This is a genomic window from Blautia sp. Marseille-P3201T (assembly GCF_900120295.1).
Taxonomy (GTDB): domain Bacteria; phylum Bacillota; class Clostridia; order Lachnospirales; family Lachnospiraceae; genus Blautia.
Genome location: NZ_LT635470.1, coordinates 1 through 922,746, shown reverse-complemented (window position 1 = coordinate 922,746; position 922,746 = coordinate 1). Strand labels below are relative to the sequence as shown.

The 922,746-nt window shown below is 38.0% G+C and carries 912 protein-coding genes, 9 tRNA genes, 1 rRNA gene, 3 other RNA genes, 13 pseudogenes, 4 riboswitches and 5 other annotated features (1 of these 947 only partly in view); of the genes and pseudogenes, 385 read left to right on the top strand and 553 right to left on the bottom strand.

Going from position 1 to position 922,746, the window contains the following annotated elements:
- The 9 genes from nagE to BQ7352_RS12935 form a co-directional block, all read left to right on the top strand.
- Positions 1-151 carry the 3' end of an N-acetylglucosamine-specific PTS transporter subunit IIBC gene (gene nagE, locus BQ7352_RS12975; RefSeq protein ID WP_083429906.1) on the top strand. The gene continues 1,292 nt to the left of window position 1, outside the view, so only the last 151 of its 1,443 coding nucleotides appear in the window; its start codon lies beyond the left edge, outside the window; it ends in the stop codon at positions 149-151.
- Between the two features lie 328 nt (positions 152-479).
- Positions 480-1,217, top strand: coding sequence for a copper homeostasis protein CutC (locus BQ7352_RS12970; RefSeq protein ID WP_072449599.1), 738 nt, complete (start codon positions 480-482; stop codon positions 1,215-1,217).
- A 96-nt stretch (positions 1,218-1,313) separates the two neighbouring features.
- Complete coding sequence (locus tag BQ7352_RS12965; protein WP_072449598.1) at positions 1,314-1,766, top strand: LytTR family DNA-binding domain-containing protein; 453 nt, start codon at positions 1,314-1,316, stop codon at positions 1,764-1,766.
- Positions 1,763-2,425 (top strand): DUF4318 domain-containing protein, encoded by a 663-nt coding sequence (locus BQ7352_RS12960; RefSeq protein ID WP_072449597.1) that lies wholly within the window; start codon positions 1,763-1,765, stop codon positions 2,423-2,425. Before BQ7352_RS12965 ends, BQ7352_RS12960 begins: the two co-directional genes overlap by 4 nt.
- A gap of 153 nt (positions 2,426-2,578) precedes the next feature.
- Positions 2,579-3,286: a response regulator transcription factor gene (locus BQ7352_RS12955; RefSeq protein WP_072449596.1), complete on the top strand. Its 708-nt coding sequence runs from the start codon at positions 2,579-2,581 to the stop codon at positions 3,284-3,286.
- A gap of 6 nt (positions 3,287-3,292) precedes the next feature.
- A complete protein-coding gene (locus BQ7352_RS12950) occupies positions 3,293-4,219 on the top strand; it encodes a sensor histidine kinase (RefSeq protein WP_072449595.1) in 927 nt (308 codons plus the stop codon).
- 70 nt (positions 4,220-4,289) lie between these two features.
- Positions 4,290-5,213, top strand: coding sequence for an ABC transporter ATP-binding protein (locus BQ7352_RS12945; RefSeq protein WP_072449594.1), 924 nt, complete (start codon positions 4,290-4,292; stop codon positions 5,211-5,213).
- Positions 5,206-5,940, top strand: a complete 735-nt coding sequence (locus tag BQ7352_RS12940) for an ABC transporter permease (protein WP_072449593.1) — start codon at positions 5,206-5,208, stop codon at positions 5,938-5,940. The genes BQ7352_RS12945 and BQ7352_RS12940 overlap by 8 nt, the downstream gene beginning before the upstream one ends.
- Positions 5,941-5,949: 9 nt before the next feature.
- Positions 5,950-6,681 (top strand): ABC transporter permease, encoded by a 732-nt coding sequence (locus tag BQ7352_RS12935; RefSeq protein WP_072449592.1) that lies wholly within the window; start codon positions 5,950-5,952, stop codon positions 6,679-6,681.
- 2 nt (positions 6,682-6,683) lie between these two features.
- Here BQ7352_RS12935 and BQ7352_RS12930 read toward each other — a convergent pair whose 3' ends face one another.
- The gene (locus BQ7352_RS12930; protein ID WP_072449591.1) at positions 6,684-7,442 is read right to left on the bottom strand and encodes an IclR family transcriptional regulator; all 759 of its coding nucleotides are present in this window, start codon (positions 7,440-7,442) and stop codon (positions 6,684-6,686) included.
- Positions 7,443-7,611: 169 nt separating this feature from the next.
- On the opposite strand from BQ7352_RS12930, the gene BQ7352_RS12925 reads away from it, so the two are divergent.
- The 4 genes from BQ7352_RS12925 (at position 7,612) to BQ7352_RS12910 (ending at position 10,751) form a co-directional block, all read left to right on the top strand.
- A complete protein-coding gene (locus BQ7352_RS12925; RefSeq protein WP_004222811.1) occupies positions 7,612-8,253 on the top strand; it encodes a bifunctional 4-hydroxy-2-oxoglutarate aldolase/2-dehydro-3-deoxy-phosphogluconate aldolase in 642 nt (213 codons plus the stop codon).
- Positions 8,254-8,275: 22 nt separating this feature from the next.
- Entirely contained in the window at positions 8,276-9,301 is a 1,026-nt protein-coding gene (locus tag BQ7352_RS12920) for a sugar kinase (RefSeq protein ID WP_004222808.1), read from the top strand.
- Positions 9,302-9,412: 111 nt separating this feature from the next.
- Complete coding sequence (locus BQ7352_RS12915) at positions 9,413-10,435, top strand: sugar kinase (protein ID WP_072449590.1); 1,023 nt, start codon at positions 9,413-9,415, stop codon at positions 10,433-10,435.
- 61 nt (positions 10,436-10,496) lie between these two features.
- Positions 10,497-10,751, top strand: a complete 255-nt coding sequence (locus tag BQ7352_RS12910) for a YlmC/YmxH family sporulation protein (protein WP_004222801.1) — start codon at positions 10,497-10,499, stop codon at positions 10,749-10,751.
- Between the two features lie 8 nt (positions 10,752-10,759).
- On the opposite strand, the gene BQ7352_RS12905 is transcribed toward BQ7352_RS12910, so the two are convergent.
- The 3 genes and pseudogenes from BQ7352_RS12905 to BQ7352_RS12895 form a co-directional block, all read right to left on the bottom strand.
- Positions 10,760-11,257, bottom strand: a complete 498-nt coding sequence (locus BQ7352_RS12905) for a DUF1648 domain-containing protein (RefSeq protein WP_072449589.1) — start codon at positions 11,255-11,257, stop codon at positions 10,760-10,762.
- A gap of 35 nt (positions 11,258-11,292) precedes the next feature.
- Positions 11,293-11,754: a hypothetical protein gene (locus tag BQ7352_RS12900; protein ID WP_072449588.1), complete on the bottom strand. Its 462-nt coding sequence runs from the start codon at positions 11,752-11,754 to the stop codon at positions 11,293-11,295.
- 31 nt (positions 11,755-11,785) lie between these two features.
- Positions 11,786-11,959: pseudogene (locus BQ7352_RS12895) on the bottom strand (DUF3990 domain-containing protein); the annotation flags it as partial.
- 212 nt (positions 11,960-12,171) lie between these two features.
- On the opposite strand from BQ7352_RS12895, the gene BQ7352_RS12890 reads away from it, so the two are divergent.
- From BQ7352_RS12890 to BQ7352_RS12840, 11 genes are all read left to right on the top strand, one after another.
- Positions 12,172-12,462, top strand: a complete 291-nt coding sequence (locus BQ7352_RS12890) for a hypothetical protein (protein WP_242948585.1) — start codon at positions 12,172-12,174, stop codon at positions 12,460-12,462.
- A gap of 118 nt (positions 12,463-12,580) precedes the next feature.
- Positions 12,581-12,841 (top strand): metal-sensing transcriptional repressor, encoded by a 261-nt coding sequence (locus tag BQ7352_RS12885; RefSeq protein WP_072449586.1) that lies wholly within the window; start codon positions 12,581-12,583, stop codon positions 12,839-12,841.
- A 15-nt stretch (positions 12,842-12,856) separates the two neighbouring features.
- Positions 12,857-15,358: a heavy metal translocating P-type ATPase gene (locus BQ7352_RS12880; protein WP_072449585.1), complete on the top strand. Its 2,502-nt coding sequence runs from the start codon at positions 12,857-12,859 to the stop codon at positions 15,356-15,358.
- Positions 15,359-15,379: 21 nt separating this feature from the next.
- Positions 15,380-15,916, top strand: a complete 537-nt coding sequence (gene ispF, locus BQ7352_RS12875) for a 2-C-methyl-D-erythritol 2,4-cyclodiphosphate synthase (protein ID WP_305764348.1) — start codon at positions 15,380-15,382, stop codon at positions 15,914-15,916.
- Entirely contained in the window at positions 15,913-17,466 is a 1,554-nt protein-coding gene (locus BQ7352_RS12870; RefSeq protein ID WP_072449583.1) for an ABC-F family ATP-binding cassette domain-containing protein, read from the top strand. Before ispF ends, BQ7352_RS12870 begins: the two co-directional genes overlap by 4 nt.
- A gap of 156 nt (positions 17,467-17,622) precedes the next feature.
- On the top strand, positions 17,623-18,957 hold the full coding sequence (gene gdhA, locus BQ7352_RS12865) for an NADP-specific glutamate dehydrogenase (RefSeq protein WP_072449582.1): 1,335 nt from the start codon (positions 17,623-17,625) through the stop codon (positions 18,955-18,957).
- 57 nt (positions 18,958-19,014) lie between these two features.
- Positions 19,015-19,230: a binding site (T-box leader), on the top strand.
- 58 nt (positions 19,231-19,288) lie between these two features.
- Positions 19,289-20,023, top strand: coding sequence for a serine O-acetyltransferase EpsC (gene epsC, locus BQ7352_RS12860; RefSeq protein WP_072449581.1), 735 nt, complete (start codon positions 19,289-19,291; stop codon positions 20,021-20,023).
- Positions 20,020-21,426: a cysteine--tRNA ligase gene (gene cysS, locus BQ7352_RS12855; RefSeq protein ID WP_072449580.1), complete on the top strand. Its 1,407-nt coding sequence runs from the start codon at positions 20,020-20,022 to the stop codon at positions 21,424-21,426. The genes epsC and cysS overlap by 4 nt, the downstream gene beginning before the upstream one ends.
- Entirely contained in the window at positions 21,411-21,845 is a 435-nt protein-coding gene (locus tag BQ7352_RS12850) for a Mini-ribonuclease 3 (RefSeq protein ID WP_072449579.1), read from the top strand. Before cysS ends, BQ7352_RS12850 begins: the two co-directional genes overlap by 16 nt.
- The gene (rlmB, locus tag BQ7352_RS12845) at positions 21,835-22,584 is read left to right on the top strand and encodes a 23S rRNA (guanosine(2251)-2'-O)-methyltransferase RlmB (protein WP_072449578.1); all 750 of its coding nucleotides are present in this window, start codon (positions 21,835-21,837) and stop codon (positions 22,582-22,584) included. The genes BQ7352_RS12850 and rlmB overlap by 11 nt, the downstream gene beginning before the upstream one ends.
- Before the next feature lie 15 nt (positions 22,585-22,599).
- Positions 22,600-23,184, top strand: coding sequence for a sigma-70 family RNA polymerase sigma factor (locus BQ7352_RS12840; RefSeq protein WP_072449577.1), 585 nt, complete (start codon positions 22,600-22,602; stop codon positions 23,182-23,184).
- A 68-nt stretch (positions 23,185-23,252) separates the two neighbouring features.
- On the opposite strand, the gene BQ7352_RS12835 is transcribed toward BQ7352_RS12840, so the two are convergent.
- Positions 23,253-23,325: transfer RNA gene (locus BQ7352_RS12835), tRNA-Thr, on the bottom strand.
- A gap of 87 nt (positions 23,326-23,412) precedes the next feature.
- On the opposite strand from BQ7352_RS12835, the gene BQ7352_RS12830 reads away from it, so the two are divergent.
- A complete protein-coding gene (locus BQ7352_RS12830) occupies positions 23,413-24,009 on the top strand; it encodes a nucleotidyltransferase family protein (protein WP_072449576.1) in 597 nt (198 codons plus the stop codon).
- A gap of 31 nt (positions 24,010-24,040) precedes the next feature.
- On the opposite strand, the gene BQ7352_RS12825 is transcribed toward BQ7352_RS12830, so the two are convergent.
- On the bottom strand, positions 24,041-24,520 hold the full coding sequence (locus BQ7352_RS12825; RefSeq protein WP_072449865.1) for an S-ribosylhomocysteine lyase: 480 nt from the start codon (positions 24,518-24,520) through the stop codon (positions 24,041-24,043).
- Positions 24,521-24,659: 139 nt separating this feature from the next.
- On the opposite strand from BQ7352_RS12825, the gene trpS reads away from it, so the two are divergent.
- From trpS to BQ7352_RS12795, 6 genes are all read left to right on the top strand, one after another.
- Positions 24,660-25,664, top strand: coding sequence for a tryptophan--tRNA ligase (gene trpS, locus BQ7352_RS12820; protein WP_072449575.1), 1,005 nt, complete (start codon positions 24,660-24,662; stop codon positions 25,662-25,664).
- Positions 25,665-25,682: 18 nt separating this feature from the next.
- Positions 25,683-26,177, top strand: a complete 495-nt coding sequence (locus BQ7352_RS12815; protein WP_072449574.1) for a heme-degrading domain-containing protein — start codon at positions 25,683-25,685, stop codon at positions 26,175-26,177.
- Positions 26,178-26,207: 30 nt separating this feature from the next.
- On the top strand, positions 26,208-26,666 hold the full coding sequence (locus BQ7352_RS12810) for a hypothetical protein (protein WP_072449573.1): 459 nt from the start codon (positions 26,208-26,210) through the stop codon (positions 26,664-26,666).
- Positions 26,667-26,755: 89 nt separating this feature from the next.
- Positions 26,756-27,490: an ABC transporter ATP-binding protein gene (locus tag BQ7352_RS12805; RefSeq protein WP_072449572.1), complete on the top strand. Its 735-nt coding sequence runs from the start codon at positions 26,756-26,758 to the stop codon at positions 27,488-27,490.
- Positions 27,465-29,024, top strand: a complete 1,560-nt coding sequence (locus BQ7352_RS12800; protein WP_072449571.1) for an efflux RND transporter periplasmic adaptor subunit — start codon at positions 27,465-27,467, stop codon at positions 29,022-29,024. Before BQ7352_RS12805 ends, BQ7352_RS12800 begins: the two co-directional genes overlap by 26 nt.
- A gap of 4 nt (positions 29,025-29,028) precedes the next feature.
- Positions 29,029-30,264: an ABC transporter permease gene (locus BQ7352_RS12795; protein WP_072449570.1), complete on the top strand. Its 1,236-nt coding sequence runs from the start codon at positions 29,029-29,031 to the stop codon at positions 30,262-30,264.
- A 35-nt stretch (positions 30,265-30,299) separates the two neighbouring features.
- Here the strand turns inward: BQ7352_RS12795 and BQ7352_RS12790 are convergent, their stop codons facing one another.
- The 4 genes from BQ7352_RS12790 to BQ7352_RS12775 are packed head-to-tail and all read right to left on the bottom strand — an operon-like array spanning position 30,300 to position 34,992.
- On the bottom strand, positions 30,300-31,184 hold the full coding sequence (locus tag BQ7352_RS12790) for an RluA family pseudouridine synthase (RefSeq protein WP_072449569.1): 885 nt from the start codon (positions 31,182-31,184) through the stop codon (positions 30,300-30,302).
- Between the two features lie 58 nt (positions 31,185-31,242).
- Positions 31,243-33,111, bottom strand: a complete 1,869-nt coding sequence (locus tag BQ7352_RS12785) for an extracellular solute-binding protein (protein WP_072449568.1) — start codon at positions 33,109-33,111, stop codon at positions 31,243-31,245.
- Positions 33,111-33,926: an ABC transporter permease gene (locus tag BQ7352_RS12780; protein ID WP_072449567.1), complete on the bottom strand. Its 816-nt coding sequence runs from the start codon at positions 33,924-33,926 to the stop codon at positions 33,111-33,113. Before BQ7352_RS12780 ends, BQ7352_RS12785 begins: the two co-directional genes overlap by 1 nt.
- Positions 33,919-34,992, bottom strand: a complete 1,074-nt coding sequence (locus BQ7352_RS12775; protein WP_072449566.1) for an ABC transporter ATP-binding protein — start codon at positions 34,990-34,992, stop codon at positions 33,919-33,921. The genes BQ7352_RS12780 and BQ7352_RS12775 overlap by 8 nt, the downstream gene beginning before the upstream one ends.
- Before the next feature lie 207 nt (positions 34,993-35,199).
- Between BQ7352_RS12775 and BQ7352_RS12770 the strand changes: the two genes are divergently transcribed.
- From BQ7352_RS12770 to BQ7352_RS12735, 7 genes are all read left to right on the top strand, one after another.
- Complete coding sequence (locus BQ7352_RS12770) at positions 35,200-36,255, top strand: lactonase family protein (protein WP_072449565.1); 1,056 nt, start codon at positions 35,200-35,202, stop codon at positions 36,253-36,255.
- A 149-nt stretch (positions 36,256-36,404) separates the two neighbouring features.
- Entirely contained in the window at positions 36,405-37,346 is a 942-nt protein-coding gene (locus BQ7352_RS12765) for a magnesium transporter CorA family protein (protein ID WP_072449864.1), read from the top strand.
- A gap of 24 nt (positions 37,347-37,370) precedes the next feature.
- Positions 37,371-38,222 carry a rhomboid family intramembrane serine protease gene (locus tag BQ7352_RS12760; RefSeq protein WP_072449564.1) on the top strand — a complete coding sequence of 284 codons (852 nt, stop codon included), beginning with the start codon at positions 37,371-37,373 and terminating at the stop codon, positions 38,220-38,222.
- A gap of 13 nt (positions 38,223-38,235) precedes the next feature.
- Positions 38,236-39,672 (top strand): pyruvate kinase, encoded by a 1,437-nt coding sequence (gene pyk / locus BQ7352_RS12755; RefSeq protein WP_072449563.1) that lies wholly within the window; start codon positions 38,236-38,238, stop codon positions 39,670-39,672.
- A gap of 269 nt (positions 39,673-39,941) precedes the next feature.
- Entirely contained in the window at positions 39,942-41,225 is a 1,284-nt protein-coding gene (locus tag BQ7352_RS12745; protein WP_072449561.1) for a diaminopimelate decarboxylase, read from the top strand.
- Positions 41,226-41,324: 99 nt separating this feature from the next.
- Positions 41,325-41,407, top strand: a tRNA-Leu gene (locus BQ7352_RS12740).
- Positions 41,408-41,472: 65 nt separating this feature from the next.
- Positions 41,473-43,827 (top strand): MBL fold metallo-hydrolase, encoded by a 2,355-nt coding sequence (locus BQ7352_RS12735; protein ID WP_083429905.1) that lies wholly within the window; start codon positions 41,473-41,475, stop codon positions 43,825-43,827.
- Positions 43,828-44,028: 201 nt separating this feature from the next.
- On the opposite strand, the gene BQ7352_RS12720 is transcribed toward BQ7352_RS12735, so the two are convergent.
- Both BQ7352_RS12720 and BQ7352_RS12715 read right to left on the bottom strand, forming a co-directional pair.
- The gene (locus tag BQ7352_RS12720) at positions 44,029-44,865 is read right to left on the bottom strand and encodes a PHP domain-containing protein (protein ID WP_072449560.1); all 837 of its coding nucleotides are present in this window, start codon (positions 44,863-44,865) and stop codon (positions 44,029-44,031) included.
- 137 nt (positions 44,866-45,002) lie between these two features.
- Positions 45,003-45,074 (bottom strand) — tRNA-Glu (locus tag BQ7352_RS12715).
- 197 nt (positions 45,075-45,271) lie between these two features.
- Between BQ7352_RS12715 and BQ7352_RS12710 the strand changes: the two genes are divergently transcribed.
- From BQ7352_RS12710 to fabV, 20 genes are all read left to right on the top strand, one after another.
- Positions 45,272-45,817, top strand: a complete 546-nt coding sequence (locus BQ7352_RS12710; RefSeq protein ID WP_072449559.1) for a phosphatase PAP2 family protein — start codon at positions 45,272-45,274, stop codon at positions 45,815-45,817.
- A 43-nt stretch (positions 45,818-45,860) separates the two neighbouring features.
- Positions 45,861-47,783, top strand: coding sequence for a DNA gyrase/topoisomerase IV subunit B (locus BQ7352_RS12705; protein ID WP_072449558.1), 1,923 nt, complete (start codon positions 45,861-45,863; stop codon positions 47,781-47,783).
- A gap of 10 nt (positions 47,784-47,793) precedes the next feature.
- Positions 47,794-50,040, top strand: coding sequence for a DNA gyrase/topoisomerase IV subunit A (locus BQ7352_RS12700; protein WP_072449557.1), 2,247 nt, complete (start codon positions 47,794-47,796; stop codon positions 50,038-50,040).
- Between the two features lie 21 nt (positions 50,041-50,061).
- A complete protein-coding gene (locus BQ7352_RS12695; RefSeq protein WP_143143400.1) occupies positions 50,062-51,228 on the top strand; it encodes a transglutaminase domain-containing protein in 1,167 nt (388 codons plus the stop codon).
- 134 nt (positions 51,229-51,362) lie between these two features.
- On the top strand, positions 51,363-51,827 hold the full coding sequence (gene rimP / locus BQ7352_RS12690; protein WP_072449556.1) for a ribosome maturation factor RimP: 465 nt from the start codon (positions 51,363-51,365) through the stop codon (positions 51,825-51,827).
- Positions 51,828-51,847: 20 nt separating this feature from the next.
- Positions 51,848-52,978 (top strand): transcription termination factor NusA, encoded by a 1,131-nt coding sequence (gene nusA, locus BQ7352_RS12685; protein ID WP_072449555.1) that lies wholly within the window; start codon positions 51,848-51,850, stop codon positions 52,976-52,978.
- Positions 52,979-52,987: 9 nt separating this feature from the next.
- Entirely contained in the window at positions 52,988-53,266 is a 279-nt protein-coding gene (gene rnpM / locus BQ7352_RS12680; RefSeq protein WP_072449554.1) for an RNase P modulator RnpM, read from the top strand.
- Positions 53,250-53,567 (top strand): L7Ae/L30e/S12e/Gadd45 family ribosomal protein, encoded by a 318-nt coding sequence (locus tag BQ7352_RS12675; RefSeq protein ID WP_072449553.1) that lies wholly within the window; start codon positions 53,250-53,252, stop codon positions 53,565-53,567. The genes rnpM and BQ7352_RS12675 overlap by 17 nt, the downstream gene beginning before the upstream one ends.
- Before the next feature lie 20 nt (positions 53,568-53,587).
- A complete protein-coding gene (gene infB, locus BQ7352_RS12670) occupies positions 53,588-56,347 on the top strand; it encodes a translation initiation factor IF-2 (RefSeq protein WP_072449552.1) in 2,760 nt (919 codons plus the stop codon).
- Between the two features lie 25 nt (positions 56,348-56,372).
- Positions 56,373-56,759, top strand: a complete 387-nt coding sequence (rbfA, locus tag BQ7352_RS12665) for a 30S ribosome-binding factor RbfA (RefSeq protein WP_072449551.1) — start codon at positions 56,373-56,375, stop codon at positions 56,757-56,759.
- Positions 56,740-57,702: a DHH family phosphoesterase gene (locus BQ7352_RS12660; protein ID WP_072449550.1), complete on the top strand. Its 963-nt coding sequence runs from the start codon at positions 56,740-56,742 to the stop codon at positions 57,700-57,702. The genes rbfA and BQ7352_RS12660 overlap by 20 nt, the downstream gene beginning before the upstream one ends.
- Before the next feature lie 2 nt (positions 57,703-57,704).
- Entirely contained in the window at positions 57,705-58,601 is an 897-nt protein-coding gene (gene truB / locus BQ7352_RS12655; protein WP_072449549.1) for a tRNA pseudouridine(55) synthase TruB, read from the top strand.
- Between the two features lie 15 nt (positions 58,602-58,616).
- Positions 58,617-59,567, top strand: a complete 951-nt coding sequence (locus tag BQ7352_RS12650) for a bifunctional riboflavin kinase/FAD synthetase (protein WP_072449548.1) — start codon at positions 58,617-58,619, stop codon at positions 59,565-59,567.
- Between the two features lie 45 nt (positions 59,568-59,612).
- Positions 59,613-61,247, top strand: coding sequence for a Na/Pi cotransporter family protein (locus tag BQ7352_RS12645; protein ID WP_072449547.1), 1,635 nt, complete (start codon positions 59,613-59,615; stop codon positions 61,245-61,247).
- A gap of 97 nt (positions 61,248-61,344) precedes the next feature.
- Entirely contained in the window at positions 61,345-62,109 is a 765-nt protein-coding gene (locus BQ7352_RS12640; RefSeq protein ID WP_072449546.1) for a C40 family peptidase, read from the top strand.
- 142 nt (positions 62,110-62,251) lie between these two features.
- Positions 62,252-62,518 carry a 30S ribosomal protein S15 gene (gene rpsO / locus BQ7352_RS12635; protein ID WP_072449545.1) on the top strand — a complete coding sequence of 89 codons (267 nt, stop codon included), beginning with the start codon at positions 62,252-62,254 and terminating at the stop codon, positions 62,516-62,518.
- A 154-nt stretch (positions 62,519-62,672) separates the two neighbouring features.
- Positions 62,673-64,766 (top strand): polyribonucleotide nucleotidyltransferase, encoded by a 2,094-nt coding sequence (locus tag BQ7352_RS12630; RefSeq protein ID WP_072449544.1) that lies wholly within the window; start codon positions 62,673-62,675, stop codon positions 64,764-64,766.
- An 87-nt stretch (positions 64,767-64,853) separates the two neighbouring features.
- The gene (gene nrdG, locus BQ7352_RS12625) at positions 64,854-65,342 is read left to right on the top strand and encodes an anaerobic ribonucleoside-triphosphate reductase activating protein (RefSeq protein ID WP_072449543.1); all 489 of its coding nucleotides are present in this window, start codon (positions 64,854-64,856) and stop codon (positions 65,340-65,342) included.
- 8 nt (positions 65,343-65,350) lie between these two features.
- Positions 65,351-65,866 carry a dCTP deaminase/dUTPase family protein gene (locus BQ7352_RS12620; RefSeq protein WP_072449542.1) on the top strand — a complete coding sequence of 172 codons (516 nt, stop codon included), beginning with the start codon at positions 65,351-65,353 and terminating at the stop codon, positions 65,864-65,866.
- Between the two features lie 116 nt (positions 65,867-65,982).
- Positions 65,983-67,161 (top strand): enoyl-ACP reductase FabV, encoded by a 1,179-nt coding sequence (fabV, locus tag BQ7352_RS12615; RefSeq protein ID WP_072449541.1) that lies wholly within the window; start codon positions 65,983-65,985, stop codon positions 67,159-67,161.
- A gap of 83 nt (positions 67,162-67,244) precedes the next feature.
- On the opposite strand, the gene BQ7352_RS12610 is transcribed toward fabV, so the two are convergent.
- Positions 67,245-67,649 carry a DUF1292 domain-containing protein gene (locus BQ7352_RS12610; protein WP_072449540.1) on the bottom strand — a complete coding sequence of 135 codons (405 nt, stop codon included), beginning with the start codon at positions 67,647-67,649 and terminating at the stop codon, positions 67,245-67,247.
- Positions 67,650-67,817: 168 nt separating this feature from the next.
- On the opposite strand from BQ7352_RS12610, the gene BQ7352_RS12605 reads away from it, so the two are divergent.
- The 7 genes from BQ7352_RS12605 (at position 67,818) to uraA (ending at position 76,597) form a co-directional block, all read left to right on the top strand.
- Positions 67,818-69,383, top strand: a complete 1,566-nt coding sequence (locus tag BQ7352_RS12605) for a ClC family H(+)/Cl(-) exchange transporter (RefSeq protein ID WP_072449539.1) — start codon at positions 67,818-67,820, stop codon at positions 69,381-69,383.
- Positions 69,362-71,251, top strand: coding sequence for an alpha-amylase family glycosyl hydrolase (locus BQ7352_RS12600; protein ID WP_072449538.1), 1,890 nt, complete (start codon positions 69,362-69,364; stop codon positions 71,249-71,251). Before BQ7352_RS12605 ends, BQ7352_RS12600 begins: the two co-directional genes overlap by 22 nt.
- On the top strand, positions 71,203-71,739 hold the full coding sequence (locus BQ7352_RS12595) for a DUF5662 family protein (RefSeq protein ID WP_072449537.1): 537 nt from the start codon (positions 71,203-71,205) through the stop codon (positions 71,737-71,739). Before BQ7352_RS12600 ends, BQ7352_RS12595 begins: the two co-directional genes overlap by 49 nt.
- A gap of 6 nt (positions 71,740-71,745) precedes the next feature.
- Positions 71,746-72,708, top strand: a complete 963-nt coding sequence (locus BQ7352_RS12590; RefSeq protein ID WP_072449536.1) for an ABC-2 transporter permease — start codon at positions 71,746-71,748, stop codon at positions 72,706-72,708.
- A gap of 131 nt (positions 72,709-72,839) precedes the next feature.
- Positions 72,840-73,778: a beta-ketoacyl-ACP synthase III gene (locus tag BQ7352_RS12585; protein ID WP_072449535.1), complete on the top strand. Its 939-nt coding sequence runs from the start codon at positions 72,840-72,842 to the stop codon at positions 73,776-73,778.
- A gap of 71 nt (positions 73,779-73,849) precedes the next feature.
- Positions 73,850-75,256 (top strand): glucuronate isomerase, encoded by a 1,407-nt coding sequence (uxaC, locus tag BQ7352_RS12580; protein WP_072449534.1) that lies wholly within the window; start codon positions 73,850-73,852, stop codon positions 75,254-75,256.
- Between the two features lie 72 nt (positions 75,257-75,328).
- The gene (gene uraA, locus BQ7352_RS12575) at positions 75,329-76,597 is read left to right on the top strand and encodes a uracil permease (protein WP_072449533.1); all 1,269 of its coding nucleotides are present in this window, start codon (positions 75,329-75,331) and stop codon (positions 76,595-76,597) included.
- 59 nt (positions 76,598-76,656) lie between these two features.
- On the opposite strand, the gene BQ7352_RS12570 is transcribed toward uraA, so the two are convergent.
- A complete protein-coding gene (locus BQ7352_RS12570) occupies positions 76,657-76,980 on the bottom strand; it encodes a winged helix-turn-helix transcriptional regulator (RefSeq protein ID WP_072449532.1) in 324 nt (107 codons plus the stop codon).
- A 97-nt stretch (positions 76,981-77,077) separates the two neighbouring features.
- Between BQ7352_RS12570 and BQ7352_RS12565 the strand changes: the two are divergent.
- From BQ7352_RS12565 to BQ7352_RS14300, 12 genes and pseudogenes are all read left to right on the top strand, one after another.
- Positions 77,078-77,686, top strand: a pseudogene (locus BQ7352_RS12565) (SDR family oxidoreductase); the annotation flags it as partial.
- 71 nt (positions 77,687-77,757) lie between these two features.
- Positions 77,758-78,027: a macro domain-containing protein gene (locus tag BQ7352_RS15105; RefSeq protein ID WP_330390469.1), complete on the top strand. Its 270-nt coding sequence runs from the start codon at positions 77,758-77,760 to the stop codon at positions 78,025-78,027.
- Positions 78,012-78,434 (top strand): macro domain-containing protein, encoded by a 423-nt coding sequence (locus BQ7352_RS15100; RefSeq protein ID WP_330390468.1) that lies wholly within the window; start codon positions 78,012-78,014, stop codon positions 78,432-78,434. Before BQ7352_RS15105 ends, BQ7352_RS15100 begins: the two co-directional genes overlap by 16 nt.
- Positions 78,370-79,257, top strand: a complete 888-nt coding sequence (locus tag BQ7352_RS12555) for an SIR2 family NAD-dependent protein deacylase (RefSeq protein WP_072449530.1) — start codon at positions 78,370-78,372, stop codon at positions 79,255-79,257. The genes BQ7352_RS15100 and BQ7352_RS12555 overlap by 65 nt, the downstream gene beginning before the upstream one ends.
- A gap of 98 nt (positions 79,258-79,355) precedes the next feature.
- The gene (locus BQ7352_RS12550; RefSeq protein WP_072449529.1) at positions 79,356-80,090 is read left to right on the top strand and encodes a DUF134 domain-containing protein; all 735 of its coding nucleotides are present in this window, start codon (positions 79,356-79,358) and stop codon (positions 80,088-80,090) included.
- A 126-nt stretch (positions 80,091-80,216) separates the two neighbouring features.
- A tRNA-Thr gene (locus BQ7352_RS12545) sits at positions 80,217-80,289 on the top strand.
- A gap of 84 nt (positions 80,290-80,373) precedes the next feature.
- Positions 80,374-80,949, top strand: a complete 576-nt coding sequence (locus tag BQ7352_RS12540) for a thymidine kinase (RefSeq protein WP_072449862.1) — start codon at positions 80,374-80,376, stop codon at positions 80,947-80,949.
- A 289-nt stretch (positions 80,950-81,238) separates the two neighbouring features.
- Positions 81,239-81,730 (top strand): sigma-70 family RNA polymerase sigma factor, encoded by a 492-nt coding sequence (locus BQ7352_RS12535; RefSeq protein ID WP_330390467.1) that lies wholly within the window; start codon positions 81,239-81,241, stop codon positions 81,728-81,730.
- The gene (locus BQ7352_RS14930; RefSeq protein ID WP_242948584.1) at positions 81,727-83,178 is read left to right on the top strand and encodes a hypothetical protein; all 1,452 of its coding nucleotides are present in this window, start codon (positions 81,727-81,729) and stop codon (positions 83,176-83,178) included. Before BQ7352_RS12535 ends, BQ7352_RS14930 begins: the two co-directional genes overlap by 4 nt.
- Positions 83,179-83,347: 169 nt before the next feature.
- Entirely contained in the window at positions 83,348-84,406 is a 1,059-nt protein-coding gene (locus BQ7352_RS12525; RefSeq protein WP_072449528.1) for an alcohol dehydrogenase, read from the top strand.
- Positions 84,390-84,959 carry a M48 family metallopeptidase gene (locus tag BQ7352_RS12520; protein WP_072449527.1) on the top strand — a complete coding sequence of 190 codons (570 nt, stop codon included), beginning with the start codon at positions 84,390-84,392 and terminating at the stop codon, positions 84,957-84,959. The genes BQ7352_RS12525 and BQ7352_RS12520 overlap by 17 nt, the downstream gene beginning before the upstream one ends.
- A gap of 19 nt (positions 84,960-84,978) precedes the next feature.
- Entirely contained in the window at positions 84,979-85,857 is an 879-nt protein-coding gene (locus BQ7352_RS14300; RefSeq protein WP_143143399.1) for a hypothetical protein, read from the top strand.
- Positions 85,858-85,986: 129 nt separating this feature from the next.
- Here the strand turns inward: BQ7352_RS14300 and BQ7352_RS12510 are convergent, their stop codons facing one another.
- The gene (locus BQ7352_RS12510; protein ID WP_072449526.1) at positions 85,987-87,249 is read right to left on the bottom strand and encodes an IS110 family RNA-guided transposase; all 1,263 of its coding nucleotides are present in this window, start codon (positions 87,247-87,249) and stop codon (positions 85,987-85,989) included.
- Between the two features lie 295 nt (positions 87,250-87,544).
- Here BQ7352_RS12510 and BQ7352_RS12505 point away from each other — a divergent pair, with 295 nt between their 5' ends.
- From BQ7352_RS12505 to BQ7352_RS12490, 4 genes are all read left to right on the top strand, one after another.
- The gene (locus BQ7352_RS12505; RefSeq protein WP_072449525.1) at positions 87,545-87,919 is read left to right on the top strand and encodes a VOC family protein; all 375 of its coding nucleotides are present in this window, start codon (positions 87,545-87,547) and stop codon (positions 87,917-87,919) included.
- A gap of 214 nt (positions 87,920-88,133) precedes the next feature.
- Entirely contained in the window at positions 88,134-89,000 is an 867-nt protein-coding gene (locus BQ7352_RS12500) for a TdeIII family type II restriction endonuclease (RefSeq protein ID WP_242948583.1), read from the top strand.
- Positions 89,001-89,058: 58 nt separating this feature from the next.
- Positions 89,059-89,904, top strand: coding sequence for a hypothetical protein (locus BQ7352_RS12495; RefSeq protein ID WP_143143398.1), 846 nt, complete (start codon positions 89,059-89,061; stop codon positions 89,902-89,904).
- A complete protein-coding gene (locus BQ7352_RS12490; protein WP_072449523.1) occupies positions 89,904-90,602 on the top strand; it encodes a DNA-methyltransferase in 699 nt (232 codons plus the stop codon). Before BQ7352_RS12495 ends, BQ7352_RS12490 begins: the two co-directional genes overlap by 1 nt.
- 15 nt (positions 90,603-90,617) lie before the next feature.
- Here the strand turns inward: BQ7352_RS12490 and BQ7352_RS12485 are convergent, their stop codons facing one another.
- Both BQ7352_RS12485 and BQ7352_RS12480 read right to left on the bottom strand, forming a co-directional pair.
- On the bottom strand, positions 90,618-91,697 hold the full coding sequence (locus BQ7352_RS12485; RefSeq protein WP_072449522.1) for a DNA adenine methylase: 1,080 nt from the start codon (positions 91,695-91,697) through the stop codon (positions 90,618-90,620).
- 232 nt (positions 91,698-91,929) lie between these two features.
- Positions 91,930-93,183, bottom strand: coding sequence for a transposase (locus BQ7352_RS12480; RefSeq protein WP_200791384.1), 1,254 nt, complete (start codon positions 93,181-93,183; stop codon positions 91,930-91,932).
- Positions 93,184-93,639: 456 nt separating this feature from the next.
- Between BQ7352_RS12480 and BQ7352_RS12475 the strand changes: the two genes are divergently transcribed.
- The 7 genes and pseudogenes from BQ7352_RS12475 to BQ7352_RS12445 all read left to right on the top strand — a co-directional run bounded on the left by BQ7352_RS12475 (position 93,640) and on the right by BQ7352_RS12445 (position 101,639).
- Complete coding sequence (locus BQ7352_RS12475; RefSeq protein WP_072447635.1) at positions 93,640-94,005, top strand: hypothetical protein; 366 nt, start codon at positions 93,640-93,642, stop codon at positions 94,003-94,005.
- Positions 93,995-94,357, top strand: coding sequence for an IS66 family insertion sequence element accessory protein TnpB (gene tnpB / locus BQ7352_RS12470; RefSeq protein WP_072447633.1), 363 nt, complete (start codon positions 93,995-93,997; stop codon positions 94,355-94,357). The genes BQ7352_RS12475 and tnpB (BQ7352_RS12470) overlap by 11 nt, the downstream gene beginning before the upstream one ends.
- 293 nt (positions 94,358-94,650) lie before the next feature.
- Positions 94,651-96,270 carry an IS66 family transposase gene (gene tnpC, locus BQ7352_RS12465; RefSeq protein ID WP_072449521.1) on the top strand — a complete coding sequence of 540 codons (1,620 nt, stop codon included), beginning with the start codon at positions 94,651-94,653 and terminating at the stop codon, positions 96,268-96,270.
- Positions 96,271-96,529: 259 nt separating this feature from the next.
- Positions 96,530-98,179, top strand: a pseudogene (locus BQ7352_RS12460) (DEAD/DEAH box helicase family protein); the annotation flags it as partial.
- A 1,039-nt stretch (positions 98,180-99,218) separates the two neighbouring features.
- Positions 99,219-100,115: a hypothetical protein gene (locus BQ7352_RS12455; protein ID WP_072449520.1), complete on the top strand. Its 897-nt coding sequence runs from the start codon at positions 99,219-99,221 to the stop codon at positions 100,113-100,115.
- Positions 100,116-100,386: 271 nt separating this feature from the next.
- Complete coding sequence (locus tag BQ7352_RS12450) at positions 100,387-100,569, top strand: sucrose-6-phosphate hydrolase (protein ID WP_072449519.1); 183 nt, start codon at positions 100,387-100,389, stop codon at positions 100,567-100,569.
- Positions 100,569-101,639, top strand: coding sequence for a DNA cytosine methyltransferase (locus tag BQ7352_RS12445; protein WP_242948582.1), 1,071 nt, complete (start codon positions 100,569-100,571; stop codon positions 101,637-101,639). Before BQ7352_RS12450 ends, BQ7352_RS12445 begins: the two co-directional genes overlap by 1 nt.
- Positions 101,640-101,683: 44 nt before the next feature.
- Here the strand turns inward: BQ7352_RS12445 and BQ7352_RS12440 are convergent, their stop codons facing one another.
- Positions 101,684-102,793, bottom strand: coding sequence for a restriction endonuclease, SacI family (locus BQ7352_RS12440; RefSeq protein WP_072449518.1), 1,110 nt, complete (start codon positions 102,791-102,793; stop codon positions 101,684-101,686).
- A gap of 485 nt (positions 102,794-103,278) precedes the next feature.
- Between BQ7352_RS12440 and BQ7352_RS12435 the strand changes: the two genes are divergently transcribed.
- Together BQ7352_RS12435 and BQ7352_RS14565 are read left to right on the top strand one after the other, a co-directional pair.
- Positions 103,279-103,944: a hypothetical protein gene (locus BQ7352_RS12435; RefSeq protein WP_072449517.1), complete on the top strand. Its 666-nt coding sequence runs from the start codon at positions 103,279-103,281 to the stop codon at positions 103,942-103,944.
- A gap of 7 nt (positions 103,945-103,951) precedes the next feature.
- Positions 103,952-104,095: a hypothetical protein gene (locus BQ7352_RS14565; protein ID WP_159430648.1), complete on the top strand. Its 144-nt coding sequence runs from the start codon at positions 103,952-103,954 to the stop codon at positions 104,093-104,095.
- Between the two features lie 12 nt (positions 104,096-104,107).
- On the opposite strand, the gene BQ7352_RS12430 is transcribed toward BQ7352_RS14565, so the two are convergent.
- Positions 104,108-104,986, bottom strand: a complete 879-nt coding sequence (locus BQ7352_RS12430) for a hypothetical protein (protein ID WP_072449516.1) — start codon at positions 104,984-104,986, stop codon at positions 104,108-104,110.
- A 142-nt stretch (positions 104,987-105,128) separates the two neighbouring features.
- On the opposite strand from BQ7352_RS12430, the gene BQ7352_RS12425 reads away from it, so the two are divergent.
- The 10 genes from BQ7352_RS12425 to BQ7352_RS12385 all read left to right on the top strand — a co-directional run bounded on the left by BQ7352_RS12425 (position 105,129) and on the right by BQ7352_RS12385 (position 113,305).
- Complete coding sequence (locus tag BQ7352_RS12425; RefSeq protein WP_015560864.1) at positions 105,129-105,305, top strand: excisionase family DNA-binding protein; 177 nt, start codon at positions 105,129-105,131, stop codon at positions 105,303-105,305.
- A gap of 36 nt (positions 105,306-105,341) precedes the next feature.
- Positions 105,342-107,651: a phage/plasmid primase, P4 family gene (locus tag BQ7352_RS12420; RefSeq protein ID WP_072449515.1), complete on the top strand. Its 2,310-nt coding sequence runs from the start codon at positions 105,342-105,344 to the stop codon at positions 107,649-107,651.
- Positions 107,652-107,668: 17 nt separating this feature from the next.
- On the top strand, positions 107,669-107,929 hold the full coding sequence (locus tag BQ7352_RS12415) for a hypothetical protein (RefSeq protein ID WP_072449514.1): 261 nt from the start codon (positions 107,669-107,671) through the stop codon (positions 107,927-107,929).
- Positions 107,926-108,846, top strand: a complete 921-nt coding sequence (locus BQ7352_RS12410; RefSeq protein ID WP_072449513.1) for a phage major capsid protein — start codon at positions 107,926-107,928, stop codon at positions 108,844-108,846. Before BQ7352_RS12415 ends, BQ7352_RS12410 begins: the two co-directional genes overlap by 4 nt.
- A gap of 50 nt (positions 108,847-108,896) precedes the next feature.
- Positions 108,897-109,121 carry an excisionase gene (locus BQ7352_RS12405; RefSeq protein ID WP_015541248.1) on the top strand — a complete coding sequence of 75 codons (225 nt, stop codon included), beginning with the start codon at positions 108,897-108,899 and terminating at the stop codon, positions 109,119-109,121.
- A gap of 110 nt (positions 109,122-109,231) precedes the next feature.
- On the top strand, positions 109,232-109,441 hold the full coding sequence (locus BQ7352_RS12400; RefSeq protein ID WP_072449512.1) for an excisionase: 210 nt from the start codon (positions 109,232-109,234) through the stop codon (positions 109,439-109,441).
- Positions 109,441-110,721, top strand: coding sequence for a site-specific integrase (locus tag BQ7352_RS12395; protein WP_072449511.1), 1,281 nt, complete (start codon positions 109,441-109,443; stop codon positions 110,719-110,721). The genes BQ7352_RS12400 and BQ7352_RS12395 overlap by 1 nt, the downstream gene beginning before the upstream one ends.
- Before the next feature lie 111 nt (positions 110,722-110,832).
- Positions 110,833-111,501, top strand: a complete 669-nt coding sequence (locus BQ7352_RS12390) for a hypothetical protein (RefSeq protein ID WP_200791383.1) — start codon at positions 110,833-110,835, stop codon at positions 111,499-111,501.
- A gap of 50 nt (positions 111,502-111,551) precedes the next feature.
- The gene (locus BQ7352_RS14665) at positions 111,552-111,842 is read left to right on the top strand and encodes a hypothetical protein (protein ID WP_200791382.1); all 291 of its coding nucleotides are present in this window, start codon (positions 111,552-111,554) and stop codon (positions 111,840-111,842) included.
- Entirely contained in the window at positions 111,836-113,305 is a 1,470-nt protein-coding gene (locus tag BQ7352_RS12385; RefSeq protein WP_072449510.1) for an ATP-binding protein, read from the top strand. The genes BQ7352_RS14665 and BQ7352_RS12385 overlap by 7 nt, the downstream gene beginning before the upstream one ends.
- 622 nt (positions 113,306-113,927) lie before the next feature.
- Here BQ7352_RS12385 and BQ7352_RS12380 read toward each other — a convergent pair.
- Both BQ7352_RS12380 and BQ7352_RS14925 read right to left on the bottom strand, forming a co-directional pair.
- Positions 113,928-114,785 (bottom strand): IS3 family transposase, encoded by an 858-nt coding sequence (locus BQ7352_RS12380; RefSeq protein ID WP_083429900.1) that lies wholly within the window; start codon positions 114,783-114,785, stop codon positions 113,928-113,930.
- Positions 114,736-115,083 (bottom strand): transposase, encoded by a 348-nt coding sequence (locus BQ7352_RS14925; RefSeq protein ID WP_072449340.1) that lies wholly within the window; start codon positions 115,081-115,083, stop codon positions 114,736-114,738. Before BQ7352_RS14925 ends, BQ7352_RS12380 begins: the two co-directional genes overlap by 50 nt.
- A 659-nt stretch (positions 115,084-115,742) precedes the next feature.
- On the opposite strand from BQ7352_RS14925, the gene BQ7352_RS12365 reads away from it, so the two are divergent.
- The 13 genes from BQ7352_RS12365 (at position 115,743) to BQ7352_RS12305 (ending at position 126,995) form a co-directional block, all read left to right on the top strand.
- Entirely contained in the window at positions 115,743-116,477 is a 735-nt protein-coding gene (locus tag BQ7352_RS12365; RefSeq protein WP_004612415.1) for a MerR family transcriptional regulator, read from the top strand.
- A gap of 115 nt (positions 116,478-116,592) precedes the next feature.
- Positions 116,593-117,030 (top strand): radical SAM mobile pair system MarR family transcriptional regulator, encoded by a 438-nt coding sequence (locus BQ7352_RS12360; protein WP_004612404.1) that lies wholly within the window; start codon positions 116,593-116,595, stop codon positions 117,028-117,030.
- Positions 117,027-117,716, top strand: a complete 690-nt coding sequence (locus BQ7352_RS12355) for a radical SAM mobile pair protein A (RefSeq protein ID WP_004612405.1) — start codon at positions 117,027-117,029, stop codon at positions 117,714-117,716. The genes BQ7352_RS12360 and BQ7352_RS12355 overlap by 4 nt, the downstream gene beginning before the upstream one ends.
- On the top strand, positions 117,704-118,612 hold the full coding sequence (locus BQ7352_RS12350) for a radical SAM mobile pair protein B (protein ID WP_004612406.1): 909 nt from the start codon (positions 117,704-117,706) through the stop codon (positions 118,610-118,612). The genes BQ7352_RS12355 and BQ7352_RS12350 overlap by 13 nt, the downstream gene beginning before the upstream one ends.
- Before the next feature lie 52 nt (positions 118,613-118,664).
- Positions 118,665-119,180, top strand: coding sequence for a GNAT family N-acetyltransferase (locus BQ7352_RS12345; protein ID WP_009244780.1), 516 nt, complete (start codon positions 118,665-118,667; stop codon positions 119,178-119,180).
- Positions 119,181-119,516: 336 nt separating this feature from the next.
- The gene (locus BQ7352_RS12340) at positions 119,517-119,921 is read left to right on the top strand and encodes a single-stranded DNA-binding protein (protein WP_072449507.1); all 405 of its coding nucleotides are present in this window, start codon (positions 119,517-119,519) and stop codon (positions 119,919-119,921) included.
- Between the two features lie 202 nt (positions 119,922-120,123).
- On the top strand, positions 120,124-120,546 hold the full coding sequence (locus BQ7352_RS12335) for a DUF3847 domain-containing protein (protein WP_072449855.1): 423 nt from the start codon (positions 120,124-120,126) through the stop codon (positions 120,544-120,546).
- Between the two features lies 1 nt (position 120,547).
- On the top strand, positions 120,548-122,095 hold the full coding sequence (gene mobQ, locus BQ7352_RS12330) for a MobQ family relaxase (protein WP_072449506.1): 1,548 nt from the start codon (positions 120,548-120,550) through the stop codon (positions 122,093-122,095).
- 15 nt (positions 122,096-122,110) lie between these two features.
- On the top strand, positions 122,111-124,018 hold the full coding sequence (locus BQ7352_RS12325; protein ID WP_072449505.1) for an AAA family ATPase: 1,908 nt from the start codon (positions 122,111-122,113) through the stop codon (positions 124,016-124,018).
- 102 nt (positions 124,019-124,120) lie between these two features.
- Positions 124,121-124,324: an excisionase gene (locus tag BQ7352_RS12320; protein ID WP_072449504.1), complete on the top strand. Its 204-nt coding sequence runs from the start codon at positions 124,121-124,123 to the stop codon at positions 124,322-124,324.
- Between the two features lie 86 nt (positions 124,325-124,410).
- Positions 124,411-125,673, top strand: a complete 1,263-nt coding sequence (locus tag BQ7352_RS12315) for a tyrosine-type recombinase/integrase (protein ID WP_072449503.1) — start codon at positions 124,411-124,413, stop codon at positions 125,671-125,673.
- A gap of 160 nt (positions 125,674-125,833) precedes the next feature.
- Positions 125,834-126,307, top strand: a complete 474-nt coding sequence (locus BQ7352_RS12310) for a low molecular weight protein-tyrosine-phosphatase (RefSeq protein ID WP_072449502.1) — start codon at positions 125,834-125,836, stop codon at positions 126,305-126,307.
- Positions 126,308-126,326: 19 nt separating this feature from the next.
- Positions 126,327-126,995 (top strand): Crp/Fnr family transcriptional regulator, encoded by a 669-nt coding sequence (locus BQ7352_RS12305; RefSeq protein ID WP_072449501.1) that lies wholly within the window; start codon positions 126,327-126,329, stop codon positions 126,993-126,995.
- A gap of 108 nt (positions 126,996-127,103) precedes the next feature.
- Here BQ7352_RS12305 and trxA read toward each other — a convergent pair whose 3' ends face one another.
- Together trxA and BQ7352_RS12295 are read right to left on the bottom strand one after the other, a co-directional pair.
- The gene (gene trxA, locus BQ7352_RS12300) at positions 127,104-127,412 is read right to left on the bottom strand and encodes a thioredoxin (protein ID WP_072449500.1); all 309 of its coding nucleotides are present in this window, start codon (positions 127,410-127,412) and stop codon (positions 127,104-127,106) included.
- A gap of 29 nt (positions 127,413-127,441) precedes the next feature.
- Entirely contained in the window at positions 127,442-128,314 is an 873-nt protein-coding gene (locus BQ7352_RS12295; RefSeq protein ID WP_330390465.1) for an NAD(P)/FAD-dependent oxidoreductase, read from the bottom strand.
- Between the two features lie 400 nt (positions 128,315-128,714).
- Between BQ7352_RS12295 and BQ7352_RS12290 the strand changes: the two genes are divergently transcribed.
- The 10 genes from BQ7352_RS12290 (at position 128,715) to ilvC (ending at position 136,685) form a co-directional block, all read left to right on the top strand.
- Complete coding sequence (locus BQ7352_RS12290; RefSeq protein ID WP_072449499.1) at positions 128,715-129,395, top strand: F0F1 ATP synthase subunit A; 681 nt, start codon at positions 128,715-128,717, stop codon at positions 129,393-129,395.
- A gap of 27 nt (positions 129,396-129,422) precedes the next feature.
- Positions 129,423-129,635, top strand: a complete 213-nt coding sequence (gene atpE / locus BQ7352_RS12285; RefSeq protein WP_003019255.1) for an ATP synthase F0 subunit C — start codon at positions 129,423-129,425, stop codon at positions 129,633-129,635.
- A 28-nt stretch (positions 129,636-129,663) separates the two neighbouring features.
- On the top strand, positions 129,664-130,164 hold the full coding sequence (atpF, locus tag BQ7352_RS12280; RefSeq protein WP_003019254.1) for a F0F1 ATP synthase subunit B: 501 nt from the start codon (positions 129,664-129,666) through the stop codon (positions 130,162-130,164).
- Positions 130,145-130,648 (top strand): ATP synthase F1 subunit delta, encoded by a 504-nt coding sequence (gene atpH / locus BQ7352_RS12275; RefSeq protein ID WP_072449498.1) that lies wholly within the window; start codon positions 130,145-130,147, stop codon positions 130,646-130,648. The genes atpF and atpH overlap by 20 nt, the downstream gene beginning before the upstream one ends.
- 5 nt (positions 130,649-130,653) lie before the next feature.
- A complete protein-coding gene (atpA, locus tag BQ7352_RS12270) occupies positions 130,654-132,162 on the top strand; it encodes a F0F1 ATP synthase subunit alpha (RefSeq protein ID WP_072449497.1) in 1,509 nt (502 codons plus the stop codon).
- A gap of 4 nt (positions 132,163-132,166) precedes the next feature.
- Positions 132,167-133,060 carry an ATP synthase F1 subunit gamma gene (gene atpG, locus BQ7352_RS12265; protein WP_072449496.1) on the top strand — a complete coding sequence of 298 codons (894 nt, stop codon included), beginning with the start codon at positions 132,167-132,169 and terminating at the stop codon, positions 133,058-133,060.
- A 20-nt stretch (positions 133,061-133,080) separates the two neighbouring features.
- A complete protein-coding gene (atpD, locus tag BQ7352_RS12260) occupies positions 133,081-134,469 on the top strand; it encodes a F0F1 ATP synthase subunit beta (RefSeq protein ID WP_072449495.1) in 1,389 nt (462 codons plus the stop codon).
- A 19-nt stretch (positions 134,470-134,488) separates the two neighbouring features.
- Positions 134,489-134,899, top strand: a complete 411-nt coding sequence (atpC, locus tag BQ7352_RS12255; RefSeq protein WP_072449494.1) for an ATP synthase F1 subunit epsilon — start codon at positions 134,489-134,491, stop codon at positions 134,897-134,899.
- 203 nt (positions 134,900-135,102) lie between these two features.
- Entirely contained in the window at positions 135,103-135,621 is a 519-nt protein-coding gene (ilvN, locus tag BQ7352_RS12250; RefSeq protein ID WP_072449493.1) for an acetolactate synthase small subunit, read from the top strand.
- Positions 135,622-135,671: 50 nt separating this feature from the next.
- Positions 135,672-136,685 carry a ketol-acid reductoisomerase gene (gene ilvC, locus BQ7352_RS12245; RefSeq protein WP_009247283.1) on the top strand — a complete coding sequence of 338 codons (1,014 nt, stop codon included), beginning with the start codon at positions 135,672-135,674 and terminating at the stop codon, positions 136,683-136,685.
- A gap of 41 nt (positions 136,686-136,726) precedes the next feature.
- Here ilvC and BQ7352_RS12240 read toward each other — a convergent pair whose 3' ends face one another.
- On the bottom strand, positions 136,727-137,626 hold the full coding sequence (locus BQ7352_RS12240; RefSeq protein ID WP_072449492.1) for a LysR family transcriptional regulator: 900 nt from the start codon (positions 137,624-137,626) through the stop codon (positions 136,727-136,729).
- A 121-nt stretch (positions 137,627-137,747) separates the two neighbouring features.
- Between BQ7352_RS12240 and leuC the strand changes: the two genes are divergently transcribed.
- The 3 genes from leuC (at position 137,748) to BQ7352_RS12225 (ending at position 141,022) form a co-directional block, all read left to right on the top strand.
- Positions 137,748-139,016, top strand: a complete 1,269-nt coding sequence (gene leuC, locus BQ7352_RS12235; protein WP_072449491.1) for a 3-isopropylmalate dehydratase large subunit — start codon at positions 137,748-137,750, stop codon at positions 139,014-139,016.
- A 4-nt stretch (positions 139,017-139,020) separates the two neighbouring features.
- Positions 139,021-139,509, top strand: coding sequence for a 3-isopropylmalate dehydratase small subunit (gene leuD / locus BQ7352_RS12230; RefSeq protein ID WP_072449490.1), 489 nt, complete (start codon positions 139,021-139,023; stop codon positions 139,507-139,509).
- 112 nt (positions 139,510-139,621) lie between these two features.
- Positions 139,622-141,022 carry a phospholipase D-like domain-containing protein gene (locus tag BQ7352_RS12225; RefSeq protein WP_143143409.1) on the top strand — a complete coding sequence of 467 codons (1,401 nt, stop codon included), beginning with the start codon at positions 139,622-139,624 and terminating at the stop codon, positions 141,020-141,022.
- 131 nt (positions 141,023-141,153) lie between these two features.
- On the opposite strand, the gene BQ7352_RS12220 is transcribed toward BQ7352_RS12225, so the two are convergent.
- The 3 genes from BQ7352_RS12220 to BQ7352_RS12210 form a co-directional block, all read right to left on the bottom strand.
- Positions 141,154-141,227 (bottom strand) — tRNA-Pro (locus BQ7352_RS12220).
- A 331-nt stretch (positions 141,228-141,558) separates the two neighbouring features.
- On the bottom strand, positions 141,559-141,930 hold the full coding sequence (locus BQ7352_RS12215; protein WP_072449488.1) for a PBECR3 domain-containing polyvalent protein: 372 nt from the start codon (positions 141,928-141,930) through the stop codon (positions 141,559-141,561).
- Positions 141,931-142,061: 131 nt separating this feature from the next.
- Positions 142,062-142,613, bottom strand: coding sequence for a helix-turn-helix domain-containing protein (locus BQ7352_RS12210; protein WP_072449487.1), 552 nt, complete (start codon positions 142,611-142,613; stop codon positions 142,062-142,064).
- Between the two features lie 239 nt (positions 142,614-142,852).
- Here BQ7352_RS12210 and BQ7352_RS12205 point away from each other — a divergent pair, with 239 nt between their 5' ends.
- From BQ7352_RS12205 to BQ7352_RS12130, 16 genes are all read left to right on the top strand, one after another.
- A complete protein-coding gene (locus BQ7352_RS12205; protein WP_072449486.1) occupies positions 142,853-143,227 on the top strand; it encodes a GntR family transcriptional regulator in 375 nt (124 codons plus the stop codon).
- Positions 143,228-143,366: 139 nt separating this feature from the next.
- Entirely contained in the window at positions 143,367-144,113 is a 747-nt protein-coding gene (locus tag BQ7352_RS12200; RefSeq protein ID WP_330390463.1) for an ABC transporter ATP-binding protein, read from the top strand.
- Complete coding sequence (locus BQ7352_RS12195) at positions 144,110-144,766, top strand: hypothetical protein (RefSeq protein WP_072449485.1); 657 nt, start codon at positions 144,110-144,112, stop codon at positions 144,764-144,766. Before BQ7352_RS12200 ends, BQ7352_RS12195 begins: the two co-directional genes overlap by 4 nt.
- 90 nt (positions 144,767-144,856) lie before the next feature.
- Entirely contained in the window at positions 144,857-146,509 is a 1,653-nt protein-coding gene (locus BQ7352_RS12190; protein WP_072449484.1) for a 2-isopropylmalate synthase, read from the top strand.
- A 164-nt stretch (positions 146,510-146,673) separates the two neighbouring features.
- The gene (locus BQ7352_RS12185; RefSeq protein WP_072449483.1) at positions 146,674-147,393 is read left to right on the top strand and encodes a cell wall hydrolase; all 720 of its coding nucleotides are present in this window, start codon (positions 146,674-146,676) and stop codon (positions 147,391-147,393) included.
- A 15-nt stretch (positions 147,394-147,408) separates the two neighbouring features.
- Positions 147,409-148,896: a threonine synthase gene (gene thrC / locus BQ7352_RS12180; RefSeq protein WP_072449482.1), complete on the top strand. Its 1,488-nt coding sequence runs from the start codon at positions 147,409-147,411 to the stop codon at positions 148,894-148,896.
- Positions 148,897-148,909: 13 nt separating this feature from the next.
- Complete coding sequence (locus BQ7352_RS12175; protein WP_072449481.1) at positions 148,910-149,683, top strand: HD domain-containing protein; 774 nt, start codon at positions 148,910-148,912, stop codon at positions 149,681-149,683.
- Between the two features lie 76 nt (positions 149,684-149,759).
- Positions 149,760-149,941: non-coding RNA, 6S RNA (gene ssrS, locus BQ7352_RS12170), on the top strand.
- Positions 149,942-150,007: 66 nt separating this feature from the next.
- Complete coding sequence (locus BQ7352_RS12165) at positions 150,008-151,072, top strand: aldose epimerase family protein (RefSeq protein WP_072449480.1); 1,065 nt, start codon at positions 150,008-150,010, stop codon at positions 151,070-151,072.
- A 97-nt stretch (positions 151,073-151,169) separates the two neighbouring features.
- Entirely contained in the window at positions 151,170-152,567 is a 1,398-nt protein-coding gene (locus tag BQ7352_RS12160) for a SpoIID/LytB domain-containing protein (protein WP_242948581.1), read from the top strand.
- A gap of 39 nt (positions 152,568-152,606) precedes the next feature.
- A complete protein-coding gene (locus BQ7352_RS12155; protein ID WP_072449479.1) occupies positions 152,607-153,521 on the top strand; it encodes a YihY/virulence factor BrkB family protein in 915 nt (304 codons plus the stop codon).
- A gap of 39 nt (positions 153,522-153,560) precedes the next feature.
- Positions 153,561-153,799: a binding site (T-box leader), on the top strand.
- A gap of 71 nt (positions 153,800-153,870) precedes the next feature.
- Positions 153,871-154,890, top strand: coding sequence for a phenylalanine--tRNA ligase subunit alpha (gene pheS, locus BQ7352_RS12150; RefSeq protein ID WP_072449478.1), 1,020 nt, complete (start codon positions 153,871-153,873; stop codon positions 154,888-154,890).
- A 14-nt stretch (positions 154,891-154,904) separates the two neighbouring features.
- Positions 154,905-157,295, top strand: a complete 2,391-nt coding sequence (gene pheT, locus BQ7352_RS12145; protein ID WP_072449477.1) for a phenylalanine--tRNA ligase subunit beta — start codon at positions 154,905-154,907, stop codon at positions 157,293-157,295.
- Entirely contained in the window at positions 157,295-157,906 is a 612-nt protein-coding gene (locus BQ7352_RS12140; protein ID WP_072449476.1) for a histidine phosphatase family protein, read from the top strand. Before pheT ends, BQ7352_RS12140 begins: the two co-directional genes overlap by 1 nt.
- Positions 157,907-157,921: 15 nt before the next feature.
- Positions 157,922-158,947 (top strand): tRNA preQ1(34) S-adenosylmethionine ribosyltransferase-isomerase QueA, encoded by a 1,026-nt coding sequence (gene queA / locus BQ7352_RS12135; RefSeq protein WP_072449475.1) that lies wholly within the window; start codon positions 157,922-157,924, stop codon positions 158,945-158,947.
- 6 nt (positions 158,948-158,953) lie between these two features.
- Positions 158,954-159,745, top strand: a complete 792-nt coding sequence (locus BQ7352_RS12130) for an acyltransferase domain-containing protein (RefSeq protein ID WP_072449474.1) — start codon at positions 158,954-158,956, stop codon at positions 159,743-159,745.
- A gap of 32 nt (positions 159,746-159,777) precedes the next feature.
- On the opposite strand, the gene pckA is transcribed toward BQ7352_RS12130, so the two are convergent.
- The 3 genes from pckA to BQ7352_RS12115 form a co-directional block, all read right to left on the bottom strand.
- Positions 159,778-161,382, bottom strand: coding sequence for a phosphoenolpyruvate carboxykinase (ATP) (pckA, locus tag BQ7352_RS12125; protein ID WP_072449473.1), 1,605 nt, complete (start codon positions 161,380-161,382; stop codon positions 159,778-159,780).
- A gap of 182 nt (positions 161,383-161,564) precedes the next feature.
- The gene (gene aroA, locus BQ7352_RS12120; RefSeq protein ID WP_072449472.1) at positions 161,565-162,845 is read right to left on the bottom strand and encodes a 3-phosphoshikimate 1-carboxyvinyltransferase; all 1,281 of its coding nucleotides are present in this window, start codon (positions 162,843-162,845) and stop codon (positions 161,565-161,567) included.
- Positions 162,846-162,856: 11 nt separating this feature from the next.
- Complete coding sequence (locus BQ7352_RS12115) at positions 162,857-163,954, bottom strand: prephenate dehydrogenase (RefSeq protein WP_072449471.1); 1,098 nt, start codon at positions 163,952-163,954, stop codon at positions 162,857-162,859.
- A gap of 191 nt (positions 163,955-164,145) precedes the next feature.
- Between BQ7352_RS12115 and BQ7352_RS12110 the strand changes: the two genes are divergently transcribed.
- From BQ7352_RS12110 to BQ7352_RS12080, 7 genes are all read left to right on the top strand, one after another.
- The gene (locus BQ7352_RS12110; protein WP_072449470.1) at positions 164,146-166,233 is read left to right on the top strand and encodes an elongation factor G; all 2,088 of its coding nucleotides are present in this window, start codon (positions 164,146-164,148) and stop codon (positions 166,231-166,233) included.
- Between the two features lie 178 nt (positions 166,234-166,411).
- Complete coding sequence (locus BQ7352_RS12105; RefSeq protein ID WP_072449852.1) at positions 166,412-168,085, top strand: hypothetical protein; 1,674 nt, start codon at positions 166,412-166,414, stop codon at positions 168,083-168,085.
- Between the two features lie 19 nt (positions 168,086-168,104).
- Positions 168,105-168,332, top strand: a binding site (T-box leader).
- A gap of 50 nt (positions 168,333-168,382) precedes the next feature.
- On the top strand, positions 168,383-170,797 hold the full coding sequence (leuS, locus tag BQ7352_RS12100) for a leucine--tRNA ligase (protein ID WP_072449469.1): 2,415 nt from the start codon (positions 168,383-168,385) through the stop codon (positions 170,795-170,797).
- A 195-nt stretch (positions 170,798-170,992) separates the two neighbouring features.
- Entirely contained in the window at positions 170,993-171,193 is a 201-nt protein-coding gene (locus tag BQ7352_RS12095; RefSeq protein WP_072449468.1) for an ABC transporter, read from the top strand.
- A gap of 11 nt (positions 171,194-171,204) precedes the next feature.
- Entirely contained in the window at positions 171,205-171,390 is a 186-nt protein-coding gene (locus BQ7352_RS12090) for an ABC transporter (RefSeq protein ID WP_072449467.1), read from the top strand.
- A gap of 60 nt (positions 171,391-171,450) precedes the next feature.
- Complete coding sequence (locus BQ7352_RS12085) at positions 171,451-171,831, top strand: mannose-1-phosphate guanylyltransferase (protein ID WP_072449466.1); 381 nt, start codon at positions 171,451-171,453, stop codon at positions 171,829-171,831.
- Positions 171,832-171,897: 66 nt separating this feature from the next.
- Positions 171,898-172,170, top strand: a complete 273-nt coding sequence (locus BQ7352_RS12080; RefSeq protein ID WP_072449465.1) for a 50S ribosomal protein L7/L12 — start codon at positions 171,898-171,900, stop codon at positions 172,168-172,170.
- 106 nt (positions 172,171-172,276) lie between these two features.
- Here BQ7352_RS12080 and BQ7352_RS12075 read toward each other — a convergent pair whose 3' ends face one another.
- On the bottom strand, positions 172,277-172,819 hold the full coding sequence (locus BQ7352_RS12075) for a Uma2 family endonuclease (RefSeq protein WP_072449464.1): 543 nt from the start codon (positions 172,817-172,819) through the stop codon (positions 172,277-172,279).
- A gap of 22 nt (positions 172,820-172,841) precedes the next feature.
- Complete coding sequence (locus BQ7352_RS12070) at positions 172,842-173,111, bottom strand: AbrB/MazE/SpoVT family DNA-binding domain-containing protein (RefSeq protein WP_072449463.1); 270 nt, start codon at positions 173,109-173,111, stop codon at positions 172,842-172,844.
- Between the two features lie 456 nt (positions 173,112-173,567).
- Between BQ7352_RS12070 and BQ7352_RS12065 the strand changes: the two are divergent.
- The 16 genes and pseudogenes from BQ7352_RS12065 to BQ7352_RS12000 form a co-directional block, all read left to right on the top strand.
- Positions 173,568-173,864: pseudogene (locus BQ7352_RS12065) on the top strand (GNAT family N-acetyltransferase); the annotation flags it as partial.
- A gap of 26 nt (positions 173,865-173,890) precedes the next feature.
- Entirely contained in the window at positions 173,891-174,343 is a 453-nt protein-coding gene (locus BQ7352_RS12060; RefSeq protein WP_072449851.1) for a GNAT family N-acetyltransferase, read from the top strand.
- Between the two features lie 166 nt (positions 174,344-174,509).
- Complete coding sequence (locus tag BQ7352_RS12055; RefSeq protein WP_330390461.1) at positions 174,510-174,875, top strand: P-loop NTPase family protein; 366 nt, start codon at positions 174,510-174,512, stop codon at positions 174,873-174,875.
- A gap of 17 nt (positions 174,876-174,892) precedes the next feature.
- Positions 174,893-175,351, top strand: a complete 459-nt coding sequence (locus BQ7352_RS12050) for a GNAT family N-acetyltransferase (RefSeq protein ID WP_072449462.1) — start codon at positions 174,893-174,895, stop codon at positions 175,349-175,351.
- A gap of 36 nt (positions 175,352-175,387) precedes the next feature.
- Positions 175,388-175,513, top strand: a complete 126-nt coding sequence (locus BQ7352_RS15200; protein WP_242948607.1) for a DUF6440 family protein — start codon at positions 175,388-175,390, stop codon at positions 175,511-175,513.
- Positions 175,514-175,521: 8 nt separating this feature from the next.
- A complete protein-coding gene (locus BQ7352_RS12045) occupies positions 175,522-175,842 on the top strand; it encodes a TfoX/Sxy family protein (RefSeq protein WP_072449461.1) in 321 nt (106 codons plus the stop codon).
- Between the two features lie 212 nt (positions 175,843-176,054).
- The gene (locus BQ7352_RS12040; RefSeq protein WP_072449460.1) at positions 176,055-176,903 is read left to right on the top strand and encodes a MerR family transcriptional regulator; all 849 of its coding nucleotides are present in this window, start codon (positions 176,055-176,057) and stop codon (positions 176,901-176,903) included.
- 226 nt (positions 176,904-177,129) lie between these two features.
- Positions 177,130-177,348, top strand: coding sequence for a DUF3791 domain-containing protein (locus tag BQ7352_RS12035; protein WP_072449459.1), 219 nt, complete (start codon positions 177,130-177,132; stop codon positions 177,346-177,348).
- Positions 177,345-177,446 carry a DUF3990 domain-containing protein gene (locus BQ7352_RS15020; protein WP_256381157.1) on the top strand — a complete coding sequence of 34 codons (102 nt, stop codon included), beginning with the start codon at positions 177,345-177,347 and terminating at the stop codon, positions 177,444-177,446. Before BQ7352_RS12035 ends, BQ7352_RS15020 begins: the two co-directional genes overlap by 4 nt.
- Positions 177,447-177,480: 34 nt before the next feature.
- Positions 177,481-177,833 (top strand): annotated as a pseudogene (locus tag BQ7352_RS15245) (DUF3990 domain-containing protein).
- Positions 177,823-178,083 carry a hypothetical protein gene (locus BQ7352_RS12025; RefSeq protein ID WP_072449458.1) on the top strand — a complete coding sequence of 87 codons (261 nt, stop codon included), beginning with the start codon at positions 177,823-177,825 and terminating at the stop codon, positions 178,081-178,083. The pseudogene BQ7352_RS15245 and the gene BQ7352_RS12025 overlap by 11 nt, the downstream one beginning before the upstream one ends.
- A gap of 65 nt (positions 178,084-178,148) precedes the next feature.
- Complete coding sequence (locus tag BQ7352_RS12020) at positions 178,149-178,331, top strand: hypothetical protein (RefSeq protein WP_072449457.1); 183 nt, start codon at positions 178,149-178,151, stop codon at positions 178,329-178,331.
- Positions 178,332-178,384: 53 nt separating this feature from the next.
- Complete coding sequence (locus BQ7352_RS12015) at positions 178,385-178,570, top strand: hypothetical protein (protein WP_072449456.1); 186 nt, start codon at positions 178,385-178,387, stop codon at positions 178,568-178,570.
- Positions 178,571-178,607: 37 nt separating this feature from the next.
- Positions 178,608-179,339: an AAA family ATPase gene (locus tag BQ7352_RS12010; RefSeq protein ID WP_072449455.1), complete on the top strand. Its 732-nt coding sequence runs from the start codon at positions 178,608-178,610 to the stop codon at positions 179,337-179,339.
- A gap of 71 nt (positions 179,340-179,410) precedes the next feature.
- The gene (locus tag BQ7352_RS12005; RefSeq protein ID WP_072449454.1) at positions 179,411-179,857 is read left to right on the top strand and encodes a GNAT family N-acetyltransferase; all 447 of its coding nucleotides are present in this window, start codon (positions 179,411-179,413) and stop codon (positions 179,855-179,857) included.
- The gene (locus BQ7352_RS12000) at positions 179,841-181,040 is read left to right on the top strand and encodes an MFS transporter (RefSeq protein ID WP_072449850.1); all 1,200 of its coding nucleotides are present in this window, start codon (positions 179,841-179,843) and stop codon (positions 181,038-181,040) included. Before BQ7352_RS12005 ends, BQ7352_RS12000 begins: the two co-directional genes overlap by 17 nt.
- Here BQ7352_RS12000 and BQ7352_RS11995 read toward each other — a convergent pair.
- From BQ7352_RS11995 to BQ7352_RS11980, 4 genes are all read right to left on the bottom strand, one after another.
- The gene (locus BQ7352_RS11995) at positions 181,021-181,431 is read right to left on the bottom strand and encodes a GNAT family N-acetyltransferase (protein WP_072449453.1); all 411 of its coding nucleotides are present in this window, start codon (positions 181,429-181,431) and stop codon (positions 181,021-181,023) included. The two genes, BQ7352_RS12000 and BQ7352_RS11995, sit on opposite strands and share 20 nt — an antisense overlap.
- 54 nt (positions 181,432-181,485) lie before the next feature.
- Positions 181,486-182,262 (bottom strand): IS21-like element helper ATPase IstB, encoded by a 777-nt coding sequence (gene istB, locus BQ7352_RS11990; RefSeq protein WP_072449452.1) that lies wholly within the window; start codon positions 182,260-182,262, stop codon positions 181,486-181,488.
- A 6-nt stretch (positions 182,263-182,268) separates the two neighbouring features.
- Positions 182,269-183,807 carry an IS21 family transposase gene (gene istA / locus BQ7352_RS11985; protein ID WP_072449451.1) on the bottom strand — a complete coding sequence of 513 codons (1,539 nt, stop codon included), beginning with the start codon at positions 183,805-183,807 and terminating at the stop codon, positions 182,269-182,271.
- 96 nt (positions 183,808-183,903) lie between these two features.
- Positions 183,904-184,134, bottom strand: a complete 231-nt coding sequence (locus BQ7352_RS11980) for a hypothetical protein (protein ID WP_072449450.1) — start codon at positions 184,132-184,134, stop codon at positions 183,904-183,906.
- 262 nt (positions 184,135-184,396) lie between these two features.
- Between BQ7352_RS11980 and BQ7352_RS11975 the strand changes: the two genes are divergently transcribed.
- The gene (locus BQ7352_RS11975; protein WP_072449449.1) at positions 184,397-185,137 is read left to right on the top strand and encodes a GNAT family N-acetyltransferase; all 741 of its coding nucleotides are present in this window, start codon (positions 184,397-184,399) and stop codon (positions 185,135-185,137) included.
- Between the two features lie 82 nt (positions 185,138-185,219).
- Here BQ7352_RS11975 and BQ7352_RS11970 read toward each other — a convergent pair whose 3' ends face one another.
- A complete protein-coding gene (locus BQ7352_RS11970) occupies positions 185,220-186,965 on the bottom strand; it encodes an Rqc2 family fibronectin-binding protein (protein ID WP_072449448.1) in 1,746 nt (581 codons plus the stop codon).
- Between the two features lie 164 nt (positions 186,966-187,129).
- Between BQ7352_RS11970 and BQ7352_RS11965 the strand changes: the two genes are divergently transcribed.
- The 7 genes from BQ7352_RS11965 (at position 187,130) to BQ7352_RS11935 (ending at position 191,624) form a co-directional block, all read left to right on the top strand.
- The gene (locus tag BQ7352_RS11965) at positions 187,130-188,008 is read left to right on the top strand and encodes a YicC/YloC family endoribonuclease (protein ID WP_072449849.1); all 879 of its coding nucleotides are present in this window, start codon (positions 187,130-187,132) and stop codon (positions 188,006-188,008) included.
- A 14-nt stretch (positions 188,009-188,022) separates the two neighbouring features.
- Positions 188,023-188,295, top strand: coding sequence for a DUF370 domain-containing protein (locus BQ7352_RS11960; protein ID WP_072449447.1), 273 nt, complete (start codon positions 188,023-188,025; stop codon positions 188,293-188,295).
- Complete coding sequence (gene gmk, locus BQ7352_RS11955) at positions 188,288-188,920, top strand: guanylate kinase (RefSeq protein WP_072449446.1); 633 nt, start codon at positions 188,288-188,290, stop codon at positions 188,918-188,920. Before BQ7352_RS11960 ends, gmk begins: the two co-directional genes overlap by 8 nt.
- A 2-nt stretch (positions 188,921-188,922) precedes the next feature.
- A complete protein-coding gene (gene rpoZ, locus BQ7352_RS11950; RefSeq protein WP_072449445.1) occupies positions 188,923-189,183 on the top strand; it encodes a DNA-directed RNA polymerase subunit omega in 261 nt (86 codons plus the stop codon).
- Between the two features lie 76 nt (positions 189,184-189,259).
- Complete coding sequence (rimO, locus tag BQ7352_RS11945) at positions 189,260-190,600, top strand: 30S ribosomal protein S12 methylthiotransferase RimO (RefSeq protein WP_072449444.1); 1,341 nt, start codon at positions 189,260-189,262, stop codon at positions 190,598-190,600.
- Positions 190,584-191,126, top strand: a complete 543-nt coding sequence (gene pgsA / locus BQ7352_RS11940) for a CDP-diacylglycerol--glycerol-3-phosphate 3-phosphatidyltransferase (protein ID WP_072449443.1) — start codon at positions 190,584-190,586, stop codon at positions 191,124-191,126. The genes rimO and pgsA overlap by 17 nt, the downstream gene beginning before the upstream one ends.
- 15 nt (positions 191,127-191,141) lie before the next feature.
- Entirely contained in the window at positions 191,142-191,624 is a 483-nt protein-coding gene (locus tag BQ7352_RS11935; RefSeq protein WP_072449442.1) for a CinA family protein, read from the top strand.
- Here BQ7352_RS11935 and BQ7352_RS11930 read toward each other — a convergent pair.
- Positions 191,598-191,933, bottom strand: coding sequence for a hypothetical protein (locus BQ7352_RS11930; protein WP_072449441.1), 336 nt, complete (start codon positions 191,931-191,933; stop codon positions 191,598-191,600). The two genes, BQ7352_RS11935 and BQ7352_RS11930, sit on opposite strands and share 27 nt — an antisense overlap.
- Complete coding sequence (locus BQ7352_RS11925) at positions 191,926-192,273, bottom strand: hypothetical protein (protein ID WP_072449440.1); 348 nt, start codon at positions 192,271-192,273, stop codon at positions 191,926-191,928. Before BQ7352_RS11925 ends, BQ7352_RS11930 begins: the two co-directional genes overlap by 8 nt.
- Before the next feature lie 107 nt (positions 192,274-192,380).
- Between BQ7352_RS11925 and BQ7352_RS14660 the strand changes: the two genes are divergently transcribed.
- From BQ7352_RS14660 to BQ7352_RS11810, 24 genes are all read left to right on the top strand, one after another.
- Entirely contained in the window at positions 192,381-192,533 is a 153-nt protein-coding gene (locus BQ7352_RS14660) for a hypothetical protein (protein WP_200791380.1), read from the top strand.
- A gap of 83 nt (positions 192,534-192,616) precedes the next feature.
- A complete protein-coding gene (gene alaS, locus BQ7352_RS11920) occupies positions 192,617-195,256 on the top strand; it encodes an alanine--tRNA ligase (protein ID WP_072449439.1) in 2,640 nt (879 codons plus the stop codon).
- Between the two features lie 137 nt (positions 195,257-195,393).
- On the top strand, positions 195,394-195,570 hold the full coding sequence (gene rpsU, locus BQ7352_RS11915; RefSeq protein ID WP_004222305.1) for a 30S ribosomal protein S21: 177 nt from the start codon (positions 195,394-195,396) through the stop codon (positions 195,568-195,570).
- 71 nt (positions 195,571-195,641) lie between these two features.
- Positions 195,642-197,177 carry a cardiolipin synthase gene (gene cls, locus BQ7352_RS11910; protein WP_072449848.1) on the top strand — a complete coding sequence of 512 codons (1,536 nt, stop codon included), beginning with the start codon at positions 195,642-195,644 and terminating at the stop codon, positions 197,175-197,177.
- A gap of 29 nt (positions 197,178-197,206) precedes the next feature.
- The gene (locus BQ7352_RS11905; protein WP_072449438.1) at positions 197,207-197,776 is read left to right on the top strand and encodes a putative ABC transporter permease; all 570 of its coding nucleotides are present in this window, start codon (positions 197,207-197,209) and stop codon (positions 197,774-197,776) included.
- Positions 197,777-197,903: 127 nt separating this feature from the next.
- Positions 197,904-199,070 (top strand): D-alanyl-D-alanine carboxypeptidase family protein, encoded by a 1,167-nt coding sequence (locus BQ7352_RS11900; protein WP_143143408.1) that lies wholly within the window; start codon positions 197,904-197,906, stop codon positions 199,068-199,070.
- A 79-nt stretch (positions 199,071-199,149) separates the two neighbouring features.
- Positions 199,150-200,496, top strand: coding sequence for an MATE family efflux transporter (locus BQ7352_RS11895; RefSeq protein ID WP_072449847.1), 1,347 nt, complete (start codon positions 199,150-199,152; stop codon positions 200,494-200,496).
- Positions 200,493-201,302, top strand: coding sequence for a metallophosphoesterase (locus BQ7352_RS11890; RefSeq protein WP_072449436.1), 810 nt, complete (start codon positions 200,493-200,495; stop codon positions 201,300-201,302). The genes BQ7352_RS11895 and BQ7352_RS11890 overlap by 4 nt, the downstream gene beginning before the upstream one ends.
- Positions 201,303-201,362: 60 nt before the next feature.
- Complete coding sequence (locus BQ7352_RS11885) at positions 201,363-202,115, top strand: segregation and condensation protein A (protein WP_072449435.1); 753 nt, start codon at positions 201,363-201,365, stop codon at positions 202,113-202,115.
- A 1-nt stretch (position 202,116) separates the two neighbouring features.
- Entirely contained in the window at positions 202,117-202,686 is a 570-nt protein-coding gene (scpB, locus tag BQ7352_RS11880; protein ID WP_072449434.1) for an SMC-Scp complex subunit ScpB, read from the top strand.
- Positions 202,687-202,746: 60 nt separating this feature from the next.
- On the top strand, positions 202,747-203,982 hold the full coding sequence (locus BQ7352_RS11875; protein WP_072449433.1) for a D-alanyl-D-alanine carboxypeptidase family protein: 1,236 nt from the start codon (positions 202,747-202,749) through the stop codon (positions 203,980-203,982).
- A 49-nt stretch (positions 203,983-204,031) separates the two neighbouring features.
- The gene (locus BQ7352_RS11870) at positions 204,032-205,135 is read left to right on the top strand and encodes an arginase family protein (RefSeq protein ID WP_072449432.1); all 1,104 of its coding nucleotides are present in this window, start codon (positions 204,032-204,034) and stop codon (positions 205,133-205,135) included.
- Between the two features lies 1 nt (position 205,136).
- The gene (locus BQ7352_RS11865; RefSeq protein ID WP_072449431.1) at positions 205,137-206,405 is read left to right on the top strand and encodes a vWA domain-containing protein; all 1,269 of its coding nucleotides are present in this window, start codon (positions 205,137-205,139) and stop codon (positions 206,403-206,405) included.
- 12 nt (positions 206,406-206,417) lie between these two features.
- Entirely contained in the window at positions 206,418-207,893 is a 1,476-nt protein-coding gene (locus tag BQ7352_RS11860; protein ID WP_072449430.1) for an ATP-binding protein, read from the top strand.
- 105 nt (positions 207,894-207,998) lie between these two features.
- Positions 207,999-209,882, top strand: coding sequence for an anaerobic carbon-monoxide dehydrogenase catalytic subunit (gene cooS, locus BQ7352_RS11855; protein ID WP_072449429.1), 1,884 nt, complete (start codon positions 207,999-208,001; stop codon positions 209,880-209,882).
- Between the two features lie 33 nt (positions 209,883-209,915).
- Entirely contained in the window at positions 209,916-210,362 is a 447-nt protein-coding gene (locus BQ7352_RS11850) for a 4Fe-4S dicluster domain-containing protein (RefSeq protein WP_072449428.1), read from the top strand.
- A 4-nt stretch (positions 210,363-210,366) separates the two neighbouring features.
- Positions 210,367-211,593: an NAD(P)/FAD-dependent oxidoreductase gene (locus tag BQ7352_RS11845; protein ID WP_072449427.1), complete on the top strand. Its 1,227-nt coding sequence runs from the start codon at positions 210,367-210,369 to the stop codon at positions 211,591-211,593.
- Positions 211,594-211,630: 37 nt separating this feature from the next.
- Positions 211,631-211,885, top strand: a binding site (T-box leader).
- A 73-nt stretch (positions 211,886-211,958) separates the two neighbouring features.
- The gene (gene tyrS, locus BQ7352_RS11840) at positions 211,959-213,179 is read left to right on the top strand and encodes a tyrosine--tRNA ligase (RefSeq protein ID WP_072449426.1); all 1,221 of its coding nucleotides are present in this window, start codon (positions 211,959-211,961) and stop codon (positions 213,177-213,179) included.
- Positions 213,180-213,379: 200 nt separating this feature from the next.
- Positions 213,380-213,949: a hypothetical protein gene (locus tag BQ7352_RS11835; protein ID WP_072449425.1), complete on the top strand. Its 570-nt coding sequence runs from the start codon at positions 213,380-213,382 to the stop codon at positions 213,947-213,949.
- A 233-nt stretch (positions 213,950-214,182) separates the two neighbouring features.
- Positions 214,183-215,619 (top strand): acyl-CoA carboxylase subunit beta, encoded by a 1,437-nt coding sequence (locus tag BQ7352_RS11830; protein ID WP_072449424.1) that lies wholly within the window; start codon positions 214,183-214,185, stop codon positions 215,617-215,619.
- Positions 215,620-215,634: 15 nt separating this feature from the next.
- Entirely contained in the window at positions 215,635-216,393 is a 759-nt protein-coding gene (locus BQ7352_RS11825) for an OadG family protein (protein WP_072449423.1), read from the top strand.
- 25 nt (positions 216,394-216,418) lie between these two features.
- On the top strand, positions 216,419-216,790 hold the full coding sequence (locus BQ7352_RS11820; protein WP_072449422.1) for a biotin/lipoyl-containing protein: 372 nt from the start codon (positions 216,419-216,421) through the stop codon (positions 216,788-216,790).
- A gap of 71 nt (positions 216,791-216,861) precedes the next feature.
- Positions 216,862-218,010 (top strand): sodium ion-translocating decarboxylase subunit beta, encoded by a 1,149-nt coding sequence (locus BQ7352_RS11815; protein ID WP_072449421.1) that lies wholly within the window; start codon positions 216,862-216,864, stop codon positions 218,008-218,010.
- A 30-nt stretch (positions 218,011-218,040) separates the two neighbouring features.
- A complete protein-coding gene (locus BQ7352_RS11810) occupies positions 218,041-219,453 on the top strand; it encodes an oxaloacetate decarboxylase subunit alpha (protein WP_072449846.1) in 1,413 nt (470 codons plus the stop codon).
- Positions 219,454-219,475: 22 nt separating this feature from the next.
- Here BQ7352_RS11810 and BQ7352_RS11805 read toward each other — a convergent pair whose 3' ends face one another.
- Positions 219,476-219,721 carry a hypothetical protein gene (locus tag BQ7352_RS11805; protein WP_072449420.1) on the bottom strand — a complete coding sequence of 82 codons (246 nt, stop codon included), beginning with the start codon at positions 219,719-219,721 and terminating at the stop codon, positions 219,476-219,478.
- 151 nt (positions 219,722-219,872) lie between these two features.
- Here BQ7352_RS11805 and BQ7352_RS11800 point away from each other — a divergent pair, with 151 nt between their 5' ends.
- Genes BQ7352_RS11800 through rpsA form a run of 5 tightly spaced genes read left to right on the top strand, consistent with a single transcriptional unit; the run spans position 219,873 to position 224,678 of the window.
- Positions 219,873-220,796 (top strand): MurR/RpiR family transcriptional regulator, encoded by a 924-nt coding sequence (locus BQ7352_RS11800; protein ID WP_072449419.1) that lies wholly within the window; start codon positions 219,873-219,875, stop codon positions 220,794-220,796.
- 18 nt (positions 220,797-220,814) lie between these two features.
- Positions 220,815-222,062 (top strand): BaiN/RdsA family NAD(P)/FAD-dependent oxidoreductase, encoded by a 1,248-nt coding sequence (locus BQ7352_RS11795; RefSeq protein WP_072449418.1) that lies wholly within the window; start codon positions 220,815-220,817, stop codon positions 222,060-222,062.
- A 13-nt stretch (positions 222,063-222,075) separates the two neighbouring features.
- Positions 222,076-222,744 carry a (d)CMP kinase gene (gene cmk / locus BQ7352_RS11790; RefSeq protein WP_072449417.1) on the top strand — a complete coding sequence of 223 codons (669 nt, stop codon included), beginning with the start codon at positions 222,076-222,078 and terminating at the stop codon, positions 222,742-222,744.
- Between the two features lie 16 nt (positions 222,745-222,760).
- Entirely contained in the window at positions 222,761-223,612 is an 852-nt protein-coding gene (gene ispH, locus BQ7352_RS11785) for a 4-hydroxy-3-methylbut-2-enyl diphosphate reductase (protein ID WP_072449416.1), read from the top strand.
- On the top strand, positions 223,593-224,678 hold the full coding sequence (gene rpsA, locus BQ7352_RS11780) for a 30S ribosomal protein S1 (protein WP_072449415.1): 1,086 nt from the start codon (positions 223,593-223,595) through the stop codon (positions 224,676-224,678). Before ispH ends, rpsA begins: the two co-directional genes overlap by 20 nt.
- 30 nt (positions 224,679-224,708) lie before the next feature.
- Here the strand turns inward: rpsA and BQ7352_RS11775 are convergent, their stop codons facing one another.
- Entirely contained in the window at positions 224,709-225,833 is a 1,125-nt protein-coding gene (locus tag BQ7352_RS11775; RefSeq protein WP_072449414.1) for a ribonuclease H-like domain-containing protein, read from the bottom strand.
- Between the two features lie 107 nt (positions 225,834-225,940).
- On the opposite strand from BQ7352_RS11775, the gene BQ7352_RS11770 reads away from it, so the two are divergent.
- The 19 genes from BQ7352_RS11770 to BQ7352_RS11680 all read left to right on the top strand — a co-directional run bounded on the left by BQ7352_RS11770 (position 225,941) and on the right by BQ7352_RS11680 (position 242,312).
- The gene (locus BQ7352_RS11770; protein ID WP_072449413.1) at positions 225,941-226,855 is read left to right on the top strand and encodes a putative ABC transporter permease; all 915 of its coding nucleotides are present in this window, start codon (positions 225,941-225,943) and stop codon (positions 226,853-226,855) included.
- A gap of 42 nt (positions 226,856-226,897) precedes the next feature.
- Positions 226,898-228,220, top strand: coding sequence for an electron transport complex subunit RsxC (gene rsxC, locus BQ7352_RS11765; protein ID WP_072449412.1), 1,323 nt, complete (start codon positions 226,898-226,900; stop codon positions 228,218-228,220).
- A gap of 12 nt (positions 228,221-228,232) precedes the next feature.
- Entirely contained in the window at positions 228,233-229,192 is a 960-nt protein-coding gene (locus tag BQ7352_RS11760; protein ID WP_072449411.1) for an RnfABCDGE type electron transport complex subunit D, read from the top strand.
- On the top strand, positions 229,189-229,800 hold the full coding sequence (locus tag BQ7352_RS11755; protein WP_072449410.1) for an RnfABCDGE type electron transport complex subunit G: 612 nt from the start codon (positions 229,189-229,191) through the stop codon (positions 229,798-229,800). Before BQ7352_RS11760 ends, BQ7352_RS11755 begins: the two co-directional genes overlap by 4 nt.
- 1 nt (position 229,801) lies before the next feature.
- Positions 229,802-230,503, top strand: coding sequence for an electron transport complex subunit RsxE (gene rsxE / locus BQ7352_RS11750; RefSeq protein WP_072449409.1), 702 nt, complete (start codon positions 229,802-229,804; stop codon positions 230,501-230,503).
- A 16-nt stretch (positions 230,504-230,519) separates the two neighbouring features.
- On the top strand, positions 230,520-231,095 hold the full coding sequence (gene rsxA, locus BQ7352_RS11745; protein WP_072449408.1) for an electron transport complex subunit RsxA: 576 nt from the start codon (positions 230,520-230,522) through the stop codon (positions 231,093-231,095).
- 12 nt (positions 231,096-231,107) lie between these two features.
- A complete protein-coding gene (gene rnfB / locus BQ7352_RS11740; protein WP_072449407.1) occupies positions 231,108-231,896 on the top strand; it encodes an RnfABCDGE type electron transport complex subunit B in 789 nt (262 codons plus the stop codon).
- Positions 231,897-232,002: 106 nt separating this feature from the next.
- Positions 232,003-232,377 carry a NusG domain II-containing protein gene (locus BQ7352_RS11735; protein ID WP_072449406.1) on the top strand — a complete coding sequence of 125 codons (375 nt, stop codon included), beginning with the start codon at positions 232,003-232,005 and terminating at the stop codon, positions 232,375-232,377.
- Between the two features lie 14 nt (positions 232,378-232,391).
- A complete protein-coding gene (locus BQ7352_RS11730) occupies positions 232,392-232,901 on the top strand; it encodes a Gx transporter family protein (RefSeq protein ID WP_072449405.1) in 510 nt (169 codons plus the stop codon).
- Positions 232,879-233,490 (top strand): Holliday junction branch migration protein RuvA, encoded by a 612-nt coding sequence (gene ruvA, locus BQ7352_RS11725; protein ID WP_072449404.1) that lies wholly within the window; start codon positions 232,879-232,881, stop codon positions 233,488-233,490. Before BQ7352_RS11730 ends, ruvA begins: the two co-directional genes overlap by 23 nt.
- 16 nt (positions 233,491-233,506) lie before the next feature.
- Positions 233,507-234,496: a Holliday junction branch migration DNA helicase RuvB gene (gene ruvB / locus BQ7352_RS11720; protein WP_072449403.1), complete on the top strand. Its 990-nt coding sequence runs from the start codon at positions 233,507-233,509 to the stop codon at positions 234,494-234,496.
- Positions 234,497-234,564: 68 nt separating this feature from the next.
- The gene (locus BQ7352_RS11715; RefSeq protein ID WP_072449402.1) at positions 234,565-234,963 is read left to right on the top strand and encodes a cell division protein ZapA; all 399 of its coding nucleotides are present in this window, start codon (positions 234,565-234,567) and stop codon (positions 234,961-234,963) included.
- A gap of 80 nt (positions 234,964-235,043) precedes the next feature.
- Entirely contained in the window at positions 235,044-237,260 is a 2,217-nt protein-coding gene (locus tag BQ7352_RS11710) for a U32 family peptidase (protein ID WP_072449401.1), read from the top strand.
- A gap of 8 nt (positions 237,261-237,268) precedes the next feature.
- Entirely contained in the window at positions 237,269-238,597 is a 1,329-nt protein-coding gene (locus BQ7352_RS11705; RefSeq protein ID WP_072449400.1) for an FtsW/RodA/SpoVE family cell cycle protein, read from the top strand.
- Positions 238,566-240,071 carry a peptidoglycan D,D-transpeptidase FtsI family protein gene (locus BQ7352_RS11700; RefSeq protein ID WP_072449399.1) on the top strand — a complete coding sequence of 502 codons (1,506 nt, stop codon included), beginning with the start codon at positions 238,566-238,568 and terminating at the stop codon, positions 240,069-240,071. Before BQ7352_RS11705 ends, BQ7352_RS11700 begins: the two co-directional genes overlap by 32 nt.
- A 101-nt stretch (positions 240,072-240,172) precedes the next feature.
- Entirely contained in the window at positions 240,173-240,625 is a 453-nt protein-coding gene (locus BQ7352_RS11695) for an NUDIX hydrolase (RefSeq protein WP_072449398.1), read from the top strand.
- Between the two features lie 85 nt (positions 240,626-240,710).
- Positions 240,711-241,046: a hypothetical protein gene (locus BQ7352_RS11690; protein ID WP_072449397.1), complete on the top strand. Its 336-nt coding sequence runs from the start codon at positions 240,711-240,713 to the stop codon at positions 241,044-241,046.
- Between the two features lie 4 nt (positions 241,047-241,050).
- Positions 241,051-241,914: a DUF2953 domain-containing protein gene (locus BQ7352_RS14655; protein WP_072449396.1), complete on the top strand. Its 864-nt coding sequence runs from the start codon at positions 241,051-241,053 to the stop codon at positions 241,912-241,914.
- 14 nt (positions 241,915-241,928) lie between these two features.
- On the top strand, positions 241,929-242,312 hold the full coding sequence (locus tag BQ7352_RS11680; RefSeq protein WP_072449395.1) for a GerW family sporulation protein: 384 nt from the start codon (positions 241,929-241,931) through the stop codon (positions 242,310-242,312).
- A gap of 286 nt (positions 242,313-242,598) precedes the next feature.
- Here the strand turns inward: BQ7352_RS11680 and rpmB are convergent, their stop codons facing one another.
- Positions 242,599-242,787, bottom strand: coding sequence for a 50S ribosomal protein L28 (gene rpmB, locus BQ7352_RS11675; protein ID WP_072449394.1), 189 nt, complete (start codon positions 242,785-242,787; stop codon positions 242,599-242,601).
- Between the two features lie 175 nt (positions 242,788-242,962).
- Here rpmB and BQ7352_RS11670 point away from each other — a divergent pair, with 175 nt between their 5' ends.
- The 3 genes from BQ7352_RS11670 to recG all read left to right on the top strand — a co-directional run bounded on the left by BQ7352_RS11670 (position 242,963) and on the right by recG (position 247,124).
- Positions 242,963-243,319: an Asp23/Gls24 family envelope stress response protein gene (locus BQ7352_RS11670; protein ID WP_004222139.1), complete on the top strand. Its 357-nt coding sequence runs from the start codon at positions 242,963-242,965 to the stop codon at positions 243,317-243,319.
- Positions 243,320-243,336: 17 nt separating this feature from the next.
- On the top strand, positions 243,337-244,986 hold the full coding sequence (locus tag BQ7352_RS11665; protein ID WP_072449393.1) for a DAK2 domain-containing protein: 1,650 nt from the start codon (positions 243,337-243,339) through the stop codon (positions 244,984-244,986).
- 80 nt (positions 244,987-245,066) lie between these two features.
- The gene (gene recG, locus BQ7352_RS11660) at positions 245,067-247,124 is read left to right on the top strand and encodes an ATP-dependent DNA helicase RecG (protein ID WP_072449392.1); all 2,058 of its coding nucleotides are present in this window, start codon (positions 245,067-245,069) and stop codon (positions 247,122-247,124) included.
- Between the two features lie 91 nt (positions 247,125-247,215).
- Here recG and BQ7352_RS11655 read toward each other — a convergent pair whose 3' ends face one another.
- Complete coding sequence (locus BQ7352_RS11655; protein ID WP_004222130.1) at positions 247,216-247,443, bottom strand: alpha/beta-type small acid-soluble spore protein; 228 nt, start codon at positions 247,441-247,443, stop codon at positions 247,216-247,218.
- Between the two features lie 294 nt (positions 247,444-247,737).
- On the opposite strand from BQ7352_RS11655, the gene BQ7352_RS11650 reads away from it, so the two are divergent.
- From BQ7352_RS11650 to BQ7352_RS11635, 4 genes are read left to right on the top strand one after another with little or no spacing between them, the layout of a single operon-like run.
- Positions 247,738-248,130: a methylglyoxal synthase gene (locus BQ7352_RS11650; RefSeq protein WP_072449391.1), complete on the top strand. Its 393-nt coding sequence runs from the start codon at positions 247,738-247,740 to the stop codon at positions 248,128-248,130.
- A gap of 27 nt (positions 248,131-248,157) precedes the next feature.
- Complete coding sequence (gene rsmD / locus BQ7352_RS11645) at positions 248,158-248,709, top strand: 16S rRNA (guanine(966)-N(2))-methyltransferase RsmD (protein WP_072449390.1); 552 nt, start codon at positions 248,158-248,160, stop codon at positions 248,707-248,709.
- Positions 248,710-248,712: 3 nt separating this feature from the next.
- On the top strand, positions 248,713-249,225 hold the full coding sequence (coaD, locus tag BQ7352_RS11640) for a pantetheine-phosphate adenylyltransferase (RefSeq protein WP_072449389.1): 513 nt from the start codon (positions 248,713-248,715) through the stop codon (positions 249,223-249,225).
- A gap of 3 nt (positions 249,226-249,228) precedes the next feature.
- Positions 249,229-249,879 carry an ATPase gene (locus BQ7352_RS11635; protein ID WP_072449388.1) on the top strand — a complete coding sequence of 217 codons (651 nt, stop codon included), beginning with the start codon at positions 249,229-249,231 and terminating at the stop codon, positions 249,877-249,879.
- On the opposite strand, the gene BQ7352_RS11630 is transcribed toward BQ7352_RS11635, so the two are convergent.
- The gene (locus tag BQ7352_RS11630) at positions 249,850-250,695 is read right to left on the bottom strand and encodes a sporulation protein (RefSeq protein ID WP_242948578.1); all 846 of its coding nucleotides are present in this window, start codon (positions 250,693-250,695) and stop codon (positions 249,850-249,852) included. The genes BQ7352_RS11635 and BQ7352_RS11630 overlap by 30 nt on opposite strands.
- A 227-nt stretch (positions 250,696-250,922) precedes the next feature.
- On the opposite strand from BQ7352_RS11630, the gene BQ7352_RS11625 reads away from it, so the two are divergent.
- From BQ7352_RS11625 to BQ7352_RS11545, 17 genes are all read left to right on the top strand, one after another.
- A complete protein-coding gene (locus BQ7352_RS11625) occupies positions 250,923-252,374 on the top strand; it encodes an aminoacyl-histidine dipeptidase (protein WP_072449386.1) in 1,452 nt (483 codons plus the stop codon).
- Between the two features lie 88 nt (positions 252,375-252,462).
- Positions 252,463-253,131, top strand: coding sequence for a M23 family metallopeptidase (locus BQ7352_RS11620; protein WP_072449385.1), 669 nt, complete (start codon positions 252,463-252,465; stop codon positions 253,129-253,131).
- Between the two features lie 50 nt (positions 253,132-253,181).
- Positions 253,182-253,997 carry a GTP pyrophosphokinase gene (locus BQ7352_RS11615; RefSeq protein WP_072449384.1) on the top strand — a complete coding sequence of 272 codons (816 nt, stop codon included), beginning with the start codon at positions 253,182-253,184 and terminating at the stop codon, positions 253,995-253,997.
- Between the two features lie 19 nt (positions 253,998-254,016).
- A complete protein-coding gene (locus BQ7352_RS11610; RefSeq protein ID WP_072449845.1) occupies positions 254,017-255,414 on the top strand; it encodes an RsmF rRNA methyltransferase first C-terminal domain-containing protein in 1,398 nt (465 codons plus the stop codon).
- Entirely contained in the window at positions 255,414-256,130 is a 717-nt protein-coding gene (locus BQ7352_RS11605; RefSeq protein ID WP_072449383.1) for a pseudouridine synthase, read from the top strand. The genes BQ7352_RS11610 and BQ7352_RS11605 overlap by 1 nt, the downstream gene beginning before the upstream one ends.
- Entirely contained in the window at positions 256,123-256,782 is a 660-nt protein-coding gene (locus BQ7352_RS11600; RefSeq protein ID WP_072449382.1) for an HAD family hydrolase, read from the top strand. The genes BQ7352_RS11605 and BQ7352_RS11600 overlap by 8 nt, the downstream gene beginning before the upstream one ends.
- Positions 256,779-258,650: a YgiQ family radical SAM protein gene (locus BQ7352_RS11595; RefSeq protein WP_072449381.1), complete on the top strand. Its 1,872-nt coding sequence runs from the start codon at positions 256,779-256,781 to the stop codon at positions 258,648-258,650. Before BQ7352_RS11600 ends, BQ7352_RS11595 begins: the two co-directional genes overlap by 4 nt.
- A 3-nt stretch (positions 258,651-258,653) precedes the next feature.
- Positions 258,654-259,397, top strand: a complete 744-nt coding sequence (locus BQ7352_RS11590; RefSeq protein WP_072449380.1) for an SDR family NAD(P)-dependent oxidoreductase — start codon at positions 258,654-258,656, stop codon at positions 259,395-259,397.
- A 26-nt stretch (positions 259,398-259,423) separates the two neighbouring features.
- Entirely contained in the window at positions 259,424-260,041 is a 618-nt protein-coding gene (locus BQ7352_RS11585; protein ID WP_072449379.1) for a hypothetical protein, read from the top strand.
- Between the two features lie 8 nt (positions 260,042-260,049).
- Entirely contained in the window at positions 260,050-261,063 is a 1,014-nt protein-coding gene (locus BQ7352_RS11580; protein ID WP_072449378.1) for an RluA family pseudouridine synthase, read from the top strand.
- Entirely contained in the window at positions 261,056-261,595 is a 540-nt protein-coding gene (gene lepB, locus BQ7352_RS11575; RefSeq protein WP_072449377.1) for a signal peptidase I, read from the top strand. The genes BQ7352_RS11580 and lepB (BQ7352_RS11575) overlap by 8 nt, the downstream gene beginning before the upstream one ends.
- 12 nt (positions 261,596-261,607) lie before the next feature.
- Entirely contained in the window at positions 261,608-262,138 is a 531-nt protein-coding gene (locus tag BQ7352_RS11570) for a Holliday junction resolvase RecU (RefSeq protein WP_072449376.1), read from the top strand.
- A gap of 183 nt (positions 262,139-262,321) precedes the next feature.
- Entirely contained in the window at positions 262,322-263,269 is a 948-nt protein-coding gene (locus BQ7352_RS11565) for an L-lactate dehydrogenase (RefSeq protein ID WP_072449375.1), read from the top strand.
- An 18-nt stretch (positions 263,270-263,287) separates the two neighbouring features.
- A complete protein-coding gene (locus BQ7352_RS11560; protein ID WP_072449374.1) occupies positions 263,288-264,460 on the top strand; it encodes an NAD(P)-dependent malic enzyme in 1,173 nt (390 codons plus the stop codon).
- A gap of 148 nt (positions 264,461-264,608) precedes the next feature.
- Positions 264,609-265,895 (top strand): MFS transporter, encoded by a 1,287-nt coding sequence (locus BQ7352_RS11555; RefSeq protein ID WP_072449373.1) that lies wholly within the window; start codon positions 264,609-264,611, stop codon positions 265,893-265,895.
- 3 nt (positions 265,896-265,898) lie between these two features.
- Complete coding sequence (locus tag BQ7352_RS11550) at positions 265,899-266,696, top strand: glycerophosphodiester phosphodiesterase family protein (protein WP_072449372.1); 798 nt, start codon at positions 265,899-265,901, stop codon at positions 266,694-266,696.
- Between the two features lie 17 nt (positions 266,697-266,713).
- Complete coding sequence (locus tag BQ7352_RS11545; RefSeq protein ID WP_072449371.1) at positions 266,714-267,313, top strand: ribonuclease H1 domain-containing protein; 600 nt, start codon at positions 266,714-266,716, stop codon at positions 267,311-267,313.
- On the opposite strand, the gene BQ7352_RS11540 is transcribed toward BQ7352_RS11545, so the two are convergent.
- From BQ7352_RS11540 to BQ7352_RS11530, 3 genes are read right to left on the bottom strand one after another with little or no spacing between them, the layout of a single operon-like run.
- Positions 267,284-268,021: an aminotransferase class IV gene (locus tag BQ7352_RS11540; protein ID WP_072449370.1), complete on the bottom strand. Its 738-nt coding sequence runs from the start codon at positions 268,019-268,021 to the stop codon at positions 267,284-267,286. The genes BQ7352_RS11545 and BQ7352_RS11540 overlap by 30 nt on opposite strands.
- Entirely contained in the window at positions 268,021-269,379 is a 1,359-nt protein-coding gene (gene pabB, locus BQ7352_RS11535; protein WP_072449369.1) for an aminodeoxychorismate synthase component I, read from the bottom strand. Before pabB ends, BQ7352_RS11540 begins: the two co-directional genes overlap by 1 nt.
- Positions 269,363-269,974, bottom strand: a complete 612-nt coding sequence (locus BQ7352_RS11530; RefSeq protein ID WP_072449368.1) for an anthranilate synthase component II — start codon at positions 269,972-269,974, stop codon at positions 269,363-269,365. The genes pabB and BQ7352_RS11530 overlap by 17 nt, the downstream gene beginning before the upstream one ends.
- Positions 269,975-270,238: 264 nt before the next feature.
- Between BQ7352_RS11530 and BQ7352_RS11525 the strand changes: the two genes are divergently transcribed.
- From BQ7352_RS11525 to BQ7352_RS11410, 24 genes are all read left to right on the top strand, one after another.
- On the top strand, positions 270,239-271,537 hold the full coding sequence (locus tag BQ7352_RS11525; RefSeq protein ID WP_072449367.1) for a bifunctional folylpolyglutamate synthase/dihydrofolate synthase: 1,299 nt from the start codon (positions 270,239-270,241) through the stop codon (positions 271,535-271,537).
- Positions 271,530-272,087, top strand: coding sequence for a GTP cyclohydrolase I FolE (gene folE / locus BQ7352_RS11520; RefSeq protein WP_207647156.1), 558 nt, complete (start codon positions 271,530-271,532; stop codon positions 272,085-272,087). Before BQ7352_RS11525 ends, folE begins: the two co-directional genes overlap by 8 nt.
- A gap of 1 nt (position 272,088) precedes the next feature.
- Positions 272,089-272,571: an HD domain-containing protein gene (locus BQ7352_RS11515; RefSeq protein ID WP_072449365.1), complete on the top strand. Its 483-nt coding sequence runs from the start codon at positions 272,089-272,091 to the stop codon at positions 272,569-272,571.
- A gap of 23 nt (positions 272,572-272,594) precedes the next feature.
- Positions 272,595-273,410, top strand: a complete 816-nt coding sequence (gene folP / locus BQ7352_RS11510) for a dihydropteroate synthase (RefSeq protein ID WP_200791393.1) — start codon at positions 272,595-272,597, stop codon at positions 273,408-273,410.
- The gene (gene folK, locus BQ7352_RS11505) at positions 273,407-274,228 is read left to right on the top strand and encodes a 2-amino-4-hydroxy-6-hydroxymethyldihydropteridine diphosphokinase (protein ID WP_072449363.1); all 822 of its coding nucleotides are present in this window, start codon (positions 273,407-273,409) and stop codon (positions 274,226-274,228) included. Before folP ends, folK begins: the two co-directional genes overlap by 4 nt.
- 24 nt (positions 274,229-274,252) lie before the next feature.
- Positions 274,253-275,275 carry a formimidoylglutamase gene (hutG, locus tag BQ7352_RS11500; protein WP_072449362.1) on the top strand — a complete coding sequence of 341 codons (1,023 nt, stop codon included), beginning with the start codon at positions 274,253-274,255 and terminating at the stop codon, positions 275,273-275,275.
- 80 nt (positions 275,276-275,355) lie between these two features.
- Complete coding sequence (locus BQ7352_RS11495; protein WP_072449361.1) at positions 275,356-275,712, top strand: DUF6465 family protein; 357 nt, start codon at positions 275,356-275,358, stop codon at positions 275,710-275,712.
- 171 nt (positions 275,713-275,883) lie between these two features.
- On the top strand, positions 275,884-276,960 hold the full coding sequence (locus tag BQ7352_RS11490; protein WP_072449360.1) for an AraC family transcriptional regulator: 1,077 nt from the start codon (positions 275,884-275,886) through the stop codon (positions 276,958-276,960).
- 111 nt (positions 276,961-277,071) lie between these two features.
- Positions 277,072-278,691, top strand: a complete 1,620-nt coding sequence (locus BQ7352_RS11485) for an amidohydrolase (protein WP_072449359.1) — start codon at positions 277,072-277,074, stop codon at positions 278,689-278,691.
- Positions 278,684-279,601 (top strand): DMT family transporter, encoded by a 918-nt coding sequence (locus tag BQ7352_RS11480; protein WP_072449358.1) that lies wholly within the window; start codon positions 278,684-278,686, stop codon positions 279,599-279,601. Before BQ7352_RS11485 ends, BQ7352_RS11480 begins: the two co-directional genes overlap by 8 nt.
- A gap of 142 nt (positions 279,602-279,743) precedes the next feature.
- Positions 279,744-281,603, top strand: a complete 1,860-nt coding sequence (locus tag BQ7352_RS11475) for a TIGR03960 family B12-binding radical SAM protein (RefSeq protein ID WP_072449357.1) — start codon at positions 279,744-279,746, stop codon at positions 281,601-281,603.
- On the top strand, positions 281,593-282,300 hold the full coding sequence (locus tag BQ7352_RS11470; RefSeq protein ID WP_072449356.1) for a TIGR03936 family radical SAM-associated protein: 708 nt from the start codon (positions 281,593-281,595) through the stop codon (positions 282,298-282,300). Before BQ7352_RS11475 ends, BQ7352_RS11470 begins: the two co-directional genes overlap by 11 nt.
- Positions 282,284-283,486: a ribonuclease E/G gene (locus BQ7352_RS11465; RefSeq protein WP_072449355.1), complete on the top strand. Its 1,203-nt coding sequence runs from the start codon at positions 282,284-282,286 to the stop codon at positions 283,484-283,486. The genes BQ7352_RS11470 and BQ7352_RS11465 overlap by 17 nt, the downstream gene beginning before the upstream one ends.
- Before the next feature lie 16 nt (positions 283,487-283,502).
- On the top strand, positions 283,503-283,997 hold the full coding sequence (locus BQ7352_RS11460) for an NUDIX hydrolase (protein ID WP_072449354.1): 495 nt from the start codon (positions 283,503-283,505) through the stop codon (positions 283,995-283,997).
- Complete coding sequence (locus tag BQ7352_RS11455) at positions 283,975-284,937, top strand: CPBP family intramembrane glutamic endopeptidase (protein ID WP_072449353.1); 963 nt, start codon at positions 283,975-283,977, stop codon at positions 284,935-284,937. Before BQ7352_RS11460 ends, BQ7352_RS11455 begins: the two co-directional genes overlap by 23 nt.
- A gap of 131 nt (positions 284,938-285,068) precedes the next feature.
- On the top strand, positions 285,069-285,374 hold the full coding sequence (gene rplU / locus BQ7352_RS11450) for a 50S ribosomal protein L21 (RefSeq protein WP_072449352.1): 306 nt from the start codon (positions 285,069-285,071) through the stop codon (positions 285,372-285,374).
- Positions 285,375-285,379: 5 nt separating this feature from the next.
- The gene (locus tag BQ7352_RS11445) at positions 285,380-285,706 is read left to right on the top strand and encodes a ribosomal-processing cysteine protease Prp (RefSeq protein ID WP_072449351.1); all 327 of its coding nucleotides are present in this window, start codon (positions 285,380-285,382) and stop codon (positions 285,704-285,706) included.
- Between the two features lie 4 nt (positions 285,707-285,710).
- Positions 285,711-286,001: a 50S ribosomal protein L27 gene (rpmA, locus tag BQ7352_RS11440; protein WP_072449350.1), complete on the top strand. Its 291-nt coding sequence runs from the start codon at positions 285,711-285,713 to the stop codon at positions 285,999-286,001.
- Positions 286,002-286,076: 75 nt separating this feature from the next.
- Positions 286,077-287,369 (top strand): GTPase ObgE, encoded by a 1,293-nt coding sequence (obgE, locus tag BQ7352_RS11435; RefSeq protein ID WP_072449349.1) that lies wholly within the window; start codon positions 286,077-286,079, stop codon positions 287,367-287,369.
- An 18-nt stretch (positions 287,370-287,387) separates the two neighbouring features.
- On the top strand, positions 287,388-287,678 hold the full coding sequence (gene yhbY, locus BQ7352_RS11430; RefSeq protein WP_072449348.1) for a ribosome assembly RNA-binding protein YhbY: 291 nt from the start codon (positions 287,388-287,390) through the stop codon (positions 287,676-287,678).
- 26 nt (positions 287,679-287,704) lie between these two features.
- Positions 287,705-288,343 (top strand): nicotinate-nucleotide adenylyltransferase, encoded by a 639-nt coding sequence (gene nadD / locus BQ7352_RS11425; protein WP_072449347.1) that lies wholly within the window; start codon positions 287,705-287,707, stop codon positions 288,341-288,343.
- On the top strand, positions 288,333-288,944 hold the full coding sequence (gene yqeK / locus BQ7352_RS11420) for a bis(5'-nucleosyl)-tetraphosphatase (symmetrical) YqeK (protein ID WP_072449346.1): 612 nt from the start codon (positions 288,333-288,335) through the stop codon (positions 288,942-288,944). The genes nadD and yqeK overlap by 11 nt, the downstream gene beginning before the upstream one ends.
- Positions 288,934-289,284: a ribosome silencing factor gene (rsfS, locus tag BQ7352_RS11415; protein ID WP_072449345.1), complete on the top strand. Its 351-nt coding sequence runs from the start codon at positions 288,934-288,936 to the stop codon at positions 289,282-289,284. The genes yqeK and rsfS overlap by 11 nt, the downstream gene beginning before the upstream one ends.
- 88 nt (positions 289,285-289,372) lie before the next feature.
- A complete protein-coding gene (locus BQ7352_RS11410) occupies positions 289,373-289,825 on the top strand; it encodes a GNAT family N-acetyltransferase (protein WP_072449344.1) in 453 nt (150 codons plus the stop codon).
- A 33-nt stretch (positions 289,826-289,858) separates the two neighbouring features.
- On the opposite strand, the gene lexA is transcribed toward BQ7352_RS11410, so the two are convergent.
- Positions 289,859-290,485 carry a transcriptional repressor LexA gene (gene lexA, locus BQ7352_RS11405; protein WP_072449343.1) on the bottom strand — a complete coding sequence of 209 codons (627 nt, stop codon included), beginning with the start codon at positions 290,483-290,485 and terminating at the stop codon, positions 289,859-289,861.
- A 219-nt stretch (positions 290,486-290,704) separates the two neighbouring features.
- On the opposite strand from lexA, the gene BQ7352_RS11400 reads away from it, so the two are divergent.
- From BQ7352_RS11400 to BQ7352_RS11370, 7 genes and pseudogenes are all read left to right on the top strand, one after another.
- Positions 290,705-291,034 (top strand): LysM peptidoglycan-binding domain-containing protein, encoded by a 330-nt coding sequence (locus BQ7352_RS11400; RefSeq protein ID WP_072449342.1) that lies wholly within the window; start codon positions 290,705-290,707, stop codon positions 291,032-291,034.
- A gap of 98 nt (positions 291,035-291,132) precedes the next feature.
- On the top strand, positions 291,133-291,663 hold the full coding sequence (locus tag BQ7352_RS11395; RefSeq protein ID WP_143143395.1) for a hypothetical protein: 531 nt from the start codon (positions 291,133-291,135) through the stop codon (positions 291,661-291,663).
- A 75-nt stretch (positions 291,664-291,738) separates the two neighbouring features.
- The gene (locus tag BQ7352_RS14910) at positions 291,739-292,086 is read left to right on the top strand and encodes a transposase (protein ID WP_072449340.1); all 348 of its coding nucleotides are present in this window, start codon (positions 291,739-291,741) and stop codon (positions 292,084-292,086) included.
- Complete coding sequence (locus tag BQ7352_RS11385; protein ID WP_083429900.1) at positions 292,037-292,894, top strand: IS3 family transposase; 858 nt, start codon at positions 292,037-292,039, stop codon at positions 292,892-292,894. The genes BQ7352_RS14910 and BQ7352_RS11385 overlap by 50 nt, the downstream gene beginning before the upstream one ends.
- Before the next feature lie 172 nt (positions 292,895-293,066).
- Positions 293,067-294,458 (top strand): LTA synthase family protein, encoded by a 1,392-nt coding sequence (locus tag BQ7352_RS11380; protein ID WP_072449339.1) that lies wholly within the window; start codon positions 293,067-293,069, stop codon positions 294,456-294,458.
- Between the two features lie 184 nt (positions 294,459-294,642).
- Positions 294,643-295,536: an aldose 1-epimerase family protein gene (locus BQ7352_RS11375; protein ID WP_072449338.1), complete on the top strand. Its 894-nt coding sequence runs from the start codon at positions 294,643-294,645 to the stop codon at positions 295,534-295,536.
- Between the two features lie 18 nt (positions 295,537-295,554).
- Positions 295,555-296,067: pseudogene (locus BQ7352_RS11370) on the top strand (ferritin).
- 63 nt (positions 296,068-296,130) lie between these two features.
- Here the strand turns inward: BQ7352_RS11370 and BQ7352_RS11365 are convergent.
- Both BQ7352_RS11365 and BQ7352_RS11360 read right to left on the bottom strand, forming a co-directional pair.
- Positions 296,131-296,814, bottom strand: a complete 684-nt coding sequence (locus tag BQ7352_RS11365) for a FadR/GntR family transcriptional regulator (protein WP_072449337.1) — start codon at positions 296,812-296,814, stop codon at positions 296,131-296,133.
- A 236-nt stretch (positions 296,815-297,050) separates the two neighbouring features.
- Positions 297,051-298,232 carry an ISL3 family transposase gene (locus BQ7352_RS11360; RefSeq protein WP_072449336.1) on the bottom strand — a complete coding sequence of 394 codons (1,182 nt, stop codon included), beginning with the start codon at positions 298,230-298,232 and terminating at the stop codon, positions 297,051-297,053.
- A gap of 301 nt (positions 298,233-298,533) precedes the next feature.
- On the opposite strand from BQ7352_RS11360, the pseudogene BQ7352_RS11355 reads away from it, so the two are divergent.
- Positions 298,534-299,886 (top strand): annotated as a pseudogene (locus BQ7352_RS11355) (GntP family permease).
- A gap of 101 nt (positions 299,887-299,987) precedes the next feature.
- Here BQ7352_RS11355 and BQ7352_RS11350 read toward each other — a convergent pair.
- Positions 299,988-301,250: an IS110 family RNA-guided transposase gene (locus BQ7352_RS11350; RefSeq protein WP_072446909.1), complete on the bottom strand. Its 1,263-nt coding sequence runs from the start codon at positions 301,248-301,250 to the stop codon at positions 299,988-299,990.
- A gap of 295 nt (positions 301,251-301,545) precedes the next feature.
- On the opposite strand from BQ7352_RS11350, the gene ilvD (BQ7352_RS11345) reads away from it, so the two are divergent.
- The 10 genes from ilvD (BQ7352_RS11345) (at position 301,546) to BQ7352_RS11300 (ending at position 310,803) form a co-directional block, all read left to right on the top strand.
- A complete protein-coding gene (ilvD, locus tag BQ7352_RS11345) occupies positions 301,546-303,267 on the top strand; it encodes a dihydroxy-acid dehydratase (RefSeq protein ID WP_072449335.1) in 1,722 nt (573 codons plus the stop codon).
- Positions 303,268-303,380: 113 nt separating this feature from the next.
- Positions 303,381-304,055: a response regulator transcription factor gene (locus BQ7352_RS11340; protein WP_072449334.1), complete on the top strand. Its 675-nt coding sequence runs from the start codon at positions 303,381-303,383 to the stop codon at positions 304,053-304,055.
- Positions 304,052-305,308: a sensor histidine kinase gene (locus tag BQ7352_RS11335; protein ID WP_072449333.1), complete on the top strand. Its 1,257-nt coding sequence runs from the start codon at positions 304,052-304,054 to the stop codon at positions 305,306-305,308. The genes BQ7352_RS11340 and BQ7352_RS11335 overlap by 4 nt, the downstream gene beginning before the upstream one ends.
- Positions 305,309-305,407: 99 nt before the next feature.
- Complete coding sequence (locus BQ7352_RS11330; protein ID WP_072449332.1) at positions 305,408-306,127, top strand: polyphosphate polymerase domain-containing protein; 720 nt, start codon at positions 305,408-305,410, stop codon at positions 306,125-306,127.
- Positions 306,128-306,291: 164 nt separating this feature from the next.
- Positions 306,292-306,858 carry a flavodoxin family protein gene (locus BQ7352_RS11325; protein ID WP_072449331.1) on the top strand — a complete coding sequence of 189 codons (567 nt, stop codon included), beginning with the start codon at positions 306,292-306,294 and terminating at the stop codon, positions 306,856-306,858.
- A 151-nt stretch (positions 306,859-307,009) separates the two neighbouring features.
- A complete protein-coding gene (locus tag BQ7352_RS11320; protein ID WP_072449330.1) occupies positions 307,010-307,387 on the top strand; it encodes a GntR family transcriptional regulator in 378 nt (125 codons plus the stop codon).
- Positions 307,387-308,238: an ABC transporter ATP-binding protein gene (locus BQ7352_RS11315; protein WP_072449329.1), complete on the top strand. Its 852-nt coding sequence runs from the start codon at positions 307,387-307,389 to the stop codon at positions 308,236-308,238. Before BQ7352_RS11320 ends, BQ7352_RS11315 begins: the two co-directional genes overlap by 1 nt.
- Positions 308,235-308,891 carry an ABC-2 transporter permease gene (locus BQ7352_RS11310; protein WP_072449328.1) on the top strand — a complete coding sequence of 219 codons (657 nt, stop codon included), beginning with the start codon at positions 308,235-308,237 and terminating at the stop codon, positions 308,889-308,891. Before BQ7352_RS11315 ends, BQ7352_RS11310 begins: the two co-directional genes overlap by 4 nt.
- A 95-nt stretch (positions 308,892-308,986) precedes the next feature.
- Complete coding sequence (locus BQ7352_RS11305) at positions 308,987-309,433, top strand: MarR family winged helix-turn-helix transcriptional regulator (protein WP_242948577.1); 447 nt, start codon at positions 308,987-308,989, stop codon at positions 309,431-309,433.
- Between the two features lie 5 nt (positions 309,434-309,438).
- Positions 309,439-310,803 carry an MATE family efflux transporter gene (locus BQ7352_RS11300; RefSeq protein WP_072449327.1) on the top strand — a complete coding sequence of 455 codons (1,365 nt, stop codon included), beginning with the start codon at positions 309,439-309,441 and terminating at the stop codon, positions 310,801-310,803.
- Between the two features lie 217 nt (positions 310,804-311,020).
- Here BQ7352_RS11300 and tnpC (BQ7352_RS11295) read toward each other — a convergent pair whose 3' ends face one another.
- The 3 genes from tnpC (BQ7352_RS11295) to BQ7352_RS14560 form a co-directional block, all read right to left on the bottom strand.
- Complete coding sequence (tnpC, locus tag BQ7352_RS11295; protein WP_055154302.1) at positions 311,021-312,610, bottom strand: IS66 family transposase; 1,590 nt, start codon at positions 312,608-312,610, stop codon at positions 311,021-311,023.
- 280 nt (positions 312,611-312,890) lie between these two features.
- The gene (tnpB, locus tag BQ7352_RS11290; protein WP_072449326.1) at positions 312,891-313,253 is read right to left on the bottom strand and encodes an IS66 family insertion sequence element accessory protein TnpB; all 363 of its coding nucleotides are present in this window, start codon (positions 313,251-313,253) and stop codon (positions 312,891-312,893) included.
- Positions 313,243-313,542 (bottom strand): IS66 family insertion sequence element accessory protein TnpB, encoded by a 300-nt coding sequence (locus tag BQ7352_RS14560; protein ID WP_159430646.1) that lies wholly within the window; start codon positions 313,540-313,542, stop codon positions 313,243-313,245. Before BQ7352_RS14560 ends, tnpB (BQ7352_RS11290) begins: the two co-directional genes overlap by 11 nt.
- A gap of 252 nt (positions 313,543-313,794) precedes the next feature.
- On the opposite strand from BQ7352_RS14560, the gene BQ7352_RS11280 reads away from it, so the two are divergent.
- The 5 genes and pseudogenes from BQ7352_RS11280 (at position 313,795) to BQ7352_RS11260 (ending at position 317,366) form a co-directional block, all read left to right on the top strand.
- Positions 313,795-314,907, top strand: coding sequence for an aldo/keto reductase (locus tag BQ7352_RS11280; RefSeq protein WP_072449325.1), 1,113 nt, complete (start codon positions 313,795-313,797; stop codon positions 314,905-314,907).
- A gap of 493 nt (positions 314,908-315,400) precedes the next feature.
- Entirely contained in the window at positions 315,401-315,808 is a 408-nt protein-coding gene (locus tag BQ7352_RS11275; protein WP_072449324.1) for a hypothetical protein, read from the top strand.
- A 205-nt stretch (positions 315,809-316,013) separates the two neighbouring features.
- Complete coding sequence (locus BQ7352_RS11270) at positions 316,014-316,793, top strand: hypothetical protein (protein ID WP_072449323.1); 780 nt, start codon at positions 316,014-316,016, stop codon at positions 316,791-316,793.
- A 21-nt stretch (positions 316,794-316,814) separates the two neighbouring features.
- Positions 316,815-316,958 (top strand): annotated as a pseudogene (locus BQ7352_RS14450) (DUF2992 family protein); the annotation flags it as partial.
- Between the two features lie 12 nt (positions 316,959-316,970).
- On the top strand, positions 316,971-317,366 hold the full coding sequence (locus BQ7352_RS11260; protein WP_072449322.1) for a DUF6483 family protein: 396 nt from the start codon (positions 316,971-316,973) through the stop codon (positions 317,364-317,366).
- 89 nt (positions 317,367-317,455) lie between these two features.
- Here BQ7352_RS11260 and BQ7352_RS11255 read toward each other — a convergent pair whose 3' ends face one another.
- The 6 genes from BQ7352_RS11255 to BQ7352_RS11230 form a co-directional block, all read right to left on the bottom strand.
- Complete coding sequence (locus BQ7352_RS11255) at positions 317,456-317,710, bottom strand: hypothetical protein (protein WP_072449321.1); 255 nt, start codon at positions 317,708-317,710, stop codon at positions 317,456-317,458.
- Positions 317,703-318,254 (bottom strand): DUF3990 domain-containing protein, encoded by a 552-nt coding sequence (locus tag BQ7352_RS11250; RefSeq protein WP_083429898.1) that lies wholly within the window; start codon positions 318,252-318,254, stop codon positions 317,703-317,705. The genes BQ7352_RS11255 and BQ7352_RS11250 overlap by 8 nt, the downstream gene beginning before the upstream one ends.
- A 79-nt stretch (positions 318,255-318,333) precedes the next feature.
- Positions 318,334-319,950, bottom strand: coding sequence for an IS66-like element ISRgn2 family transposase (locus BQ7352_RS11245; RefSeq protein WP_072446722.1), 1,617 nt, complete (start codon positions 319,948-319,950; stop codon positions 318,334-318,336).
- A gap of 151 nt (positions 319,951-320,101) precedes the next feature.
- The gene (gene tnpB, locus BQ7352_RS11240) at positions 320,102-320,446 is read right to left on the bottom strand and encodes an IS66 family insertion sequence element accessory protein TnpB (RefSeq protein ID WP_003023173.1); all 345 of its coding nucleotides are present in this window, start codon (positions 320,444-320,446) and stop codon (positions 320,102-320,104) included.
- Entirely contained in the window at positions 320,440-320,853 is a 414-nt protein-coding gene (gene tnpA / locus BQ7352_RS11235; protein WP_200791357.1) for an IS66 family insertion sequence element accessory protein TnpA, read from the bottom strand. Before tnpA ends, tnpB (BQ7352_RS11240) begins: the two co-directional genes overlap by 7 nt.
- Positions 320,854-320,963: 110 nt before the next feature.
- Positions 320,964-321,152, bottom strand: coding sequence for a DUF3791 domain-containing protein (locus BQ7352_RS11230; protein ID WP_072449320.1), 189 nt, complete (start codon positions 321,150-321,152; stop codon positions 320,964-320,966).
- Positions 321,153-321,346: 194 nt separating this feature from the next.
- On the opposite strand from BQ7352_RS11230, the gene vanR reads away from it, so the two are divergent.
- From vanR to BQ7352_RS11165, 13 genes are all read left to right on the top strand, one after another.
- Complete coding sequence (vanR, locus tag BQ7352_RS11225; RefSeq protein WP_072449319.1) at positions 321,347-322,042, top strand: VanR-ABDEGLN family response regulator transcription factor; 696 nt, start codon at positions 321,347-321,349, stop codon at positions 322,040-322,042.
- A complete protein-coding gene (locus BQ7352_RS11220) occupies positions 321,984-323,183 on the top strand; it encodes a sensor histidine kinase (protein ID WP_083429897.1) in 1,200 nt (399 codons plus the stop codon). Before vanR ends, BQ7352_RS11220 begins: the two co-directional genes overlap by 59 nt.
- A gap of 79 nt (positions 323,184-323,262) precedes the next feature.
- Positions 323,263-323,793: a hypothetical protein gene (locus BQ7352_RS11215; RefSeq protein ID WP_072449318.1), complete on the top strand. Its 531-nt coding sequence runs from the start codon at positions 323,263-323,265 to the stop codon at positions 323,791-323,793.
- Between the two features lie 75 nt (positions 323,794-323,868).
- A complete protein-coding gene (locus BQ7352_RS11210; protein WP_330390450.1) occupies positions 323,869-324,051 on the top strand; it encodes a type II toxin-antitoxin system HicA family toxin in 183 nt (60 codons plus the stop codon).
- A 33-nt stretch (positions 324,052-324,084) separates the two neighbouring features.
- On the top strand, positions 324,085-324,483 hold the full coding sequence (locus BQ7352_RS11205; protein WP_022239137.1) for a type II toxin-antitoxin system HicB family antitoxin: 399 nt from the start codon (positions 324,085-324,087) through the stop codon (positions 324,481-324,483).
- A 119-nt stretch (positions 324,484-324,602) separates the two neighbouring features.
- A complete protein-coding gene (locus BQ7352_RS11200) occupies positions 324,603-325,520 on the top strand; it encodes a D-alanyl-D-alanine carboxypeptidase family protein (RefSeq protein WP_072449317.1) in 918 nt (305 codons plus the stop codon).
- 133 nt (positions 325,521-325,653) lie between these two features.
- Positions 325,654-326,028 carry a helix-turn-helix domain-containing protein gene (locus BQ7352_RS11195; RefSeq protein ID WP_072449316.1) on the top strand — a complete coding sequence of 125 codons (375 nt, stop codon included), beginning with the start codon at positions 325,654-325,656 and terminating at the stop codon, positions 326,026-326,028.
- Positions 326,028-326,849, top strand: a complete 822-nt coding sequence (locus tag BQ7352_RS11190) for an ImmA/IrrE family metallo-endopeptidase (RefSeq protein ID WP_072449315.1) — start codon at positions 326,028-326,030, stop codon at positions 326,847-326,849. The genes BQ7352_RS11195 and BQ7352_RS11190 overlap by 1 nt, the downstream gene beginning before the upstream one ends.
- A gap of 9 nt (positions 326,850-326,858) precedes the next feature.
- The gene (locus BQ7352_RS11185; protein ID WP_072449314.1) at positions 326,859-327,587 is read left to right on the top strand and encodes a hypothetical protein; all 729 of its coding nucleotides are present in this window, start codon (positions 326,859-326,861) and stop codon (positions 327,585-327,587) included.
- A 105-nt stretch (positions 327,588-327,692) separates the two neighbouring features.
- A complete protein-coding gene (locus BQ7352_RS11180) occupies positions 327,693-330,353 on the top strand; it encodes a DEAD/DEAH box helicase family protein (protein WP_072449313.1) in 2,661 nt (886 codons plus the stop codon).
- Positions 330,354-330,445: 92 nt separating this feature from the next.
- Positions 330,446-331,606, top strand: coding sequence for a rhodanese-like domain-containing protein (locus tag BQ7352_RS11175; RefSeq protein ID WP_072449312.1), 1,161 nt, complete (start codon positions 330,446-330,448; stop codon positions 331,604-331,606).
- Positions 331,599-332,360 (top strand): nickel pincer cofactor biosynthesis protein LarB, encoded by a 762-nt coding sequence (larB, locus tag BQ7352_RS11170; protein WP_072449839.1) that lies wholly within the window; start codon positions 331,599-331,601, stop codon positions 332,358-332,360. Before BQ7352_RS11175 ends, larB begins: the two co-directional genes overlap by 8 nt.
- A gap of 11 nt (positions 332,361-332,371) precedes the next feature.
- On the top strand, positions 332,372-333,007 hold the full coding sequence (locus BQ7352_RS11165) for an endonuclease III domain-containing protein (RefSeq protein ID WP_072449311.1): 636 nt from the start codon (positions 332,372-332,374) through the stop codon (positions 333,005-333,007).
- Here the strand turns inward: BQ7352_RS11165 and BQ7352_RS11160 are convergent.
- The 5 genes from BQ7352_RS11160 to BQ7352_RS11140 are packed head-to-tail and all read right to left on the bottom strand — an operon-like array spanning position 333,004 to position 337,027.
- On the bottom strand, positions 333,004-334,092 hold the full coding sequence (locus tag BQ7352_RS11160) for an ABC transporter substrate-binding protein (RefSeq protein WP_072449310.1): 1,089 nt from the start codon (positions 334,090-334,092) through the stop codon (positions 333,004-333,006). The two genes, BQ7352_RS11165 and BQ7352_RS11160, sit on opposite strands and share 4 nt — an antisense overlap.
- An 18-nt stretch (positions 334,093-334,110) precedes the next feature.
- Positions 334,111-334,881: an ABC transporter ATP-binding protein gene (locus tag BQ7352_RS11155; protein ID WP_072449309.1), complete on the bottom strand. Its 771-nt coding sequence runs from the start codon at positions 334,879-334,881 to the stop codon at positions 334,111-334,113.
- An 11-nt stretch (positions 334,882-334,892) separates the two neighbouring features.
- Positions 334,893-335,903 (bottom strand): FecCD family ABC transporter permease, encoded by a 1,011-nt coding sequence (locus BQ7352_RS11150; protein WP_072449308.1) that lies wholly within the window; start codon positions 335,901-335,903, stop codon positions 334,893-334,895.
- Positions 335,900-336,490 carry a nucleoside-triphosphatase gene (locus BQ7352_RS11145; protein ID WP_072449307.1) on the bottom strand — a complete coding sequence of 197 codons (591 nt, stop codon included), beginning with the start codon at positions 336,488-336,490 and terminating at the stop codon, positions 335,900-335,902. Before BQ7352_RS11145 ends, BQ7352_RS11150 begins: the two co-directional genes overlap by 4 nt.
- A 27-nt stretch (positions 336,491-336,517) precedes the next feature.
- Positions 336,518-337,027, bottom strand: coding sequence for a nitroreductase family protein (locus BQ7352_RS11140; RefSeq protein WP_072449306.1), 510 nt, complete (start codon positions 337,025-337,027; stop codon positions 336,518-336,520).
- 286 nt (positions 337,028-337,313) lie between these two features.
- Here BQ7352_RS11140 and BQ7352_RS11135 point away from each other — a divergent pair, with 286 nt between their 5' ends.
- The 4 genes from BQ7352_RS11135 (at position 337,314) to BQ7352_RS11115 (ending at position 339,086) form a co-directional block, all read left to right on the top strand.
- Complete coding sequence (locus BQ7352_RS11135; protein WP_072449305.1) at positions 337,314-337,556, top strand: hypothetical protein; 243 nt, start codon at positions 337,314-337,316, stop codon at positions 337,554-337,556.
- A 185-nt stretch (positions 337,557-337,741) separates the two neighbouring features.
- Positions 337,742-338,191, top strand: coding sequence for a GNAT family N-acetyltransferase (locus BQ7352_RS11130; protein ID WP_072449304.1), 450 nt, complete (start codon positions 337,742-337,744; stop codon positions 338,189-338,191).
- 37 nt (positions 338,192-338,228) lie between these two features.
- On the top strand, positions 338,229-338,609 hold the full coding sequence (locus BQ7352_RS11125; RefSeq protein WP_072449302.1) for a mannose-1-phosphate guanylyltransferase: 381 nt from the start codon (positions 338,229-338,231) through the stop codon (positions 338,607-338,609).
- Between the two features lie 237 nt (positions 338,610-338,846).
- Positions 338,847-339,086 carry a hypothetical protein gene (locus BQ7352_RS11115; RefSeq protein ID WP_072449300.1) on the top strand — a complete coding sequence of 80 codons (240 nt, stop codon included), beginning with the start codon at positions 338,847-338,849 and terminating at the stop codon, positions 339,084-339,086.
- A gap of 117 nt (positions 339,087-339,203) precedes the next feature.
- Here the strand turns inward: BQ7352_RS11115 and BQ7352_RS11110 are convergent, their stop codons facing one another.
- Complete coding sequence (locus BQ7352_RS11110) at positions 339,204-339,815, bottom strand: GNAT family N-acetyltransferase (RefSeq protein WP_083429896.1); 612 nt, start codon at positions 339,813-339,815, stop codon at positions 339,204-339,206.
- Between the two features lie 108 nt (positions 339,816-339,923).
- Between BQ7352_RS11110 and BQ7352_RS11105 the strand changes: the two genes are divergently transcribed.
- The 4 genes from BQ7352_RS11105 (at position 339,924) to BQ7352_RS11090 (ending at position 343,441) form a co-directional block, all read left to right on the top strand.
- Positions 339,924-340,733, top strand: coding sequence for a MerR family transcriptional regulator (locus BQ7352_RS11105; protein WP_072449838.1), 810 nt, complete (start codon positions 339,924-339,926; stop codon positions 340,731-340,733).
- Between the two features lie 55 nt (positions 340,734-340,788).
- Positions 340,789-341,409, top strand: a complete 621-nt coding sequence (locus tag BQ7352_RS11100; protein ID WP_072449296.1) for a superoxide dismutase — start codon at positions 340,789-340,791, stop codon at positions 341,407-341,409.
- A 17-nt stretch (positions 341,410-341,426) separates the two neighbouring features.
- Complete coding sequence (locus BQ7352_RS11095; RefSeq protein WP_072449295.1) at positions 341,427-341,918, top strand: hypothetical protein; 492 nt, start codon at positions 341,427-341,429, stop codon at positions 341,916-341,918.
- Positions 341,919-342,019: 101 nt separating this feature from the next.
- On the top strand, positions 342,020-343,441 hold the full coding sequence (locus BQ7352_RS11090) for an FAD-dependent oxidoreductase (RefSeq protein WP_072449293.1): 1,422 nt from the start codon (positions 342,020-342,022) through the stop codon (positions 343,439-343,441).
- A gap of 5 nt (positions 343,442-343,446) precedes the next feature.
- Here BQ7352_RS11090 and BQ7352_RS11085 read toward each other — a convergent pair whose 3' ends face one another.
- The 3 genes from BQ7352_RS11085 to BQ7352_RS11075 all read right to left on the bottom strand — a co-directional run bounded on the left by BQ7352_RS11085 (position 343,447) and on the right by BQ7352_RS11075 (position 346,436).
- The gene (locus BQ7352_RS11085; RefSeq protein ID WP_072449291.1) at positions 343,447-344,514 is read right to left on the bottom strand and encodes a tyrosine-type recombinase/integrase; all 1,068 of its coding nucleotides are present in this window, start codon (positions 344,512-344,514) and stop codon (positions 343,447-343,449) included.
- 164 nt (positions 344,515-344,678) lie between these two features.
- Positions 344,679-345,128 carry a D-aminoacyl-tRNA deacylase gene (gene dtd / locus BQ7352_RS11080; protein ID WP_072449290.1) on the bottom strand — a complete coding sequence of 150 codons (450 nt, stop codon included), beginning with the start codon at positions 345,126-345,128 and terminating at the stop codon, positions 344,679-344,681.
- Positions 345,129-346,436, bottom strand: coding sequence for an AI-2E family transporter (locus BQ7352_RS11075; protein ID WP_072449288.1), 1,308 nt, complete (start codon positions 346,434-346,436; stop codon positions 345,129-345,131). It abuts the gene before it with no gap.
- 310 nt (positions 346,437-346,746) lie between these two features.
- Between BQ7352_RS11075 and BQ7352_RS11070 the strand changes: the two genes are divergently transcribed.
- On the top strand, positions 346,747-347,463 hold the full coding sequence (locus tag BQ7352_RS11070; protein WP_072449287.1) for a tRNA lysidine(34) synthetase: 717 nt from the start codon (positions 346,747-346,749) through the stop codon (positions 347,461-347,463).
- A gap of 83 nt (positions 347,464-347,546) precedes the next feature.
- On the opposite strand, the gene BQ7352_RS11065 is transcribed toward BQ7352_RS11070, so the two are convergent.
- From BQ7352_RS11065 to BQ7352_RS11030, 8 genes are all read right to left on the bottom strand, one after another.
- Complete coding sequence (locus BQ7352_RS11065; protein WP_072449286.1) at positions 347,547-348,176, bottom strand: cytidylate kinase-like family protein; 630 nt, start codon at positions 348,174-348,176, stop codon at positions 347,547-347,549.
- 89 nt (positions 348,177-348,265) lie between these two features.
- Entirely contained in the window at positions 348,266-349,183 is a 918-nt protein-coding gene (locus BQ7352_RS11060) for an RluA family pseudouridine synthase (RefSeq protein ID WP_072449285.1), read from the bottom strand.
- Positions 349,184-349,211: 28 nt separating this feature from the next.
- Positions 349,212-349,712 (bottom strand): signal peptidase II, encoded by a 501-nt coding sequence (gene lspA / locus BQ7352_RS11055; protein WP_072449284.1) that lies wholly within the window; start codon positions 349,710-349,712, stop codon positions 349,212-349,214.
- Positions 349,709-350,821: a 3-dehydroquinate synthase gene (aroB, locus tag BQ7352_RS11050; RefSeq protein ID WP_072449283.1), complete on the bottom strand. Its 1,113-nt coding sequence runs from the start codon at positions 350,819-350,821 to the stop codon at positions 349,709-349,711. The genes lspA and aroB overlap by 4 nt, the downstream gene beginning before the upstream one ends.
- A 15-nt stretch (positions 350,822-350,836) precedes the next feature.
- Positions 350,837-351,589, bottom strand: a complete 753-nt coding sequence (locus tag BQ7352_RS11045) for a YlmH family RNA-binding protein (protein ID WP_072449282.1) — start codon at positions 351,587-351,589, stop codon at positions 350,837-350,839.
- A gap of 9 nt (positions 351,590-351,598) precedes the next feature.
- Positions 351,599-352,174: a cell division protein SepF gene (locus tag BQ7352_RS11040; RefSeq protein ID WP_072449281.1), complete on the bottom strand. Its 576-nt coding sequence runs from the start codon at positions 352,172-352,174 to the stop codon at positions 351,599-351,601.
- Positions 352,175-352,194: 20 nt separating this feature from the next.
- The gene (locus tag BQ7352_RS11035) at positions 352,195-352,890 is read right to left on the bottom strand and encodes a YggS family pyridoxal phosphate-dependent enzyme (RefSeq protein ID WP_072449280.1); all 696 of its coding nucleotides are present in this window, start codon (positions 352,888-352,890) and stop codon (positions 352,195-352,197) included.
- A 15-nt stretch (positions 352,891-352,905) separates the two neighbouring features.
- Positions 352,906-354,387, bottom strand: coding sequence for an HlyD family efflux transporter periplasmic adaptor subunit (locus BQ7352_RS11030; RefSeq protein WP_072449278.1), 1,482 nt, complete (start codon positions 354,385-354,387; stop codon positions 352,906-352,908).
- Positions 354,388-354,527: 140 nt separating this feature from the next.
- Between BQ7352_RS11030 and BQ7352_RS11025 the strand changes: the two genes are divergently transcribed.
- Positions 354,528-354,743, top strand: a complete 216-nt coding sequence (locus BQ7352_RS11025) for a DUF378 domain-containing protein (protein WP_072449277.1) — start codon at positions 354,528-354,530, stop codon at positions 354,741-354,743.
- Between the two features lie 79 nt (positions 354,744-354,822).
- On the opposite strand, the gene BQ7352_RS11020 is transcribed toward BQ7352_RS11025, so the two are convergent.
- The 29 genes from BQ7352_RS11020 to BQ7352_RS10880 all read right to left on the bottom strand — a co-directional run bounded on the left by BQ7352_RS11020 (position 354,823) and on the right by BQ7352_RS10880 (position 386,595).
- A complete protein-coding gene (locus BQ7352_RS11020) occupies positions 354,823-355,242 on the bottom strand; it encodes a twitching motility protein PilT (protein WP_072449276.1) in 420 nt (139 codons plus the stop codon).
- Between the two features lie 122 nt (positions 355,243-355,364).
- On the bottom strand, positions 355,365-356,369 hold the full coding sequence (locus BQ7352_RS11015; RefSeq protein WP_072449274.1) for a D-alanyl-D-alanine carboxypeptidase family protein: 1,005 nt from the start codon (positions 356,367-356,369) through the stop codon (positions 355,365-355,367).
- On the bottom strand, positions 356,353-356,748 hold the full coding sequence (locus tag BQ7352_RS11010) for a methylglyoxal synthase (RefSeq protein WP_004221858.1): 396 nt from the start codon (positions 356,746-356,748) through the stop codon (positions 356,353-356,355). Before BQ7352_RS11010 ends, BQ7352_RS11015 begins: the two co-directional genes overlap by 17 nt.
- Positions 356,745-357,875 carry an FtsW/RodA/SpoVE family cell cycle protein gene (locus tag BQ7352_RS11005; protein WP_072449273.1) on the bottom strand — a complete coding sequence of 377 codons (1,131 nt, stop codon included), beginning with the start codon at positions 357,873-357,875 and terminating at the stop codon, positions 356,745-356,747. Before BQ7352_RS11005 ends, BQ7352_RS11010 begins: the two co-directional genes overlap by 4 nt.
- 42 nt (positions 357,876-357,917) lie before the next feature.
- On the bottom strand, positions 357,918-358,181 hold the full coding sequence (gene minE / locus BQ7352_RS11000) for a cell division topological specificity factor MinE (protein ID WP_072449271.1): 264 nt from the start codon (positions 358,179-358,181) through the stop codon (positions 357,918-357,920).
- A gap of 17 nt (positions 358,182-358,198) precedes the next feature.
- The gene (minD, locus tag BQ7352_RS10995) at positions 358,199-358,987 is read right to left on the bottom strand and encodes a septum site-determining protein MinD (protein ID WP_072449270.1); all 789 of its coding nucleotides are present in this window, start codon (positions 358,985-358,987) and stop codon (positions 358,199-358,201) included.
- A 57-nt stretch (positions 358,988-359,044) separates the two neighbouring features.
- Positions 359,045-361,939: a penicillin-binding transpeptidase domain-containing protein gene (locus BQ7352_RS10990; protein ID WP_072449268.1), complete on the bottom strand. Its 2,895-nt coding sequence runs from the start codon at positions 361,937-361,939 to the stop codon at positions 359,045-359,047.
- Positions 361,924-362,457: a rod shape-determining protein MreD gene (gene mreD, locus BQ7352_RS10985; protein WP_072449266.1), complete on the bottom strand. Its 534-nt coding sequence runs from the start codon at positions 362,455-362,457 to the stop codon at positions 361,924-361,926. The genes BQ7352_RS10990 and mreD overlap by 16 nt, the downstream gene beginning before the upstream one ends.
- Complete coding sequence (gene mreC, locus BQ7352_RS10980) at positions 362,454-363,314, bottom strand: rod shape-determining protein MreC (RefSeq protein WP_072449265.1); 861 nt, start codon at positions 363,312-363,314, stop codon at positions 362,454-362,456. Before mreC ends, mreD begins: the two co-directional genes overlap by 4 nt.
- 26 nt (positions 363,315-363,340) lie before the next feature.
- Positions 363,341-364,330, bottom strand: a complete 990-nt coding sequence (locus BQ7352_RS10975; RefSeq protein WP_072449263.1) for a rod shape-determining protein — start codon at positions 364,328-364,330, stop codon at positions 363,341-363,343.
- A 28-nt stretch (positions 364,331-364,358) separates the two neighbouring features.
- Positions 364,359-365,054, bottom strand: coding sequence for a RadC family protein (gene radC / locus BQ7352_RS10970; RefSeq protein ID WP_072449261.1), 696 nt, complete (start codon positions 365,052-365,054; stop codon positions 364,359-364,361).
- Between the two features lie 75 nt (positions 365,055-365,129).
- On the bottom strand, positions 365,130-366,719 hold the full coding sequence (locus BQ7352_RS10965; protein ID WP_072449259.1) for an NAD(P)/FAD-dependent oxidoreductase: 1,590 nt from the start codon (positions 366,717-366,719) through the stop codon (positions 365,130-365,132).
- Positions 366,713-367,915: an aminoacetone oxidase family FAD-binding enzyme gene (locus BQ7352_RS10960; RefSeq protein WP_072449258.1), complete on the bottom strand. Its 1,203-nt coding sequence runs from the start codon at positions 367,913-367,915 to the stop codon at positions 366,713-366,715. The genes BQ7352_RS10965 and BQ7352_RS10960 overlap by 7 nt, the downstream gene beginning before the upstream one ends.
- A gap of 3 nt (positions 367,916-367,918) precedes the next feature.
- Positions 367,919-369,211 (bottom strand): methionine gamma-lyase family protein, encoded by a 1,293-nt coding sequence (locus tag BQ7352_RS10955; protein ID WP_072449257.1) that lies wholly within the window; start codon positions 369,209-369,211, stop codon positions 367,919-367,921.
- On the bottom strand, positions 369,199-370,155 hold the full coding sequence (gene miaA, locus BQ7352_RS10950) for a tRNA (adenosine(37)-N6)-dimethylallyltransferase MiaA (RefSeq protein ID WP_072449837.1): 957 nt from the start codon (positions 370,153-370,155) through the stop codon (positions 369,199-369,201). The genes BQ7352_RS10955 and miaA overlap by 13 nt, the downstream gene beginning before the upstream one ends.
- 9 nt (positions 370,156-370,164) lie before the next feature.
- Entirely contained in the window at positions 370,165-372,075 is a 1,911-nt protein-coding gene (gene mutL / locus BQ7352_RS10945; protein WP_072449256.1) for a DNA mismatch repair endonuclease MutL, read from the bottom strand.
- Positions 372,076-372,081: 6 nt separating this feature from the next.
- Positions 372,082-374,757 carry a DNA mismatch repair protein MutS gene (gene mutS, locus BQ7352_RS10940; protein ID WP_072449255.1) on the bottom strand — a complete coding sequence of 892 codons (2,676 nt, stop codon included), beginning with the start codon at positions 374,755-374,757 and terminating at the stop codon, positions 372,082-372,084.
- 7 nt (positions 374,758-374,764) lie between these two features.
- A complete protein-coding gene (gene miaB, locus BQ7352_RS10935; RefSeq protein ID WP_072449254.1) occupies positions 374,765-376,240 on the bottom strand; it encodes a tRNA (N6-isopentenyl adenosine(37)-C2)-methylthiotransferase MiaB in 1,476 nt (491 codons plus the stop codon).
- Between the two features lie 12 nt (positions 376,241-376,252).
- Positions 376,253-376,804: a 5-formyltetrahydrofolate cyclo-ligase gene (locus BQ7352_RS10930; RefSeq protein ID WP_072449253.1), complete on the bottom strand. Its 552-nt coding sequence runs from the start codon at positions 376,802-376,804 to the stop codon at positions 376,253-376,255.
- Positions 376,782-377,003, bottom strand: a complete 222-nt coding sequence (locus tag BQ7352_RS10925) for a DUF896 domain-containing protein (protein WP_072449252.1) — start codon at positions 377,001-377,003, stop codon at positions 376,782-376,784. Before BQ7352_RS10925 ends, BQ7352_RS10930 begins: the two co-directional genes overlap by 23 nt.
- Positions 377,004-377,027: 24 nt before the next feature.
- A complete protein-coding gene (gene proB, locus BQ7352_RS10920) occupies positions 377,028-377,882 on the bottom strand; it encodes a glutamate 5-kinase (protein WP_072449251.1) in 855 nt (284 codons plus the stop codon).
- An 85-nt stretch (positions 377,883-377,967) separates the two neighbouring features.
- On the bottom strand, positions 377,968-378,444 hold the full coding sequence (locus BQ7352_RS10915; protein ID WP_072449249.1) for a hypothetical protein: 477 nt from the start codon (positions 378,442-378,444) through the stop codon (positions 377,968-377,970).
- Positions 378,445-378,504: 60 nt separating this feature from the next.
- Entirely contained in the window at positions 378,505-379,002 is a 498-nt protein-coding gene (gene ybeY / locus BQ7352_RS10910) for an rRNA maturation RNase YbeY (protein WP_072449248.1), read from the bottom strand.
- Positions 378,999-380,012, bottom strand: coding sequence for a PhoH family protein (locus BQ7352_RS10905; RefSeq protein WP_072449247.1), 1,014 nt, complete (start codon positions 380,010-380,012; stop codon positions 378,999-379,001). Before BQ7352_RS10905 ends, ybeY begins: the two co-directional genes overlap by 4 nt.
- Positions 380,005-381,234, bottom strand: coding sequence for a sporulation protein YqfD (locus BQ7352_RS10900; protein WP_072449245.1), 1,230 nt, complete (start codon positions 381,232-381,234; stop codon positions 380,005-380,007). The genes BQ7352_RS10905 and BQ7352_RS10900 overlap by 8 nt, the downstream gene beginning before the upstream one ends.
- Positions 381,235-381,245: 11 nt before the next feature.
- A complete protein-coding gene (locus tag BQ7352_RS10895) occupies positions 381,246-381,521 on the bottom strand; it encodes a YabP/YqfC family sporulation protein (RefSeq protein ID WP_004221811.1) in 276 nt (91 codons plus the stop codon).
- Between the two features lie 60 nt (positions 381,522-381,581).
- Positions 381,582-382,118: a DUF2284 domain-containing protein gene (locus BQ7352_RS10890; RefSeq protein ID WP_072449243.1), complete on the bottom strand. Its 537-nt coding sequence runs from the start codon at positions 382,116-382,118 to the stop codon at positions 381,582-381,584.
- A gap of 27 nt (positions 382,119-382,145) precedes the next feature.
- Complete coding sequence (locus tag BQ7352_RS10885) at positions 382,146-385,391, bottom strand: AAA family ATPase (RefSeq protein WP_072449242.1); 3,246 nt, start codon at positions 385,389-385,391, stop codon at positions 382,146-382,148.
- Positions 385,354-386,595, bottom strand: coding sequence for an exonuclease SbcCD subunit D (locus BQ7352_RS10880; protein WP_072449241.1), 1,242 nt, complete (start codon positions 386,593-386,595; stop codon positions 385,354-385,356). The genes BQ7352_RS10885 and BQ7352_RS10880 overlap by 38 nt, the downstream gene beginning before the upstream one ends.
- Positions 386,596-386,741: 146 nt before the next feature.
- Here BQ7352_RS10880 and BQ7352_RS10875 point away from each other — a divergent pair, with 146 nt between their 5' ends.
- Entirely contained in the window at positions 386,742-387,515 is a 774-nt protein-coding gene (locus BQ7352_RS10875) for a prolipoprotein diacylglyceryl transferase (protein ID WP_072449240.1), read from the top strand.
- Positions 387,516-387,582: 67 nt separating this feature from the next.
- Here BQ7352_RS10875 and BQ7352_RS10870 read toward each other — a convergent pair whose 3' ends face one another.
- From BQ7352_RS10870 to BQ7352_RS10760, 23 genes are all read right to left on the bottom strand, one after another.
- The gene (locus tag BQ7352_RS10870) at positions 387,583-388,242 is read right to left on the bottom strand and encodes a YkgJ family cysteine cluster protein (RefSeq protein WP_072449238.1); all 660 of its coding nucleotides are present in this window, start codon (positions 388,240-388,242) and stop codon (positions 387,583-387,585) included.
- A complete protein-coding gene (locus BQ7352_RS10865; protein WP_072449237.1) occupies positions 388,226-390,274 on the bottom strand; it encodes a HelD family protein in 2,049 nt (682 codons plus the stop codon). Before BQ7352_RS10865 ends, BQ7352_RS10870 begins: the two co-directional genes overlap by 17 nt.
- Positions 390,275-390,557: 283 nt before the next feature.
- Positions 390,558-392,249, bottom strand: coding sequence for an AAA family ATPase (locus BQ7352_RS10860; RefSeq protein WP_072449235.1), 1,692 nt, complete (start codon positions 392,247-392,249; stop codon positions 390,558-390,560).
- A 220-nt stretch (positions 392,250-392,469) separates the two neighbouring features.
- Complete coding sequence (locus tag BQ7352_RS10855; protein ID WP_072449233.1) at positions 392,470-392,769, bottom strand: Dabb family protein; 300 nt, start codon at positions 392,767-392,769, stop codon at positions 392,470-392,472.
- A gap of 71 nt (positions 392,770-392,840) precedes the next feature.
- Positions 392,841-393,896, bottom strand: a complete 1,056-nt coding sequence (locus BQ7352_RS10850) for an FUSC family protein (RefSeq protein WP_072449232.1) — start codon at positions 393,894-393,896, stop codon at positions 392,841-392,843.
- Between the two features lie 78 nt (positions 393,897-393,974).
- A complete protein-coding gene (locus tag BQ7352_RS10845) occupies positions 393,975-394,550 on the bottom strand; it encodes a peptidylprolyl isomerase (protein ID WP_072449231.1) in 576 nt (191 codons plus the stop codon).
- Positions 394,551-394,566: 16 nt separating this feature from the next.
- On the bottom strand, positions 394,567-395,616 hold the full coding sequence (gene rsmH, locus BQ7352_RS10840; protein WP_072449230.1) for a 16S rRNA (cytosine(1402)-N(4))-methyltransferase RsmH: 1,050 nt from the start codon (positions 395,614-395,616) through the stop codon (positions 394,567-394,569).
- Between the two features lie 9 nt (positions 395,617-395,625).
- Positions 395,626-396,645, bottom strand: a complete 1,020-nt coding sequence (locus BQ7352_RS10835) for a sugar kinase (protein WP_072449228.1) — start codon at positions 396,643-396,645, stop codon at positions 395,626-395,628.
- A 94-nt stretch (positions 396,646-396,739) separates the two neighbouring features.
- Entirely contained in the window at positions 396,740-397,219 is a 480-nt protein-coding gene (gene rlmH / locus BQ7352_RS10830) for a 23S rRNA (pseudouridine(1915)-N(3))-methyltransferase RlmH (RefSeq protein WP_072449227.1), read from the bottom strand.
- 11 nt (positions 397,220-397,230) lie between these two features.
- Positions 397,231-397,755, bottom strand: coding sequence for a DsrE family protein (locus BQ7352_RS10825; protein WP_072449225.1), 525 nt, complete (start codon positions 397,753-397,755; stop codon positions 397,231-397,233).
- Complete coding sequence (locus BQ7352_RS10820) at positions 397,756-398,448, bottom strand: DNA alkylation repair protein (protein ID WP_072449224.1); 693 nt, start codon at positions 398,446-398,448, stop codon at positions 397,756-397,758.
- 391 nt (positions 398,449-398,839) lie between these two features.
- Positions 398,840-400,234: an NADPH-dependent glutamate synthase gene (gene gltA, locus BQ7352_RS10815; protein WP_072449223.1), complete on the bottom strand. Its 1,395-nt coding sequence runs from the start codon at positions 400,232-400,234 to the stop codon at positions 398,840-398,842.
- Positions 400,234-401,121, bottom strand: coding sequence for a sulfide/dihydroorotate dehydrogenase-like FAD/NAD-binding protein (locus tag BQ7352_RS10810; RefSeq protein WP_072449222.1), 888 nt, complete (start codon positions 401,119-401,121; stop codon positions 400,234-400,236). Before BQ7352_RS10810 ends, gltA begins: the two co-directional genes overlap by 1 nt.
- A gap of 215 nt (positions 401,122-401,336) precedes the next feature.
- Positions 401,337-402,467, bottom strand: coding sequence for an FN3 associated domain-containing protein (locus tag BQ7352_RS10805; protein ID WP_072449220.1), 1,131 nt, complete (start codon positions 402,465-402,467; stop codon positions 401,337-401,339).
- Between the two features lie 19 nt (positions 402,468-402,486).
- Positions 402,487-404,943 carry an FtsK/SpoIIIE family DNA translocase gene (locus BQ7352_RS10800; RefSeq protein ID WP_072449219.1) on the bottom strand — a complete coding sequence of 819 codons (2,457 nt, stop codon included), beginning with the start codon at positions 404,941-404,943 and terminating at the stop codon, positions 402,487-402,489.
- A 36-nt stretch (positions 404,944-404,979) separates the two neighbouring features.
- On the bottom strand, positions 404,980-405,852 hold the full coding sequence (locus tag BQ7352_RS10795) for an undecaprenyl-diphosphate phosphatase (protein ID WP_072449217.1): 873 nt from the start codon (positions 405,850-405,852) through the stop codon (positions 404,980-404,982).
- An 83-nt stretch (positions 405,853-405,935) separates the two neighbouring features.
- Positions 405,936-406,640 (bottom strand): ClpP family protease, encoded by a 705-nt coding sequence (locus BQ7352_RS10790; RefSeq protein ID WP_072449215.1) that lies wholly within the window; start codon positions 406,638-406,640, stop codon positions 405,936-405,938.
- A 53-nt stretch (positions 406,641-406,693) separates the two neighbouring features.
- Entirely contained in the window at positions 406,694-407,422 is a 729-nt protein-coding gene (locus BQ7352_RS10785) for a YebC/PmpR family DNA-binding transcriptional regulator (RefSeq protein ID WP_072449214.1), read from the bottom strand.
- Positions 407,392-408,783, bottom strand: a complete 1,392-nt coding sequence (locus tag BQ7352_RS10780) for a hemolysin family protein (protein ID WP_072449213.1) — start codon at positions 408,781-408,783, stop codon at positions 407,392-407,394. Before BQ7352_RS10780 ends, BQ7352_RS10785 begins: the two co-directional genes overlap by 31 nt.
- Positions 408,784-408,889: 106 nt before the next feature.
- Positions 408,890-409,237 (bottom strand): type II toxin-antitoxin system PemK/MazF family toxin, encoded by a 348-nt coding sequence (locus BQ7352_RS10775; RefSeq protein ID WP_072449212.1) that lies wholly within the window; start codon positions 409,235-409,237, stop codon positions 408,890-408,892.
- Positions 409,238-409,318: 81 nt separating this feature from the next.
- Entirely contained in the window at positions 409,319-410,467 is a 1,149-nt protein-coding gene (gene alr, locus BQ7352_RS10770; protein WP_072449211.1) for an alanine racemase, read from the bottom strand.
- Positions 410,468-410,488: 21 nt separating this feature from the next.
- A complete protein-coding gene (locus BQ7352_RS10765; RefSeq protein WP_072449210.1) occupies positions 410,489-411,973 on the bottom strand; it encodes a bifunctional ADP-dependent NAD(P)H-hydrate dehydratase/NAD(P)H-hydrate epimerase in 1,485 nt (494 codons plus the stop codon).
- A 67-nt stretch (positions 411,974-412,040) separates the two neighbouring features.
- Entirely contained in the window at positions 412,041-412,688 is a 648-nt protein-coding gene (locus tag BQ7352_RS10760) for a redox-sensing transcriptional repressor Rex (RefSeq protein WP_072449209.1), read from the bottom strand.
- A gap of 152 nt (positions 412,689-412,840) precedes the next feature.
- Here BQ7352_RS10760 and BQ7352_RS10755 point away from each other — a divergent pair, with 152 nt between their 5' ends.
- Positions 412,841-414,751, top strand: coding sequence for an ABC-F family ATP-binding cassette domain-containing protein (locus BQ7352_RS10755; protein WP_072449208.1), 1,911 nt, complete (start codon positions 412,841-412,843; stop codon positions 414,749-414,751).
- A 149-nt stretch (positions 414,752-414,900) separates the two neighbouring features.
- Here BQ7352_RS10755 and BQ7352_RS10750 read toward each other — a convergent pair whose 3' ends face one another.
- The 3 genes from BQ7352_RS10750 to BQ7352_RS10740 all read right to left on the bottom strand — a co-directional run bounded on the left by BQ7352_RS10750 (position 414,901) and on the right by BQ7352_RS10740 (position 417,900).
- A complete protein-coding gene (locus BQ7352_RS10750; RefSeq protein WP_072449207.1) occupies positions 414,901-416,109 on the bottom strand; it encodes an NADP-dependent isocitrate dehydrogenase in 1,209 nt (402 codons plus the stop codon).
- Between the two features lie 90 nt (positions 416,110-416,199).
- A complete protein-coding gene (locus BQ7352_RS10745; RefSeq protein WP_072449206.1) occupies positions 416,200-417,072 on the bottom strand; it encodes a S8 family peptidase in 873 nt (290 codons plus the stop codon).
- 75 nt (positions 417,073-417,147) lie between these two features.
- On the bottom strand, positions 417,148-417,900 hold the full coding sequence (locus BQ7352_RS10740; protein ID WP_072449205.1) for an inositol monophosphatase family protein: 753 nt from the start codon (positions 417,898-417,900) through the stop codon (positions 417,148-417,150).
- A gap of 161 nt (positions 417,901-418,061) precedes the next feature.
- Between BQ7352_RS10740 and BQ7352_RS10735 the strand changes: the two genes are divergently transcribed.
- Both BQ7352_RS10735 and BQ7352_RS10730 read left to right on the top strand, forming a co-directional pair.
- Positions 418,062-419,756, top strand: coding sequence for a S8 family peptidase (locus BQ7352_RS10735; protein ID WP_072449836.1), 1,695 nt, complete (start codon positions 418,062-418,064; stop codon positions 419,754-419,756).
- A gap of 80 nt (positions 419,757-419,836) precedes the next feature.
- The gene (locus tag BQ7352_RS10730; RefSeq protein WP_003021548.1) at positions 419,837-420,064 is read left to right on the top strand and encodes a hypothetical protein; all 228 of its coding nucleotides are present in this window, start codon (positions 419,837-419,839) and stop codon (positions 420,062-420,064) included.
- A gap of 235 nt (positions 420,065-420,299) precedes the next feature.
- On the opposite strand, the gene BQ7352_RS10725 is transcribed toward BQ7352_RS10730, so the two are convergent.
- Genes BQ7352_RS10725 through hemA form a run of 7 tightly spaced genes read right to left on the bottom strand, consistent with a single transcriptional unit; the run spans position 420,300 to position 428,367 of the window.
- Positions 420,300-421,997 (bottom strand): MutS-related protein, encoded by a 1,698-nt coding sequence (locus BQ7352_RS10725; RefSeq protein WP_072449204.1) that lies wholly within the window; start codon positions 421,995-421,997, stop codon positions 420,300-420,302.
- Between the two features lie 9 nt (positions 421,998-422,006).
- The gene (hemL, locus tag BQ7352_RS10720; protein ID WP_072449203.1) at positions 422,007-423,278 is read right to left on the bottom strand and encodes a glutamate-1-semialdehyde 2,1-aminomutase; all 1,272 of its coding nucleotides are present in this window, start codon (positions 423,276-423,278) and stop codon (positions 422,007-422,009) included.
- Positions 423,278-424,258: a porphobilinogen synthase gene (gene hemB / locus BQ7352_RS10715; RefSeq protein WP_072449202.1), complete on the bottom strand. Its 981-nt coding sequence runs from the start codon at positions 424,256-424,258 to the stop codon at positions 423,278-423,280. The genes hemL and hemB overlap by 1 nt, the downstream gene beginning before the upstream one ends.
- Before the next feature lie 4 nt (positions 424,259-424,262).
- Positions 424,263-425,786 (bottom strand): uroporphyrinogen-III C-methyltransferase, encoded by a 1,524-nt coding sequence (gene cobA / locus BQ7352_RS10710; protein WP_072449201.1) that lies wholly within the window; start codon positions 425,784-425,786, stop codon positions 424,263-424,265.
- Positions 425,779-426,669: a hydroxymethylbilane synthase gene (gene hemC, locus BQ7352_RS10705; RefSeq protein ID WP_072449200.1), complete on the bottom strand. Its 891-nt coding sequence runs from the start codon at positions 426,667-426,669 to the stop codon at positions 425,779-425,781. Before hemC ends, cobA begins: the two co-directional genes overlap by 8 nt.
- 2 nt (positions 426,670-426,671) lie before the next feature.
- On the bottom strand, positions 426,672-427,145 hold the full coding sequence (locus BQ7352_RS10700) for a precorrin-2 dehydrogenase/sirohydrochlorin ferrochelatase family protein (RefSeq protein ID WP_072449199.1): 474 nt from the start codon (positions 427,143-427,145) through the stop codon (positions 426,672-426,674).
- Positions 427,135-428,367, bottom strand: a complete 1,233-nt coding sequence (gene hemA / locus BQ7352_RS10695) for a glutamyl-tRNA reductase (RefSeq protein ID WP_072449835.1) — start codon at positions 428,365-428,367, stop codon at positions 427,135-427,137. The genes BQ7352_RS10700 and hemA overlap by 11 nt, the downstream gene beginning before the upstream one ends.
- A 118-nt stretch (positions 428,368-428,485) precedes the next feature.
- Positions 428,486-428,666, top strand: a riboswitch (cobalamin riboswitch).
- A gap of 199 nt (positions 428,667-428,865) precedes the next feature.
- Here hemA and BQ7352_RS10690 point away from each other — a divergent pair.
- The 5 genes and pseudogenes from BQ7352_RS10690 (at position 428,866) to BQ7352_RS15190 (ending at position 432,378) form a co-directional block, all read left to right on the top strand.
- Positions 428,866-429,612: an energy-coupling factor ABC transporter permease gene (locus BQ7352_RS10690; protein WP_072449198.1), complete on the top strand. Its 747-nt coding sequence runs from the start codon at positions 428,866-428,868 to the stop codon at positions 429,610-429,612.
- A gap of 1 nt (position 429,613) precedes the next feature.
- Entirely contained in the window at positions 429,614-429,916 is a 303-nt protein-coding gene (locus BQ7352_RS10685; protein ID WP_072449197.1) for an energy-coupling factor ABC transporter substrate-binding protein, read from the top strand.
- Positions 429,917-429,943: 27 nt separating this feature from the next.
- A complete protein-coding gene (gene cbiQ, locus BQ7352_RS10680; protein ID WP_072449196.1) occupies positions 429,944-430,720 on the top strand; it encodes a cobalt ECF transporter T component CbiQ in 777 nt (258 codons plus the stop codon).
- A pseudogene (locus BQ7352_RS15195) lies at positions 430,699-431,319 on the top strand (energy-coupling factor ABC transporter ATP-binding protein); the annotation flags it as partial. The gene cbiQ and the pseudogene BQ7352_RS15195, both read left to right, overlap by 22 nt.
- A 270-nt stretch (positions 431,320-431,589) precedes the next feature.
- Positions 431,590-432,378 carry a sirohydrochlorin cobaltochelatase gene (locus BQ7352_RS15190; protein ID WP_242948606.1) on the top strand — a complete coding sequence of 263 codons (789 nt, stop codon included), beginning with the start codon at positions 431,590-431,592 and terminating at the stop codon, positions 432,376-432,378.
- A 78-nt stretch (positions 432,379-432,456) separates the two neighbouring features.
- Here the strand turns inward: BQ7352_RS15190 and BQ7352_RS10670 are convergent, their stop codons facing one another.
- From BQ7352_RS10670 to spoIVA, 21 genes and pseudogenes are all read right to left on the bottom strand, one after another.
- Entirely contained in the window at positions 432,457-433,158 is a 702-nt protein-coding gene (locus tag BQ7352_RS10670) for an HAD family hydrolase (protein WP_072449194.1), read from the bottom strand.
- Positions 433,151-434,173, bottom strand: a complete 1,023-nt coding sequence (locus tag BQ7352_RS10665; protein ID WP_072449193.1) for a D-alanyl-D-alanine carboxypeptidase family protein — start codon at positions 434,171-434,173, stop codon at positions 433,151-433,153. Before BQ7352_RS10665 ends, BQ7352_RS10670 begins: the two co-directional genes overlap by 8 nt.
- Positions 434,174-434,250: 77 nt before the next feature.
- On the bottom strand, positions 434,251-435,474 hold the full coding sequence (locus tag BQ7352_RS10660; RefSeq protein ID WP_072449192.1) for an NADase-type glycan-binding domain-containing protein: 1,224 nt from the start codon (positions 435,472-435,474) through the stop codon (positions 434,251-434,253).
- Between the two features lie 21 nt (positions 435,475-435,495).
- On the bottom strand, positions 435,496-436,146 hold the full coding sequence (locus tag BQ7352_RS15185; RefSeq protein ID WP_242948605.1) for a precorrin-8X methylmutase: 651 nt from the start codon (positions 436,144-436,146) through the stop codon (positions 435,496-435,498).
- Positions 436,147-436,170: 24 nt separating this feature from the next.
- Positions 436,171-437,676, bottom strand: a pseudogene (locus tag BQ7352_RS10650) (cobyric acid synthase); the annotation flags it as partial.
- Positions 437,677-437,678: 2 nt separating this feature from the next.
- The gene (locus BQ7352_RS10645; RefSeq protein ID WP_072449191.1) at positions 437,679-438,737 is read right to left on the bottom strand and encodes a pyridoxal phosphate-dependent aminotransferase; all 1,059 of its coding nucleotides are present in this window, start codon (positions 438,735-438,737) and stop codon (positions 437,679-437,681) included.
- Positions 438,738-438,751: 14 nt separating this feature from the next.
- A complete protein-coding gene (gene cbiB / locus BQ7352_RS10640) occupies positions 438,752-439,732 on the bottom strand; it encodes an adenosylcobinamide-phosphate synthase CbiB (RefSeq protein ID WP_072449190.1) in 981 nt (326 codons plus the stop codon).
- Between the two features lie 4 nt (positions 439,733-439,736).
- Positions 439,737-440,327: a histidine phosphatase family protein gene (locus BQ7352_RS10635; RefSeq protein ID WP_072449189.1), complete on the bottom strand. Its 591-nt coding sequence runs from the start codon at positions 440,325-440,327 to the stop codon at positions 439,737-439,739.
- On the bottom strand, positions 440,320-440,706 hold the full coding sequence (locus BQ7352_RS10630) for a bifunctional adenosylcobinamide kinase/adenosylcobinamide-phosphate guanylyltransferase (RefSeq protein ID WP_072449188.1): 387 nt from the start codon (positions 440,704-440,706) through the stop codon (positions 440,320-440,322). The genes BQ7352_RS10635 and BQ7352_RS10630 overlap by 8 nt, the downstream gene beginning before the upstream one ends.
- Positions 440,707-440,721: 15 nt before the next feature.
- Positions 440,722-441,495, bottom strand: coding sequence for an adenosylcobinamide-GDP ribazoletransferase (locus tag BQ7352_RS10625; RefSeq protein ID WP_072449187.1), 774 nt, complete (start codon positions 441,493-441,495; stop codon positions 440,722-440,724).
- Entirely contained in the window at positions 441,470-442,033 is a 564-nt protein-coding gene (locus tag BQ7352_RS10620) for a bifunctional adenosylcobinamide kinase/adenosylcobinamide-phosphate guanylyltransferase (RefSeq protein ID WP_072449186.1), read from the bottom strand. Before BQ7352_RS10620 ends, BQ7352_RS10625 begins: the two co-directional genes overlap by 26 nt.
- A 15-nt stretch (positions 442,034-442,048) precedes the next feature.
- Entirely contained in the window at positions 442,049-443,098 is a 1,050-nt protein-coding gene (cobT, locus tag BQ7352_RS10615; protein ID WP_072449185.1) for a nicotinate-nucleotide--dimethylbenzimidazole phosphoribosyltransferase, read from the bottom strand.
- Positions 443,095-444,492, bottom strand: coding sequence for a cobyrinate a,c-diamide synthase (locus BQ7352_RS10610; RefSeq protein ID WP_072449184.1), 1,398 nt, complete (start codon positions 444,490-444,492; stop codon positions 443,095-443,097). The genes cobT and BQ7352_RS10610 overlap by 4 nt, the downstream gene beginning before the upstream one ends.
- A 13-nt stretch (positions 444,493-444,505) precedes the next feature.
- The gene (gene cobK, locus BQ7352_RS10605) at positions 444,506-446,479 is read right to left on the bottom strand and encodes a precorrin-6A reductase (protein ID WP_072449183.1); all 1,974 of its coding nucleotides are present in this window, start codon (positions 446,477-446,479) and stop codon (positions 444,506-444,508) included.
- Entirely contained in the window at positions 446,472-447,203 is a 732-nt protein-coding gene (cobJ, locus tag BQ7352_RS10600) for a precorrin-3B C(17)-methyltransferase (RefSeq protein WP_072449182.1), read from the bottom strand. Before cobJ ends, cobK begins: the two co-directional genes overlap by 8 nt.
- Positions 447,196-448,314 (bottom strand): cobalt-precorrin 5A hydrolase, encoded by a 1,119-nt coding sequence (locus BQ7352_RS10595; RefSeq protein ID WP_072449181.1) that lies wholly within the window; start codon positions 448,312-448,314, stop codon positions 447,196-447,198. The genes cobJ and BQ7352_RS10595 overlap by 8 nt, the downstream gene beginning before the upstream one ends.
- A 47-nt stretch (positions 448,315-448,361) precedes the next feature.
- A complete protein-coding gene (gene cobM / locus BQ7352_RS10590; protein ID WP_072449180.1) occupies positions 448,362-449,120 on the bottom strand; it encodes a precorrin-4 C(11)-methyltransferase in 759 nt (252 codons plus the stop codon).
- An 11-nt stretch (positions 449,121-449,131) separates the two neighbouring features.
- The gene (gene cobI, locus BQ7352_RS10585) at positions 449,132-449,827 is read right to left on the bottom strand and encodes a precorrin-2 C(20)-methyltransferase (RefSeq protein ID WP_072449179.1); all 696 of its coding nucleotides are present in this window, start codon (positions 449,825-449,827) and stop codon (positions 449,132-449,134) included.
- Positions 449,824-450,996, bottom strand: a complete 1,173-nt coding sequence (gene cbiD / locus BQ7352_RS10580; RefSeq protein ID WP_072449178.1) for a cobalt-precorrin-5B (C(1))-methyltransferase CbiD — start codon at positions 450,994-450,996, stop codon at positions 449,824-449,826. The genes cobI and cbiD overlap by 4 nt, the downstream gene beginning before the upstream one ends.
- A gap of 266 nt (positions 450,997-451,262) precedes the next feature.
- Positions 451,263-451,877, bottom strand: coding sequence for a DUF3786 domain-containing protein (locus tag BQ7352_RS10575; RefSeq protein WP_072449177.1), 615 nt, complete (start codon positions 451,875-451,877; stop codon positions 451,263-451,265).
- A gap of 117 nt (positions 451,878-451,994) precedes the next feature.
- Entirely contained in the window at positions 451,995-453,464 is a 1,470-nt protein-coding gene (spoIVA, locus tag BQ7352_RS10570; RefSeq protein WP_072449176.1) for a stage IV sporulation protein A, read from the bottom strand.
- Between the two features lie 152 nt (positions 453,465-453,616).
- On the opposite strand from spoIVA, the gene BQ7352_RS10565 reads away from it, so the two are divergent.
- The 3 genes from BQ7352_RS10565 to BQ7352_RS15240 are packed head-to-tail and all read left to right on the top strand — an operon-like array spanning position 453,617 to position 456,285.
- Positions 453,617-455,095: a putative DNA modification/repair radical SAM protein gene (locus tag BQ7352_RS10565; RefSeq protein ID WP_072449175.1), complete on the top strand. Its 1,479-nt coding sequence runs from the start codon at positions 453,617-453,619 to the stop codon at positions 455,093-455,095.
- A 20-nt stretch (positions 455,096-455,115) separates the two neighbouring features.
- Complete coding sequence (locus BQ7352_RS10560; RefSeq protein ID WP_072449834.1) at positions 455,116-455,871, top strand: TIGR03915 family putative DNA repair protein; 756 nt, start codon at positions 455,116-455,118, stop codon at positions 455,869-455,871.
- Positions 455,872-455,910: 39 nt separating this feature from the next.
- On the top strand, positions 455,911-456,285 hold the full coding sequence (locus tag BQ7352_RS15240; protein ID WP_159430652.1) for a PBECR3 domain-containing polyvalent protein: 375 nt from the start codon (positions 455,911-455,913) through the stop codon (positions 456,283-456,285).
- Positions 456,286-456,506: 221 nt separating this feature from the next.
- Here BQ7352_RS15240 and BQ7352_RS10550 read toward each other — a convergent pair whose 3' ends face one another.
- The 15 genes from BQ7352_RS10550 to BQ7352_RS10480 all read right to left on the bottom strand — a co-directional run bounded on the left by BQ7352_RS10550 (position 456,507) and on the right by BQ7352_RS10480 (position 473,458).
- Positions 456,507-457,358 carry a bifunctional 5,10-methylenetetrahydrofolate dehydrogenase/5,10-methenyltetrahydrofolate cyclohydrolase gene (locus BQ7352_RS10550; RefSeq protein ID WP_072449173.1) on the bottom strand — a complete coding sequence of 284 codons (852 nt, stop codon included), beginning with the start codon at positions 457,356-457,358 and terminating at the stop codon, positions 456,507-456,509.
- 35 nt (positions 457,359-457,393) lie between these two features.
- Positions 457,394-458,023 (bottom strand): cyclodeaminase/cyclohydrolase family protein, encoded by a 630-nt coding sequence (locus tag BQ7352_RS10545; RefSeq protein ID WP_009247423.1) that lies wholly within the window; start codon positions 458,021-458,023, stop codon positions 457,394-457,396.
- Between the two features lie 31 nt (positions 458,024-458,054).
- Positions 458,055-459,740 (bottom strand): formate--tetrahydrofolate ligase, encoded by a 1,686-nt coding sequence (locus tag BQ7352_RS10540; protein ID WP_072449172.1) that lies wholly within the window; start codon positions 459,738-459,740, stop codon positions 458,055-458,057.
- Between the two features lie 122 nt (positions 459,741-459,862).
- Positions 459,863-460,513: a DUF3786 domain-containing protein gene (locus tag BQ7352_RS10535; RefSeq protein WP_072449833.1), complete on the bottom strand. Its 651-nt coding sequence runs from the start codon at positions 460,511-460,513 to the stop codon at positions 459,863-459,865.
- A 26-nt stretch (positions 460,514-460,539) separates the two neighbouring features.
- Positions 460,540-462,474 (bottom strand): corrinoid activation/regeneration protein AcsV, encoded by a 1,935-nt coding sequence (gene acsV, locus BQ7352_RS10530; RefSeq protein ID WP_072449171.1) that lies wholly within the window; start codon positions 462,472-462,474, stop codon positions 460,540-460,542.
- 90 nt (positions 462,475-462,564) lie between these two features.
- A complete protein-coding gene (gene acsE / locus BQ7352_RS10525; protein WP_003021416.1) occupies positions 462,565-463,350 on the bottom strand; it encodes a carbon monoxide dehydrogenase/acetyl-CoA synthase methytransferase subunit in 786 nt (261 codons plus the stop codon).
- A gap of 189 nt (positions 463,351-463,539) precedes the next feature.
- The gene (gene acsC / locus BQ7352_RS10520; RefSeq protein ID WP_072449170.1) at positions 463,540-464,886 is read right to left on the bottom strand and encodes an acetyl-CoA decarbonylase/synthase complex subunit gamma; all 1,347 of its coding nucleotides are present in this window, start codon (positions 464,884-464,886) and stop codon (positions 463,540-463,542) included.
- 25 nt (positions 464,887-464,911) lie between these two features.
- Positions 464,912-465,850: an acetyl-CoA decarbonylase/synthase complex subunit delta gene (gene acsD, locus BQ7352_RS10515; RefSeq protein WP_072449169.1), complete on the bottom strand. Its 939-nt coding sequence runs from the start codon at positions 465,848-465,850 to the stop codon at positions 464,912-464,914.
- Positions 465,851-466,106: 256 nt separating this feature from the next.
- A complete protein-coding gene (gene acsB, locus BQ7352_RS10510) occupies positions 466,107-468,233 on the bottom strand; it encodes an acetyl-CoA decarbonylase/synthase complex subunit alpha/beta (protein ID WP_072449168.1) in 2,127 nt (708 codons plus the stop codon).
- A 21-nt stretch (positions 468,234-468,254) separates the two neighbouring features.
- Positions 468,255-469,022 carry an ATP-binding protein gene (locus tag BQ7352_RS10505; RefSeq protein WP_072449167.1) on the bottom strand — a complete coding sequence of 256 codons (768 nt, stop codon included), beginning with the start codon at positions 469,020-469,022 and terminating at the stop codon, positions 468,255-468,257.
- Between the two features lie 25 nt (positions 469,023-469,047).
- The gene (gene cooS, locus BQ7352_RS10500) at positions 469,048-470,940 is read right to left on the bottom strand and encodes an anaerobic carbon-monoxide dehydrogenase catalytic subunit (RefSeq protein ID WP_072449166.1); all 1,893 of its coding nucleotides are present in this window, start codon (positions 470,938-470,940) and stop codon (positions 469,048-469,050) included.
- A 229-nt stretch (positions 470,941-471,169) separates the two neighbouring features.
- Positions 471,170-471,940: an ATP-binding protein gene (locus BQ7352_RS10495; protein WP_072449165.1), complete on the bottom strand. Its 771-nt coding sequence runs from the start codon at positions 471,938-471,940 to the stop codon at positions 471,170-471,172.
- Positions 471,941-471,973: 33 nt separating this feature from the next.
- On the bottom strand, positions 471,974-472,891 hold the full coding sequence (locus BQ7352_RS10490) for a methylenetetrahydrofolate reductase (protein WP_072449164.1): 918 nt from the start codon (positions 472,889-472,891) through the stop codon (positions 471,974-471,976).
- 61 nt (positions 472,892-472,952) lie between these two features.
- Positions 472,953-473,135 carry a CooT family nickel-binding protein gene (locus BQ7352_RS10485; protein WP_072449163.1) on the bottom strand — a complete coding sequence of 61 codons (183 nt, stop codon included), beginning with the start codon at positions 473,133-473,135 and terminating at the stop codon, positions 472,953-472,955.
- Positions 473,136-473,137: 2 nt separating this feature from the next.
- Positions 473,138-473,458 carry a cobalt transporter gene (locus BQ7352_RS10480; RefSeq protein ID WP_072449832.1) on the bottom strand — a complete coding sequence of 107 codons (321 nt, stop codon included), beginning with the start codon at positions 473,456-473,458 and terminating at the stop codon, positions 473,138-473,140.
- Positions 473,459-473,806: 348 nt separating this feature from the next.
- Between BQ7352_RS10480 and BQ7352_RS10475 the strand changes: the two genes are divergently transcribed.
- Positions 473,807-474,640 carry an aldo/keto reductase gene (locus BQ7352_RS10475; protein WP_072449162.1) on the top strand — a complete coding sequence of 278 codons (834 nt, stop codon included), beginning with the start codon at positions 473,807-473,809 and terminating at the stop codon, positions 474,638-474,640.
- Between the two features lie 153 nt (positions 474,641-474,793).
- Here BQ7352_RS10475 and BQ7352_RS10470 read toward each other — a convergent pair whose 3' ends face one another.
- Genes BQ7352_RS10470 through BQ7352_RS10455 form a run of 4 tightly spaced genes read right to left on the bottom strand, consistent with a single transcriptional unit; the run spans position 474,794 to position 479,137 of the window.
- Positions 474,794-475,810, bottom strand: a complete 1,017-nt coding sequence (locus BQ7352_RS10470; RefSeq protein WP_072449161.1) for an NAD(P)H-dependent glycerol-3-phosphate dehydrogenase — start codon at positions 475,808-475,810, stop codon at positions 474,794-474,796.
- A 6-nt stretch (positions 475,811-475,816) separates the two neighbouring features.
- Positions 475,817-476,461, bottom strand: coding sequence for a glycerol-3-phosphate 1-O-acyltransferase PlsY (plsY, locus tag BQ7352_RS10465; RefSeq protein WP_072449160.1), 645 nt, complete (start codon positions 476,459-476,461; stop codon positions 475,817-475,819).
- Between the two features lie 5 nt (positions 476,462-476,466).
- The gene (gene der, locus BQ7352_RS10460) at positions 476,467-477,792 is read right to left on the bottom strand and encodes a ribosome biogenesis GTPase Der (RefSeq protein WP_072449159.1); all 1,326 of its coding nucleotides are present in this window, start codon (positions 477,790-477,792) and stop codon (positions 476,467-476,469) included.
- On the bottom strand, positions 477,755-479,137 hold the full coding sequence (locus BQ7352_RS10455) for a DUF512 domain-containing protein (RefSeq protein WP_072449158.1): 1,383 nt from the start codon (positions 479,135-479,137) through the stop codon (positions 477,755-477,757). The genes der and BQ7352_RS10455 overlap by 38 nt, the downstream gene beginning before the upstream one ends.
- Positions 479,138-479,280: 143 nt before the next feature.
- Here BQ7352_RS10455 and BQ7352_RS10450 point away from each other — a divergent pair, with 143 nt between their 5' ends.
- On the top strand, positions 479,281-480,444 hold the full coding sequence (locus tag BQ7352_RS10450; RefSeq protein ID WP_072449157.1) for a ribose-phosphate pyrophosphokinase: 1,164 nt from the start codon (positions 479,281-479,283) through the stop codon (positions 480,442-480,444).
- 61 nt (positions 480,445-480,505) lie between these two features.
- On the opposite strand, the gene BQ7352_RS10445 is transcribed toward BQ7352_RS10450, so the two are convergent.
- From BQ7352_RS10445 to larC, 14 genes are all read right to left on the bottom strand, one after another.
- The gene (locus BQ7352_RS10445; protein ID WP_072449156.1) at positions 480,506-481,729 is read right to left on the bottom strand and encodes a PcsB-like coiled-coil domain-containing protein; all 1,224 of its coding nucleotides are present in this window, start codon (positions 481,727-481,729) and stop codon (positions 480,506-480,508) included.
- Positions 481,730-481,876: 147 nt separating this feature from the next.
- A complete protein-coding gene (locus tag BQ7352_RS10440) occupies positions 481,877-482,224 on the bottom strand; it encodes a YraN family protein (RefSeq protein WP_072449155.1) in 348 nt (115 codons plus the stop codon).
- Entirely contained in the window at positions 482,217-482,987 is a 771-nt protein-coding gene (locus BQ7352_RS10435) for a ribonuclease HII (protein ID WP_072449154.1), read from the bottom strand. The genes BQ7352_RS10440 and BQ7352_RS10435 overlap by 8 nt, the downstream gene beginning before the upstream one ends.
- Position 482,988: 1 nt before the next feature.
- Entirely contained in the window at positions 482,989-483,834 is an 846-nt protein-coding gene (gene ylqF, locus BQ7352_RS10430) for a ribosome biogenesis GTPase YlqF (protein ID WP_072449153.1), read from the bottom strand.
- 17 nt (positions 483,835-483,851) lie between these two features.
- A complete protein-coding gene (gene lepB, locus BQ7352_RS10425) occupies positions 483,852-484,451 on the bottom strand; it encodes a signal peptidase I (protein WP_072449152.1) in 600 nt (199 codons plus the stop codon).
- 77 nt (positions 484,452-484,528) lie between these two features.
- Positions 484,529-484,876 (bottom strand): 50S ribosomal protein L19, encoded by a 348-nt coding sequence (gene rplS / locus BQ7352_RS10420; RefSeq protein ID WP_072449151.1) that lies wholly within the window; start codon positions 484,874-484,876, stop codon positions 484,529-484,531.
- 130 nt (positions 484,877-485,006) lie between these two features.
- On the bottom strand, positions 485,007-486,443 hold the full coding sequence (gene trmD, locus BQ7352_RS15090; protein ID WP_072449150.1) for a tRNA (guanosine(37)-N1)-methyltransferase TrmD: 1,437 nt from the start codon (positions 486,441-486,443) through the stop codon (positions 485,007-485,009).
- A 10-nt stretch (positions 486,444-486,453) separates the two neighbouring features.
- Positions 486,454-486,960, bottom strand: a complete 507-nt coding sequence (rimM, locus tag BQ7352_RS10410; RefSeq protein WP_072449149.1) for a ribosome maturation factor RimM — start codon at positions 486,958-486,960, stop codon at positions 486,454-486,456.
- 60 nt (positions 486,961-487,020) lie between these two features.
- The gene (locus BQ7352_RS10405; protein WP_072449148.1) at positions 487,021-487,251 is read right to left on the bottom strand and encodes a KH domain-containing protein; all 231 of its coding nucleotides are present in this window, start codon (positions 487,249-487,251) and stop codon (positions 487,021-487,023) included.
- An 18-nt stretch (positions 487,252-487,269) separates the two neighbouring features.
- Positions 487,270-487,515, bottom strand: a complete 246-nt coding sequence (rpsP, locus tag BQ7352_RS10400) for a 30S ribosomal protein S16 (protein ID WP_003021336.1) — start codon at positions 487,513-487,515, stop codon at positions 487,270-487,272.
- Positions 487,516-487,557: 42 nt separating this feature from the next.
- Positions 487,558-488,904 (bottom strand): signal recognition particle protein, encoded by a 1,347-nt coding sequence (ffh, locus tag BQ7352_RS10395; RefSeq protein ID WP_072449147.1) that lies wholly within the window; start codon positions 488,902-488,904, stop codon positions 487,558-487,560.
- A gap of 3 nt (positions 488,905-488,907) precedes the next feature.
- Positions 488,908-489,252, bottom strand: coding sequence for a YlxM family DNA-binding protein (gene ylxM / locus BQ7352_RS10390; RefSeq protein ID WP_072449146.1), 345 nt, complete (start codon positions 489,250-489,252; stop codon positions 488,908-488,910).
- 41 nt (positions 489,253-489,293) lie between these two features.
- Positions 489,294-490,142 carry an ATP-dependent sacrificial sulfur transferase LarE gene (gene larE, locus BQ7352_RS10385; RefSeq protein ID WP_072449145.1) on the bottom strand — a complete coding sequence of 283 codons (849 nt, stop codon included), beginning with the start codon at positions 490,140-490,142 and terminating at the stop codon, positions 489,294-489,296.
- Positions 490,129-491,100: a nickel pincer cofactor biosynthesis protein LarC2 gene (gene larC, locus BQ7352_RS10380; RefSeq protein ID WP_072449144.1), complete on the bottom strand. Its 972-nt coding sequence runs from the start codon at positions 491,098-491,100 to the stop codon at positions 490,129-490,131. The genes larE and larC overlap by 14 nt, the downstream gene beginning before the upstream one ends.
- A gap of 144 nt (positions 491,101-491,244) precedes the next feature.
- Here larC and BQ7352_RS10375 point away from each other — a divergent pair, with 144 nt between their 5' ends.
- Positions 491,245-492,369: a DUF362 domain-containing protein gene (locus tag BQ7352_RS10375; protein WP_072449143.1), complete on the top strand. Its 1,125-nt coding sequence runs from the start codon at positions 491,245-491,247 to the stop codon at positions 492,367-492,369.
- A 53-nt stretch (positions 492,370-492,422) separates the two neighbouring features.
- On the opposite strand, the gene BQ7352_RS10370 is transcribed toward BQ7352_RS10375, so the two are convergent.
- From BQ7352_RS10370 to BQ7352_RS10290, 17 genes are all read right to left on the bottom strand, one after another.
- Positions 492,423-493,049: a zf-HC2 domain-containing protein gene (locus BQ7352_RS10370; protein ID WP_072449142.1), complete on the bottom strand. Its 627-nt coding sequence runs from the start codon at positions 493,047-493,049 to the stop codon at positions 492,423-492,425.
- Complete coding sequence (locus BQ7352_RS10365; RefSeq protein WP_072449141.1) at positions 493,030-493,533, bottom strand: RNA polymerase sigma factor; 504 nt, start codon at positions 493,531-493,533, stop codon at positions 493,030-493,032. Before BQ7352_RS10365 ends, BQ7352_RS10370 begins: the two co-directional genes overlap by 20 nt.
- Positions 493,534-493,607: 74 nt before the next feature.
- A complete protein-coding gene (locus BQ7352_RS10360) occupies positions 493,608-494,243 on the bottom strand; it encodes a GNAT family N-acetyltransferase (protein WP_072449140.1) in 636 nt (211 codons plus the stop codon).
- 56 nt (positions 494,244-494,299) lie between these two features.
- Positions 494,300-495,085, bottom strand: coding sequence for a bifunctional hydroxymethylpyrimidine kinase/phosphomethylpyrimidine kinase (gene thiD, locus BQ7352_RS10355; RefSeq protein ID WP_072449139.1), 786 nt, complete (start codon positions 495,083-495,085; stop codon positions 494,300-494,302).
- Positions 495,070-495,738: a thiamine phosphate synthase gene (gene thiE / locus BQ7352_RS10350; RefSeq protein WP_072449138.1), complete on the bottom strand. Its 669-nt coding sequence runs from the start codon at positions 495,736-495,738 to the stop codon at positions 495,070-495,072. The genes thiD and thiE overlap by 16 nt, the downstream gene beginning before the upstream one ends.
- 73 nt (positions 495,739-495,811) lie before the next feature.
- Positions 495,812-495,917: riboswitch (TPP riboswitch) on the bottom strand.
- A complete protein-coding gene (locus tag BQ7352_RS10345; RefSeq protein WP_072449831.1) occupies positions 495,915-496,265 on the bottom strand; it encodes an arsenate reductase family protein in 351 nt (116 codons plus the stop codon). It overlaps the preceding riboswitch by 3 nt.
- 16 nt (positions 496,266-496,281) lie before the next feature.
- The gene (locus BQ7352_RS10340) at positions 496,282-496,704 is read right to left on the bottom strand and encodes a bacteriohemerythrin (protein ID WP_022239452.1); all 423 of its coding nucleotides are present in this window, start codon (positions 496,702-496,704) and stop codon (positions 496,282-496,284) included.
- 23 nt (positions 496,705-496,727) lie between these two features.
- Positions 496,728-497,153, bottom strand: a complete 426-nt coding sequence (locus BQ7352_RS10335) for a DUF1284 domain-containing protein (RefSeq protein ID WP_072449137.1) — start codon at positions 497,151-497,153, stop codon at positions 496,728-496,730.
- Positions 497,150-497,701 carry a biotin transporter BioY gene (locus BQ7352_RS10330; RefSeq protein WP_072449136.1) on the bottom strand — a complete coding sequence of 184 codons (552 nt, stop codon included), beginning with the start codon at positions 497,699-497,701 and terminating at the stop codon, positions 497,150-497,152. The genes BQ7352_RS10335 and BQ7352_RS10330 overlap by 4 nt, the downstream gene beginning before the upstream one ends.
- Positions 497,702-497,794: 93 nt before the next feature.
- Positions 497,795-499,462: an extracellular solute-binding protein gene (locus BQ7352_RS10325; protein WP_072449135.1), complete on the bottom strand. Its 1,668-nt coding sequence runs from the start codon at positions 499,460-499,462 to the stop codon at positions 497,795-497,797.
- The gene (locus BQ7352_RS10320) at positions 499,455-501,155 is read right to left on the bottom strand and encodes a sensor histidine kinase (protein ID WP_072449134.1); all 1,701 of its coding nucleotides are present in this window, start codon (positions 501,153-501,155) and stop codon (positions 499,455-499,457) included. The genes BQ7352_RS10325 and BQ7352_RS10320 overlap by 8 nt, the downstream gene beginning before the upstream one ends.
- A complete protein-coding gene (locus BQ7352_RS10315) occupies positions 501,130-502,656 on the bottom strand; it encodes a response regulator transcription factor (RefSeq protein WP_072449830.1) in 1,527 nt (508 codons plus the stop codon). Before BQ7352_RS10315 ends, BQ7352_RS10320 begins: the two co-directional genes overlap by 26 nt.
- A gap of 104 nt (positions 502,657-502,760) precedes the next feature.
- Positions 502,761-503,600 carry a carbohydrate ABC transporter permease gene (locus tag BQ7352_RS10310; protein WP_072449133.1) on the bottom strand — a complete coding sequence of 280 codons (840 nt, stop codon included), beginning with the start codon at positions 503,598-503,600 and terminating at the stop codon, positions 502,761-502,763.
- A complete protein-coding gene (locus BQ7352_RS10305; RefSeq protein ID WP_072449132.1) occupies positions 503,600-504,442 on the bottom strand; it encodes a carbohydrate ABC transporter permease in 843 nt (280 codons plus the stop codon). Before BQ7352_RS10305 ends, BQ7352_RS10310 begins: the two co-directional genes overlap by 1 nt.
- 77 nt (positions 504,443-504,519) lie before the next feature.
- A complete protein-coding gene (locus BQ7352_RS10300; RefSeq protein ID WP_072449131.1) occupies positions 504,520-505,896 on the bottom strand; it encodes an ABC transporter substrate-binding protein in 1,377 nt (458 codons plus the stop codon).
- Between the two features lie 140 nt (positions 505,897-506,036).
- The gene (locus tag BQ7352_RS10295) at positions 506,037-507,230 is read right to left on the bottom strand and encodes a dicarboxylate/amino acid:cation symporter (protein WP_072449130.1); all 1,194 of its coding nucleotides are present in this window, start codon (positions 507,228-507,230) and stop codon (positions 506,037-506,039) included.
- A gap of 225 nt (positions 507,231-507,455) precedes the next feature.
- On the bottom strand, positions 507,456-507,674 hold the full coding sequence (locus tag BQ7352_RS10290) for a hypothetical protein (protein ID WP_022239460.1): 219 nt from the start codon (positions 507,672-507,674) through the stop codon (positions 507,456-507,458).
- Between the two features lie 278 nt (positions 507,675-507,952).
- Between BQ7352_RS10290 and BQ7352_RS10285 the strand changes: the two genes are divergently transcribed.
- Together BQ7352_RS10285 and BQ7352_RS10280 are read left to right on the top strand one after the other, a co-directional pair.
- Entirely contained in the window at positions 507,953-508,645 is a 693-nt protein-coding gene (locus BQ7352_RS10285) for an iron-sulfur cluster assembly scaffold protein (protein ID WP_003021275.1), read from the top strand.
- Between the two features lie 41 nt (positions 508,646-508,686).
- Positions 508,687-509,697 carry a GGGtGRT protein gene (locus BQ7352_RS10280; protein ID WP_003021272.1) on the top strand — a complete coding sequence of 337 codons (1,011 nt, stop codon included), beginning with the start codon at positions 508,687-508,689 and terminating at the stop codon, positions 509,695-509,697.
- Between the two features lie 80 nt (positions 509,698-509,777).
- Here BQ7352_RS10280 and BQ7352_RS10275 read toward each other — a convergent pair whose 3' ends face one another.
- From BQ7352_RS10275 to BQ7352_RS10260, 4 genes are all read right to left on the bottom strand, one after another.
- On the bottom strand, positions 509,778-510,383 hold the full coding sequence (locus tag BQ7352_RS10275) for a TVP38/TMEM64 family protein (RefSeq protein ID WP_072449129.1): 606 nt from the start codon (positions 510,381-510,383) through the stop codon (positions 509,778-509,780).
- Complete coding sequence (locus tag BQ7352_RS10270; protein ID WP_200791377.1) at positions 510,341-511,372, bottom strand: glycosyltransferase family 4 protein; 1,032 nt, start codon at positions 511,370-511,372, stop codon at positions 510,341-510,343. The genes BQ7352_RS10275 and BQ7352_RS10270 overlap by 43 nt, the downstream gene beginning before the upstream one ends.
- 2 nt (positions 511,373-511,374) lie before the next feature.
- Positions 511,375-512,643 carry a glycosyltransferase family 4 protein gene (locus BQ7352_RS10265; protein WP_072449128.1) on the bottom strand — a complete coding sequence of 423 codons (1,269 nt, stop codon included), beginning with the start codon at positions 512,641-512,643 and terminating at the stop codon, positions 511,375-511,377.
- Between the two features lie 167 nt (positions 512,644-512,810).
- Complete coding sequence (locus BQ7352_RS10260; RefSeq protein ID WP_072449828.1) at positions 512,811-514,316, bottom strand: 4Fe-4S dicluster domain-containing protein; 1,506 nt, start codon at positions 514,314-514,316, stop codon at positions 512,811-512,813.
- Between the two features lie 170 nt (positions 514,317-514,486).
- Between BQ7352_RS10260 and BQ7352_RS10255 the strand changes: the two genes are divergently transcribed.
- Entirely contained in the window at positions 514,487-515,254 is a 768-nt protein-coding gene (locus BQ7352_RS10255; protein ID WP_072449127.1) for a TraX family protein, read from the top strand.
- Positions 515,255-515,326: 72 nt separating this feature from the next.
- Here the strand turns inward: BQ7352_RS10255 and fic are convergent, their stop codons facing one another.
- From fic to BQ7352_RS10200, 11 genes are all read right to left on the bottom strand, one after another.
- A complete protein-coding gene (gene fic, locus BQ7352_RS10250; RefSeq protein ID WP_072449126.1) occupies positions 515,327-515,932 on the bottom strand; it encodes a protein adenylyltransferase Fic in 606 nt (201 codons plus the stop codon).
- Positions 515,933-516,006: 74 nt separating this feature from the next.
- A complete protein-coding gene (locus tag BQ7352_RS10245; protein WP_072449125.1) occupies positions 516,007-516,282 on the bottom strand; it encodes a hypothetical protein in 276 nt (91 codons plus the stop codon).
- Positions 516,283-516,322: 40 nt separating this feature from the next.
- Entirely contained in the window at positions 516,323-516,754 is a 432-nt protein-coding gene (locus tag BQ7352_RS14880) for a hypothetical protein (RefSeq protein ID WP_242948576.1), read from the bottom strand.
- A gap of 28 nt (positions 516,755-516,782) precedes the next feature.
- Positions 516,783-517,994, bottom strand: a complete 1,212-nt coding sequence (gene ilvA / locus BQ7352_RS10235; protein WP_072449124.1) for a threonine ammonia-lyase — start codon at positions 517,992-517,994, stop codon at positions 516,783-516,785.
- A gap of 20 nt (positions 517,995-518,014) precedes the next feature.
- A complete protein-coding gene (gene ftsY, locus BQ7352_RS10230) occupies positions 518,015-518,968 on the bottom strand; it encodes a signal recognition particle-docking protein FtsY (RefSeq protein WP_072449123.1) in 954 nt (317 codons plus the stop codon).
- A gap of 9 nt (positions 518,969-518,977) precedes the next feature.
- On the bottom strand, positions 518,978-522,538 hold the full coding sequence (gene smc, locus BQ7352_RS10225) for a chromosome segregation protein SMC (protein ID WP_072449122.1): 3,561 nt from the start codon (positions 522,536-522,538) through the stop codon (positions 518,978-518,980).
- Positions 522,529-523,239 (bottom strand): ribonuclease III, encoded by a 711-nt coding sequence (gene rnc / locus BQ7352_RS10220; RefSeq protein ID WP_072449121.1) that lies wholly within the window; start codon positions 523,237-523,239, stop codon positions 522,529-522,531. Before rnc ends, smc begins: the two co-directional genes overlap by 10 nt.
- Before the next feature lie 89 nt (positions 523,240-523,328).
- Positions 523,329-523,559, bottom strand: a complete 231-nt coding sequence (gene acpP, locus BQ7352_RS10215; protein WP_072449120.1) for an acyl carrier protein — start codon at positions 523,557-523,559, stop codon at positions 523,329-523,331.
- An 11-nt stretch (positions 523,560-523,570) separates the two neighbouring features.
- Complete coding sequence (gene plsX / locus BQ7352_RS10210; protein WP_200791391.1) at positions 523,571-524,590, bottom strand: phosphate acyltransferase PlsX; 1,020 nt, start codon at positions 524,588-524,590, stop codon at positions 523,571-523,573.
- A 108-nt stretch (positions 524,591-524,698) separates the two neighbouring features.
- Complete coding sequence (locus BQ7352_RS10205; RefSeq protein WP_242948575.1) at positions 524,699-525,301, bottom strand: hypothetical protein; 603 nt, start codon at positions 525,299-525,301, stop codon at positions 524,699-524,701.
- A gap of 97 nt (positions 525,302-525,398) precedes the next feature.
- Complete coding sequence (locus BQ7352_RS10200; RefSeq protein WP_072449117.1) at positions 525,399-526,463, bottom strand: helix-turn-helix domain-containing protein; 1,065 nt, start codon at positions 526,461-526,463, stop codon at positions 525,399-525,401.
- 345 nt (positions 526,464-526,808) lie between these two features.
- Here BQ7352_RS10200 and BQ7352_RS15180 point away from each other — a divergent pair, with 345 nt between their 5' ends.
- Positions 526,809-527,660, top strand: coding sequence for an Abi family protein (locus BQ7352_RS15180; RefSeq protein ID WP_242948574.1), 852 nt, complete (start codon positions 526,809-526,811; stop codon positions 527,658-527,660).
- Between the two features lie 49 nt (positions 527,661-527,709).
- Here the strand turns inward: BQ7352_RS15180 and BQ7352_RS10190 are convergent, their stop codons facing one another.
- Positions 527,710-528,279: a folate family ECF transporter S component gene (locus BQ7352_RS10190; RefSeq protein ID WP_072449115.1), complete on the bottom strand. Its 570-nt coding sequence runs from the start codon at positions 528,277-528,279 to the stop codon at positions 527,710-527,712.
- A 63-nt stretch (positions 528,280-528,342) separates the two neighbouring features.
- Positions 528,343-528,442, bottom strand: a riboswitch (THF riboswitch).
- Positions 528,443-528,583: 141 nt separating this feature from the next.
- On the opposite strand from BQ7352_RS10190, the gene BQ7352_RS10185 reads away from it, so the two are divergent.
- A complete protein-coding gene (locus BQ7352_RS10185) occupies positions 528,584-529,045 on the top strand; it encodes a GNAT family N-acetyltransferase (protein WP_072449114.1) in 462 nt (153 codons plus the stop codon).
- A gap of 77 nt (positions 529,046-529,122) precedes the next feature.
- Here the strand turns inward: BQ7352_RS10185 and BQ7352_RS10180 are convergent, their stop codons facing one another.
- The gene (locus BQ7352_RS10180; protein WP_072449113.1) at positions 529,123-531,834 is read right to left on the bottom strand and encodes an alpha-mannosidase; all 2,712 of its coding nucleotides are present in this window, start codon (positions 531,832-531,834) and stop codon (positions 529,123-529,125) included.
- Positions 531,835-532,014: 180 nt separating this feature from the next.
- On the opposite strand from BQ7352_RS10180, the gene BQ7352_RS10175 reads away from it, so the two are divergent.
- The gene (locus BQ7352_RS10175; protein ID WP_072449112.1) at positions 532,015-533,148 is read left to right on the top strand and encodes a GntR family transcriptional regulator; all 1,134 of its coding nucleotides are present in this window, start codon (positions 532,015-532,017) and stop codon (positions 533,146-533,148) included.
- 140 nt (positions 533,149-533,288) lie between these two features.
- On the opposite strand, the gene rpmF is transcribed toward BQ7352_RS10175, so the two are convergent.
- The 3 genes from rpmF to BQ7352_RS10160 are packed head-to-tail and all read right to left on the bottom strand — an operon-like array spanning position 533,289 to position 535,260.
- Positions 533,289-533,474 (bottom strand): 50S ribosomal protein L32, encoded by a 186-nt coding sequence (gene rpmF / locus BQ7352_RS10170; RefSeq protein WP_003021217.1) that lies wholly within the window; start codon positions 533,472-533,474, stop codon positions 533,289-533,291.
- 3 nt (positions 533,475-533,477) lie between these two features.
- Positions 533,478-534,005 carry a YceD family protein gene (locus BQ7352_RS10165; protein WP_072449111.1) on the bottom strand — a complete coding sequence of 176 codons (528 nt, stop codon included), beginning with the start codon at positions 534,003-534,005 and terminating at the stop codon, positions 533,478-533,480.
- 58 nt (positions 534,006-534,063) lie between these two features.
- Complete coding sequence (locus BQ7352_RS10160) at positions 534,064-535,260, bottom strand: acetate/propionate family kinase (protein ID WP_072449110.1); 1,197 nt, start codon at positions 535,258-535,260, stop codon at positions 534,064-534,066.
- A 264-nt stretch (positions 535,261-535,524) separates the two neighbouring features.
- Here BQ7352_RS10160 and BQ7352_RS10155 point away from each other — a divergent pair, with 264 nt between their 5' ends.
- On the top strand, positions 535,525-536,769 hold the full coding sequence (locus BQ7352_RS10155; protein ID WP_072449109.1) for a nucleotidyltransferase: 1,245 nt from the start codon (positions 535,525-535,527) through the stop codon (positions 536,767-536,769).
- A gap of 3 nt (positions 536,770-536,772) precedes the next feature.
- Here the strand turns inward: BQ7352_RS10155 and BQ7352_RS10150 are convergent, their stop codons facing one another.
- The 17 genes from BQ7352_RS10150 to BQ7352_RS10070 form a co-directional block, all read right to left on the bottom strand.
- Entirely contained in the window at positions 536,773-538,137 is a 1,365-nt protein-coding gene (locus BQ7352_RS10150; RefSeq protein WP_072449108.1) for a PFL family protein, read from the bottom strand.
- Between the two features lie 32 nt (positions 538,138-538,169).
- On the bottom strand, positions 538,170-538,442 hold the full coding sequence (locus BQ7352_RS10145) for an ACT domain-containing protein (RefSeq protein ID WP_003021207.1): 273 nt from the start codon (positions 538,440-538,442) through the stop codon (positions 538,170-538,172).
- Positions 538,443-538,467: 25 nt separating this feature from the next.
- Entirely contained in the window at positions 538,468-539,265 is a 798-nt protein-coding gene (locus BQ7352_RS10140; protein WP_072449107.1) for an MBL fold metallo-hydrolase, read from the bottom strand.
- A complete protein-coding gene (gene coaE, locus BQ7352_RS10135) occupies positions 539,252-539,854 on the bottom strand; it encodes a dephospho-CoA kinase (RefSeq protein WP_072449106.1) in 603 nt (200 codons plus the stop codon). The genes BQ7352_RS10140 and coaE overlap by 14 nt, the downstream gene beginning before the upstream one ends.
- 24 nt (positions 539,855-539,878) lie before the next feature.
- On the bottom strand, positions 539,879-542,521 hold the full coding sequence (gene polA / locus BQ7352_RS10130) for a DNA polymerase I (protein ID WP_072449105.1): 2,643 nt from the start codon (positions 542,519-542,521) through the stop codon (positions 539,879-539,881).
- A 217-nt stretch (positions 542,522-542,738) separates the two neighbouring features.
- A complete protein-coding gene (gene galT, locus BQ7352_RS10125) occupies positions 542,739-544,226 on the bottom strand; it encodes a UDP-glucose--hexose-1-phosphate uridylyltransferase (protein ID WP_072449104.1) in 1,488 nt (495 codons plus the stop codon).
- 22 nt (positions 544,227-544,248) lie between these two features.
- Positions 544,249-545,415 (bottom strand): galactokinase, encoded by a 1,167-nt coding sequence (locus BQ7352_RS10120; protein WP_072449103.1) that lies wholly within the window; start codon positions 545,413-545,415, stop codon positions 544,249-544,251.
- Positions 545,416-545,531: 116 nt separating this feature from the next.
- Positions 545,532-546,443 carry an ArsR/SmtB family transcription factor gene (locus tag BQ7352_RS10115; protein ID WP_072449102.1) on the bottom strand — a complete coding sequence of 304 codons (912 nt, stop codon included), beginning with the start codon at positions 546,441-546,443 and terminating at the stop codon, positions 545,532-545,534.
- A gap of 148 nt (positions 546,444-546,591) precedes the next feature.
- Positions 546,592-548,670, bottom strand: a complete 2,079-nt coding sequence (locus tag BQ7352_RS10110) for a DUF6449 domain-containing protein (protein ID WP_072449101.1) — start codon at positions 548,668-548,670, stop codon at positions 546,592-546,594.
- On the bottom strand, positions 548,645-549,547 hold the full coding sequence (locus tag BQ7352_RS10105; protein ID WP_072449100.1) for an ABC transporter ATP-binding protein: 903 nt from the start codon (positions 549,545-549,547) through the stop codon (positions 548,645-548,647). Before BQ7352_RS10105 ends, BQ7352_RS10110 begins: the two co-directional genes overlap by 26 nt.
- Complete coding sequence (locus BQ7352_RS10100) at positions 549,544-549,915, bottom strand: GntR family transcriptional regulator (protein WP_072449099.1); 372 nt, start codon at positions 549,913-549,915, stop codon at positions 549,544-549,546. Before BQ7352_RS10100 ends, BQ7352_RS10105 begins: the two co-directional genes overlap by 4 nt.
- A gap of 113 nt (positions 549,916-550,028) precedes the next feature.
- On the bottom strand, positions 550,029-550,970 hold the full coding sequence (locus tag BQ7352_RS10095) for a 2-hydroxyacid dehydrogenase (RefSeq protein ID WP_072449098.1): 942 nt from the start codon (positions 550,968-550,970) through the stop codon (positions 550,029-550,031).
- A gap of 11 nt (positions 550,971-550,981) precedes the next feature.
- On the bottom strand, positions 550,982-552,301 hold the full coding sequence (locus BQ7352_RS10090; RefSeq protein ID WP_072449097.1) for an aspartate kinase: 1,320 nt from the start codon (positions 552,299-552,301) through the stop codon (positions 550,982-550,984).
- Positions 552,302-552,500: 199 nt separating this feature from the next.
- A complete protein-coding gene (locus BQ7352_RS10085) occupies positions 552,501-553,385 on the bottom strand; it encodes a DMT family transporter (protein WP_072449096.1) in 885 nt (294 codons plus the stop codon).
- Between the two features lie 113 nt (positions 553,386-553,498).
- Positions 553,499-553,936 (bottom strand): aspartate carbamoyltransferase regulatory subunit, encoded by a 438-nt coding sequence (locus BQ7352_RS10080; protein ID WP_072449095.1) that lies wholly within the window; start codon positions 553,934-553,936, stop codon positions 553,499-553,501.
- The gene (gene pyrB / locus BQ7352_RS10075) at positions 553,930-554,856 is read right to left on the bottom strand and encodes an aspartate carbamoyltransferase (protein ID WP_072449094.1); all 927 of its coding nucleotides are present in this window, start codon (positions 554,854-554,856) and stop codon (positions 553,930-553,932) included. Before pyrB ends, BQ7352_RS10080 begins: the two co-directional genes overlap by 7 nt.
- A 20-nt stretch (positions 554,857-554,876) precedes the next feature.
- Positions 554,877-555,296 (bottom strand): putative ABC transporter permease, encoded by a 420-nt coding sequence (locus BQ7352_RS10070; RefSeq protein ID WP_072449093.1) that lies wholly within the window; start codon positions 555,294-555,296, stop codon positions 554,877-554,879.
- Positions 555,297-555,428: 132 nt separating this feature from the next.
- On the opposite strand from BQ7352_RS10070, the gene BQ7352_RS10065 reads away from it, so the two are divergent.
- Positions 555,429-556,562 (top strand): bifunctional chorismate mutase/prephenate dehydratase, encoded by a 1,134-nt coding sequence (locus tag BQ7352_RS10065; protein WP_072449092.1) that lies wholly within the window; start codon positions 555,429-555,431, stop codon positions 556,560-556,562.
- Between the two features lie 14 nt (positions 556,563-556,576).
- Positions 556,577-557,887 (top strand): ATP-binding protein, encoded by a 1,311-nt coding sequence (locus BQ7352_RS10060; protein WP_072449091.1) that lies wholly within the window; start codon positions 556,577-556,579, stop codon positions 557,885-557,887.
- Between the two features lie 115 nt (positions 557,888-558,002).
- Here the strand turns inward: BQ7352_RS10060 and BQ7352_RS10055 are convergent, their stop codons facing one another.
- From BQ7352_RS10055 to BQ7352_RS10010, 10 genes are all read right to left on the bottom strand, one after another.
- A complete protein-coding gene (locus tag BQ7352_RS10055) occupies positions 558,003-558,272 on the bottom strand; it encodes a serine/threonine protein phosphatase (protein WP_072449090.1) in 270 nt (89 codons plus the stop codon).
- A gap of 126 nt (positions 558,273-558,398) precedes the next feature.
- Positions 558,399-558,748, bottom strand: an RNA gene (rnpB, locus tag BQ7352_RS10050) — RNase P RNA component class A.
- A gap of 49 nt (positions 558,749-558,797) precedes the next feature.
- Positions 558,798-560,465 (bottom strand): nucleoside kinase, encoded by a 1,668-nt coding sequence (locus BQ7352_RS10045; RefSeq protein WP_072449089.1) that lies wholly within the window; start codon positions 560,463-560,465, stop codon positions 558,798-558,800.
- Between the two features lie 174 nt (positions 560,466-560,639).
- Positions 560,640-561,425: a Nif3-like dinuclear metal center hexameric protein gene (locus BQ7352_RS10040; protein WP_072449088.1), complete on the bottom strand. Its 786-nt coding sequence runs from the start codon at positions 561,423-561,425 to the stop codon at positions 560,640-560,642.
- Positions 561,415-562,119, bottom strand: coding sequence for a tRNA (adenine(22)-N(1))-methyltransferase (locus BQ7352_RS10035; RefSeq protein ID WP_072449087.1), 705 nt, complete (start codon positions 562,117-562,119; stop codon positions 561,415-561,417). The genes BQ7352_RS10040 and BQ7352_RS10035 overlap by 11 nt, the downstream gene beginning before the upstream one ends.
- An 11-nt stretch (positions 562,120-562,130) precedes the next feature.
- The gene (rpoD, locus tag BQ7352_RS10030) at positions 562,131-563,255 is read right to left on the bottom strand and encodes an RNA polymerase sigma factor RpoD (RefSeq protein WP_083429891.1); all 1,125 of its coding nucleotides are present in this window, start codon (positions 563,253-563,255) and stop codon (positions 562,131-562,133) included.
- Between the two features lie 53 nt (positions 563,256-563,308).
- On the bottom strand, positions 563,309-565,093 hold the full coding sequence (gene dnaG / locus BQ7352_RS10025) for a DNA primase (protein WP_072449085.1): 1,785 nt from the start codon (positions 565,091-565,093) through the stop codon (positions 563,309-563,311).
- Between the two features lie 15 nt (positions 565,094-565,108).
- Complete coding sequence (locus tag BQ7352_RS10020) at positions 565,109-566,128, bottom strand: deoxyguanosinetriphosphate triphosphohydrolase (RefSeq protein ID WP_072449084.1); 1,020 nt, start codon at positions 566,126-566,128, stop codon at positions 565,109-565,111.
- Positions 566,129-566,260: 132 nt separating this feature from the next.
- Positions 566,261-567,097, bottom strand: a complete 837-nt coding sequence (locus BQ7352_RS10015) for a deoxyribonuclease IV (protein WP_072449083.1) — start codon at positions 567,095-567,097, stop codon at positions 566,261-566,263.
- A 91-nt stretch (positions 567,098-567,188) separates the two neighbouring features.
- Positions 567,189-567,272, bottom strand: a tRNA-Leu gene (locus BQ7352_RS10010).
- A 211-nt stretch (positions 567,273-567,483) separates the two neighbouring features.
- On the opposite strand from BQ7352_RS10010, the gene BQ7352_RS10005 reads away from it, so the two are divergent.
- Positions 567,484-568,635: an IS91 family transposase gene (locus BQ7352_RS10005; protein ID WP_072446888.1), complete on the top strand. Its 1,152-nt coding sequence runs from the start codon at positions 567,484-567,486 to the stop codon at positions 568,633-568,635.
- Between the two features lie 50 nt (positions 568,636-568,685).
- Positions 568,686-568,862, top strand: a complete 177-nt coding sequence (locus BQ7352_RS14650) for a hypothetical protein (RefSeq protein ID WP_200791354.1) — start codon at positions 568,686-568,688, stop codon at positions 568,860-568,862.
- 138 nt (positions 568,863-569,000) lie between these two features.
- On the opposite strand, the gene BQ7352_RS10000 is transcribed toward BQ7352_RS14650, so the two are convergent.
- The 4 genes from BQ7352_RS10000 to glpK all read right to left on the bottom strand — a co-directional run bounded on the left by BQ7352_RS10000 (position 569,001) and on the right by glpK (position 572,840).
- Positions 569,001-569,084: transfer RNA gene (locus BQ7352_RS10000), tRNA-Leu, on the bottom strand.
- A gap of 69 nt (positions 569,085-569,153) precedes the next feature.
- The gene (locus tag BQ7352_RS09995) at positions 569,154-570,443 is read right to left on the bottom strand and encodes an amidohydrolase family protein (RefSeq protein ID WP_072449082.1); all 1,290 of its coding nucleotides are present in this window, start codon (positions 570,441-570,443) and stop codon (positions 569,154-569,156) included.
- A 10-nt stretch (positions 570,444-570,453) separates the two neighbouring features.
- Positions 570,454-571,323, bottom strand: a complete 870-nt coding sequence (locus BQ7352_RS09990) for an amidohydrolase family protein (RefSeq protein WP_072449081.1) — start codon at positions 571,321-571,323, stop codon at positions 570,454-570,456.
- A gap of 20 nt (positions 571,324-571,343) precedes the next feature.
- Complete coding sequence (gene glpK / locus BQ7352_RS09985) at positions 571,344-572,840, bottom strand: glycerol kinase GlpK (protein ID WP_072449080.1); 1,497 nt, start codon at positions 572,838-572,840, stop codon at positions 571,344-571,346.
- 264 nt (positions 572,841-573,104) lie between these two features.
- Here glpK and BQ7352_RS09980 point away from each other — a divergent pair, with 264 nt between their 5' ends.
- Positions 573,105-574,370 carry a peptidoglycan-binding domain-containing protein gene (locus BQ7352_RS09980; protein ID WP_072449079.1) on the top strand — a complete coding sequence of 422 codons (1,266 nt, stop codon included), beginning with the start codon at positions 573,105-573,107 and terminating at the stop codon, positions 574,368-574,370.
- Between the two features lie 200 nt (positions 574,371-574,570).
- On the opposite strand, the gene rseP is transcribed toward BQ7352_RS09980, so the two are convergent.
- The 10 genes from rseP to BQ7352_RS09930 all read right to left on the bottom strand — a co-directional run bounded on the left by rseP (position 574,571) and on the right by BQ7352_RS09930 (position 584,769).
- On the bottom strand, positions 574,571-575,857 hold the full coding sequence (gene rseP / locus BQ7352_RS09975) for an RIP metalloprotease RseP (protein WP_072449826.1): 1,287 nt from the start codon (positions 575,855-575,857) through the stop codon (positions 574,571-574,573).
- Position 575,858: 1 nt separating this feature from the next.
- Positions 575,859-577,001, bottom strand: a complete 1,143-nt coding sequence (gene dxr, locus BQ7352_RS09970) for a 1-deoxy-D-xylulose-5-phosphate reductoisomerase (protein WP_072449078.1) — start codon at positions 576,999-577,001, stop codon at positions 575,859-575,861.
- A 12-nt stretch (positions 577,002-577,013) separates the two neighbouring features.
- On the bottom strand, positions 577,014-577,826 hold the full coding sequence (locus tag BQ7352_RS09965; RefSeq protein ID WP_072449077.1) for a phosphatidate cytidylyltransferase: 813 nt from the start codon (positions 577,824-577,826) through the stop codon (positions 577,014-577,016).
- A 1-nt stretch (position 577,827) separates the two neighbouring features.
- Positions 577,828-578,535 carry an isoprenyl transferase gene (locus tag BQ7352_RS09960; RefSeq protein ID WP_072449076.1) on the bottom strand — a complete coding sequence of 236 codons (708 nt, stop codon included), beginning with the start codon at positions 578,533-578,535 and terminating at the stop codon, positions 577,828-577,830.
- A 68-nt stretch (positions 578,536-578,603) separates the two neighbouring features.
- Positions 578,604-579,161, bottom strand: coding sequence for a ribosome recycling factor (gene frr, locus BQ7352_RS09955; RefSeq protein WP_072449075.1), 558 nt, complete (start codon positions 579,159-579,161; stop codon positions 578,604-578,606).
- Between the two features lie 29 nt (positions 579,162-579,190).
- Positions 579,191-579,886: a UMP kinase gene (gene pyrH, locus BQ7352_RS09950; protein WP_072449074.1), complete on the bottom strand. Its 696-nt coding sequence runs from the start codon at positions 579,884-579,886 to the stop codon at positions 579,191-579,193.
- A gap of 114 nt (positions 579,887-580,000) precedes the next feature.
- Positions 580,001-581,371, bottom strand: a complete 1,371-nt coding sequence (locus BQ7352_RS09945) for a sodium-dependent transporter (RefSeq protein WP_072449073.1) — start codon at positions 581,369-581,371, stop codon at positions 580,001-580,003.
- 96 nt (positions 581,372-581,467) lie between these two features.
- Complete coding sequence (locus tag BQ7352_RS09940; RefSeq protein WP_072449825.1) at positions 581,468-582,490, bottom strand: nucleoid-associated protein; 1,023 nt, start codon at positions 582,488-582,490, stop codon at positions 581,468-581,470.
- A 15-nt stretch (positions 582,491-582,505) separates the two neighbouring features.
- Entirely contained in the window at positions 582,506-584,068 is a 1,563-nt protein-coding gene (locus BQ7352_RS09935; RefSeq protein ID WP_072449072.1) for a putative ABC exporter domain-containing protein, read from the bottom strand.
- The gene (locus BQ7352_RS09930; RefSeq protein WP_072449071.1) at positions 584,065-584,769 is read right to left on the bottom strand and encodes an ABC transporter ATP-binding protein; all 705 of its coding nucleotides are present in this window, start codon (positions 584,767-584,769) and stop codon (positions 584,065-584,067) included. Before BQ7352_RS09930 ends, BQ7352_RS09935 begins: the two co-directional genes overlap by 4 nt.
- Positions 584,770-584,928: 159 nt before the next feature.
- Here BQ7352_RS09930 and carB point away from each other — a divergent pair, with 159 nt between their 5' ends.
- The gene (gene carB, locus BQ7352_RS09925; RefSeq protein ID WP_072449070.1) at positions 584,929-588,147 is read left to right on the top strand and encodes a carbamoyl-phosphate synthase large subunit; all 3,219 of its coding nucleotides are present in this window, start codon (positions 584,929-584,931) and stop codon (positions 588,145-588,147) included.
- A 63-nt stretch (positions 588,148-588,210) separates the two neighbouring features.
- Here carB and BQ7352_RS09920 read toward each other — a convergent pair whose 3' ends face one another.
- The 5 genes from BQ7352_RS09920 to BQ7352_RS09900 all read right to left on the bottom strand — a co-directional run bounded on the left by BQ7352_RS09920 (position 588,211) and on the right by BQ7352_RS09900 (position 591,449).
- Positions 588,211-589,176, bottom strand: a complete 966-nt coding sequence (locus tag BQ7352_RS09920) for a SurA N-terminal domain-containing protein (protein ID WP_072449069.1) — start codon at positions 589,174-589,176, stop codon at positions 588,211-588,213.
- 185 nt (positions 589,177-589,361) lie between these two features.
- Positions 589,362-589,964 carry a LysO family transporter gene (locus BQ7352_RS09915; protein WP_072449068.1) on the bottom strand — a complete coding sequence of 201 codons (603 nt, stop codon included), beginning with the start codon at positions 589,962-589,964 and terminating at the stop codon, positions 589,362-589,364.
- Between the two features lie 3 nt (positions 589,965-589,967).
- Positions 589,968-590,252: a hypothetical protein gene (locus tag BQ7352_RS09910; RefSeq protein WP_072449067.1), complete on the bottom strand. Its 285-nt coding sequence runs from the start codon at positions 590,250-590,252 to the stop codon at positions 589,968-589,970.
- A 71-nt stretch (positions 590,253-590,323) separates the two neighbouring features.
- Positions 590,324-590,983, bottom strand: a complete 660-nt coding sequence (locus BQ7352_RS09905; protein WP_072449066.1) for an HAD-IA family hydrolase — start codon at positions 590,981-590,983, stop codon at positions 590,324-590,326.
- A gap of 4 nt (positions 590,984-590,987) precedes the next feature.
- Positions 590,988-591,449 (bottom strand): NADH-quinone oxidoreductase subunit NuoE family protein, encoded by a 462-nt coding sequence (locus BQ7352_RS09900; protein ID WP_072449065.1) that lies wholly within the window; start codon positions 591,447-591,449, stop codon positions 590,988-590,990.
- 145 nt (positions 591,450-591,594) lie between these two features.
- On the opposite strand from BQ7352_RS09900, the gene BQ7352_RS09895 reads away from it, so the two are divergent.
- Complete coding sequence (locus tag BQ7352_RS09895; RefSeq protein WP_072449064.1) at positions 591,595-592,266, top strand: HAD family hydrolase; 672 nt, start codon at positions 591,595-591,597, stop codon at positions 592,264-592,266.
- Here BQ7352_RS09895 and BQ7352_RS09890 read toward each other — a convergent pair.
- The 11 genes from BQ7352_RS09890 to BQ7352_RS09845 form a co-directional block, all read right to left on the bottom strand.
- A complete protein-coding gene (locus BQ7352_RS09890) occupies positions 592,238-592,543 on the bottom strand; it encodes a cysteine-rich small domain-containing protein (protein ID WP_072449063.1) in 306 nt (101 codons plus the stop codon). The two genes, BQ7352_RS09895 and BQ7352_RS09890, sit on opposite strands and share 29 nt — an antisense overlap.
- On the bottom strand, positions 592,540-593,697 hold the full coding sequence (gene fliB / locus BQ7352_RS09885) for a flagellin lysine-N-methylase (RefSeq protein WP_072449062.1): 1,158 nt from the start codon (positions 593,695-593,697) through the stop codon (positions 592,540-592,542). Before fliB ends, BQ7352_RS09890 begins: the two co-directional genes overlap by 4 nt.
- A gap of 3 nt (positions 593,698-593,700) precedes the next feature.
- Positions 593,701-594,369: an acyltransferase gene (locus BQ7352_RS09880; RefSeq protein WP_072449061.1), complete on the bottom strand. Its 669-nt coding sequence runs from the start codon at positions 594,367-594,369 to the stop codon at positions 593,701-593,703.
- Between the two features lie 41 nt (positions 594,370-594,410).
- Entirely contained in the window at positions 594,411-596,444 is a 2,034-nt protein-coding gene (locus tag BQ7352_RS09875; protein WP_072449060.1) for a DNA topoisomerase, read from the bottom strand.
- Between the two features lie 175 nt (positions 596,445-596,619).
- Positions 596,620-597,705 (bottom strand): aspartate-semialdehyde dehydrogenase, encoded by a 1,086-nt coding sequence (gene asd / locus BQ7352_RS09870; protein WP_072449059.1) that lies wholly within the window; start codon positions 597,703-597,705, stop codon positions 596,620-596,622.
- Between the two features lie 53 nt (positions 597,706-597,758).
- Positions 597,759-599,147 carry an argininosuccinate lyase gene (argH, locus tag BQ7352_RS09865; RefSeq protein WP_072449058.1) on the bottom strand — a complete coding sequence of 463 codons (1,389 nt, stop codon included), beginning with the start codon at positions 599,145-599,147 and terminating at the stop codon, positions 597,759-597,761.
- Positions 599,148-599,216: 69 nt separating this feature from the next.
- Positions 599,217-599,855, bottom strand: a complete 639-nt coding sequence (locus BQ7352_RS09860; RefSeq protein WP_072449057.1) for an epoxyqueuosine reductase QueH — start codon at positions 599,853-599,855, stop codon at positions 599,217-599,219.
- Positions 599,856-599,872: 17 nt separating this feature from the next.
- Positions 599,873-600,862, bottom strand: a complete 990-nt coding sequence (locus tag BQ7352_RS09855) for a 2-hydroxyacid dehydrogenase (protein WP_072449056.1) — start codon at positions 600,860-600,862, stop codon at positions 599,873-599,875.
- A gap of 97 nt (positions 600,863-600,959) precedes the next feature.
- The gene (locus BQ7352_RS14875; protein WP_242948573.1) at positions 600,960-601,265 is read right to left on the bottom strand and encodes a hypothetical protein; all 306 of its coding nucleotides are present in this window, start codon (positions 601,263-601,265) and stop codon (positions 600,960-600,962) included.
- Between the two features lie 144 nt (positions 601,266-601,409).
- Positions 601,410-601,655 (bottom strand): hypothetical protein, encoded by a 246-nt coding sequence (locus BQ7352_RS14870; protein WP_242948572.1) that lies wholly within the window; start codon positions 601,653-601,655, stop codon positions 601,410-601,412.
- 24 nt (positions 601,656-601,679) lie between these two features.
- Positions 601,680-602,417, bottom strand: a complete 738-nt coding sequence (locus BQ7352_RS09845; protein WP_143143391.1) for a hypothetical protein — start codon at positions 602,415-602,417, stop codon at positions 601,680-601,682.
- A gap of 156 nt (positions 602,418-602,573) precedes the next feature.
- Here BQ7352_RS09845 and BQ7352_RS09840 point away from each other — a divergent pair, with 156 nt between their 5' ends.
- Both BQ7352_RS09840 and BQ7352_RS09835 read left to right on the top strand, forming a co-directional pair.
- Positions 602,574-603,344 carry an ABC transporter ATP-binding protein gene (locus tag BQ7352_RS09840; protein ID WP_072449054.1) on the top strand — a complete coding sequence of 257 codons (771 nt, stop codon included), beginning with the start codon at positions 602,574-602,576 and terminating at the stop codon, positions 603,342-603,344.
- Positions 603,331-604,146, top strand: coding sequence for an ABC transporter permease (locus BQ7352_RS09835; protein WP_442855668.1), 816 nt, complete (start codon positions 603,331-603,333; stop codon positions 604,144-604,146). The genes BQ7352_RS09840 and BQ7352_RS09835 overlap by 14 nt, the downstream gene beginning before the upstream one ends.
- Positions 604,147-604,250: 104 nt before the next feature.
- On the opposite strand, the gene BQ7352_RS09830 is transcribed toward BQ7352_RS09835, so the two are convergent.
- The 11 genes from BQ7352_RS09830 to BQ7352_RS09780 form a co-directional block, all read right to left on the bottom strand.
- The gene (locus BQ7352_RS09830) at positions 604,251-605,381 is read right to left on the bottom strand and encodes an Ldh family oxidoreductase (protein WP_072449052.1); all 1,131 of its coding nucleotides are present in this window, start codon (positions 605,379-605,381) and stop codon (positions 604,251-604,253) included.
- 160 nt (positions 605,382-605,541) lie between these two features.
- The gene (locus tag BQ7352_RS09825) at positions 605,542-606,261 is read right to left on the bottom strand and encodes a FadR/GntR family transcriptional regulator (RefSeq protein WP_072449051.1); all 720 of its coding nucleotides are present in this window, start codon (positions 606,259-606,261) and stop codon (positions 605,542-605,544) included.
- Positions 606,262-606,368: 107 nt separating this feature from the next.
- Positions 606,369-606,701 carry a PadR family transcriptional regulator gene (locus BQ7352_RS09820; protein ID WP_072449050.1) on the bottom strand — a complete coding sequence of 111 codons (333 nt, stop codon included), beginning with the start codon at positions 606,699-606,701 and terminating at the stop codon, positions 606,369-606,371.
- 208 nt (positions 606,702-606,909) lie between these two features.
- Positions 606,910-607,839, bottom strand: coding sequence for a lantibiotic ABC transporter (locus BQ7352_RS09815; RefSeq protein WP_072449049.1), 930 nt, complete (start codon positions 607,837-607,839; stop codon positions 606,910-606,912).
- A 95-nt stretch (positions 607,840-607,934) separates the two neighbouring features.
- Complete coding sequence (locus tag BQ7352_RS09810; RefSeq protein ID WP_072449048.1) at positions 607,935-608,684, bottom strand: DeoR/GlpR family DNA-binding transcription regulator; 750 nt, start codon at positions 608,682-608,684, stop codon at positions 607,935-607,937.
- A 169-nt stretch (positions 608,685-608,853) separates the two neighbouring features.
- Positions 608,854-609,111, bottom strand: coding sequence for an HPr family phosphocarrier protein (locus tag BQ7352_RS09805; RefSeq protein ID WP_072449047.1), 258 nt, complete (start codon positions 609,109-609,111; stop codon positions 608,854-608,856).
- 28 nt (positions 609,112-609,139) lie between these two features.
- Positions 609,140-611,056, bottom strand: a complete 1,917-nt coding sequence (locus BQ7352_RS09800) for a PTS fructose transporter subunit IIABC (RefSeq protein WP_072449046.1) — start codon at positions 611,054-611,056, stop codon at positions 609,140-609,142.
- Between the two features lie 21 nt (positions 611,057-611,077).
- Entirely contained in the window at positions 611,078-611,986 is a 909-nt protein-coding gene (pfkB, locus tag BQ7352_RS09795; protein WP_072449045.1) for a 1-phosphofructokinase, read from the bottom strand.
- 285 nt (positions 611,987-612,271) lie between these two features.
- Positions 612,272-613,660 carry an MATE family efflux transporter gene (locus BQ7352_RS09790; RefSeq protein WP_072449044.1) on the bottom strand — a complete coding sequence of 463 codons (1,389 nt, stop codon included), beginning with the start codon at positions 613,658-613,660 and terminating at the stop codon, positions 612,272-612,274.
- Between the two features lie 126 nt (positions 613,661-613,786).
- Positions 613,787-614,704: a SufB/SufD family protein gene (locus tag BQ7352_RS09785; RefSeq protein WP_072449043.1), complete on the bottom strand. Its 918-nt coding sequence runs from the start codon at positions 614,702-614,704 to the stop codon at positions 613,787-613,789.
- A complete protein-coding gene (locus BQ7352_RS09780; protein ID WP_072449042.1) occupies positions 614,704-615,450 on the bottom strand; it encodes an ABC transporter ATP-binding protein in 747 nt (248 codons plus the stop codon). The genes BQ7352_RS09785 and BQ7352_RS09780 overlap by 1 nt, the downstream gene beginning before the upstream one ends.
- A gap of 236 nt (positions 615,451-615,686) precedes the next feature.
- Between BQ7352_RS09780 and BQ7352_RS09775 the strand changes: the two genes are divergently transcribed.
- A complete protein-coding gene (locus BQ7352_RS09775; protein WP_072449041.1) occupies positions 615,687-616,334 on the top strand; it encodes a tetratricopeptide repeat protein in 648 nt (215 codons plus the stop codon).
- A 302-nt stretch (positions 616,335-616,636) separates the two neighbouring features.
- Here the strand turns inward: BQ7352_RS09775 and BQ7352_RS09770 are convergent, their stop codons facing one another.
- The 12 genes from BQ7352_RS09770 to nadA all read right to left on the bottom strand — a co-directional run bounded on the left by BQ7352_RS09770 (position 616,637) and on the right by nadA (position 629,383).
- Entirely contained in the window at positions 616,637-617,371 is a 735-nt protein-coding gene (locus tag BQ7352_RS09770) for a DUF3784 domain-containing protein (RefSeq protein ID WP_072449040.1), read from the bottom strand.
- Positions 617,372-617,533: 162 nt separating this feature from the next.
- Positions 617,534-619,054, bottom strand: a complete 1,521-nt coding sequence (locus BQ7352_RS09765; RefSeq protein WP_072449039.1) for an ATP-binding protein — start codon at positions 619,052-619,054, stop codon at positions 617,534-617,536.
- The gene (locus BQ7352_RS09760) at positions 619,044-620,390 is read right to left on the bottom strand and encodes a vWA domain-containing protein (protein WP_072449038.1); all 1,347 of its coding nucleotides are present in this window, start codon (positions 620,388-620,390) and stop codon (positions 619,044-619,046) included. The genes BQ7352_RS09765 and BQ7352_RS09760 overlap by 11 nt, the downstream gene beginning before the upstream one ends.
- Positions 620,380-621,222, bottom strand: coding sequence for a leucine-rich repeat protein (locus BQ7352_RS09755; RefSeq protein WP_072449037.1), 843 nt, complete (start codon positions 621,220-621,222; stop codon positions 620,380-620,382). The genes BQ7352_RS09760 and BQ7352_RS09755 overlap by 11 nt, the downstream gene beginning before the upstream one ends.
- Before the next feature lie 20 nt (positions 621,223-621,242).
- The gene (locus BQ7352_RS09750) at positions 621,243-622,283 is read right to left on the bottom strand and encodes a polyamine ABC transporter substrate-binding protein (RefSeq protein WP_072449036.1); all 1,041 of its coding nucleotides are present in this window, start codon (positions 622,281-622,283) and stop codon (positions 621,243-621,245) included.
- A 23-nt stretch (positions 622,284-622,306) separates the two neighbouring features.
- Positions 622,307-623,089 (bottom strand): ABC transporter permease, encoded by a 783-nt coding sequence (locus tag BQ7352_RS09745; RefSeq protein WP_072449035.1) that lies wholly within the window; start codon positions 623,087-623,089, stop codon positions 622,307-622,309.
- Positions 623,086-623,940, bottom strand: a complete 855-nt coding sequence (locus BQ7352_RS09740) for an ABC transporter permease (protein ID WP_072449034.1) — start codon at positions 623,938-623,940, stop codon at positions 623,086-623,088. Before BQ7352_RS09740 ends, BQ7352_RS09745 begins: the two co-directional genes overlap by 4 nt.
- A 12-nt stretch (positions 623,941-623,952) precedes the next feature.
- Positions 623,953-625,017, bottom strand: a complete 1,065-nt coding sequence (locus BQ7352_RS09735; protein WP_072449033.1) for an ABC transporter ATP-binding protein — start codon at positions 625,015-625,017, stop codon at positions 623,953-623,955.
- 258 nt (positions 625,018-625,275) lie between these two features.
- Entirely contained in the window at positions 625,276-626,280 is a 1,005-nt protein-coding gene (locus BQ7352_RS15085; protein ID WP_072449032.1) for a GNAT family N-acetyltransferase, read from the bottom strand.
- 27 nt (positions 626,281-626,307) lie between these two features.
- A complete protein-coding gene (gene nadC, locus BQ7352_RS09725; RefSeq protein ID WP_072449031.1) occupies positions 626,308-627,159 on the bottom strand; it encodes a carboxylating nicotinate-nucleotide diphosphorylase in 852 nt (283 codons plus the stop codon).
- On the bottom strand, positions 627,156-628,463 hold the full coding sequence (locus BQ7352_RS09720; protein ID WP_072449030.1) for an L-aspartate oxidase: 1,308 nt from the start codon (positions 628,461-628,463) through the stop codon (positions 627,156-627,158). Before BQ7352_RS09720 ends, nadC begins: the two co-directional genes overlap by 4 nt.
- A gap of 11 nt (positions 628,464-628,474) precedes the next feature.
- Positions 628,475-629,383 (bottom strand): quinolinate synthase NadA, encoded by a 909-nt coding sequence (gene nadA / locus BQ7352_RS09715; RefSeq protein WP_072449029.1) that lies wholly within the window; start codon positions 629,381-629,383, stop codon positions 628,475-628,477.
- A 185-nt stretch (positions 629,384-629,568) separates the two neighbouring features.
- Here nadA and BQ7352_RS09710 point away from each other — a divergent pair, with 185 nt between their 5' ends.
- A complete protein-coding gene (locus BQ7352_RS09710) occupies positions 629,569-630,930 on the top strand; it encodes an MATE family efflux transporter (protein ID WP_072449028.1) in 1,362 nt (453 codons plus the stop codon).
- A gap of 135 nt (positions 630,931-631,065) precedes the next feature.
- Positions 631,066-632,280 carry an ATP-binding protein gene (locus BQ7352_RS09705; protein ID WP_072449027.1) on the top strand — a complete coding sequence of 405 codons (1,215 nt, stop codon included), beginning with the start codon at positions 631,066-631,068 and terminating at the stop codon, positions 632,278-632,280.
- Between the two features lie 108 nt (positions 632,281-632,388).
- Here the strand turns inward: BQ7352_RS09705 and BQ7352_RS09700 are convergent, their stop codons facing one another.
- From BQ7352_RS09700 to BQ7352_RS09610, 18 genes are all read right to left on the bottom strand, one after another.
- A complete protein-coding gene (locus BQ7352_RS09700; protein ID WP_072449026.1) occupies positions 632,389-633,150 on the bottom strand; it encodes a MerR family transcriptional regulator in 762 nt (253 codons plus the stop codon).
- A 77-nt stretch (positions 633,151-633,227) separates the two neighbouring features.
- Positions 633,228-633,467: a kinase gene (locus BQ7352_RS09695; RefSeq protein ID WP_072449025.1), complete on the bottom strand. Its 240-nt coding sequence runs from the start codon at positions 633,465-633,467 to the stop codon at positions 633,228-633,230.
- Between the two features lie 20 nt (positions 633,468-633,487).
- Positions 633,488-633,958: an LURP-one-related/scramblase family protein gene (locus BQ7352_RS09690; RefSeq protein WP_072449024.1), complete on the bottom strand. Its 471-nt coding sequence runs from the start codon at positions 633,956-633,958 to the stop codon at positions 633,488-633,490.
- 18 nt (positions 633,959-633,976) lie between these two features.
- Entirely contained in the window at positions 633,977-636,244 is a 2,268-nt protein-coding gene (locus BQ7352_RS09685; RefSeq protein ID WP_072449023.1) for an adenosylcobalamin-dependent ribonucleoside-diphosphate reductase, read from the bottom strand.
- Positions 636,245-636,315: 71 nt separating this feature from the next.
- Positions 636,316-637,089, bottom strand: a complete 774-nt coding sequence (locus BQ7352_RS09680) for an ABC transporter ATP-binding protein (RefSeq protein WP_072449022.1) — start codon at positions 637,087-637,089, stop codon at positions 636,316-636,318.
- A complete protein-coding gene (locus BQ7352_RS09675) occupies positions 637,082-637,981 on the bottom strand; it encodes an ABC transporter permease (RefSeq protein ID WP_072449021.1) in 900 nt (299 codons plus the stop codon). The genes BQ7352_RS09680 and BQ7352_RS09675 overlap by 8 nt, the downstream gene beginning before the upstream one ends.
- 18 nt (positions 637,982-637,999) lie before the next feature.
- Entirely contained in the window at positions 638,000-639,007 is a 1,008-nt protein-coding gene (locus tag BQ7352_RS09670; RefSeq protein ID WP_072449020.1) for an ABC transporter substrate-binding protein, read from the bottom strand.
- A gap of 113 nt (positions 639,008-639,120) precedes the next feature.
- Positions 639,121-639,369, bottom strand: a binding site (T-box leader).
- A gap of 22 nt (positions 639,370-639,391) precedes the next feature.
- Positions 639,392-640,744, bottom strand: a complete 1,353-nt coding sequence (locus tag BQ7352_RS09660) for an MATE family efflux transporter (RefSeq protein WP_072449018.1) — start codon at positions 640,742-640,744, stop codon at positions 639,392-639,394.
- Between the two features lie 87 nt (positions 640,745-640,831).
- A complete protein-coding gene (locus BQ7352_RS09655; RefSeq protein WP_072449017.1) occupies positions 640,832-642,136 on the bottom strand; it encodes a DUF4153 domain-containing protein in 1,305 nt (434 codons plus the stop codon).
- Positions 642,137-642,163: 27 nt separating this feature from the next.
- Entirely contained in the window at positions 642,164-642,379 is a 216-nt protein-coding gene (locus BQ7352_RS09650; RefSeq protein WP_072449016.1) for a helix-turn-helix domain-containing protein, read from the bottom strand.
- A gap of 14 nt (positions 642,380-642,393) precedes the next feature.
- Positions 642,394-642,846 (bottom strand): DUF2975 domain-containing protein, encoded by a 453-nt coding sequence (locus BQ7352_RS09645; protein WP_072449015.1) that lies wholly within the window; start codon positions 642,844-642,846, stop codon positions 642,394-642,396.
- A 100-nt stretch (positions 642,847-642,946) separates the two neighbouring features.
- Entirely contained in the window at positions 642,947-643,567 is a 621-nt protein-coding gene (locus BQ7352_RS14855) for a hypothetical protein (RefSeq protein ID WP_242948571.1), read from the bottom strand.
- The gene (locus BQ7352_RS09635) at positions 643,524-644,741 is read right to left on the bottom strand and encodes an ABC transporter permease (protein WP_159430644.1); all 1,218 of its coding nucleotides are present in this window, start codon (positions 644,739-644,741) and stop codon (positions 643,524-643,526) included. The genes BQ7352_RS14855 and BQ7352_RS09635 overlap by 44 nt, the downstream gene beginning before the upstream one ends.
- Positions 644,742-644,760: 19 nt before the next feature.
- Positions 644,761-645,648, bottom strand: coding sequence for an ABC transporter ATP-binding protein (locus BQ7352_RS09630; protein ID WP_072449013.1), 888 nt, complete (start codon positions 645,646-645,648; stop codon positions 644,761-644,763).
- 80 nt (positions 645,649-645,728) lie between these two features.
- Positions 645,729-646,874 (bottom strand): HAMP domain-containing sensor histidine kinase, encoded by a 1,146-nt coding sequence (locus tag BQ7352_RS09625; protein ID WP_072449012.1) that lies wholly within the window; start codon positions 646,872-646,874, stop codon positions 645,729-645,731.
- On the bottom strand, positions 646,862-647,530 hold the full coding sequence (locus BQ7352_RS09620; protein WP_072449011.1) for a response regulator transcription factor: 669 nt from the start codon (positions 647,528-647,530) through the stop codon (positions 646,862-646,864). The genes BQ7352_RS09625 and BQ7352_RS09620 overlap by 13 nt, the downstream gene beginning before the upstream one ends.
- A 128-nt stretch (positions 647,531-647,658) precedes the next feature.
- Complete coding sequence (locus BQ7352_RS09615) at positions 647,659-648,675, bottom strand: serine hydrolase (RefSeq protein ID WP_072449010.1); 1,017 nt, start codon at positions 648,673-648,675, stop codon at positions 647,659-647,661.
- Between the two features lie 61 nt (positions 648,676-648,736).
- Positions 648,737-649,954 carry an aspartate kinase gene (locus BQ7352_RS09610; RefSeq protein ID WP_072449009.1) on the bottom strand — a complete coding sequence of 406 codons (1,218 nt, stop codon included), beginning with the start codon at positions 649,952-649,954 and terminating at the stop codon, positions 648,737-648,739.
- A 166-nt stretch (positions 649,955-650,120) separates the two neighbouring features.
- On the opposite strand from BQ7352_RS09610, the gene BQ7352_RS09605 reads away from it, so the two are divergent.
- Positions 650,121-650,828, top strand: coding sequence for a FadR/GntR family transcriptional regulator (locus BQ7352_RS09605; RefSeq protein WP_072449008.1), 708 nt, complete (start codon positions 650,121-650,123; stop codon positions 650,826-650,828).
- Positions 650,829-650,948: 120 nt separating this feature from the next.
- Here the strand turns inward: BQ7352_RS09605 and BQ7352_RS09600 are convergent, their stop codons facing one another.
- From BQ7352_RS09600 to glgB, 9 genes are all read right to left on the bottom strand, one after another.
- A complete protein-coding gene (locus BQ7352_RS09600) occupies positions 650,949-651,584 on the bottom strand; it encodes a hypothetical protein (protein WP_072449007.1) in 636 nt (211 codons plus the stop codon).
- 129 nt (positions 651,585-651,713) lie between these two features.
- Entirely contained in the window at positions 651,714-652,754 is a 1,041-nt protein-coding gene (locus BQ7352_RS09595; RefSeq protein ID WP_072449006.1) for a DUF5692 family protein, read from the bottom strand.
- A 34-nt stretch (positions 652,755-652,788) separates the two neighbouring features.
- The gene (locus tag BQ7352_RS09590) at positions 652,789-653,133 is read right to left on the bottom strand and encodes a hydrogenase maturation nickel metallochaperone HypA (RefSeq protein ID WP_072449005.1); all 345 of its coding nucleotides are present in this window, start codon (positions 653,131-653,133) and stop codon (positions 652,789-652,791) included.
- Positions 653,134-653,136: 3 nt separating this feature from the next.
- Positions 653,137-655,842, bottom strand: coding sequence for an FAD-dependent oxidoreductase (locus BQ7352_RS09585; protein WP_072449004.1), 2,706 nt, complete (start codon positions 655,840-655,842; stop codon positions 653,137-653,139).
- Between the two features lie 24 nt (positions 655,843-655,866).
- Positions 655,867-656,535, bottom strand: coding sequence for a hydrogenase nickel incorporation protein HypB (gene hypB, locus BQ7352_RS09580; protein WP_072449003.1), 669 nt, complete (start codon positions 656,533-656,535; stop codon positions 655,867-655,869).
- Positions 656,536-656,806: 271 nt separating this feature from the next.
- Positions 656,807-657,223: a zinc ribbon domain-containing protein gene (locus tag BQ7352_RS09575; RefSeq protein ID WP_072449002.1), complete on the bottom strand. Its 417-nt coding sequence runs from the start codon at positions 657,221-657,223 to the stop codon at positions 656,807-656,809.
- 1 nt (position 657,224) lies between these two features.
- Positions 657,225-657,755, bottom strand: a complete 531-nt coding sequence (gene bilS, locus BQ7352_RS09570) for a flavodoxin family protein BilS (RefSeq protein ID WP_330390440.1) — start codon at positions 657,753-657,755, stop codon at positions 657,225-657,227.
- A gap of 109 nt (positions 657,756-657,864) precedes the next feature.
- Positions 657,865-658,749 carry a mechanosensitive ion channel family protein gene (locus BQ7352_RS09565; RefSeq protein ID WP_072449000.1) on the bottom strand — a complete coding sequence of 295 codons (885 nt, stop codon included), beginning with the start codon at positions 658,747-658,749 and terminating at the stop codon, positions 657,865-657,867.
- A complete protein-coding gene (gene glgB, locus BQ7352_RS09560) occupies positions 658,746-661,037 on the bottom strand; it encodes a 1,4-alpha-glucan branching protein GlgB (RefSeq protein ID WP_072448999.1) in 2,292 nt (763 codons plus the stop codon). The genes BQ7352_RS09565 and glgB overlap by 4 nt, the downstream gene beginning before the upstream one ends.
- 221 nt (positions 661,038-661,258) lie before the next feature.
- Here glgB and BQ7352_RS09555 point away from each other — a divergent pair, with 221 nt between their 5' ends.
- The 4 genes from BQ7352_RS09555 to BQ7352_RS09540 all read left to right on the top strand — a co-directional run bounded on the left by BQ7352_RS09555 (position 661,259) and on the right by BQ7352_RS09540 (position 666,640).
- Entirely contained in the window at positions 661,259-661,738 is a 480-nt protein-coding gene (locus tag BQ7352_RS09555; protein ID WP_022239927.1) for a complex I 24 kDa subunit family protein, read from the top strand.
- Positions 661,735-663,609: an NADH-ubiquinone oxidoreductase-F iron-sulfur binding region domain-containing protein gene (locus BQ7352_RS09550; RefSeq protein WP_072448998.1), complete on the top strand. Its 1,875-nt coding sequence runs from the start codon at positions 661,735-661,737 to the stop codon at positions 663,607-663,609. Before BQ7352_RS09555 ends, BQ7352_RS09550 begins: the two co-directional genes overlap by 4 nt.
- 11 nt (positions 663,610-663,620) lie before the next feature.
- Positions 663,621-665,309, top strand: a complete 1,689-nt coding sequence (locus BQ7352_RS09545) for a [FeFe] hydrogenase, group A (RefSeq protein ID WP_072448997.1) — start codon at positions 663,621-663,623, stop codon at positions 665,307-665,309.
- A gap of 161 nt (positions 665,310-665,470) precedes the next feature.
- On the top strand, positions 665,471-666,640 hold the full coding sequence (locus BQ7352_RS09540; RefSeq protein ID WP_072448996.1) for a M20 metallopeptidase family protein: 1,170 nt from the start codon (positions 665,471-665,473) through the stop codon (positions 666,638-666,640).
- 101 nt (positions 666,641-666,741) lie between these two features.
- On the opposite strand, the gene BQ7352_RS09535 is transcribed toward BQ7352_RS09540, so the two are convergent.
- The 12 genes from BQ7352_RS09535 to tgt form a co-directional block, all read right to left on the bottom strand.
- The gene (locus BQ7352_RS09535; RefSeq protein ID WP_072448995.1) at positions 666,742-667,305 is read right to left on the bottom strand and encodes an ATP-binding cassette domain-containing protein; all 564 of its coding nucleotides are present in this window, start codon (positions 667,303-667,305) and stop codon (positions 666,742-666,744) included.
- Between the two features lie 3 nt (positions 667,306-667,308).
- A complete protein-coding gene (locus tag BQ7352_RS09530) occupies positions 667,309-668,076 on the bottom strand; it encodes an ABC transporter permease (protein WP_072448994.1) in 768 nt (255 codons plus the stop codon).
- A complete protein-coding gene (locus BQ7352_RS09525; protein ID WP_072449823.1) occupies positions 668,054-669,073 on the bottom strand; it encodes an ABC transporter substrate-binding protein in 1,020 nt (339 codons plus the stop codon). Before BQ7352_RS09525 ends, BQ7352_RS09530 begins: the two co-directional genes overlap by 23 nt.
- A gap of 25 nt (positions 669,074-669,098) precedes the next feature.
- Positions 669,099-670,262: a phosphoglycerate dehydrogenase gene (locus BQ7352_RS09520; RefSeq protein WP_072448993.1), complete on the bottom strand. Its 1,164-nt coding sequence runs from the start codon at positions 670,260-670,262 to the stop codon at positions 669,099-669,101.
- Positions 670,255-671,346 carry a 3-phosphoserine/phosphohydroxythreonine transaminase gene (serC, locus tag BQ7352_RS09515; RefSeq protein ID WP_072448992.1) on the bottom strand — a complete coding sequence of 364 codons (1,092 nt, stop codon included), beginning with the start codon at positions 671,344-671,346 and terminating at the stop codon, positions 670,255-670,257. The genes BQ7352_RS09520 and serC overlap by 8 nt, the downstream gene beginning before the upstream one ends.
- Before the next feature lie 143 nt (positions 671,347-671,489).
- The gene (ilvB, locus tag BQ7352_RS09510) at positions 671,490-673,163 is read right to left on the bottom strand and encodes a biosynthetic-type acetolactate synthase large subunit (protein ID WP_072448991.1); all 1,674 of its coding nucleotides are present in this window, start codon (positions 673,161-673,163) and stop codon (positions 671,490-671,492) included.
- Positions 673,164-673,183: 20 nt separating this feature from the next.
- Positions 673,184-674,854: a dihydroxy-acid dehydratase gene (gene ilvD, locus BQ7352_RS09505; RefSeq protein WP_072448990.1), complete on the bottom strand. Its 1,671-nt coding sequence runs from the start codon at positions 674,852-674,854 to the stop codon at positions 673,184-673,186.
- Between the two features lie 17 nt (positions 674,855-674,871).
- Positions 674,872-675,957 (bottom strand): 3-isopropylmalate dehydrogenase, encoded by a 1,086-nt coding sequence (leuB, locus tag BQ7352_RS09500; protein WP_072448989.1) that lies wholly within the window; start codon positions 675,955-675,957, stop codon positions 674,872-674,874.
- 137 nt (positions 675,958-676,094) lie between these two features.
- Positions 676,095-676,979, bottom strand: a complete 885-nt coding sequence (gene sdaAA / locus BQ7352_RS09495; protein WP_072448988.1) for an L-serine ammonia-lyase, iron-sulfur-dependent, subunit alpha — start codon at positions 676,977-676,979, stop codon at positions 676,095-676,097.
- 12 nt (positions 676,980-676,991) lie between these two features.
- Positions 676,992-677,663 carry an L-serine ammonia-lyase, iron-sulfur-dependent subunit beta gene (gene sdaAB, locus BQ7352_RS09490; protein ID WP_072448987.1) on the bottom strand — a complete coding sequence of 224 codons (672 nt, stop codon included), beginning with the start codon at positions 677,661-677,663 and terminating at the stop codon, positions 676,992-676,994.
- A 191-nt stretch (positions 677,664-677,854) separates the two neighbouring features.
- The gene (gene yajC, locus BQ7352_RS09485) at positions 677,855-678,163 is read right to left on the bottom strand and encodes a preprotein translocase subunit YajC (protein WP_072448986.1); all 309 of its coding nucleotides are present in this window, start codon (positions 678,161-678,163) and stop codon (positions 677,855-677,857) included.
- A 142-nt stretch (positions 678,164-678,305) separates the two neighbouring features.
- Positions 678,306-679,442: a tRNA guanosine(34) transglycosylase Tgt gene (gene tgt / locus BQ7352_RS09480; protein ID WP_072448985.1), complete on the bottom strand. Its 1,137-nt coding sequence runs from the start codon at positions 679,440-679,442 to the stop codon at positions 678,306-678,308.
- Positions 679,443-679,633: 191 nt separating this feature from the next.
- On the opposite strand from tgt, the gene BQ7352_RS09475 reads away from it, so the two are divergent.
- The gene (locus BQ7352_RS09475; protein WP_072448984.1) at positions 679,634-683,887 is read left to right on the top strand and encodes a 2-hydroxyacyl-CoA dehydratase; all 4,254 of its coding nucleotides are present in this window, start codon (positions 679,634-679,636) and stop codon (positions 683,885-683,887) included.
- 48 nt (positions 683,888-683,935) lie between these two features.
- Here BQ7352_RS09475 and BQ7352_RS09470 read toward each other — a convergent pair whose 3' ends face one another.
- The 4 genes from BQ7352_RS09470 to BQ7352_RS09455 form a co-directional block, all read right to left on the bottom strand.
- Positions 683,936-685,570 carry a putative polysaccharide biosynthesis protein gene (locus BQ7352_RS09470; protein ID WP_072448983.1) on the bottom strand — a complete coding sequence of 545 codons (1,635 nt, stop codon included), beginning with the start codon at positions 685,568-685,570 and terminating at the stop codon, positions 683,936-683,938.
- Between the two features lie 2 nt (positions 685,571-685,572).
- Positions 685,573-686,256 (bottom strand): uracil-DNA glycosylase, encoded by a 684-nt coding sequence (ung, locus tag BQ7352_RS09465; protein WP_072448982.1) that lies wholly within the window; start codon positions 686,254-686,256, stop codon positions 685,573-685,575.
- Between the two features lie 83 nt (positions 686,257-686,339).
- Positions 686,340-687,815, bottom strand: a complete 1,476-nt coding sequence (locus BQ7352_RS09460) for a sensor histidine kinase (RefSeq protein WP_072448981.1) — start codon at positions 687,813-687,815, stop codon at positions 686,340-686,342.
- Positions 687,815-688,492 (bottom strand): response regulator transcription factor, encoded by a 678-nt coding sequence (locus tag BQ7352_RS09455; protein ID WP_072448980.1) that lies wholly within the window; start codon positions 688,490-688,492, stop codon positions 687,815-687,817. The genes BQ7352_RS09460 and BQ7352_RS09455 overlap by 1 nt, the downstream gene beginning before the upstream one ends.
- Positions 688,493-688,668: 176 nt before the next feature.
- Positions 688,669-688,768, top strand: a riboswitch (TPP riboswitch).
- Positions 688,769-688,808: 40 nt separating this feature from the next.
- Here BQ7352_RS09455 and BQ7352_RS09450 point away from each other — a divergent pair.
- Positions 688,809-689,474, top strand: coding sequence for an energy-coupled thiamine transporter ThiT (locus tag BQ7352_RS09450; RefSeq protein WP_072449822.1), 666 nt, complete (start codon positions 688,809-688,811; stop codon positions 689,472-689,474).
- A 297-nt stretch (positions 689,475-689,771) separates the two neighbouring features.
- Here the strand turns inward: BQ7352_RS09450 and ssrA are convergent.
- From ssrA to BQ7352_RS09370, 16 genes are all read right to left on the bottom strand, one after another.
- Positions 689,772-690,121, bottom strand: a transfer-messenger RNA (tmRNA) gene (gene ssrA / locus BQ7352_RS09445).
- 164 nt (positions 690,122-690,285) lie between these two features.
- A complete protein-coding gene (locus BQ7352_RS09440) occupies positions 690,286-692,016 on the bottom strand; it encodes a peptide ABC transporter substrate-binding protein (protein ID WP_072448979.1) in 1,731 nt (576 codons plus the stop codon).
- A 74-nt stretch (positions 692,017-692,090) separates the two neighbouring features.
- On the bottom strand, positions 692,091-693,071 hold the full coding sequence (locus BQ7352_RS09435; RefSeq protein WP_072448978.1) for an ABC transporter ATP-binding protein: 981 nt from the start codon (positions 693,069-693,071) through the stop codon (positions 692,091-692,093).
- Complete coding sequence (locus tag BQ7352_RS09430; protein ID WP_072448977.1) at positions 693,064-694,071, bottom strand: ABC transporter ATP-binding protein; 1,008 nt, start codon at positions 694,069-694,071, stop codon at positions 693,064-693,066. Before BQ7352_RS09430 ends, BQ7352_RS09435 begins: the two co-directional genes overlap by 8 nt.
- A 7-nt stretch (positions 694,072-694,078) precedes the next feature.
- On the bottom strand, positions 694,079-695,161 hold the full coding sequence (locus tag BQ7352_RS09425) for an ABC transporter permease (RefSeq protein ID WP_009246305.1): 1,083 nt from the start codon (positions 695,159-695,161) through the stop codon (positions 694,079-694,081).
- Between the two features lie 15 nt (positions 695,162-695,176).
- Positions 695,177-696,088, bottom strand: a complete 912-nt coding sequence (locus BQ7352_RS09420) for an ABC transporter permease (RefSeq protein ID WP_009246306.1) — start codon at positions 696,086-696,088, stop codon at positions 695,177-695,179.
- 336 nt (positions 696,089-696,424) lie between these two features.
- Positions 696,425-698,095, bottom strand: coding sequence for a M3 family oligoendopeptidase (locus BQ7352_RS09415; protein WP_072448976.1), 1,671 nt, complete (start codon positions 698,093-698,095; stop codon positions 696,425-696,427).
- Between the two features lie 16 nt (positions 698,096-698,111).
- Positions 698,112-698,582 (bottom strand): SsrA-binding protein SmpB, encoded by a 471-nt coding sequence (smpB, locus tag BQ7352_RS09410; RefSeq protein ID WP_072448975.1) that lies wholly within the window; start codon positions 698,580-698,582, stop codon positions 698,112-698,114.
- 3 nt (positions 698,583-698,585) lie between these two features.
- Positions 698,586-700,784 carry a ribonuclease R gene (gene rnr, locus BQ7352_RS09405; RefSeq protein ID WP_072448974.1) on the bottom strand — a complete coding sequence of 733 codons (2,199 nt, stop codon included), beginning with the start codon at positions 700,782-700,784 and terminating at the stop codon, positions 698,586-698,588.
- A 51-nt stretch (positions 700,785-700,835) separates the two neighbouring features.
- The gene (gene secG / locus BQ7352_RS09400; protein WP_072448973.1) at positions 700,836-701,072 is read right to left on the bottom strand and encodes a preprotein translocase subunit SecG; all 237 of its coding nucleotides are present in this window, start codon (positions 701,070-701,072) and stop codon (positions 700,836-700,838) included.
- 55 nt (positions 701,073-701,127) lie between these two features.
- Entirely contained in the window at positions 701,128-702,450 is a 1,323-nt protein-coding gene (gene eno / locus BQ7352_RS09395; protein WP_072448972.1) for a phosphopyruvate hydratase, read from the bottom strand.
- A gap of 108 nt (positions 702,451-702,558) precedes the next feature.
- Entirely contained in the window at positions 702,559-704,100 is a 1,542-nt protein-coding gene (gpmI, locus tag BQ7352_RS09390; RefSeq protein ID WP_072448971.1) for a 2,3-bisphosphoglycerate-independent phosphoglycerate mutase, read from the bottom strand.
- A gap of 116 nt (positions 704,101-704,216) precedes the next feature.
- The gene (locus BQ7352_RS09385) at positions 704,217-705,044 is read right to left on the bottom strand and encodes an amino acid ABC transporter ATP-binding protein (protein WP_072448970.1); all 828 of its coding nucleotides are present in this window, start codon (positions 705,042-705,044) and stop codon (positions 704,217-704,219) included.
- Positions 705,028-705,738 (bottom strand): amino acid ABC transporter permease, encoded by a 711-nt coding sequence (locus tag BQ7352_RS09380; RefSeq protein ID WP_072448969.1) that lies wholly within the window; start codon positions 705,736-705,738, stop codon positions 705,028-705,030. The genes BQ7352_RS09385 and BQ7352_RS09380 overlap by 17 nt, the downstream gene beginning before the upstream one ends.
- Positions 705,739-705,754: 16 nt before the next feature.
- Positions 705,755-706,627, bottom strand: a complete 873-nt coding sequence (locus BQ7352_RS09375) for a transporter substrate-binding domain-containing protein (RefSeq protein WP_072448968.1) — start codon at positions 706,625-706,627, stop codon at positions 705,755-705,757.
- Positions 706,628-706,776: 149 nt separating this feature from the next.
- A complete protein-coding gene (locus BQ7352_RS09370; protein ID WP_072448967.1) occupies positions 706,777-708,258 on the bottom strand; it encodes a L,D-transpeptidase family protein in 1,482 nt (493 codons plus the stop codon).
- A gap of 160 nt (positions 708,259-708,418) precedes the next feature.
- On the opposite strand from BQ7352_RS09370, the gene BQ7352_RS09365 reads away from it, so the two are divergent.
- Positions 708,419-709,330 carry a radical SAM protein gene (locus BQ7352_RS09365; RefSeq protein WP_072448966.1) on the top strand — a complete coding sequence of 304 codons (912 nt, stop codon included), beginning with the start codon at positions 708,419-708,421 and terminating at the stop codon, positions 709,328-709,330.
- Between the two features lie 90 nt (positions 709,331-709,420).
- On the opposite strand, the gene tpiA is transcribed toward BQ7352_RS09365, so the two are convergent.
- The 3 genes from tpiA to gap all read right to left on the bottom strand — a co-directional run bounded on the left by tpiA (position 709,421) and on the right by gap (position 712,665).
- Positions 709,421-710,170 (bottom strand): triose-phosphate isomerase, encoded by a 750-nt coding sequence (gene tpiA, locus BQ7352_RS09360; RefSeq protein ID WP_022239937.1) that lies wholly within the window; start codon positions 710,168-710,170, stop codon positions 709,421-709,423.
- 175 nt (positions 710,171-710,345) lie between these two features.
- Positions 710,346-711,539 carry a phosphoglycerate kinase gene (locus BQ7352_RS09355; protein WP_072448965.1) on the bottom strand — a complete coding sequence of 398 codons (1,194 nt, stop codon included), beginning with the start codon at positions 711,537-711,539 and terminating at the stop codon, positions 710,346-710,348.
- Positions 711,540-711,645: 106 nt separating this feature from the next.
- Complete coding sequence (gene gap / locus BQ7352_RS09350) at positions 711,646-712,665, bottom strand: type I glyceraldehyde-3-phosphate dehydrogenase (RefSeq protein ID WP_039924906.1); 1,020 nt, start codon at positions 712,663-712,665, stop codon at positions 711,646-711,648.
- Between the two features lie 239 nt (positions 712,666-712,904).
- Between gap and BQ7352_RS09345 the strand changes: the two genes are divergently transcribed.
- On the top strand, positions 712,905-713,705 hold the full coding sequence (locus BQ7352_RS09345; RefSeq protein WP_072448964.1) for a histidinol-phosphatase HisJ family protein: 801 nt from the start codon (positions 712,905-712,907) through the stop codon (positions 713,703-713,705).
- Positions 713,706-713,774: 69 nt separating this feature from the next.
- Here BQ7352_RS09345 and BQ7352_RS09340 read toward each other — a convergent pair whose 3' ends face one another.
- The 6 genes from BQ7352_RS09340 to BQ7352_RS09315 form a co-directional block, all read right to left on the bottom strand.
- Positions 713,775-713,954, bottom strand: coding sequence for a DUF7723 family protein (locus tag BQ7352_RS09340; protein ID WP_242948570.1), 180 nt, complete (start codon positions 713,952-713,954; stop codon positions 713,775-713,777).
- A 4-nt stretch (positions 713,955-713,958) separates the two neighbouring features.
- Complete coding sequence (locus BQ7352_RS09335; protein WP_072448962.1) at positions 713,959-714,228, bottom strand: DUF7724 family protein; 270 nt, start codon at positions 714,226-714,228, stop codon at positions 713,959-713,961.
- 143 nt (positions 714,229-714,371) lie between these two features.
- Positions 714,372-715,457: a tRNA 2-thiouridine(34) synthase MnmA gene (gene mnmA / locus BQ7352_RS09330; protein ID WP_072448961.1), complete on the bottom strand. Its 1,086-nt coding sequence runs from the start codon at positions 715,455-715,457 to the stop codon at positions 714,372-714,374.
- A complete protein-coding gene (gene nifU, locus BQ7352_RS09325; RefSeq protein ID WP_003019964.1) occupies positions 715,457-715,897 on the bottom strand; it encodes a Fe-S cluster assembly scaffold protein NifU in 441 nt (146 codons plus the stop codon). The genes mnmA and nifU overlap by 1 nt, the downstream gene beginning before the upstream one ends.
- 24 nt (positions 715,898-715,921) lie before the next feature.
- Positions 715,922-717,106 (bottom strand): cysteine desulfurase NifS, encoded by a 1,185-nt coding sequence (nifS, locus tag BQ7352_RS09320; protein ID WP_072448960.1) that lies wholly within the window; start codon positions 717,104-717,106, stop codon positions 715,922-715,924.
- Positions 717,107-717,124: 18 nt separating this feature from the next.
- Complete coding sequence (locus BQ7352_RS09315; RefSeq protein ID WP_072448959.1) at positions 717,125-717,577, bottom strand: RrF2 family transcriptional regulator; 453 nt, start codon at positions 717,575-717,577, stop codon at positions 717,125-717,127.
- Between the two features lie 132 nt (positions 717,578-717,709).
- Between BQ7352_RS09315 and BQ7352_RS09310 the strand changes: the two genes are divergently transcribed.
- Both BQ7352_RS09310 and BQ7352_RS09305 read left to right on the top strand, forming a co-directional pair.
- Positions 717,710-719,038 carry a polysaccharide biosynthesis protein gene (locus BQ7352_RS09310; RefSeq protein WP_072448958.1) on the top strand — a complete coding sequence of 443 codons (1,329 nt, stop codon included), beginning with the start codon at positions 717,710-717,712 and terminating at the stop codon, positions 719,036-719,038.
- Between the two features lie 99 nt (positions 719,039-719,137).
- A complete protein-coding gene (locus BQ7352_RS09305) occupies positions 719,138-720,169 on the top strand; it encodes a 3-deoxy-7-phosphoheptulonate synthase (protein WP_072448957.1) in 1,032 nt (343 codons plus the stop codon).
- Between the two features lie 68 nt (positions 720,170-720,237).
- On the opposite strand, the gene xerD is transcribed toward BQ7352_RS09305, so the two are convergent.
- From xerD to BQ7352_RS09080, 45 genes are all read right to left on the bottom strand, one after another.
- The gene (xerD, locus tag BQ7352_RS09300) at positions 720,238-721,122 is read right to left on the bottom strand and encodes a site-specific tyrosine recombinase XerD (protein WP_072448956.1); all 885 of its coding nucleotides are present in this window, start codon (positions 721,120-721,122) and stop codon (positions 720,238-720,240) included.
- Positions 721,123-721,302: 180 nt separating this feature from the next.
- Positions 721,303-721,872 carry a stage II sporulation protein M gene (locus tag BQ7352_RS09295; protein ID WP_072448955.1) on the bottom strand — a complete coding sequence of 190 codons (570 nt, stop codon included), beginning with the start codon at positions 721,870-721,872 and terminating at the stop codon, positions 721,303-721,305.
- Between the two features lie 92 nt (positions 721,873-721,964).
- Entirely contained in the window at positions 721,965-723,473 is a 1,509-nt protein-coding gene (gene rny, locus BQ7352_RS09290; RefSeq protein ID WP_442855669.1) for a ribonuclease Y, read from the bottom strand.
- Between the two features lie 165 nt (positions 723,474-723,638).
- Positions 723,639-724,262 (bottom strand): regulatory protein RecX, encoded by a 624-nt coding sequence (locus tag BQ7352_RS09285; RefSeq protein WP_072448953.1) that lies wholly within the window; start codon positions 724,260-724,262, stop codon positions 723,639-723,641.
- A gap of 12 nt (positions 724,263-724,274) precedes the next feature.
- Positions 724,275-725,342 carry a recombinase RecA gene (gene recA / locus BQ7352_RS09280; RefSeq protein ID WP_200791389.1) on the bottom strand — a complete coding sequence of 356 codons (1,068 nt, stop codon included), beginning with the start codon at positions 725,340-725,342 and terminating at the stop codon, positions 724,275-724,277.
- A gap of 306 nt (positions 725,343-725,648) precedes the next feature.
- Positions 725,649-725,906 (bottom strand): spore coat protein, encoded by a 258-nt coding sequence (locus BQ7352_RS09275; protein WP_072448951.1) that lies wholly within the window; start codon positions 725,904-725,906, stop codon positions 725,649-725,651.
- 13 nt (positions 725,907-725,919) lie between these two features.
- Positions 725,920-726,105, bottom strand: coding sequence for a hypothetical protein (locus BQ7352_RS09270; protein ID WP_072448950.1), 186 nt, complete (start codon positions 726,103-726,105; stop codon positions 725,920-725,922).
- 86 nt (positions 726,106-726,191) lie between these two features.
- Positions 726,192-727,637 carry a glycogen synthase GlgA gene (gene glgA, locus BQ7352_RS09265; RefSeq protein ID WP_072448949.1) on the bottom strand — a complete coding sequence of 482 codons (1,446 nt, stop codon included), beginning with the start codon at positions 727,635-727,637 and terminating at the stop codon, positions 726,192-726,194.
- Between the two features lie 110 nt (positions 727,638-727,747).
- Entirely contained in the window at positions 727,748-728,542 is a 795-nt protein-coding gene (gene spo0A, locus BQ7352_RS09260; protein ID WP_072448948.1) for a sporulation transcription factor Spo0A, read from the bottom strand.
- A 197-nt stretch (positions 728,543-728,739) separates the two neighbouring features.
- Positions 728,740-729,930, bottom strand: coding sequence for a SpoIVB peptidase (gene spoIVB, locus BQ7352_RS09255; RefSeq protein ID WP_072448947.1), 1,191 nt, complete (start codon positions 729,928-729,930; stop codon positions 728,740-728,742).
- 211 nt (positions 729,931-730,141) lie between these two features.
- Positions 730,142-731,824 (bottom strand): DNA repair protein RecN, encoded by a 1,683-nt coding sequence (gene recN, locus BQ7352_RS09250; RefSeq protein WP_072448946.1) that lies wholly within the window; start codon positions 731,822-731,824, stop codon positions 730,142-730,144.
- A gap of 20 nt (positions 731,825-731,844) precedes the next feature.
- On the bottom strand, positions 731,845-732,303 hold the full coding sequence (gene argR, locus BQ7352_RS09245; RefSeq protein WP_072448945.1) for an arginine repressor: 459 nt from the start codon (positions 732,301-732,303) through the stop codon (positions 731,845-731,847).
- 12 nt (positions 732,304-732,315) lie between these two features.
- Positions 732,316-733,179 carry an NAD(+)/NADH kinase gene (locus BQ7352_RS09240; protein WP_072448944.1) on the bottom strand — a complete coding sequence of 288 codons (864 nt, stop codon included), beginning with the start codon at positions 733,177-733,179 and terminating at the stop codon, positions 732,316-732,318.
- 2 nt (positions 733,180-733,181) lie between these two features.
- The gene (locus BQ7352_RS09235) at positions 733,182-733,988 is read right to left on the bottom strand and encodes a TlyA family RNA methyltransferase (protein WP_072448943.1); all 807 of its coding nucleotides are present in this window, start codon (positions 733,986-733,988) and stop codon (positions 733,182-733,184) included.
- Positions 733,989-735,845, bottom strand: coding sequence for a 1-deoxy-D-xylulose-5-phosphate synthase (dxs, locus tag BQ7352_RS09230; RefSeq protein WP_072448942.1), 1,857 nt, complete (start codon positions 735,843-735,845; stop codon positions 733,989-733,991).
- A 13-nt stretch (positions 735,846-735,858) separates the two neighbouring features.
- Positions 735,859-736,749, bottom strand: coding sequence for a polyprenyl synthetase family protein (locus BQ7352_RS09225; protein ID WP_072448941.1), 891 nt, complete (start codon positions 736,747-736,749; stop codon positions 735,859-735,861).
- Positions 736,739-736,957, bottom strand: coding sequence for an exodeoxyribonuclease VII small subunit (gene xseB / locus BQ7352_RS09220; RefSeq protein ID WP_072448940.1), 219 nt, complete (start codon positions 736,955-736,957; stop codon positions 736,739-736,741). The genes BQ7352_RS09225 and xseB overlap by 11 nt, the downstream gene beginning before the upstream one ends.
- Positions 736,950-738,170 (bottom strand): exodeoxyribonuclease VII large subunit, encoded by a 1,221-nt coding sequence (xseA, locus tag BQ7352_RS09215; protein ID WP_072448939.1) that lies wholly within the window; start codon positions 738,168-738,170, stop codon positions 736,950-736,952. The genes xseB and xseA overlap by 8 nt, the downstream gene beginning before the upstream one ends.
- Positions 738,167-738,574: a transcription antitermination factor NusB gene (nusB, locus tag BQ7352_RS09210; protein ID WP_072448938.1), complete on the bottom strand. Its 408-nt coding sequence runs from the start codon at positions 738,572-738,574 to the stop codon at positions 738,167-738,169. Before nusB ends, xseA begins: the two co-directional genes overlap by 4 nt.
- A 111-nt stretch (positions 738,575-738,685) precedes the next feature.
- Entirely contained in the window at positions 738,686-739,063 is a 378-nt protein-coding gene (locus tag BQ7352_RS09205; protein ID WP_072448937.1) for an Asp23/Gls24 family envelope stress response protein, read from the bottom strand.
- A gap of 118 nt (positions 739,064-739,181) precedes the next feature.
- The gene (locus tag BQ7352_RS09200) at positions 739,182-740,774 is read right to left on the bottom strand and encodes a peptide chain release factor 3 (RefSeq protein ID WP_072448936.1); all 1,593 of its coding nucleotides are present in this window, start codon (positions 740,772-740,774) and stop codon (positions 739,182-739,184) included.
- 73 nt (positions 740,775-740,847) lie between these two features.
- Positions 740,848-741,504 (bottom strand): SpoIIIAH-like family protein, encoded by a 657-nt coding sequence (locus tag BQ7352_RS09195; protein ID WP_072448935.1) that lies wholly within the window; start codon positions 741,502-741,504, stop codon positions 740,848-740,850.
- Positions 741,505-741,517: 13 nt separating this feature from the next.
- Positions 741,518-741,997: a stage III sporulation protein AG gene (locus tag BQ7352_RS09190; RefSeq protein ID WP_072448934.1), complete on the bottom strand. Its 480-nt coding sequence runs from the start codon at positions 741,995-741,997 to the stop codon at positions 741,518-741,520.
- Positions 741,994-742,305 carry a stage III sporulation protein AF gene (locus tag BQ7352_RS09185; RefSeq protein ID WP_072448933.1) on the bottom strand — a complete coding sequence of 104 codons (312 nt, stop codon included), beginning with the start codon at positions 742,303-742,305 and terminating at the stop codon, positions 741,994-741,996. The genes BQ7352_RS09190 and BQ7352_RS09185 overlap by 4 nt, the downstream gene beginning before the upstream one ends.
- Before the next feature lie 245 nt (positions 742,306-742,550).
- Entirely contained in the window at positions 742,551-743,693 is a 1,143-nt protein-coding gene (locus tag BQ7352_RS09180; protein WP_072448932.1) for a stage III sporulation protein AE, read from the bottom strand.
- The gene (locus BQ7352_RS09175) at positions 743,690-744,076 is read right to left on the bottom strand and encodes a SpoIIIAC/SpoIIIAD family protein (protein WP_072448931.1); all 387 of its coding nucleotides are present in this window, start codon (positions 744,074-744,076) and stop codon (positions 743,690-743,692) included. Before BQ7352_RS09175 ends, BQ7352_RS09180 begins: the two co-directional genes overlap by 4 nt.
- Before the next feature lie 11 nt (positions 744,077-744,087).
- Positions 744,088-744,282 (bottom strand): stage III sporulation protein AC, encoded by a 195-nt coding sequence (gene spoIIIAC, locus BQ7352_RS09170; protein ID WP_003019897.1) that lies wholly within the window; start codon positions 744,280-744,282, stop codon positions 744,088-744,090.
- A 24-nt stretch (positions 744,283-744,306) separates the two neighbouring features.
- Positions 744,307-744,825 carry a stage III sporulation protein AB gene (locus BQ7352_RS09165; RefSeq protein WP_072448930.1) on the bottom strand — a complete coding sequence of 173 codons (519 nt, stop codon included), beginning with the start codon at positions 744,823-744,825 and terminating at the stop codon, positions 744,307-744,309.
- Entirely contained in the window at positions 744,819-745,790 is a 972-nt protein-coding gene (spoIIIAA, locus tag BQ7352_RS09160; protein ID WP_072448929.1) for a stage III sporulation protein AA, read from the bottom strand. The genes BQ7352_RS09165 and spoIIIAA overlap by 7 nt, the downstream gene beginning before the upstream one ends.
- Positions 745,791-745,831: 41 nt before the next feature.
- Complete coding sequence (locus tag BQ7352_RS09155) at positions 745,832-746,602, bottom strand: sugar phosphate isomerase/epimerase family protein (protein WP_072448928.1); 771 nt, start codon at positions 746,600-746,602, stop codon at positions 745,832-745,834.
- A 20-nt stretch (positions 746,603-746,622) separates the two neighbouring features.
- The gene (locus BQ7352_RS09150; RefSeq protein ID WP_072448927.1) at positions 746,623-747,264 is read right to left on the bottom strand and encodes a hypothetical protein; all 642 of its coding nucleotides are present in this window, start codon (positions 747,262-747,264) and stop codon (positions 746,623-746,625) included.
- Between the two features lie 81 nt (positions 747,265-747,345).
- Positions 747,346-747,966: a 4'-phosphopantetheinyl transferase family protein gene (locus tag BQ7352_RS09145; protein WP_072448926.1), complete on the bottom strand. Its 621-nt coding sequence runs from the start codon at positions 747,964-747,966 to the stop codon at positions 747,346-747,348.
- Complete coding sequence (locus BQ7352_RS09140) at positions 747,947-749,818, bottom strand: ATP-dependent helicase (RefSeq protein ID WP_072448925.1); 1,872 nt, start codon at positions 749,816-749,818, stop codon at positions 747,947-747,949. Before BQ7352_RS09140 ends, BQ7352_RS09145 begins: the two co-directional genes overlap by 20 nt.
- A 4-nt stretch (positions 749,819-749,822) precedes the next feature.
- Positions 749,823-751,271: a glutamate--tRNA ligase gene (gltX, locus tag BQ7352_RS09135; protein ID WP_072448924.1), complete on the bottom strand. Its 1,449-nt coding sequence runs from the start codon at positions 751,269-751,271 to the stop codon at positions 749,823-749,825.
- A 90-nt stretch (positions 751,272-751,361) separates the two neighbouring features.
- Positions 751,362-752,423 carry an NAD(P)H-dependent flavin oxidoreductase gene (locus BQ7352_RS09130; protein ID WP_072448923.1) on the bottom strand — a complete coding sequence of 354 codons (1,062 nt, stop codon included), beginning with the start codon at positions 752,421-752,423 and terminating at the stop codon, positions 751,362-751,364.
- Between the two features lie 33 nt (positions 752,424-752,456).
- Positions 752,457-754,169 carry an acetyl-CoA carboxylase carboxyltransferase subunit alpha gene (locus BQ7352_RS09125; RefSeq protein WP_072448922.1) on the bottom strand — a complete coding sequence of 571 codons (1,713 nt, stop codon included), beginning with the start codon at positions 754,167-754,169 and terminating at the stop codon, positions 752,457-752,459.
- Positions 754,170-754,183: 14 nt separating this feature from the next.
- Positions 754,184-755,527 carry an acetyl-CoA carboxylase biotin carboxylase subunit gene (locus BQ7352_RS09120; protein WP_072448921.1) on the bottom strand — a complete coding sequence of 448 codons (1,344 nt, stop codon included), beginning with the start codon at positions 755,525-755,527 and terminating at the stop codon, positions 754,184-754,186.
- A gap of 8 nt (positions 755,528-755,535) precedes the next feature.
- Positions 755,536-755,964, bottom strand: a complete 429-nt coding sequence (gene fabZ, locus BQ7352_RS09115; RefSeq protein ID WP_072448920.1) for a 3-hydroxyacyl-ACP dehydratase FabZ — start codon at positions 755,962-755,964, stop codon at positions 755,536-755,538.
- Positions 755,965-755,974: 10 nt separating this feature from the next.
- Positions 755,975-756,397, bottom strand: a complete 423-nt coding sequence (gene accB, locus BQ7352_RS09110) for an acetyl-CoA carboxylase biotin carboxyl carrier protein (protein WP_072448919.1) — start codon at positions 756,395-756,397, stop codon at positions 755,975-755,977.
- Between the two features lie 15 nt (positions 756,398-756,412).
- Entirely contained in the window at positions 756,413-757,645 is a 1,233-nt protein-coding gene (gene fabF / locus BQ7352_RS09105) for a beta-ketoacyl-ACP synthase II (protein WP_072448918.1), read from the bottom strand.
- Positions 757,646-757,653: 8 nt separating this feature from the next.
- Complete coding sequence (gene fabG, locus BQ7352_RS09100; RefSeq protein ID WP_072448917.1) at positions 757,654-758,394, bottom strand: 3-oxoacyl-[acyl-carrier-protein] reductase; 741 nt, start codon at positions 758,392-758,394, stop codon at positions 757,654-757,656.
- Positions 758,381-759,328 carry an ACP S-malonyltransferase gene (fabD, locus tag BQ7352_RS09095; RefSeq protein WP_072448916.1) on the bottom strand — a complete coding sequence of 316 codons (948 nt, stop codon included), beginning with the start codon at positions 759,326-759,328 and terminating at the stop codon, positions 758,381-758,383. The genes fabG and fabD overlap by 14 nt, the downstream gene beginning before the upstream one ends.
- A gap of 108 nt (positions 759,329-759,436) precedes the next feature.
- Complete coding sequence (acpP, locus tag BQ7352_RS09090; protein WP_072448915.1) at positions 759,437-759,670, bottom strand: acyl carrier protein; 234 nt, start codon at positions 759,668-759,670, stop codon at positions 759,437-759,439.
- A 109-nt stretch (positions 759,671-759,779) separates the two neighbouring features.
- A complete protein-coding gene (locus BQ7352_RS09085) occupies positions 759,780-760,961 on the bottom strand; it encodes an FtsW/RodA/SpoVE family cell cycle protein (RefSeq protein WP_072448914.1) in 1,182 nt (393 codons plus the stop codon).
- Positions 760,962-760,974: 13 nt separating this feature from the next.
- The gene (locus BQ7352_RS09080) at positions 760,975-762,795 is read right to left on the bottom strand and encodes a glycerophosphodiester phosphodiesterase family protein (protein ID WP_072448913.1); all 1,821 of its coding nucleotides are present in this window, start codon (positions 762,793-762,795) and stop codon (positions 760,975-760,977) included.
- A 150-nt stretch (positions 762,796-762,945) separates the two neighbouring features.
- Here BQ7352_RS09080 and BQ7352_RS09075 point away from each other — a divergent pair, with 150 nt between their 5' ends.
- Entirely contained in the window at positions 762,946-763,794 is an 849-nt protein-coding gene (locus BQ7352_RS09075) for a YitT family protein (RefSeq protein ID WP_072448912.1), read from the top strand.
- Positions 763,795-763,801: 7 nt separating this feature from the next.
- Here the strand turns inward: BQ7352_RS09075 and BQ7352_RS09070 are convergent, their stop codons facing one another.
- From BQ7352_RS09070 to udk, 10 genes are all read right to left on the bottom strand, one after another.
- Positions 763,802-764,257 carry a DUF6512 family protein gene (locus BQ7352_RS09070; protein WP_072448911.1) on the bottom strand — a complete coding sequence of 152 codons (456 nt, stop codon included), beginning with the start codon at positions 764,255-764,257 and terminating at the stop codon, positions 763,802-763,804.
- A 94-nt stretch (positions 764,258-764,351) separates the two neighbouring features.
- Positions 764,352-764,984: a manganese catalase family protein gene (locus tag BQ7352_RS09065; RefSeq protein ID WP_072448910.1), complete on the bottom strand. Its 633-nt coding sequence runs from the start codon at positions 764,982-764,984 to the stop codon at positions 764,352-764,354.
- Between the two features lie 3 nt (positions 764,985-764,987).
- The gene (locus BQ7352_RS09060) at positions 764,988-765,260 is read right to left on the bottom strand and encodes a spore coat protein CotJB (protein WP_072448909.1); all 273 of its coding nucleotides are present in this window, start codon (positions 765,258-765,260) and stop codon (positions 764,988-764,990) included.
- Entirely contained in the window at positions 765,257-765,550 is a 294-nt protein-coding gene (locus tag BQ7352_RS14850; RefSeq protein ID WP_242948568.1) for a spore coat associated protein CotJA, read from the bottom strand. The genes BQ7352_RS09060 and BQ7352_RS14850 overlap by 4 nt, the downstream gene beginning before the upstream one ends.
- A 92-nt stretch (positions 765,551-765,642) precedes the next feature.
- Positions 765,643-766,824 carry an aspartate aminotransferase family protein gene (locus BQ7352_RS09050; RefSeq protein WP_072448908.1) on the bottom strand — a complete coding sequence of 394 codons (1,182 nt, stop codon included), beginning with the start codon at positions 766,822-766,824 and terminating at the stop codon, positions 765,643-765,645.
- Positions 766,814-767,710 (bottom strand): acetylglutamate kinase, encoded by an 897-nt coding sequence (gene argB / locus BQ7352_RS09045; protein WP_072448907.1) that lies wholly within the window; start codon positions 767,708-767,710, stop codon positions 766,814-766,816. Before argB ends, BQ7352_RS09050 begins: the two co-directional genes overlap by 11 nt.
- Positions 767,711-767,713: 3 nt before the next feature.
- Positions 767,714-768,937: a bifunctional glutamate N-acetyltransferase/amino-acid acetyltransferase ArgJ gene (gene argJ / locus BQ7352_RS09040; protein WP_072448906.1), complete on the bottom strand. Its 1,224-nt coding sequence runs from the start codon at positions 768,935-768,937 to the stop codon at positions 767,714-767,716.
- Between the two features lie 2 nt (positions 768,938-768,939).
- Positions 768,940-769,395 (bottom strand): GNAT family N-acetyltransferase, encoded by a 456-nt coding sequence (locus BQ7352_RS09035; RefSeq protein WP_072448905.1) that lies wholly within the window; start codon positions 769,393-769,395, stop codon positions 768,940-768,942.
- Positions 769,396-769,407: 12 nt separating this feature from the next.
- The gene (gene argC, locus BQ7352_RS09030) at positions 769,408-770,448 is read right to left on the bottom strand and encodes an N-acetyl-gamma-glutamyl-phosphate reductase (protein ID WP_072448904.1); all 1,041 of its coding nucleotides are present in this window, start codon (positions 770,446-770,448) and stop codon (positions 769,408-769,410) included.
- 225 nt (positions 770,449-770,673) lie between these two features.
- A complete protein-coding gene (gene udk / locus BQ7352_RS09025) occupies positions 770,674-771,291 on the bottom strand; it encodes a uridine kinase (protein WP_072449820.1) in 618 nt (205 codons plus the stop codon).
- A 181-nt stretch (positions 771,292-771,472) separates the two neighbouring features.
- Between udk and BQ7352_RS15175 the strand changes: the two are divergent.
- Positions 771,473-771,610: pseudogene (locus tag BQ7352_RS15175) on the top strand (BlaI/MecI/CopY family transcriptional regulator); the annotation flags it as partial.
- 186 nt (positions 771,611-771,796) lie between these two features.
- Here the strand turns inward: BQ7352_RS15175 and BQ7352_RS09015 are convergent.
- Complete coding sequence (locus BQ7352_RS09015) at positions 771,797-771,967, bottom strand: Spo0E family sporulation regulatory protein-aspartic acid phosphatase (RefSeq protein ID WP_072448903.1); 171 nt, start codon at positions 771,965-771,967, stop codon at positions 771,797-771,799.
- Between the two features lie 48 nt (positions 771,968-772,015).
- Entirely contained in the window at positions 772,016-773,113 is a 1,098-nt protein-coding gene (ychF, locus tag BQ7352_RS09010) for a redox-regulated ATPase YchF (RefSeq protein WP_072448902.1), read from the bottom strand.
- A 333-nt stretch (positions 773,114-773,446) separates the two neighbouring features.
- On the opposite strand from ychF, the gene BQ7352_RS14550 reads away from it, so the two are divergent.
- Positions 773,447-773,686, top strand: coding sequence for a hypothetical protein (locus BQ7352_RS14550; protein ID WP_159430643.1), 240 nt, complete (start codon positions 773,447-773,449; stop codon positions 773,684-773,686).
- A gap of 190 nt (positions 773,687-773,876) precedes the next feature.
- Here BQ7352_RS14550 and BQ7352_RS09000 read toward each other — a convergent pair whose 3' ends face one another.
- From BQ7352_RS09000 to BQ7352_RS08950, 11 genes are all read right to left on the bottom strand, one after another.
- On the bottom strand, positions 773,877-774,530 hold the full coding sequence (locus BQ7352_RS09000) for a thiamine diphosphokinase (RefSeq protein WP_072448900.1): 654 nt from the start codon (positions 774,528-774,530) through the stop codon (positions 773,877-773,879).
- Positions 774,530-775,186: a ribulose-phosphate 3-epimerase gene (gene rpe / locus BQ7352_RS08995; RefSeq protein WP_072448899.1), complete on the bottom strand. Its 657-nt coding sequence runs from the start codon at positions 775,184-775,186 to the stop codon at positions 774,530-774,532. The genes BQ7352_RS09000 and rpe overlap by 1 nt, the downstream gene beginning before the upstream one ends.
- Before the next feature lie 2 nt (positions 775,187-775,188).
- Positions 775,189-776,064: a ribosome small subunit-dependent GTPase A gene (rsgA, locus tag BQ7352_RS08990; protein WP_072448898.1), complete on the bottom strand. Its 876-nt coding sequence runs from the start codon at positions 776,062-776,064 to the stop codon at positions 775,189-775,191.
- A gap of 149 nt (positions 776,065-776,213) precedes the next feature.
- Positions 776,214-778,412, bottom strand: coding sequence for a Stk1 family PASTA domain-containing Ser/Thr kinase (pknB, locus tag BQ7352_RS08985; RefSeq protein ID WP_072448897.1), 2,199 nt, complete (start codon positions 778,410-778,412; stop codon positions 776,214-776,216).
- The gene (locus tag BQ7352_RS08980) at positions 778,406-779,149 is read right to left on the bottom strand and encodes a Stp1/IreP family PP2C-type Ser/Thr phosphatase (protein WP_072448896.1); all 744 of its coding nucleotides are present in this window, start codon (positions 779,147-779,149) and stop codon (positions 778,406-778,408) included. Before BQ7352_RS08980 ends, pknB begins: the two co-directional genes overlap by 7 nt.
- 1 nt (position 779,150) lies before the next feature.
- On the bottom strand, positions 779,151-780,197 hold the full coding sequence (gene rlmN / locus BQ7352_RS08975; RefSeq protein ID WP_072448895.1) for a dual-specificity RNA methyltransferase RlmN: 1,047 nt from the start codon (positions 780,195-780,197) through the stop codon (positions 779,151-779,153).
- A complete protein-coding gene (gene rsmB / locus BQ7352_RS08970) occupies positions 780,185-781,549 on the bottom strand; it encodes a 16S rRNA (cytosine(967)-C(5))-methyltransferase RsmB (protein WP_072448894.1) in 1,365 nt (454 codons plus the stop codon). Before rsmB ends, rlmN begins: the two co-directional genes overlap by 13 nt.
- A 24-nt stretch (positions 781,550-781,573) precedes the next feature.
- Positions 781,574-782,506: a methionyl-tRNA formyltransferase gene (gene fmt, locus BQ7352_RS08965; protein ID WP_072448893.1), complete on the bottom strand. Its 933-nt coding sequence runs from the start codon at positions 782,504-782,506 to the stop codon at positions 781,574-781,576.
- Positions 782,503-782,982, bottom strand: a complete 480-nt coding sequence (gene def, locus BQ7352_RS08960; protein WP_072448892.1) for a peptide deformylase — start codon at positions 782,980-782,982, stop codon at positions 782,503-782,505. Before def ends, fmt begins: the two co-directional genes overlap by 4 nt.
- A gap of 15 nt (positions 782,983-782,997) precedes the next feature.
- Positions 782,998-785,223: a replication restart helicase PriA gene (priA, locus tag BQ7352_RS08955; protein ID WP_072448891.1), complete on the bottom strand. Its 2,226-nt coding sequence runs from the start codon at positions 785,221-785,223 to the stop codon at positions 782,998-783,000.
- Complete coding sequence (locus BQ7352_RS08950; RefSeq protein ID WP_072448890.1) at positions 785,220-786,713, bottom strand: UDP-N-acetylmuramoyl-L-alanyl-D-glutamate--2,6-diaminopimelate ligase; 1,494 nt, start codon at positions 786,711-786,713, stop codon at positions 785,220-785,222. The genes priA and BQ7352_RS08950 overlap by 4 nt, the downstream gene beginning before the upstream one ends.
- A gap of 203 nt (positions 786,714-786,916) precedes the next feature.
- On the opposite strand from BQ7352_RS08950, the gene BQ7352_RS08945 reads away from it, so the two are divergent.
- Positions 786,917-787,327 (top strand): DUF2871 domain-containing protein, encoded by a 411-nt coding sequence (locus tag BQ7352_RS08945; RefSeq protein WP_072448889.1) that lies wholly within the window; start codon positions 786,917-786,919, stop codon positions 787,325-787,327.
- 83 nt (positions 787,328-787,410) lie between these two features.
- On the opposite strand, the gene nspC is transcribed toward BQ7352_RS08945, so the two are convergent.
- The 7 genes from nspC to BQ7352_RS08910 form a co-directional block, all read right to left on the bottom strand.
- Complete coding sequence (nspC, locus tag BQ7352_RS08940) at positions 787,411-788,547, bottom strand: carboxynorspermidine decarboxylase (protein ID WP_072448888.1); 1,137 nt, start codon at positions 788,545-788,547, stop codon at positions 787,411-787,413.
- Positions 788,547-789,749, bottom strand: a complete 1,203-nt coding sequence (locus BQ7352_RS08935; RefSeq protein ID WP_072448887.1) for a saccharopine dehydrogenase family protein — start codon at positions 789,747-789,749, stop codon at positions 788,547-788,549. Before BQ7352_RS08935 ends, nspC begins: the two co-directional genes overlap by 1 nt.
- Before the next feature lie 36 nt (positions 789,750-789,785).
- Positions 789,786-790,643 carry an agmatinase gene (speB, locus tag BQ7352_RS08930; protein WP_072448886.1) on the bottom strand — a complete coding sequence of 286 codons (858 nt, stop codon included), beginning with the start codon at positions 790,641-790,643 and terminating at the stop codon, positions 789,786-789,788.
- Entirely contained in the window at positions 790,630-791,484 is an 855-nt protein-coding gene (speE, locus tag BQ7352_RS08925; protein ID WP_072448885.1) for a polyamine aminopropyltransferase, read from the bottom strand. Before speE ends, speB begins: the two co-directional genes overlap by 14 nt.
- A gap of 1 nt (position 791,485) precedes the next feature.
- On the bottom strand, positions 791,486-792,940 hold the full coding sequence (locus BQ7352_RS08920) for an aminotransferase class I/II-fold pyridoxal phosphate-dependent enzyme (protein WP_072448884.1): 1,455 nt from the start codon (positions 792,938-792,940) through the stop codon (positions 791,486-791,488).
- A gap of 16 nt (positions 792,941-792,956) precedes the next feature.
- Positions 792,957-793,712 (bottom strand): adenosylmethionine decarboxylase, encoded by a 756-nt coding sequence (gene speD / locus BQ7352_RS08915; RefSeq protein ID WP_072449819.1) that lies wholly within the window; start codon positions 793,710-793,712, stop codon positions 792,957-792,959.
- A 458-nt stretch (positions 793,713-794,170) separates the two neighbouring features.
- Positions 794,171-795,010 (bottom strand): DegV family protein, encoded by an 840-nt coding sequence (locus tag BQ7352_RS08910; protein WP_072448883.1) that lies wholly within the window; start codon positions 795,008-795,010, stop codon positions 794,171-794,173.
- Positions 795,011-795,179: 169 nt separating this feature from the next.
- On the opposite strand from BQ7352_RS08910, the gene BQ7352_RS08905 reads away from it, so the two are divergent.
- Both BQ7352_RS08905 and nudC read left to right on the top strand, forming a co-directional pair.
- Positions 795,180-795,683, top strand: a complete 504-nt coding sequence (locus tag BQ7352_RS08905) for a DUF5721 family protein (protein WP_072448881.1) — start codon at positions 795,180-795,182, stop codon at positions 795,681-795,683.
- 17 nt (positions 795,684-795,700) lie between these two features.
- Entirely contained in the window at positions 795,701-796,528 is an 828-nt protein-coding gene (gene nudC / locus BQ7352_RS08900; RefSeq protein WP_072448879.1) for an NAD(+) diphosphatase, read from the top strand.
- Between the two features lie 71 nt (positions 796,529-796,599).
- Here nudC and htpG read toward each other — a convergent pair whose 3' ends face one another.
- From htpG to BQ7352_RS08860, 8 genes are all read right to left on the bottom strand, one after another.
- The gene (htpG, locus tag BQ7352_RS08895) at positions 796,600-798,669 is read right to left on the bottom strand and encodes a molecular chaperone HtpG (protein WP_072449818.1); all 2,070 of its coding nucleotides are present in this window, start codon (positions 798,667-798,669) and stop codon (positions 796,600-796,602) included.
- A gap of 159 nt (positions 798,670-798,828) precedes the next feature.
- Complete coding sequence (locus BQ7352_RS08890) at positions 798,829-799,467, bottom strand: class I SAM-dependent DNA methyltransferase (protein WP_072448877.1); 639 nt, start codon at positions 799,465-799,467, stop codon at positions 798,829-798,831.
- A gap of 14 nt (positions 799,468-799,481) precedes the next feature.
- Positions 799,482-800,852: an aldehyde dehydrogenase gene (locus BQ7352_RS08885; protein ID WP_072448875.1), complete on the bottom strand. Its 1,371-nt coding sequence runs from the start codon at positions 800,850-800,852 to the stop codon at positions 799,482-799,484.
- Between the two features lie 14 nt (positions 800,853-800,866).
- Positions 800,867-801,130, bottom strand: a complete 264-nt coding sequence (locus tag BQ7352_RS08880) for a glyoxalase (protein ID WP_072448873.1) — start codon at positions 801,128-801,130, stop codon at positions 800,867-800,869.
- Positions 801,123-801,917: an HAD family hydrolase gene (locus tag BQ7352_RS08875; RefSeq protein ID WP_072448870.1), complete on the bottom strand. Its 795-nt coding sequence runs from the start codon at positions 801,915-801,917 to the stop codon at positions 801,123-801,125. Before BQ7352_RS08875 ends, BQ7352_RS08880 begins: the two co-directional genes overlap by 8 nt.
- Before the next feature lie 15 nt (positions 801,918-801,932).
- A complete protein-coding gene (locus BQ7352_RS08870; protein ID WP_072448868.1) occupies positions 801,933-802,595 on the bottom strand; it encodes an HAD family hydrolase in 663 nt (220 codons plus the stop codon).
- 2 nt (positions 802,596-802,597) lie between these two features.
- Positions 802,598-803,185, bottom strand: a complete 588-nt coding sequence (locus BQ7352_RS08865) for a Maf family protein (protein ID WP_072448867.1) — start codon at positions 803,183-803,185, stop codon at positions 802,598-802,600.
- Between the two features lie 64 nt (positions 803,186-803,249).
- Positions 803,250-803,552 carry a DUF2325 domain-containing protein gene (locus BQ7352_RS08860; RefSeq protein WP_072448865.1) on the bottom strand — a complete coding sequence of 101 codons (303 nt, stop codon included), beginning with the start codon at positions 803,550-803,552 and terminating at the stop codon, positions 803,250-803,252.
- 249 nt (positions 803,553-803,801) lie between these two features.
- Here BQ7352_RS08860 and BQ7352_RS08855 point away from each other — a divergent pair, with 249 nt between their 5' ends.
- Positions 803,802-804,245: a hypothetical protein gene (locus BQ7352_RS08855; protein WP_072449817.1), complete on the top strand. Its 444-nt coding sequence runs from the start codon at positions 803,802-803,804 to the stop codon at positions 804,243-804,245.
- Positions 804,246-804,326: 81 nt separating this feature from the next.
- The gene (locus BQ7352_RS08850; protein WP_072448863.1) at positions 804,327-804,851 is read left to right on the top strand and encodes a hypothetical protein; all 525 of its coding nucleotides are present in this window, start codon (positions 804,327-804,329) and stop codon (positions 804,849-804,851) included.
- 73 nt (positions 804,852-804,924) lie between these two features.
- Here BQ7352_RS08850 and pdxR read toward each other — a convergent pair whose 3' ends face one another.
- From pdxR to fba, 7 genes are all read right to left on the bottom strand, one after another.
- Positions 804,925-806,334: a MocR-like pyridoxine biosynthesis transcription factor PdxR gene (gene pdxR / locus BQ7352_RS08845; RefSeq protein ID WP_072448861.1), complete on the bottom strand. Its 1,410-nt coding sequence runs from the start codon at positions 806,332-806,334 to the stop codon at positions 804,925-804,927.
- A gap of 1 nt (position 806,335) precedes the next feature.
- Positions 806,336-808,027 carry a glutamine--tRNA ligase/YqeY domain fusion protein gene (locus tag BQ7352_RS08840; protein WP_072448859.1) on the bottom strand — a complete coding sequence of 564 codons (1,692 nt, stop codon included), beginning with the start codon at positions 808,025-808,027 and terminating at the stop codon, positions 806,336-806,338.
- Positions 808,028-808,141: 114 nt separating this feature from the next.
- The gene (locus BQ7352_RS08835) at positions 808,142-808,576 is read right to left on the bottom strand and encodes a PaaI family thioesterase (protein WP_072448857.1); all 435 of its coding nucleotides are present in this window, start codon (positions 808,574-808,576) and stop codon (positions 808,142-808,144) included.
- Positions 808,577-808,588: 12 nt separating this feature from the next.
- On the bottom strand, positions 808,589-809,323 hold the full coding sequence (gene truA, locus BQ7352_RS08830; RefSeq protein ID WP_072448855.1) for a tRNA pseudouridine(38-40) synthase TruA: 735 nt from the start codon (positions 809,321-809,323) through the stop codon (positions 808,589-808,591).
- 189 nt (positions 809,324-809,512) lie between these two features.
- Positions 809,513-811,723: an NlpC/P60 family protein gene (locus BQ7352_RS08825; RefSeq protein WP_072448853.1), complete on the bottom strand. Its 2,211-nt coding sequence runs from the start codon at positions 811,721-811,723 to the stop codon at positions 809,513-809,515.
- Between the two features lie 151 nt (positions 811,724-811,874).
- On the bottom strand, positions 811,875-813,221 hold the full coding sequence (locus tag BQ7352_RS08820) for an alanine/glycine:cation symporter family protein (RefSeq protein ID WP_072448851.1): 1,347 nt from the start codon (positions 813,219-813,221) through the stop codon (positions 811,875-811,877).
- A gap of 111 nt (positions 813,222-813,332) precedes the next feature.
- Positions 813,333-814,202: a class II fructose-1,6-bisphosphate aldolase gene (gene fba, locus BQ7352_RS08815; protein WP_072448849.1), complete on the bottom strand. Its 870-nt coding sequence runs from the start codon at positions 814,200-814,202 to the stop codon at positions 813,333-813,335.
- A gap of 158 nt (positions 814,203-814,360) precedes the next feature.
- Between fba and BQ7352_RS08810 the strand changes: the two genes are divergently transcribed.
- Positions 814,361-815,584, top strand: a complete 1,224-nt coding sequence (locus BQ7352_RS08810; protein ID WP_072448847.1) for a 6-phosphofructokinase — start codon at positions 814,361-814,363, stop codon at positions 815,582-815,584.
- 21 nt (positions 815,585-815,605) lie between these two features.
- On the top strand, positions 815,606-816,412 hold the full coding sequence (locus tag BQ7352_RS08805; RefSeq protein WP_072448845.1) for an AIM24 family protein: 807 nt from the start codon (positions 815,606-815,608) through the stop codon (positions 816,410-816,412).
- Positions 816,413-816,556: 144 nt separating this feature from the next.
- Here the strand turns inward: BQ7352_RS08805 and BQ7352_RS08800 are convergent, their stop codons facing one another.
- Positions 816,557-818,344 (bottom strand): ABC-F family ATP-binding cassette domain-containing protein, encoded by a 1,788-nt coding sequence (locus BQ7352_RS08800; protein WP_072448843.1) that lies wholly within the window; start codon positions 818,342-818,344, stop codon positions 816,557-816,559.
- Positions 818,345-818,500: 156 nt separating this feature from the next.
- On the opposite strand from BQ7352_RS08800, the gene BQ7352_RS08795 reads away from it, so the two are divergent.
- The gene (locus BQ7352_RS08795) at positions 818,501-819,466 is read left to right on the top strand and encodes a calcium/sodium antiporter (protein ID WP_072448841.1); all 966 of its coding nucleotides are present in this window, start codon (positions 818,501-818,503) and stop codon (positions 819,464-819,466) included.
- 174 nt (positions 819,467-819,640) lie between these two features.
- Here the strand turns inward: BQ7352_RS08795 and BQ7352_RS08790 are convergent, their stop codons facing one another.
- The 27 genes from BQ7352_RS08790 to BQ7352_RS08665 form a co-directional block, all read right to left on the bottom strand.
- Positions 819,641-820,369 (bottom strand): hypothetical protein, encoded by a 729-nt coding sequence (locus BQ7352_RS08790; RefSeq protein WP_072448839.1) that lies wholly within the window; start codon positions 820,367-820,369, stop codon positions 819,641-819,643.
- A gap of 38 nt (positions 820,370-820,407) precedes the next feature.
- Positions 820,408-821,583 carry an alanyl-tRNA editing protein gene (locus BQ7352_RS08785; RefSeq protein WP_072448837.1) on the bottom strand — a complete coding sequence of 392 codons (1,176 nt, stop codon included), beginning with the start codon at positions 821,581-821,583 and terminating at the stop codon, positions 820,408-820,410.
- The gene (locus BQ7352_RS08780) at positions 821,580-822,878 is read right to left on the bottom strand and encodes a homoserine dehydrogenase (RefSeq protein WP_072448835.1); all 1,299 of its coding nucleotides are present in this window, start codon (positions 822,876-822,878) and stop codon (positions 821,580-821,582) included. The genes BQ7352_RS08785 and BQ7352_RS08780 overlap by 4 nt, the downstream gene beginning before the upstream one ends.
- A complete protein-coding gene (locus tag BQ7352_RS08775; RefSeq protein ID WP_072448833.1) occupies positions 822,859-823,683 on the bottom strand; it encodes a CehA/McbA family metallohydrolase in 825 nt (274 codons plus the stop codon). The genes BQ7352_RS08780 and BQ7352_RS08775 overlap by 20 nt, the downstream gene beginning before the upstream one ends.
- 36 nt (positions 823,684-823,719) lie before the next feature.
- The gene (locus BQ7352_RS08770) at positions 823,720-824,496 is read right to left on the bottom strand and encodes an SseB family protein (RefSeq protein ID WP_072448831.1); all 777 of its coding nucleotides are present in this window, start codon (positions 824,494-824,496) and stop codon (positions 823,720-823,722) included.
- A 67-nt stretch (positions 824,497-824,563) separates the two neighbouring features.
- Positions 824,564-825,106, bottom strand: a complete 543-nt coding sequence (locus BQ7352_RS08765) for a DUF2284 domain-containing protein (RefSeq protein ID WP_072448829.1) — start codon at positions 825,104-825,106, stop codon at positions 824,564-824,566.
- A 19-nt stretch (positions 825,107-825,125) separates the two neighbouring features.
- Positions 825,126-825,926 carry a hypothetical protein gene (locus tag BQ7352_RS08760; RefSeq protein WP_072448827.1) on the bottom strand — a complete coding sequence of 267 codons (801 nt, stop codon included), beginning with the start codon at positions 825,924-825,926 and terminating at the stop codon, positions 825,126-825,128.
- Positions 825,927-826,065: 139 nt separating this feature from the next.
- Positions 826,066-826,602: a Fe-S-containing hydro-lyase gene (locus tag BQ7352_RS08755; protein WP_072448825.1), complete on the bottom strand. Its 537-nt coding sequence runs from the start codon at positions 826,600-826,602 to the stop codon at positions 826,066-826,068.
- 27 nt (positions 826,603-826,629) lie between these two features.
- Entirely contained in the window at positions 826,630-827,475 is an 846-nt protein-coding gene (locus BQ7352_RS08750; protein ID WP_072448823.1) for a fumarate hydratase, read from the bottom strand.
- A 23-nt stretch (positions 827,476-827,498) separates the two neighbouring features.
- Entirely contained in the window at positions 827,499-828,443 is a 945-nt protein-coding gene (locus BQ7352_RS08745; RefSeq protein WP_072448820.1) for an alanine-tRNA synthetase second additional domain-containing protein, read from the bottom strand.
- 87 nt (positions 828,444-828,530) lie between these two features.
- Positions 828,531-829,778, bottom strand: coding sequence for a methylaspartate ammonia-lyase (locus BQ7352_RS08740; protein ID WP_072448818.1), 1,248 nt, complete (start codon positions 829,776-829,778; stop codon positions 828,531-828,533).
- 51 nt (positions 829,779-829,829) lie between these two features.
- A complete protein-coding gene (locus tag BQ7352_RS08735; protein ID WP_072448817.1) occupies positions 829,830-831,278 on the bottom strand; it encodes a methylaspartate mutase subunit E in 1,449 nt (482 codons plus the stop codon).
- Positions 831,262-832,650, bottom strand: coding sequence for a methylaspartate mutase accessory protein GlmL (glmL, locus tag BQ7352_RS08730; protein WP_072448816.1), 1,389 nt, complete (start codon positions 832,648-832,650; stop codon positions 831,262-831,264). Before glmL ends, BQ7352_RS08735 begins: the two co-directional genes overlap by 17 nt.
- 20 nt (positions 832,651-832,670) lie before the next feature.
- Positions 832,671-833,102, bottom strand: a complete 432-nt coding sequence (glmS, locus tag BQ7352_RS08725) for a methylaspartate mutase subunit S (RefSeq protein WP_072448815.1) — start codon at positions 833,100-833,102, stop codon at positions 832,671-832,673.
- 52 nt (positions 833,103-833,154) lie between these two features.
- A complete protein-coding gene (citF, locus tag BQ7352_RS08720) occupies positions 833,155-834,558 on the bottom strand; it encodes a citrate lyase subunit alpha (RefSeq protein ID WP_072448814.1) in 1,404 nt (467 codons plus the stop codon).
- Positions 834,555-835,430, bottom strand: coding sequence for an HpcH/HpaI aldolase/citrate lyase family protein (locus tag BQ7352_RS08715; RefSeq protein WP_072448813.1), 876 nt, complete (start codon positions 835,428-835,430; stop codon positions 834,555-834,557). The genes citF and BQ7352_RS08715 overlap by 4 nt, the downstream gene beginning before the upstream one ends.
- A gap of 2 nt (positions 835,431-835,432) precedes the next feature.
- Positions 835,433-835,699: a citrate lyase acyl carrier protein gene (citD, locus tag BQ7352_RS08710; protein WP_072448812.1), complete on the bottom strand. Its 267-nt coding sequence runs from the start codon at positions 835,697-835,699 to the stop codon at positions 835,433-835,435.
- A gap of 21 nt (positions 835,700-835,720) precedes the next feature.
- Entirely contained in the window at positions 835,721-836,353 is a 633-nt protein-coding gene (locus tag BQ7352_RS08705) for a cyclodeaminase/cyclohydrolase family protein (RefSeq protein ID WP_072448811.1), read from the bottom strand.
- 29 nt (positions 836,354-836,382) lie between these two features.
- Complete coding sequence (gene ftcD / locus BQ7352_RS08700) at positions 836,383-837,276, bottom strand: glutamate formimidoyltransferase (RefSeq protein WP_072448810.1); 894 nt, start codon at positions 837,274-837,276, stop codon at positions 836,383-836,385.
- Between the two features lie 18 nt (positions 837,277-837,294).
- A complete protein-coding gene (hutI, locus tag BQ7352_RS08695; protein WP_072448809.1) occupies positions 837,295-838,551 on the bottom strand; it encodes an imidazolonepropionase in 1,257 nt (418 codons plus the stop codon).
- A gap of 81 nt (positions 838,552-838,632) precedes the next feature.
- Positions 838,633-840,678 (bottom strand): urocanate hydratase, encoded by a 2,046-nt coding sequence (locus BQ7352_RS08690; protein WP_072448808.1) that lies wholly within the window; start codon positions 840,676-840,678, stop codon positions 838,633-838,635.
- Positions 840,679-840,874: 196 nt separating this feature from the next.
- Entirely contained in the window at positions 840,875-842,272 is a 1,398-nt protein-coding gene (locus tag BQ7352_RS08685; RefSeq protein ID WP_072448807.1) for a DUF6612 family protein, read from the bottom strand.
- 20 nt (positions 842,273-842,292) lie between these two features.
- A complete protein-coding gene (locus BQ7352_RS14840) occupies positions 842,293-843,372 on the bottom strand; it encodes a transglutaminase domain-containing protein (RefSeq protein ID WP_242948567.1) in 1,080 nt (359 codons plus the stop codon).
- Positions 843,373-843,389: 17 nt separating this feature from the next.
- The gene (locus tag BQ7352_RS14835; RefSeq protein ID WP_242948566.1) at positions 843,390-844,610 is read right to left on the bottom strand and encodes a hypothetical protein; all 1,221 of its coding nucleotides are present in this window, start codon (positions 844,608-844,610) and stop codon (positions 843,390-843,392) included.
- 66 nt (positions 844,611-844,676) lie between these two features.
- Complete coding sequence (locus tag BQ7352_RS08675; RefSeq protein ID WP_072448806.1) at positions 844,677-845,192, bottom strand: hypothetical protein; 516 nt, start codon at positions 845,190-845,192, stop codon at positions 844,677-844,679.
- Positions 845,176-845,676 carry an RNA polymerase sigma factor gene (locus BQ7352_RS08670; RefSeq protein ID WP_072448804.1) on the bottom strand — a complete coding sequence of 167 codons (501 nt, stop codon included), beginning with the start codon at positions 845,674-845,676 and terminating at the stop codon, positions 845,176-845,178. Before BQ7352_RS08670 ends, BQ7352_RS08675 begins: the two co-directional genes overlap by 17 nt.
- 162 nt (positions 845,677-845,838) lie before the next feature.
- Entirely contained in the window at positions 845,839-846,417 is a 579-nt protein-coding gene (locus BQ7352_RS08665) for a HutD family protein (protein ID WP_072448802.1), read from the bottom strand.
- Between the two features lie 123 nt (positions 846,418-846,540).
- On the opposite strand from BQ7352_RS08665, the gene citC reads away from it, so the two are divergent.
- Positions 846,541-847,593 (top strand): [citrate (pro-3S)-lyase] ligase, encoded by a 1,053-nt coding sequence (gene citC, locus BQ7352_RS08660; protein ID WP_072448800.1) that lies wholly within the window; start codon positions 846,541-846,543, stop codon positions 847,591-847,593.
- Complete coding sequence (gene citG / locus BQ7352_RS08655) at positions 847,590-849,002, top strand: triphosphoribosyl-dephospho-CoA synthase CitG (protein WP_072448798.1); 1,413 nt, start codon at positions 847,590-847,592, stop codon at positions 849,000-849,002. Before citC ends, citG begins: the two co-directional genes overlap by 4 nt.
- Before the next feature lie 121 nt (positions 849,003-849,123).
- Here the strand turns inward: citG and BQ7352_RS08650 are convergent, their stop codons facing one another.
- The 4 genes from BQ7352_RS08650 to BQ7352_RS08635 are packed head-to-tail and all read right to left on the bottom strand — an operon-like array spanning position 849,124 to position 852,058.
- Positions 849,124-850,023, bottom strand: a complete 900-nt coding sequence (locus BQ7352_RS08650) for a DUF445 domain-containing protein (protein WP_072448796.1) — start codon at positions 850,021-850,023, stop codon at positions 849,124-849,126.
- A gap of 22 nt (positions 850,024-850,045) precedes the next feature.
- Positions 850,046-850,582, bottom strand: coding sequence for a hypothetical protein (locus BQ7352_RS08645; protein ID WP_072448794.1), 537 nt, complete (start codon positions 850,580-850,582; stop codon positions 850,046-850,048).
- A complete protein-coding gene (locus BQ7352_RS08640; RefSeq protein WP_072448792.1) occupies positions 850,573-851,211 on the bottom strand; it encodes a J domain-containing protein in 639 nt (212 codons plus the stop codon). Before BQ7352_RS08640 ends, BQ7352_RS08645 begins: the two co-directional genes overlap by 10 nt.
- On the bottom strand, positions 851,201-852,058 hold the full coding sequence (locus BQ7352_RS08635) for a DUF5685 family protein (RefSeq protein WP_072448790.1): 858 nt from the start codon (positions 852,056-852,058) through the stop codon (positions 851,201-851,203). Before BQ7352_RS08635 ends, BQ7352_RS08640 begins: the two co-directional genes overlap by 11 nt.
- Positions 852,059-852,218: 160 nt before the next feature.
- Between BQ7352_RS08635 and BQ7352_RS08630 the strand changes: the two genes are divergently transcribed.
- Complete coding sequence (locus tag BQ7352_RS08630) at positions 852,219-852,920, top strand: GTP pyrophosphokinase (protein ID WP_072448788.1); 702 nt, start codon at positions 852,219-852,221, stop codon at positions 852,918-852,920.
- A 1-nt stretch (position 852,921) separates the two neighbouring features.
- On the opposite strand, the gene BQ7352_RS08625 is transcribed toward BQ7352_RS08630, so the two are convergent.
- The 5 genes from BQ7352_RS08625 to BQ7352_RS08605 all read right to left on the bottom strand — a co-directional run bounded on the left by BQ7352_RS08625 (position 852,922) and on the right by BQ7352_RS08605 (position 857,133).
- Complete coding sequence (locus BQ7352_RS08625; protein WP_072449816.1) at positions 852,922-853,542, bottom strand: hypothetical protein; 621 nt, start codon at positions 853,540-853,542, stop codon at positions 852,922-852,924.
- Between the two features lie 116 nt (positions 853,543-853,658).
- Complete coding sequence (locus tag BQ7352_RS08620; protein WP_072448786.1) at positions 853,659-853,934, bottom strand: GNAT family N-acetyltransferase; 276 nt, start codon at positions 853,932-853,934, stop codon at positions 853,659-853,661.
- On the bottom strand, positions 853,934-854,173 hold the full coding sequence (locus tag BQ7352_RS08615) for a hypothetical protein (RefSeq protein WP_242948565.1): 240 nt from the start codon (positions 854,171-854,173) through the stop codon (positions 853,934-853,936). The genes BQ7352_RS08620 and BQ7352_RS08615 overlap by 1 nt, the downstream gene beginning before the upstream one ends.
- 248 nt (positions 854,174-854,421) lie before the next feature.
- Complete coding sequence (locus tag BQ7352_RS08610; RefSeq protein WP_072448785.1) at positions 854,422-855,756, bottom strand: MATE family efflux transporter; 1,335 nt, start codon at positions 855,754-855,756, stop codon at positions 854,422-854,424.
- 210 nt (positions 855,757-855,966) lie between these two features.
- Positions 855,967-857,133, bottom strand: coding sequence for an iron-containing alcohol dehydrogenase (locus tag BQ7352_RS08605; protein ID WP_072448783.1), 1,167 nt, complete (start codon positions 857,131-857,133; stop codon positions 855,967-855,969).
- Between the two features lie 167 nt (positions 857,134-857,300).
- Between BQ7352_RS08605 and BQ7352_RS08600 the strand changes: the two genes are divergently transcribed.
- Positions 857,301-858,092, top strand: a complete 792-nt coding sequence (locus BQ7352_RS08600; protein WP_072448781.1) for an N-acetylmuramoyl-L-alanine amidase — start codon at positions 857,301-857,303, stop codon at positions 858,090-858,092.
- A gap of 72 nt (positions 858,093-858,164) precedes the next feature.
- On the opposite strand, the gene BQ7352_RS08595 is transcribed toward BQ7352_RS08600, so the two are convergent.
- The gene (locus BQ7352_RS08595) at positions 858,165-858,638 is read right to left on the bottom strand and encodes a methylglyoxal synthase (protein WP_072449815.1); all 474 of its coding nucleotides are present in this window, start codon (positions 858,636-858,638) and stop codon (positions 858,165-858,167) included.
- A 121-nt stretch (positions 858,639-858,759) separates the two neighbouring features.
- Between BQ7352_RS08595 and BQ7352_RS08590 the strand changes: the two genes are divergently transcribed.
- The 3 genes from BQ7352_RS08590 (at position 858,760) to BQ7352_RS08580 (ending at position 861,318) form a co-directional block, all read left to right on the top strand.
- Complete coding sequence (locus BQ7352_RS08590; RefSeq protein ID WP_072448779.1) at positions 858,760-859,683, top strand: diacylglycerol/lipid kinase family protein; 924 nt, start codon at positions 858,760-858,762, stop codon at positions 859,681-859,683.
- Positions 859,684-859,699: 16 nt separating this feature from the next.
- Positions 859,700-860,524, top strand: a complete 825-nt coding sequence (locus BQ7352_RS08585; RefSeq protein WP_072448777.1) for a glycerophosphodiester phosphodiesterase family protein — start codon at positions 859,700-859,702, stop codon at positions 860,522-860,524.
- A gap of 149 nt (positions 860,525-860,673) precedes the next feature.
- Positions 860,674-861,318, top strand: a complete 645-nt coding sequence (locus BQ7352_RS08580; protein ID WP_242948564.1) for a phosphatase PAP2 family protein — start codon at positions 860,674-860,676, stop codon at positions 861,316-861,318.
- Between the two features lie 167 nt (positions 861,319-861,485).
- Here the strand turns inward: BQ7352_RS08580 and BQ7352_RS08575 are convergent, their stop codons facing one another.
- The 11 genes from BQ7352_RS08575 to BQ7352_RS08520 all read right to left on the bottom strand — a co-directional run bounded on the left by BQ7352_RS08575 (position 861,486) and on the right by BQ7352_RS08520 (position 874,981).
- Complete coding sequence (locus BQ7352_RS08575) at positions 861,486-862,502, bottom strand: glycosyltransferase family 2 protein (RefSeq protein WP_072448773.1); 1,017 nt, start codon at positions 862,500-862,502, stop codon at positions 861,486-861,488.
- Complete coding sequence (gene mutY / locus BQ7352_RS08570; RefSeq protein ID WP_072448770.1) at positions 862,503-863,555, bottom strand: A/G-specific adenine glycosylase; 1,053 nt, start codon at positions 863,553-863,555, stop codon at positions 862,503-862,505.
- Between the two features lie 35 nt (positions 863,556-863,590).
- Positions 863,591-864,274 (bottom strand): DNA/RNA nuclease SfsA, encoded by a 684-nt coding sequence (gene sfsA / locus BQ7352_RS08565; protein ID WP_072448767.1) that lies wholly within the window; start codon positions 864,272-864,274, stop codon positions 863,591-863,593.
- Positions 864,271-865,101, bottom strand: a complete 831-nt coding sequence (locus BQ7352_RS08560) for an HAD-IIA family hydrolase (protein WP_072448765.1) — start codon at positions 865,099-865,101, stop codon at positions 864,271-864,273. Before BQ7352_RS08560 ends, sfsA begins: the two co-directional genes overlap by 4 nt.
- 22 nt (positions 865,102-865,123) lie before the next feature.
- Positions 865,124-865,489, bottom strand: coding sequence for a DUF1667 domain-containing protein (locus BQ7352_RS08555; RefSeq protein ID WP_072448763.1), 366 nt, complete (start codon positions 865,487-865,489; stop codon positions 865,124-865,126).
- Positions 865,490-865,491: 2 nt separating this feature from the next.
- Positions 865,492-866,766 (bottom strand): NAD(P)/FAD-dependent oxidoreductase, encoded by a 1,275-nt coding sequence (locus tag BQ7352_RS08550; protein ID WP_072448761.1) that lies wholly within the window; start codon positions 866,764-866,766, stop codon positions 865,492-865,494.
- 17 nt (positions 866,767-866,783) lie between these two features.
- Positions 866,784-868,223: an NAD(P)/FAD-dependent oxidoreductase gene (locus tag BQ7352_RS08545; RefSeq protein ID WP_072448759.1), complete on the bottom strand. Its 1,440-nt coding sequence runs from the start codon at positions 868,221-868,223 to the stop codon at positions 866,784-866,786.
- Between the two features lie 130 nt (positions 868,224-868,353).
- On the bottom strand, positions 868,354-868,920 hold the full coding sequence (locus BQ7352_RS08540) for a glycerol-3-phosphate responsive antiterminator (protein WP_072448756.1): 567 nt from the start codon (positions 868,918-868,920) through the stop codon (positions 868,354-868,356).
- A gap of 126 nt (positions 868,921-869,046) precedes the next feature.
- Positions 869,047-870,483 carry a L,D-transpeptidase family protein gene (locus BQ7352_RS08535; protein WP_072448754.1) on the bottom strand — a complete coding sequence of 479 codons (1,437 nt, stop codon included), beginning with the start codon at positions 870,481-870,483 and terminating at the stop codon, positions 869,047-869,049.
- Between the two features lie 403 nt (positions 870,484-870,886).
- On the bottom strand, positions 870,887-874,423 hold the full coding sequence (gene nifJ / locus BQ7352_RS08525; RefSeq protein ID WP_072448751.1) for a pyruvate:ferredoxin (flavodoxin) oxidoreductase: 3,537 nt from the start codon (positions 874,421-874,423) through the stop codon (positions 870,887-870,889).
- A 147-nt stretch (positions 874,424-874,570) separates the two neighbouring features.
- A complete protein-coding gene (locus BQ7352_RS08520) occupies positions 874,571-874,981 on the bottom strand; it encodes an RrF2 family transcriptional regulator (RefSeq protein ID WP_072448750.1) in 411 nt (136 codons plus the stop codon).
- A gap of 207 nt (positions 874,982-875,188) precedes the next feature.
- On the opposite strand from BQ7352_RS08520, the gene BQ7352_RS08515 reads away from it, so the two are divergent.
- Complete coding sequence (locus BQ7352_RS08515; RefSeq protein WP_072448749.1) at positions 875,189-876,820, top strand: ABC-F family ATP-binding cassette domain-containing protein; 1,632 nt, start codon at positions 875,189-875,191, stop codon at positions 876,818-876,820.
- Between the two features lie 74 nt (positions 876,821-876,894).
- Here BQ7352_RS08515 and BQ7352_RS08510 read toward each other — a convergent pair whose 3' ends face one another.
- Both BQ7352_RS08510 and BQ7352_RS08505 read right to left on the bottom strand, forming a co-directional pair.
- Positions 876,895-878,001 (bottom strand): metallophosphoesterase, encoded by a 1,107-nt coding sequence (locus tag BQ7352_RS08510; protein WP_072448748.1) that lies wholly within the window; start codon positions 877,999-878,001, stop codon positions 876,895-876,897.
- Between the two features lie 3 nt (positions 878,002-878,004).
- Entirely contained in the window at positions 878,005-878,844 is an 840-nt protein-coding gene (locus BQ7352_RS08505) for a helix-turn-helix domain-containing protein (RefSeq protein ID WP_072448747.1), read from the bottom strand.
- A 147-nt stretch (positions 878,845-878,991) separates the two neighbouring features.
- Between BQ7352_RS08505 and uxuA the strand changes: the two genes are divergently transcribed.
- Together uxuA and BQ7352_RS08495 are read left to right on the top strand one after the other, a co-directional pair.
- Complete coding sequence (gene uxuA / locus BQ7352_RS08500) at positions 878,992-880,062, top strand: mannonate dehydratase (protein WP_072449814.1); 1,071 nt, start codon at positions 878,992-878,994, stop codon at positions 880,060-880,062.
- A gap of 3 nt (positions 880,063-880,065) precedes the next feature.
- Positions 880,066-881,637, top strand: coding sequence for a mannitol dehydrogenase family protein (locus tag BQ7352_RS08495; RefSeq protein WP_072448746.1), 1,572 nt, complete (start codon positions 880,066-880,068; stop codon positions 881,635-881,637).
- A gap of 66 nt (positions 881,638-881,703) precedes the next feature.
- On the opposite strand, the gene BQ7352_RS08490 is transcribed toward BQ7352_RS08495, so the two are convergent.
- From BQ7352_RS08490 to BQ7352_RS08455, 8 genes and pseudogenes are all read right to left on the bottom strand, one after another.
- Positions 881,704-883,074 (bottom strand): MATE family efflux transporter, encoded by a 1,371-nt coding sequence (locus BQ7352_RS08490; protein WP_072448745.1) that lies wholly within the window; start codon positions 883,072-883,074, stop codon positions 881,704-881,706.
- Between the two features lie 16 nt (positions 883,075-883,090).
- Positions 883,091-884,203: an MGDG synthase family glycosyltransferase gene (locus tag BQ7352_RS08485; protein WP_072448744.1), complete on the bottom strand. Its 1,113-nt coding sequence runs from the start codon at positions 884,201-884,203 to the stop codon at positions 883,091-883,093.
- On the bottom strand, positions 884,200-884,823 hold the full coding sequence (locus BQ7352_RS08480; RefSeq protein ID WP_072448743.1) for a glycerol-3-phosphate acyltransferase: 624 nt from the start codon (positions 884,821-884,823) through the stop codon (positions 884,200-884,202). The genes BQ7352_RS08485 and BQ7352_RS08480 overlap by 4 nt, the downstream gene beginning before the upstream one ends.
- An 86-nt stretch (positions 884,824-884,909) precedes the next feature.
- Positions 884,910-885,323, bottom strand: coding sequence for an EamA family transporter (locus BQ7352_RS08475; protein ID WP_072448742.1), 414 nt, complete (start codon positions 885,321-885,323; stop codon positions 884,910-884,912).
- 154 nt (positions 885,324-885,477) lie between these two features.
- Positions 885,478-886,346: pseudogene (locus BQ7352_RS08470) on the bottom strand (carbohydrate ABC transporter permease).
- A 13-nt stretch (positions 886,347-886,359) separates the two neighbouring features.
- Positions 886,360-887,265 (bottom strand): carbohydrate ABC transporter permease, encoded by a 906-nt coding sequence (locus BQ7352_RS08465; RefSeq protein WP_072448740.1) that lies wholly within the window; start codon positions 887,263-887,265, stop codon positions 886,360-886,362.
- Positions 887,266-887,315: 50 nt separating this feature from the next.
- Positions 887,316-888,614: an ABC transporter substrate-binding protein gene (locus BQ7352_RS08460; protein ID WP_072448738.1), complete on the bottom strand. Its 1,299-nt coding sequence runs from the start codon at positions 888,612-888,614 to the stop codon at positions 887,316-887,318.
- Positions 888,615-888,677: 63 nt separating this feature from the next.
- Entirely contained in the window at positions 888,678-890,270 is a 1,593-nt protein-coding gene (locus BQ7352_RS08455; RefSeq protein ID WP_072448737.1) for a hypothetical protein, read from the bottom strand.
- Between the two features lie 163 nt (positions 890,271-890,433).
- On the opposite strand from BQ7352_RS08455, the gene BQ7352_RS08450 reads away from it, so the two are divergent.
- Positions 890,434-891,288 (top strand): helix-turn-helix domain-containing protein, encoded by an 855-nt coding sequence (locus BQ7352_RS08450; protein ID WP_072448735.1) that lies wholly within the window; start codon positions 890,434-890,436, stop codon positions 891,286-891,288.
- 79 nt (positions 891,289-891,367) lie between these two features.
- Here BQ7352_RS08450 and BQ7352_RS08445 read toward each other — a convergent pair whose 3' ends face one another.
- The 24 genes and pseudogenes from BQ7352_RS08445 to BQ7352_RS08330 all read right to left on the bottom strand — a co-directional run bounded on the left by BQ7352_RS08445 (position 891,368) and on the right by BQ7352_RS08330 (position 917,488).
- Positions 891,368-891,766, bottom strand: a complete 399-nt coding sequence (locus BQ7352_RS08445; protein WP_072448733.1) for a dihydrofolate reductase family protein — start codon at positions 891,764-891,766, stop codon at positions 891,368-891,370.
- Positions 891,767-891,921: 155 nt separating this feature from the next.
- A pseudogene (locus BQ7352_RS14830) lies at positions 891,922-892,323 on the bottom strand (GNAT family N-acetyltransferase); the annotation flags it as partial.
- An 85-nt stretch (positions 892,324-892,408) separates the two neighbouring features.
- Positions 892,409-892,744 carry a nucleoside triphosphate pyrophosphohydrolase family protein gene (locus tag BQ7352_RS08435; RefSeq protein WP_072448731.1) on the bottom strand — a complete coding sequence of 112 codons (336 nt, stop codon included), beginning with the start codon at positions 892,742-892,744 and terminating at the stop codon, positions 892,409-892,411.
- A 139-nt stretch (positions 892,745-892,883) separates the two neighbouring features.
- Positions 892,884-893,645 (bottom strand): DUF6560 family protein, encoded by a 762-nt coding sequence (locus BQ7352_RS14825; RefSeq protein ID WP_242948563.1) that lies wholly within the window; start codon positions 893,643-893,645, stop codon positions 892,884-892,886.
- A 255-nt stretch (positions 893,646-893,900) separates the two neighbouring features.
- Positions 893,901-894,821 (bottom strand): homoserine O-acetyltransferase MetA, encoded by a 921-nt coding sequence (gene metA / locus BQ7352_RS08425; RefSeq protein WP_072448729.1) that lies wholly within the window; start codon positions 894,819-894,821, stop codon positions 893,901-893,903.
- Between the two features lie 29 nt (positions 894,822-894,850).
- The gene (gene cls / locus BQ7352_RS08420) at positions 894,851-896,410 is read right to left on the bottom strand and encodes a cardiolipin synthase (RefSeq protein ID WP_072448727.1); all 1,560 of its coding nucleotides are present in this window, start codon (positions 896,408-896,410) and stop codon (positions 894,851-894,853) included.
- 5 nt (positions 896,411-896,415) lie between these two features.
- Entirely contained in the window at positions 896,416-898,368 is a 1,953-nt protein-coding gene (ligA, locus tag BQ7352_RS08415; RefSeq protein WP_072448725.1) for an NAD-dependent DNA ligase LigA, read from the bottom strand.
- Positions 898,369-898,387: 19 nt separating this feature from the next.
- The gene (locus BQ7352_RS08410; protein WP_072448723.1) at positions 898,388-899,179 is read right to left on the bottom strand and encodes a pseudouridine synthase; all 792 of its coding nucleotides are present in this window, start codon (positions 899,177-899,179) and stop codon (positions 898,388-898,390) included.
- A gap of 89 nt (positions 899,180-899,268) precedes the next feature.
- The gene (locus BQ7352_RS08405) at positions 899,269-900,396 is read right to left on the bottom strand and encodes an N-acetylmuramoyl-L-alanine amidase family protein (protein ID WP_072448721.1); all 1,128 of its coding nucleotides are present in this window, start codon (positions 900,394-900,396) and stop codon (positions 899,269-899,271) included.
- A gap of 69 nt (positions 900,397-900,465) precedes the next feature.
- A complete protein-coding gene (locus BQ7352_RS08400) occupies positions 900,466-901,371 on the bottom strand; it encodes an SH3 domain-containing protein (protein ID WP_072448719.1) in 906 nt (301 codons plus the stop codon).
- A gap of 50 nt (positions 901,372-901,421) precedes the next feature.
- Positions 901,422-901,494 (bottom strand) — tRNA-Arg (locus BQ7352_RS08395).
- A gap of 162 nt (positions 901,495-901,656) precedes the next feature.
- A complete protein-coding gene (locus BQ7352_RS08390; protein WP_072448717.1) occupies positions 901,657-902,412 on the bottom strand; it encodes a class B sortase in 756 nt (251 codons plus the stop codon).
- A gap of 10 nt (positions 902,413-902,422) precedes the next feature.
- Positions 902,423-903,145, bottom strand: a complete 723-nt coding sequence (locus BQ7352_RS08385) for an isopeptide-forming domain-containing protein (protein WP_072448715.1) — start codon at positions 903,143-903,145, stop codon at positions 902,423-902,425.
- The gene (locus BQ7352_RS08380; RefSeq protein ID WP_072448713.1) at positions 903,123-903,956 is read right to left on the bottom strand and encodes a class C sortase; all 834 of its coding nucleotides are present in this window, start codon (positions 903,954-903,956) and stop codon (positions 903,123-903,125) included. The genes BQ7352_RS08385 and BQ7352_RS08380 overlap by 23 nt, the downstream gene beginning before the upstream one ends.
- A complete protein-coding gene (locus BQ7352_RS08375; protein WP_242948562.1) occupies positions 903,953-905,854 on the bottom strand; it encodes an isopeptide-forming domain-containing fimbrial protein in 1,902 nt (633 codons plus the stop codon). The genes BQ7352_RS08380 and BQ7352_RS08375 overlap by 4 nt, the downstream gene beginning before the upstream one ends.
- A 25-nt stretch (positions 905,855-905,879) precedes the next feature.
- Positions 905,880-909,053 (bottom strand): SpaA isopeptide-forming pilin-related protein, encoded by a 3,174-nt coding sequence (locus tag BQ7352_RS08370; protein WP_072448712.1) that lies wholly within the window; start codon positions 909,051-909,053, stop codon positions 905,880-905,882.
- A gap of 25 nt (positions 909,054-909,078) precedes the next feature.
- Complete coding sequence (locus BQ7352_RS08365; RefSeq protein WP_072448710.1) at positions 909,079-909,954, bottom strand: DUF5688 family protein; 876 nt, start codon at positions 909,952-909,954, stop codon at positions 909,079-909,081.
- A 222-nt stretch (positions 909,955-910,176) separates the two neighbouring features.
- Positions 910,177-910,734: an elongation factor P gene (gene efp / locus BQ7352_RS08360; RefSeq protein WP_040351083.1), complete on the bottom strand. Its 558-nt coding sequence runs from the start codon at positions 910,732-910,734 to the stop codon at positions 910,177-910,179.
- Positions 910,735-910,830: 96 nt separating this feature from the next.
- Complete coding sequence (locus BQ7352_RS08355; RefSeq protein ID WP_072448708.1) at positions 910,831-911,340, bottom strand: YqeG family HAD IIIA-type phosphatase; 510 nt, start codon at positions 911,338-911,340, stop codon at positions 910,831-910,833.
- 56 nt (positions 911,341-911,396) lie between these two features.
- Positions 911,397-912,761: a citrate/2-methylcitrate synthase gene (locus tag BQ7352_RS08350; protein ID WP_072448706.1), complete on the bottom strand. Its 1,365-nt coding sequence runs from the start codon at positions 912,759-912,761 to the stop codon at positions 911,397-911,399.
- 137 nt (positions 912,762-912,898) lie between these two features.
- Positions 912,899-915,079, bottom strand: coding sequence for a DNA topoisomerase III (locus tag BQ7352_RS08345; protein WP_072448704.1), 2,181 nt, complete (start codon positions 915,077-915,079; stop codon positions 912,899-912,901).
- A 16-nt stretch (positions 915,080-915,095) separates the two neighbouring features.
- On the bottom strand, positions 915,096-916,106 hold the full coding sequence (gene aroF, locus BQ7352_RS08340) for a 3-deoxy-7-phosphoheptulonate synthase (RefSeq protein ID WP_072448702.1): 1,011 nt from the start codon (positions 916,104-916,106) through the stop codon (positions 915,096-915,098).
- Positions 916,107-916,367: 261 nt separating this feature from the next.
- Positions 916,368-916,946 carry a class I SAM-dependent methyltransferase gene (locus BQ7352_RS08335; RefSeq protein ID WP_072448700.1) on the bottom strand — a complete coding sequence of 193 codons (579 nt, stop codon included), beginning with the start codon at positions 916,944-916,946 and terminating at the stop codon, positions 916,368-916,370.
- A 5-nt stretch (positions 916,947-916,951) separates the two neighbouring features.
- Positions 916,952-917,488, bottom strand: a complete 537-nt coding sequence (locus BQ7352_RS08330) for an ECF transporter S component (protein WP_072448698.1) — start codon at positions 917,486-917,488, stop codon at positions 916,952-916,954.
- Positions 917,489-917,744: 256 nt separating this feature from the next.
- Here BQ7352_RS08330 and BQ7352_RS08325 point away from each other — a divergent pair, with 256 nt between their 5' ends.
- From BQ7352_RS08325 to BQ7352_RS08315, 3 genes are all read left to right on the top strand, one after another.
- Positions 917,745-918,695 carry an AAA family ATPase gene (locus BQ7352_RS08325; protein ID WP_072448696.1) on the top strand — a complete coding sequence of 317 codons (951 nt, stop codon included), beginning with the start codon at positions 917,745-917,747 and terminating at the stop codon, positions 918,693-918,695.
- A 22-nt stretch (positions 918,696-918,717) separates the two neighbouring features.
- Entirely contained in the window at positions 918,718-919,818 is a 1,101-nt protein-coding gene (locus BQ7352_RS08320) for a DUF58 domain-containing protein (RefSeq protein WP_072448694.1), read from the top strand.
- Between the two features lie 857 nt (positions 919,819-920,675).
- Positions 920,676-922,178, top strand: coding sequence for a transglutaminase-like domain-containing protein (locus BQ7352_RS08315; RefSeq protein ID WP_330390423.1), 1,503 nt, complete (start codon positions 920,676-920,678; stop codon positions 922,176-922,178).
- Positions 922,179-922,343: 165 nt separating this feature from the next.
- Here BQ7352_RS08315 and BQ7352_RS08310 read toward each other — a convergent pair.
- Together BQ7352_RS08310 and BQ7352_RS08305 are read right to left on the bottom strand one after the other, a co-directional pair.
- Positions 922,344-922,414 (bottom strand) — tRNA-Trp (locus BQ7352_RS08310).
- A 207-nt stretch (positions 922,415-922,621) separates the two neighbouring features.
- A 23S ribosomal RNA gene (locus tag BQ7352_RS08305) occupies positions 922,622-922,746 on the bottom strand; the annotation flags it as partial.

Sequence of the window (922,746 nt, the reverse complement as noted above, 5' to 3'; positions counted from 1 at the left end):
TGAAATCAAAGACTACACATTAGTAGATGAAAAGAAAATCAAATCTGCAGGTGTAGCAGGTGTTATCAGACCAAGCAAAACTGCTGTTCAGGTTATTATCGGAACAAAAGTTCAGTTTGTAGCTGACGAATTTAAAAAACTTTGTAAATAAACAAAGGAAGTTCTAATCCCTTTTAAGATATTGGGTTACTGTTTTGAGCGGCGCTTTGAAACAGTAGCCCATTTTCTTGCTTCTGCAAAGATATATACTTAGTTATTCTATTGGAAAACATGTCCATTTTCTTGTTTTTCTGCGCCGCTTAGTGATATTTTTCCAGCCAAACTCGTGCAAATGCACTCAAACACGGCTTTCAAAACATCGCTATGCTCAAAAAACTGCGAAAATGTTCCAAATTATTTTCCAATAGAACAACTTTGTATATATTTTACAGAATGAAAAGAGTAAGAGAAAAAGGGGAAAATGAGAGGAGGAATATAAAATGTTAGAGGTTTGTGTAGATAGTGTGGAGTCTGCCATTGCAGCTTTTGAGGGCGGCGCAGACAGGATTGAGTTGTGTGGTGATTTACCGGTAGGAGGGGTAACGCCTTCTGAAACGTTGTTTTGTATGATTAGAAGGTATACGGATTTAAAAATACGTGTGCTTTTGCGTCCTCGCTTTGGAGATTTTTGTTACAGCAGCTATGAGCTGGAAATGATGAAGGAAGATGTACAAAAATTTGCAGAACTGAAAGCACAGGGAATTGTCACAGGTGTTTTAACACCACAGGGAAGTCTGGATATGGAGCAGATGGAAGCTTTAATAAGTTGTGCGGGAAAGGCAGATATAGCCCTTCACAGAGCCTTTGATGTGTGTAAAAATCCTCTGGAAACTATGGAGGATGCCATTTCGCTGGGAATAAAGACTATTCTTACCAGTGGACAGAAAAATTCTGCATGGGAGGGCAGAGCGCTTTTAAAGGAATTAGCGACCAAAAGCAAAGACAGAATTGAAATTCTGGCTGGCGCAGGAATAGATGCAGATACCATTGCAAAGTTGTATAAAGAGACAGGGATTACTTCTTATCATTTGTCAGGAAAAATCAAAAAAGAAAGTAAAATGGAGTTTCGCAATCCTCAGGTTTCCATGGGCCTGCCGGGATTTAGCGAGTATGAAATCTGGCAGACTTCCAAAGAAAACGTAGAAAATGCAAGAAAGGTCATAGATAAGTTTTTTTAAGCGCCACTTACCATGAGCAGAAAGCCACTTACCTGATAAATATAGATTTTTTTAAAGAGCTCTTATATAATGAAACCATAGAAAAGAGGTGAATAAATGAAGGTATCATTGAAGCTGATTTCTGATACAGAGCAGGAAGAAGCAAAGTTATATGTACATGAAGAAACGGACAATATTAAGCGACTGGAAAGATATATTTCAGAAGATGGATTTTATTCCGGCTATTTACTGTGTCAGAAAGAAAAGGCACAAATTCCCGTAAAGCTGGAGACAATTTATTATATTGAAACTATAAAAGAGGTTCAGTATGTGCATACGGAAAAAGAAATTTACAGGGTAAAACAAAGGCTGTATGAGCTGGAGAGAATACTGCCTTATTATTTTATGAGGGTTTCCAAATCAGCAATTTTAAACTTGCATGGAGTAAAGGAGTATAAGCCATTTTCCGGAGGAATTATGCTGGCAGAATTTGACAATGGGGATGGTACCTACATTTCAAGAAAATATGTAAAAGAGCTTAGAAATAAAGTCAGGGAGGGATTGCTATGAAGAAATTGTCGGAGAATGGGCAAGATATCATAAAACATGGTGTGATTATGGGATGCGTCATGTTTATTGTAACAACGGTGTATCTGGGAATACAAAAGGATAAAGAGTTTGCTTTGCTTGTTCTGCCTTATTTGGGGTTGTTTCTTATAGGATATATGTTGACAGGCATGTTATTTTTCTTTGTATATTATAGAAAGGAACGGGAACAAAAGGACGGATTTTTGAAATATTGTATGAAAGGTATTTCCGGTATTTACTGGATAAATAATGCTTTTATTTTGATTTTGGCACTGGGAGCGTTACTGGCAAAGCAAACACCAATTCGCATAATTTTGCTTCTTGATGCAGCTGTGATGGTTGGATTTCTGGTTTTGGATTATGTATATATTTCTAAATGTGCGGATGAATTAAACCACACCTTTAAGCCTCAAAGAGTGATGTTAGTGGATTTAGACGAGTGCCCAGGAAGCGCAGAAGCATTTTGTATTGAAATTGAGCGATACTGTATTAAGAATGGAAGAAGCCTGGATTTTGTTAAAAGAGAGAAACCGGCAGAAATATATATGGATAACGAACATTATATGGTAGAGCTGGACTCTTTTTATCAAAGATTTGGACCGATGTACGCGCTGAAATTTATTCAGATAAAAGACAGATAAGAAATTAAGATAGAGTTTTCATGCAGAGCAGAGTATTTTGAAATTGTTTTGTATGAAAACTCTTTTTTTCTTTTGGGAGAAATTGCGCCGTAAGCAAAAACAAATTATAATAAAGGAAACAAAGTTCAGATTGAAAAGAGAGGGTGCTACAGTATGAAACGAGTTTTGATTATAGATGATGACAAAGAATTATGTGCTTTAATGAAAAAATGTATAGAGCAGGAAAATCTATCTGCTGTAACAGCATACAGCGGTATAGAAGGATTACAAATTATAAAAGAAAATCAGAATAACAACGTTTTTTCGCTTATTATTTTAGATGTGATGATGCCCTATATGGATGGATTTCAGGTGTTAAAGAAAATCAGAGAAGTCAGTAACATTCCCGTATTGATGCTGACTGCAAAAAGCAATGAGGAGGATAAGGTTTTGGGACTGCGGCTGGGCGCAGATGATTATCTGACGAAGCCTTTTAGTATCAACGAATTGACAGCAAGAGTACATTCACTTATTCGCCGTTATACTACGTTAAATCCGGCTTTTTCAGAAGAAACCGATTGTATTTGCTTAAAAGATATGACCATTGACAGAGCTAACCGCAGTGTTGTGGTTCAGGATACTTTGGTGGAGCTTACAAGTAAAGAATTTGAGCTACTTGTGTTTTTGGCTTCCAATAAAGGACGTATTTTTACCAAAAAACAAATTTATACACAGGTTTGGGAAGATGAATATGCTTTTGATGACAGCAATATTATGTCTTTTATCAGTAAACTAAGAAAAAAAATCGAGCCAAATCCGGAGCAGCCTTTTTATATTTTGACAGTGCGAGGGGTGGGATACCGTTTTAATAAGGAGGCTTAGTGCGTAATGAGTATTTATTTTTTTCTCAGTCTTATCTTTTTAGGCGGTGTTATCCTATACCTTTTGTTTAAGCTGCGCCATATTTACCAACAGATTTCTCTTATAAAAGAGGTTCTGGAGGATATAAAGGCAGGAAACTTGAACAGGCGTGTTCTGGCTCAGGATAACGACAGAATAAAGGAGATTTGCTATGATATTAATGAAATTGCCATGGACAGTCAGGCACAGCTCATTCATCAGAAACAGTCGGAGCAGGCGTATAAAAGCTTGATGACAGGTCTTTCTCATGATGTGAAAACGCCTCTTTCCTCTTTGGTAGGTTATTTAGAAGCCGTAGAAAAGGGAATAGTCACCGGAGAAGAAAAAGAGGAGTATGTCCATGTGGCATTTGAAAAAGCACAGCATTTGAAGCATTTTGTGGAAAATTTATTTGAATGGGTAAAATTAGACGCAGGAGAGCAGATATTTCATTTTGAAGTCTTAGATATAAATGAAATATCACGAAATATTATGGCGGATTGGATACCTGTCTTAGAAAGCAGAGATTTTCAGTATGAGATTGTTATACCGGAACAGGAATATTGGATGTTCGTGGATATAAATGCCTATACACGTATCATCAATAATCTTTTGCAGAACATTCTCATGCATAGCCAAGGGGACGAAATGAAATTTCAGATTTTAGAAAATTCACAGGAAATGAAAATTATTCTGGAAGACAATGGAAAAGGGATTTCAGCAGAGCATCTTCCTCATATTTTTGAAAGATTATATCAATGTGACAATGCCCGTTCTGGCAAGGGTAATGGTTTGGGACTTGCGATAACTAAGGAACTGGTAAGCGCACATAAAGGAATGATTACAGCAGAGAGTATTCTTGACAAGGGCACGAAATTTATCATATCACTTCCTCAAAAAAATATTACAAGGTAAAAACAAGGTTACGGCAAGGTTTTGGCAAGGTTCATAGCCTATTATGTTAAGTGTAAGGAGGATATTTTATATGAGTGATAGGATAATTGAAACAAAACAGTTGACGAAAAAATACGGAAATCAGACAGTAGTAAATAGTGTCAATCTTCATGTGAAGAAAGGGCATATCTATGGACTTCTGGGACGTAATGGTGCAGGAAAGACCACGATTATGAAAATGATTTTAGGATTAACATCCATTACTTCCGGCAGCGCAGAGGTATTTGGCAAAAATATAAAGGGCAATGAGAAAAGGATATATCCTCGTATTGGTGCAATGATAGAAGCTCCCGGTTTTTATCCAAATCTGACAGGAACAGAAAACCTTGAAATTTTTGCAAAGCTTCGTGGTACGTCTGCCCCTGATGCCGTAAAGAAGGCATTGGAAGTAGTAGGACTTCCATATAGAGATAAAAAGATTTTTTCAAAGTATTCTCTGGGTATGAAGCAGCGTTTAGGGATTGCCAATGCAATTTTGCATGATCCGGAGGTATTGATATTAGATGAACCCACCAATGGTTTAGATCCCATTGGCATTGCCCAAATGCGGGAATTTATAAAAAAGCTAAGTACAGAGAACGGAAAAACAATTTTAATTTCCAGTCACATTCTTTCAGAAATCGCACTTCTTGCAGATGACATTGGAATTATTGACAAAGGTGTTCTTTTAGAAGAAAGCAGCATGAAAGAGCTGGAAAAGAAAAATAGGAAATATATTTTATTACAGGTTTCCGACGTTCCAAAAACCATTCTGATTTTAGAACGCAGATTTCAGGTAAAGGATTATTCAGTTCAGGATGAGCAGACTGTACGTATTTATGATACGGAATTAAATATGGGAGAAATAAATAAGGTTCTTGTTATGGAAGCTATTGCAGTGCTTTCCTCCGGAATTTGTAATGATACCTTGGAAGATTATTTCAGGAAGATTACAGGAGGTGAGGGGATTGCTTAAACTGGTGGAAGTTGAATTTTGTAAGCTGCGTCGCAAAAAAGTAATGTGGATTATGCTTCTGGCTGCTTTTGTTATGCCGTTTTTTGCTTTTTTATATTTTGGCTATTTGGGAAAGACAAATATAGAACCTGCACTTTTTTACAAATGGTCTGCTTTTGGTTGTACATTGTTTCTTATTCTGCCGTTTATTTTAGGGCTTTTGAGCATCATGCTTATACATGATGAAAACCAGTATGATATGTTAAAACAGCTTTGGATAGTACCGGTGAGCAAAATAGGATATTTTTTCAGCAAATTTTTTATAGTATTTCTTTATTCCCTCTGTTTTATGATTATCAATGCAGCAGCTTCCGTATTATTTAGCGTAATTCCCAATTATGTAGCTTTTGAGTGGAACAGCATTGCATTTTTGGTGGAAAGATGTTTGGAGATTGCAGGATTGACAGCCTTTGCGGCTTTGCCTGTTTTAGCAGTGACAGTTTCTCAAAAAGGATATATTTTTCCCATGTGCATAACGTTAATTTATATTTTTGCCGGATTTTTTATAACACCTGTAAATTCTTATTTGCATCCGCTTTCCTGTATTTCTGTAATCATCTCCAGAGGCGGAGCAGTTCCGGGGATTGCACTTTTAGAACCAAATCTTCCTCTTGCATTTTTCAGTATGTGTGTATGGGGAATTGCTTCTGTGGCATTGGCTGTCGTTACATTGGGTAAGAGAAAGTAGGGAAAAGAAATGAAAATCTTATTATGGGCGGAATTTCAGAAACTCCGCCGTTCAAATCTTATTTTGTTTACAATTTTTGCAATTGTTTTTACGGCTGTTTTTGTTTTTTTGGCAGGAACGACAACAGCATCGCCGGAACAAATCACAGTGGGGAGTGTAGGTTGGTATATGACAATGACGCAGGTATGGGAGACAATTCTTGTGCTTCCTGCGGTAATTGCACTTTTGGGAAGCTATATGATTTGCCGTGAAGAGCAGGATGATACCATAAAAAATCTGCGTCTCATTCCCGTAAATGAAAGAAAATTAACAGCAGCGAAAATGATAGTTCTCTTTCTTTTTAGCGTTTTGGCTTATTTCTTACTTTTTCTGCTTACTTTTTTAACAGAAATGGTTTTACATGCTTCAGAATTATCGGTGAAAGTATTCTTTGATTTCCTGAACATGTACCTGCTGGAAGGAGTAGGCGTCTTTTTTGCTGTTTCACCGATTATTGCCATTGTGCCTTATTTGAAAAAGAACTATTGGCTTGCTTTGGTGGCAGCGGAAATTTATTCCTTTGCAGGCTTGTTTATGAGTATGTCAAATACTTTAAGAAGTTTTTATCCCATTACGGCAATCTTTGGTATTTCCGGTTATTATGAAACTACCGCACAGGAAAAGCTCTGCAGTTTTCTGGTTTTACTGCTGTGCGGCACGCTTGCCCTTGTCTTTCTTCAAAAATTAAATCGCAGACTGTAAGGTTATTTCATGGTACTGCAAATTTCATTCTTAATTTCCAGAGCAATCTGGGACAATTCCTGAATGCGGGAGTCTGACATCCGTCCCACAGGGGCAGAAATGGAAAAGGCATATTTGGGTTTATTTCGATAATCCGGTATGCTTACGGCAATACAGCGGACTCCCAGTTCATTCTCCTCATCATCCAGAGCATACCCTTTTTTTCTGACTTCTTCAATTTTTTTCAAAAACTGGGCATAATCAGTAATAGTGTGAGGTGTCAGTTTTTGAATAGAGCTGTTTTCCCACAGAGCCTTGATTTGTGTTTCGTCCAAATCTGCTGCGATGGCTTTTCCTACACCGGAGCAGTAAAGGGGGATACGACTGCCAACCTTAGAAACCATGCGAATGGAATTTTGATAAGACTCTTCTTTATAAATATAAACTGCGTCGGTATGTTCCCTTTGAACAAAGTGTACGGTTTCTCCGGTAAGTCTGGAAAGCTTTTTTAAATAAGGTCTGACGGTATCCAGAATATCCATACGTGCCAGCAGCTTATTGGAAAGCGCCAGCAGCTTAAAGGAAAGAGAATATTTGCCGGTTTCCCCTTCCTGCTTCACATAACCCATGTAGATGAGTGAGCATAGAAGTCTGTGAACCGTACTTTTATTTAAGTCAAGATGGCTGCAAAGCTCTGCAAGTGTAACAGGACCGGTTTCTGCCAAGGTTTCCAGAACAAGAAACAGGCGGTCAGCCACCTGAATTGGATTTTTCGTTTCCATATAAAACAAATCTCCTTTTTATGTGTTGGCGCTATTGTAACACTTTCTGCTACTTGTGGCAATGAAAAACACTTGACTTTTTTTGGAAGTGTAGTATAATTCAAATTACAAAATACCACATAACGAAACGATATTCCATAATATGGAACGATAAAAACAGGAGGAGAATATGAGCACAGTTACAGAAAAGATTTCAACACTTGGCGTTGTACCTGTTGTTGTATTAGAAGATGCAAAGGACGCAGCGCCTTTGGCAAAAGCATTGGTAGAAGGCGGACTTCCATGTGCAGAGGTAACCTTCCGCACAGATGCAGCAGAGGAGTCTATTAAAATTATGACTTCTGAATATCCGGATATGTTTGTCGGAGCCGGTACAGTTCTTACCATTGAACAGGTAGACCGTGCAGTAGCAGCAGGAGCAAAATTTATTGTCAGCCCGGGCTTTGATCCGGAAATTGTAGATTATTGTTTAAGCAAAGAAATTCCTGTATTTCCGGGATGTATTACACCGTCTGAAGTAGCACAGGCAGTGAAAAGAGGATTAAAGGTTGTAAAATTCTTCCCGGCAGAGCAGTTCGGCGGTGTTGCAACAATCAAAGCAATGGCAGCTCCTTATGTGGGACTGAAATTCATGCCCACAGGCGGTGTCAGCGCTAAAAATCTGGAAAGCTATTTAAGCTGTGATAAAATTGTTGCATGCGGCGGAAGCTGGATGGTAAAAGGCGATTTGGTAAAAGCAGGTAAATTTGACGAAATTAAAGCAATGACAGAAGAAGCAGTAAAACTGGTAGCAGAAATCAGAAATAAATAAGTACAAAAAGGAGAAAAAACTCATGGCAAAAAAAGTAATTACTTTTGGTGAAATTATGTTAAGACTGGCACCGGAAGGATATTATCGCTTTGTACAGGCAGATACCTTCGGAGCAACTTACGGCGGCGGAGAAGCAAACGTAGCGGTTTCTCTTGCAAATTACGGATTTGATGCAAAATTTGTTACAAAACTTCCAAAACATGAAATCGGACAGGCTGCCATCAATTCTTTAAGAAAATATGGTGTGGATACTACGGAGATTGTACGTGGCGGTGACAGAGTAGGTATTTATTTCTTGGAAAAAGGCGCTTCCCAGAGACCTTCCAAGGTTATTTACGACCGTGCAGGTTCTTCTATTGCTACTGCACAGGCTTCTGATTTTGACTGGAAGAAAATTTTTGACGGAGCAGACTGGTTCCACTTTACAGGAATTACTCCTGCATTAAACGATGAAGTTGCAAATATTTGTCTGGAAGCTTGTAAAGCTGCAAAAGAAGCAGGTCTTACCATTTCCTGTGACTTAAATTACAGAAATAAATTATGGTCTAAAGAAAAAGCCGGTCAAGTAATGGGTGAAATCTGCAAATATGTAGACGTTTGTATTGCAAATGAAGAAGATGCAGCAGACGTATTCGGCATTAAAGCCGCAAACACAGATGTTACAACCGGTACAGTAAATCATGAAGGCTATAAAGATGTTGCAAAACAGCTGGCAGACCGCTTTGGTTTCCAGAAGGTTGCCATTACATTGAGAGAGTCCTTATCTGCCAATGATAACAACTGGTCTGCAATGTTATATGACGGACAGGATTACTATTTCAGCAAAAAATACAAAATGCACATTGTTGACCGTGTAGGCGGCGGTGACTCCTTTGGCGGCGGATTGATTTGTGCTTGCTTAAACGGATATGATGCACAGTCTACCATCGAATTTGCAGTAGCGGCATCTTGTCTGAAACATTCTATTGAAGGTGACTTTAACATGGTTTCCATGGATGAAGTGACAAAGCTTGCAGGCGGAGACGGTTCAGGCCGTGTGCAGCGATAATTAAATTTTATATGGAAATGAAACCCTTATTGCCATTGGGGAACATTTAGATAGAAGGGGGCTGCTTGATTGCAGTCCCTGATTTATATAAAGAAAAAAAGGAGACAGGTTATGAGAAGGGATTTTGATTTATTGTCACTTGGGGAAATTTTACTGCGTCTGTCACCGCCTGATAATGAGAGGATTGTAAGAGGCGATACCTTTCAAAAGCAGGTGGGCGGTGCAGAATTAAATGTGGTTTCCGGCGTATCTTTGCTGGGACTTCGCACAGGTATGATTTCCATGCTGCCGGATAATGCCTTGGGAACTTATGCAAAAAACCGTGTGCGTTTTTGCGGTGTCAGCGATGATTACCTGATTTATGACAAGGATACAGATGCAAGACTTGGAATTTATTACTACGAAAACGGTGCATATCCCAGAAAACCCAGCGTGGTTTATGATAGAAAGCATGCGTCCTTTTGCAAGTTTTCCGCAGATGATTTTCCGGAGGAAATGTACGGCTCAACAAGATGCTTCCATACCACAGGAATTACACTGGCATTGTCAGAAAATACCCGTAAAAATGCCATAGAAATGATAAAGCGGTTTAAAGAAAATGGGACAATTATTTCCTTTGATGTGAATTTTCGAGGCAATCTCTGGACAGGAGATGAGGCAAGAGAATGTATTGAAAGTATTCTTCCTTATGTGGATATTTTCTTCTGCTCGGAGGAAACGGCAAAGCTGACTTTCTTAAAACAGGGAAACGTCTATGAAATTATGAAAAGCTTTACAAAGGAATATCCGATTTCTTTTGTTGCATCTACACAGAGGGTGGTACATAGCCCGAAGGTACATTCTTTTGGCTCTGTATTTTATAATGCCAAAGAAGATAAATTTTATGAGGAAGAGCCTTACAAAAATATTGAGGTGGTGGACCGAATTGGAAGTGGAGACGCCTATATTTCAGGAGCTTTGTATGGTTTGTTAAAACACAATTTTAACTGCCAAAAAGCTTTGGAGTACGGCAATGCTACCAGTGCGGTAAAGAATACCATTCCGGGAGACTTACCTTCCAGCGGATTAGATGAAATTGAACGTATTATAAAAAATCATCAAAGCACAGGACTTCAACTGGAAATGGACAGATAGGAGTATTGGATTGACTCTCAAACTCATAGGATAGATTAAAACCATGGGTTTGGGAGTTTTTATGCGTGTATGTGAGCTGAAGCAAAAAGAAGTCATCAATATCTGTACCTGTAAAACTCTGGGCTGTCCTTTAGATGTGGAGTTTAATTGTAAAACAGGGAAAATAGAAGCGCTGATTGTGCCTGTTCCGGGAAAAATGTGCGGGTTGTTTGGCTCTGTCAGTGAATATGTTATTCCTTTCTCCTGTATTCGCCAGATTGGAGAGGATATTATTCTGGTGGAAATACAGGAGGAGAAATTTCTCAGAAAGGAATAGAGAAAAGGTTAAGAGACATCCTTTGGTGACGGGGGTGTCTTTTTACATCTTAGGCAAAAGTAGAGAATAGAAGCAAACAGAAGAACAATCACTCCGGCAATGATAACAGGATTTAAGTCTTTTTGCGAAGCAGACCGATAATTTATGTAAAAATAAAGAAGCATGATAAGGAAATTCATGGTGGAAAGAAGACTTTTTATATTTCTATATACCCAGTTCTTATTTTCAGCAGTAATTTTAACAGGAACGTTCCAAATATCGGGAAAATGACCGACAAAAATCAGTAGTCCGTAGAGAAGCGCTCCGATAAAGGAAGGTATCAGTATAGAAGATTTGCTTCCAAAAGCATCTGCTTCTCCGGCGAAGTTATAATGAGTGGGAATTTCTTCCGGTATCTTTGACCAAATCAGGACAGGATAAAGGAATAATCCCAGAAAAAGAAGGAAAGACAACAGATTTAAAACTCTTTGATATGGTGTCGTTACAAGCTTTTCTTTATGAAACATAGAAAATCCCTCCTTTTAAAATTCTGCAAAAATAATTAAATTACTTTATTTTCTAAATAACATTCCAGCAAATACGATGGATTTTCATAATACATACTGCTGTTGTAGTCATCTATTTTATCGCTGATAAATGAGTTGTAAACCTTGAATAAGGCATCAATAACACCTATCTTTTCATATTCTGCCACGGACTTAATCAATCTTTTATATACTTTGCCTATGTCCCAATGGGATGGAATAGCATATTGACATGCGGACACATTGTCAAAATTTCCTGTGCTGATTTTTGCTTCTCTGATGAAATCGTCACTGACACGGTCTATATTGTCGCTGTGATAGATATCTGCTAAGTCATAGATTTTTTCAAGATTTTTTTTACCCAATGTATTTACAACGGCTGCTCTTGTATTCGTTGTTTTTCTTGCAATATAATCAATCAAACTACATGTAAAAAATAAATCGTTTTCTTTTGCTGGTTCTCGTCCCTTATTTTCCATTATATGACCTCCTCAAAACCTCTATATTCCAGACATTATAGATAGATACAATTTTTGGCTCGTATCGTTTTGCCCACCGCTGCGCCTGTTCTTTTATAATCGTACAGTAAAATCCGTTTCCGAAATCTTTTGTATTTCTTCCGATACGAATTTCGGGATTTTTAACAGGTATATAACCACCATGGTATACTGTCATTTTTGCCATTTATCATTTACCTTTCTATTCAAAATATCCTGTATCAAGCTAAAGTTGTTATTTTTATCATAGCCATATTATAGCAGTTCTATATATTCACTACAATAAAAATTAGCAGACTTGTGTTATTAAAAGAATGAATGTTTATTTCTAGAGTGATATAATTTATGCTAAAGAGAACGATAAATTAGAAGGTGTTAAGATAAAAAAGGAGAAGAAAAATGAAACTTGAAGAAACAACTTTGAATGAGACAAATGAAAATGGAAATAAGAAATATACGATAGGTATGAAAAATGTTCAGATGTATTGTTATCTTCTTGCCATAAAAGATGAAATGAATGTTTATAAAGCAATAATTGAAGCTATACCTGATGAAAAAGAAAGCATGATGATTTGGTTAGATGATTTTAACTTTCCAAAAGATGAGATTGAGGATATAAAAGAAGAGATAGAAAAGTATTTTGCAGAAAAAAACATCAATTGCATTTTTAAACCTGGGAAAAGAGTATAGAACTGAAAAATAATTGTAAAATTTTGTATCTAAAATATTCCTTCTTGCAATACTTAAAATGCTATGTTATATTTACCTTATCAAATACACCCCCACGGGGTATAGGAGGTATGGGAAAATGAAAGCAGATAAAGCACAGATAAACAGATTATTAAAAACAGCCAGAGGTCAGATTGACGGTATTCTGAAGATGGTGGAGGAAGACCGTTACTGTATGGATATAGCGCATCAGATTATGGCAACGGAAGCTGTTTTAAACAGAGCAAATAAAGAAATCCTCACAGCGCATTTAAAAAGCTGCGTAACAGGAGCAAAAACAGATGAGGAAAGAGAAGAAAAAGTGGATGAACTGGTAGCTTTATTGGGTAAAATCTTATAGCAGGAGGAAAAACATTTGAATAAAAAATATAAAGTGACAGGAATGACCTGCTCTGCATGCTCCTCCAGAGTTGAGAAGTGCGTGGAAAAGCTGGATGGAGTCAATACCGTCAGCGTCAATTTACTGACAAACAGCATGCAGGTAGATTTCGATGAGAGTAAGCTGACAGAAGAAAAAATAGCAGACAGCGTGATACAGGCAGGGTATGGGATGGAAATTCCCACAGGGAAAGTCGAGAAAAAAGAGGAAAAAGAAGATATTGTAGAAAAAAATATTGAGAGTATGAAAAAACGTACGATCTGGTCCTTTATCTTCTTAATTCCCCTGATGTATGTGGCAATGGGGCATATGGCAGGACTTCCTCAGCCTTCCTTTTTAAAGGGAGATGCCAACGCAGTGTCCTTTGCATTGACACAGCTTCTTTTGTGTATACCTGTGTTGTATATAAACAGAGCTTATTTTGAAAGGGGATTTCGCTCTCTCATCCACGGAGCGCCCAATATGGATACACTGATATCCGTAGGTTCAGGAGCATCTTTAGTATACGGAATATTTGCTATTTACCGCATGGGATATGGTCTGGGTACTCAGAATATGGAACTGGTACACCGTTATTTACATGATTTGTACTTTGAGTCAGCAGTGATGATACTTGCCTTAATCAATATCGGAAAATATTTGGAGGCACGTTCTAAAGGAAAAACAAGTGAAGCCATTCAAAAGCTCATTGATTTAGCACCTAAGACAGCGCTGGTAGAAAGAAACGGGCAGGTGGTGGAAATTGCAGCAGAAGATGTGTTGACCGGAGATATTTTACAGGTGAAGCCGGGAAGCAGTATTCCGGCGGACGGCGTTGTAGTCGAAGGGATGACCAGTGTAGACGAGGCAGCCATTACCGGAGAGAGTATGCCTGTTGAAAAGAAAGAAGGAGATACGGTAACAGCAGCTACTTTAAACAAAACAGGATTTATCAGAATGAGAGCTGTTAAAGTAGGACAGGATACCACTTTTTCTCAGATTATCCGTCTGGTTGAGGAAGCCAGTTCCAGCAAAGCGCCTATTGCCAGAATGGCAGATAAGATTGCGGGAATTTTCGTTCCCACGGTTATGGGAATTGCTCTGCTTACGGGGATTGTCTGGTTGTTTATGGGAGCAGAATTTGAATTTGCCCTGTCCTGTGCCATTGCGGTTTTAGTTATTTCCTGTCCCTGTGCACTGGGACTTGCCACACCGGTTGCTATTATGGTAGGAACAGGAAAAGGCGCGGAAAATGGAATTTTAATTAAATCCGGCGAGGCATTGGAAATTACTCATAACGTACAAAGCGTTGTATTGGATAAAACAGGAACTATTACAGAAGGAAAACCAATAGTTACTGATATTATCAGCTTTGGAATGTCCGAAAATGAGATTTTAGAAATCGGTGCAGCTCTGGAAAAGAAAAGTGAACATCCTCTGGCGGAGGCGGTGCTTTTAAAGGCAAAGGACATGGAACTGCCCAATGCGGAGAATTTTGCGGCAATCCCCGGAAAAGGAATTACTGCAAAAATTCAGGGGAATGTTTATTATGCTGGAAACCAAAAACTTATAAAAGAGCAGGGGATTTCCTGTGAAAAGGCATTAAGCAGTATTGAAAAACTTTCGGAAGAAGGAAAGACACCCCTTATCTTGGCAGATGAAAAGCAGACACTTGGTGTTATTGGTGTTGCCGATGTGGTAAAACCAACCAGTGCAAAGGCAATTCAGGAGTTGAAAAAACTGGGCATTCAGGTTATTATGCTTACAGGCGATAATGCCAGAACAGCAAAAGCAATTCAAAAGCAGCTGGATATTGATACGGTGATTGCAGAGGTTCTTCCACAGGATAAAGAAAGAGAGATTTCCAGACTTCAGGAGGAAGGAAAGACCGTAGCCATGGTAGGGGACGGGCTAAATGATGCGCCGGCTCTTGCAAGAGCAGATGTAGGAATTGCCATTGGAGCAGGAACAGATGTTGCCATTGAAAGCGCAGATATTGTCCTGATGAAAAATGATTTGCAGGATGTGGCAACTGCCATAGAGCTGAGTAAAGCAGTTATCCGAAATATTAAGCAGAATTTATTCTGGGCATTCTTTTATAATGTATGTGGAATTCCCCTTGCAGCAGGAGTGCTCTATCCGGTATTCGGATTGAAATTAAGTCCTATGTTCGGAGCGGCAGCTATGAGTCTCAGCAGTCTTTTTGTTGTAAGTAACGCGCTGCGATTACGATTTTTTCATTCTCTGAAAAAAGGGAAAACACAGCCTGAAAATATACAGGAGAAAAAGGAGGAAAAAAATATGTATACAATGAAAATTGAAGGAATGATGTGTCCTCACTGTCAGGCGGCAGTTACAAAAGCGCTGGAAGCTTTAGAAGGAACAAAAGCAGAAGTGAATTTAGAGAAAAAAGAAGCTTATGTAGAAACAGGACTTGAAAAAGAAGTTTTAAAGAAAGCAGTAGAAGACGCAGGTTATCAGGTGCTTTCAGTAGAATAGACGGAAAGGAAGAAAATCATGATTCGAGTAGGAATGGGATATGATGTCCATAAACTTACAGAAGGAAGAGATTTAATTTTAGGAGGAGTGAATATTCCCTGGGAAAAAGGTCTGCTGGGACATTCTGATGCCGATGTAGTGGTTCATGCCATTATGGATGCTCTTTTAGGTGCAGCAGCGCTTCGGGATATTGGAAGACATTTTCCAGATACAGATCCTCAGTATAAAGGTATTTCCAGCATCAAGCTTTTGCAGCATGTAGGGAAACTTTTGGAAGAAAATATGTATGTGATCAATAACATTGATGCAACGATTATTGCACAGAAACCAAAACTTTTACCATATATTGATACTATGATTGAGAATGTGGCTGATGCACTGCATTTGGACGTTCATCAGGTAAATATTAAAGCGACCACAGAGGAAGGTCTTGGATTTACAGGAAGTATGGAAGGAATATCTGCACAGGCAATTTGTGCATTGACACATGTGCAGGATTTTATGACAGATGACAGAAGCGGCGGCTGTGGAGGCTGCTGTAAGGAGAACAGAAGATGAGTATATTAAATGTGCAGAATTTATCTCACGGATTTGGCGACAGAGCTATTTTTCAGGACGTTTCTTTTCGTTTATTGAAAGGAGAACATATTGGACTGGTGGGGGCCAATGGTGAGGGAAAATCTACCTTTATGAATATTATTACAGGAAAGCTTATGCCGGATGAAGGAAAAATTGAATGGGCGAAAAATGTCCGTGTGGGGTATCTGGACCAGCATACAGTTCTGGAAAAGGGCATGACCATTCGAGATGTACTGAAATCTGCATTTTCATGGCTTTTTGAAATGGAAGCGCAGATGAATGGGATTTGTGACAAAATGGGTGAGGCATCACCGGAAGAGCTGGAAACCATGATGGAAGAATTGGGAACCATACAGGATATGCTCACCATGCACGATTTCTATATTATTGACTCCAAGGTGGAAGAAGTCGGAAGGGCTTTGGGGCTTACGGCAATCGGACTGGATAAAGATGTCACAGATTTAAGCGGTGGACAGAGAACAAAAATTCTGTTGGGAAAACTGCTTTTGGAAAAGCCGGATATTTTGCTTTTGGACGAGCCTACCAATTATTTAGATGCGGAACATATTGAGTGGCTGAAACGCTACCTGCAGGAATATGAAAATGCTTTTATTTTGATTTCTCATGATATTCCGTTCTTAAACAGCGTTGTAAATCTCATCTATCACATGGATAATCAGGAATTAAATCGTTATGTGGGAGATTATGACCATTTTCAGGAGGTTTACGCAGTAAAGAAAGCGCAGCTTGAAGCGGCTTATAATCGCCAGCAGCAGGAAATCAATGAGCTGAAAGACTTTGTGGCGAGAAATAAAGCAAGAGTGGCAACCAGAAATATGGCAATGTCCAGACAGAAAAAGCTGGATAAGATGGATGTGATTGAGCTGGCAAAGGAAAAACCAAAACCGGAATTTAATTTTAAAACAGCCAGAACACCAAGCCGTTTTGTAGTAGAAACAGATGATTTGATTATCGGTTATGACGAACCGCTTTCCAAACCATTGAATTTAAAGGTGGAAAGGGGAGAAAAGATTGCTCTTACCGGTGCCAATGGTATTGGAAAATCTACATTATTAAAGAGTATTCTGGGGATTATTTCTCCGCTTTCAGGGAAGGTGCATTTAGGTGATTATCTGGAAATCGGATATTTTGAACAGGAGATGCCACAGGGAAATAAAAATACCTGTATCGAAGAAATCTGGGAAGTGTTTCCTTCCTATACACAGTATGAGGTCCGCGCAGCACTGGCGAAATGTGGTTTGACAACAAAACATATAGAAAGTCTTGTGCGTGTATTAAGCGGTGGTGAGCAGGCAAAGGTGCGTTTGTGTAAGATTATTAACAGGGAAACGAATGTGCTGATTTTAGATGAGCCTACCAACCATTTAGATGTAGATGCAAAAGAGGAACTAAAGCGGGCTTTAAAGGAGTATAAGGGAACAATTTTGATGGTATGTCATGAGCCGGAGTTCTATGAAGGTCTTGCAACAGACGTGTGGGATTGCTCTCAGTGGACAACAAGGATTTAGAAATGAAACAGCCACAGATGGAAATTTCAAAAACTGTATTGTATATAAAGGAATAGCAGGTATAAATAAAAAATATGCAAGAAATGAAAAATAAACTTGCAAAAACAGAAACTTGGATTTATAATACAAGAAAAAATCAGATACAGGAGGAAAGTCATGTCATACGTAGATGAGGTTATAGAATTAGTAGAAAAGAAAAATCCAGGAGAACCAGAATTTCATCAGGCAGTAAAGGAAGTTTTAGAGTCCTTAAAACCAGTAGTAGAGGCAAATGAGGAAAAATATCGCAAAGAAGCACTTTTAGAGCGTTTGGTTGAGCCTGAAAGAGTAATTATGTTCCGTGTTCCTTGGGTAGATGACAATGGAAATGTACAGGTAAATAAAGGGTTCCGTGTACAGTTTAACAGTGCAATCGGACCATACAAAGGCGGCTTACGCTTCCACCCATCCGTATATCTGGGAATTATTAAATTTTTAGGATTTGAACAGATTTTCAAAAATTCTCTGACAGGGCTTCCTATTGGCGGCGGTAAAGGCGGAGCTGATTTTGATCCGAAAGGAAAATCAGACAGAGAAGTTATGGCATTCTGCCAGAGTTATATGACAGAATTATATCGTCATATCGGTGCAGATACAGATGTTCCGGCAGGTGATATCGGAGTAGGTGCAAGAGAAATCGGCTATCTGTTTGGACAGTATAAGAGAATTCGTGATGCTTACGAAGGTGTGCTTACAGGTAAAGGACTGACTTATGGCGGCTCTTTAGTAAGAACACAGGCAACCGGATATGGTCTTCTCTATCTTACAGAAGAATTGTTAAAACTCAATGGAAAAGAATTAAAAGGAAAAACAGTTGCTGTTTCCGGTGCAGGAAATGTAGCAACTTATGCTATTGAAAAAGCTTATCAGTTAGGAGCAAAACCAGTGACATGCTCTGACTCCACAGGCTGGGTATATGATCCAGAAGGTATTGACTTAGAAGCATTAAAAGAAATCAAAGAAGTGAAACGTGCACGTTTAACAGAATATACAAACTACAGACCAAATGCAGAGTACCATGAAGGAAAGGGTGTATGGACTGTAAAATGTGATATTGCTCTTCCATGTGCAACACAGAATGAGCTGCATTTAGAAGATGCAAAAGCATTAGTTGCCAACGGATGCTTCGCAGTAGCAGAAGGTGCAAATATGCCAACAACTCTGGAAGCTACAAAATATCTGCAGGAAAACGGAATTATCTTTGCGCCTGGTAAAGCGGCAAATGCCGGCGGTGTAGCTACTTCCGGACTTGAAATGTCACAGAACAGCGAAAGATTAAGCTGGAGTTTTGAAGAAGTAGATGAAAAGCTTCAGGGAATTATGGTAAATATCTGCCACAATATGGTAGATGCAGCGAAAAAATATGGATTTGAAGGCAACTATGTAGTAGGTGCCAATGCAGCCGGATTTGAAAAAGTTGCAGAAGCTATGATTGCTCAGGGTGTGTGCTAGTATAGTAAAAATTCTGTTGACAAATTCCGTATTTATGAATAAACTAAGAGAAGATAAGAAAAGGCATGGAACGAAAAGAGTACAAAGTGATTTCTTTTCAGAGAGAGACGGTCATCGGCTGGAAGCTGTCTTAGAGAAAACTTTGGAAAGTGCATTCGGGAGCTGATTTGGTGAAGGGAATTCCTAAGCCGGATACGCAGTCCTGCGTTATGGGAAATAAGTGGAAGATATTATCTTCAAATAGAGTGGAACCGCGGATTTTTCGCCTCTATGTCGTTTTGACATAGAGGCATTTTTATTTCACAGAAAATTTATGGAAAGGGCGTGAAATATGGGATTTATCAATCATATAAAAGAAGAATTTCAGGTTATCAGGGAACGGGATCCTGCAATTAAAACTCCTCTGGAAGTTTTGCTGTATCCCAGTTTTCGTGTTATGATACAGTATAGAAGGGCCCACAAATTATATGAGAAAGGTCATTTCTTTCTGGCGCGGTGGGTTTCTCAGCGGGCAGCCAGAAAAACGGGAATTGAAATTCATCCCGGAGCAAAGATTGGCAAAGGGTTATTTATTGACCATGGTTCAGGGGTGATTATCGGAGAAACTGCTATTATTGGCGATAATGTAACACTGTATCAGGGTGTTACTCTGGGAGGTACCGGAAAAGAAACGGGAAAACGTCATCCTACTTTAAAAAATAATGTTATGGTAAGCGCCGGAGCGAAAATTTTAGGCTCTTTTACTATTGGTGAAAATTCTAAAATTGGCGCAGGAAGCGTGGTACTGGAAGAAGTTCCGCCTAACTGCACAGTTGTGGGTGTACCGGGTCGTGTAGTAAGAAAAGGAAACCAGAAAGTTCCAAGAAGTGATATGGACCAAATTCATCTGCCGGATCCAACCTTAGATGATATTCATAAACTGCAGCAGGAAAATGACAGATTACGTTCCGAATTACAGCGTATGGGTTATGAATTAAATGATATAAAAGAAAGAGAAGCACAATGCCGCCGGGCAAGAGCTTTAGAAGCAAAAGAGAGAAGACAGGAGGAAGAAAGAGAAATATGAGAATTTATAACACACTGACAAAGAAAAAAGAAGAATTTATTCCTTTAGAAGAAGGAAAAGTAAAGATGTATGTCTGCGGACCTACCGTTTATAACTTTATTCATATTGGGAATGCGAGACCAATGATTGTATTTGATACAGTACGCCGCTATATGGAATACAAAGGATATGAAGTAAATTATGTATCCAACTTTACAGATGTAGATGATAAAATCATTGCAAAGGCGGTAGAAGAAGGTGTAAGTGCAGAAGAGATTTCCAGCCGTTATATTAAAGAATGTAAAAAAGATATGGCAGACATGAATGTAAAACCGGCAACCACACATCCGCTGGCAACACAGGAAATTGACGGAATGATTGATATGATCCAGACATTAATGGATAAGGGATTTGCTTATGAAGTAAATGGTACAGTATATTTCCGCGTAAAGAATTTCAAAGAATATGGAAAACTGTCTCATAAAAATCTGGAGGATTTGCAGTCAGGATTTCGTTCTTTACAGGTTTCAGGAGAAAACCAGAAAGAAGATCCATTAGATTTTGTGCTTTGGAAACCGAAAAAAGAAGGAGAACCTTTCTGGGTATCACCATGGAGTGAAGGCCGTCCGGGCTGGCATATTGAGTGTTCTGTTATGTCTAAAAAATATCTGGGTGAAGAAATTGATATTCATGCAGGTGGTGAAGACCTTGTTTTCCCACATCATGAAAATGAAATTGCCCAGTCTGAATGCTGCAATGGAAAGCAGTTTGCAAGATACTGGATGCATAATGCATTTTTAAATATTGACAATCGCAAAATGTCAAAATCTCTTGGTAATTTCTTTACAGTAAGAGAAATCGGAGAAAAATATGATCTACAGGTACTTCGTTTCTTTATGTTAAATGCACATTACAGAAGTCCATTGAACTTCAGTGCAGAGCTCATGGAAGCTTCTAAAAATTCTCTGGAAAGAATTATTACCTGTGTAGAGCAGTTAAAACACTTGTTGGAAACAGCAAAAAAAGCAGAAATGACAGAAGCAGAAAAAGCATTAGAAACAGAAGTTTTGGAATATGTAAAGAAATATGAAAATTCCATGGAAGACGATTTTAATACTGCAGATGCCATTGCTGCAATTTTTGAACTGGTAAAATTTGCCAATACAAAAGCTGACGAGAACAGTACCTCTGCTTTTGTACAGTATCTGTTTGATACTATTGTACATTTAAGTGATGTTTTAGGTCTGATTGTCAATAAAGAAGCAGAAATTTTAGACGAAGAAATTGAAAAGCTTATTGAAGAACGTCAGATGGCAAGAAAAGAGAAAAATTTTAAAAGAGCAGATGAAATCAGAGATGAACTGGCTGCTATGGGTATTATCTTAAAAGACACAAGAGAGGGTGTACAATGGAAGCGAGCTTAAAGAAATTCAAGGAGCTGTTTGAACTGGAGGATACGGATATCAGAACCTATTCTCCTCTGACCCTTGCTTATATCGGAGATGCTATTTATGAGTTGGTTATCCGCACTATTTTAGTGGAAAAAGGAAATACGCAAGTAAATAAGCTGCATCAAAGAGCCAGCAAATTAGTAAAAGCATCTGCTCAGTCAGAGATTATCGAAAAGCTGAAACCATATCTTACAGAGGAAGAAACGGGTATTTTTAAAAGAGGAAGAAATGCAAAATCTTTTACAATGGCGAAAAATGCCAGTATGTCCGATTACAGAAGAGCTACGGGATTTGAAGCTTTGATGGGATATCTGTATCTTACAGAACAGTGGGACAGAATGTTGGAATTAATAAAAATAGGAATTACAGAAGGAGAAAAGGATGGAGAATAAATTCCAGGAAACAAAGGTAGAAGGCAGAAATGCGGTTTTAGAAGCGTTTCGTTCCGGAAAATCTGTGGATAAGTTATTTGTTCTGGAAAAATGCGAGGATGGTCCGGTACGCACCATTTTGCGTGAAGCAAAGAAGCATGATACCATGATTAAATATGTAAAAAAAGAAAGACTGGATCAGTTATCGGAAACAGGAAAACATCAGGGTGTTATTGCTATGACTGCAGCGTATAATTACGCAGAAGTAGAAGATATTCTGGCAGCAGCCAGAGAAAAAGGAGAACCGCCGTTTTTGGTATTGCTGGACAATATTGAGGATCCACACAATTTAGGAGCAATTATCCGTACAGCCAATCTGGCAGGTGCTCATGGTGTGATTATTCCAAAGAACAGAGCCGTAGGGTTGACTGCAACGGTTGCAAGAACGTCTGCCGGAGCATTAAATTATACACCTGTTGCAAAAGTTACAAATCTTGCAAGAACCATTGAAAGTCTGAAAAAAGAAGGGATTTGGTTTGTATGTGCCGATATGGGCGGAACACAGATGTACGACCTTGATTTAAAAGGTGCTATTGGACTGGTTATCGGTAATGAAGGTGATGGCGTGTCTAAATTAGTACGGGAAAAATGTGATTTTATTGCATCCATACCAATGCAGGGAAATATCGACTCCTTGAATGCATCTGTAGCGGCAGGTGTATTGGCATACGAGATTGTAAGACAAAGAATGGGAAAATAATACAGGAATTCGTTTATGAAGGAATATGAAAAGTTGAACGATGAGGAACTTTTTAAACTTTTGTGGGAAGGTCAGGAAGGTTTAGAAGAATATCTCATCAATAAATATAAGGGAATGGTATTGAAAAAAGCACATGCCATGTTCCTTATTGGGGGGGAACAGGAGGATTTAATCCAAGAAGGGATGATTGGACTGTTTAAAGCAGTCCAGGGATATCGTCCTGATAAAAGTGCATCTTTTGCCACATTTGCTAATCTATGTATAGAAAGACAGATGTATAAGGCTATTGAAATTTCAGGAAGACAAAAACATAAACCATTGAATTCATACATTTCTTTAAGTGAGATGGAAGGACCTTTGTATAATGCAGAAGATGTTACACAGCAAAATCCGGAAGAAATTGTTATCGGAAAAGAAAATGTCAGCATTATGATGGAGGACATCAAGAAACGTTTAAGTCCTTTTGAAAACAGAGTATTGGATGCTTATCTGGATGGGGAGAATTATATTCAGATTGCAGAAATGACAGGGAAACAACCAAAATCGATTGATAATGCACTGCAAAGAATACGAAATAAAATTCAGGGAATGAAATGGTAAAATAAAAAGAAATGTTTATGAGAGTTCGCATATATAAAACCCCCTTGAAAAATCAAGGGGGTTAAAAAAGCTGCCAAGCGGACTTGAACCGCCGACCTCCGCCTTACCAAGGCGACGCTCTACCGACTGAGCCATGGCAGCATATTGTTTGGGTGTCTCACAAGAATAAATTTTATCAAAAAAAGGAAAAAGTGTCAACCCTTTTTTCTACTTTTTAGGAGGTAATACATGAGGAGAAAAGTACATGCTATTCTGTTGGCAGCAGGTTTTTCGCGTCGATTTCAGGGGAATAAATTACTATATCCTTTGGAAGGGAAAGCATTGTACCTCTATTTGACAGAACGCCTGGGAGAACTTTTAAAAGAAGGCATACTGGACAGTTTGGTAGTGGTTACGCAATATGATGAAATTCTTCAGGAAATGAAGAAAAGGAAAATAGAGGCAGTAAAAAATGAGAACAGTATACAAGGAATTTCTTCTTCTTTGAAGCTGGGATTTTGTAAAGCACAGGAATTTAAGAAAAGAGGAGAAGAAAATTACTATATTTTTTTTGTGGCAGATCAGCCTTATTTGAAAAGGAAAACAATAGAAGATTTTTTGAAAGCCTTTGCACAGTCTGGTAAGACTATTGGCTGCGTCAAGTCAGGAGCAGAATTGGGAAATCCTGTTATTTTTCATGAAAAATATAAAGAAGAACTGGAAAATCTGCAAGGGGATAGAGGCGGAAAATGTATATTGCGGAAACATGAAAGCAAAGCGTTTTATTTCATGGTAGAGAATAGAAAGGAATTAAAGGATATAGATGAAAGAGGAGAATTGTCATAAATGGGCAGTTCTCCTCTTTTCTGCATTAAGATTATTCCGGATAAACCAGTCTGTCTTCAGAAATATTTAAAAGTACATTGTTTAAAAATTTATCTGCCAGCCAGTTTGCCATATTCAAATTCATATCCAGATAGTTTCCGCAGTCTTTTGCGGATGCTCCCGGAACCTCATCATGGAAATCACGGATAAAGGTAAACATTTCTGTAATAAGCGGGACAATTTCTTTGGACTCGTAATCTCCTGCCAAAAGAAGGTAGAAGCCTGTACGGCAGCCCATAGGTCCGAAATAGATGGTCTTATCAGAAAAATCTTTGTGGTTCCTTAAAAAAGTAGCGCCCAGATGTTCGATGGTATGAACTTCCGCAGTATTCATAACAGGTTCTTCGTTTGGAGAAGTCATGCGTAAATCAAAAGTAGTAATAACTTCTTTTCCTACAAAATCCTTGCGGGATACATAAATTCCCGGCTGAAGTTTTATATGGTCAATGGTAAAACTTGCAATTTTTTCCATGTCTTTCATCCTTTCCTTTTATTATGTTGATTTTATTATAAACATTTTGGGAGTTAGAAGCAAGCAGTAGTTGATGATAGAGATAAAACGTGTTAAAATATCTAAACAAGGGAAATTGTAGTAGTTGGAGGACAGAAAAATGATAAATGATAAGAAAGTTTTATTCAGTGGTATGCAGGCTACCGGAAATCTCACATTGGGGAATTATTTGGGAGCGCTGAAAAACTGGGTAACCTTAAGTGATGAATATGAATGTTTTTATAGTGTTGTGGATATGCATTCTATTACTGTAAGGCAGGACCCGGCTACTCTTAGAAAAAGAGCAAGGGCTTTATTGACTTTATACATTGCAGCAGGACTTGATCCTGAGAAAAACTGTATTTATTACCAATCTCATGTAAGTGGACATGCAGAACTGGCATGGATTTTAAACTGCTTTACTTATATGGGTGAATTAAATCGTATGACACAGTTTAAGGATAAGTCTGCAAAACATGCAGATAACATTAATGCCGGATTGTTTACTTACCCGGTACTTATGGCTGCTGATATTTTGTTGTATCAGGCGGACGTAGTTCCTGTAGGAATTGACCAGATGCAGCATCTGGAGCTGACCAGAGATATTGCTACTCGTTTTAATAACATTTATGGCGATGTATTTACCATACCGGAAGCATATATCGGTAAAGTAGGAGCGAAAATTATGAGTTTACAGGAGCCATCTAAGAAAATGTCAAAGTCAGATGAAAATCCAAATGGAAGCATTTATCTTATGGATGATCCGGATACCATTATGAGAAAATGTAAGCGTGCAGTGACAGACTCTGAAGCCTGTATCGCTTATCGTGATGAACAGCCGGGAATTAAAAATCTGATTGATATTTACTGTGCATGTATGAATAAAACATCAGAGGAAGCTGTAAAAGAATTTGATGGAAAAGGCTATGGTGAGCTGAAAATGGCAGTGGGTGAGGCTGTTGTCAGTGTGCTGAAACCATTGCAGGATGAAGTAGCACGCCTGGAGAAGGAAAAAGCATATATTGATTCTATTATCAAGGAAAATGGTGAAAAAGCGCAGTACTTTGCAAATAAAACATTGAGAAAAGTACAGCGTAAAGTAGGATTTCCTGATAGAATTCGTTAAAGAACGGGAGGTGTCTTTATGACTGTTGAAGAAGTAATTACAGTTTTGGCAATGCAGGAAGAAATTTTGCAATTTAATCATTTCACGAATGAGGATGCATGGGCACTTGGTAATTTGCTGGTGGCGGAAGCAAAAAAAAGAAGCTTAGACACGGCAGTGGAAATCCGTCTGAACAATGGTTATACTGTGTTTAAGTATGCAGGAAACGGCACAACCTTAAATAATGAAGAATGGATGAATAAAATGTTTGCATCTGTAAGACGGATGGAAAAAAGCACCATGCTTTTATACAGTGAACTAAAACGCAGTGAAGAAACCTTGGGAGAAATTGGACTTGATGAGAGGGAATACTCTTGTTTGGGCGGAGGATTTCCAATACGCGTGGAAGAAGTGGGAGTGATTGGAGTAATTATGGTTTCCAATCAGAGTCATTTTATCAATCATGATATTATTGTAAAAGCTGTAAGCAGATATCTTCACATTGATGAAGTACCACGAATTCGGGCATTATAAAAAATAAATTTATTTCAGGAGGAAAAATATATGCCTAAAAAAGCACCGGGAAGAACATTTTTAATGGTTGTAGGAATTTTTCTGATTATTGGAGGACTGTTTAATGCGATTTCCTGTATTATGAATTTTGCAGTGATGGGACAGGAAGAGTTTGCTCCGATTTTGGAACAGACCTTAGCGCAGACAGGAATTACCAAATCTACTTATCAGGTGAGTCTGGTATTAACTGCAATACAGGCTGTAATCGGTGTCGTAACAGGAATTATTGGAATTTTAAACAGCAACAAAATCGAAAAAGCATCTTTGTGTTATGTTTGCGGAATTGTTTTGATTGCGTATGCATTAATTTGCAATGCATATAGTGCTTTTAGTGGGGTGTTTAGCATTTTTTCAGTGATTTTTTCATTGATTTTGCCATTGTTGTATTTCTGGGGAGCATTAAAAAATCGTCAGGCATTACAGGATGGACAGGGAACAGCTATAAAATGATTAGAGTTAGATAGCAAGTGCGGGACAAAACGGAAGGGGTTCTGTTTTGTCCTGTTGTTATATAAAAAAGGATAATAAGAGGAGAGAGTATGGAACATTTAATTAAGGTAATGGATTTATGCAAAATTTATAATCCGGGTGAAAATGAAGTTAGGGCATTAGACCATGTAAACCTGGAAATTGACAGAGGTGAATTTGTTGCAATTATTGGGCAGTCCGGTTCAGGAAAATCGACTTTTATGAATATGTTAGGATGTTTGGATATTCCTACATCGGGAAAATATTATCTGAATGGTACAGATGTATCCACAATGTCTGATAATGAGTTATCTCTAGTCAGAAATAAAGAAATTGGTTTTATTTTTCAGGGATTTAATTTAATTCCTAATCTTACAGCGGTGGAAAATGTAGAGCTTCCTTTGATTTATAGAGGAATAGATAAAAAAGAGAGAAGAAGACTGGCAACAGAGGCATTGGAAATGGTAGGGCTGAGTCATCGAATGCATCATAAGCCATCAGAGATGTCAGGCGGGCAGCAGCAACGTGTTGCTATTGCCAGAGCGATTGCGGCGAAACCACCGGTAATTCTGGCAGATGAGCCTACAGGAAATCTTGACTCCGCTTCCAGCAAAGAAATTTTAAATATTTTAAAAAATCTTCATAAGGATGGAAGAACCGTTATTTTGATTACTCATGATGATGGAATTGCTGCAAGAGCAAAACGTGTTGTAAGGATTATGGATGGGAAAATAGAATCAGACAGAATAAATCCGGAATATGAAAAAGTGGAGGAAACACATGAAGACAAAAACTCTGAAGAATAAAAATACGATTATGTTAATTACTCTTGGAATTGTGGCAGTTGTATTGGTTCTTCTGGCAATTATCGGAAACCAGCGAAAGGGAGGAAAAGGTACAGAACCTGTTGTAGAAGTTGTTTCTGTAGAAAAGGGAGATGTGAGTCAGGAAATTGAGGCATCCGGTAATGTGGAAAGTGAATGGAAAAAAACATTTTACTCACCGGTGAATGCTACGATAGAAACTATGACGGTGGAAGCCGGTGACAGTGTAGAAGCCGGACAAAAGCTGATAGGGTTTAATATAGATAATTTAGAGGCAGACAACCAAAAGGCAGAGCTGACAGCAAAATCAGGCAGATTGGAACTGGAGGACGCACAGGAACAGGCTGATTATGCTGCTTCTAAGGTGGCAAAAGCAAAGGCAGAAATTCCGGATTTGGAAAAGCAGATTGAGAATAAGAAAAGTGAAGTTTCCAATTTAAAACAGCAGATTGCAGAAACACAGAAAGATGCACAAAAACAGGCGCAGGAAAATGTAGAAAATGCATATCAGGAGGCTGTGCTGGCTGCAGAAACAAAGTATCAGGAAGAAATGGATGTTTATAATACAGTTACAAAACCTGAGTATGATAAGCAGCTGGAAGAACTGAAAAAGAAAATTAATGATGGAGAGGGAACTGAGACAGATAAAGATGATTATCGGCATTTATTAGATAATCCACCAAAAGCTCCGGAAAAGGAAGAAGTAAATCCAGCAGATTTTCAGTTTACAGGTACAAATGTGGCAGATACTTCTGCACTTGAAACTGCAATGGAGAATGCAGCGTCTGAGTTAGCGGCGCTTCAGTCTGAACTGGCATCAAAAGAAGCTTTAGCACAGTCTGATACACCGGGACTTACGGATGCAGCAAAAGAAAAAATCAGAATTTCCAACAACCTGACGGAACTTGAAACAAAAAATCTTCAGGAACTTTTAGAAGAAGGAAGAAAAGGAATTGAAGCAGAATTTTCAGGGGTGATTTCTGATACAAGAGTCAGTCAGGGTGCTACCGTAACACAGGGAATGGAACTTTTTACACTTCAGAGTATGGATGATGTATGTGTAGATGCCAGTATATCAAAATATGATTTTGATAAAGTGAAGGAAGGGCAGAAAGCTACTGTTAAATTAGGCGATAAAAAATACAACGGAACCATAGAAAAGGTAAATCGTATTGCAGTGCCAAATGAAAAAGGAGCTCCTACCATTGGGGTTGTAGTACATATAGATAATCCGGACGATGGGATTTTCATTGGAGTAGAAGCAAAAGTGAGTATTCAGGCAGCAGAAGCAAAGGATGTTCCTATTTTACCGGTGGAAGCAGTTAATATTGGAAAAGACGGTTCTTTCTGTTATGTAGTAGAAGACGGAACGATTAAGAAAAAAGAGATTGAAACAGGTGTGATTTCAGACTCTTTTGCAGAAATTAAAAGTGGTTTGAAAAATGGTGAACAAGTTCTTGTAGATATAGGAAATCACAAGGAAGGAGACAAGGTAAAACCACAGGAAGCGAGATAAAGCTATGGGAAATATAATTGAATATGTCAAAATGGCAATTCAAAATATTATTGCCAATAAAGGGCGTTCCTTTCTTACTATGCTGGGAATTATCATTGGAATTGCCTCTGTTATTGCTATTGTATCTATAGGTGAAGGTACAAAAAACCAGATGAACAGTGAAATTGATGCTGTGGGCGGAGGGCAGATATTTATTTATTGCAGTGATGATGCTATAACAGAGGATGAATATATGACTGCAGAAGATATGGAAGCTATTCGCAAAATTAATGGTGTAGAAGGCGTTTCCAGCAGCTTTAGCATTATGGGTGAGACTGTAACAGGAAAAGGCGATTTTTCTGCTACAGTAACGTTGGAAACACAGGATGCACCCATTGTCAATAATCTTGCGTTAAAAAGAGGCGCTTATTTTACGGAAGCAGATGTGGCAGAAGGGCGAAATGTGTGTGTGATTTCAGATACAGATGCAAAACGTTTATTTGGCTCAGATGATGTTATTGGAATGGATATTGATGTACAATGCTATGATTTGACGAAGAGTTTTCGAATTGTGGGCGTTACAACACAGAAAGAAAATGGTACTTTTGTAAGTTATACTTATGAGGGAATGCCGGTGACACTCTCTGTTCCTTACACTGCAGCGGTAGATTTTGTAGGGGACACAGCAGGAGAGTTTACCAATATGGTTGTGCAGGCAGACAAGAAAATGGACTCTCAGGAAATTTCAAAAGAAGTGATAAAAACATTAGAAAAGAGACATCAGTCAGCGGGAGAGGATTACTATCAGCTTCAAAGTTTTCAGGATGTTATGAAGATGATGAATGATATGCTGGGCATGGTAACTGCATTTATTTCCTTTGTGGCAGGGATTTCTCTACTGGTAGGCGGTATTGGTGTTATGAATATCATGCTGGTATCTGTAACGGAACGGACTAGAGAGATTGGTATCCGAAAAGCCCTGGGAGCAAAGACCTCTTCGATTATGATGCAGTTTTTGGCAGAATCAGCAATTCTTACAGTAATCGGCGGAATTATCGGAATTATTCTGGGAATTGCAGGAGGATATGGAATTTGTTCTGTGATTAGTTCCACTCAGGGGATGACAATTACCCCGGGAATTAGTGCTGTTACCATTATGGTAGCAACTTTGTTTGCTTGCGCGGTAGGTGTTTTCTTTGGAATTTATCCGGCTAAAAAGGCAGCAGCATTAAGTCCCATTGAGGCATTGCGAAGAAACTAGTTAATGATTTGTCTGAAAGTGAATGAGACAGTATTTTAAAAGAGATTTGCCATATCCTCAGGGAGAGGAATGGAAAAATCCATGGTTTTTTCTGTAATTGGATGTATAAAGTTTAAACGATAAGAATGGAGAGCGACACGTTGTATTTTGGAAAAATCAGGATTGTAGAGATAATCTCCAAGAAGGGGATTTCCTATATATTTCATGTGTACGCGGATTTGATGTGTCCTGCCTGTTTCCAAAGATAGTTTGAGAAGGGAATAATCTTCTCTGGAAGTTATTAATTGATAGTGCGTAACAGCCTGTTCTCCATTTTGAAAGTCTATACAGCGCTCAATAGCAGAATTTTCTTTTCGTGCTATGGGCGCTGTAATAGTATCTGTATCTTTTTTTGGATTGCCGGATACTACAGCCAGATAAGTTCGGTGAATTTCTCGTCTTTTCATTTGATTGGAGAGAATAGATGCGCTCAGGGCATTTTTAGCTATAATAAGAAGTCCGGTAGTATCTCTGTCCAGACGGTTGATACAGCGAAAGACAAAGGTTTCTCCCTGCATTTTATAGTAATGCGCGATGCCATTTGCTAAAGTGTTGTCATAGTTGTTAATAGAAGGATGAACAGGCATATCAGCAGGTTTATTGATTAACAGAATATCTTCATCTTCATAAATAATATCAAGTGGAAGAGAAACAGGAACAATGTTTTCTGAGGGAGCCTCTTCTAAAAGGCGGAGCGTAAGGATATCATTGGTTCTTAAAGGGGTTCGTACATAGGCCCATTGGTTATTTACCAGAATTCCCTGACTGGTCTTTTTGAGCTGTATAATAATTTGTCGGGAAAATCCCTTTTGTTTTAGAAAGTCCCCTACTGTACATGGGAGATTTTCATCCGTTATGGTATATTCAAAAATACGGTTCATAAAAAATACTCCTTAAAAAAGGGGGTGTGGCATATGCTGCATCCCCTTTTGTGTGCTTTTATTTTGCTTTTACTTTATTCCATAATTCATTATAATAGCTGTCTACGTCATCTCCCAGAAATTTAAAGGTTTCGCAGTTTACTAAATCTTCTGGTTCCGGGAAGAGGATTTTGCTGTTACGAATATCTTCATCTTCAATCATTTCTCTGGCTTTCAGATTTGGAGTAGAGTAGGTAAGATATTCAAAGTTCATGAGTGCAATTTCCGGACGACACATGAAATTGATGAATTTTTCAGCATTTTCTTTATTCTGGGCATTTTTGGGAATTACCCAGGAGTCAATCCACACATTAGAACCTTCTTTCGGAATAACATATTCTAAATCTGGATTTTCGCGTTTGGTGTAGCCCGCTTCACCGGAATAGATTACGCCAAGAGCAGCTTCATTTCCAATCATTTTATCTCTGACCTGATCTACTACATAAGCCTGCACCAGTGGCTTTTGTTCAATTAAATCTTCTGTAGCTGCTGCAAGCTGGTCTACTTCTGTACTGTTGATAGAATAGCCCAGACGTTTTAAAGCCACCGCAAAGGCGTCCCTGACAGAATCCTGCATAAGAATGCTGTCTTTATATTGCGGATCCCACAAGATATCCCAGCTGTCTACCGGTTCTTTTACCATAGATTTGTTATACAAAATACCTACGGTACCTACGCAATAAGGAACAGAGTATTTGTTTTCAGGATCAAAGCTTTTAGATTGTTCCATATAGGTGGTATCCATATTTTTAATATTGGGAATATTGTCCCAGTTAATTTCTGCCAGTAAGTCGTTTTCAATCATACGCTGAATCATATAGTCAGAAGGACATACCACATCATAAGCAATGGCCTGAGAAACAATTTTCGGATACATAATTTCATTTGTTTCATATTCTTCGTAAGTGACAGAAATTCCCGTTTCTTCTTCAAAAAGTTCAATTGTTTTTGGGTCTAAATATTCTCCCCAGTTATATACAATAACTTTTTCTCCTGAGTGGTTTTTCAGAGTATTGAAGTTGTAAAAAATTCCTCCAAAGACTAATACGATAATCAAAACTGCAGGAACAGCAAAGCGGAAAGACCTGCGAAAAGCAGTTTTTTTGGACGTCCTTTTTATGTCTTTTGACTCTTTTGGACTGGCATTTACACAGATCATAAGTACCAGAACACTGACGAAAAGAAGGGTGGAAAGAGCATACATTTCCGGTCGAATTCCTTTTCGTACTTCAGCATAAATTTTTGTGGAGAGGGTATCTACACCTGGGCCTTTTGTAAAATGAGTGATAATAAAATCATCTAAGGACATAGTAAATGCCATGAGAAAGCCAGATACTACACCTGGCCATATGTCAGGAAAGACAACTTTAAAAAAGGCATAAACCGGTCCGGCACCTAAATCCTGTGCTGCCTCATAGGTACTTTTACTTGTCTGCTTTAATTTAGGCAGAACACTTAAAATTACATAAGGAATACAAAAAGTAATATGAGCCAGCAAAATTGTGGAAAATCCAAGGGTGACTCTGCAGGCAATGAATAATAACATCAGTGAAATACCAGTTACAATTTCAGAATTCAAAATAGGAATATTGGTAATTCCCATCATGATAGTTTTTCCTTTGGACTTCATGGCATTGATACCAATAGAGGCAGCAGTACCAATGATTGTTGCCAGGATGGCAGAAACCAGCGCTATAAAAAGAGTATTATAAAGAGCTGCCATAATTGCCTTATCCTGAAACAGGGAGGAGTACCAGTGAAGAGTAAAACCACCCCATTTTGCCCGGGATTTTGAAGCATTAAAAGAAAGTACAATTAACGTTACAATAGGAGCATACATAAGGAAAAGAATAAGTCCAAGATAAATATTTCGTGCAGTCTTTTTCATTAAAATAAACCTCCCTGTCCGTTTTTATCATATTTTCCTGTTAAAATCATGCTGATTAAAATAAAAATCATCAGGACTAAAGAAAGTCCGCTTCCTACATGCCAGTTGCTTCCCTGCTGGAATTGTCTGTCGATGACATTTCCAATCAGCAGAATTTTGCTGCCGCCTAAAAGGTCTGAAATAACAAAAGTAGTAAGAGCCGGCACAAATACCATAGTAATTCCGCTGATAACTCCGGGCAGACTTAAAGGAAAAATAATTTTTCGAAAAGTATAAAAGGAGGTAGCTCCTAAATCTCTTGCAGCAAAAATAACATCCTTATCAATTTTACAAAGAGCATTGTAAAGGGGCAGAACCATGAAAGGAAGGAAATTGTAAACCATGCCTAAAACGATGGCTGCCGGCGTATTGATTAGCTGTAAAGGAGGTATATGAAAAAATCCTAATATTTGATTAATTACTCCGTTTTTTTCCAGTAAAGTCTGCCATGCAATGGTGCGAAGCAAAAAATTCATCCACATGGGAAGAATAAACAGCAATACAATAAAGCTGGTCTGATTGATTTTCATATTGGAAAGCATCATTGCCAGCGGATATGCCAGAACCAGACAAATAATTGTGCTGATAACGGACAGAATTAAAGAAAGACAAAGGGCTTTGAAATTTTCTGCTGTTCCGATGGCCAGAACATTTTCAAAGGTGAACTGTCCTTCGCTATTTGTAAAACCATAGAATAAAATCATGGCAAGAGGAATTAAAATAAAAGATATAGACCATAAAAGATATGGACCGGATAAAAGCTTCTTTTTATTCATTGATTCCAATCGCCTCCTCATCTTCGGACTCAGGTTTGTGCATGATCTGAATGTCAAAAGGATTTACGTGAATGCCCACTTTCTGTCCTACAGGGAACATATCAGTACTGTGTACCAGCCATTCAAAGCCGTTTGCCTGTACTTCCATTTCATAATGGACACCTTTGAAAAGCAGGTGAGTAACAACACCTTGTATGGTACCTTCTTCCGGGGCGAGTAAATCCACATCTTCAGGCCGAATTACCACGTCTACCGGTTTATTTTTCCCAAATCCTATATCTACACAAGGGAATTTAGCTCCCAAAATTTCTACCAGTTTATCTTCCAGCATAGTACCGGAAATAATATTGCTTTCACCGATAAAATCTGCAACAAAGGCATTTTGCGGTTCATTGTAAATATCTTCTGGTGAACCCATCTGCTGGATATATCCCTGGTTCATAACCACAATAGTATCAGACATGGTAAGGGCTTCTTCCTGGTCGTGAGTGACATAGATAAAGGTAATACCAAGTTCGTTTTTTAAGCGGATAAGTTCATATTGCATGTCTTGACGGAGTTTTAAATCCAGGGCGCCTAATGGTTCATCAAGAAGCAGAAGACGCGGTTCGTTGACAATAGCTCTTGCAATAGCAACTCGTTGCTGCTGACCACCGCTTAAAGAATCAGGAAGACGGTTTTCATATCCATCCAGGTTTACCAGTTTTAAAGCATATTTTACCTTATCTTTAATATAAGCAGAGCTTTTTCCAGAAATTTTCAGACCGAATGCAATGTTTTCTTCAATGTTCATGTGAGAAAAAAGAGCATATTTTTGAAAAACGGTATTGAGGTTTCTTTTGTTCGGAGGCAGGTTGGTAATGTCCTGCCCATCAAAAATAACCTGACCACTGTCAGGAGCTTCAAATCCTCCTAAAATACGAAGGGTTGTAGTTTTTCCACAGCCGCTGGGACCAAGAAGTGTGAGAAATTCATTTTCTCGTATGGAAAGATTTAATTTGTCCAGAATTAATTGGTCGCCGAAGCTTTTGGATATATCAGTTAAGGTGACTAAATTGTGACTCATGGGGCTCCTCCTTTGTGAAAATCATATTTTAAGCCATAAAAATCCATTCTGAAAATTATTATACTAGAGGAAAAATACATGTCAATATGTAAAAACTTCAAATTACATTGTATTAAAAAAAACTTTGTGGTAGAATATTTTTGATATCTTGAAAAGATATCATTCGTTATGTGGTGAAACTAATAAAAACAGGAGGGTATTGCATAGATGAAAGAAAAATATGTAGCATATGTCGGAACATATACCCATGGAAGCAGTATAGGAATTCATTTGTATGATGTAAATGTAGAGGAAGGAACTCTTTCTGAAAGAAAAGTAATTCCGGTAAATAATTCTTCCCATTTGGCGAAGTCTTTAAACGGCAAATACCTTTACTCTATTGCAGATGAAGGAGTAGCCGTGTTTGCTATTGAAGCGGACGGTGACTTGACATTTATTAACAAAGTAGATATCGATGGTATGAGAGGCTGTCATCTATCTACGGATGAAGAAGGAAAATATCTTTTTGTAGCAGGTTATCATGATGGGAAGGTAACAGTTGTACATACACATCGAGATGGACGACTGGGAAGTGTAGTAGATGGTGTTTTTCATAAAGGATTGGGAAGCGTAGGAGAAAGAAATTTTCGCCCGCATGTAAGTTGTGTACGTCCTACACCGGATAATAAATATCTGTGTGCTGTAGATAACGGAATTGATCAGATTAAAATTTACCGCGTAAACAGGAGAACAAAACATCTGGAACTGGTGGATATTTTAAGATGTCACAGAGAATCAGGACCTAAAAAAATAAAATTCAGTAAAGATGGAAAATTTGCATATTTGATTTATGAATTAAATAATACTATTCAGGTATACAGCTATGATGGAAGCGGAAAAAATCCTGTTTTTGAGTTGTTGCAGACAGAAAGTACATTGGCTTCTCATGATGATGAAACCCATGACGCAACATCTGGGCTTTGCATGTCACCGGATGGGAACTATATTTTCTGTTCAACAGCGGGAGAAGATACGGTTGCCATGTATAAACGAGATGAGAAAACAGGTCTTTTGGAAAAGCAGTGTATTTTGCCGATCAGTGGAAATTATCCAAAGGATTTGGCTGTTTTTCCAGATGGAAAGCATCTGGCAGTAGTAAACCATGAGTCAAACTCTATTACTACATTTGCTATCGACTATGAGAAAAAATTGCTGGTGATGAAAGGAAAACCTATGAAGGTAGAAACACCAAACAGTATTATTTTTTCTAAATGTCAGGATTAAGTTTTAAAATTAATAAAAAGGAAGTGCAAAGTTATGGAAAGCGGGCCTTATCCCGGGAATATTAAAAATAGAATAAAAAAAGAAAATCCATATTCCTGTGGACAGGTCGTCTCTCGTATCCTGTTTTGCAGGATATGAAGGGAGAAACCATGATTAGAATATTTAAGACAATTGACGGAAAAATTCATCAGGTAGAAGAAGCCAGCGAAGGATGCTGGCTTGCCCTGACGGATCCTACGGCAACAGAAATTTTTGAGGTTGCGAGAAAGTATCGTATTGAAGTAGATGATTTGAGAGCACCTTTGGATGAGGAAGAACGTTCACGTATTGAGGTAGAAGATGATTACACCTTGATTATTGTGGACACTCCGATTTTGGAGGAAAGGGGAGAAAAGGACTGGTACGGCACCATTCCTTTATCAATTATTGTAACGGATGAAATTATTATTACAGTATGTCTGGAAGACACTTCTGTTCTGGGTAGATTTATGGACGGACGTGTTCGTAATTTTTATACGTATATGAAAACCAGATTTATTCTTCAGATTTTGTATAAAAATGCAAGTATGTTCCTGCATTATCTGCGTATTATAGATAAGAAAAGTGAAGAAGTAGAAGAAAAGCTTCAGGAGTCAACAAAAAATAAAGAGTTGATTGAACTTTTGGAATTGGAAAAATCTCTGGTTTATTTTACTACATCATTGAGGTCTAATGAAATGGTGCTGGAAAAACTTTTAAAAGTAGAGCGCATTAAGCAGTATCCTGATGATACAGATTTGTTGGAAGATGTTATTATAGAGAATAAGCAGGCTATTGAAATGGCAAATGTGTACAGTGGAATTTTAAGTGGAATGACAGAGGCTTTTGCATCTATTGTATCTAATAATTTGAATATTGTTATGAAGTTTTTAGCAACAGTTACCATTGTTATGTCAATTCCTACGATGATTTTCAGCGCTTATGGAATGAATGTAAATCTCAAGGGAATGCCTTTTGCATCTCATCCGGAAGGGTTTGCAATTGTAATTATACTTTCACTGCTTTTAAGTTTGATAGTGGCGTTTATCTTTTCCAAAAAGAATTTATTTTAATAAGCAGGTGTTAAAGGAGAAATTATGAATTTTTTAAACAAACTGGAACGAAAGTATGGAAGATATGCCATACATGATCTGACAAAATATATGATTGGATGTTATATCATCGGTTATATTTTGGTGTATATCGGGCAGGCATTTGGAGGGAACTTTTTCCAATATTTACTTTTGAGCCCTTATCATATTATGCATGGACAAATATGGAGAATAATTTCATGGGTTTTAATACCGCCATCCAGTTCTAATATTATATTTGTGTTGATTATGCTGTCTTTTTATTATTATCTGGGGACAGCATTGGAGCGGACTTGGGGAGCATTTCGTTATAATGTCTATATTTTAGGAGGAATGTTCTGTACAGTTATTGGAGCATTTATTTTGTATTTTTTCAATGGACAAAATGAAATGTTTTCGCTTATGAATGGAATGAGTTTTTCTACTTATTATATTAATTTGTCTATTTTCCTTGCTTTTGCTATGAATTATCCGGATATGGAAGTTTTATTTATGATGATCCTTCCGATTAAAATAAAATATCTGGCACTTTTAGATGGAGCATATTTGCTTTATGACATGATAAGAGGTGGATGGGGCACACGTACTGTAATTATTGCATCCTTATTGAATTTTATTATTTATTTTTTAATGACAAGAAATTATAGAAGAATTTCTCCTCAGGAAATTCATAGAAAACAACAGTTTAAAAAAGCGGTTCATCCACAGATGACACCGGGAGAAACCAGACATAAATGTGCAGTGTGTGGAAGAACAGAAAAAGATGGGGAACATTTGGAGTTTCGTTACTGTTCAAAGTGTAATGGAAACTATGAATACTGTCAGGACCATTTGTTTACTCATCAGCATATAAAATAGGAGGATTACTGATATGCGTAGAACAAAAATCGTTTGCACCATGGGGCCAAATACGGATAACAAGGACATTATGGAGGCTTTGGTAAAAAATGGGATGAATGTAGCCCGTTTTAACTTTTCTCATGGTGATTACGAAGAACAACGCAATCGTATGGATTTATTAAAGCGTGTCAGAGAAGAACAGGGAAAACCGGTTGCCATTCTTCTTGACACAAAAGGACCTGAAATTCGCACCGGTATTTTGGAAAATGGAAAAAAAGTAACACTATCAGAGGGAGCAGACTTTACTTTATATACAAAAGAAATTGTGGGCAATGCTTCCGGCTGCTCTATTACTTATACTGGTCTTACAGAAGATGTGAAGCAGGGAAATAGAATTTTAATTGATGATGGTTTGATTGAACTGGAGGTAAAGGAAGTCACAGAAGATGCCATTCATTGTCGTGTTGTAAACGGGGGAGAACTGGGAGAAAAGAAAGGAATTAATGTTCCAAATGTAAAAGTGCAGTTACCTGTTGTTACAGAAAAAGACAAAGCAGATATTATTTTTGGAATTGAACAAAAAATAGATTTTATTGCAGCTTCTTTTATTAGAAATGCAGAGGGCGTAAAAGAAATTCGCAAAATTCTGGAAGAACATCATGCAGAAGATATTGCGATTATCGCAAAAATTGAGAACGCAGAAGGCTTGGAAAATATTGATGAAATCATCGAGGTGGCAGATGGCATTATGGTAGCCAGAGGTGATTTGGGAGTGGAAATTCCTGCGCCTCAAGTTCCTCATATTCAGAAGATGATTATTCATAAATGTAATGCTAATTATATTCCGGTTATTACGGCTACACAGATGCTGGATTCTATGATTCGTAATCCACGTCCTACTCGTGCAGAGGTGACAGATGTGGCAAATGCTATTTATGATGGAACAGATGCCATTATGCTGTCCGGTGAAACAGCAGCAGGAAAATACCCTGTGGAAGCTTTGAAAATGATGAATGAAATTGCAGAAAATACAGAGCAGTATGTCAATTATGATCAGTATATTATGCACAGAACCATGTATAAGAAAACAAAAGTATCCTGTGCGATTGGAATTGCTTCTGTTCGTACAGCCAGAAATATTGAAGCGGATTGTATTGTGACACCAACGATGTCGGGAAAGACAGCCCGTTTGATTTCCAGTTTTCGTCCGGTGATGCCGATTTATGCCATTACTCCTAATGAAAGAGTAGAGCGTAAAATGCAGCTTTATTGGGGAGTTACACCATTAAAAGGATATCAAAGAGATACGGCAGAAAATGTTATTTTAAATGCCATGGAAACTTTGAAGGAGAAAAAACTGGTGAAAAAAGACCAGATGGTTGTTGTGACAGCAGGGGATCCGGCTACAAACAGCAGTAAGGCAGAAGCGAATGTTACAAACATGCTTCATGTTATGGAAGTGATTTAAAAAAAATTACAGTTATTGCGTTAAGCATTATTGGATAGATATGCTTAGTGCAATAGCTGTTTTTTAACTTTATAGGAAATCTGAAGCAACCCAATCCGGGAGGAGAATTCTGCAAGCAGAAATGAAATTATCACTTTGTGAACCGCTCGCGCGCGGAGATTATGTTGTTGCACAATCTTTTTTACTTGAAAAGCAAGTGGTATTTCCGTATAATGAAGGTATTCGTTTATGTAAGGCGAAAATCAGAGAGTTACAAAGGAGCGAAAAGAATGGAGAAAAAGACATTTGTTACAAAGGAACAGCTTGAAGAAATTATAAAAATATACCCAACTCCATTTCATCTTTATGATGAAAAAGGAATTCGAGAAAATGCAAAAGCCATGAAAGAAGCTTTTTCATGGAACAAAGGATTTAAAGAATATTTTGCGGTAAAAGCAAATGCCAATCCATTTTTAATTAACCTTTTAAGAGAATATGGTTTTGGCTGTGATTGTTCTTCTTACACGGAATTGATGTTGTCAGAAGCCATTGGCTGTGTGGGAGAGGACATTATGTTTTCTTCTAATGACACACCGGCAGAGGATTTTCAATATGCAGCTCAATTAGGAGCTACAATTAATTTGGATGATATTACTCATATTGAGTTTTTAGAAAAAGCAATTGGAAAAATACCTGAAAGAATTAGTTGTCGTTTTAATCCCGGCGGGGTTTTTGAAGTGTGTAATGGAATTATGGATAATCCTGGTGATGCAAAATATGGGATGACGGAGGAGCAAATTTTTGAGGCTTTTCGTATTTTGAAAGAAAAGGGTGCTAAAGAATTCGGAATTCACGCTTTTTTAGCAAGCAATACAGTTACCAATGAATATTATCCAATGTTGGCAAAACAGCTTTTTGAATTGGCTGTGAAACTTCAGAAAGAAACAGGGGCAAAAATATATTTTATTAATCTTTCAGGCGGTATCGGTGTTCCTTATACACCAGATGAGGAACCGAATGATATTCGAATTATAGGTGAAGGTGTACATCGTGTGTTTGATGAAGTTTTAGTTCCGGCAGGCATGGGTGATGTTGCTATTTATTCCGAATTGGGACGATTTATGATGGGACCTTATGGCTGTCTTGTTACAAAGGCAATTCATGAGAAACATACATATAAAGACTACATTGGTTTAGATGCCTGCGCAGTAAATCTTATGCGTCCTGCTATGTATGGAGCGTATCATCATATTACGGTAATGGGAAAAGAAGACCTGCCATTGGACCATAAATACGATGTAACTGGTTCTTTGTGTGAAAATAATGATAAATTTGCCGTGGATAGAATGCTTCCTGAAATTCAAAAAGGGGATATTCTGGTGATTCATGATACAGGTGCACATGGGTTTGCCATGGGGTACAATTATAATGGAAAATTAAAGTCAGCAGAATTGCTTTTAAAGGAAGATGGAAGTGTTCAGCTGATACGTCGTGCAGAAAAACCGGCAGATTACTTTGCTACGTTTGATTGCTTTGATTTTTATGAGAAATTAGTAGAAAATCAAAAAAAATAGGATAAAAATAGGGAATTGTAGGTTTTTTACATTATTTTCAAAAAAAGCTTGCAATTCTCTTTTTTTTGTGATAACATATTTTATGTTCCGTAAGGAAATGCCGGCGTGTCGGAATGGCAGACGAGGCAGACTCAAAATCTGTTGTGGGCAACCACGTGCGGGTTCAAGTCCCGCTGCCGGCATGAAAAAAGCACCGATGGTTTCGGTGCTTTTTTGGTATATGCTCAAAAATAGTTGGAGGGAACTTATGGAAAGTAGAATAAGAAAAGTAAAGAGATTTGCTGTGGTGGGAATAGCTGCGTTATCCGTGTGGATGATGCCAGTACCAGCAAAAGCAGCAGAAAGAGAAACAAAAATTCATTTTATATCATTAAATAATTCCACAGATGCTATTTTGCTGGAAAGCAATGGACATTATGGTTTAGTGGATTCAGGTGAGGATTGGGATTATCCGGATGGAACAGATAATAGATATCCTTTAAGGGATGACATTACAAGAGGTATTGGATATGAACAGCAGGTTATTCATTATTTGAAAAATCAAGGGGTAGAAAAATTAGAATTCTATATAGCAACGCATTCTCACAGTGATCATATAGGAAGTGGGAATGAAATTTTAGATGCTTTTCCAACAGATAGATTATACATTAACCAATATGACGACTCTTATATTATAAAAGAAAATGACTCGCATTTATGGGATAATCAGTATGTGTACGATGATATTATAGAAGCGGCTAAGAGAAACGGGACAGAGATTATTAAAGATTTAGATTTAGAAGAGAATGCGGAGTATCGCTCTTTTACTTTGGGTGATATGTCCATAGATTTATTAAACCTTGAGCGCAGAAGGGATGAAAATGGACAGATAATTCCTGTTGTAGATGAAAATGAAAATTGCATTGTGACAAAGGTTACGGCGTTCGGGAGAACGGCACTTTTAACGGCGGATGTAAATCCCGCAGAGGGAGATACAGGTAAAATTGCAAATCAGCTAATTGAGGAATTGGGAGATTTGCCACAGTATCAGCCAGAAGAGAGTATAGAGATTGAGTTAGAAAAAGAGTATATAGATAAAAATTATAGGGCGGTAAATGGAACCGCTCTGGATCTTCCTGAAAATCGTGTGATAAAAGATACAGGAGTCTTGAAAGAGATTGATGAATCACAGATAAATACCGGGAAAAGAATTAGCATTGATTTAATGAAAATGGCTCATCATTCCATTGATTACAATAATACTACATATTTCTTGACTTCTTTAAATCCTAAAGAGGTAGTAATAACAGGATATGAACATTCTTTTAGTGAGAGAGAAAGAGACTGTCTTCCGAATGCAAAGGTATATGCCACAGTTACAAATTCGGCAGCAGTAGTTGCAGAATTTCATGAGTCAGGTGTTAAAACGCAGTATACAAAAATGTCACCGGAATGGATGGAAATTGGTGATAGTCAGTATTATTTTGATGAGAATGGAAGAACTTTTACAGATCAAAGTGTACATGAGATTGAAGGAAAAGTATATTGTTTTGATAAAAAAGGGGCGGTTGAAAAAGAAAATCGATGGGTAAAAGTTGATGGGAAGTGGAAATATTGGCTTACAAGTAAAGAGTTTCAGAAAAATAGCTGGCTAAATCTGTACGGGGCAACTTATTATTTAGATGAAGAAGGGAATGCGGCTACTGATTGGAAACAAATCGACGGAAAATGGTATTATTTTAATGAAGATGCGGCCATGGTAACGAATACTTGGATAGGCGATTACTATGTAGATGAAACTGGTGTATGGAGACCTGAAGTATTAAAAGATCAGTGGATGTTATCAGGGGATAGATGGTGGTATCGCCATAGTGATGGAAGTTATACAACATCCAATTGGGAGAGAATAAATGGTAAGTGGTATTACTTCGATGCGTCAGGCTGGATGCTAACAGGATGGCAGAAGGTAGGAGGGGACTGGTATTATTTGTATAGTGATGGAGCTATGGCAGAAAATACTTGGATAGGAAACTACTATGTAGATGCATCTGGTAGATGGAAACCAGAAATGCAAAAAGAAAAATGGATATTATCGGGAAATAGATGGTGGTATCGTCATAGCGATGGAAGTTATACAACATCCAATTGGGAGAGAATAAATGGTAAGTGGTATTACTTTGATGCGTCAGGCTGGATGCTAACAGGATGGCAGAAGGTAGGAGGGGACTGGTATTATTTGTATAGTGATGGAGCTATGGCAGAAAATACTTGGATAGGAAACTACTATGTAGATGCATCTGGTAGATGGAAACCAGAAATGCAAAAAGAAAAATGGATATTATCGGGAAATAGATGGTGGTATCGTCATAGCGATGGAAGTTATACAACATCCAATTGGGAGAGAATAAATGGTAAGTGGTATTACTTCGATGCGTCAGGCTGGATGCTAACAGGATGGCAGAAGGTAGGAGGGGACTGGTATTACCTGTATAGCGATGGAGCTATGGCATCTGATGTATGGGTAGGAAATTATTATTTAAAATCGGATGGAAGTATGGCTGTGTCGGAATGGGTTCAGAATGGTAAATATTATGTAGATGAAAATGGACTCTGGGTAGCCTAGAATAGAATTTATAAAAAATAAAAGATGTGGCATCAAATGGTTTTAATTATGTTTGATGCTACATCTTTTATTATTTTATAGGAAATTGCGCCTTATGAAATAATAAATGCTCCGCAAGGATGCGCAGCTTGCGGAAATGAAATTATCTTGTGGACCGCGCACGGAGATTGTGCTATTGTACAATTTTTTTTGGTGTGTAGATTATTTTCTTAACTGTTCAAGGAATTCATAAGGAATTTTTAAATTGCCTTTTCCACATCCTAAATCAATATGGGGCTTGTTACTTCCATGAAAATCACTGCCGCCGGATTGTTTTAATCCGTAACGTTTTGCCAGTTGTTTCGTGAATAATTCATCAGAAGGAGTATAAGAAACGTATAAAGTTTCTATGCCGTCTAAACCATTTTTTGATAATTCGTTGACTAAACTTTCCAATCTAGCTTTTGATAGTTTTGTGAGGATGGGATGGGCAAAAATCGCTTTTCCTCCACCCTCATGAATAAGCTGAATTGCCTGAAAAGGAGTGACCTTTTCTCTGGGGACATAACATTTGGCGTGATTTCCCAAGTAGCGGTCAAAAGCTTCTTTCATGGACCCTACATATTTATGATCAAGAAGAAAACGTGCAAAATGAGCGCGAGTCCAGACGCTGTCCGGAAAATCTGCTTCCATGAGTTGGGGTGTTATGCAGATGCCTTCGTTCTGAAGAAGCGACATCATTTTTTTATTACGCAATTCTCTTGAAGTCTGGAATTCAGAAAGGGTTTTTTGAAAATATATATTTTTCCAGTCAATATCCAGACCCACAATATGAACATCGGTGGAATTCCATGTAGTAGACAGTTCGATACCGGGAATAATTTCTAAAGCAGTTCCTGAAGCTGCTTCAAATGCTTCTTCTAAGCCGGCTGTTGTATCATGGTCAGTAAGGGCAAAAGCAGCTAGATTTTTGCTGAGTGCATAGTGAACTAATTCGGATGGTGAAAGAGTACCATCTGAAACAGTGGAATGGACATGCAGATCAATATATTTTTTCATAAGAAACTCCTTTCGGTGTAATGAAAATAGTACGGGAAATTTGCCGCAATGTGATCCTTGCGGGGCGTTTTTGCTTTATAGGACGAGATTTCCCATGAAACAAAAAAAGGAATACTGTATAGTATCCCTTTAAAAAGCAGTTCGTACGGGAATCGAACCCGTGTTTCCGCCGTGAGAGGGCGGCGTCTTAACCGCTTGACCAACGAACCGTACTTACACATCATACCGTATAAAGTAATAAATGTCAATACTATTTTTAGAAAAAATAAAAGAAAAAGAAATACTATTGACATCAGAACTTATGTTCGATAAAATAAAGGAAGAGAAAAAGCATTTGAAAATATCTTAAAAATGCGATATGATACATAAGACTTTGCGTTAAAATAAAACAAGAGAGGGAAAATGTATGGAATGGGAATTTACATTTTTAGATATGCTGCAGAACATTCAAAATCCGTTACTTACAAAGATTATGGCTTTTATTACCATGCTGGGTGAAGCTGGATGGTTTTGGATTGTATTAGGAATTGTTTTGTTGTGTACAAAGAAATATCGAAAATGCGGAGTAGCAGTTCTCTTTGCATTGATTTTAGATCTTATATTGGCAAATATAATTTTAAAGCCATTAGTAGCTAGACCAAGACCATGTTGGATTCGTGAGGATATCGAGCTTTTGGTTCGGGTACCTAAAGATTATTCATTTCCTTCCGGACATACTATGGCATCCTTTGCTTCGGCGGGAGCATTACTATTCACAGAAAAAAGATTTGGTATAGGAGCCTGTGTACTGGCAGTACTTATGGGAATTTCACGATTGTATTTTTATGTGCATTTTCCAACAGATGTTTTAGCAGGTGCTGTTTTAGGAATTTTATGCGGAATTGCCGGTGTTTATTTGATGAAATGTATGCAGAAAACAAAGCTGGGAAGGTTTTATTCTGCTGGGAAATAGTATAATCGATGAGAGCAAGTTTATTTAAGAGAGGTTTGTAAAAATGGCAAAGAAAAATACGTATGATGCCAGTAGCATTACGGTACTGGAAGGTCTGGAGGCAGTTCGAAAGCGTCCGGGTATGTATATAGGAAGTGTTTCACGAAAGGGATTAAATCATCTTATATATGAAATTGTGGACAATGCAGTAGATGAACATTTAGCAGGATACTGTAATAATATTAGAGTTACTCTGGAAAAGGATGGCTCTGCTACGATTGAGGATGATGGAAGAGGGATACCGGTAGGAATGCATGAAAAGGGGATGTCAGCGGAACGTCTCGTTTTTACTACTTTACATGCCGGTGGAAAGTTTGATGATTCTGTATATAAAACAAGTGGAGGACTTCATGGTGTAGGATCTTCGGTAGTGAATGCGTTATCAGCGTTTTTGGATATAAAAATCAGTACAGGCGGATATGTTCATCATGATCATTATGAAAGAGGTGTTCCAACTATTCCCTTGGAAGAGGGACTTTTACCAAAGTTAGGACGTACCAGAACAACGGGAACTTGTATTAATTTCTTGCCAGATGATGAAATTTTTGAAAAAACCAGATTTTCTTCTACAGAAGTAAAAAGTCGTTTGCATGAAACTGCTTATTTAAATCCGGAATTGACAATTCTCTTCCAGGATAAAAGAGGTGCAGAACCAGAAGAAGTTGTTTTTCATGAACCGGATGGTATTGTAGGATTTATTAAAGATTTAAATAAAAAAAGTGAGTGTATTCATGAACCTGTTTATTTTAAAGGGGAAAGTGATGGGATTACTGTAGAGGTAGCATTTCAGTATGTAAATGAGTTTAGAGAAAATGTACTGGGATTTTGTAATAATATTTATAATTCAGAAGGTGGAACACATCTTACAGGATTTAAAACTACATTTACATCAGTTATGAATACTTATGCCAGAGAACTTGGTATTTTAAAAGAAAAAGATAATAATTTTACCGGTGCAGATGTACGTAATGGTATGACTGCTGTAGTATCAATTAAGCATCCGGCGCCTAGATTTGAAGGGCAGACAAAGACAAAGCTGGATAACCAGGATGCATCAAAGGCAACAGGTAAAGTTACAGGTGAGGAAATTGTACTTTATTTTGACAGAAATTTAGATGTATTGAAGAGTGTTCTTGCCTGTGCAGAAAAATCAGCAAAAATACGTAAAACAGAAGAAAAGGCAAAAACAAATCTACTGACAAAGCAAAAATATTCCTTTGACTCCAATGGAAAGCTGTCCAATTGTGAAAAAAGAGATCCTTCTTTATGTGAGATTTTTATTGTGGAAGGGGATTCTGCGGGAGGAAGTGCTAAAAGTGCCAGAGACAGAAGTTTTCAGGCAATTCTTCCAATCAGGGGAAAGATTTTAAATGTGGAGAAAGCTACGATTGATAAGGTTCTTGCCAATGCAGAAATTAAGACGATGATTAACGCATTTGGCTGTGGATTTTCAGAAGGTTATGGAAATGATTTTGATATTACAAAACTTCGTTATAATAAAATTATTATTATGGCAGATGCAGATGTAGATGGGGCGCATATTTCTACTTTGCTTCTTACTTTGTTTTATCGTTTTATGCCCGAATTAATTTATGAGGGACATGTATATATTGCAATGCCTCCTTTGTACAAAGCCATGCCTGCGAAAGGTAAGGAAGAATATCTTTATGATGATAAGGCATTGGAAAAATACAGAAAAACCCATAAAGGTTCATTTACTTTACAAAGATATAAAGGTTTAGGAGAAATGGATGCTCAGCAGCTTTGGGAAACCACATTAAATCCTGAAACCAGAATGCTTCGCCTGGTGGAAATCGAAGATGCAAGAATGGCATCAGAAGTAACGGAAATTCTTATGGGTACAGAAGTGCCGCCAAGAAAAGCATTTATTTATGAGCATGCAAGGGATGCCCAGTTAGATATATAGGAGGTTTAGGATGGCTAATCTACAGGAAAATATTATTAGAACCGAGTATTCGGAGATTATGCAGAAATCATATATTGATTATGCTATGAGCGTTATTATTGCCAGAGCGCTTCCTGATGTACGTGACGGATTAAAGCCGGTACAGAGAAGAACGCTGTATGATATGTATGAACTGGGAATTCGATATGATAGACCTTATCGAAAATGTGCCCGTATTGTAGGAGATACTATGGGTAAATATCATCCCCATGGTGACAGTTCTATATATGAAGCGCTTGTAGTAATGGCGCAGGAATTTAAAAAGGGACTTCCTCTTGTTGATGGTCATGGGAATTTTGGCTCTATTGAGGGGGATGGGGCGGCTGCTATGAGATATACAGAGGCTCGCCTTCAGAAAATTACACAGGAAGTTTATTTAAGTGATATGGATAAACATGTGGTAGATTTCCTGCCTAATTTTGACGAAACAGAAAGAGAACCGGAAGTTTTACCGGTGAAAATCCCAAATCTTCTTGTAAATGGTGCAGACGGAATTGCCGTAGGTATGGCAACCAGCATCCCTCCTCATAATCTGGGGGAGGTTATTGATGCGGTGATTGCATATATGAAAAACAATGATATTACGGTCAGAGAATTGATGGAATATATTAAAGGTCCTGATTTTCCTACAGGTGGTATTGTTGTTAATAAAGACGATTTACTTTCCATCTATGAAACAGGAACAGGAAAAATTAAACTTCGTGGAAAAGTAGAAGTTGAAAAAGGAAAAAATGGAAAATCGTTATTGGTAATTACAGAAATTCCGTATACTATGATAGGGGCTAATATTGGCAAGTTTTTAAATGATGTAGCAGCTTTAAGTGAAAGCAAAAAAACAACAGATATTGTAGATATTGCAAATCAGTCCTCAAAAGAGGGAATTCGTATTGTTATTGAGTTGAAAAAGGGCGCTGATGTAGAAAATCTAAAAAATATGCTTTATAAAAAAACACGTCTGGAAGATACTTTTGGCGTAAACATGCTGGCAGTAGCTGATGGTAAACCGGAGACATTAAGCTTAAAGCAGATTATTGAGCATCATGTGGACTTTCAGTTTGATATTGCCACAAGAAAATATACCAGTTTGTTGGCGAAAGAACGAGAAAACCAGGAAGTGCAGGAAGGTCTTATAAAAGCCTGTGATGTAATTGACTTGATTATTGAAATTTTAAGAGGAAGTAAAAATAAAGAACAGGTAAAAAAATGTCTTATTTATGGTGAGACAGAGGGTATTCATTTTAAAACAAAAACAAGTGAACGTCAGGCGAAAAAGTTTCATTTTACAGAGCGTCAGGCGACAGCAATCTTGGAGATGCGTCTTTACAAACTGATTGGATTGGAAATTGAAACCTTAATGGCAGAGCACGAAGAAACTATGAAAAAAATTGCTTCATACGAAGATATTTTGAATAACTATTCATCTATGGCTAAAGTTATTATTAAGGAATTGCAGAAAGTAAAAAAAGAATATGGCAGAATGCGGCGCACCGTGGTGGAAAATGCTGCAGAAGCTGTTTACGAAGAAAAGAAAATCGAAGAAATGGAAGTGGTATTTTTAATGGACCGCTTCGGCTATGCAAGAACCGTGGATAAATCTACGTATGAAAGAAATAAAGAAACAGCAGACAGCGAGAATAAATATGTATTTAGCTGTATGAATACAGGTAAAGTTTGTCTGTTTACAGATGCAGGACGAATGCATACTATTAAAGTGCAGGAACTTCCTTTTGGTAAATTCAGAGACAAAGGTATACCGGTAGATAACGTGAGCAACTATGACAGTGCAGTAGAACAGATTGCTTTTGTAAACAGCATGGCTGACATTATCAGTTCGACCTTGTGTTTTGTTACGGCAAAGGGCATGGTGAAACTGGTAGAAGGAAAAGAATTTGATGTGGCAAAAAGAACGATTGCATCTACAAAACTAATGGAAGAAGACAGTATTGTTATGGTTCAGAATGCGGAACCTATGGAACATTTGGTTTTGCAGACAAAAGAAGGATATTTCCTGAAGTTTTTGAAGGCGGAAATTCCATATAAAAAGAAAACGGCTCTTGGAGTGCGAGGAATAAAAATGAATGAAAGCGATTGCATAGAGCATGCTTATATGTTAGAAAACCGTACAGAATATACGATTTCTTATAAAGAAAAGAATATGGTATTAAATAAATTGAAACTTGGAAAGAGAGATACAAAAGGAACGAAAACACGAGTTTAAGACGAGAAAAGAGGTAGATAGTTGAATAGGAAAGGAAAAGCAATAGCCTTTTTTCTGATAACCTTTTTATTTTTGATTTCATCAGGATGTGTGCTAAAACCTGATAGTGAAAGTGTGAAAGAAGAGAAATTGCCGGAAAGGAAAATTGAAACTTCGGAAGAAGCACTTTTTTATGGATATCAGAGTTTGTCGAAGGAAGAACAGCAGATTTACAGACAAATTGCAGAAGGTTTAGAAAAACAAGAGTCGGAGATTAGAATAACGCCAATTGAAGAGGATAGACTGACCTCTGTTTTTAATATGGTTATGATTGATCATCCTGAGTATTTTTGGACAGAAGGGGAGTTTCAATATACTACCATAGAAGATTTGACTGAAGATACAAAAATGGCCATTCAATTAATGCCGGTATATTCTATAGAGAAAAAGCAAATAAACGAGTTGAAATTACAAATAGAACATCAGGCAGAAGAATGGATTTCTCAGATTGATGGTTCTTTAGATATATACGAGAAAATAAAAAGCGTATATGAGCTTTTAATTCGAGAAGTAGAATATGATGAAACCAGTTCTTATAATCAAACAATACAGAGTGTGTTTTTGGAAAAAAGAACAGTTTGTATGGGATATGCAAAAGCAACGCAGTATCTATTGAATAAAATGGGAATTTTTTGTACGTTGGTCACAGGAACTATTTTGGAAGAACCGAATTCCAGTCATGCGTGGAATTTAGTTCAAATTGGGGACAGTTATTATTATGTAGATACTACATGGGGCTCTCCTGGTTATAATGGGAAAGATGAGCGTGAGGCTTGGATTTCTTATAGCTATTTATGCTGCAGCGACAGGGTTTTGAACGCTACACATAGAGCAAATGAAGATTTACAGTTACCGCCTTGTTCTGATGAAAGCTATAATTATTATCGGAAAAAAGGATGTTTTTATGAGGAGTATGACAGGGATTATATTCGAGATATCCTGAAAAAAGATATTGAAAACAAAAATGAAAAGACAGAACTTTGCTTTCAAGAACAAGAGGAGTATAGACGGGCTGTGGAAGATATTGTAGAAGGCAATTTGATACAGGAAGCTATTCAAGAGATTACTACACTTTCACCGGGAGAACAAATTTCCTGGCAAATTTCTTATGGAGGAAAGGACAATTTGCTGGTAATCTTGTGGAATTGAAAAAAGAACTTGCAAGTTTACGGGAATAGTGTTATCCTAATAAAGAACTAGAATAGTTATCAGAGCATAAGAGTGGGCCGGTGGTCCACTCTTATCGTTTGTATATCTAAGGGATATAGGGAGAAGGTGAGAACATGAGCAAAAAAGAAATTTATGAACAGAAAGCAGAGGCATTGCTGGAGCCTATCGTAGCAGAATATCATTTTGAACTGGTAGATGTGGAATATGTGAAAGAAGGAAGTAATTTTTATTTGAGAGCTTATATTGATAAGCCGGAGGGGATTACCGTAGATGATTGTGAAGTTGTCAGCAGAGCATTTTCCCAGAAACTGGACGAGGAAGACTTTATTGAGGAAGCTTATATTATGGAAGTAAGCTCTCCCGGACTTGGAAGACCTTTAAAGAAAGAGAAGGACTACAAAAGAAGCATGGGAAAAGAACTGGAAATCAGGACCTATCGTGCAATCAATAAAGAGAAGGAATTTTACGGCGTTTTAAAGAAATATGATGAAAGTAGTGTGACGATTGATTGTGAAGGAGAAGAAATGACTTTTCAGAAATCAGACATCGCGCTTATTCGTTTGGCATTTGATTTTTAATTTTAGGAGGAAAGTAAAAAATGAACACAGAATTATTGGAGGCACTCAACATTCTGGAGAAAGAGAAATCTATCAGTAAAGATACTTTGTTAGAGGCTATTGAGCAATCTTTAATTCAGGCATGTAAGAACCATTTTGGAAAAGCGGATAATATAAAAGTGAATATTAATCCTGAAACATGTGATTTTGGTGTGCTTGCAGAAAAAACTGTAGTAGAGGAAGTTTATGATCCGGTTACAGAAATTAGTCTGGCAGATGCGAAGATGATGAATTCTCAGTATGGATTAGGTGATATTGTAAATGTAGAAATTAAATCCAAAGAATTTGGACGTATTGCTACACAGAATGCAAAGAATGTTATTTTGCAGAAAATCCGTGAAGAGGAAAGAAAAGTGATTTTTGATCAGTACTATGGAAAAGAAAAAGATGTAGTAACTGGTATTGTACAGCGTAATCTGGGAAGAAATTATAGTATTAATTTGGGAAAAGCAGACGCGATTTTAACAGAGAATGAGCAGGTAAAAACAGAGGTATTTAAACCTACAGAAAGAATTAAAGTATATATTCTGGAAGTAAAAGATGCGCCAAAAGGACCGAAGATTATGGTTTCCAGAACACATCCAGAATTAGTAAAACGTCTTTTTGAAGCAGAAGTTACAGAAATTAAAGATGGAACTGTAGAAGTAAAGAGTATTGCAAGAGAAGCAGGCTCCCGTACTAAGATTGCAGTTTGGAGCAACGATCCGGATGTTGATCCGGTTGGTGCATGCGTAGGTATTAATGGCGCCAGAGTAAATTCTGTTGTAGAAGAATTAAGAGGAGAAAAAATTGATATTATCAACTGGAGTGACAATCCGGCTCTTTTAATTGAAAATGCATTAAGTCCGGCAAAGGTTATTTCTGTTCAGGCTGATCCAGAAGAAAAAAGTGCAACTGTTATTGTCCCGGACTTCCAGCTTTCTCTGGCAATTGGTAAAGAAGGACAAAATGCAAGACTTGCGGCAAGACTGACAGGCTTTAAAATTGACATTAAGAGTGAAACACAGGCAAGAGAAGCCGGTGAATTGGATTTTTATGAAGAAGAATATGAAGAAACAGCTGCTGAAGAAAGCATAGAGGAAGTAAGTGCAGAAGAAACAGCAGAAGAGTAAGGTGAGCATATGAGTACAGGAAAGAAAGTCCCTATGCGGAAATGTGTGGGCTGTGGTGAAATGAAGAACAAAAAAGAAATGATGCGTGTATTAAAAACAGCAGAGAATGAAATTGTTTTAGACACTACCGGCCGTAAAAATGGAAGAGGCGCTTATTTATGCTTTTCTAAAGAATGTTTACAAAAGGCCGCAAAAAACAGGGGACTGGAACGTTCTTTAAAGATAGCTATACCAAAAGAGGTTTATGAAAACCTTGAAAGGGAGTTTGAGAATGTTGAGCAGAAATAAAGAGCTGGCTTTTTTAGGCCTGGCAGCAAAAGCCGGAAAAATTGTAAGCGGTGAATTCGCTACAGAAAAAGGCGTAAAATCAGGTCAGATTTTTTTAGTCCTTACAGCACAGGATGCATCAGAAAATACAAAGAAGAAGTTTAACGATATGTGCACATATTATGAAGTGCCTTTATATAATGTAGGAACAAAGGAGGAGTTAGGGAACGCCATCGGAAAAGATTATCGAGCATCTCTTGGAGTGACGGATGAAAATTTTGCTTTGGCAATGATTAAAAAATTGGAAAAAATGGGTCATTAACATGAGAAGGAGGGCAATATATGTCAACAATAAGAGTTTACGAACTGGCAAAGGAAGTAAACAAAACAAATAAAGAGGTTTTAGATTTTTTAAAATCCAAAAATATAGAGTTAACCAGTCACATGAGCAATGTAGACGAAACACATGCCAATATGGTAAGAGATAATTATAAAAAAGGAAATAAGAATGCTCAAGAAGGAAATTCTTCTGTAAAACAGGAGAATGGTGAAAAACCTAAGAAAAAGATTATTCAGGTATTCCGCCCTCAGAATGCCAGTCATACATCTGAGAAGAAACAAAAACCACAGGAGCATAGAAGCGAAGAAAACAGAGGTACACAGGATTTGAAACAGGAAAATAGAAATAACAACCGTCCAAATAATAATCGTTATAAAGAAAACGGAGAAGGCCGTCAGGGAAATCGTAATAGCAACGGAGGGGAAAACCGTTCAAACAATCGATTTAACAAAAATAATGGGGAGAACCGTCCAAACAACAGAGGGGGAAACGGAGAAAACCGCCAGAACCGTCCAAATAATCGTTTTAATGGAAATGGGGAAAGCCGTCCAAATAACCGTAATAACGGAGAAAATCGCCCAAATAATAATCGCTATAATGGCAATAATAATCAGGAAGGCCGTTCAAATAATCGTTTTAATGGAAACGGAGAAAATCGTCAGGGAAATCGTTTCAACAATAATAACGGAAATGGAGAACGTTCAGGAAATCGTTTCGGAAATAATCAGGGAGAACGTGGAAATGGACGTTTTGGCGGCAGAAATGATGGAAGAGGAAATGACAACAGACGTGAACAATCCTCTAAATTTGATGCTCCAAAACTGGAGTTTGTAGAAAAAGACAGTCGTAAAGCAAACAGAGAAAACAAGAAAAAAGATAACCGCAGAGATGAATATCAAAATCAGGGAAAACGTCCAAATCAGGGTGGATGCCGTCAGACACAGAAAATCCCGAAAGCGATGCAGCTTCAGAAACCGGTATCTCATCCTAAGGAAGAAAAGAAAGAAGAAGTAAAGGAAATTACACTTCCGGAAAAAATGACAATTCGTGAACTGGCTGAAAAAATGAAAATGCAGCCGTCTGTGATTGTGAAAAAACTTTTCTTAGAAGGTGTTATGGTTACCGTAAACCATGAAATTGATTTTGAAAAGGCACAGGAAATTGCTTTAGATTACGATATTATCGCAGAGCAGGAAGAGAAAGTAGATGTAATCGAAGAACTTTTAAAAGAAGAAGAGGAAGATGCGGCTACCTTAGTTTCCAGACCACCGGTTGTATGTGTTATGGGACACGTTGACCATGGTAAAACTTCTCTTTTGGACTGCATTAGAAAAACACATGTTACCGATCGTGAAGCCGGCGGTATTACACAGCACATTGGTGCCTATATGGTAAGTGTAGACGGACAGAAGATTACTTTCTTAGACACACCGGGACATGAAGCATTTACAGCAATGCGTATGCGTGGTGCAAATGCTACAGATATTGCAATCTTAGTAGTAGCAGCAGATGACGGTGTTATGCCACAGACCGTAGAGGCAATTAACCATGCAAAAGCTGCAGGAGTAGAAATTATTGTTGCAATCAATAAAATTGATAAACCAAGTGCAAATATTGAAAGAGTAAAACAGGAGTTATCTGAATATGAATTAATTCCAGAAGACTGGGGCGGAAGCACAATTTTTGTTCCGGTGTCTGCTCACACAGGCGAAGGAATTGATAACTTGTTGGAAATGATTTTACTGACTGCTGAAGTTGCAGAATTGAAAGCAAATCCAAACAGAAGAGCCAGAGGTCTTGTAATTGAAGCTGAGCTGGATAAAGGAAAAGGTCCTGTAGCGACAATTTTAGTACAGAAAGGAACACTGCGTGTAGGTGACTTTATTGCAGCAGGAGCATGCTCAGGTAAAGTTCGTGCTATGATTGATGATAAAGGAAGAAAAGTAAAAGAAGCAGGTCCTTCTACACCAGTTGAAATTCTGGGATTAAGTGATGTGCCAAATGCAGGAGAAATTCTGGTTGTTACAGAAAATGATAAAGAAGCGAAGAACTTTGCGGCAACTTTTGTATCTGAAAATAAAAACCGTCTTCTGGAAGAAACAAAGGCGAAAATGTCTCTGGATGACTTGTTTAGCCAAATTCAGGCAGGTAATTTGAAAGAATTGCCATTGATTGTAAAAGCAGACGTACAGGGTTCCGTGGAAGCGGTAAAACAGAGTCTTGTAAAACTTTCCAATGAAGAAGTTGTTGTAAAAGTAATTCATGGCGGTGTTGGTGCAATTAATGAATCTGACGTTACACTGGCAAGTGCTTCTAATGCGATTATTATCGGATTTAACGTAAGACCGGATGCAACTGCAAAATCTGTTGCAGAGCAGGAAGGTGTTGATTTACGTTTATATCGTGTTATCTATCAGGCAATTGAAGATGTGGAAGCTGCTATGAAGGGTATGCTGGATCCTGTATTTGAGGAAAAAGTTATCGGTCATGCAGAAGTGCGCCAGATTTTCAAGGCATCAGGTGTTGGAAATATTGCAGGTTCCTATGTGCTGGACGGTATTTTCCAGAGAAATTGTAAAGTACGTATCAGCAGAGAGGGCGAGCAGATTTTCGAAGGCGAGCTGGCTTCTCTGAAACGTTTTAAAGACGATGTAAAAGAAGTAAAAGCAGGATATGAATGCGGTCTTGTATTTGAAGATTTTAATGACATCAAAGAAGAAGACAGAGTAGAAGCATATATTATGGTGGAAGTTCCAAGATAGAGCTTTTAGAAGCGGAAAGGAAATCATGAGAAAAAACAGTATTAAGAATACCCGGGTAAATGCAGAGGTTCAGCATGAGCTGGCAAGCTTAATTCGGGAAGGGATTAAGGACCCAAGAATTCATCCTATGACATCTGTGACAGCAGTAGAAGTGGCTCCGGATTTAAAAACATGCAGAGCTTACATCAGTGTTATGGGAAATGAAGAGGCAAAAAATAATACCATTGCAGGCTTAAAAAGTGCAGAAGGATATATTCGCAGACAGCTTGCAAAAAATATCAATCTTAGAAATACTCCGGAAATTCGTTTTATTTTAGACGAGTCTATTGAGTACGGTGTTGCCATGTCAAAATTAATTGATGAAGTCACCGGAAAAGAGGAGGTGCAGAAAGATGGAGAAGATAACCAGTGAATTAGCGGGAATTAAAACAGCAGCTATTGCCGGCCATGTGCGGCCAGATGGTGATTGTGTAGGTTCCTGTATGGGCTTATATCTGTATTTGAAGGAGAATTATCCTGAAATTGAGGCAGATGTATATTTGGAGGAAGTAAAGGAGGGATTTTCCTTCCTGAATTCCATCCATGAGGTAAAAAAGGAGCTGGATGAGAATAAGATATATGATGTGATATTTATTCTGGACACCAGTGTGAAAGACAGAGTAGGTGTGGTAGGAGCAGCCTTGGATACAGCAAAGAAGACGATTTGTATAGACCATCATGTGAGTAATAAAGGCTTTGCAGATATTGATGTAATTTGTCCTTCAGCCAGTTCTGCTTCAGAGCTTTTGTATACACTTTTGGAAGAGGAAAAAGTAACAAAAAGCTGTGCTGAAGCTATTTATACAGGAATTGTCAATGATACAGGAGTGTTCCAATATTCTTGTACAACACCGAAAACTATGCGAATTGCAGCAAAGCTTATGGAGACAGGGATTGAGTTTTCAAAAATTGTCGACCAGGCGTTTTACGAAAAAACCTATGTGCAAAATCAGATTTTGGGCAGATGCCTTATGGAAAGCATTCTGACGTTGGATGGAAAGTGTATCATTGGAAGTGTTCGTAAAAAGGATATGGAATTTTATAACGTTACACCTAAAGATTTAGATGGAATTGTACAGCAATTGCGAGTGACAAAAGGAATAGAAGTTGCTATTTTCCTTTATGAAGTAAAGACACAGGAATTTAAAGTAAGCCTGCGCTCAAATGGTAAAGTAAATGTAAATGAAGTGGCATCTTATTTTGGCGGAGGCGGTCATATTCTTGCCGCAGGATGTACTTTGCATGGATCTGTTTATGATGCCATGAATAATCTGCTGCGTGCCATTGAAAAACAATTATTGAAAGATGCGAATTAGAAATGAAAAACGGAATCATTAATGTTTATAAGGAAAAGGGTTATACCTCTCATGATGTGGTCGCAAAGCTTCGTGGAATTTTAAAGCAGAAAAAGATTGGACATACAGGAACATTAGACCCTGATGCGGAAGGTGTTCTTCCGGTATGTCTGGGAAAAGGAACGAAGCTTTGTTCTTTACTGACAGATAAGAGAAAAACTTATGAGGCAGTTCTCCATTTAGGTATAGAAACAGATACACAGGATATTTCCGGCAAGGTTTTAAAAGAATGCCCTGTAAGAGTTTCTCCATCAGAAGTGGAAAGTTGTATAGCAGGTTTTTTAGGCAGGCAGCAGCAAATCCCACCTATGTATTCCGCACTAAAAGTACAGGGAAAGAAACTGTATGAACTTGCCAGAGAAGGCATTGAAATTGAACGTCAGCCGCGGCCGGTTACTTTTTATGAGATAAAAATATTATCTATGGAATTGCCTTTTGTGCGGTTTTCAGTAACATGTTCCAAAGGTACATATATTCGGACACTTTGCCATGATATCGGAGCAAAGCTGGGATGTATGGGATGTATGGAAAGCCTGGTCAGAACACAAGTGGAGCGTTTTTCTATTACGGACAGTTTAAAATTATCGCAGATAGAAGCTCTTGTGCAGGAAGGGAAAATAGATGAGAAAATTGTTTCTGTAGAAGAAATGTTTTCAAATTATCCGGCTTTTTTTGCACAGCCACATTTTGATAAAATGCTGCAAAATGGTAATCCCATTCCTTATAAAGATCAATCTCTTGGAGAAAGAGTACGTATGTATACCAGCAGTGGCGTCTTTATTGGAATTTATGAATGGAATACTTCCAGACAGCAGTACAAGCCACTGACAATATTTTGTACCCCTCAGGATTTCCAATGAGGCAAAGGAGAAGCTATGATTTATACAACAGAAGTACCTCATTTGAATTCCGGCATAAGGAGTGCAGTTACTCTGGGAAAGTTTGATGGATTTCACAGAGGTCACCAAAAACTAGTGGAATGTATTAAACAAAAATCCAATGAAAACTGCCGTACCATAATTTTTACTTTTGATATATCCTGTAAGGCTTATCAGCAAAAATGTATACCAAAGCTGCTTTTGACTTATGAGGAAAAAAGAGAAGTGGCAGAGGCGCTTCATGCAGATATTTTGGTGGAATGTCCTTTTACAGAAGAATTGATGAATATGGAGCCGGAAGCTTTTGTAAAAGAATATCTGGTGGACAGGCTTCATGCAGAATATCTGGCAATCGGCTCGGACTTCCATTTTGGACATAACCGTAGTGGTACTCCCCGGCTTCTTTTTGCATTGGGAGAAAAATACGGATTTACAGTGGAAATTATTGAAAAAGAAAAAGACGGTGAAAGGGAAATCAGCAGTACGTATATTCGGGAAGAGTTAGAACAGGGACGAATGGAAAAAGTAGAAAAACTGCTGGGATATCCTTATTTTATTAAAGGGGAAATTGTTCATGGCAGGCAGCTTGGAAGAACTATAGGTGTACCTACCGCAAATTTAATTCCCCCGCCAATGAAAAAATTGCCTCCAAATGGTGTATATGTCACACAGTCTTTGATTGGAGGAAAGATTTATTCCGGAATTACAAATGTAGGGTATAAACCTACTGTAAAAGAAAATTTTATCGGAGTGGAAACCTATCTTTTTAACTGCAATGAAGATTTATATGGGCAGGAAGCAGAAGTCAGGTTTTACAAATATTTACGTTCTGAGAAAAAGTTCGGCTCGTTATCAGAATTAAAGACACAATTAGACACAGATGTAGAAACAGCTCGAGCTTTTTTTGAGAAAGAATATGGACAAGTGCTGGAACTTCGATTATCATAAAGTAAAGATTTTAAAAAGAAATCTTTTTTTACGAAGGAGAGAAAAATGAATATAGAAAACCTATTGTCGCTGATAGGCGGTCTTGGTCTGTTCTTATATGGAATGACCGTTATGGGGGATAGCATTGAAAAAGCGGCAGGAGCAAAGATGAGGAGTTTCCTTGATTTCTTTACCAAAAACCGTTTTATCGGTATGATGTTTGGTATGCTTTTCTGCGCTATTGTACAGTCATCAAGTGCAACAACGGTTATGGTAGTCAGCTTTGTAAATGCAGGACTGATGAATTTAGTTCAGGCTGCAGGGGTAATCATGGGTGCCAATGTAGGTACGACCATTACGTCTCAGCTGGTAGCATTTAATCTGTCTCAGGCAGCACCGGTATTTTTAATGCTGGGTGTGATTGTTACAATGTTTTGTAAAAACAATAAAGTGAAGCAGATTGGTGAAGTGGTATTAGGATTTGGTGTTTTATTTATGGGATTGTCCCTGATGTCAGGAAGCATGGAAGGAATGAAAGAGTCTCCTTTTGTTGTGGACATGCTTCATAGCATCGACAATCCGTTCTTGGGAATTCTCATTGGATTTATCATCACTGCAATTATTCAGAGTTCATCTGTTACAGTCAGTATTGTACTTTTAATGGCACAACAGGGACTTTTGCCTCTGTGGATATGCTTCTATATTATTTTAGGCTGTAATATCGGTTCTTGTACAACAGCACTGTTGGCGAGTATCAGCGGCAACAAAGATGCAAAACGTGCGGCAATGATCCATTTTCTGTTCAATGTAATAGGAACGATTGTAATCGCTACGATACTGCTTCTGGGAGAAAGCTGGGTAGAAGCCGGAATTCGCAGAATTTCCGGTGACAATATTGGAAGATGTGTGGCAAATGCCCATACATTCTTTAAAGTTTTCCAGGTAATTATCTTATTCCCATTTGCAAAATGGATTGTAAAACTTACATACCTGTTCGTACCGGATAAAGCAGGACAGGAAAAACAAAAAGGTTTTCAGCTGGAATATATAGGACCATCCAGTGTGTTTTCACCGAATACAGCAGTGGTAGAAGTTACAAAGGAATTAGAACGTATGGGAAATATGGCTGTGGAGAATTTAACAAAAGCCGTAAACGTTTTAATCAAACCAGAGGATAAGATGATACAGGAGGTTTATGAAACTGAGCAGAAAATCAATTACATGAACCACGCCATTACCGATTATCTGGTAAAAATCAGTCAAAGCACATTGCCGATTGATGATATGAAAAATATTGGCGGTCTGTTCCATGTGGTAAACGACATTGAGAGAATTGGAGATCATGCAGAAAATGCAGCAGATTCAGCAGTACTGCGGAAAGAAAAGAACATTTCTTTTAGTAAAGAAGCAGAAGATGAACTTTTGAATATGCTGAATAGAGTTATTCAGATTACGAATTACTCTATTGATATGTTTTCCAATAACAGCAAGGAACACCTTCAGGAAATTCTGGATTTAGAGAACGGCATTGACCAAATGGAAAGAGATTTACAGGAAGCCCATGTAGAAAGGCTGAAAAAGGGCCAGTGCAGGCAGGAAGCCGGAATGCTCTTTTCGGATATTATTTCAGGGCTGGAAAGAGTGGCAGATCATGCTACAAATATTGCGTTCTCTATTTTGGACGAGGAACCGGAAGAATAAAAAACGTATAATATACAAAAGATAAGCCTAAGGGAAAGTGCCCTTGGGCTTTTATCATTTCAAAATTTGTTGAAAAGCCTCAGGAAAGGGATATATTATGCGAAATAGTCAGAAATTAAAAATTATTATGGCAGCAGCCGGAATTGTTTTATCAGGAATATTTTTTGGAGAATGTAAGGTGTGGGCAGAGCCTCAGGCGCAATGCGAAAAAAACAGTGCTTATGCAGATGTAAATACATGTCTTAATATTCGTGAAGGAGCAGGTACGCAGTATCGGGTTTTAGCACAGCTTCCTAAAGACGGATATTGTGAAATTGAACGCTGGGAAGGTGACTGGTGTTATATCAGTTCAAATGACATTTCAGGATATGTTTTTCGGGATTATCTGGAAACGGGATTTACAAAAGAGGAGTATTTAAAAGCTACCAATCAAAAGGAAATGAAATATGCTTATTCTTTGCAGCAAAAGGAAGGTGTAGCTGCATCGGCAACAATATCAGGAAGACGACAGGAAATAGTGGATTTTGCCCTGCAGTTTGTAGGAAATCCTTATGTATGGGGAGGAACCAGTCTCACAAACGGAGCAGATTGTTCTGGATTTGTACAGAGCATTTATAGACAATTTGGTATTTCCCTGCCAAGAGTTGCTGCGGATCAGGCAAATGCAGGCACCAGAATTTCTGTGGAAGAAGCTTTGCCCGGCGATTTGATTTTTTATGCGGAAAACGGTTCTGTTTATCATGTGGTAATGTATATTGGAAACGGAAAAGTAGTACATGCCAGCAGTTCGGCTTCGGGAATTAAAGTTTCCAATTTGTACAGGGCACATGCTGTAAGCGCAGCGAGATTTTTTATTTCATAGGAAATTGTATAAATACTTCTTTACAAGCAATGTATGATATGCTATACTCAAAACGTTGAAATTAGCCGTAATTCAGAAATTGGAATCTCCAACCGTTCCTTAATTACCGGCGATTAGATTAAAATTAATGGAGGAAAACAAAATGATTTCTAAAGAAAAGAAACAGGCAATCATGGCAGAATATGCAAGAACACCAGGTGATACAGGTTCACCAGAAGTACAGGTAGCTGTTTTAACAGCAAGAATTCAGGAGCTTACAGAGCACTTGAAAACAAACCACAAAGATCATCATTCAAGACGTGGTCTTCTGAAAATGGTAGGTCAGAGACGTGGATTACTTGCATATCTGAAGAAAACTGATATTGAAAGATACCGTTCTTTAATTGAGCGTTTAGGTCTTAGAAAATAATCAGAACCAGAGGACGGGGCGGAAGGTTTTCCGCCCTTTTTTTCACGCAAGCCAGATACCGAGACCACTGAAAAGTATATTTCAAGAAGTGTATTTTTCAGTTGTTTCGGACGGGCTTTGCTGTTAAGTTAAATAGGAAAAAGGAGACAAAAGTATGTATAAGAGTTTTTCAATGGAACTGGCAGGAAGAACACTGACAGTTGATATAGGACGTGTGGCAAAACAGGCGAATGGTGCTGCACTTATGCGTTATGGTGATACAACTGTATTGTCTACAGCTACAGCTTCTGATAAACCAAGAGAAGGAATTGATTTCTTCCCATTAAGTGTAGAATATGAAGAAAAAATGTATGCAGTAGGTAAAATTCCGGGTGGATTTAACAAAAGAGAAGGAAAAGCAAGTGAACACGCAATTTTAACTTCCCGTGTTATTGACAGACCAATGCGTCCATTATTCCCAAAAGATTACAGAAATGATGTAACTTTAAACAACATGGTTATGGCAGTTGATCCAGAGTGCAATCCGGAAGTTGTTGCAATGCTGGGTTCTTCTATTGCAACTTGTATTTCAGATATTCCATTTGACGGTCCTTGTGCAGCAACACAGATTGGTATGGTAAACGGAGAACTGGTTGTAAATCCTTCTTTGGCACAGAAAGAAATTTCTGACCTCCAGCTTACAGTTGCTTCTACAAGAGAAAAAGTTATCATGATTGAAGCAGGAGCAAATGAAATTCCTGAAGCAAAAATGATTGAAGCAATCTTCAAAGCTCATGAAGTAAACCAGGAAATTATTGCATTTATTGATAAAATTGTTGCAGAATGCGGAAAAGAAAAACACAGCTATGAAAGTTGTGCAGTTCCAGAAGAATTATTTGCTGCAATCAAAGAAATTGTAACACCGGAAGAAATGGAAGAGGCTGTATTTACAGATGAAAAACAGGTTCGCGAAGAAAATATCCGTGCGATTACAGAAAAACTGGAAGAAGCTTTTGCAGAAAATGAAGAATGGCTGGCTGTATTAGGAGAAGCTGTTTATCAGTATCAGAAAAAGACAGTTCGTAAAATGATTTTAAAAGATCATAAACGTCCAGATGGAAGAGCAATTACACAAATTCGTCCTCTGGCAGCAGAAACAGATATTATTCCAAGAGTACATGGTTCTGCTATGTTTACAAGAGGTCAGACACAGATTTGTACAATCACAACTCTGGCGCCATTATCTGAAGCACAGAGATTAGACGGACTGGATGAATTTGAAGTAAGCAAACGCTATATGCACCACTATAACTTCCCATCTTATTCTGTTGGAGAAACAAAACCATCAAGAGGACCGGGACGCCGTGAAATCGGACATGGTGCGCTGGCTGAGAGAGCTTTAGTACCGGTTATTCCGGGAGTAGAAGAATTCCCTTATGCAATCCGTACAGTTTCTGAAACTTTTGAGTCGAATGGTTCTACTTCTCAGGCCAGCATTTGTGCATCTACTATGTCCTTAATGGCAGCAGGTGTGCCGATTAAGAAACCGGTAGCCGGAATTTCCTGCGGTCTGGTTACAGGAGAGACAGATGATGATTATCTGGTACTTACTGATATTCAGGGATTGGAAGACTTCTTCGGCGATATGGACTTTAAAGTAGCAGGTACACACGATGGTATTACTGCAATTCAGATGGATATTAAAATTCATGGTCTGACAAGACAGATTATTGAAGAAGCAATTGCAAGAACAAAAGAAGCAAGAGAATATATCTTAACAGAAGTTATGGAAAAATGTATTTCTGCTCCAAGAAAAACAGTGAGCAAATATGCGCCCAAAATTGTTCAAATTCAGATTGACCCGGAAAAAATCGGTGATGTAGTAGGTCAGAGAGGAAAGACAATTAACGCAATTATTGATGAAACAGGTGTAAAAATTGATATTGATGACAATGGTGGTGTATCTATCTGCGGAACAGACCAGCATATGATGGATAAAGCAGTAGAATATATTAAGACAATTACAACAGACTATCAGGAAGGTCAGATTTTTACAGGAAAAGTTATCAGTATTAAGGAATTCGGAGCATTTTTAGAGTTTGCACCTGGAAAAGAAGGAATGGTACACATTTCTAAAATTGCAAAAGAAAGAATTGAGAAAGTAGAAGATGTACTTTCTATTGGAGATGTTGTTAAAGTTGTTTGTCTTGGAAAAGATAAAATGGGACGTATCAGCTTTAGCATGAAAGATGTTCCAGAAGAAGCATAAAAATTGTATATAGAGAGGTTAAAGGACGGCATAGGAAAGAATATCCGTCCTTTTTCTCCATAAACAGGAAAATGCAGAGGTGAGAATATGCGTTATCATAATATTACAAAAGACGATATGTTAAATGGTGATGGGCTTCGGACTGTTTTGTGGGTAGCGGGCTGCGACCACGGCTGCAAAGGCTGTCAAAATCCGGTGACATGGGATCCCAACAGTGGATTGGAATTTGATGATGCTGCAAAGGAAGAAATTTATGAGCAGCTAAATCAGAGTTATATTGCGGGAATTACATTTTCCGGCGGCGATCCGCTATATTGGGGGAATGTTTCTGATGTAACAGATTTAGCAAGAGAAATAAAAGAAAAATATCCGAAAAAGACGATTTGGCTGTATACAGGATTTGTATGGGAAACAATTTGTGATATGGATATTATGCAATATGTAGATGTACTGGTCGATGGAGAATTTGTAGAAGAAAAAAAAGATGTTTCTCTGAAATGGAAAGGCAGCTCCAATCAAAGAGTTATTGATGTGCAGCAGTCTTTGAAATCAGGAACAGTGGTATTACATGCCTAGGAGGAAAGATGAGAAGAATTGCAAAGTTTCATAAAGTAAGTGAGACACAGTTTGTAGAAGGATTTCTGGATTGCTTTGCAGAAAGAAGCGAAGCAGAAGCAAAAGAAATTTATGAAACATTAAAATTACCCAGAAGAGCAACAGCAGGAAGTGCAGGATATGACTTTTTCAGTCCGGTAGATTTTGAACTGAAACCCGGCGAAAGCTTAAAAATTCCTACGGGAATTCGTGCGGAAATGGAAAATGACTGGGTATTAAAATTATATCCGAGAAGTGGATTAGGCTTTAAATTCCGTTTACAGTTAAATAATACAGTGGGAATTATTGACAGCGATTATTTTTATTCTGACAATGAAGGTCATATTTTCATTAAAATTACAAATGATTCTAACGAAGGAAAAATTGTTCAGGTAAAAGCAGGTACAGGATTTGCACAGGGAATTTTCTTAGAATATGGAATTACAGTAGATGATGACGCAACTGCTGTAAGAAATGGCGGATTTGGCAGTACAACAGGGAAATAAAAGAAGTGATAGCATGCCAGTAAACACTTGCATGTTATCTTTTTTTATGATAATATATTTTGAGAGTCAAAATAATTGAAAATCATAATAGTTTAGAACTCCGGGAGGATAAAAGCATGATAATAGAACCAAAAGTAAGAGAATTTATTTGTACTACAGCACATCCGGAAGGGTGCAGAGAAAATATAAAACAACAGATTGCTTATGTAAAGGCTCAGAATATAAAAGAAGGACCTAAAAAAGTATTGGTAATCGGTGCATCTACAGGATATGGCCTGGCAAGCAGAATTACAGCAGGATTTGGATGTGAGGCGGGAACGATCGGTGTTTTCTTTGAGAAGCCTTCTAATGGGAAACGCACAGCCACACCGGGATGGTATAATACAGCAGCTTTTGAAGAAGAAGCTCGTAAAGCAGGGATTTACGCAAAATCAATTAATGGAGATGCTTTTTCGAAAGAAATAAAGAAAAAGACCATTGATTTAATTAAACAAGACTGGGGAAAAGCAGATATGGTGATTTACAGCCTTGCGGCACCCAGACGCACAGACAAAGATGGAAATTTGTGGGTGTCTTCTTTGAAAACTACAAAAGAGGCATTTACAGAAAAGAGCTTGGATTTACGAAATAATACGATAGTAGAGAAAACAGTAGAACCTGCCAAACCAGAAGAAATTCAGGGAACCATGAAAGTTATGGGCGGTGAAGACTGGATGGAATGGATAGAGGCATTAAAAGAAGCAGATGCTATAGAAGAAAATGCATTGACTGTGGCATATTCTTATATTGGACCGGAGCTTACCTATCCGATTTATTTTGATGGAACCATTGGACAGGCAAAACGTCATTTGGAAAATACAGCAAAAATGATCAGACAGAAGTTTCCTGAAATCAGTGCTTATGTTTCAGTAAATAAAGCGCTGGTTACACAGGCAAGTGCAGCAATTCCTATTGTACCCCTGTACTTTGTTATTTTATATAAAGTTATGAAAAAAGAGGGAAATCATGAGGGGTGTATTGAACAGATTGCTCGTTTGTTTAAAGAAAAACTTTCAAAAGAAGTGGTATCGGTAGATAATGAAGGAAGAATTCGAATGGATGACTGGGAATTATCAGATAAAGTACAGCAACAGGTGATTTCTGCATGGGAACAGGTAACAACCGAAAATGTAGCGGAAATTTCAGATATTGAAGGATATTGGGAAGATTTTTATCGGATGTTTGGATTTCATTTCCCGGAAGTGGATTATGAAAAAGATGTAGAAATAGACATTAAAATACCAAGTATAGAATAGTGGATATGCCTCAGTCATTCCATGGGAAACAAAACAGTCTTATTGTTTGTTAATGGAATGCTGAGGTTTATATCCGCTAAAAATTAGTTTTCTTTTTCCAGTTCTTCTTCAGTTTTTAAGTTGGCAATGAAATCATGGAATGCCTCAGCAGCAGCCATGTATTCATCTTCTCTTTCGATATTAGTAACAATTGGTGAATCATTTTCTTCAGCATAACGGAATAAATAAGTTTCACCATCTGTATTTTTTCCATTTTCATTTAATGGCACCAGTGCAATATATTCTCCAAAACCTTCCACAGGGAAAGTGGTAAGTACAGCACATTCTAAAACAGTGTCATCTTCCAGAGTTAATTTAATAGTAGGATTTGGAACTTTTGGGATAGTTCCCTGGTTGTTTCCACCTGCGCTGGAACAATTTGCAGTGCAGGAAGCGCAGTCGCTTGGATTGCAGCTTTCAATATCGGTTGTATATGTTTTTTCGCTCATTTTCTGACCTCTTTCTTCATTATAAGTTTTAAAAATATTTTACCAGATACGGAAAAGGAATGCAATACAGAAAGGATTTGCATTTTTATTTCCAGACACGTATAATGGAAAATGAATGATTGTTTTTGTAGGCATACTTTTGTTCTTATCAGAGAGGGGGAAAAGAACTTGGAGAAAGATACATCTCATTTAATGAAAAGAGCAGAGCATTTTAAAACAATTCTTACAGCAGAGGGATTTTTAGTAGGGGCTGTTGCAGGTCTTGTCGTACTTTTGTATCGTATTATTTTAGAATATGCAGGCAAAGGCATGAATAAAGTGTTAGAATATGCAAGACAAGAGCCGCTGGCAGCAGTTTTATGGTTTGTAGCACTGTTTATCATTGCCTGTGTTGTGGGAAAACTGGTAAAATATGAACCCATGATTTCCGGAAGCGGAATTCCTCAGGTAGAGGGAGAGATGATGGGAAAATTAAATCAGGTGTGGCAGCGTGTGCTGCCTGCAAAGTTTCTGGGTGGTTTTCTATCATTATTTTCAGGCCTATCCCTTGGAAGAGAAGGTCCGTCTATACAGATTGGAGCTATGACAGGAAAAGCAATTTCTCAAACTTTAGACAGAGGAAAAACAGAGGAGAAATATTTAATTACCTGTGGTGCAAGTGCAGGACTGGCGGCAGCTTTCCATGCGCCTTTAGCGGGAGTTATGTTTTCTCTGGAAGAGATACATAAAAACTTTTCGGTGTCGGTTTTAATATCTGTTATGACGGCATCGATTACAGCAGATTATATTTCCAGCCAGTTTATGGGATTTCAGCCGGTATTTCAGTTTGATGTGGGAATGGAGATGCCGCCTCAGTATTATTGGCATATTGTGATTTTAGGTATTCTTTTAGGGATTATGGGCGCCTTTTATAATAAGATGACAATCTGGGTGCAGAGCTTGTACTTTAAAGCAAAATGGTTAAATGAAACAACACGGCTTTTTATTCCCTTTTTGCTTGCCGGTATATTAGGTCTTGTTATGCCTCAGATATTAGGAAGCGGACATCCTCTGATTGATATGGCGGCAGAGGGAAACATGATGCTTACCTCTCTTTTGATTTTATTTGTGGCGAAATTTCTGTTTTCTTTGATTTGTTTTGGATCGGGAGCTCCTGGTGGAATTTTCTTTCCTCTTTTAGTGTTAGGCGCGCTTTTAGGCGGAGTTTACAGTAATTTTGCAGTTCAGTACATGGGATTGGATGCTTCTTATATCAGTAATATGGTTCTTCTTGCCATGGCAGGATATTTTACAGCTATTGTAAGAGCGCCTATTACAGGAATTATTTTAATTTTTGAAATGACAGGTCAGGCAAGCCAGATGCTTTCTATGTCCTTAGTGTCTATTGTGGCATATCTGGTAGCTTCGGCACTGAAATCAGAACCTATATATGAAAGCCTTTTAAGTGGATTGTTAAAGAGACGGGGTGAAAATATCCCGGAAGGTACAGGTGAAAAAATTTTGCAGGAATTTGTGATTTGTCATAATAGCTTACTGCAGAATAAGATGATTCAGCAGATTGAATGGCCTAAAAATTGTTTGCTGGTATCAATAAAACGGGGTGGAAACGAATTGATACCAAAAGGAAGAACGATACTGTTTCCGGGAGACATTCTGGTGACTTTAACGGACGAAAGGGATGCTCCGGCAGTATATGACTATATGGAGGAAGTATGTGCGGAGAAAAGAGAATAGAAACAGCACCGGGAAATAAATGGATACAAGGTGTGGAAAAAAAGAAAGATGGTTTTGTATTTACTTTAGAAGCAGAAAAGGATGCGGAAGTTTTTTTGCTGCTTTATACAAAAGAGAGAGTTTTAGAAATCCCATTTTTGCAGGAAGGAAGAAATGGAAACCTTCTTTCTATGGAAGTAAAAGGAATTTGCGAATATCCGCTGAAATACAATTATAAAATAAATGGAGAAGTGATACAGGATGAGTATGCAAAAATTTTGTATCATACGGCTTCTTTTGGAGAAAAAGATGAAAATATCTGTTGTGGGTATCTGGAAAGTAAATTTCATTGGAATGATGATAAGTTCGTTCCTATAGAACTTTGTAATTCTATTCTGTATAAATTACAGGTACGCAGTTTTACAAAAAGCAAGACCTCTAAAGTCAAACATAAGGGGACTTTTCAGGGGGTCAGGGAAAAGATAGAGTATTTAAAAGACTTAGGAATTACAGGTGTTCTCTTGATGCCGGCTTATGAATATAGAGAACTTCAAAAACCTCGTGTAAGAGGCAAAGCAGGGGAGCATCCGACAGAAGAAAGCGCAGCAGACAAGAGAGTAAACTGCTGGGGGTATACAGAAGATGCCTGTTATTTCGCTCCTAAAGCAGCTTTTTGTGCAACCCAAAATCCGGCAAAGGAATTTTCCGAGATGATAGATGCTTTTCATCAGGCTGATATGGAATGTATGATGGAATTTTATTTTGGGAAACATACAGCACCTGCAAAAATTCTGGATGTTCTTAGGTATTGGAAGATTACTTATCATATTGATGGTTTTCATATTATGGGAGAGGGGATTTCACAGGAACTGTTTATGAAAGACCCAATTTTGGCAGATTGTAAGTTGTTTTTCCATGATGTAGATGGTTATAATATTTTACATGGGGAAGCACCTAAATTTAAAAATGCAGCAGAATATAATGAAGGATTTTTATATTCTATGCGCCATGTATTAAAAGGGGATGAAAATATGGCAGAAGAATTTATGTTCCGTCAGAAGAGAAATCCTCTGTGTAATGGTGTCATCAATTACATGGCTGATCAGGATGGGTTTACAGTTATGGATATGGTTTCTTATGAAGAACGTCATAATGAAGCCAATGGAGAAGGAAATCAAGATGGAATTTCTTATAATTGCAGTTGGAATTGTGGCGTAGAAGGTGTGACTCGAAAAACATCTGTTAAAGAGCTTCGTCTAAAACAGATGAAAAATGCATTTTCTCTTTTATTATTCAGTCAGGGAACACCTTTGATTTTCCAGGGAGATGAATGGGGAAATACACAAAAGGGAAATAACAATGTATGGTGTCAGGATAATGAGTTATCATGGATTGACTGGAATGGAAGAAAAAATCAGGAAAAATTATGGGAATTTGTAAAAAGAGCTATTCAAATCAGAAGGGAAAATCCTATTTTACACTGGAAAAAAGAATTAAAAGGCAGTGATTATCAGGCGCTTGGCTATCCGGATATGTCTTATCATGGAAGGCAGGCATGGTATGTAGAAAAGGATAAGGAAGTTCGCTCTTTAGGAATTTTATATTGTAATGAATATGCAGGAAAAGCTTCTGAATTTTTATTTTTAGCATTTAATTTTCATTGGATTTCTCATGAGATTGCTCTTCCGGGTGCAGGAAATGAAATAAAATGGAATGTTCTTCTTTGTACAGAAAGCAACAAAGAAGAAAGACTGCAAGAAGGGTCAGAAGTTACAGAAAAAACCATAGAAGTACCTCCAAGGACAGTTATGATTTTAGCAGGAAAGCAGGAACAGGACGTATGCGGATTTGGAAGCATTTTAAAACGATTACAAGGCACAAGCTTTTAGTGATGAAGTATTGCTTTAAAATAGGACTTTATAAACAGGGATTACTCCATGATTTATCAAAATATTCATGGACGGAATTTTCTGTAGGATGCAGGTATTATCAGGGAACAAGAAGTCCTAATAATGCAGAAAGAGAAGCCACAGGGCTGTCTACTTCATGGATTCACCATTATGGAAGGAATAAGCATCATTTTGAACATTGGGTTGATTATGGAATTGATTGCGATACGATTATTCAGGGAGTGCCTATGCCAAGAAAGTATATTGCAGAAATGGTCATGGACCGAATTAGTGCATCGAGAAATTATCATCCGGCTACATACACAGATGCGGCACCTTTGGAATATTTCCTGAAAAGTAAGGAAAAGCTGTGGTTTGTTCATGAAAAGACGAATGAAGATTTGGAATTTTTGCTCAGGATGTTAGCAGACAGAGGGGAGAAAGAAACACTCAAGTACATTAAGCACGTATATCTGAAAGGAATGTAAAAATTTATGAATATACAGGGAGAACAGATATTAGAACTTATCAAAGGGTTATGGAATTTTGTACCGAAAGAATATATGATATTGATTTATCTCATTGGAACAGTATTTGCTTTTTTAAACTGTTTTATGGGATATCGATTAAGAAAGGTATGGGGATGCATTTTAGGTATCCTTATGGGCGGTGGAGCCAGCTTTGGAGCCGGTCTGTACTTTTTGCAGGACAAGATGATGGCAGGACTTGCAGCGGCAGCAGGAGCCTTGATTTTCGGACTTTTGGCATGGCTTTTGTATAAGTTTGGTGTGTTTGTTATGTGTACCGGACTGGTATATGGTATTGCAGTTTCTTTTTTTCAGGACGCAACGCTTACACAGCATTTCATTGCCTTAATAATCGGTTTGTTTGCCGGAACTTTTGCTCTGGGTTATGAAAAACAAATGGTTATCGGAATTACGGCTCTTTGCGGAGGCGTGGGCGGTATTCATTTACTGTTGGAAATGTTGGGAAAAGATGCCGGAGCAGGGGAGCTGATTTTAGGTCTTATTATGGCTGCTATCGGTGTGGCGGTCCAGGCATCTCCTTTTATGAAGGAGAAAGACTGGGAAGCAAAACTGTTTCATCTGCCAAGCGGTAGAAAGAAGAAAAAAGTAGTGAAAAAGACAAAAGTCAAAGAAGTAAATCATAGTACAAAAGGAAAGAAGAACAATAGCAGCAATAATAAGAAAACAGGGACAAAAAGGAAAAAATATCAGGAAGATGTTTTTGACGAAGAGGATTATGATGAAGAAGATTTGAAGGTGACAAATCGTGAAGAGTTTGACAAAACTCAGGAATATGAAATAGGAAAAAAACAATACGATAAACAAAACCAGATGCCTTATATGGCACCTGGAATCGGAATTGATTTGGATGATTTAAACCGAGAATTGTCACAGGAAATAAAGAAAATTTACAAAGATGATGGTCAGTAAAGGCTGTCATCTTTTATTGCGTTCACTTTGAGCTTGTAATTATTGACAAATACAGGAAATCTATGTATACTTTAGGAAAATAGTTTGATATACAAAATATTTGAAATATTAAATATAAACAAGGAGAAATTATGACAGTAAAGATTATAGGGACAGGAAGTGCTGTTCCTGCGTATTGCATGAAAAATAATGATTTTACAAAATTTATTGATACCAGCGATGAGTGGATTGTTACAAGAACAGGAATAAAAGAAAGGAGAATTGCCAAAGAAGAAACAACTGCAAGTCTGGCTTGTGAGGCAGCAAAGAAAGCGTTACAGTCTGCAGATGTAAATGCAGAAGAAATTGATTTAATTCTTGTGGCAACTTGTTCTCCGGATACGTTTTTTCCAAGTACAGCCTGTCAGGTACAGGCTGTTTTAGGGGCAGAGAGCGCAGCAGCCTTTGACATGAGTGCGGCTTGTGCAGGATTTTTGTTTGCATTAAATACGGCTTATGCCTATATTAACAGCGGTATTTGTAAAAAAGTGCTGGTAATCGGTGCAGATACCATGACACGTTTTTTAGATTGGCAGGACAGGGGGACTTGTGTCTTATTTGGAGATGGGGCAGGTGCAGTGGTTTTGGAAGCATCGGAAACAGGGCTTTTTTCTTCTGTGCAGCATGCAGACGGCAGAAGAGGAAATGTTCTAAGCTGTTCTGTGGGGTATGAGGAGAGAAGCTCTTATCTTCAGATGGATGGACAGGAGGTATTTAAGTTTGCGTTAAAAACAGTTCCGGAATGTATTGAGGAAGTTCTGGTAAAAGGAAAAACAGAAAAAGAAAAAGTGAAGTATTATGTTCTTCATCAGGCAAACAGCAGAATTATTTCCGGTGTTGCTAAGAAATTGGGAGAAAAAGAAGAGAAATTTCCCAGAAATATAGAAAAATATGGAAATACTTCCGCTGCAAGTATTCCTATTTTACTGGATGAGATGAATAAGGAAGGAAAACTGGAAAAAGGAGATATCCTTGTTCTGACCGGATTTGGAGCAGGACTTACATGGGGAAGTACGCTGTTGAAATGGTAACAGAATAAAACGGGGAAAGTCAGGAAATCCTTAAATAAAAGATAAATTTTAAGATATTTAGGGAGAAACTTATGAAAGCGTTTATGGATGAGGACTTTTTACTGTCCACCAATACTGCAAAGAAACTGTATCACGATTTTGCGGCGAAAATGCCCATAATAGACTATCATTGCCATATTCAGCCTGGTGAAATTGCAGAAGACAGAAAGTTTGAAAATATTACACAGGTATGGCTGGAAAGCGACCATTATAAATGGAGACAGATGCGTGCAAACGGAGTAGAGGAATATTATATTACAGGAAATGCATCAGATAGGGAGAAATTCCAGAAATGGGCAGAAACGCTGGAAAAGGCAATTGGAAACCCACTATATCACTGGAGTCATTTGGAACTTCAGAGATATTTTGGTTATAGAGGTATTTTAAACAGAGATACAGCCCAGGAAGTCTGGGAAATCTGTAATGCTAAGCTTCAGGACTTTTCTATGAGTGCACAAAATCTGATAAAACAGTCTCATGTAAAATTACTTTGTACTACAGATGATCCAATCGATGATTTAAAATGGCATAAAATCATAAAAGAAGAGGAAAGTTTTGATGTACAGGTACTTCCTACATGGAGACCGGATAGAATTTTGAATATAGAAAAGTCGGATTATCTGGATTATTTGAAAGAGCTTTCAAAGGCGGCAGATATGGAAATTCAGAATTTTCAGGATTTGAAAAAAGCAATGAGAAAGAGAATGGAATATTTTAAAAGTATGGGTTGCTGTATTTCAGATCATGGTTTAACTTATATGGTTTATATTCCGGTTAAAGAAAATGAGATAGAGAAAATTTTTTCTGCCCGACTTTATAACAAAAAAATTTCTTTAAGAGATACTGCAAAATTTAAAACAGCATGTATGGTTTTTCTGGCAGAAGAGTATGAAAAGTTAAATTGGGTTATGCAGCTTCATTACGGCTGTAAAAGGGATAATAATAGAAAGATGTATAAAAAAATCGGAGCGGATACAGGTTTTGACTGTATTGGAGATATTGCTTCAGGAACAGAGCTGGTGGATTTTTTAAATGCAGTAAATGAGAGAAAAAATTTGCCCAAGACAATTTTGTATAGTTTAAATCCCAAAGATGATGAATTGATTGGAACAATAATAGGATGTTTTCAAAACAGTGATGCAGTGGGAAAAATTCAACAGGGTTCAGCATGGTGGTTTAATGATAATAAAACAGGTATGGTAAAACAGATGACTTCTCTGGCAAATTTAGGGCTTTTGGGAAATTTTATCGGTATGCTTACAGACTCCAGAAGCTTTCTTTCCTACCCTCGTCATGAATATTTTCGCAGAATTCTCTGTGATTTGATTGGAAGCTGGGTGGAAAATGGAGAATATCCTAAAGATATGAAAACTTTAGAAAAGATTGTGAAGGGCATTTCTTATAATAATGCAGTAGAATATTTTGGATTTCAATTATAAGTAAAATTGTTGTAGTATTTTGACACAATTCATGCTAATATAGTACGGATAAAAAGAAAAAGGAGAAAAAGAGTGGAAAATCGTAAAATTATCCAAGTGGAAGAAAAAGTGCCGCCAAAACTTTTAATTCCGTTAAGTATTCAGCATATGTTTGCAATGTTTGGAGCATCTGTGCTGGTTCCGTCTTTATTTGGCATGAACCCTGCTATTGTTCTTTTCATGAATGGTGTGGGGACTTTATTGTTTATTTTGATTACAAAAGGAAAGGCACCGGCATATCTGGGTTCCAGCTTTGCTTTTATCGCACCGGCAATGGTAGTTATCAGCAAGTTTGGATATGAATATGCACTGGGAGGATTTGTCGTTGTTGGCTTTTGTGGCTGCATCTTGTCACTGATTATTTATAAGTTTGGTTCGGATTGGATTGATGTGGTACTTCCACCGGCAGCAATGGGACCGGTAGTAGCACTCATTGGTCTGGAACTTTCCGGCACTGCGGCAAAGAATGCAGGCTTACTGGATGAAAAAATTCAGACAGAAAGCGTGATTGTATTTTTAGTAACTCTTGGTGTTGCAGTATTTGGTTCCGTAGTATTCCGGAAATTTTTATCTGTTATTCCGATTTTGATTGCTATTTTAGCAGGATATGTTGCTGCAATCATCTGTGGAATTGTAGATTTTACACCGGTAGCAGAGGCAGCATTCTTTTCATTGCCGAACTTTACAACACCGAAATTTAATGTGGAAGCTGTTTTTATTATTTTACCGGTTATTCTGGTAGTTGCTTCTGAACACATCGGACATCAGATTGTAACAGGAAAGATTATCGGAAGAGATTTAATTAAAGATCCGGGACTGCATCGCTCTATGTTTGCAGATAATTTTTCTACTATGCTGTCCGGTTTTATTGGCTCTGTGCCAACTACCACTTATGGAGAAAATATCGGGGTTATGGCAATGACGAAAGTATATAGTGTGTATGTCATTGGAGGAGCAGCAGTACTCTCTATTGTTTGTTCTTTTATTGGAAAACTGACAGCGCTTATTCAGACAATTCCAAGCCCGATTATCGGTGGTATTTCTTTCCTGCTTTATGGTATGATTGGAACATCCGGTATTCGTATTCTGGTAGATGGTAAAGTGGATTATAGCCGTTCCAGAAATATGGCATTGACTTCTGTTATTTTCGTTACAGGTCTGTCCGGAATTAAAATCAGTATTGGTGAGATTGAGCTGACAGGAATGGTTCTGGCATGTATTGTAGGAATGATTTTAAGTTTGATTTTCTATATTTTGGATAAATTGAAATTGACAAATGACAGAGAACAGGAAATGGAATAAAGAAAAAATATTTTCAGTTAAGCGGTATAGCCTTTGAATGGGGTTATACCGCCTTTTCCTTATTGGGAGAACTTTGTTTTGTAATTTTCGCCCCACTCAACCATAGCGTCTAAAATTGGTTTCAAGCTGTACCCTGTTTCTGTCAGGGTGTATTCTGTATGTGGCGGCACTTCTGGAAATACCTGACGTGTAAGCAGCCCGCTTTCTTCCATAGAACGTAAATTTGCAGTCAGGACTTTTTGAGAAATTGTTCCGATAGATTTCTTTAATTCTCCAAAACGCTTTGTGCCCTCTAATAAATCGCGGATAATCAAAACTTTCCAACGGTCGCTAATCAGCATTAACGTTGTTTCTACCGGACAAGCCGGTAATTCTTTTCCCATAAAACAACCTCTTTTCTTTCAATAGTTTCTTTTAGGTAACTATAGCACAAAAAAGTGCTTACTTTACGAATTTGCTTTACGGCTATATCATAATCTTGCAAACGGAAAAGAAGGTAAACTGATTGTAAAAGAAGCTATAGAGAGAGGAATTGATGTTACTGCGGTTGTGCGGGGAGAAAATCAGTCTGTTGCAGCAAAAGTTATCAAAAAAGACCTGTTTGACCTGACAGCTTCTGATTTGGAGGGATTTGATGTAGTTATCGATGCTTTCGGTGCATGGACTCCGGAAACACTTCCCCAGCACAGCACTTCTTTGAAACATCTTTGCGATATTGTAAGCGGCAAAAATACCAGACTTCTGATTGTCGGTGGTGCAGGCAGCCTGTATGTAAACCCGGAACATACGGCACAGGTTATGGATGGTGCTGATTTCCCCGATATTTTCAAACCGCTAGCTTCTAACATGGGGAAAGCATTAGAAGAACTTCGTACCAGAAATGATGTAAAATGGACATATTTAAGCCCTGCCGGAGATTTTCAAGCAGAGGGTGCAAGAACCGGGAAATACATTCTGGGCGGTGAGGAACTGATACTGAACTCCAAAGGCGAAAGTGTAATCAGTTATGCGGATTATGCAATCGCTATGGTTGACGAAGCTGTAAGCGGCAAGCATATTCAGCAGAGAATTTCCGTTGTAGCGGAATAATCGAAAAATACCGGAAAGTCTTCTGCCTGTTTCCATGTATGCCCACAAAAGACGATAGGGAGGAGAATGTTATGACACAGCAGGAACGATTGCTTTATCTAATTGAATACTTAAAAAATGAGAGTATAGAATGGAATGGTCTGGAAATTCCAGAAAATGAAACAGAACAAAAAAGATTATTACGTTCCCTTATGAATATACGTTCACCAAAGGCGATATCAGAGAAATTTTTAAACATACAAGATGAATATTTGAAGGAAAAACAGAAACACAAAAAAATTGTTTCCCTTGCAGAACTTTCTCCTGTCAGAGAGGGGATTTATTTATGGCAGCGGGAATAGAGCTTCGGTTAGAATGTTCTCGCATTATGACAGCACAGAAATTTGCAGAACCCACAGGAAGGGCAAAAATTACAAAAGCGTATAATCTTCCTTGTCGTTATGTACTTCATACAGTAGGACCGATTATTCAGGACGGAGTAACAAAAAGGGATTGTGATTTGTTGGCAGACTGTTATCGTTCCTGCCTGGCACTTGCCGCGGATTACGGATTGAAAAGTGTGGCTTTTTGTTGCATATCCACAGGAGAATTTCATTTCCCCAATGAAAAAGCAGCGGAGATAGCTGTTGATACGGTAACAAATTATAAACGGCAAAATCAAAGTGGATTGGAAGTGGTTTTCAATGTTTGGAAAGATACAGACTATGAAATATACAGACAGCTATTGTTCTCAGATGAAACAACTTGAAGAAAAAATTAATACAGCAGATGCTATTTTGATTGGGGCAGGAGCCGGAATGTCTGCCTCAGCCGGGTATACCTATTCTGGAGAACGCTTTGAACATAATTTTTCTGATTTTATTAAGAAATATGGTTTTAAGGATATGTACACAGCAGGGTTTTATCCCTATGAAACTTTAGAGGAGCATTGGGCATATTGGAGCAGATATATTTATATCAATCGGTATGTACAAAAATCCAACAAACTGTACAAAAACTTGCTAGAGCTTGTAAAAAATAGAGATTATTTTGTGTTGACAACAAACGTAGACCATTGCTTTCAAAATACAGGTTTTGATAAGCAACGCCTTTTTTATACACAAGGAGATTATGGTCTGTGGCAATGCTCTAGACCATGCCATTTGAAAACGTATGACAATGAAGCTGCTGTCAAGAGAATGGTTGAAGAACAAAAAAACATGCGTATTCCATCTGAACTTATTCCATATTGTCCTGTCTGCGGTGCGCCTATGACCATGAATTTGAGGATAGACCAAACTTTTGTTGAAGATAACGGCTGGCACAAGGCAGCCAGCAGGTATCAAGATTTTTTACGGCAGCATAAGGGACAGTCTATTCTCTATCTGGAATTGGGTGTAGGAGGGAATACTCCGGGCATTATTAAATATCCGTTCTGGAAAATGACTTATCAAAATCCAAAAGCTGTTTATGTCTGCATCAATTTGTCGGAAGCATATATACCGACAGAAATTAAAAAACAATCCATCAATATTGTAGGAGATATAAAGGAAGTTTTGTCCTATTTCACAAGGGAAAAACATGTGTGCTGATATTTTCAGGAGGTATAAAGACATTAAAAAAGTTATTGACATATACTAATAAAAGTGTAATAATAAATATATGCCAATAATAAAAGAGAGGAAAGCCTATGCCAAGACCAAATAAACCAAAACGAGTAAAGAGAAAGCCTGTCTGTGAAAGCTTTTTTCCAAAAGGGAAAGCAGAGCAGTGCCATGAAATTGAAATGTCAGTAGAGGAATACGAAACCCTTCGTCTGCTGGATTATGAAGGAATGACTCAGGCAGAGTGTGCAAAGGAGATGGGTATTGCCAGAGCAACGGTGCAGAGTCTTTATACAGAAGCAAGAAAAAAAACAGCCAGATTTCTGGTGGAAGCAGCCGGACTGCGTATTCGTGGAGGGAATTTTGTAATAGAAGAAGAGATGGAAGGAAAGGGCAGAGGCAAGAAAGGAGTTTATACTATGAAGATTGCAGTTACTTACGAAAATGGAGAAGTTTTTCAGCATTTTGGTCATACAGAACAGTTTAAAATTTACCATGTAGAAGATGGAAAGATTGTTTCCTCAGAAGTGGTAAATACAAATGGCAGTGGACATGGCGCATTAGCAGGATTTTTAAAAGAATTAGGAGCAGAGGTTTTAATCTGTGGAGGCATTGGCGGAGGTGCAAGAAATGCATTGGCAGAAGCCGGAATTCGTCTGTTTCCGGGAGCATGCGGAAACGCAGATATTCAGGTGGAAGCATATCTGGGAGGAACTTTAAATTATAATCCGGATACGATGTGTAATCATCACCACCATGAAGGTGAATGTGGGGAACACAAAGGAGAAGATCACCACTGCGGCGGACATTGTGGCAAATAAAAATATTATGGAAGGTGCATAGCAGAGGGTTGCCGTGCATCTTCCTTTTTTAGAACTTTTTAGAACAAAGGGAAAATGTTCTTGACAATAAGTTGTAAGTCTATTAAAATTAATATTTGTAGGATTGCTGGAATAGCTCAGTTGGTAGAGCACTTCACTCGTAATGAAGGGGTCGTGGGTTCGAGTCCCATTTTCAGCTCTTATAAAGGGAAAGAGGCTGTCGCATTAAGCAGAAATGCAACAGTCTTTTTTTTGTAAGAGATATAAGGAAGGAAAAAGAAAGATGGGGAAATTATATTTTCGCTACGGAGCTATGGGAAGCAGTAAGACTGCCAATTTATTAATGGTTCATTATAATTATTTGGAAAGAGGAAAACGCCCTGTTATTTTGAAACCCCGCATTGATGTAAGAGATGGAATTAATATTGTAAAATCAAGGATAGGTTTACAGGCAGAGTGTATTTTAGTCGAGGATTTTCATATAGAAAAGGACCAGTATGATGCAATTTTAGTTGATGAGGTAAATTTTTTATCGGCAGAGCAGATTGATTGGCTGGCAGAAATTTGTGATGCGTATAACATACCGGTGCTGTGTTATGGACTGAAAACAGATTTTCAGGGGAAACTGTTTGAAGGTGCAAAACGATTATTTGAGTTAGCTGATGTGATTGAGGAAATTCCCACTATTTGCTGGTGCGGAAAAAAAGCGCATTTTAATGCCAGAGTTGTGGATGGGAAAATTGTACGAGATGGAGAACAAATTGCTTTGGGAGCCAATGATTTGTATGTTCCACTTTGTCGGAAACACTTTATGCGTGGTGAAATTAAAGAATATTGTGATATTCATCAGCATGATTAAAATAAATTTTTTAATAGGACAATCGAAATATGTTTAGAAAAAGGGGCCGTCGCATTAAGTGTATATCCCGAATATTTATACATTTTACGCTCAGTCTGCGCTCACTTTGAGCTTGTAATCTCAAAGCGTGCTTGGCAAATTCGCTAAAAGTGTATAAATATTTGTGGATAATGTTTAAAGCAACAGCCTCTTTAAAAATTTTAAATTTTTTAAAAAATTCAGGGATATTTTTCTGTTAGGAAACGTCTAATCTATGTAAAAGAAATTACCGATGAGGAAAGGAGGGCGCATGAGATTGAGAAAAGAGAAGTTGGGAGAATTAATCATAAACTCTGAGCGTCAAATGTATTGTACGGCCAAAACAATATTAAATGATGATCAAGACTGTGCAGATGCCATTCAGGAGACAATAGTGAAAGCGTTTCAGAAAATTGATACATTGAAAAAAGAGAAATATGCGAAAACATGGCTTATTCGGATTTTAATAAATGAATGTTATAACATTATCCGAAAAGAAAGTAAATGTGTTTCTCTTGAAAATGCAGAAGAATTAGCATATACGCAAGTGGGAGAATGGTCGGACTATGGAGAGTTGTATTCGGCGGTGAGGTCGTTAAATGAAGAGCTTAGAATGCCTGTTATTTTGTACTACGGAGAAGATTTCAGCATCAGGGAAATTGCACAAATTTTGGAGATAACAGAGGGAGCAGTTCAAAAACGATTAGCCAGAGCCCGTGCAAAATTAAAAGTGCGGCTTGAACAGACGGAGGTATTGGTATGAAATTAGATGATATAAAAAAAGATATTCCTGAAACGCCAGAGTTTATCCATCAAATAGTTTTGGATGAGGTGGAGAAACAAGTTGCAAAAAATGAGATTGTAGTAGATTTATCAGAAAAAAGGAAGAAAAAGCAATGGAAAAGCATTCATGCGGCAGCAGTCGCAGCTGCCTGTATTATAGGAGGCTCAACCATTATTTATGCAGGTTCAAAATTATACGGTATGCTTATAGAAAAACAGGGAAAATATAGTGTAAAAACGAAAATTGAGAAAGAGACAATTCCTGAAGAAGAAGGATTACCTGAAGAAATGAAGGAGGTTACCATTGAAACAGGATACATTCCGGAAGGAATGGAACGGAGAGACGAAGCACATCTTTCTTACAAGGACACGCCTATGTTAGGTGGATTTGCTTTTGATACAGTTCTTTTGGATAGTAATGACTTTGGAAAAGCTTTGACAGATGTAAATGTTGTGGAAAGTGAAAAAGGCACCTGGGGAGGACATGAGGGCATATATTTACAGTATCAGGATTTGGAACAGGACGGAAGTTTTAATCAACGTATGTATTTGTTATATCCGGAAGAATACCGTGTATTGATTATGTATATCGGAGATGATGTATTAAAAGAAGAAGCTGTTAAAGTAGCAGAAAACATTTCCCTTGTTGAGACAGAACATGTAGCGAAAACAAAAGACATGTATACATGGAGTGAATTTATTTCACCGGAAACAGACACAAGTGAGGTTGAAATTACTACAGAAGTCTTCAAAAACGAATTAAAAGTCTTTGACGTAGGAGAAACTTTTCAAATGGAATGTTCAGGAGAAAATGAAGCAGGGGAATATATTTCCTCAGACAATATTTCTGTAAAGGTTCATTCTGTTCAGACAGCAGATGATTTAAGCCTTTTAGATGAAAAACTTGTGCAACAAGAATGGAAGGACGCTGTGGGAAGTGATGGAAAATTGGTGGATAATACACTTTCTTACATAAAAAAAGGAGATGGCGTAGAAACACTGGATGAGGTGGTAAAGACAGAAACAGTGAAACAGAAACTTGTATATGTAACTGTGACTTATCAGAATAACAGCGATTCTACAATAAATCACATGATGTATAATGGAAACATTATGTTATTACAGGATAAAGATGAAAAATATTCTATCTATAATCCTTGCAGTAATTCAGAAAAAGCGTGTGATTATGTGGAAGGAAACAGTGTTGCCCGCGCAACGGAGATGCGGTATGGAAGCGTAAGAGAAGATTACGGAGGAAGCAATTATATACCATCTTTACAGCCGGGAGAGAGCATAGAAGTATCCATGGCATGGATTGTAAATGAAAATGATTTGGATAAGATGTATTTGAATTTGTCTACTTATGGTGGAAATGTGGAATTTACAGAAGGGGCACTGAAAACAGGAGTGGTTGATATTCGTCAATAAATGCAATAGAAAACAGGGGGCTGTCGTAATCTTTCAAGCGGCAGCTCCTTTTTGGCGCATAGGCATAGTAATTCATAATTGGAAAAGGAATTGAGGAACAGGGCTTTTGATGATATAATCGTATTCTAGAGAGATATTGAAAAATTCGGAAAGTTATGGGGATAGAAGGATGCAAACATATACATATATTTCAGAGGGAAAATTTGGATTTGTTGAAAAAGAAAAACCGGTTATCATGCATGAGAGAGATGCGATTGTCAAAGTAACACTTGCAAGTATTTGTTCCAGTGATATTCATATTAAACATGGAAGTGTTCCTCGTGCTGTACCTGGTATTACTGTCGGACATGAAATGGTAGGTATTGTAGAGTCAGTTGGCGCTAAAGTGACGCATGTAAAACCGGGAGATCGAGTAACGGTAAATGTGGAGACGTTCTGTGGGGAATGTTTCTTCTGTAAGAAAGGCTTTGTAAATAATTGCACAGACCAAAATGGAGGCTGGGCGCTTGGCTGTCGTATTGATGGGGGACAGGCAGAATACGTCCGTGTACCGTTTGCAGATCAGGGATTAAATAAAATTCCAGACCTGGTTACAGATAGACAGGCTTTACTGGCAGGCGATGTGCTGGCTACCGGATTTTGGGCTGCAAAAATTTCAGAAATTACAGAAGAGGATACGGTTTTAATTATCGGAGCAGGTCCTACAGGCATCTGCACATTACTGTGTGTTATGCTGAAAAAGCCAAAACGAATTATTGTATGTGAAAAAGATGAAAATCGAGTACGTTTTATCAAGGAGCATTATCCAGATGTATGGACGGCTGCACCGAATGTCTGCGAAGAATTTGTCCGCAATCACAGCGAGCATGGCGGCGCTGATGTGGTGATTGAAGCAGCAGGAGCAGACTCTACTTTCCGCCTTGCATGGGAATGTGCCAGACCGAATGCAATTGTTACAGTTGTTGCCCTGTATGATCAGGCACAGACATTACCTCTGCCTGATATGTATGGAAAAAATCTTACTTTTAAAACCGGTGGTGTAGATGGTTGTGACTGTGAAGAAATTTTGCGTTTGATTGCAGAAGGTAAGCTGAATACAGAACCGCTTATTACTCATACATATCCGCTTGAAAAAATCGAGGAAGCTTATGAAGTATTCGAAAATAAGAGAGATGGCGTGATGAAAGTGGCAGTGGAATGTGAGAAAAGATATGTTTCATCAATTTGAGAACTTGCAAATAAGCATAATTTACAGCAAACGTAAAACTATTTCCATAGAATTACGCATGGACGAACTAATTGTACGCGCTCCTAAAGGAATGAGCTGCCGTGAAATAAATGTATTTCTTCATGAAAAACAAAGCTGGATTGAAAAACATTTGGCGAAACTTCAGGAACGAAAAAGGGTGTTAGAACAGCTTTCGCCATTTACGGTGGCTGAAATACGAGAACTGGCTGACAGGGCATTGATCATTATTCCTGAAAAAGTTAAAAAGTATGCTCCTATTGTGGGTGTTAGTTATGGAAGAATTACTATCCGTAATCAGCGCTCACGATGGGGCAGTTGTTCCAGCAAAGGAAATTTGAATTTTAATTGCCTCTTGATGTTATTTCCGGATGATGTAATTGATTATGTAGTAGTTCATGAACTTTGCCATAGAAAACACATGAACCATTCTGCAGATTTTTATGCAGAAGTAGAACGCGTTTTTCCGGAATACCGCAGATGTCAGAAGTGGCTGAAAGAGAATGGAGCTTTATATATTAGCCGACTTCCATAGGGCAGTATTAGGGGATTTGGTGAAAGTTAAGACTACAAGAAGTAAAGTGAATACTTTTTCGAATGTTGGGAGGGCAAGAAATAGCTATCCAGATGGTTATTTTTTAGATTTGACTTTTCATAATGCCCCTTGTTTATATCTTGTGGAAGTAGAATTACATAATCATGATGTGTATGGTCACATTGGAGAGCAGATACTTCGGTTTGGTATTTCTTCTGAAACAGATAAGTATAAGATGAAAAAGACGCTTCTTTCTGAAATTGAGAAAGATGGTAAAAAGCAACAAAAATTGCAGGAGTTTTTTGAAAAATCAAGATATAGCAACATGAACGAGCTAATGGATAAAGTTATTTACGAAAATAAACCAGCCGCAATTATTGTAATTGATGAGGCAACAGATGAATTGTTCCATGTTATGGCACAACTGACTATGAGCACAGAGGTTATAGAAGTACAAACTTATGTATCCGGAAATAAAAAATTGCATCGTTTTTCGCCATTTAAAGGTGAAATTATGACAGATTTACCATCTGATATTGATGCAGATGAACTAGATACCATTGTCGCTCCGGCAAGAGAAGATGGTTTTCGTGAAGAATTTATGAAAAATAATTGTTGGTTTGCTATCAGGATTTCTGGGGCTATGTTGGATAAAATTAAATATATAGCAGCATATCAAGTAGCTCCTGTTTCAGCAATTACATATTTGGCAGAAGTCGAGAAAATTGAAAAGTATAAAGATACGAACAAATATATTGTACATTTTAGAGAGGGGACTTTAAGAAGGATTAATAAAATTTCATTAGGAAAGAAAAAAGGACTGGCTCCTCAGGCACCGAGATATTCATCATATAAGACTATTATGAAGGCAGATACGTTGGATGATTTGTGGGAGTAAGAAATAATTTAATTATTATTTTATATAACAGGAGGAAATACTGTGAAAGAAAGTAGAGGACAGCCAACAAATGGCGTACTTTAATAAGCTGTCTTATGGCAGCCTTTGAAAAATTATTATTTTGAAAAGCTAGGAAGCTAATTGTGATTCGGAAAGAATTCCTTCTCTGATGAGCAGTTTCTTAGCCTGTTTGATAGCCTTTTCCTTTTGCTTTTCTTTCAAAGGTTCAGGTATATCAATCTTGTATAAATCGGTCGGATTCCACGCTTCACCAGTGGACAGCATCTGATAGATAGCAGTGAGAATCATCCGGGCGATGGCAATAATGGCTCGTTTTTTACCACGGCGCTTCATAATACGTTCATATTTCTGTTTATAGTAAGGAGACTTGTCGGATTTCACGGCTGCATGAGCGACTTGCACCAATGCAGGTTTGAGGTAGACACCGGCACGTGTTATCCTGACAGATTTCTTCTTACCAGCAGATTCATTGTTGCCGGGAGTCAGTCCTGCCCAACAACAGAGGCGTTTGGAATTAGAAAACGGAGTCATATCGGTACCAATCTCGGAGATAACAGTAATTGCACTGTTACGGTCAACACCCGGAATGGTACACAGTAACTGGACAGCATTTTCATAAGGGGCAATCAAAGAATCAAGCATAGTGTCTATATCATTGATTGTAGATGTGATATAATCCAGATGTGCGCGGACGAGGCGCATACGGTATTTTTGGGAATCGGTCATCTGATACCCTTCGATGGATTCAATGACACTGCCAGACTTTTTCTTTAGGGAACGGAGAAGTCTGGAAGCTATTTCTTCGTGGTTGATGGAATTGTCGGATCGTTCAATCAGGTAGTCAATAACAGATGTAGCTGATTTCCCAAAGATATCGGAAACAACCGAATCTAATGCGACATTACAGACAGTAAGCGCATTCTGATATCTGTTCTTTTCGCTGGTACGGCAGGAAGTCAACTTGTAACGATATCTTGTGAATTCACGCAAGATACGGATTGGTTTACAAGGGATATAGCTCCCAGGAACCAGACCTAATCGAAACAAATCCCCAATCCATTTGGAATCTTTTGTATCATCCTTGTTACCTTTGACTGCTTTTACCCATTTGGGGTTGGCAATAGTGACGTTGATATCGTCTTCCAAGAGATTGAATACAGGAACCCAGTATTTACCGGTAGATTCCATACAGACATCCCGACATTGGTTTTCAATCAGCCAATTTTTGAATTGCAGGATCGAATTGTTGAAGGTGGAGAAACGTTTCTTTTGGTAAGAAGGTTCTACTCCGGAAATGGTTTTAATGATTGTGGCAACGAGAAAAGATTTGTGAACATCGACGCCACAGCAGGTTTGATAAACAACTTTCATGGTCAAAACTCCTTTCAAAGTGAGATAAAGAAGCCATTGACTGCTCCACCACACATTTAACAGAGAAGTTAAAACAATTCTTACTGTACGGTCTAAAAGAGCCACTTATTTGTGCTTGAAAGATGGAACTCACACTGATTATTATGCTGTCTAAAACCGAAGAAAGTCTTTACGACTCACCTCCCCGTGCTTTGTAGTATAACTTCTTTAACAATTATTTTATCAGTAACGTGGGGGATTAAAAGACTTTCATTACTATTTGTGCCGCCGACTTGGCGGCGGAATGGAGATTATTATGAATTTTCAATTTGCACACTATAATTACAATGTAAAGGATTTAGAAAAATCTATTCAGTTTTATGAAAAGGCGCTAGGATTAAAGGAAGTAAGACGTAAAGAAGCTCAAGATGGAAGCTTTATTCTTGTTTATCTGGGGGATGGGAAAACTGGATTTCAACTAGAATTGACCTGGCTGCGCGATTGGGAGAAAGATCATTATGATTTAGGGGATAATGAAATACACCTGGCATTTACTACGGACAACATGGAAGAAGCTCATAGAAAACACGAAGAAATGCAATGTATCTGTTATGAAAATCCGAAAATGGGAATTTATTTTATCAGTGATCCAGATGGTTATTGGATTGAAATTGTGTCCAGAAAAGAGTGAATTATTTAAAGTTTTATGATGCTCAAAGCCATAAGCATTGGTAGGAAGACTACTGGGAGTATGGCTTCATTGCTTAAAATCGATATGGACAGAACTTACTTTACGACGGTTGAATCAGGAAAAAGGAATATCTTTTTGTAAAATATTGAGAAAATTGCAAATGGATTAGGTGTAACGATTTCAGAACTATTTGAAGGTATAGGAGGAGACTGCAGTGACTAATACAGAAATGCAAATTAATAATATTGTTTATGAGGAATTTTCAAAGTTAATCAAAACTATCGAAGGCGATTTCAAAACTAATTTTATTAAGAAGAGATATAATTTTTTACTTAGTCAGCTTGATGAAACAATAACAGCCAATATGGTATTTGTAAGCAGTTTTGAATCAAAGAGTGGATTTGCTATTGAGACATGTGCAAAGAGAATTGCTCGATTGAAATTTGGAGAAGAAAATGTGCCTACAATTGTTAATCCGAGAAATATAAAACATAATATCAACCCTAACACAATTAGTGGACAGATAATTGTTACGGACATTGATACAGATAATGGAGATCTTAGAGGAAATATTTCTACATTTAGAGCGACAAATGTGGCATCTGGTAAGGGAAGTTCGAGAGTAGAAAGTGGGGTTACTCAGAGCAGCATTAAATCGTTACTTCCAATGGCTCAGAGATATAAAGTTGCAGGATATCACATAAAACCTGTTGATTTGGCTTTTTTTGATGGAAAAGACTGGGTTGTACTCGAACTTAAAGCTGGTGGAGATTTAGATAGTTCAAATGCTCCTGCAAATGTTGAAAAGCTTCTTACAATTTATGCTGGGTTGAACGTGCCTAATTCAAAGGCATATTTTGCGACACTATATAATAAAAACGGAGAAGGGAATACATGGACGGGAGCAGTTAAGAAACATATGGCCTTCCCTGAGATGTTCCTTATTGGAAAGAAATTCTGGAATATAATTCTTCCAGACGGAATTACATATGAGCGCTTCACAGAGCTATATAAAATGGCATTAGAGGAACTTGACCTTAATTCAAGAATAAAAGAAATGATAAGAAGGACTGTTAAATAATATGTCGAACACTTTTGATGAATGTTTGTCAAAGTTTATTAAGAATGAATTGTGCGAGATGAAAAAAACAATTCTTGAAAACTTTGATGAAAATATGAATAATAGAAAACATAATTTATTTTGCGCTTTCGATAATAAAAAAATCATTATGTATATGATGTTGGGAAGAAGCTTTGATTCTCAACTTGGAACACGATTGCAGCATATAGCATTGTATTTAGCAAGAAAAAAATATGGTGCTGAATATGCGCCTAATTTAATGGTTCTTTCATATGATGATGCGAGAGAAGGATTAGTTGTAAAGACAGTATCGGACCCAATGGGAAGAGGAGACCAACAGAAGATAAAGTGGGCATCCTCGATTGAAAAAGCAGATGAGATTATTGAAAATGGTAGAAAACGTTATAAAAAGCAACAACCGGGCATGTTTAAAGAGTATTTTTTTGAGATGAGTAAAGAGAAATCCGAGGAAGTTCATAAAAGAATTAAACCTAAGAAGGGAACTTCTTTAGATAGAATAGCAGATTTATTATTTATATTTGGTGCTGATAAGAAATCTATAAGTTGTTATGAACTCAAAGCAGGAGGAAATTTAGATACAAAGAATACGGATGCAAATAAAAGAGAAGTTGAAGAGTTTTATGATTTGTTTGATTTCTATACGTTTAGAGAGTCTTTTTTTGCTACGTGTTATAACAATATGGGAGAAGGGAATGAGCCTCAGGGAGATATTTTTAGAAAAATTGCAAGGGATAAGCAATTACGTGGTTCGGAGTTTTGGAAAAAGATTTTACCGGAGGAATATAAATTTTCAGATTTTGTAAAATTGTATAAGAAAGCTTTTGATGACTCTGAAATCGAGAAAGATATTGAAAAGAAAATAGAAGAGGCATTAACGCGTTGATGAATTTAGTTAATATTGATTGTTTAGAGTACATAAAGACTTTGCCTGATCAATCAATTGATTTGATATTGACAGACCCTCCGTATAATATAGCTCAGTATTCCACTGGTAATATACCATTGCCGGGGAGAAGCGCTGTTAATAATGATTTGGGAGAATGGGATTTAAAAGAAATAAATCCATTTGACTTTGTTGATGATTTTAAGCGTATTTTGAAACCAGACGGTAATATTTTTATTTTTACCAGTTATAATTTGATAGGAAAATGGCATGAAGCATTTGATCCGGAATTTGATACTTTTCAATATTTTATATGGCACAAAACGAATCCTATGCCTAAAATATTTAAGAATGGTTTTTTGAATAGTTGTGAAATGATTGTGTGTTTATGGAATAAAAAGCATAAATGGAATTTCTCAAAACAAAATGAAATGCATAATTATTTTGAATGTCCGATATGTATGGGAAAGGAACGATTAAAGAATCCAAAACATCCTTCTCAAAAGCCTTTAAAGTTGTTAAGACATTTGATGACAATAGGAAGTAATGAGGGAGACACAGTATTTGATCCGTTTATGGGAGTTGGCTCCACAGGTGTTGCTGCAAAAGAGCTTAATCGTAATTTTATTGGATGTGAAATTGATCCTATATTTTTCGAAGCCGCAGAAAAAAGAATAAGAGAAACAGAAATTAAGTAAAATCCCAAAAGAGAACTATAGGTTCTCTTTTGGAATATCGTAATTTGTTATTAAAAGATGCTGTGTTGTGCGGTCATTTCTATTCATGAAACTAACCATATATTTTTTGTCAAAACTCCGTATTTGAAAATTATCTTTGTATAAATTATAGATAAATTCTGTATTTTTGATTACTAATAAAAAATTTGCCGGTGTTCGCTTGAGAAACTCACATAATCTTATTTGATCTTTTGCGTCAAAGTGATTTTGAGCGTATGTTGAAAAATTACTGTCGTATGGTGGGTCTAAAAATATAAAGTCATTTTGAGTTAAATGCAGTCCATTGAGGAAAGTCTCAAAATCATTACAACAGATGTCAGCATTTTTTAACTTTTGATATACGCTATCTGAGAGAAGATAATCAATTTTTTTCTGTAAATCCTTTTTATTGTAAGAAATACCTCCGTAAGGGACGTTGAATTCCCCTTTTTTATTATACCGAAACATGGAAGAGTAGCAGTATTCTCTGATAAAGAAAAAAACAGCTGCTTGTCTTCCAGGGCTTAACTCACTAGGGTGATTTTGAAGATATCGAATAAACATATAGTAAGCAGATTTTAGAGAAGCTTCTATGTTATCAAGTCTGTCTTTATTAGGAAGTTCGCCGTTTTTTGTTTCAAGTGTTTGTGAACGTTTGATTTTGCTGTTTAGATTTTTTTTCAATTCTTGGAGAAATATAGCATTATAGTTATCTGCCAATTGAGAGAAAAAAGGAATATGTTTATGTATGAAATCATTAACAGATATTTGTGAGTGATATAAATCCAAAACATCTTTTGGGTGATTTTCTACAAATGTTCCTAGTGCAGTAAATTCTTTAGCCTGTAATTCAAGGTAATGAATGAAATCAGGATTTTTTTTTGTTATACACTGATAAAAATTAATTAATTCTGCTGATCTGTCGTTGACACAACAAACAGGAGATTTAACATTAAAAAAAACAGCTCCACCGCCTAAAAAAGGTTCAATATATCTTTTGAATTCTATAGGCATACAGCTTTGAATAATTTGAAGTTCTTTTTCTTTTCCACCTGGCCATTTTAGTATTGTCTTCATAATAACCATCCTTCTTAAATTCAATCCTTCTTATAATAGCACAAGTAGTACTTAGAAAACAATAGCTATTATTTCTTGAGTTTCCGCAAACTGTAATTCAAAAAGGAATATGTCTGCCTAAAGAGCAATCTGCCGACTTTTTGAAAAATTCAGAATGGCAGTTTTGCGATTAGGGGCACTTAAATAAGCCCCGCCGGAACCGGACTTTGGAAGACGTATTTTTCCTGTCTGTTTAAACTACCAGCTTAAGACAAAGCTGACGGTATGCAGGCCGTTTCGGTCGGAACCATAGCCGAATGCCTTCTTTTGCATAAGCCAGTATGCCGGAAACACCTTTTGCCAGCCGATAATAGCAGAAAGATATTTTTACTTTTATTGGAGCTGCTTTTTTTATAATGGCAGCCTTAAGGGCATTCGTTTCCGGCTTCATGGAAAGATGTGCCAGAAATGCCATACATAAAGTGATATAAAAATTTAAGGCATTGATTGCTTTGAGCTTCCGTACCCGGAAGTTTTCAAATTGGAACATCTGCTTTTTGCAGCGGAAATATTCTTCAATGCGCCATCTGGAAAAATAAAGCTTTGCCACCTTTATCACATCATTTTTCGATTTAATCTCTTTATTGGTTGCAAGCATCATAGGGTGCTCCGTAACGCCATAAACAAGGACTAAATAAATATTTTTTCTGGATGCAGTGATCTGTACTTTTACATGGGAAAGATAAGCCTCGTGCTCTTTCCCTTTGTAGAAAAGAGGAAGCTTTACTTTGCCTTTTCTCCGGTTGCGCAGTTCGGTGGCAAATACCCATTTATTATGATATAAAAGCTTCCGCTTTGCAGTCAGACGGATGACATATTCCTGGTCCATGGAGTCCAGCTTGAGGAACATCTTGTTATCGTCATAGCCCCGGTCCATGACAAAGGTTGCTTTATCAAAGCGTGCAGCTGCACGCTCCATGGCAGAAAAAGTAATAGCATTGATGGATGTAAAGCTTTTTTCCTTTGAAGAATGTATTTCTGAAAAAAGACTGACCGGATGATTGCTGTTGGTCAGTACAGTGGCTTCTGTGACATGATACCCTTTTTTATAAACATTTTTTGCAGCGGTACTCTCAGAACCATCACGTACCCGTCCAAGAGACTCAAATTTATAACCATCCGGTTTTACAACATCACTGTCATCGATATGAATGACAGGGTGAGCCGGACACCATTTTTTTATGTTGTCCAGGTAAGCATCTAAAGCGTCTTTTGGTGTGCCTTTTGATAAATGTCTGGAAAGGCGGTCGACGCTATTAATCTTTTTGGAATGCTCATGTAACTGGTCAACAATGTCTGTAAGCAGACAACTGTTGGAAGCAAGCATACCATAATTCATGTCAGCCATAAACTTTCGTTCCGGTTTGGGAAGCTTTTTGGAAAATTTATTGGAAAAAGTTAAAATTTCCCGTTTCATTTGGTAGGTTTTTGATGTAAAATTAGCCATAAGGGATCCTTTCTCTTTTTGTTTAGTAAAGTTATCGTTTGGTCACTTTAATTTTACACCAAAAAGAGATAGAATTCCTTATATTTTGGGCATTTTTGAAAAGTTGTGTATAAACAGCAAGACTGGTTGGGTGTTCTGTGGACAGAACTGCGGAAACTCAAGCTATTATTTTTAAGCTTCCACAAACTGTAATTCAAAAAGGAATATGTCTGCCCAAAGTGCCAATCTGCTGACTTTTTGAAAAATTTAAAATGGTTGTTTTGTGATTAGGGCACTTTAATAAGTTTCGCCGGAACCCGGCTGTTTCTTTATTGGTAAGATAAAAGTATGATATTGGTAAACGCAAAATAGCGAGTACCTGTTCAAAATCATCCGATGTGAGATAATAGACTCATCACTACAAAGTCTAAATAGTTTAGTACTCAACTTTTTAGACTTTATCACAGGAGGTGAGTCATGAAATCTCACACAAGTTTAGTTGCACAGCAAACCCGCCTGAATGAATGGGCTGATTTGATCCGAGACTGTCAAAACCGTCCACAGGGAATGAAAATCGATGAATGGTGTCAGCTGCACGACATTACAAAAGCGAGTTACTACTGGAGACTCCGGAAAGTCCGTGAGGCTTACTTAGAAACTGCGGAGCATACACAAGCCTTTGTAGAAGTTCCTTCCTCTGCACTCCATCCGGTAAATACGACCTCAGAGCATAAAATCGCTGCCATAATCAGAAGTGGAAGCAACCTCACGTTGGAAATCACCGACCAGGCTTCTGCCTCCTTTCTAAGTACACTTTTGGGAGTGATCAGAAATGCTCAATGATGGTACCGGATTCAAAAAAGTGTATCTGGCAACTGGATTTACGGATCTGCGCAGAGGAATTGACGGCTTGGCAAGAATCATACGTTTTCAGTTCCAGCTCGATCCTTATGATAAGAATACATTATTCTTATTTTGCGGTAAGCGTACGGACCGGATAAAAGGACTCATCTGGGAAGGTGATGGATTTCTCCTTCTGTATAAGCGGATTGAAAATGGGAACTTCCGATGGCCTCGTACACAGGAGGAAGCGCTGGAGATCAGCACAGACCAGTATCGAATGTTGATGCAGGGTCTGGAAATCGTTGCCAGACATCCCATAGAAGAAGTTCCTGATCCTGGATTCTCCTTATGATTTGTGCAAAACATAGAAAATAAAATCACTTTCATCCACACCGGGTTACCCAGTGCAATATAAAATTGAAAGTTATTCACATCCTGAAAGTTTTCTGTGAGTTTCTATGATACTCTGGATTCCAAAACTTTTCAGATTGTGGATAACAGTCATAAATATCTGAAATTCTGGCTTTTATCTTCAGGTATTCATGACTGTTATCCACCGTCAAAGTAACGAAGGTAACAGAATGCAAAAATAGCCAAAAACTGTTGATTCTGCTATAATACCACTTAGGAAAGTGAGGTTTGGTTATGGCAGTCAATTATACGGAGGAACAATTAAATAACGTTGATAAGTCGTTTCTTATCCAGCTTCTTTTACAACAGCAGGAACAGTTGAATGCTTTAACAAAGGAGCTTCACGCATCGAATGAAAAAATGCAGCTTCTGATGGAACAGGTGATCCTTGGTAAGCAGAACCGTTTTGGCAGGTCTTCTGAAAAAATGGAAGATACCAGTCAGATCTGTTTTCGAGAAGTAAACGGAACGATTGTCTTTTTCAATGAAGCAGAAGCAGTCTGTGATCTTAATGCGGCAGAGCCTGAGGATCTGGAACTGAAGTCTCCAAAGCAGCCGAAGCGTAAGGGAAAGAAAGAAGCAGATCTTTCCGGGCTTCCGGTCAGACGGATCGACCATTATCTGTCCGCGGAGGAATTGGAAGCGGAATTCGGTGTCAGGGGTTGGAAACAGTTACCGGATGCCATTTCCAGAAAATATCATTTCGTACCTGCGAAGGTAGAAGTAGAAGAACATCACATCGGTGTGTATGCCAGCAAAACAGATGAACACATGGTGAAAGCAGACCATCCAAAGACGTTACTGCATGGGAGTCTGGTATCACCATCTCTGGGTGCTGCGATCATCAATGGAAAATATGTGAACGCAGTTCCTCTCTATCGATTGGAGCAGGAATTCCAGCGTTATGGCCTGCAGATCACAAGGCAGAACATGGCAAACTGGTGCATACGTTTGGCAGAGGAATATCTATCAATCCTTTATGATTATCTTCATAAAGAATTGTATTTCTACCACGTCATCCAGGCAGATGAAACGCCGGTGCTTGTAAACCATGACGGGCGCAAAGCCGGAAGCAAAAGCTGGATGTGGGTATACCGTTCCGGACATTTGTATCAAAAACGGCAGATTGTCCTGTATGAATACCAGCAGACGAGAAATGCATCCCATCCACGGGAATTCCTAAAAGGGTACGACGGCATCTGTGTAACAGACGGTTACCAGGTCTACCATACTTTAGAAAAAGAGTTGGAAGAACTGACCATTGCCGGATGCTGGGTGCACTGTCGCCGCAGATTTGATGAAGCCTTAAAGCTGATTTCGAAATCCTATCAAAAGGAATCCAATGCATTTCTTTTGATGAAACAGATTCAGGCAATCTATCGGGAAGAAGGGAAGCTGAAGGACCTTTCTTCTGATGAACGGCTTAAGCAACGGCAGGCGGTTATCAAACCACTTGTGGATGCGTTTTTTGCGTACCTAAAAACTATAAATGTGTCCAAGAAGGATAAATTTGGTGATGCTGTTGGCTATGCACTGAATCAGGAAAAATATCTCCGGGTATTTCTTACAGATGGAGATGTTCCGATCGATAATAATGCATCCGAAAGGGCAATCCGTGGTTTCTGTATCGGAAAGAAGAACTGGCAGATGATCGATACGATCCATGGAGCCAAATCTTCCGCAATCATTTACAGTATTGTAGAAACTGCAAAAGCCAATAATCTGAAACCTTTTGATTATGTGCAGCATCTCTTGGAAGAGATGCCGAAACACATGGATGACAGGGATTGTTCCTTTTTGGAAAATCTTTTGCCATGGTCAGAAAAACTTCCGGCAGGAATCCGCAAAGCTTAAATATTGGTGGCTGCAAAGCAGCCGCCTAAAAATGTCAAGGTACTCGCTATTTTGCGTTTACTGATATTGTGTAAAAAATTGCATTTATTGCCGATATTATGGTATATTTATAGAAATAGATTTATGACTGAAAAAGTATTTTGAGAATGCAAATGATCGATAATTTATATGAAGAGTGTTGATTATGTAAATGTCAATATATCCAGTGTGATTTTAAAAAATGATATTTTACAAGTGCTTTTTGATAAATAGGTGAAAGATGGAAATAATTAAACAAATAGAACAATTAAAAAAAGGATTATCTACAGCTTTTATAGACCAAAATATTTCATCAAACTTGGCCTATAAGCCACAGTTTGTATCGAACAACTATAAAGAAGGACGAAAGGTTATCTCCTCTATCGAAGATGAGCTTTTGGCATGTGAAGAATTTGCTATTAGTGTGGCGTTTATCACGCTGGGTGGAATTACACCGCTTCTCCAGACTTTTAGAGAATTGGAGCAGCGTGGCATTCCTGGAAAAATTCTTACAACAGATTATCTAACCTTTAGTGATCCAAAGGCACTGCGTATTCTTGCGAATTTTAAGAATATTGAACTGAAAATGTTTGTAACTGAGAATGCGAAAGAGGGTTTCCATACGAAAGGATATATCTTTAAAAAAGAGGAAATGTATCGTATTATTGTTGGAAGCTCTAATATGACTCTTAGTGCACTTACAACAAATCGGGAATGGAATACGAAGATTATTTCTAAAAAGCAGGGAGAATATACACAAAATGTAGTTAAAGAATTTGATCAGTTATGGAATGCGCAACAGTCATTGGCATTCGAGCAGTTCATTGAAGTTTATACGAATGTTTATACAAAAAATAAGATTATTCAGAGACAAAAAGAAATTGCAAAGCAAGCCGAAGTTTTGTCATTGGAAGTATATCGTCTGCAACCAAATTCTATGCAGGTTTGTTTTATAAATAATCTTCGAAAGATTTATGAAACTGGCGAGGATAAAGCTTTGTTGATTTCTGCAACGGGAACTGGTAAAACTTATGCGTCTGCATTTGCAGCAAGAGAACTTGAATTTAAGAAAGTGTTATTCTTGGTTCATCGTAATCAGATTGCAAAGCAAGCTTTAAAAGCTTATCGAAAAGTATTTGATGGCAAAGTTTCTATGGGGATGGTTACTGGTAAGTATCAAGACTATAATGCTGATTTTGTGTTTGCAACAGTCCAGATATTAAGTAAAAAGGAGACTTTGAGTAGATATAAAAAAGAACATTGGGATTTGATTATTATAGATGAAGCTCATCATAGTTCTGCGGATAGCTACAAAAAAGTTATGGATTATTTCAAACCGAAGTTATGGCTGGGTATGACAGCAACGCCGGACAAGCGTGATGATAATCTGGAAGGCAGAAATATTTATGAGATTTTTAATCACCAGATTGCGTATGAGATTCGTTTGCAAAATGCGATGGAAGAGGACTTGCTGTGTCCGTTTCATTACTTTGGAATTACTGATCTGGAAGTTATTGCTGATGCTGGAAAATCGTCTGAAGAGAAGGTTGAGAATTTCAGATATTTGACATCTGATGAACGTGTTTTAAATGTGATGAAACAGGCGGAATTTTTTGGATATAGTGGAGAAAGAGTAAAAGGCCTGATTTTTTGCAGTCGTATTGATGAGGCAAGAGAGTTGTCAGCTAAGTTTAATAAAAAAGGATGGAGAACCATCGTATTAAGTGGTAACGATTCAGAAACTGTGAGAGTAGCTGCTATTGAACGACTTGCTGGTGATGAATCAGAAGATGCTTTGGATTACATTATTTCTGTAGATATATTCTCAGAAGGTGTCGATGTACCGGAAATTAAGAATGTGGGGAATCTAACTGTTTCAAAATCTTTAATTAGTCCAATGTTAGGTGGTGGATCAACATTGAATGGAGGAGAGGATGAGAAGCAGCACTATTCTGAAATAGAGGACATATATTGGAAAATAGAGGAATTAAATGAATATCGTGAATTCTTAGGAATTATAGATAGTTACAAGATTGTAGAATTGGTATTGGCAAATGAGGGAACAACCTTTGATGAAGATATTGATGTGAAACTTCATTTAGGGAAAGGGAATATCGTAAAAAAGGAAGAACTACCGATACAGGGTATCTTGACGATTGGCGATTTCATAGAAATGCAATTTACCGAATCGGTGTTTAAAATTAGAGAAACAGAGAATATAATTGGTTATGCAGGATATCCAATGATGCCACCAAGAATTAATTACAAGATAAACACGCCTTTTAGCCAGCCATCTGCTAAAGAAGAATATGAGGAGAGCAAGCAAAAATACAAAGATAGTATAAATCAGATTTTTTGTTACGAGATATATGAAAAAGAAGACGAGGATGTTTTAGTTGTTCATTTGGGATATTTGAAGCATAATACTAAAATGGCTTTTCCATCTGTATTAGTGTTTAAAAATGTACCAGATACTATTTCGTATGAAATTTTTTCAAAACATACTTCTGAGATGACTTGCGGTGTATTGAAAATGTCTTAGTAGTAAGACTTCCCGTTTTACTACTATTTCTACTACTAACAGGTAGTCACAACTTGCTAAATTATGCTATAATTTGCCTAGCTGATAAGTAAACAACAATATAACAATAAACCCGGAAATCCTTGTAAAATACGGCATTTCCGGACAAAAAGGAGCAAATGATAAAAGTATTATTCATCTGCCACGGCACTCCAGTTTTATGATAATGCATATCTTCATAGACTGGGGCAACACAGGGCAGAATATGGTAGAAATCCTTGGAATTACTACGGTTTCGACTACTAAGGCTCATGAGCGGAATCGGGATAAATGCAAACGTGTTGGGAGAAATCCTTAGTAGTAGTGGACTACTTAGAAGCAATAGAAAAATGTATGGAGGAATATTGAGGTGGGAAAGGAGAAAATAGTATATGGCCAATGTGCTTTGTGTAGGCAAAATAAGGAACTTCAACTTAGTCATATTGTTCAGCGTTTTGTAGGACGAAAAATGATAAAGACAGCACTTGGTAATATTCGAGTAACAAATGAACCCAATAAAGTAGCACAGGATATAGAAAAACATTATATGCTGTGCCATGACTGCGAGGAACTATTTAGTGCCAAGGAACGTTGGTTTGCAAGTAATATTTTTAATCCGTGGCAAGATCATAAGCAGCGAGAATTCAGTTATGACGAGAATTTAACTTGTTTTATAGTTTCACTAAGTTGGAGAAGTTTATATTTAGATTTGGAAGAGTACTCTTGTGATGCGACTTTTGATAAGGAAATACTACTGACAATGTTAAGAGCTGAGAACATCATGAGAGATTATCTTTTGGGTAAGAGACAAGATGTTTCAGATATTCAGAATCATATGTTTTTCTTTGATAGAATTGAAAGTGCAAGTAATTATGATTTTGAAAAAAATCCAAGTGTAGCTATGCATAGGAGTATTACTTCGTATTCTGCTTATAATGGAAAAACTTCATTCACGATATCTAATCTGCTAGGAATTATGATTGTAACATTTTATTCAATGGAAGAACAGGAAGAGTGGACAAACACACAGATTTTGAATGGCAGGGGAACAATTGTTGCCGAGAATCAAGGAATTAAAAGCGTAGTAGGACAAGAAATTCAACATTGGATGAATGAAGCAGAAAATGCCAAGACTAACCTCTCTGATAATCAGAAAAATAAAATCCTTGAAAAAATGAAAAAGGTCGGTAATGGGATAAGAGATTATGCAATATTTCAGGATTTCATCGATGATGAAATCCTGAGAAGAAATAATGAAAAAAAATAGAGAGTAAACGGAAAAATTTGATAATTTTAATATTATATTTTTCAGAAATATTACAAATTGCTTTAAAGCAAAGGAAACTCGAGAGTTTGGAGTAAATATTATAAGTTTTCTCCAAGCTCTTTTTGTGATTGTGAGAATTTGAGTATTGTGATTGTGGGATAAAGGGATTTGACAGAATTAATGTTAACATTAGTACCAAGAAAATTTATGTTCAGGTTGAAGTTAGACTAAAAACAGGGTATAATTAGACTAAAAAAGAGGAGGCGTCAATATGGCAGATTCATGTATTTATCTTGATACATATGTTGTTCAGCAGGATATGAGAATACGCTTACCAAAAGCAGTGTTGTCGAATCTTAATGTGAAAAAAGGAGAAACAAAATTTGATATATATTTGGATTCAGAAAATCAGTCGTTGGTTTTTAGAATTCACGATGAAAATGGAGGTGCGTAATGATGGCTGATACCGTAACAGGAGTATCACTCTTTACAGGTGCTGGCGGTATGGATATTGGATTTGAGAATGCGGGTGTTAAAGTCGTGGTTGCAAATGAATTAGTAAAAGAAGCAGCCGAAACATATAAAATAAACCATTCTAATTGTGTGATGATTAATGATGATATAAACAATGTAATTAATGATATGGCTAAATATGAAGGTGCAGACTTTGTTTTTGGGGGACCACCTTGTCAAGGTTTTTCGGTTGCTGGCAAAATGGATCCAAACGATGAACGAAGTAAATTGATATTTACCTTTTTAGATGTAGTTGAAAAAGTTCAACCCAAGGCATTTGTAATGGAGAATGTAAAAGCATTAGGTGTATTAGAAAAGTGGGAACTAACTAGAAAGAAATATTTAGAAAGAGCTACAAAAATGGGATATCAATGTATGCCGTTTATTTTAAATGCATCAGAGTATGGGGTATCACAAAAAAGAGAAAGAGTATTTTTTATAGGAATCAAATCAGGTCTTGATCCTTTTTTCGAACACCATATGATGGGTATGATAGAGCAGCAGAAAAACAAAGCTCCCGTCATTCGTGATTTGTTACAATCATTAGGAAAAGCTGGAACAGATATTAATCCCAATACTTGTACAGCAAAGATAACATTTGCGGCACATCCAGTGATGAGAAAATCACCATATGCGGGGATGTATTTTAATGGACAAGGAAGACCAATTAATGTAGATGGGTATTCAAATACTTTACCAGCATCTATGGGTGGAAATAAGACACCATTTGTGGATGAAGAGTATTTGTATGGAAATGCAGAATGTGATTGGGTTGTAGATTACCATCAGGGGTTAATTGATGGAAGAATAGTGCCGGAATTTAAAGATGCACCTAGTCGATTACGAAGAATTACAATAAAGGAAGCAGCAAAGATACAGACTTTCCCAGACAATTATATTTTCTGTGGAAATAAAGGCAAGGTCTACACACAAATAGGAAATGCCGTACCATGTAAATTAGCAGAAGCTGTGGCTAGGGCAGTAATTGAATATCAAAAAAAGTATGTATAAAATCGCAACAGCGAGTAAATTGATATTTGCTCGCTGTTGTAGAACTACTTAGTAGAGTCATCTTTGTTTTTGGAATGATTTAGATCGAAAAATTCATCTGCTAATTTCATAAGATAGGCTATGGTTTCATCTTTGAACTTAGTATTTTGGGCAGTTTCGATTATAAAATGCATAAATTCTTCACTATCAATTTTATCAATTGAACCAATCATTGAAGATAAAAGATTTTCATATGATATAACTCGAAGTAAAAAATTTTTATTAAGATATTCATGTTCAATATTATTTATGAAATCCCCTTGAGCATTGGCTCTTGGTCCTTCTATAAAAAGCATTTTTGTACCGCCAGCAGAAAGAACCTTATCTGCCGCGTGACGGACATCTGTTTCGGCATAGTCCTTATCTTTTAACTCATTAGATGCAACTAAAGAACCGTCAACATATATATCTAAATCACTGATTTCACGACCTGATGCACCGCTTTGATTAACAGGGTGTACCTCAACGGTAGCGTTTGGTTCGTTGTACATGAGATGATATGTTCCGGCAACGAGAAGGGTAAGGATTTCCCCTTCATAACTGTGCTCTAGGGCTTTTTCCATATATGCCATAAGATGCGCAGGGAGATTTGCATTTTTTTCTATAGTGAAAGTTGTCATAGTTGATTTTGAATTTTTTATATTTATTAGCTTCGAAAGTAAATATACTAAACATTCGTAAGCATCTGTTGATGTAGTAATAAGAGGAAGGTTGTCACAAAGAGAATTAAGGATAGTCTGATCATTGCCGCGCCTTACAGCGTTTGTTTTTGAAAGTTCTGGAAAACGAGCAGGTTTATTTAAAAATGGTTCATTTGAGCCACCTAATGCCTTGTCGAGTACCTCCATTTCAAAAGGCACAATTACTTTATGGCAAATTGTTCTTGCATCATATGCACCTGGCAATTCGGATTTTTTTTGTAAACATAAAGTATTAATACTTTCATCTGTTGCTTTTGCAAGTATAGCTGTAAATAACACATATTTATATGTAAGATGGGTATTATCAATTACAAAATCAATAAAATCCTTGTGGGCACATGTTGAATTGATAGTCCGTTGAGCATCGACATATGCGGCATTAAGTTTGGCTGAAGCGTTCTCTTTTAATCCCATTATAAGTTTCCTCCTGTTATTTGAATAATCATTGGCTGTATAAAGCCATGAGTATACATGCGGAAATAAAGTATATAAATCTATTTAAATCACATATTATTATATCAGAAAATAAAAACATTTAATAGAGTGAATCGGTAGTTGATAAAATATAAAATTATTTTGGATAGCTGGGGGTATCCAAATCTCTACAGCCTTTTTTCCTGAAGACCGATGGCCCCCTTTGTGCGAATTTTCGCAGAATTAAACAGGGGGGATACCCGCTAAGGTCGGTTGATGTGAAAATATCCGCAGAATATCATCGCTAAAGTCGATTTTGTTTTGCCGGATAGTACCGAAATACGCAGAAAAAACGTGTAAAAAGCAGCATAAAAATCACAGTTTTTCTGCGTACATTTTGGCAGAAATATAATCCGAATTGTCTTGCTATTCTGTGCCGTCAGAGTGATATATGTATTACCGAATAAGAAAGGCGGGTACATATTATGAAGAAGGAAATCAGATTTACATTGAAATCAAAGCAGAGACCAAAACTAGCACAGAAGATTGGAAACATACTTGGAACAGCACCGCATTATGAACGGGTACCAAGCTGTGCATATGATATTGCAGGATACCGATTGGACAAAGAGGGAGTACTGCATATCCCGGAGGGAGTAGAGGAAGAAACGGTGGAAGACCTGATTCTGCAGTTACGAGAGTGTGGGTTTCAGGACGATGCAGAAGTAACCGAAGAAGTGCCAGTGCAACAGGAGAAGCTGACAATAGCAATTCCAAAAGATAGTCTTACGGATACGGCATTGGAAAATTTGCAGAAGATCATAGCAAATAAGCAGACACTTTTTCAACGTGCATTTCGGATGGACAGCACAGAGATTGAAATTACAGATGAAAAAATAAATTTCACATGGTTTCCATACACAGTGGATGGAGATGATATTGCAGCCTACACGCAATTTATCTCAAGGCTGTGTGATATGGCAAGAGATGCAAAAAGGGTATCATCAAAGCCGACCGAAACGGACAATGACAAATATGCTTTCCGCTGTTTTCTGCTCAGACTTGGCTTTATCGGAAAAGAGTATAAGACAGCGAGAAAGATTCTGCTTAGAAATCTTACGGGAAATTCAGCATTCCGCTGCGGAGAATAAGGATAAAATGACATGGGGTGTCGGTGCAGACCGATGCCCTTTTTCTATGGAAAAACAGTTGGGGCAACTTGTGGCAGATGATTTAGGTTATTCTTATAGAGCCTATATAGAAAATAACCTATATTACTTGCCACATCTTGCCCCAGTGTGAAAACAGCCGTGGTCACGCCCAGCGGTTATCATTTTCTTCCTGTATCTTTCTGCGATATGCAGTGCGGGATTTTCTGCGGTTTCGTTCCTTTTTACATTCTGGATTGTCACAGTATTTCTGGCGGTTTCCGTTTTTGATGAACAGACGGCCGCAGCACTCACAGGTGGCAACGCCCACACGGTCGGCATAAGCAATGGGGTAATCCGTAGGGATAGATACATATTGCGACAGAGCGAATCGGGCAGCATCAAAAACAGAATGGAAATCCGGCATGACCTTCAATTCTCCATTTTCATCCAGTCCTAACTTCATGGTTACGCCACTCATTTTATTTAGGTAAGCTGATATTTTACCGAGATGTTTCTGCATAGGAAACGAATTAAAATCTGCAAATTCATTCGTCCATGTGATCTGCGCAAGATCCGTGGAAACGTCAAGCCGTTCCAGACATTTTTTGAACATCAGGATGACAAGGGTATCCCGGTACAGGCTTTCGAGATCTTTCCGCATGGTGTGAACATCAAAAGTGAAATTACCAAGAATGTTAGTGGAAAAATCCCAGTATTCCGTATCCTTTTCAATATCCCAACGATATTCTTCGATGTCCTCAGAGGCATAGTAGGGGTGTGCGTACTGCTGACACCAAGAAATGATATCATCGGCAGCAGTGTTGTCATTTTTTCCACGGATACTCTGGTACAGGTTATTCAGCGAAAGCCAGAGCTCATTTCCGTCTAAGCCGTATCCACGGTTGAGTCTTGGGACATCGCCCTCGCCCAGACAGGCAGTGATTATGATTTTTCTATTCTGTTCTGTCTTTTCATAGTATTTGAAAGTTGCGGTCAGTCGTGCATCCGCACTCATTTTCCCCAAACTGAAATCTTCGTTCATATTCTACCTCCATTCTTACCGATAGAACTTTCTTTCGGTACGAGTTCTTACCAATAGAAAATAGTCTTTGGTAACATTATAAAGTATACTGTGATAGAAAACAAGAGCAATTCATGTTTGAAATGCAGAGAGGAGGATGGCTATGGATAAAGTCACGATGAGCGTACAGGAAATGGCAATGCAGATGGGAATCAGTCTGAGCAAAGCATACGCACTGACCAGAGAGGCGGATTTCCCAATCGTCCGTGTAGGCAAGCGGGTATTGGTTCCTGTTTCCGAATTTAAGGTGTGGTTATCGGCAAGAGCCACAGAGAAATGATACGTCAGAAAATAAGCGGGGAAGGAGGAGCACAGGATGTATGAGAAACTTCCGGAACAGTTGAAAAAAGATGGATATTTTTGCCTGTGGAAATATGAAGAAAGAAACGGGCGCATGACAAAAGTGCCGTATCAGACAAATGGCAGAAAAGCGAGCAGTGCCGATAAAAATACCTTTTCGGATTTTCGATTGGCAGTCAATGCAATGGAGGGTTATGACGGAATCGGTATGGGTGCATTTGATGATTTCTGCATGGTAGATATCGACCATTGTGTGTTTGGTGGAAAGCTGACACAAATGGCAGAAGATGTCGTGTGGAAAATGGACTCCTATACAGAATTCAGTCCCTCCGGCACGGGAGTCCGCATTGTATGTAAGGCATCTTCCCTGTCTTATGATACGGGCAGATATTACATCAATAATCAGAAACTTGGTCTGGAAATCTATGCAGCAGGTGTGACGAAGAAATTTTGTACTCTGACAGGAAATGTGATCCGTAACCGTGGTGTTGAGGAGCGAAGCGTTGAACTTGGGGAAATACTGGAAACTTATATGCTTCGTCCGATTCCTAAGAAAAAGAACGAAGTGCAGGATATTCCAGGCAGCTATCTGTTGGATGATTCCGTGGTCCGCCTAGCATCGGATTCCAGACAGGGCGAAAAGTTCAAAGCCTTGTGGAATGGAGAAATTCCGGAAGGAAAATCCCACAGCGATGCGGATATGTCGCTTGCAAGTATCCTTGCATTCTGGTGTGGCGGTGACACAGAGCAGATGGACAGGATGTTCCGAAGATCGGGATTGATGCGGAGCAAGTGGGACCGTGTGCAGAGTGGATCAACCTACGGTGCATTGACGCTGGAAAAGGCAGTGGCACAGGCACTGGATTTCTACAGGCCTTATGCAAAATCATCAGCGGAGAGCGATTTCGATGATATGCTGCAGAAGCTGATAGAACTGAACGTGTCGGATAACAGCAGATACCCGTGGAATGACAACGGCTCAGGCAGATTGTTTGCGGATGTGTATAAAGATATCGCAAGGTATGTGCCGGAAAGGAAAAAGTGGTATGTGTATGACGGGACCCGGTGGATTCCGGACATTGGCGGACTGAAAACAATGGAGCTTGCAAAATCCCTTGCGGACAGTCTGGTCAGATATGCCCTGACAATTACCGATGAGCGCAGAAGAAAGGACTATCTGGAATTTTCTGCGAAATGGCAGAGCCGGAATTACCGCAACACGTATATCAGTGATGCCCAGAGTGTGTATCCGATTGCAATGTCTGAGTTCGACCGCAATGTTTATTACCTGAACTGTCAGAACGGAACACTGAATCTGCAGACGGGAGAGTTCCATCCGCATACGCCACAGGACAAGCTGACCAAGATTGCCGGGGCAGCCTATGATCCGAATGCCAAGAATCCACGTTTTACCAGATTTGTTTCAGAGGTGATGAGTGGGGATACGGAGAAAGCAAGGTTCATGCAGAAAAGCCTTGGTTACGGTCTGACAGGGGATACCCGCTATGAATGTATGTTTTTCTACTATGGTGCAACTACCAGAAATGGAAAAGGGACGCTGATGGAAAGCACACTTCATGTGATGGGAGATTACGGTTTGACTGTCCGCCCGGAAACGATTGCTGCAAAGCCGTCTGCCAACAGCCAGAACCCGACAGAGGATATTGCACGGCTTGCCGGAGTACGGTTTGCCAATATCTCAGAGCCAAGGCGGGGACTGGTGCTGAATGAAGCACAGATCAAAAGCATGACGGGAAATGATACGCTGAATGCACGATTTCTGCATGAGAACAGTTTTGATTTCAAGCCACAGTTCAAGTTGTATGTGAATACGAATTATCTTCCGGCTATTACAGATATGACACTGTTTTCGAGCGGACGTATCGTGATCATTCCCTTTGACAGGCATTTTGAGGAATGGGAACAGGAACAGAATCTGAAAGCAGAATTTTCCAGGCCGGAGGCGGCAAGTGCTATCTTAAACTGGCTGATTGAAGGCTACACCATCTTGAAAGAAGAAGGTTTTGCCCAGCCAAAAGTAGTAAAAGATGCCACCATGTCCTATCGGCATGACAGCGATAAGATGGAACTTTTTGTGGAGGAATTTCTGGAACAGGAGAAGGATGCGGAGTGCCGGACATCGGCTGTGTATCAGGCATACCGCAACTGGTGCAATGACAATGGATATTTTGCGGAGAACAGCCGGAATTTTAATCAGGCACTCCGTACAATCGGTACGGTAGTCCGCAAGCGTCCGAGGGATGGTGGAGAAAAAACCACACTTTTAACAGGCTATCGGTTCTTGTGCAGAGATTTCTTCTGCTAAGAAAAAAGGAGGTATACATGGGAAAACAGAAAGCAGCACCACCGATGCGGTTTGAACCATCGGATTTTTCAACAGACAAGTACAGATGTGTGAATGTCATCAATTTAAGGGACAGATGCCCGGTCATTATCATGGCAAGCGAATCCTGTGACCCGCCCTATTACCGTGTGGTTGACGGGTCATTGGAGATGTTTTATCTGTCCTATTCTGAAGCAGTGGATTATTGCAGACAGAGTGGTTATATGACACAAAATAATTTTTCAGGAGGTTTATTATGATTAACAGTACAGCTTATTATAACGATTTTTGGAACGAAATGAGAGGAAAACAGGCAGTTACGGACAGCCTTTATAACAACCGTGAAAGCAAGACAAATGCGTACCATCTGCCCGGAGAATCAAATAAAAAATATACGGCAGCACTCCAGAAAGAAAGTGTAGTCCGTCAGCTGGCAACCGTTGTGAATGCGACCAGAAGTGACAGCCGTCTTTGGACATTTGACTGTGAGGGTCAGGCTGAATGGGGTGATATGGTCAACCTGGAAGGCCTAGATAACGAGGATGATTTCCAGCGGTTTGAAGTACAGGCATACAGATTGTCCGAGCTTGTCAGACTTGGATTGGAGTTCGCTTCTGACCAGTCCTTTGCCATAGAGGATTATGTAATCGGAAAAATGGCACGTTGTTTTGGCACAAGCGAGGAACAGGCGTTTATCAACGGAACAGGGGAAAATCAGCCGACAGGTATTCTGCACGCCACTGACGGAGCAGAAACGGGCGTGACGGCAGAGAGTGATTCTGCTATCAGCTATGATGAAATCATCAAACTGTATCTGTCCGTGGATAAGAAATACCGTAAACATGGTACATGGCTTATGAATGACGAAACGGCTCTGGCACTCCGTACCCTCAAAGATTCAGCCGGAAACTATCTGTGGAAGGAAAGTGATGAAACGATTTTCTCAAAACCTGTGCAGATTGTTGATTCCATGCCGGCTATCGGAAAGGGGCAGAAAGTAATCGCATTTGGAGATTTCAGCAATTACTGGCTCGTTCAGCGTTTCCCGCTGACTATCCGCACACTGAAAGAAAAGTTTGCCATGCGTGGACAGGTAGGGTATCTGGGATGTGAGTATCTGGACGGAAAACTGATCCGTAAGGATGCAGTCAAGATACTTCAGATGGCAGCAGACTAAGCAGTTGGGGCTGTGGAAATACTGCAGCCCGTATGGAAGGAGGATTGCACATGGCAATAGAAAAACATGATACTACGGAAAATACACTTGTCCCTGTGAGTGAAAAGTACACACTGACAATCAAAGAAGCAGCATCGTATTTTAATATCGGGACAAAGAAAATGCGTAGACTGGCAGAAGATAACAGAGGAAGATTTGCGGTATTCAGTGGAAACAGGTATCTGATTATCCGCCCGCAGTTTGAAAAATTTATCAGTGCCTCTTCGGAGATATAATTCCGTTTGTCTGCCGAAAGTAGTTGATATTATCAGCGTTTAGAGTGATATATAGTATGACCTCGAGAACCTGTGAAAACAGCCACTTTTGGCAGAAAGGAAGTACTTTTATGGCAAGACCAAGTTTAGCAGAAAAAGATATTTTAAATCCTTCTGAGGCAATTGAATATTTTGTTTTGAGCCGGAGAAAATTTTATGATTTATTGAGTAATACGGATGGAGAAGATTTTCTGGCATACTACGGAGAACGCAAGCTGATACTTCGTGTAGCCTTTGAAAAGTATCTGCGTAACCATCCAGAACTAAGGAGGCGGGGATAATGTTAAAGGCAGGAAGAGGACAGACAAGGCGCGATTCCAAACGCAGGGTATTAAGACCGGGAGAGAGTATAAGGGCAGACGGAAAATATCAATATAAATATCATATTGATGGAAAACCACATTTTGTATACAGTTGGAAACTGGAACCTACGGATAAACTTCCAAAGGGCAAAAAGCCATGCCTTTCCCTTCGTGAGTTGGAAAAACAGGTAAACACAGATTTGGATTTGCTTGTAAATATCGTGGACGGACAGATGACTGTCTGTGAACTGGTAGACCGATATTTGAAAACAAAGACAGGAGTAAGGCAAAGTACGAAACAGGGATATGTTACAGTACAGAGATTACTTGCGAAGGAAGCATTTGGCAAAAAGACGATACGAAGTGTGAAAACTTCCGATGCAAAGTTATTCCTTATAAAATTGCAGCAGGAAGATGGGAAAAGCTACAGTTCTATTCATACTATTCGTGGAGTGCTGCGCCCGGCCTTTCAGATGGCGGTGGATGATGACATTCTGGTAAAGAATCCATTCGGATTCCAGCTTGCCGGGGTATTGGTAAATGACGCAGTCACAAGAGAGGCAGTCACAAAAGAGCAGATGAGAAAGTTCCTAAAGTTTGTGCATGACGATGTGGTGTACTGCAAATACTATGAAGTGGTGTACATACTCTTTCATACGGGAATGAGAATATCAGAATTTTGTGGCTTGACGCTGAAGGACATTGATCTTGAGAATAGAACTGTGAACATCGACCATCAGTTGCAGAGAACATCAGATATGCGATACATCATAGAAACCACAAAGACGGATGCCGGAACAAGAGTATTACCAATCACGGAGGATGTGGCACAGATGTTTCAGGCAATCATTGAGGATAGAAATGCACCGAAAGTGGAGAAAGCCATAGATGGATATAGCGGATTCCTGTTTTACGATGATAATGGAATGCCACTTGTGGCAATGCACTGGCAACATCGTTTCAATCATATGGTCGGTAGATACAATGACATTTACCGAGTACAGATGCCAAATATTACACCTCATGTATGCAGACACACCTATTGCTCGAATATGGCAAAATCGGGAATGAATCCTAAGACACTACAGTACCTTATGGGGCATTCGGATATATCGGTTACAATGAATGTGTACACGCATATCGGATTCGATGATGCTGAGGAAGAATTGAAACGGATGGAAGAGTTTAGGAAAGCACAGGCGGAGGTTGAGCAGAAGAAGGAGAAACCGATGTCACAGAAAATGTTTAAGGTAATTTAATATGAAAGTGGGATGACGCTCTAGCATTAGGCTGGGGCGTTTTTTTCTGTGGAAAAGAAGTGAAAATGACGATATAATATAAAATAGAATGTGAAATGGAGGTGAAGAAGGGTGGAAAGGAGTCGTAGAGCAGATGCGGTTGTTTTTGGATTCGATTTTCAGGTTAATGCTGCAATAGTTCTTTTCTTGGAAAATATAGAAGATGTGGAAAAAATTTGTCTCGAAGGTAATTATGAGGATATAGAATTAGAGCTTTCCTCTGGAAAGATGATATTGGCTCAAGCGAAAGCAGTCGAAAAAGCGAGTTCCGATTTTGTTAATGTGAGAAAAAATTTAAAAAAAGCACTCACATCATTATCAGAGGCTGGAGAAAGGGTTGATGCAAAGGAATTAATTGTAATTACTAATTCACCCAATCCCTTCAATGATGATAAGTCTAGAAATGTTTTTTACGGGCATGCACATAGGAATTATAATACATTACCGCCATCGGCTGAGGAGATAGTTGACAGATATTTATCAAAAATGGAGAAACCTCTTGATACTGATAAATTAAAAATACAAGTTTTACCTTTTGAAACAGATGACGAAAATGAAAGATATAAAGTCATTATGGAATGCATAAACGATTTTATGGGGAATTTGAATATAAGCATTTCTGGAATTGGAAGGAAGATGTTAGAAACATGGCATTGGCAAGTATTTGATAATGGCGGGAAAAAAGATTCGGCTATAAAATTGACAAAAAAGATATTATATGGCCCATTCTTGTACAAATAACAGAAATTGAACAATGTGAAGATTCGTTTCTGGAGCAGTTTGATTCTGGCGTGTATGAAGAAGTGGTAAATAGGTATTCTGAGGTAATTAATTCACACTGTGAGCAGTGCGAGTTTTTTATAAAAATTTTAAGTGATTATAACAATTTTAAGACAGAAAAAAAGCAAAGTGAAAAATTAAATGAATTTATAGAAATTCAGTGGAAAGACTATATTTCAGAATTTGCCGTTGATGGTGTGGAAGAAGAGATACAGGAGGCACTTGCAAAAATTGTCATACATAATATCATAAAAAGACGCTTTACAATAGATCGAATCAAGAAAGGAGTGAAATTGTGTTAATAAAATCAATTTATATTCGAGATGGTCTATTTGAACGAAATATTTCATTTGGAACTAATGCAAATTTGATTTATAGCGAAAAAAATAGTTGCGGAAAAACTACTTTAGTAAGATTTATATTATATGCATTAGGGTATTCGATACCAAGTACAAAAAAAATAAAATTTGAGAAATGTTTTGTAAAAGTACAATTGGTTCTTGATAATAGGAAGTGTGTATATTTAACCAGAGAAAGTAATTCGACTATATCATTTATTTGTGGTAATGAGGAAAAAATATATGTATTACCAGAACAAATAAGGGAGCTTCATTCAAAAATATTTAATACGGAAAATGAAGAAATTTTAAACAATTTATTAGGAACTTTTTATTTTGATCAGGAGAAAGGGTGGACGCTATTAATAAATAGAGGAGTAGTTATTGGAAGCATACATTTTAATATAGATGAACTTGTTAGAGGAATTTCGGGTAAAGATTGTTCTGGGTTAATTTTAAAAGAAAAAAAGCTTGTAGCAGACTTATCTAAATATAAACAAATGTTCAGTATAGCACAATACAGGGACAGTATAAATGAAGATAGCTTGATTGATGATACATATCAAGAAAAAACTGACATTGAACTTGAACAGTTAAGAATGAAACAGTCTTCGATTAGGAGGGAAATTAGCAGAGTTAATCAGAGTATATCTGGAAATAAAAAATTTCAAGAATTTGTTGCAGATATGAAATTACTGGTAAGAACTGATGAGGGACAGTGCATAACCGTGACTAAAGATAATATTGTTGGTTTAAATGATGCAATTGACTTATTGATAGCAAAGAAAAAAATGTTGTCATGTGAATTGGCTGCTGTGGTTTCTAAAATAGAAAAAATACAACGTGAACAAGAAAAGGAAAATGATCAACTTTCTTTTTTTGAATCGGATTCGGTTGCTGCTGCATTTGATAAAAGAATTGTGTCTATTCCAATGAATCAAATTGTGATAAAAAAGGAAATTGAAAAAATCGAAAAAGAATTAAAAAGTGTTCGGGATGAGATTGCTAAAATATCAAGAAGTGATAATGCAGTTGTTTTGTCACTTTACCAAACAATAGTTAAATATGCGAAAGAATTAGGCATTGGAGATGCAGAAAGCATTACTAAAAAATATTTATTTACATCGAATTTAAAAGAACTGACAGGAGCCGTGCTTCATAAAACGGTGTTTGCATTTAAGATGGCGTATATTGTGGAACTTGAAAAACATCTACAAATAAAATTACCAATTATTCTTGATTCTCCAAGAGGAAAAGAAGTTGATCAAGAGAATATTGATTTGATGATGAATATTTTAAAGCGTGATTTTAGTGAAAATCAAATAATTATTGCCTCTATTTATTGTTATTCTTTTCCTGAGATTCATGAAATAGAATTGAAAGAAAATTTAATTGATCAATTGGTTGTGAATAAAGAAGATATTTGATTGATTCTTAGTAGTAAGAATCTTCGTTTTACTACCAATTTTACTACTAACAGGTAGTAACAACGTGCTCAATTCTGCTCTGATTTGCCACAATCTGTAATTTTAGAGCATATCACAATAATCCCAGAAAACCTTGCAAAACAGGGCATTTCCGGGCAAATTAAGGAGAAACAAAACAATGATAAAAATACTTTTCGTGTGCCACGGCACTCTTTGAAGAACTCCTTAAAAAGTCAGTAAAATCAATACTTGGAAGGTATTTGTGTGGAAGAAATAACCCGAAAATAACCCATAGATTTTTGTGTGAGTGTTACAAGATAAATAATTATAATTTAGGGATGTGACATGATGAGAATGAAAGCTGTAAGAATTCTAATAGTGGAATCTTACAGCTTTTTTTATAAATAAATTTGAAAGTAAAATCTTTACAATTTGGTATAGCGTGTTTTAAATGTAAAAAAGCAGATAGTTCTTTACATATAGATGTAACAAAAGAGGCGTTTTTGTGAAGGTTGTTTATAGTGGTTCAGTTGTCAAGACAAAAATCTAAGGTTTTTATAATGAACTGATATGATTGGTAGTTACCTGGAATCAGAGAAAAGGTCCCTGATCCGTATATGCATTAAGCTACATACGGCAGAAGCATTGCCGGATAGTAGCATTCAGCTGGTGTTTTATAACCAAGGGCAGAATGGCATCGCTCAAAGTTGTATGTGTGAATATAGCGACCAATAGCAGTTCTTGCTTCCTTGATGTTGTTGTATTGCGTCAGATACGCTTCCTCATACTTGAAGCTGCGAAACCAACGCTCAATCATGATATTGTCAGCCCAGCGACTTTTTCCATCCATGCTTTGACGGATGCCATTTTCTTTCACAAAGTCAATGTATCGCTGGCTTGTAAACTGACACCCTTGATCTGAATTTAAAATCTGCGGTTTTGCTGTTTTAAATGCCTTTTTAAGAGCGTTAATAACCATTCTGGTATCTAGGGTATCATCAACTTCCCAACCAACGATACAACGACTGTACCAGTCAATAACAGCAGTTAAATAAAGAAATCCGTGCTTGATTGGAATGTAGGTAATATCAATGGACCATGCCTGATTCGGAGCATCAATTACGGCATTTTGTAGAAGATATGGACATACTTTGGCCTGTTGCATACGCTTAGAAAGATTCATTTTAGGATAAATAGGACAAATATCCATTTCATTCATATACCGACGTGCTTTGCGGCGTCCCACATGATATCCCCTGTTTTTCAGCTGTGCCGACATTTGCCTTGCTCCCCAAGTTGGATTGTCTGTATGCAGATGATCAATAATCGCTTTGCATTCCAACTCTTCTTCTGAGACGGGCAAGCTTTTATAATAAATGCTTGTACGGTTAATATCGAGCAGTTTTGCTCCAACAGAAGCAGGGAGTTCTTTAGTCGTCAAAAGGTTTCGGACTAAATTTACTCTCGTAGTCTGGTCCACAAATTTCTTCAGATTTTTTTTTGAGCCAGTCAACCTGCATTGTTAACTGACCAACCTTTTTCGCATACTCTGCTTTCTCTTTGCGTTCTTCGGCAAGCTTTTCTTTGAGATTTTCTTCACGCTTGTCATCAAATACAGCCGAAGCATTATTCAGAAATTCTTTCTTCCAATTGCGAAGCAGGTTTGGTTGGATATTATTTTCAGTTGCCAGGGTGTTGAGATCTTTTTCACCCTTAAGTAGCTCAATTACTAGGTCTGATTTAAATTTGGCACTAAAGTTTCTTCTTTGTCTGGACATAATTATGAATCCTCTCTTTCATACTGAATTTAGTATATCAGATTCATTAAAAAATGTCCGAAAAAGTGTCTTAATTTATGAGACCATTATAGTTTATGAGGTGAGGTAAGAGTCTTTAGTGGGGTAAAATCTTTACATGTAATATCCTGTGTTCAAAAGGTAGGATTTAAGCGAAAAAAGCATCGTGACCATGAGGAAATATAAAAGTAAAAAGTATTCTATGATAAAGTATAAAGGCTTAGAGGAGAATGTCTCTTCTAAGTTTTTTTAATAAGAAAGCAGTTTGGGCGTTTGCTTTTGAAGTTATAATAAGTGTAGTAAAACTTACACCAGATGGAACAGGATACCGTACTAAGATGATATTTGTTAAAGAGAAACTATTGATGGATAGAATGTCGGATATTCAGTTACGATTTTTCAATATAGGGTTAGAAAGTTTTTTTGATGAAGTGTAATAATATGTGGTTATATGCTTTGTAGAAAAATCCGTAGGAATTAAAATTTTTTGTTTTGTGGAAAGATTATAATTATGATATACTGAAAGAAAATGATAAATTAGAATTTATCAAGCTGTTAATTTTGAAAATTTCTTTGAAAAACTATTGACTCCTACGCAACGTAATAGTTTACGATATGTTTATCGAGAGGAGGAAATGACAATGATGACAGTGAATGAGGTAAGTAAATTAACAGGAGTGAGTATACGCACTCTGCAGTATTATGATACCATTGGTCTCTTAAAACCTATTGAATATACAGAGTCAGGTTATAGGTTGTATGACGATACATCCTTGGAAAGGCTGCAACAAATTTTACTGTTTAAAGAATTGGAATTTCCGCTTAAGGAGATTAAAAAGATAATTGATGCCCCTAACTTTGACAGGAACAAAGCATTAGAGCAGCAGATTGAATTGCTAACTATGAAAAAAGAGCATCTTGAAAATCTTATTAGTTTCGCTCGAGGAATAAAAGGAATAGGAGTGAAATATATGGATTTTAAAGTATTTGATACAACAAAGATTGATGAGTATTCTAAACGAGCAAAAGAACAATGGGGACAAACCTCTGAGTATAAGGAGTTTGAAGAGAAAACAAAGAACTGGACGAAAGACGATGAAGCTACTGTTGCAAATGAGTTTATGCAATTATTTGTTGAATTCGGACAAATGAAAGAAATGGACCCAGAAGATGAACAGGTGCAGTTGCAGGTAAGGAAACTTCAGGATTACATTACAGATCATTTTTATACATGTTCTGATAAGATTTTATGCGGTCTTGGAAGAATGTATGCCGGTGGAGGAGAACTTACGGAAAATATTGATGATGTTGGAGGAGTTGGCACAGCAGAGTTTGCAAGTAAAGCTATTGATATATTTTATATGAGCAGAAGGTAAATCCCAGTTTGGAGAATTGAAAAAAACGGAATTTACCTATTAGGACATATAAACTGTTGACAATAAAGCTCCTATATAGTATGTTTTTGGTAAACTACTATATAGGAGCTTTTGTATGGAAATGAATGGAGGATTTCTTGTCACCAAAATAAAACAGCTTGGAGACCGGATTTTTGAGAAGATTCTCAGTGAAAAGAATATTGATGCGTTTAATGGAGCACAGGGGCGTATTCTTTATGTGCTGTGGCAGGAGGATGGTATCTCAATCAGGTCACTCTCGACTAAATGCGGATTAGCGATAACATCTCTTACTACGATGCTGGAAAGAATGGAAAATCAAGGGCTGATAAGCCGTGTTCAGTCTGAAACGGACAAAAGGAAAACACTCCTGTTTCTGACTGAGAAAGCACATGCCTTAAAGGGTGAGTACGATTCTGTATCTGATGAGATGGGCAGTATTTACTACAAAGATTTTTCAGAGGAAGAAATTACCTGGTTTGAGGAATGCCTCGACCGCATCAGAAAGAATCTTGAGGAGTGGCAGAAGTCATGAGTATTTGTATCAAAGATCAGATTCAGAACATGAATATCGTCATTGGCTGCACAGTGGGGTGTGCATATTGCTATGCCCGCAACAACGTGAAACGCTGGCATATGATTGATGACTTCGCTGACCCTGAATTCTTTCCGGGTAAGCTTAAGATGATGGAAAAGAAACGTCCGCAGAACTTTCTTCTTACCGGCATGAGCGATCTCTCCGGATGGAAGCCGGAATGGAGAGAAGAGGTATTTGTAAAGATCCGTGAAAATCCGCAGCATCAGTTCCTGTTCCTTACCAAGCGACCTGATTCGCTGGATTTTGATACCGATCTGGAAAACGCATGGTTTGGCGTTACGGTGACGAGGAAAGCAGAACTGTGGCGTATCGACGCCCTTCGGAAAAACGTCAGAGCAAAACATTACCATGTTACCTTTGAGCCGTTATTTGATGATCCCGGCACAGTTGACCTTTCCGGAATCAATTGGATCGTTGTCGGCACCATGACCGGAGCTCAGAGCAGGAAGATTCATACGGAGCCGGAATGGGCATGGTCTCTGACGGATCAGGCACATAAGCTCGGCATTCCGGTGTTTATGAAGGAAGACCTTGTCCCTATCATAGGGGATGAAAATATGATTCAGGAAATGCCGGAAGAATTTAATAAAGTGTTAGAGGTACAGAAATCATGGAAGAAGTAATGAAAGGAATCCTCGTTCGTGAGGTGGAAACAAAGAACATCATGACTAAGTCTAGTCTGCCGGTAGGCGGTTACTCGGTCAATCCCTATGTGGGCTGTACACATGCCTGCAAGTATTGCTATGCTTCTTTTATGAAGCGCTTTACCGGGCACAAGGAGGAATGGGGCACTTTCCTTGATGTGAAGCATTGGCCGGAAATTAAAAATCCGAAGAAATATGCCGGACAGCGGGTGGTCATCGGTTCTGTGACAGATGGCTACAATCCACAGGAGGAGCAATTCGGGAATACCAGAAAACTTCTGGAGCAGCTGATCGGCAGTGACGCAGATATTCTGATCTGCACAAAGTCGGATCTTGTGGTACGGGATATTGATCTGTTGAAGAAGCTTGGACGTGTAACCGTTTCATGGTCGATCAACACACTAGATGAAAATTTCAAGAACGATATGGATTCTGCTTCGAGCATTGAGCACCGTATCGCTGCTATGAAGCAGGTATATGAGGCAGGTATCCGTACAGTCTGTTTCGTATCCCCGGTATTCCCTGGTATCACGGATTTTGAAGCAATCTTTGAGCGGGTAAAGGATCAGTGCGATCTGTTCTGGCTCGAAAATCTCAATCTTCGAGGCGATTTCAAAAAGACAATTATGGATTATATAGCCGGAAAATATCCTGATCTTGTACCACTTTACGACGAGATCTATAATAAGCATAACCGCAGCTACTTTGAAGCACTTGAAGTAAAAGCTGAGAAAATGGCTAAGAAGTATGATTGTGCCTTTGTGGATAATGAAATGCCTTATGGCAGAGTCCCGCAGGGGCATCCGGTGATCGTAGATTATTTCTATCATGAGGAAATCCGTGGGACAGAGAATACCGGAAAAAGAAATCGCTAAATTCAAGTTTGTTAAATTGGAAAACTAGAATTTTTGAGGAGATAGATATAAAATGACCTTCCAATTAGTTTGTATAGAACCAAAAGAATTAACGCAATACAAGGCGGATATGCAGGAAGCATTTCAGAAAGGTTTTGAAGATGCTTTTGGGAAAACAGATGCTGTTATTCTGCCTGAAAAGGACATTGACCAGTCGCTGAATGCGGAGGGTTCTGCTGTCTATAAAGCCGTTGTCGATGGAGAAATGGTGGGCGGTGCTGTTGTTATTATCAATGAGAGTACACAGCATAACCATCTTGACCTGCTTTTTGTAAAGAACGGAGTTCAGAGCAATGGTATCGGTAAGAAGATATGGTTTGAATTGGAACGAATATATCCGAACACGAAAGTATGGGAAACCTGTACGCCGTACTTTGATAAGCGCAACATTCATTTTTATGTGAATGTCTGCGGCTTTCATATTACAGAATTTTTTAATGAAAAACATCCTATGCCGGATACACCGGACGATTTTGTCGGTGATGGCAATGAGGGAATGTTTGCGTTTAAGAAGCAAATGCGTTTATGAAATTCCAGCTTGTCGAACTAAAAAACACTGTAATAACATGTGTAAAACAAAATGTAAAACACCCCACTGAGTAGGTAGGACTAAATATTCCTATGATTTCGATTTTGAAGTCATAGGGGTATTTTTTTGTGCAGAAAAATAAAAAATTTCCTTTTCCACCCTGTATTTTCCCCTCTGAGCCTTTCGTTATATGAGAGCAAAAAAATAAAATTCCTTTTTTATTTGTAAAAAGCCCTCTCTACGTTCTGATATATGAGGAACAAATTAAATTTGCCTTAAAAGAATCGGGCCTGATTCAAGAACAAAGAAAAAACGAAAAGAGAAAGGAGAAACTACATGAACAAAACAATCTTAATGGGAAGACTGACAAAAGATCCGGAGGTGAAATATCTCCAGGATGAAAACAGTACTGCAATGGCAAGATACACGCTGGCAGTAGACAGGCGATATCGAAAGGATGGAAAGGCAGAAACAGATTTTATTTCTTGTGTTACCTTTGGGAAGAATGCTGAGTTTGTAGAAAAATATCTGCAAAAAGGGTTGAAGATTTTAGTAAGCGGACGGATCCAGACAGGAAGCTATGTGAATCAGGAGGGGAATAAAGTTTATGCCACCAACGTGATTGTAGAAGAACATTATTTCGCAGAAGGGAAGAAACTGTCAGGATCAGAAAAGAAAGAAGATACCGATCCAGATGGATTTATGAGTCTTCCGGACGGTGAAGAACTTCCGTTTGAGTAAGAAAAACTCGGATGCTGAAAGCAGAAGAGCGCACTTATATACCTTACAAGGTATGTGCGTCTTATGGAGTTTGCATCTTTCTGAAGGGGAATTCCGAAAGTGTTTGCGGATGATCCATCCGAAGAAGGGTTCCCCTTCCGGCAGAAATGCCTATCCCGTAACAGAGAAAATGGAAGAGTTGAAAAAGGAGAAAAAGAACGATATGGCGAAGAAGAAAACATTTCAGGAATATACTCAGGAAGCACTTCTTGAGATTGAAAAAACAGAAGCTGCATTGAAACAGGCAAAGCTTGAAAAGGAACAGGCAGAGCACAGGATCCAGAGATCCTTGAATTATCTGGATACACAGAAAAAGAAAAAGCGAAAGGCACGAACCCATCTGTTGATCCAGAAGGGAGCAGCCATAGAAGCAATCTGTAAAGATACCAAATATCTGACCGAGGCAGAATTTTATCAGCTGATGGATGAACTTCTTCATGATCCCGCTTGTAAGTTTTGTGATGTCGTTCATGAAATGGTTCGTGGACGGGCGGAAACTGCAGAAGCGAAGGAACGAGAATTCGCAGAAGAGGAAGCACTATTAAAGGCGATGCAGCGAGGTGAACTGCCACAGGGAGATGAGTAAGATGGGATGTTATCACTTTCATCTAAATCAATTATCCAGAGGAAAAGGGCAGTCTGCCATTGCCAGTGCTGCCTATCGGGCTGGTACAAAATTGGAATGTACGTATTATGGAGAAGTGAGTGATTATACGAGAAAAGGCGGTGTGGTATTAGCGGAGATCCATCTTCCCCAACAGGCTCCGGAGAGATTCAAAGACAGAGAGACCCTTTGGAATGAGGTGGAATGGATCGAAGGGAATAAGAAAGCACAGCTGGCACACAGCTTTGATATTGCCTTGATGAATGAGTTTTCTATGGAAGAAAATATTGAGCTTGCAAGAAGATTCGTAGAAGAACAGTTAGTCGCAAGAGGGATGATCGCAGATCTAGCGATCCATGATCCGAAGAAAGCAAAGGATAAAATACCCAATCCCCATATGCACATCATGGTTCCCATCCGCCCTTTACAGGAAGATGGTACCTGGGGACAAAAACAAAAAAAGGTTCCAGTATTAACACCGGATGGACAGACGGTTTTGAATCAGAAAGGACAACCGGTATTTCGGGCGGTACATACAACGGATTGGAGCAGGAAAGAAACCTTGGAAGAATTGAGAAGTGCCTGGGCGAAGATGTGTAACGAACTGTATGAAGAAAAAGGACTTACAGAAAGAGTCGATGCCAGGTCTTATGAGGAACGGGGGATTGATAAGATCCCGATGGTGCATGAAGGACCGAATGTACAGGCAATGGAAGCAAGAGGGATTTCAACCGCACTGGGAAGTTTAAACCGACTCATCCGAGCCTTAAATGATATGAAAGAACGGGCAAAGAATCTTCTTCAATGGTCCTTGTTTCGAGAAAGCCAACTGATGGAACGGATGGTGTTCTTACATCAGCCAACCTTAGCGGATTATCTGAGAAACTATTGTGATAAGAGAAATGCAGTTGCAGAATCCTACGCTTATGGAACACAAAAGGCGAAGAATACAAATCTGAAACAATTTGCAGAGACGATCCGCTTTCTGGAAGAGCAGGATGTGAGAACCCCAGAACAGCTGACAGAGAAAATCCAGGAATTAGATACTCAGCTAAAAGAGGTAAGTCAGCGGTTGAATCAACAACTGTCTGCTTTGCGAAGTGTCAACAGCAATCTTTATGCAATGAAAGAGTATTTTGAAACAAGACCTGTTTATCTGGAATTAAAGAACAAATATTTTGGCAGGGAAAAATTCAAAGAGGAACATAAGAAGGAACTTAGCGGATATTATCGTTCGGAAAGAATCTTAAAAGAAAATCTAGACCCAAGTGGGAAGATTCCGGAAGGACAATGGAAACGAGAAGCCGCTCGTTTATCAGAAGAGATAGCTGCTTTACGAAAAGAAGATAAACGGATCCATGCGATGCTACGAAAGTATGAGGGGATCAAAAATCATGTGGAAGTTTTGATGGCAGAGGAAGGAGAAGGTGTCTCTCTTCCGGAAACAAACAAGCGGGAGCAATCCACAGAAACAAAAGAAGCAGTGAGAACCATGAAACGAAAGAAGAAACATCATGGAATGGAGTTATAGGAGGAATTTTAGAAGATGGAAGAATATACAAGAGAACAGATTCAAAGAGCAGATGATACCGATTTATATGTTTTTCTTTCTGGGAGAGGAGAACAGTTCAAACGATGTGGAAAGGAATACCGATGGTTACGACATGATAGTGTGATGATCAACAAGAATGAATGGTATCGTTTTAGTCAGAATAAAGGTGGTCATGCCATCGATTTTATGAAAGAATTCTACGGTCTTTCTTTTGCAGAGGCAGTCAAAGAATTATTAGGAGAAGAGGGAGCTGGAGAAACCAACAGAAGAACGGCGAAGGAAGATGCAGGCAGACAGAAGGTCTGCCCCATCTCCTTGCCTGGATTGGAACTGCCAGAAAGAAATGAAAGCTGTGAGATTGCAAGGAAGTATCTGATTGAGCAGAGGAAACTATCGGAACAACTGGTAGATCAAATGATTGAAAAGGGGAATATTTATGAAAGTAAAAACTATCACAATGTGGTGTTCGTTGGAAGAGATAAAGAACAGAATCCCAGATATGCAGCTATGCGGGGAACCGATGAGAACCGATATCGTGGGGAGGCAAGAGGTTCGGAAAAAGCCTATGGATTTGGCCATATAGGAACGGATGAAAAACTATTTGTGTTTGAATCTCCCATTGATCTTTTGTCTTATATCACTGCAGTTCCGGAAGACTGGGAAAAGCATAGTTATATTTCCCTGGGAGGATTGAGTGAAAAAGCAATGAAACGGATGTATACAGAATATCCTCATATCCATTCCATCTACTTGTGTCTGGATAATGATGAGCCTGGAAATGGGAGATGCAGGCAGTTTGTTTCTCTTATTCCGGAGGAACTGAGTGTGTACCGATTAGAACCGGTGAAGAAAGACTGGAATGAATGTCTGGCAGCAGAAGTTCCGGTAGAAAATATGGCAAAGCAGATGTGTTGGAGAGATGCCAGGGAAAAACCAGTTCCGGTCATGAAGATGTCAGAGGTTGAGAAAACGGTGGTCCAGTGGCTATGGTATCCATTCATTCCCTTTGGAAAGGTTACTTTGATCCAAGGGAATCCGGGAAAAGGAAAAACATGGCTTGCAATGGCAATCGCCGCATACTGTACCAACGGAAAGGAACTTCCCAATGCACTTCTCATAGAGCCCTTTAATGTGTTGTATCAAACAGCAGAGGATGGAATAGCAGATACCATTAAGCCTAGATTAGCAAAATGTGGTGCAGATATGACAAGGGTGCGATTCATCAATGAAGAAGAAAAACAGCTTTCTATGACGGATGATCGGATTGAAAAAGCTATCCGCCAGAACAATGTACGCCTCATGATCATGGATCCCATACAGGCTTATCTGGGAGCCAATGTTGATATGAACCGGGCAAATGAGATCCGTCCCTTATTTCGACATCTCAGTACGATTGCAGAGAGAACTGGATGTGCCATTGTTCTCATTGGACATTTGAATAAGTCATCGGGAAGTCAGAGCGATTACCGTTCCCTGGGATCCATTGATATCGCAGCGGCAGTACGAAGCATCTTATTTGTAGAAAAGGTGGAAAAAGAGAAGGAACAGGATATCCGAGTGGTATATCAGCAAAAGGATTCTCTTGCTAAGAAGGAAAATCCGGTAGCGTTTTCTTTAGGAGAAGAAGGCTTAAAATGGTTAGGAGAATACGATATATCCATTGAAGATCTGCTGATGGGGAAAGCAGGAACGAAAAAGGAAACGAAACTGGAAAAGGCACAGAAGTTGATCCTAGAATTATTGAGCAAACGGAAAATGATGTGTTTAGAAGAATTAGAGGCAGAACTGCTAGCCTATGGGATTTCTTCCAGAACAGGAAGAGATGCAAGAAAGCAATTGGAAAGTAGATTAAGCTATGACTGGTGTCAGGGAAGAAAAACAGTTGCATTAACAACAGAATAAAAGATGACATTGGCAAAAAAATACTTTGGCATTGGCAGTCTTTATAGATACCTTTGCCAGCCGCCAATGTCAAAAACAAAGATAATAGAAGGAGGCATACAAATGACAAGTTATGATATACCTTATTGGAAGAAGTATACATTATCCATTGAAGAGGCAGCATCCTATTTTCGTATTGGAGAAGGAAAGCTTCGTAAGTTAGTCAGTGACAATCCAAATGCAGAGTATTTGCTTTGGAATGGGAATCGTGTACAGATAAAACGAACAAGATTTGAAAAATTTATTGATACACTCAGTGTGATATAAAATGAAATTTAAAAGAAGGAGGTGTTCGAATTAGGGGTTACATGATATACTAACAATATCATGTTGCGTCCCCTTGGAGGTAGGATATGATTTCAAAGAGACGTGATGATAAAGGCAGAGTTCTCCAGCAAGGAGAATGGCAGGAACCAAGTGGACGTTACCGCTATAAATATACAGATTCACTTGGTAAGCGTAAAATATTATATAGTTGGAGATTGACAGAAGCAGATAAGATGCCGGAAGGTAAACGGGCAGATCTTTCTCTCAGGGAAAAAGAAAGAAAAGTTCAGTCCTTACAGATGCAAGGGATTACAGGAAGTAACATTACAGTGCTTGAACTTGTGGAACGATATCTTTCCCTGAAAACAGGAGTAAAGCATAATACTTTAGCGAATTACAAATTTGTGGTGAATGTATTGAAAAAGGAAGAATTCGCTTATAAGAAAGTGGATGATGTGAAACTTTCTGACGCAAAGATTTTTCTGATAAAACTACAAAGAGATGGTAGAGGATATAGTTCCATTCATTCCATCAGAGGTGTTTTAAGACCTGCTTTTCAAATGGCTGTGGATGATGACTTGATTCTAAAAAATCCATTTGGATTTGAATTAGGTACAGTACTTGTTAATGACAGTCAGAAAAGACAAGCTGTTTCTCCGGAAGATGAAACTAAATTTCTTGATTTTGTAAAGAATGATCCGCATTATAATCAGTATTATGATGCATTTTATATCTTATTCAAGACAGGTCTTAGAATATCTGAATTTTGTGGACTTACTGTAAAAGACTTGGACTTTAAAGAAGATATTATCAATGTGAATCATCAGTTGCAAAGAACTCGAGAAATGAAGTATATCATCGTATCTACAAAGACAACAAGTGGTACTCGTTTACTTCCTATGGAATCGGATGTAAAAGAGGCATTTCTTCGGATCCTGAAGAATAGAAGAAAACCAAAGCGTGAGCCAATGGTAGACGGATATGGAGGATTTCTGTTTCTGGACAAGAATGGAAGGCCAATGGTTGCACTTCACTGGGAAAAGTACATGCAGCATGCAAGAGAAAAATATAATCGTGAACATTTGTTGCAATTGCCGCCAATTACTCCACATGTATGTAGGCATACTTATTGTACCAATATGGCCAATTCAGGGATGAATCCAAAGACGCTACAATATCTGATGGGACATTCGGATATATCTGTAACACTCAATATTTATACGCACACCGGCTATGATGATGCAAAGAAAGAACTTGCCAGATTAAAAGAAGCAAGGGATGAACTGGAAAAGAAAAAGTTTGTAACCCAAAAACATGCACAAATAACTCATGTAAGCCTTATTTCATAAGGAATTTGGGACTTTAAAAATAACCCATTTGTACCACAAATGCCCGAAAAAACATGAGAAAATACAAGAATTTATAAGAAAAAGAACCTTTCAAGAAAAAAATGCACAAAGGCTGAAAAGCCAGTATTTATAAGGCTTTGAGAGGATATGAGGAGATAAAATGGAGAAAATAAAGGTACTATTCATTTGCCACGGCAACATCTGCCGCAGCCCCATGGCTGAATTTGTTTTCAAAGACCTAGTCGAAAAATCCGGCTACGCCGCCCACTTTTTCGTTTCATCCGCTGCCACAAGCACAGAGGAAATCGGCAATCCGGTTCACCACGGAACCAGAAACAAGCTGGCGCAGTATCACATTTCCACAGCAGGTAAATATGCTGTTCAAATGAAAAAATCAGATTACGAAAAATATGATTATCTGATTGGAATGGATGATTGGAACATAAAAAATATAAACAGGATAATAGGACACGACCCTGAAAATAAAGTACATAAACTTTTAGATTTTACAGATAATCCAAGGGCTATTGCAGATCCGTGGTATACGGGGGATTTTGATAAAACTTACGAAGATGTGAAAGAAGGCTGCGAAGCATTTTTCGAATATTTAAAACAACAAGGCAAGATTTTTTAAAGGACAGGCAGGGATAAAAATGAATGAAAAAATAGAAAACGTATTAAAACAGCAAGAGTTTTGGGAAAAGCTTACAGAAGAACAGCAGAAGCTGGTTCTTCAAGAGTCCAGAGTCATGAGTTATGAAAACGGGGATTGTGTATATTCAGGAGCAAGAGAATGTCTGGGTGGGCTTTTAGTTTTAAATGGAAGTCTTAGGACGTATCTGTTATCTGATGAAGGAAAAGAGGTTACGATTTATCGTTTGCGGGAAGGTGATGTTTGTTTTCTGGCAGCGTCCTGTATTCTTTCTGCAATTACTTTTGACGTAGAGATAGAGGCTCAAGGTTCCACAGAGGTACTTCTTATTCCTGCCAGAATTCTTTCCAGGCTGACAAAGGAGAATATTTATCTGGAAAATTTTATGTATAAAGAAACTGCCAGACGTTTTTCAGATGTGGTGGAAGCTTTGCAGCAGCTGATGTTTTTAAGCCTTACACAGCGAATTGCTTCCTTTTTATTAGACGAGGCAGCGAAAAATAAGACATCCAGTATCACCATGACCCATGAAGAAATTGCAAAAATTATCGGGAGTGCAAGGGAAGCAGTCAGCCGGATTTTGAAACAGCTTGCAAAACAGGGATACATATCATTGAACAGAGGGGAAATAAAAATTGAAAGACGAGAAGAACTTTATAAACTTCTATAAAAATTTGTGGACGATGATAAAAAGATGACAGAAAAATGAGAGCTGCGGCAGGAAGGAACCTTACATCGCAGCTCTCGCTTTAGCAAAGTTATCAAATAGTAAATTAAATCATTTCAGTAAAGCTTCCAGCTGTTTTTTCGGAACAGCTCCCACAGATTTATCAGCGACCTGACCATTTTTAAATACCAGTACAGTAGGAATGTTCATAATACCGTATTGGGCAGCAAGGGAAGGTTCTGCGTCTACATCAATTTTTCCCACTTTGTGACGTCCGTTTGCTTCTTCTGCCAGTTCCTCAATAACCGGAGCCAGCATCTTGCAGGGCATACACCAGGTTGCCCAAAAATCAACCAGTACCGGTACGTCAGATTGTAACACTTCTTTTGCAAAATTTTCAGATGTAAATTCCATAGCCATAAGAATAGCCTCCTTTAAATATATAATTTTTATTTTGTTGACTTTAAATAATTGACAGCACATGTGCCTGCAAGTGCGCCTTCATATACAGCTTTTGCAATTTGCAGCATACCTCCGGTACAGTCTCCGGCTGCAAAGAGACCGGGCAGGGGAGTGCTGGTATCTGCTTCAATTAAAATATGATTATCTTCCATAAAAAGTCCCAGTTTTCTGGCAATGTCAGTGCTGTCGGCTGTTCCCAATGCAACGAACAGACCATCAAGAGGAAAGCAAGTATGGTCTTCCAGTTCCAGCTTTGAAAGAGAATTTTCTCCGTTTGCAGAGATGATTTTTCTCTTTTCTAATTGAATAGGGCCCAGTTCATTCAAGGAGAAATCAGGTTCTTTCCCGTTGGTTAATATAGTTACTTTTGCTGCAAGGGGCTCTAAAACTTTTGCCTCATGGAGTGCATAAGAGCCATTGCCAAGTACAGCAACTTCCTTTTGCCGATAGAAAAAGCCATCGCATACGGCACAGTAGCTGATACCGTTTCCTTCGTATTTTTTCAACTCTTTTAAAGAAAGCGTATTTCTTTTTGTACCTGTTGCCAGAATAAGCGCCTTGGTATGATAGGTATTTTCAGAGGTCTGTATGGTATATTCTCCATCATATGTGATTGAAAGCAATTCGTCTTTTAAAACAGGAACATCCAGAGCTTTTAATTGAGAAAGACCATTTTCATACAACTCTTTTCCTGAAATGGGAGCTGGAAGCCCGTAGTAATTTTCTATCTTTTCTGCCTTTTCTAAAGCACCATAGCCGTTGTGAATAACCAGTGGGGGAAAGCCCATACGTACTGCATATAAAGCGGCAGATACCCCGGCAGGACCGGCACCGGCTATAATAAGTTGTTGTATTTCCACTATCAGATACCTCCTTTTCTACTTTATTATAGCAAGCTGTGGCTGATATAAGCAATCCTCATAAGTATATGCATACATATTTTATCATATTTTACAAAAATAATAGAGGGTAAAATATAAAAATTATGCATTTTTTAAGTGGTAGAACCAGTATATACCGAATGGTATAAAAAACCATGGAAATTTTTACAAAAACAAAGAAAAACATCAAAAATCTACAAGAAAAATTGACGAAAACTTTCTCTTTTTTATGAAAAAACCAAAGATTGACAAATGAAATGATTAGCAGTAATGTGTTAAAAGCAATTTAATAAGAAGACACAAAAACACGTGCCGATTTCTGTTTTATTGCTCACAGCGACAATAGAAAAGAGAAAGGGAGGAATGTCTTACGAACAATATTGCGGAAAGAATTACGGAAGAACTTCAATGCGAAACCGTGTTCAATATTCCGATTTTTGGTGGAATTCCGGTAGGTGAGTCCGTGGTAGTTACATGGATTATTATGGCAGCATTAACCATCCTGTCGATTATACTTGTTCGGAATTTGAAAGTGGAAAATCCGGGAAGAAAGCAGTTGGCATTAGAAGCATCTATTGGTTTTCTGAACGACTTTTTCACAGACATTCTGGGGGAGGAAGGAAAGCGGTACATACCGTATCTGATTTCTACGGCGCTCTATATCGGGGTAGCCAATTTAATCGGACTTTTAGGCTTTAAACCTCCGACCAAGGATTTGAATGTGACAGCAGCATTGGCGCTTATGAGCGTATTTCTCATCTACTATTCCGGCTTCCATAAGAAGGGTGGAAAGGGATTTTTGAAAAGCTTTGCAGAGCCTATGCCTTTAGTAGCTCCAATCAACATCATGGAAATTGCAATCCGTCCTGTTTCATTATGTATGCGTTTATTCGGTAATGTAATTGGTTCGTTTGTAATTATGGAGCTGTTAAAAACGGTTATGCCGGTACTTTTACCCATTCCGTTTAGTTTGTACTTTGATGTGTTTGATGGTTTAATTCAGACATACGTATTTGTGTTTTTAACATCGCTCTTTGTAAAAGAGCAAATAGAAGATTAAATTTTATTTGAAAAGGAGAAATGAATTATGACAGCAGCAATTGGTGCAAGTATTGCAGTATTAACAGGTATCGGAGCAGGTTTAGGAATTGGTCATGCAACAGCAAAAGCAGTAGAAGCAATCGCAAGACAGCCGGAAGCAGAAAGCAAAATCAGCAAAGCATTACTTCTTGGTTGTGCGCTTGCAGAGGCAACAGCTATTTACGGTTTCGTTATCGGATTGTTAATCTTATTCTTATAATCAGCAGGGAAAGGCAGGTGCATGAAAGATGATGAGTCTTGGCTGGAACCTTGTCTGGACGATTATAAATCTGATTGTGCTTTATCTCTTAATGAAAAAATTCCTTATCGGTCCGGTACTGGGTATCATGGAAAAGAGAAAAGCGTGTATAGCAAAAGAGATGGAAGAAGCTCGTGTAAGCCGTGAAAAAGCCGAAGAACTGAAAGTACAGTATGAAAAATCTCTGGCAATGGCAAAAGAAGAGTCTTCTCAGATTTTGGAAAATGCAAAAACAGATGCAAGACAGGCAAGAGAAAGTATTGTAAAAAATGCCAACGATGAAGCGGCGAAGATTATCGAAGCTGCTCAAAATACTGCCCGTCAGGAACAGGAAAATGCCATGCAGGGAGCGAAAAAAGAGATTGCACAGCTCGCTATGCAGGCAGCAAAAAAATTACTTTTGGAAAAAAGTAATGAGAACAGCAATGATATGCTCTACGATAAATTTTTAGCAAAAGCAGGTGATGCAGATGACACAGACAGCTATTAATTATGGTAAGGTGCTTTATCAGTTAAATGTTCCAAAAGAAAGTATTTTGGAAACACAAAGGCTTTTAAAAGAAGTGCCTGAGCTTTCAAAAGCATTGGAAAATCCAACGATATCCTTTGAACAAAAACAGAGAGTTATCAGTAGAGTTTTTCCAAAGGAACTTCACAATTTCCTGTGTGTAGTTTGTAAATACAAGCATGCAGAGCTTTTAAACGAAATTTTTCAGGCATATCAGGAACATTACAATGAACAAAAGAACATATTATCTGCCACATTGTATTATGTAACGCCTCCAAAGGCAGAACAGTTGGAAGGAATTAAAAAATTCCTGAAAAAACAGTATCATACACAGGCAGTTGCTCTTAAACTGAAAGAGGATAAAAGCCTTGTAGGTGGATTTATTATTCGGACAAAAGACCACGAATATGATAACAGCTTAAAGGGCAGTATTCATGAATTACAACAAAAATTAATCTGGAGGTGAACGGTTTGAGTTCAATCAACTCAGAAGAAATTATTTCAATTTTGAAGGAAGAAATTGATAATTTCCACAGCACAGAAGGCGCAAAAGAAGTTGGAAACGTCATCTGGGTGGGGGATGGAATTGCAACTGTTTACGGAATAGACCATGCCATGTACGGCGAAATCGTAACCTTTGAAAATGGTGTAAAAGGAATGGTACAGGATATCAAGCGAAATGAAATCGGTGTCATTATCTTTGGCAAAGATACAGGGATTAAAGAAGGTACAAAGGTTGCACGTACAAAGAAAAGAGCAGGTGTTCCCGTAGGCGGAAATTTCATCGGAAGAATTGTGGATGCCTTAGGTGCGCCCATTGACGGAAAAGGCGAAATTCAAGCAGACGATTATCGCCCAATCGAGCAGGAAGCGCCGGGAATTATTGACAGAAAATCAGTATCCGTACCAATGGAAACAGGTATTCTGGCAATCGACTCCATGTTCCCAATCGGACGTGGACAGCGAGAATTGATTATCGGTGATCGTCAGACAGGTAAAACTTCCATTGCCATTGATACCATCTTGAACCAGAAGGGAAAAGATGTAATGTGTATCTATGTGGCAATCGGACAGAAAGCCTCTACGGTAGCAAAATTAGTAGGAACACTGGAAAAATACGGAGCAATGGAATATACTACGGTATTTTCCGCAACAGCAAGTGATTGTGCGCCTTTGCAGTACATTGTGCCATATTCCGGAACAGCGCTTGCAGAGTATTTTATGTATAAAGGAAAAGACGTACTGATTGTTTACGATGATTTATCAAAACACGCAGTTGCATATCGTGCCTTATCTCTGCTGTTAGAACGTTCACCGGGACGTGAGGCATATCCGGGTGACGTATTCTATCTTCATTCCAGACTGCTGGAGCGTTCCAGCCGTTTAAGTGAAGAAGCGGGAGGCGGTTCTATCACAGCCCTTCCGATTATTGAAACACAGGCAGGTGACGTATCTGCATACATCCCGACAAACGTTATTTCCATTACAGACGGACAGATTTTCCTTGAAAGTGATTTGTTCTTTGAAGGTGTTCGTCCGGCGGTAAATGTCGGTCTTTCTGTATCCCGTGTAGGTGGTGCGGCGCAGACAAAAGCTATGAAAAAAGCTTCCGGAAGTATGCGAATTGATTTAGCACAGTATCGAGAAATGCAGGTGTTCACACAGTTTTCTTCCGATTTAGATGAGACAACAAAGGCACAGTTGGACTATGGAAAATGTCTGATGGAGCTGTTAAAGCAGCCGTTATGCAGACCACTGGCTTCCCATGAACAGGTCATTACTCTGTGGGTAGCTACACATAAGCTTTTGACAGACATTCCGGTAAAAGAATTAAAGACATTCCAGATGGATATGCTGGAATATTTTGAGCAGAAGCATCCGGAAATCAAAGCAGAAATTCTGGAAACAAAGGTTCTTTCTGATGAACTGGGAGAAAAGATTTTAGAGGCAGCAAAGGAATTTAAGAACAGGAACAGGTGATAAAATGGCAAGTGCAAAAGAAATACAAAGTCGTATGAAAAGCATCCGGGATACCATGAAAATTACCAATGCCATGTATATGATTTCTTCTTCAAAGCTGAAAAGAGCAAAGAAGGTTCTTACTGATACAGAGCCGTATTTTTACTCTTTACAGGCTGCCATCGGACGTATTTTAAGACATACATCGGAGATTGAACACCGGTATTTTGACGAACGTACAGAGATTTTGCCGGAGGACAAGAAAATCGGTTATATCGTAGTAAGTGCGGACAAAGGACTGGCAGGTGCGTATAACCATAATGTCTTTAAACTGGCAGAAGAGGGTATGGAGAAGAAACAGCATACACAACTGTTTGTGCTGGGAGAGGTAGGAAGACAGTATTTTTATAAAAAAGACGTGTCTGTGGATACAAATTTCCGCTTTACAGTTCAGAAGCCTACCATGCACAGAGCCAGAGTCATCTCTGAAAAGATGATAGATATGTATTTAAAGGGCGAGCTCGACGAGGTACATATTATCTATACCCGTATGGCGAATGCAGCCTCAATGGTAGCGGAAAAGCAGCAGCTTTTACCGTTAAAGAAGGCTACCTTCGGTGCATCTGCACAGTTTTTGGTAGACACTCATCAGGAAGAAATTGAGATGGTTCCGTCAGCAGAAGAACTGCTGAATACCATTGTTCCAAACTATTTAAGCGGTATGATTTACGGCTGTCTGGTAGAGTCTTATGCCAGTGAGCATAATTCCCGTATGCAGGCAATGGATGCGGCAACCACCAGTGCCAAAGAGATGTTAAAAGATTTATCCATTAAATATAATCGTGTCAGACAGGCTGCCATTACACAGGAAATTACTGAGGTAATCAGCGGTGCAAAGGCACAGAAAAAGAAACAATAAAGGAAGGAGGTTTTTATACAATGAATAAAGGAAAAATTGTACAGGTTATGGGCCCCGTTGTAGACGTGGAATTCCAGGAGCAGGACCTTCCAAGCATTAAAGATGCGCTTACCGTAGAGCTGAACGGAAAAAAAGTGGTTATGGAGGTTGCACAGCATATAGGAAATCATACAGTACGTTGTATTATGCTGGCATCCAGTGACGGACTTTGCAAGGATATGGAAGTTACAGCAACAGGACAGGGGATTTCCGTACCGGTAGGAAAAGAAACACTGGGACGTTTATTCAATGTTTTAGGAGAAACCATTGATAAAGGAGAACAGCTTGATGATGCAGAGCACTGGGTTATTCACAGAGACCCTCCTGCATTTGATGAACAGAGTCCTGTTGTGGAAATTCTGGAAACAGGTATTAAAGTTATCGACTTATTGGCTCCTTATGCAAAGGGAGGTAAAATCGGTCTTTTCGGCGGCGCCGGAGTAGGTAAAACAGTTCTTATTCAGGAGCTTATCAGCAACATTGCAACAGAGCACGGCGGTTACTCCATCTTTACAGGAGTAGGAGAGCGTTCCAGAGAGGGAAATGACCTTTGGAGCGAAATGAAGGAGTCCGGTGTTCTGGAGAAAACAGCGCTGGTATTCGGACAGATGAATGAGCCGCCGGGAGCTCGTATGCGTGTTGCGGAGACAGGGCTTACCATGGCAGAATATTTCCGTGACAAAGAGCATCAGAACGTGCTTTTATTTATTGATAATATTTTCCGTTTTACACAGGCAGGTTCTGAGGTATCCGCTCTTTTAGGGCGTATGCCTTCTGCTGTTGGATACCAGCCTACGCTGGCTACGGAAATGGGCGAATTACAGGAGCGAATTGCTTCCACAAAGAATGGTTCTGTTACATCTGTACAGGCTGTTTATGTGCCTGCGGATGACTTAACTGACCCGGCTCCTGCTACAACCTTTGCCCATTTGGATGCGACAACTGTATTGTCCAGAAAGATTGTAGAACAGGGTATTTATCCTGCGGTTGACCCGTTGGAGTCCAGTTCTCGTATTCTGGAGGCAGATGTGGTTGGACAGGAACATTATGAAGTTGCCAGAAAGGTACAGGAGTATCTTCAGAAATATAAAGAATTGCAGGATATTATTGCTATTCTGGGTATGGAAGAGCTTTCTGATGAAGATAAGAAAGTCGTTGCCAGAGCCAGAAAATTGCAGAAATTCCTTTCCCAGCCATTCCATGTGGCAGAAGTATTCACCGGTATTCCGGGAAAATACGTACCGTTAAAAGAAACCATTCGTGGATTTAAGATGATTGTGGAAGGTGAAATGGATGATTATCCGGAAAACGCTTTCTTCAATGTAGGTACTATTGATGAAGTAATTGAAAAAGCAAAGCAGAATGCCTAGTCCAAAGGAGTGAGGAAAAATGGGAACATTTGGTTTAAATGTAATTGCCAGCGATAAAGATTTTTATCATGGCAGAGGTACAAGTATTTCACTCCCGGCAAAGGACGGAAGCATTACCATTTTAGCCCACCACGCAGATATGATGATAGCGATTGTTCCCGGAGAAATGCGTATTCGGACAGAAGACGGCACAGAGCATATTGCTATTGTGGGAGGCGGTTTTGCCCAGATTATCAATAACCGTGTGACGGTTTTGGCAGACAGTATAGAAAAGCCGGAGGATATTGACGTAAAACGTGCAAAAGAAGCGAAGGAAAGAGCGGAAGAGCAGCTTCGCCAGCAGCAGAGTATGCAGGAATACTATGTTTCCAAGGCATCTCTGGCAAGAGCGATGGCACGTATGAAAGCGGCAAGAGACAGAAGAATTTAAAAGATGAGGCTGTTGCATTAAGTGATATCGAGAATATTCCGATTTTGCTTAATGTGATGGTCTCATTTTTTTCATAACATCATTATTCACAGTTATGTATTACATACTAATTAGTTATAGCGTTCATATTGCATTGACAAAGCTTTTGATAGTTGGTAGAATGACAGCAAAAGTTAGCCAAAGGGCAGAGGAGAAGATGCTGTATGAACAAGAGAATATTGTCTATTCTGGTTGAAAATACAGCCGGCGTGCTGAGTAGAGTTTCAGGGCTGTTCAGTCGTCGGGGTTATAATATTGACAGCTTATCGGCAGGAATTACCACAGACCCCAATTATACCCGTATGACGGTGGTATGTAAGGGTGATGAGTTAATTCTGGAGCAGATAACACGACAGGTAGAGAAGCTGGAAGACGTTCTTTCTGTAAAAGTATTAAAAGATGAGCAAAGTGTTACCAGAGAGCTGATGCTGGTAAAAGTCAGAGTTTTGCCGGAGCAGCGGGCGGGGATTACAGCGATTGTAGATATTTTCAGAGCCAATATTATAGATGTGGGAAAAGAGTCTATGATTGTAGAGCTCACCGGAAATAAATCAAAGCTGGAAGCTTTTATAGACCTGCTTGATGGTTATGAAATTCTGGAAATAGCCAGAACCGGTATTGCCGGACTTTCAAGAGGCTCGGATGACATTTTCTACCTTTCAGAGGATGAAGAAGAGTTCTAAGTTTGTTAATCCCAACAACATTTTATTACATAAACAGGAGGAAGATACAGATGGCAGTAAAAATTTATTATCAGGAAGATTGTAATTTAGCTCTTTTAGAGGGAAAGACCATTGCGATTATCGGATACGGCAGTCAGGGACATGCTCACGCATTGAATTTAAAAGAGTCCGGCTGTAACGTAATTGTAGGTTTATACGAAGGCTCCAAATCTTGGGATAAGGCAGTAAAACAGGGATTTGAAGTTTATACAGCGGCAGAAGCAGCAAAAAAAGCCGATATTATCATGATTTTAATCAATGATGAAAAACAGGCAAAATTATATAAAGAAGACATTGAACCAAATCTGGAAGAAGGAAATATGCTGATGTTTGCTCATGGCTTTGCAATTCATTTCGGACAGATTAAACCACCGGCTTATGTAGACGTAACCATGATTGCGCCAAAAGCGCCGGGACATACTGTAAGAAGCGAATATCAGATTGGCAGAGGAACTCCATGTCTGGTAGCTGTTCAGCAGGACTACACAGGAAAGGCAAAAGAAAAAGCATTGGCTTACGCAGCAGGGCTGGGCGGAGCAAGAGCCGGAGTTTTGGAAACAACCTTTAAGGTAGAGACAGAAACAGACCTTTTCGGAGAGCAGGCAGTGCTTTGCGGCGGTGTTACAGCTCTTATGAAAGCAGGATTTGAAACCTTAGTAGAAGCAGGATATGCACCGGAAAACGCATATTTTGAATGTATCCATGAAATGAAGCTCATTGTAGATTTGATTTACGAAAGCGGATTTAAAGGAATGCGTTATTCTATTTCCAATACAGCAGAATTTGGTGATTACATCACAGGACCAAAGATTGTTACAGACGAGACAAAAAAAGCAATGAAACAGATTTTAGCAGATATTCAGGACGGAACATTTGCAAAGAACTGGATTTTGGAAAATCAGTCCGGATGTATGCACTTTGGCGCAATGAGAAGAAGAGAAGCAGAGCATCAGTTAGAAGAGGTTGGTGCAGAGCTTCGTAAGCTGTACAGCTGGAATGGAAAAGAAAAATTAATTGACAATTAATTATGAAAATTCCTATGAAATAAAACGAGGCACTTCTGAGTTTAATCAGAAGTGCTTTTTCTGTAAAAATTTATAAATTCTTTTGCTGCTTTGTTCTGCTCAATATTCTCAAGTAGAGCAAAGCCGATTTCTCTCCGGTTGATTGCTGTGGGAAGAGGAACTTCTATCAGAGAACCTTCTGCCAATTCTTTTTCTACAAATTGCCGTATGACACAGGCAATTCCCATACCGATTTTTGCAAATTCAATGAGTAAGTCCATGGTAGAAACCTCCAGCAGATTATCTGCTTCCATACGACAGGAGGCAAGATAGTCGTCAATATACTGTCGTGTCATATTTCCCTTGTTTAAAAGCATTAAGGTAGCAGACTGAAAAGGATTTTCTGAATAATCACTGCGCTTGGAAAGATGCTCCATGTAGGATTTTGTACATACAAAAATATCTTCGATTTCTCCCAATGAGTCAAAATGCGTATGATAGAGACGCTCCGGTTTCCCGATAAGCCCCAAATCAATTTTGTTTTCTTTTAAAAGCTGCAAGGTATGATTGGTGGACTGACATTCAATAGAAATACGAATGTGAGGGTGGGTTTCAATAAATTCCTTCAAATAAGGTAAAAGAACGTATTTGCACAGTGTAGTGGATACGCCAATATGTATGTGCCCGATGCCCAGCTCGTGAATTTTCTTGATTTGCGTTTCTCCTTTTTCCAAAGAGTAAAAGGCATTTTGAACGTAGTGATAGAGAAGTTCTCCTTCTTCCGTTAGCTGAACACCTCTGGAATTACGGGAAAAAAGAGAAACCTCTAAATTTTCCTCCAATTTGCGAATGGATTTGCTGATTGCAGGCTGGCTGATGTAAAGTCTGGCAGCAGCCTTTGAAATATTTCCTGTATTTGCCACTGTATAAAATACCCGATATAGGGAAAGGTTTTGATCCATATTTTTTGCTCCTTTGAAACTCATAAGTTTAAGTTATAGCTCTTATAGTCAATATGTATTTCTAGTATAACAAAGCCCATGCTAAAATGGCAATAGCAGAAATAAATCGGAGGTGGATTTTGTGGGAATGACAATGACACAAAAAATATTAGCAGCCCATGCAGGGCTTGAAAAAGTGGAAGCAGGACAGTTGATTGAGGCAGAATTGGATTTGGTGCTGGGCAATGATATCACTTCTCCTGTGGCAATTCACGAAATGGAAAAAATGAAAGCGGAAGGTGTCTTTCATAAAGATAAAATAGCATTGGTTATGGACCATTTTATTCCAAATAAAGATATTAAATCAGCAGAAAACTGTAAATGCGTAAGAGAATTTGCAGCCCGTCATGAGATTACGAACTATTTTGACGTAGGAGAAATGGGAATTGAGCATGCTCTTTTACCGGAAAGCGGTTTGACCGTGGCAGGAGATGCGATTATCGGAGCGGACTCTCATACCTGTACTTATGGAGCATTGGGAGCATTTTCTACCGGTGTGGGAAGTACGGATATGGCAGCGGCAATGGTAACAGGAAAAGCATGGTTTAAGGTTCCGTCTGCCATTCGTATCAATTTAATCGGAAAACCTTCCAAATGGGTAAGTGGAAAAGATGTTATTCTGCACCTGATTGGAAAAATCGGTGTTGACGGAGCATTGTATAAATCTCTGGAATTTACAGGAGAAGGTGTGAAAAATCTTTCCATGGATGACCGCTTTACCATTGCGAATATGGCGATTGAAGCAGGGGCAAAAAACGGTATTTTTCCGGTAGATGAAAAGACCGAGAAATATATGAAGGAACATTCCAAACGACCATATAAATGCTATGAGCCGGATGAGGATGCAGTTTATGATGAGGAATATACTATTGATTTAGGCAAATTAAGACCTACGGTGGCATTCCCGCATTTACCTTCCAATACGAAGACCATAGATGAAATACAGGATGATGTTATCATCGAGCAAGCGGTCATCGGTTCTTGTACAAACGGAAGAATTGACGATTTAAGATGTGCTGCTCAGATATTGAAAAATCGTAAGGTAAAAAAAGGCGTGCGCTGTATTATTATTCCTGCAACACAGAAAATTTATCTTCAGGCATTGGAAGAAGGATTGCTGAAAATCTTTATTGAAGCCGGAGCTGTGGTAAGCACGCCGACCTGCGGCCCGTGTTTGGGCGGTTATATGGGCATTTTGGCAGAGGGAGAACGCTGCATTTCTACAACAAACAGAAACTTTGTAGGAAGAATGGGACATGTGAAATCGGAAGTTTATCTTGCAAGTCCGGCAGTGGCAGCAGCCAGCGCCATAACAGGAAAAATTTCAAGTCCGGAAGAATTGGGGGAATAAAGAAATGAAAGTAAAAGGAAATGCTTTTAAATATGGAGACAACGTAGACACTGACGTAATTATTCCTGCCAGATACTTAAATTCATCAAAGGCAGAAGAATTGGCAGCTCATTGCATGGAAGATATTGATAAAAATTTTGTGAACGAGGTAAAAAAAGGCGATATTCTTGCGGCAAACAAAAATTTTGGCTGCGGTTCTTCAAGGGAACATGCGCCTATGGCAATTAAAGCCGCCGGCATAAGTTGTGTAATTGCGGAAACCTTTGCCCGTATTTTTTACAGAAATGCCATCAATATCGGACTCCCTATTGTAGAATGTCCAGAAGCGGCAAAAGATATTGAAAAAGGCGATGAGGTGGAAGTGGATTTTGATAACGGTATTATCCGTAATCTTTCCAAAGAGAAGGAATATCCAATTCAGCCGTTCCCTGAATTTATGCAGAGAATTATTGAAGCAGAAGGTCTTGTGAATTATATTATAAAGAATAAATGAAAAATCTTATATTTTTATAATGTGTGTTCCTGTTCTTGATTTCCGAGCATAAAGTAATTATACTTACCCTTTGAAGTGAAACACGGGGAATATTCAGATAGGAGTGAGTACAATCAAACACATAGGAAAAATTGTTGCAGTGTTTCTGGTTGCTTATGTGGGAGCTTTGACATTGCCCTATGTCGGGCACAAAAAGGTTTCCGGCAACATTAAGAAGGAATTTCAGGCAGAGGACTGTTACGGAGATACAAAAGGACAGGAGAGGGTTGCTTACATAAATGACAATGTAGAGGCATTAAAATATCGTTTGAAAATGATAAGCGAAGCAAAAGAAGAGGTGATTTTGTCCACCTTTGATTTTAATGCGGACAGCAGCGGAAAAGATGTGATGTGCGCTCTTTTAGAGGCGGCAGAGCGTGGCGTAAAAGTGAGAGTTATTGTAGACGGAGGAAACGGCTTTTTGGATATGAAAGTAAAATCCGCTGAGTGGTTTCAGGCTCTGGCATCTCACGAAAATATAGAAATACAGATTTACAATCCCGTGAATTTATTAAAGCCATGGAAGCTTCAGGCGAGGCTTCATGACAAGTACGTCATTGTAGATGATAAAATGTATCTTCTGGGCGGAAGAAATACCACCAATCTTTTCTTGGGAGATTACTCAGACAGCAAAAATATAGACAGAGAATTATTTGTATATAAAGAAGATGAAAATACCAAAGGTTCTATTTCTCAGCTGAAAAGCTATTTTGAAAGCGTGTGGAATTTAAAGGACAGCAAGGCGTATGAATGCAAAAAAGAAACAGAAGAGGTAAAACAGTGCCTTTCTGATTTGAAAAATCGTACGGAAAAAGTGAAGGAGCTGTATCCGGAGGCTTATGAGGAATGGAACTGGCAGGAGCTGACAGTAGACACCAATAAAGTAACACTTTTACAAAATCCCATAGAAGCAGAAAACAAAGAGCCGGTGATGTGGTACACTATTACAGAGCTGATGAAATCAGGAGATGAGGTAACTGTTTATACGCCGTATATTATTTGCGGAAAAGAGATGTACGAGGATTTGACACAGGTGTGTAAGGAAACAGAAAATGTAGAAATTATTACCAATGATGTTTCCAGCGGCGCAAATCCATGGGGCTGTACGGACTATCTCAATCAAAAGGAGAAAATCTGGGCAACCGGCGTACAGGTGTATGAATTTATGGGAAAACATTCCAGTCATACCAAGGCAGTGCTCATTGATGAGAGAATGAGCTTGGTAGGCTCTTATAATATGGATATGCGCAGCACTTATCAGGATACGGAGCTGATGCTGGCGGTAGACTCTGTTGCCCTAAACGAACAAATTCGGCAGGAAGCAGAGCAGGATAAGCTTGCCAGCCGTACCATGACAGAAAGCGGCGAATATGAGTATGGGCCGGAATATCAGGCTAAGGAAATGAGTACGGGAAAGAAGATTTTCTATGGTGTTCTGAGAGTGATTACGGTGCCGATAAGGAGATTTTTGTAATAAGATAGGTTGTGACAATAGTTGGGGCGGGATTTCTTAAATTCCGCTCCATAGCTGTATTTGAAGGTGTTTTTATGCTTGTATGGAAAAAATCAAATAAAAAACCCCTTGATTAACAAGGAGTTTAAATATCGGGGCAACAGGATTTGAACCTGCGACCTCACGGCCCCCAGCCGTGCGCGCTACCAAGCTACGCCATACCCCGCGACAAATGCTATTATATCAGATTTTTATAAAAAAGCAACTAAAAAATTCATTTATTCCAGTCATCTGGATGTTTTATAAGTTGTGTGGGCAGGTATATGATACTGTCAGAGTGATATAAAAACCTCATATTTCTGTGAGGTTTGATTTAATGTCTTATAGGAAATATGTCAAATATAAAAGCGGGCAATTAAGTTGCCCGCTGCTATTTGAATGAAATAGGTGGGGTGACATTCCCACATCTCCAACTAGGGTGACGGCCGCCTGTTCCGTCCTCTGCTTTCATTCAATATAGTTTATGCTTTTTACAACTTTATTATACAATCTTTTATTTATTTGTCAAGTTTTTTCAAAGTTCCTTTTTTAATGTATCGCTCGGCATTTGAGGTGCTCAGTAGATGTAGTGTTTTAGCATAACAATTACCATAGGTACTAATTTTAACGGCCACTCGAATATATTCATTTGCGGTTTTATATAGGCGAACAAATAAAATAGAGGAGTCATGTGGATTTTGTCCAATATAATCTGGTTTAGATATGATTTCTTCTATCTTATCAATGTATTTTTCGAATTCGTAAGGGTGGCGGGACTTTATGTGTTCTATATTGCTGTCTCCGATATAGATTGGTGTACCGACAGATACATTTAAGGTTAGCGTATCAATTATTTTTTGGGAGAATTCGCCTATTTTTCTTTGTGGCATAGGTATATCACCTCTTTTCTAAATAATACTAAAATGCTAATAGCGGATTAATTCATTTTTACTATATTAAGATATTTCGAAGTAAAGGTTCTATTTTTATGTTTGAGCTTCGTTTAGCAATTTTTCGTAATTTAACTAAATCCTTCTCGCTCTTCATTATACATTTTGATATTATCATCCTGATTTTTTTCTTTCGGGTTAAGGCTTCTATTGTTAACAGCGACAGGATCATATTTGATGGAAGAGTCGGACACACATAATAAAGAATTATTTGCTTCATAGGTGTTGTATTTTTCTTTAGTTTTTTTTAAAAGTTTATCATATGTACATATGCGTTTTTTTAAGGCTTCACGAGCCTCCGTATTTTGAAGTTCTCTTTCTAGAATTATTAAAACTGTTTCACGTCCATAGCCATCAAGTTTACGATATTTTTTGATTATAGTTTCAAATTCGTCTGGAGTTGAACTATCTTTGTAGAATTCTTGTATGTCGTCCTGATACAAGTAATTTGCATCACAGTGTAAGGCCTCAAAAAGTTTATACATAAGTTCAATTTTAGGAGAACTCACTTCATTTTCATAATTTGCGATAGCTCCTTTGGTAACACCGATTTTTTTTGCCAATTCTTCTTGTGTGATTTTATTTTTTATTCGAAGCTCTTTGATACGACTTCCTATACTCATAGTTGTACCTCCTTGTAAAATAAATATAGTAGTTGATGCTTAAGAAGTCAATGAAAAGTATAATAATATTGAGAATACATATAATTAAAACAAGAAAATTGAGAATATCTAAAACATACAGTAAATGCAGTATAAATATATTGACAAACTCCATAATCAGTGATATGGTTAATTACACAAGCAATTAACCAATAAACGCAAAACGAATAGAGCAGTATAAGTAACAGGAGGTGAAAAGGTTGCAGGAGCTTTTCAATCAGGAAAAATCCATTTACATTCAGATTAAGGAAATGCTGGAAAGGGATATCTTAAAGGACATTATACTGGAGGAGGAGAAAATTCCCAGTACAAATGAGCTGGCAAAGCTTTATGCCATCAATCCGGCAACGGCGGCAAAAGGCGTAAATCTTTTGGTAGATGAGGGAATTTTATACAAGAAAAGGGGGATTGGAATGTTTGTAGCAGCAGGGGCAAAGGAAGCCATTAAAAAGAAAAAAAGAGAACATTTTTTTGAAGATTATATTAAAGACATGCTGACAGAAGCCGCCAGTCTGGGAATTACAAAGAAAGATCTAATCGAGATGATTACTACAAATAAAGGAGATGAAAAATAATGAAGGAAGGAAAATTGGAGTGTAAAGGACTTACGAAAAAATACAGCAAAAAAGAAGTTTTACATAATGTAAATCTGGAGCTGGAAAAAGGCAAATTTATGGATTAATTGGGAGGAACGGAGCAGGTAAGACTACGTTATTGTCCATTTTTTCTGCTCAAAATCCTGCCTCAGAGGGAGAAATATTGTTAAACGGAGAACCTGTCTGGGAGAATAAAGAAGCTTTAAAACACATTTACTTTGCAAGAGAAATCAATGCAGCAGCATCTTCTGTAATCTCAGGATTTAAGGTAAAGGAATATTTAAAAATTGCTTCGGAATATTTGCCTAATTGGGATAAAGAGCTGGCAGAGGAACTAATCAAGTTATTTCACTTGGATAAGAAAAAGCGGATTGTTAAGCTTTCCAAGGGAATGACCTCCATGCTCACCATTGTGGTTGCGCTGGCAAGCAAGGCGGAATTTACCTTCTTAGATGAACCTGTGGCAGGTCTGGACGTGGTAGCAAGAGAGCGGTTTTACCGGATTTTACTGGATGAATTTACAGAAAGCGGCAGAACTTTTGTAATTTCTACCCATATTATTGAGGAGGCCGAGGATTTGTTTGAAGAAGTTATTTTCCTTCATAAAGGAGAAATCCTTTTAAAAGAAAATACACAAGAGCTTCTGGAGCATACAGCCTATATCAGCGGAAAAGCAGAAGAGGTAGAAGAATTTATAAAAGGAAAACAAGTATATGGGCTGGAAAAGATAGGCAGAAGCAAGGGCGGTATGGTTCGTTGGAGTGAAGGGGAAGAACCGGAAGCAACGGAAGATATTACCCTTCAAAAAATGCACTTACAGAAAATATTTATTTCTCTTTGCGGCAGAGAGGATGATGTGGAATGAAAAAATATGGTGTTTTAGGAAGAGTGTGGGAAAACGTTGTAATAACAGTTGGTTTGTCATTGACAATGATGGTTATAAGAGAAATCAAGCAGGGAAGGTTTTATCAGGGACACAGATTAGAAGCATTGATAGAAGATTTCAGCGGCATCTTGTTACTTGTAGGGATACTGATAACTACTCTTCAGTTAATGTATGGGTATTATGCTGTTGAAAGGCAAAAAATTTCTTTCGGATATACAAGAAAAAGATGCTTTCTTGAGATGCAAGAGATAAAGTGCATCAGTACAGCAGTCATTTTTGCCATCCATATTTTGCTTAATCTTCGGCAAATGAATTTTGAATATTGGAAAAAAGTAATCTGGATTGTGGGAATTTGTCTCATAGCCCAGTCCGTAGGGGAGCTGACATCCGTTTTTCAGATGAGAAATACATGGTTTTCCATGGTAATTTTGACGATTGTCTCTGCTTTTATGGGATTTACAGTAGGATATGGAGTGATAAGTGTTATAAACGGAGAAAAAGGAGAAGGTTCTTTTTCCGTAGAAATTTTTGAACAGGCGCCTGTTTTTTACAGTGGTATTTTTGTTGTAGGAATACTGTGTCTAATCGGAATATCATGGAAATTATGGAAGAAAGCAGAAGTATCGATATAGGAAAGGAGGCACAAAATTATTGACGGCTTCACTTTAAAGTGATATTGTATTAAGAAAATATTTCTTTATGTAAAGGGAAGGAGTCAGAAAATGAATTATCGCAAATATAAAAGACAGTATTTTCTTCCACCTGTGAAGTGTATGGATTGGACAGAAAAAGATTATGTAGAAAAAGCCCCGGTGTGGTGCAGCGTAGACTTACGTGATGGAAATCAGGCACTTGTAATTCCTATGAATTTACAGCAGAAAATAGAATTTTTTAAACTCCTTACAAAAATAGGATTTAAGGAAATTGAGGTGGGATTTCCGGCAGCTTCAGAAACAGAGTATACATTTATCCGCACTTTAATTGAAGAAAATTTAATTCCCGATGATGTTACCATTCAGGTTTTAACACAGGCAAGGGAACATATTATAAAAAAGACTTTTGAAGCTGTAAAGGGAGCGAAAAATGTAATTATTCATGTATATAATTCCACTTCCCTGGCACAGAGAGAACAGGTTTTTAAAAAGAGTAAAGAGGAAATTTTAGAAATAGCTGTAAAAGGTGCACAGCTTTTAAAGGATTTGACAGAACAGGCAGGAGAAAATTACCGTTTTGAATACAGTCCGGAGAGCTTTACAGGCACAGAGCCGGAATATGCGCTGGAAGTGTGCAATGCGGTGCTTGATATATGGAAACCTCAAAGTGACAGAAAAGCAATTATCAATCTGCCGGTTACTGTTCAACATTCTATGCCTCATGTTTATGCAAGTCAGGTAGAATATATATGTAAAAATATAAAATACAGAGAAAATGTGGTGATTTCTCTTCATCCACATAATGACAGGGGCTGTGGTGTGGCAGATGCAGAAATGGGACTTCTGGCAGGTGCAGACCGTATCGAAGGTACACTTTTTGGAAATGGTGAACGTACCGGAAATGCAGATATTGTTACAATTGCTTTAAATATGTATGCACAGGGGGTTTGTCCTGAACTGGATTTCTCAGACATGACAGAAATCTGTGAAAAATACGAAGGATTTACAGGAATGAAAATCAATGAGAGAAGTCCTTACAGTGGAGAATTGGTTTTTGCAGCGTTTTCCGGCTCCCATCAGGACGCTATTGCAAAAGGTATGCATTGGCAGGATGAAAAACATCCGGAGCATTGGACAGTGCCTTATCTTCCTATTGATCCTTCTGATTTAGGACGTAACTATGATGCTGATGTAATCCGCATTAACAGTCAGTCAGGAAAAGGCGGAGTCGGTTATATTTTGGAAACAAAATTTGGATTAAATCTTCCTCCTAAGATGCGGGAGGCAATGGGATATACGGCAAAGGCAGTATCTGACCACAGACAGAAAGAACTTTTACCGGAAGAAATTTTTGAATTGTTTAAGAAAACCTTTGAAAATACAAGTTCTCCATTGACAGTAGAAGAAACTCATTTTGAAAAAGTAGAAAATGGCGTAGTCGCAGAAATTAAATCAAGTTTCAACCAGAAGCCAATTTCTATAAAAGCATCTGGAAATGGAAGTTTAAATGCGGTGAGCAATGCGCTGAAAAAAGCTTATGGCTTCCAGTACGAAGTGGTTACTTATCAGGAACATGCATTAGAAAAAAGCTCTCATGCAAGAGCCATTGCTTATGTGGGAATTCAGAAGCCAGATGGCACTTTAGCCTGGGGAGCCGGTGTACATGAAGATATTATTCATGCATCTATTGATGCGTTGGTTGCAGCAATAAATAATCGTTAAACCTATACAATATTCATAAAAATCATAGAGAAATACTGGGAAGAAATCGTGCAAGACCCTGAAGAAGATAGGGATAACTTGACTTTAGAGCAAAGTTTCGCTTATAATTTATTTCAATGAGATATTTTGTAAGAGAAAATAAGGACTTACTAAAGGGAAGATTTATGGATAAAAATGGCAGACAGAAAAAGGCAAAAGCAGCAGTCGCTGCAATGCTGATAATGACAATCGTGTTTTCGTCTCAACAGGTAAGTGCCAAGGAACAGATACAGGTACAGGAAGAAGGATTGAAATCCATTATTCAAGGTGTTGCAATTAGTCAGAATACACAAAAGGCAGTAAAGAAAATAGGGACTTCTTTTGAGGTGGTTTTGGTAGGGCAGAGAATGGGAAAAAGAAAAATCCAGTCTCAGCTTGATTTTGGAAATCAGGGGGCAGAGGAAGTCAAAAGATTAAAAGAGAAGTCTATTGGGTTTACCGAAGATAAACTTGTGATGTCTGATGAGGATTACAATACACTTCTTAAAATTGTAGAAGCAGAAGCCGGGGGAGAAGATATAAAAGGAAAAATTCTGGTGGCAAATGTTATTTTCAACAGAATAAAAAATCCTGAATTTCCTTCTACAGTTACAGAAGTTGTGTGGGAAAATGTAGCGGGAAGCCCTCAATTTTCTCCTACGGCAGATGGAAGAATTCATACGGTTACGATATCGGAGGAAACAAGAGAAGCCGTAAACAGAGCTATTGATGGAGAAGATTATTCAAAAGGTGCGTTGTTTTTTATGGAAGAAGCCTATGCAGATAAAAGCAATGTACAGTGGTTTAAAGAAGACTTGAAATTTTTGTTTAAACATGGTGTGCACGATTTTTATACATACCCATAAGAAAGGAAGAATGAAATGGCAGTATTATATGGAAGTACCAGAGGAAACGGAGAGAAAATTACAGCTTCTATGGCTATTTTAAAAGGGCTGGCGGAAGATGGCGGATTGTTTGTACCGGACTGTATTCCTGCCTTGGATGTGCCTTTGAAAGAATTGTTAGGAAAAAGCTATCAGGAAATTGCATATCAGGTAATGAGCAGACTTTTGACAGATTTTACAGAAGAAGAATTAAAAAATTGTATCAATAAGGCATATGACAGTAAATTTGATACGCCTGAGATTGCTCCGTTGGTGAAGAAAGGAAATTCTTATTATCTGGAGCTGTTTCATGGTTCTACCATTGCTTTTAAAGATATGGCGCTTTCCATTTTGCCTCACCTTTTGACTACAGCCGCAAAGAAAAATGGTGTTACTAATGAAATTGTAATTTTAACAGCTACATCAGGAGATACCGGAAAAGCAGCAATGGCCGGATTTGCAGATGTTCCGGGAACACGCATTATTGTTTTTTATCCAAAAGATGGAGTAAGTCCTGTTCAGGAGAAGCAGATGCTCACACAAAAAGGAGAAAATACATCTGTCGTAGGAATTTATGGTAATTTTGATGATGCCCAGACTGGTGTGAAAAATATTTTCAATGATAAAGAAATGAAAGAAAAGCTGACCGGTGCAGGATTTCAATTTTCTTCTGCCAATTCCATTAATATTGGACGTTTGGTACCTCAGATTGCCTATTATGTGTATGCTTATTTAAAACTTATGGAGTCCGGGGAAATACAGGAAGATGAGCAGATTAATGTGGTAGTTCCTACAGGGAATTTTGGTAATATTCTGGCAGCATATTATGCAAAAGAAATGGGAATTCCTATCGCTCGTTTTATTTGTGCTTCCAATGAGAATAAAGTTCTTTATGATTTCTTCCAGACAGGATGTTATGACAGAAACCGTGATTTCCATCTGACAAATTCTCCGTCTATGGATATTTTGATTTCCAGTAATCTGGAGAGATTGATTTATAAAATTGCCGGTAATGATACAGAGAAAAACCGTACACTGATGGAACAGTTAAGTAAAGAAGGCAAATATGAAATTACAGAAGAAATGAAAGAAAAGCTTCAGGAATTTTATGGAAATTATGCTGACGAAGAAGAAACTGCAAAGACTATCCAACAGGTGTACGAAGAAACGGGATATGTACTGGATACTCATACAGCGGTGGGAAAGGCTGTATATGAGAAATATAAGAAAGAAACACAAGATGATAAAAAAACAGTGATTGCTTCTACGGCAAGTCCTTTTAAATTTACAAGAAGTGTAATGACTGCTATAGACAAAAAATATGAAGGAATGGAAGATTTTCAGCTGGTGGATGAATTAGCGGAACTTGCTAAAATTCCGGTGCCTCAGGCAATAGAGGAAATCCGTACAGCGAAAGTTCGCCATAATCGAACAGCGCAAGTATCACAGATGGCAGAAACAGTCATGGAAATATTAGGAATTTAAAGAGGAAAAAACAATGTCAGGAATTGATTTAGAATATGCTAGAAAGAGTTTTCAGAAATATTTAAGTGCTTATGATGCGAAGGATGATAAAATTAAATTAAAAAGAGTTCATACTTTTTGCGTGGTAAAAGCAGCAGAATATATTACGGCCAGAGAGAATATTTCAGAAGAAGACCGAGAGCTTGCACTATTGATTGCCCTTTTACATGATATTGGAAGATTTGAACAATTAAAGAAATATAATAGTTATGATGACAGTATCATGGATCATGCAAAATTTGGAGTACAGATTTTATTTGAAGAGGGTAAAATTCGTGATTTTATTGAAACAGACCAATATGATAAAATTATCCGAGAAGCAATTTACTGGCATTCAGCATATCAGCTTCCACATATAGAAGATAAACGCATTTTACTTCACTGCAGACTTATTCGAGACGCAGATAAATTAGATAATTTTCGGGTAAAAGCAACAGAGAGTCTGGAGGCACACTTTGATCTTTCAAAAGAAATAGTAGAGAAGGAAGAAGTATCTGATAATATTTTAGAAGCTGTTAGAGAAGAACGCAGTATCTTGCGAGCGGAAAGAACGACACATCTTGATATGTGGATTTCTTATCTGGCATTTATTTTCGATTTGAATTTTCCTTCCAGTTTTCAATATATTCTGGAAAATGATTATATTAATACAAACATTGATCGTATGAATTATACAAATCCAAAGACAAAAGAGCGTATGGAAGAAGTAAGAAAAATTTGCCTTGCTTACGTGAAAAAAAGAGCTTAAATTATTTTGATTTTTTTCTTTTTCATGGTGTATTTTTGGTTGAAAAAATTCATATACTAGAGTATAATAATGATATGAAGTCCTGGGGTGTGCGATAATCCTATTTATTTTGAACCTACATTACTTTAAACGGGATTCCTATATTGCCGGGTTAATGTCAGGCCGTCATTGTGCAGCGGAAGACAGCGAGTCGGTTGCGGTTGCCCACCTAGCATAAGCTAGGAGTCAGAAGATAGGAAACGGCATTCTGGGACATAAAAAAGAGCCTTTCGGGGCTTATTTTTTTATTTCACAGGAAATTGTAAGAGACAGGAGAGGGATAAAATGGGTATTACAAAGCAGTCCTTTGGAAAAAGCATGGACAATCAGGAAGTTTTTTTATATGGTATTACAAATAAAAATCAAATGACAATTACAGTTACGGATTTTGGTGCAACTTTAGTTGAGATTTTAGTACCGGATAAAAATGGAAATAAGATAGATGTTGCATTGGGTTATGATACCGTAGAAGGGTATTATAAAAATCCAGGACATTTTGGAGCCATTATTGGAAGAAATGGAAATCGTATTAAAAATGCAGGCTTTTCTATTGATGGAAAAGAATATCAGCTTGCAGTTAATGATAATGTAAATAATTTACATAGCGGTCCGAACTGGTATCGTACCAGAGTATGGAATGTGACAGAAATAGATGAAGAAAAAAATGCAATTACTTTTTGTATTTTAAGTCCTGATGGGGATCAGGGTTTTCCAGGGAATTTTACAGGATATGTGACGTATGAACTGACAGATGATAATGAAATTCTTCTTCACTATCAGGGAAGCGCAGACGCAGATACTGTGGTAAATATGACAAATCATTCATATTTTAATCTGGCAGGGCATAATGCAGGAGCAGAAGCAATGCTCAATCATACCGTACAGATTTTTGCACCGGAATATACACCGGTATCTGACTCACAGGCAATTCCTACAGGAGAAATTTTGCCGGTAGCAGGAACACCAATGGATTTCACAAAGCCAAAGAAAATCGGACAGGACGTAGAGGCAGATTTTGAACAGTTGAAATTCGGTGGTGGTTATGACCACAATTACGCATTGTCCAGAGAAAAGGGCGAACTGAAGAAAGCAGCAGAAGCGTTCTCAGAGAAGTCCGGCATTGTTATGGAAGTATTTACAGATTTACCTGGCATGCAGTTTTACATTGGTAATTTCATTGAACAGGAAACAGGAAAAGGTGGATATGTGTATGGCAAACGAGATGGTTTTTGCATGGAAACACAGTATTATCCGGATGCCTGTAATCAGACTGCTTTTCAGAGTTCAATATTAAAAGCAGGAGAAAAATACGATACAACAACGATTTATAAATTTTCTGTAAGAAAATAAAATAATAGGTGGAGGCTGCTGCTTTAAATATTTAATGCGACAGCCCTCCCTTTTTCTTTTTTGCATGAAAAAAGAAGAAAAAGCATATATTAGGAGTATGAATTGGAAAGAAAAGTTAAAATGGAAACTCCTGATTATTCTCATTGCTCTAATAGGAATTTTGATTGTATGGTGTGCCGGAAAAGCAGGAGAAAGGAAGGCGGTCACAGAAAAGGAAATTCTAAGAGCGTATGCACAAAAGGAAAATGAATGGGCAAGTGCAGATACAGAGCCTTTGAAACAGACAGAACTGCAGCAGAAAACAGAAATAACCGATGAAGTTTTGGAAGAACCTTCTATTCGGGTGGTTTTAATGACAAATGATTATGAAAGCTATTATCATTCAGAAATTTCTTTGGAATTTTATGGAAATTATGAAATGAATGGAGCTGTTCAGCAAAAATTTTCTTCCGGAGATAAAATAACTTTAAAAACGGGCTGCCAGGAACTTGCCAATGGCAGCCTGATGCTTTTACCGGAAAATGCAGAATGCAGGATTACCATTACTTCCTTAAAAAGAGGACAGGGTGCGCCTTCCTATAAAGGAAATTTAGAAATCTATGAAGATGATAATGGAATGCATGTTGTTAATGAACTGCCTTTGGAAGATTATATCTGTGGAGTTGTGCCCAGTGAAATGCCTGCTTCTTATCCAAAAGAAGCATTAAAAGCGCAGGCAGTGTGCGCAAGAACTTATGCCTGTGTACAACTTAAAGGCAAAAAATTGGAACAGCTTCATGGACAGGTAGATGACAGTGTTTCTTATCAGGTATACCAAAATACAGAAGAGTCAGCTGCATCTAATGAAGCAGTGCTGGAAACAAAAGGTGAAATTTTATTAAAAGATGGAAAGCCTATTCAGGCATATTATTTTTCTACTTCTCATGGAAAAACCAGTACAGATGAGGTATGGGAAACTTCTTCTCCATCTCCTTATTTAAAAAGTGTAGATTGTACTTACGACTCGAAAGAACCCTGGTATCAGTGGGAAGTTCTGGTGTCTGAGGAGAATATTTTGAAAAATGTTCAAGATTTGTTTCCGGAAGTAAACCAAATAGAAAATGTAGAGATTATGGAAAAGGGAGAAGGAGAAGCAGTTCTGCATTTGAAAATAGAAACGGATCAAGGCGAAAAAAGTTTTTACAGCGAGTATGATATTCGTTCTGTTCTGGCGCCTGTAGGTGGAGAGATTATCAGGCAGGATGGCTCTTCGGTGAAAGGCGGAAAGCTTCTTCCAAGCGCTTATTTTACAATGGAGAAACAGACAGATAATGCAGGTACACTTATTGGTTATCAGATAAAAGGCGGAGGCTATGGACATGGCGTAGGGATGAGTCAGAATGGAGCAAAGGGGATGGCAGATGTGGGAAAGACTTATCAGGAGATTTTGAGTTACTTTTATAATGAGGTAGAAATGGGGAAGGTACAGGATATTGTCAAGAAAGAAAATCCATGATACAATTGCTCATATTGTTAAGAAGATGGGGGTGAGAGTGTGGTAAAACGTTTCCTTAATATAATCAAAGGATTTATGGATAGTATGAATGAACGTCATGTAACTGCTTATGCGGCACAGGCGGCATATTTTATCATACTCTCTTTTATCCCGTTCATGCTTCTTTTGATGACTTCTGTAAAATATACGCCTTTGACAAAAACAGAGGTGGTTAATGCTGTACTTCAAGTATGTCCGGAGAATTTTGAGACATTTATACAAAGTATTGTAAACGAGGTTTATGAAAAATCTCTGGGTGTTGTACCAATTTCTGCGGTGATTGCCATGTGGTCTGCAGGGAAGGGAATACAGGCATTGACCAGAGGATTTAATAACATTTATCAAGTAAAAGAAACCAGAAACTTTCTGGTCAGCAGAATTCGGGCAGTGTTTTATACCTTAGTTTTTGTAATATCAATTATATTGACACTGATCTTACAGGTATTCGGAAATAGTTTACAAAGAGAGCTTAGCAGCCATTTCCCTTTTATGGAAAAAATTGTAACTATGATTATCAGTATGAGGGTAGTAATTACTCTCAGTGCATTGTGCCTTGTTTTTCTGCTGATGTATAAATTTATTCCTAATAGAAAAGCAACCTTTCGAAGTCAGTTTCCGGGAGCACTTTTGTGTGCTGTATGCTGGTCTGCGTTTTCTTTTTGTTTTTCTTTGTATATTGATTTTTATAACGGAGCCGCAAATATGTATGGAAGTATGACAACCATTGTATTGGTGTTGCTGTGGCTATACTTTTGTATGATGTTTGTGATGATTGGTGCACAGGTAAACCATTATTTTGAAGAGAAAATCGAACAGGTTCATCAGATGGCGGCACAGACAATCAGAAGAGAATATTATCAGCTTTTAAAGAGTGATGAGGATGAAGAAAAGGAAGAAGATGAAAGAAAATCTTGACATCAGATAAGAAAGTGGCTAAAATAAAGGGCAGATATGAAAAAAGCAAAGAAAGTGTCAGTAGATACCTGTTTTCTGCCAGAGATGGAAAGTCATTGGCTGTAAGCTTTCCTCAGTTCGGACAGATATTGAAATTCCCACCGGAGCTGCATTTTTGAAACTGTATTTTACAGAAGTAGGAAATGACGTAACTGTGCGTTAAACAGATACGAGTGCCTGTCATGTGTTTGACAGGAACGAGGGTGGTACCGCGAGATTATAATGACTTCGTCCCTTTTTGGGGCGGAGCTTTTTTATTTCATAGGAAATCGTTCTTTGCATCTAAATATAGAAATAAAAGGAGAAAGTCATGAAAGAAAAATTACAGCATATTCAGGAAGAAGCTGCAAAGCGTATTCAGGAAGCAAATTCTTTGGATAAGTTAAATGAAGTGCGTGTTGCATTTTTAGGTAAAAAGGGTGAATTAACTGCAGTTTTAAAAGGAATGAAAGATGTTGCCCCGGAAGACAGACCAAAAGTTGGTCAGTGGGTAAATGAGGTAAGAGCTGAGTTAGAAGGTCTTTTAGAAGAGACAAAGACAAAATTAGAAGCAGAAGCTTTAGAGAAAAAGTTAAAAGAAGAAGTGATTGATGTAACACTTCCTGCAAAGAAAATGGAAATCGGGCATCGTCACCCAAATACCATTGCTCTGGAAGAAGTTGAAAGAATTTTCATCGGTATGGGCTATGAAGTAGTAGAAGGTCCTGAAGTAGAATATGATTTGTATAATTTTGAAAAATTAAATATTCCGGAAGGACATCCTGCAAAAGATGAACAGGATACTTTCTATGTAAATAAAAATATTGTACTTCGTACACAGACTTCACCGGTACAGGCGCGAGTAATGGAACAGGGCAAACTGCCAATTCGTATGATTGCACCGGGAAGAGTATTCCGCTCTGACGAAGTAGATGCCACACATTCTCCATCTTTCCATCAGATTGAAGGTCTGGTTATTGACAAGCACATTACATTTGCAGATTTAAAGGGAACTTTAGAAGAGTTTGCAAAGGAATTGTTCGGACCGGAAACAAAAACAAAATTCCGTCCTCATCATTTCCCGTTTACAGAGCCAAGTGCAGAGGTAGATGTTTCCTGCTTCAAATGTGGAGGCAAGGGCTGTCGTTTCTGCAAAGGTTCCGGCTGGATTGAAATTTTAGGTTGTGGTATGGTACATCCTCATGTTCTGGAAATGTGTGGAATTGATCCGGAAGAATATACAGGATTTGCATTTGGCGTAGGTCTTGAACGTATTGCACTTTTAAAATATGAAATCGACGATATGCGTTTATTATATGAAAATGACACAAGATTTTTACGTCAGTTCTAGGAGGAGAGAAAAAAATGAATACATCATTATCATGGATTAAAAAATATGTGCCGGATTTAGATGTTACTGCACAGGAATATACAGATGCAATGACCTTATCAGGAACAAAGGTAGAAGGTTTTGAAGAACTGGATGCAGACCTTGAAAAGATTGTCATTGGACAGATTGAAAAAATTGAAAGACATCCGGATGCGGATAAATTGATTGTTTGTCAGGTAAATATCGGAACAGAAACGGTTCAGATTGTAACAGGTGCATCCAATGTACAGGAAGGGGATAAAATTCCGGTTGTATTAGACGGCGGAAGTGTTGCTGGCGGAACAAAAATTAAAACAGGAAAACTGCGTGGCGTAGAGTCCTGCGGTATGATGTGCTCTATTGAAGAACTGGGCTCTACAACAGAGTTCTATCCGGAAGCGGCAGAAGATGGAATTTATATTTTTCCGGAAGACGCAGAAGTTGGAGCAAGTGCAATTGAAGCTTTGGGTTTCAATGATGTGGTATTTGAATATGAAATTACTTCTAATCGTGTAGACTGTTACAGTGTTATCGGTATTGCAAGAGAAGCAGCAGCTACTTTCCAGAAGCCATTTTACCCACCGGTTGTAGAAGTGAAAGGAAATTCTGAAGATGTAAACGATTATGTAAAAGTAACTGTAGAAGACAAAGATCTTTGTCCTCGTTACTGTGCGAGAATGGTAAAAAATGTAAAAATTGGACCTTCACCAAAATGGATGCAGCGTTGCCTGGCAGCTAACGGTATTCGTCCGATCAACAATCTGGTAGACATTACCAATTATGTTATGGAAGAATTTGGACAGCCAATGCATGCTTATGATATGGATACCATTGAAGGACAGGAAATTATTGTCCGCCGTGCGAAAAAAGATGAAAAATTCGTTACCTTGGACGGACAGGAACGCGTATTAGATGACTCTGTACTGATGATTTGCGATGGAAAGAAGCCTGTTGGAATTGCCGGAATTATGGGTGGAGAAAACTCCATGATTACAGAAAATGCAACAACGGTTCTGTTAGAAGCAGCATGCTTTGACGGTGTGAATATCCGTCTGTCCAGCAAAAAAGTGGGACTTCGTACAGATGCTTCCGGTAAATTTGAAAAAGGATTAGACCCGAATAATGCACAGGCAGCTATTGACAGAGCTTGTCAGCTAATCGAAGAATTTGGCTGCGGTGAAGTTGTAGGCGGTATGGCAGATGTATATTCAAAAGTAAAAGAGCCGGTACGTGTTGCTTTTGATGCAGATAAGATTAACAGCCTTCTGGGAACAGAGCTTTCTAAAGAAGAAATGTTAGAATATTTAAGCAGAGTTGAATTAGAATATGATGAAAGTACAGGAGAAATTGTAGCGCCTACTTTCAGACATGATATTTTCCGTATTGCAGATTTAGCAGAAGAAGTAGCTCGTTTTTATGGCTATGATAACATTCCAACAACATTGCCAAAAGGTGAGGCAACTACAGGAAAGCTTCCATTTAAACTGCGTATTGAACAGGTTGCAAGAGATATGGCAGAGTTTAACGGATTTTCTCAGGGATACTGCTATTCTTTTGAAAGTCCGAAAGTGTTTGATAAATTATTAATTCCTGAAAATGATGAGTTAAGAAAAGCCATTGTGATTTCTAATCCTTTAGGAGAAGATTTCAGTATTATGAGAACTGTTTCTTTAAATGGTATGCTCACATCTCTGGGAACAAACTATAAGAGAAGAAATAAAGATGTTCGTTTATACGAATTAGGAAATATCTATCTTCCAAAAGAATTACCTTTAACAGAGCTTCCGGAAGAAAGAATGATGTTCACATTAGGAATGTATGGCGCAGGAGATTTCTTCTCCATGAAAGGTGTTGTAGAGGAATTCTTAGACAAAATCGGCATGCATAAAAAGGAAGAATATAATCCAAATGCAGGCAAACCATTCCTTCATCCGGGACGTCAGGCAGAAATTATTTATGACAAAACTGTTATTGGATATATGGGAGAAGTTCACCCAACTGTTGCAGCTTCTTATGGTATCGGAGAAAAAGCTTATGTAGCTGTTCTGGATATTCCTGCAATTTTAGACTTCGCAACTTTTGACAGAAAGTACGAAGGTATTGCAAAATTCCCTGCTGTAAGCCGTGACATCAGTATGGTAGTTCCGAAAGAAGTATTAGCAGGAGAAATCGAAGCAGTGATTGCACAAAGAGGTGGAAAAATTCTGGAAAATTACCAGTTGTTCGATATTTATGAAGGAAGTCAGATTAAGGAAGGCTATAAATCTATGGCATACTCTGTTACCTTCCGTGCAAAAGACAGAACTTTAGAGGATGCAGATGTAAATGCAGCCATGAAAAAAATCCTCAATGGTCTGGAAAGACTTGGTATCGAGCTGCGTAAGTAATTATGAAGTTATATATTCTTAGACATGGAGAAACCCAGTGGAATGTGCAAAAAAGGCTGCAGGGTGCTTCTGACACTGAGTTAAATGAAAATGGTATTGCGCTGGCAGAAAAAACAGGAGAGGCACTGAAAGAAATTCCTTTTTACTGTTGTTTTACCAGCCCCTTAAAAAGAGCAAAAGATACGGCAAAATTGGCTCTTTATAACAGAGAAGTTCCTATTTATGAGGATAAAAGAATACAGGAAATCTGTTTTGGCGAATGGGAGGGAGAAAATTCCTCCCTGCTTCCTCAGGAAATGCTTTATAATTTTTTCCATAATACAAAAGATTATAAAGCTCCCAGGGGAGGAGAGGAACTTACTCAGATTTGTGCCAGAACCAGAGATTTCTGGGAAGATATTACTGCCAGAGAAGAATTGCAGGACAAAAATATACTGATTGCTTCTCATGGGTGTGCAGTGCGTGCTCTTTTACAGAATGTATATGAAGACGCAGATATTGCAAATTTCTGGCATGGAAAAGTTCCACCTAACTGCAGTGTGAATATTGTAGAAATCAAAGAAAACAAGGCAGTACTTCTTGAAGAAGATGTGGTATATTATGTCAGATAGTAGAGAGGAGAAACCATGAGAACAGCAGACTTTTATTATGATTTACCAGAAGAACTGATTGCTCAGGACCCATTATTAGATCGATCATCTTCCAGACTGATGCATTTGGACAAAGAAACCGGTGAAATCTGCCATACGGATTTTAAACATATTATTGATTATTTAAATCCGGAGGATTGTCTTGTTATCAATGATACAAGAGTTATACCGGCCCGTTTATATGGAAGTAAAATCGGAACAGATGCAGGGATTGAAATCCTTTTATTAAAACGAAGAGAGAATAATGTATGGGAAACCTTAGTGAAACCGGGGAAAAAGGCAAAACCGGGAACAAAAATCAGCTTTGGTGACGGACTTTTAATTGGAGAAGTACTGGATATTGTAGAAGAAGGAAATCGTCTGATACAGTTTCAGTATGAAGGGATTTTTGAAGAAATATTGGACAAACTGGGAGAAATGCCTCTGCCTCCTTATATTACTCATAAACTGCAGGATAAGGAACGTTATCAGACGGTATATGCAAAAAATGAAGGAAGTGCAGCAGCGCCTACAGCGGGACTTCATTTTACAAAGGAATTATTAGAAAAAATAGAAAAAAAAGGTGTGAAAATTGCTCATGTAACTCTTCATGTGGGACTTGGTACTTTTCGTCCTGTGAAGGTAGATGATGTAGAAAATCATCATATGCATTCTGAATTTTATGTAGTAGAAGAAGAACAGGCAAAAATTATCAATGAAACAAAGGCAAAGGGTGGAAGAGTGATTTCCGTAGGAACTACCAGCTGCAGAACACTTGAGTCTGCTACGGATGAAAACGGAATTTTACAGGCTAAAAGCGGCTGGACGGATATTTTTATCTATCCCGGTTACCAATTCAAGATGATTGATGCTTTAATTACCAATTTTCATTTGCCGGAGTCTACACTTTTGATGCTGGTTTCTGCGCTGGCAGGAAAAGAAAAGATTATACATGCCTATGAAGAAGCAGTAAAAGAGCGTTATCGCTTTTTCAGTTTTGGCGATGCCATGTTTATTGAGTAACTGCTTATGGAACTGGCAGAATTTTTAGAGAAGATATCCTTGAATTCAGAAGCTAAAAAAGAACTTTTAGCTCTTCCTCTATCAGAACAGGAATATGAAGATTTCAAGGAAGCTTTTCTTTATACACGGCAAACTTTTTTTGAAAGAATTGTACAGGAAAAAAATTATCGAATAAAATTGTTATACTTATACAGCAGAATGGCCTGTGAAAAATATCCGGAATTTTGCAAAATGGGTATTTCTGATGAAATCTATTATGATACTTTTTATGATTTGACAATTTGGTCAGAGGATTGTAAGGAAAAATTTAAGGAATACGGATTGAACAAGCCTCAGTGGCTTTCTATACATTTAGATGGAAGACTTTTTCGATTGGGAAGATTACAATTTGAAAAAACTACATATTACTGTGAAGGAAAGAAGATACCGGCTATCAGTATTCATATTCCTGCGGGAGAGAAGTTGGATATAGAAAAATGCAGGAACTCCTTTCAAAAAGCAGAACAATTTTTTAAAGGAGATTATATTTATTTTTGTCATTCCTGGCTGTTATATCCGGGGCTGAAGGAAGTTCTTTCTAAGTCATCTAATATTGTGAAATTTCAGGAATTCTTTGAAATTAAAGAAGTTGATTACGATGTCAGACAGGCAGAACAGCGTATTTTTGGAAAAGAGCAGGAGGATTATACAAAATATCCTCAAAGTACAGGATTACAAAAAGCTGCCAGAAATTATTTGTTGGAAGGAAAGCATTTAGGAAATGGGTTTGGAATATTAAAAAAAGAGGTAGTTGGCTGAATTTCAGCCGCTACCTCTTTTACTGTCTTCAATTATTCCTGAGGACCAGCAGAAACTAAAGCTTTACCAGCTTCATTTCCTTCGTATTTAGCAAAGTTCTTAACAAATCTCTGAGCTAAATCTTTTGCTTTTGTTTCCCATTCGGAAGCATCTGCATAAGTATCACGAGGATCAAGAATGTTTGTATCAACACCTGGAAGTTCTGTAGGTACTTCGAAGTTGAAGTATGGAATTTTCTTTGTAGGAGCGTTTAAGATATCTCCGTTTAAGATTGCATCGATGATACCACGAGTATCTTTGATGGAGATACGTTTTCCTGTACCATTCCAACCTGTGTTAACAAGGTAAGCTTTTGCTCCGCTCTGCTGCATTTTCTTAACAAGTTCTTCTGCATATTTTGTTGGGTGCAGCTCTAAGAATGCCTGTCCAAAGCAAGCAGAGAATGTTGGTGTAGGTTCTGTAATTCCACGTTCTGTACCAGCTAATTTTGCTGTAAATCCAGAAAGGAAGTAGTACTGTGTCTGTTCTGGTGTCAGAATAGATACTGGTGGCAATACACCAAATGCATCTGCAGATAAGAAGATAACTTCTTTTGCAGCTGGAGCAGAAGATACAGGGCGAACAATGTTTTCAATGTGGTTAATTGGATAAGATACACGAGTATTTTCTGTTACACTCTTATCTGTAAAGTCGATTTTTCCTTCTGCATCTAATGTTACGTTCTCAAGAAGAGCGTCACGTTTGATTGCATTGTAGATATCTGGTTCAGAATCTTTATCTAAGTCGATAACTTTTGCGTAGCATCCGCCTTCAAAGTTAAATACACCGTTGTCATCCCAGCCGTGTTCATCATCACCGATTAAGAGACGTTTTGGATCTGTGGAAAGTGTAGTTTTTCCTGTTCCGGAAAGACCGAAGAAAATTGCTGTGTTTTCACCATTTAAGTCTGTGTTTGCAGAGCAGTGCATGGAAGCGATACCTTTTAATGGAAGGTAGTAGTTCATCATAGAGAACATACCTTTTTTCATTTCTCCGCCGTACCATGTATTTACGATAACCTGCTCACGGCTTGTGATGTTGAACATAACAGCTGTTTCAGAGTTTAATCCTAATTCTTTGTAGTTTTCAACTTTTGCTTTAGAAGCATTGTATACGATAAAGTCTGGTTCGAAGTCTTTCAGCTCTTCTTCAGTAGGCTGAATGAACATGTTTGTAACAAAATGTGCCTGCCAAGCTACTTCTACGATAAAACGGATGGCCATACGTGTATCTTTGTTTGCACCGCAGAAAGCATCTACAACATACAGTTTTTTGTTAGACAGCTCTTTTAAAGCAATATCTTTTACAGTATCCCAAGCTTCCTGTGTAGCCGGATGGTTGTCGTTTTTGTATTCATCAGAAGTCCACCATACAGTGTCTTTAGAGTTTTCATCCATAACGATGAATTTGTCTTTAGGAGAACGTCCTGTGTATACACCTGTCATTACGTTAACTGCACCCAGTTCACTTTCCTGACCTTTTTCAAAGCCTTCCAGTTCCGGTTTTGTTTCTTCAGCGAATAATAATTCATAAGAAGGGTTGTGAACAATCTCAGTTGTTCCAGTGATGCCGTATTTGCTTAAATTCAATTCTGCCATCTTACATGTACCTCTTTTCTCTTATATTAATTACGATAATCTCACCTGCCAAGACAGATTTGCGATATCCTTTTTTAAAGAAGGGGAAAACCCTGCTTCTCTTCTATATTATACATATTTACTACAATAAATCAATAAAAAAATATATAGAAATTCTAAAATTTGTTTAAAATTTAACGACCTTATGAAGCAGAAATTGCAGCCATATCCCGATAAAATTCAGGATAGGAGATATCTACGCAGGAAGCATTTAAAATTTCTGTTTCTCCGTCAGCAGCCATACCGGCAACGGCAAAGGACATGGCAATTCTGTGATCCATATAGCTGTCTAAAACAGCGCCTTTTAAAGGCTTGCCTCCATGTATTTCCATGCCGTCTTCCGTAGGAATAATATCAGCTCCCATAGCAGATAAATGCTGCACAATAATATCCAGACGGTTAGACTCTTTTACCTTTAATTCCTGTGCATCACGGATAATGGTAGTACCTTGGGCAAAGGCTGCCATAACAGCAAGCATCGGAAGTTCGTCAATGAGAGTGGGAATAAGTGCGCCTTCGATAACCGTTGCTTTTAACTCGCTGTGTTTTACCAGAATATCAGCCACAGGCTCTTTTCCGTATTCCCTCTTATTTAAAAGCTGAATATCTGCGCCCATATCTGCGCATACTTTTAGAATTCCATCTCGTGTAGGATTTATTCCCACATCTTTGATTAAAATTTCAGAGCCCGGAATTAGAAGTCCCGCAGCAATAAAGTAAGCCGCAGAAGAAATATCTCCGGGAACAACGACCTTTTGTCCTTCTAAAATAGGATTGCCCGTGATAGCCGCAGTAGTTCCTTCAGAAGTAACGTCTGCACCAAAAGAGCGGAGCATCAGTTCGGAATGGTTGCGGGAAAGATAGGGCTCTGTCACTCTTGTAATGCCATCTGCATACATTCCTGCCAATAAAACACAGGACTTTACCTGTGCAGAGCTTACCGGTGAAAGATAATGTATGGGTTTTAAAGGATGACCCGTTATTTTCAGCGGTGCACAGCCGTTGCCGGATATGCTTTCAATTTTACCTCCCATTTGGGAAAGGGGAGTGATAATTCGTGTCATAGGACGTTTCTGAATAGAAGCATCTCCGGTTAAAGTGGTACAAAAAGTCTGTCCGGCTAAAATACCGGATAAAAGGCGGGTGGTAGTTCCGCTGTTTCCTGCATCTAACACGGCTTTCGGAGCTTCTAAGCCATGAAGTCCTTTTCCGTGAATTAAAATTTCAGAGGGAAGCTGTTCAATTTCAATTCCCATTTTTTCAAAGCAGGAGATGGTAGACAGACAATCAGCGCCTTTTAAAAAATTGCTAATGGAAGTTGTTCCTTTTGCCAGCGCTCCGAACATAACAGCTCTGTGAGAGATGGATTTGTCTCCCGGAACTGTGATTTCTCCTCTAAGAGGAGCAGATTTTTTAAAAACCATAGAAGAACCTCCTATCTCTCATAAATTTTATAGTTGCGCTTTGTAAGCTGTTCCGCAGCCTGTTTTAAAGCGTCTTCGTCATAAAATTCGATTTTTAATACGCCGTCTTCGAATTCTCTGTTGTGAAGAATGCCGATATTTTTAATACTGATATTATTCATAGAAAGAATAGTTGCAATGGTAGCAATAGAACCTGTTTCATCAATAATATCACAGTACAGGGCAAAATCCTTTTTAATTGGTCCGCTGGGGACATCATTAAAGGAATTTCTGTATTCCTTGGACTGTGAAAACATATCGTAAAGACCATTGGCATCTTTTTGGTCCACTAAATATTTTGCCTGCACAATCAAGCGTATATATTCATCTAAAACCTTTGAAATATGCTCCGGATTTTCCAGACAAATCTGCTGCCACATGTGCGGAGATGAGGACGCAATACGGGTAATATCTTTAAATCCGCCTGCCGCAATAGTTTTCATGTGCTCCAAAGGAGAGTCCAGCTTTTTTACTACATTTACAAGAGATGCAGCCACAATATGAGGAAGGTGGCTCACGGCAGCAGTAATAAAATCATGCTCATCCCAAGTCAAAATCATAGGCAAAGCCCCAATGGAAGTTACCAGTTCGGTATACTTTCCTATTTTATCAAGACCAACCTCCTCAGACGGGGTCAGAATATAGTAGGCGTTCTCAATCAAATGGTCGGTAGAGTGTTCATATCCCATGTGCTCGCTTCCCGCCATAGGATGTCCCCCGATGAAGTTGTAAGCCATGTCAAGCTCTGTGACTTTTCGGTGAATTTCCCCCTTTACACTGCCTACGTCTGTGAGTATACAGCCGGGACGTATGACCTGCTTCAGCCATGGAAGACACTCAATATTATAGTCTACTGTAGCACACAAAAAGATATAATCACAAAGGGCAAAACGCGGATCCTGTTCATTACAGGGAATGTCTACAATTCCATCAAATACCGCATCTTTTAATGTGTCCTTTGTGCGGTTATAAGCAATAATCTGATAATCCGGGTGGAATTTTCGTATTGCTTTTGCAATCGAGCCGCCAATAAGCCCCAGACCAATAAAACCAATAGTTGTGGTTTCCATATATTTCAGTACTCCTTCTAATTAAAATGCTGTCAAACAATATCATTTTATGACAGGTTTTTGTAATTGTCAATTCTATGGATGCAGTCGAATAAAAGAAGAAAAAAACTTGTTTAATTTGAATAAAATACTTGAAATATATCAATTTTTTTAGTAAAATATACACATAATATATTTGGGAGGTATTACATATGGACGTTTTTAGAACCGACAGAATTAGAAATGTGGTCCTGCTTGGTCATGGGGGCGCCGGAAAAACAAGTCTGGCAGAGGCAATGGCTTATTTATCAGGTATTACAAGCCGATTAGGAAAGGTAACAGATGGCAACACAATCAGTGATTTTGATAAAGAAGAAATAAAGAGAAAATTTTCAATTTCTACATCTGTAATTCCGGTTGAATGGGGAAAAGTAAAAATTAATGTATTGGATACTCCGGGCTATTTCGATTTCGTGGGGGAAGTTGAAGAAGCAGTAGGAGCGGCTGACGCAGCGATTATCGTTGTTTCCGGTAAAGACGGTGTTCAGGTAGGAACACAGAAGGCATGGGAGCTGTGCGAAAAATATAATCTCCCAAGAATGTTCTTTGTTACGGAAATGGATATTGATGATGTCAGCTATCGTCAGGTAGTAGAGCAGCTTACAGAGCTGTACGGCAAAAAAATTGCGCCGTTGCACATGCCAATTCGAGAAGACGGTAAATTTGTGGGATATGTAAATATCGTAAAACAGGCAGGTCGAAGATATATTGAAAGAGGACAGAAAAAGGAATGCCCTGTTCCGGAATATCTGAATGAATATTTAGAGAAATATCATGAGACTTTAATGGAGTCTGTGGCTGAAATCAGCGAAGAATTTATGGATCGTTATTTTGCAGGAGAAGAATTTTCCGTAGCAGAGGTTTCCGCTGCATTGAAGATGAATATTTCTGACGGAAGCATTATTCCGGTATGTATGGGTTCTGCTGTAAATATTCAGGGTGTGGCAAACCTTTTGGATGATATCTGCGGATATTTCCCAAGTCCGGACCAGAAGACCTGTGCAGGTATGAATACAAAGACAAACGAAATTTATCAGGCAAATTACGATTTTACAAAAGCAAAATCTGCTTATGTATTTAAAACAATCGTTGACCCGTTCTTAGGAAAATATTCACTGGTTAAGGTATGCTCCGGCGTTATCAAAGGAGACGATGTTCTCTTTAACGTATCCAAGGACTCCGAAGAAAAGCTGAATAAACTCTATGTTCTGGAAGGCTCAAAGCCAATCGAAGTAGCAGAGCTTCACGCAGGAGATATTGGAGCTATTGCAAAACTGGGTACCGTGACCACAGGAGATACACTGGCTACAAAGACCACACCAATCCTTTACGGTAAAACAGATATTTCTGTTCCTTATACTTACAAACGTTATCAGACAGTAAATAAGGGAGATGATGATAAAGTATCTCAGGCATTGGCAAAGATGATGCAGGAGGATTTGACTTTGAAAGCAGTCAACGATGCACAGAACCGTCAGACCTTATTATATGGTATCGGCGAGCAGCATCTGGACATTGTGGTAAGTAAATTAAAAGAACGTTATAAAGTAGACATTGTTTTATCTGAACCGAAGGTTCCGTTTAAAGAAACTATTCGTAAAAAATCAGACGTGGAATACAAATACAAAAAACAGTCCGGTGGACATGGACAGTATGGTCATGTAAAAATGACATTTGAACCATCCGGCGATTTGGAAACACCTTATGTATTTGAACAGACTGTTGTAGGCGGAGCAGTTCCGAAGAATTACTTCCCGGCAGTAGAAAAGGGTATTCAGGAGTCTGTATTGAAAGGTCCTGTTGCTTCTTATCCGGTAGTAGGTGTAAAAGCTACTTTATATGATGGTTCTTACCATCCGGTAGACTCCTCTGAAATGGCATTTAAAACAGCAGCTATTCAGGCGTTTAAAAAGGGCTTTATGGAAGCGTCACCTGTACTGTTAGAGCCGATTGTATCTATGAAGGTAAGCGTACTGGATAAATTCACCGGAGACGTTATGGGTGATTTGAACAAGAGAAGAGGCCGTGTACTGGGAATGAACCCGGATACTGCACGGAAGGGCTATACAGTTGTAGAAGCAGACGTACCGATGCTCTCCATTTACGGATATTCCACAGACCTTCGTTCCATGACAGGAGGAAGCGGTGAATTTTCTTATGAATTTGCTCGCTATGAACAAGCTCCTTCTGATATTCAGGAGAAGGAAATTGCGGCTCGTGCAAAAGCAGAAGAGGAATAATTAAAAGATAGAAAATTGAAAAATAAGAGGTTGTTGCTTTGAATATTCAGAACATGTATTGAAAGCGGCAGCCTCTTCTTTAATTGTGTAGGAAATTACGTTTTACTGTTGTAACCGGATAAAAAGAATGTTACAATACTGAACAAAGCAAAATTGCTTGGAAAGGTTGGTAGAAAGTATGAAAAAAATTGCAGCAGGACTTGGAATACTGCTTCTGGCATTTGTTTATTATTACATTACATTGCCGGCAATTAACATTCACGAAAGTGGATTTTGGTTTTTCCTTGGTACGGTAGTTGTTTTACTTTTAGTAATTTACGCTGTTCGCAAAAGGCTTCGCAGTCCACAGGAAATTAAAAGCAGTAAGGTCATGAAAGCAGGACTGTTTTTGGTTCTTGCAATTATTGTTGTCTATGGTGTGGGAACTTTGTTATCTTCCCCTATTGTCAATGCGAAAAAATATCAGCAGTTGGTAACACCAGAGGAGAGAGATTTTACAGAAGACATTAAGGAAATCAGTTATGACCAAATTCCGCTGTTAGATAAAGAGTCCGCAGAGCTTCTGGGAAACAGAAAAATGGGAAGTATGGTAGATATGGTGTCTCAGTTTGAAGTAAGTGGATTATATTCACAGATTAATTATCAGGGACAGCCTTATCGTGTAACGCCTCTTGTATACGCCAGCGGAATTAAATGGCTGACAAACCAGAAGGAAGGAATTCCTGCCTATATCCGAATTGATATGGCAACACAGAATACAGAGCTGGTAAAATTAGACAAACCGATTAAATATTCAGAGTCAGAATACTTTAACCGCAATATTTACCGTCATCTGCGTTTTAAATATCCGACTTATATGTTTGACCAGTTAAGCTTTGAAATTGACGATGAAGGGACACCGTACTGGATTTGTCCTGTAAAGAAATTTAACATTGGTTTATTCGGAGGACAGACCATCGGCAGAGTGGTAATCTGTAATGCGCAGACAGGTGAGGCAAAGGATTATAAAATTGAGGATTGCCCACAGTGGGTAGACCGTGCATATCCGGCAGACTTGCTTTTAGAGCTTTATAATTACCACGGAATGTTGAAAAACGGTTTCTTTAACAGTGTTTTAGGGCAGAAGGGCTGTCTGAAAACAACAGACGGAAATAACTATCTGGCACTGGATGATGACGTATGGGTATATACCGGTGTCACATCTGTCAGCGGAGATAAGTCCAACGTCGGATTTGTACTGATGAACCAGAGAACTATGGAAACAAGATATTATGCCTGTGACGGAGCGCAGGAGCGTTCTGCTATGGACTCCGCAGAAGGTCAGGTACAGAACTTGAAATATCAGGCGGCATTCCCGCTTCTGTTAAATATTTCAGACCAGCCGACATACTTTATGGCATTAAAGGACGGCGCAGGTCTTGTAAAGAAATATGCCATGGTAAATGTGCAGAAATATCAGACCGTTGCCATTGGAGATACGGTTGCAGAATGTGAGAAGAATTATGAAAAACTGTTGGCAGACAATGGTATTGCATCAGGTGTGGGTACAGAAAGCGATATTTCCATGACAGGAACCATTGAAAAGATGGCACAGGCAGTTATCGAAGGAAACTCTCACTTCTATATTACACTGGGCGGCGAAAACGCAGAAGTAAAAGGACTGGAAGCAGGACAGACAGAGCAAAAATTTATTTTTGATATTCCGGTAACAGAATATCCGGAAATCGTAGGATATGATATCGGAGATACTTTGACAGTTCATTTCATTCCGGAAGAACCGATTTCCACAGTGACCGCTTTAGGTGATAAAAAACCGGAGACAGGGGTTGACAAAAAAGAAACCACTGAGTAAAATATGTATAGTTTCATACAGACAGACGTAGAAGAGGAGTATTAAGAAAAACTGCGCATAAAGAGAGCTGCCGTTTGGTGCAAGGCAGATGTGTAAGCTTCCCAACTCGCCTCGGAGTTCCCAAATTGAACAGTATTTTGCTTTAAGTAGATTTGGGCGGGATTTCCCGTTATAGAAAAATGAGTGCACAGATAAACATCTGTGAATTAGAGTGGTACCGCGGAATTTAAGCCCTTTCGTCTCTGAATTAGGAGATGAGAGGGCTTCTTTATTTTTAAAATACAGGAGGAAAAGAAAATGGCAGTACCTTATAATCATAAGGCGATTGAGCAGAAATGGCGTAAAAACTGGGAAGAAAACCCGGTAAATGTTGATGATGGCAAAAAACCAAAATATTATTGTCTGGATATGTTCCCATATCCATCAGGAAACGGTCTTCACGTAGGACACTGGAGAGGCTATGTAATCTCTGACGTATGGAGTCGTTTTAAAATGATGCAGGGATATTATTTAATTCATCCAATGGGTTGGGATGCTTTTGGACTTCCGGCAGAAAACTATGCAATTAAAATGGGTGTGCATCCTTCTAAATCCACAGCAGAAAATGTAAAGAACTTCAAAAGACAGTTAAATGATATTTCTGCTATTTATGACTGGGACAGAGAAGTAAATACCACAGATCCGGAATTCTATAAATGGACACAGTGGATTTTTGTAAAAATGTTCAAAGAAGGTCTGGCTTATGAGAAAGAATTCCCAATTAACTGGTGTCCTTCCTGTAAAACAGGTCTTGCAAATGAAGAAGTTGTAAACGGTAAATGTGAACGCTGCGGCGCAGAAGTAACAAAGAAAAATCTGCGTCAGTGGATGCTGAGAATTACAAAATACGCAGACCGTTTATTAAATGATTTGGATAAACTGGATTGGCCTGAAAAAGTTAAAAAGATGCAGGCAGAATGGATTGGAAAATCCTATGGTGCAGAAGTTCAGTTCCCAGTAGAAGGAAAAGACGAAAAAATCACCGTTTATACTACAAGACCGGATACACTTCACGGCGCAACCTTTATGGTATTAGCTCCGGAACATGCGATGGCAAAAGAATTGGCAACTGACGAAACGAGAGAAGCCGTAGAAAAATATATTTATGATGCTTCTATGAAATCTAACGTAGACCGTCTTCAGGATAAAGAAAAAACAGGTGTGTTTACAGGAAGCTATGCAATTAACCCATTAAATGGCAAGAAAACTCCAATCTGGTTATCTGATTATGTATTGGCTGACTATGGTACAGGGGCAATTATGTGTGTACCTGCTCATGATGACCGTGACTTTGAATTTGCAAAGAAATTCAATATTCCGATTATTCAGGTTATTGCAAAAGACGGAAAAGAAATCGAAAACATGACAGAAGCTTATACAGAAGCTTCCGGAACCATGATTAACTCCGGTGAATGGAATGGAATGGAGTCTGCGGTTCTGAAAAAAGAAGCTCCTGAAATGATTGAAAAAATGGGTATCGGACGCAAAACAGTAAACTTCAAATTACGTGACTGGGTATTCTCACGTCAGCGTTACTGGGGTGAACCAATTCCGATTATTCACTGCCCGAATTGCGGTAATGTGCCTGTTCCGGAAGACCAGCTTCCATTGACACTGCCTGATGTAGAGTCTTATGAGCCAACAGGTACAGGAGAGTCCCCATTAGCAGGCATTGAAGAATGGGTAAACACTACTTGTCCATGCTGTGGAGCGCCTGCTAAGAGAGAAACCAATACCATGCCTCAGTGGGCCGGTTCTTCTTGGTACTTCCTGCGCTATGTAGATAATAAAAATACAGAAGCATTGGTTTCCAAAGAAAAAGCAGAAAAATATCTTCCGGTAGATATGTATATCGGTGGTGTAGAGCATGCGGTACTGCATCTTCTGTATTCCCGTTTCTACACAAAATTCCTGCATGATATCGGCGTAGTTGATTTTGACGAACCATTCTTGAAACTGTTTAATCAGGGTATGATTACAGGTAAGAACGGTATTAAGATGAGTAAATCAAAAGGAAATGTGGTTTCTCCTGATGATTTAGTAAGAGACTACGGCTGTGACGCATTAAGACTTTACGAATTATTCGTAGGTCCGCCGGAATTAGACGCAGAATGGGATGACAGAGGTATTGATGGTGTATATCGTTTCATTAACCGTTTTTGGAAACTGGCTATGGACAGCAAGGAAGCAAATGTAGCAGAAACAAAAGAAATGGTAAAAATACGTCATAAACTGGTTTATGACATTACACAGCGTCTGGAAAGCTTCAGCCTGAATACGGTTATTTCCGGATTTATGGAATATAACAACAAGCTGATTGAGATTGCGAAAAAAGAAGGCGGCGTAGACAAAGCAACTATTGAAGCCTTTGTACAGCTTTTAGCACCGTTTGCTCCTCATGTGGCAGAAGAATTATGGCAGGAATATGGTCATACAGACTCTGTATTCCACACACAGTGGCCGACAGCAGATGAAGAAGCTATGAAGGATGATGAAATCGAAGTTCCTGTTCAGATTAACGGAAAGACAAAAACTGTAATTTCCATCAGTGCAGAGGCGACAAAAGAAGAAGCGATTGAAGCGGGTAAAGCAGCCATTGCAGATAAATTGACAGGAAATATTGTAAAGGAAATTTATGTTCCGAAGAAAATTATTAACATTGTCATGAAGTAAGTCATGCGAATAGAAATGACGCAGATAGTAGAAATATTGTCTGCGTTATTTTTTTGTTTCATAGGAAATTATGCAACAGTACAATCTTTTTTATGATTATAATGGTGTAAATAATTACAAAGTATGATATTATGAGAAATATAAGTACTAGACTACGTTAGAACATGAAACAATTTTGAATATGGAGGTGTTTAAATGGATAAAAAACATGGCTTTTTGGTTACTTACCTAATTATTCCGATATGTTTTCTGGTTGCAGTTATTGTGGTCGGCTTGATAAGAAGACATTCTTTGATTGAAATTTATAATGACGGGTTGGGGCTTACAGCATTATATTATCTTTTCGCCAGTTTGTTTATTTATATTCGCTGGGAATATTTTTCAAATAAGAAGTAAGGAGGGAAGTGATGGAGATTATTTATACAGCGCTAGGTGCTATTGTATGTATGGTTTTGGTAATTTCTGTTGATGCGGGAATAACAAAACTATTTGATGAGAATAGTATTATGCAAAAAAATTATATTAAGATGTCGCTTTCTTATTTTATTGGAATTTTCATTTTTCTTTTAATTGTGAGATTGATTTTTTTATAAAGAAGTATATTTATAAAATTATCAGTAATGCAAAAAATTTGAATTTTGAAGGTGATAAAGATGATTAAAGATTTAATGTATATTGAATTGAAAACAGGATATTCTGATGACGGTCCGGCATGGATTGGATATGTAAAAACTTCAAAAACCAAGAAAACTATTTACTTTAATAATCATGCTTTTCAGAAATATAATAGCGGTTATTCGAATTATATAGATATTGAAAACGGAGATGAATATTGGATTTCCGGATTAAAGAAGGAAGAAAGTAATCGTCATTGGGCAGGGCGTGGAAAAATTATGATTGACCGTAGAGCTGTTGACGAATATCTTGCTTTGATTGGAGAAAAAGGATTACCCTTAAATTTATTTGAAGTAATTGATATTGAAGATAGATTTCCAGTTGAAAGAATAAATGGATTGTTGAATGAAAAGGAATAAATAATTGGGCATGTACCAAGCGTGGCAAATGATAATTTTTATGGGTAATCATGGGAGGGAAAATTTATGTTATATCTACTGCTAATTATTATAGGTCTTTTATTTTATATTGAAATTGATAAATTAAAAAAACAAATAAAAGCCCAGCAAAATCAGATTGACGTTTTATGCAAACAGACAGGAAATAATCAGTTGGCAACATATTATATAGCAGATGAAGACAAAGAATATATTCTTCATCTTAAAAATAATGGAAAAGAAGTAGAAGCGGTAAAAAAAGTGAGAGAAATTACCGCCATGGGACTAGTAGAAGCAAAACAGTATGTTGACTTATTATAAGCAATTCTCAGTTTCTGTCCTGTTCTTTTATAGAGAAATAGAACTATGACACAGCAGAGGACTTGAAAAGACCAGAAACCTTGCAAGTCCTCTTGTATAGATAAAGCTAAATATTAAGCTGTGAAAAATCAATAGATAAATCTGTATATATACCGGCTTTTATGATGTCAGAAAAAGTAAATTCCTGAGTATCTTCATTTTCAAAATTGTATACCAGAATTCTATTCTTATCGGAGTCAACAAGCCAATATTCTTTTACACCGGCAGTGCGATATTTAAAAAGTTTTGTGAAGTAGTCCATTCGTCTGCTGCCGGGTAATACAATTTCTATTATCCAGTCTGGTGCACCTACACATCCTTTGTCTGTGAGCTTGCTTTTGTCACATATAACACTTATATCCGGCTCAACGTAATTTTTGTTGTCTTCAGATAAAAATACTGCAAATGGGGCTGTAAATGTTTCGCAAGTACCACTATGATTTGAAATATATTGGTAGATTTTACTATGCAGAAAACCAGAAATTCGTTGATGTTTTGTGCTGGGCGGTGTCATGTAATAAATCTTTCCGTCAATCAATTCCGCCCTAGTCCCGTCCGGTAAGGCGTAAATATCTTCAGTAGTGTAATCTTGTTCTTGAGGTAAAGTCATATAAATACTTCCTTTCAAATGGTTAGTTGTGCTCTTTTCTTAATTCTTTTACAAATGCCATGATATCATCATCAGAAATTAAACCTGTGCGTACTGTTTCGCCGGACATTTCTTTTTGTAATAATTCCATGGCATAAGCGGCAGAGTTTACAATACGAACGGTGTTTCCTTCTACAATAAATGTGATGCGGTCATCGCTGGTTACTCCAAGAATTTCACGAATATCCTTGGGAATAGTAACCTGACCTTTTGACATGACTTTTGCATTGTCTATAAATATATTTGCTGCCATAATATTACACCACCTTTTATAAAATAGGGAAAGTAGGATTATTCCTACTTTCCAGTATATGCAGTTTTCTAAGAAAAATCAATCGGAAAAATACCTTGAATTCTTGCAGTTCTGTTCACAGAACTCATAATCAGATTTGCTGGTTATATAAAATCATAAATCCTTTAAGTAAACAGATTTTTGCTTACACCTCTGAGTATATTTGTTATAATAGTCGTAGGAATAATCAGACATAGGAAAAGCGTTTTATTGTTTCCATATTTTTAGTTTATTACTACATATTATATATAGTACATGAAATCAAGGGAAATTAGAAGTTAAAGAGGCGAGGAAATGCTGGAAATTAGATATGTTCAATTAGAAGATAAGGAGTTTTGGTATAATCTTGATAAGCATTTGCCAGAACAGGAATTTGACAGTAAAGTTAGAGAAGAAAGATGAAATGTTTTATTAGATGATAATAAACCGATAGGCTTGTTGAGATATAATCTTTTTTGGGATAATACGCCATTTTGTACAATGTTATTTGTTGATTGGAATTATCAGGGAAAAGGTTATGGGAAAAAACTTATGGAGCATTGGGAAGCTGAGATGAAATCACAAGGATATGGTATGCTTCTGACTTCTACGCAGGTTGATGAAGAAGCACAGCATTTTTATAGAAAATTAGGATATAAAGATTGTGGTGGTTTTGTTATAGATATTCCGGGATATGAGCAACCAATGGAACTGTTTCTTATTAAGGAAATTTAGCAAATTTGAAAGTTGTGGAGACAGATATGAAAGAATTTACCTATGTTACTTTAAGACAAAAACCAGAATTAAAAGAAGCGGCTGCTGCATGGTTTCATGATAAATGGGAAGTGCCACAAGAAGCGTATCTTGAATGTATGGAAGCATATCTCAATCATGAAACAGAATATGGTTGGTATCTCTGCTTAGAAAGTGGGCGCATTGTAGGTGGTCTGGGTGTGATTGAAAACGATTTTCATAACAGGAAAGACCTTACGCCAAATGTATGCGCAGTATATACAGAACAGGAATACCGCTGTCAAGGAATTGCCGGACAATTACTTGATATTGTTGTGAAGGATATGAAGTCAAAGGGAATTACTCCTGTCTATTTGATTACAGACCATGTAAACTTTTATGAAAAATATGGCTGGGAATTTTTGTGTATGGTTCAAGGGGATAATGAGCCTGATATGACAAGAATGTATATCCATAGATAATTTCCAGTTTGTGGTGCAATAATTACAATTTATTAAACAGATACTTTATTTGGAGGTAACTTTCTATGTTTCAAAAAGCAATTATAATTGGCTGTCCGGGTGCAGGAAAAAGCACTTGCCTTTGTACTATCTCGATATGCTATGGCACAAGCCGGACAGGACAACTGTGGACAGAAATATATTTGACGAGAAATTAAAAGAAATTATTTTAAAGGACAAATGGATTATTGATGGAAATTACGGAAGAACACTTGAAATGCGTATTCAAGCGTGTGAAGCTATATTTTTATTGGATTTTCCGGTAGAGGAATGTTTGGCTGGAGCAAAATCACGCATAGGCAAGCAACGTGTAGATATGCCATGGATAGAGACAGAGTTTGATGAAGAATTTAGGCAATGGATTATTGATTTCCCTAAAAAAGAATTGCCAATGGTATATGAATTGCTTGATAGATACAAAGGCGAAAAGAGCATTTATGTCTTCCACTCAAGGGCTGATATAGATGATTATTTATTAAAGACGTTTGGGTAATAGGGGTGAGATAAATTGTGGATATAGTAAAAGTTACAGATGATTTGGAAAAAAAGAAAATTGCACGGAATGTGCTCGAAGCATTGCCCGGCTGGTTTGGTATTCCTGAAGCAAGAGAGGAATATATAGAAGACTCTGTTGGGAAACCTTTCTATTGTGCACGCAAAAATGAAAAAAACATTGGTTTTTTATATTTGAAAGAGACAGGAAAAGATACAGTGGAATTGGCAGTGATAGGCGTGTTAAAAGAATATCATCATAATGGAATTGGTAAGGTATTATTTGAATACGCGAAAAAAGAAATTCAGGAAAAGGGATATTCTTTTATTCAGGTTAAAACAGTTCAAATGGGAAAATATGAAACCTATGATGAAACAAACAGGTTTTATTTGGCTCTTGGTTTTAAAGAATTTGAGGTGTTTCCAACACTATGGGATAAATGGAACCCATGTCAAGTATATATTATGGCAGTATAATGTTTTACAATATATAAAATATAGAGATTTGAGGAGATATTTCAGAGTAAAGAAAATAGATTTGAAGTAGATTATAAAGAGACGGGCTTTGCAAGTGAGAAAGTAGTATATGTTGATAAAGATGCGGATGTAAATTATCTTTTTATTGCAAGTGGAATTTGAGGTGTATTATGGCATCAAGTAAAGAATATTTGGAATTTATTTTAGGACAGTTATCCGAATTAGAAGAAATTGGATATCGTGCTATGATGGGAGAATTTATTATCTATTATCGTGGCAAGATTGTTGGCGGTATTTATGATAATAGATTGCTTGTCAAACCGGTAAAATCGGCAATTAGTTATATGCCAATGGTTTTGTACGAGCTGCCCTATGAGGGAGCGAAAGAAATGTTATTGGTAGAGGAAGTAGAAAATAAAGAGTTTTTAACAGGTTTGTTTAATGCTATGTATGAGGAACTACCAATCCCAAAAACCAAAAAGAAAAAGTAAATAATCTCCGGTCTATATTGCAACAATTTATAAACTTGTTGTATATAAATGAGCATAAAATTTTTAGACTATTGACATCGCAAAGATATAGGAAATAGTAGAGAATTTGAGAAACTAGAAATTTTTCAAATCCTCTTTTTCTATGGATTAAAAATTTTTATCTTGACTCTCCACTTGCGTAAGGGTTTATGATAAAGAAAAAAGGAGAAAATATGAAGACAGTTAAAGAGGTATCAGAATTGACAGGGATTAGCATTAGAACCTTGCGTTATTATGACGAAATCGGATTATTAAAACCAACAAAGATAACGGCAGCAGGGTATCGTTTATATGATGAAAATTCATTGAAACAGCTACGTGAGATTATGTTTTATCGAGAATTTGAAATCCCTCTGTCAGAAATAAAAATGATTATGGAACAACGTGAAAAAAATAATCGGAAAATCCTTGAAACACAGAAAAATATATTAGAAATGAAACGCAATCATCTGAATAGTATAATTGAACTGATTTCCGATGTGATGCAAAATGAAGAGCCTATGAGTTTTGAAGGTTTTAGCTATGATGACATTCAAAAAATGATTTGTCACTCTTTAGAGATTATGAGTGAAAAGGACAAAAAGATAATTTCTGAGAAGTACGGAAATATGGAAACATTCCTAGAAGATGCGTTAGAAAGTTTTAAAGATGAAAAGGCTTGTGAGAGCTTAATTGGGATATACGGAAGCAAAGAAAAGGCAGTGGAAGCAAGCTTGAAAGCAACAGGAGATAAGGGAGAATTTATTAAAAATAAGGATGCAATAGATAAAACATATAAGAAATTTGCCTATGCAATGAAAAACACAGATGATATTATGGCAATGGAAGCTGTTAAGGAATTGGGGGAAAACTATAAAAATTTTTTTAAGATGGATAATGCGAAAGCTTTATTATTAAAAGTCGCAAAAGATTATCTAAATCATTCTCGGTTAGAAAAAGGAACAGACAGACAGTATGGAAAAGGGATTACAAAATATATTGGAGAAGCTATTTCTAAATATTATGGGGAATGGGAGGCGTAGCGCTTAATCATTGTAATAAAATATAGCTTTTGATATAATGTCTTTAATAAAAAATGCAAAAAATATATTTTTCAGGGGGATAAAATTGTTAATTATGTCAAAATGAATTAAAATGACTAAATTAAAAAAATTGATGACCAAATTGAAGTATAGTAGCATTAAGTGAATTGAAGGTGATTGCTATCATGAGTATAAGGAAAAGAGGAAAATAGCAAGGAGGATTGTTATGTGTGAGAAAAAAGAATTGACATTTTCAATATTTATTTTGTATGCGCTTGCAGAAAAGTGGCAAATGTCTCCTGCTTCTGTATATAAAATATTAAATACAACAGGAATTTTGGATAATTATATTATTAGATGTTATGATGTGCTTCATACACAGGGGAAAGAGTATTTAGTAGAAGATATTACAGAGTTTGTAAGAGAAAAAGGAGTTCTTGTATGATTGTTTATCATGGAGCAACAGATATTATAAAGAAGCCAGATGTATTTCATTCGAAAAGATATTTAGATTTCGGTAAAGGTTTTTATATTACTTTTTGAAGAACAGGCACAGAAATGGGCAGTACGAAAGGGAATGCGTCAAGAAAAACCAGCGATTGTAAATGTTTACGAATTGATTGAGGATTGGAGCAATTTCAATGTATTGTCCTTTGAAAATGAAAATGAAAAGTGGATTGATTTTGTATGTGCATGTCGTAAAGGGCTGGCACTAAATCAAAAATATGATATTGTTTTAGGAAATGTGCGGATGATGATGTATTCAAAACAGTAGATATGTACTTTAAAGGACTTTGGGACAAGAAAAAAGTTTTAGAGGAATTGAGGTATTGTAAAATGAATAATCAAATATGTATTGTTAATCAAGAAACTTTGGATAAAATTCTTGTTTTTAAAGAAGCATATGAGGTTGTAAAACATGGTAGATAAAAAGGAATTGGAAGAAGTATATAAGCAAAATCTGGAAAACGATATTATTAACGCAATTTCTAAAATTAAAAAAATAGAACTTAGAAAAGCATTTGATATTTACTATTCCAGTAAATTGGCAGAACAAATAGAAAAGGGAAAATATGGAATAGAAAATTTAGATGCAAAATATTTGGCAGAGGATTTAATTGAAAATGAACCGAAACTATTTAAAGAAACCAAAACATTTACAAATAAAGGCAGTAGATGAAATTAGATGCAATTAAGCACAGTATGGTTAGAATGTAATTTCTGATATGGAAAGAGGTACTGCTTATGAAAAAGAAAGTGTACTTGATAATTTGTATTTTTACAATCATGGACTTGTTATTTGGAGAAATTCCTCGCTTTATTACAAGAGTACAAGAACGAGGATTTGCAGGTGTTAATTATGGATTAGTGATATTTCCGATATTGATTAGTATAGCTGCATTTTATCTATATAGAAAACAGAAATAAGCTTAATTTAATAAATCCATCATATCTTAACACAGATATAGGGAGGAAAAGCTATGGGTAGAAAAGGAAAAATTGTATTTGGAATTATTACAATTATTGCAGTTTGCATTTCATCAGTAATCGGATTAACCTTTTTACCGAATGATATAAAGTATGAAATAGTTTTTCGATTTTTCTGTATGTTTGCGCCATGTATGACGATACTGTGTGTTATTAATTTGCTAAAAGAAGAGAAATAAACAAGCATAAGATTATTTTAGTATGTAGGTATTCATTATGAAATCAAATAAATTTATACAAACCATAGAAATTGACTGGAATAGAATTCCGGAACGTTCTTATTTAAGGAATATTTCTGTTCTGAAAAATTTAAAATATTTGGAATTTAACAGTAATATTACCTTTTTTGCTGGAGAAAACGGAAGCGGTAAATCGACTTTGCTAGAGGCAATTGCAGTGGCTTATGGATTTAATCCGGAGGGTGGAACAAAGAATTATTCCTTTGAAACTTACCATGATGTATCGGAATTAAGTGAGGCAGTTTATATTTCCAAGGGATTTAAAAAGCCGGAAAGCGGTTATTTTTTTCGGGCAGAAAGCTTCTTTAATGTGGCAACAAAGGCAGAAGAATATGATGCGCTTAATCCCAAAGGACCTTCTTACGGAGGGAAAAGTTTGCATTGCCAGTCTCATGGTGAGAGTTTTTTAAGCTTTTTTCAGACGTTTCAAAAGCAGGGAATTTATATTTTAGATGAACCGGAAGCAGCACTGTCACCTCAGCGTCAGCTGACTTTATTTATACAGATAGCACAGAAGGCAAAAGTGGGCTCTCAGTTTTTGATTGCCTCGCATTCGCCTATTTTACTGGGACTGCCGGAGGCTGAAATTTTATCTTTTGACGGAAATAAGATTGAAAAAATCCCTTATGAAGATACAGAAAGTTATGCTGTCACGGAAATGTTTATTAACAATCGGGAAGTTTTGATAAAACATTTACTGGAACAATAAAAATCATACAATTTTGGTTGAAAAGGGCACAATTCTATGATATATCTTTACTGCTGAGGAAAGGAGAAATTATGATTAGAAAATTATCAGAGAAAGATATAAATGAGGTTACAGAAATTTGGCTTTTGGCAAATCTTCAGGCACATGATTTTGTTCCGGCTTCCTACTGGAAGGAAAATCTTTCGTTTGTAAAGGAAATGCTGCCGAAAGCAGAAGTTTATGTATACGAAAATGAAGAAAGAAAAGAAATCACAGGCTTTATTGGCATAAATGAGAATTACATAGAAGGGATTTTTGTAAAAAGTGATACTCGTTCAAAGGGTATCGGGAAAGGGTTATTAGATTTTGCAAAGACTTTAAAAAATCATTTATATTTACATGTATATGAGAAAAACAGCAGAGCAGTTTGCTTTTACAAAAGAGAAAATTTTAGACTTGAGAGGGAAGGCATCGATGAAACCACAGGAGAAAAAGAATATTGCATGGAATGGAAACGAGAATATGAAAAATCAATATAATAAGACAATGACCGCATGTTTTGTGGGATATATTGTACAGGCAATTATTGTTAATTTTGTACCGCTGTTATTTTTGACTTTTCAAAGACAGTATCATTTGCACCTTTCCCAGATAACCATGCTGATTACTTTTAATTTTGGTGTGCAGCTTTTGGTGGATATGGCAGCGATTGGATTTGTAGATAAATTGGGCTATCGTTTTTGTATGATTTTCGCTCATATTTTGTCTGCTTGTGGCTTGATTTCCCTGACAATTTTACCTGAGATACTGCCTTCTGCTTTTGCCGGAATTTTGATTTCTGTTATGATTTATGCAGTTGGAGGAGGCTTATTGGAGGTACTGGTAAGTCCGGTAGTAGAGGCGTGTCCTTCCGATAATAAGGAGAAAGCAATGAGTATGCTTCATTCTTTTTACTGTTGGGGACAGGTGGGTGTTGTTTTGGTTTCAACCATTTTCTTTTCCATAGCAGGTATTGGGAATTGGAAAATTATGGCGCTTTTATGGGCAGTTGTTCCTATTGTAAATGCGGTCGTGTTTACAAAAGTTCCTATGGTATCTTTGCTGGAGGAAGGAGAAGAAGGACTTAGTATTAAAGAATTGTTTCGGATGAAATTGTTTTGGATTTTGTTGGTTATGATGGTGTGTGCAGGAGCCAGTGAACAGGCAGTAAGTCAGTGGGTTTCCACCTTTGCAGAAAAAGGACTGGGAATTTCCAAAGCAGCAGGAGATTTGGCAGGACCTATGGCGTTTGCTCTTTGTATGGGACTATCCAGAATGTTCTATGGAAAGTATGGTGAAAAAATCCGGTTAGATTATTTTATGAAAGCAAGCTGCATTTTTTGTATCATTTCTTATTTAGGAATTTCTCTTTTTCCTAATCCGATTTTAAGCTTATTTGCCTGTGCAATCAGTGGTTTTTCGGTTGGTATTATGTGGCCGGGAACTTTTAGTAAAGCTGCGGCAGCTTTGCCAAAAGCAGGAACTGCGTTGTTTGCTTTGCTGGCTTTAGGTGGAGATTTCGGATGCTCTGCCGGTCCTACTTTGGTAGGTTTTGTGTCCGATTTAGCAGGAGATAATCTGAAAATGGGAATATTAGCAAGTATTGTATTTCCTGTGCTTCTTTTAGTGGGACTTGCTGCTTGTAAGAGAACAGAAAAAAATCCTAAAGTTCTTTTATCATGAGAATAAGTTTTAACATTTGTTCGTCTTTTAAACGGACAGCATTGGGATGCTCTCCGACATGAGAAAATCCCATTTTTTTATACAAATTTTCTCCTCGTTTATTGCCTTCCATATATTCCAATTCTAATTGTAGCAGATGCTGTTGTTTAGCAATAGAAATCAGCTCTTGTATCATAGCAGTGCCAATTCCAAGTCCCCAATATTTTTGGGTGATTGCCAAAGCAATTTCTCCTCGGTGCTGAGTTTTTAATCGTTTTTGAAAAATAATTTGACAGCTTCCGGCAATTTCTTTATCTATAATACATAGCAGCATAAGCTGAGTATCTGAATGGTTAGCAGCTTCGATGGCAGCCTTTTGCTGCTTGAATATTCCTGTGCGGCAACACCGCAAATCCGGCAGACGGGAAACCGTCTGTCCGGGCTTGCGGAAACTGCTTATGCGAGTTTACTCGCGCAATGTTTTGTCTAAACCATAGACCTCACGCATTGAGATGTCATGTTCGGCATCAATGCTTGTGATGTTGATACGATAACTGTCATGGGCAATGCGGTCAATGATTGCATCTGCCAGAGGACTGTCATCACCGCCGAGCTGATCATACCATTCCTCAAATTCATACTGGGAGCAGAAAATCGTCGAAGATTTCTTGCGTCTCCGGTGGAGCAGTTCGAAGATATCCCTTTGTTCTGAATCCGTTGGTTTCAATAGAAGCCATTCATCCAGAATCAGGACAACAGGATTGGCATACTTAGCCATTACTTTTTTGTAGTTGCCATCTGTCCGTGCAATCTCCAAGTCAATAAGCAGATCAGGAAGGCGGACATACTTGGTATTGAAATACTGCTTACAAGCCTCCATGCCAAAGGCACAGGCCATGTAAGTTTTACCACAGCCTGTAGCACCGGTAATAAAAAGATTCCGGTGTTCAGATATATATTCGCAAGTTGCAAGTCTACGAATCAGTTCCTTGTTCAGCTTGCGTCCGGAAGTGTAGTTAATATCCATGATATTTGCTTCCGGCTGGTCGAATCCAGCATTCTTAATCAGCCTTTTGAGACGATTATTTTTCCGACTGCTGTATTCGATATCCACCAGCATACCGAATTGATCCTCAAATGGAATCTCCCTGCATTTTGGATCATCCAGCTGGTTACGGAATGCATCTGCCATAGCTGTCAGGCGCATTTCAATTAATTTATCTATTGTACTCTGATTTGTCATATGTGTTTACCTCCGATAGTAATCGGCACCTCTTGTGATGCCGTGTGCTTTATGTGTGGTCTTGGATTCAGTAGCTTCTGATTCCAGTTTTACAGAACCAGTTACAAGGATGTTTTTAATACTCTTGTAACTGGGTGAGGATGTATAGGATAAAGCCTTTTTACAGGCTGCTTCAAGTAATGTATCTGAGTATTTCTCAGCAAGCTTCAGAAGTCCCATACAACTTCGGTAGGTCTGTTGTTCCACACGTTTGGAGGTCAGTATTGCATTGACCACAGTGTACGTATTTATGCCAATCCGCTCAGCCCATTTGCGGAACCGGTCGCCGTTCCATTCCAGATATTTCTGGTGGTCTTCCGGCATATGTTTCGTGACCGTGCTGTACTGCCCAGGGCGTCCTTTCAGACGACGGTGGGAAGCAATGCGGTTATGGTTGTAGAAAATTTCAATAGTGGTATCCGTTACCTTTACATCAACTTTCTTTTTGATGTATTCATAAGGAACTGAGTATAGCATTCCGTCCACAGATATGTGATAATTAAATTGGACGGTGGCTGTTTTCCAGTCACTCAGTTCAAAACGGGTAGCAGGTAATGGTGCCAGTAATGGTTTTTCTTCCTCAAGAAATAAGCTTCGCCGACTGCCCTCTTTCTTCTGAAAGAGCCTTTGGTTGAACAGTTCGAGCTTGTCTCTGATTGCGCGATTTAATTCTGCAAGAGAGAAGAACTGTTCATTCCGAAGTGCTGCTGTAATCCAAGTAGAGATATTTCCTACTGTTCCCTCAGCATTCGGCTTATCCTTGGGAGCTCTGACACGAGACGGAATAATAGCTGTGCCATAGTGTTCAGCTAGTTCCTGATAGGTTTCATTGATCTGCTGGTCTTTCCATCCTCCATTGTGAACAACTGCAGTTTTGCAGTTATCCGGTACAAGAATCTTGGCAACACCGCCAAAGTACTCGTACATATGGACATGTGCATTAATCCATGATTTCTGCTTCATGTCCAGAAATGCTTCCACGTATGCATACTGGCTGTAAGTCATTACACCAACAAATATATATGCCTTGATGATTTCGCCGGTATCCGGATCAATGATTGTTGCAGGATCACCTGCCCAATCAACTTCAACCTGTTCACTGGGTTTACGGTTGATATGCATGGTAGCACGATGTTTCTGCTCATCCTGTTGGATGTGGTAGCAGAATTGTGAATACATAAGTGGTTCATCGCCATTGGCACGGCAATCCTCCATGTATTCCGTCCAAAGGAGCTTTTTGCTTACGCCGTTACGGAGCAGCTCCTTACGGATGTAGTCGTAGTCAGGCATACGCTTGTGGGATGTGACTTGTTTTGCAGAAGGGAAGAACTTTTCTGCAAGGACAGCATCGGTGTCGCTTTCCTCAAGCGGCCAGGATATACCTAATTCAGCAGCACGCTTTAACACACGATTGACTGTCTTTTTTGAGACATTGCAACTGTCGGCAATGTTTTGTTGACTGAGATTCAAGCTTTTGAGCCTAAGAATCTCTCGATATTTGGTCATAGTCAAGACCTCCTAGAATATATTTGCACCACGGGGTGCATAGTTACATTCTAAGAATTTATGATAAAGGTTTCCACCACCGGAATGGCGGTTTCCTTAAAAACGGATTTGCGGTTTCCTGAGTCCGGACAGCATGGACACGGAAGCCGGATTATTCAGCTGCTCTTCGGTTATTTCACATTCTTCAGGGGAGCGAAGCAGAAAAGGAGTTTCTAAAGCGCATTGTTTTTGGAAATTTATCATTGGTATTGCATCAGAAGGCATTGGATTTCGAAGAATGGCGTTTTTTTTATTTTTTAATAGAATGGTTCTAGATGAATGTAACATAGGTTCACTCCTTTTCAAATGGTGACAAATTTGAATGATTTATAGTTATTATACCACGTGCGCAGAAAAGGAAGCACCCTGCAAGGGTATTTACTTTTCAAGCCGTGGCTTGCCTGGTATAATCTGCCATACGGCAGTAAGCCGATGAAATCGGCTTAAATTGCACATCGTGCAATTATTATACCATGTTTTATTCCGAACCATCATTTTATTTTTAAGCAAGAATTGTTATAATAGAAAAAATGAAATTGTGGAGGGGAAAATGAAAGAATTTTTTAAGAACAGTCAGGATGCCCTTGTGTGGTGCTGCAAACAGGGAACAATGGGGAATATTTATTATGACAATAGAGAAAATCCTCATTCTGCAATGGCAGTACTGGGAGATTTTACTTATTTCGATGGAGAGCCTTCCAAAGAATTTGCACTTTTTTGGCCGCCAAAGGCGAAGAAGGATTATCGAATTTTAGTTCCTTGCAGTAAAGAATGGGAAGAAATTTTAGAAAAATGTTATGAGGGAAGGATAAAGAAAATTACTCGATATGCCATGAAAAAAGAGCGTGATATTTTTCAAAAAGAGCAGTTAAAACAGGCAATAGAAGGTGTCTTAGAAAAAGAAATACAGCTCTTTTTTCTTGATGAAAGGCTCTTTTACGAATGTAGGGAAGAGGAATGGAGCTACGATTTAACAGGGCGATTTTCAGATTTTGAGAGCTTTAAAAAGCTGGGAATAGGAGTTGTTGCAGTAAAGAACGGAGAAGTTCTGGCAGGGGCATCTACTTATGCCAGATACGACAAGGGGATTGAAATCGAAGTGGATACAAAAAGCAAATATCGAAGAATGGGACTGGCTTACGGATGCAGTGCGGCGCTTATTTTGGCTTGTTTAGAGCAGGGGATTTATCCCGGATGGGATGCTCATAATTTAGCTTCCAGAGCATTGGCAGAGAAGCTGGGGTATCATTTTTTGAGAGAATATGTTGCTTATGAGATATATGGAAAATAATAGAAAAGCTGTCGCATGGAGATTGCACCGAGAATATTTCGGCTGCTTCTTCCTGCAACAGCTTTTCTATATCATATAAAATTTAATCTTCTACTAAAGTAAGCCCTGAAATATCCGGCTCTATCATAAGAGAATAGTTGGTATAATATACCACAAATCCCGGTTTGGAACCATTTGGTTTTTTTACATGTTTTTTCTGAATATAGTCAATTTCTACCTTGGGAGCTGTGCGTCCGCTGGAGTAGTAGGCTGCCAGCCTTCCTGCTTCTTCGAAGGTAGAGTCAGGCAGTTCTTCGTTGTTGCTTTTTACAATGACGTGAGAACCTGCCATTTTTTTTGCATGAAACCACCAGTCATTTCCTGTGGCAAATTTAAAGGTCAGCTCTTCATTCTGGTAGTTATTTTTTCCTACATAAATGTGATAGCCGTCACTGGAAATATAGTGAAGAGGCTTTGATTTGCCCAGCGCTTTTTTCTTTTTGGAATAGTGCTTTTTCAGATAGCCGCACTCTGTCAGCTCTTCTTTAATCTGTGATAAATCACTTTCTCCAAGAGCGATGTCAAGGGCAGTGCTGACAGACTCTAAGTGGAGGATTTCGTTTTTGGTATCTTCAATTTGTTCCTCTAAAGCCTGAGCAGTTCGTTTTAATTTATTGTATTTGTCAAAGTATTTTTTGGCATTTTCCTGCGGTGTCATGGTGCTGTCTAAGGGAATGGTGATTTCCTTATTGGTATAGTAGTTTAAGGCAGAAAAGGATTTACAGCCGCTTTCTAAATTATAGCCATAAGTGTTAATCAGTTCTCCGTATACTTTGTATTTGTCCATTTTCTGAGTGTCACGCATTTGTTTTTCCTGCAAATCCAGTTTTTTTCTGTTTCGCTCAAGGGCAGTCTGCACAATACGGCGTAAATCAGAAGATTTTTGGCGAATACGGGTAACCTTGTCTTTCTGTGCGTAATAAGCTTCTAAAACCTCAGAAATGGAAGCAAATTTTCTGACAGGGGCAGCGCCGTATTTGGTGAGAGGAATGGAAGCATATTCTAAAGGTTCTTCCTCTTCGTTATAAACAATGTTAGGAACAAAATGCCCTTCCTGTACATCTTCCATTACTCTGGAAAAGGTATGAAACAGATGCTCTTTAGCAGGCTCTGAAAGAGACTGCATGGCATCCCCTCCGTCTAAAGAGGCACGATAACAGATTTCCTCTGCAATACAGGGGCTGATGCCGGTTAAGGAAGTATAAAGCCCCTTGGCAATGGAAACAGGTTTTGTACAGATAGTTTCAAAGAAAAATTCCTGTGTGACAGTCAGAGGATTTTGCTTTTCCTGTGTCTGTGGCAGGAAATAATCTCTACCCGGAAGAACTTCACGTACAGAGCTGACGTTACAGGAGATATGTTTAATACTGTCTAAAATCATTCTGTTTTCATTGAGAAAAATAATGTTGCTGTGTTTTCCCATGATTTCAATAACAAGAGTTTTGAAGCATAAATCTCCTAATTCGTTCAGGTGTTCAATCCGCATTTCAATGACACGTTCCATATCCGGCTGTGTTACTTCGGTGATTTTTCCGTTACCGATATGCTTTCTTAAAAGCATACAGAAGTTCGGTGCAGTCAAAGGACTGACTTTGTTTTTATCTGTAAAATAAATAAGGGGAAGAGAAGCGCTGGCAGAAATCAGAAGGCGGTATTGTGTTTTATTATTCTTTATGGTTAATAAAAGCTCATCTGCTTCCGGCTGGGCAATTTTATTGATTTTCCCCCCTACAATGGTTTCGTTTAATTCTTTTACAATATTCGCAATGGTAATTCCATCAAATGCCATAATTTCTATCTCCTTTAAAGAAAAACTCGTCAAGTATACCTCATTTTAGCATAAAATTTCTCCGGAGGCAAAAAAATATTTGACGGAGGTGTTGTCATTGGCTTATAATAACCATGTATGTTTATGCCTTAGGGCAAATCAAAAACATAAGAAAGAGTTCAAAAATGATTAAAAGCATGACTGGCTTTGGCAGAGCCGAGCTAATAGATGAAGAAAAGAAGATTACGGTAGAGATGAAATCAGTAAATCACCGTTATCTGGATGTCAATATGAGAATGCCAAAGAAATTCAGCGTTTTTGAAGCTTCTATTCGTTCTTTGTTAAAAGAGTATATCCAGAGAGGAAAAGTTGATGTATTCATTACCTGCGAGGACTATACGCAGAGCAGGATTTCTGTGAAGTATAACCGTGAGATTGCACAGCAGTATCTGAGCTACCTTCAGGAAATGAGCAGAGATTTTCAGCTGGATGGAGAGATAAACGCAGCATTGCTTTCCCGTTATCCGGAAGTTTTGACTATGGAAGAGCAGACAGAGGATGAAGATGAAATGTGGGACGCATTGGAAGGCGTGATAAGAAGTGCTGCTGTTCAGTTCGTAGAAACCAGAAAAAAAGAAGGAACAGAACTGAAAAGAGATATTCTTGATAAACTTAAAAATATGGAAGAAAAGGTAGAGCTGATCGAAAAACGTTCTCCGGATATTATAAAGGAATATAGAGAAAAGCTGGAAACGAAGGTAAAAGAACTTTTAGCTGATACACAAATGGAAGAAACCCGTATTGCAGCAGAAGTTATCCTGTATGCAGATAAGATATGTACAGATGAAGAAACAGTTCGTCTGAAAAGCCATATCAAACATACCAAGTCTGTACTTGACGAAAAGGAAGGAATTGGAAGAAAGCTGGACTTTATTGCGCAGGAGATGAACAGAGAGGCAAATACCATTTTGTCTAAGGCAAATGATTTGGAAACATCCAATCTTGCTATTGATTTAAAAACAGAGATTGAAAAAATTCGCGAACAAATTCAAAATATTGAATAAAGGCAGGATGTGCTATGGCAAAACTATTGAATATAGGATTTGGAAATGTGGTAAACATGGATAAGGTGGTTGCAGTGGTAAGTCCTGATGCAGCGCCGATTAAGCGTCTGGTGCAGGCGGCAAAGGAGTCCGGAAGGGCGATTGATGCAACTCAGGGAAGGAAGACAAAAGCAGTTCTCATTACTGACGGAGAAATGCTGGTATTGTCTGCTTTGCAGCCGGAAACCATAGCAAAGAGATTTGGGATTTTTTCAGAGAATGAATCAAAAGGGGAATACGATGGCTGATAGAGGAATATTAGTAGTAGTTTCCGGTTTTTCAGGTGCCGGAAAGGGAACATTAATGAAACGCCTGATGGAAAAATATGATAATTATGCATTATCTGTTTCTGCTACAACAAGAGCTCCAAGACCGGGGGAAGAACATGGCAGGGAATATTTTTTCCACACAAAGAAAGAATTTGAAGAATTGATTTTAGAAGATGCGTTGATTGAATATGCACAGTATGTAGATAATTATTATGGAACACCGAAGGCTTACGTGGAAAAACAGTTAAATATGGGAAAAGACGTAATCTTGGAAATTGAAATACAGGGAGCATTAAAAGTTAAGAAGAAAATGCCGAATACTCTGTTGCTTTTTGTAACACCGCCAAATGCAGAGGAATTAAAACGCCGTCTGGTTAACCGTGGGACAGAAAGTCTGGAAGTCATCGAATCAAGACTCAGCAGAGCCTCAGAAGAAGCAAAGGGAATGTCTGAGTATGATTATATATTGATTAACGATGTGATTGAAGATTGTGTTGACAATATGCACAACATTATCCAGAGTCAGCATGACGCAGTCAAAAATCGTCAGGAATTTATAAAAGAAATCACAGAAGAAATTGCTGTATTCAAGAAAGGAGAATAACTATGATACATCCATCTTACACAGAACTTATGGAAGTTATTAACGGAGGAGCAGAAATTGATGATGAACCATTAGTAACCAGCCGCTACTCTGTTGTACTTGCTACAAGCAAAAGAGCAAGACAGTTAATTGCAGGAAAAGAGGCAATGGTTCCAAGCTCAGGTAAAAAACCGCTTTCCACAGCAGTAGAAGAAATCTACAAAGGAAAGGTTCATATTTTACCGGAAGAAGCAGAAGAAACAACCGAAGAAAATGAAATCTAATGAAAAAATGAGGCTGTCGTATTAAGCAGAAATTGCACTTAATGCAACAGCCTCGTGTTGCAGTTAAGGAGGATACATGAGAAAAGTATTGTTTATTTCTCTGGGATGTGACAAAAATCTGGCTGACTCCGAGGAAATGCTGGGGATGCTGGTGGAAAATGGCTATACACTTACCAATGACGAAACAGAAGCAGAGGTCATTGTGGTGAATACTTGTGCCTTTATTCATGATGCCAAGGAAGAAAGTATCAACAGCATTCTGGAAATGGCACGTTACAAAACAGAGGGTGTGTTAAAGGCGTTGCTGGTTACAGGATGCCTTGCACAGAGATATAAAGAAGAAATTATTGAAGAAATTCCGGAAGTAGATGCAGTTCTTGGAACGACCAGCTTTGGAGATATTATTAAGGCGCTGGATAAGGTGTTTGCAGGAGAACGCTATCTGGAATTTAAGGATATTAATGGTTTAACAGAGATTAGTAAAAAACGAGTTTTGACAACGGGCGGCTATTACGGATATCTGAAAATTGCGGAAGGCTGTGACAAGAGATGTACATACTGTATTATTCCTAAACTTCGTGGTAATTATCGCAGTATTCCTATGGAACAGCTGATTTCTCAGGCAGAATATTTGGCAGAACAAGGTGTTCGGGAACTGATTTTAGTAGCTCAGGAAACAACCGTATATGGCAAAGATCTTTATCAGGAAAAATGTCTTCATAAGCTTTTAAAAGAGCTTTGCAAAATTCCGGGTATTCAGTGGATACGAATTTTATACTGTTATCCGGAGGAGATTTATCCGGAACTTATTCAGACTATGAAAGAAGAAAAGAAAATCTGTCATTATCTGGATCTGCCTATTCAGCATTGCAGTGATAAAATTTTGAAGAAGATGGGCAGAAGAACGACGAAACAGGAGCTTATTGATATTGTCACACTTCTGAGAAAGGAAATTCCGGATATTGTACTGCGAACTACTTTGATTACAGGATTTCCCGGTGAAACAGAAGAAGACCATGAGGAACTTATGGAATTTATTGATACCATGGAGTTTGACCGTCTGGGAGTCTTTACTTATTCTGCAGAGGAGGATACACCGGCTGCCAATATGCCGGATCAGATTGAAGAAGAAGTGAAACAGGACAGACAGGCAGAGCTTATGGAACTGCAGCAGGAGATTTCTATTGATAAAGGAAATGAGAAAATCGGCAGTTGCGTAGAAGTGATGATTGAAGGTAAGGTTGCAGACGAAAATGCTTATGTGGGCAGAACCTATGGAGATGCCCCAAATGTAGACGGGTATATTTTCGTTAATACAGATACAGAACTGATGTCAGGAGATTTTGCCAGAGTTCATGTAACAGGAGCGCTGGAATATGATTTGATAGGAGAGTTGGAAAATGAATACACCGAATAAATTAACTATTGCAAGAATTATTATGATACCTTTTTTTGTTGCGTTTTTAATGTATGATATTACAGGCAGTGCAGACAGATGGATTGCTCTTGCTATTTTTGTAGTTGCCAGTCTTACAGATTTGCTGGATGGTTATCTGGCGAGAAAGTATCATCTTGTAACAAATTTTGGAAAATTTATGGATCCGCTGGCTGATAAATTGCTTGTTTGTTCTGCACTGATTTGTTTTACTTCCACAGGACAGCTTCCTGCATGGATTACAATTATTATTATTGCCAGAGAATTTATTATCAGTGGCTTTCGCCTGATTGCAGCAGATAACGGAATTGTAATTGCAGCAAGTTACTGGGGTAAATTTAAAACAGTTTCTCAGATGATAATGATTATTTTAATGATTATGAATATTCAGAATGCGGTATTCCAGGGAGCAATTACCGTATTTGTAGTAATTGCCGTAGCTCTTACTATTATTTCACTGGTAGATTATATTATGAAAAATAAAAATGTATTAAGTATGCAGGATTAAAAAGAGGGTGGCAGAATGAAACCGGAAGAAAAGGTGGTAGAACTTTTAAAAAAGCATCAGTTAAAGCTGACGACCATAGAGTCCTGTACAGCAGGGGCAATTGCGGCGCGGATTGTCGATGTGCCGGGAGCTTCAGAGGTATTTGAACAGGGCTTTGTGACTTATTCCAATGAAGCAAAAATGCGTGCAGTGAAGGTACAGAAGGAAGTTTTTGAAAAATACGGTGCAGTCAGTAAGGAATGTGCAAAAGAAATGGTTCGTGGCGGACTCTTGGAAGCAAAAGCAGATATAGCAGTATCTGCTACCGGCTTTGCAGGTCCTTCCGGTGGCTGGGAAGCACCGGTCGGAACTGTCTTTATCGGCTGTGGTTCTGCCAAAGAAATACAGGTGAGAGAATATCATCTGGATGGCAGTCGAAGCGAGGTAAGAGAAGAAGCAGTTGCCTGTGCTCTTCATCAGCTTTACGAGTATTTATCCCAGCATTTTGAACATCTGTAGGATTTTCTCCATACGGGCAGCTTCTTCCGGTGATTTGCCGGCTTTTAATACCTGAATGATTGCTTCCATTTCCTGTGGGGAGAAATGAACTCCTTTAGATTTGTTGGCAGAAGCGGCAGACATGAGAAAAGGAAGCAGCTCCTGGGGCGTTTTTTTCGCAGAGCCTTGTTCTGCCAGTGCATTGAGCATGGCAAGTTTTGACATATCCATTCCTGCAAGTTTGGGATTATCCATCCAGGAGGAGGTTGCTTTTTGGGCAGCTTCCTCTTTTTTGGTTTCTTGATTTGAATTTGAATAAAAATTATTCATGAAAGGGAGGACCTCCTTTTTGAAAACTGTCTAAATCTAACATTTGCATCATAAGGAAAGTATTTGTGATATTTTCCAATTTTTCTTTTAATGGTCCACGGCACACCTTGCTGCAGGCAGAGAGCATTTCTAAGGGATCTGCTTTTTCCTGTGGTTTTGCGCAGATTTGCATAGCATTTTCAGAAGAATGTAAAAGTTTAAAGGTGTTTTGTAATTCCAGAAATTTTGCAAAAATACATGCAAAGGACTGTCCTTTTGAGGGGAGATAGGGAATGGATGCTTTTAAAATTCGCACAGAGTCTTCATTTACCATTTCGTCCAGTAATGATTGGGAACTCATATTGATTGATACTCCTAGAATGAAATCCATAAATTATATGTTCGGGTGTGTGGACTTATGTCAAAAAAGATACTCTGGGCATAAAATAAAAAAGAAAGGAGATGCTTATGGAAAACGGAAAAACAAGGGTAGTGGAAGATGGAAATACCATCTATGAAATAGATTTAGACTGTATGAATAAAAAGAAGATGCAGAAACAGAGAGGTTCGGTAAGTCCCCAAAGCAGGAAAAGAAAAATGTCATCCAAAAGAGTCAAGTAATTCTTTCTTGAAATACATTTCACACTGTGCTATCATAAAAAACAATGATTATCTTATCAGATATACCATTAGGAGGGAAAAACGTGCAAAAATACGGAGTAAACGAACTTAGAAGAATGTTTTTAGAGTTCTTTGAGAGTAAAGAACATTTAGCTATGAAAAGCTTTTCGCTGGTTCCTAGAAATGATAAGAGCCTGCTTTTAATTAATTCAGGAATGGCGCCTTTAAAGCCATATTTTACAGGTGCGGAAATTCCGCCAAGACGCAGAGTGACAACCTGCCAGAAATGTATTCGTACAGGAGATATTGAAAATGTAGGAAAGACTGCACGTCATGGTACTTTCTTTGAAATGCTTGGGAACTTTTCTTTTGGAGATTATTTTAAGCATGAAGCCATTGCATGGTCTTGGGAATTCCTCACAGAAGTAGTTGGGCTGGATCCACAGCGCCTTTACCCATCTATTTATGAAGAAGATGAAGAAGCTTTTGAAATCTGGAATAAAGAAATTGGAATTCCGGCAGAGCGTATCTTCCGTTTTGGAAAAGCAGACAACTTCTGGGAGCATGGTGCAGGCCCATGTGGACCATGTTCTGAAATTTATTATGACAGAGGTGAAAAATACGGCTGTGGAAGTCCGGATTGTACTGTAGGCTGTGAATGTGACCGTTATATGGAAATCTGGAACAATGTATTTACTCAGTTTGAAAGTGATGGAGAGGGAAATTATACAGAATTAGTTCAGAAAAACATCGATACAGGTATGGGATTAGAGCGTCTGGCTTCTGTTGTACAGGATGTAGACTCCATCTTTGATGTAGATACTTTATGTGCTCTCAGAACAAAAGTATGTGAGCTGGCACACACAGAATATAAGAAAGATGCAGCAAAGGATGTTTCCATTCGTCTGATTACAGATCATATTCGCTCTGCAACGTTTATGATTTCTGACGGTATTATGCCGACGAATGAAGGCAGAGGCTATGTACTTCGCCGTTTAATCAGACGTGCAGCGCGTCATGGACGTCTTTTGGGCATTGAAGGAAAATTTTTAGCAGAGTTAAGTGCTGTTGTAATTGAAGGCTCCAAAGATGGTTATCCGGAACTGGAAGAAAAGAAAGATTTTATTTTCCAGGTTCTTACAAAAGAAGAAGAACAGTTTAATAAGACTATTGACCAGGGGTTAAATATTCTGTCGGAAATGGAAGCTGCCATGAAAGCAGAAGGCAAAACAGAGCTTTCCGGAGAAGATGCATTTAAGCTTTACGATACCTACGGATTTCCTCTTGATTTAACAAAGGAAATTTTGGAAGAAAAAGGCTGTACTATTGATGAGGCAGGATTTAAAGCTGCTATGGATGAACAGAGAGAAAAAGCTCGTATTGCAAGAGGCACAACCAACTATATGGGTGCAGATGCAACGGTATATGATGAAATTGATGTAAATATTACAACAAAATTTGTCGGCTATGACTCTTTAACATGCACTTCTAAAATTATAGTTCTTACAACAGAGGATGAAATTACAGAAGCTCTTACAGAAGACCAGAGAGGTACTGTTTTTGTAGAACAGACACCATTTTATGCAACTATGGGCGGACAGCAGGGTGATAGAGGTGTAATTACTCTGGGAGATGCAGAATTTAAGGTAGAAGATACAATTAACTTAAGAGGCGGAAAAGTAGGTCATGTAGGTATTCTGACAAAGGGGATGCTGAAAACAGGTGATGTGGTAACTTTACAGGTCTGTGAAAAATACAGAATGAATTCCTGCAAGAACCACAGTGCAACTCACCTTCTGCAGAAAGCGTTAAAAACAGTTTTAGGCTCTCATGTAGAACAGAAAGGTTCTTTAGTAACACCGGACAGACTGCGCTTTGACTTTGCTCATTTCCAGTCCATGACAGCGGAAGAACTGGCAAAAGTGGAAGAAATTGTAAATAAAGAAATTCAGGCTGCACTTCCTGTAGTGACAGAGGTTATGAGTGTAGACGAAGCAAAGAAAGCCGGAGCAATGGCTTTATTCGGAGAAAAATACGGAGAAGAAGTTCGCGTGGTTTCTATGGGTGATTTCTCAAAAGAGCTTTGCGGAGGAACTCATGTTTCTAATACAGGTGTGATTACTACATTTAAAATTATTTCTGAAAGTGGTATTGCAGCAGGTGTACGCCGTATTGAAGCTCTTACCGGTGATGGCGTATTTGCTTATTATAAAGAAATTGAGAAGAAACAGGCTGAAATTGCAGCTATGTTGAAAACTTCTCCGGCTGAAATTGAAGAAAAGATTGCACATCTTCAGGCAGAAGTGAAAGCTCTTCACAGCGAAAATGAGTCTTTGAAAGCGAAGATGGCACAGGAAGCAGTAGGAGATGTATTAAATCAGGTACAGGATGTAAAAGGTGTGAAACTTTTAGCAGTCTCTCTTACGGATGTAGATATGAATGGCCTTCGTGATTTAGGAGATCAGTTAAAAGAAAAATTGGGTGAAGGTGTGGTTGTTCTTGCAAGTGTTGCAGGTGGCAAGGTAAGTCTTCTTGCCATGGTAACAGAACAGGCGCAGAAAGCCGGAGCACATGCCGGAAATCTGATTAAAGGAATGGCAGCTATTGTAGGCGGTGGCGGCGGCGGACGTCCGAATATGGCTCAGGCAGGGGGCAAAAACCCGGATAAAGTGCCGGAAGCATTGGAAGCTGCAGCAAATATTTTGGCAGACCAGATAAAATAATGAAACTTTTTAAGAAAAATCATTTAAAATAGTTGACGAACTGTAAAAATCTGATATAATATCAGTTGTGCAATAAAAATACCCAGACAGTTGTATTATGCACAATTTACAGCTGGAGGGAGGTTAGGTGTGAGCTTATGTCAAATGTAATCGTAAAAGAAAACGAGACTTTAGATAGCGCTTTACGTCGTTTCAAGCGTAGCTGTGCAAAAGCAGGTATTCAGCAGGAAATCCGTAAAAGAGAGCATTACGAAAAACCAAGTGTTCGTCGTAAGAAAAAATCTGAAGCAGCTAGAAAACGTAAATATAATTAATGTGCAGTAAAAGCCTCTGGACAACTACCAGAGGCTTTTTTACCATATTGCAGACGGGAAAAAGGAATTTTATGAAAAAGATTATTGATTTAATATCCAACCGGATTTTTGTTACAGTAGTAGCAGTTCTTTTGCAGTTAATCTGGATTTTTGCAATGCTTTGGGGTCTGGGAGCTTTTTCAGGGCATATTATGAATTTGATTAGTCTACTGAGTCTTCTTATGGTATTGTGGATTGTAAATAAAGAAATCAATCCTTCTTATAAGCTGGCATGGACCATATTGATTTTGGCAGTTCCTGTTTTCGGTGTAATTATTTATTTGCTGTTTGGACAATCCCGTGTGGCAAAGAAAATGACACAGGACTCTAAAAAAGTGGTGAAAGAAATCGAGAACTACTTTAAGGAAAGTACAGGAACCAGAAAGGCACTGGCTAAGGAAAGCCTGAGTGCATCTAATCAGTCTGCTTATATCAGGGATTTTGCCGGATTTCCGGTTCATAGAAATACCACTACCAAGTATTATCCGGTAGGGGATGAGATGTTTGTAGACATGCTGGAGGATTTAAAAAAAGCAGAGCATTTTATTTTTCTGGAGTATTTTATTATACATGAAGGGAAAATGTGGAATGCAATTTTGGAAATCCTTGAGGAAAAAGTAAAGCAGGGTGTAGATGTAAGGCTGATTTATGATGATATGGGCTGTGTGACTACATTGCCTTATCGTTATTATAAGAAGCTTCAGGCAAAAGGAATTAAATGTGCGGCATTTAATCCTGTAAGGCCGATTTTAAATATTGTTTTAAACAACAGAGACCATAGAAAAATATTGGTGATTGACGGACATACGGGCTATACGGGAGGCATTAATCTGGCAGATGAATATATCAATCAGCAGATGCGCTTTGGACATTGGAAGGATACCGGTGTGCGCCTTTGCGGAGAAGGTGTGTGGAATTTAACCGTTATGTTTTTGCAGATGTGGTCTGTGATTACCAGAACCAAGACACATTTACCTGCTTACGGACCTTATGTTTATCATCCGGAGGAATTTGAAAATGACGGCTTTGTACAGCCTTACGGAGACTCTCCTTTAGATGGAGAAGTTGTAGGAGAAAATGTCTATTTAAATATAATTAATCAGGCAAAGAAATATATTTATATTACAACACCTTATTTGATTATTGATAATGAAATGATGACAGCTCTTTGTCTGGCATCGAAAAAAGGAATTGATGTTCGTATTATTACACCGGGGATACCGGACAAAAAGCTGGTATTTTTGCTGACACAGTCTTATTATCGTCAGCTTTTAGAAGCAGGTGTGAGAATTTATGAATATACACCGGGTTTTATTCATGCCAAAAGCTTTGTATGTGATGATGAGATTGCAGTGGTTGGTACAATTAATTTGGATTATCGAAGTTTATATCTGCATTTTGAATGTGCTGCATGGATGTACCAATGTCAGGCGGTAGGGCAGGTAAAGGAGGATATGCTGAATACTTTTCGAAACAGCAGAGAAGTCAGCCTAAATACCTGCAAAGAACAAAATGTATTCCGCAGAGGATTGCAGAATATTCTGCGTTTGTTTGCTCCTATGCTTTAAAGTGAAAATACAGGAGAGGAGGAGTTTTTATGTGGACAAGAAATTTTTTCGGAATTGAACTGTATTATATCATTCAGTGGTTTTTAATCTACAGTATGCTGGGATGGCTGGTGGAGTCGGTGTATATGTCGATTTGCAACCGGAAATTGACAAACAGAGGATTTGTAAGAGGGCCTTTTTGTCCTATTTATGGATTTGGTGCGCTGATTGTATATTTTCTTCTAAGACCGATTTGTGATAATATTTATCTGCTTTATATTTTTGGCTGTCTGGTTCCAACTGCTTTTGAATATCTTACAGCAAAGCTGATGATGAAAGTGTTTGGGGAAGTATGGTGGGATTATTCGGACAAGCCTTTTAATTATAAAGGTATTCTCTGTCTGGAAAGTACCATTGCATGGGGATTTTACACTGTAGGTCTGTTTCTGTTCCTTCATAAAGGAGTAGAGTTTATTGTAAGCAGATATTCCATTGATACAGGGAAAAGGCTGGCAGGTATTTTAATGTTCTTATTAGGAATTGATTTTCTGTGGAATATGTATATTCAGAAAAAAGAAAGTATTTTATCCGTAAAGGAAAAAATAGAGAAATATATTTAAAGAGAGGGAACTGTTGCATTAGGCAGAAATAATGTAATAGTTCTTTTTTTGTCATATATTTCTTTTTTTGTGCTTACAATGCTATAAGAGAAATTTTGGGAGTTTGTATATGCGTTACAAAGGAGCAATGAAAGTAGTTGTGGGCATTTTGATTGTCTGTATTTTGTCTATGGTCATACCATTTACGGTAAAAGCAGAAAATGAGGAGTTGATTACAGCGCCTCATGGTGTTTTGATGGAAGCATCCACAGGGAAAATTATTTACGAAAAGGATATGGACACCAGAGTAAAACCTGCCAGTATTACGAAAATCATGACACTGATTTTAATTTTTGATGAACTGGAAAAGGGAAACTTACATATGGAAGATGAAGTAGTGACCAGCGCCTATGCCAAATCAATGGGCGGCTCCCAGGTTTTTTTAGAGGAAGGGGAAAAACAGACGGTAGAAACGCTGATTAAATGCATTGTCATTGCTTCCGGCAATGATGCCAGTGCGGCTATGGCAGAGCATATTGCAGGAAGTGAAGCTGAATTTGTAAAGAAAATGAATGAAAGAGCCAAAGGACTTGGCATGGAAAATACAAATTTTGAAGACTGTTGTGGACTGACAGAGTCGGATAATCACTATACCAGCGCTCATGACGTGGCAATTATGTCCAGAGAATTAATTACCAAATACCCGAAAATTTTAGAATACTCTTCTGTATGGATGGAAAATATTACTCATGTAACGAAAAAAGGCAGCAGTGAATTTGGACTTACCAATACGAATAAACTTATTCGAAGCTATGATGGATGTGTAGGGTTGAAGACAGGAAGTACCAGTGTGGCAAAATATTGTGTGTCAGCAGTGGCAAAGAGAGAGGGAATTACATTGATTAGTGTAGTTATGACAGCTCCGGATTATAAAGTGCGTTTTAAAGATGCGGCTGCAATGCTGAATTTAGGATTTGGAAGCTGTAAATTGTATGTAGATGAACAAAAGGAAAAGCTTCCGGATATATTGGTAGAAGGTGGAGTTTTGGAAAAGGTTCCCTGTGAGTTTGAAAGAAAATTTCGCTATTTGGATACGGAAGGGGCTTCTTTTGAACATATAGAAAAAAAGGTGAAAATGAAAAAGAGTGTAAAAGCTCCGGTAAAAAAGGGAGAAGAAATGGGAAGTGTAGAGTATTATCTTGACGGTAAGAAAATCGGCAGTGTGAAAATCATCTGTACAAAGGGTACGAAGAAAGCAGATTATGGCGATTGTATAAAGAAAGTATGGAGCTGTTTTTTGAAGAAAATGTGTTGAAACCGGAGGCACTTTGTACTATAATAAGCCAGGTTATAAAGCGGAGAAAAGAGGGAATTTAAGGTTGACACAAAGACGGATAGAAGAAGATATGACAATAGGGAATCCTGGGAAAATTATTATTAATTTTACAATCCCTATTTTTATAGGAAATATTTTTCAGCAGCTCTATAGCATGGCAGATACAATTATTGTAGGAAAGTTTGTAGGAACAAAAGCTTTGGCAGCAGTGGGCAGTGTAGGGACAATTATGTTTCTGATACTGGGATTTTTACAGGGGCTGACAGCTGGTTTTTCTGTGCTGACAGCCCAGCGATTTGGAGCTCAGGATATGAAGGGCATGCGAAAGAGTGTGGGAGCTGCAGCTACACTTTCTGCCATGATTACGATTATTATGACAGTTGGCAGCATGCTGACTATGAGAAAATTGCTGGAAATTATGAATACACCGGAGGATATTTTTCAAGATGCGTATACTTATATCATGATTATTTGTGCCGGGATTGTGGCTACGGTGCTGTATAATCTGCTTTCGGGAATTTTACGCGCACTGGGAGACAGTAAGACCCCGTTGTATTTTTTGATTTTGTCAGCGGTATTGAATGTAGGGTTGGATTTACTGCTTATTCTTGTATTTCATCAGGGAGCAGCAGGCGCGGCTTACGCTACAGTCATTGCCCAGGGAATATCTGGAATTGGATGTTTGATTTATATTATAAAGAAAGTTCCTGTTCTGAAACTTACAAAAGAAGATTTTGTTTTAGAGTGGCATATTGTAAAAATTCAGTTAGGCATTGGTATACCCATGGCACTTCAATATTCCATTACGGCTATTGGCACAATGATGGTACAGGCATCTTTGAATATTTTGGGGGCAATGTCTGTTGCGGCATTTACGGCTGCAAGCAAAATTGAACAGCTGATTACACAGGCTTATGTGGCGCTTGGTACAACAATGGCAACTTATTGTGCTCAAAATATGGGAGCCGGAGAGATAAAAAGAATTCGAAAAGGATTTCGAAGCGCTACGATTTTAGGAAGTGTTTATGGTGTGATTATGGCAGTTCCTCTGATGACAGTTGGAAAATATCTGGTATATTTTTTTGTGTCAGAGAATGTAAGCGAGATTATGATACAGGCAGATATTTATTTAAAATGTGTAGGAATATTCCTTATTCCTCTGACCATTGTAAATGTATACAGAAACGGAATTCAGGGGATGGGATATGGACTGCTGCCTATGATGGCAGGTGTGGCAGAATTGATTGGCAGAGGCGCTGTTGCAATTGTGGCAGCACAACAAAAGAGTTATATAGGTGCATGTCTTGCAAGCCCGGCGGCATGGATTTTTGCAAGTATCATTTTATTACTTATGTATGTGGGTATTATGAAGAAACAAGAACGTTATTGGGGTGACAGAAGTTGAAAAAATTTAAAATGACATTCTACAGAGTAGAGTCAGAAAAAATAAAAAAGCAGAGCATTAAAATGGCAGTAGTCAGTGATCTGCATAATGTACAGCTGGGAAAAAAGAATGAGGATTTACTTGGAAGAATAAGGACAGAATTACCGGATGTGATTTTGATTGCGGGAGATTTGGTTCTTGGAAAACCATCGGCTTCTTTTGAAAATGCATTCTGTTTTTTAAAAGAAATAGTGCAGGTAGCGCCGGTTTTTTATGGATTGGGAAATCATGAGCAGAGAATGAAGGAAAAGCCGGAAGTTTATGGCCGGGGGTATCTGGAGTTTGAACAGCAGGCCCGATCCCTGGGTGTCGTATTTTTGGAAAATGAAACAAAAGAGCTGGAAGTGCGAGGAGAGAAAATTTTAATTTCCGGGTTGGTGCCACCTTATGGTTATTATAAAAAAAGCGGGTGTGATTTTTTGAAAAGTGAAGAAATACAAAGACTTTTAGGAAAACCATCCCAAAATCAGTTTCAGGTACTTCTGGCGCATACACCGAAATATGGAGACAGCTATCTGGAATGGGGCAGTGATGTGACTTTTTCAGGGCATTACCATGGAGGAATGGTTCGTATTCCTGTTCTTGGAGGTGTGATCAGTCCTGATTTCAGACTTTTTCCCAGATATTGCCGGGGACAATTTATCAGGGATGGGAAACAACTTATTGTGAGTGCAGGTTTGGGAGAACATACCATTCCACTACGTATTTTTAATCCCAGAGAGCTGATTATTGTAGAGTGCAGCCCAAAGAAAAATTCTGAAAAGTAGACTTTTTTTGAAAAATAGTGTAGAATACCTTTGGAACAAAGGCGGAAAGAGGTAAAGAACATGGGAATTCCCGTAAAGCTTCAGGTGTTTGAAGGTCCGTTGGATTTATTGCTTCATCTGATAGAGAAAAATAAAGTTAATATTTATGATATTCCCATTGTAGAGATTACAGATCAATATATGGATTACATTCATGCAATGGAAAGAGAAGATCTGAATATTATGAGTGAATTCATGGTTATGGCCGCAACACTGATTTCCATTAAGTGCAGAATGCTTTTGCCAAGAGAAGTAAATGATGAGGGTGAAGAAGAAGATCCCCGTGATGAGCTGGTTCGTCAGCTTTTGGAATATAAGATGTATAAATATATGTCCTACGAATTGAGAGACCGCATGGCAGCTGCAGCAAAGAAGGTATATAAACTTCCGACCATTCCGGAAGAAGTGCTTTCTTATCGAGAACCGGTAGATACCAGTGAACTTCTGGATGGTCTGACTTTAGAAAAACTGAACGCAATATTTCAAAGTGTTATTCGCCGTCAGGAAGATAAAGTGGATCCAATCCGAAGTAAATTTGGCAAAATTGAAAAAGAAGAAGTCAGTTTGCCAGAGAAGATGGAAGAGATTGAAGAATATGCCAGACTACATAAAAAATTTAGTTTCCGTGACTTGTTGGAAAAGCAGGCCAGCAAGGTGCAGGTGATTGTTTCCTTTCTGGCAATATTGGAATTGATGAAAATGGGAAAAATTTTTATTCGTCAGGAGCATATTTTTGACGAAATAGAAATTGAGTCTCGTTTAGAAAGAGGATAAAATGGAGCTGAATAAAGTAGAGGGCGCGATAGAGGCATTGCTGTTTGCCATGGGTGAGTCTGTGGAATTAAATACGCTGGCAAAGACCATCGGGCATGATGTGGAAACAACAAGAAAAATTATCAGAAATATGATGTTAAAATATCAGGCAGAAGATCGTGGAATTAAGATTATTGAGTTAGAAAATGCATATCAGATGTGTACAAAAGAAGAATATTATGATTATCTGGTAAAAATGGCTTTACAGCCGAAAAAGGCAGTGCTTTCTGATGTAATGTTGGAAACGCTTTCTATTATCGCATATAAGCAGCCGGTGACAAAACTGGAAATTGAAAAAATCAGAGGTGTAAAATGTGACCATGCCATAGCAAAACTTATGGAGTATGGACTGGTGCAGGAGGTAGGGCGTTTGGATGCTCCCGGAAGGCCGATCCTTTTAGGAACTACGGAAGAATTTCTCCGTAATTTTGATGTGCAGGGTCTTGATGAACTGCCGGAGATTGATCCTGTTCAAATGGAAGATTTTAAAGCAGAGGCAGAAGAAGAAATTCAATTGCAGCTTAATTTATAAGGATACCTTTTAGGTATCTTTTTTTTGCCTTTACATATATTGTAAAAAGGAGAAATCAGAATGAAGAAAAATAAATGGAAAAAAATCTTATCCTTTTTTCTTGCTTTTTGCATGAGTATGTTTTCATTTCCTGTTTCAGCGGCGGAAAAAGGGGACGAGCCGGAGAACTTATATGCTCTTTCTGCGGCTTTAATTGATGGGGAGTCAGGACGTGTTCTATATGAGAAAAACGGAGAGGAAAAACGTCCTATGGCCAGTACAACAAAGATTATGACTTGTATTTTAACTTTAGAAAGTGACTGTTTGGAGGAAATTGCAGAAACTTCAGAAAGAGCGGCAAAGATGCCTAAAGTACATTTAGGGGCTTCTGTGGGAGAGCGGTTTTATGTGAAAGATTTATTGTATTCTCTTATGCTGGAAAGTCATAATGACTCTGCAGTAATTTTGGCAGAGCATGTGGGAGGAAGCGTAGAAGCTTTTGCAGACAAGATGAATGAAAAAGCAAAAGAAATCGGCTGCGAAGATACCTGGTTTATTACTCCAAACGGACTGGACGCAAAAGAAGAAAGAGAGGGAGAAGAAAAAGTACATGAAACAACCGCCAGAGATTTAGCACAGATTATGCGGTATTGTATTTGCCTGTCTCCTGCAAAGGAGCAGTTTTTGGAAATTACCCAGACACCTTCTTATCATTTTTGTGATGTGGATGGGAAACGGGAATTTGCCTGTCGAAATCACAATGCTTTTTTATCCATGATGGAGGGTGCAATCAGTGGAAAAACAGGATTTACGGCACAGGCGGGATATTGTTATGTGGGAGCAGTGAGAAAAGACGGAAAAACATTGATTGTAGCGCTTTTGGGATGCGGCTGGCCAAACAACAAAGGATATAAGTGGTCCGATACAAAGAAGTTAATGGAATATGGATTACAGAAGTATAATATTCATTCGTTTGATGAAATTGACTTTTCTCAATATCCAAAGAAAATGACGGTTCTTGGAGGTCAAAATAAGAAACTGGGGGAAAAGGCGGAGATTTCCCTTTCGCGAGTAAAGGGTGAAGAGAAAAAAATCCTTTTAAAAGACGATGAAAAGGTAGAGGTAAATTATCGTGGGAAAAAGTGTCTGTCTGCTCCGGTAAAAAAAGGGGAAAAGGTAGGAAAGTTAATTTACAAAGTAGATGGAGAAGTCTGGTACAAAGAAGAAATTTTGGCAGAGGAAACTATGAAAAAAATTGATTTTCCATGGTGCTTGAAGCAAGTAGTAAAAAGATATGGAAACGTTGAAAAAAATTAGAAACATGTTAGAATGAAATCATAAAAGGCAATAAGATGAAGAGGTGTTTATGAATACAAAAACAGTAATTATGGACTTCTCCGGAGTCTATAAAGAGGAAAATTTTTATTGTGGAAAAGATACAGGATGGATGGATTTTACAAAGACTACAGGAGTAAACTGCTATTGTACAGAGGAAGCAGAGAAGGAAATCAAGAAAAAACTACAGGAGTTTGATTGTTCGGGTATTCATTTTCTGGACTCCGGTAATTATCACTATTTAAGTAAGTTTTGGGTGGAAAAAATAGAAGAGCCTTTTGCTCTGGTAGTATTTGATAACCATACAGACATGCAGGAAGCTTCTTTTTGGGGTTTACTTTCCTGTGGAAGCTGGGTGAGGGAGTGCATTCTTTCTAACCAATATATAAAAGAGGTCTGCGTAATCGGACCGCCTAAGAAAGCTTTTTTGGAATGTGAGAAAGAAATTTTAGAAAAGGTTACTCCTATTAGCAGGGAGGACATGAAGCAGGAAAAGTCCAAATGGTATGAGTTTTTAAAGAGAAATAAGGAAATTCCTGTTTATGTATCTCTTGATAAAGATATTTTAACTGTAGAGGAAGCCAGAACAAACTGGGATCAGGGAGATGTAAGTTTTGAGGAGATAGAAAAATGGCTGCATGAGCTGTTTTCTAAATGCTTTGTGCTGGGGGCTGATGTATGCGGAGAACATATGCCAGATACAACTTCTGTGTCTCGTCAGGAGGATATAGAGAAAAATAATGTCGTAAACGGGAAACTCTGGGAACTGCTGGATAATAAATTTACAGAACAAGAAGAAAGCCAGATGGATAAAGTGTTTTTGGAAACAAAACAGGCAGATAAGAAATTAGCGATTGCTCTTTTGCGCTATTTTGACTTAGAAAAAGAGGATAAAAGAAAGAAATTATATGGGGAATATTTGAAGCTGCGTTTCCGTCCGGCAGTAGAGTTATTGATAAAAAACAAAGAAAATAAAAAAATGACAGAACTTATAAAAGAACAGGGGGCAGAGGGAAATCTTATAGACTCTTTTTTGAAGACAGCAGTCAAATATGGCAATCAGGAAGCACAGGTTTTTCTGCTGCAAGAAAAAGAAGCTTTAGGAGGATTTCAAGAAAAGAGCTGGAAACTTTAAGATGAAAACAAAAGAAGAATATTTATGGGAAGAAGTAAAAGAGCTTGCTCTGACAAGATTTTGCTGTGAAAGTCCGGGATTTTACCGGATTTTTCAAATGGCATTTACTGGTTTTCAAAGGAATTCTTTGTCAGGAACAGACGGAGAAATTTTCTTCTATGAACCAAAGTTTTTTCTGAACCTTTACTTGAAAAAGGGAGTACAGGGAATAAATCGTTTCTTTTTTCATACACTGTTTCATCTGCTGTACAGACAAGTGAAAGAGAATACGGAACCTTCTTCTTTGTGGTATTTGGCTTGTGATATGGTAGCGGAGTACACTATCGATGCATTGGGGCAGGAGGAGCTTATAGGAAAAATGTCAAAGACAGCCCAAGAATTTTGCAGTCAAATATGGGAAACAGGGGAAGGGCTGTCCGCTGAGACTGTGCAGGAAAGATTGGAAAAGAAAAAACTTTCTCCAAGTGAAGTTAAATTTTGGAGACAGTGCTTTGAACAAGATAATCATTCTCTTTGGAAAGGAGTAAAAGAGGAGCAGGAAGAGAAATTAATTGACTGGGTGCTTTCGTTAAAAGCATCCGGGGAGGGTGACAGTGGAAAGGAATTTGGAAAGAGGGGGACACAGCAGGGGCATAAACAGGAGTGGTATGAGCTTCAAAAAGAAAGAAAAAGAAATTATGATAAATTTTTAAGACGGTTTACTGTGGAAAGAGAAGAGCTGCAGTTAGATATGGAGACCTTTGATTATATTCCATATTTATATGGGCTTTCTCATTATAAAAATCTGCCTTTTTTAGAACCTTTAGAATATACAGAGGCAAAAAAGCTGGAGGAATTGGTTATTGCCATTGATACCTCTGCATCTTGTAAAAGACCTACAGTACAGCGTTTTTTACAGGAAACTTATGCGGTTTTAGGGCGGCAGGAAAACTTTTTTAAAAAGTTGCGGGTACATATTATACAGTGTGACTGTTATGTGCAGGAAGATGTAAAAGTCACCTGTGAAAAGGAATGGAAAGAATATTTGCGGCATATCAAGATACAGGGCGGGGGAGGAACAGACTTTCGTCCGGTGTTTCGATATGTAAATGAAATGATTACAGATGGAAGACTGAAAAATTTAAAAGCGCTTTTATATTTTACTGATGGAGATGGGATTTATCCCAGAGAAAAACCGGATTATGAGGCGGTTTTTTTACTGACAAAAGAACCGCCCAAAGAAGCCAATGTTCCAAGCTGGGCAAAGCTTCTTTATATGGATGAAAGGTAATAGGAGAAAACGATGAATATTGCAGAAGCAAAACAGGAAATTATTAACACGCTTAAAGCTTATACAGCAAAGGATGAGGAAGGAAATTACAAAATCCCCATACAGTATCAAAGACCGGTACTGCTTATAGGGCCTCCGGGTATTGGAAAAACCGCCATTATGAAGCAGATTGCAGAGGAAGAAAAAATCGGACTTGTGGAGTATACGCTGACACATCATACAAGACAAAGCGCAGTGGGACTGCCAATTTTAGAAAAGAAAAGATTTCAGGGAGAAGAATATACAGTTACAGAATATACCATGAGTGAAATGCTTGCATCGGTATATGAATGTATAGAAAAAGAAGGAGCAGAAGCAGGAATTTTATTTTTGGATGAAATTAACTGTGTTTCTGAAACCTTAGCGCCTACCATGCTGCAGCTTTTACAGAATAAAACTTTTGGGGCACACAAGCTTCCAAAGGGATGGTGCATTGTAGCTGCCGGTAATCCGGAGCGTTATAATAAATCTGTGCGGGAATTTGATATTGTGACACTGGACAGAGTAAAGAAAATAGAAATTCAGGAAGATTATGCTGTATGGGATAAATATGCAGCAAAACAAGGTGTTCATTTAGGAATACGCAGTTATTTGCAGTTAAAAGCAGAAAATTTTTACCGCATAGAAGAGCAGCAGGAAGGAAGCTGTTTTGTAACTGCCAGAGGCTGGGAGGATTTGTCCAGAATTCTGCAAAGTTATGAAGAAATGAAAATCTCCATAACAAAAGAGCTGATTAGTGAATATTTACAGCATGAGGAAGTGGCAGTGGATTTTTATGGGTTTTATCAATTGTTTAAGAATTATGAAGAAAAGTACCGGAAGTATTCTTTAGAAGAAAAAGAAGATATGTTGGTTCATGCAGATTTTGATGGAAAGATTTTGCTGATGCAGCTTTTAGAGGGGGAATTGGAAGGAAAAATAAAAGAATATCAACAAGAAAAAGTTTATATAAATGGTCTGTATGAAGAGTTAAAAAAGATGAAAAAGGCAGTTGCAGAGGGACAGCAGGAAATAGACACACTTTTTTGCCAAAGTATAGAAAGAAGAAAAAGACAGGAAAAAATTCTGACAGAACAGGGACTTTTGTCAAAGGAAAAAAGAAAGACTGATAAAAAAATCACAAAATGGATGGATGAAAGAAAATGGATGTTAAAAGAAAGTGGATTTTCTGCTGTGAAAGAGGATTTTTACAGAGAAACTTTAAAATTAAAGCGTGAGGAAGAACAAATTCAAGGATTATTGGATGAAGAAATCGGGGCAGTAAAAAAGAGCTGTAAAGCAGGGCAAGAGCTGTCACTTTTCTTGTCAATGCTTTCTCGAAACGAAAGGATTGCAGCATTTATAGCAGAGCATGGATGTGAAAGTTATCTAAAGGAGAGCAGGAGACTTTTAACACAGGAAAGAGAGGCTGTCTTAAAAGAGGAAATCCAGGCATTTCAGATAAAATAAAAAAGAAATGGAAAATGGTACAAGTTATACTTGACTAATTTAGTTTAGTATTGTTATAATCTTAACAGATTAAAAAATAATGTAGATATCAGGAGGATATTAAGTATGAATCAGTGTTTTGGATGCAATACATGTGCCAGTGCAGATAAACCTTTGGAAGGATTTATTCGCAATTTACCTATGGAAACTTCTCATCATAGAGTGGAAGGACAGAGTACAAAATGTGGCTTTGGTTTACAGGGAGTATGCTGCCGTCTTTGCTCAAATGGTCCATGTCGTATTACACCAAAAGCTCCAAGAGGAATTTGTGGTGCGACAGCAGATGTTATTGTTGCACGTAACTTCCTTCGTGCAGTGGCAAGTGGCTCTGGATGCTATATTCATATTGTAGAAAATACAGCATTAAATGTAAAGAAAACTGCTGAAATCAAAGGTGAGATTAAAGGTGAGAAATCCCTTGCAAGACTTGCTGAGATTTTCGGAGTTCAGGGAACAGATAAATGGGATACTGCAAAACAGGTGGCTCAGAAAGTTCTGGACGATTTATATAAACCAGAATACGAAAAAATGGAATTAGTTGAAAAAATGGCTTATGCACCTCGTTTCAAAAAATGGCAGGAGTTAGGTATTTTACCTGGCGGTGCAAAAAGTGAAGTATTCCACGGAGTTGTAAAATGTTCTACAAACTTAAACTCTGATCCTGTTGATATGTATACAGACTGTCTGAAACTGGGTATTTCCACAGGCTTATATGGGTTGACTCTTACAAACCTGTTAAACGATGTACTTTTAGGAGAACCTGAACTTCGTATGGCTCCTGTTGGTCTTCGCGTTATTGATCCGGATTATATCAACATTATGATTACAGGACATCAACATACAATCTTTGTAGATTTGCAGGAAAGACTTACATCAAAAGAAGCAGTGGAAAAAGCAAAAGCAGCAGGTGCAAAAGGCTTTAAACTGGTTGGATGTACTTGTGTAGGTCAGGACTTACAGCTTAGAGGCGCTCATTACGAAGAAGTATTTGATGGTCATGCAGGAAATAACTATACAAGTGAAGCAGTGCTGGCTACTGGCGGTATTGATGCGGTTCTTTCTGAATTTAACTGTACACTTCCGGGTATTGAGCCAATCTGTGACGAATTAAAGATTAAACAGATTTGTCTTGACAGTGTGGCAAAAAAAGCGAATGCGGAACTGAAACCATTTGTTTTCGAAGAAAGAGAAAAACAGAGCGAAGAAATTATTGACGAAATCATTGAAGCATACAAAGCAAGACGCGGTAACGTTCCTATGAACTTAATGCCGGAACATGGAAATGACCATACTTTAACCGGTGTTTCCGAAGGTTCTTTAAAAGAATTCTTAGGAGGCAACTGGAAACCGTTAATTGATTTAATTGTATCCGGTGATATCAAAGGGATTGCTGGCGTAGTAGGATGTTCTAACCTGACTGCAGGCGGACATGATGTTCTCTCTGTAGAATTGACAAAAGAGCTGATTGCAAAAGATATTCTGGTACTGACCGCAGGATGTTCTTCAGGAGGTATTGAAAACTGTGGACTTATGACACCGGAAGCTGCAAAATATGCAGGTCCAAAGCTTCGTGCTGTATGTGAAAAATTAAATATTCCTCCGGTGTTAAACTTCGGTCCATGCCTTGCAATTGGACGTCTTGAAATTGTAGCTACAGAATTAGCGGAAGCAATTGGTGTAGATATTCCTCAGCTTCCATTAGTTCTTTCAGCGGCACAGTGGTTAGAGGAACAGGCTCTTGCTGACGGATGCTTCGGACTGGCACTGGGACTTCCTCTGCATTTAGGACTTCCTCCATTTGTTACAGGAAGTGAGCTGGCAGTAAAACTTTTAACAGAAGATATGAAGAACCTCACAGGCGGACAGGTGATTATCAATCCAGATGCAAAAGAGAGTGCAGATATTCTTGATAAGATTATTGAAGAAAGACGTGCAGGATTAAATATCTAAAATATGTTCAGTGATACAGAACGGGGGTATCTGATGAGAAGAATAATGATTGACGCTGCCAAATGCGATGGCTGTAAAAGTTGTTCCGTAGCATGTATGCAGGCGCATAGAAAAGATGACGGAAATGTTTATACTTTAGATTTGACAGATATTACAAATGAATCCAGAAATTTTATATATAAAAATCCGGATGGGAGTTATACACCGGTGTTTTGCAGACACTGTGAGCAGCCGGAATGTGTAATGTCCTGTATGAGCGGAGCTCTGAAAAAGGATGAAGAAACAGGTCATGTACAGTATGATGCTGAAAAATGTGGTTCCTGTTTTATGTGTGTAATGAATTGCCCTTACGGTGTTTTGAAACCGGATGAAACAACTCATACAAAAGTCATTAAATGTGACTTTTGTATTGAAAAGGGTGAAGAACCAAGCTGCGTGAAAGCCTGTCCAAAACAGGCAATCTGGGTAGAGGAGGTGTAGGCAGATGCAGTATGTGATTTTAGGAGCAGGTGCGGCAGGTATTATGGCTGCAAAAACCATTCGAAAGACAGATGCACAAGGTGAGATTACTGTAATATCTACGGATACACAGGTACATTCACGCTGTATGCTGCATAAATTCCTCAGCCACGAAAGAAGTGCAGAAGGCATTAGCTTTATTGATGCAGATTTTTTTGAGAAAAATAAAATTAACTGGTTAAAAGGAAAAACAGTAAATAAGCTGGATACCGTAAATAAAAAAGTGTTTACGGAAGACGGCACTGAAATTGGATATGATAAACTTTTGATTGCTACAGGTGCGGAGAGTTTTATCCCGCCTGTAGGAAAATTAAGAGACGCAAATAATGTTTTTGGCCTTCGTCATTTGAGAGATGCACAGGCAATTGATGAAATGGCAAAGAACGCAGAAAATATTGTGATTATTGGTTCCGGTCTGGTGGGTCTGGATGCTGCTTACGGACTTATGGAAACAGGAAAGAAAGTTTCTATTGTAGAGATGGCAGAACAAATTCTTCCTATCCAGCTGGATAAGACAGGTGCCTTTGAATATCAGAAACGTTTTGAAAAAGCAGGTGCTTCTTTCTATTTAGGAAGAAAAGCAACAGATACATTGATGGATGAACAGGGAAATATTTCTCGTATTGTATTGGACAACGGAGAGGAAATTCCATGTGACCTGGTTATTGTAGCAGCAGGTGTGCGCTCGGCAGTAGCAGGCATGGACGGAGAAGGCATTGTCATTGACAGGGGTATTAAAGTAGATGACTATCTGGAAACAGGAGCCAAAGATGTCTATGCAGCAGGTGATGTAGCCGGTTTGTCAGGTATCTGGCCAAATGCACAGAAACAGGGAGAGACAGCGGCCCTTAATATGTGTGGGGAAAAGACTGCCTATACAGACAGGTATGCTATTAAAAACACCATTAATTTCTTTGGACTTGTTTCCATGTGCATTGGAGTAATTGTTCCGGAAGAAACGGATACTGTGGTGGTAAGAGAAGACTCAAAAGAATATAAACGTGTTATTATTCGTGATGGAAAGGTTGTAGGTGTTCTTCTTCAGGGAGATATTTCTCATGGCGGTATCTGGCAGTATTTAATTAAAAATCAGATTTCTGTGGAGAACATACAGAAAAATATTTTGGATCTAAACTTTGGCGATTTCTATGGTATTAAGGAAAATGGCGAATACCAGTGGAATATGTCTTGACAACCATAGAGGAAGTTTGTATACTGGTGCTGTAAATGAAAAAGCAAAGATGAGAAGAAGTAATTTTCAGGGAAATGCACAGAAAGCTGCCGGGTGATGAGAGGCGCGCAGGAAGTTGAGAATGAATACATCTCGGAGCTTCACACCGAAAAGAAATGAGTAGGCTGTGACGGAAAGGTGCACGTTATAGCATTTTGAGTATCGCTTCGGCTGTACTTACAGAGGCAGGCAATGCGAGTTGTCTGTGAATAAAGGTGGTAACACGAGAAAGCTTATCGCTCTCGTCCTTTTTATAATTATAAAGAGGGCGGGAGCGTTTTTGTTTAAAAGCTTCGTCCTCAGGGAAACAGAAGGGAGAAAACAAAATGAAAATTTATGACGAACTGGTTGCCAGAGGTTTGATTGCTCAGGTGACAGATGAAGAAGAAATCCGCGAATTGATTAACAATGGAAAGGCTACCTTCTACATTGGCTTTGACCCTACGGCAGACAGCCTTCATGTAGGACATTTTATGGCATTATGTCTGATGAAACGTCTGCAGATGGCAGGAAATAAACCGATTGCATTGATTGGTGGAGGTACAGGATATATTGGAGACCCATCAGGAAGAAGTGATATGCGTTCCATGATGACACCAGAAATAATTCAGCACAACTGCGATTGTTTTAAAAAGCAGATGGAACGTTTTATTGATTTTTCAGAAGGAAAAGCAATGATGGTAAACAATGCAGACTGGCTTTTGGATTTAAATTATGTAGAGCTGTTAAGAGAAGTTGGTCCACATTTCTCTGTAAACCGTATGCTTACTGCAGAATGTTACAAACAGCGTATGGAAAAAGGTCTGAGCTTTTTAGAGTTTAACTACATGATTATGCAGAGTTATGATTTCTACATGTTGTACCAGAAATATGGCTGTAATATGCAGTTTGGCGGTGATGACCAGTGGAGTAATATGCTGGGCGGAACAGAGCTGATCAGAAGAAAATTAGGTAAAAATGCCTGTGCAATGACAATTACTTTGCTTTTGAACTCCGAAGGTAAAAAGATGGGAAAAACACAGTCCGGAGCAGTTTGGTTAGATCCAAATAAAACATCTCCATTTGATTTCTATCAGTACTGGAGAAACGTGGCAGACGCAGATGTTTTAAAATGTATTCGTATGCTGACTTTCCTTCCTTTGGAGCAGATTGACGAAATGGATAAATGGGAAGGAAGCCAGTTAAATAAAGCAAAAGAAATTTTAGCTTACGAATTAACTGCATTAGTACACGGAAAAGAAGAGGCAGAAAAAGCTCAGGAAGCTGCAAGAGCGTTGTTCAGCAGTGGAAATGCAGCAAATATGCCATCAGCCAAAATTGAAGAGTCTGACCTTGTAGACGGAAATATTGATTTGATTTCTCTTTTACACAAAAGCGGACTGGCAAATACACGTTCTGAAGCAAGACGTGCCATTGAACAGGGCGGTGTGTCTATTGACGGAGAGAAGGTTACAGATATTAAGCATCTGGTTCCGGGAGAAAAACTTCAGGGCGATGGAATTGTGCTGAAAAAAGGAAAGAAAAACTTTAGAAAAGTAACATTGTAAAAAAGTCAGGAGCTGTCGTTTTCAGAGTATTACGGCAGCTTCTTTTTTCAAAACAGAAAAATTAATGGTTGAGTGAAAGACTTTTTTGTAGTAAAATGAAAAAAAGGCAAGTCTGTATTCAATTTCTAAATCATATCTGAATTCTAATCTTATCCAGAATTATCCATTTCAAAATTTAATACAGGCAGAAAAGAGGTTATATGAAAAAGCAGGGGATTTTATTCCAAGGACTATATTTTTCTACAAAAGCAGAGCAATATATAGATGCCACATATTTTCTTTTGTATGCTCTGTGCAAAAACCCTATGACAGGGAAAATGTTGAAGACTATGGAGAAAAACTGGAAAGATTATATTTTATTTCAGGCAGAAAAAAGTACTTATCAAAAAGGAGAATTTTGGGAATATCTAAATAATGAAGAAACAGAAAGTGCCGAAATTCTTTTAGGATTTCTGGAAGAGATCAGAAACTGTCATACAGTTCGATGGGAAAAGGCAAGGATTGCTTTTGAATATGTTTTTTGCAAAATTATTGGAAAAGAATATGATTTTTTATCCAAAGAGAACAGGATTTCTTTTGAAAAAATATGCAGTGTAGCAGGAAAGTACCGGGAAGTTCCTTTTCTTACATCTTCTTATATTTGTGCTGCTTTTTTCTGGGCGGAGTGTTTAAACATAAAGATACAGAAAAATGGGACTTATGATTTACTATACCCTTGTCTTAAAGAAGAAATGAAAATATGGGAGAAGGGGAGGAGAGCTGTAAATTAGGGTTAAAAGTTTGTCAAAAAGTATTGAAAAAAAATGTGAAACAAGGTACAATTAAAATCGGCAGAAATTGGTTTTAACAATCTATTGCGATGCAGTGAACACAAGGTGATTTCTGCAAAAAACCGGAAAAAACTCACAAAAGCAGTGCAGAAATCCCGGTGAACAGCATGAAATTTATTGATTTTGCAATGGATTTTTGCTGTTAAAATAAAAATTAAATGGAGGGCTGATTAATGAGTAGTACAGCACAAACCTTAGCAGGTAAAAGAATTGCTTCTTTGCTTGATGAGAACAGTTTTGTTGAAATTGGCGGCTATGTAACAGCCAGAAACACAGATTTCAACTTATCTGAAAAAGAAACACCGGCAGATGGTGTTATCACCGGATATGGTGTGATTGACGGCAGCCTGGTATATGTTTACAGCCAGGATGTTTCCGTGTTAAACGGTTCTATCGGCGAAATGCATGCGAAAAAAATCACAAATCTGTATGACTTGGCAATGAAAACAGGCGCACCGATTATCGGACTGCTTGATTGTGCAGGTTTAAGACTGCAGGAAGCAACAGATGCATTAAATGCCTTTGGTGAAATTTACACAAAACAGGTTATGGCATCTGGAGTAATTCCACAGATTACAGGTATCTTTGGTACATGTGGCGGTGGACTGGCAGTTGTTCCTGCTCTGACAGATTTTACATTCATGGAAGCAAACAAAGGAAGACTCTTTGTAAATGCTCCAAATGCTTTGGAAGGAAATGAGATTTCCAAATGCGATACTTCCAGTGCGGCATATCAGAGTGAACATGCAGGTCTTGTAGATGTGATGGGAAGCGAAGATGATATTCTGGCTCAGATGAGAGAATTAGTTTCTATGCTGCCATCTAACTTCGAAGACAATTCTTCTTACATTGAATGTACAGATGATTTAAATCGTGTTTGTCCTGAGCTGGAAAACTGTGCAGGAGATACTTCTATTGCACTTTCTCAGATTGCAGATAATCAGGAATTCTTTGAAGTAAAAGCTGAATACGCAAAAGACATGGTTACAGGATTTATTCGTTTAAACGGAGCAACTGTAGGATGTGTTGCAAACAGAAGTGAGCTTTACAATGAAGAAGGCGAAAAAACAGAAACTTTTGATAAAGTTTTATCAGCAAGAGGATGCAAAAAAGCTGCTGAATTTGTAAAATTCTGTGATGCTTTTGACATTCCTGTTTTAACTTTAACAAATGTAAAAGGTTATAAAGCTACAAAATGTTCTGAATCAAATATGGCAAGAAGTGCAGCAGAACTTACAAATGCTTATATCAGTGCAACAGTTCCAAAAGTAAATGTAATTGTAGGAGAAGCTTTTGGAAGTGCTTACCTTACAATGAACAGCAAATCTACCGGTGCAGATATGGTATTTGCATGGCCAAATGCACAGATTGGTATGATGGATGCGAAACTGGCTGCAAAGATTATGTATGCAGATGCAGATGCTGCTACAATTAATGAAAAAGCAGCAGAATATGCAATGTTACAGTCCAGCGCACTTTCCGCAGCTAAGAGAGGATATGTAGACACAATTATTCAGGCAGAAGATACAAGAAAATATGTGATTGGTGCTTTTGAAATGTTATTCACAAAGAGAGAAAATCGTCCTAGCAAAAAACATGGCACGGTTTAAGCGAGGTGAATTAATATGAAGCAGACATGGAAAAAAATAGGTAGTTTAGTTTCAGTGGGAATTCTGGCAGCATCTTTAACTGCCTGCGGTTCCTCAAAAGATGAGCTCAATGAAAAAGTAGCTCAAAATCTTTACGACAGCAGTGTAAACGTTATTCAGACACTGACACAGAGTAATCCGGATGAACTGGAGCAGGTTTTAGAAGAAAATCCAAACATTGATGATTTTTCTAAGAGTGCCTTTACTTCATGGATTGACTCTTATGAAGAATTAGGAAGCTTTATTGACTACAAGGAAGCAGCACCGAAAGATGTTATTAAGAAAGATGGAAGCAACTATGTTGTAACTCTGGAATGCGATTTTGAAAAAAGAGACGCAGATGTACAGGTTGTTTACGACATCAAACTTGCAGGAAAATCCGTAGGTTTTAGTGCTGACTATTCAATGGCAGAGAAAATGCAGGAAGCAGGAATAAATACGGTAATCGGTCTTGTTATTGTATTTGTAATGCTTGTGTTCTTGAGTTTTGTTATTTCTTTGATGAAATACATTCCAAAATTTGTAGAAGGATTTGGCAAAAAGAAAGAGGCAGAACCAGTACCGGCTCCAACACCTGTACAGCCGGCTGCAGAAGAAACTGTAGAAGAAGATCTGACAGATGATCAGACATTAGTAGCAGTTATTGCAGCAGCAATTGCAGCATCTGAAAATACTTCAACAGATGCGTTTGTAGTACGTTCTATCAGAAAATCAAATAAAAGAAATTGGCGATAGGCTAAGCTCGTAGGAGGAAAAGAATATGAAATCTTATACAATTACAGTAAATGGCGTTGCATACGATGTAACAGTTGAAGAAACAGCTGGAAATGGTGCACCGGCTGCTGCTCCAAAAGCAGCTCCGAAGACAGCTCCAAAAGCTGCACCAGCAGCAAAACCGGCAGCAGCTTCTGCAGCAGGTGCTGTTGAAGTAAAAGCTTCTGTACCGGGAAAAGTTTGCAAAATTGAAGCAAATGTAGGACAGGCTTTAAAAGCCGGCGATGCAATTGTAATTCTGGAAGCTATGAAAATGGAAATCCCAGTTGTTGCACCTCAGGACGGAACTGTAGCAAGCATTAATGTTGCAGTAGGTGACTCCGTAGATAACGGCGCTGTTCTGGCATCTATGAATTAGAATTTGCATACAGTGTAAATTCCCAAGACAGGAAAATTCCTGTGTAATATAAATAAATGGGAGGTAAAAAAATGTCTAACATTGCAGATACAGTGTCAAACCTGATTGGACAGACAGCCTTTATGAATCTGACAGTGGGAAACCTGATTATGATTTTAGTGGCATTTATCTTTTTGTATCTTGCCATTAAAAAAGGATTTGAACCGCTTTTGCTGGTTCCCATTGCATTTGGTATGCTTTTGGTAAATATCTATCCTGATATTATGGCCAGCGCAGAAGAAACATCAAACGGAGTAGCAGGACTCCTTCATATTTTCTATATTTTGGATGAATGGAGCGTTCTTCCATCTCTGATTTTCCTTGGAGTAGGTGCTATGACAGACTTCGGTCCGTTGATTGCAAATCCAAAGAGCTTTTTGTTAGGTGCGGCAGCACAGCTTGGAATTTATGTTGCATATTTCCTTGCAATCCTGTTAGGATTTAACGGAAAAGCAGCAGCAGCAATCTCCATTATCGGTGGTGCGGATGGTCCGACATCTATCTTCCTTGCAGGTAAGCTGGGACAGACGGGCTTGATGGGAGCTATTGCGGTAGCGGCATATTCTTATATGTCCTTAGTACCGATTATCCAGCCTCCGATTATGAAACTCTTTACAACAGAGGAAGAAAGAAAGATTAAAATGGAACAGCTTCGTCCGGTATCCAAACTGGAAAAAATCCTGTTCCCAATCATCATCACCGTTGTTGTATGTTTAATTCTGCCAACAACAGCTCCGCTGGTTGGTATGTTAATGCTGGGTAACCTGTTCAGAGAGTCAGGTGTTGTAAAACAGTTAACAGAAACAGCATCCAATGCTTTAATGTACATTGTAGTTATCTTACTTGGTACATCCGTAGGTGCATCTACAAGTGCAGAAGCATTCCTGAAATTAGATACGCTTAAAATCGTATTATTAGGTCTTATCGCTTTCATATTCGGTACAGCCGGAGGTGTATTGTTCGGTAAACTTATGTGTAAGCTTACTCATGGCAAGATTAACCCTCTGATTGGTTCCGCAGGTGTTTCCGCTGTTCCAATGGCAGCCCGTGTTTCACAGAAGGTCGGTGCAGAAGCAGACCCGACAAACTTCCTGTTGATGCACGCTATGGGACCAAACGTTGCAGGTGTTATCGGTACAGCCGTAGCGGCAGGTACTTTTATGGCGATTTTTGGAGTTTAATCCAAGATGAATAAAATGGAGGAAAAAAAGATGGCAGAAGTAGTGAAAAAACCAATTAAAATTACTGAAACAATTCTGCGTGATGCTCATCAGTCTCTGATTGCTACCAGAATGACAACAGAGCAGATGCTTCCTATTGTAGAAAAACTGGATAAAGTAGGATATCATTCCGTAGAATGTTGGGGTGGTGCTACCTTTGATGCTTCCCTGCGTTTCTTAAAAGAAGACCCATGGGAAAGACTTCGTAAATTCCGTGATGGATTTAAAAATACAAAATTACAGATGTTATTCCGTGGACAGAATATCTTAGGATATCGTCCTTATGCAGACGACGTAGTAGAATATTTCGTTCAGAAATCTATTGCAAACGGTATTGATATTATTCGTATTTTCGACTGCTTAAACGACCTTCGTAACTTACAGACAGCAGTTAAAGCTGCAAACAAGGAAAAAGGTCATGCTCAGGTTGCATTATCCTATACATTAGGTGATGCCTATACATTAGATTACTGGGTAGATATGGCGAAAAAAGTTGAAGATATGGGTGCAAATTCTATCTGTATCAAAGATATGGCTGGCTTATTGCTTCCATACAAAGCAACAGAGCTTGTAACAGCATTAAAAGAAGCAGTTGATATTCCAATTCAGCTTCATACACACTATACTTCCGGTGTTGCTTCCATGACTTACTTAAAAGCAGTAGAAGCAGGTGTAGATGTTATCGATACAGCAATGTCACCATTTGCACTGGGAACATCTCAGCCGGCAACAGAAGTTATGGTGGAAACATTTAAGGGAACACCTTATGATACAGGCTTTGACCAGCAGTTACTGGCTGAAATCGCTGATTACTTCCGTCCAATCCGTGACGAAGCTTTAGACAGCGGTCTGTTAAATCCAAAGAACTTAGGTGTAAACATCAAAACATTACTGTACCAGGTACCTGGTGGTATGTTATCCAACTTAACATCTCAGTTAAAAGAACAGCATGCAGAAGATAAATTCTATGATGTTCTGGAAGAAGTGCCAAGAGTACGTAAAGACCTTGGTGAACCACCACTTGTAACACCATCCTCTCAGATTGTTGGTACACAGGCTGTATTTAACGTAATCATGGGTGAACGTTACAAAATGGTTACAAAAGAAACAAAAGACGTATTAAGCGGAAAATACGGTGCAACTGTAAAACCGTTTGATAAAGAAGTACAGAAGAAATGTATCGGTGACACAGAAGTAATTACATGCCGTCCGGCTGACTTACTGGATCCGGAACTTGATACATTAAGAGGAGAAATGGCACAGTGGTCTGAACAGGAAGAAGATGTATTATCTTATGCATTGTTCCCACAGGTAGCAACGGATTTCTTCAAATACAGAGAAGCACAGCAGACTAAGGTAGATCCAAAGGAAGCTGATACAGAAAACGGAGCATATCCGGTATAAGGTATAAAACAAAAAGAAAGGCTCAGCGCCCTTTATGGGGTGTCTGAGCTTTTCTTTTTATTTCTTTTAACATTTCAATATCATCAGCGGTAAGCTTTAGATTAGTTTTATAGGTGTTTCCTGATGGAACAGTAACCTGTATATCTACGATTGTATTTTCTTGCAGAGCCTCTTGCGACACGGCCTTCAGAAACGGGAAAAAACGGGGATGATTTTTTTCAAAAGCTTGTTTAAAACGGTGAAGCTCCATGAGTTTTAATGGGTTCATAAGATGCCTCCTCTTTGGTGTGTGATTATTTATAAAATAGTATAGGAAAGTTCATGGAAAAAGTCAACGGAGCAAAGTTTTTGCTGAAACTTTTTTATTTCTGTGCTATCATAGAAAGAGTATGAAAGAAAAAGTAAAGAGGGGAAGGTTCATGAGCAATACAGAGCACCTGCTTAGTAAAATAAATGTGCAGTATCAAAATTTTAGTAAAGGTCAGAAAAAGCTGGCGGCATATATAAAAGAAAATTATGATAAAGCAGCTTTTTTAACTGCAGCAAAACTGGGAGAAACTGTGGGTGTCAGCGAGTCTACAGTTGTGCGTTTTGCAACGCATCTGGGGTACAAAGGATATCCTGAATTTCAGAGAGAACTGGAGGAGCTTGTGAGAAACAAACTGAATTCTATTCAGCGCATGGAAGTGACTTATGGAAAAGTTCCGCAATCAGAAATTTTAGATACAGTACTGCATTCAGATATAGATAAAATAAAAATGACTTTAGAAGCAGTGGATCATGAAGCATTCAGTCTTGCAGTAGAAACAATTTTAAATGCGAGAAATATATACGTTGTAGGAATTAGAAGCTGTGCTCCTCTGGCTGAATTTCTTGCTTTTTATCTAAATCTGATATTTGATGGAGTGAGACTTTTAAATACCAATAGTGCCAGTGAAATTTTTGAACAGATGATTCGAATTGGGGAGGAAGATGTAATTATTGGAATTAGTTTTCCTCGATATTCTATGCGTACTTTAAAAGCCCTGGAATTTGCCAATAATCGAAATGCCAAGGTAATTACATTGACGGACAGTATTCACTCTCCTATGAATTTATATTCTTCTTGTAATTTAATTGCCAGAAGTGACATGGCATCTATTGTAGACTCTCTTGTAGCGCCTCTTAGTGTGGTCAATGCTTTGGTAGTAGCTCTTAGTATGCGCAAGCAGAAAACCGTGGTGGCGACTTTAGAGGCTTTGGAGAAAATATGGGATGAGTATCAGGTGTATAATAACGATGAAATTAATCTGGCAGATAATCATGAAATTGAGCTGACAGATCCTAAAGCATCAAAAAACTGAGAATTAAAGGAGCATTTTATGGCAAAGATACTAATTGTTGGCGGCGGTGCAGCCGGTATGGCCGCAGCCGTTTTTCTGGGCGAAAAAAACCAGGAGGTACATCTTTTCGAAAAAAATGAGAAGCTTGGAAAAAAGCTGTTTATTACCGGAAAAGGACGCTGTAATATTACGAATACATGTGATGAAGAAACATTCTTTAAGTCTGTAGTGACAAATTCTAAATTCCTATACAGCGCTTTTTATGGATATAGTAATCAAGATGTGATTTCTTTTTTTGAAAGTTTAGGTTTAGCAGTAAAGGAAGAAAGAGGAGGAAGAATTTTTCCTGTTTCAGATCATTCTTCAGATGTTATTCGTGTTTTAGAAAAGCGTATGAAAGAATTAGATGTAAAAGTGCATTTAAAGAGTGAAGCGGAGGCAGTCCTTACAGAAGAAGGGGAAGCGGGAGAAAAACAAATAAAGGGAATACGTCTTAAAAATGGTGCCGAAATTTCCGGAGATAAAGTAATTATTGCTACCGGAGGATTTTCTTATCAGGCAACAGGCTCTACCGGAGACGGCTATACTTTTGCAAAGGAAACAGGACATACGGTTACAGATTTGCGTCCGGCGCTTGTTCCGATTGTAACAAAAGAAGAATATGTAACACAGATGCAGGGGCTGGCATTAAAGAATGTTCGATTTACCATAAAAGATGGTAAAAAGGTTCTTTACGATGATTTTGGTGAGTTGTTATTTACTCATTTTGGGATTTCCGGTCCTCTTGTTTTGACTGCCAGTTCTTATATAGGAAAAAAACTTGAGAAAAAAGAACTGCAAGGATATATTGATTTAAAAGCTGCGTTGACAGAAGAACAATTAGACGCCAGACTGTTAAGAGAATTTGAAGCAGGAATAAACCGACAGTTTAAAAATGTAATTACAGGTATGTTTCCTGCAAAAATGTATCCGATTATTTTGGAACTGGGCGGCATTGCTCCGGAAAAAAAGGTTAATGAAATAACAAGAAAAGAGCGACAGGACTTTATTTATTTTGTGAAGCATTTCCCGTTGACGCTTGTAGAGCTTCGTCCGTTTCGGGAGGCGATTATTACTCAAGGCGGTGTAAAGGTGAAGGAAGTTAATCCAAAAACCATGGAGTCTAAGCTGGTAAAGGGACTGTACTTTATCGGAGAAGTTCTTGATCTGGATGCAGTTACAGGTGGATTTAATCTGCAGATTGCCTGGTCTACTGCCAGAGCAGCAGCGGAATTTATAGAAGAATAAAAGGAGAAATATAATGGCAATAAACATAGCAATTGACGGACCTGCAGGAGCAGGGAAAAGTACTATAGCAAAGGCAGTGGCAAAAGAACTGGAATTTATATATGTAGATACAGGAGCCATGTATCGTGCAATGGCACTATATTTGATTAGAAAAGGAATTTTGCCGGAAGAAAAAGAAAAAATGGAGGAAGCCTGCGAAAATGCTGAGATTTCTATTGTATATGAAAATGGTGCACAGCAGGTAATCTTAGATGGAGAAAATGTCACAGAATATTTAAGACAGGAAGAAGTAGGCAATATGGCATCAGTCAGTTCTGCTAATCCGAAAATCAGAGAAAAGCTGGTGGAGCTTCAAAGAGTCCTTGCGTCTAAAGAAAATGTGGTTATGGATGGAAGAGATATCGGAACCTGTGTACTGCCTCATGCAGATGTAAAGATTTACTTGACAGCCAGCGCACGTACAAGAGCATTGAGAAGATGTAAAGAGTTGGAAGAAAAAGGTGTTCCTTGTGTGTTGGAGGAAATTGAGGCTGATATCAATGACAGAGATTACAGAGATATGCACAGAGATATTTCACCGCTGAAACAGGCAGAAGACGCTGTTTTACTGGATTCTTCCAACATGAATATTGTTGAAGTGAAAGATGAAATTATTCGTTTGTATAAAGAAGCGACAGTGTAAAGAACAGGAGAAAATCATGGATGTAAAGGTTGCGAAAACAGCCGGATTTTGTTTTGGAGTAAAAAGAGCTGTGGAAGAAGTCTACAAGGTTGCAGAAACAACCAAAGGAGCTGTGTATACCTACGGCCCGATTATTCATAATGAAGAGGTTGTATCAGATTTAGAAAAAAAAGGTGTTAAAGTTTTAGAAACAGAAGAAGAACTGAAAAATCTTACAGAAGGAACTGTGATTATTCGCTCTCATGGTGTTCCGAAGTATATTTATGAACTTTTAGAAGAAAGAAATATTTCTTATGTAGACGTAACCTGTCCTTTTGTATTAAAAATACACAGAATTGTAGAGAGAGAAAGTGCACAGGGAAAACATATTGTTATTGTGGGAGATCCTAATCATCCCGAAGTAGTAGGAATTAAAGGCTGGTGTCAGGGGAAAGCTACAATTATAAAAACAAAAGAAGATGCAAAGCGCTTTTTGGCAGAAAGTGGAGAAAAAATATGTATTGTATCTCAGACGACATTTAATTACAATAATTTTCAAGAAATAGTTGAAATTTTGGGCGAAAAGGGTTATGATAAACTTGTTTTAAATACGATTTGCAATGCTACGCAAGACAGACAGTCTGAAGCAGCTCAAATCGCTAAGCAGGTAGACGCCATGATAGTCGTAGGAGGCAAACATAGCTCCAATACCCAGAAACTATATGAGATATGTAAAAGCGAATGTAAGGACACTTACTATATACAGACACTTGCTGACTTGGATTCTGAAGGTTTTCCGTCCGTTCAATGTGTAGGTATTACAGCTGGGGCGTCAACCCCGAATAAAATAATTGAGGAGGTTTCAAAACATGTCAGAATTAAGTTTTGAACAGATGCTGGACGAAACATTTAAAACAATCAGAAATGGAGAGGTAGTTGAAGGTACAGTTATCGATGTCAAAGAAGACCAGATTATTTTGAACATTGATTATAAAGCAGACGGTATCATTACAAGAAATGAATACTCAAATGACCAGAACCTGGATTTAAGAACTGTTGCACACCCAGGCGATACAATGGAAGCAAAAGTTCTCAAATTAAACGATGGTGACGGACAGGTGCTTTTAACTTATAAAAGACTGGCAGCTGATAAAGGAAATAAGAGATTAGAAGAAGCATTTGAAAATAAAGAAGTGCTTACAGCAAAAGTAAATCAGGTATTAGATGGTGGCTTGAGTGTTATCGTGGAAGAAGCAAGAGTGTTTATTCCGGCAAGCCTTGTTTCTGATACTTATGAAAAAGACCTGACAAAATATCAGGATCAGGAAATTGAATTTGTAATTACAGAGTTCAACCCAAGAAGACGCCGTGTAATCGGTGACAGAAAACAGCTCTTAGTAGCTAAAAAAGAAGAAATGAAGAAAGAATTGTTCGAAAGAATTCACGCAGGCGATGTTGTTGAAGGTACAATCAAAAATGTAACAGATTTCGGTGCATTCATTGATTTAGGTGGTGCTGACGGACTTCTTCACATTTCTGAAATGTCTTGGGGCAGAGTAGAAAATCCAAAGAAAGTATTTAAAGCAGGAGAGAAAATTACTGTTCTGATTAAAGAAATCAATGGCGATAAAATTGCATTAAGTCTGAAATTTGAAGATCAGAACCCATGGTTAAACGCAGCTGAAAAATATGCAGTTGGAAATGTTGTAGAAGGTAAAATCGCTCGTATGACAGATTTCGGTGCATTCATCGAATTAGAGCCAGGGGTAGATGCATTACTTCACGTTTCTCAGATTTCCAGAGCACACGTTGAAAAACCATCTGATGTATTAAAAGTAGGTCAGGTTGTTACTGCAAAAGTTGTAGATTTCAACGAAGAAGAAAAGAAAATCAGCTTGAGCATGAAAGTTCTTGAACCAGCTCAGGAAGAAACAGAAGAAACAACAGAAGAATAATTTAAGAAAAAAGTCGCAGTAAAACAGCCATTACGACAAAGTAATGGCTGTTTTTAATATTTCTTGGATATAACATTTTTGCATGGATAGAGAGGAACTTTGCAAAGGCCAAAAAGTATAGGTTTCTTTAGCATGAAGTTCTGTTTTTAAAAGTGGGAGAGGACATGTGCCGGGAGCATAAACGAAAGTCCCTGTGTATTTTTTGTAACAGGTAGAAGCATTAGCCTTTTGCCTGTGTTGTGTATCAATATAGATGGCAACACTTTTGTGAACGGCTTCATCTTCTACGGGTAAATAGTAATAATTTTTGTAGTCAGGATAATAGAATTTTAAAGTTCCCTCATATAAGGGAAGCTTTAACTTTGCTATATGTTGGGAAACTGTTATATAGCCAAAATGAAAAGCAGCAGAAAGCTGTGCAGGAATAGGAAAAGGAAGTTTAAGGGTAAACAATAGCTCTTTTGTAATGGAGCGGTCTGCTTCCTGCTTTTCTAATTCTTCTGTATCAGATATTTCCCATTGACCTTTTGAAAGCTGTTTTAAGTTTAAAAGAGGAAAAATAGAAAGCATTCCCATAAGGTCATCATAGTTGTGCTGCAAAAGAAGTTTTTCATTCTCTTTTGCAGAAGTTTTTTCGTAGTTCTGATAAAATTTTATCATTTCTTTTCCGGATAAAAGGTCTTTTCTTGGATAAAGAGTTAATTCTTCAAAGGCTTTTTGCGTGTGGTTAGGCATTTGGCGGAAGAAAGCCGGCATGCGTAAAAGTTCACGATATAAATCGAGAGAGTTTTTATCCGGAAAAGGATTAAAAAGCTGATGCTTTTCAAAACGGGAAACAAGATAAGGAATATCAAAAGAATTCCCATTAAAATGGATGAGTTTTGTTCTGCTTTTAACAAAAACGGAGAAAGCTTCTAAAAGTTCTTTTTCTTCTTCTTCGCAGTTATGCTCCATGAGGAACTGGATAAGCTGCCATTTTTTTGTAGAAGGTTGAAAAGAAATAAGCCCAATTAGAAATACACGGCTTGTTTTGGGACTTAGTCCGGTAGTCTCAATATCAAAGAACAGAACGTCCTCAGGGTCATAATTTAAGAGAGAACAGGTGGTTGGTAAATCTGTTGAGAATTGACTAAGAATTTGCATATTTGTTATCATTTTAACAAAATCCTTTCAAATTGTTTTTAAAATAATACGAAAAATTACTAAATTTTTCTAGTGATTTCTGCAAAAAAGTGTTATATTATATAGCAGAGGAGAAAAACATGAATATAGAAATTGCAGGTGTATCTTTATATTATATCATAAGCTGGTTCTTTGTATATAGCTTTTTAGGGTGGCTGTGGGAAACTGCTTATGTATCTGTGAGAAAAAAGAAATTTGTAAACAGAGGTTTTATAAATGGTCCTTTATGTACTATTTATGGCATGGGGGCTGTGAGTATTTATCTGATTTTAAAGCCTTTTGGAAATCGTATCATTGTTTTATACATAGGTGGTGTGGTAGTTGCTACCATACTGGAGTATCTTACCGGATGGCTTATGGAAAAGATTTTTCACACCAGATGGTGGGATTATAGTCATAGAAAATACAATCTTCAGGGATATATTAGTTTGGGAACTTCTTTAGGATGGGGTGTATTTACCTTATTGTTGTTTAAGGTGTTTCAACCATTTGTTTCCTGGTTTACAGATTTATATCCTCAGAATATAGGAGAAATTGCTCTGATTATTATTATGGTTTTGTATGCGGCAGACTTTATCACTTCAGCTTCAGCGGCTTTCGGACTTACAAAAAGCTTTGCAAAAGTGGAAGATATGCTGGAGGATATTACACAATATCTTCATAACAGTAAGTTATATGAAACACGAGAAGAAATTCAGGAAAGGCTGGAAACAGTCAGAGCTCATTTGCGTACACAGGAAGTTGCAGAACGTTTGTCTGTGAGAAAACAGGAATTTATGGAACGTTTTGAAACCTTATTTGAAGAAAAACGTCTTTTGGATAGTGAAAATTATCTTTCTAAAAAAGCAGAGATGGAGCAGAAACTGGATGAGTTTGTAAAAAAATATACAGATATCAGAAAGAAACAGAATATTGTTAAGAAGCGTATGGTTTATGCGTATCCTGAACTGAAAAATCAGTTTAAGAAATATAGAAAAAAGCATCAGAAAGAATAATCAGTTTTTAACTGATTAGGATAAATAAAGGAGGGACGAAATATGGCGTTTTTAACCTTTAGGGGTGGTGTACATCCTTATGATGGAAAAGAACTGTCAAAAGAAAAGCCTGTACGGGAATACTTTCCCGGAAAAGAGATGGTTTATCCGCTGTCGCAGCATATTGGTGCTCCGGCGCAGCCTGTTGTGAAAAAGGGAGATTATGTTCTGGCAGGGCAGAAAATTGCAGAGATGGGAGGCTTTGTTTCTGCACCAATTCATGCTTCTGTGTCAGGAGTTGTGAAAGAATTAAAAAAAGTAAGAAATAATGTAGGAGCCATGGTAGATGCCATCGTTATAGAAAATGACGAAAAATATGAAACTGTGGAATTTACATCCGTACAGTCTTTAAAAGAGCTTACCAAAGAAGAAATTATTAGCAGAATTAAAGAAGCCGGAGTTGTTGGTATGGGTGGGGCAGGCTTCCCTACTCATGTAAAGCTTTCTCCGAAAGAACCGGATAAAATAGAGTATGTTCTGGTAAATGGAGCGGAATGTGAGCCTTATCTGACTTCTGATTACAGGCGTATGTTAGAGCAGCCTGATTGGATTATTGGTGGATTAAAGTGTATTTTAAAGCTTTTTGACCATGCAAAAGGTTATATTTGTATTGAAGATAATAAGCCGGACTGTATTGAAAAGCTTACGGAAATGGTAAAAGATGAGCCGAGAATTGAAGTCGCTCCTTTGAAAACCAAATACCCACAGGGAGCAGAACGATGTCTGATTGCAGCAGTAAGTGGCAGGGAAATTAATTCATCCATGCTTCCGGCAGATGCGGGATGTGTAGTGGATAATATTGATACCGTATGCGCTGTTTATCGTGCAGTGATGAAAGGCGAACCGGTCATGGATCGTATTGTTACCATTACAGGGGATGCCGTGGCAGAGCCGGGAAACTTTAAAGTTCGTCTGGGAACTTCCTTTGCGGAACTGTTGGAAGCGGCAGGAGGATTGAAGCTTCCTGCGAAGAAAATTATTTCCGGCGGTCCTATGATGGGGTTTGCCATGTTTGATTATCATGTTCCTGTTGTAAAAACATCTTCTGCTTTGCTTTGTATGTCGAAAGATGAGGTTTCAGAAAATGAACCTACTGCTTGTATTAACTGCGGAAGATGTGTATCTGCCTGTCCGGCAAGACTGGTTCCATCCAGACTTGCTACCTATTCTGAACATGGCAGAGAGGATTTGTTTGTAAAATATAATGGTATGGAATGTGTAGAATGTGGCTGCTGCAGTTTTGTCTGCCCGGCGAAAAGACCATTGACGCAATCCATGCGTTCCATGAGAAAAATGGTTCTGGCAAATCGCAGAAAACCAAAGTAGGAGGAGAAAATCATGAGTGAATTATTACATGTTTCATCTTCCCCTCATGTAAGGTCGAAGGTGAGCACCAGCAGTATTATGCGTACTGTATTTTTAGCGCTTATGCCTGCAGCATTATTTGGAATTTATAATTTTGGCTTAAATGCACTTTTGCTGATTTTAATTTCCATTGCAGTGTGTGTGGCTACAGAAGCGGGATATGAAAAAATTGTACATAAGAAATTGACTATTCAGGATGGCAGTGCAGCTGTTACAGGTCTTTTATTAGCGCTGAATTTGCCGCCAAATGCACCTTGGTGGATTGCTGTTATCGGTGGAATTTTTGCTATTTTAGTTGTAAAACAGCTTTTTGGTGGATTAGGGCAGAACTTTATGAACCCGGCACTGGCAGCCAGATGTTTCCTTTTGATTTCTTTTACAGGAAGGATGACAGATTTTACTGTTCCCAATGGCGGCTGGGGCAATGTTGTTGATACTGTTTCAGGAGCAACACCTTTAGCAGCTTTAAAAGCAGGGGAAAGTGTAAACTGGGCAGACTTATTTTTTGGAAATATACAGGGGACTATCGGTGAAACTTCAGCGCTGGCAATTCTTGTTGGGGCAGTTATTCTTTTAATTAACGGAATTATTGATCTCCGTATACCACTGACATATATTGGCAGTTTTGCAGTATTTGTTCTTTTATTTGGTGGTCATGGATTTGATGTGGAATATTTATTATGTCACTTATTTGGTGGCGGCTTAATGCTGGGAGCATGGTTTATGGCAACAGATTACGTTACTACGCCGATTACTAAGACAGGTCAGTTAGTCTATGGAGTATGTCTTGGCGTATTTACAGGATTATTCCGTATTTTTGGTGGTTCTGCAGAAGGCGTATCTTATGCGATTATATTCTGTAACCTGTTAATTCCTTTAATCGAGCGCTATACAATGCCCCGTGCCTTCGGAAAAGGAGGTAAAAAAGTATGAAAAAGAATACAATATTGAAAGATGCTATTATTTTGACTGTAATTACATTGATTGCAGGAGGACTTTTAGGGCTTGTTTATGAGGTTACGAAAAAACCTATTGCAAATCAGCAGGAAAAGGCCAAACAAGAAGCGTATAAAGCGGTATTTGAAGATGCAGACTCTTTTGAAGTATGTGTGGAAGCGGAAGATGCAGATTTAGCAGCTGCTTTAAAAGAAAAAGGATTTGAAGCTCAGAAAATTAATGAGATTATGGAAGCGAAAGATGCCTCCGGTGAAACTTTGGGATACGCTGTTAATGTGACAACTTCAGAAGGATATGGTGGTGATATTACCTTTTCCATGGGTATTCAGCTTGATGGGACTTTAAATGGAATTTCTATTTTAAGTATCAGCGAAACTGCCGGACTTGGTATGAATGCTACAAAAGATGAATTTAAAAATCAGTTTTCTGATAAAAATGCAGAAACTTTTGAGGTTACAAAATCAGGAGCTGCTGCTGAGAATGAAATTAACGCAATCAGTGGTGCTACGATTACTTCAAAGGCAGTGACCGGTGGTGTAAATGCCGGGATTTGTGCATTTAATTATGTAAAGGAGGGAGAATGATATGAAAAAGAATTCACCTGTTGAACGTCTTTATAATGGTATCATCAAAGAAAACCCGACTTTTGTCCTAGTACTTGGCATGTGTCCGACTTTAGCCGTTACTACAGCAGCAATAAACGGAATTGGTATGGGTCTTACTACAACTGTAGTTTTGGCAATGTCCAATCTGTTCATTTCTCTTTTAAGAAATGTTATTCCGGATAAAGTGCGTATGCCGGCGTATATTGTAGTCGTAGCTTCTTTTGTAACCATTGTTCAGCTTTTGCTGCAGGGATTTATTCCGGTTTTGTATGATGCACTGGGAATTTATATCCCTCTTATTGTAGTAAACTGTATTATTTTGGGAAGAGCAGAGTCTTATGCATCTAAAAATGGACCAGTGTCTTCGATCTTTGATGGAATTGGTATGGGACTTGGCTTTACACTTTCCATTACTATTCTGGCAGGTTTCCGTGAACTGATAGGAGCAGGGACTTTGTTTGGTTTTCAGATTATGCCAAAAGCTTACGAGCCGGCAACTATTTTTATTTTAGCGCCGGGAGCTTTCTTTGTTCTTGCATTTTTGGCAGCGCTTCGTGCGAAAATGCAGGAAAAGAAACCAAAAGAAGAACAAAAGCCGGTTCATTGTATGGAAGGCGGCTGTGCTTCCTGTGGCAACGAGTCTTGCAGCGGAAAATTTTATGATAATACGGTGAGAAAATAGAGGGGAGGAAACAGGAGTGAAAGAATTATTGATTATAGCTGTTGGAGCAGCAGTGGTAAATAATGTTGTTTTAAGCCAGTTTCTTGGCCTCTGCCCTTTCTTTGGAGTTTCTAAAAAAATAGAAACAGCAGCAGGAATGGGAGGAGCAGTAATCTTTGTTATTACTCTGTCTTCACTGGTAACCAGCTTGATTTATCAGTTTGTATTAAGCCCTTTGGATATGGGTTATATGCAGACTATTGTATTTATTTTAGTCATTGCGGCATTAGTTCAGTTTGTAGAAATGTTTTTGAAAAAGGCAATGCCGGCACTGTATCAGAGTTTAGGCGTATATCTTCCGCTAATTACTACAAACTGTGCAGTTTTAGGTGTAGCAGTAATCAATGTACAGAAATCTTATAATGTTTTACAGGGAACAGTAAATGGATTTGCCACAGCATTGGGATTTACGATTTCCATTGTTTTGATGGCAGGCCTTCGTGAAAAGATGGAATATAATGATGTTCCTAAATATTTCCAGGGATTTCCAATAGTGCTTCTGACTGCCGGATTAATGGCCATTGCTTTCTTTGGCTTTTCAGGAATTATTTAGGAGGTGTGAACTATGGTAACAGGAATTATCATTGCGGCAGCTCTGGTAGGCGGTGTAGGGCTTTTCATCGGAATTTTTCTGGGAGTTGCCGGAAAGAAATTTGCAGTAGAAGTAGACGAGAGAGAAATACAGGTAAGAGAAGAATTGCCTGGTAATAACTGTGGCGGCTGTGGCTTTCCGGGATGTGATGGTTTGGCAGCAGCTATTGCGAAGGGAGAAGCACCTGTTAATGCCTGTCCGGTAGGAGGGGCTGCCGTAGCTGCAAAAGTTGCGGCTATTATGGGGCAGGATGCAGGAGAAAGTATTCGTATGACCGCATTTGTCAAATGTGCCGGTGATTGTGAAAAAGCCGGTAAAAGCTATGATTATACAGGCGTAAAAGACTGCAAAATGGCAGCTTTGATGCAGAACGGAGGAGAGAAAGCCTGTTCTTACGGGTGTCTTGGATATGGTTCCTGCGTGAAAGTGTGTGGATTTGATGCTATACATATTGTTAATGGCATTGCAGTGGTAGATAAAGAGAAATGTAAGGCATGTGGAAAGTGTGTGGCAGAATGTCCGAAACATTTAATTGAATTAATTCCATATGAACAAAAACAGGCTGTGGCATGCAGTTCCAGAGAGAAGGGAAAGGCAGTGATGGGTGCCTGCGAAGTTGGCTGTATTGGCTGTCGTAAATGTGTCAAGGAGTGTCCGAATGAGGCAATTACAGTGGTGGACAATGTGGCACATATTGATTATGAGAAATGTACAAATTGCGGAAAATGTAAAGAAACTTGTCCGCGTCACATTATTTTGTAAGATAGAAATGCAAATGTATCAATCGCATATTTTGCGAACATACATTTGCATTTTTTATTTGGCTATGTTAAGATAGGACACAGAAAATGAGATAGGAGAGTAATCCATGAAAAAAAAGGATTTATTTCTAATTGGTATTCTCTTAGCAGCAGGGATTATGGGATTTGTAGTATTCAAGGGAATTCAGAAATCTGCTTCATCAAATGAACAGATACTTAAGATTTCTGTGGATGGAGAGATGTATGGAGAGTATTCTTTGAAAAATAAACAGGAAATTAAAATTGGAAATACCAATGTGTGCCAGATTGAGGAAGATGGAAGAGTTTCTATGATAGAAGCTGATTGTCCGGATCATTTGTGCGTAAAGCAGGGGAAAATTAAAGAATTCGGAGAAAGTATTGTCTGTTTGCCGAATAAAGTGGTGTTGGAAATTGTAACAGATGATGAAAAAACAGAGAAAATAGACAGTATAGCAAAATAGAAACGAGGATTTGAATGAAGAAAACAGCATATATCGGTTTGCTTTGTGCTTTGGCAATTATTTTAGGATATGTGGAAATGTTGCTTCCGGTATTTCCTTTTGCACCGGGAGTAAAGCTTGGAATTACTAATTTAGTAACTGTGTTTCTTTTGTATAGTTTTACCTATAAAGAGGCTGCCCTTGTTTCCTGTATCCGAATTGTGTGTATTGGATTTATGTTTGGAAATTTATTTTCTATTGTATATAGTCTGGCAGGAGCCTTTTTAAGCTTGCTGTGTATGACACTGGCAAAGAAAATAAAGGGCTTGTCAATGGCAGGTGTCAGTGTGATCGGAGGCGTAACACATAATATAGGACAGTTGATAATAGCAGCATTGGTGGTAGAGAGTGGAAGCGTGTTTTTTTATTTTCCGATCCTGCTTTGTGCAGGAACAATAACCGGACTTTTAATAGGAATTGTATCTTCGGAAATTTATAAGAGAATACCGGGAAGGATAGGAAATGATAGCGTATTTAAAAGGTGAAATTGTTGAGATTTTAGAGGACAGAGTAATTTTGGAAGCAGGAAATATAGGATATAATCTTTTTATGCCCATGGCAGGTGTAGATACAGTTCTGCATATAGGGGATGAAGCTAAGATTTATACTTATTTAAATGTCAGAGAAGATGCAATGCAGTTATATGGTTTTTTGACAAAAGATGATTTGAATATTTTTAAACTGTTATTAGGAGTAAATGGCATAGGACCTAAAGCTGCATTAGGTGTTTTGTCAGGGCTTTCCGCAGATGAACTGCGATTTGCTGTTTTGGCAGATGATGTAAAAACAATTTCAAAGGCACCGGGTATTGGGAAAAAAACAGCACAGAAACTGATTTTAGAATTAAAAGATAAAATGAGTCTGCAGGAAGCATTTGAATTGAAAACAGAGCATGTGCAAGAGAGTTCAGCTAACCTGGCAGGGGTTTCTGATATGAAAAAAGAAGCGGTGGAAGCATTGACTGCTCTTGGATATTCCGGGTCAGATGCCCTTCGTGCAGTAAAGCATACAGAAATTACAGAAGGCATGAACGTAGAAGATTTATTAAAGCAGGCATTGAAAAACATGTTCTAAGTAAAGAGGAAAAGTCATGGAAAAAAGAATTATTACTACAGATGTTATGGAAGAAGACCTTCGTACAGAAGGTAATTTGCGTCCTCAACTTCTGAAGGATTATATTGGACAGGAAAAAGCAAAGAAAAATCTTAAAATTTATATAGAGGCAGCAAAGCAAAGAGGAGATGCTTTAGACCATGTATTGTTTTATGGTCCTCCGGGACTTGGTAAAACAACACTGGCAGGTATTATTGCTAATGAATTAGGTGTACACATGAAAGTGACCAGTGGTCCTGCTATTGAAAAACCGGGAGAGATGGCGGCGATTTTAAATAATCTGCAGGAAAACGATGTGCTTTTTGTAGATGAAATTCACCGTCTGAACAGACAGGTGGAAGAAGTTCTCTATCCGGCCATGGAGGATTATGCTATTGATATTATGATTGGAAAAGGTGCAACAGCTCGTTCTATTCGTCTGGATTTACCGAAATTTACTTTAGTAGGAGCCACGACAAGGGCAGGACTTTTAACAGCTCCTCTCCGTGATCGATTTGGAGTGGTACATCATCTGGAATTTTATACAGAGGAAGAGCTTCAGACGATTATTATTCATTCTGCTAAGGTTTTGGGAGTGGAAATTGATCATGCAGGCGCTCTGGAAATGGCAAAACGTTCCAGAGGGACACCTCGACTTGCTAATCGTTTATTAAAGAGGGTAAGGGATTTTGCGCAGGTGAAATACGATGGAAAAATTACAAAAGAAGTGGCTGATTTTGCTATGGATCTTTTAGAAGTAGACCGTTATGGATTGGATCAGACGGACCGGCTTTTGCTTACTACGATTATTGAACGTTTTTCAGGGGGTCCGGTAGGATTGGATACTTTGTCAGCAGCTGTTGGAGAAGATGCAGGAACGATCGAAGATGTATACGAGCCGTATTTAATAAAAAATGGATTTTTGCTCCGTACTCCTAGAGGAAGAATGGTTACAGAGCTGACTTATCATCATTTGGGAATAAAATAATAGTTGTTTTTCTGGGAATTTCGATTATAATAGACAATAAGGAACGTAAGAAAAGGCGGGAGGATTAGATGGCAGTTAAGAATACAACCCAGGTGCTGATTGGAGGAAAAATCATCACTTTAAGCGGATATGAAAGTGAAGAATACCTGCAGAAGGTTGCAAATTATATGAATGGAAAGCTGACGGAGCTGGGACAGCTTCCCGGATATAACAGACAGTCACAGGAAACCAGACATACTTTGCTTAGTTTAAATATTGCAGATGATTATTTTAAAGCAAAAAGACAGGCAGAAATGTTTGAAGAAGAACTGGAAGCAAAAGACAGAGAAATGTATGATTTGAAACATGATTTAATTAATAAACAGGTAGAATTAGATGAAGTAAAAGAAAAGGCTCAGGAACAGGTACAGGAATTGCAGCAAAAAGTGGCAGAGTTAGAGAAAGAATTAGATGAGCTTTTAAAATAATAATATAGAAAAGAGTGATGGGGTGGGCAGTTGTTGTTTACCCCATTTCTATTATTTAAAAGAGAAAGGATATTGAAAGCATGAAAGCAGAATTATTGGCACCGGCAGGTTCATACGAAGGTCTGCAGGCAGTTGTAAAAGCAGGGGCAGATGCCGTTTATATTGGAGGAAGTATGTTTGGCGCCAGAGCATACGCCGATAATCCTCAACAGGATGAAATGCTGGAGGCAATTGATTATGCCCACATACATGGAAAACAGATATACCTGACAGTAAATACCCTTTTAAAGAATAAAGAGCTTTATGGGCAGCTCTATAACTTTCTGGCACCATATTATCAGCAGGGAATAGATGCTGTGATTGTGCAGGATTTAGGAGTGCTTTCTTTTCTGAAAAAAGAATTTCCAGATCTTTCTATTCACGCCAGCACACAGATGGCGGTGACAGGAGTAAAAGGAGCGGCACTTTTAAAGGAAGCAGGGGTGTCCAGGATTGTAACGGCCAGAGAATTATCTTTAAAAGAAATTCATGAAATTTACAAGGAAACAGGGATGGAAATCGAAAGCTTTGTTCATGGAGCGCTTTGTTATTGCTATTCCGGCATGTGTTTGTTCAGTAGTATGCTGGGCGGCAGAAGCGGCAACAGAGGAAGATGTGCCCAGCCTTGCCGCCTGCCATATACTGCTTATCAGGATAGACAGCAGATTAGCAGGGAGGACCAGTCTTATTTGTTAAGCCCTAAAGACATGTGTACTATTGATATTTTGCCGGAAATTTTACAGGCAGGTGTTTATTCTCTGAAAATAGAAGGCAGAATGAAGCGTCCTGAATATGCGGCAGGTGTAACTTCCGTTTACAGAAAATATTTAGATTTATATCAGAAAAATCCGGAAAAATATGAGGTTGTACAAGAGGATAAACAGATGCTTCTTGATTTGTATCAAAGAGATGGATTTAATCAGGGGTATTATCATTCTCATAATGGGAAAGAAATGATGGCCGTAGTAAATCAGAAAGAACAGAATAAAAAGCAGAAAATTGCAGGGAAAAGAAATGAAGTCCTTTTTGAGCAGTTAAAGAAGGAATATTTGGACACAAAAAAACAAGAAAAAATTAATGGGAATTTTATCCTTTTTGCTAATTCTCCTGCTATACTGGATTTAGACTTTCAGGATATTCATATTCAGGTTCAGGGGGAAACAGTAGAGGAAGCTTTGAAGCAGCCTTTGTCAGCAGATAGAGTAGAAAAGCAAATGCGAAAAACAGGACAGACACCATTTGTGTTTGATGCTTTAGATATTATGACAGATGAAGCAGGATTTCTGCCCATGCAGAGCATCAATGAATTGAGAAGAAGGGGATTAGAGGAACTTCAGAAAGAGATTTTAAAGAAATATCGTAGATCATTGCCTGAGAAGGAAGAAGAAAACAGAGAAAAAAATTATAACTCATTTGAAAAAACTCCTGATTTTTATGCTTCTGTGGAAACAAGAGGTCAGTTAGAAGCTGTACTGGAAGAACAGGGAATAAAAGGGGTGTATTGTCAGATTTCCATGTTTAATAGAAAACAGTTAGGAAAAGAAATTTCAGAGACAATACATCAGGTTCATGAAAGGGGAAAAGAGTTTTATCTGGCTCTGCCCTATATGTTAAGAGATGGTCAGCTTGCAGATGTGGAACAAGAATTGAAAAAAGCTGGGGAGCAATGTGAGGGATTTTTGGTAAGAAATCTGGAAGAGCTGGGCTGCTTATCGGGAATGGGGCTTTTAAAGAAGGCAGTTACAGACTATTCAGTATATACGTTTAATGATAATGCAAAGAATACTTTAGACGAGTTAGGAGTGATGCGTACTACTGTGCCGCTGGAATTGAACGGAAAGGAAATTCATGGAAGGGATAATGAGAAAAGTGAGATGATTATATATGGCTATTATCCTATGATGATATCGGCTCAGTGTATTAAAAAAACTTGTGGTAAATGTGATAAAAAAAGCAGCCTTGTACAGTTGAAAGACCGTTATGGAAAACAATTTACGACAAAAACTTTTTGCGATTTCTGTTATAATGTGATTTACAACAGTGTTCCTACAGGATTGTTGGAAGAGGCGCAGCAGATTTTGGGAGAAGGGTTTGAGACTTTAAGACTGAATTTTACCATTGAAACAAAAGAAGAAGTGAAAAATCTGTTGGATATTTTTATCCGGACTTATAAAGTAGAAAATAAAGATGTGAAAAAGAAAAAACCAAAAGAAAAGCCGGAGTTTACAAAAGGGCATTTTAAAAGAGGGGTAGAGTAGGTGAACAAGTGTTAAATTTAATTATTGAACTTTCAAAATATTTGTTATTAATTCTTATTGTTCTGTATACGTTTGAGAGTTTTACTGTTTTTAAATATGAAGACGATTATGACAAACGTTATATTTTAAGAAAGCAGCTTTTATTAATTGTATTTCTGGATTTTACTGCCTTTTTGGTTATTTTCCTGAAAACGGAGAAGGTAGAGATTATTTATCTTTTTGGAGCGCTGCTGTTGTATTTGATTGTTGTACAGGCATTGTATCGTATTTTTTATAAAAAGGCATCCATCTTGCTTTTAAATCATATGTGTATGCTGCTGTCTATTGGATTTATCATGCTTTCCAGACTGGCTCCTGAGTCTGCCATTCGACAGTTTGCTATTGTAGCAGCTGCTACTGTGATTGCCATGGTTATACCAATTATGATTAAAAAAATGTATTTTTTGAAGAATTGGACATGGTTTTATGCTGCATTGGGATTGGGACTTTTGCTCATTGTACTGATTTTCGGTAAAAATGTGAATGGTGCGAAAATTAATATTGATCTTGGCTTTTTTGTATTTCAGCCATCTGAGTTTGTAAAGATTATTTTTGTGTTTTTTGTAGCAAGTCGTTTGTACCGAAAAAGTGCTACTTTTAGAGATCATGTAATTACAACTATTATTGCGGCGGTTTATGTACTGACTTTGGTACTTTCCAGAGATTTAGGAAGTGCGGTGGTGTTTTTTATTACGTATGTGGTTATGCTTTATGTGGCTACCAAAAAACCATTTTATCTTTTTGCCGGCTTAGGAAGCGGATGTGCGGCAGCGGTTATTGCCTATTTCCTTTTCTCACATGTAAGACAAAGGGTAGTTGCCTGGAAAGCTCCTTTTAGTGTTTATGAGGGAGCCGGATTTCAGATTGTACAGGGATTATTTGCTATTGGAGCCGGCGGATGGTTTGGTATGGGACTTTGTCAGGGGTCTCCGGAAATGATACCTTTTGTAAAACAGGACTATATGTTTGCGGCAATTTGCGAAGAGCTGGGAGGATTATTTGCAATCTGTCTGATTTTAATCTGTATGAGTATGTTTCTTTTGGTTGTTAATATCTCTTTGCGAATTAAAAAGAGATTTTATAAACTGATTGCTTTGGGACTGGGAACAGAATATGCTTTTCAGGTATTTCTTACAATTGGCGGCGTAAGTAAATTCATTCCCATGACAGGAATTACATTACCCTTAGTCAGCTATGGAGGCAGTTCTGTATTGAGTACTATTATTATGCTGGCAATTATACAGGGATTGTATATTTTAAGAGAAGATGAGGATGAGGAAATTGAAAGACAAAAATAAAAAGAGCGCAAAAAAATCTCAAAGAGATGAAGAAATTATGAAGAAAAAGCGCAAAAAAGCAAAACGTTCCAAAAACAAAGAATATACGATTATCAGCTATTTCTTTGTGGTTATTTTTATATCTTTGATTGGATATATGGTGTATTTTAATGTGGTAAAAAGGGAAGATGTAATCAGCAGTCCTTATAATACTCGTCAAAATCAGCTGGCAGACAGGATTACAAGAGGGAAAATTTTATCTTCCGATGGGCAGACACTTGCCTATACAGAAACAGATGAAGAGGGGAATGAAACAAGAGTTTACCCTTATGGAAATAAATTTGCCCATGTAGTCGGATATGACTGTAATGGGAAAAACGGTATTGAAGCTCTTGCCAATTTTTCTTTGATGTCATCACATAATAATTACATTGAACAGGTAAAAAATGAAATTCTGGAAAATAAAAATCCGGGAGACAGTGTGGTTACTACCCTTAACACAAAATTGCAGGAGGCAGCCTATAATGCCCTTGGTTCTTACAATGGTGCGGTAGTTGTGTTAGATCCGAAGACAGGAGCTGTACTAGTTTCTGTAAGCAAACCGGATTTTAATCCGAATACAGTAGAGGCAGACTGGGATACTTTAGTAAACGACTCTGCAAACAGCAGTCTTTTAAACAGAGCTACACAGGGAGCTTATCCACCGGGGTCTATTTTTAAAGTGGTGGATGCGTTGGCATATCTGCGCGAACATGGAACCATTGATGGATTTTCTTATAATTGTAAGGGAAGCATCACGGTAGATGACCATAAAATCCCATGTTTTGGTGGCGAAGTCCATGGTTCAGAAGACTTTACAAAGGCATTTGCAAAATCCTGTAATACGGCATTTACACAAATTGGTCTTGATTTAGGAGCAGAAAAACTGCAAAAAACAGCAGAAAGCCTGCTTTTTAACAGTAAGCTTCCAATTCCGTTAGAATATAATAAAAGCAAATTTGAGCTTGGAAAGGCTCCGGGAAATCCATTGCTGATGCAGACGGCCATTGGACAGGGAAATACACTGGTATCTCCTATGCACATGGCAATGATTACCAGTGCTATTGCCAATGATGGAAAGCTTATGAAACCTTATTATATAGAAAAGGTGGAGACGGTAAGCGGACAGACGGTAGAGACCACAAAGCCTTCTGTTTACAAAGAGCTTATGAGTGAGGAAGAAGCCGGAGTGTTGAAAACATTGATGGAAGAAGTTGTAAAAAGCGGTACGGCAACAAAACTCTCAGGAGAAAGTTATTCTGCAGCAGGAAAGACAGGCTCTGCAGAATATACCGGAAGTGATGGAAAAATAAAGACGCATTCCTGGTTTATTGGATTTTCAAACGTAGAAGATCCGGACCTGGCCATTGCAGTAATTGCAGAAGGTGCAGGAACGGGAAGTAAGGTTGCGGTTCCTGTGGCACATCAGGTGTTTAATTCTTTTTATTATAATTAGTGGCTGTAAATTTCTTGCACCTGTGGAAAAAAAGAGGTATACTACCAATAAAGAAACACAACGCGGACATTTTATATGTCTTAAGCAGGAGGAAGTGCAATATGATTGAAGCAACGAGCTGTGGCGGAGTGGTAATATATCGAGGCAAAATACTGACCTTGTATAAGTCTTATAAGCACAAATATGAAGGTTGGGTGTTGCCAAAAGGAACGGTAGAAAAGGGCGAAGACTATAAGGATACAGCTCTGCGGGAAGTGAAAGAAGAAGCAGGAGTGTCGGCCAACATCATTAAGTATGTAGGAAAGAGTCAATATAGTTTTTGTGTGCCGGAAGATGTAGTGGAAAAAGATGTACATTGGTATTTGATGTCTGCCAATAGCTACTACAGCAGGCCGCAAAGAGAAGAATATTTTGTGGATTCCGGTTTTTACAAATTCCATGAAGCTTACCATCTGTTACGTTTTTCAAATGAAAAGCAGATTTTGGAAAAGGCTTATAGTGAATACCTGGATTTGAAAAAAGCAAATCTTTGGGGGAACAGAAAGTATTTCTAAGTAAGCATGGAAAAAGAGGATTGTCGTATTAAGCAATGCAGAGCTTCTTGCGACAGCCTCTTTTTAAAATATAGGAGTGGAAAATATGTTGAACTGGTATAAAAAACTCTACGTTGGCGATAATGCAAAAAAGAAGAAAAGACAACTGATGCATAAAATCAATACAGGGATAGGAGTGTTTGACGTGTATTTAATTACTTTTGCCTGTAATCCTGATAATCAGTTGGAAATCTTTTCAGCTAATGAGTTGAAGCAGAAAGCCAGAAGGAAATACTGTCCCATGATTATCGGTCTGTGTTGCGGTTATGAGGAAGCGTTAGAGATGACAAGAGCATTGGTAGAAGAAGCATACAGAGAAACAGGAATTCCTGATGTGAGAAAGTGGCTGGAAAATAAGATAAAACAGGAAGGCAGCAGGTGAGAGAATGGCGGTGCTACATATTTTGTTAGGAATTTTAAAAATAGCAGGTATTCTTCTGGAAATTCTTTTAGGAATTTTGTTATTGGCAGTGTGCTGTCTGCTTTTTTGCCCTGTTGTTTATCAGGGAGCTGGGGAGAAAAATCAGGACAGTATGAAAGGAAATTTGAAAATTTCCTGGCTGTTTCATGGGATTTCCTTAAAAATATGGTATGAGGAAGGGATACATTATTCCATGCGGCTGATGGGTATTCCTGTAGAACGTTTAAAAGGTATTTTTAAAAAGCGAACAGGGAAAAAAAAGGAAAAGAAGCAGACGAAAGAGCTTACTGCAGTACAGGAAAACGGACAGGATATTGAAAGAAGGGAATATACAGGGCAGGGAGCAAAAGAAGCCATTCAAAAGGAAATAAGAGAGGCGGAAAAAGCATCTTCCTCAAAAAAGAAAATCAAAGGAAAAAGATTAAGAGAGTCTTTTCAGAATTTTTGGTTAACATTAAGAAGAACTTATGATAAGATAAAAAAAATAAAGAAACTTTTGAAATCAGAACAAGTCAGACGGACAAAAATATGGTTAATAAAGGAAATAAAGGCTTTGATTTTTCATATAAAACCTGGAAAGCTAAAAGGGAATATTCGGTTTGGAATGGAAGATCCCTGTCTGACAGGCGAAATTCTGGCGGCTGCCGGTGTATTTTATCCGCTGTATGGGGAATATTTTACAATAGAGCCCTTTTTTGAAAAAAAGATTTTAGAAGGAGAAGTGTCTTTTCGAGGCAGGATTTATGGAATATACTTTGCGCTTCTTGCATGGCGTGCATTTCAAAACAGAGATATTCGTTTTATTATAAAAAAATTTAAGTATCTTTAAGGAGGAAACAGGATATGGCTTCAGAAAATAATTTTCAGACAACGGTAGAATCATTGTTTAAAGGAATGGATAGCTTTATTACTACAAAAACTGTAGTAGGAGAGGCAATTACCGTAGGTGAAACAATTATACTTCCATTGGTAGATGTTTCTTTTGCAGTGGGTGCCGGTGCTTTTTCCGGTGAAAAAAAGAATAATGGCGGAGGCGGAATGGGAGGAAAAGTCTCTCCAAGTGCTGTGCTGGTGATTTCTAACGGTATGACAAAATTGGTAAATATTAAAAATCAGGATGGCCTTACAAAAATTCTTGATATGGTTCCGGACTTTCTGAATAAATTTTCAGAAGGGAAAAAAGAACAGGAAACAGAAAAGGCCAATCCTTCCACAGAGGAAGAATAAAAGGAAGAGCTGCTGCAGGTAATCTGCAGCGGCTTTTTGCATATACTATAATAAAGAGAAAAGAGGAAGGAAAAGAGATGAGTCGTGTATGCGGACTATTTTTATTCGGAATCGGGATTGGATTATTTTTGGCACTTATTTTCCCTAAATCTCTTTTTATGATAATTATTGCAGTTTTATGTTTGCTGGTGGGGTATAATTTGTTTTGCAGTTGTTTATAATTTCCTATGAAATAAAAAACAGACCTTGTCAATAGGACAAGGTCTGTTGATGTGTCAATCAGTAATTAAGCTCTTTCAACTTTACCGCTTCGTAAGCAGGAAGTACAAACATACATTTTTTTTGCGTTTCCGCCTTCTGCTTTAACTCTTACAGATTTAATGTTGGATTTCCACATTTTGTTTGATCTTCTATGAGAATGGCTCACGTTGTTTCCGAAATGAGCACCTTTTTCACAAATTGCGCACTTTGCCATGGTAGCACCTCCTTAGAAATATAATAAGTCTGTATAACAAACTCACAACATAGCTTATTTTAGCAGATGATATTTGTTTTTGCAAGTAAAATTATAAAAAAATTAAATTATTATTTCGTTTTTGGAAAAGATATGTTAGAATAGCATATATAAAAAAGTATGGAGGTATCCGTGCATGAATGGATTTGTTGATACAGGATTAGGAAAAATTACAATTGATACTGATGTAATTGCAACTTATGCAGGCAGCGTAGCAGTGGAATGTTTTGGAATTGTGGGCATGGCTGCTGTAAGTATGAAAGATGGCCTTGTAAAGCTGTTAAAGAAAGACAGCCTGAAACACGGCATTAATGTCATGATTGCAGATAATAAGATTACGCTGGAGTTTCACGTTATTGTGGCTTACGGGGTAAGTATTTCTGCTATGGCTGATAATTTAATCAGCAATGTAAAATACAAAGTAGAAGAATTTACAGGCTTGACTATTGAGAAAATAAATATCCTTGTAGAAGGCGTAAGAGTAATTGATTAATAAGGAGGAAACTTGTTTTGAATACCAATACCGTTGATGCGAAAATGCTTGGCCGGATGTTCCTTTCCGGAGCAAAAAATCTGGAGGCAAAGAAAGAGTGGATAAATGAATTAAATGTTTTCCCTGTGCCGGATGGCGATACAGGAACCAACATGACACTGACTATTATGGCGGCAGCGTCTGAGGTAAGTGCATTATCAGATCCTACTATGAAAACTCTGGCGAAAGCAATATCTTCCGGTTCTTTAAGAGGAGCAAGAGGAAACTCCGGTGTTATTCTTTCACAGCTTTTAAGAGGATTTACGAAATCAATTGAACATCACGAACATGTAGATGCCATGGCATTTGCAAGAGCTTTTGAGAAAGGTGTGGAAACTGCTTATAAAGCAGTTATGAAGCCAAAAGAAGGTACGATTTTAACTGTGGCAAAAGGAGCGGCAGTAAAAGCTCTGGAAATTGCAGAGGACAGTGAAAATCTGGAAACATTTTTTGCAGATGTAATTGCAGAAGCAGAGGCAGTTCTTTCAAGAACTCCGGAAATGCTTCCTGTTTTAAAAGAAGCAGGGGTTGTAGACTCTGGCGGACAGGGACTTTTGGAAGTCTTAAAGGGTGCTTTTGATGGGTATATGGGCAAAGAAATCGATATGAATTTCGAAAAGCCGGCTCACGCAGTGATGAGTAAGCCAATGTCCGCAGAAGAAAGTGATATTAAATTTGGTTATTGTACAGAATTTATTATTATGCTGGAAAAAGAATTCCCTGAAAAAGAAGAAAAAGCTTTTAAAGAATATCTGTTATCCATTGGTGATTCTTTGGTAGTAGTGGCAGATGATGAAATTGTAAAGGTGCATGTACATACCAATGCGCCTGGTGACGCAATTCAGAAAGCTTTGACTTACGGACAGCTTTCCAACATGAAAATTGATAATATGCGTTTAGAACACCATGAACGTTTAATTAAAGATGCTGAGAAAGTAGCTGCAAATCAGGCAAAAGCAGAACCGGAAAAAGAAGTTGGATTTATTTCCGTATCTGTAGGCGAAGGTATGGGAGAAATTTTCCGTGAACTGGGAGCAGATTATCTCATTGAAGGCGGACAGACAATGAACCCAAGTACGGAAGATGTGCTTCAGGCAATTTCTCATGTAAATGCAAAAAATATATTTATTTTCCCGAATAATAAAAATATTATTCTGGCTGCAAATCAGGCAAGAGATTTGACAGAGGATAAAAACATTATTGTTATTCCTACAAAGACTATTCCTCAGGGTATTACAGCGTTGATTTCTTATGTACCGGATAAGACTGTAGAACAAAATACAGAGGAAATGTTAGAAGCCATGACACATGTAAAAACCGGTCAGATAACTTATGCAGTACGTGATACAAAGATTGACGACAAAGAAATTCGTCAGGGCGATATCATGGGTATTGGCGACAAAGGGATTTTAGCAGTTGGACAGGGTATCGAAGACATTACAGTAGAAACTCTGAAAGAGATGGTAGATGAAGATACAGAAATTATCAGCATTTATTATGGCGCTGATGTTACAGAGGAAGATGCTGAAGCGTTATGTGAGCGTCTTGAGAAATTATATCCTGACTTTGATGTGGAAATCAATCAGGGCGGACAGCCGATTTATTACTACGTAGTTTCTGTAGAATAAGAGATGAACAGAGGAGCTGTTGGGGTTGTTGCACTTTATGCGATAGCCTTGACTGCTTCTTTTTTGTGAGGATTTTTAAAATGAGGGAACAGGAAAGTATCCGGACGATAAAAGGGATTGGAGAAAAAACAGAAAAGCTTCTGACAAAATTGGGAATTACCACAGTGGGGGACTTTCTCAGATATTATCCCAGGGAATATGATGAATATACAGAACCAGTAGGAGTTTCTGAGGTATCAGAAGGGAAAAAGTATGCGGTTATTGGGAGAATTACAGGAAAAGTAGGAATGAGAAATACAGGCAGACTTACTGTAGTAACGGCTACTTTAAAAGACGAGAATTCTTTTTTACAGCTTACCTGGTATAACATGCCTTTTTTACGCAATACTTTGCAGTCTGGTGGAATTTATATTTTCAGAGGAATGGTAACAGAGAAAAACGGACGCAGGACAATGGAACAGCCGGAAATTTTTGGAAGAGAGGATTACCAGACGCTGCTTCACAGCTTGTATCCTATTTATGGACTGACCAAGGGATTAACCAATAAATTTATGGTAAAAACCATGCACCGGATTTTAGAAAACAAAGAAATTGTGCAGGAATATCTGCCGGAGGAGTATAGAAACTATTACCAGTTGGCAGAATATAACTATGCAGTTTCACATATTCATTTTCCAAGAGATAAGAAAGATTTACTTCTGGGACATCATAGATTAGTCTTTGATGAATTTTTACTTTTTATTCTTTCTGTTCGAATGATGAAAGAAAAGACCCAGGATACCCTTAACTCTTTTCAGATAAAGCCTGTGTGGGAAACAGAAAATGTGATTGAGGGACTGCCTTATCCATTGACGAATGCACAAAAGCGAGTGTGGAATGAAATTGAAAAAGATATGACAGGGCATACTTTGATGTCCAGACTGGTACAGGGAGATGTAGGAAGTGGAAAGACCATTATCGCATTTTTGGCAATGCTGCTTGCTGCTTTTAATGGATATCAGGCGGCGCTTATGGTTCCTACAGAGGTTCTTGCAAAACAGCATTATACGGAAATGGAAAAATTGTTGGAGCAGCATAATTTGCCGTTAAAAGCTGTTCTCCTTACCGGATCTAATACAGCAAAGGAAAAAAGGGAGAGATATGCCCAGATTGCCTCAGGGGAGGTAAAGCTCATTATCGGAACGCATGCATTGATACAGGAAAAGGTGGAATACGATAATCTGGCTTTGGTAATTACAGATGAGCAGCATCGTTTTGGAGTTAATCAAAGAGAAGATTTATCAAAAAAAGGCACGAAGCCTCATGTACTGGTTATGAGCGCTACACCTATTCCAAGGACATTGGCGATTATCCTTTATGGAGATTTGGATATTTCTGTGATGGACGAGCTTCCTGCAAAACGACTGCCCATTAAAAATTGCGTGGTAGATACCTCTTATCGTCCAAGAGCCTATCACTTTATTCAAAAGCAGGTGGAAGAAGGACGACAGGTGTATGTCATCTGCCCTATGGTAGAGGAAAGCGAAGGGCTGGATGCGGAGAACGTCATTGATTACACGCAAATTTTAAGGGAGGCTCTGCCCTCTGATATCTCTGTTGCTTATCTTCATGGAAGAATGAAAGCAGCAGAAAAGAATAAAATTATGGAAGATTTTGCAGCAAATAAAATACAGGTGCTGGTATCTACAACTGTCATTGAAGTAGGAGTCAATGTGCCTAATGCTACTGTGATGATGGTAGAAAATGCAGAGCGTTTTGGACTTGCCCAGCTTCATCAGTTAAGAGGAAGGGTAGGACGAGGAGAATATCAGTCTTACTGTATTTTTGTACAGGGAGGACAGGATACGGAGACAAAAGAGAGATTGGAAATTCTGGTAAAGTCCAACGATGGATTTCAGATTGCAGGGGAAGATTTACGATTGCGAGGTCCGGGAGACTTCTTTGGTATCCGTCAAAGCGGCTTGATGGAATTTAAAATTGCAGATGTTTATCAGGATGCAGAGATTTTAAAAGAGGCCAGTGAAGCGGCGGGGGCGATTTTAACTTTAGACCCGGATTTATCCCTGCCTCAGCATGAACGGTTAAGGGACAGGCTTTTCTCTTATGGCAAAGAAAGAATGGAAATGCCGGGGATATGAAATAAGAAAAAGGGACTTCCTTCTTTTTATTTTGTAAAATAAGCAGAAGAAAATCCCTTCCTTTGTTAAATTTTACGAATGACTTCGTATATTAGAACTGCTGTGTGCTTCCGTTTCCGGACATCTGACGTTCCTGTGCCTCAATCATTTTTTTAACCATATATCCACCAACAGAACCATTCTGTTTGGATGTTAAGTTACCATTGTAACCATCTGTAAGAGGTACACCTAATTCGTTTGCAACTTCATATTTGAAACGATTTAATGCTCCTTTTGCTTCTGGTACAACTGCTTTGTTTGAAGAATTATTGTTAGACATTTTAATTTCCTCCTTTGGAATTTATTTTGTGTTACAATGCTATTATGTGATTTAAAAAAATTTTTACACTAGAAGTTCTTTCAAGTTTTGACAAATTATGTGAATTGTATTACAATGAATACTCAGATTTAGAGTTTAGAGTCGATACTTTTGTGAAAATACACAAAATTTGTAAAAAGTGTATAAAATGATAAAAAATAATTGCAAAAAGTTGGTGCTTTTGCTATAATAGACTCTGGAATACAAGAGAACCAGATGGTTTAATTGAATTAAAAGAAATAAGGATTGATGTAAATGAATGTTGGAATTATAGCGCATAACAGTAAGAAAGCCCTGATTGAGGATTTTTGTATTGCTTATAAAAATATTTTAGCAAAACATGAAATTTATGCAACAGGGACTACAGGACGTAGAATAGAAGAAGTGACAAATCTACGTGTTCATAAATTTCTTCCGGGTAGTATGGGAGGAGATAAACAGTTTACAGAAATGATTGAGCGCGGGGATATTGATATGGTAATCTTCTTTTACAATCCGGCAATGATTGATACAACGGAGCCGGATGTATATCAAATCTCCGGATGCTGTGATCAGTACAATATTCCTATTGCAACGAATATTGCAACTGCGGAGTCTTTGATTTTAGGACTGGAACAGGGAGATTTGGATTACCGCTTAAATCGATAAAAGATACTGAAGAAGGAAAAATAATTTATGAGAGTTATTGCAGGAAGTGCAAAAAGTATGCCTTTAAAGACGATTGCAGGTTTGGAAACAAGGCCTACCACAGATAGAGTAAAAGAAACATTATTTAATATGCTTCAGCCCTATTTGTGTGAATGTCGTTTCTTAGATATTTTTGCTGGAAGCGGTGGGATTGGAATTGAAGCTTTGAGCAGAGGCGCCCAGTTTTGTATATTTATTGAAAAAAATAAAAAGGCGGCAGCTGTAATAGAGGACAATTTAAAATTCACCAGATTGGCAGACAGAGCCGAGGTATGGTGCAGAGATGTGTTTCAGGCAGTTGCTTCTTTGGAAAATGAAGAACCCTTTGACTGTATCTTCATGGATCCGCCATATAATCAGGAATTGGAAAAGAGAGTTTTAGAAAATTTAAAAGATGCGAAGTTTGTAAATGAGGATACAAGAATTATTGTGGAGGCTTCTTTAGAAACGGATTTCAGTTATTTGGAAGAGTTGGGATTTTTCATTGATAAAGTGAAAAGATACAAGACAAACCAGCATATTTTTATTAGAAAGGCATAGCAAATGGTACGAGCAATTTATCCGGGAAGTTTTGATCCGGTAACTTATGGTCATTTGGACATTATAAGACGGGCAGCAAGCTTATTTGATGAGGTTGTTGTAGGAGTTTTGAATAATTCTGCAAAAAGTCCGTTGTTTTCTGTGGAAGAACGTGTTAATATATTAGAGAATGTAACAGAGGATATTCCCAACGTAAAAATTCAGGCGTTTGACGGATTATCTGTTAATTTTGCACGAAGCTGCGAGGCAAAGGTAATTATTCGTGGTTTGAGAGCTTTTACTGATTTTGAATATGAATTGCAGATGGCTCAGACAAACCGTGTGTTGGCAACTGATGTGGATACTATGTTTTTGACTACCAGCCTTCAGTATGCGTATTTAAGTTCCACTACATTGAAGGAGGCAGCGTCTTTTGGGGCAGATATTTCAAATTTTGCACCGGATTTTGTAGTACGACAGGTGGAAGAAAAATACAGGCAGAGGCATTTGGGAAAAGAATACAATAAGGAGAAATAAAAGATGAGCAGCAGAATTGAACAGATTATTGAAGAAATTGAAGAATATGTGGAAAGTTGTAAATATCAGGCGTTATCTACAACAAAGATTATTGTAAATAAAGAGGAAATCGAAGAGCTGTTAAGAGAGCTTCGTTTAAAAACACCGGATGAAATTAAAAGATATCAGAAGATTATCAGCAATAAAGATGCGATTTTAGCAGATGCACAGGCAAAAGCAGACAACATTATTGAAGATACCAAAAAACAGGTACAGGAGATGGTAAAAGAGTCTGAAGTTATGCAGCAGGCTTATGCACAGGCAAATGAAACAATCAACAGTGCAAATCAGCAGGCACAGGCAATTATTGATGCAGCTACCAATGACGCAAACACACTGCGTTTAAGCGCAGTATCTTATACAGATGAAATGATGGCAAATATGGGACAGCTTGCCAGCAATATGTTAGAAGATGCAGCAGCAAAATATAATGATTTTGTTCAGGCACTTCGTGGCTCTTTAGAAGTTATCAACCAGAACAGAGCCGAGTTATCTCCTCAGCTTGTTCAGGGCAATGAAGCTCCGGTTCAGGAAGAAGCTCCTGCACCTTCCTATCAACCGGATGGTTTAGATGATGATGAAGATTTAGATGACGACTTTGACGATTTTGACTAAGCAAAAAGCAATGGCAAAGGTACAGATGAAACTGCATATTTTTCCTTTTAAATAAGAGGAAAAGGGCAGATTTGTGTTAGCAAGCATGGATTTTGTCTGCGCAGCCACGCTTAGACCGCCAAAGGAAGTAAAAGCAAGGATGAGAGGATAGAGAAAGTCAAAGTTCCAGGGGGCTTTAGACAAAGCGGCATTTCCGGTAGTCATTTCCGTAATTCCCTGTAAAAAGTAGCTGAGGGTAGGGAAGGAACGAAAGGCTATGCTGAAAATTCCCTGAAGGATAGAGAAAATTAAAATATATCCTCCAAGCTTTGTGATTGTTTCAAAACCGTTCATAATAGAGGTATCCAGAATGTTTCCGAGAAATTTGGAGCTGGATATCTCTTTTTTTGTTTTTTCCGGATAAGAAAATCCAGAACTTTTTTTGGGACGAAACAAAAGGGAGCATAAAAAGCCGGAGGTGTAAAGAATAAAATATGTAGGGAAAATTAAATGTGTATTTTGAAACAGTCCTACACAGATATAAGAAGATAAGAAAGAAGGACCGGGAAAACAGGCGAAGCTCAGCAGATAAGAAGCTTCTTGTTTTGAAATACGTTTTTCAAGATAAAGGTCTGCGGTGATTTTGGCTCCCATGGGATAACCGCAGAAAAGCCCCATGCACAATGCGTAAGCGCCTGAGGGAGAAAGTGCAAAAGTTTTTTTCCAAAATTTTTTCGGCGCTTCAAAAAGTTTGTCCAGCAGACCGGTTTTGATGCAAATATTAGATAAAATCATAAATGGCAGGAGCGATGGTAAAAGAGTATAGAACCATAACATGAGTCCTGCTTTGGCATAAGAAAAAGCCTGGGCGGGAAATAATAAAAGAAAGAATAAGAAAAAAAGCAGAGTAAAAGGAAGAAATAATTTTTTCATTGAGAAAATCCTGTTTTTTATCTAAAATATATGTATGAAGAAATAGAATATTCAAGTTTTTCCGGAAAGCTTGCTATTTTTTTCAATCTGTGTAAGAATGAAGAAAGAAAAATCAACAGGAGGGAACAGAAATGGCAGTATTAGAACATTTACAGCCTGAAAGGGTATTTTATTATTTTGAGGAGATTACGAAAATTCCTCATGGTTCAGGAAATACAAAGGCAATCAGTGATTATCTGGTGAATTTTGCTCATTCTCATAATTTGCGTTGTATTCAGGATGATAATAATAATATAATTATTTTTAAAGAAGCTTCCAAAGGTTATGAAAATGCACCTACAGTTATGCTTCAGGGACACATGGATATGGTTTGTGAAAAAACAGCGGACAGTACACATGATTTTACAAAGGATCCATTACAGCTTCGGATAGAAGGTAATTTTGTTTCTGCAACAAATACAACTTTAGGTGGAGATAATGGGATTGCAGTTGCCTACGGATTGGCAATTATGGAAGATACTACTCTTTCACATCCGGCATTGGAGCTGGTGATTACCGTAGATGAGGAAATCGGACTTTTAGGAGCGGCTTCTATTGATACAACACCTTTAAAGGCAAAATATCTGATTAACCTGGATTCAGAAGAAGAAGGATATATTTGTGCGGGCTGTGCAGGCGGTATGACAGCAGTTTCAGAAATTCCTGTTCGCTATCAGGAGTATACAGATTATAAATGGAGAATAAAAGTATCCGGGCTTTTAGGCGGACATTCCGGTGCAGAAATTGATAAGAACAGAGCGAATGCTACATTGCTTTTGGCACGCTTTCTTCATGAAGGAAAAGAAATTGCAGAGTATTCTGTTTCAGAGCTTTTCGGTGGACAGAAGGATAATGCAATTCCAAGAGAGGCAGAAGCTCTGGTATTGGCATCTAAAGAAGAAGGAGAGAAGCTTTCTGCTTATGCAGCAGCTTATACAGAAGCTCTGAGAAAAGAATATACAGGAAGCGATGAAGGAATTACTGTGACAATAGAAGGAGAAGGACAGGGCACAGAACCGGTGCTTCATCCGGTAAGTCAGGAAAAAGTGTTGTTTTTCCTTTTGAATTATCCAAACGGAATTCAGAAGATGTGCGGTTTTATTGATGGCCTTGTAGAGACTTCCTGCAATGTGGGGATTACAAAGCTGACTCCTGAGGCACTGAGCTGCTCTGCCAGTGTAAGAAGTTCTGTGGGAACAGCAAAGAAAGCGCTGGCTGATAAGATTGCATATCTTACGGAGTTTTTAGGTGGTACATTCACTATAGAAGGAGAATATCCTGCGTGGGAATTTAAACAAGACTCTAAACTGCGTCAGGTTCTGGTAGATGTATATCAGGAAATGTATAAGAAAGAGCCTGTTGTGAATGTTATTCACGCAGGTCTGGAATGTGGTTTATTCTACGAGAAAATTGAAGGATTGGATTGTGTATCTGTTGGACCGGATATGCAGGATATTCATACATCAGAAGAAAAACTTTGTATTTCTTCTGTAGAACGTGTATGGAAATATCTTTTAGAAGTTTTAAAAAGAATAAAAGAATAATGTCATAATTGCCTTCGTCTGCGCATAAAATGATATGTAATGGTAAGAGTGTAGTTACCGGTATATCATGTGCAGACGGAGGTTTTTTGTGCTGAAGCGACTGCTGTTTTTATGTGTGATTTTGTGTTTTAATGCAAGTCTTATAGGAGAGATAAAAGAAAAAGCTTCTTTAGATGAGTTAAGACAGAGAGGAATTCCTGTAAAGAGTATGGAAAGCGCAGGAGTTTCCAGAGAGGATATGGAAAAATATCTGTTTTTTTGGGAGGATTTAAAATGTTTTCCTGTTGCCGGGCAGATGAATGCAAAGTCGGCAACTTTTTCTTATGAGAATAGTTGGCATGAAAAAAGGTATTATGGGGGAGAACGTTTTCATGAAGGGTGTGATATTTTTCCGGAAGACGCAAAAACAGACTATTATCCGGTTTTAAGCATGACAGATGGTATCGTGGAAAAAATAGGCTGGCTTCCTTTAGGTGGATATCGTATTGGAATTCGAAGTCCCGGAGGAGGGTATTTTTATTATGCACATTTATCATCTTATGCAGAGAAATTTTGTGAAGGTGATGAAATAAAAGCAGGAGAAGTTTTAGGGCTTTTAGGGGATACCGGATATGGAGCGGAAGGAACAAGGGGGAAATTTCCGCCCCATCTCCATTTGGGAATTTACATATCTACAAAAGAAAAACAAGAATACCCTTTAAATCCGTATCCGGTACTGCAATTCTTACAGGAGAGGCAGAAAAATTTTTTCTATTAAAAAGAAAAGAAGTATGCTATACTTTAATGATAGTTAAGGAGTAATGTTTTATGGAAATACGTTTATGGCGTGAATTGCTCATTCCTTATGAACTTGCAGTAAAAGATCTGGTTATGAAATTTAAGCTTTTGAAAAAAGAGCATCGGGAGAAAAATTTGTATTCTCCTATTGAACAGGTAACCGGTCGTGTGAAATCCATTAACAGTATTCTGGAAAAGATGCAGGATAAGCATGTTTCCTGGGATGAACTGGAAGAAAAGATTGAAGATATTGCCGGCGTACGGATTATCTGTCAGTTTTGCGAAGATATTGAAAAGGTGGCATCTTTAATTCGAAACCGCAGCGATATGAAAGTACTGGAAGAAAAGGATTATGTAACTCAGGGAAAGGACAGTGGATATCGAAGCTATCACATGATAGTATCCTATTGTGCAGAAACGTTAACAGGGAAAAAAGAAATTCATGCAGAAATTCAGATTAGAACTTTAGCAATGGATTTTTGGGCAACTATAGAACACTCTTTGCAGTATAAATATAAAGGCAATGTGCCGGCAAATCTTGCGAACAGATTAACAGAGGCTGCAAATTCTGTATTAAAGCTGGATGAAGAGATGTCCCTTGTGCGCAGCGAAGTGATGGATGCTCAAAAATCCATGCTTCACCAGTCTAATCTGGTAGCGGACATATTGAATAATATTGAAAATCTCTATTACTATGCAAACAGAAGAGAAACAGGAAGAATATTAGAGGAATTTTATAAAGTGTATCAGGAAAAAAATCCGGAAAAATTAGAATGTTTTTACAAAGAGCTGGATTTTATTGCAGAAGGATGCCGCGCACAAGTATTGACGTACGAAGATATATAAAATGAAGGATAGAGGAAGTATGATAAATTTACCAGAAGAATATGAAAAGGAAATGCGCGGTTTATTGGGAGCAGAGTTCGAGGAGTATAAAAAAACATATGAGCAGCCTGTTCGTCAGGGACTGCGTTTTAATCCCTATAAGCTGACAAAGTCTGTATGGGAAAATATTATGCCTTTTGAAAAAGAGCAAATTCCGTGGGTAGAAAACGGATATTATGTTCATGCAGAGGAAAAGGAAGAAAATCCCGCAAGACATCCTTATTATTTTGCAGGTCTTTATTACCTTCAGGAGCCCAGTGCCATGACACCTGCAAGCCGTCTGGAAGTTCAGCCTTATGATAAGGTATTGGATTTGTGTGCAGCTCCCGGGGGAAAAGCTACGGAATTAGTGTGCAGATTGCAGGGAAAGGGATTTTTACTGGCAAATGATTTAAGCAACAGCAGGGCAAAGGCTCTTCTGAAAAATCTGGAACTTACCGGTGCGCCGAATTTTTATGTTACCAGTGAAAAACCTGCTAAGCTGGTTAATAATTTTCCTGAATTTTTTGATAAAATTTTAATTGATGCGCCTTGCTCCGGTGAGGGGATGTTTCATAAAGAACCGAAAATGGCAGAATATTGGCTGGAGAAATCACCAGAGTATTATGCAGAAATTCAGAAAGAACTGATTATTCAGGGAGCACAAATGTTGAAGCCGGGAGGAAAGATGCTCTATTCTACCTGTACGTTTTCCAAAAAGGAAAATGAAGAAACCATTGCGTACTTATTAGAGAAATGCGAAGATATGGAGGTGCTTGCACCACTGGAATATGAGGAATTTTCAGAAGGCTTTTCTTTAGAAGGAAAAAGTGAAGAAATATGCCGACAGCTGAAAAAGTGTGTTCGTATTTTCCCTCATAAAATGGCAGGAGAAGGACATTTTCTGGCATTGATACAGAAAAAAGAAAAAAACAGAGACAATATACAAAAGAAGAAGGCTGCTGCAAAGAAGGAAGAGAAACCAGATGCTTGTGTGGAAGAATTTTTGAAACTGGTATCTTTTGATTTCTCCAACGGAAAAATGAAAAAGGAAAAAGATAAATTATATTTTTTACCGGGGGACGGAAATATGCCGAAGCTTCGGTATTTACGTACCGGTCTTTATCTGGGAGAAATACGAAAAAATCGTTTTGAACCCAGTCAGGCTTTTGCAATGGCTTTGTCACCGGATACATTTACTTCCTGCATTATGCTTTCTTCCAAGGATATTCGAACTGTAAAATATTTAAAAGGTGAAACCATTGATGTATCGGACTTAAAACCAATAGGAGAAAAGGGATGGCAGCTAGTCTGTGTGGACGGCTTCTCCCTGGGCTTTGGAAAGCTGGACAAAGGAATTTTGAAAAACAAATATTATGCAGGCTGGAGAATGCAGTAATGGGAAAAATAAGATTAGATAAGTATTTGGCAGATATGGGGCTGGGTACAAGAACAGAAGTAAAAAAGGATATCAAAAAGGGCAGGATTTCCGTGAATGAGGAAATTGTCAAGAGCCCGGAATATAAAATAGATACACAGACAGATATAGTTTTGGCAGATGGAAAAGAAATTGCTTATGAGGAATTAGTTTATTATATGTTAAATAAGCCTCAGGGTGTGATATCTGCTACAGAAGACAGGCGGGAGAAGACAGTTCTGGATTTAATTTCGGATAAGAAAAGAAAAGATTTATTTCCAGTGGGACGTCTGGATAAGGACACAGAAGGATTGTTGCTGATTACCAATGACGGAGAATTGGCACATAATCTGTTGGCTCCCAAAAAGCATGTAGATAAAAAATATTTTGTCCGGTTAAAAACAGCTTTGTCTGAAGATAACAGAAAACAGTTGGAAGAAGGCGTGGATATTGGGGAAGACAAGCTTACGATGCCTTCTCAGGTTTTTCTTTTAAATAAAGAAAAAGATGAGGCAGAAATTATTATCCGGGAAGGGAAATTTCATCAGATAAAAAGAATGTTTCATGCAGTGGGAAATGAAGTGATATTTCTAAAACGGCTGTCTATGGGAAGCCTGGTATTGGATGAAAATCTTTTGCCGGGGGAATATCGTTTGTTGACGCCAGAGGAGATTGAGAGGTTGAAAGAAAATGCTTGAGAATATAAAAGCAGTGATATTTGATTTAGACGGAACATTGGTAGACTCTATGTGGATGTGGAAGTCTATTGATGTAGAATATTTAGGTAAAAAGGGAATAGCTGTACCGGCAGATATTCAGGCCTTTCAGGAAGAACTAGAAGGTATGGGATTTACAGAAACAGCTGTTTTCTTTAAAAACAGATTTCAGATTGAAGACTCTTTAGAAGAAATCAAAAAAACCTGGATTGATATGGCAGAAGAAAAATACTGCAATGAAGTTCCCTTAAAACCAGGGGTGAGAGAATTTTTAGAAGAACTGAAAAGTAGAAAAATTTCTGTTGGAATTAGTTCCAGCAACAGCCGGGAATTGATTGTAGCTGTTTTAAAAGCTCATGAGATTGAGAAATATTTTGACTGCATCACTACCTGCTGCGAAGTGCCAAACAGCAAACCTGCACCGGATGTGTATTTAAAGACAGCACAGGGACTGCAGGTTGAGCCAAAGAATTGCCTTGTTTTTGAAGATGTCCCTATGGGAATTATGGCGGGAAAAAATGCAGGAATGCAGGTGTGCGCTGTGGAAGATGCTTACAGTAAAAGGCAGGAAGCAGAAAAACGCAGACTTGCAGACTATTACATAGAGGATTATTATGAGGTATTAAATTTATGAGTACAAAATTTTTGCCTGTGACGAAAGAGGAAATGGAAGCCAGAGGAATTTGGCAGCCGGATTTTGTTTATATTTGCGGAGATGCCTATGTAGACCATCCTTCTTTTGGAGCAGCCATTATTACCAGGCTTTTAGAAAGCCGCGGATATTCTGTGGGAATGATTGCACAGCCTGACTGGAGAAAAAAGGAGAGTATTGCAGTTTTTGGAGAACCCAGACTGGGATTTCTGGTTTCAGCGGGAAATATGGACTCTATGGTTAATCATTATACAGTAGCGAAAAAACATCGAAAGCAGGATGCATATTCTCCGGGAGGACAGATGGGACTGCGCCCGGACAGAGCCGTAACGGTATACAGCAATCTAATCCGCCAGACTTATAAGCATACGCCTATTATTCTGGGAGGTATTGAGGCTTCTCTGCGAAGAATGGCGCATTATGATTACTGGTCTGATGGAATGAAACGGTCTGTTTTAATGGATTCAGGAGCGGATTTGATTTCTTACGGAATGGGAGAACGGAGCATTCTGGAGATAGCGGAGGCTCTGGATAAAGGCTTTCCCGTAAGTTCCATTACTTTTATTCCGGGGACGGTTTATAAAACAAAAGTAATGCCAAAGGGAGTGGTTCTTCCATCTTATGAACAGCTTTGCGAAAATAAAAAATCTTATGCAGACAGTTTTCGTATACAGTATGAAAACACAGATGCTTTTTCAGGTAAGGTTCTTATAGAAGATTACGGAAACAGAGGCTATGTGGTACAAAATCCTCCTTCCAAACCATTGAGCCAGAAAGAAATGGATGAGGTCTACGATTTGCCTTATGCAAGAACTTACCATCCTATGTATGAAAAGCAGGGAAAAATTCCTGCAATCGAGGAAATTAAGTTCAGTATTACCAGTAACAGAGGTTGTTTTGGTGGATGTAATTTCTGCGCGTTGGCTTTTCATCAGGGACGGATTGTGCAGACCAGAAGCCATGCTTCCATTATAGAAGAAGCGAAATCTTATGTAAAAGAAAGGGATTTTAAAGGCTACATTCATGACGTAGGAGGACCTACAGCAGATTTTCGTCATCCTGCCTGTAAGAAACAGGAAACAAAAGGGGTATGTACCAATAAACAATGTCTTTTTCCAAAGCCTTGCAAAAATTTGGAGGCAGACCATACGGATTATCTGGAACTTCTTCGGAAGCTACGAGATGTGCCCGGGGTAAAAAAGGTTTTTATACGTTCCGGTATTCGTTTCGATTATGTAAATGCAGATACTTCTCCGGCTTTTTTAGATGAATTAGCGAAATATCATGTCAGCGGACAGCTTCGTGTAGCACCGGAGCATGTATCTGATGAAGTGTTGTATTATATGGGAAAACCAGAACATGCAGTTTATCAGCAGTTTTTGAAAAAATTTGAAAAAGCAAATGCAAAATCGGGGAAAAAACAATATGTAGTTCCGTACCTTATGTCTTCTCATCCTGGCTGTACATTAAAAGAAGCTGTAAAGCTGGCAGAGTATGTACGGGATATGGGATTTACACCGGAGCAGGTACAAGATTTTTATCCTACGCCTTCTACCATGTCTACCTGTATGTATTACACAGGCATAGATCCAAGAACAGGAAAAAAAGTTTATGTACCAAAAACTACAAAGGAAAAAGCCATGCAGAGGGCGCTGCTTCAATACAAAAATTCGGAAAATTGTGATTTGGTAAAAGAAGCTTTGCTGTTAGCGGGGAGAAAAGATTTAATTGGTTTTGATAAAAAATGCCTGATCCGTCCAAGAGGGATGGCGAAGAAAGAACAAAGTACAAAGAAACCTGTGACAAAGAAAAAGAAATCTATTCGAAATGTGCATAAAAGGAAGGGATAGATTATGAAAATTGCAGTAATTACAGGTGCTTCTTCTGGCATGGGAAAGGCTTTTACAAAACAGATTGCAAAAAAATATATAGAGTTAGATGAAATATGGGTAATTGCCAGAAAAAAAGAGACTTTAGAGGAATTGAAGAAGGATATTTCAAAACTTCGCATTCTGCCTATGGATTTAACAGACAGACAAGCTTTCAATGAGTTTCACGAACTTTTGAAAAGAGAAAATCCAAGTATTCAAATATTGGTAGAAAGCGCAGGAACAGGAATTCAAAAAAAGGTAGAAGATACTGCTGTAGATAAGTTATGTCAGATGACAGAATTAAATTGTACAGCACTGACAGCCTTTATAGGGCTTTGCCTTCCTTATTGTAAGAAGGGAAGCCGTATTTTATGTCTTGCCAGCGGTGCAGCATTTGTGCCGCAGCCGGGATTTGCAGTATATGCTGCTTCAAAAGCTTATGTGCTATCTTTTGCAAGAGCACTGGGAGTGGAGCAAAGGGGCAGAGTTGTTGTTACTGCAGTATGTCCCGGGCCTGTAGATACTCCATTTTTAGAAAAAATGGGCGGAAAGGAAAATATGCCTTTTTATAAAAAGCCTTTTATTGCCAATGCAGAAGCTGTGGTAGAGAAAGCGTTAAAAGACAGTGAAAGAGGACGGGAGATTTCTGTGTATGGTTTTTCTATGAAAGCTTTACGGGTGTTGTGTAAAATTATACCCAGAAAAGTTATTATGTATTTTATGTAAAAAGAAATCCCTAAGGAGCGAGAACAATGAAAGATATAAAGAAAAAAATACAAAAAGGAGATTTTGGCTATATTAAAAACCAGCAGAAAAGGCGTGTGATTTATACGCTGCTTGCTTTTATACCGCCTATACTGATTTTCTTAACAGGACTTGCAATACATGGAAAAAGAGAAAATGTATTTACTGCTTTTGCTGCGGTGGCATGTCTGCCGGCATGTAAATTTGCAGTAGGTATGATTATGATGTTTATGCAAAAGCCTATGAAAGAGCAGGAATATCGGGAGATTGAAAAACATAAACATGGGCTGGTATGTGGCTATGAATTTGTAGTTTCTGCTTATGAAAAGCAGTCTTTTTTAGACTCTGTTGCAATCTGCGGAAATACAGTAGTGGGATACACCAGCAGAGAGAAGACAGATACTGCTTTTGTAGAAAAGCATATACAGGATATTTTAAGACAGAACGGATTTTATGTCAGTGTGAAGATTTTCAGAAAACTGGGAGATTACACCAAACGCCTGGAAACTATGTGGGAGCATCGGGAAGCACTGGAAAAGGATATTAAATTTAAACCAGATCCCGATGAACCGGAACTTACAAGAAATGAAAAAATAAAGAGGGTAATTTGCGCGATTTCCCTTTAGGAGAAACCATGAAACAATTAGTAGTAAAAGAATTAGAAAGCGGTCAAAGACTTGATAAATTTCTGGGAAAATATTTGAAAGAAGCGCCCAAAAGCTTTATTTACAAAATGCTTCGAAAAAAGAATATTACGCTGAACGGAAAAAAAGCCACAGGAAATGAAAAATTGCAGGCGGATGATGAAATTAAGCTGTTTTTATCTGATGATACATTGGAAAAATTCTGTGGGGAAGAAAAGAGCAGCAGTCAGACAGATTTAGATATTGTATATGAGGACAGTCATGTGCTGTTTGTGAACAAGCCGGCTGGAATGCTGTCACAGAAAGCGGAAAAAGAGGATATATCTCTGGTAGAATATGTGACAGGATATTTGTTAAAAAATAAATTTTTGACAAAGGAAGATTTAAGAACTTTTCGACCGGGTGTGTGCAATCGTTTAGACAGGAATACCAGCGGCTTGGTGGCGGCAGGAAAAACAGTTCAGGGTTTACAGGAGATGTCTCAGTGGTTTAAAGAGAGAAATCTGCATAAATATTATTTAACATTAGTAAAAGGAAAAATAGAGAAACCGGCTCATATAAAAGGTTATCTTTGGAAAGATGAAAAGAAAAATAAAGTATTTGTATTTCAGGAACAGAAGGAAGGCAGTCTTCCCATTGAAACGAAATATGAACCTTTGGGACTTTCCCAAAATGGAGATACGCTCTTAAAAGTGGAGCTTTTAACAGGGCGTTCTCACCAAATTCGAAGCCATCTGTCCGGAACCGGGCATCCGGTAATCGGAGATTGGAAATATGGAGAGAGGGAAAAGAATGAAAGTTTTCGGAAGAAATATGGTGTGGAATATCAGCTGCTCCATGCATGGAAGCTTAGCTTTCCGAAGACTGAGGGGATTTTAAAAGAACTGTCTTTAAAAACAATTACGGCTGATATACCTGAAAATTTCAGAAGAGCCTTAGAAGGGGAAGGACTTTTGAAATTTGTATCAGAGAAAAATAAGGGAGATGTTAAGAAACATGAGTAAACCAGTTATAAAAAACTCTATATGGAAGGAACTTTGGGAGTACATTAAGATGATTATCTTTGTAGTAGCGGTGGTGTTGATTATTAATAATGTTTTGCTGATCAATGCCAGAGTACCATCAGAGTCCATGGAAAAAACCATTATGACAGGAGACCGTTTTTTTGGAAACCGTTTGGCATATCTTTTTAGTGATCCAGAGCGCTTTGATATTGTAGTTTTTAAATATCCGGATGATGAAAGTCAGCTGTTTGTGAAAAGAGTGATTGGATTACCTGGGGAAACGGTGGAAATTAAGGAAGGAAAGGTTTATATCAATGGATCTGAAACACCATTAGATGATAGCTTTACGCCGGAAACACCTATTGGAGATTATGGACCTTATGTTGTGCCGGAGGACAGTTACTTTATGCTGGGTGACAATCGTAATCATTCCGGTGACTCTCGCTTCTGGAAACAGCCTTATGTGGAAAAAGAGAAAATTGTAGGAAAAGCCATATTGCGGTATTTTCCGGGAATTAAAATATTGAAGTAGGAGAGGGAAAATATGGCAACTTGGAATTCCAGAGGACTTCGTGGTTCTACTTTGGAGGAATTTATTAATCGAACCTGTGAGCAGTATCGGGAAAAGGGGCTGGCGCTTATTCAAAAAGTGCCGACTCCTATTACGCCGGTACGCATTGACCAGCATAGCAGACACATTACATTGGCGTACTTTGATCAGAAAAGTACCGTAGATTATATAGGAGCTGTGCAGGGAATTCCTGTGTGTTTTGATGCAAAAGAGTGTAATAGTGATAATTTCCCTTTGCAGAATATTCATGCCCATCAGGTAGAGTTTATGAAAGATTTTGAAAAACAGCAGGGGATTGCATTTTTAATTTTGTACTTTTCTCACAGAGATGAAATTTATTATATGCCTTTTACTCAGGTGCTAAGATTTTGGGAAAGAGGCAGAAACGGTGGTTTAAAACATTTTAAATACACAGAGCTTGAACCCCGGTGGTTTTTGAAAAAAACAGGAAACATTCTGGTTCCGTTTTTAGAAGGAATACAAAGAGACTTGCAGGAAAGATAAAATTATCTCATGAAATTCTGGTTTCATGGGGTAATTTTTTTGTTTTTTTCTTAATACAAAATCGTTGACAGGAAATAATGATTGTGGTAAAATTCAGAGGAAAAGTGAAATTTTTAACGAATTTCCTTGCTGATTTAAAGTGATATTTCTATACTACGAAAAACAACAGGAGTGATACGTAAAATGAAAAACACACACAGAGATAAGATTGTAGTTATTGGTGCCGGAAATGTTGGGGAAGCAATTGCTTATACATTGATGGTGAGAAAACAGGCAAATGACATTGTTTTAATTGACGTAAATGAAGACAGAGCCAAAGGAGCTGCCATTGATATTGCACATGGTACCAGCTTTCATAAGCAGGTCTGGGTAAGACAGGGCGGTTATGAAGAATGTAAGGATGCACAGATGATTATTATCACAGCGGGAATTGCAAGAAAACCGGGACAGACTCGTCTTGAACTTGCAAAGACTAATGTATCCATTGTTCGCAGTATCACAGAAAACATTATGAAATATGCAGAAAATCCACTTCTTCTGGTTGTTTCCAACCCGGCAGATATTATTACAAAAGCGGTTCAGGAAACATCAGGACTTCCTGCAAATCGTGTAATTGGTACAGGTACTTCCTTAGATACAGCAAGATTTCGTTATAATATAAGTACAAAACTTCATGTAAATGTAGAAGACATTCAGGCGTACATTGTAGGTGAACATGGAGACAGTCAGGTTGCAGTATGGAGTTCTGCTATGGTAGGCGGTTTTCCATTGGAAGATTATGCAAAACAGGTTGGAGTGACACTTGACAAAAAGGAAATTGCAGAACATACTAAGAATGGCGGCGCAGAAGTTATTGGATTAAAAGGTGCCACATTTTATGGAATTGCAATGTCTGTTTCTAACATTGTAGAGGCGATTATGAAAGATGACAGTGCAATCCTTCCGGCTGCATGTGTTTTAGACGAAAGCTTTGGTGAATGGGCAGGAGTTGCAGTTTCTCTGCCATGTCGTCTTGGCTGGGAAGGTATTGAAACATGCCTGAGAATACCAATGAATGAGGAAGAACAGGCGGCTATGAATAAATCTGTAGCAATTTTAAAAGATTTCTGGGCACAGGTAAAAGAACAGTAGAAAAAGGAGATTATGACAATGGACAAAAAAGAATTTGCATTAAAACAGCATGAAGACTGGAAAGGAAAAATTGAGGTTATCAGCAGAGCAAAAATCCAGACACCGGAAGAATTAGCAGTTGCTTATACACCGGGAGTTGCTGAGCCATGTCTGAAAATTTCAGAAGATGTAGATTTGTCTTATAAATATACACGCCGTGGAAACATGGTAGCTGTAGTGACAGATGGAACTGCTGTTCTTGGTCTGGGCGATATCGGACCGGAAGCAGGTATGCCGGTAATGGAAGGAAAATGTGCATTATTTAAAACATTCGCAGACGTAGATGCGTTTCCATTATGTGTACGCTCTAAAGATGTAGATGATATTGTAAAAACAGTCAGCTTATTAGCAGGAAGCTTTGGCGGAGTAAACTTAGAAGATATTTCTGCTCCAAGATGCTTTGAAATCGAAAGAAAATTAAAAGAATGCTGTGATATTCCGATTTTCCATGATGACCAGCACGGAACAGCAGTTGTAACAGCAGCAGCTTTAATCAATGCTTTAAAATTAGTAGGAAAAAATCTGGAAGATATCAAGGTAGTTACTTCCGGAGCAGGTGCAGCAGGTATTGCAATTATTAAACTTTTAGTAAGTCTGGGACTGAAAAATGTAGTAATGTGTGACCGCCAGGGAGCCATCTATAAAGGAAGAGAAAACTTAAATGCAGAAAAGATGGAAATGGCTGAAATCTGTAATAAGAACATGGAAAAAGGTACTTTAGAAGAAGTATTAAAAGGTGCAGACGTATTTATCGGTGTTTCCGCACCTGGTACAGTTACAGAAGAAATGGTGAAGAACATGGCTGAAAAACCAATTCTTTTCCCAATGGCAAACCCAACTCCTGAAATTATGCCGGAATTAGCAAAAAATGCAGGAGCAGCAGTAGTAGGTACAGGCAGAAGTGATTTCCCGAATCAGATTAATAACGTTTTAGCATTCCCGGGAATTTTCCGTGGAGCATTAGATGTTCGTGCAAAAGATATTAATGATGAAATGAAAGTTGCAGCAGCTTATGCCATTGCAAACTTAATCGAAGAAGATAAATTAAATCCGGATTACATTATTCCAAATCCATTTGATGAACGTGTAGCACCGGCAGTAGCAAAAGCAGTAGCAGAAGCAGCCAGAAAAACAGGTGTAGCCAGAATTTAATTTTTAATTTCACAGTAAAATAGGACAGGAGTCATTATATGAAACGTGAGTTGTTTCATGTAACGACTCCTGTTTTGTTTGAGTATTATTTCTGTTTGTGATAAAATGATTTTATAAACAGGCTGAGCCTGACTTGAGGAGGAAGAGAATGGAAAAACTGAATTACAGAAGAACTTTTTTTATTGGGCTTGCATTTTTGTCCATCTGTGCATTTTGGCAGATGTATGATAATGTTATTCCATTAATTTTGCAAAACACGTTTCATTTAAATGAAACTTTTACGGGAGCCATTATGGCAGCAGACAATATTTTAGCAGTTTTTCTGCTTCCATTCTTTGGAACTTTGTCAGATAAGGCAAATACTCGGCTTGGTAAAAGAACGCCTTTTATAATTGCAGGGACAGGAGTTGCGGTTTTATTTTTAATGCTGCTGCCTTTTGCAGATAAAAATCAGAATTTTATCATGTTCGTGGCATGTCTGGCGGTTTTACTTGTAGCTATGGGATTTTACCGTTCTCCCGCAGTGGCGCTTATGCCGGATTTAACACCGAAGCCATTGCGAAGTAAGGCAAATGCAGTTATTAATTTAATGGGCGCTGTTGGTGGCGTCTATACACTCCTTCTTATTCGGTTTTTAGTAAAGGGAGGAAAAAGACCGGATTATACTGCAGTTTTTGCAGGAGTTGCATTTCTTATGGCAGCCGCTGTAATCCTACTGGTTCTTACTGTGAAGGAAAAGAAAATTGCAGCTGAAATTGAAAAGGAGGAAATCCAGGAAGAGGAGCTTGCAGGAGAAACAATAGCTGAAAATACAAAAGAACTGCCGAAACCGGTGAAGAAGAGTCTTTATATGATTTTACTTTCTATTTTCTTCTGGTTTGCAGCATATAATGCAGTTACCACAGCCTTTTCCAGATATGCCGTAAAGGTATGGGGACTGGAAGGCGGCGGATTTGCAGATTGTTTAATGGTTGCTACAGTTGCGGCAATTTGCAGCTATATTCCAATTGGGATTATTTCTGAAAAGTTCGGTAGAAAAAAGTGTATTCAGGGAGGATTGGTACTTTTACTTATCAGTTATCTGTCAGCTGCATTTTTTCCGGTATATCATCCGGCGATTAATATTGGATTTGTGTTAATCGGTATTGGCTGGGCGTCTATCAGTGTAAATTCTCTGCCTATGGTAGTGGAAATTTGTTCTTTAGGAGATGTAGGAAAATATACAGGAGTATATTATACTTTTTCTATGGCAGCACAGATTTTTACACCGATTTTTTCCGGATTTTTAATGCAGCATATTTCTTATCGTATATTATTCCCCTATGCCTGTATTTTTACAGTTTTGGCAATGATTACCATGTGCATGGTGAAGTATGGTGACAGTAAGCCACAGGGAAAGAAAAAGGTATGGGAACATTTTGATGTGGAGGATTAAGGTATGAAGATGAAAACAGCAGCAGCAATTACCGGTGTTTCTTATTTAGGGCTTGTAATGCCGAGGATGTTTCAAAGGCCAAAGCAGGTGAAAAAGGTTTATTATGCTCACAGAGGTTTGCATTATAATGCAGGCAATGCTCCGGAAAATACCATGGCAGCTTTTGAAAGAGCAGTAAAAGCAGGATATGGCATTGAACTGGATGTGCAGCTTACAAAAGACGGACAGGTAGTAGTTACTCATGACTTCCATCTGCGGAGAAATTGTGGGATTGACAAAGAGGTGGATGAATGTACTTATGAGGAGCTTTGTCAGTATCCTGTATTTTTTTCAAAGGAAAGAATTCCGCTGTTCACGGATGTGTTAAAGCTGGTAGATGGAAAAGTACCTTTGATTGTTGAATTAAAATATAAAGACGGAAGTAAAATTTGTGAAAAAGCGGATGAAATTTTGCAGAATTATGAAGGGGAATACTGTATTGAGTCTTTTCATCCACAGGTTTTGTTGTGGTATAAGAAAAACAGACCTTGGATTTGCAGAGGGCAGCTTTCTATGAATTATCAGAAAGAAGAAGGCTGGCATCATCCTCAATATTATATTATGCGGCATTTGTTGTTGAATTTTTTGACAAAACCGGATTTTATTGCTTATGACTGGAAAGGAAGAAAAGGGATTTCTCTGTGGATATGCAGAAACCTTTTTCGATGTCCTGCTTATGCCTGGACCATCAAGAGTAAGGAGCAGTTAAAGGCGGCAGAAAAATATTTTGATCATTTTATATTTGAAGGTTTCAGACCTTAGAAGGATTTGGAGAATTTATGGCAAAAAAAGTATATGCAGTAAAAAAAGGAAAGAAAACAGGAATTTTCGCCACATGGGCTGAATGCAAGGCAAATGTTGACGGTTATTCCGGAGCACAGTTTAAAAGCTTTGCCACAAAAGCAGAAGCGGAAGCATATTTGGGGAATACTTCTAAAGAAGATAATCCATCGGAGACAGATGCAGATGCCTGTATTGCCTATGTGGACGGAAGTTTTGATGCAGCACAAAAGGCATATTCCTATGGCTGCATCCTTCTTTATCAGGGACAGAGAAAAGAAATGAGCAAAGCTTTTTTCCATACAGAAGATGTCAGTATGAGAAATGTGGCAGGGGAGCTGGAGGGCGCAATGGCTGTCATGGAATATTGTGAAAAAAACCACATTTCCAAACTGCATCTCTATTATGATTACCAGGGAATTGAGTCCTGGGCAACGGGAGAATGGAAACGAAATAAGCCGGGAACCATTCGTTATAAAGCTTTTTATGATACCCTGCAAAATGTGCAGGTGGTTTTTCATAAAGTAAAAGGCCACAGTGGAGTCGAGTTAAACGAGGCAGTGGACCGTTTAGCAAAGGCTGCGCTGGGAATTATATAACTCCTGTAACAATTTTCTTCCGGTGTTCATACTGGGAAAAGTATAACTTCCAAGCTTACAAACAGGCATAATGCCCAGAAGAGAGTTGGTGAGAAACATTTCATCAAATTCTCCCATATCTTCAGGCAGAATGATTTGTTCCTTTATAGGATAGGTCGAATAAAGGTATTCCCGTATAATACCGGGGAGCATTCCACAAGATAGAGGAGGGGCTATTATCTGATTATCTTTTATAAAAAAGATATTGGTAGTAGCGCCTTCTGCAATTTCTCCTTTTGTATTCAGGAAGACAGGTTCCTGAATGCCCATTTCTTTTGCATGCCGTTTTTCCATAATACAATCCCCATAATTTAAAGTTTTATGATAAGTAAAAGGAGAGGTTTCATTTCTTCTTACATTGGAAATGGCAGTGGAAAATCCTTTTTCATAATCTTCTTTTTGATAAGTATTTAATCGTGTGGTTACGAAAATATTTTCTTCAGAAACTGTAATTTTTAATACTTTTCTTCCTTTTTGCATTTCTTTTTGAGAAAGGGTCACGTTTACTTTTTTTTCTATCTCAGAAAAATCAACACTTAGATTTAAAAATTTCAGCGCTGAAAGAAGCCTCTTATAATGCTGGGGTAAAAATTGAGGAAAACCATTTTCAACAGCAATGGTTTCAAAAGCGCCTAATCCAAAATAATACCCTTCATCCGGTATAAACATTATTTTTCCTCCCATAAAGCTTCTAAAAGAGCTTTTGCTTTTTGCAGTGTTTCTTCGTATTCAAATTCTAAATCTGACTCACAGGTAATTCCTCCGCCAACGCCCAGATGATATTGATTATCCTGATGAACAGCTGTGCGGATGATAATATTAAAATCGCAATTTCCGTCAAAGGAGAAGTACCCCATAGAACCGGTATACAGATTACGCCGGTCATGCTCTAATTCATCAATAATTTCCATGGCCCGTATCTTAGGTGCCCCTGTAATTGACCCTCCAGGAAAAGCAGCTTCGATTAAATCAAAGGAATGAAGTTCCTCTTTTAATTTTCCGATGATGGTAGTAACTAAATGAAAAACAGTGGAATAAGTTTCTACTGCAAAATGTTCGGTTACTTTTACACTTCCTGCTTCACAGACATGGTTTAAGTCATTTCTTTCCAAATCCACAATCATTAAAAGCTCACTGCGGTCTTTGGAGGAGTTTTTCAGTTCTTCCTTTAATAGCCGATCTTCCTCGGGAGTTTCCCCGCGTTTTCTGGTACCTTTAATCGGGCGTGTTTCAATGTATCGGTCTTTTACTTTTAAAAAGCGTTCCGGTGAGGCACATACCACTTGAAACGTATCACATTGGAAAAATCCTCCAAAGGGTGAAGGGTTATGGGTACGCAGATAACGGTATACGTCATAAGGAGATTTTTTACTTTCTATGGTGAGCTGCTGCGTCATATTTGCGATGTAAATATCACCTTCTATAATATAAGAAATCATTTTGTCAATGGCATTTTTGTAATCTTCTTTTGTGAAATTTGGTGTGAATTTGGCAAGAGAGAATTGCTTTTCAGGTCTTTTATAAGAGAGACATTCTTTCATTTCCTGTTCTAAATCTGCAATTGCCGTATCCTGATTTTTTGTTTCTCCCCGTGCGGTGATGTATAGAGATTTTTCAACTTTGTCATCAATAATCAGAAGGTCATAGAAGACAAATAATGCATCAGGAACAGAAAGTTTTTTGGGGTGACGGCTGGAAATCTGTTCGAATTTTCGTCCGTAATCATAAGAAAAATAACCCAGTGCACCGGCAATAAGAGGAAGGTTTGTGGGATTTTTTTCTTCCTGTTTTTTTAAATATTTCCGCATACCTTCTTCGAAGGTTATTTCCTGAGGCACATCATTTTCGTAAAAAACACCATCACATTCCTTTAAAATAAGATAGGGTTTTAGACCGATAATGGAGTATTGTCCCATAGCATTTTCTAAAGAAGAGTCTAAAAAAATTGCCATACTTTCATCTTTATATTTTTCAAAAATATCTTCTGCTCTTTTGTAAAAATCCAGTTTTTTAACTTTCGTAACCATTGTTTTCTCTCCATTTCTTACATATTTTTGTAAAATTTTTTAACAGTTCATGACCATATTCTGTAAGAACTGCTTCGGGATGAAACTGTACTCCATAAATAGGAAATGATTTGTGATGAAGCGCCATAATAACGCCGTCTTCGGAAAGAGCATCAATTTTCAGACAATCCGGAAAAGCATGGTCAGAAACAACAAGAGAGTGGTATCTGGTTACCGGGTATGTTTTCGGAAGACCTTCAAAAAGTCCTGTCTGATTATTTCGTATTTGTGTAACTTTTCCGTGCATGGGTTTTGCTCCTTTTTGTATGGATGCACCAAACACATGACCGATAATCTGGTGTCCAAGACAAACTCCTAAAATGGGGATTTTTCCTGCGGTTTTTTCCAGAATTTCTTTACAGTTTCCACAGTCTTTGGGACTTTTGGGACCGGGAGATAAAATCAAACCTTCCAAACACCTGCTGGATAACAGTTCTTCTATTTCCGGTATAGTAATTTTATCATTTCGTATTAACAAGACCTTTTCTCCACATTCTTCCAGATAACAAGCCAGATTGTAGACAAAAGAATCATAATTATCAATCATTAAATACATGGTTTCCTCCTGTGTATGGTGTAATTTCCTATGAAACAAAAAAAAGACTGCCAAAAGAGGCTCATTTTCAGAACCTTTTTTGGCAGTCTTCCATAAATTGGGCACACCTGATATTTTTATTTTTCTTATTGTAGCATGGTTTTTTCCAACTGTCTATTTTTTTTACGCTTAAAAAGACTATAAAATTGAAAAAAATGTTGAGATTACTGTAAAAGAGGTCTATAATGAGTCGTAAAAAAGAGAATATCTCAGATAGGAGCAGACATGAATTACGAAGAAGCAAGAGTATATTTGGATGAAACCTCCAAATACGGAAGTGTACTTGGCTTGGAGAATATGAAAGCACTGTTAGACAGACTTGATAATCCCCAGGAAAGTTTGAAATTTATTCACATTTCCGGAACAAATGGCAAGGGAACGGTGCTGGCGTATCTGTCCACAATCTTGCGTAAAGCAGGGTATCGGACAGGGCGATATATTTCTCCTACACTGTTTTCTTATCGAGAGAGAATTCAGGTGAATGAAGAAATTATTGAAAAAGAAGCTTTGGCGCGACATGTAACAGCTATTGCAGATGCGGTAGCTGATATGAAGGAAAAGAAAGCAGGAGTTCCTACTGCTTTTGAAATTGAAACAGCCCTGGCTTTTTTATATTTTAAGGAAAAAAATTGTGATATTGTAGTTCTGGAAACAGGACTGGGAGGCGCTTTAGATGCCACAAACATTATTGAGACAACACAACTGGAAGTTATTGCGCCAATCAGTATGGATCATACAGATATATTAGGAAAAACATTAAAAGAAATTGCTGCTCAGAAAGCAGGTATTATTAAACCTCATACAACAATGGTGACAGCTGTTCAGAAAGAAGAAGCAAAAGAGGTGCTTCAGAGGGTCTGTAAAGAGAAAGAATGCCAATTTTGTGAAGTAGAGAGAGAAGAAATTAAAGATGTACATTATGGATACATCCAACAGAGTTTTTCCTATAAAGAATGGAAAAATATAGAGATTTCTCTGGCAGGAGAATTTCAGATAGAAAACGGAGCATTGGCTTTAGAAGCCGTTAATCAGCTTCGTAAAGCTGGTTTTTCTTTACTGGATGAAGCAGTATATGCAGGAATGAAAGAGACAAAATGGACGGGAAGGTTTACCGTAATGTCTCAAAATCCACTGATTATTTTAGATGGTGCTCACAATCCGCAGGCAGCAGAAGCTTTAAGAAAATCTTTGGAATTATATTTCAAAGGAAAAAAGCTGTATTATGTTTTTGGAGTTTTTCAGGATAAAGATTATAAAAAAATTATTGAAATTACAGCACCCCTTGCAGAACACATTATTACTGTGGAAACGCCGGATAATCCCCGTGCTTTGCCGGCAGAGGATTTGAGAAAACATGTGGAAAAGGTGAATGCTTCTGTTGAGACAGGTGAGAGCATAGAAGCAGCGATTGAGAAGAATTTAAGCTATATGGGAGCCGAGGATGTGCTGGTTATTTTTGGTTCCTTATCTTTTCTTGGTATAGCAGCCAAGGCAATACAGGATGGAGGAAGAAGAAATGGATAAGAAAAAAATTGAAGAAGGCGTAAGATTAATTTTAGAAGGTATCGGAGAGGATATTCACCGAGAAGGACTCTTAGAGACACCGGACCGCATTGCCAGAATGTACGAAGAGCTGGCAGCAGGCTATACAGATGACGCAGCAGAGCATTTAAAAAAGAGATTTCATGTAGATAATAATGATATGGTAATGGAAAAAGACATTCCTTTTTATTCTTTCTGTGAGCATCACATGCTTCCTTTTTATGGGAAAGCAGCGGTTGCTTATATTCCCAACGGAGAAGTAGTAGGACTGAGTAAAATTGCCAGAACATTAGAAGTTTTTGCAAAGCGTTTTCAGCTTCAGGAACGTTTGACAGCGCAGATTGCAGATGTATTTATGGAAGAATTAAAACCTTATGGAGTCATGGTTCTAATTGAAGCAGAGCATATGTGTATGACAATGCGTGGAATTAAAAAGCCGGGGGCAAAGACAGTGACAGTTGTTACGAGAGGTGTGTTTAATGAAGACGAAAAGCTCCAAAATCAATTTTACAGAATGCTGGAGTCAAGATAATATGGAACGTGTTAATGGAATTTCAGACCATCCTTTATGGAAATTGCATATTGCACAGTTAAAAGAAGCAGAAAAGGACAGGATCTTCTGTAAACATGGGATTGAGCATTTACTGGATGTGGCGAGAATTGCATACATAGAAAATCTGGAAGAAAACTGTGGTATTTCAAAGGAAATGATTTATGCGGCAGCATTCCTTCATGATATAGGGAGATTTTTACAGTATTCTGAGGGGATATCTCATGAGGAAGCAGGGGCAGAACTGGCAGAAAAAATACTAAAGGACTGTGGGTTTAACCAAGAGGAAAAAAGGGAGATTGTTTCAGCTATTACAGCTCACAGAAGTGTAGAAACAAGACGGGAACAGAACCTTGCAGGATTGATTTACCGGGCAGATAAACAGTCCAGGATGTGTAAATTTTGTCCGGCTTTTTCAGAATGTAACTGGTCAGCAGAGAAGAAAAATAATAAATTAAAAATATAAAAGTAAAGAGGTAGAAAGAAATGATGAAAATCGGAAATCGTTTTTTTGATGTAGAAAATGACTGTAATATTATGGGGATTTTAAATGTAACACCGGACTCTTTTTCAGATGGGGGAAGATGGAATAATCTGGAAAAAGCAAAACAGCATGTTGCAGATATGATTGAAGAAGGCGCAGGTATTATTGACGTGGGAGGTGAGTCTACCCGTCCCGGACATGTGCAGATTACTATACAGGAAGAAATAGAACGTGTTGTCCCTGTTATTGAAATGATAAAGAAAAATTTTGATATTCCGGTATCCATTGACAGCTACAAAAGCCAGGTTGTGGAAGCTGCATTAAAGGCAGGAGCTGATATGGTAAATGATATCTGGGGATTAAAATATGATAAAAAAGTTGCCCAGTTAATTGCACAGTATCAGGTTCCATGCTGTCTGATGCATAATCGGGATAATACAGATTATGGTGATTTTATGGAAGAAATGTGTGAGGATTTAAGAGAGTCCGTAGCCATTGCAAAGGCAGCAAATATTCCTGATGAACATATTATTTTAGATCCCGGTGTAGGATTTGGTAAAACTTATGAGCAGAATTTAATCGCCATTCATCAACTGGAAAAATTGAAAGAAATCGGATATCCTGTTTTGCTTGCTACTTCCAGAAAATCTGTAATTGGACTGACCTTAGATCTGCCTTCTGATGAACGTGTAGAAGGAACCATGGTTACGACGGTTATGGGGGTTGAAAAAGGTGCGGCCTTTGTGCGTGTACATGATGTAAAAGAAAACTTACGGGCAATCCGAATGACACAGGCTATTTTAAGGGAGTGTAAAGCATGATGAAATATGATGAAATTCATATAGAAGATTTGGAAATTTATGCCAGACATGGGGTATTTCCGGAAGAAACAAAATTAGGACAGCGTTTTATTGTGTCTGTAATTTTATATACAAATACCAGAAAAGCAGGAACAACAGATGAACTGGAATGTTCCATTGATTATGGCTCTGTAAGTCATTTTATTACAAATTTTATGCAGGAAAATACCTATAAATTGATTGAGGCAGCAGCAGAAAATCTGGTAGAAGCATTGTTATTTGAATATCCGCTGCTGGCAGGCGTCACCTTGGAATTAAAGAAACCGTGGGCGCCAATCGGTCTTCCGTTAAAGTATGCCTCTGTAAAAATCAGCAGATTTTGGCACAGGGCATATTTGGGTATGGGCTCTAATATGGGAGATAAAAAAGCATATTTGGACGGAGCAATGGAAGCCTTAAATAAGGTAAAAGGCTGTCAGGTGGAAAAGGTATCGAAATATCTGGTAACAGAGCCTTATGGCGGAGTAGAACAGGATGACTTTTTAAATGCCTGTGCCCAGATAAAAACACTGCTTTCTCCGGAAGAGCTTTTAGATGTGCTCCATGAGATAGAAAAAGAAGCCCACAGAGAGCGGATTGTACGCTGGGGACCACGTACTTTAGATTTAGATATTTTATTATATGATGATGTAGTAATGGAAACAGATGATTTGATTATTCCTCATATTGAAATGCATCTGCGTGATTTTGTCTTAAAACCTTTGAGCGAAATTGCACCAAATCTGCGCCATCCTGTTTCTAAAAAAACAGTTCTGCAGATGCTGGAGGAACTGCAGTAGAAATGAAGAAGGAAGGGGAAAGAGATGTTATTAACAAACTATATAAGCGCTATGGAGTATTGGAAAGGACGCGTAGACAGCACCACAGATTATGATGCGTTTCGATGGCATCAATGGGTAAAGCCTTTGGATTTAAATCAGCAGGAAGAAGTACCGGAAAGTAAGTTAGCGTTTGCCTTTATTGGTTTTTGCAGTGAGCAGGGGGTTAAGCGAAATAAGGGACGAGTAGGAACTGCTCTGGCACCGGATTTTATCAGAGGTCAGATGTCAAATCTTCCTTGTACTTTTTCGCAGGAAGTGAAGTTTTATGATGCGGGGAATATTCTTTGCGATGAAATTTCTATGGAAGAAGGACAAAGACTTTTAGGTCTGGCAGTGGAGAAGCTTTTGCAAATGAATTTGTTTCCAATTGTACTGGGAGGTGGACATGAAACCACTTTCGGACATTTTCAGGGACAAATGGCAGATTTAAAGAAGGAAAATCATACTCTGGATATGGGAATTATTAATTTTGACGCACATTTTGATTTAAGACCTTATGATAATGGGCCATCTTCCGGCTCTATGTTCCGCCAGATTGCTGATATTTATAAAAAAGAAAATGCTGAATACCGCTATTTGCCTCTGGGTATTCAGGAACACAGTAATACTGTGAGTTTGTTTAAATATGCAAAAGCATTGGGAACAAATTATATTCTGGCTAAAGAAATACAAAATTCTAATTTCTCTACCATCTTAGAAAAGGTAGATACGTTTTTGTATAAATGTAATTCTGCATATATTACGATTTGTACAGATGTATTTTCTTCTGCTTTTGCACCGGGGGTAAGTGCTACGCAGGCTTTAGGATTAGATCCGGAGGTGGTTCTTCCTATTATTAAACATATTTTAAGAACGCGTAAAATTCGTGGATTTGATATATGTGAGATTTCCCCACGCTTTGACCAGGACAATACCACTGCCAAGCTGGGAGCAGTGATTATCTTTGCAGTAGTCAATACCTTATGCAAGCTTAACGATTTGTCTTTGGAAATGTTAGACGAATAATCAGATATTGAAATATTTTCAAAAAAGGTATATGATAAAAGGCGTCATGATAAGACAGAGGAAAAAGGAGGATAACACTTATGAAAAGAACAACTACAAAAAGTGTAACAGAAGCAACAACAAAGACTACTCCGGCGAAGACAGAAAAAGTAACAGAAAAGGCAACAAAAGCAACAACAAAAACAACAAAGAAAACAGCTGCGAAAAAAAGCACAGTAAAAAAAGAAGTGACAGAAACCGTATTTGTACAGTATGCAGGTCAGGAATATGATATAAATGAAGTCAGAGCAGCAGTGAAAAAAGCCTGGACAGAAGAAACCGGCAAAAAAGAAAGCGATATTACAGAAATTCAGATTTATATAAAACCAGAAGAAAACGCTGCATATTATGTAGTGAATGGAGAAGTTGTAGAAGGCGGAAAGAAAATTCTTTTATAGTTTTTCGGATATTGAAGAAAAAATAGAGGCTGATAATAAAAGGGTAACAGATAGTATGTCTGTTATCTTTTATTATTTTAGGAAAATTGCGTTTCCCTTGCTATTTTCTGATAATTATAGGATAATGAGGGAAGATAAGTAGCAGAAATATAGGAGGGAGAACAGGAAAATATGTTTATATTCCCATGGTATGCGCTGGATGATGAGATTAAAATTACATCCAGAGATGAGAAAGAAGGACAGCAGGAAATACTTCGGACAGATCATATGAGATACTTAAAGGTACCATTTGCCATTAATGTGATGTCTGGAGGACAGTATGAAAAAAAGAAGAATATTAGTTTTGGGGGAATTAGTGATGGAAAGAAATTTACCACCCAGCAACAGGTAGAGGGAACCAGTATAGACGGAAAAATGGTATTTCCGGAAGAGTGGGGAATTAAAATTCATCAGCATGATTATTATGAATTGATGTATGTTTTGGAAGGTGCAGTGGAACAGCAGATTGAGAGCAGCACCTATGTGTATAGAAAGGGAGAGGGCTGTTTTATTAATCGTAACACAAAGCACAGAGAAATTTCCGGCAGGGATTTTTTTGTGGTGTATTTGTGCCTTTCAAAGGAATATATTCGAGAGATGCTGGAAACTTCCAAAAGAAGAAGCGGCAGTATTTATCGGTTTTTAATGTCCAGTATGGACGAAAAAGCATTTTATAAAAAGGACTATCTTTATATTTCTTCAAAAGACGGGGATACCGGAGTCAGTCAGACTTATGAAATTTTTGAACGTATGACAAGAGAATTATTAGAAAAAGCTCCCGGATATTTGCATATTTTTAATGGTTTGGTGGAACGTTTATTCGGAATCCTGCAGGAACAGGAATTCTACACAATACGGCATGTAACTTTTGACTCCACAGTAGAGGAACAGCTGTTTGAACGTATTAAATTTTTAATCGAGCAAAATCCGGGAAAATACTCCAGACAGCAATTGGCAAAAGAATTGAATTATAGTGGAGATTACCTGAACAGAGTCATTAAAAAATTTACAGGACTTACGATTACCCGATACTGTCAGAAGGTAATGCTGAAGAAGGTAAAAATATTGTTGGAAGAAACAGATATGAGTGTATCTGCAGTAATGCAGCAGGTGGGATTTCGGAATTCCAGTCATTTTTATGAAATGTTTAAAGAGGAATTCGGAGTCCTTCCCGGTGAATATAGAAAAGTGCATAAACATAATGTCTGAATTTGATAGAAAAGTATACAGTGTGTCGTGTTTGCGGTAGTGTCTCTTTTTCTTTTTTATTGTATGGTAGTAGATAAGAAATGGAAGAGATAAGAAGAAAAGGGAGAATTTATGAAGAGTTTTTATATAAATGGAACGATTTTGACAATGGAAGATAATGCGCTGTATGCAGAAGCAGTGTGTGTAGAGAATGGGCGGATTAAGGCAGTTGGAACTACTGAGGATGTGATGAAACTGAAAGAAGATGCAGATGAAGTAATTGATCTGAGAAGCAGGGTGATGATGCCGGGATTTATTGATGCACATTCTCATTTTGTTGGTGCAGCCAATGCGATGACACAGTGCGATTTGTCTCTTTGTAAGGATTTTGAAGAAATTATAGAAATTATGAAGAATTTTAAGAAGAAGAGAAATCTGTCGGAAGATGCTTGGATTATCGGATGTAATTATGACCAGAATTTTCTTGCCGAAGGAAAGCATCCGGATAAGACTGTGCTGGATAAAATCAGCAGTGAAAATCCGGTTCTTTTAATTCATGCGTCTTCCCATATGGGCGTGACAAACAGTCGAGGACTTGAAATTCAGGGAATTACAGAGGAGACAGAAGATTGTCCGGGAGGTCGTTATGGAAGGGTTGAAGGAACGAAAGAACCGGACGGTTATATGGAAGAGAAGGCATTTATAGAATTTCAGGCAAAACTTCCCATGACATCTATGGAAGAACTGATGGGACTGATTGGGGAAGCGCAGAAAATGTATGCAAGCTATGGGGTGACCACTGTGCAGGATGGAATGGTGGGAAAGCCATTGTTCCAGCTGTTGAAATATGCATCAAGTGCGGGACTTTTGAAATTGGATGTGGTCGGATATGTGGATGTAATGACCGCATCAGACCTGCCTGAAGCAGAGCCGGAATATGACGGGCAGTATAAAAATCATTTTAAAATAGGTGGATTTAAAGTGTTTCTTGATGGTTCTCCACAGGGGAAAACAGCGTGGATGACAACACCTTATGAAGGGGAAGAGACGTATTGTGGTTATCCAATTCACAGTGATGAGAAATTAAGAGCCTATATTGCACTTTCACTTGATAAGAAGCAGCAGCTTCTTGCACATTGTAACGGGGATGCGGCGGCAGAGCAATATATCACACAGTTTGAGAAGGAGTTACAAGCAAGAGAGGAGAAAGACAGCAATCGTGCAGTCATGGTACATGCACAGCTTGTCAGAAAGGACCAATTAGAGCGAATGAAAAAAATTGGAATAATTCCCAGCTTTTTTGTTGCTCACACATATTACTGGGGTGATATCCATATGAAAAATTTTGGACAGGACAGAGGAAGTCAGATATCTCCTGTGAAAGATGCTCTTGAGTATGGAATGAAGTTTACCTTCCATCAGGATACACCGGTTGTTCCGCCAGATATGATGAGGACAGTTTCCAGTGCAGTAAACCGTATATCAAGAACCGGTCAGGCGATTGGAGTAAATCAGAGAATTCCGGTGCTTGAGGCACTAAAGGCAATTACCAGTTATGCTGCTTACCAGTACCACGAGGAGGCAGAAAAGGGAACCATTACTGTGGGGAAAAAGGCGGATTTTGTTATTCTTGATAAAAACCCTCTGAAAACGGAGGCAGAAGAACTTGCTCATATCCAAGTGCTTATGACCTTGAAGGAAAATGAAGTAGTCTACAGGAATATAAGTGAAGGAGAGACAAGTCATGAATAAGCGCAGCAGAGGAATTATATTGGCAGTGATTACTGCAGTTATGTGGGGAATTATGGGGATTTTCGTACGCGACCTTTCAAAATACCAGTTTTCCAATATTGAAATCTCTTTTTTTCGCTGTGCGCTTGCAGGGGCAGCTTATTTTCTGTTTCTTCTCTTGACAAAACCGACAGCTTTGAAGATTAACCTGAAAGGGCTTATAATTTGTATTGTGTATGGGGCAGTTGCCTACAGTATCAGTTTTGTCAGTTACAGTGTGGCAGTGTCAAGAATTCCTGTTGGTGTTGCAACTGTGTTGATGTTTATGAGTCCTATATGGGTTGCAATTCTTGGCAGGTTTATGTTTAGGGAAAAAATGGAAAAGAGCAAGATTATTACAATTTTTGTCTGTTTGATTGGAGCTGTTCTTGTAGCAAATCTTATTGGCGGAGGAGATATTAAACTTGATACGATTGGAATTCTTGCAGGAATAATCAATGGTATTGGTGTTGCGCTGCAAATCCTGCTGCCAAAATTTTTTGCAAAAGACTATGACAGAGATACACTGTTGGTCTATGGTTTCCTTGGAGCAGCAGTAGTATTGTTATTTGGTATAGACTTTAATACAGTTACAAGACATTTTGCAGCAGCGCCGACATCAAATCTCCTATGGGATTTATTTGGAATTGGTATTCTCTGCACAATGGTGGCAAATGTAGCATGTGTTAAATCTACTCAATATGTTGAGGCGACAACGACAAGTATTCTGTCTGCGCTCGAGGTTGTTGTAGGGACAATGGTGGGATTTTTTATATTCCACGAACATCTTACAGTATTGCAGATAATTGGAGCAGTAATTATTGTTGTAGGCGCGATTGGATCAGAAGTAGGACAAGGGAGAAAAAAACAAAACGGGCAGAGTTATTCCTGATAATGAAGCATGAGAGTGGAGATTTGAGAGGATCTTGCTTTCATGCTTTCTTTTTCTTGATATTTTTTCTCCACTCTTGAACTTCTCTTCTAAAATGTTTATAATACTATGGATTGAATAACCGCAATGAGAAAGGAAAATCATGAGAAAATTAGCTTTAAGTGATGAAATATTATTAAAAATAGAAAAACCGGCTTCTTACATAGGGAATGAAGTTAACTCGGTTATGAAAAATAAAGATGAAGTAGATATTCGATTTTGTATGGCATTTCCGGATGTTTATTCTATAGGAATGTCTCATCTAGGAATTCAAATCCTCTACGACATGTTCAACAAAAGAGAAGATACTTGGTGTGAACGAGTGTACTCACCATGGCCGGATTTAGATGCCATTATGAGGGAAAAGAAAATTCCGTTATTTGCATTGGAGTCACAGGATAAAATCAAAGATTTTGATTTTCTGGGTATTACACTTCAATACGAAATGTGCTACACAAATGTACTTCAAATTTTAGATTTGGCACAGATGCCTTTACGTGCCAAAGACAGGGGTGAAGAATATCCACTGGTAATGGGAGGAGGACCATGCTCTTATAATCCGGAACCGTTAGCACCATTCTTTGATATGTTTTATATAGGAGAGGGAGAAACTGTTTTTAATGATCTTTTAGACGAATATAAAGCATATAAAAAAGCTGGAAAAAGTAAAAAAGAATTTTTAGAAAGAGCAGCGGAAATACCTGGAATTTATGTACCGGCTTTTTATGATGTAGAATATCATGAAGACGGAACCATTGCTTCCTTTAAACCGAATAATCCCCATGCAAAAGAAAAGATAGAAAAACAGGTTGTTATGGATATAACAAATACTTATTATCCTACAAAGCCAGTGGTTCCTTTTATTAAGGCAACACAAGATAGGGTTACTTTGGAAATTCAGAGAGGCTGTATCCGTGGATGTCGTTTTTGCCAGGCAGGTATGTTGTATCGTCCTACAAGAGAAAAAGATGTAGAGGTGTTAAAGGAAACAGCGAAGGCGATGCTGGAGAGTACCGGTCATGAAGAAATTTCATTAAGTTCATTAAGTTCCAGCGATTATTCCAAGCTTCCGGAGCTGATTGATTATTTAATTGAAGAATGTTCTCAGAGAAAAGTAAATATTTCTTTACCGTCTCTGCGTATTGATGCTTTTTCTCTGGATGTTATGAGTAAAGTACAGGATATTAAGAAGAGCAGTCTGACTTTTGCTCCGGAGGCAGGTTCTCAGAGATTGCGAGATGTAATTAATAAAGGACTTACGGAAGAAGTTATTTTAGAAGGCGCCGGAAAAGCTTTTGATGGCGGTTGGACAAGAGTGAAACTTTACTTTATGCTGGGACTGCCTACAGAAACAGAGGAAGATATGAAGGGAATTGCACATTTAGCAGAGGCAATTGCTAAGAGATATTATGAAATTCCAAAAGATCAGAGACATGGAAAATGTCAGATTGTAGTCAGCACATCTTTCTTTGTTCCAAAACCATTTACTCCGTTCCAGTGGGCAAGTATGTTCCGTAAAGAAGATTATCTGGATAAGGCAAAGATTGTAAAAGAAGAAATTAAGGCGCAATTAAATCAAAAGAGTATTAAATACAATTATCATGAGGCAGATGTAACTGTACTGGAAGGTATTCTGGCAAGAGGAGACAGAAAAGTTGCAGATGTATTAGAAGCAACTTATAGAAAAGGCGCTATTTTTGATGCATGGTCAGAATATTTCCGTTACGATCTTTGGATGGAAGCATTCCAGGAAGCAGGAATTGATCCGGAATTTTATACGTTAAGAGAACGTCCTTTAGACGAAATTTTCCCATGGGATTTTATTTCTATAGGAGTTACCAGAAAATTCCTGGAAAATGAATGGAAAAAGGCACAGCAGGAAGTTGTAACGCCAAACTGTAAAATGCAGTGTTCCGGTTGTGGTGCGGGAAAATATAAAGGAGGAATTTGCGTTGAAGGTTAGAGTGAAATTTGCCAAAGAAGGAGCAATGAAATTTATCGGACATTTGGATATTATGCGGTACTTCCAAAAAGCAATTAAAAGAGCTGGAATTGATGTGGCATATTCAGAAGGATTTAGCCCTCACATGATTATGTCTTTTGCAGCTCCGCTGGGAGTTGGTGTGACCAGCACAGCAGAGTATTTTGATATGGAAATTAACACACCAATTTCAAGTAGAGAAGCAGTAAAAAGACTGAATGAGGTGATGGTAGAAGGGATGGAAGTAAAAAGCTTTCGGAAAATTCCTGATGGAAAAGCCAATACGGCTATGGCCTTAGTAGCTGCTGCTGACTATTATGTGGAATTTCGAGAAGGAATGGAGCCTGAAGCAGGCTGGAAAGATAAGATCAATGCTTTTATTGAACGGTCTGAAATTCTTATTGTCAAGAAAACTAAAAAAAATGAAAAAGAAGTAGATATCAGACCATATATCTACGATATGCATCTGGAGGGAGATCGGATTTTCCTGAAACTTGCAGCCGGAAGTGTCAAAAACACAAAACCAGAATTGGTAATGGAGGCATTTTTTGCCTTTTGTGAACAGGAATTTGACAGTTTCAGATTTACAATTCACAGAGCGGAAGTTTATGCGGATAAGGGAACAGAGGAGTGCAGAAACCTCATTTCACTGGAAGATTTAGGTGAAGAAATTGAGTAAACTGATATTGACAGAAATGAATTACCGGAGTACTCCCATATTAGTGGCTGCTTTAGAGAAGGAAGGGCGTATTTGTCAGCTTAATCCTATGAGTTTGAACTCAGATAGTATCTTGGGGAATATTTATATAGGGAAAGTAAAAAATATCCAGAAAAATATTCAGGCAGCCTTTATTGAAATTGCAGATGGGATTATGTGCTATTATTCTATGGCAGAAAAAGCTTCTCCCTATTTTGTTAATGTGAAAAAGAATAATGTGCTGAAAATTGGTGATGAAGTCATTGTTCAGGTGTCACGAGAAGGAATAAAAAGTAAACTTCCTTATGTAACCAGTAATTTGAACTTTACAGGACGCTATCTGGTATTAACTTCTGAAAGAAAAGAACTAGGATTTTCCGGTAAGCTGAAAAAGGAAGAAAAGAAAAAAATCCGTGAAATTCTCAAAGACAAAATACCGGAAAATGTAGGTATCATTGTCAGAACCAACTGCAGGGATGCACAGGAAGAAGAAATTTTGCATGAGTTGGAAGAACTTATGGGACGCTATGAAGAAGTTCTGAAAAAAGGGAAAAGCAGAGTTTGTTTTTCTCTGTTAGAAAAAAGTATGCCGGAATACGCACAGATTTTACAAAATTTATATAGCCAGGACTTAGAGGAAATTGTAACAGACAAACAAGAATTATATGAGAATACAGTAAAATATTTGCAAGTTTATAAGCAGCAGGAAGAAATTGTGCGTTACTATGAGGATAAGCTGCTGCCTTTATATAAACTGTATAATTTGGAAAAAGCATTTGAACAGGCTCAAAATGAAAGAGTGTGGCTGAAATCGGGCGGGTTTCTGGTAATACAGCAAACAGAAGCTTTTGTGTGTATTGATGTAAACACCGGAAAATTTACATCAAAAAAAGATATGCAGGAAACTTTTCGCAAAATTAATCTGGAAGCGGCAAAGGAAATTGCATGGCAGTTAAGACTTCGAAATTTGTCGGGAATTATATTGATAGATTTTATCAATATGGAGAGAGACGAAGATAAAGAAGAACTTATGCAGGTACTTCAAAGGTATTTGTGGCAGGATCCTATAAAAGGGACCGTGGTGGATATGACAGGATTGAATATTGTAGAAGTTACAAGGAAAAAAGTGAGGAAATCTCTCGCAGAAGAATTAAAAGAGCTTTTGTGAAGAACAGGAGGCGTCTGTGGAAACAAAGTCAAAATTAACAACTCTATGTTATATTGAAAAAGATGAGAAATATCTCATGCTTCACAGAGTATTGAAAAAGAACGACATTAACAAAGATAAATGGATTGGTGTTGGCGGACATTTTGAAAAAGGAGAAAGTCCCGAGGATTGCCTTTTACGTGAAGTAAAGGAAGAAACGGGATTAACTTTAACTTCCTATGAATTTCGGGGAATTATTACTTTTACTTTTTCTTCTCAGGGAAAAGAACCTGATACAGAATATATGTGTCTTTATACGGCAAATGGATACGAAGGAGAATTGATTTCGTGTTCAGAAGGAAACTTAGAGTGGGTGAATAAAAAAGATATTTTTTCACTGAAGCTTTGGGAAGGGGACAAAATCTTTTTCCGTCTGCTGCAGGAAGGGAGCCCCTTCTTTTCTTTGAAACTGGTATATCAGGATGATGAATTAAGAGAGGCGGTTTTAGATGGAGAAAAACTGGAATTCTGACACAGATAATAGAAGGAAACTAAAACCATGGCATGGAATAGTGCTTTTTGGAATTGTAATGCTGTCCTTTTATACAATTATTGCGTGGGCGCAGATGAAGTGGGGAATGTATGGACTGGCTCTGACAGAACTGTATCTTCTTTTTCTAAGTATATTTGCGGTAAAACTGTTAAAAATACCTGTAAAAGAAATTTTTCCATTGAAAAAGCCTAAATGGAGAAAGACATTTGGGGTATTGTTAATGTGGGTAAGTTCTTATGCTCTTATGATCCCTGTGACGATGTCTATGGCATATTTTTTTCAGGAGGAAATGTTTGCTGTCAGCGAAGGGTTAAATGAAGTCATTTATAGTGTACCATTTATTTTATCAGTTTTTATTAGCAGCGTTATGCCGGCTGTCTGTGAGGAGGCGCTCCACAGAGGATTTATTTTAAAAAGTTTCCAAAGCAAATGGAAGAATAAATGGTTTTTGTCACTGCTGATGGGTATTATATTTGGTCTTTTTCATGGAAGTGTATGGAGATTTCTTCCAACAGCGGTTTTGGGAGGGGTTTTGACCTATATTATGCTGGAAACAGAAAATATGTTTTATCCGGCGCTCTTTCATTTTACCAATAATTTTTTGCCCTCATTTTTGTTAGGCCTTTCCGGTAATGCTCCACAGACAGAAGCAGCATCAGAAATACTTGTACAGCAGGGAATTCCGGTTGCTTTTTTAGGTGTTTATCTGGCGATGGCATGTATAGTACCTTTTGGCTTTTATACGGCAGATTATCTGCTTCGAAAAGGTGAACAGGGCAAAGAACAACGGTATATAAAATCCAATAGCGTGTTAATTAGTCTGATTGTCCTGACGGTGCTGCCTATTATTTTAGGTATGATGATTTTCATATATGGACTGTTTTTTGATACAAATTCTTTTTTTTCGGTATATATATAGAAAAAAATTAAAATAATTATTGACGAATGGGAAAATAGCTGGTATTATATTAGCGTATGCCGCACAAAGAGGTATAAGCACTTGGAAACAAGTCACCATATTTGGCGAGTAATGATAATAGGAGGTGCCATATGTACGCAATTATTGCAACAGGTGGTAAACAGTACAAAGTAGCCGAAGGCGATGTTATCAGAGTAGAAAAGCTTGGAGCAGAAGCTGGTGAAACTGTTACATTTGACCAGGTACTTGCTGTAAGCAACGATGGTTTAAAAGTTGGCGAAGACGTAGCTAATGCAAGTGTAACTGCATCTGTAGTTGAAAACGGTAAAGCAAAAAAAGTTATCGTTTACAAATATAAGAGAAAAACCGGATACCACAAGAAAAACGGTCATAGACAGCAGTTTACTAAAGTTAAAATTGAAAAAATCAATGCTTAATCAATATGATTAGAGTGACGATTTATCAGAATTCAGAACAGAAAATTTCAGGATTTGCCATGCAGGGACATGCAGGTTATGCCGAAAGCGGCAGTGACATTGTGTGTGCAGCGGCGTCTGTGCTTGCACAGAATGCAGTAAATTCTATTGAGCAGTTTACCGAAGATACTTTTACTGTAGAAGTAAATGAAGATTTGGGAGAATTGTATTTTAAAATAGATGCAGGCTACTCCAGTGAGACAGAATTGTTGTTGAATTCGCTTATCCTCGGTTTGCAGGGGATAGAAGAAGAATACATGGAATATATCGATGTAATATTCGAGGAGGTGTAAAGACATGTTAAAAATGAACCTTCAGTTATTCGCTCATAAAAAAGGTGTTGGTTCTACAAAGAACGGACGTGATTCTGAGTCTAAAAGACTTGGTGCTAAAAGAGCTGACGGACAGTTTGTAAAAGCTGGAAATATCCTTTACAGACAGCGTGGAACAAAAATTCATCCAGGCGTAAATGTAGGTAGAGGTGGTGACGACACATTATTCGCATTAGTAGATGGTGTTGTACGTTTCGAAAGAAAAGGCAGAGATAAAAAACAGGTTTCTGTTGTTCCAGTAGCTACTGAAGAGTAATTCACGATAACAAGGGCGGCTTCAAATCTTTAATGGGTTTGAAGCCACTTTTTTTCAATAAAGAAAGAGGTAAATATGTTTGCAGACAGAGCGAAAATTTATATCCGCTCCGGAAAAGGCGGCGATGGACATGTAAGCTTCCGCAGAGAGCTTTATGTGCCAAATGGCGGTCCTGACGGCGGTGACGGCGGAAAGGGCGGAGACGTTATATTTGAAGTAGATAAAGGCATGAATGCACTGACTGATTATCGTCATAAAAGTAAATATGCTGCAGGTAATGGTGAAGAGGGCGGTAAAAAAAGATGTCATGGTGCAAACGGAAAAGATATTGTATTAAAAGTACCGGAAGGTACAGTTATTAAAGAAGCGGAAAGCGGAAAAGTAATTGCAGATATGTCCGGAACAAATACAAGACAGGTCGTATTAAGAGGCGGACGCGGAGGAAAAGGAAACCAGCATTATGCAACAGCAACTATGCAGGTGCCGAAGTATGCGCAGCCGGGACAGCCTGCACAGGAGCTGGAGGTACAGCTGGAACTTAAAGTAATTGCTGACGTAGGATTAATTGGATTTCCAAATGTAGGAAAATCCACGTTACTTTCCAGAGTAAGTAATGCCAGACCGCAGATTGCAAATTACCATTTTACAACCTTAAATCCACATTTGGGTGTTGTAGATTTAGAAGGCTGCAATGGCTTTGTTATTGCGGATATCCCAGGTCTGATTGAAGGCGCTTCAGAAGGAGTGGGATTAGGACATCAGTTTTTACGACATATTGAAAGAACAAGGGTATTAATTCATTTGGTAGATGCAGCATCTACAGAAGGAAGAGATCCCATTGATGATATATATAAAATTAATAAAGAATTAGAAGCTTATGATCCTGAGCTTATGAAACGTCCTCAGGTAATTGCGGCAAACAAAATTGATGCTGTATATGAAGGCGATGAAGATCCGGTACAGAAAATCCGTGATGAATTTGAACCTCAGGGTATGAAAGTTTTTGCAATATCTGCTGTAAGTGGAAAAGGCTTAAAAGAACTTTTGTATTATGTCAAACAGCTGTTAGATACGATTGATAAAGAACCAATTATTTTTGAACAGGAATTCTTCCCGGAAGATGTATTGATTACAGAAAATTTACCATATACAGTTTCTCGTGATGAAGAAGATGAGCATGTATTTATTATTGAAGGTCCTAAGATTGAAAAAATGCTTGGCTATACAAATCTGGATTCAGAAAAAGGATTTTTATTCTTCCAGAAGTTCTTAAAAGAAAGCGGAATTTTAGATGACCTTGAAAAGGCAGGCATTGAAGAGGGCGACACTGTTCGAATGTATGGTTTTGATTTTGATTACTATAAGTAATAGAAGCAGGAGAGGAATATGACAAGCAAACAAAGAGCTTATTTAAAAGGTCTTGCCATGACAATGGAACCAATTTTCCAGATTGGTAAATCTAGCCTGACACCGGAAAATACAGCTGCAGTGTCAGAGGCTTTAGAAGCAAGAGAGCTGATAAAAATCAGTGTACTTCAGAACTGTATGGATGATCCAAAAGAAATCGCTGCAGTTTTAGCAGAACGTACACGTTCTCAGGTTGTACAGGTTATTGGTAAGAAAATTGTTTTATATAAAGAAGGAAAAGATAACAAAAAGAAGATTTTTCTTCCTTAAAAAAGAATATTAAAAGAGGGTTGGCTATGTGGGAGAACAGGAAAAAGATCGGAATTATGGGAGGAACTTTTGATCCTATTCATATAGGGCACTTGATTTTAGGAGAAATTGCCTATGAGCAATTTCAGCTAGATAAAATACTATTTATGCCGGCCGGTAATCCGCCTCATAAGAAAAATCGTAAAGACAGAGCCAGTAATCAGCAGCGGGTGGAAATGGTAAAAAGAGCTATTGCATCAAATCCTCATTTCGAATTATCTTTAGAAGAAATGGATAAAACAACTTATACTTATACCTATGAAACTCTGGAAAAGCTGAAAAGACAAAATCCGGATGCAGATTATTATTTTATTCTAGGTGCAGATTCTTTGTATGATTTTGAAGAATGGAAAGAACCTGGGAGAATTTTACAAGCATGTACGGTTCTTGTGGCAACTCGAAACCACACAAGCCATGAGCAGTTAAATAGCCGGATTTCTTTTTTGAAAGAAAAATATCAGGGGAAAATTGAAAAAATGAATTCTCCAACTATAGATATAGCTTCGAAAGATCTTCGTGCCCGAATTGCTGAGGGAAACCCTATTATTTATTATGTACCTGATGAAGTGGCTTCTTACATCAGAGAAAATAATATATATAAGGATTGTGATAAGCATGAAATATGATTTTGCTGAAATTGAAAAAAAGCTGAAGAGATATTTAGATAAAAATCGTCTAATTCATACGCTGGGTGTTATGTATACAGCGTCTGCGCTGGCGATGGCACATGGAGTAGATATGGAGCAGGCGCAGATTGCCGGTCTTCTTCATGATTGTGCAAAATGTATTTCCAATAAAAAAAAGCTGAAGCTTTGTATGAAAAATAATATTGAGCTTTCACCATCTGAGAAACAAAATACATTTTTAATTCATGCAAAGCTGGGAGCGCATATTGCAAAAGAACAGTACGGGGTATCAGATTTTGAAGTGCTTTCTGCAATTCGATGGCATACAACCGGAAAAGAAAATATGACAAGTTTGGAGAAGATTGTGTATATTGCAGATTATATTGAGCCTGGCAGGGATAAAGCTCCTCATTTGTCATGGGTAAGAAAGATAGCGTTTATGGATCTGGATGAATGTATGTATTATATTTTGAAGGATAGTTTAAGCTATCTGGAAAGAAATACAAAAGTGATAGATCCTGCAACGCAAAAGGCTTTTTATTATTATGAAACATTGCACCTTGGGAAAAAACAGAAAGGATTGAGCAAGCATGAACAGTAAAGAAATCGCACGTATAGCCTGTGAAGCTATGGAAGATAAGAAAGCACAGGATATTAAGATTATCAATATTGAAAAAGTATCTTCACTGGCAGATTATTTCATTGTTGCAAGTGGAATGAACCGTAATCAGGTACAGGCAATGGCAGACAATGTGAATGAAGTGCTGGGAAAAGCCGGTGTGGAGCCGAAACAGTTAGAGGGTTATCAGAATGCGAATTGGATATTGATGGATTACAGAGATGTTGTTATTCATATCTTCGATGAAGAAAATCGTTTATTCTATGATTTAGAACGCATTTGGAGAGATGGTGAAATCGTAGAAAGAGAAGCATTAAACTAAGCGCAGAAAATATAGCAGAACAGTAAAGGTGAGTTTCTATCATTTTGCTGTTCTGTTTCTTATTGCATAGGAAAAGGAATAAAAAGTTATGATGATTAGAAAATATCAGGAAAAAGATTGTAAAGAGTTGGCAAAACTTTTTTATGACACAGTTCATTTTGTGAATTGTAAAGATTATACGAAAGAGCAGCTGGATGTATGGGCTACGGGAGAAGTTGACATGGAAAGATGGAATGCTTCTTTTTTAGAACATGATAGTTTTGTAGCTATAGAGAAAGATAGAATTGTGGGTTTTGGCGATATTGACAGGACGGGTTATTTAGACAGACTTTACGTACATAAAGATGTTCAGGGAAAAGGAATTGCAACTGCACTTTGTGAAAAACTGGAAAATGCAGTATCTGCAACAAAGATTGTAACCCATGCTTCTATTACAGCAAGGCCGTTTTTTGAAAAAAGAGGATATCTTTTAATAAAAGAGCAGCAGGTTTTTCGAAAAGGAATTGCATTAACAAATTATATTATGGAAAAAGAAAAGTAAGTTCTTTATTTTTAAAAGAACTTACTTTTCAGATTAACGCATAAAACGGAAAACGCCAATAACTTTTCCTAAAATTTGGAAAAATTGGTCTTTTTCTATGATAATAGGATCCATCGTGTCATTTTCCGGCTGGAGTCGGATATGTTCTTTTTCTTTATAAAAAGTTTTTACAGTAGCGGAGTCTTCTACGAGAGCTACAACCTTTTGACCATTCTCAGCAGTTGGCTGCTGTTCCACAATTACATAATCACCATCAAAAATACCTGCATTAATCATACTATCTCCCTGAACAACCAGCATAAAAGTTTTATTATTAGGCATATATTCAGAAGGAATAGGAAAATATCCATCAATATTTTCCACTGCTAAAAGAGGCTGACCGGCAGAAACCTTTCCGACAATCGGAACATTTACAGTCTCACGACGTACTAGATTAAAGTTATCGTCTACAATTTCAATAGCTCTTGGTTTTGTAGGATCTCTGCGGATATAACCATTTTTTTCTAAAGTTTCTAAATGAGAATGTACAGAAGAAGTAGATTTTAAATGCACTGCTTCACAAATTTCTCTTACAGAAGGGGGAAATCCCCGGTTTAAAATTTCATTTTTCATATATTCTAAAATTTCAGATTGTTTCTGACTAATCTTTCCATATTCCATACATCGTACCTCCGGGATACATTTTAAGAAACTAAAATGTAATACTATGCAATAATCATATCATATTTTTTTTGATAATGCAAACAAATATTCGGAATATGTGTTCGGTATTTTATCGAATATGTGTTCGAAAAATGTTGACAAACGTACGTTCTTATAGTATTATAAATTCATGACAAACAAATGTTCGTAATTGCGGCAGATTAGGAGGATTATGGTATGAATAAAAGAGTAAGAAAAGAAAAAGTTGGAGCAAAAGGATTTTTTATTGCAGTTCTGGCAATAGGATTTCTTGTATTTCTTTTGTTTCAGACATCAAATATAGCGAATGCAGGAACACCAAATTCTGTTCGGCATAAATATTACACCAGTATAGAAATTGAAAAGGGAAGCAGTTTGTGGGAAATAGCTGAAGAATATATGTCAGAGGAATATGCTTCTGTGGAAGAATACATTAAAGAAGTAAAACAAATTAATCATTTATCAGAAGATTTAATTTATGAAGGTGCATATTTATGTGTTCCATATTATTCATCGGAGATAAAGTAAGGGTGAGAGCTTATTAACTATAATGAAACTACATTGAAAAATCCATTATTATGTCGTATAATGTAGAACGTTAGTAAAGGATAGGAGTACATATGATAATGGATTTTTTAGTTGATAAGAAAAAAATATTAGAAAAAATTGAAATCAGTCGTAAGGGAGCTATTCTTTCTCTTGTAGGCATATTTCTTTTTTTGGTAACGTACAAGTTGTTACCAAAAACATATGCAACGTTTGAAAGTAATATAAGATATTGGATTATTTGGGATATACTGTTATGTGCTATCTGTGGAATTAAAATACAATTAGCAGAAAAATGGAATGGTTATTTCGCTTTTTTTATGATAGTATTTTCTCCTCTAGTTAGTTTTGGGTGTATAGAAAAAGGCGTTGGAAACAAGATAAGTTCTATGCAAACATTAGTGATTGCTTTGAATTATTTGATTTGTTTAACAATATATTTACTGATTTATTTTTTTTCTAACAGTGTGAGAGTATCGATAATGATGGGAAGCGCATTGTTTTGTATTATAGCGCTTACAAATAGTTTTGTTAATGAATTTAAAGGAAATTCCATTAGAATTTCAGATGTTTTTTCGATAAAAACAGCAGTAAATATAATGGTCTCATAAATTAAGACACTTTTTCGGACATTTTTTAATGAATCTGATATACTAAATTCAGTATGAAAGAGAGGATTCATAATTATGTCCAGACAAAGAAGAAACTTTAGTGCCAAATTTAAATCAGACCTAGTAATTGAGCTACTTAAGGGTGAAAAAGATCTCAACACCCTGGCAACTGAAAATAATATCCAACCAAACCTGCTTCGCAATTGGAAGAAAGAATTTCTGAATAATGCTTCGGCTGTATTTGATGACAAGCGTGAAGAAAATCTCAAAGAAAAGCTTGCCGAAGAACGCAAAGAGAAAGCAGAGTATGCGAAAAAGGTTGGTCAGTTAACAATGCAGGTTGACTGGCTCAAAAAAAAATCTGAAGAAATTTGTGGACCAGACTACGAGAGTAAATTTAGTCCGAAACCTTTTGACGACTAAAGAACTCCCTGCTTCTGTTGGAGCAAAACTGCTCGATATTAACCGTACAAGCATTTATTATAAAAGCTTGCCCGTCTCAGAAGAAGAGTTGGAATGCAAAGCGATTATTGATCATCTGCATACAGACAATCCAACTTGGGGAGCAAGGCAAATGTCGGCACAGCTGAAAAACAGGGGATATCATGTGGGACGCCGCAAAGCACGTCGGTATATGAATGAAATGGATATTTGTCCTATTTATCCTAAAATGAATCTTTCTAAGCGTATGCAACAGGCCAAAGTATGTCCATATCTTCTACAAAATGCCGTAATTGATGCTCCGAATCAGGCATGGTCCATTGATATTACCTACATTCCAATCAAGCACGGATTTCTTTATTTAACTGCTGTTATTGACTGGTACAGTCGTTGTATCGTTGGTTGGGAAGTTGATGATACCCTAGATACCAGAATGGTTATTAACGCTCTTAAAAAGGCATTTAAAACAGCAAAACCGCAGATTTTAAATTCAGATCAAGGGTGTCAGTTTACAAGCCAGCGATACATTGACTTTGTGAAAGAAAATGGCATCCGTCAAAGCATGGATGGAAAAAGTCGCTGGGCTGACAATATCATGATTGAGCGTTGGTTTCGCAGCTTCAAGTATGAGGAAGCGTATCTGACGCAATACAACAACATCAAGGAAGCAAGAACTGCTATTGGTCGCTATATTCACACATACAACTTTGAGCGATGCCATTCTGCCCTTGGTTATAAAACACCAGCTGAATGCTACTATCCGGCAATGCTTCTGCCGTATGTAGCTTAATGCATATACGGATCAGGGACCTTTTCTCTGATTCCAGGTAACTACCAATCATATCAGTTCATTATAAAAACCTTAGATTTTTGTCTTGACAACTGAACCACTATAAAATGTAGCGGGAGGGTATGAATATCTTTTTACAGAAGATAGAAGTACTATTTTACTGGTTAGTATAATGCTTATTTTTCTTGCTTTTCATATAGACTATAAAGAAAAATTGAATATAAACAAACTTGGTTTAAGGATCCTGACAGGTGTTCTTTGTATAACTCTTTTTTTTACTGTATTTAATCAGTCATTTATAGAAAAAAAGAATTTAAAACCCTATATTTGGGAATTGGCGCAGAGTGCAAAAGATCATGGTAGCTTATTGGACTTTGTTGCAAGTTTTTCTTATTTAAAAGCAGAAAAACCTGAGAATTATACGAAAAAAATGGCCAATTATATCGAACAAGAGGGAGCAAAACACTATAAAGAAAATCATAGTATGTTAAAAACTGCAAAAGAGGATTTTCCAGATATTATAGTTATAATGAATGAATCGCTAAGTGATTTGGAAAGATTTGATGCGTTAAAGCTAAATGGCAAATGTTTGGAATACTTTCAAGGCATGGATAACAATGTAATTCGTGGAAATTTGTCAGTACCTGTGTGGGGAGGATTGACGGCTAATACGGAATTTGAATTTATAACTGGTTTTTCATATAGTTTTATGCCGTCAGGAGTGATGGCATATCAGAACTATGTAAGAGAAGATACTTATAATCTTGGACAGTATTTAAATCAAATGGGCTATTATTCTATATTTATGCATCCATATGAAAAAAGTGGTTGGAATAGAAGTAATGTGTATTCTATGTTTGGATTTGATGAAGCGTTGTATATTGATGACTATAATCAGAAAGATTTAATTAGAGATAAAGTGTCAGATTCAGCTAATTATAAAGAAGTCATTGAACGTTATAAAAAAGCCAAGGAAACAAATGATTCAGTTTTTATTTTTAATGTTACTATGCAAAATCATGGTGGGTATACATCTGATGATATAGAAAAAACAATTAAAATTTTAGATCCTGAGGGAGAATACCCGAAAACGGAAGAATATTTGAATTTAGTAAAAAAGTCAGATGAGGCTTTTAAAGAATTGATTGATTATTATGAACAATGTGAAGAACCGACTGTTATCTGCATGTTTGGAGACCATCTCCCGGTTATTGAGGAAGAAATGACGGAATTGCTGTTAGAATCGGGAAGTGGAGAAGAAATAGAAAAAAAGGCAAGAAAATATCAGACTCCATTTTTAATATATGCAAATTTTGACATAGAAGAAAAGGATTATGAAAATATAAGTTGTAACTATTTGCAAACTTTGTTAATGGAAACTGCAGGATTACCATTAAATACATATCAACAATATTTGGGAAATCTGTATGAAAAATTTCCTGTGATCAATCAATTTGGAGTAAAGGATTTTCAAGGAAATTGGTATACATGGGAAGAAGCCAGCCGATTTGATGAAATTAAAGAATATGAAATGGTACAATATAAGAACCTCTTTGATTCATAAGTTTACTGTAGTGTATAGAATAATTGAATAGATGTAGTGTAAAATACTATTTTGAAAAAAATATAAATAGGACAAGATACAATAGATTAATAAATCAGGGGGGAAATGCCTTGTATATATATATTTACTGTGATAAACTAAAAAGAGTATAAGTTGTACAAGTAGAAAAAAAGGAGAGTCAGCTATGTATACAATCGAAAATCAATACTTGAAAGTAGAAGTATGTAAAAAAGGAGCTGAGCTGCAAAGCATTTTTGATAAAGAGATGGGAAAGGAACTTCTGTGGACTGCAGATGCAAAATTTTGGGCTCGTCGATCTCCTATCTTATTTCCAAACGTAGGACGTCATCATGAAAATCATTATCTTTATAACGGAAAAGTTTATGAGGCAATTCAGCATGGGTTTGCCAAAGATATGGAATTTGCCTGTGTTAAAGAAACAGAGGACACTCTGTCTTTCCAAATTCAGGAAACAGAGGAAACAAAAAAATATTACCCATTTTCTTTTACATTAACTATTACATATAGAATTCAGAATAAAAAGTTAGATGTAATCTGGAAAGTAGAGAATAAAAATGCAGATACTATGTATTTTACCATTGGAGGACATCCTGGATTTAACGTTCCAATTTTAGAAGATACTTGCCAGACAGATTATAAATTGTTATTTAAGAATAAAGGAGAATTGGAATATTGCTTAGTGTATGGAATGACAGGTACTGCTGATGAGAAGAAAACATATAAGCTTCCTTTAGAGCCTTACGGAGAATATGAAGGATGCAATATTACAGAGCATATGTTTGATCATGATGCACTAATTTTTGACAATTCACAGTTATCTTGTGTGGGAATTGGCTATCCGGATGGAACACCATATATTATGATGGATTGTAGTGGATTTACAAATTTTGGTATTTGGAGTCTTCCGGGAGCGCCTTATATTTGTCTGGAGCCTTGGATGGGAAGATGCGACAACTATGGGTTTAAAGAGGAAATTTCTCAGAAACCGGATATTGTTACATTAAAACCGGAGGAGACTTTCCAGCTGGGATATAGTGTGACTGTATATAGCAAGTAAAAGAAAGAAGATGGAAAGATGTTAGATGTGAAAGTAACAGAATTAATTAATACTCAAATCAATAAAGAATTTTATTCTGCATATTTATATATTGATTTTGCGAATTTTTATAAAAATAAAGGATTGGATGGATTTTCTAACTGGTATATGGTGCAGGCGTAGGAAGAACGAGATCATGCTATGTTATTTTTAAAGTATCTTCAGAATAACAATGTGAGAGTTGTTTTGGAAGCCGTTGATAAACCGGAAATTCCTATGGAAAGTTTAATGGATCCTTTGAAAGCAGGATTAGCTCATGAGGAATATGTAACAGGATTAATCAATACGATTTATGACGCTGCTCAAAAGGCGAAAGACTTCAGAACTATGCAGTTTTTAGATTGGTTTATTAAAGAGCAGGGCGAAGAAGAAACAAATGCTCATGATTTAATTACAAAGATGGAGCTGTTTGGAACAGATCCTAAAGGACTTTATATGTTAGATAATGAATTAAAAGCTCGCGTTTATACGGCGCCTTCTCTAGTAATATAAAAGAACAGGGTGTGGCAGAATAAAAAAATATAAAATGCCATACCCTTTATAAAAATAATTTGTTTAACTAAAAATTCTTTTGCGATTGTATACTAAATGAAGATACATTGCATCTTGGGCACGAATAATATCATGATTTCGAATAGCCTCTGTAATATCTCTATGTGTTTCTATGGTTTCCTGTATTAGATTGCTGTTTGTTAATTGTATAAAAAGAGGAATGGAACTGTTGATAACAGGAATAAGACGTGGAACCACAAGGTTTTTGCTGCTCATAGCAATAGCAGTATGAAATTCAATATCTTTTTCTGTATGATTTTTTTCACTTAAAATCAAAGTTTCAACTTCTTTACATAATTGGGAAATTTTTTCAATATCTTTTTCCGATGCATTTGCCGCAGCCATTCCTGCAATAGAAGGTTCCAGAAGAAAACGTACGGATAATAAATCCTCAGCAAGCTTTTGCTTATTTTCTATAAATGTAAATCCAAGAGGGTCATTGATAATTCCCGGAGAGGAAGCAATATAAGTACCGGAACCTTGTCGAATAGTTACAATGTTTCTTGAAGCTAATAATTTCATGGCTTCACGGATAGAACTACGTCCAACTCCCATTTTTTCTGCAAGTATCGACTCATTTGGTAATTTATCATTCGGTTCTAGATGATTATTTAAAATGTAAGACACGATGTCATCAGATAACTTTTCAGGTAAACTTTTCTCATTATCAGTTGTAGAATTCATCATATCATTTTATCTCCTTCTTTTACTAAAAATTTACCATTATAGGATAAAATACAAAAAAATAAATGTCAAATAGTAAAAATACATAAAAAAACAGATAATAAAGGTTCTATGTCAATAGTTGGGGCGGGATTTCCTGAATTCCGCTCCATAGCTGTATTTGGAGGTGTTTTTTTGTTTGCATGGAAAAAATCAAATTTATGGCATGGCAAACAAACCTTCAAGCACCCACCTTGTTTTTAATTGTCTGTTACAAGAAAAATACGAGTTCTGAGACGTTCAAATTTTCGAATTCCATAGGAAATACGTTTCAGAACTTTTATCTTATTGTTAAATCCTTCTGTTGGTCCATTGGTGATATGTGGATATTTAAAAGCATGAAGGATTTCTTTTGCCCAGTTCCGGTAGGTTCTGGCACATTTTTCAAATTCCACCAGACCGGAAGTCTCAGCTGCTTTTATCCAGTCAAAGAAATCTTTTCTCTGCCGGGAATATTTGTGGTCCTGACAGATATCATAAAATTTTTCTTTCAGGAAATGTGCCTTGCGCAGGTCATCGTTATAAAGCAGCATAAGGTCACAGGCTTTTTTGTTTTCCTCATTTAACTTCTGGTATCTGGTAAGGATGAGACGTTTACTCTTTTTGTAATACTTCCGCAGGGAAGAAGGCATGGAACGCTGCAGTCTTTTGCGGACACCTTCAATTGCCCATGTAACCTGCCGGATAAAATGATATTTGTCAATGATAATCTTGGCATGGGGAAAATAAATTTTTGCCAGTTCCGTATAAGGAGTCCACATGTCGCATACAAAATATTTTACACGATACCGTTCTGTTTTTGGGACAGAAGAAAAATAAACAGCCAGATGCCCCTGTGTCCGGTTGGGGAGGATATCCAAAATGCGGTGTTTTATGGGATCTGTCAAAATACACTGGTATTTACCGGTATCCGCATTTCCTTTGAATTCATCAATAGAAAGGACTTCGGGAAACCTCCTGCGGGAATAGGAAACCGTATCCAAAACCCGGTGAACGGTAGAAGGGGAAACATTGGCAGAGAGAGAAAGCTCCTTAATACTTTGATTTTTATGCAGGGAGTCTGCAAGAAAAGCAGTCAGCCTGGAGGTACGCTGGAAATAGCGTGGTAAAAAAGAATACTTCTCATAAAAATGTTTCCCACAGCTGCAGGTATATCTTCTCTTTCTGAGCACAAGATAGCAATGTTTCAATTGGAGGGGAAGATCCTTGATTGTCTGGGAACGGTAATCATGGATTTTTTTTGTGGAAGCACCACAGTGGGGACAAATTTGTTGTGAGGGTTTGGTTTCGAGATAAATTTTAACAAAAGAGTCCGCATGAATAATTTTTTTTACAATTACCCCTTCCAAATTTAGTAATTGATTGATACAATGATTATGAATAGTTCATACCTCCTAGTGTCTGATAGTAATGTGTGGGTGCTGGGAGGTTTTTCTTTTATTTTAGCGCAAAAAATAAATGATGGGAATATGGAAATAAACCATACCCCAACATTTATTATAGAACCATAATAAATTGTTAAATATTACGGATTGATTTTTTGAAATAAAAATTTTATTATAAAATCATCAGATGTATTTAAGGGAATACATAAAAAATTGAACTTTAGAAAGGAAAAAGCAATAAAATGGTCAGATGTATTTTAAAGAAGAAAAATTTCTATAAGGAGGAGGGAAGCAAATAATGGAACCAGTATTTCAGGCAGATCCAACACGCTTAATGATTGCTTCTATTGTTGGAATTGCATTACTTCTATTCTTGATTATTAAATTTAAATTGCATCCGGTTATTTCTATGATGATTTCTGCGATTGTCATTGGTATTGGCGCAGGGATGCCTTTACAGTTGATTAGTGAAACCGTGGAAAAGGGTGTTGGAAAAACTTTGCAGGGTATTGCACTTTTAATTGGACTTGGATCCATGTTTGGAGGAATTTTAGAAATCAGTGGTGGTGCACAGCAGATTGCGCAGACATTGATTAGAAAATTTGGTACAAAAAAAGCCGGATGGGCTTTAGGGCTTACAGGGCTTGTTATTGGTACAACTGTATTTTTTGAAGCAGGAGTTGTTATTTTAGTGCCGATTGCTTTTAATGTAGCAAAACAGACAAAGAAGTCTACGTTGTATTATGCAATTCCTTTACTGGCCGGACTGGCTTCGGGATATGCCTTTGTTCCGCCGTCTGCAGGTTCTGTTTTAGTTGCCAATGTCTTAGGTGTAAATTTAGGAACTATGATTGCAGTCGGTATTCCTGTCGCTCTTGTCGCTACAATGATAGCAGGAATTGTATGGGGAAAAGTTATTGGAAATAAAATTTTTACAAACCTCCCGGAAACAGTAAAAGAACTGGATGAAGAGAAAAAAGAGCTGCCTTCTTTTGGAATTGTTTTTACAGTTATTGCCATTCCTATTGTATTAATTTTACTTAGTACCATTTCTTCATATTTATTAAGTTCTGAACAGGTGATTGCTGTGCTGCAGTTTTTAGGTGAGCCATTTGTGGCATTAACCATAGCAACTTTAGCAGCTATGTACCTTCTGGGAACCAGAATGGGATACGACAGAAAACAATTGAAAATGGTATTGGATCGCTCTTTAAAACCGGTGGGAATGATTTTGCTTGTGATTGCCAGTGGAGGAGTTATCCGCTGGATGCTGTAGGACTCAGGTTTAGGAGAAATGATTGGACCATTATTGGAAAAAAGTGGAATGCCATTGATTTTAATCGGATTTTTTATTGCTTTTTTAGTAAGAGCAGCTGTAGGAAGTTCCATTGTGGCTATGACTATGGCATCCGGAATTATGGCTGCGATGCCGGCAATCGCAGATTGTTCTATGCTCTATCGTGCAGCTTTATGCTGTGCTATCTGTGGCGGAGCTACTGCATTAAGTCATGTAAATGACGCTGGATTTTGGCTTGTAGGGACATTCTTGGAGATAGATGAAAAAACAACATTAAAATCATGGACTGTTATGGAGACATTAATTGGAATAACAGGACTTGTTCTTGGATTAGTAATTTCTATTTTTGCTTAAAGGAGGAAACTACTGTGAAAGAAAGTAGAGGACAGCCAACAAATGGCGTACTTTAATAAGCTGTCTTATGGCAGCCTTTGAAAAATTATTATTTTGAAAAGCTAGGAAGCTAATTGTGATTCAGAAAGAATTCCTTCTCTGATGAGCAGTTTCTTAGCCTGTTTGATAGCCTTTTCCTTTTGCTTTTCTTTCAAAGGTTCAGGTATATCAATCTTGTATAAATCGGTCGGATTCCACGCTTCACCAGTGGACAGCATCTGATAGATAGCAGTGAGAATCATCCGGGCGATGGCAATAATGGCTCGTTTTTTACCACGGCGCTTCATAATACGTTCATATTTCTGTTTATAGTAAGGAGACTTGTCGGATTTCACGGCTGCATGAGCGACTTGCACCAATGCAGGTTTGAGGTAGACACCGGCACGTGTTATCCTGACAGATTTCTTCTTACCAGCAGATTCATTGTTGCCGGGAGTCAGTCCTGCCCAACAACAGAGGCGTTTGGAATTAGAAAACGGAGTCATATCGGTACCAATCTCGGAGATAACAGTAATTGCACTGTTACGGTCAACACCCGGAATGGTACACAGTAACTGGACAGCATTTTCATAAGGGGCAATCAAAGAATCAAGCATAGTGTCTATATCATTGATTGTAGATGTGATATAATCCAGATGTGCGCGGACGAGGCGCATACGGTATTTTTGGGAATCGGTCATCTGATACCCTTCGATGGATTCAATGACACTGTCAGACTTTTTCTTTAGGGAACGGAGAAGTCTGGAAGCTATTTCTTCGTGGTTGATGGAATTGTCGGATCGTTCAATCAGGTAGTCAATAACAGATGTAGCTGATTTCCCAAAGATATCGGAAACAACCGAATCTAATGCGACATTACAGACAGTAAGCGCATTCTGATATCTGTTCTTTTCGCTGGTACGGCAGGAAGTCAACTTGTAACGATATCTTGTGAATTCACGCAAGATACGGATTGGTTTACAAGGGATATAGCTCCCAGGAACCAGACCTAATCGAAACAAATCCCCAATCCATTTGGAATCTTTTGTATCATCCTTGTTACCTTTGACTGCTTTTACCCATTTGGGGTTGGCAATAGTGACGTTGATATCGTCTTCCAAGAGATTGAATACAGGAACCCAGTATTTACCGGTAGATTCCATACAGACATCCCGACATTGGTTTTCAATCAGCCAATTTTTGAATTGCAGGATCGAATTGTTGAAGGTGGAGAAACGTTTCTTTTGGTAAGAAGGTTCTACTCCGGAAATGGTTTTAATGATTGTGGCAACGAGAAAAGATTTGTGAACATCGACGCCACAGCAGGTTTGATAAACAACTTTCATGGTCAAAACTCCTTTCAAAGTGAGATAAAGAAGCCATTGACTGCTCCACCACACATTTAACAGAGAAGTTAAAACAATTCTTACTGTACGGTCTAAAAGAGCCACTTATTTGTGCTTGAAAGATGGAACTCACACTGATTATTATGCTGTCTAAAACCGAAGAAAGTCTTTACGACTCACCTCCCCGTGCTTTGTAGTATAACTTCTTTAACAATTATTTTATCAGTAACGTGGGGGATTAAAAGACTTTCATTACTATTTGTGCCGCCGACTTGGCGGCGGAATGGAGATTATTATGAGTTTAAAAAGTCAGGAATTAAGAAAAATTGCACCGGAATTAGATCCGCTTCGTTTGGGAACAGGATGGAAGCTGGAAGATTTATCAAAACCTCAGATTATTATTGAAAGCACATTTGGGGATAGTCATCCCGGAAGCGGACATTTGTTAGAGTTAGTAGAAGAAGCCAGAACAGGAATTGCAGAAGAAGGTGGATTTGGAGCACGCTATTTCTGTACAGATATTTGTGACGGAGAAGCTCAGGGGCATGATGGAATTAATTATTCTCTGCCTTCCAGAGATATGATGGCAAATATGATTGAAATTCATGCAAATGCAACACCTTTTGATGGAGGAGTATTTATTGCCAGCTGTGATAAAGGAATGCCTGCTCATTTAATGGCAGTGGGAAGAATTAATATTCCTTCGATTATTGTAACCGGAGGTGTTATGGATGCGGGACCTGATCTTTTAACATTGGAGCAGATAGGAAAGTATAATGCTATGTGTGAAAGAGGAGAAATTTCAAAAGAAAAAATGGAGTTTTATAAACACAATGCCTGCCCATCTTGTGGAGCATGTTCCTTTATGGGAACTGCTTCTACTATGCAGATTATGGCAGAAGCTTTAGGTCTTATGCTGCCTGGAAGTGCTCTATTACCGGCAACTAGTAAGGATTTAAGAGAATTTGCCCGGAAAGCAGGAAAACAGGCTGTTTGGCTGGCAAAGAATAACCTGACGCCGGATAAAATCGTAACAATGAAATCTTTTGAAAATGCAATTATGGTACACGCAGCAATTTCAGGTTCTACTAATTCATTGCTTCATCTTCCAGCTATTGCAAAAGAATTCGGCATTGACATTGATGGTGAAACATTTGACCGTCTGCATAGAGGTGCACATTATTTGTTAAATATCCGTCCGGCAGGAGAGTGGCCTGCTCAGTTCTTTTATTATGCAGGTGGAGTACCTACAATTATGGAAGAAATTAAAGATATGCTTCACTTGGATGTTATGACAGTTACAGGTAAAACTTTAGGTGAAAATCTGGAAGAATTAAAGAAAAATGGATTTTACGATAAATGTCAGACATATCTGGATAAGTGGAATTTAAAAAGAGAGGATATTATTCGTCCTTTTGAAAAACCTTTTGGAACAGATGGAAGTATCGCTATTTTAAAAGGAAATCTGGCACCTGACGGAGCAGTTGTAAAACATACAGTTGTTCCAAAAGAAATGTTTAATGCTGTTCTTCGAGCAAAACCTTTCGACTGCGAAGAAGATGCTATTGAGGCAGTGCTGACACATAAAATTCGGCCGGGTGATGCAGTAATCATTCGTTATGAAGGACCAAAAGGAAGTGGAATGCCGGAAATGTTTTATACCACAGAGGCAATTGCATCAGATGCAGAATTAGGTGCAAGTATTGCTCTTTTAACAGATGGAAGATTTTCTGGGGCTTCTAAAGGGCCTGCAATCGGACATATTTCACCGGAGGCTGCACAGGGAGGACCGATTGCCCTGGTGGAGGAAAATGATTTGATTGAAATCAGTATTCCAAACCGCATTCTCCAGATTGTGGGAGTGAATGGCAAGAAAAAGACGGAAGAGGAAATTGCAGAGATTTTAAAGAAAAGAAAGAAAAATTGGCAGCCAAGGAAGAATAAATACGAAAAAGGTGTTTTAAAACAATTTGCTGATAAAGCAGTTTCTCCAATGAATGGCGGTTATATGGAATAGAGAAAAGAGAGTTGTTGCGTGAAAAAATGCAGCAGCTCTTTTTGCAAATTTTTAAGTTTGTTTAAAGTTTTTGTAGTATAATCAGTACACAGAAATTTTTGGAGGAATGGAAAATGAGACTATTACTTGCAGAAGATGAAAAAGCACTTTCAAAAGCACTTACTGCAATTTTGGAAAGAAACAATTATGCGGTAGATGCTGTTTATGACGGGCAGGCTGCTTTAGAATACTTAGAGGCAGATAATTATGATGGAGTTATTCTTGATATTATGATGCCAAAAGTAGATGGGATTACGGTGTTAAAAGAAATTCGCAAGAAGGGCAATTTAATCCCTGTTTTATTACTGACGGCAAAATCAGAAGTTGATGATAAGGTGGAAGGATTGGATGCAGGTGCGAATGATTATCTTGCAAAACCTTTTCATTCAAAAGAATTACTAGCGAGAATACGTGCCATGACACGTATACGAACAGGGCAAAGCAGTTCTACTCTGCAATTGGGAAATGTTGTTTTAAATCGTGCAACTTTTGAACTTTCTACGCCGAAAGGAAGTTTTCGCTTGGCCAATAAGGAGTTTCAAATGATGGAGCTTTTGATGAGTAATCCAGATACCCTTATCTCATCAGAAAGATTTATGGAAAAAATTTGGGGTTATGACAGCGAAGCAGAGATTAATGTGGTTTGGGTTTATATATCTTACTTGAGAAAGAAACTGGCTGCATTACATGCAAATATTCAAATTAAAGTAACCAGAAGTTTGGGGTATTCTCTGGAGGAAGTTAAATGATAAAAAAATTACGAAAAAAATTAATTTTTGTGTCTATGTTCTCTCTTTTTATTGTTCTGTTTATACTTATGAGCTTTATAGGAATATTGAATTACAATAAACTTGTTACAGACGCGGATCATGTACTTTCAATACTAAAAGAGAATAATGGAAAATTTCCGGAAAAGGGAGAGAACATGGAACCGCCAAAACCACAGGGAAAACTTCCGCAAAAAAATCTTTTGTTTTCTCCTGAATTGCCTTATGAGTCGCGGTATTTTTCGGCTGTCTTAAATACGGAAGGAGACATTCTTTCTGTAGAAGCAGGAAAAATTGCTACAGTGAATGAGGATACAATTATAGAATACGCACAGGAAGTCTGGGAAAAGGGAGAGAACAAGGGGTTTGTTGGAAATTACCGATATTTATTATATTCTTCAGAAACAGAGACACGTGTTATTTTTCTGGATTGCGGAAGAAGTTTAAATACTTTTTGGATGTTTTTAGGAACGGGAGCTGCAGTATGTATTTTGGGATTTTTGGCAGTATGTTTTTTAATGATTTTTTTATCTTCATATATTGTAAAGCCCTTTTTAGAAAATTATGAAAAACAAAAGCAGTTTATAACGGATGCCGGTCACGAATTAAAAACGCCTTTGACAATTATTGATGCGGATGCAGAGGTTTTAGGAATGGATTTAGGAGAAAACGAATGGCTTCATGATATACAAAATCAGACAAAACGACTTGCAGATTTGACAAATAATTTGATTTTATTAGCCCGTATGGAAGAAGATGGAATGAAACTTCCTATGTTGGAATTTCCTCTTTCTGATTTAGTGGAAGAAACAGCAGGGAATTTTGAAACGTTGGCAAAAGCACAGAATAAGACGATTTTAAGTAAAATACAACCGATGATATCCATGCTGGGGGATGAAAAGTCTATTCGTCGATTAGTTAGCATTTTTTTAGATAATGCTATAAAATATTCAGACGAGGGAGGGGAAATTCTACTAACATTGGAAAAACAAAAAAATCATATTTATCTTTCTGTTTACAATACCACAGAATTTATTTCGCGAAAAGAGACAGAACACTTATTTGATCGTTTTTATCGAACAGATAAATCAAGAAATTCTGAAACAGGTGGATATGGTATTGGTTTATCAGTTGCAGCAGCCACAGTAACTGCCCATAAAGGAAAGATTTCTGCAATGACTGAAGATGAGAAATCTCTGAAAGTTACAGCTATATTTCCAGTTACGATAAAATAATTTGAAGAATTTATTTTCATTTTAAGTTTGATTAAGGTTAATGTCTTATACTATGTCATGAAAAATAGAAAAACTTTTAAGGGAAACAGGAGGAATTTTATGGCATATCAAATGACATTTAAACGATATGAATTAAAGTATTTGTTGTCTGCACAGGAAAAAGAAAAAATTCTTCAAGGTATGGCAGCTTATATGGAATTAGATAAATACGGAAGGTGTACTATACGGAATATTTATTTGGATACAGAGAACTTTCGCTTAATCAGGCGCTCTTTAGAAAAACCTGTCTATAAAGAAAAACTTAGAATACGCAGTTATCGTCCCATAGGACCGGAAGACTTAGTTTTTGTAGAATTAAAAAAGAAATATAAATCCGTTGTGTATAAACGAAGACTGGTACTTTCTGAAAATGAAGTGATGAAAAGTTTTCAAGATGAAACGCCTTTGCCGGTAAAATCTCAAATAGGAGATGAAATTGAATATTTTCGAGAGTATTACGGACATTTACGTCCTTCTGTTTTTCTTTCATACGAAAGAGAAGCATATTATATGAAAGATGGTTCTGATTTTCGAGTTACTTTTGATGAAAATATTTTATATCGCAGAGAAGATTTTTCACTGGGAAGTTCTGTTTATGGAAATCCTTTATTAGAAGAAAATCAGACACTTATGGAAATTAAAACTTCAGGAGGTATTCCTCTTTGGATGAGTCAAATTCTTACACAAGAACATATTTTTAAGACATCATTTTCAAAGTACGGTTTGGCATATAAAGATATTGCAGCAGGGCATTTACAGAGAGGAAAACAATATGCTTAATATTTTTCTTTCATAGGAAATTGCGTCCTATACAATAAAAACATTTTGCGAGGATCGTACTGCGTCGGACAGTTTTAATGCAGATATAACACAGATTAATATAGCAATGAAAACTGATTTGAAGTATAATAAGAACAGAAAGAGGAAAGGAAGGGAATAATAGAATGAAAGTATTATTATTAAACGGAAGTCCCAGAAAAGAAGGCTGTACTTTTACTGCGTTAAATCAGATTGCAAAATCGTTAAATAAGCAGGGAATAGAAACAGAAATTTTTCAAGCCGGCAATGCTGATATGGAAAATGTAAAAGAAGCTGCAAAGAAACTGGAAGCAGCAGATGGATTGATTGTAGGTTCTCCTGTATATTGGGCATCTCCTACAGGGCAGATTATAGAATTCATGGATAAGCTGTCTTCTCTGGCAGGAAAGCACATGCTTTATAAACCGGCAGCAGCCATTGCGTCAGCAAGACGTGCCGGAACAACTGCAACTTTAGAGGTTCTTACGAAATATTTCCAGTTTTTCCAGATGCCTGTAATTTCATCTAATTACTGGAATATGGTTCATGGAAATACACCGGAAGAAGTTATGCAGGATGAAGAAGGCCTTCAGATTATGAGAACTTTAGGTACAAACATGGCATGGGTTTTAAAATGTCTGGAAGCAGGGAAAAATGCGGGTATTGAGAAACCGGAACCAGAAGAGAAAATAAAAACTAATTTTATCAGATAAAAACAGAAGAAGAGCTGCTGTATGGAAAAAAGTACGGCAGCTCTTCTTCTGTTTTTAACATTGAAAGATATAAAGTTTTATATATAACAGTATATAACAGTTGACAAACAGTTATATATTGTTATATACTGTTTGTGACAGGAGGGAAACAATGAAGATTATAATCAATAATTCATCGATGGTACCGATTTATGAACAGCTCATGGAACAAATAAAAACACTGATTTTAAATGAAGAATTAAAGGAAGATGAAATTCTGCCTTCTGTGCGTTCTTTAGCAAAAGAATTAAAAATAAGTGCTCTTACTGTAAAAAAAGCTTATGACAATCTGGAACAGGAGGGTTTTACTGTTACAGTCCATGGAAAAGGCACTTATGTAGCAGCAGGAAATACTGCTGCCAAGGCAGAAGAAAGAAGACGGGAGTTGGAGACGGATTTGGAAAATATTATTCAAAAAGGGAAGAGATATGGTATTTCCAATGAGGATATCCGCGCTATGTTTGAAATGATTATGGAGGATGAAGAATAATGTTGAAAATTAAAGATTTTAAGAAGTCCTACGATTTATTTCATTTGGATGTATCTTTTGAAATCCCCAGAGGCTGTATTACAGGGCTTATAGGAGCAAATGGTGCAGGAAAAAGTACTATTTTTAAGGGAATATTAAATTTGATTTCCGTTGATGGTGGAACAATAGAAATTTTCGGAAAGGATTATAAAACACTTTCCAATCAAGATAAGGAAAAATTGGGAATTGTATTGGCTGAGTCAGGATTTAGCGGTTATCTGACTGTTCAGGATGTGATAAAAATATTGGAAAATATGTATGCACAATTTGATAAAGCTATGTTTTTGGATTACTGTGAACGTTATCATTTACCTTTAAAGAAACAGATCAAAGAGTTTTCCACAGGAATGAAAGCAAAACTGAAAATTTTGGCAGCAATTTCTCATAAAGCAGAATTTTTGCTTTTAGATGAGCCGACGACAGGTCTCGATGTTCTGGCAAGAGAGGATTTGCTTTCTATGCTTCGAGAATACATGGAGGAAAATGAGAACAGAACTATTTTAATCAGCTCTCATATTTCAACAGATTTGGAAGGCTTGTGTGATGATTTGTATATGATTGATAAGGGAATGGTGGTACTTCACGAGGAAATAGATACTTTACTTGGGCAGTATGGATTATTGAAAGTTTCTTTTGATCAGTATGATAATCTGGATAAGAATTATTTACTGAGAAAGAAGAAGGAGAACTGGGGATATTCCTGTTTGACAAATCAAAAACAGTTTTATTTAGAAAATTATCCTTCTTATACAATGGAAAAAGGAAACATAGATGAGGTAATTACCTTAATGATTAAGGGGGAAAGAGTATGAAAGGGTTATTTATAAAAGATATTGCTTTAATGAAAAATAATAAAAGGATTTTGAGTATTATCTTTTTTACTGTAATATTTTTAATGATAACGGGAATAAACAGTAGTTTTTTAATGGGATATATACCATTTATCTGCTGCACTTTGACTATGGGAACGATTAGCTATGACGAATATGAAAATGGGCTGCCTTTTCTCCTGACATTACCGATTTCCCGCAAGGAGTATGTAAAGGAAAAATATTTTCTGGGATTTTTTACAGGAGGAATAGGATTTCTTTTAAGCGCAGCAGCGGCTACTATATTGCAATGGATAAAAACGCCGGAAATGGATATTTTTCAATGGCTTCTATTTTGCGGATATTTTCTGATATTTTTAGCAATTTTTTTGGCATTAATGATTCCTATTCAGATAAAATATGGAAGTGATAAAGGAAAAATTGTTTTTCTGGGCATTTTTTTAAGTATTATTGCTTTGTGTTATCTTGCAACACAAATGTTCCAAAGGCTTTCCTTTGATTTCAGAGGGATAAAATGGTTTTTGGCAGGCGTTTCAGACTGGCAGATTTTAGTATTGAGTATGGGATTAGCAGTTGTTATTTTGGGTATTTCTCATTTTTTCAGTATTCGTATTATAGAAAAGAAAGAATTTTAGACATTGACATTTTTTATTTTGAGGCTATAATAGTTTTAGATAAAACAGTTTTATTTAGAACTATTATAGCTGTTTTTTATGGAAGGAGTGTGAGCATGTATATGAAAAATGCATCGGACATGTTATTGCTGGTTCGTTATATGATGAAACTGTATGAAAAGCATTTGGAAAATGTGCAGATGAAATATCAGCTTTCGCATATAGAAATTGCGATTATTGGATTTTTATATAATAATCCTGAGAAAGATACAGCAGCGGATATTGTAGAACGGCGTATGCTGCCTAAGGGAAATGTGTCAGCCGGTGTAGAAATGCTTGTACAAAAAGAACTTTTGATACGCAGACAAGACCAGGCGGACAGAAGGAAAATTCATTTATCTCTTCTTGAAAAAACATTTCCTATTGTACAGGAAATTGAAAAAATTAATCAGGATTTTAGAGAGCAAATTTTTAAAAAGTTTTCAGAAGAAGAATTAAAAAAATATGAGGCTATGAATGAATTAATTTTACAAAATTTAAAAGAAGTTTTAGAAAGGAAATGAGAACTATGACAAATGACAAAAATTTTTTAGGGAAGGAGCCAATAGGAAAGCTATTATTAAAACTGGCACTTCCTACAGTAACCGCACAGATTATCAATATGCTCTATAATATTGTAGACCGTATTTATATTGGACATATTCCCAAGGTGGGTGCTATGGCGCTTACAGGAGTGGGCGTGTGTATGCCTCTGATTTTGATTGTAGCGGCATTTGCAGCATTAGTGGGAAATGGCGGAGCACCGAGAGCTTCCATCTTTATGGGAAAAGGCGATACAAAATCAGCAGAAAAAACATTGGGTAACTGCTTTTCCCTGCAAATTATTATTTCAATTATACTGACGATTGTTTTATTAATTTGGAACAGAGACTTCCTTTTAGCTTTTGGCGCCAGTGAAAATACGATTGAATATGGTGTAAGCTATATGAATATTTATGCTTTAGGAACGATTTTTGTTCAGCTTACTTTAGGATTAAATGCGTTTATTACTGCACAGGGATTTGCTAAAACAGGTATGTTATCTGTATTAATCGGGGCTGTTGCAAATATTGTACTGGATCCAATTCTCATTTTCGGATTTGATATGGGAGTACGCGGGGCAGCTTTGGCAACAATTATTTCTCAGGCACTTTCTTGTATCTGGGTAGTATCATTCCTCTTTGGAAAGAAAACTTTCTTAAGAATTAAAAAGGAAAATTTGAAATTGAAATCTGCATACATTCTTCCGAGTTTAGCACTGGGATCTTCTGTTTTTATTATGCAGGCAAGTGAAAGTATTATTTCTGTATGTTTCAATTCTTCTTTGCTGAAATATGGAGGAGACATTGCGGTAGGTGCAATGACTATTCTTACCAGTGTTATGCAGTTTGCTATGCTTCCTCTGCAGGGATTGGGACAGGGCGCACAGCCGATTATCAGTTATAATTATGGTGCACGCAATGTCAAACGTGTAAAAAAGGCCTTTTGGCTGTTGTTAAAAGTAAGTATGGCTTATGCTGTTTTGTTATGGAGCGGTGTCATGCTGTTTCCACAGGGGTTTGCAGGAATGTTTACTTCAGATGCAGCATTGCTGTTATTTACTAAAGATGCACTGAGAATTTATGTGGCAGCGTTATTTATTTTCGGAATTCAGATGGCATGTCAGATGACTTTTATGTCTATTGGAAATGCAAAGGCCTCTATTATTGTAGCAGTTATGCGTAAATTTATTCTTTTAATTCCGCTGATTTATGTGATGCCTGCGATTTTAAAACAGAACCAGACTATGGCAGTTTATATGGCAGAACCGGTAGCGGACATAATTGCCGTAACCTTTACTGCAATTTTATTTGCAGTTCAGTTTAAAAAAGCTATGCAAGAAATTTCAAAATAGTAAAAAGAAAGGCAGAGGAGTATAGAGAAGTCTATGCTGTTCTGCCTAAATTAATTTAGTAGATAGTTTCTGCTCCATCAGATTTTTCTATAAAATAGTGAAATTACTCTGGAAGAACTAGCAAAATAGTCTTATACTTTAATAAAAAAGGGTAAGCGCACCATAGCCGGTACTGCTAATTGATTAGCCGCTCCAAAAGAGCGGCATTATTTTTAGTCTATTTTCTGCATTCCACTGGCAGTTTAGCTGACCAAGGGAGCAAATCTTCACAGAAACTTGTATCATGATCATCCATGTGTTTTGGAATCTCCGTCAAAAGATATTCGAAATAATTGTAAGGCTTTAAATGATTAGCCTTTGCAGTTTCAGCAATGCTATAAATAATTGCGCTGGCTTCTGCTCCTGCAATGGTATCAATCATCACCCAGTTTTTCTTCCCTACACAGAATGGTCGAATCGCCTGTTCCGCAGCATTATTGTCAATTGGAACTTCCCCATCTTCCAGAAAAGTTCTCAAATATTTTTCTTGATTTATGGAATAAGTAAATCCATTTGCAGTTTTACTTTTCGGTGGAACAGACATGAGATTCTGTTTTACCCATGCAAAATAAGCATCAACTAATGGTTTCACAGTCAGTTGACGATGTTTCAGGCGTTCTTCAGAATCCATCTTCTCAAGTTTGTTTTCCTCACGATAAATCGCTTGGATCTGCTTCAATGCCAGATATGCCAAAGACATTTTTCGATTCGCCTTTGGAAGGGCTTTAACAGCTTCATCATACCTCCGTCTCGAATGAGCCCAGCATCCAGCTATTTTCAGGTCTTCACGCTCTTTTTCAATCGTATGGTAGACCTGATATCCATCCGTCAGACAGACTCCTTGAAAATCTTTCAGGAACTTCCTTGGATGACTTGCATTACGAGAGGGCTGATATTCGTACAGGACAATCTGGTTGTTCAGATACATTTTTCCTGTTCGGTACACCCACATATAATGCTTGTTTCCGGTTGTGCGGTTTTCCTTTGAAACGAGAACCGGAGTTTCATCTGCTTGAAGCACATGATAATCATATAGTTTTTCATGCAGATAATCATAAAAGATAGAGAGATATCTCTCTGCACATAGAATTGTCCAATGAGCCATATCCGCACGATCAATATTAAGACCCAATCGCTGGAATTCCTGTTCCTGACGATAGAGCGGTGCCGCGTTCACATATTTCGCATTCCAAATACCAGCAAGTAAAGATGGTGAAACAAGACTATTTCTCAGTAAATAAGCAGGATGATCCGCCTTTTTAAAACGGTTCTCCTTTTTGGACTTATACACAGCGACATGATGTTCCTCGATTTCAACCTTCATTGGTGTGAAACGATAACGATGATATATTTCATCCTCCAACTGATACCAGCCATCCTCACCAAATTCAGCTGCTAATTCTTCCTCTGTCATTTTGTGTTCAACTGGAATGATGGGAAGATCTTTGATATCAGCAGCTCGTTTTCCCTTTACTTTTTTACCTCTTGGTTTTACAGATTCTTCTGTCTCATCAAGAGCAGCAACTGCTTCTGCTTCATTAAAATAAATGATATTACCATCAACTTCTAAGAAGCAGATTTGGTTATCTACTTCCAGTTTCTCAGATGATTTCCCAAAGCGATTATTGTTCATTACAGCAATCTGTTCCAATAACAACTGCAGTTTCTGATCAATATCTTTCAGCTGTGATTGTTGTGCCAAAAACAGCTGGATCACTGTTGTTTTATCAAAATTATTCAGTTGTTCTTCTGTATATTCTATCGCCATAATGTACCTCTTTTCTGAGGTCTATTATAACAGATACGAGCAAAAATTGCGAATGCCACTCTGTTTTGAATTCGGCATATTGCCTATAATTCTAAGTTCCTACAAAGAAAGTGCAGACCTCAAAAAACAACGCTTTTTTTGAAATGATTGAAACAAATTACAACTGCGTAAAAGCGGAATAACGCAGAAATAACGTATGATAACAGACGGACAAGCAAGTATTATTCTCATATCGCAAGGTAGAATTTAAGTTTTTAAATTTCTACCTTTTGCACAAACATCATGCCATATGTTCCGGTGACTGGATCTCCTGAACGGTTTTCTTTGGAGAAATCGTAAGCCCTTCCATAAGCCAACGGAACTGCTGACTGGTAAGTGCTCGTACATCAGATTCTTTTCTTGGCCACATAAAGTTTCCTTTTTCCAGACGTTTATATAACAATAGAAAACCGTCCTTTTCCCAGACGAGCCCTTTGATCCGGTCTGTTTTACGACCACAGAAAAGATATAAAGTATCAGGAACATAAGGTTTGCATCCCATTTTTGATTCTATAATAGAAGCCAACGAATCCAAACCAAATCGTAAATCCGTATAGCCACAGACAATATAAACCTGTTTGAAACAAGTGGCATCATTCAACATGAGCAAGCACTCCCAAAACTTTTGCAATAAGTGAATCTGATGTTTTCTCTGTAATTCGAAACGATATTCCATGTGAAGATACGTCAATAAAAGATTCCTCACATATTTGTGGCGTTTCTTTAAGAGAATAATTATCTGATGCCACTAGATTCATTGGAACTGGAACAATTGATTGTTCCGCACCTTCCTCCGGAAATGAATCTAAACAAGCTTTACGAACCTGAGCCATCCGATAATAATAGTTAGCTGTCGTAATGGAATTCATTTGGCACCATTCACTGACAGACATTCCAACGGGTCTGTTGTTGCATTCTTGGAGCATTTGTGCCCACTCTTGTAAACGATAACGACGTGCAACTATAGACGTTTGAGTTTTTATAACAGTCACCTCCTACAGGTCAAAAATATTTAGGCTAAACATTTTTGACTAAACTTTTTTGACAAGTATTAATTGTTGAGGTAATTATCTCAAATTACTATAATAATGTCTATATATGCACTATGGTGCGCTTACAAAAAAGGTGTAGAAAGAGGAAAAAGAATGCAGTATAAAACATTTAAAGATGAAATTAAATTATCCAGACTTGGTATGGGAGTGATGCGTCTTCCAATATCAAATGGAAATGATGCAGAGATTGATTACGAGAAAGCAGAGAAGCTTATTGCTCACTGTATGGAGCAAGGTGTGAATTATTATGATACAGTCTACATCTATCATGGGGGCAAGTCTGAAGAATTTCTGGGGAAGGCTTTGGAAAAATATCCACGAGATAGTTTTTATGTGGCAGATAAGTATAATTTTCAGGCGCAGCCTGATTATGGCAAACAGTTTCGGGAACAGCTTGCAAGGCTTAATATGGATAGAATTGATTTTTATCTGCTTCATGGAATTCAGGATACTTTTGCAGAACAAATGATTGGAAACGGCTGTATTTCTTATTTCGACCAGATGAAAAAGGAAGGGAAAATTAAATATTTGGGATTTTCTTTTCACGGAACAGCAAAGCTTTTGAAAGAGCTTTTAAAACTGTATCCTTGGGATTTTATACAAATTCAGTTGAATTATTATGATTGGTATTTTACAGATGCCAAGGAGCTGTATGAAATTTTAACGCAGGCTCAAATTCCGATTATGGTAATGGAGCCTGTTCATGGAGGACTTTTGGCAAATCTTACAGAGGAAGCAGCGGATAAATTAAAATCAATGGATACAGACCGTTCTTTGGCATCATGGGCTATGCGATGGGTAATGGAACTGGAAAATGTACAGGTGGTTTTAAGCGGAATGTCTGATGACAGTCAGGTTTATGATAATATTCAAACATTTTCAGAGGCAGTTTCATTAACTGCAGAAGAACAAGAGCAGATTAAAGAGGCAGCAGAACTGCAGAAGGCTACTATTACAGTTCCGTGTACAGAATGTAGATATTGCACACCGAATTGTCCGCAGGGACTGGATATTCCGTTTTTGCTGAAACATTATAATACAGCGAAAGTAGGCGGAGCATGGAGAATTCGTGATTTGAAACAGATGCCGGAAGAAAAGAGTCCGTCTGCTTGTATTGCATGTAAAGTCTGTACAGAGTATTGTCCGCAGGGATTTGAAATTCCGAAGTACATAAAAGAGTTGGAGGAAATGTTGAATAATTTGTAAAAGCTGTGTATTATCGGTGGGTTGACACCTAAAATCTGATATGTTTTCCGAATGAAGGTGTCGGAGGTTGGCAGATAACAGAAAAATCAACCATGAAAAGGGAATGTTTCATGCTGCGGCATGAACATTCCCTTTTCTAAATATTACAGGATAAAGATTTTGATTTTTAAAAAATATGAGTGAGCAGCGTAATATTTTAGGTAATTCCCGTGTCTAAGAAGTGAAAGGAGGGAACGGAGATGCCGGCAGAACAGGTAATAGAAAGATTGATTATTGAATATGACGATGCAATTCTGCGAATGTGCCATTTTTGTGACTGACGGTGTCCGATATACTTTGTGCGGAAGAACTTCTATGGAGACGATAAAAGAGATTGTGGATAGTATGGAGTATTAAGATTAAAAAACTATATACAAAAAATATTTCATAATATATAATTCCATTATACACTATGAACAAAGAGTTAGAGGAAGGACATATCCGAGGCAAATCCATGGATTTTAAAACACAATTACAGGAGGCATTTGAAGAAGGAAAAAAGAAGTATCCCGATACGAAAACCTTTGTTAAAAGCCTTGCCAAAAATGCACAAGAATTTAAAAACATGGTAGTGAGAAAACTTCCACTAAATGAGAAGAAACGATATTATTATGAACATGTGGGAAATATGAAATTGCTGAAGACTTGGAAAATTGCGGTTGCAAAGAAAAACGGATTTATCAGGTTTTATGATAGGGCGGTAGAATTTGAGGTTCATAATGAAAGGATAAAAACAATCTGGGTAAAAGGGCAGGGAAAGACAAAAAATATTCTGGTGGAAATTTGTCCATTTTTATACATGACAGAATTAATTCCTCAGGAATATGGATTTTTAGATGAAAGTGGGAATGAAATAACATGATACATTATATAAATTTTTTCTTTGATTATATAGAATATGATGAGAATTATTATCAGGCAGAATTTTCTTCTCCGGATGTAGATGTTCATTGATAGGACCTATTCCTATCTGGGAAATTTTACGTTGAAACAAAAAAGGATTAAAAAAATGCGTGAGGTTTTACGAATTTGTGTCAGGGTAGAGTAAAAGAAAAGGAGGAAATAGCATGGAACTGAAAAAGATATGGATGTCCCCGGAGACAAGGAAAAAAAGCCACTATGGATATCGGACGGTGGGGGGAATATTGGGAATTGTACTTTTAATGACAGCTTTGCTTTTGACAGGAGCATTTTTGTCCCTTTCTTTAGGATTGCCGCAGCAAAGCTCTTCTATGATTTTGGCGCTTTTGACTAGTGCACTTGGAATTGTACTGGCTGTAAGACTGGGGCAGCGGGGAATGCAGGATGCCATGATTTTTTTTCTTACAGAAAATGACCGTTTATGGATTATGGATGCCCGCAGCATATCTAATTATGGATATGGATTTTTAGGCTTTGAAGTTGGTGCGATGGAGACGCAGGCGTTTTTGCGTATGCAGGGCAAAAAGCCATATCTTCCCCAAGGTGCAGATGAAATTCTGAAGGTATGGAACATTAAAGAAAACAACAGTCATTATGCTATCCGATGCCAGTCGCGCCATCCAAATAAGCGTGTGACCCGGCATACATATTTTCTGGTTAAGGGACTTCAGGATGAAGAAATGTTATTGCGGGAGTTCGAGCGAAGGAAAACCTGGGAGAACACACTGGAGCCGGCTGAAAATCGAAATATACTGTATATCCTGCTAAGCGGACTGGCCTTTGCGGTTTGTGTCACCATATGTGTCATGAGTCACCCGGCTGTTGCCAGAATGCCTGGAGAGATTTATTTTCCCTGTATGGGAGCTTCTCTGATAGCGTTTTGGTTTTTACTTTACTTTATTATCCGTCAACACCGGGGGGAATAAGCGAGTTAGCTTTCCGCTTCTAAAGTGACATTCGGGACAGAACCGAAGGAGTATGAAGTTAATGAATTTGTTGTAAAATACTATGATAGCTTACGCTTTAGTCCGGCAGTGGAGGATGCTATAAAAGAAAAAAGAGAAACACAGGGGATGTTAGGAAATTGTTAAAGGAGGTGTCACATGAATTTCACAGACGAAAAAGACTATCTTATGCGTATGATTAAGGAAATGGTAAGCGTTTTGTTTTCTTTAATGTTGGGGAAGAAATATACTTCTGTTGAATTAGAAAATGAAGACAAGTTTCAGGTATCAGGGAGACCACTAAAAGATTTTAAAGCTATGATTGACAGGGGACAGATTAATGAAGCGGAGAATATTCTTTTAGATGAAATGGATTATACTAATCAAGATGATGTGATAACGGCTGCACTTTTTTATCAGTATTTATCTGAGAAAGAAGAAAGTTTTTTGCAGGAACATCAATATTCAAAAGAGGAGATACTTTTTGGGGCAAAAGATTTATTAGAGAAATCAGGATATCATGATTTACTTGAGATTTTGCAGGAAAAAATATAGTTTATCAGTTATCAAAAAGAAGCTGTTACAGTTAAAGGCATATCAATGTTTCTGAAAAATGCTAAATGTGACAACTTCTTTTTGTATATTTAAGGACGCTGCTTAGAATTTAAAATTTCCTGTTCTTCAAAGTAGCAATCTGCAATATAACCGGCAGACTCTGCCCAAAGTGTATTTTCAGTGTTTTGCAAAGCTTTGTAAGTCTTAGAGTGGTAAAAAGCTACGGTGGCTTCAGGAAAATTCATACCTGTTGTTTCTTGGATAATGTCTATAACATCTCGAATTTGTATACATAAATTCATAGTAATGTCTTTTCCATTGAAAAAATATTTATTACTAATCATGAGCAATCTCCTTTCGATATTCAAAATGTAGATATTCTAAAGCACGTGGTGTGTGGAAAGACACTTGATTGTTAATTTTATTATAACGAAGTCTGTCTACTGCTTCATGTGATTTTAAAATACCTGACATATAAAGTTGAACGGTTTCCATTGTGTTATCATCGGCCACAGGACCTATGACTATATCATAATTATGTTGGATGCCACCATGTAATCGATTGTTTTTGATAAATTCTAACCATTCTGCATCAAGAGTATTAAAATGTTTGATATTCAATGAATTAGAAGGATGAAAAATGTATTGATATACGTATTCGCTGCCAGAAAAAGTTCGCATATATAAACGATGTGCCCATTCTTTAGCTTGAGTTTCTAGTACAGTACAATAAAATCCACGACCGAAGTCTCGTCGATTGCGGGATTTTGCTAAATCAATAGTATCAAAGGCAATATTGGAACCATGGTATAGGACTAAGATAGAATTCCCTTCCTTAATTGTTTCTTCGACAAAAGATAGAGTTTCACTGATATCAAGCTGATGCAACGTAAGCGCAAAATATTGCTACGCTGCCCATGAATCACGCTTGCACCAAAATGATAGATGCAAGCGTTTTACTCTATGTTTAGTTTTGACAGTTCGCTTTCGCAGTCTCGCTCCATGGGGCAAGCTGTTCCAGCTGTTCATCTGACATTTTAGCGTCTGGCCGCTGTGATAAGAGGTATGTCAGATATTTGTAGGTATTCAGGTCATTCGCTTTTGCCATCTCAACCATTGTATACACAATAGCGCTAGAGGCAGCTCCCTTCGGACTGGCACTGAACAGCCAGTTTTTCCGGCCAACAGTGAATGGTCTGATTGCATTCTCGCTAAGATTATTGGATAAACTGCAATGACCGTCTTCCAGATAGGTCATCAGGGTGTCTTTCCGATTTTGGGCATAGTTCACCGCTTTCGCCAAACGGGTTCCCTTATTTGGACGCTGTTGATCCAGCCAATTCCAGAATGCCTCCAGTATCGGCTTCTCCTTTTCAAGACGGAACTGTTTTCTCTGCTCCGCAGTATGATTTTTTGCTTTTGAGTACCGCTCACAATCAAACAGCTTGGAGCAGAATTGTACTCCCTGCACTGCCGGAAGGCTGTAATCATACTCTTTCCCTTTCGGTATGGCATCTGTGAAATAACGTCTCACATGTGCCCAGCAAGAGCAGCGTTTGATATCCGGCAGATCGTTATAACCCTGGTATCCATCGGTCTCCAGATATCCACGGAACCCCTGCAGGAAAGATGCTGCATGGAACTTTGCCCTTGTCTCTGTGTAATGATAGAGCAGGATCGGCGGAAGTCCATCTTCTCCACTGCGGAAGAGCCACATCCAGGAATCTGTTTCAGGATTGCGCTCCGGCTCATTCAGTACCTGAACCCGGGTTTCATCTGCCATCAGATATTTACGCATCCGTAACTGACGGTGAAAATAATCATAAACATGACAGAGGTAATTCTCGGCACAGTAAATGATCCAGTTAGCAAGCGTAGCCCGGCTTAATGGGACACCCAGCTGCTTCCATTCCGATTCCTGCCGGTTTAATGGCAGACCATTCTGGTACTTCTGGTGCATTGCCCATCCTACAACGGATTCCGATGCATAACTTTCTGGGATCAATGGTTCCTGAACAGGCGCTTTGACAAATGTCTGATCATCCGGGTGTTCCTCTGATATGGCACACTCCGGGCATTTATAGGTTTCACGATAGATATTTACTACTTTCCCTTTGGCAGGGGTAAACCGGAATTCATGGCGGACGAATTCTTTCCCAATACATTCCATCTGTGTTCCGCAGGTTGGACAGTTTCGCTCCTCCTCCGGAAGAGAAATGATCTCGTCGCAGGAAGGGACATTTTTAAAGAGATCTGCATGTGTCCGTCGTGCTTTTCGCTTATGTTCCGGAACAGTGATGTCATCAGGAAGTTCCTGTTTCCATGTCGGATCTGCCTCCTGCTCGGCTTCATCAAAAAGATTCAGCTGACCATCGATATCTTTCCGTTTTTCACTGGAAGTACCAAAGAGTTTCTTCGTGAGATATTCAATCTGCTGACGAAGGTTTTCTTTTTCCAGACGGTCTGCTTCCAATGTTTTTTGTAAAGACTGGATCAGTTCTGTCTGTGCGGAAATCGTCTTATTCAGTTGGTTGATCATGTCCTTGTACGCAAGGATTTTTGAATCTTTTGAATTATCGGCCATATGTCTTCTGCTCCTTTTTCATTGCTCTTATTATACCATAAAAAGCAATGAAAAAGAAGCAGAAAATCCAGTATTTACAAGGGATTGCAGACATGATACAGGGTGTAGAAAGCTCTCCATTTTTGTTGGTTGGCATAGAGTTTTTACACGATCATTGCGTAGGTTTGAATGCCTTTGGCTGTTCGATTTCAAGACCGGACATGAGCCAGTCGAATTGCTGCCAGGTCAGTTGCTTTACTTCCAGCTGATTTCTGGGCCAGCGGAACCTGCCCTGGACTTCCATGCGTTTATACAGCAGCACAAATCCGTCAGACTCCCAGAGCAAAGCTTTGATCCTGTCACAACGTTTTCCACAGAAAAGATACAGGGCGCTTCGCCTTGGATCCATATGGAGTTGTTCTTCTACAATAGCACACAGCCCGTCAATGGATTTCCGCATATCCGTTCTGCCTGTTACGATATAGATTTCATCGGCGGCTGTGATATCCCCTAACATTCCAACTCCTTCACAATGCGGAGCGTTTGAGCCAGAAGCTGAGGATCTGTTCCATTTGGTATTGTTAGATGGAAGCTTCCTACAGACAGCTTCATTGGCTCTGCTACGGAAAGGTTATTTCTTTCCGTAGCTACCGGAATCACATTGAATGGCTGTTCATATGGGAGCGGGTCAGTATCATGAAAATCCACTCTGACAACTTCCTGGCTTTCCGGTGCACGATAGCTGCGTCCGGTTGACGCTGGCAAATCCACACAACCTTTCTGACGCAGCCTTTTTACCCAGTTGTAAAAAGTCCCCGGTTTGATGTCGTGTTCCACACACCATTGATGATCTGTCAATCCACTTTGACGGCATTCCATGATGAGACGGTATTGTTCTTTGGCAGGTATTCTTTTGCTTCTCATGAGCACACCTCCATAAATCGGATAGAGTAAAATGCTCGCATCTATCATTTCTGGCAAGAGAAGATAAAGTGAAATGCTTGCATTTTCTAATGATTATTATGGATTCATTTTTAGGGCAACACAATCCGTCGAATTATTTTGCGCTTACGATGCAACATTTCATACTGTAAAAGAATTTTTTCAAAGATTTGATATTTGTAAAACAAATCTACTGCGTCATTTTCTGATAGATTGTGTATTTTTGCATAATTTTCTAAAGCTTGAATAGATAAAGACTCTACATCTGATTGTATGCTCATTTTTTACCCCTCCATTCTAATAATTTTATTATAACAGAATTGTTTTTTATAGCCAATAGCAAAAGTTTATCCTTAAATGATAAATACTTCATTTTGAGTTTGCAATAAAAATATTATGTAAATTTAAAAAGCAGAAGTGGAAAAAGCATTGCTCCATTTTTGCTTTTTCTGTTATAATGTGCTGGGAGGCAGATATGAAAGAAAAAATATTAATTGTAGATGATGAAACAGAAATCGCAGATTTAGTCGAGTTATATTTGCAAAATGAGGATTTTCTCGTATATAAATTTTACGATGCAGAAGAAGCGTGGAATTTTATGGAGAAGGAAGAGCTGGATTTGGCTCTTTTGGATATTATGATGCCCAAAATTTCAGGTTTAGAGTTATGCAAAAGAATACGTGAACGATATAATTATCCTATTATTATGCTGACGGCAAAAGGGGCGGAAATTGATAAAATTCAAGGCTTAACTTTAGGAGCGGATGATTATATTACAAAGCCTTTTCAGCCCCTTGAAGTGGTGGCAAGAGTAAAGGCGCAGCTGCGCAGATATAAGCGCTATAATATGGGAACAGTGAAAGCAGAGGAGATTTTAGAGCATAAAGGATTGGTTTTGAACAAAAAAACGCATGAATGTTTTTTAAATGAACGTTTATTGTCTCTTACGCCCACGGAGTTTTCTATTTTAGCTATTTTATGCGAACAAAAAGGCAATGTAGTTAGTGCGGAGGAGCTGTTTCATCAGATTTGGAAAGATGAATATTACAGCAAAAGCAATAATACCATCACTGTACACATTCGTCACTTAAGAGAAAAAATGGAGGACTCTTTTGAAAATCCAAAGTATATTAAAACAGTGTGGGGGTGTGGCTATAAAATTGAAAAATGAGAAGAAAAATATTTGTAAAATTGTGAAAATTATTCTTTTGATTTTGTTGTTCCTTTTGGGAATTTACGGAGTTTACTATCTATTTGATACGGTTTTTAACGGCATGATTTTAGATTGGTTTAGCAGTAATTTCGCATACGAACAAAGCGGATGGTATGACGAAAAACAAAATACGCAATATATTTATGAACGTGTGAATTGGCAAGCATTAAAGGCAGTGGCTATTTTTTCTCTTGTTTTTTTAGCTGGCATAATTGGAAGCTCTGTATATATTATTTTGCATTTTTCCTTGAAAAAACAACAGAAAAAATTGATTTCCAAAACAGCGGAAATGATACATGACTACATGAAAAAAGAATGTGATGTATCGGAAATTTTCCCTCAGGAATTTTCAGAAATAAGTACACAGCTAGTTCAGATAAAAGCAGATATGGAAAGAAAAGAACAGTATTTGAAAATGGAAACTCAAAAGAAGAACGACTTAATTACTTATCTGGCACATGATTTGAAGACACCGCTTACATCGGTTATGGGGTATCTGAATTTACTGGAAGATGCACCGGATATGCCCCTTGCTCAACGCGAAAAATATACTCATATAGCCAGAAAAAAGGCAGAGCGTTTAGACAGTCTTATTCAGGAATTTTTTGAAATTACCCGTTACAATTTACAGAATATTACGCTGGAAAAAGAGAATATTGATTTATATTATATGCTTATACAGATGAAAGAAGAATTTTATCCTGTTCTGGCGCAGAAGGGTAATTCAATAGAATTGAAAGTGCCGGAAGACTTACAGGTTTACGGTGACGCAGATAAGCTTGCCAGAGTGTTTAATAATATTATTCGAAATGCTGTTTCTTACAGTTATCCGTCTTCTGTTATTACGATTGAAGGACAGAAATCTTCAGATGGGGTGTGCCTGTTCTTCCGAAATAAAGGAAAAACAATTCCAAAGGAAAAGCTTTCCAGAGTATTTCAGAAATTTTTCCGAATTGATGAGGCACGCAGCTCGGATAGCGCAGGTGCAGGTCTTGGACTTGCTATTGCAAAAGAGATTGTGGAGCTTCATGGCGGGAGTATTTCTGCTATAAGTGAGCAGGAGGAGACGATTTTTCAGATTGTACTTTCGGAAAAGTAATGAAACGAATATAATACGTATTAACAAAAGGAAAACTGTTTAGAATGGAGTAAATTTTATAAGGTACAGAAAAATAGAAATGGATATGGTAATCGTAATATTTGTGATAATGGTAATAGTTGTTTTGTATCAGAATAAAGTAGAATGGGAATTACAGAATAAAGAATTAATTTTTTTTGATTGGAATAAATGGAAAAGAATTAAAAGAAAGAGCTGGTGGCTATTTCTTGACTTTGAATACCTAAAAATGGAAAAAGAATTGATGTCATGGTCTAAATGTGAACTAATAACTATGAAAGCTTTATGTAAAAAGAAAATTCCAAGTAGAAATATTTGGAGCGAAGTTGTTCCAGCAATAGCTATATTTACAGGTATTTTAAGTGCTTCTATTTCCGTATTTGGTATAGTTGCAGATTTGCATGTAAGCCTTCCACAGGAAGATATAGAAAATGCTGGACAAATGTTTTATGATGATATAGTACAGTATGCTATAATAGCAATTATTCCATTTGTTTTATGGTTTATATCAGTAGCAGAGTATTTTTTGAGTAAGAGATACAAGAATATTTTAATTATGTGTGAGAGTATTTTAGAACAAAAAGAAGATTAGGACATATGATTGACATACGTAATATTACGTGCTATCATCTTTGTATGATAAGGAAAGGAGATACATAAAATGCCAATGACACCGAAAGAGATGATAAAATATCTCAAAAAGAACGGGTTTGAGGAAATTAGACAGAATGGCTCTCATATTACAATGAAGAACCGTGATAGCGGCAAAACAGTTATTGTTCCTTATCACTCTAAGTCTTTGAAAAAGGGCTTAGAGCAGGCAATACTAAAACAAGCAGGGCTGAAATGAGCCCTGCGCCTGAAACAAATGGAGGTATTATGTATGGAAAAATTATTTTATCCGGCTATTTTTCATAAAGCAGAAGAAGGTGGTTTTTGGATTTCATTTCCTGATTTACCGGAATGTTTTACAGAAGGAGATGATATGAAACAGGCTTATGAAATGGCAGTAGAGGCTCTGGGACTTGCGTTGGTGAACCGAAAAGAGGAGAAAGAGGAAATTCCTATGCCCTCCGAAATAGATAAAATTCAAAACGAGGAAGGTATTTTTGTAGTAATAGAGTTTGATATGCAGGAGTATTTACGAAAACACAATGCAAAAGCAGTGAAAAAAACACTCAGCATACCGCAATGGTTAAACGAAGAAGCAACTGCAATGGGAATAAACTTTTCTCAGGTTCTTCAAGAAGCTTTAATGAATAAATTAAATATCGGAAGATAAGTGATTTATAATCTTAAGGAAATCTTAGGATTTTAACAACAGAATATTAAAACACCTTTTCTTTCTTTTTGGTACAGTAGATTTATAAGAAGTACAAAAGAAAGAAGGGTGTTTTTTATATGAGTAAACGGAAACAAAGAAGAAAGAGAAGAAGAAAAATAGGGTTAATTTTGTTGGCAGCAGTGTTGGTTTTCTTGCTTTTGCCAAATAAAAAATCGGAAGTTTTCAGCAAGGGAAAGGAAGAAGTTTCTTTAGGAGAGCTTTATAGTGAGGCTGCGATACTGGTGGATGAAGAAGGTCAAATTTTATCCTCAAAAAATTCAGAAAAGAAAATTTATCCGGCTTCACTTACAAAAATCATGACGGTGATTTTATCCATAGAAAAGCTGGATAATATACGGGAAAGAACTGTTTTAAGAGAGGAAATCTTTCCTAAATTATATGCACAGGAGGCTTCTATGGCAGGCTTTTTGCCGGGAGAAAAGGTTACTTACAGAGACCTTTTATACGGGGCACTGCTGCCGTCAGGGGCAGAATGTTGTGTCGCTTTGGCAGAAGGTTCTTGCGGTTCAGAAAAAGAATTTGTATCAGAAATGAATAAGAAAGCAAAAAAACTGGGAATGAAAAATACACATTTTACAAATACTACCGGCCTACATGATGATAATCATTATACAACAGTTGAGGATTTATCACGCTTGCTTTGTTATGCGATGAAAAATCAGGACTTTTCTAAGATTTTTACTGCATTTTCATATTCTGTGCCTGCGACTAACAAACATCCGGAGGGCTTTACTTTTTTCAGTACCTTATCACAGGAGCTGCAAAAAGCAGGAGTGAAAGATAGCTGTATTTTAGGAGGAAAAACGGGCTATACCTCAAATGCAGGGCTTTGTCTTGCCACAGCAGCAGAAATAAACGGAAAAAAGTATTTTTTCATTACTGCTCATGCACAAGGCTCGCATAATACAGAGCCGTATCACGTGTTAGATGCGCTTTCTGTTTATGAAAAATTAGAAATCAGTGACGTAAATTAGGTATCTAAAGTATCAAAAAAGTGTATAATATAAATAAAAATAAGAGAATTAGTCAACGTAGTGTTGACTGGTTGAATATGCAGGCATATAATAAGGTTAAGGCAATAGAGTTGTTTATTGAGGAGGTATGCAGATGAGTGATATAAATATGATGATTGCCAGAAACATCTTTACAATTCTTAAAAAACAGAAGAAAAAACAAGTAGAGCTTGCAGAAGCATTGGAGACAAACAAGCAAACAGTTAGTAGAATGCTCAATGGTGCACGTATGATTAATGCAATAGAGTTGAAACAAATAGCTGATTTTCTTGGCGTAAGGATGGAAGAATTGACGAAAATTCCGGAAAATATGCCTGACACAGATATTATACATGTATTTATGGGGAAAGTGGACTCTGAACAAGCAAAGAATGCTTTAGAAATAGCAGACAAACTTTCAGATATGATTATATTTCACAGTAAAGTGAAAGAGAATGGTATGGCAATGATGGAGGGGTATGATTTTTAATGGGAGATATTATTAGCGAAAGCTTATATAAAAAACAGAATATACGATTTGAGCACATGAATGAGTTATCTAAAGCATTTGCTGTTAATTATTGTGGAAATACGATTATAAGAGATAGTATATTTGGGATTGTTCCTAATTATGCCAGAAAAAGAGAGTTGCCTTTGGAGGTTCTTAGATATCCATTTAAAGATGAGGAACTTTGGGCTTTTACATTTATAAAAAAAGGAACTATTTTTCTTTGCGTGAATACGGAATTACCTATATGCAAGCAGATTTTTGCAATGGCACATGAACTTTATCATATTCATTGCTACGCAGAGGACATCAATACAAATACAATTACCGGAGGCTCGCTCTTGGATGCGAGAACATTTAATGAAGAAGCAGCAACTCAGGAGGATTTGGAGGCTAACGCATTCGCAGGGCTTTTGCTTATGCCGGATGCAAGTGTAGTGGAACAATTTAAAATATTTGGGCTTTCCAAAGAAGAGTTAAATGTTGATGGTGTCCTTGTTTTGATGGATATTTTTGCATTGCCGTATAAAGCAGTTATTTTGCGTCTGATTGAAAACGGAATGATTAAAGAAACAAAAGCCAGAGAACTGCTTAAAATCAATTCAAGTTATGTTTCTGACAGAATTCAATTAACAGGAAAAGCTCAAAGATGGCAAAAAAACAGTAATGATTTAATTCATTATGGAAGTTTACTTGAAAAGTTCTCTTTTAACTTGGAGCATGAATTGCTTGTTGATACCCGAGAAGCTTCAGACAAGGCATATTTGGAAAAAATCGAAAAAGAATTTCAAAAAGAAAGATAAGGTGAAAGTATGGCAAAGAAAAAGTATGCCTTGCTTGATACAGATTTTATTTCAAAAATGCACCTAATACGCAAGGATGATGAAAATAAGCTGATTGATAAGATTATGGCAATGCCTGATTATATTTTTTATTGCCATGAGCAGATAAGTGTTGAACTTTTGCGTCATAATATTGCTGGAGCACCGACAGGGTTTAAGGACAAGGTTGAAAATAAGAGCATAAACCTTTATGATGATAAAATGATTTTAGATGAGCTGACAGTTATTTATGGAGAACTGGCCATAGCAATGTATATTGAAATGTTAAAGAACGCCTGTGATGCTTATAAGGCTGGCTATTTTGAAGAGAATTTTGTAAAAGTATCTGAAATAGATAGCTTGCGTATAGGAAAAGAGGAATTTCTTAAAACATTAACATTAGATTGTGATGCCATAGGAGCAGGAAAAAATCTTGGGGAATTAAAATCTTATGTATTATTGCAAGTTTTAAATATGAAATTGGGGCAACAAGTTTATGTATTTTGTTCAGATGATAAAAATGCCAGAAAAGGAATTATTGCTGTGGGAGGCGCAAGCTGTATTAGCGTTTTATCTTCCTTCATAAGACTCCGAAAGGAAATTAACTTTAAACGAGAGGAGGCAGATCCATATATAAAATCATACATAAATTACTGTCTGGAAAAGAAGCAGACTACCTTTAGAATACAAGATACGTCACAAGAAAAAAAGAATGTGTAAAGTACCGTGTGAACAAGTATTTGATGAAATGTTTGACGGGAAAATGGAAGAAATGAAAACCGGAAATTTGAAATACATATAACCCCACCGGAAAGGATTAAATATATGAATTTATATGATAACATTCTATCTTTTAAAGGCACATGGAGAAGGTATCAGGAGCGTGTCTTAAACTCCTCGGATGCTTATCTCTCCGACAAAAAAATACATATTGTAGCTGCTCCCGGCGCAGGCAAGACAACCTTAGGCATTGAACTTATCAGGCGGACACAAAAGCCCTGTCTTATCCTTTCACCAAGAATTGTTATTCGGGAGCAGTGGCTGGAAAGAATAAAAGACGGCTTCTTAAATGAGAAGCTTTCGCCCGAAGATATTCTTTCCAATGATATTCAAAATCCAAAGCTCATTACTTCGATTACCTATCAGACTTTATTTTGCGGCATGACACATTATGCCGGAATAACTGAGGAAGAGGAAACAGAAAATCAGGAAGCCATGGATTTTTCTCATTTTGAGCTTCTTAGAACAGTAAAGGAAGCAGGGATAAAGGTTATATGTTTAGATGAATGTCACCATCTGAAAAACGAATGGTGGAAGGCGCTAGAAGATTTTATGAAGGAAATGGGAGAGGTTACGGTAATCTCATTGACAGCAACACCTCCTTATGACGCGACGTCGGTGCAATGGGAACGTTACTGTAATATGTGCGGACCTGTGGATGAAGAAATTACAGTTCCTGAGCTGGTAAAGGAAAACAGCCTTTGCCCACATCAGGATTTTGTGTATTTTAATTATCCCACAGGTGAAGAGCAGGAAAAGGTAGATTTCTTTCGGCAAAAGGCAGCTCAAATGATGCAAAAACTCATGGGTGATGTACGATTAAAGGAAGCTGTGGCATCTCACAAAGGGTTGGAAGACGTACAGGGATATTTGGAAAAATTACTGGAAAATCCTGCATATTTATCTTCTTTGCTGATTTATTGTCAGGAGCAGAATATTCCTTATGCCCGCAGATGGCTGAAAATATTAAATGTTAAAGAGCTTCCGTTTATGTCTGAAAAGTGGATGGAAATTTTATTGCAGGGATTTTTATATGATGATGTATCTGAGTTCGTGTGTCAGGAGGAATATCGGGAGGAGCTTATTCGGCAATTAAAAGCCCATGGATTGATAGAGAGAAAGAAGGTTGCTTTTTTCGTAAATCAGAAGCTGGAAAAGACTTTGATGAACAGTGCGGGAAAATTAAAAAGTATTTCGGAAATTTGCAGACTGGAATATTCTTCTCTGGGTAATCAGTTACGGCTTTTGATTTTGACAGATTATATTAAAAAGGAATATGCAAGAAAGATGGGAAAGCCCAATTTCCTGCCGGACACCTTAGGGGTGCTGCCTATTTTTGAAATGCTGAGAAGGGAAAATCCGGATTGGAAATTAGGTGTTTTATGCGGAAGTCTGATTTATGTTCCGGATACAGCGCTGGCTGCTCTGAAACGCATTTCCTGTTCTTTTGGTATAGAAAAACTTCCTTCAAAGGCATTATTAAATGAAAATGGAGAATGTTTGGGTTACAGTGAGATTTTGCTTACAGAAAATACCCATTTGTGCACACAGATGATTACCATGCTCTTTGAAAAAGGAGAAATCGAAATTTTAATTGGAACGAAATCACTGTTGGGAGAAGGCTGGGACTCTCCTTGTATCAATGCTCTGATTATGGCAAGCTCTGTGGGTTCTTATGTGTTGGGTAATCAGATGCGAGGAAGAGCTATCCGTGCAAGTAAGGATAATCCTGACAAAACCAGTAATATCTGGCATTTGGTCTGTATGACAGATACGAAGGAGTCCTGCGAAGTGACAGAAGATTTCCGTACACTGCAAAGAAGGATGATGGGATTTTTAGGAGTGAGTTATGATGGAACAGTGATTGAAAACGGTATGGAACGTTTAAATACCATTACTCCTCCTTACACTTACCGTCATCTTATGGAAATCAATGAAGACATGAAGCTGCGGGCGTGTATGCGGGAAGAATTAAAAGCCCAGTGGCAGCAGGCAGTTCATATTCAGGGAAATATGGAAGCCGTAGAAACCTGTAAAATGAAGAAAAAGACTTTAAATCCCAGCGCTTCTTTTTTCAATGCTTTGGGTATGATTGCGTTAAGTGTTGCAATTCGAATGAGTCAGGGCATGATACGGGGCGCTTTTCGCAGAAGCTATGGGCAGCAGGGTATTACAGACTTTATTTTTACCGTGGCAGCAGCCGGAATTTTTCTCTGGGGTGTGTGGCGGCTTGTGCACTTTTCCAGTCCTTTAAAGCGATTGAGAGAAATGGCAGAAGGAATGAAAGCGGCTCTTACAGAGTCTCAAAATATTACGTCTTCCTGTAAAATCAGTGTGGATGCGGTAAACGGTGTAGATTATCAGGTGTTTTTAAAGGGTGGAACGACAAGAGAGAAAGAACTGTTTGCCCAGTGTATGGAGGAATTTTTGGCGGCAGTGGATAATCAGCGTTACCTTTTGTACGCACCGAAGGCATTGGGAGCTATGACGAAATATTACTGTGTGCCCTCTGTTTTTTCTAAGACAAAGCAGGATGCCCTGTTCTTCCAGAAAGTTATGTCCTCTCACTTAGGCAAATATCATCTGGTATATACCAGAACACCGCAGGGAAGGGCTGTGTTGCTCAAAGGAAGGGCAGAAGCCTTTGGCAGTCGAAATGAACGGCTTTTCAACAGGAAAAAGGAAATAAAAGGAGCTTTGGAGTAATTCTTCTTTCATTGACAAGTTTTTTTTCTTCCAGTACAATATAAACTGGTGTGAATTTTACTTTTACCAGTTTATAGAGTGGAGATTATAAGATGAACAACACATTAGAAATAAAGATACAGGATTTAAAAAACTTAAACAAAGAGGAATATCTGCTGGTAGATATTCGGGAAGAAGCAGCTTTTGCCCACGGTTTTATTCCCAATGCAGTGAATATTCCTCTGTCAAGGCTTCGGGAGAAGCCGGAGCTTCTTCCAAAAGAAAAGAAGATAATTTTATACTGCGCCAAAGGGATTTTAAGCTATGAGGCAGCAGAGGAATTGGAAGAAAAGGGGTATGATGTCGCACATCTTGCAGGTGGATATGGGGCATGGCTTTTAGACAGCTTTTCCACAGAGGAGCGATATCCGGAAATTGAAAAAAGCATCAGAAAAAAATTTCATAAAACGATTTTCAGCCGTTTTACAAAAGCCATCAACGAATATGAGCTTGTAAAAGAGGGGGATAAGATTGCCGTGTGCATTTCCGGCGGAAAAGACTCTATGCTTATGGCAAAGCTGTTTCAGGAACTGCAAAAGCATCGAAAAGTAAATTTTGATGTAATTTTTCTGGTAATGGACCCGGGATATAACGAAACGAACCGAAAAGTAATTGAGGAAAACGCCCGTCTTTTAAACATTCCCATTACAATTTTTGAGACAAATATTTTTGAAACGGTGTATGAGATTGAGAAATCCCCCTGCTATCTGTGTGCCCGTATGCGCAGGGGCTATCTGTACAGTAAAGCAAAAGAACTGGGCTGTAATAAAATTGCTCTGGGACACCACTATGACGATGTGATTGAAACCATTCTCATGGGAATGCTTTACGGAGCACAAATCCAGACCATGATGCCAAAGCTTCACAGCACAAATTTTGAGGGCATGGAGCTTATTCGCCCTATGTATTTAATCCGTGAAGATGATATTAAGCATTGGCGTGATTACAACGATTTACACTTTATTCAATGTGCCTGCCGTTTTACAGATACCTGTACCACTTGCAGAGAAGACGGAAGCACAGGCTCAAAGCGTATGGAAATCAAAGGACTGATTAAAGAGCTAAAGGAAATCAATCCTTTTATCGAAGGAAATATTTTTAAAAGTGTAGAAAATGTAAATTTAAGCACTGTGATTGCATATAAGGAAAATGGGATAAAACACCATTTTCTGGAAAATTATGACACCGCAGAAAGGACCGAAGAAAATGGATAAGAAACAGTTGCAGACGCTGCTGGAACAGGTAGCCAACGGAGGCGTGAAACCGGAGGAAGCTCTGCTTCAGATTAAAACAGAGCCTTATAAAGATATGGGATTTGCAAAGCTGGATACACACAGAGGTATTCGTCAGGGAATGGCAGAGGTGATTTATGGTGCCGGAAAGACAAAAGAACAGATTTTAAAAATCGCACAGGCAATGCTCACAGAACAGGAAAAAACAGTGCTGATTACCAGAATGAGTCAGGAAGCAGCTGATTATGTGAAGCAGTATTTAGATTTAAAATATGACGAGATGTCACGTACCGGAAGAATTGGAAAAATTCCAACGCCGGACGGAGCAGGAAAAATCGTCATTGCCACAGGAGGAACCAGCGATATGCCTGTGGCTGAGGAGGCTGCGCTTACCGCAGAAATATACGGAAATGAGGTAATACGCCTCTATGACGTAGGGGTAGCGGGCATGCACCGCCTGATGGACCATGTAGATGAAATCATGAGTGCGAGAGTCATTGTAGCCATTGCCGGTATGGAAGGCGCACTGGCAAGTGTTATCGGAGGCATGGCAGACTGTCCGGTAATCGCAGTGCCTACCAGTGTGGGATACGGAGCCAATTTTGGCGGTTTATCAGCGCTGCTGTCTATGTTGAACTCCTGTGCCAGCGGCATCAGCGTGGTAAATATTGACAATGGTTTTGGTGCAGGATATTTAGCTAGTATGATTAACCATTTGGACAGCAAGAAAAACTAAGGAGAAAGAACATGACAAAGCAGGAAAAAGCGTTGGAAGTCATTGAACGTTTGCGAAAGGAATATCCGGATGCCGGCTGTACACTGGATTATGACGATGCGTGGAAATTGCTGGTCAGTGTGCGTTTGGCTGCACAGTGTACTGATGCCAGAGTAAATGTTGTTGTTGAGGATTTATATGCAAAATATCCAGATGTAAATGCTCTGGCAGAAGCACCGGTAGAAGAAGTAGAAAAAATTGTACGTCCATGTGGCTTAGGAAAGAGCAAAGCAAGAGATATTTGCGCTTGTATGAAAATTTTAAAAGATGAATATCAAGGGAAAGTGCCGGATGATTTTCAGGCTCTTTTAAAACTCCCGGGAGTGGGAAGAAAAAGTGCAAACCTGATTATGGGGGATGTATTCGGAAAACCTGCCATTGTGACCGATACCCATTGCATTCGTCTTGTAAACCGCATTGGGCTGGTAGAAAATATTAAAGAACCGAAAAAGGTAGAGATGGAATTATGGAAAATCATTCCTCCCGAAGAGGGAAGTGACTTTTGTCATCGCCTTGTATATCATGGGAGAGAAATATGTACTGCCAGAACAACACCCCATTGTGAGAGATGCTGTCTGGCAGATATCTGTGAGAAGAATGGAATTTAAAGAATTTCGTCAAGCTGTTCTTCAGTTAATTCTATATGATAAAAAAGCTGATAAAATTCAGTTACTTCTTTTCGAATATCTTCGGTATAGACTTCGGGATAGACAATACTTCCAAGCCATGGAATACCGATAAAACGATTGACAGAAGGAGGATTGTTAATGTAGCTGTATGGAATATCGGGAATTTGATAAACCTGTTTATTCTTTACAGCTTCTAAATCCTGCCATGCGGGATCATTTAAAATCTTTTCATAAAGCTCTTTTGTGTCTGCTAAGACAATATCGGGCTTCCAAAGGAAAATCTGTTCTAAGGAAACTTCACTTCCGCCGCCGGTAGAGGCAGCGTCAACTCTTGCAGCATTTACTGCACCAATCTGTTCCACAATATCTCCGTGAATAGAGCCGGAAGCATTTGTATTTAAGCCTTCACTTCCAGAAGCCAGATAAATGGTCTTTTTCTCGTCTTCTGGTATAGATGCAGCTTTTTTGGAAGTATCCTCTAAAAGGTTTTTACAATAATTTGCAAGTTCTTCACACTCTTTTTCATTTCCGGTTAATTCTCCCAGCTTTGTATAAGCGTTTTCCATCGTAGGCAGAGTTGCTTCAATAAAGACAACAGGGATACCAAGCTGTTCACTTAGTGCATCTAAATCTTCAGCAATATTTTCTTTTGGTTCACCAATATCGATTACAAGATCCGGAGCTGCTTCTAAAAGTGCTTCCATATTCAGATTGGCATTTTTTCCATAAAACTGACCGAAAACAGGGAGGGAATAATAACTGCTGTCAATATATCCTTCTGCTGTTTTGGGGAATTCTCTGGCAAGGCCGCAGAGTAAATCCGGCGCTGCCGTATACAACACTAATTGAGCTACAGGACCAGAAGGAGCGATTTTTTTCAATTTTTTTGGAATGGTTACAGTTCGTCCTGCAGAGTCTGTAAAAGTGCGTGTTTTTTCTGCTTCAGCACTTTCTTGTGTCTGTACTTCTTTGACAGGCTCTTTAGCAGACTCTTCCTTTGAACAGCCGGTAAAGCTAAAAATCAATGATACAGATAGTAAAATAGTAAATAGTTTCTTTTTCATAAAATCCTCCATAATAAATTAAATTTTGGGAATGCACACAGGCTGCGGAACATCAGAAGATGTATAAAGCTGTATGGGAATACTGTAAATTTCTTCTAAAAGGGAAGCAGTAAGTACCTCTTTGGGAGAGCCCAGCGCCATAGCAGTTCCATTATGTAAAACAAGCACTTTGTCTGCAAAAAGAAAAGCATGTTCCGGATTGTGTGTGGAAAGCAGAACAAGATATCCAAGTGCAGACAGCTGTTTTAACTTTTTTAAAAGACGGATTTGATTTCCGTAGTCCAAGCTGGAACATGGCTCATCCATAATGAGAATGGGAGCTTGTTGAGCAAGGGCTCTGGCAATCAAAACCATTTGTTGTTCCCCTCCGCTTAGATGAGAAAAAGAGCGGGAAGCATACTTTTCCATATTCATAAGCCGAAGAGCTTCCATAGCAGTTTCCTTTTGTTCTTCCTTTGGTGTTGAAAAAGGAGAAAGACTGGCAGTAGTTCCCATAAGAACCGTATCAAATACAGAAAACGAAAAGTTTTGTTTATGTAATTGAGGAATATAGGCAATGGATTTTGCCAGTTCTTTTTCTTTAAAATTTTTTATATCCTTGCCATCAAGAGAAATTGTCCCTGTATAGTTTTTCTGCAAATTTAAAATACATTGAAATAAGGTACTTTTTCCGGCGCCATTTTTGCCCAGCACACATACAAAACTTCCTGTATCCAGAGAAAAACGAATATCTCTTAATAAGGGAGCTGTATGATAGGAAAAACACAGAGAATATACGGATAAGTTCAAATTATCACCTCTTAAAAATTACTTTCTTTTTTCAAAATCAAATATAGAAAAATGGGAACCCCCACGAAGGCAGTTAAAATTCCGATAGGAATTTCATTAGTGGATAAAAGTCTGGCACAGTTATCAGTTATTACAAGAAAACTGCCGCCTAACAGGAAAGAAGCAGGAAGAAGTTTCTGATAATCATTTCCTACTAAAATTCTTCCAATATGAGGAATAATCAGTCCAACCCAGCCAATCATTCCGCTTACAGATACTGCTGCAGCAGTAATCAGTGTAGCACAAAAGATAACAAGAAAGCGGATTTTTTGAATGGAAATACCCATACATTTTGCCTCGTCATCACCTAAAGTGGCAATATTCATCTGCCAGCGAAAAAGATAAAGAGGGATAAGCCCCAGTATAATTAAAGGTGCGGAAAAAAGAACATCATCCGGACGAATAGATGCAAGGCTTCCCATCAGCCAGTAAGTAATGACAGGCAGTATATTGTCTGTATCAGCCACCAGTTTTACTAAAGAGATGGAGGATGAAAACAGTGAACTTATCAGAATACCTGCCAGTACCAAAGCAAGGGTAGGACTGCTTTTGACTCTTCTGCTAATCAAATAAACAACAAGAACTGCCAAAAGTCCAAAGCAAAGTGCGCTGACTGAAACCGCCTGATAGCCAAAGCCCAGCAAAAGTCCCAAAGCAGCTCCAAATCCCGTTCCGGAAGAAACTCCAAGTACATCAGGAGAAACTAAAGGATTTTGAAAAATCCCCTGATATACAGCACCGGCACAAGATAATCCTCCTCCTATTAACGCTGCCATAAATACTCTGGGAAGCCGTATCTGAAACAAGATAGTTTCTAATTGAGTATCCCATGTAGGAGAAATCGGAAAAACTTTGGAAAATAGAATTTTTACCAATTCCACAGGGGAAATGGGATAGCGTCCCAGAAGAAAGGAAGAAAAAAAGCAAAGAGAAAATAATAAAAACAACCAAAAAATCCAATGCTTTTGTTTTTTCTTTGTCATGTGTGAACCTCAGTTTTTAAAAAGTTTTTTAAGGCAAGCTTTACTTCTTCACGATTAAACGCTGTTAGTTCTACAATGACGCTGTGAAACTGCTGAGTCATATCCTTGTGTAATTTCTGAAGGCTTATGGCTTCCTGTCTTTTCATTTCGACTCTTGTCATCATAGAAGTCAGATTTTGAGGGCTTTTTATGACACCTACACAGCAGATATCGCTTTTTAACAAAGTGTAGAGCGTATTTAAAAATTCGGGAACGAGAAGCTCTGTTCCTCCAATTTCGTCCAGACATTTTAAAGGTGTCTTTTCATTTAACAGTGTAATTGCAGTTGTCTGAAAAATACGTAAATCTTTTTGCCAGCCTGTGTCCGATTTTTTTATGAACAAATCGGATGCTTCTGCCTGATATGTGGCAGTAAGGGGAAGCCTGCTGCTCCAAGGGAGGAGACGAAAGCCTCCGGTAGTACCATCAGGAAGGAGCTGTCTTTGAGCAAAAAAACCAGATATAGGAAATTCCATTTCTTGTAAAACCTCCATAAGAAGAGTGGATTTTCCTATACCGGAAGCTCCTGTGAGAAAAAAATGACGCATGTAAAATACCTGCCTTTATTATCTTGCTTATTTTAAATAGGTAACCTTGGAAGGTTCAAAAAATCCTCGTGCATCAGGATTTTGCTCAGCTTTTCCTACAGCTACAACAGCCAGAGGAACACTGGAAACCTGAAGGAGCTTTTGCAGCTTTTCCACACGTTCCATTACCGGATAAAAACCGCACCAGCAAGTACCATATCCTAAATCAGTTGCCTGAAGAAGGAGATTTTCAATGGCAGCGCCACAATCCTGTGGCCAAAAAGCGCTGCATATCGTTTCCTGCAAATCCGGTCTGCCGCATACTACAATGGCAAGACTTGCTGTATGGAGCATAGAAGTATGGGGACTGATTTCTATAATCTGTTCTTTTATTGCTGGGTTTTCTACAACAACAAATTCCCATGGTCTTGTGTTGCAGGCACTTGGCGCCATCATGGCAGCCTCCAACATGGTTTCAATGTCTTTTTGAGGAATAACAAAATTTTCTTTATACTTTCGAATGCTTCTTCGTGCACGAATAACTTCTGACGTATTCATAATTTAAAACTCCTTTCTTTTTTTCTATCCTAATTATAAAGCTTTTTGGAAAGGAAATAAATCTATTTTTACAAATTTGTCACGGATTGATAATAACTGAAAAAGCTTTGGTAAGGCAGAGATGAAAAATATTCTGACAAATAATAGGAAAATAATGACTTTATGTATTTAAAATGATATAATATTAGAAATATCAATGAAAACAAAATTTTAGAGCGATAACAATGGGATTTAAAGAAACATTTTTTGAAATATTTATATTTGAATTTTTTAAGGAGGAATGTGTATGTGTATTTGGAAAGCAATATTTAGTGTCTTAACGATTATTTTCGGTTCTCTTGGATTGATGAACATAATATCTACGGATATAACACTGCCAATTATGTTTGTTTTTATGGGATTAACTCTTTTAACAAATGCAAAAGAGTGTTACGACAAAGGAGCGAAGAAAGATGCTCTGATATTTACAGGTGTAGCAATCTTTGTCTATGTGGTTACAGCTTATAATTTGATAAGCAGATTTATGTAAATCTCAGTTTGTGTGGTAAATTTGAGTTTGCAGCGATACAATTACACGTTTGTGTTTATTATAGATATCCTAAACCGAAAGGAGATGTTCATTATGAATAGAAACTATTATCTTATGACGATTGAAACATTAAACTTGGAGGGAGATTATATGCTATAATCTCTCCACAACAAACAGGAGGAATTATGAGTAATATTGAATTAGTGAGAATTGACGAGAATAACTTTATACAGGCGTTTAATTTAAAATTGGCTAAGGAACAAGAGCAATTTGTTTCAAATCCAATCAGGAGCTTAGCGCAAGCATATGTATATTATAACCAATGTATTCCTTTTGGAATATTCAATGATGATACAATGGTTGGTTATGTGATGGTGATATATGATTATGACCTCGCGGAGTATAATATTTGGCATATGATGATTGATATTGCGTATCAGCATCAGGGATTTGGAGAACTTGCTTTAAGAAAATGTCTGGATTATATTGCATCCAAACCATTTGGTCAATCTAACAAAGTAGCTTTAACGTGCAATAAAGATAACTCCATTGCACTGCATCTATATTATAAATTTGGTTTTAGGGAAACTGGAAATGAAGATGAGGATGAAATTGAGCTTGCTTTGTTACTATAAATAAAGCTTGATAAATTCCAATTTAGGAGTGATATAAATGATTAAAAATTTAATGTATATTGAACTAAAAACAGGATATTCTGATGATGGTCCAGCATGGATTGGATATGTGAAAACTTCAAAAACCAAGAAAACCATTTATTTTAATGACCATGCTTTTCAAAAATATAATGGTGGTTATTCTAACTATGTAGATATTGAAAACGGCGATGAATATTGGATTTCTGGCTTGAAAAAGAGAGAGAACAATCGTCATTGGGACGGTCATGGAAAAATTATGATTGACCGCAGAGCTGTTAATGAATATCTTACTCTGATTGGAGAGAAAGAATTGTCCCTAAATTTGTTTGAAATAATTGACATTGAAGACAGATTTCCAGTTGAACGAGTAAATAAACTTTTGAACGACAGAAGTTGATTTGGAAGTGCTGTTTCTTATTTTTAAAGACGAGGAAGTTAACAAATTTCTTCTATGGTATCCTATGAAAAATAACCTTCCAATTTGCAGTGCAGTAAATTTAGAAGGTTGTGGAGGGAAACACATGATTGTGACAGTGGATAGAACAAACTTGTTACAAGCTGCAAAGATACATTCAATCTCATGGAAAGAGTCACATCGTTCTTTCTGTGCACCAGATTTTATGGAGGTATATCTATGTTTATACCATTTTGGGAAAAGAAAAAATCAATACCAATAAGAGGAACATTAATGAAAGTTTTAGTAGCTATTGTTGTATTGATAATCTGTGCCTTTTTAATCTATTGTGCCATAAAGCCACCAGCATACTTTCCATTTCTAAAAGATGATATAAATCGAATTATATATGGAGTAGTTGGGGCGTTTTTTGGCTTTAAGGCATTAAAAATGCTTTTTACAAAGGAAAATAAATCTTGAAATTCCAGCTTATAAAGGGAATAAGGAAATGAAACAAAGAATTGAAAAACGCTGTATTTCATGAACAAACTGCCGCATGAAGTCTCTTTTTAGAAGATACTTCATGCGGCAGCCCTTTTAGATTTCATAATCATAAATAAAAAATGTCATTTTTGAGCGTTGTTGATTAACAGTAAAAAAATGTTCTTTTTCACATCTTCGTACCATTCCCTGATGTTCATAAAAACCGTAGTTGCAGCTGGTGTCTGTGTAAAGGTAAAAACTGTTCAAATGTTCGTTTTTCAGATACTGAAGAAATCGCTGGTATAATTGTTTCCCTACGCCTTTTCCACGGCAGTCAGGACTAATAACAAAAAGCGCCAATTCTGCAGGATAAGGACCGCATTTCGCCAGTAATTCTTTATCAATTCCATTTACACTGCCAAAGATTTTGGAGGCATTTCGGCCTTCTTGTGTCAGATAAAGAGAGATGAGAGAACAAATTTGTTTCCATCTATATGAAAATGGACATTTGTGAGCAGAAATATTTTTTCCAAGAATAATTCCCACAGGTTTGCCATTTTCCAAAGCTACCTGAGAAAAGGTTTGGTTGGTAAGACAACTGCTCAGAAATACTCTGGCAAGCTTTTGGGCTGTTTTAGGACTGACAAATTTATCGTAATTCCAAGTTTGGCGAATAATCGCTTCCAATGCAGGAGTATCTTCTTTTCTAAATTCTCTAAATTCCATTGTAATAATCCTTCCTATTTCGATAAAGTTTCTTTTCTTGTTTTTTCTTTGCTGTACTGTATAATAAAGTATACAGTTAGTGTAAAGTCAATAGGAGATTTGAAAATGATGAAAAAAAGTACAAAGCTGCTCACGATAGCAGAGTTTGCCAAGCTTCATGAAGTTAATAAAAGAACGCTGCATTATTATGACAGTATTGGATTGTTTTCTCCTGCCCAAAAAGGGGAAAATCAATATCGCTATTATGAAACCTCGCAGAATAGGGTATTTGAGTATATACGTATGCTGAAAGAGCTGAACATGAGCATGGAAGAAATAAAGGAATATATAGAGCACCCAAATGCTGAAGATTTCCTGCAATTAGCAGAGGTAAAAATCGGAGAAATTGACAGGCAGATGGAAAAACTTGCAAGAACCAGGCATATTCTTTCTGTGATAAAAAACCAGACAGAAATCTGTGAACAATTAAAAGGCGGAGAAATTTTTTTAAAAGAGTGTGAGGAAGAGCACTATTTGACTACACCTTATAATTTTGAAGAAGAGTTTTTAGAGGAAGCATTTGCTCATGTAAAAGAAGTCTGGGGACTAGAGCAGTGCCGCATGGGAATAGGAAGTTACATTTCTGTGGAAAAAGCAGAAAAAGGAGAATTTCAGGAGTATGACGGACTTTTTACGCCGGCTTTTAGGGCAGTTTTCAAAGAGAAAATAATGATAAAACCAAAGGGTACTTATTTGTGTGCGTATTTGAAAGGAAGCTGGAGTTATTTACCAAAGCTTTATGAGAAAATGTTTACTTATGCAAAAAAAGAGAACCTGCGTTTGACGGGATTTGCCTATGAGTGGGGGATGAATGATTTTTCTGTATCAAGAGAGGAAGATTACATTACCCAAATTATGATAAAAGCGGAACAACTGTAAACTTTTCTAGGATTTTGCATAGAATATCCATAATCATATAACAGAAAGAATTTCTATGAATAACAATCAATATCCTTTTATAAACACACCTTTGCCGTATTCTTATCAGGCATTGGAGCCTTATATTGATGCGACAACGATGTATTTGCATCATGAGAAGCATTTACAAACCTATATTGATAATCTGAACAAATTACTTGAAAAAGAGCCAAAACTGCAGTCATGTACCTTGCAGGAACTGACACAAATGCCCGGTGATATTGGAAAAAACAGCGGAGGAGTATACAATCACAGGTTTTATTTTGAAGGGCTTCAGCCTCCCCAGAAAATCTCCCATAATCAACTATATAAAGAAATTGAAAGTCAGTTCCAGAGTTTTGAGATATTTCAGAAAATTTTTAAGCAGACAGCATTGTCTGTATTTGGCTCCGGATATGCGTGGCTGGTATGGGAAAGAGGAATGCTTCGGATTATTACAACTGCAAATCAAGGTGTTCCGTGTTTGAATAAAATGTTCCCCATCCTTTGTATTGATGTATGGGAACATGCCTATTATTTGAAGCATTACAATTTAAGAGGAGATTATATTGATAATTGGTTTAAAGTCATAAACTGGGAGATAGCGCAAATGCGTTGGCAGCAGGGAGAACCATTTATAGCTTCTGTCATAGAATAAAGAAAAAAGGATTTTTTATGGATTATAGTAATTATGAAAAAGTAATTGGAATAATAGAGCGTATTACGCATGGGAATTCCTGCTGTACTATGGTAATCTCCCTGAAGGTTGAAAATAAGGAAAATGAAACAATAAATTTTATTCTTACAGGAGACACCACAGTTATTCACAATGTTCGTCTAAGACCGGGAATGAGAATTGCTGCCTTTTATGATACCAGTTTGCCTGCACCTGCTATTTTCCCTCCACAGTATCAGGCGGAGCTGATTACGGCGTTAAGGCAAAATCAGGAGGTTATGTTGGCTTATTTTGATGAAAATTTAGAAGCGCAGGGGCAGTCTTTAAAGCTGAATTTAAGTCCTATGACAAATATTTCTACCATTAATGGACAGAGATATGCCTGTGCGCCTATAAATACGGAGCTTCTTGTTTATTACACCGCTACAACGAAAAGTATTCCTCCACAGACCACACCACAGAAAATTATTGTAATGTGTCCTTATGAATAAGAAAGCTGCCTGTATGACATATTAGTTATTGTATAGGGGATTGCGTCCTGTACAATAAAAATTTTCTGCAGGAAGCGCACTGCGGCATATAGGAGTAGTTTATGAAATCAATTTGGAGAGAAACCTGTGAAATCGAAAAACGAAAACCTTTAAATGAAAATATAGAAACAGAAGTTGTAGTAATCGGAGCGGGAATAACGGGAATTTTAACTGCTTATTATCTGCAAAGAGAAGGAAAAGATGTAGTAGTTTTGGAAGCAAAGGAAATAGGAAGCGGACAGACACAGAATACTACGGCAAAAATTACTTCCCAGCATGGCTTGATTTATCATTCTATATTAAAACAATATGGAAAAGAGAAAGCCCGGCAGTATGCACTGGCAAATGAAACAGCAATCCACGAATATCAGAATATGATTACAGACTTGCAGATAGACTGCGATTTTGAATACAAGAATTCTTATATTTATTCCAAAAGCCGAAGAGAGTTGGAAGAAGAGGCAAAGGCAGCGTGCATTTTAGGACTTCCTGCATCTCTTACAAAGGAAGAACTTCCCTTGCCTTTTCCTGTATGGGGTGCTGTGGAATTTCAAAATCAGGCACAATTCCATCCGTTGAAATTTTTAAAGGCAATTAGTAAAACAATAAAGATTTATGAGCATACAGAGGTAATAAAAGTAGAAAACCATAAAATTACAACAAAACGTGGGAGTGTGCAGGCAGAAAAGATTATTTTTACCTGCCACTTTCCTTTTGTGAATTTTCCCGGAATGTATTTTGCAAAAATGCATCAGGAGCGTTCTTATGTTCTGGCGCTAAAACATGCGTCACAGGTAAACGGTATCTATATGGGAGCTGAAAAGGGAGATTATTCTTTTCGCAACTATGGAGAATATTTACTTTTGGGAGGAATGGGACATCGTACAGGAAAAAATGCAGGAAGTTATGAAGCATTACAAAATGCAGCGAAAAAATGGTTTCCAAACAGTCAGGAAATTTGTCATTGGTCAGCGCAGGATTGCATGACTTTAGACAAAATTCCTTATATTGGACAGTATTCCAGGGAAAATCCGGATTGGTATATTGCTACGGGATTTCAAAAGTGGGGGATGACGACAGCTATGACAGCGGCGCTCATTTTACGTGATTTGATTTGTGGGCAGGAGGTCTTTTATAAGGACGTTTTTTCACCTTCCAGATTTTCTTTGGGAAATTTGCCTGCCCTTGTAAAGGAAACAGGTCATTCTGTAAAGGGATTGGGTAAGCGTATTCTTTTTATACCGGGAAAAGAAGTGGAAGATATCTTGCCGGGACAGGCAGGAGTGGTTCTGTATAAAGGGAAAAAGGTAGGCATTTATAAGGACATGGATGGTGAAATTTATGCCGTAGATATCCGATGTCCTCATTTAGGATGCCAGCTTGAATGGAATGCAGCGGAATTAAGTTGGGATTGTCCCTGTCATGGTTCTCGTTTTGATTATCAAGGTAATCTATTGAATAGTCCGGCGCAGAAAAACATCTGATAGCATTAATTGTCTAATTTTTCTCTTAAAGTAACAGCTTTTGAAGCAGATCGGCGGCGCTCATCGCTTAATTTGGCATAGTGTTTCTTTGTAGTATTGACATCAGAGTGTCCTAAAACGTCTGCAACCAGATAAATATCTCCTGTTTCCCGATAGAGGGCAGTACCGTAAGTACTTCGTAATTTGTGAGGAGTAATGGTTTTTACAGAAATTGCAGAGGCATATTTTTTTACCATTTTTTCTACGGCATCTACACTAATTCGTTTCCGTTGTCCGGAGAGAAAGAGAGCATCTTCATGGCCGGAGAGGGGAGTAATACCGCTTCGGGAAATTTCCAGATAATCCTTCAACGCTTGTTCTACCTCAGTGCCAAAATAGACAATCATTTCATTACCGCCTTTTCGAAGAATGCGGATACCATTATTTTTAAAGTCAATATCGCCGATGTTTAACCCTACTAATTCAGATACACGAACACCTGTTCCGAGCAGGAGAGTAACAATAGCAATATCTCGATATTTTTGTTTATTATAATGGTAAAGTTTTACACCGGATAGCTGTTTTCCATAATTTTCGATATAATCCAGAAGATTGGCAACTTCATCAGGGTCTAGCTGGATAATGGCTTTTTCCTTAATTTTTGGCATATCTACAAGGCGAACCGGATTTGAGGACAATAATTGGCGTTTGCATAAATAATCATAAAAACTACGAAGGCAAGACATTTTTCTGGCAATTCCTGTACGGGAATTAGTTTCTAATTTATTGTCTGCAGATTTGTATGCTTTTAAGTATTCCTGAAATTCTTCAAAGTCTACAGGTTCAAGTAAGGATAAATCCTGTATGGAAATTTCTGACAAGGATTTTTCTTTTAAAGCAGGATTTGTTTCTTGTAAAAAGCGAAAAAATACACGTAAATCATAAGCATACGATAAACGGGTTTTGTCTGAAGTCGTGGGTTCTTTAGCGCGGAAATAATCCTTCACATAAGGAGGAAGCTCCATTAAGAATTCACGAAGTTTTACAGTATTTTCAATTTTTTCTTGTTCACGATATGTAATTGGCTTTGCCATAAAGAACCTCCCAAAATATGATTTTCAAGAGTAGTTTAACATGTATAGAATGAAAAGTCTATAGTTTTTCGGTTAAATCTGTATTTGTCCGCTAAACTAATCGAATAAGAAAAACACCTTTCAAACTGCTGTTTTCAGTTCTAAAGGTGTTTTTAAATGATTTTTTATGCAAAAGTATTTTCGTCTAACAAAATGGTAAATGGTCCTTCATTAATTAAGGATACTTTCATAAGTGCGCCAAATTTTCCGGTTTGTACGACAGGAACAAATTCTTTTACTTTTTCTACCATATATTCATATAGGCGTTGAGCTTCTTTAGGTTCTCCGGCATCAAAAAAGCTTGGACGGTTTCCTTTTTTACAATTGGCATATAAAGTAAATTGAGACACTAAAAGAACTTCACCATTAACATCTGCCAAAGAAAGGTTTGTTTTACCATTCTCGTCTGTAAAAATACGAAGATTTACCATCTTTTTTACATATTGATCCACAGTGTCTTCTGTATCGTTTTTACCAATTCCCACAAGAACCAAAAATCCTTTTTGAATTTCTGCAATGCGCCCTTCTTCTATTTCTACAGAAGCATGGCTGACTTTTTGTATGACTAACTTCATTTATTTCTCTTCCTCTTCTTCTTCCTCTTTTTTTGTTTTAATAGAAGTCTTCGGGTGTTCTGTTTCCATGAGCCTAACCGGCTGCAAAGTTTCCGGATTAATATAAGCCATATCTTCGTAGAAGGTATCATCTGTAGGCATAGATTTTTTCTTTAACTCATGGTTTCGGAAGTACTTAATCCCTGCCATAAATACTGCCCATACAGGTACGCCTATAATCATTCCTGAAATTCCCATAAGACCACCAAACAAAAGAATGGCAACAATTACCATAAAGCTTGATAAGCCGGTAGAGTTTCCAAGAATTTTGGGGCCGAGAATATTTCCATCAAATTGCTGTAAAAGCAAAATGAAAATCAGGAAATACAGACAATGCATAGGATTTACCATTAAAATAATAAGGGCACTTGGAATTGCCCCCAAATAAGGGCCAAAAAATGGAATAACATTTGTAACTCCTACTACTACGCTGACAAGTAATCCATAAGGTGTACCGATAATGCTGGTTCCAATATAACATAAAATACCGATAATAATAGAGTCTATGATTTTACCATTGATAAATCCACCAAAAGTACGATGGGTGAAACGAAAAGCTCTTACAATACCATTTGCCTTTTCTGTGTCAAAAAGCGCATAGACAAACATTTTAGATTGTGTTACAAAAACTTCTTTATCAGCCATAAGGTATATGGAAATAATCAATCCAATTAAAAGATTTTTAATAAAGACCAGTGTTCCAAATACTCCTGTTGTCAAAGACTGAAGTAATTGTTTAATTTGAGGTAAAACTTCAACATTCAAAAAAGTTTCTATTTTGGGCGAATAACGGTTTAAATAATCAAAAACCATTGTCTGCCATTCAGGATTATCTTTTAAGATAGACTCCAGCCAGTGTTTGATATTTTGTACATATCGTGGAGAGTCATTGATAATGCTGATAATACTCTCCAAAATACTTGGTATGATCATGGCAAGCAGCGAATAAATGATAAAAAATGCAAAAACCAATGCAAAAAAGATGCTTGTATAACGAATGATTTTTTTATGTTTTTTTTCTAAAGTAAATTGCTTTTTTTCTTCTAAAAAATGAAAGATTTTTCTTTCCTGAAAATTTACAATTGGTATTAGCAAGTAGGCAATGATTGCGCCACATATAACAGGCATTAAAATACTGGTGAGTTTCTTTGCCCGTCCTAAAAGTATATCCATACGGAAAATGATAAAATAAAACAGCAAACTGGCACTGATTACAGCAAAGGCTGTCATCCCCCAATATAGATATTTCTTATTCCAACGAAATTTCATACTGCGCCTCCTCTCTTCTTATTCTCTTCTCGTCAACTGTTTGCACAACGCACAATTATTATACCACGTACGCAGGGGAGAAAGCGCTCGTCAGAGCATTTTCTCGACAAGTCGTGGCCTGCCGGTATAATCCGTCATCTTGTGACGGCAAGCCGATAAAATCGGCTTGAATTGCACAATGCGCAATTATTATACCACGAATTTTATACCTTGTGTTTACAAACAAAGAAAAAACTTTCTTTTTTTCTATATCTATGCTATGCTCTTTGGGAGTAAAAGAATGATTGATTACTTGAAAGGATAGATATTTATGACATTACAGAAATTATTAAGCCTTACTAGAAAGGCTGTAGATGAATTTCAATTAATAGAAGAAGGTGATAAAATTGCTGTAGGTATTTCAGGAGGAAAGGACAGCCTTACGATGCTCTATGCGCTTCATGGCCTCAGGCGTTTTTATCCAAAGCATTTCCAATTGGAAGGAATTACCGTTGATTTAGGACATAAAGATTTTTGCCCGGACAAAATTGAAGATTTGTGCAAGAAGTTGGAAATTCCTTTTACCCTTGTAAAAACAGATATTGCTCCTATTATTTTTGAAGAAAGAAAAGAGAAAAATCCATGTTCTCTTTGTGCGAAAATGAGAAAAGGCGCATTAAACAATGCTGCTAAAGATTTAGGATGCAATAAAGTGGCTTACGCTCATCATAAAGATGATGTAGTAGAAACAATGCTGCTTTCTTTAATTTACGAAGGAAGATTTCATACGTTCTCTCCTAAAACTTACCTGGACCGAATGGATTTAACGGTAATTCGTCCTCTGCTCTATGTAAATGAAGCTGATGTGATTGGATTTAAGAATAAATACCAGCTGATGATTGAGAAAAGCCCATGTCCTGTAGATGGATATACAAAACGGCAATATGCAAAAGAACTTTTAAAAACACTTACAAAGGAAAACCCCGGAGTTAAGGAAAGAATGTTTACAGCAATTCAAAATAGCTCTATTTCAGGGTGGAGTAAATAAAAAAGAGGATGTCGCTTTAAACATTTATGTTCATAAAGCGACATCCTCTTTTTATACTGAGTATTTAAGTTTGAGCAGTTTTGTTAGATTTTGCGTTTTTTTAATTCTAACATTTTCTTAATCATTTCTATACAGCCTTCGATACCAAATACACCGCTGTCAAGGCATAAATCATATCCGGCAGCCTCTGCCCATTTCTTGCTGGTGTAATAGTTATAATAGCTGGCTCTTTGTTTGTCTGTTTTGCGTATTCTATCTTTTGCTGCTGAATCAGATAGCTCATATTTAGTTGCAATACGACGAATTCGTTTATCCATGTCTGCATGAATAAATACACTGAAAGCATTTTCATAATCCGCTAAAGCGTAATCTGCACAACGACCTACAATAACACAGGACTCTTCTTGTGCCAGCTTTTTAATAGTATCAAACTGTGCCAGAAAAACTTTATGGTTAATAGGCATATCAGCAAAAGCCGCAGATGAATAACCAAAGGAATATGTATCCATTACCAGAGAATATAAAAAGCTGTTTGTCGGTTTCTCATCATGATGTTCGAATAATTCCTCACAAATACCACTATCCTTTGCTGCTCGATTTAATAGCTCTTTGTCATAGCATTTAATACCTAGCTCATCTGCAAGGCGAAGTCCTATCTCTCGTCCTCCGCTTCCATATTGACGTCCGATTGTTATAACTGTATTTTCTGCCATAACCACACACTCCTCTCTTTTATGCAATGCTCATTTTGTTGTTACTGTTATTATAATCCATTTTTTAGTAAATGTATATATTTTCCTGACTATTTTCTGAATTTTTTTAGCAGTTTTTCAAAATACTCTGGAAGTGGAGCTGTAAATTCCATATATTCTCCTGAAACAGGGTGAATAAATCCAAGAACCATAGCGTGGAGTGTCTGTCCTTGAAGACCGGCAACTGCAGATTTTCTTGGTCCGTAAACGATATCACCTAAAAGGGGATGACCAATACTGCTCATGTGCACACGAATTTGATGCGTACGTCCTGTTTCAAGCTCACATTCAACATAAGTAAACTTTTCAAATCGTTCCAGAACTTTATAATGAGTTGTTGCAGGTTTTCCGTTTTTAACATTAATTGCCATTTTTTTTCGCTCTGTAGGATGTCTCCCGATAGTACCTTCTATTGTGCCGGTGTCTTCTTTTAAACACCCATGAACAATCGCCCGATAGCGCCGCGTAATGCTATGCACCTTTAACTGCTCTGCCAGGCTTTGATGAGCCAGATCTGTTTTGCATACGACTAAAGCTCCGGTTGTATCCATATCAATTCTATGCACAATTCCCGGTCTTAATACACCATTTATACCGGAAAGCTGATCTTTACAGTGAAACATTAAAGCATTTACCAATGTTTTAGAATAATGTCCTGCGCTGGGATGAACGACCATTCCTTTTGGTTTATTTACCACCAGAAGCTGTGTGTCTTCATAGAGAATATCTAGAGGAATATTTTCCGGCTCAATATCCGGTTCTTTATTTTCCGGAATGAAAATACGAACTTCATCATCTTCTGCTACTTTCAGGCTGGCTTTTGCTTGTTTTTCGTTGACGCTTACATTTCCTTCTTTTAATTGTTTTTGTAAAAAAGAGCGAGAGTAGTCATTCATTACTTCTGCTAAATACTTATCAACTCTTTCTCCGGCATACGCAGCATCTACTTGCAGACAAAGTTGTTTCATAAATCAAACTCCTTTATTCTTTGCATTTTCATTTTAAAAAATTAAAATCTTCGTCTTTGTAATAAAACAAAACTACAATAAACAATAAAACCATACCCACACTTACATAGATATCCGCTACATTAAAAACAGGGAAATCAATAGGGGCAAAGTAAATAAAATCAATAACATAATCCAGCCGAATTCTGTCAATTAGATTTCCAATACCTCCTGCTGTAATTAGAAAGCATAAGAGTTTTAAGAAAATGTATTTTTTATCTGCTGGAATTTTCCATAGCACATAACACACACCGACTAAAATTAAGCTGGTTAAAACTACCAGGAAAATTTTCTGGTCTTGGAAGATACCAAAAGCAGCTCCTCTGTTTTCCAGATATTGAAAATACAAAACATCCGGGATTAAAGGAATATCCGCTTTGTTTTTTAAATTTTTAACAGCCAGAAATTTTGTCAATTGATCAAATCCTGTCAGCAGTGTGACAGCGATAAAAAGTTGAAAGAAGGATAGAATACGTTGTTTTTTTCTCATAAAGCAGCCTCCTTATCTTCCGTACATATTTCTTTTATAGCTTCCATTAAATCGGAGTCCTGTAAGGAAGTATCAATAATTGCATTTCCGCATTTTTCTAATAAAATAAAGCGAATATGACCTTTATCCATCTTTTTATCTGATTTGGTAGTCATCAAAATATCTTCGCAGGATAATCCACTTACTTTTACAGGTAGATGGAAAGCTTTTAATTCTTCCAGAGCTTTTCTATATTCACTTTCAGATAGATATCCCTTTTTCCAGGACAAATAAGAAGCTGCAGCACAGCCAATAGAGACACAATGACCATGATGGAGAGAAAAGTTCTTTAATTTTTCTACAGCATGACCGATAGTATGTCCAAAATTTAAAACGGCGCGCTCTCCATGCTCTAAAGGATCATTTTCTACAATGGTTTTTTTGATGACACAACTTTGGAATATCATTTCCTGGCATATATCCAGTTGTCTATCCATAATTTCTTTTTTATGCATTAAAAGCCATTGACTGTAATTTTTATTTCGTATAAAACCATGCTTTACTACCTCACCCATTCCGCTGGTGAATTCTGTCTCTGGCAATGTTTTGAGAGTCTGTACATTTGCGTAGACAAACAGAGGCTGGTGAAAAGCCCCTACCATATTTTTGTATTGTCCGAAATCTACGCCGGTCTTTCCACCTATACTGCTGTCCACTTGGGCCAGTAATGTTGTAGGAATTTGTATAAAGTCAATTCCACGCAGATAGGTAGCTGCAGTAAAACCTGTCATATCTCCGATTACACCGCCGCCTAAAGCTGCTAATAAATCTCCTCTGTCAAAATGATTGATAATTAAGTGTTCATAAATACCTTCAATTTCTTTTAAGTTTTTATTTGCTTCTCCGGCAGGAAGAACGTATGAAGTGACACTTAAATCTGTATTTTTAAGCTCATCCATAATTGTTTCAAGATAAAGAGGAGCAACATTCGTATCTGTTACAATACAAATTTTTCGCCCTTTTTTGTTTAAAGAATTTAATTTTTCTGATAATTTTGAAAAACTTTTTTCAAAAAAAATGTTGTAGTGAAAATCTCCATTTTTTTTCACTTGTAAAATTTCTTCTCCCATTGAAAAACCTCCTGTCTAACAATATTTATGTAAAATTATATGATAACGATTTTTCTTTGTTTTACTGGTTACGGAATGAAATTGAAATTTTCCTTTTCCTCGGACAGATACAATATCTCCTTCTTTTAAAACATATCCATTAGATACAACACTTTTTCCATTTATGAAAACTTTACCGCCTTCAATATAAGAAATCATACTGCTTCTGGACGTATGGAAGGCAAGTCCGATCACACTATCCAGACGTGGAGAAGCAACTGTACCTGAAATTTCTTCTCTTTTGGGAGCAGGAAGCTGGTTCTCTTCTGTAATTAACTCTGTATTTACAGGTGTATGCTTAATACGGCAGATTTCCTCCATAAGAAAATTTGTCATAGAAGTATGACAAAAAACAAAGGCGCCATCTTCTTCTACTAAAATATCACCGATTTTACAACGCTCAATTCCCAGATTTAAAATGGAACCCAGATAATCACGATGTGTCAAAACATCGGAAAATTTTCTATTTAAAGGAGATATTTTGATACAGTCAATTGGATAATCTTCTTTACAATAAAAAGCATCAGATACGAATGCCGCCATCTGACGCTCTGCCGTGTCATAGCCTCCAAATAACAGAACTTGAACTCCTGTATCCTGAAAAGAAAGACTGTGAAGAATATTTTGTTCGTTTAAATCTAAAAAATCAGAGTAAGTAAGAATTCCTCTATAGTAGGATTTCTTACTTAACTCTAACATACGTTTTTTAAATAACTCTTCTTTTTCCATAAGGCAAGATTAAATCCCTTCGTACATAGAGCCGCCTGTGATGTCATTAAGTAACTCCTGAGAGTCACCGGTAATATCCACACCTTCCGGTGTTAAAATAAAGATATAAGAAGAAACTTTACGAATGCTTCCCTGAATAGAATAGCTGGCTCCGGAAGTAAAATCAATAATGTGCTGAGCAAGATTAATATCCAGACCTTCTAAATTTAAAATTACAGTGCAGTTGTCCAAAAGTGCGTCAACGATTTCTGTTGCATCATCAAATTGTTTTGGCTTAATTACACAGACTTCACTGGAAGATGGTTTTTTCTTTACGTTGTACATAGGTGTTACTTTGCTGGAAGCGGATGTTTGTTTTGCAGGTTTTGGCTGTTTTGTTGCAGCAGTTTGTTTTTCTGCTTTTTTATAGCTTTTCGTTGAAGAAATATCATCAAAATCATCATCGAAATCGTCATCTAATTTTTTGAAAAATCTTTTTTTAGGTTTTTCGTCTTCAAAATCGTCATCGAAATCATCTAAAAAATCGTCATCATCAAAATCATCGTTTACCTTTACAGCATCTATAAATTTACCTAAAATATTCATTTTATAAAATCTCCTATCTATTATATGGTATAATTTCTTTCTCCGAAGATGCCGGTTCCTACTCGTACATGAGTAGCCCCTTCTTCAATGGCGACTTCATAGTCACCTGTCATGCCCATACTCAGGACATCCATAGTAACATTATCAAAGTTTTTCTCTTTAATGTCAATACTTAAATTTTTTAATTTATGAAAAATCCACCGGTTTTCTTCTGGATTTTCCACGTAAGGGGCAATGGTCATAAGACCATGAACAGCAATATTAGGAAGAAGTGAAATTTTTTCAAGCAGAGGAATTACTTCTGTTGTGGATACGCCAAATTTACTTTCCTCTTCCGCTACATTTACTTCAATTAAAATATTTGCAATAACCTGTTTTTTTTCTGCTTCTTTACTGATTTCCTCTGCAAGGCGTAAAGAGTCGACAGAATGAATTAAACAAGCCTTATCAACAATGTATTTTACTTTATTTCTTTGTAAATGTCCAATCATATGCCAGTTAAGAGTAGAGGGGAGAATTTCTGCCTTTGCAGTAAGTTCCTGGACTTTATTTTCTCCAAACTCGGTTACTCCTAATGGAAGGAGTTCTTCTATCATAGAAACAGGCTTTGTTTTACTTACTGCAATTAAAGTAACATCTTTGCGACTCCTTCCCGCGCGCATACATGCCGCTTCTACACGCTGTTCCACTTCTTTATAATTTTCACAGACACTCATAATAGTCTCCTTTCCTTAGTAAGTACCAGACAGAATATCTTCTTCTTTTACTTCTTCACCATCTAATACAATATAATCAAACGGCTGAAGACCATAGGAAGTACCCTGCTCTACAATACAATATTCTTCATTTTGATCGAGAATTTCGATTTGTCGGAAGACAGCATAACCTTTATTCATGCCATACACTCCTTCCAGATAATCGACTTCACCTACAACAAAGGTTTCGTTAGAATCAGGCTTAATCAGAACGTCCCCTTCTTTGAAGGTTTCTTTATCTACATAGCAGTATCCACCTGAAAGTTCGGCATTGTCATAGGTGATTTCGTTTCCTTCTTCATCGGTTTCTTTATAAATGACAGCTTCTACAAATTCTGTGGTCGATGCTTTGTTTTTATGTTGTAATTCCCGTATAAATCCTTTTCCTTCTGTATTATTTCCGTTAGCAAGGAAATCTCTTGGAATAAGATAAAATTCTTTTGTGACGATAGAACTTACCGGTATTTTTAAGCCGCTTCGAGTATTTACTACCAGTTCAATCTCCAGAAAACGGTCCGATGCATAACGTGCCATACCATTCTTTAATTGAATTTGTGCAACCTTTTGTTCTCCAATAGTCACAATAGATAATGTACCATTTTGGCTTTCGCCATCTTTTAAGAACTTCACTTTGATACTGCTTCTATCTGCTATTGTAGCAGCCAGTTTATCCGTAAGAGGAACCATTAAAGTCCATTCTTCACTGGTAATTACCTTGTACACTGGTTCCCCTTTTTTAATCTTTTCGTTTGTTAAAAGCTCAGTTTTTTTATAAGCTTTTTCATCAAAGTCATTTTCCGTCAATGTTTCCGGGTTTTTTTCTTCGTAGCCATCTGTAGAATAGACCACAACTCCAGCTTCCGGGGAAGTGAAAATCTTTTGGTTCCCAAGAGAAACAGAGTCTCCAATTGCTTGTCCTTTTAAAACACCACTGTCTTCATTTTCGGTTTCCTGAGAATTGTCTGAGGACTCCATTACACCGGAAGCATGAAGAATGTTTCCCTGTAATTCATATTTGAAACTGTAAGTATCATAAAAATCACTTCCTTGAAAACCATAAGAAAATTTTGCCATACTGGCTCTCATTTTTTCTAATTGTTCAGCAGAAAGGTCTATATCTGAAGTCTCTGTCTTTTGATTATCCAGTGCATATACAGAACCATTTTTTCGCACCTGCATACCTTCTCGTGCATAGTAATCAATATAACCGGATCCGCCGGCCGGTACAATCTGCTCTTGACGAATGGCAAGAGCATTGCATACAGGATTTTTGGTCAATGGCCCTACCGTAACCTGATAAGAGGTAACATGACCGGAAGTAGCATATAAAATGACGGTAATGATCATGTACAACAATAAAACGCCAAACATAATGGTTGTAATATTAAATGTAAATAATTTTTTTAAAAACAGAAAAAACTGTTTGATTTTTTTAAAACTTTTTTTCCCGATTGACAACTTTAATCTCCTTTGTCTTCATTGTCTCTTCAGCATTATATTTTATTTTAACATTTTCTATATGGAAGCACAATAGAAAAAAATTGTATAGAAACAGAAATTTGCGGACACACTAAATAAGGATAAAGGAGGCTTTATTTATGAGTAGCAGAGCTTTAGATTACACAGCATTAGTAATTGCTTTAATCGGTGCAGTTAACTGGGGGCTTATTGGCTTTTTCCGATTTAATCTGGTAACCTTTTTATTTGGAGATATGGTATGGGTAACCAGAATTATTTATGCACTGGTTGGAATTTGTGGCTTGTATCTTTTTACTTTATTTGGAAGAATTGAAGCTTTTGGCGAAAAGATATAGTCCACGGAAAAAGCCACCACACAAGTTTACTTTTGAGTGGTGGCTTTTGTATTTTTTATATTTTTGGACAAATCGCTTATTACATAGAAACGAGAATCATATCCTTTGCACATTCCGGTAATTGGCTTGCATCTTTTGAAACGCTGAGTACAAAAGAAACCTGATATTTCTCGCCCATTGTCTGCAGGCGTTTTAATACATCTGCAAGTTCTTCATCTGTTACTTTTGAGATTTTAAGAAAACTATCCAGGAAAATTCTTTCTAAATCATTATCCTGTGAAAGAATACCGGAAAGAAATCCTATAAATTCACTGCTGTTTTGAACATCAAACTCAGACAAATCAATCAGACGTACTTTGTTATTTAACTCATACATGTGTTTCTTGCTCTTATCCAGATAAACAAATGTACCGGTTGCCTCTTTAATCTCCTTATTTACTTTGTCTAAAAGTATTTTTGTTTTTCCTTTTCCTTTTTCGCCTACAATTAACTGAACCATCGCAATTTCCTCCTTAGCCGCACGTAATATGTATATTTACCAAAAACGTGGTTATCGTTAAAATAATTATAGTGCATATTGTTTGAAAATTCAATGGTAAAATAAAAAAATATAGTGATTTTTTATCTATTTGTCTGTGTTAACATCTCAGATATTCTTTCTATGAGCGCACCTTCTGTATTGGCATGAAATACAATGGATATATAAAATTCTCCATAATTATTTTGAGTTAATAATGCTGCATAGTTAGAGGATTTTGAAGTGAAAGTTTTTCCTCCTAAGATAGTAACATCTTTGGGGATTGTTACCTTTCCTGTTGTAAAAAGATTATCCCCATCCAGCCACTGCTGTTTTAGCTCGCCTTTTTCCGTAGTGTAGCTCATTGTATAATCTGATAAGGACATGGCATTTAATAAATCCGGATATTTTAAAAACTCATTGAGCAACAAATAAATATCATAAACTGTAATATATTGCTCCTCCGAAGAATATCCTGTAGCATTTGTAAAATGTGTATTGGTCATACCAAGCGCTGCTGCTTTTTCATTCATCAGACTGACAAAGCTTTCTTGAGAACCGCTGGTAAGTCTGGCAAGAGCCTGGCAGGCATCCTCTGCCGAAGAAATAATTACAGCATTCAAAAGCTGTTTAACAGTAACATGATATCCTTGTCGAAGACCACAGCTCCTGACTCCTTTTCCATACACTCGATCATCTTCTTCGATGACAATTTCTTCTTCTGGATTTAAATGTTCTGCAGCGAGTAAAACAGTCATAAGCTGTGTTATTTTTCCGGGTTCTACTTTTTCATATAAATGATTGGAAAAGGGAATACTTCTTTCGGAAAGTGAAAAAAATCCGGCCATTTCTTCGGAAATGCTTTGAATGCCTTCCATTTGCGTAAAGTCTTCTCCAACGCAGAGATTGCTGGCAAGTCCCGGAGCTACTAAAGCGTCTTCTTTTGCAGAGGTTCCAAAAGCTTGTATACTTTTGTTATAGGGGAATTCCTCTTTGAAATTTGTACGATTGAAAAAAAGCACAACAGCCAAAATCACAAAGAGCAATAAAATTATAGCTGCTAATGTTAAAAAGATTGCTTTTTTTCGTTTTTTATTTATACATTTCACGCCAATCCAGCTCTCCTCTTCCTAAGGAACGAATCATCATTTCCGCAGTTGCCAGATTTGTTGCCATAGGAATATTATGAGTATCGCACAACATAAAAATACGCTTTACATCCGGATCCTGCTTCTGGGGAGCTAAAGGCTCACGTAAGTAGATGATTAAATCCATTTCATTTTGTTCAATCATAGCCCCTAACTGTTGTTCTCCGCCTAAATGTCCTGCAAGAAATTTATGAACAGTCAGGTTAGAAGCTTCTTCAATCAGTCTTCCGGTAGTACCTGTGGCATACAATGTATTTTTAGACAGAATATTTCTGTATGCGATGCAAAAGTTCTGCATTAGTTTTTTCTTTGAGTTATGTGCAATCAATCCGATGTTCATGATTTTTCAACCTCCCTGTAAGTTCTATATTTTTGTAATCCCACATTTAACACAAGTCCCATTCCAATGTAAAGGCTGACAATAGAGGTCAGTCCATAGCTGACAAAGGGAAGGGGTGTTCCGGTGTTTGGCAGAATTTTTGTTACTACGGCGATATTGATGAACGTCTGTATTCCCACTAAAGATGCAATACCGCAGCAGATGAGCTTGCCCGAAGCATCCTTTGCCCGAAGACTGACACGGATACATTCCAAAATCACTAAAAACAGCATAAGTAAAATGGCAGTACAGCCAATAAATCCCAGCTCCTCTCCTGCCACAGAGAAAATAAAGTCTGTCTGATTTTCAGAAACAAAATTTCCCTTGTTGGCAGATGCTACTTCATTGTTGTTAAGTCCTTTTCCTGTAAGTTGTCCGGAGCCAATGGCTGTTACAGAGTTTTCCTGCTGTAAAACATCATCAGAATACGCATCATCTTCTGAGTTTAAGAAAGCCATAATTCTATCACGCTGGTAATCATCAAGTAATTTTTGGTCAGGCTGTACAACAATAAACAGGAAAACAATTACCATAGGTACTGAAATTAAAAGAATACCGCCGATAATTTTGTAGCTCAATCCTGCAACATAAATCATGATACAAAAAAGTATAGCAACCGTAATGGTATTTTTCAAGTCCGGCTGTGATAAAATTAAAGACAACGGAATGGCAAGCAGGACAACGGCTTTTACTATTGTCCGCAGAGTATTTAAGTCTTCTTCATGGTCCATAAAAAATTTGGCAAAGAATAGGATTAAAATAATTTTTGCCAATTCTGTGGGTTGAAACTGAAAACCTCCGATACTTAGCCAGCGTCGTGCTCCATTTACGTCAGTTCCTATTATTTTTACTAAAATCAGCAAAATAATATTTCCACCATACATAATCCAAGTGAAATTTAAAATCCAGCTAAAATCAATGAGAGAAACAATTACCATGACAATAAGGCCTAAAATCATTCCTAAAAACTGTTTTTTCTGTAAACTCGGATCTGCGCTTCCTACCAGCAAAACCCCCATAGAGGTCAATGCAATAAGAACAATTACCAATCTGAAGTTGTAATCTCGTAATTTGTATTGTCTAATCATGAAAACACCTATTTTTCTTCTTGTCTTTAAAGTTTCCTTTCATCATCTCTGAAACAGCATGCCCGGAGATGAATTTTTAATATCCGTCTGTAAGGGAATAGATGCTGTTACCGTAGCCGTATCTTTGCGATAGCGGATTTCTACTTTTTGTTCGTGTACGGCAAAATATTTATTTACAGCACGGATTAAATCATTTTGCAGCATGGTCATCATTTGTGGACTACATTCCAGCCGCTCAGAAGTAAGGAGCAGCTTCAAACGGTCTTTTGCAACAAAACCGGATGGTCTGCATGGAAATCGAAACATTCCTAATCCTCCTTCTTCTATTTTTTGAAAATACCGGAAATTCGTTTGAAAACACCTTTTTTTGTTCTAAATTCCATAAGGGGAACGTCTTCTCCCGATATTCTCCTGCAAATATTTTCAAAGGCTTTTCCTGACAGGGAGTCCTTACCGCATAGAGGTTCTCCCTGATTGGTTGCAATGACTACTGCTTCGTCATCGGGAATAGCGCCCAATAAATCTACGGCAAGAATTTCGGACACATCTTCCACTGACATCATTTCTCCACGTTTAATCATATCCATACGAAGGCGGTTAATGACTAATTGAATTTGCGGCATTTCGTTTGCCTGCAGAAGTCCTATAATCCTGTCTGCATCGCGAATAGCCGAAACTTCCGGAGTAGTTACCACAATTGCTCTGCTTGCTCCTGCAATAGCATTTTTAAACCCTTGCTCAATTCCGGCAGGACAATCTAAAAGAATATAATCAAATTCTTCCGATAGTGCCTCTGTTAATTTTACCATTTGTTCCGGTGTGATGGCAGTTTTATCTTTTGTCTGAGCGGAAGGCAGTAAAAACAGATTATCACACTGCTTGTCTCGAATAAGCGCCTGCTTCATCCGACAGCTTCCCTCAATTACATCGATAAGATTATAGACAATGCGGTTTTCTAATCCCAGAACAACATCCAGATTTCGAAGTCCGATATCGGTATCGACTACAACTACTTTCTTGTTCAGTTTTGCCAATCCCAAACCGATATTTGCTGTCACTGTGGTTTTACCCACACCGCCTTTTCCAGACGTAATTACAATAATTTCACTCATACAAAATCCTCCTGATACCCTCTTTTTCTTTTTCGTATGTGCTCTACAGATTTCTGTTTAGTCGTTATGCGTTGTTGTTGTGTCACTGGCAGTTGCTGCACCTGTAACAATCTCGGATTCATCTGCAAAATTGTACTTATAGTTGAGAATATCTTTTGCTACACTTACCGCATTACCGGAAGAATATCCGTTACCAATGCGGACTGCCACGCCCACTTCAGGATTTTCATAAGGAGCAAATCCAACAAAGAGACCGTGGGACGGTCGGCTCATATCCTCCTGAGCTGTACCAGTTTTTCCGGCAACAGAAAGTTTCATAGAACTTAAAATAGTACTATTTTTTGCGACACCACGCATACCTTGATGCACAGCATCCCAAGTGCTGTCTGCAACGTCCATTTCACCTTTTACTGTTGGCTGGTAGTCCTCTACCAGGTTACCGTCAGCATCTGTTGCTTTATCAAAAAGGGTAAGCTCATAGTTGGTTCCCCGACTGGCAATAGTTGTTACATATCTGGCTAACTGGGAAGTTGTCATATTGTTCTTCGCCTGTCCAAAGGAAGTACGAATAGCATCTTCTTCTGAAATCTGAGGAGAAGCTTCGGTAATTTCCAAGCCGGATTTTTCATTTAACAAAAACATATTTGCATATTTTTGAAGCTTATCAATACCAAGGGCATCAGAAAAACTGCCGTTTTTATCTGTTCCTAAATCATAAGCAACCTGTCCCATAAATACGTTACAGGAATTTGTAATACCAGATACTACATTCATATATCCGTGTCCGGAGCGGTTCCAGCAGTAAGGACCATTTGCAATTTTATCAAACTGTCCGTTACATACAACACCATAGTTGCTGTCTACAATGCCCTCTTCCATACCGGCTACAGCAGTTACAATTTTAAATGTAGATCCGGGAGCTGTCAGCTGCTGGGTTGCTTTATTATAAAATGGTCTTGATAAGTCCTGAGAAAGCTTTGCAAAATATTCTGTATCCATGTTATTTGCCAGACGATTATTATCATACCCCGGATAAGTAACGCAGGCAAGTGTTTCACCGGATTTAACATCTGTAATTACTACAGAACCGGAACATGGATCCAAAGCAAGCTGTGCAGGTGTAATTTCCAAATTATTGATTTTTTCTATCATAAAATTATACGCTTTCATAGAACCGGATTTCAAGGCATTATAAGTTGTTTCATCTGCTTCTAAAACCCCTTGATCGTACAAAAGCATACAAAGCTGTGTACCTGAAATCATATCAGACTGAAGCATGTATTTATAAACAATTTTAGAAAATCCTAAATCTTCTGCAAGGGAGCTGGTAAGATAGTCAGCTAAGGCTGTATATACCTGATTAGAATCCAGATAATCTCCCTCAGCGGAAAACTGTGAAATATCAATCCAGTCTTTTCCGGCGGCATAAGTCAGGAATTCTTTTAAACTGATACTTTCATCCTTAGACCATGCAATGTAAGTAGGATCTGCAGCGTCAATGGCATCCATAGATAAAATCTCTTTCTTCTGTGTCAGAAATTCATTGACAATATAGCTCTGGTATTCCTGCATTTCTTTTGGAAGATCTTTATACGCTGTAGGATTTTCCTTTGTAAGTTCCTCTTTTATCTGTTGAAAAACATATTCCTGTTGTTGCTGAAAAACACCATAAACTGTTTTTTCCAGCTCTGTTGCATCTTCTTCTTTAAAATGGCTGATATCTAACACACTGTTTTCAATTAATGCATTATATACATCATAGATAGGCGTTTTAATCGCTGCCGTATCCATTCCTTCTTCTACCTTGAATTCTTTTGCATTAATAATATTAGAAACTAAAATACCGGCAATTTTCTGTTCTAGAACTTCATAACAGATACGCTGTAAATCCTTATCCAGTGTTAAATAAATATTATTTCCGGATTTGGGATTTTTTCTGGAATTTTTGACAGTTTCCAAAGCTTTTCCCATAGTATCAACAAGGACTTTATCCGAGCCATCCGTTCCTCGCAATTGTGTTTCCATTATTTTTTCAATACCGGTTTTACCAATAACTGCATCTGCAGAATATTTATAACCTTCTTTTTTTAAAGTTTCCAGCTCCTCTGCATCTGCTTTCCCTGTATAACCGATAATAGGAGCAAAAGCTTCTGCATCATCATAAACACGGATAGAGTCTTCTTCTATGTCAACACCTTGAAGATCATCTTTGCGTTCCATAATTTCTGCTACGGTTTCTTCACTGACATTGGTAGCTAATGTTACAGGAACATATTTTTTAAAGCTGTTTGTAGAAAGAATATAGCGGATTTTAAGAATATCCAGAGTTTCTTCTTTTGTAAAGCTTTCCGGAAGTCCATATTTTTCCAACTCTTCCTTTGTATAGGGCTTTTCTTCATTGATAAGTCCAAAGCGTTTTTCATTAGACATATCCGCTATCATTTTATCCGGAGTTGCATTGAGCTCTTCTTTTTTCAGCTTTTCGATATTTGCCTGTCCATATACATCGGCTTTAAAACGATTGAGATTAAAACCAGTAGTGTCGAAGGCATAATTACCCTCTTCATCCAGAATAATATGAAAGTCCACACTTAAAGTTTCATTATGCTTTTTTAATATATTGAGAATTTCATAAGCAATATGGTTTAAAGTAAGATTTCTCTCTCGGGTAGTTTCATATGTCCCATTATCTTCCAGAATAACAGAATAGGAAAGCTGGTTATAGGCAAGCGGCTTTCCGTTTCTATCAAAGATAATTCCTCTGGTTCCTTTTAAAGTTCGTTCCTTTGTAATACTCAAATTAAAATTATCTGCATATTCTTTTCCGTGAATGATCTGCAGAGAAAAAAGTCTCTGCAATAATATTCCAAACAGAATACAAAATACTAAAATAAGTACAGTAGTTCTTTTTAACCCGATTTTTTTCAATATTTTTTTTATTTTCTTAGCCAAATGGAATCTCTCTCTTTCATTTCCAGTTCTGTCATTTTCTTGTTTAATTTAAATAAAAGTTTATAAAGAATAACAGTTATCAATACGGTATACAGCATCTCAGGAATAATAAATCTTCCAAAATAATAGAAAAATTCCAGACGTCCCCGCATCAGAAACTGCATCCCATAAACCATTGTGCCATATAACAAATCTCCCACAGCTACTAACAGCATGGGAACACGGATTTCCTCATCGTAAAAAATTTTACAGCAGCATCCGGCGGCATAGCCGATGCACAGATAGATTAAAGCATAGAAACCTAAAAGATTTCCATAAAAAATATCCTGTAAAATACCGCAGAAAAAGCCAATCCAAAGTCCTGATATCTTTCCCTGCATAAATCCCAAAGAAACTGTAATAATCAGCAGGAGATTGGGCGTAATAGAGCCAATAGACAGTGTCTGGAAAACAGTTCCCTGTAAAATAAAGCATAATAAGATAATAACAGCTTCTGCTACTCTTCGCTTGACTCTCATTCGGCATCCCCTTTCTGCTGTTTCAGTTCTTTGATTACCAAAACTTCACTTAGATGTTCGAAATCCACAGCAGGTGTCAACGTTCCCGTCTTTGTCAGATTATTGGGATCTTCTTTGATATCGCTGACATATCCGATGAGAATACCTTTTAAAAATTTATCGCTGACATCGGAAGTGACAATTTTTTCACCCTCCTGAATTTTATCATCCTCATCTTTCAAATGAATAAATTGAAGTTTTCCCTCGTCTATTAGCCGCAAATCTCCTGCTACAATGCAGCGGTCAGACGTACTCATAGTCATGGCACTGACATTGCTGGTATCATCAATAATAGATCGCACAGTTGCCCAGTTTTTTCCCACTTCGGTTACAATTCCTACCAGACCGCTTCCGGCAATTACATTGCAGTCTTTCTGAATTCCATCTTCTGTACCCTTATCAATGGTAAAATTAGAAAACCAATTTCCGGCATCCATAGAAATTACATTGGCAGCTACTTTATCATATTCACTGTAGCTTTGATCCAACTGATAAAGCTCCTGTAAACTTTCCAATTCCGTCAAGCCTTGTGTGAGACGGCTGTTTTCTGCAGTCAGTTCATCTACTTTTTTCTGAAGTTTTTTATTTTCTTTTACTAATGATTGTTTGTCCTGAAATCCCGCTGTTGCATTATCCAGAACTTTTCCGATTTGGTTAATTCCTTTTTGAAAAGGAACAATGATATAGCCTGCTGCATTTCTTATAGGTGCAACGGGAAATTTTACTGCCGCTGCAAAAATCATAAGACTAATACAGATTAAACTCATGGCTATCAGGACATGTTTACTTTTAAATGTCCAACTACGCTTCTTTTTCATGTTTAAAACCTCAGCTTTTCTTTTTGTTATTGAACCCACTTGTGTAAAGTACGGTTTCCGATAATTTCTTTTAATCCGCAAACGGTGCAATGCTCATAATATCCGGATAAACGTACCTTTTGCCCTGTTTCCTGACTTAAAAACCAGTCAATATCAGGAATTCTTGTAGTTCCTCCGGCAAGAAATATACCTTCCTCCAGAATATTTTGGTAAATTTGAGGTGGTGTTCTTTCTAAAAAAGAACGAATTTCCTGACAAATGGAGCGAACCGGTCCTAAAATTGTTTCATAAATCATATCAGAAGGGATAATCCCCTCTCTGGGAAGACCTGAAAGACTGTCAACACCTACAATTTTTCTGGCTTCTTTGATATCTTCCTTTAAATATGCCAGAGAAAATTTCAGCCTTCGGGCCGTTCTGTTTCCAATATGAAGATTATAATTTTTTCGTACTTCATTTACAATCGCTTCATTTAATTGAGTTCCGCCCATGGCAACAATTTTGCTTAAAACGATTTTTCCTCTCTCAATTACAGAAATTTCTGTACTTTGCGCTCCTATATTGACAATCATGCTTCCTTTTGTATGATTGATAGGAATTCCAAGAGCCACCGCATCAGCGATGGTCTTGTTTATCATATAAATTTTACTTTTTCTGTTGGAATTTCCAATGGTATAGTAGGCACGCTGCTCTATTTCTGATAAATCTGAAGGAACAGCCAGGTATAAATTGTTATTAAATAAACCACCTGCATTTATCTTTTCAAGTAAAGCCTGTAAAACCATCTCAGTATGATTGATATCTGCAATTTTTCCATAAGCCATAGGAGAAATTACAGATACATTAGACGGATTTTTTTCAAAAATCTTATATGCCTCATTTCCTACTGCCAAAATCTGATTTTGGTTTCGAATGGCTATCATGTTTTTTTCTGTAATAATAGTATCTTTATCTTGTGCATAAATTTTTATTGTGCTTGTTCCAAGGTCTACTCCAAAGGTTTTGTGTAATAGCATTTGAATGCTCCCCTTTATCTTTTAACATTTAAAAAATCCCCTGTTCACGAAAGCTTAAATATTTGCAGTCCCCAATAATAATATGATCCAGTAAAGGAATTCCCAATAATTCACCAGCTTCTTTTATTCTCTGGGTAAAAGAAATGTCTGCCTCACTGGGTGTACAATCTCCGCTGGGATGGTTATGTACTAAGAGAATTCCCACTGCATGGTAAGAAACAGCAGAGAGAAAAATCTCTCTGGGATTGGCTAGAGAACTATTAACCGTTCCTTTAAAAATCATTTCATCTCCTAATAAATGATTTTTCGTATCCAGCATCATACAGATTAAAAGTTCTTGTTCTTCATGACGAAGCTGTTCCATATAATAATCTGCAATACTTGCGGGATGCTGAAAAGAAAGCCCTTTTTTTGCAGTTGCCGTAGCAATTCTCTTGGAAAGCTCTCCGATACATTTAATTTGTATTGCTTTTACTTTTCCAATTCCTTTTACCCCCTGCAATTGCGTAAGGCTTAAATGATGCAGTCCTAAAAGTCCTTCCCTGTCTTTGGAAAGCCGTAAAACTGCTTCTGCCATTTCTACGGAAGGGCTGCCTTTTGTACCAGTTCTTAAAAGAACTGCTAAAAGTTCGCTGTCCGTTAAGCATTCTGCGCCCAGACGAAGACACTTTTCATAAGGTCTGTCTTCTTCAGGCATTTCATGGATTGTTGTATATTTTGTCATTCTTTGTTATAAGCTCTCCGGCAGTTGGCTATAACAATTTTCATTGTAGCACAGATTAAAAACGATGTATACGTCTTAAGAAAAATTTATGATTTTTTTCATAATTGCCTCTCCTACTTTTAAGCCATCCATGGCAGCAGACGTGATGCCTCCGGCATAACCGGCACCTTCTCCGCAAGGATAAATTCCATGAATTTCAGACTCAAATGCTTCATTTCGAACAATTCGTATAGGAGAAGAAGTTCTGCTTTCAATTCCGCTTAAGATGGTATCTGCTCTGGAAAACCCGGGAATTGTCTTTTCAAAGGCCTCAATTCCTTCTATCAGTGCAGTATTCAATTCTTCCGGAAGTAATGTTCTTAGATTAGCAAAAGAATAACCACCTTTCATACATGGAAGGATACTGCCAAAAGTTTTTGACGTTTTGTTTTCCACAAAGTCACCATACAACTGAAGGGGGATGTTTCCATTTCCAAGTTCATAAGCTTTTTCTTCCAGTTTTCTTTGAAATTCCATGCCACGAAGCACATCTGTTCCCGGGAAATCTTCTGGTGTGACTGTAACAATTAAAGCACTGTTGGCATTATCAGAACCTCGATCTTGATAACTCATGCCATTTACAGCCAATTTTTTCTCTTCAGAAGAAGCATTAACTACAAACCCGCCGGGACACATACAAAAACTATAAACACCTCGATTGTTTTTACACTTATGTGTAAGCTTATAAGATGCAGCCCCAAGATACTGGGATTTTTCTTCACCGTATTGGTATAAATTAATCATGGTTTGTGGATGTTCTGCGCGCAGTCCTACTGCAAAGGCCTTCGCCTCCATAGGTAGTTTTTTATCTTTTAGTAAGGCAAAAGTATCTCTGGCACTGTGTCCGATAGCCAGAACTAAGCAATCTGTTTCCAATTTTTCTGTTTCATTAACAGTAATTGCCTTTACTTCTTTATTTTTAATGTGAATATCTGTCATTTTAGTAGAAAAAAGGAACTCTCCACCGGCATCCTTAATATAATTTCGCATATTTTTTACAATACCAACTAATGCATCTGTTCCTAAATGAGGTTTTTGCTGATAGAGGATTTCTTCAGGCGCTCCAAATTTCACAAAGATTTTTAAAACTTCCTGATTACGTCCTTTTGTATCTTTTACCAGGGTATTTAATTTTCCGTCTGAAAAGGTTCCGGCTCCCCCTTCTCCAAATTGCACATTGGACTCTGTATTTAAAGTTCCTGTATTCCAAAATTTTTCTACGGTTTTTAAACGATTTTCTACAGCTTCTCCCCTCTCGATAATCAGAGGCTTTAAACCTGCCTGTATCAGATAATAAGCACAAAAAAGCCCTGCAGGACCGCTACCCACAATCACAGGTCTTTGAGAAACAGTATTGCCTGTTTTCAAATATGAAAATTTCACAGGAGTTGTTGACATAATATTTTTATTGTTTACTCTTTTTAAAATCTGCTTTTCTTTTTTTACTTCTGCTTCAATGGTATAAACAAAGAAAAGCTCTGGTTTCTTCCTTGCATCTAAAGACTGACGGCGAATTGTCCAGGAAATTAAATCACTGGAAGAAATTTTTAAAAGCTTTTTGATTTTATTTTCCAAATCCTCTTTTGTATGAGAAACAGGAAGTTTTATCTGTTGAATTTTTACCATAAAGCAGCCTCCTTTCCTGCGCAAGCGCCGCTGGACCATGCCCACTGGAGATTATAACCTCCGCAAATACCATCTGCATCTAATAGTTCTCCTGCCAGATATAAACCGGGGATTTTTTTACATTCCATGGTTTCTGAAGAAATTTCTTCTAAAGATACACCACCCTGACATACTTGTGCATTGGAAAAGGGTTTTGTTCCCACAATTTCCAGAGGAAAAGATTTAATTTTCTCTGTCAGCTCTGAAAGCTCCATGTTTTTAATTACTAAAACCTCAATCAGCTTTTTCGGGAGCAGACCAATACAAAGTTCTTTTGTTGTTTTATATGGGCAGAGCTCTTTTCTTTTTTGAAGAAGGTCTTCCAATTCTTTTTTTGTAAAGTCAGGCAAAAAGTCTATATTCAAAATAACCGAATGTTGATTATGAAGCAACTGAGCTGCCAGACCACTGAGCTGAAATACCGGAATACCGGAAACACCATAGTCGGTAAGCTGCAATTCTCCCTCTTCTGTCTGCATAATTTTATTACAGGACTGTAAGTGTATTTTTCCATAAATCCGAGTGCCGCTCCACTTTGAAAAGTAATTTCCTTTTCCTTTTAGCGGAACTAAAGCAGGAAGTGGATTTATCACTTTTAATCCCAACTGTTTAGCCAAAGTATATCCACTTCCGTCAGCTCCGTCAATTTCCGAAGCACAGGATCCACAGGCAAGAATAACGGCATCAGCAGGATATTGCCATGTTTCTGTCACTACTGAAAAACGCGAGCCTTCTATTGCATCACCTGATACTTTAATTTCTTTTACATGTTCTTTGCATTTTATTTTTACCTTTAAAAAACGAGCTTCCATTTCCAATAATTCTTGTACACTGGATGCCTGCATGCTGGAAGGATAAAAATATCCATTTTTTGAAACAGGATAAATGCCAATTTCTTTAAAAAAATTCAGTGTCTGTTGGAAAGAAAAGTTTTGCAGTACATCCCAGAGAATATCAGGATGTTCGCTGTGATAACATCCTTTTTCCTGTTTTTCATTTGTGAGATTACAACGTCCATTGCCCGTTGCCAGCAGCTTTTTCCCGGTTTTTTCATTATGTTCTAAAACAGTGACAGTTGCATGATTTCTGGCTGCCATAATAGCAGCAATCATACCGGCAGCTCCGCCGCCTACAATACAGACCTTCTTTTTTTCCATAGTTTACTCCTGTGGTATTGTAACCAGATTTTTATCTGCAAGCTTCTGCAAAGACATTAAGATACCTAATTTTGCATGATACCAGGTAAGACCACCCTGGAAATATACGGTATAAGGTGGTTTAATCGGTCCGTCAGCAGAAAGTTCAATGGAAGAACCCTGTACAAAAGCTCCGGCTGCCATAATTACATCACTGTCATAGCCGGGCATTGCCCATGGTTCTGGTTCTACATAACTATCTACAGGCGCAGCTGCCTGAATGCCTTTGCAAAATTCAATCACACCTTCCGGTGTACCAAAAGTAACTGCCTGAATAATGTCATGACGGCTTTCTGTACTATTTGGTGTGACAGAAAATCCCAGACGCTCGTAAATATTTGCAGCAAAAATTGCTCCCTTTAATGCACCGGCAGTAACGGTAGGCGCAAGGAAAAATCCCTGATAAAAGGATGGATTTACTCCAAGAGTAGCTCCTACTTCTTTACCAAGTCCGGGGCAGGTAAGGCGATAGGCTGCATTATCTACATATTCTTTTTTTCCTGCAATATATCCGCCAATTGGTGCAAGACCGCCGCCTGGATTTTTAATAAGTGAACCAACGATTAAATCAGCACCCACATCACTTGGTTCTATTTTTTCTACAAATTCACCATAACAGTTATCTACCATACAGATGATATCCGGTTTAATGCCTTTGATAAAAGAAATCAGTTCGCCAATTTGTGCAACGGAAAAAGTAGGACGTGTAAGATATCCCTTAGAACGCTGAATTTCTACCATTTTTGTTTTATCTGTAATAGCATTTCGAATTCCTTCATAATCAAAACTTCCATCTTCTAAAAGCTCTACCTGACGGTAAGTAATGCCATATTCAGCCAGAGAACCTTTGGATTGACGAATACCGATAACTTCCTCTAAAGTATCGTAAGGTTTTCCTACAGGAGAAAGAAGCTCGTCTCCCGGTCTTAAATTTCCTGCAAGAGCTACAGATAATGCGTGAGTACCGCAGGCAATTAAAGGACGCACTAAGGCTGCTTCCGTATGAAAAGCAGCTGCATAAACTTCTTCTAAAGTGTCACGGCCTAAATCATTGTAACCATAACCGGTAGAGGAATAAAGACAGCCTTCACTTACTTTATTTTTCTGCATAGCATGAAGGACTTTTAATTGATTATATTCTGCATTTTCATCAATTTCCTGAAAACGTTCCTTTAATTCTGCTTCTATTTTATTTCCAAAGGCAAGTACTTGAGAGCTAATGCCTAAATCGCTGTATATTTCTTTCATTTCCTGCATGATAATATTCCTCTTTTCTCACAGTTTTCTAATATATAATTTAAAATCTGATTTTCCTCATAATGGAAATCCTGTTTATTCACCCAGATAACATCTTGTTCTCTCTTAAACCAGGTAAGCTGTCGTTTGGCAAAATGGCGAGTATCTCGTTTCAAAATGTAAACGGCCTCATCTAAAGTACAGTCCCCTTCCAGATAAGATAAAATCTCTTTATAACCTAATCCTTGCATGGAAACCATATTTTTTGTATAGCCTTTCTTTGCAAGCATAGAAACTTCTTGAACTAATCCTTCCTGCAGCATTACATCTACACGGGCATCAATTCTTTCATACAGCTTTTCGCGGATATCATTTAAAACAAAATATGCCACATTGTAAGGAGACTGTTTTAAAGACTCTTCTTCGTTATGAGCAGAAATCGGTTTTCCCGTAAGCTCAAAATACTCCAATGCCCGAATGACTCTTTTTACATTGTTTGCATGAATTTTCTCTGCTGATTTCGGATCAATCTGCTGTAGCTTTTCGTGGAGATATTCACAGCCTTTTTCTTCTGCCAGTTTTTCCAGCTCTTCTCTTATTGGTGATTTTTCAGTTTCTTTTGAAAAATCAATATCTTTTACCACTGCCTGAATATAAAAGCCTGTACCTCCGGCAAGAATGGGAACTTTTCCCTTTGCATAGATTTCTTCCATAGCCTGTTTTGCCATTTCTTGAAACCGTACTACGTGAAATTCTTCGTCAGGCTCTAGCACATCTATTAGATGGTGGGTAACACCACACATTTCTTCTTTTTTAATTTTCGCAGAACCAATATCCATATGTTTATACACCTGCATGGAGTCTGCAGAAATAATTTCTCCGTTTACTGCTTTTGCAAGTGCAATCGAGAGTTTTGTTTTTCCTACTGCTGTAGGACCTGTTAAGATAATTAAAGGTTTTTTCAAAATTTTCACCTACACAATTCGTTTAAACTTTTTCTCCAGTTCATATTTTGTCATGGAGATAATAGTGGGTCTTCCGTGAGGACAGTTATATGGATTTTCCAAACCGAGAAGTTCATCAATCAGTGCATCTGCCTCCTTTACGGAAAGTCGGTTATTTCCCTTTACCGCTGCTTTACATGCTGCCGTTGCAATTCGTTCTGCAAGAATGTTCGGCGTTTTAGAAACGTGTTCCTGCTCCAGACTGTCTAAAATCTGTATAAAAAGTTCCTGAACAGAAATTCCATAAATATTTGCAGGAACTGCATGAATACTGTATTCTTTACCGCCGAATTCTGAAATTTCAAATCCAAACTCACGGAAAATTTCCAGATTTGCCTTTAAAAGGTTACTTTCCTGTAAATTCAAAGAAACCAAGGACGGTGGTGACACCATCTGAGAAATAATTTCTTTATTGGCGAATTCTTTTAAAAAGCGTTCATATAATACCTTTTCATGAGCAGCATGCTGGTCAATAATATAGAATTTATTATCATATTCCACCAGCCAGTAAGTATCAAAAAGCTGTCCGATGATACGATGATGAACACGGGCTTCTTTTGACAAAAGTCGATTGTCAAAAAGCTCCAGCTGTTCTGCTTTTGCAATCTCCGGCTGTTCTTGTGGGAAAGTTTCTTTCTTCTGTTCTTCCGGTTTTGTCTGTATTTCGGACTCTTTTGGCTTTACAGGCGCGCTTACGCTTATAGGTACTGTTTTACTTTCTGTTTTTGGCTCAGCGCTTGCGGGACGAAGCCCTATGGGAGCATATACCGGTTTTTCTTCTGCAATCCGGTTCTTTTCAAAAGGCTCGGGAACGGGTATTTTTTCCTCTTTTGGTTGTGGCTGCTTTTTTACAGCGGCCGGATTTGGTGTAAGCGAAACCTCAGGGATGATTTCTTTCCCTGCCAAGGCTTCTGTAATCAAATCATAGGTAGCATTGTAAACAGCGCTTTGGTTTTGAAACCGTACCTCCATTTTGGTAGGATGTACATTGACATCTACATCTTCTCCGTGAATATCGTATTGTAAACAAACAAAAGGATATTTGTGCTGCATCATATAAGGCTTATACGCTTCTTCGATAGCTTTCATTAAGAGCTTACTTTTTACATATCTGCCATTGATATAATAATTTTCAAAATTTCGGTTTCCTCTGGCAATAGAAGGTTTTCCAATAAAACCGGTAATAGAAATTCCTGTTTTTTCGTATTGTACTGAGATTAGTTCTCTGGTAATATCTCTTCCGTAAATTCCATAAATTACATCCTTTAAATTGGCATTTCCTGAGGTGTGCAGGCGCAACTGTCCATTTACCATATACTTAAAAGAAATATTATGATGGGACAATGCAAGCTGTTCCATATAGCTGCTTACATATCCCGCTTCTGTCATTGCTGTTTTCAAAAATTTCTTTCGGGCAGGAGTGTTAAAAAACAAATTTCGCACCAGCATGGTGGTTCCGTTTGGTGCGCCTACATCTTCCAGAACCTTTTCCTGCCCGCCTTCAATCACATAGCGCACGCCCATGAAATCCTCCGGCGCTTTTGTAATAACCTCCATCTGTGATACCGCTGAAATGCTGGATAAAGCTTCTCCTCGAAATCCAAGGGACGTAATCTGGAGTAAATCTTCTGCCTGTGTGATTTTGCTGGTTGCATGGCGTAAAAATGCCAGAGGAACCTGTTCCTTTGGAATACCGCCTCCATTGTCGGTAACACGGATAAAAGAAATGCCACCTTCCTTAATCTCTACGGTAATTGCCGTAGCTCCTGCATCAATGGCATTTTCTACCAGCTCTTTTACTACGGAAGCCGGTCTTTCCACCACCTCTCCCGCAGCAATTTTATCAATTGTATTCTGACTTAAAACTGCAATTTTTCTCAATTCTTATCACCATCTATTTTTCAGCTTATTTTGAAGTCGATATAAAATATTTAAAGCATCTACCGGTCGTAATTCATCCAACTGCATGGACTTTAATTCCTCAATGACATCGTCATCTTTTACTGTATCAAAAAGAGAAATCTGTTCCATATCTACTTCGTCAAAATGAATGACAGGTTTTGTCTTTTGTTTTTTATTTTCGGAAGCAATGTTCTTTACCGTAGTAGTAATATCTGCACTGACAAGCTCCTCTACCAGTTCTTTTGCTCTTTCAATGACAGAATCTGGAACGCCGGCAAGTTTGGCAACTTGAATACCATAACTCTTATCTGCTCCGCCTTTTACAATTTTTCGAAGAAAGACAATGTCATCTCCTCTTTCTTTTACTGCAATACAATAATTGTTTACTCCTGCCAGCTTTCCTTCCAATTCTGTCAACTCATGATAATGAGTCGCAAACAAGGTTTTTGCCCCCAAAATTCTGGTATTGCTGATATGTTCAATCACTGCCCATGCAATAGAAAGTCCGTCAAAGGTACTGGTTCCCCTGCCGATTTCATCTAAGATTAAAAGACTTTTAGAAGTGGCATTTCGCAGAATATTGGCAACTTCTGTCATTTCCACCATGAAGGTACTCTGTCCGCTTGCCAAATCATCAGATGCACCTACACGGGTAAAAATACGGTCCACAATCCCGATATTGGCTTTTTCAGCAGGTACAAAAGAACCAATCTGCGCCATTAAAACAATCAGGGCAGACTGACGCATATAAGTGGATTTTCCTGCCATGTTTGGTCCTGTAATAACGGCAACACGATTTTTTCCATTATCCAAATAAGTATCGTTTGGAATAAACATATCGTTGGAAATCATTTTTTCTACTACAGGATGTCTGCCGTTTTTAATGTCAATAACACCTTTGGTGTTGATTTTCGGACGGACAAACTGATTGCGGGATGCTACAAGAGCCAAAGATGCATAGGCATCCAGTTTGGCAATGGCTCGTGCTGTTTTCTGAATACGTTCTACTTCTGCTGCGATTTTTGTTCGAATAGACACAAATGCTTCGTACTCTAATGCATAAAGTTTATCTTCCGCTCCTAAAATCATATCTTCCAGTTCTTTTAAACGTGGTGTAATATAACGTTCTGCGTTGGTCAATGTCTGCTTTCTGGTATAGTAATCCGGAACCATGTCCTTAAAAGAATTTGTGACTTCCAGATAGTAACCGAATACCTTGTTATATTTAATTTTTAAGGTACGAATACCTGTCTTTTCTTTTTCTTCTGCTTCCAGTTCAGCAAGCCACATTTTTCCCTTTGTTTTGGCTTCACGGAAATGGTCAATGTCCTCCTGATAGCCTTCTTTGATAATGCCGCCTTCTTTCATGGCAAGAGGGGGTTCGTCTACAATAGATGCTTCCAAAAGCTGATATAAATCCTGTAAATCATCCATTTCCTCATATACTTTTTGCAGTTCCTCACACTGGAACTGGGACAGAAGCTGACGTATGTACGGTATCATGGAAATGGAACTTTTAAACGAAATCAAATCTCTTGGATTGGCGGACTGATAGCTGACACGGCTGATTAAACGTTCCATATCATAAACAGGACTTAAATATTCTCTAATTTCTTCTCTGTCCATTTCATGACAGTTAATCTCTTCTACAGCATCTAAGCGCGCATTAATTTCATCTTCATCAATTAACGGCTGCTCGATAAACGTACGCATCATACGTGCGCCCATAGCCGTTTTCGTTTTATCCAGCACCCACAAAAGAGAGCCTCTTTTGGCTTTTTCCCGCATAGTTTCTGTCAATTCCAGGTTTCGCCTTGTGGAACTGTCAATGAGCATGTACTTATCTGTAATATACGGTGTAATCTGACGCATATGTTCCATAGAATTTTTCTGCGTTTCCAAAAGATAAGTAAATAAGGCGCCTGCTGCAATTACTGCACAGTTATAATCCTTCAATCCAAGACCTTCTAATGTTCCCACATGAAAATGCTCCTTTAAAGTACGGGCACATAAGTCATCATCAAAATACCAGTTATCCAGAGCAGAAAGAGAAATATTTAAACGATTTTTCAGCTCGTCAATTTCAATGCCGCTCATGGTAAAGGCTTCATTGCACACAAGTTCTGCCGGAGAAAATTTGTAAATTTCATCCAGCAGTTTTCGAATTTCATCTACTTCCGTAACCATGAACACTCCTGTGGTAATATCGGCAATGGCAATTCCAAATCGGTTGGAAACATATACCACAGACATAATATAATTATTTTTTGTCTCATCAAGTGCCTGTGTGTTTAAGGTAGTTCCCGGTGTCACCACACGGATAACCTCTCTTCTCACAATTCCCTTTGTCTGTTTGGGGTCTTCCATTTGTTCACAGATGGCTACTTTATATCCTTTGCTGATTAGGCGGTTTAAATAGACTTCTGCCGCATGAAAGGGTATTCCGCACATTGGCGCACGTTCTGACATACCGCAATCTTTTCCTGTTAAGGTAAGCTCCAGCTCCTTGGACACGATTTCTGCATCTTCAAAAAACATTTCATAGAAATCACCTAAGCGGTAAAATAAGATACAGTCTTTATATTCTTCTTTTGTTTTTACGTAGTGCTGCATCATCGGTGAAATAGATGCAACATTTACGTCTTTTATCGAAATTCCCATGTTAATTTTATCCTACTTTCGTTCCCATATAATAAAAGCCGCGGCATTCATCTAAACGTACCTGACAAAGCTGTCCGATTAAGGAAGTGTCTCCTTCAAAATGAACCAGCAGATTGTTGGAAAGACGTCCTGTCATCAGGTGTTTGTCCTGACTGTTTTGTTCTTCCACCAGAACCTCCATGACTTTTCCTGTGTCTCTTGCAGACATTTCTCTACCAATGGTCTGCACCGTTTCCAAAAGGCGGTTGAAGCGGTCTTTTACCACATCTTCCGGAATTTGATTTTCCATAACGGCAGCAGGTGTTCCCGTACGTTTAGAGTAGATAAAAGTAAAGGCGCTGTCATAGCGTACTTTTTTTACTACGTCAACGGTTTCCAGAAAATCTTCTTCTGTTTCCCCCGGAAATCCTACAATAATATCTGTGGTAAGAGAAATATCAGGAATGGCAGTTCTGATTTTTTCTACCAGATTTAAGTATTTTTCTTTATCATATCTGCGGTTCATCTTCTGCAGAATGTCACTGCTGCCTGACTGCAAAGGAAGATGGAGATGCTTGCAGATTTTTTTGCTGTTTTTCATAACTTCAATGAGTTCATCGGATAAATCCTTTGGATGAGAAGTCATAAATCGAATTCTCTTTAATCCCTCGATTTTTTCAATTTCTGTAAGAAGCTGGGCAAAAGTCATTGGCTCCTCTAAATTCTTTCCATAAGAATTTACATTTTGTCCTAAAAGCATGACTTCTACAACACCGTCTTTTACCAGACGCTCAATTTCTCTTATAATATCTTTTGGATTTCTGCTGCGTTCTCTTCCTCGTACATAAGGCACAATACAATAGCTGCAGAAGTTGTTGCAGCCAAACATAATATTTACTCCGGACTTAAAAGGATATTTTCTTTCTACCGGAAGGTCTTCTACGATTTTGTCTGTGTCTTTCCAGATATCAATAATCATACGGTTGGAAAGCAGAGAGGAAACCACCAGTTCTGCAAATTTATAAATATTATGAGTACCAAAAATCAGATTGACAAAAGAATAGCTTTTTTTCAGCTTTTCTACTACCTGTGGTTCCTGCATCATGCAGCCACATAAGCCAATCATCATGTGAGGATTTTTCTTTTTCAGACTGTGCAGATATCCTAATCGTCCGTATACACGAAGATTTGCATTTTCTCTTACCGTACAGGTATTGTAAATAACAAAATCTGCATTTTCATCAGAAACTTCCACGTATCCCATGCGTTCTAAAATTCCTACCAGCTTTTCAGAGTCTCTCGCATTCATCTGGCAGCCAAAAGTAGTAATATTGGCAGTAAGCGGTCTTCCCAGTTTTTCAGACTGTTCTTTTACAAGCTGACGCGCTTTTTTCATAAACCAATACTGACGCTGTGGCTCTTCCACAGGAGCTTCCTGGCTTAAATCCATGGCGTCAATTATTTTTTCTATTTCATCATTAAATAAAAGTGTTGTATTTTCCATTAAATTCATCCTTTAATTGATTATTTTTGTTTCTGTGATAACTTTATCAGGGAAAATATCCGTATCTTCTGCTGGAACTTCCTCTACAATCTGAAAGTCAAAAGCAACTGCTGCTGTTTTGTGTTTTTTATGTACGGATAAATAGCGGTCATAAAATCCCTGCCCATATCCGGCTCTGTGACGATTTTTGTCAAAAGCAACACCGGGAACAATTAAAAAGGCGTCTTCTTCTGCTGCCTCCTCACCCCATGCAGGCTCCGGTATCTGGAAATAGCCCGGTTCTAACTGTTCAAAGCTTTCCAAATAGTAATATTTCATTTCATGAGCGCCGGTTACTTTGGGAACTGCAACTCGTTTCCCTGCTTTCCATGCAGCTTCAATCATGCCTCGTGTAATGACTTCTTTATTATAATCTACATAAGCGTAGATACAGTCTGCTTCCTGAAATTCAGGAAGAGCTATTATGGTTTCACAAATTTTTTCACTGCATTTTTCTGCTTCCTGCTGTGTAAATTCTTTTCGTTTTCCGAAAATATATTTCCTAATTTCCTTTTTTTCTGCCATATTTCTCACCTAAATTGATAATCGTTCCATCTTTTTCCTGAATGTCAATATTATCCAACTGCGCACGCATATTCATGCGGATTGCCGCAATATATTCGGCACGAAGTTTTCTCTGCTCTTCTTTTTCTTCCGGCGTCAGCCCTTCTCCCTTCGATTTTCTTGCCAGTTCATTAATTCGGTTAATGGTATTTTGATCCATAGTATCTGTTTCTCTCCTTTATTTCTATAGATTTTCAAATATTTCCTGTAAAATATTCGGTTCCTTTTTATCTGCCAGAAAAAGCGTACCATGTTTTCTGCCCTGCATGATCTTATGTATGACATGGAAGTCTGCGCCATTGGCGATAACCATGTCTGCTCCTGCACCGGTTGCAATTCGGGCTGCAGAAAGCTTCGTTGCCATTCCTCCTGTTCCTACCTTGCTGCCTGTAGAACCTTTCCCCATTTTCATTAAATGATCATCCAGTTTCTCCACTACATCAATAAATTCTGCCTGTGGATTGACATTGGGATCATCGGTAAATAATCCGTCAATGTCAGATAAAAGGATAAGCATATCTGCATCTACTAAAGCTGCCACTAAAGCTGACAAGGTATCATTGTCCCCAAAAGTATTAACAAATTCGATTTCATCCGTGGAGACCGTATCATTTTCATTTACAACAGGAATTGCCCCCATATCCAGAAGGCTCTGAAAAGTATTTCTTGCGTTTTCTCTGGTAATGTCATTTACCATAGTGTATTTTGTAATCAATACCTGTGCTGCTGTCTGACTATACTCTGCAAACAGTTTTTGATAAATCATCATAAGCCTGGCCTGTCCTACTGCTGCACATGCCTGCTTTTCAGAAAGACGGGAAGGTTTTTCTTTTATCCCCATGGCTGCGCGGCCTACAGCAATAGCACCGGAGGACACGACAATGACTTCTTTTCCCTGGTTGTGTAAATCTGCCAGTTCTCGAACCAATATCTCCAGCTTAATCAAATCCAGTCGTCCTGTTTCTTTATGTGTCAGTGATGAAGAACCGATTTTGATTACAATTCTTTTTTTGTCTTTTAATTTTTCTCTGATATTCATGTATTTTTCCTCTTTGGTTCATTTTCACATCATTTTATATTACACTATTTTTGTCTATAAGTCCAGACAGGGATTTTGGCATATTTTAGCTGGAATAGTTTTCCAGAAAGTTATAAAGTTCGTCAATAGTCTCAATTTGTTTTCCCAGTAAAACTTCACTTTGCAGCTCTTTCGGCAGGGCTTCCAAAGGAATGTCGGTATATTCAAAGACTTGATTTTGAGTATTTTCATATACTACCACATACCCCTCTTCTACCTGAAGTGTATAGCCTTCTTTATTCGATGGTATTTCTTCCTGGCGAAAAACAATTTTATCTCCTCCATAGGAACTGATCTTAAAAGACTTTTTCTGTAATTTTCCATCTTCATAATGCTCTAAAACAAAAGTTTTGTTTTTATTATTTATGGCCGGTACAGATACTTGCCGCTTAACTGCTGCATTTGTTTCTTCTAAAACATAAATTCGATCTTTCAAATCTGTAATTTGGTAGGTGAACAGAAAACCTGCACTAAAAAAAACAAAGACAAGAAAACAGCCGACACCACAGATTATTCTTTTCATAAGAACCTCCTTATTTCTGAATACTTATAGTATCGGCTGATTTTTATATTCTATTCACTTTTAAGAACGTGTAATTCCAAGGCTTTCCAGAATTTCTTCCTGCTTCTTTTCCATTTCTTTTGCTTCTTCAGGTTCCATATGGTCATACCCCATAAGATGCAGCATACTGTGAGCAATCAAAAAAGCAAATTCCCTTACCTGGCCATGGCCATAGCTTTCAGCCTGTTCCTGCATTCTGGGAATGCAAATCATAATATCTCCTAAAATCAGCTCACCACTTTCCGGATGGAAACAGGTATCGTCTTCCTCTGCACAAGAAAAGTCTGCCGGTGTTACAAAATCCAGCATAGGGAAAGACAGAACATCTGTAACACGATCAATATTACGAAACTCCTTATTTGTCTGCTGAATTTCTTCGTTTCCGGTTAAGACAAGATTGACTTCTGTCTCATAGGGGCAGCCTTCATAGTCAAGAGCAGCCTCGATTACTTTTTTAGCCAGTTCTTCGTAATCAAAATCCAGTTCTCCTTCATATTCCATTTCTAAATTTAGTGTCATCGTTCTTTCCTCCTGTCTTTGCGAGGTTTCTTTTCTCGTTTTTCATTTGCTTCCTTTTTTTCATAAGCGTCATAAGCCTGAACAATCTTCTGTACCAGCGGATGACGCACCACATCTTTATTCGTTAATTCACAAAAGGCAATATCTTCAACTTTTTTTAGTACATGGAGCGCAACATCCAGTCCTGATTTTGCACCGGAAGGTAAATCTTTTTGAGAAAGGTCTCCGGTAACAATGACTTTTGAGCCAAAACCAATACGGGTAAGGAACATTTTCATCTGGGCAGGTGTGGTATTTTGGGCTTCATCTAAGATAATAAAAGCATTATCCAATGTTCGCCCCCTCATATAAGCAAGGGGAGCGACTTCTATCAGTCCTTTTTCCATGTTTTTAGCAAAACTTTCTGCTCCCATGATTTCATAAAGAGCATCATATAAAGGCCGGAGGTAAGGATCAATTTTGCTTTGCAGATCACCGGGAAGAAACCCCAATTTTTCACCGGCTTCAATGGCAGGTCTCGTTAAAATAATCCTTCCAACCTCATCATTTTTAAATGCGGTAATTGCCATTGCCATTGCAAGGTAAGTCTTTCCTGTTCCGGCAGGGCCAAGGCCAAAGACAATCATTTTCTTTCGGATTGCATCGATATAGGCTTTCTGCCCCAGTGTTTTGGGTTTAATGGGACGTCCGTTTAAAGTATGGCAAATACATTCCTTATCTATTTCTGTAATTACAGAAGTCTTTTCTTCCGCTGCAAGAGCCAGCGCATAGTTTACATTCTGCTGGGTAATGATATTTCCTTTTTGAGATAATGTCAGAAATTCCCGTATAATCTTTACTGCCTGTTGGCAGGCTGTCATAGGTCCTAAAATACGAAGCTGACCATCTCTTGAAATAACCGTAACCCCCAGTGTTTTTTCTATTTTTTTAATATGCTCGTCAAACTGCCCGAACACATTTCGTTCATGCTCTGCAGGCAATTCCATTTTTTCTTCACAAATATTACTCATTAATGTCAATTTTCCTTTCTGTTTGCTGGGGAAGAATGTCTGTGGGAACTTTTTTCCCTGCTTTTTCAACAGCCTGAAGTGTTCCACTGGCTGTACAGACATTTTTTTGTATGTTTATTTTAACATGATTTTCTGATATTTGAACCCCTTTTTCCTCCAAACTTTTTAAAAGTACTCTTAAATGGCTTTGCACTTTTTCTTTTGCCTCTTTTTCAGTATAAACAAATTCTTGTGTTTTATATTCATAATCTGTGCTGGTTCCATAGAAAACAGGGAGTTTAAAGTTTTCTGTAAGCCGAAGCTGTTTTAAATTCGTAGTGGTATCAAAGGTTTCCCATTGGGATTTTCGCTTAAGGTCAAAATAATAATCTCCTGCCTGAAGAACATACCCCTTTCTCTGTCTCCCTGTATAGATTGGCTTTTGGTATATCATGGAGAACTGTTGATAATATTCTAGCGGATACTGTACATAAATGTCTGCATCTGCATCAGTATATTCGTATTTTGCCACTTCTTTGCTGTCATTTAAAATATCCAGACGACCGCTTACTAAAATTTCGCCCTTTTTGCAAAGCTCCCCGACCTTTTTTACAGGAGTTCCTTTTCTGGTAACCATAGAAACAATCTTTCCTGTTTTGTCGGATATCAAATCGTAAGCTCCCTTTTCAGGAATTTTCTCTGTATAAATTTTATCATTTTCTTTGATTTCCAAAAGTAATCGGCTTCCTGTAATCTTTGCAGAAACCCAGGTAATATCAGAAAACTCTCCTCTTAATTTTTCGGCAATTACAGCACAGTCCAAATCCTTCTTAGGTATTCCGTGATGGATATCTATTTCTTCCAAATAATCCAGAATACTTTGAGTGCTATTATGTATATTTCCTTCTACATGAATATTCCAGATATAACCGGATAAAAAGAACATAATCAGAAAGCTTAAAAAAATACCGATGAAAAATGCCTTCCTCTTTTTATTGCGATAAAAAAAGAAAGGCAGTCCGTATTTACCTGTAATCAGAACTCTTGTACCTGTTTTTTTACAGATATTTTTTAAGCGAAAGAAATCTTTAATACTTATATTCATCTCATAAACATCATTTTTATTTACTAAATTCCATACGGTGATTTTGTGATAAGCACATAAATTCAAAAATCGCTCCGGGCTTTGGGTATACGCTTTTATCCGGACATAACCTTTTCCATAATGGCTCCAATCCTGCACACACAGCCTCCTTATAAAAACAAAATTTTATTGATATTTCCACTTATTTTCATTTCCACATCTGTGTAATAAAGAATAAGGAGATTTTTCCCCTCAATCTGAATTTTATTTCTCTTTGAAAGAAGTATGATACAGGTGTCCTGATATTGACGTATACATTTATAGTTTTCAATATATAACTCACGGGAACCGGTTAGTGTAAGAACTGCCTCTTTATAAGATAAATCTTTTGGAATTTGTAAGGAGTCTCCTAATTTTCCTGAAAAATCTCCTAATTTCCTTTTCACCAAAAGCCTCCTGCATAAGTTCTTATTCTAACTTATGAAATATTCCGTAAAATCATGCGGTTATTTTAGAAAAAGGATACCAAACCACAAAATCTGGTTTGCACTTAAAGTAAATTCCATGTTATATTTTTCTGCCAGTTCGCAGACAATAATTCCATGACTTTCCACACAAGGATGCATCTTTTCCGGGAAACGACATGGGGCATTGGGATAGGTACAAACTTCACAGATATCACAGGACTCCGTAGAAAGAGCCATACAATCTGTGCCTTTTTCACGGATAAATGCTTCTATGGCTGCCGTAATTTTTTCATGTTCTTTTCTGGTAGCTAATGTTTCTTCAAAATTAATTACATCAGAAACTTCTGCAATCGTAGAAAAGAGAAAACATTCTTTATAAGAAAGACAACGTTTTCTGCATTCTTCTACTGTTCCCACAGCAGGAGGGCATGCCCAGGTGGAATTGTATCGCTCGCATTCTTTTTCGCAAATCCACCGCACCCGGAATGAAAATTCGATTTCTTCCGGATCAAAAAAGGCATATTGATATACTGGAAACTGACAAATAAATTCTTCTAATTCTTCATGAGAAATCATGTGTTTTACTCCTTCATCTTGTTTTGTTTATATTTCTTCTATGGAAATTTTACTGCCCCCTTCTCCTGCTTTTGCTGGTTCAATGAGCAAATGCACAGGAATGCGGGCTTTGATTTCCTCTACGTGGGTAATAACGCCTACGCTTCGTTTTTTATTTCTTATTTTTTCTAAAGCTTCCATTACTACTTCTAAGCAATTCTCGTCTAATGTTCCAAATCCTTCATCTAAGAAAAACAGTTCCAAAGGCGCTGCCCCCTTCATCTGAATTTGTGAAGATAAAGCAAGCGCCAGTGCTAAAGAAGCCATAAAAGTTTCTCCTCCGGAAAGAGTAGAAGCCGGTCGTGACACACCTCCATTTTTATAATCGCGAATGATAAAAGAAGTGTTCTCATCAATCTCTAAACCATAGGTGTTTCCTGTCATTTCTTTCAGGCTTATATCAGCTTCTTTGGCAATGTGCTCCAGATAATAACGGGAAATGTATTCAACAAAGCGTTTTCCTCTAAACAGACCTTCTAATTCTGAAAGAATATCTAATTTATGTTGAATTTGCTCTAAAAGTGTACAAACCTTTTCTTTTGCTTCCCATGCACCTTTCATTTGTTCCAGCTCTTTTCGCACCGCACCAAATCTTTTGTTTTCCTCTGTTGTTTCATTTTCCAGCGCCTGTACTTCTTGTTCCAGCAAAGTAAAGGCGTTCTTATCCATTCGTTCTTTTGATAACTTTTTCTTGATTTGCTGAAGCTGTTCTTGAATGCGGATTTTCTCGTTTTGGAAATTTTCAATTTTTTGTCTTACCTGAGACAATTCTTTTTCTTCTTTACAATATTTTTCAATATAAGCTTCTTCTGTGATAAAAAAGCTGTGCATTTTTTCTTTTAAAAGCGCATATTTTTGTTCACTGTCTTTGAAAGAAGCTTCGACAAGAGCCTTTTTGGCAGCCAACTGTTGGGCAAGAGTCTTTTCTTCCAAAGCTGCCTGATCAAAAAGATTTTTCGTACGTTCATATTGCATATCCAGTACAGTTATGGACTCTTCTGCTTCTTTTAGTTTTTCAGGCAGATTTTCCTCTGTTCCGGCTTTTTCTAAAATTTTTTCTCTTATTTCCAGAAGCTTTTCTTCTGTTTGTTTTTGCAGTAAGTAAATTTCTGTCTGTTTTGTCTTTAAATCCTGAATGATGCCCTCTCCTTTTTCCCGATTTTGTATACGGGCATCCAGTCTTTGCTCCAAAAGCTCCAGTTGCTTTTGCATTTCTTCTCTCTTTTTATTTTTTTCCTGTAAAGCTTCATAAGCTGTCTGAAAATCTTCAATCTCTACAATTTTCTTTTGCGTTTCCAGTTCTTTTTCTTTTTGCAAGATTTCTTTATGTTCCGTTTCCCATTCTGATTTTCTTTCCAGGCAACGCTTTTGCAGAGTTTCTATTTCAATCTCCTTTTTTACAATGTCTGTCTGGAGGTTTTGTAATTCTTCTGTCAGTTTTGGACTGACTGGAAGGTCTTCCAAAGAGATCTGTTGTTCCTGCTGCAATTGAGTCTTTAATCCGGCAATGGTTTCATGAATTGTCTGTATTTCTTTTTCTAACAGTTCTTTTTGCTTTTGCAATGCAAGAATATCTGCTTTTTGTGATACTGTCTGAGGTTTTTCATGATGAATGCTTCCGCATACCGGGCAGGGCATACCTTCTTCCAGCGAAGAAGCCAGAATAGCTGCCATGTTTTCTACATAAAGTTGTTCCTGTTCCTCTTTTTTTCTTTGTATCTGTGCCTGCTTCCTCTGCACTGCTTCTATTTCGGCAGAAAGTTTTTTACATTTCTTTTTTTGGGTTTCCCAGGCCTTTTGAAGATATGCTGTTTTCTCTGCCTCTTTTTCTTTTAAACAATGTATAAACTCTTGTTTTTCTAAGTTTTTTGCAGCTACATTTTTATTATCTGTCTCCATGGCTTTTTCCAAGGCAGTTCTTCGAATTTTCTGCTGGTTTAATTCTCTGGTCTTCTGAAATCCATCTATAATCATTTGCTGGATTTCTGATGAAACTACAGTTTTTGTAATTTCCTGCTGCAGATTTGTTTTTTGCAGTTTTCGGCTATCAATATCCTGCAGCAAAGCCTTCATTTTCCCCTGTGCTTCCGACAGTTTTTCTTTTGTTTCTTCACAAATGACCTTCTGTGCAGCGAAAAGCGCTTTCTGCTTATCTTGTTCCTCTGACAACTTTACTGCATCTAAAAGATTATTTCTCTGCTGTTCCCAGACTGGCTTTTTCTGCTGTTTATCTTCTTCTGCTTTTTGAAACTCTTTTTGCAAAGATACAAGCACTTGCTTTTTTTCCATCCACATTTCTGTAAGAGCAGCAGCTTTTTGCCTGTAACTTTTTTCTTTGGCAATACTTTCCTGATAATCTGCGAAATAAGGGAAAAGGCCATTGGCGATTTCCGCTTTTTTCAAATTTTCCTGTAAAACATTAACTTCTTCCTGCTCTTTTGCAAGTGATCTTTCTTTTTCACAGGCTGCATCGTATTCTTCCCACAACAAAATTTGGCTTTTGCTGTCCTCCAGATTTTTTCGCATTTTTTTCAAAGAAAATTCTTTTATTTCCAGAGTTTGCTCTAATTCTGTTTCTTTCTCTTTTAAATCTTGAATTGCTTCTGCTGTAACAGCCTCATAACGGGAAAGTGCGCCTTCCTGTTCCCTGCGTCTGCCTTCCCACTGTCCGGCATGCTCTTTTACCAGAAAAGCAAGCCGTTCCCCATACTTTTCCAAATGAAAAAGCCGTTCCAACATTTTATTTCTTTCCATGCCCTCCAGTTTTAAAAATTCAGAAAACTTTCCCTGAGGTAAAACCACTGTACGGAAAAAATCATCTTTCGATAATCCCAGAACTTCCTGGCATTTAGCATTTACCGTTCCCACTTTATCAGCTAAAATGACAGGTTCTGCATCTGTAATATCAGCAAATTTCGCACTGTCGCTGCGAATTCCCCCATCTTTTGTTCTCTTAAAACTTCGGGCTACCAGATATTTATGGAACTGCTTTTCCTGTATAGAAAAAATATATTCTACATAAGCTTTATCTGTATTTACGTTAATATAGTTCGTACTATTTCTGGAAGTGGTTCCATAAAGAGCCAGTGTCATGCCATCCAGAATACTGGTTTTTCCACTTCCTGTGGGACCGAAAATCCCAAAGAGTCCCTGACTGGTCAGCTTCTCAAAATCGACTTCCTGAACCTCTAAAAAACTATTTAATCCCTTCATTTTCATGGAAATCGGTTTCATTTTCGTCCTCCTTTTTTAAAATCTCCCATAAAGTTTCTAAAACTTCCGCTTCAGGCAGAACTCCTTTCTTTTCCTGATAATAATCTAAAAACAGTTCCTCAAAAGTTTTTTCTGTAAAAACAGTCCCTGCATCTTTTTGTTTCATTTCGGGAAAAACAGGAATAACTTCTAAAATATCTTCTTTATAACTTTTTAGTTCTTTTAGCTGTTCTTCCCGAATATAAGTATCTGTGTAAATCTGTAAATAAACATAACAGGAACGGTTCTGATTTTCCTCACATTTTTTTAATGCTTCCTCATAGCTTTTACAAACCCATTTTTCAATAGGTTTAGGATTATCAAAATAAATTTCCTGCACAACTGCTTCTTCATGAGGATGTAACGTAACCAAAGAACACTGCTTTGCAATAACCGTTTCCTGCAAGCGATAAGGTAGAGGTGAACCACTGTACCGAATTCGTCCATGACTTCCCACCACTTTTTGCGGTCTGTGTACATGTCCCAAAGCCACATACTGAGCCTTTTCAGGAAATACCTCAGGTGGAAGGAGATAACTGTTTCCCAGCATTAATCCCTGTTCAGAGCCATCTTTTTTACAGCCCAGAGTAAATACATGACTCATCAGTATATTAATCGTATCTTCTTCGTACCAGACAGCTCTTTTTTGAAACAGTTCACCTATTTTTTCCGCATAATCTGCAGCCCGTTTCTCATCACTGTCTTCTTCTCGATATAAGACTTCATTTAAAGTCTTTTCACTGACATAAGGAACACAGGCAAAAATTGCCTTTTCTCCTTTACAGGAAAAGGAAAAGACGCCTTCCTCTAAAGACTCTATTTCAAAATTTCCGTATTTACCGGAAGGAATTCTGGTTTTAGGTGTCCCATAAATAATAATACCATGCTCACGAGCCAGCGGAACAATCGCCTCCAGGCGAGAAGGCTGATCATGATTACCTGAAATTAAAACAACCAGACGTTGCCCTTGTTTACTTAATTCTTTTAATGTATGATATAAAAGCATTTCTGCTCCTGCAGATGGATGCCCGTTGTCGAACACATCTCCGGCAATACAAATAACATCTGCATCTGTTGTATCTGCAATGGAAACAAATTGCTCTAAAACAATTTTTTGTTCCTCCAGTCTGCTTTTTCCTTCCAAAAGCTTTCCAATATGCCAATCTGCGGTATGCAATATCTTCATTAATAAAACCTGCTGCTTTCTATTTATATTCTTCTCCTATTCTAACATTTGGCAGAAAAGAAAAAAAGAGAATAATGATTTTTTTCAAAAAAGATGTTATAATGGTGAAACGAATGAAAATTGAAATAAGAAAGTGAGATGCAAAAATGAAAAATGATTTATTTTCCATAGGACCTCTTACCATACACAGCTATGGTTTAATGATTGCTTTAGGTATCTTAGTCTGTGTTTTCATGGGAATGTATCGTGCGCGAAAGCATGGTTATAAAGACGAGGCTGTTTTAGATATTGCTATTTTCGGTATTTTAAGTGGTTTTATCGGAGCAAAGCTTTTGTATGTTCTTGTAGAATTTGACCGGTTTCTGGAAAATCCCATGGATGTATTAGGTTCCGAAGGCTTTGTCGTCTATGGAGGAATTATTGTAGGCGCTTTGGCAGGCGTTATTTACTGTCGTGTTAAAAAATTACCTTTTTGGGAATACTTTGATTTGCTGGCACCTTCCATTGCTGTTGCACAGGGATTTGGAAGAATTGGCTGTTTTCTTGCAGGCTGCTGCTACGGCAGACCCACAGAAGCTTTTTGGGGAGTGACTTTTCCAGAAGGAAGCTTTGCACCGGCAGGCGTACCTCTTATTCCCACACAGCTTATTTCTTCTGTAGGAGATTTTACTGTTGCAGGTATCTTGCTTTTATACAGCAAACATAATAAAAAGGCAGGAAATGTAGGTATTCTCTATATGGTACTCTATGGAATTGGCAGATTTCTGGTAGAATGTTTACGAAGCGATGACAGAGGAACAGTTGGCATACTTTCCACTTCCCAGTTTATTTCTATTGCCATTATACTTTTTGCAATAGTATTGTTTTTCAGACATAAAATTTTTAAAGGTATCAAAAAAGAAAATAGCGAAGAAGTATAAAAATGATAATAAGCAGGAGATAAATCGAAGTTTTCGGTCTGTCTCCTGCTTTTTTCCTTCTTTTCATTTAAAATCTTTTTTTCATTTCTTCTAATCTAAGATAAAACTGTGCGTAAAAATCCTGCCCTGCATCATAAGGCATAATATAGAAAAGTTGTAAAAGCTGTACCGAAAACTGTTTTGACAAAACTTCATCTTGAGCTTTTTCTAAAACCTCCTGCATTTTCTTTAAAAAATAATGCCAGTCTTTTACAAAAGTTTCATATTTTCGGATATCGCCTATTCCCAGCCATTTTTGGATTTTTACTTTTGTCTTGGGCTCCTGAGGGCATTCCTTAGTCTGAAGAAAATATTGAAAATCATTGTCTTCGTAAATTCTTCCAAGAGGAAACATACGGCAAAATCCCGGACGAAATCCGTGAATGGCACATCTGCCCTGTTCGTTTAAAAAGCTACATTTTTCTTCTGCTCCGGCCATTTTCAGATTAGGAAGAATAATTCCCTCTGCTACCTGTAATTCTACTGCATAGGATAACAATTCTTCAAAACTCTGGTTTAAATTTTTGCACAAAAGATACACATCATAAGGGTCTAAAACAATGGAATGTCCCATGCCCTGACAGCATTTGGAACAGCCTTTGCAATCATTGCAGCCGGCTTTTACCATATCCTTATACCCATATCGTTTTCCATCAGAAATTTCAGATAAATCAAGCTCTCTTATCATGATTTTCCTCCTCCCATTGGTACATATACAGTTCGTGCAGCGCTCTGGTGGCACAGATATACGCCGCCTGCTTTAGAAGCGGTGTAGTTCTTTTCTCAGAAATTCCAAATACCTGATCAAATTCCAGTCCTTTTGCCAGATAAAAAGTAGTGACAGTAAGCCCTTTTTGAAATACAGAACTGTCTTTATCAATATAAAAAGTCTGTGGAAATTTTTCTTTTAAATACTGATAGGCAAAAACAGCCTCTTCCTCTGTCGTGGTAATCACTGCTGCAGTTTCATATCCGTTCTCCTGAAGCTTTAAATTTTTCAGTGTTTCGTCTAATATTTCTGTCATAACAGAAAATGTCTCTTCTTCTACCGGTTTTCCATGACGCTCAAATAATTCTACTCCCTGTACATTGGTAATTTTATTGGCGTAAGATGCGATTTCTACTGTATTGCGATAACTTTTATTCATGTAAATAACACGTATCTGTCTTCCGTAAATCTCCGGCAAAAATTCTAATACATCCTGCACTTCTGCTTCCATAGTCTGAGCCTTGTCTCCTAAAATTGTCATTGGACAATGAAACAGTTCTTTTAAAATAATATACTGTAAATAAGAATAGTCCTGCATTTCATCAATCACCAGATGCTTTACGGTTTTTTGCTGTGTAGAAGAAAACAGACGGTATTTAAAGTAAAGCATAGGATATACATCTTCATAAGGCAACAGTCGCTTTTCATAAGAACAATGGGGTAAAGTTTTCAGGCCTGTACGTTTTAAAAAACGGCTATATAAAACATATAAATCTTTTGTTTCATACATTTTCATAAATTTTCCATAGAGCATATCCCGTTCTTCTTCCGGTAAAGTACAGTCTTTTAAAGTTTCATATTCGTCTATAAAATATTCCAGCACTGCTTCCATTCTGGAAAGCAATGGAATATCCTGAAACTTAAAATAAAACAAATTCAAAATTTCCTGTTCTGTTTTTTCAAAACCTCTGTATTCCATAGTACGGAAATTCATAAGCTCATCTTCTAATTCCAAAAGAAAGGCTTCGGCTTCATCAAGGAACTCTTTCGACTGTTTCCAGCGCATCCTTTTTATCTGTTTTTCGTTTGCAAACGCAAGCTCTCTTTCAATCTGATGATAGCGGTCTTCACAGTCATAAACAAAGGACTTTAATTCTTTATAAGCATATAAATCAAAACTCATTTCCTGAATGTTTTCCTCTCCCAGTTCAGGAAGGATATGTGAAATATAATCAGAAAAAACGCTGTTGGGAGATAAAACCAGAATATTGGAAGATTTTAAATGTTCCCTGTCATGATATAGAAGATAAGCAATACGATGCAGTGCCACAGATGTTTTCCCACTTCCTGCTGCTCCCTGAATAACCATAATTTTATCTTTTGTATTTCGGATAATGGCATTTTGCTCTTTCTGAATAGTTCGTACAATATTTTTAAGCTGTACGTCTCCATTACTGCCTAATTCTGCTTTTAAAATATCATCATCAATTTTTACGTCACTTTCAAATTCATAAACCATTTTTCCGCGGCGAATTTTATACTGCCATTTGGATGTGATTTCTCCGTGCAAAATACCAGCCGGTGCAGTATAGCTGGCAGCACCTTTGTCATAATCGTAAAATAAACCACTTACAGGGGCTCTCCAGTCATAAATCAAAGGAACATGCCCTGTCTTTTCAGAAAAGTTTCCAATTCCAATATAAAACTGCTCCGGTTCTTTTTCTCCTTCATAACAGAAATCAACTCTCCCGAAAAAAGGAGAGTCCATCATTTTCTCTAACCGCTGGCGGTAAATAAATTGCTCCTGATTGGCATTTACCTGCTGAAACAACGCCTGCTGGTTGTCAAAATTTTCGTATCCATACTGGTCCATCTCGGTATAATTATCCCAGTAATAGGTGTGCATACTTTCGATTTCTTTTTGCCCTTCTGAAAGAGCATGGTTGACTTCTTGAATTTTATGTTTCAGTTTTTCATTAATAAGCGTTAAAAATTCTGTTCCCTGACTCATAGATGTTCTCCATAATTTCAATTTTATTAAAGACATTATTATAGCATAGGATAAAGAATACGTCATCTGTCTATTAGGATTTTTTCATATCTTTTTCACATGCTTCCAAAGCGTTATCTATCGCATTCTGTCCATCTCCGTTTCTGCTGTTTTCTGCCTTTTGACGCCGCGAATACGACATTTCCGGACGGGATAAGTGCAGAACAAGATAAAAGAAAAGCCAGCGTTCCCGCCAGCCATCTGTATTTTCAACGTTTCAATTGCAACGCTCCTTTCCTCTGACTCATAAATCTGCCAGTTTTACTTTGCATCGTTTCATATAACACGCAATCCCATATTTCAAGATTTTATCCACTCCGTTCTCCCGGAGTTCTTCATCATATTTCTTTTCCTCTATCTGTTGTAGTGCGCGTTCACAAGCCTGATCAAGATTTCCGTCATTGGCATACTTGACTTCGATAAGGATAACCGTTTCACTGTTTTCGGTTTCAACGAGGATATCGCTGTATCCTTCGCCGCTTTCCTGATTGGACGATACGTACCATTCTTCCTTCACACCCAGAATTCCAAGCAGTATCCCATGATAAAAGTTCTCCTTACTTGCTTTTTTCACAAACGTATCCCGGATACTGATGGTCTTTTTCAGGTAGCTTTCAAAAATCTCCTCTACCTTCGTTTCTTCACCACTTTTCAGGGCATTACAAAACCGGCTTAACGTGTCGCCGTCTTTTTTTACACGCTCTTTAAAGTATTCCATGATCTGTGTCTGAAAAATATCCCGGATTTCCAAATTAGGTATCGCAAGTTTATACCGTTTTGCATCAACCCTTCCACGCTGTGTCAAATATCCCGTCATGAATAAAAGACTCCAGACGTTCTCCAAAGACTGATACATCTCCGGGTAAGTCAGCTCCTGATGAATCTCTTTCGTGATTTCCCCACCGGCAAGCAGTTTTTCAATCTCACGCTTGGTTTTAAAATTGTCGGACATTTGAATAAATTTCCTGATGGCATCATTACTGCTGGTGTTGATCCAATAATTTTCCGGAAACGAATCCGTATGGTCTTTTAATTTATCACAGTAATTCAATACATCCCAAGGGCAGTACACTTCCACGCTGCCAAACTGATACCCATCATACCAGCTCTTAACATCCTCATAATGCTCTTCTATCCCATAATACTCCAGCATGTTCTTTACTTCCATATCTGTAAAACCGAAATATTCATCATACCGTTCATCTGTAATGGACAATACTTTCAGGTTATTAAGCCCCGTAAAGATACTTTCTTTTGAAATACGCATGCATCCTGTCATCACTGCAAATTTCAAGCTGTCATTCGTTTTCAATGCCTGTTCCAATAAACTACGGATTAAAAAGATCATCTGATCATAATACCCATTTTCAAATGCTTTTGCTAATGGAACATCATACTCATCAATCAAAAGAACTACTTTTGTTTCATAATGTTTCTCCAATAGTTCCGATAAAGTTTTCAATCCGCTGCAAAATACGGCTTTACTCATTCTGCTATCTAAAAGTTTCTTATATTCTGACTTATCAAAATCACTTAAATTCCCACTTTCCAAAAGAAACTGCATTTTACCTGCTACATTCTTTATAATCTGAACTGCAAAATCAAATGCATCCTCATAAGTAGCAGCATTAATTCCTTTCAGAGAAATTGAAATAACCGGATATTTCCCCATATATGCTTCACACAGTTTTGTATCTTTTGAAATTTCAAATCCATCAAAAATACTCTGCTCCCGCTCTATGGAAAAAAAGTGTTCCAGCATACTCATATTTAAGGTTTTCCCAAAACGTCTTGGTCTGGTAAAAAGATTTACCATTCCGCCATTGCGGAGCAGTTCTGAAATCAGTCCTGTTTTATCAACATAATAATAGTTATCTTTTATAATCTGCTCAAAATTTTCCAATCCTACCGGAAGGCGTTTCTTTTCTTCACCCATGTTATTCACACTCCTTCTCTGTTGGTTATATTATAACAAAGATCCGCGCGAAAGCCTATACCTAACTTTACTCATCCTTTCTAATCACTGTATAAAAAAATTATATCATGCGTAAGATATTATTTTACCATTTTCCGAATAGAAATGTACGAAAAAAGAGACCAATCCTTTACTGATCAGCCTCTTTTGCCATAGTCACGATTACCTGACTTCTGCACTCTTATTCATAATCTAAACATGCTCTTTCTGTCACGTAAGGACGAACATAAGTATCTGCAACTTTTACATGTTCCGGATGTGAGCCATAAACTGCTACATCTTCTGCTTTCTCAAGTGTTGTTACCAGCGCAACATCGTGTGTACTGGATGATAATGGTTCTTCTACAAATTCTACTGTCAGAAGTCCCGGTACTTTTCCTACCAAGCCTTTTAAATTCTCAGCCATTGCTTTTTTAAGCGCCGGCTTTTCAGCTTCCTGAATTTCCGGTTTAAACTTCCACATAACAATATGATGTACCATGATGTACCCTCCTTATAACCGCTAAATATGGTTTTATTTTAGCTTTGCTGTTTCTCCTTGTCAATGATTTTTTAGCTTTGTATAGCAGGCTCACTGATTTTTGAAACAGAATGCTGGAATATATGGTTAAAAATCAGTCCATATACAGCGCCTAAAATATTATTGAAAATTCGGAAAAATACAGCTCCCGGAACACCTAAAATGCTCACGGCAATTGCCATAGCTCCAAAAGAGTTAAAGACTGCCTGCCAACCATAAGTAGCCGATAAGCCAACGCCAATTCCACCTACTACACCAATATAAGGGTAGAAAGCTTCCGGCAAAATCGGATAAACCAGTAAAAATACCATTCCGCCTATCAGATTTCCCGGAATTCTTCCTTTTACTCTGGTTTTTACATCTTCATGAAACGGAAGAATAACAGACATTGCTGCAATTCCTGCCCACATGGCTCTTGGAATATGTAATAAACCAGCTAAAAGAATAACTGTAGATACACCGAAAGTAACAGAAAGCTGCCATCTGGTTCTCATAGAATGTAAATCAAATTCACGAAGAAGGTCTTTCCAGCTTCTTTTATAAGTCACATGCTTATGATTACGGTAAAATACAATACCTGTAAGCAATGCTCCCACTGCAAGGCCGGCAAGACGCAAAAGATACATTTTACCTGTCACATCATAACCGTATAAAAGTAAATAACCTAAAACTAAGGTAGAGTGGTTTCCCATAATAACATTATGGCAACCTAAAAGCATCAAAACAAAAATACATGCCAGATTTACCAGTAATTCTGTAAAAAGCCCTCCCATATTTGCCAGTCTTGGACCAAAGGCTAAAATACCGAAAATAATGAAAAGGGAACTAAGACCGTGAGGGGTATAAATACCAAAATCTGCAAAGCGAAATACCATAATGCACAACAAAATCACAACACCTACAACGCTGTTTGCATCACCGAAAATCTTACTGTACCCGATTACAAACGCCATGCAGAATACCATCGTAATGAAAATCTTGAACAAATAAATAGCTGTGTGTTTCAGCTTTTCTTTACCGGTCAGAGAACTTTTAATCACGGCTTTGGAGCCCGCCTGATTGAGCTGTAATTCTTGATAAATTGTCATAAAATGACTCCCGTCCTTTCTGTATAATTTTACCTAGCGGGGAGGCATTATACCATTAGAAAAGACGTTTGTCAAATTTTATTTTACAACTTTGATGCTTTCGATGACAGGCTGGTCTTCCGGTAGCACTGTGCCGTTATCATCAATTACCTTTGCGTCACTGCAAATTTTATCCACGATTTCAATTCCTTCTGTGACATGTCCGAAAGCAGCATACTGCCCGTCTAAGAAGGTGCTGTCTTCATCTACAATAAAAAACTGAGAACTGGCGCTGTCCGGCGCCTGAGAACGAGCCATAGATAATGTTCCCTTTTTATGTGAAATCGTATTCTCTACGCCATTTTGAGAAAATTCACCTTTAATGGTTTCTTCAGAACCGCCTGTGCCATTGCCCAGAGGGTCGCCGCCCTGCATCATAAATCCATCCATAATGCGATGAAAAGTCAATCCATCATAAAAACCATCTTCTGCCAAAGAAATAAAGTTTTCTACTGTAATCGGCGCCTGTTCAGGATCTAATTCTGCTTTGATTGTTCCATAATCCTTAATGGTAATTTCAATTTCAGGATTATCTTTTTTATCTTTTTCACCACATCCAGTTAAAACAAGTCCTAATATACTGGCTGCTGCAATTATTCGAGTCAATTTTTTCATGAAATTATAATCTCCTTTAAGCTTTTATTGCCCATCTCATTTTGGTAGAGCGTGAACGACTGTTTCTTGCACATTCTTCCGCAGAAGGTCTGATGACATCTTTAGAAATTTCGCTGTAAACGCCTTCTCTGTAAAAACGCTGAAATGCTTTTTTTACCAGCCTGTCCTCTCCTGAATGGAAGGTTAAAATAGCGACACGGGCTCCCTTATTTAAAACAGCAGGAAGCTTTTCCATAAATGCCTCCAGCACTTCAAATTCGCTGTTTACATCAATACGCAAAGCCTGAAATGTTCTGGCACAGGATTTTTTCACCATTTCTTTCCGGTCTTTTTCAGGAACACGTACTAAAGCTTTTTCCACTGCTTTCTGAAGCTGTGTCGTAGTTGTTATAGCATTTCCTCTCCTGAGTTCAGAAATAATGGTATTGGAAATTTCTTTTGCATAAGGCTCATCTGAATTTTCAATCAACATTCCTTCCAGTTCCGGCTGAGAAATATCTTTTAAACGCTCTGCTGCTGAAATTCCCTTTTCAGGATTTAAACGCAAATCCAGAGGGCCTTCAAATTTATAAGTAAATCCACGCTCAGGATTATCAATCTGCATGGAAGAAACACCTAAATCCGCCAGAACAAAGTCAAATCCACCGGCCTCTTCTTTTAGCTGGTCTACATCGGCAAAGTTCATTTGTTTAATTGTAAGAATATCTTCTCCATATCCCATTTTTTCCAATCGTGCTTTTGTTTTCTTTATCTCTATAGGGTCTACATCTAGAGCATATAAATGTCCTTTGCCTTCTAAGCAGCCTAACATCTTTGAAGAATGTCCGCCATACCCTAAAGTCGCATCAAGGCCTGTCTGTCCCGGCTGGATTTGCAGAAAATCTAAAATTTCCTGCACACAGATAGAAATGTGCATTCCTGCCGGTGTACCACCTTTTTGAATAACCTTTTCAATGGTATCTGCATACTTTTCCGGCTGTAATTCTTTATACTTTTCCTTATAGCTTCTGGGATGTGTGCCTTTATAGCGCACCCGTCTTTTATGCTGTTGTTCCTGATTTTCCATTTTCTACTCCTATCTTGAAAGATTAACATCCTTTGATTTCATAACTTTTAAAATTTCAGCTTCACTTACCACATTAAAATCATGCTGAACCATTAATTTGATTACACTGGCTGTAATAGAAAAATCAATGAGCTTCTGTGGTGAAAAATTATTTGCCAAAGCATGCAAAAGTCCTGCTGCAAAAGCATCACCGGCTCCCACTGCCTCTAAGCTGTGTACGGTATGGATTGGACTTTCATAAAATTTTCCGTCACACAGGTAAATTCCCATCCATTGTCCGTCTTCTACTGAATAAATATTTCTCAAAACGCTGGCTACTGCTTTACAGTTGGGATATTGTTTTATAATTTCCTCCATGCCTTTTTTATAAGTTTCAATCTGGTCAATTCCGTGTGCCATGTCTCCGTCAAAGGCATGGATGCCTAAAGTAGCTTCAAAATCTTCATCATTGGCAATACATAAATCTACATAGTGCATTAATTTTTTCATAACACTCCGTGCTTTTTCTGTACTCCACATTTTCCCACGGTAATTCAAATCACAAACCACCTGAATTTTATGCTCTTTGCAATATTTTAAAGCTTCTGTTACTGCAATTTCAATATTTTCACTGATTGCCGGAGTAACACCGGAAAAATAGAAAATATCTACATCCCGAAGAAGATTTTCCCAGCAAAATTCCTCTGGTTCTGCCATAGATAACGCACTGTATTCCCTGTCATAGACAACATTCGTCTGACGAATGTTACTTCCTTTTTCAAAATAATAGATGCCCAGACGTTTACCGCCTTTCAAGACAAGGTCTGTATTGACACCATAACCGCGAATTTCTTTTAAGGCAGACATGCCCACAGGATTATCCGGTACCTTTGTAAGAAAAGAAACTTTATCCTCCAGCATTGCCAGAGATACCGCAACATTGGCTTCTGCCCCTCCATAGCTGGCTTCAAAATTTTGTGATTGGATAATTCGTAAATGTTCCGGTGTTTTTAAACGGAGCATTATTTCTCCGAAAGTTAATATTTTCATTTTAGTTTACCTCATACTATCTGCTTAATTGTTTTTAATCAGGATATTTATTATACACAACTTAATTTTAAAATACAACTTGTATATGCTTTCTTTACTTATGATATGGTTCTCCTGCTGCAATACGATATCCACGATAAATCTGCTCTAATAAAATCACACGCATTAACTGGTGTGGGAATGTCATCTTAGAAAAGCTAACTGCATAATCGGAACGCTTTAATACTGCTGTTCCCAGCCCGATAGAGCCGCCGATAATGAAAATAATATGGCTTTTTCCCTGAACGCCTAACTGCTGGATTTTTTTTGAAAATTCCACAGAGTCTAACATCGCGCCTCCGATTTCCAAAGTAATTACATAAGCGTCTTCTTTTACATATTTTAGAATTCGCTCTCCTTCTTTTTGACGGATTTGATTTTCTACAACCTCGCTGGCAGCATCCGGTGTCTTTTCGTCTGCAACCTCGATAATTTCTAATTTACAGTATTTGCCAAGCCTTTTGCTGTATTCTGCCACAGCATCTTTTAAATATTTTTCTTTTAATTTTCCTACGGTAATAATGGTAATTTTCATAAACATCCTTCCTAAACACGTATATAGGCATATCCTTCTTCTTGTTTTTCTACAAGTGTCAAAATACCAAAAGGAACTGTTGTTGCCAAAGATACCAGCTCTGCATTTGTAAGCTCTAATTCCTTCATAGAAGTTTCACACGCAAAAAATTTCACGCCTTTTGCATGAAGCTCGAAAGTTCTTTGATTCTCTTCAGATGACAAAAGCCCTTTTACTGCCTGATTTACTGCTAAAATTTCTATATTGCATACTGCATTTTCCTCACAAAGCTTTTGAGCATATTGTTCTGCTCTTTCCAACCCCTGCTTATCTTCTGCATGAAAAATCACTTTACCCTTTGGCTGGGAAGCCGGTTCTTTTCCTATAATTTCATACTCTATTTCATCAATAGATAAAGGTATCCCTGTACTGCTGGTTACATTGATGCCACCATACCAAGTGCTTTCCACAGTAAAAATATCACCCTCCTGATAATCGGAGGACCAATCATTCATTTTCTTTACAATTTTAACTTTATCGCCTTTTCCTGCTTTCATCTATTTTCTCCTCATTTTCTGTAAACGTTCTTTGCTTTCCTTCGGTACACGATAAGACTCTCGAATTTTTTGAATGGATTTATTATGAGTAAAATCATCTAAAAGGTTTTTCGCAAAAATTTCTTCTGTTTTTTCAGGAAATTTTACATAGCATACAGAAATTGCCCACGCAACTGCCATTTTTACATAATATCCTTCATGATGAACCTTCAATAATAAATCCAGTACCTCTTCTATATAAGCTTCATTAATAAAAAAGTCTAAAAGACATACCACAGCAAAACGTATTTCATATTCTTGCGTGCTGCATAAATAAGATTTAAGAAAAGACAGCCATTCCTTTGGAAAATCCCGCATAAATTTATAAGTAGCACAACTGCAGTCGCAAATTGCCCAATTATTGATGTGAGGAATAAATTTCTCAAGCTCCTTTTTCCTTTCTTCTGTTGAAAGCTTTGCATAGCCTAAAATCATTCCCCATAACATCAGTTCCTCGTAAATCTGTATATCAACATTTTCAATAAATTCCCTGCAATCTCCTTTTGCCGCCTTTTTCGCAATCTCTCTCAGCTTCGGAACCCGCACACCTAAAATATTAGAAACACCGGGAACAAGAGAACTCTGGAACTCCTTATAACCTTCCTCACTGTTTTCATACAACTCATTTCTTATCCATTGCGTAATATCTGACATTCTTTTCTCCATTTTAATTATTACATTCTAATATCAAAAGATATATATGAAGTAAAATTTTGCAGAAATACACACATCCTATTGGATGAAATTCAGTATTCTATGGGCAAACGATTGGAACACTGACGTAGTTTTTCCAGCATAGCGATACCTTGGGAGTCGTGTTTGAGTGCTTTCGCACGAGTTTGACGGACAAGGTATCTGTAAGCGGCGAAGAAAAACAAGAAAGTGGACTGTTTACCCATAGAATAGCTGGAATATATCAAAATAAAGTATTTATTTCTGCAAAATTTTATTTATATATCTTTTGATATTAAAATATTTATACGAAAAGGCCCGCATTTTGTACGGACCTTTTCTGAAACCGAAATAGCATAACTATTTTCCGATTTTATTTTGCTTTATTTTTAATGAATTCATCAATACCTTTTGCTGCTGCTTTACCTGCACCCATAGCCAGAATAACAGTAGCTGCGCCTGTTACAGCATCACCGCCGGCATAAACACCTTCTTTAGATGTTTTACCATTTTCTTCATCTGCGATAATACATTTTCTTCTGTTGATGTCAAGTCCTACTGTTGTAGAAGAAATCAACGGGTTTGGAGAAGTTCCCAGAGACATGATAACCGTATCTGCTTCCATTTCAAATTCAGAACCATCAATAACTACAGGACGTCTTCTTCCTGATGCATCCGGTTCACCAAGTTCCATACGAACACATTTAACACCTTTTACCCAGCCATTTTCATCAGCCAAAATTTCTACTGGGTTTGTCAGAAGATCAAAAATAATACCTTCTTCTTTTGCATGATGTACTTCTTCTTTTCTTGCAGGAAGTTCTTCTTCACTTCTTCTATATACAACATGTACTTCTGCTCCAAGACGAAGAGCTGTTCTGGCAGCATCCATAGCAACGTTACCGCCGCCTACTACGACTACTTTCTTACCTGTTACAATCGGAGTATCGTAATCTTCACGGAAAGCTTTCATCAGATTACTTCTTGTTAAATATTCGTTTGCGGAAAATACACCGTTAGATACTTCACCAGGAATTCCCATAAACATTGGAAGACCTGCACCAGAACCGATGAATACAGCTTCAAAGCCTTCATTTTCCAGTAATTCATCTACCGTAGTAGATTTACCGATAATAACATTTGTTTCAATTTTAACACCTAAAGATTTTACGTTTTCTACTTCTTCTTTTACAACTTTATCTTTTGGAAGACGGAATTCCGGAATACCATATACCAGTACACCACCTGCCTGATGCAATGCTTCAAAAATAGTTACATCATAGCCCATTTTTGCCAAATCACCGGCACAGGTAAGTCCGGAAGGACCGGAACCGATTACAGCTACTTTATGTCCGTTTTTCTCAGCAGGAGCTTCTGGTTTAATGCCATTTTCTTTTGCCCAGTCTGCAACGAAACGTTCCAGCTTACCAATAGAAACAGCTTCTCCCTTAATGCCTCTGATACATACGCCTTCACACTGTGATTCCTGAGGACATACACGGCCACATACAGCAGGAAGTGCACTGGACTGACCAATGATTTTGTATGCTTCTTCGAAGTTTCCTTCTTTTACTTCATGGATAAATGCAGGAATGTTAATAGATACCGGACATCCTTTTACACATTTTGCATTTTTACAGTTTAAGCAGCGAGCTGCTTCTTCCATAGCTTCTTCTTTATTATATCCAAGACAAACTTCTTCAAAATTTGTTGCTCTTACCTGAGGATCCTGTTCTCTTACAGGAACTTTTTCTAATACGTTACCCATTATTCGTCACCTCCGCAGTTTCCACATCCACCATGATGTGTATCGCCTTCACGCTCTTTTAATAACGCACGGCCTTCTTCTGTTTTATACATCTGCTGTCTCTTCATAGCTAAATCCCAATCGATTAAATGACCGTCAAATTCAGGACCATCTACACATGCGAATTTAACTTCACCGCCAACGATTACACGACATGCTCCACACATACCTGTTCCGTCAACCATAATCGGGTTCATGGATACAATAGTTGGAATATCATATTTCTTTGTTGTAAGGCAGCAGAATTTCATCATAATCATAGGACCGATAGCAACACATCTTGTATAAGTTTTGCCTTCTGCAACTAAATCGTCAATAACTTTTGTTACCATACCGCTGCGTCCGTAAGAGCCGTCATCTGTTGTAACATACAGATTTCCTGCCACAGCTTCCATTTCTTTTTCAAGAATAACTAAATCTTTTGTTTTTGCTCCTACAATAACGTCAGCATCAATACCATGCTCATGAAGCCATTTTACCTGAGGATAAACAGGTGCAGTACCTACTCCGCCGGCTACAAAAAGAATTTTTTCTTTCTTTAATTCTTCAATATCTTCATTTACAAATTCAGATGGACATCCTAAAGGACCAACAAAGTCTTCAAAAGCATCTCCTGTCTGTAATTTTGCGAATTTTTCTGTGGATGCTCCGATTGGCTGGAATACAATAGTTACAGTTCCTGCCTCTCTGTCGTAATCACAAATTGTCAGGGGAATTCTTTCTCCTGCATCATCTAATTTTACGATGATAAACTGGCCTGGCTGACAATGTTTTGCAACCATAGGTGCTTCTACAACCATGAGATATACAATCTCATTAAGCTTTTCTGCTTTTAGAATTTTATACATAATGTCCTCCTCAATATTTCTTACAAAATACCGGCTTCTCTCTGCCCGCATAGCAGTTTTTGCGATGAATTCCATCGATATTATCTTATGTCGATATATTGTTATAATTGCTAACCATCAGTATAAGACAAATAGAATAAAATTTCAATCTGCTTTTACTGCATAAAATTCATTTTTGTGCATATTGCTACTATTTGTTCATTTTTTTCTACTTATTATCCATAATAAACATAGATTGCACTGCTTACCGGACTTACTTTTCCTCTTTTGTCCACGGCAATGGCTGAAAAAGTATGTTCCCCTTCCGGCATAGTAATAGGACCTGTGTATTTTTGACTGTCAACTGTAGGTTCTTCATCAAAAGCATAATAAATCTCGCAGTCCTCTGCTGCTGTTACAATAATTTCTGCCGCATAATCATATTTGTCTGAACTGGGAGAAATCTGTGGTTTATCCGGTGCTTTAAAGGTTAGTGTATAGGTTTCCTCCCCTACTTCACTAGGGATGCCTTTTTGATTATAAGCAATATATTTTAAGGTTACGGTTTCTTCTTCCTCAAGAGCAATGGCTTCCTCATACTTTTTACTGTGCCTATCCGGTGTTTTTCCGTTTAAAGTATAGAAAACTTCTGTTCCTTCGGGAAGATTTTGAAATTCCACAGTAATATCTATGGAGTATGTGCCGCCTACATTGGAAGGCAAAGGCTTTTCGGACACATACGCTTTATATTTTTCCTTCATAGTATCGCTGGCATTGCTCATCAGTTCTGCAATTTTGTCAAATTCTTCATTTTTTTCGTAAAGTCTTAAAAGCTCTCCGTAGGCATTGACACTGTCCGGATGTTCTTCCACAACAGAAAGCAAAATAGACAGAGCAGCCGACTCATTATCTTCCTTCAGGTAAATCTTTGCTTCTAAAACGTTTGCTTCGGCGCTTTTGGGATTTAAGGACAAGGCTCTTTCTATGTATTTTAAAGCGCTTTCGTAATCTTTGTTGCTGAATTTTGTCTCTGCCTGTGCCATCTGAAAATCAAAGGAATTGTGCTGAGACTGATAGACAAAAAACATTCCAAGTCCTGCTGCTGCAACAACTGCCGTAAGAGAACCAGCCAATATAATCCTTCTTTTCTTTTTTTTCTTTCTTTCAAGCTCTGCTTTTCTTTGCAGACGCTCCTGTTCTTTTTGCAGTTCCAGCTCTTTTTTTCTTTTTTCCAGCTCTTTTAACTCTCTTTGCTTGATTAAGGTTTCCAGTGTATTATATTCCGGAACCCATTGAACCTCCTTCCCACATTTGGGGCAAAATAAAGTTCCTTCTTCAAGCTTTGCACCACATTTCGTACATTTCATGCCACTCTATCCTCATTTTCTATAAATACTCGTCAATATACTGTTCAAATTCTTCCATAGACATCAGCACTTTTCGGGGCTTTGTCCCTTCTTCCTCACCTACCACACCGGCTTCATATAACTGATCCATAATACGGGCAGCCCTGTTAAAGCCGATTTTAAACACCCTTTGGAGCATTCCGATGGAGGCTTTGTCCTTTTCAATAATAAATTTACCGGCATCGGCAAAATAGACATCTCTGTCATTTGCCGTGTTTGCACCGGCTGCTGTTGTCTCTTTTACTGCTTCAATTTTTTCCTGAATTTCTTTATCATACTCTGCTGCTGGATTTTGTTTTGACAAAAAGTCCACCACAGCGCCTACTTCCTGATCGCTGACAAAAGCGCCCTGAACTCTTGCTGGCTTCTGATAACCTTGTGGGTAAAAAAGCATATCCCCTTTACCCAGCAATTTTTCTGCACCATTCATATCTAAAATCGTTCTGGAGTCCACGCCGGATGACACAGAAAAAGCAATTCTGGACGGCATATTCGCTTTAATCAATCCCGTAATAACATTGACGGAAGGTCTTTGTGTAGCAATGATCAAATGAATTCCGGCAGCTCTTGCAAGCTGTGCAAGACGACAGATAGAGTCTTCCACCTCACCCGGAGCTACCATCATAAGGTCTGCAAGCTCATCTACAATAATCACAATTTGAGGCAGCTTTTTCGGTTTATTTTCATCTTCAATATCCGAAATACTTTCTACTTTTGCATTATAACCTTTTAAATCACGCACATTATACTGTGCAAATTTATTATAACGGTCTGTCATTTCAGCCACTGCCCAATTTAATGCTCCTGCTGCCTTTTTCGGATCAGTGACAACAGGAATAAATAAGTGGGGAATTCCGTTGTATACACTAAGTTCCACCACTTTGGGATCAATCATAATTAATTTTACATCATCTGGTGATGCTTTGTAAAGAAGACTGATGATAATTGTATTAATACATACAGATTTACCGGAACCTGTCGCACCTGCAATAAGCAAATGAGGCATTTTCGCAATATCCGTAATGACAGGTTTTCCGGCAATATCTTTCCCGGCTGCAAAAGCAAGTTTCGTTTTACAGTTTAGAAACGCCTCTGATTGCAATAAATCTCTCAGCATTACCGTACTGTTGTTTTCGTTGGGGACTTCAATTCCTACAGCGGCTTTTCCCGGTATCGGTGCTTCAATTCGGATATCCGTTGCAGCCAAATTCAATTTAATATCATCTGTCAGTCCTACAATTTTGCTTACTTTCACACCTTGCTCCGGCTGAAGTTCATATCTGGTAACAGTAGGTCCGCAGCTTACATTTGTGATACTTACATTTACGCCAAAATTATGTAAGGTTTCCTGTAATTTTCCGGCAGTTTCCCTTAAATGGGCATCTGAGTCTCCTCCGGTCTGTTTTCCTTTTTTCAAAAGATCAATTGGAGGAAATTCGTAAATTCTTTTTTCCTGAGTCTCTTTTGAAGCAATCTCTTCTTTAACCTCATTAATTCCCTGTTCAATTTCCGCTTTTGAAGAGCGAGGATTTTTATTATGGGTATCCTTCTCTTCTGGCGCTGCCGGAACAATTTCTTCTATATCCTGCACCAATTCCTCTGCTCTATGTATTGGAAAAGCATTTTCCGGAACAAAGGGTTCTTCCAAAAGACTTTCTTCTGTTTTTATCTGCTCTTCTTCCGGTTCTTCTTTTAAAATTTTCCGTTCTTTTTTTCGTTTTGCTCTATTTTCTGTTTCTTTGATTTCTGTTTCCTTTAAATAGTCCTCGGTTCTTTCTTTTCTCTTCTTTCTTCTTTCTTGCTGGTTCTGCTCTTCCTTTTGCTCTTCTTGACGAGCTTTTAAAGCTTTCTGTCTTTCCAGCTTTCTTTTTGCTGCACGCTGGTACATTCTGTGACTGTACTTTTGGATCATATCAAACATAGATTTTTGTGTAATCAATACAAAAGAAATTACCATCGCTGTAATAGTAATCACATATGTGCCCACGGTTCCAAATGCCTGTACAGAAAAACGGCATAAGGTTCCTCCTAAAAGCCCGCCTCCTGTTTTATATTCTGCAGATATTCTGTAGTAAGTCATTAAATCTCTTTCATATACTGCGCCTTCTGTAATAAGCTGTAAAAAAAGGCAAACCGCAAGAAACAGCAGGAAAAATCCTGCCATTTTTCTGTATGCCCTGGGATTGTTTTTATTTGCAATTACAAACGCAACACCCAGAAACAAGAAAATAGGAAGAGGGTAACATACCAGTCCTACTAAGCCAAAAAAGAAACTGCTAATAGCATTTCCTACAGAACCTCCAACTCCAAAATTACTGATTAAAAGCACAACAGAAATAGCCAGAACAATCCATAAAAAGATTTCTGACTCCATAGATGTGCCACTCTGTACTTGTTTCTTTCGCTTTCCTGTGCTTCTTTTTTTGGTTGTTGCCATATTTCTTCTCTCCCCTTAACTAAATTCCCCTATTACTTATATAAAATTGCAAATAATTGCTGCTATTCCCAATAAAAAACAGTAAATAGAAAAAATACGAAAACGTTTTTTTCTCATTAAAACTAACATTCCTTTAATACAAAAATATCCTACAACACCGGCCACTGCTGCTGCCAAAACAGCCAAGGCTACTGTTTCTACATTTTCTCCTGTGTAGGAAGTCTGAAACAGCTCTAACAGCGCCGCTCCCAACATAGCAGGGATAGCCATTAAAAAGGAATATTTCACTGCAAATTTCCTGTTAAATCCACATAATAAACATACCGCAATCGTAATCCCCGCTCTGGAAATTCCTGGAAAAACAGCAATTCCCTGACAAATTCCCAGTAAAAATGCTATAGAATAAGTGACATCCTTAGGAATTTTCTTTCCGGCAGGAAAGAAATCTACTATCAGAAGCAAAATTCCTGTTATAAAGAGTCCCATAGCCGGTGCCAGAAGATTTTTTCCCGCCTGCTCTACAAAATCCTGAAGTAAAAATCCTAAAAAAGCCGTGGGAATTGTAGATATGAAAAGTAAAAGAAATAGTTTTCTATAATTATTGGAAATAATCTTTTTATACCGTTTCGCATCCTGATGGTGTTTATTATGGAAATAAGTCTGCACATTACCATAGATGTCGTATAAACTTTTACAACCTTCCAACAACAATTTTTTTACATCCTGGCGAAAAGCAATAAAAATTGCAGCAAGGGTTCCAAGATGGATAATTGTATTAAATAAAAGTCCGGTATCTGTTTCTATTTTAAATAAATTTTCTATAATTGCCAGATGTCCGGAACTACTTACTGGAAGAAATTCTGTAATTCCCTGAACTACACCTAATAAGAGTGCCTGTATAAATGACATTTTATTAACCTCATCATTCGTATTTTATGTTTTTATCAAATGTTTATTTTATCATAAATCCTGTTTTCATACAACTTAAAATCCTAAGATTTCTGTTCTTTCTCATTTTCAATTAATTCATATAATTTATGAAGGGCCTGATGAATACCTCCGGTTTCGTCAATTAACCCCTCTTTTACTGCCTCTTCACCTTCCAGCATAGTCCCCACATCTTTTACCAGCTGCGAGGTATCCAGCATCAGTTCTTCTATACGTTTCTGCGGCATTTTAGAATGAGCAGCAATAAAACGAGTAATTCTGTCCTGAATTTTTTCCATGTTCCGATAGGTCTGCATTACTCCAATAAACATTCCATTGCTTCGTACCGGGTGAATGACCATAGTAGCGCTGGGAACAATATAGGAATAATCAGCAGAAACTGCCATGGGGACCCCGATAGAATGACCGCCTCCCAACACAAGAGACACCGTAGGCTTACTTAAAGAAGCAATCATTTCTGCTATGGCAAGTCCTGCTTCTACATCTCCTCCCACTGTATTTAATAAAATCAAAAGTCCATCTGTTTCCTTGCTGTCTTCAATCATTGCCAACTTCGGAAGAACATGTTCATATTTTGTAGTTTTACTGTTATTTGGAAGACATTCATGCCCTTCCACTTCTCCAATAATGGATAAAAGCTGAATATGATATTCTCTGTCATTTTCCTCCAGTAAAACCTGTCCCATTTCTTCAATCTGATCATTTTGCTGTTGAATTTTATCCAGTTTTTCTCTCTTCTCCTCAGACATAAAAATACCTCCAGTTCTGCTTTCTGGAGGTATTATGTGTAGTATCTTTATTTTTATTCTTCCCAATTGTGCCACACATCTGTGACGTCGTCATCATCATCAAGTAAGTCAAGAGTTTTCTGAAGATTTTTAACATCCTGCTCGTCTGTCAGTGTTACATAAGTTTGAGGAATCATGGCAACCTGAGCTTCCACCATTGGAATGCCCTCTTTTTCCAATGCTTCTCTTACTGCACTGAAGTCATCAGGATCTGTGATTACTTCAAAACTATCTTCTTCTTCTGCAAAGTCCTCTGCACCGGCATCTAAAGCAATCATCATTAAATCATCAGCTTCCATTTCACATTCTTCTTTGTCAATGATAATCTGGCCTTTTTTATCAAACATAAAAGATACAGAACCTGGTGTACCAATATTTCCGTTTCCTTTTGTAAATGCGCTTCTTACATTTCCGGCAGTACGATTTTTATTATCAGTCAGTGTTTCGACAATAATAGCCACACCGTTTGGACCATATCCTTCGTATGTAAGCACCTCAAAGTTATCTGCATTAGAGTCTCCGGCAGCTTTTTTAATTCCTCTGTCAATGGTATCATTTGGCATATTGTTTGCTTTTGCTTTCGCGATAACATCTCTTAATTTGCTGTTATTTGCCGGATCCGGTCCGCCTTCTTTTACAGCTACTACAATCTCTCTACCGATGACAGTAAAGATTTTCCCTTTTTTTGCATCATTTTTTTCTTTTTTATGTTTTATGTTTGCGAATTTTGAATGTCCTGACATTTCTCTTCTCCTTTTTCTTCGTCTGGTAATTTTTCAACCCTGACTTTTTGTATGGTATTATTTTCCACTGCAAGAATGGTAAATAAATATCCTTTTGCTTTTATTTCTTTATCCTCTGCCATATTAGGCACATGACCTAATAAAGAGGTAAGATAACCATTTAAAGTATCAAACTCCTCTTCGTCAAAATCCGAATTTAATACATCATCCACTTGCTCCAGAGGTGTAAGACCGTTCATCACTAAAGACTGATCATTCTGAAGCTGAATAAAGTTTTCATCTTCATCATATTCATCCAAGATATTTCCTACAATCTCTTCTAAAATATCTTCCATTGTTACAATTCCTGAAGTCTGTCCGTATTCATCTACTACAACCACCAGATGAATTTTCTTCGCCTGCATCCCCTTAAACAAATCATTAATACTCCTTGTTTCCGGAACGTATACTGCTTCTCTGATTAAATTTGGAATAGAGCCAATAGGAAGATTTTCACATGCAGGCAGTGTAATTTGTCTCATAACATCTTTCAAATGTAAAATACCGATAATATTGTCAATATCTTCTCTATACACAGGATAACGGGAATTACTGTTGTCCAGCATATAAGACAGCGCATCCTTTAACAACGTATTTTCATCTATAGCATGAAGGTTCTTTCTATGTGTCATAATATCTTGCGCTTCTGTCTCAGAAAATTCCATAATATTCTGAATCATTTCAGCTTCATTTTCTTCAATGACACCCTGTTCATGCGCATCATCTACCATAGAAATAATTTCCTCTTCTGTCACATCATCCTCCTGCTTATGAGGATCAACCCCAAACAGACGAACAATAACATTGGAAAGCTTCATAATCAAAAACGTAATCGGTTTAAAAATCGTAACTAAAAACCGAACCATACCGGCTGTGCGATAAACCCATTTATCCGGATTATGGTTAAATACCTTTTTAGCTGAAATCACACCGAAAGACATCAGTATAATTAAAAAGAATGTCAGCACTAATACAACAGAAATGATAACTCCAATATAAGGTGATATTTCTACACCTATAACTTTTAAAATTTTTTCTATCCAGTTATAAACATACGGCGTTATAGAATGAATTCCGATATAACCGATTAAAATACTTAAAAGTGTTGCTGTTGTCAAAATGGTGTTAATAATCGCAGCGGGATTGGCCATAATATCTAAAATCCACTGAGATTTCCTGTCATTTTGTTCACTGGCTTTTTTCTCTACATCTGCCTCACTGACCTTTTGAATTGCTGCGCCAAATCCATATAAAGCCCCATTTACCAAAATAAATGCAGCAAATACTATCAGAGCCCCTATAAGGCTACTCCCATCGTCCATAAATTACTTTATTACCTTCCTTTTCTTACGTTTTTCGTGATTGAAAAAATCTGACCATGAATAAAATACCATTTTCCATATCTTTCGTCAAGATTTCCGCAGAAAACTATGTAGGAAGTTCCAGACTGATACACAGTGCATGGTTGACTTTCTTCAATATCTCTGCATCTAAATGGCAGACTTTATCTTTCAATCTTCGTTTATCAATGGTTCTTAACTGCTCCAACAAAATCACCGAATCCTTTACAATAGCATAAGATTGTGCATCAATTTCAATATGAGTTGGAAGTTTTGCTTTATTCATTCTTGAAGTAATTGCTGCACAGATAACTGTTGGACTATGTTTGTTTCCAATATCATTTTGTATAATCAGAACAGGTCTGATACCCCCCTGCTCACTGCCTACTACCGGCCGCAGGTCTGCATAAAAAATATCTCCGCGTTTGATAACCACACATTTCACACTCCGATTTTATGTTTTTTATGATTTTACCCATTTTTTTCGTGTGTATTCATGTATTATCCGCAGGCTCCTTTATTCTTTTACTTGTCCGTCTTTATAATATACTCTTGGAACTCTTTTGCTGATACAGCAGGCAAATTCATAATTAAATCTACCTGATAATTCTCCCAGTTCTTCCATGGTAATACAATCTGCACCGTCTTTTCCAAGAAGCGTGACTTCGTCTAATTCTTCTGCTTCCGGAATTTCCGTCACATCTACCATAAACTGATCCATACATACTTTTCCAAGAATTTTCGCTCTTTTACCTCGTATTAAAACACTTCCCTTATTAGAAAGACCTCTGGAATAACCATCTGCATATCCTACAGGTATGGTGGCAACTCTGGTTATTTTTTCTGTTGTAAAAGTTCCGCCATAACTGATTTCTACTCCCGGCTCTACTTCTTTTATGTACGCAATATGACTTTTTAATTCCATTGCCGGTTTTAAAAGAATTTTATTCCGTTCCACCTCACTGGAAGGATACATTCCGTAGAGAATAATTCCTGCACGTACTGCGTCAAAACAAGCATCCTGCATACGAATAATTGCTGCACTGTTAGAGCAGTGTTTCACAGGTACAGATATCCCCTTTTTCTGTAATGCGTCCAAAAATCTCTGATATTTTTCTAACTGCCGATAAGCCGGTGCAATATCCTTTTCATCTGCCCTGGCAAAATGAGTAAAAATTCCTTCGATTTCAATGCCCGGCAGTTTTGAAATTTCCACAATTTCCGGTATTGCCTCTTCAATATGACGATATCCGATGCGTGTCATTCCTGTATCTAATTTTATATGTATTTTTAAAGTTTTATTGACTTTTACGGCTGCTTTTGAAAGCTGTTCTGCCATGGAAAGCTTAAACACCGTAGGTTGAAAATCCTCTTTTACAATTCGGTCATAATCTTCCTCGTATGTATAACCTAATATTAAAATTGGTTTTTTAATCCCGGCTTTTCGAAGCTCTCTGCCTTCTTCAACAGTAGCAACTGCAATTCCCCATATATAAGGATAATCCTGAATTTCCTTTGCAATGGGAACTGCTCCGTGCCCATATCCGTCTGCCTTTAACACTGCAATAATCTGCGTATCCTGCCCCATATAATCATGCATATTTTTCAGGTTGTAATCAATTGCATCCAGATTAATATGTGCCTGAATTCTGCTTTGTATTCTCATGCCTTTCTCATCTCTCCCTTTTTAAATTGCATCCAGAATTTGTCCTGCTGCTTCAATTAAATCCCCAGCCAACATAGCTGCACGGCCTTTTCTCTGTGCTGCCAAATCTCCTGCCGCACCATGTAAATAAACACCCAGACCTGCTGCTTCCTGCGCTTCTTTTCCCTGTGCTAAAAAACTTAAAATTATTCCTGTCAGAACATCACCGCTTCCTGCGCTGGCCATGCCGTCATTCCCGGATAAATTTAAGTATACTCTTTCGTTTTCCTTACTGATAACTGTTCTGGCATCTTTACATACTAACACAACTGAAAGGGTTTTTGCAATTTTCTGTGTGATTTTTATAGGATTTTCTTTCCATTCTTCTATAGAAATCCCCGTAAGGCGGGAAAATTCCCCCAAATGAGGTGTTAAAATTACTTCATTTGGATAATTTTTTAACTGTTCTTCTCGTCCCTTTAACATTCCAATGGCATCTGCATCAATAACAAGAGGTTTTTCCCCATGAGAAAGTACTGTATCTAAAAGCTTTTCTGCCTGTTCCTGAAGACCAATACCCGGTCCAATTCCAATAGCATCTGCCCACATAAAATTTTCCAGAAGCTCTTTTGTAATATCTTGATTATCCTCATAACATAATAGCATAGCTTCCGGAAAACAGGAGAAAAGAGATCTATTTTCCTTATGCGTACAGATTTTTAACATACCTGCTCCGCTTCTCATGGCTGCCATTCCACTTAAATATGCAGCTCCGAAAACATCTTTACTTCCGGCAATAAGAAAAACCTTTCCAAAAGTCCCCTTATTTCCATCTTGTTTTCTCTGAATTTTCTTCAAATCTTCTTTTGTATAAGAAAAAATTTCAGGTTGAGATAAGAGCGCTGACATAGCGTAAATACTAATATCGGCAGTAACAATTTTCCCTCCATAAACGGTACCTGGGTAAAAACAAAGCCCTGCTTTTTTATATCCGAAAGTAACTGTTAAGTCTGCTTTCACCGCACATCCTAAAATTTTTCCTGTATCACTGCAGATACCTGATGGAATGTCTACAGATACGATTTTTCCCTGGAAATTATGTAATTCTTCTATAATTTCTTTTAGATTTCCTGTGATTTCTCTGGAAAGTCCTACTCCTAAAACAGCATCTACGATAACAGTATATTCAGCAATATGAAAACTCTTGACAAAGGAAATACCATAATTTCTTCCAATATCTATCTGTTTTTGCATTTCTTTGGTAAAATTCTCCGGCTTTCCTAAAATACAGACATCTGTTTCATAACCTGCAAGATGAAGCAAACGTGCAAGAACAACACCATCTGCTCCGTTATTTCCACTTCCGCATAAAATGAGTGTTTTTTTAAGAGAAAACCCTTCTTTTCTCATCGCCTCAAAAACAGAAAGTCCGGCCCGCTCCATGAGCACGAGAGAAGGAATTCCCACCTGTTCTATGGTATATTTATCTAAAGCTTTCATCTGACTGCCTGTTACAATTCTTTCCATTTTTCAGCCTCCTTATATAAACAAGGAAAAGACTGCTGCAAAATTCCTTTCACAACAGCCTTCCCTTTTATTTCTCTTCCTGCTCCGCAACAGAACAATTTAAATTGTAGGATAAACGCATCAGGCTTTCTGAAAGATGAACATTCTCAACAATGACATCCTTAGGAACATTTAAGTCCAAATGGGCAAAATTCCAAATGGCTTTAATTCCATTTTCTACCAGAAGTTCTGCAATTTCTGCCGCACTGCTCTTTGGCACAGTCAATGCTGCAATCTGCACATCTTCTTTCTGCAGGAAATCCGGTAATTCACTCATCATTCGAATTCCATTTCCCCTGATTGAAATTCCCTTTAAAACCGGATTAATATCAAAAACACCTACAATTTTAAATCCTCGTTTTTCAAATTTTACATAATTCGCAAGAGCCTGTCCAAGATTTCCCGCTCCTATAATAATCATGTGATGGGTTTTATCCAACCCCAGAATTTTTCCGATTTCCTCATACAGATATGGCACATTATATCCGTATCCCTGCTGCCCAAAACCTCCGAAATTATTTAAATCCTGACGAATTTGAGATGCAGTGACACGCATTTTTGCACTTAACTCATTGGATGAAATCCTTTCTATTCCCTCCTCCATGAGTTCACCTAAATATCTGTAATATCGGGGCAGTCGTTTAATTACTGCTTTTGAAATGCTTTTTTCCTCCACGGCGAACCCTCCTGTATTCAAAATACACATTTCTTAAAATTATTATATAGAATTGTTAAATTAAAGTCAATCATAATTCATTTATCTGTTGTCAAATATATTTTTTTCGTTATAATAAATGGAGGTACTATACTTACAAAGGAGATATTTACATGATATTAGCGTGTCAAAATATAGAAAAATCTTTTGATGGTGTCACAATTTTACAAGATGCCAGTTTTCACATAGAAGAACGAGAAAAGGCTGCTCTGGTAGGTATTAACGGCGCAGGTAAATCCACTCTTTTTCGCATTATTGTAGGAGAGCTTGCCCCGGATAACGGACAGGTTATTCTTTCAAAAGGAAAGACACTGGGATATCTGGCGCAGCATCAGGAAATGGAAAATCAGCTTACCATTTATGACTGCCTTTTACAGGTGAAACAACATATCTTAGATATGGAAATTCGAATGCGTGAAATGGAAACGGAAATGAAACACACCACAGGCGAAGCTTTAACAAAACTGATGGACAGCTACTCACGCCTTACTCACGAATTTGAACTGGAAAACGGATATGCATATAAAAGTGAGTTAATCGGAGTTTTAAAAGGACTTGGCTTTCAGGAAGAAGATTTTCAAAAACAAGTTTCTACTCTGTCCGGAGGACAGAAAACCAGAGTCGCTCTCGGTCGTCTGCTTTTATCTAAACCAGATATTATCCTTCTGGATGAACCTACCAACCACTTAGATATGGACTCTATTGCATGGCTGGAAACTTATCTTTTAAATTATCCCGGAGCTGTTTTCATTGTCTCCCATGACCGTTATTTTCTGGATAAAGTTGCTACAAAGGTTATTGAAATCGACAATGGAAAAGTAACTTCTTTCACTGGAAATTACAGTGCTTACAGCGAAAAAAAGGCTATTCTTCGAAAAGCGGCTTATCAGGCATACTTAAATCAGCAGCAGGAAATTAAACATCAAGAGGAAGTCATTGCAAAATTAAAATCTTTTAACAGAGAAAAATCTATCCGCAGGGCAGAAAGTAGAGAGAAACTGCTTGACAAAATGGAAGTTCTGGAAAAACCGGTGGAAATTGATAATTCTATGAAAATCGCTTTAAAACCGCGAATTACCAGTGGAAATGATGTTTTAACCGTAGAAGGACTTGGAAAATCTTTTCCTCCTCTCACACTTTTTGAAGATTTAAATTTTTCTATTAAAAGAGGTGAACGTGTTGCCATTATCGGAAATAATGGTACTGGAAAAACTACGATTTTAAAAATTTTAAATGAAATTGTGCCCGCAGATACCGGATGTTTCCATTTAGGAAGTAAGGTTCACATTGGTTATTACGATCAGGAACATCATGTTTTGCATAATGAAAAGACTATTTTTGAGGAAATTTCAGATGATTTTCCAAAGCTTACCAATACAGAAATCCGCAACCTTTTGGCAGCTTTTCTGTTTACAGGAGATGATGTGTTTAAGCCTATTCAGGCTTTGAGCGGTGGAGAAAAAGGACGTGTTTCACTTGCCAAACTTATGCTTTCAGAAGCAAACTTCTTAATTTTGGATGAGCCTACTAACCATTTAGATATTACTTCAAAAGAGATTTTAGAAGAAGCCTTAAATAATTATGAAGGAACAGTTTTGTATGTCTCCCATGACCGTTATTTTATCAATAAAACAGCCACCAGAATTTTAGATTTAACCAATCATAAACTTGTAAATTACATTGGGAATTATGATTACTATCTGGAAAAAAAGGAAGAATTAACACAGATTTATGCACCAGATATGCAGGAAGCTGCTGTTGAAACCAAGTCTTCTGCTGTAAAACTTGACTGGAAACAACAGAAAGAAGAACAAGCACGTCTTCGAAAAAAGGAAAACGACTTAAAAAAGACAGAAGCTATGATTGAAGAACTGGAAACCAGGGACAGTGAAATTGATGAGGAAATGGCAAAGCCGGAAATTGCTACCAATGTAGCAGAATGTGTTCGCCTTTCCAAAGAAAAAGCAGAAATTGCTCAAAAACTGGAAGAACTTTACGAAAAATGGGAAGAATTGGCAGAATAATTTAACTGAAGTTATTGCAGAATATTTCTACATTTTTAGCAAATTTGTGGAGCACACTTTGAGATTACAAGCCCAAAGCGTGCACATACGGAACGCAAAATGCAGAAATATTCTGGACTACTGCTTTATACAACAGCTATTTCCTGTTTTTATTGAAGGCTCTCTAATTCTTTTCGAATTTCTCTTATAAAATCCAAACTGTTTAATACGGTTACAGAGGTTTCTGTAGTAATTGCAGCTAAATCTTTTGTCATTTTTCCTGACTCAATGACTTTCAAAACAGCCTGCTCCAGCTTATCGGCAAATTGTTCTAATTCTAAATTATCATCCAGTTCTCCCCTTTTTCTTAGCGCTCCGCTCCATGCAAAGATAGTTGCTACCGGATTTGTGGAAGTTTCTTTTCCTTCCAGATATTGATAATAATGGCGCTGTACTGTACCATGGGCAGCCTCATATTCGAAATATCCCTTGGGAGATACTAAGACAGAAGTCATCATGGCAAGAGAACCAAAAGCCGAAGAAACCATATCGCTCATTACGTCTCCATCATAGTTTTTACATGCCCAGATAAAGCCACCTTCTACTTTCATAATACGGGCTACTGCATCGTCAATTAAGGTGTAAAAATAAGTGAGATTTTCTTTTTCAAACTTCTCTTTATATTCTGTTTCATAAATTTCCTGAAAAATATCTTTAAAAGTATGATCATATTTTTTGGAGATAGTATCTTTAGAAGAAAACCATAAATTCTCATGACAGTCCAATGCATAGGAAAAACAGGATCTGGCAAAGCTTTCAATCGAAGAAGTCAGATTATGCATTCCCTGAACAATACCCGGTTCCTGAAATACATGTACAAGCTCTCTGCTTTCTTCTCCTTTTTCATTGGTATAGACCAATTCCACCTTTCCGGCTCCCGGGATTTTCATTTCAGCATTCTTATATACGTCACCGTAAGCATGTCTTGCTATGGTAATGGGCTTTTTCCAACTTTTTACACAAGGTTCAATTCCCTTTACTAAAATAGGAGTACGGAAAACTGTACCATCTAAGCAAGAACGAATAGTGGCATTTGGACTCTTATACATATCTTTTAAATGGTATTCTTCGACTCTGGCTGCATTTGGTGTAATAGTGGCACATTTTACCCCTACCTTATATTTTTTTATTGCTTCTGCAGCAGCCAAAGTCACTTCGTCAGTTGTTTCATCTCGATACTTTAATCCTAAGTCATAATATTCTGTATTTAAATCAAGAAAAGGAGAAAGCAGTTCTTCTTTTATCCACCCCCATAAAATCCTTGTCATTTCATCTCCGTCCATCTCTACTAAAGGTGTTGCCATTTGTATTTTTCCCATCTCTTCTACCTCTTGCTTTCTTAAATTATCACTGCGTTTCATTAAACTGTTTTGTACATTTTAATAGACAAAAAGGATATTTGTCAAGAGTTATTGCAAAAATTTATGCAAATCAAACAATCCCCAGCCTTGAAGATTATGCTCGTAACCCAAGTCTTTGGCAGTTTTCCAGAGTTTTTTTTTCACTTCTAAATTCGTCATTTGAGGATATTTTTCCAATAAAAGAGCAATGCCTCCTGACACAATAGGGGTAGACATAGATGTGCCGCTTCTTGCAATATAGGGAAATAAACTGTCGGAGTTGGTACAAGACATGATTTCGCTTCCGGGGGCTACAATATCCGGCTTACTGATACATTCTTTTGTAGGACCTCTTCCTGAAATCCCATGGTTTTTCATCAGCATATCAGAAGAACCTACGGTAATAATTTTTCTGCTGCTTCCGGGCGCTGTAATGCTACATCTTCCTGGTCCCATATTTCCGGCCGCCGCTACTACCACAAGCCCTGCGTCCCAGACATCCTCTACTGCACGAATTAAATCCTCATGCCCTTCTCGTCTGGTAGTACCAACAGAAATATTTACAATACGGATATTGTAGCAATCTTTGTTTTCTAAAATCCATTGAAAAGCCCGTAATACCTTTTCCTTGCTGCCATTTCCTTTTTTATCCAGCACTTTAATGGGAATAAGCCCGCATTTTGGCGCAATCCCTTGAATTTTACCCTTTCCTGCCGCACCGCTTCCGCCGATAATTCCCAATACATGCGTTCCGTGACCATTGTCATCATAAGGCTTTGTACGGCCGTTTACAAAGTCCTGAAAGCACCAAATTCGGTTGTCAAAATCTATATGGGGAAATGCTCCTGTGTCTAATACAGCAACACCTATTCCTTTTCCTGTCCAAAGTTCCTCTCTTGTATTATCCCGCCAACAACTACTAGTTTTTCTTACTTTGTCCATGACAAAAGTTCCTTTTTCATTAGTATATGTGAAAACAATAGAAAGGTACGAAGACACAGTTCTTTATATTTCTTCTCACAGAAGTTTTAACAGCTCTGTATGAATATTTCCATTTGTTCCTACTACACTGCTGCCTTTTCTCGGATTCAGTTCATTTCCGTTAAAAGCAGTTACTAGTCCTCCTGCCTCCTGAACTAAAAGCATACCTGCAGCATAATCCCAGGGATTTAGATATACTTCAAAATATCCATCCTGCCTTCCGCAGGCAGTATATGCCAGTTCCAGAGCCGCAGAGCCAATTCTGCGAACATCCTGACACTTTCCAAAAACTCTGCGAAATCGTGCAAAGTTTTCATCAGCAAGTTCTCTTTTGGCAGTTCCAAGACCGATGATCGTATCTGAAAGTTTTTCTGCCTTTGACACTTTTATAGGATGTTCGTTTAGGAAACTGCCTTGTCCTTTTATTGCAGAAAATATTTCTTCATGAAAAGGATCATATACAATTCCCATAATAATTTCGCTTTGATGACAAAGCGCTAAAGATACAACACTATGCTGGTAATCGTGCATCAGATTTGTGGTTCCGTCAACCGGATCTAAAATCCAAAAACTATCTGCTTTCATTTCCTGCAATCCTGTTTCTTCTCCGAGAAATTGAATATCCGGAGCAAGCATAAACAATTCTTTCTTTAAGAAATTTTGCACTGCAACGTCTACTTGCGTCACATAATCTGCAACCCCTTTTTCCTTTACATGGGCAGCCATTTCACGATTTTTTATGAGACTCTTGGTTTCTGTTACCAAACGAATAATTTTCTCCATATCCATATACATTTCCCTCATTACTTTCAACTGACTGGTATAATGAAAAATAAGTTTCTGTGTTTATTATATACGGAGACATTCCCTCTGTAAAGTTTGCCTGACAATAGTGTCAAGTTTTCTCCCCTCCTTTCATAGATTGAAAGAAAAGTCTTATGGAGCTGTTTATGCCATCAAAAAAGGAATTTATTCTCTCAGAAAAGTATGCAGATATCATCCTGCCCATATATTCCGGTTTTTTAGAAGAATATGCAGAATGGGGAGCACAGATTTTTAATCAATATTACGGAATGGTTCACTATCCCTTAGAAGAAGAACTCTACCCGGATTATTATGAATACGGCTTTTTTTATAATACAGTACCAAAGCTTTACACACTTCTTGATACAGTAAGTCTGGACGCTTCCGGCATTACGACGGTGCAGACACAGCCTGTTTTAAATTTAAAGGGAGCAGATGTGCTTTTGGGCTTTATTGATACAGGCATTGATTACACACACCCTGCATTTCGAAGAACTGACGGAAGCAGCAGAATTTACGGTCTTTGGGATCAGACAGTTCAGGATGGTACGCCTCCCTTTGATTTAGAATACGGAAGTGCTTACAGTAATGAGGACTTAAATAATGCTCTTACTGCTACAACGCCCTTTTCCGTAGTTCCCAGCGAAGATATCAATGGCCACGGTACTTTTCTTGCCGGTGTGGCAGGGGGAAGCACCCTTCCTCAATTTGATTTTAACGGCGCTGCTCCTGAGAGTCTATTAGCTGTGGTGAAATTAAAGGAAGCAAAGCAGTATTTAAAATCTCTTTTTTTTGCTACCGGAGATATGCCTGCTTATCAGAGCACAGATATTATGATGGGAATTCGCTACCTCATTTTATTGGCAGAGGAACTGAAAAAGCCCCTTATACTGTGTCTTGGTCTCGGCACAAATCAAGGTCCTCATGCCGGTGTTTCTCCCGTAGACTCCATGCTTAGCATCTCAGATAATTACCGTGGACTTCATTCTGTCGTTGCTGCCGGAAATGAAGCAGGAAAAGCGCATCATTTCTATGGCAGCTTTTCCGGAAACGAAGTTTCCAAAGATGTGGAAATACTGGTAGCTGAAAACACCTCCGGATTTTGTGTAGAATTTTGGAGCGATCCTCCTGAGGTTTATGCTGTGGGTTTTGAGTCTCCTTTAGGTGAAATCGTACAAAAAATCTCTCCCCGCATCAGCTTTAGCGAAAATCTTTCTTTTATTTTAGAAAATACAAAAATCTTTGTCAGCTCAGAAATGTTTCAAACCGTATCCGGTAACCAACTGATTTTTATCCGCTTTTCAGATCCAACTCCCGGTATCTGGAAAATACGGGTATATACCAATATCACAGGGCAGGGTTCTTTTCATCTGTGGCTGCCTATTACAGGGCTTGCAAGACCGGATATTACCTTTATACAGCCAAATCCCGACACCACCCTTACCGCTCCTTCTGACTCTGCTTCTGTGATTACTGCAACCGCTTATAATGCTTATAATAACAGCTTGTTTTTAAATTCCAGCAGAGGATATACAAGAAGCGGTCAAATAAAACCGGATTTAGCTGCTCCCGGCGTCAATGTTTTTGGACCTGCCCCAAACAATCGTTTTACCACTTTGTCGGGAACCTCTGTATCTGCTGCGATTACTGCCGGAGGGTGCGCTTTGTTGGTAGAATGGGGAATGCGTCGTACTCCTGCCAGAATTTTCAATAACACAGAGCTGAAAACTTTGCTGATAAGAGGAGCAAAGCGAAGCCCTGAACGCTTATATCCCAATCGGGAATGGGGATACGGAACGTTGGACATTTATCAGGTGCTTTCTACTTTAACTCTTTCCTAAATTTTTTTTGATTTCTTTGCACCATTTTTCTTTATTCACATAGTATGTAAGTGTAATCAAAATTTTTGGAGGATTTATTCATGAGTGATTTAGCTGCTACAAACTGTGGTTGCGGATGTGAAGACAACTGTGGAGGAGGCATGACACACAATTTTGGCGATTGTAACTGCATTATCTGGATCCTTTTACTGTTATGCTTCTGCGGTAACGGATTTGGCGGAGACGGATGCGGATGCGGCGGAGACAATAGCTGTCTTTTATTGATTATCTTGCTTTTATGCTGCGGTAACGGCCACGGATTTTGCTGATTTTTCCGTGTAAAAAGAAAAGAGGGATACCATTTCGGTATCCCTGCTTGTAAGATAAGATATGTAGATTTTACAAAAAGATATGCCTGCTTTGCAGAAAAAGATGTGTCTCTTTCTCGTGTATTTTCTTTTTCTTTTCTGAAATATAAAAAGAAATTTTTTTCTTTTTGTTATGATTTATTATGACAACTTTCTGAAAATCTGTCAATATTTCTATGCAAAATTTTACAATTTTCTATCTTGCTTTTTCGACATTTTTCCAACTGCCGGAAGCTTCAAACTCCTCTACTGCTCTTTTCGCCTCTTCAATCAATGTTTTATCATAGCCAATCATTTCTAAAAGGCGAATGGCATTTCTGGTAGTTACTCTTCCTTTTTTCAGAAGATAGTTAAACACAACGTCTTTTTCTCGTACTTCCTCTTCGAAATGATAATTTTCATAATATTCCTGAAGCATATAGGACAATTCAATATCATGAGTTGCCGCAAAAGACAATACATTGTTTTTACAGATGTGCGCTAATATTTGGGAAGATGCTCCAATTCGCTCAATGGTATTGGTTCCTCGTAATACCTCGTCAATAATACACAGCAGATTTTCGCCGGATTTTGCAGCGTCTAAAATTCTCTTTAAGGAACGGATTTCTACGATGTAATAGCTTTCTCCGCTTCCTAAATCATCTCGCAGCGCCATGGAAGTCATGACCTGAAAATAAGGTGCGCAATAAGAAGATGCCGTACAGGTATAAATGGTTTGGGCAAAAATACTGTTTATTGCAATATTTTTCAAAAATGTAGATTTTCCCGAAGCATTGGAACCGGTTACCAAAATGCCGCCTTTGGCAGAAATACTGTTTGCCACGGGATTTTCAATCAATGGATGGTAAAGATTTTCCACATCCATATACGCTCTTTTCTCTTCCCTAAATTCAGGACAAGTATAGTAAGGCAAGGTTTCACGAAAAGATGCAATGGAAATCATGCTGTCTATATAACCTAAAGTATAAATCAGCTCCTCCAGTTCCTTCTGGTTTTCCTTCATGGACTTCATCATATCCTGAAATTTAATCAAATCAATATGAGTCAGCATACGAATGTAATCCATAAGCATGCCTTCCAGTCCGCCTCCCGTTGAACTTCTGTCAATAACAAGCGAGGAACGTTTCTGAAAGCCTGCCAGCTTTTTCTGTGCCGGTATTCCTCTTGCCATGGCAGCTTCCAGCTCCGGTATTTTTAGCTTTTCCAGTTTCTTATAAGCTTCTAAAAGCTGCAACACATTTCTGAAACTGGAAAGATAAGCATCCACCTCCTGCTTCTGTGTCATATAAGCGCCGATATTCACAACACAGACCAAAAGAAACAAAAAGACTCCGGGATTAGGCGCCAAAATAAAGACAAGAAGCGACAGGAAAAAAGCACTGCAAAATCCAATCTGTACGTTTTTTCCTTTGATGTTTACTTCTGTTGTTACATGAATATTTTCGTAAATACTATTGCTGCCGGATTTTCGCACAGAAGCAAGAATGGTCTGCACCTGCTCTCTTATTTCCTGATTTTTAGCAAAAAACAGCATCAACCGATTGCGATATTTTAGTTCTTTCTCTTCAAATACCGGTTTTCGCAAAATATCATACAGACAATCTCCTCCTACGGCGGAAAAAGTCTGGTTCAGCAGCATGAAAATACGGTCCATGTCTAAATCATTCCATGTGATATCGTCAATGAAAAAGCCTTCTTTTTCTCTCTTATGAAAAAACTGCGAAATATGATGGAAATCTTCATACGTATATTCCCGGTCAGGTATCTTTCCCCATGAATTTTTTAATTTTTGCTGCAAAAAAAGCTTTCGCCGTTTATTTTCTGATAGCATGACTGCCACTGCCGACAAAAGCAGCAGCGCAATCACCCCAATTCCTACAACTGTTTCGCTCATACGTTCACCTTAAAAATATTTCTCAATGCAGTCTAAGGTTTCCTGAATTTCTGCTTCGGTATGTGCATCAGACAGGAACATGGCTTCAAATTGTGACGGAGCTATATGAATACCGTTGTTTAGCATATACCGGAAATATTTGGAAAATTCTGCGGTATCAGATGTCTTTGCAGAGGTATAATCCGTCACCTTATTTTCTGTAAAGAAAATACAGCCTAAGGAAGAAACGGAATTTACTTGATAATCAACACCTTTTTCTAAGAAGATTTTTCGAATTCCTTCATACAGAAGTTCTCCTTTTTGGTAAAGGCGTTTGTAAATATCCTGATCTTCCCAGAGAATTTTTAACTGTGTAAGTCCTGCTGCCATAGCAATGGGATTTCCGCTTAAGGTACCTGCCTGATAAACGGGACCTGCCGGAGCTACCATTTCCATAATCTCTTTTCTGCCGCCGTAAGCGCCTACGGGCATACCGGCTCCAATAATTTTTCCATAAGTTACCAAATCCGGTGTAATTCCATAAAAGCCTGCTGCACCGCTAAAGCTCAAGCGAAATCCGGTAATGACTTCATCAAAGATTAAAAGCGCATGATATTTATCACATAAATCACGCAGTCCTTGTAAAAATCCGTCTGCCGGAGGAACGACACCCATATTTGCACCTACGGGTTCTACAATCACAGCGGCTACCTGACTGTCACTTTCGATAAACAGCTTTTCTACACTGTTTAAATCATTGTAAACTGCAAGCATGGTATCCTGTGTACATCCTTTTGGAACACCGGCGCTGTCCGGCACACCGCTGGTCATTACACCGCTTCCTGCACTTACCAGCATGGCGTCTGTATGTCCGTGATAACAGCCTGCAAATTTAATAATTTTATTTTTCCCTGTATAGCCTCTGGCAACACGCAAAGCGCTCATTACGGCTTCTGTACCGGAGTTTACCATACGTATCATATCTACGTGAGGGATTTTATCGCAGATAAATTCTGCCATTTCCACTTCCACTTCCGTAGCACAGCCAAAGCTTAATCCATTTTCGCTGGCACGAATGACCGCATCTTTAATCTGCTCATTGTTATGACCTAAAATCATAGGTCCCCATGAGTCGATATAGTCAATATATTCGTTGCCGTCTACATCAAAGATTTTACATCCCACAGCCCCCTGTATAAAGCGAGGTGCTTCTGTTACAGAACCGTAAGCACGAACCGGACTGTTTACTCCTCCGGGTATTCTCTTTACTGCTCTTTGAAATAATTCCTCTGATTTTGTCATTATCCAATTCTCCCTTCTTCGATGTATTTCGCAATTTCTTTTGCAAAATAAGTGAGATAAATATCAGTGCCTGCACGGTAAGCGCTGGCTGCCATTTCACAGATAATTTTATCTTCCTCGATATACCCAAGCTTTGCTCCTGCCTTTACCATGGCGTATTCTCCGCTGACAGAATATGCTGCCACAGGAACGTGAAGCTCATTTTTTACCTCACGGATAATATCCAGATAAGAAAGAGCCGGTTTTACCATAATAATATCCGCTCCTTCTTCTACATCCAATAAAGCTTCTTTTAATCCCTCTCTGCGGTTGTGATAATCCATCTGATAACTTTTTCTGTCACCAAAGGAAGGGGCAGAACCGGCTGCATCACGGAAAGGACCGTAAAATGCAGAAGCATATTTTACTGCATAAGACATAATTGGCGCTTCCTTGTATCCGTTTTCATCCAAAAGATTGCGGATTGCCAAAACTCTGCCGTCCATCATATCGGAAGGCGCTACCATATCTGCCCCTGCCTGTACATGGGAAAGGGCTGTTTTTGCCAAAAGCTCTAACGTCTTGTCGTTTTCCACTTCATGTCCGCAGAGAACTCCGCAGTGCCCGTGAGAAGTATATTCGCACATACATACATCGGTAATCAGATACAAATCATCTCCAAAAGCTTCTTTTGCCTTTGCAACGGCTCTTTGTACAATACCGTCTTCTGCGTAAGCCTGACTTCCCACTTCATCCTTTTTATCAGGAATTCCGAAAAACATAACTTTACTGACGCCCGCATCTAAGGTTTCTTCCAGTCCTTTTAACAAAGTATCAATACTGTAACGATATTGTCCCGGCATAGTTGGAATTTCTTCTTTTATTCCTGTTCCTTCCTTCACAAATACCGGATAAATCAGAGAACTTTTATCTGCTCTGGTTTCACGTACCATTTTTCTCAGAATTTCATTTCCTCTTAACCTTCTCGGTCTGATGTTCATACTTCTACAACTCCTTTTTCTCTGAATTCTTTTTTAATTCTATTACTAATTCCAGAAGACTGTCAATAGAAGCTTCTTTTGACATGTAAGTTTCCATAGAATATTTATCTGCTGCTGCCTTTGTCTGCTTTCCGATACAGGCAGCCTTTACCTTGCTGTAATCCAGTGCTGGAACTGCTTTTACAAATCCTTTTACCGTGGAAGCACTGGTGAAAACTGCACAGTTAATGCTTCCTGCTTCAAATTCTTTCTTTTCGTCAATAATTTCCGATTTTTCATAAAGCGTTTCATAAATACCGATATCGTCAATCGTAATTCCTGCTTTTTTCTTTAATTCTTCTATAATTTCCTGACTGCCGATTTCTGCTCTGGGGAGTAAAATTTTCTCTGTTCCGCTGCATTTTTCGCACAACATTTTCCCAAGAGATGCACCGTCAAACAGTTTTGGCATAACATCTGCAAAAAAGCCTCTTTCCTGTAAAGCTCTCTGTGTTCCTGTTCCTACTACTGCAAATTTTACATTTCCCAGCTTTCTTGCGTCTACCTTTGCCTTTTGCATTTCCTCAAAGAAAACCTTTACGCCTTTTGGGCTGGTAAAAGCAATCCAGTCATAAGTCTGTAAATGAGAAAAAGCTGTAAAAAGAGCTGTATTTTCTTTTTTTGCTGTGGTTTGAATAGCAGGTAATTCCAACACTTCTGCCCCCAACTTTCTAAGCTTTGCCGCCATGGAGGATGCAGCTTCTTTTGGTCTTGTCACTAATACCTTATAGCCGAAAAGGGGAAGCTTTTCATACCATGCAAATTCCTCTGCCAGAGCACAGACTTTTCCAACTACAATAATGGCAGGCGTTTCAATTCCCTGACGTTGTACTTCTTCCGGCAAAGTAGAAACTGTTGCCACAATTCTTTTCTGTGCGGCCGTTGTTCCTTTCTGCAAAATCGCAGCGGGCATATCTTTTTCCATGCCTGCATCTAAAAGCGCCTGACAAATATCCGATAAAGCGCTGACACCCATTAAAAATACTAAAGTTCCCTTTGTGCGAACAAGAGCTTCAAAATCAATGTCATAGGCTGCACCCTTTTTCTTATGTCCCGTAATAATGTGAAGAGAAGATGTAAAATCACGGTGGGTAACCGGTATTCCGTTATAAGCAGGAACGGCAATAGGAGAAGTCACTCCCGGTACGATTTCGTAAGGAATTCCCTCCTGAATTAACAGCTCCAGCTCTTCTCCGCCTCTGCCAAAGAGGAAGGGATCTCCCCCTTTTAAGCGGACTACACGATATCCTTTTTTTGCTTCCTCCAATAAAACCTCATTAATCTGTTCCTGTGGCATGGTGTGATGAGATGCTCGTTTTCCTACGTTAATACAACGAGCCGTTTTTGGAACTTGTGATAAAACTCCCTGACCTACCAGACTGTCATACACCACCACCTCTGCCTGCTGTAAAATTTCCATTCCCTTTAAAGTAAATAATCCAATATCTCCCGGACCGGCTCCTACCAGCCATACCTTGCCTTTACACATGCGCTTTACCCCTTTCTCTCAGCTCTTTTGCAAGAGAAATTCCAAGTTCCTCTGCTTCTTTTACGCTGCCTTTTTTCAATCCTTTTTCATAATTTCCTGTATTTTCATCATAGTAAAGTCCACGTAAAATAATTTGTCCGTCCTCTACCTTGGCATGAGCTGCTACCGGAGAGGAACAGCCTCCGTCTAAATATCTTACAAAAGCCCGTTCTGCCAATGCTGCATAAGTGGCATTTTCGTCCCCATAGCCTTTTAAGTAACTGTAATCCACGTCGTTTCTTCCCTGAATTGCCAAAATCCCCTGACCGGCTGCCGGTATCATTTCCTCCGGCTCAAAATAACGGGCAATTCTGTCTTCCAGTCCTAATCGTTTCAAGCCTGCCGCCGCCAGTAAAAGACCGCTGTATTCTCCGTCATCTAATTTTTTCAAACGTGTCTGAACGTTTCCTCTGACACTTTTACATTCCATATCCGGAAAGATTTCTTTTAGCTGTAAAATTCTTCTTAAACTGGAGCACCCAATAGGCTTTGAAGGTTCTAATTGGGTAACGCCTTTTGGAAGCACCAGTACGTCTCTTGGATCTTCTCTTTTGGAAAATGCGATAAGAGGAAGCTCTTTTGGAACTTCCATAGGCATATCCTTTAAGCTGTGTACGGACAGTTCTGTTTTTCTTTCTGCAAGAGCCTTATCCAGCTCCTTTACAAACAAGCCCTTTCCGCCGATTTTGTCCAAGGTTCTGTCTAAAATTTTATCTCCTGTGGTTTTCATGGTAAGGATTTCCACTTGAATATCCTCGTTATTTTTTTGAATATAATCCCGCACCATCTCGCTTTGCACCACTGCAAGCTTACTTTTTCTGCTTCCGATTACTACTTTTCTCATATTTACTCCCCTTTATGACTGAGCATTTCCTGTATCATTTCTCTTATTTTACGGACTTTTTTGTGGTCTTTTCCACATCCGTTAAAGCCGATTACAACATCTTCATATTCTAAAATTCCCGGAAAATGAAAGTCACACTTTTCTTGATTGCTGGCTACATTTACCAGTATATTCTTCTCTTTGCAAATCTTGTATATTTCTTCGTTTAAAGCGCTGTCATCTGTTACCGCCAGAACCATGTCCGCATCTTTGATATCAGACTTTTCATACTTCTTTTGCTGATATAAAATTTCATTTTTCTCATAAAGTATTTCGATTTCTTTCGTACACGCAGGCGCAATAACAGTGATTTCTCCCACAAAATCCAGCAGAGTTTGAATTCTTCTGGTGGCAATTTTCCCGCCTCCGATTACCACTGCCTTTTTCTGTGTGAAATCTATAAACAGAGGAAAAAACTTCTTTTCTTTACGCTCCATAAAGCTTTTCCAACCCTTCTACACAATTTAAAAATTCTTCTTTTTCCAAGGTGTCACGAAGCCCGAACATCATTTTGCTGACAACCTTTCCGGCCGCTGTATCAATGGCGTTTAACAGGTTTTCCCTGTCTTCATCTTCCATAGGAGTTTTTCGCAAAATTTTTAAAATACGCAAATTCAAATCCTGAACCGCTTCTGCCTGAATGTCCTGAATACGGGGAATTAAGCTTCTCCCGTCATACCAGCAATAAAAATCTTCCATCTGCTCTTTTAATATTAACGCTGCTTTTTGCATACTTTCCTGAAGCTCCAGAGAATTGGTATCAATCTTAAAGCTGTCAATATCATAAAGAGTCATGCCCTCTATTTCCTTTACAGACGGTTCTATGTCTCTTGGAACAGCCAAATCAATTAAAATCTGTTGTTTTTCCCCTTTTTTAGCCTGCTGTATCAGCTCCTTTGTAAGGGTAAAATTGGGACTTGCCGTTGCACTGACCACCAAGTCACAGGAAGGAAAAAATTCCATGCGTTCTCCGTAGTTTATTCTGTCACAGCCTTTAGGAATACTGACAATTCCGCTGCGATACTGACGAACTGTAACCGTTACATGTGCGCCTGCTTCTGCCAAAGCCAATGCAGCCACTTTCCCCATCTCTCCGTTTCCGATTACCATACAGGTAATGCCGTCTAAAGAATAACCTGCTTCTCTCAGCTTTTGAATAGCCTGATGAATGACAGAGCTGTTCCCTCTGGAAAACACCACCTCTGTTTTTACTCGTTTTGCTGCGGTCACTGCCATGCGAAAAAGCACTTCCAAGACATTGTCTGTACAATAAACGTCTCTTGCCATAGACAGGGCATCCTTTACCTGAGTAATAATCTGGTCTTCTGCCAAAATCTGAGATTTTAAGCCGCTTGTCAGGTAAAAAAGATGTTCAATCGCCTCTCCTTCCTCCCTCTCCACAAAATATCTGCGAAATTCTTCCGGATTTTTTCCTTTTTCTTCACACAAGAACTCAAAAAGAGAGCCCTCCCATTCTTCCTGTGTACTTGCCCAAATCTCCATTCTGTTGCAGGTAGATAAAATAACACAGCCTAAAATTCCCGGAGTTTCTTTTAATTTCTCCATCGCCGCCGCTGCATTTTTCTTTGTAAAGGAAAATTGTGCACGCACGTCTACCGACGCTTTATTGTAATCAATTCCCACCATGGAAATACTCATTTCTTCTTCCATCTCCTAAATCTTTTGTTTTTACATAATTTTTTTCATATTAGCACAGAATTGTTTTCGGTGCAACTTATTGATTATTGACAAAATCAGATAGTATGTTACAATAAATTCAGAATTGAATGTTCGAGGTGCCTGTTTGCAGGAGAATAGGAAAGTTGAGTGAAAATCTCACACGGTCACGCCGCTGTAATGGAGAAGTTTTATTTCATTATGTCACTGGAGTTTACTGGGAAGACGAAATAAAATGACGATACCTGAGTCAGAAGACCTGCCTTGTACATACGATTTACACAGGTTACGAACGATGGCCATGTGTAAGAACAGGGTGGCTCATAGCTTATCAATTTGGCTGGAACCTCTTGTTCTTCTGATAGCCTGTCGGTATGTACCGAACAGGTTCTTTTTTATTGCATAGAAAAATACATACTATGTAATAAAAATGCTCCGCAAGGAGCACATTGCGTTTTAAAATCAGAAGGGAGAAGAAAAATGAGTAAACAACACAAACGACTTTTTGTACTGACAGGTATTTTTGCACTTACTTTTGGAGTAATGTCTAATGTCAGTGCGATGCACATTATGGAAGGCTATCTGCCGGGCAGCTTTTGTATTGCATGGGGTGCTTTATGTATTCCGTTTTTAGTTGCCGGATTTTTGTCTATTAAAAAGACATTAGCTGAACATAAAAATCTGATTACACTCCTTGCTATGTCAGGAGCTTTTGTATTCGTAATTTCATCACTGAAAATTCCATCTGTAACAGGAAGCTGTTCTCACATGACAGGTACAGGACTGGGAGCAATTTTATTTGGACCTTCCGCTGTTTCTATCTTAGGACTGATTGTTCTTTTATTCCAGGCTATTTTATTAGCTCACGGCGGACTGACTACTATCGGAGCAAACACTTTTTCTATGGCAATTGCCGGTCCGTTTGTTTCTTATGGAATTTTTGTTTTATGTAAAAAAGCAAAAGTAAATAAAGTTATTTCTGTTTTTCTTGCAGCAACTTTAGGAGATTTATTTACTTACTGCGTTACTGCCGCGCAAATGGCACTTGCTCACAATGCAGATACTACTTTTATGGCTGCTATGGGCAAATTCCTTGCAGTATTCGCTCCTACACAGGTACCTTTAGCTATCATTGAAGGTGTGATTACAGTTCTGATTATCCAGGGATTAGAAACTTACGCAAAACCTGAACTTCGTGCAATTGGTTACTTAAAGGAGGGAAAATAATATGAAAAAGAAAGTACTTCTTGCCATTCTTTTGATTTTCTTAATTGCTTTTGTTCCATTATTCGTATTAAAAGATGCAGAATTTGGCGGTTCTGACGATGCCGGAAGCCAGGTCGTAGAAGAAGTAGATGCTTCTTATGAGCCATGGGCAACTCCTATTTTTGAGCAGCTTATTGGCGGTGAACTTCCGGGAGAAGTAGAGAGTCTTCTCTTCTGTCTGCAAACAGGAATTGGTGTCGGCGTCATTGCTTTCATCATGGGACGTTTTGTAGAACGTAAAAAATGGATGAAAGACGATAATTAAAATTTCTCTTTTGAAAGGAGTTTTCCTATGATTGTCATTGATAAGCTTTGCTATCATTCCAGACTCAGATATGAAAACGCCGGTGAGAAATTTGCCTTTGCAATAATTACACTTTGTATTTGTGTAATGAGTCGTTCTATTGCAGTGGCAGGTATCGTATTAGCAGTTACAGGGATTCTTACCGTATGTAAGGGAGGAGTCCCTGTTTCTCGTTATTTACGTTTTCTCACTGCTCCCATTATTTTTTTATTACTTAGCACAATTGCCATTATGTTTCATATAAGCCGTACACCTATGGATTTATTCTCTATTCCTGTGGGAAGCTGGTACATTACAACCAGTTATTCCTCTTTCTTTTATGCGGTACAGCTTATTTTTACAGCATTAGGAGCAGTTTCCTGCTTATATTTTTTATCTTTTACTACACCTATGCCGGACATCTTGCAGGTTCTTAAAAAGCTTCACTGTCCTAAACTGCTGATGGAATTAATGCTTTTAATTTATCGTTTTATTTTCGTACTTTTGGATACTGCCTCTGCTTTATCCACTGCCCAAAACTGTCGTCTTGGAAATCGGAATTATAAAACGTCTTTAAAATCTTTTGGAATGTTGGGCTCTGTTTTAATGATCAGAGCTGTGGAACGTTCCAACCGATTATATGCATCAATGGAGGCCAGATGCTACGATGATACCATTCATGTACTGTCAGAAAACCAGCCTCCTAAAAAAAAGGTCATTGCAGCTATTGTACTTTTTGACTCAGCCTTATTTCTGTTCGCTATATGGAGGAGATTTTTTTCATGAATTCAGATATTATTCTAAAAGCAGAAAATTTATATTTTTCTTATGATGACGAACAAAGTCATTCTTTAAATGGTCTTTCTCTGGAAATCAAAAAAGGCCAGAAAATTGCATTTATGGGTGCTAACGGCAGTGGTAAATCTACCTTTTTTCTCTGTTGTACCGGTATTTTAAAACCACAAAAAGGAAAACTTTTCTTCCATAATAAAGAAGTCACTTATAAAAAGAAAGAACTTTTAGATTTAAGAAGTAAAATTGGGATTGTTTTTCAGGATCCGGACAATCAGCTTTTTTCAGCCAGTGTCTATCAGGAAATTTCTTTTGGACCTTTAAATTTAGGGCATTCTGAGGAACAGACAAAAAAAGAAGTAGAGCAGGTCATTGACTATCTGGAAATTACACCTTTCCGTCATAAGCCAACCCATGCTCTAAGTGGTGGGCAGAAAAAGCAGGTATCCATTGCTGATATTCTGGTCATGAAACCGGAAATTATTATTTTAGACGAACCCGCTGCTGCTCTGGACCCCAAGCATACTACTATGGTAAATCACATTGTAGAACAAATGACACAAAACGGTATTACCGTTTTAATGGCAACTCATGATGTGAATTATGCCTATGAATGGGCGGATGAGGTTTTGCTATTCCATGAGGGTAAGGTTCTGATGCACGGCACACCGGCGCAGGTATTTGGAAATCGTGTTGCTTTAAAACAGACAAATTTGGAACCTCCTGCTGTATTGGAGCTGTTTGAAAGCCTATGCAGAAAAGGGATTTTAAAACCTTCTCTTCCCCTTCCTAAAAATTTAAATACTTTAGAAAAATACATCTCAGATGTGAAAATAAATACACACTATGGAGGAACAAAAACAGTGTTAAAAGAAACAAAAAAAGCCATCTTAGCTGTAAGTTTTGGAACAAGTCACAATGATACCAGAAAAATTACCATTGATGCCATTGAACAGGATATGCAGGCTGCCTTCCCTGATTATGCCCTCTATCGTGCATGGACCAGCAAAATGATTATCAAAAAAGTAAATGCCAGAGACAGCGTACATATTTTTACGGTAAAAGAAGCCATGGAGCAGATGCTTCAAGACGGCATTACCGATGTTCTGGTTCAGCCTACCCATGTAATCAACGGTATTGAAAATGACCTTATGAAGGAAGATGCTCTTGCTTATCAGGAACAGTTTCACTCTATTTCTTTCGGCGATCCGCTTCTTACCAGCGAGCAGGATAATTTGGCTGTTATTGAAGCAATCACATCTGAATTTAAAGACTTGGAAAAAGATGATGTTTTAGTTCTGATGGGACACGGAACTACCCACTATGCCAATGCGATTTATGCTGCTTTGGATTATACTTTTAAAGATAAAGGATATTCCAATATTTTTCTTGGAACAGTGGAGGCCTACCCGACTATGGAAAGTCTGTTAAAAATGGTTCACGCTTACAAGCCGAAAAAGGTGATTTTAGCTCCCTTTATGATTGTAGCCGGAGACCATGCCAAAAATGATATGGCAAGCGATGAGCCGGACTCTTGGTACAGCCAGTTTAAAGCGGAAGGCTATGAGGTAGAACCTGTATTAAAAGGCTTGGGCGAATATTCGGGTATTCGAAAACTCTTTATTGAACATTTAAAATCCATAGATTGTTAAAAAGCAAAGAGGCTCTTGCTTTAAATATTATCCCCAATATTTAAAGCGACAGCCTCTCGTTTTTTATTATTCAGATTATTATATCAAATAGTTCTTTTCTATCCAGCGTTTTACTTCTTCCAATGTCTTCAATTTTCCGTATAAATACTTCTTTACAGGTGTCTCGTCTTCTAAAAGGTCGGGTATCATAATGACTTTCATTCCTGCTCTTCCGGCTGAAATAATCCCATTGTAGGAGTCTTCCAGCGCCAAAGCAGAGGAAGGATTGATTTTTAATCGTTTGCACGCCAATGCGTAAATAGCAGGATCGGGTTTTCCCTGTTCCACACAGTCACCTGTGATGACTTCCTGAAAATAAGGAAGAATTTCCTGTTCCTTCAGCGCTTCCTTGGCATACATTTGATGAGTGGAGGTTGCCACAGCCATAGGAATATTTTTCTCCTTCAAATAATCTAAAAGAGAAAGCAAGCCTTCTTTTTTAGGAATTCCCTTTTCTTTTTCGTATTCATAATAGACCTGATGATACCCGTCTAAAAAAGCATCTAAGGGAAAATCCTCTCCATATTTGTTTAGAAAATAAGCATTTCTTTGGGCTCTATTCATGCCCAGCGTATTTTTTATATTCTCTCCCAGTTTTCCGTAGCCCAGCTTCTCTCCTGTCACATCCCAACTGTATTTAATAACTCGTTCGGTATCAAGCATTAAGCCATCCATATCAAAGACAACTGCTTTTGGGAAAAATTTATCTTCTGTTATCCAAAATTCTGATGATTTATTCACTTTGAATTGCAGCTCCTATCTGACTGTAAATATTTTCTGCATCCAGCACGTGGAAAGGCTCGGTATTATGATTTCCGTCTGCGCCTGCTGTTACTAAGATATAATTCTGCCCTTCTACATTTGCCAAGCTCGCCAGACATAAACCTGCTGCGTTGGTAAATCCTGTTTTTCCACCCAGAATTTCTCCGTCTGTCACCTCTAAGGTTGATTTCTTATCATACATAGTGCTTTCAAAGGTAATTCCGTCTGGCTCTGCTGCTGTGGGAGCAGTGGTATAAGAACGAGTCGTAAACACTTCGTAGAAGGTTTCATTTTTAATTGCCTGCTCCAATAAGATCATGATGTCTGTAACCGTTGTATAATGCTCATCTTCATGCAGTCCGGAGGCGTTTACAAAATGAGAATTTAACATACCCAGCTCTTTTGCCCTCTCATTCATTTTTTCAGCAAAAGCTTCTTCACTTCCGGATATTCTGCATGCCAATGCCGTACAACATTCTGCTCCTGACGGAAGCATCAGACCGTACAGCAAATCTTTTACAGAAACCTTCTCTCCTGGCTGAAAACCAGCCATGGAAGCGCCTCTTTCATATTCTGCCAAAACCTCATCCACGGGAATTTGAATTTTCTCATCCAAATCAGGAAGCTCTTCTACGGCAATCAATAAGGTAAGAATTTTTGTCATAGACGCAGGATAAATCCGTTCCTCGGCATTTTTAGAAGCCAGAACTTTATTATTTTGTACGTCTTTTACAATAGCGGCTTCACTGTAAATATCCATATCAATCTGCACATTTAACCGTTCTTCCAGCTTTCGTCTTTCTTCTGCTTCCTGTTGTCTTTTGCGTTCTTCTTCGGCTGCTATTCTTGCTTTTTCTTCCTGCTTTTGGTCATAAGCCTGTTTTAGCTTTATTCCGCCTAAAACAGCACACAGACAAAGAATACACACAGCTAAAACAGTAAATAAAATTCTTCTTTTTCTTCTAGCTTCTCTCATTCGTTGTTTTTTCTTCATAATTTCTCCATATTCTAAACGCAGTTATTCCATGACAAACTGAAAATAAATGCTTTGTCATGGAATAATAAGCTTGTTTATTCATATATTTCTACTTCTGAGATACCATTGTCATTCCATCTGCTTCCCTCATAAGAGTCTGCAATATACATGGAAATGTAAGACGCATCGATTGGTTCGTCAAAGGAAAGACAGAATTTTTTCTTCTCATCGGAAAATTCCACATCCTTTGTCTGACTGTCGCCAATCTGAATGGTCAAGGTCTTCGGGCGTGCGCTGTATTCCCAGAGCTGATCGCTTCTCCAGTTTCCTAAATACAGCACAAGATAGCGAACCTTGTGATTTCCGTCCAAATTGATTTGAATACCTGTCGTCTCTCCTGTCCCCTCTTCATTCTCCTGCCAAGAGGTACTGCTGTCTCCGTCAATGGCGCTTTTGGCGCTGTAATCATAGGTAGCGGACTCTTTGATAGAATTCTGTTCGGCGCTGACAGGCGTAATTTTCTGATACTGAGAAAAATCAATTTCCTCCGGATTTACTAATTGAAAAGATTTTTGTTCCGGCGTTTCTTCGTTTGAAGTATCTTCTTTTTCTTCTTCGTCCATTTCCTTTTCAGTCTCCGAAGACGGAGTATCCTGATGAACCACTTCTTTATGTAATTTTTCATAATACTCCTTTTCCTGTCTGTCTAAATCCTTCATTCGCTTCATTCCCAAAGCAATTCCAATTCCCAGACACAAAAGCAAGAACAAGGTAATTAACGCAGTAATTTTCCATCTTTTCTTTTTTCCTTCGGGACTTAAAGGAGGTTTCTCGTCTTCCTCCTCCTCATCCTCGAAAAGGTCTTCCTCCCAAACGTTTTCCTCTTCTTGTGAAGCATCTTCCGAAATCTCTTCTAAAACAGCCTGTTCGCCTTCTTCTTGGTATTCTGTTTGCGGTTCTGCGTTCAATTCCGGTGCTGCTTCAGCTTCTTCTTCTGCTTCAATTTTTGCTTCTTCGGTTTCTTCTGCTACTTCTGTTTTTACTTCTTCCGGTTCTTCTTCTGTTTGTAAGACTTCTTCTTGAACCGGTTCTTCTACATTTTCTTTTTCCTTCGGAAACCTTGTTATTTTCACAGGCTTTGCAGGTTCTGCTTCCTTTCCTTCCTGCTCTGCCTTTAAAATTTCTTCCAGCTCCTCATCCGTCTTATAATAAGCCCATCTGTCATCTTCATCCATATATTCCGGAAAAACAGCTTTTCCGCACCGTCCGCAATAGAGGTCGGTATCCGGTATTTCTTTTCCGCATCTGTCACATTTCATGTTTTTTCCTTCCTGAAATTCCTATTTCCAGTAATCTCTTTCATTATCAATCATGTATAATAAAGCATTACAGATACATGCGGCAATATTGCTTCCACCCTTTCTTCCTCTGGCAACAATATAAGGAACCTCTGTATCCATAATCATTTCCTTAGATTGTACCACATTTACAAAGCCAACGGGAACCCCTATAATCAAATATGGAGAAATTTTTTTCTCATTTATCAGTTCATATAGTCTTACAAGAGCAGTCGGTGCATTGCCAATGGCAAAAATCAACGGTTTTCCAAGCTCTGCTGCTTTGTCCATACTTGCAGTGGCTCTGGTAGTTCCCAGTTCCTTTGCCTTCTTTGCCACGTCTTCATCAGACATAAAGCAATAGACCTCACCGCCGTACTTTGCCAACGCTTTTTTGTTAATTCCTGCTTTTGCCATCTGTGTGTCTGTGACAATGCAAGCGCCGTTTTTAATTGCTTCAATGGCTTTTTCCACTGCATTTGGAGAAAAGCAGAGATTATCTGCATAGTCAAAATCAGCGCTTGTATGAATACATCTTTTTACAATACACTCTGTACCGGGAACTAATTTTTTGTCTCCTAGCTCCTCTGTAATAATTTCAAAACTTCTTGTTTCGATTTCTTTTGGTTTTACATTTTCCAATTCTACTTTCATTTGTCCTCTGCCTCTCTTTTTATTCAATCCGGCTTCTAAAATCTCATAAATTTTCTTCATATCTAAATGTTCCCGAAGACCGTCTGCCAGCTTATCATACTGGGTTTCCTTAAATGCGGCAAAATCCATTCCCGTCATTTGGGAAACGTCCAGACCTTTTCTTTCTCCAATGGCTTTTACCACACTTTTTGCCACTTCTTCTTTATCAAAAATTCCATGCACATAAGAACCATATACATTGCCGGAATAAGCTCCGTCTTTTTTAGTTGTATTTTGTACATGGTCGGTAATCTCAGTAAAGGGCTGCGCTCCTTCCAAAAGCACACTTTCACCCATGTGGATTTCGTATCCTTCCAGCTTGATACCGGTAAGAGCACTTAATGCACCGTCTACTTTTGGGAAAGTACCGGAAACTCTTGTACGGGTTTTAGAATTTTGGAACACGGTTTCCATTGGTAAAAGTCCCATGCCTTTTACCTCCCCGCCTGCTTCAACGCCATCCGGATCGGAAAGTTTTTCTCCTAACATCTGGTATCCGCCGCAGACACCGAAAATAATCTTTCCTTCGGCAGCTTTTTTCAAAATTGCTGCTTCCAGCCCACTCTGTCTTAACCAGAGTAAATCTTCCATGGTATTTTTCGTTCCCGGTAGAATAATCATATCGGGATTTTTCAGTTCACTGACTGATTTTACATAGCGCAGAGAAACACCGGAAATCATTTCCAAGGCATTAAAATCTGTAAAATTGGAAATTCTGGGCACACGGATAACTGCGATATCAATAGCGCCGATTTCCTGATTGCCGGAAAAGCGCTCGGTGAGGCTGTCTTCATCTTCTACCTCCAGCTCCATGTAAGGAGCTACTCCCACCACGGGAATACCTGTTTTTTCTTCCAGACTTACCACTCCCGGATCTAAAATGGTTTTATCTCCTCGGAATTTATTGATAATCATGCCCTTTACCATTTTCTGCTCATCTTCTTCCAGCAGCATGACTGTTCCGATTAGCTGTGCAAAAACACCGCCTCTGTCAATATCTCCCACCAGAAGCACAGGAGCTTTTGCCTGTTTTGCCATTCCCATGTTCACAATATCTTCTTTTTTTAAATTGATTTCCGCAGGACTTCCCGCTCCTTCAATGACAATAATATCATAATCTTTTTCTAATTTATGGTAGGCTTCCATGACCTTGGGAATAAGCTGCTTCTTGTAAGCAAAATAGTCTCTGGCGCTCATCGTTCCCAGCACTTCTCCGTTGACAATCACCTGACTTCCCACATCGTTGGTAGGCTTTAAAAGAATAGGGTTCATTAACACGGAAGGTTTAATTCCCGCTGCCTCTGCCTGCATCACCTGCGCTCTTCCCATCTCTAATCCGTCTTCGGTAATAAAAGAATTTAACGCCATGTTCTGAGACTTAAAAGGCGCTACCCGATAACCATCCTGTTTAAAAATTCTGCAAAGTCCTGCTGCCAAAAGACTTTTTCCTGCATTGGACATAGTTCCCTGTATCATAATTGCCTTTGCCATTGTTATTTCCTCTTTTCCCCGTTTAAAATATATTCCAAAGCTTCTGTTAATCGCTCATTTTCCTCTCTTTTTCGGACTGCAATACGGTAAAAGCCTTCTTCCAAATTTGGATAATTACTGCAATCTCTTATGGCGATCCCCTGTTTCAGACAGTCCTCCTTTAAATGCAGAGGACCTTTAAAAAAGATATAATTGGCTTTTGAAGGATAACAGAAAAGCTCCAATTTTCTTAATTTTTCTAACAGATATTCTTTTTCTTCTTTGATTTTATCAAAGGTTTCTTTTACATATTCTTTTTCTTTTAATGCCGCTATTCCTGCTTCCTGTGCCAGCACCGATACATTCCACGGCTGCATGACTGCCTTCATATTTTCTAAAGTGTCCTTATCACTGCAAAGTCCATATCCCAGACGAATACCCGCCATTGCATATTTTTTCGTAAATGCCTTCAGCAAAAAGAAATTGGTATAAGTCTCTAAATATGCTTTCATGGTATAAGCTTCCGGATTTTCTACAAAATCAATAAAACATTCATCCAACACAAGAAAAGCATCTGAAATTTTGCAGCGTTGTAAAATTCGCTCTACATAACTTCTGTCTGCCAGTATTCCCGTTGGGTTGTTGGGATTGCAGAAGAATACCATGTCAATATCCTTCGTAATTCTATCTATAAAATTCTCCTGCGGCACAAAGCCTTTTTCCTCTGAAAGCGGCACATACACGATTTCACATCCCACAGAAGACAAAGCCTGCTCATATTCTGCAAAAGTAGGGGCAAGAAGCAATGCCTTTTTTGGCTTCCTTGCCAATACCAGACCGAAAATCAAATCCGCAGCGCCATTTCCGCAGATGATTTTTTCTTCTGCTACCCCTTCCTCCTTTGCCAAGGCTTTGCGAAGCTTATCACAGCTTACGTCAGGATAACATTCCGCTTTCTCAAGCGCCTGTATCACTGCCTCCTTCACACCTTTCGGTATTCCATAGGGATTACAATTTGCGGAAAAATCTAAAATACCGGGATTACGGTATACGTCTCCGCCGTGTACGTGTATCTTTGTCATTGTTTTAATCTCCTTTAAAGAAATAAAATACCTGCCAATATTGCAGTTCTTCCTGCCACAAAAAGCACTGCGCCTAAAAAGGCGCTTACATACAATAATGTATTGGCACGTTTAATATCCTCATATTCAATCTCTCGGTTTGCGTCTCCGATGGTCGGTTTTTCATATAATTTTCCAAAATAATAGGCATTTCCCGCAAGCTGCACGTTTAAAGCCCCTGCCATCACTGCTTCTGTCTGTGCGGAATTTGGACTGGCATGATTGTATCGGTCTCTCAAAAAGACTTTTTTTGCGTTTTTACCGTCAAGACCTTCCAAATAAGCCGCCGCAATCATCAGCCATGCAGAAATTCTGGCAGGAATATAATTGACTATATCATCCAGCTTGGCAGCATATCTTCCGAAGTTGATATATTTCTCATTCTTATATCCCACCATAGAGTCCATAGTATTAATCCCTTTATAGACAAACATCAGCACCGGACCACCGATTGCCATATAAAAAAGCGGTGCGATAATTCCGTCAGAAGTATTTTCCGCAACGGTTTCTACGGCTGCCTTTGTAATTCCTTTTTCATCCAACGCTTTTGTATCACGTCCCACAATCATGGAAACCGCATGTCTTGCGCCTTCTAAATCGCCCTTTTTCAGTTCTTTGTATACCTTCATGCTCTCCTGTTTTAAGGATTTTACCGCAAGCATCTGATAACAGAAAAAGCTCTCGATTACAATTCCCAGTATGGTATGTATTTGATATCCGATATACAGAATAACAAAAGGTATCAAACCGGATAACAAGCAAATTAGAATAACCAGCGCCAGTCCTGCCTTGCGCTCGCCTTTTTCTGCCTTTGGGAATAAATTACGCAAATGTTTTTCAAAAAAAGAAATACCGTTTCCGATTATTCGAACGGGATGGTAAAGCCATCTGGGATCTCCCAAAAGCAAATCTATAAAAAAGCCCAAAAGCAGGGCAGTTCCTGTCCATTTTATCATGATTTTATCCTTTCTGTACCAGAGTGATTTCTCTTTTTTGCTCCCATACTTCTTTGTCTATATGGAGCATGTAAAACCCTCCATTTTCAAGCTGCCATTTAAAATATTCTCCCTTTGGCTGTGCAAAACGGGAAAGAATACTCATAATCGTACCTCCGTGTACCACCATGGCAACCTGCTTCTGCTCTTTTGAAAAGGCTTTTGAAATACATTCCTCAAAGCCTTTGCTACACCGTTTTTGAAATGCTTCCATGCCTTCGCCTTCCGGAAAAGGCAACGTTCCGTTGCTGTCAATCCATTCCTGATATTCTTTTACATCTGACAGCTCCTGATAATTTTTATTTTCAAATTTTCCAAAATCACATTCTCTTAAAAGTATATTTGTCTCCACTGAAAGATTTGGATAAATAAGCTCTGCTGTTTCCAGACATCGCTTCATGGGACTTGCATATACAAACTCTGCTTTTGGATAGCAGTTTTTTCTTATTTCTTCTATGCCAAGAGAGCATAGGTTTTCATCTGTTCTGCAACCGATGTATCTGCCCTTTGTATTTCCTAAGGTTTTTCCGTGTCGGATTAAAATCACTTTAAGCATTTTTTATTACCGTACCAAGACCGCATACCACACGAATGACCTGACTGCTTTTTGCAGCCAGTTGTGTACAAAGCCGTCCTGTACCTTCCCTGTATTTTCTGTCAAAGGCGTTTATGGGGACTACTCCATATCCCAATTCATTGGAAATCACAATGATATCCGGATTTCTTTCCTGAATTTTCTCCGTCAGATTTTCAAAATCCCATCCTTGTTCCAAGCCCTTTTTTACCCATTCATGAAAATGATACAGACAGGTACAATGAAAAATATCCTCATAGTCTGCATCTTTTCCGTCTGTCATCTGTTCCTCCAAAAGAGAGAACTTTTCTTTTACATATTCTTTCTTTCCCTGAAAAGCTCCGCCTATAATTAACTTCATGGTCTTTCCCTTCTTTTACATCATTCTGCTGATAATTTCACCGATTACACAGGAAAATGCAATTACCAGCTCGCAAATCTGAATGTGAAAACCGGCTAAATCTCCGGTAATTCCTCCAAATTCCTTCATGGACATTTTATAATAATACAAATATTCCAAAGCAACTCCCACTATGGTACATGCGCCGATTATCGGATTATATGCCAGCATTGCACATACGCAAAGAACCATATAAACACAGGAAACAATTCGCACGCAATTTTTCTGTGCTCCGTCAGAAAAAGTGGCTGCAAGCCCTGTGTTTTTTGCCATAGGAAAGCTGGCAATGGAAAAGCTTCCCAGCGCTCTGGAAAGTACAAAGCCAATACATACAACAGGCAGGCTTTTTAAAGTAATTTCATGATATATTCCATAATACAGGAAAAAATATACCACGGCTGTGATAATGGCAAAAGCCCCTGCGTGAGAGTCCTTTAAAATTTCTAATTTGCGCTCCCTTGGCTGATAGGAATGGATGGCATCGGAGGTGTCCAGCAAACCGTCCAGATGAATGCCTCCTGTGAGAAACACCGGTATCATCACAAAAATCATTGCATAAAAGCCTTTACTTTCTATAAAATATCTTCCGTAAAAGCCCCAAAACCATACCACACCGCCGATAATTGCACCGATAAGTGGGAAAAAGCACATAATATAGCGCATATTTTCCTTTTTCCAATCACTGGCAGGCATTGGAATTTTGGAATACATAGAAAAGGCAATTTTAAAACTGTTCCACAATTTTTCCATTTTTCTGTCCTTCTTTTTTCTCTGTCTTTTTATGCTGTAACGGGATACCATATACCACTTCGGTAACTTCTTGTGCCCATACGGCAAGCTTTGTGTTAATTTCTCCCAGATATTTCTGATATTGCTTTGTTTCTTCATCATACTCTATCCCATCGGAAAAAATTTCGTTTGTCACAATGACCACTTGCTCTGCCTGTTTGTCTAAATTTTTCACACCTTCTAAAATTTCTTCCACTACTCTTTCTTTTGCGCCGTTTTCCTGAAACATTTCATTAGCAGTAAGATTGGAAAGACACTCCAAAAGTACACAGGAATGTTTTGGTATTTTCACATTTTTCAAGCCTACATAACATTCTACCGTAGAAAAATTTTTCTCTGCCCGCATGGTACGGTGGCGGGCAATTCTTTTATGGCTTTCTTCATCAAAAGGGTACATGGTGGCTATATAAATGCGGTTGAAATCTCCGAATTCTACTACCTTTTGCTCTGCGTAAGCGGATTTCCCGCTGCCGCTTCCCCCTGTAATTAAAGTAATCATTTTTCCCTGTCCTCTCTAATCCAAAGGCTGGTAAGCTTCCATTCCCCAGTTGCCAAAATCACCCATCTGGTTATAAACCGCCAATCCTGTATCTAACAGAGGGAATAAATTAAGCGCTCCTGTTCCCTCTCCCAGACACATATCACAGTGCAAAGGCGCTTCTTTTTCCAGCGCTTCTAAAAGTAAAGCGCCTGCCGGTTCTTTGGAAACATGGGTGGCAAGCATATAATCTTTTGCCAGAGGACAGATAGCTGCTGCCGCCAACGCTCCTGTGGCTGAAATCACCCCGTCAATGAGAACAGGAATATGAAAAGCCGCTCCTCCTAAAAACAATCCGGCAATGGCAGCAATGTCAAAGCCCCCTACCTTAGAAAGAACATCAATAGCATCTGTTTTATCCGGCTGGTGAAGGTCAATGGCTTTTTTAATTGCCGTAATCTTACGGTTTAATCCTTCTGTGGAAAGTCCTGCTCCCCTTCCGGTCATTTTTTCCACCGGAATATCTAAAAGTACGGAAGCCACAGCGCTGCTGGTCGTGGTATTTCCAATTCCCATCTCTCCCGTTGCAATTACGTGATAGCCCTTTTCTTTCATCATCTGGGCTGCTTCTATTCCGATTTCAATAGCTTTGATTGCCTGTTCTCTTGTCATAGCAGGCTCTTTTGTCATGTTTTTTGTTCCATAGGCAATTTTGCGGTTAAAAATGCTTACATCTCTTGCCACACCTACATCAATGGGAAAAATATCACAGCCCACACTTTTGCACATAATACTGGAGGCTGCTTTTTCCTGCAAGAAATTTTCTGCCACCAAAGCCGTAATTTCCTGTCCTGTCTGTGTGACGCCTTCTTCTACCACACCGTTATCTGCACACATGGGGATTAAAACTCTTTTTTCCACACATACCTTTGGCGTGCCTGTAATTCCCGCAATCTGCACAACCATATCTTCCAATTTTCCAAGACTATGCAAAGGATGGGCAATACTGTCCCAATGCGCCTGACTGCTTTTCATTGCTTCCTCATTTAACGGCTGTATCTTTTCTAAAGCTTCCTGCAACTTCATTCTTCAAGTCCTCCTGACTGTCTTCTTTTGAAATTTCTGCAACAATCCAGAAACGCCTTAGGCAAATCCGGATTTCCATAATAGTAAAAGTGGGGAAATCCCGCTATCATAGTCGGCGTACTGTGAATACAATCCCAGCCTCTTTTGCCCACAGGCTTTTTGGCATGAAAATCAGTACCGCAGTTTGTAGAGTCAAAATAATGAAACTCATGAGCCGGACATGTTCCTATGAGTGTTCCGAATACCGGCTTTTTACAGGATGCTTCAATATACCCAAAGCGGGACAGCTTTCCAGTATTAAAAACTTTTCCCTTAATTTGTCCCACTCCCTGACGAAAAATCCCTTTTTCATCCTCAAAGGTATCATGAAGATACATAAAGCCGCCGCACTCTGCAAGAACCGGCATTCCTTTTGAAAGAGCTTCTTTTATTTCTTTCCGCATAGAAGCATTTTCTTCCAGCGCTTTTCCGTATAATTCAGGATAACCTCCATACAATAAAAGTCCCTGAATATCTTCCGGCAATTTTTTATCATGAATAGGAGAAAAGGGCACCAGTTCTGCTCCCATTTCTTCTAAGAGCTTTAAATTATCTTCATAGAAAAAGCAAAAAGCCTCGTCCATTGCTAATCCGATTTTTATTTTCTCTCCCTGATTTTTCAAGCTTTGAAAATATTCCTCTGTTTCTTTTTCCACAGACAAAGCAGGCGCACTCTTTCCCAGAGCGATAAGACCGTCAAAATCTATGGTTTCTTCCATACGTTTGGCAAGCTTTACAAGCTTTTCTTTAAAATCCTGTATCTCCCCCGGCATCACAAGCCCTAAATGGCGGCTTTCAATAACACAGTCTGTTACCACAGGAACATAACCGTATACCGTTATCCCCAGCTTTGCTTCAATCATTTCTTTTACTCTGGGATACAGCATTGGGGAAATCTGATTTAACAGCACCCCTTTTATATTGCTGTCCGGCATAAAATTCACAAATCCCTGAATAAAAGGAAGAATGGAAACGCTCATTCCCTTACAATTTACAATAAGTACCGCCGGTGTCTGTGTCACCTTTGCCAAATCATAGGCGCTGGCTTTTGTCGTTGTTCCGCCCACACCATCATAATATCCCATAACGCCTTCCATTACGGCAATATCACAGTCCTCCAGATTTCGCTTTAACAAATATCTGGTTCTGTCCGGCGTAGTAAAAAAAGTATCTAAATTTCGGGCTTTTGTTCCGATTACCTTTGTATGAAACATGGGATCAATATAATCCGGTCCGCATTTAAAGGAAGCGGTTTTTAATCCTCTGTTTTTTAACGCCTGTAAAATCCCACAGGTAATCAAAGTTTTTCCGCTGCCGCTTGCACCGGCTGTTAAAAGAAAACGAGCTGTACTCATAATTCTATCCTCTCTACTGACAATTTCCCGTACAGGAAATAATGTAAATGGGATTTTCTCCCATCATCATGTGATATCTGCCTACTGTTTTTGATTTTCCTACGGTCATCTGCACAATTTCGGTATCTGACACAGGCAGGATTTTCAGACATTCCAAAGCTTCCGATACGCTTTCCAATGCAATACAGTTGATAACCATGCGAACCTTTGGATTTTTCTTTAAAAGGAGCTCCATAATTTCCTTCATGTTTCCGGATGAACCTCCGATAAAGGCGTGAGTAGGCGCTTCCAAGTCTTCCATTGCCTCCGGAGCGAAACCTTCGATAATCTCCAAATTGTCAGCCTGAAACTGCTCTTTGTTTTTCTTTAAAAGCTCTACTGCCAGTTCTTTTTTTTCAATGGCATATACTTTTCCCTTATAAGCCCTAAGCGCCATTTCAACTGCCACAGAGCCTGTACCTGCTCCTACATCATAGCAGACAGAATTTTCGGAAAGTCGCAGTTTAGAAAGAGATACGGTTCGCACTTCTTCCTTTGTCATAGGAACTTTATCTCTTAAAAATTCTTCGTCTCTTATGCCGTGGGTTGCGGATTGCTGTCTGTAATTCTTATTTTCTGCATATAAAACGCTTAAGCTGTCGCCTTCATAGTCCACAAAATTTTCCGGAAATCCCTTTTGGATTTTTTCATCTGCATAAGACAATCGTTCTCCCACATAGAGAACTACTTCGTTCATCCCATATGCCAGCAATTTTTTTGCAAGCTCAGAGACGCTGTCCTTCTTTCCCAGAATGGAAAAGACTTTTTCATTTTGTCTGATAAGAGAAATCAAATTCGCTTCTTCTCCGTGATTGCTGGTTAAGACAACATCATCCCACGATTTCTGAATACGACTCATAAAATATGCCACAGAAGAAATCCCACAGACTATTTTTACCTGATTTCCCAAGACATTCAAAAGCTTTTTTGCGCCGCTGTGAAATCCCACATCTCCTGATAAAACCACGGCAATTTTTTCATATTCCGGATGCTCCTGTATATAAGCTGCAATTTTTTCGCTGTTATATTCTATGTAAACATCCTGCCCATTTTTCTCACAGGCTGCAACCATTCTGGATGCGCCAATGAGTAAATCTGCTTCCTGTATGGTCTTTTCCGCCTCTTTTGTAAGGCTGTCCGTGTTTCCCATTCCAATTCCCACAAGGGAAATCTCTGCCTGTGATAACAAGGAAAATCTTCTGCATAAAATTCTTTTACATTCTTGCAGAGAAATTCCGTTTTCTTCCAAAGGACGCCCCACTACGATAAGAGTACAACCACAAGCTCTCGCAGCTTCCAGTTTTTCCAAAAATCCCCCGCTTTTACCGGACATTTTTGTTACCATATATTTACAGTCCAACTGCCGGAGCATGGCAATATTAAACTCCTTTGAAAAAGGCCCCTGCATACAGAGCAAATTTTTTCCCTGAAATCCCAAACGAGCACATTCTGCCACTACATTTGGCAAAGAGAGCACCCGCAGGAAAACACGATTTTCAAAATCAGAAAGCGCTGTATATTTGGCAGCTTCCTTGCTCCCTGTGGTTGCCAGAATATTTCCTGTTGTCTTCTGAAGATACGCAACCGCAGCTTCCACAGTTTCTACATAGACGCAGTCTCCCAAATCAGAATTGCCCTGATTTTCCCGAAGAACTCTTAAATATTCCGCACCTGTACTTTCACAGGCTGCTTGGATATTTTTCGTCACTTCTGCTGCATAAGGGTGCGTGGCATCAATGACGAGAGGTTTTTGATTTTTTAAAATCAGTTCTTCCATCTGCGTCTTGTCCAGCCGCTCATGAGAAATTTCCAGATTTTCATTCTCCCCTAAAAGCTGTTCCCCATATTCCGTAGCCACACAGATATGAGCAGAAACCTGTCTTTTTTCCAGAAACTGTGCAAGCTGTCTGCCTTCCGTAGTTCCTGCAAAAACAATTACTTTACACATTTTTATAGCCTCTTGGGGTTACCATTTTCCCCTGAATATTCATAGTCTGTGAATTTCCGATAAATACAGTGGTAAACATATCTACCTTTGTATCACGAAGCTCTTTTAAGGTCATCACCTGCATGTGTTCCCCGTCTCTTCCGATATTTCCCACAATTCCGCATATGGTTTCCGGTGACTGATGCTGCATCATCAAATCGCAGGCTTTTTCCAAATAATCATGTCTCTTTTTACTGGACGGATTATATAGACAAATCACAAAGTCCGCCTTTGCTGCATTTAAAAGTCTTGCTTCAATCTTTTCCCAAGGTGTTAATAAATCACTTAAACTGATAAGACAGAAATCATGAATAAGAGGCGCTCCCAAAACAGCCGCTCCGCCGGTTGCTGCGGTAACACCGGGAATAATTTCCAATTCTACTTCCGGATATTTCACACCGATTTCATACATCAGTCCTGACATCCCGTAAACACCTGCATCTCCGCTGCAAATCATAGATACGGTTTTGCCCTTCATGGCTTCCTCAAATGCCATAACACAGCGGTCTACCTCTTTTTTCATGGGTGTTGTCAAAAACTCTTTTCCGCTGAAATGTTCTTTTACCAAATCCACATATACGGTATAACCAATAATTACATCACTGTTCTTTAAAGCATTTGCTGCCTCGATTGTCATTTTTTCATAAGCGCCGGGACCAATTCCCACAACATATAATTTATTCAAAGTTCACACTCCATTTCTTCATAGCCAGCGCTACTGTTACGCCGTCTTTTGCATATTTTCTCTGTATCAGTCTGCCTTTTCCTTCTTTGCTGCTGCCTAAAAGCGCCGCTCTTTCGCAGACATTATCCACACCTGTTACGTCCTCCACGAACTGGGAGCTGGCGTAAGTGCCTTCTACCTCCTGCAATTCTTCCGCCGTATAGGTAATAAACGGAATTTTTCGCTCCTTGCAATATTCCAGAATACCGGCTTCCTCTTTCTTTAAATCAATGCTCGCCACTTGTTCCATGGCAACAGAAGGAACTAAAAGCTCGTCACAGGCTCTGCGTACAACACTTTCCACGGTTTCCTTATCCGTCCCCTTTTTACATCCTAAGCCTGTGGTAATCACTCTCGGAATTAAATATAAGGTATGTACAAAAGGATGCTCCAAATATCCGGTGGTAACATAAATACCGATTTCCGGCTTTTCTTCATCTTCCTTCTGACAGAGCTTTAATTCATCGGGAATTTCTCCAAGCCATGGAAAATCACTGACAAATCCAACTTCTTTTCCTGCTAAGAGAGCCGCTGAGATTTCCTTTGCCAATTCCATATCGGAAATAAAGCAACCGTTTTTCTTAGCAAAAACATCTACGGCAAACTTGTCGTTTAAATCGGTTGCCGTGGTAATTACCGGCTGAGCACGAAGAATTTCTGCAATTTCCTCTGTAAGCTCATTAGCGCCGCCGATATGACCGGAAAGCAGTGAGATTGCAAACTGTCCCTGCTCGTCTACAACTACGATTGCCGGGTCTATCTTTTTACTTTTAACAAAAGGAGCAATGCTTCGTACTGCAATGCCGCAAGCACCTACGAACACAATGGCATCACAATCTTCAAATCTTCTTCCTGTCCATTCTTTAATGGACTCATCCACAGGTTTTGCAAACTGTTTTACACTTCTAAAATCCTGAGAGTCCTCATCTAGCTGAGACTCATCTAAAACTTTTTTGGTATATTTACTTTTTGTATAAGACGCCACCTCATAAGAACGCTCTTTTAATACCCAATAAAGCATCTCGCTTAATCGGTATCCTGACTGGCTGAAACTGATTATTGCTATCTTCATTTCCCACAATCCTTTCTTATGTAAAAACCTTCCTGATTACTTGCTTATCAATCTGTTCCCTGACGAAACTCCGTGGTAAATCCCGGATCATATAACTTCGAACGGTCATACTGGCGGTGTGCCACCACATCGCCGATAATCATCAGTGCGGTTTTGGTAATGTTATTTTCTCTTGCTGTCTGTGCCAGCGTATCCACCGTGCAGACAAAGCTTTTTTCATCTTCCCATGTAGCACGATATACAATGGCTGCCGGTGTATCCGGCTCATAACCGCCTTCAATTAAACGCTTTGACAGCTCCTCCAGCATGCCTGTGCTTAAAAAGATTACCATAGTAGCATGATGGGCAGCAAAAGACTCAATGCTTTCTTTTTCCGGAACAGGCGTTCTTCCTGCCATACGTGTAATCACAACGCTCTGAGACACATTTGGCAATGTATATTCCAGATTTAAAGCAGACGCCGCCCCGCAAAAAGAGCTGACACCCGGGCAATAGTCGTAAGCAATCCCCTTTTCATCCAGAACGTCCATCTGCTCTCGAATTGCCCCATAAAGGCAGGGATCACCTGTGTGTAAACGTACGGTCATCTTTCCTTCTTTTTCTGCCTGAAACATGACTTCTAAAACTTCTTCTAATGTCATCTTTGCACTGTTATAAATTACACAGTCCTTTTTTGCATAATCCAATAACTGGGGATTTACCAGAGAGCCTGCGTAAATCAATACGTCTGCTTCTTCTAAAAATGCCTTTCCACGCACTGTGATTAAATCAGCCGCTCCGCTTCCTGCACCTACAAAATGTATCATCTTCTTTCACCTCATTTGTTTTCTTTCACAATAATTAAAGAATAATATCCTGCTTTTTCCGGAATTTCTTCTGCTGACAGGTAAATTTTCTCATCCGGCATACCGCAGCTTTCAATCATAACTGCCTGCTGCCCGCTGTTTACAATGCTTTCTTTTACCTGCTGCATTTTACTTCCTGTTTTCATCAATACTTTTGTTCCCGGCATTTTTAAAATTTCATCCATCTCCTCGGCACGGTAAGTAGCCGGAATTACATGAAGGGGTTCTGCCATTTCTACCAGTCCCATGTTCAGTCTTGCCGCCACTGCACAAAAAGAAGTAATTCCGCTGACGATTTCAACCTCATAACCTCTGGATAAAATTCTTTTATGTACATATAAATAAGTGGAATAAACCGTAGGATCTCCTAATGTCAAAAAAGCTACCTGCTTTCCTTCTTTTAAATAAGCTTCAATATCATTGGCTGCTTTTTCATGATTTGCTTCCAAAACAGCTTTATCCTTTGTCATAGGCATTGCAATGGGAATTAAATTTTTCTCATCCAGCTCCTCATATACGCCTTTTACAATCTGGTACGCAACGCTTTTTTTAATATCATTCCCCGGAACTGCAATGACGTCGCTCTCTTTAATCAGACGAAGCGCCTTTACTGTTAATAATTCCGGATCTCCCGGTCCTACTCCAAGTCCAAATAATTTTCCCTTCATTCTTCTTGTCCTTTCCGGTACTGATGATTTAATAAATCCGTCAGTTCCTTTACATTCTCTGTCTCTCCAAGATAACCAAATTCATTGGAATACAGCACAGCGCCTAAAAGCATTCTGTTATAAGCTCTGTGATTTAAGTAAAACAGAATTCTATCTGTCAGTTCTTTCATAACCGGATTTAATAATCCTTCTCTTTGAATAATTTCCAATGCTTCATCTGTCGTAACGGTATTCAAAATTTCCTTCGCACTTTCCAAGGAAATTCCCGCTCGAAGGGCATTGGCGCTTAAAATTTCTGCTCTGGCATCTGCACATCTGGAATGGGTATTCATAATACCTGCTGCCACCTTTACAAATTTTCCGATATGAGAAATGAACAAAATCCCTTCTACGCCCATGGATGCTGCCATATCCAGAGTTTCTCCCACATAATTGCTGCACTTTATATTTTCCTCAAATGGCAATGAAAGATGTTCTTTCATGTAAGCTGCACCATAATTTCCGGGGGTAATTAGCAGGTATTTTGCACCGTTTTCTACCTTCTGACGCATTTCTACCTCAATACTTTTTATCAGAGCAGCCTCACTCATAGGCTCTACAATTCCCGATGTGCCAAGTATGGAAATCCCCCCTTCAATCCCAAGTCTGGGATTAAACGTTCTTTTGGCAATTTCCGCTCCTTTTGGCACACTGACGGTTACCAGAAGTCCGCCTTCATAATCTGCATCACTACAAACGTTTTCCAGCTCTCTTTGTATCATAGCACGGGGAACCTTGTTAATTGCCGCATTCCCTAAAGGCTGTTCCAGCCCTTTCTTCGTTATTCGACCTACGCCAATGCCGCCTTCAATACGAATGCCTTTTTCTTTTCTTTTTTCAACTTTTGCAAAAATTTCAATACCACTTGTGGCATCAGGATCGTCGCCCCCATCTTTTTGAATGGCGCAGGAAACCCAATCCTCTCCTTTTGTAATATGCAGCGCTTCAAGATGAAGCAAAATCCCCTTTGGTGTCATAAAATCTACATATTTCTGTTCCTGCCCTGTAAAAAGCATCATCGCCGCTGCCTTTGCCGCTCCTGTGGCGCAAGAGCCGGTGGTATAGCCAAAACGCATTTTTTTATTGTTTACAATACTGTAATAACCTTCTAAGCCTGTTTTTTCTTTCATTGTCTATTCCTTTAAAAGCAAAAATTCGCTGTCCTTTCAAGACAACGAATTCCCATTGGATAAGATATACCCTTTTTTATTTGAAGTCATCCGGTTGCCGCAGACGTCCTTCATTCCTCTAAGCAATCTATGTATCTGGCTTTACAGTAACGGACTTGCACAGGAATTTCGCCTGCTTCCATAAAAATGCTTAGTTCTGTTTCATTCCTTAATAACCGTACTCATTATATAATTTTCCCTGTGAAAAGTCAACGTAAAACCAAGCTTTACTCAGAAATCTCCATCGCCGCTATCAATCTTTTTGTTCCTGTTTCTGCCAAAACCGGAACGCTCTCCGGATGTGTCCATTGTGTAATTCGATTATCAAAAAGAATGTTGGCTGCCGCCGGAAACTCCTCGTCACTGTCCCAGAAAATATAAGTAAGGGAAATGGTAGGAAATGCCTGTAAAGTAATACTGGCATCACCAAATTTTTCCTGCGTGCCGCCTATTTTTAATCCGGCTTTTAGAAGCTCCGCTCCACGCCCCCGAAAAGCTTTTTTTAAAGGTTCTAAAGCCATTCGGTTATAAGCCGCCTCAAAAACAGCCGCTTCTCTGATTTCCCGAAACGGAACCTTCCTGTCACTTTTCTGCGCAAATTCCTGATGGCAGCATAAGTGGTGCATAATGGTCAAACGGTCGCTTACGCAAAGCTTCTGTCCTGTTTCTCCTGTAATCTCTCCGGTGGCTTTTTCCACACGGCAGTTTTCATTAAAAAATGGAACATATAAATAATGAATATCTGTTTTCAGTTGTAATCTCTTCGCCGTTTCATCTATATTCTTTTTTAAAAAACGTTTTTGAAATTCTTGAAATACTTTTTCATAATTGGAGTCTTCCATGAAAAATATCATCTCTTTTCTTTTGCTTTTCTTTTTGTCATTTTATCATAAAACTTTCTTTTTCACAACAAAAGAGAGACTGCCGCATTCGCATACAGCACTCTCCCTCTTTCGATTTTATATAATAATGCAAACCATTCCGCCTTTGCTGTCATTGACAATTTTCTGCATAGTATCCTGAAGCTTTATCTGGCTTTCATCTCCGATTTGAACCAGCTTTGTGTGAATTCCATCCTCCACCAGCTCTCCGATGGATTTCCCGAAAATATTGGTCTGCCAGATACTTTCCTTTCTCTCGTCACTTGTTTTAATATAAGAAATTAAATCCTTTGCCTGTTCTTCGCTTCCCACAATCGGCGCAATTTCTGTCTCGATATTTGCCCGTATCATGTGAATGGAAGGACTGACTGATTTTATTTTTACCCCATATTTATTTCCCTGCTTGATTACCACAGGTTCTTCCAGCTTAATCTCGTCTTTTTGCGGTGTAACCACACCATATCCCTTTCCCTTGACAGAAGAAATGGCATCCTGCACTTTTACGTATTCTGCCTTCATTTTTGCCAACTCCTGCATGGTATGAATGAGCTCGTATTCATCGGAGATGTCTACCCCTGTCATTTCACTTAGAATTTCATAATACCACACATCGTCCATATCCACTCGTATTTTCAATTTTCCCGTGGATAAATCAGTCTTTTCCAAAAGAAGATTTTGGATATATTCAGAAGAAACCCGCATATTTTCTTTTGTCGCATCTTTGACATAACGCATTTTTTCCATAAGCTTTTTAATGCTGTCAATTAAATCTTTTTTCAAATAATGCTCTGAAGGAAGCATTTCCACCCATTTGGGAACGTAAAATTCCATCTGCACAATGGGAAATTCATATAAAATTTTTTCCATAATCCGACAAATATCTTCTTTTCTGAGCTGTTCACAGTTCAAGCTCAAAACACCTGTTTGATATTTTTGTTTTAATTCCTCTACCAGCTTTAAGGTTTCTTCTTTATAGGGCTTTTGAGAATTTACCAAAATCAAAAAAGGCTTTCCTGTTTTCTTTAGCTCTGCCACGGTTTTTTCTTCACTGGAAATGTAATTTTCTCTTGGAATTTCACCGAAAGAGCCGTCACAGGTTAAAACAAGCCCAATGTTTGAATGTTCTGTAATTACTTTTTGCGTACCGGTTTCTGCTGCCTGATGGAAGGGAATTTCATATCCAAACCATGGAGTTTTTACCATACGCTCCTTACCATCCTCCATATTTCCGGAAGCCTCGGGCACCATAAATCCCACGCAGTCAATCAAACGTATCTTTGCCGAAAGGTCTTCTCCTATTTGAATTTTTGCAGCTTCTTTCGGAATAAATTTAGGCTCTGCCGTTGTAATCATCTTTCCCGAACCACTTAAAGGAAGCTGGTCTCTTACTTCCTTTTTCAACGGTTCTTCCATATTGGGCAATGCTGCAATTTCCATAAATCTTCTGACAAAGGTTGACTTTCCTGTACGCACAGGACCTACCACACCGATATAAATTTCGCCGCCTGTACGTGCCTGTATATCTTTATAAATATTATATGTATCCATACTATACCCCCTTCATTCTATTACTAAATTATATGCCTGAGAAAAATAAAAAATTACCAGTCATTACCAGAACATTTGTTCTTGACTTTTTCATTTCCCGCTCTTATAATAAAGCCAGAACATATATTCGATTTCATTTAAAGGAGTACCTTATGAACATTCAAACCTCATTCACGATAAATCAAAAGCTTGAAATCTTATCCGATGCTGCCAAATACGATGTTGCCTGCACTTCCAGCGGTGCAGACCGCCGAGGGGTAAAAGGGCATTTAGGCAACTCCTGTGCCTCCGGTATCTGCCATAGCTTTGCCGCTGACGGAAGATGTATTTCCCTGTTAAAAGTGCTTTTCTCTAACGAATGTATTTACGACTGTAAATACTGTTTAAATCGCCGCTCCAATGACAGAGTCCGCACTACTTTTACGCCGGAAGAGCTTTGCAGCATTACTGTGGAATTTTATAAACGCAATTATATTGAGGGCTTATTTTTAAGCTCCGGTGTTATAAAAAGCCCTGACTTCACCATGGAGCTTATTTACCAAACCTTATATCTTCTGCGAAATAAATATCATTTTCGTGGCTATATCCATGCGAAAGCTGTGCCCGGCGCCCACCCCGACTTAATCCAGAAAACCGGCTATCTGGCAGACAGAATGAGCGTAAATATAGAACTCCCCACAAAAGAAGGACTGGCAGCCCTTGCTCCGGGTAAAACGCATGATAAAATCTTACAGCCTATGTCACAAATACAGCAAAATATCGCAGCTTCCCGTTTAGCGCTGGGAAAATCCTCTTCCTTTGAACGCCATCACGGAAACCGCTATCTGCCAAACTCTATTTTTTCAAATGACAGGCAAAAGCAGCTGAATGCCTCTGCTTCCTCCTTGGCTGTGCAAACTGCCTCTCCCCTGTCTGCATATAGCTCTTCTGCTCCTTCTTTTGTTCCTGCCGGTCAAAGCACACAGATGATTATCGGAGCAGCTTCGGAAAATGATTATGAGCTTTTAAAAGTCACTCAGACACTGTATCAGAAGTTCGACTTAAAGCGTGTATTCTTTTCTGCCTATATTCCGTTAAACGAAGACAGCCTGTTGCCCTCACCCGATACTCCGCCGCCTCTTTTACGGGAACACCGTCTGTATCAGGCAGACTGGCTGCTGCGTTATTACGGCTTTCATGCAGAAGAATTATTAAGCCCTGAAAAACCCAATTTCAACCTGCTCCTTGACCCTAAATGTGAATGGGCGCTAAGACATTTAGGGCAGTTTCCCATAGAAGTTACCACTGCAAGTTACAGTCAATTACTAAAGGTTCCCGGCATTGGAAACAAATCGGCCCTTCGCATTATTCAGGCAAGAAAAAATTCAACCTTGGATTTTTCTATTTTAAAGCGTCTTGGGCTTGTTCTGAAGCGGGCGCAATATTTTATTACCTGTCACGGGAAAATGCTCTATTCCATGCCCATTGAAGAAAATTTTATTACCCGACAGCTTACCGCAGAGCAAAAAGAAACCTCATGGAAGCTGGAGCATCCTCAGACCTACCAACAGATATCTCTGTTTGATGACCATTTTCTCGATGTTCCGCCCACCGTGGAGGATAAATGCAAAAGTATTCTGGGACAATTTTAAAAAATGAAAGGAAAATTGATATGATTGTTTTTACATGCTGTGATACCTTTGATGATATGATGACCTGCATCTACGATGCCTGGGCTGCCCGTTTAGGTCATTCTAATATTCGTCTTCAGACAGAGCCTATTGGAAATTTCGAATTATTCTGTGAATACCTCCATATTGATGCAGATAAAGAAAAAGTGAAAAAAGTTATTCGCTCTATTCAAAATAAAATATGTCCGCAGGCTTTTTATGATGTCTATACCGCATCTCTTTCTTATGAAAGTAATAAACTGGATATTATTTATCGTTTCTTAATTGTCGGATTTCTCTATCAAAAACAAGTCACCCAAATGCTTGGAAATCCGGCTGTTGCCACCCTGTTTGAGTTAAAAAGAAAGGTAACAAATGAAGCCCATCAATTTCGTGAATTTGTACGATTTTCCAGACTTAATGAAAATATACTTCTTTCTGTTATTGAACCAAAATGCAACGTACTTACGCTGCTTGCTCCTCATTTTGAAAACCGCATGCCTTCGGAAAACTGGATGATTATTGATAAAAATCGCATGATTGCTTTAATCCATCCTTGGGACCAAAAATCCTTTTTATGTCCTCTTACCAAAGAAGAACTCTCTTTTCTGGAAAATTCAAGACAGAACACAGACTTGTATTCTGAGCTGTGGAAAACATTTTTTCATTCTGTTGCCATTAAAGAAAGAAAAAACGCAAAATGCCAAAGAAACCTTATGCCTCTTTGGTTTCGGAAGAATATGACAGAATTTCAGTAAAATTCTCTTATTAACACATATAGACAAGAGGTGAGATAAATCACAAACAGCAAAATATTTCCTGTTGCATCTTATAATAAAAAATTTAACAACTATCTACCTGTACATTTTAATCAGGACTTTATATATCAATCCTCCGGATTAGAAAAGCATATAAAAAAAAGACATCCGGAATGTCTTCCCTATCTCAAATTTATCTCATCTATCATTTCTTCTCCGGATTATATCGGAGTAAATCCTAATGAGATTGGAGACAGTTTTGAACTTGTCAAAACGTTTCATGAAAATATTCAAATCGGAATAAAACTTGATATGAAAGAAAATTATTTATATATCGCCACTCTACATACTATTACTAATGGAAAATTAAAACATGGTATCGCAAATGGCCGCTTAAAAAAATTTGACAAATAGTATAATTTCCTCTATAATATGGATACAATAAATTAAATTACAAAGGTCGGAAAGGCTCCCGACACACTCGTAAGAGTACCTGAGATGCTGGATACGCCGCCCAGCTTGTAATTTCTAAAACAAAAGGTGTTTCCATTACGGAAACACCTTTTGTTTGTTGTATTAAAAAGGAGTTATCACCTGAAATATACATCAGGTGATAACTCCCTTAAAAAATTTCACTAAGCGAATTTTCTCTTTGCAGCTTCTACTACATGACCTACTAAAACAGAAGTTGTTACACTTCCTACTCCACCCGGAACAGGTGTAATTGCTTCTACAATTGGTTCTGCTTTTTCGAAATCAACGTCACCGCAAAGCTTACCTTCCTCGTTTACATTGATACCTACATCAATAACAACCTGACCTTCTCTTAAGTATGTATCATCTACCACACCTGCACGGCCGGCAGCTACGATAACAATATCTGCTTCTCTTACAACAGAAGGCATATCAACAGTTCTTGTATGACATACTGTAACTGTTGCATTTTTCTTAATAAGCATCATAGCAGCAGGTTTTCCTACTACTAAACTTCTTCCAACTACAACAGCTTTTTTACCTGTGCAGTCAATTCCGTAGTGATCCAGGATTTCCATACATGCCTGTGGTGTACATGGTGGGAAACCTACATTCTTTCCAGTAAATACGCCTGACATAGAACCATCTGTCATACAGTCAACGTCTTTTGCAGGATCCAGAGCATTTTCAATTACGGACTGATCTAAGTGTTTTGGAAGTGGACGGAATAATAATACTCCGTGAATATTGTCGTCTTTGTTTACTTTATCAATAGTTGCTAATAATTCTTCCTGTGTTACATCAGCAGGGAGTAAAATTTTCTCGCAGGCAACTCCTAAAGTTTCACAACGTTTTGTAGCTCCTCTTTCATAGGAAATATCACTTTCATTTTCGCCTACACGAATAATACCTAATGTAGGTTTTATTCCTTTTGCTTCCAATTCTGCAACATCTGCTTTAATTCTTTCATTTAATGCTGCTGTTACTTCTTTACCAAGTAATCTCTTAGCCATTTTCTAGCTTCCTCCAATTTCTTTTTCTGATTTTCTTATTTTAATCTGGATAATACGCTTTCAAATGTTTCATCTGCAATTTTTGTATATTTTTCCAGCATAGCATCTGCTTTCTGATTTAATTCTTCTGCATACGCTCTGTCCGCCATGGATTTTGTATTAATATAAACATTAAGGCTTGCACCTTTTAATGCAGCTTTACAGAATGCAGCGCCTACACCTGCATCGCTGATAGCCAGTGTAGAACCTTTTGCAGCAAATTCAACAATTACTTCAATCGCTTCGCAGCATTTTTCCATGATTTCCATTGGAACAGAACATGCATCTTTTAATACGATTTCCATAACTCTTGCTTTTTCCGCTTTTTCTTCTTCTGTAGTTCTTGGCATACCATACGCTTTTGAAAGAGGTTCAAATACTTCCGCATCTCTTTCAATCAGACGAAGAAAATCTTTCTGGAGTTCATCACATTTCTTCTTTAACTCCCACATTTCATCTTCGACTTCTGCATATTTTTTCTTTCCTACAGTCAGACTTCCAACCATGTTTCCTAAAGCAGTTCCAATTGCACCTACTAAAGCAGATGCGCCGCCGCCGCCCGGTACTGGAGCCTTTGATGCTAAAACTTCTACAAATTCATTACATGGTACTGTTGAAAATCCCATTGTTGTATCCTCCTTAAAACTCTGTATCTATTTAGAACAGTCCGGTAATCTTACCTCTTTCGTCTACGTCAATCTTCTCAGCAGCCGGTACTTTTGGAAGTCCTGGCATTGTCATGATTTCTCCTGTCAATGCTACGATAAATCCTGCACCTGCGGAAATCTTCAGATTTCTTACAGTTACTTCAAAGTCTGTAGGTGCTCCCAGTTTTGTCTGATCATCTGTCAGACTGTACTGTGTCTTAGCAACACAGATTGGACAGTTTCCATATCCAAGTGCTTCTAACTGTGCAGCCTGTTTCTGAGCATTTGCTGTCAGAACCACTCTCTTACCACCATAAATCTTCTGTACAATCTGATTTAATTTATCTTCAATACTTCCTTCTAATTCATAAGAGAATGTAAAGTCATTTGGTTCTTCAACCAGACGGATAACTTCTTTAGCCAGTGCAATTCCGCCTTCGCCACCTTTTGCCCATACTTCAGACAATGCAACGTTTACACCCAGTTCTCTACATTTGCTTTCTACTAAATCAAGTTCTGCCTTTGTATCGGTTGGGAATGCATTAATTGCTACTACACATGGAAGTTTGTATACATTCTTGATGTTGCTTACATGTTTTAACAGGTTTGGAAGTCCTTTTTCCAGTGCTTCCAGATTTTCGTTATTTAAGTCTGCTTTTGCAACACCGCCGTTGTATTTTAATGCACGAACAGTTGCTACGATTACAACTGCACTTGGATTAAGTCCTGCCATACGGCATTTAATATCTAAGAATTTCTCTGCACCTAAGTCAGCGCCGAAACCTGCCTCTGTGATTGCATAATCACCTAATTTCATTGCCATCTTTGTTGCGATTACAGAGTTACATCCGTGAGCAATGTTTGCGAATGGACCGCCATGTACGATTGCTGGTACATGCTCTAATGTCTGTACCAGGTTTGGTTTCAGAGCATCTTTTAACAATGCACACATAGCGCCTTCTGCATGTAAATCATGAGCAGTTACCGGTTTCTGTTCAGAAACTTTTCCGTAAGTATATCCGACGATAATACGTCCAAGTCTTTCTTTCAGGTCTGTGATATCTTTTGCAAGACAAAGGACTGCCATAATTTCAGAAGCTACTGTAATATCATAGCCATCTTCTCTTGGCATACCATTTGTTTTTCCACCCATACCATCAACAACAAAACGAAGCTGACGGTCGTTCATATCCACACATCTTCTCCATGTAATCTTTCTTGGATCGATGTTTAATTCATTTCCCTGATAAATGTGGTTATCCAGCATAGCTGCCAGAAGGTTATTTGCTGCTCCGATTGCATGGAAATCACCTGTAAAGTGAAGATTAATATCTTCCATTGGAACAACCTGTGCGTATCCACCGCCTGCTGCGCCGCCTTTTACTCCGAAAACAGGTCCCAGTGATGGCTCACGAAGAGCAACCATAACTTTTTTTCCTAATTTCTGCATACCATCTGCAAGACCAACGGTTGTAGTTGTTTTTCCTTCTCCTGCCGGTGTTGGATTAATTGCTGTAACAAGAATTAATTTTCCGTTTGGTGCATCGGACTCTTTCAATAAGTTATAGTCAATTTTTGCTTTGTACTTTCCGTACTGTTCCAGGTATTTATCATCAATCCCTGCTTTTTCCGCAATTTTAGTAATCGGTTCCATTGTGCACTCCTGTGCAATTTCAATATCTGATTTGAATCCCATTCCTAAAACCTCCTTAATTAATAGAATTTAAAGAATAAAATGGCAATGCCACATTATTTTCATTATCATTTATATGTTCAATTTCATTCTTTAGCAATTTATCTTCTGCTTCCTCTTCCATTCTAAGACAAGTGTTTCTCTACTGCTTTCATCATATTGATTGCAATATCACCTGCCACAGCCAAATCTTCTGCTGCAAAACTGACAGCAAAATTATCGGAAAACAAAATCTGTGAAGAAGGCGGAAATTCATCATCACCTTCCCATAGAATAAATTTTATAAATAAATTATCCATGAATTCCAATTTATAAGAGCAATCACCTTCCGTAGATTTTTCTGCTCCTAAATGTTCCATAACTTTTCGGAACACATCCAATTTATTTCCATAAGAAAAAGCAAAACGCATCAAACATCTGCCCTGAAATTGACGAAAATAAACTTCTCCCCATGGAACATCATGATAAGTAAGAAATTTACCGGAAAAAGGAGATGCAAAACGTTCTGACAAATAACGAATAATAAAAATTTTTGCATTCATAGCTTCTTCTAACGGATAAACTCCAATTTCATCCTCCACATGGGAAATTTCATAATCCGGGAATGAAACAAGATAAGTGCTTCCCATAAAACTTACGGTAAATCTGTGCTGTTCCTCGTCATAAGGGATTCCTGTTCTTTCACTGATTTCTTTTGGATCCATATCTTTATATGATGCTAAATAATGTTCATAGGGACGCTGTTCTTTACTGTCTTTTGCATAGTCAAAATTCATATCTTCACCTCGGATAGTATTTGTTTTTATTTGTCCTGCATACTGGACGGAAACAATGATGTGTCTGTATGTGGAATAAAACAACATGCCACAAATTCATCCATATAAGTAGGAACTGTCGATAACTCTAAATAAGTCATATTTGATGCCAATTCATAACACTTTCTCTCCGCATCTTTTGAAAGAAGCATTGTATAAGCACCAGACAAAGAAGAATTTCCAATATAATGGAATTTCTCCATAGGAATATCCGGAAACATTCCTATTCTTACTGCATTTTGCATATTGATACCACTTCCAATACCACCTGCAACGTACACATCGTCAATCATTTCAACATCAAAGTCAAGAGAAGCCAGCATAGTACGAATTGCAGAGAAAATTGCTCCTTTTGCTCGGATAAAGTTATCAATATCAACTTCATTAATTTCTACATCTTTTACGGAACCTGCTTCTTCCTCAAAAGCAAGGATATAGCTTCCCATTCCATATTCATCATGACGTACACGTTTTCCTTCGCGTACAAATTTTCCTTTTGGGTTAATAATCCCAGTACGGAATAATTCAGCAATTACGTCAATAATTCCTGAACCACATAAACCAATTGGTTTTTCTCCTTCCTCGCCAATTACATGATAGGAAGGCTCCATAGTCTCTTTATCTATGGTACAGGACTCAATAGCCCCATCTGTTGCACGCATACCACAGCTGATATCCCCGCCTTCAAAAGCCGGACCTGCAGAACATGCGCAGCTCATCATAAAATCGGAATTACCAAATACTAACTCTCCATTTGTACCTAAATCAATAAAAAGAGAAAACTCCGGACGGTTCCAAAGCATACTGACAAGAGCTCCGGCAGTAATATCTCCTCCTACATAACTTCCAATATTGGGAGCGATAATAATATGTGCATCTCTGTTAATATCAATTCCAATGTCTGATGCAAACAGAGAATTTGTCTTATAAAAGGTAGGAATATATGGTTCCATACGAATTGGATCTCCTTCCATTCCTGCCATAAGGTGGTTCATAGTTGTATTTGCAGCGATTGACATTCTGTAAATATGCTCTGGTTTAAATCCATTTGCTCTGCACATCTGTTGAATTAACGGATTAATTGTTTCATCAATTACCGCTTTTTGCAGTTTTTCACTTCCACCTGGTTTCATAGACTCAATAATACGATTAATAACATCTGCACCATATCGAATTTGTCCATTTCCGGCAGAAGCCTTTCCAATAATTTCACCTGTCAGCATATTAATCAATAACGCTGATACAGTAGTAGTTCCAATATCAATAGCAAGCCCACCGATTACTACATCTTCTGATTTTGGATATACGTCATATACAAAAATATCACCATCATCAGAAGTACGAATTACACAACGAACTTCAAAATCACTTTCTCTGAATACTCTTGCTATCTTTGTAAGAACCTGAAATGGCAATCTGACTTTTGAAGCTCCTGTTACTTTTTTAATTGCTCTTACCAAACGTTCATTATCCGGCATGGTATCATCTAAAGAAGGAGTTTCCATAGAAACCTCCAAAATGTCCATACTGTTTTTCAAAGTAAGTCCGGCTTCCTCTAAATCATTCTTTGCATTTTCAAAAATGGCGATTTCTTTCTTTGAACTTAAATCTGCAACTTTCATTCGACTGCGATAAGCAGATGCAATATCGGGTACTTCCACCGCAACATCACCCATAATTTTACTTACACATGCCAGTCGCCAGCCCCCGTCATATTCTTCATCAGAAATATGGCGTGTTTTTGGAGAGTTTAATTCTCCTTCTATTAATTTTACCTTACATTTTCCGCAAGACGCATTCCCGCCACATGGAGCATCAATTGCTACATTGGTTACACGTGCTACTTCTAACAGGTTTTCACCTTCCTGGGCAAAGGTCGTGACATCCTCGCCGCTACCGAATTTAAAAGTCACTTTAAACATACGAATTCTGCCTTTCTCTGCTTTTTATACAGGCTGTTGCAAGTAACTTGCAACAGCCTGTATTTTTATCTTATTCAATAAGTATTTTTCTTACAGTTCCAGATAAGAATCTGCATATAATGTATTGTTTTTGAATACATCACAAGATTTAATTGTTTCCATAAGTCTTAAGTCACATGGGTTTACGATTGCAGATGTCAATCCCTGCATCATACACATAGCAACTAAAGCGGAGTCCATAATTGGACGGATATGTTTTGGCATACCGTTGGAGTTATTAGACAGACCACCTGTTGAGTTTAATCCCATTTCGCTGAACATTTTGATTGCTTCTAATACTTCCATCTGTTTGTCCTGCATACCTTTAACAACAAGGAATAATGGGTCGAACCATAAATCTGTTGGTTCCATACCAAGCATCATACCTCTTTCCAGCATGTTCTGGCAGTGCATCATACGTTCATCATTGTCTGCTGCAATACCTTCTGCTGAACAAAGAGCGATAACGATTGCATCGTTTGCTGCTGCTAAGTCGATGTTTTCAATTCTTCCGCCTGCATCTGCAGAGTTAACGATTGGTTTACCTTTGCTTCTGTTGTATACAGAAATACCAGCTTCGATTGCTTTTTTATTTGCTGTATCTAATGCTAAAGGTACATTGTCGAAATTAGACTGTAATAACTGAACAGCCCATTTCATTAAATCTTCACCGTCATTTTCAGCAGGTCCGATGTTAACGTCCAGGTATGTTGCACCTGCGTCTAACTGTTCTTTCGCACGTTTTAAAATTGGTTCTGGATCACGTTCAGCCATAGCTTTACGGATTACTGGGGAAATACAGTGAATTCTTTCACCAATTGTAACAAATTTAGCCATAATACTTCTCCTTTTACTTTATATATAATTTTAAAATTATTATTTTCAATCTATTTATTCTATAATTCTCCATTCGCTTCAATGTAAGAATGGGGAAATTTACAGAAATGAAAAAAGATTTGAGAAGCTTTGGTCCGCCGAAGCGGACCGCTTCCCTAAAAACAGCCTGCCATTACTGTTTTACAAACATTAAGCAGTTAAATCCTTCAGGAATTTTACTAACTGTACTGCTTCCGTTGGTCCAACAATGATTTCCCATCCTGGAAGTTTTGCTTCGATATCACCTTTTAATACAGCTACTTTTCCCGGAATAACCAGTTTTCTGGATTTTACTTTACCTTCTACATTTTCCTGAATGTATTTAGCAACAGATGTAGAAGATAATTTACCGGCAGCCCATGCAGTTAATACGGAAAGTCCGCCTGCATCGGAGATAATCAGGTTACATGGAACACCGGAACGCTCTAATTCACCGGATACAACAAAGTATGTAAGAGCAAAGTCTACGGTTGTCAGGCAGATAGAGTTTTCATCAGCGCCATTTAACGGATATACGCCCGGTTCTACTTTCATTGGCTTCTGTGGATCTGTAAATACGTTCTGTCTTAAACCGAACAGTGGTAATGCTTCTGCATAATCCAGAGTTTCCATAACTACGATAGAACCGTATTTAACTGTGAATAAGGAAGCCAGAGCCTGCTGTAAGTTTCTATCGCCATGAGCGATTTTTGCCAGGTTTACGATTGTAGGATATCCAAATGTTCTATCCTGATCTTTTAATGCTGCACGACGAATTTGAACAGCATTTCCATAAGCTTCTTTTACAGATGCACCTGTTGCATCGATAACCAGGTTTTTGTTTCCTGCTTTTTCTAATGCAGCAACTGTATCGTAAATTTCATTTAAATCAGCACCTGCAACACCTAAAACAACGCCTGCTGCTTTTGCAACTTCGTTCATTGCTTCGTAGTTTGCTGCTGTTGCACCATTTAATACTGGTTTACCATCTTTGCAAACTTCTAATGCTGCTTTTGCAACTTCAACATCTGTACATCCAAGAACCAGAGTTCTTCCTGTTGCAGCTGCTTTCTTAACCATTTCTACATAACGGTCTTTATCTGAACCTTCTTCATAGTTTACATAAATCACTTCAACGTACATTCTTTCACCGATACGTTCGTAATCAACTTTCTGAAGTTCAGCAAGTTTTGCGTCTACTGCTGCGTCATCCATGCATGTGCAAAGAGATACTGCATATCTTGTTTTGCTTACGAATGTTTTTTCATGTCTGAATAAAACAGTTTCGCCACCTAATGTATATTCATTGTCGCCCGCACCGACTTTGATTGTTTTCATTGGTGGAGCTGTAGCTTCAGATAATTCAGCTAAAGCTTCATCAGACATATGCGGACATTTGGAAATTTCCAAAGCACCCTGTGCAACTTTCATAGCGAAAGCCATACATGTAGGGCAACCGCACTCTTTACAGTTTTTCTTTGGTGTCATTTTAAAGATTTGAATACCTGTTAATCCCATTTGTTTTAATCCTCCTGTTTTACGATTACATTAATTCTTTAATCATTTTTGAAATAGTTGCAACGGACTGAGGATGTTTCAGAATAACAGCGTCAGAACCAGATGCTAAAACAGCAGCTGCTGTCTGCACTTCCATGCTGATACCTCTTTCTTCAAGAGAACCCCATTCTGGCATATCTTCTTCAGAAGCCATAGCTTCTTTTACGCTCCAGGATTCATCAGCAACTGTTGTGATGATTGGCATCTGTAACATATTATCGTTCTGAGATAATGCAGCACCTTTAATACGGTCCATAGTAGAAACTACATATTCAAAACCGTATCCTACTGCTGCTGAACCAACATTCATAACAATATCCTGTGCTTTCACACCTAACTGTGTCATTACAACGTTTAACTGTTTTGCAAGGTTGATATCTACTGCAGACTCAGCTCCAACTTTCTGGTTGTAAGCAAGACCTGCTGCTGCACCGACAGCTTTGTAGTTTTCTTCTCTTGCTGAAAGAACTAATGCGTTTTTACCCTGTAAAACTTCAGCTACTTTAGGAAGTAATTCAGCGTCTTTTTCAACGTTTTTACATCCTTCTACAACTAATGGGCAAGTAACAGCATCTCCAACTTCTTTTACAATAGCGATTAATTCGTCTACGGATTTGTCAGCTCCATTTGGATCTCCGCCTTCCAAACGTAAGCAAACGAAATCAGCACCTTCTACAGCTTCAGCTTTTTTAGCGATTTCAGCCATAGTTGTTGCACCTGCATAATAATTCTGGATACCCGGAATATTTGCAATACCCATATCTGAAATTTCCACACCTACTTTTGGTGCATTTTCCATGGGTGCGTCAAAAGTATAGAAAGGAAAAGTATTTTCTCCTCCTAATTTGATTGCTTTGTCCCCGCAGCCAATTTCAACTGTGTTAATGTTTGCATTGAATTTCTGTGGTTTCTGATTAAACGGCATTTCAGTTAGCCTCCTTCATATTTTTTATAACCGGCAAACACTTTATGGCAATCAGCATTTACCACTCTGTATTATACTACATTACGGACTATATTGACAAGTTTCCCCATGCAGTTTCATGAAAAACTTTCCAGAAAAAAGCTTTAATACTCGACTTTTTCCGTCAACTTTCCGCAAAAGTATGAAACGGGAGACTTCCCGCATTTTCGGAAAGTGTCTCCCATTTCGCATAAGTGGAGAAAACTCCACCTTCTTTTTACATCATCGGATCCATAGAAAGAGCCGGATGGTTCTTCTCTGTTAAGAATGCAACTAATTCTTCAGGATCTGTTGCGATTGTTTCATCACCAACCATATCGATGAAGTTGTCAATTCCGTACAGTTCTTTTGCTGTCTGATTTACTCTTTCAGCAACAGTTTCTTTTAATTCTTTTGGCATCCATACGATACGTTCGATACCGCCTTCTGCTTTCATGAATTTCTTAGAACCAATGAAATGTTTACCATGTCCCATAAATCCAGGTGTCTGAACACCGCCACCTGTCATGGAAGCCAGTTCTGGGAATGTCATTCCAAGTGGTGTCATACCTGCGTATTCACGGTTTGTAATAACAACACCGTTAGAGAATGGTTCAATACCGCAGATACATTCGAAACATCCACAGGATGTCATTGGTTTTTCCATGATAGAGTACAGAGATACATCCTGCAGAGCACCCTGAGAGAATTTCTGTACAGCTTCATTTACGTCTTCGTATTCACCAATTCTTTCATCGATTGGTCTTTCTTTTGTAATAACCTGACAAGGTCCGTTTGGATCAAGTTCATGTGTAGCTTTTGCATCTAACCATGAAACCGCACCGCAAAGTCCCAGACGTTCCGGTGTAACAACACATACGTGAGATGGAGAGAACGCCTGACAAAGAATACAGCTGTAATAAACATCAACAGACTCATCTGTCAGAGATTTCAGACGGTCATCACGTTTGTCAAATGTTGGGATAGCAACTTCATGACGAATTCTTGTACATTCAGCAGGATCTGTGTAAATAACAACTTCACACTTATCAACAACTGCGTCAAATTCATTTTTAACGGAAGCATATAATACTTCACCGATATGTTTGATACGGAAGCCTGCGTTAAATGCGTCCTTGCTGATACGGATACGCTGCATATCACGCTGTCCTGTATGGTATACACCTTCGATACAGTTAATGTAATTATGGAATTTACGCTCGATAACAGGCTCGAAATCGGGCTGCATGTTTTTACCTGCAACTTTAACAACGTACGCAATGTTGTTTTTGCTTCCTAATTCCATTTCGTCTGCTTCAGGACCTACTACTGTAATCTTATGATCTTCGATTTCAGAAGCATCTACGGTCTGTACAAGCTCTGCACAGTCTACACGAGAACCATCGAATTCAACCTGCATATCACCACGACGGATGATTTCACCTTCAAATGCAGATGCAAATGCAACCGGAATATCAATGTTTGTGATTTTAATCTTAATATCACGAGCTTCCAGAGATGTTGCATTGAATTTGCTTACATCTTTCTGTACGATTAAGCTCTTAGGAACTTCAGATACACCTTCCTGATTTGTGATAACAGGGAAACCAAGAGCAATAGCGCCTGCTCCGCATGCAACGATTACATCATTTAACGGTGCAAATGCGTTAACAAATGCAGGAACACGTTCCATTGTATATTTCATTAAGTTTCCTGCATCACCCGGTGTAATGTTACCGAAGATTAAAGCAGCTCTTAAAGCAACAGATACAACATGGATTACAGATGTAACGTCTTTACCTAATGGAATAACACGTACATTTGCACCTGTCTTCATGCCAGCTTCTGTCAACTGGTCAATCACATCACCAACTAAAGTAACAAGAATACCCTGTGCCTGATAGCTCTTAACTAATGCAACTGCATCTTCTGTTGTAGGAGCTTTTCCTAAGATAACAGCAACACCCGGGATATCTCCTGTAACAAGAGGAACACCCAGTTCACGGATAACAGCATCTGCTAAATGTCCGTAGCATGGTTCTTCGTATGGTGTTGCACCGTCGATATATTTTAATACTTCAATAAATTCTGCACAAAGAGCTGTGGCTACACCTGACATAAAGATGTCATGTGTTCTCATTTCTCTTGTCATAAGAGTTTTTACAACTCCTAATGCTTCTTTTAATTCCCCTAATGTGTTTACCTTTACACCTGTTACAGCATAATAGCATGGTAAGCTGTATGCTGTATTTGGGAAGCTGATTGCTTTGTCAGCGCCGTGCTGTTCAATGGCAGCGTTAATTGCACCTTCTGTTAAACCATAGACAGCGTCATTTCCACTAAATACTGTTTCAAATAATGTCAATGTCTTTTCCTCCTAACATTCTCATAATCCCTTGTCGATTATGGTCTTGATTTTTGCGATTTCTTCTTTTACTGTATTGCTGAAGTCAAAGGGTGATTTTCCCTGACGGTCAGCATCGATAACTTCTGTGTTATAGTGAATGAAGCCCAGAAGGTCTTCTGCCGGAATTTTGCTTCGCACAAATTCCTCGTCTTCTGCATTTCGAACCTTATTGGCAACAACACGAACCTGTTTTACACCAAGGTCTTCTGCAAGACGTTTTACATTCTTATATGTCTGAACGCTTCTTGCACCCGGTTCGATTACCACAATAAACTGATCCATAGACTCTGTTGTTCCTCTGCCAAGATGTTCTAAACCAGCTTCCATATCCAGAATAACCACATCGTCACGATGAAGCACCAGATTATTGATAATCCTTCTGAGCATTACATGTTCAGGACAGACACAGCCCCCTCCGCCGGTTTCCACAGTACCCAAAACCAACAGTCTCACGCCGTTTACCATTTTGGAATAAGTATCAGGTATATCGCTTACCTGAGGATTTAATTTATAAAACTGATTATCCTCTCCTGAACCTGTTCTCTCTTCTATCAACTTCCGCATTTTCGTAATGGGAATAATAGAGTCCAGAGTTTCCTCATCAAAACCAAGGGCCAATCCCAAGTTTGCATCAGGGTCCACATCTGCCGCCAGCACATGTTTTCCTTCTTCTGCATATAAACGTGCAAGGGTCGCTGCAAACGTAGTCTTTCCTACGCCGCCTTTTCCTGTAACTGCAATTTTCATGTCATTCACCTTTCCTGTTTAAAGATTAGATACCAAGAGCAGCTCTCTTTTCTTCAATTCTTTCAATCATTAAATCACCTAATTTGTCGATGTCTTTTTCAACAGTAAATGCTGCTTCACACCATTCTCTTGTACCGTTTGTAAGGATTTCAACCATTTCGCTGGAACCTGAAGCATAAGGGTCAACACCCAGATATGTATCAAGTCCGGAACCGATTACATAGTTACCGATAGATACAGCTTTTTCTGACATCCATTCAGGAGCACATCCAACAACCGGAAGCTGTGAAATGCGAAGTCCGGAGTCTTTTGCAAGTGTTGCAGCCAGAACCAGCATACGGGAAATATCAACACAAGATCCCATGTGAAGTACCGGAGGAATGTCTGCCAATTCACAAACTCTCTTCAGACCGTCACCACAGATATCTTTTGCTCTCTTGTCCATAAGACCTGCTTTTGCAGCAGCCTGAGCAGAACATCCGGAAGCAATGATAATGATATCGTTTGCAACTAATTTTTTCATTAATTCGATATGAGCAACGTCAGGACGAACTTTTGGATTGTTACATCCAACCATAGCAACAGCACCGCGGATTACACCGGATGTAATACACTGTAATAATGGTTTTGTTGTTCCTGTTTCATCAACCTGAGAGTTTGTAACACCATCCAGAACTTTCACGATTGCTTCAGTAGAATAACCTACTGTTGCTTTCTGTTTCATCTGTGGAATATGAACTAATTCAGGTTTTCTGTTTTTAAAGTTTTCAATCGCCATCTTTACAATCTGTGTTGCTTTTTCCTGTGCTGTATGAGCATCAAAACGAACAAATTCAGAGTCAGGCATCTGAGCGATTGGAGATGTTGTGATAAATTTTGTATGGAAACATTTGCTTAAAGGTCCTAATGCCGGGAAGATACACTGTACATCTACAACGATTGCTTCACAAGCACCTGTTAATACAACGTTTTCCTGCTGTAAGAAGTTACCTGCCATTGGAATACCACGGCGCATTGCAACTTCGTTAGATGTACAGCATACACCTGAAATTGTAATGCCTTTTGCGCCCTGTTCTTTTGCATAAGCAATCATTTCCGGGCTGTCAGCAACTTCACAAATCATTTCAGAAAGACTTGGGTCATGACCGTGTACAACGATGTTTACGTTTTCTTCTACCATAACGCCTAAGTTTGCTTCTGTTTCGATTGGCTTTGGAGTACCAAATAAGATATCAGAGAATTCAGTTCCCATCATGGAACCGCCCCATCCATCGCCAAGACCGCAGCGGATAGCCTGTTTTACTAAAGCTTCCGGTTTGGAAGAACATCCCATATGAGTCATGTGAAGAGAACGGGAAACCTCTCTGTCAATAGCATATGGTGCTAATTCGTTTTCTTCCCACAATTTCTGCTGTGACTCAGGAGCTCTCTTTAAAAATCTCTGAGTTCCGAATGGTTTACCGTATTCCATTAAACCTTCTAACGCAACTTCATGTGCTAATTCATAAATGTCTTTGCCTTCTGTTTCCATTCCCCATTCTTTTGCAATGCGGATTAATTTTTCAGGGTCTTTTACTTTATAGCATCCGTCTGCCGCTGTTTCATACAGAGTATGGCAGATTTCACGACCATGGTCGGAATGTGCGGAAGCTCCGCCTGCTGTAAATTTCAGGTAGTTACGTCCTACGATACCATGTACGTCACAACCGCAAATACCTCTTGGTGCTTTCTTTGTAATGCGGCATGGTCCCATTGTACAGATACGGCAGCAAATACCTTCTTCTCCAAATTTACAATGTGGTGTCTGATTTTTTACACGAGCCTGCCAGGAATCAGCGCCTACTTTAGCGCCTGTTTCCAGAAGTCTCGCAGTAGCAGCTTCAAATTCTTCTACTGTTGTTAATCTGAATTCACTCATGAATATCCTCCTTTTATTGTCGCCTCTTTTTCAAATATTTTTTCCTGAAGTTGGCATTCTTCAATTTTCGGGTGGACTGTATACCCCTATATCCACCCCAGGGGGTTACAAGCTTTATAAAAAATCCTCTCTGTCTCAATAGCTGCATCAAAATTGTTTCCAGCTATTTCATAGCTTGTGCTACAACAGGTTCTTCTTATGCCCGGACAGAGAGGAGAAAGCTTACGCTTTAAATATCTAACTTATCGACTATTTCCCGTATAGCTTTTTTCACCGGAGAGTCTTCCGGCAATTTAATAGTAGGTGTTCCTTCACAGTCATAGTCAAAAACCGTTTCATCCTGAGGCACTACGCCCAAAAGATGAAGTCCCTGATTTTCAATTTCCTGCTTTGTACCCTCATTAAGCACGCCACCCGGTGCACGGTTAATAATCAATCCAATCTGACGAGGATGCATATCACATTCCTCAATCAGTTTTGCAATTCTTCCTACTGCCTGTACGCCCCTGCGGGAACAGTCACTCACCAGAATTGCTGTTTGCATACCGGGAAGTACACCTCTGCTGATGTGCTCCATTCCAGCTTCATTATCTACGATAATGTACGGATAATTTTTTTCTAATCGCTGAAGCTGCGCCTGCAAAAGACCATTTACAAAACAGTAACAGCCTTTTCCCTGTGTGCGTCCCATAACCAGCAAGTCAAAATCCTTATCCTCAACCAAAGCATCATCAAACTTAAACTCCATATAATCCGCTTTTGTCATTCCTGCCGGAATAGGATTATCTTTCGCCATTTCAGAGCGGGCAACTTCTTCACGGACATCGCCGAGAGTAGCTTCCACTTCTACACCAAGCACCTCATTTAAGTTTGAATTCGCATCTGCATCTACTGCAAGAATAGGACCTTTGCCCTTTTCGCCCAGATACTGAATAATAAGTCCAGTCAATGTTGTCTTACCTACGCCGCCTTTTCCGGCAACTGCAATTACATGCGCCATAAAGGGCACCTCCTATGTTTGTTTTACATTTTTTTATACTAATGTACGAAGTCCTGAACGATCAATAATTTCAGATACGTCTTTCCATTTATTTAATGCGTACAGATGGATACCATCGATACCGCAAGCACGGTATTCATCAATCTGTCTGATTGTATATTCAATACCAGCTTCTTTAAATCTTGCTTTCTTGCCTTCAACATCTGCATCAAATGGATCCTGTACAAATGGATTTGGGAAGATCCAGTTTTTGGAGATAATTTCGCAAAGTTCACGTGGCATTACACATGCGTTACGTGACAGAGCCATATTGATTGTAGCAGCCTGATCTAAAATTGGCATAATACCTACATCAACAGGCATTGTAATACCGGCACAACGAATTGCATCTAACCAGTATTTAAACTGTTCCATATCCCAGCATAACTGAGTCATAATGTAATCAGCACCATTGTCCTGTTTCTGTTTCAGAACTGCGATATCAGCTTCTAAACTACGGCAGGAAATATGTCCTTCTGGTGAACCTGCAACTGCGATTTCAATTTTATCGCCAAATTCTTTACGAACATAAGCAACTAAGTCTGTTGCGTAAGCGAAATCACCGCCTGTTCCTGTCCATCCAAATGGAAGGTCTCCACGAAGAGCCAGCATATGATCCACGCCATTATCCAGGTAATTCTGAAGCTGTTCTTTAATACCTTCTGCTGTGTTTCCAATACATGTAAAATGTGTAACAGGAGTTGTTCCTGCATCTTTAATCATTTTACATACATCCATGTTTTTACCAACGTTTGTTCCGCCGGCTCCGTATGTACAGGAAATATATTCTGGTTTATACTTACATAAATGTTCAATTGTTCCAGGAAGATTTTCCATACCTTTGTCTGTTTTTGGTGGGAAAAGCTCAAAAGAAAGGAGCATTTTCTCTCTCATTGCATCTGATAATTTCATAAGTTTGTACCTCCGCATTAAAAAAATATTATATTATTTTAAGGTGTTACCCTTTAAAATCTTATTCGCAATCCAGCTTTACAATGCTGTTCGCCAAATCCACCATAAGGATTTTCCCTTTTATTACTGTTTTTTCGCCCATGATATCACGAAGAATAACATTTTCTCCTTCTACATCAATACGACTTACCATTTTGCAAATAACAGTATTATCACTTTCTTTTTGAACAGTTGCAAGACACATATTTAAGCCTCCTTTAAATGTTCCTTAACAAGTGTCAGGGCCAGTCCCAAACGCATATTACCTTTTTTAAAATCCGCAACACCTTCTTTAACGGATTTTGCAGCATCTGACATACCTAATTTTTCCAGGTTTTCTGCCATCTGATCCAATTCTTCTGCATGATGCTCATTGTGTGATAACATATAATTTAATAAAGCTACCACTTCATCAGTACAGCTTCCCTGGCAATCACTATTACAGCTGCCACAATGTTCATGCTCATGATGATGATGTTCACCGCCATGAGGAATCACATTCCCATTTTCATCTTTAATTAAATGCATTTTTCCATCCTTTCTATGCGCCTTTTTATATTTTTGCGCACTGAATGACAATAATTTATCAATTAACTTCATTATACATGGTTTCATTATTTTTATCAAGATATTTTATGTTTTTTTCTCCGTCCAACCTGTAAATATTTTCAATATCTTCCCTTATTTGCTTAACTTTTTGTTGTTTTTGTTCAATAGCTCCAACGCCTTACTTTTGTTCTTTTTGTACTGCTTTTGTTTTTTTCATATTTTGTAGGTTTTTGAACAATCTTTTATCAATGCCAAAATTTAATAAAAACGTTGTACATTCTTCATATTTTCATGTTATACTGTTTTTAACTACAAGGAGGTTTTTATATGTCTTTCGGCAATCACATCATCCAATTAAACGACACAAGAGAAATGCCCTTATTAGGACTTGGCGCATATAAAACATTAGATGACACGGAATTAAAACAGGGAATTCTGGAAGCATTTTCCTGTGGCTATCATCTGATTGACACAGCTTCTTTTTATAAAAACGAAGAAGGTATCGGAAGAGCAATCAAGGCTCTTTCCATCCCACGCAGTGAATTATTTATTACTACAAAGCTCTGGAATACCGCACAGCGTATCGGAAATATTGAAGATAGTTTCTATCGCAGTCTGGAAAGATTAGGATTGGATTATTTAGACTTATATTTAATCCACTGGCCTGTACCCGGCTGTTTCTGCAATACCTGGCAGGTTTTTGAGAAATTACAGTCTTCCGGTGTAATAAAATCTATTGGTGTTTCAAACTTTTCCATACATGATTTGGAACTATTAAAAGAAGCATCTGATATTACTCCTGCTGTCAATCAAATAGAAATGCATCCTCTTTTCCAGAACCCGGAACTTATTTCTTATTGTCAGACGAATGGAATTGCCATTCAGGCTTATGCACCTCTCGCCAGGGGCGCTTATGCAAATAGTCCTTTAATGATCGAAATCGGAAAGCAACACCAAAAGACACCTGCACAAATCGGACTTCGCTGGCTTGTCCAGCAAAATATTTCTGTCATTCCTAAATCAGGGCAGAAAAATCATATCGAAGAAAACAGCAAAATATTCGATTTTTCTTTAACCGAAGAAGAAATGTCCGCTATTTCTGCCATGAATACCGGACAGCGTATTACCGGCGTTCCCGAAGACATGGTGCCTTATTTATAAGAAAGATTGCGCGCGAGCGGTTCACAAAATGATAATTTCATTTTTGCGAGCTGCGCATCCTTGCGGAGCATTTTTCGTTTCATAGGATGCCATTTCCTATGAAACAAAAAACAGAGAAGCTACATATCACATAAATATGCAGCTTCTCTATTTTTATTCCATTGTCCACGTACTGTCCCAGGACTCAATCTTCTTATCTCGCACCATTAGTTCTTTCACTGCTTCTGCCGGTGCCTTTCCTTCAAAGAGTACTTTATTTACCTGTTCAATAATAGGCATTTCAACGTTATATTTTTTCGACAGCGCAAGACCTGCCTTGGCAGAATATACACCTTCCACTACCATATTAACCTCATCCATAGCCTGATACATATTTCTCCCCTGTCCCATAAGATAGCCGGCTTTTCTATTCCTGCTATGCTTGCTGGCGCAAGTCACAATTAAATCACCAATACCCGACAAGCCATAAAAAGTATCTGCTCTTGCACCCATGGCAATACCCAGACGGGCAATCTCTGTAATTCCTCTTGTAATTAATGCAGCCTTTGTATTATCACCATATCCCAGTCCATCTGCTGTTCCCGCTGCCAGTGCAATTACATTTTTCAGTGCGCCGCCCAGCTCAATACCCAGGATATCCGGACTGATATAAACACGAAATACAGGACTCATAAAAATATTCTGTAAAAACTCCGCTGTTTCTTTATCCTTTGCGCCAACCACACAAGTTGTAGGAAGCCCTCGGCTTACTTCCTCTGCATGACTGGGGCCGGATAACACACAGCCCTTTGCCCCGGGAATTTCTTCTTCAATGATATCGGTAAGCGTCATCAAAGTAGACTCTTCTATTCCCTTTGCCACATTTACAATCAATTGCCCTTCGTTCACATAAGGGCTGACTTTTTTCGCCGTGCTGCGTACCGCTACAGAAGGTACTGCAAAAACAATAACCTCTTTTTCTTTCAGAGCCTCTTCTAAATCCCCGGTGATTGCAATTCCTTCCGGTATATGTACCCCCGGCAGCTTTGATTTATGCTCTCTGCTTTTCGCCAGCTTTTCAGCCTCTTCTTCCCTGTGCGACCACAGAGTCACCTGATGTCCGTTTTTCTCCAAAAGAATTGCCAGAGCCGTACCCCAGCTTCCTGCCCCAATTACACTTACTTTACTCATAAGCTTCTACCTCTTTTTCCCCAGAAAAATTTTATTTTCGTTTCCGTGTATTAAACGAACAATATTCTGTCTATGCCGCCAATATGCAAGAAGCATTAATGCTACTGCCACACCATACATCTCATACAATGCAGGCTGTGTACAGTCATAAGTTCCCATTTGTCCAAAAATAATAAGTGCTGCTACAAATCCAAAGTATGCCAGCAAAGATCCCAGGGATACATAATGCGTAAGGAAAAATGCCCCAAAAAATAAAACAGCACAAATCAGAAACAGCCTCCAGTCAAAGGCAAGTAAAAGCCCCACTGATGCTGCAATTCCCTTTCCGCCTTTAAATTTTAGATAGAATGGGAAATTATGTCCTAAAATACATCCTGCTCCCGCGTATAATTCTAACAGAAGCAAATCCTCTCCCTGATGAGAAGCGAAAAGTAACTTGGCAATAAAAATTGCCACTACACATTTCAAGCAATCGCCTAACAGCGTTAAAGCTCCTGCCTTTTTCCCAAGTGTTCTCAACGCATTGGTACTTCCCGCATTTCCGCTTCCATGTTCACGTATATCAATTCCGTTTTTCTTTCCATAGATGTAGGATGTCTGAAACAACCCACATACATAGCCGATTACCAGACAAATCATCCGCGCTAACATTTTCTCTATTCTCCTTCTTTTCGCTCACGAATAATAAATTTCAGTGAAGTTCCTTTAAATCCAAATGCTTCTCTGATTTTATTTTCCAGATATCTTACATAAGAAAAATGCATTAATTCTTTATCATTTACAAAAATAACAAAGGTAGGCGGTTTTACTGCAACCTGTGTGGTATAGAAAATTTTCAGACGTTTTCCTTTATCAGAAGGTGGCTGTTGAAGAGCAGTAGCTTCTGTAATAATTTCATTTAAGACTCCGGTCTGAATACGAAGAGTCTGATTTTCCAGAACCATATCGATAGTTTCAAATAATTTTGGAATTCTCTGTCCTGTATGTGCAGAAATAAACATAATCTCAGCATAAGGCATATAAGAAAGTGTTTCTCTTACTTTATTTGTAAACTTATAAATGGTTTTATCATTCTTTTCAATGGCATCCCATTTGTTTACGGCAATTACGACACCTTTTCCTCTGTCATGAGCAATTCCTGCAATTTTGGCATCCTGCTCTGTAACACCCTCTGTTGCATCAATCATCATAACCACCACATCTGCTCTTTCTACAGCAGTTACAGTACGAATGATGCTATAACGTTCCAATTCTTCTTTAATCTTATTTTTTCTGCGAAGGCCTGCCGTATCAATAAAAGTATATTCCTTTCCCTGATAGGTAACTTTTGTATCAATGGCATCTCTGGTTGTTCCTGCAATATTAGAAACAATCACTCTGTCTTCCCCTAAAATTTTATTAATCAGAGAAGATTTCCCTACATTCGGTTTTCCTACCACTGCAATTTTCGGAATTTCATCTTCCTCATCATTTTGCGCATTATCATCGAAATGCTCTACAACTTTTTCCAGCATATCCCCCAGCCCCAGCATAGACGCAGCAGAAATAGGTACAGGTTCGCCAATTCCCAAATTATAAAATTCATAAGTATCCATCATAAATTTCTGGAAACTGTCCACCTTATTTACAACTAAAACCACAGGTTTTTTACTTCTTCGAAGCATATCTGCTACCTTTGCGTCTGCATCTACCAGACCTTGACGCACATCCGTCATAAAAATAATAACATCTGCAGTATCAATAGCAATCTGTGCCTGCTCCCTCATCTGAGAGAGAATAATATCTTTACTCTCCGGTTCAATTCCTCCGGTATCAATCATGGTAAAACTTTTATCCAGCCATGTTACTTCTGCATAAATTCTATCTCTTGTAACTCCCGGTGTATCCTTTACAATTGAAATCTTTTCCCCTGCAAGGGCATTAAAAAGTGTTGATTTTCCTACATTAGGCCTTCCAACAATTGCTACAATCGGTTTGCTCATACATTGTTCTCCTTTTATTTGTTTTTCCTGTATCTTCTCCTAAAACTGCCGCCACAAAATCTGCTCCTGCCTCATCCACAATACGCACAGGAACTTTCAAAACAGTTTCCATTTCGCCTACAGTTTTATCATCTAAAAACACATCTTCTCCGCTTCGGAGTAAATTACAAGGAAGTAACAGGCATTCTCCCAAATCTTTCCCTGCAAGCTGTTTCATAATATCTTGTCCTGTTAAAAGCCCGGAAACTGTAATCCGTTCCCCGAAGAAATCATTTCGGATTTCATATCCTTGGATTTCTATATGAGGAAATTTTTTCGTAATTTTATCTGCATATTTTTTTATATACGGATATGCCAATCTTCCCGTAGCAAAGGAAATTTTCCTCTTTCTTTCATCAGATTTTTTTTCCTCTAACGCTTCTGTCACTTCTACATCCAAAAGCCGTAACATTCCCACTCCATTTTCTAATTGGAGATATCCATCATATCTATCTTCCTCCGGAAGCTCTCTTCCTGCCAGAAGATACCATTCGTCACTGGCATGAATAAAGTGTACACCAAACTCAGGAAAAATTTTCTTTTGCCAGTTTTCAATAGTGTCAATCACCTGCGCTGCCTCGTCTTTTGTAAAAGGCTCTAACGGATACAGCCCGTCCCTGAATTTACTGAGCCCCACAGGAACAACAGAGACACTGCGTAAGTGAGGCAAATACTGTGTCAAATCACGAATACTGCGCTCCAGCTCTTCTTTATCATTTAACCCTTTACAAAGCACAATTTGTCCATTCATCTCAATTCCTGCTTCAAACAGGCGTTGTACCTTAGGGAAAATATCACCTGCAAAGCGATTATTCAGCATTTTACACCGAAGTGTTGGATTTGTCGTCTGAAAAGAAATATTAATCGGCGCTAAATGATAATGAATAATTCTGTCAATATCATGGTCACTCATATTTGTCAGCGTTACATAATTCCCCTGTAAAAAAGATAAGCGTGAGTCATCATCTTTAAAATATAAGGTATCTCTCATTCCCGGTGGCATCTGATCAATAAAGCAGAAAACACATTTATTCCTGCAGGAACGATATTCATCCATAAGGCTGTTTTCAAACTCAATACCTAAATCTTCTTCAAATTCTTTTTCGATTTCCAGTTCCCATTCTTCCCCACTTGGTTTTCTTACCAGCAATTCTATATATTCGTCATTCACCAGATAATGATAATCAAAAACATCCTCTATAGTTTCTCCGTTGATGCTGATTAATTCATCTCCCGGCTCTAATTCTAACTCCCAGGCAATGCTTCCTTCTTTCACCTGGCTTATTTTATGTCGGTTATTTTTCATATTTTTCCTCCTGCAAATGCCCGTTATTTTCTATAATACCAATATTATATGAAAAAAGCAATATTTTTCCTTGACTCCCATACGTGTCGAATGTTATAACTTATTGTGTAATTATGTCAAAAAACTCTAAAATGGAGGTCATTATGGTTAATATCAGTTTACTGGAAAAATCTATCCCGGTGGCTCCTATTAAAATTGCAGCATTAAAAAGCTGTTCTGAATTAGCTTCTCAGGTAGATGCTCATCTGGTACAATTCCGAAAAGAATTAAATTCTCACAATCAATCCGGTTTAAATTTCCGGGGTTATGCTGAAAACAGCTTTCTCATTGATTGCAATTGCCCGCGTTTTGGTTCAGGGGAAGCCAAAGGTGTTATCAACGAGTCAATCCGTGGCGCAGATATGTTCGTTATGGTGGATGTCTGCAATCATAGCTTAACTTACAATATGTGCGGACATGTAAATCACATGTCACCAGACGATCATTATCAGGATTTGAAACGTATTATTGCTACTGCTGCCGGCAAAGCTCATCGTATCAACGTAATCATGCCATTTCTTTACGAAAGCCGTCAGCACAAAAGAAGCAAAAGAGAGTCTCTTGACTGTGCATTGGCACTTCAAGAATTAGTTCAAATGGGCGTTTCTAATATCATTACTTTTGACGCTCATGATCCACGTATGCAGAACGCCATTCCTTTATCGGGATTTGATAATTTCATGCCAACTTATCAGTTCTTAAAAACATTATGTGCAAACATTGAAGATTTTAAAATCGACAACGAACACTTAATGATCATCAGCCCTGATGAAGGCGCTATGCAGAGAGCCGTTTACTTCTCTAATATTCTGGGTGTTGACATGGGTATGTTCTACAAACGTCGTGATTACTCTACTGTTGTAAATGGGCGTAATCCAATTGTAGCCCATGAATTTTTAGGCGACTCCGTAGAAGGAAAAGACGTTATCGTCATTGATGATATGATCTCTTCCGGAGAAAGCATGTTGGATGTTGCAAGAAAATTAAAAGAACGTAAAGCAAAACGTGTTATCGTATGTACTACTTTCGGTCTTTTCACAGATGGTCTTGAAAAATTCGATGAATATTATGAAAAAGGTTATATTTATCGCGTGATTACCACAAATCTGAATTACCGAAATCCTGAATTGCTTACACGTCCTTATTATCTGGAAGCTGATATGAGTAAATATCTGGCAAGTATCATGGATATTTTAAACCATGACTTATCCGTAAATAAAGTTCGAAATACAACAGAAAAAATCAACAAGCTTCTGAAAAGATGCTAAAAGCTTATCAGAGATTGAAAAACAGATGGCCATGTGACCATCTGTTTTTTATATGTAATCTTTAATTCACCTGATATACGTCCGCATACATTTTTCCAAACGCATGTGCATCTTCATGCTTCTCAAAATAAACATCCACGTGTCCATAAGGTACGCCTCTGTCCTCTACAGTATAGACTGTACCATTAATTCTAAGTTTTGTACCAAATGGTACTCCACCCATGGCAACAGTCCTTCCCTGTACCGGAGTTGTTCCACTGGCAGTTAAACCACTGGAATGCCCGCCACAGCAAGACCCATTACAATAAGCTGTAATCTTAAACTTTCCTAAATATTTCTCACCTGAAGAATTCTGATTGTCATTTTCCTGATTTTCCTGAGAGTTCTGAGAATTATTGTCACTATCCTCTTCTAACTCTGGTTCTTGTGGTTTACTTTCTTCCGGCTCAGTTTTGTTATCTGGTTTTGTTGTATTTTCCGGTGTTGTATTGCTTGGTTTTTGACTTTGAGAAGATGAATTCTGGGACTGTGCCGCTTCTTCATCTTTTTCCTGTTTAATTAAGCTGTTAATTTTATCACTCTGCGCATTGATTTTATTCAGTAATGTTTTCGTTGTATTTTGCTCATTTGAAATCTGTGTTTCATATTCTTCCATCTGAGCACGTGTACTTTTCATTACTGTTGAAATTTCATCCTGCTTGTCCAAGCTTTCCTGATGAAGTTTATTAAGCTTCTCCTGCTCTTTTTTTATACTTTCTTCTTTTTCCTTAATTTCCTCTGTTGTCTTCTTATATTCTTCCAGCATCTTTCTGTCATACTTAGTCATCTGTGACATATTTTCTGCCTGACTCAAAAATTCCGAAAGATCTTTCGCTTCCAAAAACAACGTCATATAAGAACTATTTGAATTTTCGTACATATATTGAATACGAAGTTTCATCTTGGAATACTGTTCTTCCTCTTTCTTTTGCGCTTCCCCCAGCTGGGTTTCAAGCTCCGCCAGTTCTTCCTGTTTTGCATCTGACTGACTCTGAATATCCTGAAGGTTTTCTCCCAATTCGCTAAGCTGGTTATTCAGTTCTGTCAAGTACCCTTCCAAATCGTTTTTCTTGGATTCCAGACTTTTGATTCTTCCCTGAGCATCATTTAACTGTTTCTCATTTTCCTTTTGTTTACCCTGCTCTGCAGAAATCTTACTCTGTGTTGTTGCAGCGTAACAAGGAGTGATAATCAGACTTGCTGATAAAAACCCCAAAATCAGGCCTGTACTTGTTTTTTTCCTCATAATCAAAGCTCCTTTTCATAACCAAAACCGATTATAACACAAACTTCACAGGAAGAATAGTCTTTTTTCATCTTTTCGTAACATTTATGTAATAGTACCTAAGATTTTCTGTCAAATTTATGCAATTATTCTATTGATTTTTTTCATTTATCTTTGATATTCAAAAGCATTTCGAACAAGTTCTGCCTTATCAGCAACCATTCCCACTACATCAAAACGGCAAGGCGTGTCCTCCGGATAACCTTCCTTCATAAGATAATACAATGCCGTTCTGGAAATTTTTCTCTGCTTTGCTTTTGTCACTGCTTCCAATGGAGTTCCATAGCTTGAACTGCCTCTGTATTTCACCTCAATAAAACACAGATATTCTCCCTCTTTTCCGATTAAATCAATTTCTCCTTGTCTGCACTGAAAATTTCGTTCCAATATGGAATATCCTTGTTTTTCCAGGAATTCAGCAGCCTTTGCTTCATATCTTCTGCCAATTTCATTCATAACTTTTCCCTGTCACATTATGAATAAAACTCCTTCTGTGTATGGGCGTCGGACCATACTTCTTGATGGCTTCAATATGTTCTTTCGAACCATATCCTTTATTGGATGCAAACCCATATTCCGGCATAATTCTATCATACTCCCGCATCAGACGATCTCTGGTAACCTTTGCCACAATACTTGCCGCTGCTATGGAAATGCTTTTGGCATCTCCCTTAATAATCGGAACCTGCGGTATGGTAATTTGTGGGATTGTCACTGCATCATTTAATAAAATCTGAGGAGTTACCTCAAGCTTTGAAACCGCTTCTCTCATTGCTTCATAAGTTGCCTGTAAAATATTAATCTCATCAATTCTCTGTGGGCTTGCATATCCAACTGCCACAGAAACCGCCTTCTCCATAATTTCATCATAGAGCTGTTCTCTCATTTTTTCAGAAAGCTGTTTTGAGTCATTCACATACAGAATTTCACAGTCAGGCGGCAAAATTACAGCTCCTGCCACAACCGGACCGGCAAAAGGACCTCGTCCCACTTCATCAATTCCGCAAATATAGCCTAAATGTTCATATTTATGCTCAAATTCCCGCATCTGCTTTAAACGTTCTTTTTCCTTTTCTAAAGCTAATACACGCTTCTGTCCCTGTTCTACAAGCTTCTGTACGCCTTTTCGTTCATCTGCCCCATAAATTTCACACAGAGCAGGCAATTCCTGTAGCGATGTATTCTTAAATTTTTCTTTTATTTCCTGAATACTCTCCATTTTAAGCCTCCGGCTTTTCCAAAGTAATTTTTCCGATTTTCCCATTTCTGAATTCTTCCAGCAGAATATTTGCCGCTTTCAGATAATCCAGTTCATTTCCTCTTTGGATACATTTTCTGTTTTCTGCAATCTGTTCCAACATAGAAAGAGTGTTTTCACTTTCCTCAATATCATAGCGCTTTGCTAAAATCCCATCATAACATTCATGAAGATATTTTAGCAGTTCCAAAGCTAACTCTTCTAAGTTTAAAATTTCATCTTTAATAGAACCCACCATAGCAAGTTTTGCTCCTACACTCTGGTCTTCAAATTTAGGCCACAAAATCCCCGGTGTATCAAGAAGTTCTACATTTTTATTAATACGTATCCACTGTTTTCCTTTTGTCACACCCGGTTTATTTCCTGTTTTTGTACAGGCTTTTCCCGCAAAAGCGTTGATAAAAGTAGATTTTCCCACATTGGGAATCCCCACTACCATAGCCCTGATTGGTCTATTGATAATTCCTCTTTTTCTGTCCCGTTCAAGTTTTTCCTTACAGGACTCCATAACAACAGGAAGAACACCTTTTATCCCTGCCCCGCTTTTTGCATTTAATTTTACTGCATAATAACCTTTTCTTTTGAAATATTCTGCCCATTTCTCATTTTCGCGTTCATCTGCCAAATCTGATTTATTCAGCAAAATAAGCCTTGCTTTATTTTTCCCAAGCTCATCTATATCAGGATTTCGACTGGAAAAAGGAATTCGCGCATCCACCACCTCAATAATCAGGTCAATGAGTTTAATATTCTCCTGCATCATACGTTTTGCTTTTGTCATGTGTCCTGGGTACCATTGATAATTCATGCTTCTTCTCCTTTTGTCTAATGTTTTACAAATCCAATTTTACCAAACGGTGCAATTCGAAACCACAGTTTACCTTCGATGTATTTCTTTTTTACCTTTTTCACTTCTGCAAAACGACTGTCTTCACTGTTATTCCGATTATCACCTAATACAAAATATTCATCACTTTTCAAAGTAACCCCCTGATCTGCCAGGCCGGGGTTCGTCATCTTATCGACTTCTATTTTTTCCTTATATTTCTCACCGTCAATATAAACTTCGCCATCCTGAATTTGAATGGTTTCTCCCGGAAGTCCGATAACTCTCTTAATATGAATAGCAGCATGATCTTTTCCGTCTTTTGTAAAGGCAATCATATCGCCCCTCTTCGGACCTGTCAGTTTATATGCCAGCTTATTTATAAAAAAGGTTTCGCCTGTCTGCAAAGTAGGTTCCATGCTGCTTTCCTGCATGCGAATACTCTGAAAAAAGAAAATAGACACCACTGCAGCAACAGCCAATACTACCGCTACCTGAAATATCCAGCCAAAGACAATTCTCCCTCTTTTGCTTTTAATGAATTCCAGTGCCATTTCTCTTTGCTGTTCTCTCTTCTTTTTGCTTCTCTTTTTTTTCATTCTGTTTCACCTGAATTATTCGTATTGAAGAAACAGGGACATATACCAAAGTATGTGTCCCTGTCATGTTTACGTTATTATTTTACTAACTCTTTTACTTTCGCTGCTTTACCTACACGCTGTCTTAAGTAGTTCAGTTTTGCACGTCTTACTTTACCACGTCTGATAACTTCTACTTTTTCTACGTTAGGGGAGTGTAATGGCCATGTTTTTTCAACACCAATTCCGTTAGAATTTTTTCTAACTGTGAATGTTTCACGGTTGCTTCCACCCTGTTTCTTTAATACAACACCTTCGAAAATCTGAATTCTTTCACGGTTACCTTCTTTGATTTTTCCGTGAACTCTTACAGTATCTCCTACGTTGAATTCTGGTGCTTCTGCTTTCATCTGAGCAGCTTCAATGTTTTTAATAATTTCGTTCATGATTTTTCTCCTTTAAATTCGGACGTTCTTAATGCAATCAGCAACAGAGGACCATCTCTTTTTACAACATGGGTAATTATACTATGCACACATATCCTTGTCAAGTATTTTCCCTTGATTTTTAAAGAGATTAGAAAAATTCCACCTCTCTTGGTGTTGAAAATTTTTCTTCTAAATGCGCTTTTACTTTTGATGCATCGTAAGTTCTCGCACCTCTTTTACAAAGCACAGCACAGCGCATACAGGAAATACATTTCTTTTCGTCAATTTCCAGCGTATCCTTTGAAATTGCATATACCGGGCATTTTTGCACGCATACCTGACAGCCTGTACACTTCTCTTTATCAAAATATTTTTGAACAGGTTTCATTTCTTTTTTATCCGGTACAGGATTTCCCGGAACATCAATGGAAGAAAAACCAGTTTTTTCTCCATCTTCTATACGTTTCTTAACCAAAACCGCAAACTTTTTAAATATCATTTCATCTGTTTCATCTGGTCTTCCCGCACCTAATTTATCTGCATAAATATGAGGAATAATCGGCGCAATGGCTCCAATGCAAACAAAGCCTCTTTCCTCTAAGATTTTTTTCATCTGAGAGAGGGTATCGTCATAATGTCTGTTTCCATAAGCAGCCATGATAACGCAAGGTGTTTGATTTCCTTTTAAATTTGAAAACAGCGTATCCTCCAAAGACGGAAGCTGTCCTCCATATACCGGCGCCGCTGCAATGAGCAATTCCTGACTGGAAAACTCTCTTTTTTCTCTGCGAAGCTTGCGTCTTGTCAGGTCAATGTATTGCGGATTTTGTGTCAAACAACCTGCCAATAGTTCTGCTGCTTTTTTTGTCCCCTCTGTCGGACTGAAATAAGCTGCTGTTACCGGACGATTTTTTGCTCTTAAATCAGGGCGTCTTTCCTGCGTTCTTTTATAAGACTCCTGCAGTCTCCATGCCTCGATTTTCGTATGATCACCTGTCAACAATACAGCTGGTACATCTTTTCCTCTCCAGCTCTCCGGTCTGGTGTAATGAGGATATTCTAACAAATTATCCTGTATAGACTCAAACTGAGAAGACTCTTCATTGTTTAAAACACCCGGCACAAATCTGGAAATTGCATCAATCATAACGCAGGCGGCCAATTCCCCTCCGGTGAGTACATAGTCTCCAATAGAAACATAATCTGTCACAATTTCCTCTAAAACTCTTTCATCAATTCCTTCATAATGTCCACAGAGAAAAACCAGTTCCTCTTCCAATGCAAACTCTTCTGCCATAGTCTGATTAAAAACTTTACCCTGTGGTGTAAGATAAATACATCGAGGTTTCACAGTCTGCTTTTTTACAGACTGATATGCCTGATACACCGGTTCTGCCTGTATAACCATTCCTGCGCCGCCTCCATACGGATAATCATCTACACGAGAATGTTTGTTATCTGAAAAATCTCTGATATTTACCGTATGAAGGGATATTTTTCCGTTTTTCACCGCTCTGCCTGTAATACTGGTCTGAACTGTATTTTCCACCATTTCAGGAAACAGCGTAAGTACATGAAAATCCATTTTTCTCCTCCTAGCACAGACCTTTTAAAAGGTGAATGACCATTTTTCCGTTTTCTACATCAACCTTTTTAATGCAGTCCTTAATTGCCGGTATTAAAACTTCTTTGCCGCTTTCAATGTGAACCACATAAACATCATTGGCTCCTGTTTCCATAACATCCATTAATGTTCCAAAATATTCACCATTTTCCAGATATACTTCCATATCAATTAAATCTGCAATATAATATTCATTTTCTTTTAAAGGCACTGCAAACTCTCTTGTCACATACAGACTTTTTCCTTTATATGGCTCAATATCATTGATGTTATCTACGTCTTTAAATTTTAAAATAACATACTGTTTAAAATATTTTACTCTCTCTATATCAAGCTCACACAGCTCTTTCCCTGTATCTAAAAGTACACTTTGTAAATAATCAAATCTATGTGCATCATCTGTGGTAGGAAAAACCTTTACTTCTCCTCTGATTCCATGTGTAGTGGTAATTACGCCCACTTGCAATAAATCTTCCATCAGTTATATCTCCTATGAAAACAAAAAGCAAAAGGGGCGCATATAGCGCTCACCTCTTGCTTACTGTAAAATATCTACGACTACTTTCTTGTCACTCTTGGAAGAAGCTGCTTTTACGACAGTACGAATTGCTTTTGCAATGCGTCCCTGACGGCCGATTACTTTACCCATATCGGAAGCCGCCACTTTGAGCTCCACGAAAATCGCATCATTATCTTCTGTTTCCGTCACAACGACTTCATCAGGACAATCTACGAGAGATTTTGCAATTACTTCAACTAATTCTTTCATTACAAGACACCCCCCAGATTATTTTTCGATACCAGCCAGTTTAAAGATTTTAGCAACAACATCTGTTGGCTGAGCACCGTTTGCAAGCCATTTTTTAGCTGCTTCTTCATCTACTTTATATACGCTTGGTTCCTGAGTTGGGTCGTATGTTCCGATTTCTTCGATAAATCTTCCGTCTCTTGGAGATTTGGAATCTGCTACAACGATTCTATAAAAAGGAGCCTTTTTCTGTCCCATTCTTCTTAATCTGATTTTTACTGCCATTTCATTTCACCTCCTGGTTTATTTCATTATCTTTCATATATGTTAAAAGGGAAGTTTGAATTTTCCTCTTTTACCACCTTTGCCACCCATTAAACCGGGCATCTGTTTCATCATTTTCTTAGCCTGTTCAAACTGCTTTACCATACGATTAACTTCTGACACATCCACACCGGCACCTTTTGCAATGCGGTATTTTCTTGATGGATTTAAAATTTCCGGATGAGAGCGTTCTCTCGGTGTCATAGACAGGATAATTGCCTCTTTGCGAGCCATATCCTTTTCATCAACCATACCTTCCAAATCTTTCATCTGAGAACCTACACCTGGCAGCATACTCAGTACGCTGGATAAGCCGCCCATGTTCTTCATCTGGTTCATACTTTCCAGATAATCATCAAAACCAAAAGAATTTTTACGGAACTTCTGCTCCATTTCCTTTGCTTTTTCTTCATCCAGATTTGCCTGTGCCTTTTCAATCAGACTCATAACATCTCCCATACCTAAAATACGGGATGCCATACGTTCCGGATAAAACTGTTCCAAATCAGAAAGTTTCTCACCCATACCAACATATAAAATCGGTTTTCCGCTGATTGCCTTTATAGAAAGAGCAGCACCGCCTCGGGTGTCACCATCCATCTTCGTCAGTATTACGCCATCAATGCCTACTTTTTCGCCAAAGGTTTCTGCAACATTTACAGCGTCCTGACCTGTCATGGCATCTACTACCAGCAAAGTCTGATCCACAGTAATAGCTTCTTTGATTTTCTCCAGCTCTTCCATCATATCTTCATCAATATGAAGGCGACCTGCCGTATCTAAAATCAAAACATTATACTTCTCATTTTTGGCATGTTCATAAGCAGCTTTCGCAATGTCCACAGGACTGTTTTTATCGCCCATGGAAAATACGTCCACACCCTGTTTTTCACCATTTACCTGAAGCTGTTTAATCGCCGCAGGACGATATACGTCACAGGCTGCTAAAAGAGGCTTTTTGCCTTTGGATTTCAACTTTCCTGCCAGCTTTGCAGTAGTCGTTGTTTTACCGGCACCTTGAAGTCCCACCATCATAAGAACAGTCACTTCATTTCCCGGCTTTAAGGCAATCTCCGTTGTCTCGCTTCCCATAAGCTTGACAAGCTCTTCGTTTACGATTTTGATTACCATCTGTCCCGGATTTAAACCGGACATTACATCCTGTCCAATGGCTCTTTCCTGTACCGCTTTCATAAACTGTTTTACTACCTTAAAGCTTACATCAGCTTCTAATAAAGCCATTTTTACTTCTTTTAAGGCAGCTTTTACATCGGCTTCCGTCAGACGGCCTTTTTTTCTTAAGTTTTTGAATACATTCTGTAGTTTGTCTGTTAAGCTTTCAAATGCCATCTGTTATAACTCCTCTAAAATTTCCTGAGAAATATTTTCCACTTGGAAAACTAATTCCTGTTTGCTAAGCTTTTCACATTTTTTACTCAGTTCGTGAATACGATGAACTTTCTCTTTGATATTTAAAAACTTTTCTACCAAATGCAGCTTTGCTTCATAATCCTGCAAAGCTTTATTGCAGCGCTTGATGTTATCATGTACTCCCTGACGGCTAATTCCCAAGTCGTCAGCTACTTCACTGAGCGAGTAGTCATTCAAGACCACATCTTCATAAATTCTTCTTTGATGAACTGTCAGCAGTTCACCATAAAAATCATACAGTAAAGTCTGCTCTACAAATTTCTCCATTCGCATCACCTTGCTTATCATACAACAGACTTTCCATACTGTCAAGTATTTTTTCTTGACAACTTTTTATTTCTGAATTCGTCCATACTTCCGCTTCGAAATCCCTGTACATCTAAAGTAATATACCGAAATCCAATTTTTTGTAAATGTTCCGCTACTTCCTGAGATTTTCCCAAAAAATCAGAAAAATCATCTTTCGGAATTTCAATTCTGCAAATTTCTCCATGAAGTCTTATTCTAACCACAGAAAAACCGCAATCTTTTAAATATTCCTCTCCTAAAGCAATTCTCTCTAATTCTTCTGTTTTAATTTCTGTTCCATAAGGAAGTCTTGTAGCAAGGCAGGGTGTTGAAGGGCGGCTTGCCACAGAAACGCCCAACTCCTCTGCCAATTTTCTTACTTCTGCTTTGGTAAAACCGGCTTCAGCCAGCGGACTTAATACTCCCAGCTCTTTGATTGCCCTTAATCCCGGACGATACACATGCAAATCGTCCTCGTTTGTTCCTTCCATGATAACAGAAATTCCCTGACTTTCGGCATATTCCATAAGCTTTTGGAATAAAGTTTTTTTGCAAAGATAACATCTGTTTTCAGGATTAAACCGAATTTCTTCCTGTTCTAATTCATTAACAAAAACCACTTTATGAACTGCGCCGGCTTCCTTGGCTACCTTTTGAGCAATTTCCAAATCGCAGGATGGATGCAGAACAGTATGAAAAGTTACCGCATGAATTTTTCCTGCTTTTTTATGCTGTTGTAAACATTCTCTTGCCAGCATTAAAAGAAGACTGCTGTCCACTCCTCCTGAAAAAGCAATACAAATATCTTTCTTTGTATATTCTTTCATTTTTTTATATAAATCCCGCTTCTTTTCTTCATAGGTTTTCATAATACCCTCCCGCTGCGGCAGATGCTTCATCGTACACATCTCTGTAAGCTCTGCCCGTTTCTTCGCATACTTTTTTTACAGTTTCAAATTCCGGATAACAGAATTTCTGCCCGTGGTGCTCACATACTTTTACCGTTACCGTATGACCGTCTTTTAGCAGAATTTCCTTAAAGGTTCTGGGTAAAATTCTGCGCCTTTCTTCATATCTGCGTAATCCGATACTGGTAGTTTCCCGAAAAATAATATCCTCCAATGCTTCCTGCCGCTCCTTTTTACATAGCACCTGAAGCATATAGGCAACTCGGTTTTTCTTCATATAAATGGGGAAGCATGAGGCATCCAGCGCTCCTGCCTTCATTAAACATTCAATGGCATATCCCAGCTGCTCTCCGCTGCAATCATCCACATTAGTTTCCAAAACCTGTACCGTATCTTTTGTCTTCTCCAAATTTTCCTTATCAGAACAAAGCAAAAGCTTTACCATAATATCTCTGTCCGCTTTTTCTATCACTGTCTGTACAATGCAATCCAATGTTTTCTCTGTTCCCCATTCTCCGAAAACAGCCAGAAAGCAAACTGTACCCAAGCTTAAAAGCTCTCCCTTTTGGGGCTGCAATTCTATGGGAATATGATATTTCTGTAAAATCCGAAAAACAGAAACGGATTTTTCCTCAAGAGTTTCCTCATTATTCCCCTCCGGCAAGGACGAAAAACAAATTTTCTCACATTCCAGAGTATCCAAAAGCCTTCCCAATTCTTCCTGCTGCTTTCTGTCTTCTTCCCAATCTTCTCCTGCTTCCTCTAGCAGGGCATAGACTTTTGCAAGTCTCTGCTTGGTTTCTTCATTCAATTTTTCTTTCACAAATAAGTTCTGCCGATTTACCAGCTTTGTTAAAGCCTGTATTAAAGCATTACAATTTAATCCGTTTTTGCATGTCATATAAAGTCTGTTTCCCATTTTACAATCCCTTCGTCATTTTTCAGTAAATTTTACCACATTTCTCTTTCCCTGAACAGCCTAAAGAAAATCCATATTTTCTATTGTATCTTGGTTTTTCCAATGATAAAATTCTTTTATAAATATTTAACAGGAGGATTGACAATGGAAGTATCAAATGTATATTTTACAGATTTAAGAGTAAAAAACGGCGATAATCTTCTCACAAAATTGCAGAGACTCATCAAAACTGCCGGAATTGGAAATATTGATTTCACAGACAAATATGTTGCTATTAAAATGCACTTCGGAGAGCCCGGAAATCTTGCGTTTCTGCGCCCGAATTATGCAAAAGCAGTTGCCGATGTGGTAAAGGAATTAGGAGGAAAGCCTTTTCTTACAGACTGCAACACTTTATATGTAGGCGGAAGAAAAAATGCCCTTGACCATTTAGACAGCGCCAATTTAAATGGTTTTAACCCAACCACAACCGGTTGTCAGATTATCATTGCCGATGGTCTGAAGGGTACAGACGAAGCGCTGGTTCCCGTAGAAGGCGGAACCTACGTCAAGGAAGCCAAAATCGGACATGCGGTTATGGATGCAGACGTATTCATTTCTTTAAATCATTTCAAAGGCCATGAAGCAACAGGTTTTGGCGGCGCTTTGAAAAATATCGGAATGGGCTGCGGCTCCAGAGCCGGAAAAATGGAAATGCACTCTGCCGGAAAACCTCATGTAGACCAAGATTTATGTATCGGCTGTCAAATGTGTGCAAAAATTTGCGCTCATGACGCCCCTGAATTTGAAAATAAAAAAGCAACCATTAACCATGATAAATGCGTTGGCTGCGGAAGATGTATCGGTGTCTGTCCAAAAGACGCCATTTTATCTGCTTCTGACGAGTCCAATGAAATCTTAAACTGCAAAATTGCAGAATATACAAAGGCTGTTATTGACAATCGCCCTCATTTCCATATCAGTCTGGTCATTGACGTATCTCCATACTGTGACTGTCACGGAGAAAATGACGCTGCCATTGTTCCAAATGTAGGAATGTTTGCTTCCTTTGACCCGGTAGCTCTTGATGTGGCATGTGCAGATGCAGTAAACGCCCAGCCTGTTCTCTCAAACAGCATGCTGGGAGATTGCAGTGAAGAGGAACGAGCTTCCCACAACCACGACCATTTCCACAGTATTTTCCCGGAAACCTGTTGGGAAAGCGCTATCACTCACGGAGAAAAAATCGGAATTGGAAACAGCAAATATAACCTGATTACAGTAAAATAAACAGCTATAAAAATGTGCTTCCTGTTGCCAATTACAGCAGGAAGCACATTTTTTTATTTTATCCAGACCTTCTCCGCATTCTCCCATGTTGTTTCATAATCTTCCTGCGGCAAATCAAATTTTCCGTAATAGATTTTTTGCATTTCCTCTGCTTTTTCGATGTAAATAAGAGGTTCTTCTTTTTCTTTTTTAAAGAGAGGCTGAATATAAGTTTTCCAAGGATTTGTATACAGGTAAAAAACCGTTTTTTTATCTTCCGTAGAGGTGAATGCTACTGAACCATCATATTCTATTGCCCCTTTATAATTGGCATAAACCTTTCCGTCAACGATTTCAATAGAAAAATCTTTTTCCTCATAGGGAATATAAATTTTCGGAAGCACCAAGGCACTGTAAGCTCCTGCAATCACTCCTGCTGTCACCAAAACAGAGATTATAGAAGCTCTGATTTTCTTATTTTTGAAAGTTTTTTTAATATTTTTCAAAACCTCTGCCTGTTCTTTTTCCACTGTTTTATGAATAGGAATTTTTATGGCTTTGCTCATAGCTTCCGCCTCTTTTTTACAGCTTTTACATTCTGCCAGATGCTCCTCCACCATAGCTCTTGTATCCGAGCTTACCGCATCATCCACGTATAACGGCAAAATATCTTTTATAATCTCACAAGTTATTTTCTTCATTTTCTGACACCTCCATATATTCTGCAATTTGTTTTTTGGCACGGTAAAAGGTAACTCTTGCCCAACTGTCGCTTTTTCCAAACAGCTCTCCGATTTTCTCAAAGGGCAATTCCCCGAAAACACGGAGACTGAACACTTCTTTGTAAGGTTCTTTCATATCATGCAGAAATTTATGAATGGAAAAAGCTCTCTCTTTATCTGCCAGCATTTGAACAAACTCTACGGACGTTTCCGACTGATTTTCATTTCTTTCATAGTCCGCATAAAATTTTTCTCGTCTGCAATGTGTATAATATGTATTTTTTGCAATGGTAAAAAGCCATGCACGAATATCCTTTGTGCCATCATAACTCTCTATGGATTTCCACGCTTTTACAAAAGCTTCCTGCGCAATTTCCTCTGCGGTTTGTGCTGTTGCAGATAAGCTGCGTAAATATAAAAAAACATCCTTAAAATACAGTTCGTATATCTGTTCAAACTCCATGTTCCTTCCCTCCTTTCACCCTATTAACTCATCACTTATAAAAACGTTACAAAAAATGAAGAAATTTTTATAAATTATTGCAGACACGCCTGACTGAGAATGTAAAACTCTTCCTGACAAGGCAGCTCTTTCTTTTCCATTGGCTCTAATGTTCTGTCAAATTCTGCTGCTGCTTTTTCATCAATCTGCATCACCGGGCTGTCGTAATATACCCATTTTCCTCCATCTAACACACCTGCTTTTAATTCTTTTACCATCATTGCAGCCGGATATGTTCCGTTTTCTACACAAACATTATATTTTTTACAGCTTTTAAAGCCTCGGCTTACGTAATTAGCAGGACTTCCGAAAATCACAACCGTATCGTATCCCATTTCCGTTGCTTTTTTAAAGGAATGTTCTATCAGCATCTTGCCGTACCCCTGTCTTTGGTATTCCGGCAAAACGCAAACCGGTCCGAAGGTCAGAATTTCTTTCTCTATTCCTTCTTCATCTACCAGCTTGGCTTTTGTATGCATGATATTTCCAATGACTTTTCCATCGACTTCGATTACAAAATCCAATTCCGAAATAAAATCTTCATGCCCCCTCATCACATGAACCAGATAATGCTCACAACACCCTGGAATATAAAGATTATAAAAAGCTTTTCTGGTAATCTCTTCTACTCTCTGATAATCTGCTTCTGTTTCCTGTCGAATAATAACCATGTTTCCTATCCCCTTCTGTTTTTTAACAGTATTCTATCTAAATACATTTTGTTCTGTCAACGATTTCCCATGTAAAGATGATTTAACGGTCCTCTGCCTTTTCCCAAATCAAGACCTGCCCGAATAGCTCCTGTAAGATATTCTTTTGCATTTTTCACGCTTTCCTGTAAGGAATATCCCTGGGCAAGATTACATGCAATGGCAGAGGAAAGGGTACAGCCTGTACCGTGCGTATTTGGATTATCAATTTTTTCTTTGCAATACCAGATTTCTTTCTCATTTTCATAGAGAAGGTCATCTGCTCCCTGAGTCAAATGTCCTCCCTTTACTAAGACTGCCCCTTTCGTATATTTTCCGATTTCTGCCGCCGCCAACACCATATCTTTTGAATTTTTAATCTCTGTTCCTGCTAAAACCTCTGCCTCAAAAAGATTTGGCGTCAATACTGTTCCTAATGGAAAGAGCTGTTCCTTCATCACTTTACAGGCTTCCTCCTGCATCAGCCTGCTTCCGCTTGTAGAAACCATAACTGTATCTACTACAATATTTTTCACCTGATATTCCCGCAATTTTTCAGCAATCACACAGACAAGTTCACTGTTTGGAACCATTCCGATTTTTACGGCATCCGGATAAATATCCTGAAAAATACAGTCCAGCTGATTTGCCAGAAATTCCGGAGATACTTCCATAATATCATAAACACCTGTGGTATTCTGCGCTGTCAACGCAGTAATAGCAGTCATGGCATACATATTATGCGCGCAAATAGTTTTCATATCCGCCTGAATACCTGCGCCTCCGCTGCAATCCGAACCCGCAATACTCAACACTTTTCGCATTTTTCCTCTGCCTCCTCTTTTGTGATGTCCTTTGAAAGCTTCAAAAGTCTCTGACAAGCGCCCTCTATATCCTTTTGTGCATAAATTCCCGAAATCACCGCAACACCGGAAATACCGCTGCCCTTTAAAGCTTCTATATTCTCTTCCTTAATTCCCCCGATTGCCACAACCGGAATAGAAACCGCCTGACAAATAGACATCAGGCGTTCCTTTGTAATCACCTCTGCCTCTGTCTTTGTGGATGTCGCAAACATCGCTCCTACCCCCAGATAATCTGCTCCCATTTGCTCTGCTCTTTTTGCAGCCTCTACGGTACGGCAGGATACACCGAGAATTTTATCTGCTCCCAGCTTTTTTCTGGCTTCCCCCGCTTCCATATCCTTTTGCCCTACATGAACACCGGCTGCATCTGCCAGCAAAGCAATTTCCACATCATCATTGATAATCAAAGGCACACCATACTTATCGGTCAATTTTTTCACCTCTTGTGCCTCCTTTAAAAACTCCACCCTGCTTAAATTCTTTTCACGAAGCTGCAATAAAGTAACTCCACCCTTTAACGAGTCCTCAAGCTGCTCTAAAAAACTCTTTTCACCCACCCAGCTTCTGTCCGTAACGGCATATAAACACATATTTTTTCTTTCTAATTTCATTTTTTTCCCCTATCCTGTTTTTTATATTACAATGACTGTGATATAAAAAACCGGAAAACGCCTGCACGTTTCCCGGTTCTCACACTCATCTCCCTACGCTGGCATTACCCATATCAGGTTAAAGGGTCGAAGTTGATAACTTCCTCTCAGCCCGCTCACGGGCTCCCCTGCTGACTTTAATTTAATTTTTCTGTCCACTCTTTTTCCTTAAAGCCTGTAAGGACAAAATCATCGCCTACAAGCACAGGTCTTTTTACCAGCATACCGTCTGAAGCCAGAAGCTCAAGCTGTTCTTCCTCTGACATATCAGGCAGCTTATCCTTTAACTTCAATTCTTTGTATTTCATTCCGCTGGTATTAAAGAAACGCTTCAAAGGAAGTCCGCTTTTTTCATACCAAGCCTTGAGTTCTTCCTTCGAAGGATTATCTTCTACAATATGACGGTCCTCAAATTCCACCTGATTTTCCGAAAGCCATTTCTTTGCCTTCTGACAGGTACTGCATTTGGGATATTCTACAAATAATATCATAGGCAACCTCTTATTATAATCTGTCTGCGTTAGAAGCCATAAATTTGTATTCTGCCACAGAGCGGTCAAAACCTTTAATGTGGTCGAATAACCAATCTACTACATTTTTCTTAACCTGAGCTACAAATGCTTCTGTCGGTCCTTCTTCCTCTTCCAGCATTTCCTGAAGCTCTTTTACAGCGTTTTTAAATTCTGCATGTTTTGCTTTATGTTCGTTAATTCCCGGATACTGAATTTCTTCCTGTAATTTTTCTTCTGCGCTGAAATGGAACTCTGTATAATCTAATAAGTAATCCAGCATTTTAATTGCTTTTACTTTTCCCTGTCCGTCTTCGCAGCTTTCTAACAGCTGGTTGATACGTTCAATCAGTTCTTTATGTTGTCCATCAATCATTTCATTTCCGGTTACTAATGTTTCATCAAATTCTGCTCTCATTTTCTTTCCCTCCAGTGGTTTTCCTATAGTGTAACACAATTTTTTTCAGTTTCCAATAGAATTTTTTCCACTTTCTTTTCACAAATAGACGACCACTGACAATTTCCGCATATCTTTTGACGTTCCCCTGACAAAATAATTTTTTCTTCTACTAAATTTGAAAAATCATCCCATAAAATTTTCTTGCCTTCAGACAGCCCACAGCGTTTTAAAACTTCTTTGTCATAATGCAGAACAAGCTCCCATGTATTACAAATTCCATTTTCCAAATTCGGACATTTTTTACAGATTTCATCCCCACAGGCAACCACTTCAATCTCCGGATTTTTCTGCATTTCTTCATAAATTTTCTGCATATGAGCTGTAAACTCATCACTATATCCTTTTCCCTCAAAAAAATGAAGGCACATACCATGATGTGCCCTGATTTTCAAGCATTCCTGTTTCATCTTCTGACTGCTCCTTTTAATCTTCCGGTTAATACCACTGCCAAAGCAATTTTTAAAATATCCGGTATTACAAATGGAAATACGCACCAGCCCAGAACCGCTAAAATTCCTACTTCACCTGTCTGATGGGTATACACTGCCATAAACCATAAGGTTCCCACTGCATAACATGCCAATAATCCTAAAAGCATAGAAAGAATTTGTATCTTTTTTCCTTTTCCAAAAGCAATTTCCATGCCCCACATAACAAGAGCTGATGCTAGAAATCCTACAATATAGCCTCCTGTTGTTCCTGTGAGAACACCAATTCCACCGGAAAAGCCTGCAAAAACAGGAATTCCGATAGCTCCCAGTAAAATGTAAACCAAAACAGCCATCGTTCCCCTTTTGCCGCCCAGAATTCCCACTGCCAGAAAAACACCTAAGGTTTGCAAGGTAAAAGGAACTGCTGCCGGAATGGAAATCCATGAACAGATTGCAATCAATACCGTAAACATGCTAATATACACTAAATCATAAGTTTTGTTGTTTTCCTTTGCCATTATCATTTTTGTTACCTTTCTTCTGTCCTTATTTTTGCAAAGGTATCGTATCACAATCCGCCTTTAATTGTCAACTATATTTTATTTTAAGGTTTACAATCACTTGTTTTCTGCTGCTGTGCGAGCCTTTTGAGTAAAATCCTTTCCTCCCGCTGCATACCATTCTTTCACAAAAGTATCAAAATAGCCCACCGGTTTTTCACCGCAGACAATCTGTATAAAGGTCTGCTGCTCCAATTTCAAAAGGTCTTCTCCGACCTTTAAGCCCTCTCCCGAAAGAGGCAGAGGCTGACGGCTTTTAAAATTCAAGTCCACCAGTGTGCCTACTGCCGTAATACGGGAGGTATAGGCAGCCCAAGCATTTGCCGTAGTCAGATTTCCGTCTAAATAAGCCTTACAGGTACGATAATAAGACTTTTCAAGCCCTGTCAAGGAAGAGGACGGTTTTTCATTGTTCAGCGCATTTCTAATATTTTCCGTTGTCTGATACAGTGTATCCCGATAATCCACGTTAATGTTCAACGGTCTTGCCGTAGGGTCTACATTTAATGAAAAATACTCATTTACTTCATTTGCCTCTTTGTCATCATAGCGGGAATAATCAAAAATCACACTGATATACTTTGCCACAATTTCCGGATGCTCATATCCATTTCGCACCACCACATAAAGTCTGTCCTCAAAGGTTTCATATTCCTGCAATACATTTTCATCCTCTTTTGTAAAGAAATAAGGCGTCCATTCCGCATTTTTATCATAATCATAAGACTCCATCAGAGGATTATTCGGCGCCCACCATTTCCCGAAAAAAGCTCCGCATTTCCCATTCTTGATTAGCTCCTCTATATTCTCTGAGGTACGTAAAAGAAATTTTTTATCCAAAACACCTCTTGTATACAGTGTATGCAGATATTCCAGCGCTGCCTTACACTCCTGTGTCACAGAGCCATACACAATTTCTCCCTCTGCATCCTGCACCCATTTTCTGGGACTTGCATGAAACATAGAAAAAATTCCGTCAGCAGAATAGGTTTCGCTGCTTCCGGCTACCAGCTCCGGCGTGCAGGCAAGGCCGATAGTCTCTCCGTTTCCGGCTGCGTCTTGATTGACAAATTCTAAAATACAATTCATTGCTTCTTCCATAGTGGCAGGCTCTGCCAAGCCCAGCTTATCCAGCCAATCCTTTCGCATCCATAAAAGCGTTGGACCGTGGTCGATAACCGTATCCGGCAGCCCGTAAAGCCTGCCCTCATATTTTGCCGAATTTAAAAGTGCGTCTGTATAACTGGCATACATATCTTTAATTCGCCATGTGGTACATTCCTCATAAACCTCAGTCAAATCCTCTATCATGCCTGCCTCTGCCAGCTTTTGCACCGTTTCCTGCCCTTTCACCACCATAATGTCCGGTAAATTGTTGTCCTTTATGGCGATTTCTACTGCTTCCTCATACTGATTTCCCTCTTCCAGTTCAAATACATCCTTGTTTTGAATATTCAGCATTTTCTTTAAATAACGTGTATAGCCGTTGTCTTCATAGGTGTCTCCTGCCGGAAGATTAGAGTGGTTGCCTCCTGATATTTTCCCTAAGGTATAGGTAATTGTTTCCGGATATTTCCCATAAGGAGTATGCTCTGCTTCCTGCCACTTTGCCTGCATGTCCGTCTCCTGAGGTATCTCTTTTGCCGGCTCTTTTTCCCACGAAAAAAGCAAAACACCAAAGACTGCCGCCGTTACAATAATTCCCCCGAATAATTTTTTATTCATATCGGTTTTCCTCCTTATTCACAGGAATTACAATCTCAATTCTGCATCCCTCTCCCTGACGGCTTTTTACTCTCAGATGATATTCCTCTCCGTAAAGCAGCGTTATTCGTTCATTGACATTTCGCACCCCATAGCCCTTAGAACGATAAGTAAGCATAGCCCTTGCCTGCTCTTCTGACATTCCCATACCATTGTCCTCCACTGCCATAAGCAAGGTATCGCCCTCTTTGCACACAGAAAGCTTCAGCCACTTTTCCTCCTTCTCCGATACATCCAGACCATGCTCAATGGCATTTTCCACCAGCGGCTGTAAAATCAGCTTCGGAACGGAATAACTTAAAGCAGCTTCCTCTATCTCCTTGATAACCTGAAAACTATTGTCGTGCATAACAAGCTGAATATGAAGATAGGCATCAATATTTCGGATTTCATTAGCTGCAATCGTCATAGTCTCTCCCTTATTCAAACTGGTGCGGTAATAGGTTGACAATGACAGCGTAATCCTGCTGATTTCCTCATTATCTGCTTCAATGGCTTTCCAGTTAATAATGGAAAGGGAATTATACAGAAAATGGGGATTAATCTGTGCCTGAAGGGCTTTCATCTCTGTTTTCTGCAATTTAATCTTTGCTTCATATACCTGAGAAATCAGCTTGTTAATTTCCTCCATCATTCTGGTAAAAGTACGCACCAGCACGCCGATTTCATCTTTGGATTGGCTCACTACCGTAACCTTGCGAAGCCCCAGATTAATCTGGTTCATATTTTCTGTAAGCTGTTCCAGACGTTCCACCATTTTCCTTGAGAAAAAATATCCTAAAAATAAAATCAGCAAAAGACAGAGAAGCAACACAGGAATATTTCCAAGAAGCAATGTCCAAACCGATTTTTCCAGCTCTTCCTTTGGCTGATACAGACAGAAATCCCATTTCGTATCTTCTATTTTTTTCTCTATACATACATAATGCTCTTTCAAATATTTTAACGAGGTTTCCTTATCCGGTTTATAATGCTTATCCATGTTATATCCGGAATACACCACATTTTCCTGTTCATCTAAAATCAAGCCGCCTCTGTTTTCTGTCAGCAAATCGGCAAAAGGCTCTAATACCCGATTGTAATCCAAGGTCAAAACCAGCATTGCCTGTATGCTGTCCTGCCGATAAAACTTACGCACTGCCAAAATTTCTTTTTTATTTCCCTGCTTTACCAGCCACTGCACTGTGCCCTTTTCATTGATTTTGGAATACCAGGTCTGGTTTTGTGCCACAGACAGAGGCGCTAAGGTATTGCCGTGTTCTACCTGAATGTTTTCAGTATACAACGTAATGCTTCTGATTTCCTCATGGTATAGCTGTGGCATGGTAAACATCGGGTCAGCTATTTCCGTATACGCCAGATATGCCTCGTAATCAGAGGAATACTCTTTTTCCATAATTTCCCGTAAATCCGAGGAATAGGTTAAATAATTTATCAGGTTTGTGTAAATCTGTATCCGATTATCAATACTGTTCACGGACTGCTCCAGCACCTGCTCTAATCCGATTTGTTCTTTTTCCCGCATAATCTGTACGGTTCTTATCTGGGTATAACCGCTGATGACGCATACCGGTATCAGGCTGCACAAAATCATCATAATCGTCAGCTTATACCGATATTTCAGGTCTTTATATTTCTGTATCCATTTTTTCATACTCCGCAGTTCCTTTCCTGCAAGACTCCGGCGTTACTCCGAAATATTCCCGAAAGCTTCGGCAAAAATAGGAATTATTGGAAAAGCCCACTTCTTTTGCAATCTGTGAAATCTTTTTCTGACTGCTTTCCAACAGCTCTTTTGCCTTATCCATGCGAAAAGCCTTAATAAAGCGGTTTAAATTCATCCCTGTTTCCTGCTTAAAAATATAGCTTAAATACCCCGGTGATAAATAGACTTTTTCTGCCAAAATATCTACGCTTAACTCTTCCTGATAATTCTGATAAATGTAATTTTTCACCTGCGTCACTTCGCTTCTCGTACCTTTTTCTTCCTCTGCCAGATATTCCTCCAGCTCCTTCATGGCTTTTTCGGTAAGCTTCCACACGTCTTGCAGCCTTTTAGCACGGTATAATCGGTCAATTTCTCTGCTCAGTCTCTTCTCATCCGGCAAATCCATAACTTCGTAGATTTCCTTTATAATACTGGAAAATAAAAATTTCACATACATTTCAGAATATGCTTTTTCCGGATGATACACAATCTTCAGCTGCTCGAAATGATTTTTTAAATGTGTCATATCCCGATGATTGATATCTTCCAAAATTCGTTTTAAAAGCTCTGCGTCCCCAAGAGCTGTGTTTACCTCCTCATTCTTGCTCTCTTTTAAAGAAAAGATATGCTTCTCCGGCTGATAAAACTGGTCTTCCAGCACTTTCTCCAAAGCTCCGAAAACTGCCGGCAGTTCCTCAAAGCTTTTTAATTCCTCGCTGACAGCCAATAAACATTCCGTATTATAACGAAGCTTAAAAAACTGATAAATTTCCCTGCACAAAAGCGTATAATCGCTGTGCTTTTCCTTAAAGAAGAAAAGCCCTTCCCCCGCATTTAAGTTCAGATAAAAGAAATCACGGCGAATTTCCTCTTTTAATTTTTCTTTAAAAATCTCTTCTTCCATTTCAAAAAAGCTGCTGGAGGTCTGAATTAAAACCATATAATGATATTGTTGAAAATCCAAAGCCTTTTTTATTTCCTCTATATCCGTTTTTCCGCCATATAAGTAATTCTGCAAAAAGAACTGATATAAATAATCCTGTGTTTTAATCTGCTGTACCTCTTCCGCCTTTTCTCTTTTGATTTCTTCCAGCAGTTTTTTCATGGTCTTCTGAAATTCCCAAGGGTCTACGGGCTTTAAAATATAATCGGATACCCCATATCGGATTGCCGTCTGTGCATAAGAAAAATCGCTGTATCCGCTGAACATAATAATTTTTGTTTCCGGATATTGTGAAGATACTTTCTCTGCCAGCTCCAAGCCGTTCATATAGGGCATCTTAATATCTGTCAGAAGAATTTCTGCTTTTTGGTGTGCTAAAAGCTCCAACGCATCCCTTCCGTTGGCTGCTTCAAAAATCTCCAGTTCTGTCCCTGTCTTTTTCAATAAAAACTGAATACCGTTTCGCTCCAGCTTCTCATCATCTACAATTAAAATCCTGTACATATCTCCCACCTTTATAATCACCAAACAGGACTGACGCTTTCTGCCAGTCCTGTTTTCCCACATTTTCTTTTATTTTAACATGTATTTTTATTCTGTCAACGAAATCACCCTTTTACAGCGCCTGCTGCAACACCTTCAATAATATAGCGCTGGCAGAAAAGATAGAACACAATAATCGGAATAATGGATAAAACCAAAACTCCCATCATAGCTCCCATATCAATGGAACCGTATCCGCCCTTCAGATACTGAATTGCGATGGAAATGGTTTTATATTTCTTTGTGTCTAACACCAGCACAGGCAGTAGATAGTCATTCCATATCCACATGGCATCCAAAATTGCCACCGTAATACAAGTGGGTTTCATAATAGGAAATACCACCTTAAAATAACATTGCAGCGGCGTGCATCCGTCAATCATACTTGCTTCTTCAATTTCAATGGGAATTGCCTTTACAAATCCCGTAAACATAAAGACTGCAAGACCTGCGCCAAAGCCCAGATAGATTATAATCAATCCCCATGGGTTATCCAGCTTCAGCATATTTGCAATTTTAGACAACGTATACATTTCCATCTGGAAAGGAACTACCATTGCAAACAGACATAAAACATAAATAATTTTCGTGCTCAACGTTTTCACTCTGCTGATATACCACGCACACATGGAGCAGCAAACTACAATCAAAGCCACCGAGCACACGGTAATAAATAAGGTCCATAAAAACGCATCGAAAAATCCTGTCTTTTCCAAACCACGAATATAGTTTTCCCAGCCTACGAACATATTTCCCTTTGGAATTTTAAAAGGATAACGGCTGATATAAGCTTTCTTTTTAAAAGAGTTGATAAATACCAATACAATAGGGTACATATACAGTACGCTGATAACTGAAAAAATCAGTGTCAGCAGCCAACCATGTTTTGCTTTTCTTGCTTTCATTACTGCTGCACCTCCTTTGTTCTGGTTAATCGATTTTGTACTAAAGCAATAATTCCCACTAAGACAAAGAAAATAACGGCTTTTGCCTGTCCTACGCCTTCATAGCCGGGACGACCATAGAAGGTTCTGTAAATATTCATTGCTATAAGCTCTGACATATTTGACGGTGCGCCGTTGGTAAGAGCTAAGTTCTGGTCAAATAACTTAAAGCCGTTGGTCAGTGTCAAAAACGTACAGATGGTAATAGACGGCATGACCATCGGAAGGGTAACATGACGAAGAAGCTGTCTTGCATTTGCCCCGTCAATCTTTGCTGCTTCAATGAGCTCACCCGGTATATTCTGAATGCCTGAAATATAGATAATCATCATATAACCTACTTGCTGCCAACACACCAGAATAACCAGTCCCCAGAAACCGTAGGTAGAGGAAAAAGTTAAAGTTTTTCCGTACTGTGCCAACACACCGTTTAACAAAAGCTGCCAGATATAACCTAAAATAATACCGCCGATTAAGTTCGGCATAAAAAATACTGTACGGAAAAGGTTTGTTCCTTTAATTCCCTTTGTTAAAAGCATTGCCACGGTAAATGCCAATACGTTAATCAAAATAACGGATACTGCGGTAAATAGAACCGTATACCATAAAGCGTGATAAAATTCTGTGTCCTGAAAAGCTTTTAAATAATTTTGAAACCCTACCCATCTGGCATCTGTTACCGTTGTAAATTTGCAAAAGGAAAGATAAATACCCAAAGCAAAGGGTGCAATAAATCCTAAAACAAATGCCAGCATGGTGGGCAATACAAACACAGGAAAATATTTTTTAATTGACTTTTCCAATTTTCTTCCCCCTTTTATCAGGAAAAGGGCTGCCTGTATAAAAAACTTTTACACAGCAGCCCTGTTTCTCATCTTCTTTATTCTGCGTGTGCTGCTTCGTATTCAGAAGCCCAGCCATCTACAAATGCAGCTTTCACAGCGTCCCATTCTCCTGTTCCCTGTGCATATTCCAGCATTGCAGAACCAACCTTATTCTTCCATTCTTCGGAAGGCATAGTTGTAAAGTTCCAGCTTACCGGTGTTTTGCCTGCTTTTGCATATTCATCATTTGCTTTTACCAACGGATTTTCCGGCAGATATTCATCAAAGGTCTTAAACGGTGTAATAAATCCCATTTCATTTGCAAGCATATCTCGTCCTTCATCACTTTCTACAACCCATGTAAGGAAGTCCAAGGTTGCCTGAATATCCTCTTCTGACGCTTTCTTATTTACGCACCAGTAGTTTTCAGAACCTGTACAAAGTCCCTGATTTTCTTCACCTTCTGCACCGATATAGATAGGAAGCATTCCCATATCTTCATCTGCTACTTCCATGTCTTTAATATCATTGTAAGCCCATGTTCCGTTCTGGTAGAAAACTGCTTCTCCAAGTGCAAATTCTGAAGCTGCATCTTCACCTGTCTTAGAGGAAATCATAGAAGGTTCACAAGTGGAGTCTTTTAAATATAAATCCCATACATTTTTGAAGTTTTCAAGATAAGTGCCTTTGATTGCCTCTGAGGAAGTAATTCCGTCTTCTTTATATTCATAGTAAACCGGAAGGTTCGCTAAATGTGTTTTAAATCTCCAGTCAGAAGAAGCATCCATACCGGCAGATGTAAATGCACCGGAAACACCTAACTCATCTTTGTTTTTCTGAATACCGTCTGCTACTTTTTTCAGTGCTTCAAAATTGTTTAATTCATCAATGGATTTGATTTCTGCATCCGGAAGTTCAAAGTATTTATTCAGCAACGCTTTGTTATAAATCAAACCATAAGTTTCAATTACATAAGCGATACCCTGAACAGCGTCTCCGTCTTTTAATACATAGTCGTCACTGCTCACATCTTTATAAATCTGAGAGTCGGATAAGTCATAACAGTAATCCTTCCATGAAGCCAGTCCCACCGGGCCGTTTACCTGAAACAGTGTAGGAGGCTCGTCCTTTGCCATTTCAGATTTCAAGGTAGACTCATAAGTGCCGGCTGCGGCTGTCTGTACCTCTACTTCCACACCGGTTTCATCTGTATAAGTTTTTGCCAGCTCTACCCACTGGTCTGCCTGCTCCGGTTTAAAGTTCAGATAATATACCTTTCCGTCTCCGCCTTTTTCCTTGTCACCTTTTGCTTCGGAAGACTCTTTCTTTGGTGTTTCTTTGTCTTCGTTTTCTGTGCTGCCGCCGCAGCCTGCCAACATAGATGTAAGCATCGTTGCTGTCATCAGCATTGCAAATACTTTTTTAAATTTCATAATTGGTTACCTCCCTTTATTTACGTGCTTTTTTGTTTGTCTATATTATATCTATGCAGAAATGAAAAAAATATAATAAAAAACCCAGAAACATGTTCAATTTCCATGTTTCCGGGTTCTTTCTGTGCAATATGCTTTATTTACAAGTCGATTTCTATTTTTTGTTGTTCTATTTTATGCTTCTCCGCAAATCCTGTTAAAATCATAGTCAGCGCTCCGTCACCGGTGACGTTACAAGCAGTACCAAAGCTGTCCTGCAATGCAAAAATTGTCAATATCAAAGCTGTACCTGTTTCATCAAATCCTAAAACGCTGATAATCAAGCCCAGAGATGCCATAACTGTACCGCCCGGCACTCCCGGTGCTCCAATGGCAAACACACCTAAAAGGACACAAAACAATATCATACTTCCCATGGAAGGCAGTTCTCCGTATAAAATCTTAGAAACTACCATAACAAAAAATACCTCAGTTAAAACAGAACCACATAAATGAATGTTGGCAAAAAGTGGAATTCCAAAATCTACCATATCATCACGCAGCTCCGGCTCAGATTTCTTTGCACAGCGCAGAGCAACAGCCAATGTTGCTGCAGATGACATCGTTCCCACTGCTGTCAGATAAGCCGGACCATAATTTTTTAATACCTTCCATGGATTTTTACCGGAATAAATTCCACCTGCCAGATACAGGAGCGCCAGCCAGATATAATGCCCTGCCATTACAATTAAAATTACTTTTAAAAATACAGGAAGCTGTTTTGTAATCGTTCCTTCATAAGATAACGCACAAAAAGTAACTGCAATAAAAAATGGCAAAATAGGGATAAGCACTTTTGATACAATTAAAAGCACAATCTTTTGAAATTCATCTAAAAGCTTGATTGTAGTCTTTGCTTTTGTCCATGTTGCAGCAAGGCCAAGCAGAACTGATAAAACCAGAGCGCTCATAACCGGCATAATCTGTGGTATTTCCAGTTTAAATACCAGCTTTGGAAGCTCTTTTAAACCATCTACCTCTGAAACTATGGATAAATGAGGAATTAAAGTATATCCTGCTCCCATAGAAAACAATGCGGCTAAAACAGATGATGAATATGCGCAAAAAATTGCCACTCCCAGTATTTTAGATGCATTATTTCCCAATTTTGTAATGGACGGTGCAATAAACCCAATAATAATCAGTGGTACACAAAAGGTAATGACCTGACCCAAAATAAACTTGGCTGTCACAACTACATGCATCACCGGGAGATTTGCCACCTGCCCTGCAAGAATACCGATTACGACTCCTAAAAGCAGGCGAAAAGGCAAGTTGTTAAATAATTTTTTCACTGTCTTCTTTCCTTTCTATACTACCTTATGGTTTTTTTGAATTTCTACATTATACTCTATGTTTATCCCTTCGTCTATCATTTTATGCAAGAACATAATTTCATTTCCGCAAGCTGCACATCCTTGCGGAGCGTTTTTATTGTATAGGACGCACTTTCCTATACAAAAATACCTCCAAATGTTCCTTAAAACATTCAGAGGTATAAGGGGGATTTTAGAAAACGATCAGATTTCTGAAAAAGTATACTTTTCTTTCAATCCATTTGTAATAACATCATAAGTAACAGAACCATTATCCAGTACTGTCTTTTCACAGGAAGCAGCTTTGCTGATATGCTCTTTCATATACACATCTAAGTCATCTGTTTCAATTTCTGTAATATTGGACTCCATCTCTCCGCGGCACATATTATTGATTTCCCGAATAAGCTCATATTTTTTCATGGCAGAAACCTCCTTCATAAAATTCCAGTTAATATTTTTTATATAATAACATAATTTCCATAAAATTACCAGATATATACATAATTTCTATTTTATTTTTCAACTATTTTATTTTTATCTGTTATTATCTGAATTCAGTCAAGAAAGAAACCTGCAACATTTTATAGAAAAGATAAAATAGGTCTGGATTTTTTTGTCACTTTATGAGAAAATAGGTTTGAATAAAGCGTTAAATTATTGACGCATTTGAAGTATATATACTTGAAAGGAGTTTTAAAATGATTTATTCACATGAAGTAGAAACAATGTGCCCAGTAGCACAGGGCGTGAATCACGGTGCAGCTCCAATTCCGGAAGAAGCAAAGTGGGTAAAGGCAAAAGAAATCAAAGATATATCCGGTTTAACACATGGTGTAGGCTGGTGTGCTCCTCAGCAGGGTACTTGTAAACTGACATTAAATGTTAAAGAAGGTATCATTCAGGAAGCATTAGTAGAAACAATCGGATGTTCCGGTATGACTCATTCCGCTGCTATGGCATCTGAAATTTTACCTGGAAGAACAATTCTGGAAGCATTAAACACTGACTTAGTATGTGATGCTATCAACACAGCTATGAGAGAATTATTCTTACAGATTGTATACGGACGTACACAGAGTGCTTTCTCTGAAGACGGACTTCCAATCGGTGCAGGTCTTGAAGACTTAGGTAAAGGATTACGTTCTCAGGTTGGTACAATGTACGGAACATTAAAGAAAGGTCCTCGTTATCTTGAAATGACAGATGGCTATGTAACAGGCATCGCTTTAAACGAAGATGATGAAATCATTGGTTACAAATTCGTAAGCTTTGGTAAGATGATGGACTTCATCAAAGCTGGTGATGACGCAAACACAGCATTTGAAAAAGCTCAGGGACAGTATGGTCGTGTAGCTGACGCTGTTAAGATCATCGATCCACGTAAAGAGTAATCAACGGGATTTGTCAGAATAGAAATCAGGAGGATAGAATAATGGCTTTATTTGAATCATATGAAAGAAGAGAGAAACAAATTCTGGCTGTTTTAAAAGAGTACGGAATTAACTCTATCGAAGAAGCAGCTGAAGTTACAAAAGCTGCTGGTTTAGATGTATACAAAATGGTTGAAGGAATTCAGCCAATCTGTTTTGAAAATGCAAAATGGGCTTACACTGTAGGTGCTGCTATCGCAATCAAAAAAGGCTGCAAAAGAGCTGCTGACGCTGCTGCTGCAATCGGTGAAGGTCTTCAGTCTTTCTGTATTCCGGGTTCTGTTGCAGACCAGCGTAAAGTAGGTCTTGGACATGGTAACTTAGGAAAAATGTTACTGGAAGAAGATACAAAATGTTTCGCTTTCTTAGCAGGTCACGAATCCTTCGCTGCTGCTGAAGGTGCTATCGGTATCGCTGAAAAAGCAAACAAAGTTCGTAAAGAGCCTCTGCGCGTTATCTTAAACGGTTTAGGAAAAGACGCTGCTCAGATTATCGCTCGTATCAACGGATTTACTTATGTAGAAACTGAAATGGATTACTACACAGGCGAAGTGAAAGAAGTATTCCGCAAAGCTTACTCTGACGGACTTCGTGCAAAAGTTAACTGCTACGGTGCAAACGATGTAACAGAAGGTGTTGCTATCATGCACAAAGAAGGTGTTGACGTTTCTATTACAGGTAACTCTACAAACCCAACACGTTTCCAGCATCCGGTAGCTGGTACATACAAAAAAGAATGTGTTGAACAGGGTAAAAAATACTTCTCTGTTGCTTCCGGTGGTGGTACAGGACGTACACTTCACCCAGACAACATGGCTGCAGGTCCAGCTTCCTACGGTATGACAGATACTATGGGACGTATGCACTCTGACGCTCAGTTCGCTGGTTCTTCTTCTGTTCCTGCTCACGTAGAGATGATGGGACTTATCGGCGCTGGTAACAACCCAATGGTTGGTATGACGGTTGCTGTTGCTGTTGCTATCGAAGAAGCTGCGAAAGAAGGAAGATTTTAATTCCAGCTTTCTAAAGTAAATACTTAAAATGCGAAAGGACTTTACAAATCCAACTATGATTTGCAAAGTCCTTTTTCTATCTAAAACACATATTTTATAAGTTCCATAGCTCCTGTAAGTCCCAGACTGTATAAAAAGATAGAACCCGGTTTTCCCAAAAGAATAATACATGTAAATTTCTTTAAGGACATTTTTGTCAGTCCTGCTATGTAGCAAAGTAAATCATCCGGTGCAACGGGAAGAAAAATCGCTACGGCAAAGGCTTTATCAAAAGCTTTTCCTTTGTCCAACCAGCCAATATATTTATTATAGTTTTTCTCTCCGATAATATGATGGACAAATGGTCTTCCATAGTGCTTTGACAAAAGAAATGCCAGAACAGAACCCATGGCTATTCCCACATAATTATATACAAAGCCCCAGACCGGTCCAAATATCAGTACACCTCCCAGACATCCGATTGCCCCCGGCAAAATAGGAATGACTACCTGTACCATCTGTATCAGGATAAAGAGTGCGGGAGCAAAAAGTCCAAAACGGTCTAAAAATGCCTGCAAAGACTCAGAAGATACAAACAACTGATTTTCAATTCCATACCAGATGAACCATATCATTCCCGCCATGCCAAGAATTGTGCATAGATTTAAACACATTGCTGTAAAACTCTGTGGTAAAACTTTTTCCATTGTTCTCCCACCTCCTCTGTACTGTATCTTAAATGCCCCTCATAAGAAGCATGTGCACTTCTCTGATAAAAATCCGGTTCTTCTTTTAACTGTGTCAAAATTCTGATAAAATCAGAAGTTCCTTTTCCTCGTAAAGCATAGTCAAACAAAATCGGGTCATAAATGGAAAGATCTCGCACCAGAACCGGCAGCGCACAATTCATGGACTCTAAAATTGTCATTGGAAATAATTCTTCATAAGACGGCAGGAACATTACATCTGCCATATTATAGACCTCATTCATTTTCTCCCTGTCTACAATTCCCAAAAATTTGATATTCTCTGGTGCATGTTTCATAGCTTCCCGTATTTCTTCATATCCTTCAGAAATCTTTCCGAAAGAAAATCCTCCTGCCCAGACAAACTGGCAATCCGGCATCTTTCTTGCAATTTCAATAAATTCCAGCACACCTTTTCTTTTTTGAAGCTGTCCTACACATAATACAGTAAATTTGTCTTTCCCTATTTTGCATTTCTTTCGAATTGCATTTCTTTTTTCCGTACTTAAAGGATAAAAATTCTTCTCTGAAACAACATTGGGAATATAGGTCACTTTTTCTCTTGGTATGCCATAAGCTGCCAGTTTATCAATAAAAACCGGGTTAACAGTAACCAGATAATCCATCTTTTTATAAAAAGATATCATATACTTATAAAAGGCATTTTTTGCAACTCTTGGAAGAGAAATACTATTTTCTACTGTTTCCGGAAGAAAATGTACATATCCCACTAAAGCGCTTTGCTTTCTCTTTGCCGGAATAGAAAAGTAATATTCCGGATTAATGGAATGATAATGCACAATCTCACATGGAGCTTTTGCATTTTCCAAAACAACTGCTTCCTGCTTCATTACCTGCTTTGCCAATGCAACTTGCTCATCATGAGCCGAAAGCACGCCCTGCCCTTTTACCATATCTGCTTTTGATAACATATTTATCTTCTTCATCATTTTCATACCCCTCTCTTTAACAGTCCTTTTCTGTTCCATAAAATTCTGTTATAAGCTCTATGTGCCCATACAGTAGCTTCTTTCTCTGCTTCCTGACGTTTCAGCACTTCTTTGTATAATCTTTCTGCCATTGTACAGAAATTCCATGTGGAATAGAGATAAGCGGTTTCTTTTGCTCTTAATCCCATTTCTGCTTTTCTTGTTTCATCCTCCAGAATATACTCCAAGTGCATTTTAAAATATTCATAAGTTTCATATTGGAAACCATTATACCCGTCTGTAATTACCTGATTTAGGCATTCATCCTTACGGCACAGCGCCGGTCTTCCGCTGGCTAAGGCTTCAATATAGGTAATTCCCTGTGTCTCACTGTTAGAGGCACATACAAAAACGTCTCCTAATTGATAGTAAATTCCCACGTCCTTCGGATTTACCATACCTGTAAAGATTACTTTTCCTGTCAAAGACAAGCTCTCGCTGATTTTTTCCAGCCGTTCTCTGTCAGGACCGTCTCCTACGATTAAAAGCGTTAAATTCTGTTTTTCTTTCTCATAGATAAGACGGGCAAAATAATTTAAGATTTCTTCCAGATTTTTCTCTTTTGCTAATCTTCCCACACTGACAAGCACCTTATTCTCAAGAGGAATGTTCCATTTCTTTTTCAGATTTTCACATTCTGATTTAGACATTCTGTTTTGAAAATTTTTTAAATCAATTCCCGTAGGTATAACAGAAATCGGTTCTTCTACTTCATACTTTTCTAAAATTTTTTCTACTTTTTCCGTAGGTACAATTACCTGATTTGTTTTATTTAAAATACTTCTGGAAAGCTGTGCAACGATTTTTTTCTCAAAAGCTGCCCCAAGCTTATAGGAGGACAAGCCTCCAGGAAAATAATGGATATAATCTTCATAAATCGTATGATAAGTATGAAGCAATGGACATTTACATTTCTTACTGATTTTCACTGCGTAAGAAAAAGTCATAAATTCGCACTGAGAATGTACAATATCCGGTTTCCATTCAATTAATTCCTGAATAAGCTTTTCCACATGGGGAAGAACTGCTCTTGCATTTGGATAAATCATTTCCAGATTTAAAGATTTTATGTAATAGACATTTTCATTTCTATAAGACTCATAGGTCGGTGATAATGTCAAAATTTTTACTTCATGTCCTCTTTCTTCCAATTCTTTCTTTAAATTTACAACAGATGTCACCACTCCGTTGACAATCGGCTTGTACCAATCACTCGTTAATAATATCTTCATAAAGGTTCCCCCTTTTTCTATCTTCTCTTAAGTTATCTTTATATTAATGGAGATATTTAAAGAGAACAGGTATAGCTTTTTAAAGTTTTTCTAAAGATTTAAAAAAAAGAACCATAAATTCCTTATAAAAATGAATTCATGGTTCTTTTATATTATTTTTATTTTCCCTAATCTAACTTAATTTCTGCTAATTCTGATGAAGGGAGCTTTCTGGATGATGCCTGCTGATATTTTTTCAATTCTGCTGCCGCTTTTGTAAACGGTATATTTGTTCCGGCTCCTGCCATACAGCCTCCCGGACATCCCATACCTTCAATCATACAGCCTTTTAATTTTCCTGCCTTTGCTTTTGTCAAAAGCTTTTTACATTCACTTAATCCTTCTGCATGCTCGATATGGACTTCCACTTCAGGATAATATTCTTTCAGGCAGTCTCCCACTGCACTGGAAACCCCTCCGGAAACTGCATATCCCCTTCCTGCTGCTGTTGCATTGTGGAAAGAGCTGTCCCCTTCACACTCCTTCGGATTGATTTCTTTTGCTTCAAACATTCCCGCCAGCTCTTCAAATGTAATGACAAAATCTACATCACTTCTGACACTTGTTCTGGAAGCTTCTAATTTTTTAGATGCACATGGGCCTATAAAAACCACCTGTGCGTCTGGATATTCTTTTTTAATGGTTCTGGCAGTTGCTACCATAGGTGTTAATTCCTGAGAAATATTCTCAATCATATCAGGGAAGAATTTTTTCGCCATCATAATCCATGACGGACAACAGGAAGTAAGTAAAAACGGAAGCTCTCCTGTGCTGACTTTTTCTGCATAATGATGCGCCTCTGCCACTGCCCCGATATCAGCTCCCAGCGCAACCTCATAAACTTCTGAAAATCCCAGCTCTAAAAGCGCTGCTTTTAATTTTCTCGGAGTCACCTCATCTCCAAACTGCCCTACAAAAGCAGGAGCGACTTCTGCAATAATCTGTTTTCCTTCTTTTAAAGCATGTGCCAACTGAAAAATCTGAGATTTATCAGAAATCGCACCAAAAGGACAGCTTACCATACACATACCGCAGGAAACACATTTTTCATTATTGATAGTTGCCCTTCCCATTTCATCACTTTCAATGGCATTGACACCACAAGCTCTGGCACAGGGGCGTTCTTTCTTTGCAATGGCGTCATAAGGACAGACATTTTTGCATTTTCCGCACTTAATACACTTTTCCTGATCAATGACAGATTTTCCTTTTACTATAGAAATTGCTCCTTTAGGGCAAACTTCCTTACATGGATGAGCCACACAGCCTCTGCACATATTGGAAACCTCATACATTTTTGTCTCGCAGGCATCACAAGCGGAAGGAATAACCTGCATCAAAGGCGGCTCATAATATTTTTCATCAATATTACTGGCTTCCAGACCGGAAGTAATATGAACTGCTGTATTTTCCGGTCTAAGAGACATTCCCATTGCCAGACGTACTCTTTCACTGGCTACTGCTCTTTCACGATAAATACTCTCTCTATAAGTCGCTCTTTCCTTTACAATTTTATAAGGTATTGCTTCGATATCTGCTACCAGTGTTTCATCCGATGACTGAAAACCGGCTTTTGCAATCTCTTTAAATACTTTTCGGCGAATCCGTTTTACGTTTGTATCTAAACCTCTCATCTTAAATTCCTTTCCATTCTGTTCTAAATATACTGCACAGCAATCATACCTATTTTCCCAAAAGATTGCAAGAAAATCCAGGTATTTTATTTCATACAATTAGAATTTATGGTATACTCTTAAATTAGTACAGCACAAAATAACTTAAAATCAACCAGAAAGGATCTCTTATGAAAGCAAATTTTTCTTTATCAAAGAAGCAATTACTTCCTCCTGTACTGACTTCGGGAGCTTTAAAATGGATTGCTCTTATTACTATGTTCATAGACCATATTGGAGCTGTTATATTAGAAAAAGGTGCAATTTCTGCTTATAACCAGGGACTTCCCACGGCGCTTTCTTATGATACCAGCCTTCTCCTTTCAAAAATGGATTTTCTTATTCGGCAGATTGGACGAATTTCCTTTCCAATTTTTTGTTTTCTCCTTGTAGAAGGATTTTATCATACTTCCAACAGAAAAAAATATGCTCTGCGTCTTTTCCTGTTTGCCTGTATTTCAGAAATCCCATTTGATTTATGCTTTCAGGGAAAAATTCTGGAATTTTCCTATCAAAATGTAATGTTCACTTTACTTTTTGGTTTTCTGACTATGTGGGCAATGGAAATCTTAAAAGAAAAAAAGGAAATCCTTGGTATCATTCCTGCTGTCCTTGGAATTTTAACCGGATTTCTCTTTCAGGCAGATTATAATTGGAAGGGAATTGTCCTTATACTTGTTTTATATGTTTTCTACTTCTATCCTGTAGAAAAAACCATTGCAGGCTGTCTGGCATTGTATTGGGAGCCGACAGCGTGTCTGGCTTTTATTCCTATGAACCTTTATAATCATAAAAAAGGAAACGGACCGAAATATTTCTTTTACTTTTTCTATCCGGTTCATCTCCTTATTCTATTTCTTATTCGATATGCTCTCTTTGGTCTTCCGGCAATGTCATAAGTATCTTACACTTCTGTCTTCGAGGCTGCCACAACAGCCTCGGCTCTTTTCTTCGTTGATATGGAAATGTTTTTATAAATCTTCTGCTTTATATATGAAATATCCCTCATAATAGTAACTATGGTCTATTCCCTTCATATACACTTCTCTGTTTTCTACTTTATCAGTCAAAGCCTGTTTCAATATATATTTTATTTCAATATCTTTTATCGGACTTCTTTCCATTGCAAGTAGATAATCTTCTTTATCAACAACGCTCCAGTCAATAACCATGTTTAACTCTTTTTTCAAAATTAAATCAAGCCATATTCTTGTGCTTCTGCCATTCCCTTCTCGGAATGGATGCGCTATATTCATCTCTACATATTTTTCAATAATTTCATCAAAAGTTGACTGCGGCATCTTCTCAATATTTTTAATAGCTGCCTGTAAATACATTACTGGTGCAAATCGAAAATTTCCTTTTGCAACATTTACAGTTCGTACTTTTCCTGCAAACTCATATATCTCACCAAATAAATATTTGTGAATGGCTGCAAGCATCTGAAATGTTCCTACTTCATAATTATCCAAATATCCATTTTCAAATAATTCAACTGCTTTTTTCTTACTTATCTTTTCTTCCATTCTGGCTAATTCTGTGGAGTCTGTGATATTCAATTTGTTTTCTAAAATCATACTTTCCCCTTTCACCCTAATATAGCTTTGGAGCGGAATTCCGAAAATTCCGCCCCAATCATTAGCATAGAGCCTTATGTAATCGTACTAATAATTCTTTTGCCAAACAGCTTCATATCTATTGCCAGTATTCCCTTCCCATATACTTCATGATTATACTTTTCAATCTCAACAGTATATCCTAAGCCTTGATACGTTCCTGAACCACTTTCATCAACAATATCCTTTGGGACAACAAATATCGGCTCTTCAAAGGAAGAACATCGAAAATAATCTGTGAGAAACATAGTACCCCATAAAGCAGCTAATACAATAATAATTGTTAAACAAATATCTTTTAACTTTTTCATCTGCTCACCCTCTTAGCATATTAGCTAATAAGTTTCCGCACTAATATTTTTTAATGGTTTTTAAATAAGTTCCCACAAGAAAGCTCATAATTGTAACGCTAATTACCAAATAAAGAGGTTCAAAATAGTTCATATAACCGCCTATTCCCGAATTGATAAAACTTGCAATTCCGGTTATTACAACGTATAATGCCAATAAAACTGTCATGTTTTTCAGTATTTTCAGAAACAGCGCTTTCGTGGATTTTGTTTTATAAAACCCAAAATACCAGCAATCCAGTGCAAAAACAAAAGCAAGGGCATATCCCAATACATTTTTTACATTATATAGTCCCATTCGTATCTGCATCGTATTTTCTGATACGCTCTGCCCGCTTAATCGAGTGCCTGAAAATATCATATATATTTCCAACATACACCAAAGACAATAAAATCCAATCATAGAATAAGTCAAAATCTTCTCTTTCTTCAAAATACCCCCTTTACCTTTTTCCAAAGGATTATAAGCTTGCCATTTTCAGTTTCGGACGATATCCTTCTTCCTCTAATGCTTTCATAATTTCCTGCTTATGTTCTGTGCCGAAAGCTTCCAAAGTGATTTTTAATTCCACTGCTGCCGTTCTGTTGGTACTTACAAACTGATTATGCTCCAGCTTAATTACATTACCCTGATGTTTTGCAATTACAGCAGCTACACGTACCAGTTCACCCGGTTTATCCGGAAGAAGTACGGAAACAGTGAAAATTCTGTCTCTGGCAATGAGTCCGTTTTGTACCACAGATGCCATGGTAATTACGTCCATGTTTCCACCACTTAAAATGGACACAACCTTTTTGTTCTGGAATTTCAGATGTTTTAATGCTGCTACAGTAAGAAGGCCTGAATTTTCTACAATCATCTTATGATTTTCTACCATATCCAGAAAAGCAACAACCAGTTCTTCGTCTTTTACTGTGATGATTTCATCTACATTCTTTTGAATATATGGAAAAATCTTTTCTCCAGGACGTTTCACTGCAGTACCATCTGCAATCGTATTGACTGTAGGAAGTGTCATTACTTCTCCATTTAAAATAGACGCCTGCATACAATTAGCGCCTTCCGGCTCTACACCGATTACCTTAATATTGGGATTTAAAAGTTTTACCAGAGTAGAAACACCGGTTGCCAGACCACCGCCTCCAATTGGTACTAAAACATAATCCACCAGTGGGAGTTCTTTGATAACCTCCATAGCAATGGTTCCCTGACCGGTCGCCACAGCAGGATCATCAAAGGGATGAATAAAAGTATAGCCGTGTTTATCTGCCAGCTCATATGCATGTGCACATGCTTCATCATATACATCGCCATGAAGAATAACTTCTGCTCCGTAGCTCTTTGTTCTCTCCACTTTAATCAGCGGTGTGGTGGTTGGCATTACAATGACCGCCTTTGCACCAAAAGCCTTTGCAGCATAAGCTACGCCCTGTGCATGATTTCCCGCAGATGCCGTAATTAAACCTTTTGCTCTTTCCTCTTCAGAAAGGGTACTGATTTTATAATAAGCTCCTCTGATTTTGTAAGCCCCTGTCACCTGCATATTTTCCGGTTTTAAATAAACCTTATTACCTGTGCTTTTGCTGAAATAATCGCTGTATACAAGCTTTGTTTCCTGTGTTACCTGTTTTACCACTTCTGAGGCCTCTTCAAATTTTTCTAATGTAAGCATGTGCATCTCCCCACTCTCTTTTAATTTTCTTGTGTATTGTTTTCCATATTAAACAGGGCATTTACAAATTCATCGGAATTAAATTTCTGCAAATCATCAATGCCTTCACCCACTCCGATATATTTTACCGGAATGTCTAATTCTGACTGAATTGCCACTGCAATACCGCCTTTTGCCGTACCATCCAGCTTTGTAAGAATAATTCCCGTAACATTTGCCACTTCGTTAAACTGACGTGCCTGTGCAAGTGCATTCTGTCCTGTTGTGCCGTCTAAAACTACCAGTGTTTCCAGATATGCTTCCGGATATTCCTTCTCAATAATGCGATAAATCTTGCGAAGCTCCTCCATAAGATTTTTCTTATTATGAAGTCTTCCTGCTGTATCACAAATCAAAACGTCTGCATTTCTGGCTTTTGTAGCTGCAATTGCATCATATACCACAGACGCCGGGTCTGCTCCGTCCTGACCGCCAATAAGTTCCACTCCCGCTCTGTTCGCCCATTGAGTAAGCTGCTCTCCTGCTGCTGCACGGAAGGTATCTGCCGCTGCCATAATAACTTTTTTTCCCTGGCCTTTCAGCTTTCCTGCCAACTTTCCTACAGAAGTTGTTTTTCCCACACCATTGACACCGATTACCAGAATAACAGACTTACGATTTTCAAACTCATAAGCGGTTTCCCCTACCTGCATCTGCTCCTTAATACTGTCCATGAGAATTTTTTTACATTCCATAGGTTCTTTAATATGCTGTTTAGATACTTGTTCCTTTAAACGTTCAATAATAGCTGTTGTAGTGTTAATGCCAAGGTCACCCATTACTAAAATTTCTTCAATTTCTTCATAAAAATCATCATCAATACTGGAATAGCCACTGAAAATAGAGTCTATTCCCGAAACAATATTTTCTCTTGTTTTGGAAAGTCCTTCTACCAGCCGCTTAAAAAAACCCTTCTTTTCTTTTCCTTCTGCCATTCTTACCTCCTATTTATCCAAGTCATTTTCAATAAGATCTACAGATACCAGCGTTGACACACCTTTTTCCTGCATGGTAATACCGTACAAGCGGTCTGCTGCTGTCATCGTACCTCTTCTATGTGTTATAATAATAAACTGTGTATTCTTTGTCAACTTATGAAGATATTTTGCATATCTTGTGACATTCGAGTCATCAAGTGCCGCCTCAATCTCATCTAACAAACAGAACGGAGATGGTTTCAGATTTTGGATGGCAAATAAAAGGGCAATGGCTGTCAGCGCCTTTTCTCCACCGGAAAGCTGCATCATATTCTGTAATTTCTTTCCCGGTGGCTGAGAAATAATGCGAATTCCCGCCTCCAGAATATCTTCTTCCTCGTCAAGCTCCAGCGTACCCTTTCCTCCTCCGAAAAGTTCCTTAAATGCCTTATCAAATTCTATACGGATTTGTCCGAACTTTTCCTCAAACTGACGTCGCATTCCGGTATCCAGCTCATTAATAATTCCCTGTAAGGTTTCTTCTGCCTGAACTAAATCATCATGCTGCGTCTTCATAAAAGTGTGACGCTCAGAAAGCTCTTTGTATTCCTCAATAGCATTGACATTCACATTACCCAGCTGCCTGATTTCACTTCTCATATTGGAAATCGCATTTTTTATCTCTGCTCTTTCCTGCAGTTCATCCGGCATATCAATTAACGCCTGACTATATGTGATTTCATACTCTTCCCACATATAATTTACCTGAGTTTCCTGATTTTCTTCCAGCTTTTCTTTTTGTCCCAACAAACGATAGCTTTCCTTATCCAGCAAATTCATCCTTGCAGATAATTCATCTCTCTTTGAAAAAAACGCCTTATGTTCTTGTGTCATTTTCTCTTTTTTCAAAAGAGCTTCCTGCAATTTTTCTTTATCTTCTTCTTCCTCTTTTGCTGCAAGCTCTATTTCCTGACGAATTTTTAGAATTTCCCCTTCTTTTTTCAAAGCTTCCTCTTTGCCTTCTTCCATTCCTGCAAAGAGAACCTCTTTTTGCTTTGTAAGACTTTCCAATTCTTCTTTAATACGTCTTAGGTTTTCCTGAATAAAGCCTTTTCTGGAAGTAATACCTGCTCCCTCTAACTGGCTTTTCTCCAGTTCTTTGGAAATATCTGTCTCTTGCTTTTTCTTATTCTCCAATTCTTCCTGCTTTTCATTAATGGATTTTTCCAATGCCGTTTCCTGACTGGCGCTGGCTTCCATTTCCAACTGAATAGACTGGCTGTTTTCCTCAATCTCTTTTGTCTGCTTTTCAAGCTCTGCATTTTCTCTTTTTAAATTCTCATATCCCTGCTTAATCTCTGCTCTTTTATCTGACATGGAATTTAAGTTCATCTGCACAGTATTTTCCTGAATATACTGCTCCTGCAGACTTTCCTGCATATGGGCGGCCTCATCACGGAAATGATTTCGCTTATTGCGGTATTCTTCCAGTGCCGCCTGCAATTTTTCAATATTTAATTTCAGCTTTTCTACATTTCCGTGAAGCTCATCAATTTCCCTTCGTCTTCCCAGAAGATTACTGTTATTCTTAAAAGCACCACCGGTAAGAGAACCGCCGGGATTTAAAGACTCTCCTTCTATGGTAACCATACGAATGGTATACTGGTATTTCTTTGCAATGGCAATTCCATGGTCAATATGGTCTACTACCAGAGTTCTGCCAAGAAGATAATTTGCCAGTCCTTCATACGCAGCCTCTACCTGAACCAAATCACTGGCAACACCGATTACTCCCGGTTCTTTTAATGCTGCCGGATTATTAAAGGTCTTTTTATTCTTCATACTGGTAAGAGGGAGGAAGGTAGCGCGGCCATACTTGTTCTTCTTTAGAAATTCAATCATTCCCTTGGCTGTATTCTCATTATCTGTAACAATGTTCTGAATACTGCCTCCCAAAGCCGTTTCAATGGCTGTCTCATAATTTTTCTCTACTTTTAAGAGGTCTGCCACAACACCTTTAATTCCAGAAACATTTTTCTTCTGCTCCATAACACGGCGAATACTGTTTCCATAACCATCATAACGCTCCGTAATATTTTTCAAAGACTCCAGTCTGGATGCTTCTCTGTGATAAGCGGTCTTTTCATTTTCCAGCTGCTGTGTAGTTCTTGAAATTTCCGCCTGGTATTTTTTAATCTGGTCCTCACAGCGATTTCCCTGACGAATAAGCTTTTCAATAGTTTCTTCAATTTCCTGTTTTTGTATTTTATACTGTTCTTCTGAAGCATCTAACTGTGCAGCTTCACTTCGCAAGGTCAAATTTCTCTGATTTAAAGCGACTTTCCGAATGGAAATCTGCTCCATCATCGTGTCATAACGCTGTAATTTTCCTTTAATAGAAGCTCTCTGGTTTAAGATTTCAATAATCTCATTTTTTCCTGCTTCAATAGCTTCCTCTAAATTATGGATTTCAATGGCTATCCCCTTAAATGCTTCCTGTGCCTGAAACTGTACCTTGGAAAACTCTGCTGCTTTTTCTTCTAACTGTAATTTTTCTTCCAGATACCCCTGCTCTTCTTTTTTTCGTTTCTCAATATCCACTTCCAAAGCAAAACTTCTTTCCTGATACTGTGTTTCATTTTGCTTTGCGGAGTGAATTTGCTCCTGCAAAAGGTGAATTTGGTTTTCCAGATTTTGTTTTTCTAAAGTTTTCTGTGTAGACTGCTCTCTGGATTTCTGAATTTCTTCTTCTAAAGCTTCCAGCTCTTTTTCTAAATTCTCATATTCTGTTTTCGTCACATCAAAGTTCTTACAGGTTTCTTCCAAATCAGACTGAGCAATTTCATACTTTTCTTCCACAGCCTTTAACTGCTCTCGAATTCTTGCCATTTCCACCAAAAACATCTGAATATCTAACTGCTTTAAAGTTTCTTTTTTCTTTAGATATACCTTGGCTGTCTCTGCCTGTTTCTCCAGCGGCGCTAACTGTCTTGTAAGCTCTGATAAAATATCATTGACACGGGTAAGATTTTGCTGTTCTTCCTCCAGCTTTTTAATAGCTGTATTCTTTCTTCTTTTAAACTTTACAATTCCTGCTGCCTCGTCAAAAAGCTCTCGTCTTTCCTCTGGTTTTCCACTTAATATTTTATCAATCTGTCCCTGTCCGATAATGGAGTATCCTTCTTTTCCAATACCTGTATCATAAAAAAGTTCATTTACATCTTTTAAGCGACAGGATGTTCCGTTTAAAAGGTATTCACTTTCCCCTGAACGATACAGTCTTCGGGCAATGGTAACTTCCTGATAGTCAATCGGTAATTTGTGGTCACTGTTATCCAGTGTAATTGCCACATAGGCAAAACCCAGCGGTTTTCTCGTTTCTGTTCCTGAGAAAATAACGTCCTGCATATTACCGCCTCGAAGCTGCTTGGCGCTTTGTTCCCCCAGAACCCAGCGCACTGCATCGCCTACATTACTTTTCCCACTTCCATTTGGTCCTACAATTCCCGTAATTCCGTTATGAAATTCAAATGTAATTTTATTGGCAAAAGACTTAAATCCCTGCACTTCAATACTTTTTAAATACATAAATCTCCCTTTTCATTTCTCAGCTTTTTAATAGCGCAGTATGCTGCCTGCTGCTCTGCTGCTTTCTTTGTATGTCCACAGCCTTCTCCCAGTTTTCTGTCCCCCAGAAGTGCTTCTACATAAAAAGATTTGTTATGGTCCGGTCCTTCTTCCTTCACCAGCACATATTGTACATCATCTTCATACTGTGCCTGCACAATTTCCTGAAGTGTAGTCTTGCTATCATAAAAGAGCTGCTTATTCTCAATGTCATTTAATATATATTTATGAATAAACTCTTTTGCATTAGCAAAACCGCCGTCCAGATAAATTGCCCCAATTAGCGCTTCCATTGCATCTGAAATAATAGAATTTCGATTTCTGCCTCCTGTTGCCTCTTCCCCTTTACCTAAAAGCAAATAATCTCCTAATGAAATCTCCTTTGCACAAAGAGCAAGAGTAGGCTCACATACAATACTGGCACGTTTCTTCGTCAGCTTTCCTTCCGGTAAATCTGCATATTGATAAAATAAAAATTCACTGGAAGTAAGCTCTAATACAGCATCTCCCAAAAATTCCAGTCTTTCATTATTTCCTTTATAAGCAATATGATGTTCATTTGCATAAGAACTGTGAGTCAATGCATTGACTAAAAGATCAAAGTTCTCAAACTCATATCCAATTTTTCTCTCCAGTTCTAAAAATTTCTTCGAATTCTTCATCTCTACTCCTTTTATTCTTTTTCTTTATGATACAAAAATGTCCTCCCTTCATCAGAATACTTCTGACTTTACGGGAAGACATTTCGCTTTTACCCGATTAAACGCTTAATCTGTTCTACCGCATCTCCGACAGAAACAATTTGCTCTACTTCTTCTGTTGGGATTTCAATATCAAATTCTTCCTCGATACCCATCACAATTTGGAAAATATCCAGAGAGTCTGCACCCAAATCATCTACAAATGTGGTATCCCTTGTTATTTCCTCTGTATCCACATTTAAAACCTCTGCTATTATCTGCTGTAATTTTTCCAATTCCATGATATATCCTCCTAAATCTCCTCTTTTTTCTCTTGTACAGCTATTAAATTTTCACCTATTCGCTGACTGATATGCTGTTCTTTAAATGAAATGCACTGAATAATGGCATTTTTAAATTCTGTTTCCTTTGAATTACCATGGCACTTCACTACCAGACCTTTCAATCCCAAAAGAGGTGCGCCTCCATACTGGCTGGCATCAAAGGATTTCAGTGTTTTTTTCATGGCAGGCTTTACAAGAAGCGCTCCCATTTTGCTGCGGAAGCTGGACATCATGCTTCCTTTGATTTTAGATATCAAAGTAGCTCCCAGACCTTCATATAACTTTAAAATTACATTTCCCACAAAAGCTTCTGATACAATAACATCTGCTGCTCCTGCCGGAATTTCTCTTGCCTCAATGCTGCCGATAAAGTTAATATCTTTACATTCTTTCAGCAAAGGATAGGTTTCTTTCACCAGAGCATTTCCCTTTTCTTCTTCTACACCGATATTTACAATTCCCACTCTGGGATTTTTTACCCCCATAACGTGTTCCATGTAAATAGAACCCATGCGGGCAAACTGTACCAAATGAGAAGCTCTTGCATCTACATTCGCCCCACAGTCAATAAGCAGGGATACCCCGTCTTTCGTAGGAATAAGTGGAGCTAACGGCGCTCTTTCTACTCCTTTAATCCTTCCTACAATTGTAGTTCCTCCTACCAAAATAGCCCCTGAACTTCCCGCTGATACAAAAGCATCTGCTTCGCCCTGTCTTACCAGCTTCATTCCCACTACAATAGAGGAATTCTTCTTTCCACGAATAGCGGCTACCGGCGGCTCTCCGGTTTCAATTACTTCCGTTGCTCCTACAACATGAATTCTCTCTTTCGGATATGTACAGGATGATAATTCTCTTTCCAGAATTTCCTGTTTCCCCACTAAAAAGACTTCCACATTTTCCTTTTCATTTACAGCAGCTACCGCGCCTTTAATCGCTTCGGAAGGAGCATAGTCACCGCCCATGGCATCTACAGCCACTTTTATCATTTCTTCCATGTTTTGGCCTCCTGTTATATCTAACATGATTTTACTAAACATCTATAAAAAATGCAAGGACTCTCCTAAGAGAATCCTTGAAAACATCATAATTTTAAATTATTCTGCCGGCTGCTCCTCTGCTGGTGTAGTTTCCTCTGTTGTTTCGCTTCCTTCGGCTGCCTCTCCCTCTGCTGCTTCGCCTTCTGTTGGTGTTTCTTCTGGAGTTGTTTCCTCCGGAGCAGCTTCTGACACAATTACTTCCATAGTTTCACTGGTCACTCTGTTCGTAGAGCTTCCAATTGTATTAATGGCAACCACATAATAATAAACAGTACCTGCTTCATTAGTAGGCGGTGTAAATGTATTTGAAGTTTCGCCTTCAATCACTGTGCCTCCACCATTTGTATTAGTCAGGCTTTTATACCACTGATAAGAAATTGTTCCATTATCGGAAGCCGTTGCCTCTACCTGCAATGCTTCTGCTTCAGTATCCTTTGTATAAGTAACAGAACCGCTTAAATCTGTTGTCCACTGTGGTTTTTCCACTGGTACTTCCGGCTCTGCCTCCTTTTTCTCCTCCTCTGTATTTTCTTCCTTTTTTGAGTCGGATTTTTCTAATACTTTATCAAATATCTTTTCAGCTTTACAACCGGTCATAGGAAGCGCCATACATCCAATCGTTAAGACAACCATTCCTTTTTTCAGCCATTTGTTTTTCACTGTTTCTTCCTCCTTAGACAAATAACTCTCTGCGCTTCCTATATTAACTTATTTTTTCAAAAACCGCAAGTTTTTCTTTCTAAATATTACATAAATATTACATTTTTTTATCTACTTCTGTTTCTCTCAAAAACTTCTGTACTTCTTGACACTCTCTTAAAAAAGACGCTTCCTCATCTTCACATATCTCTTGAATAAGCGCTTTTCTTAATTTCAATCCAAATCCCTTTTCCGTCTTCTTTGTTTTAATATGGCGATACAACGGAGATTGATTGATTTCCCAGCTCTTCGTCAAAGATTTCATCATAGGAAACAGTGTTTTCAAACATTTTACTCTGTCTTTTTTGGCAAGATATAACTGAAAATGCGCTGCATAAGAATAATATTCCCATAAATCAAATAATTTAGCTGCCTGCTTTGACACTTCTGCGAAATATTCTGCGTCCTCTGCTCTCCCTTGTTTTAATGCAATCTCCATCAGCATCAGCAAAACACTCTGAATTTCTGTAATGGATGAAAATAGTTTTTCTTCCTCCAGCTTTGCAGCTTCTTCTAATTTTCCACGGGAAAGAAAAAGATTTATCTGTAGTTGTTTCTTGTCCACGGAAGTCTTCTCTGGTAGAGACTGTAGCATTTCTTCTGCTTTTTCGTATTCTTTTCGCTGAATATACTTGGAAATCAGCATGGACTGGGCATAATTTTTTTCATTCTGATTTGGACTGTTCAATACCCTCTGATATAAGGCTTCAATTTCTTTTTTATGTGTTTCTAAGTCTTTTCTGCCTTCCTTACTGTACATCCCTGCTCCTTCTAAAAACATCGCCACATTTAGAAGCAACGGATAACATACCGGATATTCTCTGATTTTTTCCATAGCTATTTCGTAGACCTTTAAAAACCCTTCTTTTTCCAGTATCTCTGATAAAGTGTTTAAGAAAATTGCGATTTCTTGCTCCGTCAGTTCCTCTTTAAAGGATAATAAAGTGTTTAAATCCGTTTCTAAAATTCTTGCCAATGCAGGTAAAATGGTAATGTCAGGATAAGAAGCTCCTTTCTCCCATTTGTTTACTGCGGGAGCTGTAACTCCCAGATAATTTGCCACCTGCTCCTGAGTTAAATTTCTCTCTATACGTCTCTGTCGGATAGTTTCATTTATTTTCATAAGCCCCTACCTTATATTAAATTTTCTCTTTTGAATATTATAACAAGGGAAGACTGTCGGCACAATTAACTGTGATTTAATTTTGAGGCGAGAAATTTAACCGGCAGTTAAAAATCTCTTATTTTCCATCTTGATTTTTCATCCCTTTTATGGTAAGCTGTATTTTAGTGATCAGGTTTCAGAAACCTTGCGAGGTCTGAGGCCGCGGGAGGACCTGCGGGCCCTCCTTTTTTTATTTTATAGAAAGGAGCGCTTTATCTGATAAAACCATTTCTTACATATAATGAACAAATAAATAAATTAACAAACGAAAAAGGGCTTATTATCAATAATCCTTCTCTGGCTTTGGAAACACTAAAAAATATCGGATATTTTCCTGTTATTGGAGGATATAAAACACCATTTATAAACCCTATGACACGAGTCTACCAAAACGGCACAACTTTTGAAGATATTTTGGCTCTATACTCTTTTGACCGTGAATTACGAGACACCTTTTTTCGTAGCTTATGTAAAATTGAAATCCACATCCGACAACTCATCTCTTATTATTTCTGTAATCGACATGGTGTAATGCAAGAAGCATATCTATCATCATCCAATTTTGATTGTAGTAGTAAAAGCAAAAAAATATCTGTAAATAAACTAATCAATATACTTTCGTTCCATGCCATAAAAAATAAAGAACACAAATATCTTATCCATCAAAGAAATCATCATGGAAATGTACCTTTATGGGTAACCATGAAAGCTTTAACTTTTGGTCAAATCTCTAAATTCTACTCTGTTCTAAAATTCCCCATGAAAAGTGATATCTGTCAAGAATTTATAAATATAGATGAAGTGATATTAGGTAATTATCTTGAAAAACTCTGTCTAATCCGAAATGTCTGTGCTCATAATGAGCGCCTCTATTCTTTTCACTTTGATAAAGACTTTCCTAATACTTCACTTCATCAAAAGCTTCATATTCCAATGAACGGTGAACAATATATTTATGGGAAAAATGATCTTTTCAGTATGGTAATTGCTCTCAGATATCTTCTTCCCTCCGAAAGTTTCTTTTCTTTCAAAAAAGAGCTCACGAAATGTATTAACCATTATCTATATACTTCAACACGCATTTGTCGTTCTAACTTATACGGCTTCATGGGTTTTCCGGAAAATTGGGAGAATATTACACAATACAAATTATAGAAAAAAGGACTGAACATGGCTGTCTGCTCAATCCCTTCCATATTTATCTTTATGCAGTTCTTTTTAATGGTCTGAATACTCCTGTCTGCTCAATTACCTTTGTAATACTAAAAAAGATAAAAGAGTCAATCGGCCACATAATCACATTCTTCAACGCACGCATAGGCAGTAATGCAAGAAATCCTTTTCCATAAAGCATATCCAGCCACAAAGTACTTAAAATAACGTTTACTACTAAAAATACAACAAATTTCGCAAGCAATACTCTCTTTAAAGTTAATTTCTTTTTATAATAAAAACAACCGTAAATCAAAGATGCTAAAATTGCATTAAAAGTAAAACCAAAGAAAAACGGACCATCCGGTTTCATAAAATATTTTACAACATCCAAAATTCCCGCAAACAAACCACCGGTAACAGGACCGAATAAATAGTCTGCCAACTGGTTTGGAATACCGGAAAATCCGATTTTAATATATGGTCCAAGGGTAATGGACGCTACCTGATTTAAAATTAAAGATAAAGCTGCAAACATGGCACATACAGATAATGCCTGAACTTTCTTCAGCTCTTTTGCTGAAGACAAAAAAATGTTCTCTTTAGAATTATTTTTGAACATAAAAAAAATACCTCCTTCATCAAAACTACCACAATAGGAGATAATCTCAGCCTTATCTTCTGTTGCAGCGAGATGCGAGTTTGTATACCGTAAGATTTACCTTTTCGTCCTTCCAGCAACTCTCTATCCAGAGGGCACTTTACGCATACAAATCTACTCTGCAGTTTTTTCTTACCTAACCATAATAATGGATACAGCCAAAAAAAGCAATAAAAATTTTATTTATTTTTAATATTTATAAACAGAACTATTTTATTTGTGCTATACTTAGGCATCATAGCTTTTTATAAGGAGGACACAACTGATGAATACGAGTATCCGTAAAGCCAACGCTTTAGATTACCAGCAAGTTGAGCAACTTATGCAGCAGGTTCATATCCTGCATGCAAACTGGAGACCTGATATTTATAAGCATTGCTCTGTGATCTTATCAGAGGAACGATTTCTTGAACATATTAAAAACGAAGAAATTGTGGTATTGGAAAAAGAAGGCTCTGTTATAGGTATAATGATTTATCTTACCCGAAACATATCCGGCGGACCTATGCAGGACAGAAAAGTGTTATTCATTGACGCCTTAGCTGTGGATGAAAAGGAACGTGGAAACGGTTTTGGACATCAGCTTTTAGATTACCTTGTCCGTCTCTATAAAGATTTACAGTACGACGGATTAGAATTACAGGTAAATGCCAAAAATCTTCCCGCCATGGAATTGTATACAAAATATGGTTTTACCCCCAAAAGCATCAATATGGAGTTACTGTAAAAAGGAAAAGCTGTTACATTAAGCGATTTTCTACTTAATGCAACAGCCCCCTTCTTATCCATTAAGGCTTATATCTTCTATTTTATACCTAAAGTCAGAATTTCAAATGGTTTCAATACCACATGATACATTCCGTCTTCGCTTACTTCCAGACCTTCTTTTTCTTCCTCAATGACATTACTCTTATACATGTTTTCCATCCAATTCTGTTTCTGAATTTGGATTTCACGAGGTAATTCTGTAACATTTACAAAACGAACCATAATGTCAGAACCATCCTCCTGCTGTTTCAATCCACTGAAGTTTACTCCTTCTCCTATCCAGTTAAAGAAGCCTTTTTCCTGTGGATAAGCACCTGCATGGATACTTGTAGGAACTGCCATCAGTTCATTCTGGAACTGATATCCCAACGTATAAGCATTTAATTTTTCTCCATCTGCAAATGGCAGAATTTCATAAGAAAGTGTATAAGTTCCCTGCATCTGTGCCTTTGGAGTCGGGAAATATCCCCAGTCTCCCAGTTCTCCGATGCAACGAAGAAGTGTAACTGCAATGGCGTTTTCCATATCCGGCAGTACCTCATACTCATAAAGACCATGATTGGCAATCAACATACCATCTTTTTCACCCTGTATTGCCACAAAGCTCTGCTGACGGTCACAGCCACTTGGATTTTCCCACTGTTTACTGTGACGGTTGTTTCTTTCCACTACTTCAAAAGCAGAGTCTGCAAAATGTGTATCTGCTTTCAAGCCCGTTGGAATTACAACACGTACTCTGTGGTCTTTTGCTGTATTATGGATTGTTGTCTGCACTTTCAAACTCTTAGCGGATTTCTCCAAAGTAAGCTCTGTTTCGATTGCCAGTTCAACCATTTTATCGCTGCGGCCGATATGGCGGTTATAGCACTCTTGGAAGGATTTCTGCGCAATTTCCAATTCTTTTGCAGCGCTTTCCGGTACTTCTATGCTCTGGCAGATATGATATTTTGCACAGAATGGAGTATCTTCTGTAAGAGTGATTTTTGCCGGTTTATTCTGTGTTGTAATCGCCTGACCGTTTGTATCCTGCACATAAATGTATTCGTTTCCGATATCACCGGTATCTTCATAATATCCAATCTGGGAATATACACGTCCTGTTTTTAAATTTGTAAGTGTATAGCTTCCGTCTTCGTGAATTTTCACACGGATATTTTCATTTTCCATTGTATTGCTGCCGCTAATCAATGTCTTTTTATCATCTGTCTGTTCTGCCGCTGTTTCCTCCAAATGATATACACGGTATCCCATTGCCGGAACGTCTTTTGCTTCAAAAGTCACACGAACCTGTCTTGCCATATAAGGCTGGCGGAACTTATCATCAGGAAGTAAATAGTCAAAGGCTGTGCCAATATCTTCCATCTTAGCTTCTACGGTATTGCCGTTCATATCTTTTAATACAAATACAGGCAATTCCATATTCTGCATTTCCCAGTAAGCTTTTTCCTGAATATTCTCAAAGCATCTGTCTACGTCTAATACAACGCTTACCACATCTGTCTTGTCCCAACCGGTAAAGTTGTATACTGCAAATGGAAGTACCTTTCCGTTTTCGCTGCTCAGATTTGAGGTATCTATCTGCTCTGCCAAATATTCCATACTTTCTTTGCACAACTGCTCTGCTACCTGTCTGCTCTTTACAAAACGAATGGCTACTTCATCATTTACTTCATCTACATTGCAACTGCAAATACTGTCGTGTGGGTGGTTCTGCATCAGAACCTTCCAGCTATATTCTAAGAGCTCCTTCGGATATTTCTTTCCTGCCAGTCCTGCCAAAACTGCTGCCGGTTCTGCCTTACGTTCCAACGCTGTTTCGCCCTTTCTGTTTAACAGTTTTAAGTCAACTCTGTTGGAAGCGGTATTCACCAGTGTAAAACGTCCGTCTGTTTCCTGACTTGTTAATTCTCCTTTTACAACAGAAATATTTTCCCCAAGTTCTTCTTTTACGGCTTTTACATAAGTTTCAAAATCAGAATGGATAAATTCAATTTCCGGATATAATTTTCTGGCTGTTTCAATAGCCTGTGACAAGTCCTTCTGTACCGGCTGATGGTCACATCCATTCATAAAGAGGAGATGGCTGGTTCCTGCATATTGTCTTACGTCTGCAAGCTTCTTATCCCAGAATTTCTTCGCTTCTTCCGGCTCAACAGGAATTTCCATTCCGTTATTATACCAGTTTGGGAATAAAATACCCAATAATGTGCTTCCGTCCGGTGACTGCCAGTTAATTTCGGAATATGCAGTTTCGTAAGTTCCTTTTTCCAAAGTTTCGTTATTAAAACCAATGGATTTTACTCCACGTCCAAAAGCAACTGCTTCCATGCCTGCCTGTGCAAGCACCTGTGGCATCTGTCCTGCATTTCCAAAAGCGTCCGGAAAATATCCGATTGGACATAATTTTCCTAATTTCAGCGCTTCTTTGCGACCTGTTAATAAGTTTCGAACACAAGCCTCTCCGCTTGTCAGGAATTCATCCTGTAACACATACCAAGGTCCTGCTGTAAGCTTTCCTTCTTTAACTAATTTTTTAATTCTCTCCTGCTGTTCCGGTTTGATTTCCAGATAATCATCATACGCAGCAGTATATCCGTCCATGTGGAAGCTGCGATAATTTTCGTCATTTTCCAGCAAATCGGATGCTGTATCCAACAAATCCACCAGCTTCATTCTGTGTTTTTCAAATGCCATGTACCATTCTCTGTCCCAATGAGAATGTGAAATAATATGTACTGTTGTTTTCATCTCATTTACCACCTTTTCATATTTTCTCACATGATAGTTTCTATTGTATTTGATATATCATATATTAACTTTTCCATGGAAATTTGTCAATATAAATATAGAATTTGACATATCAAACCGGATATTATAAAATAAGAATAGAACAAATTAACCAATACATTTTCAGAAAGATGGAAATTTATGAAACAAGGAAATTCAAGTAAACCAAAATATGAAAGAATAAAAGAAGACATTCTTGCTCAAATTCGCAAAAACGATTTTTCTTATTCAGAGCCCCTCTGTACAGAGAAACAATTATCCGAGCAATATCAAGTCAGTCGAATTACAGCCAAGCATGCGCTGACAGATTTAGAACAAATGGGTGTTTTATATCGAAAACGAGGTGTAGGCAGCTTCGTCGCTCCAAATGCAGCAAATAATTTAAACCGCCTTACGCCGCCAAAGCATATCACTTCAAAAATGGTATCTTTCCTCCTTCCTTTTGACATCACAAAAGGAGGAATGTTTAAGACTGTTGAGGTGGTAAATAATACCTTAAATGCTAACGGATGTATTATGAGCATTTATGTATCCGGTGCAAAGGAAAAGTCTAATTTGCGTCTTCTCCTCTCACAAAATCTTTCCGGACTCATTTACTATCCTGAGAGAGATAAAATTCATCTGGAGCTTCTCAATGAATTTGTTTTTATGAATATACCGATTATTGTAATCGATAAGACAACCGATTGTCCCTATATTCATAATATTGTTTCAGACAACTTTGAGGGCGGAAGATTATTAGGCGAACACCTCATTCAGTTGGGACATCGCAACATCACATTTTTTACAACTGCACCATTGGAAGAAACTTCAACTGTCCGCAACCGCTTTGCCGGATTTCTTCATGCTTTACATGAAGGAGGTATTCAGCCAAATTCTTCCAATTTTGTCTATTATCCTCATAAGCTTACAGAAGAAGACTGCTTTGCCTCAAACAGCAATTCCCTTCAGGATACCTTACGCAGTTTATATCAGGCAGGAACGACGGCGATTATTGCCGAGAATGACCGTGTTGCACAACTGCTGTCCATGACCTGTAAAGCTATGGACATTCGTATTCCCGAAGACATCAGCCTTTGCGGATTTGATAATGATGACGCCATTCGCAATCTGAATATCACCACCATCGGTCAAGACTTCACACGCATGGGACAGGAAATCGGACACATATTTACAGAGTCTGTGAATAATCCTGATTATCCCATACAGAAAATCACAATTCCGGTAGAGCTGTTCCCCCGCAGTTCCACCAATGCACCTCGAATACTTTTATAAATTCATAGAAAAAAAGACTGTTTCCTTAAGTACAAACAAAAAATATTTGTTGCTTAATAAAACAGTCTCTTTTTTACTCTCTCTAAACACAAAATAGAGGGCAGTGAAATAAATCACAACCCTCTATCTTACAGGAAATCTTATGCTTCCTCTGTTTTAATAATTTCTTTTTTATTGTAGCTTCCGCATGCACGGCAAACTCTGTGAGGCATCATTAAAGCACCACATTTGCTGCATTTTACTAAGTTTGGAGCACTCATTTTCCAGTTTGCACGTCTTTTATCTCTTCTTGCTTTAGAAGATTTATTTTTTGGACATATAGACATAGGTTACACCTCCTTAAATTTGCTAAATATATCACTGATTACCGCCATTCGGGGATCTGGACTTGTCTGGTCGCATTCGCAAGAACCTTCATTCAAATCTTTGCCGCATTTGGGGCAAATTCCCCGGCAGTCCTCTTTACATAGAACCCTTAAAGGCCAATGGATTAAAATCTCATTATGCACTAACTGCTCTACGTCCAGGCTGCAACCTGTGACATAATTAATTTCATCTAAGTCTTTTATCCTGTCTTCCCTCGAAGCCTTCATGTCAATTTCTTCCGATATATCAATCTCAAATTCAGTGGGAACATCCTTTAAGCACTTATCGCAAGGTATCGCAAGAGTAATAAAACCCTTTGCTTCTATTTTGACAACCTTCTTACCTGTATTAACTAAAGTTACACAGATTGGCTTTTTTTCAATAACCGGGAAACTTCCCAGCTTTGATTGAAAGAAATCCATGGAAACAGGTGCTTCAACAACCTGTGTCTTTCCTTCTATGGATAAAATTTCTGATAAATCAATTAGCATAATAGTCTCCTAATCACACCTTGTAAATTATACATAGGGATTTACAGTTTGTCAACCATTATTTTGAAACTAATTCGGCAGTTTCCTGACAAATAGCTAATTCTTCATTTGTAGGAACGATTGCTACTGTTACTTTAGAGTCCGGAGTAGAGATGATTTTGTTCTCTCCTCTTGTCTGGTTTGCTTCTTCATCCAATGTAATTCCAAGGTATCCTAAGCTTTTTACTACTGCTTCACGTACAGGAATTGCGTTTTCACCGATACCGCCTGTAAATGCAATGGCATCTACACCGTTCATAGCTGCTACATAAGAACCGATATATTTTACAATTCTGTAACATAAGCAGTCTACTGCACGTTTTGCATCTTCGTTACCCTGTTCTCTTGCTTCGTTTAAGTCACGGAAGTCACTGGAAAGCCCTCTGGAAAGTCCCAGTAAACCGGATTTTTTGTTCAGGATATTTACCATTTCTGTTACGTCAATGTTTTCTTTTTTGCAGATAAAGTCAAGAACTGCCGGATCCAAGTCACCGGAACGTGTTCCCATAACAAGACCTTCCAATGGTGTAAGTCCCATAGAAGTATCTACACATTTACCGTTTACAACTGCACTGATGGAAGAACCGTTTCCTAAGTGAGCTACGATAACTTTAGAGTTATCAGGATCTAATCCTAAAAATTTGATTGTTTCTTTGGATACAAATCTGTGAGATGTTCCGTGGAAACCATATTTACGAACTTTATATTTATCATAGTATTCGTAAGGAATTGCATACATATATGCTTTTTCCGGCATTGTCTGATGGAAAGCTGTGTCAAATACGGCTACGTTTGGTTTGCCCGGCATCAATTCCATACATGCACGGATACCCATTAAGTTTGCAGGGTTGTGCAGAGGTCCTAAATCGCAGCATTCTTCGATTACGGAAATAACTTCGTCGTTGATAATGCAGGAGTCAGAAATTTTTGCTCCGCCGTGCAGTACACGATGTCCGATTGCTTCTACTTCATCTAAGCTTTTTAAAACACCTGTATTTGGATTTACTAAAGCATCTAATACCATTTTAATTGCTTCAGTATGAGTAGGCATTGCTGCTTCTGTTACTTCTTTTTCTCCGCCTGTTGGCTGATATACTAATCTTCCGTCAATTCCAATACGTTCACATAATCCTTTTGCTGCTACTGCCTCTGTTTCAGAGTTGATTAACTGGAATTTCAGTGATGAACTTCCGCAGTTTACTACTAATACGTTCATATTCTCTTCCTCCGATATCTTAAGATAATCTATATACAGATTGCTCTGTAATTCTGGTCATTTTGACCATTTCTATTTTTTATTATACACTGTTTCTTTAACACAAACAAGAGAAGCTTTTAGATTTTCTCGGAAAAGCTCTCTTATTCTTGTATTATTTTCCAAACATTTTTATAAAACAGAAAACTATTGTCAGTTTTCTGCTTTTTCCTGTATACTACATACTAGTGTACTGTATCATTCACCAGAAAACGGAGGTACTTTATGAAAAAAGCAGTGGGCATTATCGCAGAATATAATCCTTTTCACAAAGGACATGAATATCAGATCCGACAGGCAAAAGAAAAGACAGGGGCAGAAATTGCCGTTATTTTAATGAGCGGAGATTTTGTACAGCGAGGTACTCCTGCCATTTTCGCAAAACACCAAAGAACAGCTATGGCTCTTTTAGGAGGGGCTGACATTGTTTTCGAGCTTCCTTCCTTTTATGCCTGCGGCAGTGCAGAATATTTTTCATCAGGAGCAGTTTCTATTTTCAATGCCTTAAATTCCATTGATTTTCTATGCTTTGGAAGCGAAAGCGGCGAAATAGATACCTGCCGCTTTTTGGGAGCGCTTCTTGCAGACGAACCAGAACTTTATAAAGAAAAGTTACGCAGTTTTTTAAAACAGGGACTCTCTTTTCCTGCTGCCAGAAAATCAGCATTGACGGAATATTTGAAAGAAAAGAACATTCCATTTTCCGAAGATTTTTTAGATACTCCAAACAATATTTTAGGTATCGAATACTGTAAGTCTCTCGCTGCTCAAAACAGCAGTATTGTTCCTGTTACCATAAAAAGAATTGGCAGCGCTTACCATGAGACTTCTCTGTCTTTATCTTATCCCAGCGCTTCCGCCATACGCAAAGAGCTTGCTGCCACTTGGAATACTCAGAAATCCCTTTCTGATACCTTGAAAGATGCGCAGCCTCCTGCTGTAAAGGATTACCTGTGCTCTGTATTGGAAAAAGAAGCTTTCCTCACAGAAAATGATTTCTCGGTACTTTTAAAATATGAACTGATGAAAAACACACCGGAAAGTCTGTGTGCTTTTTCCGATATGTCCCCTGATTTAGCCAGACGGATTTATCACCATCTGAATACCTTTGAAACCTTTACAAAATTTGCAGAGCAATTAAAAACAAAAGAGCTGACTTACACCCGCATTTGCCGGGCTTTGCTCCATGTATTATTAAATATTCCCTCTGATTTGCCTGCTGTCTCTCCTGCGTATGTAAGACTTTTGGGATTAAAAAAAGAAAGTTCTTCCTTTTTGCGTATTTTACAGAAAAACAGTGATATTCCAATCATTACAAAAGTCGCCGATTATAAAAAATTATTGCCAAAAGAAGCTTACTCTCTTTTTGAAAAAGATTTATTTGCTTCCAATCTTTACGAAACAGTGAAGTGTAATAAAAAACCGGCAGCCTTTACAAACGATTTGCAAAAGCCGCCGATTATTCTTTAATTCTTAGTTTTTAAAACTGTGAATTGGTGCCGGTATTCTTCCCTTACGACTGACAAAAGCCTCACAGGAATATGGATTTACCGGCATAATCGGTGCATATCCCAGTAAACCGCCGAATTCAACGGTTTCTCCTACTCCCTTTCCAATAACAGGAATAATACGAACTGCTGTTGTTTTCTGGTTTACCATACCGATTGCACATTCATCTGCAATAATACCGGAAATAGTAGATGCCTTCGTATCTCCCGGAATTGCAATCATATCCAGACCTACGGAGCATACACAAGTCATAGCTTCCAGCTTTTCAATAGTCAAAGCATTGGCTACCACAGCATCAATCATACCCTGGTCCTCACTTACAGGAATGAAAGCTCCGCTTAATCCGCCTACATAAGAGGACGCCATAACGCCGCCTTTTTTTACCTGATCGTTTAACAGAGCCAATGCTGCGGTTGTTCCCGGCGCTCCTGCATATTCCAGACCGATTTCACAGAGAATATCTGCCACACTGTCTCCAATCGCCGGTGTAGGCGCAAGAGATAAATCCACAATTCCAAAAGGAATGCCAAGACGCTTAGATGCTTCCTGTGCCACCAGCTGTCCCACACGTGTTACCTTAAATGCTGTTTTCTTAATAGTTTCACAGAGAACCTCAAAGCTCTCTCCCCGTACTTGCTCCAAAGCTGTTTTTACAACACCCGGACCTGAAACACCTACGTTAATAATGGCATCTGCTTCTGTTACCCCATGAAAAGCTCCGGCCATAAAAGGATTATCATCCGGCGCATTACAAAATACTACCAGCTTCGCACATCCTAAAGAGTCATCCTCTTTCGTTGCTTCTGCTGTTTCCAGTACAATTTCACCCATAAGACGCACAGCATCCATATTGATGCCTGTCTTTGTAGAGCCTAAATTTACGGAGCTGCACACTCTTTCTGTACTAGCCAAAGCCTGAGGAATAGAACGAATTAAGAGCTCATCTGCCTGTGTCATTCCTTTACATACTGTTGCAGAATATCCGCCGATAAAGTTCACGCCTACTTCCTTTGCAGCTCTGTCTAAGGTTTTTGCCAGAGTTACGAAATCCTCAGGAGTTTTGCAGGCAGCGCCACCTACAAGGGCAATGGGTGTAATAGAAATTCTCTTGTTTACAATGGGAACTCCGAATTCCTTTGAAATGTCCTCTCCTGTTTCTACCAGACGGCTGGCAAGACGGGTAATCTTCTCATAAATTTTGCGATTTAACTCCTGTAAATCTGCATCAATACAATCCAAAAGACTAATTCCAAGTGTAATGGTACGAACATCCAGATTTTCCTGTTCAATCATTTTGTTCGTTTCATTTACCTCATACATGTTAATCATAATTGTTTCCTGTCCTTTCTTCCTGCCATCTTTTAAATACGGTGCATTTTTGTGAAAATATCTTCTAACTGTGCATGAATAACAACACCGATTTCTGTGCCCACTGCATCCAGCTCTTCTGAAATTACACTGATTTTCTTAGAACACATACTGGTATCTGTAATCATCATCATATTAAAGTATCCGTCTACAATGGTTTGTGTGATGTCTAAAATGTTAATATTGTTTTCTGCCAGATAGGTACAAACCTTTGCTGTAATACCTACGGTATCCTGTCCTACTACTGTGATAATGGTTTTTTTCATGCTTCTGTCCTCATTTCTTTCTTTTTTATACTGTCACTAAATCAGAAACCTGTTCTCTATGTGCTACCATGATTTTAAAATCTGTAGATTTCCATGGATTTTCTCCCATAGTAACCTCAGAACACACTGTTTCATAAGCGAGAGCTTCATAGTTATTTTCTCGACTTAAATGTCCCAGAAAAACAGCTTTCATCTGGTCATGTAAAAGCCTGCATAAAAGGCGGCCTGCCGTTTCATTAGAAAGGTGGCCTCTTTTTCCTAAAATACGTTGTTTTAAATAATAGGGATAACTCCCTACCTGCAACATATTTACATCATGGTTTGCTTCTAAAAGAAGCACATCCAGACCGGATAAATTTTGAACAATATACTCATCATAATACCCTAAATCCGTTGCAATTCCTACAGATTTTTCCCCTTGATTTACCCGATATCCCACTGGCTCTGCTGCATCGTGAGAAATGGCAAAAGGCTGTACCTCTAAATCGCCCACCTGAAACTTTTTATTTGCTTCAATAGGATGAAAAAGTCCCTCCGGCATCTTACCTAAAGAACTCATACCCTGCATTGCTTCCATAGTTCCTCTTGTACAATAAATAGGGATTTTATGCTTTCTGGAAATCACTCCCAGGCCTTTTATGTGATCGGAATGTTCATGGGTAATCAAAATACCATTACAGTCACCTGTGGTATGATTAATACTTCGAAGCCCCTCTTCAATACGCTTTCCGCTAATTCCCACATCCACCAATAAACTGGTGGTATCACTTCCAACATAAATACAGTTACCACTGCTTCCGCTGGCTATACTACATAAATTCATAATAGGTTCTCATCTTTCGCTCAATTTGAAGATAAGTATGTGCTACATCTTCATCGTTATATAACTGGAAGTCGCATCGAGTTTCAAACTCCTCATCAGGAAGCTGATTATCCATCATCTGACGAATTTTTTCTTCTGAATAACCTCTGTCACGACGTAATCGCTCCATGCGTACTTCTTTTTCGCAATAAATATACCACATCTCATCACAAATTTCATCATATTTTTCTTCTAAAAGCAAAGCTGACTCTATAAAGAAAAATTCAGTTTCTTCTTCTTTTGATTTTTCAATTTCTTTTAAAATATATTTTTTCACAGCAGGATGTATGATGTCATCCAGTTTTTTTAGCATCTCCGGATCTTTAAATACAATAGAGGCAATGGCTTCCCTGTTCAAAGAAGTATCATCTTTTACAATCCACTCTCCGAACAGTTGAATAACCGGCTCATAGCATGCTCGTCCCGGCATCATTAACAAGTGTCCCACATCATCTGCTTTTACAATTCGGCTGTCAAAATGTTCTTCTATATAATTTAAAACTGCACTTTTTCCAGAACCCACTCCGCCTGTTACTCCTATAATTCTCATACCCATTCCTCCTTTGTAAATCTGCTATTTTGCTTCGTACCAGTTTTCCCCTGTATGCATATCAATTTCAAGAGCTACAGATAAATGTGCTGCTTCTTTCATCTCCTGCTCCAAAATAGCAGAAACCTGCTCCACTTCGTCTTTTGCTGTTTCAATCAAAAGTTCATCATGTACCTGCAGAACTAATCTGGACTTTAAATTTTCTTCCTTCAATCGCTTATTGACCCGTATCATGGCAATTTTAATGATATCTGCTGCTGTTCCCTGAATTGGAGAGTTCATAGCCACTCTTTCTCCGAAAGAACGCTGCATAAAGTTGCTGGATTTTAGCTCAGGCACTGGTCTGCGTCTGTGAAACAGCGTGGAAACATAACCTTTTTCCTTTGCTTCTTCTACTAATCCATCTAAAAATCCTTTTATTTTTGGATAAGTATGAAAATAACTTTCAATATACTGAGCAGCTTCTTTTCTGCTGATACTCAAATCCTGACTAAGCCCAAAAGAACTGATACCATATACAATTCCAAAATTTACAGCTTTGGCATTTCTTCTTTGAAGAGGTGTAACTTCATCAAAAGGAATATGAAATACCTGAGAAGCTGTAATTCTATGAATATCCTGCGCTTCCTGATATGCCTGAATTAATTTTTCATCTCCTGACATATGCGCCAGCACACGAAGTTCAATCTGCGAATAATCTGCATCTAAAAATACAAACCCATCTTTTGGAATAAATACTTTTCGAAGCATTCTTCCAAGCTCTGTACGAACCGGTATATTCTGTAAGTTCGGCTCTGTACTGCTAATTCTGCCTGTTGCAGTAATTGTCTGATTAAAAGTAGAATGTATTCTTCCGTCCTCTGCAATATAATTGGCAAGTCCATCTGCGTAAGTCGATTTCAGCTTTGTGAGCTGTCTGTATTCTAAAATATCAGCTACCAGTTTATGCTCAGGAGCTAATTTTTCCAACACATCTGCCGCTGTAGAATAGCCTGTCTTTGTCTTCTTCCCTCCTGGAAGCTCTAATTTTTCAAACAATATCACACCCAGCTGTTTCGGGGAATTAATATTAAATTCTTCTCCTGCCTGCTCCCAGATTTCTTTTTCCAAAGCTTCAATACGAACCTGAAGCTTTTCTCCGTATTCCTTTAATGCCTCCGCTTCTACTAAAATGCCCTCTTTTTCCATATCTGCAAGGGTAAATAAAAGAGGCATTTCCATATCTGTATAAAGCTTTTTCATATTTTCCTTTTCCAGAGCTTCGAAAAGCGGTGTTCTGGATTTAAAAGCAGTATATGCCATATAGCAGACGCTTTTGGCAAGTTCTTCTTCTTTTTCATCAGCAGCCTTTATATAGGATAATTTACCCAGTAAATCTTCCTTTGCAGGAAGCATTTCTCCCAAAAACTCTTTTGCAATATCATCGTAAGTGTACTCTGACTTTAAAGGATTTAAAAGGTAAGCTGCAAGTCCGGCATCGAACATATCGTTGTGAGATTTTAAATCCATATAACGCAGCATTGCCTTAATATTTAAAGAGGCAACCAGTTTTCCCTGTTGGCAAAGCTCCTGCGCTTTTCCAATGAGATAGTCTTCTGTCACAAATCCCTGTGGTAAAATACCGTATACCTCTGTTTCTTCTTCTCCCCATGCAAGACCTAAGCCTAAAATCTGTCCTTTTTCTTCCAGTAGCTCAATTCCCACTACCGGCTCCTGTATAGCTCTTTTAAAGATTTCCTCTGTTTCTGTGAAATCCGTAATATACCGGAAACTTTCTTCTATTTTATTTTCTTCTCCTGTATCCTCAAAACGGGAAAGAAAATTTTTAAATTCCAATTCTTTGAAAAATTCATACGCTTCCGGTGTATACAGATTATGAATTCTTGCACCTTCCCAGTCATATTCAATCGGACTGTCAATACAAATGGTTGCCAATTCTTTACTTAATACAGCCAAATCATAATGTTCCAAAAAAGCAGTCTTTGCTTTATTCGGTTTTAATTCTTCCGCATGAGCCTTGGCATTCTCGACTGTTCCATATTCAAGTAAAATTTTGGTTGCTGTCTTTTCTCCTACACCCGGAAGCCCAGGAATATTGTCGGCTGTATCTCCCATCAATGCTTTCAATTCAATAATCTGTAAAGGTGTAAGTTGATAAGCCTCTTTTACATCCTCTTCATAATAATCTTCAATGGTTGTTTTTCCACCTTTTGTCTTTGGTATACGAATACAAATATGAGAAGTTGCCAACTGCAGTAAATCCCTGTCACCGGAAAGAATGGTTACATCCATACCCTTTTCTTCACTTTTTTTTGCTACGGTTCCCAAAAGATCATCCGCTTCATATCCCTCTTTGGTAATTATGGTAACACCCATGGCAGAAAGCACATCCTTCATAACCGGTATCTGCTCTCTCAACTCCATTGGCATAGGCTTTCTCGTTCCTTTATATGCTTCATACTGTTTGTGACGGAAGGTAGGAGCATGCAAATCAAAAGCAACGGTAAGATAATCCGGCTTTTCCTCCTCCAAAATCTTAAATAAAATATTTAAAAATCCATAAATCGCATTTGTATGAAGTCCTTCTGCATTTGTCAAATCAGGCAGTCCGTAAAATGCCCTGTTTAATATACTGTGTCCATCTATCAGCAGGATTTTTTCCCTCATTGAATTCTCCTTAAAATTTTTTAATGCAATTATTATACCACGTGCGCAGAAAAGGAAGCACCTTGCAAGGGTATTTACTTTTCAAGCCGTGGCTTGCCTGGTATAATCTGCCATACGGCAGTAAGCCGATGAAATCGGCTTAAATTGCACATCGTGCAATTATTATACCACATAAAGTACAAAAAAGACAGGCAATGCCCATCTTTTTTGTCCGCTCTTATAATACAGCCAGAAAACGTTTAAACGCTTCTCTTCCTTCTTCTGTACATTTGTATACACCGGCATCTTCTAATACATGAACAAATACCTGTCCTACTTCTTCACGAAGAATATCCATTACATTTTCTTCTGTAATATTTTCATATTTCGGTGCAAATTCTGCTACCCATGCTGCATGTTTCTCCAACATCTCATTATCTGCAGGATTTTTACCTTCTACAAGGTAAGATGCTAAAAGTTCCATTTCTTCTTTTAAACGGGCAGGAAGCACTGCCAGTCCCATAACTTCAATCAAACCGATATTTTCTTTTTTAATATGGTGATACTCCGCATGAGGATGGTACACACCTAATGGATGCTCCTCCGTTGTAATATTATTTCTCAGTGTTAAATCCAATTCATACATATCACCTTTTTTTCTGGCAATCGGTGTAATTGTATTATGTGGTTCTCCATCTGTTTCTGCAAAAACAAATGCAGCCTCATCTGTATATCCTCTCCATACATCCAAAACATGACTTGCTAAATCAATGAGACGTTTCTCATCTTTGCTGCGAATTCTAAGCACAGATAACGGCCATTTTACAATACCGGCTTCTACGTCTTCATATCCCGGAATAGTAACCATTTCTTCCATTGGAGCTTTCGCCATTGCAAAAGTATAATGACCGCCCTGGAAATGATCATGGCTTAAAATAGAACCGCCTACGATTGGAAGGTCTGCATTAGAGCCAAGGAAGTAATGAGGAAACAGCTTAATAAAATCAAATAATTTCACAAAAGTATTTCTTTCAATTTTCATTGGTACATGCTGTCCGTTAAATACGATACAGTGTTCATTATAATAAACATACGGAGAATACTGAAATCCCCACTGACTGTCATTAATAGTAATCGGAATAATTCTATGGTTTTCTCTTGCCGGATGGTTCAGTCTTCCCGCATACCCTTCATTCTCCATGCAAAGCTGACACTTTGGATAAGCACTTGCCTTTGCATTTTTCGCTGCTGCAATGGCTTTTGGATCTTTTTCCGGCTTGGAAAGATTAATGGTAATATCAATGGTTCCATAAGGACTTTCTACTGTCCATTTCTGGTCTTTTTTAATACGGTAACGGCGGATATAGTCGCTGTCCTGACTTAATTTATAAAAATAGTCAGTAGCTGTTTCCGGACTCTTTTCATATTCCTTCCAGAATTTCTCCTGTACCTGGGAAGGACGTGGCATTAAGCAGTTCATAATTTTTGTATCAAATAAATCTCTGTATCCGATGCTGTCTTCAATAATATTTCTTTTTACTGCTTCATCTAACAGATTTTTTAAAATTTCTTCTAAATCTGTATTACATTCTTCCGCTGGTTCTTCATAATCATCTTCATGAAATAAATCAAGCAGTAAATTAATTGTATAATTTTTTTCACATGCAGGTACAAGCCCTGCTTCCATACCATACTGTACTAAATCTCTTATGTCTTTATTTAACATCTTTTTCACCTTTCTTTATTTACTAAATTCTTCTGGCTCCACCACCAATCTGTACTACATAGAAATCCGCTGCATAACCAATTTCTTTTTCATAAATTTCTCCCACATTTTGAATAAAGGAGTCAATTTTATCTTCTTTAACAATACTGACCGTACATCCGCCAAAACCTGCACCTGTCATGCGAGAACCAATGACACCTTCCTGTTTCCATGCTGCTTCCACAAGAGTGTCCAGTTCTTTTCCTGTCACTTCATAATCATCACGAAGAGAAATATGAGATTTATTCATAAGCTCTCCAAAGGTTTCTAAGTCATTTTCCTTCAGAGCTTTTACTGCCTGAATGGTTCTCTGGTTTTCATATACTGCATGTTTTGCTCTTTTACGGCATATTGGATTTGTAATAAAGTCTTTCACTTCTTCAAATTTTTCTTCTGTCAGCTCACCAAGCGCCTGAATGTTCTCGTGTTTCTGAATATCTGCCAGCGCTTCCTCACATTCTGCCCGTCTTTCATTATATTTGGAGTCTGTAAGCCTTCTTTTTTTATTGCTGGCTGTAATTACAATTTTTGCCCCATCCATCTGAATTGGTGCATATTCATAATGCAGATTTCCTGTATCTAAGAAAATAGCGTGGTTTTCTTTTCCCATAGCAATGGCAAACTGATCCATAATCCCACAGTTCATACCATTGAATTTGTTTTCTGCATATTGTCCGTACAAAGCCAAATCAATCATGGAAAGTCCTTCAAAGCCAAAAAGGTCTACTAAAATCACACCCATCAAAAGTTCTACAGAAGCAGAAGAAGACAGTCCGGAACCATTTGGAATATTTCCGTACATAACCATGTCAAATCCTGTGTCTGCCACATAGCCTTTTTCCTTAAAAGTCCAAATCACACCCTTTGGATAGTTTGCCCAATTAGCTTCTTCTCTGTATACTAAGTCATCCAAACTGGTTTCAAAAACACCTAAACGGCTAAAGTTCTCAGAATATAAACGGATTTTTCGGTCTTCTCTTTTTCTTACTACTGCATAGGTTCCAATTGTCAATGCACAGGGAAAAACATGTCCCCCATTATAATCCGTGTGTTCACCAATAAGATTTACACGTCCCGGTGAAAAGTAATTTCGAATATCTCCTCCTTCTCCATAAAGTTCCTGAAACTTTTCCAATAACTTTTTCTCCATCTTTACCTCCCAATTTTGTGTTTCCCTTTATTTGAAACATTTTTTATGTTTTATTTTATATTTTTTGTTTCTAATGAAATTATAGCATATCTATTCCCCTTGTAAAGACTTTTTTCCTAATATTTCAATTTCATTATTAAATCTTGCGGATAATCCCCAAAACAATTTCCAAAAATATTTACCCCGCCTACGTGATGAGCATCTTCTTTAATTCCAATTCTCACAGAAATGTAATCGCCTGCCGCCAGAGAATATTCCTTAATTTTTGTATTACTAATCAGTTGCCCATCTAAATATGTTCCTGTTTCATCAATGTACCAGATTTTCAAATTTCCATACTGTGTATTTTTGTCTTCCCACCAGTCTGGATTTAATTTTCCGCGTCTTCCTCCAAAGTCTGAAGGACATGTCCATGTTCCTGCTTCTATTCCATTAATCCATAAAGTAATATCAGAAGGACAATCCAAATTATAATCTGCTGTTTCTGAACACAACTCAGCAGAAAATTCCAATCCTTTTGCATCTTCTCTTTGTAATCCTGCATTGGGAAAGCGATATTCTAAATAACCGGAGGAAAACCACACTAGCTTTGCAGTTGTCCGCCTGGGATCATAAAAGCATCTGGGTTCATCCTCTCCGTCAATATATTCTTCCTCATTTACCATTCCACAGGTAGGCGTAATTTTATAATCCACATAATTCCCTACCGGCATAGAAATAACTTCTTCTCTTTTCTTAACTTTTCTTTTTTGTAAATGTAATAAAATACTGGTTTCCTGAAGAATACACAGCTTCATAGAACCACGAATGCCCGGTTTTAATTCTGTACGAATTAAATTTGCTTCCTGCAATACCCTTACATGTAGTGCCGCTGACGATGGCGGTATCTCCAATATTTCCGCAATTTCATTTACACAAATAGGCTCCTTTTGCAAAAGCTCTAAAATGCGAATTCTAATCTCAGAAGAAAGGGCTTTTCCAAGTGCCATCAGTTCTTTTTCATCCTCTAAGTTCAATTGTCTGCTCATTTTCCTTACTCCCGATTTTCCTACGAATTTTAATTCTATTGTACCCTTGTTTTCTAATGCTTGTCAATGGCTGCAAAAAGGAGTTATCGCATTAGATTATATCGCAAATATCTAAAACGACAACTCCTTCTTTTTTCTATTCAAATGGTTAGTCAATATTCATTTTTTCCAGAAGGTCGTTTAATACTTCTCCTTCCATGACATACAGATTGCTCTGCATCTGTGTTCCTCTGTCCTCAAACAGAATATTCATATTGAGCTCATAGCTGACTTTACTTCCCAGTCCATAGCGTCCCATCTCATAAGTAAGATTTGGAAGAAGTTTTTCAAGTTCTTCTTTATCTGTAATTACTTCCTCAACATACTCACCATCGCTTTTTGTTCCATAAACTGTAACGCTTAGAACTTCATCTGCAGAAAGTTCCTTTAAAGGTTGTCCTGCACTTTCCAAAAGTTCCTTTGTTTTTGTAAAGCTTTCATAAATAGGAAAATCTGTCGTCTGGTTGTAATTTTCCTCTATCTTTTCTTCTACTGACAGATATCCCAGAATTCTGTCTTTGGAGCTTTGCTCCAGAGTCATACTTTCCAGCTCCCCTTTATAGGTTTTATAAATATTGTCTATCACATCTTCTGATGCGTTAATCTGCAGCCTTTTATCATAAATATCTTTTACATATAAATATTCTATATCCTTTTCTGATAAATAACCGGTAGGAAGCATTGCTTTTTTATAATCCCAATTATCATAAATGTCAGAAGCTAAAGCTAAAATTTCTTTGCTTTCCGGCAGATAATAAGCTCTGTTTACAGTTCTTCCGTTTTTCAGGTGATAACGAATATATACAGACACCATGGTTCCGCTGCCATCATCTGCAGTAGCCCATACAGTTTCACCGCGAAGGTAATCCGGCGCTACCTGATTGTTTTCTTTGTCGTTTTCCTGATAATAATTTACACCCAGCCTTGCAATTTCATATATAGCATCAAAATCTTTTGTCTGGTTTTTCTCCATCTGCTCATCAGGGCCATAATCATAATGCACCGGAACATTTATTCTCTCGTTTATAGAAGGGAAATACACAGACATCGTTTCTATTTCTTCTTTTTCAGGCAAATATTCATCCACACCAAAAATATCTATCTTATATCCTGCCAAAAGCACTGTTAAAACAGCTAAAATCACACCGGTCGACATTTTAGGCCGAATACATTTCCTTATGTCCATAGTAAATAAAAACTCAAAAACACAGGACAACACAAGTGAAAGTAAAATTACAGATACACACAGCCACAAAAATTCATGTTCCATACCGGCGCAGAAAAACAAGGATGCTAAAATAGAAATCGGCAGCACTGCACAAACTTTAATCACCGGCTGAAGCTTTTTAAAAGCTATGGATTTATGGAAACTCTCTGAGGGACGTACTTTATAAATACAAACATCTGCCGCTAAAACCACAATAATTAAAATCACTGCATAAACAATATACCCTTTTATATCACCTATTTCTGCTGCCCAAAGGTCTACAGCATCTAAATGTGTAATAATAGGACTTAAATATTTTGTAATCCCCGGTTCTTTAAACTGTGCCAATGTATCAAAAAACATATTGTTCATATAAAAATATGCCCCATATACAATCCACCCATAAGACATAAAACCTATAAAAGCAAGAGCACCTGTAAATAAGTTTCCGGTAAGCAGTACAGCTAAAATTGCAAACACATATAGTTCAAGAAAAAACAAAATATTCATTCCAATTGCGGCTATAACCTGAACTCCGCTTTGGGCGTTGACTCCATGATAAGCGATACCAACCAGGTATGTAATGCCTACACTCAGCAAGTACGGCACAAGAAACATGAAAAGGCCGCTAAAAAAAGGAATGACAAAAAGTTCTTCTCTTTTTAAAGGAAGACTGTGATAAAAATCTGTTTTTTCACCGGAATACAGATAATAAAAGCCGGTAACTCCAAGCAAAACAGCAATCACTCCGATAAAAATCGTTGCTATAGCATTTTCCATTCCAATACAATTTAAAAATTCTGTCTGCATCGGAGGTATCTCAATATCTGTCGGAGGAATAATTCCCTTTGCTCTGTCTAAAACCATAATAGTTCTTAATGGAAATATTGTTAAAAATCCCAGTATTATGAGAATAAACAGATAAAAATTTCTTCGAATATTTTCCTTTATACTGTTAAATAAATAATTTCTTGATGTCATATCCTGCCACCTCCGTTTCACTGATAAAGATTTCTTCTAAGGTTAATGGAATTGCCTCTGCAAACAAAGGTTTTCTGGCATTGATTTTTCTCATAATTTCCTCCCGTTCCCCTCTTACTACCATTGTCAGAAGAGAAAGTCTCTTTTCGTACTTCATAATTTCCAGTTCTTGTAAAAGCTCTTCCTCCTCTTTCTCATCCGGTATTACACACTGTACTTTATGAATATGCAGTTTCATATCTTCTACATCTTTTGACAGAAGAACACCACCTTTGTGCAGCAATCCCACATGATCACAAATATCTTCCAGTTCACGTAAATTGTGTGACGCAATGATAGGTGTAAATTCTCTTTCCGACACTTCGTAAGCTAAAATACTCTTTGCTGCCTGCCGCATTACCGGATCCAAACCATCAAAGGTCTCATCACAAAATAAATACTTTGTCCCTGAACATATTCCCAGCAGCAAAGCCGCCTGTCGTTTCATTCCTTTTGAGAAAGTACTGATTTTTCTTTTTTCATCCAAGCCCAAATTAGAAGCAAGCTTATGAAAACGTTCTTTATCATATTTCCGATAATACATGGAATAATACTGCACCATCTCTTTCATGGTCGCATTCTGAAAAAAGTAAGCCACATCCGGTAAAAAGAAAATTTCTTCTTTTACAGAGGGATTTTCGTATACCGGCTTATTATCTATAAATACATCTCCGCTATCCGGCTTTAAAACTCCTGACATCATGCGTAAAAGTGTACTTTTTCCTGCTCCGTTTGTTCCTGCCAATCCGAAAATACTGTTATCCGAAATTTTTAATGATACTTCATGAACCGCCTGCAAAGAACCAAACGCTTTGGATAGCTTTTCTGTTTTTATCATGCTTCAACCTCCTCATAGAATTCCGCCGTTTTTGCTACACATATTTCTTCGGAAATTCCCATCTCTTTTCCTTCTTTTATCAGTGTTTTCAACTTTTGTAAGAAAACATTTTTTCTCTGCTCTACTAAGGCTTGATTTCCGGAAACAAAGTTTCCTCTCCCTTTTACAGGGTAGATAAACCCCTGCTGCTCCAGAAGAGAATATGCTTTTTGTATTGTATTAGGATTAATGGACAGTTCCGTAGCCAAACTCCTTACAGATGGCATCTGTGTATCCGGCTCCAAAACCCCTTTAATAATCAACATTTGAAACTTCTCCACAATTTGTTCATATATGGGTTTCCGATCTCGATAATCAATAACAATCAAGGTTTTTCCTCCTTTCCCAGTGTATGACATCTTGTATTAAGTGTACTGTGTATCCTAGTACACTTAAAGTATAATAAAAACGATCTTCTCTGTCAAGAGAAAATCGTTTTTATTCACATTACATTCTGCGGTTTCCCATTTTCCCATGCCCTTACATTTTCAAATGCAATATGTGCACGTTTCACCATAGCTTCTTCTGTAGCAAATGCCACATGAGGTGTCACCAGAATATTTTTAGCATGAAATAAAGGATGATCTACTTCAACAGGTGGTTCTTTTTCGAATACATCTACACAGGCTCCTGCAATTTTCCCTTCATTTAACGCTTCTGCCAAAGCTTCACTGTCCACCACCGGTCCTCTTGCAGTATTAATCAGCACCGCATTTTCTTTCATCCATACCAGCTTTTCTTTATCTATCAGATGTGTTGTTTCTCCATTTAAAGGTACATGCAGAGAAACAATATCGCAAACAGATAAAAGCTCCTGAAGAGACACAAAGTTTACACCCTCTATTTCTTTCTTCGTTCTGCTGTATGCATAAACTTCACAGCCAAAAGCCTTTGCAATATGCGCTACCCTTGTTCCGATTGCACCAGCGCCCACAACACCAAATTTTTTGCCTTCCAATTCAAATCCTACCAGTCCATCCTTGGTTCCTTCCTGTCTTACTGCATGATCACAGGCCGCAATATTACGATATAAGGAAATCAACATACCAAATACTAAGTCTGATACAGCCGCTGTAGAATATCCGGCACAATTACATACACAAATTCCTTTTTTCTTACATAATTCCAGAGGAATATGATCCACACCGGTAAAAGCAACAGACAGAAGTTTTAATTTCTCACATTCTTCAATAACTTCTTCACTTAAAGGAAGATTTGCCACTACAAGAATATCCGCATCTTTTCCTCTCTCTATTAAACTTTTTGCATCGGTTACCTTTGTATCGTAATATACGATTTCTATGTCACTGGAAATTTTTTCTTTTGCAATTTTTAAAAGTTTTTCTTTTTCTACGCCTAACGGCTCAATAATTACCAGTTTCATCTAATCACCTCTTAAACCTGTGTTTCCACAAAAATATCGTACAGCGACTTAATTGCCACTTCAAAATCTTCATTTTTCACGCCTACAATAATATTTAACTCACTGGAGCCCTGGTCAATCATCTTAACATTTACATTTGCATGTGCCAAAGCAGCAAAAATTCTCGCAGCAGTACCACGATTAGAACGCATACCTCTGCCTACCACGGCGATTAACGCCAAGTCTGACTCTAATTCCATATAATCAGGATTTACCGTTCTATGTACACCTGCAATTACCTGCTGTTCTTTTTCTGCAAATTCATCCTGATGAATAAATACTGTCATAGTATCAATTCCTGATGGAATATGTTCAAAAGAAATCCCCTGTTCTTCTAATACTTGAAGAACTTTTCTTCCAAACCCAATCTCTGCATTCATCATAGACTTTTCAATAAACAAAGAGCAGAAGCCTTTCTTACCTGCAATACCTGTAATGGTATACAATGGTTTTTTACAGGTATCCTCTACAATCATGGTTCCTTCTTCTTCCGGTGCATTGGTATTTTTAATATTAATAGGAATACCTGCTTTTCTTACAGGGAATATAGCATCCTCATGAAGCACTGTTGCACCCATATAAGAAAGCTCACGAAGTTCACGATACGTGATGGTATCAATAGATTTTGGATTTTGAATAATTCTGGGATCTGTTACCATCACACCTGAAACGTCTGTCCAGTTCTCATAGAGATCCACATCTAAAGCTCCCGCAAGAATAGATCCTGTAATATCAGAACCACCTCTGGAGAAAGTCTTGATTTCTCCATTTTCCTTTGCCCCATAAAATCCCGGAACAACTGCTCTCTCTATGGCATTTAATTTCTTAGCAACTAAAAGCTCTGTAATTCCTGCATCAAACTGCCCATTTCCATCAAAGCGAATAATTTCTGCAGGATCTACAAATTCATATCCCAAATATGCAGCCATAATCTTTCCATTTAAATATTCCCCTCTGGATGCAGCATATTCTTTTCCAATCTGGTTCTTAAAATTCTCTTCTACATCTTCAAAATCTTTTTCCAAAGACAGCGAAATTTGCAGTCCATCAATGATCTCCTGATAGCGGCTTTTGATTTCTTTTAAAATAACCTGGAATTTTTCTTCCTCTTTTACTGCTCCATAGCATGCATAGAGCAAATCCGTCACCTTGGTATCCTCTGAAAAACGTTTTCCAGGTGCAGAAGGCACTACATATCTTCTGCTTTCATCTGCACGAATGATTTTTCCTACTTTTTCAAACTGTTCTGCACTGGCAAGAGAACTTCCACCGAATTTCACAACTTTTTTCATTCCATATCCTCCCTGAGCGTTTCTTTTGCATAGCATAAAAAAGATTGTGCAACAGCACAATCTCCGCGCGCGAGCGGTTCACAAAGTGATAATTTCATTTCCGCGAGCTGCGCATCCTTGCGGAGCGTTTTTATTGTATAGGACGCACTTTCCTATGGAATAAATAATAGCCTTTCATGCATAAAATGTCTAGCTTTTTCTAATTTTTTCCTTTTCCTTTATCTGATAATATTAATCCTGCTAAAACTAAACATGTTCCTACTATGGACACACCTGTTATTTTCTCTCCTAAAATAAGAGCTGATGCTACAATTGTGACCACAGGAGAAAGATATAAATAAACAGATGTACGCACAGCTCCTAAAAACTTCACTGCCAAATTCCATGTCACAAAACAAAGAGCAGAAGCACCTACTCCTAAAAACAACATATTTCCTAAATAAACAGGATTACTAAATCTTTCCAGTTTCCATTCAAATCCCATCAAAAACACAGGGATAATCATGAATAAAATACCATAGAAAAAAATATGGCGGGTACTTTGAATTGTAGAAATTCCAAAAGAACCAATTTTTTTTACCAAAATAGAATAGCACGCCCAGACAAAAGCGGCTAAAACTGCCAGAATATCACCTTTAGGATTTAATGAAAAAGCACTGCTCCCATGTACACTGATTAAAACAATACCTGTAATACTTGTGAGAAATCCCACAAAAAATCCCGTTTTCAACTTTTCCTCTCTTAAAAATAGTCTTCCTAAAATTGCAGTAAAAAAGGGGGCTGTAGCAATGATAATTCCCACATTTGACGCATAAGTATAAGTCAGTGCAATATTCTCTAAAAGAAAATAAAAAGTAACTCCTGTAAGCCCTGCACCAATGAAATACAATTCCTGTTTCCTGCTGCCAACTGACAATCCTTGATGATTTATAATCAACAACAAAAAATATCCAATTAAAAAACGCATAAATAATATTTCAATAGGTGTAAATGCTTTCAGCAAAACCTTAGTTGCAACAAAAGTAGTTCCCCATACACAAATAGTAAACAATGCCAGCAAATGCCCTTTTGCGTTTTCTTTCATAAACTTCCCTCCCTCTCTCTTCTTAAATTACAGAAAAAGAAGCTGTCACATTAAGCAGAAATCTAAAATGTATAAATGCTCTCGATATGCACTTAATGCAACAACCTCAAACTTTATTTATTTCTGTTTCCTCTGTATTTTTCTTCGCAATATTTACAGCGATATACTTCCTTCTCAGGATCTGCCAGAATAAATACATGATCCAGTTCCTGTTCAATAGAAGTAATACAGCGTGGATTTTTACAGCGAATAACATTTCGGATTTCTTTTGGAAGAGAAAGCTCTTTCTTCTCTACAATTTCTCCATCTTTAATAATATTTACCGTAATATTATGGTCAATAAATCCCAGAATATCTAAATTTAATGTATCAATAGGACATTCCACTTTAATAATATCTTTACGTCCCATTTTGTCACTTTTTGCATTTTTAATAATCGCCACACAGCAATCCAGTTTATCTAATTTCAAATCATGATAAATAGTCATGCTTTTTCCTGCTTTGATATGATCTAAAACCACACCTTCACTTAAACGGCCTACATTTAACATAAGTCTACCCCCATTCCCAACAAGCTTAAAATCAATGCCATTCTCACATAAACACCATACTGCACCTGTTTGAAGTAAGAGGCTCTTGGATCCGCGTCTACCTCTACGGAGATTTCATTTACTCTTGGCAATGGATGAAGCACCAGCATGTCCTCTCTTGCCAATGCCATTTTTGCCTTGTCTAAAATATAAAAATCTTTCATTCTCACATAATCTTCTTCATTAAAAAAACGTTCTCTCTGTACGCGTGTCATATACAGAAGATCCAGACTTGGCATTGCCTCCTCTAAACGTTCTACTTCAATAAATTCATGGCCGCTGGCTTTTAAAACATCCTCACGAATATAATCAGGAATACGAAGCTCTTCAGGAGAAATCAAAACAAATTTTACTCCTTCATAACGTACTAATGCTTCGATTAAAGAATGGACAGTTCTGCCAAATTTTAAGTCTCCGCAAAGACCAATAGTAATATTGTCCAGTCTTCCCTTTAAGGAACGAATGGTAAGTAAATCTGTAAGCGTCTGTGTCGGATGCTGATGTCCGCCATCTCCTGCATTAATAACAGGAATTTCAGATGCCATAGATGCAACTAACGGCGCACCCTCTTTTGGATGGCGCATAGCACAGATATCTGCATAACAAGATACTGTACGTACTGTATCTGCTACACTTTCGCCCTTTGCAGCAGAGCTTGAGTTTGCGCTGGAAAATCCTAAAACTTTTCCTCCTAAACGCATCATTGCAGACTCAAAACTTAAACGTGTTCTTGTACTTGGTTCATAAAACAAAGTTGCTAAGATTTTCCCATCGCATTTATGGGCATATTTCTCTGGATTTTTTTCAATATCGTTAGCAAGGTCTAAAACCTTCGCCAATTCCTCTACGGACAAATCCAACGGACTCATTAAGTGTCTCATAGATTACCTCCTATGTGTTCTCAAGCTTTATCATCACTTACTATCATATAACAGTTGTCTCTGCATTTCAAGAATTTTTCATAGATTATTCCAACCAAAAACCACACCGGAGCATAGTCCAGACGGATAACTCCTTTATATTGAAAACGACTGGTACTGTAATCCCACGGACACATATTATAATGCTTTAAAATTATCCCCGAAAAATACTCCACAATAAAAATTCCTGTCATATAAATGCCACCCCGGAATACTAACGGCAGTTTCCTCATTTTCTTTGAAAGAGGTCCAATACACGCCGCCATTCCATATATTGGAAACATCCATAAAGAGGAATAACCTGTAAGTTTCCAATTTTCACAATCTAAAGAATGCAGACCTGTCCAGAAAACTTCCATTCCCCATCCCAATATTCCACACTTTAAAAAATCACCCTTCATACGCTCTTTCTCCTAATATCTGCTTTCCCTATATTATGACGCACAAATGTCATTTTTATACAAAAAACTTGCACAGTTTAAACTGGCGGTGTATCATAGTGCTAATAAACAATGTTTAGAGAGGATTTCTATATGATACCGGATTTACAGGATTTAAGAAAAGAAATAGATACCATTGACGAGCAGATGACTGCTTTGTTCGAAAAAAGGATGGCAATTGCAGAACAAGTAGCTCGATTTAAAATTGAAACAAAAAAACCTGTTTTTGACCACAACAGAGAATTAGAAAAACTAAAATCTGTTTCAGAAAGAACTCACAGTAATTTTAACAGCTGTGGTATTCAGGAACTTTATCAGCAGATTATGTCCATCAGCAGAAAACGCCAATATCAGCTGCTTCAGGAACATGGACTATCTCAGAAAAGTCTTTTCACTTCCGTGGATAAATTAAAAAAAGAAAACGTAACCGTTGTTTTTCAGGGGGTGGAAGGAGCTTACAGCCATGCAGCTATGCATCGCTTCTTTGGAAAAAATATTCAAAGCTACCATGTAGATACATGGAAAGATGCTATGGAAGAAATCAAGCATGGTCGCGCCTTGTATGCAGTACTTCCTATTGAAAATTCAACTGCAGGAATTGTACAGGACAATTACGATTTGCTTACTTCCTACGACCACGTTATTGTAGGAGAGCAAATTATCCCGTGTCAACATGTTCTGGCAGGTGTACCAGGCAGTAAAATTTCTGACATCCGACATATATATTCCCACCCACAGGCTTTAATGCAATGTCGGGAATTTCTGGACAGTAACGAAAACTGGTGTACCCATGATTTTGGCAATACCGCTGCTGCTGCAAAAAAAGTTTCATTAGAGAAAGACAAAACACAGGCAGCTATTGCAAGTCCTTATGCTGCTGAATATTTTGGACTTTCGATTTTAAAAGAAGGAATTTTCTCCAATCCGGAAAATTCTACTCGCTTTATTATTGTTACAAAAGAGAAAATCTATCAAAAAAATGCTTCTAAAATCAGCGTCAGCTATGAACTGCCTCATGAAAGCGGAAGCCTGTACAACAGTCTGTCCCATTTTATTTACAATGGTTTAAACATGACAAAAATCGAGTCTCGGCCTATTACGAACCGAAACTGGGAATACCGCTTCTTTGTAGACTTCGAAGGAAATTTAAGTGACAGTGCTGTAAAGAATGCTTTATGCGGGCTGAGTTTTGAAGTACAAAACCTCCGCATTCACGGCAATTATTAGAAAGGAGATTTACTATGTTTCATATTGATGAATGTATTTTATATCGAAACTTTCCCCATGGAGATATTTTAAAAGATATGACAGACGCCCTGTCAATTTGCTGTAAAGAACCGGAAGCCCCGGAAAAATCAAAGCCTCTTTTCTACAGCTGTATGAACCGTCTGGTAGAAATGGCAAATGACTATGGTTTTCGTGGAGATTTATGGAACCACTATCTCACATGGCTTTTAGTCAATCATGAAAATGCCTTTAGTGTTTCCTGTGAAATAACAGGACTGACTCACAGCCCTTCCTTAAATGCTCTGGCGCTCCATGACTTTGCTATTTTTAAAGATTTATTTCATCTGGATTTCTCTGCTTTTGAAAGTTTTTACGGAACATCCTCCTGCTGCCAATTAATCAGCAATTATCAGACTGAACATCAGCGAGGATTATATGTAAATGAACGTATTTCCAGTCGCTTATCTGATTTAAGCCTACTTTTAGAAAAATCTGCCTCACCGGAAGAATTTATGGAGCATATCGTTGATTTTTACAAAGATTTTGGTGTGGGAAAACTAGGACTTCATAAAGCCTTTCGCTTAGAACATAAAAATCCTGCTCAGTCAGCAGAGATTGTTCCGATTACCCGAGTTGCCCATGTAAAGCTGAATGATTTAGTAGGATATGAATTAGAGAAGAAAAAGCTGACAGATAATACCGAAGCCTTTTTGGAAGGAAAGCCCGCCAACAACTGTCTTCTCTTTGGAGATGCAGGAACAGGAAAGTCCACCTGTATCAAAGCAATTCTTAATCAATATTATGAAAAAGGACTGCGTATTATAGAAGTATATAAACATCAGTTTCAGGATTTAAACGATGTAATTGCTCAAATTAAAAACAGAAATTATAAATTTATCATTTATATGGATGATCTGTCTTTTGAAGATTTTGAAATTGAATACAAATATTTAAAAGCGGTCATTGAAGGTGGTTTAGAGAAAAAACCTAATAACGTATTAATTTATGCCACCTCAAACCGCAGACATCTTATCCGTGAAAGCTTCAATGATAAAAATGAACGTGATAATGATCTCCATACGAATGATACCGTACAGGAAAAATTATCACTGGTTTCACGCTTTGGCATTACTATTTACTTTGGCTCACCGGAGAAAAAAGAATTCCAGAACATTGTACTAGCTCTGGCAAAACGAAATGAAATCAATATGCCGGAAGATGAAATACTGGCAAAAGCAAATATCTGGGAACTGCAGCATGGCGGCCTTTCCGGACGAACTGCACAACAATTTATTGACTATTTAAAGGGAACATCCAATTCATAAAACATATTTTTATTAAAAAAGATTGTGCTGTTGTGCAATCTCTGCGTGCGCGCGGTTCACAAAGTGATAATTTCATTTCCGCGCGCTGCGCATCCTTGCGGAGCATTTTATATTTCTACAAAAAACTGCCCCATTTGTTCCGTTCTTTTAAAAGTTCCTGAGTAATCTGTATTTCCTTATTGTCTATATCTTTTGCATCATATTTATGTCCTCGAAACATACTTATAAAAAAAATAGTAAATAACAGATACATCATATATCCCAGCCATATCCAGAAATTTTTCTGAAGTCCACTTAAAGATGGCAAGATACATAAAACTATAGGAAATACAACTGCCACTGTTGAAAGACATATCTTTATTATTCGGAGTTTCTTTGTTTTCATTCTACATCACGCTCCTTCTTAAAAATACAACTCTTTTCCTGTCTTTATTGTAGCATAATAAAGCAAAAAGGAACCATGATTTTACAGACATTCTCATCTGCAAAATCACAGTTCCTTTTCAGTAACATAACAAGCAAAACGATAAGCCGGGTTATGTCGCGAATAATCATCTATCCAGTCCTGTTGTCGCCAGCAGGCTCAAGCGACCTACCTGAAAACGTGACGGGCAGCCACATGGTTTTCTATTCGGTCTTGCTTCGGATGGGGTTTACATGTGCCCTTTCTGTTACCAGAAAGGCGGTAGTCTCTTACACTGCCCTTCCACCCTTACCGGAATATTCCGGCGGTACATTTCTGTTGCACTGTCCTTGGAGTCACCTCCACCAGACGTTATCTGGCATCCTGCCCTATGAAGCCCGGACTTTCCTCACCTGACCCCTTTCGGTTCTGTCAGCCGCGATTATTTATTCTACTTGTTACGCACGGCATATTCTATCATAGAAATAACAAAAATGCAAATTGTTTCTATACATCAAAACAGCCATTACCTACAAACTCTCTTAAAATAGAATTACTCGGAATAGTTTCACTTGGCACTCCCAGAAAATAATCTAAAAACTTCAACAAACGTTTTGCTTCTGCATACTCCGGTTCTTCCTTTGTAATAGAAAACAGCAATGGTTCCGCATAGAGTTTCAGTACTGCAAGTTCATAAATCAAAGCAGAATTAAACATCACGTCAGCAGATTCCTGATAAGGAAAAATATTTTCTTCTTCCCCACGTCTTACAGAATTCCACATTGCTATAGTTGTTTTTGCAGAAGCACCTCTGGTTCTGGCATCACGAACAATTCGCCGTATCAGTCTTCCGTCTGTAGTAGGAATACGATTATGCTCATCAATATTTAACTGAGTAAGTGCGCTGATATAAATTTTAAATTTACTTTCAGAAGGCAAACTGCTACTCAACTTGTCATTTAAACAATGAATACCTTCGATAACTAACACATCTTCTTTGCCCAATTTCAGAAAATCACCTTTATATTCCCTATGCCCCGTTTTAAAATTAAACCGTGGCATTTCCACTTCCTCGCCTCTTAAAAGCGCATTCATATCTTCATTAAACTTCTTTACGTCTATAGCTTCCAGACATTCAAAATTATAATTTCCTTCACTGTCCAAAGGTGTATTTTCTCTATTTACAAAATAATTATCAACACCAATTGGATGAGGTCTCACTCCATGGGCAGCCAGCTGAATAGACAGTCTATGAGAAAATGTAGTTTTTCCGGAAGAAGAAGGTCCTGCAATCATAATAAACTTACGATTTCCTGTTTCCACAATCTGTTTTGCAATCTGAGATATTTTTGCTTCCTGAAGGGCTTCCGCAATAAGAATAAGATTATTTGCCCCTTCCTTTGTGATTTTTTCATTTAAATCTCCAACTGTATCTGCGTGAATAGCTTCACTCCACTGCGCAGACTCTTTCTGTACCTGAAAGATTTTCGGTCTTGGAACAAACGGCGGAACCTCATCAGGTTTCTCTCTTTTGGGAAGCTGCAATACCAGTCCCTCATCATAAAGATATAAATCAAAATATTTCAAATATCCTGTATGATTTACCATAAATCCGTAAAAATAATCCTCGTACTCTTCTAAGCTATAGATATTTACTCTGGAAACTCTTCTAAAACGAAACAGTTTTTCTTTATCATACATTCTATGATTATGGAACAGTTCAATTGCTTCATCTGTACCAACGCTTCTCTTTAAAATTGGCACTCGCCTTTCCACCAGTTCCAACATATATTTTTTTACTTTATCCAGAAATTCTTCATTCAATACAAGATTGCCATCAATGGTATAGTAGTATCCACTGCTTACTGAATAATGCATGGTAATTTTATGAATATTGTCATATCCTGCAACATGATATAAGGCTTTCAGTAATAATAAAGAAACGCTTCTCCGATAAGTTTCATGCCCGATTTGGTCCTTTGTAGTAATAAATTCAATAGTACCTTCTTTTTTCAGCTTTTTATGAAGCTCACAAAGCTTATTATCTTTCATAAGTAAAACAATAGGATATTCATACTGACTTTCATATTCTTGTGCAATCTTACCATAAGTGGTTCCATAAGGATATTCCTTTTGTTCTCCAAGAATATTTACCTGTATCATTCTGTCACTCATAGTTTTTCTCCTTTCACCACATTTCTTTGTTAAGCTTCCCCTCAATTTTTGATTTAGATACATATTATTTTACTACAACAGTCTTTATTTTTCTATCATTTTATATATTTTTCATATATTTATTCCTATTATCCAGAAAAAAGAGACTGTTTCATAAAACAGCCTCAAATAAATCTAACCAATTATTTTGCACGGGTAAGAAACATGCATTTTTTCCACTTCTAAATCCGGCAGCATTTCCTTTAATTCTCTTTCCATGTAATCCATGAAAATATATTCTGTACCATAATGTCCTGCGTCAATAATACAAATTCCCTGCGCCACTGCATCTATGGAAGAATGGTAATCCATATCCCCTGTAACATAGGCCTGTGCGCCTTTTTTCAGCACTTGCTTTATCAGACTTTTTCCTGAACCGGTACAGACTGCAAGGTTTTCGATGACTTTATTTTCATCTCCATAAATCTGTACAAAAGGAAGATGAAGCTGCTCTTTTACAAATTTCCCACATTCCTCTAAGGTCATAGGAGTCGTTAATTTTCCACAACGCCCTATTCCTTCCCGGTTCATATTATCTTCGTATGTAATTTCTAACACTTCCCTGTTTGAAAGCTGAAGATAATCTGCACTGAGTTCCGCCATTCCCAATACGTCAAAATTAGTATGCATCGCATAATAACATATATTATTCTGCAGCATTTTGATAATACGTCTTCCGATAAAGTCATCTGCTGTCACTCTTTTCATTCCCGCGAAAATCAAGGGATGGTGAGTAATGATCATATCAGCTTCACATTCAATGGCTGCATCTATCACTTCATCTGTGGCATCTAATGCCAGAAAAACTTTTCTTACTTCCCATGAAGCATCTCCTGCCAGAAAGCCGGAATTATCCCAGCTTTCCGCAAAGGAAACAGGATATTTTTCTTCTATTTTCGCTATAATATCTTTACACTTCATAATATGCAAGAGCCTCTTTTCTATCTTTCCATTCTTTTTCCAACTGAGAAATTCTCGTTTTTGCAGATTTAGTCTGAGAATTTTTCAGTTTTTCCAAAAGTTCTTCTGCTTTTTTCTGCTCCCTGTCTAAAAACTCTTTTAAAACAGGATTTTTATCTTGCAGAAGTTTTTTTCCATAGAGATATTCCGCCTCTGTCTGTTCTTCCATTTTCCCATGAATAACTCTCATAATAGGATAGTATTTCCCATCTTCCAAAATCATTTCTTCATGAGTAATACAATAATTATTTTCACTGAGATATTTTCTGAAATGCCCGATTTCAGACTGTGGTTGTAAAACCAATTCCTTTACTGTCTTAAGAACTTTGTCCCCTTCCGTAAGAATTTTTTCCATAAGAGGACCGCCCATACCGGCAATTACAACGCTCTCCGCTTCATCCGGTTTTAAAGCGTTAACGCCGTCAGACAGACGGGTATCTATGTAATTTTCCAGTCCCCATTCCTGAATGTGTTCCTTTGCCCGCATAAGCGGACCTTGATTAACATCCATAGCAATGGCTTTTTCTATTTTCTTTTTCTGCAAAAGATAGATTGGAATATATCCATGGTCACACCCAACATCCGCCAATGTCTTACCCTGCTGCACAAATGCTGCAACACTCTGCAATCTTCTGGAAATCTGTATTTCTCTCATTACACACATCCTTAATCCAGATAATCTTTCAGCTTACGGCTGCGGCTTGGATGACGAAGCTTTCTGAGAGCTTTTGCTTCAATCTGACGAATACGCTCTCTGGTAACGTTAAACTCTTTTCCTACTTCTTCCAAAGTTCTGGCTCTTCCGTCATCTAAACCAAAACGCAGGCGAAGCACTTTCTGTTCTCTTTCTGTTAATGTACCTAAAACCTCTACAAGCTGTTCTTTTAATAATGTAAATGCAGCTGCATCTGCCGGAACAGGAACATTATCATCCTGAATAAAATCTCCTAAATGGCTGTCTTCTTCCTCACCAATTGGAGTTTCTAATGATACAGGTTCCTGAGAAATTTTGAGAATTTCACGAACACGTTCTACAGACATATTCATTTCTTCTGCAATTTCCTCCGGATGAGGCTCTCTTCCCAGTTCCTGTAAAAGCTGACGAGACACACGAATAAGCTTGTTAATTGTTTCTACCATGTGTACCGGAATACGAATAGTTCTTGCCTGGTCCGCAATAGCTCTTGTAATTGCCTGACGGATCCACCATGTAGCATAAGTAGAAAATTTATATCCCTTACGGTAGTCAAATTTCTCAACGGCTTTAATCAATCCAAGGTTACCTTCCTGAATTAAATCTAAAAACAACATACCACGTCCGACATAACGTTTTGCAATACTTACTACCAGACGAAGATTGGCCTCTGCAAGACGTTTTTTCGCATTTTCGTCTCCTTCTTCCATACGCTGAGCAAGTGTAATTTCTTCCTCTGCACTTAAAAGCGGAACTTTACCAATTTCTTTCAGATACATACGAACAGGATCTTCAATGCTGACTCCCTCAGGCACAGAAAGGTCAATATTCTCCATATCCACTTCATCTTCTTCACTGAGATTTAAGTCATCATCATCACTAATGATTAAATCGTCCATATCATTGTCCTGAATTCGCAGAATGTCAATTCCATTTCCCTCCAGAAAATCAAATACTTTATCCATCTGCTCAGGCTCTAAAGGAAAATCTTTAAAGAAATCACTGATTTCCTGATATTCTAACACATTTTTTTTCTTCTTAGCCAGCTCCATAAGCTCTCCAAGCTTTTCACTGAATTTCGCCATGTTCATTTCCATAAACTGTTCCTTCCTCTCACTTATTCTTCCTTGCAATCGTATATATCATTTCCTCAATTAAAAGAAATATGCAGCGTCACTCTGCCTCTTTCCAGGTCTTCCAGACGTTTTCTGGCCTCTACAATTCTTTGTAGTCCGAAAAGGTCTGTAGGCGCCAGATTTGCGCTTTGCCATGCAATGCTGTCCCTCTTTAATCTACATACAGTTTCCAGCACTGCTTTCTTTGCCTCTTCCTCGCTTTCAAGATGTAGTGAAGCATGAAATAAAGACGTAATTTCCTTTTGCTCCTCCGCATCTGAAAACTGATTTAACAATTTGGCGGGATTTACCTCTCCTTCCTTATGCTGTTCAAAAACCATTTCAGCAACTTTATGATATAAAGGGGTGGTAAAATCTACAGGTTCTATTAAGCCATCAATGGTTTTAAACATGGAAGGATAAGACGTAAGCCATGTCAGCATCAGCTTCTGAGCTGTATGTCCGGCATCCTCTTTTCCCTCTTTCTTCTTTGAAATGACTTCAACTCTGGGTTTCGCCACAGAACCTGTTCCTGACAATGCCATATTATTAACCATTCTTCTCAAATCTTCGAATTTTATCTGATATCTGGCTGAAATACTTTCAATATAATTATTTCTTTCCAGTTCTTCCGGAAATTCCAAAAGTTTTCTTGCAATCTCTCGATAGAACTGCGTTTTACTCTCCGGATCTGACAGATGATACTGTTTTTCCAACACTTTAACTTCAAACAAAAAGTAATTTTCTGCTTCATCTAAGCGTTTTTCAAAAGCTTCTTTTCCCTCTGTTTTAATAAATTCATCAGGATCTTTATATGGTGCCAAATTAACCACTCTGGGAGAAATCCCGGCAGCCTTTAAAATAGGAATACCACGCAAAGCTGCTTTCTGTCCTGCCTCATCACTGTCGTATGTCAACAGGACTTCCTTCGTATAACGGCTCATCAAACTGGCATGCCCTGATGTCAATGCAGTTCCCAAAGATGCCACCGCATTGTGAAAACCTGCCTGGTGCATGGCAATTACATCCATATACCCTTCACAAATAATGAAATACGGTTTTCTGGAAGTACGTGCAATATTCAGTCCATATAGATTTCTGCTTTTATCAAAAATTTTTGTTTCAGGAGAATTTAAGTATTTAGGCTTTGCATCACCCATAACTCTCCCACCAAATCCTATAACACGATTATTTACATCCATAATCGGAAACATAACACGGTTCCAAAACTTATCCTGCATTCCTCTGCGCTCATCAATATTAAAAAGACCGGACTCCTTTAACAGTTCATCAGAATATCCTTGTCCCTTCAAATATTTATATAATGCACCTGAATATCTCGGAGAACATCCTAACCCAAATTTTTTAATTGTATCATCAGAGAGCTGTCTTCCCTTCAGATAGTCCAATGCCGGCTTTCCACTTTCCTGTTTTAGCTGGTAATAATAAAAAGAAGCTGCTTTTTTCTGTATTTCCAGCAACATAGACTTAAAATCCGAAGCTGCCTTTGCCTCTTTTGAATATTCAACTTCTGGAAGCTGTACGCCTGCTCTGTCAGCCAGATATTTTAAAGCCTCTACAAAGCTGTAATTTTCATATTCCATAACAAAGGTAAAAACATTACCTCCTGCTCCACAACCAAAACAATAATACATCTGCTTTCCCGGACTTACTGAAAAAGACGGAGATTTTTCATTATGAAATGGGCAAAGTCCAAAATAAGAACTTCCCTTTCTTTGCAATTTCACATAATCCGAAATCACATCCACTATATCATTTTTCGAGCGGACTTCCTCAATCAAATCATCTGAATAATACATACAACTTCCTCTTTTCTACTGTCCTTTTCCCTGAACGCTCCAGCCCTTTGGAATAAAAAGCTCACGGAACTTTTCCAGAGAATACTGATCTGTCATACCTGATATATAATCACATATTACTCTTTCCTTTGGTTCCTCCTGATACAGAAGCTTTTGATATTCTTCTGACATCTTTTCCGGATATTTATTGTAATATGTATATAATTCTTCTACTACATGTTCTGCCTTTTTTTCTTCGCTTTTAGCTGCAGGATTTAAATAAACATCCTGAAACATCAATGAGCGAATATCCCGAAGTCCTTCCTCGATCTCCGGCGACATCATAATCCTGTCTTTTCCCTGACTGTTTTCTACAATATTATGTACAAATGTATTCAGACGTTCCCTTGTAGTTGCTCCTAAAAGCATACGTAAAGTAATGGGAATATCATCCTCTGTAATAATACCTGCACGTTGCGCATCATCCATATCATGATGAATATAAGAAATCTTGTCACAGTAACGAACTACTTGTCCCTCCAAAGTATGAGGTTTTCCGCTGGTTCTGTGATTTAAAATTCCATCTCTGACTTCCCAGGTAAGATTTAATCCTTCACCATTTTTTTCCAGACGCTCCACTACCCGGACACTTTGTTTATAATGTGCAAATCCCAAGGGACAGACTTTGTTCAAAGCCCTCTCCCCTGCATGTCCAAAAGGTGTATGTCCCAAATCATGTCCCAGAGCAATAGCTTCCACTAAATCCTCATTTAAAGATAATGCTTTTGCTATCGTTCTGGCTGTTTGAGAAACTTCCAGAGTATGTGTCAGACGGTTTCTGTAATGATCTCCTTGCGGAGACAAAAAAACCTGTGTCTTATCCTTCATACGGCGAAATGCTTTACAATGCACAATGCGATCTCTGTCTCGCTGGTATACCGTCCGAATATCACATTCCTGCTCTTCTTTCTCCCTTCCTTTAGAGTGAATACTATGGGAGGCATAAGGACTTAAAAGTTCTAATTCTCTCTTTTCCATTTGTTCACGAATATTCATAGGCAGTCACCTGACTTTCTAATGCCTTTCGGCAAAACATTATGTGGCAGTGCCACACACTTTCAAAAGAACTCTTCATATATATTATTTCCGAAAATTCTTCTATTTCCTCTTTTTCTTTTCAAAAAATTTCTACAATTCTTTATAAGAATTTCTTAAAAGAGCAATTTCTCTTGCATACCCCTCTAAATCATTTGGGGTTTCCAAATAAAAAGGTAAATTTCTAAGAACTGGATGATTGATAACTCTCACAATTGCTTCCAATCCCAGTTTTCCTTCTCCGATTTTAGCATGCCGGTCTTTATGGCTTCCCAGTCCATACATACTGTCATTTAAATGAATTGCTTTTAATCTATCTAATCCGATTACTTCATCAAATTTTGTTAAAACTCCATCTAAATTTCCTGCAATATCATATCCGCTGTCATATACATGGCAGGTATCCAGACAAACCCCCAGCTTTTCTTTTAATTCTACCCTGTCGATAATTTCCCTCAGCTCTTCAAAACATCTTCCCACTTCGCTTCCTTTTCCTGCCATTGTTTCCAACAATACCGTGGTACTCTGCTCCGGAAGAAGAATTTCATTTAACATATCTGCAATATACTGAATTCCTGTTTCCACTCCCTGCTTTACATGGCTTCCCGGATGAAAGTTATAACAGTTTCCCGGAGTATACTCCATCCTTTTTAAATCATCTTTCATCGTATTCACCGCAAACTCCCGAATACTCTCATCTGCTGAGCAGCCATTCAGCGTATATGGTGCATGCGCTAAAATTCTGTTAATTCCCTGCTCTTTCGCTCTTATCAGAAAAGCATCTACATCTTCCTGTTTGATTTCCTTCGCTTTTGCCCCTCTTGGATTTCTGGTAAAAAACTGAAATGTATTGGCATGAATTTTTTCCGCTTCCTTTGCCATAGCCTCGTAACCTTTTGAGGAAGATAAATGACATCCAATTTCTAACATTTATAAATCTCCTTTATTCCCTGCTCTTATTTCTACATAGCAAAAAAGCTGATATTCATCAATTATTTGACAAATACCAACTTTTCCTTTATGCGGGAGATGGGACTTGAACCCACACGTCTATACAGACACAAGATCCTTAGTCTTGCCTGTCTGCCAATTCCAGCACTCCCGCCTGCATCTTGCCTATCTCGCAAGTACTCATATAGTATAGCACATATTTTTCATTTTGCAAGTATTTTTTGAAAATTTTCTTTAATTTATACTTTTTCTCTTTTTTTAAGAATTTTCTTAAAAAAGTGTCTTCGACACTTCAACTCCCCTGCCCCTCAATCTTTGAGGGGTTGGGGCTTTCTTTTTCCTTCCCTATCTGTCATAATACTCTCATGAATATACTTCAAAAAATTTTTACCGACTATTATGAAGAAATTAAATATACCCTCCATCCCAGAAAAACGGAAATGGAAAACATTGATAAAATGATCCACTGCGGTGATCCTTCCTTCGGCGGTGCCATGTATGCCTGCACCCACTGCGGTAACCTAAAATTCGTTCCTTTCCGCTGTCACAGCCGCTTTTGCCCTACCTGCGGCATCAAATATTCCATGGAGCGCTCTACCAGCATGGCTTTCAAACTCATACAGTCCAGCCATCGCCACTGTGTTTTTACCATTGACAAAAACCTTCGGGATTTCTTTCTCAAAGACCGCACACTCCTTGACTGCCTTTTTCATTCCGTCAACAGTGTCGTCTCCCGTATGTTTTTCAAAATCAATCAATCCAAAAATTTTACCCCCGGCTTTCTCATGGTTTTGCATACCTTTGGCAGGGATCTCAAATGGAACCCTCACATTCACTGCCTTATTTCCGAAGGCGGTCTTAGTGATGATGGACTCTGGAAACCCGTAAAGCATTTTAACTACACCTTTCTTCGGAATGCTTTCCGCACCGCTCTCCTCAATGAGATGGAAACTCTCCTCGGTTCTTCTTTTAAAAAAGTAAAAGCCAAATGTTATGATGAACACAAGCAGGGCTTCTATGTTTATGCCAGACCAAACCTCTGTGACCCTAAAGCAGTCATCCGCTATATTGGCCGGTATCTTGGCCGACCTGTCATCGCCGTCTCCAGAATTGACTCCTATGATGGCGAAATGGTGACTTTTCATTATAACCGCCATGAGGATGATCAATATATACAGGAAACTATTCCTGCCATGGATTTCATAAAAAGGCTTATCCGCCATATCCCCGAAAAGCACTTTAAAATGATCCGTTATGGCGGCTTATATGCCAGACACAGAAAAACAGATGCAAAACTCTACCGGGCTATCCCCAAAAGCAGGCACCGCATTTACCGAAGCTTCAACCTGTGGCGCAATGCCATTCTTTCTTCCTTCGGCTATGATCCTTTGGAATGTCCCGGCTGCAGGCACAAAATGGAGTTCCTGGAACTTTATTATAATCACCAACGCGTATCCCTCGAAGAACTTTATGAGAAAGCAATGTCCAAATTTCTCGGAAAGCGTTCTTCTGCATGATTTCTTTTTTTACATTCTATGCTATAATCCTCTAAAAGGAGGATGGTTCCATGAAAACAGGTATCGAGGAATTACGCAAAAAATACATTGACAATCCACCAGAAGGAATGACTCCTAAGGACATTCGCAATATGAGCGAGGAGGAGCTTCTGGATATGGATTACTTTTTAAACGAAGATGATTTATTTGCCGATGAGGCTGGTGTAGAAGGTTTTTATATCTTCTAACGAGCGTCATCTTGTTCCTATGCCCACCTTTGTGTGGGCTATTTTCATTCATTGTTCCAACAAAAGTCGGAATTTCCTATTATAGCACAAATAAAGCCGACATCTATCAGTTTCCTGACAAATATCGGCTTTTCTCTATGCGGGAGATGGGACTTGAACCCACACGTCTATACAGACACAAGATCCTTAGTCTTGCCTGTCTGCCAATTCCAGCACTCCCGCTTACCTGTCGCTTCTCTCAAACGACAAGTGAAAGTATAACAAATGTTTTTCCATTCGTCAATAGTTTTTTTAATTTTTTTCGTAAATCAAATTACCTTTTACAAATTTGCTCTGTATTTGCCTGTCATCTGCCAGATAAATTAATCTTTCCAAACGTTCTTTCACACTTAATTCCTGAGGGTGTAAAAGCCCACTGTCGTCAAAAACAACAGCATCAAACTCATATCCATCTAAAAAGCTTCCCACTTTTCCAAAAAATGCTCCACCGCCTGCTGTCCCCAGATAAAACGCCTCTTCCAATGTTACAGGCTTTTGTTCCGTATCTACCAGACGCCAGCGAAGTTTTGAGCATTGAATTGTATCTGCCATAGCTCTTAAAACCGAGGTGCTATATCCTGCTGCCATATCACTGCCAAGCCCCACTGAAATTCCTTCATCCAGAAACTTCCGAACAGGTGCAATTCCAGAAGAAAGATTTGTATTCGACTGTGGACAATGAGCAATAAACACACCCTGTTTCTTAATCAGAGAAATCTCTTCATCTTTTAGCCAAACACAATGCGCCATAATTGTAGGACAATCCCCTCCGAATAATCCTGCCTGATAATAAGCATCACTGTAGCTCAAAGAATTTGGGCAAAGTTCCTGCACCCACTGTATTTCTCCCGGATTTTCTGACAAATGAGACTGTAGAGGCAATCCTGTTTCTTTCTGAATATTGTGAAGTTCTTCCATCAAAGCATCGGAACAGGATGGAATAAAGCGGGGAGTTAAAATAGGTTTGGTATGCTCATAATGCCCTTCCGTTTCCAGTAACCACTGTCTTACAGCCTCTGATGCTGCTTTTGGACTTTCTTCCTGTAAACCTTCCAATGCATTTCTATCCATGCTCACTTTTCCCACATACGTATCCAGACCAGACTCTTCCAATAAATCCATTAGGACTTTTGTCCCTTCCACATGCATAGTAGCAAAAATCACAGCTCTGGTAACAGCGCTTTTCTTTAAATCATCCACAAACATTGTATACGCTCTCTTTGCATAGTCTGCATCCGCATATTTCATTTCCTCCGGAAACGTATGTGTATTCAGCCAATCCAGCAATTCCAAATCCATTCCCAGACCTCGAAAAGCGTACTGAGGTGCATGTGTGTGCAAATCCACTAATCCCGGTATAATTAACGCATCTTTCATATCCTTTAGATAATAACTTTCATATTCCTTTGGAAGTTCCTGAAATACACCCCTGCAAATCCCTTCCTGACATACCACATAACTCTTTGGACAAATAACAAGCTTCTTATTGCTGCCACTATAACAAATATTCCCTTTCAAAACAAAGCTGTGCTTTTCTTGCATTTACTGTCTATTACCTCCTTGCAAATTTCTCCTGAATTTTTCTTTCTCCTTCCAGAAGCATTTCGGTTACTTCTTTATTCTTTCCCAAAATCTCCTGAAAACATTCCCATTCATCTTCAAGCCCCTGTCCATGAGGTACAAGATAAGCTCCTGCATCACTGCCCAAAGCAAACTGTACTCCTATCTCATATCCTTTTTGTATATTACTGCTTCCTGTTTCCCATATTCTTTCCAAAACATCATCAGAGAACCTGCCGCAGCCAATCATATTTTTCACTACAGTTATAGTAGGAACCCACACAGTTCCGTTTTCTCTCATTGCCCACATAGCTTCTTCATCTATATAATTTCCATGTTCAATGCTGTCCACACCGGCAAGAGCTGCTTCCAGAACAGCCCTTGCCCCATTTGTATGTGACATTACACAAAATCCTTCTTCATGGGCGATATGTACCATCTCTTTTACTTCATCAAATTTCAAAGGCTCTTCTGTCACAGAACCATCTGTGTCAAAATTCATAATCCCCGTAGTCATAATTTTAATAAAATCCCCGCCACGTCTTCTCACTTCTTTTACTAAATAGGCATATTCCTTCATATCTGTAAAAGCTTTTCCTACAATTCCTCCATAATGCCCTTTTTTATGAATGGCAAAAATAGGAGTCCGATAAATAATACCATACTCTGATGCGATTTCTTTCGCCTTTTCAGACACACCCAAATCATCCCCGCCATCTCGTATAAACTGAATACCCTTTTCTTTATATGCACGAAAATGTTCGTGGATAACCTCTATGTCTACCCCTTGTCTATGACGATTTACTGCCGCTTTATAATTTATCCCATTCATGAAAATATGTGCATGATTTTCTCCAAACATTATGACATCTTCTTTCTAAATTAATCTTCTTTTGCCCATCCATAAGCACATTTTACTGCCTTTTTCCAGCCTTTTGTCTTTTTATCTCTTTCCTCTTTTGTAAGTTCAGGATAAAATACTCGATCTGTGCTCCAATTCTCTATAATTTCTTCTTTACTGTTCCAGTATCCCACAGCCAATCCCGCCAGATATGCAGCGCCCATCGCCGTTGTTTCCACACACACCGGTCTTTTTACAGGAACCTGTATCATATCTGCCTGTGCCTGCATAAGAAAATTATTGGCACTGGCACCGCCATCTACTTTCAGGAAATTCAACTCCATACCAGAGTCCGCCCTCATGGCCTCAATAACATCATGAACCTGATATGCCAATGACTCCAGAGAAGCTCGGATAATATGACATTTATTCACGCCTCTTGTAAGACCTACAATCGTTCCCCTGGCATATTGATCCCAATAAGGTGCTCCCAGTCCTGTAAAAGCTGGCACAACATAACATCCATTGGTATCCTTTACCTTTTTCGCCATATATTCTGAGTCTTCTGCTGAGTCAATAAGACGCAGCTCATCCCTCAGCCATTGAATAATCGCTCCTGCCACAAACACGGAGCCTTCCAGAGCATAATTTACTTTCCCATCCAGTCCCCATGCAATGGTAGTGACAAGGCCATTTTGAGAAAACACTGGTTTTTCTCCTGTATTCATCAATAAGAAACAACCTGTCCCATAAGTATTCTTCGCATCTCCTTTTTCAAAACAAGTCTGTCCAAAAAGTGCAGACTGCTGATCCCCTGCTGCCCCTGCAATGGGAATTTCGCCACCAAAAAAGCTGCTGTCCGCCATTCCATAAATACAACTGGAAGGTTTTACCTGTGGCAGCATACACTCCGGAATATCAAGCTCTGCCAAAATCTCCTTATCCCATTCCAGTGTATTGATATTATAGAGAAGAGTTCTGGATGCATTAGAATAGTCAGTTACATGAACAGCTCCCTTTGTCATCTTCCAAATCAGCCATGTTTCAACAGTTCCAAAGAGCAATTCTCCATTTTCCGCACGTTCTCTGGCGCCTTCTACATGATCTAATATCCATTTCACTTTTGTTCCTGAAAAATAAGCATCAATAATCAATCCTGTTTTCTTTCGAAAAACTTCCGTAAGTCCTTTCGCCTTTAACTGATCACAATATTCAGATGTTCTTCTGCACTGCCAAACAATGGCATGATAAATGGGTTCCCCTGTATTTTTATCCCATACAATAGCCGTTTCCCTCTGATTTGTAATACCAATCGCTGCAATATCCTCTGCCTCAGCCCCTATTTTCTGCATTGCCTCTACAGCAACACCTAACTGATTAGACCAGATTTCATTTGCATCATGCTCCACCCAGCCCGGCTTTGGAAAATACTGTGTAAATTCCTTTTGAGCAGAGCTGATAATCTCTCCTTTTTTATTAAATAAAATGCATCTGTTACTGGTTGTCCCTGCATCCAATGCCATTACATACTTTGCCATACATTTTCCTCCTATCTGTCACAGTGCGTTCTTCGTGGAACGTTTTGATTGTATATAACGCAATTTCCTATACAATCAAAAAAGCTGCCCAGAAAAGATATTCTTTCCCTACGACAGCTTTATTCCTTTTCTCCCTGTCTTTTTATTATCCAGCGCATTTCTTATGTTCTCATTTTAGCTCTAATTCATAAAAATTTCAACTATATCTTCACCTTTTCTTTTTTTATTCATATACTAAAGCAACGAAAAATCCGAGGTATTTTTATGAATACAACCTCTTTAAAATCTATGCAGACAGATCACCCGGACGAAGGAAATTTACAGCTTTATGTTCTCTCTTCCATTCGCAGTCAGCCGGTTGAAGATGCTTCTGTTCAAATTTCCTATACCGGAGATCCTGACTCAATTATCGAAGAAGTGAAAACAGATGCCAATGGCATGATACCGGAAATTCAGCTTCCTGCTCCGCCTTTAGAATACAGTATGGCGCCTTCTGAATATCAACCTTATGCAGAATACACTTTTCGTATTTCTAAAGAAGGCTTTGAAGATTTAGATATATCCGGAGCAGAAATACTGCCAAATGCCACCGCAATCCAAAGAGCTGTTCTATCTCCTCAAAGTGGTCCACGTACTTTTGAAGATATTGTTATTCCTGCTCATACACTGTATGGAGAATATCCCGAAAAAATCCCTGAAGATGAAATCAAACCTATGGATACATCAGGAGAAATTGTCCTGAGCCGTGTAGTTATTCCCGAATATGTAGTTGTACATGATGGCACTCCCAGTGACTCCACTGCAAAGGATTATTATGTTCGTTATCGAGACTATATTAAAAATGTAGCCAGCAGTGAAATCTATGCCACATGGCCGGACAATACTATTCGTGCAAATGTGCTGGCAATTATGTCCTTTACCTTAAACCGCGTTTATACCGAATGGTATAGAAATAAGGGATATGACTTTACAATTACTTCTTCAACAGCATTTGACCATAAATGGATGCACGGCCGAAACATCTTTGAAAGTATCTCTCGTATCGTAGATGAACTCTTTGATAATTATCTTTCAAGACCAGGTGTACGGCAGCCGATTTTAACCCAGTATTGTGATGGGCAAAGAGTCCAATGTCCAAACTGGATGACACAGTGGGGTTCGAAATACCTTGGGGATCAGGGTTATTCTGCCATTGAAATCTTGCGAAACTTCTATGGCAACAACATGTACATCAACACTGCTGAAGAAATTTCGGGAATTCCCGCCTCATGGCCGGGGCAGCCTTTAGATATTGGTTCATCTGGCAGCAAGGTTCGCCAAATACAGGAACAACTTAATGCTATTGCTAATGCATACCCTGCTCTTCCAAAAATTTCTGTAGATGGTGTTTTTGGAGAAAATACGCAAAACGCAGTCAAAAAATTTCAACAAATTTTCGGCCTTCCAGCCACAGGAATTATAGATTATTCTACCTGGTACGAAATTCAGGAAATCTTCGTAGGAGTCACCAGAATTGCAGAATTGGTCTAAAAAGAATTCCATCCGCCGCAGTGCAATCCTTGCGGAGCATTTCTTATTTCGCAGGAAGCAGTTTCCCATGAAATAAGAAAACTGTCACATCAGGTAATTATTGAGAATATCTATACATTTTACGCTCAGTCTGCACTCACTCAACAAATCCGCCAAAAATGTATAGATATTCCTGATTACTCTTTTATGTGACAGTTCAATTATAATCTTCGAAAATCGTTAAACATTACAAACACCATTAAAAACATCAATAAAACAAATCCTGCAAAATGAATCATTCCTTCTACATTTGGATCTAATTTTTTCTTTCGCACAGCTTCCACAATCAGGAAAACAAGTCTTCCTCCATCTAAAGCCGGAATAGGGAGCAAATTCATAACACCTAAGTTCGCTGAAAGCAGAATTGCCCAATACAGCATTTGCAGCCATACCATAACCGTGCCTTCCTCTTTCGCTTCTTCGTAGGAGTCGCCAATGACATCAATAATTCCCACCGGACCGGAAAGGTCATTTACACTAAACTGCCCCTTTATCAGCATCATAAGACTTTCTATAGTATTGGAAATCCAGTATCGCACTTCAGAAGCACTATATCTTAATACACCTAAAAAGTTTGTTTTTTCCCGGTACAAATTATAAGCAAAACCTGTATCCACTTGTTTTGTCATCTGTGGCGTTAATAAAATTGTCTGTATTTCACCATTTCTCTCAATCCCCAGACTAATTTCTGAGCCATCCAGCGGATTTTTCTCCCAGTATTCCTGTATTTCCTGACTGGTTTCAATGGTTTCTCCATTGATTTCCCGGATAATATCTCCCGCCTGCACACCGGCTTCCATCATTGCACCATTTAAAACAACCTGTGTAATTTCCGGCTCACCATCCGATGTGGGTACATAGGAAAATCCCAGCATATATTTCTCTTCACTATACGCCTCAAAAGAAATCTCTTTCTTCTCTCCATTTCTCTCATAAGTCAGGGTAATATCTTCATCTTTCAGACCATGAAGCATCATATAGGAGTCCAAATCTCTTCCTAAAACAATGTTTCTCCCCTGAAATTCTGTTATAATGTCCCCTTCCTGAAGCCCTGCTTCAGCTGCAGGAGAATTCTCTTCCACTTGCAGCACCCTGGCCGGATCATAACCTGCTACACTTGTAATGATCATAGCAAACACAAACGCCAAAATAAAGTTAAATATAGGTCCTGCCGCAACAACAGATATTCTCGCCCACACAGATGCCTTGTTAAAAGAACCTTCGCTGTCATCGTCATCATCTTCACCTACCATCATGCAGGAACCGCCTATGGGAAATACTTTTAAAGAATAACGGGTTTCTCCCTTTTCCATAGACAAAAGTCTGGGACCCATTCCAAGGGAAAATTCCGTAACCTTAATCCCGTTTCTCTTTGCCAGAAGGAAATGTCCCAGCTCATGGAAAATAATAATGACGGAGAATATCAAAATTGCTATTAAAATTTTCAATTTACCACCTGCCTTCAATCCTCTTATATACGTCTTGTTCAATATTCAAAATTTCTTCAACCGTAGGATTTAAAATTAATGTATGCTCATTCATTGCATCTTCAATAATTTTATAAATATCCAAAAATCCGATTTTGCGATTTAAAAATAATGCCACTGCTTTTTCATTGGCAGCATTAAAAACTGTGGGCATAGAGCCTCCTATTTTCGATGCCCGCATTGCAAGAGGCAATCCTTTAAAAGTTTCCATATCCGGATTTTCAAAGGTAATAGATGCCAGCTTTGCAAAATCCAGGCGCTCGCCGTCTAAATACTTACGCTCGCCCTCATACAGCGCATACTGAATAGGCAGACGCATATCCGGTGTACCAAGCTGCGCCATAATACTGCCATCTTTAAATTCAATCATAGAATGAATAACACTCTGAGGCTGTACTACCACTTGTATTCTATCCAAATCTACATCAAATAACCATTTCGCTTCCATAACTTCCAGCCCTTTATTTACTAAAGTAGCAGAATCAATGGTAATTTTCTGTCCCATAGCCCAGTTAGGATGTTTTAAAGCATCTTCTACCTGCATATTCTGGAGTTCTTCTGTCTTCTTTCCTCTAAACGGACCTCCGGAAGCTGTAATCAGCAATTTTTCAATAGTTTTCGGATTTTCTCCGTTTAATGCCTGAAAAATTGCGCTGTGCTCGCTGTCTACAGGCAAAATTTTCACACCATGCTCTTTTGCTAAAGGCATGATAATGTGCCCTGCAGTAACAAGAGTTTCTTTATTAGCAAGTGCAATATGCTTTCCTGCACAAATTGCAGCAACAGTCGGACGTATTCCTATCATTCCCACAATGGCAGTTACCAGAATTTCTGCATCTTCCATCACCGCCAGCTCAATTAAACCTTCCATTCCGCCTACCACTTTACAATTTGTATCCTGTACACGAAGTCTCAGTTCCTGTGCCTTTTTTTCATCTCCCACAGCTGCCAATCGGGGAGAAAACTGGCGGATTTGCTTTTCCAGCAAATCAATATTTCTTCCCGCAGCAATTCCTACTACCTGTAAATCATCATTTTTACTGACAATATCAAGGGTTTGTGTTCCTATTGAACCTGTTGAACCTAAAATTGCAATTTTCTTCATACGCTTTCCTCTTTATATTAAAACAATCGCAAGGAAATAAATAAACGGTGCTGTAAAAATAACACTGTCAAAACGGTCTAAAATACCGCCATGTCCCGGAATAAGTTTTCCATAATCTTTTATTTCCTTATTTCTCTTAATGGCAGATGCCGCCAAATCTCCTACCATAGAAATCAATGCTCCCACTGCACAGATAATTGCATACATCAATGGAGTGTGACCATCTGCCTGGTTGACACCGGAAATGAGAAGTGCATAAATTGCACCTAAAAGTGCCGCTCCCAGAACGCCTCCTATTCCACCTTCAATGGACTTTTTCGGGCTTAATACCGGCGCCATTTTATGTTTTCCAATTAACATTCCTACACAATATGCACAGGTATCGCTTCCCCATGAACTCAGGAAAATCAGTCCTACCAGCCATGCACCGCCTTCTAAAGCCCTTGTTTTATAAATATAAGACAGCATAACTGCTACATACACAATCCCAAATAAGGCTGCCATAATTTGTTCTGCTCTGTATTTCGGATAAGTAAATACATAGACGCACATAATTAATACCAGGGTAAACAACAAAATCATCATAGAAAATTTATCTGTCTTTACCCAGAGAAGAGACAGATAATACAAAACAGTACCTACATATCCTGCAATTTCCAATGCCCCAAAGCCTTTCTGGTGCACCTCCATGGCACGATATAATTCTCCTACTCCAATCAAAGAAATTGCCAAAAGTACTGCAAATAACACAGGGCCTCCTGCAGCAACGGAAGCGATTGCAATCGCCACAAGGACAATCCCGCTTAAAAGTCTTGTCTTAAACATTTTACTCCTCCTTCACGCCACCATATCTGCGGTCTCTGTGATTAAATTTATCAATTGCTTTTTCAAATTCTTTTTTGTCAAAATCCGGCCAGGCCACATCTGTAAAATAAAATTCTGTATACGCAAGCTGCCACATTAAAAAGTTTGAAAGCCTTTCTTCGCCGCTTGTGCGAATTAACAAATCCGGATCCGGAAGTCCCTTTGTATCTAAATAATCTGAAATAACATCTTCTGTAATCTGCTGTGGTAAAAGTACTCCCTTTTCTACATCTTCTGCCATTTTCATTACCGCTCTTTTTATTTCATCTCTGCTTCCGTAATTCAAAGCAATCTGAAAATGAAGCTCATCGTATTGCTTGGAATACTCTTCTAATTCCTTTATTTTCTCCTGCAAATCTTTATCAAACATTGTGGGGTCACCAATAACACGCACACACATTTTATTTTCTTTTGAAATCTGAATACACCGCTTCATATAATTGCGAAACAGTTTCATAAGTCCGTCTACTTCCTCTTTGGAACGTTTCCAGTTTTCCGTAGAAAATGCATATACTGTAAGATATTTGACTCCTAATTCCTTTGCTATACTACAGATTTTCTCCAGGTTTTCGCAGCCCTTAATATGTCCATAGGTTCTGGGCATTCCTTTCGCCTTTGCCCACCGTCCATTTCCGTCTAAGATAATTGCTACATGCTTGGGAACCGTCATATTTCTTCCTCCTACGCATAAAAGAGGCACAATACGGAATTTGTATGTGCCCCTTCCTATGTTCTTTTTTATACAGTCAGAATTTCTTTTGATTTTTCTTCTACTGCTTTTTCAATTTCTTTTACAAATTTATCTGTAATTTTTTGAATCTGGTCTTCTAATTCTTTAATTTCATCTTCAGATACATCCTGTTTTGCCAGCTTTTTAAAAGCATCATTGGCATCGCGGCGCACATTACGAACTGCAACTTTAGCTGCTTCACCTTTTTTCTTAACATCTTTTACCAGTTCTTTTCTGCGTTCCTCTGTCAATTCCGGAAGTACCAGACGAATAATCTTTCCATCACTATTTGGGTTTAAATTTAAATCAGAAGATAAAATTGCTTTACTGATTTCTTTGATTAAGGATGCTTCCCAAGGCTGAATTTGAATCATTCTTGCTTCTGGAACAGTAATATTTGCCACCTGCTGAAGCGGTGTAGGTGTTCCATAATAGTCTACGGTAAGTTTATCTAAAATATGCGGATTTGCACGTCCTGCACGAATGGTAACCAGTTCTTTGGTAAGACTGTCCAATGTCTTAGTCATTTTATGTTCATATACCTGAATTCTCTCATCTGTTGCCATATTTTCTTCCTCCTAATTTAAAATTCCGACTATACAAGCACTTTTGTACCTGTGAATTTGCCATGAGCAGTATTAACAATGCTGTTCTCTTCATTTAAACCAAATACCAGCATTGGCATTTTATTTTCCATACACATAATAGAAGCTGTCATATCCACAACTGCCAATTTTTTATCAATTACTTCCTGAATGTGAACTTCATCATACTTTTTAGCATCCGGGTTTGTTTTCGGGTCACTGTCATAAACACCATCTACAGCTTTTGCAAGGAAAATTGTTTCTGCTTCAATTTCAATAGCACGAAGTACAGTAGCTGTATCTGTTGAGAAGTATGGGTGTCCTGTTCCACCTGCCATAAAAACAACCATGCCTCTCTCAAAGTATTTATTAGCACGATCTTTGGAAAACAGCTTTGTAAAAGAACCGCACTCAAATGGTGTGAGTACACTTGTCTTCATTCCTGCTGCACGGAAAATTTCAGAAACATAAATACAGTTCATAACAGTTGCCAGCATACCAATCTGGTCTGCCTTTGTTCTGTCAATATTTTCACTGGTACGTCCTCTCCAGAAGTTTCCTCCTCCGATTACAATACCAACCTGAATTCCTTCATCTACAAGTACCTTTACCTGTTTTGCAACTTCCATAACGGTTGCTTCATCAAAACCTGTTTTTTTCGGTCCTGCTAAAGCTTCTCCACTTAATTTCAATAAAATTCGTTTCATTGTATAAGCTCCTTTATCTCTTAATTCCCGTAACGGCATAAAGCACCGCTTTTCTCTAAGTATACCTATAAAACTCTCCGATTTCAAGAAATTTTTCTGAAACTTTCTTTTCCTTTATTTTAATCCTGCAAAAAGGCTCCAATATCCCTGAATAAAAATATAGAATACTACAATAGGAAGTACAAAAGTAAGATACACTCTCATCTTTTTAGGGAAAGAAACACCTGCTCCTGTGTTGGCTTCTTTCAGGAAATTCTCCCAACCCCAGCCATATTTATTCACACAGAACAGCAGATACACTAATGAACCCAACGGCAGCATATTGTTGCTAACCAAAAAGTCCTCAAAGTCCATAATCTGCTTTCCTAAAATTGTAAAATCGCTCCAGATTGTCATACCGAAAATACAAGGCAGAGATAAAATAAAAATAGCCACTCCATTTACTAAAACTGCTTTTTTCAGACTCCAGTTCCACAAATCCTGTGCAAAAGAAATAATATTCTGAAATACTGCAATAATGGTAGATAATGCAGCAAACGTCATAAACAGGAAGAACAAAGAGCCCCAAAGTCTTCCGCCTTTCATTTCGTTAAATACATTTGGAAGTGTAACAAACACCAGTCCCGGACCTTCTCCCGGATTAATATCAAAGGCGAAACAGGCAGGAAAAATAATCAGACCTGCAATAAGTGCCACACTGGTATCCAAAATCGTAATATTAATTGCTTCTCCTGTAAGCTTTCTCTCTTTTCCAATATAACTTCCGAAAATAGCCAGCGCTCCAATACCTAAACTCAAAGTAAAGAATGCCTGACCCATAGCCGCAAAGACCACTTCAGAAATTCCTGCTTCTATTAACTTCCCAAAATCAGGGAGCAAATAAAATTTCAGTCCTTCTGATGCACCGGGCAGCAGGCAGGAATTAATTGCCAGTACTACCATCAGCCCCAAAAGCACTACCATCATAATCTTGTTAATACGCTCTACACCACTTTGCAGTCCCATAGAACACACTAAAAAACCAATAATAACAATGACTGCCATCCAGAAAATCATGGTCGGCATATCTGTGGTAAGCTTTGCAAACTCTGCTCCTACCCCCTCGGTATCCAGCCCTGCGAAATCACCTTTCATCATCTTTACAAAGTATGCCAGCATCCAACCGCCAATAGTAGTATAAAACATCATTAAAAGATAATTGCCTGCCATACCGAAATAGCGGTAAATATGCCACTTCGTTCCTTTCGGTTCAAGAACGTTAAAAGATGTTGCAATACTTTTCTGACTTGCTCTTCCCACGGAAAATTCCATTACCATAATTGGAAGTCCTAGAACAAGTAAAAAGAATAAATAAATCAGCACAAACGCTGCGCCGCCGTATTTTCCCGTAATGTAAGGAAATCTCCATACGTTTCCAAGTCCAATGGCACAACCTGCTGAAATCAGGATAAAACCAATTCGTGAGGAAAATTTTTCTCTTTCCATATTATGTACCTCTTCTTCTTTTTTCTTTATCTCACCAAAGCGTTGATGTGCAACGACTTTACAGAGATGATTTTTCAGGTAATTATAACATGGTTCTTACTTGCTTTCAATACTTCCGATATTTTTAATTAAAACAGAAATCGTTCCATCTGGATTTGTGATAAATTCTATTTTATCTTTATTATTGTATTCTTCCATAGGTATTTTCAACTCAATCCCTGTATCTGTCATTAAATGCTGCTTAGTAAATTTTTTTGTTGTCAGCGGATTTTGGGGTTCGATAGTAGCCTCTGTAAGATTATATTTTTCTAATTTTTCCTGAACCTCCTCTTTCATCTGAGGGTGTTCCTTAAAAATTTTGTCAATTACCACAGGCACTTCCAAACCACCCTGTTCAGAAAATTCCTGATTTAAAATACTTTTGGTTTCCATTTGCACCTCAAACTGCTCAGAGTCATGAAAATACTTTTTCTGAACTTCTGTTACAGCTTTATTTACAATGGCAAGTTTTGTCTTAGAAGACAAAGAACCTTTACATTTTAAAAAACACTGAGAAAAATAATTTGTTTTTACACCGTTTACATCATACTTCTTTTCCACCAGACGTACATACTGGGGCGCCATAAGGTCAATTAAAGCAGCTTCCGTAAGTTTCTGTGTTTCTCCCGGAAGAATTGCTTTTTGCTTAATAATATCGTTATTATTCCCCCACGGATCTGAGTTTGTCAGATGGGTGTAGGAAGTTTTATAATTCATTTTTAAAAGCGCCAAATAATTGTGCTTTTCCATTGCATATTCTACCACCAGTAAATCTGCAGCCGGAATTTCTATATTCTGGTTCATAATTGTATAAAGTTCTCCTGCTATTTTTTGAGAAACTTCCAGAAATTTTTCAGAATTCCATTCTTCTACCAGAGGAAAAACAGAAGACTCCTCTGTAAAACTGCAGTTTTTTATCTCATCACTGCTGTCAATTTTAAAAATATGACTTTTCAAAAAATCGGAAAAATCAGAACCGCAATCCAGTAATGTGTCGGATAATACCGGCATTCCCAGTGCAGAGTCTAAAATATGTACCACTGCCTGCTGAATTTTAATTTCTTCTTTTGATGCCAACATTTCTTTCATTCCCTTCTATATTTCTCTCCCATTCATCATTCCCTGACAGGCAACAATAATAATTACCGATACCATAAAATTCATAAGTATGGTAACAATTGTAACAACTGCCTGAAATACATACATATCTCTGAACAACATCCATGTAAAAAATCCTGCTGCCGTTGCCGGAACTGCCGCAAGTAAAATAATAAGCATACGAAGCAGATTTTCCATTGCAGCGCTGGCTTTTGTTTTCATAACTTTTGTTGCCCATACAGTACCGGAAATAAAAATCATGCCATATCCCAAGAGCATAAAAAGATACTGCAAAATCGTCAGAACAGGCATACGATTAAAAATTCCCACAAGCAAAATTGCAGTCCCAAGCAAAATAGATACTTTCATGTACGCAGGCAAAATTGCATAAATTAATTTTTTTAATGGTTTTTCCGGTATCAGATAAATCTGATAATTTTTCAATTCTCCTAAAAATTCAGCATCATTTAAAAGATTAAACAACCATAAAATCATCATGTAACTAAACATATAAAACTGGTTTTCCGGCGCTATCACATAACTTAAAACAAAATATACAACAATAACAAAAAAATCCTGTTTTCTTAAAAAACTGCCTGTTTTTTTCATGGTAAGAATATTTTTATAAAAAATTGCTCTTGCACCTTCCGGAAATTCGCCTCGAACCTGCTTTATCTTTCCTTCGCTGCTAAGAATATTGCCTCCATTTGCCTTTACCCTGCGAACATAATTACTGACTTCTTCTGCATCCCGCACAGCCTGCTCCACAATATTTTTTGGAAAAGTCAAAAATAAAATAACAAACACAGCATTCGCAATCAATAAAAGAGCCATACCAATTATCATCCCTATATGCTCTTTTTCCAAAAAAGCACTTAAAACAAGCTTACCCCAGCCAAAGAAGGGTACATAATAAAACTCCCTGCTTACGGCAAATCTAAAAAATCCATCTTCAAAATCATAACCTGCCGCCTGCATAGACAGGAAGAAAACCACTCCTGCTGATGCCAGCACCAATGTTACTGCAATATAATTCCAAACCCTTACCTTCGGCTTTACCAAAGTCCACATATAAATATAATCTGTCATCAGTAAAAATAGAGAGCTGATTAAGAAAAATACCAGCAGACATAAAAGAAAATACGGAATTGAAAAATATCTTCCCACAGAAAGCAAGCCCATAAAAAAGCACCCTATCAGTCCATATCCCAATGCGCCTTTTAAAGTCTGTACTAAAATAAAGAGATTTGTCTGCATCTTTGTATAAGGACCGGAAAAGAAATAAAAAGCATCGGTATCATATAAAAGCGCTTTTCGTTTGCTCATTAACGACAGCATTGAAAAGAAAGCCGTAACACCCACTCCTGCCAGAATTGCCGTGGCGGTCTGCAAATACATGGTTTCCCGTTCATAAGGCACAGAAGACATAAAAATAGTACCTATAAGCACTCCATAAATTAAAACCATAAAAATTACCGCCATGCCCGTTCCCAAGGAGGAAAACTGGACTCTTACAGCCCCCTTTATTTTCGTCCGAAACAAATAGAAGAATGAATTCATACATCTCCCTCCTTTGTAGTTTCAAAGAAGATTTCCTTTAAAGTTTCTTCTCCCGCATCTTTTCTGCCTATTTCTTTTACAATTTCTCCCCTGTTCATAATATAAGCCCTGTCCCAGATATCATTTACAATATCAATAATATGCGTACTAATGAGAATTGCTGTGCCTTCTGCCCGCAGTTGCCGGAAAATTTCCAGAACTTCCTCGATGCTGGCCGGATCCAGACCTACCATGGGTTCATCTACAAGCAGGGCTTTTGGCTGAATGATAAAAGCTAAAATCATACTTAATTTTTGACGCATGCCTTTGCTTAATTCTTTTGCCAGTTTTTTCCGATTTTCTGTCATTTTAAATGCTTCCAGATACCTGTCCGCTATTTCTTTATAATGTTTTACACGATATGCCCTGCCAATAAATTCTATGGTTTCATCCACGGTAAGAACATCGTACAGCATAGGGATTTCAGGCACGTAGCTGAAACATTTCTTGGCTTCAATAGTATTATTGTCATGACCGCATATTAAAATTTCCCCCTCATAGTTTAAAAGATTTGCAATGCTTTTAATGGTAGTAGATTTTCCTGCTCCGTTTGGTCCTAAAAGAATGGTAATTTCCCCTGGTCTTGCACAAAGAGAAACATCCTTTACCGCAGGTTTTTCCAATACATTATAAAATTTTGTCAAATTTCGAACTTCTATCATAAACCTTCCCTCCAAATTCAGTAAATTTAGTATAGTATAGCATAAAAGTTTTTTAGGGTAAAGAAAATCTTATTATTTCCTTGCTTAATAATCTCCCTTTATGATATACTTTATTATGTATGTAAAGTCATAAAAAATATATATAAATGGAGGTTCTTTATGCCAAAGAGAAATGATATACACAAAATTCTTATTATCGGTTCCGGCCCAATTATCATCGGACAGGCGTGTGAATTTGACTATTCCGGTACACAGGCGTGCAAAGCTTTACGTAACCTTGGCTACGAAATCGTACTGGTAAACTCCAACCCTGCTACAATCATGACTGACCCTTCCACAGCAGATGTTACTTACATCGAACCTTTAAATGTGGAACGCCTGACTGAAATCATTGCAAAAGAAAGACCGGATGCCCTTCTTCCAAACTTAGGCGGACAGTCCGGATTAAACCTTTGTGAAGAGCTCTATCATGCCGGTGTTCTGGACAAATACAATGTAGAAGTTATCGGTGTTCAGGTAGATGCTATCAGCCGCGGTGAAGACCGTATCGAATTTAAAAATGCCATGGACAAACTTGGTATTGAAATGGCAAAAAGCGCACCTGCTTATTCTGTAGAAGAAGCTCTGAAAATTGCCGAAGAATTAGGATACCCATGTGTTATCCGTCCTGCTTATACAATGGGCGGTACAGGCGGCGGTATTGTCTATAATGAAGAAGAATTAAAAAAGGTAGCTGCAAGAGGTATTGCTGCTTCTATGGTAAACCAAATTCTTGTAGAAGAGTCTGTAATCGGTTGGGAAGAACTTGAAGTTGAAGTTGTTCGCGACAAAACAGGAAAGAAAATCTCTATTTGTTTTATTGAAAATATCGACCCAATGGGTGTACATACCGGTGACTCCTTCTGTTCTGCACCAATGCTCACAATTTCCAAAGAGCTGCAGGACCGTCTGGAAAAACAGGCACACGCAATTGTAGAATCTATCGGTGTAATCGGCGGTACAAACGTACAGTTTGCTCATGATCCGAAGTCAGACCGTATCATCATTATCGAAATCAACCCAAGAACATCCCGTTCTTCTGCTCTTGCAAGTAAAGCAACTGGCTTCCCTATTGCTTATGTATCTGCATTGTTGGCAGCAGGACTTACCCTTGATGAAATTCCATACTGGAAGGACGGTTCTCTGGCAAACTACAAACCATCCGGAGATTATGTTGTCGTAAAATTTGCTCGTTGGGCATTTGAAAAATTCAAAAGCTCTCAGGATAAGCTGGGCACACAGATGAAAGCCGTAGGCGAAGTTATGTCTATCGGTAAAACATATAAAGAAGCTTTACAGAAAGCCATCCGTTCTCTGGAAAGAGGCTGCTATGGTCTTGGATTTGTAAAAGACTTCCATAAACTTACTTTAGACGAATTATATGCAAAACTGGAAAAACCAACCAGCCAGAGACAATTCATTCTCTACGAAGCAATCCGTAAAGGCGCTTCCTTAGAAAAACTTCACGATATGACACATATCAAACTCTGGTTCTTACAGCAGATGAAAGAACTGGTTGATTTGGAAGAAGAAATCCTCACTTATAAAGGCAAAACTCTTCCTGACGAGCTTCTCATTCAGGCTAAGAAAGACGGATTTTCCGATAAATACCTTGCTATGCTTTTAGATACAGATGAATGGGAATTATTCAAACGCAGAGAAGCTCTTGGCATGGGTGAACGTTGGGATGCCGTACCGGTAAGTGGTGTAGAAGAACCTGCTGCTTACTACTATTCTACATACAACGGCGAAGACAAAGCTCCTGTATCAAACGGAAGAAAAGTTATGGTACTTGGCGGCGGTCCAAACCGTATTGGTCAGGGTATCGAATTTGATTATTGCTGTGTTCATGCAGCCTTTACTCTGCGTGAATTAGGATTTGAAACGATCATGGTAAACTGTAATCCTGAAACAGTTTCTACAGACTACGATACTTCCGACAAATTATACTTTGAACCTCTGACTGTAGAAGATGTTATGTCTATTTACAATAAGGAAAAACCTCTTGGTATTATCGTTCAGTTCGGCGGACAGACTCCTCTGAATATTGCAGCAGAGCTGGAAAAACGTGGCGCTCACATTCTGGGTACTTCTCCTGCTGTTATCGATATGGCAGAGGACAGAGATCTGTTTAACGCAATGATGCATAAACTGGAAATCCCAATGCCTGAGTCTGGAATGGCTGTCAATGTTGAAGAAGCTCTGGAAATTGCTCACCGCATCGGCTATCCAATGATGGTTCGTCCTTCTTATGTATTAGGCGGACGTGGTATGGAAGTTGTTTACGATGACAATATGTTAAGAGATTACATGGCTGCTGCCATTGATGTTACACCAGAACGTCCAATCCTCATGGATAAATTCTTACAGAATGCTCTGGAATGTGAAACAGATGCTATCTCTGATGGTACACACGCATTTGTTCCAACTGTTATGCAGCATATTGAACAGGCAGGTATTCACTCCGGTGACTCCGCTTGTGTCATTCCTTCTGTTGAAATTTCTGAAAAGAATAAAGAACTCATCAGAAAATATACAACTGCTATTGCCTGCGAAATGGGTGTTGTAGGTCTTATGAATATGCAGTACGCAATCTGCGAAGATAAGGTTTATGTATTGGAAGCAAATCCACGTGCATCCCGTACTGTACCGCTTGTTTCTAAAGTATGTAACATTAACATGGCAAACATTGCCACAAAACTTATGACTTACGAGCTGACAAATGAACGTCCTGACGTAACTGCATTTAAAGAAAAAGCGCATCCATATTATGGTGTAAAAGAAGCGGTATTCCCATTCAATATGTTCCCAGAAGTTGATCCGCTTTTAGGACCTGAAATGCGTTCTACCGGTGAAGTTCTCGGTTTAAGCGAGTCTTTCGGAACAGCTTACTACAAAGCACAGGAAGCTGCAGGAGCAAAACTTCCTCTTAGCGGAACTGCTTTAATCAGTGTAAACAAAAATGACCGTGCACAGGCATTGGAAGCTGCAAAACAGTTTAAAGAACTTGGATTTAGCATTGTTTCTACAGAAGGATGTGCAAAATTCTTCAACGAAAACGGTGTAGAATGTAAGACTCTGAAAAAGCTTCAGGAAGGCAGCCCAAATGTTTACGATGCCTTAGTAAGCGGAGAAATTGATTTAGTAATCAACACTCCTGCCGGAAAACAGAGTAAATACGATGACTCCTATTTAAGAAAAACAGCAATTAATAAGAAAATCCCTTACATCACCACAATGTCAGCAGCTCTGGCAAGTGCAACCGGTGTAAAAGCGATTTTAAATAAAGAGTCACAGTCTTTGAAATCCTTACAGGAATATCATAAAACATTAGACTAATCAGATATAAACGAAAAGAAGTTCCCACCTTTTAAAGCGGGAACTTCTTTTCTAAATCAGTAACTAAAAATTTTCCAAATAATATGCTTCTGCTTCATCCAACTCCTGAATATAAGAAGCGATATCTTCATCTGATATTTCCGTATATACAACTTCGTCTAAGATTGCCCGAGAATATTCATACGGTGTCTCATAGGTCTTATCCTTTATTTTATCTTTTCCATTTTGAAAATCCTTGTACGTTTCAAGTGAAAGTTTATTTTTTGTCATTTCTTCTTTGATATAATCTCTGCTCTTCTCCAAACATTCTTCCATGGTTATCCCGTATTCTTTACAAATAGCTTCATATTCCGGATAATCTTCCTGTTCGTTAAAGTCTTCCAGTATTTTTTTTATCCTTTCCTCCACTTCTTTTTCTGAAACTTCATAACCAAATTTTTTCGCATATTCATATACTTTTCGACTGTCTATGCTACTTTTTCTCTCTTTAGAAATGGCATCTTCTTCCGTATCTCCTGTTATCTCCATTCTATTTACAACGCCATTTGCAAAGAAAAAGTTTGTATCATAAGTTTTAAAGTCTTTTCCTATTTCTAAAGATCTTTTTAACACATCTTTATCTATCCTTATCTCCCTTTTTACATCAACGTTAAAATCAATATCTACATAATCCAAAATAAAATCTGCATTTCCATAAACGTCTCCATTCTCTGTTTCCAGATACCATTTCTCACCTTCTGGGAAGAAATAGAAAATATCCTTTGTTTCATCTTCGTAGATAAAGGAGACAGGATAATAGTCTTCTCCTCTATGGGGTGCTTTCTTCTGGTCTTTTTCCGGCACAGCTTCTTCCATATCTTCAATGAGATCGGATAAGTGTTTATATTCTTCCGGTTTTGATCCTATACTTCCCATTTGAAACTTGGCTATTTTTTCTTCGGGAATTTTAATCTGTGAAAGTTCTTTTTCACTATTGCATCCTGCAAGCAACATTCCGCATAAAAAAATACATATACTATATTTCTTCATTCCTACCGCCCCTTTCTCTTTTTACTACACGACCCGTTTGTTAGGTATATTATATCGGATAAAGGCGGTAAATACAAAGAATTTTTTTTAGTTTTCAGAAAAATAAACAGAAATAATCAATTTTTTATAGAGTATATAAAAAAGGGCAGCAAAAGCTCCTCACTTTTCCTGCCCTTTTATCCCTCTCAAAACTTCAACTGATAACATAAAGGAATTAATATCGGTACCACCGCAGAGCATAAAACTCCGTTAATTACCGATAAAACCACTGTTTCCTCATTGGTGTATTTCATCATCATAGGAAGTGTGGTATCTTCACTTGTAGCCGCTGCCGGGGCAATACAGGAATAATAATTAAAGTGTTTTGCAATAAAAGGAATGGTAAAAAACGAAAAAATTTCCCGCATTAGGTTGCTTAAAAAAGCAATACTTCCAAGCTGCGCTCCTGCCAGATTTCCTATGGTAACACCTGCGAGGCTGTACCAGCCCAAACCGCTTACCACCGAAGTGCTCTCTCCTACGTTATACTTTGTTATCATGCTGAGAAACACCCCTCCCAGAAGTGTTCCTACAATAATCCCCGCCGGAATAATCAATATTTTCACATGATATTCTTTTATCTTTCTAATAATTCCTTTGTGAAGGCCAATGCTCATTCCCACGGAAAACATTAAAAGATATAAAACTAAATCCTTATTCGATACCAGTGCATCCAGTAAAAAATTCTGCACATCGAAAGTACCCACAAGGACACCTAAAACCAATGCCAAAACTGCTAAAATTACCATAAGTCAATCCTTTTCTTTTTTTCTTTTATCATCCATAAAACGATTTGTCAAAATAAACACCAGTATAACGGAACATACGGAAGGCACAAGGAAAAACAAAAAGCTTTCCCATCCCAATGTAAAGAGTTTATCAAAAAAATGTTCATCTTTTCCCAGCATAACGCCCATAGAAAAAATCAATGATAGAGTACACATAATCTGAAAAATCTCATTCGCTTTCTTATACTTTGGAGGCAAAAACCTGTTTCCAATGCATATTCCAATACACATAATGACTAAAATCAGCACATTTCATCTTCCTTCCTTTTTACTTCTCAATGCGACAATTTACCACATTATAGTTTGATTGTCAAGTATTCTCAAGCGCCAAAAATCTCTCCTAATTCCTGTGTGCTGTCAACAATCTTTATTGCTCCTGCCTGCTGCAATTCCTGAAAATCGCCATAGCCATAAGTAACTCCTATACAGGAAATCCCTGCCGTTTTTGCTCCTGAAACATCATGATGACGGTCCCCGATCATGATGACAGACTCTCTCTTTTCAGAAAATCCCAGCTCTTCTAAGACTTCTTCAATAACTTCAGCTTTTGTCATTTTGGGCTTTGTAATATCACTTCCCTTTATCACCTGAAAATAGCCGCTCAAAGAAAAATGATTTAAAACTGTTTTTACCATAGAGTCCGGTTTAGAAGACGCTACTGCAAGGATATATCCCCTCTCTTTTAACTTTTTCAGCACTTCTTCAATTCCTTCATAAGGTCTGTTTTCAAATATTCCAACAGGCAGATAACGTTCCCGATAATATTTCACTGCTTCCTCCGCTTCTTCCTCTGAAAGCCCTGCATAAGCCATAAACTGCTCTAATAAAGGAGGTCCTACAAACACCTCAAGCTTCTTTAAATCCTGTGCCAGTTCATTCTTATTCAGCTTTTTTAAAGCATACTGCACACACTTTGTAATCCCTTCTCCTGAAGCAGTTAACGTGCCGTCTAAATCAAATAATAATGCCTGATATTTCAATTTTTTATCTCCTTTTTTCTAATAATGATAATACCTTTTCTTTCGTTAAATTCGTATACAGTTCACCATCTAAAAGCATATTTGGAGAAGTTCTGCATTGTTTTAAACAGTTTCTCGTAGTCAGATGAAAACTCCCATCTGCTGATATACCATCTTTCGAAATTCCAAATTGTTTCTTTACCGCTTCTAAAATTCTCATACTATCCTTGCTTTGACAGCATCTTCCTGTGCATAACACCACTTCATGAGCATAAGCAGCCTCTTTTAAACTTGGATAACGCTTAATAATACAGGATAAGACTGTCTGTTTTACACCCAATGCTTTTGCTGCCTCCTCCTGCACATTCATAGTAATACACCCTTCTGCTTCCTGTATTTCCCTAAGCATGGCAACTATATTTTCCTGTTCCTGTGGATTTCTCTGTTTACTATAATAATCTATAATTTCTTTAATTTCTTCTTTCATCACTAAAAACCTCCATTCAGATATTTTTCCTCTATATTCTACCATGTCAAAAATCACCTGCCAATGCTTTTTCTTATTTAATTCTTTCTTGCCACACTTTTAGACTTCTGCTATTCTTAAAGAAAAGATGAAAGGGGAATAAATTATGATTAAAGCAATCATTTTCGATATGGACGGTGTTTTATTTGACACAGAGCGAATTATGAAAAAAGGGTGGGAAAAAGCTGCTGATTTACTGAATTTTTCTCTTACTGAAGAACGCTTGAAACAGTTAAGAGGAGGTTCCAGAGAACGAAATTGTGCTCTTTTTAAAGAATGGTATAATGGCACAGTTGATTATCATCAAGCCAGAAAAATTCGTAGTGATTACTTAAATACTTATGTAAAAGAACATTCGGTTCCTCCTAAAAAAGGACTTTATGAATTGCTTTCTTTTCTGAAAAGTGAAAATATACCATGGGGAATTGCTACCTCTACGGACAGAGAGCAGGCTGAATATTACTGGAAATTAGCAGATATCTATGAAGAAATTTCTGCTTCTGTATGTGGAAATGAAGTCAAAGAAAGCAAACCTAACCCCGACATTTTCTTAAAAGCCGCTGAAAAACTCCACGTTTCTATTGACTCCTGTATGATTGTAGAGGACAGTATCAATGGTTTAAAAGCTGCAAAAGCTGCGGGAGGTATTTCCTGTATGATACCGGATTTAACCCCCTACAGCTCTGATTTAGCTCCTTTTTGTGACTATGTATGTGAAGATTTAACAGCCTGTATCTCACTTATACAGACTACCGGTTTTTCTTCGCCAACTCCATAATTTCCTCATATTTACTCATAATGTAGCCATAATTTTTCCTCTTATGAGGCAGCTTACAATCACTACAGTCCTTAATTCCTTTCTCTGTATATTTAAAGTTGCCTCCACATTTGCTGCCCAGAGCATACAGCGGACAGTAGCAAAACAAACAGTTAAAATTTTCCGGATCTGCAGTTTCATGGCAAGGGAAAAATTCACATTTTTTATGACTGTAAAAAGAATACTCTTTCCCTTCCCAATATGGTTTTTCCTGTTTTTCTTCCTTTTCTTTACTCATACTGTTTTCCTTTCACTGACTAAAATACACTTTAAAACTTCCGGTTCATAGCACTTATCTGAGTCAAAAATTTCTTCCAGTAAATTTAGATTTTCATCGGAATGTTCGATTTCTCTTGCATAGCGATAAGCTGTTTCCAATAGATTTTTTTGTTCTATTGTTTCTTCATCCACCGCCCAGTTCCAAAAGGTAATTTCTTCTATCCAGAAAACGGATATCACAGATAAAACGCCTTTCGAATAAATCATATCGTCATAGACTGCACCACAGAAATAAGTATACAAGAAAAACATCAAAAGCTGTTCTTTATAAACATCCCACTGTTCCTGCCCTATGGACTTTTTTATTTCAGCTTTATATCTGTCTCTCTTTTCCATATACCATGTTTCACCTTTTTGGAAAAGGTTATCTGCTGCTTTTAAATTTGTTTTCCAGTCTTCTCGAAGTACTTCCAATCTTAACAAATCTTTTCTGAGTACCTGAATAATTTCATAATAATCACTTGAAAATCCCTCTGTTTTTTCCTGTAAACACAGCTCGATTTCTCCTGTAAAATCCCTTTCAAAAAGTTCTCCTTCATCAAGAGCATCCTGAAAATTTTTTGCCGTTCTCAAGACACAGTACATTCTCTTTTCTATGGGAATTGCTCTGTTTTGGACAATGGAAAACAACTTTTCCCTCACCTCTAAAAGACAGTCAAACAGAAGAAAATCAAAATCTTCGAAATCCTCCTCACATTCCTCTTTTTCATCCTGTTCTTCCAGAAACCTCACTGGTTCCTGACATTCTAAAATCATTTTTGCGGCTATCGGACAGGATAGTGACAGGGAAAATTCTCTTAAATTTTCAAATTCTTCGATATGCCTTGGGTACAATCGACAAGTATCACACAATGCCTCTGCACCTAATTCCTTATAAATATCACAGAGGTTTTCTGAATTTAAAAAACTGCATCTTTTCTCATATTGTTCAAAAATCCCTTCTCCCCAGTCAATGGAATTCAAAAGACGAATGCCAAAGTCACCGGAGACATTACTGTATTTCTCTAAGGAATTTTCATCAATTACAATCTGCCAGCCTGCACAGCAGGTATCCGGGCATTGATCCGCTGTACAGGAAAATTTTTCATAATAATGTGGTTTTCTATAATACATACGCTACTGCTTTTCTACGATTTCATTGCCTTTTTTATAAATACTGTCAGAAGGAACCACACCTCTTACAGAAGAAAGAGGATAAATATTGCTGTTGCTTCCTACTACTGTTCCCGGATTTAACACAGAGCCGCAGCCAACTTCCACTTCATCACCCAGCATTGCTCCGAATTTCTTCAATCCTGTCTCAATCTGTGTAGCTGCCCCTTTTACTACTACCAGTTTTTTGTCCGATTTCACATTAGATGTAATGGAACCTGCTCCCATATGAGACTTATATCCTAAGATAGAGTCACCCACATAATTGTAATGAGGAACCTGTACTTTATCAAATAAGATAACATTCTTTAATTCTGTAGAATTTCCTACTACTGCACCTTCTCCTACCAGAGCGTTTCCTCTGATGAAAGCACAGTGGCGAACTTCTGCATCTTTTCCAATGATGGCAGGACCATTGATATAAGCAGTTGGTGCTACTTTCGCTGTTTTGGCAATCCATACATTATCGCCCTTTTTCTCATATTCTGCCTCATCTAAAGTTTCTCCTAATTTCAAAATATACTCGCCAATGCAGGGAAGAACCTCCCACGGATAAGTCTTTTCTTCTAAAAGTTCTTTTGCAAGGGTTTTATTTAAATCATGATATAGCTCTTTTATTGTCAACTGTTCCATTGTTCTACCTGCTTTCTTATAAATTATTTTTTTCTATTTTACTACGCTTTACGGGTTTTTCCAACCTTTTTTTGTGCCGGTTTTTTATAAAACTCCGAAGATGCATCAAAAAACTGCTTTAACATCAATTGATTTCGAAGCCCCAGCACACCTTCTGTACGAGATTTAATAAAATTTTCCAGCTTAAACATATATTCTTCTGAAGTGATGCTTCCTTCCGCCACATATGTAAGACCTTTCTCCCAACTGGCAGTAAGCTCCGGATTTAAAAGTGAACGAATAGAACAATTCACCACATCAAAAATCATTTCACCTAAAAGTGTAGGCGTAATCACCTGTGTTTTCTTATTCAACTCCAAATATTTAATGGTCACTAATTTCTTCAAAATTTCTGCTCTGGTGGCGCTGGTTCCAATACCGCTTCCTTTAATCTGAGCACGCAGCTCTTCATCTTCAATAAGCTGTCCCGCATTTTCCATTGCTAAAATCATGGAACCTGACGTATAACGTTTTGGCGGTGATGTTTCCCCCTCTTTTATAGAAAACTCTTCAATAGAAAGAATGCTTCCCTTTCGAATACCCAAAATCCAGTTTAGAAAATCCCCATCCTCTGAAATCTGGTCTTCTTCTTTTCCCGAACCTTCCTTTTTCTTTCCAAAAGAATTAGGGGTTACTTTTAAATATCCTTCTGATACTAATATTTTAAAAGAAGAAAATAATTTCTCTTTTTCAATCACCGATACCAGATTGATTTTCTGATATACTGCCGGAGGATAAAAAATGCTTAAAAACCTTCTTACAATCACTTCATAAACCTTACTTCCCTGCACAGAAATACTGCGTAAAGCATTTAATCCCTGTCCTGTAGGAATGATGGCATAGTGGTCTGTAATCTGTTTATCATTTACATATCTTGTTTTTATGAGATTTTTATACGCACCTGTTTCTAAAATTTCCGCCGCATAAATACTTCCATGTTCATAGTTTTTTAAACCGCTGATATTTTTATAAATCTCTTTTGCAACTGCGCTGGAAAGGACTCTGGCATCTGTTCTTGGATAAGTAACCAGCTTTTTCTCGTATAATTCCTGCACAATTTTCAGGGTTTCATCAGGACTTAATTTAAACAATCTGGAACATTCATTCTGAAGCTCTGCTAAATTAAATAATAACGGAGGATTTTTATTTTCTTTTTTCTTTTCTATTTTTTCCACCACTGCTTCCAAAGGAGAATTTGCAGAGAGAATTTCCTTTAATTCCATAGCTGTTTCTTTCTTTTTAAATCCGTTTTCCTTATATAAAAGAGGGGATGCAAAGTATCTGCTGCCTTCTACGGCTCTCCATTCACCTTCAAAAGTATGTCCCTGCTGTTTAAAATTACCAATCACTCTGTAAAAAGGCGTCTTGACAAATTCTCGAATTTCCCTCTCTCTGCGTACTACCATTCCCAGAACACAGGTCATTACCCTTCCTACAGAAATCGCCTGATAACGACTCCCCAGATAATTTGACACAGTATTTCCATATTTTAAAGAAAGTAATCTGGAAAAATTAATTCCCATGAGATAATCCTCTTTTGCCCTGAGATATGCAGATGCAGAAAGATTATCGTACTCACTGATATCTTTTGCTTCTTTTATCCCACGAATAATTTCTTCCTCTGTCTGGGAGTCAATCCAGACCCTCTTTTGCTTCTTCTCTTTTACCCCTGCCATCATTGCCACAAGGCGATAAATATATTCTCCTTCACGTCCGGAGTCCGTACATACATAAATCGTTTCCACATCTTTGCGGTTTAAAAGCCCGCTGACAATTTGAAACTGTTTTTTTACAGAAGGAATAACTTCATATTTAAACTCCTCCGGTAGAAACGGAAGTGTTTCTAAACTCCACTTTTTCAGTGCAGGGTCATAGGCTTCCGGGTAACTCATGGTCACCAGATGTCCCACACACCAGGTAATAATGGTATTTTCTGACTCCAGATATCCGTCTTTCCTTGAAGTATTTACTTTTAATGCCTTTGCAAACTCCTGTGCAACACTGGGCTTTTCTGCTATAAATAGTGATTTGTTCATGAAAGCTCTCTTTCCTTTCAAAATTCCGTATCTTTTATGCTAACACAACTTTTAAAAAGCGTCAAATAGGACGTAATTTCCTATCCGTTGCAGTGTAATCCTTGGGGAGCCAGAAAAAAAGGCGACATACCTATTTCTCCTAGGCTGCCACCTCTGTTAAAAAAATATCATTTTTCTATTTTTTTGTAATATATCCTTTTGCTTTTAAAGTTTCTGCACAAAGCACTGCACCGCCTGCTGCGCCACGAACTGTATTGTGAGATAAACCGATAAATTTAAAATCATATACTTTATCTTCTCTTAATCGACCTACACTTACACCCATGCCGTTTTCGTAATCTACGTCAGCCTGTACCTGTGGTCTGTCAGCTTCTTCCATATAGCGGATGAACTGTTTTGGTGCACTTGGCAACTCTAATTCCTGTGGAATTCCTTTAAATGCTGTCAATTTTTCAATTAACTGCTCTTTTGTAGGTTTCTTTCTGAATTTTACAAAGACTGCTGCTGTATGTCCGTTTAAAACAGGAACACGTACACACTGGCAGGTAATTACAGGTTCTTTTGCCGGAACAATCACGCCGTCCTCGATTTCACCCCAAAGACGAAGTGGTTCCATCTCGCTCTTCTCTTCTTCTCCGCCAATATAAGGAATAATATTTTCTACCATTTCTGGCCAGTCTTTAAAAGTTTTTCCTGCACCTGAAATAGCCTGATATGTAGTGGCAACCACTTCATAAGGCTCGAATTCTTTCCATGCAGTCAGTACCGGAGCATAACTCTGAATAGAGCAATTTGGTTTTACTGCAACAAATCCTCTTGTTGTTCCCAGACGTTTTTTCTGGAATTCAATCACGTCAAAATGCTGTGGGTTGATTTCCGGAACAACCATCGGTACATCCGGTGTCCATCTGTGAGCGCTGTTATTAGAAACTACAGGTGTTTCTGTCTTTGCATACTCTTCTTCAATGGCTTTGATTTCCTCTTTTGACATATCTACTGCAGAAAATACAAAATCCACGGTGGAAGCAACTGCTTCTACATCAGCAACATTCATAACCACTAATTTCTTTACAGCTTCCGGCATAGGAGTTGTCATTTTCCAGCGAGTTCCTACTGCTTCTTCATAAGTTTTTCCTGCACTTCTTGCACTTGCTGCAACAGTTACAACTTCAAACCATGGGTGGTTTTCCAATAAAGAAATAAATCTCTGTCCTACCATTCCTGTTGCGCCTAAAATTCCGACTCTTAATTTCTCACTCATCTGCTTATCTCCTCCGTTTTGTTTTATTTACTATAGCAAATCTTGTCAAAATGTCAATGCTTTTCACTATCTTCCAGATATTTTTTCTGTATTTCCAAAACCTTTTCCATTGCCTCCGGTCCCGGAGCGCCAATGGTATTTCTGGTTTCCACACAGGTTTTCATACTGATTGCTTCATAAATATCCTGTTCAAATACCGGACTGATTTTCTGATATTCCTCTAACGGCATTTCATCAAGAGAAATCTGGTTTTTCACACAAAATAACACCAATTCACCTACAATACCATGAGCGTCTCTAAAAGGAACTCCCTTTTTCACAAGATAATCTGCAGCATCTGTGGCATTGGTAAATCCATTTTTCGCACTTTTTTCCATATTCTCTTTTTTCAATTCCATGGTTTCCAGCATACCGTTAAACAGGGCAATGCAGCCTTTTACTGTATCCATTGCATCAAATGCAAGCTCTTTATCCTCCTGCATATCCTTGTTATATGCCAGAGGAATTCCTTTCATGGTAGTAAGAAGTGACATTAATGCCCCATAGACACGTCCTGTCTTTCCCCTTACCAGCTCTGCTATATCCGGGTTTTTCTTCTGGGGCATAATACTGCTTCCTGTGCTGTATCCGTCATCAATTTCAATAAACTGATACTCATTGGAATTCCACAAAATAATTTCTTCACAGAAGCGACTCAGGTGCATCATAATCACAGATAAGTCTGATAAATATTCAATTAAATAATCTCTGTCTGCAACAGAGTCCATGCTGTTTAAGGTCGGTCCGTCAAATCCCAGCAGTTTGGCCGTGTATTCTCTATCCAAAGGATAAGTAGTTCCAGCCAAGGCTCCGCTGCCTAAGGGACAATAATTTAATCTCTTTTTCGTATCTGCCAGACGGCTTCTGTCTCTTTTAAACATTTCAAAATATGCGCCAAAATGATGTGCTGCCGTAATCGGCTGAGCCTTCTGCAAGTGGGTAAATCCAGGCATATAAGTATGTAAATTATCTTCCATTAATTTCAAAAGTGTTTCAAGAAGCTCTTTTAAAAGCATGTCTGTTTCCTGGATTTCATCTCTGACATAAAGCTTCATATCTAATGCGACCTGATCGTTGCGGCTTCTTCCTGTATGGAGCTTCTTCCCAACCTCGCCTGTTCTCTGTATCAGATTTGCCTCTACAAAACTGTGAATATCTTCATATTCCGGAGAAAATTCCAGCTTTTTCTCTTCGATATCCTGAAGAATTCCCGTAAGTCCTTCGAGGATTTCATCCTTTTCCTGCTCTGTTAAAATTCCCTGTTTTGCAAGCATTTTAACGTGAGCCATACTCCCCTGAATATCCTGCCTGTAAAGCTTTTTGTCAAAGCTCAGGGAAGCATTAAAATTGTAAACCAACTGATCTGTTTCTTTCGTGAAACGTCCTCCCCATAATTGTGCCATAATTCTGTTCTCACTTCTTTCTCTGTATTCTAGTAAATGCTTTGAGCAGAATTTTATCACTTTATAGTATTAAATGCAAGATTTTTTCTTTTGTTCTTCTCTTTCTTTTTTCGAAAAGACACATCCACAATAATCCTGACGATATAATTGATATTCTTTTGACAATTCTGTAGAACGCTTATACCCATTTTTCTTCTTAAAATCAGAGGGAAGGTGCTTAACATGATAAATTTCTGCAAGCTCCTCCCCTATTTCATTTATTTTTTGTGCATTTTTTAACGGACTAATCGTGAGGGTTGTAGTGAAATAATCATACCCTCCTTCTGCTGCTAAACGAGCAGCTTCTTCCATACGCATGCGGAAACACTTAAAGCATCGCTCTCCGCCTTCCGGTACTGCTTCCAGTCCTTTCGCCATTTCAAAAAAATCTTCCGGACAGTACTCCCCTTCTACAAACTTAGGTTTATGTACAAAAGGCATCTCTTCGATAAGACGTTTCATTTCTTCTGTTCTTTTTTCATATTCCTCCCGCGGAGAAATATTCGGATTATAGAAAAAATCGGTTATTTCAAAGTATTGAGAAAGATATTCTAACACATAGCTGCTGCAAGGTGCACAGCAGCTATGTAGAAAGAGTCTTGGAAGTTTTTCCTCGGTTTTACTTTTCTCAATAATTTTTTCCAGCTCTTTCTGATAATTTCTATTCATTTTGCATCCTTTCCGACTTATTTTACTTCATTTTCACTTGCTTCGCCTTTTAAGAAAGTCATTGCATTATCAAGAGTTGTCTGAGAAATTGCAGTCAACGCTTCTTCTGTGAAAAATCCCTGATGAGAAGTAATCATTACATTTGGGAAAGAAAGCAGTCTGGCTGTTGTAGAATGCTCTAAAATCTCATCAGAACGGTTCTCAAATACATTCTTTGTTTCTTCTTCATATACATCAAGACCTACTCCAAAGAATTTTCTTGCACGAATTCCGTCAATCAAATCATTGGTTTTTACTAAACCGCCTCTTGATGTATTTACAAGAATAACACCGTCTTTCATTTTTGCAATAGTATCTTTGTTAATTAAATGATAAGTGCTGTCCATCAATGGGCAATGGAGAGAAATCAAATCACTCTGTGCCAGCAATTCATCTAAAGTTACATATTCTACAAAATCGGCCAAATCCGGATTTTGGTATACATCATAGGCAATTACTTTCATGCCAAATCCACGACAAATTTTTGCCATAGCAGCACCGATTTTACCGGTTCCTACAATACCAGCTGTTTTTTGGTAGAAGTTAAATCCCATCAGTCCGCCAAGACTGAAGTCATTTTCTCTTACTTTTACATAAGCTTTATGAAGACGGCGGTTTACTTCTAATGCCAGCGCCATAGCATGTTCTGCTACTGCTTCCGGTGAATATCCCGGTACACGCATCACACGAATACCATATTCTTTTGCTTTATCCATATCAACATTATTAAATCCTGCACAACGCATTAAAATCAACTTTACACCTGCTTCATGAAGCACTGCCATAGTGTCGGCACCTACATCAGAGCTCACAAATGCGCATACTGCATCATACCCTTTTGCCAGAGGAGCTGTCTTTGGAGAAAGGTCTGTCTTTAAATAATCCATTTCAATTTCAGGATAATTTCCAATCTGTTTTTCAAATGAGTCTTTATCATAGTTCTTTGTGTCAAAAAATAAAATTTTCATAATTACAGTCCTCCTGTTAAATAATTCACAATCTTTTCCTCCTCTAATATAATAAATTCTATGTTATTTGTCAAGTACCCTCTTAAATTCTTTTTTATTATAAACTATGTTTTTTTACTACCTGTTCTATAATATGTTCAAATTTTTGTTTTCCATACCAATATAGTCCCCCAGCCAGCGGCAATAATATCAGAAACACCCAATTAGGAACCATAATCTCCTCAAAAGGCAAAACATCCTCAAATACTATTTTAATCAGCAGATTGGGAAAAACTATAAAAGCAGCCGCCACTGCGCTTAAAATCCAGCCCATTTTTTTAACCAACGCAAAGCGCCCAATGGTGTGCATCTGCCATAAGGATATCAGACAAGGCAAGAAGAAAACTCCTAAAAAATCTGCCAAACTAAATCTGCTGTTTCCTAAAAAGTGATTAAAATCCGTTGTCATTAAAACAAAGAAAACCAATGCAATCACAAACAAATATGATTTTCCGATTTCCTGAATACAGTAATAAATCTGGTCTTTTTTCCCTCCTGTCTTCCTTCTTTAACCAGGTTTTCTGTAAATTCCTTTACATCTCCCAGAGATTTTTCTAATCGCTCTCCATTTTTTTTGTGCCTCTTCTGCCATACCGATTAAATCTTTTCGGATTATTTCCATTTCTGTCATCCCCACACCTTGATTTATGGCATAACTCTTTACCTTATCCAAATACTTTTGGTCTTCTATTTCCAAATTCAAGGCTTTAGCATTATTTTCTTTCTTTAATTCTTTCCATATGTTTTTCTTCATATTCTCGACCCCATTTTCCAAAAACTACATCTCTAAATGATATTTCTCTGCCGTTTTCTCCGCACTTTCAAAAAACTTATATCTCCCATATATGTATATCACTGCAATCAAAGCTTCAAATAATATCCAAAAAGCATTTGGTACATAGATATTTCCACCCGGCAGTTGATTAAAATTAAAGTTTGACCTAACAAGGTAGCTCATTCCAAACAGAAGCAAAAAAGGAAGTCCTGTTTCCACTACCCCCAACACCCTGCCAATTTTACCGGATAATATAAAGTAATACTTGAAGAACACCTCATAAATTGAGAATAAAGGAGGTAAAATAAGATAACACAAAGAAAACGGTAAATTAAATCGAATGTTCTCAAATTGAAATTCAAATCCAAGTACAATTGTAATCAATTTCCAAATCCCGTATACAGCAAGCATAAAGATTGGTACGCAAAGATACGCCCATCCCAATTGCCAAAAGAAATAATATAATCTTTCTTTTTGTTTTTCTTCTTTTCCTGCAAAAGCCAGTGTTTCTCCAAATTCCTTTACGGAACCAAGCTTCACCTCTAAAGATTTACCTTCCTCTTTTGCCTCTGCTGCCAGACCAATAAGATCCTTTCTTACAATTTCTGTCTCCATCATTCCATTTCTATGGCTGTTTAAATACCGAATAACTTTATCTATATAGAGCTGGTCTTCTATCTCTAAATTTAACTGTTTTCCATCATTTTGTCTTTTTAATACACTCCATTTACATTTCTTCATATTCGCCACCCCATTCTCTTTTCTACCTTGTTCTACCAAGTAGTCTTCCTAGCTATATTGTACCACATAGTAGTTCTTTGTCAATTCTTTTCTCTGTCAAAAAACTTATTTTTTTCATATAATACTATATGAAAATTTCAAGAAAGGAGCTTCACTATGAATTTGCCTCTTCTTCAGGTAAAAAATGTAAGCTATACCTACCATACGAAAGCCGGTGAAACTCCGGCTCTTTCTCATATATCTTTTTCTGTATTTCCCGGAGAATTTGTAGCCATTGTAGGACCTTCCGGCTGTGGCAAATCCACATTTTTAGATATGCTTTGCGGTCTCTTAAAACCGGCTTTTGGAGAACTCCTGTTAAATGGAACTCCCCTATCCATGTCTAACACCAACATTGGTTATATGCTACAAAAAGATCATTTATTTGAATGGCGTACCATTTATAGCAATATGCTGCTGGGATTGGAAATTCAACGAAGAGTTACTCCTGAAGCAAAGAAACACGTTGAAAACCTTCTGGAAAACTATGGATTATATAAATTCAGAAATTCCAAACCTTCCCAATTGTCCGGGGGAATGCGACAAAGAGCAGCTCTTATCCGCACGCTTGCCTTAGATCCTGATTTACTTCTTTTAGATGAACCCTTTTCTGCTCTGGATTATCAGACTCGCCTTTCTGTTGGAGATGATATCGGAACTATTATCCGCCGGGAAGGAAAAACTGCTATTCTTGTAACACATGACATTTCAGAAGCCGTGAGCATGGCAGACCGGGTAATTATCTTCAGCAACCGTCCTGCCTTTGTCCAAAAAATTATAGACATCAAATTTTCTATGACAGAACGTACACCTATGGCATCCAGAAATGCTCCGGAATTTAAAACTTATTTCAATGAAATCTGGAAGGAGTTGAATGTTCATGCCTGATTTACATTCTGTATCTACTGAACAAAAGCACTATTTACAAGCTCAAAAACGCAATATACGCCTCATTCAATGTTTCCGTATTCTCTTGCTTATTTTTTTTCTGGGATTATGGGAAATAACTGCCCGACTGGGTATCTTGGACTCTTTTATCTATTCCAGTCCTTCACAAATTTTAGATATGATGTTCAAAATGATTTCAGACGGAAGTCTGGCAAAGCACGTTTCTGTCACACTCACAGAAACTTTAATAAGTTTTGCACTGGTTACTCTACTTGGTATTTTCTGTGCTGTAATTCTCTGGATTTTCCCCAGACTTTCCAGTATTTTAGAACCTTATTTAGTAGTATTAAACAGTCTGCCCAAATCTGCACTTGCACCTCTTTTGATTGTATGGCTTGGCAGTAATATGAAAACAATTATCATTGCCGGCATTTCTGTGGCCATTTTTGGCGCTGTTTTAAATCTATATACAGGTTTTTGTGAAACAGATCCCGATAAACTAAAGTTAATTCAAACTCTGGGAGGCAATAAAAAGGACGCTCTTATCAAAGTTATTCTACCTGCCTCTGTTCCTTTAATTCTCAGCGTCATGAAAGTCAATATCGGACTTTCCCTTATTGGAATTGTAATCGGAGAAATGATTGGCAGTAAACAGGGACTGGGCTATTTAATTATTTATTCCAGTCAGGTATTCCAGCTCACTACCATGATTATGGCAATTGTTATTCTATGTATCATTGCTGTTCTTTTATATGGTTTTATTTCTCTTCTGGAAAAATATTATTTAAAAAGGCACTGTTAGAGCAAAAATTTGGGAGGAGATGGATAATGTTTTATCTACCTCCTCCCAAATCTGTCATCTTCAATAATTACTATACGCTCCTCATAATTCAAGAGAGATATTTTTTAATAGTTTCCTGTAAAAAACTTATCTTTTGCCGACAATTCATAACCTTTAAAATAAGAGTGAAAATCCAATTTCAAATAGTTACAAAGATTTGCCAGTTCTACCATTGTATTATCATTGACAGGAATTCCGTTCTCTCTTCTGTCTTTTTCTGCAAAAACCTCTTTTTCTCCGTGAGTGTAGATTTTGCTCTCACCATCTGCCTTAGGGCTTTCCCTTAACGCTTCCAGATATTCGGATAAATGTGCTTTAATTGCCTCAGGATTTCCAAAAATCTCAGGATTAATAGCCGCAAAGCCATGGCAAATACCAGTTTTATCCGGGAAAGTACAACATTTATCCGAAGTCACTCCCATGGAAAAAATAGAACTGAATAATTCACACAGCATACCATAGCCATATCCTTTATGGCTGCCATTTACTTCCTGATTTCCACCTAATGGCATAATTCCGCCACCGCGTTTTGCCACAATATTCTCCAGTACTTCAGGTGCTTCTGTACTTTCATGTCCGCTGGAGTCTAAGGCCCATCCCTTTGGAAGCGATTTGTTCATTTTGTTGTACATCTCTAATTTTCCTCTGGTTACTACTGTGGTAGAGCAGTCAAACAAAAACGGATAAGGGTCTGCAGGCATGGCAACAGCAATCGGATTAGATCCCAACATGGCTTTTTTTCCGAAAGTTGGCACCATAATCGCCTCTGAATTAGTGCACGCAATTCCCATAAGTCCCTGATCGCTGGCCATTTTTGCATAATAACCCGCAATTCCAAAATGATTTGATTCCCGCACGGTTACAATTCCTATTCCTGTTGTCTTTGCCTTCTCAATAGCTTTTTTCATAGCAAATACAGCAATCAGCTGTCCCATACCATTATGTCCGTCAACAACAGCAGAAACAGGCGTTTCAAACACTATCTCCGGCTTTTCTTTTGGATGAATTGTTCCTTTTTCAATTCCTTTGTGGTATCGCACCATTCTCTGCATACCATGACTTTCAATACCAAATAAATCAGCAGTTAACAATACATCTCCAATTTCTTTGCTTTCTTCTTCGCTAAATCCAAAAGCCCTGAACACATCATAGCAGAAATGCTCCAGCACTGGATAACTCCATTTTACATATCCCATAGCTTTCCCTCCGGTATTCCTTTACTCGTTTTGGTATTACCAATTTATAAACGGATTATACCACTCGTGATTATAAAATGCAATGTGAAAAAGTATTTTTCTGGTCTGTAATTCATTAAAAGAAAAAGGCTGCTACATTTTTTATGTAACAGCTTTCCATTTAGACCTGTTTATCCTTTTTTCGGTCGATTTCCAATATGTAGTTTTCTATGGTTCTCATATGCTCTTTCATGCAGATTTCTGCATCTTCTTCGCGATGCTCTACAATGGCATTTACCAGTTTTCTATGCTGCTCATCCATCTGAGAAACAGATTTCTGCTTTTGCATCATATAACTTCGAATTCCTGTAATAATATTCTCTGTCAGCTGGGCGGACGCACTCATTACGGAAAATAACATGGGATTTTGTGCCATTTTACCAATTTTAATATGCAAGTCCCTGTCTAAATCTCCTCTGACGCTCTCCTCCTCTGCCGCATCCAGTCTGGCAAGAAGCAGCTGCAACTCAGCTGCATCTACAGGTGTGCAGTTCCTGGCTGCCAGACGAGAGGCTTCTATCTCCAGTGCACTACGCAGCTGCTGGTTATGATAAACACTGCTGTTATTTAAACGAAGTAAAATGGATAATGGTTCTATAAGGCTGTTTTCCAATTTTTCAGATACATAATTTGCCCCTCCATGCACAGACTTGATAATCCCCAGTACCGCTAATGTTCTCAGCACTTCCCTCACCACAGGGCGGGATACCCCCAAAGCCTCTGCCATATTCCGTTCCGCCGGAAGTGCATCTCCTTTTTTCAGAGTTCCTTCTTTAATATTATCAATAATCTGATCTAAAATTTCCTCAAAAGGATTTTCTTTCTCTATTTTCCTAAACATAGCTTTCTGCCTTTCTTTTTCTATAAGACAGTATATAACAAACACTATTTTTCAGCAAGAACTCATTCCAAAGAAAAAAACATTCCAAGCTTATTTTCTTTCATACCTTACACCTGCCTTGTCAGTTTTAAAATTCCCTCTACCGTTTCCGATACATTCCGCCAACATATTTCAAATTCCTTTAAAAGTTCTTCTCCCTCTTGAGTAAGAGAGTAATACTTTCTGCTTGGTCCCAAAGGAGAAGGGCGAAACTGTGAAGTAATCATCTTTTTCTTCTCCAACCGGACTAGCAGTGGATAAATTGTTCCCTCCTTCATATCCTCAAATCCAAATTCCTGCAGTTTCATTACAATTTCATATCCATAAGTTGTCTGGATGCTTATAATTTTTAGAATACACCCTTCCAGAGTCCCTCTCATAAGCTGTGACTTATCATACACGTTCTTCTTCACCTATCTTGTATTACATAGTAGTATTTCTAGCTATAGAGTACCACATAGTAGTTAAATGTCAATAATAATGTTAAAAATATTTATTTCATAGGGCGCAATTTCCTATGAAATAAAAATACGGAAAACAAAGATCTTCTCTGTTTCCCGTATTTTTATGTACTATTTTTTACACTATTGCATCTATTCGTTCTTTCCTTTAAATCTCAATGTTATTTAATTCTTCATCTTTTTCTGTTTCTTCATGCTTATGTCCTACTGTGCCAGCCACTGCATATAAATGAAATTTCGGTTCATAGTAAAATTCCTTTACCAGTGAAAAATCCTCAATCTTTCCTGTACTTTCCACATGAAGTAACGGTCCGGTACAGTGTACAATATCATCACCTATTTTAATATGTTCCTCGTCATAAGGTGTAATTGGAAGATCCTGATGGATTAAATCCAAAACTTTTTCTTCAATCTCTGCCAGATTAAATGGCGGTTTATCTGTATAATTCAGCATAAACCCATGCTTGATATCTGAACGAATACATTTTGGTCTTTCTATATCCTTTACACAGTACCCAAATAAATCTTCTGCGCTGTGTGCCATTTTTCGATAAATCAATGAATTGAAAACAACATCTGCCAGATTATCCGGTAAAGGTCCGAAAAGTGAAGGTCTTGTAACAATCACTTCTTCTCCAATTCCAATAAGCAGGTCTGCATTTCTTTTCAAAACAGGATACAAAATTTCAAAATGTTCTACAATAACCCTTTTATTCATCCCTGTTACATTCAGTACTGCCTTTGCAATGTCTTCCAGAGAAACATATTTTCTGGCGCTTCGCACATCTACATGAAAAGTTCTCGGTGTATAAAATCCCCCCTCCTCTGCATTAAGCAAAGGCATATTTAAAATGTCAAATTCATCATCTGACTCCACCGTCTGAATTCCGGGAAACATTCCCTTAATCAACATACTTTTACCTGAGTCTTTTGCTCCGATAATCCCAATAATTTTATCAAAAGGATTTAAATACATCTGGGTAATTTTTCTTCCCAATTCCATAACTCTGCGGTTTCCACGAGGAGCAAAAAAGAAATTATAAAGATTACATTCATGTCGAACATTATTATAAATCATGCGACACCCTCCTTCCAATACCAACTTATTATTATTGTAGCATAAATCAGCAAAGAAAGCTTATATTATTTTAAAATTTCACGGATAAATTGTCTCTACTCCTTTACAACCAGAATATTTCCAAATGCCGCATATGCCTCATCCGGCTGTTCATTTGTGATAATTTTTGCTCTCTGCATTTCTCCAAAGCTGACTGGTCCTGTTTTATGAAATTTACTGTTATCGCATAAAATATATGCTTTCTGACTGTGCTCCATGGCACACTCCTTAATCATAGCTTCATTAATATCCGGTGTTGTAAATCCTGAAATGAGATTTACTCCATTAGTTCCTAAAAAACTCTTTGTAAAATGATATTTTTTCAGGTTCACATACGCTTCATTCCCTACAATTGCTTCTGTGGAAGCCTTTAGTTCCCCGCCTATCAAAGTAACACGGAACCCATTTTCAGCCAGCTGCAGTGCATGAGAAACTGCGTTTGTCACAAAAGAAGCCGAATGCTGGGTTATGTAAGAAATCATATATCCCGTTGTAGTTCCTGCATCTAAATAAATAAAATCTTCCGGTTCAATCAAAGAAGCCGCATATCTGGCAATTTTTATTTTTTCTTCTCTGTTTTGAACCATACGAAGAGAAACCTCTTCCTCTTTCATATTAAGTCTGGTTTCTGCCTGAACTGCTCCTCCAAAAACCTTTAACAGCGCGCCTCTTTTATGCAGTACATTTAAGTCTCTCCTGATTGTAGACTCAGATGCCTGAAATTTTTCCTTCAATTCCTGTACTGTAACACTCCCTTTTTGCTCCAGCAGATTTAAGATTTCTTCTTGTCGTTTTTCTGTCAGCATGCTTCATTCACTCCCTTTCTCTGCTCCGGATGCAGAAAGTTTTTCTTTATTGTACACAATATCCCGGTTTCCCGCAACTATTGGGAAAATATTATGTTTGCTTAGATAGCAAAAGGGACTATGCACGAAATTTTTCTTTGCACATAGTCCCTTGGTTCATTCTACAAAATTATAAATTTTCTTTCAAAAATGTTTCCAGTGCTGCTGCTGCAGTTTCTTCGTCTGCACCTTCTACCTGAACCTCAATCTCTTCTCCCTGTTTTACACCAAGTCCCATAAGGCCGAAAATTTTCTTTGCATCTACTGCTTTTCCATTTTTCAGAACTTTTACTGTAGATGAAAAACCTTTTGCTGCCTTTACAAACTCACCTGCCGGGCGTGCGTGAATTCCTTCCTTGTCCTGAATTACATAATGAAATGTTTTCATGATTTTTTCCTCCTTAATATATCCTTTTTTATTCTGTTACTTTTTTCTTTAAAATTCCAAGAAGCAAAGCTCCTACTATGGTTCCAATTACAAGAGATACCAAATACATCAGTCCATGTTCTACAACAGGGAAAACAAAAATTCCGCCGTGGGGTGCCATTAAAGTACATCCAAATACCATTGACAGCGCTCCTGCTGTTGCTGCTCCTGCCACGCAGGACGGCAATACACGAAGCGGGTCAGACGCCGCAAAAGGAATAGCCCCTTCTGTAATAAAGGCAAGGCCCATAATAAAGTTTACAGGTCCGGAATTTCTTTCTTCCTGAGTAAATTTGTTTTTAAATAAAAGCGTTGCCAAGGCGATTGCACAAGGAGGAACCATACCTCCAATCATAACAGCAGCCATGATATCATAATTACCGGCAGCAATGGAAGCTGTTCCGAAAACATAAGCTGCTTTATTAAACGGACCTCCCATGTCAATGGACATCATTCCTGCAACAATCATACCTAATATAATTTTACTGGAGCCTCCCATGTTAGTCAATGCTGTATTTAATGCCGTGTTCAGAGCGCCTATGGGCGGTTCAATAACAAAATCCATAAGCAATCCCATAAGCAGTATTCCCACAAAGGGATATAGTAATACCGGCGCTATTTTTTCAATGGCCTTTGGCAAGCGCTCAAATACTTTTCTTAAAAGCAGAATTAAATATCCTGCCAGAAAGCCGGCAGCTAAAGCTCCCAAAAAGCCTGACTTTCCGTTTGCCGCAATCATTCCTCCTACAAAACCAAGGGCTAACCCCGGTCTGTCTCCGATACTCATGGCAATAAAGCCCGCCAGAACAGGAAGCATAAATCCAAACGCTACACCGCCGATTTCCTTTAAGGTCGCTGCAAGAGGCGTAATCGTACCAAAGCTTGCTCTGGCTTCTGCGGACAGTGAATTCATGTCAACAGATAAGCCGTCAATTAAAAAGGCAAGGGCAATCAGAATTCCTCCGCCTACAACAAAAGGAAGCATGTGGGATACCCCGTTCATAAGCTGCATATATATTCTGTGTCCTGCTCCTCCCGATGCTTTCACAGAAGCTGCTTCTTTTGGATTGCCTGCCTGATAAACGGGCGCATCTCCATTCATAGCACGTTCAATGAGCCGGTCTGCCTTACTAATTCCATCCGATACCTGACATTCAATCAGCTTCTTTCCATGAAAACGGTCCATGGGAACTTTTGCATCTGCTGCTACGATAATACAATCCGCAGTCTGAATTTCCTGATCGGTAAGTACATTTTTCGCACCGCCGGAGCCTCTTGTTTCTACTTTAATAAAGCAATTCTTTGCTCTGGCTGCCTTTTCCAAACCTTCTGCTGCCATATATGTATGCGCAATACCTGTGGGACAGGAAGTAACTGCCAGAATTTTACAGGCTTTTTCCTCTGCCGATACTTCACTTTGCGCTGCCAGCTGCTCATTTAAATCCGGTTTTTCATCGTCTGCATCGTCCACAATCTGCAAAAATTCTTCTACACTTTTAGCCTCTTTTAGTTTTTCTACAAAAGCTTCATCCATCATGAGCACAGAGAGTTTACTTAATACGTCAACATGAATATTGTCTTCCGTATTTGGAGCTGCAATCAAAAATATAAGATGAACCGGTTCACCATCCAGAGAATTAAAATCTACACCATTTTTTACCACCATAGCGGCCAGTCCCGGTTTTACAACTGCATCACATTTTCCATGGGGAATGGCAATTCCCTCTCCAATTCCTGTTGTGCTTTCTTCTTCTCTTAAATATACCTGTTTCCGATAGGCTTCCTCATCGCTGATTTTTCCACTTTTCACCATTAATGCCACTGCATAATCCAGAGCTTCTTTTTTGGAAGCCGGGGATGCGTCCAGGGAAATACTTCGTTTATCCAGTAAATCTGTTATCCGCATATATATTGCCTCCTTCTTTCACTATTTTCCTAATTGTTTATAAACAGCTTGAATTTCTTCTTTCGTAGCCAGAAAATTTGAAAACGCACTGGCGCTTCCGGTTGCAACTCCCATGCAAAACGCATGAGAATACGACTGTTTTTCCAGCCATCCGGCTATAAAACCGGCTACCATGGAGTCACCTGCTCCCACAGCATTTACCAATGTTCCCTTTGGTGCCGGAAGCATGAATACTTCTTGGTTTTCCGCCACAAGAACAGCCCCCTCACCAGCCATAGATACCAGCACATTTCTTGCTCCTTTTTCCTGAAGTTTTTTTGCATAAGGAATTACAGACTTTCTTGTCTTTAATTCCACATCAAAAATTTCCCCCAGCTCATGATTATTCGGTTTAATTAAAAACGGACGATATTCCAACACATGTAAAAGCAAATCTTTTGTGGCATCTACAACGAAAAGAATTCCTCTATCCTGAAGCTCTGCCAAGATATCTCTGTAAATAGAATTCGGAAGACTCTCCGGTATACTTCCTGCCAGAACTAAAACGTCACCTTCCTGTAACTGCTTGAGCTTTTCCATTAGCTCTTCTGCTTCTTCTCTTTCAATTACCGGACCTATTCCGTTAATCTCTGTTCCGTCATAATCCTTCAATTTTACATTAATTCTGGAAAATCCTGTCCTTGTCCTGATAAAATCACATTGAAATCCAATCTCTTTTACCATGCGCTCAATTTCCTGTCCGGTAAATCCTGCCGTAAATCCCAACGCCGTATTCTCTATCCCAAGATTTTGAAGCACCGTAGAAACATTAATTCCTTTTCCTCCGGGAAGCATCTGTTCTTCCTTCGTTCTGTTTGTCATTCCCATTTGAAATCCCTGTAAAGAAATAATGTAATCCAAAGAAGGATTAAAGGTAACTGTGTAAACCATCCTTTCCTGCCTCCTGTCTCTTTTCTTTATACCTGTATTATACGCTCACAATCATTCATTTTCAATCACACTAATTCACAATATTTTCTGTTATTTTTTATATATTTTTCACAATCAATCATTTTAAATCATAAAGATGATTGATTTAATCACATTTCGCTCATATTCAATCACATGTATCTATATAACTGTACATTTCTGATAGAGCATTTTTTTCATAGGACGCAATTTCCTATAAAACAAAAAAAGACTGCATCACAGTAGAATTGTGATGCAATCCCTTATTTATTCTCCAGCTTCTTCTCTCTTTATTTTCAATTTCCTTTGAACGCTTCTTCTTACAAACCAAAAACAAATAACCTGAAGTACAATGGTTACAATCCATGACGCCGGATAGGAAATAAACAGCCAGTCCAATGAACGATGCTCCGGAAATACCCAGAAAATCCAAAGAATTCTGGTTCCCACTGTTCCGATTACAGATAAGAACATCGGTACTGCCGAATGTCCCATCCCACGTAAAGCTCCGGGAAATAAATCCATAAGCCCGCAGAGAAAATAAGTAACTGTGGTGTAAAGTAAAATTTCCACTCCACATTGAATAACCTGCGGGTCTTTTGTATAAATCCGCAAAAGCTCCGGTCCGAAAATATAAGCGCCTCCGCCTAAAAGTACCGCAACAATAACAGAGAGAATAATACAATTCCACAAAACCTTATCCATACGCTTCCATTTTCCAACGCCGAAATTCTGGCTGGTAAAGCTCATACATGCCTGCGTAACGGAATTTACCGCAACAAACAAAAAGCCAAAAATATTGTTGGCTGCCGTATATCCTGCCATTGCAATAGAACCAAAAGAATTCACAGAGGATTGGAGCAATACATTGGAAAAATTAATGACTGTGCTCTGAATTCCCGCCGGAATTCCCACCTGAAAAATCTGTTTTAAATGGTTTTTCTTTAAGGTAAGCTTGGAAAATCGAAGCTGATAACTGCTGTCTGACTGATAAAGACATCGTAATACCAAAACACAGGAGACAAATTGGGAAATTACCGTAGCAATCGCCACTCCTGCTACGCCCATGTGAAAGACGATAACCAGTATCATATTTAAGCCTGCATTGATTAAACCGGCAGCAATCAGGAAAAACAACGGGCGCTTTGTATCTCCCACGGCTCTTAAAATCGCCGCCCCATAATTATACAACATGAAAAACGGCATTCCCAAAAAATAAATTTTCATGTAAAGAGCTGCCTGCTCAATGACATCTGAGGGCGTTGCCATAAGCTCCAATGCAAATCTGGAAAAAAACAGCCCTACAAACACCATTACAATTCCACTGATTAAAGCAAAGGTAATAGAGGTGTGAACGGTCTCTGACATTTCCTTGGAGCGTCCCGATGCGTAAAAGCGAGCTGCCAGTACGTTTGCTCCCAGGGAAACCCCTATAAATAAATTAGTGAACATATTTATCAGCGCAGAGGTTGACCCCACTGCCGCCAATGCCTGACTGCCGCTAAATCTCCCCACTACCACAATATCCACGGCATTAAACATCAACTGCAAAATTCCCGAAAGCATCAATGGCAGAGAAAACGAAATCAATTTATCCATAATAGAACCGTTGCACATATCGATTTCATATTTATTTTTCTTTGACACAGAATTCATATTTTTCTACTCCTTCTAAAATTACAGAAATGGCAAAATCGCCGTACCCCACTTTCAGTGCCCTTTACGCACAATGGATACAGCGATTTTTTCATTTTTAGCTTTGAAAAACAAAGAAAACTTATATTATTTTAAAAATCCGCTGATAATCTGTTCTTCCGCTTCTTCCTCTGTCAGTCCCAGAGTCATCAGCTTAATAATCTGCTCTCCTGCGATTTTTCCGATAGCAGCCTCATGAATAAGCGCTGCATCTGAATTATTGGCAGTAATTTCAGGAATGGAACTGATTTTCGCATTTCCTACAATAATTGCATCACATTCTGTATGTCCGCTGCACTTTTCGTTTCCGTTAAGTACAGATTGGAACAGCTGATAGGAATTGTCCTTTGCAACAGAGCGAGAAATAATATTAGCCCCTGAATTTTCTCCGTTTAAATCCACCACAAAACGGCTTTCTGCTCTCTGTTCTCCATGAGTCATCAAGCGTTCCATCACCTTGACGCTGGCATTTTTGTCCAGCTTTACGGTTGTTTTACGAATGGTAGAGTCCACACCTTTAATCTGGGCAGTATCCATTTCCATATAACTGTTTTCCCCTACTTCTACGATAGTTTCCGGGTTCATAATTCTCTGCCCTTTTCCGTCACCGCTTCCGTAGTGTTTTTCCACATATTTTACCTTTGAATTTTTACCGATAAAAAAGGTGTGAATTCCGTCATGCTCGCTGGAGTCATCTGTTCCGCAGTGAATACCGCAGCCTGCAATAATTGTCACATCACAGTTATCTCCGATATAAAAATCATTGTAAACGGTTTCCTTTAATCCGGCTTCGCTTAACACAACAGGAATATGGATACTCTCGTTTTTTGTTCCGGCTTTGATTTTAATCACAATGCCGTCACTTCCCTCTTTCGGAACAATTTCAATATGTTCGGTGCTGTTTCTCGCCTCTGTTTTTCCGTTTGTTCTGATGTTATATGCGCCCACAGGAATTTCATGCAGTCCTGCAATTTGCTTTAACAGCTCTTTTTGTACGTTATCCATTATCTCTGCACTCCCTTCTGCCACATTTCACAGCCAGTATCTGCCTGTGCCGCATCTAATAATGCAGGCAGCACATCTTCCTTGCTTCCTCTTTTTACCAGTTTTCCGTCTGCAATTACAAGAATTTCATCTGCGGTATTTAAAATACGCTCCTGATGAGAAATAATCAAAATAGAGCCTTTCTTTTCCTTGTGCATCTTTTCAAATACCTGTATTAAATTTTGAAAGCTCCATAAATCAATTCCTGCCTCCGGTTCATCAAAGACAGACAGCTTTGTGCCTCTTGCCATCACTGTTGCAATCTCAATGCGCTTCATTTCCCCGCCTGACAAGCTGGCATTGACTTCTCTGTTAATGTAGTCTTTTGCACAAAGTCCTACTTCTGAAAGATACTGACATGCTCCGGACAAAGAAATCTCTTTTCCCGCTGCCAGATTGATTAAATCAAAAACTGTAACGCCCTTAAAGCGCACAGGCTGCTGAAAAGCATAGCTAATTCCGTGCTTCGCTCTTTCTGTGATACTCCAGTCTGTAATATCCTCTCCGTCTAATAAAATCTGTCCTTGCGTAGGTTTTTCAATTCCTGCAATAATTTTTGCAAGAGTTGATTTTCCTCCTCCGTTTGGTCCTGTGATAGCCACGAATTTATTATCCTCAAGAGTAAAGCTTACATTTTCTAAAATTCCTTTTTCTTCGTCTTTAGAACCTTCTGCAACTCGAAAGGAAACGTTCCGTAATTCCAGCATTTTTCTTCCTCCCTGTATATCATAAATCATCTTGATTTGCAATCCGTTTTCTATTATATAATTCTGTATTCCAGTTGTAAATGCCTTTTGCCTTTTATTTACATTTTCTCAATTCATGGTATAATAATTGCACGATGTGCAATTCAAGCCAATAAAATTGGCTTGCCGCCACAAAGGTGTCGGATTATACCGGCAAGCCACGGCTTGAAAATTTATGAAATACGGAGATTTAATTTATGGATATTAAAAATTTGAATTTTACAGTAGAAGAATTAAAAATTCTTGCAGAAAACGGCCAGAAGGATTTTATCTATGCCGTAGGATATTATTACGAAAATGGTATTCGTACCTCTGTCAATTTACCTGAAGCTGCTGTGTGGTATGAAAAAGCTGCCAAGAAAGGTCACGCAGAAGCAGCCATGCATCTGGCTCTTCTCTACGCACAAGGCACAGGTGTTGAAAAAAATGAGAAAAAGGCTTTTTCTTATATGGAACAGGCTGCAAAAGCCGGAAATACTAATGCCCTGTATAATGTAGGACGCTGTTATGAAGAAGGAATTGGTGTAAAGCAGGATTTGTCAAAAGCCTTTGACTGGTACAAAAAAGCTGCTGCTGAAGGTGATTTTCGTGCCATGTGCTGTATGGGCGGATATTTCCTTACAGGAAATCCTGTTCCCTATGAACCTGCAAAAGCTTTTCAGCTTTTTGAAAAAGCAGCAAATGCCAATATTCCGGCTGCTCAGTACAACCTTTCTGTCTTATACCGCTATGGAGAAGGAACTGAAAAAGACTTGGAAAAAGCAGATTTTTGGAGAATGAAAGCTGCTCAGAATGGTTTCCGCATGGCTATTGATGAAATTGAAAAGCCGGCTGAAAATCAATAAAATGAAAAGGAATTCTGCTTTGCAGAATTCTCCGCCTGCGGCGGGTTGCTCTGGCAACATGATACCCATCCGCCGCAGTGCAATCCTTGCGGAATAGTTTTTATTCCATAAGACGCAATTTTCTATGAAATAAAATACCACCGACCAATTATTCGGTGGTATCAATCATCTATATTTGCTTAACCAAAGAATTATTGGCGGGTGTGCCCCATCCCGCATTTCTTTTAACCCTGTGGGTGCATAGCAGCACAATCTCTACTTCAATAATTCTTTGGGTAAAGCCATTGTACAATAAGAGACCATTATTTTAAAGTTTTTTCTATTTCATGATAGAGTTCTCTTGTCTCCTTCTCTGTTTTTTCGTTTATTACCACATCTCCTTTTTTTGTGTGCAGGATTATGTACGCTTTACAGTCTTTATACGCATACAGAGTATATGCCCCCTGTTCTTCGTTTTCAAATTCCCCTTGCAGCAAAGTCGCACCGGAAAATCCATTGGTTCTTGTTCCTGCCTGAAAATTCTCTGTAAGTTCTATTTTCTCAATATCTTCTGTTTTTATCTCATAATCGTTCCACCAATATCCTTCAATGTTAAGATGACTTGCTGATACTGTAATTTCAATCTTGCCTTTACTGAAAACAATGCCCATAATCAAACCGGAAAACACCATAGATGCTGCTATAACGCAAATAACTACTTTGTTATAGCGTTTCTTTTTACTTCCTATATTTTCTTTTATCTTACAGATTGTATTGCTCAAAATCATAATTCCTACTGCAATAAGGATGACCAAAACAGCATAGAATATCCAGAACCAATCCGGTATCTTTTCACCAAAAGTTTCCAGAATTGCCGTAAGTATGGTAATGACCAGCATACCCGCTCCTGTAATACGGCAAAGTTTTTTCTCATCATATTGCTCCTTGTCTTCCTTTGGCATGGTATTATAACCGGCAATAAAAATACTGCCTCGTCCTGATAATAAAATCAGTGAGCAAATGCCGCATAAGGCAATTATTATCCAAATCACTATCATATTTTACGCCCCACTTCATTTACTTAATAAAGAAACCTACACATTTCATATTTTCTTTATCTGAATTATAGTTCATTTTATCTCTTTCCTCAAGAGAAATTGTCTAAAAGACAGAAAAAAGACCACATTTTACAGCTATTTGTAAAATGCAGTCTTTCTGCTTTATAATTCCTGCTCAATCTCATTTAATTCATCTAAAATTTCCGTATATTCTTCATGGAATAACAGCTTTTTATTGTATTTATAATAGCTGTCGCATCCGTATTCGCTGATAAATTTTAAGCTGTATGGGCTGGTATTCAGCTCTGTCACAAAGATAACCATTTCCTGTCCGTCTGCAAAAGCCGCCTCCAGGAAGTCAAAGGCATTTTGAAGATTATCACGGAGAGTTTCAATATCTTTTTCTCTTTTTTCCTTTTCTTCTTGAAATCTTTCCTTTACCGCATCAAAAATGACTTCTTTACTCTCTCCTACAATATCCAGTGTATCTGCAGTCTCCTTATAATCTCTGAAACACTCAATCACTCTTAACCAAATATATTCTGCTTCTTTTGTAAGCTGTCCTGCAACTTTCTTCTCCTCCAGTGCCTGATTTTCCATATCCAGAATATCTCCCATGGAGACTGAGGCTTTCCGCTCATCCAAAAGCGCTTCTTTCCAGTTTTTCAGCAGCTCAAATAACATTTCCATATATACTTCGTTGTCATGATAGTTTCGGAATTTTTCATTTAATTTTCCAATGAGAAGTCCAACCACACTGAACCGTTCATCAAAAGCTGCCACACGAAGCTTTTCTACTGCAAAGCTTGCGAAAGTTCCTGCAAGAACTGCATCAATCTGATAATCTGTCTGATATTTTTCAAACAATTCCAGATAATTTGCAAAATCCTTGGCAATTTTCCAGTGCTGGATATACTGCATGATAACTTCTCTATCTACTGTTTTTCCAAGCTTTTCATATACATATAAAAGCTCAGATAAATCCTCCCAGCCTCTGGCAGTAGCAAACATTCTGCCGTTTACACTGGTTTCCATACGGTAGAAATTTTCTTTACGAATATCCAGATAAGAAATCACTGCAGGATGAATGCCTGCTTCATAAGCATACTCCTTCCATACACTAAAGTTTTCCTGCACCTCTATCTTTTTTATTCTGTCTAAAGTCACTACATCAAATTCACGAACAGACTTATTATATTCAGGAGGATTTCCTGCTGTTACAATCACCCAGCCTTTTGGCACCTGTTGATTTCCAAAGGTTTTACACTGTAAAAACTGCAGCATGGCAGGAGCCAGAGTTTCTGATACGCAGTTAATTTCATCAATAAATAAAATACCTTCTTCTATCCCTGTTTCCTTCATCTTATCATACACCGCAGAAATAATTTCACTCATGGTATATTCTGTTACAGAACGGTTTTCTCCCCCATATTCTTTTTCCCGAATAAAAGGTAATCCCATGGCGCTTTGCCTTGTATGATGGGTAATGGTATAGGATACCAGATTAATCTTACACTCTCTGGCAATCTGCTCCATAATCTGTGTTTTTCCAATACCCGGCGGTCCGATTAAAAGCACAGGTCTTTGTCTGATAGACGGAATACAGTATTCTCCCCGTTCATCCTTTAATAAATATGCTTCTATGGTATCTTTGATTTCCTGTTTTGCACGTTTAATATTCATACTCTGCTCCTTCCTCCTGTATATAAATTTTCATTGCCCAAGGCGGCACTTCTACTTCCTGGTAATCCTTCTGCATAAGAATAAAAGCAGTGTCATACGAGGGCATTTTATTGGGAAAAATTCCCTGCCCATCTGTGAAATATAAAAGTCCCTTTAATCCTGTCAGCTCCTTTTTTTCCTGCAGCTTCTGAATATAGGAGAAAACAGGGCGAAAATCCGTACCTCCCTGTCCTGCCAGCTCCAGATTATTCATATAGTCCTCCAGCTCTTCTTTTGAAGTGATTTTTTCATCTTTTTGAATTCTTTCGTCACATTGAAGAATATGAATGTTAACCTTCCTGAAAAAGCTTTCTTCTTCCTTTAATATTCCATAAGTTTCCTGTAAAAATCTCTTCACTGCCTCTCCGGAACAGGACATAGAGGTGTCAATGGCAATGACAAATTCTTCTATTTTCTTTATTTCTCTTGTTTCCTGCGGTTCAATCAACGGCATATTTCCATAAACAGACAAACCATAGCTGTAAAATACATAATCAAAAGCATCCGGGTCTAAATGCGCTTCTTCCTTTACCACGGCAAACTTCTTCAAAAAATTTCTATAATCAAAGGTTTCCCTGTTTTCTACTTTAATCTGCTCTAAAAAACCCGGAGAACCCTCTGACAAATCCTGTCCGAAAGTTTCCATTTCTGTCTCCATTTTATCACGAATATCTTCCCAATTCTCCTTTGGTCTTTCATTGGGAGGCTGGTTTTTGTTCCTTCTTTCCCAGAGTCCGTGATTGTCTGTATGAAACTCCTTTTCCCACCTTTTTGCAGTTTCTATATCCGGTTTTTTCTCTGTCAGTTCCTGAAAAATCCCTTCTGCATGAAGCACATTTCTCCGTTTTTTTAACCACGCATATAAATTCTTTTTTTCCCTGCTCATGGGCTTTTTCACACAATGAAAAGGCAGGCCGTCTATAACAGACTCTACTGCAATATCACAGGCTGTATTCCAAAGAATGTCCACGATTTCTCTGTCCAGATATTTACACGCACGTTTTTTTCGATGCTCTGTTTTCTTCCATAAATGCCCGAAAATACAGTGTAAAATCACGTGAAGATAAGCTCTGTTTACTTCTCTTCGGCCGTCTCGATACAGTCCTCCCAGATAAGCCGGATGATAATAAAGTCCAATTCCGTCTGTTCCTATGGTCTCTGTTTCTACATCCATTTGATAGTGCAAAGTAGATAAAGCAACATCTAAAAACCGCAAGTGAAGATACAACTCATTTCTGGCTGATACCAGAATTTTCAGATTAATTTCTTCTATGCGTTTCTCTTTTTCATAGCTCAAACCGTTTCTCCTTTCCTGCAAATTTTTTCCTTTTTTCTTCCATGAGATACCCGGCAATATCCACTGCTTTTTTTCTGGAAGCCTCCTCTATGATGTTTTCTAAAGCTTCTCTGCTCCAGAAATTTTCTCTGCTGAAATACTCATACACTTCATGCCAATTAGGGCTGTCCAGATAAAAACGTGCACATTTTTCCAGATTTTTTCTCACATAATCTTCATAATTTTTTTCTGCTTCTTCGGCAAGCTGATAGGGATATAAAATCCTGCCCACTGCCATGGGAATTAAAATTTCCTCTTTTTCATACACCAAGGCTGTGGAAAATAAACTGTCATACCGCTTATAATCTACTTTCTTGTCCGTGAAGCACTGACGGTATTTATAGCCGCACCCATGAAAATGTGTTTCCAGAATTCTGGCTGGGGTATTTTCCACACCTTCTTCATAATATTCAGGAAAAATCAGCTCTGCTCTTTTATCCGTATTGAGAAAAATAATACTTACATACATCTCGTGAAAGGTTTCACTGACAACATCTTTGATGCAGGAAGCGCCTTCTTCTTTTAAAAACATGACTAGATTTCTAAGGGAGGAACAGCCAGTAAAAGAGCCTCCTCCGATTTCCTTTACATCATCAAAAAGCTTTAAGGTTTTTAAATTTCTGCATCCATAAAAGGTATATTTTCCCAGAATTTCAATTCCCTGTGGTATCTCAATTTCTTCTATTTCTGTAAATTCTCTTTGCTCCTCTTTGCTTCGCCCTGCTTTCCACGGAGAATAAGCATAAGGCGGCAAAGAGGATGCCAAAGCACCCTCTTTTCTACATTCTTCCAACTTTATGTACCTCCGAAAGCTTAGTCGCAGGCTGCTTTAAATTCTGTCCAGTTCTGGTTATATACTTCTTCTGCCTCTTCACTTACATTTTGAATAATTTCTCCTTTTGTCACAGAGTCCGGAACAACCAAATCAGGATTTACCAGTTCATCTGCCGCTTTATTTGTACAGTAATATCCTACAAAGTCAAAGCATTTTGCTGCTACTTCCGGCTCTAAAATATAGTCTAAAAATGCATAAGCTTCTTCTGTATCCGGTGCATTTTTCGGAATAAAGAAGTTCATAATTCCAAATCCCAATCCTTCTTTTGGATAAACAACTTTTAAATCCGGATTTTCTGCCAATGCCGCAATGACCTGTGAAGTATATAAAATACCTACGGAAGCTTCTCCGTTTAACAGAGCATTCTGTGTGTTTGTATCCTGTATCATACGAATATTCGGCGCTAATTCTTTTAACTTTTCTCCTGCTTCTTTAATCACCGCAGGATCTTCTTCATTCATGCTTTTTCCCATAGTGAGAAGTACCATACCCTCTACGGCACGATAGCTGGCAATAGTTGCAATCTTATCTTCCAGCGCCGGGTTCCATAAGTCTTCATATCCCTGAATTTCAAAATCCACCTGTTCCGGATCATATACAATCAAAGGGATGCCTGCTCCGTGTGGTATAGTATATTTATTTTCCGGATCATAAAACTGGCTCTGATACAGTGGATTGATATTGTCATAATTTTCCAGCTTTTCTTTATCCAGCTCTTTTGCCAGTCCGTTATTTACAATCTGCTCAATAATATAATCATCACCGATTACAAGGTCATAATCTTTTCCATCAGACTGCTGCACTTTCTCTAACATGGTTTCGTTAGAGTCAAAGTTCGAGCTGATAATACGAATACCTGTTTCATCTTCAAAATCTGTCAAAACTTCCTGAGGAAACAAGCCCTCCCAGGTATAGAGCACCAGTTCTTTATCGTCCTCTGTCTTTTTTTCTCCGCAGCCTGCCAGCATACTTCCTGCTAAAGCTGTACATAAAATCATAGAAACTATTTTTTTCTTCATTTTCACATCTCACTTTCTAAATATTAATATTTCTTTTCTGCTCTTTTGCTCAAAAATGAGGAAACAAGCAAAACTATTGTAATTACTACTAAAATAATGGTACAAAGAGCATTGATTTCCGGTGTTACCCCTGTTTTTAGTTGTGCATACACTTTTACTGGCAGGGTATTCAGCCTTGGACCATTTACGAAAATACTGATTACCACATCATCAAAAGACATAGCAAATGCCAGTAAACTTCCTGATAAAACAGCCGGTGCAATAAGAGGCATGGTAATATCAAAAAAGGTTCTTATCGGTCCCGCGCCCAAATCTCTTGCCGCTTCTTCAAGAGATTTATCAATTCCCACCAGACGCGCTTTCACCATCATAAAAATATAGGGAATACAAAATGTAGTATGTGCAATTACCAGTGTTGTCATACCAAAAGGCAGATTTAACATAGAAAAGAACACAAGAAAAACCATTCCCAGAATAATCTCCGGTATCATAATGGGAATTGTGGAAAGATATTCCATCATTCCCTTGGTTTTATATTTCACTCTTGCCATTCCCACAGCCCCTAAAGTTCCGATTACCGCAGAAATTCCACAGCTTAAAACTCCAAGCAAAATACTGTTAAGAAGCGCCTCCTTTAAATCTCTGTCATTGGCTAAAGTCTCATACCATTTCAAAGAAAAGCCTGTAAAATTAGCTGAAAGTTTTGACTCATTAAAGGAAAAAATCACTACCATAACAAGAGGAAAATACATCAGCAAAATCATAATTGCCAAATATAAATTTGACCATTTCCATTTCTTTTTCAAAATAATCCCTCCAAATCCTTTACATGAGTAACTCTTCTATATACAAACATCATAAGAGAAGTAAGCAACATCAAAACCACTGCAAGGGCTGCTGCAAAAGGCCAGTTGCTTCCTCTGGTAAGCTGATCCTGAATGACACTTCCCACCAGCACAATCTTATTTCCTCCTAAAATATCTGCTATAAAAAACAAACCCATAGAAGGAATAAAGGTGAGAATAACACCGGTCAAAAGCCCCGGCAGAGTGAGTTTAAAAGTTATGGTAAAAAATGCTTTTATAGAATTTGCACCTAAATCTCTGGCCGCCTCCACATAAGACCAATCCATCTTTTCCACACTGGAATACACTGATAAGACCATAAAAGGCAAAAGAGCATACACCATACCAATAACTACTGCAGGATAAGAATAAAGGATTTTCAGGGGTTCTTCAATGAGTCCCAGTTTCATGAGAAAACCATTTAAAACACCTTTTGCCTGCAAAATTAAAATCCAGCCATACATACGGATTAAAGAACTGGTCCAAAAAGGCACCATAATCAAAAGCATCATCCGTTTTTTCCATTTAGCGGAAAGCTTTGCCATAAAATATCCAAAAGGATATCCCATAAGTACAATCAACAGCGTACTGGTAATAGCAAGCTGAAAAGATTGCACAAAACTTTTCAAATACACAGGTTCCGCAATCTTTTTATAATTTTCCAGAGTAAAATTCCATATTGTAGAAGAACCGCTTCCGTTGGTGGTAAAGCTCAACGCCACCATATAAAGGAGAGGTCCTACTACAAAACACAAAGTAAAAAGATAAAGAGGGAGAACTGTAAGAAACAAACCTGATTTTTTCTTTTTCATCTTCCTCGCCTCCTACTCTAAATCCACAAATACCGCATGCTCCGGTTTCCAGCCCACACAGACCTTATCGCCTGCTTTTAAGTCCGCATCCATACCATATCGACAGGACACCAAGGTCTTTCCTGACTTCAGCTTTAAGGTCAGATGAAGCTGCCCCGCTGTAAAGGATTTATCTTCTAAAACAGCTTCCAGCCCTTCCTTACACTCAGTACAAACTTTTAAGTTCTCTCTGCGCACCGCCAGATTTACCTTCATTCCCTCACAAATTCCGGTAATCGGTTCTGCATACATCATCTGATTTTCTATCAGTACCTGCGCTTCTGTTTCTGTTACCTTCTGCACCACACCGGAAATCACATTTGCATTTCCCACAAAATCCGCCACATAACTGGTTTTGGGATGATTGTAAATTTCATCCGGCGTTCCAATCTGTTCAAACCTTCCGTCTTTCATGACCACAATTCTGTCTGACATATTGATGGCTTCTTCCTGATCATGAGTAATGTATAAAAAGGTGATGCCCAGCTTCTTCTGTAATCGTTTTAACTCAATCTGCATGGTACGGCGAAGCTTCAAGTCCAGTGCTCCCAAAGGCTCATCTAAGAGTAAAAGCTTTGGACTGTTTACCAGTGCTCTTGCAATGGCTACCCTTTGTTTTTGCCCTCCTGAAAGCTCGGAAGGCATACGTTTTTCATATCCTGTCAACTGTACTAATTCTAAAATTTCTGCTACTTTTTTCTTAATCTCTGCTTTTGGCACTCTCTTAATTTTAAGTCCATATCCCACATTCGCTTCCACATTCATATGAGGAAATAATGCATAATTCTGGAAAACCGTATTCACATCTCGCTGATTGGGAGGAACAGAGGTAACGTCCTTTCCATCTAAAAACACCCTTCCGCTGTCTGGTGTTTCCAAGCCTGCAATAATACGCAAAGTTGTTGTTTTACCACATCCGGATGCCCCTAAAAAGGTAATAAATTCTCCTTTTTCAATGGATAAAGTAATTCCGTTTAAAACATCGGTTTCTCCAAATCCTTTTTTAATATTCTTTAATTCCAGTAACTGTTCACTCATTTTTTTACCTTCTTTTTCATTTCAACCTGTTGTCAGCTTCTATAATGGCACAAGTTTACTATTTTTGTCAATTCTTATAAAGAAATTTAGATTTTTTTAATCCACTTTCATTTAAAAGAGCATAGGCTACACAATATAATTCCAGCTAGCAAATAATACTTTAAAAGATTAATTCATTGCCAGAACTTCTTTGGAAAATCATATAAAAACTGCTGTACGAAATGCTAACAACTTTACGCATCTCTTACAGCAGTTTTTTTAAAACATTTTTCTCATATCATACCAGCAAGCTCCCCCATGTGTGGAGTCTGCCACGCCAAAATTCTCAAATCCATGACTTCCGTAAAACTTTAATAAATGTTCCTTGCAGGTTAAAAGTACACCTTTTTTTCCTCTTTCTTTTGCTGTATCGGAAAGATAATCCAAAAGTTTTCCGGCAATTCCCTGATTTCTGTATGCTTCTCTTACGTCTAATCCAAATACTGTTTGATAAGCTCCGTCAGGCTTATGCAATGCAACATTATGATAAAGCTCATCCGGTAAAGAAGGCTTATCTGTCACTGCTCCGTTAATAAAACCGGCAATTTTCCCCTGCACTTCTGCCACAAAAAAGCATTCTAAAAATGTATTCATGCGTTTTTGGATTTCTTCTGCTGACGCTGCCTCTGCCTTAGGAAAACACTCTGCTTCAATCTGCGCCAGTACAGAAGCTTCTTCTAATTTTGCATTTCTGATTGTAATTTCCATATCTTTTCTGTCATCCTCATAAATTCCCATTTTCTTAAATGCTTCTTCGATAAGTTCCAAAACTTCTTCACTGTCTGCACTGATTGTATGACAGTGATGTCCTGATGTAATATTTGTAAGAGGACGTGATTTTCCTGTACGAATATCATCCACAAACTGCTTAACCTGCCTTCTGAATTTAATTTGCAAAGGGGCTCTTAATTCGCCATAGACATGATGCTGTACAAAAACATCTATAACCGTTCCTCCGCAGTCCACCACTGCATTTAACTCATCTTCAATTTTTTCGTCCGTATGACATACTCGAAAAACCCGGACAAATTTCTTTACTCCCTGACAAATATACCCTCTATTCGTAGACAGGATTTCACAATCTGCTGCACGCAGTAATGCAATATCCTGCACAATGACCTGCCTGCTCACATGAAAAATTTCTGCCAGTTTTGTCCCTGACACTGGTTTGTCACTTTCTGAAATATACTTTAAAATTTCTTTTCTGCGTGTTTCTCCAACCATTCTGAAAAATCCCCTTCCTCCTCGCTCTTATACCTCATGAAGATTTTTTAAGGACAGGTCTAAAATCGGAGAGGAATGTGTCAGTGCTCCGCTGGAAATGTAATCTACTCCAACTTCTACCAGACGTTCAATATTTTCTTTTGTAACATTACCGGAACACTCTGTTTCAGCTCTGCCTCCAATCAGCTTCACCGCTTCTTTCATCACTTCCGGTGTCATATTATCCAGCATAATAATGTCTGCACCGGCTTCTACCGCCTCTTTTACCATTTCCAGATTTTCTGTTTCAATCTCTATCTTACGCACAAAAGGGGCATATTCTTTTGCCATTTCTACAGCCTTTTTCACACTCCCTGCTGCTCCGATATGATTATCTTTCAGTAAAATTCCGTCAGAAAGGTTATATCTGTGATTATAACCTCCCCCTACTTTTACTGCATATTTTTCAAAAATACGCATGTTCGGTGTTGTTTTTCTGGTATCTAAAAGTTTAATTTTTGTTTCTTTTAAAAGCTCTGCAATCTGGTGTGTATAAGTTGCAATTCCGCTCATTCTCTGCAAATAATTCAGCGCAGTACGCTCTCCGGAAAGAAGTACACGGATATCTCCACGTATTACTCCCAAAAGCTGTTTATTCTTCACCTTATCGCCGTCTTCTGCATAAAATTCTACTTCTGTTGTTTCATCCAAAAGCTTAAAGACACGCTCAAACACACCCAATCCGGCAATAATTCCATCCTGCTTGCAGATCAGCTGAACTTCTCCCTGTTTCCTGCTTCGCATAACTGCATTTGTAGTAACATCTTCACTGCTGATGTCTTCCTGCAATGCCATTTTTATCAAATTATCTGCATTTAATTTCATTGTAATATCGTTCATTTTGCCTGTCTCTCTCTTTCTATTTCTTTCAGAATTTCGTTCTTATACACTTCTGCCAGACATTCCTTCTGACTCACAATACAATCCTGTACCTCTTGATATAGTTTATCAAAATCAGCATCATTTGTCTTGCATTTTTTCTTATTTTTTTCGATATCTTTCGCTGCCCTTTCTGCAAAAACCAAACTTTCCAACAAGGAGTTACTTGCCAGACGATTGGCTCCATGAACACCGTTACAACTGGTTTCTCCTACTGCATACAGCTGGTTCATCGTTGTTTTACTATTTGCATCCACATGAATACCACCCATAAAATAGTGTTGAGCAGGTACTACCGGTATCCATTCTTTTGTTACATCATAGCCTTCCTCCAGACATCTTTCATAGATGTGAGGAAAATGATTTAAAATCACTTTTTCTCCTAAAACAGTCATATCCAGCCATACATAAGGCTTGTTATCTAGTTCCATCTGCTTGCGGATTGCCTGTGTCATAAGATCTCTGGGCAAGACCTCATTTGCAAAACGCTCACCCTTGGCATTATACAGCTTTGCTCCTTCGCCCCGCACAGACTCCGAAATCAAAAAACGTCTTCCCGGTTTTAATGAATATAAAGTAGTTGGATGAATTTGAATATAGTCAATATTTTCAAGTTCTACTTTATGACGCATGGCAACTGCCAGAGCATCTCCTGTTAAATGTGGATAATTAGTAGAATGTTGATACAAACCTCCTATTCCACCACTGGCCAAAATAGTATGCTCTGCCTGAATTCCTATGCATTCCTCATTTTCTGTTTCTGCAATAATTCCAAAACAGGTATTATCCTTTTCAATTAAGTCCAGCATTGTAGTATGCTCCATGATTTTTACATTTGGAAGCTTTTTCACTGCCGTCAAAAGCTTACTGGTAATTTCTTCTCCTGTAATATCCTCATGAAACAAAATCCTGGCTTTAGAATGACAGCCTTCTCTTGTATAATCCAGCTCTCCATCACGCTTTGCAAAGTCTACCCCATAAAAAATCAGCTCATCAATAACGTCTCTTGAAGAGCGTATCATAATATCCACAGACTCTTTTCTGTTCTCATAATGTCCTGCCTTCAAGGTATCTTCCATAAAACTTTCATAGTCATTTTCATCTCTTAAAACACAAATTCCGCCTTGTGCCAGATAAGAGTCACTATTTTTGATTTCATCTTTTGTAATCAAAACCACCTGCAAATCAGAGGGAATATGAAGGGCTGCAAATAATCCACTGGCTCCTGTTCCTACAATTAATACATCTGTTTTTATCTTATTCATGAAAACACCTCCTACTTTGCCAGCTCCAGCATTCTGTCCAATGCTTTTTGCGCTTTTTCTCTGGTGTCTTCTATAATTTTTACCTCATATTGTTCTTCTTTTATACAATCGCGCACCTTCTTGAGAGTAACCTTTTTCATGTCTGCACAGCACTGTCCCTGCATAACAGAATAAAAAGTTTTATCAGGACATTTTTTCATAAGTTCTGCAAAAACTCCCTCTTCTGTACCGATTAAAAATTCCTTTTCGGAAGACTTTTCTGCATAATTGATAATATCGGAAGTGCTTCCGATAAAGTCTGCCTCTGCCAGAATTCCCTCTGTACATTCCGGATGTGCCAGAAATTCAGCCTGTGGATATTTAGCTTTTGCCTGTCTTACAGTTTCCACTGTAATCTGTTTATGTACCGGACAATATCCATCATTTAAAATAATGTTTTTCTCCGGTACCTGTTTTGCCACATAGTTTCCCAGATTTTCATCTGGAATAAAGAAAATATTTTTATTTGGCAACGCTTTTACAATCTTCACCGCATTTGATGAGGTAACACATACATCAGAAACTGTCTTTAAAGCTGCCGTTGAATTAATGTAACATACTACTGCCAAATCTTCGTACTTTTCTCTCATTTCCTGCACTTTTTTCGCTGATGCCATGTGTGCCATTGCACAATCTGCATCTGCATCCGGCAATAATACTTTCTTTGTGGGATTTAAAATCTTTGCACTTTCCCCCATAAAAGAAACACCTGCAAAAACAATAATTTCTGCTTTCGTTTCCCTTGCTTTTTTCGCTAAATAATAAGAGTCACCTACAAAATCCGCAACTTCCTGAACATCTTTTGGAACGTAATAATGTGCTAAAATCACTGCATTTTTTTCTTTTTTAAGCTGTTCGATTTCCTCTTTCATGGCTTTCATTTTCTCTTTCCTCCTGCCAAGCATTTGACAGCTATTATACACCATGTTTTTACAAGTGACAAGACAGTTGTTAATTTTTATCTTTACAGTAGTTTCAGTCAGTAGATTTACTAAAATCCCTTGACTTCCTAGTGGTTTTATGAAGTATAATGTTAAAGATATACCAAAGAAAGAGGTTATGAAAAATGGGAAAAAATTTTACTACCGGAAGTGTGTTAAAAGGTATTCTCTTTTTTTCACTTCCATATCTTCTCTCTTATTTTCTGCAAACCCTTTATGGCATGGCAGATTTATTTATTATCGGACAGTTTGCAGATGTTTCCGCAACAACTGCCGTATCCATTGGCTCACAGGTCATGCATCTGCTGACTGTAATGATTGTGGGACTTGCAATGGGGTCTACGGTTTCCATTGGACAAGCTGTAGGCAGAAACGATAAAAAAAGCGTCTCTGAAAATATTGGAAATACCGTCGCTTTGTTTATGATAATTTCCCTTATTTTAACAGCTGTATTGCTTATTTTTGTAAATCCTGTTGTTTCTATAATGTCAACACCTCCGGAAGCCGTTTCCGGTACAGTTGACTATTTAACCATTTGCTTTATTGGAATTCCATTCATTACTGCATACAACATCATCAGTTCTATATTCCGCGGTATGGGCGACTCCAAGACCCCTATGTACTTTATTGCTGTTGCCTGCATCATAAACATTGGACTGGATTATCTGTTTATGGGAGTTTTTCAAATGGGGCCTTCCGGTGCGGCGTTAGGAACTGTTTTGTCACAGGCTTGCAGTGTTCTGATTTCTCTTATCATTATTTTTAAACGAAAAAATGAGATGGCCGTAAAAAAAGAGGATTTCAAGCCTAATCGGATTGTAATGAAAAAAATTCTGAATGTGGGAATTCCTATTGCATTGCAAGATGGGTTTATTCAAATTTCTTTTCTTATCATTACAATTATTGCCAATAGTCGTGGATTAAATGATGCTGCAGCTGTAGGTATTGTAGAAAAAATTATCAGTTTTCTGTTTTTAGTTCCTTTTTCCATGCTTTCCACAGTTTCTGCCTTGGGAGCACAAAATATCGGCGCAGGAAAGCAGGAACGGGCAAAGCAGACTCTTCGCTACGCAACTATAATCACAGTATGTTTTGGTCTTATTGTTGCCATTGTAATGCAATTTTTTGCCGAACCTGTGGTAGCCCTTTTCACAGATGAGGCAACATCAGACGGCGCAAAAACCATTCTTCTTGGAGAGCAGTATTTGCGAGGGTATGTATGGGATTGCATGTTTGCTGGAATTCATTTTAGCTTCAGTGGTTATTTCTGTGCCTGCGGAAAATCCATGCTTTCTTTTATACACAATATTCTGGCAATTTTGCTGGTGCGTGTTCCGGGCGTGTATTTGACATCCCTGCTTTTCCCTGAAACCTTGTTTCCTATGGGACTTGCTACTGCTGCCGGTTCTTTATTGTCTGCTGTGGTTTGCGTAATTTTCTTTAAAACAATTTTAAATCGCAATACCCCTGTTGCTTTAAAGAACTAATTATTTTATATCTGATGATTTCTGTTATTTTTTATATTTCTTCAGTTATAACTGAAGAAATATACTTTTGTTGATTGTTTATAAGTTATAAATATGTTATGCTATATGCAATACAAAAAAGGGGGACTATTTTTCATGATTAAACGAGAAATGTATATGAACCGTATTCGCCCATTTATGGGAACAGACTTGATAAAAGTTATGACCGGTATTCGCCGCTGCGGAAAGTCTGTTATGCTGGAACTCATTAAGCAAGAACTTGCTGCATCCGGCATCAATCCTGCTCAGTTTATTTCCATCAACTTTGAAGATATGAACTATACACATTTACAAACTGCAAAAGCGCTGCATGAAGAAATCACCAAAAGAGCCTCTCATATAAACGGCAAGATTTACCTTTTCTTTGATGAAATTCAGGAGGTAAAAGACTGGGAAAAATGTATAAATTCCTTTCGGGTTTCTCTGGATTGTGACATTTATATTACCGGTTCTAATGCCAAATTATTATCCGGTGAACTTGCCACTTATCTCGGAGGACGTTATGTAGAATTTGTTATTTACCCCTTCTCTTTTTCAGAATTTATGGAACTATATAAAACTATTTTTCCTGATACGTCCGCTCAAAAATGTTTTCAAAAATATCTTTTGTCCGGCGGTATGCCTTATCTTGCAAATATACATTATGCAGATGAGCCAACAAAACAATATCTTCACGACCTTTTTAACTCTGTACAGCTAAAAGATATTGTACAGCGAAATAAAATTCGAGATATTGATTTACTGGAACGCATTATTGCTTATGTAATGGCAAACGTAGGAAACACCTTTTCAGCAGCATCCTTAGCAAAATTTTTCAAAAGCGAACAGCGTACCGTTGCTCCTGAAACCATCTTAAATTATATCAAATACTGTTGCGATGCTTATTTGTTTTATCAGGTAAAACGAGAAGACTTACAAGGTAAACAAATCCTTGCATCCAACGAAAAATATTATATTGCCGACCACGGTATCCGAGAAGCTGTTTTTGGCGGTAATTTGAAAGAAATCAATCTTACTTTAGAAAACATTGTTTATCTGGAGCTTTTACGTCGTGGTTATAATGTCACAGTAGGAAAAACCGGCGATAAAGAAATTGATTTTGTCTGCCATAAACGAGATGAAAAATTATATGTTCAGGTTGCCTATCTGCTTGCCTCCGAGGAAACTGTTCAACGTGAATTCGGAGTATACGATACAATCCGAGACAATTTCCCGAAATATGTGGTTTCTTTAGATGAATTTGATATGAGCCACAATGGTATCAAGCATCGCAATATCCGTGATTTTCTCTTGACTGAAGAATGGAACTAAATATAATTAGATGCTGTCGCCTTAAACATTATCCAAAAATGTATAAATATTCCGGATATGCACTTAATGCGACAGCATCTTTCAAATTAATGCCGATACCTTATCCTTTTATCTTCCTGCCCAATAGTTCACAGCTTTTACAAGGAACTCACCACAGCCTTTTAAGTTCTTGTCATAGTATGCGAGAAATCTTTCGTCCTGTATATACATAGACGCAAGACCTTTATGTGCCTGAGCAGAATATTCCTTCCATGTATATCCCAGCCAGTCCTTATGTAAAAGCACAATTCTGTGTCCTGTTTCACTTTCAGGCAAATCTTTGTTTCTTACAGCTTCTTCCAGTTGACAGCAAACTTCCTTTCCCAGATTTTCAAATCTCTCGTAATCTGCCTCTGACAATCCCACAATTCTCTGATTTGCCTCATCAACAGCCTTTTCTCCGTATTTTTCTCTGGCTTCTTTCCCGTAAAGTCTTTCTTTCTCCTCTATCAGCTCTCGCTTAAAGCCCTCAAATTTCTCTTTATCACTCATACTTCTTTCTCCTTTCATGTCTGCAATGGTATTTTTTACAGTCTGAATTAAGGCAGAAATATGTTCTTCCTGTTCCATAAGAGCATTTAAGTGTTCCTCAAGCGCTTGTGCCGCATCAAATTGAGGGTTACTGACAATTTCTTTAATTACATCTAGCCCCAGATTTCTTTCCCGGTAAAATAAAATTTGCTGCAGCAGGTCCACCTGCTCCTGTTCATAGTAGCGGCAGCCCTGCTCATTTACTCTGTTGGGTTTTAACAGACCTCTTTCATCATAATAGCGAAGGGTTCTGGTACTTACCCCTGCGATATCTGCCAACTGCCTGATACTGTACTCCATATTTCTTCCTCCTTTTCTTTCTGTACAATTACCATAACAGTTTCCGCTGCGTCAATGTCAAGACTGTTTTTTATTTTTTAATTCCATGTCTGAACAATATCTACGATTTCCTGTTCATAATCTCCGAACAAGTCTTCATGTCTTCCCATGTTTTTCACATTGGTTTCTGCTCCCCATATATTATCATCCAAAAATTCCCATACATGGTAAGCGACTCCGCGATATTCGAAATCAATGCTTCCACATCCTTCTTCCTCAGAATAAGTAAAGGGAAATCCTTTTTCTTTTAACAGCCTTTGTAATTTTTCTAGTCTCATTTTCTACTTTCCCTTTCTTATCACTGTCTGGAACATTTTTCCGCATCAATAGCCAGAACCAGCATTAACACATATAATGCCTCTTCCGGTCTGTCAATTTCCATTACATAAGTGTCTGCCAGAGAAAAGACCTCCTTATTTACCAAAGCTACTGCTCTTCCGGTCTGATCCTGTATTTCATAGTCCCATTCTAATACATTTCCCTGTACACTCCAGCCATTAAAATCAATGGCAAATTTAGGCTTAAAAAAAGTAAATTCTTTCTGTACACACCCTAAATACTGCTCTCCTGCATAAAGCTCAAATTTAGGAAGGAAAGTCATTACTTTTTCTTTTACTGTACCAATATTCTGACCATATTGATCCATGATTTTCAGACAATGTCCCCATGCCAGTTCGCCTTTTACTGTGTAGACTTTTTCTCCCTGTTCATTATAAATATCATAGCTGTCAAGCCATGAAAAAATCCTTTGTTTAAATAAAAGCTTCATATATTCTCCCTTTATTTATCAGTGACATTTACTCCAGCCACAGCTTTTACAAATATTACATCCTTCTTCAAAAACAAGTGGCTCCCCACACTCCGGACAATACATTTTATCTGTTTCTTCTCTAACAGGAACTGCTTTTGGCTTCGGAATTTTTTTGCCTTTTTCTTCTTTTCCTTCCTTCTGACTTAATTCCTCCTGCATTTCCTTATACATATCCATTAAAGCATTTCCTACTGCCATTGGACAGCATGCGCCTTTACTTGTATCCTTTCTGGTTACTCTGCGGGCTGTATAAGAAGGACAGGAACCGCTGGAATTTAACTGATCCACAATGGTTTCAATATCAATTCCGCCTCTGGCGCTGATGGAAATCATTCTGGAAAGACCTACCATAAAGTTGTTGCATCCTCCGGTAGAACCCTTACTTAAATACGTTTCCAGAAGCGCTCCTGTATGCGGATCAAATAAAGCAATGCAGTGAAGACTTCCGCAGCCTGTAATCAGCTTTCTTTTCTTGCCTACCACATCGTCTGTAACAAGAATAATTTCTCCTCGTTTCAGTCCCTCTCCTGCTGTGATTTTCTTTGTTTCTTTTGTATTTAAAATTCCTACACGCTTACATCCGTCTCGGAAAATAGTAATTCCCTTTAATCCCTGCTCAAAAGCATATAAATAAAGATTTTCTGTTTCTTCTACTGTAAAACCGGAAGGTACATTTACTGTAGAACTGATGGATGCGTCAATATGTCTCTGCCAGATTGACTGCATATCTATTCTCTGATGATAGTCCAATGTCATAGCTGTTACAAAATAATCCGGCAATAATCTGTCATCTGAAATTCCATGTCCATCCATGAAGTCTTTAACAATCTTTGTATAAACCTTATAATATACATCTTCACCATGTAAGGACTCTGTTTTCCTCTCATAATAATTAGCATAAATCGGCTCAATTCCTCCGGAAATTCCCAACATCGTAGACAGTGTACCTGTAGGTGCAATGGTTAAAAGCTGAGAGTTTCGAAGTCCATATTTACGAACTAATTCTTTCGTTCCCTCTGTTGTATTTGCCAGAAAATATGGAGTTTCCATAATTTCCTCTACGTTGCATTTTGGAAATGTGCCCAACTCCTTGGCAAGCTTTGCAGAAGCCGCAATCGCAGTGTCTGCCATGGAAAAACCAATTCTGTCACACATGGCAACTGCATCTTCCTCTCCATAGGTAAGCCCTAACTTAATCAATGCATCTGCAAGGCCCATAATTCCCAGCCCGATCTGACGCCACTGACTGACACTTTCTCTCTGCTCCGGAAGAGGATGTAGAGGCAAACCTTCTTCCAATACTTCATTTAAAGCTTTTACAGATGCCTGTACGCATCGTTTAAATTCTTCAAAATCAAAATAGGCATCTTCTGTAAAAGGATTTTCTACAAAAGCAGAAAGGTTGATACTTCCTAAAAGGCAGCTTCCCCCTGCCGGCAAAGGTTCTTCAGCACAGGGATTTACACCGGCATAAGAAAATTCTTTTGTATTACTCAGTAAATTCCAACCGGTAATCCGATCCCAGAACAATGCGCCCGGTTCCGCATAATCCCAGTTAGTTTCTGTAATTCGATGGAACAGCTCTCTGGCATTTACCATACGTTCAATAACTTGTCCTGTCTCTTCTCTTGTGTAATGCAGACAATACTCTTCATTTTTCTTTACTGCTTCCATGAAATCTTCATGGATACGCACGGAAATATTCGCTGTATTTACTTTTTCCAAATCGGTTTTCAGCTCAATAAATTCTGGAACGTCAGGATGGGAGCAGTCAATGGAAATCATCAACGCTCCCCTTCTTCCGTTTTGTCCGATTAAAGAAGTCACAAGAGAATATAACTCCATAAAAGACACAGCTCCGCTGGTTTCTTTCGCCGCATTATTGATTTTCGCGCCTCTTGGACTGAGTTTGGAAATATCCACACCGCAGCCGCCTCCGTAGCTGTAAGTACGTGCCAGCTTTTTGGCACAGTCGAAAATACTCTCTATGTTATCTTCCGGCGGTTCTACTACATAACAGTTAGAATAAGTAACCTTTTTCCCCTGCTTATCCAGTCCTCGATTGGATAAAATTCTTCCTCCGAAAAGAAATTTTTTCTCTTTTATGTACTTTGCAATTTCTTCATTTCCGCCGCTGATACGTGTAACCCAGTTCTCAAAATCCTCTTCTTCATTCCGATACTTTTTATTCCAAATATCCATTCCAAGCTGATTTTCTCTGCCCAGCCATTCTTCAACATTCATCTTTTCACCCTCCACTATATTTAGTCAATATATATGATATTAACACGATATATAGTTTATTTCAAGGGTTGTTAATTTCCGCATTCTATGCTAATCTCATTAAACTTTTCCAAAATATCCTCAATTTTTATTTCTTTTTTCTCTTCTGCTGCCGCATCCATAACTGCATTTCCCTGATGCATCATGAGAAGTCTGTCCCCGTATTCTACGGCATAACGAAGATTATGCGTTACCATAATAGCTGTCAGATGTTTTTCTCTCACAATTTTCTCTGTTAATTCCATAATTAAATCTGCTGTCTTAGGATCTAAAGCTGCTGTATGTTCATCTAAAATCAGGAAATCAATAGGTGTCATGGTACTCATTAAAAGAGCCAATGCCTGTCTTTGTCCTCCTGAAAGAGCCCCTACTTTTGTATTCAGCTTATCTTCCAGTCCAAGCTGTAATTTAGACAGCTCTTCTTTATAAAAAGCAATGCGTTTCTTATCTGTTCCTCTTTTCAATCCAAAGGCTTTCCCCTTATTATCTGCCATTGCCATATTTTCCAGAATTGTCATAGAAGGACAGGTTCCCATAGCCGGATTTTGATACACACGTCCTATTTTTTCCAGACGTTTGTATTCTTTTTGCTTTGTAATGTCCTTTCCATCTACCAGTATATTTCCTTCATCTAATTCAATACTTCCACAAATAATGTTTAAAAGAGAAGTTTTTCCAGAACCATTACTGCCTACAATAGACACAAATTCCCCTTTTTCTATGGTCAGATTAAAATCTTCAAACAGGCACATTTCATGAACGGTTCCCGGATTATAATATTTATGAATATGTTTTAATTCAAGCATGGCTTTTCCCTCTCTTCTCTTTTTTATCAACAACCAGAATTAAGATTAATACACCTAAAAGGAACAATGCAGAAATCATTTTCATTGCCTGTGGCGGGAAATATAAAATAGCAATTCCCGTACACGCTTTATAAAGAATTGCTCCTAAAAATACAAAGGTAGTAACTTTAATAAAGGATATTTTTTTCAGCATTTTATAAAGGCTGGTTCCAACAATAACACTTGCAAGCCCCACGACAATAGCTCCTGTACCGGAAGAAATTTCAAACACACCCTGCTGCTGGCAGGAAATACAGCCGCTTAATGCAACCAGTCCATTGGCAATGGAAAGACCTAAAATTTTCACATTTCCCTTGTTTTTAGCAAGAGAAGTAACCAGATTTTCATTATCACCTACTGCTCTTAACAAGTATCCTGACTTTGTTTTCAGATATCCGTCCAGTGCAAATTTACTGATAAGAACAATCAGCAAAATAATCATCAAATTGCTGTATTTGGAAATTCCTCCGCTGAATATACCGGATAAAAACTCATTTTTAAAAATGGTTTCCTTAGAAAATAAAGGGACATTATTTGTTCCTGCTACCATTAAATTTACCGTATATAAAGCTGTCATCATAATAATCCCGGAAAGCAAATCCCGCACCTTACATTTTACATGAATAAGACCTGTACAAAGTCCGGCTGCTGCCCCTGCCAAAAATGCCACAGGCAATGTAAGATATGGGTTTACACCGGATTTTAAAAGCGCTGCTGTTACGGCTGCTCCCAATGGAAAGCTTCCGTCTACTGTTAAATCAGGAAAATCTAAAATTTTATAAGTAATATATACACCTAAAGCCAAAATGCCGTAAATCAATCCCTGCTCAATAATACTGATTGCAAAATCCATTTTTCTCCCCCTCTGTTCTTATCCTTCAATCTCTGTAAATACTTCTTCTGCTCTGTTTTTCAGTTCTTCCGGAAGTTCTATTTTTAAGTTTTCTGCTGCTTTTTCGTTGATGTAAAGACTGCTTCCTTCTAAAAGCTCGTAAGGCATTTCTTCTGCTTTTGCCTCACCTTTTAAGATTTTTGCCGCCATTTTTCCAGTTTCTTTACCAAGGTTGATATAGTCTAAACCTTCGGCTGCCAGACATCCCAGTTTTACCTGTTCGATTTCACTGCCGAAAACAGGAATACCTTTTTTATTTGCCTGCTCTAAAATTGTTGGCAGAACACTGACAACCGTATTGTCTGTAAGATTGGTAAGACAATCTACCTTTTCCAGCAATCCTGCTGCTGCCAAAGACACCTCGGAAGTATTGGTAACACCTGCTGTCTCTAAAGTAAATCCATATTCTTTGGCATATTTTTCATATTCTTTAATACTGTGAACAGAATTTGCTTCGCTGGTTGTATATAAAATACCGATTGTTTTTGCATCCGGAAGCATTTCACGTATCATCTTCAACTGTGCCTCTACGGGAAGCTGGTCGCTTGTTCCTGTTACTCTTCCCACCGGTGTTTTATCCTCACCTGCAAGCTCAGCTTCTTCCGGATTAGTCACTGCTGTATACACAACAGGAATTTCTGTGTTTGCTGCACTGTTATAAGCTGCCTGTGCGCTTGGTGTTGCAATGGCACAAATCAAATCTACCTTATCTGACACAAATTTATCTGAAATCTGTGCTGCTGTGGCAGTATCGGAATTGGCATTATCCAAATCAATCTCCAGATTTTTTCCCTCTTCAATGCCTTCTTCTTTTAATCCTTCCAAAAAACCTTCCCGACAGTTATCCAAAGAACCATGTTCTGCAAACTGAGAAATACCAATGTGATAAACACTTTCTTTACTCTCTTTATTTTCGCCTTTGCATCCGGTGAAAAGACCTGTTGTTAAAATTGCTCCTAAAATCATAACAAATACTTTTTTCTTCATAATTTTTTTCTCCTTTTCTTTGCTTTTCTTTTTACATTCCGATGTGCAAGGGCCTTTTATTGTGTAGGACGCAATTTCCTATACAATAAAAAAACGCCTCAAGTTAGAAACTAACTTGAGACGGTAATAAAATCCTTTATTATCGCGGTACCACTCAACTTGACATTGCCAAATGTCCACTCTACCATGTACTGACATACACGCCTGATTGATAACGGGTTCGGTTCCCGACAACGCCTACTCTTTTCATTTCGGGCTGCCCTCGAAAGTCCATTCAACTTCAAAGTCCATACGGCAATTCCACCACCTGCCGCTCTCTGTAATTTCGTTTCAAGCTTACTCCTCTTTCTCATCGGTTTTGCTTTTGTTGGTATCATTTTATGCTTAACTTTGTCTTTTGTCAACTATTTTTTGAAAATTTTTTCTGTCTGTTTTCTTTATTACAAACATTCCCACTGTCATGGTACATAATTCTGCCACCGGATATGCCAGCCAAATTCCTGTAACCCCCATAAAAACAGGTAGTACATACACAAAAATCAACACCAAAATACAGCCTCTTAAAAGACATAGCAGCAAGGAATATCCATTTTCTACCACAGACTGAAAATAACAGATATACACCATATTTACTGCTGTAAATAAAAATCCGATAAAGTAAATCCGCACTGCATCTCCTGACATGGAAAGGATTTCCTTATCAGGATTTAAGAAAATATAGGTAAAGAAATCAGGTGCAAAAATTCCAACCGCTACAATCACACCACAGACAATAATAGATGTAATCATCGTCAGTTTTCTTACAGAAAAAGTTCTTTCAAACTGACCTGCACCATGATTTATAGAAATAATAGGTTGGGATGCCTGATTAACACCTTTACATAATCCCATAACTACAATAGATGTATTACAGATAATTCCAAATACGGTAACCCCTAAGTTTCCCACATATTTTAAAAGCTGTAAATTAAACACAAAAATCGTAATTCCTGATGAAACTTCAATTAAAAAACTGGCCGTTCCGTTCACCATAATATCTTTAATATAGCTCAAACGAATACCGCGGAAATTAAATTTCAACTGATTTTTCTTTGTAAAGAAATGAATAAGTAAAATTCCTACGGTTAAATAAGACCCAATGACTGTTGCGATTGCAGCTCCTGCCATACCCATTTTCATTGGAAATACAAACACATAATCCAATACAATATTGGTAATTCCTCCGGCAATTACACCATTCATTGCCAGCTTCGGAGCGCCGTCATTTCTTACAAAAGTCTGTAAAAAAGCAGAGAGGAAATATGCTCCCATTCCCCATATAATGTAAGGAATATAGTCCATAATATAAGGCATGGTTTCCTCTGTTCCTCCTAAAATCCATGCAATATCCTCCATAAAAACTACACTTACCACAAGGAGCAAAAGCCATACAAGAATGTTTAAAAGAAAGGAAGCTGTAAAATACGCATCTGCCTTTTCTTTCTCTCCTCGTCCTCTGAAAATAGACATCAGAACAGAACCACCGACACCAAACAAAAGTCCTAATCCAAAGAACACATTATAAATGGGAAGTGCAATATTTAATGCTGCCATCGCTACACTTCCCAACCCTTTTCCGATAATAATGGTATCTGCCAGAACATAAATGGAAGTTACCATTGTGCCCATAATAGACGGGATTAAATAATGAAAAAATAACCCTTTTACCGGTTTTGTCATAAAATCCTTTGTTTCCATAAACACCTCACCTGTATAGTTTGTTTCTGTAAAAATATAGTATATACAAGTATAGAGTTTCTGGCAACCACTTTTTCTGTTGTTTTTCTAGTACAGTGAAAGCATCGCTTCCAAAGGCAATATACACAGCAAGGTAAAGAGAACCGCACCTGAAAAAACAGCCCGGCGAACCAATGGAATTTTCTTTTTCTGATGATAGATAATCATAGCAAGAACAAGAAACAGCCATATCATAAATACACTTGCCTGTATTCTCTTTATGGTAAAACCATAAACTGCAATATACATTCCCATCTTACTCATTGCCGTAATCAAAAGTAAAATTGTCACTGTGGAAAAAGCTACATTTATTACAGAAAGTACTTTGTTTTCTCTTGTTATGGTTCTTGTAAAAACATTCATAAAAAGGAGAAGAAGTACATTAAAAGCAGTAATTCCGCAGAGCTCAAAAAAGCCCTGTCTTGCATATTCCGCATAAGTAAAGCTCTCCGGTAAAATACCTGCACAGGCAGAAAAAAGATATTTTGCCTGAAAAGCGATAAACAAAACATAAGTAAATCCGATAATTCCGGCAAAGGTATAAATTGCCACATCCGGTATTATATGCAAACCTTCTCCTGATATTTCATGATGTTCTTTACAGAGGCCTTTTTCTATATTTCTCTGATAAATTCCCCCATAAACAGTGCCAAACATCAGAGAAGAAAGAATAAGCACAATAGGAATTTCTATACATAGCTGAAGGAAAAGTCCTCCATCAAAAATATTTCCCAAAGCTCTGCCAAGCATCTGAGAAAATCCTGCGTCTGCCTGGGATAAAACCGGCAAAATAATAACAAGTACCGGCAGAGAAATCCCAATCCCCAATAAAATCATAACTCCTGTTCTTTTCTGCGATTTACTGAACAGACTTTGCAGCAACACTCTGATTTGACATAAAAAATTAGAAAGCGGCAAAATTATCAGAGCATACCAGACATCAAGAAGTACCCACGAAGAGGTTTTGCCTTCCGAGACAAGAGCTTCTGTCATAACCAAAGTCCAATATGCTCCCACAACTCCCAGCATCCCCAACTGTGTCAGAGGCATGATTGAATAATACCCGTAAGGTATTCCAACTCCCAGCAAAATAATACTCCAAAATATCTTTTCACCATTTATATGAAAACCTTTCACAAAACAATACAGAGAAACTACTGCAATATAAAGAACAACAAAGCCTGATATATTAAAAAAAGAGTCATACTGTCCTGTTTTCCACAATACATATCCTAAAACCAAATAAGCTGCTGCAAAAATTTTATCCCATTTATCTACCTTCATTTCCTTAAAAAAGGGTTCACTTTCTAAAGGTAAGCCCATTTCTGTACTTACCTGATTTTTATCTTCCATTCTTCTTCCTCACTTTCTGAAAACTGTTTAGAATTCTTCCTCAGAAACATACTCCAGAATATCTCCCGGCTGGCACTCCAAGGTCTTACAAAGAGCTTCCAAAGTAGTAAAACGAACTGCTTTTGCCTTTCCGTTTTTTAACACAGATAAATTGGCAGGTGTAATGTCAATGGCTTTTGCCAAATCTCCTGCGCTGATTTTTCTCTTTGCCATAACTACATCAAGATTAACTACAATAGGCATTCTTATCACCCTTCCTATATGGTATAATCATTTTCTCTTTTAATTTCTTCTGCCTGTGCAAAAACATTCTTTATCACACGCAGTATCAAAGCCATAAACATGGCTGTCCCGCATAAAAACCAAAACGGAAAATAATAAAAACCGCTGGCTGCAAAAATCATTCCTGCTGCCACACAACACCAGGACAGCTGTCTTAAATATTCTGTATTTTCAGAGATGAACACCTCATTTGCACTGATGTTTTTCAACAAACCATTCATTTTGTAAAGTGCAATTCCAACGGGAACTGCTGTGGTATAATTTGTTACTAAAAAGTACGGCAGCCTTCCGTCTAAAAGAGGACTGCGAAGTTCCAAAAAACCTCGATACAGCCACGGAGCGCCAATGCACATTCCCACAAGAATGACTGCAAACAAATAAATACAAACTCTTGTAAATTTTAAGCTTTTATCCTTGTTCCAATTCATGTTTTACCTCCTGCAAAAAAGTTCTGTGATTTTTCTTTACCAAAGAATACCACAGAACTTTTTGTTTTTCAATATTTTTTTATCGTTTTTCGATAAATATTTATTTTCTTTTGGAGCGAATAGCTATTCCTGCAGCCAAAAGCACAACACCTGCCATTCCCAAAGTCCATTTCCACTCATATTTGCCAATACTCATGGAAAACAGATAAAATGTGCCTATCCTGTTAATGGGAATGGTAATATTCAACATATAATACAGAAGCGGTATCATATAGCCCACCACTACCTGATCCGTCAGTGCATAGAAAAAAACGCCCATTCCTCCTAAGAATACCATAGTTGCCAGCTCGCCCATATACAATTTTCCAAAAGCAAATTCACAATTTCCTGCTTTTAAAATACACATATAAACGCCTAAAAGTAACATTAAATAGAGCATCGCCTGTATAATCCGAATGCCATACAACTTTGCCATGGGCGTATACTTTGATGATAACAAATCTCTAATGTCTTTGTCTTGTTCCGGCAGGAAAACTGCCGGCAATAAAATCACACTGATAAGTGCCACATAATATTCCAAAACTTTTGCAGTTTCCGGCTCTGTAAGGTTTTCCATCCCCAGAAAAAGAGGGGAAACTATAAGAAGTAAACTACAAAGTAAAAATGGTATCCGTAGATTATGCTTTTGATTTTCTTTTGCTACCACGAAGTATCTTTCCATAAAAATCCCACGCTCCTTTTCTTTTCATACTGTAAACCCATACAGACAGTACAACGAAAAACAATGCCACTCCTGCATAAAAGGCTCTGTTTATAATAAATTCCTGATAATGGTCTGCAAACACCTGATAATCTAATACGCTGTTATGACGTATAACCAGATGGAAACCAAAATCTCCGGAAGTTAAAACATCTCCCTGCATAAATACACCGGTATACCACCATACTGCCTGCACGAGAACCGCAATGGCTGTATCTGTAAGCTCTGTCAAAAACATACCAAGTGCAGATACTACCATAATTTCCGGCAGCAGCCAGACAAATACAGAAGGTACAAATGCCAGATAATCAATGGCAATATCCATACCTTTTGTATAACCAATACATTGCATCAAAGTATAAAGGGCTGCAAAAATTACCGGTAAAAGCATGGTCACTACCATAGCGATATATCTGCTTAAGATTACGGTACCGGAAGAAACTTTACGAACATAAATCAGTTCCTGCATTTTTGCTCTTCTGTCTCGCATACATCTTGTAACAGCTACGAACACAGGCATAATTCCTAAAACAATACCCAGATAATCACTGAAGAGTCTTGCATATCCTCCTGTAAATTTATCCTTTTCTATGAGATTTTCATACTCTGCCACAGCATCTTCATAATCTGCCGGAACTTCTACACCCTGACTGAATTTACCCTCCTCATAAGAGGAACCCGCTCCTAAAATAACGCATACTTTTTTCATATTTTCCTTAAAAGTTTCATAAGAAACACCCTCTTTTACAGGAAGACGAAAATCAGGAGACATATAAGGCTGTGAAATTTCTTCTTCAAATTTTTCGATTGACATCCTTCTCTGTTCTTCTGTAAGTCCTGTCATTTCCTCCAGAATATTATCGATTTCCTGTGTTTCTTTTTCATCTAACTTCACATATTTGATAAAACCTGCCGGATACGTTCTCCAGCTATTTTCATAAAAGTCCTGTGCCAGTTCCCCTAACAAAACTTCCTGAATATCCTTTTCATCTTTTGAAAAAACAGTTCCATATACTCCGTTTTCTGTTTTTACAGGTTTCTTTGCATCAAACTCCGGACTTCCCATCTGCGTAAAGAAAAACAGCAACACACAAATTACATAAATCCAATAAATCAGACTTTTAAAAGTCTGCATACATTCCTTTTGCAATAGCTTAAAGAACATCCATCTCACCTGCCTTTTCTCCCATGAGATACATATAAGCGTCCTCCACTCCTGCCGTACATATTTCTGCTGCAAACGGCGGTCTCTCATCAGAAATAAATCTTACAGAAACGTTATTTCCCGTAGTAAGCATACCTGTCACACGATATTCCCTCTTTAATCGAGGCAGTTCCTTTTTGCTGACTTTTACTGTATAAACTTTGCCTTCTGCCAGAGAAAGGAAGTCCTCTACCGTACCTTTAAAAAGGATTTTTCCCCCATCCATAACTGCAATATTTTCGCAGGTAGCTTCAATATCTCCTACGATATGAGTAGATAAAATTACAATTCTTTCTTCTGCAATTTCACTTAAAAGATTTCGAAAACGTACTCGTTCCTCCGGGTCCAGACCGGCGGTAGGCTCATCTACAATCAGTACCTTTGGATTATGAAGAATTGCCTGTGCAATCCCCAGTCTTCTTCTCATTCCTCCTGACAAAGCCTTTACTTTCTTTCCTCTGTCATCCTGAAGATTTACACGTTTCAAAAGCTTAGGTATTCTTTTTCTTCTCTCCTCTTTTGACATACCGGACAAAACGCCCAGATAATCCATCGCCTCATACACCGTCATATTGGGATACATGGAAAAATCCTGTGGCAGATAGCCCACTATTTCTCTGATTTCTGCGGTTTCTTCCACAGGTATTCCGCAAATCGTAATACTTCCCTGCTGCTTTTTCAGAAGGGTTACAAGAGTTTTCATCAACGTGGTTTTCCCTGCTCCGTTTCTTCCCAAAAGTCCGAACATGCCCTGTGAAATCGTAAGATTTACATGGTCAAGCGCCTGTTTTTTTCCATAATTTTTACTCAGGTTTTTTATTTCAATTTCTAAACTCATAATTTCATCTCCCTTTTCTTTGATGTTCTTATCTTAAAAGAAAAAACTCTACATTCTATCTACTTTTTCCTAAAAATTCTTTAAGAAATCAAAAAGGAGGCTGAAATAATTGCTCCATTTCCGTCTATTCTGTTTGCCAGACTGACTGTTCCTCCGTGTAAATTACAGAGTATATTACAGATATAAAGTCCAATCCCGAAATGTTCCTCTTCCTGTTCGCTGCTGTAATATGGTGCAATAGCTTTATGCAATTCACTGTCTAAAAAGCCTTTTCCGTCATCCTCTACATATAAATACATGTATTTTCCCATTGCTTTTTCTTCAATTTCAATGGACACAATGACCTGACTCTTGGCAAAACGAATGGCATTGGATAACAGGTTGTCTAAAACTTCCAGCACAATATTTTCATCAAAAAATACCTTCTGTTTTTCCATTTCCTCAGATAAATATTTTACAGAAAGTGTAACATCTCCTCCCATATTCAGAGCTTCTGTAATACCTTCTATGGTTTTACAAAAATGGAACAGTTCTGTATTTTCCTTTTCAATAGGATATTCATCCAGATTGCGAACTTCTTTCATGGTCTTGCTGAAATCAGACAAACGTTCCAACTGTTTTGTCATTAAAAGCAAAATATCTGCCATCTTTTCCTGGCTCACTGCCCCTTGAGGCAGATACCTGCTTAAAAACTCACAGTATCCTTTTAAAACCGTTAAAGGTGTGCGTAAATCATGGGCAAATGCTGCATTTAACTGTTTTTGTTCCTCTATGAGCTTCCACATATACTCATAATTTTCTATCAAAGTTTCCCTCATTTTATCCATGGATTTTAAAAGCTGTCCCATCTCATCCTGACTTTCATATTCCAGAGAAAACTGTAAATTCTGATTTTGTATTTCCAGAACTCCCTTTTCTAAAAGCGCAAAAGGCATCTTTAATCTGTTCTTATAAAATTGTTTCAGCATAAAAATTACCGATACTGCCAAGTAGAAAAAGCCGGAAAATCTGGAACTTATTCCCCATAAAATCACCTGCCAATTCTCCAATTCTATTCTTCCTGTATGCCACATCAAAAGCCGTCTGTCGCAAATACGCACTGTGAGAATGGTAAGTATGAATGCAGCCCCTCCGTAGATAAGAAAATAGCATAAAATCCCACGGAATAAAGACATTTCCTGTATTCGCCTTTTCAAGTTTTCAAGCTTTACGTCTATCCAATCCATTGATACCCCACTCCCCATACCGTTTTAATATACTCTCTGTCTGTATATGCACTGATTTTATTGCGAATACGCCTGATATGCTCTGTAATAATGGTGTTATCTCCTGTACCGTCAATGCCTCTTACCTGCTCATAAATCTGCTCCTTACTAAATATCTGTCCGGGGTTCATAGACAACAATTCCAAAATATTAAACTCTGTTTTTGTAAATGTAATAGGCGTTCCATCATAAAAAATACTCCGCTGACTATAAGAAATTACAAAGCCCTTTTGAGACTCCTTTCCAGGCTGATGTCGCTTTTCTCTTCTAATATGTGCCATGACTCTTGCACCTAATTCCTCTATGGAGAAAGGCTTTAAAATATAATCATCACCACCCATTAAAAAGCCATTAATCCTGTCCTGTTCTTCTATTTTCGCAGTTAAAAACAAAATAGGACACTGAATTTTTTCTCTGATTTCCTGACACACATGCAGACCATCAATATCCGGTAAATTGATATCAAGTAAAATCAAATCTAAATCCTCCATAGATTTGTCTATGGCTTCCTTTCCATTTTGGGCAGTTAAAACTTCATATCCCTGTATTTCAAAATAATCCTTTAAAAGCTGTAAAATTCCTGTCTCATCATCGACAATTAAAATCCTGCAACCCATCTTTTTACTCCTTCCTTAATTATTTTTACTCCCAGTTTATCCTAAAATTCTCTATAAAAAATCTATTTCCTGACACATAAATAAGAGCTGCTGTATCAAGGATTTTCCTGACACAACAGCTCTTATTCTCATGGATTTAAAGTACCATATACCATTTCCGTAAGTTCATGGATATCTCCATATACTTCTTCCGCTCCATTGGTATCTTTTGTCATAATACATAAAATAAAATCTGTGCTATCTCCATATACGATTGCTGCATCATGCTGTACCTCAGAAGTTTCTCCTGTTTTATTGGCAACCTTTGTTCCATCTGGCAGTCCCTGAGGGATTTTGATAGTATTTTCCTGGTTTAGCAATAAATGCAGCATACTTCCTGATTTTTCATGACTGACACAATTTCCCGTATAGATTTTCTCTAAAAGCTTTCCACAGTCTTTTACCGTAGTTACATTATCTCCTTTACCGTCTTTTTCAGACTTAGAGTATGCCGGATGTAACGTAGTATGTATTCCTGTATCCTCATATCCATTTTCTTCCAGATATTCATTAATTTTAGCAGCTCCTTCTACAAAGCTTCGATCAGAAGATTGAACTTTTATCAGCTCATTATATGCTTCATTATCGGAAACCTCTATCATTTCCTCTAAAAGCTTCTTTGTTTCTTTCCAAGCTTTCTTTGTACTTCCGTAGTACTCTGTCTGAGTTTCCATAACCTCATCCAGATTTTCATAAGTAGCAGCCATAACAAACAGCTTTACTAAACTCGCCGGATACATGGGTTCATTATTTAACAAAATTTCATTTCCATAATCCATTTCCTGAATATATACACTCCAGTCTCCCGCAAATCCGCTTACCATTTTTTCCGTTTCCTTCTGGAGATTTTTCATTAATTCTTCTCGCTCTTTTGCTTCCTTTTCGTGCTCTTTCTGGCGCACTTTAACGGCTGCCTCTTTTGCTTCTTCTTTGGCAATCTGGGCTTCCTTTTTTGCTTTTTCTTCCTTCGCCTCTGCTCTTGCAGATGTAATGCAGGACACAAAATAGATACTGAGTCCTATAACGAAAAGGACTGCTGCTATCATCCCTAATTGCCTTCTCACTGCTCTTTTTCGAAGCAGCCGCTTTCTTTCTTTGGCATCCATATTTATCTATCTTCCTTTTCCAAACGCTTAACTCAGGAGACGCTATACCATCCTGCTTTTATTAGTTTCTCTCAGATAAACCAAATGCATCATGAACTGCATTCATAGCTGCCACTGCGTCCTTCTGTGCTACTAAAACTGTAATTCTGATTTCTGAAGTGGCAATCATGTTAATATTTACATCCTGATTATACAGACATTCAAACATTTTTGCTGCAACACCCGGATTAGACATCATACCTGCTCCTACAATAGAAAGCTTGGCAACATCGCAGTTATACTCTACTTTCTCAAAGCCCAATGCTTCTTTCTTCTCTTCTAAAAGTGCAATAGCTTCTTCCAGATTTTCATGGGAAACTGTAAAGGAAATATCTTTTGTTCCATCCCTTCCTACTGACTGGATAATAATATCTACATTAATATTTTTCTTTGCCAATGTGTTGAAAAGTTTAAATGCACTTCCCGGCATATCCTGAATACCGATTACTGAAATTCTATCTGCATTTTTATCTAATGCAACCCCGCTGATAATCATTCTTTCCACTTTATTTACAACCTCCTTTACCACTGTTCCTTCTGAGTTATTTAAACTTGAACGTACTACAAGGCGTACGCCATATTTTTTTGCCATTTCTACAGAGCGATTATGTAACACTCCTGCTCCCAATGTAGCCAAATCCAGCATTTCATCATAAGTAATTGCTTTTAACTTTTTCGCTGTTGGTACAAGACGAGGATCTGCTGTGTAAACACCATCTACATCTGTATAAATTTCACAGGCATCTGCATGAAGAACTGCTGCCAAAGCTACTGCTGTGGTATCAGAACCGCCTCTGCCCAGCGTTGTATAATCATCATATTTATTTACACCCTGAAAGCCTGTTACAATTACAATTTTTCGGTCTTCCAGTTCTCTTTTAATTCTCTCTGTGTCGATTTTCTTTAACCTTGCATTTCCATAACTGCTGGTTGTATGCATAGGTACTTGAAAAGCATTTAAGGAAACAGCTCTCACTCCCAACTGTGCCATTGCCATTGCCATAAGGGATACAGACATCTGCTCACCAATAGTAAATAACATATCCATTTCCCGCTTAGGTGGATTAGGATTGATATCATGAGCTTTTTCAATCAATTCATCCGTATATTTCCCCATCGCAGACAAAACAACCACAACATCATTTCCTTTTTCATAGTCCTCAATACACCGTTTTGCCACATTAAAAATGCGCTCCTTATCGGCAACAGAGGTTCCTCCAAACTTCTTAACAATTAACATGGTTTCCTCCTGCTCAACAGCTTATCCCGCTGTTTTTTCTAAATTGTAAAACAACTATATAATACTATACCATTTCACTGCGGTCAATTAAAAATAAGAAAGCTCTTGCAGTTTCTTTTATTTCGCAATATAATAAATTCAAATTTTACTGTTTTGGAGAAATATTATGGAATTTGAGAAAATCAGTTCCCCTTCTCTTCGGGAACTTTTTGTAGACCAATTAGAAAATATGATTTTGTCAGGAAAGCTGAAAATCGGCGAAAAACTTCCTCCTGAACGACAGCTTGCCCAAATGATGCAGGTCAGCCGTGCTGTAGTAAACAGCGGAATTGCAGAATTAGAAAAAAAGGGGTTCTTAATTGTCAAACCGCGAAGTGGAACTTTTGTAGCAGACTATCGCAGAAAGGGCACAGTAGAAACTTTAGTTGCTATTATGAAGTATAATGGAGGACGTATTCGCAGGGAAGAAATCCGCTCCATTTTAGAAGTACGTATTGCTCTTGACACTCTAATTGCCAGACTGAGCATTCCCATAATCACAGATGAGGAAATTCAAATTCTTTTCGAAAAAGTAGATGCAATTCAAAATACTACAAATGTCCAGAAAGCTATTGAGGCTGCTTTTGCTTTTCAGCACGAATTTGCCCTGTCCTCCAAAAACACTTTAATACCACTGATTTTCCAATCCTTCCATGCCCCTATCTTTACTATGTGGGAACGTTTTTGTGAACTCTATGGTATAGAAACACTGTACAACCGCAATTACACCATGTGGACTTATATAAAAAACCGAGATACACAGGGAGCAGTAGATTGGATTGAGCATTCTCTGAAGCAATGTATTGATGGAGATACACAGATTTATTTTGACTGATTATTTTGTATTGTTTTCAATATATTTGATTTTTGAAATATATCTTTCATTTCTGTCAGTTTCAGATTTCGAACATTCGGATATATTTTTATATACTATAATGTACTTTTGACATAGTATCTAAATAATATCCATTGTTCTTTCAATTTCTCCCCCTCTGTCTCCTATGCGTGAAAAAGGAAGCGCTAAGCCTTTATCATTATAATAGGTAATCCATACGCCACGTGCTTTTCCTGAATATATGTATTGAAAATTCTTCATGTATCGTTTCTCGTAAAGTATTCCGTTTATAACCAACCAATTTCTGCTTACAAACATATACTCCCTCCGCAAAGCAGGACTTTCAAATTTTACTCTTTCAAACCTTTCATTTCTTAATTTGTTTTCCAGTTCGTCTTTAGAAAAAAAACGATTTAAAATAATTGCACAATGATACGGTCTTCTGACGTATCTCCAAATGGGATATGCGGTTAAAACAGTGATGGAAATAAAAAACAATGCAACCTCAAGAAACTCTTTTTCATTTTTCACCCATACTAATATACAGCCTCTTACAGATGGGTAAAGACTAAGCAGCCATAAAAAAACTAATATACATTTTTTTAACGGATAAAGTCTAAACCATTCTATCATTTTAATTGGACAATCACTTGAACGATAATCTCCGTTTGCGAATTTATCAGCAAGCTGCTTTTGTATAATTGATGGTAAATTCACCCACAAAACAATCAGAAAAAATACAACCCAAATTATCATAATATCCCCTTTTTCTATTCAAATCTTTATCTGTATTATATCAGTTACTTATATTGACTACAACAAAAAACTGCTGTATAGAACAGCTATTGAACTATCAATAACTGCTCATACAACAGTTTTTCTTTTTTATCTCTCTGCTCTTTCCATAGCCAGCTTAAAGTCTTTCTGGTCTGTGAAAATCTCATGTGTATATGGATTTTTCTTCTGCTGTTTTGCACGTTTGATAATCATTGCCATACATGCAATATTAGCAATCAGTGCAATAACTGCTACCACACCCTGCATTGTGGGATTTGCTGCGGATGGTCTTGTGGCAGCGTCCATAAATCCATCTGCATACAGCACCGGTATGGTGGTAAATCTGCTGGCATCCTGAAACAATGGAAATACCTGTGCAAACATACACCATAAAGCCAGAGTGTTTGCTCTGTTCTGTATCCAGCCGCCTTTATTCCAAAGGGCATTGGCAACTGTCGGTGCTAAGAGAAGCGCCAGTCCGCAGTACCATGCGTGTGTAGGCAGATTGTTATAAGTATATTCAAAGTTCCATAAATCATAAGCCAGAATAAAGCACCATGTCATATCCGGCCACAGCATATCTTTTTTATCCTTGGAAACATAAATTCCCAGCCATCCTGTCATACAGAAAATATTGATTAAACCGGAAATACCGTTTACCCAGTTCCACCAGCCGCCATACAGCCATACGTTTTCAGATGACAACCACCAACGGTCTCCGTATTCTGCCATTGCCATCATACCTCTGACACCGGACTCAAAATCACTGACTACTGCAATTAAAATGTTAATTGCCACAATGAGAAACGGAAACAGTTTAAACCATTCCTGTTTTCCAATTCCCCACTTGTATTTAATCATCATAAAGCCGATACATCCTGCAGTTGCCGCATAGAGCTTTGCATAATGGAACCAGCTTGTCATGTGAAGATAAGTCTGATTATGAAGTGCCCAATCTGCCCCCATAGCCGCTCCTGCATAAATTGCCACAAAATATACGGTCAATACCGCAGGTAAAATCAAAAAGCAAAAAATTCCTCCTGTTTTGCTTCTTCTTGCCAGCTCATTCATGAGAATAAGCCCTGCAAATACTAAAATCCAGCCTAAAATCTGCCATATAGTGTTATCTCCATAAATCTGAAATAACATAAAATCCCTTCCTTTCTCTTTCTGCCTGCCGATTTCAGCAGGCAGTTATCTCTTTAATATTAAACTCATTTCCGGTCACAAGATATGTGTTTTCACTTTTACAATAAGGACAGGTTTTTCCAAATTCTGTTGTAGAATAAGTCTTTTTACAGTCCTCACAAAAGGTCACTGCCGGAATTTGTTCTACGGTAAGCGCTGCTCCTTTTAAAAGTTCTGTTCTGTCTGAGGCCCAGCGCCAACAGCTTTGCAGATAGTCTTCCAAAACTCCCGAAACTTCCCCTATTTCCAGAGTTACCCCCGCAATCTGCTGTAAATGATTTTCTTCCCCCACTTCTTTTAAACTGTCAATAATATGAAAAACAATTCCCAGCTCATGCATCTTCTATTTCTCCTTTTTTCCAAAGCGGATTTTCATCTCGCGTTTAAATGCATAAGGAAGAATTACCTTCATCTTATCCTCTGATTTATGCATGGTACTACATTCCGGATGCTCTCTGTATAAATGAATAGCGTCAAATTCACATTTTGTAGTACAAACACCACAGCCAATACATTTATTTTCATCTACTACCGAAGCTCCACAGCCCAGGCAACGTGCAGTTTCTTTTCTTACCTGTTCTTCTGTAAAAGTTTCTTTTGCATCTCTAAAAGATTTATGAGCATCAATATCTTTCTTCACCCCCGGTATCTGACGGGAAGAATTATCGTATTCTTCTATTTGAACATTATTCTTGTCAAGTTCAATAAACTGACGTCTGTTTCTTCCGATTGTTAAGCTGCTGTGAGGCTGAACAAAACGATGAATGGAAATTGCGCCCTCTTTACCTGCCGCAATGGCATCAATGGCAAATTTGGGTCCTGTATAAACGTCGCCGCCTACAAAAATATCCGGCTCTGCGGTCTGATATGTTACTTTATCTGCTACCGCACCATTTCCTCTGCCTAATTCTACTTTAGAGCCTTCTAACAAATTGCCCCAAATAATGCTCTGTCCAATACTTAAAAATACTCTTTCACATGGTACAGTCATCGTTATATTTTCATCAAATTTAGGAGCAAAACGTTTCTTTTCATCAAATACAGAAAGACATTTTTTAAACACAATTCCTTTGACTTCTCCATTTTGTGTTAAAATTTCCTTAGGGCCCCAACCACAATTCAGTGTAATGCCCTCTTCCTGTGCCTCTGCAATTTCTTCTTCTGATGCAGGCATAACATCTCTGCTTTCCAGACAAAACATAGAAACTTCAGATGCTCCGCAGCGACTGCTGGTTCGTGCTACGTCTATAGCCACATTTCCGCCTCCTACGACTACCGTACGGCCTTCCACCTGATAATTCTGATTTTCTCCTACTGTGCGAAGAAAATCTACAGCAGTCATAACGCCTTCTGCATCTTCTCCCGGAATATTTGCTTTTCTTCCACCCTGACATCCAATTGCAAGATAAAAGGCTTTATATCCCTGTTTACGCAGTTCATCCAATGTAATATCTTTTCCTACTTCAATACCACATTTGATTTCCACGCCCATCTGGCGCATTACATCAATTTCGGCTTCTACTACGTCTTTTTCCAGTTTAAAAGAAGGAATTCCATAGACCAGCATACCGCCCGGTTTTTCATTCTTTTCAAAAACAGTAGGTTTGTAACCCTTTTCCGCAAGATAAAAGGCACAGCTGAGTCCTGCCGGGCCGCCACCGATAATGGCAATTTTTTCTTCAAACAATCTGCCTGTAGTAGGTGGAATAATCGGCGGAATATAACGGTTCTCGGCTGTTAAGTCCTGCTTTGCAATAAATTTCTTTACTTCATCAATGGCAACTGCCTGGTCAATGGTTCCTCTTGTACAGGCATCTTCACATCTACGATTACAGATGTGTCCACACACTGCCGGAAATGGATTTTCTTTCTTAATCAGAGCCAGCGCTTCCCTGTATTTCCCCTGCGCTGCTTTTTTCAGATATCCCTGTACTGCAATATGGGCAGGACATGCTGTTTTACAAGGAGCCGTACCTGTATCATAACAATTAATTCTATTGTTATCTCGATAGTTTTCATCCCATTTCTCCGGTCCCCATTTCACTGCATCAGGAAGCTCATGTTTTGGATATTCTATTGGTCCGTCTTTAGTACAAAGCTTCTGTCCCAGTTTTACAGCTCCTGCAGGGCAATATTCCACACATCTTCCGCAGGCAACACAATTTTCCGTCTTAACATGGGCAACATAAGCAGATCTGGACATATTCGGTGTATTAAATAACTGAGAAGTACGCAGTGCATAGCACACATTTACGTTACAGTTACAAATAGCAAAGATTTTATTCTTTCCATCAATATTGGTAATCTGATGAACAAATCCATTGTCCTCTGCCCGTTTTAAAATATCTAATACCTCTTCGTAAGTAATATATCGTCCGCCCTTTTGTGTTTCTACTACATAATCTGCCATATCACCAACTGCTATACACCAGTCTTCCGGATCATCTGCACAGCCCTCTTCATAAGTCTGCCTTGATAATCTGCAGGAACATGGACTTGCCGCATATTTTCCTTCATATTTTTTCAGCCAATGAGAAATATGCTCAATGTCAATGGACTGGTTTTCCATCTCAATTGCTTTTTCTACCGGAATAACATGCATACCAATCCCTGCCCCTCCAGGCGGCACCATTGGAGTTACTTTCTCTAATGGAAGCCTTGACATTCTCTCAAAAAATCTGCCCAGCTCCGGATGTTCTTCCAGCTGTTTGCGGTTCATATTGGTAAATTCTGCACTGCCCGGAACAAACATAGGGAGTATGTACTGTTTTTCCTTTTGAGGATTTTCCCAATTATATTCCAGAAGTCCTACAACACTCATTTCTTCTAAAAGTTTTTCCAGCTCTTTTTCTTCTTTTCCTGTAGCTTTTAAAATCTGAGGAAATGTCATAGGTTTACGTACTTTCATCTTCAGTGCAACTTCTGCCATTTCATCTGTTACAATACAGGCAAGCCCCCAGTATTCCGGATCATCCACAGTAACCTTATGTCCAATACGGTCTGTGATTTTCTGCCCCAGCTTTAAAATCAACTCTCTTTTTTCTGCCATGTGCGACTCTCCCTTTCTTTATTTCTACTCTTTCCAATGCTTTACTTCATCTAAAAGCCAATCTATCCACTGCTGCATTCCTTCCCTTGTCTTTGCACTGACAGGAATAATTTTAGCTTTCGGATTACGCATCAGAATGTTCTTTTTACATTGCTCCATATCAAAGTCAAAATATGGAATTACATCAATTTTATTAATCAAAACCACATCACACACAGAAAACATCAAAGGATATTTTAGTGGTTTATCATGACCTTCCGGCACACTTAAAATCATGGCATTTTTTACTGCTCCGGTGTCAAATTCTGCAGGGCAGACTAAGTTTCCCACGTTTTCTAAAATTGCCAGATCCAGTTCATCTGCCTCAAGACCTTCCAGCCCCTGTGCCGTCATACCGGCATCTAAATGACACATACCGCCTGTATGAAGCTGAATGGTTTTCACACCTAAGTCGGATATGGTCTTTGCATCTACATCAGAGTCAATATCTGCTTCCATGACACCAATGCGAATTTCCTCTTTTAAAGCTTCAATGGTTCTGGTAAGAGTTGTAGTCTTTCCTGAACCCGGAGAGGACATCAAGTTTAATAAAAACAATTTTTTATCCTTTAGTTCATTCCGAAGCTCATCAGCACGCTTCTCATTACTGGAAAAAACACTTTTTTTAATTTCCAGAACTTTGAATTTATCCATTTCATTCCCTCCCTTCTAATTGGTTGTACCAATTTTGTTATTTTATTCACATTATATTATTATGACGATTTTTTGTCAATATAACTTCTATTTTTCATGTATTTTATACTGTTTTTCTCTTTTTTTCACCATATTTCATCTTGTTTTTTAAATTGGTATCTGGTATAACCAATTCCATTTAGAGGATAAACTTTATATAAGGAGCATAATTTCGCAAAAAAAACAGGAAAAACACTAAAACTGTGCTTTTCCTGTTTTTTTAACTGTTTTTTTAACTGTTTTTCACAAACTCTGCTCCACATTTCGGACATCTTACGCTAATCTTGCCTTTCCCTTTTGGAATACGGATTTTCTGTTTACATTGGGGACAAGTATAAATGTGAAAGTCTTTTCTCTGCTGCTGTATGTATTTTGTCTTTCCGAAAAACCTGCGTATCTTGTTTTCAAAAATTAAATACTTTTGGTTTTCCGCATATCTCTTTGAAACATTTCTGGAAAACATACGGAAATAAATACCGATAATAAGTAAAAATTCCCATGAAGTAAGCAATACACTAAAATATACATTATCCACAAAAATATCTAATACTGCACAAACCAGAAAAACAATAAGTAAAACCTGATTTAAACGATCACTGCCATATCTTCCACACATAAATCGCTGAAACGCTTCTCTTATTTTATTCATACTACAATTCTTCCTTCCTGATATCTTCAAATACTTTTTTTACAAAGGCTTTGGCGCCTTCTAAATCCTTTGTGTCAGGATGAAGCATGGCCATATCAAAATTACGAAGCATGGCATTTATCATCTTTTCATTTTTCTTTGTCTTCATACTGAGATATTTCTCTCTCACAGAAATCGGCATCTTTCCCTGACAAATATAAGCGCCCAGATATTCATTATCATCTTCAATAAAGACGCGTATATTTTCTTCTATTTTTTTATAATATTCTACATCATTTCCCATTCCACAAGTACCGAATAAGGCAATCTTCTTTCCCTGAAGGCTGCTCAGATAATCCAACACCTCCACGCTGGCGCTTCCTCTGTCCGTCCAAAATCCTATAAAATATATGTCACCCATTTCATAATCTGTCTGTCCTTCTAAAGGTGCAATATCCTTACACTGTCCGGGAACAGCCTCAAAAATTGCTTTTGCCAGCTTTTCCGTATTGCCGGTTCTGCTCTTGTACAATACCTGCGTTTTCATGTTCATCTTCCCTTCTATTGTTGTCATAATAGTATTTTATCACAAAACAATAGAAATAATATTTCTTAATTCTTAAAAACTCTAAACTCTCTATAAAGTTTTTCCTTCATGAACTTTATTTAATATGCACATCCAACTGAGGAAATGGAATTTCAATTCCCTGTTCATCAAAGGTGAGCTTGATTTTTTCATTCAAACGCCATTTTGTAGCCCAGTATTCCTCTGTCTTTACCCATGCCCGAAGTCCTAAAATCACACTGTCTGCTGCCAGTTCATCTACAAACACCTGCATTTCCTGATCTGACATGATACTGGCATCCTCGTGAAGTAATGTTTCTAAAATTTTCTTTGCTTTTTTTAAATCTGCCTGATAAGAAATTCCCACTTTAATTTCTAACTTGCGGTTATCCTTTGCGGTTACATTAACGATACTGGAGTTTGTCAGGGTTCCGTTGGGAACGGTAATTCTTCTGTTGTCCACAGTTGATAAAGTTGTATAAAAAAGGTCAATTTTCACAACTGTCCCCTCTTGATTTCCTGAATTTTCAATAATATAATCTCCGATTACAAATGGTCTTAAAATCAGTATAATCACTCCTCCTGCAAGGTTTGACAATCCCCCCTGCAGAGCAAGACCAATCGCAACACCACTGGATGCCAAAAGTGCAGCAATGGAAGACTCTTTCACCCCAAAGCTGGTAGCAATGGAAACAATCAGGAAAAAGTACATAGCTGCTTTTGCAAAGGAAGACACAAATTGTGTGACACCTGTATCTGCATTTGCTCTGTTCATGGATGCCACAATCAGCTTGCAAAGCTTATGAATAATTTTACTGGCAACTACATAGACCAGAATTGCCAGCAAAACTCTCCCTGCGAAACTTCCAATTAACGGCAGCTTCTGACTCCAATATTCCCATGTGAGATATTGCCTGAAAAATTCTTCAACCCCTGCAATTTCCAGTGGTTCTGTTAATGCATCTGTCAAGATAATTCTCATATTCTATTTTCCTCTTTTATGTGTTCTTCTTTTATTTTCTGTTCCAATTCTTTACGTATTTTAGACTCTTTTATAACCTTTTCACTGCATTCTCTGATAGAAAAAATCTGTACAGAAAGAGGTGCTGCCTGAATTTTTATGGAATAAGGTCTTTCATCCTGCTCTGCCTTGCGGGATTTCAGGATTTTTGTATTTTTTATACCTGTTCCACCAAAAATAATCTCATCACTGTTAAAAATTTCTTTATATTCTCCTGCATAAGGAACACCCATAACATAATCTTCATATACCAAATCAGAAAAATTACATACAACTACTAATGTATCTGATTTTTTCTCACCTTTTCTAAGGAATGTAAGCATATTCTTTTCTGCTTCTATATGATTAATCCATTCAAAACCATCAGGAGTATCGTCATATTCATATAATGCCGGATAATCCTTATAAAGTTTCAATAATGCTTTTACATAATCCTGCATCTGCTTATGTTCTTTTTCATTTAACAGTTCCCAATCCAAGGAGGACTTTTCAGACCATTCTTTTTCCTGAGCAAAATCCTGTCCCATAAACAAAAGCTTTTTGCCAGGATGTGTCATCCAGAAACCATAAGCAGCCCGCAAATTTGCCAGTTTTCTGTCCTTTTCGCCAGGCATTTTATTAAGGAAAGAACCTTTTCCATGTACTACTTCATCATGGGAAAAACTAAGCAAGAATTTTTCACTATATGCATACAACATACTAAAAGTCAGCTCATCATGAACACCGCTTCTGAAAATCGGATCTTTGCCCATATAATCCAGAAAATCATTCTGCCATCCCATATTCCATTTTCTGTCAAATCCCAAACCATTATCATCTAAATCACCTGTAACTGCCGGCCAGGCTGTAGACTCCTCTGCAATTAAAAGTGCATCGGGATATTTCTTTTTAAAAATAGAATTCAAATGTTTTAAAAATTCTACTGCTTCCAGATTTTCATTACCGCCATAAATATTGGGCTGCCACTGCCCCTCCTGCCTGCCGTAATCCAGATAGAGCATAGATGCCACAGCATCCATACGAATACCATCTACATGGTATTTTTCTGCCCAGAACAAAGCATTGGATATAAGGAAATTTTTCACTTCAGGACTGGCATAATCAAACACCAGAGTTCCCCAGTGGGGATGTTCTGCCTTATCCGGCTGGGCATACTCGTAAAGAGGTGTACCGTCAAATCCAGCCAACGCAAAATCGTCTTTTGGAAAATGTGCCGGAACCCAGTCTAAAATCACGCCAATATCATTGCGGTGCATATAATCCACAAAATACATGAAATCCTCACAATTTCCATAACGGCTGGTGGGCGCATAATATCCCGTCACCTGATAGCCCCATGACTCATCTAAAGGATGTTCCATAACCGGAAGTAATTCTACATGGGTATATCCCATCTCTTTCACGTATTCACACAGCATTTTCGCCAGTTCCCGGTAATTATAAAATTCTCTGCCGTCTTCCGATTTTTTCCATGAGCCTAAATGTACTTCATATACAGAAAGTGGTTTATTCTCTGCGTGAAGCTTATTTCTTTTCTTCATCCACAATTTATCTTCCCATTGATAATTGGATAAGTCTGTTACTACAGAAGCATTACATGGACGAACTTCTGCCTGATTTGCATAAGGATCTGATTTTAAAAATACTCTCAAATCTTTTGTCTTAATTTCATATTTGTATAAATCCAAAGGTTTTACACCGGGAATGAACAACTCAAAAATCCCTGACTGGGAAAGCCGGTTCATCTGATGTATTCTGCCATCCCAATGATTAAAATCCCCCACTACACTGACACGCAATGCATTAGGCGCCCAGACTGCAAAATGTACACCCCAGACTCCTTTTATCTTTTGATAATGTGCTCCTAATTTTTCATATATGTCATAACAAATTCCAGCACGGAACTTTTTTTCTTCTTCTTTTGTAATCTGACTTTCAAAATAATAGGGATCCTGTATTACCTTTTTCTCACCATTTTCCCACAGCACTTGATATTCATAGTTTAAAATCTGTTTTTCTGGTATCAGGCAAGCAAAAAATCCTGCTTCATCCTGCATCTCCATCTTATATTCCCGTTTCTTTTTTCCAAAAAGAAGCTTTACTTTCCGTGCCCCCGGAAAAAAACATTGAAACAGAATACCATTTTTTGTAATTTTTGCTCCAAGTGTTTTCTGCGGCTCACTTTCCTCTGAATAAACAAGAGCCTCTATCTTTTGCCAATCCATTAAATTATATAATTCCCCAGACATATTACGCCTCCTTTTTTTTATCTTATCATCAATCTGGTGAATTGTAAAGTTTCCCCCATACCTTGAGGGGATTTGTATATATAAATTGTACATTTTTTGTTTTTATAACAGAAAATGATTGTAGATTTTATACATATCAAGTATAATAAAAATAGCTTCGCAAAGTGAAGGTTTATTTCCCTTTGGCTGCGTATTTGACTATTAGGAGGAGGTATCAAAGCATGCTTGACCAAAGTTACTATGAAAAAACCGATGAAATCATCGAATTTTATGGCCGTAAAGCAAGTTCATTAATTCCCATTATGCAGGATATTCAGGCAGAATATCGCTATCTGCCAGGAGAACTGCTGACTTATGTTGCGAAAGAAATCGGAGTACGTGAGGCAAAAGCCTACAGTGTAGCAACTTTCTATGAAAATTTTTCTTTTGAGCCAAAAGGAAAATACATAATTAAAGTTTGTGACGGGACTGCCTGTCATGTCCGCAAATCTATTCCTATTCTGGAAGCTCTTCAAAAAGAGCTGGGACTTAGTAAGAAAAAGCATACTACAGATGATATGCTTTTTACTGTAGAAACTGTTTCCTGTCTCGGTGCCTGCGGATTAGCACCTACCATGACAGTAAATAACGAAGTTTATCCTTCCATGACGCCGGAAAAAGCTCTGGATTTAATTGCAGAACTGAGAGGTGATAATGTATGATCATTGAAAGCAGAGAAGCTTTATTAAAAGAAAGAGAAGCAGCATGTGAAGAACTGGCTTCTTATAAATGTCGTATTTTAGTCTGTGCAGGAACCGGCTGTGTAGCCTCCGGTTCTGAAAAAATTTATCAGAAAATGTTAGATCTTTGTCAGGACTTAGAAGGTGTTTCTGTAGAATTCCAGAAAGATGTTCCACATATCGGCACAGTAAAAACAGGATGTCAGGGAATTTGTGAACTGGGACCTTTGGTACGCATTGAACCTTATCACTATCAGTATGTAAAAGTACAGGAAGAAGACTGTGCTGAAATTTTCCAGCGCACAGTTTTAAATCAGGAACCTGTAGAACGCCTCTTCTATAAAAAAGGCGGTAAATCTTACCCTACTCCTGATGAAATTCCTTTTATTGCAAAACAAACTCGTATTGCATTGGAAAACTGCGGTAAGTTTGATGCAGAGTCTCTTGATGAATATATTGCTTCCGGTGGTTATGAAGCTTTATCAAAAGCACTTTTTGACATGACTCCGGAAGAAGTTTTAGATGAAGTAGATAAATCCAAACTTCGCGGAAGAGGAGGCGGCGGCTTCCCTACGGGACGCAAATGGAAACAGGTTGCAGCTCACAAGGATGTAGCGGAACATTTTGTGGTATGTAACGGAGACGAAGGCGACCCCGGCGCTTTCATGGACGGCAGTGTTATGGAAGGCGACCCATACCGTCTGATTGAAGGTATGACTATTGCCGCTTACGCAACAGGCGCTCAAAATGGTTATATTTATGTTCGTGCCGAATATCCTCTTTCCGTTGCAAGACTTCGCAAGGCAATCCGACAGGCGGAAGAAAAAGGGCTTTTAGGCGACCATATTTTAGGTACGGATTTCCAGTTCCACATGCACATCAACCGTGGTGCAGGAGCATTTGTATGCGGCGAGGGTTCTGCTCTTACTGCTTCTATTGAAGGCGACAGAGGTATGCCTCGTGTAAAACCGCCTCGTACTGTTGACAAAGGTCTTTGGGCAAAGCCTACGGTTTTAAATAATGTAGAAACCTTTGCCAATGTACCGGGAATTGTATTAAAAGGCGCTGACTGGTTCAAAACCATCGGTACAGAAGGAAGTCCCGGAACAAAGACCTTCTCCATTACCGGTGCCATTGAAAATACAGGGCTGATTGAAGTGCCTATGGGTACTACTTTAAGAGAGATTATCTATGACATCGGCGGCGGCATCAAAGGCGGCGGTGATTTTAAAGCCATTCAGATTGGCGGTCCTTCCGGCGGATGTCTGACAAAAGAACATCTTGACGTTGAGCTGGATTTTGACAGCGTAAAAAAATACAATGCCATTATGGGTTCCGGCGGTCTTGTTGTCATGGATGAAAACACCTGTATGGTAGAAGTTGCCCGTTTCTTTATGAGCTTTACCCAAAGAGAGTCCTGTGGTAAATGTGTTCCATGCCGCGAAGGAACAAAACGTATGCTGGAAATTCTGGAGAGAATTGTAAATGGCGAAGGCAAGCTGGAAGATTTAGACACTCTGGAAGAACTTGCTGCTATGGTGAAAAACATGGCTTTATGCGGTCTCGGAAAAAGCGCTCCTCTTCCGGTTATCAGTACTTTAAAAACTTTCCGTAAAGAGTATGAGGAGCATATCGTAGATCATAAATGTGCTGCCAAAAACTGTACTGCCATGAGAAAATATGTAATCAATCCTGAATTTTGTAAAGGCTGTGGCAAATGTGCAAAGAACTGTCCGGTAGGTGCAATTACCGGTGTACGCAAGGAAGCTTACCACATCAATCCGGATCTTTGTATCAAATGTGATTCTTGCCGTGATAACTGTGCATTTGATGCAGTTTATGTTGAATATTAGGAGGGATGATTATGGGATTTATGACAATAGACGGCAGAAAAGTAGAATTTACCGATGAAAAAAATGTACTTTCTGTCATTCGAAAAGCCGGTATTGATTTACCTACACTTTGCTATCACTCTGAACTGTCCACCTTTGGCGCCTGTCGCTTATGTACGGTAGAAGATGACAGAGGACGCACTTTTGCTTCCTGTTCAGAGGAACCAAGAGACGGCATGGTAATTTACACCAATTCCGGAAGAATTAAAAAATATCGTAAAATGATTGTTGAGCTGCTCCTTTCTGCACACTGCCGTGACTGTACTACTTGTGTGAAAAGCGGCGAATGTAAATTACAGGAACTGGCTCACAGAATGAATATTACTACTGTTCGTTTCCAGAATACCAGAGAGGAAAGACCTTTAGACACAAGCTCTCCTGCACTTATTCGTGACCCGAATAAATGTATTCTCTGCGGAAACTGTGTTCGAGCTTGCCGTGAGCTTCAGGGATTGGAGGTATTAGGCTTTACTCATCGTGGTACAGATGCCATGGTTACACCTGCCTTTGATAAACCGCTTTCTGAAACAGACTGTGTAAGCTGCGGGCAGTGCCGTGTATTCTGTCCTACCGGTGCAATCAGCATTCGCACCAATATGGATGAAGTTTGGGACGCTATCAATGATCCAAATACACGAGTTGTAGCACAAGTTGCTCCTGCTGTCCGTGTAGCTGTCGGTGATGCTTTTGGATTGACAAAAGGACACAGTGTTATGGGCAAACTGGTAGCTGTTCTTCACCGTATGGGCTTTGATGAAGTTTACGATACTACTTTTGCAGCAGACCTCACCATCATGGAAGAGTCCAAGGAATTTTTAAATCGTGTAGAAAAGAATGAAAAACTGCCTCTGCTGACTTCCTGCTGTCCTGCCTGGGTCAAATTTGTATGTGATCAGTATCCTGAATTTAAAGATAATTTATCTACCTGCCGTTCCCCACAGGGAATGTTCTCAGCAGTTATTAAGGAGTACTATAAAAACCCGGAAAAAAATCAGGGCAAAAAGACTTTTGTGGTTTCTATTATGCCATGTACAGCAAAGAAAATGGAAATTCTGCGCTCCAATAATTTTACGCACGGAGAACAGGATACAGATATTGTACTGACCACTACGGAAATCATCCGTATGATCAACAATTCCGGTATTGATTTTGCATCTCAGGAAACAGAGGCCTGCGATATGCCATTTGGATTTGGTTCCGGTGCAGGTGCTATCTTCGGCGTAACCGGCGGTGTTACAGAAGCTATGCTTCGCCGTCTTGCTGACGACCATAATAAAGCGACTATGGATGCCATTGCGGAAGCAGGCGCTCGTGGTGATGAGGGAATTAAAGAGTTTACTGTAAATTATAAAGGTACAGATTTGAATGTCTGCGTTGCCAGCGGACTTGCCAATGCACAGACTGTTATGGAAGATGTGAAAAACGGAAGAAAGCATTACCATATTATTGAAATCATGGCATGCCGCAGAGGATGTATCATGGGCGGCGGACAGCCTCCAAGAGCCGGTGACCGTACCAAATCAGCCCGCCGTGACGGACTGTATCAGGCAGACCATGTGACCAGTATCCGAAAAGCAGATGAAAATCCATTAATCCTCTCTCTTTATGATACTTTATTAAAAGATAAAGCACATGAACTGCTTCATGTAGATAAATACTAAAACCACTTTTAATTTCAAAAATGTCTGTCCAGTTTTTGCAAATTTATCGAGTACAGCTTTGAGACCAGAGACTCAGAGTGAACGCAGATTAAGCATAAAATGGACAGATATTTTTATTTTATATCTTAAAAATCTTTAAAAACATCTGAGGAGGTAATTTTATGAATCGTTTTTTGCAACGTGCCAAAGAACTTGAAGCAGTTATGCAGGAATACCGTCATCATCTTCATACGCATGCTGAAGCTGGTGAACATCTTCCAAAAACAACAAGATATGTGATGGAACATCTACGTCAGATTGGTTTAGAACCGGAAGAAATCTGCCAATCCGGTGTTACCGCTTTGATTAAAGGCGGAAAGTCAGGTAAAACAATACTGCTTCGTGCAGACATGGATGCGCTTCCAATGAATGAGACAAACAATCTGCCTTTCAAAAGTGTTACAGACGCTGCTCATAACTGCGGGCATGACCTTCATACAGCAATGCTTCTCGGAGCTGCTCAAATTTTATTCGAATGTCGTGAAGAACTCTGTGGGAATGTAAAGCTTATGTTTCAGCCATCTGAAGAATTATTTACCGGATCACAAAAAATGATTGATGCCGGACTTCTCCAAAATCCAACTGTTGACGCAGCACTTGGCTTACATGTTGTACTCGATACTCCTGTTCCATCGTTCAACTATGGGACTGGATTTATCACATCTTCCTGCGATGGATTTAAAATTACAATCAAAGGTTCTGGATGTCACGGTGCTATGCCACATCTTGGAATAGATCCTATAAATGCCGGGCTTCACCTTTACAGTGCATTTCAAAATCTGGTTGCCCGTGAATGTGATCCTGCAGAAAAGGTAAGCTTGACTTTTGGTGCGTTTAATGCGTGTTCTACGGCAAATATCATTCCTGATAGTGCTGTTTTAATGGGAACACTTCGCACTTACAGCAAAGCACTTCGTCAGAGGCTTGTAAAGCGAATACATGATATCTGTGAAGCTACTGAAACAATGTTTCACGTAAATGTAAACTATGAGGAGCTTTCTAATGTTCCGCCTACGTATTCTAATCCAGAACTTACAAAAGAACTCGCTTCTTATGCAAATGAAATCACACCTAATTTTATCCATCATACAGATTACAAAGTAACACCATCTGATAACTTTGCATTTATTTCTGAGCATGTTCCTACTTCTTATGTAATGATAGTGTGCAAAATGGATGGATGTAACGTGCAACATCATAACCCTGGCGTTTTATTTGACGAAGCTGTTCTTCCGTATGGCGCAGCAATACACGCAACTTGTGCCTATAACTGGCTGAACAAGGAGCATTAAATATAAAAAACAGATGGAACATTTGCATTTTAATAGCATAATTTTTCCATCTGTTCTCCTTTTTCAATGCGATTGTAATGCTCACATCTTATTAAGAATTGTTATAAATATTGAATGACCGCTCCCAGGGCTTCTGTCTCTTTTTCCTCATGGGTAATACAGATTACAGTCTTTCCTTCACAGCTTTTTTTCAAAAACTGAATAACTCTTTCTTTCATTTTTTTATCCAAACCTTTAAAGGGTTCGTCTAAAAACAGAATATCCCATTTTGCGTACAATGCCCTTAAAATTGCCACCCGCCTTTTCATTCCTCCGGATAATTCTCTTACCGGCTGATGACAGCAGTCCCAAAGTCCTACTGCTTCTAACCCTTCCCGAATTTCTGTTTTTTCTTTTTGTACAAGGCGAATATTGGAAAGAACATTTAAGTTTTCGCAAAGCCTGTCTTCCTGAAAAACAACGCTGATATCCTTGCCTTCTATTCCTGTTACCTTTCCCCTGTCTGCCTGCTCCAGTCCGATGAGAATACGAAGCAATGTGGTTTTTCCTTTTCCTGAAGGCGCCATAATACAGGTTATCTGTCCTTCTGTCAGCTCCATGTTCAGATTTTCGAGCACTTGTCTGCCATCGTAACTTTTGCTCAAATTTTCTATCTTAATTGCCATGCTTTACATCCTTTCTATCCACTGAACGCCTTTATCCAGCACTGCCAGAAAGATTTTTTCAAATATCATACTGACTACAATAATTACCATGGTCCAGGCAAAAAGGTCAGGAGTATCCAAATATACCTTTGCCTCGTATAATCTTTCGCCCATAGAACCGTCAGGAATTCCGATTACTTCCGCAGCAACTCCTGCTTTCCAGCATAATCCCAAAGACACACTGCATCCTGCTCTAAAAAAAGGTAAAACTTCAGAAAGATAAATGTAGCGTATTTTATTTTTTCCTGATACCTGAAAAACCTGTGCCATTTCCAGAAGATTTTCATCCGTATTTTGAATACCGTTTAATACATTGGTATAAATCACAGGAAATACCATGAGAAAAGAAATGGTCACAGAGAGGTTTTCGGAAGGAACCCAAATTAAAATCAAAATGACAAAAGATGCAACCGGAACAGATTTCATAGCAAGAATAAGAGGAGCAAAAAGCTCCTGCATTTTCTGAAACCTTGATGCAATACTTCCCCCCAGCGCTCCTGCCAATACTGCCAGGAAAAAACCACCTATAATACGAAAAAAGGAAAAGCGGATTGTCTTCCAAAAAGAAACTTCAAAAATAAAACTGCCAAGTCTTTTCAGAACAGCAGCAGGAGATACCAGAAGTATCTCCTGTCCAAGCCATATACTGACAATTTCCCACACAAACAGCCAGAAAAGTACTGCCCACAATTTTATTTTCCTGTTTTTCTTATTGGATGTAATAGAAGTCATGATTTGGTACTTCTCCTCCTACTGCCTGAGGGTTTTGTGCTTTTAAAACTTCCAGATATCCAGAAAGTTTTTCTTCCATTTTCTCACCGTCTATACATACAATGTTGCAGGCAGGAAGCGCTTTCTCTGCCACTGCTGCCGGTACAATATCATACTTTTCAATCAACTGTGCAGCATCTTTTACATTCTCATTTACATAGTCCACAGAAGTATGATATTCCTCTAAAAACTCCTGAGTTTCCTCTGGATTTTCTTCCACAAATTCCTTGCGGGCAACCACTACCCCTGTAATCATACTGCTTTTCTTTTCTTCGTCTGTTTGCAGTACATCCCATTCCTTTGTCAAATCAAGTGCAGTTCTGATCTGCGGATTTTTTGCCTGCGCCGTAGTTACAAAAGGCTGAGGCAGCATGGCAACACTATTTTCGCCATTTGCCAACGCTGCAACACATTCCGAATGTTCGCTTTTCCATTCAATGGTAACATCTGTCTCCGGGTTTATCCCATTAGAAGATAAAATATAATTTAAAGCGTACTCCGGTGTTGCACCTTTTCCACTGGCATAAATGGTTTTTCCTTTTAAATCTGCCACACTTTGTATGGTTTCTCCATTTTCCACAATATATAGCACACCTAACGTATTAATTGCCAGAACCTGAATTTCTCCTTCTGTTTTATTGTAAAGAACAGAAGCCAGATTTGCCGGAATTGCGGCAATATCTGTTTCTCCCTGCAAAAGCTTTGGAGAAACCTCATCTACAGAAGCCGCTATGGAAAAATTGTAATCAGAATTTTCCATCATCTCCACCAGCCCCATAGCTGTTGGCCCTTTTAATGCCATAATATTCACATCTACTGGTGCTTTTTCTGTTTGTTCAGCCACTTCTTCCCGTGTCTCTTTCGGCTCTTCTGCCTTCTTTTCTGTTTTTCCACATCCAGCAAAGGCTGTAACCATCATTGCTGCTGTCAATAACATTGCCATTATTTTCTTTTTCATTTTCTGTTCCTTTCTCATGGAAGCTCTATTTTATAATTCGTACTCGATATACTTCCTCAATTGCTTTTAATGCCTGTGCCACCTCTTTGGAAATTGGAGTGGTAACATCAATCATAGTATAAGCAAAATCACCTTTACTTTTGTTAATCATATTGGCAATATTCACTCCTGCATCACCTAGTACTTTTGTGAACTGAGAAATCATATTTGGAATATTTTTATGATTAATAGTCAATCGTCCTGCGTCAATACAGGTACCCCCGTCACAACTAGGATAATTTACAGAATTTTTAATATTTCCGTTTTCCAGATAATCCATAATCTGTTTTACTGCCATAACCGCACAATTATCCTCAGACTCTTCTGTAGAAGCTCCAAGATGAGGTGTCACTAAGGTATTCGGTGCATTGGCAACAGTAGGATTTGCGAAATCTGTTACATATTTTTTCATTTTTCCGGCTTTTAATGCTTCACAGACAGCTTCTTCGTCTACCAGCAAATCTCTGGCAAAATTCAAAAGCACTATATCATCTTTCATCTGAGCAATTTCTTCTTTCCCAATCATCTTCTTTGTAGCATCTGTCAAAGGTACGTGAATAGTAATATAATCACAGTCACGATATATCATGTTAACATCATTGATATGATAGATACTTCTTGATAAATTCCATGCCGCATCTACTGAAATATATGGGTCATATCCGTATACTTCCATCCCCAGATGAATGGCAGCATTTGCAACACGCACTCCAATAGCGCCAAGTCCTATAATACCCAGTTTTTTACCACTGATTTCACATCCTGCAAATTGCTTTTTCTGCTTTTCTGCTCTTTTTGCAAGATCTTCTGTAACATCCTGTTTTTCCAGCCATTCAATACCTCCGATAATATCTCTGGAGGCCAGCAGCATTCCTGCAATTACCATTTCTTTTACTCCGTTGGCATTTGCTCCCGGTGTGTTAAATACCACAACTCCCTTTTTTGTCATTTTTTCCAAAGGAATATTATTCACTCCTGCCCCGGCTCTTGCCACTGCTGCTGTTTTTTCTGCTACTTCCAGATTGTGCATGTCAGCACTTCTCACCAATATGGCATCTGCTTCCTGCATACAATCTGCATTTTCGTATTTTGCCGGAAACTTATCAAGACCAACTGCTGAAATCGGATTTAAACAATAATACTCATACATATTTTAAATTCCCCTCTTCAAAATTTTTCATAAATGCTACCAGTTCTTTCACGCCCTCCATAGGCATTGCATTATAAAGGCTGGCGCGCATACCGCCTACGGTACGATGCCCTTTCAGATTATACAGACCTGCTGCTTCTGCTTCTTTTACAAACTTATCATCCAGTTCTTTATTTCCGGTGATAAAAGGAATGTTCATAAGTGAACGATCCTCTTTTCTTACTGTGCCCCGAAACATCTTACTACTATCCAAAAAGTCATATAAAACCCGTGCTTTCTCTTCATTATACGTCTTCATAGCTTCCAGACCACCCTGGTTTTTCAGCCACTTAAACACCTTTCCGCACATATAAATGCAATAAGTATTAGGCGTATTATAAAGAGAATTGGCATCTGCATGAGTTTTAAACTTCAACATGGTAGGTGTTTCCGGCATCACGTCTTCGGAAATCAAATCCTCTCGAATAACAGAAATTACCATACCGGCAGGTCCGATGTTTTTCTGTACACCACCATACATAATTCCATATTTCTCTATGTCTACCGGTTCAGATAAAAAGCAGGAAGACACATCTGCCACCAATGGTTTTCCCTTTGTATTTGGAAGTGTTTTAAACTTCGTACCATAAATAGTATTATTCTCACAGATATATACATAATCTGCCTGTTCGTCAATTTCCAAATCGCTGCAATCCGGTATATAAGAGTACATTTTATCCTCAGATGATGCAATTTTGTTTGCTTTTCCGTATTTCTGTGCTTCCTGCCATGCTTTTTTTGCCCACTGTCCCGTTACAATATAATCTGCCACTTTATTTTTCATAAGGTTCATGGGAATTGCCGCAAATTGCTGGCTGGCACCGCCCTGCATGAATAAAACTTTATAATTATCGGGAATATGAAGCAGCTCTCGAAAATCTGCCTCTGCTTCTTCCAAAATGCTCTCAAACATCTTCGAACGATGACTCATCTCCATCACAGACATTCCGCACCCTCTGTAATCCAACATTTCTTCCGATGCTTCTCTTAATACTTCCTCCGGTAATACTGCAGGTCCTGCTGAAAAATTATATACTCTGCTCATGACTCATCCTCCTCTAAATGCCTTTTACAAAAGTGTGCCATCTACTCCTCCGGGGAATACATGGCACCACTTTTCTTTCTCTTTATGATAAACCTTTCATTTATAGCTGTCAACAAAAACAGTTGTCTTTTTGTCGAAGACAATTATGATAAATCATCTTCATCGAATGCATCTTCTATGTTTGCTCCTGCCGGAACCATTGGAAATACTTTATCATCACTGTCAATCATACAATCTAAAACCACAGTTGTATTCAGTTCAATGGCTTTTGCAATAGCTTTTGGCAATTCTTCTTTTGTTGTAACACGAATACCCACTGCACCCATTGCCTCAGCCAGTTTCACAAAATCTACTTTATCCTGTAAAACTGTATTTGAATATCTTCCCTCATAAAATAAAGTCTGCCACTGACGTACCATACCCAATACCTGATTATTAACCACTACCTGAATAAGAGGCATATTGTTTCTGGTAGCTGTGGCAATTTCATTCATATTCATACGGAAACAACCATCTCCTGCAACATTGATGACAATCTTGTCAGGGTTTCCCATTTTTGCTCCAATGGCAGCTCCCAATCCATATCCCATAGTTCCCAGTCCTCCGGAGGACAAAAAGGTTCTCGGCATATTATACTTATAATACTGGGCTGCCCACATCTGATGCTGTCCTACTTCTGTAACAATAATGGCATTTCCCTTTGTCTGTCTGTACAATTCTTCAATGATTGCCGGTCCGGTAAGCCCTTCCTGTCTATATTTTAAAGGATATTTCTCTTTTAACTGTTCAATATAATGAATCCATTCTTCTCTCTGACAAGGACTTAATCTTTCGTTTAATTGTTTGAGGATTTCTTTTGCATCTCCTACAATACTGCAGTCCACTAATATATTTTTGTTAATTTCCGCAGCATCTACATCAATATGAATTACTTTTGCATTTCTTGCAAAGTTTCTTGGATTTCCAATGACACGGTCTGAAAATCTGGCTCCTACTGCAATTAAAAGGTCACATTTTGTCACACCCAGATTAGAAGCTTTTGTTCCATGCATTCCTAACATACCTGTATAATAAGGATCTTCTCCTGAGAATACACCTTTTCCCATTAGAGAGTCCGTCACCGGAATTTGAAGGTTATGCGAAAGTTTACGCACTTCTTCCCATGCGCCGGAAGCTACTGCTCCTCCTCCTATAAAAAGAAACGGACATTTTGATTTCTCAATCAATTCTACTGCACATTCAATATCTTCCTGTTTAATTTCTGCTGTATATGGCTTTACAGGCGTTGGTGTATATGGTTTAAATTCCGTTGTATTTGCTGTAATATCCTTTGGAATATCCACCAGAACCGGTCCCGGTCTTCCGCTTTTTGCAATTACAAAAGCCCGTCGAATGGTCTTTGCCAGCTTTGTAACATCTTTTACAATAAAGCTGTGCTTCGTAATAGGCATTACCACTCCCGCAATATCTACTTCCTGAAAACTATCTTTTCCAAGCAAAGGTAATCCTACATTACAGGTAATAGCAACAATAGGAATAGAGTCCATGTGTGCAGTAGCAATACCTGTAACCAAATTTGTAGCTCCCGGTCCACTGGTAGCCAGACATACCCCTACTTTTCCGGTAGAACGTGCATATCCGTCTGCAGCATGAGCTGCCCCCTGCTCGTGAGAGGTGAGTACATGACGTATTTCTCCCTGATGTTTATATAACTCATCGTATATGTTTAGAATTGTTCCGCCGGGATACCCAAAAACAGTATCTACTCCCTGCTCCTTTAAACATTCTATAACAATCTGTGCTCCTGTCATCTGCATAGCAAAACCTCCCCTTCTTCTTATTGTTTCGGAATTTCCAATACAGCACCTCTGTTTCCACTGGTTACCATTGATGCATATCGCGCCAGATATCCTGTGGTCACCTTTGGCTCTTTTGGTTTCCACTGTGCTCTTCTCTTCTCCAATTCTTCATCAGAAACAAGAAGTTCCAGTCTGGTATTTGGAATGTCCACACGAATACGGTCTCCTTCACATACCAGTGCAATCGGGCCTCCCACTGCTGCTTCCGGTGAGATATGTCCAATAGAAGCGCCTCTTGATGCTCCGGAAAAACGTCCGTCTGTAATCAATGCAACGCTGGAACCCAGTCCCATACCTGCAATAGCAGAAGTAGGATTTAACATTTCACGCATACCCGGGCCGCCTTTTGGTCCTTCATAACGAATTACCACTACATCTCCTGCTTTGATTTCGCCGCCTTTAATTGCACAAATAGCATCCTCTTCACAATCAAATACCCTTGCCGGTCCCTCATGTACCATCATTTCTTCACAGACAGCGCTTCGTTTTACAACACCGCCGTCAGGCGCTAAATTTCCTGTTAATACTGCCAGTCCTCCTGTTTCACTGTAAGGATTTTCCACCGGACGGATAACCTCCGGGTTTTTATTCACACAGTTGGCAATATTTTCACCTACTGTTTTTCCTGTCACTGTCATGCAGTCCAGATTTAACAGGTTTTTCTTTGTCAACTCATTCATAACAGCATAAACGCCGCCTGCTTCATTTAAATCTTCCATGTAGGTATAACCTGCCGGCGCTAAATGACAAAGGTTTGGTGTTTTCTCACTGATTTCATTGGCAAAAGTAATATCAAAATCCCAACCAATTTCATGAGCAATCGCAGGAAGATGAAGCATACTGTTTGTAGAACATCCCAGTGCCATATCTACTGTTAAAGCATTTAAAACTGCTTCTTTTGTCATAATATCTCTTGGACGTATATCTCTGCGGTACATTTCCATGACCTGCATACCTGCCTGTTTTGCCAGCTTTATACGCTCAGAATATACAGCCGGAATAGTCCCGTTTCCTTTTAATCCCATTCCCAACACTTCGGTCAGACAGTTCATACTGTTGGCAGTATACATACCGGAACAGGAACCGCATGTCGGACATACATTATTTTCAAATTCTTCAACATCTTCCTCTGTCATAGTTCCCGCACTGTAAGCGCCTACGGCTTCAAACATGGAAGAAAGACTTCTCTTTTCACCTCTTACCCTGCCTGCCAGCATAGGACCGCCGCTTACAAAGACAGTCGGTACGTTAATACGAGCCGCTGCCATTAAAAGTCCCGGCACGTTTTTATCACAGTTTGGAACCATGACAAGGGCATCAAACTGATGCGCCATTGCCATCGCTTCTGTAGAGTCTGCAATTAAATCTCTGGTAACAAGAGAATATTTCATGCCACTGTGTCCCATAGCAATTCCATCACAAACTGCAATTGCCGGAAATACCACCGGAGTTCCTCCTGCCATGGCAACCCCCATTTTTACAGCATTAACAATTTTATCTAAATTGATATGCCCCGGAACAATTTCATTATAGGAGCTGACAATTCCTACTAAAGGTCTTTCCATTTCTTCCTTTGTCATTCCTAAAGCATGAAATAAAGAACGATGAGGTGCCTGCTGCATCCCCTTTCTCACTGCATCACTTCGCATATCCTTCCTCCTATAATCTACTGTATTTTCTTTATAATTAAGTTCCCCATCTCTTGTGTAGAAACTTTTATCATATTTTCTGACATAATATCTGGTGTCCGATATCCTTCATTCAATACTGCATTTACTGCATTTTCAATAGCTTTTGCCTCTCTTTCCATAGAAAAAGAATAGCGCAGAAGCATGGCCGCAGATAAAATTGCAGCAATTGGATTTGCAATTCCTTTTCCCGCAATATCAGGAGCAGAACCATGAGATGGTTCATACAGCCCAAAGCTGGTTTCATTTAAACTTGCGGAAGGCAGCATTCCAATAGAACCGGTCAGCATACTTGCTTCATCTGACAAAATATCCCCAAACATATTCTCTGTGAGAATGACATCAAACTGTTCCGGGTTGCAGATTAGCTGCATAGCACAATTATCTACCAGCATGTGCTCTAAAGTGACTTCCGGATAGTCAGCTGCCACTTCCTCTGTTATTTTTCTCCACAAGCGGGAGGAGTCCAAAACATTTGCCTTATCTACGCTGGTAACTTTTTTCTTTCTCTTCATAGCTGTTTCAAAGGCTTTCCTGGCAATTCTGCGGATTTCATTTTCATCATAAGTAAGCGTATCCACTGCCTTTGTAATCCCGTTTTCCACAACAGTTTTTCTCTCCCCGAAATAAAGTCCTCCTGTAAGTTCCCTTACAATCATCAAATCAATTCCTGTCTGATAAAACTGTTCTTTTACAGGGCAGGCATCCTTTAAAGCCTCATATAAATATGCCGGTCTTAAATTGGCAAAAAGTTTTAATTCTTTTCTCAGCTTTAAAAGTCCTGCTTCCGGTCTTTTCTCAGGTGACAGACGATACCAGGGTGATGTTTTGGCATCAGCACCTACCGCTCCCATTAAAACGGCATCTGCATTTTTTGCCTTCTCAATCGTTTCATCTGTTAATGGTTCACCATATACGTCAATGGATGCCCCTCCCAGCAACAAATCTTCATAAGAAAATTCATGCCCATAGATTTTTGCTGTGGCATCTAAAACTTTTCTGGCTTCTTTTATAATTTCCGGGCCAATGCCATCTCCCGGCATTAAAGCAATTTTATATTCCATACCGATCCCCCGTTTTCTCAAATTAAATTATTACTATGATAAGCCTTTTTTCTCCACAATTCAAGCAATAATAAAACAGAGAGGTATGCTTTTTTGTTATGGTTTCCATTCTTTTTAAGCAATACCTCTCTTTTTCCCTATTCTTCTGTTTTTCCAAATATTCTGCAGCTCTTTTCACAGGCACTGGCAGTTCCTGCACAGCCTCCCAAAGCACTTTCTCTCAATTCAAAAGGAAGACATCTTCCTACATGGTACATCGCCTCTGCCATCTCATCAAAAGGAATTATCTGACGGATGCCGGCAAGCGCCTGTTCTGCACAAATCAAAGCGTTAGATGCCCCAATAGAATTACGGTTCTGGCAAGGTGCCTCCACCAAACCTGCTATAGGATCACAGACCAGCCCCAATAAATTAGAAAGAGCTCCTGTGGCTGCCCACAAACACATCTGAGGACTTCCCCCCATTATTTCTGCAGCTGCTGCCGCTGCCATTGCAGAAGCCGCTCCAACTTCTGCCTGACATCCTGCTTCAGCGCCGGATACAGATGCATTTCGCATCAGTAAATAGCCCACAGCGCCTGCTGTATAAAGTCCATTTAATAATTCTTCATCCGGTAAATCAAATTCTTCCTGCAAAGCAAATAGAACTCCGGGGACAACACCGGAAGATCCCGCTGTTGGTGCTGCCACAATTACACCCATAGATGCATTCACTTCCAAAACTGCCATGGCATACGTAATTGCTTTTGACAGAACACTTCCACAAATAGATTTTCCCTCTAATCTGTGTTTTTCCAGCAGCTTCGCTTCTCCTCCTATTAAACCTCCCATAGATTTTTTAGGATTTTTTAAAGGTTCTTTTGCAGAATTCCTCATAATCTCCAAAGCTTTTCTCATCTTCTTCTCCACTTCTGCCTCAGAAATTTTAGAAAACTCTGCTTCTCTTTTCTTCATAATCTGAGAAATCGGAAATCCTGTTTTTTGACATAATTCCAGTAATTCTGCTCCGTTATTAAATTCCATTTCCTATTCCTCCTATAGCTGCACCAATGTAATATCAGAAACAAGTGGATTTTCTCTTATTCTATCCAGTACTTCTGCAGGTATTTTCTCATCCGACTCTACAATTGTAAAAGCTGCTGCACCTTTTTCTTCTCGAAACAGACGCATAAACGCAATATTTACCCCTTCTTCACTTAAAACTCTGGTAATATGAGCCACTACTCCGGGCTTATCTGTCTGACTTACAATCAAGGTACTATATTCTCCTGTAAAATCTACCTCAATCTGATTTAATTTTACAATCTTTACTTTTCCTCCTCCAAGAGAAACACCTCTCACAAAAAGTTTTTCTCCTTCTGTACCTTCTATCTCCATATCTGCAGTATTGGGATGAATGGCCGCATCCTCCTGTTCAGAAACAGAAAAGCTATACTTAATTCCCTGTTCCTTTGCAAGTCTCAAAGAATCACGAATACGCAAATCATCGGTTTCAAATCCCATAATTCCGCCTAAAAGTGCTCTGTCTGTACCATGTCCACGATATGTTCTGGCAAAAGAGCCATATAAAGTAAAATGCACACTTTTTATTTCTCCCGGAAAAAGTTTTCTCGCCAAAAGAGCCATGGAGGCTGCTCCCGCTGTGTGAGAACTGGAAGGCCCTACCATATTGGGGCCAATTACTTCAAATAAACTGATAAATGCCATCTTTCTATCTCCTGTTATATAAAAAGATTGCGCTGTTGCACAATCTCCGCGCGCGAGCGGTTCACAAAATGATAATTTCCTCTCCGCGAGCTACACATCCTTGCGGAGCATTTTTTAATTTCGCAGGATGCAATTTCCTATGAAATTAAAAAGGTACTGCAGGTTTTATCCCTCAGCACCTCTTACTTTTCTTATTCTGCAGCACCATCACTTGCTTTTTCTACTTCAGCGATTGCACCTTTTCTCATTGGAATTCTACAGTTTCTGTTATTTCCAAATTCTACAATAACATCTTCTTCTGTAATATCAATTAAAATTCCATAGAAACCGCTGGTTGTAACAATACTGTCACCAACCTCCATAGAAGCCAGCATACTTTTTACTCTCTGCTGTTCTTTTTTCTGCGGACGCATAATCATGAAATACATCAAAAGAAAAAATACTACCAATGGTACGAATAAGCTAATCATGCTTCCTGCACCTGCTGCTGATAATAACATCTTACTTCCTCCTGAAAAAATAATCTTTACCTGTCAGAATTATAGACATTATTGTTATAATACACAATTTCCGACTTTTCTTCAAGTGGTTTTTCTGTATTTTTCCAATTTTAATACTTTTTTTATTTCATCAGAAAACTTCTCAATCTTTAGGACCTGCTGCCATGCTCTCCAGTTTTTTCTGCTTATATTCTTCATAACATCCTTGATCCAGAGCATTTCTGATTTCTTCCATCATGGTGTTATAGAAATATAAATTATGCAGAACACAAAGACGCATGCCCAGCATTTCTTTGGCTTTCAATAAATGTCGAATATAAGCTCTGCTGTAATGACGACATGCAGGACACTGACAGCCCTCTTCAATAGGGCGAGAGTCCAATTCATATTTAGCATTAAACAGATTAATTTTTCCAAAGTTTGTATACACATGTCCGTGACGACCATTTCTGCTTGGATAAACACAGTCAAAGAAGTCCACACCTCTTGATACAGCTTCCAAAATATTTGCAGGTGTTCCAACACCCATGAGGTAGGTTGGCTTATTTACCGGCAGATGAGGTACTACACTGTCTAAAATACGATACATTTCTTCATGAGTTTCTCCTACAGCCAAACCGCCTACTGCATATCCATCTAAGTCCATTTTAGAAATAGTTTCTGCATGGGCAATACGAATATCATCATAAATAGCTCCCTGATTAATACCAAATAAAAGCTGATGCGGATTTACCGTATCTTCTAAGCTGTTCAGTCTCGCCATTTCGTCCTTACATCTTTGCAGCCATCTTGTAGTACGGTCTACAGATGCCTGTACATATTCTCTGCTGGCAACACTTGACGGACATTCATCAAATGCCATGGCAATAGTAGAACCTAAATTTGACTGGATCTGCATACTCTCTTCCGGTCCCATAAAAATCTTTCTGCCATCTACATGAGAATTAAAATATACGCCCTCTTCTTTTATCTTTCTCAATTTTGATAAAGAAAATACCTGAAAACCGCCGGAGTCTGTTAAAATCGGTTTGTCCCAATTCATAAATTTATGAAGACCACCCAGTTGTTTTACTACTTTATCTCCCGGTCTTACATGAAGGTGATAGGTATTTGAAAGCTCTACCTGCGTTTTAATTTCCTGTAAGTCCATGGTAGATACAGCTCCTTTAATGGCTGCTGCGGTTCCTACGTTCATAAAAACCGGAGTTTCTATTGTTCCATGAACAGTTTCCATTCGAGCTCTTTTCGCTCTGCCTTCCTGTTTTAATACTGTATACATCAATTTTTCCTCTTTTTCTATTCTCTTATTTCTTGCTGTCATACAGATTATTCTATCATAAGCCCATTTCAAACGCAATGGCTGTGAAATATTTACGATTGTTTTTTTCGACATTTTGTCGTATAATGACTTTGATTTTTTTATACATATAATAATAAGTAGAAACACATACATAGAGGAGGTTTCTGACAATGTCAGAAGATAATAAAACAAAAAACACCTTTTATTCCTTAGGAATTGATATTGGCTCTACAACTGTAAAAATCGCAATTTTAAACAAGGATCATCAGATTATGTTTGCCGATTACGAAAGACATTTTGCTGATATTCAAAATACTCTGGCAAGACTTCTTGACAAAGCTTACCATTCATTGGGAGAACTTTCTGTTGTCCCGGTTATCACAGGTTCCGGTGGTCTGACACTGGCATCTCATTTAACAGTTCCTTTTGTTCAGGAAGTTATTGCTGTTTCATCTTCCCTTGAAGAATTAGCACCTCAAACTGATGTTGCTATTGAATTAGGTGGTGAAGATGCCAAAATCATTTATTTCGAAGATGGCAATGTAGAACAACGTATGAATGGCATCTGCGCCGGCGGTACAGGTTCTTTTATCGATCAGATGGCTTCTCTTTTGCAGACAGATGCAACCGGGCTTAACAACTATGCCAAAGATTATAAAGCTCTTTACCCGATTGCTGCCCGCTGTGGAGTTTTCGCTAAAACAGATATTCAACCTCTGATTAATGAAGGAGCAACCAAAGAAGATTTGGCAGCTTCCATTTTTCAGGCTGTTGTTAATCAGACCATCAGCGGACTTGCCTGTGGAAAACCAATTCGCGGACATGTGGCTTTTTTAGGAGGACCTTTACACTTTCTTTCAGAACTAAAGGCTGCCTTTATCCGCACCTTAAAACTGGACGAAGAGCATACCATTGTACCTGAAAATTCTCATTTATTTGCAGCTATTGGATCTGCTCTCAATGCAAAAAAAGAGGCTCCTGCTTTCTCAATTACCGCTATGCGTGACAGACTGCAGGCATCTATTCAAATGGATTTTGAAATTGACCGTATGGAGCCATTATTTGCTTCCCAGCATGAATATGACACCTTTAACGAGCGTCAGAGCTGTTATAATGTAAAAACTGCTCCTCTGGACACTTACAGCGGCAACTGTTATCTGGGTATTGACGCCGGTTCCACAACAACAAAAGCTGCCCTTGTAGGAGAAGACGGCTCTTTACTTTATTCTTTCTACAGCAATAACAACGGAAATCCTCTGGCAACTTCCATAAGAGCTATTCAGGAAATTTACAGTCAGCTTCCTGCCGGTGTTAAAATTGCTTACTCCTGCTCTACAGGCTATGGAGAAGCCTTGATTAAAGCAGCCCTTCTGTTAGATGAAGGAGAGGTAGAAACCGTATCTCACTACTATGCTGCTGCGTTTTTTGACCCGGAAGTAGACTGCATCCTGGATATCGGCGGTCAGGACATGAAATGTATTAAAATTAAAAACCAGACTGTGGATAGTGTACAGCTCAATGAAGCCTGCTCCTCCGGATGTGGTTCTTTCATTGAAACCTTTGCAAAATCCTTAAATTACAGTGTAGAAGACTTTGCAAAAGCTGCCCTTTTTGCTAAAAATCCTATTGATTTGGGTACGCGCTGTACGGTATTTATGAATTCCAAAGTAAAGCAGGCACAAAAAGAAGGCGCTTCTGTTGCAGATATTTCTGCCGGTCTGGCTTACTCCGTAATTAAAAATGCTCTGTATAAAGTAATCAAAGTTTCAGATGCTTCTGAACTGGGAAAACACATTGTAGTACAAGGCGGTACTTTCTACAATGATGCCGTACTTCGAAGCTTTGAAAAAATTGCCCAGTGTGAAGCTATCCGTCCTGACATTGCAGGAATTATGGGGGCATTTGGCGCTGCATTAATTGCAAGGGAGCGTTACAGCAAAGACAAAACAACTACCATGCTGCCCATTGATAAAATCAATTCTCTGGAATATAAAACTACAATGGCAAACTGTAAAGGCTGTACTAACAACTGCCGCCTGACTATTAACAAGTTTTCCGGCGGACGTCAGTATATTTCCGGAAACCGCTGTGAACGTGGAATTGGAAAAGAAAAGAATAAAGAACATATCCCTAATTTATATGAATATAAATACAAACGCCTGTTTTCCTACGCACCTTTAACTGAGGATAAAGCAACACGGGGAAAAGTAGGTCTTCCAAGAGTTTTAAATATGTTTGAGAATTATCCTTTCTGGTATACCTTTTTTACAGAACTTGGCTATCAGGTGGTACTCTCTCCTACTTCCACACGAAAGATTTATGAGCTAGGCATTGAGTCGATTCCAAGTGAGTCGGAATGTTATCCTGCCAAGATGGCACATGGGCATGTGTCCTGGCTGATTAAACAGGGAGTAAATTATATTTTCTATCCCTGTATTCCATACGAACGTCAGGAATTTAAGGACTCTGTAAACCATTTTAACTGTCCGATTGTAACTTCGTATGCAGAAAATATAAAAAATAATGTAGACGAACTGAAAAATCCTGATATTCGGTTTCACAATCCGTTTCTGGCTCTGACCAGTGAAGAAATCATTACCAAGCGTTTAGTAGAAGAATTTCCTGACATTCCTTCCACGGAAGTGGAAAAGGCTGCCCATGATGCATGGAAAGAAATGCGTAAATGCAGAAATGATATTATGCGAAAAGGTGAAGAAGTCCTTGACTATCTGGAAAAAACAGGAAGACACGGCATTGTTCTGGCAGGGCGTCCTTACCACATCGATCCGGAAATTAATCATGGTATTCCGGAGTTGATTACTTCTTATGGAATTGCCGTACTTACTGAAGACTCTGTCTCTCACCTTGCTCCTATTGAACGTCCTTTGAGAGTCAATGACCAGTGGACTTACCATACCCGCTTATACGCAGCGGCAAATTTTGTAAAAGAAAAAGAAAATCTGGATTTAATTCAGCTGAATTCCTTTGGCTGCGGTCTGGACGCTGTAACTACTGACGAAGTCAATGAAATCCTGTCTGGCAGCGGTAAAATTTATACCTGCCTGAAAATTGATGAGGTGAATAATCTTGGGGCTGCCAGAATTCGTGTACGCTCTTTAATCGCTGCACTGAGAGTAAAAGAACAGCAAAAGAGAAAAAGAGAAATCCATCCTTCTTCTATTGAACGTGTTTCTTTTACAGAGGAAATGAGAAAGAAATATACTATCTTATGCCCTCAGATGTCGCCTATTCACTTCAGCCTTTTAGAAGCTGCTTTTAATGCCAGCGGATATCATTTAGAGGTTTTGGGAAATGGAAACAAAGAAGCTGTTGACGTAGGATTAAAATATGTAAACAACGATGCCTGCTACCCCTCCTTAATGGTGGTGGGACAAATTATGCAGGCATTACAATCAGGAAAATATGATTTAAACCGCATAGCAATTATTATGTCACAGACAGGTGGAGGCTGCCGTGCTTCTAACTATATTGGTTTTATACGCCGTGCTTTAGAAAAAGCAGGTATGGCTCACATTCCTGTTATCTCTATTAATTTAAGTGGGCTGGAAGAAAATCCCGGCTTTAAAATAACATTGAAACTGGCAACTCGTGTCTCCTATGGCGCAGTTTTCGGAGATATTTTAATGAAATGTCTGTATCGTATGCGTCCTTACGAAGCAGTAAAAGGTTCTGCCAATGACCTTCACAAAAAATGGGAAAAACGTTGTATTGCTTTCCTCTCAGGAAAACATGTGACCTTTACCCGATTTAACCAGCTTTGCCGACAGATGATACGAGAATTTGATACTCTTCCTATTACAAATGAGAAAAAACCTCGCGTTGGAATTGTAGGAGAAATTCTGGTAAAATTCCATCCCGGCGCAAACAATCATCTGGTTGAACTTTTGGAAAAAGAAGGAGCAGAGGCTGTATGTCCTGATTTAATTGATTTCATGTGCTACTGCTTCTACAACATGAACTTTAAGTCTCAGTATCTGGGCTTTGGAAAATCTTTTGCAAAAAAAGGCAAACTGGCGATTAAAGCCATTGACTTTATCAGAAAAGCTGCCAATGATGAATTTAAAAAGAGTCGTCATTTCACTCCTTCTGCTGATATTGAAAATCTGGCAAAAATGGCTGAGCCTATTGTATCCATTGGAAATCAGACAGGAGAAGGCTGGTTCCTTACAGGAGAAATGCTGGAGCTTATTCACGCAAATACTCCAAATATCGTATGTATTCAGCCATTTGGCTGTCTTCCTAATCACATTGTGGGAAAAGGCGTTATTAAGGCAATCCGCAAGGATTATCCACAGGCAAATATTGTAGCGGTAGATTATGATCCCGGCGCCAGTGAGGTAAATCAGTTAAACCGCATTAAGCTGATGCTTTCCACCGCCTTTAAAAAACTTTCTGATGATTAAAACAAAAAAAGAAGGGGCCATCGCGTTGCGACAGTCTCTTCTTTTCTCTTACATAATATGAATTTTTCTCGCTATCTGCACAAGCTTTCTTCCACCCGGAAGTCCTGCCAGTTCTTCTTCCTTTGGCTTTGCAAAATACAGGTACAAAAGGAAATATACACATGCTCCTAACGCAATAGCGGGCATCAACGCCAACAGATTTCCTCCCGGTAATGATTTTGTCAACATATAAATTCCCTGATAAGATACAAAAGCTATAATCCCCATTGGAATTGCTGCCAGAAAGGCAGGAATATAAGCGGTCTTCCAAGGATTTTTATAATGCAGTTCTTTTTTCAATGCTCTGTCATTTAAAACACACATCACCAGTGCGTATACAATCATCGCCAGCACAACGTTATAAATTCCAAAATCTGTAAAAAACATCAACGCTGTAACAATAACCACATCAAACACCAGCGCAATCGCTGCATTAATCATAGGAATATTGGCTTTTCCAATTCCCTGCAGTACGCCGTTGGAAATATTGGACATCCCATTCATGATAACTGTAACTACACCAAGCATCATCAAAAAGCCGGCTGTACCGTCTGTTGATGGGAATAAAAGTGCAGTAATCGGACCTGCCAGTGCAAAAAGTCCCACACTGCATGGAATAGAAATAAACATACTAAGCCATGTTGCCTTATTAATTTTCTCTTTTGCAGTCTTTAAATCTCCTCTGGCATACGCTCCTGACACCTCCGGCATCATGGATGTAGGCGCTGTACTCGACAGTGTAAGAGGAATGTTAATAATAGTTAAAAAGAAGCCACATTCTGCATAAAAGCCCTCTACTACGCTTCCTTTTAATCCCTTCAGCTCTGACACAGAGGTATAAATCATACTGTTAATATAACCGTTTACGTTATACAAAAACGCGCTTAAAATAATAGGAGCTACAATCATCACAATGATTTTCATAACATCTTTGTAGCTCTCGTCCACCGACACTTTATCTCTTGCAATCTTTCTCTGAATGGTCTTTCTGTTTACCTGGTAGACAAACAACATAAAGATAAGGGCTGTTAAAACACCGGCTCCTGTTCCCAGAGTAGCCCCTGCGGCGCTCCAGCTTCGTAGCACGTCCGGCTGTGCATCTGCAAAATGATGCACCATAAAATTTGCCATCACAAGAGCTACCACTGCTACGGCAATCTGCTCCAAAATCTGAGAAATAGATGTTGGAAGCATATTTCGATATGCCTGAAAATATCCCCTGAAAACACCCAGAATACCGGAAGCAAAAATGGTCGGAGCTAAAAACTGAAGTGCAAGTCTTGCATTTGCCATTCCGTCAGGCACTAAAATCGGAGCGCCTACCACACAGAAAATTGCCACAGCACCGCCTACAATCACCGCATAAAGCAATGCACCTTTAAATATCCTCTGGGCATCTCGATATCTCTTAAAAGCCAGTCTCTCTGCCATAATTTTTGACACAGCCTGCGGGATACTAAAGGATGCAATCATCAAAAGAATAAAGTACACGTTCTGTGCAAACTGAAAACAGCCAAAACTTTCTTTTCCCATAGTACTTGACAAAGGGCTTTTATAAATCAGTCCGATAATCTTAGAAACCAGAGCTGCAACCATAAGAAAAGAAGCATTTTTTACTAATGTATTATCATTTTTCTTTCCCATTTCTATATCCCCTGTCTGTTCTCTATCTGCCAGTCAATAGGCGCAAGCCCATTCTTTTCTAAAAACTCATTGGTTTTGCTGAAATGCCTGCATCCAAAAAATCCTCTGTATGCAGATAAAGGACTGGGATGAGGTGCTTCTAAAATTAAGTGTTTGGGATTATTCAGCATACTGTGTTTCATCTGTGCCGGTCTTCCCCAAAGTAAAAACACAATCGGTCTGTCCTGCTCATTCAATACACGGATTGCCGCATCTGTGAACTGCTCCCAGCCAATTCCTCTGTGAGAATTTGCCTGATGAGCCCGCACCGTCAGTACGGTATTTAACATCAATACGCCTTGTCTTGCCCATTTTTCCAGATAACCATTATCAGGTATATAACATCCACAGTCATCATGAAGCTCCTGATAAATATTTACCAGAGATGGAGGAATTTCTACCTCTGGCTTTACGGAAAAGCAAAGTCCATGTGCCTGTCCGTCATTGTGATAGGGATCCTGCCCTAAAATTACTACTTTTACCTGGTCAAGGGGTGTAAAATGAAAAGCATTGAAAATATCGTCCGGCGCAGGAAATATCTTTCTTTCCTGATACTCCTCTCCCACTTTCTGAAATAACTCTTTATAATATTCTTTCTTAAATTCCGGCTTTAAAGCTTCCAGCCATTGTCCTTGTAAAGGCGGCATCTATACTCCTCCTCTTTCTTTTATCCATCTTTTTAGTTTAGCAGAATATATAAAAAAATGCAAACACGTAACGGCTTTTTCTTTTATTCTTCTGCATCAGCACAGGATAATTCAAACCAGAATTCCACACCATTTTCATAATTTTTCACACCACATTTCTGGTGCATGCTGTCCATAATTGCCTTTACAATGGAAAGTCCGATACCGCTTCCTCCATATTCCCTGGTTCTGGCTTTATCCACTTTATAGAATTTAATCCATACCTTTTCCAAATCCTCTTTTGGAATAATATCTCCGGTGTTAAAAACAGATACTCTGACTATGTTTCCCTCTTTTTGTGCTTTTACTTCAATCTTTTTCTCATAATCCACATGGTTTAAGGCATTGGAAACATAATTAGTCACTACTTCTTCTACCTTGAATTCATCTCCCCATACATAAATAGGAGCTTCCTGTGAAAAAGTCAATTCTGCTTCTTTTTGTCCTGCCAAAAGCTGTGCGGACTGAACAACACCCCGAATAACTTCTGTTAAATCAAATCTCTCCATGGAAACCTTATCGTTTCCAAACTCCAACTGGTTTAACGTCAGTAATTTTTTTACCATGTTGTTCATTTTTCCTGCTTCATCAATAATTACATCACAATAAAATTCTCTGCTTTCCGGATCATCGTTGATACACTCCTGCAATCCTTCTGCATAACCCTGTATTAAGGCAATGGGAGTTTTTAATTCATGGGACACATTAGAAAGAAACTCTTTCCGCATCTCATCAATCTGTTCTTTCTTTTCAATATCCTTCTGTAATTCATTATTGGCTGTTTTCAACTCAGAAATAGTGTTTTCCAATGCCTCCGACATCTTATTCAGATTATTTCCCAATACACTGATTTCATCCTGTCCTGCGCTGTGATATTTGGCTTCAAAATTCAAATTTGCCATTTCCTGTGAAAGGGAACTAAGTTCCTGCAGCGGTCTTGTAATATGTCTTGTCATAAACCAAATAATCACAGAGCTTACCAAAATTGTGAGAACGCCGATATACAAAAAGAAAATATTGGAAATAATTGCGCTGTCTTTTAAACTCTGGGCAGGAGTATTGATTAAGAACGGATTTCCATTGTCCAAATTTCCTACCATATTTACAGAGTCCATAGTTTCCCTGTCATCTGTTTTCTTTTCTACTACATAATTATCTGTGGTTTCCAAGACACTATGATTTCCTCTGGAAAAACTGTCTAAAAATCCAAACTGTGCCTCCGCATAGAGCTTATCCGCATCTCGTGCATAAGCATAAATTTGATTGGAAGTTTTATGATCCACTACAATAATTGACAAGTTTTTTTCCTCACAAAATTGCAGAAAATCCGTATCGTACTTTAAATAAGCATAATTGTCTGTACTATTTACCATTTCAAAAGCTTTTTTTAAAGAGTCTGTCTTTTTAGATAAATAAAATTTTTCCAAAAACAATGTATTTACCAAAAGCATGGCAATCAGAGAAAGACACATAATCCCAATATAGCTGACTGCCACTCGTATTTTTATGGATTTTTTCATTATGACACCTCGAATTTATAGCCCATGCCCCAAATAGTTTTAATATATTCTCCTTTTGCTCCGATTTTGCTTCTCAACTTTTTCACATGTGTATCAATGGTTCTGGCATCTCCAAAATAGTCATAATTCCATACAGAATTTAAAATCTTTTCTCTTGATAAGGCAATTCCCTGATTTTCCAGAAAATAACTTAAAAGCTCAAATTCTTTGTAGCTTAAATCCATTGTCTTTCCATCAATAGAAGCCGTATGAGAAGTTTTGTTGATTTCAATTCCTCCTGCGCTTAAAACATCATCTGAGCCGATAGCACTTGTCCTCCTTAAAATCGCTTCTACCCGCGCCACCAGAATTTTAGGACTGAAGGGTTTAGAAATATATTCATCCACGCCCAGTTCAAAGCCCAAAAGTTCATCTCTTTCATCCCCTCTGGCAGTCAGCATAATAATAGGTATTTTTGAGTCCTTTCGGATTTCTCTGCATACTCCCCAACCATCCAGCTTAGGCATCATCACATCCAGAATAATCAGTTGGATGTCCTTATCTTTATAAAAAATGTCCAGCGCCGCTTCTCCGTCACCAGCTTCTAATACTTCATATCCCTGTTTTGTCAGAAAATCACTTACCAGTTTTCTCATTCTGCTTTCATCGTCTACTACAAGTATTTTACATTTGTCCATGAAAATTCCTCCTTTTTTAAGATTGTATCAAATAAATTTGTTAAAAATGTGAACAAGTTTTTCTCTCTGCCAATTCTAACACACCCGCTCTTATCTCACAATATTTTCTCCTTATTTTTCCTATCCTTGACACTACTCTTGTGACTGTGATATAGTGAAACAGAAAAGAATATCAGCAGAATAAGAAGGGGAGCCGAAAGGCTGAGAGGAAGGAACGCTTCGACCCTTATACCTGATTTGGATTATGCCAACGTAGGAATCTTTTTTCAAGCTTTCTTTGTCCCTTCTTGTTCTTCAAAAAGAAGGAGGAAATTCTATGTTTCAATTTTTTGTCAATGCAGAAGGCGGTCTTACCACTGCCGGTTATGCAGTCACCATTGTGGCAGCAATTTTACTCACTATTGCAGCCATTATTCTCGCCGGAAAGGAATCCACAAGGAAAAAATTAAGTGTCAAACAGTTGGCTTATTGTTCTATGGCTTTAGCTCTTAGCTTTGTGACATCTTATATTAAGATTTTCGAGCTTCCCTTTGGAGGGTCTGTCACAGCCTTTAGTATGCTTTTTATTGTACTGATTGCCTATTGGTACGGCCCGAAAACAGGTGTGCTTTTAGGATTTGTTTTTGGAATTTTACAGTTTTTGCAGGAACCTTATGTCCTTTCCTTTTTCCAGGTATGCTGCGATTATCTTCTTGCCTTTGCTGCTCTTGGACTGGCCGGATTTTTCCGCAAACAGAAAAACGGATTGGTCAAAGGATATCTGGTTGCAGTAATTGCCAGAGGTGCTTTTCACGTTTTAGGAGGTTATTTATACTGGATGGATTATATGCCTGACAATTTCCCAAAAGAATTATCTGTCGCATATCCTTTCATTTATAACTACAGCTTTTTGTTGGCAGAAGCTTTGATTACCGTTATTTTACTTTCTATACCGGCAGTAAAAAAAGCTTTGGTACAAATTCAGCAAAACGCACTTTCTTAAAACAATTACATAGATTGTTTCTTGACAAATTAAGCTTGATTGTAAACACAGCTTTACTTATCGTAGCAATCCTTACATATACATCACATAAGAAATAGCCGCCCTGCTCTCTGGAAAAGAATAGGCGGCTATTTTAGTTAGTTTATATCTTTACCAGGTCGGGGAGCCTTGACCTCCCTTACTGGCTGTCTTGTTAGGTATATTATATGTCAAGAAAAACAATTTGTCAATTTTTTGTTTCACAGGACGCAATTTCCTATAAAATAACAAAAAAGCCCAGTAAACACTGAGCTTTTTCTATGGACCTGAGGGGAATTGAACCCCTGTCCGAAAGTCTATCCCTTGCGGCATCTCCCATCACAGTTATTCTTTTAACATTCCCTCACACAAACGCCGAATAACAGGCTTTTGCATTTAGTAGCTTCATAAAATCTTCCACTTTCTCAAAGCTTTGAAAGCGAAGTGCCCCGCAAAGTCGATGCCAGGTTCTTAAACAGCGGGTGGTTTAAGGCTGACAAGCTGCAATTAAGCAGCTAACGCTACGTTATCGTTTGCGTTTATATTTAATTTCCAGGTTGGTATGCAGTCCCGGAGTCTGCAGATGGCTTCCTCAACTTCAAAACCCCCGTCGAAACCAGTACAAGCCCTGAAAGCATTCTGGTTGTGCAAACGAGAATAACATACTTCTTTTGAAGCAACTATAATACTAAACGTATTTCTCTTTTTTGTCAAGGTCTTTTAAAAAATGCCGCTTTAAGATTTTTCAATCTCAAAGCGGCATTCTTAAGTACGAAATATAACAGAAAGTAAATTATCTACCGAACTGCATATCGTTATTACCAGATTTTGTTTCCCACATTTCAAGCATGTTGATTGGGTCATTGTAGTCTGCTAACCAACCTTCACGAGCGAAGTCAAATTTACCTGCTTTTCTTTCTTCAAGGAATGTAGACCATTCACGTGTTTCTACTGTCATGTTGATACCGATTTCAGCGAAATCCTGCTGCATAGCTTCACCAATCTTAACATTACCTTCAGAGTCATTTGTCAGATATGTGATATTAATTGGTGTTTCTGCTGATAACATACCAGCATCATCAAATTTGTATCCTGCACCTTCTAATAATTTTCTGGCTTCTTCTACGTTAGCTTCTGTTTTTTCCGGGTCATAGTATCCAACATTTTCTGCATCCGGATAAGTATAAGCGTCATCATTTGCTCTGAATTCGCCGCCCTGTCCGTCTAACATACCTTCTGGAATAAATGTGTTAGCTACTGTCTGGTCAGCCTGAGCGATTGTATCTACAATGTACTGACGGTCAATCAGTAAGGAGAATGCGTGACGCATATCTGCTGCCTGCTGAGCTGTCTTTCCTGCGAACAATTCACTCTGTACATTAAATCCTGAGTAGTATGTTCCTAAAGTAGCAATTTTGTGGAATTCAGGTGTATTTACAACATTTGCCATTTCATCTGTTGGAATTGTATCACTAAACTGTAAAGAACCATCTTTAAATGCGTTAAATACAGCTGTGTCATCAGCACTTAACATAAAGTTAATTTTCTTCAGAGAAACTTTGCCTGCATCATAGTAATTTGGATTTGGTTCATAAGTCATAGACTCATTATGTTTCCATTCTGTTAATGTAAATGGACCAGAAGTTACAAATCCAGACTCAAGACACCATGCACCTGGGTTATCAGCTGCACCTTCAGCGGACTCTACGTTCTGCTGTGGAACTGGGCAGAATGCTGGGAAAGCACATAAGTCAAGGAAGTATGCACAAGGTGCTGCAAGTTTTACTGTAAATGTTTTTCCATCTTCAGAAGCAGCAATATCAAGTGTACCGTCTTCTTTCTTAGCAATACCGTCTGCTAAGTAAGAGTAGTCAGCACCTGTATTAGGGTCTACAAGTCTGTTCCAGCTATATGCAACGTCTGTTGCGTCAAGAGCTTCACCGTCAGACCATTTTAAACCGTCTTTCATTGTGAAAGTATAAGTAAGACCGTCTTCGCTCATTTCATGGCTTTCAGCTAAGTCCGGAACTAAAGCTCCTGTTTCATCATATTTATATAATCCGGCAAATGAAAGAAGTGCCAGACAAGCGCCGTCTACTGTTGAGTTTAACGCCGGATCAAGTTTATTTGGTTCAGATGCAACCTGTAAGGATATTTCATTATTTGGAGCTGTTGCAAATCCAAAATATTTAAATCCGAAAAGGTTAGAGTAAATACCTTCTACATCTGTACTCTGCATATAAACATCGTTGTAGTAGTATAAAGGAATAACTGCCCATGTATCCATAAGCATATCTTCTGCTTCGTGCATCATTGCCTCACGTTTTACAAGGTCTGTTTCTTTCTTGATGTTGGCAATTAATTCATCATAAGCTTCCCATTCCGGTGCTGCAGAACCTTCTTCTGCTGTTTCTTTTCCATCTTCTGTGCTTGCTTCTGGTTTGTCACTGGAGCCGCCACATCCTGCCAGTGAACCGGCAACCATTGCAGAAGCAAGAAGCATTGCTAAAACACGTTTTTTCATTTTTGCCTCCTTCTACTTATTTCCTTCATAAGTATACATTTATTATACAAAATTCCTGCTGGAATGTTGTATCACTATTTATTCCAGCATGCAACCTGATGTCCGTTACCTCTGTCAGTTAATGTCGGACATTCTTTTGCACACTGCTCTGTTGCATATTTGCAACGTGTACGGAACGCACAGCCTGTCGGCATGTGCAGAGGACTTGGTACGTCACCTTCCAGAATAATACGCTGTCTTTCCTTTGCCATCTTTGGATCCGGATAAGGTACTGCGCTTAATAAGGACTGTGTATATGGATGAATTGGACTTGCATTTAATTCATCTGCATCTGCAATTTCAACCACACGTCCCAGATACATAACTGCAATTCTATCTGAAATATGATGTACAACCAATAAGTCATGGGCGATAAACAAATAAGCAATTCCCAGCTTATCCTGAAGTTCTTCAAACATGTTGATAACCTGTGCCTGAATAGATACGTCAAGAGCACTGACCGCCTCATCACATATAATAAACTTTGGATTTGTAGCCAATGCTCTGGCAATTCCGATACGCTGACGCTGACCGCCGGAAAACTCATGTGCATATCGTGTCGCATGCTCTGCATTTAATCCTACTAATTCCATAAGATGTAAAATCTTATCACGTCTTTCGCCCTTAGAAGTATATAATTTATGTACGTCTAAAGGTTCGCCGATAATATCCTCTACTGTCATACGTGGGTTCAGAGAAGAATATGGGTCCTGAAAAACCATCTGCATATCTTTTCTCATAGACTGAATACTTTTTTCATCTACACGCTGACCATTGTAAAAAATATCACCGCCGGTTGGTTTATATAAATGTAACAGAGAACGTCCTACTGTTGTTTTACCACAGCCGGACTCTCCTACCAATCCCAAAGTTTCTCCCGGTTTGATTGCGAAGGATACGCCGTCTACCGCTTTTAAAGGAATTGTTTTTCCAAAACCTGCTTTAATTGGAAAATACTGTTTCAGATTATTTACTTCTACCAGATATTCTTTATTTGGTACGAAATTATCACTCATTACTTCCGGCTCCTTTCTGGTTCTCCATAAGTTCTTTTACGCTGAGCCAGCAAGATGCAAAATGTCCGTCTGGCATCTGTACTTCCGGTGCCTGTTCCTCAAGACAAATTTTCATTGCATTTTCACATCTCGGACAGAAAGCACAGCCTTTTGGCATATTTAATAAGTTAATCGGTGTTCCCGGAACCGGAACCAGCTTTTCTCCGATACGGTCGATGTTCGGAATAGAACGAAGCAGACCTTTTGTATATTCATGCGCCGGTCTGTAAAAGATATCTTCTGCTGTACCACGTTCACAAACTCTTCCGCCGTACATAACGATGATTTCATCACACATATCAGCGATAACACCTAAGTCATGCGTAACCATAATAATTGCCATACCCAATTTTTTCTGAAGACTCTGCATCAGCTCCAAAATCTGAGCCTGAATGGTAACGTCAAGCGCTGTTGTCGGTTCATCGGCAATCAGGATATCCGGTTCACATGCAAGCGCCATAGCAATCATAACCCTCTGACGCATACCGCCGGATAATTCGTAAGGATACTGTTTGATACGTTTTTCCGGTTCGTTTACACCTACTAAAGTCAACATTTCCACTGCACGGGCTTCTGCTTCTTTTCCTTTGCGTTCTGTATGTAACTCAATAGCTTCTTTTAACTGGTTTCCAATTGTAAAAACTGGATTTAAGCTAGTCATAGGATCCTGGAAAATAATGGAACAACATTTTCCACGGAACGCTCTCATCTGTTTTTCTGAAAATTTTGTAATGTCTTCACCTTTAAATAAAACTTCACCCTGTTTGATGCTTCCGTTTTTCTCCAGAATTTGCATAATGGAATATGCAGTAACACTCTTTCCGGAACCGGACTCACCTACAATACCAAGGATTTTCCCTTTATCCAGATTAAAGGAAACGCCGTTTACGGCCATTACTTCACCTTTCTCTGTTGTAAAGGAAGTACAAAGATTTTTTACTGAAAGGATTGTCTCGCTCATTTTTCTATTACCTCCTTAATTTTGGATCGAACGCATCACGCAGACCGTCACCAATCAGGTTAAAGGAAAGAGTGATAAGACCAATCATCAGTGCCGGGAAAATCAGTTTATAAGGATACGCTGAAATACCTGCACGAGCCGCATTTGCCAGAGAACCAAGAGAAGGCATTGGCGCCTGAACACCCAGACCTACGAAGCTTAAGAAGCTCTCTGTAAAAATAGCGGAAGGAATTTGTAATGCTGCGGAAATAATAATAACGCTGACACAGTTTGGAAGAATATGTCTGCGGATAATTCTTCCCGGTTTTGCGCCACTTACTTTTGCAGCAAGTACGTATTCATTCTGTTTAATTGTAAGGATCTGACCTCTTACCATACGAGCCATACTGGTCCAGTATAAAAGACCGAATACAATAAACAGAGAAATCATATTGGTACCCAGCTTGCTAAGCGCCGGAATTGCATCCAAGTTCAAGGTTTCACGAAGCACTACGGATAACAGAATAATCATCAGCATATCCGGCAGGGAATAGATAATATCCACTATTCGCATCATGACCAAGTCGACCTTGCCGCCGAAATATCCGGAGACACTTCCGTAGATAACACCGATTAGCACAACGATACAACTTGCAAATACACCTACCAACAGGGAAATTCTTGTTCCGTATACAACACGTACAAAATAATCTCTACCCATTTCATCAGTACCCATAATATGAGGGAATACTTCACCGCCGTCTTTCATATATTCCTTTTCTAAATCAGAATACTGGAACGGAGCCATATTTGCCGCTGTTTTGTCACGCTTACCGTTTACGGTAACAATCTGTGAATATTTATACGGTACAACGTATGGTGTAATTACAATAGTAAGGATAATTAAAAGCAATACAATAATACTTCCTACTGCCAACGGGTTTTTCATCAGCTTGCGCATACCGTCTTTAAAGAATGTGGAGGACTCACTCATAACCTCCTGCTGTCTCTTTTCTTCATCTGTTGCCTTTTCAAATTTACTCAGGTCTACCTGAAAGCTAAAAGGAGATTTTTTAGGCATCTGATCCAAATTTTTATTTGTATTTTCCATGTCTTATGTCTCCTCCTAATCTAATTTAATTCTTGGATCAATGAGTTTATATACAATATCTGTAATCAAGTTCATTGTAACCATCAATACTGCAAGGAAAATAGTTACACCCATAATAAGCGGGTAATCTCTGTTGATAATACTGTCAACAAATTTTGCGCCAAGTCCGCCGATTGTAAAGATTTTTTCTACAACCAAGCTACCTGTAAGAATTGCTGCTGTCATCGGACCTACGTATGTAACAACCGGAATAAGAGCATTTCTCAATGTATGTTTAAAAATAACCTTCCACTGTGCAACACCTTTTGCTCTGGCTGTACGCACATAATCCTGTCCCATTGCATCCAGCATACTTGTTTTTGTAAGACGTGTGATATAAGCCATAGGGTAAGCTGCCAATGCAATTACCGGAAGAATATAATTCTGATTATCAGGACTCCATACAGGAACCCATTTCAGCTTAATGGAAAATACCAAAAGCAGGAGAGAACCTAATACAAAGCTTGGAAGCGATGTAAACAATGTGGAGAAGAAAATAATCAATCTGTCAGGAAGTCTGTTTCTGGTCAGTGCAGCAATGCTTCCTAAAACCAATCCGAAGATAATCGCTGTTACTACCGCCATAAGTCCCAGCTTCGCTGAAATCTTAAAAGATGTGAAAATTGTTTCTCCGATATCACGTCCTGTTTTTGTAGAGATACCAAAATCACCTTGGAAAATATTTCCCATATAAATTACAAACTGTTCCGGAACCGGTTTGTCAAGGTTATATCTCTTTTCTAATGCCGCTTTTACTTCTGGTGTCGTTGCTTTTTCACCATCAAACGGTCCACCCGGAATTGCATTCATTGCAAAAAATGTGATTACGCATACAATAAAGATTGTTGCGATTGCAAGTAAAATTCGTTTAACAACATATTTTGCCATTACAACGTACTCCTTTTCCTTTATATTTCTTGTAACTTCAGGTCTGCTCACACATCTGTCTTTATAGGAAAGACATTCGATGTAAAATAATAATCCAATGCTTTTACATTAGATTTCATTCACACCAGCACTTTAATCAACTGAATTTACGTATACTAGGTATTATATAGTCTTCGATTGAATTCGTCAATCTTTTTTCTCAGGAATTTTGCATGAAAATTCACTTTTGTTTATATTTTGTTTATTTTTTATAAAATTTATTTAATTTTACAGATATTTATATTACTTTTTAAAAAGGAAAAGTACTTCAAAAGTACTTTTCCCTCTCTGCCGTCTCTAACAGTTTTTCAAATTCTCCACAATTTTGGCAAGTACCCCACTTTTAAATGGTGTTTCCAATCCTGCTTCTTCTAAAAGCTCTGTGTGGAATTTAGATGCAGACATTTTGCATAACTTCAAATAGCTCTTCCATGCAGCTTCTCTGTCTTTATCCATCCAGATTTTATATTCAAAAGCACAAAGTTGGGCAATCACATAATCAATATAATACAGAGGAAAACTGTAGATGTGGTGCTGTTTCTGCCAAAAGCATCCATTTTCGAAAAATTCCAGTCCATCATAAAACAGATGTGGTTTATAAACCTTTTCCAAATCCTTCCATGCCTGTTTTCTCTCCTGTGGTGTCAATTCCGGATTATCATATACTATATGCTGGAATTCATCTACCATGCATCCATAAGGAACAAATATCACTGCATCTTCTAAATGCATATCTGTATATTCCTGTGCTGTTTCTTTTCCAAAAAACAGCTTGTACCAGGGTTCTGTAAAGAATTCCATGGACATCGAATGAATTTCTGCTGTTTCCATTCCAATATCAGCATGTTCCCGAATAGGATCTGCTGCTGCAAGATATCCCTGAAAAGCATGACCGCACTCATGTGTCATAACGTCTACATCACCGCTGGTTCCGTTAAAGTTAGCAAAAATAAACGGAGCTTTATAATCAGGAATGTATGTCATATAACCGCCTACTGCTTTTGTTTTTCTTCCAAAAACATCCAGCAGCTCATTTTCCATCATAAAATCAAAGAATTCCTTTGTTTCAGAAGAAAGTTCTTCATACATTCTCTGCCCTGCCTGTAAAATTTCTTCCGGAGTCCCTTCCGGCTGTGGATTTCCTTTTGGACTATATACTACTTCATCTGCATAAGAAAGCTTTGACAATCCCAGACGTTCTTTTCTTTTTTCAAAAATACTTTCTGCAAAAGGAACCCAGACTTCTTTTACCTGACATCTTAAATTTTCAATTTCTTCTCTTCCATAGCAGTTTCTCTGCATACGCAGATATCCCAGAGGTGTATAAGTTTCAAATCCCAGCTTTTTTGCCTGTAAAGTACGATTTTTTACCAATTTATCATAAAGCTCGTCTAACTTATCCTGAATACTTAAAAAGAATTCATTTTGTTTTTCCTGCGCTTCTCTTCTTATCTTGGCATCTTTATGCTTCAGATATGGTGTCAAAAGAGAAAGATTTAAAGTTTCCTCTCCCCATGAAATTTTAGCGCTTGCCAAAAGTTTCTCATACTCTGTCACCAGTGTATTTTCTTCCTGCATAAGTGGAATAATTTCTTCTGATACAGATTTCATGGCAATTTCCATGTTTTTAAAAGCCACTTGTCCGATTTTTTCTTCCAATACCTCTCTGTACGGAGAATGGAACAAAATCTTCTGGTATTCTACACACATATTTGAATATTCCGGAATTTGCTCATCATAGTAATTCTGTTCTTTTTCGTAAAATTCATCTGTAGTATCAATGGTATGACGGATAGAACAAAGTGTTACCTGTGTTTGAATTTTATCGTTTAACTGATAAAACATCTTGTGAATTTCAAACTGTTCTTCTCCATTCTTCGCAGCTTTTGATTTTTCCATAATTTCTGAAAGCTCTGCTTTTGCCTTTACAAAATCAATTCTTTCGTAGGGCATATCTTTAAATTTCATTCTGTTTTCCTCCCATTTAATATAGATTTTTCACTTTAAACTCTCTCTCTGTTTCTCTTCTCTGATCTTTTTGGGCAATATCCTGACGTTTATCGTACAATTTCTTTCCTTTTGCCACTCCCATTTCTACTTTGACCAGACTTCCTTTAAAATACACTTTTAAAGGTACTAAAGTATAACCTTTTTCTCTGATTTTCCCTTCTATTTTACGTATTTCATAAGAATGAAGCAAGAGTTTTCTCACACGCAAAGGGTCCTTATTAAAAATATTCCCCTTCTCATAAGGACTGATATGCATACCATAAATAAAGACTTCCCCTTTTTCAATCTGGATAAAAGACTCTTTAATACTGCACTTTCCCATACGCAGCGATTTTACTTCTGTACCTGCCAAAGCAATTCCCGCTTCATAGGTATCTTCAATAAAATAATCATGATAGGCTTTTTTATTATTTGCAATCAGGCGATTTTCTGATTTTTTTGCCATATCCTACTCCATCCTTTCTATTTTAAAATCTACTGTCTTTGTATTCTCATCTGCATTTTCTACCCAGACTTTCACCCTTTGTCCCATAGTATACGTTCTGCCTGTCATATCTCCTACAAGACAATATCTGTCTTTATCAAAACTGTAATAGTCATCTGTGAGAGTGTTTACATGTACCAGACCTTCTACCGTATTATCTAATTCTACATAAAGTCCCCATTCTGTCACACCGGAAACAGTTCCTTCAAAAGCTTCCCCTATATGTTGTTTCATATATTCTGCTTTCTTCATCTTCACAGTTTCACGTTCTACTTCTTCTGCTCTTCTCTCCATGGCACTGGACTGCCTTGCTACTTCTTCCAAAATTTCTTTATAGTGCTGAACTTTTGCTTCTGTCATTTTACCTCTGAGCGTTTCTTTGATAATCCGATGTATCTGTAAATCCGGATAACGTCTAATCGGTGAAGTAAAATGGCAGTAATATTTTGCTGCTAATCCAAAATGTCCGGTATCCTCCACAGTATATTTCGCCTGTTTCATAGAACGTAAAATCAATCTTGCAAAGAAAGGCTCACATTCCATTCCTTCCATCTCTTTTAAAATTTTCTGAACTTCTTTGGGAGAAATTTCTTCTTTCCCTTTCCTCACTTTTATCCCTGCCTGATGAACCATCTCAAGAACAACTTCCATTTTTTCCATGTCAGGAGTTTCATGGGTTCTGTATACAAAAGGCAGCCCCAACATACAATATTCCTCTGCTACAGTTTCATTAGCAGCCAGCATAAAATCTTCAATTAATCTGGTAGCCACATTCTGTTCATAGGGATAAATATCGACCACTTTTCCATTTTCATCCAAAACCAGCTTACTTTCCGGAAAATCAAAGTCAATAGCGCCTCTTTTCTTTCTTCTGTTTCTAAGAAGTTCTGATAACTCCTTCATTTGAAAGAACATAGGTAAAAGTTCTTCATAACGTTTTGCAAGTTCCTCATCTTCCTGTAAAAGAATTTTTTTCACATCTGTATAACTCATTCTTTCTTTTACGTGAATTACACTCTCTACAATACGATGAGAAACTACTCTGCCCTTTTTGTCAATATCCATCAGACAGCTAAGCGCCAGTCTGTCTTCCCCTGCATTTAAAGAACAAATTCCATTGGAAAGCTTTTTGGGCAGCATGGGAATAACCCGGTCTGCCAAATACACACTGGTACCTCTTTTTAAAGCTTCTTTATCTAAGGCACTGTTGTACTGTACATAATTGCTTACATCTGCAATGTGTACACCTAAATGATAGAATTCTTCATCTTTTGTAAGGGATACGGCATCATCCAGATCCTTTGCATCTTCTCCATCTATGGTTACCATAACAACATCTCTTAAATCTTCTCGCCCGTAAAAGTCCCCTTCATTTAAGGTTTCTTTTATACGATCTGCCTGTTTTAACACCTTTTCAGGAAATTCCATGGGCAGTTCATAACTTTTTGCCACACACAAAACGTCCACACCACATTCTCCCGGTTTTCCTAGAATTTCAATAATTTTCCCTTCCGGAGAGCGTCTTTTATTTCCGTGGTCTTTGATTTCTGCAAGGACTTTATCTCCATCTTCTGCTGTCAGTGATTTTCCTGCGGGAATAAACACATCTTTTAAAAAACGCTGGTTATCCGTAACTACAAACCCAAAGCCATCACATTGCTGATAGGTTCCTACAACTTCTCTTGTGCCTCTTTCCAGCACTTTAACAACTTCACCTTCACATCTTTTACCATCTTTACCATCTTTTTTCACGATAATTTGCACGGTATCACCATGAAGCGCTGTGCCAATACCTTCTTCCGGAATAAAAATATCCTCTTCTGCCTCTGGAATTTCCAGAAATCCAAAACCTCTGGGGTGACTGATAAATGTTCCTGTGTAATACTGCCCCTTTTTCCTCTCGGTTTTAATCTGTTTTTTCCCTGTTTCTTTTTCCCTCTTTACATTGCTATTTCTAATTGCTTCATATCTGCCTCTTTTATTAATACTTATTTTTCCCTCTTCCAGAAGCATATCTAAAATCTTATGAAGCTCTTCCCTCTTTCCTGCTGGAATTTGAAGGAGTACCGCCAACTCTTTTGCACGCATTGGCTGATATTCTTTACAGCACATAATTTCATATACAATTTTTTTTCTTTTTTTAATTTGTTGATTTTTTTTCAATGTTTTTATCCTCAAAAAAGATGACACCCTTGCAATGCAAGAGTGCCATGATTAAAATTTCAAATTCAATACTAAAGCTAACACAAAGAACAATACACCAAGAATTTTTGTTACTTTTACTAAAGTACCTTCCATGGAGCGTCCTTTATTTTTTCCCCAGTAAGTTTCAGACATACCAGAAAGGCTGCCAAGTCCCTGAGATTTTCCCTCCTGCATCAGAATGATTACAGATAATGCAATACAATCTATAATGAAAAGCACAGTTAAAGCAATTCTTAAATATTCCATCGTTACACCTCCTAATTGCTAAGCACTACAAGTGTAACACAGGAACTTTGCAATTTCAACTATTATTTTTCATAAATGGATTTCTATACCAGGCATTTTCACTTAAATCATCTTCAATCTCCAGAAGGCGGTTATACTTTGCTGTTCTCTCCGCTCTGCATGGTGCTCCTGTCTTTATCTGACCTGTTCCCATTGCAACTGCCAGATCAGCAATAAAAGTATCTTCGCTTTCCCCTGAACGATGGGAAATAATGGCACGATACCCTGCTTTGTGCGCCATATCTACTGCTTCCATAGCCTCTGACAGACTTCCAATCTGATTGACTTTAATCAAAATGGCATTTCCCGCACCCATTTCAATTCCTTTTTGAAGACGTTTTGTGTTTGTAACAAACAAATCATCTCCCACTAATTGTACTTTATCTCCCAAACGCTGTGTCAGTTTTACCCAACCTTCCCAATCTTCTTCACAAAGTCCGTCTTCAATAGATACAATGGGAAATTTCTCCAAAAGTTGTTCGTAGTAATCAATCATTTCTTCTGCACTTTTAATAATTTTTTTCCCTCGCATAAAACTCTGTCCCGGAAAATAATACATACCGTCTTCGTAAAGCTCACTTGCCGCCACATCCAGAGCAAAAGAAATCTCTTTTCCCGGTACATACCCTGCTTCTTTTACTGCTCGTACCATATACTCCAATGCATCTTCTGCTCCTTTTAAATCCGGTGCAAAGCCGCCTTCATCACCTACGGCTGCTGACAAGCTTTCTGACTTTAAAATTTCTTTTAATTTATGATATACCTCCGCACACATACGAAGTCCTTCTTTAAAACAACATGCATCTACAGGCATAATCATAAATTCTTGAAAATCCACAGTATTATCTGCGTGTTTTCCTCCATTTAAGATATTCATCATAGGAACAGGCATGCAATGTGCCTGACAGCCTCCCAAATATTGATACAGAGGAATTCGAAGAGCCTTTGCAGCTGCGTCAGCCGCTGCCAAAGATACTCCCAAAATGGCATTTGCCCCCATTTTCTCTTTATTTTCCGTTCCGTCCTCTTGTTTCAGCAATGTATCAATATGCCTTTGTTTTAAAACATTTTCTCCTAAAATACACTCTGCTAATTTATCGTTCACGTTCTCTACTGCTTTTAAAACGCCTTGACCGCAGTATCGCTTTTCTTTATCTCTCAGCTCTAAAGCCTCATACTTTCCTGTGGAGGCGCCTGATGGAACAATGGCTTTTCCTGTATATCCGTCTTTCCCCACAATCCCTTCTCCTACTGTTACTTCTGTCTCCACTGTGGGATTGCCTCTGGAGTCCAGCACTTCTCTGGCGTAAACCTGTCTGATCGGTAAATAACGATTCATGGTATAACCTCCTGTTTTTTCATTTCCAATGTTAGTATTCGCATTCACCGATTTTTCATTCAATGAAATAAAAGAAACTGCCTTTTCAGCAGTTTCTTTTAAAATTTTTTATTTTTTAATTAACAGAGATTTTCCTGTCATTTCTTTTGGCTGTTCCATGCCCATCAGCTCAATCAGTGTAGGAGCGATATCTGCAAGGCATCCGCCTTCTCTTAAATCATAAGAAGGATCTGCGTTTACTAAAATGAACGGAACAGGATTTGTAGTATGTGCTGTAAACGGAGCACCTGTTTCATAGTCTACTAACTGCTCTGCGTTTCCGTGGTCTGCACAGATAAACATCTGTCCGTCAACTTCTTTAATTGCATCCACTGTTTTTCCTACGCATTCATCCACTGCTTCAATAGCTTTGATTGCAGCTGCTTCCACACCTGTATGTCCAACCATGTCTGGATTTGCAAAGTTAATGATAATCACATCATATTTGTCAGATTTAATTGCATCTACCAGTTTGTCACATACTTCATAAGCGCTCATTTCCGGTTTTAAATCGTAAGTAGCAACTTTTGGAGACTTAACCAGAATTCTGTCTTCTCCTTCATTTGGTTCTTCCACACCGCCGTTGAAGAAGAAAGTAACATGAGCATATTTCTCTGTCTCCGCAATACGTGCTTGTTTTTTGCCATTTGCAGCTAAAAACTCACCAAATGTATTTGTGATTGCTACCTTATGGAAAGCAACTTCCTTATTTGGGATAGTTGGGTCATATTCTGTAAAGCATACAAAAGTTAAATCTAATTTCTTTTCTCTTGCAAATCCTGTAAATTCATCATCGCAAAAAGCTCTTGTAAGCTCTCTTGCTCTGTCAGGACGGAAGTTAAAGAAGATTACAGAGTCTTTATCCTGAATAGTTCCTACCGGTTTACCATCTTTTACAATTACAGTCGGCATTACGAATTCATCTGTTTTTTCTTCTTTATAGGATGCTTCTACTGCTGCTGCCGGACACTCTGCCTGTACACCTTCTCCTTTTGTCATTGCATTAAATGCCAGTTCTACACGTTCCCAGCGATTATCCCTGTCCATTGCATAGTAACGTCCCATAACAGAAGCAACCTGACCTACGCCCAGTTCTTTCATCTTATCGCAAAGCTGTTCTACATATCCTTTTCCGCTTGCAGGAGGTGTATCCCTGCCATCTAAGAAGCAGTGCACAAATACTTTGGAAAGTCCTTCTTTTTTTGCTAATTCCAAAAGACCAAATACATGAGTTAAATGGCTGTGTACACCACCATCAGATAATAATCCGAACAAGTGCAGTGCAGAATTATTTTCTTTTGCATTTTTTACTGCTTTTAATAAAGCTTCATTTTTGAAGAAATCTCCATCTTCGATTTCTTTTGTAATTCTTGTAAGCTCCTGGTAAACAATACGTCCTGCACCCATATTTAAGTGACCTACTTCAGAGTTTCCCATCTGTCCGTCAGGAAGTCCTACTGCCATACCGCTGGCATTTCCTTTTACAAAAGGATACTGTTCCTTTAACATATCCATTACAGGAGTTTTTCCTTCACATACTGCATTTGCTTCACATTTGTCATTTAATCCGTATCCATCAAGGATCATTAACACGGTTGGTTTTTTACTCATAATATTTCTCCCTTCTAAATCTATATAATAGAAATACCGATTTCTCATTTCATGTTGTTACCAAAGGTATTCTATCACGAAATAGGAAATCGGTAAATGCTTTTTTCTATAATTTTCTAAGACAACACCTTAGACAAGAATTCTTTTGCTCTCGGTGTCTTTGGATTTTCGAAAAATTCTTTCGGTGTACTGTCCTCTAAAATTCTTCCTTCATCCATAAATAAAATTCGGTTGGCAACTTCTTTGGCAAATCCCATTTCATGAGTAACAATAATCATAGTCATGCCTTCTTTTGCCAGAGCCTTCATTAAATCCAATACTTCTCCTACCATTTCAGGATCAAGAGCACTGGTAGGTTCATCAAAAAGGATAACATCCGGGTTCATTGCCAGAGATCGTACAATAGCAACCCTCTGCTTTTGACCGCCTGATAAAGTAGAAGGATAAACATCCGCTTTATCTTCCAGTCCAATTCTCTTTAACAAATCCAGAGCCTGTACTTTTGCTTCTTCACGGATTTGTGCTTTTGTAGTAGTAATAGGAAGAAGTTCTTTCTTTTGAGAAGAGAATACATTCTTCACTTTTGTCACAAAATTTTTTCTCTTTGCCTGGCTTAATTCCTGACATTTTACATGTACCGGCGCCATCATAATATTTTGAATAACTGTTTTATTGTTAAAAAGATTAAAATGCTGGAAAACCATCCCCATATGGCGACGATGAATATTGATATCTACTTTCATATCTGCAATATCTACACCATTAAAGATAATACTTCCGCCAGTCGGGTCTTCCATACAGTTTAAACATCTTAAAAATGTACTTTTTCCAGAACCTGAAGGTCCAAGGACAACCATAATATCACCTTTGTTTACTGTGACATTGATATCCTTTAAAACCTGAACATGATTAAAATCTTTTTTCAAATTAATTACGTCTATCACTCTTTTTCAGGCTCCTTTCTAATAATTTTACCAACAGAGAAATAATCAGTACCAAAACAATGTAAATCAATGCCATCACCAGATATGGTACCATAAATTCATAGCTGTTGCTTCCAATATAACTAAATGCCACATACAAGTCAGCAGCACCGACAAAACTTACAATAGAAGTTTCTTTAATTAAGGAAATAAATTCATTTCCCAGGGTAGGCAGAATATTTTTTACTGCCTGTGGAATTACAATTTTCACCATACTTACACTAAAGCTTAATCCCACTGCTCTTCCCGCTTCTAACTGTCCGGCATCCACAGATTGAATTCCGCTTCGCATAATTTCTGAAATATAAGCTCCACTGTTTAATCCGAAAACTGCCATGGCGACTACTTCTCCGGAAGTGCGAATTCCCATGATTGGAAGAAGAACATAGTAAAACACCAACAGCTGTACTACCATAGGTGTTCCTCTGAATAACGCCACGTAAAAACTGCAAATTCCATTTAAAATTCTGGGCAGACGCTTATATTTAGGAAGGACTCTGACTGTAGCAATCAGAGTACCAATCAAAATACCTACAATTAAACCTACTACGGCAATCATCAAAGTATTTTGCAGACCTTCCACAACTTTCACATAACCATTCTGTTCCAGAAAAATTTCCATAAATTTATTTATTTTCTGTTCAAAGTTACCCATTTCTTCACCTTTTCACTTACTGCATTTCATTGATTGCTTCTGTGATACATTTAGCAGGAGCAGCATCTACCAATACATATCCAATATTTCCGTTAATTAAGTCCTGTACTGCTAAAGAGCTGTTTTTGTAAGTAACACATTTAGCAGGAAGTCCCGGAAATCCCCATTCTTCATCACCTTCAATGTAATACTGACCTGTTGTTCCTGCCTGTACACCGATACTGTCAGACTCTTTTAATTCATTTAAAAGCTTTTCTACATCTGCTGCTTCTTTACAATCATCAAAAGTTGTATTGTCACTGGATACGATTAAACGCTGAGAAGCTTCATAATAAGTATCGGAAAATGTCACCTGTTCTGCTCTTTCTTCATTTACAGTCAGACCAGCCATTGCAATATCACATTTTGACTGTCCTACGGATAAACAAACCGCATCAAAATCCATATTCTGGATTACTAATTCCTGATTTAATTCTTCTGCAAGAAGAGACGCAATTTCCATATCAATTCCGTAATATTCATCGCCTTTTGTAAATTCAAATGGTTCAAATGCTGCATTTGTAGCAACTACCAGCTGATCCTTTGATGTATCCAATTTCGCGGATTTTACAGCTGTAGGTTCACCATCTGAAAAATATTTTTCGCAGATTTCATCTAAAGTTCCATCTTCTTTGATTTTCGCAATAAAAGTATTTACCTGTTCTAATAATTCCGGCTGTTTTTTGTCAACACCAAAAGCATACTCCTCATCTGTCAAATCAATATCAATGATTTTTGCTGTTTTTTTGCCTTCGCTCTTTTCGCCACCATCTTTCTTGTCACTTCCACAAGCTGTCATAGACATTGCCATTAATGCTGCTAATACTGTTGCTAATAATTTCTTCTTCATAATCTATCCTCTCCTTTTATTCATTTCTTTTGCATATTTTGTATATTTATTCATCTGTTAAAGGATTATATCAGCTCTTTCTCTATTTGGCAAGTCTTTTTTTCAACTTTTTTATTTTTATCTCTATATTTATTCATTTTCTCTGTATATCAATACACTACAATCGGTGTATTAACTTCAATATTCTCATAAATAGTGCGTACATTATCCAATGGTGTATTAATACATCCATGTGAACCATTTGTCAGATAAATGTCTCCTCCAAAGCTGCTTCTCTTTGTCAAATCGTGAATTCCCACACCTCCATTAAAAGGCATCCAGTAATTCACCGGTTCTTCATAATCAATACTTCCATCCGGTTTCTTGCCTACTAAGGTAAACGGACTGGCTTTATCCTTTAATCTCCACACACCGCCCTTTGGTGTACCATGGCCCTTATTGGGATTTCCCGTAACAACAGGAGTATCTACCAGACAGGTTCCGTTTTTATAAAACCACATACGTTGCTGATCAATGGATATTTCCACGTATGTACCATTAATATCATTTCCTTCATGTGTCTGTCCTTTATATAGCCAAGTTGGCTCAATCTCTCCACTTTGACCTGCATTTAATGCAGCAATCAGCGCATCCGTTGTCTTATCCTGCCATACTCTCCATCCATAATCACCGGTAGTCAATCGCACTGTTCCTCCCCCTGTGGTTTTAAAATCGCGAGGTTTCCCATAAGTATTATATTTTTCTGACCAACCGATAACTACAGGTTTTACAAGATTAATATCAAATGTATAAGTTCCATCCTCCCCTTTTACCATCCAGGATTTTATCATATCTCTTGTAACTGTCTCCGTTCCATTTCCAAAGTTCACAGTAATCTGTGTTGCAGTAATTTTATTTAACTGTTCTGCTTCTTTTATTAGATTTTCATCGTTTTGCAGTACAGAGGGTTTCAAATAACATTCTTCCTCTGTCAAAGAAATTTCCTGTTTTCTCTCATCTACCGCCTTTTTTATAACTGCCAGCGTTTTTTCTTTATCCAGAGCAGTTCCTTCTACTTCCGGTACAACCTGATAAGCCGTACCATCATCTTCTACCTTTGCATCCTGTGGCTGAGTCATATTCTCATCCTGCATACATGTCAGCTGATTGACCGCTTCAGCAAAACTAGCCTGGTCATAAGAATGTTCTACCGAAATTTTATAAGTCTGCTCTTTAAAAATCTGCATAGGCCATAACCATGAATTCTGTTTTTCTTTAACTTTATCCAATTTTTTATCATCCTTATATTGAAGTTTAATCGTATCGCCACTAATAACTTCTGCTTTATCATCCTTTTCTTTGATTGTGAGAGAATAATCTTCTGTTTTTTTCCTTACAACTTCTTTAATATCTTCTACTTTTTCTCCTCCGCAAGAATTCCCATTAATAACAGTCCCCGGATAGAACCTGTCCTGATAATATACAGCCAGTGATACATAGCCAACCAGCAGACATATTACCACTCCTCCTGCAACACCCCCTAAGATTTTTGCAGTTTTTTTGTTATTTTTACTTCCCTGTTCTCTTTTTATTCTCTGATCGGCTTTCTTTAAACTTTTTAATTTTTCTCTGCTGTTTTTTCTATTATTCATCAATAAACTTCCTTTTCAAAAATACATCCTTATAAGTTACATTTGTTTTCATTTTACTCCAAAAAAAGGCAAAATAAAAGCTTTTTATCCCCTCCTCTTGCAATCCTCATACTTTTTTAATATTATTTATAATATGTTTACTGAAAGGAAATATTTTTGTATGAATTCATTATTAGATACCTCTTGCTGTCAACTCTGTCCCAGAACTTGTAAAGTTAATCGCCAACTTGCAACAGGTTTTTGCGGTTGTACAAATGAAGTAAAAGTTGCCAGAGCTGCTCTGCATATGTGGGAAGAGCCCTGTATCAGTGGTAAAAAAGGCAGCGGTACTGTTTTCTTTTCCGGATGTACTTTAAAATGCTGCTTCTGTCAAAATTTTCAAATCAACTGTGAAAATTTCGGAAAAATATTATCTGCATCACAACTCAGTGAGGTGTTTTTAAAACTTCAGGAGGAAGGCGCACATAATCTTAATCTGGTTACTCCTACTCAATACCTTCCCTTTATTATAGAAGCTTTAGATAAAATAAAATCAGTTCTTTCTATACCAGTCATATATAATTGCGGAGGTTATGAAAGACCTGAAATCATTTCACTTCTGAAAGATTATGTTGATATTTATATGCCTGATTTAAAATACTACGATACTTCTTTATCCTTTTCATATTCTAAAGCAAAAGATTACTTCTCCTTTGCTTCAAAAGCCATCCTTAAAATGGTACAGCAAACAGGAGCTCCAGTATTTAATGAGGATGGTATTTTACAAAAAGGTGTACTTATCCGCCATCTGGTTTTACCGGGATGCAAAGAAGACTCTGTCAAACTTTTAGAATGGCTAAGTGAAACCCTGCCTAAAGGCAGCTTTTTATTAAGCCTTTTAAGTCAATATACACCTGTTTATAAAGCCCATGAGTATCCAAAAATCAATCGAAGGATAACAACTTATGAATATAACAAAGTTCTAGATAAAGCCATTGCTTTAGGACTTGATCAAGGATTTATGCAAGAAAGAAGCAGTGCGTCCTCTCTGTATACTCCATCCTTTCATTTAGAAGGTCTTGATACAAAATAATATTTTACATAAACAGAAAAGAACCGGAAGATTTCCTTACTGGAAAACTCCGGTTCTCTTATAATCAATCATTTTAATTTGGAATAATTCTTATTTGTAATTTACAATAGAACCAAAATCTGGTTTTAATGCTGCGCCACCAACTAATCCACCATCAATATCCGGCTGAACGAATAATTCCGGAGCTGTTGCAGCATTTACAGATCCGCCGTACTGAATACGAATTGCTTCTGCTGTTGCTTCATCGTAAACTTCTGCGATACATTCACGAATTGCTTTGCAAACTTCCTGCGCCTGCTCTGTTGTAGCTGTTTTACCTGTTCCAATTGCCCAGATTGGCTCGTAAGCGATAACTGCTTCTTTTGCCTGTTCTGCTGTAATTCCCTGGAAACCAACTTTTACCTGCTGACGGATAAAGTCCATAGTAACACCCTGTTCTCTCTGTTCCAGAGTTTCACCGCAGCACATAATTGGAGTTAAGCCATGTTCAAATGCTTTCAGCATTTTTTTGTTAATATCTTCGTTTGTTTCACCGAAGTATTCACGTCTTTCGGAATGTCCTAAGATAACATATTTAACGCCTGCATCTACCAGCATGTTTGGAGAAATTTCTCCTGTGTATGCACCTTTTTCTTCAAAGTACATATTTTCAGCACCCACCTGAATGTTGCTTCCTTTTACAGCTTCTACAACCGGTACAATGTCAATAGCAGGTACGCAGAATACAACGTCTACTTCTTCATTTGCTACCAGTGGTTTTAATGTGTTTACTAATTCAACTGCTTCGCTTGGTGTCATGTTCATTTTCCAGTTACCAGCGATAATTTTTTTTCTTGCCATTGGAATGACCTTCTTTCTCATTTTATAATTGTATTTTCGGCTCGCTTTCGTTAAGTTGCTTTTCTGGTATCTTCTCTCAACTAACCTCGCCTTTTGGCTCGCTAAGGTTCGAGAAGGGCCTCGCACTAAACTCAATCTTCGCCTTTCGGCTCGCTTTCGTTAAGTTGCTTTCGGCCTACTTATCGTTTGCTGCAGCAACACCTGGTAATTCTTTTCCTTCCAGGAATTCCAGAGAAGCGCCGCCACCTGTAGAGATATGTGTCATTTTATCACCATATCCTAAGATGTTTACTGCTGCCGCAGAGTCACCGCCACCGATGATTGTTGTAGCATCTGTATCAGCAAGTGCTTTTGCAACTGCTGCTGTACCATGTGCAAAGTTTGGCATTTCAAAGCATCCCATTGGTCCGTTCCATACAACTGTCTTCGCATCTTTTACAGCATCTGCAAAGATTTTTTCTGTTTCAGGTCCGATATCCATACCTTCCCAGCCTTCTGGAATTTGTCCGCTGCCTACAATCTGAATATTGCAGTCGTTAGAGAATGCATCACCAATTCTATGGTCAACAGGAAGAAGAAGTTTCACTCCTTTTTCTTCTGCTTTCTTTTTCATTTCTAATGCATAGTCTAAATAATCGTCTTCACATAAAGAAACACCAATGCTTCCGCCTGCTGCTTTAGAGAAAGTATAAGCCATACCTCCACCGATGATTAAAGTATCTACTTTATCAAGCAGGTTGTTGATAACAGAAATTTTGCTGGAAACTTTTGCTCCTCCAAGGATAGCAACGAAAGGTCTTTCCGGATTATTTACTGCATTTCCTAAGAAATCAATTTCTTTCTGCATTAAATATCCAACCACTGCTGTATCAACAAATTTTGTTACTCCCACGTTAGAGCAATGTGCTCTGTGAGCTGTACCAAATGCATCATTTACAAATACTTCGCAAAGAGATGCAAGTTCTTTAGAGAATTCCTCACCATTTTTTGTTTCTTCTGCGCGATAACGTGTATTTTCAAGTAAAATAACTTCGCCATCTTTCATTGCTTCTACTGCTGCCTTTGCGTTTGGTCCTACAACTTCAGGATCCGCAGCGAATTTAACTTCCTGACCTAATAATTCAGATAAACGTTTCGCAACTGGTGCTAAAGATAATTCCGGTTTTGGTTCTCCCTTTGGTTTACCAAGGTGTGAGCATAAGATTACTCTTCCGCCATCTGCAATTAATTTTTTAATAGTAGGAAGTGCAGCTACCAGACGATTTTCATCTGTAATTTTACCTTCCTGTAATGGTACGTTAAAGTCACAGCGAACCAGGACTTTTTTTCCTTTTACGTTAATGTCGTCAACTGATTTTTTATTAAGCATTGAGAAATGCCTCCTTTTTCTTATTTTCCCGTCTTTCTTTTATATAGACGAAAAGGGTCCGGTCCACAATAGACCGGACCCTTATTGAGCCTTATAATACCCGAAATTATTTGTTTAATAATTTTCCGAAGTATTTGATTGTTCTAACCATCTGGCTTGTGTAAGAGTTTTCATTGTCATACCATGATACAACCTGAACTTCTGTTGTGCCGTTATCTAATGGAAGAACCATTGTCTGAGTAGCATCGAACAGAGAACCATATCTCATACCAACGATATCGCTGGATACGATTTCGTCTGTATTATATCCGAAGGATTCTGTGGATGCTGCTTTCATAGCATTGTTGATTTCTTCAACTGTTACGTTTCCTTTTACAACTGCTGTTAAGATAGTTGTAGAACCTGTTGGTGTTGGAATACGCTGAGCAGCTCCGATTAATTTTCCGTTTAATTCAGGAATAACTAATCCGATAGCTTTTGCAGCACCTGTGCTGTTTGGTACGATATTTACTGCTGCAGCACGAGATCTTCTTAAATCACCTTTTCTCTGTGGTCCGTCAAGTGTCATCTGATCACCTGTGTAAGCGTGAATTGTACACATAATACCAGACTGAATTTCTGCTAAATCATTTAATGCTTTTGCCATTGGAGCTAAGCAGTTTGTTGTACAGGAAGCTGCAGAAATGATGTTATCATTTTCTGTTAATGTTTCATGGTTTACATTGTAAACGATTGTTGGTAAGTCATTTCCTGCTGGAGCAGAAATAACAACTTTTTTAGCACCTGCATCGATATGAGCCTGAGCTTTATCTTTAGATGTATAGAAACCTGTACACTCAAGAACTACGTCTACACCGATTTCTCCCCATGGAAGTTCAGCTGCGTTTGCTTTTGCGTAAATTTTGATTTCTTTTCCATCAACTGTGATGAAGTCTTCACCTGCTGTTACTTTATCAGCTAATTCGTATCTACCCTGAGTAGAGTCATATTTCAGTAAGTGAGCTAACATTGCTGGAGATGTTAAATCGTTGATTGCTACGATTTCAAATCCCTCTGCTCCGAACATCTGTCTAAATGCAAGACGACCAATACGTCCAAAACCATTAATTGCTACTTTTACTGCCATGATTTTTATTCCTCCTAAAAGTGATTGATTTAATGTGAGTTCTTTAATAAAATACATGTACTTTGTTAAAGAAACATCAACCTTGTTCATATTGTACCTGTTTTTATCCAAAAATTCAAGTCTATTTTCAAATTTCCTGCGGTTTCATGCTTTCTCACTTGAAATTGCTTCTGTTTTGCCTTTATAATGAAAGAAAAGCAAAGAATTTTTCATATTATTTTATACGAAAGGAAAAACTTATGTACTATGATTTCCATCTCCATTCGGATTTTTCCGAAGACAGCACCAGTCCTATGGAGGATATGATAAAAGAAGGAATAAAACAGAATTTAAAAGGCATGTGTTTTACGGAACATACCGACTTAGATTTTCCCGGAAATAACTTTACTTTTCTAACAGATTTAGCTGCATACGAAGAAACTTTTTTACAGTTAAAAGAAAAATACCATTCTCAAATCAACCTTTATTTTGGTCTGGAAGCAGGATTGCAGCCCCACTTAAAAGAAGAAATACCGGCGCTTTGTGCTTCCAAAAGCTTTGATTTTATCATAGGCTCTACACATCTTGCTGACCGTTTAGATCCTTACGAAGCCGTTTTCTTTGAAAATCGTACAGAAGCACAGGCATATCAGCGTTATTTTGAAGTGCTTCTTAAAAACCTTCAAACTTACTCCTGTTTTGACACCTGTGGACACATTGATTATGTGGTTCGCTACGGCCCGTCCAAAAATGCACATTATTGTTATAAAAATCATGCCGATATCTTAGATGAAATTTTAAAAACACTCATAGATAAGGGAATTGGTTTGGAATGTAACACAGCAGGCTTTAAATACGGTCTGGGACAGCCACATCCTTCCATGGAAATTTTAAAGCGTTACAAAGAATTAGGCGGCGAATTGCTCACTTTAGGCTCTGATGCCCATGCTCCCTGCCATATTGCCTATGATTTCCAGAAGGCTTCCGACCTTTTAAAAGCCTGCGGTTTTCGATACTATACAATTTTCAAAGAGAGAAAATCGGAATTTATTCCTTTATAAAAGTTTTCAATAACTATTGGGATATTTTATCTTCTATACCCCAATAGTTATTCTCCATAAAAACCATTATCACTTTTTTCCGCCCATTTCATATTCAATGTCATCCATACTTGTCTCTAAAATTTCTCCATTTTCATTCAAAACTGCTGCTTTATTTGTATCTTTTAGGTTAAGTACCCTTATATTTTTTCCTGCTTTGGTAAATGCGTATCCATTCACAATTATTTCTGCATCCTCTGCTATTTTCATAACATCACACATATTCAATCCTCACCTTCTGAATTGGTTTTAAGAAATCTTCCGTATCAAAATATAAGTTTTCAAGAATTGGAATTAAATCTATATACTCCTCTTCCTCCTCGTGCCCTTCATATTTAGCCATAACAACTAAATATCCCTTATCCCATTCAATTACTTTCGTATATCGTTCAAGTCTTGGAGATGTTCTAAAACGGATATTATGACTATTAAACCGAAAAGATGTGAACATTCTGTCACTACTTAATATCGCCTCATTCTTCATATTAACTCCACCACCTTAATTTACGTTTCCTAAAAATATTATAACACCCAATGAATGTTATTTCCATACATTCTGCGTATCCGTTTAAAGACAGAAAAAGGCACTCTCTACAAGTGCCCTTTTCCCATTCTCTCTATATTCTCTCATGCTTTTCCTAAAATAATACCGCCTCCGGCTACATACTCTCCATCATAAAAGACCACTGCCTGTCCCGGTGTAACTGCCCTTTGAGGTTCACGGAAAATAACTTTTACTTTTCCTTCTCCCAAATTTTCCAGTGTGCATACTGCTCCCGGATGATTGTAACGAATTTTTGCAGTAAATTCTTTTCCTTCTTCCAGATGGTCTATTGCCATGAAATTTACTCTGTCACAAACCAGATCTGTCACAAATAAATCTTCATTTTCTCCAATAACCACCTCATTAGTATCCGGTCTTATTTCTGTCACAAATACAGGATGCCCCATAGACAGATTTAATCCTTTTCTCTGCCCGATAGTATAATGGATAATTCCTTTATGTTTTCCGATTACGGTACCATCTTCCAAAACATAATTCCCTTCTTCGATCCTTTTTCCTGTGCTTTCTTCAATAAATCCCGCATAGTCATTATCCGGTACAAAACAAATTTCCTGACTGTCCTTTTTATGTGCCACCGGAAGTCCTGCTTCCTGAGCAATCTGACGAATTTCTTCTTTTGTATATTCTCCTACCGGCATCAGTGTTCTGGAAAGCTGCTCCTGTGTAAGATTATACAAAGCATAAGTCTGGTCCTTTTTTGCCGTTACCGAATTTCGAATGGCATATCTTCCATTTGGAAGCTGTTCTACTCTGGCATAATGTCCTGTCGCAATATAATCTGCTCCAATATCCAGACTTCTCTTTAAAAGAGACTCCCATTTTACATAGCGATTACATGCAATACAGGGATTGGGAGTTCTGCCCTCCAAATATTCCTGATTAAAATAATCAATGACTTTTTCTTTAAATTCTTTTCGGAAATTCATAACGTAATAAGGAATATCTAAAATCTGAGCAACACGTCTGGCATCATCTACAGCGCTTAATCCACAGCAGCCACCGTTTTCTTCCTGAAACTCATTGTCTTCCTCCTGCCAAATCTGCATAGTCACTCCGATTACATCATACCCCTGCTTTTTCAGCAGATAAGCTGCCACAGAAGAGTCAACACCGCCGGATAATCCTACAACGACTTTCTTTCCACTCATTAATATTCTTCCTCGTCTTCTTCATCTTCATGGATATCTGATTTTGGTTTGGAAAGACCTTCAATTTTAATTCCATGCTTTTCTGCATAGTCCCACAGTGCTGCGTGAATTGCTTCTTCTGCCAGCAGAGAACAGTGTACTTTTACCGGTGGAAGTCCGTCTAAAGCTTCCATAACAGCTTTATTTGTAACTTTTAAAGCTTCCTCAATGGTTTTCCCTTTTACCAGTTCTGTTGCCATACTGCTTGTGGCAACGGCTGCACCACATCCGAATGTCTTAAATTTACAGTCCTGAATGATCTGATTATCATCAATATCAAGATAAATTCTCATAATATCGCCACATTTTGCATTTCCTACTGTTCCTACTCCACTGGCGTTTTCAATTTCTCCTACATTTCTTGGGTTCTGAAAATGATCCATAACTTTTTCGCTGTACATAATATTTTCCTCCGTTTTTTTCTTTTATTTGTTCTGTTTTTTTACAAAATCTTCGTATAATGGTGATAAATCACGTAGTTTTCCAATAATTTCTTTTAACTGCTCTAATGTATAATCTAAATCTTCTTTTGTGGTATCTTCTCCTAAAGTCAATCTTAAAGAACCATGTGCAATTTCATGAGGCAGACCGATTGCCAGTAATACATGAGAAGGATCTAAAGAACCGGATGTACATGCAGAACCACTGGAAGCAGCAATTCCTTTCATATCCAGCATAATCAGCAAAGACTCACCTTCTACAAAACGAAAACTCAGATTAATATTATTCGGCAAACGTTTTACAGGGTCGCCATTTAATTTTACATAAGGAATTTCTTTTAACACTCTGTCGATAAAGTAATCTCTTAATTCTCTTTCTTTTGCAGTACGAACTTCCATGGTTTCTGCTGCCCTTTTCGCTGCCACACCATAACCCACAATACCCGGAACATTTTCTGTACCTGCACGTCTCTTTCTTTCCTGTGCACCTCCATGTACGAAAGAACGGATTTTTACGCCCTTACGAATATATAAAAATCCAATACCTTTTGGTCCGTTAATTTTGTGTGCGCTGGAACTAAGCATATCAATGTTCATTTCATCTACATCAATAGGCACCTGTCCAAATGCCTGAACAGCATCTGTATGGAATAAAACTCCATGTTCTTTCGCAATCATTCCAATCTCTTTTACCGGTTCAATAGTTCCAATTTCATTATTTGCAAACATAATGGAAATCAAAATTGTTTCCGGACGAATTGCCTTTTGTAATTCATCCAGATTTATCAGACCATTCTCATCTACATCTAAATATGTGATTTCAGCACCTTTCTTTTCCAAATATTCACAGGTGTGTAAAATGGCATGGTGTTCAATCTTTGTAGTAATAATGTGATTGCCCTTTTTGCTGTATGCTTCAAACGCAGCTTTTAATGCCCAGTTATCCGCTTCGCTTCCTCCTGCCGTGAAATAAATCTCATCTGTTTTTGCCCCTAAAACTTTTGCAATTTCCTCTCTTGCAGTGGTAATCGCCTCTTTACTTCTTTGTCCCACTTCATAAATACTGGAAGCATTTCCATAATTTTCTGTAAAATATGGAAGCATGGCATCCACAACTTCCTGAGAAGTTTTTGTAGTTGCTGCATTGTCCAAATAAATTCTTGTTTTCATATCTCTCATCTCCTATATTTAATCACATTTCTGCACTTTAATTTGCCCTTTTTCGCGAGCCCTACGGCTCTCCTCTACTAATTGACTGATTTTTATGGAGTCTACTGTTTCCTGAATACTTTTGTTAATCTCCTGCCAGACATAACGGGTAACACATAAATCTTCACCCTGACAATGTTCATTATTTCCCGCTCCACAGGATACCGCCTCAAGGCTTCCCTCCAAAGCTCTTAACACATCTCCCACGGAAATTTCTTCCGCCTGTTTTGCCAGACGATAGCCACCCTGAGCGCCTCGTTCGCTGACAACTAAACCAGCTTTTTTCAACTTTCTCATAAGCTGTTCCAAATAGCTGTCTGAAATATTTTGTCTGTTAGAAATACTTTGTATGGAAACAGCTTCCTCATCACTATATAATGCTAAGTCGATTAACGCTCTTAAGCCATATCTTCCTTTTGTAGAAAGCTTCATTCTATCGCCTCTTTTCAATTCCGACTGTTTTACTCTGATTTCTAATCTTGAAGTAGAATAACACCTTTCCTTTGTTCTGTCAAGCTCATTTAAAGAATATATTATGAAAAAAGAAAAAATAAGGATTTCATCATGAGCAACCGAAACTTTCTTTTAAAAGGTACACTTCTTTTGACACTTTCCGGCTTTCTTACAAAAATCATCGGCTTTATTTATAGGATATTCCTTTCGCAAAAAATTGGTGCACAAGGTATGGGAATTTACCAGCTTATTTTCCCCATTTACACCTTATGTTATGCTCTTGCCGTAGGCGGCATACAGACAGCCATATCCCGCCTTGTGGCAGCAAAAGCTGCTTTAAAAAATGAGCAGGGCGCCCGTGATGTTTTTCTGTTATCCGCCTCCCTTGCCACTACAATTTCTGTCATTACCGGATTTTTCCTATATCGTCACGCAAACTGGTTTGCCATACATCTTCTATTAGAAGAACAATGTACCCCTCTTTTAAAAATATTGGCGACTTCTGTACCTTTTGGAGTTTTCCATTCCTGCGTCAATGGATATTACCTTGCCAGAAAAAAACTTTCTATTCCTGCTACCGCTCAACTTATTGAACAATGCTTCCGTGTAGCAGCTTCTTTTCTCCTTTTTTCTATCTGGTCAGAAAAAGGAATTGCAATCACACCAAAGCTGGCTGTCTTCGGTCTGCTTGCCGGGGAACTGGCTGCATGGGTATTTACCGGATTTATGATTTTATGGGACTTCTGCAAAGGCCATTACCAGTTCACTTCCATGATAAAACCCTTAAAAGAATTAAAAGCAATTGTGGCACTTTCCCTGCCCCTAACCTGTAATCGCCTTTTGGTAAATATTCTCCACAGTATTGAGTCAGTGCTTATCCCCGGACATTTGCAGCTTTTTGGCCTTGACAATGCTTCCGCACTTTCTATTTACGGCGTATTAACAGGAATGGCGCTTCCTCTTATTCTATTTCCTTCCGCTATTACCAATGCCTTATCTACGGTTCTTCTTCCTTCCGTAGCAGAAAGTCAGGCTTTGGGAAAAAACGAAAATATTCGCAAAAATATTCTTTTATCCATAAAATATTGTTTGCTTTTGGGTTTTTCAGCATTTGTCTTTTTTTACATAGGGGGCAATTTCCTGGGTATTTTACTCTTTAAAAATGAATTTGCAGGAACTTTTATTAAAACCCTGTCTTTTATCTGCCCTTGTCTATACCTATCCGGCACTTTAAACAGCATTCTAAATGGACTGGGTTCTACCAATCAGACTTTCTGGCTAAATACACTTGGATTAGGAATTCGTATTCTTTTTGTATTTTTTATTATTCCTTATTATGGAATTCTGGGATATCTCTGGGGTTTAATTATAAGCGAGCTTTTTATAACCCTGCTGTCTCTTTACTGTTTACGAGACTTTCTTTTTCATCACTCACTTTAAAGTTTTAAACTTTACATTAAAAAAGTATCGACAATCTGTTATTTTTGTATTATAATTTACAAAACGCCAAGGGCAAAAGGTCAACAAAGGAGATTTTTTATGAGCTTCCAATTTATAAAACAGCTTCCGACTCCGGATGAAATCAAAGAACAAATCCCTATGTCAGAAGAACTAAAAAAACAGAAAAGAAAAAGAGATAAAGAAATACAGGATGTTTTTACCGGAGCTTCCGATAAATTTCTTGTTATTGTAGGTCCCTGTTCTGCAGACAGAGAAGACTCTGTATGTGAATATACCAATCGTCTGGCAAAATTACAGGAAAAGGTCTCTGACCGCCTGATTTTAATCCCCAGAATTTATACAAACAAACCGCGAACAACCGGGGAAGGCTACAAAGGTATGCTGCATCAACCGGATCCTGAAGCAAAACCAGATGTTTTGGCTGGCATTCTGGCAATCCGTAAAATGCACATCCGTGCTTTAACTGAAACAGGGCTTACTTCTGCCGATGAAATGCTCTATCCCGATAACTGGCATTACTTATCCGACCTGCTTTCTTACGTTGCCATTGGTGCTCGTTCTGTAGAAAACCAGGAGCATCGTTTAATGGTAAGTGGTCTGGATATTCCGGTGGGCATGAAAAATCCTACCAGTGGTGATTTTTCAGTTATGTTAAACTCTGTTGTTGCCGCTCAGGGAGGACATGATTTCATTTCCAGAGGCTGGGAAGTAAAGACAGAGGGAAATCCTTTAACTCATACAATTTTAAGAGGTGCTGTCAGCAAACATGGGAATACCATTCCAAATTATCATTATGAAGATTTACAGCGTCTTCTGGAAATGTATAACGAAAGAAATCTGGCAAATCCATCTGTTGTCATTGATGCAAACCACTCTAATTCCGGGAAACAATACAAAGAACAAATTCGTATAGTAAAAGAAGTACTCCACAGCCGCCTTGTATCCAAGGATATCCAAAATCTTGTAAAAGGAGTTATGATTGAAAGCTATCTTGTTGAAGGATGTCAGAAAATTGCTCCTGATAATATTTACGGAAAATCAATCACAGATCCATGTCTTGGCTGGGAAGATACAGAAAAACTTATCTTTACTATTGCCGAACTTTGCTAAGTGTTTTTCAGAAATTTAAAAAGTGGAAATAAAAAATGGTTCGCAATGCCAGGGTTGCGAACCATCTTTTATTTTCTGGGATGTGCCTTCATATACACGTCCCTGATTTTATTTACATTCATATTCATATAAATCTGAGTTGTAGATATATCTGAATGTCCCATCATCTCTTGTACACTTTTTAAATCTGCACCATTTTGTACCAGGTGTGCAGCAAAAGAATGCCGCAATGTATGTGGGGTAATATCCTGCTGTATTCCTGCTGATACGGCATAGCTTTTCAAAATTTTCCAAAATCCCTGTCTGCTCATAGACTTCCCTGAGCAATTTACAAACAAGAACTCACTGTCATTTTCCCCTAAGAGTTCTGCTCGCGCCCAGACTATATAAGTTTCTATAGCTCTTTTTGCAGCCGTTCCAAAAGGAATTACCCTTTCTCTTTCACTCTGGCTGCACGTAATATATCCTAATTTTAAATTTACATCTCTCAATGTAAGATGAATTAATTCACTTACCCTAATACCAGTTGCATATAAAAGCTCCAGCATTGCCCTGTCACGGACTCCTTTTGCTGTATTCTCTTTTGGCTGACTCAAAAGCAAGTCCACTTCATCTACAGTCAAAATTCCCGGAACTTTTTTCTCTATTTTTGGCGCCTTTAAGCTCTCTGCAGGATTTTCCTTCCAACTCTCTCTCTGGCAAAAATACTGAAAAAAAGCTCTTATGGAGGCAACATTTCTTGATATGGAAGAAGCCGCAAAATTTTTTCTTTCCAAATACATAATGTAAGAATTCAATACCACAGCAGATACTTGCTTCCATTCAAAAATTCCCTCTTGTTCCAAAAACTGCTCCAATTTTTTTAAATCTCTTTCATAAGATACTTCTGTGTTTCTGGAAGTGCCTCTGGTATTATGTAAATGCTCAATAAACTCCTGTATTTCGCACTTCATATTTCATTCCCCTTCTTTCAGGCATAGTACGATTATATATCAAATGCACTCCAAAAATCAAACCTTATTTTACAAAAAGCCTTATTTTCTCAGCGTTTTCAGCGCTTATACAAGATATCGGAAATTCTTTCTTTTCTATATACTATATATGGTTTTCTCAAATATTAAATTTTTATAAAACTATATCCAATGTTGAAAAATCCAAACCAGAATTTTTTGATTAACATAACTCTCCAGCCAAATCCCCAATAAAATACAGACACATGCGCCCACTCCAAAGAAAATATATGCCTGATAATCTGCTCTTTCTCTTTTTCCTTTCGCCCATGATTTCCTGCTCATACGTATAACAATCCAAAATAATAACAACCATCCCGGCAAATAAAAAATTATCTGAGGCATAGAACAAATAACCCCTATTCCAAGTCCTTTCAACCCATATTCCAGCACAAATAGTGTCAAAAGGTTTCCTCCTAAAAATCCAAACCACAAAAGACTCAGTATAACAGTAAAAGAGCCTATATAAGTCAGCCCAATCAACAACATAAAAAGAAAATAAGCGCCTCTTTGAAACAAGAGATATTTAAACAATACTTCTGCATTTACCAACTCTTTTTGCGCTGCCGTCCCATATATAGCCAAAAGGCCTGAAGAGCATCCTGTTTCTTTAAATAATAGATTTGCTCCTATAATACCTAAAATGAAACCTGCTGCATACCATCCTAAAAGACTTCCTATATTTTTTTTCATACCTTCACCCTGTACAGTTTATGACATACGCAGAAAAAAAAGACCCTTATTATGAAAATAAGAGTCTTTATCGTCTTTAAAAGTCAACGGTATTACTTTGCGTAATCAATTACGCGTGATTCACGAATTATGTTTACTTTAATCTGTCCCGGATATTCCAGCTCAGCTTCAATCTGTTTTGAAATATCTCTGCCCAGAAGCACCATATCTGCATCTGTTACATGTTCAGGAACTACCATAACACGAATTTCTCGTCCTGCCTGAATAGCAAAAGATTTATCAACTCCTTTAAAGGAATTAGCAATGTCTTCTAACTGTTTTAATCTGTTGGTATATGTTTCTAATGTTTCACGTCTTGCGCCTGGTCTTGCTGCAGAAATTGCATCAGCAGCCTGCACAATACACGCAACTAATGAAGTAGGTTCTACATCACCATGATGTGATTCTACTGCATTGATAACAATTTGTGATTCTTTATATTTTTTACATAAGTCCGCACCAATCTGGATATGGGAACCCTCTACCTCATGATCGATAGATTTACCAATATCATGGAGCAAACCTGCTCTTTTCGCCATTCGTATATCCGTTCCCACTTCACCTGCAAGTAATCCTGCAAGCTGTGCTACTTCAATAGAATGTTTTAATGCATTCTGTCCATAGCTTGAACGGAATTTCATACGGCCCAGAAGACGAATAAGTTCTGGATGAATACCATGAACACCAACTTCCAATGCTGCAGCTTCTCCTTCTTCCCGCATCATTGTTTCAACTTCTCTTTGAGCCTTTTCAACCATTTCTTCAATTCTTGCCGGATGAATACGTCCATCTACAATCAGCTTCTCCAGTGCAATCCTTGCAATCTCCCTGCGAATAGGATCAAAACCGGATAATACTACTGCTTCTGGAGTATCATCAATAATTAAATCTACACCAGTCAATGTTTCCAGAGTACGAATATTACGTCCTTCTCGACCAATAATTCTACCCTTCATTTCATCACTTGGCAGCTGTACTACAGATATGGTAGCCTCTGCCACATGATCTGCTGCACACTTCTGAATAGCTGTTACAACATATTCTTTTGCCTTTTTATCAGCTTCTTCTTTTGCCTTGCTTTCTAATTCCTTATAAAGCTTAGCTGTGTCAATTTTTACTTCATCTTCAACAGTTTTCAACAGATAATCTTTTGCTTGTTCGGAGGTCAGACCTGAAATTCGCTCCAGTTCCTGTACTCTCTGTCCTTGTAATTCGTCAACTTTCTTTTCCTTTTTCTTTAATTCTGCTTCCTTTGCTGTGTATTCAGCTTCTCTTTTCTCTAAAGCATCTGCTTTTTTATCAAGAGCTTCTTCTTTTGATAAAACACGTTTCTCATACTTCTGAAGTTCGCTTCTTCTCTCTTTTGTCTCTTTTTCCAATTCATTTTTGGTACGGAGATTTTCTTCTTTTGCTTCTAAGAGAGCTTCTCGCTTTTTCGTTTCAGCAGTCTTCAATGCTTCATCTATAATGCTTCTCGCTTTTACTTCTGCTGTTCCAATAGTTTCTGCATCTTTTTCTGCTTTTTTCTTTACAGAAATATTAGCGGTAACCGGAACTGCAATCAGCAAGGTAAGAGCCACAGCAATAATTGCAATTATTACATAGATTGCCACAGGAGCACCTCCTTATTTAATTTTCATTGTACGAATACAACAGTATAATTTTATACTGAATTCTTTAAAAAGTCAACATAAAAGCGGAAACTAACCTTATGTAATCTGTATAATCTATACAAAATCTTTTTCCCCTTCAATCTCACGAAAAACCGATAAAATATCAGAAGAGGAAAATCCCCTTCTCAACAAAAATCCATACAGTTTTCGTTTTTCTTTTTCATCCATCTCATCCGGATGAGAACATTTCTTTTTAATTAAACTGCGAATTGTATCTTTTGTATTTTCTTCATCTTCTGTTTCCGAAAAAACTTCTGTTATGAATTCTGCCGGAACACCTTTTCGCATTAACTCCATTTTTATTCTGGCTTTTCCTTTTTTTGTTTTTTGAGACTGTATATACATTGCAGCATATCGTTTGTCATCTATGTAATGAAAAGACTCTACATAAGACAGTGCCCTTTGTACTACAATCTGAGGATATCCACTTTCCTGCAGTTTTCTTTCCAATTCCCACCTGGTTCTGTCCATTTTCTGCAGCAAATGCATAGCCCTTAACTTGGCTCTTTTTGTCAGAACCTCATCTACAATTTCTGCATAAGTTTCTTCTTCAATTTCCCTGTCTTTTTCCAGATGATAACGAAACAGCTCACCTTTATATACTACAAAGGCGGGCTGTCCGTCTATTTCAATTTGGAATTTTTGTTTTGTCACAGGTTTAATATCCGTAACAACCATCTATTTTCCCTCTTAAATTTCTTCTGTTTCCTCACTTGTCAAAGTTTTACCGACAGATACGGCATCCTCTGATGAAGCTGCTTCATCAGTGAGTCCGTAATGTGCCCTCACTTTTTGCTCAATTTCTTCTGCAATTTCCGGATTTTCTTTCAGATATTTCTTTGCATTTTCTCTTCCCTGTCCGATTTTACCATCATTATAGGCATACCATGCACCGCTCTTATTGACAATGCCAATATTAGCTGCTAAATCCAGAATATCGCCCTCTTTGGAAATTCCTTCTCCAAACATAATATCAAATTCCGCTTCTTTAAATGGAGGTGCAATTTTATTTTTAACTACTTTAATTCGTGTTCTGTTTCCAACCATTTCTCCGCCTTGTTTTAAAGTTTCAATTCTGCGCACATCCATACGAATAGAAGAATAGAATTTCAAAGCTCGTCCACCGGTAGTAACTTCCGGATTTCCAAACATTACTCCTACTTTTTCACGAAGCTGATTAATAAAAATAACAATACAATTTGATTTGCTGATATGCGCTGTTAATTTTCTCAATGCCTGAGACATCAGACGCGCTTGAAGACCTACATGGGAGTCTCCCATATCTCCTTCGATTTCTGCTTTTGGCACTAATGCAGCAACAGAGTCCACAATAATAATGTCTACTGCACCGGAACGCACCATAGTTTCTGTAATCTCCAATGCCTGTTCTCCATTATCCGGCTGGGAAATATAAAGATTGTCAATATCAACACCGATATTCTTTGCATAAGCCGGGTCTAACGCATGTTCTGCATCAATAAATCCCGCAATTCCGCCTCTCTTCTGTACTTCTGCTACCATATGCAGAGCAACCGTAGTCTTACCACTGGATTCCGGTCCATAGACCTCAATAATTCTCCCCTTTGGAACACCGCCTAAGCCCAGCGCAATATCTAAACTTAAGGCACCTGTAGGTACAGTTTCCACATTCATATTTGCAGTGGAGTCTCCCAATTTCATAATAGAACCTTTTCCAAACTGTTTTTCAATCTGTGCCAAAGCACCATCTAATGCTTTTAATTTATCTTCTTTCACCATCTGTGCCATATTTTTTCTCCTTTTAATCACACTTTCGCATATACGAACTTATGTTCGTTTCTATGTCTCATAATAGTATACTTTTTTCTTCTTGTCAACTGTTTTTATACTTCAGGAACCACTTCCCATCCTACTTTTGTTTTCTTTGAAATATGCAGAGAATACTGCAGCTATGAAAAATTTGATACTGTCTTAATCTGACAGAAAGATATGTACTGCTTTTTCAGTATGCACGCTTTCCGCTTTTCTGTCAAGGTAAATTTATAAAAAGGAGATGTCACAAAGCAACATCTCCCTTTTTATCTCTTATTTCATAGTCGGCTGTGTCAGAATGGAACGCACATGAGCAACTTCCTCAGGTTTTGCACAAGCTGCCGGAACATAGTAACTTTTTGCTCTGGCAATCTGATAAATCTCTTCCTGTGACATTTCACACTGATTTCTCATCTGTTTTAAAGTCTGTTTCAACTGTTGATTTTCTGTCTGTGTAATCATTTCCCCATAACGTACCAATTCTCCGTTAATTCCCACAAGTGTATCTGCTACCATTGTCTTCTCTGTCATTTTTCTACCCCTCCTACTGCAAAAATTGCATTAACTGCTGCTTACTTTCCATTGCAGACTGTGCAGATTTCTGAAAAAACTGCTTAATCTGCGGGTCCTGTGTTTCCTGCGCATAGTCCTGCATTTTGCAATGAGTAGTTTCAAATCCACCAATTAAATGGCGCAAATTCTGTAAATCAAGTACTGAAATATCTGTCATAATCATTTTCCTCCTGTTTTCTTATTCTACCTTCTTAGTATGCCAGGATTTTTAATTTTTATAACAAATACCTCCAGCTGATTTTCTTATCCATTAATCAGCCAATCATACATCTCTTCATACTGTTTTGCAGAGTTTGCCCATGAAAAATCTCTTTCCATAGCTCTGTCTACCAGTTTATTCCATTCTCGTTTTTTATCATAATAAATATGTTCTGCATAACGGATAATTCCCAGCATCTCATGGGCATTATAATTTTTAAAACTAAAGCCTGTACCCGTATTTTCAAACTCGTTATATGGCTCTACAGTATCCTTTAATCCACCTGTTTCACGCACAATAGGTAAAGTACCATATCGCAGGCTCATAAGCTGGCTTAAACCACATGGTTCAAATAATGACGGCATTAAAAAGGCATCACTGGCTGCATAAATTCTGTGGGACAACCCATTATCATAGAAAATATTGGCAGATACTTTGCCCTGATATTTCCAGGCAAAGTGGCGGAACATATTTTCATATCGTTCCTCTCCTGTACCCAAAACAACCAGTTGAATACTATCCTGACATAATTCATCCATTACATAATTTACCAAATCAAAGCCCTTCTGGTCTGTTAATCGTGAAACAACACCAATCATCATAGCTTTAGGATTTTCTTCTAAACCGAGTTCTTTTTGTAATGCAAGTTTATTTTTGACTTTTTCTTTTCTAAAATTCTTTGCATTATAATTCTTCGCAATAAATTTATCTGTCTGAGGATTGTACTCTTCATAATCAATACCATTTACAATACCTCTTAAGTCATTGGCACGTGCCTGCATCAAGCCTTCCAAATGCTCTCCATAAAATTCTGTTTTAATTTCCTCTGCATAAGTATTGCTCACCGTTGTAATAGCATCTGCATACACAAGACCGCCTTTTAACAGATTTGCGTCTTTAAAAGCCTCCAGCTTGTCCGGTGTAAAGAAATGCGCCGGCAGCCCGGTTAATTGTCTTACTGTCTTAATATCCCAAGTCCCCTGGAATTTCAAGTTATGTATTGTCATAACGGTTTTAATGCCTCTGTAAAATTCTCCCTGCTGGAAGCTGTCATTTAAATATACAGGCACTAAACCTGTCTGCCAGTCATGGCAGTGAATAAGATCCGGACGAAATCCAATAACAGGAAGTATAGAAAGCGCTGCTTTTGAAAAGAAAGCAAACTTTTCAATGTCAAAACGGATTTCACCATACGGCTGATATCCGGAAAAATAGTATTCATTATCAATAAAATAGAACTGAATTCCCTCATACTTCATCTGCATAATGCCTACATATTCTCGTCGATATCCAATATCCATATAAAAATGAGTTACATATTCTAACTGATTTTTATACTCTTCTTTCATACATAAGTATTTTGGAATGACCACCCGTACATCATACTCTTTTTTATCAAAACACTTAGGCAGAGCCCCTACTACATCAGCCAGACCGCCTGTTTTTATAAACGGCACTGCCTCGGATGCAACAAACAAAATTTTCTTCACTAAAACACCCTCCTTGTCAGATAAGATATACCTTTTATATCTTGTTTAATCTAACAATATTATACTCCTTTTTTTCTGTAAAGAAAAGTCGTTTTATTGTATCAAATTCTTTATTTTTTGTATTCTAACCGTATTTTATCTGCAATAAGAGCAATAAATTCAGAATTTGTAGGTTTCCCTTTTCCCGTACTGACCGTATAGCCAAACAATTCATCAATCGTATCCATTTTTCCTCTGCTCCAGGCTACTTCTATGGCATGACGAATAGCACGCTCTACTCTGCTTGGTGTTGTCTGATGTTTTTTTGCAATGGTTGGATAAAGTATCTTCGTAATAGAATTCAGCATCTCCATATCATTCACTGACAAAATAATGGCATCCCTTAAATATTGATACCCTTTAATATGTGCCGGTACACCAATTTCATGGATAATATCTGTTACATCTGCTTCTAAATTTCTCTCATAATAACTGTCCGCATTTTCATAAGCATCTACCTTCCGAATATCTCTTTTTCTTCCATCCCTTAGATTACGCACATGCTTAATTCTGGACAATAACATGTTATTATCAAATGGTTTTAAAATATAATAATTGGCGCCTAACTGAAAGGCATCTTCTGTAATCTGTTCTTGTCCTACTGCAGAAACGACAATAAAGGCTGGCTGTTTTTTCAAATTATTATCTTTTCCCACTCTCTCCATAACTGTAAGTCCGTCTACTTTTGGCATAATAATATCCAAAAGTACAACATCCGGTTCTTTTTCTTTAATAATATCGTATATTTCCGCACCATTATTTGCGTGTCCTACTAGTTCCAGCTCTTTATCCTCATTAATCAAATTCCCCAATAAGTCCAACATTTTCTCGTTATCGTCTGCAATAGCGACATTTAACTTCTCCATCAATCTTCCTCCATCAATTTTGTTACAACAACTTCTTCAGAATTTGACGGGCGCCCTTTTCAATCGTCAATAACTGAAGACTCTTAGTATTATATTCTCTGTTGTTTTCAGAATCAAGTTAAATCATTCTACAATTTATCTTTGTTTTTGATTATTTTCATTCAATTTCGACATTTTTATTATTTTTCACTATATTTTTATAGCATATTTTCAATAAAAATCCCGTAACCTTTCGATGAATCCTGTACAAAAACATGGGTAACTGCTCCAATAAGTTTCCCATTCTGAAGAATTGGGCTTCCACTCATACCCTGCACAATTCCTCCCGTTTCCTCTAAAAGTCTTGGATCCGTTACCTGAATTTCAAAAGCTTTATTTGTTTTGGATTTATTCCGGTATATCTCTGTTATTTCAATATCATAAACCTTCACCTCTTCATTCAAATTTGTCAAAAGTTTTGCTTTTCCTTCCTTTACTTCCTGCTGGTAACCCACCATGACTTTCTCATGGGGCAAACGTTCCATATCAAATACCTCACCGGAAATTCCCAATTCTGTATTTTTCTCTATAATTCCGATTTTTTTATCCGGATCATAGTCAATATATCCGGATAATTCTCCCGGCATACCTTTTGTTCCTTTCTTAATGGAAACAATTTCTGCTTCATAAAGCTCTCCTTCTGAAATATTCAAAAGCTCTCCTGTATCCGCATCACTGATCCCATGTCCAAGGGCACCAAATTTCCCATTTTCATCAACATATGTCATAGTTCCAATTCCCTGCGTATTATCCCTGATCCAAAGTCCCAGTTTATATTCGTCATTCTGATCTAATACAGGAGAAATGGAAAGAGGTATTTTTTCTCCGTTTCGGTTTACAAGAAGTTCCATAGTTTCTCCATGACTGGCTTCAATATTTTTAATCAACTCTTTTTTTCCTGAAATTGGATTTCCATTCACTTCCAAAATATAATCTCCGGCCTTCGCTATATGTTCTGCCGGTTCTGCCCGCACACCATCCTTACCTGTAATCTCTCCTGTATCAACTACCAGAACACCCTGGGTTTCCATATACAGACCTATGGGCATGCCACATACATCTACCCATTTTTCCTCTTCTGTTTTCACCTGTACATCCTTTAAATAAATCATGTTAAGGAAATAACAGGGTATTTGGTAACTGCCATTTTTTGACACGTCAATACTCTCAGAATACGTTATAAAAGGATAATCCATCATCTGAGAAACTTCTGTTTCTTGTCCCTGGCGGATATAAATCGTATCTGGAATTATTTTTTTCAGATAATAAACCCCAAAAACTGTCATTAAGCACATATCCGCTAATAATAATACGAAAATAAGGAGGCGATAATTACGTTTTCTCTGCAAAAAATCAAATCCTTTCCTATTTTTTCAAATTTTTATGTTATATTTAAAATAATTTATGGCATTAAGTATAGTGAAAAATTATATATTTTGAGCGAAAATATTCTCAATATAACTTAATGCAAACGGAGTATTTTTATTTCATAGGACGCGATTTCCTATACAATAAAAAAAGATACACTGCTGTGTACCTTTTTAGTATGTGATATTTTCCTTATTTCACTCTTGTATTTTTTTGTTGCTGTGCCAAATCTTTCATTTCTTTAGCATTTTGCAAAACTGCTTTTGTAATCTCTGCACCACCTAACATTCGGGCAAGTTCTTCCACTGACTGCTCTTCAGTTAATTTAAAAATTTCTGTGACAGTTTCTCCATTTTTTACCTGTTTTTCAATAACATAATGACTGGCTGCCTGAGATGCAATCTGAGGCAGATGAGTAATACAGAGCACTTGATGCTTTTCACCAATTACCGCCATTTTCTCAGCTACTTTCTGAGCTGTTCTGCCGCTAATCCCTGTATCAATTTCATCAAAAATCAAAGTTTCTGTACAATCTTTGTCTGCCAGCAGAGTTTTAATTGCCAACATAATTCTGGAAAGTTCACCACCAGACACTACTTTCGAAAGTTCTTTAACCGGTTCTCCCGGATTAGTAGAAATCAAAAAATGGATCGTATCTTTTCCTGAAGCTGTAAAATTTTCTCTCTCTTTGAAAGAAATTTCAAAAGAAACATTAAGGAAATTCAAATCCTGCAGCCCCAAAATAATCTGTTCCTGCAGTTGCTTTGCCCATTTTTTTCTCACCTTTGTCAAAACAGCAGAAGCTTTTGAAAGTTCCTCTTTCCGTTCTTTCCACTGTTGTTCTAATTTTTCTTTTCTCGCTTCAAAATTTAAAAGTTTCTCTAACTTTTCTTCCTGTTCCATTTTATACTCTAAAATTTCAGGTATTGTATGTCCATATTTTGCTTTTAATCCATTAATAATATCCAGTCTTTTTTCTATTTCAAAAAACTCTTCCTCTGAAAATGTAAATTCTGCCATATAAGAAGCAGTTTCTCTGTTAAAATCATTTAAAAGACTATCTACATCTGTAAGCGAAGCCAAAAGGCCATTCAGATTTTCATCAAAAGAAGCAATCTGTGACAGTTTTTGCAAGGCTCTGCTTATCTGCCCTGCGCTGCCTTCTTCATATCCTGTGAGACAATAGATTTCTCCTAAATTTTCTGTGATTTTTTTCCCATTTAAAAGCTTTCGATAAGATACAGACAATTCCTCGTCTTCCCTATCTTTTAACTGGGCATCTTCTATTTCCTGTATTTCATACTCTAAAAAGTTAATTTCTCTTCTTCTCTGTTCTTCATCCAGCTGATAAGACTCCAGCTCCTGTTGTACGGCACGATATTCTTTATAAAGTTCTTTTACCTTTTGTTTTTCTTTTTCAATTTCAGCCTGTCCATAAGCATCCAGAATTTCCATCTGCTTGTCTGCATATAAAAGTGACTGGTGTTCATGCTGCCCATGAATATCCAACAAAAGCTCTGAAATTTTTCGAATTCCGGAAATCGTACAGGTTTCTCCGTTTATCTTGCTGATACTTCTGTTCTCAGTTAAACGCCGCGAAATAATCACCTGTCCATCTTCCGGAAACACTTCCAGTGCTTTTAATTTTTCTTCTGTATCGGGGCTTACCTGAAAAACTAATTCCACATAAGCATAATCTGCCCCCTCACGTATCATTTCTCTTGACATTTTTTGTCCTAAAGCAAGGTTTACAGAGCCAATTAAAATAGATTTTCCTGCTCCTGTTTCACCTGTTAAAATATTCAGTCCTTCTTCAAAATCTACCTCTGCTTCTTCAATCAATGCAAGATTTTTTACATGTAAATGTACTAACATTCTCAGAATACTCCATTTTTCTATTCATATACATGAATGACCTTTTTAATTTTGTTCATCAGTGCCATTGCCTGTCCTTCATTTTTACAAAAACACGCAATTGTATCATCTCCTGCAAGACTTCCCACAATTTCCTGAAAACTAATATGGTCCAAAGCTGCTGCTGCCGCATTTGCCATTCCAGCTGTGGTTTTAATCACCAGAATATTCTGGGCATTGTCCATAGACAAATAAGCATCTCTTAATACACGTATGTACTTTTCACTGTCTGCCGTATTTGGCGAAGATACCAGTCCATATTTCGAACCGCCATCCTGCTTTGCCATTTTCATCAATTTCATTTCCCGAATATCTCTGGAAACAGTTGCCTGTGTTACTTTAAATCCTGCTGCATTTAATCGTGCCGCAAGCTCTTCCTGTGTTTCAATATCATATTCATTAATTAATTCTACAATTTTTGACTGTCTGGCAATTTTCAATCTTATCACCTCCTAATTCTTCATTTTTGTACGAAGCACCTCTAAAAAACTAATATTACTGATTTTTATAATTTTAGTGTCACTTACAGAACGTTTTATTACAATCCTGTCCCCTGCATTCATGGAAATGTTCGTATCTCCGTCAAAAGATGCGACAGCCTTTCCTTCTCCATTTTTCTGTGCTCCCTGAGTAACTTCCACTGTAATTTCATCTTCTGCAGGGAAAATAATACTCCTGGTATTCAATGTATGTGGAGCAACCGGTGTCATAATCATAATATTGGTTTCCGGCGATACAATAGGCCCTCCGGCTGAAAGACTATAACCGGTAGAACCTGTAGCTGTGGAAATAATAATACCGTCTGCTGTATAGGAATTTAAAAATTCCCCATTGACATAATTATTAAAACGAATTACACGCAGAGGTCCTTCTCTGCCTATAACAATATCATTTAAAGCCACATCTTCTGCCACCATTTTGCCTCGATGGTATACCTTTCCACTTAGCATCATACGATGCTCTATCGTATATGCATCTGCAATTAGATGATTTAATGCCGGCTCAATAGACTCTTTGTCAATCTCTGCAAGATAACCCAAGGTTCCCAAATTTATTCCCAAAAGAGGGATTTCACGGCTTACCACATCTCTGGCAGCCTGCAGCAAAGTCCCATCGCCGCCTAACACAATAACACATTCTACATCATCCGGTATAATGCGTATATCTGTATAATGATTAAATGGGGCTCTGTTTCCGAAACTGGCCGGTCGAACTGAACAGCTCTTCCCTTTACTTTCCAGATATTTTGCCACTTTCTTGGATACCTGCAATCCTTCATCTTTTTCACTGTTTGCAATAATATAAAATTTATCCATCTCTATTTATCCAGTTCTTTGTGTGCGTTTGCCACGGTTCCTTTGACATCCAGCAAAACATCCTCTGGAATTTTGTCTTTTTTCTTTTTTAAGTGAAGTAAATATTCAATATTTCCTTCCGGTCCCTTTATAGGTGAATACTCTAAGTGCAAGGTAGCATAATTAATACTACGGGCATAATCAATTACTTTTTCAATAACTTCCTCATGCACCTCAGGTTCTCTTACCACACCTTTTTTTCCAACCTTTTCTCTGCCTGCTTCAAACTGAGGCTTAATCAGACACACTACCTCGCCGTCTTCTTTCAACAAATTATAGACAGGCAGCAAAACCTTTGTAAGAGAAATAAACGATACATCGATTGAAGAAAAATCAGCCGCTTCCTGTAAATCTTCCGGCACAACATAACGGATATTCGTCTTCTCCATACAAACAACACGAGAATCGTTACGAAGTTTCCAGTCTAACTGTCCATGACCAACATCAATCGCATATACTTTTATAGCGCCGTTTTGCAGCATACAGTCTGTAAATCCTCCTGTAGAAGAACCTACGTCCATACAAACCTTATTTTCTAAAGCAACTCCAAAATGGCTCATTGCTTTTTCCAATTTCAATCCGCCACGGCTGACATATTTTAAAGTATTTCCACGAACTTCAATATTTACAGTTTCCTGAAACATTGTTCCGGCTTTGTCTTCCTTTTGATTATCTACATATACGTTTCCTGCCATAATAACAGCTTTTGCCTTTTCTCTGGAAACTGCCAGCCCTCTTTTTACAAGCAAAACATCAAGACGTTCCTTCATTCATTTTGCCTCCTTAACTCTTTTATAAACAGAAACAGCATCAATTCCTGCTTTTTCTTTTAATTTTTCAGGATTTCCATGTTCAATAAATCGATCCGGAAGTGCAACATTCAGTACTCGAACCTGAGGATGTTGTCTATGCATATAGTCAAGCACTGCACTTCCAAAGCCGCCTTTTTGTACATTTTCTTCCATAGTCACAAGCAAAGAATGTTCTTTTGCCAGTCTGTCCAGCATTTTTTCATCCAGCGGCTTTACAAATCTGGCATTTACAAGAGTCGGATTTTCTCCCTCTTCTTTCAACATTTCATAAACCTGACATGCAGTTTTTACCATACTTCCCACTGGAAGAAGGGCAATAGACTCTCCTTCGTAAATCATTTCACTGCGGCCTTTTAAGACAGGGGCTCTATACTCTTCCAGCCCGTCATAAGCCTCTCCTCTTGGATAGCGAATAGCAATCGGTCCATCATAACCAACCGCAAATTTCATCATATCGGAAAGCTCCCATTTATTTTTAGGAGCCATAACCGTCATATTCGGTATCATAGATAAGTACGTTAAATCAAAACATCCCTGATGTGTTTCTCCGTCACTTCCTACCAGACCTGCTCTGTCTACTGCAAAAATCACATGGAGATTTTGCAGACATACATCCTCAATCATCTGGTCTACTGCTCTTTGTAAAAAAGATGAATAAATTGCCACTACCGGTATCATACCGCCTAAAGCAAGACCTGCTGCAAAAGTCACCGCATGTTCTTCTGCAATTCCTACATCAAAGAAACGTTCCGGAAACATATTGCGAAAACGCTTTAATCCAGTTCCATCCGGCATAGCTGCCGTAACTGCCACCACACGTTCATCTCTGTCACCGAATTTTCGCATAACGGTAGAAAAAATGTCTGTATAATTTGCCTTTCCGCTGCAGCTTAATGGAAGACCATTTTCCAAGTCAAAGGCTGCTGTTCCGTGAAAGCGGGCAGGATGACGCATGGCAGGTTCATATCCTCTGCCCTTTTCTGTTTTCACATGCACCAGCACAGGTCCTGAAATTTTCTTTGCTTCCTGAAACACCTGAATAAGTCTGGAACAGTCATGCCCATTTACCGGTCCTAAATAGGTAATTCCCATATCTTCAAAAAACATTCCGGGAATTACCAGTCGTTTAATACTATCCTTTGTTTTATGCAGACGTTTAATAGTAGCAGGACCAATTCCCGGGATTTTACTGAGACTGTTTTTTACTCCTGTTTTGAACTCCTGATAGCCTTCTGCAGTCCGAACATTGCTCAAATAGCTGGATATTCCACCCACATTTTCAGATATGGACATTTCATTATCATTTAAAACAATAATAAAGTTTTTCTTCAAAACGGAAGCATTATTTAACGCCTCATACGCCATTCCGCCTGTAAGGGCGCCATCCCCGATAATGGATACCACATGGTAGTTTTCCTGTTTTAAATCTCTCGCTCTTACATATCCCACACCTGCAGATATAGAAGTAGAACTGTGCCCTGTATCAAAAGCATCACAGGCGCTTTCACATCTTTTTGGGAAACCGCTCATGCCGCCCATTGTACGAAGTCCGTCAAATCCTGCTTTTCTTCCTGTTAAAATCTTGTGAGTATAAGATTGGTGTCCTACATCCCAGATAAGTTTATCCTCTGGCAGACGAAAAACATAATGCAGCGCCATAGTAAGTTCTACCACGCCTAGGTTTGATGCCAGATGCCCCCCTGTTTTACTTACATGCTCTAAAAGAAATTCTCGGATTTCCTGTGCAAGCTGTCCAAAATCTTCCAAGGGCACTTTTTTAATATCGTTTTCTTTTTTTATATTTTCTAAAATCATTCGTAATGCACCTCTATTTTCTGCGGGTACATAAAGCCTGAAACAATTCTTCCAGAAAACTTTTTTCTTCTGCAATTTCATTCAGAAGCTGAATTGCTTCATTTGTAAGCCTCTGCACCTCGCTCCCCGCTTTTTCAATACCTTCTAAGGTCACATACGTGGTCTTGTTATTTTTTTCATCGCTTCCTATCGGCTTTCCAAGCTCTTCTTCACTGCTGATAACGTCTAAAATATCATCCTGTATCTGAAAAGCAATACCAATTTTCCTGCCTATTTTCTCAAGCTTGTCAACATCTGAAGTTCCGGCAAGAATTCCTCCAATCATAAGAGCAGCCTCTATTAAAGCTGAAGTTTTATTTTCATATATATAATCCAGAAGCTGTTTTTCAAGAAGTTTACCATCATTTTCTACATCAACCCCCTGACCTCCCAGCATTCCTTTTATTCCTGTTTTCTCTGCCAAAACTTTCAGTGCTTCAGCCACTCGATGAAGCTCTGTTTCACTTTTCGCCATATCAAATGCATGAAAAGCCGTTTCATAGGCATAATTTAACAGTGCGTCCCCTGCCAGAACAGCAGCAGCTTCTCCAAAAACAATATGTGTAGTTGGTTTGCCACGTCTGTATTCATCATTATCAAGAGCCGGCAAATCATCGTGAATTAAAGAATGGGTATGAATCATCTCCAATGCCGCCATAAAAGGCTCAATAATCTCCCCTTCTCCACCCAGCATACTGTAGGTTTCTCTCATAAACACAGGCCTTAAACGTTTTCCGCCTGCTCTCATGCTGTAATTCACAGCTTCTGCCATCTTTCCTGAAAATCCACCTTCGTCCGGAAGGTATTTCTCAATAACAGTTTCTGCAAAATCTGTTCTTTGTTGAAGTTCAGTTTTAAAATTCACTTAAATCACCATCTTTATTCATCTGGAGCATTTTTTTCTCAACCATATCAATTTTCTGACTACAGTGTTTTAATACTTCCATTCCTTTTTGATACATAGTAAAGGAGTCTTCCAGGGAAATATCTCTGCTTTCTAACTTTTCCACAATTTTATCCAGCTCCTGCAAGCCTTCCTCAATGGTTACTTCTTCTGTCTGTTTTTCAGTCACTCTCTATGCTCCTCTCTTTTCTTTTTATATCAGTTACTTTTGTTATAATCTGTCCGTCTGTCACCTGAATATTCAATACTTCTCCCGCTTTCACCTGAGAAGTACTGGTAACTGCAGAACCTTTTTGATTTTCCACATAAGAAAATCCTTGATTTAATTTTTCAAGTGGTGACAGGCCTTTCATTCGCTCAATATAAATATTCAAATTCTGTCTGGCATGAAAAATCTGGTTTTCCATTGCGCTCTGCATTCTGCTTTCCAAGTCCAACAGACGCGTGCGTTTTTCTCTTATTTGAAACTCAGGGCTTCCATACATCAAACGATTTTCATAATGTTTTATCTGCTGCTGTAAAAGTTGAATTTTATTTTCCAGATTTCTTGAAAACTTCTGACGATAATGTTCAAGAGTCTGAAATAGTCCTCGAATGTCAGCCACAGCCAGCTCTGCTGCTGCCGAAGGTGTAGGAGCGCGTAAATCTGCCACAAAATCCGCAATGGTAGTATCTGTTTCATGTCCTACAGCAGAAATTATCGGTGTTTTACAATTAAAAATAGCTCTTGCTACATTCTCTTCATTAAACGCCCATAAATCTTCCATAGAACCGCCGCCACGTCCCACGATAATTACGTCCACACCATAATCATCCAGTTTCTCAATGCCTTCGATAATGCTTTCTTTAGCGCCCTCTCCCTGTACCAGCGCCGGATACAAAATAAGCTGAGTATAAGGGTTTCTTCTTCCTGCTACATTTCGGATATCCTGTATTGCAGCACCGGTTGGAGCTGTCACAATTCCCACTGTTTTTGCATAAGCCGGAATAGGTTGTTTATATTCTTTGGCAAACATTCCCATTTCTTCCAGCTCTGCTTTCAATGCCAGAAAACGTTCGTATAAAACACCGGCTCCTTCTAAAGTAATTTCTTTCGCATAAAGCTGATACTTACCGTCTCTTTCATATACACTGACACTCCCGCTTACAACGACTTTATCCCCGTTTTTCATAGGAAATGCCAGACCTTTTCTCTGTCCTGCAAACATAACACAGGCAAGAGCCCCTGTTTCGTCTTTCAGAGAAAAGTAAATATGACCGGAAGTATGATACTTACAGTTTGATACTTCACCTTTTATACTCACTTTATTCAACAGAAAATCCTGCTGAAACATATTTTTAATATAATTGTTTATCTGACCTACGGAGTAGATACTGTTCATAAATCTTCCCTTGCTATTTTACCCAGTATTCCATTGACGAAAGAAGCAGAGTCGTCTCCGCCAAAGCTCTTACTGATTTCAACTGCTTCATTGATTGCTACTTTTACCGGTACATCTTCATCATATTTCATTTCATAAACAGCCAGACGAAGAATATTTAAATCTACTTTGCTCATTCTCTTTGTCTTCCATCCTGCTGACTTTTCATTTAATAAAGCGTCAATTTCTTCTAAATGTTCTTTCACCAAAGCATATTTATTTTCCATATAAGCCTGCTCTGTTGGCTGTAAATCTGAAAGTCCATCAAAATATAACTGTATCTGCTCCGGCATCTCTGCTGTTTCATTAAACTCTCCTAAAAAAAGAAGTTTGAAGATGTGTTCTCTCATTTCTCGTCTTCCCATATTTCTTCCTCCTGCACGTATCTTTCCTAAAATTTTCCTATAGCAAAAATAAGGTGCCCTAAAAAAGACACCTTACCTCTCTTCTCTTTTAGCTGTGAACTTGTCAATGAACTATTTTGTCTTTTCAATCTCTACGCTTGCAATGCGCACATTTACATCAGAAACAGTAAGACCTGTCATATTTTCAATAGAAGCCTTTACTCTTTCCTGAACTTTTTTGCTTGTTTCTAAAATGTTAAATCCATACTCAATATTAAGTGCTAAATCTACACAAACTACATCTTCTAAAACATCTACTTTCACACCTTTTGAAAGTACCTTCATGCCCAGCTTGCCAACCAGCTCATTTGTAATGTTGCCTGCCATAGAGCCAACACCTTCTACCTCTGTTGCTGCCAGACCTGCAATAATAGCCACTACTTCATCTGCAATTTGTACTTCCCCAAGAGAGCCATTATCATGTATTTTATATCTGTTTCTATCTTCCATTCTGATTTTAACCTCCTAATAGGAATATCCTGTCTCTTATTATACCAAAAGCCTCCATAAATTAAAAGTGGTTTTTTGCTTTTCCCGCAAAAAACCACTTTCTGTATTTGTTTCTTTTTTAGTTTCTTGAAAATTCTGCCAGCTTCAGCCCTTCATTTCTGTCTAAAGTCATGCCAATACTCCAACTGTTAATAAACAGCAGCAATGGATTTCCTTTCATATCCATGACCTTCTTCATATCTGAAGTACCTGTAAGACGTTTCACATCCACTTCCTCTTTATTTTCAATCCAGCGGATATGCTCGTAAGGCAGAGCTTCCAGTCGAATATCAACGTTATATTCATTCTCCAGACGATATTTTAATACGTCAAACTGAAGAACACCTACAACACCTACGATAATTTCTTCCATACCGCCCATGATTTCCTGGAAAATCTGAATTGCACCTTCCTGAGCAATCTGGTTAATTCCTTTAACAAACTGCTTACGTTTCATGCTGTCTAACAGACGCACACGGGCAAAATGCTCAGGCGCAAAGGTCGGAATACCTTCATACTGAAACTTTTTACCCGGTGTACATACTGTGTCACCAATGGAGAAAATTCCCGGATCAAAAACACCAATAATATCTCCTGCATAAGCTTCTTCTACTACATGTCTGTCCTGTGCCATCATCTGCTGCGGCTGGGAAAGACGCATTTTTTTATTTCCCTGTACATGAAACACTTCTTTTGATGCTTCAAATTTACCGGAACAAATTCTCATAAACGCAATTCTATCTCTGTGATTTTTATTCATATTCGCCTGTATTTTAAATACAAAAGCAGAAAAATCTTCTGTTAAAGGATCCACTTCTCCAATATCTGCTTTTCGCGGAAGTGGTGTGGAAGTCATTTTCAGGAAATGTTTTAAGAAGGTTTCCACACCAAAGTTGGTAAGAGCAGAACCAAAGCACACAGGAGAAAGTTTTCCCTGGTCTACAAGCTCCTGATCAAATTCAGCACTCGCTCCATCTAACAGCTCGATTTCTTCTAAAAGTTGTTCCTTCTGCTCCGGATCTAAGACTTCATCAATACGTGGTTCATCTAAAGCAATTTCTTCTTCCAGACCTTCTTTTGTGCCTTTCATAGTATCTGAGAAAGTCAGAACCTTTCCTGTCTCTCTGTCGTAAACACCTCTGAATTTCTTTCCGGATCCAATGGGCCAGTTAATAGGGCATGTTGGAATTCCCAGTTCTTTTTCAATTTCGTCTAATAAATCAAAAGTATCGTTGGCATCTCTGTCCAGCTTATTAATAAATGTAAAGATAGGAATATTTCGCATAGCACAGACTTTAAAAAGCTTTCTGGTCTGCGCCTCCACACCCTTTGAGGCATCAATTACCATTACGGCTGAGTCTGCTGCCATCAAAGTACGATAAGTATCCTCTGAGAAATCCTGATGTCCTGGTGTATCCAAAATATTGATACAATAGCCATCATAATTAAACTGTAATACAGAGGAAGTAACAGAAATACCTCTCTCTTTTTCTATCTCCATCCAGTCCGAAACTGCATGGCGGGCAGTTGCTTTTCCTTTTACGCTTCCTGCCAGATTAATCGCACCGCCATAGAGCAGGAACTTCTCTGTCAGAGTCGTTTTACCTGCGTCAGGGTGAGAAATAATTGCAAATGTACGTCTTTTTGTAATTTCTTTCGTATAGTCAGCCACTTTAGGCCCTCCTTCATTTCATATAGCACACTGACGCTATTTTAGTATACCCGTAAATATGTGTCAAGGGGATTTATTCATTTTCCTCTGTTCCGCTGTCCAAAGGAGTAATCACAATCTTTTCTGCTGCTACATCTGTTTTTCTTTTTACAATATCTTCAATCTGCGCTCTGTTTGCATCTTCCATATATTCTTTTGGTACAATAACATCTGCACTGTCACCGGTAAGATTTACTACCACATTCTGAAATCCCTGCGCGTCAAGCAGCAGCTCTGCTGCCTCTTCCTGCTCTGCAAGATTAGTCATATTGACCATGGAATTTACAGCTTCTTGTTTCTGATCCTCTCCTAAATTTTCATTATTAATAATTTCCAACAATGTTTCTTTATTGGCAGAACGCACCTGTTCTCTGCTTACTTTTGCCTCTGCCACAAAGCCGGAAGCGCCTGTAAGTACAGCTTCTCCCGGTGTCTCTTTTTCTTTTTCATTTTCTTCTTCAGCCATGGCCGTTTCATCTGTAATATCATAATCCAGACTTTCAATTTCTTCTACAATAGCATCTGTTTCCGATGCTGTCTTAGCATCTTTTTCTGAGGTTTTTGTACTTGCCTTCTTCAGTGTTTTATCAATTCCCAGATGATTGTCTGAGTAATTGATATACCCTGCCACAGCAATCATAATTGCCAGAGCTGTAATAATGACCTGATTTTTCTTGAAGATTTTTTTCATGCAACATTCTCCTCTAATTCATTTTCATTACTTTAATTTTATGGGCTTCTACCTGAAATAATACCTGTACTGCCTCCTGAATATTACCAATAATTACAGGATTATCACCTCCCTCTGCTACCACCACCACGCCAATAACCTTTGGATATTGCTGTGATGTAAGGTAAGGGATCTGATTGCCTTTTGCATCCTTTGTATAAACCGTATCTTTTTCGTCTTTTTCTACCAGATTTTTTTCTGTTCCTTCGCAGGTGAGTATAACTTCTGCTTTTCCTACCCCCTTTACTTTCTCCAATACTTCCTCTAACTGTTCTTCCATCTGCTGCTGCCAATCCTTCTGTTCTTTTGCCGGCTCTGTTACACTGTATTCCTCCTGCTGTGTCTTTAATGTTTCTCTTTCTTTTACCGGAAGTGCTGCAATCAGTAAAAGCAGCCCAATGAGAAGGATGACAAACAGTTTCTCCTTTTTCATCATTCCCTGCAAAAACTTCATGGTTCTACCTCCTGCCCTCTTATAATTTCTGTCTCCTCCTCCCAGCTCTGTTCCCATGCTTCTGCTTTTTCTTCCCACTGTTGTGCTTCCGTTTCAAATCCTTCAAAGTTTTCCATATAAGACTCCAGTTTTTGCCCAATATCTGCAATCTGAAAAACAGGAGACAGGAATGTCAAAATAAGCAGCAAACCCATATAGTAGCGAATATATTTTTTGTAACTGTCATCAGGAAGTAAATTCATAACTACCGTCAGCAGAAGAAAATAACAAACTACGTTTTGAAGCCAGGAATATAGTTGTGAGAGCATACATTTTCTCCTTCTTTCTCAAACAAATGTGATAAAAAACTTTGGCAGATGCTGCTCCATGTTCCCCTGCAAACTGTCCATTTTCTTATTTTTCTGCGCCGCTTATAGATGCTTTGTCCGCCAAACTCGTGCTTACGCACTCAAACACAGCTCCCAAAGCATCGCTATGCTCGAAAAATCACAAAAATGTTCCAATTGTTTGCAAAACAACATGTCGTTGCATCTGAACAAATATTTTTATACTATTAATGGGAAACAAATGAAACGGATAAAATGGCAATAGTGATTAATGACAGTAATTCTACCGTTAATAATACTCTCAGGAGTAATCTGCAGCCTTCTCCCATGGTGGAGAGGCATCCTGTCATTCGTTTGTCTGCCACAGGCTGGACAACGGCTGCCAAAAGCTTATAGGTCAAGGTGGTTATCCCCAGACGAATAATGGGGGGCAGTCCTAAAAGGAGTAAAACCAGAATTCCCACCACGCCAATACAGTTTCGAATAAGCACGGCTGTTCCAAGAGCCACCTCTGTCACGCCATCAATAGCATTTCCCACTGCCGGAATAGCGGCTGCTGTCTTTCCTATAACCTCTCTTTTTAAAGAGTCCACTGCCGGAGATATCATATTTTGAATAATCTGCATGCCGACCAGAACTGCCACACAGGTATGCAGTGTCCATTCTAAAATCATTTTAAAAAACTCAGCCATTTTCGAAAGAATGTCCTCTTTATGAAGATAATTTACCAACTGAAACAGCACAAAAAGATGAATGCCCGGTATCACCAATTTCAACAAAACAATCTGGATGACGTAAATCACAGCCAGCACCATGTTATAAAAAATCATAGCGCTCGCTACGCCTCCCGCTGCTGTTACTGCCAGAAAATAGGAGGGCATCAATGCTTTCATAAAAAGAACAAAATCTTCCAAACTGGAAGAAATGGTATGGCTCATCTGTCCAAAACTTTTCATCAATATAGTAAGCAGGAAAAGATATACCATATAAAAACTGATTTCTCCCGTTTCTCCCTTTTCAAATACCCCTGTGAAATTAGAAAACAATGAAGCTATCAAAACAAGAAGGATTACCTGAACAAGAATTTTTTTATCCGGTAAAAACTGTTGATATAAAAACTTTTTTCCAATTTCCCAAAATTGCCCTATAGAAAAGGGCGCTTCTCCTGCAAGAGCTTTCTGTATACTCCCTTTTACGTGAAAAGTTTCCTCTCCTAATAATTCATTAACTGCTTCCTGCACTTGTTCCAGTTCCATACTGTCTAAAATTTTTTCTTGTCTGTCTTCCCCGCCATTCTCATCAGAAGCCCGAACCGGCGCTGCAAAAAGGAAACAAAGCAGCACTATCATTGGTATTTTTTCTATTCTCATGATAAAAAGCTGCGAATTGTTTCCATCAATGCCAAAAGTACAGGCATAGACAAAACCATCATATACAGCTTTGTAAACACTTCGATTTGCGAGGCAACTGCACTGTAACCAGCATCTTTGCAAAGTCCCGAAGAAAATTGTGCCACATAAGCCGCCCCTATCATTTTTAATAAAATCACAAAATATTTGGTATCTAAAGGAAGGTATTCTTGAAGCTGCAAAACAGAAGAAAATAAATATGCAATTTTCTCCGTCATATAAGAAAAAATACAAACTCCTGCTCCCAGGCTAATGTAAACCATATATTCCGGTCTTGTCCCTTTTAAAAGCAACCCCAGCATCATTCCGGCAATTCCAATCATCACAACTTTTATAACTTCCATATCCCCTCCTGTTATAATGAAAATAAATCTTCAATTGTACGGAATAAATCGTAAATATAAGGAAGTATCCAGAATAATACTAAAAGAAGTCCTGTCAGGCTTGTCAAGAATGCCAGTTCCTCCCGCTGACTATGCTTTAATATCTGGCACAGGACAGATACCAGTATTCCTACTGCACCAATTTTAAATAATAAACCTACCTCCACTCTGTGTCCTCCCTGTATACTATATTACAGTAACAAAATTGCCAGAAAAATCCCTGACAAAACGCCTAAGCTCTGATACAATTTCTTCTTTACAGGCATTTCTTCTGTGAGGGCATCAATTTCTGTTTTTAATTGTTGTAAATACCACTCTAATGTATTTTTCTGCACATCCATGTCTAAATATCCTAAATATTCTCCAAGTTGTACAAATTCCTCAAAATCTTTCTGTGTCACATTCCATTCCTTTAAATATTTTTCCGCATTTTCCCGAAAAATGCAGGCAAAGCGTTCCCCCTGATACTTCTGTGCCATTTTTGCTGTTTCTTCTAAAAAACAACACAAAGGTTCCTGTACCTTGCCGGAAACACGAAGCATAGCCTCCGGCAGGGTTTCTTTCCTATAAGTGATTTCTCCCATTAAAAGCAACAATGTTTTCTCAATTTCCCGAAGCAAAAACAGTCTTTCCGAAATTCCTGCACTTTTTTTATAGCCTAAAGCGGAACAAGCAAAAATAACCAACACAGTTCCCATTATTTTTAACATAAAATCCCCTGTCTTCGGGAAGCGTCATAAAGCCCTGTGCCACGCTCGTCATAGATAGCTTTTATCTGTCCTGCACAGTCTTTCTTATATAACACAATGTAGCGTTCAAAAACTTTCTCTTGCATCAGTCTTTGAAGCAAAGGTTTACGCTTGATATCTTCTATAGAACTTCCATGAACCGTTGCAAAAAGTTTACATCCACAATGAATGACAGACTCTATGGCATGAATATCCTCATAATCCCCTAACTCGTCTACCGCCACTACTTCCGGCGACATTGAGCGAATAAGCATCATCATACCTTCTGCCTTAGGGCAGCAGTCCAAAACATCTGTTCGTATTCCTAAATCATTTTGTGGTATTCCCTGATAAGATCCTGCAATTTCTGAGCGTTCATCCACTACCCCTACAGAAACCCCGGGCATATAGCGATTTCCATTACTGACCTGACGGATTAAGTCTCTTAAAAGTGTGGTTTTTCCACATCTGGGTGGAGAAATAATCAAGGTATGGCAAATTTGTCTGTTTTTTATAATGTAAGGAAGTATAGGGGATGCACACCCCTTTATCTGATGTGATAATCGAAGATTAATATAAGATATGTATTTTAGACTTTTAATCCTATTTCCGTCTAAGATTGTTTTTCCTGCAATTCCTACTCTGTGACCTCCCACAATGGTAAGAAAGCCCTGGCGTATTTCTTCTTCAAAGGCATAGAGAGAATAACCACTGATGTATTCCAGCATCTCTTTTAAATCTTCTGTCTGAACTTGATATGCCTTAGTTTCTTCCCTCGTCAATGCTCCTTCTAAAGTCAAAAAATATTCTTTCCCCTGATAAATCACAATTAAAGGAGCATTGACCCGTAATCGGATTTCATAAATTTTGTTTCTGTCAAAAAGGGCTTGCCCAAGGGCTTTTCTTATATGTGCGGGGAACAGTTTTGTAATATCCTGTTCTGTCATTTATCTCACCTCTTAGAATAATATATGAGGACAATCCCTTTTTATGACACATGAAAAGAATTACCTAAAAGCTCTTTTGCACTATAAAATGAAGCAATTACTGCCTCCTGTGTACTGCATTCTATCGTGCATGTTTTTATTTGTTTTTTCTGTAAAATTTTTCTTACTGTCGTTGTGGAAATATTTCCTTTTCCTAACTGCAAATGACTATCTCTGTCTCCTTTATTATCATGCAAATGTATATGTTTTAAATACTTTTTCTCTGTTTGAAACCACTCTTCACAAGATACTTTAGAATAACAATTGGCGTGACCTACATCAAGGCAAAGCCCAAAAGCCGGATGCTTTATTTTTTCTGCCACCTCTGCCATGGGCTGTGGTATTCGGTCTAATACGTTTTCCATAACAATTTCTATGGAATTATCCTTATCCCACAGAAACTCCTTATAAAATTCTGCCATCCGCTCTGCCCATCCTATTAAAAGATAAAAATCCGGTACATAACAGGTGTGATAGACAATTTTCTTTGCTCCTAAAATCTTTGCTGCCTGATATGCTTCTTCATATCTTTTCATAGTTACAGACCGAATAGATAAGTCATAAGATACAGGATTTAAATCCAAAAAAGGGCCATGAAGCAATAGCTTTTCACAACCCATTTTTTCTAGTCTTTTCTCATAAGAAAGCAATTTTTTTGAAAAATCATCTAAATTTTCAGCAATAGAAAATTCAATAGACTCTACTCCCATTCCTGTTTCCTGTATTACTTCCTTTGTTTCTTCATCACTCAACAAATGACTGAAATAGAACATTTTTTATCCCCCAATTTGTATCAGCCAATATTTCGCTCATAAAATTTCTCATAAATATTGACAAAAAAGTTTCTTCTTCCGTTTTTATAATATAAAACAATAAAAGCTGTCAGACCTATACCTGCCACTGTGGCACACAGCATATCGGTAATACTGTCATGAACCCCCTGGGTATAGTGATTGATACAATCGTTTTTAAAGAAAATCAACATAGCATATTCATAGAATTCCCACAACTGTGCCACTGCCATATTAACCGCATTAATAAAGATAAGAAAAATAGTAAATTCCCTTTTAGACTGAAATTTTCTGTCACGTTTAATAGCAAAATACAGGATAACCGCCGCTGTCGTAATCAACCATCCACTGGAAAAATGGAGGATTTTATCAAAACCATAAAGTCGGTAAGCATTCAAAGCTCCTCCCCATACACTGGCAAAATAAGTAAATACATTGGACAAAATATAAATCTCATACACAATTCTCCAATGACACAACTTAAAAATCAAAGGCACAATACATGGTGTGAGTACAGCTACAAATGCCATTCCCACACTATGGTAGTTCTCTGTATAGAGGTTATATCCAAAAGCAAATATCAACGTTACTATATAAAAAAGAATACTTCCATACCATACCTTTTTCAATGTCTTTTCCTGCATATTTCTTCCTCCTTTGTTTCCATGTCCTTCACTATAAAGAAAAAATCTTAATAAAAGGCATGTGAAAAACAAAAGTTTTTATTAAGAAAAAAATTTCAAAAGACAGGATGGCAAAACCGGCTGATAAATCACTTCACATTCTCTGTCAGCACTGATACAGCCTGTATAATCTTCCTGCAGTGCAAAATCTTCCTGCCATGCTGGTTTGGGAATTTTTCTTAAATCTACTGTAATTCCCTGTCCTGTAAGCTTTAAAAAGCTTTCCTTCCTTGTCCAGTATTTATAAAAAGCAGAAGTTTTATCTTTACTCAAAAACACCTCATTCTGCTCCTTTGTAGATAAGATTTTCTCAAAAATATGCCGGTTCTTCAGCTCTTTTTTTTTCTGTATGTCAATTCCACAGGGAATTTCTGATAAAGCACACACCGCATAATTACCAGAATGGCTGATATTAAAATGAGGAGCAGATTTTCCTAAAAGGGCAGGTTTCCCATGAGTACCATATACCAAATACTCCTTCAGATTATGATATGCTTCCTTTAAAGTATCTGCCATAAAAAGCTCATACCATTCTTTTTGCTGAAGCAAACCATATAGCAGCAGAAGTTTTCCACATACGCTTTCTGCTCTATCTTCTGCATTACACAGTTCTGTCCATTGGTCAATTTCTCCTATATAAATTTTAATTTGAGGTTTTTCCATCCTTTTCCTCCTGCCATCCGCATTCCTTTAAAAAGCGAGAAGGCTCCAACTGTTTTTCATGTCGTTCCTTAATAAACAAAAGGGAAAGTTCTTTTCTGGCTCTTGTCATTCCCACATAAAACAGGCGTCGTTCTTCCTCTATATCACTGTCTGTGGCAGCTTTATGGTATGGTATCATGCCTTCGTTTACATCCATTAAAAACACCTTATCAAATTCCAAACCTTTAATACTATGTAAAGTAGAAATAATCACACCCTCTTTTTGAATTGGCTGACTTTTTGCCTGTTCTTTTAAATTTTGTGTATATTCCTCTATGTGCGAAAACCATTCCGGATAAGTTTTATAACCTTTGGTGCTTTCTGCTAATTCTTCTAAAACTTCGTAAAAATCATCTGTTTTCAGTTTTCGATAAGCTGCATAATCTTTTAAATACTCATCATATCCAATACCTTTGCGTATATAATTGATTGCGCCGTAAGGTGTCATATTTTTCAGCAGATATAAGTCTTCTTCCAGCTTATCAATCCGATCACACAGCCAGTCTTTTCCTTCATAATACCATCGGAGAGCTTCAAAAGATACCTGAGAGTCTTCTAAAGCAGCTCTTGATATATAGCGATTAGGACGGTTCATAATCTGGAGAAATTCTTTCCTGCTTCTGTCACCCATTGCCAGTTTCATATAAGAAATCATATTGCGTGCAATCCAATGCTCATAAATATTAGGCATAACATCCCTCATCTGAAAAGGTATTTGATATTCCATAAACGTCTCTATTAAAAATCTGGCTCCGGAATTTGTTCTGTATAAAACTGCCATTTCTTCATAGGGACAGCCTTCTTGATAAGATTTTAAAATACAATCTTTTACATAAAGCTCTTCCTGCCTTGCAGTATCAAATTTCTGAATATTAAGTGGCTTTCCCTCTTCATTTTCTGTATAGATTTTCTTTTTAAATCTATTTTTATTGTAGGAAATCACTTTGCCTGCTGCTTCCACAATTTTCTTAGTAGAACGATAATTACAGGACAAAAGTTCTGTCCTCACCGTAGGAAAATCCTTTGGAAAATGCATCATAATTTCCGGTTTTGCACCGCGAAATGCATAGATAGACTGATCGTCATCTCCCACAATAAACAGATTATTCTGAGGTGCTGCCAACATTTTTACAATATCATACTGAAGTCGGTTAATATCCTGAAACTCATCTACCAAAATATATTGAAATTTCTGCTGCCAGCCTGCTAAAATATCGGTTCTTTTCTTCAGTAAGTCGTAACAATACAAAAGCATATCATCAAAGTCCAGCAGCCGGGCCTGTCTGCATCCATTTACATAAGTATAATAAATTGTCCGGAATATTTCGTCCGGACAATTCTTAGAATAATAATGTTCCAGAGGAATTCGATTATTTTTCACTTGACTGATTTCCTGTATCAATCCTTCAAAAAAATCTTTTTCATCCTCTATTTCCATTCTCTGTTTATAAATAATTTCTCTTAACATATCATAGCGCTGCTCTTCGCTGATGATATTTTTCCCTGTCAATCCATAAGCATGTCTTAAAATACCATAGAAAATACCATGAAAGGTTCCAAAAGTCACTCTCTGATAATTTTCTGTGACACCGGACTTTTGACAGAGAGATAAAAAGCGTTCCTTCATTTCTCTCGCAGCCGCCTTTGTAAAAGTAACTACCAGAATATGTGCAGGATTTACATGATGCTCCCGAATAAGCGCCTCTACTCTTCTAGTCATCGTAGTAGTCTTTCCGGAACCTGGTCCCGCCAGAAGCATCATCGGTCCTTGATTATGATGAATTGCTTTTTCCTGTGCAGTATTTTTCTCCATAAGATTAACTTAACTTCTCAATCGCAGCTTTGATTCTCTGGATACTTTCTTCTTTTCCAAGCACCTCCAGAATTTCCGTAGCGCCTGCCGGTGTCATCTGCTTTCCGGAAAGTGCAGTACGGATCGGCCATAAAATCTGTCCGTTTTTATAACCGTTTTCTTTTGCAAATCCACAGAGAAGTTCATACATTGCATCATTGCTGTAATCTTCTGTTCCTTCTAATACAGGAAGGATTTTCTCTAAAACTTCTAAAGAAATTTCAGGATTTGTTTTCATTTTCTTATGTGTATACATAGCAATGTCATACTCCGGCACTGCTTCAAAGAAATCTACTAAATCTGTAATATCCGGCAGAACTTCTATTCTAGTTTTTACCATTCCCGCGATTTTTCTTAAATCCAAATCTTTGGTAATTACCTGTTTTAAGTATGGAAGTGCCATTTCATAAAACTTGTCATCATCCATAGCTTTCATATATTCTCCATTCATCCAGCGGAGTTTCTGAATGTCAAATACCGCCGGTGACTTACTCATATGATGGTAATCAAATACCTTTACTAATTCTTCCAGAGAGAAGATTTCGCGGTTATCCTCGGGACACCATCCTAAAAGTGCCACATAGTTTACAATAGCTTCTGTTAAAAATCCCTGCTCTACTAAATCTTCATAAGAAGAATGACCGGAACGTTTACTGAGCTTTTTATGCTCTTCGTTTGTAATTAATGGGCAGTGTACATAAGTAGGAATTTCCCATCCAAAGGCCTCATAAATACGATTGTATTTTGGAGAAGAAGATAAGTATTCATTTCCTCTTACTACATGTGTAATTTCCATTAAATGGTCGTCTACTACATTGGCAAAATTATAAGTAGGATATCCATCTGATTTAATTAAAATCAAATCATCCAACTCGTTATTTGGAACAGTAATGGCTCCGTAAATATCATCCTGGAAAGTTGTTGTACCTTCTGTAGGCATGTTAAAACGGATAACATACGGCTCGCCGTTGGCCAGCTTTTCTTCGATTTCTTCCTTGCTTAAATGCAGACAATGTTTGTCATACATAGCAATTTCTTTTTCTCCCACGCTGGATTTTAAAGACTCCAGACGTTCTTTTGTACAGAAACAGTAATAAGCATCTCCCTGCTCAATTAACTGCTTTGCATATTTCAAATAAATGCCCTGTGCATTTCTTTCACTCTGAACATAAGGACCATATCCACCGTCCTTGTCAGGACCTTCGTCGTGTACCAGACCTGTTTTTGCAAGAGTTCTGTAAATAATATCCAGTGCGCCTTCTACAAAACGCTCCTGGTCTGTATCTTCAATACGAAGCATAAAGCTTCCATCTTCATGCTTTGCAATTAAATATGCATACAAAGCAGTTCTCAAATTTCCTACGTGCATTCTGCCTGTTGGGCTTGGTGCAAATCTTGTTCTTACTTTACTCATGGTATTTCTCCTTACTTTTAAAACAGGGGTATGTGGCTTTCACCCTATACCCCATTACCATGAAAATTATACTCGAACCATCGCCTATTTTCAAGTATTGTTTCCCGAAAATTCTTTCATTATTTCTTTTACTTCTTCGATTTTGCTGCATTTCCACGCATTTTCTCCACAAAATAAGAGTGCATGTTCTGTATCTCCCACTGCTGCGTGTACCAGTGCTTCTGTAATACAATAAGGAATATCCTTTCCCTTACAGCCTTCAATACACTGATAACAATGAGTGATTTTTTCCGGTTTTGTCTTTACCCTTTCAAGAAAAGCATTGGAAATCGCCCTTCCCGGCATTCCTACAGGACTGTCTACAAGAACAATATCTTCCTTTTTGGCCTTCAAATATGCTTCTTTATAACGCACATCTGCATCACATTCTTCTGTGGTAACAAACCGAGTGCCCACCTGCACTCCGTCTGCTCCAAGGCTTAATGCGTGCTCCATATCCTTCCTGTCGAAAATCCCTCCGGCTGCAATTACCGGAATTTTTCGTCCTGCTTTTTGGCTGTATTCTTTTGCCTTTTCTACAATACTTACAATTACTTTATCGTATTCCTCCTGCGTAAGCTGCTGTACTTCTTTCTTGGAAAACCCCAGATGCCCTCCTGCTTTCGGGCCTTCCACCACCACAAAATCAGGATAGCGGGAATATTTCCGCTCCCATACTCTGCTGATTACAGTAAACGCCTTTAAGGAAGAAATAATCGGTGCAATTTTCACTTTGCTTCCTTTTACATATTCCGGTAAATCCACCGGAAGTCCAGCCCCTGATAAAATTACATCAACACCTGCCAGAACGGCATTTTTCACATACTCCTTATAATGTCTGGTTGCCACCATAATATTAGCGCCGATTACTCCGCCCTTTCCGATTTCTTTTGCCCTTGCAATCTCTTTTTTGATAGCACGAAAATTGGCTTCTAATGGATTTTTTAAAAAATCAGGCTCTCGAAATCCAATCTGTGCTGTGGAAATCACACCCATTCCTCCTTCTCTTGCCACACTTCCCGCAAGATTAGAAAGGCTGATGCCCACTCCCATTCCGCCTTGTATCACCGGAATTTTCAATTTTAAATCTCCGATTTCCAATGGATTTATCATGTTTTCTCCCTTCTGATAAACAGATTTTCTCCCTTACATTCGGCGAAATCTGTTGTATCTGTGCTCTGCGATTTCTTCTCCTGTCATGCCTTCCATTCTTCTCAAAAAGTCTTTCATTCGCTCCTTCATATCTTTGCACAGAACAGGAAGATTTTCCCTGGATGCTGCTGTTTCTTCTGGTATTACCTGCTCAATGATGCCAAGCTTTTTCAAATCCTCCGCCGTAATTTTCATCACTTCAGAAGCTTCCTTTGCCTTTTTGCTGTCTTTCCATAAAATAGATGCAAATCCTTCCGGTGATAAAATAGAATAAATAGCATTTTCCAGCATCCACACTTCATTGCCTACGCCAAGAGCTAAAGCGCCTCCGCTTCCCCCTTCTCCAATGACAATGCTTAAAACAGGCACTTTTAGCGCTGCCATTTCCAGCAGATTTCTGGCAATCGCCTCTCCCTGCCCTCGTTCCTCTGCCTCTACGCCGCAGAAAGCTCCCGGCGTATCAATAAAGGTAATAACAGGACGATGAAATTTCTCCGCCTGTTTCATCAGTCGCAAAGCTTTTCGATATCCTTCCGGCGATGGCATTCCAAAGTTTCTTCCAATATTTTCTTTTGTGCTTCTGCCTTTTTGAATACCGATGACCGTTACCGGCTGCCCGTCTAAGAGCGCCAGACCTCCCATAATTGCTCCGTCATCACGAAAAGCTCTGTCTCCGTGAAGCTCCATAAAACTGTCAAAAATCTCTTTCATATAATCAAGACTTACAGGTCTTTTGCTGTCTCTGGCCGTCTGTACCCGCTCCCATGCAGTCATTTCTTTTGCTTTTTTCTTTCTGGTATCCTGTAAAATTTCTGCTTTGGAAAGGACTATATTAGAGAACTGGCAATAGCCGTTCTGCCTTTCATGAAGCTTTAAAAGCCCGGACAATGTCTGCTTTAAATCCTCTCTTTTTACAATCCCATCCAGTATTCCATGCTCTACTAAAAACTCTGCTTTTTGAAAGCCTTCCGGCAATTTTTGATGAATGGTCTGTGCAATCACACGAGGTCCTGCAAACCCGATTAATGCCCCTGGTTCTGCCAGAATAATATCTCCCAGCATGGCAAAACTTGCCGTTACTCCCCCTGTTGTAGGATCGGTAAGCACCGGTATGTATAAAAGTCCTGCATCACTGTGTTTTTTAACGGCTGCTGAAGTTTTTGCCATCTGCATTAAAGAGACAATTCCCTCCTGCATTCTGGCTCCTCCTGAACAACAAAATAACACTACAGGAAGTTTCCTCTTTGTAGCCTCTTCAAAGGCTCTGGTAATTTTCTCCCCTACCGTATGTCCCATACTTCCCATTAAAAAGCGGGCATCACACACACCCAGCACAACAGGACTGTTCTCAATTCTTGCCTCTCCAATACACACAGCTTCATCCAAATGTGTTTTCTCCTTTAAGGCTGCAAGCTTTTCCCCATATTCCGGATAGTCCAGAGGATTACAAAGAGGAAAATCTGTATACCACTCCTTAAAACTGTCCTTATCTGCCACCAGTTTTATTCTGGTTTTGGCTTTCATACGGAAATATCCCCCGCATTTCGGACATACATAGGAAGCTCCTACTACATCTTCTTTGTAAATCATTTCACCGCATTTCGGGCATTTCATCCAAAGCCCCTGAGGTACAGAGGGAGCGGATGTTTTTTCCTCTGCCTGCTCTGTACCTGATGTTTTTTTAAATAATTCCTTCCATCTGGACATCTGCTAAATTCTCCTTATATCGAATAATGTTTTGGTATAAAATCTGTACTGATATTCCCCTCTATAAAGTCCTTCTGCTGCAAAATATCATATTGAAAATCCAGATTTGTCTTAATCCCTTCGATGATTACTTCTCCCAGTGTACTTCTCAATTTTGCAATAGCTGAAGCCCTGTCCTTATCGTGAACAATAACTTTCATAATCATAGAGTCATAATTTGGCGGTATCTGATATCCCGCATAAACTGCAGTATCTACCCGCACACCATTGCCTCCGGGAATATGTAAATGTTCAATTGTCCCCGGGCATGGCATAAAATTCTTCTCTGGATTTTCTGCATTAATTCTACACTCAATGGCATGACCGGTAAGGGAAATATCCTCCTGTGAAACAGAAAGAGGAAGTCCCGCTGCAATTCGAATTTGCTCTTTAATCAAGTCTACACCTGATACCAGTTCCGTTACCGGATGCTCTACCTGAATTCTGGTATTCATCTCCATAAAGAAAAATTCACCGGACTCATCCAAAAGGAATTCTATAGTCCCTGCACTTTCATACCCCACTGCTCTGGCTGCTTTTTGTGCTGTCTCCCCTAATTTTTCTCTTGTTTTTTCTGAAATTGCACAGCATGGGGACTCCTCAATCATTTTCTGATGACGCCTTTGTATGGAACAGTCACGCTCGCCCAACTGCACAACATTTCCGAATTTATCTCCTAAAACCTGTACTTCTATGTGCCTTGGATTTCTCACATAACGCTCAATATACATGGTGTCATCACCAAAAGAATTCTTAGACTCCTGCTGTGCCATAAGAAAGTTTTCCGCAAAATCTTCTTTACTTTCTGATACACGCATACCTTTTCCACCGCCTCCGGAAGATGCTTTTATCATAACCGGAAATCCAATTTTTTCAGCCTCTAAAAGTCCTTCTTCCACTTTGTAGACAGCTCCTTTTGTTCCCGGTATAACAGGAACACCTGCCTGCATCATGGTTTTTCTTGCCTCTGATTTATTTCCCATTTTCTGTATGATTTCAGGAGAAGGGCCGATAAATGCTACATGGCATTTCTCACACATCTGTGCAAAACGACTGTTTTCTGATAGAAATCCAAATCCCGGGTGGATGGCTTCTGCCTTTGCAGCAATGGTGGCGCTTAAAATTCTCTCCATATTCAAATAGCTGTCTTTGGAAGACGCAGGTCCGATACAGACAGCCTCATCTGCAAGCTGGGCATGTAAAGCATCCTTATCCGCTTCAGAATATACTGCTACCGTTCTTATTCCCAACTCTCTGCATGCACGGATAATCCGCACTGCAATCTCCCCTCGATTTGCAATTAAAATCTTCTGAAACATAGACACTCCTATCCCACCATAAAGGTCATCTCTGCTGTCACTGTTACTTTTCCATGCTGGTTCTTTGCAACTGCTTTTCCAATTCCAACAGGACCTTTTTCTCTGATAATTTCAACCTCTAAAGTCAGCACATCTCCCGGCACGACCTTTGTCTTAAATTTTGCAGACTGTATACCGCCAAAATAAGCCGTTTTTCCCTTATTTTCTTCTTTGCTTAAAATCGCTACAGCTCCTGTCTGTGCCAGCGCTTCAATCTGTAAAACTCCCGGCATTACAGGCTCATTGGGAAAATGTCCTGCAAAGAAGTCCTCATGATAAGTTACACATTTTTTTCCCACAGCTTTTACACCCGGCTCTAATTCTTCTATGGTATCTACAAGAAGAAAAGGATGTCTGTGAGGAATAATTTCCATAATTTCCTTTGTTGTAAGCTGCATCATATCCCTCCTACGCAATAATAAATAACGGTTGTCCGTACTCCACCATATCCTCATTTCCAATGAGAATTTCTTCTACTACTCCATCATATTCGGACTCAATTTCATTCATAAGCTTCATGGCTTCTACAATACCAAGTACCTGTCCCTTCTGCACTGTGTCACCTTTTTTCACAAAGGTTTCTGCTTCTGGTGAAGGAGCTGCATAGAAAGTTCCCACCAGTGGAGACTTCACTGTTTTTCCTGTTATCACTGCCGGTTGTTCCTTACTTTCTTCTTTTATTTCCACTGTTTCTGGAACAAATTCCACTGTTTTTCCCTGCTTTTCTCCCCCTCTCATGGAAATTTTTAACGCACCTTCTTCAAAAGAAAATTCTGATAATCCCGACTCCCCTACTGCATGAATAAGTTTTACAATTTTATCAAATTCCATATTTTTCTTTCCCCCTTATTCAAAACGTTTTATAAGCAGGCTGGCATTATGTCCGCCAAATCCAAGAGAATTGCTCAACGCATATTCTATTCTTTTTTCTATTCCGTTTTCTGTAATATAGTCTAAATCACATTCCTCATCCGGCACCTGATATCCTGCTGTTTTATGAAGATATCCTTCCTCCAATTCCTTTACACAGGCAATAAACTCCACGGCTCCTGCTGCCCCCAGAAGATGCCCGATCATGGACTTTGTAGAATTGATTTTTAAATCTTTGGCATGATCTTTAAACAGATTTTTAATTGCTCTTGTTTCAAATAAATCATTATGGTGAGTGCTTGTGCCATGAGCATTGATATATTCAATTTTTTCTAATTCCACACCGGCTTCTCTTATTGCATTTTCCATGCATCTGGCCGCTCCCTGTCCGTCCTCTGCAGGGGAAGTGATGTGATAAGCGTCACTGGTTGCGCCATATCCCACAACTTCTGCCAGAATTTTTGCACCTCTTTTTTTTGCGTGTTCCAGCTCTTCTAAAATAACAACGCCGGCTCCTTCTCCCATAACAAAACCATTTCTTTCTTTATCAAAAGGAATGGAACATCTTTTGGGATCTTCTGAAACAGAAAGTGCCGTAAGAGCAGAAAATCCTGCAATTCCCACCGGTGTAATGCTGGCCTCTGTGCCCCCTGCCGCCATAACGTCTGCATCGCCTGCCTGAATGGTTCGAAATGCCTCACCGATACAATGGGTTCCTGATGCACAAGCTGTTACTACATTAATACTTTTCCCCTTTAATCCAAACTGTATAGAAACATTTCCTGCTGCCATATTAGAAATCATCAACGGAACCATCAAAGGATTGACTCTTGCCGGTCCTTTTTCCAATAATTTTTTATGTTCTCTCTCGATTGTCTGAAGACTTCCTATTCCCGAACCGATAGAACATCCTACTCGGTATGGGTCCTCTTTTTCCATGCAGATACCGGACTGTTCCATTGCCTCTTTTGCTGCGGCAACTGCATATTGACAGAATAATTCCATACGTTTAGCAGCCTTAAAATCCATATAATCTTTTCCCTGAAAGCCTTTCACTTCTGCTGCTAAATGTACTTTATATCCTGTAGTATCAAATTTTGTAATTTCTCCAAAAGCTGTTTTTCCTTCTTTTAACCCTGCCCAAAATTCTTCTACATTCAGTCCCAAAGGTGTCACTGCACCCATTCCTGTCACTACTACTCGTCTCATGTTTCCTCCTATATACTCATACCACCGTCTACACAAAGCACCTGACCGGTAATATAATTTACCTTTTCTGAAGCCAGAAATGCCACAAGTTCTGCCACATCCTCTGCCTTTCCAAATCTTCCCAAAGGAATTTGTCCACAGGCATGTTCCTTAACACTGTCTGAAAGTACCTCTGTCATCTCCGTCTCAATAAAGCCCGGCGCCACAGCATTTACGGTAATTCCTCTGCTTGCCAACTCTCTTGCCATAGTCTTGGTAAGTCCGATTACCCCTGCTTTGCTGGCAGCATAATTTGCCTGTCCGGCATTTCCCATGACACCGGAAACAGAAGAAATATTGATGATTTTTCCGCTTTTTTGCTTCAGCATCTGCCTTGCACTATGGCGAATGGTATGGAAAGTTCCTTTTAAATTGATATTTAAAACAGCATCAAAATCCTCTTCCTTCATTTTCATAATCAAGCTATCTCTTGTAATTCCTGCATTATTTACCAGAATATCCAAATGTCCGTATGTCTTTATTACGTTCTCTATCATTTCCTGACATGCTTCAAAATTACTTACATCACAGCCGTAAGCCACCGCTTTTCCTCCGATATTTTCAATTTCTGCGACCACGCCTTCTGCTCTTTCCTTAGAACCATTATAATTTACAATAACTGCTGCACCTTCTTTTGCCAAAGTCAGGGCAATCTGTCTTCCAATTCCTCTTCCGGCTCCTGTTACTAATGCAACTTTATTCTCCAACATTACTTTCCCTTCTTTCTCTTAACTTTTCTGTCACTTTCAGAAAATCTTCTACAGTTTGAATATTCATTACCGTTACATTTCGATTAATTTTTCTCATAAATCCGCTTAAAGTTCTGCCCGGTCCGATTTCCACAAAAGTGTCTGCACCATTCTCTATCATAGTCTCCACACACTGCTGCCAGCGTACAGGAGAAGATACCTGTTCTACCAAAAGATTTTTCACCTGTTGTTTTTCTGTAACCATCTGTGCCGTCACATTAGAAACATAGGGGATTTTTATCTCTTTTAAAGGAATTTCTTCTAATACCTGAGAAAGTTTTTCCCCTGCCCCTTTAAGCAGTCCACAGTGAAAAGGACCGGAAACCTGTAAAGGCAGAACCCGTTTCGCTCCCACCGTTTTTAATTTCTCAGAAGCTTTTTCCACAGCCTCTTCTTCACCTGTAATCACAATCTGTCCCGGACAATTATAGTTTGCCACACTGACAACTCCCTGAACTTCTTCGCAAATCTTTTCAATCTCCGCTGCTTCCATTCCCAGAACTGCTGCCATAGCGCCGCCTTTTGGAACTGCTTCCTGCATATAGATGCCTCGTTTTCTTACTGTATAAAAGATATCTTCTAAAGACATTGTCCCGGATGCCAGCACTGCTCCATATTCTCCAAGGCTTAAACCTGCTGTTATGTCAGGATAGAAATCCTGCTCCTCCAATGCCTTTAAAATTGCCGCTTCCACGGCGGTCATGGCAATCTGTGTATATTCTGTAATTGAGATTTTCTCATTTTCTTCAAAACAAATTTTCTCTAAATCCAACTTGGAAATTTCTGCCGCTTTTTCTATTGTCTGTCTGCAAACAGGGAATTTTTCATAAAAATCTTTTCCCATTCCAACATATTGTGCTCCTTGCCCCGGAAAGATAAATGCCAGTTTTCCCATTGTTTATCTCCTTTGCATTTAAAATATTTTGTATATCAAACTATTTTCTTAAAAAAATGAGAGTATTGCATTCCATGCAAATCATGAACAACACTCTCATGTATACTCTTATTCTTCTACACCTTTTGCTTTTAAGTAATCAATAACAGCTCCTACTGTTGTTAATTCCTGTAATTCCTCAGAAGGAATATCCACAGAATACTCATCTTCCAGAGCCATAACCAGTTCAAATAAATCCAGAGAGTCTGCACCCAAATCTTCTTTGAAAGAAGTTTCAAGCTGAATGCTTTCTGCCTCACAATTTAACTGCTCTGCAATAATTTCTCTCATTTTTTCTAACATAACCTTTATTCTCCTTTAAAAACTTATTAAATTCCCCTGTAATGGGATTTCTTTCTGTTTAATATTTTGATGTTCAAAGTATATATTCTTTCCCTTTATTTGTCAACCCTTATTTATCAAATTTTATCTGTCTGGATACACTCAGCGCAATTCCCACCTCTGCCATCAGGAACATAATAGACGTTCCTCCATAGCTGACAAAAGGAAGGGTGATACCCGTTGTCGGAATCCAGTTCAGCACAACACAGATATTTAGGATAACCTGCAAAGCAATGTGAATTAAAATACCACTGACCATCAGGGAGCCATAGAAATCCGGTGCATTCTGTGCAATAAAAAACAAACGGTACAACATGTAGCCAAATAAAAGTAAAACTACCATACCTCCAAACACACCTAATTCTTCACAAACAATGGAAAAAATCATATCATTCTGAGCTTCCGGCACCGGTCCTAACTTCTGCACACTATTTCCCAGTCCTTTTCCAAAAAATCCGCCGCTTCCAATGGCATAGAGTGCCTGCATAATCTGATAGCCTCCCTCAGAAGAATATTTCTCAGGGTTTAACCATACAAGGACTCTGGCAAGTCGAAAGTTTTCTACATTGTCCATATCCAGCGTCATTTCTCCTAAAGTAACCTGAAGCACAATCCGTCCTACAATTACCAGAACTGCTAAAATGCCGCCCCACATTAAAAACAATCGTTTATTGGGATGAGCAATAAAAATCATGATCACTGTAATACCGGCAATAATCATGGCTGTACTTAAATTTTCTGTGAGATAGAAGGCCGCTGCTGCCAATCCCAGCCCATAAGCCATTAATTTTAAAAATCCCTGCCTTGTAGCAATCTCACGGCCCATTTTCATAATCAGACACGGAATAAACGTAATTGCCGCAATCTTAGCCACCTCCGCCGGCTGAAACTGCAATTCTTGTATTCCGAAACGCAGCCATCTTCTTGCGCCATTTACTTCTACACCTAAAGGTGTAAACTTTACCATCGCCATTAAAATAATAGACGTCCAGTAAATCACTTTACTCATATAGTAAAGTATATGATAATCAAATTTTGATAAAAATAAAGCCGCCAAAATACTTACAATGCTAATGATGGTTTGTTTGGTGAAAAAGTTCTTATCATTTCCGAATTTCACCTGCGCCGTATAAGCACTGGTACTATACAGCATAACCAGTCCAAAACAAGTCAGCAAGATTACCACTGCCACCAGATTAAAGTCATAGTATTCGGACTTTCCAGAACGTTTTTTCTTTCCTTTCCCTGCCATTTATTTCCTCCCACTAAAAACGAAAAGCATATTTGAGCAATTCCACATATCCTGTATTGCTGCCGCTCTCCTGGTTCTGCACTTTACGCACCATAATCGGATCATCTGTAATAATATTATCCGCACCTAAGTCTAACATGCGTTTTGCATCCCCTTTATAATTCACAGTCCACACATGCACTTCCTTTCCAAGAGCATGAACCTGTGTCACAAATTGTTCGTTTACATACGTATGCTTCACACTAAAAAAATCAGCATCCTCCATTTCTTGTATATTACCATAGGTCATGGTCATAATATACCCTGTTCGAATTTCAGGAGCTATTTTTTTAATTTGTTTCAGGAACTGGTAATTCATGGAAGTAACTACACAATGTTCTTCAAAATGGTTCTCCTTAATAGCCCGAACCACTTTATTTACAATTCCCTTATTTTTACCATTATACTTAATCTCTATATTTAAGTCCAGTCTTCCTTTACAAAATTTCAAAACCTCTGTAAATTCCGGTATTTTCTCTCCTCTGAATTTTTTATGAAAACTGGCTCCTGCATCCAGCTTTTCCACCTGTTTTAAAGTCATGTCCCACACATTTTTCTTTACTCCTGCTGTTCTTTTAAAAGAGTCATCATGGAGAAGGATAAGTTTTCCATCTTTTGTTTCCTGTACATCAATCTCCGCATAATCTGCACCGCTGTCTATAGTATACTGTAAAGCACTGATAGTGTTTTCCGGCGCCTTCCATGCGCCGCCTCTATGCGCTGTAATTTCTGTATCTGCAGCTAAATGACTTAAAGTAGTGTCGTGATTGATTACCAGAAAGGCAAAATAAACCCCTTCCAGAAGAACTACTAAAGCAGTAAGAATACCTGCTGCTTTTCGCCTTCCCAACTTAGAATACCAGGAATATTGCTCCAGCTTTTTATAAAAAGGAGGTTCCTCCTCTGTCTGCACATGAAATTTGGTATATATAGTATAGACAAAGGCTATACTTCCGATTAACTGCACACCTCCTGCGTAAATGCCAAGAGCCATATTTACATATTCACTGTAAATAAAAATACTGCTGATTTTCATGGACTCAGGTTTAAAGAAAAATACACCTGCAGTAAGGACTGCCATAACAAGTACATAAGTTACCAGAATAAAAAGCAGCATATAAAAATGCAAAAGACAAAATTCCAGTAAAATTCTTTTCCAGCGGGTTCGAAATAATTTCATACCGCTTAGAAATCCCTGCCGGCTTTTTTTCTTTTCTAAAATACAATAAGGCAATGCAAATACAAACAAAAACGAAAGCACAAGCAAGATACTCAAAAATCCGTAGATCAATACAGGGGATTTTATCTCTTTGTAAATCTGCCTTGCTGTAAATTCTAAAATTTGAATATAAGAAATTTCTCTCACCAGAAAATATATTGCCAAGAAGGGACCGGAACAGGCCGCGCACACAAACCAGCTTGCTTTGCTGTGCCGAAAAAAAGAAAAGGTCTTCTTTATTCCCAGAATTAAAAAATCTCCTGCATACAGTTTCTTGTTCTGAGCAGAATACACAAATCCACACAACAAGGATGCCACCTCAATAAAGTAAAAAATCAAAATCACAAAAAAAACCAGCACCAGAAAAAGAATGGATAAAGGGTATTGCAAAAATTCCTTATAATTCTCTGCGGTAAGATAACTGAACCCTTGCTGTTTTAAAGAAAAATCCACAAGAAAGCGCACCAACTGCATCACCAGAAAAAAGGTGGTAACACGATATCCTGCTTCAAAAATAAGCAGGCTTCCGATATTATATCTAATTGTTCTCCATGTCTGTCTCAAAATTTTTTTCATGTATCTGACCGCCATTTCTCATTCATACGTGCCTTACTAGTGCTTATTCTATCAAAAAGTTTGCGGCTTATGCAAGCTAAAGAAAATATCTGTGGATATTTCAAAATTCTTTTGGTAGAATAAAGTATAAAAATACAGGAGTCTAAAAACATGAAATCAAAAAATACAATGAAAGATTTTTTTATTATTACTTTAGGAATGTTTATCGTCTCAGCCGCTGTATACTTTTTCCTAATTCCCAGTGAAATTGTAGTAGGAAGTATCTCCGGCTTGTCCATGGTATTATCTCAGCTTTTGGGAATTCCCATTTCTCTGATTACCTTCATCTTAAATGCCCTACTGCTAATCATCGGGTTTATTTTTATCGGAAAGGATTTTGGTGCAAAAACCATTTATACCTCCATGCTGCTGCCCGTTTTTCTATGGATTTTTGAAATCCTGTTTCCTGTTTCAGGTTCTCTTACCCAAAATCAGGTGTTTGATTTAGCAGCCTATATTTTAATTGTAGCTCTGGGACAGGCTCTGCTGTTTCATGTCAATGCTTCGTCCGGCGGTCTTGATATTATTGCAAAGATTATGAATAAATTTATGCATATCGAGCTTGGAAAAGCAGTTACCCTGGCGGGACTTTTTACTGCAATGACCTCCATTTTGGTATATGATATTTCCACTTTAATCATTAGTATTCTGGGAACTTACGGCAATGGTCTTGCCGTAGATTACTTTATTGACGGCTTTAATAAACGGAAACGTGTGTGTATTATATGTGATGATTATAAGGACATTCAAGACTACATTTTAAACGACTTAAAGCGCGGAGTGACCCTTTATACAGCACAGGGAGCTTACGATGAAAAGCATCGTACAGAGCTGGTTACCATTCTTGCAAAACAGGAATACCGCCTGCTTTTAAACTATCTTCACACCGCCCAAAAACAGGTGTTTGTAACGGTTTCTACCGTAAATGAAGTCATTGGAGAATGGAATAAACGCAAATAACATTACCTTATTTCACCCAGAAACTGACACCTAAAGCAGCCAGCAAAACCCATCCTGCATTGCCGGATATTCTGCAGGATAACGTAAGTTTATAAATCACAAAAAAACAAATAACGACGCTGACAATAAAAATCAAAATATCCAAAACAAGGAAATGCGTACCTGAAATTGCCGTATAAAAATAAAAAAATGCCGGTATGGACAAGGAACCTGTTACAATACCAATAGGTACAGAAGGTATAATACAAGGATATGCTCCTTTCCATTTCTTTATAAGGAACAGACAATAAAATAGGGTTGGGAAAAACAACAGTTTTACATGCTCCCATACAGACTCATCTACCGGAAAAAAGATGGCTGCTATGGGATTTTCCCCCGACCATTCATAGACAAAATGTGCCAGCGTACCTGCTATCACAGAAAACACAATTCCTATTCCAATGTCTCTTTTCAATACTTTCATATAAAACCCCTTTTTCCTTATTATATGGAGTTTATCTCATTTTATTATAAATACAGTCCCAGTATTTTCACTGAGACTGCATCTAAAACAACAACTATCGATTACAATTATCCCTACAGCTTGCTTTACACGGCATATCAAAGCTAGGATTAAAAGCATAAAAGTTTTTAGAGTCCAGTTCTTCCTGCACAGTTCTTAAAACTTCACCGAAACGCTGGAAATGGATAATCTCTCTGGCTCTTAAAAATCGAATTGGTTCAATAATATCCGGATCATCTACCAGACGAAGGATATTGTCGTAGGTGGTACGCGCCTTTTGTTCTGCTGCCATATCCTCAAATAAATCCGTAATCGGATCGCCTTTTGACTGAAATTCACAGGCATTAAAAGGAATACCTCCGGCTGCCTGCGGCCAAACAGCCACAGTATGGTCTACATAGTAAGGTGCAAAACCGGCTTTTTCAATTTCTTCCATAGAAAGGTTTCTGGTAAGCTGGTGTACAATTGTAGACACCATTTCAAGATGCGCCAGTTCTTCCGTTCCTATATCATTTAAGGCTCCCATCGCTACCCTGTTTGGCATCGTAAATCTCTGAGAAAGGTATCTCATAGATGCTCCCATTTCTCCATCCGGTCCTCCATACTGGCTCATAATCACCTGAGCAGCTCTGGCATCCGGCTTTTTAATATTCACAGGAAATTGTAGTCTTTTTTCATAATTCCACATACTTTAGCATCCTCCTTCCCAAGGCCATGGCTGCATCACCCATTCCCACTGACGACTACAGGTATCATTTGCCGTATCGATGGTCAGCGGTCCGTACAGTCTTGCATATTCTCTTAATGCTTTCTTTCGTATTTCTGACATTTCTTCATAATACGCAAGAGCTTTTTCATCACAGGGATGGGTATCCAGATATAAAGAAATATCATTTACCGCAAAACTCACTTCATTAATTTTTTTTAATAATTCCTTTTTAGAATAAGCATCACTTTTCGTCATCTACAAACACCTCGCTTTCCACAAAACGGCATACAAAGCTCAGGGAAAATAGTTCCTATCTGAAGTGCTTTTTGTAAATGAAAAGTATTGGTAAAGTTCTGACATGGGACATAAGCCATAGCCAAAGGAAGATGATCTGCATGAGCATAAATACCCATATCTTCAATTTTATCACAGCAGTAATTCGACACAGTTTTCTGCATACAAGAATTTTGTGTCGGCATTTCCCTTGGTTTTATTTTACAATTACAAGAGCGGGAAACTCCATAATTCATACGATAATTATCCATATTTCACCTCTATACATAAGCAGAATTTTTTTCTGTTATGATATTACAGTAATATTTTATGGAAAAACGCATAAAATGTTCCCCGCTCTTTTTTATAATAACGCTTTTTTTAGTTTTTCTATCATTTCATCAATGTGCTCTTTTCCTACAATAAGAGGCGGCACCAGACGCAGCACATTCCCCTGTGCCTGAATAACTAATAAGCCTTCCTCCATTGCTTTTGTGCACACCTCTGACACCGGCTGTTTTAAAACAATTCCCTGTATCAGACCCTTCCCTCTTCTTTCTAAAACACAGTCCAGCTCCTCTACTAAACTGTCCAATCCAGCTTCCAAATAAGGAGTAATTTCTTTTACATGTCCTAAAATGTCTTCTTCCTCAAAGATATCAAGCACCGTTTTTACGGCCTGACATGCCAGAGGATTTCCACCATAAGTTGCTCCGTGGTCACCTGGTTTTAAAGAATTTTCTGCCACTTTTTTTGTCATTCCAAAAGCACCTACAGGAATACCGCTTCCAATTCCTTTTGCCATTGCAAGAATATCCGGTTTCACTCCGTAACCCTGCCATGCAAACATAGAACCACTTCTTCCCATACCACATTGAACCTCATCAAAAATTAATAAAATATCATTATCATCACATATTTTTCTGACTGCTTCCAGAAATTCCTGTGTTGCCGGGTGGATACCGCCCTCTCCCTGAATTGGCTCTAAAATAATTGCACAAGTCTTATCTGTAACCAGTTTTTTTACACTTTCAATATTATTAAATTCAGCAAAAGACACACCGGGAACTAAGGGTTCAAAAGGCATTCTGTAAGCTTCATGTCCTGTCACAGACAAAGCTCCAAAAGTACGCCCATGAAAAGAATTTTCCATGGCAATAAATTCATATTTGCCGGATTTCTTGTTATAAGCATATCTTCTGGCTGTTTTCAACGCCCCCTCTATGGCCTCGGCACCGCTGTTTGTAAAAAATATTTTGTCCATCTTGGCATATTTATTTAATTTCTCAGCAGCCTGTGCACAGTTTTTATGATAATACAAGTTCGATGTATGGTAGAGCAAATCAATCTGCTCTTTTAAAGCTTCTGTCAGCTTTTTATTTCCATATCCCAAGGCAGAAACCGCAAATCCTGCACCGAAATCCAGATATTTTTTACCATCTTCATCATATAAATACATTCCTTCACCATGCTCTAAAGCAATGGGAAAACGACTATAAATATGAAGCAGATTTTCTTCTGCTGTTTCTATGCTTTTATTCATCATAATACTTATTTTCTCCCTCCTGTAAAATGGCAGTTCCAATACCTTTATTGGTGAAAATTTCCAGTAACAGGCAATGTGGAATACGTCCGTCTAAAATATGCACACGGGAAACTCCGTTTTCAATGGCGTCAATACAACTGTGTAATTTCGGAAGCATACCTCCTCCAATACAACCTGATTTCATCAATTCTTCTGCATCCTTTACCCACAATTCAGAAATTAAAGTAGACGGGTCAGAAGGGTCTTTATAAACTCCTTCCATATCTGTCAAGAAAGCAAGTTTCTCTGCATGCATTGCCTTTGCAATGGCACAGGCTGCATCATCTGCATTGATATTATAAGTATTCCACTCATCATCCAGACCTACAGGACACACAATCGGAAGAAAATCTTTTTCTAAAAGATCATATAAAACACTGCTGTTTACTTCTTTAATTTCTCCTACAAATCCGATGTCCTTTCCTTCTGAATATTTCTTTTCTACCTTTAAAAGGCCTCCGTCTTTTCCACTAATTCCAATGGCACGAACACCCAGACTTTCCACCAATTGTACCAGACTTTTATTTACTTTTCCCAGGACCATTTCCGCAATCTCCATGGTTTCTTCATCTGTTACACGGAGACCGTTAATAAACTGCGGCTCCTTTCCTGTTTTTGCTACCCATTTACTGATTTCTTTGCCTCCGCCATGTACTACAATAGGTTTAAAACCAACCAGTTTTAAAAGGGTTACGTCTTCGATTACCTTTCTTTTTAAGGCTTCGTCTGTCATAGCACTTCCGCCGTATTTCACTACGATAATCTTCCTGTTAAATTTCTGAATATAAGGCAATGCCTCTACCAGTACTTTTGCCTTTTCAAGATATTGTTTCATATTTTCGTTCATATCTCAGCTCCTATAATCTGCATTAATATCAATGTAACCATGTGTCAAATCGCATCCCCATGCTGTCGCACTTTCTGATCCCTGCTTAATATCTGCCACAATGGAAACCTCGGTCTGCGATAAAATTTCTGTAGCTTTTTCCTCACTGTAATCCAATGCCATTCCGTTTTCTACAAGCTTCAATTTTCCTGCACTGCTCTGTATAAATAAGTCTGTTTTTTCCGGTTCAAATTCCACACCTGCGTATCCCATAGCACAGAGAATTCTTCCCCAGTTCGCATCATGTCCTGCAATGGCCGTTTTCGTAAGATTAGAACAAATTACGGATTTTGCCAGCGTTTTTGCCTGTTTTTTCGTTTCTGCTCCCTGAACAGTTACTTCCAAAAGAGCCGTAGCACCTTCCCCGTCACCGGCAATCTTCTTCGCTAATGTTGTATTGACTTCATGAAGGCCTTCCTTAAAAGTTTCAAACTCTTTTGTTCCTTTTTGAATTTCCTTATTTCCTGCCATCTGATTAGCTAAGAGCAGAACCGTATCATTGGTAGAAGTATCTCCATCTACAGAAATCATGTTATAAGTTTCTTCCACATCACTGCTTAAAGCTGCCTGTAATGCTTCCTTGGAAATCACCGCATCAGTCGTAATAAATGCCAGCATGGTGCACATATTCGGATGTATCATGCCGGAGCCCTTTGCCATTCCGCCAATAGTTACTGTTGTTCCATCAATTTCAATCGTTACTGCTGCTTCTTTTTCTTTTGTATCCGTAGTCATAATTGCCTTTGCAGCTAAATTTCCCATTTCCAAACCGGCTGCTTTTTCTTTTGCAAGTAAATTCACACCGGCTTTCATTTTTTCCACCGGAAGCTGCATACCAATGACTCCTGTAGAGCCAATTAATACGCTTTCTGTCTCTGTTTTCAGCACTTTGGCAGCCTCTTTCGCCACTTCTTCACAGCATTCCATTCCAGCCTCTCCTGTGCAGGCATTGGCAATTCCGGAATTAATGACAATTACCTGTGGCTTCACACTGCTTTCTACCACTTTTTTATCCCATTTTACAGGAGCTGCTTTCACTACATTTGTGGTAAAAGTACCTGCTGCTTCACAGGGCTTTTGGCTATATACCAAAGCCATATCTGTTCTTCCCTGATATTTAATTCCCGCTGCTGCTGACGCTGCTTCAAACCCTTTTGCGGCAGTCACTCCGCCCTTTATTATCTTCATTCTTATCCCTCCTGCTGCACATTAAACTGTGTGATATTCTCCGTATTCAAAATAAAATCATAATAGTTTAAATCCTGTCTTTGCTGCCATCCAATAGTATTCCAAAAGGTATTTCCTATATCATTTTGAGCAAAAGCAATTAAAGAAACATGGTTAATCCCTTCCTTTTGCAGTGCATCCATAACAGCTACTACCATAGATTTTCCAATTCCTCTTCTTCGATGCTTCTCATCTACGCATACATGATAAAGACAGCCTCTGCGCCCATCATGTCCACATAAAATCGCCCCCACAATTTTAGAATTTTCCACTGCTACTACACTGGTGTTTGGATTTCTTTCCAGAAATTTTCTTACTCCTTCTTTTGAGTCATCAATACTGCGTATTCCAAATCCCTGTATTTTTTTCCATAAGCTGTACACTTCTTCATAGTCTTCAATTACCATTTTTCTTATCATGCTGTCACCTCTCTATGGAAACATAGGAATAAGCTCAAGTCCCTCTTTTTCCTCTAATCCAAACATTAAATTCATATTCTGTACTGCCTGACCTGCCGCACCTTTTACCAGATTGTCAAGAGCGCCCATCACAATAATTCTCTTTGTTCTTTCATCAATCTGAAAACCAATATCTGTATAATTACTTCCCTCTACCCATTTTGTTTCAGGATATATATTTTTCTCCAAAACACGGACAAATTTTTCTTTTCCATAGTATTTGTCATAAACTTTCTTTACTTCTTCATAAGTAACTTCTTTTTTCAATTTTGCATATTCCGTAACCAAAATTCCTCTGTTCATGGGTACAAGATGAGGAGTAAAATTCAAAACAATTTCTTCCCCTGCAGCGTATCCTAACTGTTCTTCTATCTCCGGTGTATGACGATGATTTCCAACGGCATAAGCTTTCATATTTTCATTCACTTCGCAGAAAAGATTGTCAACTTTTGCTCCCCTTCCTGCTCCTGAAGTACCGGATTTTGCATCAATAATTAAGGTGTCTGTATCAATCAAACCTTCTTTTACAAGAGGATATGCTGATAAAATAGAACAGGTGGTATAACATCCCGGATTTGCTAAAAGCCTTGCATTTTTAATCTTTTCTCTGTTGATTTCACATAATCCATATACTGCTTCTGGAAGAAACTGTGGACTTTTATGTGTAATTTTATACCATTTTTCGTAAACAGACACATCCTTTAAACGAAAGTCAGCGCTTAAATCTATAATTTTAACTTTTGAAAGAATTTCTTCATTTACAAGAGAAGAGCAAAGTCCCTGAGGTGTTGCAGTAAAAATTACATCTACCTGCTCTGCCAATGTTTCAATATCGTCATCCATACAAGTGGCATCTACAATCTCAAACATATTTCTGTAAACTTCTGCATACTTTTTGTCAAGATGACTTCTGGAACCATACCATTTAATTTCTGCATTTTTATGCCCCATCAAAAGTCTTACAAGTTCTCCGCCCGCATATCCTGTAGAGCCAATAATTCCTACTTTAATCATCTTATTCTTCCTTTCTCTCTATCCTGTCTTTCATAAAATCCATATAGTTATGTATATTTAAAATTTTATTTTGCATAATTATACATCTGTTTTTTAAATTATGCAAGAGTTTTTTTCATTTTTTTGGCACTTTCTAATTCATAAAATGCAATTTCCTATGAAATAAAAAGAGTTGTCACTTTAAGCATATCATTCTTCATGTATGCCTAATGCGACAACTCCTTTTTATTCTTCACTATCTAAAATTTTCTGTATAGTATTTTTCACCAATTCAAAAGCAGTAGAATTCATACCACTGTTGATTACAATATCTGCTGTACTTCTGGTAGGCTCTACATATAAATAATGCATAGGCTTTACCGTTGTCAGATACTGTTCCACCACGCCTTCAATATCCCTTCCTCTTTCCTTCACATCTCGGATAACACGGCGCAGAATTCTTTCATCTGCATCTGCTTCTACATAGATTTTAATATCCATCAAATCCCGCAAACGTTCATCAGCCAAAACAAGAATTCCTTCTAAGAGAATAACCTTTTTCGGCTCAACAGTCTGTACTTTGCCGGAACGATTATGCTGTGTATAATCATATACCGGACATTGTATGCTCTTTCCTTCCTTCAGCTCCTGAAGCTGCTGTACCAAAAGCTCCGTTTCCATTGCATCCGGATGGTCATAGTTGGTTTTCTTACGTTCCTCTAAAGGTATATCACTTTGGTCACGATAATAATTATCATGATAAATGACTGCTACATCATCTTTAAATTCATCTCTTAATCGATTTGTAAATGTTGACTTTCCGGAACCTGTTCCTCCGGCAATTCCTATAATTACACTTTTCATATTTTTTCCCATCCGTATTTCACTATCTTTACTTTAGTTTAACGCGCCTTTATTATACAATTTGAACCTTTTACTGTCAATGATATTTTCGTTGACTTCTCTCCTCTAACCCTCTATATTATATTTATTACAAATGTAAGATTTGGAGTGATAATATTATGGCAAAGCTTCCTCAAATTTCAGAAGCAGAATTTTCGTCTATACACCTCTGGTGAAAAAAGGCGAATATATCCGTGAAGAAAGCAACTCTTTTCTGAAACGCTGCTACAATAGTGGCAATGGGTACAAAAGAGTCTTCTTTTACCTATTCTGCTTCTAATTTACTCTGTATTACCTCCGTAGATTTTAGAATTTCTTTCCAGAAACTTTTCCTTTTTTGCATTTCTTGCATCAGTCATAGAATACATTTCATCTGTAAGATTTAAAAGTCAAGTAATAAATCAAAAAAGCTGTTACCTCTTAGTTTTTATTTTTTTCTAAGAAATAACAGCTTACATTTACTTTTTTACTGTCCCACAGCCACTTTCTGATTGCACATTTCCAAATATTCTTCTATTAGGCAGTCCAGATTTCTGCTGATATCCAAAACCTTTCCTGAGCCCCATCTTTCTCTTACTGCCATATTTAAAACGTTTCTTGTTTTTTCGATTTCTTCTTTCAGTTCAATCTCTGTCATTCATTCACCTCTGTATTTTTTTATTTAGCCTTTGTCATTCTGTCTTTTTTATACATTGAAGCGGAATAAGATTACATCTCCGTCCTGCACCACATATTCTTTTCCTTCCATGCGTACAAGACCTTTTTCTCTTGCGCCTGCATAAGAACCGCAATCTAATAAATCCTGATAATTTACAACCTCTGCTTTGATAAATCCTCTTTCAAAGTCCGTATGGATTTTTCCTGCTGCCTGAGGCGCTTTTGTTCCCACTTTAATTGTCCATGCTCTTGTTTCATCTTCTCCTGCTGTTAAGAAGCTTAACAAACCTAACAAACGATAGCTTGCAACAATAAGTTTTTCAAGACCGGACTGCTGAATACCTAAATCTTCCAGAAATTCTTTCTTTTCATCTTCTTCCAGCTCTGAAATTTCCTGTTCAATTTCTGCACATAATGCAAAAACTTCACTTCCTGTTTCTTTTGCATATTCTCTTACTTTTTCTACATATTCATTTGATGCTGCATCATCTGCCAGATCATCCTCTGAAACATTTGCTGCGTAAATAACAGGTTTCCATGTAAGCAGGTTATATTCCTTCATATAAAGTTCCTGCTCTTCTCCATCTAATTCCATAGAAGACGCAGGTTTTCCATCTTCCAAGTGTGCTTTTACCTGTTTTAAAAATTCCAATTCTTTTGCTGCTTCTTTATCCATTCTGGCTGTCTTTGTAGTCTTTGCAATTCTTCTTTCCAGAATTTCCAAATCAGAGAAAATTAACTCTAAATTAATTGTTTCAATATCTCTTAATGGGTCAATACATCCGTCTACATGGATTACATTTTCATCCTCAAAGCATCTGACAACATGTACAATAGCATCTACTTCTCTGATATTTGCCAAAAACTGGTTTCCCAGACCTTCACCCTTTGATGCACCTTTTACAAGACCTGCAATATCTACAAACTCAATTACAGCCGGTGTTACTTTTTTAGACTGATAAAAATCACCTAAAAGTTTCAGCCTTTCATCAGGAACCGCTACAATTCCCACATTTGGGTCGATTGTACAGAACGGATAGTTGGCTGACTCTGCCCCTGCCTTTGTCAAAGAGTTAAATAATGTACTTTTACCTACATTAGGAAGTCCTACAATTCCTAGTTTCATTTTTCTATTTTCCTCCTAAAAATCCCTTTATTTGGTAGGCTCGAGCTTATTGTCACTCCTATCGAGTGCCACAACGAGTGCCACAAAGTATCTCAATATATGTACTTTTATCCGACATTCAACGCACAAGCCACCATGTCTATTTCTTTATTTTTCTTCCGTAATATGAACGTATAAGAAGCTCCAATATAGCAATTCTTAGATTACCACAATAGAGCTTCAAATTCAATGTAAATCAACATTTTCAATGTTGAAAAGTTTATTCTTTTTTTTATAATCCTGCTTTTATCTACTTTTACTAATTCTTTGTGGAGATGCAGCATCATAAAGACTGTGACAATAGCAGAAATTACATCTGTAATCGGTTGCGCATATAGTATTCCATTTATCCCCAAAAATGTCGGAAAAAGCATAATAACAGGAACAAAACAAATACTTTGTCGGCAAGCTCCAAGAATAAAACCGGCAGTGCCTTTCCAAGTGCAAGAAATAATGAATGAGAAGCCCCTTGCCATAAACGCTTTTTGTCCAACAGCAACTAAGGCTTCATTTCCATTAGAAGAAGCTTTTTAACAAATAACTGCAATAAGACTATGGAAACAGAAATTTTCTGATTTTATTATACCGTTTTCATATGCGTTCCTCAAAAAACATCCAACAATATCAGCATAATTTTTCTTATATACATATTTATGCAACCAATTATTCAACTGTCTGTCACAATAGGTATTATATTGTATCTCAATTCATGGGCACCAAAATCTCATTTTTTATCTCTCGACATAATCATCAGAAGAATACCGCTTTCAAACTCCACATACGCTGTATCTTCCTGTATTTCATTACTGATACCAATACCGTCATCATTTGTCATGGTATATTTGTAAAGGGGGTATTTAAAGCCCTTTAAAGTAATCCCCTCTACCTTTTCACTCATTGCCAGAAAAGAAATATATTTTCCAAAGCTGTCCTGTTTTTTTACAGAAAAAGATTTATCCCACATAGTAATCACATTCTGGCTGTCAATAATCCATGCTTTTGCACCATGTTTTAAAGGTACCTGTAAAGATTGTAAATTCCCCATATAATGGTCCAGCCTTCCTCCTGTTGCCCCTAACAGAAAAATCCTCTTACTTCCCAGCTTTAATGCCAGTTCCAGACCTATTCTTGCATCTGTAGCATCTTTTTCCGGCTTATATCTCTGCACTGGTATTTCCTTCTGGTTTTCATAAAAATCCAGCACTTTTTTATCAATGCTGTCAAAATCTCCCAGAATATACTGAGGATAGATCTGATTTCTATAACAGAATTCAAGTCCTTTATCAATGCCGATAATGCAGTCAGGTTTAACTTTCTCTAATACTCTTTTTGCAGTTTCTTCTTCCAAAAATCCACCGCATATCAGTATAGTATCCATTATTTCTCCATAATTCCTTTCAGTTCTTTGACATTTGCGTCAACATCACCCTGAAAAACGGCAGAACCTGCTACAATAATATTCGCCCCGGCATCCACGACTTCCTGAATGGTATTTTTGTTAATTCCACCGTCAACTTCAATATCCAAAGTCAGATTTCTTTCCTTTGCCATTTCCCTTATCTGGCGCACTTTATTTGCACAATAAGGAATATATGCCTGTCCTCCAAATCCTGGATTTACTGTCATAATCAACACCATATCCACGATTTCCAGTACGTTTTCCAGTACGTGAGCAGAAGTGGCCGGGTTGATGGCAACGCCTGCTTTACAGCCTTTCTCTCTGATAAGGCGCAGTGTTCTGTCCAAGTTTGGGCATGCCTCTGCATGAACAGTAATTAAATCCGCCCCTGCCTTTGCAAAATCTTCAATCAAAGCTGTTGGGTCCAGCGCCATAATATGAACATCAAAAAACAAATCCGTTCTTTTTCTAATAGATGAAATCACCGGAATTCCCATAGAGATAGACGGCACAAACTGTCCATCCATAATATCAATATGAAGCCAGCGTGCACCGGCATTTTCTACCTTTTCAATTTCTTCACCCAGCTTTGAAAAATCTGCTGCTAAAATAGACGGGGATAACTGATATTCCATTTCTAATACCTCCTCTTTTCCTCAAGTTCTTTATACATTTCTAAATAATTTTCGTATCTTTTTTGACTGATTTTACCATGCTCTAAGGCTTCTTTTACCATGCAGCCTGGCTCATGAGTATGGGTACATCCCTGAAATCTGCAGCTTCCTTCATAATCCTGAAATTCAGGAAAATAATATCGCAGTTCTTCTTTTTCCATATTTTCTACATAGAAAGAAGTAAATCCCGGTGTGTCCATAAGATACGTTTCCTGCCACAGCTCAATAAGCTGGGAATGCCTTGTGGTATGACGTCCTCTCCCAAGCTTCTTACTGATTTCTCCTGTTTCCATGTCGATACCGGGAGCCAGCAGATTGGTCAGAGAAGACTTTCCTACACCGGAAGGACCTGCCACAGCCGTGGTCTTACCGTTTAAAACAGTACGGAGCTCCTCAATTCCCTTTTCTCTGCTTGCGCTGGTAAAGATTACAGGATAATCACAGCTTTCATAAATCTTCTTTATTTCTTCTATTTCTTCCGGCAATGCCAAATCCTCTTTATTGATACAAATCAAAACAGGAATTTCCTGTCGCTCCATAGTCACTAAAAATCGGTCCAGTAAAGACAGATTTGGATTTGGTTCTTTTGCGGCAAAAATAACCAGAGCCTGATCGATGTTTGCCACAGCCGGACGGATAAGAGAGTTCTTTCTGGGTAAAATATCTACGATATTTCCCAATTTCTTTTCTTCGTCTAAAATCTCTATTTCTACAAAATCGCCTACCAGAGGCTTCATTTTTTCTTTTCTAAAAATTCCTTTTGCTTTACATTCATATAATGCTGACTCTGCTGATACATAGTAAAAGCCGGCAATTCCTTTTATAATTCTTCCCTGCATTGAACCTACCCGTATTTCTTTATAACTTTTCTAGTTATATCACATTTTCTGCACACTGTAAATATTATATCCTTTTTAAAGTTTAAAGGCAACTAAAAATACCCGGACATCATGCTTTATACACACAACATCCGGATATTTCTCTTTTCTTATTCTTGTTCAAATTCTAATTGATACTGATATAAAACTTTATAATTTCCATCAGACTGCATTTCATCAAAATACAATGTTCCTGTGGAAACACCTTCTTTTCCTACAATTCTTCCTACGTTGTAACCGCCTTTTTCACTGAATTCAAGCACTTTGTCGGAAAGAATAACTTTTCCGCCGCTGCTCTGGCTGCCATCTCCATCCTGTACCAGACGAAGGCGTACCTGACCGCCCTGATAATTGCTTGGTTTTTCAATGTTGACATCTTCCTTTGTAGCCCACTGTCCTGCTTCTACACTTTCGCCGTTCTGTGTTTCTCCGCTTCCGTTTGAAGCAGCATTTTTGTTCAGAACCTTAATTGTTACAGAAGTTCCCGGTTCTACACGGTTTCCTGCCTTTGGAGTCTGTGCATATACTTCGCCTTCAGCAACTCCGGCATTTTCGTCATAATCTTCTTCCACTGTTACAATCAGTCCCTTTTTCTCTAAGGTTGCCTGTGCATCAGCTGCTTTTACCCCACGAACATTTGGTATAGAAACCATTTCATCGCCGGAACCGATACTGACTGTAATTGTTACTTCTGTATCCTTTGAAACAGAAGTTCCCTCTTCTGGATTTAAGGAAATAACCTTTCCAACTGCTACATCTTCACTTTTTGTTTTTTCAATCTTTACTTTGCTAAGTCCCAGCTCCTGTAATTCAGCCTGAACATCACTTAAAGCTTTTCCGGCAAGTCCTGTTGGAATTGTAACCTCTTCTTTTTCTTCAGATTTTCCTGTGCTTACATAATAAGTAATCTTTGTATTTTTTTCTACCTTTGTTCCCGCTGCAGGATCCTGGCGGGCAATCATACCTTCCGGTACAGTATCAGAAGCTTCTTCTCCGCCCTTTTTCAATCCCAGACCTTTTGAATTTAACTCTTTTAACGCATCATCTTCAGATTTTCCTACAATATCAGGAACTTCCAGTTTTTCATCTTCTTTTTCCTGTGTCTGTTCTACCTTTGGTTTCTCTGTTTTACTACTGCCGCCTTTAATCAGACCTGCTGCAGATGCAATCATATAAATAAGGATACAGATAATAATACCACCGATAATCAGGCCGCCAATTGTCATTGCCTTTTCCAGCTTTGTATTAATTCCACCGCGTTCATCATCGTCTTCCTCATCCTCATCATCTTCCTCTTCATGTCTGCGACGACGTTTTTTAGATGGTTTTTCGAAGATTTCATCATCATCCTCGTCTTCGTCATCTTCATCATCATTAAAAACAGATGGCTGTGTATAAGCGCTGTTCTGAATTTCTTTCATTTCATCCGGTGTGATCATAATTGTCTGTGCATGATTACTTAACGGAGTCAGATTTACAAAATTCCCATTTGGATCAATCAAAGAATGTTTTAAATCATTGATCAGTTCCGCCAGTGTACTATATCGTCTGTCAGGACTTTTCTGTGTACATTTTAAAATGATTTCTTCCAGACTGTGAGGAAGTTCTGCCACATACTGAGAAGGAGGAACCATCTCATCCTGCAAATGTTTAATAGCAATAGCAACCGTTGTATCTCCGTCAAAAGGTACTCTTCCTGTCACCATTTCATACATGGTAATACCCAGAGAATAAATATCGCTCTTAAAGTCGCTATAACCGCCACGCACCTGCTCAGGAGAACTATAATGAACAGAACCCATTGCATTGGTACTGATGGTATTGGATGATGCCACTCTGGCAATACCAAAGTCTGTCACCTTTACTTTTCCGTCCGTAGAAATAATAATATTCTGTGGTTTAATGTCACGATGGACAATATTTCTGTTGTGTGCCGCTTCTAACCCCATAGAAACTTGAATTGCTATACTGGTAGCTTCTTTTACTGTAAGTTTTCCCTTTTTTGAAATATAATCTTTTAAAGTAATACCCTCTACCAATTCCATCACAATATAGTTAATGCCTTTGTCCTCCCCAACATCAAAAACATTTACCACATTTGGATGTGCCAGGCCTGCTGCTGCCTGAGCTTCTCTTTGAAATTTCCGTATAAAATTTGTATCTGCGCTAAATTCCGGCTTTAACACCTTCATCGCCACGAAACGGTTCAATTTATGGTCTTTTGCTTTGTAAACATCTGCCATACCGCCGGAGCCTATACAGCCCACAACTTCGTACCGTTCACCTATAATTATTCCCATATTTAACATATTTCCACCTCTTTTGTGTCTGGCTGAACCAGCACTACTGCTATATTATCTTTACCGCCGTTTTCATTTGCCAGAGAAACAAGACGCATTCCCATTTCTCTTAAATCTCTGCTTGTATTTGCAATCCTCCAGATTTCCTCATCAGAAACCATATTCGACAATCCATCTGAGCATAATAGTAAAGTACTGTTTTCTTTTAAATGTATGTCAAAAAAGTCCACTTCTACCTCCGGACTGATACCGATTACTCTGGTAATCTTATTTTTATCCGGATGGTTCTGCGCTTCTTCCTTTGTCAGCAATCCTCGTCTTACTAATTCCTGTACAAGGGAATGATCCTTTGTAATCTGAGTAATCCGGTCTTCAATGAGATACAGCCTGCTGTCCCCTACGTTAGCCACATAGGCATAGTCATCCACAATAGTAACGAGTACCATAGTTGTTCCCATCCCTGACATATCTGCATGTGTTCTGGCTTCTTCAAGAACCTTGCGATTTGCCTCCTCTACTGCACTGCGAATAATTTTAATGGGATTTTGATTTTCATCTTCTAAAACAGAATGAAGAAATGTCTGAACGGCAAAACTGGAAGCAAAATCTCCCGCATTATGCCCTCCCATTCCATCTGCAACAATAAAAAGATTTGGCAAATTTCCTACCGGCTCCTCAGATGCAAACACAAAGTCCTGATTTACCTGACGTTTTTGTCCCACATCAGTTACAGAATATGATTTCATCTTACGAGTCCTCTTTCTTATCGATATAACTTTTCCTTAGCTGTCCACAGGCCCCATCAATATCCCGGCCCATTTCCCTTCTAATAGTAACATTTATTTGGTATTTTTCAAGTTTATTTTTAAAATTCTCTATAACTTTTTTATCTGACTGCACGTAATCCCGCTCCTTAATGGGGTTTACAGGGATTAAATTTACATGGCAGTTTAAACCTTTGATTAACCGTGCCAGCTCCTCAGCATCTTCCTTTGTATCATTTTTTCCACCTACAAGACTATATTCAAAAGTAAGTCTTCTGCCTGTTTTCTCAAAATAATTTCTGCAGGCTTCCAGTACTTCTTCAATGGAATATTTATTTGCTATGGGCATCAGCTCTGCACGTTTTTCCTGATTAGACGCATGAAGAGAAATCGCCAGTGTAATTTGCAGATTTTCCTCTGCCAATTCATACATTTTCGGTACAATTCCACAGGTGGACACTGTAACATTCCTCTGGCTGATATGCAGACCGTTTTCATCTGTCAGCAATCGGATAAACTGTAATAAATTATCATAATTATCAAGGGGTTCTCCTGTTCCCATGACAACTACATTAGAAACCCTCTCTCCCGACAGCTTTTGAATACGATAAATCTGCTCCAGCATTTCTGAAGGCAGCAGATTTCTGGTCCAGCCTCCGATAGTAGATGCACAAAATCTGCATCCCATCTTACATCCTACCTGAGAGGAAATACACACACTGTTTCCATGTTTGTATTTCATCAATACACTTTCCACTACATTTCCATCAGGAAGTGCAAAGAGATATTTCTGTGTCCCATCTATTTTAGAAGTCTGTACCTCCAACATTTTTAATGTAGTAAGAACACAGCGCTCTTTTAATTTTTCCCGAAGGCTTGTAGATAAATTGCTCATTTCGTCAAAACTTTCTGCCTGTTTCTGATGCAGCCACTCATAAATCTGTTTTGCACGAAAAGCCTTTTCTCCCATTTCAGTCATAGTATTCTTTAACTGCACCAGACTGAGAGATTTTATTTCTATTTGTTCCATTCTGTTTTCCTCTTTAATCTGGCAATGAAAAATCCATCACATTCATGCACACCTGGAAGAAGCTGCAGATATCCTTCCTTTGTAGTATCACTTCTCAGTTCCTCGCATAAATAATCATCAATACTTTCCAACTCATAAGGATAATTTTCCACGAACCAACGGACATTTTCAATGTTTTCTTCTCTGTTAATGGTACATGTACTGTAAATCAATGTACCTCCCGGTTTTACATAAGTAGAAGCCTGCTCCAAAATTTTCCTCTGCAAATTCACAAGCTCTGCAATTCCTGTCTGTGTAATTTTATATTTAATATCCGTCTTCTTTCCGATTACACCCAGACCAGAACAAGGTACATCTGCAATGAGCACATCTGCCTTTTCAAAGGAGTCAGAGTCTAGCTGAGTTGCATCCTTTTCTGTTACCACTACATTTAAAAAATTCTGACGAATGGCATTTTCCCTTATAAGGTCTGTCTTTGTTCTGCTGATATCTCTGGCATCTATCCGACCTGTTCCTTTTAATTTATCTGCAATGCACAAAGTCTTTCCTCCCGGTGCCGCACATAAATCAATGACATAATCGCCTTCTTTTGGAGCTGCCACTTCTCCTACCAGCATGGAACTGACATCCTGAATTTGAATATTTCCCATACGAAAAGCTTCCAATGCGGGAAGATAATCGTAATTCTTTATATAATAAGCATTTTCTACATACGGCGCAGGCTCAACTGTTACATTCTGCCTTTTCAGGCTGTCCAAGACAGCTTCTTTATCCACCAGATGCTGACGAATACGAATGGTCGTAGGTCTTTCCTTTAAAAATGCTTCCAGCATTTTCTCTGTTTTTTCAAACCCATATTCTGCCAAAAATTTTTCTACCAGCCATTTTGGCATAGAATATAAAACAGAAAGATATTCCACAGGCTGATTTTTTTCCGGGAAATGAATACTGCTGTAATCCCTCGCTACTTTTCTCAACACTCCGTTGACAAAACCCGTAAGATTATAAAATCCTTTTTTTCTTGCCAGTTTCACTGCTTCATCACAGACTGCGCTGTCCGGCACATTGTCCATGTATAAAAGCTGATATACACTGCTTCTTAAAATCTCACGGATAACCGGCTTCATCTTTTCTACAGGTACAGAAGAATACTGGTCTAAAATATAATCTAAACGCAGTTTATATTCCAACGTTCCCTCGCACACTCTGGTAATAAAGGCTCTTTCCTGTTTTTCCAAATATTGATACTTCTCCAATGTACTGCGAATTACCAGATGACTATGCTGTCCTTCTTTGTTTATTTCCAATAGAATTCCCAGTACCAGTTCTCTTAAATTTACCTTATTTATCATATTCTATCCAATCCTATAACTCTTTTACCCAAGAATTTCCCCTTCTGAAACCGAATAACCCCTGAGAAAAGATGCTGCATCCATTCGTTTTTTTCCTTCTAATTGTAGTTCACGGACTTTCAGCAGCCCCTCTCCTGTCTGTACGCAAATACCATCTTTCTCTATTTTTACGATTTCTCCTGTCTGTTTGTGGACAGTATCCTGTAAAACTTCTGCTTTCCAAATCTTTAACATTTTTCCATGAATTTTGGTATATGCGCTGGGCCACGGATTTAAACCACGAATTAACTGTTCAAGCTCCTTCGCCTTACAACTCCACTTAATTTCTCCCATGCTCTTGTTAATCATAGATGCATAAGCAGTTGTACTTTCTTTTGGCTGTTTTTCTCTTATAACTTTACCTGCTTCTAAATCCTTTAAAACTTTTACACAAAGCTTTGCGCCTGCTTCACTTAACTTATCAAACAGGCTGCCTCCTGTTTCATCTTCTGCAATAGGAACAACAACTTTGTCCATCATATCTCCGGTATCAATTCCTTCATCCATCTGCATAATGGTAACACCGGACTCCTTATCTCCATTAATCACAGCCCACTGAATAGGCGCTGCTCCTCTGTATGCCGGAAGTAAAGATGCATGGACGTTCACACATCCGAAACGAGGCATTTCCAGAATTTCCTTTGTGATAATCTGTCCAAAAGCAGCCACTACAATCACATCTGGTTTTAAGCTTCTTAAAGTTTCAATAAATCCCGGCTCTTTTGCTTTTTTCGGCTGATATACCGGTAAACCATACTTCAAAGCCACTTCTTTTACCGGTGTAGGCATGAGGTTTTTTCCTCTCCCCTTTGGCTTATCCGGCTGTGTTACTACTCCCACAACCTCATAACCGCTTTTTACAATTTCTTCTAAAGTTCCCGTTGCAAAATCGGGTGTTCCCATGAAAACAACTCTCATTCTTCATCCTCCTCATAATTTGTGCGATGAAGTTCACCTTCTACCAATTCTGTATACAGTCTTCCATGAAGGTGATCTGTTTCATGACAAATTGCTCTTGCCAAAAGCTCTTCTCCCTCTAAAATAAATTCCTGCATATCTTCATCAAATGCTTTTACTTTTACATAATTAGGACGTGTTACCACCCCTGACATTCCCGGAACACTCAAACAGCCTTCTTCTCCTGTCTGGGAACCGGAAGTTTCAATAATTTCAGGATTAATCAGCACAATGGGATCTTCCCCTGTAGTATCAATGACTACAATCTGTTTTAAAATTCCTACCTGCGGTGCTGCAAGTCCTACTCCGTATGCTTCATACATAGTATCAAACATATCATCGATAAGCTCTCTGATTTTCGGAGTCATCTTTTCTACCTTTCTGCACTCTTTTGCAAGTATATCGTCACCCTGTGTTCTAATTTGTCTTAATGCCATTTTTTCTCTCCTTTTCTAAACGTTAAAATCAAATTGTATATAAATATCTCGAAACCCACTGTTCACTGCAATATATTTTTCCAGTGCATCTTTTAATATTACTAAAGTTTCTCGTCTTTCATGGCGCATATATAAAACCATTTTATAGTAGTCCTGTACCTTTGCAACAGCCTCAGGGGCCGGCCCTACTAAAATTAAATCTTCTTTTTTATATATTTTTTCTATATATCTTCGGCAGTATTCCATTGCCTTCTTTAGTAATTCCTCATTTTTGCATGAACCTTTCACTGCTGCCATAAAAGCTGCCGGAGGATATTCCATTAAAAGACGATATCCTATTTCTTCCTGATAAAAAGCTTCATAATCCTGAGCTGCTGCTGCCAGAATACTATAATGCTCCGGATGATAAGTCTGAATAACCGCATCTCCCTTTTTTTCTCCTCTGCCGGCTCTTCCCACAGCTTGCAGAAGAAGCTGGAAGGTCTTTTCTGAGGCCCGATAGTCTTCGCTATATAAAGATAAATCCGCTGCCAGCACTCCTACGAAAGTCACGTTGGGAAAATCATGTCCTTTTACAATCATCTGAGTACCAATGAGAATATCTGCCTCACCTGCTGCAAAAGCAGACAGCACCTTTTCGTGTCCGCCTTTATTTTTCGTGGTATCTGCATCCATACGAAGAATTCTTGCACCTGGAAAGCTTTTATTTAACAATGTTTCTATCTGCTGCGTTCCTGCCTTAAACCCTCCGATATAAGGGGAACCGCAGGAAGGACAGGTTTTTACCTGTGGTATCTCATAACCGCAGTAATGGCAGATCATTTTTCCATTTCTGTGGGACGTAAGAGAAACATCACAATGTGGGCATTTCACTACATAACCACAAGATCTGCAGCTGACAAAGCCTGTGTAACCTCTTCTGTTCAGAAATAAAATACTCTGCTCTTTTTTTTGTAATCTGTCCCGGATCTTTTCTGCCAGCTCATGACTGAAAATAGAACGATTTCCCGCTTTTAACTCTTCTCTTAAATCTACTACTGAAACTTGTGGAAGTTCTTTTCCTCCATATCGCTCATTCAAATATAAAAGCTGATATTCTCCTGTTTTTCCTCGATAATAGCTCTCCACACTTGGGGAAGCTGAACCCATAACTACTCTTGCCCCTTCAATTTTTCCTCTCTGGATAGCAGTTTCTCTGGCATGATAACAAGGTGTCTTTTCACTTTTATAAGAGTCCTCATGCTCCTCATCTATTAAAATCAGTCCCAAATCGGGAAAAGGAGTAAACAGTGCGGAACGCGGTCCGATGACAATGGATATCTCTCCTTTTTTTGCCCTTTCAAACTGGTCAAAACGTTCTCCCACAGATAAACGAGAATTAATCACTGACACACAGGAACCAAAACGGCTGTAAAAGCGTGATACGTTTTGATACGTCAAAGCAATCTCCGGTATCAGTACAATGACCTGTTTTCCCTGCTTTAATGTAGCTTCTATAAGCTCCATATATACCTGTGTCTTACCGCTTCCCGTTACCCCTTTTATGAGACAGGGACGAGGATGTTCCTGCTGCCACTCTTTTAAAATCTCGCCCACAACTTCCTGCTGTTCTTTGGAAAGCTGATATTCATATCCATCTTGTACATCTTTCGGTACAGGGGTACGATACAAGCGTTCTCTTTCAACAGCAATCAGTTTCTTTTCTTCCAGTCCTTTCATCACCGATGAGGAAAGTTTTAAACTTTCCATCGCTTCCTTATATTCCAGCACCTGATTTTCTATAAGTGCTTCCATAAGACGTGCCTTTGCCAGATAATGCTTCCTTGTAAATTCTTCCAGATACCTCTGTCCTTCTTCTTTTGAAAGCAGAAGACGTATATACTTTTTTTCCTTTGCAGCAGTTTTTTCCTTTACTAAAAGCACGGTTTTTAATGCCTGATTAATGGTAGAGCCATAGCTTTTGGCAATCCAGCCTGCAAGGGCAATCAGATGGGACTCAATTTCTATTCCCTGCGTAACCACTTCTAGAACAGGCTTGATTTTTTCCGTTGAAATCTTCGGTGTGTCTGAAATTCCAATGACATAACCGCTTATTTTTCTGCTTCCGTTCCCAAAGGAAACCAGGACTTTTTTTCCTATTTCCACCTGTTCCTGCAATTCCTTCGGAATTTCATACTGAAAACTTTTATCTAATTTTTCCTGAGAAATATCTACAATAATATCTGCATACACTTTACTCATCTATTCTGTTTATCTTCTTCCAAAATTTCCTGAATAAGCACACGCTCATCCATCGGATATTTTTTACCTTTGATTTCCTGATAATCTTCATGGCCTTTTCCTGCCAGAACCACAATATCTCCCGGCTGTCCGTGATGAATAGCATAGGCAATGGCTTCTTTTCTGTCAATAATTTCCACATATTTTCCATTTGTTTTTCCAATGCCGATTTTAATATCATTAATAATTTCCTGTGGTTCTTCATCACGAGGATTATCAGAAGTAATAATGGTTAAATCTGCCAGTTTACCGGACACTTCTCCCATTTCATAACGGCGAAGTTTAGAGCGGTTGCCTCCGCATCCAAATAAACATACCAGACGGTTTGGCTGATATTCCTTTAAAGTTGTCAAAAGGCTTTCTAAACTCATGGCATTATGTGCATAATCAATCATCAAAGTGAATTCATCTGAAACCTTTACCATTTCAATTCTTCCCTTTACTTTTGCCTGTTTTAATGCCTTTTGAATATTCTCCGGTGTGACACCGAAATGTCTGCACACTGCAATTGCAGTAAGGGAATTATATACGCTAAATGCACCCGGCAAATCGATTTCTACAGGAAAGTTCATCAATCCTTTTACATCATAAGCAATTCCCAATGTTCCCTTTCCTGTTACCAGCTTGGTGTTTTCCGCTCTTAAATCTGCTTTTTCTGAAAATCCGAAAGTTTCCACCTGACAGGTATGTCCTTCTAAAATCTCATCTAAATGCTCCGCATCTGCATTAAAAATACCCACTTTGCACTGTTTAAACAAAAGCGCCTTACAGCGAAGATAATCTGCAAAATCTTTATGCTCGTTTGGTCCGATATGATCCGGTTCAATATTGGTAAAAATACCAATATCAAACTGAAAACCTGCTGTCCTGTGAAGCATCAGCCCCTGAGAGGAAACTTCCATAACTACACTGTCACAGCCTGCATCTACCATTTCTGCAAAATATTTCTGAACCAGATAAGACTCCGGTGTGGTATTGGCAGAAGGAATTTTCTTCTCACCGATAATCGTTTCAATCGTTCCGATAAGGCCAGTCTTATGACCTGCATTTTCCAAAATGGATTTTACAAGATAGGTGGTGGTTGTTTTGCCTTTTGTTCCTGTAATTCCTATAGTTTTCAACTTCTCTGCCGGATGTCCAAACCAGGCTGCTGAAATACATGCCATGGCATAGCGACTGTTTTCCACCTGAATAACAGTTACTTCCTCAGGAACTTCCACCTCATCCTGTACAATCAAAACAGCTGCACCTTTTTCTGCCACATCTTTTGCGTAAGCGTGTCCATCTGAAACCGCACCTTTTATACAGAAAAACAGACATCCTTTTTCTGCTTTTCTGGAGTCAAATGTAATATCTGTAATTTCTTTATCCATTGTACCCTGAAGACACCGATATTCCAGTTTCTCCAGTAAATCTGCTAATTTTTTCATATTTTCATATTCCCCTTTCATAATCGGGTGTAGAATTTATCTTTCTCTTTAGAATAACACAAAAACAGGAGAAGGGGCAAGCCCCTCTCCCCTGCCTTGTAAATTTTTCTTTCTTTTATGGTGTGCTGAAAAACAAGATTTGTTATCTGATGATTTAATTGACAAAAAAGTGAAAAAAATGTAGAATGAACATTGTTCAATACAAAAGAAAGGATTTTAGATTTATGAAAAAATACTTAAATTTTGCATTTTATTATTTTCTTTTCGCCATGGCTGGAGGTGTCTTCTACCGCGAATTCACAAAATTTTTAGACTTTTCCGGAAAAACCACTCTATCACTGGTGCATGTGCACCTTATGGTTTTAGGTACTTTCCTTTTCCTGCTCCTTGCATTGTTTACCAGACATTTAAAACTGGAAGAAGAGCGTTCTTTCCGAAAATTTCTTATTCTTCACTCCATTGCGCTCCCCTTTATGGTTATCATGATGCTGGTGCGCGGTGTTTTACAGGTCTTGGGAACTTCACTTTCTTCCGGCGCCAATGCTGCGATTTCAGGAATTGCAGGAATTTCTCATATCCTTATGCTAATTTCCTTCCTGCTTTTATTTCACGCTTTTAAAAAATGCAGTGAATAACTTTCTAAAAAGATTGTGCAACAGCACAATCTCCGCGCGCGGTTCACAAAGTGATAATTTCATTTCCGCGCGCTGCGCATCTTTTATGACAGCCTTCCCTTGAAATCTTCGTATCTAAAGGTTTTCACTAACTTCATATTTCCTTCTCGGTCTCTCCAGACAATATCCGGCAGAGGCATTCCGTTAAAGGTATTTGTCTTCACCATAGTATAAAGAGCCATATCCTCAAAAACTACCAAATCTCCTTCATTTAAAGGCGCATCAAAAGAATAATCCCCCATAACGTCACCCGCAAGACAGGTAGGACCTGCAAGCCTTACCGTACAAGATTTTTCACCGGCTAAACCGCTGTCCTTTACAGGGGGACGATAAGGCATTTCCAGAACATCCGGCATATGACAGGCTGCAGAAGTGTCTAAAATGGCAATATCCATTCCATTATGTACGACCTCTAAAACCTGTGAAACCAGAAATCCTGCATCCAGCACCACTGCTTCTCCCGGCTCTAAATAGACTTCCACATCATAGGTTTTTTTTAAATGACGCACCATTCTGATTAAAGCTTCTACATCATAATCTGCTTTGGTAATATGATGTCCGCCGCCTAAATTCAGCCACTTCATCTGATAAAGATATTTACCGAAATTTTCTTCCACTGCCTTTAAAGTAATTTCTAAAGCATCTGCCCCCTGCTCACACAGGGTATGGAAATGCAGTCCATCTAACTCAGGGAGCAATTCTTCCTCAAAGTTCTTCAAAGTAGTTCCCAATCTTGAAAAATCAGCACAGGGGTCATAGATTGCATGACCTTCCTGTGTAGAACATTGTGGGTTAATTCGAAGTCCTACAGACTTTCCGGCTGCTTTTGCCTTTTTGGCAAATTTTTTAAACTGTGTGGGAGAATTAAACACTACATCATCTGCGTATTTTAAAATTTCATCAAATTCCTTTTCTCTGTATGCCGGAGAAAAAACATGGGTTTCTTTACCGAATTCTTCACATCCAAGTTTTGCTTCATAAAGCCCGCTTGCCGTAGTTCCTGCCAGATATTCTTTCATGAGGGGATAGGCGTAAAACATGGAAAAAGCTTTCTGTGCCAGCAATATTTTGCATCCGCTTTTTTCTGACACAGATTTCAAAATTTCCAGATTATGCAAAATCCGTTTTTCATCTACCAGAAAATACGGTGTGGAAAATTCGTTTTTCTCACCCCGGCTCATTAGTCCACCAGTACCGGTGTATAAGTTTCTTTCCATGGAAGTCCCCATTTATTCAATGCTTCCATAAATGGATCCGGATCAAATTCTTCAATATTATGAACACCCGGTTTATTCCATTTTCCTGTCATAACCATCATTGCCCCGATCATGGCAGGAACACCTGTTGTATACGCAACTGCCTGAGAACCAACCTCTTTATAGCATTCTTCATGGTCACAGATATTATAGAGGTAATAAGTTTTGTCTTTTCCGTCCTTTTTCCCCTGGAAAATACATCCGATATTTGTCTTTCCTTTTGTACGTGGTCCTAAAGAAGCAGGGTCAGGAAGCACTGCTTTTAAGAACTGTAACGGAATAATTTCCTTTCCTTCGTACATAATCGGTTCAATGGAAGTCATTCCTACATTTTCCAGACATTTTAAATGTGTCAGATAGCTCTGTCCAAAAGTCATAAAGAAACGAATTCTTTTAATTCCCGGGATGTTAAGAGCCAGACTTTCAATTTCTTCGTGGTGAAGCAGATACATGTCTTTTTCTCCCACACCTTCAAAATTATATTCTCTCCTAATTTCCATAGGTTCTGTTTCTACCCAATGACCGTCTTCCCAGTAAGAACCTTTTGCAGAAACTTCACGAATGTTAATTTCCGGATTAAAGTTTGTAGCAAATGGATAACCGTGGTCTCCGCCGTTGCAGTCTAAAATATCAATGTAGTTAATTTCATCAAACTCATGTTTTAACGCATAAGCGCTGAACACACCTGTTACACCCGGATCAAAACCGCTTCCTAAAAGAGCTGTAATTCCTGCTTCTTCAAATTTTTCTCTGTACGCCCACTGCCAGCTGTATTCAAATTTTGCTGTATCTTCCGGCTCATAGTTAGCTGTGTCAATATAATGTGTCTTTGTTGCAAGGCAGGCATCCATAATTGTAAGGTCCTGATAAGGAAGCGCCAGATTTAAAACCACATCCGGTTTTACCTCCTTAATCAACGCAATCAGCTCGTCTACCTTGTCTGCATTTACCTGTGCAGTAGTAATTTTTGTCTTTGTTGTTCCCTGCAATTTTTCTTTTAACGCATCACATTTAGATACTGTACGGCTGGCAATACAGATTTCCTCAAATACCTCGCTGTTCTGACAACATTTGTGAATGGCTACAGATGCTACGCCTCCGCATCCGATAATCAACGCTTTTCCCATATTTTTTTCCTCCTGTTTTTCATGTTCTTTTATATTTTACTTCTCGCTTAAAGCCAGAAGCATTTCTCTGATAATTTTTCCTGCAACAGCAGTGGAAGCCCCGCTTTGGTCATAATGAGGGCTTAATTCATTGACATCACAGCCTGCCACATTGGCCTTTTCACATACTAATGTGACAGCCTTTCTAAGCTCATCAAAGCTCACTCCGCCCGGCTCCGGTGTTCCTGTTCCCGGAAATACGGAAGGATCCATGACATCTAAATCAACGGTAAAATAAACAGGTTTTCCCTTTAATTCTTCTAAAGCTTCTTCCAAACCGTCAAAGGAGAATTTCTGCATTTTCACATGCTCCTTTGCCCAATAAAATTCATCTCTGTCTCCGGAACGAATTCCAAACTGATAAATTTTACCGTCTCCTGTCATTTCCCAGCATCTGCGCAATACACAGGCATGGGAAAGCTTAGCATCTAAATATTCTTCTCTTAAATCTGCATGGGCATCAAAATGAATAATGCAAACTTCAGGATATTGCTCCCACACAGCACGAAAAGAACCTAAAGTCACCAGATGTTCACCACCTACCATAAACGGCAGTTTCTTATCTTTTAAAATCAGCGCTGTGCGATGATAAATATCAGTAAGAGCTGATTTTGTATTTCCAAAAGAGAGCTCCAAATCTCCAGAGTCCATAATTTCACAGTCTCTTAAATCTCTGTCCAGATAAGGGCTGTAACTTTCCAGTCCATAAGACTCATGACGAATTGCGCTGCTGCCAAACCGTGTCCCCGGTCTGAAAGAAGTTGTAGAGTCAAAAGGCGCTCCGAAAAGCACAATTTTGGCCTCCTCATATTCCTTATCACATTCTAAAAAAGTTTCTATATTATTTTTCAACATCTTTTAACAGTTCCTCCACGTATGCCGGCAGATAAAATGCCCCTTTATGTAATGTAGTGGTATAATAATGTGTTTTTATTCCCCTTTCATTCCAACGCTTTTCATCTAAATCTCTGAGGGGATGATATTTCTTAGACGCAAAGCCAAAAAGCCAATGCCCGGAAGGATAAGTTGGAATATGTGCCTGATAAATTCTGCTGACAGGAAAGGACTCCGTAATATTTCTGTGAGCCCGCTGGCAGGCAAGAGCATCTTCCTCATAAAAAGGACTTTCATGCTGATTTACCATAATACCATCTTCCTTTAAAGCTTTATAGCAGTTGCCGTAAAATTCTCTTGTAAAAAGTCCTTCTCCCGGTCCAAACGGATCGGTAGAGTCCACAATAATCAAATCATATTCTTCTTTGCAGCGGCGAATAAATTTCAGACCATCTTCGTAGAAAATATGTACACGTTCATCTTCCAGTCCACAGGCTGTATGAGGAAAATATTCTTTGCACACCTCTACTACCATTTCATCAATTTCCACCAAATCAATTCGTTTGATTTCCTCATATCTGGTAAGCTCTCTTACCACACCGCCGTCTCCTGCGCCGATAACCAGTATATTTTCCACATGAGGATGTACTGCCATAGGAATATGAGTAATCATTTCATGGTAAATAAATTCATCTTTCTCTGTAAACATCATATAACCGTCTAATGTGAGAAATTTTCCAAATTCCGGAGACTCAAATACATCAATTCTCTGAAATTCACTCTGGCCGCTGTATAACTGCCTGTTCACACGAATAGAAAATTTCACATTATTTGTCTGTTTTTCTGAAAACCATAAATCCATATTAAACTCCTTTCAGCACATTCAAATAATTAATTTCTGCATCCTCAGGGCCTGTAATTGTACAGCCTTTTTCTTTTGCATATTCAATATGTTCAATAATCTCTTTTGTCACTTTTTCTCCCGGCGCTAAAATAGGAATTCCCGGTGGATAACACATAACAAACTCACTGCAGATAAATCCAATTGCATCCCGCAGGGTTTTGGACTCCTTCTCTGCGTAAAAAGCTTCCTGTGGAGAAACTGCCACCTGTGGCGGAATATACTCCTGCTCAATTAAATCCACCTTTGTCTTGCCAAATCGCCTTGCAACCTCAGAAAGCGAAGACACCAATCGCTCAATATCACGTTTTCTGTCTCCAATAGACAAGTATGCCAAAATATTTCCAAAATCTCCAAATTCAATCTGAATATCGTACTCATCTCTTAACAAATCATATACTTCAATTCCAGCAAGTCCTGTTTCCAGTGTGTGAATAGAAAGCTTCGTCACATCAAAGTCATACACACTGTCTTTATTTATGATTTCCTTTGAAAATGCGTAAAATCCCGGAATTTCATTAATTTCTGTTCTGGCATATTCTGCCAGCTCAATGACCTTTTCAAAGGTTTCCTTTCCTCTTAATGCCAGATTTCTTCTGGAAATATCCAGACTTGCCATCAAAAGATAAGAACCGCTGGTAGTCTGTGTCAGATTGATAATCTGTCTTACATGTCCCTTGGGCATATTCGGTCCGATTAAAAGCAGCGAGCTCTGAGTCAGACTGCCGCCTGACTTGTGCATGGAAACTGCTGCCATATCCGCCCCTGCATCCATAGCAGAAACAGGAAGCTTGTCTGAAAAATAAAAATGTGTCCCATGAGCTTCATCTGCCAGACAGTACATTCCATTGTCATGTGCCAATTTTACAATAGACTGAATATCAGAACACACACCATAATAAGTAGGATTATTTACTAAAACTGCCTTTGCATCTGGATTTTCCCGAATTGCCTTTTCTACATCAGCAACAGACATTCCCAGAGGAATTCCCAGACGATTACTGCACTGTGGATTTACATACACCGGCACTGCTCCGCACAGTACCATTGCTGTAAGCACACTTCGATGCACATTTCTTGGCAGAATAATTTTCTCTCCCCTTTTTGCAACAGATAAAATCATACTCTGAACAGAAGAGGTCGTTCCCCCTACCATTAAAAAAGCATGAGCTGCATGAAAAGCTTCTGCTGCCAGTTCTTCTGCCTGTCTGATAACAGATACCGGATGGCACAGATTATCAAGAGGTTTCATAGAGTTTACATCCAAATTCATACAGCGTTCTCCTAAAAGACGCTCCAGCTCCGGATTTCCTCTTCCTCTTTTATGACCGGGCACATCAAAAGGTACTACCCTCATTTTTCTAAATTTTTCTAAAGCCTCATAGATTGGGGCACATTCCTGTGATAGCTTTTCCATTTCCGTCTCCCTTTTGTTAAACTGTTTTTCCACTAAAAATTTCTATCATTTCTTTTTTTAAACGATTTTCTATATCCAGTTTCTTTTCCGATAACAGTTTTTCTATACTCGTATTAAACAAATAATTTTCCAAATCAATTTCTCTTAACATCATTTTCGTGTGGAATAGATTTGCCTCAAAAATATTAATATCAACTGCATTGTAATGTTCCAAAGTTTCCTGATTAATATATTCCTGAATAGAACGAATTTCATGATCCATAAACAATTTGTTTCCATTTAAACTTCTTGTAAATCCTCTTACCCTGTAATCCATGGTAATTACATCCGAATCAAAAGAACCAATAAGGTAATCCAGAGTAGAAAGAGGTGTAATTTCCCCGCAGGTAGAAACGTCAATATCCACTCGAAAAGTTGCCACGCAGGTTTCCGGATGATATTCCGGATAAGTATGTACGGTTACATGACTTTTATCCAAATGTGCCACCTGAGTATTTCCCACCGGAACCATGGTTTTCTCTGCAATCAAAATAGTCACAGATGCCCCCTGGGGTTCATAATCCTGCTGGGAAATATTCAATACCTGTGCGCCTATCATATCAGTTAAATTAGTCAGGATTGTAGTAAGCCTTTCTGAATTATACTGTTCATCAATGTATGCAATATATTCTTTCTGGTCTTTCTGCGTTTCCGCATAACAGATATCATAAATATTAAAACTCAGGGATTTTGTTAAATTATTAAATCCATAAAGCTTTAGTTTTTCGCTCATACTTTCATTCCTTTCTGCAAAAAAGTCAGGCAAGCACAATCTCTGTAACACAAAAAGCCACAGGTGCCGTATCTCTACACATCACCTGTGGCTGTATTCCCCAAAATATCCAATGATATTTTATTCTGTCTCTTTTCTTTTATCTAAAGACCTGGAATGACTAAAGTTTCAGAGTCTATATAGCAAATATCTTACTTTTACTACTCTTATTGACCGTTTCACAAGTTGATGTGCACCTTTTGTGCACTGGTTGTAAAGTTACCAACTTATAAAATTTGAGCTTTTAACTCAATCAATAAGGCAACAAATGTTGCCAATCGGCAGTTGCCCCGGCTGTCCGTATGGCCTTAACCCGAAGGTGGGCAAAAAAATATTTGCATGGAACCTCTGTCGAACTTTGTATCCCATAGCTTTTTTAATATATCTGATTTTATCTTCTTTGTCAACATTTTTTGTACTTAAATAACGACAATAATCCCTCCATCGTTTGCATACATACTGCTGACTCCGGCTGTGTTCAAAATGACCACATCCTTTACTTCAATTCTCTTTAAAATTTCTTCTTTTACAATTTCTGCACGTGCAGGACAATTACAGTGACAAATCGCTAAAACTTTGTTTTCACTGTCTTTTGCACCTTCCGCTATATAATCTACCATTTTTACAAGAGCTTTGTTAATACCTCTTGCCTGATCTAACTGTGTAATAGTTCCCTCAGGTGTACTGCCCATAACCGGCTTAATCTTCAAAGCACTGGCTACAAAAGCCTTTAAATTACTAAGTCTTCCGTTCTTTCTGAGTGTTTCCAGATTTTCCAGAACAAAATAAGTATTCTGTGTCTGAATATATTCTTCCACTGTTTTCACTACCTGGTCAAAGTCCATACCCGCTTCTTCACATTCCTCAATTTTAAGAGCAATCAATGTTTCTCCTACGGAAGCAGAACAAGAATCAAAAATATGAATTTTTTGCTCTGGTTTATCTTCTAAAAGAAGATTTTTTCCCAATAAAGCACTGTTATATGAACCGCTTAAATTACTGGAAAGTGTCACTCCATAAACATGCTCTGCACCGCAATCATACGCCTGACGATATTTTTCCGGTGATGGGCAGGAAGATTTCGGACATTCAGGACACTGTGCTACTTTCTCTAAAAATTCTGCCTGATTAAAATTTTCATCATCCACAATATCTTCCTCTCCTACTGTCAATGTCAGAGGAATACTTTCTATTTTTTCATCTTTTTTCCATCTCTCTAATAATTCACCGCAGCTATCTATTACTATTTTATATTTCATTTTCTATAACCTCTTTATGTAGTTTTTAATACCATTTCTTATATTACCACAAAACCACTTGTTTGAAAAGGTTTTTTCCTAAAACACTGGGATTTTTTTTCATTTTCGTTTATACTGTTCTTAATATTTTATCTATACAGAAAATTTTTATAGAAATGAGGGATTTTTTGTGATTGCATTACAGGTGCAGGACATAAAAAACTTTATGTCAAAACTGCTGATTGGTACTGACTTTGATGCTTTCTGGCTGTCAGAAGCCAGTATTACTACTTCTGTTACATATAATATAGACGGGCTCCTCAAACCTGATTTTTTCGATACACAGGAGTCTGAAATAATAAAAGCCGAAGGTCGTGAATATGCTCTTTGGAAAGACATCAAACCCTTTTGTTTTTCCATGATGAAAGGAAAGAAAACACCTCTTCACTTTAAAATTGTATTCATACTTTCCAAAAAAAATACAGAAAAACTTTTAACAGGAAACCATGTTCCACTCTCTCTTGATGATATTTTCGGTCTTTTCGTAAATTTTCAATATGATGGAACACATTTAACCTGTACTACAGGAACTTCGGTAAAAACTTTTACTCTTGACAAAACTTTAGACCATGTCTGGGATGAACTGCTTCAAAAATTTTTCAGGCAGCAGCAGATCCCCTATGAAATTTTATAAAATTTGGAGGAAGACTTATGATACAGGACATTGGAACACATTACTACCGCAACGAATATGTGCCGGTTCCGCCAAAGGAGCAGGACTTTATTTTATATTATAATCAAAAAAACATTCTTATTAAAAAAACAAAAGACAGTTTTTTACTGCCTCATTTTTGCGATATACCGAATTGGGAAAAAGAACCTTACATTTATTTGTTTTCTATTGATGAACACCATTTCTATATACTTCCACAACTAGATCCTTCGCTTCTGTCTGATTTTACCTTCGAAGATTTAGTGATTTTTCGCAGAGAAGAACCAAAAGAATTGTGCTTTGCACTAATTACAGGCTTTCACCTGTTTTCCTGGTATGAAAGCCGTAAATTTTGTGGTAAATGTGGAAAAAAACTACTTCCCGATACAAAAGAACGCATGATGTACTGCCCCCACTGTCATAACACAGAATATCCGAAAATTTCTCCTGCTGTTATTGTAGCCATTCGAAATAAAAATAAATTATTACTTTCGAAATATGCAGGAAGAAATACGACACGCTATGCATTAATTGCAGGTTTTACAGAAATCGGTGAAACACTGGAAGATACTGTAAAGAGAGAAGTAATGGAAGAAGTTGGACTCAAAGTAAAAAATATTCAATACTACAAAAGCCAGCCCTGGGGACTTTCCGGCTCTGTTTTATCAGGTTTTTACTGTGATTTAGACGGTAACGATACCATTACCTTAGACCAGGAAGAATTATCTACTGCCCAGTGGTTTGAACGGGAAGAAATCCCTTATGACGACTATGACGTAAGCCTTACAAGGGAAATGATGATACAATTTAAAAAAGGACTCTACTAAAAAAAAGAGACTGTCTTTTAAATATTCCGGATGAGCATTTAATGTAACAGTCTCTTTTATATAATTATCTTTTATTTTGCCAGAAGCAGCATAATTTCATTGCTTCTTGTCACAAATTTTGTCATTTCTTCCGGTGTCAGCTGTCTGTGACTGATTAACGCCAAATCATACAACTGTTCACACAGTATATCAACGTTTTCATTTTCCTTATTTTCCAGAACATACTGTACCAGTTTATTATTTGCATTTAATACCAGCGTTTCCTGTCCGCCAAACATAGATGGATCCATGCCATACATATTGTACATTTTCATCATTTCCTGCATACGGCGGTTTTCTTCTGAAATTGTCATCATGGAAGATACTTTTTCATTCTTCAGGCTTTCTACCTTAATTGTCAGGTTTTCTTTCTTTAAAGCTTTTTTAAAGATTTCAGATAAAGTCTTTGTTTCTTCCTCTAAATCTTTTCCTTCTTCTTTTACAGCGTCTGTTACATCTGCATCAATACGAAGGAATTTGACATTTTCTTTTACCTGCTCTACATGGGAAATAAATGGAGAGTCGATATTATGTTTCAGAATAACAGCATCCTGATTTTGTTCTCTGAACATATTGATATACTGGCTCTGCTGTACCTCATCTGTTACATAATAAATATTAGTCTTTTCAGGTTCTTTTTTCGCTTCTTCTTTTGCTTCTTCCAGAACCTCTTCTTTATTTTCCTCTGTAACAACTTCCTGATCTTCCGGCATTTCTGTTGTATTTTCTTTGATGCAGTCTTCTAATGTCAAATATTTTCCATCAATATTCTTGTAGAGGATATAATCCATCATTCTCTCAGAGAATTTTGTATCTTTTAAGCAGCCGAATTTAATAAATGGATTGATATCATCCCAATATTTTTCATAGTTTTCTCTGTCTGTTTTACACATACCGGAAAGCTTGTCTGCTACCTTTTTACTGATGTAGTCAGAAATTTTCTTTACAAAACCATCATTCTGCAGAGCACTTCTGGATACGTTAAGCGGTAAGTCAGGACAGTCAATCACACCTTTTAACAACATTAAGAATTCAGGAATAACTTCTTTAATATTATCTGCAATGAATACCTGATTATTGTATAATTTAATTGTACCTTCAATGGACTCATATTCCATGTTGATTTTTGGGAAGTATAAAATACCCTTTAAATTGAACGGATAATCCATATTCAGATGTATCCAGAACAATGGCTCTTTATAGTCCATGAATACTTTTCTATAAAATGCTTTGTACTCTTCTTCTGTACATTCATTTGGATGTTTCATCCACAAAGGATTTGTATCACTTAAAGATACCGGACGTTTGTGGATTTTTACCATTTCTCTTGCAGGAGAAATTTCTACAACCTCTTTTTCTCCATTTTCATTTTCTTTTTCTTCTGTTTTTGCATCTTCATGAATATGTTCTACAATTACATCGTCTTCTTTTACTTCAGACTCTTCAATGGTTTCGTATTCCTGAGGCGCATTTGCTTTGGAAAGGAAAATTTCTACTGGCATAAAAGAACAATATTTTTCAATAATTTCTCTTGCACGATATTCATTGGCAAATTCTACGCTCTCTTCATTTAAGAACAGAGTAATTTCTGTACCTACCTCAGTTCTGTTTCCATCTCCGATTTCATACTCTGTGCCGCCATCGCTGGACCAGTGAACCGGAGTTGCTCCTTCTTTGTAAGATAAAGTATCAATCTGAACTTCATCTGCTACCATAAATGCAGAATAAAATCCCAGACCAAAATGTCCGATAATCTGGTCTTCATTTGTTTTATCTTTATACTTCTCTAAAAACTGTGTTGCACCAGAAAATGCAATCTGTGTAATATATTCTTCTACTTCATCTGCAGTCATACCAAGACCGGTATCAATGAATTTCAAAGTTTTCTCTTCTGGATTTACAATGACCTGAATTTTGTTTTTATAATTTTCCGGGAAAGAATATTCTCCCATGACTTCCAGTTTTTTCAGTTTTGTGATGGCATCACATCCATTTGAAATTAATTCACGGAAGAAAATGTCATGATCAGAATACATCCATTTTTTAATAATCGGAAGGATATTGTCGCTGTTAATTGATAAAGTACCACGCTTGCTAGCCATGATAAAATACATCTCCTTTTTCATTCTTATATTGGGAAGTCTTCCCTGTCTAAACATCATAATAGTCCCCCTTGAAATAAAAGTCAAGAGAAAATTAGCACTCATGTATAATGAGTGCTAACAAAATTTTATAAACTTTCTTAAATAATTCTAAACTTCTTATTTTTTCTTTGCTGCAAGAAAGATGTTTGGTGGATTTTTATGAAGATTGACCATTTCCAAAACCTCGAAACCACTTTTCTGAATTTTTCGCATCAGACTAACAGGCGTATCAAAAGCCACATAAGGCATCAGATGTAATTTGCTTTTCCAGAATTTTTTCACAGAGTCTTTTGACAGATTTCTTCCCAGACAGTCTGTAGCAGAAAGAAAAATTCCGCCCGGTTTTAAAATCTCATATATTTTCTTTAAAACCTCTTCCTGATTTTTCATGTACAGCAGCACATTATATGCTGCCACTACATCATAGCTTTCCGGCTCTATTTCCATTTCTGTCAATTCCCCTGTGCAAAAGGTAATGTTGTGTTTTGACAACTTTTCTGCTTTTTCTCTGGCTTTTTGAAGCATGTTTTCAGAAATATCCGTTGCCGTAATTTCTTTTACATACTTTGAAAGAGGAATTGTCGCATTTCCTGTACCACAACCAATTTCAAAAACCTTGTCTTCTTTTTCCAAAAATGCAGCAGAACGTTTTACCGTCTTTCTATAAGCATTTTCATATATAGACAAAACCTGTTCGTCATACACTTTTGAACGCCTGTTCCAAAAAACAGGAGCTTTATCCTTCGTATTTTCCATAACAGCCCCTCCTATTACTTCAAAAACAAATGCAGCAATTTCTTTTTTCTCCGGGTATATGGCTGATATCTGATTGGCAAATCTATCCACTGATATTTTTTTACAATACTCCTTGTATGACTAAAAGTATCAAAACTTCTTTTTCCGTGATAGCTTCCCATACCACTTGCACCTACGCCGCCAAATCCCATGCGCGATGTTGCCAGATGAATAATCGTATCGTTAATACAGCCTCCCCCAAAAGATATGGTATTCAAAATTCTCTGCTCTGTCTTCTTATTTCCTGTAAAAAGATATAGTGCAAGAGGTTTTTCCCCTTTTTTAATAAACGCCTCTGCTTCTTCTAAATTCCCATAGGACAAAACAGGCAATATAGGTCCAAAAATTTCCTCCTGCATAATAGGAGAATGCTCTGTAATATTATCTAAAACAGTAGGCGCAATAAATAATCTTTCTTTATTTCCATAACCGCCTTTTACAATGCTCTCTCCTTCTATAAGCTTCATAAGACGTTCATAATGTTTTTCATTGATTATTCTTGGGTAATCTGAATTTTTCAAAGGTTCTGTACCAAACATTTTATCAATCCAGTATTTTAAATATTCTATAAATTTCTGTTTTACAGACTCCTGCACGAAAAGATAGTCCGGAGCCACGCAGGTCTGCCCGCTATTTAAATATTTCCCAAATACCAGTCGCTTTGCAGCCAATTTTAAATCTGCTGTTTCATCTACAATGCAAGGACTTTTCCCTCCCAGTTCTAATGTAACCGGTGTTAAATTTTCAGCTGCTTTTTTCAGAACAATTTTCCCCACATTTTTACTTCCCGTAAAAAAAATATAGTCAAATTCCTGCTCCAAAAGTGCTGTATTTTCTTCTCTTCCACCTTCTACAACCGCCACAAATTCTTCCGGAAAAATACAGGAAAGAATTTTTTTAATTATAGCAGATGTATGGGGTGCATAAGCGGAAGGCTTGACCACACAACAGTTTCCCGCGGCAATGGCCCCAATTAACGGCTCTATGCACAGCATAAAAGGATAATTCCAGGGAGCCATAATCAAAACAGTACCATAGGGTTCAGGAACTTCAAAACTCTTTGCAGGAAACTGTGCGAGAGGTGTCAAAACACCTTTTTCCTTCATCCATCTTTTTAAATGCTTTCCCACATAATTCAGTTCAGAAATCGTCATTCCCACTTCTGTCATATAAGCTTCAAAATCCGATTTTCCCAAATCTTGATACAAAGCCTCTTGGATTTCTCTTTCGTAATACAAAATTGTCCGTTTTAGTCGGAAAAGAGCTTTTTGACGAAATTCATATGATTTTGTTCTGTTCTTTTCAAAAAAAGCTTTTTGACGTTCTGCTATGGTGTTCATTTCCATAAGCTATCACCTCACTAGCCTTCTACAATTAAATACTGTCCGTTTGGCAATGGAAAAACTTCGCTGGCATCTTCTAACTCTTCTGTAGTCAGCCCCTCTACATCCATACCATTTTCTTCAAAATATTCTCTTACTTCTGCCAATGAGTCTACCACAACTGCCATGCAGTCTTCTAAAAAAGCTTCTGCTTCTTCTTCTGTTTCAGCTACAGGTACTGCAAACAGCTGCTCCTGATTTTTCAAAAAGGTTAATAAACATTCTTCACTATACTCATTCATTCCAACTTCCTCCTTGTTGAATTATTTTTTCTAAAACGGTTTCTACCCGTTCCGTTTCATATTTAGCTGTTTCTTTTACTTCTTTCTTTGCATTACCCACTGCAAAACTATATGTGACTTCATGAAGCATTTCCAAATCATTTAAATTGTCACCAAAAGCTGCACAAAAATCTGGAGAAACAAGAAAATATTTTTGCAGAACCCTCATTCCCGTACCTTTGTCCGCAGTCATTGGCATCATATCCAGCCATGCGTGACCGGAAGTTACCACAGTTGCTCTGCTTCCAAATATATTTTTCCAATACAGCAGCATTTCTTCCAATCCACTTTCCCTGTACATGGATATTTTCATAATATCTTCCTGTACTTTAAAAATATCCTCCACTATGGTAACCTTACCTTTTACTGTCTGAAGCATATATTCTGCAAATTCTTTTCTTTTGGGCTGGATATAATATGATTTTTCTCCGGAAACAATAATCTCCATATCCTCTCTATTCAGTATGCTATGCATCATTTCTTCTGCTAATGCCCTGTCAAAGACATCTTTATGTAAAATTTTTCCTTTATATACAACCATAGCTCCGTTTTCGCAGATATAAGCAATATCATCTTTTACAGGCTCGAACAGGTTTCTTAAAGTAGCATACTGTCTTCCACTGGCAGCTGCAAAGAGAATTCCCATTTTTTTTAACTGTTTAATTTGTTCTATTATCTGAAAAGACAATTCTCTTTTTCCATTCTGAAGAAGTGTTCCATCTATATCGCTGGCAATCACTTTTAGCATGGTTTCCATACCCCTTTATCTATGATTTTTTGCAATTTCTAAAATTTCCTGTGGTTTATCCACAATCGCATCTGCATGATGTTCTAAAAGTTCCTGTTTTGGACGAAATCCCCACGTCACACCAATGGTATACATTCCCGCTGCTTTTCCTGTGTCCATATCCGTATTTGTATCACCACAGTAAAGGCATTCCTCCGGTTTTACTCCAAACATCTTTGCAATTTCCAACGCCCCCACCGGCGAAGGTTTTCTTGGGATTTTTTCTGTCTGTCCCTGCACTTTATGAAAAACTTCTTCCCCAAAAATTTTGCTTACTACCTCTATGGCTGCTTCATGGGGCTTATTTGACAGCACTGCAATTTTAATATTTTCTTTTTTCAATTTATCCAAAAGCTCCATAATTCCGTCAAAAGGCTTTACATGATAAAAAGGATTTGCCGCAAATCGTTTTCTATATACAGTCCGTACCTTTTCATAATCTGCATCGCATCCTCCCGGAACAGCTTCCAACATTCTTTTTACCAGCACATCTGCCCCATCTCCTGCGTAAAAATTATAATTTTCAACAGGCAATGCTGATAAACCAAATTCCTGCAAAACCTGATTTCCTACATACGCTATAGACTCCACGGTATCTGCAATCGTTCCATCTAAATCAAATATACACGCTTTATACATGATTACCACTCCCTGCTTTCAATTCCTGTATTTTTTAATTCCTGATATAACCTTGCCAGTGGCAAGCCTACCACGTTATTATAATCACCGTTGATTTCTTTAATAAAAATTGCTGATTTTCCCTGAATGCCATAAGCTCCCGCTTTATCCATAGGCTCTTTGGTGTTCACGTAACTTCTGATTTCTTCATCTGACATGGGATAAAAAACCACTTTCGTTTTCTCATGAAAAGTCTTCTTTGTGTTCTCTTTTCCCTCTCTTGTCATAATTGTCACACCTGTATAAACCTCATGCGCCCTTCCCTGAAGACCTTGAAGCATCTCTATAGCCTCCTCCTTAGAAGATGGCTTACCTAATATTTTTCCGTCACTTACCACAACTGTATCTGCGCCAATTACAACCACATCTTCCACTGATTTTTCATAAACATCACTGCATTTTAAATAAGACAGTTCCTCTACTGCTAATACCGGATTAGTAGTGGTAATATTCTCCTCTGCCTGACTGGGTATAACTGTAAAAGGAATTCCTCCCTGTTCCAAAAGTTCCCTGCGTCTTGGAGAAGCACTCGCCAGTATAATTTTCTTCATGATTTTCTCCTTTTAAGCAACTCCCCATTTATTTTCTTTCAATTCTTAGTATATCCTGTCTTTTTCAATGATGCAAGAAAGAATTCTCCTCTCTGATATCTTCCAGTACAGACTGTAATGCAGCTGTACTTGCTCTGTGAATTCTTCGAATAGGAATATTATTTTTCTTTGCTTCCTGAGAAGCATTCATCACCATTTTATGGGATACTGTATTTGTAAACAGCAACAATAAATCTGGACATCCCATTTTTTTCTTGATTGAACTGTTTTCCTTTACAAACACTTTGGCCTTGCATCCATAACTTTCACATAAATTTTCATAACGTGTTACCATTCGTTCATTTCCACCAACGATTACAATACTCATAATTTTCTTCCTTTCTTCCAATTAGTTTAAGCTAACCTATACTCAAAAATATAGTCCTTTTTTAAATTAGTTGTGACTAACTCTCATAATACTGATTTTTTTGTTTTTGTCAACTGTTTTTCACTTAAGAAAGAATAAATTTCATAGAAAATTAATGAAAAAAGACTTCCCTTCCTGAGTGAAAAAGGATTATAATGGAGAACATATAAGTAAAGTAAGGGAATTTTGATTTCAGAAAGGATTTTGATTATGGGAAATTTAGGTAAAAAATTATTAGGTATTGGGCTTTTAAGTGCAACTGCCGGAGCTGCAGCTTATTATTTTACAAAAAAGAAAGAAGAAAATCCTGATCTTCAGGAAGAATTTGCTGACTTCCAGGATAATTTAAAAGAAACAGCTGCCTCTGCAGTAAACGTAGCTTCCAAATTTAAAGAAGTTGTTGAAAAATCAATGGATCAGGCAGTGAACAAAGCAGATGAACTCGCTAAAGAATTCACTGAAGATGATATTTTCGAAGACGATTTTGATGACCTGGCTGAAGATATGTCCGATTTAAAAGAAGACGTAAAAGAGACTGTAGAAGATACAAAAGAAGCTGTTAAAAACGTTGCCGAAACAGTAAAAGAAACAGTAAAAGACTATGTCTGTGAAGAGGATGAAGAGGAAAATAAAGACACTTCTGCTGAACTTTAAAATAGCTCTTGTAAAAATCTTCCATTCATAATACAATCACTTTAGTGGGTATTCAACTATTTATAAAGTGAGGAATTTATTATGGATAATAATTTATTTGAGCAGGCAAAAAATGATGATATTTTGTCAAAAGAATTAATTTCTTTTCTTCTTGAAAGTATGGAATACAGCCGTTTAAGTTTTATTAACGATGCGGTAGATATTCTCAGAGTTTTAAAAATCCGTATTGAGAGAGGCGATAAAATTACAGATGCTGTTTCTTTGGAAACTTATACCTTAAAGGGATTTAAAGCCTTTGTAAAAGAACATTTTTCAGAATATATTTACAATCAGGTCTTTACTCCTTTAAAGAAAGATGAAAAAATTTATTTCTCTTTAGAGGCCTGTGATGGCGGATATGAACTTGTACTTTCTGATAAAGACAGCAAAGTATACAAATGGATTTCCAGCTTAAATGAAAAATTTTCTCTCGTTTACATGATTGCTACGAAAATTGTATATATAAAAAATATTAAAACAAAAACTTATTCCCCATTTATTTCCGAAAATGGAAAATACTGCAGATACGATGATACTGTAGGGAAAATTTTAGAAATAAATGAATAAAAAATATAATCTCTAAAATGAGGCTGTCGCTTTAAACATTATAATACGACAGCCCCGTTTTCACACTTTTCTATTACTTACACCATACTTTTTTTAAAAGTTTCATGGCTTCTTCGATTTCTTGTTCTTCCATTCCTGCATATCCCAAAAGGACTTTATTTTGTTTTTCCTGATTTGGTGCAATCCAATATTCGGATACTCCATATACTTGTATACCTGCACTTTTTGCTCTATCTATGGCTTCTTGCTCTGTCAATCCATTAATAAATTCCAAAATAAAATGAACACCTGCATTTTCCCCATGATACACACAGATTTCCTGCATTTCTTTCAAATGTTTTACAATCAGGTCATGTTTGCTTTTATAAATTTTACGCATACGATTTAAATGTTTTTCATAATAACCTTCTTTTAAAAAAAGTTCCAGTATTTTCTGGTCTGTCTTGGAAACAGTCACAGAAAGCTGGTACTTTTCCTGCAAGTATTTTTTCATGAGCTTTTCCGGTAAAACCATATAACTTACACGAATAGATGGCGCTACAGATTTAGAAAAAGTTCCCATATAAATCACATTGCCATTTCTGTCAAACCCTTGCAGACTTGGAATGGGCTGTCCTTTGTAACGAAATTCACTGTCATAGTCATCTTCTATAATGTAGCAATTTTCTGACTTTTCTGCCCAGCTTAACAATGCCATACGCCTCTTTAATGGCATAATCATCCCCATAGGAAATTGATGAGATGGCATAACATAGACAATTTTTGCACCTTTTTCTTCCAAATCACGAATATCAAGTCCCTGCTCATCCTGTCTGACTGCCTGTACCTCATAGCCTATATGCCTAAAGTCATAATAAGCACTGACATAAGTAGCCTCTTCCATTGCTACTGTCTGTTCTGAGCCAAGAATTATTCCCAGTAGCATCAACAGATAATCATTTCCGGCCCCGATAATAATCTGCTCTTTTCCACACTTCACACCTCTGGAACGATACAGATATTCCGCCACTGCCTGTCGAATGCCATCTTCTCCACACGGATTTCCCAGCTGAAAAAAATCTTCATCTGCATCCGCCAGTACCTGTTTTGATAGCTTTTGCCAGATATTGTAGGGAAAACTTCCCACAGCAATATCATTTAAAGCAAAATCATATTGACACTTCTCTTCACATTGCCTAATTACTGCATTTTCTTCTGACTGTTCTTTTGGCATATTTTCTGTAAAATAAATACCCTCCAGCTGAGATATATAGTACCCCTTACATGGTATTGCTTCGATGTAGCCTTCTGAAGTCAGCTGGTCATAGGCAAGGTCTGTGGTACTTCTGCTGACAGAAAGATACCGGGAAAGCGCCCTGGATGAGGGCAGCTTATCTCCCGGTCTTAACTGTTCTTTCTCTATTTCTTTTTTTATAAATTCATAAATCTGCTGATAGATCGGAATTTTAGACTCCTTATCTATAAAAATCATCAATTCATTCATCTTATTTTAATTTAAAAGAACTCTTCAAAGATACAATACGGTTAAATACCGGTGCTCCCGGCTTACTGTCATGACAATCTGCACAGAAAAATCCGTTTCTCACAAACTGAAATCTGTCATAAGCTTCTGCTTTTCCTAATTCCGGTTCTACAAGACAGCCTTTCACAACTGTCAGAGAATTTGGATTTAAATTCAGACTTCCATCTTCTTTATTGTATACGCCTTTTTCTTCATCTACAATGTTTTCATATAAGCGGCATTCTGCTTCTACTGCTGTTTCTGCACATACCCAGTGAATAGTTCCTTTTACCTTTCTTCCATCCGGTGAATTACCACCTTTAGAAGCAGGATCATACGTACAATGAATAACGGTTACATTTCCTTCTTCGTCCTTTTCACATCCTGTACAAGTAACGAAATAAGCATTCATAAGACGTACTTCATTTTCAGGATACAGACGTTTATATTTCTTAATAGGAACTTCCATAAAGTCTTCTCTTTCAATGTAAAGCTCTCTGCCAAATGGAACCTGTCTTGTTCCCAGATCAGGATTTTCCATGTTGTTTGGAACTTCCAGATATTCAATTTCTCCTTCCGGATAATTGTCAATTACTAATTTCACAGGATCTAAAACAGCCATCATACGAGGCGCTTTCATCTTCAGGTCCTCTCTGATACAATACTCCAGCATTGCATAATCTACAGAACTGTTTGCCTTAGAAACACCGCATAATTCTACGAATTTCTGAATAGACTCCGGTGTAAAACCACGTCTCCTTAAAGCTGCAATAGACACCAGACGAGGATCATCCCATCCGTCCACAATTCCATCTTCTACCAGCTTTTTAATATATCTCTTTCCTGTAACCACATTTGTCAGATATAATTTTGCAAATTCAATCTGCTTTGGAGGATGTACATACTCTAATTCCTGAACAACCCAGTCATATAATGGTCTGTGATCCTCAAATTCCAGTGTACAGATAGAATGAGTAACACCTTCAATAGCGTCTTCAATAGGATGTGCAAAGTCATACATTGGGTAAATGCACCATTTATCCCCTGTATTGTGGTGTGTCATGTGAGCTACGCGGTAAATAACAGGATCACGCATGTTAATATTTGGAGAAGCCATGTCAATTTTCGCTCTCAGCACCTTGCTTCCATCCTCAAACTCACCATTTTTCATTTTTTCAAATAATTCCAGATTTTCCTCTATACTTCTGTTTCTGTAAGGACTCTCTTTTCCCGGTTCTGTTAAAGTTCCTCTGTATTCTCTGATTTCTTCTGCTGTTAAATCACATACAAAAGCTTTCCCTTTTTTTATCAATTTAACAGCTGCTTCATACATCTGCTCAAAATAGTTAGACGCAAAATATAAACGATCTTCCCAGTCAGCGCCCAGCCACTGAATATCTTTTTTAATAGACTCTACAAATTCTACTTTCTCTTTTGTAGGATTTGTATCATCAAAACGCATATTAAATTTACCATGGTATTTCTGTGCTAAACCATAGTTTAATAAAATTGATTTTGCATGACCAATATGCAGATAGCCATTTGGTTCCGGTGGAAATCTTGTACAAATTTCATCATACTTTCCTTCTGCCAAATCTTTTTCAATAATCTGCTCAATAAAGTTCTTAGAAACGGTTTCTTTTGCTGTTTCTTTTTCCACTTTTTTCTCCTCCATCTATGGTAATTTTCTTTGGTCTAAGCCAAGTTTTTATCTAAATAATTACTTTAAGGAATATACTACCATAAAATCTTTCTTTTTCAAAGGCTTTGCTTATATTTTTTTCTTATTTCAATCTAAAATCATAAAATTTGCTGTTGCAGTAGCAATGATTTTACCTGTTTTCTCTGAGTTACACACTGCATGAACATTGCAGACTTTTCGACCTGCTCTGTCTGCTGTTGCCGTTACAAGCAGCGCATCACCGGGAAGTCCCGGACTCAAATAATTAATATTCAGATTAATCGTAGGAATACTTTTGCTTCCGCTGACATTTCTTACAATAGCTCCACATGTAGTATCAATAGCCGCTGCAATTATTCCTCCATGTATCGTAGACATATGGTTTAGTTCCCATCTCTGTATCGGAAATCGAAAAGTAAGACTCTTTTTCTCATAATTGCAGGAATAAAATTCCACCTGCATCTTATTATACAAATGCTCCGGTGAACTGGGGTATAACATTTCCATCTGCTTCTTTATTTCCTGTTCCATTGTCTGCTGCATAAATTTTCTCCTTTAATAGCGTACTTCTAAAAGTGTCAGTCCTCTGGCCGGAGCTGTAAATCCCGCTTCTTTTCTATCACAACTTTCCAAAATTGCTTTCATTTCTTCTGGATTTCTAACTCCTCTTCCTACCTCAATTAAAGTTCCCGTTAAAATCCGAACCATATTATACAAAAAACCATTTCCTGTATAAGTGATGACAATTTCCTGTGTTAAATCCGCAATCTCAATGCTATAAATTGTTCTTACAGAGGATTTTTTCATTTTCTTATTAGAACAGAAGCTTTTAAAATCATGAGTGCCTTCCAAATATGCGGCTGCTCTTTTCATTGCATTAACATCTAATTTTTCATGAAGAGGACATTGATACTTTCTTTCAAAAACATTTTTATGAATACCTGATACAATCCGGTACTGATACACCTTTTCCCTTGCATTTAAACGGCTGTGAAACCTTTCTTCCACCTGACTTACTTTAGAAATCTCAATATCCTCCGGTAAATATTCATTTAAATACTGACAAATTTCTTCACAGCTTTTTTCACAATCTCCATGAAAATTGGCTACCTGTCCTTTTGCATGAACTCCTGCATCCGTTCTTCCGGCGCCTTGAATTTTGATTTCTGTTCCTGTCATTTTTGTCAGAACATCCTCTATTTTTCCCTGTATGGTATTCTCTGTATCCTTCTGACGCTGCCATCCGCCATACCTGCTTCCGTCATATTGGATATCCAAACGATAATTCATTTTTCTCTCCCTTTTTTAACAGACAAAGAGGCTGTCGCTTTAAACATTATCCACAAATATTTATACACTTTTAGCAAATTTGTCGAGCACACTTTGAGATTACAAATTCAAAGCGAGCGCAGACTGAGCGTAAAATATATAAATATTCGGGATATGCACTTAATGCGATAGCCCCTATATCTCTATTTCTTATTTTACCAAATAAACATCTGCATAATTCACACCTAAAGCATTTGCTCTATCGTGATCATTTACATAGATATCAATGCGGTTTCCTTTAATAGCGCCACCGCAGTCTTCTGCTGTAAATACATGTCCGTTAATAATTACCTGTGTTCCATAAGGAATAACTTTTGGATCTACGGCAATAGTTCTTCCTTCTACTACCGGTGTACCTGTTGCTGTAATACCTGTTTCCACATCACAGCAAAGTTCACAGGAACAATAATAAGTCAACTTAAAGTTGCCCAGGTTTTCGCCATACATATCAGATGTTGCATTTACTTCTGCAATATCACCGCCTCCATAGGAAACAAGTTCATCCTCTAACACACGTACTGCCCATACTGCATTTTTTGTATTTAAGTTGCCCTGCACAATACCATAGTCCTTGCCCATCGCTTCCACAGTCTTACCATCTCCGGCATAGATAACAACATGATATACGTATCCGTCCTTTGCATAGAAAATCAAATCACCAGGCTGTGCATCTTCTACTGGAATTTTCGTGCCATATTGAGCCTGATCTGCTGCAACGCGCGGCAATTCATATCCGTATTCTTTAAAAATACTCTGAACAAAACCGGAACAATCCGCACCCTCTGTCAGACTGGTACCTCCCCATACATAAGGATTTCCAATAAACTGAGAAGCAAATTCCACTACGGAACTTCTAAGCTGTCCTCCGGGTACTCCTGATTTTACAGAAGTCAGTGTATAATAACATGCTTCATTTTCTTCTGGTTTAATCTCTTCTTTTGCAAGTGTATAAGTATCTTCACCCTTCTCTGTTACTTCTTCCTGCACAGTTTCTTCCATGTTCAGATATTCTTTACTTACAAATCCTCTTACATCTCCGGACTCTATGTATACCCAATCTTCTTCTTCATCTGCCAAAACATAACAAAGGCTGTTCTTTTCCAGCGTTCCGATAATACGGGACTCTGTATTCTTATCCTCTCTTATATTTAAAAGGCTGGCTGTTGTAAGGGCATATTCCTTATCTACAACGGTCTGATTTACTGTAGCTCTAAGATACAAAAAGGCTTTATTTTCTCTATATGGAACTGTTTCTTCTGCTGTTGATGCAACCCCTTCAATTCCTTTATACTCTTCATTAAACCTTGCAGCTAATGACCTTGCTTCTTTTTGATATCTCTCCAGAATTTTCTGGGCATCTTCTCCTGTTACAACAGAGTCTGCTTTTACAAAACCTCTGACGTTTCCTGACTCTACATAAAGCCATCCGTCTTCCTCTTCTTTTAGAATATAACATACGCCTTTCTTAGCAAGTGTTCCTACGCTGCGGGCTTCCTCTGTCATTTCTTCATAAATATTGATTTTGTCATTGGCAAATGCATATTTTCTGGCTACTGTCCAAAAACGAAAATCTTCTATAATTGTAGGAGCTTCTATGATTTCCTGTTGCTGCACAAGTTCTTCATTGTTAGATGGTGCTTCCGGATCATCTGCTGCGATTTTGGGTGAACCATTATCTAAAAGAATAACATATCCGCTTTCATCCAAAACATAATGATATCCTTCCGGCAGCTGATATCCTGTTCTCTTCTCATACTGCTCTGGTGTTTCCTGTGATGGTGTTTCATCAACAGTATCTGCCTCGATTTTTACAGTACCGTCTTCATTAAATGTTACATACCCATTTTCATCTAATATATAATGATGACCTTCCGGCAGCTGATATCCTGTTCTCTGTTCGTACTGTTCTGGTGTTTCCTGTAATGGCGCTTCAGGCTGATCTGCCTCGATTTTTACAGTACCATCTTCATTAAATGTTACATATCCTTCCCCGTCTAAGACATAGTGATAACCCTCTGGTAATTTATATCCTGTTCTCTGTTCATACTGCTGGGGTGTCTCTTTCTGCACTTCTTCCGGTGCTTCTGGTGTTTCTGGTGTTTCCGGCTGTTCTGGAGTTTCTGGTTCCTGTGGTTTCTCTGGTTCTTGCGGAATTTCCGGTTCTTGTGGTATTTCCGGTTCTTCCGGAGTCTGTGGCTGCTGTTCTGGTGTTTCAATAACCAGATTGTTATCTGCAGGCATCTGTACCTCTGCCGCAAAAACATTTGCTGGAGCTACTAAACTAAGTGCCATAGTAAGCGCAAGTACTTTCTTAATTTCTTTATACTTCAATTCCTTATCCTCCGGTATCACTGTACTCATCTGAATTTGAATACCATTCTAGTAAAAATGTTTTGCCTAGCTTTTAGTTTATCATGAGTACCTCATCAAATCAACAATAAATTATAGAATTCAAACTATTTTTTATGCATTTTACCATACTTTTGCAGAATAATCTTTATTTTTTGTACAATTATCCCAAATTATTTTTTCTCTTTTTATACTCTACTTCACTTCCAAGGAAAAAAAGAGCCAATAAATTTGGAATTGCCATCATTCCATTTAGCGCATCTGCCAGCTCCCATATCATCGTTGGGGCAACCATGCATCCCGGCAGTGTAATCAAAATATAGCACAGCCGATATGCTTTTACACCTTTTTCTCCTGCCAGATAATCTGCTGTCTGAGCGCCGAAATAAGACCAGCCTATCATAGTTGCAAAAGCAAACAAAGCAGTAGATCCTGCCAGAAATTCTTTTCCCCATGGAATAACTGATGCAAATGCCATTCCTGTAAGAGTTGTTCCATCCATGCCTGCATTCTGATAATATGGCACTTCACTTACCAAAATCACAAGAGCAGTAATGGTACAGACTAAAATGGTATCAATAAAAACTTCTAAAATTCCCCACATCCCCTGTATTCGTGGTTCTTCCACGTCTGACTGAGCATGTGCCATAACAGAAGATCCAAGGCCTGCCTCATTAGAAAAAATTCCTCTTGCAATTCCCATACGCACAGCCTGTTTCACACTGTATCCTGTCACACCTCCCACTGCAGCTGAAGTATGAAAAGCATCCTGAAAAATTAATACAAAAGCTTCCCCTATTCTGTTTCTATAAAAAAACAACACAGTTAACGCTCCAGAAAGATATATGAAAGCCATTACAGGAACCAGTTTTTCTGTAAGTACTGCAATCCTTTTCATTCCCCCTGTTAAAACTGCTGCCATTGCAATCATACAAAGACTTCCTGATAGAAATGCCGGCACATGAAAAGCTTTCTCCAGTCCTACCGCCATAGAATTTCCCTGAACCATATTTCCCATACCAAAAGATGCCCCTAAACAGCAGACAGCAAAGACAACTGCTAAAGGTTTACACCCAAGACCTCTTTCCATATAGACCATGGCTCCGCCCTTCCATTGTCCTTTTTCATCTTTATATCGATATTTTATCCCCAGAAAATTTTCTGCATAAGTGGTCATCATTCCAAAAAACGCAGACACCCACATCCAGAAAACAGCTCCCGGTCCTCCAAACATCAAAGCAGTAGCAACACCTGTTATATTTCCTGTTCCAAGTGTGGCTGCAAGTGCCGTACAAAAAGATTGGAATTGAGTTACAGAAGTACTTTCTTTGAAATTTTTTACTGTTTTTCCTTTTCTTAATGCACCAAGAGTATTTCCCAACCATATATGTATTTTTGTAATTTGAAAAAACCCTGACTGTATAGTAAAACGAATACCTGCTCCCAGAAAAAACACCAGCATCCCCGGTCCCCATACAAATTCCTGTAGGGAGTGAATAAAATTTGTCATTGCACATTCCTTTTTTATTTCTCAATAAAGACTATGCAAAAAAACATTCCCCATGACAAAAGGGCGGAGAAATCTGCCTATGCAAATTTCCCCGCCCTGCTGTTTTCATTCTTATTCGAAAGCTTTTCCTACAGAACCAAAGAGTTCCATTTTTTCTTTAATTGTATCGCAGATAGCCTCAAATCCTGGTTTTAATAATTTACGTGGATCATATCCTTTTCCTTCATTATCTTTTCCAGCTTCAATGTATTCACGTGTAGCTGCTGCGAAAGCTAACTGACATTCTGTATTTACATTGATTTTAGATACACCTAAATCAATTGCTTTTTTAATCATGTCTGCAGGAATACCTGTACCACCATGAAGAACTAATGGCATTTCTCCTGTTAATTTCTGGATGTTATCCAGAACATCAAATCTAAGTCCTGCCCAGTTTTCCGGATATTTTCCGTGGATGTTACCAATACCTGCTGCAAGCATGTCTACACCTAAGTCTGCAATCATTTTACATTCTTCAGGATCTGCACATTCGCCCATACCTACAACACCGTCTTCTTCTCCACCGATAGAACCAACTTCTGCTTCTAAGGAAAGTCCAAGACCTTTACAAACGCCTGCTAATTCTTTTGTTTTCTCAACGTTTTCTTCGATTGGGTAATGAGAACCATCAAACATAATGGAAGAAAATCCTGCTTTAATGCATTTGTAGCAGCCATCGTATGTACCATGGTCTAAGTGCAGAGCAACTGGTACTGTGATATTTAATTCTTCAATCATAGCTTTTACCATATCTGCTACTGTCTTAAATCCACACATATATTTTCCTGCACCTTCAGAAACACCCAGAATAATTGGGGATTTACATTCTTCTGCAGTTAAAAGTGCTGCTTTTGTCCACTCCATGTTATTGATATTAAACTGACCTACTGCATAATGTCCTGCTTTTGCTTTTTTTAACATTTCTGCTGCTGATACTAACATATTCAATGACCTCCATATATTTTATTGAATTGGGTCTAAAACCTAAAACTATTATAACACATTTTCCTTTTCAGGCAAGTATTTCTTAATGCAATTTCTCTTCTTCCATGCTATAATATTTTTCAAGAATGTTTATAGGAAAGGAATAAAATTAAAATATGGAAATGAAAAATTTAATTGTCGGACAATCCGGCGGTCCTACTGCAGTTATTAACAGCAGTTTATATGGTGTTGTTTCAGAAGCTCTTTCCCAGCCCTCTATCGGAAAAGTATATGGTATGATAAACGGAATTGAAGGATTTTTAAAGGGAACCATTTTAGACTTTGAAGAAACACTTTTTGCTCATGATTTAGAAAAATTAAAAACCACTCCGGGTGCTTATCTGGGTTCCTGCCGTTATAAACTTCCTGAAGATTTAGAGGATCCTGTTTATCCGGTTCTCTTTCAGAAATTTGAAGAATTAAATATTGGATATTTCTTCTACATAGGAGGAAATGACTCCATGGACACTGTAAGTAAATTATCTCGCTATGCAGAAAAAATTCAGAGTGACATCCGTGTTATCGGAGAGCCGAAAACAATTGACAATGATTTAATTATGACCGATCATACTCCCGGATTTGGAAGCGCTGCCAGATATGTAGCCTCTACTGTAAGAGAAATTGTTATTGATGCCAATGTATACGAAACAAAATCTGTAACTATTGTTGAGATTATGGGACGTCATGCCGGCTGGCTGACTGCTGCCAGTGCTTTAGCAAGAAAGTCTGTAGGCGACAATCCCCTGCTTATTTATCTTCCCGAAACAGATTTTGACGAAGAAGCTTTTCTTAAAAAGGTAAACAGCTGCTTTGAAAAAAATCCAAATGTCATTGTCTGTGTCTCTGAAGGCATTCATGATAAAAGCGGAACTTTTATCTGCGAATATGACAATTCTGTAGGAACTGATACTTTTGGACATAAAATGTTGGCAGGCTGTGGCAAATATCTGGAAAATCTGGTTCGAAACCGCTTAGGTGTAAAAGCACGTTCCGTTGAATTAAATGTAAACCAACGCTGTTCTGCTTCCATGATGTCAGCAACAGACCAAAAAGAAGCTGTTTTAGCAGGAAGATTTGGTGTAAAAGAAGCTTTAAAAGGCATTACCGGAAAAATGGTTTCTTATATCAGAGTTTCTGATATTCCTTACCGCATGACATTTGGTCTTGAAGATGTGAATAAAATTTGTAATCAGGAAAAAACCGTTCCTCTGGAATGGATTTCTAAAGATGGTTCTGATGTAACAGACGCATTTCTCACCTACGCCCTTCCTCTTATTCAGGGTACTGTAGAAATTCCTCTTGGTACAGACGGACTGCCTGATTTTATATCAAGAAAATAATTATTTAAAAGGAGGGGTTTTATGTTCAAAATTTCAAATTTTACAGACAATGATGATGTCCGGGTTTTAGACTCTGCCGGTCCTTTTACCGTTATTGAATATATGAGGGATTTAAGTGTTTCTCCGTCTGATGCGGAGAAAGCTTATTTCTGCCATGCGATGAACGTACGCAAACGTCAGGTGGTGTGCGATTTAAGTAAAGCAAACGTCACTTTACAATCTGGAGCTATGCAGTGGACTGTGGGAAATGTCAACGCCACTACCGGATTAAAGGGTGTGGGAGATTTCTTCGGAAAGGCTGTCCGTGGAAAAATGACAGGAGAAGGTACGATTAAACCGGAGTATACCGGCGACGGTGTTCTGGTATTAGAGCCTACCTACAAGCATTTAATTTTATTGGATGTGGAAGACTGGAATGGTTCGGTTGTTCTGGATGACGGCTTGTTTCTTGCATGCGATGCAGATTTAAAACATAAAGCTGTCATGCGCTCTAATCTTTCTTCTGCTGTATTTGGTAATGAAGGCTTGTTTAATCTGGGATTAAGAGGCAACGGTGTGGTATGTCTGGAAACGCCATGTCCAAAAGAGGAGTTAATTACCATCACCTTAGATAACGATGTGTTAAGAGTTGACGGAAATATGGCTGTGGCATGGAGCGGAAGCCTTGACTTTACCGTAGAACGCTCCGGCAAAAGCCTCATAGGTTCTGCTGCTTCAGGCGAAGGCTTAGTAAACGTATACCGTGGTACAGGAAAGGTTCTCTTAGCTCCTGTTCAGAAGACCATCACTCCGCCGCCTATTATGGATACCCCTGATGATGAAGACTAACTCTATTATTTGTAGAGCTATGGCATGAAGCAGAAATCGGAATATTTATACATTGTTAGCGAATTTGTTGAGCACGCTTTGAGATTACAAGCTCAAAGTGAGCGCAAACTGAGCATAAAATGTATAAATATTCCCGATATATACTTAATCCAACAGCCCTATTTTCTCTGCTAAATCATTCAAATAAACCCATCGCTCCATTTTTTCTTCCAGAAGCGCTTCTGCTTCTTCTTTTTCTGCTGTAAGTTCATTTAATTTTCCTGAATTTGTTGCATTTTTCATAATTTCTTCATCCAGTTTTTCCAGCTTTTCTTCCAGCTTTGCAATATCATCATCAATGGTTTCAAATTCTTTCTGCTCTTTAAAAGTAAATTTCAATTTTGCTGTACGATTTTGTTTCCATGTCTGTGCTGAATTTTTCTTTTCCTCTTTTTTTTCCGGCTGAACCGACTGTTTCGCACCGTCATTTCTTCGTGCCTTTGCTTCCAGATAATCGGTATATCCGCCTTCATACTGCTGAAGCTTTCCGTTTCCTGTAAATTCAAAAATCCGGTCTACCACATTGTCCAGAAAATAGCGGTCATGAGAAACTGTTACTACAATTCCTGAAAAAGAATTCAAGTAATCTTCCAGAATAGTAAGAGTAGGAATATCCAGATTATTTCCCGGTTCATCTAAAAGCAGCACATTGATTTCACTTGAAAGAACTCCCAGAAGATATAAACGTCTTTTCTCTCCTCCGGAAAGCTTTCCAATAGGCGCATACTGCATATCAGGAGTAAATAAAAAACGCTCCAGCATCTGAGATGCACTGATTTTTCCGTCTTTTGTGTTAATGTATTCTGCAATATCTTTCACATAATCAATCACCCTCTGACGGTCATCCATTTCCTGTTCTTCCTGAGCAAAATATCCGATTTTAATGGTTTCACCCATTTCTACTGTTCCGCTGTCAGGTTCTACCAGTCCTGCCATCAGCTTCATCAGTGTGGATTTTCCGCATCCGTTTGGACCGATAATACCCAATTTCTGATTTTTCAATAAAATATAATTGAAATCCTCTACCAAAACCTGATTGCCGTATTTTTTAGAAACGTGCTTTAATTCAATGGTCTTTTTCCCCATACGTGTTTCCACGGACTCCAATTCCACACTCTGGTCTCCCACAGGAGCTGCTGTGTTTTTCAGCGCCTCCAATCTCTCCAGTCTGGCACGCTGCTTGGTTGTTCTTGCACGGCAGCCTCTTTTTGCCCATTCTAATTCCATACGCAGCACACTTTGACGTTTGCGCTCTGATGCCAGCTCCATTTCTTCTCTTTCTGCCTTTAATTCCAGAAATTTTGAATAATTTGCTTCATAGCTGTACATTTTTCCGTGAGAAATTTCCAAAATACGATTTGTCACCTTATCCATAAAATAACGGTCATGCGTAACCATCAAAACCGTTCCACGAAAACTTTTTAAATATTCTTCCAGCCATGAAATCATGGCTTCGTCCAAATGATTGGTAGGCTCATCCAGTAAAAGAATGTCAAAATCCTGCGCTAAAATTTTTGCCAACGCCACTTTTCTCCTCTGCCCTCCTGAGAGCACTGCAATCTGCTTTTCATATTCTGTAATTCCAAGCTGTGTCAGATTACTCTGCACTTTCCATTCTGCCTCACAATCCTGTATATAGGAAAGTATAGTGGCATTTTCCGGAAACTGTGGGTTTTGCGGCAAATAGGCAAGTCTTACATTATTCTGCATAATAATCTGACCTGTCTGGGGAACTTCCTCTCTTGCCAGCATTTTTAAAAGAGTAGACTTTCCTGTACCGTTAATTCCGATAATGCCTACCTTATCTCCTTCCTGAACACCAAAGCTGGCATCCTCAAAAATCACTTTTTCACCATAAATTTTACTGATATGCTCTATATTTAATATGTTCATGGGAACACTCCTTTTTCCTGCTTTATTTCTTAATCACTATAACAAAGAAATCCTTTTGGGACAATGCCTTTTTATTTTTCTTAAAAAGATTGTCATTCTCTGTATAAAATGATATGGTAATAAAGTATGAAAACAAAAGAATTTGGGAGGAAAGTCATGTTAAAATCTATTATCTTTTTATTAGTGGGATTTTTGCTGCTGGTAAAAGGCGCAGACTGGTTTGTGGAAGGCGCTTCTTCCATTGCAAGACGTTTGCGTATTCCGTCTTTAATTATCGGGCTTACCATTGTAGCCTTCGGAACCAGCGCACCGGAGCTTGCGGTAAGTATTACTGCTGCTGTAAAGGGAAGTAATGACATCGCCATTGGAAACGTAGTCGGCTCTAATATTTTTAATCTTTTAGTGGTTATCGGCATGAGCGCTCTGATTTGCCCTCTGTCTGTAAAACCAAGCATGATTAAAAAGGATTATCCTTTATCCATTGCCGCCGCATTGCTCTTAAATGTTTTGATTATGGACCAGTTTTTCACCGGAAGCTCTCGTATGGTCTTAGGACGCCTTGACGGAGTTTTATTGTTGGTGGGATTTGGCATTTTCATGTATTTGGCTGTCAAAGATGCTTTAAAAAGCAGAGCAGAAAATCTGTGTATGCAGGAAGCTGAAGCTGTTATCGGATATTCTATGGGAAAAAGTATTTTACTTTCTCTTGTTGGACTTGCAGGCATTATTATCGGTGGGGATATGACTGTAAACGGGGCAAAGGAAATTGCCAGAGCCTTTGGTCTTAGCGAAGCTCTCATTGGTCTTACCATTGTGGCAATAGGTACTTCTCTGCCGGAATTAGTTACTTCTATTGTAGCTGCCAGAAAAGGAGAAAGTGACATTGCTCTTGGAAATGTGGTTGGTTCTAATATTTTTAATGTATTTCTCATTTTGGGATTATCCAGCACGATTTTACCTATGAATGTCACAAAGACTTATCTATATGATGTGGGATTATTGACTATTGTTTCCATACTGGTCTATATTCCAATTCTTCTCAGAAAGAAAATCGGACGAGTTATGGGTGCTGTGATGACTTGCTCTTATATTGCTTATACGGCGTATCTGATTATGAGATAAAAGGAAGCTTTTTGCTTCAAACGTATATCAAGAATATCTATACATTTTACGCTCAGTCTGTGCTCACTTTGAGCTCACAATCTCAAAGCGTGCTCGACAAATTCGCTAAAAATGTATAGATATTTTAAATGATGTTTGAAGCAGAAGTTCTCTATAAATATTTGTTATTAGAAATTATTTCTCAGTTTCCAACTGTTCCATAATGGCATTATGCAAAACCAGATTTCCTGCAAAGAGACAAACTCCATTTTTTTCAAACATGGGTACAGCATCTTTGCCTCCTGCATATATTCCGTACGTCAAATGTGATTTCTCAGAAAATTCCTCCCAATTTTCTGGGTTAAGTCCTTTCTGGATATTTTCCCACATTGCCTTATATTCTTCTGCATGTTCCTTTGGCACAGCCTCTTTTATAGATTGGCTTGTCCAATATACTGCGTTTTCGTTCTCCTCATACACACTTGGGATTATAGAATAGTATGGATATAAGGTTATATTAGGTACTGTTGTTTTTCCAAAATCTTTTTCCATCTTCTTCAACACATTTTCCATGTTTGCATCGTCCGGATATACCACTCTGATTTCATATAGCTTTTGTGGCTTTCCGCTAAAAGAAGTGTCTAGAAAACTAAAATTGATTTGAGATGTCTTTTCACCAAACATCTCCTGTCCGTTTTCCAGAGCAAAATACGTGTCATACTCATTTTCTATCAGATTTGTCACAGTATCTTTATCCACACCATAGATTTCAAACACTTCCTCCATGGTAATGCCCCATGGCATATCTTCCAGTTCAATATTCTTGCTTTGAGAACCCTTAGAACAACCGGAAAAAATACAAATCCCTATAAGTGTTGCCAAACAAATAGTCATTTTACAGAAAAATCCTTTTGTTTTCATCATAGTACGCCCTCCTTCTCCTCTTAATGATTAAAACTCTATCAAATATTCTCCAAAAACTCCCTTATCTTTTTTTCCTCCCCTACAAGAGAGCCCTGTATCATCGGAGGCTTCCCTCCTCCTTTTCCCTGAAAAGCTTCATTTAATTTCTTACCGATTTCTCGGATATCTCCGCTGCTTCCCAGCACATAGCGAAATCCCTGTTTTTCATCTCCTACAAAAACGCCGCACACACCTTTTGTAAGCTCCATTCCTGCATTAACAAAGTTTCGCATCGCCACAGTATCTAATTCTTTTTCAAAAAGCATCAGATTTGCATTTGGATTTTCTTTTAAAGCTTCTTTTTCAGACTCTAAATATCCCATAACCAGTTTTTCCTGCATTTTTGCTGCTTTTTCTTTTAGCTGTTGGATTTCCTCTGTTAAACGCTTTACAGCCTCAGTCACTTCCTGCTGTTTTGCAGAAAGCATATTGGAAATTTGTACCACACTGGCTTGTTTTTGATTATAATCCTCCAATGCACGCATACCGCAGGCAATCCACAGACGCATACCGCCTTTATAGCGAATGGCATTGGTAATTTTAATCAGCCCTACATTTCCTGTTGTTCTCACATGTGGCGCACAGCAGGCACAAATATCGCAATTCGGGATTTCCACAATTCGAACCTTTCCCTGTAATTCTTTTTTGCTTCGATAAGGGATTTTTTCCAGTTTCTCTGCTTCGGGAAAATACGCTCTGATTTCTCTGTTATCTGCTGCCACTTGATTTGCTTCATACTCAATACTTCGTAATTCTTCCAGTGTAAGCGGACCATTATAATCCATGGTCACTTCTTCTTTTCCCAGATGAAACCCTACATTTTCATAACCAAACCTTCTATGTACAATACCGGAAACGATATGCTCTCCCGTATGCTGCTGCATTTTAGAAAATCGCTCCTGAAAATCCAACTTTCCTATCACTTCCTGTCCCGGCAAAATTTCCTCATCTATATAATGAACAATCTCACCGTTTACTTCCTGCACATCTGACACTTTTATCTCACTGTCTTCTGTGCTAAGTACGCCTGTATCTGCTCCTTGTCCTCCTCCTTCGGGAAAAAAGGCAGTTCTGTCAAGAACCGCCTCAAACTTATTTCCCTTTAGAGTACAGGACAAAACCACAGCTTTAAATTCTTTTATATAACTGTCTTCATAATATAATTGCTTTGTCATTGTTCCTCTCCATATACTCGGATAACGGAAGAAATCTTCTGCACCACTTCCATTTTCTCCAAAACCAAAAGCGCATCGTGGAAGTTTCCTTCTTTTACTCTTGATGTTACAATCACCAATTCTGCCCATTCTTCATGTTTATGTTTTTGAATCATTTGAGCAATACTTACTTCATATTTGCCCAGCACACTGGCAATTGCTGCCAATACTCCCGGATTATCGCTTGCATGAATACGCATAAAGAAGCGACTCTCAATATCTTCCTGATTTTTAATAGGAAGCGTTTTATAACAGGTACAGCGAATTCTTCCCGTACAGGAAAATAAAATATCACGTACAATATCAAATACGTCACCTACGATTGCACTTGCCGTAGGCAATTCTCCCGCTCCTCTGCCATAAAACATTGCATCATCCACAGCATCTCCATGAACAAAAACTGCATTAAATGAGTCGTTTACAGACGCCAGAGGATGCTTTTCAGAAACCAGCATCGGCTGCACAGATACTTCAATTCCCGTATCTGTATTTCTGGCAACACCAAGAAGCTTAATCACACATCCCAAATCCCTTGCATAACGAATATCCTTGGAGGAGATACGGGTAATGCCTTCTGTTGCCACATTTTCAAAAGTCACTCTGGAATTAAAAGCAATAGATGCCATAATCGCCATTTTTCTTCCTGCATCATAGCCTTGGATGTCCGCCGTAGGGTCTGCCTCTGCGTAACCCAGCTTTGTTGCAAGTGCAAGTGCATCTGCAAATTCCATATTTTCCTGTGTCATTTTTGTCAGAATAAAATTCGTAGTTCCGTTTACAATTCCTACGATTTCTGACAGATGATTTCCTGTAAGACACTGTTTTAAAGGGCGAATAATGGGAATTCCTCCTGCTACTGCTGCCTCAAACAAAAAGTCGCACTGGTTGGCAGCCGCACAATCTAAAAGCTCTCCTCCGTGAGATGCAACCAAATCCTTATTGGCTGTAACCACATTTTTTCCTGCTTTTAGTGCTTCCATAATGTATGTTTTGGCAGGCTCAATTCCTCCCATTACTTCAATCACAATATCGATATTTTCATCTTCTAAAATTTCTTTCCAGTTATTTGTCAGAATTTCCGGCTCTGCGATTTTTGCCGCAGCCTTTTTTAAATTCCGAACCAGAATTTTCTTCAATTTTACAGTAGCGCCGATTTTCTTCTCCATCTCGGCTTCCTGATTTTTCAGCACCTTATATACCCCGGTCCCTACTGTTCCAAGGCCTAAAAGTGCTGCGTTAATTACTTTTTTGCTCATGCTTTTCTTCCTTTTCAACCTCTACTCTTTCAATGAACCCTTTTTTCAGTTTGCTGTTTCGTTTAAATGCCTTGCTCCAGCCTCCGATTTTATTATATACCCAGAAGGAATGTGAAAGAACTGTTTTTGCCTTTCCTATTTTTTCCTTTGTTGTCTTTGTATAAATACTGCCGCCGCTGCTGAATTTTGTTCCTTTTATAACGTGAGCAATCAAATCCGACTCACAGGTAATGTCATCCGGCACTTCTGTGTATGCCAAACCTACACAGTCTGCCTTGTGTGCATCACTTCCCCCTGTTCCCGGCAAATCATATTTTTCTGCAATTTTTACGGCTCTGTCGTTTACCTCCTGCGGCTCGCAGGCATTAAAGGTTTCCATAAAATCAAATTCCTTTAAAATATCAGGATTTCGCTCATAAGCTTTTGCATTCATAAAGCTCATAAACTTTTCTCCGCACGGATGTGCCGGTCCTAAAATCCCCCCATAATTATGCACAATCGGTATGAGCATCTGCACCGGAATTCCACGAAGCTCCAACAAACGAAGCTTAATGTTTTCCGGCATAATTACAATAATATGCCCTGCATCCAGTGTATCGTATTCAATTCCTTTTAAAACTACAAAATCCTCATGCTTTTTTCCTTTGATATTCTTTTTCCAATAGCGATATCCCCCATAAGAGTCATGGTCTGTTACCAACATTCCGCCAAAGCCCTGTGCCTTTAGCATAGAAATGTATTCTTCTATCGGGACTTTTCCGTCAATAGAACCCTCTTTTGTATGGCAATGCATGTCAATCTTCATGACAACATCTCCTTCCCCACATTTGATATTTTGAATTTACATACCAAATCTTTGCTTTAATGCACTCATCTTCTCTTTTGGAAGAATTAAATTAAAACTGTTCGGATTGATGACAATACCTTTTGCAATCGGTATCAGCACCTTTTCCATGTTTTCAAAAGTTACCAGCAGAGCCTGAAATTTTCCTTCTTTATTAAATCTGCGGAACTCCTCAGCATCTGTAAATACAGGCTGAAAAACATCTCCGTTTTGATTTTTTACATAAGGAACTTGTACATTTTTTTCTTCTTCGCCCTTTTTCTCTACTGCCAAAAGGAACTTGCTTTTTACCACATTTGCCGCAACCTCTTCCTCCAGCTCAGGAAGTGACTTCTTTTCTGCCATTTCTACATCTCTGCGGAATTCCTGCATAAAGTAAATGGCAGATAATTGAAGCTGGGGATTGAGCAATGGTCTCTTTTCCTCCGGAAGTACAGAGAAATCCGGTTTTTTTACAATTTCTTCTAATTCAATCTCTGTTTTTTTATCTTTTTCATGATATACAACGCTATTTACTCCCAGTGTGTAAAGTGTTGTATAAAAATTAAGAAAACTCTTATTTTCTACTTTTATTCCGGCAACTGCATTTTTTTCTGCTGCAATAGGCTGTGCTGCTTTTTCCAAATCTTCTTTATCTTCGAAAATCCACACCTGATCGTTAAAGCTTTCTGCGTCGCAAATCACGAAGGGCTGTCTGGTAGCTCTTGAAAAGAGCGCAAATACTTCCTCTTGTGTCTGTATTTTCTGAATGAGTTCTTTTTTTACGTTATCCATGTCCTTCTTCTCCTGTTGTAATCTTTTCTATGTATAGTATACACCTTTTTCTTGTTTTTGTCCCTGTTTATTTCCTGTCAAAAAACAATAAACTGAAAAATGCCACTTTTCCGTCGCAATAATAAGGAAATCCACAGTATTCTGCCAGCTTATTCACCTGAATACAAAAAGCAGACAGGCAGGAAGCCTTTTTCTCCGGAAATGCACACTCTTTTCCTTCTCTGATTGCACACGGCGTACATAACTGGCACGGACCTGCCATTGCCGGCAAGTATTCCTGAATTTCTTCCTCCAGCTCTGAAATTAAAGTTCTGGTAAGCTGATTATGATGTTTTTTAATTAAACGTGTCTCACTGTCATCATTGATATCATGAACCATGGTAATGGTCTGAAGCACCAACGCTTTTTTAAACTTATCTGCTTTTTCTTTTAATTCCTCAAAAGTTCCGCAGGCAGGCGGACAGGAATAATTCTTCTCATAATTCCCACAGTAATTCATTTCACAAAATCTGCGAAAGCTTCCGTCGTATTGAATTTCCTGTGCATTAATAATTTTATAATTTGTAAATCCCAGATTTTCTGCTGCTTTTAAAATTTTTTCTTCCTGCATATTCTTTACCACCTTTTCTCTATTCTGCTGTCTTTACAGGTGTAACGGAAAATCCATATTCCATTTCTTTGTCTTCCCAAATTGCTTTTATCTCATAAATATATCCCGGCTGCATAGTAATTACCCAATTTCCTTCTTCATTCTTTTCGGAAGATACGCTTTCTCCTTCAGGAACAGGTGATGTGTCAGATGCTTCCATTTTTTTCTCTGCTTCCCATCGTACTGTCTCAATGCTTTCAGGCTGCATGCTGAATAAAAGCTCTGCCTGCGTATCCCCGTCTACGGAAAATTCTACAAGCTCCGGAAGTTTTAAAACCGGAATATCTGTCACTGTATCTGCCGCCACTGTCACCAGCGCATCCGGCTGTTTATAAGAAATATCCAAATACGGAGGTTCATTCTCATCCGGTACGACAATAAATTCTTCCAGATAATGTCCGTATTTTTCGATATATTCTCTATTTTCTTTTTCTTGTCTCTGTATTTTTGTAATTCCCGGATACTGTGCAGGATAGGACTGTGCAATAGCTCCGTTTCCCCAGATTTTCACCACATCTCCGGAATGTAAGTCTTCTTCTGTAATTTTCTTCTCTTTTTCATCATATAATTCCTGTGGAATTGTACCGAAAAATACCATTTCTGTATCTGTCTGTACAAAAATGCTGTTTCCCTGTTCATCTTTTAAATAAACCGCTTCCATATAGGGTTCTTCTGTTTTCTTCTCTTTTTTCTTAAAATTATTTTGTCCTAAAACCACTGCTCCGATGATTAAAATCACCAGAATAATTCCTACAATCCCTATAACTTTTTTGTTTTTCACCTTACTTTCTCCTTTACTGCTTTTTTATTTTCAGAATACCATAATTTGTGTCTGAAAACAACTGAATACACTATATTGATAAAAAAAGAAGGACATTACATTAAGTATCACTTACTGTAACACCCCTCTTTTGCTTTACCTATTTACAAACTTCATCGTAAAGATTTCTTCCTTTTGAGTCAATCACTACAATTACAGGGAAATTCTCTACTTCCAGCTTTCTGATTGCCTCTGTTCCCAAATCATCGTAAGCAATCACTTCTGCTTTCTTAATACATTTTGACAGCAATGCGCCTGCTCCGCCTACTGCCGCAAAGAAAACTGCTCCGTTTCTTACAATGGCTTCTGTAACCTCCGGTTTTCTTCTGCCTTTTCCAATCATGCCTGTAAGACCTAAGTCTAAAAGTCTCGGTGCATATTTATCCATACGGCTGGCTGTTGTAGGTCCTGCCGAACCGATTGCTCTGCCTTCTCTTGCAGGAGTCGGTCCCATGTAGTAAATAATATTGTTATTTAAATCAATAGGCAGTTCCTCACCTCTGTCTAAAGCTTCTGACATTCTCAGATGCGCTGCATCTCTTGCAGTGTAAATTGTACCTGTAATATAAACATAATCCCCGGCTTCCAAAGCTTTTACTTCTTCTTTATCAAGGGGTGCCTGTATATATTTGTCCATCTTCATTCCTCCCAAATTTCTGCTGTATTATATGGTTCTGTGAATGTGGCGGTTTACATGACAGCAGATATTTACTGCCACAGGAAGTCCTGCAATATGTGTTGCATAAGTATTTATATTCACTGCCAATGCAGTAGTATCTCCGCCAAGACCTGCCGGTCCTAAACCAATCTGATTGATTTTTTCCAGTAATTCTTCTTCCAGCTCTTTAATATGGGAAAGTTCTGAATGTGTACCAATTTCTCTTGTCAGGGCTTTTTTGGCTAAAATAGCAGCCTTTTCAAAAGTTCCTCCAATTCCCACACCAACAACAACAGGTGGGCAGGCATTTGGTCCTGCTTCTTTTACTGTATTAATAATTGCTTCTTTTACACCTTCAATACCATCTGCCGGCTTCAGCATATAAATTTTACTCATATTTTCGCTTCCGAAGCCTTTTGGTGCTACCATAATTTCCACCTGATCTCCAGGTACAATTTCATAGTGTATGATAGCAGGTGTATTATCTTTTGTATTTACACGCAACAAAGGGTCTCCTACCACTGATTTTCTCAGATAACCCTCTGTATATCCCTGTCTTACGCCCTCATTTACTGCATCTTCCACACTTCCGCCTTCGAAGTGTACATCCTGTCCTACTTTCAAAAATACCACTGCCATTCCTGTATCCTGACAAATTGGTATCATATCTTCTCCTGCAATATCCAGATTTTCTAAAAGCTGTCCTAAAATCTGTTTTGCCAATGGTTTTGTTTCCTTTTCGTAGGCATTTTTCATAGCTTTATCCATATCCGGTGCCAGATAGTGATTAGCCTGAATACACATTTCCTTAATATTCTGTGTTAAAAGTTTTACGTCTATACTGCGAATCATGCCAGCTTCCTCCAATTTCTGCTTTACTTTAACTGATTACTCTTGCTGATATCAATACGGTTAAAGTCCTTAATATCATCCGACTGATGTTTTCCCAGCAATCCAATTAACATATAATAACCGTTTTTGGGATCCTGAGGATAATCCTTTACCAAAGTAAAATCCTTAATCTTTCCGGTGCTGGAAATATGCATTCTGGGACCTAAGCATTCCAGTATATAATCTCCGATCTGTACATGATTTTCATCATAATAAGACACCGGTAAATCCTGTTCTACAGCTTTTTTTACTTTTTGTTCCAGCTCATAAAGATCCACCTGAGGCTTTTCCTCAAATTCTAATACAAAGCCATGGCGAACATCAGAACGTGGACCATCTTGTTCATAACCTTCTCCCATAAAGTGTACACACAGGTCTTCCAAAGTATGGGCTGCTTTTCTGTAAACTACAGATTTATGCACTATTTTCGCTATATTTTCCGGAAGTGGACCAAACATATTCGGTCTTGTAATAATAATTTCTTCTCCAATTCCCACTAATAAATCTGCATTGCGTTTTAAAAACGGAAAAATCAATTCAAAATGTTCTACAATTACCATCTTTCCATTTTTTGATGCTTCTAAAATTGCATCCGCAAGAACATGCATCTGAGTAAATGCCGATTCAAAACGAATATCTAAATGATATGTGTGCGGTGAAAATGGATCTTCCAGATTTTCGTGCAGCAGAGGCAAGGGGCGAATATTTACTCCTTCATCGTCATTAGTAAGGTCTATTCCCGGAAACATTCCTTTAATCAAAAGACTCTTTCCGGCGCCTGCATCTCCGATAATCCCAATAATATGGTCAAAAGGACTTAAATACATCTGACTTAACTGCATTCCCAAGTCTGCCATACGACGATTTCCTCTGGGTGCAAAATAATAACTATACAGGTTTCCATCCTGCATTTGTTTTGAATATGCCATATTTTTATTCCTTTTTATTTGCCAGAATAGCCAGTCACATTTCAGCGTTCTGAAATGTGCTGGCATATTCTGTTCATCCCTATTTTCCTAGTTCTTTCTTGCTTTACGAAGAGCTAAAATTCTTTCCATTTCGTTGTAAACAATCATGTACCCTTCGTCAACACCCATACCAGGTTTTGCTAAAATCTGATCTGGTTTTGTAGCCATAGCACAGTTTACACATACCTGAGCAGAACGGTCTGTTTCATTACATGTACCACCCTGATAAGCTCCAAATCCTTTTTCTTTACAATACAGAACTGCTTCTACTATATTGTTAATTCCACCAAGGTCAGGTGTTTTAATCTGAGCCATATGTCCGGCTTTATTATCTGCAAAATATTTTACATCTTCCAGAGTATTACACCATTCATCAGCTACCAGCTCTACGTTAATACCACGTCTGTCTACTTCTTCACGAAGTCCCTTTAAGCAAAGCATCTGTTTTTCTCTTTCCTCTGCATCCATAGGTCCTTCAATTCTCAAATGAAATGGTTTTGCTGCTTCTTCCAGTTCTGCAAGATAATCTGCCATTGCAGGATAGTTATCAACACCAAAGATAGCACCGATTGTACCATATACATCAATGTGGAATACAGGCATATAATTTTCATCATTGCGGAGCTTCTGTACACGCTGGCTTAACCACTGTACATACTCTTTTAAGATTTCTCCCTTTTCACCTAATTTTAACTTCACATTGTTAATCAATGCATGAGGCATTACAGCAGCACCTTTTAAAATCATTTTATCTGCATTGTCATAACGATTATCGCCGGACTGTGTGAAAATTGGAATTGGTTCTTCAGAAACAGTTGTACCATATTCATCAGCTACAACTTCACACATCAGTCTTTTACTGGATTTTGCTACTGCATCCAGAATTGCCTGGCTGACACCATAGCGAATTGCTGTGTGTAATCTCTTTCCGTCTACCTGAATGTTTTCAAGCATTTCACATAAACCTTTAAAGCTGTCCGCTTCTTTTCCAACTAACTCCGGTTTGATATATTTTTCAATAATCGGAATAAAATCTTCTGCTAAGAACAATGGATCACGTCCGCCTGCACCGGAATACTGAACAGCAGCACAATCACCCCACGCAATCTGTCCGTCCTCTAAAATCAACATAACGGAAATTGCTTCTCCTGCCTGTCTTACAGATTTAAATCCAGGTGTAACAGTTTCTCCAAAATAAGCTGCTCCATCAGATACAGCTCCTTTTTTAATTGCTCTTTGATCATCAAAGAAAAATCCTGTTCTTGCTTTAGAACAAACAACATCTACTATTTTCATGATACACTTCTCCTTAAATGTTTATAATAATTAAATTATCTTCTGTTGTTTTTATTTAGGCTTTCCAACAAGTCTTCCTTTACTGATAGCATATACGTCATCAATAACCATCTGGAATGAAGCTTTTCTCTTCTCCAGTTTTGCACGATGTTCAATCTTACCTCTGTTAAAATCAACCAGCTCCTGTGGTAATGGCACATTTGCTACATTTAAGTAACGAACTGCACCTTCATTATCACGTGCCGGAAGCATTTTACCAAAGTTATAACGGCTAGGTGCAAATGGAATGTCAATTACACCGGCTTTTACTGCACGAATAACACCAAGGGCTAAATCTCCCATACCAAGTTCGAAACATTTATCTACAATAGCACAGGTTTCTCCCTTAATAATTGCCTTTTCCAGTTCAAGAGCTGAACTCTTTAATTCCTGATCTGCCAACAGAGAAATTGCCTGTTTTGTACAGCGAAGTCCCTGTGCATTAGCTTCCATTGTAGGAACACCCATTGCTTCGTGAGGAGTTTTAACAATAACTTTTGTAGCTTTTGCAAGAGCAGCCACAGCACTTCCCCATGAAATAACTGCAAAGGCTTTCGCTTCATCCTGTGGAAATCCGCCCATCCACTGATGAAGAACAGAAGTAACCGTTACGTCTTCATATCCGTATTTATCCAGATATTCTTCTGTTAATTCTTCCAGTACTCTAAGTGCAGCTACGTCCTGTACTAAGTTACCACACTGGCCATAACCAACAGTTACGTTTTTAACTCCCTGTTCTGCTGCTAACAATGCTTCAATAATTGCAACTGCATTGGACATAGAAGGCGGAACCAAAGTACCTGTTAATGGACCATAAGGTTCACGGTTAATGGAAACTCCTGCTTCTTCATAAATACCAGTCAGACGGTCTACATACTGCCAGTCATAAATTGTTCTTTCAAGAGGAACATCTTTTGCGTAAGGGATATTATAAGAAATACCACCGCCTTCATAACTGGTAAATCCACCTGCATAGCAGATTTCTGTCAATAATCTGGCATCAGGAGTACCATGACGTACCTGTACAGGAGTATCCAGATTTTCAATAATCTGACGGCATCCATACACACCATGGTTTACGGCCGGAAAACCATTTAACATGGATTTCTGTGTATGAATAGACTCTTTAATACCTACTTCCGCTTCCTCATAACGGTTCTGACGTGTATAGGAGTCAATGGTTGTAGGAAGCAGATCTGCTTCACCTTTGTCCTGTAAATACTGTAAAAGTTTAATATGCTCATCAATTAACGCTACACCAGCTCTTGGCTGAATTAAAGTTTTTCTTTCTTTTTTTGCCTGTGCAAGTTTTCTGGAAAAACTCTTTGTTTCAGGCATATTTTTATGATATTCAATTGCTTCATCAAAATCAACATCCTTACCTGTTGACCACTGTCCTAAAATCTCATTTCGAATACCATAGAACTCATCATCCGATAACTTTTTATTCCTTATGTCCATAATAAGCAATCTCCTTCTTCATAATTTCCAGAGCAGCTGCCGGGTAATGCTGTGAAAGCAGTCCCATAGCTGCAAGGATATATTTTCTATCCACCAGGATTTCCGCATTCTCCGGGCGCAAAGAGCCAGGAGTGCTCTCATCATACAGCGCAAATTTTGCGATTTCTTCTGTATGCTTTGCATGTATTAAAGCTCCGCCGGTAACAACTACATATTTTACTCTGCGAAGATCTTTGCCGCTTTGTAAATATGTTAAACCACATGGCGTGTAAACCTGTTCCAGAGATCCTGCATGACGTGCTACTGCAGTTTCTACTGCCGCACATGCCAGTGCATAATCCATTTTTTCCATTTCTTCATTGTCAGGAATATAATCCGTATGGTCTCCCAGATAATCTACCAGTTCTTTTATTTTCTGGCGATTAATGCCGGATATTTTTGAAAGTCTTCTGTCACCTACTGCTTCCAAAATGCCGTGAACACTGTATCGCATACCAATGTCACCCTCCACACTTCTTTTTGCATAAGGTTCCTGTATTCCTTTCATAACAGTTCCCATATTAGCCGGACTTCCCTCTGCTATAGAATAGATGTCAGTAGTCGCTCCTCCTAAATCCACACCTACTAACTCTCCAATTCCCGGAATTTCTTCCCAGCCGTCAGATAAAAGTTCCATGGCTGTAAGCATTGCCGATGGTGTCGGCATAATAATTCCGGACACTAAATCTGATGCTTCTGAAAGCCCCTTTCCCTGAACAATTCTCTTTAAAAAGATTTCACGAATTTGCTTCTGAGTAGGTTCTACATTTAATTCACCAAGTCTTGGCATTACATTTTCACAAAGATATGTGGTTCTCTCCCCTAAAATTTCCTGACATTCCTCTGCTGCACATCGATTTCCCGCAATCACAATAGGACAATCATAACTAAGAGAAGATAACATCTGTGCATTATACAAAATGCATTCTGAATTTCCTCCATCTGTTCCACCTGTAAGCAAAATAATGTCCGGATGATATTCTTCGATTTCCCGCATATCTCCTTTTGTCAGATTAAAAGAATACGTTTTCCACACCTTTGCACCGGCACCAAGGGAAGCTTCCCTGGACGCCTGAGCTGTAAGCTCCGGTACTAAACCGATGGAAATCATTTTCAGTCCTCCGGCAGCACTGGAACAGGCATATCTCTCTTCATATTCAATATGTCCTGTTATTTTTTCCAGATTAGAAACAGCTTCCCGAAGGCCATTGTTAATATCTGTTTCTACTGTTGTATATGCTGCTGCTGTTCCAAGAACCTCGCAATTTTCCACATCAACTGCTGTCACCTTTGTGTTGGTGCTTCCGAAGTCCACCAATAAAATTGGTTTCATTTCAATCACCGCCTCGTCTTTTATTCTGCTGTTTTTGGAGCTTCAATGCCAAAATCTTCGTATAAAGCTGCAATGGTTGTTTCCGGTGCTGTGCCGGGACCGAATACTCTGTCAAATCCCATGGCTTTAAAACGTTTTTCCACTTCGTCAAAAGGCTGTTTACCAACTACAATATTTCCACCTACATAGAGTAAAATCCCTTTTAATCCAGCCTCATCACATTTTTCTCTTAATCCTCTACAATCCAGTTCCCCATGACCATACAGAGAGGATACCATAATTCCGTCAGCTCCTGTTTCAATTGCTGCAGAAATATATTCCTCCTGTGAAACCATAACTCCCAGATTTGTCACATCAAAGCCGGCATCCTCAAATGCATGCTGAAGGATACTAATTCCAACTGCATGTACATCTGCGCCGATTACACCAATGACCAATTTCTTTTTGTCCATTGTAAAACCGCTCCCTTCCGATTTCTTGATTAAATGGCTTTATTTTATACTTTTACAGTACATTTTTAATAGTATCAAGCAAAGTTCCATCACGATAGAGCACTTTTGCTACAACCTTGTCCCCTGTTTTTATTTTATTAGGAACACCTGCAATGTCCTCTGCTATCTGTTTTAGTTCTTCAATGTCCTTAACCGGAAGTCCGGCTTTTAACAATTTCTCTTTCAATTCCTTCTGTTTTGGATTTACTGCAATTCCTCTTTGTGTCACAATCACATCTACCGTTTCCCCCGGTGTGGATTTACAAAGCACTTCATCCACAATAAGAGGAAGTCTTGCACGAATTAAAGGTGCTACAATAATTGCCAGTTTAGAGCCTGCGGCTGTATCGCAGTGTCCACCGGAACCACCCATAATAAATCCATTTGAATCTGTATGTACATTGACATTAAAGTTTACATCTACCTGTGTTGCTCCCAAGATAACTACATCAAGGCTATCTACTGCTGCACTTTTCGCCGCTGGTGATGCATATCGCATAGCAGAAATCTCCTGATGTTTTGGGTTTTCCCGAATAGACTCAATGGCTTTTAAATCAAAACACTGCACATCTAAAATAGTGTCAAAATATCCTTTATTTGCCATCTCTACCATATATCCGGTAATACCGCCCATACAAAAGCTGCCTTTTATATTTTCTTTTTCCATCATTTCTTCCACATATTTAGCTACTGCTAAAGATGCACCGCCTGCACCTGTCTGGAAAGAAAATCCATCCTTTAAATAGCCTGAATGTTTCACTACCTGCGCTGCCAGTCCTGCAATTCGAAGTCCTACCGGATCACGGGTAATCTTTGTTGTTCCTGATACAATTTTAGCAGGATCCCCAATCTGCGGAACTTCTACTACATAGTCCACATAACCCTCACTAATGGAAGTATCCTTCAATGGATAAGGAACCAGATTATCAGTAAGAACAACTACTTTATCTGCATGCATTGCATCGGAAAAAGCATATCCCAAGGAACCACATGCCGAAGGGCCGTATTTTCCACTGCAGTTTCCCATATTATCTGCACATGGAGCAGCCAGAAAAGCAATATCAATTTTGGAAGAACCATTTTCCATATCTCCGGCTCTTCCCCCATGACTTCTGAAAATCACCGGTTTTTCCAATATGCCCTGGGAAATAGCTTTTCCTACTTTTCCGCCCATATAGTTACATTCAAGACCGGTTACTACACCGTTTTTAATATGTTCAATAATTGGTTCATGAATATCAAAAATGGAGCTGGCATTTACAGTTAAATCTTTAATCCCCATTTCAGCCGCCTGTTCCAGAACCATATTCAGAACAAAATCTCCGTTTCTCATATGATGATGAAAGGAAATTGTCATGCCGTCTTTTAATCCTGTTTTTTCAATGGCTTCCCTTACGGAAGAAATCAATTTACTCATCTGCATGCACCTCCATAAATCGCCTTTTCCATTTCCAGTACCTGCTGGGCACGTTTTACAATCGGTGCATCAATCATTTTTCCTCTAAGGGAAATTACGCCTTTACCCTGACGTTTACCATTTTCAATAGCATCCATTACATCATGGGCATATTCTATTTCACTTTCTGTAGGAGAAAATACTGCATTTACAATGTCTACATGTCTTGGAGAAATAACTGCCTTTCCCGCAAATCCCAAACTCTTGGCAAATTCTGTATCTTTTTCCAGCCCTTCCATATCCTCTACATCCGTAAACGGAGTATCATAAGCCTCAATTCCACAGGCTCTGGCTGCACATACTAACCGAGTTCTGGCATAGAAAATTTCTTTTCCTTCTTTCGTACGCTTACAGTGCATATCAGCTGTAAAGTCCTCTCCTCCTAAGAAGAGTCCAATCACTCTTTTGTCTGCACTGGCAATTTCAAAAGATTTCTCCACTCCAAGAGCAGTTTCAATCAAAGGAAGAATTTTAACAGTTCCTTCTTCCATCCCATTTTCCTTTTCTACTTCTGTCATGAATTCTGCCACCTGGCAAATCATATCTCCGCCACTTACTTTCGTTGGCATAATCACATCCGGTTTTAAAGGAATAATCGCTTTTAAGTCTTCTTTCCAAAATTCTGTATCTGTAGGGTTAATTCTTACTACTACTTCACAGTTTGGAAAAGACTGATATTTCAATGCATTTCTCACCAGAATTCTGGCAGCATCTTTTTCATCAGGAGATACAGCATCTTCTAAATCAAAAATAATGGTATCTGCCCCTAATGTGTCACCATTGATCAGCATATTTGGAGTGTTACCCGGTAAAAACAACATTGTTCGTCTCATACCTATTCAACTCCCCCTCTTTTCAGTGCTGTTTCCATACGCGCACGAATAACGCAGTCCAATGCACCTTTATCTTTAATAAATATCTTTCCTGTGGATACGTCAAATTCTTTCAGAGTATCCAGAACAGCAGCCCGAATGGCATCCATATACTGATTTGCAACAACGGAGTCAATCTCCAAAGTTAATTCCTTTTCGTCCGGCTCTATCTGAATAAACAAATCACTGGATTCCAGAGTTCCTGCTACTGCATTTTTTAAAATTTTCACAGGTTTTCTCCTTTCATCACCTTACTCTACAACACTTTTGGAAACTTGTGCTTCGGCCAGAATTTTCTGTTCAAAAGCAATCGCCTTTTTCTCCAGCACTTCCACTTCTTTTGAAGTTTCTTTTACGAATTCTTCATCTTTAATGGATTCCAGATTAATCTTCACATTGAACAAAGCACCTAAAACTGCTGTTCTTGCCATCATAGTTGCTACCAGAGCATCTGTAACTGCTGTTTTATTACCCTTTACCACCATAGTTTCTGCAAAAGGAAGCACTTCATAAGCTGCCTTTGCTACAGATAAAGGTACTGCAACTGCTGCTTTTAATCCATTCTGCATTGCTGCTGTACGAACCGCCTTTTCTTCCTCTGTTTCTTTTGGAAGTGTTAAAGCCTGCATATATAAGTCAAAAGACTCACTGTCTCTTTTAATATCGTCCAGAAGCTGTTCGCAAATCTTATGCATTGGCTCAACTGCTTCTTTCATTTCTTCTTCTACTTCTACATATTTCTTTTTTCCGATTGTAAGTCCTGCCACCATTTCTGTTAAAGCCGCTGCTAAAGCGCCAGCGAGGGCGGAAATACTTCCGCCCCCTGGTACTGGTTCATTAGAGGCTGTCTGCATGGCGAATTGTTCAATTGTCATCTGTTTCATGGCATATACCTCTTATATTTTTTTATAAATTATAATCTTGTTTCAAGAACCTGTTTTGGATCAAATCCTTCAAATCCAAGATAGTATTCTGCACAGTCAACGATAGCCTGAAGAGGAATTAAACCTACTACTTCGCTGCCTAATACATTTACACCATAACGTCTTGCTTCCATACGTACTGTTTCAAATACAGTATAAACAGATGTTTTTGTATAATCTGTTAAGTTCATGGATACCTGTGCAATGTTTCTGTCTTCCAGCATAACACCCATAGCTTTGCAATAACGGAAACCGCCTTTTACGTGACGGATCTTATCTGCAATTTTCTGAGCAATTTCCAGGTTTGGTGTATCTAAGTTGATATTATATGCAATAAGCGGCATTCTCGCACCAATTGCTGTAACTCCACCTGTTGGATGAATTGTATTTGGACCGAAATCCGGTTTCCATTTTTCCTGGTCTTTCATCTTTTCTGCCATACCTTCAAACTGTCCCTGACGAATTTTTGCAAGGTTTTCTCTGTGAGGAGCTGTTGCAGATTTTTCATACAGGAAGAATGGCTGTCCGAATTTTTCAGAAGCTTCTTTTGCAACTGCTTTTGCTAAAGCATCTGCATCTTCTACTGTCACACCACGAATTGGAATAAACGGAACAACGTCTACACAACCCATACGAGGATGCTGTCCCTGATGTTTTGTCATATCAATTAATTCAACTGCTTTTCCAATTGCTGCAACCATAGCATCTTTTAATGGTTCAGGCTCACCGATTACTGTTACAACACTTCTGTTGTGATCTTCGTCAGAACTGTAATCAAGAAGCTTTACACCTTCTACATTACGAAAACAACCTACAATCTGTTCAATTTTGTCTTTGTCTCTACCTTCGCTGAAATTAGGTACGCATTCAATAATTCTCTCCATGGTTTCATTCTCCTTTTCTTATTTCCAATCTTTGTGGTATACCGTTTCACCCTTTTTGATAACAGTTTCTACTAAGTTTATGCCTGTATGATATGGCATAAAATGAATAGACGGGAATTTGAGGAAAATAATATCCGCCTGTTTCCCCGCTTCCAAACTTCCCACTATATCAGCTCTATCCACTGCTGCTGCGCCATTAATTGTCAGTGCTGTAATCACTTCTTCAATGGACATATTCATATAAATGCAGCCAAGCGCTACCAATAACGGAATTGAATTGGTAAAGCAGCTTCCGGGATTTAAATCAGAGGCAATTGCCACTGCGCATCCTTCATCAATCATTTTTCTGCCCGGCGCATATTCTTCTTTTAAGCAAAATGCTGTTGCCGGAAGCAGTGTACTGATAACTCCCGCATCTCTCATCTGATGAATGCCTTCATCAGATGCTTTCAAAAGATGGTCTGCTGATACAGCGCCTACTCTTGATGCAAGCTCTGCTCCGCCTAACTGATAAATCTCATCTGCATGGATTTTCAATTTAAATCCCATTTCTTTTGCCTTTGTGAGATAATACTCGGAGTCTTCTATATTAAATACATTTTTTTCTGTAAAAATATCAGCAAATTCTGCAAGATTTTCTTCTTTTACTTTCGGCATAACAACCTGAAGCTGTTCTTCCAAAAATTCTCTCTCTTTACCTTTCCATTCTGGAAGGACACTGTGAGGTCCTAAAAAAGTTCTTACAATATCTACTGCATGGGTTTCATCCAGTTTTTTCATGGCACGAAGCTGTTTCAACTCTGTTTCGCAGTCCATACCATATCCACTTTTACCCTCTACGGTGGTTACACCAAATTCCAGCATGCGGTTTAATCTTTCTCGCCCTGCTTCGACCAGTTCTTCCTCCGTAGCTTCTCGCGTAGGAACAACCGTTGCATTAATTCCGCCGCCTCTTTCCATAATGGACATGTAACTGTCACCTTTTAATCTCCATGAAAATTCATCTGCTCTGTATCCACCGAAAATAAAATGTGTATGAGAGTCAACAAAACCCGGCATGACCGTTTTTCCTGAGGCATCAATCACCTCATATTCTTCGATATTAATCTGTTCATCCAGTTCCTTTGTAGTCCCTACTGCAACGATTTTATCGTCATGGATAAGCACTGCACCATCTTTAATAATCCCGATATCGGACATTTCTTTTCCGTGCTTTGGTGCATTACCCTTACAGGTTACTAATTCAGATGCGTGACGTATATATCTTTTTTTCATGTTCTATCTCCTTGCGACTGCTTAATAGGGGTTCAGGCACCGATATTCCGGTGCCCGTCCCTGAAAATTCAAGATAAACTTTTAGTGATGTGCATGATGATGTTCTTCTACTACAACATCTTTGCACACTCTTTCAATCAGCTCATCGCTTGCCAGATAAGGCATTGTGATATAGTCTTCACCATTTCTGATTTTGTTATATTCTGCTACTGTTTCAATAGAATGTTCGCATCTTCCCCAGCTTCTTCTGGAAACACCAATCATAGTATCCCATGGAATTGCAGCCATAAGGATTTCATCTACTCTTTCGCTTCCATCAAGAACCATACCAAATCCACCATTGATAGATTTGCTGATACCAACGCCACCACCATTATGAAGAGCTACAAGGCTCATTCCTCTTGCAGCATTACCTGCATAGCAGTGTACAGCCATATCTGCTGTAATGTTAGAGCCATCGTAAATATTAGATGTTTCTCTGTATGGTGAGTCAGTTCCGCCTGTGTCATGATGATCACGGCCAAGCATAACAGGTCCGATTTCACCGTTTCTTACCATTTCATTAAATTTAAGTGCGATATCACGTCTGCCAAGAGCATCCTGATAAAGAATACGGCACTGTGTACCAACAACCAATTTATTCTTTTCTGCGTCACGAATCCAGATATAGTTATCTCTATCCTGACTTCTTCTGTTTGGATCAATAATTTCCATAGCAGCATGGTCTGTTTTTCTTAAATCTTCCGGTTTTCCGGACAGACAGCACCATCTGAATGGTCCATATCCGTAATCGAATAATTCTGGTCCTAAAATATCTTCTACATAAGATGGGAAGATAAATCCTTCGCTTGTATCTTCTCCGTTCTTAGCAATATCTTTTGCACCTGCATCAAATACAGCTTTCATAAATGCGTTACCATAGTCGAAGAAGTATGCTCCTCTTTCTACTAAAGTCTTAATTAAGTGATAATGTTTGATTAAGGACTGATCTACTAATTCACAGAATTTTTCTTTGTCATTAGCAAGCATCTCTGTTCTTTCTTCGAAAGTAAGTCCCTGTGGACAGTAACCGCCGTCATAAGGAACGTGACAGGATGTCTGGTCAGATAACAATTCAATCTTAATGTTATTGTCAACAGCATACTGAAGAAGGTCAACAATATTTCCGTGGAATGCAATGGAAATTGTTTCTTTCTTGTCCATATATTCCTGAGCAACCTTAAATGCTTCCGCAGCATCTTCAATTACAAGACTTACCCAACCCTGATCATGTCTTGTTTTAATTCTGGAGTAATCCACTTCTGCTACAATACCTACGCCGCCTGCGATTTCAATAGCTTTTGGTTGAGCACCGCTCATACCGCCAAGACCACTTGTCACGAATAAGTGTCCTGCTAAATCTCCGTCCTGCGGAACTCCTAAGAATTTACGTCCTGCATTAAGAATTGTATTAAATGTACCGTGTACGATACCCTGTGGTCCGATGTACATCCAGCCTCCGGCTGTCATCTGCCCGTAGGAAGAGCATCCCATAGCTGTTGCTTTTGCCCAATCTTCCGGATTATCAAACATACCAACCATAAGACCATTTGTCACAATAACTCTTGGGCTTGTTTCATGAGATTTGAAAAGTCCCATTGGGTGTCCGCTCATCATAACTAATGTGTGATGATGTGTCAGTTTTTCAAGATATTTCTTAATCAACTGATACTGCATCCAGTTCTGGCAAACCTGTCCGGTTTCACCGTATGTAACCAATTCATAAGGATAAAGAGCAACTTCATGATCCAAGTTATTGTCAATCATAACCTGAAAAGCTTTACCTTCTACACATTCTCCTTTATACTCATCGATTGGTTTTCCATAAATTCTTTCTTTTGGCATAAAACGATATCCGTAGATACGTCCGCGTGTTAATAATTCATCCAGGAATTCCGGTGCCAACTGTTCATGCAGTTCTTCTGGTACATATCTCAAGGCATTGGCTACTGCCAATTTGATTTCTCTTTTATTTAATGTCAGTTCTCTTTTTGGAGCTCTTCTGACACCTTCTTTAAATGTTGGATACTCCGGTAATACCGCATCTAATTTAATTACCATTGCATTTCCGATCTCTGCATTGTTCATTTCGCATCTCTCCTTTGCTTTTTTTACGATTGTAGCACTGTTACAGTCTAAAAAACGTCTATTATTCCCTCTTTTCCTTGACGTTTTAGATTTTTTTTAGATATTTTAACGAATTTATCCCTTTTATTCTGGCATGGTAAAGTAAAAATGCACTAAAGAGTTCTCACAGCAGACGCTATGAGAGTTCTTTAGCTTTTTATTTATCATAATTTCTTATAGAGATACCTTCAACCTTTCCGGTTGCTGTCTCCACAGACACATCACAATTTTTGTAAAAACTGCTGCTGTCCTCCCACATATAAACCTCTGTATCAGACACTGTTTCTACACCTGCTGCATCTCCGTAAGCATTTAAGAGTTCTTCCTTTGTAGAGCCTACTTTTATTCCACCTGGAAGCATGACTGTAAGTCCGCCTTCAAGAAACGTATCTGATGCGTCAATTCCTCCTACCATACACTGTTCTAACGGAAGGTCTTCCCCTGTACGATTAATTAAATCCAGCATAATCTGATTTCCGTACGCATCATATGCAAAAACAACCGTAACCTGCTCCGGTTTCAATACCGTATTTGTAATACCCTCCTGTTCCAGCGTAAGTCCCAATGCCTGCAGCTGGCTGTAATCACATGGAAGTGTAAGAACCGTATCATTTATCTGTACCATATAACTGTCCCAGTTTGCAGCTAAATCAGGACTCATCTGCGCTTCCGGAATTGCTGCCCCTGCTTCATTTTCTTCTTCCACTCCGCCAAAGCTGTCAAGACCGCTTCCTAAGCTACTGTCTTGCGCTTTTTCTTTCAATTCCTTGGGAACTTCGATTTTATCCACCGTATTAAATTTCTCAAATTTCTGTTCCATGTAACATTCTTCAATCTCTATCTGTAAAGCAGATAATCCCATTTCTTCCATAGCATCCTTCATCTCAAGGCGAATAGATGCCGGCATCATTTCTTTTTTATCAACTGCAATTTTGCACGGAAATTCCATCTCTTTTAATACCTCTTTATCAAACATTCCGTTTAATCCCATGGTTTCCAGCATTTTCTCATCTACTGCTTCCACAAAATCGCTGCCCTTTAGTTCACCTTTAATTTCGTAACACTCTTTATCGTCTACTTTTATAGTTTTATCACTTAACTCAAAGCTTTCATACAGCTCTTTCATCATCCCGAAGCTCTCTACCGGAATGGTCTGCTGAACAGCCTCCGTATCAACACTTTCTTTCATACACTGTTCCATCATTTCCATATATTGTACATATTGGTCTTCTTCTTTTACCTGATACATATCAAATTCCATAGTGCTTTCGCTTCCCAATGCGCTTATCTTCATCTCACCTTCCGCACTCATTTCCTTGCTGTCACTTATCATCTTGGTATCCATCAGTACATTTATCGCCATCTTGCTTTCTCCCTGTGTCATATCTATACTGATTTCCGAACTTCCCTCTGCTGATTTCACCTTCTGTACATTTTCATAACATTTTGTCAAAACACTTTTAGAAGTAGCTTTTTCTCCACATCCTGCCGCCAAAATACATCCTGTTCCTAAAGTTGTTAAAATAGCCATCTGATATACTTTATTCTTTCTCATACGTTTATCCTCTTTTCTTTTTATTTGGTAAGATAAATAACACCCATCCAATAGGTTCCTTTTAATTCGCTTCCCGAATTTTCCGCTGCCTGCTGTGCAATCGCGGCAAATTGTTCATCATTTAAAGAATATTCCGTTCTAAGCGTTGATGCTCCGTCCTGTGTCAAACCGGTTGACAAAGCTGCTACAATCTGGTCTTTTCCATAGTATTTTTGTGATATGCGATAATATTCTTTCTCTGACTGCACCGCCTCATATTCAGGAATTGCTGCATCCATAAGATAATTTTCATCTTCTACCAGAACTTTATCAGCTTCATTGTTCGGCAAGTTCAGCAAGGCATTAAATAAATATGGATTATCATTGTTTGTTGTATCTACAATTAACCACTCGCCGTCTACTTTCACCTTATTCCATGCATAAGGTAAAGAACCATCCAGATATCCTGTCACTACAATGCAATCCAGTCCTGCTTCTTCCGCTAATAACTTATATGCCCCGGCATAACTTGCACAAACCCCCACCTGATTTACAAGTACTCCATAAGGGGTAAAAGAGTCCTGAAATTCTTTATCCACATTTTTGAAATCATTTTTTTCCGCATTTTCCAACGCACCCCTATCATATTCTGCATGTTCGCACAAATAATCATTTAATGCGATTTCTTTTTCCAGCTCTGTCATATCCTCTGTAATAACCTCTGCCACAATATCCTTTACCGCTTTCATAATTTCTTCCTGCTTGCGGAGCATTTCCTCTTTACTTTGTTCATACTCTATAAGCATATATTTTCCTGAAACTGAAGCACTTTTCACGCCAAGCGCCAAAGGGTTTTGATATGTTGCTTCCTGCCATGCATCTACCAGATTATTCCCATCCATTGCTTCATTAAATGCAGATAAATCAATTTTTTCATTCCCTGCCATCATATTGGCTCCCAAGTATGCGCTTAATGCACTGTTTGCAGTAACCTCATACTCGGAACTATACACATTTGTCTCAGAAGACTCTTCTTTTTTCGTATCTTTTTCTTCTTTTACTACCAGTTCAGCATCTGTTCTTCCACCTCTGTTTGCCAAAGCATCCTGTCGTTCCTGCAATGCCTTTAAATCTTCTTTTACTGTTTCTTTTTTACAATTTCTACCTCTACATTATGTAGATCGGACATATCAGGATTTTCATATTCTCCCCAGGTTTCTTTCTTCTCCTGTGCATTCTCAATATCATATTGAATAAGCTTTTGTACAAGGCGTCCGTCACACATGGTCACCCATCGGTAAGAAGGCAGTTTTTCAAAACTTTCTGCATATCTGGAACCCTCTTCTTCAATACTTTTCTTCCCTTCTTCATGGCTGGCAGTCATTTTCGCAATCTGATGTTTACTAAAGGAATTACTAATAGCCGAATTACCATTTTCATTTACCGCTACCACTGCATAACGATATTCTCTCATATCATTTTCTGTTATTACCGGACCTGTTCCCTCCCCGTATTTTTCGATTACCCAATCTTGGTTTCTATCTGCCTCTGAAACAGAGAAAGTGTGAAACATCACATGACTGTCAGGACTCCATGAGGTTTCATCCGTAGCGCCTTTTATAAGCCCTACCATATCATATCCTTTCTCCGGTGCATAAGCATATTCAACCAGATAATAGGCTTTTGCCCCTTCAATCTTATTCCACGAAAATTCCGCCTCACCATTTTCGTTTACTTCAAATTTTAAATTTGGTGTCCGTTCTATTTCATGCTTTACTGTAAATGGCGTAATCACCGGTTTTTCCAGTTTTTCTCCGGTCGTTTCATCAACAAACCTTGCCATGTAATACTGCTGCAGATTTCCCCAGTCTTTTAATTCATCTTTATCGAATAAAATTGTAGAAACCTTATCATATCCATAAAGCAAATCCTTCTGATTTTGTATAAGGTCTTCGCTTGAGCCCAACCCCGCAACACTCCAGCGCGGAGGTGTAATTTCCATAATCCTGTCTTCTGCATTCCAGTCAAAATGCGTTCCTACCCTTTGTGTCAGTTCCGGATCCTGATAAACTGCTGCGATATCTGTATAATTTTCATAACCCGATGCCTTAATATCAAAATCCACATCTACAAAAAGGCTTTCATCTCTGGCAACATCTCTAATTGGCTTTTCGTATTCATACTTTTCTTTGTCCTGATATTTTTCCTGAATATCCGTTGCCAGTTGTTTATTCGATACCATTTCCAGTTTCCCCTTATCCGCTGCCTTTTTCAATGGTTCCGGTCCCGTACATCCTGAAACAAATGCAATTGTCATCGTTGCGGCACAAATAAATGCCAGCGTTTTTTTTCGTTTCATGTTTTATGCACCTCCTTTGCTTTCTTACTATGAATACCTTTCACAAAAGCAAAAGGTTACACCCTTTTACAAATTTTTTTCTAAAAATTTTTTCATTTCTTTCTCCGTAACATTTTCACCTGTTATATACACATAAACATTATCTGTCTTACATAATGCACAGTATGTTCCTTCCTTTTCATAATACCCGAAACGTATTTGTTTGCCCCTGATTTCCTGTTCTTTTAATCTCCACACTTTCTCAGGTACTTCTTCTATATTTTTATATTTCATTACGTGAAATGCACTTTCATAATTTTTTTCTTCTTTCAAAAATCCTTTTCCCAGTAAAAGCCCCGTTTCAAATTCTTCTTCCTTTATCTCTTCTGCTTCTAATTTTTCATAAATACCTGCAGAGCTCCTATTTGCCATCTGAATTCCGGCAATACATACAATTCCCAGACAAGCTGCTGATGCCAGAACAACTGTATATCTTTTCATCTTCTTTTTTCTCTGTAGCTGCTTCATCTTTTTTCTTGTTTTTTCAATTAATTCTTCCGGTGCTTTCTGTTGCTCTACAATCCGCTTATATTCCCGGTTCATACCCAAACTCTCCTTTCAATTTTTCTTTCAAAATCCCACGCGCTCTGGATAACTGCGTTTTTACTGCTGACTCCTTTTGACCTGTTATCTCCCCAATTTCTTTTACAGAATATTCTTCAAAATAAAACAAATGTATAACTGTCCTGTATTTTTCCGGCAAATTCTGTACCTCCTTATAAACCACGTTTTCTTCATATTCTGCTTCGTACCCTGTCTCCTTTTGCTCTTCCATAGAAACCATTTTTCTTCTCCATGCACTGTCAAACTGTTTTTTGCAGCAATTAAGAGTCACACGAATAAGCCACGCTTTTAAATGTTCTTCATCTGAAATCTTATCCTGATGCTGAACCAGCCTTAAAAACACTTCTTGAAAAATATCCTCTGCATCACTTTTATTCTTCATTTGCAGAAGCGCCAGTCTATATACCATATCCGAATATTGATATAGCGCTTCTTCTGGATTAATTTTTTCTTTTCCCCACATAAATTCTCCTATATATTTATTACCTTCTACACATTCAAAAGGTTACATTTTTTCCAATTATATCATCAAAACTTTCCATCACGCCAGCTTTTTCTTGCATTTCAACTAAAAAAACGCCAGTTTTACTGACGTTTTTGTGCAACTTTTGTTATATGTTTCATTTTATAATTTAACTTTGCAAATTCCAATCCCTGCTTTTTCTGTATTTACATTTTTTATTTCCAGTTCTTCTCTCCAATCCTCACAGATAAAAAGTTCTCCTTCCCCTACAATCCGTTCTTTTATCTGAATACAGCCTGATTTAACATAAACCGCCAAAAGATTTTCCCCCTCTGTAGGCTCCAAAATCAGTTTTTCTCCTTCCTGCATCTCTTTTGCCTGCATTTCTCCATCTGCACCATTTTTCAGCATCAGATTAAAATCAACTACTTTTCCATAACTTACCGTAGGAATACCCCCATCAAAGCAATCTACTTCATAAGGATTTAAATCTACTTCAATCTCTTCTCCATGTATCATTTTCAATTCTCCTGAAAAAATGCTGAGATAGCGTTTTACTCCCGGCAATGAAGTAAACTCTGATTTATCTACTTCTACCGTTGCACTGCTGATACGACATTGAAAATTTCCCTCTTTATATACGGCTTCCGAAGGATAAATATAAAGTTCGGTTGTACTTCCCCCTGACCATTTGGAAGTAATAAAATTTTCTGCTTTTTTCACTATTATTTTATTGCTCATACCTTTTCCCCTATTCTTTTTTATTTTCATACTAGCAAAAATTATTTTCTCCGTCAATGAGCTGTCCACTTTTGAAATTTCATGTTAAAATAAAACATAGAAAATCTCAGAAAGGAGATTGTTATGTCAACGGAACAATTTTATTTAGAAGAAGGTTTTCCCTTCCGTTCACGAAAATTAGAACAAATGAAAGACTTTTTAAAGGGATTTGATTTAACTTATGACTCCCAAATCCAATATTCTGTATTTCTTAAAACAGCCTCAGGAAAGCTTGCAGGCTGTGGCTCACGCCATGAAAACACATTAAAATGCATTGCAATAAACCCTGATTTTCAAGGCGAGGGCTGTTTACAGATTATCATTACACAGCTAATTAAAAATGCTTTTGAACAGGGGATTTCCCATCTGTTTTTATTTACAAAACCTGTATATAAACAAATGTTTTCTGATATGGGATTTTATACTATCACAGAAACTGGCGATATGCTCCTTATGGAAAATCGAAAGGATGGTATCTCACAGTACTTGGAAAAAGAAGCTGCGCCATTTAAAGAATATACCGGAAAACCTGTTGGTTCTATTATAATGAATGCCAACCCTTTTACTAACGGCCATAAATATCTGGTAGAAACCGCCGCAAAAGCCTGCCACATTCTCCATGTTTTCGTGTTGTCCACAGACTCCTCTGAGTTTCCTTCAGGTGTACGTCTGGAACTGGTAAAACAAGGCTGTGCCCATTTGCCAAATGTGTTTGTGCATGGAAGCTCTGATTATCTTATTTCCCACGCAACCTTTCCGGATTACTTTTTAAAAGAAAAAGCCACAGCTACAGAAAAAGCTGCGGTTTTAGATTTACAGATTTTTGGCACTTATTTCAAAAAAGCTTTTCATATTACACAGCGCTTTGTAGGAGAGGAACCCTTTTCCACCATTACGCGAGCTTATAATGAACAAATGAAAAAAATTCTGCCTGCTTTTGACATAAAAGTAACCGAAATTCCACGATGCCAAAAAAATAATACGATTATCAGCGCTACCTTTGTTCGTCAAAAATTTCTGGAAGGAGATTTTTCTCTGTTAAAAGATTTTGTGCCTGAAACCACTTATGCTTTTCTTATTTCACCTGCAGGTAATGAACTTCGAAATCACCTTCTCACTACAGGAGCAATATTATGAAACAGGAATTATGGACTTCAGGCAATTGTGTTTCTATGACAGAAATACTGGATGCCAGAGAAAACCGCGTAAAAACACAGCACGAAATGCTGCAAAAAACACCTGCCTGCCTTTTAAGTTTTACATTAAATATCCCCGGTCCTGTGAAAGTTTTTCCTTACACAAAGCAGGCTTATGAAGTAGGAATTTCCATTATTTTAAGAGGAATTTCTCTTCTAGACGGCATTATTTTAGAACAGCAGGAAACAAAAAATGATACAGGATGGGAAGCTTTTTTCTCTTTAAATCTCCCTCCTGAAGATATTAAAACTTACTTATTAATTCAAGAAGAACAGCACCCTTTAGGACGAATTTTTGACTTCGATGTACTGCGTACAGATGGGAGTAAACTATCTCGTCAGGAACTGGGATTTCCAGAAAGGACTTGCCTGCTATGTGACAAAGCTGCTTTTCTATGCGGACGTTCCAGAACACACAGTGCAAAAGAACTCCTTACAAAAGAAATTGAAATCATGGAAAACTTTTTCGTTTTTCGGCTTTCTAATCACGTAGGATTATTAATGCAGAAAGCGCTTTTCTATGAAGTAAATACTTCTTTAAAACCAGGATTAGTAGACCGGCTTCACACAGGTTCTCATCAAGATATGAACCTGTCTACTTTCATAAACAGCGCTTACAGTCTCACTGATTTCTTCTGCCAATGTACAAAGGAAGGGCTATCCTTTAACTATTCAAAAGAAAAACTTCCTCTCCTTTTCCAAAGGTTAAGAGATTTGGGAAAACAGGCAGAAAAAACTATGTTCTTTGCAACAAAAGGCGTAAATACCCACAAGGGAATTATTTTCTCCGGCGGAATTTTATGTGGTGCTATAGGATATCATATTTCAAATAAAAACATGGATTTTTCTTCTGAAGATTTTCTGTCTTCTCTTTCAGAAATATGTTGTCACATGCTCCCTGAACTTTTAGATGATTATCATCAGTTGACCTTAAATACAGCTAAAACAAATGGCGAAAAACTCTATCTGCAATATAAAATTACAGGAATTCGCGGAGAAGCCCAAAACGGTTTTCCACATCTTTTTACCATGGGAATTCCTATTTTCAAGTCTGCTTTAGAAAAAGGATTTTCTCTGTGGCAAGCAGGACTTATTACGCTTTTACACTACATCGCCTACACGGAGGACACCAACCTAATTACACGTTCTGATTATAACTTTGCCTGCAAAGTTCAAAAGAATTTAAAAAAGTTTTTGAGCTGTGCCACTTATAAAGAACAGCTTTCCATACTGCCAGAACTGGACGCTTTTTTTGTTTCCAAAAACATTAGTCCGGGAGGAAGTGCAGATATGCTGGCATTGACTTATTTTTTGTATTTTATACAAAATATTCCGTGTCCTTTCATATAAAAACCAATCTTTGCAAAGCATTTTTGATTTCCTAGGACATACTTTCCTATGAGACAAAAAAATGTTGTAGGAAAGTATGCAAAAATATAAAATATTTTGAATACCTTTTCCTACAACATTTTTAAATCCATATATTAAGAAGTCCCAATATAAAGCCTATCACTGCTCCCAAGCTAACCACTGCATTGAGTTCTTTTTTCATAATCCCAAGCAACAGATTTTCCAGTTCCAAAACGTCCATTGCATTAATTTTTTCTTCTACAATCTCTGCAACATGGAATTTTTCTGCCAGCTCTTCTGCTTTTTCATTTACAAATTTCACATAAACATTTTCTACAATCTGACAGATCTTCTTGTCACTTACAGGGATAACCTCTGCCCATTGAGCTACTGTTTTACTCTCTGCTGCAGCCATCTGAGCAACTACTGCCGGTCTTATTTTTTCTTCCCCGTTTTCTTTTATATATTCGTCTACTTTCTTTCCAATAGGAGCTGCTACTGATTGGATTAAATCATCATTCAGGAACATTGCAAGCATACCGCCTTTAAATCTTTCTTTCACTTCCTTTGTTCCTTCTTCTACAATAATCGCACCAATATCCAGTTTTTCAACACCTTCTGTAATCTTTTCTGTAATATAATCTTCCAGCTTATCCCGCATAAGATCATACTCTTCCTGTCCCGTATATTGTGACAGAAATTCTTCCAGAGGAATATCTGCAACTCTTAATTTTTCTGCTTTCTGTGACACTGCATCTACCACTGCATTTTTAATATCATCTGAAAGAAGCATTTTCTCAAAATCCTCTTTTGTAAGAAGATGCTCTCCTACTGCCTGCCCTAAAGCTTTTGCCATCCTTCCCTGTCCTTTGGGAATAATTCCCGGTGTAAAGGGCAGTGTCTTGTTTCCAATTTTCACTGGTTTCAAAGGACGAAACAGCATTTTAACTGCAATATAATTGGTACAATAACCAATAACAGCTCCAATAGCAGGTCCTGCAATTATCTCAAGTATTGTCATTTACATTCTTCCTTTTTCACTGTTATTTTCCAAAAATTCTTGTTCGTACCTGTCCCCACATACGAATTAAAAAATATTCATAAGCCTTATCATAAATAAACAAAGCAATCTGTCCAACAATTACCAGTACCAAAAGCATGGTATCCGGTATCTCTCCTGCAAAGAGAAGTTTTGGAAACAAAAAGAGTACAGGCAAATACATAATATTAAAAATCACAAATTTTCCAATCTGGAAAATCAGCTTTCTTTTTGCCCACTGAGGATGTTTCCCCAGATAATACCATAAAAATTCAATTCCCAGGACATAAATTCCCATCATTGCATAAGTAATACAATACAATTTCTGTGGTGCCAATAAAGCCCCCAGTACCAGACAACCTATAAAATAAGCTGCTCCATAGCGCAATCCGAATTCACGTATAATAATCCCCACAAAGAATGCTGCTGCTGCTAAGAAAAATAATGTATTAAAATCTAAAATCCCACTTAAAACAATGAACAAAACAGCCAGAGCCATTAAAAGGCCTGATACTGCCATTTTTTTCGCATTTACATGCATGAACACAAATCGCCTCCCATGCATTCACAAAGACTGTCTGCACACCAGAGGTCACAACAAGTATTTCCTGTACCGCAGGTACTGCCGCCTCCATTTGCATAAGGATAGCCTCCACCTTGATAGCGGTTGCTGTTCCACTGCAGTCTGTTTACAAGGTTACTGTATTCCGGATTTCCCGGATCCATACTCTGTGCCTGACGTGCCATATTCAGAGCATTTACATTGTTTCCCATACCCATATTTGCACAAGCGCTGAGATAATACCACTGTGCATTTCTGTTTTGTATTCTGGATAATACGTTTAATGCCTGCTGATACTGACGGCCGTTGATATAATTATAAGCAGCCTGATACTGCATATCATCCTGACTTGCCGCATTGTGATTGTATGTGGACTGCTGGTTCTGATAACCACCATATCCGCTTTGGTACCCTCCGTCTCTCTCTTTCATAATCTGGTCATAAGCTTCCTGTACTTCTTTAAACTTTTCTTCTGCCAAATCAGATAACGGATTATCTACATAAGAATCCGGGTGATATTTTCTGCTCATATCACGATATGCTCGTTTAATCTCATCATTTGAGGCGTTTGGTGATACGCCTAACACTTCATAAGGATTATTTACCATCTCTCTCTTGTTTCTCCTGTCTTTCTTTTTGTTTTTTATTATACTTTGCCCAGACTCCACTGTATAAAATATTTCTTAAAATCTCAGAGTCCCAAAGCATGGGCAGCTTTTCAAAAGCTCCTGTAGCTTCTGCCATCATCATTACTAATATCTGCCGCACTGTATTTTCATAATTTTCTTCATCTTTACAATTATTTTTTACTGCTTTTAAAGGATTATAAGAACCTGTTTTTAAGTCCTCCTCCAAATCATCATAAGCATCCATGATATAAATAAATTTTCCCAGATAAAATCCAAAATTGCGAAGCTCGCTTTCCCACATATCCTCTTTGTATACAAAAAGTTCTGCCATAAGCTTTCCAAAAGCTCCCGCTGCCAAATCAAGATTTTCCTCCTGTTTTTCTTCATAGGAAGCCAAAACTTTAAGTTGTTTTTGAATGGCATGAGCCTGTCTTTTATACTGTCTGCAAATCTCCTGCGCTTTCCTTCTGAAAAGGCGCATTCCTGTAATTCCTTTCAGGCTTTTATCGTCCTTCCAATCATCTTCACATTTAAAATATACGAGCAAAATATTCATTTTTGCACCATATTCTGATATTTCATTTTGCAGCATAGGAATTTTCTTCACAGGATGCAATGGACAATGAGATTGCAATTCCTTTGTAGGAACTTCATACAAAGCAGTTAAAAACAGCACTAAAAATGCCATATCATAGGAAAGTGTCATTCGTCCACGAAATCCGTATTCTTCTTTCAAGGTGCGGCACAATCCGCAATAATAGGACTTGTACCGATAAAACTCTTTCACCTTCAATTCAGGCTTATCAATCGTTACATATCCAAACATTTTCCAAACCTTTCTTATATACACTAAATTTTCGTATCTTTTAATTATACTATACCTTTTTTGAAATTTCTACTTTATTTTCACTTTTATTGACGTTTTACTGTTTTTCCGATATACTTTCTTTGTAACATGACATGTAATTTACGAAAGAGGTGATTTTATGCCTAAAGACACAATTAAAAACAGCATAAGAGAAGACGCTTCCGAAGAATTTGATATTTTATTTCCAGAACGTTTTATTAAAAATACTGATTACTATAATTCATTGATGATGATGTATCGCTGTGCAATTCGTGAAGTCAGCACCAAACTCGAAGTGCTTGATGACGAGTTTTCCGTAAAATATAAAAGAAATCCTATTTCTTCTATTAAAAGCCGTATTAAGACGCCACTGAGTATTTATAATAAACTTCAGCGTCTTGGATATGAGTTTACAGAACAAAATATTCGTGAACAACTAAATGATGTTGCCGGAATTCGCGTTATCTGCTCTTTTATTGATGATATTTACGCAGTTGCCCACCTACTGGCAGAACAGGATGATATTACAATTATTCGCATTAAAGATTATATCCAAAATCCAAAGCCAAACGGCTACCGCAGTTATCACATGATTATCGAAATCCCTGTTTTCTTTGCAGAAGGAAAAACTCCTATTCGTGCAGAAATCCAAATTCGTACGATTGGTATGGATTTCTGGGCAAGTCTGGAACACCAGCTCCGCTATAAAAAAGATTTAGGCAGTAATGAACAATATGCACTTATCACACAAAAGCTTACAGAATGTGCCCGCACCATTACTGCTACTGACAATCAAATGCAGGACATAAAAAATTTAATCGGGGAGTACTGCGAGTTTTAACTCACTCCCCGATAAATTTCTTTACAAGCTTTTCACTTTCTTCATAATATTTCTGTGCTTCTTCCCCTTTTTCATTGTCCGCTACTTCCGGCAAAATACGCATGGTAATATACATATCCTGTAAAGATGCAGGACTTCCCAATTCCTTAAAAGCTTTACAGTTTTTCACTTCGATTAACTGACTTTCATCTTCAGGAAAAACTTCCATTTCTTTGAATTTCTCGTAGCTTTTTTCACTTACAAAATAAACCATACTTGTTGCGCTCTGCACATCTACTGTAAACTTTGTCTGCCCCGCCATAACCATCTGAGGGTCATAGCCTTTGTCTCCTTCTGATGGGATAAAATAATCATTAATCTGCACATGAACTTCCCCATCTTTATTTAAATCCTTGGCATTTTCAGTAAACCATTCTTCTATTTTTCTTTTGTCTTCTTCCACCATAGAGTAATTGCCTAAAAATCCAATTTCATAATCATAGGAAACTTTTTCCAACATATCTTTTGCAAAAGTAATAATACAAAATAATGCAAAAGCACCAATCAATACATGGTATTTATAATAATACCAGAAATTATCCCATTTTTTCTTTCTGTCTTCCTTTGTTTTTCCTGTTTTCATACCCTTATCCTTTTCTTTAAAAATTGTCATTGGTATAAATTCTATCACTTTTTCATGTTCGGGAAAAGTGGAAAATGCACATTTCACATATTTTTCAAATTTAATTATTCCTCCGTTTACTTCCGTATTATATCCTGAAATTCTTCATGATGCTCAAACCAATTTATAGCATAAGAACAGGTAAGCACTGCCCTTTTCCCCTGTCTGGAAATTTCCTCTGCTGCTGTCTGCATCAATTTTCCCGCCATACCTGTTCCACGAAGAGACTGTGACACAAAGGTATGATTAATCTCCACCGTATCTGCATCAATGCTTGGAAACGTTACTTCTGCTGCCTTCTCTCCGTTTTCATTTATATAATAAATCTCATTATCCTGTATACAAAAGTCCATCAGCTTCTCCCTTCTTTTTCTATTTCTTTTATCAACGCTTTTATAATTTGAGGGTCTTCCTCCAACATATCTGCGATTTCTTCTGCTGTTTTTCCTTTTTTCAACTTTTTTCCTACAAGTTCCTTTAATTTTGCCCTAATCCCTTCTTCTCTGCCTTCTTCCCTACCCTCTTCTCTTTCATAATATTTTTCTTCCCATGCCTGCATATATTTCACCCCGATTTCTTCACTTCTTTTCACCTCACAGACACGTTCATGACTTCATCAAATAAAAAGCGATCTGTAAGGTTTAGCTCTTTTAATGGTACAATATTTTTCTTATCCATACTCTTTCTCCTTTATTCTAACATAGTCCAACCGCTGTTAAAAGATTTTACCCATAAAATTTTGGCTGAACCTTGTATTTTTCATTCCCAATATTTTATTTCATAAAAAATAAAAGATCAAAACAATTTTCATGCTTTGACCTTTTATACTATAAACTAATTCTATTCTACATATCCTTTCCGAAATACCGGATTTTTCACAAGTTTCACCACCAATGGTATAATCATTAAAATCCATATCACAGGCTCTGCAATAATAATTCCCATGTATTCTAGTACAGGGCTTAAAAGCGCTGCAATTAATACCTTTCCCAAAAGCTCAATAAAGCTGGAAATAACCGGTGTTTTGTGGTCTCCCGCCGCCTGAAGGGCATTTCTGAAAATGCTAATTCCCGCTGCCAGAAAATAAAAAGGCGCATTTATTTTCAGATACAAAACAGCAGTATCAATGACAATTTTCTCATGACTTCCTGTTACCATAGAAACAAAAAACGGAGCAACTGTGTAGCTCATGAAAATAACCAATACACTCCACCCCCATGTAATAAAAAGTGCATTTTTTATTCCATTCCTCATTCTGTCATATTTCCCTGCCCCAAAATTCTGTCCACAGAAAGTTGCCATTGTCATTCCCATAACAGAAATAGGTAAAAAATAAAGTTCTGAAACCTTTCTTGCTGCAGTGTGTGCTACAATAATCTCTGTACCGAAGGTGTTAATAGCACATTGAAGTGCCAACGTTCCAAAAAACACCAGAGACATCATCATTCCCATAGACATTCCTGATGTATACATTTGTTTTACCAAACTGATTTCCAAACGAAAATCTTCTTTTTTCAAATGAAACACCGGATATTTCTTCCATATATAAAAGAAACACAAAATCACGGAAACCAGCTGTGCAAGGACAGTTCCAAGAGCAGCTCCCTGAACCCCTAAAGGCAACACTGCCATAAACAAAATATCAAGGCCTACATTTAAAAAGGCAGCACATATTAAGAATATCAACGGTGCTGTAGTATCACCGATAGCTCTTAATATCCCGGCACATGCATTATAAAGCATAGTAATCATCATACCGGCCAACACAATAAAAATATACCCATAAGCCTCCTGCAATAACTCATCGGGAACATTCAGTAATCTTAAAATTCCTTTCAGTCCCAAAAGCACAGGCAGCATAATCGCCGCTGTGGTTGCACCGCCAAGAAGCAATGTTCCCGCCGCTGCCTTTCTAAGCTCTTCCCATCTTTTTGCCCCGAAGCTGCGGGCAGCAATAATTGCAAATCCATTGGTAAGTCCCTGTAAAAAGCCGATAAGTAAGGTACTGATAGCAGTGGTTGCTCCAACTGCTGCCAAAGAATTTGCCCCTAAAACACTTCCCACAATTCTGGTGTCTGCCAGACTGTAGAACAACTGAAAAATATTCCCAATGCAAACCGGAAGCGCAAAGGACAGCATCAGCTTTACAGGATTTCCTTCTGTCAAATTCTTCATTTTCATTCTCCTGTCTTTGTAAATTTCTTTACAACCTCTACTATTCTAAGCACTTCCGGTTTAAAAATCAATTCTTATTTAATTTAAAGAGATTGTGCAATATCACAATCTCCGCGCGCGAGCGGTTCACAAAGTGATAATTTCATTTTCGCGAGCTTGCGCATCCTCGCGGAGCATTTTTAATTTCGTAGGACGCAATTTCCTCTGAAATTAAAAATCTACTTCTTTTCCATCATAGATATAAGTAAACAATTTTTCCATTGTCTCAGGGTCAATGCTTCTTGGGTTAGAACCTGTACAAGCATCTCCTACTGCATTTTTTGCAATTTCACTGATTTTTTCTTTAAATTCGTCTTCTTTAATACCAAACTCTTTTAATGTATTTGGAATTCCCATGTAGTTATTTAACTCTACAATTCTGTTACACAGTGCATCCACGCTGGCTTCCAGTCCCAAATAGGCGGCGATTGTCTCATAACGCTTCTTTGCTTCTGCTTCTTTTGCATTGTATTTAATAACATAAGGCAGATACATTGCATTTGCAAGACCATGTGTAATATGTCCTGTTGAGAAAGCAGCTCCTGTTTTATGCGCCATAGAGTGTACAATTCCCAGGAGCGCATTGGAAAATGCCATTCCTGCCAGACACTGACCATAGTGCATTTCTTCTCTGCTTGCCATATTTCCATCATAAGATTTTGTAAGTTCATCATTAACAATCTGAATTGCCTTTAATGCCAGAGGGTCTGTAAATGTTCCGTGTAAAGTAGAAACATAAGCTTCAATGGCATGTGTCAAAGCATCCATACCTGTATATGCAACTAAGTGCTTTGGCATTGTCTCCGCCAGTTCCGGATCTACAATCGCTACATCCGGTGTAATATTAAAGTCAGCCAGAGGATACTTAATTCCCTTGGCATAATCTGTAATAACAGAAAATGCTGTTACTTCTGTGGCCGTACCTGATGTAGATGGAATTGCACAGAATTTTGCTTTTTTACGAAGTTCCGGAAAACTAAATGGTGTGAGAATTTCTTCAAAAGTACACTCCGGATACTCATAAAACACCCACATTGCCTTTGCTGCATCAATAGGAGAACCTCCACCCATAGCAATAATCCAGTCCGGCTCAAACTCTCGCATAAACTCTGCACCTTTCATAACTGTTTCTACTGATGGATCCGGCTCTACATTTTCAAATAATTTTGTTTCAATACCTGCTTCTTTTAAATATTCTACTGCTTTATCAACAAATCCGAAGCGTTTCATGGAACCGCCGCCTAAAACCAGTACAGCTTTTTTACCCTGTAATGTCTTCAGGTTTTCCAGAGAACCTTTTCCCCAATATAAATCTCTTGGTAATGTAAATCTTGCCATGTTGCTTCCTCCTTAAATTCTTGTTATTTTTTTAACGTTATTTTTTTAACGATATGATTGTAACATATATTTTTTCTATGTCAAGTTATTTTATATTTTTTTTATAATTTTTCACCTTTTTCCAGGATATGTATATCTTAAATAGAAAGACTTATAAGGAGTTTTACATGGCTTATAAAGTTGTAATTGATGCCGGACATGGGGGCGCCGATTTTGGTGCTACTTATAATGGCAGAAAAGAAAAAGATGACAATCTGGATTTAGCATTGGCAGTAGGTAATATTTTATCTCAAAATGGCATTGATGTTGTATACACTCGTACCACTGATATCTATCAGACGCCTTTTGAAAAAGCGACTCTTGCCAATGAAGCCGGTGCTGATTTTTTTATTTCCTTCCACCGCAATTCCAGTCCTGAGTCCAACCAATATGAAGGTGTGGAAACTTTAGTATATGATAAATCAGGTCAAAAACTGGATATGGCAGAAAATATCAACGGGGCTTTGGGAGAACTGGGTTTTCGCGAAATCGGTGTAAAGGCACGTCCAGGTCTTGTAGTTCTTAGACGGACAAAAATGCCTGCTGTTTTAATTGAAACAGGATTTTTAAATACAGATGCGGATAATGAACGTTTTGATACACAGTTTTCTGAAATTGCACAGGCGATTTCTTCTGCGGTTTTAGGGACTTTAGATGAGGAAGCTTTAGAAAATCAGACAGAAAATCAAGATAATTTCTACCGTGTACAAACAGGCAGTTTCCGTAACAGAGAACATGCCAATAACATGCTTTATACCTTACAGGATCAGGGATATCCTGCCTTCCTGCTATACGAAGATGGCCTGTTTAAAGTTCAGGTAGGCGCATTTAAGAACCTTTCCAACGCAGTGAAAATGGAGCAGGCACTTCGAAAATCAGGTTACAGCACCTGGATTGTATCCGGTCCCGCATCCTACTAAAACAAAAAAAAGAAGATTTATAGGTTTCCGTCTTAATCTGAAAATCTATAAATCTTCTTATTATGCACTTATTTACATAGACTCTGCTCTGTCCTCTACATTTTTATTAAAATTAATAACTTCGTGGTCATATTCTGTATCCATATAAATAGACTTAATCATAAAATCCGCTGTAGCTTTATTCACTGCCATAGGAATGTCATACACCTGTGCAATACGCATCAGTGCTTTTACATCAGGATCATGAGGCTGTGCAGTCAAAGGATCTGAAAAGAATACAATAAAATCAATAACACCTTCTACAATCTTGGCTCCAATCTGCTGATCTCCTCCAAGAGGTCCACTGTTATACCCTTTTATACAAAGTCCTGCTTTATCTGCGATCAATCTGGAAGTTGTGCCTGTTCCATATAAATTATGTTTTTTCAAAATATCATAATTTTCTTTACACCACTGAATAAGCTTCGGTTTTTCATTATCATGGGCAATCAATGCTATATTTTTTTTCTTTCCAATTGTAAATGTTACATATTCATTATTTATCATATTGAAGCCTACCTTTCTGAATAAATTTTCTTTCAAATTCAGTTTATCATATTTTTCTTGTCCTCTCAACGTGAAACTGCTACAATGTAACCAAAACAAAAGAAAAAGCAGGTAAAAATACATGTATTACTTTATAATAAATCCTCATTCAAAATCTGGATATGGCATGTCAATCTGGAAGAAAGCTGAGGCCATTTTGAAGGAACGGGAAGTTTCTTACGAAGCCCGTTTCACAGAATACACCGGACATGCACAAAAACTTGCCGGGCAGATTGCACATCTGTCCCGCCCTTGTACACTTAGCGTATTAGGCGGTGACGGCACTTTAAACGAAGTAATAAACGGACTGGCACAAACAGAGTTTTCTCATGTTACACTGGGATATATCCCCACCGGTTCCGGAAACGATTTTGCAAGAGCTTTAAATATCTCTTGCGATGTGGAACAATGTATAAATGCTATTTTATCACCTTCCCAATGTACTGCCGTGGATATAGGTCTTGCCCGAACACAGGAAAATTCCCGTTATTTTCTTGTAAGCAGCGGTATTGGCTATGATGCAGATATCTGCCGTAATGTAATGGTTTCCCCCTTAAAAAAGGCAATGAATAAAATACATCTGGGGAAACTGACCTATGTATTAATTGCATTAAAGCTGCTAATCCAATATAAAGGATGTTCTGTGTCTATTCGCATGGATAAAAAAGAAATTAATTCCCTGACAAAATTCTTTTTCATTACAGGAATGAATATGCCCTATGAAGGAGGCGGTGTGAAATTTTGTCCTGAGGCAAACTTTCAAGACAATTTGCTGGACATCTGTATCATTGGAAAGCTATCGAAGCTTAAAATATTAGCGCTTTTCCCTACTGCCTTTCTGGGAAAACATGGACATTTTGGCGGTGTTACTCTTACAAAATGCCAGAGAATAGATATTTCCAGCAAAGCTCCTCTTCCCATCCACTGCGATGGAGAGTCTATGGGAGTAGCAGACCAGTTAACCTTGCAGTCTTCGCAGAAACAGATTAACGTTATTCTTAAATAAGAAACAGGTGAAAAATATGGAAAAAATACTTATGATCATTATTCTTATGTTGTGCATCTATATTTTAGGGACTCTGCCGCGCTTTACCAGAAAAAAAGAAACTAAAGCATTTTGTCACTGTCTGTATGCACACAGAGGATTATTTACCCCCGACCAACGTATTCCTGAAAATTCTATGAAAGCTTTTCAGGAAGCAGTTCGTCATGGTTATGGTATTGAGCTTGATATTCAAAGAACAAAAGATAATAAAATTGTTGTTTTTCACGACCACACTTTGACACGTATGTGCGGAATTGATTTACCTGTCTGTGAACTTACCTATGAAGAACTACAAAAATTCACACTTATGAATTCCGCTGAAAAAATCCCCCTTTTTCAGGATGTTTTAGATCTTGTAAAAGGGCAGGTTCCTCTACTGGTTGAGATTAAACTTCCAACAGTAAAAACACTGACCTGCCGTTTAGCAGATGAATTACTTCAGACCTATTCCGGTAAATATTGTATTGAGTCTTTCAATCCGCTTGCACTTCGCTGGTATAAGAAAAACAGAAAGGAAATCATCAGAGGACAACTTTCTGCTAATCTGACACGGCCGGTTGCAGAAGGAGGATATTTTTTAAGTTTCCTTGTAAAATATCTCCTACTGAATTTTTTAGGAAAACCAGACTTTATTTCTTATTGTTATAAAGATCAGCATAATATCAGTTTTCTTTTGCAAAAATACATTTATAAAACCCCTGTTTTCGCATGGACTGTACGCTCCTCTGCTGTATTTAAAAAACAAAAATACTATTTTGACTCCATCATTTTTGACAGTTTTATCCCAATAAAAGAAGGTTAAAATACAGAATTTTTTAATTTTTTTCTAATAAAATAAACATATTCTTTAATTTATTAAACAAGTGTAAACTACGTTGTTATCCCCTTTCTGCTGTGCTATAATAGCACAAAGATTGATATGACTATTCTGAACGAATGCGAGGTGAAATTTTGGAATTTCTAAAAAAATATAAACATACTTTAATCATCCCCATTTATGGCATCTTATATCTGCTTGCATTCCAATACGTAGAGCAGCGTAAGGTTCCTATTAATATCATTCACATGAAAATTGATGATTATATCCCTTTCTGTGAATACTTTATTGTTCCCTATCTTCTCTGGTTTGGATATGTTGCCGTAACGGTATTTTATTTTGCTTTTATCAATAAAAATAAGCAAGAATACTGGCAATTTATCTTAACATTGGGAGTCGGAATGACATTGTTTATTCTTGTTTCTCTTGTTTATCCCAATGGACAGGATTTGAGACCTGAATTAACCGGGAACAGTATTTTTATTCAATTGGTACAGTATCTCTATGCAATTGATACTCCAACCAATATTTTGCCCAGCATTCATGTATTTAACTCGATTGCATGCTGTATTGCTATTTTTCATCATAAAGCTTTTCAGAAGCACAAAGTGTTCCTAACAGGTACTGCACTTTTAACCGTACTGATTGTTATGGCAACTGTATTCTTAAAACAACATACACTGGTGGACGTTATTGCTGCTATAGCTCTTAATATCGTTTGTTTTCAGCTTTTTTATAAGCCCAGAGTTGTACAGGAAAAAAAGCCTGTAAGAGTATAAAAAGAGGCTGTCACTTTAATACTTATTCCAAATATTTATACATTTTATGTTCCGTCTGCGCTCACTTTGAGCTTATAATCTCAAAGCGTCCCGACAAATTCGCTAAAGATGTATAAATATTTTAGAATAATGTTTAAAGGGATAGCCTTTTTTGTTACCTTAGGAAACTAATTAAATCCATAAAATTTTTGTGCTACTTTATATAGAGCAACAGAAAGTCGTCTGCCACTTCCTCCCGGAAGATTTACGCCTCTTCCTAAAATACTCATATACAACTTTCTGTAAATATGAATATCTGCATTTTTTAAATATCTCCAAAGTTCTTTCTTCTTTTCCAGATTTTCTTCTGTACCGGAACGAATTAACATAATAGAAGATACAGCCATAATAATATCCAGATATTTCAGCATATATCTACGTGTATTTTTATCTGTAATTTTCTCTTCTGAAATAATATCAATCATCAGTCGGTTTACCAAAAGCTGCTGATCGATACGGCGAATCATAACTTCTTCATTGACAGACTGATCGTTTCTTCCAATAAAATAGCGATAAAAATTCACGTCCATATAGCACATGTTTTTTACATACGGCAATGGTTTATATACAAAAATATTATCTACATAAAAAGTATGCTTTGGCAGTTCTAATTTACATTCCCTTAAAAGCTCTGTTCTATAAATAACAGAATGCATTAAAATATACTTTCCAATAGGCATCCTGCCCATTTCTTTCCATGTAAAAATTTTACCTTCCGGCATATAGTTTTTATATTTCATCACCTTTTTATGTTTAGCACCCTGCTTTTCATACACAAAGTTACTAATCATCATATCCAAGGTTTCCGGTCCTGCAAGCATTTCCCGAAGCTTGTCAAGAATTTCATGGTAAGCTTCTTTATTTACCCAGTCATCACTGTCTACAACTTTAAAGTAAAAACCTGTAGCATTTCGAAGTCCGGCATTTACAGCCTCTCCATGTCCTCCATTCTCCTGATGAATTGCCTTTACAATATTCGGATAACGGGCAGCATACTCATCTGCAATTTTCGCTGTGTCATCCTTAGAACCATCATCAACAATTAAAATTTCCACTAAATCTCCACCCTCTAAAAGAGAGTCTACACAATTTCTCATATAATCCTGTGAATTGTAACAAGGCACAGTAATGGATAATAACTTCATTTAAAAGTCCTCCTCAATGTACTTTCTATATGCTGAAAACGCAGATGGAATGGGATATTTCTTTTTCGAATTTTTTTTATCGACAAATATCAGTTTTCCCACCTGCTTTTCTTCCGTAGATGCCACTTTTACAAGATATCCTTTCATGTGCCATTCTACATGAGAAAAAATATGCTTTGAGCTTCCTGCTTCCTTAATATAAACAGGCATCAATTTCATGTCTTCCACACAGCGGACAGCCTCTTCCTGTGTCAGATATCCAGATCTGTTTGGAAGCTCATAAAGCCCTGCTAAAAGTCCATTTTCAGGACGTTTTTGTATAGCAAATTCCTGTCCGTTTTGAATAATCAATATGGTTTTTTCTTCTATCTTTCTGGGTTTTTTCGCTGTCTTTTTCGGATATTCCAAAACTGTATCATGGGCTCTTGCCATGCAAAATTCTGCTACGGGACAGCACTCGCATTTCGCCATACCATTCGGCACACATACTGTTGCTCCCAGCTCCATTAAGCTCTGATTAAAAGCGCCAGGAGCATGCACAGGCATAATTTTTTCTAAACATTTTTCCATTTCTCTCTTTGTAGACTGCTTCAAAATATCAGAAGAATTCTCTGTAATTCTGGTAATTACACGAAGTACATTACCATCCACCGCAGGCTTTGAAATTCCAAAAGCAATCGATGCAACTGCTCCTGCCGTATAACTTCCAATTCCGGAAAGCCCTAATAATTTATCATAATCTGCAGGCAGTTTTCCACCATACAATTCCATCACTTCTCTGGCTGCCTTCTGCATATTTTTTACCCGATTATAATACCCAAGTCCTTCCCAAAGCTTTAATAATTTCTCTTCCGGACACACTGCTAAATCTTCAATTTCAGGTAATGCATCTATAAATCTTGCATAATAACCCTTCACTGCTTCTACCCTAGTCTGCTGAAGCATAATCTCTGAAATCCATACATGATAAGGGGTGGGATCCTCCCTCCAAGGTAAGCTTCTCTTATTTTTCTCATACCAGATTAGCAAAGGTTCTACAATCTGTTCTAACATATTTGCTCCTGTTATTTTCTGTTTTCAGTATATTTTTACTCTAAATAAACCCTAACAGGTTTTGCAAGATTTATCAAGTCTTTTCTTACAATACAATCGTATGCAAGGATGTGAACACCTGCTTTTTCTGCATTTTCCAATGCCTGAGCAAATTCTGGATGTGTTTTGCAATTCGGTTCGAAATAAGATACATCTTCCATTTGGATAACAAACATAAGATATGCCTCATATCCATCTTCCATACATTTTACCAGTTCATGGATATGTTTCACCCCTCTTTGTGTAGGTGCGTCAGGAAATCTTACAACATTATTTTCTTCCAAAGTAACACCCTTTACTTCCATGAAAATTTTTCTCTCTCCACTTTCTATATATAAATCAAATCGTGAATTTCCGTAGACAACTTCATGGCGTACCTTTGCTTCCAATCCAAAGAGATTTCCCTCCTTCAGCCATTCCTCCACAACTTTATTCGGCATTTGTGAGTCCATATTAATAAGGCGATTTCCTTTTTCCACTGCTATTAAATCATACTTCGTTTTCCGCTTAGGATTATCACTTTCCTCCAAAAAAACAAGGGCGCCGGGAACTAATAATTCCCGACAACGCCCTGTATTTTTTACATGACAAATCTCTTCTTTCCCATCTATTTCCACATAGGCAATAAACCGATTTGGACGGTTTTTAAAAATTCCCTGTTTTATATTTTTATACTTCATAGTCCTGTTTCCTCTGCCAGTCCTTCATATATTTCCTTTACACTTTTGAAAATATAATTTGGCTTTACCTCTCCCTGTAAGATATCCTCCATGGTGGCTTCTCCTGATAACACACAGATTGTATCTACACCGGCATTTTCTCCTGTTTTAATATCCGTATACAATCTGTCGCCAATGATTACTGCTTCTTGTGTTGTGTAATTTAATTTTTTTAATACACAGTTCACCATAATCGGCTCTGGTTTGCCAATAAAAAATGGTTCTTTTCCTGTGGCATTTTTCAACATAATACTCATAGAACCACAATCGGGAATATAACCAAAACTCACCGGACAAACAAGATCCGGATTTGTTGCCAAATATGCCACATCTCTTCCCAGCATAATACAAGTATTACGAATTTTTTCAGATGTATTCTCTGTATCAAAGCCTAGAAGTACAACACTTGCTCTCTCATCTGCTTCTGTAACAACTTCTATTCCTGCTCCCCTAAGCTCTTTTACCAAAGACTCTGTTCCCATGCAGTAAACCACCTGATTTGGATAATTTTCTTTTAAATACATAGCCGTTGCCTGACTGGATGTGTAAAAATTTTCGTAGTCTGCTTTAATTCCCATTTTCTGAACTTTTTGTACATAATCTTCCACAGACTTTGAGGAATTATTCGTAATAAATATATATTTTCCACCTCTTCTTTCAATTTCAGCAAGAAATTCTAAAGTTCCATCAAAAATTTGATTTTCATTATAAATTGTTCCATCCATATCCAGAAGATATAATTTTTTTTCTTTTAATTTATCTGCACTTTTCTCGGTATAATCCAGCATTTATTTCTCCTCTTGCAGCAGATTACCTTCTTTCTACATTTTTTGTAGCAATCAATGCAATACCCGTACCCCCTATATTTTCTAAAACAATATCTCCGATTTTTACCGGTGCCTGTACGGTAATATTTTTTAATCCAGCTGCACATTCTTTGATTTTATTTTTTGGAATATCGGAGGCAGTTTTTACCGAAACAACAGGAAGTTTTCCACCTATAACCTCCACACTGGATGTAAGAATTCTGGTAGGATTTGTAACTTCCTTTTCTCCATAAGTTTTTCCTTTGGGACATGTGTTTCCTTCTACTTTTATCACTTTTTCGCCATCTAGTGTTACAGTAAGAGCGCATCCTAAAGGACAGTTAATGCAAGTTAATTCCTTGATTTTCATCCCTATGCTTCCTCCAATTTCATAATGATTTTATCGAATTTCAACTCTTGTGTCAAATCTGATTTTTTCAAAATAATCTGTTCCATTTCCCCTGGGGCCATCTTCTTTCTTTTCTTATGTATGATTTGTTTATCTCCTAAATAAACATTCACATACACATTTTCGTACACTTTTCCTACACGAAATCTCACTGTCAGATTTTCTTCCATACTTTCTGTTCGAATTTTTTGAGGTACTGTATACCGAATGCCTCCTTCCGGCTGGATTATAATCGTTTTCTCTTTTTTATCTGACTCTTTTTCCTGTAAAAATGCTGCTGCCTGCTGTCCTGCTTTCTTTGCTTCTTCTGAAACATAATCTACTAAATCATGTACATGAAGCACATTGCCACAGGCAAAAATTCCTTTTATATTTGTTTCCAGACTTTCATTTACTACAGGTCCCGAAGTAATATTTGACAGTTCAATTCCTGCCTTTACGGACAATTCGTTTTCCGGAATTAAACCACAGGATAGAAGTAAGGTATCACAAGAATAAAACTCTTCTGTACCTGGAATTGGTCTGCGATTTTCATCTACCTCTGCCAGAGTTACTCCCGTCACCCTCTCTTTTCCATGAACTTCTACCACTGTATGACTGAGTTTTAAAGGAATATCAAAATCTTCCAGACACTGGACAATATTTCTCTGTAATCCACCGGAATATGGTAATAATTCTGCTACTACTTTGACTTTTGCCCCTTCCAGTGTCATACGTCTTGCCATAATAAGTCCAATATCTCCTGAGCCTAAAATCACGACTTCTCTCCCTGGCATTAAACCTTCCATATTCACTAATCTTTGAGCTGTTCCTGCTGTATAAATTCCTGCCGGACGATATCCAGGTATATTCAATGCACCTCTTGGCCGTTCTCTGCATCCCATAGCTAAAATCACAGATTTTGTCTTTAGACGCATCAATCCATCTTCTTTATTTATGGCAGTTACCATTTTCTCATCGCCACACGCTTCAATCTCCAACACCATCGTGTTTAATTTATATGGAATATTTTTTTCAAATACCTGATCAATAAAACGTTGTGCATATTCCGGACCTGTCAGCTCTTCTTTAAAAGTATGTAAGCCAAAACCGTTATGAATACACTGGTTTAAAATACCCCCCAGTTCATAATCTCTTTCTAAAATCAAAAGTCGTTCAATACCATTCTCTCGTGCTGAAATCGCTGCTGCAAGTCCTGCCGGACCGCCTCCTACAATAATTAATTCATATTCCTGCATTTTTTTTCTATCCTTTCTTATTCTAAATCTTCCTTAATTTTTCCTGTCAATAAAGCAGATGTTCCTCCTGCTTTTGTGATTTCCAAAGGTGATTTCTGAAGTTCTCGTTCCAAAATTTCCATTACTCTGGGAGCACAAAATCCAGACTGACATCTTCCCATTCCTGCTCTTGTTCTTCTTTTTACTCCATCCAGAGACTTTGCACCTAATGGTCTGTGAATTGCATTTACAATCTCTCCTTCCGTAACGGTCTCACATCTGCAGATCACATTTCCGTATAAAGGATTTTCTTTTATCAATGCTTTTAATTTTTCTTTTGGCATTTCAGCCACACAAGGAATATCTTTTCTTTCAGGTTTGAAATTTTCTTTTTTTTGTGCATTTAATCTCCCTGCAATTCCATCTGCCAAATATTCCCCAATCGCAGGCGCACTGGAAAGTCCCGGAGACTGAATACCTGCTGCGTCAAAAAATCCCGGTGCATCAGCGACTTCTCCTAACACAAAATCTCCGCCTTTTTCTGTTGCACGCAGTCCTGCAAAAGAAGTAATAACCATATTAAGAGGAATATTTTCTGCACTTAATTTTGCCATTTTTGACAATTTTGCTATTCCCTCTCCTGTAGTATTAATTCCTTCTCTGTCTTCTATATCCTCCGCTGTAGGTCCTGCTAAAAGATTTCCGTGAACAGTAGGGGTAATCAAAACACCCTTTCCCATTTCTGTCGGAAGCTGAAAAATTGTATGTGATACAAAATTTCCAGCCTTCTTATCCATCAGACAATATTCTCCCTTTCTTGGAATAATAGTCAGTTTTTCTTCACTGACCATATTGTGGAAAATATCCGCATACACACCGGCTGCATTTACAATGCATTTTGTTTCATAATATTCCTTTGTAGTTTCGATTGTATATCCGGCTGTTGTCTTCTGAATATTTTTTACTTCTGTATCAAAGGCAAATTCTACTCCATTGATATTGGCATTTTCTGCCAGAGCAATAGTCAGTTTAAAAGGACAGATAATCGCACCTGTAGGCGCATAAAGCATGGCTTTTACATTTTTTGAAAGGTTTGGTTCCATTTCCCAAATTTTTTCTCCTGTAATAATTTCCAGTCCTTCCACACCATTTTCTATTCCTTTTTTCTTCAAATTTTCTAACTTGTATAAATCTTTTTCCTCAAAACAAAGAACCAATGAACCATTTCTTTTATATGGAAAATCCAGCTCCTTTGACAAGGCTTCCATCTTTCTGCTGCCTATCACATTCATCTTTGCCTTCCATGTCCCCGGTTCTGCATCAAATCCCGCATGAACAATCGCGCTGTTTGCCTTAGAGGTCCCAGAACATACATCCTCTCCCTTTTCTAATACAATTGTCTTTAATCGATATTTTGACAATTCTCTCGCCACCGCACATCCTATAACTCCTGCTCCAATAATTACTACATCGTACATTTTTTATCTCCTTCCCAGACATAAGGTCTGCTAAATTTTTTATGAAACAAAAAAAGATAGAACGAAAAGGCATAAGTTCTCTTATGCTACATTCGCTCTATCTCTCATCTCCGGCGTATTTATTTTATTTTTACATAAACCACACATTCTGATTGGTGGTGGATATTGAAACAGCTCCTGCATCAAGGGCTGCCATAATATCCTCTTTATCTGCTATTAATCCTCCTGCAATTACAGGAGTTCTATTCTGTTTACAAATTTTCTGTATAATCTTCGGCATCACTCCCGGAAGAATTTCTATCATATCCGGATGTACACTCTCTGTCTGGCGCTTAATACTCTCAAAAGCCATAGAGTCAATGACAAAAAAGCGCATAATGGCAAATAGCCCTTCTTCTTTTGCCTGACGGATTACAGATGGTCTTGTAGAAATAATTCCATCTGCATGTGTTACAGATTTTATATAAGTAACTGCAATTTCTTTGCTGCTTAATCCGGCAATTAAATCAATATGTATAATAACTGTTTTTCCTGCCTTTTTTAAACGACTGACAATCTGACTGATATTACAAATGTCACCATATAACACAAACACAATTGGAATATCTGAATGAATACATTTTTTCAGTCCTTCCTCATTCTTTATAGCGGCAACTACCGGGCAGTCTTCAAATTCTTCCATAATCTGCCACTTCATATTTTCACCTTCTGTTATTTCATAATCCGTGATAAAAAGACAAGACCATAAAGCTGTCCCACAGCTTCTGTTCTTGTCTCCTGCTCATATTTATTGTACTACAAAAATTTTATGGTTGCAAGTTAATTATCTGTAAAAACATACAATCGGACAGCCTGCCTCAATACTTTCGTAAAACTTCCCGGCAAAAGAAACGGGAAGATTAATGCAGCCATGAGAACCACTGTTTCTGTAAATATTTCCTCCAAATCTCCCCCTCCAGTTGGCATCATGTAAACCAATACCGCCATTAAACGGCATCCAATAAGATACCGGTGACTCGTAGTCATAGCTTCCGTCTGGATTTGGAGCCGGGCGTAAGACCTGGTTTCTCTGCTTATATGCCAATGAATATACACCTGACGGTGTTCTTCTGCTTTTATCATTGTAAGTTCCCGATACAAAGTCGGACTCCATTAAAAGTGTCCCTTCCTTGTAATACCATAAATGCTGTGCGCTTAAATCCAGTTCTACATAAGTATTTCCAATATCATTTTCACCATAAGCTTTTCCTTTTTTCGCATATACCGGTTCTCTTTCAATATTCCCATGAGACTGAATATCTTTTAAGAGTTGGGCTCTTTCTCCTTTTATATCAATGAGATAGCCATAACTGCCCCCTGATACAGTAACCGGTTCACCTGTATACGTGCTGGTAAGTGTTCTTTCTGTGCCTATGGTATTATATTTTTCTCCCAACATCTGCACGTAATCTCTGATATGTTTCTGCAAAACGCCTAAATTCTCCACATAATTTCCGCTCTCATCATAAGTCATCCAGTCTTTTACTGTCATTCCATCCAGAACTTCCTTTTTATCGCCAAACGTATAGGTCACAGTCACTGCGGCACATTCATTCCACACATCCTGCTGATGTTTCAGCGTCTCATCTTCACTTGTAACTGCAGGAAGCGCATAAACACCTGCTTCTTCAGCAGAAAAGGTATCCTGGCTTTCTTTTACTGCTGCAAGTATCTTTTCCGTCAGCATTGCCTTATCAAGCGTAGTTCCTGCTTCCTCCGGTTTTATGACAAAGCAATTGTTTTCAAAAGCAATATAAGCATCCTTGGGGGGAATCATGTTTCCGTCCTGCATACACGCAAAGGTATTCAGTTTTTCCTGAAGCTTTGTTTCATCGAAATCAATGGCTTCACCCACTTGATAATCGGATTGTTTAAAAAAACCTGAAGTCCATAAAAAAGGATTTTGATTTTCCATATGTTCCTGAACTTTCCCATCAGAAACATACTGGTAATTAATCTCCTTGCCCCTAATCACTTCTTTCTTTCCATCTTTAAAAGCAATCTCCACAGAATAATCTTCAATTTTATCTTTCAGTTTTTTCTCTGCCTCTTGGGCTGTTAAATTATCACAGGAAATTCCATTTATCTTTGTTCCTTTAAAAAACTTATCTTTATAATAAAAAGCTCCGCCTGCATATAATAATCCCAACACACCAACTACAACTGTGCCACATATAAACACTTTCTTATGCCAACTTATGCCCTTTTTCTTTTTTGCCATATTTTTATAAGCTCCCTCTGCTTCATTTGTATGATTATTTGATTATTGTATCATACTTATATTACAATTTCTCTATATTTATCATGTATTTATTTACAAAAGACATACTTATTTTTTAAATTTTCAAAAAAATTTTTTGAAGGATTTACAGACGGAGAATTTTACATATATCCTGAAAAAGCTATAGGCTTTTTTATAAGCCAGGATGTTGTTATGGGTGTTATGGTTGGAAAACAAGGATACTTTGATTATATAAAAAACAAAACAGGACCTGCCAGCTGGCGAAGGTTCTAAGGACGCAATTTTCTCTGAAAACACAAAAAGCCCTGTTCTACAGAACTTCTGCAGAACAGGGCTTTTTTTCTCGTCCGGACACATTTATAACATTATTTTGTTAATGGAATTACTCTTCTGTTTTTCCGTAAAGAGTAACCAGTTTGTTCAGGTAATCGTATCTAGCCTTAGCTTCAGACTCATTCTTAGCGAACAATCTAGCAGCTTTTTCTGGATTAGAACGTTTCAGAGAGTTGTAACGAACTTCTCCATCAAGGAATGCCTGGTAATCTTCTGTTGGAGCTTTAGAATCCAGAGTGAATTTACTTTCTGCTGCTGGGTTAAAGCGGAAGTTATGCCAGTATCCACACTTAACTGCTAATTCTTCTTCTGTCTGAGCTTTGCTCATACCTTTCTTAATACCATGGTTGATACATGGAGCATAAGCAATAATCAGAGATGGTCCTGGATATGCTTCAGCTTCTGCAATTGCTTTTACAGTCTGGTTAAAGTCTGCACCCATAGCAATCTGAGCAACATATACATAACCATAGCTCATTGCGATAGAAGCCATATCTTTCTTCTTAACTTCTTTACCACCAGCTGCAAACTGTGCAATAGCACCTGTTGGTGTAGATTTAGAAGACTGTCCACCTGTGTTGGAGTAAACTTCTGTATCGAATACCATTACATTGATATCCTGTCCGGAAGCTAATACGTGGTCAACACCACCGAAACCGATGTCGTATGCCCAACCGTCACCACCGAAGATCCACTGAGATTTCTTAGCTAAGAAGTCTTTGTTCTTAACGATGTCTTTGCATACTTCACAATCGCATCCTTCTAATGCTGCTACTAATTTATCTGTAGCTGCACCATTTGTAATTCCGCTGTTGAATGTATCTAACCATTCCTGGCAAGCTGCTTTTACTTCTTCAGATGCGTTTTCGTTAGCCATTACAGACTCAACTTTTTCTTTTAATCCGCCACGGATAGCTTTCTGAGCTAATAACATACCATATCCGAATTCAGCGTTGTCTTCGAACAGAGAGTTAGACCAAGCTGGTCCCTGTCCTTTTGCATTTACAGTATATGGTGTAGATGGTGAGGAGTTACCCCAGATAGAAGAACATCCTGTTGCGTTTGCAATGTACATTCTGTCACCAAATAACTGTGTGATTAATTTAGCGTAAGGTGTCTCTCCACAACCTGCACAAGCTCCTGAGAACTCAAGTAATGGCTGTTTGAACTGAGAACCTTTAACTGTATTTTCTTTAAATTTAGCAATAACATCTTCTTTCACTGGTAATGTTACACCGTAATCGAAGAATTTCTGTTCTCCTGCATTTTCTTCCATGTTTGCCATAACAAGAGCTTTTGCACCCTTCTTACCTGGGCAGACATTTGCACAAGAACCACATCCTGTACAGTCATAAGCAGATACAGTCATAACAAACTTGTAATCAGCCATACCTGTCATAGGTAATGTTCTCATTCCTTCTGGAGCTGCTGCTACTTCAGCATCAGTCATAGCAACCGGACGAATTACAGCATGAGGACAAACGTATGCACAACGGTTACACTGGATACAGTTTTCTGGCTGCCATACAGGAATATCTACTGCAATACCACGTTTTTCGTATGCAGAAGAACCAGATGGTGTTGTACCATCAACATAATCTTTAAATGCAGATACAGGTAATGTATTACCTTCCTGAGCATTTACTTTAGCCTGAACATTGTTTACAAAGTCAACAACATCCTGACGTCCGCCTTCAGCATGAGCCATGAATAAACCTTCATCAGCACAATCTTTCCAGCTTTCTGGAACCTGAATTTCAACAACCTGTTTTGCACCTGCATCGATAGCGTCATAGTTCATCTGAACGATAGCGTCACCTTTTCTTCCGTAAGTAGCTTTTGCAGCAGCTTTCATTAATTCGATAGCCTGTTCTTCCGGAATGATGTTAGCAAGTTTGAAGAATGCAGACTGAAGAACTGTATTGATACGTCCGCCAAGTCCGATTTCTTTACCAATTTTAATACCATCAATTACATAGAATTTGATGTTGTGGTTAGCGATGAAAGCTTTTACCTGTCCTGGTAAGTGTTTTTCAAGACCTTCCATATCCCATGGGCAGTTTAATAAGAATGTACCGCCGTCAACTAATTCCTGAACCATGTTATATTTGTTAACATAGGAAGGATTGTGACAAGCAACAAAGTTAGCCTGTTTAATCAGGTATGTGGATTTGATTGGGCTCTTACCAAAACGAAGGTGAGACATTGTAACACCACCGGATTTTTTAGAGTCATAATCAAAGTATGCCTGAGCATACATATCTGTATTGTCACCGATAATCTTGATGGAGTTTTTGTTAGCACCAACAGTACCGTCAGCACCTAATCCCCAGAATTTACAGTTGATTGTTCCTTCTGGTGTTGTAACAAGAGGAGCTCCAACTTCCAGAGATAAGTTAGTAACATCATCAACAATACCGATTGTGAATTTTTCTTTTGTTGTATTTTCGTATACAGAAACGATCTGAGCTGGTGTTGTATCTTTGGAACCTAATCCGTAACGTCCGCTGAAGATTGGTGTATCGTTGAATTTTGTACCTTTTAATGCAGCAACAACGTCTAAGTATAATGGTTCGCCAAGAGCACCTGGTTCTTTTGTTCTGTCTAATACAGAAATCTGTTTTACAGTTTCCGGAATAGCGTTTACTAATGCTTCAGCACAGAATGGTCTGTAAAGACGAACTGTAACAAGACCAACTTTTTTGCCGGCTGCCATTAAGTAATCGATTGTTTCTTCGATTGTTTCACATGCAGAACCCATAGCAATGATAACGTGTTCAGCATCTTCAGCACCGTAGTAGTTGAATAATTTGTAGTTTGTGCCGATTTTTTCATTTACTTTATCCATGTATTCCTGTACTAATGCTGGTAATGCATCGTAGTATGGGTTACATGCTTCTCTTGCCTGGAAGAAGATATCAGGGTTCTGAGCAGAACCTCTCTGACATGGGTGATTTGGATTTAATGCATGTTTACGGAATTCGTCAACAGCATCCATATCTACCATATCTTTTAAATCTTCGTAATCCCATGTTTCAATTTTCTGAATTTCATGAGATGTACGGAAACCATCAAAGAAGTTGATGAATGGAACTTTACCTTTGATTGCTGCACAGTGTGCAACTGGTGTTAAGTCCATAACTTCCTGTACAGAAGATTCACATAACATAGCACAACCTGTCTGACGACATGCATATACGTCAGAGTGATCACCGAAGATTGACAATGCATGGCTTGCTAAAGCACGAGCAGAAACGTTGATAACACCTGGTAACTGCTCACCGGCAATTTTGTAAAGGTTTGGGATCATTAACAGAAGTCCCTGAGATGCTGTATATGTTGTAGTCAGGGCACCTGCTGCCAGGGCACCGTGAACTGCACCTGCTGCACCTGCTTCAGACTGCATTTCAGTAACCTGTACTTCCTGTCCGAAAATGTTCTTTCTTCCCTGTGTTGCCCATTCGTCTGTTGCTTCTGCCATTACAGATGACGGGGTAATAGGATAGATAGCCGCTACATCAGAATACGCATAAGAAGCATGAGCTGCTGCATGGTTACCATCCATGGTTTTCATCTTTCTAGCCATTTGATTTTCCTCCTTGAAAATTGTTTTAAACAATATTTCACTTCGCGCACGAAGTCTATATTAAATTATAGCACGATTTCAAGGACGTGTCTATTTCTAAAACCAAAGAAAACAAAATGTTTTTCCAAAAAAACAAACCCTATTTCATCATTCCTGTTCCATTCCCATAATCTCTGCAATGGAATGTGCTTTTAATTCCTTTAATAAAATCTGCTGTACTCTCACCAATTCTTTATGTACGGCACAACCACAGTCAGACTGATTATGCGTACAAGGTTTTTTGGGGTTCATACACTCAATCATATAAAACTCCGGATCCACTGCCAGATAAATATCCAGCAAAGTCAATTCTTTTACAGAACTTTTCAGCGCATATCCCCCATTACTTCCTCTGAAGGATTTTACAATTTCCTTTTTTTCCAATTTTTTTAAAATCTTATATACAAATGCAGGTGTTAAATCCTCCTGCTCACAAATTTGATGTACACACATCTTATTACCCGATGCCAATGCGCGGATAATACGCACACCATAGTCACACTCTCTTGTAATCAACATGGAATATTTCCCCTCTTTATCTTTGTATTTCTTCATTATAATTAAGCAATTATTCTTATTCAGACCATTATTATATCAATCTGTACTCCTTTAATCAAGTATTTTTCGTAAGAAACACTTGCAAAATCCCTGTTTTCAGGTACAATAAAAGAGATTACGCAGAAATCGTAAAAATTGTTTTATTAATAAGCGAGGGAAAATTAGAACATGATTGCAGCAAATAATGTTACTTTACGAATTGGAAAGAAAGCACTGTTTGAAGATGTTAATATTAAATTTACAGAAGGCAACTGTTATGGATTAATAGGCGCCAACGGTGCAGGTAAATCTACTTTTTTAAAAATCCTGTCAGGACAGTTGGAAACCACAAATGGTAATATTACTATCACTCCGGGACAGCGTCTGTCCTTTTTACAGCAGGATCACTTTAAATATGACTCCTATCCTGTTCTGGATACTGTTATTATGGGAAATCAGCGTCTTTATGACATTATGAAAGAAAAAGAAGCCATTTATTCCAAAGAAGATTTCACAGATGAAGATGGTATCCGTGCCAGTGAATTAGAAGGAGAATTTGCTGAAATGAACGGCTGGGAAGCTGAGTCTGATGCAGCTATGCTTTTAAATGGTCTGGGAATTGATACGGATTTACACTATGCCCTGATGTCTGACTTAAAGGGAAGTGAAAAAGTCAAAGTTCTGCTTGCACAGGCACTTTTCGGAAATCCCGACATCCTGCTTCTTGACGAGCCTACTAACCACTTGGATTTAGATGCTATTGAATGGCTTGAAGAATTCCTTATTAACTTTGAAAATACAGTTATTGTAGTATCTCATGACCGTTACTTCTTGAATAAAGTATGTACACATACTGCTGATATTGATTATGGTAAAATCCAGCTCTATGCCGGAAACTATGATTTCTGGTATGAGTCCAGTCAGCTTTTAATCAAACAGATGAAGGAAGCCAATCGTAAAAAAGAAGAAAAAATTAAAGAACTTCAGGAATTTATTTCCCGATTTTCTGCTAATGCTTCCAAGTCAAAACAGGCTACTTCCAGAAAACGTGCTCTGGAAAAAATTCAGTTAGATGATATGCGTCCATCCAGCCGTAAATATCCTTACATTGACTTCCGTCCAAATCGCGAAATCGGAAATGAAGTCTTAATGGTAGAAGGTCTTTCAAAAACAATTGACGGCGTAAAAGTTTTAGATAATATCACTTTCACTTTAGGTCATGATGACAAAGTAGCTTTCGTAGGCGGAAATGAACGTGCCAAAACCGTTCTTTTCCAGATTTTAATGGGTGAAATGGAACCGGATGAAGGTACTTACAAATGGGGAGTTACTACTTCTCAGGCATATTTTCCAAAAGACAGTACAAAAGAATTTGATAACGATTTAACTATTGCGGACTGGCTCACCGGTTATTCCGAAATTAAAGATGCAACTTATGTACGTGGTTTCCTTGGACGTATGCTCTTCCCTGGTGAAGATGGAGTGAAAAAAGTCCGCGTACTCTCCGGTGGTGAAAAAGTAAGATGTCTTCTTTCCAAAATGATGATTTCTGGTGCGAATATCTTAATTTTAGATGAACCTACCAACCACTTAGATATGGAGTCTATTACAGCATTGAACAACGGTATGATTAAGTTCCCAGGCGTTCTGCTCTTTGCTTCTCATGACCACCAGATTGTTCAGACAACTGCAAACCGTATTATGGAAATCCTTCCAAACGGTGTGTTAATTGACAAGATTACCACTTATGACGAATATCTGGCAAGCGATGAAATGGCAAGAAAACGTCAGGTATACACTATGACAGAAGAAGATAACTAATCTAATTAAAAAAGAATAGAAAGACCGCCACATTAAGAAGCGATTACAACAACTCCCTAATGAGGCGGTTTCTTTTATATTTCTATCAGTACGATTTCACTGTTGCTTCCAATTCTCATGGGCATTTGAAAATACCCTGTTCCCGCAGATACAATACTCTGGGTTTCCTCTCTTTTCGCATATCCGTAAAAGTCTTTCTTTCCATAGGCAAGTCTTGTAAAAAAAGTTGCCGGAAAAAACTGGCCTTTATGCGTATGTCCACATAACACAAGAGCGACTCTATTTTCTATGGCTTCCTCTATACCACCTGGATTATGGTCTAACAAAATTTCCGGCTTCTTACCTCTTTCCCTTGGAAGTATTTCTGGCAGACTTTTTCTGTCAGGACAGGAAGTCACATCCTCACGGCCTATAATATAAAAATCCTCTGTTTCCACATTTTCATCTGTCAAAAGACAAATACCGGACTTTTCAAAAAACTCTCTCACATTCTTTTCCGACGAAAGTGGATCGTGATTTCCAAGACTTGCATATACTCCTTCTTTCGAGCATAGCTTTCTAAATATTTGTTCCAGTTTTGAAAGATTGCAGGTTTCAAATGCTTTCACATCAAAAGTATCCCCGGCAATGAAAATCATATCTGCATCTAACTCATTAACTCTTTTTACAATTTTCTCCAGCTGCTTTTCATTGACAAAAGACCCTGTGTGAATATCACTCAACAAAACCAGCCTTTTATCCCTTTTCTTTTCTCCCAGCTGAATTTGATATTTCTTCACAATCAAATGTCTGGCATGAAGAAATCCATATACAGACAGCAGCGTTCCTACTGCTGCCGGTATCAGGCACCAGCTTCCCTCTTTAACAGACATAAAAATGTCTAAAAAATCAAATACGAAAAAACACATAGTAAGGTTTAAAAGCACACATAAAACAATACCACAGGCTTCATACAGCTTTTTTGCTCTTTTCTCCGCTTTTTTGCTGCCAAAATAGCAAAGCATATAAAACATCAAAACTGCTAATGTAACAAATACAGCTGCATAAATATTTATGGAAAACAGGTACTCCACAATATTTCCTATTTTTATTGTCAGATAAAACATCAACAATACTGATGCCAAATAAAAGAGCATGGAAAAACCCTTTCCTCTGATAAATTTTCCAAATCCATGATACATCGTTTACACCTCTTTATGATTTTCCAACTGTATATGTAAGTCCTTATATTCTTTTGGCGAAATACCAAACTCTTTTTTAAATGCTCTGTAAAAACTGGAATAATCCTTAAACCCAAACATCAAATATACTTTACTGATACTACGGTTACTTAAAATTGCTTCCTTGCATGCTGTAAGTCTTTTTTTCATAATATATTGATGAATGGAAATTCCTGTATTTTCTTTAAAAATATGAGCAATATGATATTTGCTCACCAGAAATTCCCCTGCAAGATATTCTAAAGACAGCTCTTTTTCCAGATTATCATCAATATATTTCAAAATATTCCCATACAAATTCTCTTCTTCTTTTGCTTTTTGAGGATGATTTTTTTTATATACCATTCTATTCAGCAGTAAAAGCAAATCGCAAATTCCAATAAAAATTTTTGTTTCTTTACCATACTGATTTCCATGAATTTCTTCCAATAAGTGAAAAATCGCCGATTGAATATCAGAAAATTCTACCTGTGTATTATGATAAATATATTCTTCTTCCTCCAATACAGACTTTATCATGTATTCATAATCTTTTGATATTTGTAAAAGTTTCTCATAATATTCACAGCTTATACAAAAAGCAAAATAGCTATACGTTTCGCTTTCTTCCCGGTGTATCACCCTATGTAAAGTTCCGGGCGGTAAAATCACTACATCCCCTTGCCAGAGTTTATAAAGCTTATTCTGAATAAAAACAGAAGCATTATCTTCTGAAAGAAAGTACACCTCATAATAAGAATGTACATGCTTTTCATCGTTGCTCATATTTTTATCATTATAATAACAAATTTCGTAATCTTTCATTTCTCCTACCTTGTTTTTTATATTGAAACTATTGTAATACAGAATATCAACTTTTACAACATGCACAACAATCTTATGAACTTGTATGTTTTTTTATATTTTTATAATACTAAATATAAAGTACACAAAAAGAGAGGAACTCAGATTATGGAAATGACAATGCGATGGTATGGCAAGCAATATGACACAGTTACTTTGGAGCAAATTCGCCAAATTTGTTATGTAAAAGGTGTCATTACAACGCTTTATGAGAAACTGCCCGGTGACATCTGGACCTTTGACGAAATTATGTCCATGAAAAAAGAAATAGAAGATGCCGGTCTGCATCTTGCCGGAATTGAAAGCGTCAATGTCAGTGACGCAATTAAAACAGGCTCACCAGACAGAGACAAAGATATTGAAGCTTACGTGGAAACACTGGAAAATCTGGGAAAAGCCGACATACACACGGTCTGCTATAATTTCATGCCTGTATTCGACTGGACAAGAACAGAGCTTGACAGAAAACGGACAGACGGCACTACAGTTCTGGCCTACAGTCAAAAACAAATTGACGAATTAGAGCCGGAGAAAATGTTCGAAACCCTCAAAAATGATATGAATGGTTCTGTCATGCCTGGTTGGGAACCGGAGCGTATGGAAAAAGTAAAAGAGCTGTTTACACTATACAAAAGCAGTGACGAAGAACAACTTTTTGCTAATTTAAAATACTTCCTTGATGCCATTATGCCTGTATGTGATAAATACGACATCAACATGGCAATTCATCCCGATGACCCCTCCTGGAGCGTCTTTGGACTTCCCCGCATTATTTCTACACAAAAAAATCTGAAACGCATGATAGATATGGTGCCTAATAAACACAACGGCATTACCTTCTGTACCGGCTCTTACGGAACAAACCTGAATAATGATTTAATTGACACCATTCACATGCTGAAAGGCAGAATTCATTTTGCCCATGTAAGAAATCTCCGTTTTAATGACGGCATGCGTGATTTCGAGGAAAGTGCCCATTTAAGCTCTGACGGAGCTTTTGATATGTATTCAATTCTAAAAGCCCTCCATGACACAGGCTTTGAAGGTCCAATACGCCCGGACCATGGCAGAATGATGTGGGGAGAAAAAGCCATGCCCGGATATGGATTGTATGACAGAGCGCTGGGCTCTGCCTATTTATGCGGTTTATGGGAAGCCATTGAAAAAAAGGAGAACTAAAACATGAAGTTAACGTTAGAAGGTATTCAGGAAAGAGAAGGCTGGAACACTGCAAACATTGCACTTCCCTCCTACCATATAGAAAAAATCAGACAAAATACAAAAGAAAAACCTGTATGGGTACATTTCGGAGCAGGTAATATCTTCCGTATCTTTATGGGCGGTCTGGCTGACACACTGCTGTCTATGGGCAAAATGCAGACAGGAATTATCTGTGTGGAAACCTTTGACTTTGACGTCATTGATAAAATTTACAAACCTTTTGACAATCTGGTACTGGCTGTCACATTGAAAGCAGATGGTTCTACGGATAAAAAGGTATTGGGTTCTCTTATGGAAGCTTACAAAGCAAGCTCTGATTTTCCAGAAGATTGGCATGATTTAAAAGAAATTTTTATCAATCCTTCTTTGCAGATGGTTTCCTTTACCATTACAGAAAAGGGATATACGTTAAAAGGACCAAACTCCGCCATATCTCTTGTATGTGCTTTGCTTTATGAACGTTATAAGTCCCATCAGGCTCCTATTGCTCTTGTGTCTATGGATAACTGTTCCCACAATGGTGAAAAACTGCAGACAGCTGTTTTGGATACAGCAAAGGAATGGTTGAAAAAAGGTTCTGTAAATGAAGGATTTCTGTCCTATCTTTCCGATGAAAATCAAGTATCCTTCCCCTGGACCATGATTGATAAAATTACTCCCAGACCTGCAGACTCTGTGTATGAGGCTTTAGAACGCAGTGGTGTGGAAAATATGAAACCTGTCATTACTTCTAAAAAAACCTACATTGCTCCATTCGTAAATGCAGAAGCCCCGCAATATCTGGTGATTGAAGATAGTTTTCCAAACGGATGCCCTCCACTGGAAAAAGCCGGTGTTTATCTCACAGACAGAGACACCGTAAATAATGTAGAACGAATGAAGGTTACCACCTGCCTGAACCCACTCCATACAGCCTTGGCTGTATATGGCTGCCTTTTAGGCTACACTTTCATTGCAGATGAAATGAAAGACTGTGAATTAAGCAGATTGGTTTACGAAATCGGCCCTGTAGAAGGTATGCCTGTAGTTATAAATCCCGGTATTCTATCTCCTGCTGCTTTTGTAGACGAAGTTATCCGTGTTCGATTTCCAAATCCTTTTATACCCGATACTCCACAACGTATTGCAACAGATACTTCACAAAAAGTAGGAATTCGTTATGGAGAAACAATCAAAGCTTACGTTGAAAAATATGGAAATGCCAAAAAACTCACAGCAATTCCTCTGGCAATTGCAGGGTGGTGTCGTTATCTTATAGGTGTGGATGATAAGGGAACTCCTTTCGAGCTTTCTCCTGACCCCATGTTCCCCAAACTTGTCCAAACGCTTAAAGGTATTGAAATAGGAAATCCAAAGTCCTATTCAGGTCAATTAAAATCCATTCTTTCTGATGACTCTATCTTCGGAATAAATTTATATGAAGCAGGAATTGGTGAAAAAATCGAAGACATGTTTTTAGAAGAAATCACTCAGTTTGGCGGAGTCAGAAACACTTTAAAAAAATATTTAAACACAGAAAAAAGCTACTGTTAAAATACAAATGGGACTGCCACATTTCGATATTCTCCTAATGCGGCGGTCCCATTCAATCCTACTCATTTAATTTGTCATTTGTTTATCTATAAGCTTAAATTCTTTCCACATAAACCATGCAGAAAATACTGCTGCAATTCCATCTGCCACCGGTGCAGAATACATAACGCCATCAATTCCCATAAAAACCGGAAGGATAATCAACAACGGAAGCAGGAATATAATCTGTCTTGTAAGTGACAGGAACACGCCTTTTCCTGATTTTCCAATAGATGTAAAAGTGTTTGCAGTAATAGGCTGTATCCCGTTAATAAAGGTAAAAAACAGATAAATACGGAAAAATTTTTCTGCAAAAGTAAAATATTCTTCGCTTCCTGAACCGAAAATAGCAATAATCTGTCTTGGAAAAAATTGAAATAAAAGGAACGCCACAGTAGAAATAAGTATTGCCGCTATGAGAGCCTTTTTATAAGTTTCTTTCACTCGTTTTCCGTTTCCCGCACCATAATTGAAACTGATAATCGGCTGTATTCCCTGAGAAATTCCAATGACAATGGCGAAGAAAATCATACTTACTTTTGATATAATTCCCGCACATGCCATAGGAATTTCACTTCCATAAGAGGACTGTCCCCCATAATAAGTTAAGGTGTTATTCATGACAATCTGTACAATCATCATTGCCATCTGGTTAAAAAACGGAGCAATTCCAAGGGTTAAAATGGGAAGCCAGGAAGCCTTGGAAGGCAATAAAGCTTTCAAAGAAATATGTACTGTTTTAAATTTTGCAAGATAGCCTAAAACCATAATACCTGAGACTACCTGTCCGATAATTGTTGCCCACGCTGCACCTGCCATTCCCATATTAAAAGTGAAGATAAATAATGGATCTAAAACCGTGTTGATAATTGCCCCGGTCAATGTACAAATCATGGAATATTTCGGACTTCCATCTGCTCTGATAAGATTACTTCCTCCTGTGGTCACAATAAGAAAAGGAAATCCCAGAGAAGTAATTCCCGTATAAGTCAACGCATAGTCTAACACGTTATCTGTCGCTCCAAAAGCAAGCATCATAGGCTTTAAAAACAGTGTTACAATAACCGTCAGCGCCACACCTGCCAGAAGCATCATGCCAATAGCACCTCCTGCAAAGGAAACTGCTTTTTCTTTCTCTTTCCTTCCCATTGCAAGGTTAAAATTGGCTGCACCGCCAATTCCACACAGAAGCGCCAATGCGGTACACGTAATGGTAAGAGGAAAGGCTACATTTGTAGCTGCATTTCCAAGCATACCTACACTTCGTCCAATAAAAAACTGGTCTACAATATTGTAAAGAGAACTCACCAGCATTGCAATAATACTGGGAATTGCAAATTTCATCAGCAAACTCCCGATTTTCTCTGTTCCCAGAGGATTTGTATTTTTATTTTCCATACTCAAACGCCTTTTCCTAATTAATATGTTCCTGCAATAATTCTACAATTTTCTGTGCTGCATTTTTATCTATATAAGCCTTTTGCGCGGCTTTCATCTTCTGGATTTTCTCTGGATTATCCAAAAGTTCTATTCCTTTTTCTACCTGTTTTTCCACAGTTCTTGGAGCAATAGACATTCCATATTTTACAAAAAATTTCTTATTTTCTGTCTCACATCCCGGTATCGGTGATGTATGTACAATAGGAATACCGGAAACCGCTGCTTCGGTAGAAGTCAATCCTCCCGGCTTTGTATACAGAATATCACAAGCTTTCATATACAATGACATTTGCTTTGTCTGCCCCACGATATGAATATTTTCATGGTGTTGGTAATCCTTCTTCATCTTCTGAAAAATCTTTTTATTATTCCCGCAAATAACAATAATCCCATCAGAAGCTTCCATTCTTTTTTCCAACTGCATTGTCAGTTTTTCCAAATCACCGGCACCCATACTTCCACCCATAACAAGAAAGAGTCTCTTCTCTTTTGGCAGCTTTAAATGCTCTCTTACTTTAGCTTTTTCCGCTGTTTTTGTAAATTTTTCACTGACCGGAATGCCTATAGAAAGTAATTTTTCTCCTGGTATTCCCCGCTTTTCACAGACACTTGCCACGTCCTTATGAGGCACAATATAATAGTCACATCTTGTTTCTTCCCAAAAAGGAATACAGGTGTAATCTGTCATAATGGCCACCATAAAAGGCAATTCTATGCCCTGTCTTTTCATATAGGTAAGGGTTTCTGAAGGATATAAATGCGGCATTAAAAGAGCATCAAATTTCTCTTCATCCAGATATTTTTGCAAATATTTTCCCATTTTTGCATTTACATAATAAACCGGAGATTTCCTTGTTATCCTGCTTATTACCATTCCCAGTTTATAGACTGCGCCAAAAATATGAGGCGCTGTTTTTACCGTATTTACATACACATCTCCCACTGTCTGAGACACTTTTTGTCCTGCCAAGGTAAGATAATCGAACAAAATTGCCTCATGTCCTTGGGCTTCCAGCGCTTCTTTCATTGCAAGTCCTGCCGCATCATGTCCGCCTCCTGTTTTACAGGATAAAATTAAAACCTTCATCTATTTGCTCTCCTAATTCCAAAACATATTTGTCGTTCTTTTTTGTTCTTTAGATCTGCTCCGTGCTTATCTACAACCACCAGCGAAATCAGCATATTTCCCATACACAAAGCAGGATCTACCTTACAAATCAGGGCACTGATTGTCCAGCAAACATAGGTAATCAATGTTCGATAACTGTGTGGATTAATCCGAATAACCACAGAAAACAGCAGATACCAAAAAATCAAAAGCCACAAATTTGTTAAAAACGGGTAAAGACCAATCAGCACTCCAAAGGAAACTGCAATTCCCTTTCCTCCGTTTTTCTTTCCTCCGATTACCGGAAAAGCATGTCCAAACACAGGAGCAGCCATAACAAGAGCAAATCCGAAAAACTCTGTGCCAAGATGTTTTCCTGCCATATATACAGGTAATATTCCTTTTAAAATATCCCCAAGCAAAACTAGAATTCCACACAAAGCTCCACCACAGAGAAATGCGTTAGCTGTTCCCGGATTTCCGTCACTGCTTTCTTTTCTCACATCAATTCCTTTTATCATTTTCGGTACTGCATATCCAAACATCAGGCTTCCTGACAAATAGCCTAATGCAATATAAAATCCGTATTCTATTAGCATCTATTCACCCTTCTGTTTTTCACACTTCCACAATGGGGTATTCTACCACATTTTGAAGTTCTGTTCATCTGTTTTTTTAATCTTCTTTACATCACCATGAATAATGTTCCTATGGTAATCATACCGCAGCCTATGACGGACTTTATTGTAAGCTTTTCATGTAAAAACACAACTGCCAAAACAATTGTAATTACTACACTTAACTTGTCAACAGGCACAACCTTCGATGCCTCTCCCATTTGCAGCGCTCTATAATAGCACAACCAGGACGCTCCTGTAGAAAGTCCTGAAAGAATAAGAAAAATCCAACTCTTCCTGCTTATTTCACCTATTCCGTTCTGTGTATTCGTTAAATACACCATTCCCCATGCCATGATAACCACAACAACTGTTCTGATTGCCGTTGCCAGATTAGAGTTTACTCCATCAATTCCTATTTTTGCAAGAATTGAAGTAAGAGCTGCAAAAATCGCAGATAACAGAGCAAAAACAAACCACATTATTTCTCATCTCCTTATACTTTTCTCTCTTTTGTTATGTACTATTATATCATTATATCACATATTCATAAGCAAAAAAACTGCCACATCAGTCCATAGAAAGCTTCCTCTCTATTTTCTGACATGACAGTTTTTTATATCCAATACACCTCTTCTATCCTTTTACGCCTCCATTGGTAATTCCGCCGATAATCATCTTAGACAGCAGTATAAACAATAACAGTGTTGGGAGGAATACGATAACTACAGCGGCAAATAAGCCACCCCAGTCACCTGTATACTGCATGGAAGTCAATACACTTTTCAAACCTGGTCCTACTGACATATTCTTCTCGGAAGAAGCAAAATCAAGGACAGGAAATATTCATTCCATACATTCATAAAGTTAAAGATACCTACTGTTACAATTCCCGGCTGGGCCAGAGGGAGCATGATTTTCCAGAAAGTCTTCATGGGACTACAGCCGTCAATCGCTGCCGCCTCCTCGTAAACTCTTGATAAGTTAGAAAACGATGCTAAAAGGAATGTAGTTGTATAAGGGATCTGCATACCTATATACAGCAAAATCAGTAAAATCTTAGAGCCTGACAAATGTGCTCTGGTTGCCATGGAGAACAATGGCAGCACCACCATAATCTGTGGAATACTCATAGCTGTAATAAAACTGCTCTTTATAACAAGGTTTCCCTTAAATACAAATCTCGCCAATACATATGCCGCCGGTGCACTGATTAAAATAGAACCAACCATTGCACAAATAGCGTACATTAATGAGTTTAAAAAGAACACTGAAATACTATTTGCTGACCAGGCCCTTACATAGTTTTCAAAATGCAGCCCTGTTTCAAATTTCAGAGCCTTTCCCTGCATAATCTCCGGTGAAGTTGACAGACTGGCTGCTACAATCCAGAACAGCATTACGAGGGTAAAGAGGCACCATATTCCCACGATGAGATGCCCCGGAAGCAATCTCAGCTGTTTTTTAATTCCCGTTTTGGAAACTCTTCCTCTATGTTTTTTCATTTCTACACCTCTCTTACAGTTCCAGGTCATCATCTTTCACCAGACGACCTACCACAAAGAATACAACTAATACAACCAATGCCATTACAACTCCAACAGCTGCACCAAGACCACCGTTTCGTTCTACATTTCCCATAGTTCCAAAGGTAACGTTATACATATAGATAAACGGCGTGATCGTAGACATTTCACTGGCCAAGGGAGCACTCCACATCTGACTCCATACGAAAAACCCTACAACACTTACGGTCCAAAATGTCAGACAGGTTTTAAAAGTTCCTTTTAAAAGAGGACAGGTAATTGTGAAAAACTGTTTAATTTTTCCTGCCCCATCAATAGTAGCCGCTTCAAAAACATCTCCCGGTATCTGCTCAATGCCGCTCATAAAAATCAGCATAAAATAGCCAACAGAACCAAAGCAAAAAGCAATCAGCAAAGAAACGAACTTTAACGAACCGTTCATATAATCCAGCTTTGCCAAACCATCTGCCCCAATCCATGTAAAGAAATTGTGCAAAAGTCCAAAACGCTTATTATATACATAGTTAATCCACATAGTGGACATCGCTACTGCATTGATAATATTAGGAACGTAAATTATAGCACGATAAACATTCTTTCCTACAATTCCACTTGTCAAAATACCTGCAAACAAAAGTGCAACAGATAGAACCAATATACCTCCAATGAGCCAGATTTTCAGCATATTTATCATCGCCACCTGAAAGATTGTCGTTTCAGCCAAATCTGCAAAATTGGACAATCCCACAAACTCCCAGAGTCCCACAGGGTCACTGATTGATTCAACTTTAAAAAGGCTCATAACCACAGTTCTGCAAATGGGATATAAGAATGCAGCGACAAAAAATATCAGTGCAGGAGTCAAAAAGCATACTATCATTTTTTTATTCTGTTTCAAAATCTTCTTCTCCTTTCATAGAAAAATCCGGCTCAAAATCCGCATATTTCTTATTTTGCTGCTGTCATAGTATCTACAAAGCTCTGTCCATCCAGTTCCAGTTTTGTCAGCTTAATTAAGTTATCATAAAGGATTTCTTTATATGTAGGATTATTTTCCAGACCTACTGCCCATTGGTATGTTTTTGTCATTTCTTTGAAGTATGGTTCTGCACCACTTACACTTTCCGGCCATTTTGTATTTTCTACATCAGACGGAATAGAAGCTACGGCCTCAGCCATTTTACTGTCATAATCACCTGTTACTACAGTAAGAAGGAAATCAAATGCTTCCTGTTTGTACTCACTTTTTTCTACAATACCAAATCCCTGGCTTCCTACCATAGATGCTTCAGGTCCATCTACACCGCCTTCTACACTTGGCCATGGGAAAAATCCCCAATCAACTGTTGCACCCGTATTCTGGTTAATTTCATTTGGTATCCAAGAAGCGTTCAAAATCATACAGCTTTCACCAAATCCAATTTCGTTCTGTCCTTCCGGGTAGTTTGCAGGAGCATATTCAGACATATATCCTTTATCAAACAATGTGCGAATGTCATCTGCTGCTTTCTTTGCTTCCGGTACGTTTGCCCAATCTGCATTGTCCAAAGTTTCCAGTACCTTATCCTGACCTACGTAACGTGCTAACTGGTAACCATACAGTAAAGTTACGCCGTCAGAGTTACATGTCATCGGATTTACACTAGATTTTTTCAACTGTTCACACACTTCTAATAATTCATCAAAAGTTTCCGGTGTTTCTTTCACTCCTGCTTTTTCAAACATTGCTTTATCATACCAAACACCTGTTGTATATGGCTGATATGGCATTGCTTTTAACGCACCATCACTCCATTCCTTTACATTATCTAAAAGAATTGGCATAATGTGTTTTTCATAATCTGCTGCTGCTGCCATATCTGTTAAATCCGCAAGGTATTTTCCATTCTGCTGTGTCAGCATCATATAGTCTGTATCAAAAAAGTCTACATCTTCACCGGCATCAAGAGCAGGTCCGATTAACGTTTTAATATCACGGCCTTTCCATTCAATGTTAATATGAATACCTGTCTCTTTTTCATAAGCCTCTGCTGCTTCCTGAATAACTTTTGCCTGTCCTTCTGTGGAGTTCCACATAGACCAGTAAGTCATTTCCTTTCCACTATCTTTTTCTCCGGCAGCTTCTTCTTTTTTACTTCCTTCATTTCCGCCTTCTTCTTTTGTGTCCGAATTCCCACCACAACCACTCATAATCATTGTAGTTGCTGTAATTCCCACAAGTGTCATTGCTAAAAGTTTTCTTTTCATGGTAGTATTTCCTTTCTTTAATTTAATTTATTATTGACATACTTTCCTTTTCAGAAAGCACATTCAATTCTCTTCCCATGTACAGGCTCCCGGAATATTCCATTTTGCCTGTCGTCCCAAAAAATCTTCTTTTGTTTCACCATCTTCTGCTGAATTCAGAGTACATGGCTTTACAGGAACAAATCCCTCAAACCATTCTTTCTTGTGTACTTTCCCATTTGTAGTTCTTGGTCCACAAAGAGGATTTTTTAAAAGTACTTCTTCACACAAGCTTCCTTTTATATCTCCATCTGGAAGATTTTTAAAGTTACAATACAGATTATTGCGGTAAACTGCATGAGGTATCTGATGATACCAATCCTCCTGACGTGCCTGCGGATCTACATTACAGATAATATTCTGTTCCACCACCATCTGACCCCCTGACATATTATCCCGAATAAAAGGAACATCATTTCCAAGAATAAAGGTATTATGGTGAATATGCGCATCTGGATTATGAGCCGGATTTATAACTCCACCGCCATCCAGCATACTGATGTTATAACAAAATTCGTTATTCACACTTTCACCTTCACAGAACATTACGCATCCTCCGGCATTGTTATAGCTGTAGTTATACCGATATACTGTTCCATCACCGGAATCCGCATCCCAAGCCTGTCCATCCTGATTGTCACAGGTATGATATGCTTCATTATACTGAAACAAAGCATTTTTACATTTCCATGGCCAGATTGCTGCTGCTGTTTTTCCGCCTCTTTCACCTGCTTCTGTATAAATTTCATCGTTAATTTCATTAGCCGTATCTTCTGCCACATTGTATTCCACTAATGGGCAAAAAGCATACATTGGTGTAATGCCATCACCTCCAATACTTTTTACAAAGTTCTGATAAATATGTACTCTCTCATGTCCGTAAGTTTTCACTATTTCATCCGGCAATTCCAAGGTTGTAAAAAAGCTGTGCGTATAAGTATAACCTGCTGCAATTCCCCATCTGCTGCAATTTTCAACCTTACAATCATGAATAAAAAGTCCGTCAAAACGGGCAATCCCACTTTTTTCGTTTTCCGGCTTCAACGCACTGCAATAAATACCTCCATTATTTAAGTGCTTATCATAGACATTTCCCTTTACATCATGAATGTACAAATCAGAAAGCTCAATTTCATGAAGTGTTCCTCGATTTTGTGCAATTACAGATACACCTGTTCTATTCAGTCTGTCTCCCTGACTGTATTGTTCTCCTGCATAAAGTCCATCATTGGTAATTTCCAGCCCTTCCACACGAACATATTCACAGTCATATAAAAAAATTGCTGAAGATACATATCCTCTCCACACATGGGTATGTGCATCAAGCGGCTGTCCGTAATTTTGATACCAAATCCCTGTTCCTTCACACTGAATTACAGGTTTAGAACCATCTCCATAATTTCCAATGACAATAGGCGCCTGTCTGCTTCCCTGCACGTTTAAGTGCAGAGCCTGTCTTGAAAATACAGAGCCACATTCCAAACGTATTTCATCTCCCGGATACAGCTTCTTCTTCTCTGCCGCTGCCAGCGTCCGAAGAGGATATTCCTTTGATGTTCCTGTATTATTGTCATTTCCGTCTTTATCGCTGACATAATAGATTGTCTTTTTCTCCACTGTACTATCCTTTCTGATAAATGGTTTCTTGAATTTCTTTCGTTTCTGTATCTACAGCTTAACATCTTGAGATATAAATAAAAATATGTTATATTGGTGTAGACGTTATATAAATTGTTGTTACTTTGACTATACATTAAAAGAAATGAGGATTTTATTTGTCATGTATGAACTATTTAATTTAAAAGAAGCCATTCATTTTGGTAATTCCAGCCAATTACTCTATATTTCTTCGCTTAAATTCGAAAGAGACTGGAATGGTATGCAGCACTCTCATGAATGCACAGAAATCTTTTTCTGTCTTAATGGAAAAGGTTCTTTTCATATCGGTGGTGACACGCTCTCCGTAACACCTTATGACTTTATTATTATTGCTCCCGGCATGAAACATGCGGAATCCAGTACCTCTGTCTCTCCTTTGGAATATGTAGTTTTAGGATTATCTAATCTTTCCTTTCTTTTGGAAAATGAAACAACGGGCTTTCATGTAGGAACTTTCAAAGAATATGCATCTTTTATTCCATCTTTGCTCACCGCCCTTATAACAGAAGTAAATAATCAGCCGGAACAATACCAAGAAGTTGCTTCCAATCTTTTAAATCTTCTTTTGCTTTACCTGAAACGAATTTCAAATCTTGAAATTTCACAAAAGAAAACAAACTCCTCTTCTGTTCCGGCTAATCAAAGTTCTGCCTGGATAAAACAATATCTGGATAATAATTTTACAAAAGACGTAAATTTAGATGTGCTGGCAGAAAAATTTTATTTAAACAAATACACCATTATTCATAACTTCCGGAAATTTTATGGAACAACGCCCATTAACTATCGTTTAGACAGACAGTTTAAAGAAGCTCTTTTTCTGCTGGAAACTACAGAAAATACCATTCGGCAAATTTCAGAATCGCTGGGTTTCAGTTCCTATAACTATTTTACCCAATGCTTCCAAAAACGTTTTCACATGACACCTACAGAGTATCGAAAAAAATATAAAAAAGAACACGAATTTATTCATTAGGTTTTACTAACTCACCTTTTTGTTTGCCCTGACAACAAAAAGGTGGGAACTCTATGCCCCCACCTTTCATAATACCTATTTATTTTACAGAAACATCATCTTTTGAAATTCTTTTTTCTCCGTCTGTTTCGATTTGATTTGCAACTCCGTTTCTTACTTTTTCCAGTCTTAACTTTTTTATGAAATCAATCGGATTTTCATTTATAAATCTAATTTTTTCAGTAGAACTGCACTTCCTGTGTGTAAATACATAAGTCAAAAAATCACTGTATATCCACTCATTTGGAGAAAACTCCGTAACTACCTGATGATAAGTATTCCACCCCATAAGTATTGTATCAATGTCTTTTACAAATTCAGAATAAACATCAATATCCTCGTGACTGTCCCCTTGTCCTTCCAGCCAATGAACACTGCCTTCTTTATCTGCAATATATCCATCAAGGCTCATGGCAATAAATAATCTGACTTTTCGCATCTGTTCACCTTCTAACATTTACCACTATTCTAATCTTTCAAGCAATGAAAAATCTGAAATCATCTTCTTTTATACAAAATGATTTCCGGGTTCTCACTATCACATCCATATTCATACGAAACGCACTATCATACACAAAGTTAACACTATTCTCATCATAAAACCAATGTCATTCCTAATATTTCTAAGCATAGTTGTTTTGTTATATTATTAAAAAACATCCCCATTCCGCCTGCTAAAAAAGATAAAATATATAAAACTATCCATTTTCGATGCCTTTTTACTTGATATGCTCTTTTAGGATTTTCTTCTGCATAAGTAATTGCCGTTTTAACAATATTTTCCACCTTAATCGTAGTGCTGATTTTCTCGTCTTTATAAAGCTTGCGAATTTCAATCAAGTTCAATACTGTATAGCCTTTTGAGCGTAAAAAAGCTATCATCCTGTCATTATTTAGATGCATATAATTAAAAACGGTCTCCTGTCCCATTGACTCGGCAATTTCCTCTGCTTTCTGAAACAACAAGGAAGCAATACCTTTTCTTCTATGCTTGGAACTTACAAAAAGATGCTCAACCCATAAAACTCCATCCTCAGTTCTACATACAAAATAGCCAAACTATTTCCTCCCTAAATCGAATTTATATATCTCCTTTTAATCTAACCAATGATTTCTGAATGTCAAAACCATCAGGATATCTCTTTTTCAGTTTATCAATATTCGCCTGAAAAACCTCCTCAAGAGAAACATCTAAGGCTGTAGCTGCTTCTGCCAAATACCATGCAATATCTCCAAGTTCTTTTTTCAAATGTTCTTTATCTAATTCATGTCCTTGCGCCATCCACTTTTTCACAATGTCAATGGCTTCTCCTGCTTCTCCGCATAGTCCCATTACACTATTAATTAAAACCTCCCTTTTATCAAGTTCCGGGTTGAGTGTAGTCATTGCTAATGTTTGATATTCATTCACATTCATTTTCTTTCCTACCTTGTTCAATAAATTTAATTCTTATTTTTTCTTACAATTTCTTATAATTACAAAAATACCAATTGCCGGTAAAGCCGTGATAACTCTATGGCTAAAGCTCTCCATCGTGCCTGAAACGATTGTCAATTTATCGAAATTTGCTTTTCATTTTAACTGAAAAATCATAGCTCCACACCGGGATATGCAATCGGTTCATCTGTGCTATAAACAATGAAAATTCCATATTATCATCAAATGTAAATATTCTTTTCTCTCCTATATAAACACGAAATGCACCATTCTTTTTATATATGCCCTTTGTTATATCCTTGAAATTGTATTTTCTTACACGACCAAAAGTAGAGCGATAGATAATTTCCATATCGTTTACTTCAATTTTCCATAGTCCTATATTTAAAGCTGCTGACAGCATTGCTATTGAAAATATTAAAAGAAAAATAATAACCCATAAATCTTCATGTACATAAATTGCATATATAAATAACCCAATGCAACATACACTAAAAAGAGAAAAAAGCCAACATAAATATTTCTCTGACTGTATAAGATAATACCTTGATACTAAATTTTTTTCTGTTTTTTTGTTAGAATTCTTTTTATAGGCAATGTATCCTAAAATTCCTATTACTGAGGCTATCGAAATAATAGAACCAAATATAACTCTCGATTGAGTATCTGCCATAAGAAGAATGAACAGTAAATATCCCAATACAAAAACACATACATAAACAAACTTAATTAACAGTTTGCACTTTTCTAAAAAAATGGTAATTTTCTGCTTGGATTTTATATATTGATAAAAAAATGAAATAAGTTCAAATAACACAGGTATTCCTATGATGAAAAGATAACTTCCAAAAGCATCATAAATATTCAAAAGTAAGTTCATTAAATTTCCACCTTTACTAAATTCCTTATATTATACCATTCATCAAAAAACGCGTCATTACTTTTCTGCTGTCTGTCAAAATATATTCATAAAAAAATAACGAGGCAAAAATCGTTTCAAATAGGAAGAACCATCTGTACTAATGTATATCCTCATCTGTTTTCCCTCATACTCCATTATGAGATGAAATTGCACCCCATCTATTTTTCCAAAAATTCAAGGGCATATTGCACTTACACAATATGCCCCATAACATTAAAACGGTGTTCCGTCCAGATTATACGGTGTCACCTGATAAACATAATAATTCAGCCAGTTTGTATAGAGATTATTGGCATGAGAACGCCACAAAAGCAACGGCTTATTCTCTGCATTATCCTCCGGATAATAGCCTTTTGGCATTTCAATCGGAAGACCTTTACTTAAATCTCTTTTGTATTCTCCATCAAGAGTTACTCTGTCATATTCAGGGTGTCCCATGACAAAAATCTGTCTGCCATCTTTTGCCATAGCCAGAAATACACCGGCTTCCTCAGACTCTGCCAGAACTGTAAGTTCTTTACAATTATGAATATCCTCTGCCGGTACTTCAGTATGTCTTGAATGAGGCGCAAAAAACACATCATCAAACCCTCTTACTAACGGAATTTTCCTGTTTTTCACCTTATGTGGAAAAATTCCAAACACTTTCTTCTCCATCTTTCTTTTCTGCAGTCCATAATGATAATACAATCCCGCCTGCGCCGCCCAGCAAAGATAAATAGTAGAAGTTACATTCTCTTTAGACCATTCCATGATTTCTGTGATTTCCTGCCAATAATCTACCTCTTCAAATTCCATCTGCTCTACCGGCGCTCCGGTAATAATCATACCATCAAATTTATGCTCTTTTACTTCATCAAAAGTCTGATAAAACTTATTCAAATGGCTGGTCGCTGTGTTTTTGGAAACATGACTGCTTACCATCATAAAAGAAACATCTACCTGTAACGGTGTATTGGACAAAGAGCGCAAAAGCTGTAACTCTGTATCTTCTTTTAAAGGCATGAGATTTAAAATCAAAATCTGTACCGGACGAATATCTTGATGAACAGCTCTTTTTTCATCCATTACAAATATATTTTCCTTTTCTAATATTTCCTTAACAGGTAAATCACTCTGAATTTTAATAGGCATTTTCTTTCCTCCGCTTTATTTTATTTTGTCTACATAAGAGGCGCAAACATACGTAAAACTTTTCCTGTAATTCTCATTGCTAATTTCTGACGTTTATAATCAGATGGTTGTATCTTAATACTTTTTTTCAAAGTTGCCTGAAAATCCTTTTCAATTTCTAAAATCTGTGAGTTTTCATACATTAAGACACCACATTCAAAATGGTGGAATAAGCTCCTGTAATCCAAATTAACAGTTCCTACAACTGCTTTTTCATCATCTGCAACAAAAACTTTCGCATGTACAAATCCAGGCTCATATTCACAAATCTGTACTCCAGCTTCCAAAAGCTCATTATAATATGTCTTTGCCACAGCAAATGCAGCCTTTTTATCCGGAATATGAGGCATAATAATGGATACTTGAACACCTCTTTTTGCTGCATAGGTAAGTGCCATAAGCATCTCATAATCTAAAATCAGGTAGGGAGTCATAATATGTACATAGTCCTTGGCTGTATTTAAAATGTCAAGATATACCTTTTTTCCTACTCTTTCTTTTCCAAATGGACAAACCTCATAAGGGATTACATATCCGTCACTGGGCATAGTAAATTCTGCAGGTGTTTTATATTTATCATAAGCTTCTTCTTTTGTTTCAGAAACATTCCACATCTCTAAAAACATATATGTAAAACGCTCTGCTGCCTTTCCTGTCAATCGTACAGCAGTATCTTTCCAATGTCCGAAACGTACTTTCTGATTAATATATTCATCGGCAAGGTTTGTTCCTCCTGTAAATGCCACTTTTCCATCAATAACCATAATTTTTCTATGATCTCTATTGTTATAATGAGTAGAAAATACAGGCTTAATTGGCGCAAACATTTTACATTTAATTCCTTCTGCCTCTAAAAGTTTTGGATAAAAATAAGGCAAAAGCGCCAACACACACATACCATCATACATAACACGCACTTCTACGCCTTCTTTTGCTTTTTTCTTTAAAATATCTAATATAGTGTTCCACATCTTTCCTTCTTCTACAATGAAAAACTCTAAAAAGATAAATTTTTCTGCTTTTTCCAGCTCTGTAATCATATCTTTAAACTGATCATCTCCAAGTGGATAATACGTTATTTGTGTGTGGTCATATACCGGACAATTATCATATTCTTCCATATACTGAACAAAATGCCCCATCTGGGAATTTTCTTCTTTCAATCTGTTTTTCACTTCCATGTTTTGAGGCACATACTGTTTGGTAAACTGAGAAAGATATTTCAAACGTCTAAAAATCATTTTTGTTCCCAGCTGCATCGCCACATACAAATAAAAAAATGCACCGAATACAGGAAAAATAACCAACGGAAGCATCCATACCAGCTTAAAATCAGGGCTTTCATTACTATTAAATAAATGTAGAACTACACTGACACTTAACACTACAAAAAGCAAATAAAACACATAGCTATAATCTCTTAACCAGATATATGTTACTGCCAGCAGTGCAAATTGGACTAAGAATGCAAATATTACAAACAGCGTTCTTCCAAATATAATCTTTTTTACTCCCTGAATTCCCTTTTCTTTTATTTCTTCTTTCTTCATAAGTTTTACATACCTGCCATTTTCATAAAATCATCTTCTGATAAAATTGGAATACCAAGCTCTTTTGCTTTTTTATTTTTAGAAGAATTAGACGTAGTATCATTGTTAATCAAATAATGTGTTTTTGAAGTCACACTTCCTGTTACTTTTCCACCCCTCTTTTCAATTTCTTCTTTCAGCTCTGCTCTGTTTGTAAAATGTATTACACTTCCTGTAATTACAAATTGCTTACCTTCTAAAGATAAATTTTCCTCTCTTTTTACTTCCTCTAATTCTAAATGTGACAACAGATGACGAAACTTTTTCAAATTTTCTTCTTCTGCAAAATACTCTGTGTATGTCTTAGCAATTACAGGGCCAATTCCTTCTATACCGCTGATTTCTTCCTCATTGGCTGCAATCATTTTTTCAACATCATAGTGAAGTTCTTTGCATATAAGTTTTGCATTTGCCAAGCCAATATTTGCAATCCCAAGACTGTAAAGCACTCTTGGCAGAGTAGTATGTTTTGCCCTCTCCAAGCTGGCAATCAGATTATCGAAAGATTTCTGTCCAAATCCTTCCATTTCTAAAATCTCATCTTTATATTTTTCAATTTCAAATATATCCCCAAAATCTCTGATAAATCCTTTTAAAATAAACTTTTCCAGCGTTGCTTCTGACAATCCATCGATATTCATAGCATCTCTGCTGACAAATAAGGTAAACGATTTAATTTTCTTCGCCTGACACTGCTCATTCATACAGTATAATGCTTCTACATCGTTTGTTTTTATTACTCTGGCCTCTTTTCCACATACCGGACATATTTTAGGAATTTCCAAATTTCCGCTTCTAGTCAAATTTTCTGCAATCTGAGGAATAATCATATTTGCCTTATATACCTGAATTTTATCCCCAATTCCAAGCTGCAATTCCTTCATGATACTAATATTATGCACGCTGGCGCGGCTTACTGTGGTTCCTTCCAGTTCCACCGGTTCAAAAATAGCTACCGGATTAATCAATCCTGTTCTTGAAGCGCTCCATTCAATTTCTTTTAAGGTAGTTTCTCGGATTTCATCCTTCCATTTAAACGCATACGCATTTCTCGGAAACTTGGCTGTACTTCCTAAAGACTCTCCATAGGCAATATCATCATATAAAACTACAAGTCCATCGGATGGAAAATCGTTTTTTGAAACCTGATTTGAAAAATACTCCATGGCCTCATCCAGTGTTTCTCCTGTGACAACACGATATTCCACCACATCAAATCCCTGTTCTTTTAACCAGCAAAATTGCTGCTCCCGCGAATTATGAAATTCAACGCCATCTGCTTTTACCAGAGAAAATGCATAAAAGTTCACATTTCTTTTCGCTGTAATTTCATTATTTAACTGCCTTACAGAACCACTGCACAAGTTTCTCGGATTTTTATATTTAGCGTCTACATCCTCTATCTGTGCATTAATTTTTTCAAAGTCAGAGTAAGTGATAATAGCTTCTCCACGTAAAACTAAATTCCCCTGATAGGCAATCTGCAACGGAATATTTTTAAAAACTTTTGCATTTCCCGTAATGACTTCCCCTACAGTTCCATTTCCTCTGGTTACTGCTTTCAACAGCTTTCCGTTACTATAGGTCAATACAATAGTAAGTCCATCCAGTTTCCAAGAAAGTAATGATTTTTGCTCTCCAATAAAAGCTCTTAATGCTTCTACATCTTTTGTTTTATCCAGAGACAGCATTGGACTTTCATGAGCTTCCTTTGGCAGTTCGTCCAAAGCCTCATATCCCACAGAAACTGTAGGGCTGCCTGCCAGAGTAACTCCCGTTTCTTTTTCCAGCTGCACTAACTCATCATATAATTTATCATATTCAAAATTGCTCATAATTTCTCTATCTTCCTGATAGTATGCCTTTGATGCCTCTGTTAAAATTTTCAGCAATTCCTTCATTCTTTTCATTTTATCCATTCTCTGAAGCCTCCATTCTTTACTGTCTTTTTCTTACTTTAGATGGATTTCTATATTTTCCCGCATTTTTTATAGGTTTTCGTCCATTTTCCAAAGCAGCTTTCTGTGGCCTATCTTCCTCTTTTCCAAGCTGACTTTTCAGCTCATTCAGCTCCTCTTCTGTTGCTTCACGATAACTTCCTGTTGGAAGATTTCCCAATTCAATATTCATGATCCGAATTCTCTTTAATTTTACCACTTCATATCCCAGATAATTACACATACGCCGTATTTGTCGATTTAATCCTTGTGTGAGAGTAATTCGGAAAATTCTCTCCCCTTCACGCTCTGCCTTACATTTTCTGGTGATTGTCCCTAAAATTGGAACACCTTCTCTCATTTTCTGTAAAAATTCCTCCGTTACCGGTTTATCAACAGTTACAAGATACTCCTTTTCATGGTAACTGCCGGCCTTCATAATCTGATTTACCAGTTCGCCCTCATTGGTAAGAAGTAAAAGACCTTCAGAGTCTTTATCCAGTCTTCCTGCATAATATACCCTAATTGGATAATTAATATAAGAAATTACATTCTTTTTAACCTTTGGATTTGCAGTACATTCAATTCCTTTCGGCTTGTGAAATACTAAAACCACTTTTTTCTCTTCACGCTTTATCACTTTTCCATCTACTTTAATTTCATGAAAATCTTCCACCTGCATTCCCTGCACGGCAAGTTTTCCATCTACGGAAACATGTCCCGCTTCTATTAAACGGTCTGCCTCCCGTCTGGAGCATATACCTGCATCACTTAAATATTTATTTAAACGCATAACTCCTCCTTCATATTCTGACAGGAATACCCCAATAACGGCTTACAGATTTTTCTATAAATCGCTATCAGGGTATCTCTTTTGTACCATCACTCCTGCACATGTATATTCAAGCTTCCATCCTCGTTCAGATAATAGGATTTTCCTTCAATGGTAATCCAGCCTGTAGCCATAACCCCATCTTCATGGAAATAATACTGCTTACCGTCTATCTTTCTCCATCCAGTCATAAGTTCCGAATTTGCAAGATAATAATACTTCCCATTTGACACAATCCAGCCATCCTGTAATTCTCCCTCATCTGTAAGATAATACCATTTTCCATTCTCTTTGAACAAACCAGTTCTGGCACTTCCGTCCTCATTAATAAAGTACCACTTTCCATCCTGTTTTAACCATCCGGACTTTCCTATAATTCCGTCCTCTGTAAGATAATAAGACTTTCCACTTATAGAAACCCAGCCTTTCTGCTCCTTTCCGTCTGATCCCACAAAATGTTTTTGTCCATCTTCATTGATCCAGGCATTCCGTACCATAGAACCGTCTGTATTCATATAATAACGCTGGTCTCCATCTGTAATCCAGCCTGTAGCCATTGTCCCATCTTCACGAAAAAAATAATATTGCCCATCAATATATTCCCAACCATATGAAATTGCTCCATATTCATCCCGATAATAATATTTATCATCTTTTAATATCCATCCTGCGGATACTGTTCCATCTTCATTGAAAAGATACTGGACACCATCGACTTCTGTCATTCCTGTAGCGGCTGCCCCATTCTCCTTAAAGTAATAATGCTTTCCATCTATATCTGTCCAACCTATAGCAGGCGAACCATTTTCATCTAAATAATAAGTGCCACTTTCATCTGTAAACCATCCTACTACCGGAGAACCATCCGAATTCCTATAAAAAATTTGCCCTTTGTCCTGTACCCAGCCGGTTTTTACATAGCCCTTTTCATCAAAATAATAAGTAATTCCATTCAACACCCGACTGCTGTTTTGAATAACAGAACCATCATGATATACAAAACGACGTCCATTTTCATTATAAATCCAATGATCCTCTTTCGTTGCTTCCTTTTCATTTTTATAGCTCACCATAGAATGCTTAATTATCAAAGCCCCATACTGTGGTGCTATAACAAAAAAAGAACCTGCCAAAACAACCGGAATTGTAATAAGAATTCCTTTTTTAGTAATTTTCATACTTTTTCCTCTTTATTGTGCAAACACCCTGACAACTAACACCTTTTGTGTCTGCTGCCAGGGTATATTTTACTGAACTAAATCGCCGAATACATAAGCTTCTCTGCCATTATATTCTACCTTTATCCAATTATCTGATGCATTTTCCAGTTTCTTTACCTGCTCCCCTGCCTGTAATTTTCCTAAAATTTCAGCATTTACATTGGCATCAGAACGTATATTACAAGCTTCTTTCGCTGTCAGCATATCACCGTTATCTGCCATCTGTGCTGTATTGACTTTTTCGCCCAGCTCTTCTTCAAACTTTTTCAAAGTATCATCAGAAGCCATTGCTGTATTTAATTTCTCTTCTACTTCTGCAATCAGCTCTGCCACATCACTTTCCTGTCTTGTTTTCTCTATACACTCCTGAATTTCAGTATTTGTATCATCATTCTGGATAATGTATTTTCCATCTTCGTTTTTATAAACATATAACTCTGACAGTCCAGGAGCCGGAGTATTAATATCTTTAAATTTTAAATCATAAGCTGCAAATACTACATAACTATTTTCATCAAGTCCTTTTTTTGTATAAACTGTTACATTTTCATAAGACTCAATATAAGTAGCATTTGTTACCTTTGTTTCATCAGTTGCATTAAAATTATCCGTCAGCTCTTTCATCTTGGTAACATCTTTGTCACCCCAAGCAGAGTAAAAGGATTGAATTAAGGCATTTACTTCAGGATATGCATTCTTCTCAAGAGCATTCTCATCTTCCTCTTCAGACTTATTTCCATCTGTTTTTTCGGAATCTGTGGACTCTTTCTTCTGTTCTGTTTTCTTTGCCGGTTCATTTTCTTTTTTATCAGAAGAATTTCCCATAATCGCTTTTATTCCAAAAAATAGCAATAACAGAACAGCCAGAATTGCCAGACCCAGAAGAATATACCTCAGATTATCCGAGAGCCATTCTCTGAAATTGTCTAACATGTTTGTCCTCCTTACATTCCCTTATTTCCATGCTCTCCCCAAAGCACAAACACACCCGGAGGGAATCGAACCCCCGACACGTGGCACCGGAAACCACTGCTCTATCCCCTGAGCTACGAGTGCACATAATTGTAATATCTCGGTTATCATAGCATATTTTTTTTCACTTGTAAAGCCTTTGCCATCTTCCACCAGTGGAAGCATATAAAGGAATAAATTATGGATATGCCCCTTTTCTATTTTAAAATGTTTTAAAAAAAGAGGCATTTCCATGTTTTTATATTTTTATTCCAATACAAATTTTTCCTTTATTAAAGTAAAATTTAAAACCAGTCGATATTTCCCACCAGCACTGCCATCACAAGTCACAAGAGTAAAAATTTGCGCTGTTTCATTTTTCGGTATTTCTAAAGTAATTGAACTTCTTTTCACTAAATTATTTACAATTTTCTCCGCATTACTGTGCTCCCAGGTCTTTTCTCCCAGTTCCAAGATACTGTCTGTATTTTCACACGGAAAAGCAGATATTAACTCCAATTCTTTTGTCCTTTCTTTTGTATACAAATAAGCTCGCCTATAAGATTTCGCATATTCTGTATCTTTATATTTCTTCAGTCCACCAAACATCTGCCCCGAAATCATGTTATGACCATATAAACAAACATGAAAATCCTGATTTAATTTCACATCCGGAAAAGCAAATATTGAACCTAAAGTACTGGATTTTCCTTCAAAATCCTTTTTTAAATATTCCTGCTCTGTATCTCCTATCATTATAGGATAGTCTACTTTTGTACCGGGTATATAAATCCATCCGGCAATTTCTTCATTTATCTCTTCCAATACATGAAAATCAATATAACGATTAAACGGATCATCTATCTCCAATTCTTTCTGATTAACAGATGGTATCTTTATTATTTGTTCCCTCAATACTTCATAATGTTCTTCTGCATAAAAAAACAAAAATAGTTCTTTCATCCCCAATGTCAACAGCAGAAAAAAAAGTATTCCGAATACTATATTTATCAACTTTTTCATTCTTTTTTCTTCATTTTTTAAATATCCTGTTAAAAGTTACCAAAAACATTGCAATCAAAGCTGCACCGATAAAATATTTTAAGACTGGACTGTCTAATCCGGTCTGAGGCGCTTTTGGTTTTCCCGGAGAGTCTGTTGTAATTTCATCTGGTTCTGGTTCATGTTTTGGGATAACTGTAATATCATAATTCATCTCTCCCTCTTTTTCATCAAAGGTAGGAATAGTGATTAAGAACGGCGTTACTTTCTCATATTTAGCAGTATCTGTAGCTTCTAAAAAATACACACCTACTGATAAATCAGAAAAGCAAAGCCTTCCATTTTTGTCTGTTACCAAAACTTTTTCTGCAGAAATATCCAATTCAGCCAACTTTTCTGCAGCCTCTTCCATCTCCTTCGCTGACTCAATTGTATTTAAATCCACATTTGAAGAAGCAAATTCCTCCTTTAATATGTATTCACCTTTCCTAACTTCGCCTACCTTTGTACAAGAAAACTCTACATTTTCTCTTGACGTTCCCTTCCCTCCCTCTGTCAGCTCAACACAAATACTCCCTCTTTGATGCATATCTACATTTTCCAATTTTTTTACATCTACAAAAGAATTTTCTCCTTTTGTCCCCTCATAATCTACAAAAAGTTCTCTGTCATCTGCAAATACTTGTATGCTAATTACAAATAATAAAAATATAGTCATAGAAAATAAAAAATTACTTTTCATGCTTTTTTTCATATGCTTTCCTCCCCAAAAAAGAACTCACTTCTACTATAATAAAAATAAATGGCAATACTATAAAAAAAATTTCCCGAAAAGAAGGTAATTTTCTTTTAATACTATCATATTCCACTTTTTCATAAGGTACTCTTTCCCCTGTTACAATCAGCCTCTGTGTATTAATTCCATAAGGAGTACAGGTTACCAGCGTACATAAATCTTTTTCCGGTAAAATCTCCAGCCTCTCCGCTTCTTCCGGCTCCATTACTTCAATTTCCGTAATGCAGTATGCCAAGACTTCCCCACATGTACTTATAAAAAAAAGATCCTCTGTGTCCAGTTCGTCCAGTCTTGTAAACAATTTAGAATTCGGCAGTCCTCTGTGTCCGGTAAGAATACATCTCGTATTATTTCCACCAATGGGAAGACTGCTGTCCTGAAAATGTCCTATTCCTACAGATAATACTTCCTCTGATGTCCCATGGTAAATCGGAAGATCTATGTTAATCTTAGGAATTTCAATACTTCCCATAATACCTGTTCCAGAAATATTTAACAGACTCTTATAATTTTCATTACTTAAAATTCCTTCCTGCAGACCTGCTATACTTACTCCTTGAGTTTGAAACAACATATTGTTATATTCCGATGCTTTTTCTAAAATATCCTGTATTTTACTTTCATCTTCCATTTCCATACTACCTTGGTAAGTAGCGACAGCATCTTTCTGATGCTGTCGCGCTGCCATACTGCTAATTAACGGATAAGAAAGAAGAAGTAATCCTGCTATAAAAATGATTTTATTCCATATTCTTTTTCGTTTCTTCATTTCTTCCTCTGTTTCCTGTTAGATAACATAGAACCACTTATTAAAGCAGCTCCTGTACATACGATTACCAGCATAGCCGAAGAACCTGTAATCGGCAGTTTTTTTCCTACTTCATTAATTACTTTTATATACAGATTGCCTTTCTTTACATCTGTATGGAGTTTTATATCTTCCTCCTTAAAGGCACCATTGTAGAAAGACTTTACATGAGCAGTACCTTCCAATCTCTTTAATGTTTTTTCTGTAGCTCCTTCCCCCTTCACATAATTATTTCTGTCTGTACTATAAGTTGGTTTTACATGAATAACAATCGGATCAAGAAGAGGGCGATATCCATCCGGTGCATCTGTTTCTTTTAAATAATATGTACCCTGATCCAGACCGTAAATCTTAAAAATACCCTTTACATCTGATACCATTTCTACCGCTTCCTGTGGTGTTATACCACCTGTATGATCACTGCCTCCTGCGGAGTCACGATTAATCACAATATATCCATCTTGTCCTTGGTTCGTATTTTTCTTTACATAAACTTCATTCTTACATTCCTTGTCGCTGTAAAGACGGAATTTCGCATTCTGCAGCACTTTATCATGATTGTTGGTCTTTAATCCATCTATTTCAAAGGTAAAACATACAACTGTATCCCATGGTGTAAAACCTGTTTCCCCTCTTCCGTTTGCGTCTGCATCATTGGAAAATTCTAAGCGAACATCATTTTCAAACCCCGGTCTTCCGGTATCTAATGCAGCCAAATCATTTAAAATTGCTTCATATTTTAAAGTAACCATTAACCCATTATAATCGTTTTCCTGATTATTATTTATTTTATTAAATTCACGATCCACAATCTTCTTTATATCCATAATTTCTACTTTAAAAGTATCACCGGAGTTATCCTGTGGATTTTCTGTCAAAACATATTCACTGTCCTTCAGTTTATAACTTTTACCCTCTTTGCTTTTTATAGAAATCTCTATTTTAGATTTATCTGCACGAAAAGTCAGCGCTTTATCCATTTTGTCATGCCATCCGTAATAATAAGAACTATATCCATTCATGTCAGGAACAGTGGACACAAATTTATAAGGTACTGTCTGTCCAATTTCATAATCCCCAATATCATTCCAACCATCATTTTTAATACTATCTTTATTATCATCTTCCTGTATTTTCTTTGTTATCACCGGATAATCAGATTTAATATTCACCTGAGCATCCGGATTTGCTGTATTTACCATACAAAGAGAAGACGCAAACCACTGCTCTCCATTTTCATCTGTTTTAGATAACTCATCTACTACATAGTATCCAAATGCAAGACCTGTAATTGATATGGAGTTATCAGCTTTTGTGGACTGCACCGTAAAAATTTCTCCTGATTTGTTTTCTTTCTTAATCTGGCTTCTTACATTTTCCACAAAATAACGAAATGCGCTGTACCTGCCTTCCAACTTCTGAAAAGCATCCGCACCTTCTACCGGATTAGAATTCAGCGTTTGGATATAATCAATCGCCATGTATTCTGTTACATCTGCCGGTCTTAACTGTGTTCCATTCTTTTTATTCAAAGCGGCAGCAACTATTGTCTTAATTGCATTGGCATATTCTGGATTAAAAGTATAATTAATAGACTCTCCGTCTTTTGAATTTTCTGCATAAAATAGCTGAAAGACTTCAAATTTCTTTCCTGCTAAAGATTGTCCCTGATTTCCATTAATGGTAATACTGGCAGAGCCCTTGCCAAAATCAATGATACCATTTACAACCTGGTTTCCTTGTGTTACTTTCATTTCTTTCGCATAAACCGGTGTTAATCCACTTCCTACTGTGTTTGTTGTTATTATTACTGCTGCCAGTCCCATCATTAACATTACTTTAAAAATTTTATTTTTCATTATTTTTCCTCTTTTCATTATCTCATTATTTTCTCTTCTTTCCTAAAGAAGCAATCATTAAAATACTTCCCATTGCCAAAATCCAAATCATACTGTGTGAACCTGTATTTGGCAGTTTCCCATTTACTGTATTCACGACAGTAAGATTGACTTCCCTATCCTTTTTGGTACCGCCAATGATAATAGAACCATTAGAATTGGCATCATAAGCTTTCTCATTCACGTAAACAAGAAAGCTATTTTTTATTGGATCACTTTCCACTTTTATTTTATAAATGACCGGACTCCCATCTGAATTTATAGGAAGCTTGTACCCTGTCGGTGCTTTTGTCTCTTTTAAATAGTACTCCTTGCCTGTCTGTACATTTTTAAACGACAGATTTCCATCTTTATCTGATACCTGTCTATCAACTACCACTCTGCACTCTTTATCTTCATATAAGGTAAATTCTGCACCTTCCAATACCTTATTTTTATTATTTACTTTACGGATATTCAGTTTGAATGGAGCTAATTTATTTTTCACAGTTAAAATACCATCTCCATTCTCTTCTTTTGCAAAAGAAACTCCCATATCCTCTGTGGTTTTTGTAAGAGCACGTACATAATTATCTGCGGTAACTTCAAATTCAAACACGCTGGTATTTGGTAAATATCCCTCAGCCGGAGACATTTCCACTACTCGATGTTTTCCTACAACCAGCCCTTGTAACTGAATTTCTCCTTTATCATCTGTTGTATAGTCTTTTGTTATCCCATCCGGCATGGTATGACGAAAGACCGTACCCGGAATACGTATCTTTGTTCCATCCTGCACCTTAACAATTTTTATACTTACACTGTCTTCCTCAACTTCCGGTGTTACGTAAACTTCACTTTCTTCTGCTCCTTCTGGTTTTATGTTTCTAATAAGCGTTACCGGATTAATGTGATACCCATTTGGCGCCTTCTTTTCTGTTATGACTAACGTTCCAACAGGAAGTGCCGGCATTCCTTTATCATTCATATAAAAACTGTCTCCGCTGATTAAAAAATTCTTATCAAACTGTATCACTCCCTTTTTATCCGTAGCAAATACCCACGTCTTATCTACCGTCTTTCCTAATGTTTCCGGATCTGTGTCCTCTGGATATTCCCCTTTATAAAATTTAAAAATAAACTCCGCACCTTTCAAACTTCCTTGTCCTGCAGGAATGGAATTTCCTGTATCTTTATCAACTTTTTTCAGCAATATTTTTATTGCCTCCAATCGTGGAGCTTCTTTTGATGTAATCTGATATTCCAATTTCCCCGAACTTGCAGGAAGAGTTACCTTGTAAACAGTTTTATCCAAGTAATATCCTTCGGATGCTTTACTTTCCTTCACATAGTATGTTCCCATCTTCAATCCTTCTTTTTCTGCATATCCCTTTTCATCTGTAATCATCTTATCTATATAATCTGTGCATTCCGGATCACTATATATGGAATATTCTGCTCCTTTTAAAGAATAAGCATTATTGTTATCTGTACACTCTGGATTTGCAGATTGCTTCTCCAACGTGATTTTTCCTACTTCTAATGGCTCTTTTGAATATAAATCCACACCGACATTGGGATAAGTACCTGCATTTCTACAGTCTGCCTCATAAATTGTAGTATCCAGTCCAAATCCTTCCGGTGCCTCTATTTCATGTATGTAATAATCCCAAAGGGGAATATCATTTAACTCTCCGTAACCATTCTCATCTGTTGTAATAATATATTCTGGAGAACCATTTTCAATATCGCTTGCATACCAATATACCCCATACTTTGCTCCGGCTAAAGACTTATCTGTGGCAGTTTGTGCAGACTTATGTATCCGAAGCTGTGCATATTTAATGTTCTCATCATGATAAAAAGTGGCATTATTCTCCGTGATTGTAATATCATGCCATTGGTCATCCAAAATATACCCTTTCGGGTTATATACTTCCTTTATCATGAATTTTCCCGTATAAGGAACATAACACCAGCCATAACCACTAGCATCCGTTACAATACATTCATGAAAATATTCCCCTGTTTCATAGCTCCATAATGTATATTTTGCTCCGGCCAAGTCATATGATGAGTTATTGCGTACTGCCCACTCTGCCCATTCACAACCATTCTGAAATTTGTTACCATCTATCCATGTTGTCTTATTCGTCGTAGGCTTTTTATAAACTTCTATCCACGGAGGTGTAAAGCTCGCTTTAAAAAATCCGCCAATTGTCTGTGCTCTTTGCCCCTTTGGACCTTTACAGGCAGCATGTACAAAAAATGTAGCGGAATTCCCTTCCTTTGCAATACATTCTATATACATTTTCGTAATAACCGGTACTCCCTGAAATGTATTGTTCACACTGGATAAGCATCCCATAAACAGCCAGTTCTTTCCTTCCGGTCCTGCTCCCCCTATATTGTTAAACATCGGATTTTCACAGTCTTTAATACTGACAATCTGTCCCTGTGAAAAGCTTTTATCATATTCCTTGCATCCTTCTACATCTTCCCATATATAAGAATCAGCATTATATTTGTTCGCAACATACCAAGTATCTGCATTACAATTCCAGATATCCCCTACATTTACCTTATTAATATCTCCATGAAGTGTAACAAGATTGCAGCCCTTTGGTGCAAATAAAACTGGTATTGTACCACTGGGAAAATTTTCCTGAAATGTATAAAAACTAATATTTCTTCTTCTGTCTTTCTGAGGTTTTACCTCATCCGGTACAAGATTTGTATAAAAAGCAGAGTCTCTGGGCTGCCATACTGTAACTGTCAAATCTTTCCCTGAATACTTACCGGGAATATCTATATATCCCTCTTTTTCATCGTAAGTACATTCTTCTGTAATCGGCACTTGTCCATAACAATGCATCCCTCGATTAATATCTACATCTAAAGAAATTCCATTTGCATTGTAATCATATACTTCCGGATTAGGGTTAATCACAGAGCGGATTGTTCCGTCCTCCAATATTTCACATGGTGACTTCACAATAAAATTTGAAAACACATCTTCTTCCTGTCCGTCATAAAGCAAATAATATACTTTTATATAATTTTTTTCCCGAACAGTTCCTGCCCGCGTCATAATGTTGTTTTTCAAAAAAACACCGGTAAAAGTCAGCAATGCCAATACAAAAACCAGCACTTTCCTTCTCCATTTTTTCTTATCTTTCATGTAGCATCTCCTTTCTTTTTCTTTGCTACATCATAAGGGCTTCTTTTTTACAATCGTAATAGTAGATTTCATAAGACAAAATTTCTTCATCTTCTACCTGACTGTCATTTACTTCTTTGACCATATTTTTTAATTCAATACGAGAATATTGTCCCTGATCCGGAACTAAGATACATTCATGAACACTACTTGGGAGTATATAGAAATTTTTCTTCAGAACTTTTGCGATATGATTTAAAACATGAGGATATAAGATTACTGCTGCTCCATAGTACTTTTCCTCGTTTGTCAGAATATACATGAGCTCCTCGCCTGCTATTTTTGGCTGTTCTCCACTTAACTCGGCAATTAAAGCTTCCATTCCCTGAATAGTATAAGGTAATTTTCTGCTGGTATTTAAAAGGGCATCTTTTACCAGCTGTTCTTTTCCAATTCCCCATGTATGAAGATTACAGTCATGAATAACAATCGATGCTCCATTTAATTTTCCACGTTCCAGCCGATAATAAAACACCACTGCCAAATCCAAATATTTCATGTGTGGCATATATTGAAGCTTTCGTTTATTCATATCATAATTTACCAGCTTATAATATACCCTTGTCCTTGCCTTCCTGTAATCTTCAAAATCCGCCAATGAAAATTCCTCCTGTTTCTCCGTTACTGACAACTGTAAAATCTGCACTGCTATTTCCTCCAAAGAAAGCCCCCCTTGGAAATCCACGTAAAAAGGCTTTAGATAAATCATAGGTGCTATTTTATCTCTTTTGTCTCGAATGACCAGAGCATCCAACTCAATTCCGTTATTTTTTTCTACGCGATGCAACGAAATATATTTTTCTCCTCCAGTCTTTTCTGTTAAAAGGTCCATTACGGCCTCTTTGAATGTTTCATACTCCATATACATTCTCCTTTTCTTAATTATTTTTTATATTAAGCAGCACAGAGAATGTAAAAAGACAGAATTTCTCCATACCACATAATATCTTTTTAAAATATCTTTGTTTTGGAATAAAATCACGAATGTGAAATGAATTTTAATCTTGAAATAGAATTTTAGAATTTAAATTTTTTATCGAAGTATATCGAAACAGCTAAACTGCTTCGATATACTTTATGTGTCTTATACTCTGGACAGATATTCACCTGTTCTTGTATCAATTTTAATAACGTCACCCTGGTTTACAAATAAAGGAACGTATACAGTAGCGCCTGTTTCAACAACTGCAGGTTTTGTAGCACCCTGTGCTGTGTTTCCTGCAAATCCAGGTTCTGTTTCTGTAATTTCCAACTCTACAAATAATGGTGGCTCAATAGCAAATACGCTTCCGTTATAGGAACATACTTTTACTGTTTCGTTTTCTTTAACGAATTTTAAAGCGTCTCCAACTGTATCCTGAGCAATAGCAATCTGATCATAAGTTTCATTGTTCATGAAGTTATACAAATCACCATCATTGTATAAATACTGCATATCCACACGTTCAATACGTGCCTGTGGGAATTTTTCAGTTGGTCTGAATGTTTTTTCAATAATTCCACCACTGATAACATTTTTTAATTTTGTTCTAACGAATGCAGCACCCTTACCTGGTTTAACGTGCTGGAATTCCATAATCTGTACTACATTACCATCAATTTCCAGTGTGAGACCGTTTTTAAAATCTCCTGCTGATATCATAATGATATTCCTCCTTATTTCGTCCATTGGGAAAACCCTTCGGTTTTTCCACTATACTTCATTCTATAATACATCCGCACAATTTTCAACTATTTTTTATCTTTCTTTTTTCTTTTGCTCTTTCTCATAGAAATAAAGTACGATTTTCTCCAATTTTCGCTTGAAAACAATCTGAATTTCTTCCTTCGGATGAATTGGCTTTACTAAAATATTATAAATTCCCGTTCTCTTTGCACCATAAACATCTGTAAAAAGCTGATCGCCTACAAAAACCGTGTCTTTTGCAGATGTCCCCATAATTTCCATTGCCTTTTGATAATTTTTTCTGGAAGGCTTATGGGCATTCTCAATAAACTGCACCTGTACTTTGTCATTAAAAGAACTGACTCTTTCATACTGATTATTAGATAAAAGGCAACACTGAAAACCAATTTTCTTTAAATTTTCAAACAGTGCAACAGCTCTTTCATCTGCCGGTTCACCATGCGGCACTAATGTATTGTCTATGTCAAAGATAACACCTCGATATCCCTCTTCATAAAGTTTTTGAAAATCAATTTTATAGGTAGACTCCATATATACATCCGGAAAAAATTTTTTAAACATCTCTTTTGCCCTTTCTTCCCTGTTTCTTCAATAGTAACAGGTGAGCATATAGTTTGTCAAATCCGATCCTGCAAAGGAGAATATTTTTGTGTTTCTAGTATATTTTTGTATGCAGGACGAATAATTTTATCAGTATTAATTAATTCCTCCATTCGGTGAGCGCTCCATCCTACTATACGTGCAATGGCAAACATTGGTGTATAAAGTTCAATAGGAAGCCCCAGCATACTGTACACAAACCCACTGTAAAAGTCTACATTTGCACTGACTCCTTTGTAAATTCTTCTCTCTCTTGCAATCACCTGTGGTGCCAGACGTTCTACCCTCGCATAGAGATCGTAATCTGCACTTCTTCCCTTTTCCTTTGCCAGTTTTTCTACAAACCTTTTGAAAATCTGTGCTCTTGGGTCTGAAATAGTATATACCGCATGCCCCATTCCATAAATCAGCCCCCTCTTATCAAAAGCTTCTTTATGCAAAAGTTTTGTCAAATAATTTTCTATCTCTTCTTCATCTGTCCAATCTTTTAAATTTTCTTTCATATCCTGAAACATACTGACTACCTTAATATTGGCGCCGCCATGCTTTGGTCCTTTTAAAGATCCTAACGCAGCCGCTATGGTGGAATAGGTATCTGTTCCCGAAGAAGACACTACATGTGTTGTAAAGGTAGAGTTGTTACCACCGCCATGCTCCATGTGCAGTACCAGCGCCAAATCTAAAATCTGTGCTTCCAATGGGGTATACTGCTTATCTGCACGCAGCATTAAAAGAATATTTTCTGCTGTTGATAAGTCTTTTCTTGGATTATGTATATAGAGACTTCCGTCTCTGTTATAGTGTTCATGTGCCTGATATCCATACACAGACAACATTGGGAAAACGCTGATTAAATTGATACATTGACGTAATACATTTGGTAAAGAAATGTCTTCCGGATTTTCATCATAAGAATATAAAGTCAATACACTTCTGGAAAGTGTATTCATCATATCTTGACTGGGTGCTTTCATAATAACATCTCTGACAAAATTAGTTGGAAGCTCTCTCTGATTTGCCAGAATTTCACTAAATTCCTTCCACTGCTCTTTATTTGGTAATTTCCCAAAAAGCAATAAATAAGCAGCTTCCTCAAAGCCAAATCTCTGTTCCTTTAAAAATCCGTCTGTCAAGTCTACAATGTTAATTCCTCTATAATATAATTCACCATCACAGGGAATTTCTTTGCCATCTACTATTTTTTTCTGTACAATATTAGAAATCTGAGTCAACCCGGCCAGCACACCTCTTCCATTTAAGTCTCTTAGTCCTCTTTTGACATCATATTTTTGATATAAATCTGTATCTATGATACTGTTTTCTTTACAAAGCTTGGTAAGCTGCTCAATTTCCGGTGTAACTTTCATATTAAATCCTGACATATATCATTCCCCTTTCCGCCTTACTTTAGTGTGGTATCATATTAGCACACAAAATCTGCAATGACAAGAAAAATTTTTATAAATTGGGGTATATAACAGAAAAAGAGATTGCCACATTTTGGACAATCTCTTCTTGTTTATTTTAAATTTAGTTTTGCAAATGCATCTGCAAACGCATTATTTATTGGCTCCTGCGCTTCTTTTTTCTGCTTATTCAAATATCTCTGTACATCTTTTTTACTGACTCCAGCTCCTTCCTTTTCCCTGCGTTGTTTAAAGCTGGACAGTTTTTCCTTATATCCACAAGTAGCACAGATAAAAGTATCTTCTTTTCCTTTTACATACATCTCCATTTTTCTGTGACAATTTGGACATCTGGCATTTGTCAGTCTGGAAATTGTCTCCCTGTGTCCACATTCTCTGTCCTGACAAACCAACATTTTACTGTTTTTCCCATTGACGGCCAACATACGTTTTCCACATACAGGACATTTTGTGTTTGTCAGATTGTCATGGCGGAATGTACCGTTTGCACCTTTTATTTCTGCCGTAATGTCTTCTGTATATGCAGAGATTTCTTTTAAAAAGACATCCTTATTCAACTTTCCTTCTGCAATTTTAGACAGTTTCATTTCCCAATCCGCTGTAAGTTCCGGCTTTTTTAAATCCTCAGGAACCAATTCTAAAAGCTGTTTTGCTTTAGATGTAATATGGATTTCATTTCCTTTCTTTTCCATAAGAAATGTATGAAAAAGCTTCTCAATAATATCGGCTCTTGTGGCAACAGTTCCAAGACCACCTGTTTCACCCAGAGTTTTGGCTGCTTTTTTATCCTGTGTTTCCATATACTTTACAGGATTTTCCATAGCAGAAAGTAACGTTGCTTCTGTAAATGCTGCCGGTGGCTTCGTTTTTCCTACAGTCAGCTCTGCTTGCTCTATTTTCAGTGTTTCTCCCACTTTCAGTTCCGAAAGCTTTTGAAATTCTTCTTCATCTTCTTCTGACCATGTTCCTTCATAAGCCTCTTTCCAGCCAATATTTTTTACAATTTTTCCCTGTGCTGTAAATATTTCTCCTGACACTTCTGCTTTCATGGTAGTCTGTTCATACTCAAATGGAGGATATAATACACTGAAAAATCTTCGAACAACTAAGTCGTAAATTTTGCGTTCCTCACTGGTCATATGCTCTAACTGTACAAACTGCTCTGTAGGAATAATTGCGTGATGATCACTGACTTTCTTGTTATCTACAAAAGAAGCGTTCCCTTTCACGGGCTTCATCGAAAGCATTCCCGCTATTTTTTTATACGGTCCTACTGCACATGCCTTTAATCGCTCTTTAATCGTAGGAACAATATCTGTTCCAATATATCTGGAGTCTGTTCTGGGGTATGTAAGCACCTTATGATTTTCATAAAGCCGCTGCATAATATTCAAGGTTTCCTTTGCAGAAAAACCAAATTTTTTATTAGCATCTCTTTGCAGTTCTGTTAAATCATAAAGTCCCGGAGCAGGTATTCTCTTACTCTTTTTCTCCACAGAAACAACTTTTAATAAGTCACTGTTTACTGCATTTTTTATATTTTCCATTCTTTCCTTATGAAAAGAACGTGTACTGTTACTTTTTTTATCCTGCCATTTCCAGCGCATATTTCCAGCTTTTAAAGTAATGCCATAAAATTCTTCCGGCTGAAACTTTCGAATTTCCTCTTCTCTTTTGGCTATCATTGCCAAAGTAGGTGTCTGTACACGTCCACAGGAAAGCTGAGCATTATACTTGCAGGTCAGCGCTCTTGTAGCATTGATACCTACCAGCCAATCGGCTTCTGCCCTTGATACAGCTGCCGCATACAGATTTTCATAATCTTTTCCCGGTCTTAAATGTGCAAATCCTTCTTTAATAGCTTTATCTGTGACAGACGAAATCCAAAGACGCTTCACAGGTTTTCTACATCCGGCTTTCTCCAAAATCCATCTGGCAACCAGTTCACCTTCACGCCCCGCATCTGTTGCGATAATAATTTCATTTACATCTTTTCGATACAACTGGGTTTTCACTGCCTGATATTGTTTTGCAGTCTGTTTAATAACAACTAAATCCATTTTCTTAGGCAGCATAGGAAGGTATTCTAAATTCCACTCTTTATATTTCTTATCGTATTCTTCCGGATCTGCTAAAGTTACCAAATGCCCCAGAGCCCATGTAACTATATACTTTTCTCCTTCCAGTGCTCCATTCTGCTTTTTACCACATTTTAAAACTCTTGCAATATCTCTGGCAACAGAAGGCTTTTCTGCCAATACCAGTGCTTTCATTCTCAGTCCTCCTGCATTACATCTCTTTTTGGAAAAATTCTGTTGTTCTTCTGACTTTTTTCATCAACTCTTCAAAGCTCTTTGGTGTCAAAGACTGCTTTCCGTCACAAAGTGCTTTTTCCGGATTATTATGCACCTCAATCATTACTCCATCTGCTCCTGCAGCAATAGCAGCCATAGTAAGAGGCTCTACCATAAAACGAATACCTGCTGCATGACTTGGATCTACAATTACGGGAAGATGTGTTTTTGATTTCAGCATAGGAATGGCTGAAATATCTAAGGTATTTCTCATAGAAGTCTCAAATGTACGAATACCTCTCTCGCAGAGAATAACTTTTTCATTTCCCCCTGCCATAATATATTCTGCACTCATCAAGAGCTCCTCTAATGTATTTGCCATACCTCTTTTTAACAAAATTGGTTTATCTACTTTTCCCAGCTCTTTTAACAGCTGAAAATTCTGCATATTTCTTGTTCCTACCTGAATAACATCTACATCTTCAAATAATGGAAGATGTTCAGCACTCATAATCTCTGTTACAATCGGAAGCCCTGTTGCTTTCTTAGCTTCTAAAAGCATTTGCAGTCCTTCATTTTCAAGTCCCTGAAAAGAGTAGGGAGAAGTTCTGGGTTTAAAAGCTCCTCCTCTTAGCAATCCTGCACCTGCCATTTTTACATCCTTGGCAACTTCTGTCATCTGCTCTCTGCTTTCAATAGAACACGGTCCTGCAATTACCTGAAAATGTCCCCCGCCAATTTTTCTTCCAGCCACATCAATGACTGTATCATTAGGGTGCATATCTTTATTTGCTTTCTTATATGGTTCTTTAATTCTCTTAACAGACTCTACAACTTCTAAAGCTCCTAACCATTCTGCGTCAATTTCTGTTGTATCTCCAATCAATCCAATTAGGGAAGCATTGGCTCCATCTGATAAATGGAGTCCTAATCCCATATCTTTCAGCTGCTGCTTCAAGCTTTCCACCTTATTTTCATCTGCTCCTTTTTTTAATACTAAAATCATAGTCTTTTCCTCCTCCGAAATAAAAAGCCGATGTCTGCTGTATGCAAACACCGGCGCTTCATCACTTACTAAAATGATTGCAACTCTAAATGTTTATTACAGCAGAAAATACCCGCACTATAAAAATAGCCCAGGTAAGAAAAATAATACTTTTTATTTGTATCAATTTTCTTCTGCTTCATCATCACATTTTCCTTTTCTTTCTAAAAATTATATTTATCATATAACTGTTTTTTTTATTTGTCAATAAATTTTAGTATTTTAAAGTGCAAGAGTACCTGAAAACATATAAAATTCCTGTATATCAATTAAAATATCTATATTAAAATATTTTTTCCAGTATTTACTTTCTTCCTCTGCTGATAATAGATGCGAAGTAATCTCTTTTGGCACATTTGAATGATGTAAATTAATTATTTCTTTCCCTGCTCCGTGCGCCACAACAAATCTCCCATCTGGCGTTAATAATTGTGACACTTTTGCGACCAACTTTTCTTTATCTATAAAATGAGGATATGCGTTATAAATCATAATACAATCATATTTCTCATCTTCTATTTCAAAAAAATCACCACATCTTACATCAAATAAAGGATTGTCTTTCACTTTATTGTTAGCAATTTCCACCATCTTTTCCGATATGTCAACTGCTGTTACATGCTCTGGATTTTTCTCCTGTAAAGCCGCAAACATAGCTCCTGTACCACAAGCAACATCCAAAATATGCGTATGTTCTTTTATACCGCTTAAAAATACAATACACCTTCTGATTTCATCTATGGGTAAAATATCTTCATCCCAATTATCTGCCATCTTATTAAAATAACTTTTTATATCCATAAATATTATGCCCTTTCTCTACCTACTACCCCTGACTTTTGCAATGCAAAGACAAGAACCGGAACAAAAATCAACTGAACAATAATTCCCGGGAGGCAAGTAACAAAACTGGATGTTATAAAAATTTTAAAGCTATACTGTCCCACATTAAAAATAAGCGCTTTTAAAATTCCGCTGACAATTCTTCCTGCTATCATTGCGATAATCAAAGAAATATATACATTTATAATCTGCTTTCCTGTGTGAATAAATTTAATACAAATACCTGTTAACACTCCGTAAACTGCCAGCTCACAGACCATTGCCGGTAAAATTGCTGCCGGTGGCATTCCTGTAAAAAGACTTGACAAAACAGGTGTTAAAAATCCACAAATCAACCCATATTGCCATCCACACAAAAGCCCGCAAATTAACACCGGAATGTGCATGGGCAGAAAAATACTGCCTGCATTTTGAATAGTATGAAAAGCCATTGGAAGAATAATTCCAAGAGCTACGCACATCGCTGCCATCACTAATTTTTTTACTTGATTTTCTTTCATCTTTTTCTTTCCTCATCTTTCTTTTCATGTTGTTTTCAATTATATAGATATCCATTACCGTCCACAAGCCGGAGTAGGGGTTGTATTTTCCTGCTTTTTACAGAACTCTTTCCATCTTTATTTTTTCCATTTTTCCCCCATCCTGTAACCCCATCCCCCGGATATACATCTGCTTCTCTCATTTTATTTATAAATAGACTGACTATTTCACAAGATTATGGTATAATTTTATATATTTCATACAGGAGGATTTTTTATGGACACCAATACTACTCTTGCATATAAAGTCATTCAGGAAGTGCAAAAAGCCGTAATCGGAAAAGATAAATGTATTGAAAAAATCATGATGGCTATTTTAAGCAACGGGCATATTTTGCTTGAAGATGTTCCTGGTGTAGGAAAAACTACCATGGCTCTTGCTTTTGCCAAAGCACTAAATTTAAAAGAAAACCGTTTAACCTTTACACCGGATGTTCTTCCCGCTGATTTAACAGGATTTACCATGTATCGAAAGGAAACAAATGAATTTTATTATCAGCCCGGAGCAGTGATGTGCAACTTATTTTTGGGAGACGAAATCAACCGTACCTCTCCCAAAACACAGTCTGCCCTTTTAGAGGTTATGGAAGAGGGGCAAGTCAGCGTTGACGGAGCTACACATCCTGTGCCAAAGCCATTTATTGTAATGGCTACACAAAATCCTGCCGGCTCTGCCGGAACTCAACTTCTTCCCCAATCTCAGATGGACCGCTTCAGCATTTGTCTGCAAATCGGTTATCCGGAACAAAACGAAGAAATTTCTATTTTAAAAGGCAGATTGGCAGAAAATACCATTGAGACCGTACAACCTGTTTTAAATGCCAGACAACTGATACAGTTACAAAAAGAATGTCAAAATATTTTTATTCACGATGTTATCTATGAATATATCGTGGCTCTTATTCACGCCACACGAAATCATCACTTAATTGAACTGGGTGTAAGCCCAAGAGGTACTCTGGCTCTGACACGAATGGCTCAGGCAAGAGCCTTTTTACACGGATTTAATTATGTACGTCCGGAGGATGTGCACAGCGTTTTCTGTGATGTTTGTACACATCGTATTCTTATCAGCTCAAAAGCCCGCATAAGCAAAGTGTCTGCCTACTCTATTTTAAAAGAAATTTTAGCTGCCACACCTTCTCCGTCTGTGCGAAGCAGACATTAAAGTCTACAAGAAAGGATGTTTTATGGTTTTTAATCTCATAACTTTTTTACTGCTTCTTCTATGTCTTTATCTTGCAATTTTATATCAAAGTACAGCTGCCTGTGCTCTGTTTCTCTTTCTTTTTATAGACTGGATACTGGAGCTTATGATTTTACTATACAGCCGCAGACATTTAAAAGTTGAATTGCCTGACATTATCATTAACGACAACGAATCAAACAAGCTTTTAGAATTTCATTTACAGGCACAAAATACCGGAGTTTTTCCCATGCCTTATATTCGGCTGAAATGGCATTTTACAGATGCTTTTCAAAATAAAATTTCCCTGCCTGATTACTGCTTTTCCCTAAATGCGAGAAAAACCAGTGTTCTATCAGGCAATATTGCCAATGATTACTATGGGAAATTTCATTTACAGACGAATAAGGTCCGAATATACAGTTTTACACACCTGCTGAGTCTATCCGTGGCTTGTAAAGCAAAGTCTGATATTCTTTTTTATCCTTCCCCTTTTGTAATTCCTATACAACTAAGTGAAGGAATACGATTTTTTTCAGCAGAATGTGACGGATTTGAGGAAATTGTTTCCGGTGCAGGCTCTTACCACACAAGCGATATACGGGAATTTCTTCCCGGCGACAAGCTAAGACAAATTCACTGGAAGCTCAGTGCACGTACAGACCAGTTATTAGTAAAAGAAACCGGCAGACCAAAGGGCTTCCCTATACTTCTTTTCTTAGAGAAAGGAAAGTCCGATAAAAAGGCCTCTCCTTCGCAATACAGTACTTTTTTGCAATATGCAGCCTCTCTTTCTTACTCTTTCCTCTATTACGGCTGCAACCATTTTATTGTATGGTATAACGAAAAAGAACATGCCCTTCTTCGTATCCCCATTCGAAATGAAGAAGATTACCTTTCTTTTTTGCATCAATTACTGTATGAAACCCTTACAGCTTCAAAAGAAAACCTGTATTCTCTGTATTCCTGCACCTATCCTTGTGATACTTATTTTACAACCTTTCTCTTAAATACAGATTTACAGATTTATCAAAATCAACAGCTTCTTTTAGATTGTTCCGGCAACACTTCGGAAGCTTTGAAAAACAACACACTTATTTTATAAAGGAGATACTCATGAAAAAGAAAGACAAGCCTTCTATTTCCATAATTATACCAAAAGAAAAACACGCAGTCGGTGTACCTTCTTCTTTTTATTCCTTTTTTACCCTTTTTACTTTTGCTTTGGGTATTTATTCCAGTCTTTTACTCATGATTTCTTCTGCTGCTTTGAATTACAAAATTATACTAATACTTGGATTGTTTTCCTTCTTTTTAACGATTTTACAAAAAATCAAAAAACTTCCTGTACGTTTTCTTGCCTCTGTACTTCCTTATGTCTTTACTCTTTATTTATACAGAAAACGCTTTTTTACACAGGGAAATTCCTTTTTACACAGGCTTCAGATACTTTTTCAGGAGGAATATTTAAATGCCTCTGCAACAACTGTAAAAAAAATAGATTTGAATTTCCTTTTTCTTGCAGTCACTTATCTTTTTTTACTCCTGCTTTCGCTGTTGCTGCAATATAAAAAATCTTTTCTGTTTTTTGTATTATTAAGTCTTCCTGTTTTTTTGAACTTTTTCTTGGGTGTTTCCCCATCCTATTTATCCATAGGATGTATAATCGGTGCCTGCCTTTTCTGGTACTCGACAAAACCCATAGCTCTTGTTCTTGCCTTAGGACTTTATTTTATGTGTATCCGATTTCTTGTTCCGCATTTTGCTCCTGAAGTTTTTAAATACAACCATGCGGTTCACAAGACAGTCAACGAGTTCACTGACAATTTTAGTAAAACTTTTTTACCACAATCCCAAAATACAAAAAGTTCCTCTTCGAAACCGTTTTTTTCTTTTGAACAGGAGAGTTCTAATAAACAGCTGACTTTAAGTAACCGAGCGCCGGTATATAGCAGGCAGACCATGTTTGAAATAACATGTAAGGAAAAACCTTCTTCTCCCTTGTATTTACGAGGATTTGTCGGACAGGATTATGATGATGCTGTATGGAGCGCACCAGCTTCAGACTCGTGGGACAGCTTTTATGAAAAGAACCGACTTTCAGATGATGAACTCCAAAATTTCTTTTCTCTGCCTTACACAATGGGAAAAGAAAACGCACCTGATAAAATTACATCCCTTTCTGTGGTGCCTAAATTTGCACAGAAATTTACCTATTTTCCTTATGGTGTAAAACTATCAAAAAATACTATTTTTGATGATACCTATGCAATAGAAAGTAAATTTTCTATGCCTCATAAGCTTTCCTATTATCCACTTTCTCTTACATCAGCATCCTTACTTTTTACTTCCGAAAGTGGTGTGCCAAAGAAATACCAATCTTTGAATAAAAACTATGGAAATTATGTACGACAGAAATACATGGATGACGACTCAGAAATTTCTTCCAGATTAAAAATTGACCTTTCGGGATTTCCTGTTTACACTAATATAAGTGACAATCCTGACTTCGATACTATCCAAGAGGCCGCAGAAGAAATACAAAATTTTCTAAAATCTAAGGCATCGTACAGCCTTTCTCTTGCACCGGTATCTTCAGACAGCAACTTTTTATATGAATTTTTATATGAACAACACCGGGGATTTTGCGTACATTTTGCTACCGCAGGTACTTTATTATTTCGGATGTATGGAATTCCAGCCAGATATGTCACCGGTTATGTGGCACAACCTGAAGACTTTACTAAGAAAGATAGCAAAACTTTTACTTGTAATGTGAAAGACAGTTCCGCCCATGCATGGACGGAAGTTTATATTGGAAACGGTATCTGGGTTCCGGTGGAGGTCACTCCTCCCAGCTCTGTTAATGAAAACACAAATATTTCTACAAATACACCAGAAAACAGCATTCCGAATACAGAAGTTCCACCGTCTTCGGAAAATCCTGAGACAACCAAACCTGACTCTCAGGAGAAAAATACGAATTCAGAAACTGAAAAACCTTCTGAAACCAAAGCACAAAAGCAAAATAAACCTGAAAAAAAGAATTATCTGTTTATTTTCAAATTTTTGCTGGGATTTTGTATTCTCCTATTGCTATTCGTTTTGCGCTATCAAATTTTGTACAAAAAAAGAATAGGCTACTTTGTCCATAGCCGCACAAAAAGTTATTTTCTGCTTTATCAAAATCTTTTAAAACTATGGCAAGCAGAATTTAAAATTTCTGAAAAAGATTTAGCTGCTTATGACTGGAAGCAAAAATTCACGAAACAACTTCCTGAGGAAAAACAAAATTCCTTTGAAAAACTATGCAACGAAGCAGAAGAAATATATTTTGGAAATAAAAAGCCTACAAAGCAGCAAATCCGCACACTGCGTTTTGCTTATCGTAAATCACAAAAAGCTTTTCTTAAGAAACTGCCCAAAACAAAATATTTCTATTATAAGTTTATAAAGGTTTTATAGCAATCTCATTTCTATAAAAATGGCTGTCACAGAAAATATATCTCAATATATTCCCCGTGGCAGCTTTTTGCTTTAAACTTAAAGTACCTATTATTGTGATTACTTTTTAATTACCCTAAAATTGAGAATACAAAAAAACTCCAGCAAATACTGGAGTTTTTAAAGCAGGGGATGAGGGATTCGAACCCCCATCGACGGTTTTGGAGACCGGTGCTCTACCATTGAACTAATCCCCTATATAAAATTGATATATACCTTCAAAACTACATATATAAAACGAAACTTTCCAACTGCCGTTCTGCTTAGTCCGCTTAGCAACCGTCACTCATAAGCTTCGCTTATTTCGTGTCCTTTGCTTCGCAAATGGCTTCGGTCTGACTTCCGCTTCATGGAATGTAAACATTCCTTAAGCTCCTGTCTTCCCCCGCCGCTTCCTAAACGATTAGGTCAAGCCCTCGACCGATTAGTAGCAGTCAGCTCCATACATTGCTGCACTTCCACCTCTGCCCTATCTACCTCGTCGTCTTCAAGGGGTCTTACTTCTTTCGAATGGGATATCTCATCTTGA

Coding starts and splice junctions, on each gene's coding strand:
- BQ7352_RS10620 (WP_072449186.1), bottom strand. CDS start 442,033: ATGATTACTTTAATTACAGGGGGAAGCGGCAGCGGGAAATCCGCTTAC.
- BQ7352_RS11130 (WP_072449304.1), top strand. CDS start 337,742: ATGAGTAATATTGAATTAGTGAGAATTGACGAGAATAACTTTATACAG.
- BQ7352_RS10110 (WP_072449101.1), bottom strand. CDS start 548,670: ATGACATCAAGAAATTATTTATTTAACAGTATAAAGGAAAATATTCGA.
- BQ7352_RS11045 (WP_072449282.1), bottom strand. CDS start 351,589: ATGGAAAAAGAAGAGTTATTTAAAAAACGTATGTTAGAGTTAAGTAAG.
- nadC (WP_072449031.1), bottom strand. CDS start 627,159: ATGAACGATATTACAATGAAATTAAATGCAGATAATTTGATAAAAATG.
- ilvA (WP_072449124.1), bottom strand. CDS start 517,994: ATGCTTACATTAGAAAAATTTGAAGAGGCCTCAGAAGTGGTAAAACAG.
- BQ7352_RS08745 (WP_072448820.1), bottom strand. CDS start 828,443: ATGGCATATTCAAAACAAATGCAGGATGGAAACCTGTATAGTTATTAT.
- BQ7352_RS11100 (WP_072449296.1), top strand. CDS start 340,789: ATGAATAACAATCAATATCCTTTTATAAACACACCTTTGCCGTATTCT.
- miaB (WP_072449254.1), bottom strand. CDS start 376,240: ATGGAAAATACAACACTTTTATTTAATGATGAAATAGAAAAAATAATT.
- ftsY (WP_072449123.1), bottom strand. CDS start 518,968: ATGGCAGAAGGAAAAGAAAAGAAGGGTTTTTTTAAGCGGCTGGTAGAA.
- dxr (WP_072449078.1), bottom strand. CDS start 577,001: ATGAAGAAAATTGCAATTTTAGGTTCAACAGGTTCAATAGGAACACAA.
- leuD (WP_072449490.1), top strand. CDS start 139,021: ATGAAAGTAAAAGGAAATGCTTTTAAATATGGAGACAACGTAGACACT.
- coaE (WP_072449106.1), bottom strand. CDS start 539,854: ATGAGAATTATAGGAGTAACAGGCGGAGTGGGTTCTGGAAAAAGTGCA.
- BQ7352_RS08910 (WP_072448883.1), bottom strand. CDS start 795,010: ATGAAATATAAAATAGTAATAGATAGCTGCGGTGAATTATTAGAGAGA.
- rlmN (WP_072448895.1), bottom strand. CDS start 780,197: ATGGAACAAATAGAAATAAAATCTCTCAGTCTGGTGCAGTTAAAGAAT.
- BQ7352_RS10045 (WP_072449089.1), bottom strand. CDS start 560,465: ATGAGTGACAGAATGATACAGGTAAATATTCTTGGAGAACAAAAGGAA.
- BQ7352_RS09765 (WP_072449039.1), bottom strand. CDS start 619,054: ATGAATATTAAACGTGCAAAACAGGAAATCAAAGATACCATAGAAGCA.
- BQ7352_RS11900 (WP_143143408.1), top strand. CDS start 197,904: ATGAAAGTAGTTGTGGGCATTTTGATTGTCTGTATTTTGTCTATGGTC.
- BQ7352_RS12555 (WP_072449530.1), top strand. CDS start 78,370: ATGTTTGGAAAGATACAGACTATGAAATATACAGACAGCTATTGTTCT.
- smpB (WP_072448975.1), bottom strand. CDS start 698,582: ATGGCAAAAAAATCAGAAAATCGCCTGATTGCAAATAATAAAAAAGCC.
- BQ7352_RS10270 (WP_200791377.1), bottom strand. CDS start 511,372: ATGATGAAGAAGATAAATATGTTATCAAAAGCAGATATGGTAAAAGGG.
- ilvB (WP_072448991.1), bottom strand. CDS start 673,163: ATGCAGATGACAGGAGCACAGATTGTTATAGAATGTTTAAAGGAGCAG.
- BQ7352_RS08945 (WP_072448889.1), top strand. CDS start 786,917: ATGAAAAAATACTTAAATTTTGCATTTTATTATTTTCTTTTCGCCATG.
- BQ7352_RS10035 (WP_072449087.1), bottom strand. CDS start 562,119: ATGAGAGAAATACAGATTTCCAGAAGATTGCAGAGTGTTGCAGCATTT.
- BQ7352_RS12905 (WP_072449589.1), bottom strand. CDS start 11,257: ATGTTTCATAAAGAAAAGCTTGTAACGACACCATATCAAAGAGTTTTA.
- BQ7352_RS09805 (WP_072449047.1), bottom strand. CDS start 609,111: ATGAAAACATTTCATTATGTAATTCAGGACAAGGAAGGAATTCACGCA.
- BQ7352_RS10090 (WP_072449097.1), bottom strand. CDS start 552,301: ATGAAAAAAGTTGTGAAATTCGGTGGAAGTTCTCTTGCCAGTGCAGAA.
- BQ7352_RS11090 (WP_072449293.1), top strand. CDS start 342,020: ATGAAATCAATTTGGAGAGAAACCTGTGAAATCGAAAAACGAAAACCT.
- BQ7352_RS12360 (WP_004612404.1), top strand. CDS start 116,593: ATGGAAATGAATGGAGGATTTCTTGTCACCAAAATAAAACAGCTTGGA.
- BQ7352_RS09590 (WP_072449005.1), bottom strand. CDS start 653,133: ATGCATGAGCTGGGAATTGTTTTTCATATTATTGACAGTTTAAAAGAA.
- BQ7352_RS12800 (WP_072449571.1), top strand. CDS start 27,465: ATGAAGACAAAAACTCTGAAGAATAAAAATACGATTATGTTAATTACT.
- BQ7352_RS14930 (WP_242948584.1), top strand. CDS start 81,727: ATGAAATTAGATGATATAAAAAAAGATATTCCTGAAACGCCAGAGTTT.
- nusA (WP_072449555.1), top strand. CDS start 51,848: ATGAACACAGAATTATTGGAGGCACTCAACATTCTGGAGAAAGAGAAA.
- BQ7352_RS10860 (WP_072449235.1), bottom strand. CDS start 392,249: ATGGGTGAAGAAAAGAAACGCCTTCCGGTAGGATTGGAAAATTTTGAG.
- BQ7352_RS12780 (WP_072449567.1), bottom strand. CDS start 33,926: ATGAATAAAAAGAAGCTTTTATCCGGTCCATATCTTTTATGGTCTATA.
- folK (WP_072449363.1), top strand. CDS start 273,407: ATGATGAAATATGATGAAATTCATATAGAAGATTTGGAAATTTATGCC.
- thrC (WP_072449482.1), top strand. CDS start 147,409: ATGGCAGTATTATATGGAAGTACCAGAGGAAACGGAGAGAAAATTACA.
- BQ7352_RS12350 (WP_004612406.1), top strand. CDS start 117,704: ATGGAAGAAGTAATGAAAGGAATCCTCGTTCGTGAGGTGGAAACAAAG.
- BQ7352_RS12620 (WP_072449542.1), top strand. CDS start 65,351: ATGAGAAGAATTGCAAAGTTTCATAAAGTAAGTGAGACACAGTTTGTA.
- BQ7352_RS08330 (WP_072448698.1), bottom strand. CDS start 917,488: ATGAAAGAAAATCAAGTAAAAAAATTAGTGATGGCAGCGATGTGCGTA.
- BQ7352_RS08650 (WP_072448796.1), bottom strand. CDS start 850,023: ATGACAATACTTGAGATAATTGCAGGACCTGCTATTGGAGCTGTTATT.
- BQ7352_RS12830 (WP_072449576.1), top strand. CDS start 23,413: ATGAGGAGAAAAGTACATGCTATTCTGTTGGCAGCAGGTTTTTCGCGT.
- serC (WP_072448992.1), bottom strand. CDS start 671,346: ATGAGCAGAGTATATAATTTTTCAGCAGGACCTGCAGTATTACCGGAG.
- BQ7352_RS12435 (WP_072449517.1), top strand. CDS start 103,279: ATGAAGAAGGAAATCAGATTTACATTGAAATCAAAGCAGAGACCAAAA.
- BQ7352_RS08855 (WP_072449817.1), top strand. CDS start 803,802: ATGGGAAATTTAGGTAAAAAATTATTAGGTATTGGGCTTTTAAGTGCA.
- BQ7352_RS11175 (WP_072449312.1), top strand. CDS start 330,446: ATGAACAACACATTAGAAATAAAGATACAGGATTTAAAAAACTTAAAC.
- BQ7352_RS08800 (WP_072448843.1), bottom strand. CDS start 818,344: ATGAACATATTAAATATAGAGCATATCAGTAAAATTTATGGTGAAAAA.
- rsfS (WP_072449345.1), top strand. CDS start 288,934: ATGAACAGTAAAGAAATCGCACGTATAGCCTGTGAAGCTATGGAAGAT.
- tpiA (WP_022239937.1), bottom strand. CDS start 710,170: ATGGCAAGAAAAAAAATTATCGCTGGTAACTGGAAAATGAACATGACA.
- spoIVA (WP_072449176.1), bottom strand. CDS start 453,464: ATGGATACATATAATATTTATAAAGATATACAGGCACGTACAGGCGGC.
- BQ7352_RS12020 (WP_072449457.1), top strand. CDS start 178,149: ATGAAAAAGAAAGTGTACTTGATAATTTGTATTTTTACAATCATGGAC.
- BQ7352_RS08835 (WP_072448857.1), bottom strand. CDS start 808,576: ATGCAGCAGACAATGGAACAGGAAATAAAGAAGCAGATGGAAATGTTA.
- BQ7352_RS09565 (WP_072449000.1), bottom strand. CDS start 658,749: ATGAGAATTATCTTGACAGATGCATTAACAGAACCACTGGAAATTGCA.
- BQ7352_RS09800 (WP_072449046.1), bottom strand. CDS start 611,056: ATGCGGATAACAGATTTACTGGATAAACGAAGTATTTCCCTGGACGCA.
- tnpB (WP_072447633.1), top strand. CDS start 93,995: ATGCTCAATGATGGTACCGGATTCAAAAAAGTGTATCTGGCAACTGGA.
- recN (WP_072448946.1), bottom strand. CDS start 731,824: ATGTTAGTACATTTACATGTAAAAAATCTTGCATTGATTGAAGAAGCA.
- BQ7352_RS12540 (WP_072449862.1), top strand. CDS start 80,374: ATGGGGAAATTATATTTTCGCTACGGAGCTATGGGAAGCAGTAAGACT.
- BQ7352_RS12660 (WP_072449550.1), top strand. CDS start 56,740: ATGGAGAAGATAACCAGTGAATTAGCGGGAATTAAAACAGCAGCTATT.
- citF (WP_072448814.1), bottom strand. CDS start 834,558: ATGAGTAAATTGATTTCTTCCGTAAGGGAAGCCATTGAAAAAACAGGA.
- BQ7352_RS10155 (WP_072449109.1), top strand. CDS start 535,525: ATGAAAAAAGCAGTGGGCATTATCGCAGAATATAATCCTTTTCACAAA.
- glpK (WP_072449080.1), bottom strand. CDS start 572,840: ATGGCAAAGTATGTAATGGCATTGGATGCAGGGACAACCAGTAACAGA.
- BQ7352_RS08365 (WP_072448710.1), bottom strand. CDS start 909,954: ATGGAGTATGAAACATTCAAAGAGGCCGTAATGGACCTTTTAACAGAA.
- BQ7352_RS10095 (WP_072449098.1), bottom strand. CDS start 550,970: ATGAAACTGGTAATTATTGAGCCGTTAGGCGTAGAAAAAGAAAAACTT.
- BQ7352_RS12085 (WP_072449466.1), top strand. CDS start 171,451: ATGATTAAAGATTTAATGTATATTGAATTGAAAACAGGATATTCTGAT.
- rpmF (WP_003021217.1), bottom strand. CDS start 533,474: ATGTCTATATGTCCAAAAAATAAATCTTCTAAAGCAAGAAGAGATAAA.
- rsxE (WP_072449409.1), top strand. CDS start 229,802: ATGAAAAAGAATTCACCTGTTGAACGTCTTTATAATGGTATCATCAAA.
- larB (WP_072449839.1), top strand. CDS start 331,599: ATGGATAAGAAACAGTTGCAGACGCTGCTGGAACAGGTAGCCAACGGA.
- nudC (WP_072448879.1), top strand. CDS start 795,701: ATGATACAGGACATTGGAACACATTACTACCGCAACGAATATGTGCCG.
- cbiQ (WP_072449196.1), top strand. CDS start 429,944: ATGATTGTCATTGATAAGCTTTGCTATCATTCCAGACTCAGATATGAA.
- speB (WP_072448886.1), bottom strand. CDS start 790,643: ATGTTGAAAAATAATATAGAAACTTTTTTAGAATGTGATAAGGAATAT.
- BQ7352_RS12970 (WP_072449599.1), top strand. CDS start 480: ATGTTAGAGGTTTGTGTAGATAGTGTGGAGTCTGCCATTGCAGCTTTT.
- BQ7352_RS08870 (WP_072448868.1), bottom strand. CDS start 802,595: ATGTATAAAGCGTGTATATTTGATTTAGATGGAACGATTGCAGATACC.
- BQ7352_RS11970 (WP_072449448.1), bottom strand. CDS start 186,965: ATGGCATTTGATGGAATTACCATTGCGAATATTGTAAAAGAATTAAAC.
- rpsA (WP_072449415.1), top strand. CDS start 223,593: ATGTCAGAATTAAGTTTTGAACAGATGCTGGACGAAACATTTAAAACA.
- BQ7352_RS12355 (WP_004612405.1), top strand. CDS start 117,027: ATGAGTATTTGTATCAAAGATCAGATTCAGAACATGAATATCGTCATT.
- aroB (WP_072449283.1), bottom strand. CDS start 350,821: ATGGGAGAAGAAATTTTACAAGTGAAAAAAAATGGAGATTTTCACTAC.
- BQ7352_RS08640 (WP_072448792.1), bottom strand. CDS start 851,211: ATGGTAAATAATCCTTATGAAGTGTTAGGCGTATCACCAAACGCCTCA.
- BQ7352_RS09070 (WP_072448911.1), bottom strand. CDS start 764,257: ATGAAAGTATTGAAAAGAGACATTGGAATAGGAATTGTGTTTTCTGTG.
- alr (WP_072449211.1), bottom strand. CDS start 410,467: ATGAGAATACAAAGCAGAATTCAGGCACATATTAATCTGGATGCAATT.
- BQ7352_RS12485 (WP_072449522.1), bottom strand. CDS start 91,697: ATGAAGACAATACTAAAATGGCCAGGTGGAAAAGAAAAAGAACTTCAA.
- bilS (WP_330390440.1), bottom strand. CDS start 657,755: ATGAACATGAAAACGCAGGTATTGTACAAGAGCAGAACCGGCAATACG.
- ilvD (WP_072448990.1), bottom strand. CDS start 674,854: ATGCGAAGTGATGCAGTGAGAAAGGGGATGCAGCAGGCACCTCATCGT.
- BQ7352_RS10765 (WP_072449210.1), bottom strand. CDS start 411,973: ATGGAAAGAATTGTAACAGGCAGTCAGATGAAAGCTTTAGATAAATAT.
- BQ7352_RS08920 (WP_072448884.1), bottom strand. CDS start 792,940: ATGGAAAAGCTATCACAGGAATGTGCCCCAATCTATGAGGCTTTAGAA.
- BQ7352_RS08435 (WP_072448731.1), bottom strand. CDS start 892,744: ATGAATGTGAATGAATATCAAACATTAGCAATGACTACACTCAACCCG.
- minE (WP_072449271.1), bottom strand. CDS start 358,181: ATGTTTCGATTTCCATGCAGACCATCCGGTTTTGTTGCAAAAGACCGT.
- BQ7352_RS11280 (WP_072449325.1), top strand. CDS start 313,795: ATGCAGTATAAAACATTTAAAGATGAAATTAAATTATCCAGACTTGGT.
- BQ7352_RS08805 (WP_072448845.1), top strand. CDS start 815,606: ATGTTCAAAATTTCAAATTTTACAGACAATGATGATGTCCGGGTTTTA.
- BQ7352_RS12520 (WP_072449527.1), top strand. CDS start 84,390: ATGTTTCATCAATTTGAGAACTTGCAAATAAGCATAATTTACAGCAAA.
- BQ7352_RS11825 (WP_072449423.1), top strand. CDS start 215,635: ATGAAGCAGACATGGAAAAAAATAGGTAGTTTAGTTTCAGTGGGAATT.
- BQ7352_RS10450 (WP_072449157.1), top strand. CDS start 479,281: ATGGTTAATATCAGTTTACTGGAAAAATCTATCCCGGTGGCTCCTATT.
- BQ7352_RS08445 (WP_072448733.1), bottom strand. CDS start 891,766: ATGCGAAAAGTCAGATTATTTATTGCCATGAGCCTTGATGGATATATT.
- BQ7352_RS11650 (WP_072449391.1), top strand. CDS start 247,738: ATGAATGTTGGAATTATAGCGCATAACAGTAAGAAAGCCCTGATTGAG.
- BQ7352_RS09065 (WP_072448910.1), bottom strand. CDS start 764,984: ATGTGGAATTATGAAAAAAGACTACAATTTCCTGTGAATATTAAAAAG.
- BQ7352_RS09185 (WP_072448933.1), bottom strand. CDS start 742,305: ATGCTCTCACAACTATATTCCTGGCTTCAAAACGTAGTTTGTTATTTT.
- hutI (WP_072448809.1), bottom strand. CDS start 838,551: ATGAAAAAAAGATATATACGTCACGCATCTGAATTAGTAACCTGTAAG.
- fabV (WP_072449541.1), top strand. CDS start 65,983: ATGATAATAGAACCAAAAGTAAGAGAATTTATTTGTACTACAGCACAT.
- BQ7352_RS10145 (WP_003021207.1), bottom strand. CDS start 538,442: ATGAAAAAAACCATTATCACAGTAGTAGGACAGGATACCGTAGGTATT.
- BQ7352_RS09550 (WP_072448998.1), top strand. CDS start 661,735: ATGATCATTGAAAGCAGAGAAGCTTTATTAAAAGAAAGAGAAGCAGCA.
- pabB (WP_072449369.1), bottom strand. CDS start 269,379: ATGGTTACGAAAGTTAAAAAACTGGATTTTTACAAAAGAGCAGAAGAT.
- cobT (WP_072449185.1), bottom strand. CDS start 443,098: ATGAAGTTGCAGGAAGCTTTAGAAAAGATACAGCCGTTAAATGAGGAA.
- BQ7352_RS12105 (WP_072449852.1), top strand. CDS start 166,412: ATGAAAAAAATTGCAGCAGGACTTGGAATACTGCTTCTGGCATTTGTT.
- mnmA (WP_072448961.1), bottom strand. CDS start 715,457: ATGAGTGGAAAGAAAGTCGTTGTAGGATTATCCGGCGGTGTTGACTCT.
- BQ7352_RS12770 (WP_072449565.1), top strand. CDS start 35,200: ATGAAAGAAAAATATGTAGCATATGTCGGAACATATACCCATGGAAGC.
- udk (WP_072449820.1), bottom strand. CDS start 771,291: ATGAAAAGTGTAATTATAGGAATTGCCGGAGGAACAGGTTCCGGAAAG.
- BQ7352_RS10875 (WP_072449240.1), top strand. CDS start 386,742: ATGAAAAATGATTTATTTTCCATAGGACCTCTTACCATACACAGCTAT.
- nrdG (WP_072449543.1), top strand. CDS start 64,854: ATGCGTTATCATAATATTACAAAAGACGATATGTTAAATGGTGATGGG.
- BQ7352_RS10885 (WP_072449242.1), bottom strand. CDS start 385,391: ATGAAACCGATTTCCATGAAAATGAAGGGATTAAATAGTTTTTTAGAG.
- radC (WP_072449261.1), bottom strand. CDS start 365,054: ATGACAAAATATACAACAATCCATGAAATGCCTGAAGAAGACAGACCT.
- BQ7352_RS10190 (WP_072449115.1), bottom strand. CDS start 528,279: ATGTTCAAAAATAATTCTAAAGAGAACATTTTTTTGTCTTCAGCAAAA.
- BQ7352_RS08705 (WP_072448811.1), bottom strand. CDS start 836,353: ATGAAACAGATGACAATTGAACAATTCGCCATGCAGACAGCCTCTAAT.
- BQ7352_RS12490 (WP_072449523.1), top strand. CDS start 89,904: ATGAATTTAGTTAATATTGATTGTTTAGAGTACATAAAGACTTTGCCT.
- BQ7352_RS10805 (WP_072449220.1), bottom strand. CDS start 402,467: ATGAAATGTACGAAATGTGGTGCAAAGCTTGAAGAAGGAACTTTATTT.
- BQ7352_RS11605 (WP_072449383.1), top strand. CDS start 255,414: ATGGGAAAAATAAGATTAGATAAGTATTTGGCAGATATGGGGCTGGGT.
- BQ7352_RS10975 (WP_072449263.1), bottom strand. CDS start 364,330: ATGCTATTACACAAAACCTTTGGAGTAGACCTTGGAACAAGCACAATA.
- BQ7352_RS09920 (WP_072449069.1), bottom strand. CDS start 589,176: ATGAAGAAATATAGTATATGTATTTTTTTATGCGGAATGTTGCTTGCA.
- BQ7352_RS09990 (WP_072449081.1), bottom strand. CDS start 571,323: ATGTTTGGAGAAAATCATGCACATATTTTCATGAATGGGATAAATTAT.
- BQ7352_RS11325 (WP_072449331.1), top strand. CDS start 306,292: ATGAAAGTATTATTATTAAACGGAAGTCCCAGAAAAGAAGGCTGTACT.
- BQ7352_RS10610 (WP_072449184.1), bottom strand. CDS start 444,492: ATGAGTACAGCTCGTTTTCTTTTAACAGCCGGTGCAAGCGGCAGCGGA.
- BQ7352_RS10320 (WP_072449134.1), bottom strand. CDS start 501,155: ATGAAAAAATGGATACAGAAATATAAAGACCTGAAATATCGGTATAAG.
- BQ7352_RS12415 (WP_072449514.1), top strand. CDS start 107,669: ATGGGAAAACAGAAAGCAGCACCACCGATGCGGTTTGAACCATCGGAT.
- BQ7352_RS10440 (WP_072449155.1), bottom strand. CDS start 482,224: ATGAATGAAATTGGCAGAAGATATGAAGCAAAGGCTGCTGAATTCCTG.
- rplS (WP_072449151.1), bottom strand. CDS start 484,876: ATGAACGAAATTATTAAAAACATTGAAGCTGCTCAGATGAAAGCAGAA.
- truA (WP_072448855.1), bottom strand. CDS start 809,323: ATGAATTATCGTTTGGATATCCAATATGACGGAAGCAGGTATGGCGGA.
- BQ7352_RS12045 (WP_072449461.1), top strand. CDS start 175,522: ATGGCATCAAGTAAAGAATATTTGGAATTTATTTTAGGACAGTTATCC.
- BQ7352_RS09645 (WP_072449015.1), bottom strand. CDS start 642,846: ATGAATTGGAACAAGGATAAAAGCTTAAAATTTACAAGAGTTTGTATT.
- BQ7352_RS09630 (WP_072449013.1), bottom strand. CDS start 645,648: ATGAGTTTAGAAATTGAAATAAAAAACCTGAGTAAAAATTATGGAAAA.
- BQ7352_RS09835 (WP_442855668.1), top strand. CDS start 603,331: ATGTTCATGCCTGATTTACATTCTGTATCTACTGAACAAAAGCACTAT.
- BQ7352_RS11310 (WP_072449328.1), top strand. CDS start 308,235: ATGAAAGGGTTATTTATAAAAGATATTGCTTTAATGAAAAATAATAAA.
- BQ7352_RS11375 (WP_072449338.1), top strand. CDS start 294,643: ATGTATACAATCGAAAATCAATACTTGAAAGTAGAAGTATGTAAAAAA.
- atpH (WP_072449498.1), top strand. CDS start 130,145: ATGACACAGACAGCTATTAATTATGGTAAGGTGCTTTATCAGTTAAAT.
- BQ7352_RS09650 (WP_072449016.1), bottom strand. CDS start 642,379: ATGCCTATTGTAGTTAATCTTGATGTAGTTATGGCAAAGAGAAAAATC.
- BQ7352_RS09425 (WP_009246305.1), bottom strand. CDS start 695,161: ATGGAAAATACAAATAAAAATTTGGATCAGATGCCTAAAAAATCTCCT.
- BQ7352_RS11005 (WP_072449273.1), bottom strand. CDS start 357,875: ATGATTAGACAATACAAATTACGAGATTACAACTTCAGATTGGTAATT.
- BQ7352_RS12405 (WP_015541248.1), top strand. CDS start 108,897: ATGGCAATAGAAAAACATGATACTACGGAAAATACACTTGTCCCTGTG.
- cysS (WP_072449580.1), top strand. CDS start 20,020: ATGAGAATTTATAACACACTGACAAAGAAAAAAGAAGAATTTATTCCT.
- smc (WP_072449122.1), bottom strand. CDS start 522,538: ATGTATTTAAAAAGTATTGAAGTGCAGGGATTTAAGTCTTTTGCCAAT.
- BQ7352_RS10635 (WP_072449189.1), bottom strand. CDS start 440,327: ATGCTTAAAGTGATTTTAATCCGACACGGAAAAACCTTAGGAAATACA.
- BQ7352_RS12775 (WP_072449566.1), bottom strand. CDS start 34,992: ATGAGTCACAATTTAGTCACCTTAACTGATATATCCAAAAGCTTCGGC.
- sdaAB (WP_072448987.1), bottom strand. CDS start 677,663: ATGGCATTTATCAGTTTATTTGAAGTAATTGGCCCCAATATGGTAGGG.
- BQ7352_RS08520 (WP_072448750.1), bottom strand. CDS start 874,981: ATGTTGATTACAAGAGAGTGTGACTATGGTGTGCGTATTATCCGCGCA.
- BQ7352_RS09930 (WP_072449071.1), bottom strand. CDS start 584,769: ATGATAGAAGTTCGAAATTTGACAAAATTTTATAATGTATTGGAAAAA.
- BQ7352_RS12420 (WP_072449515.1), top strand. CDS start 105,342: ATGTATGAGAAACTTCCGGAACAGTTGAAAAAAGATGGATATTTTTGC.
- lepB (WP_072449152.1), bottom strand. CDS start 484,451: ATGAAAAAAAAGAGAAGCAAAAAGAAGAGAGAACAGCAAAGAGAAATG.
- BQ7352_RS11145 (WP_072449307.1), bottom strand. CDS start 336,490: ATGCGTCATTTTTTTCTCACAGGAGCTTCCGGTATAGGAAAATCCACT.
- BQ7352_RS12925 (WP_004222811.1), top strand. CDS start 7,612: ATGAGCACAGTTACAGAAAAGATTTCAACACTTGGCGTTGTACCTGTT.
- ybeY (WP_072449248.1), bottom strand. CDS start 379,002: ATGACACTAAATTTAGAAATGGAATATGAAGGAGAACTGGATTTTGAT.
- ftcD (WP_072448810.1), bottom strand. CDS start 837,276: ATGGAGAGAATTATTGAATGCGTACCTAATTTCAGCGAAGGTAGAGAC.
- vanR (WP_072449319.1), top strand. CDS start 321,347: ATGAAAGAAAAAATATTAATTGTAGATGATGAAACAGAAATCGCAGAT.
- BQ7352_RS12005 (WP_072449454.1), top strand. CDS start 179,411: ATGATTAGAAAATTATCAGAGAAAGATATAAATGAGGTTACAGAAATT.
- fabG (WP_072448917.1), bottom strand. CDS start 758,394: ATGTTGGAGAATAAAGTTGCATTAGTAACAGGAGCCGGAAGAGGAATT.
- BQ7352_RS11600 (WP_072449382.1), top strand. CDS start 256,123: ATGCTTGAGAATATAAAAGCAGTGATATTTGATTTAGACGGAACATTG.
- BQ7352_RS09735 (WP_072449033.1), bottom strand. CDS start 625,017: ATGAGTGAACAGTTACTGGAATTAAAGAATATTAAAAAAGGATTTGGA.
- BQ7352_RS11610 (WP_072449845.1), top strand. CDS start 254,017: ATGATAAATTTACCAGAAGAATATGAAAAGGAAATGCGCGGTTTATTG.
- BQ7352_RS08505 (WP_072448747.1), bottom strand. CDS start 878,844: ATGAAAGATTACGAAATTTGTTATTATAATGATAAAAATATGAGCAAC.
- BQ7352_RS11570 (WP_072449376.1), top strand. CDS start 261,608: ATGGCAACTTGGAATTCCAGAGGACTTCGTGGTTCTACTTTGGAGGAA.
- BQ7352_RS10780 (WP_072449213.1), bottom strand. CDS start 408,783: ATGGACGATGGGAGTAGCCTTATAGGGGCTCTGATAGTATTTGCTGCA.
- BQ7352_RS12215 (WP_072449488.1), bottom strand. CDS start 141,930: ATGCCACAAAGAAAAATAGGCGAATTCTCCCAAAAAATAATTGATACG.
- BQ7352_RS09935 (WP_072449072.1), bottom strand. CDS start 584,068: ATGAATTCATTCTTCTATTTGTTTCGGACGAAAATAAAGGGGGCTGTA.
- BQ7352_RS09340 (WP_242948570.1), bottom strand. CDS start 713,954: ATGAAAATAGCAGAGGATGCAGAAATAATTGTGAATGGATACGCATTT.
- BQ7352_RS09375 (WP_072448968.1), bottom strand. CDS start 706,627: ATGAAGAAGAAATTATTAGCAACAGTATTAGCAGCATTAATGGCAATG.
- rsxC (WP_072449412.1), top strand. CDS start 226,898: ATGGCGTTTTTAACCTTTAGGGGTGGTGTACATCCTTATGATGGAAAA.
- rbfA (WP_072449551.1), top strand. CDS start 56,373: ATGAGAAAAAACAGTATTAAGAATACCCGGGTAAATGCAGAGGTTCAG.
- BQ7352_RS08355 (WP_072448708.1), bottom strand. CDS start 911,340: ATGTTTAAAAAATTTTTTCCGGATGTATATATGGAGTCTACCTATAAA.
- BQ7352_RS10020 (WP_072449084.1), bottom strand. CDS start 566,128: ATGAATATTCGTGAACAAATGGAAAAGAGAGAATTAGAACTTTTAAGT.
- rplU (WP_072449352.1), top strand. CDS start 285,069: ATGTACGCAATTATTGCAACAGGTGGTAAACAGTACAAAGTAGCCGAA.
- BQ7352_RS08645 (WP_072448794.1), bottom strand. CDS start 850,582: ATGCATGTAAATGCGAAAAAAATGGCAGTATCAGGCCTTTTAATGGCT.
- BQ7352_RS10015 (WP_072449083.1), bottom strand. CDS start 567,097: ATGTTAGAAATTGGATGTCATTTATCTTCCTCAAAAGGTTACGAGGCT.
- BQ7352_RS09435 (WP_072448978.1), bottom strand. CDS start 693,071: ATGAGTGATAATTTCGTACCAAATAAAGAATATCTGGTAGAAGTAAAT.
- BQ7352_RS09625 (WP_072449012.1), bottom strand. CDS start 646,874: ATGGATTGGATAGACGTAAAGCTTGAAAACTTGAAAAGGCGAATACAG.
- BQ7352_RS09915 (WP_072449068.1), bottom strand. CDS start 589,964: ATGGTAATTTTAGCAGTTTTGGCATTGGTTTTAGGTGTCCTTGTGGGT.
- BQ7352_RS10745 (WP_072449206.1), bottom strand. CDS start 417,072: ATGGACAAAGTAAGAAAAACTAGTAGTTGTTGGCGGGATAATACAAGA.
- BQ7352_RS11105 (WP_072449838.1), top strand. CDS start 339,924: ATGAAAAAAAGTACAAAGCTGCTCACGATAGCAGAGTTTGCCAAGCTT.
- atpG (WP_072449496.1), top strand. CDS start 132,167: ATGGCAAGTGCAAAAGAAATACAAAGTCGTATGAAAAGCATCCGGGAT.
- aroA (WP_072449472.1), bottom strand. CDS start 162,845: ATGGTTTTTAAAAAATCTGCTCCTCTTAGAGGAGAAATCACAGTTCCG.
- BQ7352_RS12745 (WP_072449561.1), top strand. CDS start 39,942: ATGGAGAAAAAGACATTTGTTACAAAGGAACAGCTTGAAGAAATTATA.
- BQ7352_RS12585 (WP_072449535.1), top strand. CDS start 72,840: ATGACAGTAAAGATTATAGGGACAGGAAGTGCTGTTCCTGCGTATTGC.
- BQ7352_RS08785 (WP_072448837.1), bottom strand. CDS start 821,583: ATGACAAAGCAATTATATTATGAAGACAGTTATATAAAAGAATTTAAA.
- acsV (WP_072449171.1), bottom strand. CDS start 462,474: ATGTTTAAAGTGACTTTTAAATTCGGTAGCGGCGAGGATGTCACGACC.
- folE (WP_207647156.1), top strand. CDS start 271,530: ATGGATAAGAAAAAAATTGAAGAAGGCGTAAGATTAATTTTAGAAGGT.
- BQ7352_RS10310 (WP_072449133.1), bottom strand. CDS start 503,600: ATGAAAGCAAGAAAAGCAAAACATGGTTGGCTGCTGACACTGATTTTT.
- BQ7352_RS12110 (WP_072449470.1), top strand. CDS start 164,146: ATGGACGTTTTTAGAACCGACAGAATTAGAAATGTGGTCCTGCTTGGT.
- BQ7352_RS09670 (WP_072449020.1), bottom strand. CDS start 639,007: ATGAAGAAAAAAGTATTTGTTATGATTTTAGGAGCAATTTTAACAACA.
- BQ7352_RS09155 (WP_072448928.1), bottom strand. CDS start 746,602: ATGTTCTATTTCAGTCATTTGTTGAGTGATGAAGAAACAAAGGAAGTA.
- citG (WP_072448798.1), top strand. CDS start 847,590: ATGAAACAGGAATTATGGACTTCAGGCAATTGTGTTTCTATGACAGAA.
- priA (WP_072448891.1), bottom strand. CDS start 785,223: ATGAGTAAAGTGTATGCAGATATTATTGTAGATATTTCTCAGGAAAAA.
- BQ7352_RS12080 (WP_072449465.1), top strand. CDS start 171,898: ATGTTATATCTACTGCTAATTATTATAGGTCTTTTATTTTATATTGAA.
- BQ7352_RS12095 (WP_072449468.1), top strand. CDS start 170,993: ATGGATAAAAAACATGGCTTTTTGGTTACTTACCTAATTATTCCGATA.
- BQ7352_RS10120 (WP_072449103.1), bottom strand. CDS start 545,415: ATGGAGAAAAAGTTATTGGAAAAGTTTCAGGAACTTTATGGAGAAGGA.
- BQ7352_RS11140 (WP_072449306.1), bottom strand. CDS start 337,027: ATGAATACGTCAGAAGTTATTCGTGCACGAAGAAGCATTCGAAAGTAT.
- rpoD (WP_083429891.1), bottom strand. CDS start 563,255: ATGGAAATGAACATGGCGAAATTCAGTGAAAAGCTTGGAGAGCTTATG.
- cbiB (WP_072449190.1), bottom strand. CDS start 439,732: ATGATAAAATGGACAGGAACTGCCCTGCTTTTGGGCTTTTTTATAGAT.
- speE (WP_072448885.1), bottom strand. CDS start 791,484: ATGGATTTATGGTTTTCAGAAAAACAGACAAATAATGTGAAATTTTCT.
- xerD (WP_072448956.1), bottom strand. CDS start 721,122: ATGAAGTGCGAAATACAGGAGTTTATTGAGCATTTACATAATACCAGA.
- BQ7352_RS10665 (WP_072449193.1), bottom strand. CDS start 434,173: ATGAAGAAAAAACAACGAATGAGAGAAGCTAGAAGAAAAAGAAGAATT.
- BQ7352_RS08475 (WP_072448742.1), bottom strand. CDS start 885,323: ATGTGGTTTGTTTTTGCTCTGTTATCTGCGATTTTTGCAGCTCTTACT.
- BQ7352_RS14560 (WP_159430646.1), bottom strand. CDS start 313,542: ATGTCTGTCAGTGAATGGTGCCAAATGAATTCCATTACGACAGCTAAC.
- BQ7352_RS10245 (WP_072449125.1), bottom strand. CDS start 516,282: ATGAAAAAGTTAAAAGATATTTGTTTAACAATTATTATTGTATTAGCT.
- BQ7352_RS09240 (WP_072448944.1), bottom strand. CDS start 733,179: ATGGATAAATTTTATATTATTGCAAACAGTGAAAAAGATGAAGGATTG.
- BQ7352_RS12765 (WP_072449864.1), top strand. CDS start 36,405: ATGATTAGAATATTTAAGACAATTGACGGAAAAATTCATCAGGTAGAA.
- BQ7352_RS08335 (WP_072448700.1), bottom strand. CDS start 916,946: ATGGATATAAAAAGTTATTTTAATAAGATGGCAGATAATTGGGATGAA.
- infB (WP_072449552.1), top strand. CDS start 53,588: ATGTCAACAATAAGAGTTTACGAACTGGCAAAGGAAGTAAACAAAACA.
- BQ7352_RS09860 (WP_072449057.1), bottom strand. CDS start 599,855: ATGAATAGAAATTATCAGAAAGAGCTGGAAAAAATTATTGAGAAAAGT.
- fic (WP_072449126.1), bottom strand. CDS start 515,932: ATGATTTTAGAAAACAAATTGAATATCACAGACTCCACAGAATTAGCC.
- BQ7352_RS09535 (WP_072448995.1), bottom strand. CDS start 667,305: ATGGCAATTAAGATAGAAAATTTGAGCAAAAGTTACGATGGCAGACAA.
- BQ7352_RS12705 (WP_072449558.1), top strand. CDS start 45,861: ATGGCAAAGAAAAATACGTATGATGCCAGTAGCATTACGGTACTGGAA.
- BQ7352_RS09455 (WP_072448980.1), bottom strand. CDS start 688,492: ATGGACAAATGTAAAATACTTGTAGTAGACGATGAAAGCAGAATGAGA.
- BQ7352_RS10180 (WP_072449113.1), bottom strand. CDS start 531,834: ATGAAAACAACAGTACATATTATTTCACATTCTCATTGGGACAGAGAA.
- BQ7352_RS08880 (WP_072448873.1), bottom strand. CDS start 801,130: ATGAATGAGTATAGTGAAGAATGTTTATTAACCTTTTTGAAAAATCAG.
- BQ7352_RS10340 (WP_022239452.1), bottom strand. CDS start 496,704: ATGAGAGCAGAATTTGATGAAACATTAGTAACCGGAAATGAAATGATT.
- minD (WP_072449270.1), bottom strand. CDS start 358,987: ATGAGTGAAATTATTGTAATTACGTCTGGAAAAGGCGGTGTGGGTAAA.
- BQ7352_RS10280 (WP_003021272.1), top strand. CDS start 508,687: ATGGCTTTATTTGAATCATATGAAAGAAGAGAGAAACAAATTCTGGCT.
- ligA (WP_072448725.1), bottom strand. CDS start 898,368: ATGGATAAAATGAAAAGAATGAAGGAATTGCTGAAAATTTTAACAGAG.
- metA (WP_072448729.1), bottom strand. CDS start 894,821: ATGCCTATTAAAATTCAGAGTGATTTACCTGTTAAGGAAATATTAGAA.
- BQ7352_RS12525 (WP_072449528.1), top strand. CDS start 83,348: ATGCAAACATATACATATATTTCAGAGGGAAAATTTGGATTTGTTGAA.
- cbiD (WP_072449178.1), bottom strand. CDS start 450,996: ATGAAAGAAAAAACAGGCTTAGAAGGTTATTACAGTATTGTAAACAAT.
- BQ7352_RS08450 (WP_072448735.1), top strand. CDS start 890,434: ATGTATGAACTATTTAATTTAAAAGAAGCCATTCATTTTGGTAATTCC.
- recG (WP_072449392.1), top strand. CDS start 245,067: ATGAGGGAACAGGAAAGTATCCGGACGATAAAAGGGATTGGAGAAAAA.
- leuS (WP_072449469.1), top strand. CDS start 168,383: ATGGCAGTACCTTATAATCATAAGGCGATTGAGCAGAAATGGCGTAAA.
- BQ7352_RS12795 (WP_072449570.1), top strand. CDS start 29,029: ATGGGAAATATAATTGAATATGTCAAAATGGCAATTCAAAATATTATT.
- BQ7352_RS10575 (WP_072449177.1), bottom strand. CDS start 451,877: ATGGAAGACTCCAATTATGAAAAAGTATTTCAAGAATTTCAAAAACGT.
- BQ7352_RS10825 (WP_072449225.1), bottom strand. CDS start 397,755: ATGAAAGCAGGAAAAGGCGATAAAGTTAAAATTGTAAAGAAAATGAAT.
- ychF (WP_072448902.1), bottom strand. CDS start 773,113: ATGAAACTAGGAATTGTAGGACTTCCTAATGTAGGTAAAAGTACATTA.
- BQ7352_RS10040 (WP_072449088.1), bottom strand. CDS start 561,425: ATGAAGTGTAAAGATATTATAGCGAAAATAGAAGAAAAATATCCTGTT.
- ilvN (WP_072449493.1), top strand. CDS start 135,103: ATGAACAAGAGAATATTGTCTATTCTGGTTGAAAATACAGCCGGCGTG.
- BQ7352_RS10625 (WP_072449187.1), bottom strand. CDS start 441,495: ATGGAAAAATTGTGGAACAGTTTTAAAATTGCCTTTTCTATGTATTCC.
- BQ7352_RS09015 (WP_072448903.1), bottom strand. CDS start 771,967: ATGACAGAGATTGAACTGAAAGAAGAAATCGAAAAAACAAGAAACGTT.
- BQ7352_RS08480 (WP_072448743.1), bottom strand. CDS start 884,823: ATGCTAATAGAATACGGATTTTATATTGCATTAGGCTATTTGTCAGGA.
- BQ7352_RS09785 (WP_072449043.1), bottom strand. CDS start 614,704: ATGGATAACGTACAAAAAGAGCTGTTAAAGCAAATTGCAGGACTGCAT.
- BQ7352_RS10700 (WP_072449199.1), bottom strand. CDS start 427,145: ATGGAGCGTAAAGAAAAGAAGTTTTTTCCTCTGTTTATAGATTTCACA.
- BQ7352_RS10070 (WP_072449093.1), bottom strand. CDS start 555,296: ATGAAGGGTGATTTTTTAAAGTGTGGAATATTGGGATGGGGAATGGAA.
- BQ7352_RS12640 (WP_072449546.1), top strand. CDS start 61,345: ATGCGAAATAGTCAGAAATTAAAAATTATTATGGCAGCAGCCGGAATT.
- ilvD (WP_072449335.1), top strand. CDS start 301,546: ATGAGTTTAAAAAGTCAGGAATTAAGAAAAATTGCACCGGAATTAGAT.
- gmk (WP_072449446.1), top strand. CDS start 188,288: ATGGCTGATAGAGGAATATTAGTAGTAGTTTCCGGTTTTTCAGGTGCC.
- BQ7352_RS09890 (WP_072449063.1), bottom strand. CDS start 592,543: ATGAGTAAAGAAAAGGAAGAAAAACAGGAAAAACCATATTGGGAAGGG.
- BQ7352_RS08495 (WP_072448746.1), top strand. CDS start 880,066: ATGAAGTTAACGTTAGAAGGTATTCAGGAAAGAGAAGGCTGGAACACT.
- BQ7352_RS12920 (WP_004222808.1), top strand. CDS start 8,276: ATGGCAAAAAAAGTAATTACTTTTGGTGAAATTATGTTAAGACTGGCA.
- BQ7352_RS11210 (WP_330390450.1), top strand. CDS start 323,869: ATGACACCGAAAGAGATGATAAAATATCTCAAAAAGAACGGGTTTGAG.
- larE (WP_072449145.1), bottom strand. CDS start 490,142: ATGAAAACCTATGAAGAAAAGAAGCGGGATTTATATAAAAAAATGAAA.
- hypB (WP_072449003.1), bottom strand. CDS start 656,535: ATGGATAAATTCAAAGTTCTGGAAATTAAAAAAAGTGTTTTTTCCAGT.
- BQ7352_RS12815 (WP_072449574.1), top strand. CDS start 25,683: ATGACTGTTGAAGAAGTAATTACAGTTTTGGCAATGCAGGAAGAAATT.
- BQ7352_RS10870 (WP_072449238.1), bottom strand. CDS start 388,242: ATGATAAGAGAGCTTGATTTATCTGAAATTTCTGATGGAAAACGATAT.
- BQ7352_RS09355 (WP_072448965.1), bottom strand. CDS start 711,539: ATGCTTAATAAAAAATCAGTTGACGACATTAACGTAAAAGGAAAAAAA.
- BQ7352_RS09275 (WP_072448951.1), bottom strand. CDS start 725,906: ATGACAGAGAAGACAATGGTAGCAGATACACTTGTGGGAATTAACGGA.
- BQ7352_RS12955 (WP_072449596.1), top strand. CDS start 2,579: ATGAAACGAGTTTTGATTATAGATGATGACAAAGAATTATGTGCTTTA.
- BQ7352_RS11515 (WP_072449365.1), top strand. CDS start 272,089: ATGGAACGTGTTAATGGAATTTCAGACCATCCTTTATGGAAATTGCAT.
- BQ7352_RS08485 (WP_072448744.1), bottom strand. CDS start 884,203: ATGAAGGTTTTAATTTTATCCTGTAAAACAGGAGGCGGACATGATGCG.
- folP (WP_200791393.1), top strand. CDS start 272,595: ATGAAAATCGGAAATCGTTTTTTTGATGTAGAAAATGACTGTAATATT.
- BQ7352_RS09370 (WP_072448967.1), bottom strand. CDS start 708,258: ATGAATAATAGAAAAAACAGCAGAGAAAAATTAAAAAGTTTAAAGAAA.
- rpmA (WP_072449350.1), top strand. CDS start 285,711: ATGTTAAAAATGAACCTTCAGTTATTCGCTCATAAAAAAGGTGTTGGT.
- dnaG (WP_072449085.1), bottom strand. CDS start 565,093: ATGTATTATTCAGATGATTTGATTGAGGAAGTCCGCTCGAAAAATGAT.
- BQ7352_RS10535 (WP_072449833.1), bottom strand. CDS start 460,513: ATGAATTTTGACTATGCAAAAGACAGTAAAGAACAGCGTCCCTATGAA.
- BQ7352_RS11590 (WP_072449380.1), top strand. CDS start 258,654: ATGAAAATTGCAGTAATTACAGGTGCTTCTTCTGGCATGGGAAAGGCT.
- BQ7352_RS11540 (WP_072449370.1), bottom strand. CDS start 268,021: ATGTTTATACCGGATGAAGGGTATTATTTTGGATTAGGCGCTTTTGAA.
- hutG (WP_072449362.1), top strand. CDS start 274,253: ATGTTATTAACAAACTATATAAGCGCTATGGAGTATTGGAAAGGACGC.
- BQ7352_RS12630 (WP_072449544.1), top strand. CDS start 62,673: ATGTATAAGAGTTTTTCAATGGAACTGGCAGGAAGAACACTGACAGTT.
- rsmH (WP_072449230.1), bottom strand. CDS start 395,616: ATGGAAAATCAGGAACAACAGCATAAAAGACGGGTGCGCTATAAAGGC.
- BQ7352_RS10455 (WP_072449158.1), bottom strand. CDS start 479,137: ATGAAAAATAACCGACATAAAATAAGCCAGGTGAAAGAAGGAAGCATT.
- BQ7352_RS10140 (WP_072449107.1), bottom strand. CDS start 539,265: ATGAATTTATGTAGTATAGCCAGCGGAAGCAGTGGTAACTGTATTTAT.
- BQ7352_RS11875 (WP_072449433.1), top strand. CDS start 202,747: ATGAAGAAAAATAAATGGAAAAAAATCTTATCCTTTTTTCTTGCTTTT.
- polA (WP_072449105.1), bottom strand. CDS start 542,521: ATGAGGGAAAAAATCCTGCTGATAGATGGACACAGTATATTAAACAGG.
- yajC (WP_072448986.1), bottom strand. CDS start 678,163: ATGTTATTATCAGCAGCAGGTGCAGGAAGCATGATTAGCTTATTCGTA.
- BQ7352_RS12785 (WP_072449568.1), bottom strand. CDS start 33,111: ATGAAAAAGACTGCACGAAATATTTATCTTGGACTTATTCTTTTCCTT.
- BQ7352_RS12935 (WP_072449592.1), top strand. CDS start 5,950: ATGAAAATCTTATTATGGGCGGAATTTCAGAAACTCCGCCGTTCAAAT.
- BQ7352_RS12450 (WP_072449519.1), top strand. CDS start 100,387: ATGGCAGATTCATGTATTTATCTTGATACATATGTTGTTCAGCAGGAT.
- BQ7352_RS08535 (WP_072448754.1), bottom strand. CDS start 870,483: ATGGCAAAAAAGAAAAAGGGCATAAGTTGGCATAAGAAAGTGTTTATA.
- BQ7352_RS10360 (WP_072449140.1), bottom strand. CDS start 494,243: ATGGTTATTATTCGACAGGAAACAGAAGCAGATTATCAGAGAGTAGAA.
- gltX (WP_072448924.1), bottom strand. CDS start 751,271: ATGAGTAAAGTAAGAACAAGATTTGCACCAAGCCCAACAGGCAGAATG.
- argB (WP_072448907.1), bottom strand. CDS start 767,710: ATGAACGAAAATATGAAACAATATCTTGAAAAGGCAAAAGTACTGGTA.
- thiD (WP_072449139.1), bottom strand. CDS start 495,085: ATGCGAAAAGTGTTGAGTATTGCGGGTTCGGATTGCAGCGGAGGCGCA.
- BQ7352_RS11020 (WP_072449276.1), bottom strand. CDS start 355,242: ATGGTTCAGTTAATTGTAGGCGAAAAAGGAAAAGGAAAAACAAAAATA.
- glmL (WP_072448816.1), bottom strand. CDS start 832,650: ATGAAACCAATTTTATTGGTGGACTTCGGAAGCACCAACACAAAGGTG.
- leuB (WP_072448989.1), bottom strand. CDS start 675,957: ATGGAATATAAAATTGCTTTAATGCCGGGAGATGGCATTGGCCCGGAA.
- atpD (WP_072449495.1), top strand. CDS start 133,081: ATGAATAAAGGAAAAATTGTACAGGTTATGGGCCCCGTTGTAGACGTG.
- BQ7352_RS12600 (WP_072449538.1), top strand. CDS start 69,362: ATGTGCGGAGAAAAGAGAATAGAAACAGCACCGGGAAATAAATGGATA.
- BQ7352_RS08630 (WP_072448788.1), top strand. CDS start 852,219: ATGCCTAAAGACACAATTAAAAACAGCATAAGAGAAGACGCTTCCGAA.
- BQ7352_RS11075 (WP_072449288.1), bottom strand. CDS start 346,436: ATGAAATTTCGTTGGAATAAGAAATATCTATATTGGGGGATGACAGCC.
- cobM (WP_072449180.1), bottom strand. CDS start 449,120: ATGATACATTTTGTAGGTGCAGGAAGCGGAGCGGCTGATTTAATCACA.
- atpC (WP_072449494.1), top strand. CDS start 134,489: ATGGGAACATTTGGTTTAAATGTAATTGCCAGCGATAAAGATTTTTAT.
- BQ7352_RS12810 (WP_072449573.1), top strand. CDS start 26,208: ATGCCTAAAAAAGCACCGGGAAGAACATTTTTAATGGTTGTAGGAATT.
- BQ7352_RS10800 (WP_072449219.1), bottom strand. CDS start 404,943: ATGGCAACAACCAAAAAAAGAAGCACAGGAAAGCGAAAGAAACAAGTA.
- BQ7352_RS11180 (WP_072449313.1), top strand. CDS start 327,693: ATGAATTTATATGATAACATTCTATCTTTTAAAGGCACATGGAGAAGG.
- rnfB (WP_072449407.1), top strand. CDS start 231,108: ATGGTAACAGGAATTATCATTGCGGCAGCTCTGGTAGGCGGTGTAGGG.
- BQ7352_RS11255 (WP_072449321.1), bottom strand. CDS start 317,710: ATGATTAGTAATAAATATTTTTTCAATGGAAAAGACATTACTATGAAT.
- yqeK (WP_072449346.1), top strand. CDS start 288,333: ATGAAATATGATTTTGCTGAAATTGAAAAAAAGCTGAAGAGATATTTA.
- BQ7352_RS08770 (WP_072448831.1), bottom strand. CDS start 824,496: ATGGATAACGTAAAAAAAGAACTCATTCAGAAAATACAGACACAAGAG.
- BQ7352_RS14650 (WP_200791354.1), top strand. CDS start 568,686: ATGAAAACAGGTATCGAGGAATTACGCAAAAAATACATTGACAATCCA.
- BQ7352_RS12440 (WP_072449518.1), bottom strand. CDS start 102,793: ATGGGATTAAAAGAGAACGCTTCAGCCAAACTTAATGCCGCATATGTC.
- BQ7352_RS12165 (WP_072449480.1), top strand. CDS start 150,008: ATGGGTATTACAAAGCAGTCCTTTGGAAAAAGCATGGACAATCAGGAA.
- pheT (WP_072449477.1), top strand. CDS start 154,905: ATGAATACATCATTATCATGGATTAAAAAATATGTGCCGGATTTAGAT.
- hemB (WP_072449202.1), bottom strand. CDS start 424,258: ATGAACATCAGACCGAGAAGGTTAAGAGGAAATGAAATTCTGAGAAAA.
- fmt (WP_072448893.1), bottom strand. CDS start 782,506: ATGAGAGTTGTTTTCATGGGAACACCCGATTTTGCAACGGGAACTTTA.
- BQ7352_RS10290 (WP_022239460.1), bottom strand. CDS start 507,674: ATGAAAAAATATGAGCTTATTCGGGAAATCAATAATATGTGCCGCGGA.
- BQ7352_RS08735 (WP_072448817.1), bottom strand. CDS start 831,278: ATGGACATAAGGAATAAAAAGTTATCGGATGATGAGTTCTATGGTATT.
- BQ7352_RS10435 (WP_072449154.1), bottom strand. CDS start 482,987: ATGGAGAGTATTCAGGAAATAAAAGAAAAATTTAAGAATACATCGCTA.
- BQ7352_RS11810 (WP_072449846.1), top strand. CDS start 218,041: ATGGCAGAAGTAGTGAAAAAACCAATTAAAATTACTGAAACAATTCTG.
- BQ7352_RS09050 (WP_072448908.1), bottom strand. CDS start 766,824: ATGATGAATAAAAGCATAGAAACAGCAGAAGAAAATCTGCTTCATATT.
- BQ7352_RS11410 (WP_072449344.1), top strand. CDS start 289,373: ATGATGATTAGAAAATATCAGGAAAAAGATTGTAAAGAGTTGGCAAAA.
- istA (WP_072449451.1), bottom strand. CDS start 183,807: ATGACCAAATATCGAGAGATTCTTAGGCTCAAAAGCTTGAATCTCAGT.
- BQ7352_RS09685 (WP_072449023.1), bottom strand. CDS start 636,244: ATGAATGTTGAAGAATGGCTGGGCAGAGAAAATCAGCTTGGAATGGAT.
- BQ7352_RS08370 (WP_072448712.1), bottom strand. CDS start 909,053: ATGAAAGATAAGAAAAAATGGAGAAGGAAAGTGCTGGTTTTTGTATTG.
- BQ7352_RS10545 (WP_009247423.1), bottom strand. CDS start 458,023: ATGGGATTTTCAACAGTACCATGTAATGAATTTGTAGAAGTTTTAGCA.
- BQ7352_RS09615 (WP_072449010.1), bottom strand. CDS start 648,675: ATGGATGCCAAAGAAAGAAAGCGGCTGCTTCGAAAAAGAGCAGTGAGA.
- BQ7352_RS12160 (WP_242948581.1), top strand. CDS start 151,170: ATGAATTGGAAAGAAAAGTTAAAATGGAAACTCCTGATTATTCTCATT.
- BQ7352_RS08665 (WP_072448802.1), bottom strand. CDS start 846,417: ATGAGCAATAAAATAATAGTGAAAAAAGCAGAAAATTTTATTACTTCC.
- acsC (WP_072449170.1), bottom strand. CDS start 464,886: ATGGGATTAACAGGTATTCAAATCTTTAAAATGACACCAAAGAAAAAC.
- BQ7352_RS11565 (WP_072449375.1), top strand. CDS start 262,322: ATGAAAAACACACACAGAGATAAGATTGTAGTTATTGGTGCCGGAAAT.
- BQ7352_RS12950 (WP_072449595.1), top strand. CDS start 3,293: ATGAGTATTTATTTTTTTCTCAGTCTTATCTTTTTAGGCGGTGTTATC.
- BQ7352_RS12910 (WP_004222801.1), top strand. CDS start 10,497: ATGCGTGTATGTGAGCTGAAGCAAAAAGAAGTCATCAATATCTGTACC.
- BQ7352_RS10300 (WP_072449131.1), bottom strand. CDS start 505,896: ATGAAATTTAAAAAAGTATTTGCAATGCTGATGACAGCAACGATGCTT.
- BQ7352_RS08810 (WP_072448847.1), top strand. CDS start 814,361: ATGGAAATGAAAAATTTAATTGTCGGACAATCCGGCGGTCCTACTGCA.
- rsgA (WP_072448898.1), bottom strand. CDS start 776,064: ATGCAGGGAAGAATTATAAAAGGAATTGCCGGCTTTTACTATGTATCA.
- BQ7352_RS09475 (WP_072448984.1), top strand. CDS start 679,634: ATGTCAGAAGATAATAAAACAAAAAACACCTTTTATTCCTTAGGAATT.
- BQ7352_RS11960 (WP_072449447.1), top strand. CDS start 188,023: ATGGCAAAACTATTGAATATAGGATTTGGAAATGTGGTAAACATGGAT.
- BQ7352_RS10260 (WP_072449828.1), bottom strand. CDS start 514,316: ATGAGAGGTTTAGATACAAACGTAAAACGGATTCGCCGAAAAGTATTT.
- BQ7352_RS10365 (WP_072449141.1), bottom strand. CDS start 493,533: ATGGAGTTTGAACAGATATACGAACTGTATTTTAAGGATGTTTTTTTA.
- BQ7352_RS08575 (WP_072448773.1), bottom strand. CDS start 862,502: ATGAAGTTATTATCCATTACTGTGCCTTGTTACAATTCACAGGATTAT.
- BQ7352_RS09790 (WP_072449044.1), bottom strand. CDS start 613,660: ATGAATTCTGTGTCAAAGAAAAATAAATATGAAATCGATATGTGCAAC.
- BQ7352_RS11635 (WP_072449388.1), top strand. CDS start 249,229: ATGAGCAGCAGAATTGAACAGATTATTGAAGAAATTGAAGAATATGTG.
- argC (WP_072448904.1), bottom strand. CDS start 770,448: ATGATTAAAGTAGGAATTATTGGCTCTACAGGATATGCGGGCGGAGAA.
- BQ7352_RS12365 (WP_004612415.1), top strand. CDS start 115,743: ATGATGACAGTGAATGAGGTAAGTAAATTAACAGGAGTGAGTATACGC.
- BQ7352_RS12400 (WP_072449512.1), top strand. CDS start 109,232: ATGGCAAGACCAAGTTTAGCAGAAAAAGATATTTTAAATCCTTCTGAG.
- BQ7352_RS11025 (WP_072449277.1), top strand. CDS start 354,528: ATGAGTAGCAGAGCTTTAGATTACACAGCATTAGTAATTGCTTTAATC.
- BQ7352_RS08740 (WP_072448818.1), bottom strand. CDS start 829,778: ATGAAAATAGTAGATGTTGTTTGTTCTAAAGCAAGAACAGGATTTTTC.
- BQ7352_RS11865 (WP_072449431.1), top strand. CDS start 205,137: ATGAAAACAAAAGAAGAATATTTATGGGAAGAAGTAAAAGAGCTTGCT.
- BQ7352_RS09120 (WP_072448921.1), bottom strand. CDS start 755,527: ATGTTTCAGAAGATTTTAATTGCAAATCGAGGGGAGATTGCAGTGCGG.
- BQ7352_RS12315 (WP_072449503.1), top strand. CDS start 124,411: ATGATTTCAAAGAGACGTGATGATAAAGGCAGAGTTCTCCAGCAAGGA.
- BQ7352_RS10685 (WP_072449197.1), top strand. CDS start 429,614: ATGAAAAAGAAAGTACTTCTTGCCATTCTTTTGATTTTCTTAATTGCT.
- rpsO (WP_072449545.1), top strand. CDS start 62,252: ATGATTTCTAAAGAAAAGAAACAGGCAATCATGGCAGAATATGCAAGA.
- BQ7352_RS12535 (WP_330390467.1), top strand. CDS start 81,239: ATGAGATTGAGAAAAGAGAAGTTGGGAGAATTAATCATAAACTCTGAG.
- BQ7352_RS10820 (WP_072449224.1), bottom strand. CDS start 398,448: ATGTCAGATATTACGCAATGGATAAGAAATGAGTTGTATGAAAACAGT.
- BQ7352_RS14660 (WP_200791380.1), top strand. CDS start 192,381: ATGGAAAACGGAAAAACAAGGGTAGTGGAAGATGGAAATACCATCTAT.
- rsmD (WP_072449390.1), top strand. CDS start 248,158: ATGAGAGTTATTGCAGGAAGTGCAAAAAGTATGCCTTTAAAGACGATT.
- BQ7352_RS11795 (WP_072449418.1), top strand. CDS start 220,815: ATGGCAAAGATACTAATTGTTGGCGGCGGTGCAGCCGGTATGGCCGCA.
- BQ7352_RS14825 (WP_242948563.1), bottom strand. CDS start 893,645: ATGAACTTACTTTTGAATATTTATGATGCTTTTGGAAGTTATCTTTTC.
- nifS (WP_072448960.1), bottom strand. CDS start 717,106: ATGAAAACAAGAATTTATTTGGACAATGCAGCAACTACAAAAACTTCT.
- cobA (WP_072449201.1), bottom strand. CDS start 425,786: ATGTGTAAAGGCAAGGTATGGCTGGTAGGAGCCGGTCCGGGAGATATT.
- lspA (WP_072449284.1), bottom strand. CDS start 349,712: ATGAGAAAAAAACAACGTATTCTATCCTTCTTTCAACTTTTTATCGCT.
- epsC (WP_072449581.1), top strand. CDS start 19,289: ATGGGATTTATCAATCATATAAAAGAAGAATTTCAGGTTATCAGGGAA.
- BQ7352_RS11135 (WP_072449305.1), top strand. CDS start 337,314: ATGTGTATTTGGAAAGCAATATTTAGTGTCTTAACGATTATTTTCGGT.
- BQ7352_RS11710 (WP_072449401.1), top strand. CDS start 235,044: ATGAAAGCAGAATTATTGGCACCGGCAGGTTCATACGAAGGTCTGCAG.
- BQ7352_RS12590 (WP_072449536.1), top strand. CDS start 71,746: ATGAATATACAGGGAGAACAGATATTAGAACTTATCAAAGGGTTATGG.
- BQ7352_RS12240 (WP_072449492.1), bottom strand. CDS start 137,626: ATGGATCAAAACCTTTCCCTATATCGGGTATTTTATACAGTGGCAAAT.
- BQ7352_RS08595 (WP_072449815.1), bottom strand. CDS start 858,638: ATGATAAATAATGAATATGTAACATTTACAATTGGAAAGAAAAAAAAT.
- BQ7352_RS09610 (WP_072449009.1), bottom strand. CDS start 649,954: ATGTTAATTGTTAAGAAGTTTGGAGGAACCTCTGTTGCCGATAAGGAG.
- BQ7352_RS11065 (WP_072449286.1), bottom strand. CDS start 348,176: ATGGCAGAAAATACAGTTATAACAATCGGACGTCAATATGGAAGCGGA.
- BQ7352_RS11480 (WP_072449358.1), top strand. CDS start 278,684: ATGAATAAGCGCAGCAGAGGAATTATATTGGCAGTGATTACTGCAGTT.
- BQ7352_RS12320 (WP_072449504.1), top strand. CDS start 124,121: ATGACAAGTTATGATATACCTTATTGGAAGAAGTATACATTATCCATT.
- BQ7352_RS10730 (WP_003021548.1), top strand. CDS start 419,837: ATGAGTGATTTAGCTGCTACAAACTGTGGTTGCGGATGTGAAGACAAC.
- ffh (WP_072449147.1), bottom strand. CDS start 488,904: ATGGCATTTGAAAGCTTAACAGACAAACTACAGAATGTATTCAAAAAC.
- asd (WP_072449059.1), bottom strand. CDS start 597,705: ATGAGTGAGAAATTAAGAGTCGGAATTTTAGGCGCAACAGGAATGGTA.
- mutS (WP_072449255.1), bottom strand. CDS start 374,757: ATGGGAATTTCGATAAAAGACGTAAATGTTGCATCTATTTCACCGATG.
- rimP (WP_072449556.1), top strand. CDS start 51,363: ATGAGCAAAAAAGAAATTTATGAACAGAAAGCAGAGGCATTGCTGGAG.
- BQ7352_RS11215 (WP_072449318.1), top strand. CDS start 323,263: ATGGATATGGTAATCGTAATATTTGTGATAATGGTAATAGTTGTTTTG.
- pckA (WP_072449473.1), bottom strand. CDS start 161,382: ATGGCAGAATTGAATTTAAGCAAATACGGCATCACTGGAACAACTGAG.
- BQ7352_RS10905 (WP_072449247.1), bottom strand. CDS start 380,012: ATGAGTAATATTTGTGAAGAAAAAATGGAATTGCCTGCAGAGCATGAA.
- BQ7352_RS10055 (WP_072449090.1), bottom strand. CDS start 558,272: ATGAAAACAAAGAAACTCCGAATAATAAAGATATGTCTTTCAACAGTG.
- BQ7352_RS11585 (WP_072449379.1), top strand. CDS start 259,424: ATGAAAGATATAAAGAAAAAAATACAAAAAGGAGATTTTGGCTATATT.
- tnpC (WP_072449521.1), top strand. CDS start 94,651: ATGGCAGTCAATTATACGGAGGAACAATTAAATAACGTTGATAAGTCG.
- BQ7352_RS15185 (WP_242948605.1), bottom strand. CDS start 436,146: ATGAAAGTAGAATTGGAAAATGTAAAACCAAAAGAAATCGAAACAAGA.
- BQ7352_RS12015 (WP_072449456.1), top strand. CDS start 178,385: ATGGGTAGAAAAGGAAAAATTGTATTTGGAATTATTACAATTATTGCA.
- rsmB (WP_072448894.1), bottom strand. CDS start 781,549: ATGATAAATAAGGTAAATTTAAGAGAACTGGTACTGGGAATTCTATTG.
- def (WP_072448892.1), bottom strand. CDS start 782,982: ATGGCATTAAGACAAATTAGAACACAGGGTGACGATATACTTGCAAAA.
- dxs (WP_072448942.1), bottom strand. CDS start 735,845: ATGATTTTAGAAAATATAAAAAAAGAAAACGATATTAAAAAAGTGCCC.
- pgsA (WP_072449443.1), top strand. CDS start 190,584: ATGAATACACCGAATAAATTAACTATTGCAAGAATTATTATGATACCT.
- BQ7352_RS12965 (WP_072449598.1), top strand. CDS start 1,314: ATGAAGGTATCATTGAAGCTGATTTCTGATACAGAGCAGGAAGAAGCA.
- BQ7352_RS10165 (WP_072449111.1), bottom strand. CDS start 534,005: ATGCTAATTGATTTATCAGAAATTTTATCCATAGAAGGAAAGACACAG.
- BQ7352_RS12870 (WP_072449583.1), top strand. CDS start 15,913: ATGAGTATATTAAATGTGCAGAATTTATCTCACGGATTTGGCGACAGA.
- uxuA (WP_072449814.1), top strand. CDS start 878,992: ATGGAAATGACAATGCGATGGTATGGCAAGCAATATGACACAGTTACT.
- galT (WP_072449104.1), bottom strand. CDS start 544,226: ATGTTAAATAAAGACATAAGAGATTTAGTACAGTATGGTATGGAAGCA.
- BQ7352_RS11850 (WP_072449428.1), top strand. CDS start 209,916: ATGAGAAGAATAATGATTGACGCTGCCAAATGCGATGGCTGTAAAAGT.
- BQ7352_RS08560 (WP_072448765.1), bottom strand. CDS start 865,101: ATGCTGGATTATACCGAGAAAAGTGCAGATAAATTAAAAGAAAAAAAA.
- BQ7352_RS15020 (WP_256381157.1), top strand. CDS start 177,345: ATGATTGTTTATCATGGAGCAACAGATATTATAAAGAAGCCAGATGTA.
- tnpC (WP_055154302.1), bottom strand. CDS start 312,610: ATGGCGATAGAATATACAGAAGAACAACTGAATAATTTTGATAAAACA.
- ispH (WP_072449416.1), top strand. CDS start 222,761: ATGGATGTAAAGGTTGCGAAAACAGCCGGATTTTGTTTTGGAGTAAAA.
- BQ7352_RS11755 (WP_072449410.1), top strand. CDS start 229,189: ATGAAAAAGAATACAATATTGAAAGATGCTATTATTTTGACTGTAATT.
- BQ7352_RS12175 (WP_072449481.1), top strand. CDS start 148,910: ATGTCAGGAATTGATTTAGAATATGCTAGAAAGAGTTTTCAGAAATAT.
- cooS (WP_072449429.1), top strand. CDS start 207,999: ATGAATCAGTGTTTTGGATGCAATACATGTGCCAGTGCAGATAAACCT.
- pyrB (WP_072449094.1), bottom strand. CDS start 554,856: ATGAGACACTTAATGAGTCCGTTGGATTTGTCCGTAGAGGAATTGGCG.
- BQ7352_RS11965 (WP_072449849.1), top strand. CDS start 187,130: ATGATTAAAAGCATGACTGGCTTTGGCAGAGCCGAGCTAATAGATGAA.
- BQ7352_RS09620 (WP_072449011.1), bottom strand. CDS start 647,530: ATGGGTTGCAGGATTTTAATTGTCGATGATGAGACAGGAATTTTACAG.
- BQ7352_RS08315 (WP_330390423.1), top strand. CDS start 920,676: ATGTTTGAAATAACATGTAAGGAAAAACCTTCTTCTCCCTTGTATTTA.
- BQ7352_RS08620 (WP_072448786.1), bottom strand. CDS start 853,934: ATGGACTTTTGTATACAGGATAATGAGATTTATTATATAAATGAAAAC.
- truB (WP_072449549.1), top strand. CDS start 57,705: ATGAAAAACGGAATCATTAATGTTTATAAGGAAAAGGGTTATACCTCT.
- BQ7352_RS08790 (WP_072448839.1), bottom strand. CDS start 820,369: ATGATGAAAACAAAAGGATTTTTCTGTAAAATGACTATTTGTTTGGCA.
- BQ7352_RS10475 (WP_072449162.1), top strand. CDS start 473,807: ATGTCTTTCGGCAATCACATCATCCAATTAAACGACACAAGAGAAATG.
- BQ7352_RS09085 (WP_072448914.1), bottom strand. CDS start 760,961: ATGGCAGGGAAAGGAAAGAAAAAACGTTCTGGAAAGTCCGAATACTAT.
- BQ7352_RS11340 (WP_072449334.1), top strand. CDS start 303,381: ATGAGACTATTACTTGCAGAAGATGAAAAAGCACTTTCAAAAGCACTT.
- BQ7352_RS10265 (WP_072449128.1), bottom strand. CDS start 512,643: ATGAAGATATTATTAACGAGTGATTGGTACAAGCCGATTGTCAACGGA.
- carB (WP_072449070.1), top strand. CDS start 584,929: ATGCCAAAGAGAAATGATATACACAAAATTCTTATTATCGGTTCCGGC.
- BQ7352_RS09600 (WP_072449007.1), bottom strand. CDS start 651,584: ATGATAATTTGGGTTGTATTTTTTCTGATTGTTTTGTGGGTGAATTTA.
- BQ7352_RS08865 (WP_072448867.1), bottom strand. CDS start 803,185: ATGAAGAAAATTATACTGGCGAGTGCTTCTCCAAGACGCAGGGAACTT.
- BQ7352_RS11975 (WP_072449449.1), top strand. CDS start 184,397: ATGAAAGAATTTTTTAAGAACAGTCAGGATGCCCTTGTGTGGTGCTGC.
- BQ7352_RS08325 (WP_072448696.1), top strand. CDS start 917,745: ATGGACACCAATACTACTCTTGCATATAAAGTCATTCAGGAAGTGCAA.
- BQ7352_RS11670 (WP_004222139.1), top strand. CDS start 242,963: ATGAATGGATTTGTTGATACAGGATTAGGAAAAATTACAATTGATACT.
- BQ7352_RS11925 (WP_072449440.1), bottom strand. CDS start 192,273: ATGAGTTCCCAATCATTACTGGACGAAATGGTAAATGAAGACTCTGTG.
- BQ7352_RS09880 (WP_072449061.1), bottom strand. CDS start 594,369: ATGGAACAGTTGACAATAAAAGAGCTATATCATGATTTAAATAAAACC.
- BQ7352_RS11110 (WP_083429896.1), bottom strand. CDS start 339,815: ATGGAATTTAGAGAATTTAGAAAAGAAGATACTCCTGCATTGGAAGCG.
- BQ7352_RS12395 (WP_072449511.1), top strand. CDS start 109,441: ATGTTAAAGGCAGGAAGAGGACAGACAAGGCGCGATTCCAAACGCAGG.
- BQ7352_RS11035 (WP_072449280.1), bottom strand. CDS start 352,890: ATGAGTGTCTGTGAAAATTATAAAGAAGTGGAACAGCGTGTAGAAGCG.
- rlmH (WP_072449227.1), bottom strand. CDS start 397,219: ATGAAAATTACCATTATTACCGTAGGAAAATTAAAAGAAAAATATTTA.
- ylxM (WP_072449146.1), bottom strand. CDS start 489,252: ATGGAGAAATTTGTAGAGCAGACTTTACTGTATGATTTTTATGGTGAA.
- larC (WP_072449144.1), bottom strand. CDS start 491,100: ATGGGAAACAGACTTTATATGACATGCAAAAACGGATTAAATTGTAAT.
- tnpA (WP_200791357.1), bottom strand. CDS start 320,853: ATGAGAAGCAAAAGAATACCTGCCAAAGAACAATACCGTCTCATCATG.
- BQ7352_RS08890 (WP_072448877.1), bottom strand. CDS start 799,467: ATGGAAAATACGAAGGATAAAGCTCCTGTTTTTTGGAACAGGCGTTCA.
- BQ7352_RS09675 (WP_072449021.1), bottom strand. CDS start 637,981: ATGGATTTTGCAATCAGTATTATTGAGCAGGGATTGATTTACGGCATT.
- BQ7352_RS11870 (WP_072449432.1), top strand. CDS start 204,032: ATGAATACAAAAACAGTAATTATGGACTTCTCCGGAGTCTATAAAGAG.
- BQ7352_RS09335 (WP_072448962.1), bottom strand. CDS start 714,228: ATGAAGAATGAGGCGATATTAAGTAGTGACAGAATGTTCACATCTTTT.
- spo0A (WP_072448948.1), bottom strand. CDS start 728,542: ATGGAGAAGTTAAATGTCGCTATTGCAGACGATAACGAGAAAATGTTG.
- BQ7352_RS11300 (WP_072449327.1), top strand. CDS start 309,439: ATGACAAATGACAAAAATTTTTTAGGGAAGGAGCCAATAGGAAAGCTA.
- BQ7352_RS11455 (WP_072449353.1), top strand. CDS start 283,975: ATGGAGAAAAACTGGAATTCTGACACAGATAATAGAAGGAAACTAAAA.
- lepB (WP_072449377.1), top strand. CDS start 261,056: ATGAGTAAACCAGTTATAAAAAACTCTATATGGAAGGAACTTTGGGAG.
- BQ7352_RS09545 (WP_072448997.1), top strand. CDS start 663,621: ATGGGATTTATGACAATAGACGGCAGAAAAGTAGAATTTACCGATGAA.
- BQ7352_RS14870 (WP_242948572.1), bottom strand. CDS start 601,655: ATGAAGAAAAACATATGGAAAGAATTAAAGAAAGAAAATAATGCTAAA.
- BQ7352_RS10660 (WP_072449192.1), bottom strand. CDS start 435,474: ATGAAATGTGACAGATGCGGAAAAGAAATACCGGATACCGACCTCTAT.
- BQ7352_RS09380 (WP_072448969.1), bottom strand. CDS start 705,738: ATGGGTAACTTTGAACAGAAAATAAATAAATTTATGGAAATTTTTCTG.
- BQ7352_RS10630 (WP_072449188.1), bottom strand. CDS start 440,706: ATGAAGTTAATTATAGGCGGAGCTTTTCAGGGAAAGAAAGAATATGTA.
- BQ7352_RS12305 (WP_072449501.1), top strand. CDS start 126,327: ATGAATGAAAAAATAGAAAACGTATTAAAACAGCAAGAGTTTTGGGAA.
- glmS (WP_072448815.1), bottom strand. CDS start 833,102: ATGGACAAAAAGAAATTGGTCATTGGTGTAATCGGCGCAGATGTACAT.
- BQ7352_RS12130 (WP_072449474.1), top strand. CDS start 158,954: ATGGAACTGGCAGAATTTTTAGAGAAGATATCCTTGAATTCAGAAGCT.
- BQ7352_RS09130 (WP_072448923.1), bottom strand. CDS start 752,423: ATGATAAATCCATTGGAAATCGGAGATTTAAAATTGAAAATTCCGGTG.
- BQ7352_RS10785 (WP_072449214.1), bottom strand. CDS start 407,422: ATGTCAGGACATTCAAAATTCGCAAACATAAAACATAAAAAAGAAAAA.
- plsY (WP_072449160.1), bottom strand. CDS start 476,461: ATGTTAGCGCGGATGATTTGTCTGGTAATCGGCTATGTATGTGGGTTG.
- BQ7352_RS10880 (WP_072449241.1), bottom strand. CDS start 386,595: ATGAAGATATTGCATACCGCAGATTGGCATATTGGAAAGCTTTTGGAA.
- BQ7352_RS09815 (WP_072449049.1), bottom strand. CDS start 607,839: ATGATTTATAATAATGTTCGACATGAATGTAATCTTTATAATTTCTTT.
- acpP (WP_072448915.1), bottom strand. CDS start 759,670: ATGTTAGAAAAAATGAGAGAAATTATTGCAGAGCAGTTAAATTGTGAG.
- dtd (WP_072449290.1), bottom strand. CDS start 345,128: ATGAAGTTAGTCATACAAAAAGTCAGCCATGCTTCTGTAGAAATAGAA.
- BQ7352_RS08750 (WP_072448823.1), bottom strand. CDS start 827,475: ATGATTCGCAGTATAGACGTAAAACTTTTAACACAGAATATTAAGGAA.
- trmD (WP_072449150.1), bottom strand. CDS start 486,443: ATGGATTTTCATGTACTTACGCTGTTTCCTGAAATGGTGGAAAATACA.
- BQ7352_RS11205 (WP_022239137.1), top strand. CDS start 324,085: ATGGAAAAATTATTTTATCCGGCTATTTTTCATAAAGCAGAAGAAGGT.
- BQ7352_RS10115 (WP_072449102.1), bottom strand. CDS start 546,443: ATGAGCAGACAATTGAACTTAGAGGATGAAAAAGAACTGATGGCACTT.
- BQ7352_RS08670 (WP_072448804.1), bottom strand. CDS start 845,676: ATGTGGGGAAAAGAAAAAATTAATCCAGAAGAAGCGCTATATCAATAT.
- BQ7352_RS11190 (WP_072449315.1), top strand. CDS start 326,028: ATGGGAGATATTATTAGCGAAAGCTTATATAAAAAACAGAATATACGA.
- BQ7352_RS08625 (WP_072449816.1), bottom strand. CDS start 853,542: ATGAAAACAGGAAAAACAAAGGAAGACAGAAAGAAAAAATGGGATAAT.
- BQ7352_RS12195 (WP_072449485.1), top strand. CDS start 144,110: ATGAAAAAATATGGTGTTTTAGGAAGAGTGTGGGAAAACGTTGTAATA.
- BQ7352_RS12410 (WP_072449513.1), top strand. CDS start 107,926: ATGATTAACAGTACAGCTTATTATAACGATTTTTGGAACGAAATGAGA.
- BQ7352_RS09825 (WP_072449051.1), bottom strand. CDS start 606,261: ATGTTTAGGAAAATAGAGAAAGAAAATCCTTTTGAGGAAATTTTAGAT.
- glgB (WP_072448999.1), bottom strand. CDS start 661,037: ATGTCTGGGGAATTATATAATTTAATGGATTGGCAAAAGATAGAGGCT.
- BQ7352_RS12335 (WP_072449855.1), top strand. CDS start 120,124: ATGGCGAAGAAGAAAACATTTCAGGAATATACTCAGGAAGCACTTCTT.
- BQ7352_RS09680 (WP_072449022.1), bottom strand. CDS start 637,089: ATGCTTGAATTAAAACATATTCATAAATATTATAATCCGGGAACCGTT.
- hemL (WP_072449203.1), bottom strand. CDS start 423,278: ATGACAAAATCAGAGGAATTATTTCAAAGAGCAGTAAAGAGAATACCC.
- BQ7352_RS11715 (WP_072449402.1), top strand. CDS start 234,565: ATGGCAGTTAAGAATACAACCCAGGTGCTGATTGGAGGAAAAATCATC.
- pdxR (WP_072448861.1), bottom strand. CDS start 806,334: ATGAATGAATTGATGATTTTTATAGATAAGGAGTCTAAAATTCCGATC.
- BQ7352_RS08320 (WP_072448694.1), top strand. CDS start 918,718: ATGGTTTTTAATCTCATAACTTTTTTACTGCTTCTTCTATGTCTTTAT.
- BQ7352_RS09180 (WP_072448932.1), bottom strand. CDS start 743,693: ATGAGAATAGAAAAAATACCAATGATAGTGCTGCTTTGTTTCCTTTTT.
- BQ7352_RS11800 (WP_072449419.1), top strand. CDS start 219,873: ATGAGCAATACAGAGCACCTGCTTAGTAAAATAAATGTGCAGTATCAA.
- BQ7352_RS12840 (WP_072449577.1), top strand. CDS start 22,600: ATGAAGGAATATGAAAAGTTGAACGATGAGGAACTTTTTAAACTTTTG.
- trxA (WP_072449500.1), bottom strand. CDS start 127,412: ATGGCTATGGAATTTACATCTGAAAATTTTGCAAAAGAAGTGTTACAA.
- BQ7352_RS11245 (WP_072446722.1), bottom strand. CDS start 319,950: ATGGCCGATAATTCAAAAGATTCAAAAATCCTTGCGTACAAGGACATG.
- BQ7352_RS09525 (WP_072449823.1), bottom strand. CDS start 669,073: ATGAAAAAGAAAATAATGGCAATGTTATTGACAGCAGCAATGATGGTT.
- BQ7352_RS10175 (WP_072449112.1), top strand. CDS start 532,015: ATGAAACAAGGAAATTCAAGTAAACCAAAATATGAAAGAATAAAAGAA.
- BQ7352_RS08385 (WP_072448715.1), bottom strand. CDS start 903,145: ATGAAAAAAAGCATGAAAAGTAATTTTTTATTTTCTATGACTATATTT.
- BQ7352_RS11350 (WP_072446909.1), bottom strand. CDS start 301,250: ATGAAAGTTGTTTATCAAACCTGCTGTGGCGTCGATGTTCACAAATCT.
- BQ7352_RS08850 (WP_072448863.1), top strand. CDS start 804,327: ATGGATAATAATTTATTTGAGCAGGCAAAAAATGATGATATTTTGTCA.
- cobK (WP_072449183.1), bottom strand. CDS start 446,479: ATGTGTAAAGTAATTGTTTTTGCAGGAACTACGGAAGGCAGACAGCTT.
- BQ7352_RS10930 (WP_072449253.1), bottom strand. CDS start 376,804: ATGGCAGAAAAAAAGGAAATTAGGAAATATATTTTCGGAAAACGAAAA.
- gap (WP_039924906.1), bottom strand. CDS start 712,665: ATGGCAGTAAAAGTAGCAATTAATGGTTTTGGACGTATTGGTCGTCTT.
- BQ7352_RS12570 (WP_072449532.1), bottom strand. CDS start 76,980: ATGGGAAAAGAATTACCGGCTTGTCCGGTAGAAACAACGTTAATGCTG.
- BQ7352_RS08715 (WP_072448813.1), bottom strand. CDS start 835,430: ATGAGACGAACAATGTTGTTTTTACCGGGTAACACTCCAAATATGCTG.
- pyrH (WP_072449074.1), bottom strand. CDS start 579,886: ATGAAACGAATTTTATTGAAATTAAGTGGAGAAGCTTTAGCAGGACCG.
- eno (WP_072448972.1), bottom strand. CDS start 702,450: ATGAATCGTTATTTACCGATCAGACAGGTTTACGCCAGAGAAGTGCTG.
- BQ7352_RS10915 (WP_072449249.1), bottom strand. CDS start 378,444: ATGAAAAGAATAATCTGTGGTGTCGGCTGTTTTCTTGTCTTTGTTTTT.
- BQ7352_RS12890 (WP_242948585.1), top strand. CDS start 12,172: ATGAAACTTGAAGAAACAACTTTGAATGAGACAAATGAAAATGGAAAT.
- BQ7352_RS11820 (WP_072449422.1), top strand. CDS start 216,419: ATGAAATCTTATACAATTACAGTAAATGGCGTTGCATACGATGTAACA.
- uxaC (WP_072449534.1), top strand. CDS start 73,850: ATGAAAGCGTTTATGGATGAGGACTTTTTACTGTCCACCAATACTGCA.
- BQ7352_RS12735 (WP_083429905.1), top strand. CDS start 41,473: ATGGAAAGTAGAATAAGAAAAGTAAAGAGATTTGCTGTGGTGGGAATA.
- BQ7352_RS12510 (WP_072449526.1), bottom strand. CDS start 87,249: ATGAAAGTTGTTTATCAAACCTGCTGTGGCGTCGATGTTCACAAATCT.
- BQ7352_RS11625 (WP_072449386.1), top strand. CDS start 250,923: ATGGCAGTATTAGAACATTTACAGCCTGAAAGGGTATTTTATTATTTT.
- BQ7352_RS09175 (WP_072448931.1), bottom strand. CDS start 744,076: ATGGAAGTTATAAAAGTTGTGATGATTGGAATTGCCGGAATGATGCTG.
- BQ7352_RS09365 (WP_072448966.1), top strand. CDS start 708,419: ATGAATTCATTATTAGATACCTCTTGCTGTCAACTCTGTCCCAGAACT.
- BQ7352_RS09595 (WP_072449006.1), bottom strand. CDS start 652,754: ATGTTATTTCAGATTTATGGAGATAACACTATATGGCAGATTTTAGGC.
- BQ7352_RS11525 (WP_072449367.1), top strand. CDS start 270,239: ATGAATTACGAAGAAGCAAGAGTATATTTGGATGAAACCTCCAAATAC.
- sfsA (WP_072448767.1), bottom strand. CDS start 864,274: ATGAAGTATAAAAATATAAAACAGGGAATTTTTAAAAACCGTCCAAAT.
- BQ7352_RS09710 (WP_072449028.1), top strand. CDS start 629,569: ATGGGAAAAAATTTTACTACCGGAAGTGTGTTAAAAGGTATTCTCTTT.
- BQ7352_RS11365 (WP_072449337.1), bottom strand. CDS start 296,814: ATGATGAATTCTACAACTGATAATGAGAAAAGTTTACCTGAAAAGTTA.
- BQ7352_RS09540 (WP_072448996.1), top strand. CDS start 665,471: ATGAATCGTTTTTTGCAACGTGCCAAAGAACTTGAAGCAGTTATGCAG.
- rpe (WP_072448899.1), bottom strand. CDS start 775,186: ATGGAATATCAGTTATCCCCGTCTATTTTAGCAGCAGATTTTTCAAAG.
- BQ7352_RS09440 (WP_072448979.1), bottom strand. CDS start 692,016: ATGAAAAAACGTGTTTTAGCAATGCTTCTTGCTTCTGCAATGGTTGCC.
- ylqF (WP_072449153.1), bottom strand. CDS start 483,834: ATGAATTATCAATGGTACCCAGGACACATGACAAAAGCAAAACGTATG.
- BQ7352_RS10495 (WP_072449165.1), bottom strand. CDS start 471,940: ATGGCGCATGTAATTGCAGTTGCCGGAAAAGGCGGCGTAGGTAAGACA.
- BQ7352_RS11085 (WP_072449291.1), bottom strand. CDS start 344,514: ATGGCAAAGCCAATTACATATCGTGAACAAGAAAAAATTGAAAATACT.
- BQ7352_RS08675 (WP_072448806.1), bottom strand. CDS start 845,192: ATGAACCGGGAATATAAGCGGATTGTAGAGCAACAGAAAGCACCGGAA.
- BQ7352_RS09415 (WP_072448976.1), bottom strand. CDS start 698,095: ATGAAATTTAAAGATATGCCCTACGAAAGAATTGATTTTGTAAAGGCA.
- BQ7352_RS08600 (WP_072448781.1), top strand. CDS start 857,301: ATGGCTTATAAAGTTGTAATTGATGCCGGACATGGGGGCGCCGATTTT.
- BQ7352_RS15100 (WP_330390468.1), top strand. CDS start 78,012: ATGGCAGCGGGAATAGAGCTTCGGTTAGAATGTTCTCGCATTATGACA.
- rnpM (WP_072449554.1), top strand. CDS start 52,988: ATGAGTACAGGAAAGAAAGTCCCTATGCGGAAATGTGTGGGCTGTGGT.
- BQ7352_RS09205 (WP_072448937.1), bottom strand. CDS start 739,063: ATGGAAGATAGAAACAGATATAAAATACATGATAATGGCTCTCTTGGG.
- fabF (WP_072448918.1), bottom strand. CDS start 757,645: ATGAGACGAGTAGTAGTGACAGGAATGGGTGCAGTGACACCTTTGGGA.
- BQ7352_RS12645 (WP_072449547.1), top strand. CDS start 59,613: ATGAATATAGAAAACCTATTGTCGCTGATAGGCGGTCTTGGTCTGTTC.
- BQ7352_RS10690 (WP_072449198.1), top strand. CDS start 428,866: ATGAGTAAACAACACAAACGACTTTTTGTACTGACAGGTATTTTTGCA.
- mobQ (WP_072449506.1), top strand. CDS start 120,548: ATGGGATGTTATCACTTTCATCTAAATCAATTATCCAGAGGAAAAGGG.
- BQ7352_RS12040 (WP_072449460.1), top strand. CDS start 176,055: ATGAAGACAGTTAAAGAGGTATCAGAATTGACAGGGATTAGCATTAGA.
- BQ7352_RS11530 (WP_072449368.1), bottom strand. CDS start 269,974: ATGTATTTAATGATTGATAATTATGATTCTTTTGTCTACAATCTGGCT.
- BQ7352_RS11195 (WP_072449316.1), top strand. CDS start 325,654: ATGAGTGATATAAATATGATGATTGCCAGAAACATCTTTACAATTCTT.
- BQ7352_RS10200 (WP_072449117.1), bottom strand. CDS start 526,463: ATGAAAATAAATGAAACTATCCGACAGAGACGTATAGAGAGAAATTTA.
- sdaAA (WP_072448988.1), bottom strand. CDS start 676,979: ATGGAATTTAATAACGGAGCAGAATTACTGGAATTATGTCAAAAAACA.
- BQ7352_RS08840 (WP_072448859.1), bottom strand. CDS start 808,027: ATGGAGGAGAAAAAAGTGGAAAAAGAAACAGCAAAAGAAACCGTTTCT.
- cls (WP_072448727.1), bottom strand. CDS start 896,410: ATGAAGAAAGAAGAAATAAAAGAAAAGGGAATTCAGGGAGTAAAAAAG.
- BQ7352_RS09075 (WP_072448912.1), top strand. CDS start 762,946: ATGAAATCAAAAAATACAATGAAAGATTTTTTTATTATTACTTTAGGA.
- BQ7352_RS11400 (WP_072449342.1), top strand. CDS start 290,705: ATGAATAAAAGAGTAAGAAAAGAAAAAGTTGGAGCAAAAGGATTTTTT.
- yhbY (WP_072449348.1), top strand. CDS start 287,388: ATGACAAGCAAACAAAGAGCTTATTTAAAAGGTCTTGCCATGACAATG.
- BQ7352_RS11495 (WP_072449361.1), top strand. CDS start 275,356: ATGAAAAGAACAACTACAAAAAGTGTAACAGAAGCAACAACAAAGACT.
- BQ7352_RS12190 (WP_072449484.1), top strand. CDS start 144,857: ATGAATTATCGCAAATATAAAAGACAGTATTTTCTTCCACCTGTGAAG.
- BQ7352_RS12475 (WP_072447635.1), top strand. CDS start 93,640: ATGAAATCTCACACAAGTTTAGTTGCACAGCAAACCCGCCTGAATGAA.
- BQ7352_RS10550 (WP_072449173.1), bottom strand. CDS start 457,358: ATGGCTAAGAGATTACTTGGTAAAGAAGTAACAGCAGCATTAAATGAA.
- BQ7352_RS09150 (WP_072448927.1), bottom strand. CDS start 747,264: ATGCAGGAAAAGACATTGAAAAAGGTATGGTATGGAAGTATTCTTTTT.
- gltA (WP_072449223.1), bottom strand. CDS start 400,234: ATGGGTAACGTATTAGAAAAAGTTCCTGTAAGAGAACAGGATCCTCAG.
- BQ7352_RS08765 (WP_072448829.1), bottom strand. CDS start 825,106: ATGCAGGAAGAAAAAATTTTAAAAGCAGCAGAAAATCTGGGATTTACA.
- argH (WP_072449058.1), bottom strand. CDS start 599,147: ATGGCACAATTATGGGGAGGACGTTTCACGAAAGAAACAGATCAGTTG.
- BQ7352_RS08545 (WP_072448759.1), bottom strand. CDS start 868,223: ATGTACGATGTAGTAATTATTGGAGCAGGAGTTATAGGATGTGCGGTG.
- gdhA (WP_072449582.1), top strand. CDS start 17,623: ATGTCATACGTAGATGAGGTTATAGAATTAGTAGAAAAGAAAAATCCA.
- BQ7352_RS09965 (WP_072449077.1), bottom strand. CDS start 577,826: ATGTTTAAGACAAGACTTTTAAGCGGGATTGTCCTTGTGGCGATTGCA.
- plsX (WP_200791391.1), bottom strand. CDS start 524,590: ATGATAAAAGTGGCTGTAGATGCCATGGGCGGTGACTATGCTCCTTCC.
- BQ7352_RS12930 (WP_072449591.1), bottom strand. CDS start 7,442: ATGGAAACGAAAAATCCAATTCAGGTGGCTGACCGCCTGTTTCTTGTT.
- spoIIIAA (WP_072448929.1), bottom strand. CDS start 745,790: ATGACAGAACAGGATATTACAAAACTGTTCCCCGCACATATAAGAAAA.
- BQ7352_RS11270 (WP_072449323.1), top strand. CDS start 316,014: ATGGAACTGAAAAAGATATGGATGTCCCCGGAGACAAGGAAAAAAAGC.
- BQ7352_RS12075 (WP_072449464.1), bottom strand. CDS start 172,819: ATGACTTTACCTCAAGAACAAGATTACACTACTGAAGATATTTACGCC.
- BQ7352_RS09345 (WP_072448964.1), top strand. CDS start 712,905: ATGTACTATGATTTCCATCTCCATTCGGATTTTTCCGAAGACAGCACC.
- BQ7352_RS11615 (WP_072449384.1), top strand. CDS start 253,182: ATGGAAATACGTTTATGGCGTGAATTGCTCATTCCTTATGAACTTGCA.
- BQ7352_RS10645 (WP_072449191.1), bottom strand. CDS start 438,737: ATGACAAAGATACACGTACACGGCGGAGACGTATACCGTAATCCCGGT.
- BQ7352_RS09895 (WP_072449064.1), top strand. CDS start 591,595: ATGATTAAAGCAATCATTTTCGATATGGACGGTGTTTTATTTGACACA.
- BQ7352_RS10850 (WP_072449232.1), bottom strand. CDS start 393,896: ATGACAATTTATCAAGAATTACAGCTCAATCAGGCGGGCTCCAAAGCC.
- atpF (WP_003019254.1), top strand. CDS start 129,664: ATGATGAGTCTTGGCTGGAACCTTGTCTGGACGATTATAAATCTGATT.
- BQ7352_RS12885 (WP_072449586.1), top strand. CDS start 12,581: ATGAAAGCAGATAAAGCACAGATAAACAGATTATTAAAAACAGCCAGA.
- BQ7352_RS11885 (WP_072449435.1), top strand. CDS start 201,363: ATGGGAATTCCCGTAAAGCTTCAGGTGTTTGAAGGTCCGTTGGATTTA.
- BQ7352_RS12700 (WP_072449557.1), top strand. CDS start 47,794: ATGGCTAATCTACAGGAAAATATTATTAGAACCGAGTATTCGGAGATT.
- der (WP_072449159.1), bottom strand. CDS start 477,792: ATGAGCAAACCGATTGTAGCAATTGTTGGAAGGCCTAATGTAGGAAAA.
- frr (WP_072449075.1), bottom strand. CDS start 579,161: ATGGCAACAGATGAGAGAATTCAGGTATATGAACATAAAATGACTAAG.
- BQ7352_RS08935 (WP_072448887.1), bottom strand. CDS start 789,749: ATGGGAAAAGCGTTGATTATCGGATGCGGAGGCGTAGCATCTGTAGCC.
- BQ7352_RS12310 (WP_072449502.1), top strand. CDS start 125,834: ATGGAGAAAATAAAGGTACTATTCATTTGCCACGGCAACATCTGCCGC.
- BQ7352_RS09270 (WP_072448950.1), bottom strand. CDS start 726,105: ATGACAGATATTTCAGTACTTGATTTACAGAATTTGCGCCATTTAATT.
- xseA (WP_072448939.1), bottom strand. CDS start 738,170: ATGAACAGTATCTACTCCGTAGGTCAGATAAACAATTATATTAAAAAT.
- BQ7352_RS10795 (WP_072449217.1), bottom strand. CDS start 405,852: ATGTCATTTATACAGGCACTCTTATTAGGTGTAGTTCAGGGAATTACA.
- nusB (WP_072448938.1), bottom strand. CDS start 738,574: ATGGGAAGACGAGAAATGAGAGAACACATCTTCAAACTTCTTTTTTTA.
- BQ7352_RS12650 (WP_072449548.1), top strand. CDS start 58,617: ATGATTTATACAACAGAAGTACCTCATTTGAATTCCGGCATAAGGAGT.
- BQ7352_RS11655 (WP_004222130.1), bottom strand. CDS start 247,443: ATGTCTAACAATAATTCTTCAAACAAAGCAGTTGTACCAGAAGCAAAA.
- BQ7352_RS12550 (WP_072449529.1), top strand. CDS start 79,356: ATGCCAAGACCAAATAAACCAAAACGAGTAAAGAGAAAGCCTGTCTGT.
- BQ7352_RS12720 (WP_072449560.1), bottom strand. CDS start 44,865: ATGAAAAAATATATTGATCTGCATGTCCATTCCACTGTTTCAGATGGT.
- BQ7352_RS11550 (WP_072449372.1), top strand. CDS start 265,899: ATGAAGATGAAAACAGCAGCAGCAATTACCGGTGTTTCTTATTTAGGG.
- BQ7352_RS11335 (WP_072449333.1), top strand. CDS start 304,052: ATGATAAAAAAATTACGAAAAAAATTAATTTTTGTGTCTATGTTCTCT.
- obgE (WP_072449349.1), top strand. CDS start 286,077: ATGTTTGCAGACAGAGCGAAAATTTATATCCGCTCCGGAAAAGGCGGC.
- BQ7352_RS11815 (WP_072449421.1), top strand. CDS start 216,862: ATGTCTAACATTGCAGATACAGTGTCAAACCTGATTGGACAGACAGCC.
- pknB (WP_072448897.1), bottom strand. CDS start 778,412: ATGTTAAATATGGGAATAATTATAGGTGAACGGTACGAAGTTGTGGGC.
- BQ7352_RS12825 (WP_072449865.1), bottom strand. CDS start 24,520: ATGGAAAAAATTGCAAGTTTTACCATTGACCATATAAAACTTCAGCCG.
- BQ7352_RS11630 (WP_242948578.1), bottom strand. CDS start 250,695: ATGTTATGGTTCTATACTCTTTTACCATCGCTCCTGCCATTTATGATT.
- BQ7352_RS10810 (WP_072449222.1), bottom strand. CDS start 401,121: ATGTATAAAATTCTAAAAGCAGAAAAGCTTAATGAGATTGTATATCTC.
- BQ7352_RS10485 (WP_072449163.1), bottom strand. CDS start 473,135: ATGTGTCTTGCAACTGTTCAAAAAGAAAGTGATAATACTGTTATTTGC.
- hemC (WP_072449200.1), bottom strand. CDS start 426,669: ATGAGAAAAGTAGTAATCGGAAGCAGAAAAAGTAAGCTTGCAGTGGTG.
- mreD (WP_072449266.1), bottom strand. CDS start 362,457: ATGAGAGTCAAGCGAAGAGTAGCAGAAGCTGTTATTATCTTATTATGC.
- BQ7352_RS10065 (WP_072449092.1), top strand. CDS start 555,429: ATGATACCGGATTTACAGGATTTAAGAAAAGAAATAGATACCATTGAC.
- BQ7352_RS10955 (WP_072449257.1), bottom strand. CDS start 369,211: ATGCAGGAAATGAAAGAAATATACAGCGATTTAGGCATTAGCTCTCAA.
- BQ7352_RS14925 (WP_072449340.1), bottom strand. CDS start 115,083: ATGTCCAGACAAAGAAGAAACTTTAGTGCCAAATTTAAATCAGACCTA.
- BQ7352_RS09995 (WP_072449082.1), bottom strand. CDS start 570,443: ATGCAAGAAAAGCACAGCTTTGTTTTGAAAGGGAATATTTGTTATAGT.
- BQ7352_RS11115 (WP_072449300.1), top strand. CDS start 338,847: ATGTTTATACCATTTTGGGAAAAGAAAAAATCAATACCAATAAGAGGA.
- BQ7352_RS08825 (WP_072448853.1), bottom strand. CDS start 811,723: ATGAGTACAGTGATACCGGAGGATAAGGAATTGAAGTATAAAGAAATT.
- coaD (WP_072449389.1), top strand. CDS start 248,713: ATGGTACGAGCAATTTATCCGGGAAGTTTTGATCCGGTAACTTATGGT.
- BQ7352_RS11380 (WP_072449339.1), top strand. CDS start 293,067: ATGCTTATTTTTCTTGCTTTTCATATAGACTATAAAGAAAAATTGAAT.
- cls (WP_072449848.1), top strand. CDS start 195,642: ATGAAAAAGATTATTGATTTAATATCCAACCGGATTTTTGTTACAGTA.
- citC (WP_072448800.1), top strand. CDS start 846,541: ATGTCAACGGAACAATTTTATTTAGAAGAAGGTTTTCCCTTCCGTTCA.
- BQ7352_RS12610 (WP_072449540.1), bottom strand. CDS start 67,649: ATGAGCGAAAAAACATATACAACCGATATTGAAAGCTGCAATCCAAGC.
- BQ7352_RS11805 (WP_072449420.1), bottom strand. CDS start 219,721: ATGAACCCATTAAAACTCATGGAGCTTCACCGTTTTAAACAAGCTTTT.
- rlmB (WP_072449578.1), top strand. CDS start 21,835: ATGGAGAATAAATTCCAGGAAACAAAGGTAGAAGGCAGAAATGCGGTT.
- BQ7352_RS08590 (WP_072448779.1), top strand. CDS start 858,760: ATGTATTACTTTATAATAAATCCTCATTCAAAATCTGGATATGGCATG.
- acsE (WP_003021416.1), bottom strand. CDS start 463,350: ATGGCTAAATTTGTTACAATTGGTGAAAGAATTCACTGTATTTCCCCA.
- BQ7352_RS10505 (WP_072449167.1), bottom strand. CDS start 469,022: ATGAAAATTGCAGTTACAGGAAAAGGCGGCGTAGGAAAGACTACGTTT.
- atpE (WP_003019255.1), top strand. CDS start 129,423: ATGACAGCAGCAATTGGTGCAAGTATTGCAGTATTAACAGGTATCGGA.
- pyk (WP_072449563.1), top strand. CDS start 38,236: ATGCGTAGAACAAAAATCGTTTGCACCATGGGGCCAAATACGGATAAC.
- BQ7352_RS12915 (WP_072449590.1), top strand. CDS start 9,413: ATGAGAAGGGATTTTGATTTATTGTCACTTGGGGAAATTTTACTGCGT.
- BQ7352_RS12000 (WP_072449850.1), top strand. CDS start 179,841: ATGAAAAATCAATATAATAAGACAATGACCGCATGTTTTGTGGGATAT.
- cmk (WP_072449417.1), top strand. CDS start 222,076: ATGGCAATAAACATAGCAATTGACGGACCTGCAGGAGCAGGGAAAAGT.
- BQ7352_RS12035 (WP_072449459.1), top strand. CDS start 177,130: ATGTGTGAGAAAAAAGAATTGACATTTTCAATATTTATTTTGTATGCG.
- BQ7352_RS11580 (WP_072449378.1), top strand. CDS start 260,050: ATGAAACAATTAGTAGTAAAAGAATTAGAAAGCGGTCAAAGACTTGAT.
- BQ7352_RS08820 (WP_072448851.1), bottom strand. CDS start 813,221: ATGACAAATTTTATTCACTCCCTACAGGAATTTGTATGGGGACCGGGG.
- BQ7352_RS11125 (WP_072449302.1), top strand. CDS start 338,229: ATGATTAAAAATTTAATGTATATTGAACTAAAAACAGGATATTCTGAT.
- BQ7352_RS10160 (WP_072449110.1), bottom strand. CDS start 535,260: ATGAACGTATTAGTAGTAAACTGCGGAAGTTCATCACTGAAATTCCAG.
- rimO (WP_072449444.1), top strand. CDS start 189,260: ATGAGAAAAGTATTGTTTATTTCTCTGGGATGTGACAAAAATCTGGCT.
- BQ7352_RS12675 (WP_072449553.1), top strand. CDS start 53,250: ATGTTGAGCAGAAATAAAGAGCTGGCTTTTTTAGGCCTGGCAGCAAAA.
- BQ7352_RS10565 (WP_072449175.1), top strand. CDS start 453,617: ATGAACATTCAAACCTCATTCACGATAAATCAAAAGCTTGAAATCTTA.
- BQ7352_RS12090 (WP_072449467.1), top strand. CDS start 171,205: ATGGAGATTATTTATACAGCGCTAGGTGCTATTGTATGTATGGTTTTG.
- cobI (WP_072449179.1), bottom strand. CDS start 449,827: ATGAAGGGAAAATTATTTGGACTTGGAGTAGGACCGGGAGATCCGGAA.
- tnpB (WP_072449326.1), bottom strand. CDS start 313,253: ATGTTGAATGATGCCACTTGTTTCAAACAGGTTTATATTGTCTGTGGC.
- BQ7352_RS10960 (WP_072449258.1), bottom strand. CDS start 367,915: ATGGAAAAAAAGAAGGTCTGTATTGTAGGCGGCGGAGCTGCCGGTATG.
- BQ7352_RS09875 (WP_072449060.1), bottom strand. CDS start 596,444: ATGAACAAATCACTATTTATAGCAGAAAAGCCCAGTGTTGCACAGGAG.
- BQ7352_RS12345 (WP_009244780.1), top strand. CDS start 118,665: ATGACCTTCCAATTAGTTTGTATAGAACCAAAAGAATTAACGCAATAC.
- BQ7352_RS09605 (WP_072449008.1), top strand. CDS start 650,121: ATGGAATTTGAGAAAATCAGTTCCCCTTCTCTTCGGGAACTTTTTGTA.
- BQ7352_RS09000 (WP_072448900.1), bottom strand. CDS start 774,530: ATGGATACTATACTGATATGCGGTGGATTTTTGGAAGAAGAAACTGCA.
- BQ7352_RS15105 (WP_330390469.1), top strand. CDS start 77,758: ATGACACAGCAGGAACGATTGCTTTATCTAATTGAATACTTAAAAAAT.
- argJ (WP_072448906.1), bottom strand. CDS start 768,937: ATGAAGATAATAAAGGGCGGAGTGACTGCCGCAAAAGGGTTTGAAGCA.
- BQ7352_RS11185 (WP_072449314.1), top strand. CDS start 326,859: ATGGCAAAGAAAAAGTATGCCTTGCTTGATACAGATTTTATTTCAAAA.
- ilvC (WP_009247283.1), top strand. CDS start 135,672: ATGGCAGTAAAAATTTATTATCAGGAAGATTGTAATTTAGCTCTTTTA.
- BQ7352_RS08605 (WP_072448783.1), bottom strand. CDS start 857,133: ATGGCAAGATTTACATTACCAAGAGATTTATATTGGGGAAAAGGTTCT.
- BQ7352_RS10330 (WP_072449136.1), bottom strand. CDS start 497,701: ATGATAATGGCAAAGGAAAACAACAAAACTTATGATTTAGTGTATATT.
- BQ7352_RS09940 (WP_072449825.1), bottom strand. CDS start 582,490: ATGTTGGCATCAAAAGAAGAAATTAAAATTCAGCAGGCAGTGGTACAT.
- acsD (WP_072449169.1), bottom strand. CDS start 465,850: ATGCCGTTTAATCAGAAACCACAGAAATTCAATGCAAACATTAACACA.
- BQ7352_RS11680 (WP_072449395.1), top strand. CDS start 241,929: ATGGCTTCAGAAAATAATTTTCAGACAACGGTAGAATCATTGTTTAAA.
- BQ7352_RS09235 (WP_072448943.1), bottom strand. CDS start 733,988: ATGAAGGAACGTCTTGATGTTTTGCTTGTAAAAAGAGGGCTGGCAGTT.
- BQ7352_RS11305 (WP_242948577.1), top strand. CDS start 308,987: ATGTATATGAAAAATGCATCGGACATGTTATTGCTGGTTCGTTATATG.
- tnpB (WP_003023173.1), bottom strand. CDS start 320,446: ATGTTAGGGGATATCACAGCCGCCGATGAAATCTATATCGTAACAGGC.
- BQ7352_RS08540 (WP_072448756.1), bottom strand. CDS start 868,920: ATGAAGTGGCAGATTATGGAAGAATTTGAAGACTGCCCGGTAGTTGCC.
- BQ7352_RS08685 (WP_072448807.1), bottom strand. CDS start 842,272: ATGAGAAAGAATAAAGTATATCAGATGGCTATTTTAACAACTTTAGGA.
- BQ7352_RS09575 (WP_072449002.1), bottom strand. CDS start 657,223: ATGAATAAAATAAGAGAAGCGTTTCAGCGATTTATGTGTGGAAGATAT.
- nifU (WP_003019964.1), bottom strand. CDS start 715,897: ATGTACAGCGAAAAAGTTATGGATCATTTTCAGAACCCAAGAAATGTA.
- BQ7352_RS11845 (WP_072449427.1), top strand. CDS start 210,367: ATGCAGTATGTGATTTTAGGAGCAGGTGCGGCAGGTATTATGGCTGCA.
- lexA (WP_072449343.1), bottom strand. CDS start 290,485: ATGGAATATGGAAAGATTAGTCAGAAACAATCTGAAATTTTAGAATAT.
- BQ7352_RS10285 (WP_003021275.1), top strand. CDS start 507,953: ATGATTTATTCACATGAAGTAGAAACAATGTGCCCAGTAGCACAGGGC.
- BQ7352_RS11980 (WP_072449450.1), bottom strand. CDS start 184,134: ATGTTACATTCATCTAGAACCATTCTATTAAAAAATAAAAAAAACGCC.
- BQ7352_RS11160 (WP_072449310.1), bottom strand. CDS start 334,092: ATGAAAAAGAAACTATTTACTATTTTACTATCTGTATCATTGATTTTT.
- BQ7352_RS11165 (WP_072449311.1), top strand. CDS start 332,372: ATGACAAAGCAGGAAAAAGCGTTGGAAGTCATTGAACGTTTGCGAAAG.
- BQ7352_RS08400 (WP_072448719.1), bottom strand. CDS start 901,371: ATGTTAGACAATTTCAGAGAATGGCTCTCGGATAATCTGAGGTATATT.
- BQ7352_RS08405 (WP_072448721.1), bottom strand. CDS start 900,396: ATGAAAATTACTAAAAAAGGAATTCTTATTACAATTCCGGTTGTTTTG.
- BQ7352_RS11010 (WP_004221858.1), bottom strand. CDS start 356,748: ATGAACATCGGATTGATTGCACATAACTCAAAGAAAAAACTAATGCAG.
- BQ7352_RS11700 (WP_072449399.1), top strand. CDS start 238,566: ATGAGGATGAGGAAATTGAAAGACAAAAATAAAAAGAGCGCAAAAAAA.
- speD (WP_072449819.1), bottom strand. CDS start 793,712: ATGAGCGAAAAACTAAAGCTTTATGGATTTAATAATTTAACAAAATCC.
- BQ7352_RS11560 (WP_072449374.1), top strand. CDS start 263,288: ATGGACAAAAAAGAATTTGCATTAAAACAGCATGAAGACTGGAAAGGA.
- BQ7352_RS08690 (WP_072448808.1), bottom strand. CDS start 840,678: ATGAACAATGCAGAGATCGGAAATGCAATGGTAATTAAATTAGATGCG.
- BQ7352_RS09960 (WP_072449076.1), bottom strand. CDS start 578,535: ATGACGGTTCCCAAGCATGTAGCAATTATCTTAGACGGAAATGGACGG.
- BQ7352_RS08780 (WP_072448835.1), bottom strand. CDS start 822,878: ATGAGCAAAAAAGTAATTAACGCAGCACTTTTAGGCCTTGGAACAGTA.
- BQ7352_RS08515 (WP_072448749.1), top strand. CDS start 875,189: ATGATTGCAGCAAATAATGTTACTTTACGAATTGGAAAGAAAGCACTG.
- BQ7352_RS11275 (WP_072449324.1), top strand. CDS start 315,401: ATGGATTTTAAAACACAATTACAGGAGGCATTTGAAGAAGGAAAAAAG.
- BQ7352_RS11320 (WP_072449330.1), top strand. CDS start 307,010: ATGAAGATTATAATCAATAATTCATCGATGGTACCGATTTATGAACAG.
- BQ7352_RS11330 (WP_072449332.1), top strand. CDS start 305,408: ATGGCATATCAAATGACATTTAAACGATATGAATTAAAGTATTTGTTG.
- BQ7352_RS09840 (WP_072449054.1), top strand. CDS start 602,574: ATGAATTTGCCTCTTCTTCAGGTAAAAAATGTAAGCTATACCTACCAT.
- rpsP (WP_003021336.1), bottom strand. CDS start 487,515: ATGGCAGTAAAAATCAGATTAAGAAGAATGGGACAGAAAAAGGCTCCT.
- BQ7352_RS10375 (WP_072449143.1), top strand. CDS start 491,245: ATGGAAGTATCAAATGTATATTTTACAGATTTAAGAGTAAAAAACGGC.
- BQ7352_RS10725 (WP_072449204.1), bottom strand. CDS start 421,997: ATGAGCGAAACAGTTGTAGGAATTGGGGTGATTGCGCTGCTGCTTTTG.
- BQ7352_RS11595 (WP_072449381.1), top strand. CDS start 256,779: ATGAGTACAAAATTTTTGCCTGTGACGAAAGAGGAAATGGAAGCCAGA.
- BQ7352_RS11935 (WP_072449442.1), top strand. CDS start 191,142: ATGAAACCGGAAGAAAAGGTGGTAGAACTTTTAAAAAAGCATCAGTTA.
- BQ7352_RS11770 (WP_072449413.1), top strand. CDS start 225,941: ATGAATATAGAAATTGCAGGTGTATCTTTATATTATATCATAAGCTGG.
- proB (WP_072449251.1), bottom strand. CDS start 377,882: ATGAATATCAGAGAAAAATTAAAAGACAAAAAAAGAATTGTAATCAAA.
- BQ7352_RS14565 (WP_159430648.1), top strand. CDS start 103,952: ATGACATGGGGTGTCGGTGCAGACCGATGCCCTTTTTCTATGGAAAAA.
- BQ7352_RS14655 (WP_072449396.1), top strand. CDS start 241,051: ATGGCGGTGCTACATATTTTGTTAGGAATTTTAAAAATAGCAGGTATT.
- BQ7352_RS10445 (WP_072449156.1), bottom strand. CDS start 481,729: ATGAGGAAAAAAACAAGTACAGGCCTGATTTTGGGGTTTTTATCAGCA.
- BQ7352_RS12060 (WP_072449851.1), top strand. CDS start 173,891: ATGAAAGAATTTACCTATGTTACTTTAAGACAAAAACCAGAATTAAAA.
- fabD (WP_072448916.1), bottom strand. CDS start 759,328: ATGGGAAAACTGGCATTTATCTTTCCGGGGCAAGGAGCACAATATGTT.
- BQ7352_RS12805 (WP_072449572.1), top strand. CDS start 26,756: ATGGAACATTTAATTAAGGTAATGGATTTATGCAAAATTTATAATCCG.
- BQ7352_RS09695 (WP_072449025.1), bottom strand. CDS start 633,467: ATGAGACTAGAAAAATTACAAAGGCTGTTAAAAGAAAAAGGATTTCCC.
- BQ7352_RS12070 (WP_072449463.1), bottom strand. CDS start 173,111: ATGGCAGCAAATATATTTATAGACAATGCAAAAGTCATGTCAAAAGGT.
- BQ7352_RS12025 (WP_072449458.1), top strand. CDS start 177,823: ATGGTAGATAAAAAGGAATTGGAAGAAGTATATAAGCAAAATCTGGAA.
- BQ7352_RS10755 (WP_072449208.1), top strand. CDS start 412,841: ATGATATTAGCGTGTCAAAATATAGAAAAATCTTTTGATGGTGTCACA.
- BQ7352_RS09190 (WP_072448934.1), bottom strand. CDS start 741,997: ATGAAGTTTTTGCAGGGAATGATGAAAAAGGAGAAACTGTTTGTCATC.
- BQ7352_RS10865 (WP_072449237.1), bottom strand. CDS start 390,274: ATGAGTCAGGGAACAGAATTTTTAACGCTTATTAATGAAAAACTGAAA.
- BQ7352_RS10480 (WP_072449832.1), bottom strand. CDS start 473,458: ATGCATTTAATTAAAGATGAAAATGGGAATGTGATTCCTCATGGCGGT.
- secG (WP_072448973.1), bottom strand. CDS start 701,072: ATGGAATATTTAAGAATTGCTTTAACTGTGCTTTTCATTATAGATTGT.
- BQ7352_RS08635 (WP_072448790.1), bottom strand. CDS start 852,058: ATGTTTGGATATGTAACGATTGATAAGCCTGAATTGAAGGTGAAAGAG.
- pheS (WP_072449478.1), top strand. CDS start 153,871: ATGAAAGAAAAATTACAGCATATTCAGGAAGAAGCTGCAAAGCGTATT.
- BQ7352_RS11095 (WP_072449295.1), top strand. CDS start 341,427: ATGGATTATAGTAATTATGAAAAAGTAATTGGAATAATAGAGCGTATT.
- BQ7352_RS08345 (WP_072448704.1), bottom strand. CDS start 915,079: ATGAAAGCACTGGTATTGGCAGAAAAGCCTTCTGTTGCCAGAGATATT.
- tgt (WP_072448985.1), bottom strand. CDS start 679,442: ATGTATACAGTATTAAAACAGGAAGGCAGAGCGAAAAGAGCTCGAATG.
- BQ7352_RS09310 (WP_072448958.1), top strand. CDS start 717,710: ATGAGCAACCGAAACTTTCTTTTAAAAGGTACACTTCTTTTGACACTT.
- BQ7352_RS11445 (WP_072449351.1), top strand. CDS start 285,380: ATGATTAGAGTGACGATTTATCAGAATTCAGAACAGAAAATTTCAGGA.
- BQ7352_RS09635 (WP_159430644.1), bottom strand. CDS start 644,741: ATGCAGACTTTTAAAAGTCTGATTTATTGGATTTATGTAATTTGTGTG.
- BQ7352_RS09035 (WP_072448905.1), bottom strand. CDS start 769,395: ATGATAAGAAAAATGGTAATTGAAGACTATGAAGAAGTGTACAGCTTA.
- BQ7352_RS08410 (WP_072448723.1), bottom strand. CDS start 899,179: ATGCGTTTAAATAAATATTTAAGTGATGCAGGTATATGCTCCAGACGG.
- BQ7352_RS10185 (WP_072449114.1), top strand. CDS start 528,584: ATGAATACGAGTATCCGTAAAGCCAACGCTTTAGATTACCAGCAAGTT.
- BQ7352_RS09900 (WP_072449065.1), bottom strand. CDS start 591,449: ATGAAAGAAGAAATTAAAGAAATTATAGATTATTATAGTAAACAGAGA.
- BQ7352_RS09460 (WP_072448981.1), bottom strand. CDS start 687,815: ATGAAAAAATCCATAAAAATACGAGTGGCAGTCAGCTATATTGGGATT.
- BQ7352_RS10335 (WP_072449137.1), bottom strand. CDS start 497,153: ATGAAACAGGAATGCTTGAAAATCAGGGCACATCATGGTATGTGCCTT.
- BQ7352_RS14850 (WP_242948568.1), bottom strand. CDS start 765,550: ATGGATAATTATCGTATGAATTATGGAGTTTCCCGCTCTTGTAATTGT.
- BQ7352_RS12480 (WP_200791384.1), bottom strand. CDS start 93,183: ATGGCTAATTTTACATCAAAAACCTACCAAATGAAACGGGAAATTTTA.
- BQ7352_RS09720 (WP_072449030.1), bottom strand. CDS start 628,463: ATGAATAAGATAAAAACAGATGTATTAATTGTAGGAACAGGAGCCAGT.
- BQ7352_RS10325 (WP_072449135.1), bottom strand. CDS start 499,462: ATGAATAAAAAATTATTCGGGGGAATTATTGTAACGGCGGCAGTCTTT.
- BQ7352_RS09980 (WP_072449079.1), top strand. CDS start 573,105: ATGAATACAACCTCTTTAAAATCTATGCAGACAGATCACCCGGACGAA.
- BQ7352_RS12495 (WP_143143398.1), top strand. CDS start 89,059: ATGAAAAAAACAATTCTTGAAAACTTTGATGAAAATATGAATAATAGA.
- BQ7352_RS09780 (WP_072449042.1), bottom strand. CDS start 615,450: ATGCTGGAATTACGGAACGTTTCCTTTCGAGTTGCAGAAGGTTCTAAA.
- BQ7352_RS12115 (WP_072449471.1), bottom strand. CDS start 163,954: ATGGAAACCACAACTATTGGTTTTATTGGTCTGGGGCTTATTGGCGGC.
- BQ7352_RS10855 (WP_072449233.1), bottom strand. CDS start 392,769: ATGGTACATCATATTGTTATGTGGAAGTTTAAACCGGAAATTCAGGAA.
- BQ7352_RS08490 (WP_072448745.1), bottom strand. CDS start 883,074: ATGGAAAATAAAAATACAAATCCTCTGGGAACAGAGAAAATCGGGAGT.
- BQ7352_RS09855 (WP_072449056.1), bottom strand. CDS start 600,862: ATGAAAATTTTATTTTTTGACACAAAGAACTATGATAAAGACTCATTT.
- BQ7352_RS11040 (WP_072449281.1), bottom strand. CDS start 352,174: ATGAATATTTTAGGTAAATTTATAGATGCTGTAAAGGTAAACGATGAT.
- BQ7352_RS10085 (WP_072449096.1), bottom strand. CDS start 553,385: ATGAAAGAAAACGCAAAAGGGCATTTGCTGGCATTGTTTACTATTTGT.
- BQ7352_RS11555 (WP_072449373.1), top strand. CDS start 264,609: ATGGAAAAACTGAATTACAGAAGAACTTTTTTTATTGGGCTTGCATTT.
- nadD (WP_072449347.1), top strand. CDS start 287,705: ATGTGGGAGAACAGGAAAAAGATCGGAATTATGGGAGGAACTTTTGAT.
- ruvA (WP_072449404.1), top strand. CDS start 232,879: ATGATAGCGTATTTAAAAGGTGAAATTGTTGAGATTTTAGAGGACAGA.
- BQ7352_RS12505 (WP_072449525.1), top strand. CDS start 87,545: ATGAATTTTCAATTTGCACACTATAATTACAATGTAAAGGATTTAGAA.
- BQ7352_RS08510 (WP_072448748.1), bottom strand. CDS start 878,001: ATGTATCATGGATTTGGAAAATTTATCAGAGGAAAGGGTTTTTCCATG.
- queA (WP_072449475.1), top strand. CDS start 157,922: ATGAGAACAGCAGACTTTTATTATGATTTACCAGAAGAACTGATTGCT.
- BQ7352_RS11315 (WP_072449329.1), top strand. CDS start 307,387: ATGTTGAAAATTAAAGATTTTAAGAAGTCCTACGATTTATTTCATTTG.
- fliB (WP_072449062.1), bottom strand. CDS start 593,697: ATGTATTATAGAAAACCACATTATTATGAAAAATTTTCCTGTACAGCG.
- BQ7352_RS09660 (WP_072449018.1), bottom strand. CDS start 640,744: ATGGAAACAAAGGATTTTATGACAAAACCGGTAAAAGGGTTATTTTTT.
- BQ7352_RS08550 (WP_072448761.1), bottom strand. CDS start 866,766: ATGCAGGAATATGAATTAATTATTGTAGGAGGCGGTCCGGCAGGACTT.
- BQ7352_RS09945 (WP_072449073.1), bottom strand. CDS start 581,371: ATGGAAAGAGAAAAATTTTCCTCACGAATTGGTTTTATCCTGATTTCA.
- BQ7352_RS09520 (WP_072448993.1), bottom strand. CDS start 670,262: ATGTATGAGTATTATTGTTTAAATCCGATTTCAGCAGTTGGTCTTGAT.
- BQ7352_RS11930 (WP_072449441.1), bottom strand. CDS start 191,933: ATGAATAATTTTTATTCAAATTCAAATCAAGAAACCAAAAAAGAGGAA.
- BQ7352_RS10275 (WP_072449129.1), bottom strand. CDS start 510,383: ATGGAAAAAGTTTTACCACAGAGTTTTACAGCAATGTGTTTAAATCTA.
- BQ7352_RS10735 (WP_072449836.1), top strand. CDS start 418,062: ATGCCATCAAAAAAGGAATTTATTCTCTCAGAAAAGTATGCAGATATC.
- BQ7352_RS08350 (WP_072448706.1), bottom strand. CDS start 912,761: ATGTCAGGATTTAATATGAAAGTTACACCGGAAATTGAGCAGCTTACC.
- fba (WP_072448849.1), bottom strand. CDS start 814,202: ATGTTAGTATCAGCAGCAGAAATGTTAAAAAAAGCAAAAGCAGGACAT.
- BQ7352_RS09305 (WP_072448957.1), top strand. CDS start 719,138: ATGAGCTTCCAATTTATAAAACAGCTTCCGACTCCGGATGAAATCAAA.
- nspC (WP_072448888.1), bottom strand. CDS start 788,547: ATGAGCCGGGGTGAGAAAAACGAATTTTCCACACCGTATTTTCTGGTA.
- BQ7352_RS10005 (WP_072446888.1), top strand. CDS start 567,484: ATGAATATACTTCAAAAAATTTTTACCGACTATTATGAAGAAATTAAA.
- BQ7352_RS08375 (WP_242948562.1), bottom strand. CDS start 905,854: ATGAAAAATAAAATTTTTAAAGTAATGTTAATGATGGGACTGGCAGCA.
- BQ7352_RS11730 (WP_072449405.1), top strand. CDS start 232,392: ATGAAGAAAACAGCATATATCGGTTTGCTTTGTGCTTTGGCAATTATT.
- BQ7352_RS09585 (WP_072449004.1), bottom strand. CDS start 655,842: ATGGCAGAAAAAAGAGAGTTGATTTTAAAGCTGGGGCAGAAAATCACA.
- gpmI (WP_072448971.1), bottom strand. CDS start 704,100: ATGAGTAAAAAACCAACCGTGTTAATGATCCTTGATGGATACGGATTA.
- BQ7352_RS08380 (WP_072448713.1), bottom strand. CDS start 903,956: ATGAAGAAACGAAAAAGAATATGGAATAAAATCATTTTTATAGCAGGA.
- BQ7352_RS08795 (WP_072448841.1), top strand. CDS start 818,501: ATGTTAAAATCTATTATCTTTTTATTAGTGGGATTTTTGCTGCTGGTA.
- BQ7352_RS11695 (WP_072449398.1), top strand. CDS start 240,173: ATGATTGAAGCAACGAGCTGTGGCGGAGTGGTAATATATCGAGGCAAA.
- htpG (WP_072449818.1), bottom strand. CDS start 798,669: ATGGCTAGCAAGCGTGGTACTTTATCAATTAACAGCGACAATATCCTT.
- BQ7352_RS11485 (WP_072449359.1), top strand. CDS start 277,072: ATGAAGAGTTTTTATATAAATGGAACGATTTTGACAATGGAAGATAAT.
- BQ7352_RS11490 (WP_072449360.1), top strand. CDS start 275,884: ATGTTTATATTCCCATGGTATGCGCTGGATGATGAGATTAAAATTACA.
- BQ7352_RS12185 (WP_072449483.1), top strand. CDS start 146,674: ATGGATAAAAATGGCAGACAGAAAAAGGCAAAAGCAGCAGTCGCTGCA.
- istB (WP_072449452.1), bottom strand. CDS start 182,262: ATGACAAATCAGAGTACAATAGATAAATTAATTGAAATGCGCCTGACA.
- rnc (WP_072449121.1), bottom strand. CDS start 523,239: ATGAAGAATTCGAAGAAATTTTTAGAACTGGAGAGAAAAATTGGATAT.
- BQ7352_RS09690 (WP_072449024.1), bottom strand. CDS start 633,958: ATGAAGCTTTTATTTAAACAAAGGATTTTTTCATGGCTTGACAGCTAT.
- BQ7352_RS09080 (WP_072448913.1), bottom strand. CDS start 762,795: ATGAAAAAAATTTTGAGACAGACATGGAGAACAATTAGATATAATATC.
- mreC (WP_072449265.1), bottom strand. CDS start 363,314: ATGAAAAAGAAGCGTAGTTGGACATTTAAAAGTAAACATGTCCTGATA.
- BQ7352_RS11475 (WP_072449357.1), top strand. CDS start 279,744: ATGAGAAAATTAGCTTTAAGTGATGAAATATTATTAAAAATAGAAAAA.
- BQ7352_RS12210 (WP_072449487.1), bottom strand. CDS start 142,613: ATGAGTATAGGAAGTCGTATCAAAGAGCTTCGAATAAAAAATAAAATC.
- BQ7352_RS09315 (WP_072448959.1), bottom strand. CDS start 717,577: ATGAAGCTTTCTACAAAAGGAAGATATGGCTTAAGAGCGTTAATCGAC.
- BQ7352_RS11835 (WP_072449425.1), top strand. CDS start 213,380: ATGAAAAAGCAGGGGATTTTATTCCAAGGACTATATTTTTCTACAAAA.
- BQ7352_RS12850 (WP_072449579.1), top strand. CDS start 21,411: ATGGAAGCGAGCTTAAAGAAATTCAAGGAGCTGTTTGAACTGGAGGAT.
- BQ7352_RS09060 (WP_072448909.1), bottom strand. CDS start 765,260: ATGACGAAAAGTGATGCTTATTCTAAAAAGGAATTATTAAAAAAAATT.
- rimM (WP_072449149.1), bottom strand. CDS start 486,960: ATGGAAGATTTATTGCAAGTGGGCGTAATTACCACTACACATGGAATC.
- BQ7352_RS11690 (WP_072449397.1), top strand. CDS start 240,711: ATGTTGAACTGGTATAAAAAACTCTACGTTGGCGATAATGCAAAAAAG.
- BQ7352_RS11230 (WP_072449320.1), bottom strand. CDS start 321,152: ATGAGCATACAATCAGATGTAGAGTCTTTATCTATTCAAGCTTTAGAA.
- BQ7352_RS12790 (WP_072449569.1), bottom strand. CDS start 31,184: ATGAACCGTATTTTTGAATATACCATAACGGATGAAAATCTCCCATGT.
- BQ7352_RS11830 (WP_072449424.1), top strand. CDS start 214,183: ATGAGTAGTACAGCACAAACCTTAGCAGGTAAAAGAATTGCTTCTTTG.
- BQ7352_RS09770 (WP_072449040.1), bottom strand. CDS start 617,371: ATGATAGTGATTTGGATAATAATTGCCTTATGCGGCATTTGCTCACTG.
- BQ7352_RS12430 (WP_072449516.1), bottom strand. CDS start 104,986: ATGAACGAAGATTTCAGTTTGGGGAAAATGAGTGCGGATGCACGACTG.
- BQ7352_RS11200 (WP_072449317.1), top strand. CDS start 324,603: ATGAGTAAACGGAAACAAAGAAGAAAGAGAAGAAGAAAAATAGGGTTA.
- BQ7352_RS08885 (WP_072448875.1), bottom strand. CDS start 800,852: ATGGAAATGAACACCATAGCAGAACGTCAAAAAGCTTTTTTTGAAAAG.
- trpS (WP_072449575.1), top strand. CDS start 24,660: ATGATAAATGATAAGAAAGTTTTATTCAGTGGTATGCAGGCTACCGGA.
- BQ7352_RS10790 (WP_072449215.1), bottom strand. CDS start 406,640: ATGTCTGAGGAGAAGAGAGAAAAACTGGATAAAATTCAACAGCAAAAT.
- BQ7352_RS09705 (WP_072449027.1), top strand. CDS start 631,066: ATGATTAAACGAGAAATGTATATGAACCGTATTCGCCCATTTATGGGA.
- BQ7352_RS12900 (WP_072449588.1), bottom strand. CDS start 11,754: ATGGAAAATAAGGGACGAGAACCAGCAAAAGAAAACGATTTATTTTTT.
- BQ7352_RS09530 (WP_072448994.1), bottom strand. CDS start 668,076: ATGACTTCTATTACATCCAATAAGAAAAACAGGAAAATAAAATTGTGG.
- BQ7352_RS10835 (WP_072449228.1), bottom strand. CDS start 396,645: ATGAAAATATTAACTTTCGGAGAAATAATGCTCCGTTTAAAAACACCG.
- BQ7352_RS09700 (WP_072449026.1), bottom strand. CDS start 633,150: ATGGAGTACAGTATCAGGCAGTTGGCAGATATCGCAGGGGTAAGTACC.
- BQ7352_RS08875 (WP_072448870.1), bottom strand. CDS start 801,917: ATGCTAAAAGTGATTGCCAGCGATATAGATGGAACACTTCTTCAGAAT.
- BQ7352_RS10560 (WP_072449834.1), top strand. CDS start 455,116: ATGATTGTTTTTACATGCTGTGATACCTTTGATGATATGATGACCTGC.
- BQ7352_RS10105 (WP_072449100.1), bottom strand. CDS start 549,547: ATGATAAAAACAGAAAAGCTATCCAAAGCGTTTGGTTCTTTGCAGGCG.
- BQ7352_RS11735 (WP_072449406.1), top strand. CDS start 232,003: ATGAAAAAAAAGGATTTATTTCTAATTGGTATTCTCTTAGCAGCAGGG.
- BQ7352_RS10595 (WP_072449181.1), bottom strand. CDS start 448,314: ATGAAGATAGCAATAATCAGTTTCAGCCAGTCAGGATACCGATTAAGC.
- nifJ (WP_072448751.1), bottom strand. CDS start 874,423: ATGGCTAGAAAGATGAAAACCATGGATGGTAACCATGCAGCAGCTCAT.
- BQ7352_RS12945 (WP_072449594.1), top strand. CDS start 4,290: ATGAGTGATAGGATAATTGAAACAAAACAGTTGACGAAAAAATACGGA.
- BQ7352_RS14855 (WP_242948571.1), bottom strand. CDS start 643,567: ATGGAAAGATACTTCGTGGTAGCAAAAGAAAATCAAAAGCATAATCTA.
- BQ7352_RS09810 (WP_072449048.1), bottom strand. CDS start 608,684: ATGCTGACAGAAAAACGACAAGAAGAAATCTTAAATCTGCTGGAGCAA.
- BQ7352_RS09450 (WP_072449822.1), top strand. CDS start 688,809: ATGTTTCAATTTTTTGTCAATGCAGAAGGCGGTCTTACCACTGCCGGT.
- BQ7352_RS12595 (WP_072449537.1), top strand. CDS start 71,203: ATGCGGATTTGGAAGCATTTTAAAACGATTACAAGGCACAAGCTTTTA.
- mutY (WP_072448770.1), bottom strand. CDS start 863,555: ATGTTAGAACAGATTGTAGAACCTTTGCTAATCTGGTATGAGAAAAAT.
- tyrS (WP_072449426.1), top strand. CDS start 211,959: ATGAAAATTTATGACGAACTGGTTGCCAGAGGTTTGATTGCTCAGGTG.
- rpoZ (WP_072449445.1), top strand. CDS start 188,923: ATGATACATCCATCTTACACAGAACTTATGGAAGTTATTAACGGAGGA.
- BQ7352_RS09165 (WP_072448930.1), bottom strand. CDS start 744,825: ATGTTAAAAATAATGGGAACTGTGTTGGTTATTTTTGCTTGTTCCGCT.
- scpB (WP_072449434.1), top strand. CDS start 202,117: ATGGAGCTGAATAAAGTAGAGGGCGCGATAGAGGCATTGCTGTTTGCC.
- rpsU (WP_004222305.1), top strand. CDS start 195,394: ATGTCAAATGTAATCGTAAAAGAAAACGAGACTTTAGATAGCGCTTTA.
- thiE (WP_072449138.1), bottom strand. CDS start 495,738: ATGAAATTAGAAAGAAAAAATATGTGTTTATATGCCGTTACGGACAGA.
- ung (WP_072448982.1), bottom strand. CDS start 686,256: ATGCCGCCTTTACAAGGACAATGGCTGGAAGCTTTAAAGCCGGAATTT.
- BQ7352_RS10315 (WP_072449830.1), bottom strand. CDS start 502,656: ATGTACAGGATTTTAATTGTAGATGATGAGAAGCTGGAGCGAAACGGT.
- aroF (WP_072448702.1), bottom strand. CDS start 916,106: ATGATTTTAGTATTAAAAAAAGGAGCAGATGAAAATAAGGTGGAAAGC.
- BQ7352_RS08775 (WP_072448833.1), bottom strand. CDS start 823,683: ATGAAGATTGACATGCATTGCCATACAAAAGAGGGTTCTATTGACGGA.
- BQ7352_RS10150 (WP_072449108.1), bottom strand. CDS start 538,137: ATGATTAACATGTATGAGGTAAATGAAACGAACAAAATGATTGAACAG.
- fabZ (WP_072448920.1), bottom strand. CDS start 755,964: ATGCAGCTTACAACAAAGGAAATTATGGAAATTATTCCTCACAGACAT.
- BQ7352_RS15085 (WP_072449032.1), bottom strand. CDS start 626,280: ATGGTTGGAGAAACACGCAGAAAAGAAATTTTAAAGTATATTTCAGAA.
- BQ7352_RS09775 (WP_072449041.1), top strand. CDS start 615,687: ATGGATATTAAAAATTTGAATTTTACAGTAGAAGAATTAAAAATTCTT.
- pfkB (WP_072449045.1), bottom strand. CDS start 611,986: ATGGTTTACACAGTTACCTTTAATCCTTCTTTGGATTACATTATTTCT.
- BQ7352_RS08555 (WP_072448763.1), bottom strand. CDS start 865,489: ATGAAAATCAAGGAATTAACTTGCATTAACTGTCCTTTAGGATGCGCT.
- rpmB (WP_072449394.1), bottom strand. CDS start 242,787: ATGGCAAAGTGCGCAATTTGTGAAAAAGGTGCTCATTTCGGAAACAAC.
- accB (WP_072448919.1), bottom strand. CDS start 756,397: ATGGAATTTGATAAAATTGTAAAACTTATTCATGCAGTAGGGGAGTCG.
- BQ7352_RS10490 (WP_072449164.1), bottom strand. CDS start 472,891: ATGAAATTATCAGATGCAATGAGAGAGAAAATGCTCCTTTCTTTTGAG.
- BQ7352_RS12445 (WP_242948582.1), top strand. CDS start 100,569: ATGATGGCTGATACCGTAACAGGAGTATCACTCTTTACAGGTGCTGGC.
- BQ7352_RS09830 (WP_072449052.1), bottom strand. CDS start 605,381: ATGGGATATGTAAAATGGAGTTATCCAGTGCTGGAGCATTTCTGCTAT.
- BQ7352_RS10925 (WP_072449252.1), bottom strand. CDS start 377,003: ATGGATCAAAATACCATTAACCGAATTAATGAACTGGCAAGAAAATCG.
- BQ7352_RS12425 (WP_015560864.1), top strand. CDS start 105,129: ATGGATAAAGTCACGATGAGCGTACAGGAAATGGCAATGCAGATGGGA.
- BQ7352_RS09420 (WP_009246306.1), bottom strand. CDS start 696,088: ATGGCAAAATATGTTGTTAAACGAATTTTACTTGCAATCGCAACAATC.
- BQ7352_RS09195 (WP_072448935.1), bottom strand. CDS start 741,504: ATGAAAAAAATCTTCAAGAAAAATCAGGTCATTATTACAGCTCTGGCA.
- BQ7352_RS11150 (WP_072449308.1), bottom strand. CDS start 335,903: ATGACAAAGAAAAAACAAAAGCATTGGATTTTTTGGTTGTTTTTATTA.
- BQ7352_RS10845 (WP_072449231.1), bottom strand. CDS start 394,550: ATGAAAAAATTGACTCGAATAATTGCAGCAGCCAGTATATTAGGACTT.
- BQ7352_RS12340 (WP_072449507.1), top strand. CDS start 119,517: ATGAACAAAACAATCTTAATGGGAAGACTGACAAAAGATCCGGAGGTG.
- BQ7352_RS11060 (WP_072449285.1), bottom strand. CDS start 349,183: ATGAAACAACTTTGTCTGCAAGTAGATGCTGCGTATGCCGGAGAAAGA.
- ruvB (WP_072449403.1), top strand. CDS start 233,507: ATGGAAAAAAGAATTATTACTACAGATGTTATGGAAGAAGACCTTCGT.
- BQ7352_RS12760 (WP_072449564.1), top strand. CDS start 37,371: ATGAATTTTTTAAACAAACTGGAACGAAAGTATGGAAGATATGCCATA.
- cooS (WP_072449166.1), bottom strand. CDS start 470,940: ATGAGTGAATTCAGATTAACAACAGTAGAAGAATTTGAAGCTGCTACT.
- BQ7352_RS11260 (WP_072449322.1), top strand. CDS start 316,971: ATGAATTTCACAGACGAAAAAGACTATCTTATGCGTATGATTAAGGAA.
- BQ7352_RS09295 (WP_072448955.1), bottom strand. CDS start 721,872: ATGAAAAAAAATATAGGAAGTCTTTTAGGATGGTATGCAGCAGGTTTC.
- BQ7352_RS10470 (WP_072449161.1), bottom strand. CDS start 475,810: ATGAGTAAAGTAAGTGTAATTGGGGCAGGAAGCTGGGGTACGGCTCTG.
- BQ7352_RS11760 (WP_072449411.1), top strand. CDS start 228,233: ATGAGTGAATTATTACATGTTTCATCTTCCCCTCATGTAAGGTCGAAG.
- BQ7352_RS11070 (WP_072449287.1), top strand. CDS start 346,747: ATGACATTACAGAAATTATTAAGCCTTACTAGAAAGGCTGTAGATGAA.
- BQ7352_RS10080 (WP_072449095.1), bottom strand. CDS start 553,936: ATGTTAAATGTAGGCCGTTTAAGTGAAGGTGTGGTTTTAGATCATATC.
- efp (WP_040351083.1), bottom strand. CDS start 910,734: ATGATATCAGCAGGAGATTTTAAAAACGGTCTCACACTGGAAATTGAT.
- BQ7352_RS10750 (WP_072449207.1), bottom strand. CDS start 416,109: ATGGGAAAAATACAAATGGCAACACCTTTAGTAGAGATGGACGGAGAT.
- BQ7352_RS12710 (WP_072449559.1), top strand. CDS start 45,272: ATGGAATGGGAATTTACATTTTTAGATATGCTGCAGAACATTCAAAAT.
- BQ7352_RS09430 (WP_072448977.1), bottom strand. CDS start 694,071: ATGAGCGAGACAATCCTTTCAGTAAAAAATCTTTGTACTTCCTTTACA.
- BQ7352_RS10060 (WP_072449091.1), top strand. CDS start 556,577: ATGTTTCATATTGATGAATGTATTTTATATCGAAACTTTCCCCATGGA.
- BQ7352_RS11775 (WP_072449414.1), bottom strand. CDS start 225,833: ATGATAACAAATATGCAAATTCTTAGTCAATTCTCAACAGATTTACCA.
- BQ7352_RS10540 (WP_072449172.1), bottom strand. CDS start 459,740: ATGGGATTCAAATCAGATATTGAAATTGCACAGGAGTGCACAATGGAA.
- BQ7352_RS09845 (WP_143143391.1), bottom strand. CDS start 602,417: ATGAAGAAATGTAAATGGAGTGTATTAAAAAGACAAAATGATGGAAAA.
- BQ7352_RS09555 (WP_022239927.1), top strand. CDS start 661,259: ATGCTTGACCAAAGTTACTATGAAAAAACCGATGAAATCATCGAATTT.
- BQ7352_RS11905 (WP_072449438.1), top strand. CDS start 197,207: ATGTGGACAAGAAATTTTTTCGGAATTGAACTGTATTATATCATTCAG.
- BQ7352_RS08610 (WP_072448785.1), bottom strand. CDS start 855,756: ATGAAGAATTTGACAGAAGGAAATCCTGTAAAGCTGATGCTGTCCTTT.
- BQ7352_RS08755 (WP_072448825.1), bottom strand. CDS start 826,602: ATGGACAAATATATACAGGCACCCCTTGATAAAGAAGAAGTAAAAGCT.
- nadA (WP_072449029.1), bottom strand. CDS start 629,383: ATGAAAGCCATGAAAGAGGAAATCGAACAGCTTAAAAAAGAAAAAAAT.
- BQ7352_RS09145 (WP_072448926.1), bottom strand. CDS start 747,966: ATGGAAAAACCTCAAATTAAAATTTATATAGGAGAAATTGACCAATGG.
- BQ7352_RS09750 (WP_072449036.1), bottom strand. CDS start 622,283: ATGAAGAAAAAAATAGTTTCTATGATTTTATGTACAGCTTTAGCAGGA.
- BQ7352_RS09125 (WP_072448922.1), bottom strand. CDS start 754,169: ATGTCCAGATGGAAGGAATTATTTAAAAAAACATCAGGTACAGAGCAG.
- BQ7352_RS09285 (WP_072448953.1), bottom strand. CDS start 724,262: ATGGTTGTTACGGATATTAAACCTGTGACAAAACAAAAATTCCAAATT.
- BQ7352_RS09140 (WP_072448925.1), bottom strand. CDS start 749,818: ATGGAGAAAAATACTGCACAGGAAAAAGCAATTCATCATAATCAAGGA.
- BQ7352_RS11860 (WP_072449430.1), top strand. CDS start 206,418: ATGAATATTGCAGAAGCAAAACAGGAAATTATTAACACGCTTAAAGCT.
- BQ7352_RS10370 (WP_072449142.1), bottom strand. CDS start 493,049: ATGAAGAAAATAACTTGTGAGATTATAAAAGATATTTTGCCGTTATAC.
- BQ7352_RS12325 (WP_072449505.1), top strand. CDS start 122,111: ATGGAAGAATATACAAGAGAACAGATTCAAAGAGCAGATGATACCGAT.
- BQ7352_RS08950 (WP_072448890.1), bottom strand. CDS start 786,713: ATGAAAGGGGAATATGAAAATATGAAAAAATTAGCAGATTTACTGGAG.
- BQ7352_RS08860 (WP_072448865.1), bottom strand. CDS start 803,552: ATGAGTATTGTAATCGTTGGTGGAAATGAACGAATGGTAACACGTTAT.
- BQ7352_RS08390 (WP_072448717.1), bottom strand. CDS start 902,412: ATGAAAAAGTTGATAAATATAGTATTCGGAATACTTTTTTTTCTGCTG.
- BQ7352_RS10255 (WP_072449127.1), top strand. CDS start 514,487: ATGAAAGCAAATTTTTCTTTATCAAAGAAGCAATTACTTCCTCCTGTA.
- BQ7352_RS09740 (WP_072449034.1), bottom strand. CDS start 623,940: ATGAAAAAGAAAAAATCAGGTTTGTTTCTTACAGTTCTCCCTCTTTAT.
- BQ7352_RS12010 (WP_072449455.1), top strand. CDS start 178,608: ATGAAATCAAATAAATTTATACAAACCATAGAAATTGACTGGAATAGA.
- BQ7352_RS08980 (WP_072448896.1), bottom strand. CDS start 779,149: ATGAAATCATATTCTGTAACTGATGTGGGACAAAAACGTCAGGTAAAT.
- BQ7352_RS11545 (WP_072449371.1), top strand. CDS start 266,714: ATGGCAAAAAAAGTATATGCAGTAAAAAAAGGAAAGAAAACAGGAATT.
- BQ7352_RS08585 (WP_072448777.1), top strand. CDS start 859,700: ATGGAAAAAATACTTATGATCATTATTCTTATGTTGTGCATCTATATT.
- BQ7352_RS10890 (WP_072449243.1), bottom strand. CDS start 382,118: ATGATTTCTCATGAAGAATTAGAAGAATTTATTTGTCAGTTTCCAGTA.
- BQ7352_RS10405 (WP_072449148.1), bottom strand. CDS start 487,251: ATGAAAGAATTAGTTGAAGTAATTGCAAAATCTCTCGTAGATTGTCCT.
- BQ7352_RS14835 (WP_242948566.1), bottom strand. CDS start 844,610: ATGAAACGAAAAAAAACGCTGGCATTTATTTGTGCCGCAACGATGACA.
- BQ7352_RS09470 (WP_072448983.1), bottom strand. CDS start 685,570: ATGGGAAAGAAAAATGATAATACATTAGTAAAAAATGCTTCTTTTCTT.
- BQ7352_RS11395 (WP_143143395.1), top strand. CDS start 291,133: ATGGATTTTTTAGTTGATAAGAAAAAAATATTAGAAAAAATTGAAATC.
- acpP (WP_072449120.1), bottom strand. CDS start 523,559: ATGGAATTGGAAAAATTACAGCAGATAATAGCAGAGGTTTTAAATGTG.
- BQ7352_RS14910 (WP_072449340.1), top strand. CDS start 291,739: ATGTCCAGACAAAGAAGAAACTTTAGTGCCAAATTTAAATCAGACCTA.
- BQ7352_RS12960 (WP_072449597.1), top strand. CDS start 1,763: ATGAAGAAATTGTCGGAGAATGGGCAAGATATCATAAAACATGGTGTG.
- BQ7352_RS10740 (WP_072449205.1), bottom strand. CDS start 417,900: ATGGATATGGAGAAAATTATTCGTTTGGTAACAGAAACCAAGAGTCTC.
- BQ7352_RS09655 (WP_072449017.1), bottom strand. CDS start 642,136: ATGGAAGATAAAAATCAGGTAAGTACAGAAATGGGCTTACCTTTAGAA.
- hemA (WP_072449835.1), bottom strand. CDS start 428,367: ATGAGTATTTCCATGGTGGGAATTGATTACAATAAAGCGTCGGTAGAC.
- BQ7352_RS08460 (WP_072448738.1), bottom strand. CDS start 888,614: ATGAAAAGAAAACTTTTAGCAATGACACTTGTGGGAATTACAGCAACT.
- recA (WP_200791389.1), bottom strand. CDS start 725,342: ATGGTGAAAGAAGATAAATTAAAAGCATTAGATGGTGCTTTGGCACAG.
- BQ7352_RS10965 (WP_072449259.1), bottom strand. CDS start 366,719: ATGGTAAAAATTCAACAGATAAAACTTCCTGTTTCTCATACAAAAGAG.